839 protein-coding genes, 12 tRNA genes, 3 other RNA genes, 6 pseudogenes, 2 riboswitches and 1 other annotated feature (1 of these 863 running past the window's edge) are annotated in these 922,746 nt (G+C 39.8%); of the genes and pseudogenes, 478 read left to right on the forward strand and 382 right to left on the reverse strand.

The genetic code is table 11. The annotated features are described in order from the left end of the window. Positions 1 to 1,353: the 3' portion of an ankyrin repeat domain-containing protein gene (locus tag AC3Z9T_RS00655; RefSeq protein WP_490124304.1), read on the forward strand. 102 nt of this gene lie to the left of the window's left edge; only the last 1,353 of its 1,455 coding nucleotides appear in the window; its start codon lies off the left edge, out of view; it ends in the stop codon at positions 1,351 to 1,353. A gap of 26 nt (positions 1,354 to 1,379) precedes the next feature. Here AC3Z9T_RS00655 and srmB read toward each other — a convergent pair whose 3' ends face one another. The 4 genes from srmB to AC3Z9T_RS00675 all read right to left on the reverse strand — a co-directional run bounded on the left by srmB (position 1,380) and on the right by AC3Z9T_RS00675 (position 5,888). Next, positions 1,380 to 2,720 carry an ATP-dependent RNA helicase SrmB gene (gene srmB / locus AC3Z9T_RS00660; RefSeq protein WP_490124305.1) on the reverse strand — a complete coding sequence of 447 codons (1,341 nt, stop codon included), beginning with the start codon at positions 2,718 to 2,720 and terminating at the stop codon, positions 1,380 to 1,382. A gap of 169 nt (positions 2,721 to 2,889) precedes the next feature. After that, on the reverse strand, positions 2,890 to 4,101 hold the full coding sequence (gene gltS, locus AC3Z9T_RS00665; RefSeq protein ID WP_490124306.1) for a sodium/glutamate symporter: 1,212 nt from the start codon (positions 4,099 to 4,101) through the stop codon (positions 2,890 to 2,892). 135 nt (positions 4,102 to 4,236) lie between these two features. Then, positions 4,237 to 5,154 carry a formimidoylglutamase gene (hutG, locus tag AC3Z9T_RS00670; RefSeq protein WP_490124307.1) on the reverse strand — a complete coding sequence of 306 codons (918 nt, stop codon included), beginning with the start codon at positions 5,152 to 5,154 and terminating at the stop codon, positions 4,237 to 4,239. A gap of 2 nt (positions 5,155 to 5,156) precedes the next feature. Then, on the reverse strand, positions 5,157 to 5,888 hold the full coding sequence (locus AC3Z9T_RS00675) for an IclR family transcriptional regulator (protein WP_490124308.1): 732 nt from the start codon (positions 5,886 to 5,888) through the stop codon (positions 5,157 to 5,159). 155 nt (positions 5,889 to 6,043) lie between these two features. On the opposite strand from AC3Z9T_RS00675, the gene trmN reads away from it, so the two are divergent. Then, complete coding sequence (trmN, locus tag AC3Z9T_RS00680; protein ID WP_490124309.1) at positions 6,044 to 6,781, forward strand: tRNA(1)(Val) (adenine(37)-N(6))-methyltransferase TrmN; 738 nt, start codon at positions 6,044 to 6,046, stop codon at positions 6,779 to 6,781. A gap of 101 nt (positions 6,782 to 6,882) precedes the next feature. On the opposite strand, the gene nadB is transcribed toward trmN, so the two are convergent. Continuing rightward, positions 6,883 to 8,484 (reverse strand): L-aspartate oxidase, encoded by a 1,602-nt coding sequence (gene nadB, locus AC3Z9T_RS00685; RefSeq protein ID WP_490124310.1) that lies wholly within the window; start codon positions 8,482 to 8,484, stop codon positions 6,883 to 6,885. Between the two features lie 484 nt (positions 8,485 to 8,968). On the opposite strand from nadB, the gene rpoE reads away from it, so the two are divergent. The 11 genes from rpoE (at position 8,969) to acpS (ending at position 18,858) form a co-directional block, all read left to right on the forward strand. Then, complete coding sequence (gene rpoE, locus AC3Z9T_RS00690) at positions 8,969 to 9,547, forward strand: RNA polymerase sigma factor RpoE (RefSeq protein ID WP_490124311.1); 579 nt, start codon at positions 8,969 to 8,971, stop codon at positions 9,545 to 9,547. 105 nt (positions 9,548 to 9,652) lie between these two features. Beyond that, on the forward strand, positions 9,653 to 10,276 hold the full coding sequence (gene rseA, locus AC3Z9T_RS00695; protein WP_490124312.1) for an anti-sigma-E factor RseA: 624 nt from the start codon (positions 9,653 to 9,655) through the stop codon (positions 10,274 to 10,276). Further along, positions 10,276 to 11,220 carry a sigma-E factor regulatory protein RseB gene (rseB, locus tag AC3Z9T_RS00700; RefSeq protein WP_490124313.1) on the forward strand — a complete coding sequence of 315 codons (945 nt, stop codon included), beginning with the start codon at positions 10,276 to 10,278 and terminating at the stop codon, positions 11,218 to 11,220. Before rseA ends, rseB begins: the two co-directional genes overlap by 1 nt. Positions 11,221 to 11,229: 9 nt before the next feature. After that, positions 11,230 to 11,694: a SoxR-reducing system protein RseC gene (gene rseC, locus AC3Z9T_RS00705; protein WP_490125116.1), complete on the forward strand. Its 465-nt coding sequence runs from the start codon at positions 11,230 to 11,232 to the stop codon at positions 11,692 to 11,694. Positions 11,695 to 12,033: 339 nt separating this feature from the next. Continuing rightward, positions 12,034 to 13,830, forward strand: coding sequence for a translation elongation factor 4 (gene lepA / locus AC3Z9T_RS00710; RefSeq protein ID WP_490125117.1), 1,797 nt, complete (start codon positions 12,034 to 12,036; stop codon positions 13,828 to 13,830). A gap of 17 nt (positions 13,831 to 13,847) precedes the next feature. Then, positions 13,848 to 14,819 carry a signal peptidase I gene (gene lepB / locus AC3Z9T_RS00715; protein WP_490124314.1) on the forward strand — a complete coding sequence of 324 codons (972 nt, stop codon included), beginning with the start codon at positions 13,848 to 13,850 and terminating at the stop codon, positions 14,817 to 14,819. 376 nt (positions 14,820 to 15,195) lie between these two features. Further along, positions 15,196 to 15,876 carry a ribonuclease III gene (gene rnc, locus AC3Z9T_RS00720; RefSeq protein WP_490124315.1) on the forward strand — a complete coding sequence of 227 codons (681 nt, stop codon included), beginning with the start codon at positions 15,196 to 15,198 and terminating at the stop codon, positions 15,874 to 15,876. Continuing rightward, positions 15,873 to 16,781, forward strand: coding sequence for a GTPase Era (era, locus tag AC3Z9T_RS00725; protein ID WP_070930037.1), 909 nt, complete (start codon positions 15,873 to 15,875; stop codon positions 16,779 to 16,781). Before rnc ends, era begins: the two co-directional genes overlap by 4 nt. Before the next feature lie 12 nt (positions 16,782 to 16,793). Then, positions 16,794 to 17,522, forward strand: a complete 729-nt coding sequence (gene recO, locus AC3Z9T_RS00730) for a DNA repair protein RecO (protein ID WP_490124316.1) — start codon at positions 16,794 to 16,796, stop codon at positions 17,520 to 17,522. Between the two features lie 221 nt (positions 17,523 to 17,743). Next, positions 17,744 to 18,475, forward strand: coding sequence for a pyridoxine 5'-phosphate synthase (gene pdxJ, locus AC3Z9T_RS00735; protein WP_490124317.1), 732 nt, complete (start codon positions 17,744 to 17,746; stop codon positions 18,473 to 18,475). Then, on the forward strand, positions 18,475 to 18,858 hold the full coding sequence (acpS, locus tag AC3Z9T_RS00740) for a holo-ACP synthase (RefSeq protein WP_490124318.1): 384 nt from the start codon (positions 18,475 to 18,477) through the stop codon (positions 18,856 to 18,858). The genes pdxJ and acpS overlap by 1 nt, the downstream gene beginning before the upstream one ends. Positions 18,859 to 19,281: 423 nt before the next feature. Here the strand turns inward: acpS and AC3Z9T_RS00745 are convergent, their stop codons facing one another. Continuing rightward, on the reverse strand, positions 19,282 to 19,542 hold the full coding sequence (locus AC3Z9T_RS00745) for a YfhL family 4Fe-4S dicluster ferredoxin (protein WP_070930041.1): 261 nt from the start codon (positions 19,540 to 19,542) through the stop codon (positions 19,282 to 19,284). A gap of 374 nt (positions 19,543 to 19,916) precedes the next feature. Next, a complete protein-coding gene (locus tag AC3Z9T_RS00750; protein WP_490124319.1) occupies positions 19,917 to 20,384 on the reverse strand; it encodes an XRE family transcriptional regulator in 468 nt (155 codons plus the stop codon). 197 nt (positions 20,385 to 20,581) lie between these two features. Between AC3Z9T_RS00750 and leuE (AC3Z9T_RS00755) the strand changes: the two genes are divergently transcribed. Both leuE (AC3Z9T_RS00755) and tadA read left to right on the forward strand, forming a co-directional pair. Continuing rightward, positions 20,582 to 21,229 carry a leucine efflux protein LeuE gene (gene leuE / locus AC3Z9T_RS00755; protein ID WP_490124320.1) on the forward strand — a complete coding sequence of 216 codons (648 nt, stop codon included), beginning with the start codon at positions 20,582 to 20,584 and terminating at the stop codon, positions 21,227 to 21,229. A gap of 292 nt (positions 21,230 to 21,521) precedes the next feature. Then, positions 21,522 to 22,031, forward strand: a complete 510-nt coding sequence (gene tadA, locus AC3Z9T_RS00760; RefSeq protein ID WP_490124321.1) for a tRNA adenosine(34) deaminase TadA — start codon at positions 21,522 to 21,524, stop codon at positions 22,029 to 22,031. Between the two features lie 5 nt (positions 22,032 to 22,036). Here tadA and mltF read toward each other — a convergent pair whose 3' ends face one another. Beyond that, positions 22,037 to 23,725, reverse strand: a complete 1,689-nt coding sequence (gene mltF, locus AC3Z9T_RS00765) for a membrane-bound lytic murein transglycosylase MltF (protein WP_490124322.1) — start codon at positions 23,723 to 23,725, stop codon at positions 22,037 to 22,039. A 373-nt stretch (positions 23,726 to 24,098) separates the two neighbouring features. On the opposite strand from mltF, the gene purL reads away from it, so the two are divergent. The 3 genes from purL to AC3Z9T_RS00780 all read left to right on the forward strand — a co-directional run bounded on the left by purL (position 24,099) and on the right by AC3Z9T_RS00780 (position 31,440). Beyond that, entirely contained in the window at positions 24,099 to 27,986 is a 3,888-nt protein-coding gene (gene purL, locus AC3Z9T_RS00770; protein ID WP_490125118.1) for a phosphoribosylformylglycinamidine synthase, read from the forward strand. 280 nt (positions 27,987 to 28,266) lie between these two features. Beyond that, positions 28,267 to 30,333 carry a TonB-dependent siderophore receptor gene (locus AC3Z9T_RS00775; protein WP_490125119.1) on the forward strand — a complete coding sequence of 689 codons (2,067 nt, stop codon included), beginning with the start codon at positions 28,267 to 28,269 and terminating at the stop codon, positions 30,331 to 30,333. A gap of 9 nt (positions 30,334 to 30,342) precedes the next feature. After that, positions 30,343 to 31,440, forward strand: coding sequence for an ABC transporter substrate-binding protein (locus AC3Z9T_RS00780; RefSeq protein WP_490124323.1), 1,098 nt, complete (start codon positions 30,343 to 30,345; stop codon positions 31,438 to 31,440). 34 nt (positions 31,441 to 31,474) lie between these two features. On the opposite strand, the gene fbpC is transcribed toward AC3Z9T_RS00780, so the two are convergent. The 7 genes from fbpC to AC3Z9T_RS00815 all read right to left on the reverse strand — a co-directional run bounded on the left by fbpC (position 31,475) and on the right by AC3Z9T_RS00815 (position 40,459). Beyond that, a complete protein-coding gene (fbpC, locus tag AC3Z9T_RS00785) occupies positions 31,475 to 32,515 on the reverse strand; it encodes a ferric ABC transporter ATP-binding protein (RefSeq protein WP_490124324.1) in 1,041 nt (346 codons plus the stop codon). A 16-nt stretch (positions 32,516 to 32,531) separates the two neighbouring features. Beyond that, positions 32,532 to 34,610, reverse strand: a complete 2,079-nt coding sequence (locus AC3Z9T_RS00790; protein ID WP_490124325.1) for an ABC transporter permease — start codon at positions 34,608 to 34,610, stop codon at positions 32,532 to 32,534. 77 nt (positions 34,611 to 34,687) lie between these two features. Next, positions 34,688 to 35,719, reverse strand: coding sequence for an ABC transporter substrate-binding protein (locus tag AC3Z9T_RS00795; RefSeq protein ID WP_490124326.1), 1,032 nt, complete (start codon positions 35,717 to 35,719; stop codon positions 34,688 to 34,690). A gap of 15 nt (positions 35,720 to 35,734) precedes the next feature. Further along, entirely contained in the window at positions 35,735 to 37,093 is a 1,359-nt protein-coding gene (gene uhpC / locus AC3Z9T_RS00800; protein WP_490124327.1) for an MFS transporter family glucose-6-phosphate receptor UhpC, read from the reverse strand. A 71-nt stretch (positions 37,094 to 37,164) separates the two neighbouring features. Then, entirely contained in the window at positions 37,165 to 38,691 is a 1,527-nt protein-coding gene (locus AC3Z9T_RS00805; protein ID WP_490124328.1) for an MASE1 domain-containing sensor histidine kinase, read from the reverse strand. A gap of 6 nt (positions 38,692 to 38,697) precedes the next feature. Beyond that, positions 38,698 to 39,324, reverse strand: a complete 627-nt coding sequence (locus tag AC3Z9T_RS00810; protein ID WP_490124329.1) for a response regulator — start codon at positions 39,322 to 39,324, stop codon at positions 38,698 to 38,700. Between the two features lie 1,006 nt (positions 39,325 to 40,330). Then, complete coding sequence (locus tag AC3Z9T_RS00815; RefSeq protein ID WP_490124330.1) at positions 40,331 to 40,459, reverse strand: hypothetical protein; 129 nt, start codon at positions 40,457 to 40,459, stop codon at positions 40,331 to 40,333. A 24-nt stretch (positions 40,460 to 40,483) separates the two neighbouring features. Here AC3Z9T_RS00815 and AC3Z9T_RS00820 point away from each other — a divergent pair, with 24 nt between their 5' ends. From AC3Z9T_RS00820 to glnB, 5 genes are read left to right on the forward strand one after another with little or no spacing between them, the layout of a single operon-like run. Further along, on the forward strand, positions 40,484 to 41,923 hold the full coding sequence (locus AC3Z9T_RS00820) for a sensor histidine kinase (protein WP_490124331.1): 1,440 nt from the start codon (positions 40,484 to 40,486) through the stop codon (positions 41,921 to 41,923). Positions 41,924 to 41,925: 2 nt separating this feature from the next. Further along, complete coding sequence (gene qseG / locus AC3Z9T_RS00825; protein ID WP_490124332.1) at positions 41,926 to 42,768, forward strand: two-component system QseEF-associated lipoprotein QseG; 843 nt, start codon at positions 41,926 to 41,928, stop codon at positions 42,766 to 42,768. Further along, a complete protein-coding gene (gene glrR / locus AC3Z9T_RS00830) occupies positions 42,765 to 44,105 on the forward strand; it encodes a two-component system response regulator GlrR (RefSeq protein WP_490124333.1) in 1,341 nt (446 codons plus the stop codon). Before qseG ends, glrR begins: the two co-directional genes overlap by 4 nt. 44 nt (positions 44,106 to 44,149) lie before the next feature. Next, the gene (locus AC3Z9T_RS00835; RefSeq protein ID WP_490124334.1) at positions 44,150 to 45,772 is read left to right on the forward strand and encodes an NAD+ synthase; all 1,623 of its coding nucleotides are present in this window, start codon (positions 44,150 to 44,152) and stop codon (positions 45,770 to 45,772) included. 12 nt (positions 45,773 to 45,784) lie between these two features. Then, entirely contained in the window at positions 45,785 to 46,123 is a 339-nt protein-coding gene (gene glnB, locus AC3Z9T_RS00840; RefSeq protein WP_004921424.1) for a nitrogen regulatory protein P-II, read from the forward strand. 279 nt (positions 46,124 to 46,402) lie between these two features. Here glnB and hmpA read toward each other — a convergent pair whose 3' ends face one another. Continuing rightward, positions 46,403 to 47,602, reverse strand: coding sequence for an NO-inducible flavohemoprotein (gene hmpA / locus AC3Z9T_RS00845; RefSeq protein ID WP_490124335.1), 1,200 nt, complete (start codon positions 47,600 to 47,602; stop codon positions 46,403 to 46,405). Positions 47,603 to 47,954: 352 nt separating this feature from the next. Here hmpA and glyA point away from each other — a divergent pair, with 352 nt between their 5' ends. Together glyA and AC3Z9T_RS00855 are read left to right on the forward strand one after the other, a co-directional pair. Further along, a complete protein-coding gene (glyA, locus tag AC3Z9T_RS00850) occupies positions 47,955 to 49,208 on the forward strand; it encodes a serine hydroxymethyltransferase (protein ID WP_490124336.1) in 1,254 nt (417 codons plus the stop codon). Between the two features lie 75 nt (positions 49,209 to 49,283). Continuing rightward, positions 49,284 to 50,432: a 3-phenylpropionate MFS transporter gene (locus AC3Z9T_RS00855; protein ID WP_490125120.1), complete on the forward strand. Its 1,149-nt coding sequence runs from the start codon at positions 49,284 to 49,286 to the stop codon at positions 50,430 to 50,432. 86 nt (positions 50,433 to 50,518) lie between these two features. Here the strand turns inward: AC3Z9T_RS00855 and AC3Z9T_RS00860 are convergent, their stop codons facing one another. The 4 genes from AC3Z9T_RS00860 to aptA all read right to left on the reverse strand — a co-directional run bounded on the left by AC3Z9T_RS00860 (position 50,519) and on the right by aptA (position 55,969). After that, positions 50,519 to 51,631 (reverse strand): DmpA family aminopeptidase, encoded by a 1,113-nt coding sequence (locus AC3Z9T_RS00860; RefSeq protein WP_490124337.1) that lies wholly within the window; start codon positions 51,629 to 51,631, stop codon positions 50,519 to 50,521. Between the two features lie 2 nt (positions 51,632 to 51,633). Then, complete coding sequence (locus AC3Z9T_RS00865; RefSeq protein WP_490124338.1) at positions 51,634 to 53,007, reverse strand: APC family permease; 1,374 nt, start codon at positions 53,005 to 53,007, stop codon at positions 51,634 to 51,636. Between the two features lie 118 nt (positions 53,008 to 53,125). Beyond that, complete coding sequence (locus AC3Z9T_RS00870) at positions 53,126 to 54,625, reverse strand: CoA-acylating methylmalonate-semialdehyde dehydrogenase (RefSeq protein ID WP_490124339.1); 1,500 nt, start codon at positions 54,623 to 54,625, stop codon at positions 53,126 to 53,128. 12 nt (positions 54,626 to 54,637) lie between these two features. Then, on the reverse strand, positions 54,638 to 55,969 hold the full coding sequence (gene aptA, locus AC3Z9T_RS00875; protein ID WP_490124340.1) for an omega-aminotransferase AptA: 1,332 nt from the start codon (positions 55,967 to 55,969) through the stop codon (positions 54,638 to 54,640). A 100-nt stretch (positions 55,970 to 56,069) separates the two neighbouring features. Here aptA and AC3Z9T_RS00880 point away from each other — a divergent pair, with 100 nt between their 5' ends. Then, positions 56,070 to 56,969, forward strand: coding sequence for a LysR family transcriptional regulator (locus AC3Z9T_RS00880; RefSeq protein WP_490124341.1), 900 nt, complete (start codon positions 56,070 to 56,072; stop codon positions 56,967 to 56,969). Between the two features lie 10 nt (positions 56,970 to 56,979). Here the strand turns inward: AC3Z9T_RS00880 and AC3Z9T_RS00885 are convergent, their stop codons facing one another. The 6 genes from AC3Z9T_RS00885 to suhB form a co-directional block, all read right to left on the reverse strand. Then, a complete protein-coding gene (locus tag AC3Z9T_RS00885) occupies positions 56,980 to 57,696 on the reverse strand; it encodes a fimbrial biogenesis chaperone (protein ID WP_490124342.1) in 717 nt (238 codons plus the stop codon). Between the two features lie 14 nt (positions 57,697 to 57,710). Next, positions 57,711 to 58,793: a fimbrial protein gene (locus AC3Z9T_RS00890; protein WP_490124343.1), complete on the reverse strand. Its 1,083-nt coding sequence runs from the start codon at positions 58,791 to 58,793 to the stop codon at positions 57,711 to 57,713. Between the two features lie 8 nt (positions 58,794 to 58,801). Then, on the reverse strand, positions 58,802 to 61,321 hold the full coding sequence (locus AC3Z9T_RS00895) for a fimbria/pilus outer membrane usher protein (RefSeq protein ID WP_490124344.1): 2,520 nt from the start codon (positions 61,319 to 61,321) through the stop codon (positions 58,802 to 58,804). Between the two features lie 15 nt (positions 61,322 to 61,336). Then, entirely contained in the window at positions 61,337 to 62,029 is a 693-nt protein-coding gene (locus AC3Z9T_RS00900; RefSeq protein WP_490124345.1) for a fimbrial biogenesis chaperone, read from the reverse strand. A gap of 212 nt (positions 62,030 to 62,241) precedes the next feature. Beyond that, positions 62,242 to 62,838 (reverse strand): fimbrial protein, encoded by a 597-nt coding sequence (locus AC3Z9T_RS00905; RefSeq protein ID WP_490124346.1) that lies wholly within the window; start codon positions 62,836 to 62,838, stop codon positions 62,242 to 62,244. 593 nt (positions 62,839 to 63,431) lie between these two features. Continuing rightward, positions 63,432 to 64,235, reverse strand: coding sequence for an inositol-1-monophosphatase (suhB, locus tag AC3Z9T_RS00910; protein ID WP_490124347.1), 804 nt, complete (start codon positions 64,233 to 64,235; stop codon positions 63,432 to 63,434). A 125-nt stretch (positions 64,236 to 64,360) separates the two neighbouring features. Between suhB and trmJ the strand changes: the two genes are divergently transcribed. The 23 genes from trmJ (at position 64,361) to rluF (ending at position 92,904) form a co-directional block, all read left to right on the forward strand. After that, positions 64,361 to 65,092 carry a tRNA (cytosine(32)/uridine(32)-2'-O)-methyltransferase TrmJ gene (trmJ, locus tag AC3Z9T_RS00915; protein ID WP_490124348.1) on the forward strand — a complete coding sequence of 244 codons (732 nt, stop codon included), beginning with the start codon at positions 64,361 to 64,363 and terminating at the stop codon, positions 65,090 to 65,092. A 117-nt stretch (positions 65,093 to 65,209) separates the two neighbouring features. Next, positions 65,210 to 65,707, forward strand: a complete 498-nt coding sequence (iscR, locus tag AC3Z9T_RS00920) for a Fe-S cluster assembly transcriptional regulator IscR (RefSeq protein ID WP_070930052.1) — start codon at positions 65,210 to 65,212, stop codon at positions 65,705 to 65,707. A gap of 106 nt (positions 65,708 to 65,813) precedes the next feature. Next, positions 65,814 to 67,028, forward strand: a complete 1,215-nt coding sequence (locus tag AC3Z9T_RS00925; RefSeq protein ID WP_490124349.1) for an IscS subfamily cysteine desulfurase — start codon at positions 65,814 to 65,816, stop codon at positions 67,026 to 67,028. Between the two features lie 24 nt (positions 67,029 to 67,052). Then, positions 67,053 to 67,439 (forward strand): Fe-S cluster assembly scaffold IscU, encoded by a 387-nt coding sequence (gene iscU / locus AC3Z9T_RS00930; protein WP_070930054.1) that lies wholly within the window; start codon positions 67,053 to 67,055, stop codon positions 67,437 to 67,439. Between the two features lie 272 nt (positions 67,440 to 67,711). Continuing rightward, positions 67,712 to 68,035 (forward strand): iron-sulfur cluster assembly protein IscA, encoded by a 324-nt coding sequence (gene iscA / locus AC3Z9T_RS00935; RefSeq protein WP_490124350.1) that lies wholly within the window; start codon positions 67,712 to 67,714, stop codon positions 68,033 to 68,035. A gap of 270 nt (positions 68,036 to 68,305) precedes the next feature. Further along, positions 68,306 to 68,827: a co-chaperone HscB gene (hscB, locus tag AC3Z9T_RS00940; protein WP_490124351.1), complete on the forward strand. Its 522-nt coding sequence runs from the start codon at positions 68,306 to 68,308 to the stop codon at positions 68,825 to 68,827. A gap of 11 nt (positions 68,828 to 68,838) precedes the next feature. Next, a complete protein-coding gene (gene hscA, locus AC3Z9T_RS00945; RefSeq protein ID WP_490124352.1) occupies positions 68,839 to 70,689 on the forward strand; it encodes a Fe-S protein assembly chaperone HscA in 1,851 nt (616 codons plus the stop codon). Between the two features lie 2 nt (positions 70,690 to 70,691). Further along, positions 70,692 to 71,027, forward strand: a complete 336-nt coding sequence (fdx, locus tag AC3Z9T_RS00950) for an ISC system 2Fe-2S type ferredoxin (protein WP_490124353.1) — start codon at positions 70,692 to 70,694, stop codon at positions 71,025 to 71,027. 20 nt (positions 71,028 to 71,047) lie between these two features. Next, positions 71,048 to 71,248: a Fe-S cluster assembly protein IscX gene (gene iscX, locus AC3Z9T_RS00955; RefSeq protein WP_490124354.1), complete on the forward strand. Its 201-nt coding sequence runs from the start codon at positions 71,048 to 71,050 to the stop codon at positions 71,246 to 71,248. A 158-nt stretch (positions 71,249 to 71,406) separates the two neighbouring features. Further along, positions 71,407 to 72,702 carry an aminopeptidase PepB gene (pepB, locus tag AC3Z9T_RS00960; protein WP_490124355.1) on the forward strand — a complete coding sequence of 432 codons (1,296 nt, stop codon included), beginning with the start codon at positions 71,407 to 71,409 and terminating at the stop codon, positions 72,700 to 72,702. A 101-nt stretch (positions 72,703 to 72,803) separates the two neighbouring features. Next, positions 72,804 to 73,262: an enhanced serine sensitivity protein SseB C-terminal domain-containing protein gene (locus AC3Z9T_RS00965; RefSeq protein ID WP_490124356.1), complete on the forward strand. Its 459-nt coding sequence runs from the start codon at positions 72,804 to 72,806 to the stop codon at positions 73,260 to 73,262. A 328-nt stretch (positions 73,263 to 73,590) separates the two neighbouring features. After that, positions 73,591 to 74,559, forward strand: a complete 969-nt coding sequence (locus AC3Z9T_RS00970) for an Rpn family recombination-promoting nuclease/putative transposase (protein WP_490124357.1) — start codon at positions 73,591 to 73,593, stop codon at positions 74,557 to 74,559. Between the two features lie 390 nt (positions 74,560 to 74,949). After that, complete coding sequence (locus AC3Z9T_RS00975; RefSeq protein ID WP_490124358.1) at positions 74,950 to 79,998, forward strand: alpha-2-macroglobulin family protein; 5,049 nt, start codon at positions 74,950 to 74,952, stop codon at positions 79,996 to 79,998. A 60-nt stretch (positions 79,999 to 80,058) separates the two neighbouring features. Then, positions 80,059 to 82,380, forward strand: a complete 2,322-nt coding sequence (gene pbpC / locus AC3Z9T_RS00980) for a peptidoglycan glycosyltransferase PbpC (protein WP_490124359.1) — start codon at positions 80,059 to 80,061, stop codon at positions 82,378 to 82,380. Positions 82,381 to 82,627: 247 nt separating this feature from the next. Then, entirely contained in the window at positions 82,628 to 83,053 is a 426-nt protein-coding gene (gene ndk / locus AC3Z9T_RS00985; protein WP_070930065.1) for a nucleoside-diphosphate kinase, read from the forward strand. A gap of 151 nt (positions 83,054 to 83,204) precedes the next feature. Continuing rightward, positions 83,205 to 84,386: a dual-specificity RNA methyltransferase RlmN gene (gene rlmN / locus AC3Z9T_RS00990; protein ID WP_070930066.1), complete on the forward strand. Its 1,182-nt coding sequence runs from the start codon at positions 83,205 to 83,207 to the stop codon at positions 84,384 to 84,386. Positions 84,387 to 84,721: 335 nt separating this feature from the next. After that, entirely contained in the window at positions 84,722 to 85,672 is a 951-nt protein-coding gene (gene rodZ / locus AC3Z9T_RS00995) for a cytoskeleton protein RodZ (RefSeq protein ID WP_490124360.1), read from the forward strand. Positions 85,673 to 85,837: 165 nt separating this feature from the next. Beyond that, complete coding sequence (gene ispG, locus AC3Z9T_RS01000; protein ID WP_490124361.1) at positions 85,838 to 86,959, forward strand: flavodoxin-dependent (E)-4-hydroxy-3-methylbut-2-enyl-diphosphate synthase; 1,122 nt, start codon at positions 85,838 to 85,840, stop codon at positions 86,957 to 86,959. A 213-nt stretch (positions 86,960 to 87,172) separates the two neighbouring features. Next, a complete protein-coding gene (gene hisS / locus AC3Z9T_RS01005; protein WP_490124362.1) occupies positions 87,173 to 88,465 on the forward strand; it encodes a histidine--tRNA ligase in 1,293 nt (430 codons plus the stop codon). A 10-nt stretch (positions 88,466 to 88,475) separates the two neighbouring features. After that, positions 88,476 to 89,096, forward strand: coding sequence for a YfgM family protein (locus AC3Z9T_RS01010; protein WP_490124363.1), 621 nt, complete (start codon positions 88,476 to 88,478; stop codon positions 89,094 to 89,096). Between the two features lie 33 nt (positions 89,097 to 89,129). Then, positions 89,130 to 90,302: an outer membrane protein assembly factor BamB gene (gene bamB / locus AC3Z9T_RS01015; RefSeq protein WP_490124364.1), complete on the forward strand. Its 1,173-nt coding sequence runs from the start codon at positions 89,130 to 89,132 to the stop codon at positions 90,300 to 90,302. A gap of 137 nt (positions 90,303 to 90,439) precedes the next feature. Further along, positions 90,440 to 91,912: a ribosome biogenesis GTPase Der gene (gene der, locus AC3Z9T_RS01020; protein ID WP_490124365.1), complete on the forward strand. Its 1,473-nt coding sequence runs from the start codon at positions 90,440 to 90,442 to the stop codon at positions 91,910 to 91,912. 116 nt (positions 91,913 to 92,028) lie between these two features. Next, positions 92,029 to 92,904: a 23S rRNA pseudouridine(2604) synthase RluF gene (gene rluF / locus AC3Z9T_RS01025; RefSeq protein WP_490124366.1), complete on the forward strand. Its 876-nt coding sequence runs from the start codon at positions 92,029 to 92,031 to the stop codon at positions 92,902 to 92,904. Positions 92,905 to 92,983: 79 nt separating this feature from the next. On the opposite strand, the gene AC3Z9T_RS01030 is transcribed toward rluF, so the two are convergent. Next, on the reverse strand, positions 92,984 to 94,144 hold the full coding sequence (locus AC3Z9T_RS01030) for a M4 family metallopeptidase (RefSeq protein ID WP_490124367.1): 1,161 nt from the start codon (positions 94,142 to 94,144) through the stop codon (positions 92,984 to 92,986). Positions 94,145 to 94,296: 152 nt separating this feature from the next. After that, positions 94,297 to 95,217 carry an oxygen-dependent coproporphyrinogen oxidase gene (hemF, locus tag AC3Z9T_RS01035; RefSeq protein WP_490124368.1) on the reverse strand — a complete coding sequence of 307 codons (921 nt, stop codon included), beginning with the start codon at positions 95,215 to 95,217 and terminating at the stop codon, positions 94,297 to 94,299. Positions 95,218 to 95,353: 136 nt separating this feature from the next. Here hemF and AC3Z9T_RS01040 point away from each other — a divergent pair, with 136 nt between their 5' ends. The 8 genes from AC3Z9T_RS01040 (at position 95,354) to cysM (ending at position 102,667) form a co-directional block, all read left to right on the forward strand. Beyond that, a complete protein-coding gene (locus tag AC3Z9T_RS01040) occupies positions 95,354 to 95,785 on the forward strand; it encodes a GNAT family acetyltransferase (RefSeq protein WP_490124369.1) in 432 nt (143 codons plus the stop codon). 70 nt (positions 95,786 to 95,855) lie between these two features. Next, positions 95,856 to 96,452: an RpoE-regulated lipoprotein gene (locus AC3Z9T_RS01045; RefSeq protein WP_490124370.1), complete on the forward strand. Its 597-nt coding sequence runs from the start codon at positions 95,856 to 95,858 to the stop codon at positions 96,450 to 96,452. A gap of 168 nt (positions 96,453 to 96,620) precedes the next feature. Further along, on the forward strand, positions 96,621 to 97,517 hold the full coding sequence (locus AC3Z9T_RS01050) for a Dyp-type peroxidase (protein WP_490124371.1): 897 nt from the start codon (positions 96,621 to 96,623) through the stop codon (positions 97,515 to 97,517). Between the two features lie 255 nt (positions 97,518 to 97,772). Next, positions 97,773 to 98,795, forward strand: coding sequence for a sulfate ABC transporter substrate-binding protein (locus AC3Z9T_RS01055; protein WP_490124372.1), 1,023 nt, complete (start codon positions 97,773 to 97,775; stop codon positions 98,793 to 98,795). Further along, positions 98,795 to 99,625: a sulfate/thiosulfate ABC transporter permease CysT gene (gene cysT / locus AC3Z9T_RS01060; RefSeq protein ID WP_490124373.1), complete on the forward strand. Its 831-nt coding sequence runs from the start codon at positions 98,795 to 98,797 to the stop codon at positions 99,623 to 99,625. Before AC3Z9T_RS01055 ends, cysT begins: the two co-directional genes overlap by 1 nt. A 17-nt stretch (positions 99,626 to 99,642) precedes the next feature. Continuing rightward, complete coding sequence (gene cysW, locus AC3Z9T_RS01065) at positions 99,643 to 100,485, forward strand: sulfate/thiosulfate ABC transporter permease CysW (protein ID WP_490125121.1); 843 nt, start codon at positions 99,643 to 99,645, stop codon at positions 100,483 to 100,485. Positions 100,486 to 100,487: 2 nt separating this feature from the next. Then, a complete protein-coding gene (cysA, locus tag AC3Z9T_RS01070; RefSeq protein WP_490124374.1) occupies positions 100,488 to 101,576 on the forward strand; it encodes a sulfate/thiosulfate ABC transporter ATP-binding protein CysA in 1,089 nt (362 codons plus the stop codon). 206 nt (positions 101,577 to 101,782) lie between these two features. Continuing rightward, the gene (gene cysM, locus AC3Z9T_RS01075; protein ID WP_490124375.1) at positions 101,783 to 102,667 is read left to right on the forward strand and encodes a cysteine synthase CysM; all 885 of its coding nucleotides are present in this window, start codon (positions 101,783 to 101,785) and stop codon (positions 102,665 to 102,667) included. A 74-nt stretch (positions 102,668 to 102,741) separates the two neighbouring features. Here the strand turns inward: cysM and crr are convergent, their stop codons facing one another. From crr to cysZ, 5 genes are all read right to left on the reverse strand, one after another. Further along, entirely contained in the window at positions 102,742 to 103,251 is a 510-nt protein-coding gene (gene crr / locus AC3Z9T_RS01080; RefSeq protein ID WP_490124376.1) for a PTS glucose transporter subunit IIA, read from the reverse strand. A 62-nt stretch (positions 103,252 to 103,313) separates the two neighbouring features. After that, positions 103,314 to 105,041 carry a phosphoenolpyruvate-protein phosphotransferase PtsI gene (ptsI, locus tag AC3Z9T_RS01085; protein ID WP_490124377.1) on the reverse strand — a complete coding sequence of 576 codons (1,728 nt, stop codon included), beginning with the start codon at positions 105,039 to 105,041 and terminating at the stop codon, positions 103,314 to 103,316. A 133-nt stretch (positions 105,042 to 105,174) separates the two neighbouring features. Then, the gene (gene ptsH / locus AC3Z9T_RS01090; protein ID WP_008910625.1) at positions 105,175 to 105,432 is read right to left on the reverse strand and encodes a phosphocarrier protein Hpr; all 258 of its coding nucleotides are present in this window, start codon (positions 105,430 to 105,432) and stop codon (positions 105,175 to 105,177) included. Between the two features lie 555 nt (positions 105,433 to 105,987). Further along, positions 105,988 to 106,941, reverse strand: a complete 954-nt coding sequence (gene cysK / locus AC3Z9T_RS01095; RefSeq protein WP_490124378.1) for a cysteine synthase A — start codon at positions 106,939 to 106,941, stop codon at positions 105,988 to 105,990. Positions 106,942 to 107,181: 240 nt separating this feature from the next. After that, positions 107,182 to 107,946, reverse strand: a complete 765-nt coding sequence (gene cysZ, locus AC3Z9T_RS01100) for a sulfate transporter CysZ (RefSeq protein WP_490124379.1) — start codon at positions 107,944 to 107,946, stop codon at positions 107,182 to 107,184. Positions 107,947 to 108,296: 350 nt separating this feature from the next. Here cysZ and zipA point away from each other — a divergent pair, with 350 nt between their 5' ends. The 4 genes from zipA to AC3Z9T_RS01120 all read left to right on the forward strand — a co-directional run bounded on the left by zipA (position 108,297) and on the right by AC3Z9T_RS01120 (position 113,062). Further along, positions 108,297 to 109,289, forward strand: a complete 993-nt coding sequence (zipA, locus tag AC3Z9T_RS01105) for a cell division protein ZipA (RefSeq protein ID WP_490125122.1) — start codon at positions 108,297 to 108,299, stop codon at positions 109,287 to 109,289. A 57-nt stretch (positions 109,290 to 109,346) separates the two neighbouring features. Beyond that, positions 109,347 to 111,362 (forward strand): NAD-dependent DNA ligase LigA, encoded by a 2,016-nt coding sequence (ligA, locus tag AC3Z9T_RS01110; protein ID WP_490124380.1) that lies wholly within the window; start codon positions 109,347 to 109,349, stop codon positions 111,360 to 111,362. Between the two features lie 233 nt (positions 111,363 to 111,595). Next, positions 111,596 to 112,780 carry a NupC/NupG family nucleoside CNT transporter gene (locus AC3Z9T_RS01115; protein WP_490124381.1) on the forward strand — a complete coding sequence of 395 codons (1,185 nt, stop codon included), beginning with the start codon at positions 111,596 to 111,598 and terminating at the stop codon, positions 112,778 to 112,780. Between the two features lie 66 nt (positions 112,781 to 112,846). Further along, positions 112,847 to 113,062, forward strand: coding sequence for a DUF3820 family protein (locus tag AC3Z9T_RS01120; RefSeq protein ID WP_490124382.1), 216 nt, complete (start codon positions 112,847 to 112,849; stop codon positions 113,060 to 113,062). Between the two features lie 25 nt (positions 113,063 to 113,087). Here the strand turns inward: AC3Z9T_RS01120 and AC3Z9T_RS01125 are convergent. The 3 genes from AC3Z9T_RS01125 to gltX form a co-directional block, all read right to left on the reverse strand. Next, positions 113,088 to 113,163, reverse strand: a tRNA-Ala gene (locus AC3Z9T_RS01125). A 41-nt stretch (positions 113,164 to 113,204) separates the two neighbouring features. Further along, positions 113,205 to 113,280 (reverse strand) — tRNA-Ala (locus tag AC3Z9T_RS01130). A gap of 178 nt (positions 113,281 to 113,458) precedes the next feature. Further along, positions 113,459 to 114,880 carry a glutamate--tRNA ligase gene (gltX, locus tag AC3Z9T_RS01135; RefSeq protein WP_490124383.1) on the reverse strand — a complete coding sequence of 474 codons (1,422 nt, stop codon included), beginning with the start codon at positions 114,878 to 114,880 and terminating at the stop codon, positions 113,459 to 113,461. Positions 114,881 to 115,355: 475 nt separating this feature from the next. Here gltX and AC3Z9T_RS01140 point away from each other — a divergent pair. The 9 genes from AC3Z9T_RS01140 (at position 115,356) to AC3Z9T_RS01180 (ending at position 118,596) form a co-directional block, all read left to right on the forward strand. Then, positions 115,356 to 115,431, forward strand: a tRNA-Val gene (locus AC3Z9T_RS01140). Positions 115,432 to 115,458: 27 nt separating this feature from the next. Then, positions 115,459 to 115,534 (forward strand) — tRNA-Val (locus AC3Z9T_RS01145). 35 nt (positions 115,535 to 115,569) lie between these two features. Further along, a tRNA-Val gene (locus AC3Z9T_RS01150) sits at positions 115,570 to 115,645 on the forward strand. Positions 115,646 to 115,696: 51 nt separating this feature from the next. Next, positions 115,697 to 115,772, forward strand: a tRNA-Lys gene (locus tag AC3Z9T_RS01155). A 30-nt stretch (positions 115,773 to 115,802) separates the two neighbouring features. After that, positions 115,803 to 115,878, forward strand: a tRNA-Lys gene (locus AC3Z9T_RS01160). A 45-nt stretch (positions 115,879 to 115,923) separates the two neighbouring features. After that, a non-coding RNA gene (locus AC3Z9T_RS01165) (RtT sRNA) lies at positions 115,924 to 116,051 on the forward strand. Between the two features lie 45 nt (positions 116,052 to 116,096). After that, positions 116,097 to 116,224: non-coding RNA, RtT sRNA (locus tag AC3Z9T_RS01170), on the forward strand. 45 nt (positions 116,225 to 116,269) lie between these two features. Next, a non-coding RNA gene (locus AC3Z9T_RS01175) (RtT sRNA) lies at positions 116,270 to 116,397 on the forward strand. A 1,905-nt stretch (positions 116,398 to 118,302) separates the two neighbouring features. After that, positions 118,303 to 118,596, forward strand: coding sequence for a helix-turn-helix domain-containing protein (locus tag AC3Z9T_RS01180; protein ID WP_490124384.1), 294 nt, complete (start codon positions 118,303 to 118,305; stop codon positions 118,594 to 118,596). Between the two features lie 550 nt (positions 118,597 to 119,146). On the opposite strand, the gene AC3Z9T_RS01185 is transcribed toward AC3Z9T_RS01180, so the two are convergent. From AC3Z9T_RS01185 to AC3Z9T_RS01205, 5 genes are all read right to left on the reverse strand, one after another. Further along, positions 119,147 to 120,874 (reverse strand): potassium/proton antiporter, encoded by a 1,728-nt coding sequence (locus AC3Z9T_RS01185; RefSeq protein ID WP_490124385.1) that lies wholly within the window; start codon positions 120,872 to 120,874, stop codon positions 119,147 to 119,149. A gap of 451 nt (positions 120,875 to 121,325) precedes the next feature. Then, positions 121,326 to 121,994 carry a methionine ABC transporter permease gene (locus AC3Z9T_RS01190; RefSeq protein WP_490124386.1) on the reverse strand — a complete coding sequence of 223 codons (669 nt, stop codon included), beginning with the start codon at positions 121,992 to 121,994 and terminating at the stop codon, positions 121,326 to 121,328. After that, complete coding sequence (locus tag AC3Z9T_RS01195; protein WP_490124387.1) at positions 121,991 to 123,004, reverse strand: methionine ABC transporter ATP-binding protein; 1,014 nt, start codon at positions 123,002 to 123,004, stop codon at positions 121,991 to 121,993. Before AC3Z9T_RS01195 ends, AC3Z9T_RS01190 begins: the two co-directional genes overlap by 4 nt. Before the next feature lie 2 nt (positions 123,005 to 123,006). Next, the gene (locus AC3Z9T_RS01200) at positions 123,007 to 124,464 is read right to left on the reverse strand and encodes an NAD(P)-binding domain-containing protein (protein WP_490124388.1); all 1,458 of its coding nucleotides are present in this window, start codon (positions 124,462 to 124,464) and stop codon (positions 123,007 to 123,009) included. 4 nt (positions 124,465 to 124,468) lie between these two features. After that, complete coding sequence (locus AC3Z9T_RS01205) at positions 124,469 to 125,593, reverse strand: CMD domain-containing protein (RefSeq protein ID WP_490124389.1); 1,125 nt, start codon at positions 125,591 to 125,593, stop codon at positions 124,469 to 124,471. A gap of 215 nt (positions 125,594 to 125,808) precedes the next feature. Between AC3Z9T_RS01205 and AC3Z9T_RS01210 the strand changes: the two genes are divergently transcribed. The 5 genes from AC3Z9T_RS01210 (at position 125,809) to AC3Z9T_RS01230 (ending at position 130,813) form a co-directional block, all read left to right on the forward strand. Next, positions 125,809 to 126,642, forward strand: a complete 834-nt coding sequence (locus tag AC3Z9T_RS01210; protein ID WP_490124390.1) for a MetQ/NlpA family ABC transporter substrate-binding protein — start codon at positions 125,809 to 125,811, stop codon at positions 126,640 to 126,642. Positions 126,643 to 126,983: 341 nt separating this feature from the next. Next, positions 126,984 to 127,721, forward strand: a complete 738-nt coding sequence (locus AC3Z9T_RS01215; RefSeq protein WP_490124391.1) for a cyclase family protein — start codon at positions 126,984 to 126,986, stop codon at positions 127,719 to 127,721. 197 nt (positions 127,722 to 127,918) lie between these two features. After that, on the forward strand, positions 127,919 to 128,698 hold the full coding sequence (locus AC3Z9T_RS01220) for an SDR family NAD(P)-dependent oxidoreductase (protein ID WP_490124392.1): 780 nt from the start codon (positions 127,919 to 127,921) through the stop codon (positions 128,696 to 128,698). A 9-nt stretch (positions 128,699 to 128,707) separates the two neighbouring features. Then, complete coding sequence (locus AC3Z9T_RS01225; protein WP_490124393.1) at positions 128,708 to 129,499, forward strand: MoaF C-terminal domain-containing protein; 792 nt, start codon at positions 128,708 to 128,710, stop codon at positions 129,497 to 129,499. Between the two features lie 540 nt (positions 129,500 to 130,039). Continuing rightward, positions 130,040 to 130,813: a hypothetical protein gene (locus AC3Z9T_RS01230; protein WP_490124394.1), complete on the forward strand. Its 774-nt coding sequence runs from the start codon at positions 130,040 to 130,042 to the stop codon at positions 130,811 to 130,813. Positions 130,814 to 130,917: 104 nt separating this feature from the next. On the opposite strand, the gene AC3Z9T_RS01235 is transcribed toward AC3Z9T_RS01230, so the two are convergent. The 6 genes from AC3Z9T_RS01235 to AC3Z9T_RS01260 all read right to left on the reverse strand — a co-directional run bounded on the left by AC3Z9T_RS01235 (position 130,918) and on the right by AC3Z9T_RS01260 (position 139,228). Then, complete coding sequence (locus tag AC3Z9T_RS01235; RefSeq protein ID WP_490124395.1) at positions 130,918 to 132,231, reverse strand: NAD(P)/FAD-dependent oxidoreductase; 1,314 nt, start codon at positions 132,229 to 132,231, stop codon at positions 130,918 to 130,920. Between the two features lie 169 nt (positions 132,232 to 132,400). Further along, the gene (locus tag AC3Z9T_RS01240) at positions 132,401 to 133,354 is read right to left on the reverse strand and encodes a fimbrial protein (protein WP_490124396.1); all 954 of its coding nucleotides are present in this window, start codon (positions 133,352 to 133,354) and stop codon (positions 132,401 to 132,403) included. A gap of 21 nt (positions 133,355 to 133,375) precedes the next feature. Continuing rightward, positions 133,376 to 134,101 (reverse strand): fimbria/pilus periplasmic chaperone, encoded by a 726-nt coding sequence (locus AC3Z9T_RS01245; RefSeq protein ID WP_490124397.1) that lies wholly within the window; start codon positions 134,099 to 134,101, stop codon positions 133,376 to 133,378. 19 nt (positions 134,102 to 134,120) lie between these two features. Next, positions 134,121 to 136,598, reverse strand: a complete 2,478-nt coding sequence (locus tag AC3Z9T_RS01250; protein ID WP_490124398.1) for a fimbria/pilus outer membrane usher protein — start codon at positions 136,596 to 136,598, stop codon at positions 134,121 to 134,123. 150 nt (positions 136,599 to 136,748) lie between these two features. Next, a complete protein-coding gene (locus tag AC3Z9T_RS01255; RefSeq protein ID WP_490124399.1) occupies positions 136,749 to 137,282 on the reverse strand; it encodes a fimbrial protein in 534 nt (177 codons plus the stop codon). Positions 137,283 to 137,785: 503 nt separating this feature from the next. Beyond that, a complete protein-coding gene (locus AC3Z9T_RS01260) occupies positions 137,786 to 139,228 on the reverse strand; it encodes a PTS transporter subunit EIIC (RefSeq protein ID WP_490124400.1) in 1,443 nt (480 codons plus the stop codon). A 256-nt stretch (positions 139,229 to 139,484) separates the two neighbouring features. On the opposite strand from AC3Z9T_RS01260, the gene AC3Z9T_RS01265 reads away from it, so the two are divergent. Next, positions 139,485 to 140,684, forward strand: coding sequence for an enolase C-terminal domain-like protein (locus AC3Z9T_RS01265; RefSeq protein WP_490124401.1), 1,200 nt, complete (start codon positions 139,485 to 139,487; stop codon positions 140,682 to 140,684). A gap of 20 nt (positions 140,685 to 140,704) precedes the next feature. On the opposite strand, the gene AC3Z9T_RS01270 is transcribed toward AC3Z9T_RS01265, so the two are convergent. Then, a complete protein-coding gene (locus tag AC3Z9T_RS01270) occupies positions 140,705 to 141,418 on the reverse strand; it encodes a GntR family transcriptional regulator (RefSeq protein WP_490124402.1) in 714 nt (237 codons plus the stop codon). A 204-nt stretch (positions 141,419 to 141,622) separates the two neighbouring features. Between AC3Z9T_RS01270 and AC3Z9T_RS01275 the strand changes: the two genes are divergently transcribed. The 5 genes and pseudogenes from AC3Z9T_RS01275 (at position 141,623) to glgC (ending at position 147,734) form a co-directional block, all read left to right on the forward strand. Next, a complete protein-coding gene (locus AC3Z9T_RS01275) occupies positions 141,623 to 143,284 on the forward strand; it encodes an alpha-glucosidase (RefSeq protein ID WP_490124403.1) in 1,662 nt (553 codons plus the stop codon). 627 nt (positions 143,285 to 143,911) lie between these two features. Then, positions 143,912 to 144,157 (forward strand): annotated as a pseudogene (locus tag AC3Z9T_RS01280) (1,4-alpha-glucan branching enzyme); the annotation flags it as partial. A 6-nt stretch (positions 144,158 to 144,163) separates the two neighbouring features. Beyond that, entirely contained in the window at positions 144,164 to 144,403 is a 240-nt protein-coding gene (locus AC3Z9T_RS01285) for an alpha amylase C-terminal domain-containing protein (RefSeq protein ID WP_490125123.1), read from the forward strand. Beyond that, positions 144,390 to 146,420, forward strand: a complete 2,031-nt coding sequence (glgX, locus tag AC3Z9T_RS01290) for a glycogen debranching protein GlgX (protein WP_490124404.1) — start codon at positions 144,390 to 144,392, stop codon at positions 146,418 to 146,420. The genes AC3Z9T_RS01285 and glgX overlap by 14 nt, the downstream gene beginning before the upstream one ends. 9 nt (positions 146,421 to 146,429) lie before the next feature. Beyond that, positions 146,430 to 147,734, forward strand: a complete 1,305-nt coding sequence (gene glgC / locus AC3Z9T_RS01295) for a glucose-1-phosphate adenylyltransferase (RefSeq protein WP_490124405.1) — start codon at positions 146,430 to 146,432, stop codon at positions 147,732 to 147,734. 426 nt (positions 147,735 to 148,160) lie between these two features. On the opposite strand, the gene AC3Z9T_RS01300 is transcribed toward glgC, so the two are convergent. After that, positions 148,161 to 148,763 (reverse strand): lytic polysaccharide monooxygenase, encoded by a 603-nt coding sequence (locus AC3Z9T_RS01300; RefSeq protein WP_490124406.1) that lies wholly within the window; start codon positions 148,761 to 148,763, stop codon positions 148,161 to 148,163. Between the two features lie 231 nt (positions 148,764 to 148,994). Next, positions 148,995 to 149,069: transfer RNA gene (locus AC3Z9T_RS01305), tRNA-Arg, on the reverse strand. A 363-nt stretch (positions 149,070 to 149,432) separates the two neighbouring features. Between AC3Z9T_RS01305 and mlaA the strand changes: the two genes are divergently transcribed. After that, positions 149,433 to 150,185, forward strand: a complete 753-nt coding sequence (gene mlaA / locus AC3Z9T_RS01310) for a phospholipid-binding lipoprotein MlaA (RefSeq protein WP_490124407.1) — start codon at positions 149,433 to 149,435, stop codon at positions 150,183 to 150,185. Between the two features lie 707 nt (positions 150,186 to 150,892). Here the strand turns inward: mlaA and fadL are convergent. Further along, positions 150,893 to 152,215 (reverse strand): long-chain fatty acid transporter FadL, encoded by a 1,323-nt coding sequence (gene fadL / locus AC3Z9T_RS01315; RefSeq protein WP_490124408.1) that lies wholly within the window; start codon positions 152,213 to 152,215, stop codon positions 150,893 to 150,895. A gap of 352 nt (positions 152,216 to 152,567) precedes the next feature. Between fadL and AC3Z9T_RS01320 the strand changes: the two genes are divergently transcribed. From AC3Z9T_RS01320 to sixA, 4 genes are all read left to right on the forward strand, one after another. Then, the gene (locus AC3Z9T_RS01320; RefSeq protein ID WP_490124409.1) at positions 152,568 to 152,864 is read left to right on the forward strand and encodes a YfcZ/YiiS family protein; all 297 of its coding nucleotides are present in this window, start codon (positions 152,568 to 152,570) and stop codon (positions 152,862 to 152,864) included. Positions 152,865 to 153,212: 348 nt separating this feature from the next. Next, complete coding sequence (gene fadI, locus AC3Z9T_RS01325; RefSeq protein ID WP_490124410.1) at positions 153,213 to 154,532, forward strand: acetyl-CoA C-acyltransferase FadI; 1,320 nt, start codon at positions 153,213 to 153,215, stop codon at positions 154,530 to 154,532. Beyond that, positions 154,532 to 156,712: a fatty acid oxidation complex subunit alpha FadJ gene (gene fadJ / locus AC3Z9T_RS01330; protein WP_490124411.1), complete on the forward strand. Its 2,181-nt coding sequence runs from the start codon at positions 154,532 to 154,534 to the stop codon at positions 156,710 to 156,712. The genes fadI and fadJ overlap by 1 nt, the downstream gene beginning before the upstream one ends. Before the next feature lie 788 nt (positions 156,713 to 157,500). Then, positions 157,501 to 157,986: a phosphohistidine phosphatase SixA gene (sixA, locus tag AC3Z9T_RS01335; RefSeq protein WP_490124412.1), complete on the forward strand. Its 486-nt coding sequence runs from the start codon at positions 157,501 to 157,503 to the stop codon at positions 157,984 to 157,986. A gap of 106 nt (positions 157,987 to 158,092) precedes the next feature. On the opposite strand, the gene smrB is transcribed toward sixA, so the two are convergent. Next, positions 158,093 to 158,635: an endonuclease SmrB gene (gene smrB / locus AC3Z9T_RS01340; RefSeq protein ID WP_490124413.1), complete on the reverse strand. Its 543-nt coding sequence runs from the start codon at positions 158,633 to 158,635 to the stop codon at positions 158,093 to 158,095. Positions 158,636 to 158,969: 334 nt separating this feature from the next. On the opposite strand from smrB, the gene hutI reads away from it, so the two are divergent. From hutI to AC3Z9T_RS01485, 29 genes are all read left to right on the forward strand, one after another. After that, complete coding sequence (gene hutI / locus AC3Z9T_RS01345) at positions 158,970 to 160,208, forward strand: imidazolonepropionase (protein ID WP_490124414.1); 1,239 nt, start codon at positions 158,970 to 158,972, stop codon at positions 160,206 to 160,208. 225 nt (positions 160,209 to 160,433) lie between these two features. Then, positions 160,434 to 161,177 (forward strand): histidine utilization transcriptional repressor HutC, encoded by a 744-nt coding sequence (gene hutC / locus AC3Z9T_RS01350; RefSeq protein ID WP_490124415.1) that lies wholly within the window; start codon positions 160,434 to 160,436, stop codon positions 161,175 to 161,177. Positions 161,178 to 161,544: 367 nt separating this feature from the next. Next, the gene (gene hutU / locus AC3Z9T_RS01355) at positions 161,545 to 163,230 is read left to right on the forward strand and encodes a urocanate hydratase (RefSeq protein ID WP_490124416.1); all 1,686 of its coding nucleotides are present in this window, start codon (positions 161,545 to 161,547) and stop codon (positions 163,228 to 163,230) included. A 12-nt stretch (positions 163,231 to 163,242) separates the two neighbouring features. Next, positions 163,243 to 164,775, forward strand: coding sequence for a histidine ammonia-lyase (gene hutH, locus AC3Z9T_RS01360; protein ID WP_490124417.1), 1,533 nt, complete (start codon positions 163,243 to 163,245; stop codon positions 164,773 to 164,775). Between the two features lie 96 nt (positions 164,776 to 164,871). Then, entirely contained in the window at positions 164,872 to 166,269 is a 1,398-nt protein-coding gene (locus AC3Z9T_RS01365; RefSeq protein ID WP_490124418.1) for an amino acid permease, read from the forward strand. Positions 166,270 to 166,441: 172 nt separating this feature from the next. After that, positions 166,442 to 167,374 (forward strand): 50S ribosomal protein L3 N(5)-glutamine methyltransferase, encoded by a 933-nt coding sequence (prmB, locus tag AC3Z9T_RS01370; protein WP_490124419.1) that lies wholly within the window; start codon positions 166,442 to 166,444, stop codon positions 167,372 to 167,374. Positions 167,375 to 167,444: 70 nt separating this feature from the next. Then, positions 167,445 to 168,533 (forward strand): chorismate synthase, encoded by a 1,089-nt coding sequence (gene aroC / locus AC3Z9T_RS01375; RefSeq protein ID WP_490124420.1) that lies wholly within the window; start codon positions 167,445 to 167,447, stop codon positions 168,531 to 168,533. Between the two features lie 152 nt (positions 168,534 to 168,685). Continuing rightward, positions 168,686 to 169,489 (forward strand): TSUP family transporter, encoded by an 804-nt coding sequence (locus AC3Z9T_RS01380; protein WP_490124421.1) that lies wholly within the window; start codon positions 168,686 to 168,688, stop codon positions 169,487 to 169,489. A 15-nt stretch (positions 169,490 to 169,504) separates the two neighbouring features. Further along, positions 169,505 to 170,053, forward strand: a complete 549-nt coding sequence (locus tag AC3Z9T_RS01385) for an elongation factor P hydroxylase (RefSeq protein ID WP_490124422.1) — start codon at positions 169,505 to 169,507, stop codon at positions 170,051 to 170,053. 29 nt (positions 170,054 to 170,082) lie between these two features. Next, positions 170,083 to 170,355 carry a YfcL family protein gene (locus AC3Z9T_RS01390; RefSeq protein WP_490124423.1) on the forward strand — a complete coding sequence of 91 codons (273 nt, stop codon included), beginning with the start codon at positions 170,083 to 170,085 and terminating at the stop codon, positions 170,353 to 170,355. 215 nt (positions 170,356 to 170,570) lie between these two features. Continuing rightward, on the forward strand, positions 170,571 to 171,092 hold the full coding sequence (locus AC3Z9T_RS01395) for a GNAT family N-acetyltransferase (RefSeq protein ID WP_490124424.1): 522 nt from the start codon (positions 170,571 to 170,573) through the stop codon (positions 171,090 to 171,092). A gap of 976 nt (positions 171,093 to 172,068) precedes the next feature. Beyond that, positions 172,069 to 173,313 carry an ammonium transporter gene (locus AC3Z9T_RS01400; protein WP_490124425.1) on the forward strand — a complete coding sequence of 415 codons (1,245 nt, stop codon included), beginning with the start codon at positions 172,069 to 172,071 and terminating at the stop codon, positions 173,311 to 173,313. A 104-nt stretch (positions 173,314 to 173,417) separates the two neighbouring features. Beyond that, on the forward strand, positions 173,418 to 175,007 hold the full coding sequence (locus AC3Z9T_RS01405; protein ID WP_490124426.1) for an ABC transporter substrate-binding protein: 1,590 nt from the start codon (positions 173,418 to 173,420) through the stop codon (positions 175,005 to 175,007). Next, on the forward strand, positions 175,007 to 175,975 hold the full coding sequence (locus AC3Z9T_RS01410) for an ABC transporter permease (RefSeq protein ID WP_490124427.1): 969 nt from the start codon (positions 175,007 to 175,009) through the stop codon (positions 175,973 to 175,975). The genes AC3Z9T_RS01405 and AC3Z9T_RS01410 overlap by 1 nt, the downstream gene beginning before the upstream one ends. Further along, positions 175,972 to 176,778, forward strand: coding sequence for an ABC transporter permease (locus AC3Z9T_RS01415; RefSeq protein ID WP_490124428.1), 807 nt, complete (start codon positions 175,972 to 175,974; stop codon positions 176,776 to 176,778). Before AC3Z9T_RS01410 ends, AC3Z9T_RS01415 begins: the two co-directional genes overlap by 4 nt. Beyond that, positions 176,778 to 177,557, forward strand: a complete 780-nt coding sequence (locus AC3Z9T_RS01420) for an ATP-binding cassette domain-containing protein (protein WP_490124429.1) — start codon at positions 176,778 to 176,780, stop codon at positions 177,555 to 177,557. Before AC3Z9T_RS01415 ends, AC3Z9T_RS01420 begins: the two co-directional genes overlap by 1 nt. A gap of 250 nt (positions 177,558 to 177,807) precedes the next feature. Continuing rightward, positions 177,808 to 178,110, forward strand: a complete 303-nt coding sequence (locus tag AC3Z9T_RS01425) for an urease subunit gamma (protein WP_490124430.1) — start codon at positions 177,808 to 177,810, stop codon at positions 178,108 to 178,110. Positions 178,111 to 178,127: 17 nt separating this feature from the next. After that, positions 178,128 to 178,553, forward strand: a complete 426-nt coding sequence (locus tag AC3Z9T_RS01430; RefSeq protein ID WP_490124431.1) for an urease subunit beta — start codon at positions 178,128 to 178,130, stop codon at positions 178,551 to 178,553. Positions 178,554 to 178,614: 61 nt separating this feature from the next. Continuing rightward, positions 178,615 to 180,333, forward strand: coding sequence for an urease subunit alpha (locus AC3Z9T_RS01435; RefSeq protein ID WP_490124432.1), 1,719 nt, complete (start codon positions 178,615 to 178,617; stop codon positions 180,331 to 180,333). 80 nt (positions 180,334 to 180,413) lie between these two features. Then, a complete protein-coding gene (locus AC3Z9T_RS01440; protein ID WP_490124433.1) occupies positions 180,414 to 181,100 on the forward strand; it encodes an urease accessory protein UreE in 687 nt (228 codons plus the stop codon). 26 nt (positions 181,101 to 181,126) lie between these two features. After that, a complete protein-coding gene (locus AC3Z9T_RS01445) occupies positions 181,127 to 181,813 on the forward strand; it encodes an urease accessory protein UreF (RefSeq protein ID WP_490124434.1) in 687 nt (228 codons plus the stop codon). A 29-nt stretch (positions 181,814 to 181,842) separates the two neighbouring features. Further along, positions 181,843 to 182,475: an urease accessory protein UreG gene (gene ureG, locus AC3Z9T_RS01450; protein WP_053110480.1), complete on the forward strand. Its 633-nt coding sequence runs from the start codon at positions 181,843 to 181,845 to the stop codon at positions 182,473 to 182,475. A gap of 2 nt (positions 182,476 to 182,477) precedes the next feature. After that, positions 182,478 to 183,443 carry an urease accessory protein UreD gene (locus AC3Z9T_RS01455; RefSeq protein WP_490124435.1) on the forward strand — a complete coding sequence of 322 codons (966 nt, stop codon included), beginning with the start codon at positions 182,478 to 182,480 and terminating at the stop codon, positions 183,441 to 183,443. A gap of 110 nt (positions 183,444 to 183,553) precedes the next feature. Continuing rightward, entirely contained in the window at positions 183,554 to 184,546 is a 993-nt protein-coding gene (gene yut, locus AC3Z9T_RS01460; protein ID WP_490124436.1) for an urea transporter, read from the forward strand. 31 nt (positions 184,547 to 184,577) lie between these two features. Continuing rightward, complete coding sequence (locus tag AC3Z9T_RS01465) at positions 184,578 to 185,753, forward strand: ion channel (protein ID WP_490124437.1); 1,176 nt, start codon at positions 184,578 to 184,580, stop codon at positions 185,751 to 185,753. A gap of 101 nt (positions 185,754 to 185,854) precedes the next feature. Beyond that, positions 185,855 to 187,090, forward strand: a complete 1,236-nt coding sequence (locus AC3Z9T_RS01470; protein WP_490124438.1) for an ArsB/NhaD family transporter — start codon at positions 185,855 to 185,857, stop codon at positions 187,088 to 187,090. Between the two features lie 31 nt (positions 187,091 to 187,121). Next, the gene (locus tag AC3Z9T_RS01475; protein ID WP_490124439.1) at positions 187,122 to 187,718 is read left to right on the forward strand and encodes an ATP-binding cassette domain-containing protein; all 597 of its coding nucleotides are present in this window, start codon (positions 187,122 to 187,124) and stop codon (positions 187,716 to 187,718) included. Positions 187,719 to 187,752: 34 nt separating this feature from the next. Next, on the forward strand, positions 187,753 to 188,133 hold the full coding sequence (gene crcB / locus AC3Z9T_RS01480) for a fluoride efflux transporter CrcB (protein WP_490124440.1): 381 nt from the start codon (positions 187,753 to 187,755) through the stop codon (positions 188,131 to 188,133). Positions 188,134 to 188,144: 11 nt separating this feature from the next. Continuing rightward, complete coding sequence (locus tag AC3Z9T_RS01485) at positions 188,145 to 188,543, forward strand: CrcB family protein (protein ID WP_490124441.1); 399 nt, start codon at positions 188,145 to 188,147, stop codon at positions 188,541 to 188,543. A 314-nt stretch (positions 188,544 to 188,857) separates the two neighbouring features. Here AC3Z9T_RS01485 and mnmC read toward each other — a convergent pair whose 3' ends face one another. Then, complete coding sequence (mnmC, locus tag AC3Z9T_RS01490; protein WP_490124442.1) at positions 188,858 to 190,906, reverse strand: bifunctional tRNA (5-methylaminomethyl-2-thiouridine)(34)-methyltransferase MnmC2/FAD-dependent 5-carboxymethylaminomethyl-2-thiouridine(34) oxidoreductase MnmC1; 2,049 nt, start codon at positions 190,904 to 190,906, stop codon at positions 188,858 to 188,860. A gap of 205 nt (positions 190,907 to 191,111) precedes the next feature. Between mnmC and fabB the strand changes: the two genes are divergently transcribed. Then, positions 191,112 to 192,326: a beta-ketoacyl-ACP synthase I gene (gene fabB, locus AC3Z9T_RS01495; RefSeq protein WP_490124443.1), complete on the forward strand. Its 1,215-nt coding sequence runs from the start codon at positions 191,112 to 191,114 to the stop codon at positions 192,324 to 192,326. A 67-nt stretch (positions 192,327 to 192,393) separates the two neighbouring features. Here the strand turns inward: fabB and AC3Z9T_RS01500 are convergent, their stop codons facing one another. The 4 genes from AC3Z9T_RS01500 to AC3Z9T_RS01515 form a co-directional block, all read right to left on the reverse strand. Then, entirely contained in the window at positions 192,394 to 192,885 is a 492-nt protein-coding gene (locus AC3Z9T_RS01500; RefSeq protein ID WP_490124444.1) for a hypothetical protein, read from the reverse strand. 164 nt (positions 192,886 to 193,049) lie between these two features. Further along, complete coding sequence (locus tag AC3Z9T_RS01505) at positions 193,050 to 194,564, reverse strand: tripartite tricarboxylate transporter permease (protein WP_490124445.1); 1,515 nt, start codon at positions 194,562 to 194,564, stop codon at positions 193,050 to 193,052. 10 nt (positions 194,565 to 194,574) lie between these two features. Continuing rightward, positions 194,575 to 195,006 carry a tripartite tricarboxylate transporter TctB family protein gene (locus tag AC3Z9T_RS01510; RefSeq protein WP_490125124.1) on the reverse strand — a complete coding sequence of 144 codons (432 nt, stop codon included), beginning with the start codon at positions 195,004 to 195,006 and terminating at the stop codon, positions 194,575 to 194,577. A 12-nt stretch (positions 195,007 to 195,018) separates the two neighbouring features. Continuing rightward, positions 195,019 to 195,993, reverse strand: a complete 975-nt coding sequence (locus tag AC3Z9T_RS01515; RefSeq protein WP_490124446.1) for a Bug family tripartite tricarboxylate transporter substrate binding protein — start codon at positions 195,991 to 195,993, stop codon at positions 195,019 to 195,021. Positions 195,994 to 196,278: 285 nt separating this feature from the next. Here AC3Z9T_RS01515 and tctD point away from each other — a divergent pair, with 285 nt between their 5' ends. The 5 genes and pseudogenes from tctD (at position 196,279) to AC3Z9T_RS01540 (ending at position 200,507) form a co-directional block, all read left to right on the forward strand. Continuing rightward, positions 196,279 to 196,947, forward strand: a complete 669-nt coding sequence (gene tctD / locus AC3Z9T_RS01520) for a transcriptional regulator TctD (protein ID WP_490124447.1) — start codon at positions 196,279 to 196,281, stop codon at positions 196,945 to 196,947. Further along, positions 196,944 to 198,362: a sensor histidine kinase gene (locus AC3Z9T_RS01525; RefSeq protein WP_490124448.1), complete on the forward strand. Its 1,419-nt coding sequence runs from the start codon at positions 196,944 to 196,946 to the stop codon at positions 198,360 to 198,362. The genes tctD and AC3Z9T_RS01525 overlap by 4 nt, the downstream gene beginning before the upstream one ends. Before the next feature lie 415 nt (positions 198,363 to 198,777). Beyond that, positions 198,778 to 198,937: pseudogene (locus AC3Z9T_RS01530) on the forward strand (RNA-guided endonuclease TnpB family protein); the annotation flags it as partial. A gap of 621 nt (positions 198,938 to 199,558) precedes the next feature. Then, positions 199,559 to 199,765, forward strand: a complete 207-nt coding sequence (locus AC3Z9T_RS01535) for a hypothetical protein (RefSeq protein WP_490124449.1) — start codon at positions 199,559 to 199,561, stop codon at positions 199,763 to 199,765. Positions 199,766 to 200,024: 259 nt separating this feature from the next. Next, positions 200,025 to 200,507, forward strand: coding sequence for a glutathione peroxidase (locus AC3Z9T_RS01540; protein WP_490124450.1), 483 nt, complete (start codon positions 200,025 to 200,027; stop codon positions 200,505 to 200,507). Positions 200,508 to 200,604: 97 nt separating this feature from the next. On the opposite strand, the gene AC3Z9T_RS01545 is transcribed toward AC3Z9T_RS01540, so the two are convergent. Both AC3Z9T_RS01545 and AC3Z9T_RS01550 read right to left on the reverse strand, forming a co-directional pair. After that, positions 200,605 to 203,937 carry an SEL1-like repeat protein gene (locus AC3Z9T_RS01545; protein ID WP_490124451.1) on the reverse strand — a complete coding sequence of 1,111 codons (3,333 nt, stop codon included), beginning with the start codon at positions 203,935 to 203,937 and terminating at the stop codon, positions 200,605 to 200,607. 196 nt (positions 203,938 to 204,133) lie between these two features. After that, entirely contained in the window at positions 204,134 to 205,069 is a 936-nt protein-coding gene (locus AC3Z9T_RS01550; RefSeq protein ID WP_490124452.1) for a DMT family transporter, read from the reverse strand. 98 nt (positions 205,070 to 205,167) lie between these two features. Here AC3Z9T_RS01550 and AC3Z9T_RS01555 point away from each other — a divergent pair, with 98 nt between their 5' ends. The 11 genes from AC3Z9T_RS01555 (at position 205,168) to AC3Z9T_RS01605 (ending at position 216,151) form a co-directional block, all read left to right on the forward strand. Continuing rightward, positions 205,168 to 205,983, forward strand: a complete 816-nt coding sequence (locus AC3Z9T_RS01555) for an AraC family transcriptional regulator (protein ID WP_490124453.1) — start codon at positions 205,168 to 205,170, stop codon at positions 205,981 to 205,983. Between the two features lie 209 nt (positions 205,984 to 206,192). Continuing rightward, on the forward strand, positions 206,193 to 207,323 hold the full coding sequence (pdxB, locus tag AC3Z9T_RS01560; RefSeq protein ID WP_490124454.1) for a 4-phosphoerythronate dehydrogenase PdxB: 1,131 nt from the start codon (positions 206,193 to 206,195) through the stop codon (positions 207,321 to 207,323). A gap of 102 nt (positions 207,324 to 207,425) precedes the next feature. Further along, positions 207,426 to 208,436, forward strand: coding sequence for an aspartate-semialdehyde dehydrogenase (locus AC3Z9T_RS01565; protein WP_490124455.1), 1,011 nt, complete (start codon positions 207,426 to 207,428; stop codon positions 208,434 to 208,436). After that, a complete protein-coding gene (truA, locus tag AC3Z9T_RS01570; protein WP_490124456.1) occupies positions 208,436 to 209,251 on the forward strand; it encodes a tRNA pseudouridine(38-40) synthase TruA in 816 nt (271 codons plus the stop codon). The genes AC3Z9T_RS01565 and truA overlap by 1 nt, the downstream gene beginning before the upstream one ends. A gap of 51 nt (positions 209,252 to 209,302) precedes the next feature. Beyond that, a complete protein-coding gene (locus AC3Z9T_RS01575; protein ID WP_490124457.1) occupies positions 209,303 to 209,989 on the forward strand; it encodes a DedA family protein in 687 nt (228 codons plus the stop codon). 142 nt (positions 209,990 to 210,131) lie between these two features. After that, positions 210,132 to 211,112, forward strand: a complete 981-nt coding sequence (gene accD / locus AC3Z9T_RS01580; protein WP_490124458.1) for an acetyl-CoA carboxylase, carboxyltransferase subunit beta — start codon at positions 210,132 to 210,134, stop codon at positions 211,110 to 211,112. Then, the gene (gene folC / locus AC3Z9T_RS01585) at positions 211,105 to 212,394 is read left to right on the forward strand and encodes a bifunctional tetrahydrofolate synthase/dihydrofolate synthase (RefSeq protein WP_490125125.1); all 1,290 of its coding nucleotides are present in this window, start codon (positions 211,105 to 211,107) and stop codon (positions 212,392 to 212,394) included. Before accD ends, folC begins: the two co-directional genes overlap by 8 nt. A 5-nt stretch (positions 212,395 to 212,399) precedes the next feature. After that, complete coding sequence (gene dedD, locus AC3Z9T_RS01590) at positions 212,400 to 213,068, forward strand: cell division protein DedD (protein WP_490124459.1); 669 nt, start codon at positions 212,400 to 212,402, stop codon at positions 213,066 to 213,068. Positions 213,069 to 213,247: 179 nt separating this feature from the next. Further along, positions 213,248 to 213,751 (forward strand): colicin V production protein, encoded by a 504-nt coding sequence (gene cvpA, locus AC3Z9T_RS01595; RefSeq protein WP_490124460.1) that lies wholly within the window; start codon positions 213,248 to 213,250, stop codon positions 213,749 to 213,751. A 14-nt stretch (positions 213,752 to 213,765) separates the two neighbouring features. Further along, complete coding sequence (gene purF, locus AC3Z9T_RS01600; protein WP_490124461.1) at positions 213,766 to 215,283, forward strand: amidophosphoribosyltransferase; 1,518 nt, start codon at positions 213,766 to 213,768, stop codon at positions 215,281 to 215,283. 295 nt (positions 215,284 to 215,578) lie between these two features. Next, positions 215,579 to 216,151, forward strand: a complete 573-nt coding sequence (locus tag AC3Z9T_RS01605; RefSeq protein ID WP_490124462.1) for a UbiX family flavin prenyltransferase — start codon at positions 215,579 to 215,581, stop codon at positions 216,149 to 216,151. A gap of 38 nt (positions 216,152 to 216,189) precedes the next feature. Here AC3Z9T_RS01605 and AC3Z9T_RS01610 read toward each other — a convergent pair whose 3' ends face one another. Both AC3Z9T_RS01610 and AC3Z9T_RS01615 read right to left on the reverse strand, forming a co-directional pair. Next, positions 216,190 to 217,566, reverse strand: coding sequence for a hypothetical protein (locus AC3Z9T_RS01610; RefSeq protein ID WP_490124463.1), 1,377 nt, complete (start codon positions 217,564 to 217,566; stop codon positions 216,190 to 216,192). A gap of 632 nt (positions 217,567 to 218,198) precedes the next feature. Beyond that, on the reverse strand, positions 218,199 to 219,101 hold the full coding sequence (locus AC3Z9T_RS01615; RefSeq protein ID WP_490124464.1) for a TIGR01777 family oxidoreductase: 903 nt from the start codon (positions 219,099 to 219,101) through the stop codon (positions 218,199 to 218,201). A 341-nt stretch (positions 219,102 to 219,442) separates the two neighbouring features. Between AC3Z9T_RS01615 and yfcD the strand changes: the two genes are divergently transcribed. The 6 genes from yfcD (at position 219,443) to AC3Z9T_RS01645 (ending at position 225,910) form a co-directional block, all read left to right on the forward strand. Next, complete coding sequence (yfcD, locus tag AC3Z9T_RS01620; RefSeq protein WP_490124465.1) at positions 219,443 to 219,985, forward strand: NUDIX hydrolase YfcD; 543 nt, start codon at positions 219,443 to 219,445, stop codon at positions 219,983 to 219,985. 236 nt (positions 219,986 to 220,221) lie between these two features. Continuing rightward, positions 220,222 to 221,457: a M24 family metallopeptidase gene (locus AC3Z9T_RS01625; protein WP_490124466.1), complete on the forward strand. Its 1,236-nt coding sequence runs from the start codon at positions 220,222 to 220,224 to the stop codon at positions 221,455 to 221,457. Between the two features lie 18 nt (positions 221,458 to 221,475). Beyond that, on the forward strand, positions 221,476 to 221,673 hold the full coding sequence (locus AC3Z9T_RS01630; RefSeq protein ID WP_490124467.1) for a DUF3311 domain-containing protein: 198 nt from the start codon (positions 221,476 to 221,478) through the stop codon (positions 221,671 to 221,673). After that, positions 221,670 to 223,118, forward strand: coding sequence for a sodium:solute symporter family protein (locus AC3Z9T_RS01635; RefSeq protein ID WP_490124468.1), 1,449 nt, complete (start codon positions 221,670 to 221,672; stop codon positions 223,116 to 223,118). Before AC3Z9T_RS01630 ends, AC3Z9T_RS01635 begins: the two co-directional genes overlap by 4 nt. A 526-nt stretch (positions 223,119 to 223,644) precedes the next feature. Next, positions 223,645 to 225,003: an MFS transporter gene (locus tag AC3Z9T_RS01640; protein ID WP_490124469.1), complete on the forward strand. Its 1,359-nt coding sequence runs from the start codon at positions 223,645 to 223,647 to the stop codon at positions 225,001 to 225,003. Between the two features lie 64 nt (positions 225,004 to 225,067). Then, on the forward strand, positions 225,068 to 225,910 hold the full coding sequence (locus tag AC3Z9T_RS01645) for a phosphatidylinositol-specific phospholipase C domain-containing protein (protein ID WP_490124470.1): 843 nt from the start codon (positions 225,068 to 225,070) through the stop codon (positions 225,908 to 225,910). A gap of 64 nt (positions 225,911 to 225,974) precedes the next feature. On the opposite strand, the gene pta is transcribed toward AC3Z9T_RS01645, so the two are convergent. Then, complete coding sequence (gene pta, locus AC3Z9T_RS01650; protein WP_490125126.1) at positions 225,975 to 228,104, reverse strand: phosphate acetyltransferase; 2,130 nt, start codon at positions 228,102 to 228,104, stop codon at positions 225,975 to 225,977. 75 nt (positions 228,105 to 228,179) lie between these two features. Continuing rightward, complete coding sequence (gene ackA / locus AC3Z9T_RS01655) at positions 228,180 to 229,382, reverse strand: acetate kinase (RefSeq protein WP_490124471.1); 1,203 nt, start codon at positions 229,380 to 229,382, stop codon at positions 228,180 to 228,182. A 725-nt stretch (positions 229,383 to 230,107) separates the two neighbouring features. Between ackA and yfbV the strand changes: the two genes are divergently transcribed. The 6 genes from yfbV (at position 230,108) to AC3Z9T_RS01685 (ending at position 235,226) form a co-directional block, all read left to right on the forward strand. Next, positions 230,108 to 230,563, forward strand: coding sequence for a terminus macrodomain insulation protein YfbV (gene yfbV / locus AC3Z9T_RS01660; RefSeq protein WP_490124472.1), 456 nt, complete (start codon positions 230,108 to 230,110; stop codon positions 230,561 to 230,563). A 127-nt stretch (positions 230,564 to 230,690) separates the two neighbouring features. Beyond that, a complete protein-coding gene (locus tag AC3Z9T_RS01665) occupies positions 230,691 to 231,185 on the forward strand; it encodes a YfbU family protein (RefSeq protein WP_490125127.1) in 495 nt (164 codons plus the stop codon). A gap of 21 nt (positions 231,186 to 231,206) precedes the next feature. Continuing rightward, a complete protein-coding gene (locus tag AC3Z9T_RS01670) occupies positions 231,207 to 231,881 on the forward strand; it encodes a sugar phosphatase (protein WP_490124473.1) in 675 nt (224 codons plus the stop codon). Positions 231,882 to 231,967: 86 nt separating this feature from the next. Next, positions 231,968 to 233,797: an SLC13 family permease gene (locus tag AC3Z9T_RS01675; RefSeq protein WP_490124474.1), complete on the forward strand. Its 1,830-nt coding sequence runs from the start codon at positions 231,968 to 231,970 to the stop codon at positions 233,795 to 233,797. Between the two features lie 167 nt (positions 233,798 to 233,964). After that, positions 233,965 to 234,270, forward strand: coding sequence for a hypothetical protein (locus tag AC3Z9T_RS01680; RefSeq protein ID WP_490124475.1), 306 nt, complete (start codon positions 233,965 to 233,967; stop codon positions 234,268 to 234,270). Positions 234,271 to 234,806: 536 nt separating this feature from the next. Continuing rightward, positions 234,807 to 235,226 carry a hypothetical protein gene (locus AC3Z9T_RS01685; protein WP_490124476.1) on the forward strand — a complete coding sequence of 140 codons (420 nt, stop codon included), beginning with the start codon at positions 234,807 to 234,809 and terminating at the stop codon, positions 235,224 to 235,226. 285 nt (positions 235,227 to 235,511) lie between these two features. Here AC3Z9T_RS01685 and yfbR read toward each other — a convergent pair whose 3' ends face one another. After that, positions 235,512 to 236,093, reverse strand: coding sequence for a 5'-deoxynucleotidase (gene yfbR, locus AC3Z9T_RS01690; RefSeq protein ID WP_490124477.1), 582 nt, complete (start codon positions 236,091 to 236,093; stop codon positions 235,512 to 235,514). Between the two features lie 463 nt (positions 236,094 to 236,556). Here yfbR and AC3Z9T_RS01695 point away from each other — a divergent pair, with 463 nt between their 5' ends. From AC3Z9T_RS01695 to AC3Z9T_RS01705, 3 genes are all read left to right on the forward strand, one after another. After that, positions 236,557 to 236,973, forward strand: a complete 417-nt coding sequence (locus tag AC3Z9T_RS01695; protein WP_490124478.1) for a hypothetical protein — start codon at positions 236,557 to 236,559, stop codon at positions 236,971 to 236,973. A 106-nt stretch (positions 236,974 to 237,079) separates the two neighbouring features. Then, positions 237,080 to 237,448, forward strand: a complete 369-nt coding sequence (locus tag AC3Z9T_RS01700; protein WP_490124479.1) for a hypothetical protein — start codon at positions 237,080 to 237,082, stop codon at positions 237,446 to 237,448. A 126-nt stretch (positions 237,449 to 237,574) separates the two neighbouring features. Continuing rightward, positions 237,575 to 237,949: a hypothetical protein gene (locus tag AC3Z9T_RS01705; RefSeq protein ID WP_490124480.1), complete on the forward strand. Its 375-nt coding sequence runs from the start codon at positions 237,575 to 237,577 to the stop codon at positions 237,947 to 237,949. Between the two features lie 436 nt (positions 237,950 to 238,385). Here the strand turns inward: AC3Z9T_RS01705 and AC3Z9T_RS01710 are convergent, their stop codons facing one another. Then, positions 238,386 to 239,600 carry a pyridoxal phosphate-dependent aminotransferase gene (locus tag AC3Z9T_RS01710; protein ID WP_490124481.1) on the reverse strand — a complete coding sequence of 405 codons (1,215 nt, stop codon included), beginning with the start codon at positions 239,598 to 239,600 and terminating at the stop codon, positions 238,386 to 238,388. Positions 239,601 to 240,498: 898 nt separating this feature from the next. Here AC3Z9T_RS01710 and AC3Z9T_RS01715 point away from each other — a divergent pair. From AC3Z9T_RS01715 to nuoN, 14 genes are all read left to right on the forward strand, one after another. Then, positions 240,499 to 241,428, forward strand: a complete 930-nt coding sequence (locus AC3Z9T_RS01715) for a LysR family transcriptional regulator (RefSeq protein ID WP_490125128.1) — start codon at positions 240,499 to 240,501, stop codon at positions 241,426 to 241,428. A 721-nt stretch (positions 241,429 to 242,149) separates the two neighbouring features. After that, on the forward strand, positions 242,150 to 242,593 hold the full coding sequence (locus AC3Z9T_RS01720; RefSeq protein ID WP_070929231.1) for an NADH-quinone oxidoreductase subunit A: 444 nt from the start codon (positions 242,150 to 242,152) through the stop codon (positions 242,591 to 242,593). Positions 242,594 to 242,611: 18 nt separating this feature from the next. Beyond that, positions 242,612 to 243,286 carry a NuoB/complex I 20 kDa subunit family protein gene (locus AC3Z9T_RS01725; protein WP_004921127.1) on the forward strand — a complete coding sequence of 225 codons (675 nt, stop codon included), beginning with the start codon at positions 242,612 to 242,614 and terminating at the stop codon, positions 243,284 to 243,286. Between the two features lie 73 nt (positions 243,287 to 243,359). Further along, complete coding sequence (gene nuoC / locus AC3Z9T_RS01730) at positions 243,360 to 245,159, forward strand: NADH-quinone oxidoreductase subunit C/D (RefSeq protein WP_490124482.1); 1,800 nt, start codon at positions 243,360 to 243,362, stop codon at positions 245,157 to 245,159. A gap of 2 nt (positions 245,160 to 245,161) precedes the next feature. Beyond that, positions 245,162 to 245,701 (forward strand): NADH-quinone oxidoreductase subunit NuoE, encoded by a 540-nt coding sequence (gene nuoE / locus AC3Z9T_RS01735; protein WP_490124483.1) that lies wholly within the window; start codon positions 245,162 to 245,164, stop codon positions 245,699 to 245,701. Then, the gene (gene nuoF / locus AC3Z9T_RS01740) at positions 245,698 to 247,056 is read left to right on the forward strand and encodes an NADH-quinone oxidoreductase subunit NuoF (protein WP_490124484.1); all 1,359 of its coding nucleotides are present in this window, start codon (positions 245,698 to 245,700) and stop codon (positions 247,054 to 247,056) included. The genes nuoE and nuoF overlap by 4 nt, the downstream gene beginning before the upstream one ends. Positions 247,057 to 247,155: 99 nt before the next feature. After that, the gene (gene nuoG, locus AC3Z9T_RS01745) at positions 247,156 to 249,879 is read left to right on the forward strand and encodes an NADH-quinone oxidoreductase subunit NuoG (protein ID WP_490124485.1); all 2,724 of its coding nucleotides are present in this window, start codon (positions 247,156 to 247,158) and stop codon (positions 249,877 to 249,879) included. Next, positions 249,879 to 250,856 carry an NADH-quinone oxidoreductase subunit NuoH gene (gene nuoH / locus AC3Z9T_RS01750; protein ID WP_070929235.1) on the forward strand — a complete coding sequence of 326 codons (978 nt, stop codon included), beginning with the start codon at positions 249,879 to 249,881 and terminating at the stop codon, positions 250,854 to 250,856. Before nuoG ends, nuoH begins: the two co-directional genes overlap by 1 nt. A 14-nt stretch (positions 250,857 to 250,870) precedes the next feature. Continuing rightward, positions 250,871 to 251,413 (forward strand): NADH-quinone oxidoreductase subunit NuoI, encoded by a 543-nt coding sequence (gene nuoI, locus AC3Z9T_RS01755; RefSeq protein ID WP_070929236.1) that lies wholly within the window; start codon positions 250,871 to 250,873, stop codon positions 251,411 to 251,413. A 12-nt stretch (positions 251,414 to 251,425) separates the two neighbouring features. Then, complete coding sequence (gene nuoJ, locus AC3Z9T_RS01760; RefSeq protein ID WP_490124486.1) at positions 251,426 to 251,971, forward strand: NADH-quinone oxidoreductase subunit J; 546 nt, start codon at positions 251,426 to 251,428, stop codon at positions 251,969 to 251,971. Continuing rightward, positions 251,971 to 252,273, forward strand: a complete 303-nt coding sequence (nuoK, locus tag AC3Z9T_RS01765) for an NADH-quinone oxidoreductase subunit NuoK (RefSeq protein ID WP_004921109.1) — start codon at positions 251,971 to 251,973, stop codon at positions 252,271 to 252,273. Before nuoJ ends, nuoK begins: the two co-directional genes overlap by 1 nt. After that, a complete protein-coding gene (nuoL, locus tag AC3Z9T_RS01770) occupies positions 252,270 to 254,126 on the forward strand; it encodes an NADH-quinone oxidoreductase subunit L (protein ID WP_490124487.1) in 1,857 nt (618 codons plus the stop codon). Before nuoK ends, nuoL begins: the two co-directional genes overlap by 4 nt. 19 nt (positions 254,127 to 254,145) lie before the next feature. Continuing rightward, positions 254,146 to 255,666: an NADH-quinone oxidoreductase subunit M gene (gene nuoM / locus AC3Z9T_RS01775; protein WP_490124488.1), complete on the forward strand. Its 1,521-nt coding sequence runs from the start codon at positions 254,146 to 254,148 to the stop codon at positions 255,664 to 255,666. A 6-nt stretch (positions 255,667 to 255,672) separates the two neighbouring features. Further along, positions 255,673 to 257,136: an NADH-quinone oxidoreductase subunit NuoN gene (gene nuoN, locus AC3Z9T_RS01780; RefSeq protein WP_490124489.1), complete on the forward strand. Its 1,464-nt coding sequence runs from the start codon at positions 255,673 to 255,675 to the stop codon at positions 257,134 to 257,136. 55 nt (positions 257,137 to 257,191) lie between these two features. On the opposite strand, the gene AC3Z9T_RS01785 is transcribed toward nuoN, so the two are convergent. After that, positions 257,192 to 258,199, reverse strand: a complete 1,008-nt coding sequence (locus AC3Z9T_RS01785) for an alpha-xenorhabdolysin family binary toxin subunit B (RefSeq protein ID WP_490124490.1) — start codon at positions 258,197 to 258,199, stop codon at positions 257,192 to 257,194. Positions 258,200 to 258,212: 13 nt separating this feature from the next. Beyond that, entirely contained in the window at positions 258,213 to 259,415 is a 1,203-nt protein-coding gene (locus tag AC3Z9T_RS01790; RefSeq protein WP_490124491.1) for an alpha-xenorhabdolysin family binary toxin subunit A, read from the reverse strand. 962 nt (positions 259,416 to 260,377) lie between these two features. Between AC3Z9T_RS01790 and AC3Z9T_RS01795 the strand changes: the two genes are divergently transcribed. The 6 genes from AC3Z9T_RS01795 to menE all read left to right on the forward strand — a co-directional run bounded on the left by AC3Z9T_RS01795 (position 260,378) and on the right by menE (position 267,527). Further along, a complete protein-coding gene (locus AC3Z9T_RS01795) occupies positions 260,378 to 261,697 on the forward strand; it encodes an isochorismate synthase (protein ID WP_490124492.1) in 1,320 nt (439 codons plus the stop codon). Positions 261,698 to 261,830: 133 nt separating this feature from the next. Next, a complete protein-coding gene (menD, locus tag AC3Z9T_RS01800; protein ID WP_490124493.1) occupies positions 261,831 to 263,504 on the forward strand; it encodes a 2-succinyl-5-enolpyruvyl-6-hydroxy-3-cyclohexene-1-carboxylic-acid synthase in 1,674 nt (557 codons plus the stop codon). After that, a complete protein-coding gene (gene menH, locus AC3Z9T_RS01805; RefSeq protein WP_490124494.1) occupies positions 263,504 to 264,268 on the forward strand; it encodes a 2-succinyl-6-hydroxy-2,4-cyclohexadiene-1-carboxylate synthase in 765 nt (254 codons plus the stop codon). The genes menD and menH overlap by 1 nt, the downstream gene beginning before the upstream one ends. Positions 264,269 to 264,280: 12 nt before the next feature. Continuing rightward, positions 264,281 to 265,138, forward strand: coding sequence for a 1,4-dihydroxy-2-naphthoyl-CoA synthase (menB, locus tag AC3Z9T_RS01810; protein WP_490124495.1), 858 nt, complete (start codon positions 264,281 to 264,283; stop codon positions 265,136 to 265,138). After that, positions 265,138 to 266,109, forward strand: coding sequence for an o-succinylbenzoate synthase (menC, locus tag AC3Z9T_RS01815; RefSeq protein WP_490124496.1), 972 nt, complete (start codon positions 265,138 to 265,140; stop codon positions 266,107 to 266,109). The genes menB and menC overlap by 1 nt, the downstream gene beginning before the upstream one ends. Next, complete coding sequence (gene menE / locus AC3Z9T_RS01820) at positions 266,097 to 267,527, forward strand: o-succinylbenzoate--CoA ligase (protein ID WP_490124497.1); 1,431 nt, start codon at positions 266,097 to 266,099, stop codon at positions 267,525 to 267,527. Before menC ends, menE begins: the two co-directional genes overlap by 13 nt. A gap of 26 nt (positions 267,528 to 267,553) precedes the next feature. Here the strand turns inward: menE and AC3Z9T_RS01825 are convergent, their stop codons facing one another. Then, positions 267,554 to 268,993, reverse strand: coding sequence for a catalase (locus AC3Z9T_RS01825; protein ID WP_490124498.1), 1,440 nt, complete (start codon positions 268,991 to 268,993; stop codon positions 267,554 to 267,556). 324 nt (positions 268,994 to 269,317) lie between these two features. On the opposite strand from AC3Z9T_RS01825, the gene AC3Z9T_RS01830 reads away from it, so the two are divergent. Next, positions 269,318 to 269,866, forward strand: a complete 549-nt coding sequence (locus tag AC3Z9T_RS01830) for a YfaZ family outer membrane protein (protein ID WP_490124499.1) — start codon at positions 269,318 to 269,320, stop codon at positions 269,864 to 269,866. A gap of 71 nt (positions 269,867 to 269,937) precedes the next feature. On the opposite strand, the gene tyrP (AC3Z9T_RS01835) is transcribed toward AC3Z9T_RS01830, so the two are convergent. Continuing rightward, the gene (tyrP, locus tag AC3Z9T_RS01835; RefSeq protein ID WP_490124500.1) at positions 269,938 to 271,098 is read right to left on the reverse strand and encodes a tyrosine transporter TyrP; all 1,161 of its coding nucleotides are present in this window, start codon (positions 271,096 to 271,098) and stop codon (positions 269,938 to 269,940) included. A gap of 486 nt (positions 271,099 to 271,584) precedes the next feature. Between tyrP (AC3Z9T_RS01835) and AC3Z9T_RS01840 the strand changes: the two genes are divergently transcribed. After that, the gene (locus tag AC3Z9T_RS01840; protein ID WP_490124501.1) at positions 271,585 to 272,925 is read left to right on the forward strand and encodes an anaerobic C4-dicarboxylate transporter; all 1,341 of its coding nucleotides are present in this window, start codon (positions 271,585 to 271,587) and stop codon (positions 272,923 to 272,925) included. A 53-nt stretch (positions 272,926 to 272,978) separates the two neighbouring features. On the opposite strand, the gene yfaE is transcribed toward AC3Z9T_RS01840, so the two are convergent. From yfaE to ubiG, 4 genes are all read right to left on the reverse strand, one after another. Beyond that, positions 272,979 to 273,245, reverse strand: a complete 267-nt coding sequence (gene yfaE / locus AC3Z9T_RS01845) for a class I ribonucleotide reductase maintenance protein YfaE (RefSeq protein WP_490124502.1) — start codon at positions 273,243 to 273,245, stop codon at positions 272,979 to 272,981. A gap of 2 nt (positions 273,246 to 273,247) precedes the next feature. Continuing rightward, on the reverse strand, positions 273,248 to 274,384 hold the full coding sequence (gene nrdB, locus AC3Z9T_RS01850; RefSeq protein WP_490124503.1) for a class Ia ribonucleoside-diphosphate reductase subunit beta: 1,137 nt from the start codon (positions 274,382 to 274,384) through the stop codon (positions 273,248 to 273,250). 11 nt (positions 274,385 to 274,395) lie between these two features. Next, positions 274,396 to 276,687 carry a class 1a ribonucleoside-diphosphate reductase subunit alpha gene (gene nrdA, locus AC3Z9T_RS01855; protein WP_490124504.1) on the reverse strand — a complete coding sequence of 764 codons (2,292 nt, stop codon included), beginning with the start codon at positions 276,685 to 276,687 and terminating at the stop codon, positions 274,396 to 274,398. A gap of 342 nt (positions 276,688 to 277,029) precedes the next feature. Beyond that, positions 277,030 to 277,752, reverse strand: coding sequence for a bifunctional 2-polyprenyl-6-hydroxyphenol methylase/3-demethylubiquinol 3-O-methyltransferase UbiG (gene ubiG / locus AC3Z9T_RS01860; protein ID WP_490124505.1), 723 nt, complete (start codon positions 277,750 to 277,752; stop codon positions 277,030 to 277,032). 342 nt (positions 277,753 to 278,094) lie between these two features. Between ubiG and gyrA the strand changes: the two genes are divergently transcribed. Together gyrA and rcsC are read left to right on the forward strand one after the other, a co-directional pair. Continuing rightward, a complete protein-coding gene (gyrA, locus tag AC3Z9T_RS01865) occupies positions 278,095 to 280,698 on the forward strand; it encodes a DNA topoisomerase (ATP-hydrolyzing) subunit A (protein WP_490124506.1) in 2,604 nt (867 codons plus the stop codon). Positions 280,699 to 280,848: 150 nt separating this feature from the next. Beyond that, the gene (gene rcsC / locus AC3Z9T_RS01870; protein WP_490124507.1) at positions 280,849 to 283,683 is read left to right on the forward strand and encodes a two-component system sensor histidine kinase RcsC; all 2,835 of its coding nucleotides are present in this window, start codon (positions 280,849 to 280,851) and stop codon (positions 283,681 to 283,683) included. A gap of 71 nt (positions 283,684 to 283,754) precedes the next feature. Here the strand turns inward: rcsC and rcsB are convergent, their stop codons facing one another. Both rcsB and rcsD read right to left on the reverse strand, forming a co-directional pair. Continuing rightward, positions 283,755 to 284,405 carry a response regulator transcription factor RcsB gene (gene rcsB, locus AC3Z9T_RS01875; protein WP_070929256.1) on the reverse strand — a complete coding sequence of 217 codons (651 nt, stop codon included), beginning with the start codon at positions 284,403 to 284,405 and terminating at the stop codon, positions 283,755 to 283,757. A gap of 1 nt (position 284,406) precedes the next feature. Next, positions 284,407 to 287,118 carry a phosphotransferase RcsD gene (gene rcsD / locus AC3Z9T_RS01880; RefSeq protein WP_490124508.1) on the reverse strand — a complete coding sequence of 904 codons (2,712 nt, stop codon included), beginning with the start codon at positions 287,116 to 287,118 and terminating at the stop codon, positions 284,407 to 284,409. Between the two features lie 215 nt (positions 287,119 to 287,333). Between rcsD and AC3Z9T_RS01885 the strand changes: the two genes are divergently transcribed. From AC3Z9T_RS01885 to AC3Z9T_RS01905, 5 genes are all read left to right on the forward strand, one after another. Beyond that, positions 287,334 to 287,421: transfer RNA gene (locus AC3Z9T_RS01885), tRNA-Ser, on the forward strand. Positions 287,422 to 287,426: 5 nt separating this feature from the next. Next, positions 287,427 to 287,502 (forward strand) — tRNA-Thr (locus AC3Z9T_RS01890). Positions 287,503 to 287,779: 277 nt separating this feature from the next. Beyond that, a complete protein-coding gene (locus AC3Z9T_RS01895; RefSeq protein WP_490124509.1) occupies positions 287,780 to 288,070 on the forward strand; it encodes a putative quinol monooxygenase in 291 nt (96 codons plus the stop codon). Between the two features lie 121 nt (positions 288,071 to 288,191). Further along, positions 288,192 to 288,677, forward strand: coding sequence for a GyrI-like domain-containing protein (locus AC3Z9T_RS01900; RefSeq protein WP_490124510.1), 486 nt, complete (start codon positions 288,192 to 288,194; stop codon positions 288,675 to 288,677). A gap of 64 nt (positions 288,678 to 288,741) precedes the next feature. After that, positions 288,742 to 288,957 (forward strand): YccJ family protein, encoded by a 216-nt coding sequence (locus tag AC3Z9T_RS01905; RefSeq protein WP_490124511.1) that lies wholly within the window; start codon positions 288,742 to 288,744, stop codon positions 288,955 to 288,957. A 43-nt stretch (positions 288,958 to 289,000) separates the two neighbouring features. Here the strand turns inward: AC3Z9T_RS01905 and AC3Z9T_RS01910 are convergent, their stop codons facing one another. The 4 genes from AC3Z9T_RS01910 to AC3Z9T_RS01925 form a co-directional block, all read right to left on the reverse strand. Further along, positions 289,001 to 289,582, reverse strand: coding sequence for a cytochrome b/b6 domain-containing protein (locus tag AC3Z9T_RS01910; protein ID WP_490124512.1), 582 nt, complete (start codon positions 289,580 to 289,582; stop codon positions 289,001 to 289,003). A 198-nt stretch (positions 289,583 to 289,780) separates the two neighbouring features. Next, positions 289,781 to 290,020, reverse strand: a complete 240-nt coding sequence (locus AC3Z9T_RS01915; RefSeq protein WP_490124513.1) for an ANR family transcriptional regulator — start codon at positions 290,018 to 290,020, stop codon at positions 289,781 to 289,783. A 38-nt stretch (positions 290,021 to 290,058) separates the two neighbouring features. Next, complete coding sequence (locus AC3Z9T_RS01920; protein WP_490124514.1) at positions 290,059 to 290,736, reverse strand: hypothetical protein; 678 nt, start codon at positions 290,734 to 290,736, stop codon at positions 290,059 to 290,061. A gap of 192 nt (positions 290,737 to 290,928) precedes the next feature. Beyond that, positions 290,929 to 291,552: a LexA family protein gene (locus AC3Z9T_RS01925; RefSeq protein WP_490124515.1), complete on the reverse strand. Its 624-nt coding sequence runs from the start codon at positions 291,550 to 291,552 to the stop codon at positions 290,929 to 290,931. A gap of 185 nt (positions 291,553 to 291,737) precedes the next feature. Here AC3Z9T_RS01925 and AC3Z9T_RS01930 point away from each other — a divergent pair, with 185 nt between their 5' ends. The 23 genes from AC3Z9T_RS01930 to AC3Z9T_RS02040 all read left to right on the forward strand — a co-directional run bounded on the left by AC3Z9T_RS01930 (position 291,738) and on the right by AC3Z9T_RS02040 (position 306,389). After that, positions 291,738 to 292,172 carry an antiterminator Q family protein gene (locus tag AC3Z9T_RS01930; RefSeq protein ID WP_490124516.1) on the forward strand — a complete coding sequence of 145 codons (435 nt, stop codon included), beginning with the start codon at positions 291,738 to 291,740 and terminating at the stop codon, positions 292,170 to 292,172. Between the two features lie 529 nt (positions 292,173 to 292,701). Further along, a complete protein-coding gene (locus AC3Z9T_RS01935; protein WP_490124517.1) occupies positions 292,702 to 293,043 on the forward strand; it encodes a phage holin family protein in 342 nt (113 codons plus the stop codon). A 2-nt stretch (positions 293,044 to 293,045) separates the two neighbouring features. Then, a complete protein-coding gene (locus tag AC3Z9T_RS01940; protein WP_490124518.1) occupies positions 293,046 to 293,438 on the forward strand; it encodes a M15 family metallopeptidase in 393 nt (130 codons plus the stop codon). 5 nt (positions 293,439 to 293,443) lie between these two features. Then, positions 293,444 to 293,797: a hypothetical protein gene (locus tag AC3Z9T_RS01945; protein ID WP_490125149.1), complete on the forward strand. Its 354-nt coding sequence runs from the start codon at positions 293,444 to 293,446 to the stop codon at positions 293,795 to 293,797. Beyond that, positions 293,730 to 293,981, forward strand: coding sequence for an Rz1-like lysis system protein LysC (gene lysC, locus AC3Z9T_RS01950; RefSeq protein WP_490124519.1), 252 nt, complete (start codon positions 293,730 to 293,732; stop codon positions 293,979 to 293,981). Before AC3Z9T_RS01945 ends, lysC begins: the two co-directional genes overlap by 68 nt. An 88-nt stretch (positions 293,982 to 294,069) precedes the next feature. After that, positions 294,070 to 294,570 carry a phage neck terminator protein gene (locus tag AC3Z9T_RS01955; protein WP_490124520.1) on the forward strand — a complete coding sequence of 167 codons (501 nt, stop codon included), beginning with the start codon at positions 294,070 to 294,072 and terminating at the stop codon, positions 294,568 to 294,570. Continuing rightward, complete coding sequence (locus AC3Z9T_RS01960; protein ID WP_490124521.1) at positions 294,567 to 296,078, forward strand: DUF3383 domain-containing protein; 1,512 nt, start codon at positions 294,567 to 294,569, stop codon at positions 296,076 to 296,078. Before AC3Z9T_RS01955 ends, AC3Z9T_RS01960 begins: the two co-directional genes overlap by 4 nt. 9 nt (positions 296,079 to 296,087) lie before the next feature. Then, positions 296,088 to 296,522 (forward strand): tail tube family protein, encoded by a 435-nt coding sequence (locus AC3Z9T_RS01965; protein ID WP_490124522.1) that lies wholly within the window; start codon positions 296,088 to 296,090, stop codon positions 296,520 to 296,522. Continuing rightward, the gene (locus AC3Z9T_RS01970; RefSeq protein ID WP_490124523.1) at positions 296,522 to 296,914 is read left to right on the forward strand and encodes a putative phage tail assembly chaperone; all 393 of its coding nucleotides are present in this window, start codon (positions 296,522 to 296,524) and stop codon (positions 296,912 to 296,914) included. The genes AC3Z9T_RS01965 and AC3Z9T_RS01970 overlap by 1 nt, the downstream gene beginning before the upstream one ends. 20 nt (positions 296,915 to 296,934) lie before the next feature. Then, complete coding sequence (locus AC3Z9T_RS01975) at positions 296,935 to 297,096, forward strand: hypothetical protein (protein WP_490124524.1); 162 nt, start codon at positions 296,935 to 296,937, stop codon at positions 297,094 to 297,096. After that, a complete protein-coding gene (locus AC3Z9T_RS01980) occupies positions 297,059 to 298,840 on the forward strand; it encodes a phage tail family protein (protein ID WP_490124525.1) in 1,782 nt (593 codons plus the stop codon). The genes AC3Z9T_RS01975 and AC3Z9T_RS01980 overlap by 38 nt, the downstream gene beginning before the upstream one ends. A 59-nt stretch (positions 298,841 to 298,899) precedes the next feature. Next, positions 298,900 to 299,640, forward strand: coding sequence for a phage baseplate protein (locus tag AC3Z9T_RS01985; protein WP_490124526.1), 741 nt, complete (start codon positions 298,900 to 298,902; stop codon positions 299,638 to 299,640). Next, positions 299,637 to 299,975: a phage baseplate plug family protein gene (locus AC3Z9T_RS01990; protein WP_490124527.1), complete on the forward strand. Its 339-nt coding sequence runs from the start codon at positions 299,637 to 299,639 to the stop codon at positions 299,973 to 299,975. Before AC3Z9T_RS01985 ends, AC3Z9T_RS01990 begins: the two co-directional genes overlap by 4 nt. Continuing rightward, entirely contained in the window at positions 299,950 to 300,774 is an 825-nt protein-coding gene (locus tag AC3Z9T_RS01995; RefSeq protein WP_490124528.1) for a phage protein, read from the forward strand. Before AC3Z9T_RS01990 ends, AC3Z9T_RS01995 begins: the two co-directional genes overlap by 26 nt. Further along, positions 300,771 to 301,427 (forward strand): Gp138 family membrane-puncturing spike protein, encoded by a 657-nt coding sequence (locus AC3Z9T_RS02000; RefSeq protein WP_490124529.1) that lies wholly within the window; start codon positions 300,771 to 300,773, stop codon positions 301,425 to 301,427. Before AC3Z9T_RS01995 ends, AC3Z9T_RS02000 begins: the two co-directional genes overlap by 4 nt. Beyond that, positions 301,427 to 301,789: a contractile injection system sheath initiator gene (locus AC3Z9T_RS02005; protein ID WP_490124530.1), complete on the forward strand. Its 363-nt coding sequence runs from the start codon at positions 301,427 to 301,429 to the stop codon at positions 301,787 to 301,789. The genes AC3Z9T_RS02000 and AC3Z9T_RS02005 overlap by 1 nt, the downstream gene beginning before the upstream one ends. Then, positions 301,773 to 302,897: a baseplate J/gp47 family protein gene (locus tag AC3Z9T_RS02010; RefSeq protein WP_490124531.1), complete on the forward strand. Its 1,125-nt coding sequence runs from the start codon at positions 301,773 to 301,775 to the stop codon at positions 302,895 to 302,897. The genes AC3Z9T_RS02005 and AC3Z9T_RS02010 overlap by 17 nt, the downstream gene beginning before the upstream one ends. Continuing rightward, the gene (locus AC3Z9T_RS02015; protein WP_490124532.1) at positions 302,890 to 303,546 is read left to right on the forward strand and encodes a DUF2612 domain-containing protein; all 657 of its coding nucleotides are present in this window, start codon (positions 302,890 to 302,892) and stop codon (positions 303,544 to 303,546) included. The genes AC3Z9T_RS02010 and AC3Z9T_RS02015 overlap by 8 nt, the downstream gene beginning before the upstream one ends. Further along, positions 303,533 to 304,360: a hypothetical protein gene (locus tag AC3Z9T_RS02020; RefSeq protein ID WP_490124533.1), complete on the forward strand. Its 828-nt coding sequence runs from the start codon at positions 303,533 to 303,535 to the stop codon at positions 304,358 to 304,360. Before AC3Z9T_RS02015 ends, AC3Z9T_RS02020 begins: the two co-directional genes overlap by 14 nt. 11 nt (positions 304,361 to 304,371) lie before the next feature. Next, on the forward strand, positions 304,372 to 304,770 hold the full coding sequence (locus tag AC3Z9T_RS02025; RefSeq protein WP_490124534.1) for a hypothetical protein: 399 nt from the start codon (positions 304,372 to 304,374) through the stop codon (positions 304,768 to 304,770). A 9-nt stretch (positions 304,771 to 304,779) separates the two neighbouring features. Further along, positions 304,780 to 305,283 (forward strand): hypothetical protein, encoded by a 504-nt coding sequence (locus AC3Z9T_RS02030; protein WP_490124535.1) that lies wholly within the window; start codon positions 304,780 to 304,782, stop codon positions 305,281 to 305,283. Then, on the forward strand, positions 305,280 to 305,843 hold the full coding sequence (locus AC3Z9T_RS02035) for a hypothetical protein (protein ID WP_490124536.1): 564 nt from the start codon (positions 305,280 to 305,282) through the stop codon (positions 305,841 to 305,843). The genes AC3Z9T_RS02030 and AC3Z9T_RS02035 overlap by 4 nt, the downstream gene beginning before the upstream one ends. 15 nt (positions 305,844 to 305,858) lie before the next feature. Further along, positions 305,859 to 306,389 carry a tail fiber assembly protein gene (locus tag AC3Z9T_RS02040; protein ID WP_490124537.1) on the forward strand — a complete coding sequence of 177 codons (531 nt, stop codon included), beginning with the start codon at positions 305,859 to 305,861 and terminating at the stop codon, positions 306,387 to 306,389. A gap of 116 nt (positions 306,390 to 306,505) precedes the next feature. Here AC3Z9T_RS02040 and AC3Z9T_RS02045 read toward each other — a convergent pair whose 3' ends face one another. Then, positions 306,506 to 307,492 carry a glycosyltransferase family 2 protein gene (locus AC3Z9T_RS02045; protein ID WP_490124538.1) on the reverse strand — a complete coding sequence of 329 codons (987 nt, stop codon included), beginning with the start codon at positions 307,490 to 307,492 and terminating at the stop codon, positions 306,506 to 306,508. 320 nt (positions 307,493 to 307,812) lie between these two features. On the opposite strand from AC3Z9T_RS02045, the gene catA reads away from it, so the two are divergent. Beyond that, positions 307,813 to 308,454: a type A chloramphenicol O-acetyltransferase gene (gene catA / locus AC3Z9T_RS02050; protein WP_490124539.1), complete on the forward strand. Its 642-nt coding sequence runs from the start codon at positions 307,813 to 307,815 to the stop codon at positions 308,452 to 308,454. 84 nt (positions 308,455 to 308,538) lie between these two features. On the opposite strand, the gene AC3Z9T_RS02055 is transcribed toward catA, so the two are convergent. The 3 genes from AC3Z9T_RS02055 to AC3Z9T_RS02065 all read right to left on the reverse strand — a co-directional run bounded on the left by AC3Z9T_RS02055 (position 308,539) and on the right by AC3Z9T_RS02065 (position 312,379). Next, the gene (locus AC3Z9T_RS02055) at positions 308,539 to 309,492 is read right to left on the reverse strand and encodes a glycoside hydrolase family 6 protein (RefSeq protein ID WP_490124540.1); all 954 of its coding nucleotides are present in this window, start codon (positions 309,490 to 309,492) and stop codon (positions 308,539 to 308,541) included. Positions 309,493 to 309,926: 434 nt separating this feature from the next. Next, positions 309,927 to 311,234 carry a glutamate/aspartate:proton symporter GltP gene (gene gltP, locus AC3Z9T_RS02060; RefSeq protein WP_490124541.1) on the reverse strand — a complete coding sequence of 436 codons (1,308 nt, stop codon included), beginning with the start codon at positions 311,232 to 311,234 and terminating at the stop codon, positions 309,927 to 309,929. 482 nt (positions 311,235 to 311,716) lie between these two features. Then, entirely contained in the window at positions 311,717 to 312,379 is a 663-nt protein-coding gene (locus AC3Z9T_RS02065; protein WP_490124542.1) for a GntR family transcriptional regulator, read from the reverse strand. Positions 312,380 to 312,904: 525 nt separating this feature from the next. Here AC3Z9T_RS02065 and AC3Z9T_RS02070 point away from each other — a divergent pair. Genes AC3Z9T_RS02070 through AC3Z9T_RS02090 form a run of 5 tightly spaced genes read left to right on the forward strand, consistent with a single transcriptional unit; the run spans position 312,905 to position 319,075 of the window. Next, entirely contained in the window at positions 312,905 to 314,143 is a 1,239-nt protein-coding gene (locus AC3Z9T_RS02070) for an NRAMP family divalent metal transporter (protein ID WP_490124543.1), read from the forward strand. Between the two features lie 15 nt (positions 314,144 to 314,158). Further along, positions 314,159 to 314,932, forward strand: a complete 774-nt coding sequence (locus AC3Z9T_RS02075; protein ID WP_490124544.1) for a LamB/YcsF family protein — start codon at positions 314,159 to 314,161, stop codon at positions 314,930 to 314,932. Continuing rightward, a complete protein-coding gene (locus tag AC3Z9T_RS02080) occupies positions 314,929 to 315,735 on the forward strand; it encodes a putative hydro-lyase (protein WP_490124545.1) in 807 nt (268 codons plus the stop codon). The genes AC3Z9T_RS02075 and AC3Z9T_RS02080 overlap by 4 nt, the downstream gene beginning before the upstream one ends. Positions 315,736 to 315,744: 9 nt before the next feature. Continuing rightward, positions 315,745 to 317,352, forward strand: a complete 1,608-nt coding sequence (locus AC3Z9T_RS02085; protein WP_490124546.1) for a 5-oxoprolinase subunit B/C family protein — start codon at positions 315,745 to 315,747, stop codon at positions 317,350 to 317,352. Then, positions 317,333 to 319,075 (forward strand): acetyl/propionyl/methylcrotonyl-CoA carboxylase subunit alpha, encoded by a 1,743-nt coding sequence (locus AC3Z9T_RS02090; RefSeq protein WP_490124547.1) that lies wholly within the window; start codon positions 317,333 to 317,335, stop codon positions 319,073 to 319,075. The genes AC3Z9T_RS02085 and AC3Z9T_RS02090 overlap by 20 nt, the downstream gene beginning before the upstream one ends. A gap of 22 nt (positions 319,076 to 319,097) precedes the next feature. Here the strand turns inward: AC3Z9T_RS02090 and AC3Z9T_RS02095 are convergent, their stop codons facing one another. Next, a complete protein-coding gene (locus tag AC3Z9T_RS02095) occupies positions 319,098 to 319,367 on the reverse strand; it encodes a hypothetical protein (RefSeq protein WP_490124548.1) in 270 nt (89 codons plus the stop codon). Positions 319,368 to 319,852: 485 nt separating this feature from the next. Here AC3Z9T_RS02095 and AC3Z9T_RS02100 point away from each other — a divergent pair, with 485 nt between their 5' ends. After that, positions 319,853 to 320,395, forward strand: a complete 543-nt coding sequence (locus AC3Z9T_RS02100) for a DUF924 family protein (protein WP_490124549.1) — start codon at positions 319,853 to 319,855, stop codon at positions 320,393 to 320,395. 73 nt (positions 320,396 to 320,468) lie between these two features. On the opposite strand, the gene AC3Z9T_RS02105 is transcribed toward AC3Z9T_RS02100, so the two are convergent. The 4 genes and pseudogenes from AC3Z9T_RS02105 to AC3Z9T_RS02120 form a co-directional block, all read right to left on the reverse strand. Continuing rightward, positions 320,469 to 321,245: a dimethyl sulfoxide reductase anchor subunit family protein gene (locus tag AC3Z9T_RS02105; protein ID WP_490124550.1), complete on the reverse strand. Its 777-nt coding sequence runs from the start codon at positions 321,243 to 321,245 to the stop codon at positions 320,469 to 320,471. A gap of 1 nt (position 321,246) precedes the next feature. Beyond that, complete coding sequence (locus AC3Z9T_RS02110; RefSeq protein ID WP_008910766.1) at positions 321,247 to 321,864, reverse strand: DMSO/selenate family reductase complex B subunit; 618 nt, start codon at positions 321,862 to 321,864, stop codon at positions 321,247 to 321,249. A gap of 11 nt (positions 321,865 to 321,875) precedes the next feature. After that, positions 321,876 to 324,297: pseudogene (locus tag AC3Z9T_RS02115) on the reverse strand (DMSO/selenate family reductase complex A subunit). Positions 324,298 to 324,593: 296 nt separating this feature from the next. After that, a complete protein-coding gene (locus AC3Z9T_RS02120) occupies positions 324,594 to 325,859 on the reverse strand; it encodes a mechanosensitive ion channel family protein (RefSeq protein ID WP_490124551.1) in 1,266 nt (421 codons plus the stop codon). A 432-nt stretch (positions 325,860 to 326,291) separates the two neighbouring features. Between AC3Z9T_RS02120 and AC3Z9T_RS02125 the strand changes: the two genes are divergently transcribed. Then, on the forward strand, positions 326,292 to 326,807 hold the full coding sequence (locus AC3Z9T_RS02125; RefSeq protein WP_490124552.1) for an anti-virulence regulator CigR family protein: 516 nt from the start codon (positions 326,292 to 326,294) through the stop codon (positions 326,805 to 326,807). Between the two features lie 348 nt (positions 326,808 to 327,155). Here AC3Z9T_RS02125 and AC3Z9T_RS02130 read toward each other — a convergent pair whose 3' ends face one another. The 4 genes from AC3Z9T_RS02130 to AC3Z9T_RS02145 all read right to left on the reverse strand — a co-directional run bounded on the left by AC3Z9T_RS02130 (position 327,156) and on the right by AC3Z9T_RS02145 (position 330,762). After that, positions 327,156 to 327,728 (reverse strand): DUF308 domain-containing protein, encoded by a 573-nt coding sequence (locus AC3Z9T_RS02130; protein ID WP_490124553.1) that lies wholly within the window; start codon positions 327,726 to 327,728, stop codon positions 327,156 to 327,158. Between the two features lie 335 nt (positions 327,729 to 328,063). After that, entirely contained in the window at positions 328,064 to 328,645 is a 582-nt protein-coding gene (locus AC3Z9T_RS02135; protein ID WP_490124554.1) for a cysteine hydrolase family protein, read from the reverse strand. 88 nt (positions 328,646 to 328,733) lie between these two features. Next, positions 328,734 to 330,095, reverse strand: coding sequence for an ATP-binding protein (locus AC3Z9T_RS02140; RefSeq protein ID WP_490124555.1), 1,362 nt, complete (start codon positions 330,093 to 330,095; stop codon positions 328,734 to 328,736). Continuing rightward, the gene (locus AC3Z9T_RS02145; protein ID WP_490124556.1) at positions 330,085 to 330,762 is read right to left on the reverse strand and encodes a response regulator; all 678 of its coding nucleotides are present in this window, start codon (positions 330,760 to 330,762) and stop codon (positions 330,085 to 330,087) included. The genes AC3Z9T_RS02140 and AC3Z9T_RS02145 overlap by 11 nt, the downstream gene beginning before the upstream one ends. A gap of 179 nt (positions 330,763 to 330,941) precedes the next feature. Here AC3Z9T_RS02145 and AC3Z9T_RS02150 point away from each other — a divergent pair, with 179 nt between their 5' ends. After that, positions 330,942 to 331,184 (forward strand): hypothetical protein, encoded by a 243-nt coding sequence (locus AC3Z9T_RS02150; protein WP_490124557.1) that lies wholly within the window; start codon positions 330,942 to 330,944, stop codon positions 331,182 to 331,184. Between the two features lie 22 nt (positions 331,185 to 331,206). After that, a complete protein-coding gene (locus AC3Z9T_RS02155) occupies positions 331,207 to 332,007 on the forward strand; it encodes a MipA/OmpV family protein (protein ID WP_490124558.1) in 801 nt (266 codons plus the stop codon). Between the two features lie 221 nt (positions 332,008 to 332,228). Here AC3Z9T_RS02155 and AC3Z9T_RS02160 read toward each other — a convergent pair whose 3' ends face one another. Continuing rightward, positions 332,229 to 332,489: a DinI-like family protein gene (locus AC3Z9T_RS02160; protein ID WP_490124559.1), complete on the reverse strand. Its 261-nt coding sequence runs from the start codon at positions 332,487 to 332,489 to the stop codon at positions 332,229 to 332,231. Between the two features lie 261 nt (positions 332,490 to 332,750). On the opposite strand from AC3Z9T_RS02160, the gene AC3Z9T_RS02165 reads away from it, so the two are divergent. Next, positions 332,751 to 333,284, forward strand: a complete 534-nt coding sequence (locus AC3Z9T_RS02165) for a GNAT family N-acetyltransferase (RefSeq protein WP_490124560.1) — start codon at positions 332,751 to 332,753, stop codon at positions 333,282 to 333,284. Positions 333,285 to 333,309: 25 nt separating this feature from the next. Here the strand turns inward: AC3Z9T_RS02165 and AC3Z9T_RS02170 are convergent, their stop codons facing one another. The 3 genes from AC3Z9T_RS02170 to AC3Z9T_RS02180 form a co-directional block, all read right to left on the reverse strand. After that, the gene (locus AC3Z9T_RS02170) at positions 333,310 to 333,729 is read right to left on the reverse strand and encodes a GNAT family N-acetyltransferase (RefSeq protein WP_490124561.1); all 420 of its coding nucleotides are present in this window, start codon (positions 333,727 to 333,729) and stop codon (positions 333,310 to 333,312) included. 302 nt (positions 333,730 to 334,031) lie between these two features. Beyond that, on the reverse strand, positions 334,032 to 334,580 hold the full coding sequence (locus tag AC3Z9T_RS02175) for a DedA family protein (RefSeq protein ID WP_490124562.1): 549 nt from the start codon (positions 334,578 to 334,580) through the stop codon (positions 334,032 to 334,034). A 15-nt stretch (positions 334,581 to 334,595) separates the two neighbouring features. Further along, positions 334,596 to 335,273, reverse strand: coding sequence for a DUF1345 domain-containing protein (locus AC3Z9T_RS02180; RefSeq protein ID WP_490124563.1), 678 nt, complete (start codon positions 335,271 to 335,273; stop codon positions 334,596 to 334,598). 279 nt (positions 335,274 to 335,552) lie between these two features. Here AC3Z9T_RS02180 and AC3Z9T_RS02185 point away from each other — a divergent pair, with 279 nt between their 5' ends. After that, positions 335,553 to 335,972 (forward strand): hypothetical protein, encoded by a 420-nt coding sequence (locus AC3Z9T_RS02185; protein ID WP_490124564.1) that lies wholly within the window; start codon positions 335,553 to 335,555, stop codon positions 335,970 to 335,972. A 14-nt stretch (positions 335,973 to 335,986) separates the two neighbouring features. Here the strand turns inward: AC3Z9T_RS02185 and AC3Z9T_RS02190 are convergent. Further along, positions 335,987 to 336,151, reverse strand: a pseudogene (locus tag AC3Z9T_RS02190) (HigA family addiction module antitoxin); the annotation flags it as partial. A gap of 61 nt (positions 336,152 to 336,212) precedes the next feature. Here AC3Z9T_RS02190 and AC3Z9T_RS02195 point away from each other — a divergent pair. Continuing rightward, positions 336,213 to 336,341, forward strand: coding sequence for a hypothetical protein (locus tag AC3Z9T_RS02195; RefSeq protein ID WP_490124565.1), 129 nt, complete (start codon positions 336,213 to 336,215; stop codon positions 336,339 to 336,341). 78 nt (positions 336,342 to 336,419) lie between these two features. Here the strand turns inward: AC3Z9T_RS02195 and AC3Z9T_RS02200 are convergent. The 3 genes from AC3Z9T_RS02200 to AC3Z9T_RS02210 form a co-directional block, all read right to left on the reverse strand. Beyond that, positions 336,420 to 336,496, reverse strand: a tRNA-Pro gene (locus tag AC3Z9T_RS02200). Positions 336,497 to 336,569: 73 nt separating this feature from the next. After that, entirely contained in the window at positions 336,570 to 338,288 is a 1,719-nt protein-coding gene (gene yejM, locus AC3Z9T_RS02205) for an LPS biosynthesis-modulating metalloenzyme YejM (RefSeq protein ID WP_490124566.1), read from the reverse strand. A 21-nt stretch (positions 338,289 to 338,309) separates the two neighbouring features. Then, positions 338,310 to 338,537: a YejL family protein gene (locus AC3Z9T_RS02210; RefSeq protein WP_070927927.1), complete on the reverse strand. Its 228-nt coding sequence runs from the start codon at positions 338,535 to 338,537 to the stop codon at positions 338,310 to 338,312. A gap of 368 nt (positions 338,538 to 338,905) precedes the next feature. Between AC3Z9T_RS02210 and yejK the strand changes: the two genes are divergently transcribed. Next, the gene (gene yejK, locus AC3Z9T_RS02215) at positions 338,906 to 339,904 is read left to right on the forward strand and encodes a nucleoid-associated protein YejK (RefSeq protein ID WP_490124567.1); all 999 of its coding nucleotides are present in this window, start codon (positions 338,906 to 338,908) and stop codon (positions 339,902 to 339,904) included. Positions 339,905 to 339,991: 87 nt separating this feature from the next. Here yejK and rplY read toward each other — a convergent pair whose 3' ends face one another. From rplY to radD, 3 genes and pseudogenes are all read right to left on the reverse strand, one after another. After that, positions 339,992 to 340,273 (reverse strand): 50S ribosomal protein L25, encoded by a 282-nt coding sequence (rplY, locus tag AC3Z9T_RS02220; RefSeq protein WP_070927890.1) that lies wholly within the window; start codon positions 340,271 to 340,273, stop codon positions 339,992 to 339,994. Positions 340,274 to 340,473: 200 nt separating this feature from the next. Continuing rightward, positions 340,474 to 340,545: pseudogene (locus tag AC3Z9T_RS02225) on the reverse strand (RNA-guided endonuclease InsQ/TnpB family protein); the annotation flags it as partial. A gap of 228 nt (positions 340,546 to 340,773) precedes the next feature. Next, positions 340,774 to 342,534, reverse strand: a complete 1,761-nt coding sequence (gene radD / locus AC3Z9T_RS02230) for a DNA repair helicase RadD (protein ID WP_490124568.1) — start codon at positions 342,532 to 342,534, stop codon at positions 340,774 to 340,776. 225 nt (positions 342,535 to 342,759) lie between these two features. On the opposite strand from radD, the gene rsuA reads away from it, so the two are divergent. The 3 genes from rsuA to AC3Z9T_RS02245 all read left to right on the forward strand — a co-directional run bounded on the left by rsuA (position 342,760) and on the right by AC3Z9T_RS02245 (position 345,835). Next, complete coding sequence (gene rsuA, locus AC3Z9T_RS02235; protein ID WP_490124569.1) at positions 342,760 to 343,464, forward strand: 16S rRNA pseudouridine(516) synthase RsuA; 705 nt, start codon at positions 342,760 to 342,762, stop codon at positions 343,462 to 343,464. Between the two features lie 182 nt (positions 343,465 to 343,646). Continuing rightward, positions 343,647 to 344,834: a Bcr/CflA family multidrug efflux MFS transporter gene (locus tag AC3Z9T_RS02240; RefSeq protein ID WP_490124570.1), complete on the forward strand. Its 1,188-nt coding sequence runs from the start codon at positions 343,647 to 343,649 to the stop codon at positions 344,832 to 344,834. 659 nt (positions 344,835 to 345,493) lie between these two features. Then, positions 345,494 to 345,835: a YejG family protein gene (locus AC3Z9T_RS02245; protein ID WP_490124571.1), complete on the forward strand. Its 342-nt coding sequence runs from the start codon at positions 345,494 to 345,496 to the stop codon at positions 345,833 to 345,835. Between the two features lie 87 nt (positions 345,836 to 345,922). Here the strand turns inward: AC3Z9T_RS02245 and mepS are convergent, their stop codons facing one another. Then, a complete protein-coding gene (mepS, locus tag AC3Z9T_RS02250; RefSeq protein WP_490124572.1) occupies positions 345,923 to 346,504 on the reverse strand; it encodes a bifunctional murein DD-endopeptidase/murein LD-carboxypeptidase in 582 nt (193 codons plus the stop codon). Between the two features lie 580 nt (positions 346,505 to 347,084). Further along, on the reverse strand, positions 347,085 to 347,705 hold the full coding sequence (locus tag AC3Z9T_RS02255) for a YrbL family protein (protein WP_490124573.1): 621 nt from the start codon (positions 347,703 to 347,705) through the stop codon (positions 347,085 to 347,087). A gap of 323 nt (positions 347,706 to 348,028) precedes the next feature. Between AC3Z9T_RS02255 and AC3Z9T_RS02260 the strand changes: the two genes are divergently transcribed. Next, positions 348,029 to 348,373, forward strand: a complete 345-nt coding sequence (locus tag AC3Z9T_RS02260) for a hypothetical protein (RefSeq protein ID WP_490124574.1) — start codon at positions 348,029 to 348,031, stop codon at positions 348,371 to 348,373. 87 nt (positions 348,374 to 348,460) lie between these two features. On the opposite strand, the gene yeiP is transcribed toward AC3Z9T_RS02260, so the two are convergent. The 3 genes from yeiP to AC3Z9T_RS02275 form a co-directional block, all read right to left on the reverse strand. Beyond that, positions 348,461 to 349,033, reverse strand: coding sequence for an elongation factor P-like protein YeiP (yeiP, locus tag AC3Z9T_RS02265; RefSeq protein ID WP_070927903.1), 573 nt, complete (start codon positions 349,031 to 349,033; stop codon positions 348,461 to 348,463). A gap of 248 nt (positions 349,034 to 349,281) precedes the next feature. Further along, on the reverse strand, positions 349,282 to 350,526 hold the full coding sequence (gene mtr, locus AC3Z9T_RS02270) for a tryptophan permease (protein WP_490124575.1): 1,245 nt from the start codon (positions 350,524 to 350,526) through the stop codon (positions 349,282 to 349,284). Positions 350,527 to 350,691: 165 nt separating this feature from the next. After that, positions 350,692 to 351,129: a nucleotide triphosphate diphosphatase NUDT15 gene (locus tag AC3Z9T_RS02275; protein ID WP_490124576.1), complete on the reverse strand. Its 438-nt coding sequence runs from the start codon at positions 351,127 to 351,129 to the stop codon at positions 350,692 to 350,694. Between the two features lie 207 nt (positions 351,130 to 351,336). On the opposite strand from AC3Z9T_RS02275, the gene fruK reads away from it, so the two are divergent. Further along, a complete protein-coding gene (fruK, locus tag AC3Z9T_RS02280) occupies positions 351,337 to 352,272 on the forward strand; it encodes a 1-phosphofructokinase (RefSeq protein ID WP_490124577.1) in 936 nt (311 codons plus the stop codon). Between the two features lie 39 nt (positions 352,273 to 352,311). Here the strand turns inward: fruK and nfo are convergent, their stop codons facing one another. Both nfo and AC3Z9T_RS02290 read right to left on the reverse strand, forming a co-directional pair. Further along, complete coding sequence (gene nfo, locus AC3Z9T_RS02285; RefSeq protein ID WP_490124578.1) at positions 352,312 to 353,154, reverse strand: deoxyribonuclease IV; 843 nt, start codon at positions 353,152 to 353,154, stop codon at positions 352,312 to 352,314. 105 nt (positions 353,155 to 353,259) lie between these two features. After that, complete coding sequence (locus AC3Z9T_RS02290) at positions 353,260 to 354,339, reverse strand: YeiH family protein (protein ID WP_490124579.1); 1,080 nt, start codon at positions 354,337 to 354,339, stop codon at positions 353,260 to 353,262. Positions 354,340 to 354,565: 226 nt separating this feature from the next. On the opposite strand from AC3Z9T_RS02290, the gene yieE reads away from it, so the two are divergent. Beyond that, a complete protein-coding gene (yieE, locus tag AC3Z9T_RS02295; RefSeq protein ID WP_490124580.1) occupies positions 354,566 to 355,429 on the forward strand; it encodes a DNA-binding transcriptional regulator YeiE in 864 nt (287 codons plus the stop codon). Positions 355,430 to 355,578: 149 nt separating this feature from the next. Beyond that, positions 355,579 to 357,069 carry an amino acid permease gene (locus tag AC3Z9T_RS02300; RefSeq protein WP_490124581.1) on the forward strand — a complete coding sequence of 497 codons (1,491 nt, stop codon included), beginning with the start codon at positions 355,579 to 355,581 and terminating at the stop codon, positions 357,067 to 357,069. 63 nt (positions 357,070 to 357,132) lie between these two features. Here the strand turns inward: AC3Z9T_RS02300 and AC3Z9T_RS02305 are convergent, their stop codons facing one another. From AC3Z9T_RS02305 to AC3Z9T_RS02325, 5 genes are all read right to left on the reverse strand, one after another. After that, entirely contained in the window at positions 357,133 to 357,558 is a 426-nt protein-coding gene (locus tag AC3Z9T_RS02305) for a hypothetical protein (RefSeq protein ID WP_490124582.1), read from the reverse strand. After that, a complete protein-coding gene (locus AC3Z9T_RS02310; protein WP_490124583.1) occupies positions 357,555 to 358,097 on the reverse strand; it encodes a LemA family protein in 543 nt (180 codons plus the stop codon). The genes AC3Z9T_RS02305 and AC3Z9T_RS02310 overlap by 4 nt, the downstream gene beginning before the upstream one ends. Position 358,098: 1 nt before the next feature. Further along, entirely contained in the window at positions 358,099 to 359,142 is a 1,044-nt protein-coding gene (locus tag AC3Z9T_RS02315) for a hypothetical protein (RefSeq protein ID WP_490124584.1), read from the reverse strand. Between the two features lie 21 nt (positions 359,143 to 359,163). Next, the gene (locus AC3Z9T_RS02320) at positions 359,164 to 359,724 is read right to left on the reverse strand and encodes a LemA family protein (protein ID WP_490124585.1); all 561 of its coding nucleotides are present in this window, start codon (positions 359,722 to 359,724) and stop codon (positions 359,164 to 359,166) included. Positions 359,725 to 359,824: 100 nt separating this feature from the next. Continuing rightward, positions 359,825 to 360,805 (reverse strand): LacI family DNA-binding transcriptional regulator, encoded by a 981-nt coding sequence (locus AC3Z9T_RS02325; protein WP_490124586.1) that lies wholly within the window; start codon positions 360,803 to 360,805, stop codon positions 359,825 to 359,827. A 290-nt stretch (positions 360,806 to 361,095) separates the two neighbouring features. On the opposite strand from AC3Z9T_RS02325, the gene AC3Z9T_RS02330 reads away from it, so the two are divergent. The 13 genes from AC3Z9T_RS02330 to dld all read left to right on the forward strand — a co-directional run bounded on the left by AC3Z9T_RS02330 (position 361,096) and on the right by dld (position 376,058). After that, a complete protein-coding gene (locus tag AC3Z9T_RS02330; RefSeq protein ID WP_490124587.1) occupies positions 361,096 to 362,013 on the forward strand; it encodes a GNAT family N-acetyltransferase in 918 nt (305 codons plus the stop codon). 109 nt (positions 362,014 to 362,122) lie between these two features. Continuing rightward, the gene (locus tag AC3Z9T_RS02335; protein WP_490124588.1) at positions 362,123 to 363,373 is read left to right on the forward strand and encodes an MFS transporter; all 1,251 of its coding nucleotides are present in this window, start codon (positions 362,123 to 362,125) and stop codon (positions 363,371 to 363,373) included. Between the two features lies 1 nt (position 363,374). Beyond that, positions 363,375 to 364,451 (forward strand): Gfo/Idh/MocA family protein, encoded by a 1,077-nt coding sequence (locus tag AC3Z9T_RS02340; RefSeq protein ID WP_490124589.1) that lies wholly within the window; start codon positions 363,375 to 363,377, stop codon positions 364,449 to 364,451. Then, entirely contained in the window at positions 364,448 to 365,515 is a 1,068-nt protein-coding gene (locus tag AC3Z9T_RS02345; protein WP_490124590.1) for a sugar phosphate isomerase/epimerase family protein, read from the forward strand. The genes AC3Z9T_RS02340 and AC3Z9T_RS02345 overlap by 4 nt, the downstream gene beginning before the upstream one ends. Beyond that, positions 365,512 to 366,651 (forward strand): Gfo/Idh/MocA family protein, encoded by a 1,140-nt coding sequence (locus tag AC3Z9T_RS02350; RefSeq protein ID WP_490124591.1) that lies wholly within the window; start codon positions 365,512 to 365,514, stop codon positions 366,649 to 366,651. Before AC3Z9T_RS02345 ends, AC3Z9T_RS02350 begins: the two co-directional genes overlap by 4 nt. 210 nt (positions 366,652 to 366,861) lie before the next feature. Then, complete coding sequence (locus tag AC3Z9T_RS02355; RefSeq protein WP_490124592.1) at positions 366,862 to 367,980, forward strand: ABC transporter substrate-binding protein; 1,119 nt, start codon at positions 366,862 to 366,864, stop codon at positions 367,978 to 367,980. A gap of 21 nt (positions 367,981 to 368,001) precedes the next feature. After that, positions 368,002 to 369,096 carry a FecCD family ABC transporter permease gene (locus AC3Z9T_RS02360; RefSeq protein ID WP_490124593.1) on the forward strand — a complete coding sequence of 365 codons (1,095 nt, stop codon included), beginning with the start codon at positions 368,002 to 368,004 and terminating at the stop codon, positions 369,094 to 369,096. Then, entirely contained in the window at positions 369,093 to 369,884 is a 792-nt protein-coding gene (locus AC3Z9T_RS02365) for an ABC transporter ATP-binding protein (protein ID WP_490124594.1), read from the forward strand. Before AC3Z9T_RS02360 ends, AC3Z9T_RS02365 begins: the two co-directional genes overlap by 4 nt. 242 nt (positions 369,885 to 370,126) lie before the next feature. Then, the gene (locus AC3Z9T_RS02370) at positions 370,127 to 372,106 is read left to right on the forward strand and encodes a ligand-gated channel protein (protein ID WP_490124595.1); all 1,980 of its coding nucleotides are present in this window, start codon (positions 370,127 to 370,129) and stop codon (positions 372,104 to 372,106) included. 90 nt (positions 372,107 to 372,196) lie between these two features. Continuing rightward, positions 372,197 to 372,460 carry a hypothetical protein gene (locus AC3Z9T_RS02375; protein ID WP_490124596.1) on the forward strand — a complete coding sequence of 88 codons (264 nt, stop codon included), beginning with the start codon at positions 372,197 to 372,199 and terminating at the stop codon, positions 372,458 to 372,460. Positions 372,461 to 372,531: 71 nt separating this feature from the next. Continuing rightward, on the forward strand, positions 372,532 to 372,747 hold the full coding sequence (locus tag AC3Z9T_RS02380) for a hypothetical protein (protein ID WP_490124597.1): 216 nt from the start codon (positions 372,532 to 372,534) through the stop codon (positions 372,745 to 372,747). Further along, on the forward strand, positions 372,737 to 374,119 hold the full coding sequence (locus AC3Z9T_RS02385; protein ID WP_490124598.1) for an APC family permease: 1,383 nt from the start codon (positions 372,737 to 372,739) through the stop codon (positions 374,117 to 374,119). The genes AC3Z9T_RS02380 and AC3Z9T_RS02385 overlap by 11 nt, the downstream gene beginning before the upstream one ends. Before the next feature lie 205 nt (positions 374,120 to 374,324). Continuing rightward, positions 374,325 to 376,058 carry a D-lactate dehydrogenase gene (gene dld / locus AC3Z9T_RS02390; RefSeq protein ID WP_490124599.1) on the forward strand — a complete coding sequence of 578 codons (1,734 nt, stop codon included), beginning with the start codon at positions 374,325 to 374,327 and terminating at the stop codon, positions 376,056 to 376,058. A 40-nt stretch (positions 376,059 to 376,098) separates the two neighbouring features. Here the strand turns inward: dld and sbcB are convergent, their stop codons facing one another. Then, positions 376,099 to 377,526, reverse strand: coding sequence for an exodeoxyribonuclease I (gene sbcB / locus AC3Z9T_RS02395; protein WP_490124600.1), 1,428 nt, complete (start codon positions 377,524 to 377,526; stop codon positions 376,099 to 376,101). Positions 377,527 to 378,021: 495 nt separating this feature from the next. On the opposite strand from sbcB, the gene AC3Z9T_RS02400 reads away from it, so the two are divergent. The 3 genes from AC3Z9T_RS02400 to tmaR all read left to right on the forward strand — a co-directional run bounded on the left by AC3Z9T_RS02400 (position 378,022) and on the right by tmaR (position 380,253). Continuing rightward, entirely contained in the window at positions 378,022 to 378,219 is a 198-nt protein-coding gene (locus AC3Z9T_RS02400; protein WP_490124601.1) for a hypothetical protein, read from the forward strand. A 272-nt stretch (positions 378,220 to 378,491) separates the two neighbouring features. Beyond that, on the forward strand, positions 378,492 to 379,751 hold the full coding sequence (locus AC3Z9T_RS02405; protein WP_490124602.1) for an MFS transporter: 1,260 nt from the start codon (positions 378,492 to 378,494) through the stop codon (positions 379,749 to 379,751). 169 nt (positions 379,752 to 379,920) lie between these two features. Continuing rightward, entirely contained in the window at positions 379,921 to 380,253 is a 333-nt protein-coding gene (gene tmaR, locus AC3Z9T_RS02410; RefSeq protein ID WP_070927160.1) for a PTS system regulator TmaR, read from the forward strand. Between the two features lie 143 nt (positions 380,254 to 380,396). On the opposite strand, the gene AC3Z9T_RS02415 is transcribed toward tmaR, so the two are convergent. Next, the gene (locus tag AC3Z9T_RS02415) at positions 380,397 to 381,026 is read right to left on the reverse strand and encodes an NAD(P)H-binding protein (RefSeq protein ID WP_490124603.1); all 630 of its coding nucleotides are present in this window, start codon (positions 381,024 to 381,026) and stop codon (positions 380,397 to 380,399) included. A gap of 564 nt (positions 381,027 to 381,590) precedes the next feature. After that, positions 381,591 to 384,839, reverse strand: coding sequence for a ribonuclease E (rne, locus tag AC3Z9T_RS02420; RefSeq protein WP_490124604.1), 3,249 nt, complete (start codon positions 384,837 to 384,839; stop codon positions 381,591 to 381,593). A gap of 544 nt (positions 384,840 to 385,383) precedes the next feature. Here rne and rluC point away from each other — a divergent pair. After that, complete coding sequence (rluC, locus tag AC3Z9T_RS02425) at positions 385,384 to 386,343, forward strand: 23S rRNA pseudouridine(955/2504/2580) synthase RluC (RefSeq protein WP_490124605.1); 960 nt, start codon at positions 385,384 to 385,386, stop codon at positions 386,341 to 386,343. Positions 386,344 to 386,393: 50 nt separating this feature from the next. Here the strand turns inward: rluC and AC3Z9T_RS02430 are convergent, their stop codons facing one another. After that, on the reverse strand, positions 386,394 to 386,978 hold the full coding sequence (locus AC3Z9T_RS02430; RefSeq protein WP_490124606.1) for a Maf family protein: 585 nt from the start codon (positions 386,976 to 386,978) through the stop codon (positions 386,394 to 386,396). A gap of 143 nt (positions 386,979 to 387,121) precedes the next feature. On the opposite strand from AC3Z9T_RS02430, the gene yceD reads away from it, so the two are divergent. The 20 genes from yceD (at position 387,122) to umoD (ending at position 403,911) form a co-directional block, all read left to right on the forward strand. Continuing rightward, positions 387,122 to 387,646, forward strand: coding sequence for a 23S rRNA accumulation protein YceD (gene yceD, locus AC3Z9T_RS02435; RefSeq protein WP_490124607.1), 525 nt, complete (start codon positions 387,122 to 387,124; stop codon positions 387,644 to 387,646). Between the two features lie 12 nt (positions 387,647 to 387,658). Next, complete coding sequence (gene rpmF / locus AC3Z9T_RS02440) at positions 387,659 to 387,829, forward strand: 50S ribosomal protein L32 (protein WP_004253223.1); 171 nt, start codon at positions 387,659 to 387,661, stop codon at positions 387,827 to 387,829. A 20-nt stretch (positions 387,830 to 387,849) separates the two neighbouring features. Continuing rightward, entirely contained in the window at positions 387,850 to 388,890 is a 1,041-nt protein-coding gene (gene plsX / locus AC3Z9T_RS02445) for a phosphate acyltransferase PlsX (RefSeq protein ID WP_490124608.1), read from the forward strand. A gap of 3 nt (positions 388,891 to 388,893) precedes the next feature. Next, entirely contained in the window at positions 388,894 to 389,844 is a 951-nt protein-coding gene (locus AC3Z9T_RS02450) for a beta-ketoacyl-ACP synthase III (RefSeq protein WP_490124609.1), read from the forward strand. Positions 389,845 to 389,862: 18 nt separating this feature from the next. After that, entirely contained in the window at positions 389,863 to 390,795 is a 933-nt protein-coding gene (gene fabD, locus AC3Z9T_RS02455; protein ID WP_490124610.1) for an ACP S-malonyltransferase, read from the forward strand. A gap of 7 nt (positions 390,796 to 390,802) precedes the next feature. Next, a complete protein-coding gene (gene fabG / locus AC3Z9T_RS02460) occupies positions 390,803 to 391,537 on the forward strand; it encodes a 3-oxoacyl-ACP reductase FabG (RefSeq protein ID WP_490124611.1) in 735 nt (244 codons plus the stop codon). A 155-nt stretch (positions 391,538 to 391,692) separates the two neighbouring features. Then, positions 391,693 to 391,929 (forward strand): acyl carrier protein, encoded by a 237-nt coding sequence (acpP, locus tag AC3Z9T_RS02465; protein WP_008910816.1) that lies wholly within the window; start codon positions 391,693 to 391,695, stop codon positions 391,927 to 391,929. A 78-nt stretch (positions 391,930 to 392,007) separates the two neighbouring features. Further along, positions 392,008 to 393,252 (forward strand): beta-ketoacyl-ACP synthase II, encoded by a 1,245-nt coding sequence (gene fabF, locus AC3Z9T_RS02470; protein WP_490124612.1) that lies wholly within the window; start codon positions 392,008 to 392,010, stop codon positions 393,250 to 393,252. Between the two features lie 234 nt (positions 393,253 to 393,486). Continuing rightward, the gene (gene pabC, locus AC3Z9T_RS02475; protein ID WP_490124613.1) at positions 393,487 to 394,317 is read left to right on the forward strand and encodes an aminodeoxychorismate lyase; all 831 of its coding nucleotides are present in this window, start codon (positions 393,487 to 393,489) and stop codon (positions 394,315 to 394,317) included. Between the two features lie 18 nt (positions 394,318 to 394,335). Further along, positions 394,336 to 395,364, forward strand: a complete 1,029-nt coding sequence (gene mltG / locus AC3Z9T_RS02480; protein ID WP_490124614.1) for an endolytic transglycosylase MltG — start codon at positions 394,336 to 394,338, stop codon at positions 395,362 to 395,364. A 1-nt stretch (position 395,365) separates the two neighbouring features. Continuing rightward, entirely contained in the window at positions 395,366 to 395,992 is a 627-nt protein-coding gene (gene tmk / locus AC3Z9T_RS02485; protein ID WP_490124615.1) for a dTMP kinase, read from the forward strand. A gap of 9 nt (positions 395,993 to 396,001) precedes the next feature. Then, entirely contained in the window at positions 396,002 to 396,994 is a 993-nt protein-coding gene (gene holB / locus AC3Z9T_RS02490) for a DNA polymerase III subunit delta' (RefSeq protein ID WP_490124616.1), read from the forward strand. 11 nt (positions 396,995 to 397,005) lie between these two features. Next, the gene (locus AC3Z9T_RS02495; RefSeq protein WP_490124617.1) at positions 397,006 to 397,797 is read left to right on the forward strand and encodes a metal-dependent hydrolase; all 792 of its coding nucleotides are present in this window, start codon (positions 397,006 to 397,008) and stop codon (positions 397,795 to 397,797) included. A 28-nt stretch (positions 397,798 to 397,825) separates the two neighbouring features. Continuing rightward, entirely contained in the window at positions 397,826 to 398,176 is a 351-nt protein-coding gene (hinT, locus tag AC3Z9T_RS02500; protein WP_490124618.1) for a purine nucleoside phosphoramidase, read from the forward strand. A gap of 10 nt (positions 398,177 to 398,186) precedes the next feature. Then, positions 398,187 to 398,603 carry a YcfL family putative periplasmic lipoprotein gene (locus AC3Z9T_RS02505; protein ID WP_490124619.1) on the forward strand — a complete coding sequence of 139 codons (417 nt, stop codon included), beginning with the start codon at positions 398,187 to 398,189 and terminating at the stop codon, positions 398,601 to 398,603. Continuing rightward, positions 398,603 to 399,184, forward strand: coding sequence for a penicillin-binding protein activator LpoB (lpoB, locus tag AC3Z9T_RS02510; RefSeq protein WP_490124620.1), 582 nt, complete (start codon positions 398,603 to 398,605; stop codon positions 399,182 to 399,184). Before AC3Z9T_RS02505 ends, lpoB begins: the two co-directional genes overlap by 1 nt. Next, on the forward strand, positions 399,177 to 400,046 hold the full coding sequence (locus tag AC3Z9T_RS02515) for a phosphotransferase (protein WP_490124621.1): 870 nt from the start codon (positions 399,177 to 399,179) through the stop codon (positions 400,044 to 400,046). The genes lpoB and AC3Z9T_RS02515 overlap by 8 nt, the downstream gene beginning before the upstream one ends. Before the next feature lie 55 nt (positions 400,047 to 400,101). Then, entirely contained in the window at positions 400,102 to 401,121 is a 1,020-nt protein-coding gene (gene nagZ / locus AC3Z9T_RS02520; RefSeq protein WP_490124622.1) for a beta-N-acetylhexosaminidase, read from the forward strand. Between the two features lie 428 nt (positions 401,122 to 401,549). Then, the gene (locus tag AC3Z9T_RS02525; protein ID WP_490124623.1) at positions 401,550 to 402,854 is read left to right on the forward strand and encodes an NAD(P)/FAD-dependent oxidoreductase; all 1,305 of its coding nucleotides are present in this window, start codon (positions 401,550 to 401,552) and stop codon (positions 402,852 to 402,854) included. A 454-nt stretch (positions 402,855 to 403,308) separates the two neighbouring features. Then, entirely contained in the window at positions 403,309 to 403,911 is a 603-nt protein-coding gene (umoD, locus tag AC3Z9T_RS02530) for a UmoD family flagellar biogenesis regulator (protein ID WP_369513874.1), read from the forward strand. An 82-nt stretch (positions 403,912 to 403,993) separates the two neighbouring features. Here umoD and mfd read toward each other — a convergent pair whose 3' ends face one another. Then, positions 403,994 to 407,431, reverse strand: a complete 3,438-nt coding sequence (mfd, locus tag AC3Z9T_RS02535; protein WP_490124624.1) for a transcription-repair coupling factor — start codon at positions 407,429 to 407,431, stop codon at positions 403,994 to 403,996. 194 nt (positions 407,432 to 407,625) lie between these two features. On the opposite strand from mfd, the gene lolC reads away from it, so the two are divergent. The 3 genes from lolC to lolE are packed head-to-tail and all read left to right on the forward strand — an operon-like array spanning position 407,626 to position 410,769. Beyond that, positions 407,626 to 408,828 (forward strand): lipoprotein-releasing ABC transporter permease subunit LolC, encoded by a 1,203-nt coding sequence (gene lolC, locus AC3Z9T_RS02540; protein WP_490124625.1) that lies wholly within the window; start codon positions 407,626 to 407,628, stop codon positions 408,826 to 408,828. Next, positions 408,821 to 409,522 (forward strand): lipoprotein-releasing ABC transporter ATP-binding protein LolD, encoded by a 702-nt coding sequence (lolD, locus tag AC3Z9T_RS02545; RefSeq protein WP_490124626.1) that lies wholly within the window; start codon positions 408,821 to 408,823, stop codon positions 409,520 to 409,522. The genes lolC and lolD overlap by 8 nt, the downstream gene beginning before the upstream one ends. Beyond that, positions 409,522 to 410,769, forward strand: coding sequence for a lipoprotein-releasing ABC transporter permease subunit LolE (lolE, locus tag AC3Z9T_RS02550; protein ID WP_490124627.1), 1,248 nt, complete (start codon positions 409,522 to 409,524; stop codon positions 410,767 to 410,769). Before lolD ends, lolE begins: the two co-directional genes overlap by 1 nt. 41 nt (positions 410,770 to 410,810) lie before the next feature. Here lolE and AC3Z9T_RS02555 read toward each other — a convergent pair whose 3' ends face one another. Both AC3Z9T_RS02555 and AC3Z9T_RS02560 read right to left on the reverse strand, forming a co-directional pair. After that, positions 410,811 to 411,365: a class IV adenylate cyclase gene (locus AC3Z9T_RS02555; RefSeq protein ID WP_490124628.1), complete on the reverse strand. Its 555-nt coding sequence runs from the start codon at positions 411,363 to 411,365 to the stop codon at positions 410,811 to 410,813. 120 nt (positions 411,366 to 411,485) lie between these two features. Continuing rightward, positions 411,486 to 411,983 (reverse strand): TIGR00645 family protein, encoded by a 498-nt coding sequence (locus tag AC3Z9T_RS02560; RefSeq protein ID WP_490124629.1) that lies wholly within the window; start codon positions 411,981 to 411,983, stop codon positions 411,486 to 411,488. Positions 411,984 to 412,228: 245 nt separating this feature from the next. Between AC3Z9T_RS02560 and cobB the strand changes: the two genes are divergently transcribed. Then, complete coding sequence (cobB, locus tag AC3Z9T_RS02565) at positions 412,229 to 413,062, forward strand: Sir2 family NAD+-dependent deacetylase (protein WP_490125129.1); 834 nt, start codon at positions 412,229 to 412,231, stop codon at positions 413,060 to 413,062. 116 nt (positions 413,063 to 413,178) lie between these two features. On the opposite strand, the gene AC3Z9T_RS02570 is transcribed toward cobB, so the two are convergent. Continuing rightward, a complete protein-coding gene (locus AC3Z9T_RS02570; protein WP_490124630.1) occupies positions 413,179 to 413,889 on the reverse strand; it encodes an SDR family NAD(P)-dependent oxidoreductase in 711 nt (236 codons plus the stop codon). A gap of 504 nt (positions 413,890 to 414,393) precedes the next feature. On the opposite strand from AC3Z9T_RS02570, the gene ssuE reads away from it, so the two are divergent. The 6 genes from ssuE to pepT all read left to right on the forward strand — a co-directional run bounded on the left by ssuE (position 414,394) and on the right by pepT (position 420,154). Then, entirely contained in the window at positions 414,394 to 414,990 is a 597-nt protein-coding gene (gene ssuE, locus AC3Z9T_RS02575) for an NADPH-dependent FMN reductase (RefSeq protein WP_490124631.1), read from the forward strand. A 2-nt stretch (positions 414,991 to 414,992) separates the two neighbouring features. After that, positions 414,993 to 415,772: an aliphatic sulfonate ABC transporter permease SsuC gene (gene ssuC, locus AC3Z9T_RS02580; protein ID WP_490124632.1), complete on the forward strand. Its 780-nt coding sequence runs from the start codon at positions 414,993 to 414,995 to the stop codon at positions 415,770 to 415,772. Further along, positions 415,769 to 416,524 (forward strand): ATP-binding cassette domain-containing protein, encoded by a 756-nt coding sequence (locus tag AC3Z9T_RS02585; protein WP_490124633.1) that lies wholly within the window; start codon positions 415,769 to 415,771, stop codon positions 416,522 to 416,524. The genes ssuC and AC3Z9T_RS02585 overlap by 4 nt, the downstream gene beginning before the upstream one ends. A gap of 34 nt (positions 416,525 to 416,558) precedes the next feature. Then, complete coding sequence (ssuD, locus tag AC3Z9T_RS02590; protein ID WP_490124634.1) at positions 416,559 to 417,725, forward strand: FMNH2-dependent alkanesulfonate monooxygenase; 1,167 nt, start codon at positions 416,559 to 416,561, stop codon at positions 417,723 to 417,725. Between the two features lie 38 nt (positions 417,726 to 417,763). After that, the gene (locus AC3Z9T_RS02595; RefSeq protein WP_490124635.1) at positions 417,764 to 418,702 is read left to right on the forward strand and encodes a sulfonate ABC transporter substrate-binding protein; all 939 of its coding nucleotides are present in this window, start codon (positions 417,764 to 417,766) and stop codon (positions 418,700 to 418,702) included. Positions 418,703 to 418,921: 219 nt separating this feature from the next. Next, positions 418,922 to 420,154 carry a peptidase T gene (gene pepT, locus AC3Z9T_RS02600; RefSeq protein WP_490124636.1) on the forward strand — a complete coding sequence of 411 codons (1,233 nt, stop codon included), beginning with the start codon at positions 418,922 to 418,924 and terminating at the stop codon, positions 420,152 to 420,154. Positions 420,155 to 420,256: 102 nt separating this feature from the next. Here pepT and AC3Z9T_RS02605 read toward each other — a convergent pair whose 3' ends face one another. From AC3Z9T_RS02605 to rluE, 8 genes are all read right to left on the reverse strand, one after another. Beyond that, entirely contained in the window at positions 420,257 to 421,381 is a 1,125-nt protein-coding gene (locus AC3Z9T_RS02605) for a ribosomal protein uL16 3-hydroxylase (protein ID WP_490124637.1), read from the reverse strand. A gap of 226 nt (positions 421,382 to 421,607) precedes the next feature. After that, positions 421,608 to 423,065 carry a two-component system sensor histidine kinase PhoQ gene (phoQ, locus tag AC3Z9T_RS02610; RefSeq protein WP_490124638.1) on the reverse strand — a complete coding sequence of 486 codons (1,458 nt, stop codon included), beginning with the start codon at positions 423,063 to 423,065 and terminating at the stop codon, positions 421,608 to 421,610. A gap of 2 nt (positions 423,066 to 423,067) precedes the next feature. Continuing rightward, positions 423,068 to 423,742, reverse strand: coding sequence for a two-component system response regulator PhoP (phoP, locus tag AC3Z9T_RS02615; protein WP_490124639.1), 675 nt, complete (start codon positions 423,740 to 423,742; stop codon positions 423,068 to 423,070). A 715-nt stretch (positions 423,743 to 424,457) separates the two neighbouring features. Then, complete coding sequence (gene purB, locus AC3Z9T_RS02620; protein ID WP_490124640.1) at positions 424,458 to 425,828, reverse strand: adenylosuccinate lyase; 1,371 nt, start codon at positions 425,826 to 425,828, stop codon at positions 424,458 to 424,460. Positions 425,829 to 425,846: 18 nt separating this feature from the next. Further along, positions 425,847 to 426,479, reverse strand: a complete 633-nt coding sequence (gene hflD / locus AC3Z9T_RS02625) for a high frequency lysogenization protein HflD (protein ID WP_490124641.1) — start codon at positions 426,477 to 426,479, stop codon at positions 425,847 to 425,849. A gap of 2 nt (positions 426,480 to 426,481) precedes the next feature. Next, on the reverse strand, positions 426,482 to 427,585 hold the full coding sequence (gene mnmA / locus AC3Z9T_RS02630; protein WP_490124642.1) for a tRNA 2-thiouridine(34) synthase MnmA: 1,104 nt from the start codon (positions 427,583 to 427,585) through the stop codon (positions 426,482 to 426,484). A gap of 161 nt (positions 427,586 to 427,746) precedes the next feature. Continuing rightward, positions 427,747 to 428,196: an NUDIX domain-containing protein gene (locus AC3Z9T_RS02635; RefSeq protein ID WP_490124643.1), complete on the reverse strand. Its 450-nt coding sequence runs from the start codon at positions 428,194 to 428,196 to the stop codon at positions 427,747 to 427,749. After that, entirely contained in the window at positions 428,189 to 428,860 is a 672-nt protein-coding gene (gene rluE, locus AC3Z9T_RS02640) for a 23S rRNA pseudouridine(2457) synthase RluE (protein ID WP_490124644.1), read from the reverse strand. The genes AC3Z9T_RS02635 and rluE overlap by 8 nt, the downstream gene beginning before the upstream one ends. Before the next feature lie 625 nt (positions 428,861 to 429,485). Between rluE and icd the strand changes: the two genes are divergently transcribed. Beyond that, complete coding sequence (gene icd / locus AC3Z9T_RS02645; RefSeq protein ID WP_490124645.1) at positions 429,486 to 430,739, forward strand: NADP-dependent isocitrate dehydrogenase; 1,254 nt, start codon at positions 429,486 to 429,488, stop codon at positions 430,737 to 430,739. 123 nt (positions 430,740 to 430,862) lie between these two features. On the opposite strand, the pseudogene AC3Z9T_RS02650 reads toward icd, so the two are convergent. Continuing rightward, positions 430,863 to 431,849, reverse strand: a pseudogene (locus AC3Z9T_RS02650) (chitinase); the annotation flags it as partial. A 523-nt stretch (positions 431,850 to 432,372) separates the two neighbouring features. Next, positions 432,373 to 433,185: a hypothetical protein gene (locus AC3Z9T_RS02655; RefSeq protein ID WP_490124646.1), complete on the reverse strand. Its 813-nt coding sequence runs from the start codon at positions 433,183 to 433,185 to the stop codon at positions 432,373 to 432,375. A gap of 579 nt (positions 433,186 to 433,764) precedes the next feature. Between AC3Z9T_RS02655 and AC3Z9T_RS02660 the strand changes: the two genes are divergently transcribed. Continuing rightward, positions 433,765 to 434,205 (forward strand): OsmC family protein, encoded by a 441-nt coding sequence (locus tag AC3Z9T_RS02660; protein WP_490124647.1) that lies wholly within the window; start codon positions 433,765 to 433,767, stop codon positions 434,203 to 434,205. 187 nt (positions 434,206 to 434,392) lie between these two features. Here the strand turns inward: AC3Z9T_RS02660 and AC3Z9T_RS02665 are convergent, their stop codons facing one another. Next, positions 434,393 to 434,893: a DUF4334 domain-containing protein gene (locus AC3Z9T_RS02665; protein ID WP_490124648.1), complete on the reverse strand. Its 501-nt coding sequence runs from the start codon at positions 434,891 to 434,893 to the stop codon at positions 434,393 to 434,395. A 615-nt stretch (positions 434,894 to 435,508) separates the two neighbouring features. Here AC3Z9T_RS02665 and AC3Z9T_RS02670 point away from each other — a divergent pair. Then, positions 435,509 to 436,408 carry a hypothetical protein gene (locus AC3Z9T_RS02670; protein WP_490124649.1) on the forward strand — a complete coding sequence of 300 codons (900 nt, stop codon included), beginning with the start codon at positions 435,509 to 435,511 and terminating at the stop codon, positions 436,406 to 436,408. Positions 436,409 to 436,460: 52 nt separating this feature from the next. Here the strand turns inward: AC3Z9T_RS02670 and AC3Z9T_RS02675 are convergent, their stop codons facing one another. Beyond that, a complete protein-coding gene (locus AC3Z9T_RS02675) occupies positions 436,461 to 437,303 on the reverse strand; it encodes an MBL fold metallo-hydrolase (protein ID WP_490124650.1) in 843 nt (280 codons plus the stop codon). A 149-nt stretch (positions 437,304 to 437,452) separates the two neighbouring features. Continuing rightward, entirely contained in the window at positions 437,453 to 439,060 is a 1,608-nt protein-coding gene (locus tag AC3Z9T_RS02680; protein WP_490124651.1) for a methyl-accepting chemotaxis protein, read from the reverse strand. A gap of 369 nt (positions 439,061 to 439,429) precedes the next feature. Between AC3Z9T_RS02680 and AC3Z9T_RS02685 the strand changes: the two genes are divergently transcribed. Both AC3Z9T_RS02685 and AC3Z9T_RS02690 read left to right on the forward strand, forming a co-directional pair. After that, positions 439,430 to 439,768, forward strand: coding sequence for a GlpM family protein (locus AC3Z9T_RS02685; protein ID WP_490124652.1), 339 nt, complete (start codon positions 439,430 to 439,432; stop codon positions 439,766 to 439,768). A gap of 125 nt (positions 439,769 to 439,893) precedes the next feature. Beyond that, on the forward strand, positions 439,894 to 440,310 hold the full coding sequence (locus AC3Z9T_RS02690; protein ID WP_490124653.1) for a hypothetical protein: 417 nt from the start codon (positions 439,894 to 439,896) through the stop codon (positions 440,308 to 440,310). Positions 440,311 to 440,357: 47 nt separating this feature from the next. Here the strand turns inward: AC3Z9T_RS02690 and AC3Z9T_RS02695 are convergent, their stop codons facing one another. Continuing rightward, the gene (locus AC3Z9T_RS02695) at positions 440,358 to 441,140 is read right to left on the reverse strand and encodes a class I SAM-dependent methyltransferase (RefSeq protein ID WP_490124654.1); all 783 of its coding nucleotides are present in this window, start codon (positions 441,138 to 441,140) and stop codon (positions 440,358 to 440,360) included. Positions 441,141 to 441,238: 98 nt separating this feature from the next. Next, positions 441,239 to 441,727, reverse strand: a complete 489-nt coding sequence (locus AC3Z9T_RS02700; protein ID WP_490124655.1) for an N-acetyltransferase — start codon at positions 441,725 to 441,727, stop codon at positions 441,239 to 441,241. 160 nt (positions 441,728 to 441,887) lie between these two features. Between AC3Z9T_RS02700 and AC3Z9T_RS02705 the strand changes: the two genes are divergently transcribed. Both AC3Z9T_RS02705 and AC3Z9T_RS02710 read left to right on the forward strand, forming a co-directional pair. Next, positions 441,888 to 442,232, forward strand: a complete 345-nt coding sequence (locus AC3Z9T_RS02705) for a DMT family protein (RefSeq protein ID WP_490124656.1) — start codon at positions 441,888 to 441,890, stop codon at positions 442,230 to 442,232. A gap of 119 nt (positions 442,233 to 442,351) precedes the next feature. After that, positions 442,352 to 443,077 (forward strand): GNAT family N-acetyltransferase, encoded by a 726-nt coding sequence (locus tag AC3Z9T_RS02710; protein ID WP_490124657.1) that lies wholly within the window; start codon positions 442,352 to 442,354, stop codon positions 443,075 to 443,077. A gap of 52 nt (positions 443,078 to 443,129) precedes the next feature. On the opposite strand, the gene AC3Z9T_RS02715 is transcribed toward AC3Z9T_RS02710, so the two are convergent. After that, complete coding sequence (locus tag AC3Z9T_RS02715; RefSeq protein WP_490124658.1) at positions 443,130 to 444,281, reverse strand: pyridoxal phosphate-dependent aminotransferase; 1,152 nt, start codon at positions 444,279 to 444,281, stop codon at positions 443,130 to 443,132. Positions 444,282 to 444,546: 265 nt separating this feature from the next. Between AC3Z9T_RS02715 and AC3Z9T_RS02720 the strand changes: the two genes are divergently transcribed. Next, entirely contained in the window at positions 444,547 to 445,050 is a 504-nt protein-coding gene (locus tag AC3Z9T_RS02720) for a DUF1543 domain-containing protein (protein WP_490124659.1), read from the forward strand. Positions 445,051 to 445,101: 51 nt separating this feature from the next. On the opposite strand, the gene AC3Z9T_RS02725 is transcribed toward AC3Z9T_RS02720, so the two are convergent. After that, positions 445,102 to 445,464 carry a hypothetical protein gene (locus tag AC3Z9T_RS02725; RefSeq protein ID WP_490124660.1) on the reverse strand — a complete coding sequence of 121 codons (363 nt, stop codon included), beginning with the start codon at positions 445,462 to 445,464 and terminating at the stop codon, positions 445,102 to 445,104. Positions 445,465 to 445,879: 415 nt separating this feature from the next. On the opposite strand from AC3Z9T_RS02725, the gene AC3Z9T_RS02730 reads away from it, so the two are divergent. Further along, positions 445,880 to 446,260 (forward strand): hypothetical protein, encoded by a 381-nt coding sequence (locus tag AC3Z9T_RS02730; protein ID WP_490124661.1) that lies wholly within the window; start codon positions 445,880 to 445,882, stop codon positions 446,258 to 446,260. A gap of 50 nt (positions 446,261 to 446,310) precedes the next feature. Here the strand turns inward: AC3Z9T_RS02730 and AC3Z9T_RS02735 are convergent, their stop codons facing one another. Further along, positions 446,311 to 446,832 carry a hypothetical protein gene (locus AC3Z9T_RS02735; RefSeq protein WP_490124662.1) on the reverse strand — a complete coding sequence of 174 codons (522 nt, stop codon included), beginning with the start codon at positions 446,830 to 446,832 and terminating at the stop codon, positions 446,311 to 446,313. Between the two features lie 259 nt (positions 446,833 to 447,091). Then, a complete protein-coding gene (locus AC3Z9T_RS02740; protein WP_490124663.1) occupies positions 447,092 to 447,328 on the reverse strand; it encodes a penicillin-binding protein in 237 nt (78 codons plus the stop codon). Positions 447,329 to 447,982: 654 nt separating this feature from the next. On the opposite strand from AC3Z9T_RS02740, the gene AC3Z9T_RS02745 reads away from it, so the two are divergent. After that, positions 447,983 to 449,449: an alanine/glycine:cation symporter family protein gene (locus AC3Z9T_RS02745; RefSeq protein WP_490124664.1), complete on the forward strand. Its 1,467-nt coding sequence runs from the start codon at positions 447,983 to 447,985 to the stop codon at positions 449,447 to 449,449. Positions 449,450 to 449,634: 185 nt separating this feature from the next. Beyond that, a complete protein-coding gene (yddG, locus tag AC3Z9T_RS02750) occupies positions 449,635 to 450,549 on the forward strand; it encodes an aromatic amino acid DMT transporter YddG (protein ID WP_490124665.1) in 915 nt (304 codons plus the stop codon). Between the two features lie 6 nt (positions 450,550 to 450,555). Here yddG and brnQ read toward each other — a convergent pair whose 3' ends face one another. From brnQ to AC3Z9T_RS02765, 3 genes are all read right to left on the reverse strand, one after another. Then, positions 450,556 to 451,875 carry a branched-chain amino acid transport system II carrier protein gene (gene brnQ / locus AC3Z9T_RS02755; RefSeq protein ID WP_490124666.1) on the reverse strand — a complete coding sequence of 440 codons (1,320 nt, stop codon included), beginning with the start codon at positions 451,873 to 451,875 and terminating at the stop codon, positions 450,556 to 450,558. 213 nt (positions 451,876 to 452,088) lie between these two features. Beyond that, a complete protein-coding gene (gene yidA, locus AC3Z9T_RS02760; RefSeq protein ID WP_490124667.1) occupies positions 452,089 to 452,904 on the reverse strand; it encodes a sugar-phosphatase in 816 nt (271 codons plus the stop codon). Positions 452,905 to 453,002: 98 nt separating this feature from the next. Further along, a complete protein-coding gene (locus AC3Z9T_RS02765; protein ID WP_490124668.1) occupies positions 453,003 to 453,386 on the reverse strand; it encodes a helix-turn-helix domain-containing protein in 384 nt (127 codons plus the stop codon). Positions 453,387 to 453,972: 586 nt separating this feature from the next. On the opposite strand from AC3Z9T_RS02765, the gene mgrB reads away from it, so the two are divergent. Beyond that, the gene (gene mgrB, locus AC3Z9T_RS02770; protein ID WP_490125130.1) at positions 453,973 to 454,104 is read left to right on the forward strand and encodes a PhoP/PhoQ regulatory lipoprotein MgrB; all 132 of its coding nucleotides are present in this window, start codon (positions 453,973 to 453,975) and stop codon (positions 454,102 to 454,104) included. Between the two features lie 196 nt (positions 454,105 to 454,300). Further along, on the forward strand, positions 454,301 to 455,683 hold the full coding sequence (locus AC3Z9T_RS02775) for an amino acid permease (protein ID WP_490124669.1): 1,383 nt from the start codon (positions 454,301 to 454,303) through the stop codon (positions 455,681 to 455,683). A gap of 162 nt (positions 455,684 to 455,845) precedes the next feature. Here AC3Z9T_RS02775 and pagP read toward each other — a convergent pair whose 3' ends face one another. Next, positions 455,846 to 456,421, reverse strand: coding sequence for a lipid IV(A) palmitoyltransferase PagP (gene pagP, locus AC3Z9T_RS02780; protein ID WP_490124670.1), 576 nt, complete (start codon positions 456,419 to 456,421; stop codon positions 455,846 to 455,848). A 428-nt stretch (positions 456,422 to 456,849) separates the two neighbouring features. After that, positions 456,850 to 456,940, forward strand: a riboswitch (TPP riboswitch). A 53-nt stretch (positions 456,941 to 456,993) separates the two neighbouring features. Here pagP and thiD point away from each other — a divergent pair. Continuing rightward, a complete protein-coding gene (gene thiD, locus AC3Z9T_RS02785) occupies positions 456,994 to 457,791 on the forward strand; it encodes a bifunctional hydroxymethylpyrimidine kinase/phosphomethylpyrimidine kinase (RefSeq protein WP_490124671.1) in 798 nt (265 codons plus the stop codon). A 44-nt stretch (positions 457,792 to 457,835) separates the two neighbouring features. Here the strand turns inward: thiD and fbaB are convergent, their stop codons facing one another. The 15 genes from fbaB to AC3Z9T_RS02860 all read right to left on the reverse strand — a co-directional run bounded on the left by fbaB (position 457,836) and on the right by AC3Z9T_RS02860 (position 481,585). Next, entirely contained in the window at positions 457,836 to 458,885 is a 1,050-nt protein-coding gene (gene fbaB, locus AC3Z9T_RS02790) for a class I fructose-bisphosphate aldolase (RefSeq protein WP_490124672.1), read from the reverse strand. A gap of 46 nt (positions 458,886 to 458,931) precedes the next feature. Next, positions 458,932 to 459,837 (reverse strand): lipid kinase YegS, encoded by a 906-nt coding sequence (gene yegS / locus AC3Z9T_RS02795; RefSeq protein ID WP_490124673.1) that lies wholly within the window; start codon positions 459,835 to 459,837, stop codon positions 458,932 to 458,934. A gap of 415 nt (positions 459,838 to 460,252) precedes the next feature. Continuing rightward, positions 460,253 to 461,632, reverse strand: coding sequence for a prephenate-dependent tRNA uridine(34) hydroxylase TrhP (gene trhP, locus AC3Z9T_RS02800; RefSeq protein WP_490124674.1), 1,380 nt, complete (start codon positions 461,630 to 461,632; stop codon positions 460,253 to 460,255). Between the two features lie 282 nt (positions 461,633 to 461,914). Beyond that, positions 461,915 to 462,610: an envelope stress response regulator BaeR gene (gene baeR, locus AC3Z9T_RS02805; RefSeq protein ID WP_490124675.1), complete on the reverse strand. Its 696-nt coding sequence runs from the start codon at positions 462,608 to 462,610 to the stop codon at positions 461,915 to 461,917. Beyond that, positions 462,607 to 464,001: an envelope stress sensor histidine kinase BaeS gene (gene baeS, locus AC3Z9T_RS02810; RefSeq protein ID WP_490125131.1), complete on the reverse strand. Its 1,395-nt coding sequence runs from the start codon at positions 463,999 to 464,001 to the stop codon at positions 462,607 to 462,609. The genes baeR and baeS overlap by 4 nt, the downstream gene beginning before the upstream one ends. Positions 464,002 to 464,004: 3 nt before the next feature. Further along, complete coding sequence (mdtC, locus tag AC3Z9T_RS02815; protein WP_490124676.1) at positions 464,005 to 467,091, reverse strand: multidrug efflux RND transporter permease subunit MdtC; 3,087 nt, start codon at positions 467,089 to 467,091, stop codon at positions 464,005 to 464,007. Then, positions 467,091 to 470,213, reverse strand: coding sequence for an MdtB/MuxB family multidrug efflux RND transporter permease subunit (locus AC3Z9T_RS02820; protein ID WP_490124677.1), 3,123 nt, complete (start codon positions 470,211 to 470,213; stop codon positions 467,091 to 467,093). The genes mdtC and AC3Z9T_RS02820 overlap by 1 nt, the downstream gene beginning before the upstream one ends. Then, positions 470,213 to 471,424, reverse strand: a complete 1,212-nt coding sequence (locus AC3Z9T_RS02825) for an MdtA/MuxA family multidrug efflux RND transporter periplasmic adaptor subunit (protein ID WP_490124678.1) — start codon at positions 471,422 to 471,424, stop codon at positions 470,213 to 470,215. The genes AC3Z9T_RS02820 and AC3Z9T_RS02825 overlap by 1 nt, the downstream gene beginning before the upstream one ends. 278 nt (positions 471,425 to 471,702) lie before the next feature. Continuing rightward, entirely contained in the window at positions 471,703 to 473,058 is a 1,356-nt protein-coding gene (locus AC3Z9T_RS02830) for an MFS transporter (protein ID WP_490124679.1), read from the reverse strand. A gap of 732 nt (positions 473,059 to 473,790) precedes the next feature. Next, the gene (gene mgtE / locus AC3Z9T_RS02835; RefSeq protein WP_490124680.1) at positions 473,791 to 475,251 is read right to left on the reverse strand and encodes a magnesium transporter; all 1,461 of its coding nucleotides are present in this window, start codon (positions 475,249 to 475,251) and stop codon (positions 473,791 to 473,793) included. Positions 475,252 to 475,416: 165 nt separating this feature from the next. Beyond that, a complete protein-coding gene (ppx, locus tag AC3Z9T_RS02840) occupies positions 475,417 to 476,946 on the reverse strand; it encodes an exopolyphosphatase (RefSeq protein ID WP_490124681.1) in 1,530 nt (509 codons plus the stop codon). 3 nt (positions 476,947 to 476,949) lie between these two features. Then, complete coding sequence (ppk1, locus tag AC3Z9T_RS02845; protein WP_490124682.1) at positions 476,950 to 479,019, reverse strand: polyphosphate kinase 1; 2,070 nt, start codon at positions 479,017 to 479,019, stop codon at positions 476,950 to 476,952. A 53-nt stretch (positions 479,020 to 479,072) separates the two neighbouring features. Further along, entirely contained in the window at positions 479,073 to 479,660 is a 588-nt protein-coding gene (gene speG / locus AC3Z9T_RS02850) for a spermidine N1-acetyltransferase (protein WP_490124683.1), read from the reverse strand. 476 nt (positions 479,661 to 480,136) lie between these two features. Then, entirely contained in the window at positions 480,137 to 481,174 is a 1,038-nt protein-coding gene (locus AC3Z9T_RS02855) for a glycoside hydrolase family 18 protein (RefSeq protein ID WP_490124684.1), read from the reverse strand. A 234-nt stretch (positions 481,175 to 481,408) separates the two neighbouring features. Beyond that, entirely contained in the window at positions 481,409 to 481,585 is a 177-nt protein-coding gene (locus AC3Z9T_RS02860; protein WP_490124685.1) for a hypothetical protein, read from the reverse strand. A 310-nt stretch (positions 481,586 to 481,895) separates the two neighbouring features. On the opposite strand from AC3Z9T_RS02860, the gene AC3Z9T_RS02865 reads away from it, so the two are divergent. After that, positions 481,896 to 485,660 (forward strand): YobI family P-loop NTPase, encoded by a 3,765-nt coding sequence (locus AC3Z9T_RS02865; RefSeq protein ID WP_490124686.1) that lies wholly within the window; start codon positions 481,896 to 481,898, stop codon positions 485,658 to 485,660. A 224-nt stretch (positions 485,661 to 485,884) separates the two neighbouring features. On the opposite strand, the gene purN is transcribed toward AC3Z9T_RS02865, so the two are convergent. Beyond that, positions 485,885 to 486,520 (reverse strand): phosphoribosylglycinamide formyltransferase, encoded by a 636-nt coding sequence (gene purN, locus AC3Z9T_RS02870; RefSeq protein ID WP_490124687.1) that lies wholly within the window; start codon positions 486,518 to 486,520, stop codon positions 485,885 to 485,887. Then, on the reverse strand, positions 486,520 to 487,560 hold the full coding sequence (gene purM / locus AC3Z9T_RS02875) for a phosphoribosylformylglycinamidine cyclo-ligase (protein WP_490124688.1): 1,041 nt from the start codon (positions 487,558 to 487,560) through the stop codon (positions 486,520 to 486,522). The genes purN and purM overlap by 1 nt, the downstream gene beginning before the upstream one ends. A 233-nt stretch (positions 487,561 to 487,793) precedes the next feature. On the opposite strand from purM, the gene upp reads away from it, so the two are divergent. The 3 genes from upp to hda all read left to right on the forward strand — a co-directional run bounded on the left by upp (position 487,794) and on the right by hda (position 490,609). Further along, complete coding sequence (gene upp / locus AC3Z9T_RS02880) at positions 487,794 to 488,420, forward strand: uracil phosphoribosyltransferase (protein ID WP_490124689.1); 627 nt, start codon at positions 487,794 to 487,796, stop codon at positions 488,418 to 488,420. Positions 488,421 to 488,486: 66 nt separating this feature from the next. Beyond that, positions 488,487 to 489,782, forward strand: coding sequence for a uracil permease (gene uraA / locus AC3Z9T_RS02885; RefSeq protein ID WP_490124690.1), 1,296 nt, complete (start codon positions 488,487 to 488,489; stop codon positions 489,780 to 489,782). 119 nt (positions 489,783 to 489,901) lie between these two features. Continuing rightward, complete coding sequence (hda, locus tag AC3Z9T_RS02890; protein WP_490124691.1) at positions 489,902 to 490,609, forward strand: DnaA inactivator Hda; 708 nt, start codon at positions 489,902 to 489,904, stop codon at positions 490,607 to 490,609. 88 nt (positions 490,610 to 490,697) lie between these two features. On the opposite strand, the gene arsC is transcribed toward hda, so the two are convergent. Both arsC and bepA read right to left on the reverse strand, forming a co-directional pair. Beyond that, positions 490,698 to 491,054, reverse strand: coding sequence for an arsenate reductase (glutaredoxin) (gene arsC / locus AC3Z9T_RS02895; protein WP_490124692.1), 357 nt, complete (start codon positions 491,052 to 491,054; stop codon positions 490,698 to 490,700). Between the two features lie 12 nt (positions 491,055 to 491,066). Continuing rightward, positions 491,067 to 492,530 carry a beta-barrel assembly-enhancing protease gene (gene bepA, locus AC3Z9T_RS02900; RefSeq protein ID WP_490124693.1) on the reverse strand — a complete coding sequence of 488 codons (1,464 nt, stop codon included), beginning with the start codon at positions 492,528 to 492,530 and terminating at the stop codon, positions 491,067 to 491,069. Positions 492,531 to 492,808: 278 nt separating this feature from the next. Between bepA and AC3Z9T_RS02905 the strand changes: the two genes are divergently transcribed. Next, entirely contained in the window at positions 492,809 to 493,882 is a 1,074-nt protein-coding gene (locus AC3Z9T_RS02905) for an AI-2E family transporter (RefSeq protein ID WP_490124694.1), read from the forward strand. A gap of 85 nt (positions 493,883 to 493,967) precedes the next feature. Here AC3Z9T_RS02905 and bcp read toward each other — a convergent pair whose 3' ends face one another. Both bcp and AC3Z9T_RS02915 read right to left on the reverse strand, forming a co-directional pair. Beyond that, complete coding sequence (bcp, locus tag AC3Z9T_RS02910) at positions 493,968 to 494,438, reverse strand: thioredoxin-dependent thiol peroxidase (protein ID WP_490124695.1); 471 nt, start codon at positions 494,436 to 494,438, stop codon at positions 493,968 to 493,970. Positions 494,439 to 494,452: 14 nt separating this feature from the next. After that, the gene (locus tag AC3Z9T_RS02915) at positions 494,453 to 495,010 is read right to left on the reverse strand and encodes a glycine cleavage system transcriptional repressor (RefSeq protein ID WP_490124696.1); all 558 of its coding nucleotides are present in this window, start codon (positions 495,008 to 495,010) and stop codon (positions 494,453 to 494,455) included. 273 nt (positions 495,011 to 495,283) lie between these two features. On the opposite strand from AC3Z9T_RS02915, the gene dapA reads away from it, so the two are divergent. The 3 genes from dapA (at position 495,284) to purC (ending at position 498,307) form a co-directional block, all read left to right on the forward strand. Then, positions 495,284 to 496,192 carry a 4-hydroxy-tetrahydrodipicolinate synthase gene (dapA, locus tag AC3Z9T_RS02920; RefSeq protein ID WP_490124697.1) on the forward strand — a complete coding sequence of 303 codons (909 nt, stop codon included), beginning with the start codon at positions 495,284 to 495,286 and terminating at the stop codon, positions 496,190 to 496,192. 16 nt (positions 496,193 to 496,208) lie between these two features. Continuing rightward, complete coding sequence (bamC, locus tag AC3Z9T_RS02925) at positions 496,209 to 497,258, forward strand: outer membrane protein assembly factor BamC (RefSeq protein WP_490124698.1); 1,050 nt, start codon at positions 496,209 to 496,211, stop codon at positions 497,256 to 497,258. A gap of 335 nt (positions 497,259 to 497,593) precedes the next feature. Further along, on the forward strand, positions 497,594 to 498,307 hold the full coding sequence (gene purC, locus AC3Z9T_RS02930) for a phosphoribosylaminoimidazolesuccinocarboxamide synthase (protein ID WP_490124699.1): 714 nt from the start codon (positions 497,594 to 497,596) through the stop codon (positions 498,305 to 498,307). Positions 498,308 to 498,358: 51 nt separating this feature from the next. Here purC and AC3Z9T_RS02935 read toward each other — a convergent pair whose 3' ends face one another. Continuing rightward, positions 498,359 to 498,742, reverse strand: a complete 384-nt coding sequence (locus AC3Z9T_RS02935; protein ID WP_490124700.1) for a hypothetical protein — start codon at positions 498,740 to 498,742, stop codon at positions 498,359 to 498,361. Between the two features lie 113 nt (positions 498,743 to 498,855). Next, a complete protein-coding gene (locus tag AC3Z9T_RS02940) occupies positions 498,856 to 499,494 on the reverse strand; it encodes an epoxyqueuosine reductase QueH (protein WP_490124701.1) in 639 nt (212 codons plus the stop codon). Positions 499,495 to 500,145: 651 nt separating this feature from the next. Between AC3Z9T_RS02940 and ypfJ the strand changes: the two genes are divergently transcribed. The 3 genes from ypfJ to AC3Z9T_RS02955 all read left to right on the forward strand — a co-directional run bounded on the left by ypfJ (position 500,146) and on the right by AC3Z9T_RS02955 (position 503,692). Next, the gene (ypfJ, locus tag AC3Z9T_RS02945; RefSeq protein WP_490124702.1) at positions 500,146 to 501,036 is read left to right on the forward strand and encodes a KPN_02809 family neutral zinc metallopeptidase; all 891 of its coding nucleotides are present in this window, start codon (positions 500,146 to 500,148) and stop codon (positions 501,034 to 501,036) included. A 183-nt stretch (positions 501,037 to 501,219) separates the two neighbouring features. Next, the gene (locus AC3Z9T_RS02950) at positions 501,220 to 501,672 is read left to right on the forward strand and encodes a DUF441 domain-containing protein (protein ID WP_490124703.1); all 453 of its coding nucleotides are present in this window, start codon (positions 501,220 to 501,222) and stop codon (positions 501,670 to 501,672) included. Between the two features lie 7 nt (positions 501,673 to 501,679). Next, positions 501,680 to 503,692, forward strand: coding sequence for a tRNA(Met) cytidine acetyltransferase TmcA (locus AC3Z9T_RS02955; RefSeq protein ID WP_490124704.1), 2,013 nt, complete (start codon positions 501,680 to 501,682; stop codon positions 503,690 to 503,692). Here the strand turns inward: AC3Z9T_RS02955 and AC3Z9T_RS02960 are convergent. Further along, the gene (locus AC3Z9T_RS02960) at positions 503,673 to 503,864 is read right to left on the reverse strand and encodes a YpfN family protein (RefSeq protein WP_490124705.1); all 192 of its coding nucleotides are present in this window, start codon (positions 503,862 to 503,864) and stop codon (positions 503,673 to 503,675) included. The genes AC3Z9T_RS02955 and AC3Z9T_RS02960 overlap by 20 nt on opposite strands. A 174-nt stretch (positions 503,865 to 504,038) precedes the next feature. Here AC3Z9T_RS02960 and AC3Z9T_RS02965 point away from each other — a divergent pair, with 174 nt between their 5' ends. Further along, positions 504,039 to 504,410 (forward strand): DUF454 family protein, encoded by a 372-nt coding sequence (locus tag AC3Z9T_RS02965; RefSeq protein ID WP_490125132.1) that lies wholly within the window; start codon positions 504,039 to 504,041, stop codon positions 504,408 to 504,410. A gap of 31 nt (positions 504,411 to 504,441) precedes the next feature. Here the strand turns inward: AC3Z9T_RS02965 and AC3Z9T_RS02970 are convergent, their stop codons facing one another. The 4 genes from AC3Z9T_RS02970 to AC3Z9T_RS02985 all read right to left on the reverse strand — a co-directional run bounded on the left by AC3Z9T_RS02970 (position 504,442) and on the right by AC3Z9T_RS02985 (position 507,545). Continuing rightward, complete coding sequence (locus AC3Z9T_RS02970) at positions 504,442 to 505,110, reverse strand: M15 family metallopeptidase (protein WP_490124706.1); 669 nt, start codon at positions 505,108 to 505,110, stop codon at positions 504,442 to 504,444. Beyond that, a complete protein-coding gene (dapE, locus tag AC3Z9T_RS02975; protein WP_490124707.1) occupies positions 505,107 to 506,237 on the reverse strand; it encodes a succinyl-diaminopimelate desuccinylase in 1,131 nt (376 codons plus the stop codon). Before dapE ends, AC3Z9T_RS02970 begins: the two co-directional genes overlap by 4 nt. A gap of 14 nt (positions 506,238 to 506,251) precedes the next feature. After that, complete coding sequence (locus AC3Z9T_RS02980) at positions 506,252 to 506,623, reverse strand: ArsC family reductase (RefSeq protein ID WP_490124708.1); 372 nt, start codon at positions 506,621 to 506,623, stop codon at positions 506,252 to 506,254. Positions 506,624 to 506,924: 301 nt separating this feature from the next. Beyond that, the gene (locus AC3Z9T_RS02985; RefSeq protein ID WP_490124709.1) at positions 506,925 to 507,545 is read right to left on the reverse strand and encodes a LuxR C-terminal-related transcriptional regulator; all 621 of its coding nucleotides are present in this window, start codon (positions 507,543 to 507,545) and stop codon (positions 506,925 to 506,927) included. 498 nt (positions 507,546 to 508,043) lie between these two features. Here AC3Z9T_RS02985 and maeB point away from each other — a divergent pair, with 498 nt between their 5' ends. The 5 genes from maeB to AC3Z9T_RS03010 all read left to right on the forward strand — a co-directional run bounded on the left by maeB (position 508,044) and on the right by AC3Z9T_RS03010 (position 516,813). Further along, a complete protein-coding gene (gene maeB / locus AC3Z9T_RS02990) occupies positions 508,044 to 510,323 on the forward strand; it encodes an NADP-dependent oxaloacetate-decarboxylating malate dehydrogenase (protein ID WP_490125133.1) in 2,280 nt (759 codons plus the stop codon). Positions 510,324 to 510,437: 114 nt separating this feature from the next. Beyond that, positions 510,438 to 511,325 (forward strand): ChaN family lipoprotein, encoded by an 888-nt coding sequence (locus AC3Z9T_RS02995; RefSeq protein ID WP_490124710.1) that lies wholly within the window; start codon positions 510,438 to 510,440, stop codon positions 511,323 to 511,325. A 110-nt stretch (positions 511,326 to 511,435) separates the two neighbouring features. Beyond that, complete coding sequence (locus tag AC3Z9T_RS03000; protein WP_490124711.1) at positions 511,436 to 512,233, forward strand: energy transducer TonB; 798 nt, start codon at positions 511,436 to 511,438, stop codon at positions 512,231 to 512,233. Positions 512,234 to 512,252: 19 nt separating this feature from the next. Beyond that, positions 512,253 to 514,415, forward strand: a complete 2,163-nt coding sequence (locus AC3Z9T_RS03005) for a S9 family peptidase (protein ID WP_490124712.1) — start codon at positions 512,253 to 512,255, stop codon at positions 514,413 to 514,415. A gap of 139 nt (positions 514,416 to 514,554) precedes the next feature. Beyond that, complete coding sequence (locus AC3Z9T_RS03010; protein WP_490124713.1) at positions 514,555 to 516,813, forward strand: TonB-dependent receptor domain-containing protein; 2,259 nt, start codon at positions 514,555 to 514,557, stop codon at positions 516,811 to 516,813. A gap of 42 nt (positions 516,814 to 516,855) precedes the next feature. On the opposite strand, the gene xseA is transcribed toward AC3Z9T_RS03010, so the two are convergent. Then, positions 516,856 to 518,247 (reverse strand): exodeoxyribonuclease VII large subunit, encoded by a 1,392-nt coding sequence (xseA, locus tag AC3Z9T_RS03015; RefSeq protein ID WP_490124714.1) that lies wholly within the window; start codon positions 518,245 to 518,247, stop codon positions 516,856 to 516,858. A 171-nt stretch (positions 518,248 to 518,418) separates the two neighbouring features. Here xseA and guaB point away from each other — a divergent pair, with 171 nt between their 5' ends. From guaB to AC3Z9T_RS03030, 3 genes are all read left to right on the forward strand, one after another. Next, positions 518,419 to 519,885, forward strand: a complete 1,467-nt coding sequence (guaB, locus tag AC3Z9T_RS03020; RefSeq protein WP_490124715.1) for an IMP dehydrogenase — start codon at positions 518,419 to 518,421, stop codon at positions 519,883 to 519,885. Positions 519,886 to 519,971: 86 nt separating this feature from the next. Further along, positions 519,972 to 521,549, forward strand: coding sequence for a glutamine-hydrolyzing GMP synthase (guaA, locus tag AC3Z9T_RS03025; RefSeq protein WP_490124716.1), 1,578 nt, complete (start codon positions 519,972 to 519,974; stop codon positions 521,547 to 521,549). Between the two features lie 218 nt (positions 521,550 to 521,767). After that, positions 521,768 to 522,973 carry a tyrosine-type recombinase/integrase gene (locus tag AC3Z9T_RS03030; RefSeq protein ID WP_490124717.1) on the forward strand — a complete coding sequence of 402 codons (1,206 nt, stop codon included), beginning with the start codon at positions 521,768 to 521,770 and terminating at the stop codon, positions 522,971 to 522,973. A 5-nt stretch (positions 522,974 to 522,978) separates the two neighbouring features. Here AC3Z9T_RS03030 and AC3Z9T_RS03035 read toward each other — a convergent pair whose 3' ends face one another. The 14 genes from AC3Z9T_RS03035 to AC3Z9T_RS03100 form a co-directional block, all read right to left on the reverse strand. After that, positions 522,979 to 523,164, reverse strand: a complete 186-nt coding sequence (locus tag AC3Z9T_RS03035; protein ID WP_490124718.1) for a hypothetical protein — start codon at positions 523,162 to 523,164, stop codon at positions 522,979 to 522,981. Next, on the reverse strand, positions 523,157 to 523,810 hold the full coding sequence (locus AC3Z9T_RS03040) for an MT-A70 family methyltransferase (protein WP_490124719.1): 654 nt from the start codon (positions 523,808 to 523,810) through the stop codon (positions 523,157 to 523,159). The genes AC3Z9T_RS03035 and AC3Z9T_RS03040 overlap by 8 nt, the downstream gene beginning before the upstream one ends. A 15-nt stretch (positions 523,811 to 523,825) precedes the next feature. Then, positions 523,826 to 524,110 (reverse strand): hypothetical protein, encoded by a 285-nt coding sequence (locus AC3Z9T_RS03045; RefSeq protein ID WP_490124720.1) that lies wholly within the window; start codon positions 524,108 to 524,110, stop codon positions 523,826 to 523,828. 64 nt (positions 524,111 to 524,174) lie between these two features. Next, on the reverse strand, positions 524,175 to 524,579 hold the full coding sequence (locus AC3Z9T_RS03050) for a hypothetical protein (protein WP_490124721.1): 405 nt from the start codon (positions 524,577 to 524,579) through the stop codon (positions 524,175 to 524,177). Continuing rightward, positions 524,576 to 524,815 (reverse strand): hypothetical protein, encoded by a 240-nt coding sequence (locus AC3Z9T_RS03055; protein ID WP_490124722.1) that lies wholly within the window; start codon positions 524,813 to 524,815, stop codon positions 524,576 to 524,578. The genes AC3Z9T_RS03050 and AC3Z9T_RS03055 overlap by 4 nt, the downstream gene beginning before the upstream one ends. 157 nt (positions 524,816 to 524,972) lie before the next feature. Then, positions 524,973 to 525,326 (reverse strand): phiTE_015 family protein, encoded by a 354-nt coding sequence (locus AC3Z9T_RS03060; RefSeq protein ID WP_490124723.1) that lies wholly within the window; start codon positions 525,324 to 525,326, stop codon positions 524,973 to 524,975. Beyond that, complete coding sequence (locus AC3Z9T_RS03065; protein WP_490124724.1) at positions 525,326 to 525,859, reverse strand: phiTE_072 family protein; 534 nt, start codon at positions 525,857 to 525,859, stop codon at positions 525,326 to 525,328. Before AC3Z9T_RS03065 ends, AC3Z9T_RS03060 begins: the two co-directional genes overlap by 1 nt. Before the next feature lie 35 nt (positions 525,860 to 525,894). Beyond that, positions 525,895 to 526,233, reverse strand: a complete 339-nt coding sequence (locus tag AC3Z9T_RS03070) for a hypothetical protein (protein ID WP_490124725.1) — start codon at positions 526,231 to 526,233, stop codon at positions 525,895 to 525,897. Positions 526,234 to 526,273: 40 nt separating this feature from the next. Continuing rightward, positions 526,274 to 526,612, reverse strand: coding sequence for a hypothetical protein (locus AC3Z9T_RS03075; RefSeq protein ID WP_490124726.1), 339 nt, complete (start codon positions 526,610 to 526,612; stop codon positions 526,274 to 526,276). 52 nt (positions 526,613 to 526,664) lie between these two features. Continuing rightward, positions 526,665 to 526,949 carry a hypothetical protein gene (locus tag AC3Z9T_RS03080; RefSeq protein ID WP_490124727.1) on the reverse strand — a complete coding sequence of 95 codons (285 nt, stop codon included), beginning with the start codon at positions 526,947 to 526,949 and terminating at the stop codon, positions 526,665 to 526,667. 39 nt (positions 526,950 to 526,988) lie between these two features. After that, positions 526,989 to 528,044, reverse strand: a complete 1,056-nt coding sequence (locus tag AC3Z9T_RS03085) for a RecT family recombinase (protein WP_490124728.1) — start codon at positions 528,042 to 528,044, stop codon at positions 526,989 to 526,991. A gap of 55 nt (positions 528,045 to 528,099) precedes the next feature. Next, complete coding sequence (locus AC3Z9T_RS03090) at positions 528,100 to 529,671, reverse strand: PD-(D/E)XK nuclease-like domain-containing protein (RefSeq protein ID WP_490124729.1); 1,572 nt, start codon at positions 529,669 to 529,671, stop codon at positions 528,100 to 528,102. Then, entirely contained in the window at positions 529,664 to 529,909 is a 246-nt protein-coding gene (locus AC3Z9T_RS03095; protein ID WP_490124730.1) for a hypothetical protein, read from the reverse strand. Before AC3Z9T_RS03095 ends, AC3Z9T_RS03090 begins: the two co-directional genes overlap by 8 nt. Before the next feature lie 227 nt (positions 529,910 to 530,136). Next, positions 530,137 to 530,730, reverse strand: a complete 594-nt coding sequence (locus AC3Z9T_RS03100) for a helix-turn-helix domain-containing protein (protein ID WP_490124731.1) — start codon at positions 530,728 to 530,730, stop codon at positions 530,137 to 530,139. A 124-nt stretch (positions 530,731 to 530,854) separates the two neighbouring features. Between AC3Z9T_RS03100 and AC3Z9T_RS03105 the strand changes: the two genes are divergently transcribed. From AC3Z9T_RS03105 to AC3Z9T_RS03240, 28 genes are all read left to right on the forward strand, one after another. Further along, positions 530,855 to 531,076 (forward strand): hypothetical protein, encoded by a 222-nt coding sequence (locus AC3Z9T_RS03105; RefSeq protein ID WP_490124732.1) that lies wholly within the window; start codon positions 530,855 to 530,857, stop codon positions 531,074 to 531,076. A 123-nt stretch (positions 531,077 to 531,199) separates the two neighbouring features. After that, on the forward strand, positions 531,200 to 531,403 hold the full coding sequence (locus AC3Z9T_RS03110) for a hypothetical protein (RefSeq protein WP_490124733.1): 204 nt from the start codon (positions 531,200 to 531,202) through the stop codon (positions 531,401 to 531,403). 45 nt (positions 531,404 to 531,448) lie between these two features. Further along, complete coding sequence (locus tag AC3Z9T_RS03115; protein WP_490125134.1) at positions 531,449 to 532,378, forward strand: DnaT-like ssDNA-binding domain-containing protein; 930 nt, start codon at positions 531,449 to 531,451, stop codon at positions 532,376 to 532,378. Continuing rightward, on the forward strand, positions 532,347 to 532,820 hold the full coding sequence (locus tag AC3Z9T_RS03120; protein WP_490124734.1) for a replication protein P: 474 nt from the start codon (positions 532,347 to 532,349) through the stop codon (positions 532,818 to 532,820). Before AC3Z9T_RS03115 ends, AC3Z9T_RS03120 begins: the two co-directional genes overlap by 32 nt. Positions 532,821 to 533,042: 222 nt before the next feature. After that, positions 533,043 to 533,474 (forward strand): hypothetical protein, encoded by a 432-nt coding sequence (locus AC3Z9T_RS03125; RefSeq protein ID WP_490124735.1) that lies wholly within the window; start codon positions 533,043 to 533,045, stop codon positions 533,472 to 533,474. Continuing rightward, the gene (locus AC3Z9T_RS03130; RefSeq protein ID WP_490124736.1) at positions 533,471 to 533,833 is read left to right on the forward strand and encodes a RusA family crossover junction endodeoxyribonuclease; all 363 of its coding nucleotides are present in this window, start codon (positions 533,471 to 533,473) and stop codon (positions 533,831 to 533,833) included. The genes AC3Z9T_RS03125 and AC3Z9T_RS03130 overlap by 4 nt, the downstream gene beginning before the upstream one ends. An 80-nt stretch (positions 533,834 to 533,913) precedes the next feature. Beyond that, positions 533,914 to 534,321, forward strand: coding sequence for a DUF7446 family protein (locus AC3Z9T_RS03135; RefSeq protein WP_490124737.1), 408 nt, complete (start codon positions 533,914 to 533,916; stop codon positions 534,319 to 534,321). 4 nt (positions 534,322 to 534,325) lie between these two features. Further along, complete coding sequence (locus AC3Z9T_RS03140) at positions 534,326 to 534,616, forward strand: hypothetical protein (RefSeq protein ID WP_490124738.1); 291 nt, start codon at positions 534,326 to 534,328, stop codon at positions 534,614 to 534,616. A 2-nt stretch (positions 534,617 to 534,618) separates the two neighbouring features. Continuing rightward, on the forward strand, positions 534,619 to 534,927 hold the full coding sequence (locus AC3Z9T_RS03145) for a hypothetical protein (protein WP_490124739.1): 309 nt from the start codon (positions 534,619 to 534,621) through the stop codon (positions 534,925 to 534,927). A gap of 276 nt (positions 534,928 to 535,203) precedes the next feature. Then, entirely contained in the window at positions 535,204 to 535,545 is a 342-nt protein-coding gene (locus AC3Z9T_RS03150) for a hypothetical protein (RefSeq protein ID WP_490124740.1), read from the forward strand. A 28-nt stretch (positions 535,546 to 535,573) separates the two neighbouring features. After that, positions 535,574 to 536,416 carry a hypothetical protein gene (locus AC3Z9T_RS03155; RefSeq protein ID WP_490124741.1) on the forward strand — a complete coding sequence of 281 codons (843 nt, stop codon included), beginning with the start codon at positions 535,574 to 535,576 and terminating at the stop codon, positions 536,414 to 536,416. Between the two features lie 43 nt (positions 536,417 to 536,459). Continuing rightward, positions 536,460 to 537,035: a terminase small subunit gene (locus AC3Z9T_RS03160; RefSeq protein ID WP_490124742.1), complete on the forward strand. Its 576-nt coding sequence runs from the start codon at positions 536,460 to 536,462 to the stop codon at positions 537,033 to 537,035. Next, complete coding sequence (locus AC3Z9T_RS03165) at positions 537,032 to 538,516, forward strand: terminase (protein WP_490124743.1); 1,485 nt, start codon at positions 537,032 to 537,034, stop codon at positions 538,514 to 538,516. Before AC3Z9T_RS03160 ends, AC3Z9T_RS03165 begins: the two co-directional genes overlap by 4 nt. A gap of 185 nt (positions 538,517 to 538,701) precedes the next feature. Beyond that, positions 538,702 to 538,917 carry a hypothetical protein gene (locus tag AC3Z9T_RS03170; RefSeq protein WP_490124744.1) on the forward strand — a complete coding sequence of 72 codons (216 nt, stop codon included), beginning with the start codon at positions 538,702 to 538,704 and terminating at the stop codon, positions 538,915 to 538,917. Between the two features lie 28 nt (positions 538,918 to 538,945). Beyond that, positions 538,946 to 540,598 (forward strand): portal protein, encoded by a 1,653-nt coding sequence (locus AC3Z9T_RS03175; RefSeq protein WP_490124745.1) that lies wholly within the window; start codon positions 538,946 to 538,948, stop codon positions 540,596 to 540,598. Continuing rightward, positions 540,595 to 540,918, forward strand: a complete 324-nt coding sequence (locus tag AC3Z9T_RS03180) for a Bbp19 family protein (protein ID WP_490124746.1) — start codon at positions 540,595 to 540,597, stop codon at positions 540,916 to 540,918. Before AC3Z9T_RS03175 ends, AC3Z9T_RS03180 begins: the two co-directional genes overlap by 4 nt. Then, positions 540,915 to 541,583 carry a peptidase gene (locus tag AC3Z9T_RS03185; protein ID WP_490124747.1) on the forward strand — a complete coding sequence of 223 codons (669 nt, stop codon included), beginning with the start codon at positions 540,915 to 540,917 and terminating at the stop codon, positions 541,581 to 541,583. Before AC3Z9T_RS03180 ends, AC3Z9T_RS03185 begins: the two co-directional genes overlap by 4 nt. A gap of 17 nt (positions 541,584 to 541,600) precedes the next feature. Beyond that, positions 541,601 to 542,596, forward strand: a complete 996-nt coding sequence (locus tag AC3Z9T_RS03190; RefSeq protein WP_490124748.1) for a major capsid protein — start codon at positions 541,601 to 541,603, stop codon at positions 542,594 to 542,596. A 58-nt stretch (positions 542,597 to 542,654) separates the two neighbouring features. Further along, positions 542,655 to 543,086: a Bbp16 family capsid cement protein gene (locus AC3Z9T_RS03195; RefSeq protein WP_490124749.1), complete on the forward strand. Its 432-nt coding sequence runs from the start codon at positions 542,655 to 542,657 to the stop codon at positions 543,084 to 543,086. Positions 543,087 to 543,094: 8 nt separating this feature from the next. Continuing rightward, positions 543,095 to 543,433 carry a hypothetical protein gene (locus AC3Z9T_RS03200; RefSeq protein WP_490124750.1) on the forward strand — a complete coding sequence of 113 codons (339 nt, stop codon included), beginning with the start codon at positions 543,095 to 543,097 and terminating at the stop codon, positions 543,431 to 543,433. A gap of 50 nt (positions 543,434 to 543,483) precedes the next feature. Continuing rightward, positions 543,484 to 543,795, forward strand: coding sequence for a capsid staple protein (gene gp10 / locus AC3Z9T_RS03205; protein ID WP_490124751.1), 312 nt, complete (start codon positions 543,484 to 543,486; stop codon positions 543,793 to 543,795). Beyond that, the gene (locus AC3Z9T_RS03210; RefSeq protein ID WP_490124752.1) at positions 543,795 to 544,400 is read left to right on the forward strand and encodes a phage connector family protein; all 606 of its coding nucleotides are present in this window, start codon (positions 543,795 to 543,797) and stop codon (positions 544,398 to 544,400) included. Before gp10 ends, AC3Z9T_RS03210 begins: the two co-directional genes overlap by 1 nt. Next, positions 544,400 to 546,856: a phage tail protein gene (locus AC3Z9T_RS03215; protein ID WP_490124753.1), complete on the forward strand. Its 2,457-nt coding sequence runs from the start codon at positions 544,400 to 544,402 to the stop codon at positions 546,854 to 546,856. Before AC3Z9T_RS03210 ends, AC3Z9T_RS03215 begins: the two co-directional genes overlap by 1 nt. Continuing rightward, positions 546,840 to 547,331, forward strand: a complete 492-nt coding sequence (locus tag AC3Z9T_RS03220; RefSeq protein ID WP_490124754.1) for a hypothetical protein — start codon at positions 546,840 to 546,842, stop codon at positions 547,329 to 547,331. Before AC3Z9T_RS03215 ends, AC3Z9T_RS03220 begins: the two co-directional genes overlap by 17 nt. Further along, entirely contained in the window at positions 547,331 to 547,906 is a 576-nt protein-coding gene (locus AC3Z9T_RS03225) for a hypothetical protein (protein WP_490124755.1), read from the forward strand. The genes AC3Z9T_RS03220 and AC3Z9T_RS03225 overlap by 1 nt, the downstream gene beginning before the upstream one ends. A 10-nt stretch (positions 547,907 to 547,916) precedes the next feature. Next, positions 547,917 to 550,652: a hypothetical protein gene (locus AC3Z9T_RS03230; protein ID WP_490124756.1), complete on the forward strand. Its 2,736-nt coding sequence runs from the start codon at positions 547,917 to 547,919 to the stop codon at positions 550,650 to 550,652. A gap of 2 nt (positions 550,653 to 550,654) precedes the next feature. Beyond that, a complete protein-coding gene (locus AC3Z9T_RS03235; protein ID WP_490124757.1) occupies positions 550,655 to 554,023 on the forward strand; it encodes a hypothetical protein in 3,369 nt (1,122 codons plus the stop codon). A gap of 6 nt (positions 554,024 to 554,029) precedes the next feature. After that, positions 554,030 to 554,713, forward strand: a complete 684-nt coding sequence (locus tag AC3Z9T_RS03240) for a hypothetical protein (protein WP_490124758.1) — start codon at positions 554,030 to 554,032, stop codon at positions 554,711 to 554,713. A gap of 47 nt (positions 554,714 to 554,760) precedes the next feature. Here the strand turns inward: AC3Z9T_RS03240 and AC3Z9T_RS03245 are convergent, their stop codons facing one another. Beyond that, positions 554,761 to 555,012, reverse strand: a complete 252-nt coding sequence (locus AC3Z9T_RS03245) for a hypothetical protein (protein WP_490124759.1) — start codon at positions 555,010 to 555,012, stop codon at positions 554,761 to 554,763. Positions 555,013 to 555,160: 148 nt separating this feature from the next. On the opposite strand from AC3Z9T_RS03245, the gene AC3Z9T_RS03250 reads away from it, so the two are divergent. The 6 genes from AC3Z9T_RS03250 to AC3Z9T_RS03275 all read left to right on the forward strand — a co-directional run bounded on the left by AC3Z9T_RS03250 (position 555,161) and on the right by AC3Z9T_RS03275 (position 559,754). Further along, positions 555,161 to 557,638 (forward strand): hypothetical protein, encoded by a 2,478-nt coding sequence (locus AC3Z9T_RS03250; protein ID WP_490124760.1) that lies wholly within the window; start codon positions 555,161 to 555,163, stop codon positions 557,636 to 557,638. Between the two features lie 161 nt (positions 557,639 to 557,799). Beyond that, positions 557,800 to 558,180 carry a putative holin gene (locus AC3Z9T_RS03255; protein WP_490124761.1) on the forward strand — a complete coding sequence of 127 codons (381 nt, stop codon included), beginning with the start codon at positions 557,800 to 557,802 and terminating at the stop codon, positions 558,178 to 558,180. Next, the gene (locus tag AC3Z9T_RS03260; RefSeq protein ID WP_490124762.1) at positions 558,167 to 558,439 is read left to right on the forward strand and encodes a phage holin family protein; all 273 of its coding nucleotides are present in this window, start codon (positions 558,167 to 558,169) and stop codon (positions 558,437 to 558,439) included. Before AC3Z9T_RS03255 ends, AC3Z9T_RS03260 begins: the two co-directional genes overlap by 14 nt. A gap of 10 nt (positions 558,440 to 558,449) precedes the next feature. Next, on the forward strand, positions 558,450 to 558,923 hold the full coding sequence (locus AC3Z9T_RS03265) for a structural protein (protein WP_490124763.1): 474 nt from the start codon (positions 558,450 to 558,452) through the stop codon (positions 558,921 to 558,923). An 8-nt stretch (positions 558,924 to 558,931) separates the two neighbouring features. Beyond that, entirely contained in the window at positions 558,932 to 559,426 is a 495-nt protein-coding gene (locus AC3Z9T_RS03270; RefSeq protein ID WP_490124764.1) for a hypothetical protein, read from the forward strand. Between the two features lie 202 nt (positions 559,427 to 559,628). Further along, the gene (locus tag AC3Z9T_RS03275; protein WP_490124765.1) at positions 559,629 to 559,754 is read left to right on the forward strand and encodes a hypothetical protein; all 126 of its coding nucleotides are present in this window, start codon (positions 559,629 to 559,631) and stop codon (positions 559,752 to 559,754) included. Between the two features lie 22 nt (positions 559,755 to 559,776). Here AC3Z9T_RS03275 and AC3Z9T_RS03280 read toward each other — a convergent pair whose 3' ends face one another. Both AC3Z9T_RS03280 and AC3Z9T_RS03285 read right to left on the reverse strand, forming a co-directional pair. Continuing rightward, entirely contained in the window at positions 559,777 to 561,093 is a 1,317-nt protein-coding gene (locus tag AC3Z9T_RS03280) for a type II toxin-antitoxin system HipA family toxin (protein ID WP_490124766.1), read from the reverse strand. Further along, positions 561,087 to 561,413: a helix-turn-helix transcriptional regulator gene (locus tag AC3Z9T_RS03285; protein WP_490124767.1), complete on the reverse strand. Its 327-nt coding sequence runs from the start codon at positions 561,411 to 561,413 to the stop codon at positions 561,087 to 561,089. Before AC3Z9T_RS03285 ends, AC3Z9T_RS03280 begins: the two co-directional genes overlap by 7 nt. Before the next feature lie 285 nt (positions 561,414 to 561,698). Between AC3Z9T_RS03285 and AC3Z9T_RS03290 the strand changes: the two genes are divergently transcribed. Beyond that, positions 561,699 to 562,436, forward strand: a complete 738-nt coding sequence (locus tag AC3Z9T_RS03290; protein ID WP_490124768.1) for a phosphatase — start codon at positions 561,699 to 561,701, stop codon at positions 562,434 to 562,436. Between the two features lie 179 nt (positions 562,437 to 562,615). Here the strand turns inward: AC3Z9T_RS03290 and AC3Z9T_RS03295 are convergent, their stop codons facing one another. After that, complete coding sequence (locus tag AC3Z9T_RS03295) at positions 562,616 to 563,086, reverse strand: GNAT family N-acetyltransferase (RefSeq protein ID WP_490124769.1); 471 nt, start codon at positions 563,084 to 563,086, stop codon at positions 562,616 to 562,618. 151 nt (positions 563,087 to 563,237) lie between these two features. After that, positions 563,238 to 563,708, reverse strand: a complete 471-nt coding sequence (locus tag AC3Z9T_RS03300) for a GNAT family N-acetyltransferase (protein WP_490124770.1) — start codon at positions 563,706 to 563,708, stop codon at positions 563,238 to 563,240. A gap of 227 nt (positions 563,709 to 563,935) precedes the next feature. On the opposite strand from AC3Z9T_RS03300, the gene AC3Z9T_RS03305 reads away from it, so the two are divergent. Then, positions 563,936 to 565,258, forward strand: coding sequence for a serine hydrolase domain-containing protein (locus tag AC3Z9T_RS03305; protein ID WP_490124771.1), 1,323 nt, complete (start codon positions 563,936 to 563,938; stop codon positions 565,256 to 565,258). Positions 565,259 to 565,474: 216 nt separating this feature from the next. Here the strand turns inward: AC3Z9T_RS03305 and AC3Z9T_RS03310 are convergent, their stop codons facing one another. Next, the gene (locus AC3Z9T_RS03310) at positions 565,475 to 565,861 is read right to left on the reverse strand and encodes a hypothetical protein (protein ID WP_490124772.1); all 387 of its coding nucleotides are present in this window, start codon (positions 565,859 to 565,861) and stop codon (positions 565,475 to 565,477) included. A gap of 271 nt (positions 565,862 to 566,132) precedes the next feature. On the opposite strand from AC3Z9T_RS03310, the gene AC3Z9T_RS03315 reads away from it, so the two are divergent. Both AC3Z9T_RS03315 and rlmA read left to right on the forward strand, forming a co-directional pair. After that, positions 566,133 to 566,330 (forward strand): hypothetical protein, encoded by a 198-nt coding sequence (locus AC3Z9T_RS03315; protein ID WP_490124773.1) that lies wholly within the window; start codon positions 566,133 to 566,135, stop codon positions 566,328 to 566,330. A 111-nt stretch (positions 566,331 to 566,441) separates the two neighbouring features. Continuing rightward, entirely contained in the window at positions 566,442 to 567,263 is an 822-nt protein-coding gene (gene rlmA / locus AC3Z9T_RS03320) for a 23S rRNA (guanine(745)-N(1))-methyltransferase (protein ID WP_490124774.1), read from the forward strand. 47 nt (positions 567,264 to 567,310) lie between these two features. Here rlmA and mntP read toward each other — a convergent pair whose 3' ends face one another. The 8 genes from mntP to pabB all read right to left on the reverse strand — a co-directional run bounded on the left by mntP (position 567,311) and on the right by pabB (position 575,671). Next, a complete protein-coding gene (mntP, locus tag AC3Z9T_RS03325; RefSeq protein WP_490124775.1) occupies positions 567,311 to 567,895 on the reverse strand; it encodes a manganese efflux pump MntP in 585 nt (194 codons plus the stop codon). Positions 567,896 to 567,901: 6 nt separating this feature from the next. Further along, a riboswitch (yybP-ykoY riboswitch) is annotated at positions 567,902 to 568,080 on the reverse strand. A gap of 151 nt (positions 568,081 to 568,231) precedes the next feature. Beyond that, positions 568,232 to 568,690, reverse strand: a complete 459-nt coding sequence (locus AC3Z9T_RS03330; protein ID WP_490124776.1) for a DUF986 family protein — start codon at positions 568,688 to 568,690, stop codon at positions 568,232 to 568,234. Between the two features lie 91 nt (positions 568,691 to 568,781). Then, positions 568,782 to 569,633: a PTS mannose transporter subunit IID gene (locus tag AC3Z9T_RS03335; RefSeq protein ID WP_490124777.1), complete on the reverse strand. Its 852-nt coding sequence runs from the start codon at positions 569,631 to 569,633 to the stop codon at positions 568,782 to 568,784. A gap of 12 nt (positions 569,634 to 569,645) precedes the next feature. Then, entirely contained in the window at positions 569,646 to 570,449 is an 804-nt protein-coding gene (locus tag AC3Z9T_RS03340) for a PTS mannose/fructose/sorbose transporter subunit IIC (RefSeq protein ID WP_490124778.1), read from the reverse strand. 87 nt (positions 570,450 to 570,536) lie between these two features. Further along, the gene (gene manX / locus AC3Z9T_RS03345; protein ID WP_490124779.1) at positions 570,537 to 571,508 is read right to left on the reverse strand and encodes a PTS mannose transporter subunit IIAB; all 972 of its coding nucleotides are present in this window, start codon (positions 571,506 to 571,508) and stop codon (positions 570,537 to 570,539) included. Between the two features lie 705 nt (positions 571,509 to 572,213). Beyond that, on the reverse strand, positions 572,214 to 573,578 hold the full coding sequence (locus tag AC3Z9T_RS03350; RefSeq protein ID WP_490124780.1) for an L-serine ammonia-lyase: 1,365 nt from the start codon (positions 573,576 to 573,578) through the stop codon (positions 572,214 to 572,216). A gap of 172 nt (positions 573,579 to 573,750) precedes the next feature. Beyond that, the gene (locus AC3Z9T_RS03355; protein ID WP_490124781.1) at positions 573,751 to 574,311 is read right to left on the reverse strand and encodes a CoA pyrophosphatase; all 561 of its coding nucleotides are present in this window, start codon (positions 574,309 to 574,311) and stop codon (positions 573,751 to 573,753) included. Beyond that, positions 574,304 to 575,671, reverse strand: coding sequence for an aminodeoxychorismate synthase component 1 (gene pabB / locus AC3Z9T_RS03360; protein WP_490124782.1), 1,368 nt, complete (start codon positions 575,669 to 575,671; stop codon positions 574,304 to 574,306). The genes AC3Z9T_RS03355 and pabB overlap by 8 nt, the downstream gene beginning before the upstream one ends. Before the next feature lie 124 nt (positions 575,672 to 575,795). On the opposite strand from pabB, the gene AC3Z9T_RS03365 reads away from it, so the two are divergent. Then, positions 575,796 to 575,978, forward strand: a complete 183-nt coding sequence (locus AC3Z9T_RS03365; RefSeq protein ID WP_070928266.1) for a YoaH family protein — start codon at positions 575,796 to 575,798, stop codon at positions 575,976 to 575,978. Between the two features lie 181 nt (positions 575,979 to 576,159). Continuing rightward, positions 576,160 to 576,525, forward strand: a complete 366-nt coding sequence (gene yebF / locus AC3Z9T_RS03370; RefSeq protein WP_490124783.1) for a protein YebF — start codon at positions 576,160 to 576,162, stop codon at positions 576,523 to 576,525. A 51-nt stretch (positions 576,526 to 576,576) separates the two neighbouring features. Here yebF and AC3Z9T_RS03375 read toward each other — a convergent pair whose 3' ends face one another. Then, the gene (locus tag AC3Z9T_RS03375) at positions 576,577 to 576,807 is read right to left on the reverse strand and encodes a DNA polymerase III subunit theta (RefSeq protein WP_490124784.1); all 231 of its coding nucleotides are present in this window, start codon (positions 576,805 to 576,807) and stop codon (positions 576,577 to 576,579) included. A gap of 345 nt (positions 576,808 to 577,152) precedes the next feature. On the opposite strand from AC3Z9T_RS03375, the gene ftnA reads away from it, so the two are divergent. From ftnA to AC3Z9T_RS03395, 4 genes are all read left to right on the forward strand, one after another. Then, positions 577,153 to 577,656 carry a non-heme ferritin gene (gene ftnA / locus AC3Z9T_RS03380; RefSeq protein ID WP_490124785.1) on the forward strand — a complete coding sequence of 168 codons (504 nt, stop codon included), beginning with the start codon at positions 577,153 to 577,155 and terminating at the stop codon, positions 577,654 to 577,656. 188 nt (positions 577,657 to 577,844) lie between these two features. After that, entirely contained in the window at positions 577,845 to 578,231 is a 387-nt protein-coding gene (gene copC, locus AC3Z9T_RS03385) for a copper homeostasis periplasmic binding protein CopC (RefSeq protein ID WP_490124786.1), read from the forward strand. A gap of 2 nt (positions 578,232 to 578,233) precedes the next feature. Beyond that, the gene (gene copD / locus AC3Z9T_RS03390; RefSeq protein ID WP_490124787.1) at positions 578,234 to 579,130 is read left to right on the forward strand and encodes a copper homeostasis membrane protein CopD; all 897 of its coding nucleotides are present in this window, start codon (positions 578,234 to 578,236) and stop codon (positions 579,128 to 579,130) included. Between the two features lie 22 nt (positions 579,131 to 579,152). After that, positions 579,153 to 579,500 (forward strand): DUF2511 domain-containing protein, encoded by a 348-nt coding sequence (locus AC3Z9T_RS03395; protein ID WP_490124788.1) that lies wholly within the window; start codon positions 579,153 to 579,155, stop codon positions 579,498 to 579,500. A 372-nt stretch (positions 579,501 to 579,872) separates the two neighbouring features. Here AC3Z9T_RS03395 and AC3Z9T_RS03400 read toward each other — a convergent pair whose 3' ends face one another. From AC3Z9T_RS03400 to yebS, 3 genes are all read right to left on the reverse strand, one after another. Further along, positions 579,873 to 580,106 carry a DUF1480 family protein gene (locus tag AC3Z9T_RS03400; protein WP_490124789.1) on the reverse strand — a complete coding sequence of 78 codons (234 nt, stop codon included), beginning with the start codon at positions 580,104 to 580,106 and terminating at the stop codon, positions 579,873 to 579,875. Positions 580,107 to 580,252: 146 nt separating this feature from the next. Further along, a complete protein-coding gene (locus AC3Z9T_RS03405) occupies positions 580,253 to 582,592 on the reverse strand; it encodes a PqiB family protein (protein WP_490124790.1) in 2,340 nt (779 codons plus the stop codon). After that, positions 582,567 to 583,793, reverse strand: coding sequence for a membrane integrity lipid transport subunit YebS (gene yebS, locus AC3Z9T_RS03410; protein ID WP_490124791.1), 1,227 nt, complete (start codon positions 583,791 to 583,793; stop codon positions 582,567 to 582,569). The genes AC3Z9T_RS03405 and yebS overlap by 26 nt, the downstream gene beginning before the upstream one ends. Positions 583,794 to 583,928: 135 nt before the next feature. On the opposite strand from yebS, the gene AC3Z9T_RS03415 reads away from it, so the two are divergent. The 5 genes from AC3Z9T_RS03415 (at position 583,929) to AC3Z9T_RS03435 (ending at position 588,785) form a co-directional block, all read left to right on the forward strand. Further along, a complete protein-coding gene (locus AC3Z9T_RS03415; RefSeq protein ID WP_490124792.1) occupies positions 583,929 to 584,411 on the forward strand; it encodes a GAF domain-containing protein in 483 nt (160 codons plus the stop codon). Positions 584,412 to 584,522: 111 nt separating this feature from the next. Further along, positions 584,523 to 585,215, forward strand: a complete 693-nt coding sequence (proQ, locus tag AC3Z9T_RS03420; protein ID WP_490124793.1) for an RNA chaperone ProQ — start codon at positions 584,523 to 584,525, stop codon at positions 585,213 to 585,215. 19 nt (positions 585,216 to 585,234) lie between these two features. Continuing rightward, a complete protein-coding gene (gene prc, locus AC3Z9T_RS03425; RefSeq protein WP_490124794.1) occupies positions 585,235 to 587,277 on the forward strand; it encodes a carboxy terminal-processing peptidase in 2,043 nt (680 codons plus the stop codon). A 176-nt stretch (positions 587,278 to 587,453) separates the two neighbouring features. After that, complete coding sequence (htpX, locus tag AC3Z9T_RS03430; protein ID WP_490124795.1) at positions 587,454 to 588,335, forward strand: protease HtpX; 882 nt, start codon at positions 587,454 to 587,456, stop codon at positions 588,333 to 588,335. Between the two features lie 171 nt (positions 588,336 to 588,506). Next, positions 588,507 to 588,785 (forward strand): hypothetical protein, encoded by a 279-nt coding sequence (locus AC3Z9T_RS03435; protein ID WP_490124796.1) that lies wholly within the window; start codon positions 588,507 to 588,509, stop codon positions 588,783 to 588,785. A 176-nt stretch (positions 588,786 to 588,961) separates the two neighbouring features. Here the strand turns inward: AC3Z9T_RS03435 and AC3Z9T_RS03440 are convergent, their stop codons facing one another. Next, positions 588,962 to 589,183, reverse strand: a complete 222-nt coding sequence (locus AC3Z9T_RS03440) for a DUF2594 family protein (protein WP_490124797.1) — start codon at positions 589,181 to 589,183, stop codon at positions 588,962 to 588,964. 116 nt (positions 589,184 to 589,299) lie between these two features. On the opposite strand from AC3Z9T_RS03440, the gene AC3Z9T_RS03445 reads away from it, so the two are divergent. The 4 genes from AC3Z9T_RS03445 to AC3Z9T_RS03460 all read left to right on the forward strand — a co-directional run bounded on the left by AC3Z9T_RS03445 (position 589,300) and on the right by AC3Z9T_RS03460 (position 592,363). Further along, positions 589,300 to 590,157: an NAD(P)H-hydrate dehydratase gene (locus AC3Z9T_RS03445; RefSeq protein ID WP_490124798.1), complete on the forward strand. Its 858-nt coding sequence runs from the start codon at positions 589,300 to 589,302 to the stop codon at positions 590,155 to 590,157. 190 nt (positions 590,158 to 590,347) lie between these two features. Beyond that, a complete protein-coding gene (locus AC3Z9T_RS03450) occupies positions 590,348 to 591,550 on the forward strand; it encodes a sugar transporter (protein ID WP_490124799.1) in 1,203 nt (400 codons plus the stop codon). A 138-nt stretch (positions 591,551 to 591,688) separates the two neighbouring features. Continuing rightward, on the forward strand, positions 591,689 to 592,021 hold the full coding sequence (locus AC3Z9T_RS03455) for a DMT family transporter (RefSeq protein WP_490124800.1): 333 nt from the start codon (positions 591,689 to 591,691) through the stop codon (positions 592,019 to 592,021). Between the two features lie 36 nt (positions 592,022 to 592,057). Then, on the forward strand, positions 592,058 to 592,363 hold the full coding sequence (locus tag AC3Z9T_RS03460; protein ID WP_490124801.1) for a DUF333 domain-containing protein: 306 nt from the start codon (positions 592,058 to 592,060) through the stop codon (positions 592,361 to 592,363). A 229-nt stretch (positions 592,364 to 592,592) separates the two neighbouring features. Here the strand turns inward: AC3Z9T_RS03460 and dsbB are convergent, their stop codons facing one another. Both dsbB and nhaB read right to left on the reverse strand, forming a co-directional pair. Then, complete coding sequence (gene dsbB, locus AC3Z9T_RS03465; protein WP_490124802.1) at positions 592,593 to 593,114, reverse strand: disulfide bond formation protein DsbB; 522 nt, start codon at positions 593,112 to 593,114, stop codon at positions 592,593 to 592,595. A 184-nt stretch (positions 593,115 to 593,298) separates the two neighbouring features. Then, on the reverse strand, positions 593,299 to 594,846 hold the full coding sequence (gene nhaB, locus AC3Z9T_RS03470) for a sodium/proton antiporter NhaB (protein ID WP_490124803.1): 1,548 nt from the start codon (positions 594,844 to 594,846) through the stop codon (positions 593,299 to 593,301). Positions 594,847 to 595,068: 222 nt separating this feature from the next. On the opposite strand from nhaB, the gene fadR reads away from it, so the two are divergent. Next, positions 595,069 to 595,785: a fatty acid metabolism transcriptional regulator FadR gene (gene fadR / locus AC3Z9T_RS03475; protein WP_490124804.1), complete on the forward strand. Its 717-nt coding sequence runs from the start codon at positions 595,069 to 595,071 to the stop codon at positions 595,783 to 595,785. A gap of 93 nt (positions 595,786 to 595,878) precedes the next feature. Here fadR and AC3Z9T_RS03480 read toward each other — a convergent pair whose 3' ends face one another. Beyond that, positions 595,879 to 596,229, reverse strand: a complete 351-nt coding sequence (locus AC3Z9T_RS03480) for a hypothetical protein (RefSeq protein WP_490124805.1) — start codon at positions 596,227 to 596,229, stop codon at positions 595,879 to 595,881. Positions 596,230 to 596,674: 445 nt separating this feature from the next. Between AC3Z9T_RS03480 and AC3Z9T_RS03485 the strand changes: the two genes are divergently transcribed. The 3 genes from AC3Z9T_RS03485 (at position 596,675) to AC3Z9T_RS03495 (ending at position 599,982) form a co-directional block, all read left to right on the forward strand. After that, on the forward strand, positions 596,675 to 597,976 hold the full coding sequence (locus tag AC3Z9T_RS03485) for a D-amino acid dehydrogenase (RefSeq protein WP_490124806.1): 1,302 nt from the start codon (positions 596,675 to 596,677) through the stop codon (positions 597,974 to 597,976). A gap of 45 nt (positions 597,977 to 598,021) precedes the next feature. Further along, complete coding sequence (gene alr / locus AC3Z9T_RS03490) at positions 598,022 to 599,092, forward strand: alanine racemase (RefSeq protein WP_490124807.1); 1,071 nt, start codon at positions 598,022 to 598,024, stop codon at positions 599,090 to 599,092. A 137-nt stretch (positions 599,093 to 599,229) separates the two neighbouring features. Then, positions 599,230 to 599,982, forward strand: a complete 753-nt coding sequence (locus AC3Z9T_RS03495; RefSeq protein ID WP_490124808.1) for a MipA/OmpV family protein — start codon at positions 599,230 to 599,232, stop codon at positions 599,980 to 599,982. 70 nt (positions 599,983 to 600,052) lie between these two features. Here AC3Z9T_RS03495 and AC3Z9T_RS03500 read toward each other — a convergent pair whose 3' ends face one another. Next, the gene (locus AC3Z9T_RS03500; RefSeq protein WP_490124809.1) at positions 600,053 to 600,934 is read right to left on the reverse strand and encodes a D-hexose-6-phosphate mutarotase; all 882 of its coding nucleotides are present in this window, start codon (positions 600,932 to 600,934) and stop codon (positions 600,053 to 600,055) included. A gap of 162 nt (positions 600,935 to 601,096) precedes the next feature. Then, on the reverse strand, positions 601,097 to 602,092 hold the full coding sequence (gapA, locus tag AC3Z9T_RS03505) for a glyceraldehyde-3-phosphate dehydrogenase (protein ID WP_070928208.1): 996 nt from the start codon (positions 602,090 to 602,092) through the stop codon (positions 601,097 to 601,099). A gap of 353 nt (positions 602,093 to 602,445) precedes the next feature. Between gapA and msrB the strand changes: the two genes are divergently transcribed. The 8 genes from msrB to AC3Z9T_RS03545 all read left to right on the forward strand — a co-directional run bounded on the left by msrB (position 602,446) and on the right by AC3Z9T_RS03545 (position 607,606). Then, positions 602,446 to 602,859: a peptide-methionine (R)-S-oxide reductase MsrB gene (gene msrB / locus AC3Z9T_RS03510; protein WP_490124810.1), complete on the forward strand. Its 414-nt coding sequence runs from the start codon at positions 602,446 to 602,448 to the stop codon at positions 602,857 to 602,859. A gap of 95 nt (positions 602,860 to 602,954) precedes the next feature. Continuing rightward, positions 602,955 to 603,257 carry a YeaC family protein gene (locus AC3Z9T_RS03515; RefSeq protein ID WP_490124811.1) on the forward strand — a complete coding sequence of 101 codons (303 nt, stop codon included), beginning with the start codon at positions 602,955 to 602,957 and terminating at the stop codon, positions 603,255 to 603,257. A 190-nt stretch (positions 603,258 to 603,447) separates the two neighbouring features. Beyond that, a complete protein-coding gene (locus AC3Z9T_RS03520) occupies positions 603,448 to 603,693 on the forward strand; it encodes an HNH endonuclease signature motif containing protein (protein ID WP_490124812.1) in 246 nt (81 codons plus the stop codon). Between the two features lies 1 nt (position 603,694). After that, positions 603,695 to 603,955: a bacteriocin immunity protein gene (locus AC3Z9T_RS03525; RefSeq protein ID WP_490124813.1), complete on the forward strand. Its 261-nt coding sequence runs from the start codon at positions 603,695 to 603,697 to the stop codon at positions 603,953 to 603,955. 105 nt (positions 603,956 to 604,060) lie between these two features. Continuing rightward, complete coding sequence (locus AC3Z9T_RS03530) at positions 604,061 to 604,738, forward strand: response regulator transcription factor (protein ID WP_490124814.1); 678 nt, start codon at positions 604,061 to 604,063, stop codon at positions 604,736 to 604,738. 1 nt (position 604,739) lies between these two features. Further along, positions 604,740 to 606,044: an ATP-binding protein gene (locus tag AC3Z9T_RS03535; protein WP_490124815.1), complete on the forward strand. Its 1,305-nt coding sequence runs from the start codon at positions 604,740 to 604,742 to the stop codon at positions 606,042 to 606,044. Positions 606,045 to 606,157: 113 nt separating this feature from the next. Further along, on the forward strand, positions 606,158 to 606,682 hold the full coding sequence (locus AC3Z9T_RS03540) for a PepSY domain-containing protein (RefSeq protein WP_490124816.1): 525 nt from the start codon (positions 606,158 to 606,160) through the stop codon (positions 606,680 to 606,682). 138 nt (positions 606,683 to 606,820) lie between these two features. Next, positions 606,821 to 607,606, forward strand: a complete 786-nt coding sequence (locus AC3Z9T_RS03545) for a COG4705 family protein (RefSeq protein WP_490124817.1) — start codon at positions 606,821 to 606,823, stop codon at positions 607,604 to 607,606. 203 nt (positions 607,607 to 607,809) lie between these two features. Here the strand turns inward: AC3Z9T_RS03545 and AC3Z9T_RS03550 are convergent, their stop codons facing one another. The 4 genes from AC3Z9T_RS03550 to sppA form a co-directional block, all read right to left on the reverse strand. Next, on the reverse strand, positions 607,810 to 611,493 hold the full coding sequence (locus AC3Z9T_RS03550) for a DUF262 domain-containing protein (RefSeq protein WP_490124818.1): 3,684 nt from the start codon (positions 611,491 to 611,493) through the stop codon (positions 607,810 to 607,812). A gap of 484 nt (positions 611,494 to 611,977) precedes the next feature. Further along, positions 611,978 to 612,634, reverse strand: a complete 657-nt coding sequence (pncA, locus tag AC3Z9T_RS03555) for a bifunctional nicotinamidase/pyrazinamidase (RefSeq protein ID WP_490124819.1) — start codon at positions 612,632 to 612,634, stop codon at positions 611,978 to 611,980. Beyond that, on the reverse strand, positions 612,621 to 613,640 hold the full coding sequence (gene ansA, locus AC3Z9T_RS03560) for an asparaginase (RefSeq protein WP_490124820.1): 1,020 nt from the start codon (positions 613,638 to 613,640) through the stop codon (positions 612,621 to 612,623). Before ansA ends, pncA begins: the two co-directional genes overlap by 14 nt. A 140-nt stretch (positions 613,641 to 613,780) precedes the next feature. After that, positions 613,781 to 615,640: a signal peptide peptidase SppA gene (gene sppA / locus AC3Z9T_RS03565; protein ID WP_490124821.1), complete on the reverse strand. Its 1,860-nt coding sequence runs from the start codon at positions 615,638 to 615,640 to the stop codon at positions 613,781 to 613,783. 309 nt (positions 615,641 to 615,949) lie between these two features. Here sppA and AC3Z9T_RS03570 point away from each other — a divergent pair, with 309 nt between their 5' ends. The 3 genes from AC3Z9T_RS03570 to AC3Z9T_RS03580 are packed head-to-tail and all read left to right on the forward strand — an operon-like array spanning position 615,950 to position 619,490. Continuing rightward, positions 615,950 to 616,501 carry an NAD(P)H nitroreductase gene (locus tag AC3Z9T_RS03570; RefSeq protein WP_490124822.1) on the forward strand — a complete coding sequence of 184 codons (552 nt, stop codon included), beginning with the start codon at positions 615,950 to 615,952 and terminating at the stop codon, positions 616,499 to 616,501. Positions 616,502 to 616,514: 13 nt separating this feature from the next. After that, positions 616,515 to 617,555 carry a selenide, water dikinase SelD gene (selD, locus tag AC3Z9T_RS03575; protein WP_490124823.1) on the forward strand — a complete coding sequence of 347 codons (1,041 nt, stop codon included), beginning with the start codon at positions 616,515 to 616,517 and terminating at the stop codon, positions 617,553 to 617,555. A 3-nt stretch (positions 617,556 to 617,558) separates the two neighbouring features. Further along, complete coding sequence (locus AC3Z9T_RS03580; protein WP_490124824.1) at positions 617,559 to 619,490, forward strand: DNA topoisomerase III; 1,932 nt, start codon at positions 617,559 to 617,561, stop codon at positions 619,488 to 619,490. 62 nt (positions 619,491 to 619,552) lie between these two features. Here AC3Z9T_RS03580 and xthA read toward each other — a convergent pair whose 3' ends face one another. Beyond that, positions 619,553 to 620,368 (reverse strand): exodeoxyribonuclease III, encoded by an 816-nt coding sequence (gene xthA, locus AC3Z9T_RS03585; RefSeq protein WP_490124825.1) that lies wholly within the window; start codon positions 620,366 to 620,368, stop codon positions 619,553 to 619,555. A 456-nt stretch (positions 620,369 to 620,824) separates the two neighbouring features. On the opposite strand from xthA, the gene AC3Z9T_RS03590 reads away from it, so the two are divergent. Beyond that, complete coding sequence (locus AC3Z9T_RS03590) at positions 620,825 to 621,700, forward strand: LysR family transcriptional regulator (RefSeq protein WP_490125135.1); 876 nt, start codon at positions 620,825 to 620,827, stop codon at positions 621,698 to 621,700. Between the two features lies 1 nt (position 621,701). On the opposite strand, the gene AC3Z9T_RS03595 is transcribed toward AC3Z9T_RS03590, so the two are convergent. The 3 genes from AC3Z9T_RS03595 to AC3Z9T_RS03605 all read right to left on the reverse strand — a co-directional run bounded on the left by AC3Z9T_RS03595 (position 621,702) and on the right by AC3Z9T_RS03605 (position 623,475). Further along, positions 621,702 to 621,786 (reverse strand) — tRNA-Tyr (locus AC3Z9T_RS03595). 137 nt (positions 621,787 to 621,923) lie between these two features. Then, the gene (purU, locus tag AC3Z9T_RS03600) at positions 621,924 to 622,772 is read right to left on the reverse strand and encodes a formyltetrahydrofolate deformylase (protein WP_490124826.1); all 849 of its coding nucleotides are present in this window, start codon (positions 622,770 to 622,772) and stop codon (positions 621,924 to 621,926) included. Positions 622,773 to 622,995: 223 nt separating this feature from the next. Continuing rightward, entirely contained in the window at positions 622,996 to 623,475 is a 480-nt protein-coding gene (locus AC3Z9T_RS03605; protein WP_490124827.1) for a YchJ family protein, read from the reverse strand. Between the two features lie 127 nt (positions 623,476 to 623,602). Between AC3Z9T_RS03605 and rssB the strand changes: the two genes are divergently transcribed. Together rssB and galU are read left to right on the forward strand one after the other, a co-directional pair. Then, on the forward strand, positions 623,603 to 624,613 hold the full coding sequence (rssB, locus tag AC3Z9T_RS03610; protein ID WP_490124828.1) for a two-component system response regulator RssB: 1,011 nt from the start codon (positions 623,603 to 623,605) through the stop codon (positions 624,611 to 624,613). Positions 624,614 to 624,784: 171 nt separating this feature from the next. Further along, on the forward strand, positions 624,785 to 625,714 hold the full coding sequence (galU, locus tag AC3Z9T_RS03615) for a UTP--glucose-1-phosphate uridylyltransferase GalU (protein ID WP_490124829.1): 930 nt from the start codon (positions 624,785 to 624,787) through the stop codon (positions 625,712 to 625,714). 429 nt (positions 625,715 to 626,143) lie between these two features. On the opposite strand, the gene hns is transcribed toward galU, so the two are convergent. Beyond that, positions 626,144 to 626,554, reverse strand: a complete 411-nt coding sequence (gene hns / locus AC3Z9T_RS03620; protein ID WP_490124830.1) for a histone-like nucleoid-structuring protein H-NS — start codon at positions 626,552 to 626,554, stop codon at positions 626,144 to 626,146. A 551-nt stretch (positions 626,555 to 627,105) separates the two neighbouring features. On the opposite strand from hns, the gene AC3Z9T_RS03625 reads away from it, so the two are divergent. After that, a complete protein-coding gene (locus AC3Z9T_RS03625) occupies positions 627,106 to 627,735 on the forward strand; it encodes a thymidine kinase (protein ID WP_490124831.1) in 630 nt (209 codons plus the stop codon). 121 nt (positions 627,736 to 627,856) lie between these two features. Here AC3Z9T_RS03625 and adhE read toward each other — a convergent pair whose 3' ends face one another. Continuing rightward, complete coding sequence (gene adhE / locus AC3Z9T_RS03630; protein ID WP_490124832.1) at positions 627,857 to 630,517, reverse strand: bifunctional acetaldehyde-CoA/alcohol dehydrogenase; 2,661 nt, start codon at positions 630,515 to 630,517, stop codon at positions 627,857 to 627,859. A 619-nt stretch (positions 630,518 to 631,136) separates the two neighbouring features. Between adhE and AC3Z9T_RS03635 the strand changes: the two genes are divergently transcribed. The 7 genes from AC3Z9T_RS03635 to oppF all read left to right on the forward strand — a co-directional run bounded on the left by AC3Z9T_RS03635 (position 631,137) and on the right by oppF (position 639,685). Next, positions 631,137 to 631,781 (forward strand): YchE family NAAT transporter, encoded by a 645-nt coding sequence (locus AC3Z9T_RS03635; RefSeq protein WP_490124833.1) that lies wholly within the window; start codon positions 631,137 to 631,139, stop codon positions 631,779 to 631,781. A gap of 686 nt (positions 631,782 to 632,467) precedes the next feature. Then, on the forward strand, positions 632,468 to 634,027 hold the full coding sequence (locus AC3Z9T_RS03640; protein WP_490125136.1) for an ABC transporter substrate-binding protein: 1,560 nt from the start codon (positions 632,468 to 632,470) through the stop codon (positions 634,025 to 634,027). A 95-nt stretch (positions 634,028 to 634,122) separates the two neighbouring features. After that, a complete protein-coding gene (gene oppA, locus AC3Z9T_RS03645; RefSeq protein WP_490124834.1) occupies positions 634,123 to 635,763 on the forward strand; it encodes an oligopeptide ABC transporter substrate-binding protein OppA in 1,641 nt (546 codons plus the stop codon). 78 nt (positions 635,764 to 635,841) lie between these two features. Further along, positions 635,842 to 636,762 (forward strand): oligopeptide ABC transporter permease OppB, encoded by a 921-nt coding sequence (gene oppB, locus AC3Z9T_RS03650; protein WP_490124835.1) that lies wholly within the window; start codon positions 635,842 to 635,844, stop codon positions 636,760 to 636,762. Between the two features lie 15 nt (positions 636,763 to 636,777). After that, positions 636,778 to 637,686 (forward strand): oligopeptide ABC transporter permease OppC, encoded by a 909-nt coding sequence (gene oppC, locus AC3Z9T_RS03655; protein WP_490124836.1) that lies wholly within the window; start codon positions 636,778 to 636,780, stop codon positions 637,684 to 637,686. An 11-nt stretch (positions 637,687 to 637,697) separates the two neighbouring features. Then, positions 637,698 to 638,687: an ABC transporter ATP-binding protein gene (locus tag AC3Z9T_RS03660; protein WP_490124837.1), complete on the forward strand. Its 990-nt coding sequence runs from the start codon at positions 637,698 to 637,700 to the stop codon at positions 638,685 to 638,687. After that, the gene (oppF, locus tag AC3Z9T_RS03665) at positions 638,684 to 639,685 is read left to right on the forward strand and encodes a murein tripeptide/oligopeptide ABC transporter ATP binding protein OppF (RefSeq protein ID WP_490124838.1); all 1,002 of its coding nucleotides are present in this window, start codon (positions 638,684 to 638,686) and stop codon (positions 639,683 to 639,685) included. The genes AC3Z9T_RS03660 and oppF overlap by 4 nt, the downstream gene beginning before the upstream one ends. An 80-nt stretch (positions 639,686 to 639,765) precedes the next feature. On the opposite strand, the gene AC3Z9T_RS03670 is transcribed toward oppF, so the two are convergent. Next, entirely contained in the window at positions 639,766 to 640,098 is a 333-nt protein-coding gene (locus AC3Z9T_RS03670; RefSeq protein ID WP_490124839.1) for an HI1450 family dsDNA-mimic protein, read from the reverse strand. Positions 640,099 to 640,119: 21 nt separating this feature from the next. Next, positions 640,120 to 641,580 (reverse strand): cardiolipin synthase, encoded by a 1,461-nt coding sequence (gene cls, locus AC3Z9T_RS03675; RefSeq protein WP_490124840.1) that lies wholly within the window; start codon positions 641,578 to 641,580, stop codon positions 640,120 to 640,122. A gap of 309 nt (positions 641,581 to 641,889) precedes the next feature. Between cls and AC3Z9T_RS03680 the strand changes: the two genes are divergently transcribed. Together AC3Z9T_RS03680 and AC3Z9T_RS03685 are read left to right on the forward strand one after the other, a co-directional pair. Further along, the gene (locus AC3Z9T_RS03680) at positions 641,890 to 642,072 is read left to right on the forward strand and encodes a YciY family protein (RefSeq protein ID WP_490124841.1); all 183 of its coding nucleotides are present in this window, start codon (positions 641,890 to 641,892) and stop codon (positions 642,070 to 642,072) included. Positions 642,073 to 642,192: 120 nt separating this feature from the next. Further along, a complete protein-coding gene (locus AC3Z9T_RS03685) occupies positions 642,193 to 642,924 on the forward strand; it encodes a TonB family protein (RefSeq protein WP_490124842.1) in 732 nt (243 codons plus the stop codon). 72 nt (positions 642,925 to 642,996) lie between these two features. Here AC3Z9T_RS03685 and yciA read toward each other — a convergent pair whose 3' ends face one another. Further along, complete coding sequence (gene yciA, locus AC3Z9T_RS03690) at positions 642,997 to 643,413, reverse strand: acyl-CoA thioester hydrolase YciA (RefSeq protein ID WP_490124843.1); 417 nt, start codon at positions 643,411 to 643,413, stop codon at positions 642,997 to 642,999. A gap of 278 nt (positions 643,414 to 643,691) precedes the next feature. On the opposite strand from yciA, the gene AC3Z9T_RS03695 reads away from it, so the two are divergent. Beyond that, positions 643,692 to 643,886 (forward strand): YqaE/Pmp3 family membrane protein, encoded by a 195-nt coding sequence (locus AC3Z9T_RS03695; protein ID WP_490124844.1) that lies wholly within the window; start codon positions 643,692 to 643,694, stop codon positions 643,884 to 643,886. A 59-nt stretch (positions 643,887 to 643,945) separates the two neighbouring features. On the opposite strand, the gene AC3Z9T_RS03700 is transcribed toward AC3Z9T_RS03695, so the two are convergent. Continuing rightward, positions 643,946 to 644,503: a septation protein A gene (locus AC3Z9T_RS03700; protein WP_490124845.1), complete on the reverse strand. Its 558-nt coding sequence runs from the start codon at positions 644,501 to 644,503 to the stop codon at positions 643,946 to 643,948. 227 nt (positions 644,504 to 644,730) lie between these two features. Here AC3Z9T_RS03700 and AC3Z9T_RS03705 point away from each other — a divergent pair, with 227 nt between their 5' ends. After that, positions 644,731 to 646,485, forward strand: a complete 1,755-nt coding sequence (locus tag AC3Z9T_RS03705; RefSeq protein WP_490124846.1) for a SulP family inorganic anion transporter — start codon at positions 644,731 to 644,733, stop codon at positions 646,483 to 646,485. Positions 646,486 to 646,541: 56 nt separating this feature from the next. On the opposite strand, the gene AC3Z9T_RS03710 is transcribed toward AC3Z9T_RS03705, so the two are convergent. Next, the gene (locus AC3Z9T_RS03710; protein ID WP_490124847.1) at positions 646,542 to 647,294 is read right to left on the reverse strand and encodes a YciC family protein; all 753 of its coding nucleotides are present in this window, start codon (positions 647,292 to 647,294) and stop codon (positions 646,542 to 646,544) included. 411 nt (positions 647,295 to 647,705) lie between these two features. Between AC3Z9T_RS03710 and ompW the strand changes: the two genes are divergently transcribed. Continuing rightward, the gene (gene ompW, locus AC3Z9T_RS03715; protein WP_490124848.1) at positions 647,706 to 648,344 is read left to right on the forward strand and encodes an outer membrane protein OmpW; all 639 of its coding nucleotides are present in this window, start codon (positions 647,706 to 647,708) and stop codon (positions 648,342 to 648,344) included. Between the two features lie 279 nt (positions 648,345 to 648,623). On the opposite strand, the gene AC3Z9T_RS03720 is transcribed toward ompW, so the two are convergent. The 7 genes from AC3Z9T_RS03720 to AC3Z9T_RS03750 form a co-directional block, all read right to left on the reverse strand. Then, the gene (locus AC3Z9T_RS03720) at positions 648,624 to 648,938 is read right to left on the reverse strand and encodes a BON domain-containing protein (RefSeq protein WP_490124849.1); all 315 of its coding nucleotides are present in this window, start codon (positions 648,936 to 648,938) and stop codon (positions 648,624 to 648,626) included. Positions 648,939 to 649,177: 239 nt separating this feature from the next. Then, complete coding sequence (gene trpA / locus AC3Z9T_RS03725) at positions 649,178 to 649,984, reverse strand: tryptophan synthase subunit alpha (RefSeq protein ID WP_490124850.1); 807 nt, start codon at positions 649,982 to 649,984, stop codon at positions 649,178 to 649,180. Further along, positions 649,984 to 651,174: a tryptophan synthase subunit beta gene (trpB, locus tag AC3Z9T_RS03730; RefSeq protein WP_490124851.1), complete on the reverse strand. Its 1,191-nt coding sequence runs from the start codon at positions 651,172 to 651,174 to the stop codon at positions 649,984 to 649,986. Before trpB ends, trpA begins: the two co-directional genes overlap by 1 nt. 65 nt (positions 651,175 to 651,239) lie before the next feature. Next, on the reverse strand, positions 651,240 to 652,598 hold the full coding sequence (gene trpCF, locus AC3Z9T_RS03735) for a bifunctional indole-3-glycerol-phosphate synthase TrpC/phosphoribosylanthranilate isomerase TrpF (protein ID WP_490124852.1): 1,359 nt from the start codon (positions 652,596 to 652,598) through the stop codon (positions 651,240 to 651,242). A 1-nt stretch (position 652,599) separates the two neighbouring features. Continuing rightward, positions 652,600 to 653,601 (reverse strand): anthranilate phosphoribosyltransferase, encoded by a 1,002-nt coding sequence (gene trpD / locus AC3Z9T_RS03740; RefSeq protein WP_490124853.1) that lies wholly within the window; start codon positions 653,599 to 653,601, stop codon positions 652,600 to 652,602. Between the two features lie 21 nt (positions 653,602 to 653,622). After that, complete coding sequence (locus AC3Z9T_RS03745) at positions 653,623 to 654,231, reverse strand: glutamine amidotransferase-related protein (RefSeq protein WP_490124854.1); 609 nt, start codon at positions 654,229 to 654,231, stop codon at positions 653,623 to 653,625. Then, a complete protein-coding gene (locus AC3Z9T_RS03750) occupies positions 654,231 to 655,805 on the reverse strand; it encodes an anthranilate synthase component 1 (protein ID WP_490124855.1) in 1,575 nt (524 codons plus the stop codon). The genes AC3Z9T_RS03745 and AC3Z9T_RS03750 overlap by 1 nt, the downstream gene beginning before the upstream one ends. A gap of 27 nt (positions 655,806 to 655,832) precedes the next feature. Continuing rightward, positions 655,833 to 655,933 (reverse strand) — a sequence feature (Trp leader region). Between the two features lie 167 nt (positions 655,934 to 656,100). Here AC3Z9T_RS03750 and rnm point away from each other — a divergent pair. From rnm to AC3Z9T_RS03770, 4 genes are all read left to right on the forward strand, one after another. After that, positions 656,101 to 656,973, forward strand: a complete 873-nt coding sequence (rnm, locus tag AC3Z9T_RS03755; protein ID WP_490124856.1) for an RNase RNM — start codon at positions 656,101 to 656,103, stop codon at positions 656,971 to 656,973. Positions 656,974 to 657,252: 279 nt separating this feature from the next. After that, on the forward strand, positions 657,253 to 657,873 hold the full coding sequence (locus AC3Z9T_RS03760) for an L-threonylcarbamoyladenylate synthase (RefSeq protein ID WP_490124857.1): 621 nt from the start codon (positions 657,253 to 657,255) through the stop codon (positions 657,871 to 657,873). Positions 657,874 to 658,010: 137 nt separating this feature from the next. After that, positions 658,011 to 658,928: a 23S rRNA pseudouridine(2605) synthase RluB gene (gene rluB / locus AC3Z9T_RS03765; RefSeq protein ID WP_490124858.1), complete on the forward strand. Its 918-nt coding sequence runs from the start codon at positions 658,011 to 658,013 to the stop codon at positions 658,926 to 658,928. Between the two features lie 165 nt (positions 658,929 to 659,093). Next, a complete protein-coding gene (locus AC3Z9T_RS03770) occupies positions 659,094 to 660,002 on the forward strand; it encodes a hypothetical protein (protein ID WP_490124859.1) in 909 nt (302 codons plus the stop codon). A gap of 35 nt (positions 660,003 to 660,037) precedes the next feature. Here AC3Z9T_RS03770 and cobO read toward each other — a convergent pair whose 3' ends face one another. Both cobO and AC3Z9T_RS03780 read right to left on the reverse strand, forming a co-directional pair. Continuing rightward, positions 660,038 to 660,628: a cob(I)yrinic acid a,c-diamide adenosyltransferase gene (gene cobO / locus AC3Z9T_RS03775; RefSeq protein WP_490124860.1), complete on the reverse strand. Its 591-nt coding sequence runs from the start codon at positions 660,626 to 660,628 to the stop codon at positions 660,038 to 660,040. Positions 660,629 to 660,632: 4 nt separating this feature from the next. Further along, positions 660,633 to 661,397: a YciK family oxidoreductase gene (locus AC3Z9T_RS03780; protein WP_490124861.1), complete on the reverse strand. Its 765-nt coding sequence runs from the start codon at positions 661,395 to 661,397 to the stop codon at positions 660,633 to 660,635. Positions 661,398 to 661,577: 180 nt separating this feature from the next. On the opposite strand from AC3Z9T_RS03780, the gene sohB reads away from it, so the two are divergent. Further along, the gene (gene sohB, locus AC3Z9T_RS03785) at positions 661,578 to 662,624 is read left to right on the forward strand and encodes a protease SohB (RefSeq protein ID WP_490124862.1); all 1,047 of its coding nucleotides are present in this window, start codon (positions 661,578 to 661,580) and stop codon (positions 662,622 to 662,624) included. A 91-nt stretch (positions 662,625 to 662,715) separates the two neighbouring features. Here the strand turns inward: sohB and AC3Z9T_RS03790 are convergent, their stop codons facing one another. After that, entirely contained in the window at positions 662,716 to 662,964 is a 249-nt protein-coding gene (locus AC3Z9T_RS03790; protein WP_490124863.1) for a DUF2498 family protein, read from the reverse strand. A gap of 290 nt (positions 662,965 to 663,254) precedes the next feature. Here AC3Z9T_RS03790 and topA point away from each other — a divergent pair, with 290 nt between their 5' ends. Then, on the forward strand, positions 663,255 to 665,849 hold the full coding sequence (gene topA / locus AC3Z9T_RS03795; RefSeq protein WP_490124864.1) for a type I DNA topoisomerase: 2,595 nt from the start codon (positions 663,255 to 663,257) through the stop codon (positions 665,847 to 665,849). A gap of 257 nt (positions 665,850 to 666,106) precedes the next feature. After that, the gene (gene sodC / locus AC3Z9T_RS03800; RefSeq protein WP_490124865.1) at positions 666,107 to 666,631 is read left to right on the forward strand and encodes a superoxide dismutase [Cu-Zn] SodC; all 525 of its coding nucleotides are present in this window, start codon (positions 666,107 to 666,109) and stop codon (positions 666,629 to 666,631) included. 179 nt (positions 666,632 to 666,810) lie between these two features. Here sodC and AC3Z9T_RS03805 read toward each other — a convergent pair whose 3' ends face one another. Then, positions 666,811 to 668,844, reverse strand: a complete 2,034-nt coding sequence (locus tag AC3Z9T_RS03805) for a M13 family metallopeptidase (RefSeq protein WP_490124866.1) — start codon at positions 668,842 to 668,844, stop codon at positions 666,811 to 666,813. A gap of 284 nt (positions 668,845 to 669,128) precedes the next feature. Here AC3Z9T_RS03805 and cysB point away from each other — a divergent pair, with 284 nt between their 5' ends. From cysB to AC3Z9T_RS03820, 3 genes are all read left to right on the forward strand, one after another. Further along, the gene (cysB, locus tag AC3Z9T_RS03810; protein ID WP_490124867.1) at positions 669,129 to 670,103 is read left to right on the forward strand and encodes an HTH-type transcriptional regulator CysB; all 975 of its coding nucleotides are present in this window, start codon (positions 669,129 to 669,131) and stop codon (positions 670,101 to 670,103) included. 242 nt (positions 670,104 to 670,345) lie between these two features. Then, positions 670,346 to 673,018, forward strand: a complete 2,673-nt coding sequence (acnA, locus tag AC3Z9T_RS03815; protein WP_490124868.1) for an aconitate hydratase AcnA — start codon at positions 670,346 to 670,348, stop codon at positions 673,016 to 673,018. A 340-nt stretch (positions 673,019 to 673,358) separates the two neighbouring features. Next, complete coding sequence (locus tag AC3Z9T_RS03820) at positions 673,359 to 673,814, forward strand: hypothetical protein (RefSeq protein ID WP_490124869.1); 456 nt, start codon at positions 673,359 to 673,361, stop codon at positions 673,812 to 673,814. Positions 673,815 to 673,876: 62 nt separating this feature from the next. On the opposite strand, the gene hemB is transcribed toward AC3Z9T_RS03820, so the two are convergent. After that, positions 673,877 to 674,863 (reverse strand): porphobilinogen synthase, encoded by a 987-nt coding sequence (gene hemB, locus AC3Z9T_RS03825; protein ID WP_490124870.1) that lies wholly within the window; start codon positions 674,861 to 674,863, stop codon positions 673,877 to 673,879. A gap of 167 nt (positions 674,864 to 675,030) precedes the next feature. Further along, entirely contained in the window at positions 675,031 to 675,627 is a 597-nt protein-coding gene (gene ribA / locus AC3Z9T_RS03830) for a GTP cyclohydrolase II (RefSeq protein WP_490125137.1), read from the reverse strand. Between the two features lie 212 nt (positions 675,628 to 675,839). Here ribA and pgpB point away from each other — a divergent pair, with 212 nt between their 5' ends. The 5 genes from pgpB to yciH all read left to right on the forward strand — a co-directional run bounded on the left by pgpB (position 675,840) and on the right by yciH (position 679,283). Then, a complete protein-coding gene (pgpB, locus tag AC3Z9T_RS03835) occupies positions 675,840 to 676,562 on the forward strand; it encodes a phosphatidylglycerophosphatase B (protein ID WP_490124871.1) in 723 nt (240 codons plus the stop codon). A gap of 125 nt (positions 676,563 to 676,687) precedes the next feature. Beyond that, on the forward strand, positions 676,688 to 677,005 hold the full coding sequence (locus AC3Z9T_RS03840; RefSeq protein ID WP_490124872.1) for a LapA family protein: 318 nt from the start codon (positions 676,688 to 676,690) through the stop codon (positions 677,003 to 677,005). 6 nt (positions 677,006 to 677,011) lie between these two features. Continuing rightward, on the forward strand, positions 677,012 to 678,181 hold the full coding sequence (gene lapB, locus AC3Z9T_RS03845; protein ID WP_490124873.1) for a lipopolysaccharide assembly protein LapB: 1,170 nt from the start codon (positions 677,012 to 677,014) through the stop codon (positions 678,179 to 678,181). A gap of 42 nt (positions 678,182 to 678,223) precedes the next feature. Then, positions 678,224 to 678,964 carry an orotidine-5'-phosphate decarboxylase gene (pyrF, locus tag AC3Z9T_RS03850; protein WP_490124874.1) on the forward strand — a complete coding sequence of 247 codons (741 nt, stop codon included), beginning with the start codon at positions 678,224 to 678,226 and terminating at the stop codon, positions 678,962 to 678,964. Next, positions 678,957 to 679,283 carry a stress response translation initiation inhibitor YciH gene (gene yciH, locus AC3Z9T_RS03855; protein ID WP_490124875.1) on the forward strand — a complete coding sequence of 109 codons (327 nt, stop codon included), beginning with the start codon at positions 678,957 to 678,959 and terminating at the stop codon, positions 679,281 to 679,283. The genes pyrF and yciH overlap by 8 nt, the downstream gene beginning before the upstream one ends. Before the next feature lie 110 nt (positions 679,284 to 679,393). Here the strand turns inward: yciH and osmB are convergent, their stop codons facing one another. From osmB to AC3Z9T_RS03905, 10 genes are all read right to left on the reverse strand, one after another. Continuing rightward, positions 679,394 to 679,612 carry an osmotically-inducible lipoprotein OsmB gene (gene osmB, locus AC3Z9T_RS03860; protein WP_490124876.1) on the reverse strand — a complete coding sequence of 73 codons (219 nt, stop codon included), beginning with the start codon at positions 679,610 to 679,612 and terminating at the stop codon, positions 679,394 to 679,396. A 194-nt stretch (positions 679,613 to 679,806) separates the two neighbouring features. Next, positions 679,807 to 681,750: an exoribonuclease II gene (locus tag AC3Z9T_RS03865; protein WP_490124877.1), complete on the reverse strand. Its 1,944-nt coding sequence runs from the start codon at positions 681,748 to 681,750 to the stop codon at positions 679,807 to 679,809. A 109-nt stretch (positions 681,751 to 681,859) separates the two neighbouring features. Then, positions 681,860 to 682,501: an endonuclease III gene (gene nth / locus AC3Z9T_RS03870; RefSeq protein WP_490124878.1), complete on the reverse strand. Its 642-nt coding sequence runs from the start codon at positions 682,499 to 682,501 to the stop codon at positions 681,860 to 681,862. A gap of 14 nt (positions 682,502 to 682,515) precedes the next feature. Then, on the reverse strand, positions 682,516 to 683,232 hold the full coding sequence (locus tag AC3Z9T_RS03875) for an electron transport complex subunit E (protein WP_490124879.1): 717 nt from the start codon (positions 683,230 to 683,232) through the stop codon (positions 682,516 to 682,518). A 2-nt stretch (positions 683,233 to 683,234) separates the two neighbouring features. Then, complete coding sequence (gene rsxG, locus AC3Z9T_RS03880) at positions 683,235 to 683,861, reverse strand: electron transport complex subunit RsxG (protein ID WP_490124880.1); 627 nt, start codon at positions 683,859 to 683,861, stop codon at positions 683,235 to 683,237. Positions 683,862 to 683,870: 9 nt separating this feature from the next. After that, positions 683,871 to 684,956, reverse strand: coding sequence for an electron transport complex subunit RsxD (gene rsxD, locus AC3Z9T_RS03885; protein ID WP_490124881.1), 1,086 nt, complete (start codon positions 684,954 to 684,956; stop codon positions 683,871 to 683,873). A gap of 13 nt (positions 684,957 to 684,969) precedes the next feature. After that, positions 684,970 to 687,483, reverse strand: a complete 2,514-nt coding sequence (gene rsxC / locus AC3Z9T_RS03890) for an electron transport complex subunit RsxC (protein ID WP_490124882.1) — start codon at positions 687,481 to 687,483, stop codon at positions 684,970 to 684,972. Beyond that, positions 687,476 to 688,081, reverse strand: a complete 606-nt coding sequence (gene rsxB, locus AC3Z9T_RS03895) for an electron transport complex subunit RsxB (protein WP_490124883.1) — start codon at positions 688,079 to 688,081, stop codon at positions 687,476 to 687,478. The genes rsxC and rsxB overlap by 8 nt, the downstream gene beginning before the upstream one ends. Then, positions 688,081 to 688,662 (reverse strand): electron transport complex subunit RsxA, encoded by a 582-nt coding sequence (gene rsxA / locus AC3Z9T_RS03900; RefSeq protein WP_070928081.1) that lies wholly within the window; start codon positions 688,660 to 688,662, stop codon positions 688,081 to 688,083. The genes rsxB and rsxA overlap by 1 nt, the downstream gene beginning before the upstream one ends. An 88-nt stretch (positions 688,663 to 688,750) precedes the next feature. Further along, positions 688,751 to 689,191, reverse strand: coding sequence for a DUF2569 domain-containing protein (locus AC3Z9T_RS03905; RefSeq protein WP_490124884.1), 441 nt, complete (start codon positions 689,189 to 689,191; stop codon positions 688,751 to 688,753). A gap of 112 nt (positions 689,192 to 689,303) precedes the next feature. Between AC3Z9T_RS03905 and AC3Z9T_RS03910 the strand changes: the two genes are divergently transcribed. Both AC3Z9T_RS03910 and AC3Z9T_RS03915 read left to right on the forward strand, forming a co-directional pair. Further along, complete coding sequence (locus AC3Z9T_RS03910; protein ID WP_490124885.1) at positions 689,304 to 690,347, forward strand: oxidoreductase; 1,044 nt, start codon at positions 689,304 to 689,306, stop codon at positions 690,345 to 690,347. A gap of 47 nt (positions 690,348 to 690,394) precedes the next feature. Further along, complete coding sequence (locus AC3Z9T_RS03915; RefSeq protein WP_490124886.1) at positions 690,395 to 691,369, forward strand: bile acid:sodium symporter family protein; 975 nt, start codon at positions 690,395 to 690,397, stop codon at positions 691,367 to 691,369. Positions 691,370 to 691,522: 153 nt separating this feature from the next. Here AC3Z9T_RS03915 and add read toward each other — a convergent pair whose 3' ends face one another. From add to manA, 3 genes are all read right to left on the reverse strand, one after another. Next, positions 691,523 to 692,524 (reverse strand): adenosine deaminase, encoded by a 1,002-nt coding sequence (gene add / locus AC3Z9T_RS03920; RefSeq protein ID WP_490124887.1) that lies wholly within the window; start codon positions 692,522 to 692,524, stop codon positions 691,523 to 691,525. 106 nt (positions 692,525 to 692,630) lie between these two features. Continuing rightward, on the reverse strand, positions 692,631 to 694,280 hold the full coding sequence (locus AC3Z9T_RS03925) for a YdgA family protein (protein ID WP_490124888.1): 1,650 nt from the start codon (positions 694,278 to 694,280) through the stop codon (positions 692,631 to 692,633). Between the two features lie 110 nt (positions 694,281 to 694,390). Next, positions 694,391 to 695,569, reverse strand: a complete 1,179-nt coding sequence (gene manA / locus AC3Z9T_RS03930; RefSeq protein ID WP_490124889.1) for a mannose-6-phosphate isomerase — start codon at positions 695,567 to 695,569, stop codon at positions 694,391 to 694,393. Between the two features lie 179 nt (positions 695,570 to 695,748). On the opposite strand from manA, the gene fumC reads away from it, so the two are divergent. Further along, positions 695,749 to 697,146, forward strand: a complete 1,398-nt coding sequence (fumC, locus tag AC3Z9T_RS03935) for a class II fumarate hydratase (protein ID WP_490124890.1) — start codon at positions 695,749 to 695,751, stop codon at positions 697,144 to 697,146. A gap of 328 nt (positions 697,147 to 697,474) precedes the next feature. On the opposite strand, the gene tus is transcribed toward fumC, so the two are convergent. From tus to AC3Z9T_RS03950, 3 genes are all read right to left on the reverse strand, one after another. Continuing rightward, positions 697,475 to 698,395: a DNA replication terminus site-binding protein gene (tus, locus tag AC3Z9T_RS03940; RefSeq protein ID WP_490124891.1), complete on the reverse strand. Its 921-nt coding sequence runs from the start codon at positions 698,393 to 698,395 to the stop codon at positions 697,475 to 697,477. A 123-nt stretch (positions 698,396 to 698,518) separates the two neighbouring features. Further along, a complete protein-coding gene (locus AC3Z9T_RS03945) occupies positions 698,519 to 699,082 on the reverse strand; it encodes a lytic polysaccharide monooxygenase (protein ID WP_490124892.1) in 564 nt (187 codons plus the stop codon). A 114-nt stretch (positions 699,083 to 699,196) separates the two neighbouring features. Beyond that, on the reverse strand, positions 699,197 to 700,450 hold the full coding sequence (locus tag AC3Z9T_RS03950) for an MFS transporter (protein ID WP_490124893.1): 1,254 nt from the start codon (positions 700,448 to 700,450) through the stop codon (positions 699,197 to 699,199). 114 nt (positions 700,451 to 700,564) lie between these two features. Here AC3Z9T_RS03950 and AC3Z9T_RS03955 point away from each other — a divergent pair, with 114 nt between their 5' ends. The 3 genes from AC3Z9T_RS03955 to bioD all read left to right on the forward strand — a co-directional run bounded on the left by AC3Z9T_RS03955 (position 700,565) and on the right by bioD (position 703,625). Continuing rightward, a complete protein-coding gene (locus tag AC3Z9T_RS03955) occupies positions 700,565 to 701,467 on the forward strand; it encodes a LysR family transcriptional regulator (RefSeq protein ID WP_490124894.1) in 903 nt (300 codons plus the stop codon). A 132-nt stretch (positions 701,468 to 701,599) separates the two neighbouring features. After that, positions 701,600 to 702,808: an ROK family protein gene (locus tag AC3Z9T_RS03960; protein ID WP_490124895.1), complete on the forward strand. Its 1,209-nt coding sequence runs from the start codon at positions 701,600 to 701,602 to the stop codon at positions 702,806 to 702,808. A 142-nt stretch (positions 702,809 to 702,950) separates the two neighbouring features. Further along, positions 702,951 to 703,625: a dethiobiotin synthase gene (gene bioD, locus AC3Z9T_RS03965; RefSeq protein WP_490124896.1), complete on the forward strand. Its 675-nt coding sequence runs from the start codon at positions 702,951 to 702,953 to the stop codon at positions 703,623 to 703,625. A 49-nt stretch (positions 703,626 to 703,674) separates the two neighbouring features. Here bioD and AC3Z9T_RS03970 read toward each other — a convergent pair whose 3' ends face one another. The 4 genes from AC3Z9T_RS03970 to AC3Z9T_RS03985 all read right to left on the reverse strand — a co-directional run bounded on the left by AC3Z9T_RS03970 (position 703,675) and on the right by AC3Z9T_RS03985 (position 706,820). Continuing rightward, the gene (locus AC3Z9T_RS03970) at positions 703,675 to 703,908 is read right to left on the reverse strand and encodes a DUF1161 domain-containing protein (protein ID WP_490124897.1); all 234 of its coding nucleotides are present in this window, start codon (positions 703,906 to 703,908) and stop codon (positions 703,675 to 703,677) included. Positions 703,909 to 703,933: 25 nt separating this feature from the next. Continuing rightward, positions 703,934 to 704,293 (reverse strand): DUF1283 family protein, encoded by a 360-nt coding sequence (locus AC3Z9T_RS03975; RefSeq protein WP_490124898.1) that lies wholly within the window; start codon positions 704,291 to 704,293, stop codon positions 703,934 to 703,936. A gap of 78 nt (positions 704,294 to 704,371) precedes the next feature. Then, positions 704,372 to 705,121 (reverse strand): bifunctional NADP-dependent 3-hydroxy acid dehydrogenase/3-hydroxypropionate dehydrogenase YdfG, encoded by a 750-nt coding sequence (ydfG, locus tag AC3Z9T_RS03980; protein ID WP_490125138.1) that lies wholly within the window; start codon positions 705,119 to 705,121, stop codon positions 704,372 to 704,374. A 76-nt stretch (positions 705,122 to 705,197) separates the two neighbouring features. Next, positions 705,198 to 706,820, reverse strand: a complete 1,623-nt coding sequence (locus AC3Z9T_RS03985) for a mucoidy inhibitor MuiA family protein (protein WP_490124899.1) — start codon at positions 706,818 to 706,820, stop codon at positions 705,198 to 705,200. Between the two features lie 167 nt (positions 706,821 to 706,987). On the opposite strand from AC3Z9T_RS03985, the gene AC3Z9T_RS03990 reads away from it, so the two are divergent. Both AC3Z9T_RS03990 and AC3Z9T_RS03995 read left to right on the forward strand, forming a co-directional pair. Then, positions 706,988 to 707,455 carry a GNAT family N-acetyltransferase gene (locus tag AC3Z9T_RS03990; RefSeq protein WP_490124900.1) on the forward strand — a complete coding sequence of 156 codons (468 nt, stop codon included), beginning with the start codon at positions 706,988 to 706,990 and terminating at the stop codon, positions 707,453 to 707,455. A 405-nt stretch (positions 707,456 to 707,860) separates the two neighbouring features. Continuing rightward, on the forward strand, positions 707,861 to 708,139 hold the full coding sequence (locus AC3Z9T_RS03995; RefSeq protein ID WP_490124901.1) for a VF530 family protein: 279 nt from the start codon (positions 707,861 to 707,863) through the stop codon (positions 708,137 to 708,139). 171 nt (positions 708,140 to 708,310) lie between these two features. Here AC3Z9T_RS03995 and AC3Z9T_RS04000 read toward each other — a convergent pair whose 3' ends face one another. Then, positions 708,311 to 708,934, reverse strand: coding sequence for a TetR/AcrR family transcriptional regulator (locus AC3Z9T_RS04000; protein ID WP_490124902.1), 624 nt, complete (start codon positions 708,932 to 708,934; stop codon positions 708,311 to 708,313). A 165-nt stretch (positions 708,935 to 709,099) separates the two neighbouring features. Here AC3Z9T_RS04000 and AC3Z9T_RS04005 point away from each other — a divergent pair, with 165 nt between their 5' ends. Then, complete coding sequence (locus AC3Z9T_RS04005; RefSeq protein ID WP_490124903.1) at positions 709,100 to 710,302, forward strand: MFS transporter; 1,203 nt, start codon at positions 709,100 to 709,102, stop codon at positions 710,300 to 710,302. Between the two features lie 280 nt (positions 710,303 to 710,582). Here AC3Z9T_RS04005 and AC3Z9T_RS04010 read toward each other — a convergent pair whose 3' ends face one another. After that, entirely contained in the window at positions 710,583 to 711,680 is a 1,098-nt protein-coding gene (locus AC3Z9T_RS04010; RefSeq protein ID WP_490124904.1) for an alkene reductase, read from the reverse strand. A gap of 52 nt (positions 711,681 to 711,732) precedes the next feature. After that, a complete protein-coding gene (locus tag AC3Z9T_RS04015; protein WP_490124905.1) occupies positions 711,733 to 712,335 on the reverse strand; it encodes a TetR/AcrR family transcriptional regulator in 603 nt (200 codons plus the stop codon). A 307-nt stretch (positions 712,336 to 712,642) separates the two neighbouring features. Here AC3Z9T_RS04015 and AC3Z9T_RS04020 point away from each other — a divergent pair, with 307 nt between their 5' ends. From AC3Z9T_RS04020 to AC3Z9T_RS04030, 3 genes are all read left to right on the forward strand, one after another. Beyond that, positions 712,643 to 712,783: a hypothetical protein gene (locus AC3Z9T_RS04020; protein ID WP_490124906.1), complete on the forward strand. Its 141-nt coding sequence runs from the start codon at positions 712,643 to 712,645 to the stop codon at positions 712,781 to 712,783. A gap of 58 nt (positions 712,784 to 712,841) precedes the next feature. Beyond that, positions 712,842 to 713,930, forward strand: a complete 1,089-nt coding sequence (mnmH, locus tag AC3Z9T_RS04025) for a tRNA 2-selenouridine(34) synthase MnmH (protein ID WP_490124907.1) — start codon at positions 712,842 to 712,844, stop codon at positions 713,928 to 713,930. A 215-nt stretch (positions 713,931 to 714,145) separates the two neighbouring features. After that, positions 714,146 to 714,469 carry a thioredoxin family protein gene (locus tag AC3Z9T_RS04030; protein ID WP_490124908.1) on the forward strand — a complete coding sequence of 108 codons (324 nt, stop codon included), beginning with the start codon at positions 714,146 to 714,148 and terminating at the stop codon, positions 714,467 to 714,469. A 268-nt stretch (positions 714,470 to 714,737) separates the two neighbouring features. On the opposite strand, the gene AC3Z9T_RS04035 is transcribed toward AC3Z9T_RS04030, so the two are convergent. The 4 genes from AC3Z9T_RS04035 to AC3Z9T_RS04050 all read right to left on the reverse strand — a co-directional run bounded on the left by AC3Z9T_RS04035 (position 714,738) and on the right by AC3Z9T_RS04050 (position 717,826). Then, complete coding sequence (locus tag AC3Z9T_RS04035; protein WP_490124909.1) at positions 714,738 to 715,001, reverse strand: YjbD family protein; 264 nt, start codon at positions 714,999 to 715,001, stop codon at positions 714,738 to 714,740. A gap of 150 nt (positions 715,002 to 715,151) precedes the next feature. Further along, a complete protein-coding gene (locus tag AC3Z9T_RS04040; protein ID WP_490124910.1) occupies positions 715,152 to 716,552 on the reverse strand; it encodes an amidohydrolase in 1,401 nt (466 codons plus the stop codon). A 74-nt stretch (positions 716,553 to 716,626) separates the two neighbouring features. Next, a complete protein-coding gene (locus tag AC3Z9T_RS04045) occupies positions 716,627 to 717,046 on the reverse strand; it encodes a hypothetical protein (RefSeq protein WP_490124911.1) in 420 nt (139 codons plus the stop codon). A 135-nt stretch (positions 717,047 to 717,181) separates the two neighbouring features. Then, positions 717,182 to 717,826: a LysE family transporter gene (locus AC3Z9T_RS04050; protein ID WP_490124912.1), complete on the reverse strand. Its 645-nt coding sequence runs from the start codon at positions 717,824 to 717,826 to the stop codon at positions 717,182 to 717,184. 197 nt (positions 717,827 to 718,023) lie between these two features. Between AC3Z9T_RS04050 and AC3Z9T_RS04055 the strand changes: the two genes are divergently transcribed. Beyond that, complete coding sequence (locus AC3Z9T_RS04055) at positions 718,024 to 719,115, forward strand: efflux RND transporter periplasmic adaptor subunit (protein ID WP_490124913.1); 1,092 nt, start codon at positions 718,024 to 718,026, stop codon at positions 719,113 to 719,115. Further along, the gene (locus tag AC3Z9T_RS04060) at positions 719,112 to 722,198 is read left to right on the forward strand and encodes an efflux RND transporter permease subunit (protein WP_490124914.1); all 3,087 of its coding nucleotides are present in this window, start codon (positions 719,112 to 719,114) and stop codon (positions 722,196 to 722,198) included. The genes AC3Z9T_RS04055 and AC3Z9T_RS04060 overlap by 4 nt, the downstream gene beginning before the upstream one ends. Positions 722,199 to 722,251: 53 nt before the next feature. Here the strand turns inward: AC3Z9T_RS04060 and AC3Z9T_RS04065 are convergent, their stop codons facing one another. Genes AC3Z9T_RS04065 through AC3Z9T_RS04080 form a run of 4 tightly spaced genes read right to left on the reverse strand, consistent with a single transcriptional unit; the run spans position 722,252 to position 732,328 of the window. Continuing rightward, positions 722,252 to 723,610 (reverse strand): hypothetical protein, encoded by a 1,359-nt coding sequence (locus tag AC3Z9T_RS04065; protein ID WP_490124915.1) that lies wholly within the window; start codon positions 723,608 to 723,610, stop codon positions 722,252 to 722,254. A gap of 7 nt (positions 723,611 to 723,617) precedes the next feature. After that, entirely contained in the window at positions 723,618 to 729,839 is a 6,222-nt protein-coding gene (locus tag AC3Z9T_RS04070) for an AAA domain-containing protein (RefSeq protein WP_490124916.1), read from the reverse strand. Positions 729,840 to 729,856: 17 nt separating this feature from the next. Next, the gene (locus AC3Z9T_RS04075; protein ID WP_490124917.1) at positions 729,857 to 730,489 is read right to left on the reverse strand and encodes a 4Fe-4S single cluster domain-containing protein; all 633 of its coding nucleotides are present in this window, start codon (positions 730,487 to 730,489) and stop codon (positions 729,857 to 729,859) included. Beyond that, the gene (locus AC3Z9T_RS04080; protein ID WP_490124918.1) at positions 730,490 to 732,328 is read right to left on the reverse strand and encodes an AAA family ATPase; all 1,839 of its coding nucleotides are present in this window, start codon (positions 732,326 to 732,328) and stop codon (positions 730,490 to 730,492) included. Between the two features lie 769 nt (positions 732,329 to 733,097). On the opposite strand from AC3Z9T_RS04080, the gene AC3Z9T_RS04085 reads away from it, so the two are divergent. The 4 genes from AC3Z9T_RS04085 to AC3Z9T_RS04100 all read left to right on the forward strand — a co-directional run bounded on the left by AC3Z9T_RS04085 (position 733,098) and on the right by AC3Z9T_RS04100 (position 736,696). Continuing rightward, the gene (locus tag AC3Z9T_RS04085; RefSeq protein WP_490124919.1) at positions 733,098 to 734,213 is read left to right on the forward strand and encodes a M20 family metallopeptidase; all 1,116 of its coding nucleotides are present in this window, start codon (positions 733,098 to 733,100) and stop codon (positions 734,211 to 734,213) included. A gap of 85 nt (positions 734,214 to 734,298) precedes the next feature. After that, the gene (locus AC3Z9T_RS04090; protein WP_490124920.1) at positions 734,299 to 735,597 is read left to right on the forward strand and encodes an MFS transporter; all 1,299 of its coding nucleotides are present in this window, start codon (positions 734,299 to 734,301) and stop codon (positions 735,595 to 735,597) included. Positions 735,598 to 735,850: 253 nt separating this feature from the next. Then, complete coding sequence (locus tag AC3Z9T_RS04095; protein WP_490124921.1) at positions 735,851 to 736,093, forward strand: hypothetical protein; 243 nt, start codon at positions 735,851 to 735,853, stop codon at positions 736,091 to 736,093. A gap of 39 nt (positions 736,094 to 736,132) precedes the next feature. Continuing rightward, positions 736,133 to 736,696, forward strand: a complete 564-nt coding sequence (locus AC3Z9T_RS04100) for a class I SAM-dependent methyltransferase (RefSeq protein WP_490124922.1) — start codon at positions 736,133 to 736,135, stop codon at positions 736,694 to 736,696. Positions 736,697 to 736,761: 65 nt separating this feature from the next. Here AC3Z9T_RS04100 and AC3Z9T_RS04105 read toward each other — a convergent pair whose 3' ends face one another. The 6 genes from AC3Z9T_RS04105 to urtA form a co-directional block, all read right to left on the reverse strand. Continuing rightward, entirely contained in the window at positions 736,762 to 737,226 is a 465-nt protein-coding gene (locus AC3Z9T_RS04105; protein ID WP_490124923.1) for a YaiI/YqxD family protein, read from the reverse strand. 133 nt (positions 737,227 to 737,359) lie between these two features. Then, a complete protein-coding gene (gene urtE, locus AC3Z9T_RS04110; RefSeq protein ID WP_490124924.1) occupies positions 737,360 to 738,058 on the reverse strand; it encodes an urea ABC transporter ATP-binding subunit UrtE in 699 nt (232 codons plus the stop codon). Between the two features lies 1 nt (position 738,059). After that, on the reverse strand, positions 738,060 to 738,851 hold the full coding sequence (gene urtD / locus AC3Z9T_RS04115) for an urea ABC transporter ATP-binding protein UrtD (RefSeq protein WP_490124925.1): 792 nt from the start codon (positions 738,849 to 738,851) through the stop codon (positions 738,060 to 738,062). Further along, positions 738,844 to 739,920 (reverse strand): urea ABC transporter permease subunit UrtC, encoded by a 1,077-nt coding sequence (gene urtC / locus AC3Z9T_RS04120; RefSeq protein ID WP_490124926.1) that lies wholly within the window; start codon positions 739,918 to 739,920, stop codon positions 738,844 to 738,846. Before urtC ends, urtD begins: the two co-directional genes overlap by 8 nt. Continuing rightward, positions 739,920 to 741,494 (reverse strand): urea ABC transporter permease subunit UrtB, encoded by a 1,575-nt coding sequence (urtB, locus tag AC3Z9T_RS04125; protein ID WP_490124927.1) that lies wholly within the window; start codon positions 741,492 to 741,494, stop codon positions 739,920 to 739,922. Before urtB ends, urtC begins: the two co-directional genes overlap by 1 nt. Before the next feature lie 62 nt (positions 741,495 to 741,556). Next, on the reverse strand, positions 741,557 to 742,828 hold the full coding sequence (gene urtA / locus AC3Z9T_RS04130; RefSeq protein ID WP_490124928.1) for an urea ABC transporter substrate-binding protein: 1,272 nt from the start codon (positions 742,826 to 742,828) through the stop codon (positions 741,557 to 741,559). A 706-nt stretch (positions 742,829 to 743,534) separates the two neighbouring features. Here urtA and AC3Z9T_RS04135 point away from each other — a divergent pair. Further along, entirely contained in the window at positions 743,535 to 743,759 is a 225-nt protein-coding gene (locus AC3Z9T_RS04135; RefSeq protein ID WP_490125139.1) for a hypothetical protein, read from the forward strand. 27 nt (positions 743,760 to 743,786) lie between these two features. Here the strand turns inward: AC3Z9T_RS04135 and AC3Z9T_RS04140 are convergent, their stop codons facing one another. Together AC3Z9T_RS04140 and alkB are read right to left on the reverse strand one after the other, a co-directional pair. Then, positions 743,787 to 744,812, reverse strand: coding sequence for a threonine aldolase family protein (locus AC3Z9T_RS04140; RefSeq protein WP_490124929.1), 1,026 nt, complete (start codon positions 744,810 to 744,812; stop codon positions 743,787 to 743,789). A gap of 126 nt (positions 744,813 to 744,938) precedes the next feature. Further along, positions 744,939 to 745,571: a DNA oxidative demethylase AlkB gene (alkB, locus tag AC3Z9T_RS04145; RefSeq protein ID WP_490124930.1), complete on the reverse strand. Its 633-nt coding sequence runs from the start codon at positions 745,569 to 745,571 to the stop codon at positions 744,939 to 744,941. Positions 745,572 to 745,820: 249 nt separating this feature from the next. On the opposite strand from alkB, the gene AC3Z9T_RS04150 reads away from it, so the two are divergent. Further along, positions 745,821 to 748,010, forward strand: a complete 2,190-nt coding sequence (locus tag AC3Z9T_RS04150) for a glycoside hydrolase (RefSeq protein ID WP_490124931.1) — start codon at positions 745,821 to 745,823, stop codon at positions 748,008 to 748,010. A 65-nt stretch (positions 748,011 to 748,075) separates the two neighbouring features. Here AC3Z9T_RS04150 and AC3Z9T_RS04155 read toward each other — a convergent pair whose 3' ends face one another. Continuing rightward, entirely contained in the window at positions 748,076 to 748,954 is an 879-nt protein-coding gene (locus AC3Z9T_RS04155; protein ID WP_490124932.1) for an EamA family transporter, read from the reverse strand. 84 nt (positions 748,955 to 749,038) lie between these two features. On the opposite strand from AC3Z9T_RS04155, the gene AC3Z9T_RS04160 reads away from it, so the two are divergent. Continuing rightward, complete coding sequence (locus AC3Z9T_RS04160) at positions 749,039 to 749,536, forward strand: MarR family winged helix-turn-helix transcriptional regulator (RefSeq protein WP_490124933.1); 498 nt, start codon at positions 749,039 to 749,041, stop codon at positions 749,534 to 749,536. Between the two features lie 60 nt (positions 749,537 to 749,596). Here the strand turns inward: AC3Z9T_RS04160 and AC3Z9T_RS04165 are convergent, their stop codons facing one another. The 5 genes from AC3Z9T_RS04165 to AC3Z9T_RS04185 are packed head-to-tail and all read right to left on the reverse strand — an operon-like array spanning position 749,597 to position 760,247. Then, the gene (locus tag AC3Z9T_RS04165; protein ID WP_490124934.1) at positions 749,597 to 751,633 is read right to left on the reverse strand and encodes an SWIM zinc finger family protein; all 2,037 of its coding nucleotides are present in this window, start codon (positions 751,631 to 751,633) and stop codon (positions 749,597 to 749,599) included. Continuing rightward, positions 751,630 to 752,799: a VWA domain-containing protein gene (locus AC3Z9T_RS04170; protein ID WP_490124935.1), complete on the reverse strand. Its 1,170-nt coding sequence runs from the start codon at positions 752,797 to 752,799 to the stop codon at positions 751,630 to 751,632. Before AC3Z9T_RS04170 ends, AC3Z9T_RS04165 begins: the two co-directional genes overlap by 4 nt. After that, positions 752,792 to 755,347, reverse strand: coding sequence for a DUF5682 family protein (locus AC3Z9T_RS04175; protein WP_490124936.1), 2,556 nt, complete (start codon positions 755,345 to 755,347; stop codon positions 752,792 to 752,794). The genes AC3Z9T_RS04170 and AC3Z9T_RS04175 overlap by 8 nt, the downstream gene beginning before the upstream one ends. Before the next feature lie 26 nt (positions 755,348 to 755,373). After that, the gene (locus tag AC3Z9T_RS04180) at positions 755,374 to 756,483 is read right to left on the reverse strand and encodes an ATP-binding protein (protein ID WP_490124937.1); all 1,110 of its coding nucleotides are present in this window, start codon (positions 756,481 to 756,483) and stop codon (positions 755,374 to 755,376) included. A gap of 23 nt (positions 756,484 to 756,506) precedes the next feature. Continuing rightward, positions 756,507 to 760,247 carry a DUF4132 domain-containing protein gene (locus tag AC3Z9T_RS04185; protein WP_490124938.1) on the reverse strand — a complete coding sequence of 1,247 codons (3,741 nt, stop codon included), beginning with the start codon at positions 760,245 to 760,247 and terminating at the stop codon, positions 756,507 to 756,509. A 391-nt stretch (positions 760,248 to 760,638) separates the two neighbouring features. Here AC3Z9T_RS04185 and AC3Z9T_RS04190 point away from each other — a divergent pair, with 391 nt between their 5' ends. The 3 genes from AC3Z9T_RS04190 to AC3Z9T_RS04200 all read left to right on the forward strand — a co-directional run bounded on the left by AC3Z9T_RS04190 (position 760,639) and on the right by AC3Z9T_RS04200 (position 762,731). Next, the gene (locus AC3Z9T_RS04190; RefSeq protein WP_490124939.1) at positions 760,639 to 761,022 is read left to right on the forward strand and encodes a RidA family protein; all 384 of its coding nucleotides are present in this window, start codon (positions 760,639 to 760,641) and stop codon (positions 761,020 to 761,022) included. A gap of 29 nt (positions 761,023 to 761,051) precedes the next feature. After that, positions 761,052 to 762,020, forward strand: a complete 969-nt coding sequence (locus AC3Z9T_RS04195; RefSeq protein ID WP_490124940.1) for a threo-3-hydroxy-L-aspartate ammonia-lyase — start codon at positions 761,052 to 761,054, stop codon at positions 762,018 to 762,020. Positions 762,021 to 762,107: 87 nt separating this feature from the next. After that, positions 762,108 to 762,731 (forward strand): helix-turn-helix transcriptional regulator, encoded by a 624-nt coding sequence (locus AC3Z9T_RS04200; RefSeq protein ID WP_490124941.1) that lies wholly within the window; start codon positions 762,108 to 762,110, stop codon positions 762,729 to 762,731. 6 nt (positions 762,732 to 762,737) lie between these two features. Here AC3Z9T_RS04200 and AC3Z9T_RS04205 read toward each other — a convergent pair whose 3' ends face one another. Then, on the reverse strand, positions 762,738 to 763,670 hold the full coding sequence (locus tag AC3Z9T_RS04205) for a LysR family transcriptional regulator (RefSeq protein ID WP_490124942.1): 933 nt from the start codon (positions 763,668 to 763,670) through the stop codon (positions 762,738 to 762,740). Between the two features lie 93 nt (positions 763,671 to 763,763). On the opposite strand from AC3Z9T_RS04205, the gene AC3Z9T_RS04210 reads away from it, so the two are divergent. Both AC3Z9T_RS04210 and AC3Z9T_RS04215 read left to right on the forward strand, forming a co-directional pair. Continuing rightward, positions 763,764 to 764,924 carry an MFS transporter gene (locus tag AC3Z9T_RS04210; protein WP_490124943.1) on the forward strand — a complete coding sequence of 387 codons (1,161 nt, stop codon included), beginning with the start codon at positions 763,764 to 763,766 and terminating at the stop codon, positions 764,922 to 764,924. 95 nt (positions 764,925 to 765,019) lie between these two features. After that, the gene (locus AC3Z9T_RS04215; protein ID WP_490124944.1) at positions 765,020 to 765,913 is read left to right on the forward strand and encodes an alpha/beta fold hydrolase; all 894 of its coding nucleotides are present in this window, start codon (positions 765,020 to 765,022) and stop codon (positions 765,911 to 765,913) included. Positions 765,914 to 766,174: 261 nt separating this feature from the next. Here AC3Z9T_RS04215 and AC3Z9T_RS04220 read toward each other — a convergent pair whose 3' ends face one another. The 3 genes from AC3Z9T_RS04220 to AC3Z9T_RS04230 form a co-directional block, all read right to left on the reverse strand. Then, a complete protein-coding gene (locus AC3Z9T_RS04220) occupies positions 766,175 to 768,301 on the reverse strand; it encodes a UvrD-helicase domain-containing protein (RefSeq protein WP_490124945.1) in 2,127 nt (708 codons plus the stop codon). After that, on the reverse strand, positions 768,286 to 770,313 hold the full coding sequence (locus AC3Z9T_RS04225; protein ID WP_490124946.1) for an ATP-dependent nuclease: 2,028 nt from the start codon (positions 770,311 to 770,313) through the stop codon (positions 768,286 to 768,288). The genes AC3Z9T_RS04220 and AC3Z9T_RS04225 overlap by 16 nt, the downstream gene beginning before the upstream one ends. A 433-nt stretch (positions 770,314 to 770,746) precedes the next feature. Then, entirely contained in the window at positions 770,747 to 771,631 is an 885-nt protein-coding gene (locus tag AC3Z9T_RS04230; RefSeq protein ID WP_490124947.1) for a 4Fe-4S binding protein, read from the reverse strand. 486 nt (positions 771,632 to 772,117) lie between these two features. Between AC3Z9T_RS04230 and AC3Z9T_RS04235 the strand changes: the two genes are divergently transcribed. From AC3Z9T_RS04235 to ydeE, 3 genes are all read left to right on the forward strand, one after another. Beyond that, positions 772,118 to 773,275: an iron-containing alcohol dehydrogenase gene (locus AC3Z9T_RS04235; RefSeq protein WP_490124948.1), complete on the forward strand. Its 1,158-nt coding sequence runs from the start codon at positions 772,118 to 772,120 to the stop codon at positions 773,273 to 773,275. Between the two features lie 48 nt (positions 773,276 to 773,323). After that, entirely contained in the window at positions 773,324 to 774,163 is an 840-nt protein-coding gene (yghU, locus tag AC3Z9T_RS04240) for a glutathione-dependent disulfide-bond oxidoreductase (RefSeq protein WP_490124949.1), read from the forward strand. Positions 774,164 to 774,613: 450 nt separating this feature from the next. Then, positions 774,614 to 775,804 (forward strand): efflux MFS transporter YdeE, encoded by a 1,191-nt coding sequence (ydeE, locus tag AC3Z9T_RS04245; RefSeq protein ID WP_490124950.1) that lies wholly within the window; start codon positions 774,614 to 774,616, stop codon positions 775,802 to 775,804. Between the two features lie 19 nt (positions 775,805 to 775,823). Here ydeE and AC3Z9T_RS04250 read toward each other — a convergent pair whose 3' ends face one another. After that, entirely contained in the window at positions 775,824 to 776,981 is a 1,158-nt protein-coding gene (locus AC3Z9T_RS04250; RefSeq protein WP_490124951.1) for an MFS transporter, read from the reverse strand. Between the two features lie 243 nt (positions 776,982 to 777,224). Further along, positions 777,225 to 778,631 carry an aminotransferase-like domain-containing protein gene (locus AC3Z9T_RS04255; RefSeq protein ID WP_490124952.1) on the reverse strand — a complete coding sequence of 469 codons (1,407 nt, stop codon included), beginning with the start codon at positions 778,629 to 778,631 and terminating at the stop codon, positions 777,225 to 777,227. A gap of 150 nt (positions 778,632 to 778,781) precedes the next feature. On the opposite strand from AC3Z9T_RS04255, the gene AC3Z9T_RS04260 reads away from it, so the two are divergent. Beyond that, positions 778,782 to 778,943, forward strand: a complete 162-nt coding sequence (locus AC3Z9T_RS04260; RefSeq protein ID WP_490124953.1) for a hypothetical protein — start codon at positions 778,782 to 778,784, stop codon at positions 778,941 to 778,943. 223 nt (positions 778,944 to 779,166) lie between these two features. Here AC3Z9T_RS04260 and AC3Z9T_RS04265 read toward each other — a convergent pair whose 3' ends face one another. After that, a complete protein-coding gene (locus AC3Z9T_RS04265; RefSeq protein WP_490124954.1) occupies positions 779,167 to 779,925 on the reverse strand; it encodes a DJ-1/PfpI family protein in 759 nt (252 codons plus the stop codon). A gap of 94 nt (positions 779,926 to 780,019) precedes the next feature. On the opposite strand from AC3Z9T_RS04265, the gene AC3Z9T_RS04270 reads away from it, so the two are divergent. Next, positions 780,020 to 780,634, forward strand: coding sequence for a TetR/AcrR family transcriptional regulator (locus tag AC3Z9T_RS04270; RefSeq protein WP_490124955.1), 615 nt, complete (start codon positions 780,020 to 780,022; stop codon positions 780,632 to 780,634). Here AC3Z9T_RS04270 and AC3Z9T_RS04275 read toward each other — a convergent pair. From AC3Z9T_RS04275 to AC3Z9T_RS04300, 6 genes are all read right to left on the reverse strand, one after another. Next, positions 780,623 to 781,276, reverse strand: a complete 654-nt coding sequence (locus AC3Z9T_RS04275) for a Crp/Fnr family transcriptional regulator (protein ID WP_490124956.1) — start codon at positions 781,274 to 781,276, stop codon at positions 780,623 to 780,625. The genes AC3Z9T_RS04270 and AC3Z9T_RS04275 overlap by 12 nt on opposite strands. A gap of 18 nt (positions 781,277 to 781,294) precedes the next feature. Then, positions 781,295 to 782,563 (reverse strand): NupC/NupG family nucleoside CNT transporter, encoded by a 1,269-nt coding sequence (locus AC3Z9T_RS04280; RefSeq protein ID WP_490124957.1) that lies wholly within the window; start codon positions 782,561 to 782,563, stop codon positions 781,295 to 781,297. Between the two features lie 19 nt (positions 782,564 to 782,582). Beyond that, a complete protein-coding gene (locus AC3Z9T_RS04285) occupies positions 782,583 to 783,833 on the reverse strand; it encodes an adenosylhomocysteinase (RefSeq protein WP_490124958.1) in 1,251 nt (416 codons plus the stop codon). A 133-nt stretch (positions 783,834 to 783,966) separates the two neighbouring features. Beyond that, positions 783,967 to 785,046, reverse strand: a complete 1,080-nt coding sequence (gene ada / locus AC3Z9T_RS04290) for a bifunctional DNA-binding transcriptional regulator/O6-methylguanine-DNA methyltransferase Ada (RefSeq protein ID WP_490124959.1) — start codon at positions 785,044 to 785,046, stop codon at positions 783,967 to 783,969. 93 nt (positions 785,047 to 785,139) lie between these two features. Continuing rightward, on the reverse strand, positions 785,140 to 786,357 hold the full coding sequence (locus AC3Z9T_RS04295; RefSeq protein WP_490124960.1) for an MFS transporter: 1,218 nt from the start codon (positions 786,355 to 786,357) through the stop codon (positions 785,140 to 785,142). Positions 786,358 to 786,436: 79 nt separating this feature from the next. Further along, on the reverse strand, positions 786,437 to 787,621 hold the full coding sequence (locus AC3Z9T_RS04300) for an MFS transporter (RefSeq protein ID WP_490124961.1): 1,185 nt from the start codon (positions 787,619 to 787,621) through the stop codon (positions 786,437 to 786,439). Between the two features lie 173 nt (positions 787,622 to 787,794). Between AC3Z9T_RS04300 and AC3Z9T_RS04305 the strand changes: the two genes are divergently transcribed. After that, positions 787,795 to 788,694 (forward strand): LysR substrate-binding domain-containing protein, encoded by a 900-nt coding sequence (locus tag AC3Z9T_RS04305; RefSeq protein ID WP_490124962.1) that lies wholly within the window; start codon positions 787,795 to 787,797, stop codon positions 788,692 to 788,694. Positions 788,695 to 788,701: 7 nt separating this feature from the next. On the opposite strand, the gene AC3Z9T_RS04310 is transcribed toward AC3Z9T_RS04305, so the two are convergent. Then, on the reverse strand, positions 788,702 to 789,544 hold the full coding sequence (locus tag AC3Z9T_RS04310; RefSeq protein ID WP_490124963.1) for a helix-turn-helix domain-containing protein: 843 nt from the start codon (positions 789,542 to 789,544) through the stop codon (positions 788,702 to 788,704). A gap of 130 nt (positions 789,545 to 789,674) precedes the next feature. Between AC3Z9T_RS04310 and AC3Z9T_RS04315 the strand changes: the two genes are divergently transcribed. The 3 genes from AC3Z9T_RS04315 to AC3Z9T_RS04325 all read left to right on the forward strand — a co-directional run bounded on the left by AC3Z9T_RS04315 (position 789,675) and on the right by AC3Z9T_RS04325 (position 792,851). Continuing rightward, complete coding sequence (locus tag AC3Z9T_RS04315; RefSeq protein WP_490124964.1) at positions 789,675 to 790,217, forward strand: GNAT family N-acetyltransferase; 543 nt, start codon at positions 789,675 to 789,677, stop codon at positions 790,215 to 790,217. Between the two features lie 198 nt (positions 790,218 to 790,415). Further along, the gene (locus AC3Z9T_RS04320; RefSeq protein ID WP_490124965.1) at positions 790,416 to 791,843 is read left to right on the forward strand and encodes a Na+/H+ antiporter NhaC family protein; all 1,428 of its coding nucleotides are present in this window, start codon (positions 790,416 to 790,418) and stop codon (positions 791,841 to 791,843) included. An 18-nt stretch (positions 791,844 to 791,861) separates the two neighbouring features. Further along, entirely contained in the window at positions 791,862 to 792,851 is a 990-nt protein-coding gene (locus AC3Z9T_RS04325; protein ID WP_490124966.1) for a D-cysteine desulfhydrase family protein, read from the forward strand. A 65-nt stretch (positions 792,852 to 792,916) separates the two neighbouring features. On the opposite strand, the gene AC3Z9T_RS04330 is transcribed toward AC3Z9T_RS04325, so the two are convergent. The 10 genes from AC3Z9T_RS04330 to AC3Z9T_RS04375 all read right to left on the reverse strand — a co-directional run bounded on the left by AC3Z9T_RS04330 (position 792,917) and on the right by AC3Z9T_RS04375 (position 801,075). Further along, entirely contained in the window at positions 792,917 to 793,921 is a 1,005-nt protein-coding gene (locus AC3Z9T_RS04330) for an MrpH family fimbial adhesin (protein WP_490124967.1), read from the reverse strand. Positions 793,922 to 793,975: 54 nt separating this feature from the next. Further along, positions 793,976 to 794,521: a fimbrial protein gene (locus AC3Z9T_RS04335; RefSeq protein ID WP_490124968.1), complete on the reverse strand. Its 546-nt coding sequence runs from the start codon at positions 794,519 to 794,521 to the stop codon at positions 793,976 to 793,978. A 9-nt stretch (positions 794,522 to 794,530) separates the two neighbouring features. Then, positions 794,531 to 795,043 (reverse strand): fimbrial protein, encoded by a 513-nt coding sequence (locus AC3Z9T_RS04340; RefSeq protein WP_490124969.1) that lies wholly within the window; start codon positions 795,041 to 795,043, stop codon positions 794,531 to 794,533. Then, positions 795,043 to 795,534 (reverse strand): fimbrial protein, encoded by a 492-nt coding sequence (locus AC3Z9T_RS04345; RefSeq protein ID WP_490124970.1) that lies wholly within the window; start codon positions 795,532 to 795,534, stop codon positions 795,043 to 795,045. The genes AC3Z9T_RS04340 and AC3Z9T_RS04345 overlap by 1 nt, the downstream gene beginning before the upstream one ends. Positions 795,535 to 795,545: 11 nt before the next feature. Continuing rightward, a complete protein-coding gene (locus AC3Z9T_RS04350) occupies positions 795,546 to 796,157 on the reverse strand; it encodes a fimbrial protein (RefSeq protein ID WP_490124971.1) in 612 nt (203 codons plus the stop codon). Between the two features lie 32 nt (positions 796,158 to 796,189). Further along, a complete protein-coding gene (locus AC3Z9T_RS04355; RefSeq protein WP_490124972.1) occupies positions 796,190 to 796,939 on the reverse strand; it encodes a fimbria/pilus periplasmic chaperone in 750 nt (249 codons plus the stop codon). A 41-nt stretch (positions 796,940 to 796,980) separates the two neighbouring features. Continuing rightward, positions 796,981 to 799,485 (reverse strand): outer membrane usher protein, encoded by a 2,505-nt coding sequence (locus tag AC3Z9T_RS04360; protein WP_490124973.1) that lies wholly within the window; start codon positions 799,483 to 799,485, stop codon positions 796,981 to 796,983. A 37-nt stretch (positions 799,486 to 799,522) separates the two neighbouring features. Next, positions 799,523 to 800,053, reverse strand: a complete 531-nt coding sequence (locus AC3Z9T_RS04365; protein WP_490124974.1) for a fimbrial protein — start codon at positions 800,051 to 800,053, stop codon at positions 799,523 to 799,525. Between the two features lie 35 nt (positions 800,054 to 800,088). Then, positions 800,089 to 800,604, reverse strand: a complete 516-nt coding sequence (locus AC3Z9T_RS04370; protein ID WP_490124975.1) for a fimbrial protein — start codon at positions 800,602 to 800,604, stop codon at positions 800,089 to 800,091. Positions 800,605 to 800,748: 144 nt separating this feature from the next. Further along, on the reverse strand, positions 800,749 to 801,075 hold the full coding sequence (locus AC3Z9T_RS04375; RefSeq protein WP_490124976.1) for a helix-turn-helix domain-containing protein: 327 nt from the start codon (positions 801,073 to 801,075) through the stop codon (positions 800,749 to 800,751). Between the two features lie 514 nt (positions 801,076 to 801,589). Between AC3Z9T_RS04375 and AC3Z9T_RS04380 the strand changes: the two genes are divergently transcribed. Both AC3Z9T_RS04380 and AC3Z9T_RS04385 read left to right on the forward strand, forming a co-directional pair. After that, positions 801,590 to 802,027 carry a GNAT family N-acetyltransferase gene (locus tag AC3Z9T_RS04380; protein ID WP_490124977.1) on the forward strand — a complete coding sequence of 146 codons (438 nt, stop codon included), beginning with the start codon at positions 801,590 to 801,592 and terminating at the stop codon, positions 802,025 to 802,027. 24 nt (positions 802,028 to 802,051) lie between these two features. Beyond that, positions 802,052 to 802,564 (forward strand): GNAT family N-acetyltransferase, encoded by a 513-nt coding sequence (locus tag AC3Z9T_RS04385; protein ID WP_490124978.1) that lies wholly within the window; start codon positions 802,052 to 802,054, stop codon positions 802,562 to 802,564. A gap of 53 nt (positions 802,565 to 802,617) precedes the next feature. On the opposite strand, the gene AC3Z9T_RS04390 is transcribed toward AC3Z9T_RS04385, so the two are convergent. Beyond that, positions 802,618 to 803,544 (reverse strand): DMT family transporter, encoded by a 927-nt coding sequence (locus AC3Z9T_RS04390; protein ID WP_490124979.1) that lies wholly within the window; start codon positions 803,542 to 803,544, stop codon positions 802,618 to 802,620. Positions 803,545 to 803,649: 105 nt separating this feature from the next. Here AC3Z9T_RS04390 and AC3Z9T_RS04395 point away from each other — a divergent pair, with 105 nt between their 5' ends. After that, positions 803,650 to 804,519 (forward strand): LysR family transcriptional regulator, encoded by an 870-nt coding sequence (locus AC3Z9T_RS04395; protein ID WP_490124980.1) that lies wholly within the window; start codon positions 803,650 to 803,652, stop codon positions 804,517 to 804,519. Here AC3Z9T_RS04395 and yqfB read toward each other — a convergent pair. The 4 genes from yqfB to frmR form a co-directional block, all read right to left on the reverse strand. Beyond that, positions 804,511 to 804,840 carry a N(4)-acetylcytidine aminohydrolase gene (gene yqfB / locus AC3Z9T_RS04400; RefSeq protein ID WP_490124981.1) on the reverse strand — a complete coding sequence of 110 codons (330 nt, stop codon included), beginning with the start codon at positions 804,838 to 804,840 and terminating at the stop codon, positions 804,511 to 804,513. The two genes, AC3Z9T_RS04395 and yqfB, sit on opposite strands and share 9 nt — an antisense overlap. A 15-nt stretch (positions 804,841 to 804,855) precedes the next feature. Beyond that, positions 804,856 to 805,686 (reverse strand): S-formylglutathione hydrolase, encoded by an 831-nt coding sequence (fghA, locus tag AC3Z9T_RS04405; protein WP_490124982.1) that lies wholly within the window; start codon positions 805,684 to 805,686, stop codon positions 804,856 to 804,858. 221 nt (positions 805,687 to 805,907) lie between these two features. Further along, positions 805,908 to 807,020, reverse strand: coding sequence for an S-(hydroxymethyl)glutathione dehydrogenase/class III alcohol dehydrogenase (locus AC3Z9T_RS04410; RefSeq protein ID WP_490124983.1), 1,113 nt, complete (start codon positions 807,018 to 807,020; stop codon positions 805,908 to 805,910). A gap of 18 nt (positions 807,021 to 807,038) precedes the next feature. Beyond that, complete coding sequence (frmR, locus tag AC3Z9T_RS04415) at positions 807,039 to 807,311, reverse strand: formaldehyde-responsive transcriptional repressor FrmR (protein ID WP_490124984.1); 273 nt, start codon at positions 807,309 to 807,311, stop codon at positions 807,039 to 807,041. A gap of 167 nt (positions 807,312 to 807,478) precedes the next feature. On the opposite strand from frmR, the gene AC3Z9T_RS04420 reads away from it, so the two are divergent. Then, the gene (locus AC3Z9T_RS04420) at positions 807,479 to 808,258 is read left to right on the forward strand and encodes a GNAT family N-acetyltransferase (RefSeq protein ID WP_490124985.1); all 780 of its coding nucleotides are present in this window, start codon (positions 807,479 to 807,481) and stop codon (positions 808,256 to 808,258) included. Here the strand turns inward: AC3Z9T_RS04420 and AC3Z9T_RS04425 are convergent. From AC3Z9T_RS04425 to AC3Z9T_RS04435, 3 genes are read right to left on the reverse strand one after another with little or no spacing between them, the layout of a single operon-like run. Continuing rightward, positions 808,245 to 808,850, reverse strand: coding sequence for a LysE family translocator (locus tag AC3Z9T_RS04425; protein WP_490124986.1), 606 nt, complete (start codon positions 808,848 to 808,850; stop codon positions 808,245 to 808,247). The two genes, AC3Z9T_RS04420 and AC3Z9T_RS04425, sit on opposite strands and share 14 nt — an antisense overlap. Positions 808,851 to 808,893: 43 nt before the next feature. Then, entirely contained in the window at positions 808,894 to 809,208 is a 315-nt protein-coding gene (locus AC3Z9T_RS04430; protein ID WP_490124987.1) for a dihydrofolate reductase family protein, read from the reverse strand. A 41-nt stretch (positions 809,209 to 809,249) separates the two neighbouring features. Next, complete coding sequence (locus AC3Z9T_RS04435) at positions 809,250 to 809,501, reverse strand: dihydrofolate reductase family protein (protein WP_490124988.1); 252 nt, start codon at positions 809,499 to 809,501, stop codon at positions 809,250 to 809,252. Positions 809,502 to 809,668: 167 nt separating this feature from the next. On the opposite strand from AC3Z9T_RS04435, the gene AC3Z9T_RS04440 reads away from it, so the two are divergent. Further along, positions 809,669 to 810,907: a DUF1835 domain-containing protein gene (locus tag AC3Z9T_RS04440; RefSeq protein ID WP_490124989.1), complete on the forward strand. Its 1,239-nt coding sequence runs from the start codon at positions 809,669 to 809,671 to the stop codon at positions 810,905 to 810,907. Positions 810,908 to 810,952: 45 nt separating this feature from the next. On the opposite strand, the gene AC3Z9T_RS04445 is transcribed toward AC3Z9T_RS04440, so the two are convergent. Beyond that, positions 810,953 to 811,876, reverse strand: a complete 924-nt coding sequence (locus tag AC3Z9T_RS04445) for an alpha/beta hydrolase family protein (RefSeq protein ID WP_490124990.1) — start codon at positions 811,874 to 811,876, stop codon at positions 810,953 to 810,955. 390 nt (positions 811,877 to 812,266) lie between these two features. Continuing rightward, positions 812,267 to 813,037 carry a DeoR/GlpR family DNA-binding transcription regulator gene (locus AC3Z9T_RS04450; RefSeq protein WP_490124991.1) on the reverse strand — a complete coding sequence of 257 codons (771 nt, stop codon included), beginning with the start codon at positions 813,035 to 813,037 and terminating at the stop codon, positions 812,267 to 812,269. 92 nt (positions 813,038 to 813,129) lie between these two features. Here AC3Z9T_RS04450 and AC3Z9T_RS04455 point away from each other — a divergent pair, with 92 nt between their 5' ends. From AC3Z9T_RS04455 to AC3Z9T_RS04480, 6 genes are all read left to right on the forward strand, one after another. Further along, complete coding sequence (locus AC3Z9T_RS04455) at positions 813,130 to 813,927, forward strand: inositol monophosphatase family protein (protein WP_490124992.1); 798 nt, start codon at positions 813,130 to 813,132, stop codon at positions 813,925 to 813,927. A gap of 125 nt (positions 813,928 to 814,052) precedes the next feature. Beyond that, a complete protein-coding gene (locus tag AC3Z9T_RS04460; protein WP_490125140.1) occupies positions 814,053 to 815,216 on the forward strand; it encodes an MFS transporter in 1,164 nt (387 codons plus the stop codon). A gap of 175 nt (positions 815,217 to 815,391) precedes the next feature. Then, complete coding sequence (locus AC3Z9T_RS04465; RefSeq protein WP_490124993.1) at positions 815,392 to 815,763, forward strand: hypothetical protein; 372 nt, start codon at positions 815,392 to 815,394, stop codon at positions 815,761 to 815,763. Between the two features lie 306 nt (positions 815,764 to 816,069). Then, complete coding sequence (locus AC3Z9T_RS04470; protein WP_490124994.1) at positions 816,070 to 817,170, forward strand: NAD(P)/FAD-dependent oxidoreductase; 1,101 nt, start codon at positions 816,070 to 816,072, stop codon at positions 817,168 to 817,170. A 3-nt stretch (positions 817,171 to 817,173) separates the two neighbouring features. Further along, entirely contained in the window at positions 817,174 to 817,947 is a 774-nt protein-coding gene (locus tag AC3Z9T_RS04475; protein WP_490124995.1) for a GNAT family N-acetyltransferase, read from the forward strand. Positions 817,948 to 818,044: 97 nt separating this feature from the next. Continuing rightward, complete coding sequence (locus tag AC3Z9T_RS04480) at positions 818,045 to 819,106, forward strand: alpha/beta hydrolase family protein (RefSeq protein ID WP_490124996.1); 1,062 nt, start codon at positions 818,045 to 818,047, stop codon at positions 819,104 to 819,106. Positions 819,107 to 819,151: 45 nt separating this feature from the next. Here AC3Z9T_RS04480 and ddlA read toward each other — a convergent pair whose 3' ends face one another. After that, on the reverse strand, positions 819,152 to 820,252 hold the full coding sequence (ddlA, locus tag AC3Z9T_RS04485) for a D-alanine--D-alanine ligase (RefSeq protein ID WP_490124997.1): 1,101 nt from the start codon (positions 820,250 to 820,252) through the stop codon (positions 819,152 to 819,154). Between the two features lie 139 nt (positions 820,253 to 820,391). Then, positions 820,392 to 821,273, reverse strand: a complete 882-nt coding sequence (locus AC3Z9T_RS04490; RefSeq protein ID WP_490124998.1) for a LysR substrate-binding domain-containing protein — start codon at positions 821,271 to 821,273, stop codon at positions 820,392 to 820,394. A gap of 140 nt (positions 821,274 to 821,413) precedes the next feature. Here AC3Z9T_RS04490 and AC3Z9T_RS04495 point away from each other — a divergent pair, with 140 nt between their 5' ends. Further along, on the forward strand, positions 821,414 to 822,028 hold the full coding sequence (locus tag AC3Z9T_RS04495; protein ID WP_490124999.1) for a LysE family translocator: 615 nt from the start codon (positions 821,414 to 821,416) through the stop codon (positions 822,026 to 822,028). A gap of 2 nt (positions 822,029 to 822,030) precedes the next feature. Here the strand turns inward: AC3Z9T_RS04495 and AC3Z9T_RS04500 are convergent, their stop codons facing one another. The 3 genes from AC3Z9T_RS04500 to AC3Z9T_RS04510 all read right to left on the reverse strand — a co-directional run bounded on the left by AC3Z9T_RS04500 (position 822,031) and on the right by AC3Z9T_RS04510 (position 824,303). After that, positions 822,031 to 822,498, reverse strand: coding sequence for an NUDIX hydrolase (locus tag AC3Z9T_RS04500; RefSeq protein ID WP_490125000.1), 468 nt, complete (start codon positions 822,496 to 822,498; stop codon positions 822,031 to 822,033). 7 nt (positions 822,499 to 822,505) lie between these two features. Further along, complete coding sequence (locus tag AC3Z9T_RS04505; RefSeq protein ID WP_490125001.1) at positions 822,506 to 822,895, reverse strand: cytidine deaminase family protein; 390 nt, start codon at positions 822,893 to 822,895, stop codon at positions 822,506 to 822,508. A 70-nt stretch (positions 822,896 to 822,965) separates the two neighbouring features. Further along, positions 822,966 to 824,303, reverse strand: a complete 1,338-nt coding sequence (locus AC3Z9T_RS04510) for an aminotransferase-like domain-containing protein (protein ID WP_490125002.1) — start codon at positions 824,301 to 824,303, stop codon at positions 822,966 to 822,968. A gap of 100 nt (positions 824,304 to 824,403) precedes the next feature. Here AC3Z9T_RS04510 and AC3Z9T_RS04515 point away from each other — a divergent pair, with 100 nt between their 5' ends. From AC3Z9T_RS04515 to AC3Z9T_RS04525, 3 genes are all read left to right on the forward strand, one after another. Continuing rightward, positions 824,404 to 825,276 carry a DMT family transporter gene (locus AC3Z9T_RS04515; RefSeq protein ID WP_490125003.1) on the forward strand — a complete coding sequence of 291 codons (873 nt, stop codon included), beginning with the start codon at positions 824,404 to 824,406 and terminating at the stop codon, positions 825,274 to 825,276. Positions 825,277 to 825,409: 133 nt separating this feature from the next. Further along, positions 825,410 to 826,039, forward strand: coding sequence for a GrpB family protein (locus AC3Z9T_RS04520; RefSeq protein WP_490125004.1), 630 nt, complete (start codon positions 825,410 to 825,412; stop codon positions 826,037 to 826,039). A gap of 7 nt (positions 826,040 to 826,046) precedes the next feature. Continuing rightward, positions 826,047 to 826,505: a GNAT family N-acetyltransferase gene (locus tag AC3Z9T_RS04525; RefSeq protein ID WP_490125005.1), complete on the forward strand. Its 459-nt coding sequence runs from the start codon at positions 826,047 to 826,049 to the stop codon at positions 826,503 to 826,505. Between the two features lie 58 nt (positions 826,506 to 826,563). Here the strand turns inward: AC3Z9T_RS04525 and leuE (AC3Z9T_RS04530) are convergent, their stop codons facing one another. Next, positions 826,564 to 827,205 (reverse strand): leucine efflux protein LeuE, encoded by a 642-nt coding sequence (gene leuE / locus AC3Z9T_RS04530; RefSeq protein ID WP_490125006.1) that lies wholly within the window; start codon positions 827,203 to 827,205, stop codon positions 826,564 to 826,566. Positions 827,206 to 827,591: 386 nt separating this feature from the next. Here leuE (AC3Z9T_RS04530) and AC3Z9T_RS04535 point away from each other — a divergent pair, with 386 nt between their 5' ends. From AC3Z9T_RS04535 to AC3Z9T_RS04550, 4 genes are all read left to right on the forward strand, one after another. Next, positions 827,592 to 828,413, forward strand: a complete 822-nt coding sequence (locus AC3Z9T_RS04535; RefSeq protein ID WP_490125007.1) for an AraC family ligand binding domain-containing protein — start codon at positions 827,592 to 827,594, stop codon at positions 828,411 to 828,413. Between the two features lie 174 nt (positions 828,414 to 828,587). After that, positions 828,588 to 829,289 carry an AzlC family ABC transporter permease gene (locus AC3Z9T_RS04540; protein ID WP_490125008.1) on the forward strand — a complete coding sequence of 234 codons (702 nt, stop codon included), beginning with the start codon at positions 828,588 to 828,590 and terminating at the stop codon, positions 829,287 to 829,289. Further along, positions 829,286 to 829,600 carry an AzlD domain-containing protein gene (locus tag AC3Z9T_RS04545; RefSeq protein WP_490125009.1) on the forward strand — a complete coding sequence of 105 codons (315 nt, stop codon included), beginning with the start codon at positions 829,286 to 829,288 and terminating at the stop codon, positions 829,598 to 829,600. The genes AC3Z9T_RS04540 and AC3Z9T_RS04545 overlap by 4 nt, the downstream gene beginning before the upstream one ends. A gap of 266 nt (positions 829,601 to 829,866) precedes the next feature. After that, positions 829,867 to 830,337, forward strand: coding sequence for a YehS family protein (locus AC3Z9T_RS04550; protein WP_490125141.1), 471 nt, complete (start codon positions 829,867 to 829,869; stop codon positions 830,335 to 830,337). A 14-nt stretch (positions 830,338 to 830,351) separates the two neighbouring features. Here the strand turns inward: AC3Z9T_RS04550 and AC3Z9T_RS04555 are convergent, their stop codons facing one another. The 7 genes from AC3Z9T_RS04555 to AC3Z9T_RS04585 form a co-directional block, all read right to left on the reverse strand. Beyond that, entirely contained in the window at positions 830,352 to 831,242 is an 891-nt protein-coding gene (locus tag AC3Z9T_RS04555) for a LysR family transcriptional regulator (RefSeq protein ID WP_490125010.1), read from the reverse strand. Between the two features lie 11 nt (positions 831,243 to 831,253). Then, the gene (locus AC3Z9T_RS04560) at positions 831,254 to 831,952 is read right to left on the reverse strand and encodes a phosphohydrolase (protein WP_490125011.1); all 699 of its coding nucleotides are present in this window, start codon (positions 831,950 to 831,952) and stop codon (positions 831,254 to 831,256) included. 74 nt (positions 831,953 to 832,026) lie between these two features. After that, positions 832,027 to 832,986 (reverse strand): acetyl-CoA carboxylase carboxyl transferase subunit alpha, encoded by a 960-nt coding sequence (gene accA / locus AC3Z9T_RS04565; protein WP_490125012.1) that lies wholly within the window; start codon positions 832,984 to 832,986, stop codon positions 832,027 to 832,029. A 106-nt stretch (positions 832,987 to 833,092) separates the two neighbouring features. Next, positions 833,093 to 833,509, reverse strand: coding sequence for a helix-turn-helix domain-containing protein (locus AC3Z9T_RS04570; protein ID WP_490125013.1), 417 nt, complete (start codon positions 833,507 to 833,509; stop codon positions 833,093 to 833,095). Between the two features lie 25 nt (positions 833,510 to 833,534). Beyond that, positions 833,535 to 834,071, reverse strand: coding sequence for a GNAT family N-acetyltransferase (locus AC3Z9T_RS04575; protein WP_490125014.1), 537 nt, complete (start codon positions 834,069 to 834,071; stop codon positions 833,535 to 833,537). 12 nt (positions 834,072 to 834,083) lie between these two features. Then, positions 834,084 to 835,550: an AMP nucleosidase gene (locus tag AC3Z9T_RS04580; RefSeq protein WP_490125015.1), complete on the reverse strand. Its 1,467-nt coding sequence runs from the start codon at positions 835,548 to 835,550 to the stop codon at positions 834,084 to 834,086. Positions 835,551 to 836,095: 545 nt separating this feature from the next. Further along, positions 836,096 to 837,004 carry an AEC family transporter gene (locus tag AC3Z9T_RS04585; RefSeq protein ID WP_490125016.1) on the reverse strand — a complete coding sequence of 303 codons (909 nt, stop codon included), beginning with the start codon at positions 837,002 to 837,004 and terminating at the stop codon, positions 836,096 to 836,098. A 177-nt stretch (positions 837,005 to 837,181) separates the two neighbouring features. Here AC3Z9T_RS04585 and ybiA point away from each other — a divergent pair, with 177 nt between their 5' ends. Further along, positions 837,182 to 837,721 carry a riboflavin biosynthesis intermediates N-glycosidase gene (ybiA, locus tag AC3Z9T_RS04590; RefSeq protein ID WP_490125017.1) on the forward strand — a complete coding sequence of 180 codons (540 nt, stop codon included), beginning with the start codon at positions 837,182 to 837,184 and terminating at the stop codon, positions 837,719 to 837,721. Between the two features lie 273 nt (positions 837,722 to 837,994). On the opposite strand, the gene AC3Z9T_RS04595 is transcribed toward ybiA, so the two are convergent. The 3 genes from AC3Z9T_RS04595 to AC3Z9T_RS04605 form a co-directional block, all read right to left on the reverse strand. Continuing rightward, complete coding sequence (locus AC3Z9T_RS04595; protein WP_490125018.1) at positions 837,995 to 838,561, reverse strand: DNA-binding protein; 567 nt, start codon at positions 838,559 to 838,561, stop codon at positions 837,995 to 837,997. A 60-nt stretch (positions 838,562 to 838,621) separates the two neighbouring features. After that, entirely contained in the window at positions 838,622 to 838,846 is a 225-nt protein-coding gene (locus tag AC3Z9T_RS04600; RefSeq protein WP_490125019.1) for a hypothetical protein, read from the reverse strand. A gap of 312 nt (positions 838,847 to 839,158) precedes the next feature. After that, positions 839,159 to 839,617, reverse strand: coding sequence for a GNAT family N-acetyltransferase (locus tag AC3Z9T_RS04605; protein WP_490125020.1), 459 nt, complete (start codon positions 839,615 to 839,617; stop codon positions 839,159 to 839,161). Between the two features lie 106 nt (positions 839,618 to 839,723). Between AC3Z9T_RS04605 and pdxR the strand changes: the two genes are divergently transcribed. Next, positions 839,724 to 841,217 carry a MocR-like pyridoxine biosynthesis transcription factor PdxR gene (gene pdxR, locus AC3Z9T_RS04610; RefSeq protein WP_490125021.1) on the forward strand — a complete coding sequence of 498 codons (1,494 nt, stop codon included), beginning with the start codon at positions 839,724 to 839,726 and terminating at the stop codon, positions 841,215 to 841,217. Between the two features lie 125 nt (positions 841,218 to 841,342). Continuing rightward, positions 841,343 to 841,924 (forward strand): YebB family permuted papain-like enzyme, encoded by a 582-nt coding sequence (locus tag AC3Z9T_RS04615; RefSeq protein ID WP_490125022.1) that lies wholly within the window; start codon positions 841,343 to 841,345, stop codon positions 841,922 to 841,924. 153 nt (positions 841,925 to 842,077) lie between these two features. Here the strand turns inward: AC3Z9T_RS04615 and ahpF are convergent, their stop codons facing one another. The 6 genes from ahpF to AC3Z9T_RS04645 all read right to left on the reverse strand — a co-directional run bounded on the left by ahpF (position 842,078) and on the right by AC3Z9T_RS04645 (position 850,471). Beyond that, positions 842,078 to 843,652, reverse strand: a complete 1,575-nt coding sequence (gene ahpF / locus AC3Z9T_RS04620) for an alkyl hydroperoxide reductase subunit F (protein ID WP_490125023.1) — start codon at positions 843,650 to 843,652, stop codon at positions 842,078 to 842,080. Between the two features lie 255 nt (positions 843,653 to 843,907). Next, positions 843,908 to 844,471: an alkyl hydroperoxide reductase subunit C gene (ahpC, locus tag AC3Z9T_RS04625; protein WP_490125024.1), complete on the reverse strand. Its 564-nt coding sequence runs from the start codon at positions 844,469 to 844,471 to the stop codon at positions 843,908 to 843,910. A gap of 182 nt (positions 844,472 to 844,653) precedes the next feature. Then, positions 844,654 to 845,778, reverse strand: a complete 1,125-nt coding sequence (locus AC3Z9T_RS04630) for an ABC transporter permease (RefSeq protein ID WP_490125142.1) — start codon at positions 845,776 to 845,778, stop codon at positions 844,654 to 844,656. Positions 845,779 to 845,784: 6 nt separating this feature from the next. Next, the gene (gene rbbA / locus AC3Z9T_RS04635) at positions 845,785 to 848,541 is read right to left on the reverse strand and encodes a ribosome-associated ATPase/putative transporter RbbA (RefSeq protein ID WP_490125025.1); all 2,757 of its coding nucleotides are present in this window, start codon (positions 848,539 to 848,541) and stop codon (positions 845,785 to 845,787) included. Continuing rightward, complete coding sequence (locus AC3Z9T_RS04640; protein ID WP_490125026.1) at positions 848,538 to 849,608, reverse strand: HlyD family secretion protein; 1,071 nt, start codon at positions 849,606 to 849,608, stop codon at positions 848,538 to 848,540. The genes rbbA and AC3Z9T_RS04640 overlap by 4 nt, the downstream gene beginning before the upstream one ends. Positions 849,609 to 849,994: 386 nt before the next feature. After that, positions 849,995 to 850,471, reverse strand: a complete 477-nt coding sequence (locus AC3Z9T_RS04645; protein WP_490125027.1) for a GNAT family N-acetyltransferase — start codon at positions 850,469 to 850,471, stop codon at positions 849,995 to 849,997. A 393-nt stretch (positions 850,472 to 850,864) separates the two neighbouring features. Here AC3Z9T_RS04645 and AC3Z9T_RS04650 point away from each other — a divergent pair, with 393 nt between their 5' ends. After that, on the forward strand, positions 850,865 to 852,601 hold the full coding sequence (locus AC3Z9T_RS04650) for an ABC-F family ATP-binding cassette domain-containing protein (RefSeq protein WP_490125028.1): 1,737 nt from the start codon (positions 850,865 to 850,867) through the stop codon (positions 852,599 to 852,601). Positions 852,602 to 852,707: 106 nt separating this feature from the next. Here the strand turns inward: AC3Z9T_RS04650 and AC3Z9T_RS04655 are convergent, their stop codons facing one another. The 4 genes from AC3Z9T_RS04655 to AC3Z9T_RS04670 form a co-directional block, all read right to left on the reverse strand. Further along, a complete protein-coding gene (locus tag AC3Z9T_RS04655) occupies positions 852,708 to 853,160 on the reverse strand; it encodes a NanQ anomerase/TabA/YiaL family protein (protein ID WP_490125029.1) in 453 nt (150 codons plus the stop codon). A 138-nt stretch (positions 853,161 to 853,298) separates the two neighbouring features. After that, complete coding sequence (locus tag AC3Z9T_RS04660; RefSeq protein ID WP_490125030.1) at positions 853,299 to 853,943, reverse strand: bifunctional 4-hydroxy-2-oxoglutarate aldolase/2-dehydro-3-deoxy-phosphogluconate aldolase; 645 nt, start codon at positions 853,941 to 853,943, stop codon at positions 853,299 to 853,301. 45 nt (positions 853,944 to 853,988) lie between these two features. Then, complete coding sequence (locus tag AC3Z9T_RS04665; protein WP_490125031.1) at positions 853,989 to 855,308, reverse strand: MFS transporter; 1,320 nt, start codon at positions 855,306 to 855,308, stop codon at positions 853,989 to 853,991. A gap of 40 nt (positions 855,309 to 855,348) precedes the next feature. Continuing rightward, complete coding sequence (locus AC3Z9T_RS04670; protein WP_490125032.1) at positions 855,349 to 856,341, reverse strand: 2-dehydro-3-deoxygalactonokinase; 993 nt, start codon at positions 856,339 to 856,341, stop codon at positions 855,349 to 855,351. Between the two features lie 310 nt (positions 856,342 to 856,651). On the opposite strand from AC3Z9T_RS04670, the gene AC3Z9T_RS04675 reads away from it, so the two are divergent. Further along, a complete protein-coding gene (locus tag AC3Z9T_RS04675; protein ID WP_490125033.1) occupies positions 856,652 to 857,449 on the forward strand; it encodes an IclR family transcriptional regulator in 798 nt (265 codons plus the stop codon). A gap of 361 nt (positions 857,450 to 857,810) precedes the next feature. Here AC3Z9T_RS04675 and AC3Z9T_RS04680 read toward each other — a convergent pair whose 3' ends face one another. From AC3Z9T_RS04680 to AC3Z9T_RS04700, 5 genes are all read right to left on the reverse strand, one after another. Further along, on the reverse strand, positions 857,811 to 858,017 hold the full coding sequence (locus AC3Z9T_RS04680) for a DEAD/DEAH box helicase (protein WP_490125034.1): 207 nt from the start codon (positions 858,015 to 858,017) through the stop codon (positions 857,811 to 857,813). Next, complete coding sequence (locus AC3Z9T_RS04685; RefSeq protein ID WP_490125035.1) at positions 858,010 to 858,561, reverse strand: PadR family transcriptional regulator; 552 nt, start codon at positions 858,559 to 858,561, stop codon at positions 858,010 to 858,012. Before AC3Z9T_RS04685 ends, AC3Z9T_RS04680 begins: the two co-directional genes overlap by 8 nt. 379 nt (positions 858,562 to 858,940) lie before the next feature. Continuing rightward, positions 858,941 to 860,089: a tyrosine transporter TyrP gene (tyrP, locus tag AC3Z9T_RS04690; protein WP_490125143.1), complete on the reverse strand. Its 1,149-nt coding sequence runs from the start codon at positions 860,087 to 860,089 to the stop codon at positions 858,941 to 858,943. A gap of 83 nt (positions 860,090 to 860,172) precedes the next feature. Then, positions 860,173 to 862,113, reverse strand: coding sequence for a pyridoxal phosphate-dependent decarboxylase family protein (locus AC3Z9T_RS04695; protein WP_490125036.1), 1,941 nt, complete (start codon positions 862,111 to 862,113; stop codon positions 860,173 to 860,175). Positions 862,114 to 862,509: 396 nt separating this feature from the next. Next, entirely contained in the window at positions 862,510 to 863,520 is a 1,011-nt protein-coding gene (locus AC3Z9T_RS04700) for an NAD(P)H-quinone oxidoreductase (protein WP_490125037.1), read from the reverse strand. 341 nt (positions 863,521 to 863,861) lie between these two features. On the opposite strand from AC3Z9T_RS04700, the gene fnr reads away from it, so the two are divergent. Together fnr and uspE are read left to right on the forward strand one after the other, a co-directional pair. Then, positions 863,862 to 864,620 (forward strand): fumarate/nitrate reduction transcriptional regulator Fnr, encoded by a 759-nt coding sequence (fnr, locus tag AC3Z9T_RS04705; protein WP_070928604.1) that lies wholly within the window; start codon positions 863,862 to 863,864, stop codon positions 864,618 to 864,620. Positions 864,621 to 864,752: 132 nt separating this feature from the next. Next, positions 864,753 to 865,694: a universal stress protein UspE gene (uspE, locus tag AC3Z9T_RS04710; protein ID WP_490125038.1), complete on the forward strand. Its 942-nt coding sequence runs from the start codon at positions 864,753 to 864,755 to the stop codon at positions 865,692 to 865,694. Positions 865,695 to 865,757: 63 nt separating this feature from the next. Here the strand turns inward: uspE and pntB are convergent, their stop codons facing one another. After that, the gene (gene pntB / locus AC3Z9T_RS04715; RefSeq protein WP_490125144.1) at positions 865,758 to 867,146 is read right to left on the reverse strand and encodes a Re/Si-specific NAD(P)(+) transhydrogenase subunit beta; all 1,389 of its coding nucleotides are present in this window, start codon (positions 867,144 to 867,146) and stop codon (positions 865,758 to 865,760) included. A gap of 13 nt (positions 867,147 to 867,159) precedes the next feature. Continuing rightward, entirely contained in the window at positions 867,160 to 868,692 is a 1,533-nt protein-coding gene (gene pntA, locus AC3Z9T_RS04720) for a Re/Si-specific NAD(P)(+) transhydrogenase subunit alpha (RefSeq protein WP_490125039.1), read from the reverse strand. 382 nt (positions 868,693 to 869,074) lie between these two features. On the opposite strand from pntA, the gene ydgH reads away from it, so the two are divergent. From ydgH to AC3Z9T_RS04750, 6 genes are all read left to right on the forward strand, one after another. Continuing rightward, a complete protein-coding gene (ydgH, locus tag AC3Z9T_RS04725) occupies positions 869,075 to 870,025 on the forward strand; it encodes a DUF1471 family protein YdgH (protein ID WP_490125040.1) in 951 nt (316 codons plus the stop codon). A 329-nt stretch (positions 870,026 to 870,354) separates the two neighbouring features. After that, the gene (locus AC3Z9T_RS04730) at positions 870,355 to 871,695 is read left to right on the forward strand and encodes a basic amino acid/polyamine antiporter (RefSeq protein ID WP_490125145.1); all 1,341 of its coding nucleotides are present in this window, start codon (positions 870,355 to 870,357) and stop codon (positions 871,693 to 871,695) included. Positions 871,696 to 872,288: 593 nt separating this feature from the next. Then, positions 872,289 to 872,816: a fimbrial protein gene (locus AC3Z9T_RS04735; protein ID WP_490125041.1), complete on the forward strand. Its 528-nt coding sequence runs from the start codon at positions 872,289 to 872,291 to the stop codon at positions 872,814 to 872,816. Between the two features lie 41 nt (positions 872,817 to 872,857). After that, complete coding sequence (locus tag AC3Z9T_RS04740; RefSeq protein WP_490125042.1) at positions 872,858 to 873,529, forward strand: fimbrial biogenesis chaperone; 672 nt, start codon at positions 872,858 to 872,860, stop codon at positions 873,527 to 873,529. After that, a complete protein-coding gene (locus AC3Z9T_RS04745) occupies positions 873,522 to 875,990 on the forward strand; it encodes a fimbria/pilus outer membrane usher protein (protein WP_490125043.1) in 2,469 nt (822 codons plus the stop codon). The genes AC3Z9T_RS04740 and AC3Z9T_RS04745 overlap by 8 nt, the downstream gene beginning before the upstream one ends. Then, positions 875,987 to 876,955, forward strand: coding sequence for a fimbrial protein (locus tag AC3Z9T_RS04750; protein WP_490125044.1), 969 nt, complete (start codon positions 875,987 to 875,989; stop codon positions 876,953 to 876,955). The genes AC3Z9T_RS04745 and AC3Z9T_RS04750 overlap by 4 nt, the downstream gene beginning before the upstream one ends. An 80-nt stretch (positions 876,956 to 877,035) precedes the next feature. Here AC3Z9T_RS04750 and hrpA read toward each other — a convergent pair whose 3' ends face one another. From hrpA to AC3Z9T_RS04770, 4 genes are all read right to left on the reverse strand, one after another. After that, complete coding sequence (gene hrpA, locus AC3Z9T_RS04755; RefSeq protein ID WP_490125045.1) at positions 877,036 to 880,935, reverse strand: ATP-dependent RNA helicase HrpA; 3,900 nt, start codon at positions 880,933 to 880,935, stop codon at positions 877,036 to 877,038. Positions 880,936 to 881,046: 111 nt separating this feature from the next. Continuing rightward, positions 881,047 to 881,373 carry a YdbL family probable chaperone protein gene (locus tag AC3Z9T_RS04760; protein ID WP_490125046.1) on the reverse strand — a complete coding sequence of 109 codons (327 nt, stop codon included), beginning with the start codon at positions 881,371 to 881,373 and terminating at the stop codon, positions 881,047 to 881,049. Next, the gene (locus tag AC3Z9T_RS04765; protein WP_490125146.1) at positions 881,370 to 881,543 is read right to left on the reverse strand and encodes a YnbE family lipoprotein; all 174 of its coding nucleotides are present in this window, start codon (positions 881,541 to 881,543) and stop codon (positions 881,370 to 881,372) included. The genes AC3Z9T_RS04760 and AC3Z9T_RS04765 overlap by 4 nt, the downstream gene beginning before the upstream one ends. Before the next feature lie 49 nt (positions 881,544 to 881,592). Then, positions 881,593 to 884,181: a YdbH family protein gene (locus AC3Z9T_RS04770; RefSeq protein ID WP_490125047.1), complete on the reverse strand. Its 2,589-nt coding sequence runs from the start codon at positions 884,179 to 884,181 to the stop codon at positions 881,593 to 881,595. A 213-nt stretch (positions 884,182 to 884,394) separates the two neighbouring features. On the opposite strand from AC3Z9T_RS04770, the gene AC3Z9T_RS04775 reads away from it, so the two are divergent. Together AC3Z9T_RS04775 and AC3Z9T_RS04780 are read left to right on the forward strand one after the other, a co-directional pair. Then, the gene (locus tag AC3Z9T_RS04775; RefSeq protein ID WP_490125048.1) at positions 884,395 to 885,393 is read left to right on the forward strand and encodes a 2-hydroxyacid dehydrogenase; all 999 of its coding nucleotides are present in this window, start codon (positions 884,395 to 884,397) and stop codon (positions 885,391 to 885,393) included. A 15-nt stretch (positions 885,394 to 885,408) separates the two neighbouring features. Further along, positions 885,409 to 885,846 (forward strand): META domain-containing protein, encoded by a 438-nt coding sequence (locus tag AC3Z9T_RS04780; protein WP_490125049.1) that lies wholly within the window; start codon positions 885,409 to 885,411, stop codon positions 885,844 to 885,846. Between the two features lie 76 nt (positions 885,847 to 885,922). Here AC3Z9T_RS04780 and grxB read toward each other — a convergent pair whose 3' ends face one another. Further along, positions 885,923 to 886,561 carry a glutaredoxin 2 gene (gene grxB / locus AC3Z9T_RS04785; protein ID WP_490125050.1) on the reverse strand — a complete coding sequence of 213 codons (639 nt, stop codon included), beginning with the start codon at positions 886,559 to 886,561 and terminating at the stop codon, positions 885,923 to 885,925. Between the two features lie 1,144 nt (positions 886,562 to 887,705). Between grxB and AC3Z9T_RS04790 the strand changes: the two genes are divergently transcribed. Next, on the forward strand, positions 887,706 to 888,020 hold the full coding sequence (locus tag AC3Z9T_RS04790) for a helix-turn-helix domain-containing protein (protein ID WP_490125051.1): 315 nt from the start codon (positions 887,706 to 887,708) through the stop codon (positions 888,018 to 888,020). Between the two features lie 179 nt (positions 888,021 to 888,199). On the opposite strand, the gene AC3Z9T_RS04795 is transcribed toward AC3Z9T_RS04790, so the two are convergent. The 6 genes from AC3Z9T_RS04795 to AC3Z9T_RS04820 form a co-directional block, all read right to left on the reverse strand. Further along, complete coding sequence (locus AC3Z9T_RS04795) at positions 888,200 to 888,817, reverse strand: fimbrial protein (protein WP_490125052.1); 618 nt, start codon at positions 888,815 to 888,817, stop codon at positions 888,200 to 888,202. 12 nt (positions 888,818 to 888,829) lie between these two features. Further along, positions 888,830 to 889,840 (reverse strand): fimbrial protein, encoded by a 1,011-nt coding sequence (locus AC3Z9T_RS04800; protein ID WP_490125053.1) that lies wholly within the window; start codon positions 889,838 to 889,840, stop codon positions 888,830 to 888,832. Further along, complete coding sequence (locus tag AC3Z9T_RS04805) at positions 889,831 to 892,317, reverse strand: fimbria/pilus outer membrane usher protein (RefSeq protein WP_490125054.1); 2,487 nt, start codon at positions 892,315 to 892,317, stop codon at positions 889,831 to 889,833. The genes AC3Z9T_RS04800 and AC3Z9T_RS04805 overlap by 10 nt, the downstream gene beginning before the upstream one ends. A gap of 9 nt (positions 892,318 to 892,326) precedes the next feature. Further along, entirely contained in the window at positions 892,327 to 893,028 is a 702-nt protein-coding gene (locus tag AC3Z9T_RS04810) for a fimbrial biogenesis chaperone (protein ID WP_490125055.1), read from the reverse strand. Between the two features lie 71 nt (positions 893,029 to 893,099). Next, complete coding sequence (locus AC3Z9T_RS04815; protein WP_490125056.1) at positions 893,100 to 893,699, reverse strand: fimbrial protein; 600 nt, start codon at positions 893,697 to 893,699, stop codon at positions 893,100 to 893,102. A 1,578-nt stretch (positions 893,700 to 895,277) separates the two neighbouring features. After that, complete coding sequence (locus AC3Z9T_RS04820; RefSeq protein ID WP_490125057.1) at positions 895,278 to 895,436, reverse strand: MbeCy; 159 nt, start codon at positions 895,434 to 895,436, stop codon at positions 895,278 to 895,280. Between the two features lie 287 nt (positions 895,437 to 895,723). Here AC3Z9T_RS04820 and AC3Z9T_RS04825 point away from each other — a divergent pair, with 287 nt between their 5' ends. Then, positions 895,724 to 896,689 (forward strand): FUSC family protein, encoded by a 966-nt coding sequence (locus AC3Z9T_RS04825; RefSeq protein WP_490125058.1) that lies wholly within the window; start codon positions 895,724 to 895,726, stop codon positions 896,687 to 896,689. Between the two features lie 167 nt (positions 896,690 to 896,856). On the opposite strand, the gene AC3Z9T_RS04830 is transcribed toward AC3Z9T_RS04825, so the two are convergent. The 7 genes from AC3Z9T_RS04830 to AC3Z9T_RS04860 form a co-directional block, all read right to left on the reverse strand. Next, a complete protein-coding gene (locus tag AC3Z9T_RS04830; protein WP_490125059.1) occupies positions 896,857 to 897,849 on the reverse strand; it encodes an FUSC family protein in 993 nt (330 codons plus the stop codon). Between the two features lie 250 nt (positions 897,850 to 898,099). Then, positions 898,100 to 898,687 (reverse strand): hypothetical protein, encoded by a 588-nt coding sequence (locus AC3Z9T_RS04835; RefSeq protein WP_490125060.1) that lies wholly within the window; start codon positions 898,685 to 898,687, stop codon positions 898,100 to 898,102. Positions 898,688 to 898,828: 141 nt separating this feature from the next. Further along, positions 898,829 to 899,224 (reverse strand): hypothetical protein, encoded by a 396-nt coding sequence (locus tag AC3Z9T_RS04840; protein ID WP_490125061.1) that lies wholly within the window; start codon positions 899,222 to 899,224, stop codon positions 898,829 to 898,831. 251 nt (positions 899,225 to 899,475) lie between these two features. Continuing rightward, positions 899,476 to 899,919, reverse strand: a complete 444-nt coding sequence (gene ycgN / locus AC3Z9T_RS04845) for a cysteine cluster protein YcgN (protein ID WP_490125062.1) — start codon at positions 899,917 to 899,919, stop codon at positions 899,476 to 899,478. A gap of 20 nt (positions 899,920 to 899,939) precedes the next feature. After that, on the reverse strand, positions 899,940 to 900,596 hold the full coding sequence (locus tag AC3Z9T_RS04850) for a fumarylacetoacetate hydrolase family protein (protein ID WP_490125063.1): 657 nt from the start codon (positions 900,594 to 900,596) through the stop codon (positions 899,940 to 899,942). Positions 900,597 to 900,616: 20 nt separating this feature from the next. Next, positions 900,617 to 901,705: a lytic murein transglycosylase gene (locus AC3Z9T_RS04855; protein WP_490125064.1), complete on the reverse strand. Its 1,089-nt coding sequence runs from the start codon at positions 901,703 to 901,705 to the stop codon at positions 900,617 to 900,619. 46 nt (positions 901,706 to 901,751) lie between these two features. After that, positions 901,752 to 902,024 (reverse strand): YcgL domain-containing protein, encoded by a 273-nt coding sequence (locus AC3Z9T_RS04860; RefSeq protein ID WP_490125147.1) that lies wholly within the window; start codon positions 902,022 to 902,024, stop codon positions 901,752 to 901,754. Positions 902,025 to 902,153: 129 nt separating this feature from the next. Here AC3Z9T_RS04860 and minC point away from each other — a divergent pair, with 129 nt between their 5' ends. Genes minC through minE form a run of 3 tightly spaced genes read left to right on the forward strand, consistent with a single transcriptional unit; the run spans position 902,154 to position 903,994 of the window. After that, positions 902,154 to 902,873 carry a septum site-determining protein MinC gene (minC, locus tag AC3Z9T_RS04865; protein ID WP_490125065.1) on the forward strand — a complete coding sequence of 240 codons (720 nt, stop codon included), beginning with the start codon at positions 902,154 to 902,156 and terminating at the stop codon, positions 902,871 to 902,873. A 23-nt stretch (positions 902,874 to 902,896) separates the two neighbouring features. Next, positions 902,897 to 903,712 (forward strand): septum site-determining protein MinD, encoded by an 816-nt coding sequence (minD, locus tag AC3Z9T_RS04870; protein ID WP_490125066.1) that lies wholly within the window; start codon positions 902,897 to 902,899, stop codon positions 903,710 to 903,712. Positions 903,713 to 903,715: 3 nt separating this feature from the next. Further along, a complete protein-coding gene (minE, locus tag AC3Z9T_RS04875; RefSeq protein WP_490125067.1) occupies positions 903,716 to 903,994 on the forward strand; it encodes a cell division topological specificity factor MinE in 279 nt (92 codons plus the stop codon). A gap of 246 nt (positions 903,995 to 904,240) precedes the next feature. On the opposite strand, the gene AC3Z9T_RS04880 is transcribed toward minE, so the two are convergent. The 6 genes from AC3Z9T_RS04880 to yoaA all read right to left on the reverse strand — a co-directional run bounded on the left by AC3Z9T_RS04880 (position 904,241) and on the right by yoaA (position 911,902). Next, positions 904,241 to 904,717: a hypothetical protein gene (locus tag AC3Z9T_RS04880; protein WP_490125068.1), complete on the reverse strand. Its 477-nt coding sequence runs from the start codon at positions 904,715 to 904,717 to the stop codon at positions 904,241 to 904,243. A 151-nt stretch (positions 904,718 to 904,868) separates the two neighbouring features. Beyond that, entirely contained in the window at positions 904,869 to 905,993 is a 1,125-nt protein-coding gene (gene rnd, locus AC3Z9T_RS04885) for a ribonuclease D (RefSeq protein WP_490125069.1), read from the reverse strand. Between the two features lie 90 nt (positions 905,994 to 906,083). Beyond that, positions 906,084 to 907,772 carry a long-chain-fatty-acid--CoA ligase FadD gene (gene fadD, locus AC3Z9T_RS04890; protein ID WP_490125070.1) on the reverse strand — a complete coding sequence of 563 codons (1,689 nt, stop codon included), beginning with the start codon at positions 907,770 to 907,772 and terminating at the stop codon, positions 906,084 to 906,086. 401 nt (positions 907,773 to 908,173) lie between these two features. Beyond that, positions 908,174 to 908,779: a Slp family lipoprotein gene (locus AC3Z9T_RS04895; protein WP_490125071.1), complete on the reverse strand. Its 606-nt coding sequence runs from the start codon at positions 908,777 to 908,779 to the stop codon at positions 908,174 to 908,176. 378 nt (positions 908,780 to 909,157) lie between these two features. Next, a complete protein-coding gene (gene tsaB / locus AC3Z9T_RS04900; RefSeq protein WP_490125072.1) occupies positions 909,158 to 909,853 on the reverse strand; it encodes a tRNA (adenosine(37)-N6)-threonylcarbamoyltransferase complex dimerization subunit type 1 TsaB in 696 nt (231 codons plus the stop codon). A gap of 123 nt (positions 909,854 to 909,976) precedes the next feature. Beyond that, positions 909,977 to 911,902 (reverse strand): DNA repair helicase YoaA, encoded by a 1,926-nt coding sequence (gene yoaA / locus AC3Z9T_RS04905; protein WP_490125073.1) that lies wholly within the window; start codon positions 911,900 to 911,902, stop codon positions 909,977 to 909,979. Between the two features lie 150 nt (positions 911,903 to 912,052). Here yoaA and AC3Z9T_RS04910 point away from each other — a divergent pair, with 150 nt between their 5' ends. Next, positions 912,053 to 912,400, forward strand: coding sequence for a RidA family protein (locus tag AC3Z9T_RS04910; protein WP_490125074.1), 348 nt, complete (start codon positions 912,053 to 912,055; stop codon positions 912,398 to 912,400). A 49-nt stretch (positions 912,401 to 912,449) separates the two neighbouring features. Here AC3Z9T_RS04910 and mdtI read toward each other — a convergent pair whose 3' ends face one another. Both mdtI and mdtJ read right to left on the reverse strand, forming a co-directional pair. Then, positions 912,450 to 912,782, reverse strand: a complete 333-nt coding sequence (gene mdtI / locus AC3Z9T_RS04915) for a multidrug/spermidine efflux SMR transporter subunit MdtI (protein ID WP_490125075.1) — start codon at positions 912,780 to 912,782, stop codon at positions 912,450 to 912,452. Between the two features lie 2 nt (positions 912,783 to 912,784). Next, positions 912,785 to 913,213, reverse strand: a complete 429-nt coding sequence (mdtJ, locus tag AC3Z9T_RS04920) for a multidrug/spermidine efflux SMR transporter subunit MdtJ (protein ID WP_490125076.1) — start codon at positions 913,211 to 913,213, stop codon at positions 912,785 to 912,787. Positions 913,214 to 913,848: 635 nt separating this feature from the next. Between mdtJ and pdxK the strand changes: the two genes are divergently transcribed. Then, positions 913,849 to 914,697 (forward strand): pyridoxine/pyridoxal/pyridoxamine kinase, encoded by an 849-nt coding sequence (gene pdxK / locus AC3Z9T_RS04925; RefSeq protein WP_490125077.1) that lies wholly within the window; start codon positions 913,849 to 913,851, stop codon positions 914,695 to 914,697. A 108-nt stretch (positions 914,698 to 914,805) separates the two neighbouring features. Here the strand turns inward: pdxK and zwf are convergent, their stop codons facing one another. Further along, positions 914,806 to 916,281 (reverse strand): glucose-6-phosphate dehydrogenase, encoded by a 1,476-nt coding sequence (gene zwf, locus AC3Z9T_RS04930; protein WP_490125078.1) that lies wholly within the window; start codon positions 916,279 to 916,281, stop codon positions 914,806 to 914,808. A gap of 404 nt (positions 916,282 to 916,685) precedes the next feature. Here zwf and AC3Z9T_RS04935 point away from each other — a divergent pair, with 404 nt between their 5' ends. Next, the gene (locus AC3Z9T_RS04935; protein WP_490125079.1) at positions 916,686 to 917,531 is read left to right on the forward strand and encodes a MurR/RpiR family transcriptional regulator; all 846 of its coding nucleotides are present in this window, start codon (positions 916,686 to 916,688) and stop codon (positions 917,529 to 917,531) included. Positions 917,532 to 917,780: 249 nt separating this feature from the next. After that, complete coding sequence (gene pyk / locus AC3Z9T_RS04940) at positions 917,781 to 919,223, forward strand: pyruvate kinase (RefSeq protein WP_490125080.1); 1,443 nt, start codon at positions 917,781 to 917,783, stop codon at positions 919,221 to 919,223. A gap of 46 nt (positions 919,224 to 919,269) precedes the next feature. On the opposite strand, the gene AC3Z9T_RS04945 is transcribed toward pyk, so the two are convergent. Both AC3Z9T_RS04945 and AC3Z9T_RS04950 read right to left on the reverse strand, forming a co-directional pair. Beyond that, entirely contained in the window at positions 919,270 to 921,366 is a 2,097-nt protein-coding gene (locus AC3Z9T_RS04945; RefSeq protein WP_490125081.1) for a peptidase domain-containing ABC transporter, read from the reverse strand. After that, positions 921,356 to 922,636: an HlyD family secretion protein gene (locus AC3Z9T_RS04950; protein ID WP_490125082.1), complete on the reverse strand. Its 1,281-nt coding sequence runs from the start codon at positions 922,634 to 922,636 to the stop codon at positions 921,356 to 921,358. Before AC3Z9T_RS04950 ends, AC3Z9T_RS04945 begins: the two co-directional genes overlap by 11 nt. Positions 922,637 to 922,746 lie beyond the last annotated feature (110 nt).

Genomic DNA, 922,746 nt, shown 5'->3' on the forward strand with positions numbered 1-922,746 from the left:
TTATGTTCCAAAGCGGCTAAATGGTCAGATAATTTATCGGCTGAGCAGTTTCTTAGTCGACAGTCTCAATCTAATGATTATCTTATTGGATTAATTGCATATGGAGTTTATTTCAAAGATTGGGAAAATATGTATGGCGTTGAACGACTTAGTCATATGCAATTACAAGAAATTGGTATTAATTCAAGCTTACTACGTGATGCATCAACAGGATTTGAAGCCAATATTTGTCGTTACAATGGCTTATATATTATTTGTTTTGCTGGCTCAGATGAATTAGTCGATTTTTATGCAGACATTCGACAAGGCCTTGGTTATTTTGAGCCTCAATACTTTCAAGCTGTAAACTTAACCAACATTCTACATAAAGTATCTAAGGGAAATATGATTTGTGTCGGCCATTCTTTAGGGGGCGGGCTGGCAACATTTGCTGCTCTTGCAAGTAATACGCCTTGTATTGCGTTTAGTTCGGCGGGGGTTGCAAGAAATACGATCCAACAAATTGGTATGGATTATGAGAGTGCAAAGCAAAGAGCAAATGAGGGTCTCGTTCGTTTCTATGTTGTTCAATATGATTGGCTGGATTTACTACAATCGTTAAAACCATTTCCTCCTGCATTAGGTAGTAAGATCATATTAGATTATTACGAAGATGGAAAAACATGGCGTGACTGGTTACCGCACCGATTACTGACTAGAAATTTTATTGCTCACAGTATGCCTAAAATCCTTAAAATGATGTGTCATTTTGCACCTTGGTCAAGTGATCGTAGAATCTTTAATGATGATATAGAGGTGCAGCTAGAACAGTTTAGCTATGGATTATCATTCTTTCATAATGACCAGACTGATTGTTGGCAAAGATGTTGTGAAAACAGTATTAAACAGGGGAATATTGCTAAGTTTAAGCACTTGATCTCAGCCGGTAATAAACCTGCCCATCTCGATAAGTTGGTTGGATACTCAGTCAGGTCGACAGATCCTGAATTTATGAAAACTCTTTTTGCTTCTTCTTATGCAAGTGAAATCAAAAAAACACATTTAGGGCATGAGCGAACTTTTTTACACCTTGCTGCGCAGTCAGGGCGTTTAGAGCAAACTAAGATTTTATTGGTTGATGGATGTGAAATTAATGCGATAGATAGTACTGGTAATACACCGCTCCATAATGCATTAGGAAGTTATGCACTCTTAGTCGCTGAATTTTTGCTCGCTCATGGTGCTGATTGGCGAATTAAAAATCATCAAGGTTATGATTGCCGCGATGTACTAGAAAACCATATGATTAATGTGGAAAATTTATCTTCGCAAGGAAAACTATTGCGTGAAAAATTGAAAATAATGATGCAATAAAAAACGGGCAGGGCCCGTTTTTAAAGTTACTCTGTTTTATCAGTCGTTGGTGTAGTTGAAGTGGTAGCGGGTTTACGGCGTTTACCGATGTTCTTTTTGTCACGAAGACGAACTTTAGCTTTCTTTTTAGATTCTTCTTCTTTTTTCTTTTCTTTACGTTTTGCTAGCACTTTCTTAGATGGTTTTGGTTTATTCATCATAGCTTCTGAAGGTGCTTTAGTGGTCGGGCGTAAAGAATCTACAACACGCATTTTAATTGGATCTTCAATATAACGAGTGATTTTACCAAACAAAGGATAGTCATGCGCTTCAATTAGCGAGATTGCGGTTCCTTTTTTACCTGCACGACCTGTACGACCAATACGGTGTATATAAACATCAGCAGTGCGAGGCATATCAAAGTTAAATACATGGCTGACATCGTCGATATCTAAACCACGGGAAGCGACATCGGTCGCAACTAATACTTTAACTTGACCGCTAACAAGGCGGCGTACCGCTTCATTGCGTTTTGCCTGAACCATTTCACCTTCAAGGTAGCAAGGTTCAATACCTGCATCGCGTAACCATTGAACCACTTCACGAATTCGCTCGCGTTTGCGCACAAAAACAATCGACTTAGTGACATCATCTTGTTTTATGAGATGGCATAACAAAGCTGTTTTATGTTCCAGTGTATCTGCACGATAGTAAAATTGTTGTATTTTTTTGCGTTCTCGACGAGAGGACTCGGCGTCAATTTCAATAGGATCTTCTAATAAGCGCTCAGAGAAGTCACGAATAGCTTCCCCTTCAAGGGTTGCTGAAAATAACATGGTTTGTTTGCGCCAACGTGTTTCACCTGCAATGGTTTCAATATCATTGGCAAACCCCATATCCAGCATACGGTCCGCTTCATCAAGGATCAAAATTTCTACTGCACGACAGTCAAAATTTTCTTCTTTAATATATTGCAGTAAGCGGCCTGTTGTAGCCACTACAATGTCTTGGTTTTCGCTGAACACTTCAGCATGGTTCATATACGCGACACCGCCAGTAATAGTAGCGATATCAAGGTGATTATGAGCACATAATTCTTTTGCTTGATCTGCAACCTGCATTGCTAGTTCGCGGGTTGGTGTTAAAACAAGTACTCGAGGTGGACCTGATTTTTTTCTTGGAAAATCGAGTAAATGTTGGATAGCTGGCAGTAAGAACGCGGCAGTTTTACCGGTGCCAGTGGGAGCTGAACCTAAAACGTCACGACCATCCATTGCAGCAGGAATGGCAGCGGCCTGAATTGCAGTAGGGCGTTCATAGCCTTTATCTGCCAGCGCGTTAATCAGGCTTTCATCTAGTTCAAGTTCAGAAAATGTGGTTGCAGTCATGATATACCTCTATTTGGGGCGCTGATTATAAACAGGTTAGCCAAATTGTTCATCTGAAAATATACATCTTTTGATAAAGTGTACCTGTTTTTGCGTGCAGCGGGCAGTAATATTGCCAGAAAGCGTGCTTTTCCGAGGTATGAGGTGAAAAGCACGCAATCAAAAGAAATTAACTTAGGATATTAATTAACCATGTATGGTAAGGAATGCCGACTAAGTCAATCAGTACTGCACCACTTAGTGGAACAATCATGAATGCTTTCATGGAAACTTGTTTATAGCGTTCACAAACTGAAGACATATTAGCCATTGCGTTTGGTGTTGCACCTAACCCATGCCCCATTAAACCGGAACACATAACGGCCGCGTCATAATTTTTACCCAGTAGTCTAAAGATGACGAAGATCACTAGCAAAATAAGCACTACAACTTGGGCGAACAGGATAATAAATAGCGGTAAAGCGACTTCTTTTAGCTCCCAAATTTTTAGCGACATCATTGCCATGGTTAAAAAGAGCCCTAAAGAAACCTCAGAAATTAAATCGACAGATTTTTGGTTAATTTTAAATAAATGAACGTGATCGTTGATATTACGAATAACAATGGCAATGATCATCGCACCCACATAGCTTGGTAATGAAAAGCCAGTGGCTTTGGTGAATTGAGCGGAAGCGAACTGGCCGATAACCATTATCCCTAGCACCAATGCAAGCATTTTTAAAAATGCATGCGCGTCGATCGACTCTATTTTGCTGGTAATAGTTTCAGTGACTTTCGGGCTTTTAATTGTTTCATCAGCTTCAATTGTGACTTTATGTTTTTTAATTAAGTACGAAGCAATTGGGCCACCTAACAAGCTACCTGTAATTAAACCAAAGGTCGCAGCTGCGATAGCCGCTACTGTTGCTGATTGTACTCCAAGTCCTTCTGCCATTTGGCCAAATGCAGCTGCACCACCATGACCACCAGTTAGTGATACCCCTCCAGCCATAACACCAATGACAGGGTTAATCCCCAATAAATGTGCTAAACCAGCACCGAAAGTATCTTGGAATAAAACGGTAAACCAACAGATAAATAGGTAGATAAATAATAATCGGCCACCGCTTCTTAAAATGCGGAAGCTGCCATCAATACCAATAGTGGTAAAAAAGGCGACCATTAGAAAAGTTTGTAGACTGGTGTCAAAATGAATTTCGGCTAAATTAAAGGATTTTAAGCCCCAAATAATTAAGCTAACAAGAAAACCACCAATAACGGGGGATGGAATACAAAAGCGTTGCAACCATTCAATACGTTTTTTTAGGTGGATCCCCATAAGAAGGCAAAGAACAGTGAGTAAGAGTGTCGATAAGGTGTCTAATTGTAATGTAAAGTTCATATAGTTTCCCTGTAGACACCGTTATTTTGCCAGTATTTTCCTTAAACTCTGTTGTTATGGTTTCATTTAAGGAAAATGTCGAAAACATTACTGCAAATTTACGGTGTGTTTATCAGTCGCATTGTTGTGTGTTTATTAAAATAAGAATTGGTAAATCAAATAAGCTGCTAATTTTGAAGTATGATTATCAATATCAAATTCTGGGTTACATTCAGCGATATCAAAGACGGCAATTTTTTTACTAGCCTTAATCACTGCAAATAGTTCATCAAACGTTTCGGTATTAATCCCTTTTGCTGCTGGGGCACTGACACCCGGTGCAATTGACGCAGAAAAAACATCTAAATCGACGGTGATATAAAGATAATCGACTTGATCAATAAATTGCTCAACTTGTTTAATGGCTTTCGGTAATTGGCTTTGAGATAGTTCTTTATCACGAATATAGTGGCAACCAAGTTTATCCGCAGTATCAAATAGCACTTTAGTATTACCATGATCTGCAATTCCCAAACATAGGTAATTAAATGGGCGGTTATGTTGCTCACATAATTTTGCTGATTGTAAAAATGGTGTTCCCGATGTGGCCTCAGTTGCCGTTCTTAGATCAAAGTGAGCATCAAAATTAATGATACCAATGGTTTTAGTGGGTTCAGTTTGGGCAATAAAATCAAATAACCCTTGGAAACTCGCAAAGGCGACTTCATGGCCACCACCTAAAACGATAGGGGTTTGCTTTGATGATAAGATAGTGATTAGTTCATTTGAAAGTTGACGTTGTGCTGTTTCGAGATCGCCATCATCACAACGGACAGTGCCTGCATCACGGATCGCCAAAGGTTGGTGTAATGGAAGCCCTGCCAATTGTTGACGGATAGCATCAGGGCCTGCTTTAGCTCCTAGCCGTCCTTTATTACGCTTAACCCCTTCATCAGAGGCAAAACCAATTAAAGCAAATTGCGCAGGGGTGTTTTTATTCATGACTTGATGGAATCGTAAGTGTTCTTCTGTATCGCCATCAGTACGGCCTTGCCAAATAAAATGTGCTGCCATAATTACTCCAAATTAATCAGTTTGGTTATATTGAGCGCTGCTTTGCAGGTCTCGGTAATAAACTCATCAATTCGATGAGTAGAGCGAAATTCAGGCGCCATGACAGAAACCACGGCAATGACATCGTTACCTTTAAAAATGGGAGCAGAAACGCCTAATACGCCTTCATCAATTTCACCACAAGAGATGCCATAGCCTTGTTGGCGAATTTGCATCAAGGCTTGCTTTAATTGCGTTATACTTTCAGTTGATTGTAATTGTTCACCATGAGTTTCAAAAACCAGTGATTGATAATCGACATTGCGAAAAGCCAATAGCGTTTTAGCACTGGCGCCTTTGATCAGTGTGTTGCCACGACCAATAACAAAGGAACAACGTAGCGCTTGTGAGCTTTCAATCATGTCAACACAGATGGTTTCACACAGGTTTGATGTAATGATAGCGACCGTTTCTTGTGTTTTTTTACTCAGCGACTGCAATTCAATCTTGGATGAATTCATCAGTAAGCTATGGTGATAGTATTTTTCTTGTGTTTTGATACTCTGCGCACCAACGGTGTAAGTGCCATATTGTTTAGCATAAGTGATAAATTCCCAATTTATGAGAATTGCTAGCAAACGATAAACAGTAGAAATAGGAATATTTAATGCACTCGAAATCATTTGTGGAGTGAGGGGAACCGCACTGGCAGTGATATAGGATAAAATATTCAATGTTCTGTTAATACTGTTCATGGTATCCCCTTTTTTTTGAACTTAGCAGTAAAAATTTTCAGTCTCAAATAATATTCTCATAATGTGAGAATTATTTTGTAGGAAAAATGTGATATTTTCATTTTTAAATTGTCACATAATGAAATTTTGAATGATTAATATATGGGTTAGAGTGGTTGAGTAACGTGAAAAAAAATTATCGCAAAGGCGGTTTTACCTTTAAGCAATTCTTTGTTGGACATGACCGTTGTGCAATGAAAGTGGGAACTGATGGTGTATTGCTTGGGGCGTGGGCGCCTGTTCAACACACTGAGAGAGCATTAGATATTGGTTGTGGTAGTGGGCTAATTGCTTTGATGTTGGCTCAACGAAACTCTCAGTTATTGATTGATGCGGTTGAATTAGATAATGCAGCGGCAGAGCAAGCTCAGGAAAACTTTATAGAATCACCATGGGCTGAGCGATTACAAGTTTTCGCACAAGACATTATTGAGTTTAGCGCGAACAACCAGCAACAATATGATCTTATTGTCAGCAATCCCCCTTATTTTGAGCCATCGGTATCTTGTAGTACAGAGCAACGGGATCAGGCCCGTTATACAGCGACACTCACTCATGAAACACTACTTGATTGTGCTAAGCAATGTTTAACACCTGATGGGCTATTGTGCTTAGTTTTACCTTATGAGGTGGGTGAAAAAGTTGAAATGATGGCAAGTAAAGAAGGGTGGTTTACGGCATATCGTATTAATATTCAAGATAAATCAACAACGGTATTTCACCGTATGTTATTAGGGTTGAAATTGACTGCTGTAGAGCCGCAAGTATCAATATTGGTACTAAAAGAGGCGAATAATCAGGTTTATACTGAGGATTTTCAGCAATTGATCCGTGAATTTTATTTGAAATATTAGAGCTTGTTTATCTTTGAAGGTGAATTTTTATTCGAATTAAAGACATTTTAGGCAAGGCAAGAGCCTCTTCTAATAGCCAACCGTAGTTGGCTATCCTTTGATCAAGGTTTGAGAATAGTTGGACCTGAGTGTTCAAGTAATTCAGGGTAGTCTAAGGTGTAGTGTAACCCCCGGCTCTCTTTACGTTCTAGAGCACAGCGAACCATCAGTTCTGCGACTTGAACTAGGTTTCTTAATTCAAGTAAATTATTTGAAATCCGGAAATTGGCATAGTATTCATGAATTTCTTGCTGCAACACATGGATGCGTCGTAAGGCTCTTTCTAGGCGTTTAGTTGTTCGTACAATTCCCATGTAATCCCACATAAATAAGCGCAGTTCATGCCAGTTATGTTGAATGACGACTTGTTCATCGGAATTATGAACAAGGCTATCATCCCATTCAGGTAAGGTCTCAATATCAGCAATTTGCGAGATAATTGTTTTGATATGTTCTGATGCTGACCAGCCATAAACAAGGCATTCGAGTAATGAATTGGAAGCCATGCGGTTTGCACCATGTAAACCGGTATAGCTGACTTCTCCAATTGCATAAAGGTTATCAATGTCTGTCATGCCATTTTGATCAACTTGAACTCCACCACAGGTATAGTGAGCGGCTGGGACGATAGGTATCGGTTCTTTAGTGAGATCTAACCCTAGCGTCATCAGTTTTTCATAAATAGTTGGGAAATGGTTTTGAATAAAATCGGCAGGTTTGTGGCTAATATCCAAATACATGCAATCTGCGCCTAAGCGCTTCATTTCATGGTCTATTGCTCTGGCAACAATATCACGTGGGGCGAGCTCACCGCGTGGATCATAATCAGGCATGAAACGACTGCCATCAGGGCGTTTTAGATAGGCTCCCTCGCCACGTAGCGCTTCTGTCAGTAAAAAATTACGTGCCTGTGGGTGGAATAGACATGTTGGATGAAATTGGTTGAATTCAAGGTTAGCTACGCTACAACCGATGCGCCATGCCATTGCGATCCCATCACCAGAGGAAATATCTGGGTTAGTGGTATATTGATAAACTTTTGCGGCACCACCAGTAGCCAAAACGACGATCTTGGCGCGGATCGTTTCGACTTGCTCTTTTTGTCGATTCCAGACATAGGCTCCCACGATGCGATTATTGCCAGATAAGCCCATTTTATCTGAGCGAATCAGATCGACGGCGTTATAACGTTCTTTTACATGAATATTAGGGTGAGAAAAGGCAAGGTTAACCAGTGTTGTTTCAACTTCTTTGCCTGTCGCATCTGCGTGATGAAGGATTCGGCGATGGCTATGCCCACCTTCACGGGTTAGGTGATATTGTGTTTCCCCTGTGTCAGTGACTTCTGTATCAAAGAGTACGCCCTGATCAATCAGCCATTGCACACATGCTTTTGCATTGGATGCAATAAATTCAACAGATTGCTTTTCACAAATACCTGCTCCTGCAATCAACGTGTCTTCGACGTGGGATTCAACGCTGTCCGTATCGTCGAAAACAGCAGCAATTCCGCCTTGTGCGTAGTATGATGCCCCTTCATTTAGCTTACTTTTACTAAGAATAGTCACTTGATGAAACGGTGCGAGCCGTAATGCAGCAGAAAGCCCTGCAACACCGCTACCAATAATAAGAATATCAGTGTAATGCTGTGTGGAGTTTTTCATAAGTGGTTGTATGCTGTGTAGTATTAATTGGAGGTTTCATGTTAGCCTATCGCACTGATCAATGCTATTTGTGAAAGCGTCTTTAACGTTACTGGATTATCTTTTATGTCAGTCAGGTTTGAATTTGGCGTTTCTACTCGTCATACTTCAAGTTGCAGCGTTGTTGACTACGTTTACTCGCGCCAGTCACATAGTCTTCTATGCTCCTAGCGACTCGTTCACTTGCCGCCTAGCTGCACCTCGAATTATTTTGAGTATATATTGATTAAGCGGTATGCTACCTAAATGGTTTTAAAGTGATTTTCTGCGGATCGTGAGGATCCTTTATTAGTGAGAAGCGTTTTTTATTGTAAGTTTTTTACTATTTTTATGCATTAAATTGAACTTCATCTATTTTTACTACTCAAAGTTATGCTTGCTTTAGGAAGGGAGTGATGATCAATTTAACAAATTTACAGCCTGAGTTCGGGAGATTTTCCCAGGAATGAGCGAGCAACTGACAGACCAGATGTTGGTCGAAAAAGTCCAAAAGGGCGATCAAAAAGCTTTCAACTTGCTGGTGATTAAATATCAGCACAAAGTTGCAAGTTTGGTTTCCCGTTACGTACCTCAAGCTGATGTGCCTGATGTTGCTCAGGAATCTTTCATCAAAGCTTATCGTGCGATTGGGTCGTTTCGCGGTGATAGTGCATTTTATACTTGGCTGTATCGTATAGCAGTCAATACAGCTAAAAATTATTTAGTTGCTCAAGATCGTCGCCCTCCCGCGTCAGATCTGGAAGCTAGCGATGCAGAAAACTTCGAAACTGCCAGTGCATTAAAAGAAATTTCGAACCCAGAGAACTTAATGTTGTCTGAAGAACTGAAAAGGGTAGTTTTTCGAACTATAGAGTCATTACCTGAAGATTTAAGAATGGCAATAACACTCAGGGAGCTCGATGGTTTAAGTTATGAAGAGATCGCCGAAATTATGGATTGCCCAGTAGGCACCGTACGTTCGCGGATCTTTAGAGCTCGAGAAGCTATCGATAATAAAGTACAGCCACTGATCCAGCAGCATTAAGAGTTATTTGTGTGATTGATTTTTAAGCACAGAATGTAGCGCAGATAGAACAGGATCAGGGCATTAAACTGTAATTGTGATGCAATTAACTGAAGGTATTCGGGCATGCAAAGAGAGAAACTTTCCGCAATGATGGATGGCGAAGTTCTTGATATAGAGCTAGTAAACGCCATTACATGTGATTCAACGTTACAAAAACGTTGGGAGAGCTATCATCTTATTCGTGATACTCTGCGTAATGATACCCCTGACGTCATGAATTTTGACATAGCAGGTAAAGTTGCCGCAGCATTAGAGAATGAAGTTGTGCGTATTAATCCTCAGGTAGTTATAGAGTCACAACCTGAGCCAACAACATGGAGCGGAATGCCTTTCTGGCAAAAAGTGCGTCCTTGGGCGAGCCAAATTACACAAATTGGTGTTGCGGCTTGTGTATCGCTTGCGGTAATTGTTGGGGTACAACAGTACAATCAAAGCAATTCAGTTGATTCTGCGATTGATGAGCCTGTATTTAATACCATCCCAGCCGGTGCTGGTGCACCTGTTAGTTTAAACTTCTCTGATGGCCAACTATTTGGTAATGAGCAACAAATGCAACAAGTTGAACAGCAAAATCAACGTGTTAATGCAATGCTTCAGCAGTATGAAATCGAAAGGCGTTCAATGCTGAATCAACAATATCATGAAAGCGATAAGGCTGTAGTACCTGCAGGAGTTAAACTGCAATAATGAATAAGTGGTTATCCGTCATCTGCCTGACGGGCAGCCTGATTATCTATAATCAAGCTTCGGCATCTCAACAGGATGCCGAGGTTCTCTTCAAAGAGATGGGAAGCGCTGCCCAAAATCTTTCCTACGAAATGTCGTTCATGTCTTTTAGCCCTAGAAGCATTATTCCAGTACGTTACCGTCATGGGATCATTAATAATGTTCCCGTATCTCAGATGATACAAATGGATTCGTCTCGACGTGAGATTGTGCAAAAAGGGCAGCAAATCAGTTACTTTGAGCCGGGCTTTGATGCATTTAGCTTAAATGGTAATCATATTGTTGATAACTTGCCATCAGTGCTGTTTGCTGACTATGAGAAAATCAAGCCTTATTATAATTTCATCGATGCAGGAAGAACCCATATCGGTGATAGGCCTTCGTTAGTGATCCGAATTATTTCTAAAGATAATTCACGTTTTAATTATGTCTTACTAGTTGATGAAGAAACTAAATTACCATTACGGGTTGATCTGCTAGACAATAACAGCCAAACCATAGAGCAGTTTCGAGTGATATCGACAGTTTTAGACAGTAAAACTGTTAATGATTCATTAGTGAATTTAAGTAAGATTAACTTGCCGCCACTGTTAGTTTCTCCGCAAAATAATAGCCCATCATTTAAATGGCGAGTTGGCTTTTTGCCGCCAGGCTTTGAAGAGGTTTCACGCTCAGAACGTAAGCTTGCTGAGAATGATGAAGTTGAAAGCGCATTATTTAGTGATGGATTATTCACATTCTCAGTTAATATCACTAAGGCCGAGCAGGGGTTACCGTTAGAACAACCGATCCAAAATGGCCGTCGCACTATTTATACAATGACTCAGAAACAAAATGTGATTACCATAATAGGTGAATTGCCATTAGCTACGGCACAGCAAGTTGCTGCAAGCATTCGTTTCTAGGAGTAAATGATGATAAAAGAGTGGGCAACAGTTATTCGTTGGCATCAAGGAAGAGCGCTATTGCGTTATGGGGCTTCTTCAGGGTGTGGTAGCTGTAGTGCTCGAGGGGCTTGTGGTTCTTATGCGTTAAGTAAAATTGGGCCAAATACTGAGCACCAATTAGAGGTAGAAATTGAACAACCTTTAGTTGTTGGCCAGAAGGTTGAAGTCGGTATCCCTGAAGGTAGTTTACTACGATCTGCCATGTTGGTGTATCTCACACCGCTTATTGGTCTATTTTTAGTCGCTTTATCAGTGCAACTTGCTGGTTTTGAACAGGTGTGGGTTGCTGTATCTGGTATTGCTGGTGGTTTTTTAGGCTTCTTTTTAGCTCGTAAAATCGCATCTTATTGGCGTGATGAGTCAGCATTTCAGCCAGTCATCTTACAAATAGGGCTTCCTCCAGGGGAGCTTTCTGTTCAAGTTGATTGCTAATAAACGCCGCCTGTGATGACAGGCGGTTTTGTTTTATAACCTAGTCATTCATTCGCAAGTTCAAGACTTAACTTGAATAATAGTGAGTCATCGTTACCACTGATTAATATAAAATCAATTTATTAGTCTGCTTTTTTTATTGTAAAAATAAGCGGCAAAGGTCAACAGTCCTTAAGTAGTTTACAGTTGTTTTACATTGAACCTTTGTGTTAGAGGGAGCTTCTATGTAAAATGCTGCTAATTAGCAATCTTGTGATAATCATAGCATTTTAGTTCTGCGGCAAGTATTTAGGCAGGGCTGATTTTGTAGGCAATTTAAAAGAAGATATTACCTTGAAAATCAACAATATAAGAAACTTTTCTATCATTGCTCACATCGACCATGGTAAATCAACACTGTCTGATCGCATTATTCAGATCTGTGGTGGTTTAACGGATAGGGAAATGGCAGCTCAGGTTCTCGACTCTATGGATTTAGAGCGTGAGCGTGGGATTACAATCAAAGCACAAAGCGTAACGTTAGATTATAAGGCCTCTGATGGTGAGACCTATCAATTAAACTTTATTGATACCCCTGGTCACGTTGACTTCTCTTATGAGGTTTCTCGCTCATTAGCGGCATGTGAAGGTGCTTTACTGGTTGTTGATGCAGGGCAAGGTGTGGAAGCTCAGACACTTGCAAACTGCTATACTGCGATTGAAATGGATCTTGAAGTTGTTCCAGTTCTAAACAAAATTGACTTACCAGCGGCTGATCCTGAGCGTGTTGCTGAAGAAATTGAAGATATTGTGGGTATTGATGCTCACGATGCAGTGCGTTGTTCTGCAAAAACCGGTATTGGTGTACAAGATGTTATCGAACGTTTAGTACAAACTATCCCAGCACCAAAAGGTGATATTGATGCACCATTACAAGCACTCATTATTGACTCATGGTTTGATAATTATTTGGGCGTTGTCTCTTTGATCCGTATTAAAAACGGTACATTACGCAAAGGTGATAAAGTTAAAGTAATGAGTACTGGGCAGGTTTATAACGCTGACCGCCTTGGTATTTTTACACCTAAACAAGTTGATCGTGATTCATTAAGCTGTGGTGAAGTGGGCTGGTTAGTCTGTGCAATTAAAGACATCACTGGCGCACCTGTTGGTGATACCTTAACAGGTGCTCGTAATCCTGCTGATAAAGCGCTCCCTGGATTTAAAAAGGTTAAGCCGCAAGTTTATGCAGGCTTATTCCCTGTAAGCTCTGATGATTATGAAGCCTTCCGTGATGCGTTAGGTAAATTGAGCCTTAATGACGCTTCATTATTTTATGAGCCAGAGACATCCACTGCGCTTGGGTTCGGTTTCCGTTGTGGCTTCCTTGGTTTACTTCATATGGAGATTATCCAAGAACGTTTAGAACGTGAATATGATTTAGATCTGATTACGACGGCGCCAACGGTAGTTTATGAAGTTGAACAAACCAATGGTGATGTAGTTTATGTTGATAGCCCTGCTAAATTACCACCTCTAAATAATATTGAAGAGCTGCGGGAGCCAATTGCTGAGTGTCATATGTTGATGCCTAAAGAGTATCTGGGCAACGTAATTACACTTTGTATTGAAAAACGCGGCGTTCAGACGAATATGGTCTATCATGGTAATCAGGTCTCATTAACTTATGATATCCCAATGTCTGAAGTTGTATTGGATTTCTTTGACCGCTTGAAATCCACATCACGTGGTTATGCATCATTGGATTATGCGTTTAAACGCTTCCAAGCATCAGACATGGTACGTGTTGATGTGATGATTAACGGCGAACGTGTTGATGCATTAGCACTGATCACCCATCGTGCTAATTCTCAGTATCGCGGTCGTGAGTTGGTTGAAAAAATGAAAGAGTTGATCCCGCGACAGCAGTTTGATATTGCGATCCAAGCGGCGATTGGCAACCATATTATTGCTCGTTCTACAGTTAAGCAGTTACGTAAAAACGTACTTGCTAAGTGTTATGGCGGTGACGTTAGCCGTAAGAAAAAACTGTTACAGAAGCAAAAGGACGGCAAGAAACGCATGAAACAAGTCGGTAACGTTGAGTTACCTCAAGAAGCGTTTTTAGCTATTTTGCATGTTGGTAAAGACAACTAATATTACAAGGAGTCTCAATGGCTAACACCTTTGCCCTGATCCTAACATTAGCCACCTTGGTTACTGGGATTATCTGGTGCTTAGATCGCTTTAAATTTTCGCCTGCGCGAAAGAAAAAGCTGAAACAGATACAGGAAGCGAGCCAAGGCTCATTGACCCAAGACGAAATGGAAAAAGTAGTGCGTCGTCCATCATGGGTTGAAACAGGATCATCTATCTTTCCTGTTTTAGCCATTGTTTTGGTGGTGCGTTCATTTATTTATGAGCCATTTCAAATCCCATCAGGTTCCATGATGCCAACATTATTAGTTGGGGATTTTATGTTGGTTGAGAAGTTTGCGTACGGTTTGAAAGACCCAATCACACAAACGACTCTGATTAAAACGGGTAAACCATCGCGTGGGGATATTGCAGTCTTTAAATATCCTAAAGATCCAAGTGTTGATTTTGTAAAACGTGTGATTGGCTTACCAGGTGATAAAATCGTCTATAACCCTGATGCGAAAGAACTGACTATTTACCCAAATTGTGCAGATAACAATTGTACTCAACAATTACCAATCACTTATGGTCCTTTGGCACCAAGTGAATGGACCATGTTCTTTAATGTGGATTCTGTTGTTGAAAGCCAAAAAGGTAATTATCAAGTTCCTGTCGATCAGCCTGTTCCAAGTAATGCATTACGCCAATATCAAAGATCTGAGAAGTTAGATACAGTTGAACATCAAATTTTGATTATCCGCCAAGCGATTACGGAATCACGTTATGTTCAACCTAATATGCCTTCGAATGAATGGATAGTGCCTGAAAAGCATTATTTCATGATGGGTGATAATAGGGACAATAGTTCTGATAGCCGTATGTGGGGCTTTGTTCCTGAAGAAAACCTTGTTGGTCGAGCAGTGTTTATCTGGCTAAGCTTAGATAAACAAGAGAATGAATGGCCGACAGGTATTCGCTTCAGCCGCATTGGGCCAATCGGGTCATAACTTGAAGTATGGCGGGTATACTCTAAATAATTCGAGGTGCAGTTAGGCGACAAGTGAATAAGTCGCTAGGAGCATAGAAAACTATGTGACTGGCGCGAGTGAACGACGTCAACAATGCTGCAACTTGAAGTATGACGAGTTAGATATGGGTTTTGTTAGCAAAACCCATATAAACCGAAGCATTATTATTTTTCTCAGTGTACAATATAATTTAATTAAACATTTATTGGCTTCTTAATTAATTCCTATCATTTTATTAAGTGTTTACCATTAAAAAAGTGGGTAAGACGTTAGAAGTCAGTGCAAACGCAACAGTTTTGTTTTTTACAGGTCTGTTGCGTGTGCTTTTTGTCAATCAGAGAAATGGCTAGGCGTGATGAACCCCTCTTTACTTGAGCAATTACAACGAAAACTTGGTTATAAATTTAATCAACATGACCTTTTAATTCAGGCGCTCACGCACCGTAGTGCGAGCAGTAAGCATAATGAACGTTTAGAATTCCTTGGCGATTCTATTTTAAGTTTTGTGATAGCAAATGATTTATATCATCGATTCCCTAAAGTGGATGAGGGTGATATGAGCCGAATGAGAGCAACGCTAGTACGTGGCAATACGCTAGCAGAAATTGCTCGTGAATTTGAACTGGGCGAGTGTTTACGCTTAGGGCCAGGTGAGTTAAAAAGTGGCGGTTTTCGCCGTGAATCAATACTAGCGGATACAGTGGAAGCACTGATCGGTGGTATTTTTCTCGATAGTGATATACAAACCATCGAAAGAATTATTTTGGATTGGTATCAAACTAGGCTGAATGAAATTAGCCCGGGTGACAAACAAAAAGACCCGAAAACGAGATTACAAGAATATCTGCAAGGGCGTCATTTACCATTACCTAATTATATTGTGGTACAAGTAAAAGGCGAGGCTCATGATCAGGAGTTTACTATCCACTGCCAAGTTAGTGGTATTGAGCAGCCAATTAATGGCATTGGCTCAAGCCGCCGTAAAGCTGAGCAAGCCGCTGCAGAACAAGCATTGAAAATTTTGGAGATTGAATGAGTGAAAAACATCCCCACTGTGGCTTTGTTGCCATTGTTGGGCGACCAAATGTGGGCAAGTCAACGCTGTTAAACCAGCTGCTAGGGCAAAAAGTTTCGATTACATCGAGAAAGCCTCAGACAACCCGCCACCGTATTATGGGGATCCATACTGAAGATGAATATCAAATCATCTATGTGGATACTCCAGGTTTGCATATTGAAGAAAAACGGGCAATCAACCGTTTGATGAACCGAGCTGCATCCAGTTCTATTGGTGATGTGGAGTTGGTTATTTTTGTTGTTGAAGGCACGAATTGGACCGATGATGATGAAATGGTTCTCAATAAACTGAAAAGCCTTCGTTGCCCAGTAATATTGGCCATCAATAAAATTGATAATGTAACGGATAAAACGGTTCTGTTACCTCATATTGGTTTTGTTAGTCAAAAAATGAATTTCCTTGATGTGGTGCCGATTAGTGCTGAAAAAGGTAAAGGTGTTGATACCATTGCTAAGATTGTAAAACAGCATATCCCTGAAGCTGACCATCACTTCCCAGAAGATTACATCACTGACCGCTCACAGCGTTTCATGGCATCTGAAATCATTCGTGAAAAACTGATGCGTTTCTTAGGCGATGAGCTCCCTTATTCTGTAACGGTTGAAATTGAACAATTTAAAGTGATGGAAAAGGGTGGTTTCCACATTAATGGCCTGATTTTAGTTGAGCGTGAAGGCCAAAAGAAAATGGTGATTGGGAACAAAGGTAGCAAATTGAAAACTATTGGTACTGAAGCACGTATTGATATGGAAAGACTATTTGATACCAAAGTGCACCTTGAACTTTGGGTTAAAGTAAAAGCCGGCTGGGCTGATGACGAACGTGCATTACGCAGCTTAGGCTATGTTGATGACCTAAAATAATAGGTAAATACCGTGAGTGGTTGGCAACGTGCGTTTGTACTCCATTCTAGGCCTTTTAGTGAAACCAGTTTATTAATTGATTTTTTCACTGAAGGCGAAGGCAAGATCCGTTTACTGGCAAAAGGTGCTCGTCGCAACCGCTCACCACTTAGGGGTTGCCTACAACCCTTTACTCCTTTGCTGATCCGTTGGGGCGGCAAAGGAGAAATCAGAACGCTGATCAATGCGGATCCTATTTCATTATCACTCCCTTTAAGCGGCACTGTGCTCTATAGTGGTCTATACCTCAATGAGTTAGTAACGCGTGTTATTGAGTTTGGTACTCCTTATTCAGCATTATTTTTTGATTACCTTTCATGCATACAGTTGCTCGCAGCGAGTGAGCGAACCCCTGAATCTGCGTTACGGCAGTTTGAATTAGCACTTTTATCCTACCTTGGCTATGGGGTTGACTTCCTACACTGTGCCGGAAGTGGCGACCCTGTTTCTGACACCATGACTTATCGTTATCGCGAAGAAAAAGGATTTATCGGTAGCCTTGTAATTGATCAACTTAGCTTTACTGGCAAACAACTTAAAGCATTGGCCGCTAGAGAATTCCCTGATAGTGACACTCTTAAAGCCGCAAAGCGATTTACCCGTATGGCATTAAAGCCTTACTTAGGTGGAAAGCCACTAAAAAGCCGCGAGCTCTTTAGGCAATTTGTGATACCAGCCACTCCTAATGCGATCAAATCATAAGTTTAGTCTGACTTCGGCCATCATCTATTTCTAGTTATGTTTTGTCATTCATTTATATTTTTCGAGCTGTTTCCCAAAATCTAATACATTTGCTGAAATATGAAGCGAAGTTTGGAGAGGTGCTCGAATGAAGTAGAGATTTATTCCCACACATAGTTAAATTGCAGTAGGATAGTGGCATTGAGGTGTACTTGACTGTATTAATTATTGGGGAGTGAAAAATGGCTGAGCTTTTGTTAGGTGTGAATATCGATCATATTGCAACAGTGAGAAATGCACGGGGTACTCAATATCCGGATCCTGTCCAAGCAGCATTTGTTGCAGAGCAAGCTGGGGCTGATGGTATTACTGTGCATTTGCGTGAAGATCGCCGTCATATCACCGATAGAGATGTAGAGCTGTTAAAAGAAACTATTCAAACACGCATGAACCTAGAAATGGCAGTAACTGATGAAATGGTAGATATTGCATGCCGCGTTAAGCCTGCCTTTTGCTGCTTAGTACCAGAGAAACGAGAAGAGGTGACCACTGAAGGTGGTTTGGATGTAGCAGGGCAGTTTGATAAAGTATCAAAAGCAGTTAAACGTCTTACAGAAGCAGGCATTCAAGTTTCACTATTTATTGATGCAGACCATACTCAGATTGATGCTGCACAGGCATCTGGCGCACCATTTATTGAAATTCATACAGGTGCTTATGCAGACGCGAAAACTGAACTGGAGCAAGAAGTGGAGTTCCGGCGTATTCGCGATGGTGTTGCTTATGCAGCGGGTAAAGGTCTGAAAGTGAATGCAGGGCATGGCTTGACCTACCATAATGTTCAGCGTATTGCATTACTGCCTGAAATCTATGAACTTAATATTGGTCATGCAATTATTGGTCGTGCATTGTTTAGTGGCTTAGCGGATGCTGTGTCAGATATGAAAAAATTATTAAGAGAAGCTCGTTACTAATGGCTATTGTTGGCCTTGGAACAGATATTGTTGAAATTGCTCGAATTGAAGCAGTAATAGAGCGCTCTGGTGATAATTTAGCTAAGCGTATATTAACTGAAAATGAATTTAAGCAGTTTCAACAACAATCTCAGTCAGCTCGTTTTTTGGCTAAACGGTTTGCGGTTAAAGAGGCGGCAGCTAAAGCGTTAGGGACTGGTATTCGCAATGGTTTGGCATTTAATCAGTTTGAAGTGACCAATGACCCACTAGGCAAGCCATTACTAACGCTAACGGGTGAAGCCGAGAAGCTAGCGGACCGAATGGGGGTTACACATTTTCATGTCTCAATAACTGATGAGCGGCATTATGCTGCAGCAACAGTGATTATTGAAAGTATATAGAGTGACTGCTCTTCGCCGTAAACGGCGAAGCTTCTCACTTCTCAGGCCGCTACCGTCTGTACTACGGGTTTACGGCGGATTTAGCTAACTTTATGGGTTTAACAAAGAGTGTCGCAACCTAAACTATGGCAACTATACTCAAAATAATTCGAGGTGCAGTTAGGCGACAAGCGAATGAGTCGCTGGGAGCCCATATAAGTAGGTGACTAGTGCGAATGAGCGTAGTCAACAACACTGCAACTTGAAGTATAACGAGTATATACGCAGTTGAATTGTTGGTAGATGAGGTTTAGCTATCAACAATTAAGCTGCGGTAATAAAATTAGGGGATGATTTTATAAGGCAGAAAAACACAGTGACTGAGAACAGTGCGATTGTTGAGTGAATACCAGTCATCAGTATCTGTGAGTTTGTAATTTTTTATCAAATTTTATCGGCATGGTGGATCATCACGAACTTATCCCACAGTTGTTCTTGACTTTCAATATGAGCAGGGTCGGTGATAATAGTGTTAGTGATTGGGCAAACGGATTGGCAGGTTGGTTTATCGTAATGACCAACACACTCGGTACAAAGGTTTGTATCGATCTCGTAGATTTCATCGCCCATGTAGATTGCATCATTTGGGCATTCAGGTTCGCACATATCGCAATTGATACATTTTTTGGTGATTAGTAGTGCCATGTTAGCTGGATAAATCTGTTGACTGTGATACAAATGAAGCGACTATTATACACTCAAATCAAAAAATTAAATAGTAATTTGAAAAGAAATAGTATAGTTATATTACACTTATCACTTTACTATCATACACTCGATAACTACCGCCTTCACCGACACTTATAAAATAGCCTTCTCCTTTAATAGCAAAGAGCTCTGTAGCTGAAAAGGATTTATTCAAAAATACCATTTTTTAGATAAATTAATTCTATGTTAGTTTAAATTCTCCATGCTTTAATTTTACTCGACTAAATATTCAAATGTTATTTGAATATATTAAAAATAAGATAGCCTAATTAATCTGTTGATTTTGGCTATCTTATTTTTCACACTAGGTTTTATTTAATATCAGTAAAGACTACTCGGCTAATTTCCCAGCCTTTCGTTTTTTCGTTTTGATAGTAGTAATATATAGTACCATTAATCGCATAATACAATGCCGTCCTAGCTGCTGAATTTGGATTAGATATGGTCAATTCATAAAGCTGCTCAAGATTACCAGTATCTAGTACTCTAAAAAACTGGATCGATTTATCTACTAAATTAAAACCAAAAATATATTGTTTAGCTGTTACTACATCTATCATTGTCTGGAGGTTACTAAGGTAAGCTGAGAATTTTCCTTTAATAACAGAAGTTGCTCCTTCAATAGAACCTTTATCATTCATGTTATAAATATAATAAGCGAAGTCTTGATTTGTATGTCCTAGGAAATATGTTTTTTTAGTCGATGTTGTATAAACAACATTAGAAGGATAGAACTGATCGAAAATACCATCTACAAATATATTTTGTGAAAATCCCATTGTGATTCCTTAATTTTCAATTTAATGAAGTAATGTTTAAGCGCATTCATATTATTAAATTAAAAATCATTTGAAAATAATGTTTGTTATTAGTCTATTTCATATATATAAATAATTAAAAAATAATGAAACAATTTAATATTCACATTGCTAGAATATTATGTTAATAATAAACAAAAAACTATAGGGTCATTATCATGTTTGAAAGTTTTGGTGTGTTAAACTTCTGGACCTATTTAGCAGGTCTAGTTTTAATTATCATTGTGCCAGGCCCAAATTCCTTATATGTATTAAAATCAAGTACTTCATATGGAACTCGAGCTGGCTATCGGGCTGCACTGGGGGTTTTTACTGGTGATGCAGCGTTGATTTTTCTTTCATTCATTGGTGTTGCATCAGTGATTAAAGCATCACCTACGCTGTTTATGATTGTACGTTATTTAGGCGCGGCCTATCTACTCTATTTAGGCTGTAAGATCCTTTATGCAACCTTTTGGCAGAAAAAAGTAGCTAAAGCTGATGATGAGCCAGTTATTGTTAAATCTGAAAAAATTTTCACACGTGCTTTGATTTTGAGCTTAACTAATCCGAAAGCGATTTTATTTTATATCTCATTTTTTATTCAGTTCATTGATTTTAGCTATAGTCATGCTTGGGTGCCATATTTAGTGCTAGCATCAATTCTGGAACTTGTTAGTTTTATGTACCTCAGTTTACTTATCTTTAGTGGTTATTTAATCGCTCGTTTTTTACGTGAAAAACAAGTGTTAGCTAAATTAGGTAATTGTACGGTTGGAACTTTCTTTATGGGATTTGCAGCGAAACTGGCTATCTTTAGTAATTAAAGTATATACTCTAAATAATTCGAGGTGCAGTTAGGCGACAAGTGAATGAGTCGCTGGGAGCCTACATAAGTAGGTGACTAGTGCGAGTGAGCGTAGTCAACAACGCTGCAACTTGAAGTATGACGAGTATACAACTAGTACTGCTCATCGCATCATATCATCGGTTAAGTTGTTACCATTTTGATTGTTTTGGTGGCAACTTAAGTCAATTTTCCATCTGTTATCATCGATACATTATTCAACTCCAATTATTTTCAGTATAATTTATTAAAAATACTGTTAAGAGGTTAGTGTGACGCAATTAGACGTTGATGAATATTGGATGAAGCGTGCTTTGGAATTAGCTAAAAATGCTCAAGATGCAGGTGAGATCCCTGTAGGCGCTTTGCTTGTTAAAGATAACCAACTAATTGCGTCAGGTTGGAATTGTTCCATTGAAAATCATGATCCAACGGCTCATGCAGAAATAATGGTACTAAAACAAGGGGGGCAGGCGCTCAGTAATTATCGACTATTAGATACAACTCTCTATGTTACTTTAGAACCCTGTATAATGTGTGCAGGCGCAATGATCCATAGTCGTATAGGTCGTTTAGTTTACGGCGCGAAAGATTTTAAAACTGGCGCATGTGGTTCGTTTATTAATATTATGGAACGACCTGGTTTAAATCATTATGTTGATGTGACAGGTGGAGTGTTAGAAGAAAACTGTTCCTTAATGCTTAGCGCTTTTTTTAAAATGAGAAGGGCACAGAAAAAAGCGCTAAAACGTTCGCTGAATCAAAGCAATGAACATAATTAAATAAATCATTGGCTATGGTATTGATTAACTGACTCGCTCTCTTTTTTTATATCGTTATCAGGGTTGACGGAAAGAAAATATTGCCCCAAAGATAGCTTATCGCTAGGAGGAGAAATTGGTGGCAATTTGTACTGAGGCTGAGTGGATTCAACGTATTTTAGGCTAATTTTTTCCTGTGCGTTCCCTTGAGTGACCTCTGTTATTTTAGGAGCCGTCTTAAGTTCTTCTTCACTCTTTGCTGGCAAATCTTCTTGGCTTGGTGTTACGAGTGGTGGAAATAAAATCAATGATTTTTCCGCGATAGCTAATGATCGTTGTTTTTTATCTTGATTTTGTAAATAACCAACTAAACTTTGATGGTAACGGCGGATGTTTTCTACATAACGATAGGCTTCATGGCCTCTAGCATAGCCATAATTCAACTGTGAATAATATTTTTTCTGTGTGAGTAACGGTAGCCTCGATTTTACATCTAGCCAGCGATCAGGATCACCACCTTGCATTTCAGTCAGCTTTCTAACATCTTGCATATGACCATAGCCCATATTATAGGCAGATAAAGCAAACCAAATCCTATCATCATCAGCAATAGAGACGGGTAGCCGTTGCATTAAGTATTCAAGGTAAGCTGCGCCCCCTTTAATACTTTCCTCTGCATCGAGGCGATCTGAGATACCCATGGTTTCAGCCGTTGGTTTGGTAAGCATCATTAGCCCACGAACACCCGTTGGTGAAGTTGCAAGGGGATCCCAATGTGACTCTTGCCATGCAACAGCAGCTAACAACTTCCAATCAACAGCACTTGCATATTTTTCAAACAGGGGCTGGTAGTTAGGTAGCTTATTATTGATTGCATTGATAAATGAAATAGTATCGAAATAATCGAACGCTCCAACATGGCTGAAAAATTTTTCATCCAGTCTCGCTAATAGATCAACTTCATTACTGGTATTGAAAAAGTCCAATAATGCTGCATTGAGGCTGTCATCATTCAGTCTTTTCATATACCAAGTGACGGCATGATCATCCACTAAATCAAATCCCACCGCAATTTCGGGGTGTATACGCTGTTGTAAAGCCACAGATATAGAGTCTTCCAGTGTGTAATCAATCAAGCCTTCAGCTACCATTTCTAATAACTGGTTAGTTGTGAAATCGGTCGTTTCTTCCCATATTAGATTTGGGTATGTTTCTTTTAATGACTTTAATGTGCTGGCATGAGCCGAGCCTGCCATAACAACGAATTTACCCTTGATATCATTAAAACTTTTAGGTCGAGTTGAGCCTTTTCGATAAACCAATTGCTGCGTGACATTGAGGTAACTCGGGCCTGTTTTCATTTTTTGTAGCCGTTCTTTATTATAAAGCAGCCCTGCAACACCGATGTCAGCTTGTTCATTTTCAAGGTCGCTAAAAATAAGTTCAACCGTCGGTCTCATGGTGATAACCAACTTGACTCCAAGGTAATCAGCAAAACTCTGTGCAAGTTCATAATCAAAGCCATGTAGATTAGCGTCATCATCAAGATAAATGAGGGGGGAGCTGATTGCACTCACCCGCAACTCACCTCGAGAGATGATTTGATTAAGTTGATTGTTTGGCGTACTTGGCCAGCGAATACTAAGCCCAATAATAAGCACAGCAAGCAATGCCACAATCACAATGATTAAATAGTTGACCTTGATGTTATTCAAAAATGTATCTCATATGTAAACCCTTGTACCGCATATTATTGTTCTTACTTAATCAATGCAGCTGTTATCCGGATCATATCACGAGGGCGGTATTCGGTATTTTTATTTCCGCCTGTAGTTCGGAAAATCATGGGTGTTGTAATAGTAAAATTATTATAAGTAATGGTTATATTCCCAGTATTTGGACATTTTGCTCAACAATTATGATCTGTGCAACCAATATCGTGTTATTTCACTCCTAATAATATTTAACAGTTTGCTTTATTTTTAGTCACGCAAACGGTTTCGTATTGATGCACATTGCTCTATAATGTGCTCCGGTTCCCCTGCTTTTATGATCAGGGCTGGCGTTTAAATGAGAGAAATTAAGACTATGGAAATTTTGCGTGGTTCACCTGCTCTATCAGCATTTCGTATTACTCGCCTTTTGGCGCTGTTCGCTGAAAAACAGCTTCCTGTTATGGATATCTATGCTGAATATATGCACTTCGCTGAATTGTCAGCGCCTCTAAGTGATAGCGAGCAAGGCAAACTGCGTAGTTTGCTAAAGTATGGTCCTTCTCTCACAGAGCATGAGCCTTTTGGCAAATTAATTTTAGTCACTCCACGACCAGGCACCATTTCTCCTTGGTCATCTAAAGCGACAGATATTGCCCACAACTGTGGTTTATCACAAGTTGAACGCATTGAACGTGGTATTGCCTATTATGTGCAGGCGGAAGGGTTATCGCAGCAACAGTGGTTTGAAGTTGCGGGATTACTACATGATCGTATGATGGAAAGCATCTTCAGTGAGTTTGAGCAAGCTCAAGCGCTTTTTGCTCATCATCAACCTACACCAATGAAAGTGGTGGATATCATTACTAATGGTCGCTCAGCACTTGAAAAAGCGAACCTAGAAATGGGCTTAGCCCTCGCTGACGATGAAATCGATTATTTACTCGCCGCCTTTAATCAGCTAAAACGCAATCCAACAGATGTTGAATTGTATATGTTTGCACAAGCAAACTCAGAGCATTGTCGCCATAAAATCTTTAATGCAGATTGGATTATTGATGGTGAAGAGCAGCCTAAATCGCTGTTTAAAATGATTAAAAATACCTTTGAAACAACACCTGATTACGTATTGTCGGCTTATAAAGACAACGCCGCAGTCATGGAAGGTTCTTCTGTAGGACGTTTCTTCCCTGAACCAGATGGTCGCACGTATCGCTATCATCAAGAAGACGCACATATTTTGATGAAGGTAGAAACGCACAACCACCCAACGGCAATTTCACCTTGGCCGGGTGCCGCAACTGGCTCTGGTGGTGAAATTCGTGATGAAGGCGCAACAGGCCGTGGCGCAAAACCGAAAGCTGGCTTAGTGGGTTTCTCTGTTTCTAACTTACGGATCCCTGGCTTTGAGCAGCCTTGGGAAGAGGACTTTGGTAAGCCTGAACGTATTGTGACCGCACTCGATATTATGTTAGAAGGCCCATTAGGTGGTGCGGCGTTTAATAATGAATTCGGCCGTCCTGCACTTTTAGGTTACTTCCGTACATATGAAGAAAAAGTGAATAGCCATAATGGCGAAGAGCTACGCGGTTACCATAAACCAATCATGCTAGCGGGAGGGATCGGTAATATTCGTGCTGATCACGTTCAAAAAGGCGAAATCCCTGTTGGGGCAAAACTGATCGTTCTTGGCGGCCCATCAATGAATATTGGTTTGGGCGGAGGCGCTGCCTCATCAATGGCATCAGGCCAATCAGATGCCGATTTAGATTTTGCTTCAGTACAGCGTGATAACCCTGAAATGGAACGCCGTTGCCAAGAGGTGATCGATAATTGTTGGCAGCTCGGTGATGATAATCCAATTTTGTTTATTCATGATGTTGGTGCAGGCGGTTTATCGAATGCCATGCCTGAATTAGTGAGTGATGGCGGTCGTGGCGGTTGTTTTGAGCTACGTAAAATTTTAAATGATGAGCCGGGTATGAGCCCACTCGAAGTGTGGTGTAATGAATCACAAGAGCGTTATGTATTAGCGGTTGCTCCTGAGCAAATGACGCTTTTCACTGCCATCTGTGAGCGTGAACGCGCACCTTTTGCAGTTATTGGTGAAGCAACTGAGCAACGTGAACTGGTATTGAAAGATACGCATTTCAATAATCAGCCTATCGATATGCCACTTGATGTGTTATTAGGTAAAACACCAAAAATGTTGCGTGATGTTAGCACGTTGAAAGCTCAGCCAGATGCGCTAGATAGAACATCGATCGATTTAAATGAAGCAGTAAAACGTGTGTTGCATCTTCCTGCTGTTGCTGAAAAGACATTCTTGATCACCATTGGTGACCGTACAGTAACAGGTATGGTTGCTCGTGACCAAATGGTTGGTCCATGGCAGATCCCTGTTGCTAACTGTGCCGTGACTACTGCCAGCCTTGATAGCTATTATGGCGAAGCAATGTCAATTGGTGAAAGAACACCTGTTGCATTGTTGGATTTTGCCGCCTCTGCACGCATGGCGGTGGGCGAAGCGTTGACCAATATTGCTTGTGCTTATGTGCAAGATCTTAAGCGAGTAAAATTGTCTGCAAACTGGATGTCTGCTGCGGGTCACCCAGGGGAAGATGCAGGCCTTTATCAAGCGGTTAAAGCAGTAGGTGAAGAGCTATGCCCTGCGCTTGGTTTGACTATCCCTGTCGGTAAAGATTCGATGTCAATGAAAACACGCTGGCAAGAAAATGGCGAAGAGCGTGAAATGACATCACCACTATCATTGGTAATCAGTGCCTTTGGTCGTGTTGAAGACGTACGTTTGACCGTGACACCTGAATTAAAAACCGGTATTGATTCTGCTTTAATGTTAGTTGACTTAGGGCAAGGTCATAATGCGTTGGGTGGCTCAGCATTGGCACAGGTGTATCGCCAATTAGGCAATAAAGCACCTGATGTCCGTGATCCTCAGTTGTTGTCTGGTTTTTTTACTGTAATCCAAAACTTACTGTCAGAACAAAAATTGTTAGCCTACCACGACCGTTCTGATGGTGGTTTGTTTGTGACATTGGCAGAAATGGCATTTGCTGGTCATTGTGGCATCAATGTCGATATTAGCGAATTTGATGAAGATATTTTAGCCGCTTTGTTCAATGAGGAACTCGGTGCTGTTATTCAAATTAAACAGCAAGATAGACAATACGTCGAAGCATGTTTTGCTGATGTAGGGCTTGCTGAGTGTGTGCATTATTTAGGAACTGCGACACAAGACGATGCAGTGGTGATTAATAGTCGTGACACTGTTGTTTATCGTGAATCACGTAGTACATTGCGCCAGTGGTGGGCAGAGACAACATGGCAAATGCAGCGCTTACGTGATAATGAAGTGTGCGCTGATGAAGAGCATAATGCTAAGTTGGACACCCAAGATCCAGGTCTAAATACTAAGTTAACTTTTGATATTGCTGATGATATTGCAGCTCCTTATATTTCGTCAGGTGCACGCCCTAAAGTGGCAGTACTACGTGAGCAGGGTGTGAACTCGCATGTCGAAATGGCTGCTGCATTTGACAGAGCAGGTTTTGATGCCGTCGATGTGCATATGAGTGATTTGTTGTCAGGAAATCTGTCATTAGCGGGCTTCCAAACATTAGTAGCGTGTGGTGGTTTCTCTTACGGTGACGTATTAGGTGCTGGTGAAGGCTGGGCTAAATCAATTCTGTTTAATTCACGTGTTCGTGATGAATTTGCTGCTTTCTTTGCGCGTCAAGATACACTATCGCTTGGTGTCTGTAATGGCTGTCAGATGATGTCGAACTTATATGAATTGATCCCTGGCGCAGATTTATGGCCTCGATTTGTTCGTAACCGTTCTGAGCGTTTTGAGGCTCGTTTTAGCTTAGTTGAAGTCGCGAAAAGCCCATCATTATTATTACAAGATATGGCAGGTTCACGTATGCCAATTGCAGTTTCGCATGGTGAGGGTTTAGTTGAAGCACGTAACCCAGCTCACATTCAGCAATTGGAAAATAGTTCGCTGGTGGCACTGCGTTTTGTGGATAACTATGGGCAGGTGACTGAACAATATCCAGCTAACCCGAATGGTTCTGTGAAGGGTATTACGTCTGTGACTTCAACCGATGGCCGAGCAACGATTATGATGCCGCACCCTGAACGCGTCTTCCGCACAGTGAGTAATTCATGGCATCCAGAAAATTGGGGTGAAGATAGCCCTTGGATGCGTATTTTCCGCAATGCACGTAAACAATTAGGCTAAATAAGCTAGTTTAGTTTAAGTTGTTAAAAAGGCTGCAGCGCAGTGCGTTGCAGCCTTTTTTATCTGTAATAAATGGTGTCAGTTTACCAGCCTTATCTCTTATCACTCATTTTATTTGTTTTTACCTCATCAAGTTATTGCGCATAGTAATTATTATCAATATCATTTCTATCTTCTTTTTTGGTTATACTTTTTTTGATAAGAGAGTTACATCGTGGGATCAGTCATTGTTTCTTCGGCGAAACGACGTTTTTCGTGGGTTTATTGCTCTGTTTTTGTCATGTTATTTCCTGCTAGCGCTGCTTTGGCTACTCAATCATCAACTAATAACTCAAGCAATGATGTGCTGGTTGTCACTGCTGCACCAGATGAAAGTTATAGCGGTGATAATGTTTATTCAACCTTGAAAACACTGACTTCGCGCAATGAAACGCCACAGTCTATTAGTATTGTGACGCCACAGGTGATCAATGATTACAGTGTGTCCAAGGTTGATGATGCGGTTAAATTTGTTAGTGGGGTAACACAAGGAAATACCTTGGGCGGTATTGAAGATGGTTTTGTTAAGCGTGGTTTTGGCTCGAATTCAGACGGTTCTATTTTTATTGATGGAGTGCGTAGTAACCAAGGCCTAGCAATGGATGCCACGGTGGGGCGAGTTGATGTACTCAAAGGTTCTTCATCATTGCTTTATGGCATTCTCAACCCTGGCGGCATTATCAATTTAGTGACTAAAAAGCCTGAGTATCAATGGCAAGGACGCATCAGCGGGCGAACCAATAGCCATGGCGGCGGTACGGGAAGTGTCGATTTGACAGGTCCTTTGGGCAACGGGTTTGCTTTTCGTTTGATTGCAGAACGGCAACATGAAGATTATTGGCGTAACTTCGGTGAAAATGAACATACATTAGTTGCACCTTCGATTAGTTGGTTAGGTGATTCGTCTTCATTTAATTTTTCGTATACAGAGTATAAATTTGATGTGCCTTATGACCGCGGTACAGCTTTTGTCGACGGTAAGCCCATTAGTATTCCTTACAATGTCAGGATCGATGATGAAGCGAACCATGCATGGGGTAAAAATAAACGTCTCAATGCAGAATATCGCTATGAATTTGATGAAACATGGGAAACTGGTTTTAAGTATGCATGGTTCCAGCGTCGTTATGACAGTAACGAAGTACGCGCTACTAAAATTGATGTCGATACTGGCGTTGTGACTCGTCGAGCCGATGCTAACCGTGGTTTTAACCATCAAACAACGTATTTATCATGGGATGTTCGTGGCACACCCGAAATTTTAGGTATGCAACATGACGTGACTTTTGGCGCTGATTACGAGAAGGCTCAAACATATAAAGCCTATTCTTATCGCGGTAAGGTCAGTAAGACATTCAATATGTACCATCCTGTTTATGGCGAAGAACCAATTGTGAGTGATGCAACGGTAGATGATAAAAAAAGCAACTTACGTTCTACCGTATATAGCCGCTCAATCTATGCTAAAGACAGTATTCATTTGAGTAACCAATGGATTGTGGTATTAGGCGGGCGTTATCAAGGCTACACTCAGAATGCCAGTAGCGGCTGGATAAAGAAACAAACGGACCTGCATGATCGTGGTAATCAATTTATTCCACAGGCAGGTTTGGTGTATAAGGTGTTGCCTGATTTGGCGTTATATGGCAGCTATAGTGAGTCTTTCACACCATCGACACAGGTAGATGATGATGGAAACGTCGCTTCGACTGAAAAAGGCAAAACATATGAGATCGGCGCTAAATGGCAAACAACACCAACAGTATTAACAACATTAGCCTTGTATCGTATTGATGAAAAAGATATGTCTATTTTTATGAATGGACTTAACCGTAATATTCCAAAAGCACGTTCTGAAGGCATTGAGCTGGAAATCAATGGTGAAATTGCGACGGATTGGCAGGTGATCGCCAATTACAGTTTTAACAACACTCAAATCAAACAAGATAATTTGAAACCTGAAAACGTGGGTAATCATCTGGTCAATGCTCCTCGCAATATGGGAAGTTTATATTTAACTCATAAATTAACTCTTTCTGATGTGCCGGGCTCTGTACGTGTTGGCGGTGGTGGGCGCTATGTTGGTAAACGTGCGGGTGATCCTGAAAATAGTTTCTTCATGCCGGCATATACCGTTACCGATGCATTTGTCGCGTGGGATCACCAAATTGGTGGGCATAAAACACAGTTAAAGTTGAATGTGAATAATGTTTTAAACAAAGAATATTATGCTTCTAGTGCTGGTAATCTACGCGTTATCGCTGGGGAACCGCGTACAGTGTATGTAAATGCTTCTATCGATTTCTAAGGTGAAAAAATGAAACGATATTTGCTATGGTGTCTATTAATATGCTTACCAATGTTTTGTTCGGCGAAAATAGTGACAGATAGCTTAGGCAGAGAGGTCGTGATACCTGATGATCCACAACGCATTGTGTTAGGTGAAAGCAGGATGCTTTATACACTTGCATTGATTGAAAGTGGTGATCCTGCTGCGAGGGTCGTTGGCTGGCCCGCTGATTTAAAACGGCTCGACCCCCAAACATGGCAAAAATATACGGCAGCTTTCCCTGCAATGACCAATATTGCGATTGTTGGGAACGACAATTTTTCGCAGATGAGTAGCGAAAAAATTATCGCATTGCAGCCTGATTTATTGATCATGCCTGTATATGCTAAAACGCAACCCGATGAGCAGGTGTTCATTCAGCAAGTTGAAGCTGCGGAGATCCCAATTATCTATCTTGATTTTCGCGTTGACCAACTCAACAACACCGTGCCTTCACTACAGGTGTTAGGTGAAGTACTCAATCAGCAGAAAAAAACAGCAGACTTTATTCAGTTTTACCAACAACATATGGCAGTGATCCGTGAAAGGCTTGCACAGGCTAAACCAGTTAGGCCAAAAGTAATGTTACAGCTTCACCTTGGTAAAAAATCGGAGTGTTGCACGACAGTAGCGAGAGGTAATTTAGCCGATTTAATTGCATTTGCTGGTGGTCATAATATTGCTGTTGGTAAGTTTAATGGTGTTTTTGGCCGGTTAAGCCAAGAGCAAGTGCTGACAGAAAACCCAGATTATTATTTGGTAACAGGAAGTGGGGGGCTAGATAGTACTTCTCAGTTGCAGCTTGGGCCGTTAGTTGATCACGACACCGCGAGAGTTAGCTTACAACATCAGTTGCAAAGTGATGCCATCATGGCAACGTTACCGGCAGTGCAGCAGGGTAACGTCGGCGCATTATGGCATCATGTTTATATGAGCCCTTGGCATCTGTTGGCGGTTGAATTTTTTGCAAAACAGTTTCACCCACAATTATTTGAGGACGTTGATCCACAAAAGACCTTAAATGAAATGAATCAACGTTTTTTAGTTGTGCCAGAGCAGGGAACATATTGGTTGTTTGCTCATTAACTCAGTTTTACCCCGTTTTCACGGGGTAAAATCTTTACTCAAGAATAAACATACCGTAAGGATGGATTTGCAGATAGAGGCTTTCCCCTATTGTGGGTTGTAGCTGTGTTGCATTGATTTGTAATAACATTGATTGGCCATGCCAATCCACTGTCACCTCATATTGAGGCCCCATATAAGCGACATGTGAAATGGTGCAGCGCTGGCTCTCTTCGCCTTGAGAACTTAAGGTAATGGCTTCAGGTCTGACGCCAACAGTGACCTCTGTTTTATCGGTTGTTAGCTGAGCAGGGCGTGGCAAATGATAGTTAAATATATTCACGCTATCACTGGTAAGCGTTGCAGGGAAAATATTGGCATCCCCCATAAAGCTGGCCATAAACTTAGAAGCAGGCTGGCGGTAAAGATCTTGTGGTGAACCAAGTTGCATAATTTTACCTTTGTTCATCACTAGGACCATATCAGAAACGGCAAAGGCTTCACTTTGATCATGGGTGACATAGAGTGAGGTAATATTAAACTGTTGTTGTAACTCACGAATTTTTTCGCGCATGCTGCGACGTAAATTGGCATCCAAGTTACTTAGCGGCTCATCGAATAGCAGCACTTTGGGTTTTAAGATCAGCGCACGAGCGAGGGCAACGCGTTGTTGCTGCCCGCCTGAAATCTGATCAACAAAACGATCAGCAAACCCAGCTAAATCAACCAACTCTAAAGCTTCTTCTACGCGTTGTTTAATTTCAGATTTAGGTAAACCAAGCATCTTCAAACCATAACCGACGTTGTCCCCTAATGACATATGAGGGAATAGGGCGTAGGACTGAAATACCATACAAATATCACGCTGTTGGATAGAGCGATCAGTGACATCTTCACCGTCTATGAACATTCGGCCTTCAGTGGGTTTTTCAAGGCCAGCGACTAAGCGAAGGACAGTGGTCTTACCGCAACCGGATGGACCTAATAAAGTCACCATGCTGCCTTGTGGGATAGATAGACTTAAATCATCGATGACCGTATTGGTACCAAAGCGTTTAGTCACATTTTTAAGTTCAACAAAATTTTGTTGGGTCATGTTAGTTACTCCATGATTACTGTGCATTTTTGGCTTTGGAACGTGAAACACGGGCTTCGCCAATCAAATAGTCAAATAGGAAAATAATGGCGAGCATCACCACAATCAGGATCGAGCCATAAGCAATAGCGACACCGTATTCACCATCTTCAACACGGTTTAAGATGTAAGCGGTTGCGACACGAGTCTCTGGTGTGACCAAGAACACAATGGCACTAACAGTGGTTATCGCACGCACAAAGCTATATATCAGGGCAGAGAGGATCGCAGGGCGTAGCAGGGGTAATAAAATATGGAAAATGGTTCGCATTGATCCTGCTCGTAAGCTAAGCGATGCCTCATCAAGGGATTTATCAATTTGTCCTAAACCCGCAATACCGGCACGGATCCCCACAGGAACGTTACGCATGGTCATCGAGATGATCACAATTGCTGCAGTACCTGTTAAATAGAAAGGGGAATCATTGAAAGCTAAAATATAAGAAACACCAGCTACGGTTCCCGGTACGGCAAAGCACAGCATCGTAGTGAATTCGATAGTCTTTTTACCGCGAAATTCTTGGCGAACCACAATATAGGCAATCAATAGCCCTAAGACAGCAGTGATTGGCGCGGCGATACCTGCATACAATAGGGTATCTAGCAATGATGGCCATGCACCATCACTCATTCCTTGGCCGAATAATTTGATAAAGTTATCGAAGGTGAGGGTGTAATCAACGCCCCAGTTAACGGTGAAGCTGCCATAGAAAATACTACCGTATAGTAGAACGTTAAAAGCAACCCAAATCGCCAAAAAAGTAGTTACTATGGTGACTAATGAAGTCGGAAGTGGTTGAACATCGCCACGATAGGATTTACCTGATACGGTGACATAAGAGCGTTTACCAATCCACATGTATTGCACGCAGAAAACAAGCAGTGAGAATACTAGCAATGAAGCGCCTAAGGTACTTGCCGCTTGGTAGTCGAGCTGTGAACCAGTGATGTAGAAATAAATTTGCGTCGCTAAGACGTCAAAATTACCACCTAATACTAATGGGTTACTGAAATCGGCGAGTGACTGAACAATGACAATTAAAAATGCGTTTGCCAAAGCGGGTTTCAGTAGTGGCATAAACACATTGAAGAACGTTTGGTAACGATTGGCTCGCAGTGTATAAGAGGCTTCTTCAAGTGATGGGTGGATCGTTTTGATTGCGCCATCTAAAATCATAAATGACATTGGGGTAAAAGCGAGAACTTGCGCCAACCAAATACCCGTAAAGCCATAAAGCCAGTTAGTATTTTCTAGCCCCATATAGGTGGCTAAAAATTCAGTAATATAGCCTGAGCGACCCATCATCAGTGTGACACCAAGCCCAACCACAAAAGGTGGCGTGACTATTGGTAAAATAGAAAACACACGTCCAATGATAGCGGAACGTTTGGCGATCCTTGACGTGTAAATAGCCAGAATCAAACCAAAGAAAGTACAACCTGCACCTACCGCCAGCGATAGGAAAACAGAGTTAATGATCACTTGTACAATGTGCGATTGGGTTAATATCGCTACAAATGCGAATGGCGCAAAGTCACCATTATTATCCGTAAACATAGGGATAAAAATCGCCACGCTTGGGAAGACGATAAATAAAGCGATAACCGCGACAACGGTGATGAGTGAGCCAATAACAAATTGATCTCCCCCCAGCCATTCTAATCGTGTTAAGGCGAGTGTCATGATCATGCCTAATGAGATAAATAGCACGATAGATGAATAGCCTAAGCCTTTGCCTTCGAAAATAGCAGAAACGACCACTGCGATAGTGGTAATAGCAGCAATGGAGATATCAAAATAGTGGCGTGCTTTATGGTAACGATCAGCGGCCTGCATAGGGCGAATCAATAGGATAGAAGGCAATAAATACCACAGCCAACTGATGTTCACGCTGCTCCAACCATAAGCCGCCAGTATTTCATCTTGCGTTGAGTCGAACACACCATAATCTAAGCTCCACGATGGCAGTAATGCAAATCCCAGCCATGCCAGTAGTAGCCAAAAGAAAATGGTGTCTCTTCCCTGTTTTTTAGACAAAGTAAGGGTGTGAGACATAAATCCCCCGAATGTTGACATCGTTATTATTGTTTTGTAGAAATGGGAGCACCGCTATTGATGCCCCCACCAAGTGATTACTTACTCATTTTGACTTCAGTAACCCATTTGTTGATTAGGTTCTTACGGACGTCAGCATCGCCGTATTTATCCATATCGTAGTTGATCAGGTTTAGATCATTCAGTTTTAATGAAATAGGGGAAGACTCAGCGGTTGTGTTGGTTAAGATTTGATAAGACTTACCTTCTTTCCAGCTGAGCTCTTGGGCTTCTTTTGACAATACAAAATCAACGAACAGTTTTGCGTTATCAAGGTTACGCGCATTTTTCAAAATACTGATACCACCAATCTCATAACCAGTACCTTCGCAAGGTGCGATAAGTTCAAGTGGTGCACCATTTTCAACTTCTAAGGAATAGTCATGTAAGAAGCCAATGCCGATAGCGGATTCACCACGCGCAGCGTTACGCGCTGGTGCAATACCTGATTTAGTATATTGAGAGATATTGCCATTCAATTTTTTCAGATAGTCAAAGGCTTGGTCGGTTCCCCACAATTGGTCGAATGTGGCGAGTGCGGTGTAAGCAGTACCTGAGCTTTGTGGATCCGCGATTTGGATTTCGCCTTTGTATTCAGGTTTGGTGAGATCTTTCCAGCAAGTTGGAATTGGTAGACCTTTTTCTTTTAAGCGATCTTTATTCACGCCAAACCCTAAAATACCGATATAAACCGCAGAGGAGTAGTTACCTTTACGTTTCGCTGGATCTTGGAATTGAGGCATGATTTGTTCTAAGTTAGGTGATTTGTAGGGTTGTAATAAATCCATTTCACCTGCTTGTGAATGTGGATCTAATGTACCACCATACCAGACATCGGCTTGTGGGTTGCGTTTTTCAGCTTCAATTTTTGCCAATGTGCTGCCTGAACCATTGCGAATAAATGTGGTTTTTACATCATATTTTTTGGCAAAAGCTTGGGTTTCAGTTTCACACATGGCGTTGGTGGCGCTGCAATAAACAACTAATCGGCCTGCTGCTGAAGTGGTTGTTGAAATCGCCGCTAAAGATAAGCCGGCAGCAATAAGGGTAGTAAGGGTTTTCAGTTTCATTTTCAGTCCTTTTTATCAGGTTTTATCATCGGATAGTGAAACAGTACCGGCCAAATGCTCACGTTTACTGACATTAGCAATCAAAAGTGGCATTAGCAGTAATCCCATCAGCGCCGCAGCACTGGCAAGTAAGGCAAACATACCTGACCAACCATAATGTGCTATGACCTGAGAGAGAGGCCATCCGGCAATTGCCGCCCCTAAATAAGCGTATAAGCCGAGATAGCCAGTTACCGTTCCAGCTGCATTTTTATGACAATATTCTGTTGCAGCTAGACCGATTAACATTTGTGGCCCAAAGACAAAGAAGCCAATACTAAAAAAACAAGCAGCCAGTAAGGCATAGTGATGAATGGGTGTTAGCCACAATGCACTCACTGAAATCGCCAGCCCCAATGAAAAGAGCAAAATCATCGGCGCGCGCTGCCCACGAAATAACAAATCAGAACCCCAACCTGAGCAAACCGCTCCAAGCAGACCACCCAATTCAAATAGCGATAATGTGGCATTGGCGCTGAGTAAATTAACGCCATGGGTTTCTGATAACCAAAGATTTCCCCAATCGTTTATTGCAATACGTATTAAATAAACAAGAATGTAAGAAAATCCGAGCAACCAAATCATTCTGTTAAATAATATTGTTTCTTTTAATATGGTTAGCATTGGTTGCGGAGGCGAGAGTCTTTCTTGCCTCAGCTCTAAAACATCATGTCGCCATTGCCCGACTGTGGGTAAGCCACTTTGCTGTGGTGTCCCTTTGAGTTGATTACACAGCCATAGGCCAATCACAACACCAATAATACCGGGGACAATTAATGCCATTTGCCAGCTATAACGGGTTGCTAACCAAGCCGTTAACAAGGGCAGTGACATGCCTCCTAAGTTGATGGAGATATTCCATAGTCCCCACCAAAAGCCTCTTTCATTGCGTGAATACCAATGAGTCAAAATGCGTGCACAAGGTGGCCATCCCCAACCTTGAAAGAAACCATTTAATGTCCAAACAATAAGTAGTGCAGGAAAAGAGAGACAATAGGCAAATAAGACATTGAGTAGGCCTGTCATTACTAAGCCAATACCCATAAACCAACGATAGCCTGTGACATCATGAAAAATACCAGAGATAAACTTTGATATTCCATAGGTTAAATAGAAGGCAGTCGCAATCCAGCCGATATCACTTTTGTCTAAAAATAACTCCACCTGCATAACGGGCATCACAAAATTAAAGCTTTTTCTGGTGAGATAAAAAGCGGCATAGCCAACAATCATTGATAGCATTAACTTACGTCGCCAAAAGCGATAGGTGCTATCTAAAGTACGCGTGCTTTTGCCAATCATATCGATGTCTCCCGTTCGGCAAAATGTAATCAAATTTTTAACAAAAAGGATGAGATAAGGTATTAGAGGGCTAGGAATAAGTCTTAGTTTTGGCTTATTTACTCTCAAAGTGTGGGCAGGTTAACAATAATTTGTGTTCCGTTTTGAGTGGTTAGCGTCCAATCTCCTCCTAAAGCGCTGACTCGTTCCTCGACGCCACGCAGTCCAAGCCCACTAGTTCGTTGGCTAAAAGGGACGCCGACACCGTTATCATTGACGCGGAGTTGGATTGTCTCCTGCTTTTGTTCTAGAGAGATACAGATATGTGTGGCTCGTGCATGTTTACTAATATTATTTAATAACTCTTGAACCAAACGATAAAGTGTAAAAAGTACGGTATCGTTTTCAGGTGTTTCAGTGAGCTTATAGTGGAACTCACATTGAATCCCACTCTGTGCAAAGGCAAACTCATCAATAAGATGGCTTAATGCTTTTTCTAATGACATTTCATTAAGTACAGGAGGACGCAGTTGACGCAATAGCTGCCGTGTTGATTGATGAATTTGTTGTGCTAGCTGGTTAATTTGCCCAGCGGCTTGATGACTGAGAGGATCAAACGCGGTCTTTTTAACGAGCATCGATTGAATCTGAATAGCGGTAATATTTTGACCAATTTCATCATGAAGCTCACGAGCAATTGCTTTTTTCACGTCCTCTTCGGTGTGAACCAATTGGCGCATTAATTCTCTTCTGGCTTTGAGCTCTTGCTCCAAGCGTTGCCGATAACGTTGTAGATTACGTGCAAGTTGTTGTTGTCGGCTGATAGCGATCCCTAAGCCAATTCCAATCAGTGCTTGAGAGCTTAGAAACATTTCAAGTTCTTGCAAGTCAGCGAAAGCGCCATGAAATTGGCGGGCAAAGGTAATAATGAGACTACCTAATAATGCGGATAGCACACCACCTTGCCAACCATAGCGATAAGCCATAAATACATTGGGTATAAATACCAATAAAACAATTAGTTGTTCGATTTCGGGGGTAAAAAAAACTTGTGCACTAAGGCCAACTAAACAAAATAAGAACGCCCAAATCAATAAAGAGGTTCTGAGTTGTTTGTCAGGTGTGCCGTAGTCGAGCAACATTTGGTAATGCTGTTCATGCAAGTATTCATAAATAAGATAGATAAATGGTGTTAATAATATTCCGCCAGTAAAGGTGGTTAGAAACAGTTGGCTCGCTGAAAAGGACGGAAGCCAACTAAAAACGATCACATGCAGTAAACTGTTGGCTGCGACCCCTGCAAGTAATAATAACAATCGTTGCCAGTAAAGCGTGTATCGCCACCAAATGCCTTGGATCACATAGGCAACTGCCAAGCTCAATAAAGGTGAAAGTAACAGGAGTGGTTGCGATAATAGTTGCTCTTGAGCCAACCAAATATTAAGAGTTAATTCACTAACCAGTAGTGTTGGCCAATAGCGCCGCCATAGTATGATCATTAAGGCTAGACGTAGCCCTTGAGGTAACAAAAGAGTGGCCTGGAAACCATTTTGACTGAGATAAAATCCAATAATCCATAAACCAATCCAAATTAATGAATAAGTAAAAAATAGAAAGATGGATTGTAAGAGAAGGCGGACTCCTTTGCTCATCGGTTATCACCTTGAGATCAGGTTATGTTCTAAAGCATAGTGAACAAGGTCGATAGTGTTTTCACATTGTAGCTTTCCAAGAATATTGGCACGGTGAACATGAACGGTTTTATGGCTTAGGTTTAATTGATCAGCAATCACCTTTACACTTAGGCCAGCCACCAATAAATCAAATATTTCTTTTTCTCTTGGTGTGAGTTCAGCTAAGGCGCGACGCTGTTGCGGTGCTTGGCGTAACACACGCATCGCATCTGAGCACAAGTAACAACCACCATTATGGACAGAGCGAACTGCTTGGACAAGCTCTTCTGGGCCACATCGCTTGGTCAGATAAGCACTGGCTCCTGCATCTAGTGCGCTTTGGACAAAGGCAGGGGTATCATAAATACTGAGTATAATGGTACGAAAATCAGGTTTTTTTTGACGTAAACGAGTAAGAAGTTGCAAACCATTTTCATCAGGCATGGAAATATCCATAATAGCAACATCAATATCAAGGCTAATTAAATTAGACCAAGCTTCTTGAGCATTGGCATATTGACCAATAACGCAAATGTCAGGCTCAAGAGCGAGTAGCTGTGCAAAACCAGAACGCACCACAATGTGGTCGTCAATAAGGGCAATCTTTATCATTTTTATAGCTATCAATATATGAAGTAACTTTTAATGCTTATATCAACACAGGATGAGATAAGCTAGTGTTATGCATTAAATGTTCAATCTGTATCAAATTTAAGATAGCTATTATGTTATTAATAATTTAAGCAGGTACGACCTCAATGACATATATACTGTGCGCTTTCCATGTGATGTAAATCAGCCGTGTTTTTTTGTTCCATAGCTAACCTCTTTTTAATCATAATTTAAATTACTCATTAATGGATCTTGTAAGTATGGATTAAATTTAAGGTAATTAATTACTTGTATTAATTAAGGCTTTGTTTCAGCGTGACTGAGTGATGTCTCATTAAATGTTAACTTTTACTAATTTGTTCTAGGGTTTTTTGAGATAAGTAAGCTAAAAAAACAGTACTGCTATTCTCTTTGTATAAAATTAACGACAAACACCTTGTTAGGGTGTCTCCAATAGGTGACATTTAATCAATTGAAAAATATAGTAAAAATAAATAGGGTGGAGAGGTGTCTTTAAATAGCGACAAATTTACTATGAGGAAAGAATAGAAAAGATCACAGATGGAATCTTTCTCGAAGGGTAAATAAATAAACCGTTAAATAACAATGAATTAAAAAATAAATTGAAAAGTTGGCACGATGTATGCATAATAATATTCAGTTGCTCATTCAACATTATTATGTCGGTCCACAATTAGGTGGGAACATACCACATAAAGCAAGAATGATGCCAAAGTAAGGTGCCTACCGTCCAACAGCACAGATATTCGTCTTCGGGCCTTATCAAACACAGGGCGACACGTGGAGTGAGGCACCACCTATATGACTATAGATAAATAGCCATATAATGATGTATCAATATCATCGCTGGCGGAATAAAGTTGAATACTTTATTCCGCCTTCCTATTTTTACGCCTTTCTATTTCTCTGATTATCTTTATCCTTTTTAGCAAGTTGGCATGTGGCTTGCTGTAACTCATTGATCTTCATTTTCCCAATACACTTTTCATACTTCAATCGATAGCGCTTTGCGATGAAGTATGGTGACGACACGAGAGTCTGAATTATTCAAACGTACAGCGAAGAAATAACCGTTGTAATCGTGCTCACGTAATACGTTGAGTTCTGCTACCATGGAATAATGTTTAACAGGTGTGAGATGAATGCATTGAGTAAATGGCGCCTTTTTCCGCGCTCCTTGCGCCAATTAGTTGTGATGGCATTTTGGTTAGTGCTATTACCACTGTTGGTTCTGGCCTATCAGGCTTATCAAAGTTTGGAGCAATTGAGCAACCAAGCAGCTCAAATCAACAAAACAACACTTTTAGATACTCGGCGTAGCGAGGCGATGGGCGGTCTGGCTTTGGAAATGGAAAGAAGCTATCGTCAATATTGTGTTTTAAAAGATGAGTCATTGCATACGCTTTACTTAAAGCAATTTTCTGATTACCAGCAAATGTTTGAACGGCAAAAAACCATTTTGCCAAAAGAGACGGATTCATCTGCACTTGCCAAGGCACTTGATGGCCTAAAAACAGTAAGCTGTGATAATAATGAGTTGCCAAAAGAGGTTACTAGTGCATTTAGCCAATTTTCAGAGCAAAATAATTTATTGATCCAAGAAACACGTAACGTGATTTTTAGTCGAGGTGATCAGTTACAAAAAGCGATTGCCAATAAAGGGCAGCTGTTTGGTTGGCAGAGCTTAATTCTGTTTTTGTTAAGCGTATTATTAGTCGCGTTATTTACGCGTATGATCATTGGCCCTGTAAAGGGTATTGAGCGCATGATTAACCGCTTAGGGACTGGCAGGACACTTGCTAGCAACTTAGAGCGTTTCAAAGGGCCTCGTGAATTGCGATCTCTTGCTCAACGTATTATTTGGTTGAGTGAGAGGTTGGCTTGGCTTGAATCTCAACGCCATGAGTTTTTACGTCATATCTCCCATGAATTAAAAACACCATTAGCAAGTATGCGTGAAGGGACTGAATTGCTAGCTGATGAAGTCGCAGGTCCATTGACTGAATCACAAAAAGAAGTGGTTGAAATTCTCGATCACAGCAGTAAGCATCTTCAGCAACTTATTGAACAACTTCTCGATTATAATCGTAAATTAGCTGATAGCCCGCCAGAAGCACAGCATGTTGATTTACAAAAACTGATTGAAGATATTGTGTTGGCTCACAATCTTCCCGCAAGAGCGAAGAATATTCAAACAGATATTCGTTTACGTATTGACCATTGTCTTGCAGAACCCACACTTCTTGGGCGGGTTATTGATAATATCTACTCCAATGCGGTGCACTATGGCAGTGAATCAGGTAATATTTGGATCACAAGTCGTAGAATAGATAATAAGCTTGTTATTGAAGTTGCGAATACAGGCACGCCGATCCCTGAATCAGAACAAAGCATGATATTTGAACCTTTTTATCAAGGTTCATTGGTGAGAAAGGGCGCTGTAAAAGGCAGCGGGCTAGGGCTGAGTATTGCACAAGATTGTATTAAGCAAATGGGTGGGGAGCTTTCACTCGTTTCCAGTAAATTAGCAGATGTCTGCTTTAGAATTGAACTGCCTTTAACTGCAGAGAATGAATAATAATGGCAAATTGGTCTACAGAGGCTTTGCTTACATCTTGTTTAGCGATGCGAGCAAAGCAATATATAGGATTAACTAGAAGAACCACGGCATTAATCCGAAATCATAAAACGGTGCATATTGGTACATTATTGTTGTCTCTTATTTTAACGGGATGTGCGGCGAAAAGTGGCCAATCGCCCTTAGAAACACTTGCGCAGGTCGTGGTACCTGAAGTGAAAGTGACAGATTATCGTTACACTTCTTGTGATGGTATTTGGGATAATAATCAACCCAGTGCGCGTGAAAATGCGTTGTTTTGGCTGCGTATGATGGATTGCGCTGATCGCCTTGATCCTGCTATAGCGCGCAAGGATGCGGCACAAATGCCTGTAGATAATTGGTCGCAAGCTTTCCAGCAAAGTATTTTAATGGGGGCTTCAGAGCCTACGATTGTTGAACGTCGAAAAATGGTTGATAGCATGAATACTTTCAGCCTTAATTTTCCAACTTCAATTCGCCCATTGCTACAGCTATGGCGTGAGCAGCAAGTTCAGATTATCAACCTTGCAGAAGCAAACTCGCGTTTTAAACGATTACAGCAAGATACTGACAATAAACTTGATCGCATGAAAGAAGAAAATGCCAAGTTGGTTTTTGAGTTAAACACCACATCGCGTAAATTGGAAAACCTGACAGATATAGAAAGGCAGCTATCCTCTCGTAAGCAAAGCAGCAATGAAACTGAGAAAGAAGTTGAAGCTGTAGAAAAAGCTCAAGAAAAAGAAGCCCCTAAAGATGAAAAGCCAGTAGCTGAAAGTCGTGAGCCATCAACAAATAATCAAACGGAGGGTGAGCGTCAATGACTGGCCGTAAATCAGCAAACCTATTATTGGTGGATGATGATCCGAGTTTGTTAAAACTGCTTGGCATGCGTTTAAGCAGTGAAGGTTTTAAAGTGACAACGGCTGAAAGTGGCCCTGCAGCTTTAAAAATACTGCAAAAAGAAAAAATTGATTTGGTTATTAGCGATCTCAGAATGGATGAAATGGACGGCATGGCGCTGTTCGATGAAGTTCAGAAACAGCATCCTAATCTGCCTGTAATTATTTTAACTGCCCATGGTTCGATCCCTGATGCTGTCGCTGCAACTCAGCGGGGGGTATTCAGCTTCTTAACCAAACCTGTTGATAAAGATGCATTGTATAAAGCGATTGATGAAGCGCTAGCACTCTCTTCCACGCCCATTAGTGATGAAGAGTGGAGCGAAGGCATAGTGACACGCAGCCCATTAATGATCCGGTTGCTAGAACAGGCACACATGGTAGCACAGTCAGATGTTAGCGTACTGATTAATGGGCAAAGTGGTACGGGTAAAGAGGTATTAGCACAAGCGATCCATAAAGCCAGCCCTCGAGCCCGTAAGCCTTTCATTGCTATCAACTGTGGTGCATTACCTGAGCAATTATTAGAATCGGAATTATTTGGTCATGCGAAAGGCGCATTTACCGGAGCAGTAAGTAGCCGGGAAGGTTTATTCTTTGCGGCGAATGGTGGCACGCTATTTCTCGATGAGATCGGTGATATGCCAATGCCTCTACAGGTAAAACTATTGCGTGTGCTGCAAGAGCGTAAAGTTAGGCCGCTGGGAAGTAACCGTGACCTCGACATTGATGTGCGCATTATTTCCGCCACGCATCGTAATTTACCAAAGGCGATGGAAAAAAATGAATTCCGTGAAGATCTCTACTATCGGCTCAATGTCGTCAATCTACGTATTCCAGCATTGAATGAAAGGGCTGAAGATATTCCTATTTTAGCTAACCATTTATTGCGTGAGTCGGCAACAAGGCATAAACCATTTGTACGCAGCTTTTCTACGGAAGCAATGAAGTGCCTTATGTCAGCAAGTTGGCCGGGTAACGTACGTCAATTGGTTAACGTGATTGAGCAATGTGTTGCATTGACAACCACGCCAGTGATCAGTGAAACCCTAGTTAGCCAAGCTTTGCAGGGTGAAAATACAGCATTGCCAACATTTGTTGAAGCACGTAATCAGTTTGAACTCAATTATCTACGAAAGCTGTTGCAAATGACCAAAGGTAATGTAACGCAAGCTGCGCGTATGGCAGGGCGAAACCGAACTGAATTTTATAAATTATTGGCTCGCCACGATTTAGAAGCGAATGATTTTAAAGAATAATTAAACAAAGTATCAATACACCTGCTCGGGAGAAGAAAGACCTTATGAGCCGTAAGCTTAATATTTCACTAGCTCAATTAAATTGGTTAGTTGGTGATATTGAAGGCAACTGCGATCGTATGTTGCAAGTTGTTGAACAACAAAAAAATATTGCGGACATCGTGATGTTCTCAGAGCTATCACTAACAGGGTATCCGCCAGAGGATTTATTGTTTCGCCCTGATTTGACTCAGCGTTGTTTAGTGCAATTAGAACGCTTACAAAAGGCAAGTAGTGAAACAGCCATTGTTGTTGGTCACCCATGGTCTGAAGGTGGCAACATGTACAATGCGTTGTCTTTTTTCTACCAAGGTGAATTATTAACACGTTATTTTAAACAAGAACTGCCAAATTACGGTGTTTTTGATGAGTTACGTTACTTTAGTGCAGGCAACACAACCTGTGTTGTTGATTTTAAAGGTTATCGTCTAGGTTTGTTAATTTGTGAAGATATCTGGTTTGACACGCCTGTTGATGCCGTTAAACAGGCTGGTGCTGAAATTTTATTGACCATCAATGCTTCACCATATGATCGCAATAAAGAACATATCCGTAGTGATTTGCTGGTAGCACATTGCCGGCGCACACAGCTGCCAATTATCTATTTGAACCAAGTGGGTGGGCAGGACGAATTGATTTTTGATGGGGGTTCTAAAGTATTATCCAGTGATGGTGAAATCACTCATCAGTTATTCGATTTCAATGAACAAGTGGTTAATTGCCAGTTCAATGATTTAGTGATTGTGCCAATGGATAACCCTGCACCAGTACTGGCGCCAGTTGCACAGGTTTATCAAGGTTTAGTGATGGCAACTCGTGACTATATCAATAAAAATGGTTTTAATGGTGCGATATTAGGTTTATCAGGTGGAATCGATTCTGGTTTGACTGTTGCGATTGCTGTTGATGCTATAGGCAAAGAACGCGTTCAAGCGGTTATGATGCCATTCCGCTATACCGCAGAAATGAGTATTCATGATGCCAAAGAGCAGGCCGAACTGCTAGGCGTTGAGTTTGATATTGTTTCTATTGAACCGATGTTTGATGCATTTATGGCGCAACTGCAACCGATGTTTGCAGGCACACAAGTCGATACCACCGAAGAGAATTTACAGGCACGTTGCCGTGCTGTTATTCTAATGGCGATGTCAAATAAACGCCGCCGTTTAGTGTTAACCACCAGTAATAAAAGTGAATCAGCTGTTGGTTATTCCACTTTATACGGTGATATGGCGGGCGGGTTTGATGTGTTAAAAGATGTGCCAAAAACGTTGGTGTTTGAATTAGCTAAATATCGTAATACGATATCGCCAGCGATCCCTCAGCGAGTGATTGATAGGCCGCCTTCAGCTGAGTTGGCTCCAGGGCAGCTCGATCAAGATAGCTTACCGCCTTACGATATTTTGGACGCATTGTTAGAAGCTTATGTAGAAAAAGATTACTCAGTTGCTCAACTGATTGAACAAGGCTTCGATGAAGCAACCGTTCATCGGGTTGTGCGTCTTGTCGATATTAACGAATATAAACGCCGTCAAGCACCAGTTGGACCACGTATTACGGTGCGTAATTTCGGAAAAGATCGTCGTTATCCGATCACGTCGGGTTTTGGCCGTAAAAACTGGTCATAGCAGGAATTATTTATGAAAAAAATTGATGCAATTATCAAGCCATTCAAACTTGATGACGTTCGTGAAGCGCTAGCAGAAGTGGGTATTACTGGTATGACCGTGACTGAGGTGAAAGGCTTTGGTCGCCAAAAAGGCCATACAGAGCTGTATCGTGGTGCAGAATACATGGTCGACTTCCTGCCAAAAGTAAAAATTGAAATTGTTGTCCCCGATGATATCGTTGAAAGCTGCGTTGAAACTATTATGCAAACGGCGCAAACAGGCAAAATCGGCGATGGTAAGATCTTTGTGTATGATGTTGCCCGTGTGATCAGGATTAGGACAGGTGAGCAGGACGAAGAAGCCATCTGATCCTCGTCATAATTCGCACTACAGCGTTGTTGGCTACGTTCACTCGCCCTAGTCACATACTTATGTATGCTCCTAGGGTCTCTTTCACTTGCCGCCTAGCTGTAGCACGAATTATTTAGAGGATCCCCCCTCGTCGAATTTCGTGCTGAATGTTAGCTAATTCTTTGTTTAAACAAGCTATTTTCTATTTCTTATAGGGAGAAAGCGGTAATGGTGTAAACACAGGAATGGGATTAAAATAGTGTTTATTATGCGAAACCATTACCGCAAATTTGCCGATTAATTTAATGGCAGAACTTTATGAGGGCCAAAGCACTCATAATGAATGTTATCTGCTGAAACTCCCATCTCAATCAATTGCTTGCCAATATATTGCATAAAACCAACGGGCCCGCAGAAATAAAATTGCATATTTGGGGCTGTTAACCATTCTTTTACTGGTGACAAATCCATTAACCCACTGAACTGATAGTCAAAGCCTTGTTTGTCTTCAGGGCGGGGCTGATTGAACCATACCGCAGATTGGCTATTTTGATGGTGAGATAAATGTTTATTTACTTCATGATGGAACGCATGTACTGCACCATTTTCTGCTGCATGTAGCCAATTAATTTGTGCATCATGACCTTCTTGAGTTAATTGGTTAAGCATGCTTAACATTGGTGTTAAACCAACACCTGCAGAAATCAGCGTGACTGGTGTTTGATTGTCGACATCAATGAAAAAATCACCACAAGGTGGTGCCAATTGCACTATGTCGCCTTCATTGAGCTCACGGTGAATATAGCTAGAGACTGCGCCATCTTGTTCGCGTTTAACTGCGATACGATAGCTGTGACCATTCGGGGCGGTAGTGAGTGAGTATTGACGAATCTCTTGGTTAGCTAAGCTGTCATCATTGATGTAAATCGTAATGTATTGACCCGGACGATAATCTGCAACAGGTTGCCCATCAACAGGAACAAACTCGAAACTGGTGATCACATCACTTTGTGCTTGCTTAGAGGCAATGCGGAATTCACGCAGACCTTCCCACCCGCCTTTTTTATCGGCATTTTGGCGATAAATATCCGCTTCTCGGTTAATAAAAATATCCGCTAAAACGCCATAAGCTTTACCCCAAGCATCCAAGACTTCTTGACCAGGACTTAATAGCTCATCAATAGCTGCCAGTAAGTTTTCACCGACGATAGGATAATGTTCAGGTTTAATATTTAAACTTGCATGCTTTTGAGCAATTTTTTCAACTGCTGAAATTAAAGCTTCAGGGGTCTCAATATAGGTTGCGTAAGCACAAACCGCATTAAACAACGCTTCACGCTGTGATCCATTGTTTTGATGTGTCATGTTAAAAATATCTTTGAGTTCTGGATGCTGCTTAAACATTCTGTCATAGAAATGTGCAGTCAATTTAGGACCTGTTGCAGCAATGGCAGGGATAGTTGATTTAACAATAGCGATAGTTTGTTGGTCTAGCATGGCAGACTCCCTTGAAAATTATTCACTAGCAGATGAAATTTATAACATATATTTTAAATGCAACTTATAACTTTTAACTCACAATGTAAATAGCCTTATGAAAAAAAAGGTCTGAAAATAGAGTGTTCATGAGTATGAAGTCACAAAAGTAGCGTTTAATATCTTAACAATGTGAATATGACTGATTTTATTTTGCTGCAACTTACACTGATTTAGCATCAATAAAATATATGCAAACGTTTGCGTATATTTTTTGTTTAGGGCTATCACCTCGAACAAAAAGAGTTTACACTGTGTGTCATTGCATTAGTTTTGTTACCAACTTATTGAATAGCTGAGGCAGGAGAAGCGAATGTTAAAGCGTGAAATGAATATTGCAGATTATGATCCACAACTGTGGGAAGCAATGGAGCAGGAAGTTGTACGTCAAGAAGAACATATTGAATTAATAGCTTCAGAAAACTACACCAGCCCACGGGTGATGCAAGCTCAGGGATCTCAGCTAACAAATAAATATGCAGAAGGTTATCCGGGGAAACGTTATTACGGCGGCTGTGAATATGTTGATGTTGTTGAGCAATTAGCGATTGACCGTGCAAAAGAACTATTCGGTGCTGACTATGCTAACGTACAGCCGCATTCAGGCTCACAAGCTAATGCTGCTGTTTACATGGCATTACTGCAACCAGGTGATACCGTTTTAGGGATGAACCTTGCTCATGGTGGTCACTTAACTCACGGCTCACCAGTTAACTTCTCTGGTAAACTGTATAACATCGTGCCTTACGGTATTGATGAAAGCGGCAAAATCGACTACGACGATATCAAAGAACAAGCTTTAAAACACAAGCCTAAAATGATTATCGGCGGCTTCTCTGCTTATTCAGGTGTGGTTGATTGGGCTAAAATGCGTGAAATCGCAGATAGCATAAATGCTTACTTGTTCGTTGATATGGCACACGTTGCAGGTTTGATCGCAGCAGGTGTTTATCCAAACCCAGTTCCACATGCACATATCGTTACCACCACCACGCATAAAACACTAGCAGGTCCTCGTGGTGGTTTGATCCTTGCAAAAGGTGGCGATGAAGAGCTGTATAAAAAGCTGAACTCAGCGGTATTCCCAGGTTCTCAAGGTGGTCCGTTAATGCATGTTATTGCAGGTAAGGCGGTTGCACTGAAAGAAGCGATGGAGCCTGAATTTAAGGTTTATCAACAGCAAGTTGCTAAAAATGCGAAAGCGATGGTAGAAATTTTCCAACAACGCGGCTATAAAGTGGTGTCTGGTGGTACAGAGAATCACTTATTCTTAGTTGATTTAGTTGATAAAGATATCACAGGTAAAGATGCAGATGCTGCGTTAGGCCGTGCTAATATCACTGTGAACAAAAATAGCGTTCCTAACGATCCTAAGAGCCCATTTGTGACCTCTGGTATCCGTGTTGGTACACCTGCAATCACGCGTCGTGGCTTCACTGAAGCAGATGCACGTGAATTAGCTGGCTGGATGTGTGATGTGTTAGATAACCTTAATGATGAAGCGACCATTGAGCGTATCAAACAAAAAGTATTGAACATCTGCGCTAAGTACCCAGTTTACGCATAATTTAATTTAGAATTAAATATGTTTCAAAACCCGCTTCCAGAGCGGGTTTTTTGCATTGAAAAACAAGGAGGAATGATGGTAGTTCCATCAACGCGTTGGCTTGCAATTGACTATTTTACCTACTTTTTTGCCTACAGTATTTTCTTGCCGTTTTGGTCAATTTGGCTACAAGGGGAAGGCATTGACGCTGAAATGATTGGCTTACTGTTAGGGATTGGGCTTGCTGCGCGTTTTCTTGGTTCAATGTTTATCACACCAATGGTCAAAGATCCCTCTAAGCTAATTACTGCGCTGCGAATACTGGCTGCACTTTCTCTGTTATTTGCTGTTGGTTTTGCTTTTGGATCTCACTGGGCATGGTTATTCTTTGTTATGATCGGGTTTAATTTGTTTTTTTCACCGATGGTTCCTCTTGGCGATTCATTGGCTGGGACGTGGCAAAAACAATTTCCATTTGATTATGGCAAGATCCGCGTCTGGGGCTCAATAGCATTTATTATTGGTTCTTCATTGATGGGGTATTTCGCAAGTGTTTTTGGCCATCAATCGATCATGGTCGCATTAATTATTAGTTGCTTAGCACTATTATTAGGCGCAATGCTCAAACCAATGGTTATGCCTGCTGGGGCACCTAAAATTACAGGTGAATCAAAAGTCACCATCAAACAACTTATTGCAGATAAAAACGTCATCAGATTTTTAGTGTGTGTCAGCTTATTGCAAGGCGCACACGCGGCGTACTATGGGTTTGCTTCACTGTTTTGGAAAGAAGCGGGTTATTCAGACTCAGTAATTGGGAATTTATGGTCACTTGGCGTTGTCGCTGAAGTGATCGTCTTTATGTTAAGTAATAAATTATTCCGCCGCTGGAGTGCTCGTAATTTACTATTGCTCTCTGCGGTGTGTGGCATTATTCGTTGGAGTTTAATGGGGGCTTTTACTTCATTACCAGTATTGATTATTGTACAGATATTACACAGCGGAACGTTTACGGTTTGTCACCTTGCTGCGATGCGTTTTATCAGCTCACGTAAAGAAAATGAAATTATTCCATTGCAAGGTGTTTATTCAGCATTAGCGATGGGCGGCGGTTTGGCGATAATGACCATTGTGGTGGGGGCAGTTTATGAACGCGTACCTGATCAACATGGTGTGGTATTTTATTTAATGGCATTGTTGGCAATTCCTGCGCTGTTTATACGACCAAAAATAGCCGCGCAATAATTAGCCATTATCTGCATTATGATTATCTGCATACTTATAATGCAGATAATCATATATTTCAAATTGCATAAGGAACTTGTAGGTTATTATCCTCTCCATCCGCAGGCATTAAGTGCGCTAAGTAAGTTGTCATTATCGAGCCCTTGAGCAACGTGACCATTTCCTGATACTGTTTCCGCTGCAATTAATGCATTAATAATTGATTCTTCAACAGCTTCCGCCGCCGCTGCAAACAACGCTGAGATATGATCATCATTAACCATATTAACGGGAACAGTAAAATCACCTTGTCGTGAATAATCAGCAGCGGGTAAATTATTATTACCTGTTGAAAAGGCGAGAAAAATATCACCACTAGAGTTTTCCGTTCCACCACCGGTTCTGGCAATACCAATACTGGCTCTCTGTGCTAACCGAGTACATTGATGAGGTAATAAAGGTGCATTGGTGGCGATCACCACTACAATCGAGCCCATTCCAGAACTGTGAGCTAATTGTGGTTTAAATGGAGAGGGTAGGTGTGCTAGATGCCTACCGACAGGGTAACCACCGATGAGCAAGTTTTCTCGTTGCCCGTGGTTAGCTTGTACGATGGCTCCTACTGTCCATCCACCTTCTTTTGCCTCCAATTGACGCGATGCAGTGCCAATTCCACCTTTAAATTCGTGACAAATCATGCCACTTCCACCGCCAATGGCCCCTTCTTCAGGTTGACCTGAATGGGCATTCTGCTGTGCTTCGAGCACATGCTCCGCTTTTACATGGAAGCCGTTGATATCGTTTAGCAGCCCATCGAATGTTTCCATGACGACAGGCATGCTCCAATACAATGTATCATCTTCACTAGCTAGAGCGGCACGTTCACTAATGATAAGTGTATCGCGAACGATACCAACACTATGTGTATTGGTAAAAGCAATCGGACTCGTGAGCAGACCCGATTCACGGATCCATTCTAGGCCTGTTGCATCACCGTTGCCGTTAAGAACATGAACACCAGCAAAGCACGGTGATTGACGAGCCAAGCCACTTCTTGGCTCAATCACGGTGACGCCTGTATTGACATTTTTACCTGTTGATGTGCTAGTACGAATAGTTGAATGGCCCACACGAATACCTTCAATATCGGTGATTGCATTGAGTTTCCCCGGTGTTTTTTTTCCAATAATAATTCCTAAGTCACGCGATCGTAATTTCATTATTATTCTCCTTCAGTCGGTCGTATGGCTGTATTAACTACTTTTTTTCGGTGTTTAAGATTGAGTAAAAGACCTACCACAATAATTGCAGCGATAATAATAAAATCAGTAATTTTACTGCTGGTAGCAATTGACCAAAGCACATAGAGACAAGCGGCTAAGGTAATGATGGAAGGTATCGGCCATAATGGCATTTTATAAGGATGATAAATATCTCTATTACGGCTGAATAGCGTCGCTATTGCCATGATTATGTAAATAAATAATAACAATATAACAGTAAAGGAAGTCAGTTCTGCAAGGTTGGAGCAAAAAGCGAGTAGTGCTGATGGGACACAGAAAATAATAGTGGCAACCCAAGGTGTACCAAAACGTTTATGGATTTTGATCAGGTTACTATTCAATGAGGCAAACCAGAAGTTATCGCGTCCACTTGAAAATATCATTCTGCTGAATTGAACAACTATCGCAATAATAGCATTGAATACGGATAAATAAATCGCGGCACAAACCACTTTGGCTAATGTCGGCCCTCCTAGTTGAGTAATAATATAACCAACAGGATCCGCCTGTTTGGACATTTCTGCAAGTGAAGGGGCACCAATAATCAATGCTGCAAGTGGTACAATTTCAACCACTACTACAATTAATAGTGTCAATAAGATAGCAATGGCCATCGGTTTACCTTGTTCTTGCATGTCTTCAGCCATGTAAACCGCAGCACCATAACCATTATAGGAAAATAATGCTGTTCCAACCATAGCAACAATTAGCCCAAGGCTAACAGGCTCTAATGTGCCTGCCTCGTTATATACAGTTGGTGAAGTGAATACTTCAACGGATTGATGTGGATTACTGAATCCAAGGTATGCAATAAAGACAAGTATGGCTATTTCTAAAAATAAAAATACACCTGTGACTAATGCATTGGTTTTAATATTCAGTATAGCCAGAGCACCGCCAACCAATACGGTCCACATACCCGCCGTTGAACTGCTAAATTGTGTGCCAAGTGCGGTATTGAGATAAGGTATTGCACCACTGGCTAAGATAGCAGGTATAAACAGGGCACAAGCTAAAATAAACAAATAGGTTTGTAGGCCATATAAAGTGCCAAATAGTCGTTTAATGATGCTGTATTCACCGCCTGCGCTGGGGTGAGCTGCCCCCAATTCGGCATAGCAGAGTGCAATGTTGGCGGCAATAAATGCCGCAATCAGAAATGAAATGAAGGAACCTCCACCTGCACTAGCAATGGCGAGTGGAGCAATCACAAAAATTGAACTCGCTGGCGTAACACCTGATGCGGTGATCATAACCACATCAAAGATGCTGAGTTTTCTTTCTTTTTTTGTTGAGGCATTTTTTGTTTTCATTGTAAAACCCTCTCATTAAATACTTGGAGAAAGAGTGACAACAACTCGTCCATTGCCTTACGAATGTCACGAAATAGTTGGAGCTTGATAGTTTGTAATAATGTTAAGTAATGATGTGCTATGAGTGTCCACTTAAGAATGCAAATTGAGAGGCTTCAGAAGCTGAACGCTTCGGCCAACGTTGAGTTATGGTTTTGCGGCGAGTGTAAAAACGTACGCCATCGGGGCCGTAAGCATGCAGATCACCAAATAATGAACGTTTCCAACCACCAAAACTATGAAATGCAACGGGAACAGGAAGGGGGATGTTGATCCCGACCATGCCGACTTCGATTTCATCCATAAATAGGTGAGCGGCTTCACCATCACGAGTAAATAGACAAGTACCATTGCCATATTCGTGTTTATTGATCAGGGTAATCGCTTGTTCAAGACTTTCTACACGGACAATACATAGTACAGGGCCAAAGATCTCTTCTTGATAAATTCGCATCTGTGGTGTGACATAATCGAATAAGCAGCCACCAAGAAAAAAACCATCGGGATTATTTTCTGAAGCGAAATTGCGACCATCAACTAATAATTGCGCGCCACTATTAACGCCATCATCAATATAGCGTGTTACTTTATTGAAATGAGCTTGGCTAATGAGTGGGCCCATATCAAAGCCAAATTCGGTTCCTGCACCAATTTTAAGTGACTGTACATTAGGGATCAGTTTTTGAACGAGAGCGTTGGCTATTTTATCGCCAATGCAAACGACCACAGAAATAGCCATACAGCGTTCGCCACATGAACCATAAGCCGCGCCCATTAAAGCGTTGACTGCATTATCTAAATCAGCATCAGGCATTAAAACAGCATGGTTTTTGGCTCCACCAAGCGCTTGTACTCGCTTGCCTTGTTGAGTTCCTTGTTGATAAATATATTCAGCAACCGGTGTCGAACCCACAAAACTGATAGCACTAATGTCAGGATGATGAATCAAGGCATCGACGGTTTCTTTATCACCATTCACTACATTAAACACACCAGGTGGTAAGCCTGCTTGTTGTAATAAATGAGCGATAAATAAGGTGGAACTTGGCACCTTCTCTGAAGGCTTAAGCACAAAGGTATTGCCGCAAACAATCGCAAGTGGGTACATCCATAATGGCACCATTGCTGGAAAATTAAATGGAGTGATACCTGCAACAATACCAACAGGATGGAATGTGCTCCATGAGTCAATATCGGTACCTACATTACGACTAAATTCGCCTTTTAATAGTTCAGGCGCGGCGATAGCATACTCAATATTTTCAACCCCGCGCTTTAACTCGCCAGCGGCATCTTCACGTGTTTTCCCATGTTCTTCACTGATTAAAGTGACAATTTGTTGTTCATGATCTTCTATAAGTTGTTTAAATCGGTAGAAAATACGTGCGCGATTGATTGGAGTGGTCGCCTTCCAATGGGGAAGAGCCTCTTTAGCGGCTTGTACCGCATAATCGACTGTTGCTTGGCTAGCGACTTCCATCTGACGGATCACATCTCCAGTTGATGGGTTTTCAATATCAATATGACGATCATTATTTGTAAATGATTGACCATTAATTAATTGGGTTATTATTGTCATAATTGGTAAGCCCTAATTTAAATGTTGTAAAGTATTACCCACTGCATCGAACAAGCGATCAATATCCGCTTCTTGGCTATTAAACATTGGGCCAAATTGCAATGTGTCACCACTAAAGCGAACATAAAAACCCGCTTTCCAAAGAGCTAATCCAGCCTTAAAGGGACGAATGGTCGGATCACCATTTCTAGGCGCAAGTTGGATTGCACCAACCAAACCACAATTACGTATATCAACAACGTGTGAGCAACCTTTCAATGCATGCAGTTTTTGTTCGAAAAAAGGAGCAAGTTGTGCTGAACGTTCAATTAAATTTTCATTTTCAATTAGTTGCAATGTCGCTAAAGCAGCAGCACAAGCGACAGGGTGAGCTGAGTAGGTATAGCCATGAGGAAGTTCAACCGCATGCTCAGGTATATCTTGTGACATGAACGTGTTGTAGATTTCATCGGATGCGACAATGCCGCCAAGCGGAATAGCGCCATTGGTAATTTGTTTCGCAAAATTAAGGATATCTGGAGTGACACCAAAGAATTCAGCTCCGCTCCATGTACCCATCCGACCAAACCCTGTAATCACCTCATCGAAGATCAATAATATGTTGTACTGATCGCAAATTTCACGTAGGCGTTGCAAATAACCTAGAGGTGGAACAATTGCGCCTGCTGATCCTGATAGTGGTTCGACAATGACCGCAGCAATATTGGATGCATCATGGAGTTCGATTAGTTTTAGCATCTCATTAGCTAAAGCTATTCCACCTTCCTCCGCCATACCTTTTGTAAAGGGGATGTGAGGCTGTAAGGTATGGGGGAGGTGGTCAACATCCATGAATGAACCATAGAGCTTACGATTACCTCCTATACCACCTAGGCTAGTCCCTGCAATATTGACACCATGGTAGCCTCTTGCTCGACCAATAAGTTTAGTTTTTGACGACAGTCCTTTTATTCGCCAATAAGCACGAGCAATTTTGACTGCGGTATCTGTTGATTCCGAGCCTGAGCCGGTAAAAAACACATGATTAAGTGGCGTAGGCAATAATTGGGTGATTTTTTCAGCTAATTGAAATGATAAGCGGTGAGCAAATTGGAACCCAGGGGAGTAATCAAGAGTTCCTAGCTGTTGCGTAACAGCTTGTTGTATTTCAGCTCGAGTATGTCCAGCACCACAAGTCCATAAGCCAGATAGGCTGTCATAGATTTGACGTCCTTGTTCATCGGTTAGCCAGCTGTCTTTCGCCGATGTAATGATACGAGGGTCACGATGAAAGTATCGATTTGAGCTAAAGGGCATCCAATGTGAAGCATAATTTAACGGTGCATGCACGGTATTATCTGACATAAGCTGTCCTCCTTTTATGAATATTAAATAGTTTGCAATAGTGTATGTATAATGTTAAATAAAAATTAACAAATGTTTACTTGAGGGTTTTGTAAAGTAAATGAAACAAAAATCATTAGGACAAATTGCTGATTTTGACTTGAAATTATTAAGGATCTTTAAAACGGTTGCTGAGTCTGGCAGTTTTTCAGCAGCGGAAAGTTTGTTAGGCATATCCAGTTCCGCTATTAGTCTTTCGATGAGTGATTTAGAAAAACGATTAGGTATGAGGCTGTGCCAGAGAGGAAGATCCGGTTTTTCTCTCACTGATGAAGGTCGTGAAATTTTACAAATGAGTGAAACGATGCTGGCTTCTATAGAAAATTTTCGCCTACAAGTTAATCAAATGCATAAGCAATTACGAGGTGAATTTAATATAGGCATCATTAACAATTTAGTCACTCAACCTCAGATGCGATTGACCAATGCATTAGAAAAAATACGCGTCAAGGAGCCGAATATTCGTATTAACCTGAGCATGAGTACCGCTTCTGATATTGAAAGAGGGCTAATGGATGGGCGACTGCATGTGGGGGCATTACCTTACAATAGTCAAATCTCAGGTTTACATTACACTTCACTCTATGATGAAACGTCCTACCTTTATTGTAGCAACAAGCACCCACTATTTTCGGTAGTCGATCCGTTGGATGGCAACGAATTAACCCAGTTAGAAGCAGTGGTTCCAACATGTAGAATGACGGGAGAAATGGTTGCGATACATCAGCAGCTCAATTGTGTTGCCACAGCATCTGATCGAGAAGGAATTGCATTTTTGATCCTGACAGGGCGTTTAGTTGGTTTTTTACCTGATCACTATGCTGCAAGCTGGGTCGATAATGGCATAATGAGAGCGATATCGCCTGAACGATTTGTTGTGAAAAGAACAATTGCGATGGTGACACGCAAAGGTCAACATCCAAATGGCATAGTTGATTATTTTATCAAAGCATTGTCATGATAATTTGTCTCTAACCACCAACCGTGGTTTGATAGCTTTCATGGCTACCAGTATCACTAATATAAACGGCAAGGATCTTCTTATTAATTAGCGGGCTACCTTGGTAGGTAACCTGTTGATGAGAGAAAGGCGCTACCAAAATATTTTCTATTAATGGTTTCTCTGTTTCGTGTGTCATATAAAGCCCCGATAATGTTAAAAAATAAGGCGTTGGATTATTAATAGCTAACTGTTGGCCTGATTGGGTAAATTTAACGCTATCAGGCGCTTGTTCTCTTTTAGTGCTCAATCCTTGCGGTCGGTAGAAGAGTTTAATGCGAGTTTGTAAAGCGAACTGTAAAAAATTAGCATTTGAGGTTTTCTGTGGTTTCGGTGCGATATCTCGTACATTTAAATAAAAGATCGACTCTCGATCAGAGGGAAGCGTATTACCAATAAATTGAATTTTTAATTGCGTGCCTTCATTTGCATCAATTTTAGTCATCGGGGGGCTAACAATAAAGGGGGCATTGGTTGTTTCAGGCGTAGAATTGATATCTCCTTCATCGACCCAACTTTGTACTAATGAAGATTGTTCACTGTGATTGACAGCCTGAATCAATACATGTTTTTTATTGCTCGGGTACACGATACGAGTGCCTTGAAGCACAATACTGGCATGAGTTATCCAACTAGTTACCAGTAGCGATAATCCCAAAAACAGATACAGGTGAATGATAGTCCGCATGGTTAATTTATCCTTTAATTATAAGCAAATACAAGAGTGGCATTACTTGTCATCGGCCCTTTGGTTATATTGTTGGGATCATATGGATAATAATAAGCTCCCATATTAATTGAGAATGAAGGCGATAAAGCACTGCCTTTAGTAACACTAAAAATATTGGTAGCGTTATTTTGTGCACTGACACTATTAGAAAAAATAATGGGGGAGCTCGTAGTACTTGCGTTTACTAGACGAAACCCAACGCCTGTTGCGCCTTGTGTCGCTGTATTTGTGAGAACAGTATTGTCAGTTGCCAATAAATTACTACTGGCTAAAAACATTGAAATATCACGAGAGGCACTAGTACCTCCAGCAAGATCACTACAAGTGAAATTCAGTGTAAATGGCGTGTAGCCTGCGAGACTGTTCGCTTTGACATCATTAACACTGATAAGCGGCAGTGGTACGGTTAGCCCTTGATTTGAAAAATTACAGGTTGTTGTTACAGGGTTATAAGTTAACTGCATCGGTTGATAAAACATGTCTTCGGCATGGGTTGGCCATTGCAAGGTGATTAAAAATGTTACTAAATCAGATATCAGGCGCAGTAACCAATTAACAAGGCCTAATGACGTCACGTCAGTTGCCATCATCACAGGGCTGATTAACACAGTACTCCCTGCAACTACTTTATAATTGGAAGCCGGCGGACTACTCAGTAATTTAAATTGAATGGTAAAATTAGTATCAAGAGTCGACGCGGCATAGTCTCCGGGTTGGATATTGGTAACGCTTTGTTGACCTATGCTGTTAACTGAAATGGAAACCACTTGTTTTCCACCATTAAACCCAATAGCGATGGTGGATTGGCGAAATGGGCTATCAATACCAACGTTATTTTGTTGAAGAAGGCCTGGAGCTGAACAATGGTATTGCCCTGGAAATGCTGTTCTAGTTGGTTTATTGACTGTTGTTGAGGTGCTACTGAGATCTAATGATAAATCAAAATTGAGTGCAGGCGCGTCTTTGTTCCCTGAGTTATTACAACTGGCCGATACATAATGGCTAGTGAGTAGTAGGGTGGATGAAAGGAGTGCCAATAGAGACTTTTTCATCATAGCTTCCTTTATTGACAAAAATTATGGTTTTTATCCAGCGTTACTATTGGGTTATCAATAACGCATTCTTTTTTATCTTGCATATTGAGTTTAACGATCAGCGATGAAGGCAGCGTTTCATTCCTAATGTACAAAATGCCTGATTGGCCGACATTACCAAGATCATGGCCTTGGCGATCGGTAACCTCAGTGCCGAAGGGGAGGCTTTTACCATCGGCAAGAGAGGCTCTTAAAATAAAGGTTTGGCGAGGATCTGTTTCGAGGTTGATAACATTCACAGATCCTTGATAAGGCGTCACATGGCCCATATTGCCGACAATATCAGCGCCGGAGCTTTGATCTGTTTCTGATAAGGTATAAGTATTCATCCTATACGGCACTGTATTGGTTAACAGCACAATCCCTTGCTGGTTAGTTAAGGATGTCTGATTACCATTCACCATCATGTTATCTGCATTAGGCGCATCAATAATGGTATAGGTTTGTCCCATATCACCTGATAGAGCGACATGATAAGGAACCGCGACGACACTACCTCTGGCACCAACACCACCTTGGCGATAATTGTTGGCTTCACTGTAAGAGGCTGAAAGTGTGCTATAAGGATGTTTATAGCCAATATTTGCACTGGCTAAATTATTTCCACCTGATTGGTTAGAACCACTCAAGGTATAATTGACCTGACTTTCTTTACCTGTGACACCACTCATGCTGACAGTGGTTTGTTGATAATGGGAGTCAGCAAAGTAGCTTGATAAACTGATGTTGCTTGGCTTATCAAAAATAGACATCGGCACGCTGACATTTAAGTAATAACGCGTTTCTTCTTTGTTTTCATAGTTACGAATACGTGAAACTGAAATATTGTATGCAATATCTTGATAGTTATTGGCATAACCAACTTGATACTCTTTACTGGTGCTGTCAGTATTCCAATAATTACGATGCGTTGCAGAAGCAAAAACGGAGCCGTAATTGGCACCTAATTGCTGATTAAGATTCACCGTAAAGGTATTTTTGGCTCTAAAACCACGTAAGGCATCAAAGGTAATTAAAGACAGATCTGAAGTGCCATTATTGTTATTACTATTTTGGGCATCATCCAGATTTTTTCGATATTCATCCCAAGCACGGTAGTTATCTTGTGCATAAATAGAATCAATAAAACTGTAATAACCTTTGGTTGAATAACGATAGGTTGCGAAAGTTAAATTGGTTGATGTTGCAGTCACAAACTTACTGTAGGTTAAACGATAGCTTTGACCACTTTGATTACCTGAATCGAGATCGGTTTCTGCATGTGAAACATCGGCAGAGAGTGCACCAAAGCTGAAATTCCATCCACTGCCTACAACGGCCGAACGATATTTGTTGCTGAAAAGCGCTCCTGCATACAGCGTCACTAGATTATTCAAACCATAATGGATTTCACTCTGTGCAAATTTAGGTTGAAAGTGTGTATTATTGATTTTAGCTTGGCCTGCTAGAGCACTATAAGTCAAAACACCTTCTTTAAGCATTTCTGGCACAGAAGAGTAAGGCACACTAAACGACTCTTTTCGTCCGTCCGCTTCTTGGATAACCACCAATAGATCACCGCTACCAGCACTTGGCTGAATATCTTTAAACAGAAACTCTCCAGGGGGAACATTTTCTTGGTAAACCAAATTGCCATTTTGATAAACACTGACTAGCGCATTAGTTTGAGCAATTCCTCGGATAATGGGCACAAAATTTTGACTTGAATCAGGCAACATATTCATTTCAGTTGCCAAGGAAATACCACGAAAACGGATACTATTAAATAAACCGGCAGGGCTATAAAAATCACCAACGGTCATGCCTGATTTTATACTACTGAGTGGACGATAAGCATAACGAGTATTGTTTTTCCAGCCTTGTTGACCATGTGAATAGTAGCTATAGCTCGACTCATCACGAAATTGCCAAGCACCTAAGTTAATACCTGAATTTAATGTGGCAAAGAAATTCTCATTGTTTCGCTTAGCGTCTTTTTTTTCTTTATAAGTATAGTAGTTGGCATTATAGGCTAAGATGATTGCCGGTAAGCCGTGTTGCCAGAACTCAGGGTCAACATAACCGATAGCGGATTGCTGTATGGCGACTTGTGGCACTGCAATATTTAACCTTAATTGATTAAGGTCGAATTTAGCATGTAGGCCATCAACCAGCGTATTGATGGGAACCCATGTGTCTTGTTTGCTTTGTTCTAGTATCGTTGGTGATAAATTTAACCCTAATTTATTAATATCTTTGCTATTCAGATCAATTTTTTCACCATCATGGGTGATATCAATGATAAATTGTCCACGCCAAGTATTGTTAACATAGATGTCAGCAAGCTGCTTTCCATCAGGAATAGTATCTTTATGGTTTAATCGTGAAATATCTCCTAATGCAGATTGGCCAATCAATAGCGACATATCGAAGTCATCCGCTAGTGAATATTTGGTATAGTTATGCAGCCCAATTAATATAAATATATAAAGACAATGTTGTGTTTTCACGATGGTTTCTTCTTATTAAAGTTTTACATGTTCTGATTTATAAGCACCATAGTCGTCAACATATTTAATTACCAAGTTATGGCTAGTTAATCCCCCTTTTAATGGCAGTTCTTTGGAAGATAAAGGCGGGATCATATCAGCTGCAATTAATGATTTATTTAAATTATCTTCAGATGATATTGAGGCAATAGTAAAATGATAAGGTGAGTTATTTTTTACTAATATATGGTTATTGTTTAATTGGAAAATTATTTCTTTATATGCCTCATCTGCTGCAACAGTTAATCCTTTAGGGCGATAAAAAACTTTAATTCTTGAACGTGTTGCGAGTTGGATATAGTTTTTCCCTTTTGCATAATCAGGGGTTTTTGGAATATCTAATACATTAAGGTAGAAAACGCTCTCAATGTTATCAGGCAGTTTTTGTTCTAGCTTTTTCAGCTTTAATTGCTGCCCTTGATTTCCTTCTATTCTAACTACGGGGGGGGATAGATAAAAATTTGAATCACTGCTTTCTGGTGTAGAATCAAGATTACCGTTATCCACCCATGCCTGAACTAAAGCTGCACTATTACCTTCATTAGTTAATTGAATAGGGATACTATCCATCCCTTCAAGATATATAAAACGCGTACCATTGATAATAACATTAGCGAATGTATCTAATGAGAATAATAGGCAAGTTAAAAATAGTAATTGTTTTTTCATAAATGATTATCCATAGAAAACCAGACTCCTAAAGAGGCTGGTTAGACCGCAGACAAACGTATTTTGTTTGTCTGCGGTCGTTAAGGTTTTTGAAATAAACGAGGAAAATCAATTTATTGATTTTCGGTTGATAACACGGAGCGGGAAAAACCACGCTTTTATCCCGCTTCGTCAACAACCTCACCAGACCCTAATGAGTCTGGTTTTTAGTGTTATAGATAAGCTACAGTATAGATAACGTTAGAGTGTACGGCACCAGTAGTAGCTGTAGTTGCATTTGTTTTGTAATAACTGACTACGAATGAGTATGATGACCCCCCAGCTGTTGAAACAGCTGAGCTAGCGAGACCAGTATCAATGCCTGTTGGGCTATTTAATGTAAGTGCTACGGTTGGGCTAGTTGGAGTCGATATACTGAAACCAACGTTTCTAGCAACAGCAGGGTTTGTCTCATCAACAGTATCATTGACTAAGTAGAGGCCACTGGATGAAATGCTAGATGAACCAAAGAAATGAAGTTTTAAATTACCCGGAGAGGTTGCGGTTGTTGTACAGTTAGATAATGTTAGCGTAACTGTTTTTTGGTTTTTTGCAATAACGGTATTTGCTGTTGTACCTGCATCTGTAATGCTAATTGGATCGAGTAAAATAGTCATATCTGCACTATTTCCGCCATTAATAGTACATGTTGTATCACTAATAGCTCCTGTAATATTAATTTGACCACCAGATACAAGTGCTGCCGATAATGCAGAGCCAGACATCATAGATACAGATAATAAAGATAGCGGAAGTATGTATTTAAACATAGCTAACTCCATAAAGATTATATACTCGTCATACTTCAAGTTGCAGCGTTGTTGACTACACTCACTCGCACTAGTCACCTAGCTGCACCTCGAATTATTTAGAATATAGATTAGAATACGAAATAAAAATCTATTTCTGTTGTTTTTAATTTCAGCTGAAATAGGAAAGACTTCAGCTTATTTGAGCGTAGATATGTTTAATATTTATTTCAACTCACTATGAGAGTTTTTTTTGGTTTTGCCATTTATTAATTTTATTCAATAAGGTTAAGGTGAACTGTGTATTAATTAATGGTGTTATTATTTATTTTTGAACATTAATTGGGTTTGTTGAATTAAATAATTTATTAATAACATGGTCTTTAAAAAGCCAATTTATTCAACTAGTTTTGCATGGAAGTTAATTCTGGTGATATGTCAATTTTTTATTAAAAAACTTTTATTAAGAGAATGAGATGCCAATCTAATAAGAAAAACAAATTTTGATTATCTTTATTTGATTGGTTGAGTAAGGGAGAGAATCGATTTTTTTAGCAAGCATTTAAATAAAAAAAGACGCTGGATTATTTCCAACGTCTTAATAAGATGTGTTACTAGCGCTTTAATGCTTCAGATAATTCTTCACGCATCACAGACAGGATGTCTTTAACAATACGTGGGCTACCTGCAACAATATTGCCTGAAGCGAGGTAGTTATGGTTGCCAACAAAATCGGTCATAATACCGCCAGCCTCACGCATGATCAGCTCACCACCTAAGAAATCCCATGGTTTTAAACCGATTTCATAGTAAGCATCAACGCGACCCGCTGCAACATAACATAAATCCAGAGCAGCAGAACCTGTGCGACGGAAATCCGCACAACTTTCAAACATTTTGCTCATGATATTCATGAAGACGACAGAATGTTGTTTTTGTTTGAATGGGAAACCTGTTGCGACAATTGCACCATCCAGTTCGCGAGCGTCAGCACCACGTAAACGATAACCATTTAATTGTGAACCTTGACCACGAACTGCACTAAATAATTCGTTACGCATTGGATCGTAAACGACAGCAACTTCTGTGCGGCCTTTAATACGGACAGCGATAGAGACAGCAAAGTGAGGGAGACGTTTTGTGAAGTTGGTAGTGCCATCCAGTGGATCGATTACCCATTGAATCTCATCTTCTTTACCTAATAATTCACCACTTTCTTCTGTAATGATAGTGTGGTCTGGGTAAGACTTACGGATGACTTCGATAATCAAATGCTCTGATTCACGGTCAACGTTAGTCACAAAGTCGTTAGTGCCTTTTTGAGTGATTTGAACATTATCAGGCGTTTCATAGCTTTTAGCTATATGATTACCGGCCTTACGTGCAGCACGTATGGCGATGTTAAGCATCGGATGCATGGGCTTTTTCCACTGGAATGTTAAAGAACGAAAAACTTTGAGTGGGCGGATTATATAGATGTTCATCACAATAAGCAATTTTGTGTTAGACTCTTGCGATTATTTTTTATCAAAACGACTAAATCATGTTAGATAACATTCGTATTATTCTTGTAGAGACCTCACACACTGGGAATATGGGCTCTACTGCCCGCGCCATGAAAACCATGGGGCTATCCAATCTTTATTTGGTAAAACCACAAGTTCAACCTGATTCACATTCGATTGCACTTTCTGCAGGAGCCAGTGATGTGATCGGTAATGCTACCATTGTTGAAACACTTGATGAGGCATTAGAAGGTTGTAAGTTGGTGATCGGTACAAGTGCTCGTTCACGTACACTGTCTTGGCCAATGGTTGCACCGCGTGAGTGTGGTGAAAAGTCTGTCGCTCAAGCAAAAACAGCACCGGTTGCGATTATTTTTGGTCGTGAAAGAATAGGGCTAACCAACGAAGAATTGCAAAAGTGCCAGTATCATTTATATATCCCAACCAATCCTGAATATGGTTCGCTCAATTTAGCGATGGCCGTGCAACTGGTTAGCTATGAAATTCGTATGGCGTACCTCGCTATGGATGAAAAAAATACGATTCACACACAAGAGGATGAGGTAGAATACCCGCCGTCAGAAGATGTTGAACGTTTCTATGTGCATCTTGAAAGTGTTTTGAATGAATCAGGCTTTATCCGTAAGGCCCATCCAGGCATGATTATGAACAAGTTGAGGCGTTTATTTACACGTGCTCATATTGAAACTCAAGAGCTACATATACTACGTGGCATTTTGACTTCGATGGAAAAATGGGCAAAAAAATGAGTGGTATACTCTAAATAATTCCGTGGATAATACTTGAGTATTTTAGTCAGGTAAATAGTTGACTAAATTAGTCAGGAATGTCACAATTGGGCTATATTTTACCACGGAGTATATGTTATGAGACTCACTTCCAAAGGGCGTTATGCAGTAACCGCGATGCTAGATGTCGCGTTACACTCTCAGTCAGGTCCAGTACCTCTAGCTGATATTTCTGAGCGTCAGGGAATTTCCCTCTCTTATCTTGAGCAACTTTTTTCGCGTTTACGTAAAAACGATCTCGTTGCGAGTGTTCGCGGTCCAGGTGGTGGTTACCTGTTAGGTCGTGATGCTGACCAGATCTTCGTTGCTCAAGTGATTGCTGCGGTTGATGAATCGGTTGACGCAACACGTTGTCAGGGCAATAAAGAAGGTTGCCAAAATGGCGATCGTTGCCTAACACATGCTTTATGGCGTGACTTAAGTGACAGGATCACCAGTTTCCTAAGTAGTATCAGCCTTGATGAGTTGGTTAAAAATCAGGAAGTCATGGACGTTGCGGATAGGCAAGATAACGAAAAACGTCGAGCAACACTAGGTGGCTTGTCACCTGAAACCATTATCAATGTTCGTGCTTAATATAAAATAATTCAATAAATTGCAGTTGATGCAGTAGGCAGTCGAATGAAAGCCACATGTGTCATTGGAAAATGAAGACAATTTTGTCTTTTGGAGTAAGTGAGCAATGAAATTACCGATTTACCTTGATTATTCAGCAACTACACCGGTTGATCCCCGTGTTGCTGAAAAAATGATGCAATGTCTAACTATGGACGGCAATTTTGGTAACCCCGCTTCGCGTTCCCACCGTTTTGGTTGGCAAGCAGAAGAGGCCGTTGATATTGCACGTAATCAAATCGCTGAACTAGTCAACGCAGATCCACGTGAAATAGTATTTACTTCAGGTGCTACTGAATCAGACAACTTAGCGATTAAAGGCGCAGCAAACTTCTATCAGAAGAAGGGTAAGCATGTTGTCACTTGTAAAACTGAACATAAAGCAGTTTTAGATACTTGTCGCCAACTAGAACGCGAAGGTTTTGAGGTAACTTACCTCTCTCCACAGCGTAATGGTTTGATCGATTTGAAAGAGCTCGAAGCAGCTTTGCGTGATGACACTATCCTTGTTTCTATCATGCATGTGAATAATGAAATCGGTGTGGTACAAGATATTGCGGCTATTGGTGAAATGTGTCGTAGTCGCAACATCATTTTCCATGTTGATGCCACTCAAAGTGTTGGTAAATTGCCTATCGATTTATCTGCTCTGAAAGTCGACTTGATGTCATTCTCCGCCCACAAATTGTATGGTCCTATGGGGATTGGTGCGTTATATGTGCGCCGTAAACCTCGTATCCGTATTGAAGCACAGCAACATGGTGGCGGTCATGAGCGCGGTATGCGTTCAGGTACATTACCAGTACACCAAATCGTTGGTATGGGCGAAGCTTATCGTATTGCTAAAGAAGAAATGACTGATGAGTCTGCGCGTTTGCGTAAGCTACGTCTGCGTCTTTGGAATGGTATTAAAGATATCGAAGAAGTCTACCTCAATGGTGACTTAGAAAATGGTGCACCACACATTCTGAATGTCAGCTTCAACTATGTTGAAGGTGAATCATTAATGATGTCTCTTAAAGATTTGGCTGTATCATCAGGGTCAGCATGTACTTCTGCGAGCCTTGAACCTTCTTACGTTCTGCGTGCTTTAGGAATGAATGATGAGCTAGCACACAGCTCAATTCGTTTCTCTTTTGGTCGCTTTACAACTGAAGAAGAAATTGACTATGCAATCAAACAGATTCATGGCGCAATTGGCCACTTACGTGAACTGTCTCCATTGTGGGAAATGTTCAAAGACGGCGTAGATCTTAACAGCATTGAATGGTCTCACCATTAATCAGACAGTTTCAGGAGCTTAAAAATGGCATATAGCGAAAAAGTCATCGATCATTATGAAAATCCACGTAATGTGGGTTCATTTGATAACAATGATCCAAGTGTTGGTAGCGGCATGGTTGGTGCGCCAGCGTGCGGTGATGTAATGAAATTACAAATTAAAGTCAGTGATGAAGGCATCATTGAAGATGCTCGCTTCAAAACTTACGGCTGCGGTTCTGCAATTGCATCAAGTTCACTTGTCACTGAGTGGATGAAAGGCAAGAGCCTAGATGAAGCCGAATCGATTAAAAATACGGCTATCGCAGAAGAGCTAGAGCTGCCGCCTGTGAAAATTCACTGCTCAATTCTTGCTGAAGACGCAATTAAAGCTGCCATTGCGGATTATAAAAGCAAACGCCAAGGCAAATAAAGCTTTATACTCTAAACAATTCGAGGTGCAGCTAGGCAACAAGCGAATGAGTCGCTGGGAGCCTACACAAGTAGGTGATTAGTGCAAATGAGCGTAGTCAACAACACTGTAACTTGAAGGATGACGAGTATAACACCGGCGGCTAGCTGTATCAGGTTCATAAAGAAAACCTGTGCGGCTATATTATAGGTCGGTATAATAATAGTATTTTAGGGCGGATGCTAAAAGTAAACATAGTATCTGCCTTGTTTGTTTCTATAGTGAGGTTTGCAATGTCTATTTCTCTTACAGAAAGTGCTGCGCAACGTATTCAAGCTTTCCTAACTAGCCGCGGTAAGGGCGAAGGTTTACGCCTTGGTGTCAGAACCTCAGGTTGTTCAGGTATGGCTTATATCCTTGAATTTGCAGATATTATCAATGAAGAAGACACTGTTTTTGAAGACAAAGGTGTTAAAGTCATTATTGATGGTAAAAGCATAGTCTATTTAGATGGTACTGAACTGGATTTTGTCAAAGAAGGTTTGAACGAAGGCTTTAAATTTAATAACCCTAATGTCAGCAGTGAGTGCGGTTGTGGGGAAAGCTTTCACGTATAATACTTTCTATATACTCTGAATTATACTCTAAATAATTCAAGGTGCAGTTAGGCGACAAGTGAATGAGTCGCTAGGAGCATAGATAACTATGTGACTAGTGCGAGTGAGCGCAGTCAACAACACTGCAATTTGAAGTATGACGAGTATATTTATAGCATGACGAGTATAGACAATATTTTTGACCAATGCACTTATTGTGATTGTGACATGTCACGGCAAATCGTTTTCATAGATCTGCATTGGTATTTCAGTTCGAGAAACTAAATACTTATGGATTATTTTACTCTTTTTGGGTTCACTCCCAACTATACGATAGATAATGAGCAACTCGTTCAACGTTTTCAATCGTTACAGCGTCAATATCATCCAGACCGCTATGCAATCTGTTCTGAACAGGAAAAAATGCAAGCACTCCAACAAGCTGCAACGATCAACGCAGCTTATCAAGCTCTTCGCCATCCATTGAAGCGTGCAGAATACATGCTGTTATTGCAAGGCATCGATATTAATAACGAACAACATACGATGCACGACACTGCCTTTTTAATGGAGCAACTTGAACTACGTGAAGAGCTGGATAATATCGAAAATGATAGTCATGCTGCAGATTTAATTGTGAGTTTTATAAAAAACGTTAAGCAAATGCAAATAGCACGCTTGGCTCTGATGGTGACACAACTCGATCGAGAGCAATGGGAGCAGGCAGCGGATACAGTACGTAAACTACGTTTTCTTGACCGATTACAGCAGCAAGCTGAGCAGCTCGAAGAGCGCTTACTGGACGATTTTTAAGAGAAATAATTATGGCTTTACTTCAAATCAGTGAACCCGGTATGACTGCCGCACCGCACCAACGTAAGCTTGCTGCTGGGATAGATTTAGGTACTACTCACTCTTTAATTGCAACTGTACGTAGCGGTGAAGCCGCGGTATTACCCGATCATGAGGGCCGCTATTTATTGCCATCAGTTGTCAATTATCAAGCTGACAACAAACAAGTGGGTTGGGAAGCCAAACAACTTGCGGAGCTTGACCCTGTTAACACGATTATTTCAGTGAAAAGAATGATGGGGCGTTCATTAACAGATATTCAAAAACGCTACCCTGATTTACCTTATCACCTTACTGCCAGTGAAAATGGCTTACCATTTATTCAAACGGCCTCAGGGCAAGTTGACCCGATCCAAGTTTCTTCAGATATATTAAAAACGCTTGCTGAGCGTGCTGAAGAAACATTGGGTGGTGAAATGGATGGCGTGGTGATCACTGTTCCTGCGTATTTTGATGATGCACAACGTCAAGGCACTAAAGATGCGGCACGTTTGGCTGGGTTGCATGTATTACGTCTACTCAATGAGCCCACTGCGGCTGCTATTGCTTACGGTCTTGACTCTGGGCAAGAAGGAGTGATTGCTGTTTATGACCTTGGCGGCGGCACCTTTGATGTGTCTATTTTACGTTTAAGTCGTGGCGTATTTGAAGTGCTTGCAACGGGGGGTGATACTGCATTAGGTGGTGATGATTTTGACCAAGTATTGGCAGAGTGGATTGCTGAGCAAGCGGGCATTATCAGCCAAGGCGATCATCGTTTAAATCGTCAATTACTCAATGCAGCAACTGAAACGAAAATCGCACTCAGCGACACAGATAGTGTACAAATATCATTGCCACAATGGCAGGGTGAAATTCACCGCGAACAGTTTGAACAACTGATTCAAAACCATGTGAAACGTACACTAATGGCATGTCGACGTGCACTGAAAGATGCTCAAGTCGAAGCTGAAGATGTGCTCAATGTTGTGATGGTTGGTGGTTCGACTCGTGTCCCATTAGTTAGAAATAAAGTCGGTGAGTTTTTTGGAAAATCGCCATTAACTTCGATAGATCCTGATAAAGTTGTGGCAATTGGCGCTGCAATTCAGGCTGATATTTTAGTGGGTAATAAACCAGATAGTGACATGTTGCTACTTGATGTCATCCCACTTTCTTTGGGTCTTGAAACGATGGGGGGGTTAGTGGAAAAAGTGATCCCACGCAATACCACTATCCCTGTTGCTAGAGCGCAAGAATTCACTACGTTTAAAGATGGCCAGACAGCGATGACTGTGCATGTGGTACAAGGTGAACGCGAAATGGTTTCTGATTGTCGTTCTCTAGCACGCTTTGCGCTGCGTGATATTCCTGCAATGCCTGCTGGTGGTGCACATATACGCGTTACCTTTCAAGTGGATGCAGATGGACTACTGAGTGTGAGTGCAATGGAGAAATCGACAGGTGTCGCAGCTTCAATTCAGGTGAAACCTTCATATGGGTTAACTGACACTGAAATCTCAAACATGATTAAAGATTCGATGTCTAATGCTCAAGATGATTTCAACGCTCGTCGCTTAGCAGAACAAAAGGTTGAAGCTGCTAGAGTGCTTGAAAGTTTGACCAGCGCATTAGAGCAAGATGCACATTTATTGGCTCCAGAAGAAGAGTCAGCGATTGATAATGCAGTCAATGCATTAATTGAAGCGGTAGAAGGCACAGACCCTACCACTATTGAAAATGCCATTAAACAACTGGATAAGCAAACACAGGAGTTTGCAGCTCGCCGAATGAATACTTCTATTCGCCAAGCGCTGTCAGGCCATTCTGTGGATGAGATATAATTATGCCTAAAATAGTTTTTTTACCTCATACTGAGTTATGTCCTGAAGGTGCAGTTGTTGATGCACAAGACGGTGAGTCAATTTTAGATGCTGCGTTACGCATTGGTATTGAACTTGAACATGCATGTGAAAAATCATGTGCATGCACGACTTGTCACTGTATTGTTCGTGAAGGGTTTGACTCACTGGAAGAAAGCAGTGAATTAGAGGATGATATGTTGGATAAAGCTTGGGGGCTAGAACCAGAAAGCCGCTTGAGCTGCCAAGCGAGGGTCTCTGACGAAGATTTAGTGGTTGAAATTCCTAAATATACAATCAACCATGCTCGTGAGCATTAAATTAACGCGGAGAACTTAATATGAGTCTAAAATGGTCGAATAGTCGGGAAATCGGCGAAGCACTGTATGATGCCTACCCTGATTTGGATCCCAAAACAGTTCGCTTCACAGACATGCATCAATGGATATGCGATTTAGAAGATTTCGATGATGATCCGCAAAAATCGAATGAAAAGATCTTAGAAGCCATCTTGTTAGTTTGGCTAGATGAATTTGAATAACGATTCAGTTAAGTGAGTAAACCGGACTTTTAGTCCGGTTTTTCCATTTAATCAGCACTATATTGATATCTGTTTGACCGCTAATCGGTTAAGTTACTCATATCGACGGGTAAGCATTGATAACATTACCCGCAATAATAGCTAAAGTGAGAGAAACGATGACAAAACAAATTATGCCAGTAATGATTTCATCTGAAGCAGCTGCACCTTGTTGGGGTGAGGGCGCTTTAATCAGTTCTGGCGATAAAGGGATCACTATCCACTTAAAACATCCGGGTAAATTATGTGCAGTGCAAAGTGCTGGGCGTAAATTAGATAGCCAAGGTATTCGTAATGTATCCCTAACTGGTGAAGGTTGGGATTTGGAAAAAAGTTGGGCATTTTGGCAAGGTTTTCGTGCACCAAAAGGCGCGAGAACGATTGAATGGCCAGTACTGGCCGAAGCTGAACGTACAGAATTAGAAAACCGTATTCGCACTATTGATTGGGTTCGCGATGTGATCAATGCGCCAGCTGAAGAACTGGGACCTGAGCAGCTAGCACAACGTGCAATTGATTTGTTATGCCATGTAGGTGCAGAAAATATTAGCTATCGCATCGTAAAAGGTGATGATTTAGTTGAACAAGGTTATGCGGGGATCCACACAGTTGGTCGTGGTTCAAACCGTTCACCTGCGTTATTGGCATTAGATTACAACCCAACAGGTAATGCGAATGCACCGGTTTTTGCTTGTCTTGTAGGTAAAGGTATTACTTTCGATTCAGGGGGATATAGCATCAAGCCATCTTCCTCAATGAATTCCATGAAAGCAGATATGGGCGGAGCGGCTACATTAGTAGGCTCATTGGCATTAGCAATTAAACGAGGTTTGAAAAAACGCGTTAAACTGTTCCTTTGTTTAGCTGACAATATGGTGAGCAGTAATGCCTTTAAATTAGGTGACATTATCCGCTACCGTAATGGTAAATCTGTTGAAGTGATGAATACTGATGCAGAAGGGCGCCTAGTACTTGCTGATGGTTTAATTGATGCTTGCAAAGAAAAGCCATCATTAATTATTGATGCAGCCACATTAACCGGCGCTGCTAAAACAGCCGTAGGTAATGATTACCACTCAGTTCTTAGCTTTGACGATAAGTTTGTTGCTGAATTAATGGATTCTTCAGAATCAGAACATGAACTCTTTTGGCGCTTACCATTAGCGGAATTCCATCGTCAACAATTGCCATCAGGTTTTGCTGATTTGAATAACATTGCTGCACCATCTCATACCGCAGGTGCGAGCACTGCGGCAGCATTTTTGTCTCACTTTGTTGAAAACTATCGCCAAAATTGGATCCATATCGACTGTTCAGCAACTTACCGTAAGTCACCAGTGAGCCTATGGGCAGAAGGCGCTACAGGGATCGGTGTGAGAACAATAGCTAACTTATTAGTCAAAAAAGCAGGCTAAGCAGTATTAAAATCAATAAACAGGCACGAAGAGGGCGACTTTTCGTGCCTGTTTTTTTATTATAACGGTAATCATTTTTATATTTTCTATAAGGCATTAATATGTCGCAGCAACCTGAAAATAATCATTCATCAAACGCAGACAATGACGTCGAGTTTACTGAATTAACCATTCCACAAGGCGCATCATTGAAACTAAGTGTACTTGAAAGTGAACCCGTAGCATTAACTGAAGCGCTAATAGAGTGTTTTAAACAACATAAAGTCGTACGTCGTGCTTTTATTGTTTCTGCTCAAGAGGAAAACAATGATAGCGGCGAAGCAATTTTAATGGTGGCGTTAGAATTTGTGCCAGGAACTGAAAATATTGATGAAATTATTCATCAAGCGGGCACATTAGCATGTGATTATCTCGAAGATAATGAATCTATTGATTTCTGTTTAGTTAACGAAGCAGAAAAAGGCATTAGCCACTTTATCACTGAGCATATTGAACCTTTCTATCAGCGTAAACTAGGTAGCTGGTTACGCGATACCATTCCAGTTAAAAACACCAAGTAAATATAATGATGGGTTCGGTTAGAACCCATTATCCCACCATCAGTTGTGATCCTCGACAAACGCCAAATTTAATTTTTCGGAGAAACTTTAGTGCTGAGTTAATCGGGCAACTAATGATCCTTTTATGCCCCTAATGATACGCTTTTCGCGCAGTCATAAGCAGTAGGGTTTGTCGTTTATATCTATGAAAAATAGCGCTAGCAATGAATATTGCTGTATTACGAGATTAGCAGTCATTTGAAACACGATTTCCCTTCTAAAGTGAAAACCTAAAAGCAACCACAAACGATGCTAGTTGTTTATTGGTTGGCTCAGATAAGGCTCAGTAATGAAGAAGGCACATAAACATTCAGTTCACGATGCAGCATTTAAAAGTTTTATGTCTCAAGTTGAGAATGCTAAAGATTTTTTCCACTTTCATTTACCAGAACATATTAGTGCGTTATGTGATTTTAACACGCTGACACTGACTAACTCCTCCTTTGTGGATAAACAGCTACGTTCACGGTTATCTGATGTGTTGTATTCGGTGCAAACCACAGAAGGCGAAGGGTATATTTACTTGCTTGTCGAACATCAATCAACTCCAGATAGGCTGATGGCGTGGCGATTAATGCATTATGCTTTTTTGGCAATGAATCAACACTTGCAGCAAGGGCATAAAGATTTACCGCTAGTTGTTCCTATTTTGTTCTACCATGGTGATACCTCTCCTTATCCCTATTCGCAACTATGGACAGACTGTTTCCCATTAGCGAGTATCGCAAATCAGTTATATACAGGCTGTTTTCCTTTGGTTGATGTAACGGTGGTGGATGATAATGATTTTATCAATTTTCGTAAGGTTGCGATTATGGAATTGGTGATGAAGCATAAACATTTGCGAGATCGAGATAAAGGTAAGCACGTAATCTCTTTGATAGCCCAAGTGGTTAATCGCGACTATAATACTGATAGTGATGTCATCACTATTCTCAATTATCTGTTCGCTACGGTTGATGCACCGAATGTTGAGGAAGTGGTTCAACAGTTATGTAATCAAATTGAAAAATATCAAGAGGTTATTATGAGTATCGCACAGCGCTTGCAAGACAAAGGCATAAAAGCAGGTTGGGAAAAGGGTCATCAACAAGGTTTAGAAGAGGGCCTAGAAAAGGGCATTGAAAAAGGGATTGAAAAGGGCAAACATGAAGCGAATCTAGCTACTGCGAAAGCCCTTTTAAAAAATGGTGTTAGCCTTGAATTAATCATAGATAGTACAGGATTAAGCCGAGAAGACCTCATATCTCTACAGTAAATTGAACGGTTATGCTTTGTTGCTATAGCAAAGAAAGAGTAGGTGTATAGGTTGTTTGTTTAACAAAGCATAACTTAAATAAATATCCAGTTTTACTTGTTTTAGGTAATCATCACCCACTACAGACCTAATTATTTTAAGTGTAATGGAAATAATTAATAATCCATTTAATTTAAGTAAGTATAATAACTAATTACACATAATATTGAGCCATTTTTCCGTTTTGTCTTATAGGTGTTCATCTCCCTCTCTGTTAAATTATACAACCGATTGATACAAATTATTTCAGTCTTCGCCTATTTTTATTATCAGGTCAAAATTTTTGTTGCTTTCAATATATTGATTGGAAGTAAAACTCAATAAATTTAACTATAAAAGGAAGAGTCGGTCATGAATCAACATTTTAGTTGGGCTTCATTGGCGGGTCTAAAAACAAAAAAACGTTATATTGCAGCGGCTCTCGCATCTGTCATTGCATTAACGGGTTGTGATAATACAGACGATACAAGCAAAAAAGAAACCAATGTCGCGACTGAAAAAAAATCAGCGACAGAGAATCAAACTAAAACCGCCCCCCTAGCGGCAGAAAACAAAACTGCGCCGAAACTCTCAAAAGAAGAGATGATCAAACGCTACGCAGGTAAAGATGTGACAATCCTCGATGCATCTGAGCTGCAATTAGACGGCGCAAGCGCAATGGTTGTAACCTTCTCTGTACCTCTGGAACCGAACCAAGACTTTGGACAGTTCTTGAACCTAGTTGATGTAAAAACAGGAAAACTTGATGGTGCATGGGAACTTTCTGATAACCAAATGGAATTACGTTTCCGTCATCTACCTCCATCTAGAGAACTAAATCTGACCGTTAACTCGGGGATTAAAGCCGTTAATGAGCGCACAATTACGGCGCCATTTGAGAAAAAAATACAAACAGCACAAATTATTCCAACTGTTGGTTTTGCTAGCAAAGGTTCTTTATTACCAAGTAAAGTCGCTCAAGGTCTACCTGTTATGGCGCTTAATGTTGATAAAGTTGATGTTAACTTTTTCCGAATTGATGAAGAGCAACTCCCACAATTTTTAGCTATGTGGCAATATCGTAGTAACTATGAATATTGGTATTCAGAAGAGTTTCTCGATAAGGTCAAATTGGCATATACAGGCCGTTTTGATCTGAATCCAGAAAAAAATACTCGCCAGAACATTTTATTGCCATTAAAAGATATCAAAGAACTGCAACAAGATGGCGTCTATTTAGCGATCATGCAAAAGGCGGGTAGCTATAGTTATCAATTCCCTGCCACCGTATTTACACTCAGTGATATTGGTGTATCACTGCATAGCTATCAAGATCAAGTTGATGTATTTACACAATCTTTAGCGAAAGGCTCCGCATTAAAAGGAGTTGAATTACGCATACTGGATGAAAAAGGCCAGTTAGTGAATAAAGCAACGACGGATGGTGATGGTCATGCCAAATTAGATAAATTGGCTGGAGGGAAACTACTTCTAGCGACCCTGGATGGTCAAACAAGCATGATTGACCTCACTCAGCCAGCGCTTGATTTGTCTGAGTTTGATATTTCAGGCCCTGTTGGTTATGCGAAACAGTTTTTTGTATTTGGCCCACGAGACTTGTATCGTCCGGGTGAACTATTGCTGGTTAATGGCTTATTGCGTGATGGTGATGGGAACCCAATTAAAGCGCAGCCAGTGAAAGTGGATGTATTAAAAACAGATGGTCAAGTGGTTAGAAGCTTTGTTTGGCAGCCTGAGAAAGACCAAAATGGCCTTTATCAATATCAGTATGAGATCCCAAAATCAGCGGAAACAGGTGGTTGGTCATTGCGTTTTGATTTAGGCGATGGTTCACCACTGCGTTATTACAAGTTTAATGTTGAAGATTTCATGCCAGAGCGTATGGCATTAGATATTACGGCGCAAGACAAACCTATCTTAAATAATCAACCCGTTGAATTCGATATTCAAGGGCGCTATTTGTATGGTGCGCCAGCCGCAGGTAATGAACTGCAAGGACAAATATTGATCCGTCCTGATCGTGAAGCAGTGGCTAAATTACCAGGCTTTGAGTTTGGTTTCGAAAGTGAGGAAGGATTGCAACGCAAGTTAGATGAATTCGATCTCACCTTGAATGATAGCGGGGAAACCGTGATTGCGGTTCCACAAAGCAATTGGGAATCACTTGGTTCACCAATTAAGGTTATTGCTCAAGCAAGTTTATTGGAAGCGGGTGGGCGACCTGTTACACGCCGTGCTGAGCAATCTGTGTGGCCTGCAAATACCTTAGTCGGCATTCGCCCTCTGTTCAATAAAAAAGAAATTTATGACTATCGCACTGACCGCTATACCAAGCGCTATAACGTTGATGAAAACTCTCTTGCAGAGTTTGAATTAGTTCTTGCTGATGCAGCTGGAAATAAATTAGCGGCTGAAAATTTAACTACTCGCCTTATCTATGAGCGTCGCGATTATTTTTGGAGCTGGTCTGAAAGTGGTGGCTGGACATCAAATTACGATCAAAAAGATTTGGTGATGGCAAATGAAAATATCAAGATTGAAAAAGAGGGTACTGCAAAAGTATCGTTCCCTGTTGATTGGGGTTCTTTCCGTCTTGAAGTCGTCAATGAAGACAATAAATTAGTCAGTAGCCTACAGTTTTGGGCAGGGTACTCATGGCAAGATAATGCGGGCGGCAATGGTGCAGTACGTCCTGATCAGGTCAAACTTAGCTTAAATAAACCTGCTTATTTACCGGGTGAAAAAGCGAAAGTTCGTATTGAATCGCCTAAAGCAGGTAAAGGCTATGTGTTACTTGAGTCAAGCAGTGGTCCACTGTGGTGGCAAGAAATTGATGTACCTGAAAAAGGTATGGAAGTTGAAGTTCCCGTAAACAAAGAATGGGCACGTCATGATCTCTATATCACGGCGGTAGTTGTGCGCCCTGGTGATGATTCAAAAGAAGCGACAGTTAAACGTGCAATTGGGGTGTTGCATTTACCATTGGCAGATGAAAACCGTAAAATTGGTTTAGCATTGACGGCACCTACTAAGATGCGACCAAATCAAGATCTCACCGTAAAAGTGAAAGCAACGGCACAGGATGGTAAGCCACTTCCTGAACAAGTGAATGTCCTCTTGTCAGCAGTTGACACGGGTGTGCTGAATATTACTGATTTTAAAACACCTGACCCGTATGACGCCTTCTTTGGACGGAAACGTTATAGCGTCGACCAATATGATGTCTATGGCCATTTGATTGAAGGACAAGGTAAATTAGCCAGCCTACGTTTTGGTGGTGATAGTGAAGATGCCGCGCTAGAACGTGGTGGTCTGAAACCATTAACTGAAGTTCAAATCATTGCTGAGCAAGCAAAACCCGTCACGTTAGATAAAAACGGTGAAGGTGAAATCACATTAGCAATTCCTGATTTTAATGGCGAATTACGTGTGATGGCGCAAGCATGGAATGAAAAAGAATTTGGGCATGCAGATAGTAAAGTCGTGGTTGCTGCACCATTAGTGACACAAATGTCTATGCCACGCTTTATGGCTGGTGGTGATAAGTCATACTTTGCTTTAGATTTAACCAATACCACGGATAATACGCAAAATGTCACAGTGTCCTTTAAAGCATCAGGTATGGTGAAATTAGAGGGCCCAGCATCAAAAGAGCTGTCATTAGTTAAAGGTAAACGTACTACTATTACCTTGCCTGTCCGTGCGGATTATGGTTATGGTGAAGGTGATGTTTCAATGACAATCAATGGTATTAATTTACCGGGTGAATCATTGAAAGAATATAGCAATAGCTGGAAAGTGGGTGTTCGCCCAGCACAACCTGCAGAAACGATTTCTTATGCGATAGCTGTAGAACCAGGTGAGCAGTGGACATTACCACTGGATGATTTACGTGGCTTATCAGCGGACACATTAGAAGGGCAGGTTCTGTTAACTAGCCGTCCTCCATTACAAATTGCGCGTTATATTCGTGAGTTATTTGCTTATCCATATGGCTGCCTTGAGCAAACCATTAGCGGGTTATACCCATCATTGTATTCTTCTCAAGCAGAGCTTTCGAAACTGGGTGTGAAGTCACAGACTGATGATGATCGTCGTAAGGCTATCGAAGTGGGTATCCCACACTTATTAAGTATGCAACGTGCGGATGGTGGATTCTCATTATGGGATCGTAATGGTAATGAGGAGTATTGGTTAACGGCTTATGCTGCCGATTTCCTAAATCGCGCTAACCAACGTGGCTATTCAGTACCTCAAGAAGCTATCACTAGCGCAAACAGCCGGTTACTAAGCTATTTGCAAGATGGTAATCAAATCAATTACCCATACACTGATAATCCATCAGCAGCACGCTTTGCAGCTCAATCCTACGCTGGTTTAGTGTTAGCAACCCAACAAAAAGCACCTTTAGGTGCATTACGTCAACTGTACTCAAGAGCCAATGAAGCCAATAGTGGCCTATCGTTAGTTCAACTGGGTGTTGCGTTGAATTTGATGGGAGATAAAACACGCGGCGATAGCGCGATTGTTGATGGTTTGAAAAAACAACGTGCTCGTTACAGCTATGATGGTGATTATGGCTCAATCGTTCGTGATGATGCACTGATCATCGCATTGTTGAATGAACATCAATTGATGCCGAAATCACGTGACCAAAAACTGCAAACGTTGTCAAATAACCTAGTATCACAGCAATACTTCTCAACTCAAGAAAGTAACGCGTTGTACTTAGCGGGGCGTTATTATGTCAATGATACAGAGTCACCATGGAAAGCAGTGATTAACGGTCAACAACCACCTATGTCATCAGACAAACCAGTCAATGAATTCTTAACCAAAGAGCAATTGCAAACGGGTTATAGTATTGAAAATACGGGTACCAACACATTGTATAGTCGCTTAAATGTTGTGGGTTATCCGATGTATACACCACGTCCAAGCTCTAATGTGTTGAATGTGAAACGTACCTATTTGGATTTACAAGGTAAGCCAATTTCACTTGATCGTCTAAGAACAGGTGAAATGGTGGTAGTGAAATTAGAAGTGAATGCTACACAAAGAGTACCTGATGCATTAGTGGTTGATTTATTGCCTGCTGGTTTGGAATTAGAAAACCAAAATCTTGCTAATAGTAGTGCTAATCTCAGTGAAACAGCACCGAACTTACAAGAAGTGATCGATGATATGCAGCAATCACAAATCAGTCATATGGAATACCGTGATGACCGTTTCGTTGCCGCTGTTGAAGTTCAGCAATATAAACCGACCACGTTGGTGTATTTAGCGCGTGCAGTGACGCCGGGTGTATACAGTGTTCCTGTACCACAAGTGGAATCAATGTATGTTCCGGAATGGCGCGCTGTTGGCAATGCTAACGGTCAATTAGAAATCGTTCGTTAATCTTAATAAAGCCCTTATACTACTTGATATAAGGGCTATTTCCTTGCGGTACATCCATCTATGAAAAAAGGGTTACGACGCACTGGGCTGACTTTGCTCTGCTTGGTGATTTTTTTACCTCTCTTGTTTGTATTGGCTGATAAAATATGGCCATTACCCATCAAACAAATTGAGATGGCGCGTACAGTAGTTGCCGCAGATGGCACACCGCTTTGGCGTTTTGCTGATAAAGAAGGAATATGGCGTTATCCTGTCAAATTGGATGAGGTCTCACCTGAGTTTATTGAAGCACTTCTTACTTATGAAGATCGCCATTTTTATAGCCATCCGGGGGTTAACCCTTTCTCATTACTTAGAGCATTATGGCAGGATATCAGCTCTGGGCGTATTGTTTCGGGTGGTAGTACCATTTCTATGCAAGTTGCGCGTCTGGTTGATCCTCATGATAGAACCGTAAGCGGTAAACTAAAACAACTATGGCGAACAGCTCAACTTGAATATCATTATTCAAAAGATGAGATATTGGAAATGTATCTCAATCGTGCTCCGTACGGTGGAACGATTGAAGGGATCGGTGCAGCAAGTTGGGTATATTTGAATAAATCCCCCGATAAATTAACGTCCGGAGAGGCTGCATTGTTTGCAGTGTTGCCACAAGCGCCAAGCCGCTTAAGGCCAGATCGTTATCCATTAAGGGCTCAAGCTGCCCGTAACAAAGTGCTTGATCGACTGGCTGAATACCAAGTTTGGTCATCAGAGAAAATTGCTGATATTAAGCAAGAACAAATTTGGCTTGCACCGCGTAAAAGTCCAAATTCAGCCCCATTATTGGCTAGACGCGTGGTCAAAGATGTGCAAGACCCAATTATTGAAACAACAATTGATGCAGGATTGCAGCGCCAATTAGAAGACATGGCAATGAATTGGAAAAACCAATTGCCGAAGCAAACTTCGCTGGGGCTGCTGGTGGTTGATCATACAGATATGAGTGTAAAAGCTTATATTGGCTCTATTGATTTTCAAGATAATAACCGTTTTGGTCATGTTGATATGATCACAGCGTGGCGCTCACCAGGCTCTACGCTAAAACCGTTTTTATATGCATTGGCAATGGATGATGGTTTGATCCATGCCGAGTCATTGCTACAAGATGTTCCCCGACGCTTTGATGATTATCGACCGGGTAATTTTGATAGTGGATTTAATGGCCCTGTAAGTGTTAGTGATGCATTAGTACGTTCATTGAATTTACCTGTTGTTCAGGTTCTTGATGTCTATGGTAGCAAACGTTTTACTGCTAAATTACGGAATGTAGGAACTGAATTGCGCTTTCCATTAGCGAGTGAGCCTAACTTATCTCTGATTTTAGGTGGAACAGCGGCACGTATGGATGATCTTGTTTCGGCTTATAGTGGCTTTGCTCGTCAAGGTAACGTAGCACCTTTACGTTATCGACCAACAGACGTCTTACGTGATCGTCAATTAATGTCACCGGGTGCGGCTTGGATCATTCGTCGTATTATGGGAGGGGAGGCGCGCCCTGTTCCTGATAGTAGTTTAACCGCTCAAGTGAACTTAGCGTGGAAAACAGGAACGAGCTATGGTTACCGTGATGCATGGGCAATTGGTATAAATCCGCGTTATACGATAGGGGTTTGGGTAGGAAGGCCCGATGGTACACCTGTAGCCGGTCAATATGGTTATGCAACCGCGATCCCAATTATGAACCAGGTAAATAATCTATTGTTGGCCCGTTTGTATCAATCACATTTATCGATGCCCAAAGATCCTCGACCTGCAAGCGTCAGTCAAGCCGTGATCTGCTGGCCAAGTGGTACGGCATTACCAAAAGAGGATAGTAATTGCCGGCAACGTCGCTTGAGCTGGATTTTAGATAATACCATCCCACCAACGTTAATGGCGAAAGATCAAGAATCTTTACTAGGTTTGAGGCAAAAGGTTTGGATTAACAGCCAAGGCTTACAAGTTGCCTCCGATTGCCCAAATGCAACCGAAAAAGAGATCTATTTGTGGCCGATAACCTTAGAATCATGGTTGCCCTTAAGTGAAAAACGGGTTAACCGTTTACCAAAAGCTGATCCTCAATGTCCTCCGTTGCGAGCAGAAATGCCACCCCTATTGATATCAGGCGTTCGTAGCGGAGAAGTGCTACAGCGGTTACCGGGGAAGAGTAGTTTGGATCTGCGTTTAGTTTCTCAAGGTGGGCAAGGTCGCCAATGGTGGTTTTTAAACGGCGAACAAGTGCAAGAAACCAATCATAATGGCACTATTTTGCTAACGTTGGATAAATCAGGAAGCTATCAAATATCAGTTTTAGATTTGGGTGGGCAGGTAACGTCGGTGGATTTTAAAGTGAAGTAGCGCATTAAAAGTGTGACTTAGCCAAAAAAATAGTGTTTTTTGCTATAAAAAGTTTAACAAAATGTTGATGTGACTGTAGGAAATTGTAACCGTAGCCCCTATAATCAACGCCTTATTTTCTGTTGCTGGTCAGCAGAAGAGGCACACAATAAAAAACGACAACTGATATCTACTTTTCATTTTAATTGACTTGAAGAAGAGTTGAGAATTCAGGGTAAAAGTCACGGTATCGCTAAAGAGGTTATTTATGACGGTTCAACGTACATTTTCTATTATCAAGCCAAACGCAGTGAAGAAAAACGCGATTGGTGCAATTTATCACCGTTTTGAAAGCGCAGGTTTTTCAATCGTTGCCGCCAAAATGCTGCATTTGACTCGTGAGCAAGCAGAAGGTTTTTATGCAGAGCACAAAGGCCGTCCTTTCTTTGAAGGTCTGGTTGAATTTATGACTTCTGGCCCAATCATGCTGCAAGTTCTTGAAGGTGAAAACGCTGTTCAACGTCACCGTGACCTAATGGGTGCAACTAACCCAGATAACGCGTTAGCAGGTACACTGCGTGCTGACTATGCAGATAGCTTCACTGAAAATGCGGTTCACGGCTCAGATTCTATCGAATCAGCAAACCGCGAAATTGCGTATTTCTTCGCAGAAGATGAAATTTGCCCTCGCTAAGTGATAAACTGGTGTAATGCATTAGCATTATTCTTATAAAGTTTGTACAATGCGTCGCCCTGTTAATATAATTGTTAACAGGGCGATTTTATTATTAACGTTGTGCTACTCAATAGCACTCGCCGAAAGTGTAACAACGAGGCAACTCAAAATGTCCGATATGACTACTAGTGCACAATGTGCAACTTCCTCTGCTATTTCTGTCACACCAGAAACTAACTCACAAAAAATCAACCTGCTGGATTTAAATCGCAAGCAGATGCGTGAATTCTTTGCGCAAATGGGTGAAAAACCATTCCGTGCTGACCAAGTAATGAAATGGATTTATCACTACTGTTATGACGATTTTGATCAAATGACAGATATCAATAAAGTTCTTAGAGCGAAACTAAAGGAAGTCGCTGAAATCCGTGCACCGGAAGTTGCCGAAGAGCAGCGCTCTGCGGATGGAACGATTAAATGGGCGATCACTGTGGGTGATCAACAGGTTGAAACGGTTTATATCCCTGAAGATGACCGTGCAACTTTATGCGTATCCTCACAAGTGGGCTGTGCACTTGAATGTAAATTCTGTTCAACGGCACAACAAGGTTTCAACCGTAACTTACGCGTTTCAGAAATTATTGGGCAAGTTTGGCGTGCCGCAAAAATTATTGGTTCGTTAAAATCCAGTGGTCGCCGCCCGATCACCAATGTGGTGATGATGGGAATGGGTGAGCCGTTATTAAATCTCAACAATGTTGTGCCAGCAATGGAAATCATGATGGATGATTTCGGTTTTGGCTTATCTAAACGCCGTGTCACCTTATCAACGTCTGGTGTTGTACCTGCTTTAGACAAATTGGGCGATATGATTGATGTGGCTTTAGCTATTTCATTGCACGCGCCAACAGATGATGTGCGTGATGATATTGTCCCGATTAATAAAAAATACAATATTGAAACCTTTTTGAGCAGTGTTAGACGCTACCTTGCTAAATCAAATGCCAATGGTGGTCGGGTCACGGTGGAATATGTGATGCTTGATCATATTAATGACAGTACTGAGCAAGCTCACCAGTTAGCTGAATGTTTAAAAGATACCCCAAGTAAAATTAACTTGATCCCTTGGAACCCGTTCCCTGGGGCACCTTATGGTCGTAGCTCAAATAGTCGTATCGACCGTTTTTCTAAGGTTCTAATGGAATATGGCTTTACTACGATAGTGCGTAAAACTCGTGGTGATGATATTGATGCAGCCTGTGGTCAATTAGCAGGTGAAGTGATTGACAGAACAAAACGAACATTGAAAAAACGTATGGCTGGGGAACCTATCAAGGTTAAAGCAGTCTGATGTTAATATACTCGTCATACTTCAAGTTGCAGGGCTTTTTATTGAGGCATAAGTGACTACGCTACGCTCGCCGAATCACAGAGTTTATCTATGCTCATCGGCTATCTTCGCTTGTCACCTACCTGCATCTCGAATTATTTAGAGTATAGATGGGGTCTAAACATTTGGCCTGGTTATCATTTAGGTCATTTTATGGATAGGCAAAATGCCCCTCATCACCTACAATGTTTTGTAGGTGATGATATTAATTTAATTGTCACATTAGGATTATCACGAGTAAAGCTTAGGAAAAATAGCTTTATATTTCATTCACTCGGAAACAGTGTTGCCAGCAAATGACTATCGATAACAATACCGAACAAACCCCAATCACTGTAGGAAAACTATTATCTCAGGCTCGTGAGCGAATGGGACTCACGCAAGAGGCAGTTGCGGAGCGCCTTTGTCTTAAGGTAAGTACGGTAAGAGAAATCGATGAAGATATAAAGCCAGCTGGTGTTGAACCGACGTTTTTACGTGGCTATATGCGCCTTTACGCACGCATGGTGAATGTGACTGAAAGTGAATTAAATGCGTTATTAAAAACTGATGAACCGATTGCAGTATCAACCGTTTCATCAATGCAAAGTTATTCTTTAGGCAAGAAGCGCAAAAAACGCGAAGGCTGGCTAATGAAAGTGACTTGGCTAATTGTGATTGTTTTGATCGCAATGGTCGGTGTGTGGTGGTGGCAAGACCATCAAGCACAGAAAAGTGAATTAACCACGATGGCAAATCAAAATGATTTGATCCTCTCTCAGCAAAATAGCACCGAAAACCCAATTGAATTGCCGAGTGATGTTTCTGATAACTCTGCGGCAGTGAATGCACCATTGACTGCTGAAAGCACGCCAATTGATTTAGCACCGACTCAACCTATTGATAGTCAAACCACTGAGCCGCAACCCGTTAGAACTGTACCGTTGCCAAATACACCAAATACAACGGTCGCTATTGACCGCACGCAAACCAACGAAGAGCCTGAAGTTGTACCTGCAGTTCAAGATGCGTTAGTGATGAATTTTAAAGGGCCTTGCTGGCTCGAAGTCCGTGATGCCAATAATAAAATTTTGTTTAGTGGCACAAAGAACAACGGCGATAAATTAGATTTACAGGGCACACCTCCTTACCGGTTAAATATTGGTGCACCTGCAAATGTTGATGCACAGTTCAATGGTAATGCGGTTGATCTAAGCCGTTTTATTAAAGCAAACCGCCCAGCTAAGTTAAAAGTCCCTGAAGCGTAATTTCAGGGCATATGGCTAAGAATTGAAAAGACGTAAACTGTATCCTAAAACATTAAATGTGATAGTTTGCAGTTTACGTTTTTGTGTATAGTGATTATTGAAGCAATGATTATTACTACACAACAGTGTTTAAGAGCACACGGAAGTCCGGAGAGTTAAATTAAAATGCATAATGAATCACCGATCAAAAGACGTAAATCCACCCGAATTTATGTAGGTAACGTACCTATTGGCGATGGCGCACCTATTGCCGTTCAGTCTATGACCAATACCCGCACAACGGATGTTGATGCAACGGTACGTCAAATACAGTCATTAGAGCGTGTAGGCGTTGACATCGTACGTGTTTCTGTTCCGACGATGGATGCTGCTGAGGCGTTTAAACTGATTAAACAACGTGTTGATGTGCCTTTGGTTGCCGATATCCACTTTGATTATCGTATCGCGTTAAAAGTGGCAGAGTATGGTGTTGATTGTCTACGTATCAATCCAGGTAATATTGGTAGCGAAGAGCGTATTCGCCAAGTTGTTGACTGTGCCCGCCACTATAATATTCCTATCCGTATTGGTGTTAATGGTGGTTCTCTTGAAAAAGATATTCAAGAAAAATATGGTGAGCCAACTCCTGAAGCACTTGTTGAATCGGCAATGCGCCATGTTGATATTTTAGATAGATTGAACTTTGATCAATTTAAGATCAGTGTTAAAGCATCGGATGTTTTCCTTGCGGTAGGTTCTTACCGTTTACTCGCTAAGAAAATTGACCAACCATTGCACCTTGGGATCACTGAGGCTGGCGGCGCACGCTCTGGCTCAGTAAAATCAGCGATTGGATTGGGTATGCTGTTATCTGAAGGGATTGGGGATACCTTGCGTATTTCACTGGCCGCTGATCCGGTTGAAGAAGTTAAAGTTGGCTTTGATATTCTTAAATCGCTGCGTATTCGTTCTCGTGGCATTAACTTTATCGCTTGTCCAACTTGTTCACGTCAAGAATTTGATGTTATCGGGACTGTGAATGCGTTAGAGCAGCGCTTAGAAGATATTATTACCCCAATGGATGTTTCAATCATCGGTTGTGTGGTAAATGGTCCCGGTGAGGCAGAAGTATCGACCCTTGGTGTTGCTGGTGCTAAAACGAAAAGTGGTTTCTATGAAGATGGTATTCGTCAGAAAGAGCGCTTTGATAATAACAATATTATCGATCAGCTTGAGGCGAAAATTCGTGCAAAAGCAGCAATGCTGGATGAAAGTAATCGCATAGAGATAAACCAAATAGAAAAATAGTTGTCCAATAACTGGCTCTTTGCGAGCCAGTTATTGTTTTTATCTCTATTAAGCGTATCAAATCAGCACATTGTAGAGTAAAAATTAACGCTATCTATCGCAAAAGCACAGATAATTCCCGATTGAGCAGGAATATTGTAGTTTGTCGATTGAACCCAATGACCTTTCGCTTTTATAATCGAGTTTATTCGATTCTGAAAATAGAGACATAACGTGGCAAAAAATATCCAGGCCGTTCGTGGCATGAATGATTACCTGCCGGCAGACACTCGAGTCTGGCAGAAAATTGAAGCAGTACTTAAAAATATTTTACAAGGTTACAGCTTTAGTGAAATTCGTACCCCGATTGTAGAGCATACCCCGCTATTTAGCAGGGCAATTGGCGAAGTGACTGATGTGGTTGAAAAAGAGATGTATACCTTTATCGATCGCCAAGAAAGCGATAAAGAACAAATCAGCCTTACTTTGCGCCCTGAAAATACTGCCGGTTGTGTCCGCGCAGGCATAGAGCATGGTTTGCTGTACAATCAGGAACAGCGTTTATGGTATCTTGGGCCAATGTTCCGTCATGAGCGCCCACAGAAAGGCCGTTATCGGCAGTTTCATCAGCTGGGTGCAGAAGTGTTTGGTCTAGCAGGTCCTGATATTGATGCTGAAATGATTATGATGACGGCTCGTTGGTGGCGTGCACTAGGTATCAGTGAACATGTTACCTTAGAGTTGAATTCGATTGGTTCTTTAGACGCGCGCGCGCGTTACCGCGAAGCATTAGTTGCTTTCCTTGAGCAACATAAAGAAAAACTCGATGAAGACTGCAAACGCCGTATGTACACTAATCCAATGCGTGTACTGGATTCGAAAAATAAAGATGTTCAAACATTACTTAATGATGCACCTGAGCTGTTTGAATATTTAGATGATGAATCTCGTGAGCACTTTGATGGCTTGTGCAAATTATTGGATGCCGCAGGTATTCAATATCGTGTCAACCAACGTTTAGTACGTGGTCTTGATTATTACAATCGTACCGTGTTTGAGTGGGTGACAACCGCATTAGGTTCACAAGGTACAGTATGTGCTGGCGGCCGTTATGATGGCTTGGTTGAACAATTAGGTGGTCGTGCAACGCCAGCAGTCGGTTTTGCAATGGGTATGGAACGAATGGTTTTGTTGGTCAAAGACCTCAATCCAAGTTTCACTGCTGATGAGTCCGTGACTGATGTGTATTTGGCTTCATTCGGTGAAAATAGTCAAAAAGCGGCGCTATTATTAGCAGAGCAAGTGCGTGATGCACTGCCTACATTACGAGTAATGACTAATCATGGCGGTGGTAATTTTAAGAAACAATTAGCGCGTGCGGATAAACAAGGTGCAAAAATTGCTTTGATTTTAGGCGATGATGAAATCTTAAATAGCCAAGTTGGCGTTAAAGATCTACGCACAGGTGAGCAAGAAACGGTTTCACAGCAGCATTTAGCCCAGCGTTTAGCTGAACTGTTAGGTTAAGGAGAGACAAGTGGAAGTCTATACAAACGAAAATGATCAAGTTGATGCGATTAAACGCTTTTTTGCTAACAATGGTGTTGCGTTAGTGGTTGGGCTTGTTTTAGGTGTAGGGGCTGTTTTCGGATGGAACTATTGGCAGTCTCATAAGACTAATGTGCTGCAAGAAAGTGCTCAGAAATTTGAAAGTGTCAGCACTCAGTTGCATTCAGGTTCAGCTCAAGGTATTGAAGCTGCACAAAAATTCGCAGCGGAAACCAATGATGTTTACAGTGCGATGATCGGTTTAGAACTTGCTCAGGTGGCAGTTGATAAAGGCGACTTGGCAATGGCTGAAAAGTCATTAGCAGGTGCTTTAGATAAAGCCAAAACTGAAGATATGGCGGATTTAATTAATCTGCGTTTAGCAAGAGTACAGCTTGCTCTCGGTAATGCAGATGCAGCATTAGCGTCAATTGGGAATATCAAAGCGAAATCATGGCAGGCAGCTGCACAAGATGTTCGTGGGGATGCATTACTTCAAAAAGGTGATATTGCAGGCGCTAAAGCTGCATATACACAAGGGCTGGATAGTGAAGGCTCACAGACCCTTAAAGGTCTTCTTACCCTTAAACTGAATAACGTGTCTAATTAATTCATAACATAACGTAGAAAGGAAACGATTAACATGCAGTTGCGGAAAACACTTTTGATTGGCCTAGTCGCTTCAGCTTTACTTGCCGGTTGTTCCAGCGAAACTGATTCTATCGTTATGGCACCACTCCCACAGGTTGAAAATCAATTCACGCCAACTATTGTTTGGGATAAATCAGTCGGTAATGGTGTTGAACAGTTTTACTCTGATTTATCACCAGTTTGGGATGGTAGTTCGATTTATGCAGCGGATCGCAAAGGGCTAGTGAAAGCATTTGAGCTTGATAGCGGTAAAGAAATTTGGTCTGTTGATCTTTCTAAGCGCACAGGTTTTCTTTCTGCCAACTTATCTGCACTGTTATCAGGTGGGTTAACAGTTTCAGGTGATCATATTTATATCGGCACTGAACGTGGAACCGTGATCGCCCTAAACAAAGAAGATGGTTCAGTTGCGTGGGATGTCGAAGTTGCAGGTGAAGCGCTTTCTCGCCCAGTAGCCAGTAACGGCTTTGTGATTGTTCATACCAGCAATGGGATGTTACAAGCGCTTGACGAAAACAACGGCGAAATTAAATGGACAGTGAATATGGATACGCCATCATTGTCCTTACGTGGTGAATCAGCGCCAAGTGTGGCATACGGTGCCGCGATTGTTGGTGGTGATAATGGCCGCGTAAGTGCTGTATTACTGTCACAAGGTCAATTGATTTGGCAACAACGTATTTCTCAAGTGACGAGTTCTACTGAAATTGGTCGTTTGGATGACGTTGATATGACGCCAGTTATTGATGATGGTATGATCTATGCTATCGCTTATAACGGAACGTTAGCGGCGCTGGATATGCGTTCAGGCCAAATCAAATGGAAACGCGATCTTGGTTCTGTAAACAATATGGTGTTGTCTGGCGAAAACCTCTACCTAGTCGATCAAAATGATCGTGTGCTATCGGTGCGTAAGAGCGATGGCGTAACATTATGGACGCAAGAAGGGTTACTAAACCGTAATCTGAGCGCGCCAGAAATGTACAATGGCTATATTGTGGTTGGTGACAAAGAAGGTTATCTACACTGGTTAGATATGAGCACAGGTGGTTTTGTGGCACAAAATAAACTCAATAGCTCAGGTATCCATAGCCGTCCAGTGGTAGCCAGCGACAAGTTGATGGTTCAGGCAAGAAATGGCACAGTTTATCTGTTGACGCGTTAATTTTCTGACAAGTCACCAATTTCTCTATAAAATTAACGGTTCCTGATGTAGGAACCGTTTCGTTTTTTGTTTTTTGTGTTTATTTTAGTTGCAACACAAAATTCTTTTAGTTAATTAAAGTAGTGAGGCATCAAATAATGATACCCGTCGTAGCGCTGGTTGGGCGTCCAAACGTAGGAAAATCCACGTTATTTAACCGATTAACCCGTACCCGTGATGCACTGGTAGCGGATTTTCCCGGTCTGACTCGTGATCGTAAATATGGTCGTGCTGAAGTTGAAGGGCATGAATTTATCATTATCGACACCGGTGGTATCGATGGCACTGAAGAAGGTGTCGAGACCCATATGGCTGCTCAATCATTGCAAGCGATTGAAGAAGCCGATGTTGTCCTATTTATGGTCGATGCACGAGCAGGGCTAATGCCTGCGGACGAAGGGATCGCTAAGCACTTACGTAGCCGTAAGAAAAAAACCTATTTAGTTGCCAATAAAACGGACGGTATCGATGCTGATACTGCAATTGGTGATTTTTACTCTTTAGGTTTAGGTGAAATCCACTCTATTGCTGCATCTCATGGTCGTGGTGTAACCCAGTTAATTGAAAAATCACTGAAGCCTTTTATCGAAATCGAAGAAGAAGTTGAGCTGACCGAAGAAGAAGAAAATGCAGCATACTGGGCAGCTCAAGAAGAAAATGCAGAATTCGAGGACGAAGAAGACGATTTTGATCCAACTGGATTGCCAATCAAATTGGCGATTGTCGGTCGTCCAAATGTTGGTAAATCAACACTCACAAACCGTATTCTTGGTGAAGATCGCGTTGTCGTATTTGATATGCCCGGCACAACACGTGATAGCATCTATATCCCGATGGAGCGTGATGAACGTGAGTATATTCTGATTGATACGGCGGGGGTACGTAAACGTGGCAAAGTTACTGAAACCGTCGAAAAATTCTCAGTAATTAAAACATTACAAGCTATCGAAGATGCAAACGTTGTATTGCTAGTCATCGACGCACGTGAAGGGATCTCAGACCAAGACCTATCACTCTTAGGTTTTATTTTGAACGCAGGGCGTTCTTTAGTCATCGCTGTTAATAAATGGGATGGCATGAAACCTGAAGATCGCGACCATGTAAAAGACATGCTCGAATTGCGTCTTGGTTTTGTGGACTTTGCGCGTATCCACTTTATTTCTGCATTACATGGCAGTGGTGTTGGTAACCTATTTGAATCTGTTCAAGAGGCTTATGAGTCAGCAACCCGACGTGTGGGGACGGCTCTACTAACACGTATCATGAAAATGGCGGAAGATGAGCACCAGCCACCATTGATCCGTGGTCGCCGTGTTAAAATGAAATATGCACATGCAGGTGGCCATAATCCACCGATTGTTGTGATCCACGGTAACCAAGTTTCTGATTTGCCGGATAGTTACAAACGTTATCTGATGAACTATTTCCGCCGTTCATTGCAGGTAATGGGAACACCAATCCGCATTCAATTTAAAGAGGGTGAAAACCCTTATGCAAATAAAAAGAATCAGTTAACGGCAACACAGCTACGTAAACGTAAGCGTTTAATGCAGCATTTGAAGAAACGTTAATTATATGAAGTCACAGAGAATGTGAGCTTCACAAAAGCCGTAATGGTATGCACTGTTACGGCTTTCTAATATTGGGAGAAAAGCGCTCCCTGCGATGCAGATTACAGAGGGTAACCATGCAAACTCAATCTTCTACACGTCTTAACAAGTACATTAGTGAAAGTGGTATTTGCTCAAGGCGTGATGCAGATCGCTACATTGAACAAGGCAATGTTTTTATTAATGGCAAACGTGCTGCTATTGGTGACCAAGTTTTTAGTGGTGATATTGTTAAAGTCAATGGGCAACTTATTGAGCCAAGGAATGAAGAGGATTTAGTGCTAATTGCACTGAATAAGCCAGTCGGTATTGTCAGTACCACTGAAAGCGGCGAAAAAGATAATATTGTTGATTATGTTAACCACAGTAAGCGTGTCTTCCCAATTGGTCGTTTAGATAAAGACTCACAAGGTTTGATTTTTTTGACAAATCATGGGGACTTGGTTAATAAAATCTTGCGTGCCGGTAATGAACACGAAAAAGAGTATTTGGTTACTGTAAATAAACCGATTACCGATGAGTTTGTTCGTGGTATGGGAGCTGGGGTACCAATCTTAGGTACGATGACCAAAAAATGCAAAGTGAAAAAGGAAGCTCCATTTGTATTTCGTATCACTTTAGTTCAAGGGCTAAATCGTCAAATTCGTCGTATGTGTGAGCATTTTGGCTTTGAAGTCACTAAATTAGAGCGCGTTAGAATTATGAATGTGGGTCTTTCGGGGATCCCATTAGGTGAATGGCGTGATTTAACAGATGATGAATTAATTAAGCTGTTTGAAATGATTGAGAAATCAGAGTCAGATGCTAAGCCAAAGAAACCTACAAAAGCTAAAACCCCCGCGAGTGGAAAAGGAAATAGTAAACCAAACGCAGGAAATAAACCAAAAGCAACTGCGGATACTGCATCCCGTAAGCGTTTTACGCAACCGGGCCGTAAAAAGAAAAAACGCTAATGCTATAAAATGTCAGCCGTATCCTATACTTATGGCTGACAAGTTTTGCCATTACTGGCAGACTACTTTATCGAAATGACTACACAAACAGACCAACACCTTCCCAGCTCTTACGGGTAGCATCAGCAACACTATAATCAAACTCTTGAGTCGCTGTGTTAATAGTTGCTTTTGCGAATTCCTTAAACGTCGTTTTTGAGTGTAGTGTTGTATCATACATAGTTTTAATCCAAACTTTTCCTGCTACCTCCCATGAGTAACCACCAAGCGCAGTGGCTAACAAGTAGAAGGCTTTATTCGGGATCCCTGAATTGATATGTACGCCGCCATTGTCTTGAAGCATAGATAGGTGCATATAGTCCTTCATATGGCCCACTTGCATATCTTTCATGTTTCTCTGACCAGGAACAGGAATATTATATGCCGTACCAGGTGCTTTCATCGAACGCAATGCAGGCGCATTAGCTCTATCAAGGAATAAGTTTTCTCCTAACAGCCAATTGGATTCATCTGCTCGTTCGTTAGCGGCATATTGTTTCACCATCATACCAATTACGTCAGCAACAGACTCATTGAGTGCACCTGATTGGAACCAATAATCAAAATCGGTAGTGAAAGTGACAAATGCATGGCTAAGTTCGTGACCAATAATATCGATATCATTATAGAAAGCTCTCGTATATAGCCTGTCGCCATCACCAAAGAAAATGGCTTGCGAATTCCAAAATGCATTCGGATAGTCTTTACCATAGTGGATCACGGCATTGATTTGGGAATCACAGCCAAATAATTTATCAATACCCAATTTTTCTTTGTAAAAAGAGCGTACTTTACCAACAGATTCATAGACAATACGCGCAGCATTTGAAGGTGCAACAATATCGCCTTCTTTCATGATGATTTGATAATCTTCGTGCGGCATATGGAGAACATTTGGATTCGGGATCTTGTCATCTAATGAAAGATCAGAACGTGAGCAAATAGGTAAATCAGAATGTGCATGACCAGGAAATTCATCGTTTTGTTCTGCATCTCTGATAATACGCTCATAATTGTTTCCCGGACGTGCAGAATTAATAAAAAGCGTTTTTAACAGTTCTTTATCTTCTATGCTGTACGCTTTACTCATTAATTCATTCGCATGAAGTAATGCAGACTTCATATTTGATGATGGTGATCCTTGATACATTTGATCAACAAGATAAGGGGGAAGGTAAGAACGCCCAAGGATATGACTCATAGATAGACTCCATTTTGTTTGTGAGAATGGAATCATAGGCGACAAAGTTGATTATGTAACTAGTTGATAGTTAATCATGTTTATTAAAATTTGCTAATTTTTATCACAAAAGCCGCCAAGTGTTTTGGCGACGTAAATGATGGTAATCACCGTTATTCTTTAGCTAGCCAATCTTTTTTAGTGACTAAGAAATCACGATATAATTTTGCTTCGGGGCTATTGGGCTCTGGGTGATAATCATATTCCCAGCGCACTAGCGGTGGCATCGACATTAAAATGGATTCAGTGCGCCCGCCACTTTGTAAACCAAATAGCGTTCCTCTATCCCAAACTAAGTTAAATTCGACATAGCGACCACGTCGATACAGTTGAAATTGACGCTCTTTATCTCCCCAAATATGTTGACGGCGCTTTTCGACAATAGGAACGTAGGCATCTAAGAAGCCATTTCCAACTGCTTGGGTAAATGCAAAGCAGGTCTCGAAATCGGGTTTATTTAGGTCATCATAAAACAAACCGCCGACACCTCTTGGTTCGTTGCGATGTTTTAAATAGAAATATTCATCGCACCAATTTTTATAGGTTTGATAGGTATCAGTGCCAAAGGGAGTGCAGAGGTCATGAGCAACTTGGTGCCAATGAATGACGTCCTCTTCAAAGCCGTAATAGGGGGTTAAATCGAATCCACCACCAAACCACCAAACAGGATCATGGCCTTCTTTCTCTGCAATAAAAAAGCGCACGTTGGCATGGGTTGTTGGGATGTAAGGGTTGAGAGGGTGGATCACTAATGATACCCCCATCGCTTGGTAGCTACGACCCGCTAGCTCTGGACGATGTGCGGTGGCTGAAGCAGGCATTTGGCTGCCTTGAATATAGGAAAAGTTAACGCCAGCTTGTTCAAAAATAGCGCCTTGCGTTAATACACGGCTGCGGCCACCACCTCCTTCAGCTCTTTCCCATGTTTGTTCTAGGAAGGTTTCCTTACCATCCAGTTCAGTTATTTTTTGGCAAATCGTATCTTGTAGTTCGCGTAAAAAAGCTTTCACGCGAAAAATATCAGGGTAATTCATTGTTTTCCAATCGAACAGTTGGCAGAAAAAAGTGGGTAAAGTATACCTTTTTGAATTAAAAAAGGCATATTGAATATTGATTGTGCGCCAAAAGCAGTGATAATGACAGAAAGCTCAGTTAAAACGGGTCATTAATATGGAAATACGTATCTTCCGCCAAAGTGATTTTGAGGAGGTCATCGCATTGTGGGAACGCTGTGATTTAAATGAGTTTGGGGGTGATCCTGAACTTGATATTGAACGCAAATTACAATGTGGGGCTGATTTATTTCTTGTTGCTGAAGTCACTGGAGAGGTTGTCGGTACCGTGATGGGAGGCTATGACGGCATTAGAGGCTCAGCTTATTATCTGGCTGTTCACCCTGAATACCGCGGGCGGGGCATTGCAAATGCTTTGGTTAGCCGTTTAGAAAAGAAATTACGTGCTAGAGGCTGTGGCAGAATTGAATTACTGGTTAATGAAGAGTCAGACGCTGCCATTTGCATGTTTGAAAAAATGCTTTACGAAGAAGAGCAGCCAGCACGTCTTATTTATGCGAAAACACTAGCGAATGATTTAGATTTTTAGCGTTGGCTGGAATGTTTTTAAAAATAGGTTGTCACAGTAAGCATCAAGTAAACCATTAATAGAGGATGTTATGCCTAAAAGTGCAATTGTGAAGGTTTCTCAGATAACAGCATTGACTAGCATATTGCTATTGTCTGGTTGCGCAGGCTCAGGAGGGTTCTGGTCTTCACTTTCACCGATGAACTGGTTCAGTAGCCCAATAACGGCTAAAGCTGCGGGGGTCGGTGGGATAACTGGTTTTACACCGATGCAAGCAGATATTATTAAAGAGCGTTTGGATAATCGTTATACCATTCGTAGTGGTATGCAAACCGAACAAGGTGAAATTGTGACGGTTTTCCAAGGTATTGATGATGAGACGGTTAAAGTTGAGGTGATCGGTCCTGAAAAAGGACACGTTTCTCGCGTTATTATTAATGATCCTAAAATTGTGACTGAATGGGGAACGAAAATTGGTTCGCAATTTAGTGATATTTATGAAAAAGCATTTGGCGCTTGTAAAATGGCTGAGCCAATTAATGACCAGCCAACAGTTGAATGCGTTGCTCCAGAAACGTCACATATTTTCTATAGCTTTAATGGTAAATGGCAAGGACCTGAAGGTTTAATGCCACCAGATGATGAGTTAAAAAGCTGGACGGTATCGCAAATTACTTGGAAAAAATAATCTGAATTTCATTCAATGCATGCTTTGTTGATCAGATAAAGCATGCCATTCCCTTTGTTGGCGCAATGTTCGATTTAATCAAACCAATCCCATCTATTTCTTACCTGCTGGCAATTATTTGCGTTAAAATAAATGGGGATCACTTACATATAACAAGAGGTTGATTAAATGTCTCACTCTCAGAGCGGTATTCTGAAAGATCATAGCCGTTTCGGCATTTTCATTGAAGCAATGGTGCAAGGATCTTTGGATGATATTAAATTAGGCTGTCAGCGCTTTGTTGATTCACTGACTCAATTACAAGAACAGTATCCAGCCGATCGTTTGGGTGCTGTTGTTGCATTTGGTTCAGATATTTGGAAACAACTTTCATCCCCTGAAAGTGCACCTGAATTGAAGCCATTTCGCCAATTAGGCAGAGGTTTAGCGCCTGCAACTCAACGTGACCTATTTATACATATTCAATCTCAACGCCATGATATTAATTTCTCGCTAGCGCAAGCTGCTTTGAAAGCATTCGGTTCTGCCATAAAAGTTGAAGAAGAAACGCATGGTTTCCGTTGGGTGGAAGAGCGTGATTTGAGTGGTTTTATCGATGGTAGTGAAAATCCACAAGGTGAAGAGATTGCGGAAGTTGCCCTGATTGCGGATGGTGTTGATATAGGGGGTAGCTATATTCTTGTTCAGCGTTATGAGCACAGTTTGAAAAAGTGGGATCGCTTCTCTGAGCATGAACAAGAAAAAATGATTGGCCGTACTAAAAAAGACAGCGTAGAGCTTGATGAAAGTGTGCGTAATGTGACGTCCCATGTATCACGTGTTGTGGTTGAAGAAGATGGCGAAGAACTGTCTATTATGCGTCATAGCTTACCTTATGGCACTGCCAGTGGTAAGCATGGTTTGTTCTTTGTTGCTTATTGCGCCCGCCTACATAATATCGAACAACAGCTATTAAGTATGTTTGGCGAGAAAGATGGCAAATATGATGACCTGTTACGTATGACAAAAGCAGTATCAGGTAGCTACTATTTTGCTCCATCTATTGATAAGTTACTCTCACTATAAGTAAAAATGATTGTCGCAAGGAAGCGGCAACTACCGTTTTGACTCCATTCTTTTTGTTCTCATTCAACGTTTTCATGAACACCTCTCATATGGCTAACTGATTGATGATAAATGCCATTTTGTTGCTTATTGCCATAATGTATGGATTATATCAATTTGATATATTAAAAAGCGATTGATAACTACACAGTTATAACTAAAGCAGATAAAGTAACTTCAATGGCATGGTTTAGGTTTAGTATAAGTAGGTGTCTAATGAAGAAAGCTTTCTTAAAGAAAACAGCCTTAGCAGGATTTGCAACAATTTCACTGATGGGAAGTGCACCATTAGTCGCTGCCGAATTACTCAATAGCTCCTATGATATTGCACGCGAATTATTCGTTGCTTTAAATCCTGAGTTTGAAAAACAGTGGAATGAGTTACACCCCAATGACAAGGTGACAATTAAGCAGTCACATGCAGGCTCATCCAAACAAGCTCTAGCTATTTTACAGGGACTAAAAGCCGATGTGGTGACCTATAACCAAGTCACCGATGTACAGATTTTGCATGATAAAGGCAATTTGATCCCTGAAAATTGGCAAGCTCGTTTACCCAATAATAGCTCACCTTATTATTCCACTATGGCGTTTTTAGTGCGTAAAGATAACCCAAAAGGTATCAAAACATGGGATGACTTAGCGCGCACCGATGTTAAATTGATATTTCCTAATCCGAAAACATCGGGTAATGGCCGCTATACCTATTTAGCTGCATGGGGAGCATTTGCACAAGAAAACAAAGGCGACGAACAGAAAACGCGTGAGCAAATGAAGCAGTTTTTGAAAAATGTCGAAGTATTTGATACTGGAGGCCGCGGTGCAACCACCTCGTTTATTGAACGTGGTCTTGGTGATGTGTTGATAAGCTTTGAATCAGAAGTCAATAACATTCGTCAACAATACGGCGAATCAGACTATGAAGTTATCGTTCCACCAGTGGATATTTTAGCTGAATTTCCAGTAACGTGGGTTGATAAAAATGTACAGAAAAACGGTACTGAAGATTTAGCTAAAGCGTATCTGTATTACTTATACAGTCCAAAAGCCCAAGAGATTATTACTAGTTTTAATTATCGAGTTAACGATAAAGACGTGATGGCTGCGAATAAAGATAAATTCCCTGAAACGCGTTTATTTACGGTGGAGTCACAATTTAAGAGTTGGCCAGCGGTGATGGAAACTCATTTTGCAACTAACGGTGAGTTTGACAAATTGATGGCAGAAGGGCGCCGTTAATGCGTAATTCAGGGAAACGTTTCTTGCCCGGATTCGGCCTCACATTAGGTAGCAGTTTGTTCTATACCTGTTTGATCTTACTGTTGCCACTGAGTGCCTTAGTGATCCAATTGTCAGAAATGACATGGCAGCAATATTGGGCAGTGATCAGCTACCCGCAAGTGGTGGCTGCTTATAAAGTGACTTTGTTGGCTGCGTTAGTGGCAAGTTTGTTTAATGCTGTTTTTGGTATGTTGTTGGCATGGATCTTGACTCGTTATCGCTTTCCAGGGCGGACTTTCTTGGATGGCCTTGTTGACTTACCTTTTGCATTACCGACAGCCGTGGCTGGTTTAACATTAGCAACGCTGTTTGCGACGTCCGGTTGGTATGGGCAATATTTACACCAATTTGATATTAAAGTGGTGAATACTTGGCTAGGTATTGCAGTCGCAATGGCATTTACCAGTATCCCATTTGTGGTAAGAACGGTTCAACCCGTTTTGGAAGAGCTTGGCCCCGAATATGAAGAAGCGGCACAAACGCTAGGAGCGAGTCGTTGGCAAACATTTCGCAAAGTGGTGTTACCTGAGGTTTCGCCTGCACTATTAGCAGGAACTGTTCTCTCTTTTACCCGTAGCTTGGGCGAATTTGGTGCCATTATTTTTATTGCGGGCAATATTGCTTGGCAAACAGAAGTTGTTTCATTGATGATTTTTAGTCAGTTACAACAGTTTGATTATCCAGCAGCGAGCGCAATTGCATCGGTGATTTTAGCTGCATCATTACTGTTGTTATTTAGCGTTAATATCGTACAAAGCCGCTTTGGCAAGCGATTGGGGGGGAAATAGTGGCTCAAGTTACACCAATGACAGCAACTTCGCGCCAACCCATTAATTGGGCTAAGTGGTTCTTGATAGCAGTTGGCATATTATTTTCGGTCATACTGCTGGTGGTTCCTATTCTTTGGATCTTTATGACTGCATTTTCGAAAGGGGTCGATGCAGTTTTACTCAACTTAAATGATTCAGATATGTTGCATGCAATTGGTTTAACAGTACTGATTGCGCTGATAACAGTTCCAGTTAACTTAATTTTTGGCACCATGCTTGCGTGGCTGGTAACCCGCTTTCAGTTTCCGGGAAGACAGCTATTACTGACATTAGTTGATATTCCTTTTGCAGTGTCGCCTGTAGTTGCTGGCCTGTTGTATCTACTGTTTTACGGTTCTAACAGCTGGTTTGGCGGTTGGCTTGAGGGCTATGACATTCAATTGATGTTTTCATGGCCAGGCATGGCATTAGTCACCATTTTTGTGACTTGCCCGTTTGTGGTTAGAGAGTTGGTTCCACTGATGCTAAGCCAAGGTAGTCAAGAGGATGAAGCAGCAGTGCTACTTGGTGCATCCGGTTGGAAAATGTTTTGGCGGGTGACATTACCGAATATTCGCTGGGCCCTGTTATATGGTGTTGTCCTAACCAATGCAAGGGCAATTGGTGAGTTTGGTGCAGTTTCTGTGGTCTCAGGTGCAATCCGGGGTGAAACCTATACGCTACCATTACAGGTTGAATTATTGCATCAAGACTATAACACCGTAGGCGCATTTACCGCCGCGGCGATCCTTGCTGTGATGGCAATTATCACTTTGATTATCAAAAGTGCGTTGCAATGGCATTTGAGCCGGCAGCAAACCGAATCAGGAGTTCATTAACAATGAGTATTCAAATCGAAAAAATCGGCAAATTATTTGCTAAGACGCAAGTGCTGAAAGATATCTCATTAGATATTGCTTCCGGAGAAATGGTTGCGCTACTTGGCCCATCGGGTTCAGGTAAAACAACACTATTGAGAATTATTGCAGGTTTAGAGCAACACAGCTATGGCAGTTTACGTTTTCATGGTCAAGATGTGAGCCGAATTCATGCTAAAGATCGCCATGTTGGGTTTGTGTTTCAGCACTATGCACTGTTTCGTCATATGACGGTATTTGACAATGTCGCGTTTGGTTTAACAGTAATGCCTAGAAAGCAACGTCCATCTTCACAAGCTATTCAGCAAAAAGTGATGCAATTATTGGAGATGGTACAGTTAGCTCATCTTGCGACACGTTATCCCTCGCAGTTATCTGGTGGGCAAAAACAGCGAGTCGCTTTAGCGAGAGCGCTTGCGGTAGAGCCGCAGATTTTATTACTTGATGAACCTTTTGGTGCTTTAGATGCGCAGGTACGTATTGAACTGCGCCGTTGGTTACGCCAATTGCATGATGAATTAAAATTCACTAGTGTATTTGTAACTCATGACCAAGAAGAAGCGATGGAAGTGGCTGATAGAATTGTGGTAATGAGTCAAGGTCACGTTGAGCAAGTTGGAACGCCAGATGAAATTTGGCAGCACCCTGAAACGCGTTTTGTATTAGAGTTTATGGGGGAGGTGAATCAACTCCACGGCTATATTAAAGGCTCTCAGCTACAGATTGATGGTTATGATTTTCCATTGCATCACACCAGTGCTCATCAAGGTGAAGTCGATGTTTTCTTACGTCCTTGGGATATCAGCTTAGTTAAAGAAGCTGATGAACAGCACCGTTTGCCAATAAGAGTGATTGAATCAGGTCCTAGAGGGCATTTCTGGCAGTTGACTGTCCAGCCAATTGGTTGGGGAAATGAACCTTTATCTGTAGTTTGGCAATCATCTCACTCAATCCCTGCGCGTGGCGAACAATATTTTATGGGTAGCCATCAAGCAAAAATCTACCAAGGTGAAAATGAACTGTTTTTCCCCCAGTTAGCTCAAAGCGCTTAATATCCAATCAATTAAAATTGCGCCAATAGAACTCTTTTTATTGGTGCAATCCTCGTTTATTATCTAATTTAGTTGTAAGTCCAATCGATTTTATTAATTATTGATATATAAGTGAATTTTTTTCATGCAAACTATTTGCTCATAATAGGATATCATTTATAACCATCAGAAAGAGCATTAGAGATAAATGAAATAAGGAATCGATAGTGGCAACTCTGGAACAATTTATTGGCAACACGCCTTTAGTTAAACTTCAGCGCTTAGCTGATGGCATAGATGCTGAAATTTGGGTGAAATTAGAAGGTAATAACCCCGCAGGTTCGGTGAAAGATCGCGCTGCGTTTTCAATGATCACCGAAGCAGAAAAGCGTGGCGAAATAAAAATCGGTGATACCTTGATAGAGGCAACAAGTGGTAATACTGGTATTGCACTTGCCATGATAGCTGCTGTGAAAGGTTATAAACTCAAATTATTGATGCCTGAGAACATGAGTAAAGAGCGCCAAGCATCAATGAGGGCTTATGGTGCTGAATTAATTTTAGTCAGTACTACGGTTGGAATGGAAGGTGCTCGTGATTTAGCACAAGAAATGGAGGCTCGTGGGGAAGGGAAGGTGCTTGATCAATTTAATAACCCTGATAACCCACTCGCTCACTTTAATACGACAGGCCCAGAAATTTGGCAACAAACTCAAGGGCGGATTACACACTTTGTTTCAAGTATGGGTACAACAGGCACTATCACAGGTGTGAGCCGTTATTTAAAATCCCAGTTGCAAGATGTGCAAATTGTTGGCTTACAGCCCGCGGAAAAAAGCCAAATACCCGGTATTCGCCGCTGGTCGCCAGGGTATCTTCCGGGGATTTTTGATCAAAACTTAGTTGATAACGTATTAGACATCAATCAGCAAGAGGCAGAAGACACCATGAGAGCACTTGCAAAGCAAGAAGGTATCTTTTGTGGGGTTAGCTCTGGTGGAGCGGTAGCAGGGGCACTGAAAGTGGCTAAAGCCAATCCTAACGCAGTGATTGTGGCGATTATTTGTGACAGAGGCGATCGTTATCTTTCAACGGGTGTATTTGATCAATAACGCCATATCATAAAAAAACCATCAGTAGCGTAGGCTATCTGATGGTTTTATTCTATCGCCATAAGGCGATGACATTATTTCTTAACGCGCATGATAACCGTTTCACCAACAGTTACGGTACCACTCAGCTTAGTCAGTTCTTTAATTTCATCCATGTTAGAAATAACTACAGGGGTGAGAACTGATTTTGCTTTTTCTTCCAGTAATGCGAGATCAAACTCGATAACTAAATCGCCTTTTTTGACAGTTTGGCCTTCTTCAGCAATACGCTTAAAGCCTTCGCCTTTTAGCTCAACAGTATCAATACCGAAGTGAACAAATAGCTCAATGCCATCATCGGATTCAATGGAAAACGCATGATTGGTTTCAAAAATCTTACCAATAGTCCCATCTACAGGAGCGACAATTTTGTTACCCGCAGGTTTGATAGCAATACCATCACCAACAATTTTCTCAGCGAAAACAACGTCGGGAACGTCTTCAATATTGACGATTTCACCTGATAAAGGTGCGATAATTTCAATACTGCCACTGCTATTTTTATCATCCGAAACCAGTGATTTCAGTTTGTCAAACAGACCCATGGATCTTCTCCTAATCGTTTATATGGGACCGAAACTAATGTGCTGTTTCTATTGTGCTGCCCCTAGCATAACGTTTTTTCTTGGATAAAGGTATCGACAAGTTTCATTAATTCATCAGCGGTAGGTTGAGCAAGTGCTTGTTCAGCTAGCGCTTTAGTATCAGCAAAGTTTGCATTACGAATTAATTTTTTAATACGAGGAATTGATATTGCACTCATACTAAACTCATCTAATCCCATGCCAAGCAACAATAAGGTTGCACGTTCGTCACCTGCTAACTCGCCACACATTCCTGTCCATTTACCTTCTGCATGTGATGCATCAATCACCTGTTTAATCAGATTTAAAACTGCAGGTGACATCGGATTGTAGAGGTGAGAAATCAGCTCATTACCACGGTCAACAGCTAGAGTATATTGAGTGAGATCGTTCGTCCCAATACTGAAAAAGTCAACTTCTTTCGCTAAATGATGAGCAATAACTGCGGCAGCTGGTGTTTCCACCATGACACCAACCTCAATTGATTCATCAAAGGCTTTGCCTTCTTCACGTAATTGACCTTTTAGCATCTCAAGTTCTGCTTTTAGTTCACGGACTTCCTCAACGGAAATAATCATCGGGAACATAATACGCAGTTTACCAAAACTTGAGGCTCTTAAAATAGCTCTTAACTGAGAATGTAGAATTTCTTTGCGATCAAGGCAAATACGAATTGCACGCCAACCTAAGAATGGGTTTTCTTCTTTAGGTAAATTCATGTATGGCAGGTCTTTATCACCACCAATATCCATGGTACGTACAATCACCGCTTGGCTGCCCATAGCTTCAGCAACGGCTTTATATGCTTGGAATTGTTCTTCTTCCGTTGGCAGAGAATCTCTGTCCATAAATAGGAATTCGGTACGATATAAACCAACACCTTCAGCACCATTACGCTCTGCGCCTGCGACATCGCGTACAGTCCCGATGTTTGCACACACTTCGACCTGATGACCATCAAGAGTGATTGCTGGCAAATCTTTTAGCTTAGCCAGTTCATTTTTTTCTTGCTGGTATTCTTCATTGAATGTTTTCAGCTTATCAATTTCTTGATCTGATGGATTCAAATAAATGTGGTTGTTTACGCCATCGAGAATGATGTAGTCGCCATTTTTAATTTTAGTCGTTGCATCTGAAGTACCGACAATCGCAGGTAGCTCAAGTGAACGTGCCATGATTGAAGTATGTGAAGTACGGCCACCTAAATCGGTGATAAAGCCAAGTACTTTATCAAGGTTAAGTTGTGCGGTCTCAGAAGGGGTTAAGTCTGCGGCGACGAGGATCACTTCTTTATCGATAGCGCTGAGATCAACAATTGGCATACCCATAATGTTTTTTAACAGGCGCTTACCAATATCTCGTACGTCAGCTGCACGCTCTTTCAAGTATTCATCATCAAGAGCTTCAAGGGCTTGCGCCTGATCTTCGATGACGGAATAGACTGCAGCGTCAGCAGTTTTTTTGTCGCCTTTAATCAAGGTAACAATTTCTTGCTCAAGCTCTTCATCTTCCAACAGCATAATATGGCCTTCAAAGATCTCAGCTTTTTCCGCACCAAGATTTTTTTCGGCTTTTTCTTTGATGAGGCTGAGTTGTTCGGCTGATTTGTTGCGTCCATCAATGAAGCGTTGGATCTCGGTTTCTATCTGGTTGTCAGCAATTTTTTTAGTGCTAACAACGATAGGGTCTTCTTTGAGGAGTAAAGCCTGACCAAAAGCAAAACCTGGGGATACTAAAATTCCTGAAATCATATTATTACCTTACTACTGCGGGTCGGTGTTCTGATGTTGAAGAGATTACAGTAAGTCTAAACTGATATCCCTGAATAAAAGTATTCAGGGATAGAAAATTAACTCGGTAACACTGGTTCTCTTGCGAGCAAGATTACTCCAGTTCACCCATCAGTTTAACTAAATGTTCTACTGCTTGTTTTTCGTCTTCGCCTTCGGCTGAAATGGTCACAACAGTACCTTGAGTTAAACCCAGAGTTTGTAGCTTGAATAGGCTTTTTGCGCTCGCTGATTTGCCACCTGAAATCAAAGTGATATCAGAAGTGAATGCTTTGGCTTCTTTCACAAATTGAGCTGCTGGGCGGGTATGTAAGCCGTTTGGTGCTGTAATAGTGACTTCTTGCTGGAACATATTATTTCCTCAATAACTTTAGTTTTTTATAAGTGTAGTTGATTTAACTTAGGTTTGTATACTCTTCATATTTCAAGCTATAGCGTTGATGACTACGCTCACTTCATTCACTTGTCGCCTAGCGCTATCTTGAATTATTTAGAATATACACTCTCTCACCATACTACAGTTTAAAGCTGTATTTTGCATGACAGAGTGTGCCTAGTTAGATTATTCACTGTTAAAAAGGTTTCGACTCTGTCGAATATCAATCCTTTTTCAGTTTATACTCCTTATACTTCAAGTTGCAGCGCTTTTCGTTAAGGTATAAGTGACTACGCTCACTTGTCGCCTAGCTGCACCTCGAATTATTTAGAGTACATAGCCTAAATAATACCAGTTTGATGATCAAATTTTTTGACTTAAATTGGATTAATTTCGCGGCTCAAAATAATTACTATGTTTAATACTAAACCCTCGATTAGAAATCATCTCAATCCGTGCTAAAGTTTGATCCATACCACAAAAAAAGCACCCATAAGGTGCTTTTTTAACGAATAGTTAACGCTTTTAAAATTAATCTGCTGCAAGATCGGCGAACAATACAGTTGAAAGATAGCGTTCACCCGAGGAGGGTAGAATAACCACGATGTTTTTATTTTTGAACTCAGGCTCTGCTGCCAACTTAACCGCAGCAGCAATCGCAGCACCTGAAGAGATCCCCGCAAGAATACCTTCATTCTCCATTAACGCGCGAGCCGTTTTGATGGCTTCGTCATCAGTGATTTTAAATACTCTATCAATGAGTGAAACATCTAAGTTGCCAGGAATAAAACCAGCACCGATGCCTTGAATTTTATGAGGGCCAGGCTTCACTTCTTCACCCGCTAAAGTTTGGCTGATTACTGGTGATGTTTCCGGTTCAACTGCAACGATAGTGACATCTTTGCCTTTAGTATTCTTTAAATAACGACCAATCCCTGTGATGGTTCCACCTGTCCCAACACCGGCAATAACCACATCGACTTGACCATCAGTATCTTCCCAGATTTCAGGTCCTGTGGTTTTTTCGTGGATTTCAGGGTTTGCAGGGTTATTAAACTGTTGCAGTAGAATATATTTGTTTGGATCACTGTTGACGATTTCTTCTGCTTTTTCGATAGCGCCTTTCATACCTTTAGCGCCCTCGGTTAAAACGAGGTTGGCCCCAAGTGCTTTTAGGAGCTTACGACGTTCAACACTCATGGTTTCAGGCATTGTTAAGGTTAATTTGTAACCTCTTGCTGCGGCAACATATGCTAATGCAATCCCTGTATTACCACTGGTTGGCTCGACGAGTTCTTTCTCTTTGGTTAGAATTCCTTTTTTCTCAGCATCCCAAATCATATTCGCACCAATACGGCATTTAACGCTAAAACTTGGATTGCGCGATTCAACCTTCGCTAAAATATTGCCGTTTCCGAAATGTTTTAAACGTACTAATGGGGTATGACCAATGGTTAGCGAATTATCATCATAAATTTTACTCATGGGATATCCTTATAATAGTCAGTTAGAGCTGAGAGTCGGATGTAAGGTTGAGTTCAACATACTCGAATGTCCCCTTATTGCAAATATGAATTACCTATATACTTATATCATTAAGTTATTTTGCAGGGGGGGATTCTAATAAAAGGTTATGACAAAAAACGCCAATCTGGCAAGGAACTGTAGGGACCCAATGAGTAAAAACGCGAGCTATTTATCAATAACGTCGCGTTTTTAGAAAGATTAGTAACGTGCGTAGCGAGCGCGGTAGCGGTCAACCCACATTAACGTTGCGCCACATACAGCGACGGGCATGATCAGCAAGTTAAGGATTGGGATCATCATCAATATGCTAACTGCACCGCCAAATTGAATATTATTCATACGGTCTTTTGATAACGCTTGCTTCATTTCGCTAAAGCCAACTCGGTGGTTATCAAACGGGTAGTCACAGTATTGAATTGACATCATCCATGCGCCGAATAAGAACCATAGGATTGGGGCTACGGTTTGCCCTATACCTGGAATAAAAAATAAAATAAGCAAACCAATCGCGCGAGGTAGGTAGTAGCCAATTCTCACAAATTCACGCTTAATCATTCGTGGAACATCTTTAGCAACATCAATAATACCCCCATCAGGAGCAGGGATACCCGTTAGTTCAGATTCCAGCTTTTCAGATAGCCAACCATTGAATGGCGCTGCAATAATATTAGCAACAGTGCTAAAAAAATAAGTAAATACGAGCAAAATTGATATAACTGCAACTGGCCAAATGAGATAGTCAAGCCATTGTAGCCAGCTTGGAATGTAGCTCATGACTTGAGTGATCCAGCCACCTAGCTTGCTATATAGCCACCAAAATGCGCCACCGAGTAAAATAATGTTGGCTAAAAGCGGCAGAATGACAAAACGTTTAATACCTGGGCGCGTGACTAAGCGCCATCCTTGTGCGAAGTAGTAAAAGCCAGAATGGCTTTTTTGTTGCGGATCTGTCGATTGGATCATACTTCTTGTTCTCTCCTTTACGGTTGACCATGTATCATATAGGTAGGATTTTAGGCTGGCTAGTCAGTATTTGCTTAAAAAAACAGCAAACGAAAGCAGAATTGTCTCTTTCTTATAAGAAAATCGTTCAGAGGGTTGCACTTAGCACGTTTGCCAAATAATCTTAAGATATATCCGTCATATTTTAAGTTGCGATTGTGTTGACGGTGCTCTGTTGTATGAATGCCTTAAAATTATATAATAGATTGGCTTTAAGGTAGGATTTACAGCTTGTTAGCTTGCAGCTTAAATTATTTTGGCTTAGTTTTTGCCGTGGTGGCATTATCATTCAACAACTAGAGATAGCAGCGATGCAGGATTTGCGTCTGATATTAGTGGTCGTAGGTGCGATAGCCATAGTTGCGCTGTTACTGCATGGTCTATGGACCAGCCGTAAAGAGCGCTCAAAGTTATTCCGTGATCGTCCCGTAAAACGCCGAAAACATGACAGTCAGGATAAGTCATCAGATTATGATGATGATTCTGCATTATTCAACGAAACTGAAGCGCAAGAGCAACCAGTCTCTCAGCCTATGGTTTCTGAACCTGTGCGTCAGGTAAAAGAAGAACGTCGTGTCGAACCTGATTTGCCACCCATTTCACCTTCTATTCACGATACCGAGCCTGTATTAAACATGACGCCTACGCGTTCAGAGCCTATTGTATCTGATGCTGATACACAGGTTGATATTGTGAACGAACAACCTGTTGTGAAAGCTGAGCCTTCGCAACTAACTGCTGCTGTGCGTGCATCTCATACGCCAGAGCAACCTGAATTTGATTTCGACATTAATGACGGTAAAGAGGAGCTGCAGCCGATACATCATGAACAGGAACAGGCGCACACTGAGAAGAAAATTGAACAACCGCAAAATCAATCTCCAGCGAACAACAAGGAGACGGTTCTGGTTCTTCATGTAGCTGCTCATCAAGGCCAAGTTTTACAAGGTGAAGTGCTGTTACAAAGTATTCTACAAGCAGGGTTCCAATTCGGTGAAATGCGTATTTTCCATCGCCATGTGCATCCATCGGGAACTGGGCCTGTGCTATTTAGCCTTGCAAATATGGTTAAACCGGGTTCGTTTGATCCTGAGACTATGTCTGAGTTTACAACACCGGGTGTCTCCATGTTTATGATGGTGCCATCTTATGGTGATGCAAGCCAAAACTTCAAATTGATGCTACAGGCAGCACAACGCATTGCTTCCGATGCGGGTGGTGTTGTCCTTGATGATGAGCGTAAGATGCTAACACCTCAAAAAATAGAGGTGTATCATGCGCGGATCCGCAATACGTTGAATTAATTATCAGAACGACTTGAACCCCCTTGATTGGGGGTTTTTTATATTTATGGGTGAAACATGACCACAAAACAACATCTCGATGCGCTCAAACAGCAATTACGTTATCACGAGTATCAATATCATGTATTAGATGCACCTGAAATTCCAGATGCTGAATATGACAAGCTAATGCAAGAACTAAAAGCCATTGAAGCAGAGCATCCTGAGTGGATCACCAGTGATTCGCCTACACAGCGTGTTGGTGCGGCACCACTTGCGGCCTTCGATACTGTTCGCCATGAAATACCGATGTTATCTCTTGATAACGTGTTTGATGAAGAGAGTTATCTTGCATTTGATAAACGTGTTAGAGATAGACTGAAAGATCAGCAAGAGCAAACTTTTTGTTGTGAGTTAAAGCTTGATGGTTTAGCTGTGAGCTTACTATATGAAAATGGTGAGCTAGTACAAGCAGCCACACGAGGTGATGGTACTGTTGGTGAAAATATTACCTCAAACGTTCGAACCATTCGTGCTATTCCGTTACGTTTAACGGGTGACAATATTCCTGCTCGCGTTGAAATTCGTGGTGAAGTCTTTATGCCACAAAAAGGTTTTGAGGCACTGAATGAAGAAGCGCGCCGTACTGGCGGCAAAGTGTTTGCTAATCCTCGTAATGCAGCAGCCGGTTCATTACGTCAGCTTGATCCCCGTATCACAGCTAAAAGACCACTCACTTTTTATTGTTATGGCGTAGGTTTAGTAGAAGGTGAAACATTACCCGACACGCATTATGAACGTTTGATGCAATTTAAAGCGTGGGGCTTACCTGTCAGTGATTATGTTCAACTGAGAACTGGGCACCAAGCGGTATTAGATTTTTATCATGAAATAGAAAAAGTTCGTCCATCACTTGGTTTTGATATTGATGGCGTGGTTATCAAAATTAACTCGATCGCCACCCAAGAAGAGCTGGGCTTTGTTTCTCGAGCCCCCCGCTGGGCAACGGCATTTAAATTTCCCGCACAAGAACAAATTACCTTATTAAAAGACGTTGAATTTCAAGTGGGGCGTACAGGTGCGATTACACCAGTGGCACGCTTAGAGCCTGTTCAAGTGGCTGGGGTGATAGTCAGTAATGCGACACTACATAATGCCGATGAAATTGAGCGTCTAGGTGTACATATTGGCGATACGGTGGTAATCCGCCGTGCTGGTGATGTAATTCCACAAATCGTTAGCGTTGTGGAATCGGAGCGACCTGCCGATAGCCGCGAAATTGTCTTTCCAAGCCATTGCCCAGTTTGTGGCTCAGATATTGAGCGCGTAGAAGGTGAAGCGGTTGCACGCTGTACCGGTGGTTTGATTTGTGGTGCACAGCGTAAAGAAGCGCTAAAACATTTTGTTTCACGTCGTGCAATGGATGTCGATGGGATGGGTGACAAAATCATCGACCAATTAGTTGAAAAAGAGTATGTGAAAACACCTGCTGATCTATACCAATTGAGTGCAGGTATTCTTACTGGGCTTGATAGAATGGGGCCTAAGTCAGCACAGAACTTAGTTGATGCTTTAGATAAATCGAAAGCAACTACGTTAGCACGTTTTATTTATGCATTAGGTATTCGTGAGGTTGGGGAAGCAACAGCAGCAAACCTTGCATCGCATTATGGTACGCTTGAAGCTGTGATGGCAGCAGATGAAGAGTCACTTAAAACAGTACAAGATATTGGTCATGTTGTTGCAAAGCATGTAGTTAATTTCTTTCGTGAAGAACATAACCAAGCTGTGATCCAAGACTTATTAAACAAAGCTAATATTCATTGGCCACAAGCAGTTGCTGTAGATGTCAGTAGTATTAATAGTCCATTCACAGGAAAAACAGTGGTATTAACAGGCTCGATGAGCCGATTAACCCGTGATGAAGCGAAAGATAAACTGGTTGCCTTAGGTGCTAAAGTGGCGGGTAGTGTTTCGAAAAAAACCGATTTAGTGATTGCTGGTGAGGCGGCAGGATCTAAACTGGCTAAAGCAAATGAGTTAGGTATTCAAGTCATTGATGAAGATGAGCTTATTCGTTTGCTAGGTTCTTGATCTTCTACTATAGTTTTTGGGTGTCATCATCTGGGGTACGGGGTGATGACATGACCTATATCAATCTAATGGTTAAGAGTTAGTGTTTCCTCTTAAAGTGTGATCGGCATTAGCTTTCTGCAAAATACAATGATTCCATTTTCATACTAATGTGATGCTTGTCGCATTTAAATGTCGCCTATTACATAGAATATACACATAAACCGCTTTGTTTAAATTTGTTGGAGTCGCATATGACCTCGATCCTGCATTTTGTTCTATCTCTTGTTGTAATTGGCGCTCTTGCGATATTGGCAAGTAGTAACCGTAAAGCAATCCGATTACGTTATGTTGTACAGTTGTTGGTTATTCAAGTTGCGTTAGCTTATTTCTTCTTGCATTCAGATGTGGGTTCTTCATTTGTATTGGGTGTTGCAGGTGTATTTGAACATTTGTTGGGATATGCAGCTGAAGGGACTAAATTTATCTTCGGTGGCATGATTGAAGGGCATTTAGCGTTCTTCTTCTTACAAGTTCTGTGCCCAATCATCTTTATTTCAGCCTTGATTGGTATTTTACAGCATATCAAGGTATTACCTATTGTTATCCGTGTTATCGGTACTGTGCTTTCTAAAGTGAATGGTATGGGTAAACTGGAGTCATTTAACGCGGTCAGTTCATTGTTACTTGGGCAATCTGAAAACTTTATCGCCTATAAAGACCAATTAGGCAGAATGTCTGAACGTAGAATGTACACCATGGCAGCTACTGCAATGTCGACAGTGTCAATGTCAATTGTTGGTGCCTATATGACTATGTTAGAACCTCGCTATGTTGTTGCAGCATTGGTACTTAACATGTTTGGTACTTTCGTGGTGCTTTCATTGATCAATCCGTACCCGCCAGAAGCTGAAGAAGAGTTGCAAATGAGCAACATTCACGAAGGCCAAAGTTTCTTTGAAATGTTGGGTGAATATATTCTTGCAGGTTTTAAAGTCGCGATTATTGTTTCCGCTATGTTGATCGGTTTCATTGCATTGATTGCCATGGTTAACGGCATCTGTATGGCGATTTTTGATATCAAGTTCCAAACAATGTTGGGCTATGTATTCTATCCATTTGCGTGGATATTAGGCATTCCTGCTGATGAAGCGCTGCAAGTAGGTGGTATCATGGCAGTGAAAATGGTGACGAATGAATTCGTTGCTATGGGTGACTTACAAGCCGCCGCAGCAGCACTTTCACCTCGCTCAGTGGGTATTCTGTCAGTATTCTTAGTTTCTTTCGCTAACTTCTCATCAATTGGTATTGTAGCAGGGGCAATCAAAGGTTTGAATGAGAAACAAGGTAATACCGTTGCTCGCTTTGGTTTGAAACTTCTGTTTGGTTCAACATTAGTTAGCTTCTTATCCGCAGCAGTGGTTGGACTGATTTTATAACGGCAGTAAAAGTGTTAAAATGGTTAACGGCATTCATTATGAATGCCGTTTTTGCTTGGAGAGAAAATGGAAAAACAAGATCTTATCGATATGGCAAATACACAAATGCCATTTGGGAAATACAAAGGTCGAGCCCTGATCGATCTCCCTGAAGAGTACTTGTTATGGTTTTACAAAAAAGGCGAGTTTCCTCAAGGTAGACTTGGTCTGCTAATGGAAATGGCATTAGGACTTAAAATAGAAGGATTGGATAGCCTTGTGAAACCGTTAAAACGTTCTTAATGTAGTGAGATCGAAAGGAAAGATTTGGTGGAGCTAAGCGGGATCGAACCGCTGACCTCTTGCATGCCATGCAAGCGCTCTCCCAGCTGAGCTATAGCCCCAATAGATTTGATTTTGAATAAACACCTAACAGGGAATTAGGTGGTGGAGCTAAGCGGGATCGAACCGCTGACCTCTTGCATGCCATGCAAGCGCTCTCCCAGCTGAGCTATAGCCCCAACAAAATCTATGGACGGAGGGCATGATATTCAAGCAATGTCAGGGTGTCAATCAAATAATGTGGTTTTGAGTTTAACTGCTGAATTATAGAGCATTTAAGCGATAAATCAGTGAAATGGGTAGTATGATGAGGGGCTCCCTATGCTGTTGCACATAGCATAGGGAGAAAATAAATAATTATTGAGCAGATGCTTCGCGCTCAGCGATAAAGGCAAGTGCTTTATCAATACGGGCAACAGAACGTGCTTGACCAATAGCATGGACAGTCACATCTAAAGCAGGGGATTGGCCCGCGCCAGTTACTGCTACACGCAGTGGCATACCGACTTTACCCATACCAACTTCAAGTTCAGTTGCAGTTTGTTCGATGGCTTGGTGTACATTTTCAGCCGTCCAATCAGTAATTGCGGCTAATTTTTGCTTCACTGTTTCTAATGGCTGACGAGCAACAGGGCGCAAATGTTTTTTCGCTGCATCTGCATCAAATTCATTAAAGTCTTGATAGAAATAATGGCAAGACTCGGCGATTTCTTTTAATGTTTTGCAGCGCTCGCCTAACAATTTAACTAATTCAGCTAATTGCGGGCCATTTTGTGTATCAATATTTTGTTGCTCAATATGCCATGCGAGATGAACGGCAACTTCTTCCGCTGGCAAGTGGTTAATATAATGATGATTTAACCAAAGCAATTTATCAGTATTGAATGCACTTGCAGATTTGCTGATTGCATCCAGACTAAAGTAGTTGATCATTTCTTCACGGGTAAAAATTTCCTGATCACCATGTGACCAACCTAAACGTACTAAATAATTAAGTAGCGCTTCAGGTAAGTAACCTTCATCACGGTATTGCATCACACTAACAGCGCCATGGCGTTTAGACAGTTTTTTACCATCATCACCTAAGATCATCGAAACGTGCGCATATTCAGGTACAGGTGCACCTAGTGCTTTTAGAATATTGATCTGGCGTGGCGTGTTATTGATATGATCTTCACCACGGATCACATGAGTGATTTCCATGTCCCAGTCATCAATTACCACACAGAAGTTATAAGTCGGTGAGCCATCAGTACGACGAATGATAAGGTCATCAAGTTCTTGGTTGCTAAATTCGATAGGACCGCGAATGTTATCATCAAAGATGACAGAGCCTTCTTGTGGGTTACGAAAACGAACGACATGCGGTTCATCTGGAGTGTGATTATGTGCATGGTCACGGCAGCAACCATCGTAGCGAGGCTTTTCACCAGAGGCCATTTGCTGGTCACGCAATGCCTCTAAACGCTCTTTTGAGCAATAGCAGCGGTATGCCGTACCAGCATCAAGCATTTGGTCAATGACATCGTTATAACGGTCAAAACGCTTAGTTTGATAATAAGGGCCTTCATCCCAATTCAAGTTTAACCAGTTCATACCATCCATAATGGCATCAATAGCTTCCTGAGTTGAGCGTTCTAAGTCGGTATCTTCGATACGTAGAACAAATTCGCCTTGGCTATGGCGGCTGAATAACCAGGAATAAAGCGCGGTACGCGCTCCACCAACATGTAAATAACCAGTTGGACTAGGTGCAAAACGGGTTTTAATTTTACTCATCGAGATTGCCTTAATTACGATACGGGGTTTCTAACGTGCTTATACTCGTCATGCTTCAAGTTGCAGCGCCTTTCGTTAAGGTATGGTGACTATACTCACTGGCGCCAGTCACATACTTTTGTATGCTCCTAATGACGTGCTCTCTTGTCGCCTAGCTGAACTTCGAATTATTTAGAGTAGATAATGTGCACTCATTCTATCACTCTACAGTGATACCTCAATAAAGTTATCCATAGTTAGACAAATTAAATCCATCAAAAGGAGAAAATAATCATCCTGTTACAAGCACAAAAATAATTCTCAACTAATATTGTCTTTGTTAGGTGGTATAAATTAACCTGTTTTTGGTTAAATAAGATTCTTTTCTGATGAATATTGGTACATCTTGCTTATTTTTACAACGAACAGAAAAAATCTATTCAAAAACCGTTGACTCAGAACGAGGGATCCCTATAATGCACCTCCATCGACGACAGGGCGATTAGCTCAGTTGGTAGAGCATCTCCCTTACAAGGAGGAGGTCACTGGTTCGAACCCGGTATCGCCCACCACTGTCGACGATGAAGAAGTAAATAAATGGGCGATTAGCTCAGTTGGTAGAGCATCTCCCTTACAAGGAGGAGGTCACTGGTTCGAGCCCGGTATCGCCCACCATTTATTTACGAAGTATGTGAAACTTGTCATGAAGTGGGCGATTAGCTCAGTTGGTAGAGCATCTCCCTTACAAGGAGGAGGTCACTGGTTCGAACCCGGTATCGCCCACCACTTCATTAGTTAGTCGCATTATCTTCAATTTAGCTTTAAAGATTTACAGATGGGTCGTTAGCTCAGTCGGTAGAGCAGTTGACTTTTAATCAATTGGTCGCAGGTTCGAATCCTGCACGACCCACCATCTTAAAGTTAAAAACCAGCCATATCAGATGGGTCGTTAGCTCAGTTGGTAGAGCAGTTGACTTTTAATCAATTGGTCGCAGGTTCGAATCCTGCACGACCCACCATCTAAGTAAGCACACCGAAACTTAGCCATCGGACTTCAATATTACATTTAGCACGTAGAGTGCGGGTGAGAAGCTGCGTTCAGGTTTGAGCCGAGCGAAGCGAGACAGCGTTGCGCCTGCGCAACGACCCGAAGGGCGAGGCCGTAGGCCGAGTAATCCTGCACGACCCACCATCTAAGTAAGCACACCGAAACTTAGCTATCGGACTTCAATATTACATTTAGCACGTAGAGTGCGGGTGAGAAGCTGCGTTCAGGTTTGAGCCGAGCGAAGCGAGACAGCGTTGTGCCTGCGCAATGACCCGAAGGGCGAGGCCGTAGGCCGAGTAATCCTGCACGACCCACCATCTAAGTAAACACCCCGTAACTTAACCATCGAATTCCAATTTTGCATCTAGCACGTAGAGTGCGGGTGAGAAGCTGCGCTCAGGTTCGAGCCGAGCGAAGCGAGACAGCGTTGCGCTTGCGCAACGACCCGAAGGGTAAGGCCGAAGACCGAGTAATGCTGCACGACCCGCCATCTAGGTAAGTGTTCTGAAATCTAACCACATAAGCGTTAAAAGAGCATCCATATAACATCTAGTGAAGGCATATGGCTCTTTGATTGTTTCATGGTGTCTATAACTATTTCAGTAGTTATACTCGCCATGCTTCAAGTTGCAGTGCTTTTCGTTGAGGTAAATGCGACTACGTTTACTCGCATCAGTCACATACTTATGTATGCTCCTAGCGACTTTCTCACTTGTCGTCTAGCCGCACCTCGAATTATTTAGAGTATATATTCACTTGCTCTCACGCCTCAAATTAACACGCCATTTTCAATATATAAGTATTAACCACCATACCCTTTAATATTGCTCTGCTTGCATAAGATATAAGTAAATATAGCATCTGAGATGCATAAAGTTTTGAGGATTGTTATATAAATAGAAATATAGCGTTCTCAATCGATGTTTATGAAGCTTTAAAGGTTAATTAGTACCTGAAGGTGGTAGGGGGGTGATAAGGCGTTCAGAATGCATTACAGGTCGTTTAATTTAAGGCTGTGGTTTATAAATCACTGGACTAAACATAAATCAAATGCGAAAACTTTTATTAATATGACAATAAGGAATGTAAACAAACTGTTCATGGGTATATATTGATTATTCTTTTATTGTAACGTGACGTTATTTCTTTTTACAATTTAACTGAAGTAGTTTAAGGATAGGAAATGGCATATTCATTAATATGCTATTAATTGGCGATAGAGTAATAAGTAAACCCTAACATAATCAGAATACTCGGTAATATGTTTAAGAAGGGAGTGTGTGATATGTGAAAGTACGTATATCAATAAAAGATCGTCAAGCAAAGCTTTTTAACTTGTTGTTACTCTAATATGGAGTGTTTGAACGCTTAATTGGTGTATTGTTGACGTGCTATTTAAGGCTATTAGTCAAGTAGGGTTATTTACTACTGTGTTAAAGGAATTGTTGAATTAAGCACGAATAGCTTATTTCTTAAGAGGTTTAGTTGTAAATAGTTAGCTTTTTGGGCTAGTCCAGTAAAAATGATATTGGTTATCACTCAGTAATTAACTATTCATGACGTGATAAAAAACTGCATAGGTAAATTTTATGGAGATAAATTCTTACTGTTTAGTTTATGGTATAAATACGCAGTTAGTTTATCATTTTATGAGCTGTTATTTGATATAAAAAACTATGTATTTGAAAGAATTTAAATTTTTATTTTTTGTGATATGCTTCATGTATAGCAAACCAAAAAGATACTTAACGTTAATGTTTTGTTATGTTTAGCGTGTTAGCTATGATTTTTCTTATGCTACTTTAAAAATTCAGTATTTTTTGCCGATTGTAACAAAAAGACTATTGGTATAAGTTATTGATATTTAAGATATCAAAATGATAATATGGGAAAAATTTCTGTTTTTTACTTTGCTTTACAGTATTTGTGTGTTTATCGTATTACGCGTATTCATTTTATGAATATCGGTTTGAAAAATCATTAATACTGTTACAGTATTAAATTATTCTGTTTATTTCTGTTATTTTTAGATTATTTATCGGATAATCAAGGTTAATTTGGATTTAAATTCTGAGGTTACCTGCTAGACTATGTTTACCTAGAACAACAACTATTAATTGTTAAATGACTTAATTTGTTGAAAATAAAGGGGAAACTTAATTTTTTGAGCTTCTTGTGATTATGATAATATTTAGTTACATAGTTGCAATGTCATTTTTGGATTAGTTGAAACTAATTATATTGCTAGTATATCATCCCTCTCAAGATATAGGCTGAATCGTCGTTAATACATCTAAATGGCTATATCATAAATAAAGATAACAATAGAAAAACACAGAGAATCACCTGCTGATTTTTTATTTCATTAATAATATAAGTTGAAGCGAGAATGTTTATGAATACAAAATATCCTGTCGCTTGTGCAGTTGGACAAAAAATTAAATCGTTAAGAAAATCCCAAGGCTATACTGTTTTTCAGTTAGCTAAAGAGATTGATATCAGCGAGCAACAGCTATTCCGTTATGAACGTGGGGTAAATCGTATAGATATTGACTGCCTAGTAAGAGTACTAAAAGTATTAGATGTAAATATGGGGGAATTCTTTAGTGAAGTTCTTCAAGATGATCCTCATGGAAGCGAGGATAAAGAATCTAAAGGGTTTGACGACTCTATTTATTCACTCATCTAACTATTGATTATATATGTTTCAAATTGGAACTTAATTAAGCAATCTAAAACTTAATTGTTTCAATTAAGAACATGCTATAAATAGTCATTGAGAACTTTCTCTATTGTACTATCGATAAATACTGTACTTGTCATTATTTATATACTATGAAATAAAAGCCCTCTGATGGGCTTTTATTTTTTTATGGTTAGAAATACCGAAGATGATATGAGTGAGAATAAAAAAATGTCTAGCATGCCAGAGATAATAAAATCGCAAACGATGACTTTAAGTAAATGCATGGATATGGAAGATGTAAACGCCAGTTAATTTATACTCGTTAGCCTTCAAGTTGCAGTACCTTTCGTTTTCGTTAAAGTATGGGCTAACACCAGCCACATCGTTTTTATACTGCTAGCATTTTTGAGTTGTTGCCTCGCCGCCTCAGCCCATGGAGGTCAGCGTAAACCCGTGGTACAGACGGTAGCAGCCTGAGAAGTGGGAAGCTTCGCCGTTTACGGCGAAGAGCAGTCACCGCCTATAATCAAAAAACTGACGTTTAGGTTTTTTATCAGCTATCTTCTCGTGGTATTGGTTCTAATACTACCGTGACAACCCGTGAACCAATCATTTCACTGATCCTCATTTGTAAGGACGTTAGGCTGATAACCATATCTTGTGTTGGTTCCCCAGTTGAGAGGCTATAAATAAACTGATCTAATGTTTGTGTATTCTCATTATCAATTTGAATACCGTAAGATTCATAGATTTCATCAAGCCGTGTTGTTCCTTTTAAACTCAGTCCTGAAGAGGGAAGTTCTATAGCGCTTAGCTCAGTAGAAACTTGTTCAGAGAAGAGGCGTTCAAGAAAAAGGCGATTCTCAGGCTTTAAGACGACAAATAAATGGTCATTGGCGAGCAACTTGGTTGAACCTCTAGGTGGAAGAACACTTTTACCACGAGTGATCATTGCAATAACTGTTTGGTCTGGTAAGGCTAATTGCGATAAACGACGGTCAACTGCAGAACAATCTTCACCTAAAGTATATTCAACAAGGTCTGCATCGATTTGATCTACTGCGGTGATATCGAGTGTTGCAGCAGGGATCAGTGGAGGAGGTTGCATCAAATTCAATCTGCGTGCGACATAAGGCAGCGTTGAGCCTTGCAATGTGGCTGAAATTAATACCACAAAGAATACAACATCAAAAATGAGATTTGCACCTGGTAAGCCATAAATAAAAGGAAATATTGCTAAGATAATGGGTACCGAGCCTCGTAAACCAACCCAAGAGACTAAAGTTATCTCTTCACGAGTGAACCCAAATAGCTTCAATACGGGGACAACGGCGATTGGGCGAGCAATGAAAGTTAATACTAGTGCAATGATTAGTCCTTCAAACCAAACATCAAGCAGAGAGCTTGGGTTAACTAATAGGCCTAACATAACAAACATAATGATTTGGCTTAACCAAGCCAACCCATCATGAAATAAGAAAGTATTACGTTGGAAAACAAAGCGTGCATTGCCGATCACGACACCAGTGACAAAAATGGATAGAAAACCACTCCCTTGTAAATTACTGGCGATACCAAACGATAATAACCCGCAAGCGGCGACCAATACAGGGTAGAGCCCTGTAGCGAGTAGTTTTATCTTATTGATAATTTTGATAGATAGCCAGCCTACACCTAAGCCAACTAATGTTCCAATACCCATTTGGCTGACAAATAACAGTAGCAATTCGCTACCTGAAGCTTGCTGATTCATGAGTAGCTGTAACAGACCGACAGTTAAAAAAATTGCCATCGGGTCGTTAGTGGCACTTTCGATCTCTAAAGTTGACTGCAACCGTTCATTAAGGTAAATCCCTGCATTGCGTAATAACGAAAAGACAGCAGCTGCATCCGTTGAGCCCACTATTGCACCAAGTAATAGACCTTCAAGTAACGGTATTCCTAAAATATACGCGGCAGCTAACCCTGTAATTCCAGCTGTTATTAATACACCAAATGTTGCAAGGGTGAATGCGGGTTTCCAAACAAGACGGATAGACTTAACTGAAGTCTGTAACCCCCCATCAAATAAGATGATTGCTAAGGCCAAAGAACCAACAGCATAAGAGACATTTACATTATTAAAAGAGATTTGTCCGATGCCATCTTCCCCTGCTAGCATGCCGATAAACAGGAACATAACTAGCATGGGTAAACCTAATCGAGCAGAAAGTTTACTGGAAAAAATGCCCAGCAAAATTAGGATAGAAGAGAGTAATATTAACTGTTCAATTGTTAGCATAATCAGACTTAAGTTAGAGGTGAGTAACATGCTGATAATGCATCATTGTTGTGCGTAAGATCATCAGCAATGAAAATAAAATAACCAAGATTTTACTATAGCTTGAAACGTTATAATTTTAGTTTAAACGTTATATCACTATGATTATACAACAGATAAAAAGAAATAAATTGATATATAATTGTATTTTAAAATCAGGTGTTGCATTGATATGACAATTTTGTTGGATATTAATAAAGTTTATTGCTCAAAGTATTTTACTTTTAATGGGGCGAATAAATTTTGAGTTTTACTTTGCAATGGCTAGCTAACTGATTTCTAATCAACTAGTTACATTAGACTGATGCTTTCAATGATAGGGGAAAAAGGGGATCTACAAGTTAAAACAAGTTAAATTTGTTACCAAAAGGAAACATGGCCGACAGAATATCATCATATCGGCCTTGTATGATTAATGATATCTGGCTCTTTTAGCGAGGTAATCACCAATCATTTGCATTCCTTGTACAATAATCACTAATGTCACTACAGTAATTGCCATCGCAACATTGTCAAATCGTTGATAGCCATAATTCAGTGCGAGATCACCAACACCACCACCACCGACAGCTCCCGCCATAGCCGTTGCGCCAACTAGGGTGATACTGGCAGCAGTTAAACTCAAGATCAAAGATGACTTGGCTTCAGGTAAAATAAAGTGCCAAACAATCTGCCAATTGGTTGCTCCCATAGAATCTGCAGCTTCGATGATCCCTGAATGCACATTGAGTAAAGAGTTTTCAATCAAACGTGAAGTATAAGGGGCAATATAGATCACTAAAGGCACGATCGCTGCAGTTGTACCGATTGAAGTACCAACCATAAGTCGAGTGAGTGGGATCATTGCGACTAATAGAATAATAAAAGGTAATGAACGGATGGTATTAATGATTGGATTGATAATACGGTATATCCATTTATTTTCCCATATTCCGTCAGGTCGGGTGACCACCAAAACAATACCTAACAAAATACCGAGCAATGAACCTATCACCAGTGCAATAGAAACCATGGTAAAGGTTTCGGACATCGCGAGGAAAAACTGTTTACTGGTTAATGCAGTATCAAACCATTGTGTCATAGAGCCCCCTTACTGACTGCGACGCCACGTTGGCGTAAAAATTCAATTCCTTCGCGAATGTTGTTTTCTTCGCCAACGATTTGTACAAACATACTGCCTAAAACTACGCCGCTGATTTCTTTCATGTTGGCAAATAAAATATTAAGTTTAATCTTGTCTTGTAATATCAATTCATTGACGACGGGCTGTTGTGCTGAAGCACCTAAAAATTCTAAGCGATAAACATTGCTCTGATGTGTTAAATTATCCAATACTCGTTTAGGTATTTCTTCATTTAGAACAGTACGTACAAATTTTTGAGTTGTTGGTTGCTGAGGGTTCGCAAATATGTCTAAGACGGAACCTTCTTCAACGACACAGCCATTTTCCATCACTGCGACGCGATGACAGATTTGTTCAATTACCTCCATTTCATGAGTCACTAATAAAATGGTGATTTTTTGTTCACGATTGATTTTTTTGAGTAACGATAAAATTGACAGCGTAGTTTGTGGGTCTAACGCTGATGTTGCTTCATCGCATAATAAAATTTTGGGGTTGTTAATTAATGCACGAGCAATACCAACGCGTTGTTTTTGCCCGCCAGAAAGTTGGCCTGGATATTGATGTTTTTTATCGCTCAGCTCTACATAGGCTAAAATGTCATCAATACGGCGATCGATTTCTTGCTTGCTCACACCAGATAACAGCAATGGCATGGCGATATTTTGGGCAACAGTCTTGGTTTCGAGTAAATTAAAATGTTGGAAAATCATCCCAATACTTTTTTTATGTGCTCGAATTTCAGCGGCACTATGATGTGCAATATTTTGCCCATTAATGATGACTTCACCTGAAGAAGGTTTTTCTAACTGATTAACTAAACGGATCAATGTACTTTTGCCTGCGCCGCTATAACCAATAAAACCAAAAATATCGCCTTCATTAATATGCAAATTAACATTTTGCAGTGCAGTCAGTGCTTGACCTTCTTTTTTATATATTTTTTCGATGTTTTTAAATGTAATCATAGTTACTCCACGCTATCTGCTTGGGTGACACGCAAGCGATAAGGCAGTGCAGGTTGCCACTCATCTCCTAGTAGCTCAGCTTCGGTACTGTTTTTTACTTGTAATAAGTGCTGTTCATGATGGGCAAGGTAAAGTTTTGCAGCAATATGCTCTGCTAGTTTTAAGGCACCAGTATTAGTATTAGGGATCAGACCAATCAAAGGCCCCATGCTGAGTGATGCTGCTAAATTAAAGCAATACAGATGACTTAATTGAGGTTGATTGCAATTTTCTTTTGGCAAAAATTCAAAATGAGATCCTAAATAAGGATATGAGGCAAACTCACTGTTTTCTTCATCAATTGATGGAACGTAAACATCCTCCCATGTGCGAATAAAAGGGGTGATTTTGCTAAATGCTGTGTGTTTGTGCCAATTTAAACGGTAGCCAGTGGCTAATATCAGATAATCAGCAATGTAATCGCCCGTTGTTGTATCGATATGCAGCTTGTGATCTTTCACTTTGATCTGTTTGACTTGGGTATCGAAATTAAAATAAGCATTATTATGGCGAGAGACTCTCAGCGTGCTGCCATGCGGTGCAGGTGTTTTTGCTTTGATGACATAATTACTGTAATGCCATTTTTGGGCATCAGTGAGTTTACTATAAGCTTGGGTGAAGCCCGGGTTGCCTGCAACTTTACCTCGATTAACTCTTGGCATGTCTTTCGCTCGGATTAGTAATTCAACGGAGCGAGCGCCATGCTCTAATGCAGTGGCTGAACTATCCATGGCACCGGCACTATAGCCGATAACGGCAATATCTAACCCATTGAAACGGCTATAATCACTCCCTGCATAGGAATGCTCCCAGTAATGATCGGGGATAGTATCCATAAATGAAGGAATATTGGGTTCACTGAATGACTCCATGCCTGTGGCTAGGATCACGTGTTGCGCTTGATATTGTTGTTCACCTTTTGGCGTACTAAAAGTGAGCGCGTAGCCTTGTGAATTCAATTCAATATCAATTAATTGGTATTGATTCAGCACATCAGGTGAGGTCATTTTTTTGAACCATTGTAGATATTCACTCCATTGCAAACGTGGAATTTTATCTAGCAAGTCCCATGTATCATTACCAAACTGAGCTTTAAACCATGCTTGAAATGTTAATGAAGGTGACGCGAGAGCGGGGCCCACAACATGTTTTGGTGAACGCAATGTTTCCATTAATGCAGGGGTCTGCCATGGGCCTTCTTTTCCGGCTACGGCTTGGTCAAATACAACAGCTTCAATTCCTTGCAATTTAAGGGCGAAAGCGGCAGTCACACCCGACATTCCAGCACCAATGATTGCGACATCCAATTGGTGGTGTGAATGGTTTTGCGATAAAGACCAATGTGTTAGTGGTAAATTAAGGTATTGCAAATCACGATGAACTTGCTCTTCCAGAGCTTTTAAACCAGTAGGTGATGTCATTGGTTTACTCCTTGTATTCTTCAATTTGAAATGGTTCACCGAGAGAAAGCATTAACCGGTTTGCCCAAGAGAAAAAAGCCGTGGACTGAATGAGATCGAGTAACTCGAGTTCAGATAGCCCCAATTTTCTTAATAAAATAATTTGTTGATGGTTAGCTTGTATAGGTGTGGCCGAAAGTGAAGCTGCCAAATCTGTGATTGCGGTCAGACGCTCATCGAAGCCTTCAGCAAGTACTGACCCTACGGGAGTTGCCAGCAATTTTTCAACATCAGAACGGCGTTCTTTGGCATATTGACTGGCTTTACGTGCATGAACTGAAGCACAATAAATGCACCCATTGACTTTACTTACTACGGCAGCGGCAAATTCACGCTCCCAGCGAGGTAAGCCACCGGTCGTGTAAAAAACACCGCGATCAATTAAGGTTCGTATTTCTAGAATTTTACTTTGATGAGCTAGCAGTAAGAAATATTCAGAATTGAGTTGCCCAAATTTTTTCATGACTTGCGTTTCATCAGCATTGAGGGTTTGTGGATCACGTGCGCTTAGCCATGCTTCCCAACCAAGTGGATCTTGAGTAAAGACAGTGGGGGATGCTCTACCTTGATGAGTTTGCGAGTGAGTGTTCCATTGTCCCGCGGTAATTGATGTACTATCGATATTTGCTGGTTCACGCTGTTGTAGTAATTTCAATCCTTCGATCAGGCGAGCTTGGTAAGTGACAAAGGTAATTAATTGGGCAAGTAAAATAATGTCATTTTCAAGCCAACCAAGTTTAATCAGAGAATGAATAAGTTGATAATCCGCTTGTTTTGGACTGTTAACCAGTACTTGCAAATAATTCTCGGCAGCTTTAAGAGCGGGTTCAGTTAAATCAGAGGAGTGCGCACTTAAACGCTGTTGATAAAAGAGGGCTAGAGCAGGGCTACCTGTTTGCTTAGCCACATTACGAGCGAGTTGATATTTAATTTCTGGCGTTAAACGGGTAGAGTTGACTGCAAAAATAGCGTTAAAGGCTGCTTGAGTATTTTCGGTTGCAGCGGATCGTTCATGTCTGGCATCGGCTAAATCTGATTCTGGTGTTAGTTCAGTTAGTAGGTTAACTAAATCATTATTTGAAATAGACATCTTATAACTCTCTTCATATATATTTTTATCTTATTTATTCATTACATAACAAGAAGCTAATTATTCGAACGAACAAATCGCTATATTCATATAGCTAAATATTATTAAAATTGAGTTATATATTCTTTTGGTGATAAGTTATAACGAGATGTTATAAATAAGATGAAATAATTATGATTATACTGACCACATTATTTACACAGGGTCGTAACATCATGTTGAAACAAAAAATAAAATATTTAACTTTAATCGCCACTGCAGTAATTGCATTAGCAGCATGTAATGATAATAACGAAAAAAATAATCCAAATAAGAAGGAAATCACTATCGGTTTTGGTGTTGGTAATTATATTGACCAAGTTGACAAAGGAATTGTGCCGATTTTGGAAAAGAAAGGCTATAAGGTGACTTTGCGTCAGTTTTCGCAGAATAGACAAATTAACCCTGCATTTGAAGAAGGGTCAATTGATGCTTCAGTAAACCAAAGTCGTGCCTATATGGAGGCATATAATAAGAAAAATAATATCAATATGGTTGCTTTAACTGATTCCCCCAGTGCACCGCAAAGCTTACGTTCAAACAAACATAAATCATTGGATGAAGTGAAGGATGGCATGATCGTTGCGTTATCCAACGATCCGGTAAATGCAGAACGTGGCGCCCGAATATTAGAGCAATTAGGTTGGATCAAAATTAAGCCGAATACTAATACTCTTACTTTCAGTGTTAATGATATAGAACCTGCTAAATACAATTTAGATATTCGCGAAACTGATGCTGCACAAGGATTACGATTATTAGATGATGTTGATTTTGTTGTAGTAAATGGCAATTATGTTGCTAGCGCAGGTCAGCGTATTGCTGATGGATTAGTTGTTGAAAACTCACCTTTAGAACACCGTGTTATTGTGACGGTAATGCAAGATAATGTGAACTCTCAATGGGCAAAAGATTTAAAAGAGGCTTTTGAGTCAAAAGAATATGCAGATTATATTCGCTCACAACGTATATATGATGGTTTTATTGAACCAGAAAATTGGAGTAAATAGTCACAAATCCTAGTCTACTTTTTTATTGTTATTTATGACCACCTAATAGGTTATTAGGTGGTTTTTTCATTATTTTGATACTGATGCTAATTACTGCGGTTTAATATGAAAAATCTTCGTCATCGATGAGTGGACAAAGTGCTTATTTTTGGTTAATTAGTAAATATACTTTTCATACTTCAAGTTGCAGTGTTGTTGAAATGCGTTTACTCGCGCCAGTCACAGTGTTATCTATGCAGCTAGGCGACTAGCTCATTTGTCGCCTAGCTGCACCTCGAATTATTTAGAGTATAAACAAGTAAAAATAATAACTGAATAACAACATCACAAAAGGGAAAACTATGGCTAATGAATTATTGAATGCTCTCAATTTATTAAAGTCAAAAACGTGGATAGATTTAACACACAGCTTTGATAAAGACTCACCGCATTTTTTTATGTTTGAAGCAGCAAATTTTCAGACATTATTTGACTATCAAGATGGTTTTTTTGCACAGCAATTTACCTTTCCGGGTCAATATGGCACTCACATTGATGCCCCATGCCATTTTGTGCAAGGAAAGCGTTATCTGCATGAGTTAGAGCTCAAAGAGTTAGTTTTGCCTTTGATTGTCATTGATCAGTCTCTGCGTGCTAAACAAGATCCCAACTTTGCTTTTTCACGGGAAGATGTACTCGATTTTGAACAGCAGCATGGGCTGATTGAAGCTGGAACTTTTATTGCGCTGAGAACGGATTGGAGCCATCGCTGGCCATCGCAGCAAGCGATGGATAATAAAGATGCCGAAGGTAATAATCAAATTCCTGGTTGGGGAATTGATGCTCTGAGGTTTTTATTTGAAGAGCGGGGTGTCAAAGCCATTGGTCATGAAACTTTTGATACCGATTCAGCGCAAGATTTTCGGCGTAATAACGCGTTACAAGGTGAGTATTACGTACTGGAACAAGATACTTATCAAGTTGAGCTAATGACTAACCTTGATAAATTACCAACGCGAGGTGCTGTAATTTTTAATGTCGTTGCCAAACCCAACAATGCAAGTGGTTTCCCTGTTCGTTCTTTTGCCATCCTACCTTAAATTAATTTCCTCAATTTATCGGCGGGCCAGATGGCAAACGGCTGGCTGATAAATTTATTTTTATCTCTAAATTCATCCATTTCTATCGCATTTTTATGAATATCGTTCCTTAGGGCGATGGTCAGGTTTGGCAGTTTGTTTCTATATTAACAAATAAATTAACTTTGTCTTAACAATTGGTCGCGATAGGAGATGGCATGAAAGCAAGAACCGTTGTCATTACAGGTGGTGGTACTGGGATTGGTGAAGCTTGTGCCCAGTTATTCACACTTCAAGGCGACAAAGTTTTTATTATTGGGCGTCGTGCAGAACCGCTGAAAAAAGTGGCCCAAGAAACAGGAGCAACTGCCATCATTGCGGATGTATCTACTGAAACTTCATGGAATGAGGTTATCTTGCCACAGATAAAACAGTATACAGATACGATTGATGTTTTAGTCTGTAATGCAGGAGGAATGGGACTAGGGAAGGTTGAGGATATGAATGACCAGCAATGGCATCAAGCCATATCGGCTAATTTGGATAGCGCGTTTGCGAGTGTTCGTGGCTGTTTGCCTTTTTTAATTAACAGCCGAGGCAACGTGCTTTTTATTGGTTCACTAGCGTCTTTAGCCGCTGGTCCTGAAGCCTGTGGCTATGTGACAGCAAAACATGCATTAATTGGGCTAATGCGTTCCGTTGCCCGTGATTATGGGCGACAAGGTGTTAGAGCAAATGCGATTTGTCCTGGATGGGTAAGAACACCTATGGCGGATGAAGAGATGCAACCATTGATGGAGCAGCACCAATTTTCATTGGATGAGGCATATCAATATGTGTGCCGTGATGTGCCATTACAGCGTCCAGCAAGCGCTAGAGAAATCGCCTTAGCATGTAAATTTTTATGTTCAACAGATGCTTCCATTATTACTGGTGCGGCACTGGTTATTGATGGTGGTGCAACAGTGGTTGATTTACCTACTCTCGCCTTTACCTAAGGAGCGATTATGATTGAAGAAGCAGCCTTTATCCAAGTGGGCGCATTATCAGATGGTTTTGCACCTAATAGCTATATTTTAGAGACCAGTAATAAACTAACAGGTAAAACATTACAATTAAAATTTGTAGATACAACGCAACAAATGGCAATTTCTTTTCCTGCTGATCAGCAAATAAAATGGAATAATGCTATTGTTAGTTGCCGTATTACTTCTATCCGCTCAGGGATTTATTTTGTTAACTTTATTTCTCCGGAGGACTGGCGTGTTGGGGTTACCATTATTATTAATGAACAGGATAATAACTGCATATTGCTTCAAGGTACTTTACCTGCAGAATCGGATATTCGCATCTCAGCATTTAGTAAGGTTGAACAAAATCTACCACTCACTGATGTTAAAATAGATATTCAATTTGGAACGCTGGGTGATGAGCAAGGCAAACCCCCTTCTTATACCTCTGAGCTGATAGGTATGCGTAATATGTATACTTATAATCCTAAAGAACGTTATGAGCATGTTTATTTAAATGAGCAATTCTATGCGTGGCATTGTTTGGATGGTGTTGAAAAAGGTTTAGCTGATGTTGATCGCTGCCATTATATAAAAGTATCAAATAATCTGTATTTATTTATTTGGCGTGAAAAAATTATCCCGACACTCGGTATCATCTTGATTGATCTTAATGAAATGAGAACGGATGGCGGAATTATGGGCTATCAAGATCAAGCATTCAGTTCAATTAGCTTATTCCCTGTCGGTGCACATGCTACAGTTTTAAATAAAACGGATTATCCTTAAGACTAATAGATTGCCACTCGTTATCAACGACGAGTGGCATTGCTTAATTAAAGTTCCAATATGATCCGTGTAGTCGCTTACTTAACCACGATAATGCCAGCAAGATTAATAAATACAAATAGATCCCTTGAGAGGCCTGAATCAGATACGAAAGAAACAACTAACGAGTTGACATTATTAACTGAAAGTAAATAATAATAAGCAACATCGCTGTTGGATTATTACCGATAATGATATTTAATACATTTCCCACTAAAAATGAAATATTAGGACTATTTAATTTAACGTTATGACTACGTAAGTCACTTAACCTTTGTTAAGACAAAACTGTTGAGTTAAATAAGGTATTAACAATAAACAACTCCATGGTTAATAGTAACCAATTGTCATCATTGTGTTGTTTTAATGCAATATAATAGAGTCTATCCTTTAATAAAAATTAGGCTGTTAATTTTTTATGTTATGGTTTAAATGTGTTTTTAAAATAATAATCATACACTCATGTATTTTTATATTTTAACCTAAAAAGGTATGAGTATTATGTTGATCTTAAATAAAACAACAATGTCGGATATTAGTCTTCACTTAAAAGAAATAAAAAACAGTTATTCGTACAATGATATTGAGCTGCTTGGTTTTGATTTTAATAAGAAATTGGATTTATTGAAGGATACTGTTAATTCTGTTTATGATTTGATAAATGCAAGTTTTTATGAGTATGATAATGGATTATCAAGGCTTGATTTGAACTATATTATTTGCGAGGCAAGTAAAGAGGTTGTAAATAATGAGGTCGAATCACCATGTGTATTAGAAAATAGAAATCGTATAAGGGTTATTCTTAGAATAATATATTCTAATATTAGTAATAAAACGTTGTGTTTATATGACGGTTATGATAAATCTAATTTTAAAGAGCTTAACAATGATGTTGAATTGTGTATTGAACAGTATGAAAAAGCGATTAAAGAAGTATTACATAAGATAAAACACATTCAAGAAGGAGAACCCTGTCATCTGCCATCGTTGAAAGTTGACTCTTCGGTGTTGTGTCAAAAAGATCCGCTAGTTGAAATAGAAAATCTTAAAATGCTTATGGTAGTTTACCGAGAAAAAATCATTTCATTGAATGAATTGACAGTTATGTTATGTAAAATAGAACAATTTATGTTGAAGATACTTGACGTTTTAAGTTCATGGCTAATTTCTGTTCGTGACTATGAGACATATTTAAAAGAAGGTTCTCTATGGCATGGGTTAGATAAAATCATTATAGAGCAAAAGAAATACTTGGTAGAATTTAATGCTTGCTAGTATCAATTAATTAATTGGTTTCGTTAAAATAGATTAACAGCTTAGCAATGATATTCATTATTTTTTACTTATCGCTTAGCTGTGTTTTATTTTAATGTAAAAAATTAATACTCATTTCTCCCTATATACCTTTCTTTAAACAGTGATGTATGGATGGCGATATCTAATATCGGAGACGGTGGTAGATAGTTTGCTTTACCAAGTTGTTGCATCGCTCCTATCAAAGGGTTGTTAATTCCCAGCGCATAATCAGCAAGTAATAAACCAGCCACTGTTTGTTTTGAAATACCAGCACCATTACAACCTCCAGATGAATAGATATTATTGGCTAATTTCCCCCATACAGGTGCGCCATTTCTGGTTACGCTTATCGTACCTGACCATGTATTAGTTAAAGCTACATCAGATAATTGTGGGTAAATTTTATTAAATAGCTGCTTGTGCTGCCGATTAACTTGATAAGTTTGTGCAGCGGTAATATTACCCTTTAGCGCTGGAGCAACGTGTTGTCGGATGAGTAAGCGATGATCTTGAGTATAGCGTAATGTAGCACCTGCAATAGCATTAACAGGAGTGAGACCCCAACTACTCATTTTAGGTAACCTTTGTTGTTGTTCATCAGTCAGTGGTGCAGTGATACTGGCAAAAGTTGCCATTGCTGCTTGATAATTTGCAACAGGGGTGAGTTCCCTAGACAATGCATTTGTAGCTAACATAATATTTGCTGTACGAATACTGCCATACATAGTTTGTATCTCGTGTATTTTCCCAGTTTGTATTTTCATTACCGGTGTATAGTTATATACAGTGATATTTTCTGGCAAACTATTTGCTAAACCAACAACCAAACTTGCTGGGTTGACTAAAATTGAATTAGGTGTGTAGATCCCTCGATGATAAAAATGGGTACCTAATTTTTGATAAAGTATGTCTTTATCCAACAATTGGTAAGGCTCATTCATTGTACTGAGATTATCGATATACTCTTTTAATACTCGCTCATTTTTTTGATCGACTTGGCAGTGATATTTTCCAACATTTTCCCATTCACAGGCGATGTCATGCTGAGTGATTAGCTGGGTTAGCTGATTAATACCTTCTTCTAATAAAGAACGATAAAGCTGGGCTTTTTTTAATTCAGCGGTTGAGCTGCCTATATTATGAGGAAGCCCTATGATAAATCCTGAATTTCTAGCAGAAGAGCTTTCGGCAGCAGTTGCAGAATCAAGAAGGATAATTTTTAGATTTGGCGCATTATTAGCGAGTCTTCTAGCAAAAGAGAGTCCTGCGTAGCCAGAGCCTATAATAACCCAATCAGCATCAATATTTTTGTTTAGAGTGGAGTGTGGTTTGATGATTAAATCATCGTTTAGCCAGCCATTCCTATTTTGGTTAAAAGGGATTGATGCATATTTCATATTTTGTTGCCTAGTACGCTGAATTTTATCTAACACATGGTACTTATTTTCAAAGAGAAGAGTAACCCTTTGAATGAGATTGAGAAGAAAAATCTATTTAAGATTGAGACTGTAGATGATACGAGGGATTTATCGTTATTTTAGCCCTATAAATATATAGGGCTCACTGTTATTGATAGGTAAACAAGACATTCACTGTTTTACTGAATTCCCCAGCCTTTAATGACTGACTGTTGTCTCTTGAAAGCTCAACGTTGTAATTATAATTTCCAGGTTTTTGCGTAGTGATATTCCCTTTTTTATAGGGAACGCCAAAATGTATTTCTTGTTTTAAGTCATTATCGGTGATTACAGCCTGTAATCCGTTATCCAAGAGTAAATATTTTTGGTTAACTACAGTTCCATTGTTACTGTTAAAAGTGACGCTAATGTTTAATCCTGTTTGGCAGGTGGGGGCAACATTAACACGTAAGTTAAAGCTGTCTTTAACGGTGCTTCCACCAATAAAATCTTTGGCATCCAGTGCATTAAAATCAACAGTTTTATTATCCATACTCACTGAAGGATCAGGACATAAATTAATCTTTTCACCTTTTATTTTTATCTGTAAAAATGGTGACATTAAAACATTATTTGTACCACCAACATGAAATCCTGAGGTAAACTCCCCGGTATCAAAAGATTGTAAAGGTTTGCTGCCTTTTCTCAGCGTGTACACGTAGTTTTGTATAATTGGTGTGTTATTTCCCGCAGGCCAAGAACCGACATGTACTTCTGTACCGATAGGCACTGAAGTTAAATTTATCGTATTTGTCTGAATTGTTGATCCTTTCATATAGAGTTCGACACCTGCATTGAGTAGGGTATTTTTTACCTGATCGGGCATTAATGTTATTAATCGTATACTTCTATCTGCCACTGTTGCGCCTGAAAAATTACAGCTCCAATAACCATAATCAGATGTCACGCTGGCTAAAATATTATTCGCTGAATCTAGCGGAACATCAATTAATGTCATCGCTGGAGCTTTAATGGTGGAGCATGACACTGCTGCAAATACTTTCGGTATGAAAATGAATAATAAACAGCTTGCAAGACAACCTTTTGCTAATAAATGTTTCACTGTAGTCGTCCTATCAAACGGTTAATGAGTATTTTTCGTTAATTGACATGCTTGTGATGATTGACAACTATATTGGCTGAATTTTAGTGAACCATAATCATCAATATAGCCAAGCATCACATTATTTTTTACTGATGAATTGACATTAACAGTGCTTCTACCCTGTGGTGGTACGACAGTTTCATTAAAATTGTTATCTTTTTCAATACTATTATTGATATTAACAACAATGATATTGTATGGCGTTGGGTTTACTAAGGTTATTTGCTGACCTGTTTTTTCGACAACTAAATCTTGTTGAAAATCCTTGCCCATTTTTGGGGTGTAAGAAAGCCCTTTCGGACGATAAAAAAGTTTAAGTTTAGATTGAATAGTAAACTGCACAACATTCTTTTCTTTACTTTGTGGTGGAATACCTAATAGATTAAAATAAAGTAAGGTTTCTTTATCATTGGGCAACATATTCTGACCCTCAAGGTGAGATATTTTAATTTGCTTTTTCTGCCCCGGATTTACCTTTTGTAGAAAAGGCAAAGCAACCAATGAATGCTCTAATTTCTTGCCATCTGGTGTTTCTATCCATGTCTGGGCTAGAAATGCTGATGCATCATCTTTATTAACGATAGTGACACTGGTACCGTTATTTTCACCATGATAAATAATACGTGTTCTATCAATATTCAATGCAGCATATGATGATGCAGATATTGATAATAACATGAAGAAAGTGATTAATATTTTATTCATTATGTTCTCCAAAAATAAATTATTGGCAGATTGCTGTGTGATTTTGTTTTTCATTTAATAAGGCATTAGCTGGGAACATACAGCTTTGCTGTCCCCAGTTAACACTAAGTTCATCATCATGGTTTAATCCTACAAGATAAACGATGCCAGTTTCGGCAATGATCCCAGCAGGTTTTTTTCTGGTTATATTATATACCGATGCACCAAATGGCGGGTATTGTCCATCTTGTAATTTAATACGACTAATCAGTGATTGGCCTATATCAGCATCAAGTGCTATATAGCCAATAGAACCATCAGTTAATGTTGTTTCAATGATATTGTCTTCAATATTGACATGCTTTGGCAATGCATTGATATCAACAGCATATTCTATACGGTAATAGCTTGGTACATTATTCAACGTCGCAATACCATAACGGTTAGTCACTGCATTGCCATTATCAATAGAGACGCCTTTTACACTAGGAATATCCACTAATAAGCGTGATTGATCGCGATATACTTGCGGGTGCATTGATAATCCATGTGATGTTAACGTCATTGAACCATTAATGAGTGCACTCCCCGAAGTAATATCATTGCCTACTGTACCACTGACTTGCACTTGTCCAACTTCACTATCATGAGACAGATAAGCATTGACGCTTGTATCAGTTAAGCCATCTTTTGCTGATGTACCAATATTGTAATGAGTTTTGCTGTTAAATTTATTACTATAGCTTAGGTTGTTCGCCAATTTCTTATTTTGGCTACTATGCGAACCAAAATAAGAAACCATAGCATTATTGTTATCAGAAAAACGTTTATTAAAAGCAAGATAAACTTGGTTATCTGTTTTACCGTGGTTAGATTTTGATTGATTTAAAGACAGCGACATTGAGCTTCCTTTAAGCCATCCCTCAGTAAAATACTTATTTAATGCTATACTGACATAATTATTGTGTCCACCATTCCAATATGTACGCTGTGAACCAGTGATACTCACGCTTGCATCGATTGAAGGTAATTGCTGGCTATAAGATAATGAGACAACATGTTTATCTTTGAAATTATCTACCATATTGTCTCTAGACTCTTTCTGCGTAATAAAGTTGGATAATGAGTTAAAATGACGATCAGCAAAACGATAGCCAGTTAAAGTGATTTGACCATTGATAGATGGCACATCTTTTGCGTAATTAATTCGATAACTTTTACCTTTTTGTGATTGTGTATCTGTTAAATTGAGCTGCGATTGGGTGATATCAAATGAAAGCGCACCAAATTGAATTAAATTTTGTCCAATACCAATATTAATCGCCTGATAATCACGACCTTGCGTGCTAAATACACCACCAAATAAAGAAGTATTATTTAGGATGCCAACAGAGCCCTCAAGAGAAATAAATTTATCAGTGACATTACTGCCTTTGTTTGGGGCGAGCTGGCCTGAATTCAATTTATAACGAAACTCGCCTTTACGGGTTAAAAAGGGAATACTAGTTGTTGTCACTTGAAACGTTGTTTCATTACCATTATCTTCAGTAACAGTTACATCAATGGTTCCATTAACTGATTGGTTTAGATCTTTAATCACAAAAGGGCCTGCTGGCACTTTTAATTGCTGCAAAATACGGCCGTTTTGGGATAAAGTGACTGTTGCATTACTGGTTGCTACCCCAGTAATTTGTGGGGCATAGCCTCGTAGATTAGGTGGCATCATACTCTCATCAGTAAAGATGCTAATTCCTTTGAAACGAACAGAGTCAAATAAATCTGTTTTCAGCATGACTTCGCCGAGAAATAGTTTTGCAGAGATTTCTGCAAGATCTCGAAATGCATACACTTGTTCCCACTCAAAGCGTCCATCGTTGCCTGTGGTCGTGTTATTTGCTAGATCTTTTCTATATTGGTAGTTTGCTCGAAATCGCCATGCGGATATATTCGCACCAACATTACCGTAAAGGCTGAGGTTATTTTTACTGTTTTGGTTTTTAGCACGGTAATGGCTGTTCATCACATTGTAATCTAAAATTAGACCGGCAATCCCATTGTTACGCAGTGTTGGTGAAACCCAATTGGTTGGGGTAGATTCTAGGTATTTTTGTGGTATTGAAATTGCTAGTACTTGCTCATCGTCATGAAACTCAATTGTAATGTTAGGATCTAAGTTTGTTAATAATGCACACTCAGAGTCTTCAAATAATAAAATACTATTTAAAGCTTCTTCTGTTAGCAATAAACTATCAATTATGCTAGATGTGATGCACGGTACAACTAAATCATCACGACTAACGAAAGTGATTTTATTTCCACGAATTATTTTCTTGCCATTTAATTCAATGTCTGCAATGTATAGGCCTTCAGTGAGATCATTATTTTCAAAATGACTTAAATCAATATTATCATGCCCTGATAAATTCAGTGCATTTATATTAAAAGTATCTGCGTGAGTATATTGGCTAAAAATTAAAAGAGGAATAATATAGCTCAATATTTTTTTGTTTATTAACATGTTGCTATAAACCTCAAAATAAGGCCTGCCTAAATTAGGCAGACCAAAGGCGTAGAAAAGCGATACTCGTTATATTTTAAGTTGCAGTAATTTGCGTGAAGATATGCAGCCTAGCTGCACTTCGAATTATTTAGAGTATATTACTATTTTTTATTGGTAGCTTAATACATAGTTAGCTACAGCATTGATATCCCCTGGTGTTGCTGTGCCAGTTGCTTGCGCTTTTGCTGACAGTTGAACCGTGGTATCTGGTGATTTTAAAGATTGCTCTAATTTTGCACCTGGCTTAATTTCTTTACCTTCACCATCAAAGAATGCAACAGCAACATTTTGTGCAGAACCACTGTTTGCCCACAGTGTTGCATTAGTCGCATCGGCTTTACCTGAGAAGGTAATTTCTACTTTAGAATACTTATTATCAGGTTCGCCTGTATCTAATTTACAATCATTTAGTTTTAGTTCGAAGTTATTTTGTGGCCCAGTGTTACCAGTCGTTTTTAAATTACTTACGTTGATATCACCTAAAGAAACTTCTTTGTTTAAATCCATTGGTGCAATTGTACAAGCTCCTGAGTTTACAGAACCTTTAAATGTAATGGTTCCTGAGCCTGCATTATTAGCCATAGCAGTTAATGATGTTGTAGAAATAGCAGCAAAGCAAATCGCTAATAAAGAATTTTTCATGTTGTCTCACCTATATAATAATTCATTTGTTTGTTATTAAAATGTACTAGATAAATAAAGTAAAATTTATCAACGAGAGTCAATGTACAACATATGGGCGTAAACAGATAATCAGAATTTGTTTTTTTCATGCGGGAATTGTAACTAATTATTGAATGTAAGTTATATTGGTTACAATTTTTGCGTGTTTAATGGTGATTGAATTCTGTTTTTTTTGAATTGTTAGTGGTTTATGCTGTGCTTGTGTGTTTTTAATGGTTGGGTTGAGTTAAAAACTAAGTATTTATCATAACGTGAGTATAAATTCTTTTTCTGTTTTTTTATTGTATTTATTAACAAAGTAAATGATAACTACTGTTTATTATTCTTGTGGGCGATAAAAAAGTGAGATTTGTGAAATTTATTGATTTCCAGCCGCTAATAAGAACTAAATTGATACCTGAAAATCATTCCTATTAAGGCTGGATTTAAATATTTAACGAATTAATTAAATAAATTTAACATTACCTGTTTTCTATACGAACAAACAATAGAGTCATAACAAAAGCAGTTATAAATACCCCACATATTCCAAACACTGCCTGGAAAAAATTCTGTGTACCGCCAGCTAAATAAGCTGGTAGGCTAAATATTGATGAAAGAATATAACTTGTTAAGTGCGTATCAATTGTCACAGAAATAGCACCAAAAATACCAGTTGCTAAACTTGCTGCAAATAAAGCTTTTGTATATTTAGTCAAAACACCAAAAAGAGCGGGTTCTGTAATGCCGAGAATAGCAGTAATACCTGAACCTAGTGTAAGAGATGACTGCTCTTTTGCGGTTATTTTACGTTGTTTATACCATATCGCCATGGTAGAACCTGCAATTGCCATATTACCTAAACACATAATTGGCATTAGCAAATCTTTTCCATATAAAGCAAAGTTGTTCAGACTAATCGGTGTCATACTGTGGTGAATACCAAAGACAATGGTGATTGGCCGCGTTAGGCCAAAGACAAAACCAGTTAGAGTAGGTGATATTTCTAATAATGAACTAACGACCCAACCCGCACCATTACTTAGCCACATGCCCACGGGGGCAACGAAAGAAAGTACTAATGTGGATGTTACTGCAAATGCCAGCAGCGGGGTGAATACAGGTTTAGCTGAATAGGGAACAAGTTTATCAACCAACGGGGTAATTTTCGATAGCACCCAAATAGCTAAGATTGCAGGAACAATAGCACCGCCATAATTAAGTAATTCGATAGGCACAATACCAAATACCGACAGTTCAGCAGTATGTCCTGTAGCAGTGAGCTGTTGTGCTTTCTCAATCAGTTTTGGTGCCATCATTGCGGCGGCAACGGCTAAAGCAATATATTCATTAACCTTAAATACCTTCGCTGCAGAAAATGAAACTAACATAGGCAGAAAGAAAAATACGCCAACAGAAATTGATCTAAAGAAAAATACTGTATCTGATGTTTCAGAAATAATATTTGTTGCAATAAGTCCTGAAAGCAGGCCCATTAACATACCTGCTCCTGCAATTGCGGGTACGACTGGACCAAAAATTCCAGCGACTATCCGCATTGCTCCTTGGAACAATTGGCTCTTTTTTTCTGTATGGGGTGGTTTTAATGTATCACTTGGTTGAGAATAACGATTAGAAATCGCGTTAAACCATTTTTCAACATCAGTACCAATGACAATCTGTGTTTGCCCCTGAGCAATGACGATACCTTTTACACCTTGAATTTTTTCGATACTTTTTCGATTAATTAGCGATTCATCCATTAATTTGAATCGCAGTCGAGTCATGCAATGAGTAATATTTTCAATGTTTTTACTCCCGCCTAATGCAGTAATAAGTATTTGTAATTTCGCACTAAAGTCATCGGATTGTTTTGATTGAATCTGTGCAACAACAGATTTATTGGTTTCTGGTAATGGCATCATTGTCGCCTTATTTAATTCTTAAATATTGGTTCATATTAGCCATTCACCATAATTATCCAATTGAGATAACTGTGATTGCAATCACATTAGATCGACGAAAATAAAAAAAATACACTAATTTTATAAATTGGTACGTTTTTGGTGTTTAATCTTAAACAGGATCGAACCAGTTAATTTTTAACCAAATTTAGCTCTTGAAATTGATGATTATTCACTGTTACATAAATATATTCAGTGAGTCATAGGTGATTAAAACGTGAAACCAAATCTAATTTCAGATGTTGAATGCATTATTGCCAAACCAGATAGACATAATCTTATCACTGTGGTGATGGAAACTACTTCAGGGGTAACAGGGTTTGGTTGTGCCACTTTTCAACAAAGGCCATTAGCTGTAAAAACTATGGTTGACGAGTATTTGAAACCTTTATTGATCGGTAAAGATGCTAATAATATTGAAGACCTTTGGCATATGATGACAGTAAATGCTTATTGGCGTAATGGTCCAGTTATTAATAATGCAATTTCTGGTATTGATATGGCTTTATGGGATATCAAAGCCAAACTAGCTAATATGCCTTTGTATCAACTGTGGGGAGGGAAATCGAGAGATGCTATACCCGCTTATACTCACGCCTCTAGTGATACGATAGATGGTCTCTATGGGCAAATTGACCACTATTTATCACAAGGTTATAAACATATTCGTTGTCAGCTTGGTTTTTATGGGGGAGCACTTAGTGAAATACATGAGACTAAGCATCCAACAGCGGGTTCATATTATGATCAAGACCAATACATGGATAATACGCTTGAAATGTTTAGGTTATTACGTGAAAAATATGGAAAGTCATTTCATATTCTTCATGATGTGCATGAGCGACTATTTCCAAACCAAGCTGTTCAGTTTGCAAAACGAGTAGAACAATATAGCCCCTATTTTATTGAAGATATTTTACCTCCGAACCAAACAGAATGGTTAGATAATATTCGTAGTCAGTCCAGTGTTTCTTTAGCTCTCGGTGAATTATTTAATAATCCAGAAGAGTGGAAAGAGCTGATTCTGAAACGTAGAGTGGATTTTATCCGTTGCCATGTTTCTCAAATTGGCGGGATCACCCCTGCATTGAAATTAGGACATTTATGCGCAACTTTTGGTATTCGTCTTGCGTGGCATTGCCCTCCTGATATGACCCCTATAGGTAGTGCTGTCAATATTCATCTTAATGTGCACTTACATAATGCTGCTATCCAAGAACATGTAAGCTACCAACCAAATACTTTGCAGGTATTCCCTAACGCAATAGAACCTAATAATGGCTATCTATATGCGCCAGAAATCAGAGGAATTGGTGTTGAAATAAATAAAGATGCGGCAAAGAATTTTCCAGTTGAATATCGGCCTCATGAATGGACGCAAAGTCGGTTGCCAGATGGAACGATCCATACACCTTAGTGGATAACTATGGCCGCAAACTAGTGGCCAGTACCATCTCTATAATGCAAACTTTCGGAGTTGAATGGTGTGTGATAAGTACATTGGTAGTTAATATCAATAATCTCACTTACCACAAATACTTTGCCCGTTTTCAAAAAGCCCCGATTAGTGATATTCATGGCAGCATGAGAGCGTTTGCAATCAAGTAATTGAGCATTCTCTTTAGATAAACTTATTGCCCGATAGGTTGTTAAATAGCTATCGATTTCTAACCCTAAAGAGAGCGCATGTTTTTGTAGTGAGCTTTCAATAATTTCATTTGAAATATGGGGAAATAAACTGACTAGCAGCTTGGTTTCTTCTATCTGTGTTACTTTTCCTTGAATTAATCTTAAGCGCCTTATGTGCCAAAGATACTCATCATTATTAATTGAGAAAATTTGCATTTCTTGTGTTGTTGGTAGCCGCTTATGTAGTTTGATTTTTTTATAGGAAATCTCCCCAAATTTATTTTCTGTGATTGAATTGTAGATTAGTGGATTACCCATTAACGTGGTGTTGACAAAATAGCCAGAGCTCGCTTTTGATTGGATCACACCGATGGCTTTTAATTTAGAGAGCGCTTTTCTGACCGAAAATCGTGAAATATTATACTTTTCAGCTAATTCTCTCTCAGGTAAAAGCTTTTCGGTGATCATTCCTTGGCAAATTTTGCTAATGATATCGAGAGCAAGCTCTTCATATTTTTTCATGAGAAATCACCTGTATATACTTTGAGAGCAGTTTACTTTCAATCTTACGTTATCAAAAGCGATAACGTATATTTGTTTCCAGTCAAAGCTTTTGTAACGGTTTTATGCTTTCAATGTATAAAGGGAGTAAAGAAAATGAGGAAAAGGCAAAGTTACATGCCATATTTAATATAACTCTATGATTAACATAATGATGAGGTAAATATGACAGATGCATGGTGGAAAGAAGCGGTTGTTTATCAAATCTATCCGAAAAGCTTTTATGACCACAATGGTGACGGAGTTGGTGATCTCGCAGGGGTCATCGAAAAATTAGATTATATACAGTTACTGGGTGTTAATGTTATTTGGTTATGCCCTATATTCAAATCGCCAATGAAAGATAATGGCTATGATATCGCTGATTATTCAACAGTTGATCCTATTTTTGGTGATAATGAGACTCTCGATAAACTTATTGCAGAAGCAGCAAAGCGCGGTATTAAAATACTCCTCGACTTAGTGCTTAATCATTCATCAGATGAGCATCCATGGTTTCAAGCCGCGCTTGCTGATCCGAATAGCCCATATGCTAATTACTATACATTTATGGAGTGGGAAAAATCGACTCCGCCTAACAATTTAAGAACCTATTTTGATTGTCCTGTATGGACGAATGTTCCAAATACTCACCGTTGGTATTTTAATTCTTTTGGACCAGAGCAACCGGATCTTAATTGGGAAAACCCACAGTTGCGCCAAGAAATAATTGACATGATAAATGTGTGGATAAAAAAAGGCGTTGCAGGTTTTCGTATTGACGCTATAGGTAATTTAAAAAAATCCCCAGAGGCGCTTTCAGTGCATTATTTTGAACCTGATCGTGAAGATGGTACAGCTTCATTGATCCCTTGGGTCGTCAATCAACCTGGAATTGATAAGTTTCTTAACCAGCTAGCTGATAACACTTTTCGTCCCGCCAATTGTATGACCGTTGCTGAGATTGACGTTCCTGAAAAAGATCTCCATGACTATATCGGGGAAGATGGATATTTTTCGATGGTATTTGATTTCAGTATCGCGAATCTTGATATTGACGAGCAACCACCTTTTACATTAAAGCCAATTACGAGTAAATGGTTAAAGCCTGTGTTTATCAAAAATCAGCTTGAGACACAAAAAGTAGGGTGGGGAGCTCCTTATCTCGAAAATCATGATCAACCACGTTCATTGAATAAATTTCTGCCAAAAGGTGCGAAGTCATCTTTAGTGGCAGCAAAAATGTTAGCGACTTTTTTATTGATGCAGCGTGGCACTCCATTTATTTATCAAGGGCAAGAAATAGGTATGACTAACTGCCCAATGCTAATCGAGGAACATGATGATTTACATGTTTTTAAATTATATGAATGGGGGCTACAAAACAATTACAGTCAGCAAAAAATGATGCGTTACTTTGCTGCTCGTAGTCGAGATAACGCAAGGACGCCTTTTCAGTGGAATACAACGTCACAAGCAGGTTTCACTGCTGCAAAACCGTGGTTAAAAATCAATCCAAATTATGTCACTATCAATGCTCAACAACAGCTGCAACAGGCTGATTCACTTTTCTCATTCTATCAGCAGTTAATTTCTTTACGATTACACTCTGAAATTAGAGATATTCTTATTGATGGCACTTTTATTGCCCTCGATTCTTCCAGAAATGTTATTGCTTACCGTAGAGCATTAAAAGATAAATGGGTTGATATTTATTGTAACTTCGGCAGTGAAAAGGAAAAAATTAATAGTAAAGTTAATAAATTATATTTAAATAATATTAATAAACTAAATATTGAAAGTGAACATATCGTGCTAGAACCTTATCAAGCGATAGTTTTTAAATGATGCTCTTTTTGAGAAAAATAAAGGTGCAACCTAAAATATGAGTTATTGGGAAATTAAAACCTATAAAGATGATTATGGTTTATTTATTCTTTTTTTATTTTAAGGTGAAGCTCATCTATGTTATTTATTAATGAAAAAATAAACTATAATATTATATATAAAGTAACTTGAATTGATGGTTTAATATTTATATTGTATAAGTAATTGATATTAATGATTGAATTTTAAGTTTCGCCTAGATGGGTGTCAAGTGTGATAATAACGCTGTGTGATTAACTAGTAAAAAATATTAACAATTTATAGGTTGCTCTCGTTATGTCGAACTGTGAACATCATCAATTACAAAATTAATGCATGGGGTAATATCAAATAAATCGAGGGGTCCTTGAGGTTATTAAGTTGCCGAAAATTAAAAAAGAATTGATTGAGAGAATAACTTCAGGGTATTTCGATGCTCCTTTTTCTATATTAGGAACTCATGAAGTTGACAATAAATTTTCTATTCATGCATTTTATCCATATGCGTTTAAAAACAGTTTGTTTCCTCATGTGGTGTCTTTAAAGGTATATTTTCCATCAATTAAAGGTTCATTAGGCAAGCGTTTGTCTGCAGATAATACGAGATTGCCAGTGTCAATTTATAAAGTGCACCTTGGTTCATGGAGCAGACATGCCGATAGTCATAGCTGGTTGAACTACCGTGAATTAGCAGAACAACTTATTCCTTATGTTAAGGATATGGGCTTTACTCATATCGAATTACTTCCAATCAGTAAATCCCCTTTTGATGGCTCATGGGGTTGCCAACCGATAGGTTTATATTCACCAACTTCGCGTTTTGGAAGTATAGATGATTTTATCTATTCTATTGATATTGTTATTGTAAACCTTATACCTGCTATTCGTGAAAACTATCGTACTGGTATTCAGTATAGAGGGGAGTATTCGGAAATTATCAATATTGATTCTCAATATTATCGTGGTAGCAATGTAGGTAATATGGCCAATATCCATACAGAACTTGTTGCTTGCCACAATAAGTCGCATTCAATTAGTGTTGTTATTCCTCCTCTAGCAACGTTGTTCTTAAAAAAGAAGGTGAATAATGCCAAATATTAACTTTAAATTAACCGCAGGGGATCCGGCTCCGTTAGGTTGTAAAGCTGATGATAATGGTGTTAATTTTGCGCTTTATAGCGAGCAAGCCGAAAGAGTAGAGCTATGCATATTTAGCCAACAGGGTGAAGAAAGCCGCTATGAATTAACGTGCGATAATAATCATATTTGGCATGGTTATCTATTAGGCGCTACTACGGGTATTCATTATGGTTACCGAGTGTATGGCCCTTGGCAGCCAGAGCAAGGCTTACGTTTTAATCCAAATAAGCTGTTGATTGATCCCTATAGCCGTGCCCTGAGTCGTAAAGTTGAAGATATTCATTTATTTATCGATGGGCTAGACAGCCGAGATATGATGGATAATGGGGTGGTTGCACCTAAATCTATTGTTACGCAAGACGATTATGATTGGGGTCATGATGCCCTACCTAATACACCATGGGCAAAGACAATCATTTATGAAGCCCATGTCCGTGGCTTAACTCAGCTACACCCTGATATTCCGCAAAAGCTCCGCGGCAGTTATGCGGCTATTGCTCATCCAATAATGATCAGCTACCTAAAACAACTAGGTATTACTGCCCTTGAATTATTACCTATTCAGTTTCATCTCGATGAGCCTAGGCTACAAAAACTTAACTTAACCAATTATTGGGGCTATAACACGTTAGCACCATTTGCGATTGAGCCAACGTATTGGTCAGGTCGCGTAGATACCTCACCGCTAAATGAGTTTCGAGACATGGTAAAAGCCTTACATGATGCAGGCATCGAAATTATCTTAGATATTGTCTTTAACCATACTGCCGAATTAGATCTTTTAGGCCCAACCTTATCATTTAGGGGGATTGATAACAGTACTTATTATTGGTTACAAGATAATGGTGATTACCATAATTGGACTGGATGTGGAAATACCTTGCGCTTATCCCATCCTACGGTGAAACAATGGGTAATGGATTGCTTGCATTTCTGGGCGAACGAGTGCCATGTTGATGGTTTTCGTTTTGATCTGGCGACAGTACTTGGTAGAACACCTGATTTTACCTCCAATTCACCGTTATTAACGGCAATTGCCGAAGATCCTATTTTATCCAAATTAAAACTAATTGCTGAACCTTGGGATATTGGGGTTGGTGGCTATCAATTAGGTAATTTTCCTGCACCATTTGCCGAGTGGAATGATCGTTTTCGTGATGACATTCGCCAATTTACATTGAATACAGGCATTTCTTTAGGAACATTTGCGAGCCGTTTCGCCGGATCGAGTGATATTTACCTGCAGGGTCAACGTTTGCCTTATGCTTCCATCAATAAAATTACCTCCCATGATGGTTTTACCCTCCAAGACGTGGTGAGTTTTAATCGCAAACATAATCAAGCCAATGGTGAGAACAATGCTGATGGTAGTAATAATAACCACAGCAATAACCACGGTTTCGAAGGAATGACGGATGATCCTCATATCTTACAGAGTAGGGCGCAAAGTTGCCGTCATTTATTGACCTTTTTAATGTTATCACTAGGGACTCCTATGTTGCTGGCTGGTGATGAGCAAGGAAATAGTCAGCAAGGAAATAATAATGCCTACTGCCAAGATTCACCTGTGAGTTGGATAAATTGGCAAACAAAAGATGAAGAGTTAATTCAATTCACAAAGCAACTAATTGCCTTAAGACAAAAAATAGTCGCTTTAACTGAAGGGGAATGGTGGACAGGGGAAATCTCCATTAAAAATAACGCCGCTGATGTAGTTTGGCTTAATCAACATGGAAGGTCATTAACGCCTGAACAATGGCAACGGCATGAAACATTACCTTTACAAATATTATTATCTGGTCAATGGCTGATAATGATTAATTTAACAGAGCAGGTTCAGCATATAACACTACCAGCCGGTCATTGGGTAAACATCGAGTCTTTTCTGTGTTCTAGTGAAATTATTGAAAAACACCAAAGCAATCCAAGAAGTATCAATGTGTTAACTAACAAAAATTTTACTAATTACGTTTTTTGAGGAGGTTATATGCCTGAGGAATTATTATCTTGCTCACATCCAAACGCTGCGCAACGCTCAATGCTAGCAACACAATTACCGAACAAAACGGTGGCGTTGATCCTTGCAGGGGGACGAGGAACACGCTTAAAGGCTCTGACTAATAAACAACCTAAGCCATCGCTCTTTTTTGGTGGAAAATTTAGAATTATTGATTTCACGTTATCAAACTGTGTAAATTCAGGTATTTATCGAGTTGGTGTATTAACGCAGTACTACTCGCATTCCTTGATCCAACATATACAGCGTAGTTGGTCATTTTTGAATAATAAAGCAAATGAATTTATTGATATTTTGCCAGCAGAACAAAAACAAGGTAATGATGGTTGGTATCAAGGCACTGCTGACGCTATTTTTCAAAACTTAGATGTCATTAGGCATTATCAGGCGAAGTATATTTTGATTCTAGCGGGGGATCATATCTATAAGATGGATTACTCACAGATGCTGCTCGATCACGTTGAAAAAGGCAGTAAATGTACTGTGGCTTGTATTGAAGTACCGCAAAATGAAGCCTCCGGATTTGGCATAATGGATATAGATGAAAACGAACGTATTATTCAATTTATTGAAAAACCGGTTAATCCACCGTCAATGCCTGGAAAATCAGATACTTCGCTCGCCAGTATGGGGATTTATGTTTTTGATGCATCGTATTTATATCAATTGCTGAAAGAAGAAAATATTGTCATCGAAACTCATCACGATTTTGGCAAAGATTTAATACCAAAGGTCGTTAAACAAGGCGCTGCATGGGCACATCCATTTAGCCGCTCATGTGTTACTTCTAATTTTAATGAAAATACTCGACCATACTGGCGGGATGTAGGCACAATCGATTCTTATTGGAATGCCAATATTGATTTAGTTTCTGCTGTGCCAGAACTAGATATGTATGATCATAATTGGTCAATTCGTACGGCGATGTATCCGCTGCCTCCTGCGAAATTTATTCAAGGTAGCTCAGGTTCGCAAGGCATGGTTATCAATTCACTCATTAACTCTGGTTGTATCATTTCAGATTCAATGATTGTTAATTCAGTTATTTTCCAAGAAGTTCATATTGGTGCTTTTTGCCAAATCAATTCTTCAGTGTTACTCCCTGAGGTGCATGTAGGTCATACCTGCTGTTTAAAACGTTGCATTATTGATAAAGGTTGCCATGTGCCAAATGGATTAGTTGTAGGTGAAAATAAAGAAGAGGATAAACGGCGTTTTTATCGTTCTGAGGGCGGAGTGGTACTAATTACGCAGGAAATGTTGGATCAGCTTTAGTCATATAGAAGAATAAAATGGATAGGGAAAAAATGGAAATACGCATCTAACGGTTTGACTGATTACCTGATTGATATGCCTTATCTCTATCAAAGAGAAGGCTGCCCGTATCATGATGCCTATTAGCAAGATCCCGCCGTAAGCTATCGCACAATGCGGGCGGAGAGCAGTCACTATGAACATGCAGATAATTATAAACGTTTTACGCTAGTTGGATGGACAGTGTGTGAAATTGCGTGTGGTCTTGATAGTTTTTGGCACCTCGAAATTGTCTACGCTGTGTTTACTGTGCAGTGAAAGCTTGGCAGACAAATCAGCAACGGGGTTAGTATTATTTAGTATAATAACCGCACCATATGATTTATGGTGCGGTTAAATATTCCCTACTGAAATATCAAGTCATCGATTTGTTTATTAAGCGCTTCTTTAGTTAGTCAGATTAACATCAATAACCTGATAGAACGCGTTATCTGTATCATATACATCCCATGTTGCGTAGATAACATGATAACCAGTGCGATCTGTTGGTATGGTACATTGGAAATTAATTGGAGTCTCGTTTGGCGGTTTTGCCCCATTATCATCACGTTGGCAGAATGGTGTTAAGTCAAAGGCTGCACGAGATAAAGGAGCTGATTGATCCCAGCCTGTTTTAGTAATAAAGAACCGCCAATTAGTTGTGCGATGTGCAGCAGTTAAATACCAAGTAAATGTGGCTGCTCCTGTTTTTAAATTTGTTTTACTCCAGCGTGTTGGTGTTTGCTCATCTAGTGTTTTATAGAGTCCATTACCGCCACTAGCAAGGCTGCCATCAGCTGGTCCTGTACCTGGAAAACTTTTTGGCCCTTCAACACCTTGAGGGGTATATTGAGCATCATCCCCGCAGTTTTTGTTAGTTTCTAGTTTACATAAATAAGTTCGACTAGGAGGGCTAGTAAGATAACCATGGGCACTTGCTTGGAATGACAGCAAACTAAGTAATGGGCTTAGTAAACTAAGCAGGGCTAATGATAGCGTTAATTTTTTCATAATGACCTCGAATAAAAAATCATAAAATGTATTTATCTGAAATAGACGAGTACCGTTAATGAAGAGTATTCAGCCGTTTCAGTAATAAAGTTTTATCATTCGAGCAGAAGTCACTAATTGAAATCTTTGGTACCCATTATTAGATTTATTTTATTATCACTTGAGCAATGAGGTTGAGTTAAGTGAGTGTTTTCTAATTAAGTAGGAAGAGGTTGGTTTAGTCGTCGGTAATGGCGTCCCCTGCAGGAATCGAACCTACAACTAGCCCTTAGGAGGGGCTCGTTATATCCATTTAACTAAGGGGACTTAGATACTGATGTGACAGCGATTGGCATTCTACTTCTGACTCCCTATTGAATCAAGTTGTTACGTTGAATTTCTTTTATCAAAGGCCGCTAAAAGCGCTATCAGGTGCTTTTTTGTCCAACTACGATGGATTTCTTGTATTTTCGTATTGCTCACCCGATAAAAAGCGATTCTTATTTATTTAATCACATTTCTTATAATAATAGACGCTATAAATAAGGTATAGTTAACATTATGGTTGCTTAGTTATGCTTAGCACTCAAATTGATTAACAATTATATCTGTTTGGTTTTAATATAACGCGTATAACTTATAATTCGTAAAAAAGTGCCATGGCTGGTGGCGCAGGGGATGGAGAGTATTATGAAGTTTCGCATGAGTGGCGTTCTTCTTGCGGGAGTTTTGCTTGTTGGATGTTCTAGTTCAATAAACCCTGAAACTCAGGAACGTTCAGATCCGCTTGAAGGTTTTAACCGAGCGATGTTCAATTTTAACTACAATGTGTTAGATCCGTATGTCCTGAGGCCTGTCGCGGTGGCTTGGCGTGATTATGTACCGATGCCTGCACGTAATGGTTTAACCAACTTTTTTGTTAACCTTGAAGAGCCAGCCAGTATGCTGAACAGCTTCCTGCGAGGCGAAGTCAGCCAAGGTTTTAAACATTTTAACCGTTTCTTCCTCAATACAGTTTTTGGTATGGGAGGCTTGATCGACGTTGCCTCAATGGCAAACCCTCAGTTAGCAAAGGAAGAGCCTAAACGTTTTGGTAATACTCTAGGTTACTACGATGTTGGTTATGGCCCATATGTTGTGTTACCGGGCTACGGTAGTTTCACCGTACGTGAGCAAGGCGGAGACTTAGTCGATGATTTATATCCGATGCTAAGTTATTTGACGTTCTGGATGTCGGCGGGTAAATGGGCACTTGAGGGTATTGAAACCCGTTCACAGTTACTTGATTCAGATGGCTTGCTGAAGAACTCTTCAGATCCGTATTTGTTAATGAGAGAAGCTTACTTCCAACGTAATGATTTCTTATCAAGTGGAGGGGAGTTGAAAGCGACGGTGAATCCGAACGCATCAGCAATTGAAGGTGATTTAGATTCTATCGACTAGTTTAATCAACTTAAGTTATCACTCTCTTTTGCCATCGGACATTAGAGAGTGATAAAAATGTTATTCATTGCCTCGGTTTCCTCGAGAAGTTATTGCATCTATTAGTGCAATGACACCTAATACACCAATAAAACCAACGGTAAATAAAGTTCCCATAATCTTTCTCCTATGTGCTCATATCGGCCTCTTCATGGTTAACGATTAGCGTGTTAAGAGCCGCTCAACGTTAATTTGTTTTGCCCATACAGTCTGGTGCCATACTGAGCTAAACAATAAACTTATTGTACTTAGCGTTATGACAAGAACATGCAGGGTGTTGTGATGTTATGAAAAAGAATTGCAAAACTATTTACAACGAAATGGATGTTCAAAAACAAATTGAAATAGTTTTACAGTGGCAGGCATGGTGTAGTGACTGTTAACCGTTAATTTACAAACCAGCCATAATTTAATTTATAGATTTATCTAGGTAAATGTCAAGTGTAACTCAGGCGCGTACAGCGTTTTGAGCGTTTTTTTCTTCGTGGTAAGTAGCGGATTTTACTATTTTGATAATAACGGCGTGTTTTCAATGCAGAAAATGATGTTAATACCAGTTATTTATCACTAGAAAAGGGAATTTTACAGATAGAAAACGGTTTGTTGGCTTTTGGATAAAATAATAACAGGGGATAATTCCCCTGTTATTTATATATGGGATGTATCAATTAAAATGTATAGTTGAAGTTCACGCCATACAACCAAGCAGAACCTTCAGATTTAAACTCATAAGCTGGCAGTGGTATGCTAGCGTTCTCGCTGAGTTTTTCAGAGATATTGACTTTTTTACCATACATATAAGAGATGCCAAGGTCAACGGAGGCATTTTCATTAAATGCATAGGTTGTACCTGCACTTAACCAGTAGCGATCTTGGTCAGGAATAGAAATTGAACGGTATTTAGCTGGTACAGGGCTTTCATCGTAAGCAATACCCGTGCGGAATGTCCAGTTATCGTCATAGAAATAGGTTGTACCTAAAGCAAATCGCCACGCGTCTTTAAAGTTTTCTGCTTTATGGAATAGCTCTTTATTATCACTACTACGGTACGCTGTTAGATCTTTAAATTCACTCCAACCTGTATAGGCAACACTATAGTGTAATGCCCATTTTGGCGCGACTTTATGGTAACCAGAAAACTCCCAGATATCTGGTAAGTTAAGATCGAGTTTACCCTTGATTTTTTCACCGCCAGTACCTACTAAGCCCCCAGGTAGTGGCATATTTGGTAAATCGTTTGAATATTTACCATCTTCAAATTTAACTTTAACTTTTGAACGGTAAGTCAAACTAAAACGGTTGTCAGGGTTTAATTCATAAAGGATCCCTGCGTTCCAACCGTAACCCCAATCATCACCTGTTAGTTTTGCCATTGTGGTACTTGCAGGTAATGCAGGTAAGCCAAGACGGGGTGTCAATTGTCCAAGATCCCCTGCATGACGGGTAATTTCTGCATCTGCATAAACGGCATCAACACCTAAGCCAAAACTAAAGTTATCATTTAAACGGTAAGCACCACTTAGGTTTAAATTCACTGTTTTGAGGTCAGTTTTACCGCCGATTGGACCTGCCGCATAGCTTTTATTGAAATCAGTGGCGAGACCAAAGTTGGTGGTCATTGAAGTACCCACAGCCCATTTGTCATTAATTGGGAAAATAAAGTGGGCATTTGGTACTACGGCGCTTGGCGCGATATCATTCGCATTTAAGTTACTACCGAGTGGAGAAGCTCCACGGCCTTTAATATCAACACTAGGATCAATATAAACGGCACCGACCGAGAGAGCAGGACGATCAAATAGCATCATCGCTGCTGGGTTACGACTACCTTCACTTGCGTTATCGCCGATTGCGCCGGCCCCAGAAAATGCACGTCCTAGCGCAGAAGTGGAATATTCATTAAGCAAAAAACCAGCGGCTCCAGCGTTAGATGAAATCATTGCCACTGCTATTGCCAAAGCTGATCGAGTAAATAGGTTTTTCTGGCTCATGACCAAAACCCTCTTGTTTATTATTTATATTAGGCGACTTCTATCGCAAGAAGCGCAGAATTGTAGGGTCGCTTGCCTCTATGACAAATCAGACCAGTTACTAGAGTATAGGTCTGACCACCTCATATGTTGCAAGTCTGTTTTACAATTATCTCGCACTTGTTTTCAAAATTGCGATGTGTTTAACAAAATCGCAACATTGCACTAGTTGGATTTTGCTTATGGTTGTTATTTATGGGGTTAGATCAAACTTATAGCAGATAGTCAGTGATCGCTTTTGATATACACTGGTTTTTCGCTGTTTTTAGGCGTTATGATAGCGACTTAACAGTTTGTTGATTTGGAGAATAAAATGACTGATGCGATTAAGCGCTGTAGCGCAGAAGAAACGGCGGCCTGCTGCTGTGTGGATGTAGGGACAATTTTAGATAACAAAGATTGCACCGCATCGTATCAGCATGTTTTCGCAAGCCAAACCGAGGCGGAAGCGATGTTGAAGCAGCTAACAGACAAAGCAAAATCAGTTGAGTCTGATCCTTGTATCATCAATCATTCAATTAAGAATGTTGAGGGGGGCATTGAACTCTCAGCAGATTTTACATTTAGCTGTGAAGCAGAAAGTCTGATTTTTCAATTGGGCTTACGTTAATCAATCAAATGATTGACTATTTACAGCCTCCGCTGCTGTTTTATGACTCAACAGTGGAGGTTTCTTTATTTTCTTGTAACATCTATTTCCTGCCTTAATTGTTCCAATCTTTCATTGATGTTCATTAAGTTGTGTGCAAGCTCGCATTTTCTCAATGTCTCTGTTTTCTGAATGTAACCTTTATGTTAACAATAATAAACAGGTCGGACCTCTTTAAGTCTAAACGTTGTAATAGCGCCTCTTATTGATTCGGTTCTGAGAGACTAGTTTCTCTAATTGAGCCTAAATACAGACAACGAAGACTTCAACAAGGGGTCTATAAGCTAGAAAATTTTAGCAGGAGCTACCATGAATCAAATTTCCCATCATGGCGAAAGTACTTATACAGCAAAAGAAAGGATCGCTATCGTTAGCGGTCTACGCTTACCTTTTGCTAAGCAAGCAACAGCATACCAAGGGGTTGCCGCAGTTGATCTGGGAAAAGCGGTGGTTGCTGAATTGCTCAATCGTAGTGGTATTGATAAAGAATTGATTGAACAGTTGGTATTTGGGCAGGTCGTGCAAATGCCTTCTGCTCCGAATATTGCAAGGGAGATTGTACTTGGCACAGGTATGAGTGTTTCAACGGATGCTTATAGCGTTTCACGTGCATGTGCAACCAGCTTCCAAGCAATGGCGAATGTTGCTGAGAGTATGATGGCTGGACATATCTCAGTGGGCATTGCTGGTGGTGCTGATTCTTCTTCAGTTTTACCTATTGGTGTATCAAAAAAATTAGCGGCAACATTGCTCTCTTTGAGTAAAGCAAAATCGTTAGGGCAAAAGTTATCATTGATAACGAAATTACGCTTAAAAGATTTGTTACCTGTTGCACCAGCAGTTGCAGAGTACTCGACAGGGCTACGTATGGGCGATACTGCTGAGCAAATGGCGAAAAGTTATCACATTAGTCGTGAGCAACAGGATGAGCTGGCTCATCGTTCACACATATTGGCAGCGAAGGCATGGGAGAGTGGGGTGTTAGAGCAAGAGGTGATGACTGCTTATATGCCACCGTTCAAACAAGCGTTTTCTCAAGATAATAATATTCGTACCAATTCCGTTCTATCGTCTTATGCGAAATTAAAACCTGCGTTTGATCGCAAACATGGTTCTGTTACCGCAGCAAATAGTACGCCATTAACTGATGGTGCGGCTGCTGTTTTAATGATGACAGAATCGCGTGCCAAAGCATTAGGCTATACACCATTAGGTTATATTCGTAGCTTTGCTTTTTCTGCAATTGATGTTTGGCAAGATATGCTGTTAGGGCCATCGTATGCAACGCCTATCGCCTTGAAGCGAGCAGGGTTAACATTGCAAGATCTCACATTAATCGATATGCATGAAGCGTTTGCTGCTCAAACGCTGGCAAACCTTAAACTATTTTCAAGCCGCCAGTTTGCGCAAGAAAAATTAGGGCTAGCAAAAGAAATTGGTGAAGTGGATATGGATAAATTTAATGTGTTAGGTGGTTCGATTGCTTATGGGCATCCATTTGCTGCAACAGGTGCACGTATGGTAACACAAACCCTTCACGAGCTACGTCGGCGTGGTGGAGGGTTTGGTCTAACAACAGCATGTGCTGCTGGTGGTTTAGGTACAGCAATGATTCTGGAGGTGGAGTAATGGCTGACTATTCTGCGATAGAAACACAAGGCAAAATCGTTAAAGATGCATTTCGTTTTGAAGTTCATTCACAAACGGTAGGTGTCATTTATGTCGATGTTCCCGATGAAAAGGTGAATACATTAAAAGCTGAATTTGCTCAGCAATTCCTCGCCATATTGCAGCAGGCACAATCAACTTCAGGCTTGAAAGGATTGGTGATCACATCAGGGAAGAGAGACAGTTTTATTGCTGGTGCTGATATTAGCATGATTGCTAATTGTACAAGTAAAGAGGAAGCCAGTGAACTATCGAAAGAAGGGCAGGTTTTATTTGATAAGCTAGAAAACTATCCATTACCTATTATTGCTGCTATCCATGGAGCCTGTTTAGGCGGAGGCTTAGAACTGGCATTGGCTTGTCATGCGCGGGTTTGTTCTAGTGATGACAAAACGCGGCTGGGCCTACCTGAAGTGCAGCTTGGCTTGCTACCTGGATCGGGTGGAACACAGCGCTTACCTAAGTTAGTGGGTATCCCTAGCGCATTAGACATGATGCTGACAGGTAAACAACTACGCGCTAAACAAGCACAGAAAATGGGGCTAGTAGATGATGTTGTGCCTGAAACTATTTTACTGGATGTCGCCGTTCAAATGGCAAAAAAAGGTAAAATTCAGCGTGCACCTATCCATTGGCAGCAACGGTTATTAAGTAGCAGGTTATTGCGTAATAAAGTTTTTTCAACCGCTAAACAGACGGTGATGCGTAAAACCAAAGGGCATTATCCAGCACCTGAGAAGATCATTCAAGTCGTGCGAATTGGGGTCGAAAAAGGCATTAAAGCAGGGTATGAGGCAGAAGCAAAAGCCTTTGGTGAGTTAGTGATGACACCGCAGTCGGCTGCACTACGTAGCCTCTTTTTTGCAACAACCTCGTTAAAAAATGAAACGGGTTCAACGGCAGCCCCTACTAAGTTTAAACAAATAGGGGTGCTGGGTGGCGGTTTAATGGGGGGAGGGATCGCTTATGTTACTGCAATGCGTGGTCATTTAGCCGTTCGCATCAAAGATATTAACGCGAAAGGGGTGACACAAGCGTTGCGTTATAGCTGGGATCTTATGACGGAGCGAGTGAATAAAAGGCGAATGCCTGCTCGTGAGCGTGATGCCGTGATGGCAAAAATATCTGGTACTCTCGATTATCAAGGGTTTGAGCATACAGATATTGTTGTAGAGGCGGTATTTGAAGATCTTGCATTAAAGCAAAAAATGGTTGCTGAAATTCAAGATGTGACTAAAGGGCAGGCTATTTTTGCTTCAAATACATCATCACTACCTATTAACCAGATTGCTGAAAACGCACAATATCCTGGAAAAGTCATTGGTTTACACTATTTTAGTCCAGTAGATAAAATGCCACTAGTTGAGGTGATCCCTCATCATCAGACGGATGCACAAACTATTGCAACAGCCGTCGCTTTCGCTAAACGGCAAGGTAAGACAGCTATTGTGGTTGGTGATGACGCTGGTTTCTATGTTAACCGTATTTTAGCACCTTATTTATGTGAGGCTGCTGAATGCTTAATGGGTGGCGAGTCAATTGAACATATTGATAGCGCTTTAGTCGATTTTGGTTTCCCTGTTGGGCCATTTAACCTGCTAGATGAGGTTGGTATCGATGTTGGCACAAAAATTTTGCCTATCTTAGTGAACCGTTTTGGGAATAGATTTATGGCGCCTGAGCTTTTAGATAAGGTGAATAAAGATGGTCGTAAAGGTAAGAAAAACGGTAAAGGCTTCTATCTTTATGGGCATCAATCATCATCTAAACTGCTATTTTGGAAAAAAACCAATAAACGCCAAGTTGATAAGAGCCTCTATGAGCTGGTTGGTATTCATCCGCAAAATCATTTAAGCAAAATTGATATTGCAGAACGTTGTGTGATGCTAATGCTGAATGAAGCGACCAGATGCTTGGATGAAAAAATTATTCAAAATGCGCGTGATGGTGATATCGGGGCTGTATTTGGGATCGGTTTCCCGCCATTTTTTGGTGGTCCTTTCCGCTATATGGATAGCTTAGGTATTCAAAAAACAGTCGATACGATGAATAAATTAGCTGAGAAATATGGTGAAAAATTCCTTCCATGTGAACGATTATGTCACATGGCTCAAAACAATGAGCAATTCTTTCCTGCTTAGCAAAATCCGCCGTAAACCTTCGCCCTATGCGGGCGGAGAGATAAGGCGAAAAGCCATAAGGGCTTTTAAGAGCAATCGTGAAAACACTTTCTGCGGGACTTTGTTGCACAATGAAATAGAGGATCCGCGGACGGATACGGTGTCTTTTTCGGATAAACTCCTTCAGGGACCCTGCAATGCGCTCAATTCATCATGATAATATACGGATACAGGCATGACAGACGGCGGGACTCGTCGTCTCTGTCCATGGAGGCCTGCGTAAATCCGTGATACAAACGGTAGCGGCCTGAGAAGTGGGAAGCTTCGTCGTTTACGGCGAGGAGCAGTCACTTGGGGAAGTGTGCAGATATTGAGGGGTTGGCGAGTCGCTCGGAAGATCACATAAATAGTACGCTAAACTAACGATAAAGCCTGATGTATTTGTTTTTTATAGAAAATATCAGGTTTTTTTTATTGTTAGTTGCTGGTGAAAGGGTTATTGGCATGCAGAGTAGGATAAGCATCAACGCTAGTGATAATTATCACTACTCAGATACATTTTCGGACAAATTAAAAGCAAAAAAACTACTTAAGTCATTTTATTTTTGGATGGTTTGATGCAGAATCACACACTCGTTGTAGTTAATGATGATTTTTGCAACAATTATGCTTTCAATAATTTGAAACCTAGTTAGGGCGTTTAGCGTGAATTAACACGGCGTCAATTTAATATTATCATTTGATATATAAAGATATTTTAACAAAAAAAGTCAGCCAGTTTTGCGATTAGGTGACTCAAATGGTGGATTATGCAAGTTTATATTATGCGTCATGGTGACGCTGCATTACAGGCTGCAAGCGATGCAGCGAGAGCGTTAACGCAAAAGGGGAAAGATGACTCAGCATTGATGGCTCAATGGTTGAATAAACGTAACCCAGAAATTGATAGTGTACTTGTTAGCCCTTATTTACGTGCGGAGCAAACGCTGCAAGTGATCCGCGAAAGCTTAAGCCTTCCGATACAAGTTGAAGTGATGGATATGTTGACACCTGCTGGGAATGCCGCATTTGTTGCTGACCATATTCGTGATTTAGCGTTAATGGGAACAAATGCAGTATTAGTGGTTTCTCATTTGCCACTGGTCGGTTATTTAGTTTCTGAGTTGTGTCCACATGAGGCTCCACCAATGTTTATTACTTCTTCAATTGCCTGTATTGAAATTGATGTAGTACATCATAAAGCCCATCTAGATTGGATGCTCAGCCCATCACAACTGTTTTCTATGAATCAGTAGGTCGCTTATTAGCCCCTAGGGGCTATTAGAGTCATTATGTGTAGCATTCAATATGCTAGCTGAGTTTATTTATTACCTAACTGCACTTTGCATGATTGGGAGTGATCTAACGCCTAATACTCTCTTGGGTTTCAATCAGTAACAGAATTGAGGCATTGCCTCCCCATTCTTTAGGGGCTTGGTGGAAGGCAATAATATCTGGGTGTTGAGCTAACCAGAGTGGTGTTTGTTGTTTTAGAATGTGTTTGCCATGTCCATGCATGATGCAAGCACAAAATACATTTTCACGTTTACATGCCGCAATTAATGCACCAATTTCTTGTTTGGCTTCCATTTGAGTTAAGCCGTGTAAATCAAGAAACAGTTCAGGAACATAATCCCCACGACGTAATTTTTTTAATTCATAAGGACTTTCTCCCGGTTTTAGATAGCGGGTTGGGCCCTCATCTTCTAATTGAGGCTGAAACTCATCAGAAAAATAAAACGATGCATCGATTTGTTCTTGCTGAACTTTTTTGCTCGATGGCTGAGTTACTTTAGCTCGAATGGGCGCATGCAATACCTGATCCTGTTTTATTTTCTTGGCGCCACGGATCGCTTCTTTAAATAGATGAATATCATCATTATGTAACCCAAATTTATTTTTCATTCTATTAACTGTCTTTTTAGATAATTTTATTTCTTTAAGTTTACCCTATTTTTGGTAATTATTGTTATAGACTCTTGATACTTCAAGTTGCAGTGCCTTGCGTTTTCGGTATGGTGACTGTACTCACTCGCTACTCATCACTGATCGGTGTATGTCTCTAACGTTCTGTTTACTTATTGCCTAGCTGTAACTTATAAGATTTAGCTAACAAATTTTTAACCAAACTGTCGAGTTTACATTGACAAAACACACTGTTTTGTCTAATTGTATATACATATATATACCTGTTGTTTTGTTGCAACACCCAATGCATTTTTAAACCATAGGATTTGTTATGTCATTTAAAACCCTTGTACACGATGTTATCTGGCGAAATGGCCGTATTGCTACCATGGATCAGCAGTCCGATGTTGCTTATGGCTTATTAGAAAATGTTGATATGGTAACGCGTGATAATCTGATTGTTGCGATTGTCCCTGCGGGTTTGCTTGATGTTACAAGTTGTCGGGTCGTGGATTTAGCAGGGCGTTTAGTGACACCAGGCTTGATTGATTGTCATACACATTTAGTGTTTGGGGGTAATCGTGCGGGGGAATGGGAACAACGGATGAATGGGGTTTCTTATGAAACGATCAGTCAGCAAGGTGGTGGTATTAATTCAACTGTACGTGCGACCCGTTCATTAGATGAGGAACAACTTTATCAAGTTTCTCAGCCACGTTTAGAAGCCTTGATCCGTGAAGGTGTTACGACGATTGAGATGAAATCAGGTTATGGTTTGGATTTTGCTAGCGAACAAAAACAACTGCTGGTGGCTAAAAAGCTCGCTGATTCTTATCCTGTTACAGTAAGCTCTACATTGTTATCAGCCCATACTGTTCCCTCTGAATATAAAGACAAAGCTGATGAATATATTGATCTTATTTGTACAGAAATTATGCCAACCTTGTGGCAGCAAGGCTTATTTGAAGCGGTTGATGTCTTTTGTGAAAGTGTCGGTTTTTCTCTGGAACAAAGTCATAAATTGTTTGCAGCAGCACAAAAGCTGGGGATCCCAGTCAAGGGGCATGTGGAACAACTCTCTAACCTTGGTGGCAGTGAACTAGTGGCAAGTTTTAAGGGGTTATCGGTTGATCATATTGAATACCTTGATCTCAAAGGTATCCGTGCATTAAAAGAAAGTGGAACAGTTGCAGTTCTTTTACCCGGTGCATTTTACTTTTTACGTGAAACAAAATTACCACCGATTGATTTACTACGAGAACACCAAGTGCCTATGGCGGTCTCAACCGATTTCAACCCAGGAACCAGTCCTTTTGCATCATTGCGTATGGTCATGAATATGGCTGCGGTATTATTTAGGTTAACGCCTGAGGAAATTTGGGCCGGTGTGACATGTCACGCTGCGAAAGCTTTAGGCCGTGAGGCTACTCATGGGCAGCTAAAAGTAGGGTATCAGGCTGACTTTGTGGTATGGAATGCTACTGACCCAGTTGAGATGATTTATGAGCAAGGTAGTCAGCCTTTATATATGCGAGTTTATCAAGGTGCTATTAGCCATCAAAATAGGTAAAAGGTGTTTGTTGATTATTAACTCATAAAATTCTTATGTAATGGTATAAAACTGATAATATAATTTTTGAGATTGTTTTCTTCCCCCGCTAGGTTACTGCGGGGAATTGCGTTTTATTTGCGACAGTCAAAATATTGGCAACTTGAAGTATGACGAGTGGATAGCTCGATAGCATCAAGGCAATCCTTGCTGATTTTGTTAAGGGTTTAATATATTACTTTTTAAATGGAAGATATTGTGACGGCAGATAAAAAAGGTTATAGAGACACTCCAATTCCACTTTACTTACAAGTAAAACAGTTGATTACAGAGAAGATCCATAATGGAGAATGGCAATCAAATGACCGTGTTCCTTCTGAGTCTGAACTGGTAAAACAGTTTGAATGTAGTCGTATGACGGCTAATCGTGCATTAAGAGAACTTACTGCTGAAGGGCTATTGGTTCGCGTGCAAGGTGTTGGCACATTTGTGGCTGAGCCAAAAGGCCAATCCGCTTTATTTGAAATTCACAGTATTGAGGCGGAGATTTTAGCGCGAGGTCATCATTATGGTTGTAAAATCATTAAATTAGAGAAGGTTCCTGCATCAATTGCTTTAGCAGCAGAGTTGAATATTGCTGCGGATGCAGTCGTATTTCATTCCATTATTGTTCACTACGAAAATGAGATAGCTGTACAGATAGAAGACCGCTATGTTAATGCATTAGCGGCTCCTGATTATTTAAAACAGAACTTCTCGACAGTTACCCCACATGATTACCTGTCAATGGTTGCGCCTTTGACAGAAGGAGAACATATTGTTGAAGCGATAGAGGCTGATGAACGAGCTGCTAAATTGCTAAACATTGCTGTTGGTTCTTCTTGTTTATTAATATCACGGCGCACGTGGTCACAATCCTTTGTGGTGACGAGCACGAAATTATTATTTCCTGGAAATCGCTATAAATTAAAAGGGCATTTTACGTCTTAAGAACAAGAAGCAATACCAGACACTTGGATTGCTTTTTGATTATCTACTTGAAAAATAAAATGATTAAATCCTCGGTCATCTAGACTCATTGCTTTTCATGTGCCTAAAATTCTTGAGTAGAATATTTAGCCTCTCAATGTGAATTAATTGTAAATATAATGTGATCTCACTGGCAGATTTAGAAGAATTATTCCCCATCAACTCTGAGTGAAATATCTGTAATCTATTAATAAATAATAGATTATACAAAACACCCTCTGTTCCTATCCTAAATTTAATGTTAAATGAGGTATTGATTGTACATGTATATACAACTATACCTATAGCAAGACATTATCAGTACAGACTGAATCTATCGAAAGAGGGTATGAATGTGACAACGATAAATAATAAATACAGAAACGGTGATATCAGAGCACCAAGAGGCAACACTCTCAACGCAAAAAGTTGGCTAACCGAAGCCCCTTTACGCATGCTTATGAATAACTTAGACCCTGATGTTGCAGAAAACCCACATGAGCTAGTTGTTTATGGCGGTATTGGCCGCGCTGCTCGTAACTGGCAGTGTTACGACAAAATTGTCGAAACTCTCAAAGAATTAGAAAGTGATGAAACCTTGCTTGTCCAATCAGGTAAACCGGTTGGTGTTTTTAAAACTCATGAAAATGCCCCTCGTGTATTAATTGCTAACTCAAACCTTGTGCCTCACTGGGCTAACTGGGAACACTTTAATGAGTTGGATGCTAAAGGTTTGGCGATGTATGGTCAAATGACCGCAGGAAGTTGGATTTATATTGGTAGCCAAGGAATTGTACAAGGAACCTATGAAACATTTGTTGAGGCAGGACGCCAACATTTTAATGGTGACCTGACTGGCCGTTGGGTATTGACCGCGGGGTTAGGCGGTATGGGCGGAGCTCAGCCATTAGCGGCAACACTGGCAGGCGCATGTTCATTGAATATTGAATGCCAACAGAGCCGTATCGACTTTCGCCTGCGCACGCGCTACGTCGATGAGCAAGCGACTGATTTGGATGATGCATTAGCGCGTATTAAAAAGTACACCTCAGAAGGAAAAGCGGTATCAATCGCTTTATGTGCTAACGCGGCTGAAGTACTTCCTGAATTAGTAAAACGTGGTGTTCGTCCCGACATGGTTACAGACCAAACCAGCGCCCATGACCCCCTCAATGGCTACTTACCGATTGGTATGAGCTGGGAAGAGTATCGCGAGCGCAGTGCGAAAGATCCTGAAGGCATTACAAAAGCAGCTAAAGCCTCAATGGCTGAGCATGTAAAAGCCATGTTAGCGTTTCAAAAGCAAGGCATTCCAACATTTGATTATGGTAATAATATTCGCCAGATGGCACTGGAAATGGGCGTTGAAAATGCGTTTGATTTCCCTGGATTTGTACCTGCTTATATTCGTCCGTTATTCTGCCGTGGTATAGGCCCGTTCCGTTGGGTCGCTTTATCGGGTGATCCTGAAGATATCTATAAAACGGATGCTAAGGTCAAAGAGCTATTACCTGATGATAAACATCTTCATCGTTGGTTAGATATGGCTCGTGAGCGCATTAGCTTCCAAGGTTTACCTGCGCGTATTTGCTGGGTTGGTTTAGGTGATAGAGCAAAACTCGGCTTGGCATTTAATGAAATGGTGCGTAGTGGTGAGGTATCAGCCCCTATCGTTATTGGCCGTGACCACCTTGATTCAGGTTCAGTCGCAAGTCCAAACCGTGAAACTGAAGCTATGAAAGATGGTTCAGACGCCGTATCAGATTGGCCACTGCTCAATGCGCTATTGAATACAGCCGGCGGTGCAACATGGGTTTCGTTACATCACGGTGGTGGTGTGGGAATGGGCTTCTCACAACATTCAGGCGTTGTCATTGTTTGTGATGGCACTGATGAAGCGGCTCAACGTATTGCGAGGGTTCTGCATAACGACCCAGCCACAGGTGTCATGCGTCATGCAGATGCGGGCTATGATATTGCGATTAAATGCGCGCAAGAAAAAAATCTTAATTTACCCATGATCAAAACACGCTAAGAGGTGCAATGAATGACTAAGTTAACTATCCATCCAGGAAAAATGACACTCGATGACTTGCGCCTTGTTCTTTCACAGCCAGTGACGGTCACATTAGATAAGCGCTCACATTCAGCGATTGAAAAGAGTGTTGCTACCGTTAATAAAATTATTGCGGAAGATAAAACAGCATATGGTATTAACACGGGGTTTGGCTTACTAGCCAACACTCGTATCGCAACCAAAGACCTGCAATCATTGCAACGTTCCATTGTCATGTCGCATGCTGCTGGGGTGGGTGATCCACTAGATGATGAGTTAGTTCGCCTGATTATGGTGTTAAAGATTAACAGTCTTGCTCGTGGCTTCTCAGGTATTCGCTTGGAAGTGATCGAAGCATTAGTTGCATTGGTGAATCATCAAGTCTATCCATTGATCCCTGCTAAAGGCTCAGTAGGTGCGTCAGGTGACTTAGCACCACTCGCTCATATGAGTTTAACTCTGCTGGGTGAAGGTAAAGCACGTTATCAAGGTAAATGGATCAGTGCGAAATCCGCACTCGAAAAAGCAGGGCTGAAACCTTTAAAATTAGAAGCAAAGGAAGGTTTAGCACTGTTAAACGGAACTCAAGTATCGACGGCCTTTGCTTTAAAAGGCCTGTTTGAAGCCGAAAACCTGCTGCTTAGCGGTATTGTTTGTGGCTCATTGAGCGTTGAAGCAACACTTGGCTCACGTAAACCGTTCGACGCTCGAGTTCATGAAGTTCGCGGGCAGAAGGGGCAAATCGATGTTGCGGGTCTATTCCGTGAGATCTTAACACCAACGAGTGAACTGTCTCAGTCACATGCCAATTGTGTCAAAGTGCAAGACCCGTATTCATTACGCTGCCAGCCACAAGTGATGGGGGCTTGTTTAACACAAATTCGCCAAGCTGCTGAAGTTATTTTAATTGAATCAAATGCAGTTTCTGATAACCCACTGGTATTTTCTGATAATGGCGACATTATTTCAGGCGGTAATTTCCACGCAGAGCCTGTGGCGATGGCGTCAGATAATATCGCGTTGGCATTAGCTGAAATAGGGGCACTGTCAGAACGACGCATTGCATTATTAATGGATACTCATATGTCCCAGTTGCCACCGTTCCTTGTTAATAACGGTGGTGTTAACTCAGGTTTTATGATTGCGCAAGTCACTGCTGCTGCATTGGCGAGCGAGAACAAAGCATTGGCACATCCGTCGAGTGTGGATAGCTTACCAACATCAGCTAACCAAGAAGACCATGTGTCGATGGCACCAGCGGCAGGCCGCCGTTTATGGGAAATGGCCAAAAACGTGACAGGTATTTTAGCAATTGAATGGCTGTCAGCATGTCAGGGGATGGATTTCCGCGAGGGCTTAAAATCAAGTGAAATATTAGAAAAAGCACGTAAAACGTTGCGTGATAAAGTAGCGTACTATGATAAAGATCGTTACTTTGCACCCGATATTGAAGCAGCAATCACCCTGATTGCTGAACATAAATTATCAACTCTGTTCTCTGAGGGAGCAGTCTTCTCTAAATAATACATCACGCAAATAATAAGCGGTCGGCAATGTATCGACCGCTTGTGGTATTTATCTGCACTAACGTAATTAAAACTATAATACGAAGGATAAATCATGCAAAGCACAACAAAACTTACGCGTGGACTTTCTGCGCGTCACATCCGGTTTATGGCCCTCGGGGCAGCGATTGGTACAGGTCTGTTTTACGGCTCTGCCAAGGCAATTGAAACCGCAGGTCCTGCGGTATTGATTGCCTATATTATTGGTGGTGCTGCGGTTTTTATGGTAATGCGAGCATTGGGGGAAATGGCCGTTCATAACCCGATTGCCGGTTCTTTTTCACAATATGCGAGCCATTATTTAGGGCCACGTGCCGGTTTTTTTGCAGGTTGGACTTATGTTTTTGAAATGCTGATTGTTTGCCTAGCTGACGTGACGGCATTTGGTTTTTATATGAAGCTTTGGTTCCCAGAAGTCGCACAATGGATCTGGGTACTGGGTATTATCTGTTTTATTGGTGCCATTAACTTGTGTCATGTAAAAGTCTTTGGCGAAATGGAATTTTGGCTCTCTATCATCAAAATTGTTGCGATTGTGGCAATGATTGTGGGTGGGGCTGCGATTATGATGTTTGGTTTCGGTCAAGCTTCTGATCATGCTGTTGGGATTTCAAACCTATTTGAGCATGGTGGCTTCATGCCAAATGGTATCGGAGGGGTCATTGCATCCTTTGCTGTGGTGATGTTTGCCTTCGGTGGAATTGAAGTTATTGGGATCACCGCGAGTGAGGCTAAAGACCCTGATGTGACAATTCCTCGTGCTATCAATGCGGTGCCTATTCGTATCCTGTTATTTTATGTTCTGACACTGTTTGTTTTAATGTGTATCTACCCATGGAATCAAATTGGCTCACAGGGTAGCCCATTTGTCCAAATATTTGATAGTTTAGGAATTTCTTCAGCAGCTAATATTTTAAACGTCGTGGTTATTACAGCAGCAATATCAGCGATTAATAGTGATATCTTTGGTGCAGGTCGTATGATGTTTGGTATGGCACACGAAGGACAAGCACCTAAAGCATTTACTAAGTTAACTAAAAATGGCGTGCCATGGATGACGGTATTGGTGATGTCTCTTGTATTGTTAGTTGGTGTGGTACTTAACTATTTGATCCCAGAAAAAGTGTTCTTAGTGATTGCTTCGATTGCTACTTTCGCGACGATTTGGGTGTGGCTAATGATATTGGTATCGCAAGTTGCGATGCGTAAAAAAATGACGCCAGAACAAGTGGCTGCACTAAAATTCCCTGTACCGCTCTGGCCTGTCGGCCCAGCACTGGCCATTATCTTTATGTTGTTTATATTTGGCGTGCTTGGTTATTTCGAAGATACCCGCATCGCCTTATATGTTGGTATTGCTTGGCTAGTTATTTTAACAGGTGCTTATGCGTTATGGGTGAAAAAGCCAGAAACGGTGGTTCAGTCAAACTATAAAGCTGAACCAGTCGAATAATTAGTATCTTTATATAACATTATGCACGCGCTCTTCTTTTATGAGAGCGTGTGCTTTTTTAATATCTTTCTTGATCAAATCTTTCGCCATTTAATTATATTAATCTGCTGATTTGTGTCTCACTTCGTGGCAAACTTGAAGACTTTCGATATACAGTCAGGAGAAACACTTCTTGGAAAAGATCTTCGTTGATGAAGCTGTTGCTGAGCTTCATACCATTCAGGATATTTTGCGTTGGACAATGAGCCGCTTTAATGCAGCCAATGTTTATTATGGTCACGGTACTGATAATGCATGGGATGAGGCGTTACAATTAGTATTGCCAACGCTTTATTTACCGCTTGATATACCGGATGAACTACTCACATCGCGCCTGACACCAACGGAGCGTCATCGTATTATTGAACGTGTATTACGTCGTATTAATGAGCGGATCCCAGTTGCTTACCTGACTAATCGTTCATGGTTTTGTGGACACGAATTCTATGTTGATGAAAGAGTGTTAATTCCCCGTTCACCGATTGGCGAACTGATTAATAACCATTTTGTTGGTTTGGTTGCTGATGAGCCACAAACTATCCTTGATATGTGCACGGGGAGTGGCTGCATTGCTATTGCATGTGCTTATGAGTTCCCTGAAGCCGAAGTGGATGCTGTCGATATTTCAACGGATGTACTGGCTGTGACAGAACAAAATATCGCTAATCATGGCCTAGAACATCGCGTAATCCCTATACGTTCTGATTTATTTAGGGATATGCCAGATGTTAAATATGATTTGATTGTCACTAACCCACCTTATGTTGATGCAGAAGATATGGATGACTTGCCGGAAGAGTTCCGTGTCGAGCCTGAATTAGCATTAGCAGCAGGTAGTGATGGGCTGAAACTTGCTCGCCGTATTTTAGCGAATGCCCCACGTTTTCTGACTGAGGAAGGTGTGTTGGTTTGCGAAGTGGGTAATAGCATGGTACATCTTATCGAGCAATATCCAGACGTTCCGTTTATTTGGTTAGAGTTTGAATATGGTGGTGATGGTGTGTTTATGTTAACGCGCGACCAGCTAGTAGAGCATCATGCCCAATTCCAACTTTATATTGATTAGGTGGATATTGCGCGGCATTCTAATCACAACATCACAATAACAATCACTTAATAAGAACTAGGAATTTGGCATGGCTGGAAATTCAATTGGGCAACTGTTTCGTGTTACCACATTTGGTGAATCTCACGGTTTGGCCTTGGGTTGTATTATTGATGGCGTACCGCCAGGGTTAGCACTGACAGAAGCTGATTTACAAGGGGATTTGGATCGCCGTCGTCCCGGAACCTCACGCTATACCACGGCTCGCCGTGAACCCGATCAGGTGAAAATTTTATCGGGTGTCTTTAATGGCATAACAACAGGTACCAGCATTGGTCTTCTCATTGAAAATACAGATCAGCGCTCACAAGACTACGGTGCGATCAAAGATGTATTTAGACCCGGCCATGCAGACTATACCTACGAACAAAAATATGGTCAGCGCGACTATCGTGGTGGTGGCCGTTCTTCTGCTCGTGAAACTGCAATGCGTGTTGCAGCGGGAGCCATTGCCAAAAAATATCTACATGAAAAATTTGGGATTGTCATTCGTGGCTGCCTAACTCAAATGGGATCGGTAGAGTGTGAAATCAAAGATTGGTCTATCGTTGAGGAAAACCCTTTCTTTTGTCCAGATCCAAGTAAGCTTGATGCATTAGATGAATTATTGCGTGGCCTAAAGAAAGAAGGTGACTCTATTGGTGCGAAGGTAACCGTGATTGCTGAAAATGTACCAGCTGGGTTAGGTGAACCTGTATTTGACCGTTTAGATGCCGACATTGCCCATGCATTGATGAGTATCAATGCGGTGAAAGGGGTCGAAATTGGCGATGGTTTTGGCGTTATCGGTCTGAAGGGCAGTGAAAACCGCGATGAAATTACACGTGAAGGTTTTAGCTCAAACCATGCAGGTGGCATTCTTGGTGGGATCAGTAGCAGCCAGCCAATAATTGCACATATTGCAATGAAACCTACATCAAGTATTACAGTGGCAGGTAAAACCTTAAACCGTGATGGTGAAGAAGTTGAAATGATCACCAAAGGTCGTCATGACCCATGTGTTGGGATCCGCGCAGTGCCGATTGCTGAAGCGATGATGGCGATTGTGTTAATGGATCACTATTTACGCCATCGTGGGCAGTGTGCTGATGTAGTGCCTGCAATGAAGCCTTTTGCTTAATTATCATTATACTCGTCATACTTCAAGTTACAGCGTTGTTGACCGCCTAACTGCACCTCGAATTATTTAGAGTATATACTCTGACAATTCAAGGTGCTGTAACTTGAGGATATATATTACATTTTGTTAGCAATATTGTGACTGGATAAGAAATGGATTGGTTGACCGCTGTTGCACCTGAAGTCTATTTGCTGTTGTTCTGTGTTGCGTTGTTTGCGGGGTTTATTGATTCTATTGCAGGCGGGGGCGGTTTATTAACCATTCCTGCGTTGTTATCTGTGGGGATCACACCAGTTGAAGTGCTAGCAACCAACAAACTCCAAGCGTTAGGCGGCTCTTTTTCTTCGACATTGTATTTTGTCAGGCGTAGAGCCATCAATTTGCGTGAGCAGATATTTCCTTTCATTATGACGATTATCGGTGCCATGGCGGGTGCGATTGTCATTCAAATGATTAATACAGATTTTCTGAAACAACTGTTGCCTATCATGGTGATTTGCGTGGGGTTATACTTCTTATTAACACCGTCGCTTGGTGCTCAAGATCGCCAGCAGCGTATTAGCATTCCTATTTTTGGTGTAGCAATTGGGATGACTATCGGCTTCTATGATGGTGCTTTTGGGCCGGGAACAGGCTCATTTTTAGCATTAGGTTATGTTTTATTATTGGGCTATAACCTTGCAAAAGCGACAGCTCATGCAAAATTACTGAATTTTGCGTCGAATTCTGGATCTTTGATATTTTTTATTATCGGAGGTCATGTTTTATGGACACTAGGCTTTGTTATGCTTATTGGCCAAATGGTTGGTGCGAGGTTGGGTGCTCGCTTAGTGTTAACTAAAGGACAAAAACTGATCCGACCGATGATTGTGATTATTTCTTTGCTAATGAGTATTAAATTGCTCCATGATAGCCACGGTGATGCAATCAAGGCTTGGGTTATATCGTTATTTTAAAATGATTCGAATTTCATGACTAAACATCATTATCAGCAGTTGATCGATATTTTTGAAGAATGCTTTGGGGAAACGTACAACACTAAATTGGTGAAAGGTGATGACGAACCCGTTTATTTACCTGCGGATGATAAAACGCCCTATCATCAAGTGGTCTTTGCTCACGGTTTTTTTACCAGTGCTTTGCATGAAATCTCTCACTGGTGTATTGCAGGGGAGGCTCGTCGCCAACAAGTTGATTATGGGTATTGGTATTGCCCTGACGGCCGCGACGAAAAAACACAATGTGAGTTTGAAGTCGTTGAAATTAAACCACAGTCATTCGATTGGCTATTTTGCGTTGCAGCAGGGATCCCTTTTAATGTCAGCTGTGACAATCTAGAAGGGGATTTCGAGCCTGACCGGATTGCATTTCAACGTAAAGTTCATCGCCAAGTGATGGAATATTTAGCAAATGGCATTCCTGAAAGACCATTACGCTTTGTTAAGGCGCTACAAACGTTTTACAATACACCACCACTTTGCGCAGAAGATTTTCCTTATCCGGAAGATATCTTCGCTTAATGACATACTAATGACAGTAAGGATAAAAAATGCTTGCGGATTTTGAAACACGCATACTGACAAAAATTGATGATATGGTCGAACACGCAAGTGACGATGAATTATTTGCTGGCGGCTATTTGCGTGGGCATTTAACCCTTGCTGTAGCAGAACTTGAAGAAGAACAAGAAACTAGTGCTGATGCACTTTACCAGCGTGTTGAAGAAAGTATTCAGCAAGCGATTAAAGGCGGTGAGTTAACACCACCAGACCAAATTTTAGTGCTGGGTATGTGGAAATCTTTATTAGATGAAGTGCGTTAAGCTCAGTTAATTATTATAAATAAGAGGGGGAAACCCTCTTGAGGTTGTTGACGGAGCGGGATAAAAACGTGGTTTTTCCCGCTCTGTGTTATCAGCCGAAAATCAATAAATTGATTTTCCTCGTTTATTTCAAAAACCTTAATGACCGCGGACAAACAAAATGCGTTTGTCTACAGTCAGAAGAGAGTTAAAACCTCGTTTTTATAGAGTAAAAAATGTTTTCAATTCGTAAAGCAATTCCTTCTGATGCAAAAGCATTACCTGCAATTGAACATTCAGCAGCACAAACCTTCAGAGACCATCCTCAATTCGGTTGGATTGCTGATGATGAGGTACAGTCAGAACAAGATCACCTCAATTATATTTTTCAAGAAATGGAATGGGTTGCTGTTGATAGCGCTGATCAGCCAATTGCTTTTATTAATGTAGAACGGTTGCAAGAAAGTATCCATATCTGTGAAGTTTCTGTTTGTCAGCCTTGGCAAGGAAAGAGAGTGGGGCGCCAATTGCTCCAGCAAGTATTGGAATTTGCATTGCAGCAAGGAGTTGGTGCTGTGACGTTAACCACTTTTCGCGATGTTGCTTGGAATGCACCTTATTATCAGCGATTAGGTTTTTCAGTGATACAAGAGAGTGAGTTAACCGCTGAGTTAGTGGAAATATTACAGCAAGAAGTTGATGCAGGGTTTAAATCTGAACATCGTTGCGCGATGCGCCTTATTACCAGTGGTAAATAGCGACAACAATCTTAATAGTAGGTTTATAATCTAAATAATTCGAGTTGAAGGTAGGCGACAAACGACGATAGGTGGGGAGCATAGATAAGACCTGTGATTCGGCTAGCTGTGTGTAATCGCTTATATCTCAACGAAAGCCCTGCAATTTGAAGTATGACGAGTATATATTGAAGATATATAACTCAACATAGTCTTATATTGATTGTTAAAAACAAGATAATAAGCTATTAGTCGTTTTTATAGGGATATTAATAATGTTATTTTCAATGTTAAATTCACTGTTATCAGTGTGGTGATGATTATTAAATATTTCTTCTATAAAAATAACTAAACAATATTTTTAATGTCTCTATTTTTTATGTCGACAACATAAGCTAAATAAAAAAATAATAATAAATTCATTAATTATACTTATTTTTGATATATATCAAGTTTTTTCTTTTGTATTAAATCAATTGAGTGATTTGTTTAAATCATACGCATATTTGTTGTCAGCTGATGCATATTAAAGTCTTCTATTAGAGTGAATATAAAATAATATAAATATCACTGTTAAGCTTTAAACCAAATAAAGACAAAAAATTGTTTTTGAACTTTGATAATGAATAAATTTCATTCATTTTTTATTTTAAAATTCATTTGGTTATTTTTAAACAAAGGATTCCGTCCACTTTTGATTGTCAAATTAAGATTATCTTAATTTGATTCGTCATGCATTTTATAGCCACTAGATGCATTAATTTAATTAATATAATTTATTATTAACATAATGTGAGTATTATAATGATGATCATTTTATTTTGTGGTGATTGTTGCATTTAGATGATCACTTATGTTGTATTTCTAATGATTTAAATAATATTGTTGATAATCGTTGTGCTTATTCTATTATATAGGTAAGTTAATATTGCAAATGAGCTTATTATAAATAATAAGCTCACTGGTTTATATATGACTATCTGGTGTGAGAAAGTTTATGGAAAATATATTGTCGGTTTTGGATGTTCCAAATACGGCCTTTATGCTGCTGTGTACAAGTTTAGTTATGTTAATGACACCAGGACTGGCTTTTTTCTATGGCGGCCTAGTCTCTCGTAAAAGTGTTATTACCATAATGTCCCAAAGTTTCTTCTCTATGGGGTGGGTGGCTATTATTTGGTTTGTTGTTGGTTATTCATTATCTTTTGGCCCATCGATTAATGGGATAATTGGTGATCCGTTTTATTATGCATTCTTAAATAACATTGGTCCTCAAACCATGTATACAGGGAATGATGGTGGATTACCAATATTGGTGCACTTCGGTTATCAGATGATGTTCGCCATTATTACACCTGCTTTAATTACAGGTGCTTTTGCGAATAGAGTTAACTTCCCTGCTTACCTGATCTTTTTGACCCTATGGACGTTATTCGTTTATTGCCCATTTGTTCATATGGTATGGAGCCCTGATGGTATTTTCGCTAAGTGGGGGGTTGTTGACTTTGCTGGTGGTATTGTCGTCCATGCAACAGCCGGTTTTGCTGCGATAGCATCGGCTCTGTATGTTGGCAAACGTATGGTGCCATCTGATGGAACACATAATATCCCTTATATTGCGTTAGGTGCTGCTTTACTGTGGTTCGGTTGGTACGGCTTTAACGCAGGCTCTGAATTGCAAGTGAATACAGTCACCGTTTCTGCATTTTTGACTACGGACATTGCAGCGGCTTTTGCAGCAATCACTTGGTTTATCATTGAACGTTTACATACCGGTAAGCCAAAACTGGTTGGTTTCTTAACCGGTGCTGTGGCAGGGTTAGCAACGATCACACCTGCTTCTGGCTATGTGTCAATCGGCTCTGCGGCTATTATCGGTATTATTGCTAGCCTTGTGTGTTATTTCTTTGTTTTCTTAGTCAGACGTCATTTAGATGATGCGCTTGATGTTTTCGGTGTGCATGGTGTCGGTGGGATCACGGGTTCTATATTAGTTGGGGTATTTGCTTCAACGGTTTGGAACCCTAAAGGGCCTGCTGGTTTGCTTGAAGGTAACGGTATGCAAATCGTTAAGCAGCTCGTTGCTGTTGTCTTTACCAGTGTATGGTCGTTTGTATTCACATTGTTGATTCTATGGATCATCAATAAATTTACCCCAGTCAAAGTTAATCAACAGACTGTAGGTGATGACCTAGATATCACTGAATTTGATGAAGATGCATATCGAGAAAAAGCAAATTAATATTTAGTCACTAAGCCACTAAGGTGGCTTAGTTCTCGAATTAAACCTGCTATGTGATAACAATATTATAAAAAACAAATTAAATGTGAAGAGGATAGGATGATATGAAAAAGAAATTAGCAATGGCGATCCAAGCCGCATGTTTGATGGGGCTGTCTATGGGCGCTCTAGCCGATTCGACCCCACAAGATCAACATACCTTGCGTCTGGCTATTGGTTCTGAGCCAACAGAGGGATTTGACCCAATGTTAGGGTGGAGCCATGGCAGCTATATGCTTCTTCATAGCCCGCTCCTAAAGCAGAATGCAGATTTGTCATGGCATAGCTATATGCTTGAGAAATATGACCATTCTGATGATGGTAAAACGTGGACGCTAAAATTAAAGAAAGATTTAAAATTTTCTGATGGTTCGCCATTAACGGCAAAAGATGTGGTTTTCACCTATAATAATGCTGCCGCAAGTGGTGGTAAGGTGGATATGGGGAACTTTGCTAATGCGGAAGCGATTGACCCGTTAACGGTTAAAATCACTTTATCATCGCCTCAAAGTACCTTTATTAACGTATTAGGTTCATTAGGTATTGTTTCTGCTGATAAGTATGACGCTAAAAAATATGCACACAATCCGATTGGTGCAGGCCCATATCGTTTAGTGGAGTTCCAACCAGGACAACAATTGATCGTTGAACAAAACCCATACTATGTAGGTCCAAAAAACGATTTTAATAAGATGGTCTTTGTGTTCCTTGATGAGGATTCAGCCTTTGCCGCAGCACAAAGCCGTCAACTTGATGTTGTTCGCATCCCTGCGGCTATCGCAGCCAATGCTAAAGATGTTAAAGACATGAAATTGGTTGAACGTCATAGCGTAGAGAATAGAGGTATCTCTTTCCCAATTCCTCCAGCGGGTGAAAAAGATGCACAGGGCAACCCAATCGGTAACGATATCACTTCTGATGTGGCTGTACGTAAAGCGATTAACTATGTGATCGACCGTAAGTTGCTGGCTGAATCAGTACTCGAAGGATTTGCGATCCCTGCTTATACAGGGGTTGAAGGACTACCTTGGAATAACCCTAAATCATCGTTTAAAGATGGTGATGTAGAAAAAGCGAAAGCGATCTTAGAGCAAGCGGGTTGGAAACTGAATAAAGATGGTTTAAGAGAAAAAGACGGTAAAGTTGCCAAACTGACTCTATGGTATGCAAGTGGTGATACCACTCGCCGTGATTTAGCTCAAGCGGTAAGGGCAAGTTTGAAGCCTATTGGTATTGAGATGGATCTAAAGTCGGGAAGTTGGGAAACCGTCGAGCGCTATATGCATGCTAACCCAACATTGTTTGGTTGGGGTAGTCTTGACCCAATGGAACTGGTTCACAACTATAGCAGCAAGGCTGCAGGTGTTGGCTTCTATAACCCAGGCTATTATAAAAACCCAGCTATTGATGAAATCATCGAAGAGGCGTTACGCCAGCCTGATCAAACCGCGGCGATCCCTTTATGGCAGCAAGTGGATTGGAATGGCCAAACAGGTACAGGTATTCAAGGTGACGCGGCTTGGGCATGGTTGATGAATATCCAACATATCTACTTATTAGATAACTGTGTTGAATTAGGTAAAGGTGCACCTGAAATTCATGGTTCTTGGTCTGTACTGAATAACGTTGATGATTGGGCTTGGACCTGTAAATAATGCGCACAACAATAGGGCTTTTACTGCGATTTATTTGTTTGCTGTTGGTGACCGCAATAGGGGTTTTCATCCTATTAAGCTACTCACCGATTGATCCGATAAAAGCTTATATTGGTAATGATTTAATGCATGTTCCCCCTGAGCAGTATCCCTTAATTGCTGCTCGTTGGGGGCTTGACCAACCATTATGGATACAGTTTTGGCGTTGGTTTTCGCAGCTATTACAAGGTGATATGGGGTACTCAATGCTTTATAACACCCCTGTATCCCAGGTCATAGCTGATAGATTGGCACCCTCATTAGCATTATTGATATCAGCGTGGTTATTTTCAGGGATTATTGGTTTTATTTTAGGATTGGTGGCAGGGCGTTACCTTAATCGTTGGCCAGATAGGGTGATTTCAACCTTATCCTACTTATTGGCCTCGATCCCTGTGTTTTGGATAGGGTTACTATTACTGTCGTTGTTTGCTGTCTCATTACATTGGGCTCCGATTTGTTGTGCATGGCCAATTGGTTTAGATGAACAGACAGCCACATGGACACAAAAAATTCATCATCTAGTGTTACCGGTGATCGCGCTTGGACTTCTAGGTGTTGGAAATATTGCCTTGCACACTCGCTCAAAAGTGGCAGAAGTGATGAATAGTGAGTTTATTCACTATGCAAAAGCGCAGGGTGATAAAGGGTGGCCAATGATGAGTTTTCACATTTTAAAGCATGCGATTACGCCAGCGATGTGTTTACAGTTTGCTTCGGTGGGTGAATTACTCAGTGGCGCATTATTAGCAGAAAAAGTATTTGCCTACCCTGGTTTAGGGCAAGCAACTATTGATGCAGGACTGCGAGGGGATATTCCATTGCTCATGGGGATTGTTATGTTGTGTGCGGTGGTGATCTTTTTTAGCAATAGCCTTTCAGATTTGTTACTGAAAAAGATTAATCAGGGAGTGATTAGAGAGTCATGACCTATAACCCAAACAGAGCCTTATTGAAGTTAATTATTTCTTTAGTTTGTTTATGTGTGTTAGCGGCCTATGCCTTATGGCTTTCACAAACAGATATCGAAGTAAACTTGTTAGACCGCCGTCAAGCGCCCTCACTAGTTCATTTATTCGGTACTGATAGTTTAGGGCGTGATTTATGGGACCGTGTATTTCAAGGTTTAGCAACCAGTTTACAGATTGGGACAACGGCGGCGGTATCGAGTGGTTTAATCGCAATCGTTATGGCGGGTTTGTCGTCATTTAGTAAAACCATGGATTATGTTGTACGCGGCATCATTGATTCGTTGTTGGCATTGCCACACTTGCTTCTGCTGATCTTAATCTGTTTTACGCTAGGCGGTGGAAAAGCAGGGGTCATTTGGGCGGTTGCATTAACTCACTGGCCAAAACTAACGTTAATTTTACGGTCAGAGTTACTAAGAGTACAGCAAGCAGATTACATCATGTTATCGCGCCGCATTGGTAATAGTGCGTTATACCGCTGTCGATATGATTATTTGCCGATGATTTTACCGCAGTGGATGGTAGGAACCTTATTAATGTTCCCTCATGCTATTTTACATAGTGCGGCATTGAGCTTTCTTGGCTTTGGTTTGTCACCACATGAGCCATCGCTAGGAATATTATTATCTGATGCGTTACGTTATTTAAGTACCGGTGCTTGGTGGTTGGCAACGTTTCCGGGGCTTGCATTGGTAGGGCTGGTACTGTTGTTTGACCAGTTTGCCAAGTCTGCCCAAAAATTATGGTTAAGGGGTGCATAATGCTAAGTTTTGATCGTTTAACCGTAGATGTTGCACAGTTTCGTTGGCTAGGAAAGAAGCGTTGGCACCCATTGCTGAATGATATTTCATTGGATATCCGTCCCGGCGAGATGGTTGCGCTAGTGGGCGGCAGTGGTGAAGGCAAAAGCCTGTTATTACAAAGCGGCTTAGGGCTATTACCTGAAAATATGCGCTGTCACGGTAGTATTGTTTTAAATGGTAATAAGCTAACTGAAAAAAACAAGCAGCAGTATCGCGGTAACTCTTTATGCTATATACCGCAAGGGGTGAGTGCTTTAAATCCTTTGATTCGGATCGGCCCTCAATTAGAAAGGGCGGCAGTGCTAAGCGGTCAGCATATTAAAATGCACGATGTGGCTCAGCATTTGCAGCAATATAATTTGCAATCAAGTGTGGTGAACAATTATCCAAGCCAATTATCGGGCGGAATGGCGAAGCGTGTTTTGGCCTGTAGTGCCACATTATCACGTGCTGAATATATTTTAGCCGATGAAATTTCTTCTTGGCTGGATGATGAGCATGCTATTCAATTATTGGAACATATCAAATCATTGTGTCGAGATGGCAAAGGTATTTTGTGGGTAACGCATGACCTTGCGATGGCAGTACGTTTCGCTGATCGCATTGCGCTTTTACGCAATGGATCGCTTGAAGAAGTATTAAGTAGTGAGAAATTACAAAATGGCGGAGGGGGTAAATGGTTTCAATCACTATGGAACTCTTTACCTGAGCATCAATTTATGAATTTTAAGCAATAACTATTTTGCTCTTAAACAGAATGCCAAATTTTTTAATTGAGGATCATTAATAATATTAACAGTCTTATTTTGACTGGTTGTTTGAAAAAATAAGGTGTTTTTAATATGAGTGATTATTTTTAAATACAGCGAACTTGTTATTTGGTTGTACATGGATTTATATCGCTATGGATTGCCTAGCTATTTAACGCGTTTAATGAATATTTATCTGTATTGATAAATAGAAACTTTTATCAATCGAGGAGGCGTTATGCAATTAACCCCAAGGGAAATTGAAAAATTGATGGTTTATACACTCGCAGACGTTGCACAAAGACGTCGTGATCGTGGAGTTAAATTAAACTATCCAGAGGCAGTAGCTATTATTACTGTGACTGCTTTAGAAGGTGCTCGTGATGGTAAAACTGTTGAGGATGTGATGAAAGAAGCCGCAGCTGTTTTAACTAAAAAAGATGTTATGGACGGTGTTGGTGATTTGATCCCAAACGTACAGGTCGAAGCGATTTTCACCGATGGTACACGTTTGGTTACTGTTCATAATCCGATTAAATAAGCTGATGAGGTGAGCATATGAGCAACGCGAAAACAGATAATAAAGCACCGACACCTTTAGGCGGTGTTATTTTAGCGGATACCCCAATTGAGTTTAACGTTGGCAAGCCTGAAACTAAAATTAAAGTTCGAAACACAGGTGATCGTCCGGTACAAATAGGCTCTCACTTTCATTTTTTTGAAGTTAACCATGCATTAGAATTCGATCGTGCTGCAGCTTATGGTAAGCGTTTAAATATCGCATCTACTACTGCAATACGTTTTGAGCCAGGCGATGAAATTGAAGTATCACTTATCCCTTACGGTGGAAAACAAACTGTTTATGGATTTAATAACCTCGTTGATGGCTGGGCGGGTAATAACGTCGCAACAACAGAGCGCCCAGCAAAAGCAATTGCATTAAACGAAGCAATTGCTCGCGGTTTTAAACATAAAGAACAGTAATTGTGTTGTTTATCGCAGTGATAAACAACTATGTACCTTATTAACTTTAAAGGTAAATAAAATGCCACAAATTTCTAGACAAGAATATAGCGGTCTATTCGGCCCAACAGTCGGTGATAAAATTCGTTTAGGTGATACTAATCTGTTTATTGAAATCGAGAAAGACTTACGCGGTTATGGCGAAGAGTCGGTCTACGGTGGCGGTAAATCTTTACGTGATGGTATGGGGGCAAATAACACCTTTACCAGCGATAACGGTGTTCTTGATTTAGTGATCACTAACGTCACTATCGTTGATGCTCGTTTAGGCGTGATCAAAGCTGACGTGGGTATTAAAGACGGTAAAATTGTTGGGGTTGGTAAAAGTGGCAACCCAAACATTCAAGATAATATCACTCCAGGTATGGTGGTAGGTGTTGCAACTGATGCTATTTCAGGTGAACACTTAATACTGACTGCTGCGGGTATCGATACTCATATTCATTTAATTTCTCCTCAGCAGGCTTATGCAGCGTTATCAAACGGTGTAACCACCTTCTTTGGTGGTGGTATTGGGCCAACAGACGGTACTAATGGTACGACAGTTACCGCAGGTCCATGGAACATGCGTGCCATGTTACGTGCGATTGAAGGCCTGCCAATTAACGTTGGTATTTTAGGTAAAGGTAACTCATATACCCGAGAACCACTGATCGAGCAGTTGGTTGCTGGTGCCGCAGGCTTAAAAGTACACGAAGACTGGGGCGCAACAGGTAACGCAATTCGTCACGCACTGCGTATTGCTGATGAATTTGATGTGCAAATCTCTGTGCATACCGACAGTTTGAACGAAGGCGGTTATGTCGAAGACACTATCGAAGCTTTCGAAGGTCGTACTATCCATACTTACCACACTGAGGGTGCTGGTGGTGGTCACGCACCAGATATCATTAAAGTGGTTAGTCAGCCAAACGTATTACCAAGTTCAACAAACCCGACACTTCCATTTGGTATTAATAGCCAATCAGAACTGTTCGATATGATCATGGTTTGTCATAACTTAAACCCAAATATTCCATCTGACGTTTCATTTGCTGAAAGCCGTGTTCGTCCAGAAACCATCGCAGCAGAGAACGTGTTGCATGACATGGGGGCTATTTCTATGTTCTCAAGTGACTCACAAGCGATGGGTCGTGTTGGTGAGAACTGGTTACGGATCGTTCAAACAGCGAATGCAATGAAGGCTTCTCGTGGCAAACTGCCAGAAGATGCTCCGGGCAATGATAACTTCCGTGTTTTACGTTACGTTGCAAAAATCACCATCAACCCAGCGATTGCACAAGGTGTGAGTCACATCTTAGGCTCAATTGAAGTTGGGAAAATGGCTGACTTGGTGCTGTGGGATCCAAAAATGTTTGGTGCTAAGCCAAAACTGGTTATTAAAGGTGGCTTGATTAACTGGGCAGCGATGGGTGATCCAAATGCGTCACTACCAACACCTCAGCCAGTGTTCTATCGTCCAATGTTTGGTGCTATGGGTAAAACAGTCAATGACACTTGTGTCACATTTGTTTCTCAAGCGGCATTAGATGATGGTATTAAAGAAAAAGCAGGTTTAGATCGCCAAGTTGTCGCTGTGAATAACTGCCGTGCGATTGGTAAGCGTGATTTAGTTCGTAATGGTGAAACTCCGAATATCGAAGTTGATCCTGAAACCTTTGCGGTAAAAGTGAATGGCGAACATGCGACTTGTCAACCAATCACTGAAGCAGCGATGAACCAACGTTATTTCTTTGGTTAATACTGCGACACAATAGGTAATTTGATTGTTTAATATTCTGCCTGCTTTAAGCAGGCAGAATTAACATAATAGGTAATGCGATGATCATCATTGAACAAATTCTTGGAAACGTGAAAAAAGATCCAGTTTGGCAAGAAAAAAGTCAAAAAGCGCAACTGGATATTTTGATCCTTGACCAACGTGAAGCACAAAAAAGCCGTTGTCGTAAACACACAGAAAATGGTCAAGATCTCGGTATTGCATTAGATCGTAATGTTCTACTTTCCGATGGCGATGTCATTTTATTTGATGAAGCCGCCAATACGATGGTTATTGTGCAAATTTCTTTGCGTGACGTGATGATGGTTAATTTACAACGTCTGCAAACGCTTAGCGCCGAGGAACAAATTCGTGTCAGTTTTGAACTGGGGCATGCGTTAGGAAATCAGCACTGGAAAGCAGTTCTAAAGGATAACCAAGTTTATGTACCATTAACTGTGAGTGAAAAAGTCATGGAATCAGTGATGCGTACACATGGTTTTTCCCAAGATACATTTGCCTTTGTAAAAGGTGAATCTATTTTACCAAAACTGACTCATTCAGAAGCGCGTTTATTATTTGGTGGTGCAGAAGATACTGATACACATGTTCATGTTGAAATTGGTCAGATCCATCAACATGCACATAGTCACTCGCACGACCATAGCCACGACCATCATCATGATCATGGCCACGATCATGACCATGATCACGACCACCATGGGCATAGCCATCCACATAAGCATTAATGGCCATTGTAGGTAAGGATTGTGGTATGAAGGCATCTGATTTAATTAGAATTATGCAGTTTGGCGATTCAGCACTACCTATAGGAGCATTCACTTTCTCTAATGGGGTTGAATCGGCAATACAAAAGGGCGTTGTGCACGATAAAGAAACGCTAAAGTCATTTGTCCGTACATCACTCAATGTGGCGGCGAACTCTGACGGCATTGCCGTGGTTGCTGCCCATAGAGCTGTTATTGCACAAGATAATGATGCATTAATTAATATCGATTGGGCGGTGCACAATCGTAAATTAAATGAAGAAGCGAGGGTAATGACTACCCGTATGGGGAAAAAACTCGCGGAAATTTCAGTGCATATTTTTGATAACCAGCAGGTTGCTTGGTGGCTCGAACAAATAAAAAAGGGTACAGCTGCGGGCACTCAGCCAGTGACTCAAGCTATCGTAATGGCTGTTCAAGGGATCACTGAAAGAGATGTGGTGGTTATGCACCAATATGGTATTGCCATGACCATTTTGAGTGCGGCAATGCGCTTGATGCGTATTACGCATTATGAAACGCAACATATCCTGTTTGAACTGAATGAAGATATCGATATCTTCTGTGACATTGCGGCATGTGGTGATATTCAACAGATGGCCTCGTATGTGCCAGTGATTGATGTACTGGCTGCGGTACATACAAAATCGTTTGTTCGTTTGTTTATGAACTGATGATTATTTAAAAATTTTGAGGAACAATGATGAAAAAAATGACTCGGATTGGTATCGGTGGACCAGTAGGTTCTGGAAAAACAGCAATTATTGAAGTAATTACCCCGATCCTCATCGAACGTGGTGTGAAGCCATTAATTATCACTAATGATATCGTGACGACTGAAGATGCGAAACAAGTTAAGCGCACTTTAAAAGGGATATTAGACGAAGAGAAAATTTTAGGTGTTGAGACCGGCGCATGCCCACACACCGCTGTTCGCGAAGATCCAAGTATGAACATTGCTGCTGTAGAAGACATGGAAGAGCGTTTCCCTGATAGCGATGTGATCATGATTGAAAGTGGTGGTGACAACCTAACATTGACCTTTAGCCCTGCATTGGCTGACTTTTATATTTATGTTATCGATGTGGCTGAAGGTGAAAAAATTCCACGGAAAAATGGTCCTGGTTTAGTACAGGCAGATATTTTAGTGATTAACAAAATTGACTTAGCACCATACGTTGGGGCGAGCCTTGAAGTGATGGAGCACGATACCAAAGTGGTACGTGGTAATCGCCCATATGTAATGACTAACTGTAAAACTGGCGAAGGCGTTGTTGAACTGGTTGATATGATTATGGATAAGTTTTTGTTTACCCATCAATCATCAAGGGGCTAAGTATGACTCAATTCAGGGCAGATATCGCAAATACACCATCACGTGTGCAAGCTCACACAATCGGTAGCAATGCACCTGAACTTGCGCCCTATCAAGATGAACCTAAACAGATGCAAAGCGGTGCGGTAGGGAAAAGTGGTTATCTAAAGTTAAGGTTTGCACAGGGTGAATACCGCAGTGAGCTAGTTGAGATGGAACGCCGTGTTCCATCTTTAGTGCAAAAAGCACTCTATTGGGATGAAATGATGCCACAGCTGCCTTGTGTCACTATGATTTCTACTTCTGGGTGCTTATTACAAGGTGACCGCCAAGCGCTGGATATTATCGTTGAAAAGGGGGCATGTGCTCATGTAACTACACAATCGGCAACGAAAGTGCATATGATGGAAGCGAATTATGCTACACAATTCCAGAATATTGTCGTTGAGGAAGGTGGTTATTTAGAGTACTTACCTGACCCTATTATCCCGCATCGTAATTCGCGTTTTATCACTGACACTCGGATTAACATTCATCCGAGTGCAACCATGATATATTCTGAAATTTTGATGTCAGGGCGTAAGTATCATCATCAAGAAGAACAATTTGGTTTTGATATTTTTTCTTCGCATATCAGAGCAGAGTCTTCATCAAATAAAGAGTTATTTGTTGAAAAATATATTTTAGAGCCTAAAAAAGAACAATTAATGACGACTGCGGTTATGGATCAGTTTGATACGTTCGGTAATGTTATTTTGCTCACGCCAAAAGAACATCACAGTCGTATTTTAGAGCGTCTAGAAGCTATTTATGATACAGAAAACAAAATTGCATTTGGGGCAACTCAATTACCAAATGGTTGTGGCTTAATTTTTAAAGCATTGGGTGTTGATAGTCCAAAAGTGAAAGAGGCTGTGAGATATTTTTGGCAAATAGCCCGTGAAGAAATACTAGGAATAACATTACAGAAGCCTTTTTTATGGCGTTAATAATATAGCTCTACAGGTTTTTAAGTCACTAAGATAATTCGTCAAATAGATAGGATCGTTGATTAACGATCCTATCTATACCTATGGCAAGGAACACAAGGGGTACTACGATGAGCAGCTCAACAATAAATAAGAATGCTTGGGATCAGCTTGCTGATAAAAATATAACAGTACAGTTTATTGATGTCACACTTCGTGGCTGCGCTCAAGTGATGTTTCAAAATAACGCATTAACTGGGCTTTTGTTTTTTATTGCAATTTTTATCGGTGCATTTTTAGAAAGTATGCCTGCCGTGGCTTTTGGTTGTTTACTTGGTACGGTGGTATCAACGCTAACGGCTTATATTAGCAAACTGGATACAGCTTCATTGCGTTCAGGCTTATATGGTTATAACGGTTGTTTAGTGGGAGTGGCTTTACCTACCTTTTTAGAAAATACTCCTTTTGTTTGGTTATCGATTATTTTAGGTAGTATTGTTTCGGTGATCGCCACCATATCATTAATGGATTTCTTGAAAAACTGGAAGGTAGCTGCATTAACTGCGCCTTTTGTTCTGGTTTCATGGACTATTTTATTAGCAAGTTACAGCTTTTTAGGTATTAAAGGCGTTGCTTTACCTGCACCAGCACTACCACAACAATTTATTGAGCCGATTGGTAGTATCCCACATAGCGACATTGTTGCTGATATCTTTCGTGGTGTTTCTGAAGTCTTTCTACTCAGTAGTGTTATTGTTGGCATTATTTTTGTTATTGGGCTTGCGGTAAGCTCAATATGGGCAGCCGTGTTTGCTATTGTCGGATCATGTTTAGCGTTTATTGTTGCAACTTTATTGAAAGGCGACTTTGTTAGTATCCATACTGGGTTGTATTCATTTAGTGCCGTTTTAACGGCGATTGCTTTAGGTTCAACATTTAATAAGCCAAGCTATCGAGTATTAGTGTATGCCATTGTTGGTGTTATCTTTACCGTTTTTGTTCAAGGCGCATTAGATATTATTCTTGAGCCGTTTGGTATACCGACATTAACAATGCCATTTGTTTTAGCTTCATGGCTATTCTTAGTACCGAACCAAGATATTATGCCAGAGCATAGACAGTGATAACTAGAATATAAATTTAGGTCATACCAATATGAAAAAGAATGCGATTTATAAATACATTCAAAATATGACGATGATAAGGACAACCTTAGCGTTGTTGATCTTGCTTGATGGGCTGTTAATAATAATGCCCATATTATCGTCATATAACATTAATTTGTCGCCGGAACATCATAATTTTGTCGACTGGTTGCAATCATTGGGTTTCATTAAATTACTGGATATTCCTCGGTTTGCTATTGGGGTAGTGCTGATTATTTTGGCATTACCCGTTTATTTAGGCATCAGAATAGGATGGGTATTCAGCTGTTTTATGCTATTTGTGCTGGTTCTCATTAATTTGTTGTTGGCAAGAGAGAATGTATTAACAGGCACCTTTTCACTGTTAATATTGATTGCAGCGATTGCCAATTGGAAAATATTTCATCGCCATAGTTTATCAGGAGCTGGCTTTGTTGCTTTTGTCAGCTTGATAGCCTTACTAGGTTACTCTGTGTTTGGGTCATTATATCTTGGTGACCAATTCCAACCTCACATAACCGATATCTCTTCTGCATTTTATTTTGCATTGGTTTGTATGACAACGGTAGGGTTTGGGGATATTGTTCCTATTAGTGTAGAAGCAAGATTATTTACCATTTCTATCGTGATATTAGGTATTACCATTTTTACCACTTCTATTGTTTATTTTTTAGGGGTGTTTGCGAAAAGCACACAAGAAATTGTCAAAAAGAGATTATTCCGTATGAAAGATCATTATGTTATTGTCGGTGCTAGCCCTTTAGCATTAAACACTTATCATGGTTTAAGAAAACGTGACTTAGATGTCATGGTTTTATGTAAAGAAGAACACAAAAATAATTATCCAGATAATGCTCCAGTGATCACCACATCACAAATCAATAAGAAAAGCTTAAACCAAGTAAATTTAGCAGATGCTAAAGCATTGTTTGTGCTTGGTGATTCAGATGCTGAAAACACTATTGCGATGCTGGCATCAAAAGAGATCGTCGGTGCAAATATCAAAAGTGTTATGGTGGTCAATGATGATAACAACTACGAAAACTTGAAGTTACTGCACGCAGATTTATTAATCTCCCTGTCTTCATTAGGCAGTGAAGTATTAATTAAAATGATTTTTGGTGAGAGTATTAACAGCCAAATAATTGAAAACATTATTTTCTCGAATAATATTTTAGATTCTTAGGATCAGAGAAATGAGTGACGATGGGTTGTGGGTGACCACGGCTCATCGTTTTATTTTGGTTCAGGTGAAATAATACAAAAATAAAAATTGGTGAGCTAAATATGGATTCAATTATTATTATTTTCGTGCTTGTCTACATCGCAATGGCGTTTGGCACATTTCCAGGTATAAAAATTGACCGTACAGGTGCGGCTGTTGCTGGTGCGCTGGCAATGATTGGTTTTGGTTTTATTACGCCGCGAGCGTCTTGGGATGCCATTGATTATCAAGCAGTTGGGTTGCTGTTTGGGTTAATGGTGGTATCTGCTTCATTTACCGTTTCTGGCTTCTATCATAAAGTCGCCAATGAAATGGCTATTCTGAAAATTAGCCCGCCAAAATTGTTGATGGTATTTATCATTGTTGGGGCCGTGCTCGCTTCTGTTCTAACCAATGATGTGGTGGTCGTGGCTATGACACCATTGTTAATCTCCATCACCCTCGCTAGAGGGTTGAATCCTATCCCATTTTTATTGGGTTTTTGTTTTGCGGCGAATAACGGGGCGGCTGGTTCATTGATTGGTAGCCCTAAAAATATGATAGTAGCGCAAAGTTTAGATCTCTCATTTATGGGCGTTTTACATATCACTGCTATTCCTGTCTTACTTTCTTTGCCTGTTGTTTGGTGTGCAATTAGCTTACTTTATCGCAAAAACTGGTATTTACCTGAAAGCCAAAAAGCATTGTTAACGCCCAAAACGCATACAGTGATCCCATTTAATCAATGGGAAACGGGGAAAGCCGGCATCGTTATCGCGATTGTTATTGTTGCGTTTTTGTTTACCGATTTGCCTCGAGAGCTGGTTGCACTCTCTGCGGCATGTTTTTTATTGTTAAATAGAAAAATAGCCTCTAGTGACATGTTAAAGCATGTTAATGGTGATTTGTTATTGCTAATTATGGGGCTATTCATTATTAATGCCGCATTTGCTAAGACCGGTGTTCCGCAGGAAGTTTTGCACTATTTACTAAATAAAGGCATTGACCTGAGCAGCCCGATTACGCTGTTTTTAGTTTCAAGTATTATGAGTATCTTTATTGGTACAACACCGACCGTGATGTTATTAATTCAATTTGTTTCGCCGCATGGTAATGCTGACCCATTAGGTGCCGCATTAATTTTTGGTGCTTGTTTTTCAAGTAACATTTTCGTTTTTGGTAGCCTTGCTGGCATTATTGCTGTCGACCAATCAGCTCAACATGGTATTAAAATTTCATTTTTAGAGTTTACTAAGTCGGGCGGCATTATTGCACTAGTCTGTATGTCGATTGCAGCTGGTTGGATCCTATACAGCTAATCATGATTATTTCTGAATGCAAGGAGGGAGTATGTTGGAAGTAAAAAATATATGTATTACCCAAGGGGGTAATACATTATGGAATGACCTTTCTTTTTGCTTAAACAATAATGAGCGGTTAGGACTTTCTGCACCAAGTGGTTTTGGCAAAACCACATTAGGGAGAGTTTTAGCACAATGGCAAGCGCCCTCTAAAGGGTGCATATTATTTGAAGGCAAGACGTTGTCAGAAACGGGATATTGCCCGATACAATTAGTACCTCAGCATCCAGAGAAAAGTTTTAACCCATATCGAACAGTCGGTTCAAGTGTCAATGATGCATGGGAGCCAAGTACTGATTATCTTGAAAGATTGTCAATTAAGCCTGAGTGGTTAGAGAGACGTCCGAGTGAACTTTCTGGAGGAGAACTGGCACGTATTGCTTTATTAAGAGCGCTAGATCCTCGTACTAGAGTATTAATCGCCGATGAAATCACCGCGCAGCTCGATGCGCATTTGCAAAAAGATATTTGGCAATTTCTGATTGAACTATCACAACAGCGGCCATTGGCGATGATTATTTTTAGTCATAATAAGATGTTATTAGAAAAGGTATGTACATCAGTATGGAAAATGTCTCTATCTTAAATGTTTACACTCCAAATAAGTTGAGGTACTCAATATGATAGCTTTTGATATTGTGTTAGTGGGAGCTGGCGGCGGGATTGGTTCGTTATTACGATGGTGGATTGGGCGCTTAGTCGGCGAAAAATATCACGGTAAGTTTCCGTTATCGACCTTTATTATTAATGTGTCAGGTGCATTTGTTATTGGTTTTTTAAGTAGTTATTTTCTGCTTGATTGGCATGATCGTTATGGCTCGTTTTTACAATCGGCGATATTAACCGGTTTATTAGGGGGATATACGACGTTTAGTAGTATGCAACTTGACGCGTTAAAACTGACGCAAACAAAACAAAAAATGTTAGCGCTGTTTTATTTATTACTATCTGTTATTGCGGGTCTGATAGCTGCATTTGTTGGCGCATGGTTAGCGAGCTAAAAGGTGAAAATATGAATATTGCAATTTTAGTTTTTATCGGCGGTGCTATTGGTGCAATCTTTCGAGAACTATTAATGATTTCTGTACCAAAAATGGCAGATCAGTTCCCTCTTGATATCTTTGTTGCCAATATAAGTGCTTCATTTTTATTAGGTATTGTCGCAGGGCTATTAACCAGCAAACGTATTGGTCAATCAATGAATGCTTTTTTTGCAACAGGTGTGATGGGGGGGCTATCAACCTTCTCTAGTTTTGTATACGGTGCGGTAGAAATAATGAAGCATCCACAATACTTGTGGACGGCTATTTCCTATTTAGTATTGAGTGTAGTGATCGGTTTTGTTGTTATTTATTTCGGTTATATTTTAGGCAGCAAACAATGCAGAAATAACCCTAAACATAGCGTTTGATTTCAGTATAAGAGGTTACTTTAATGAGTGTTCATAAAAAAATTTGGAATATCATCTCAGCTAAGCCTTATCGGCTGCAGCTTTTTTTTGATGTATTGCTATTAATTTTATCGCCAACCCTGTTTATTAGTATTATTGGCTTTGACACCAATACACTGAATATGGATATTTTGATCATCACGTTAGTGATATTTTGCTATATCTATATCACCAATTGGTTTAGCAGATGGTATTGTAAACGTAGAAAAAACATTTAAATTTTACAATACACAATGAATAGCCTCTATGTCGCAAGAGGCTTTTTGAATGTTCATTTATTGACTAACTGGAGGTTTGATTTTTACCTCACGGCCTTTTAATAATTTTCTGACCCAAAATCGATTAGGGTGCAATGCCGCTAATGTTTCATCATCTAATGGTAGCGGCTCATTAAAGATTTGGGCTGCAAGTAACTCACCGCATAAAGGTGCGGTAGAAAGCCCCCGTGAGCCAAGCGCACCCAATATAAATAAATTAGGATGAACAGGTGCTGGCTGAATATCCGTTGGTTGGCCTAATTGTTCAGATAAATTTTCATACACAGTCATTAGCTGAGTAAAGTCGGGGACATTACCGACCAGTGGCATATGGTCACGGATCACACAACGAATACCTTGGCGTGCTTGCTTCCCTGAAACATCAACGTTTTCAGTCCATGCTACATCAGGCAAACTATCCAGTAATTTTTGGCGATTTTCTTGTTGCTCGGTTTCACTATAATCAAAATCAAGCTGATTGCGCTGATAGCTGGCGCCAATACAGTGTTGTTGGTTCGCTGGGTTTACGGGGGTCAAATAGCCTTCATAACAGAGTACATTATTTAATTGCCCTAATATTGGTGTTGTAGGAATATGGCTGACTTGCCCTCTAACTGGGGTAACTGGTAGTTTTTCGGTTTGGGTAAATTGGTTCAGAAGATGGCCATTCGCAATCACGACAGTTTGATGTACAACGGATTGCTGCTGTCCTTGAACTTCTGCATGTAATTGCCAACCTTCTGCACTGTGTTGCAGCTTTTTAATATCGTGCTCAAAATAAAATATCACACCTTTTTCGCAGAGATGATGCATCAAGCTTTCACAAAGCTGCGCAGGGCACAACCAACCGCCATTAGCATAATGAATACCTGAGTGATTAACATCTAAACCCGCTAATTGGGTCAGTTGTTCACGGCTTTTTTCTGCGGCAAATTGCTCTGGCCACTGAGTTTGTAGCATTGAGTCAATTTTACGACGACTTCTTTCATGGTAGGCTAATTCAGAAACGCCACACCATTGCCCATCAAATTGGATCCCTTGACGACTGAGATGATGATAAAAGCGATGTGCATAAGGAAATGCGCTGACAAAAAATTGTTCTAATGCATTTGCTTTGCCGTTAAGCAATGGGTAAACCGCTCCTTGTCGATTACCTGACGCATTCTGTGCGACGTGCGTATCTTTACAATAAACAGTCACACGAGCGCCCCGCTGGGCCAGCGAATAGGCACTCGTTAAACTGGCGAGCCCACCACCAATGATTGCAACGTCATCGGCTGTTGACGCGGCTTGCCGAGCAAACCAAGGTGTCATCATTTCGTCATTTTTATCAGCTAAGTTACCCGTAAGCATTTCACGTTTACGGCCAAAACCTTTAATTTTTTTGATAGTAAAACCTGCTTGCTGCAAACCTCGTTTAACAAAACCCGCGGAGGTGAAGGTGGCAAAAGTTCCTCCCGCGCGAGCAAATTTAGCCATTGCAGCGAACAGTTGTTCGCTCCACATTTGAGGATTCTTTGAAGGTGCAAATCCATCTAAAAACCAAGCATCTATCTTATTGTTTAAATTGTTATTAAGTTGTAGTAATTGTTCATTTACATCACCAAACCATAAATCAAGAGTGATTAGCCCATTTTTTAATATAATACGATGGTTGCCAGGAAGTGGTTGAGGCCATTGTTCACAGAGCATCGCTGAGAGCTCAGCTAGCTCAGGCCAACGGCTATGCGCCGCTTTAAGGTCATCTTGACTGAGTGGATACTTTTCAAAACTAATAAAATGTAAGCGTTGCAAGGTAGCGTGCGGGTGATTATGGCTAAACTCTTCAAAACATTGGCATAAAGTGAGAAAGTTTAAGCCAGTCCCAAAGCCTGTTTCCGCAATAACACAGGTTTCGAACGGGTGGTTATCAAAGCGCGCTGGAAATTGATTTCCCTGTAAAAAAACATAACGGGTTTCCTCTAAACCATCTTGATTAGAGAAGTAGACGTCATCAAATTGTTCTGAGATTGGAGTGCCTTCGTCGTTCCAGCTAAGGCGGGCTGTTTGAACTGCTGACTTTTTCACACTTATGCCTAATAATATTAAAATAATAGTTGAATTTTAGCGCTGAACAGCCACCAAGGCTACCTTTGAACAAAAATGTTGTTATCGCAGATAAGAAAAAAATACAAATATTTACCCTGATCGGACTTGTTCAGCTTACAAGTGTAAGCTAAAGTGACACCCTATAAATCCCGTACTCACATTATTAAAAGACATGAGGTAATGAATGAAGCGTGCAGTCATCACTGGCCTGGGTATTGTTTCCAGTATTGGTAATAACCAGGAAGAAGTACTGGCTTCTCTGAAGGAAGGTCGTTCCGGGATCACTTTCTCAGAAGAATTCAAAGAGGCGGGGCTGCGTAGCCACGTCTGGGGTAATGTAAAAATGGATACTGACGGTTTAATTGACCGCAAGATCCGCCGTTTCATGAGCGACTGCTCTGTTTACGCTTACCTGTCTATGGAGCAGGCAATTAGTGATTCGGGTTTAACTGACGAACAAGTTTCTAATTTACGTACTGGCTTAGTTGTCGGTTCTGGTGGTGGTTCTCCTCGCAACCAAGTTGCGGGTTCTGATGGCATGCGTGCAAAAGGTCTACGTGGTGTTGGTCCTTATATGGTCACTCGTGCAATGGCATCCGGTATTTCTGCTTGTTTAGCAACGCCATTTAAAATTAAAGGTGTTAACTACTCAATCAGCTCTGCATGTTCAACATCAGCACACTGTATTGGCCACGCCGTTGAATTGATCCAATTAGGTAAGCAAGATGTGGTCTTTGCTGGTGGTGGTGAAGAGCTGAGCTGGGAAATGACCTGTGAATTTGACGCTATGGGTGCATTGTCGACTAAATATAATGAGACGCCAAGCCAAGCATCAAGAACTTATGATGTTGACCGTGACGGTTTCGTTATTGCTGGCGGCGGCGGTATCGTGGTTGTTGAAGAACTGGAACACGCGCTAGCGCGTGGTGCACACATTTATGCAGAAATCGTCGGTTACGGCGCAACTTCTGATGGTGCAGATATGGTTGCTCCTTCAGGTGAAGGTGCAGTACGTTGTATGCAAATGGCGATGCATGGTCTTGATAGCAAAATTGACTACATCAATACTCACGGTACTTCAACACCTGTTGGTGATACTAAAGAGCTTGAAGCTATCCAAGAAGTTTTTGGTAACGACTCACCAGCTATTTCTGCAACCAAAGCAATGAGTGGTCACTCATTGGGCGCAGCGGGTGTACATGAAGCGATTTATAGTCTTCTCATGTTAGAGCATGGTTTTATTGCACCAAGTATTAACGTAGAGACTTTAGATCCTAAAGCGGAAGGCTTGAATATTGTCACTAAACCAACGGAACAAGCGCTAGAGACTGTGATGTCAAATAGCTTTGGTTTCGGTGGTACTAATGCAACGTTAGTGATGAGCAAGTATAAAAGTTAATCGATATTTGTGGTGACTCTTAGGGAGAGCGGGGGCGTTAAGCTTCCCGCTCTTTTTTATCCTTAAATTAATCGCAACTACCACCGCCTGAGTCTCCTCCTGAGTCACAGCTACCTGAGTCACTGCTAGATGTGTGACTACTATAATTGTCATGATGACTGGCAGAACGATGCCCACTACCCGAAGAGCTACTTGATGAACTGCTTTCAGTATAGCTAGTGATTGTGGTGGTTGAATGGGTATTGCTATTTGAGGATGTATAACTGTGTGACGAAGTGGTGAAGTTGTGTTTGATATCGAGGATCTGGGTTTTATTACCAATCCAACCAATGGTAATGAGACTGGTGTTATGTTTTAAACGTAAAACTAATACACCATTGCAAAAGATGTACACTTTACCAACGGTTTTAACCAATAAATAGCCACTTTCTTTATAAGTTAGTGTCGTCGGGTGTTCGCTACTGATTTGATAGTTATCATTTAAAACATTGGCATATTGATTGTGAGTAAGTGGTTTGGGACGCCATTTAAACAGACGCGTGAATATTTGAATAAACATATTATGGCTATTCCAAGTTGATGAATAACATCACTGTAAAGTTTGAATTGTATTTTTAACATAGAGATTGTCTGATTTTTAATGGAATCAATGAGATGATTAAATAAAAAATGCCCCAAATATAGATTGGGGCAAAATGTTACAGGGAGTTGTTGCGAGTAACGTTATTCAGTGATGTGAGACGGCTGTTGGCGCTTTTTGCGAATTAATTTAATAACTGGCGGTAATACTAGTACTAATACCGCCATTGCCAGTAAACATTGTGAGATGGTGCTGCTCCATAAAATATTGAATTCACCATTACTGATTGATAAAGAGCGGCGTAGATTTTGTTCCAGCATTTCACCAAGAACAAAACCTAAGATCAGCGGTGAGAGTGGGAAATTCATTTTCCGTAATATATAGCCAAACACGCCAAGGCCCATCATCAGTAATAAGTCAAAAGTGGTACTGTGAACCGCATATACTCCAACAGCAGAGACGGTAGCGATTGCGGGTACTAAAAACCACAGTGGTACGGTAAGCATGCGGGTGAATAGGCCAATCAATGGAATATTCATAACCAATAAAACCACGTTTGCGATCAGCAATGCTGCAATTAGCCCCCACACAATATCAGGCTGCTCCGTAAACATACCTGGGCCGGGTGTAATGTTATATAAGGTCAATGCCCCCATCATTACTGCAGTGGTTCCTGAGCCAGGCACACCGAGTGTTAACATTGGGATAAAGGAGCCACAGGCAGAAGCGTTATTTGCCGCTTCAGGGGCTGCAACACCGCGGACATCACCATTACCAAATTGACTATTTGCACCACTGATTTTTTTCTCCGTCATATAGGTAATAGCACTGGCAATCGTCGCGCCTGCGCCGGGTAGTACACCGACAAAAAAACCAATAAATGAGGAGCGCAGTGTTGGCCCTGCGCATTCTTTAGCTTCTTTGCGGTTAAATAGCATACGACCAGTTTTGCGGATCAGGCCTTGCCCTGTGGCGGTGCCTTCTAGCATCAATAAAATTTCGCTGACAGAGAATAAGCCAATAACAATAACGATAAATTGGATCCCATCAGATAAATGTACGCTATCAAAAGTAAAGCGGTATTCACCTGAGTTTGCATCAACGCCCACGGTAGCAAAAGATAAGCCAATTAATGCTGCTAGCAATGACTTAATTGGATTTTGGCTCATCATGCTGCCAAGGCAGGCGATAGCAAATACCATAAGGGCGAAATATTCAGCGGGACCGAATGCCAAAGCCCATTGAGCTAACAGTGGTGCAAATAAAATGATGCCACCAATAGCAATACTTGAACCGATAAATGAGCTTACTGCTGAGATAGATAATGCCACTCCACCTTTGCCCTGTTTTGCCATCGGGTAACCATCTAAAGTGGTCATAATGGCTGCGGCATCACCGGGAACATTGAGCAAAATAGAGGAAATACGGCCGCCATATTCACAGCCTAAATAGACGGTGGCTAATAATATTAACGCTGACTCCGCAGGTAGTTTTAATGCGAAGGCTAAAGGAAGCAGTATCGCGACACCATTGATTGGCCCTAAACCGGGTAGCATGCCAACCACGGTCCCAATAAAACAACCGATAAGGGCGATCAGCAAGTTTTGAGGTACTAATGCGACTTCAAATCCTTGCGAAAGATACATCCAAGTTTCCATGGCTATCTCCTCAAGTAAACAGATTGCCAATAGGCAGGGTGACATCAAGTAGTTTATCGAAGGCATAAAACAGTACGACACCCAGTATTGGACCTGAAATGATTGCGGCAATCGGTGTTGCGCCAAACAATAGTGCAATACTGATGGTCAATAGGCTGGTGGATAGCGGGAAGCCTAACCATTCAAATACCCATGCGTAGATCACTAATGATAAGATCAGCAGTGCTAAGCGACGTAAAACATAAGGCTTAGGCCATTCAATGGCTTCTTGCTTGCCCACAAGTAGCATGAATGCACACAACGCCATCAATGAAAGTATGGCTATCGGGAAAGGCCGAGGCCCCAGTGGTTCGTATGAGAACTCACTTTGGATGCCCCAGCCGATATATAGACCGATCCCACACAATATCAGCCAAACTATGGCAAATATGCGCTGGCTCATCATCAGCCTCCGTTACTTAACTAAACCAAATGAGCGAGCTTGCTCACGATATTGCTCGATTTCTTTTTTAACGTAACTGTCTAGTTCTTGTCCGGTTAAGTTATATTCAAATAACCCACGCAGTTCGCGTTGTTTTTTGAATTCATCGGTTTGCTGGAGTTTTTGGAAGGCTTCAACCCATTGGTTATAATCTTCATCGGAGACTTTAGGTCCCATATAGAAACCACGAATGATTGGCCACTCAATGTCATAACCTTGTTCTTTTGCAGTTGGGATATTTTCAAGTCCATCGCTGAGGCGTTTATCTGAATAAACCGCCAATACACGTACTTTGCCATCGTTAAGGTAAGGTGCCATTTCACTCATGTCACCAGACATGACTTGAATATGGTTCCCCAGTAAAGCTGTTAATGTTTCACCGCCGCCTTCAAATGCGACGTAACGCATTTTGCGTGGATCAACATCAATTTGTTTAGCCAGCAAGGCCGTTTTCATCCAATCTTGGCTGCCAATTGAGCCACCTGCTCCGAAGACGATACTGTTAGGGTCTTTTTTGAACGTTTCCATTAAGTCTTTCAGGTTTTTATAGGGGGAATCTTCTCGAACGGCAATCATGCCATAATCACTGCCAACACTGGCTAACCAGCGCACATCGTTTTCGTTATAACGTCCAAATTTCCCTTGTGCGAGGTTGAGTAAAGAGCCTCCAGAGAATGCGACTATCGTGCCCGGTTCTGCTGGACGCTGCGCCACGATAGCATTGTAGGCAACGGCACCAATACCACCAGGCATATAGGTGACTCGCATTGGCTTTTCTATTTCTTTGGTTTCAAGCATCGAAACTTGAACTAATTTACAGGTTAAATCGAAGCCGCCTCCTGGTTTGGCTGGAGCAATACATTCAGTACGATCGGGTAGGGCACTGGCTTGTTGTAAGCTAGCGAAAAAAAGGGCTGTGGCAACGGCGGTTAATGATATTTTTTTCATTTTTTTCCTCACGAAATCAAATAAAGAGATGTCATTGTTGTTTTTCTCGCCAACATCATGGGCTCACTAAGCTTTCATTTACCTTTCATTAACAAGTAAAGTTGTTTTTTTGTGATGAATATCAGATTGTTTATTATTAATTGTTTTTAATTGTTAATTTAATGTTAATTTGTTTGCGTGAGGTATAGTTGTGAGCTGGCCTGAAAATATTGTGTTTAAGTCTTTCATTACGTAGAAGTTAGTGCGAACGTATACGCAAAATTCGATTAAATGAGTATATAAATAATGAGAATTTTGTTAGTGGAAGACCATGACGAGTTGTCAATGTGGTTACAAAAAGCCCTTAGCTCGACAGGCTTTGCCGTTGATATTGCCAGTGATGGCGCCATAGCCGATCAGTTATTACAAACAGAAAGTTATTCACTGGTGGTATTGGATGTTTCTTTGCCAAGGCTGAGCGGCTTCGAGGTTCTGGCGCAGATGCGTAAACGTGGTCAAGAGCTACCCGTTTTGCTACTAACGGCTAATTCAGATGTTGCAGATAGAGTAAAAGGTCTGAATGCAGGTGCCGATGATTATTTGACTAAGCCGTTTGATTTAGCTGAGCTTGAGGCTCGTATTAGAGCTTTACTACGTCGTAGTCAGGGGCAAGTTAATGAGCAGCAACGTTTTGGTTCACTTTGCTATCATGAAGAAGGCTACTTTTTGTTGAACCAAGAGCCACTTGCATTAACACCAAGGGAGTTTGCTGTACTTAATACCTTATTCAATCGTCGTGGGCGTCCTGTATCAAAAACACAATTATTTGAGCAGGTTTTTTCCCTCTCCGATGAAGCCAATTTACAGAGTATTGAATTATATGTGCATCGAGTCAGAAAAAAACTTTCGGGAACAGATGTTAACATCAATACTCTTCGCGGATTAGGATACCGACTAGAGCAGTGTAGTGTATGAAATTAGTCTCTCATCCACACTCTCTCTTTCATCAGTTGCTGCTCTTTTTCGGTATCCCCCTTATTGTTTTGGGTGCTTTTACAGTTTATACCCATTATTACAGTGCCAAAAATGCTGCAGACCAAGCTTATGATCGCACCTTGCTTTCATCGGCAAGAACGGTGGCTGAACGTTTACAGGTACAAGATGGGAACCTAATTGTTGATGTGCCTTATGTTGTGTTAGACAGTTTTGAGCGCAACATTAATGACCGCTTGTTTTATCAAGTTATTTCGCCGAGTGGTGAAACCATCTCAGGTTATGATGACTTACCGGAGATCCCCCCACATTGGATGCGTTCGCAGTTATACACCGCACTGGTCTATTTCTACGATGCTGAATATAAAGGCTTACCGATCCGTGTCGCTTCATTCTATCAACCCGTGAATGAAGGCGGTATGATGGGTATGGTTGAAATCCGTGTGGCAGAAACGGTTGCCTCGCGGCATGAATTTGCTCGCCAATTATTGATTTCATCATTAATGAGCCAAGGCACAGTCGTTTTTCTGACACTGGTGTTAGCTTATTTGCTATTGAGTAAATTATTAACACCACTCAAAAAATTGTCTTATCTAATGATGGGGCGCTCTGCAAACGATCTCACACCAATACCTGATGTATTACCGTGGTCAGAACTATCACCGCTGGTGGATGCATTGAATCGTTATATAGAAAGATTAAAGAGAATGGTGAAACGCCAAGAACGCTTTAGTGCTGATGCCTCCCATCAATTAAAAACACCATTAACCGTGCTGAAAACGCAAGTTTCTGTGGCGTTAAACAGCGATGACGAACAGCAACGTCAGCAAAGTTTACATGCCATTAATAACACCTTGGATAGCACTATCGCATTAACTGACCGGTTGTTGCAGTTAGCACGTTTAAAAGCTCATGAGAAAGAAGCGATTCGCCAATACCGTGCGATTAATTTAGTGGAATTGGTACAGCAAGCTTGTTTTACCCGATTGGGGCAAGCTGAAAGTAAGGGGATCGATTTAGGTTATGAAGGTGAGGAACAGTCCTGGATCAAAGGCGAGCCGATTTTACTTTCTGAAATGTGTGCGAATTTAATTGATAATGCGATTAAATATACGCCTGCTAATGGCATTGTGACGGTACGTATACAACTCAGTGAGGACAAACAGCATACTATTTTGGAAGTGGAGGATTCAGGCCCCGGCATCCCAAATAAAAAAGTGAATCGTTCAATGGAAGCATTTACGCGTTTAAATAACGCATTAGCGATGGAAGGATCAGGTCTTGGCCTTGCACTGGTAAAAGATATCGCGATTTATCATGGTACCGAATTGCAATTATTAAAAGGCGATGAGTTGGGCGGTTTGTTGGCTAGAGTGGTGTTTCAAACTAGTCAGTGATGAGAAAAGTATAGAGCGTTAATAGAGTAAAATTGGCGGTATTAGCTCAGGCGATGATGAAAAATCCAATCAAATCTGGCAGTTTTTTTGTGCTAGAAACGGAAGTTGATGCTGTACGCGACTTCAAAAGGTGAACAGTAAAAATTGAATGGTAAGTTATTCGGTTCTTACTGTTAAAATGAACCTTAGCAAAATCCGCCGTAAACCTTCGCCCTATGCGGGCGGAGAGATAAGGCGAAAAGCCTTGAGGGCTTTTAAGAGCAATCGTCAAAGCATTTCCTGCGGGACTTTGTTGCAAAATCAAATATATCATCCACAGACTGACAGGGTGTCTTTTTCGGATAAACTCCTTCAGGAACCCTGCAATGCGCTCAATTCATCATGATAATATACGGACACCCTATCGATGAGCAGTCTCTGGCAATGTAGAGAATACCGAGTTGAACATGCTCGTAATATCAATGCGGCTCTCAACATCCGGCAGAAGGGGGAAACAGGCATTACAGGCGGCGGGACTCGTCGTCTCTGCCCATGGAGGCCAGCGTAAATCCGTGATACAAACGGTAGCGGCCTGAGAAGTGGGAAGCTTCGTCGTTTACGGCGAGGAGCAGCCACACTGAATGAACATGGATGTACTGAAATGAATAAAATTAAGATATATATTCCTCGCAATATTAGGGCTAATGATCCTAGAATTACTAAAGCCATTAATGATATTAATAATGCAACGTCATCTGAATAGATATTAATCTATTTTAGCCATAATAGTGGTGGGGCAATTCAGGATGCTATTGCTCTTATCGATGCCATTGAAAACAGTAACCCGGCCGTAAAGATTATTCTTATATTTCAGACGTATGCGGTAAGTGCGGCAGCATTTATCATGTGTTATTTTGCGTTCTATAATGTGGTTACTACTAACGTGACAGTACAGCTTGATGGCCCTGTCTGTGTGGTTTTTCATAAACCGCGAGTCGTTATCCAGAATTTCACGTACTTCGCATCAGGATTGTTTCATGATCGTACATACTCTGCTCCTATTGAGTTAGTTAAATTAACAACACCTTCTTTCGATGAAGTTTTCGAGAGTATGTATTATGCCTGTTACCGTAAGGAGATTCGAATTGCCCCGCACATGAAATCTGTCTATAGTATGAACGGTGATGTTTGTGTTACTTTCTCGGGAGGATCATTAAGTGCCAACTAACAAAAATGATTCCGACTGGAAACGGATAAACCAGTTCCGTCGGGAGCAGAAAAACCGCATCGTTGCTCAGGAAGTATCAGCACCTTCCCTGATCTCAGCCAATACTGAGATTCTATCGCTTGCTCGGGATCTTCGTAAAAAGAATGAAGAGACCAGATATTCAATCAATGACAGCGAAGAATACAGCATTTACTAAATATTTAACTAAAAGGAGCCAGAGGCTCCTTTATGCTAAAATACACGTAGAGCTAACATCGTAATATATCAATCAATGAGAGGCCGCTTAAAGCTTGTCTGCTTGTTGTTTTTTTCTTTCGAATTTGCAAAGATAATCTGCACACGATTTCAGTTCTGCCATGTCATCAGGAACTCGATTAGTTTTCCATCCCCCTGACCTGATAGCAATGTATTATGGCAATATCAATATCGATTGGCTCTGCTTTGAGGATCCTACTATGACCACCTTTTATCAATTGACAGCGACAAGTCTTGGCGGTCAGCTTGTCTCTATGGCGGACTACACAGGTAAAGTAGTGCTAGTCGTTAATACAGCCAGTCATTGTGGCTTTACGCCACAATACGAGGGCCTTGAAGCACTTTACAAGAAATACGCAGCTCAAGGTTTGGTAGTGCTTGGCTTTCCTTGCAATCAGTTTGGCAAACAGGAACCCGGCGGTGCTGAGGAAATCACTCAGACTTGCTACATTAAATACGGTGTGAGCTTTCCAATGTTCGAAAAAGTTGATGTTAATGGCAGCGCCGCACATCCGGTGTTTCGTTATCTGAAAGGCGAACTGCCTGGCTTGATGGGAAGACGGATCAAGTGGAACTTCACTAAGTTCCTGATCGGTCGTGACGGTAAACCGCTCAAGCGCTTTGCACCAATCATGACCCCAGAAAAAATGGAACCTGCAATCCTTGCCGCACTTGAAATTTAATTGTAGAGCGCTTTTGCAAAACTGATTGTCTGTGAAAGGATAATGTCAGCCCCTCACTCAGACCTATCTGTCAGATTTAGCGCTCTATTGCCGCGATTTACTTCTTAGTATTTTGACTATCGATATAATTTTGTGCGCGTATCTTGATAGCTTCACGTTGTGCATCGGTTAGCGTATTAAACATTGTCACATTATCGGTATCTAGATTGAGAATTAATGCATAGTAATAAGCCTCAATGGCATTGCCATTGAGAATATGTGCCTGATACAGTCTCTCTAATGCAACTTCAGGTTGATACCTTAGTAAGTATTCATACATTTCAATCGCTTTGTCGAGATTTTGCTCTATATTGTAAAAACCTTCGAAATAAATATTGGCAATATACCTTATTTTTTCAGTCGTAACGGGAAGCTTTTTGGCGATCTCTTTATCAGCGACTTCTCTCATATCGAGAAATTCTTTTAGGTATTTAGCTGCTTGCTCGAAATTATCATCACCACTATAAAGGTGATCATAATAAAAGCTATGTAGGTAGTTGACTGCCTTAATATCACCTCTTTCATAAGCCTCTAGAGCGTATTTTAGCGCCTTTTTAGGTTCGCTGTCGGTATAATTTTCAGCCAATAATATGAGAGCATCATTACGTGTTTTAGACTGTGACTCCAATAGCTCGATATACGCTTTTTCATTTATGGGATTAAGGAATTTGTAACTATATCGTTCGCCACCATCTCGATACACTGTCAGTAAAGAGTTAAATGCAAGATCTGAAAGGATAGCATCGTTTGAGTTTAATCCTTCATACAGAAATTGAATCAGTGATTGGTAGAGTTCAGGGTTTGTAGCAACCTTGCTATTATTTACAGCTAAAGATGCAAAGTGCACTTTAGAATATAAGTCATTTCTCAAGGTTCCTGCTGAGTACAATTCACGCTTTTTGTCGGTATCAGTAATGATTTTATCAAGGGCAGGGATAATGAGATTTAAATCTTTTCTATCAAGTATTCTATTGTACCAATAGGCGGCAGCAGTGTGTTGTTGTTGCTCAATATACCAATGGGAAAGTTTTAGTGTCGCATTAATATCATTATTTAACGCGGGTAATACTAATGTATCATAGCGAAAAAGTTCATCTTCCTGACAACATGCGAGAGGGTGTTTTTTTAACCATGCAATGGCTTCATCCCAATTAGGCTCTACTATCCAGCGATTTTTTTTATAATCATAAATGCCATTTTGTAATGATCTAACATAGGCATAAGCGGATCCTTGATCCCCTTGTTCCCCTGCGGCTTTAAAATATTGTCGAGCTTTTAAATAATCTATGCTGGCTCCTCGGCCATATGTATGGGCAATACCTAGCTTAAGATTAGTGTCTGCATCTTTATCTTTTAAATTATATTTCGCATCAAAATTATCCATCTCAGTGAGATAGCGCTCGCCATCTTTACCTGATTTCTTTAATAACTCACGAGCCTTCGTTCGATCTGCATTAACAAGGTGTAATCCATATAAATAATTTAAGCCTAAATCGAGAGCCGCAGATTGATTACCTGAGGCGATTTGCTTGTTGTAATAACTCATGATTTTAGTTCTGTATTTTTCGAGCTGGCCTTCATTTTCATAATAGGACCATAATTCATATAAGGCTTTAGCACTGCCTAAGTTTGCCGCTTGATCTAGAAATCTTAGCCAATTAACGTTGTCTTTTTTTTGCCCATATTTACCGAGTCGATAGATATCTGCTAGTTTGCGGGTGGCTTCAGCATCATTATTGTTGTATTGAATGAGTAGTTTATTGAATTCTTGTTGCTCTTTTTCAATAAGCTTCATATCTGATTCATAATTTAGAAATTCATAGTTATCAGGTGTCACATGAATACGCTTATAATATGCAAGTGCTTTCGAATAGTCTTTTTCGACGCCAGATTGCCCATATTGGTAAAGCTTACCAAGTTCGGCTAAACAGCGGTTACTTCCTTGATCCGCGCATTTATTACGCCACATCAAGCGAGTACTTTGTGTTGTACCTGTGAGTTGGTCAAATCTCTTATTATAAAGAGCTCCCAATAGGCGGTTATTATCAAATTCACCATGAATAATAAACAGCATGGCATCAATGGAGCCCAATTCTGCGGCTGTAATTATGTTTTGATAATGTAGTGCTAATTCCTTTTCATCAATTTTATTCTGGTCATTCATATGTCCAATATTTGTTATGGCATATTTAAACCTTACATTAGGATCCTGATTTAATAATGGTAGAATGACTGATTTTACTTGCTCATTATTGAATGACTGGTTAATAAGAAATTGGATTGCACTAGGATGTTTAAGAGCATATTTAAATAGCAGGTCATAAGCATTTTGGCGTTCTTCATTGGTGAGGTAATGATATTTTTGATCTGTTTCTAAGGTTAATAAAATAAGTAAGATAGCTTTGTTTTTTTCGTTTTTTTTATACTTTATTAGCGCTAATGCATGATGTATTGGCGCATCAGTAAAATAGTTGTCTGCTTTCTTGTATAATGAAAAAGCATATTCTCTATTATTAATCGGATCTTGTTCTAAAAGATAGTCCGCATAGTAATGTGTTAAGCTATAATCTGGAGCTAAGGCATTTTCATTTCTTTCAACACTTTCTTTGACTATATTCATAGCGAAGTCTTTTTCAATTTCATCGGATATATCAAATTGAAAATAGAGTCGTGCTAATGCATATTGACTATCTTGTACTAATTGATTGTTAGCAATGTTTGCTTGCAGAAGGCTGATCGCTTTTTTTAAATTTTGCTCTGTGCCTAGCGCTAGAGCGTATTTTTTGGCTAATTCATAGTTGATATCTGCTGATGGTGATATTTCACTAGCTTTTTGAATGAATTCAAATGATTTTTCAGGATCATAAAAATGTATTGTATAGTCAGTATAGAGATTTCCTAGCGTGATAAGTGTTTTTGGCGAATTAGGATATTTTTCTAGCAGCGTATTGATATATTTTTGGGCTTGGCCATTAAGATACTCGCCTGGTGAATTTAAAATGTTAGTTGACTGTTTAATCATTATAATTAAAGCATCTTGATGCCCAAGCTCAGCAGCTAGCTGAAGGTATTTTTGAGCTTGTATCCAATCGGGGTTTAAAACCTTTCCATGTGTATCACCACTATAGATTTGATACAGAAAATAAGCTTTTTTTGCATATTCATCGTCAACAATCGTTGAAAAAATAGCAGGAAGGCTCACTATTGCTGATAAGTCATTATTGGTATTTTCGGGAAGTGCCATTAAATCCTTTTGGGTATCACTTGGCAGAGAAGATGCATAACTGGATGCTAATGGTGATAGTTGACTTGTTGATGAAATAAAACATAGGCCCATCAATGTAGTTAAAAGTATAATCGGCATTATTAGAAGCTTGATATTAGGGAGCATGGCTATCCTTTTACACATTCATCATAATATTAGTGAATTAATCCATTATGTAACATTTAACTTGTTGGTATTTTATTAAATAAATCAAATTAAGATTATTTATTTAATAATTAATGGGTATATGTTTTAAATAAAAACATAGCCCCACATAAGTGGGGCATATGGATTACGACATTGCATTGCTTGAAAACTAATTTTACTGACAGTTATCGTTTACGCAATCTTTTTTCTGTTCAATGTGTTTTTTGCTCTTGAAAAGATGAGTCAGTGGTGTACGTAATTGTTGCGCTAACATCACGCCTAATAATACCACGCCACCTCCGAGTAAATGATAGCTCTTCAGTTCCTCACCGAGAGCGAAAACGGCGATAATAGCGGTAAATACTGGCGCTAAGTTCATAAAGATAGACGTCGTATTGGCGCCTAAACGCATCACACCTTGGATCCACATGGCTGGTGCGATAATTGATGCGGCGATCCCTGCAAAGGCAACTAGGCCAATATTATGGCTATTAAGTGAAACATCATCAGCCAATAAAAAGTTAGGTATTAACAGGATCACACCAAAGAAAATTTGCACATAGAGTGAATCCCAACTGGATAGTTGAATTGACCAACGCTTAGTCAGGACGCCGTACAGTGCATAAGCAGCAGAGGCAATTAGCATTAATAATTCACCCGTACCGAGCCCTTGAGAAAATAGGGTCGCAGGGTTGCCTTGACTCACCAACCAAACCAGACCAACCAATGACAGTAATGTACCGATAAAAATACCCACAGTTGGAATGACGCGTAGTACAAATATGCTGATCACAACGGTTAGCAGTGGGATCAATGAGTTCATGATCCCCATAAAGGTTGCACTGACTGAATGGGCTGCATAATATGCAAGGCTTTGATAAAGCATCATACCCAGCGCCCCTAAAATGGCTAATTGCCACCAATGTTTTTTCACAATCGACCAATGTCTGAGTACCGAACGCAACACAAATGGTGTCATGACTAGTAGCGCTAACGCCCAACGATAAAAAGATATAGCGGCAGGATCGATGGCAGTGGCAGCTGCTTTATTGACAATCGCATTGATTGACCACAGTAAAACCGCTATTAACGGAAAGATTAAATTTTTCATGAAACGCTTCTCCCTAATGATGGCTTTAGTATAGCCTTGTCAGATTTTTTATATATACTGATAATCAGACATTCGATAACGGTTTTCAGACAACATTCATGAAACAAATTAAAAACACATCAAAACGGCAAATCAATGAATGCAATATTATTGAACCAGCATTTATTGCCTTACGTCATGAACAAATTGATACACAGACTGAGTATAAATCTCACTCACATTCATTTGGGCAATTATTGTATGTGGTGTGTGGGATCATGGAAATGGAAGTTGGTGGTAAGCACTACCTAGCGCCGCCTGAATTTTGTATTTGGATACCTGCTGATGTTCAGCATGCCAGTTTTAATAAACAAAGTGTTAAATTTCGTATCATCGATTTTGCACAAAACCTTAGCGGCAAGTTAGCTTCTCGCGCTTGTGTGGTTCGGCTAAGCCCTATTTTTCAGACTATCATGTCCGATTTGTATCAGCGGGGGGTTGTCGAGCCTCAAACTGACGAAGACAAGCGTTTAGCCAGTGTATTAGTCGATCAGTTTGCACTGTCACCTTGTCAAGATACCTATCTGCCGATGACGAAAGATAAATTTTTAGCGCCAATTTTAGACGCTCTACAAAGAGATCCTACAGATAATTCGACTCTATCGGAGTGGGCTAAGCGCAGCTATACCTCTGAGCGAACCTTATCACGTCGTTGTCAGCAAGAACTTGGCATGTCATTTAGTGAATGGCGGCAGCGTTTGCGTTATTTACATGCCGTAGCAGGCTTAGAACGTGGAAAAAGTGTTCATGAAGTGGCTCTGGATGTCGGCTATAGCTCGGCATCAGCTTTTATCGCTATGTTCCAGCAAATATCAGGGGTTACCCCCGATCGTTTTCGCACTAAAGAATCGTTAAGCGAATTAAATCGTACATAGGAAATGGTGCTAGAACGTGGCAAAATACTTGTCATACTTCAAGTCGCAGCGATTTTCGTTGAGGTATGGTGACTACACTCACTCACGCCACAGTGTTTTCTATGCTCCTAGCGACTCGTTTGCTTGTCGCCTAGCTGCGCCATGAATTATTTAGAGTATAATTTGTATTTTTTATTTAAAAGACGCGTAATGATATTGGGGCGAACTCAGTGAAAATTTTAGTCGATGAAAACATGCCATATGCTCAGCAATTATTTAGCAAACTAGGTAAAGTAACCGCTGTTCCGGGGCGTCCGGTGCCTGAAGGTGAGTTGCTTGATGCCGATGCATTCATGGTACGTTCAATTACCAAGGTGAATAGTGCATTACTTAGTAATACGCCAGTTAAGTTTGTAGGCACTGCAACAGCGGGTTTTGATCATGTTGATACTGCATGGCTCAATCAAGCCAATATTGCATTTTCTTCAGCGCCAGGCTGCAATGCCATTGCGGTGGTTGAGTATGTATTTTCTGCGTTATTGATGTTAGCGGAACGTGATAATTTCGATTTACGTGATAAAACTGTCGGGATTGTCGGTGTTGGCAATGTTGGTGGCCGTTTAGCTAACCGCTTGACCGCTTGGGGAGTAAAAACATTATTATGTGATCCTCCTCGCGCGCAAGCAGAAGGCCAAGGTGACTTTTTACCTTTAGAAACTGTTTTGTCTGAAGCGGATGTGCTGACTTTCCATACGCCACTGAATATGGATGGGGCTGATAAAACCTATCATTTAATGGATGCTCAACGTTTAGCTACTTTACGTGATGGTACGATCCTGATTAATGCGAGTCGTGGCGAAGTAGTGGATAATCAAGCCTTATTATCACTTTTAAAACAAGGTAAGTACCTTTCCGTTATTTTGGATGTCTGGGAGCCTGAGCCTGATTTAGATCTTGAATTACTTCAATGGGTCGACATCGGCACACCACATATTGCAGGTTATACCCTTGAAGGTAAAGCGCGCGGTACAACCCAAGTCTATGAGGCATATTGCCAATTTTTGGGTAAACCAGATAGCATTGCGTTGTCGTCTTTATTACCTACACCTGAAATTAGCGCACTAACATTTCAGGGTAAATTAACGCAAAGTCAGCTCAAAAGACTGGTTCATCTCGTGTATGATGTGCGTCGCGACGACGCTGCATTGCGTGAAGTCGCCGCAGTACCCGGTGAATTCGACAAATTACGCAAACACTATCAAGAGCGCCGTGAGTGGTCGTCTCTCAACATCAGTTGCGACGATACTCAGGTTGCATCACAATTATCTGCACTGGGCTTTAATGCATATTTAATGAAGTGATCATGGTAAACCATTATAAATAGGTTGATGAGTGGATCATCAACCTAATCTTATGGCTCGATTATCATTTCATTTAATCGTTATTTTTTTGGAGAAACAGTAATGACTGAAGGTTGGAATATTGCGTTATTGGGCGCAACCGGCGCTGTCGGTGAAGCCATTTTAGCATTATTACAAGAACGCGAATTTCCGGTTGGCGAATTGTATTTGTTAGCCAGTGAGCGAACCGCAGGGGAGAGCGTTCGTTTTAATGGGAAGAGCTATCAAGTTCAAGATGTGACTGATTTTGACTGGTCTCAAGCACAAATGGCTTTCTTTGTAGCAAATGAAGACGTCAGCGTGCAATATGCGGAGCAAGCAGCACAAGAAGGCTGTATTGTGATTGATAGCAGTGGCGTTTTTGCTCTCGACCCAGATGTTCCTTTAGTCGTACCTAGTGTTAACCCACATGTATTGGCCGATTATCGTAATCGCAATATTATTGCCGTTGCAGATAGTTATGTAAGCCAATTACTGAGTGCGACCAAACCATTAGTTGATGCGGCAGGTGTCGGACGTATCACACTGACAAATATGTTATCTGTTTCCGCTTATGGCAAGGCAGCTGTGGATGAGCTTGCAGGGCAAAGTGCGCGTTTGTTAAATGGCATTCCAGCCGAAGAAGGCCGTTTTACCAAACAATTAGCCTTTAATATGTTGCCAATGTTAGCCGACAGCGAAGGTAGTGTTCAGCAGGAACGTCGTCTGGTGGAGCAAGTACGTAAAGTATTACAGGATGATGGATTACCGGTTGCCGTAAGCTTTATTCAATCCCCAGTATTTTATGGTAATGCTCAAGTCGTTTACCTTGAAACCTTGCGCCCAGTCGGTGCGGAAGAAGCGCGTGATGAACTTGAACGTTTTGACGATATTCAGGTCTCAGAAGAGGGCGACTATCCAACTCAAGTGACTGATGCCTCTGGCAACGATTATTTGAGTATCGGTTGTATTCGTAATGATTACGGCATTCCTGAAATCTTACAGTTTTGGTCAGTTGCCGATAACGTGCGTTTTGGCGGTGCCTTGATGGCAGTTGAAACGGCAGAAAAACTGGCGCAGGAGCTATCTTACTGATGTCCGAGCCAACAAAGTTGTCTCGCATTGCGTTAGGCATTGAATACAACGGTAGTCGTTATTATGGCTGGCAACGCCAACAAGAAGTAAAAAGTGTCCAAGGTTGCCTTGAAGAAGCGCTATCAAAAGTGGCTAATCAGCCGATTAGTGTTTTTTGTGCAGGTCGCACCGATGCAGGCGTGCATGCAACGGGGCAAGTGGTGCATTTTGATTCCCCAGTGATCCGCAAAGAAGCGGCGTGGACAATGGGGGTTAATACCCATTTACCCGATGATATAGCGGTGCGTTGGTGTCAAGGCGTTGATGATGAGTTTCATGCACGGTTTAGTGCAACGGCACGTCGTTATCGTTATGTGATTTTTAATCATCGCTATCGCCCAGCGATTTTATCGAGTGGAGTAACGCATTTTCACTACCCACTGGATGAAAAAAGAATGCATCAGGCCGCTCAAGCATTGTTGGGGGAAAATGATTTTACCTCATTCAGAGCAGTCCAGTGTCAGTCAAGAACGCCTTGGCGTAATGTAATGCATATACAAGTTAGCCGTCATGGTAACTATGTGGTGGTTGACATCAAAGCCAACGCATTTGTTCATCATATGGTCAGAAATATTGTAGGAAGTTTGCTAGAAATTGGTTGTGGTAATCAAGATATTCATTGGATGGCAGAATTGCTCGAACTTAAGGACAGAACAAAGGCCGCAGCAACCGCTAAAGCTGAAGGTTTGTACTTAGTTGCCGTTGATTATCCTGAAAAATTTTCTCTACCATCCAATGTGATGGGGCCACTTTTTTTAGCAGATGAGCTGATGTAAATCTAATTTTAGATATAGCATGGACGCTATTCATAAATCACGAGGACATTTATGGAGTTTATCAGTTTTATTGTCGATTTTATTTTGCATATCGATGTGCATCTAGCGGAGCTAGTTGCTGAATATGGTACTTGGGTGTACGGTATTTTATTTCTGATCTTATTTTGTGAAACTGGGCTAGTAGTGACGCCATTCTTACCCGGCGATTCATTATTATTCGTTGCCGGTGCGATTTCTGCATTAGAGAGTAATGATTTGAATGTGCACTTAATGGTTGCATTGATGATCATTGCGGCTATTTTAGGTGATGCAGTCAACTATACAATCGGTCGTATATTTGGCGAAAAATTATTTAAAAATCCTGATTCAAAAATTTTCCGTCGTATTTATTTAGATAAAACCCATGCGTTTTATGAAAAACACGGTGGTAAAGCGATTATATTGGCGCGTTTCGTGCCGATTGTCAGAACCTTTGCGCCATTTGTTGCAGGGATGGGCAAAATGTCTTATCGTCATTTTGCCTTTTATAATGTGACAGGTGCGTTATTATGGGTATTATCATTCACTTATGCAGGTTACCTGTTTGGTGATTTGCCGTTCGTACAGCAGAATTTGAAATTATTGATAGTTGCCATTATCTTTATTTCTATTCTTCCGGGGGTGATTGAAGTAATCCGTCATCGCCGCGCCGCTGCGAAAGAAAAGCGTGTCGCTACGCAAAAAAGTGATAATCCATAACGGATTTAAAAGTTTTTATCCACAGTGGAGTACCATTGTGGTTTAATGGCACAAAATTACATACTGGTGTTTTACCTGAGAGGCCATGTATTGGGTTTCTCAAAGGAATAGCCAGAGACCAATCAGATAAAAAGGTCCATTAATGAGCTGGATTGAAAAAATTTTAAAGAAAGGTAACTTGACCCAATCAACTAAAGTCAACATCCCTGAAGGGGTTTGGACTAAATGTGATAGCTGCGGGCAAGTACTGTATGGAGCTGAATTAGAGCGTAATTTACAAGTATGCCCTAAATGTGATCACCATATGCGCATTCATGCACGCCAGCGCCTTGAAACTTTTCTTGATGAAGACTCTACGACGGAATTAGGTAGTGAGCTTGAGCCTAAAGATATACTCAAGTTCCGTGATTCAAAAAAATATAAAGATAGAATTTCTGCTGCTCAAAAAGAGACCGGAGAAAAAGATGCTATCGTGGTAATGAAAGGAACATTAAAAGAAATGCCAATCGTTGCTGCGGCATTTGAGTTCTCTTTCATGGGTGGTTCAATGGCATCGGTAGTGGGGGCTCGCTTTGTTCGTGCGGTTGAACAAGCACTCGAAGATAACTGCCCATTGGTCTGCTTTTCTTCAAGTGGTGGGGCGCGTATGCAAGAAGCGTTGTTATCACTGATGCAAATGGCAAAAACCAGTGCAGCGCTAGCAAAAATGCAAGAGCGTGGCCTGCCTTACATCTCTGTATTAACCGACCCAACCATGGGTGGGGTGTCTGCAAGTTTGGCCATGTTGGGTGATATCAACGTAGCGGAACCAAAGGCACTAATCGGTTTTGCGGGTCCTCGCGTTATCGAACAAACTGTGCGTGAAAAATTGCCTCAGGGCTTCCAACGCAGTGAGTTTTTGTTAGAAAAAGGCGCTATCGATATGATCGTTCGCCGTACTGACATGCGTGATACGCTAGCGGATGTGCTGGCAATGTTAACCAATAAACCAAGCTTCAATACAGGGGAATTTGCGCCTGTGATTGAAGACGAAGTGAAAATCGATATCGTCAATGACGATGTTGTCATCGATGCTCATGAGCAAGTAAAGGACTCTGCTAAGCATAAAAAAGATGATGAATAATCAATCTATCATTCCAAATTCCGAGTCTCCATTGGAGGCTTGGCTTTCTTATCTTACAGACTTGCATAGCCAAAATATTGATATGGGGCTAGAGCGAGTCGGACAAGTTGCTCGCAAAATGGGCTTAACTCAACCTGCACCTCGGGTGATCACAGTCACTGGGACTAACGGCAAAGGGACGACTTGCCATACCCTTGAATCCATTTTGATGGCTGCTGGCTTGAAAGTCGGCGTTTATAGCTCTCCACACCTTGTTCGTTATACCGAGCGTGTACGTATTCAAGGCCAAGAGCCGGCTGAGTCCAATTTTTGCCATGTATTTGCTGATATCGAAGCTGAACGTGGTGATATCTCATTAACCTACTTTGAGTACGGCACATTGGCCGCGCTGAAGTTGTTTAAACAAGCAGCGTTAGATGTGGTGATCCTTGAAGTTGGCTTAGGTGGGCGTTTAGATGCTACCAATGTTGTCGATGCAGATGTCACTGCGATCACCAGTATTGCGATAGATCATACTGATTGGTTAGGTTCAGATAGAGAGCATATTGGTTTCGAGAAAGCCGGTATTTTCCGTGGTGGTCGTTATGGTGTGGTCGGTGAACCTGACATGCCTGAATCTATTGGTCAGTATGCCGATAAAATTGGCACGATGCTGTTTCGCCGCGATAAAGATTGGTCTTTTGAGCAGCAAGAAAATGGCTGGTCATGGCGAAGTGATAAATACCAATGGGCGGATTTACCGTTACCTAATGTGCCGTTAGCGAATGCTGCGACTGCTTTAGGGGTCATTTACTGCCTTAAAGAGATTGACCTCCAATTAGCCAATAAAATTACCGATCAAGCAGTGAAAGACGGTTTGAAGTCAGCTCAGTTGCCGGGGCGTTTTCAAATTATTGGTGAAAAGCCATTGATGATACTGGATGTGGCTCATAACCCACATGCAGCGGGTTATTTAGTCACTCGCTTAGCGCAGCTACCTTCAGTTGAAGGGCGTCGTACTCGTGCAGTGGTGGGTATGTTAGGTGATAAAGATATTCAAGGCACGTTGACTTGTCTAGCAGAGCAAGTCACTGATTGGTATGTGGCACCATTAACTGAGTTTCGTGGTGCGCCTGCGTCACAATTGAGCCAATATCTGGATTCACCAAAAGTATTTGGGTCAGTTGATGAGGCATGGCAGCAAGCTTGTCTTGATGCAACAGAAAAAGATATCGTGATTGTTTGCGGTTCTTTCCATACTGTTGCTCATGTAATGATGTTGTTAGATCAAACAAAAGGATAGAGTCGGTGGCAAGTAAATTTCAGAATCGTCTTGTCGGGGCCATTGTTTTAGTGGCTGCGGGGATCATTGTGTTACCCGCACTACTTGATGGTGATAAGAAATACAATGAAAATGAATTTGCGGCCATACCTATTATTCCAAAGCCGGGTGACGAGCAAGATATCGAGGCGATTGCCCCTCTGACTCAGTCTTCAACGTCAGGTGCAGCATCAGAAGCCATGTTATCTGAAGCGATTTCTGAGCAAAAACAGGATCAGCAGCAGCGCGAACAGCAAACTGCACCTACATCGCCAGAAAAAGTGGTTACCCCAATTGAACAACCTAAAAAGCCAGAGCCAAAACCAGAACCTAAACCTACGCCAAAACCTGAAGTGAAGCCAGAGCCGAAGCCAGAACCAAAACCTGAGCCGAAACCTGAAGTTCAAGCTCCACAGGGGAAAGCGTTTGTGGTGCAGCTTGGTGCATTGAAGAATTCAGTGAAGGTTGAGGAAATTGTCGCGAAATTACGGTTATCTGGATATCAGGTGTATACCGTTCCATCACGACCAGTGAATGGGCAACTAACACGAATTTTTGTTGGACCAGAAGCTTCACGGCAGCGGTTAGAAAGTGCTCTGCCTGAACTGCGTTCGATAACGGGGTTACAGGGTGAAATCAGGGCTTTTAAACCATGATATTAAATTAGGAATATCATAAAAGGGTCGAGTTTTTAACCAATTGCAGCGGCGAATATGAATTTTTCTTTTCGCCGTTGGTTTTTTTAAATTGTATGTAAATTGGTTACGCAAACGTTTTCGTTTTCTGTTAGAATGCACTCCAGCCACTGCCGTGGGTGCGAATTTTGGAATGAGATATGGTCTGGATAGATTACGCAATTATTGCCATCATTGGCTTCTCGGCACTGGTAAGCCTGATCCGTGGGTTTGTTCGCGAGGCTTTATCACTGATAACATGGGGCTGTGCATTTTTTGTTGCAAGTACATTTTATCCTTATTTAGCAGAGTATTTTACGCGCTTTGAGGACGTACTAGTAAGAAATGGCATCGCTATTGCTGCATTATTTATTGCGACATTAATTGTTGGTGCAGTAGTTAACTATGTGATTAGCTCTTTAGTTCAAAAAACTGGCTTATCGGGTACAGATCGTGTTCTGGGGATCTGCTTCGGTGCGTTGCGTGGTGTGTTAATAGTATCAGCGTTATTGTTTTTCCTTGATACGTTTACACCACTTCCTCAAAGTGAGGACTGGCAACGTTCGGAACTTATTCCGCAGTTCAGTCATATAATCAGGTGGTTCTTTGACTACCTGCAAAATGCGTCAAGTTTCCTACCGGAGAACATCTCTCCGTCTGGCTGATGAGGAAAGACTAAATGTGCGGTATTGTCGGTATCGCCGGTGTATCACCGGTCAACCAATCGATTTATGATGCCTTAACGGTGCTTCAGCATCGTGGGCAAGATGCAGCAGGGATTGCTACCATTGATGGCAAAAATAATATTCGTTTACGTAAAGCGAATGGCCTCGTCAAAGATGTCTTTGAAACGCGGCATATGCTTAGACTGCAAGGTTGCATGGGGATTGGCCATGTACGTTATCCAACAGCGGGTAGTTCAAGCGCATCAGAAGCACAGCCCTTCTATGTGAACTCGCCTTTTGGTATTACCCTTGCTCACAATGGTAATCTGACAAATGCGCATGAACTTACGCGCCGTTTATTTGAAACCGCTCGTCGCCATGTTAATACCACCTCAGACTCTGAGATCTTATTAAATATATTGGCGTATGAATTAGACCGTTTTGACCATTTCCCACTTGAACCCGATAATGTGTTTACTGCGGTTGCTGCCATGCATAAAAGATTGCGTGGGGCATATGCATGTGTGGCATTGATTATCGGTCATGGCATGTTAGCGTTTCGCGATCCTCACGGTATCCGTCCATTAGTATTAGGGCGTCGTGTACTGGAAAATGGCGCAGAAGAGTATATGGTTGCTTCAGAAAGCGTTGCATTGGACACACTAGGCTTTGAGTTCTTACGTGATGTTGCACCCGGTGAAGCGGTATATGTGACTGAAAAAGGTCAACTATACACTCGCCAGTGTGCAGAGAACCCGCAATTAACGCCATGCTTATTTGAATATGTTTATTTTGCTCGCCCAGACTCTTTTATCGATAAAATATCGGTGTATAACGCAAGGTTGCGTATGGGGCAGAAATTAGGCGCAAAAATTGCCCGTGAGTGGGAAGATTTGCATATCGATGTGGTGATCCCAATTCCTGAAACATCCTGTGATATCGCCTTAGAAATTGCTCACATCTTAGATAAACCGTATCGCCAAGGTTTTGTGAAAAATCGCTATGTTGGCCGGACATTTATCATGCCGGGGCAGCAGGAGCGCCGTAAATCAGTACGTCGTAAGCTGAATGCTAACCGCGCTGAGTTCCGTGATAAAAACGTACTATTAATTGATGATTCAATTGTACGTGGTACAACTTCAGAGCAGATCGTTGAATTGGCACGTGAAGCGGGAGCAAAGAATGTTTACTTTGCTTCTGCGGCACCAGAGGTTCGCTTCCCGAATGTGTATGGTATTGATATGCCAAACGCTAATGAGTTAATTGCTCACGGTCGTGAAGTCGATGAAATCCGTAAACTGATTGGTGCTGATGGTTTGATTTTCCAAGATCTCAGTGATTTGGTGGATGCTGTTCGCGAAGAAAATCCTGAAATCAGTGAATTTGAATGTTCAGTGTTTGATGGTATTTATGTGACGAAAGACATCGATCAAGCTTACTTAGATTACCTAGAAGATTTACGTAAAGACGATGAATTAAAAATTAAAGATCACAATGAAATTGAGAACCTAGAGATTTATAACGAAGGTTAATTATTTTTGATTTCAAGATAAAAACCAGCCTGTGGATTTAGATTATCCATTTTAGGCTGGTTTTTTATATCAGATAGATAATCTGTTTTATATTAAATAATAATCATTAAAATAAATTAAAAGTTTTTCCTAAAAATAAGATTATGTTTATTATTCATTTTATACCGTTAGAAATTACGATATGCTAATCAGTTAACATCATTAGCATTGGCGATCTAATTGATAGATTTGACGGTTTTTAACGATAAAAACTGTTATGATTAGCTCTGCATACTATCGTTTTAAAGAGGGCGGCATGAAAAAGCTAATCATTGGTTTAACTGGTGCGAGTGGTGCCATTTATGGCATTAGGCTGTTAGAGGTTTTAAAACCAGTTAATAATGTGGAAACGCATCTCGTGATGAGTGCTGCTGCTCGCCAAACATTAGCGTTAGAAACTAGTTATAGCGTAAAAGATGTCCAACAGTTGGCTGATCATAATTATGATAGCCGTGATATCGCTGCTGCAATTTCATCGGGCTCATTTCGCACGGCGGGTATGGTGATTATGCCATGCACGATGAAAACACTTTCAGGTATTGTACACAGTTATACTGATACGTTAGTCACCCGTGCAGCTGATGTGGTATTAAAAGAAGGTAAAAAATTAGTCTTGGGTGTACGTGAAACACCATTGCATCTCGGCCATTTGCGTTTGTTAGTGCAAGCAGCAGAAATGGGTGCTGTGATTATGCCCCCCATGCCTGCTTTTTATCACCAGCCTCAAATAATTCAAGATATTGTTGACCAAACGGTAAATCGTGTTTTAGACCAATTTGATATTCAATTGGAGCAAGATTTATTTAACCGTTGGCAAGGTGGTAAGTAGTATAGTAAGAACATTTTATCCAACGATAAACAAAGAAATTAATGAGCTATTTTTATTGACCTAATCCTACTACCAAACATTGATTTTATCTTAGGATCGATGGTGAAGTTATCCATTACTTTGTCTATATGATTGCTCTGTGATTTATCAGTCTTTGTATCAAAATGACCACTTTCTGTAGGTTCTGTTAGGGGTTTTTGTTTTGTTAATATTTTATTTTCAGTAGATATTCTGTTGGGGAATATTGGCTTATATTTTTCATCATTTGTTATATCTTTTACTGTGATTGGTTGTGTATTTTCAAATTTAATAAATTGAATTGAGTAATCAGAGCTGTCATTATTTTTTGAGAAATCATATGAGCTTTCATACTTCTTAACAAATTCCTCTAAAAAGTTAGCAAAATTAGAAAATTGTGTGAATTTAATAATTTCAGTATTTGGATTGAAGAAAGCATAGTTTTTATTTCCTTGGCTATCTTCTCTGACACCAATTGCACATGCATGATTATTGCTACAAAAAATATAATTTTGCTGATGTTCTTTACTATTTTTAAGTTTCAGTATGAAATCTTTAAGATCTATCTTTTCTCTATTCCTTATACTACTAAAAACATTATTACCAGCATTTAAATTAAAAGCTTTATTCATTTCTTTATAATCATTAGCTAAATGACTCAAGTTATGGTCAGATATGATTTTAACGAGATTATAGATATCTGTTTTTGAGAGTTTTTCTTTTTTAAAATCTATATTATTTTTCAATTCATTAATGCATGATGTCGGTAAAGTGGCGGCATTTAATGATGTATTATTGGTTTCTAAACAAGAGATAAAACTATCAATATCCAGTTTTATTTTCTTTATGTGATCTTCACATTCTTTAAAGTAATAATGAGTTCCCTTGGATTTTAAGTTTAGTGTTAATATTTTATCTAGCAGAATATAAGTTTCTTTTTTGATGTTATTTTTATCAATTGTATTCTTCAAGCTATTTTTTGTATTGATCAAGTGGTTGAAGTAATTGGAAATATCTAATTTGTTTGTTTTGATGTGTTGGTCTTGTATCGTCATGACTTCTTTTATTAGTTGTTGAGAATGAATGTCTTGTAGCTGAGTTTTTTCTCCTTTTTTCGCTGTGTAAATTTTACTAGGATCGAAACCTTTTGATGAATCAGATAAACTTTCATTTATTTTGTTAATGAAAGCTTGGTAATTATTAATGAATTTCTGTTCACTATTATTATTGTAGTGATGTAAAAATTTAGTAGAAAAACCAACGCAGAAACCGGGGAATTTTTTATTGGTGCTGGATGCTCCTAATAGCTTTTCTTTAAATGAATTATGTTCAGCCATTAGGGTCAAATATGTTTGCTTAAATGGAACTTTATTTGAACTTGTTAAGTTGATAGTCATTTTTATTCTCTAAGATTGATTTTTTTAATTATAATTAATCTTGTGACAATGAATTTTAAATATTGGCCTAGAAAATTTATAAATTAGACGTGTTTATCTAGTATGTGTTTTTAGTATAAATACAATCTTGCAATATATTTTCTGGGGTTATTGGTGTGGGATTTTTTATCTGACATTTCATGGAATATCAAAAAATATATTCAGCCTTAAATAAGACTGAATAGAATAATCTATTATTGATAAGCCAAGGTTTAATACCGGATGCGCTATTATTATTTTGCATATTATGAATACCAATATTCATGAGCAGTAAAAATAAAAAACAAAAACCAATCAGAAAGGAAATATAACTGCAGGATCCATAAGCTAATATAAATAATCTTTTCATATTAATTATCACCCATTGCAATTAGTTAATAATTTAATGTTCAGATTATATATGGCTCAATATTTAAAAAATTAAATCTCAATATTCGATAATCACTGTGATTAATTAACTGCATGACTTTTTATCTGCAATTATGTTTATACTCTATATAATTCGAGATACAGTCAGTATACTTTAACAAAAAGCATTACGGTTTGAAGTATGGCGAGTGAATAGCCATACCTATTGGCATGGCTATTTATTGTTATTGGTTTTTAAACAAGTCTTCTAAGGCAATTCTCAATTCAATAAATTCAAATTGAAAACCCGCTTCTTCTAAACGTTTTGGGATGGCCTGTTGGCCACCAAGCACTAATGCGGCAGCTTCGCCTAATATAGCTTTGATCGCAAAGGCAGGGGTACGAATAAATGCAGGTCGGCTAATAACTTCGCCTAAAATAGCTGAAAATTGGTCATTATGAACAGGGTAAGGGGCAGTCATATTAAATGGACCTGATAATGCGTTATTATCAAGTAAAAAACAGATGGCATTTACCATATCATTGATATGGATCCATGGCATAAACTGTTTACCATGTCCTATAGGGCCACCAGCACCCATTTTAAAGATAGGCAGTACTTTTGCGAGAGCACCACCATTCAACGACATAACGACGCCTGTGCGTAATATGCATACCCGTGTTGTTGCTGATTGGGCATTTTGTGCAAGTGCTTCCCAATGCTGACATAAGTAATGGGTAAACTCATCGTGGGGTTGTTCAAATTCATCAACAACGGCTTGCCCTTGATCCCCATAATAACCAACCGCAGAGCCAGATAAAAAAGTATGCGGTGGAGTATCACTTGCCGCAATTAATTCAGTTAAGCGTTGAGTTATTACCCAGCGGCTTTCACATAATATTTTTTTCTGCTCATCAGTCCAACGCTTTTCAGCGATAGGCTCGCCTGCAAGGTTAATCACTGCATCAAAGTCATTAAGATTTTGTTTATCATGCAGTGAAGTCCAACACTCAACCGCTTTACAGAAATGGCTGTAAACTTTTTGTGGAGAGCGGCTTAATACAGTTACCTTATCCGAACGCGCCACAAGTCGCTGAACGAGAGGAGTACCAATCAATCCTGTACCGCCAGTAATAAGTATCCGCATAATCGCCTCCTGTGAAAAATGGGACTAATATTGAGCCTATTTGTGCTAACTATAGCAGTTGCGAAATAAATTTGTTGGCGTTGTTAACAATTTTGTGAAAATGATTTCATAACGATATGATAAGTGAAAGGTAATTCACCATTACTGCGAAATGAACACTCAAATTTATTGCTGTTTACTTGCAAGGGGGCAATGAAAAGCATACCTTGTTATGTGCTCGTCATGTCTCATCGTTGAATGTTGAATTATGTCGGGTATATAGACTATTTGCTTGGCCGTTTTCGGTAAAATTCTATGGCATAACAACTGTACTTAACAGGCTGATAAAAAAGGTTTTAAGGATGGAAGAACAAACCGAGGTGGTTGAATGGGTCGATATTGTTGATGACAACAATGAAGTAATCGCTCAAGCGACTCGTAGGCAGATGCGTGCTGAAAACTTACGCCATCGTGCAACTTATATTGTTGTCCATGATGGCATGGGCAAAATTTTGGTGCAAAGACGAACTGACATCAAAGATTTCTATCCAGGCTATTTGGATGCAACAGCTGGCGGGGTGGTCACCCAAGGGGAGAATATTCTTGATTCCGCAAAACGCGAAGCACAAGAGGAACTTGGCGTTTCTGGAGTGCCATTTGCGGAGCACGGCTTATTTTATTATGAAGGTGACAATTGCCGTATTTGGGGGGGCTTATTTAGCTGTGTTAGCCATGGCCCATTTGCCTTGCAAGAATCAGAGGTTGTTGAAGTCAGTTGGTTAACACCTGATGAAATTAGTGCCCGCTGTGATGAATTTACCCCTGACTCGTTGAAAGCACTCTCTTTATGGCTAACACGTAATAATCAATTCGATAAAGCCATTTCCTGCGCTGATAATTTATAGAGGCACGAATAAATCTCCTATAAAAAGGGCTAAATATCGAAGTAATTTCAAAATGTTAATGCTTCATGTTAGTCCTTTTAACTCTAACTCTTCTTATTACTTATATAGTGTTATCTAGAATAAATTATAACTATTGGTTATAAATAGTAGAAAGATTAATTGCTATATTCATTCCGCAGAAAGCTTGCTTGATGGGCGCGGTATTGATATTCAGACATCACCTGAGAAATTAAATAATGACAACATATAAAGATATATCTTTCTTGAAACAACAACACCTTGAGAATGTCACAAATAAAGCACGTCAAATCATGGAGCGAGATGGTATCGAAGCACTGGTGGCAACGGTTGGTGATAACTTTTATCATCTAACTGGGTTTGCGAGCTTCTTTATGTATACCTTTAGGCAAACGGGCACGGCTATTGCCGTCATTTTTCGTGATCCGGCAGTAAAATCTCTGGTTATCATGAATGAATTTGAAGCAGCAAATTTGCAATTAGAGATGCCTAACGCACATATTGTGACGTTTCCTATCTGGGTTGATGTCGATGATCCATACAACCCTGAAAATGGTAAAGTGATAAAACCAAGACCTATTAATAGCCCAATTGAAACTATTTTTAGCTTATTAAAGGATGCTTTAACAGAGGCTGGTGTGCATGGCAAACCCGTCGCTATTGAATTAAACCAAATTAGCCATATCGGCAAAGTGTGGTTAGATAAAGTGATCCCCGAGCTCAATTTAGTGGATTCCGCACCATTATTTAATGAACTGCGAATGATTAAAAGTGAGTGGGAAATTATTCAATTACGAAAAAGTGCAGAAATTACTGAGGCAGGTATTCAAGCGGCTAGTGAGTTAATCAAAGTGGGTTGTACTTCCGCAGAATTAACGGCGGCGTTTAAAGCGAAGGTAATGCAATATCCTGAAACTAACTATAGTCGTTTTAATTTGATTTCTGTGGGCAGTGATTTTTCACCTAAAATGCTTCCTGATAATGTGCCAGCCAAAGAAGGTGATTTAATTAAGTTTGATTGTGGTGTCGATGTGGCAGGCTATGGTGCAGATATCGCAAGAACGTTTGTGGTGGGTGCAGCAAATGACAAAGTGGTATCACTTTATCAAACGATCCAGAAAGGTCATGAATATATGTTGAGCCGTGTTGCACCGGGGGTGCAATTAAGTGATGTATTTAATGACACCATGGCATTAATTCGTTGTTCTGGTCTGCCTTACTATAACCGTGGTCATTTAGGCCATGGAGACGGTGTATTTGTTGGGTTGGAAGAAGCGCCGTTTGTGAGTGCGGCAACAACTGAAGTATTCAAAGCAGGTATGGTGATGAGCCTTGAAACGCCATATTACGGCATTGGAGTAGGAAGTATTATGATCGAAGATATGTTGTTGATCACCGAGGACGGGGTAGAAATGCTGAGCCACTTACCGCGAAGTTTGGTTTCTCGTGGTTAATCATCAAGGAGCTTATCAATGAAATGGTATCATTTTTTGATCGTCTTTCCTTTGCTGGCGCTAACGGTAGGTGTTTATTATGCCAACCGTGTGGAGCCATTTGTCATGGGTTTGCCGTTTTTAATGTTTTGGATTGTTGCTTGGGTGGTGATTAGCGCATTGATTATGTTGCTAATTAACGTATTAGATTCTAAACATAGTAAGGAAGAACAATGAGCTCAGCACTGGTTGTGATTACGCTGTTTTTCCTCTTTAGTATTTATCTTGCACTTCGTGCCAAAAAAGGCAAAACCATGGATCACGAAGGGTGGTCGGTTGGTGGTCGCAGTTATGGCGCATTATTAGTCTTTTTACTCAGTGCAGGTGAGATCTATACTACTTTCACCTTTTTAGGGGGAAGTGGTTGGGCGTATGGAAAAGGACCCGCAATTCTTTATACCTTAGCCGTCAACGCATTTATGGGGATCTTTTTATATTGGGTACACCCACGAGTTTGGCGATTTGCTAAAGAAAATGACATCAGAACTATTTCTGATTTTTTTGGTGCGAAATATCAGAGTCAAGGCTTAGCACTGCTCGTGAGCTTAATTTCTATTGCGGCGATGGTGCCTTTATTTGTATTACAACTTAAAGGATTGGGAATTATTGTTTCTCAAGCTTCTTATGGTGCGATCCCTGCGGATATGGCAATTTGGATAGGGATCATTGCTGTTACGCTGTTTGTGATGATTTCAGGTATACATGGCTCTGCGTGGACTTCCGCTTTAAAAGATTTGATGATCTTACTGGTGGTGCTATTTATCGGTATTTATATTCCATTACACTATTATGGTAGCTTTGGTGATATGTTCCGTGCGATCGATACGGCGAGTCCTGGGTTTTTAACTTTTTCAGATAAAGGGCTGAACATTCCTTGGTATATTTCCACCATTTTCTTATCGGTAGTTGCCTATTTTTGCTGGCCACATTATATGGCAGCAGTATTTACAGCAAAAAATGAGAAATCATTGAAACGAAATAGTATTTTAATTCCTGCTTATAGCTTGATTATGCTATTTGCATTCTTTGTTGGTTACGCCGCAATATTGCAAATTCCTCATCTTGATGGTTCGCAAGTCGACATATCGTTATTTGAAATATCTAAGGCGACTTTTTCACCTGTGATTGTGGGGTTAATTGGTGCAGCAGGGATGTTAACCGCTTTAGTGCCGGGGTCGATGTTGTTATTAACAACATCGAATATGTTAGCGGGTGTGGTACAAAAAACGCTCAATGTCAGTGAGGAAAAGCGTCAATCAGGTATTTATGCACGCTTTATGGTACCGTTGGTGGCTTTGGTTAGTTTGTATTTTATTTTTCACAGTAACGATACCTTGGTGGCAATAATGTTACTCGGCGTGAATATTGTTGCACAGTTTTTCCCAGCGTTATTGATGAGTTTTAGAAAACATAATCCAATGTCTGCGGCTGGAGCGATTACGGGTATTATTGCTGGCGTTGTTTTCCTTGCCGTTACTTATATTGAACACATCTCATTATCACAACTTTTTCCTTGGTTAAGCGAAGGGCTTGAGTTTATGAATATTGGTATCGCAGCATTTGTATTAAATATACTTGTTGCTACGGTTGTCTCTTTATTCACAGGTAAAAGTAATAAATAAAATATTGGTTAAATACAAAAGCTAGGGGATGTTTCTTCTAGCTTTTTTTATAAATATAATTTCCCCGCCAACGTAAATAATCATAAATTGATGCCCCCACTGCCCGATATAGGTGTAAATACCTATTAATACGGATTACTATCTAACTTAAGTCGAATATTTTAACTCATTGAAATATATTAATTTAAAAATAATATACTTGATTGGTATGTTATTTGCGTAGCAAATTTTTCATGAAGAAAAATGAAGGTTAATGATATGTGAAAACGATCACGGAATATATTTTTTATAAATACTAATTTTGAAATGCATGATTCACTTGGTGTGGGTCTAAATTTCAACATGACAGGGCTAGTTATTTGTACTTAATTATCCATTGATCTGGTGAGTTATTGAATTTTATCTACAACACCGTGATAGCAGCGTATTACACAACATCATTAGATAGATAAAAACAAATTTTAAACTATCTAAGTGCGACTACTTATGAAACGTATTATTCATATAATTATAATGGATACAAAAAATGACTAATTTAATGCGTAAATTTGGGTTCTCATCCCATACGGTTGTTCAATTGCTCTTTATCACTGCAAATGCCCAATTACTTTATGCTTTTTGGGATCTGCGTAATTCTCTACCGCTAGGGTTTCCTGTTGCAATGGGTATTTCAGATGCGCAAGCAGGGCAGCTATATTCAATGCAAGGCTTGGTTATTTTACTCGGTACGATAGGGCTAGGTTGGATAGGTGATCGCTTTAAAGTCCGTAATATTATGTTTCTTACTACACTCGGGGTTGGCTGTATTTCGTTATTCATTGCATTAAACTCACCGGGTTTAAGCATGCCAACATTGTTGCTGTGTTTTTTCTTTATGCTGTTACTGAGTGAGGTTTTGTTTAAACCTGCTAACTTTAAAGCGGTTAGTTTGTCGACGACCAAAGAACATCAAGGTGTTGCATTTGGTATGTTTGAATTTGGGCGTGGTTTATTGGCATTTTTACTCAGTTTAGTTTGGGCAGCGATGGTTTATTTTGAAGCCTCTAGCCGTATTATGATGATAACGGCATCGGTGATTGTATTAGCTACCGCTATTTTTATTTTTCTTGCCGTTTCTAAAGATGCACGGGTTGGTGATGATACTGAGAGTGCGAGCTCTGTTAAAGAGGCAGTTTCAGGGGTTTTCAAAGTGATTAAATTGCCAATTGTGTGGATCACTGGGTTAAACGTATTTTGTATTTATGGAACGTTTGTAGCGGCAGGCACCTATTTTGCTCGTTTCTTACAGGCTGGTTATGGAACATCCGCGACAGTTGCAGCAATATTTGCTTCTGTTGTTATTGCGCTACGGATGTTGCCATTACTTTCAACGTTATTAGTCACCTTAGCATTTAAATCAACCGCGCACTTTATGCGTTTTATGTCATTTTTATTAGCGATTTTACTCGCGACGATCAGTGTACTTTTCTATATGAATCCAGCCGCTGTGGCTGATTTTTTACCGGGACAGGCACCAGAAGATATCGTGACGCCAGTTATACGCAATAGCATCATGATACTTATGCTGTGTGCTTCTGCATGCTGTTTTATGATCCGTGGTGTTTATTATGCACCGATTGGTGAATCTAACATTGACAAGAAAAATGCTTCAGCGGCAATGTCACTGGCGATCACCATTGGCTATCTTCCTGCTTTGTTAGCGCCTTTAGTGCTAGGTAAAATCATTTTTAGTCCACAATTAGATGAACATGGAAAAATCATTCGTGAAGTGCTCACACCAACAACGATTATCAGTCATGTATTTGTTGGTTTATCAATCTTAACCTTAATCGCGGCGCTACTATCTTGGAAATTAATTAAGATGAAAAAAGCGGCGGCACAATAATAGTGATTATCCGGAGGGAAACCTTCGGATAATTTATTGATAATCAGCAGCAGAGTCATGCTCTATGATAAATAACAAACTACCTTGTTGGCTAAAATATATTAGTGATAACCGGTCAATTACTGAGTTGAGCATACCGGGCACTCATGATGCCATGACAGCTCTATGTGACAGTGACTATTATAAAACTCAACATCTATCATTAGTTGAACAACTGAATATTGGTGTGCGCTTTTTTGATTTAAGGATCACTAGAGACTTGGTCGCAGCACATCGTGAGTGGATCAGCGATATCTCTGCACAAGCTATTTTCGAACAGTTACAGCAATTTTTAGCTCAAAATCCATCAGAGTTTGTGCTGGTTCGTATTCAAAATGCCAATGAAAAGAAAGATGATTTCGAACAGTATAAATCAGCGATCCAAACCTTTATTGCTGACTACCTTGATCATCTCTATCTACCAAAATTCAATGATGATGGGGAGCACTATATTTGGCCAACATTAGGTGAGGTAAGAGGCAAAATTATTGCGATTGAATGTGCAGCACCGACATGGCAAGTATCTTCATTAGATGAGCTCACATGGGCCTATAATTGGCATGAAAATGATAACATAGTATTGCAGGATAATTGGAATGGGCCAGATGTTGAAGAGAAAATAAAAGACATTAAAGCCTTGTTATTACCAATACAGCATTACGACCATAAATTAATCCTTAATCATATCAGTGCAACCAATGGCAAATTAGAAAATCCAGTGGGTTATGCTAATATTATTAATCCAATTATTGCTAATAAATTGACGGTGTTGGAAAAAAATAGTGGAAAAGGTGTACTTATCTACGATTTTATTGATGATGATTTAGCCATCAAAACTATCCAAACCAATGAATTTGATTATTGTTAATTGATATATAAAAAAGCCAACTGTTACAGTTGGCTTTTTGCTAATAAATACTTAATTGTAGTAATTAAGCATTTTCATTCTGTGCTGCTTGAATTGCTGTCAAAGCAACGGTGTAAACAATATCATCAACCAACGCACCGCGAGACAGGTCGTTTACAGGTTTACGCATACCTTGCAGCATAGGACCGATAGAAACCAAGTCCGCTGAACGTTGAACCGCTTTATAAGTGGTGTTACCTGTATTTAGGTCAGGGAAGATGAATACTGTTGCTTTACCTGCTACTGGTGAGTTTGGTGCTTTTGATTTAGCAACGTCAGCCATTACTGCAGCATCATACTGAAGTGGGCCGTCAATCATCAGGTCAGGGCGTTTTTCTTGTGCCAGACGTGTTGCTTCACGTACCTTCTCAACATCACTACCTGCGCCTGAATTACCTGTAGAGTAAGAGATCATCGCAACGCGTGGATCAATACCAAAGGCTTTGGCTGAATCGGCAGATTGGATAGCGATTTCAGACAGTTGTTCTGCTGTTGGATCTGGGTTGATTGCACAGTCACCGTAAACAAAGACTTGTTCAGGCAATAGCATAAAGAACACAGAAGAAACCAGTGAGCTACCCGGTGCAGTTTTGATTAACTGTAACGGTGGGCGAATGGTGTTTGCAGTGGTGTGTACTGCGCCAGAAACTAGGCCATCAACTTCGCCTTTTTCTAACATCAATGTACCAAGAACCACGTTATCTTCAAGCTGTTCACGTGCGACAACTTCAGTCATACCCTTGCTTTTACGTAATTCAACAAGGCGAGCAACATACTCTTCACGTACTTTCAGTGGGTCGACAATTTCAATACCTGCACCCAACTCGATACCTTGAGCTGATGCGACACGGCGAATGTCTTCTGGGTTACCCAGTAGAACACATGTTGCGATACCACGCTCAGCACAGATAGACGCTGCTTTAACAGTACGTGGTTCATCGCCTTCAGGCAGAACAATACGTTTGCCCGCTTTACGTGCTAATTCAGTCAATTGATAACGGAACGCAGGAGGAGACAGGCGGTTTGGACGCTCTGAGTCAGCAACTAAAGACTCAATCCATGAACTGCTGATATGACGTGCAACGTAGTTTTGAATTTTTTCAATACGTTCATGGTCATCTGCTGGAACTTCTAAGCTAAAGCTTTGCAGGTTCAAAGAAGTCTGCCATGTATTGCTTTTCACCATGAAGACTGGCAAACCTGTTTCAAAGGCTTGTTCGCATAATTGACGAATTGGTGCGTCAATATGGTAGCCACCCGTTAACAACACGGCGCCAATTTCAACGCCATTCATGGCTGCTAAAGAAGCTGAAACCAATACGTCAGGGCGATCTGCGGAGGTCACCAGCAGTGAGCCCGGACGGAAGTGTTCTAACATGTGAGGAATACTACGAGCACAGAAAGTGACTGATTTAACACGGCGAGTTTTGATTTCACCTTCGTTAACCACTTCTGCATTCAAGTGTTTTGCCATATCGATGGCACGAGTTGCAATCAGGTCAAAGTTCCAAGGAATCGATGCCAGCACTGGTAGGCTCAGGCACTCTAATTCTTTTGGCGTGATATTGGCGATGGTTGCTTTTGTTGAGTCATCAAAAATTTCAGACAGGTCAGGGCGTGTACGGCCTTGCTCATCAACGGGTGCGTTAACTTTATTAACGATCACACCAATGATGTTTTTATTGCGTGGGCCACCAAACTCGTTACGCACTAATTCTAAACGCTCTTTCATTTGCGTGATAGTGCTGTTACCTGGAGCCGTAACGAAAACAATTTCAGCGCCTAATGTTTTAGCGATGTCATAGTTCAGTGATTGGGCAAAAGAATGCTTACGTGTTGGCACTAAACCTTCGATCAGAACCACTTCAGCATTTTTTGTTTGCTCATGGTAACGAGCAACAATTTCTTCCATCAATACGTCTTTTTTTGAAGAGGTCAGTAATGACTCAACATATTCCATTTCTAATGGTTCGACGATAGAGGTGATGCTTGAATGAGAACGTAAAACTTCAGTTGTTTGGTCTTTATGACCTGAAATACGTGGCTGAGCGATAGGCTTAAACACACTCAATTGAACACCTTTTTGTTCCATTGAGCGAACGACACCTAAACTGACGCTGGTTAAACCAACGCTAGTGCCGGTAGGAATTAACATAATTGTACGAGACACGGGAACCTCTCTCTAATTATAAAACAGTACCGCCAGCGTTGAGCTGGCGGTATCGAAACCTTAAGCGGTTAAGCGAGCAGAGTCTTGGGCAATCACTAACTCTTCGTTAGTTGGGATAACTAGCGCTGGACGGCTGCTATCGGTAGTGATTAGACCTTCTTTACCAAAACGTGCCGCTAAATTGCGTTCGTGATCGTATTCAAAGCCTAATAGAGCCAGTTTTTTCAGTGTCAGTTCACGTACGTGAGCTGAATTTTCACCAATACCACCAGTGAAGATCACTGCGTCAAGACGACCTTCCATCAGTGCGCTGTATGCACCAACGTATTTCGCTAAACGGTGGCAGAAGACGTCCATTGCACGTTTTGCATCTGCTTTAGTATCGTAGTTATCTTCAACATAGCGGCAATCACTGGTCACGCCAGTTAAGCCAAGTAGACCTGACTCTTTAGTCAGCATCTTATTGATTTGATCTACGCTCATACCTAGAGAGTCATGCAGATGGAAAATAATCGCCGGATCGATATCGCCACTACGAGTACCCATCACCAGACCTTCTAGTGGAGTCAGACCCATAGAAGTATCAACACATTGACCATTAACAATCGCAGTCACTGAGCCACCGTTGCCAAGATGGCAAGTGATGACATTTAACTCTTCAACAGGTTTGTTTAATTTTTTCGCTGCTTCACGTGATACATAGAAGTGGCTAGTTCCATGAGCGCCGTAACGACGAATGCTATGCTCTTCATATAATTCATATGGCAGCGCGTATAGATAAGCTTCTTCAGGCATAGTTTGGTGGAATGCGGTATCGAATACGGCAACATTTTTACCAACTAAATGAGGGAATGCTTTTCTTGCTTCCTCGATACCAATCAAGTGAGCTGGGTTATGCAGCGGTGCAAATGGGATGGCTGCTTTGATACCTTCAACCACGTCATCATTAATCAATACAGATGAAGTGAATTTCTCACCACCGTGAACAATACGATGACCGATAGAAGTGATTTGTGCAGACAACTCAGGTTTTGCTGCTAAGATCGTGTTAACAATGAAATTCAGCGCTTCACTGTGTGCAGCACCTGCGCCTAATTCAGCTTCATGCTTAGCGCCATCCATTTTCCACTTAATACGGGCTTCCGGCAGATTAAAGCACTCAGCTAAACCAGATAAATATTCATCGCCATTAGATGGATCGATGATGGCGAATTTCAGTGAGGAGCTACCGCAGTTTAGAACCAGTACCAGCTTACTTGACATGGAAATACCTATTGTTAATTGTTGTTGTGAAGCCTTTAAGATGCAAAGTTGCCTAAAAAGACTTTGTAAAAATTTAGTGAGCTAGAGCCTAGCGCATTTAGTGCCCGAATTTCATGATTGAGGTCATTTATTCATCATACTTCAAACCATTTAAAACTTATCGGGCGTATAACAAGAGGCCGTAATACGTGTTTATCTTATTGACTAAGCACATTAGTTAATGCATTCAGCCACCGGTGTTGAAATAACACGCACGAACCCCAATATAACTGTTGAGCTATTGATAACCTAAAATAGGTTAGCAAAATTCGACCGCAATACTAAATGCGGCTAATTCTACTAAAAATATTTTATATTTTGTATGTTTTTTTTATAAATAGAGGCTTTGATTGATTGAAATCATAAGCGCCCTATAAAATACGCATTTTATGCAAAATTACCTATCCATCAGAATAGCTGATTTCGACAAAAATGAGCATTTTTGTGGCAAAAATAATTTAAGATTATCTATCGGTACAAGCAATAGTCATTACTGATATACTCGTTGTACTTCAAGTTGCAGGGCTTTCGTTTAAGTATAAGTGACTACACTACGCTAACCGAGTCACAGTGTTTATCTATGTTCCTCGACTCTCTTCGCTTGTCATCTGCCTGCACCTCGAATTATTTAGAGTATAAAATGGTGTATGATAGCAATGAAGCACAGATTTAATAGGAAGGTATCCATGAGTACATTACAAAACTCACCGCCAGGTTTTTTCAAACGATTTAGGCTGGGGAACCTGTACCTAAAAACATTTCCCATGGAGAAAAAACTGTCTCCAATATTCCCCGAATTACGCATGATCAAAGCCACGCGCTTTGGTATCCGCTTTATGCCACCTATCGCTATTTTTACATTGGCTTGGCAAATTGCTCTTGGTGGTCAACTAGGCCCCGCGGTTGCAACGGCTCTGTTTGCCTGTAGTTTACCAATGCAAGGGCTATGGTGGCTAGGTAAACGAGCAGCAACGCCATTGCCAGCCAGTTTGCTCAGTTGGTTTTATGAAATACGCGACAAATTTACCCAAGCAGGTATTGCAATGGCACCTGTTGAACATCAACCTGACTACTTAGCTTTAGCACAGTTGTTGCAACGTGCATTTAAGCAACTAGACAAGTCTTTTATTGAAGATATCTGAATTAAAAGTTCGATTTAACAACAAGTAACGCAAAAAGGTTGTTTAGATCAATAAAAGTGATGTTTTCACTGTCCATCATGAATGTTGAGTGCGAAGATGAGCTATAAATTTTCCGAGGAGAACCATGATGGAAATGACCAATGCACAACGCCTGATTTTATCCAATCAATACAAAATGATGACGATGCTAGATCCTGAAAACTCAGATCGCTATCGTCGTTTGCAAACCATTATTGAGCGTGGTTTTGGCTTACAAATGCGTGAGCTTGATAGAGACTTTGGCGAATTAAGCGAAAGCACTTGCCGCACCGTGATTGATATCATGGAGATGTATCATGCACTGCAAGTGTCTTATAGCAATATGAGTGATCCACAAGGTATTGATGGACGCCGTGTACAGTTCCTTGGTTTTGATGCAGCAACAGAGGCTCGTTACTTGAGTTATGTGCGTTTTATGGTCAATACCGAAGGGCGTTATACGCACTTTGATAGCGGCACTCATGGTTTTAATTCTCAAACACCGATGTGGGACAAATATGTCCGGATGCTTGGTATTTGGCGTGCTTGCCCTCGTCAATACCATTTATCTGCGGTAGAAATTAATCAGGTTATTAATGCATAAATGCGTTTCTAAGGGGTAAATGTGGAGTTAAAAGCAAAAGGTTTTCTGTTTGATCTCGATGGTACGTTAGCCGATTCATTAGCCGTAGTAGAACGTTGCTGGTGTTTATTTGGTGAGGAAATAGGGGTTTCTCCTGAAGAAATCATTAGTTATATCCATGGAAAACCTGCGCTGACTAGTTTGCGCCACTTTATGCCTGAAGCCAGCGAAGACGAAATAATGTCTCGTTTTCGCTGGTTAGAAAAGATGGAAGCTTCCGATATGGAAGGTGTGGTTGCGTTACCCGGAGCAGTGGCTTTATTAACACGTTTAGATGAGCTTGGCGTGCCTTGGGCGATTGTTACGTCAGGGACAGTACCTATCGCTCATGGGCGGCAAAAAGCCTCGGGCTTACCTGAACCAAAACACTGGGTCACTTTTGAAAAGGTCTCAAAAGGTAAGCCTGATCCAGAACCTTTCTTATTAGGGGCGAAATCCCTCGATTTAGATCCAAAAGACTGTATTGCCTTCGAAGATGCTCAAGCAGGCATTTATTCAGCGCTTGATGCGGGCTGTCAAGTTGTTGCGGTACATGCACCAGAGAGTATGCCAAGAAGACAACAAATTGATGCAATTATCAGCTCATTAACGCAAATTACGGTTACGGGACCAGACAAAAATGGTGTTTTTACACTCCATGTATCAAAAAATGTCTAACAGCGATTAAATCAAAGTAATCCTCCGTAAAACATGGTTAACTAAAGGAATTGCTAACACTGTTTTTTTCGTCGAAAGGGGAAATTTTGAACGGAGAATTGCTGTGGGTGTTAACCCTCTTATTGATCGCGATAGTGTTGTTCACCACAAACAAAATCCGGATGGATGTGGTGGCATTATTAGTGATTGTCGCGTTTGTGCTAAGCGATACACTCTCTTTAGAGCAAGCAACGGCGGGTTTTGCTGATCCCAACGTATTGTTGATCGCCGCCTTGTTTGTGATTGGTGATGGTTTAGTGCGAACGGGTATTGCCTATCAGATGGGTGACTGGCTGGTTCGTGTAGCGGGTAGTAGTGAAAGCAAAATGTTAGTGTTTTTAATGCTAACAGTTGCTGGGCTAGGTGCTTTTATGAGCTCCACTGGCGTGGTCGCTATCTTTATCCCAGTTGTACTTAGTGTTGCTGGGCGTATGAAAATCTCCCCGAGTCGTTTAATGATGCCATTAGGGTTTGCTGGCCTGATCAGTGGCATGATGACATTAGTAGCAACACCACCCAACATGGTGGTAAACAGTGAGTTAGTACGAGAAGGCATCAAAGGTTTCCAATTCTTTTCAATTACCCCAATTGGTATTGTGATCTTATTAGCGGGCATTGCTTATATGTGGGTTGCCCGCCATTGGTTAGGCAGTAGCGAGCCTGATAAATTACCTGAGCGCTATCAGCGAACTTTCCGTGATTTAATTCGTGATTATAAATTAGCGGGTAGGGCGCGTCGTTTAGCTATTCGTAAAGGCTCACCACTAATTGGTCATTCCCTCGATGAGTTACATTTGCGTTCACGCTATGAAGCTAACGTGGTTGGTATCGAACGTTGGCGTAAGTTTCGACGTGTGATGGTGAGTGCAACAGGCGGAACTGAATTAAGAGAACAAGATGTTTTGCTGGTGGATATTGCCGTAAGTGATGATGAGTTACGCCAGTTTTGTTTTGAACAAAAACTTGAGCCGATGATCTTACGAGGCGATTATTTTTCTGATCAGTCACGTGATGTAGGAATGGCTGAAGTTTCAATGAACCCTGACTCAGAGCTATTGGGGAAAAGTCTCCGTGATATTAAGTTCCGTACCCGTTATGGTTTAAACGTGGTGGGTATTCGCCGTGATGGCAAAGCAATCAGTGGTAAGCTAGTCGATGAACCACTGCGCCTTGGCGATATTTTGTTAGTCATTGGTGACTGGAAACTCATTCGTATTCTTTCAACCAAACCACGTAATTTTATTGTATTAAATCTCGCAGCAGAAGTTGAAGCAGTCGCGCCAGCATCATCTCAAGCTCCACATGCATTATTTTGTTTAGCGTTAATGGTAGCCATGATGGTAACCAATGAAATTCCCAATTTTATTGCAGCTCTGATTGCCTGCTTATTAATGGGGAAATTTCGTTGTATAGATATGGAGAGCGCCTATAAGTCAATTCACTGGCCAAGTATTATTTTGATTGTTGGGATGATGCCATTTGCGATTGCTTTGCAAGAAACGGGTGGTATTGCACTGGCGGTTGATGCGCTAATGAAAATTGCGGGTGGGTTAGGACCACATGTTATGTTGTTGTGCTTATTTATACTTTGTGCATCAATTGGATTATTTATTTCTAATACGGCAACGGCTGTTTTAATGGCCCCGATTGCAATTGCTGCAGCTCGTCAAATGGAAGTTTCACCATTACCTTTTGCGATGATTGTCGGTATTGCAGCATCAGCAGCTTTTATGACACCGGTTTCTTCCCCGGTCAATACATTAGTGCTTGGCCCAGGTGGATATAAATTTGGTGATTTTGTGAAAATTGGTGTGCCTTTTACAATAGTTGTTATGATTATCAGTATATTAATTGTTCCTATTTTATTTCCTTTCTAAATTGTTTTTATAAAAAATGACTGGTTAATTTATTTAGCCAGTCATGATAATTTTATTTTTATCATTCTATGATGTTAATTATGATATCAAATCTGAAGTTATCCGCTATTGTTTATACTTCATAGGTAATGAAATTCTTTTAGAATATATTTTTTAGTGAGGAAAAAATGGAAAATAATCAAGGTGTTCATGGATATAAATATCTAACAGGTTATTGTGATTTCGAAAACTATTGGGGAGAGAAATTAGTTACTGTTGAATTTACTCATTTTGTATCTGGGCTTATTGATAAATATGAAAAGTATGGAACATATAAGACTATTCACAATGTGCCGGATAAAGCAAAATTGGAGGGTATATTTCCATTTAGATATAGCGTAGGTGCTTGGGATAGCTATGATCATTGGATCATCAAAATAATTACAGAAAGTATAAAATATACCAAAGTAAAAGACGATTTTATTGTTCATTAGATGAGGAAGATAATGGTAAGGTAATATTAGGTGTCAATGGTGATGCTGAAACATTTTATGTTGCATTTCCTGTATCATCAGGATGTAACACTAAATTGAATGAACTAGATTAGTTTAGCGAAAAAAATAAAAAGTTTTATTCCCTTTTATTGATTAGTTAATAATTTAGTTAGGGGAAATTTAAATACTGGAAAATTTATTTTATAAAATAGCCCATTTAAGGGCTTTTTCTTCAGCCGTAATTTTTCTAACCAATTCTTTATGAATTAAAATTCGCTACGTGCCATTTCAAATATTGCAAATAATCATATAGAGAATTTTATTTTTGAGTTTTTGATTGTTCTTACCCTGAAATCATCTCCGGTTTATTCAAAAAGTATATATAACATATGCCTATTTTATTCCCTTGTAAAAAAGTTATTTTTAATATATATAAATATAAGGTTATTTTTATTAGTTAAACTTATTAATTGTGATTTATTTTTATCTGCATAAAGTTAAACTTATTCTTCCTATAGAAAATGTGAAGGTGATTTATGAGTAATATAGAAAAAATGGGTGTAACTATACAAGGTGGAATTCTTGATTTCGAAAATTATTGGGGCGAGAAATTAGCTAGTGTAACAATTACTCATTATGTTAATGACATTCTAAATATATCTGGACAAGAAAAACACACCTCAATAAATCATATTGTAAATATCTATGATAAGGCAACGGTTTCCAATGCTCTGAGATTTAATTACGCACTAGGCAATGCATTTCTTCTTGATTTTTGGGAGGTTAGAATTGAAACGGAAAGTAATGAAGTTTATTCGACTGAGATAGGGCTGCGTTGTTCGATAAAAGATAAAGATAACGGAAAAGTTATTTTAGGTGTCAATGGTGAATCTAAAAAAATGTATGTTTCTATGGCGTCAGGTAATTGCTCTGCATATTTATTAAGAGAAAGTTAATTGTTTTTTCTTTTATATATTGATTAATATTATTAATGGAGAGTCTAAGGGGAAATTAACTCTCTATATTCGCTACACTTCAAACTATCACACTTTGTGCTAAGGCATTACGATTGTTATTGAGTGTTAATGAAAATAGTTAGTAGATTTTGCTACATATTATGCTGCTGTATTGATTTATACTTTGTGCATCAATTGGGTTATTGATTTATCTTAAAGAAAGAATTTAATTAGATTTATATTTAATCAGCTAAGAGGGTAGAATTGGTAATCCTACCCAATTAATTAATGACTTATCTCATCTAACGAAAGTTTAAACCCTGGAACAAATACTTCGATAAAATAATCCATTTCAGGGCTTTTTCTTTCAGCTAGAATTTTCTCTAAACGTTTTTTGGCTAATTTAAATTCACTATTTCCTGCTGATAACTCTTCTAAGCATTTTAAATAAGCGCATAATGAATCTGCTTGCTTAACGATAAAATGCTCTTCTTCTGTTTGCAAATCCTCAATAATAAGCTCTCTGAAGTCATCCTGTAACTCCTCAGGTAGCATATCGAGTAGCTTTTGTTGGGCAAATTTCTCTATTTTTTTATATTCATGGGCAATTTGCTGGTTATGATATTTAATCGGCGTTGGTAGATCACCGGTAATCACTTCGCTTGCATCATGATACATTGCGAGTAATGCAATATGCTTTGCATCAACATTACCCCCAAACTTGCGATTTTTAATAACGGCTAACACATGGGCAACCATGGCAACTTGTAAGCTATGCTCCGAAACGTTTTCAGTACGTACATTACGCATTAGTGGCCAGCGATGGATAAGTTTCATTCTAGCAAGATGGGCAAAAAAGTAGCTCATAGGACCCTCACAAATCTGTAAAAGCTTTATTTTAATTGAATTAATAAGAAATAGATATGAGATTATTTCTTAGTGATTCATATCATGTGAATATATATGATTTTAATAAAAAATTGTTTTTATAGATAACTGATGCTGAAAATTTAATTTGAAAGGCTCTTAAATGAAATATGGGATAATGGTTTTTGAATGGACTGTTTTTCTATTATATTGATGCTATAGGAGTATTGGAATGGCGTAAACTATAGAATGATAGCTTGATTAATTTGATTAGTGTATTGAAGCTTCATAAATCATTATTTTTTTATTTTAATACGAATTTTAATTTTCAATTTTCTAGTTATCATTGTCATTGGAGCAATTATATTATGTCATTTATTTCAAATGGTGCATGATGCTCTTTATTAATGTTTTCTAAGATTATTGATATGTTTGTTAAATATGAAATTTAAAGGAATATAAAATGGAACTGAGTGAAAATATTGGAGGTGGTAATTATGAGGTTGGAACTTGTCATTTTGAAAATTATTGGGGTGAAATGCTAGTACGGGTTGAAATCACCCATTTTATCTCTGGGGTGGTATTTACATCAGAACGTAAAGCTGTTTCAAAAATACTTTATAATATTCAGGATAAAACAAAAGTAAGTAACATATTTACCTTTCTGCATACTAATGGTGATGCAGAGAATTATGATTATTGGAGAATAAAAATCACTACTAATAGTGGTAAGGTTTACAAAAGTAAAAGCCGGTTTTATTGCTCCCTTTCGAGTAGTGATGAAAATAATGTGATATTAGGTGTCAATGGTGATGCAGAAAGCTTATATGTTGCATTTCCATCATCATCAGGCTGTAGTACAGATTTGAAATTAATTTAATTGATGTATGGTTTTTAAAACCCTCTATACAGACTATCAAGAAAATATTTATTTAAATTGATGGTATGAATATATATTTTTAATTATAAAATACAAAGGAAGACTCGTGCCTGACTATAATTCAATTATTATTACACTCGAAAATTACTGGGGTGAAAAATTAAAACGTATTCTTCTCATACATACTGGATTTGATACAACATCAAGAGAGTTTTTTGATGTTGAAAATGCAACAGTAATCCCTAATGCAATGTATGGTAAATATAAATTAGGATATGGCTCGCCAAAAGATTATTGGTTTATGGTGATAGAAACATTAAATGGAAGCATTTATAGAACAAGAGATGATTTCTATTGCTCAGTAAGAAGTGAAGATAAAGGACGGGTGACCGTTGGTATTAATGGTGATGCTAAAACAATGTATGTACATTTCCCCGCATCTGGGGACTGTAGCACAAGTTTAAAGTTGATTTAAAATTAAAACTAATATCGTTAAATTAACTCATAATAAATTATCAATTCTAAATGAATGTACTAGATAAGTCACTTCAGTGGTCTTTATATGTAAGTTGATTTTTTATTAAATTTAAAAGGGATGATTATGATAATTAAAAATGGTCATGCAACTATAGAAAACTATTGGGGAGAGAAATTAAAATATATTACGGTGTTTCATAGTTTTAAAGGATTAAAAGATACGACTGCTACATTCTTTAATCCTGGACATGGAGAGTCTGAGAAAGATTCATTGACATTTTATTATTATACAGGCGTTTTTTCACCGCAAAATTATTGGGGTATAAGGATAAGAACAATGGATGACCATATGTATTCACTTATGGATACATTTTACTGCTCTATAACAGAATCAGATCATGGAAAAGCAATAATAGGTGTTAATGGTGTAAGTCAAACAGTATACATCAATTTTCCTTCCTCTAGTGGCTGCTCTAAAAAGCTGATAAGAATAGAGTAGTTTTATTATTAAGTGCTTTATCAGTAATGGAATGGATTGATTGTATTATAATGAGCATCAAATAAGGAATGTGTAAAATAATAACAGTATATTTCCGGATTATTGTTTGATCTGATGTAATAAAAATCTATAATGAGTAGGTCCGTGTTGACCGAAATTAATAAGGGATATCATGAAATACTTTCCAATTATTTTATTACTATTTTTCTTGGCGGCAGTTTATTTTATTTCTATTCTTTAATAATTGCCTGAAGTCATCATTTATAGACGGTTAGTAAAGGTGACTTTTAAGTTTTTATTATAGTATTTAATAAATGTTTCCCTATTTCGTTCATATCTATGAAATGGGGATTTTGTACTATTATACATCATAACATGACGTGAATGTGGAGGAAAAAACGCCCTCGATCAGGTAAAGAGAGCGTTATATAGTGAGTTACTGACGATAATTTTCGATAAAGCGGCCAAATTTATTAATCGCCATTTCAAGATCATCTGCATATGGCAGAGTAACAATACGGAAATGATCGGGTTCTGGCCAGTTAAATGCTGTTCCTTGCACTAAAAGTACTTTTTCTTGTAGTAGCAGATCAAGGATCATTTTTTGGTCGTCATGGATGTTAAAGCGCTTAATATCAATTTTAGGGAACATATAAAGTGCACCTTGTGGTTTAACGCAAGATACACCGGGTATTTGATTAATTAATTGCCATGTGCGTTCACGTTGTTCATATAACCGGCCACCCGGTTGAATAAACTCACTGATGCTCTGATAACCACCTAAAGCTGTTTGGATAGCGTGCTGCATTGGTACGTTGGCACATAAGCGCATCGACGCTAGCATTTCTAAACCTTCAATATAGCCTTTAGCTTGCTGTTTCGGACCATTCAATACCATCCAGCCTTGACGAAAACCGGCTACACGGTATGTTTTAGATAAACCATTAAAGGTTACCGTTAACAAATCAGGTGCAAGGGCAGCGATAGAATGGTGGACGGCATCGTCATAAAGGATCTTATCGTAAATTTCATCAGCAAAGATGATTAAGCTGTGTTGGCGAGCAATCTCGACAATCTCTAATAGCAGTTCTTTGCTATAGACAGCTCCAGTTGGATTATTTGGATTGATGATCACAATACCGCGGGTGCGAGGGCTAATTTTTTTGCGGATATCTTCAATATCAGGCATCCAACCCTGTTGTTCATCACACATGTAGTGAACTGCACTACCACCAGACAAAGAAACTGCCGCCGTCCATAGTGGATAGTCAGGCGCAGGAACTAGCATTTCATCACCATTATTGAGTAGCGCTTGCATTGCCTGCACAATCAATTCAGAAACACCATTGCCAATATAAACGTCTTCAACTGTCATTTCGCGAACATCGCGTGCTTGGTAATGTTGTACGATTGCCTTACGTGCTGAATACAAACCTTTTGAATCACTGTACCCTTGTGAATTAGGTAAGTTACGCAGTACATCAACCAATATTTCATCTGGGGCTTCAAAGCCAAACGGTGCCGGATTACCGATATTGAGCTTGAGGACTTTATTACCTTCTTCTTCTAAGCGCTTTGCTTCTTTCAATACAGGCCCGCGAATGTCATAACAGACATTATCAAGCTTGTTAGATTTCTTTATTGTATTCATTATTTCTCTCATTACCCTATTTGGGATGACTTAAGTAGGGGGATTCCGGCTAACAGCTCTACTGTACTCCTACCTCGGAAGCTTTTGAAGATAGGAGATAATTTTTGGTGTAAAAGGTTGGTTTATACCGTAATGCGATAGTTGATCACTTAATATATTTCTTATGTTGAATTTAATTATCGATTGTATCGCTTAATTTGAATTTAAATATCGTCAAATATCTCAGTTTTGGAGGAAAAAATAAAAATTATCCACATAGTTAAATAAGAAATAAAAAATTTGTATCAAATTGTAAGATTGATGACGAAATTAGATGCTTAGAAATAAATTTCGGTGAAATTTTAGTAAAAATCAGCTCTTTTTGTTAGTAATATTGATTGTTCTAGTGAGAAAATATATAAGATATTTAAACTAAATATCATTAATTCATTGAATTACAACAATAATATTGCTGTTTTGAGTATGTGTTTAAAGGCATTTACATTAAAATAATTGCAATTACATTAAATATGTTACTATTTGAAGAGCGACAAAATAAGAAGGTTGTATTTGGGATTTATATTAAATCGCTCCTTTAGCAAACTTTTTTTGTCGTGGGTTGGTGCTTTCGTTTTACGATTGATCAACTCAGATAAAGTGTAATCAATGCGATCTAAGGATTAGAAAAGCATCAAGCAAATTATACTCATTTATTTTAAGATGCGGCGCTTTGCGTTGAGGTAAGGTAACTAGGTTTATTCACGTTAGTTACTGTGTTTTCTAGACACCTAGCGATTCGCTCGCTTGTTACATAACCGCACTTCGCATTACCTAGAGTATATTATGCTATTAAATAAGCTGATCTCAAGGAGGAGAACAGGAACACCAGGTATCATAAAATTATATAAGAGAATTAATGATGATAAATTCCAATCGTCCAATAATGAACCTTGATCTGGATTTACTGCGCACATTCGTCGCAGTGGCCGATCTCAATACATTTGCTGCGGCTGCTGCTGCAGTATGTCGTACACAGTCTGCTGTTAGTCAGCAAATGCAGCGCCTAGAACAACTCGTTGGCCGTGAATTATTCGCTCGTCATGGGAGAAATAAATTACTCACCGCTCATGGTTTACAATTACTTGGCTACGCAAGACAAATCTTACGTGCTAACGATGATGCTACTGCATCGTTAACTTATAATGATGCAGAAGGTGAACTACGTATTGGCGCATCGGATGATACTGTCGATATTTTATTGCCATTCTTATTAAACCGTATAGCTTCTGTTTTTCCTCGTCTTGCAGTTGAGGTGAGAATCAAACGTGCACACTTTATTGAATCAATGTTAGATAATCATGAAATTGATTTAGCCTTGACCACGGCACGTATTAGCCATCATCCTAAAACGGCATTGAGAACTGTTCCTGTATTATGGCACAGTGCACCTGATTTCCAATTACGTGCTAATGAGCCTATTCCATTAGTGGTAATGGATGAATCAAACCCATTCCGTAAAATGAGTACTGATGCATTAGATGATGCAGGACTATCTTGGCATGTTGCTTATGAAGCGGCTTCTTTGCCAGCCGTTAGAGCAGCTGTAAATGCTGAGGTTGGTGTCACTGCACGGCCAATGGAAATGCAAAATGCAGATTTGCGTATTTTAAATGAAGCGGATGGCTTGCCTCGTTTACCTGATATTCAGTACTGGTTATACAAAAATGCGGATGAGCAAAAGGATTTTGTGCTAACGGTATTTAGTGCCATAGAGAATAAAAAGATCCCTTACGCAGTTGCACCAGCAACGGATGAGGCAACTGTTAGTGAAAGCGAAGGATTATATTAATTAATATTTATCCAGTGAATATGCCGCGATTGTTTCGCGGCTTTTTTTTGAGCAAACTGAAGGTAAAAAAAGCTAATTAACCACTTAATAAGTATGGTTAAAATAATTATAACGTGAAATAATTGTGATGTGGATGGCAGAACAGAAATTTCATTTTTTAGTTAAGAAATTGTTATGTTGTTAACAATCATATTTTGCTGAATTGATAAAATTGAGCTGGCTAGTCAGGCAGTTACTTGATTTAGTGAATAAAAAATCGTTAATACGACTTAGACTAAATTTGAATGTTCTGTAAACAATCTGAGCATATTTTCAATAAAATTGTGCGCCAGATCAAATAAAAAGAGCAAGTTTTCATCTGGTAAGACAGGTTTTTCCTGAGATAATAGTGTAGTAAAAGCGAATAATCAGTTAAACTAGTCATTGTGTTTACTAGGTGTATTATCACACTGACACGTTTTAGCTGCTTTTGAGTGTTTTTTGTTTCAGCCTTGTTTTTAAAATGTCAAGGACTTGTAACAAATACGGGTTATTTTGCTTAAGTTAAGCAAAATAAATAGTCAGAGAGAGGACAAACCAAACGCAGTCTTCAGGCTGATTTTTATGTTTGGTGATGATTTTTGGTCTTTCTTCTCAGTTAACTGGGCAATTATGGTGCAATACTGCCGTGATGTTAAAAAGAGCAGATTCACGCGCCATATGTAATGAGTAAGCAACGAGTATGTCTGAATCTATCCTAGCGTTAGCCCACAACTGGGCGTTTGCGATATTCTTTGTCGGCGCCATCGCCCTTTGTTCGTTTATGTTGGTCGCTGGTCATTTCCTTGGCAGTCGCGCCAAAGCCAGAACAAAACACGTACCTTATGAGTCCGGTATCGATTCGGTAGGCAGTGCCCGTCTTCGTATGTCAGCCAAATTCTATTTGGTTGCCATGTTTTTCGTTGTTTTCGATGTTGAAGCCATGTTCCTGTTTGCATGGGCCGTTGCCGTCCGTGAAGTCGGTTGGTTAGGCTTTATCGAAGCAGCAATCTTCATTCTGGTATTGTTGGCGGGGCTTTTTTACCTGATCCGCGTCGGTGCATTGGATTGGACTCCTGTCCGTTCACGTCGCGCAGTTAAAGGTCCTAGTGAAGTTATTAAAATCAGCAATCGTCATCCGCAGTAAAAAGCGAGGCATTATACAATGGATTATACGCTCACCCGCATAGATCCGAACGGTGAGAACGACCGTTACCCTCTGCAAACTCAAGAGATCGTTACTGATCCACTTGAGCAGCAAGTCAAAAACAGCGTGTATATGGGAAAACTTTCTCATGCATTACATGATGTGGTTAACTGGGGTCGCAAAAATTCTCTTTGGCCATATAACTTTGGTCTCTCATGTTGCTATGTAGAAATGGTAACGTCGTTCACAGCAGTTCATGACGTAGCCCGCTTCGGGGCAGAAGTACTTCGTGCTTCACCTCGTCAAGCCGACTTTATGGTCGTGGCAGGAACCTGCTTTACTAAAATGGCACCTGTTATTCAGCGTCTTTATGATCAGATGCTAGAACCAAAATGGGTCATCTCAATGGGCTCATGTGCCAACTCTGGCGGTATGTACGATATTTATTCTGTCGTTCAAGGCGTTGATAAATTTATCCCTGTGGATGTGTATATCCCAGGTTGCCCACCGCGCCCTGAAGCTTATATGCAAGCACTACTTCTGTTACAAGAATCCATCGGTAAGGAGCGCCGTCCTCTTTCGTGGGTTGTTGGTGATCAGGGGGTTTACCGTGCCAATATGCAGTCAGAAAGAGAAAGAAAGCACGGTGAACGTATCGCAGTGACTAACCTGCGTACCCCAGACGAAATTTAAGGCTTAAAGCCATACAGCGTAACAGAGCAATGTGTTGCGAAATAATAAACCTGATCAAGCGTTATGGTGAAGAATGATGACAGATCAGATAGCGCAAGAGAGTACCCAGCCAGGATGGCAGACACAAGATCACTTAAGTGACCCTGTGCTTCTGGAGTTGCGCAACCAATTTGGGCCGGATGCCTTTTCTGTTCAAGCAACCCGTACTGGCATGCCAGTAATTTGGGTAAGACGTGAACAGCTACTCCAAGTTGTAGACTTTTTGAAAAAATTGCCAAAACCGTATGTGATGTTATTTGACTTGCATGGGGTTGATGAGCGCCAAAGAATACACCGACAAGGTTTGCCAGAGGCAGACTTTAGTGTTTTCTATCACCTCATTTCGATTGACCGCAACCGTGACATTATGTTGAAGGTGGCATTGAGTGAAAAAGACCTCAATGTGCCTTCTGTCGTTTCACTGTTCCCAAATGCTAACTGGTATGAACGCGAAGTATGGGACATGTTTGGTATTACCTTCCAAGGTCATCCAAACTTACGTCGCTTACTGATGTCGCCAAGTTGGGAAGGTCACCCATTACGCAAAGACTACCCTGCACGTGCGACGGAATTTGACCCGTTTGAGCTAACTAAGCAAAAACAAGATCTGGAAATGGAAGCATTGACTTTCAAACCAGAAGAGTGGGGCATGTCACGTGGTAATGAAAACGAAGACTTCATGTTCCTAAACTTAGGACCTAACCATCCATCATCACATGGTGCTTTCCGTATTGTGTTGCAACTTGATGGCGAAGAAATCGTTAACTGCGTACCTGATATCGGTTACCACCATCGTGGTGCTGAGAAAATGGGTGAGCGTCAGTCATGGCATAGTTATATTCCTTATACCGACCGTATTGAATACCTCGGCGGTTGTGTCAATGAGATGCCATACGTATTGGCTGTTGAAAAACTAGCAGGTATTGAAGTCCCTGATCGTGTGAAAACGATCCGTGTGATGTTATCAGAACTGTTCCGCATCAACAGCCACTTGTTGTATATCAGTACTTATATTCAAGATACTGGTGCGATGACACCTGTATTCTTTGCATTTACTGACCGCCAGAAAGTGTATAACGTCGTCGAAGCGATTACGGGTTTCCGTATGCACCCTGCATGGTTCCGTATCGGTGGTGTGGCACATGACTTACCACGCGGTTGGGACAAATTGTTGCGTGAATTATTAGATTGGCTACCAAAACGCCTCGAATCCTACGTAACGACCGCACTGAAAAACTCCATTCTGAAAGGCCGTTCTATTGGTGTTGCTTCTTATACCAAAGAAGAAGCATTGGCATGGGGTGTGACAGGTGCAGGTCTGCGTGCCACAGGCGTTGATTTTGACGTACGTAAATGGCGTCCATATTCAGGCTATGAAAACTTTGAGTTCGACATTCCAATCGCTCACAACGGTGACTGTTATGACCGCGTGATGATTAAAGTGGAAGAGATGCGTCAAAGTATTCGCATTCTTGAGCAATGCTTGAAGCACATGCCTGAAGGACCTTTCAAAGCCGATCACCCATTGACAACGCCGCCACCAAAAGAGCGGACGTTACAGCACATTGAAACTCTGATTAACCACTTCTTGCAAGTGTCTTGGGGTCCAGTGATGCCTGCTAATGAATCATTCCAGATGGTTGAAGCAACTAAAGGGATCAACAGTTATTACCTGACGAGTGATGGTAGCACTATGAGCTATCGTACTCGTATCCGTACACCGAGCTATGCGCACTTGCAGCAAATTCCAGCGGTGATCAGCGGAAGTCTGGTGTCTGACTTGATTGTCTATCTGGGTAGTATCGATTTTGTAATGTCGGATGTGGATCGCTAACCATGCATAATGAACATAATAAGCAGACTGGTCTTGATGGCGTAAATGTCTTTGAACCTCAACCGCAGCACGGCTTTGTACTAACCGAAGCAGAGCGTACTGAAATTGAGGGTGAAAAACATCACTATGAAGATGCGCGTGCTGCCTCAATTGAAGCACTGAAAATTGTGCAAAAAAATCGTGGATGGGTTGAAGATGGTGCCATTCACGCTATTGCTGAAGTACTGGGCATCCCTGCAAGTGACGTTGAAGGTGTGGCGACATTCTATAGTCAAATCTTCCGTCAGCCTGTTGGTCGCCACATTATTCGCTATTGCGACAGTGTGGTTTGCCATATCACAGGCTATCAGGGATTAGAAGCTGAGATCATTAATCAGCTCAATATTCGCCCAGGCCAAACAACGCAAGATGGCCGTTTTACATTACTGCCAACCTGTTGTTTGGGTAACTGTGATAAGGGTCCCACCATGATGATTGATGAGGACACACACAGCTACGTACAGCCTGAAGATATTAAAAAGTTACTGGAGCAGTATCCATGACAAACTCCTTTCAACCTGTGATCCGTACTGCCGAGACACATCCGTTGACATGGCGCTTGCGCGATGACAATCAGCCTGTTTGGTTGGATGAGTACCGCAGTAAAAACGGATATAAAGGTGTAGAACGTGCACTGAAAGGCATGGCCCCTGATGAAGTGGTTAACCTAGTCAAAGACGCTGGCTTAAAAGGTCGCGGCGGTGCAGGTTTCTCCACTGGTCTGAAATGGAGCCTGATGCCAAAAGACGAAAACATGAAACTACGTTACTTTTTATGTAACGCAGATGAAATGGAACCGGGTACCTATAAAGACCGTCTTTTGATGGAACAACTGCCACACTTATTAGTTGAAGGCATGATCATCGGCGCATTTGCACTTAAAGCTTACCGTGGTTATATCTTCCTACGTGGTGAATATGTTGAGGCTGCAAAACATTTGCGCCATGCCATCGAAGAAGCAAAAGCTGCAGGTCTGCTCGGCAAAAACATTTTGGGTTCAGGCTTTGATTTCGAACTGTTTGTGCATACGGGGGCAGGTCGTTATATTTGTGGTGAAGAAACCGCATTGATTAACTCCCTCGAAGGTCGTCGCGCTAACCCACGTTCCAAACCACCATTCCCTGCTACATCAGGTGCATGGGGCAAGCCAACTTGCGTTAATAACGTTGAAACTATCTGTAATGTGCCAGCAATTTTAGAGCACGGTGACCAGTGGTATATCAACCTCAGCGCAGGTAAGAGCAAAGATGCCGGCACTAAACTGATGGGCTTCTCAGGTCGTGTTAAAAACCCTGGTTTGTGGGAGCTGCCATTTGGTACCACAGCACGTGAAGTGTTGGAAGATTATGCAGGTGGGATGCGTGATGGGTTAACCCTCAAAGCATGGCAACCGGGCGGCGCAGGTACTGACTTCTTGACTAACGATCATCTTGATTTGCCAATGGATTTCGAGTCTATCGGTAAAGCAGGAAGCCGTTTAGGGACTGCGTTAGCCATGGCCGTTGATAATGAAATCAACATGGTTTCTCTGGTTCGCAACCTTGAAACTTTCTTCGCTCGTGAGTCATGTGGCTGGTGTACACCTTGCCGTGATGGCTTGCCATGGAGCGTGAAAATTTTACAAGCGTTGGAAAAAGGAGAAGGGCAGCCGGGTGATATTGAAACGCTTGAGCAGTTATGCCGTTTCTTAGGTCCGGGTAAAACCTTCTGTGCTCACGCACCGGGTGCGGTTGAGCCTTTACAGAGCGCCATCAAATATTTCCGTGAAGAATTTGAAGCGGGTATCTCGCAAAAAGATCTGCGCAATATTGTCCAGATAGCGGGTATTCAACCCAACTTGTTGAAACAACGTTGGTAACACTTTTGCGAATGAGCAACCGCAAAAGTTATTTTTCACGAAGAACGTATTTTTGATTAACGCCTGCTCTTGAGCGGGCCTTTGGGAAGCATGCTGACTATGGCTACAATATATGTAGACGGCAAAGAATATGACGTAAACGGGTCTGAAAACCTGTTACAAGCCTGCCTTTCTCTGGGGCTAGATATTCCTTATTTTTGCTGGCATCCGGCGCTGGGAAGCGTTGGCGCTTGCCGCCAGTGTGCGGTTAAGCAGTATCAAAACGCGGATGACACCCGCGGTCGTCTCGTTATGTCCTGTATGACACCCGCAACGGAAGGGACTTACATCTCTATTGATGATGAAGAAGCCAAACAATTCCGTGAAAGTGTCGTTGAATGGTTAATGACTAACCACCCACACGACTGCCCAGTCTGTGAGGAAGGTGGTAATTGCCATCTGCAAGATATGACGGTGATGACCGGTCATAATATGCGTAAATATCGTTTCACGAAACGTACTCACATTAATCAGGACTTAGGGCCTTTCATCAGTCATGAGATGAACCGCTGTATCGCCTGTTACCGTTGTGTACGTTACTATAAAGACTACGCGGATGGCACAGATTTAGGTGTTTATGGCGCACATAACTATGTTTACTTCGGACGTACAGAAGATGGTACGTTAGAGAGTGAGTTCTCAGGTAACCTCGTTGAAGTCTGCCCTACAGGCGTGTTTACCGATAAAACACACTCAGAACGCTATAACCGTAAATGGGATATGCAGTTTGCACCGGGTATCTGCCAACAGTGCAGTATCGGTTGTAACACCAGCCCAGGTGAGCGCTATGGTGAACTTCGCCGTATTGAAAACCGCTATAACGGTTCAGTAAACCACTATTTCTTATGCGACCGCGGTCGTTTTGGTTACGGCTACGTTAACCGTAAAGACAGACCACGTCAGCCGCTCTTAAATAGAGATGGTGTTAAACAAGCTGTTTCTGCAATTGAAGCAATGCAAAGTGGCGCGCAAATTATCAATCAAGCGAAAAAAGTGATTGGTATTGGTTCTCCGCGTGCGAGCATCGAAAGCAACTATGCACTGCGTGCACTGGTTGGCGCAGAAAACTTCTACTCTGGCGTTTCGGCAGATGAACAACGTCGCCTTGAGTTGATGCAAAACATTCTGCAAAACGGTGGTATCTATACGCCAAGCCTGCGTGAAGTTGAAGGTTATGATGCGGTTCTGGTACTGGGTGAAGATTTAACCCAGACTGGCGCACGTATGGCACTTTCTGTTCGCCAAGCAGTAAAAGGCAAAGCTCGCGAAATGGCCGCAGCTCAGAAAGTGGCTGACTGGCAAATCGCTGCGATCATGAATATCGGCCAACATGCTAAGTATCCACTGTTTATCACTAACGTTGATGATACTCGTTTAGATGATATTGCCGCGTTTAACTATCGCGCACCAGTGGCTGATCAAGCACGCTTTGGTTTTGCTATTGCTAATATGATCAACGGTGATGCTCCAGCAGTTGCTGACTTACCAGCCGATTTAAAAGCAAAAGTAGAAACTATTGCACAAGCGTTGGCAGGTGCTAAAAAACCATTGATTATCAGTGGTAGTCACTCTGCAAGTGATGCAATGATCCAAGCCGCTGCAAACGTTGCCTTTGCTCTGAAAGCAAAAGGTGCACAAGTTGGTTTATCTTACCTTGCATCACATGCAAATAGCTTCGGCTTGGCAATGATGAAAGCACAATCATTAGACAGCGCTTTTGCTCGCATTAATGCGAATGAAGCAGACGTTGCTATCGTGATGGAGAATGATCTTTACCGTCATAGCAGTGTCAATGTGGTTGATAGTGCTCTAGCTAAATTGAAGCACCTGATTGTGGCCGACCATCAACACACCGAGATCATGGACAAAGCGTCATTGATCCTGCCAGCGGCAAGCTTTGCGGAAGCAGATGGAACTTTGATTAACCAAGAAGGCCGCGCACAACGTTTCTTCCAAGTTTTCGATCCATCTTTCTACGACAAAGCAATTGTGATGAACGAAAGCTGGCGTTGGTTGCACTCTCTGCAAACCGAAGCACAAGAACGTGATGCAGATTGGTCTCAACTGGACCATGTGATTGCAGACTGTGTTGCAGCACTGCCACAGTTCGCAGGCATTGTTGATGCAGCACCGAAAGCTTCTTTCCGTATTCGTGGTCAGAAGCTAGCGCGTGAACCGCATCGTTACAGTGGTCGTACTGCAATGTTGGCAGATAAGTCAGTACACGAACAACGCCAGCCGCAAGATAAAGACACTGCGTTTGCCTTCTCAATGGAAGGTAATAACAGCCCAACCGCACCACGTCAGCAAATTCCATTTGCATGGGCGCCGGGTTGGAACTCACCACAAGCTTGGAACAAATTCCAAAGTGAAGTGGGTGGGCATCTGCGCTTTGGCGATCCGGGCGTGCGTCTATTCAACTCAACAGAAGCGAAATTGGCTTATTTCACTGACATCCCAGCGGCTTATCATGCAGCTGAAGCACAGTGGGTAGTTGCGCCTTATTATCACCTGTTCGGTAGTGATGAAATGTCACAACGTTCAGAGGTGATCCAAGAGCGTATGCCTGAGCCTTATGTGATGTTGAATGCACAAGATGCAGCAGCTCTCGGTTTGAGTGCTGGGGCTAAAGCGGAATTCAGTCATCAAGGCCAAGCCTTTAATTTGACTGTTCGCCTCAGCCAAAACCTGTCTTGTGGTCAAATCGGTCTGCCTTTGGGAATGCCAGGTATTGCACCAGCAATGGCGGGTGTGTCAGTCAATAATCTGCGGAGGGGTGCATGATGGATTGGATATCCCCAGAAGTGATGGAAGTCTTAATTTCCATCCTTAAGTCGATTGTCATCCTACTGGTTGTCGTGACCTGTGGTGCGTACATGAGTTTGGGTGAACGTCGTATTCTCGGCTTATTCCAAAACCGTTACGGTCCTAACCGTGTTGGACCATTTGGCATGGGGCAATTAATTGCCGACATGTTCAAAATGTTGTTCAAAGAAGACTGGATCCCACAGTTTGCGGACAAAAAAATCTTTACCTTAGCGCCAGTGATTGCGTTTTGTTCACTGTTCCTTGCATTTGCTATTGTTCCTGTGAGTCCGACATGGCACGTTGCAGACCTGAACATTGGGATTTTATTCTTCCTGATGATGGCGGGTCTGGCGGTTTATGCGGTGCTATTCGCAGGTTGGTCAAGTAACAACAAATACTCACTACTTGGTGCGATGCGTGCATCCGCACAGACAGTGAGCTACGAGGTGTTCTTAGGTCTATCACTGATGGGGGTTGTTGCTCAAGCAGGTTCATTCAACCTGATTGATATCGTCAACTCACAAGAAGGTATGTGGAACGTTATTCCACAATTCTTCGGTTTTGTGACCTTTGCGATAGCGGGTGTGGCTGTATGTCACCGTCACCCATTTGACCAACCAGAAGCAGAGCAAGAGATCGCCGATGGTTACCACGTAGAATATTCGGGTATGAAATTCGGCCTGTTCTTCGTTGGTGAGTATATCGGTATTGTGACCGTTTCTGCGCTGATCGTGACACTGTTCTTCGGTGGCTGGCATGGTCCATTCTTACCGTCGTTCCTGTGGTTTGCCATTAAGACTGCCTTCTTCATGATGATGTTTATCTTGATCCGTGCATCTTTACCGCGTCCACGTTATGACCAAGTGATGTCCTTTGGCTGGAAAATCTGTCTGCCACTGACGCTGCTTAACCTGTTGGGTACAGCAGCAGTCATTTTATACAATGCTCAGTAAGGGGTGATTGAACCATGACATTGAAAGATTTATTGGTCGGTTTCGGCACTCAAGTACGCAGTATTTGGTTAGTTGGGTTACATGCGTTCCAAAAACGTGAAACGCAAATGTACCCTGAAGAGCCTGTGTACCTGCCACCCCGTTACCGTGGCCGGATTGTGCTAACTCGTGATCCGGATGGCGAAGAGCGTTGCGTTGCCTGTAACTTGTGTGCTGTTGCTTGCCCAGTGGGTTGTATCTCACTGCAAAAAGCAGAGCATGAAGATGGGCGTTGGTATCCTGAATTTTTCCGCGTTAACTTCTCGCGCTGCATTTTCTGCGGTCTGTGTGAAGAGGCTTGCCCGACAACGGCTATCCAATTAACGCCTGACTTTGAAATGGGTGAATGGCGTCGTCAGGATCTTGTTTACGAGAAAGATGACTTATTAATTTCAGGTCCGGGTAAATATCCTGATTATAACTTTTACCGTAAATCGGGTATGGCGATTGCAGGTAAAGACAAAGGTGAAGCGGATAACGAAGCGAAACCAATTAACGTCAAAGACCTGTTGCCATAAGGAGCGATATTCATGGAATTTACATTTTATATCGCCGGTCTGGTTGCTGTATTAGCAACTTTGAGGGTGATAACCAATACTAACCCAGTACATGCGTTGTTGTATCTGGTTGTTTCTCTGCTGGCACTGTCCATGGTGTTCTTTTCACTCGGCGCGTATTTTGCGGGTGCATTAGAAATCATTGTGTACGCAGGTGCCATCATGGTGTTGTTTGTTTTCGTCGTGATGATGCTCAACCTCGGGCGCTCAGTACAAGAGCAAGAGCGCGAGTGGCTAGCGCCAAAAAACTGGATCGGGCCAGCAATTTTGTCTCTGGTTCTGTTAGCGCTACTGGTTTATGGCATCATGAGCTTGTCATACCAAGAGGGTATTGCTGGCACAGTGATCAGTGCGAAAGAAGTGGCTATCAGCCTGTTTGGACCTTATGTCCTTGCCGTTGAATTAGCATCACTGCTGCTGCTTGCTGGTCTGGTGGTTGCCTTCCACGTCGGTCGTGACCGCCACGAAAACGGTGCTGACATTGTTAGCAACGCCAACGCAAATGCGGAGGAACAATAATGATACCTCTTCAACATGGTCTGATTTTAGCGGCGATCTTGTTTGTAATGGGACTGAGTTGTCTTGTTATTCGTCGTAACTTGCTGTTCATGCTGATCGGACTGGAAATCATGATTAACTCAACTGCGTTAGCATTTGTTGTCGCAGGGAGTTTCTGGGGGCAACCAGACGGCCAAATTATGTACATTTTGGCCATTGCGCTGGCTGCAGCGGAGGCGAGTATTGGATTGGCGTTGTTACTACAACTCCATCGTCATCGTCAGAACCTGAATATTGATAAAGTCAGTGAGATGCGCGGATGAACTTACTCTATTTAACAATTCTGCTTCCACTACTGGGGTCTGTGCTACTCGCATTTTCCCGCGGTCGCTGGTCAGAAAATGTTTCAGCTATTATCGGTGCTGGGGTAGTCGGCCTTGCAGCGGTGGTTGCACTGTATGCAGGTATTGAGTTTTTAGATCAACCTGTACTTGCAAATGGTGCGTATCCTCCGTATACCGATCTGCTTTGGACTTGGATGTCAGTGGGTGATTTCAATATCCCATTTAGTATTCGCCTTGATGGCCTCTCACTGACAATGTTAGGTGTTGTGACTGGGGTTGGCTTCCTGATCCACGTTTATGCGTCTTGGTATATGCGTGGCGAAGAAGGCTATTCACGTTTCTTTACCTACACTAACCTGTTTATCGCGAGCATGGTGGTTTTAGTCCTTGCTGATAACATGATGCTGATGTATCTAGGTTGGGAAGGGGTAGGGCTGTGCAGTTACCTGTTGATTGGTTTCTACTACACTAATCCAGATAACGGCAAAGCGGCGATGAAAGCCTTCTTTGTAACCCGTATTGGTGATGTCTTCTTAGCTATCGGCATGTTTATTCTGTGGAATGAACTGGGTACATTGAATTTCAGCGAAATGGCTGTTCTGGCACCACAAAAAATGGCAGAAGGCGGCACAGCAATCACATGGGCAACCTTAATGATCTTAGGTGGTGCAGTCGGTAAATCTGCACAGTTACCACTACAGACATGGTTGGCAGATGCGATGGCGGGCCCAACACCAGTTTCTGCATTGATCCACGCAGCAACCATGGTTACCGCAGGTGTTTACCTTGTTGCACGTACTCATGCGTTGTTCTTGATGGCACCTGAAATTCTCCATCTGGTGGGTATCGTCGGTGGTGTGACTCTGTTATTTGCGGGTTGTGCTGCACTGGTACAAACTGATATCAAACGTGTACTTGCTTACTCAACTATGAGCCAAATTGGTTATATGTTCTTGGCTCTCGGTGTGCAAGCGTGGGATGCGGCAATTTTCCACCTGATGACACACGCCTTCTTTAAAGCGTTGTTGTTCCTGTCAGCAGGTTCAGTGATCATTGCATGCCACCACGAACAAAATATTTTCAAAATGGGTGGGTTGCGTAAGCAAATCCCTTACGTCTACGCTGTGATGTTGATCGGCGGAAGCGCATTGGCTGCATTGCCTCTGTTCACCGCAGGTTTCTACAGTAAAGATGCGATTTTATGGGGTGCAGAAGTTGATGGGCAAACCGTCCTGTTATGGGCTGGTCTCATCGGTGCACTGCTGACCGCAATGTATACCTTCCGTATGATTTTCATCGCATTCCACGGCGAAGCGAAAATCAAAGCGCACAAGGTCAAAGGTTTTACTCACTCCGTACCACTGGGCATTTTAGCTATTTTAGCAACATTTATTGGTGCACAAATCCACCAGCCGTTAGAAGGTGTTTTCCCTGTTAATTCGCTAGAGCATGAAGCTGGCAAGTTACAGTTGGAAATTCTTTCAGGTAGCCTTGCGGTTATCGGACTGTTGATTGTGGCATTCATTTATCTGTTCAGACGTTCTATCGCGACAGGCATCGCCAAAAGCGCACCGGGCCGTTTCTTCTCTACGTGGTGGTATCACGCGTGGGGCTTCGATTGGCTGTATGATGTTGTCTTTGTGAAACCGTTCAAAGGTGTAGCGTGGCTGCTGGAAAGCGATCCTATTAACTCTCTGATGAATTTACCTGCTTGTTTGTCTCGTTGGGCAAACAAAGGGTTAGCAGTGAGTGAGAACGGTCAAGTCCGTTGGTATGTTGCCTCATTGGGGCTGGGTGCAGTGCTGATTCTTGCTCTGCTGCTTTTGGTTTAATTAAGGGACACATTGCGCCATGCTATTACCTTGGCTAATACTCATTCCCTTCATCGGTGGCCTGCTAAGCTGGCAGGCTGACCGGTTCAGCCATCGCGCACCACGTTGGGTTGCGCTGGCTTCAATGGGAATAACATTAATATTATCAATCCAGCTGTGGTTGCAGGGGGATTACTCTCTGGCAAATCCACAGGGTATTCCACAATGGCAAGCAGTATTCTTTATGCCGTGGATCCCATCGCTGGGTATTAATTTCCATCTTGCTATTGATGGTTTATCGCTACTGATGGTGGTATTGACCGCGATTATGGGAGCTTTCTCAGTTCTCAGTTCATGGAGCGAAAACCAAGCTAACCAAGGTGCCTATCACTTTAACCTGTTGTGGATTATTGCAGGTGTGATGGGGATCTTTACGGCAGTTGACCTGTTTTTATTCTTTTTCTTCTGGGAAATGATGCTGATCCCAATGTACTTCCTGATTGCTAACTGGGGGCACAAAGGGGCAGAGAACAGACAACACATTAATGCGGCAACTAAGTTCTTTATCTACACACAAGCTAGTGGCTTGATTATGTTAGTCTCGATTGTGGGATTAGCGTTAGTCCACTTCGGCGAAACTAGCGTGTGGACATTTAACTACAATGAGTTGCTTGGCACTCAGATGTCTAGCACTGTTGGCTTTATGCTAATGTTAGGCTTCTTTATTGCCTTTGCAGTAAAAATGCCGTTAGTTCCGTTCCATGGTTGGATGGCTGATACTCAAGAGCAATCACCGACGGCAGGTTCTGTTGATATTTCAGGTATTATGTTGAAAACAGCTGCCTATGGTTTGCTGCGTTTCACTTTGCCTCTGTTCCCCGAAGCGTCTATCCAGTTCACACCAATTGCGATGACACTTGGTGTGATCAGTATCTTCTACGGTGCATGGTTAGCATTCAAACAAACCGATATCAAACGTTTAGCAGCCTACAGCAGCTTGTCGCACATGGGTTTTGTGACCGTCGCTATCTATGCAAGTTCAGTGCTTGCGTACCAAGGTGCAGTGATCCAAATGATCACTAACGGCCTGTCCGGTGCGGCCTTGATTATTATCAGTGGTCAGCTATATGAACGTACCCAAACTCGTGATATGCGTATGATGGGTGGTTTGTGGAAACGGATTAAATGGTTACCGGGTCTGTCACTGTTCTTCGCAGCAGCAACATTAGGTATGCCAGGAACAGGTAACTTTATCGGTGAATTCATGATCCTGTTTGGAACATTCAGCCAGTTCACCTTAGTGACTTGCATTATGGTCTTTGGTGTCGTGTTTGCGTCAGTCTATTCATTGTGGATGATGCAACAGACTTACTATGGTACACCAAAGTCCGACAGCGAAATGAAAGGGTTAACTGCACGCGAGTTTGGTGTGCTGCTGGCTCTGGCTGTATTACTGGTTATCATCGGTTTCTTCCCGCAACCACTGTTGGATACTTCAGCGGGTGCAATGGAAACATTACATAACCTGTACACTGCTTCACTTACAACATTAAGGCCGTAATTCGCCATGACAATAACACCTCAACAATTGATCGCAATACTCCCGCTGTTGATCGTCGGATTGACCGCGGTGGTTGTGATGCTGTCCATTGCGTGGCGACGCGATCATCTAACAAGTGCCACATTGACAGTATTTGGCTTCGCAGTTGCGCTGCTATCACTGTTCTTTATTGCTGATAGTTTGCCAATGGAAGTCACTCAGCTTATTCGTGTTGATGGCTATGCAATGTTCTACACTGCATTAGTCTTAATTGCGGGTATGGCAACGAGCATCTTCGCCTTCCATTGGTTGGAAGGCTTCAACGACAACAGAGACGAATTTCATTTGCTGCTGACAATTGCTGTAGCAGGTGGGGTTTTACTTTCAATGTCTAACCACATGGCATCAATGTTCATTGGTATCGAATTGATTTCGTTACCATTGTTCGGCTTAGTGGCTTACACATTTGAGCGTAAACGTTCACTGGAAGCAGGTATCAAGTACATGGTACTGTCTGCCGCTGCTTCATCTTTCTTGTTGTTTGGTATTGCTTTACTGTATGCAGAATCAGGTAGCCTGAGCTTCTCTGCGGTGGGTCAGAGCCTCACTGATAGCCAAATCCATGCTCCACTCGTATTAGTGGGTCTGGGTATGCTGATCGTCGGGTTTGGTTTCAAGCTGTCTCTGTTCCCATTCCAATTATGGACACCAGACGTTTACCAAGGCGCACCAGCTCCTGTCGCTGCATTCTTAGCAACAGGTAGTAAGATTGGTATCTTTGCTGTATTGATGCGTATCTTTATGGAAGCGCCAGCGGCACAAAGCAATACCTTAGCCATTGTGGTGAGTGTGATTGCGATTGCTTCGATTCTGTTTGGTAACCTGTTGGCTATCACCCAGAAAAGTGCAAAACGTCTGCTGGGTTACTCATCCATTTCGCATATGGGATACTTGCTTGTCGCATTAGTTGCATTACGTGTAGATCCAATTGCATCACAAGTTACAGTAGCTATTTACTTAGCGGGTTACTTATTTGCAAGTTTAGGTGCATTTGGTGTGATTAGTATCGTGTCTAGCCCATACCGCGGTGATGACCAAGACGATTTGAGTGCATTCCGCGGCCTGTTCTGGCACAAACCTGTGTTGGCAACTGTGCTAACAGTAATGATGCTTTCTTTAGCGGGGGTACCGATTACATTAGGATTTATTGGTAAATTCTATGTGATCATCTCTGCGGTGAATGCGGAATTGTGGTGGTTAACAGGTGCTGTGGTTGTGGGTAGTGCGATTGGTCTGTTCTACTACCTACGCTTTATGGCGAGCTTGTATAGCCGTGATGCAGAACATGCTGATCGCTATACTGGCCCTGCGAAAGCCACTTTTGGTACCGTTGTTGCAGTGATTTGCGCTATCGTGGTTATCCTGATGGGGGTATGGCCACAACCGCTGATCAATATCGCTTCAAGTGCACTGGCAGTAATTAGTCTTTAATTAGTACAGTTAATTATCGATAAAACGAGCGGCTACTTTTGGTAGCCGCTTTTTTTTAATCGGCGAGTTGGCGTTGATACTGATATTCTGTCTCAAGGATAAAATCCATAAAGGTATTGCATGATTTTATCATACTATGAATATCCATTGTTTCTTCGTTTAAACAATGACTTATATAGTCAATCCATTGCTGTAAATAGTCTTGGAGTTGTTGGAAATCTTTAGTGATACTGTTTTTGTTTTTTTCTATTTTGGTGACTTCACTGGCTAATGTAAGTAAATAATCTAATTTATTATTACGTTCGTTATATTCTCTCGCTTGTTCCCTTAAAATAAATAGCTGGTCAGTCAAATATAACCGAACATCAACTAGCTTCATAAAATCTAGACCATTATCAATGATCACTAAAAGACGCTTAGCACAATCGATCGCAGCTTTGATCAGGTCTTTCTTTGAAGGAGGGATATCCATAGATTCAATTAAAGAAATTTCAGGGAAAAATTTATCAAACAGATCGGACAGTCGATAGTTTAATATGACTTCTTCAGCTTTTATAATAATATTCACATCACGATTAAATTCTTCTATTTTTTTGTTATTACTATCAATGGATATTAAAAGGCGTGCTTTTTTCTGAGTGTAATAATTATATTTTATTTGGTTTATTTCATCGATTTCCAATACAGATAGGAAATCAATTGTTGTACGAAGAGGTGTTTTTAGCTTAATGATTTCACCTTTAAGGTCAACAAGGTCATCAATAAACTCTGTTTTTTCAAGTTCATTGAGGTTTTTTTGATATTGGCTTGCTTCATTGTATGCAAAGTTATCATACATGGTACTGTTAATGATGTAGCGTGTTTTTAATTTCATAATGGGTAGTGAGTTTCTCACTAATTCATTTAGGTGGCTAGATTGATTGGATATTTTTTTTATTTGATTAAAAATAATAGGGTCATAGTTAATAATGTTTTGATTATAGTTTTTAATTTTATTAGTCAACATTCTAACTTGATAAATTTCAATTCTAGGTAATGCTGGAGTCGTTGCAATAGTATACATATTATTACCTTCATTAAACTTGAGAAAATTTGGTGGATTGGACATCAAATAATTCAACTAATTGTTCTGCATATATTTGAACTGATGCCCATGCAGTGATGATTTTTTTAAAGCGAGCAATAAATTTGAGAAGGTTCTCAGCATTATTAATGCGAGCAAATGTCTCCATCGATTGTTTAATCTCTGTTAATATCACCAGCCACATGTAATCTAAATGGTCGATAGCTAAGCGAGCATCTTTGAAATGGCTTTCAATAGTTTGTAGATTGATTTGAATATCGAGGATAATTTTTTTCATAAATCGATCACGATTGATTTGTTCATTCAATTCACTTATTTGATTTATTAACCCATTTTTTCTATGGCGGATTTTTTCTGCCTGGCTACCGAATATCCCTCCAGTGATGATCAAACCTATGACACCACCAGCAAGTCCTGTAAAACTTAATTTGACAAAATGTTTGTATTCCTTTTCGAGGAGCATCACTTCCTGTTTTAGTGCTGCGATTTTTTCGAGTAGATGGGACTCTGTATGAGTATCATCCGTTGAATCTAATTGCATATAAATTGATTTAACTTTAAATAGTAAAGATTCTACTTCTTTATTATTCGTTAAATTTCCACCAATAATATTTACTCGGAAATCAGAGATGATGTTTTTTATTTGTGATGTTTTATCAGCCTGAACTTTAATATCATCTTTTATAAAACCTAAAATGCTGAGTAACTCAGTGGCGATTTGCTGATCATCATTTTGATATTTAATATTACTGAGTTCGTCTGCCGAGAGTTCATCCAAACTACTTGCTATTTGTTGAACAATAGGCATGTGATTAATATAGTCTATTATTTGATTACCCGTTTGAACAATATTTCGACTGGTTAATGTTAAGTTAACTGACTGTTGCTTGACTTGCTGTTCAACATTATCCCAAGTTTTTGCATGACTATTAATTAATTGAATGGTCTTCGTGAGACTGGTGATTTCAAACGGTAAATTTACTGAATCACTAATTTTAAACCATGACAGTATATCAGCAGAAGAAATGGGTAATGTCAGTGCGAAATTGATATATTTGTGAATATTAATAAGGTCAGACTGAGTAAAAATACCTGGTGCACGTGCAGAAAGTGGATCTTGGTTAGTTAATAGTGCAAGAGTTACATTTCCTATATTTTCTTTTTCAATTATTTTATCATAGCTTGTATCAATCATAATGATTCATTTCCAATTTATTATTAGGTTAATATAATAGATGCAGGTGGACTAATTAATTTCTGTTATATTGGAATGTGCTAGTGCAATTGTTTGAAAAAGATAGTTTTAAATTAAAGTGCACAAGACACGACTGCCCATGATATACGAATTAATATGCTAGTTTAAGTTTTCTGACACCCAGTGAGTAGTGACTAAGCTACTTCAATCATCATAGAACAACAGATACCAAAATATGAGAATATATATTAGAAATTAACGTATTAATTTATTCATTATTGGTTTTAGTTCCAATCAATCAATAGAGTATTGTCAATTTTATAATGTAGTCAGTGATATTTTTAATTCTAAATAAAAATGAGCAGGCTACATTGGTTCATGTATTCATAGGATATATACTCGTCATACTTCAAGTTGCAGCACTTTTTGTTGAGGTATAAGTGACTACTCTACGCTCACTGAGTCACAGTGTTTATCTATGCTCTCTGCCTACCTTCACTTGCCGCCTAGCTGCACTTCGAATTATTTAGAGTATATTGACATAAAATAATTAAAAAGATTGCAGTGATTTGTTTGTATTGAAATTAATCATTAATTAGAAATTTATATAGTGAGTGAGGCGATTGATAGAGCTTAATTCATTTGATTTAAGGTCAGTAATGCATGTTCACATTATGATGTGAGCATTATGGATCATTAATATTTTGATATTTCTTTCTGTACATAACGGCTAGTTAGCTTTGTAATTTGATATAAATCAAATAGATATTAAATTTAAAATTTAACCATAAGATACAAGTAGATACATTGCATGTTGTTGATAAAATGGAGAGCAATTGTTAAAGCGAGTTTGATTTTTTTATCAGTAACACCTATTGTCAGGAATAATCAATGTGTTAATAAATTATATTGCACTATATAATTACCTACAGTCTTTGTGGGTGTGGCAGTAGGGATCTAAAGTGGCATATAAAAAAATAGATAATTTAATAACTGGAATTCTTCAACGGTTGTCTACATTAGTATTGAACGATCAAGGATTGACTCGTTTGCATTGGCAACTCGAAGGGCAATTTACCTTCCCAGGACTTGGATGGCTATCTGAACAACCATGCTACCCACAATTTTATTGGTACCAACGCACTGGTACTGAGGAATGCAGTGCAATTGGTACAGTATGTGAATTTAGTGATATAGATGAAGCTGAAGATTTTTTGTCTGAGAATTCTAACTACCCTGATATGCGTTTATGGGGGTTAAATGGTTGGAATGCTTTTGGTGATGGTATCCCGCAGGCTGATAAACAAAATGCAGCTTATTATTTTTTACCTCGCTTAGAAATTTTTCGTCAACGTTCATCAGTGGTTATCTACATTAATATTTTAGGGGAGCATGATCGTTTAACGGCGATAGAATTTTTAAAGCAGCTGCAACCCGTTACATCACCATCTGTTCCATTAGATGTACATATTATTCACCATGAACATTCACCAGAAAAAAACCAATGGTGTGAATTATTGACTGATGCAATTGCCCGAATGAAGTCTGGCGCGATGGAAAAAGTAGTGATGGCGAGAGAGACTAAACTCACGTTGTCAAAACCCATATCTGTCGCTGAGTTTTTATTGGCTAGTCAGCAAGTCAATCACCAATGCTATCACTTTATGATGGCTTTTGATAAACAATCAGGTTTTTTATCATCGACACCTGAGCGCCTGTATTTGCGCCAAGGAACTCAATTAAATTCTGAAGCGTTAGCCGGCACTGTCGCCAATGATATTGATGACAATATAGCTGCACAAAATGCAAAATGGTTGATGGAAGATAGCAAAAATCAGCATGAGAACTTAGTTGTGGTTGATGATATTTGCCAACAATTGCAAGGGATTGTGACAGGAATCGATGTTTCTCCAGCGAAAATCATTCGCTTACGTAAAATCCAACATCTATACCGTTCTATTGCGGCAACACTGGTCTCATCATCAGATAGTGAATGTCTCCAACGATTACAGCCTACAGCGGCCGTTTGTGGCTTACCTCGAGCAATTGCGCGCCAGTTTTTAACTGAACATGAGCCTTTCTCTAGACATTGGTATGCAGGTACTGGTGGTTTCGTGAGCCTAAATAAAAGTGAATTTGCGGTTTCACTACGTTGCGCTCAGATTGAAAATCAGAAGTTATCGCTATTTTCTGGTGCAGGTATTGTCAGTGACTCCGATCCCGAACAAGAGTGGATTGAAATTGAAAATAAGGCCGCTGGTTTGAAATCACTGCTTGAATAGGCGTAATGCCCTTACTCAAAGAGTGGTTATTTTCTTTTAGTTTCAATTAGTTCACCAAAAATTGTTCTAAGATCAAGAAATTTTTGTTAAGCGCATTACACTTACTGATAATAAATAACTTATTGAGCTCATTATGTCGAATTCTGTTTTTAATATGCGTTGGGCTGAGATTATTATCGAAGCGCTTACCCGCCATGGCATGAAACATATTTGTATTGCACCAGGTTCGCGTTCGACTCCTTTGACTCTAGCGGCTGCAAATAATAGCAAATTACATTGTCACACTCACTTCGATGAGAGAGGGCTAGGGCACCTTGCATTAGGTTTGGCGAAAGCGAGTTTAGCACCGGTTGGGGTGATCGTAACGTCTGGCACCGCGGTAGCTAACTTATACCCATCATTGATAGAAGCCGGTTTAACTGGCGAAAAGGTGGTTTTTCTAACTGCTGATAGACCGCCTGAGTTAATTGATTGTGGCGCAAATCAAGCTATTCGCCAGACTAATATCTTCGCCTCACATCCTACGCAAAGTTTGATGTTACCAAGACCTACAGCAGACATTTCTGCTAAATGGTTAGTCAGTGCTATTGATAATGGTATGAATCAGTTACATCAAGGCGCTTTTCATATTAATTGCCCATTTGCAGAGCCACTCTATGGTGCAACTGACGGTGCCTATGAGTGGCAACAACAGCTAGGTGATTGGTGGTATTCAAATTTACCTTGGCTAAGTGAGCCATTAACCAATACGGTTGCTCATATTTCTGATTGGTACTTTTGGCGTCAAAAAAAGGGCGTTGTACTGGCAGGTAGAATGAATGAGCAGGACGGCCAACGCGTTGCTGAATGGGCTAACATGCTAGGCTGGCCATTAATTGGTGATGTTCTTTCGCAAACAGGGCAACCATATGCATGCGCTGATCTCTGGTTGGCTCATCCTCAAGCTCAAGAGTGGTTGAAGCAAGCGGAACTGGTGGTACAATTTGGTTCAAGTCTTACGGGTAAGCGATTGCTTCAATGGCAGGCTCAATGCCATCCACAAGAATATTGGATCATTGACACAATCCAAGGGCGACTTGACCCAGCAAATCATTATGGGCGTAAATTAACATGTTCTATTAAAGGTTGGCTCGAAGAACATCCTGCACAACCAAGAGGTACTTGGTGTGAAGATTTATTAGCTCTGAGCGCACGAGTTCAACAGCATGTAGTCGCACAGTTACATAATCAATTTTCTGAAGCTGCTATTGCTCATCAATTACCACAATTGTTGTCACCAAAAGGGCAGCTATTTGTTGGTAATAGCCTTATTGTTAGACTGATTGATGCATTAGCTCAACTGCCTGCCGGATACCCTGTTTTTAGTAATCGAGGCGCGAGTGGTATCGATGGGCTGATTTCAACAATGGCTGGTGTGCAACGGGCAACCGCAAAACCGACATTGGGTATTGTTGGTGATCTTTCTGCACTTTATGACCTCAATAGTTTAGCTCTACTGAGAGAGCCTTCCGCACCGACAATATTGATAGTCGTGAATAATAATGGCGGTCAGATTTTTTCTATGTTGCCTACACCTGAAAAAGCACGACAAGATTATTATTGCATGCCGCAAAACGTTAGTTTTCAGCATGCTGCATTGATGTTCGGCTTACAATATGCAGCGCCTAAAGATTGGCTATCATTACAAGGTCTTATTGAGCAGTTCTGGCATAACCAACAAGGCACTTTAATGATTGAATTAGTTGTCGATAGCGATGAAGGAGCACGTACACTCAAGCAGTTACTTGATGAGGTAGGCAACCTTTGATGTTAACGGCCTATCGTGATAACCAACAATTGTCTGGGCCATGGCTAATATGGCTACATGGGCTATTAGGTAGTGCCGATGAATGGCTGCCTATCGTTGAGTTGTGCCCAAATTACCCATCCCTACGTGTAGACCTACCTGGGCACGGAGCATCTCAATCTATAGATTGTCACGGTTTTACTGATTTTGATCAGCAGTTAACTCAATTGATAGAACATCATGGTATTTCGCAATACTACCTCATCGGTTATTCATTGGGCGCACGTTTGGCGATGCATTATGCGTGCTACCAACAGCCCAATGGGCTATGTGGTTTGATTGTTGAGGGCGGTAATGTCGGGCTAAATGATCCGACTCAGCGAACGCTCAGAGAGCAGAACGATTATCAATGGGCACAACGTTTTCGTTTTGAACCCATTGAAACCGTATTAAATGATTGGTATCAACAAGCCGTTTTCGCCCATTTAACAGCTGATGAACGCCAACAATTAATATCGCTACGGCGGCAAAACAATCCCCAAACGGTCGCGAATATTTTAGAAAATACCTCGTTAGCGAAACAACCTTTTTTGGTTGATAAACTTTCTCAGCTAACGATGCCATTTCGCTATTTTTGTGGCGAACGAGATCAAAAATTTCGAAGCGTTTCGCAACAATATTCTTTGCCGATTACGCTAATTAACAATGCAGGGCATAATGCTCATCGTGAAAATCCGCATGACTATGCAGCTGCGCTTCACCATTTTTTATCACTTTGTGGTTAAAGGAACTTGATAATGATTTATCCTAGCGAAGAAAAACTCTATGCTCCGATTGAATGGCAAGATTGCTCCGAAGGGTTTGATGATATTCTGTATCATAAATCACCTGAAGGGATAGCAAAAATTACCATTAACCGTCCACAGGTACGTAATGCATTCCGTCCACAAACAGTGAAAGAGATGATCCAAGCGTTGTCTGATGCTCGTTATGATGACACTGTTGGTACCATTATTTTAACGGGGGCAGGTGAAAAAGCTTTCTGTGCGGGTGGTGACCAAAAAATCCGTGGCGATTACGGCGGCTACCGTGATGAAAGTGGTACACATCACCTTAATGTATTGGATTTTCAACGCCAAATTCGTACTTGTCCAAAACCAGTGGTTGCGATGGTCGCAGGTTTTGCCATCGGTGGTGGTCATGTATTACATATGATGTGTGACTTAACGATTGCCGCAGAAAATGCCATGTTTGGTCAAACAGGGCCAAAAGTAGGCTCTTTTGATGGTGGCTGGGGCGCTTCTTATATGGCTCGTATCGTTGGTCAGAAAAAAGCACGTGAAATTTGGTTCTTATGCCGTCAATACAATGCGCAAGAAGCATTGGATATGGGGCTAGTGAATACCGTTGTTCCTTATGCAGATTTGGAAAAAGAAACGGTGCGTTGGTGTCGTGAAATGTTAGAAAACAGCCCAATGGCATTACGTTGTTTGAAAGCCGCTCTCAATGCAGATTGTGATGGACAAGCAGGTTTGCAAGAGCTAGCGGGTAATGCAACCATGCTGTTCTACATGACCGAAGAAGGTCAAGAAGGTCGTAATGCGTTTAATGAAAAACGTGCGCCTGACTTCTCTAAATATAAGCGTAATCCATAATGCGTAAGGCAACACTTTACGCGTTTAGCCTGCCGATGGAGGCAGGCGTTATCCTGCGTTACCAACGCCTAAAAACTCGTGATGGGTTGCTGGTTCGCTTACAGGATGGGGAAAGAGTGGGTTGGGGGGAAATATCTCCTCTTCCTGAGTTTAGTCAAGAAACATTGGCAGAAGCCACTGACGAAGCGAAACAGCAGTTGATTGGGTGGGTAAACGGGCAACCTTTGACCGATAGTGCTTTGCCATCGGTCGCTTTTGGTTGCAGCTGTGCACTAGCTGAACTGTTAGGGGAATTACCTGAGCAAGCAGACTACCGTAAAGCACCATTATGTAGCGGTGACCCTGACGATCTTATTTTACGCCTTGATGCAATGGAAGGTGAGAAAATTGCTAAGGTCAAAGTTGGATTGTATGAGGCTGTACGTGATGGCATGGTCACTAATTTATTATTGGAAGCGGTGCCTGACTTGAAATTACGTCTTGATGCAAATCGCAGCTGGACCCGTGCCAAAGCTGACGGTTTTGCAAAATACGTGAACCCTGAATATCGCAACCGCATCGACTTTCTTGAAGAGCCTTGCAAAACGCGAGAGGAATCACTGCAATATGCTGCAGATACCGGTATTGCGATTGCGTGGGATGAAAGCGTTCGGGAGCCTGAGTTCAAAGTCGAGCCGCAGGCTGGGGTAGCGGCGATAGTGATCAAACCAACGCTCACGGGTAGTTTGGCTTATTGTCGCCAATTGGTGAGTGAAGCACATCAGCATGGTTTGCAGGCGGTGATCAGCTCGTCGATAGAAACCAGTTTTGGGTTAACCCAATTAGCTCGCATTGCACATCAGTTAACACCGCATACGATCCCTGGGCTAGATACGCTTGATTTAATTCAGTCTCAATTAATTAGGACTTGGCCAAATAGCACACTTCCTGTAATGCAACTTGATGAATTAACTATCGAATGGCAGAGTTAACACCTTTTACTGACTGGCCTTGGCAACACTGGGCCAGTCAGCAACCTAACGCTAGTGCATTGCTAACAGATGAAGGTTCGCTGACTTGGTTGCAGTTATCTGAAGAGGTAACTAGGCTAGCAGGCTGTTTTTACCAGCAGGGGGTAAGAGGTAATCAAACGGTTATCTTACGTGGAAAAAATAATCCACAACTTCTATTAAGCCAATTAGCGGTACTGCGTTGTGGCGCAAAGGTATTGCCTCTTAACCCTCGACTACCTGAATTATTGCTGAAAGATTTACTACCGCACCTCAATATTGATTTTGTTATCGATTTTGATGATGGATTACTTAATTCATCGCCATATTTCGAATTAAACTCTATTGAGATTGATGATGCTCATCATGATCATATACATCATCTGCCGTGTTTTGATGATGTCATAACGCAACCTGCAACATTAATTTTAACATCAGGTTCGACAGGGTTACCAAAAGCTGCATTACATAGCATGCATGCTCATTTTGATAGTGCCAACGGTGTGTTGCAGGCGATGGATTATCAATCATATGACTGTTGGTTATTATCTTTACCGCTATTTCATGTTTCTGGGCAAGGTATTCTATGGCGCTGGTTACTGCGTGGTGGCAAATTAGCAATTAAATCAGCCCCTTTAATTGATGCATTACGAGGCGTTACTCATGCTTCTTTGGTGCCAACACAATTATGGCGGTTGCTCAAACAAACAGAAAGCGCTTCATTAACCTTGAGGCAAGTTTTGCTTGGCGGTGCAACAATACCCACCTCATTAACTGATTTAGCCGCAAATCAAGGTATTGATTGTTGGAGTGGTTACGGCATGACAGAGATGGCTTCTACTGTATGTGCTAAACGTGCCAATGGTAAAAAAGGAGTCGGTCTACCTCTTAGAGGCAAGCAAATCAGGTTAGTTGATGATGAAATTCAAATTAGGTCACATAGCCAAGCTCTGGGTTATTGGTTTGATGGAGAAATAAAACCACTAAATACCTTCAATGGTTGGTTCAAAACCCATGATAAAGGTGCTTATATTGATGGTGAATATCACGTTCTTGGGCGATTAGATAATTTATTTATCAGTGGTGGAGAATGTGTCCAACCAGAAGATATAGAAGCAGTTATTAATAGTCATCCAGCTGTCAGTCAAAGCTTTATTATACCGATTGATGATAAAGAATTTGGGCAACGTGGGGTGGCGGTGATAGATATCATTGATGAGCAAACATTGAGTGAGATTGCGGATTGGCTAAAAGACAAACTAGCGCCATATCAATTTCCAGCATATTTTTATCAACTTGAAAGTCATTTAAAAAGTAGTGGTATCAAAGTTTCTCGCAAGCAAGTCAAAGATTGGGTGTTGCGGCAAAATGTATCAGGGAGCGTATCAGGCACCATTTAGGTGCCTGATATAAAACATATTTAATGTTATTTCAGTGCGTTGAGGGCTTTTTCTACGCCTGCTCCATACTCAGGATGAACCTTTTTAAATAAATCAATTTGACGCTTTTGTGTTTCTTCAGACGCTTCAATCAATTCACCAGCAAGGCGTTTAAACATACGTTGATGCTCTGCATCATCCAGTAGTTCATACAAGGCACGTGGTTGGCTGAAATAATCTTCATCTTCACGATGGTTCCAGTGGTCAGCAGCACCTTCAATGGTTAATGGTGGCTCACTAAAATTAGGCTGCTCTTGGAACAAGCCAGCGCTATTTGGTTCATAAGTCACACCATTACCACTATTGCCATCGACTCGCATAGCACCATCTCGATGATAATTATGGAACGGGCAGCGTGGAGTGTTAACAGGGATCTGATGGTGGTTAACACCTAAACGATAGCGATGTGCATCACCATATGAGAACAGGCGGCCTTGTAGCATTTTATCAGGTGAGAAACCAATACCTGGAACCACATTGGCAGGGCTAAATGCAGCTTGTTCAACATCTGAGAAGTAGTTTGCAGGGTTGCGATTTAATTCAAAGTAGCCCACATCAATCAATGGATAATCTTTATGTGGCCAAACTTTAGTTAGGTCGAATGGGTTATAAGGAACGGTTGAAGCTTCTTTTTCAGGCATAATTTGAATTTGCAAATTCCAGCGAGGGTAGTCGCCTTTATTAATTGCATCAAATAGATCACGTTGTGAGCTTTCACGATCTTTACCGATAATAGCTTCGGCTTCTTCATCCATTAGGTTAGCAATACCTTGTTGGCAACGGAAATGGAATTTAACCCAAAAACGTTCATTGTCACTATTGATAAAGCTATAGGTGTGGCTACCAAAACCATGCATATTACGATAGCTACGCGGTAATCCACGGTCACTGACATCAATGGTCAGCTGGTGGAGGGATTCAGGCAAATGAGAGAAGAAATCCCATTTATAAGCCATTGAACGCATATTGCTATAAGGGCAGCGTTTAACAACGTGGTTTAAGTCTGGAAATTTCAGAGGGTCACGCAAATAGAAAACAGGGGTATTATTACCTACTAGATCCCAGTTACCTTCTTCTGTATAGAATTTCAGTGCGAAACCGCGGATATCGCGCTCGGCGTCAGCAGCGCCTCGTTCACCAGCAACCGTTGAAAAACGTGCAAACATATCGGTTTTTTGGCCGACCGAAGAAAATATTTTGGCACGAGTGTAGCGTGTAATGTCATGAGTTACGGTGAAAGTACCAAATGCGCCGGAACCTTTAGCATGCATACGGCGCTCAGGGATCACTTCTCGGTCAAAGTGGGCCAGTTTTTCTAAAAACCAAACATCTTGCAACAACATTGGGCCACGTGGGCCAGCGGTCATCACGTTATTATTATCGACAACAGGTGCGCCAGACGCAGTCGTGAGGCCTTTCTTTTTCATCACAATACTCCAGTAAGTTATAGACAATAAAACCAAAAAATCCGTTTTAATGCAGTTTATATCATACAAACTGATAAGTTATGCATTATTATCATTCAATTATAGTTGATTGGTTGAAGTATAACTAATTAGTCATACCGATTACTGTGATAACTAATTAAAAATGATTATAAATTTAAGATTGGGTTGAGTTAATTAATACTCATTATGGTTGTTGTTGGTTGTTTTTTAGTAACAGCAAAGTAAAAAACAGTAATAACTGCTGAGAATAGTGATTATATATTGTAATATTACTAATATGACATCTATTTATGGGGCAATCATATGCGTAAAGGATTATTTCTCGCCGCAGCAGCGGCATCATCGTTGATGTTTGTTGGAACAGCACAGGCAATCTCTGTGAATGCAAGTGCAGGTGAACATTATACTGAATTAAATGCAGGTATTGGTACAAAAGGTGCTGGACTGGCATTTGATGGTTCGTGGGCGCGCAGTGACCACAACGGTCAAATGGGCAGCTTAGGTGCCACTTTTGGTTTACCGCTGGGCCCATTCTCTGCCTATGTTGGTGGTAAAGCGTTGTATTTATCTCCTGAAGATAATAAAAATGGCATGGCGCTAGCCGCTGGTGCTGGTTTAGGTTGGCAAGTGATGCCTTCATTAAATATTTATGGCGAAGCTTATGGTGCACCAGCTTCATTAACTTCAGGCAGTGATGCATACACAGAAGCAAAAGTGGGCGCTCGCTACACTGTATTCAAACCGTTATCTGTTGATGCAGGTTACCGTATCATCGATATTAAAGGCAGCCACAATAATCCAAACAACAAAATTGCGGATGGTTGGTATGTGGGTGCAGGTTTAAGCTTCTAAACGTTTCTTGCAAACTAAAAGCCCTGTGCTGTGTTATCCACGGTACAGGGCTTTTTTATGCGGTGAAATATCTAACCTACATTAGGTAAAAAACCAGCTACGATAGCGAATTGGATCGCAATTACGGCGATACCACAAAGCAATACAATAGCTAACACAGCCGATCCACCTTTGACTTGATAGTGGGTCTGTTTCTCTGTTGGTTTTTCAGTTGCTCTCACTCGCATGGTCAATAATGCAGGGATGATCAACGCTAATACGGATAGCGCCACGGCTGCATAAGTCAATGCTTGTACAAAACTACTGAAGAATAGCGCTGCAAGTAATGGGGGTAAAAAGGTTAACAATGCTGTTTGAACTCGCCCAAAGAAATGGTTGCTGCGTTTAAATAAGTCAGCTAAATAATCAAACAGGCCAAGTGCTACCCCTAAGAATGAAGTTGCTAATGCAAGATCCATAAACAGACTGACTGCAATATTAACACGTGGTGTTGCGACGACATCGCGGATCGCAGTCAATAGGCCGTTAAGTCCTGCTTCTTGAGCTAATATACCCAAAAATGTGCTAGATGGAATTGAACCTAATGTCGCGATTTGCCACAAGATATAGGCAACTAGAGGGATTGCGCTTCCTGTAATAAAAATGATACGTAATTTACGCACATCGCCATTCATATAATTGACGAGGCTAGGGACACTACCGTGAAAGCCAAAAGAGGTAAAAATCACCGGTACAGCAGCTAAAATCATGCCTTTTTCAACAGGCATTGCTGCTAAATTAACTGACTCAACATGTGGCATCATTACTGCCAGCATGATCACTAAAAAAATTGTTTTAGCGGTGAAGAGTAAGCGATTAATAAAGTCGACTGAGTGAGTGCCGATACAAACTACTGCACCACCAATTAGTGTAAACAGAATAATGGCGCTATTGGTTGAAATTTGAACATTCCACCAAGAAGATAGGCTGTCAGAGATCAATACGCCAGCACCACCGATATAGGCGGTGGTAAGTGCATACATCAAAAGCAGCATGCTAAGGCCAGTTACGATTTGGCCTATTGGGCCTAAGTATTTTTTAGCAACCGAGCCGAGGCCCATATTAGGAGGATTGTGTTGATAAACTTCAACCAACAGCAATGAGGTATAACTCATTAACATCCATAAGCCGACAAGTAAACAAACGATACCTGTGAAACCGACACCCGCAGCGGCAAGTGGCATTGCCAACATCCCTGCACCTATTGTTGTTCCTGCAACGATTAAAACGCTACCTAGCGTGCGATTTTTCACAAATTCCTCTGATTAAAAGTCATAGATTAATAAGCTGTGCAGATTATGCGATCTACTTTTTTCTGTCAAATCTAAATTACAATCAGTGTAAATATAAATTTACACCTAGGTTTTTTATTGAGCAATACAGATGAAAATAACAGCAAATAGTTTTTGGTAGCTAATCAATTGCAGTTATGAAATAAGATCACGAAAGGTGAATGTATATCACTTATAATGTTAATATTTATGTGGTAATCGGCTGATTTATATGGAAATCGATACTTAACAGAATAGTATGTCAGCAACTTAAGATAAATTTTGTGATGCAATACCAAAATCGCATTGAAAAATAAGATTAAATTCTTTCACCAATTAATATAAATCAACAATCTGTCAATCTTTCATCCCGATAATGTAGGCAAACATTAATCAAAGGATGAACTTATGGACTTTCTGATACAACTTGCCATTATTCTTGTCTGCTTGTTCTACGGAGCAAGAAAAGGGGGAATGGCATTAGGGCTGTTAGGTGGGGTGGGGTTAGTCATATTGGTGTTTGGCTTTGGCTTGCCTCCAGGGAAACCGCCTGTCGATGTCATGCTTGTTATCATCGCTGTTGTTGCCGCATCAGCAACGTTGCAAGCATCAGGCGGTTTGGATGTCATGCTGCAAATTGCAGAACGACTATTACGTAAAAACCCGAAATACATTTCCATTGTTGCACCTTTTGTAACCTGTATCTTAACCATTTTGTGTGGTACAGGGCACGTGGTGTATACCATTCTGCCAATTATCTATGATGCAGCGATCAAAAATAATATTCGCCCTGAAAGGCCCATGGCGGCAAGTAGTATTGGTGCGCAAATGGGGATCATTGCCAGCCCTGTTTCTGTTGCGGTGGTTTCGTTGGTAGCGATGCTTAATGGCGTCACTATTAATGGCAAATCACTCGAATTCTTAGATTTATTGGCAATTACTATTCCATCTACACTGATTGGGATACTGGCTATTGGTATTTTTAGCTGGTTCAGAGGTAAAGATTTAGATAAAGACCCAGAATTTCAAAAATTTATTTCAGTGCCAGAAAACTATGAATATGTTTATGGTGACAGTGCTACCTTGTTGGATAAGAAATTACCCAAAATTAATTGGGTAGCAATGTGGATTTTCTTAGCATCGATAGCTGTTGTGGCAATTTTAGGTGCGGTTTCTGAACTGAGACCTTTGGTCAATGGTAAACCGCTATCTATGGTGCTCGTGATCCAAATGTTTATGCTATTAGCTGGTGCACTCATTATTATCATTTGTAAAACTAACCCAAGTCAAATATCTAAAAACGAAGTGTTTCGCTCTGGGATGATCGCGATTGTGGCGGTATATGGTATTGCATGGATGGCAGAAACTATGTTCGGCGCTCATATGGATGAAATAAAAGGAACACTTGGCGCATTAGTGAAGGATTTCCCATGGGCCTATGCGGTTATTCTTTTATTAGTTTCTAAATTTGTTAACTCTCAAGCTGCTGCATTAGCTGCGGTGGTGCCGATTGCACTAGGTATTGGTGTTGACCCTGCTTATATTATTGCTTCAGCACCTGCTTGTTATGGTTATTATATTTTACCAACCTATCCAAGCGACCTTGCTGCAATTCAGTTTGACCGCTCAGGAACAACTCGTATCGGTAAATTTGTGATTAACCATAGTTTCATTTTGCCGGGTTTAATTGGTGTTGGTGTTTCCTGTGTATTTGGCTGGGTATTTGCGGGTTTATACGGCTATCTATAATACAACTGAATGATTAAAAAGCGATTACATCGATAGTGGTGTAATCGCTTTTGCTATTGGCTAATTTCAATATCAGAAAGAGGGTGGCAGCAACAAGGCAAGATCTCGCCCTCTTGAACAAAGGCTAATGGCTTTTGTTTGTAACCCACTTTCCCTTTTAACAACATGACTTTGCATGAACCACAGTAACCTTCTCGGCATTGATACTCGACGGAGACACGGCTGTCTTCAAGAGCATCAAGCAAGCTAGTATGGAGCTCGGTATGGTAGGGGATTTGCACACCCTGCGTAAGCCGCAGGGTGACTTTATGGCTAGCCATAATTAGAGTTCAAAATCACTCAGGTCATCAGTATTGACTTCAGAGTCAATCTGACCAACCAGATAGGAGCTGACTTCAACTTCCTGCGGCGCAACTTGAACGTTATCAGAAACTAACCATGCGTTGATCCAAGGAATTGGATTCGAACGTGCTTCAAAAGGTAGTTTTAAACCAACCGCTTGCATACGAATATTGGTGATATATTCAACATATTGGCACAGAATGTCTTTGTTGAGTCCAATCATTGAGCCTTCACTGAATAAGTATTCAGCCCACTCTTTTTCTTGCTCGGCGGCATCAACAAACAGTTTATAGCATTCGTCTTCACATTCTGCGGCAATTTCTGCCATTTCAGGATCATCTTGACCTGAACGCAGCAAATTGAGCATGTGTTGCGTGCCTGTTAAATGTAATGCTTCATCGCGGGCAATCAATTTGATGATTTTAGCATTGCCTTCCATCAGCTCACGCTCTGCGAAAGCAAATGAACAAGCAAAACTGACATAAAAACGAATGGCCTCAAGCGCGTTAACACTCATCAAGCACAGGTACAGTTGTTTTTTCAGCGCACGCAATGACACAGTAATTTGTTTACCGTTGCAGGTGTGAGTACCTTCACCAAACATATGATAATAATTGGTCATTTCAATAAGCGTGTCGTAGTACGCTGAAATATCACGAGCACGTTTCAGAATTTCTTCATTTTCAACGATATCATCGAAAATCAGTGCCGGATCATTCACAATATTACGAATAATATGTGTATAAGAGCGTGAATGAATGGTTTCTGAGAACGCCCACGTTTCAACCCAAGTTTCTAATTCAGGAATTGAAATTAGCGGCAATAATGCCACGTTAGGGCTGCGGCCCTGAATAGAGTCAAGCAGCGTTTGGTATTTCAAATTACTGATGAAAATGTGTTTTTCATGATCAGGCAATGCATTGTAATCGATGCGATCACGTGAAACATCCACTTCTTCTGGACGCCAGAAAAACGAAAGCTGCTTTTCGATTAACTTTTCGAAAATCGGATACTTTTGTTGATCAAAGCGAGCAACGTTAACAGGCTGGCCGAAAAACATCGGCTCCAGCAATTGGTCGTTTCTCTTTTGAGAGAAGATTGTGTAAGTATGTGACATGACAATTCCTATTAAATTTTACACGCGCCGCCTTCACAATCTGAATCAGCTGACTCAACAACTTCCTCCAGATCACCTTGAACATCTTCCGCACCATCACGAGTGTTATGGTAGTAAAGTGTTTTCACACCAAACTTATAGGCGAGCAATAAATCTTTTAGCAATTGATTCATTGGTACTTTGCCAGTGGTAAAACGAGTTGGGTCATAGTTAGTATTGGCAGAGATCGATTGATCAATAAACTTCTGCATAATACCTACTAACTGCAAATAGCCGCTATTTGAAGGCATTTGCCATAACAACTCATAAGCGCCTTTCAGATTCTCATAATCAGGAACCACTTGGCGTAAAATACCATCTTTCGATGCTTTAATACTGATATAACCACGAGGAGGCTCGATACCATTGGTTGCGTTAGAAATCTGTGATGACGTTTCGGACGGCATCAAGGCAGACAGTGTTGAGTTACGCAGACCATACTGTTGAATATCTTTACGCAATGTTTCCCAATCAAAATGCAGGGGCTCATTGGTCAGCTTATCCAACTCTTTCTTATAAGTATCGATTGGCAAAATACCTTGTGAATAAGTGGTTTCATTGAACCAAGGGCATGCACCTTGTTCTTTTGCCAGCTCGTTAGAGGCTTTCAATAGGTAATATTGGATGGCCTCAAATGTTTTATGTGTCAAATTGTTGGCGCTGCCATCAGAGTAGCGTACACCATGTTTAGCTAAATAATAAGCATAGTTAATCACGCCAATACCTAGAGTACGGCGACCCATTGCTCCTTTCTTCGCGGCAATGATCGGGTAGTCTTGGTAATCCAATAGTGCATCCAGAGCACGTACAGCCAGTACTGCGAGTTCTTCTAACTCTTCAAGGCTGTCAATTGCGCCTAAGTTAAAAGCTGACAATGTACACAGTGCGATTTCACCTTCTTCATCATTGATGTTATTCAATGGTTTCGTTGGTAGTGCAATCTCTAAACAAAGGTTAGATTGACGTACTGGCGCCACTTGAGGATCGAATGGGCTATGGGTGTTGCAATGATCCACGTTTTGGATATAGATACGACCCGTTGAAGCACGTTCTTGCATCATCAATGAAAACAGCTCAACCGCTTTGACACTGGTTTTACGAATTGTTTCATCTTGCTCATACGTTACATATAAACGCTCAAATTCATTTTGATCGGCAAAGAACGCCTCATATAGGCCCGGTACATCTGATGGGCTAAATAATGTAATGTCTTGGTTCTTGATCAAACGCTCATACATCAGCTTGTTGATTTGGACACCGTAGTCCATATGACGTACACGGTTACCTTCAACACCACGGTTGTTTTTCAATACTAATAAGCTTTCAACTTCCAGATGCCATAGTGGGTAGAACAGTGTTGCTGCACCACCACGAACACCACCTTGCGAGCAAGATTTGACCGCTGTTTGGAAATGCTTATAAAAAGGAATACAACCGGTGTGGAATGCTTCACCACCACGGATTGGGCTACCTAATGCACGGATACGACCTGCGTTAATACCTATCCCAGCACGCTGAGAAACATACTTAACGATCGCACTGGAGGTTGCGTTAATCGAGTCTAAGCTGTCGCCACACTCAATCAACACACATGAGCTGAATTGACGCGTAGGGGTACGTACACCGGCCATAATTGGCGTTGGTAATGAAATTTTAAATGTTGATGCCGCATCATAGAAACGACGAATATAGTCAAGGCGCGTGTCTTTCGGATAATGTGAAAATAGGCATGCCGCAACTAAAATATACAGGAATTGCGCGCTTTCATAAATTTCACCCGTAACTCGGTTTTGAACCAAGTACTTACCTTCAAGCTGTTTGACGGCAGCATAGGAGAAATTCATATCACGCCAATGGTCAATAAAACCATCCATTTGCTCGAACTCTGCTTGTGAGTAGTCTTCCAGCAAATGCTTATCATATTTGCCCATTTCAACTAGGCGTTTGACGTGTTTATACAGCGTTGGTGGCTCAAATTGGCCATACGCTTTTTTGCGTAAGTTGAAGATAGCAAGACGCGCTGCAAGGTACTGATAGTCAGGAGTATCACCGGTAATCAGGTCTGCTGCTGCTTTGATCATGGTTTCATGAATATCAGATGTTCTGATCCCATCATAAAACTGAATCTGTGAACGTAACTCCACCTGTGAAACAGATACGTTACTTAGGCCCTCTGCGGCCCAGGTTATTACCTTGTGGATTTTATCGAGATCAATGCGTTCTTTATGTCCATCACGTTTTGTGACTAACAGACTCTGGTTCATGAGCAAGTACACCTTGGTTGGCCTACAAAATAGCAATAGCGCACCCCTAACAATAAAAAAACCCATAGAGTAACTCTATGAGGCTTGTAGTGTTAGAACTGAATTACATACTATATGTAGTGGTTTGTTGATTTTACAATAACAAGATAATGTTAATACGCATTTTTAGCAAGTGCACAAATCTGAGTCTTCTGTGGATAACTTTTGGGATAAAAAAAATCACCATGTCGGTAAGCTGCACTATAAAAGGAATTCTATTAATCGAAGCTTGATACATGGTGATAAAAATAAATTTTGTAAATGGAGTTCGTTTGCTGGTTTCTTAAACGCAACGCTTGCTATTTATTCGCTGAATGTATGCAGCATATAATTGACGTCTACGTTTGGTCCCAAATAGAATTTGTCCTTCAATGGATTGTAATGTAACCCAATGATATGTTTGTCTTTTAATTGAGTTCCATCGACCCAGCTAATCAGCTCAGAAGGGCGGATGAATTTCTTCGCATCATGAGTTCCTTTTGGCACCATTTTCATTACATATTCAGCACCGATAACCGCCATTAACCATGCTTTTTTGTTACGGTTAATCGTGGAAAAAATGACGTGTCCACCAGGCTTCACTAATTTAGCACAAGCACGAACGACGGATTCAGGATCAGGCACATGCTCAAGCATTTCCATACAGGTGACAACGTCATAGGTTTGTGGATATTTATCGGCATGCTGTTCAACGGTTTCTTGAACGTACTCAACAGGGATCCCGGACTCTAATGAATGTAAGCGAGCAACCATTAAGGGCTCGGCTCCCATATCAAGGCCAGTGACATTCGCGCCTTCACGGGCCATGCTTTCTGATAAAATTCCACCACCACAGCCGACATCCAACACTTTTTTATCAAATAAACCATCGACACGTTGCATAATATAGCCAAGGCGCAGTGGATTGATTCGATGAAGCGGGGCAAATTCACCTTCTAAATCCCACCAACGAGAGGCAATGGCCTCAAATTTTTCAATTTCCTGTTGGTCGACGTTTTGATACGTTGGGGTTGATGACTCATTCATGAGTGGAGCTCCTGTTTCTAGATAGCTGTCCGAGCATTATATTCGTGATACTTCAAGCTGCAGCGTTTTTCGTTAAGATATGGTGACTTTGTTTATTCTGACTCGTCACCTAGCGCACCGTGAATGATTTAGAATATAAAATCGACGTTTACTGGTAGTATAAACGGTTTTTTTGTTGCTCTTACGCAATAAACTCAAAGCTTACGGACACATAAAGATATTTTTCGGCTATTATACATAGCTTGAAAGACAAATACTCACTTCTCATTTTTTTTATTAAATTGGCGAATTGTGGTATAGTTCTAAACCTTTGAATCCGAAGTTATGAGGGACAGTGGTTCCATGAGCGACATTGCCAGAGAAATCACACCGGTCAATATCGAAGAAGAGCTGAAAAGTTCGTATTTGGATTATGCGATGTCCGTTATTGTCGGTCGCGCACTTCCAGATGTTCGAGATGGGCTGAAGCCAGTACACCGCAGAGTACTATTTGCGATGAATGTATTGGGAAATGATTGGAATAAACCCTATAAAAAATCTGCCCGTATAGTCGGGGACGTTATCGGTAAATACCATCCACATGGTGATAGCGCTGTTTATGAGACGATTGTTCGTCTTGCACAGCCTTTCTCTATGCGTTATATGTTGGTAGATGGTCAGGGGAACTTTGGTTCAGTTGATGGGGACTCCGCAGCTGCGATGCGTTATACGGAAATCCGTATGGCGAAGATTGCCCATGAAATGTTGGCGGATCTTGAAAAAGAAACCGTTGATTTCGTCCCAAACTATGATGGTACAGAGCAAATCCCAGAAGTCATGCCGACTAAAATCCCTAACCTTTTGGTGAATGGGTCGTCAGGTATTGCTGTGGGTATGGCAACCAATATTCCTCCACACAACTTAGGGGAAGTTATTAGCGGTTGTCTTGCTTATATTGAAGATGAAAATATCAGCATTGAAGGTTTAATGGAACATATTCCAGGACCTGATTTCCCAACTGCTGCTATTATTAATGGCCGTCGTGGTATTATCGATGCTTATCGAACTGGTCGCGGTAAAGTTTATATTCGTGCTCGTGCCGAAGTGGAAGTTGACGAAAAAAATGGTCGTGAAACCATTATCGTTAATGAAATCCCTTATCAGGTGAACAAAGCACGTTTAATCGAGAAAATCGCTGAGTTAGTTAAAGATAAACGTGTCGAAGGCATTAGTGCATTGCGTGATGAGTCTGATAAAGACGGCATGCGCATTGTGATTGAGGTCAAACGTGATGCAGTGGGTGAAGTTGTACTTAACAACCTATATTCATTAACTCAATTACAAGTGTCTTTTGGTATCAACATGGTTGCTCTGCATCAAGGTCAACCTAAGATCCTAAATTTAAAAGACATCATTGCTGCTTTTGTTCGCCACCGCCGCGAAGTAGTGACTCGTCGTACCATTTTCGAATTACGCAAAGCGCGTGAGCGTGCTCATATCCTCGAAGCATTAGCTGTTGCATTGGCAAACATCGACCCAATCATTGAATTGATCCGTCATGCACCTACACCAGCAGAAGCAAAAGCTGGCTTAGTGGCACGTCCTTGGGATCTAGGTAATGTTGCTGCGATGCTTGAACGTGCGGGTGATGATGCAGCTCGTCCTGAATGGCTTGAAGAGCAGTTTGGTGTTCATGATGGTAAATATTATCTGACAGAACAACAAGCTCAGGCAATTTTGGATTTACGTTTGCAAAAACTGACTGGGCTTGAGCATGAAAAACTGCTGGAAGAGTATCGTGAACTTCTGAAACAAATAGAAGAGTTGCTGTTTATTCTACGTAGCCCAGAACGCCTGATGGAAGTGATCCGCGAAGAGTTAGAAACCATTCGTGAGATGTATAATGACGCTCGCCGCACTGAAATCACCGAGAACACGGCTGATATCAATATTGAAGATTTGATTAGCCAAGAAGATGTTGTTGTGACGTTGTCTCACCAAGGCTATGTGAAATATCAGCCATTGTCCGATTACGAAGCGCAGCGTCGTGGTGGTAAAGGCAAATCAGCAGCACGTATTAAAGAAGAAGACTTTATTGAACGCCTATTGGTTGCGAACACACATGATACTATATTGTGTTTCTCAAGCCGTGGACGCCTCTATTGGATGAAGGTTTATCAATTACCTGAAGCCAGCCGTGGCGCACGTGGCCGGCCAATTGTTAACTTGCTGCCTCTTGAACAAGATGAACGTATTACGGCTATCTTACCAGTGCGTGAATATGAAGAGGGTTATTATGTCTTTATGGCAACCGCAAGCGGTACTGTGAAGAAAACACCTCTACAAGACTTTAGTCGCCCAAGAAGCGCGGGTATTATTGCCGTAAATCTTAATGAAGGCGATGAACTAATTGGTGTTGATTTAACCAACGGTTCAAACGAAGTTATGCTGTTCTCAGCCCAAGGTAAGGTTGTTCGTTTTGCTGAAGATGCGGTTCGCCCTATGGGTCGTACTGCAACAGGTGTGCGTGGTATTCGTTTAGTGGATGAAGACAAAGTCGTTTCACTGATCATTCCACGGGGCGAAGGCCATATTCTGACGGTAACGGAAAATGGTTATGGTAAACGTACGGCAGAGCAAGAATACCCAACAAAATCACGTGCAACTCAAGGTGTTATCTCAATTAAGGTGAGTGAGCGTAATGGTAATGTGGTTGGTGCTATCCAAGTTGATGAAACCGATCAAATTATGATGATCACTGATGCGGGTACGCTCGTTCGTACTCGTGTATCTGAGGTAAGTGTTGTTGGTCGTAATACTCAAGGGGTTACCTTGATTAGAACGGCTGAAGATGAAAAGGTCGTTGGTTTGCAACGTGTAGCAGAAACAGAGGATGATGAAACCTCTGATGAAGAAGGGGCTGATAATGCCTCTAGCAGCGATGCAGATGCTAACACACCTGAGTAAAGTGCGCATGTTATTAGCGTGAACAAAACGGGCGGTGTACTTTACCGCCCGTTTTGCTATCTACGGTCAGTCATTCTAACAGTTATCGCTTTTTGTAAGTTGTATCAGGTATACTCAATAACAGTATATAGCCCCTATTTAGGATAAAGATTGAGATATTTACCATCATTTAGGACGTCATTAAGGTTATCCCGTGATTTATTCCGTATCCTAGGCTTAATGCTATGGGGAATGGGTGTTTTTATTACATTATTCTTTCTTTATACCCAATTTAATGAAAGCAAGTCTGATATACGCCAACAGTTCTATTCAGGCTTTGAAAACATGCAGGGGTTTATTTTACAAACTGGAACAACATTGCGTTCGATTCAGTTTATGACCGAACAGCATGAAGAGAAACTAGAAACTCAGCCTGATTTCGTTAGATTGCCTGCAACAGGTGCTTATTCATTATATCCACTATCCTCTGAAGCAGATTGTGAATATTTTAAGCAACAAACTAATGCTTATTTGACTGCATTTGAGCAACTGATCTATTTTTGGAAAGATAGTATTGCTGCCCCTCAAGGGCTAAATCATATCTATGTAATAGGTTCAAAAAGCTACTGTATGATGGATTATCCTATCCGTACAACGGTATCGGATATTGAAGTGCTCAAAAAAATTGGTTATGAAAATGTCCGTTCTTATCAAAGTTTAAGATTGCAAGGGCAAGAGCGTAGTCTATATACCATTGTGCATGGTGCTCAAACGGATACTGGGCAACTTTATCTTATTCAGCCTATCTACTCAGAAGGTAAGCTTTTAGGCTTTATTGGTTTAGAGAGAACAATAAATTTAAATCAATTTAATCAGCGCTATAACAAATCAATTGAAGCTGTAGTGGTAAACTCTTATAACCAACCTGTTTTATATTACCCTATAGATTCAAACCCGAAAAATTCAAGCTTACTTTCTATCACAGAACCAAGTTTTTTTGGTTTTAACTCTGATTACTCAAAGCTGATATTCAAAAAGCGTTTAACACCATCATTGATGACGGTTATTTATGCTGTGCCAACCATTGAGATATTGGCTGAGCTTAAAGCGACTATTTTTTATAGTATTATCATCAACATTTTCACTGGCTGTTTAATCTTTTTCCTAATTTGGTTATTAGAAAAGAAAATGTTAGTTCCAGCTGCGAATACGGCTATTCGACTTGAAGAACATGAACAGTTTAACCATAAAATTGTCGCTTCTGCCCCTGTAGGTATCATTATCTTACGCTTGAGCGATGGCGGAAATATTTTAAGTAATGAATTAGCCCATGATTATTTTCGTTTATTAAGTGAAGATGATAAACAGCGAATATTAACTATCATTCGCCAAAAATCGAGTAACTATATTGATGTTGTGACAAGTAGCCGCACTCATTTACAAATTAGCTTTGTAAACTCACGTTATCAAAATGAAGATGTGGCAATTTGTGTTCTGATTGATATTAGTATACGCGTGCAGATGGAAAAATCACTGCAAGATGTTGCTGATGCAGCGGAGCAAGCCAACCATGCTAAATCAATGTTCTTAGCAACCGTTAGCCATGAGTTACGCACGCCACTGTATGGAATTATTGGTAATATTGAGTTATTACAAAGAACTGAACTATCTGATAAAGCTCATCGCCTCGTCACGACAATGGATAATTCATCATCACTGCTATTACAGATTATCAGCGACATATTAGATTTTTCAAAAATAGAGTCTAAGCAGCTCAAGATTGAGAATAAGTTATTCAACTGTCGTGATGTATTTGCTTTTGTTTTAGCGAATTATCTACCACTAATTGCTAAGAAACGTATTGCCTTGTATTCCTATATTGAGCCAGATGTACCTGATTTATTGTTTAATGATGCAGTACGCCTACAGCAGGTGATCTCAAACATCATTAATAATAGTATTAAATTCACCGATTCAGGGTTTGTTGTCTTTTATGTATGGCGTGATCAGAACTATTTAAAAATCGAGATAAAAGACTCAGGGATAGGCATGTCTCATGCAGTTGTCCTGCAATTATTTGATCCGTTTTTCCAAGTTTATGATCAAAATAATGTAGGGCATAAAGGAACAGGTTTAGGATTAGCAATTTGTGAGAAATTGATTAACTTAATGGACGGAGACATAGAAGTTAATTCACAAACAGGCTTAGGAAGCTCATTTATTGTCCGAATTCCACTTTATGGGCAAAAGTATGTTGAGCACAGTATCCCTGAATATCGTTTGAATTATCGTGTTGCTATTGTTTGCCAAAATAGCTTCCTAGCTAGTTTTTTAGCTAGGCTACTTAAACATTGTCATTTCATGGTATTTATCGGCGATGAAATTGATAAAACAGCAAACTATGATTTAGTGATCACTGATAATCAAGAGCTACATGGGTTAAATAGCAAAAATGAAATTCAGCTATGTAACTTATATGTCGGTGATTTACGTGAAGTTTCACTAAATAGGTGGCTATACAATACTTATCAGAATGAAAAATTACCTTTTGTTATTGATAAAATTATTTCAAAAACGACATTAGGAAACACACAGAAAGAAGAGAGCAGTAAAGCTAGCTCACATGAAATCGATGTATCACTGTGCTCTTATCAGGTACTGATAGTAGATGATCATCCAATTAATCGAATTTTATTGAGTGATCAAATATCGAATATTGGTTTCAATACCTGTACTGCAGTTGATGGTCTTGATGCACTAAAATACGTAGAAAGCCATTCTATTGATATTATTTTAACCGACGTTAATATGCCAAATATGGATGGTTACGAGTTGGCTAAAGCATTAAGAAAAGCCGGTTATACAATACCAATTATTGCTTTGACCGCAAATGCGATGGCGGAAGAGAAACAACGATGTATTGATGCAGGCATGGATGATTGCTTATCTAAACCAACAAAATTTACACTATTAAAAGAGACTTTACTGAGGTGCGTCTCAAGCTAGTGCTGAGCTTAGAAAGAAAAAAACCCGAGTTACCGGGTTTTTCTTCAATATACGCTATATGTTTCAATCGATTAATCAGAAGATGAATTATCGATGCTGACAGAAGACAGGTAGTTAAGCAACGCAATATCATTATCGACACCGAGTTTCAACATTGCTGATTTCTTTTGACTACTAATTGTTTTGATGCTGCGATTTAACTTTTTAGCGATTTCAGTCACTAAGAAGCCTTCCGCAAACAAGCGTAATACTTCACTTTCTTTAGGTGATAAACGTTTGTCGCCATAGCCACTTGCATTTACTTTTTCTAGCAGTTTGCTTACGCTCTCTGGGGTAAATTTTTTACCTTTTTGTAATGCCGCTAATGCTTTAGGTAAATCAGCAGGTGCGCCTTGCTTCAGTACGATCCCTTCAATATCCAGCTCGAGAATAGCACTTAAAATCGCAGGGTTATTGTTCATGGTCAGAACAATAACAGAAAGATCAGGGTAGTGACGTTTGATATATTTAATTAACGTAATACCATCACCGTATTTATCGCCTGGCATTGATAAATCAGTGACTAAAACATCGGCGTTTAAACGTGCCAAGTTATTAATTAAAGACGTCGAATCTTCAAATTCACCAACGATATTGACCCATTCAATCTGTTCGAGTGACTTTCGGATACCGAAAAGAACAATAGGATGATCATCGGCAACAATGACATTTAGGTTATTCATATTATTGGTTACCTTCTGGCATTAGTCTTCTTACTGAAAGATCCAGTTCTCTAATGCACTTACTTATTTTCAAGCTGTTTTCTTCTGCTATGTATAGTTCCAAATCTTCACAAAGCTTATGAAGGAACCTAAAATCTAGCATAGCAAAAACTCCTTTTAAACGATGTGCTGTGTTTTTCAATTCGGTTAAATCCTCAACACTTTCGCTATTATACAGTTTATTAATATCTATCGGTACTGTTGTGATGAACAAATCCTTATAGTCGCTATTTGATAAAGCATTTTGATAAGTGTGCAGTATGTTTTCTATTGAGTTATCAGCTGCTGGGGCGTTGTCGTAGTCGGAGAATGAAATGCCACCAGTATGATCTAAACTATCGCTTCCAGATTCTGAGTATTCAATTAGCAAAGATATAGCATCAATCAGTTCATCTGCAAAGTTATAGTTTACTTCAAGTTCGTGTGATGTGACTGAGTTGACACCTGAAGCGGTTCCTGAAATTTTTATAATGTCTTTAAACGTATTATCATCATTATCTGTTATCAATAAATCCCAATCAGCATGAGGTGAACTTTCATGCAACTCTAAAAATACAGCACCATAATTAGTTAAGGTGTTTCTGACAATACGTGATGCATCAAGATTGTGTATAGCTAGGCGTATATGGATGTCTTCAAGTAAGGTTGGATAGTTTTTCTCTATCAATGCTGTTTTTATGGGTAAACTGATTTTGTAATGGGAACCAATAGCAGAGCTACTATTGATTGTAAAGCTTCCACCCATTTTCTTACTGATTGCTCTACACAGGTAAAAAGTAACACCTGAGCGTGCAAATTGAGATGAGTTAGGCACTTGACCAGAGAATGGGTGTTGAAAGTTACTCAGCTCTTGGTTAGTTAAACCATTACCGCTATCTTTGATATCGATTACAATACTATCTATATCGTCCTGATAATTAAGAGTGACAGAGATTTTACCAAATGCTGTCGTATCAATTGAGTAATCCAAGACTAGCTGTAATAGATGCTCAAAACAATTGATATCTAAACTGAATAATGAATCAGGATTGATATTATTATAAAAATAAAGTGCTAACCCTTTATTTTTCAACTTCAAAATATTTTGTCTTAAAAATTGGCTAACCAGCAAAGTTGCAGAAACTTTATCTAATCGTAATTTACCTGTTGAAGATTCCATTGAATTTAATAGATTAATATTATTAAACCAGCGGTTCACATAATCAGTTTGCAATAAAATTGCCTCAATAAACGCTTGTTCTTGCACGTCAGAGGAGTGACGTAGACCTTCAACCGCTTTATTTAATTCGTCCAATGATGGTTGAATTTCAGCCTGCATATTTTCAAAAACAACTTTTCTTAACTGAATATTTTTTTTATATTCACGGTTCGCAAGCTCTTGACGTCGCTGGGTTAATGCTTCCTTATCTTTATCAACAATGATGAAGAGATAGGTATCTTCAAGCATAGTGATGTGCACCAAAGCGATTTCATAAATATTATTTTCAATCGAAACTTGGATTACATCATGATTATTTATCGCTAATTCCTTAATATGGCTGAGATCCATCGAAGGAAGTAGGGGATTGGCAACGCTATTGCTCAGTAGCTTTTTATTGCTAGAAAAATCATAAACCAAAATGCCATAACTAATATTGTTAATGATATCGTGATTAATATTATCTTTGAGATTTAGTTCATGTAACATCGCCGAATTGGGGGAAATGATACGTTTACGGATAAAAATACTGGTAGAAAGAACTAATAATATAATCACTAGCATGCAGGCTAATAGCCAGAGATTATAACCAATAACGCCAACAACCACGTCTTTTAGAGGAACTTTGTAGTAAACTTGATAATTACTACCTTCGATTTGATGTGCAAATAAGAGGCTTGTTCCTCGTGTTTCAACATTTGCCCCCTTGCTGGTATCACTATTGCGTGGGGATATGGATAAATAATCACCTTTTAGATTTAAAGGTAAAATTGAATTTATTGAGATATCGAAAGAAATCACACTAGTCAGTTGACCGGGAGAGTTGAACATCAAACGGTAAGTATAATAATAAATATTGTCTGGTGTTAATTTTTGCAGATTAGAAACAATTTCTCTTCTATCTAATAAGGTTGATTGCGTTAACATATCCGTGCGTTTTTCTTCTGCAGTTAACGTCAAGTAGCTTTCTTTATAACGTAATTCAGGTTTTAAAATGGAATGTGTGGTGACTAAAACTAATGTGTTATCTGAGCCATTGAGGTAGTACATAGAATTATATTCATTACGAGCGCCCCACACGATTTCCATATAATCAGCTAGTTTGCTAGCAAGTTGAGTATTCCGTGGTTTATCGCTACCAAATAAAATAGCATCAATAGTTTGATTTGCGCTACTTAGCCAAAAAACATCATGGCGGATCTTGGTGAGATGTGATGGCAGGTTTTCAGCGTAGGCGGACGTTACTTCGCTCTGTTTCTCATTAACTAACTTATAAATCAGATTTGCTTGATAACGATAATCTTCTAATTGATAAGCTAATTGTTTTGCCATGGTGTTTAAGGCGGCTTGGCGGCTAAGTAGCCATGAATTATAGGAGTTAAATAGCGATAATGAGAGCATCACCACCAGCAAGAGGATAAAGAGGTAAAATAGACGTGTAAGCCGTGTCGTTTTTATTAATGATTGTCTGTACATATTTGGGTGGACGGTCCTGTCGGCAAAAAGATATTAATTGATTAAAAATCATACGCCTATAAAGGTTTGATACACCTATTCTGCACAGATATTAACACTTTTGCTATGTAATAGAGAACAATTGAATGAAGATTAGCCAAACGAAACAAAAAAATCAATTTTTTTACTTTCAGGGGTAGACAAGGGGACGTGATTCCTCCATAATCGCGCCCCATGGAGAGATGGCCGAGCGGTCGAAGGCAGCGGTCTTGAAAACCGCCGATGGGTAACCATCCTAGAGTTCGAATCTCTATCTCTCCGCCAAATTAGCCGGCTTAGCTCAGTTGGTAGAGCAACTGACTTGTAATCAGTAGGTCACCAGTTCGACTCCGGTAGCCGGCACCAAATAAGAACCCGTTATCTCGTAAGAGATAACGGGTTTTTTCTTGTTGGTAACTCATGTCATTTAACCACTCCCTAGTATCTGATGAGACATACTTGTGTCTCATATCATAAAGCTGCGCATTTGTTGCTTCTCGCCATTTAAACATAATGTGAAATAATAGCGTAGGTATACAGCTTTCAAGTTGCCCAACAAGCCGCAGTAGGAAATGTCACTCAAACGGTATCTGAATTAACGTATAGTCAATGAATAGCAATATATCTTCATTAAGGAGTTAGTATGTTAAAAGTGATCGCTGAAGATTTTATCAAGACAGAAGCAATTGATACGGTATTACCTCTGTATAAGGAACTGGTCGCTTCCACCAAAAATGAGCCATTATGTATCTCATATGATTTGTATATTGATGAAAAGGATCCTGGGCATTTTATCTTTATTGAAGAGTGGCCAAATCGGGAAGCGTTAGATATACATTGTGCCTCAGAGCATTTTCAGCGACTTGTTCCGATGATCAATAAATATCAAAAAGCAGAGCCGAAGTTCATACTGATGAATACTATTGTTAGGTAAGATAGTTACTAAATCATCAACACTACGGAATTTTATCACGAGTTAAACACGGCTATTTCATTAGACTATCAACTGTATACTGGTAGTTTTCTCTTTATTATCAGCAAGAAAGGGTAATCATATGGCTTTTAATCACTCAATTGTTACTTTACCGAAAGTCACCATCGCAGGTATTCATGTTAGTACTGATATTACAAATGCTTCTAAAGAATGCCCTGCTTTATGGTTAAATTTTGGCGAGCACGTTGTTGGCAAACTGATTGGCAGTCCAATACTTGATAGCAATTATAATGACAATGTTTATGGTGCTTCTATTGCATTGAGTGAGAGTCGTTTTGAGTATTGGGCTGGCTGTGCCATTACATCGACAGATGGTTTACCTACAGAATTGGATTATCTGATATTAGAGGCTGGCGATTATGTTACTTGTACTGTTGAGCAGATAGAACAGATAGTGCCAGCGTATGACAGCATATACAAAAAATGGTCAGCTGAGACAACAAAGTATGAGCTGGATCTACAATTTCCATGTTTTGAGCAATATGTAAAAGATTGGTCACCAGGTATGCCGTTTAACATTTATGTCAAAATTAAAGCTAAATTATAGTAATGATTGATTATTTGAATGACTCCATCTATGTTGAAGTTAAAACTAAACTAAGGAGCTAAGAATGAAAGATTCTCATAATATTGCGGAGTGGGCGAAAGTTAGAGAAACGTCAATTGAAATTGCTCAGGCTATCTTTGAACTAGCAAATAATGACGAAGTGCTGGCGGAACAGATTTGGGAAGAAGGTTCTGATGAGGTTTTACCTCTAGCCTTTTCAAAAACAAAGGCTGACAGGTTGTTTTGGGGTGAAGAAACGATCGAACGAAGAAATGTTTAAATAACATTATTGCCCTACATAAAGGTATGTAGGGCACTTTAATTTACTGATTGGTTGTTTTTGAGCTTCTATACCATAAGAAAAAATGCAGTAATCCCATTGCTCCATGACCAATAATATAAGCTTCGATAAGCCCTGTTAGCGTCTTGTGGATATTTTTAGCTTCGTTAGCGAATGATGAATCTTGTAGCCATAAAATAAACCAAGTGATACCAGATAAAATAACTATCGCTAATGCACCTAAGCCGAGTCCTTGAACGGAAGTAGCCAGTCCTTTAGGTGAGCTTTCTGGTAACTTAAATTTGATAAGCATTTTAATGTCGGCACTTATCTGGGCAAAATCTCCCCATAAGTACGGATAAAAATAACGTAAGCCACGATTAGAGAAACAGACAGTAATTAAAAAAGCCGTGAAAAATAGTAAACTAATTCCCACGATAATATGCAGCCAAGTAAAATAAAACATGTAGCCATTTACTGGGATGTAACCTGTATTTGAGACGTCCATCCAATTACTGATAATTATTTGCATTATCACTAATAATAGGATAACTATATGTAGTATTCGGACTGTATTTGTTTGATACAAGCCAAAAAACTTCCAAATTGATTTTAACGGACACATAGTTACCCTCGATTCATGTAAAATTTGTATCTTTGTAGTCTTTTTAATACAAACAATCAATGAATTTATTTTGATGATAAAAATAAGAGTTAATAAATCAATTGAGAATAAGAGTGATAATCATTTCAAGTTGGCCTTATTCGCTCGCTATTGTTTATAATAGCGAGTTTAATAATATATCCATATTTAGAGAAACAATCATATAAAATGAGTTTGAATACATTCATCTTCCATTAATTTGTATTTTTCACGTTGAATTTGCATATAACAAAAATCAGCGCGGCGTTCACACCATATTTGATTACGGTAAATTCGAGAGAGTCTATTTGCCTGCGACCATGCTTTAGAAGCTTCGAAATATTTTCCCGAACGCTCTAAGCGGATAGCATCTCGAGCAGCACGATAGTAGAGTGGGCCATCATTGTTTTGAATTAACATAAAAATCTCCAATATATAGGATGGGTTTCATAGAGTAATTATTGTTTGTCTAATATTTTTTTCGCCATAGAGATAACTTCAGGTAAGTTTTCGGTAGAAACCTGACCTAGTTTTTTAGCATTAAATCGATTTAAAATTATAACGGCTTCATTGCGGTAGCCATTCTTAGCAAGTTGTAGTATTAACTGTTCTGCTTGTGAAAATAATACTTTGGGATCTGTTTTTTTAGGTTGATTTGCGGTGATCACTTTTGATTCTATCAATGAGAGAGCGTATTCACAGCGTTCGGCAATTCCATGTAATTCTTCCCAATTTGCGAGTATTTCAATGCATAAATTATGTATTGCCATATTCGGTAATATAGTGACAGGTTCTAAATTAGCTAATGTCATATATAGGGCATTTATTTGATTTAGCTGATCGAGGTTATTTCCTTCATAAGCCATTGCTATTTTCTCTATATGCAGTTGGCTAAGTTGCTCAAAATTACCTTTAAATAATACTGCGAGCGCTACAACTTGTTTAAGATCTAATGTCTCAATACTAATCGCCACTGAAGGATGAGGCTGGTTTTCGGTGAAATATTGTTTTTCTTGTGCATTAAAATCAACAGTTGATTGTTGTTCACTTGTTGGCAAAGAGTGCTGTGATTGTAAAAGCATGATCAGCTGATGCAATGCAAGCGTGTTTTCTTTGATTGCGTGTTCGAGTTCCATGATAAGTCCTCATTACTATATAAGTTGTACTAATAGAGATGATATTACTATAAAAATAGTAAATGTAAACTATAAATATAGTAATTGTATTATTTTATACTTATCTAATTATTTTTTGAGAGAGAAATAGAGAGGGACTAAAATGTTTCCTTGCCTATCTTTAGCAAGGAAACAAGAAGTAAGTAGAAAGGACTATCTTTTACGACGATAAATTCGATGTTCAACCATAACGCCAATTAGCGAAATTTGATAATCATGGCTATTAAGTGTTGGATAGTCAGGATTTAATGGAACTAATTCAAATTCGCCTGTGCCAATGCCTGTTGGGCGATATTTTTTAAATGTGCCTTGGTTACCACCGTTTTTAGCAAAAACAAATTCGCCTGGATTAGGCCAAATTTCAGTATCAATGACCACAATATCGCCTTCTTTAAACTCAGGTGTCATGCTGTCACCTTCAACTCTTAACGCAAATGCATTTGCGCTAATATCATCATCGACTAATATGTATTCAAAGTTTCCCTCATAGTCAGTGATTGGATTGGCATCTTTAAATAACCCTGCTTGCACATAGCTAAGAAGCGGAACTCGTCGCGTATTGACTTCAGACATTGGCATGATGTTTTTACCATTTAGTAGCCATTCAGGGTGCGATTGAAGTGCTTTTGCTATTTCTATGATATTTCTAGGTTTTTTAGTGCGACCATTTTCAATTGATTCCACTGACTGTTGGCTAATACCCGCCCGTTCCGCGAGTTCAGTTTGTGTCAAATTTAATTCCTGCCGGCGTTGCCGGATCCTACTTGCCAAAGACATGGGTAACTCCCGTAACATAATGAAAGTCTTATTACTGCTCATAATACAATTTTTATTGTATTTGACAAACAAATATCATGGTAGTTAAATACAATCAATATTGTTAAGACTAATTGTTCGAAAAATGACCTTGATTGGTGGGTGGTAAGGTTGTTATCAGTGAGTGATGCAGAGGGAGGCTCAAAATGATGCACAGAAATATACAGCAGATTTTGTCTTATTGGGGGGGATGGTCATATGGGGAGCACTATGGTTCGATCGGTTGGTCATCAGTTGCTGCGGGGTTTCGTGATCTCGTATCATATACAAAAAGTAACCGACCAATGTGTAGCGATGAAGATGGCTTAGTTATTGACTTATGTGTTGCTAAATTAGGCTTGGTTGGGATGGAACGAGAACGCAGCTATATCGAAGATTTTTATATTAAAGGCCATTCAAAGCGAGCGATTGGGCGTAAATATAAAATTCGTGAAGGTGAGATCCGAGAAAGGCTCCAAATTGCAGAAAGTTTTATTTTAGGCTGTTTAGAGACATTGAATATTCAATTAGATATAGATATTATCTGTGAACAACGACTATTAAAATCAGATAAGTTAGTGCGCGCGCAAAACATTTGTTAATCTGATAAAGCTGAAATTTATTAATAAAACTGTGGCCCCTTAGATAGGGGCTTTTTAATGTATTGAAAATAAAGTTGAGGTAATAATAAGTGAATGTATGCACTGGGTTCATTTTTTATTGTCGGAAAAAGAAGTTGGTGCGCGCGCAAAAATGTGGTTAATCTGATAAAACTGAAATTTATTAATAAAACTGTAGCCCCTTCGATAGGGGCTTTTTATGTATTGAAAAAAGTTGGGATAATAATAAGTGAATGTGTTTACTGAGTTCATTTTTTATTATCGGAAAAAGAAGTTGGTGCGCGCGCAAAAATGTGGTTAATCTGATAAAACTGAAATTTATTAATGATGTTGTTAAAGGTATTTAAATTCATTTTATATATTTCATTTTTCTAATAAAAATTTTCCATAAAAATGAATTTTGTCTGAGATTATTGCGTTATTAATAGTAACTCTGGATTTGAATGTTTTTTATCAAAGAGTTAGGCGTTAAAACCTATTTATAAAATAATATTTTAAAGTGAATGTATGTATGCCTGATAAATATGAATGGTGGGAATCTGTTTTTCGGTGGCTACAATCCTATTTACCTTTTATTGGTGGTTTTACCTTTGCTGCGATAGTGGCTTATATCCGTGAGCGTCAACAAGGTATGTTATGGAAGCGGTCTTTAGGTGAGGCACTTATGTGTGGCTTACTCAGTGTTGGTACTATTCGCTTCCTTGAATGGTGGCTAGCGCAGAGCGGCAATACAGGATCTTGGGATTTGTTAGCTGAATTTTGTGGGGTTGTAGTCGGCTTTTTGGGTACAAAGAAACTCTATGGCCTTATTGAACTGGTTATAAATTTTATTAGAAAACGATTTGGAGTTTAATCATGAGTAAATTTTTATTGAGTCGACGTAGTGAAGAAAATTTACGCAGTGTACACCCTGATTTAGTTAAAGTTGTACGCCGTGCTTTAGAACTGACTAATGTTGATTTTATGGTTATTGAAGGTAAGCGCAATGAGGCTCGCCAACGACAGCTATTTGCCAGCGGGAAAAGTAAGACAATGAATAGCCGTCATTTAACGGGGCATGCTATTGATTGTGCTCCCATTGTTAATCGTGAAATACCGTGGAATGATTGGTCTAAGTTTAAACAAGTCGCTATTGCTATGAAAAAAGCTGCTGAAGAGTTAAATGTAGATATAGAATGGGGCGGAGACTGGGTGGATTTTAAAGATGGCCCACACTTTCAATTATCGCGTCACTTTTATCCTGCATAAAGCTTATGAGTAAACTATTTATTGCAAGTAGTTTTATATTAAGCTTTTGGTTGTGGTGGGTAATCAATGATTATGAAAAATTAAGGCAACAACATATCTTATTGAACAATCAGTTATTAGCTCAGCAAATTATATTTAATGCTAATTTAAAACTTTCGGCACAGATAAATGATATTACAAAAAATAATCTTTCACAAAAAGAGGTGGCACTTATTTATTCTGAAAAGAACAAGCAGGTTATTAAAAAATCGTTTATCCATCATGAGTGTGCTAATCAATTTGTGCCTAGTGATGCTGCTAAGCAGTTGCACCAACATTCAGAAAGAATATATTCAAGCTCCTCAAGTCAGCATCCCTGACTATTTACTTAAAAACTGTTTACCCCCCGTTATCCCTGGTGAATTAACGTGGGGTGAATCATTAGTACTTAATGAGATATTATTAACTATTACTGAATTATGTAATTTAGATAAAAAAACAATTAGATTAATTGAACAGCAGCGGCATGCATTGATTAATACCCCGTTTCCAAACCAAAAATAAATCAATTTATCATTTAACAGATTTCCTATTCAGCTAATGATCTGGGCGATCTCGCACGTCTGTTACTTGGTAATTATTGGAATACATTATGACAACAAATACACTTTCACGGCTTGATATGAGCAAGGTGCGGCAAGTGATTGCGATGTTAACGCAAATTCCCGAAAAGCAAGTTATTGATGGTAGCACTTATACAGATACATCAGTGTGGGCTCAATTTATTACTGTCACTCCGCTGACATCCGAGTCTATTGGAGTAGAGGCTAAGTTTGATGCGGAAAATAACCGCGAAATAATAACTTCAACACGTGAAACCATGATTGCAATTAAAGCTTATGGAGAAGTTTGTTATTTGCTCATCGAAGATTTATCGACGCAATTACAAACCTATATTGCTCAACAACTATTTAAGGTTATGGGGGGCGGTTTCGTATGTGGATCAGAAATTAAACATTATCCAGAAGATCCAATAGAAGGAAAACCACAAGCAACACAACTTAATTTAACACTTTCACATATTCATCGTATCGAATCATCACTCACTCATGGTGAATCGGTAATTATTTCTACTCTAAAGGAATCAATATGAGTTTATCAATTAAAGAGATCATTAATGCACAAATTCTGCCACAGGCGGCAGCGGTACAACGTCGTGATCTGAGCATGGTCGCTATTTTTACTTCTGAAGTAGGTGAGGCATTTACTGATATCACATCACGCTATCTATTTGTTTCTAATGAGCAAGATGTAGCTAATTTATTCGGTTCTAATTCATCGACGTACAAGGCGGCACAAGCGCTGTTTTCTGCTCGTCCAAAATTAAAGCGTGCGATGATTGCGCGTTTCGCCAAAGAAAAACAAGAAATTGCAGCAACAGCAAATGCACTCAAAGGTTCTACGCTGTCTATTGGTATTAATACGCTAAAGTCGATAACTGATGGAGCCATGACATTGAATGTTGCGGGTAAAGAGGAAGTGCTTGCGTCACTTGATTTTAGTAAAGCGGTCGATTTTAGTGATATTGCACAAGTGATTGATACTCAATTGCCAGATGGTAGCAATCTACAAGTACAATGGGATGATATAGGTAATCGTTTGATTATTCAGGCGAAAACTGCGGGTTCTGATAGCAAAACGCGTTTAGGGTATGTGACTCCCGTCGAGAACGGAAGCTACATCGGTCATTTACTGAAATTAGAAGAAGGTCAAGCCACCTTGAGTATTGGTGCTGCGGCACAGGTAATTAATGCGGAGCAACCTTCTGAAGCATTGCATCAATTACAAAATAGTTATCAAAATTGGTATGGCGTTTACTTTGCAGATCAACTTACAGATGAGCAAATTGAAGATGCGCATGCTTGGGTTACAGCCGCTGATTTAAAAGTCATGGCTTATACCGCCACTCGTGATGAACACATTGAGTGGCAAAACAGCAATATATTTAAAAAACTGTATGACAAAAACAGTGGTCGTTTGATGGTGCAATTTAACAAAACTGGCGACGATCATGCCGCAGCAGAGCTACTTGCCATTGCAGTTTCAACCACTTGGCAGGGGCAGAATACCGCGAAAACAGTCAAATTTAAGCAGCAAACTTCAGTACGTTCAGATGATCGTGTCACGCAAGATGAAGCACAAAAATGTCGTCGTTTAGGCATTAATTTTTATACGGACTATGACGGTATCAATATGTTAGCTGAGGGAACCATGCTCGGTGGCACATTCATTGATGAAGTGATGGGGCTAGATGCTTTTATTGATGCATGCCAAAAACAAGCTTTTACAACTTTGCAGGCAAGTCCGACTAAAATCGCGCAAACCGATAAGGGGCAAGCGATGTTAATTGGCTCATTAACTGTTATTGGCAATGAATTCAATCGCAATGGTTTCTTAGCGGGTGGAATTTGGCGGGGCAACGATATTGGTGAAATTACCTTTGGTGATCGTTTAGACGAGGGATTCTATTTTTACTCGGACAGCTTTGATGTTCAGTCACAAGCCGACCGCGAAGCGCGCAAAATGATGCCAATTATGTGTGCTATTAAATTGGCTGGTGCAGGCCATTCAGCAGATTTACTCATTCAATTCAATCGTTAAGAGGTCACTATGTCTATATACAATCACAAAAGTTTGATGGTTAGCATTAATGGTTATGAATTTACTGCGTTTGATGAATCGGCTGATGCCTTATCTATCGCTCCAGTAGGTGATGATGGCACATGGACATTCGGTGCGAATGGCCGAGGTGTTTATGTGTTTAGTGGCAATCAGTCAGGTACATTGACGATGAAATTATTACAACATTCTGCGGATAACCACTTTTTATCTAATTTACGTAACCAAATGCTAAGCAGCCAATCTGCACCTGCACCATTGGAACTGTATATTAAAGATACTTGGAATGGTGATGAAATTGTTGGTCATGTTGGCTTTTTCACGACACCACCGACTCAGTCTCGTGGCTCTGCGCATAACGCTCAATCGTGGGTGATCCAATTTGAACGTGTGATCACTAAACTAGGAAAAGGAGCGTTTAATTGATGGAAAAAGATAACATCACTTATGAGCACCGTCATAGTAATTTTGTCGAAGCCAAGACCCATGCGATGAAATTATTGGGCATGCTAAAAGGCTGTATCGCGATGAATGGTGAGCAAGTCGATATTGATGTAGGCGGCGTATTAGCCAATATTGGCTCTCCTGATATGCAGGGAGTGGAAAAATTCATTTTAAAATGGGTAGTTGCAAAAGATACGGATAATAATGTTATTCAATTAGATAAAGTGGATGTGTTTAATACACATTTTAATACTTACCGTTCGCATTATTATCCATTAATTGTGGATGGCTTGATTTTTCACTTTTCTGATTTTTTGCCCGATGGAGTCGCATCCAAAGTAAATATGCCCAGCTTGGTCAATCTGACGGCATAACGGACGTTGACTGGTTGAAAATGCTGCCAATTATGGAAGGTATTTATACCGGTCACGACCTTAGAACGACGACAACGCTCGGCGATGTGCTTGATTTTCATGAAGCTTATGTCGAGCGTTTATTGTCACAGCAGAGGGCAGAAGATGGAAATCGAAAAGCTTCTCACCACACTCGGCTTTGAGAGCGAGCAGGTGGTGAAATTAAAAGGTGTCGTCACTGCCCTCGGCACGGCGGCGGCTTCAATAGCGGAAACCATTGGCAATGTAAAAAGAAACCTTAGCGGTTTTGGACTAACAATTAATAACTTCAAAGCGGTACTTTCAGCACTGGCTACGGCAGTTGATGTTGTGGCGAACCGCTTTATGGGGTTTATTGATAGCACGGTGAAGGGGGCCAAAAGTCTCGCACAAGAAAAGGGCTTATTATTTGCCATTTCAGAAAAAGAATTACAACAAGCAGATGAGTACCAAGCGGTAACACAGAAAACAGCATTATCAATTGACTCGATAAAAACCAAAATTGCGTTGGGATTATTGCCAAATCTAACCGCCGTAATTAACGATTTTAACATTTGGTTGAATGCTAATAAAGCATTAATCGCGGAAGGGCTAACTCAAGTTATAAAGTGGGGCTCGAAAGCAATATTGATGGTTGGTAATACTGTGAGAGCAATTAGCCAATTGATTGAAAATACGATTGGTTGGAAAGCGGCTCTTTTAGGTGTTGTGGCTATTTTAGCGGTATTTAAGAAATCAATGTTGATGGCTTTTGTCGCAAACCCAGTGATGTGGGTCGTGGCAGCGGTTGTAGGGCTAATGGTATTGATTGGCGATCTTATGGCCTATCTTGATGGCGGTGATTCATTGTTTGCCAGTTTTTGGGCACCCGCTGTCGAATGGATTAAATCGGTACTGGCTTGGTGGAATGCGTTTTATACAGAAAATAAAGCCTTATTAGATGGCATTGCTGATGCTTGGTCGCACATGATTGATGGTGTGCTAATGATTTTTGGCGGTTTTTTTAAATATATCGGCAATGTTTTGAAATTGATTGCGGGTTTATTTAGCGGCAATACCACTATGATGTCAGAAGCATGGAAAGGGATGACTGAAGGTTTAATGCAAATATGGGAGGGGCTGAAGCAATACTTTATTGGATTTGTCGCGTCATTTGGTGTGATGTGGAATATGATGCTCCAAGTCATCAGTAATGTTTGGAATAACATTAAAACCGCTGCACTTATGGTTTTTGATTGGTTAGCTGAAGCAGCAAAAGCTATTGTTGATAATCTATCGAAAATTTTCTTGGCGATCACTCATTACATACTTGCACCTTTTGAAAATGCACTTTCTTTAATTAAGGCGTTATTTGCTATTTTTAGCGATGACACAACCTCATGGACTGAAAAACTCAGTTTAATATTTACCGCTATTACTGGTTATCTTATTAAGCCCTTTGAAGCAGGATGGCAATTTATTAAAGATATTTTCAATATTAGTGATACTGATATTGGCAAATTTATTGATGATATTGCGAATACGTTTAAAGGTGTTACCGAGTTAATTAAGAAGCCATTTGATATCGCCTTTAAATGGGTGAGTGAAAAGTTTGATTGGATTATTTCAGGGATCACTTCGGGGCTACAAAAGATAGGAATAATCAGTGATGATAATCAAGGTGAAAAGAGTTTATTGAACGTTTCAAACCTAACGGGGGAACTCGTTGCTCAAAACTTAAATCCTAATTTATCCAATGTTTCCTCAACTAACAATAAGAGCGTAATTGTCAATCAAGGTAGCGTTAATGTTGAACAGCATGTTGTGACATCAGATCCTTATCAAGCCGCAGCGCTAGCAGTTAATGGGATCAATGATAACCTCAATCAGGTTTTATACCGTTCATTGCAGAGTGCTCATAGCAACTGATGAAATGTTTTAATCATACTGAGGCCACATTATTGTGGCTTTTTTCTTGGGTGCAAATTATGGACATTACAAGTGGAATATTTACGGGGAGAGCCTCCGTGATCACGCGAAGCATTGGTCAATTTGAGCTCGATTGCACTATTCGAGAATCTCATACATCGTCATTGAGAATAACGAAAAACCCTGTTGAATCGGGGGCTGATATTGCCGATCACGCAGTGCTTGAACCAAAGTCACTGACGATCACGGGTAAGGTGGTGGGTTATGAGCCGGCTAATTACTTTAAGCAACTTATTGGGTTTGATACTGACGCCATGGAGGAGTATCCACTGCCATTGGAAATCTCCTCATCGGTGCGGCAAACTGAGGCTATGTTGGCTCAATATATGACGGTAGGTCGTGTTTTAGCGAACAAAGCACAAAAGGTGATCGCACCTTGGTATCCGGATGCATTGAAACCGTTTGCTGATAGTTCGCAAACGTTAGATCGGGCAGGGCGCGCTTATGAGTCTTTGTTGGCGATACAACGGATGGGGCAACCCATTGATGTACAGACGGGGATCCGACTGTACAAAAATATGATGCTAACTAGTATTAGCACGACGCAAGATACCCCAGCTGCTGCCGACTTTGTTTTAAATTTGGAAGAGATATTTATTGTTGAAAGTCAAGTTGTGACAGGTTTACATCCTGATTTAAAGCAGCAGCCTCAAAAAAGTAATATGGGTAGAACGCAGCCTGAAGCAAAGGCGGTTAATTCCTCTCATGATGCACAGAGTATGTTAGGAATAACGTCATGATATATAAAATACCTGTATCAAATGAGCCAATCCAAGAGCAATTATTTACTGTGTTTGGCATGGATCTACGATTAACACTGTATTACAACAAGCTCTCCAAAGGGTGGCTGTTTGATTTATTTGATGCAAATAGCAATCGGGTTATCACGCAAATGCAAGGACTAGCGGTAAATGCGCCTTCCTTAATCGAAAAAAACTTACCTTTTATTTTGATGCTCAGTGATAAATCTCGCTTTGGTATTAATGGGATAGCACAGAGTGAATTAGGCGAGCGATTATTGCTGTACATTGTTGATAAAGGAGTCTGGCATGAGACAATTTGGCAGACAGCTTAAATTAGTGATTGGCAATCAAGATGAGTCATTTGAAGTGACTAATTTACGAGTGACTTTTGATATCAAAAAAACATTATCTTCTGAGCCTAATCCAGCAATTATTCGTATTTATAATCTCAGTACATCACATCGTAATTTACTAACCAGTAAAGTATTTAATCGAGCCGCTCTTTCTCTCGGTTATGACGAACTACGTTTAATTTATGCAGGCGATATAATTGAGGCAAAAATTAGCGAGAGCGCAGAGGATTTAATTTGTGAATTAGCCTGCGGTGACGGGTTTACGGCTTATACCTCATCGTTGGTTAATAAAACGCTAGCAGCAGGTAATAGTGATGCTGATATTTTAAAAGAAAACGCTCAAGCGATGAATATTGATATTGGTATTACTGAATTACCGAATGATAGACAGCTGCCGCGCGGTAAAGTGATGTTTGCTGATGCGAGGGAAATACTGCATAAAATAGCCAAAAATAATCAGGCAGATTGGTCAGTGCAAGATGGTCAGTTAACCTTATTACCAAAAAATAAAGTATTTACTGACAATGAAGGCTTTATTTTATCTCAAGAAACTGGATTGATTGGTAAACCTGAAAAAAGTGAAGAGGGGTTAGTGATTACCTGTTTGTGCAACCCTGCATTGAAAATCGGTGCATTGGTACGGCTTAATTCGATAACTTCTGAACTGAATGGCGATTATAAGATCATTGAACTTAGCCATATGGGCGATTTTATAGAAAAAGATTGGTACAGCAAACTGGTTTGTATCAGCGGTGAGTTTAATAAGGTTAAGTCATGAAACAACCTACTTTTCTTGATGTTATTAATCAATGTGCACAAAACCAACGCTATGAAATCCATACAGCACTACCCGGTAAAGTCATTCAATCCAATGGGCACAGCGCGACAGTCGAATTAATGATCAGCCATGTCAATAAAGAGGGGCAGGTTATCGCGTTGCCGCCGTTGGTAGATGTGCCTATTGGTTTTTATCGTGGCGGTGGCTTTTGTGTGACGGTGCCGTTGGCGGTCGGCGATGAAGGACTTGTGATCTTCGCAGAGCGCTGCATTGATGGATGGTATGTTTCGGGTCAGCAATCACAGCCTCTTGACCAACGCTTTCATGACCTGTCTGACGCCTTTTTTTTGCCTCAGGCAAGTAGTTTACCGAACCGGATCCCTGATTATTCAAATGATGCGCTGTCATTACAAACCGATGATGGCTCAACATTTATTCGCATACAACCAGGAAAAATCATCATTCAAGGTGATATCGAGCACCAAGGTAACTATCAATTGTCGGGTAATGCTTTAATTAAAGGTAATCACTCAGTTCAGGGGAATAGTGAGTCATCGGGTGGCACACTTAAACATAATGGCAAAAACATTGGCGATACTCATACGCATGGTGGTGTGCAGACCGGCGGAGGAAATACTGGAGGACCTAATTAATGAAGGTACGACGACTTGATAATAATCATGATTGGTGTTTTGGTCGAGGACGAACGGACTATTGTGGTCAATCCACTGCTATCTCGCAATCGGTGCTGACGAGACTGCTGTCATTAAATAGGGATTGGTTTCTCAATCGTGGCCATGGCATCAAATGGTTTGATTATTTACGTAAAAATCCGAACTTAGCGGCGATGGAATCTGAAATAAAAAACAGTGTATTAAATACGCAAGGCGTAGAGCAGATCACTGAGTTTGATATTCAACTTAATCCAGATACACGGTTAATCACGATCACTGTCACCTATATGGATATTTACGGTAACAAAAATGAGGTAACGACAGATGCTCCAAATAACTGAAACAGGCATTGTGATAGATAGGCTAACCCATGTTCATCAGCGACTAAGTGCAGGGTTTAAACAGATTTATGGTGATGATATCAATCTCGATGTAGACAGCCCCGATGGTCAGATGATTGGGTTATTTTCTCAGGAAATAGATAACATTAATCAAGCTATTGCGATGATAGTGCAGATGTTAGATCCCTATAAAGCGATCGGCTCATGGTTGGAGCAGCGAGCAATGTATGCAGGCATTGTGCGTCGAGGCGCTGATTATAGCTATCTTGATGATGTTGTCATTACAGGCAGGCAGGGCACGGTTGTCACACAAGGCAATACGTTTACGGATGACAACCGTGCTCGGTGGGTCACGACCAATGATGTGACATTAGGCCCAACAGGATCGGCTAGGGTGAATATGCGCAGCAGTGAGTTGGGTGCTTTTTCACTTGCGGCAGACAAAGTATTAACCATGGATACGGTCACTGTGGGGATCGACAAAGTGATTACCACCAAAGCGGCAAAAGAAGGCATTTTTGCAGAAACGGATGGTAATTTATTGTTGCGATTTATGCGTTCGCACTCAATCAATAATCATGATGATTATAAAGGGTTAGAAGGTGCCTTACTGGATCTGCCTGATGTTAAACAGGCGCGGGTTTATGAAAACTTTACCCATCTTACTGATGAAAAAGGTATTCCACCACATTCATTAAATGCAGTTGTGATTGGTGGAAGTGATGATGCCATTGGTTTGACTATCTTGAAAAAGAAAATTGGCGGTTGTGGGGTGTTTGGTAGTATTACCAATACCCAAAACTATGCGGGAGGAATGCGCACAGTCAAATTTGATCGCGCAGAACAAGTCAATATTAAAGTGAAGTTGTTAATTGAACGTGTGGGAGGCTTCCATGATATTGATATCGATAGTATTAAATCACGATTAGCGGCGACAGAATTCGCCATCGGTGAAGCTGTATATGCGACTCGTTTAATTTGTCAGGTCAATCACGTTGAAGGTTTTTATATCAAAAGCATCACTGTGAATGGTCAAGATACAGTGTCAGTAAACCTTCGTCAGTGTGCCGTGATCCGCCCTGAAGATGTGGAGGTGCTGATTGAGTAAACAAGGTGAAGATTTTCTGATTTGGCAATATCGCCACAAGCGGAAGGCCCGACAAACTGTCGGGCTTTTGCTTTCTGAGACACGAGCTGCATTTGAATCAGTGATCCAATTAGCCGAGGTGCTGGATGTTAATAAAGCGTCTGGTTATGGACTTGATTTAATTGGCAAGCACGTTGGTATTAGCCGGATCATGAAATCATTAGTCCCAAAAGATTACTTTGGCTTTTTGGGCGTTGAAGGGGCACTGCCTTTTGATGTGGGAGTGCTATATCGCTACGGTGATTCATTAAATGGTTCATCCGTGTTGGATGATGAAGACTACCGTTTTTTTATCAAAGCCAAAATTATTAAGAATTTTCAGCGGCCTGATATTGCCAATATTAGCTACTCGATTCGTCATTTATTTAGTGAGCAATCCTTTGTTATTGATAATGATGATATGACGATGAATGTAGTAATTGCTGCTAATTATTTAACACCATTTCGACTTTATGCAATTAAAAATCTCGACATCTTATCTAGACCGATAGGTGTTAGTTATAAATATCTCGTTATTACCGATGCACGCCCATTTGGTTGGTCAAGTGATATGCATGCCTTTGGTTTTAACGATGGAAAATTCACGAGGTTAATGAATGTCAGTCATTAAAAAGCCAGACTTAAAAATTTTCGCGCAAGAGGCGAAAACAGGGGAGATTGAAACATTTCCAGACGTATTGCGTGGCTGGGGGATCACGCTGGAGAGAACCGCAGGCAAGCCACCTCTTGAGTGGTTTAATGCGATAGGTAAACGTGTCGATGAGTGGTTGATGTACCTGACGCAGCGCGGCGTTGCAGAGTGGGACACCTCGCTATCGTACCCGAAAATGGCGATAGTCCAGTTTAATAATCAGTTTTATGTGGCAATTAAAGAAACCAAGGCAGAGCAGCCAGATAGATCACAAACCGCATGGTCTACGCTGGGGGTGTTTTTGGGGTTGGATAAATTACAACCAAAAGGTGATTACCCAACTAAGGCTGAAATGAACGCTGCCTTAGCGAGTAAACAAAATAACTCGACTTTGATTTCATGGCGCTATTTAGCCAAAGGCGGTGAGGAAACAATTAAGCCCCCTTATGACTTTACCCATTGTCTAACCTTTCTCAATGGTTTGGAACAATATGTTGATTACGCATTCGCTATTGATAAAAGCACACTTTATTTTGCTGAGCCACTTAAAAAAGATGACTTCGTTGAAGTGCTGATTAATGTGCCATTAACTTCCAGCACAAGAGCGATTAATGGCGATGTTCAACAGCAGTTGGAGGCGCTAGAACTGAAAGTGAATAGCCTATCGGGAAAGGATTTTATCAGTGCGGATATCAAGAATATTGTTAAATCAGGATCTGATGATGGCATCTATCTATCAGAAAACGAAATCCAAAAAATTGAATCCATTGATGTAGAAACTAAAGATAACTAAAGAGAGCAACTATGCCAAAACAACAAACCGTCACACTTAATTTTAAAACCAGCGATGGCAAAGTTCTACCTGCATCATTTGTCATTACTGATGGTGCATCGACATTTGAATTGTGGAAAAAGCAACCGGGCAATGAAACCAAAACAGAACAACAATTTATTGCCGAGCAGAAGGGCGCACAAGGGCTAAAGGGTGATGCAGGTGCCAAAGGTGAAACTGGCGCTCAGGGGCTAAAGGGCGATGCAGGAGCCAAAGGTGAAACGGGAGCTCAGGGACTAAAGGGCGATGCAGGTGCTAAAGGGGAAACTGGAGCTCAAGGGCTAAAGGGCGATACGGGTGCCAAAGGTGAAGCAGGCGCACAAGGTGCAAGCATTGTGAGCGTTGAGGTTCAAGTCAAAGAAAATCCGTGAGGTTAAAAAATGGTAAAAAGTCGCACGGTATCATTAGTTTTTAAAAATAGTGCGGGACAAGCGTTGGCGCCCGTGTCGTTTATCGTCAATGACGGTGAGCAAGGCGCTAAAGGTGCAACAGGCGAACGTGGCCTGCAAGGTGTTCAGGGTGAAAAAGGGGCTACGGGTGCTCAAGGGTTACAAGGGATTAAAGGAGACACAGGAGCAGCTGGTGCTGTAGGTGCAGCAGGGCCAAAAGGAGATGCAGGAACAGCTGGCGCACAAGGTGCAAAGGGCGACACTGGTGCTCAAGGCCCTAAAGGGGATAATGCAAGCTTATATATTGAAGCGATAATACCCGCTGTAAAAGGCGGTGAAACCTCCTTCCCTATCGGTGCCGCTAAAGTCATTGTGGTGCAAATTAATGGACTCATTCAGCCTCAAGGTTACGCCTATACGGTTGAAGGTACCAATGTATTACTTGCCGAAGCACTTAAAAACACAGATTTTATTTCGATTGAGGTAACAAAATGAGTAAACCAACTGGAAAATTAATTCGAGTGACACCTGAAGGGATAGGGGCGGTTTCTACTGGGCGAAAAGTCAATAATAAGCCTTTAACCACAGATATTGCTTTAAATGCAACAGATGTTGGCGCTTATACAAAAGCAGAATCAGATACAAAAATAGCGGATGCTAAAAAAGCAGGTACTGACGCGCAAACTACAGCGAATGCAGCCAATACAAATGCAACTAATGCCAACAATAATGCTAATGGGCGGGTGCCTAATACACGTAAAGTTAATAATAAGCCGCTGAGTGCTGATATTACTTTAACAGCAGGGGATGTGGGGGCTTATACAAAAGTGGAGGTTGATACTAAATTAAAAGCGGTTGGTATATCCTCTGTTAGGTTAGGCTCTGAAGTCAGTTTAGGTAAGGTTGGTGCCTTTAGCTTAGGTAATGGTGAAGTTGTTACGGGGTTGACTTTCTGGGAAACGGGTAGTAACTCATCGGTTAACTTTGGTGGTTATAGGAAACGCGCTATTCAATATAACTTAAATGGAATTTGGGTTAATGCTGCTAGTATTTAATTGAGGATATAAAACATGTTGAATTATAGAAATTTTACTATTAGTAAAAAACAAAGTATTTTAAAAAAATATCCTGATTTTGTTTTAGTGCTTGAAGATGATATGGGTAATGATTGGTATGAATTACAAAAAAACTTTGAAGATGATACGTTAAAAATTCTTTTTGATGAGGATAATCGAATCGTCTCATATAGCTTTGATGTTAGCACATTAACGCCGACTAACTTATCGATTGCTGAGGTATCACACCAAAATTTACCGAGTGATTTTTTTTCTAATATAACTAACTATTTATTCATAAATGAAAAAATTGAACCTATAATGCTAAAATATGAAGAAAAATGTATGGCAACAGAATCTAAAAAACAAGTATTACTATCTGAAGCTACCAATATGATAGCACCGTTGCAAGATGCTGTTGAACTAGAGATTGCTACAGATGAAGAAATTTCATTATTGAAACAATGGAAGAAATATCGGGTTTTTTTGAATCGTATCAATACTTCATCAGAATTAGATAATGATTGGCCACATAAGCCTGAATAATAAAAGGTTTATGTTGCGATATATTATAATTTGAATAGTTTTGAAGAGGATAATATTTCTTTATAAATCAGAGAAAAATTTATCTGAATTAACAGTGTTTAATTTTATAGATTGACTTAATTATCTCTTGATACTTTTCTAGTGCTGACCGTACCCAAAAAACAATATACACCAAGAAACTTTGCCTTCAGCTTAAAACTAAACTTAAATTCATTTTGGAATGGTTTAAGTATTTTTTTTAAGTTGTGTTGTTGGTCTTTGGAAAAATAGCAATAACCGTGAACCTTTCTGCTGATACTTCTGAGTAAGCTATATTCATGTTGCATGGTTGGGGCTAGTGTTTGTCTAAGATCATTATGTTGATCTGAATTTAAATAGGCATCATATAGGCAGTTCATCGCATATATGATGTCATCAATATGTTTTTCTTTGGGTTTACTGGTAATGCTGTTTTCTCTAATTCGATAAAAAACCAAGGGAGATTGAATAACAAATAATTTTTTTACCTTAGTCGTCATTGTTGGAATTATCGCTAAATCTTCATACTCTCTATTTCTAGGAAATGAAATATTATCTAGTAACTCTTTTTTATACACTCGACACCAAGCAAACCATTTGTTTTCGATGAACAGATCAGATAAATCTCTGATATTGTTTATCGTATATAACCCATCTGCTAATTTAGTTATATTTAACTGAGAATTATTGTTTAAATCATTATTATAAAATTTCAACACATTATATATGATCATATCAGGCGATTTATCGCGGAGTATGGGAAGGATCATCTCCCATAAAGACGGTGCCCATAAATCATCACCATCTAAGAAGGCAATATATTTTCCATTTGAATGCTTTACACCTTCATTTCTCGCGACAGACAAACCTTGATTAGCCTGATTAACGATATGAATATTAACCTTGCTATGTTCAGAAATATAGCGATTAATTTCAGTTAAGGTTTGGTCAGTGGAGCCATCATTGACAATAATCACTTCAAGTAATTCATGTTGTACTATAGGTAAAGAGTTTAGGCATTGATAAACATACTCTGCGATATTGAAGCAAGGAATAATCACTGAGAGTAATATATTGTTTTTCATTAAATATTCCTTTGAACAACGTTGAAATGAAAACTAAGTCGCTGCTTCAATTTTGCATCTTTAACATAAAACCGTTACTTATTTTATTCATTTGAAGCGTCAGAAGTATCGGATGATATCAAACCATTCAGGTAGGGGAAAGTACCTATTGATGAAGTTTAAATCTGAAACGGCACTTAAACCTTCAATAATTTAAGTTAGATTTGTTATCATTGTTTTTAATTGAAAACATAAGGACATAACCTATGTTGTTATCCAAATCAGAGAGAATTGCCCTTCTTCGTTAAAAATTTTTATTAATCAACGAGAAGGGCAACTAAGTGAACTATATAAAAATCAATATCGAACAGTGGAATAGAAAACAACATTTCTCATTTTACCGTCAAACCTTACCTTGCGGTTTTAGCTTAACGACTCAGTTAGATATTACTGGCTTACGGGCTGAGCTGCGCAATACAGGATATAAACTCTATCCTGTGATGATTTATCTTATTTCTCAGGTGGTCAATCAATATCCTGAATCGAGAATGGCGATAAAAGAGGGTGAGTTGGTACTGTGGGATCAGGTAAATCCTGCTTATACCGTTTTCCACCCTGAGACAGAGACCTTTTCCCAATTATGGACTGAGTATGATAGCGATTGGTCAGCTTTTTTTGCTAACTATCAGCACGACCAGCTATTATACAAAGACAATATTGATTTTATGGCTAAACCAGACTTCCCTGAAAATCATTTCTGTATTTCAATGATCCCATGGGTGAGTTTTGATGGTTTTAATTTAAATGTAGCAAATTTTACTGACTACTTTCCGCCTATTTTTACCATGGGAAAATATCATCAGTTAGCTGAGAAAACCTTATTGCCACTTTCAGTACAAGTTCATCATGCAACGATTGATGGATTTCACATGGCAAGAATGGTTAATCAATTACAAATACTTTGCGACAAGTTTCAAGGCTAGTATTATTTAATTTTAAACAATGCCGATATCTTATCGGCATTTTTATTTTTCCGTATCCATTTTACTCTTCTCTTTCCTTGCTATTTACTTCCCTTCAATTAATTTCATTGCTAAATCTGGGCTAAATATACCAGCTTTAGGGCCGTCATGGCAGTTTGCTGACGGTGAAAAATCACCATCTGACTCCCCAGGCGGCTTGATCCATGCTGTGTTAACCGTTGCTGATATATCCTTTGGTTTATCACCAATTTTTCGCCCTGCTGAATTACACCAATCATTAGGTAACCCTGAAGAACCATTACCATTGCGTGATGTATCAATTATCATATTTGACTGTATATTTGCTTGCTCAGTTAAATATTGATTAATGTCATTACCATATTTTATGGTTGGATCGGTAGCATGGTAATTAGAGACATTTAAAGAAAAACCATAGGCATCTTTAATACCTGCTGATACCAGCTGTTGTGCCATGTCTTTTGCTGCCACCCACTGCATATTTCCAGCATCTATATAGACATGTGTATTTGGTGATTGTGCTTTAAAATGTGAGACAGCATAATTAATTAAATTAACTCTTTCGTCACGTTGTGGTTGAGTTAAACAACTCATATCGGCAAGCGCATCTGGCTCTAAAATAATAGTTACTTTAGTTGTCGCAATGCTATTTGCTAACATATCAATCCATGTTTGATATTTTTGCTTATTAGTACTGTTATCCGCAGAGGCTTGCCCTGAGCAATCACGATTGGGCAAACCATATAACACAAACATCAACTCTGTTTTTTGATCATTAGCTTGTGAGATGTAATTAGTGATCTGCTGAGTTAATTCAATTTCATTTTCTTGAATTGACGATAGCCAAATAGCAGTAGGTACGGCAGCGATATTTCTATTAATGGGTTCGGCGCGTGGGTCACTTTTATTTTTTTCGACCCATAATGCTGCGGAAGATTGAGGATCAACAAAATAATCTGTTGCCATTACATCCCCCATATAACAAGATGAAATTAACAATAAAAGAATTTTTTTATTCATTATATCCACTCCTTTTGGAAAACTATTGTCAGGTTTTTATTTAATTATTAATAAATAAAACAAATTAATATTGTATAATTTAAATGCGCCAACCCAAGTAATAGATAGAAGTTATATATCATTATTATAATAATTAGTTTGCTAATAAATTGTTATATAGTCTGTTTAACTGATTTAGAAGATTTTTAACACGGAAGGGGTGTGAAGTAAATATACTTACTTGCTTGTGTCGATAATTGTGTTGAGGGTCACAATTTTGTTTTAATTAAAGATTAAATAATCTTTTTCTTATATGCAAAATGATTAAATAGGGGCGGGAAATTACACATATATGCAATATTATCTATATATATAATGAAATATCAACTTATTTAAATTGTAAATCAAAAAGGCCGAGATAAATCTCGACCTTTTTATTGGGAAGCTTTTAATGATTAAAATGTTTTCTCATATTCACGCGCTTTTTCTTCATCGTAGTTATGTTCCCATTTAGCGATAATGAGCGCTGCAAGGGCGTTACCTACTACGTTTAGTGCCGTACGCGCCATATCAAGGATACGGTCAACACCAGCAATAAATGCCAAGCCTTCTAGTGGGATACCAACACTACCTAAGGTTGCCAGCAGTACCACAAATGAGACACCTGGCACACCGGCAATACCTTTAGATGTGATCATTAAGGTGAATACTAAAATCAATTCTTGGCCGATGGAGAGTTCAATACCATAGAGCTGAGCAATAAAGATAGCGGCAATACTTTGATAAAGAGTTGAGCCATCAAGGTTGAATGAATAACCGATTGGAATAACAAAACTGGTTACTGACTTTGGCGCGCCGTATTTCTCCATTTTATCCATGATACGCGGTAACACTGTTTCTGAGCTGGCGGTTGAGTAAGCCAACAGCAATTCATCCTTTAAGATGCGCATCAAGGTGAAAATGTTAATTTTGCAATAACGTGCAACTAATCCTAATACAACAATTGCAAAGAAGAGGATGGCACAGTGTACCAGTACCACAAGTTTCAATAGAGGGATTAGTGATGTAAAACCAAAGTTAGCGACAGTAACGGAGATCAACGCAAACACACCGATAGGGGCATACAGCATGATCATGTTAGTCACACGGAACATGGTTTCAGAGAAAGTTTGCAATACATCCAATAATGGTTGTTTTTTCTCTTTTGGCAATGAGGATAGCCCTAAACCAAATAATACGGCAAAGAAGATCACAGGTAACATTTCACCGCTGGCCATAGAAGCAAAAATATTGCTTGGTACCATGGTGAGGATGGTATTAATAATGCCTGAGGGGTGGCTTTCGACTTCTTGAGTGGTTTTTTCGTATTGGGAGATATCGACCTGTGTCAGCTGTGACATATCAATGCCAACACCCGGTTGGAAAATATTGGCAAAACTTATCCCAACAATGATTGCAATGGTGGTAATCACTTCAAAATAAAGAATGGTTTTAAAGCCTAAAGAGCCAAGCTGTTTTGTGTTACCAACGCCTGCAATACCGACTATCAAGGTAGAAATAACAATTGGAACGACGATCATTTTAATTAATTGAATAAATATTTTACCCGCAGGTGATAACACATTCACAATTAACCAATCTTTATACTCTACGCTTTCATGTAGAAAAGCGCCTAAAACAACCCCTAAAATTAGCGCGATTAAAATTTGCCATCCTAGGCCAAATTTAAACGGTTTCTTCGTCGAAATGTGGTTTGAAGTCATAATGGAATCTCTAATATATTAATATTTTTTATGTTTGTAATTTTTCTTTCGCAAATTTTATAGCTAATATTCGTTAAAACTACAACTGTTAGATCGTAAATATTGAATCATTTAGTAGGGAAATTGACATTGGCAACAGTTTTTTATCATTGATATGTATTAAATTGTAACAATTTAATACTATTATGTGCTATTTGTTGCATGAGGAATTATTTTCAGAGGGGTAGGATTAAATGTTAATATTAATTAATTGTTTTCTTTATGTTACCTTTTCGTTAATTTTCGTTTAATAAATGAGCATTTAAGTAAAAAGGGATTAGGGCAGAATACGGTGAATAAAAAACCAATAAACATGATAGAAGTGATAAATTTTTAGGGGGTAAGTTTGAATAGTAAGAATTAGCGGAATACTTTATTAAATAATATTTAATGCCAAGAAGGTTAAATCACCATTTGTTAAATATAAAGAACAGGGCGGTTACTTAATAACCAGATTGGCTGCGTTTATAGGCAGCAAGTAATGTTCGCTCGGAGAGATCTAAATATTGGCTGAGAGTTTCAGCCGCTTCATGGTTTTTGCCTGCATCCAGTAATTCTAAAATAAACTGGTTTTTATCAATATAAGGGGCATAAAGAATTTTAGGATCGTTCAAGTGGCCGAATGCTAATCTCAATTCAGCTGCGACATTACGATATAGCTTAATTAGCCTTTCACTATCAGATAATTCAACAATAGCGGTATGAAACTTCATATTGGCGGTACCCACACCAATCCAATTTTCTATTTTCTCTTGTTCACGTGCTTCGCTGACAGCTTGTTTCATTTTTTGTACTGAGGGGTGCATCGCATAAGCGTGTTTTAATGCATCACATTCAACTAAACGGCGAACTTGATAGATATCGATGATTGAAGCCATATCAGGGACAGAAACGAATACGCCCTTATTTGGTGCATAAGTGAGCAACCCTTCTTGTGTTAAAACCCGAAACACTTCGCGTAATGTATTACGTGAAATATCCAGTTCATCACTTAATGACGCTTCAGATAGACGTTGGCCCGGTGTGAGAGCGCCAATGGTAATTTTATGGCGGATAGTTTCTGCAATAGTAACGGCTAATGTTTGTGTTACAGGTTGTTTAGTCATAGAAGCTTCGTGCAATTAGAAAGTCAATAAGGCCACAGTCAATAGATTATCTTCACATATAACCTTAAAGGCATCAAGGCTCGTTTTGGTGCATTGTTAAGGTGATTTTATAGTTTTTGCACTTATTTGGTGCGCCATGGCTGCCAGTCATATTCAATTAATGTTAATAATTTACATGTTTTGTTAAAAAAGTGATCAGTCCTTGATTTTTAAACGACAGAAAACGATTTTTGTTGCTTGTTAATTCGCCATTCCTTATTAATTGTTCAACAATATTGCAATGATAAATTAACAATAGATATTGTTGGTAGAACAATGGCACGATAATTGCCTTTTACTCGTCATACTTCAAGTTGCAGCGCGTTGTGTTGAGGTATGGTGACTACGCTTACTCGCGCCAGTCACATAGTTTTCTATGCTCCTAGCGGCTTATTCACTTGTCGCCTAGCTGCACCTCGAATTATTTAGAGTATATGGGCATCACAACATCAATAATGACAAAAACAATCCGAAAGGAGTATGCATATGGCAGCTCAAGAAAGCACAAACACAGCAGAATTTGTTAAAAGCAGACGAACTTCATTAATTGGCGCTATTTTTTTAATGGCTACATCGGCAATTGGTCCTGGTTTTATTACTCAAACAGCAACCTTTACCGTGACATTAGGTGCAGCATTCGCTTTTGGGATCCTCGCATCGATCATCATTGATTTTGTCGTACAGCAAAATATTTGGCGTGTGGTGACATTAACCAAAATGCATTCATCAGAGATTGCCAATGCGACCATTCCAGGAAGTGGTTATTTGCTAGCGGTGTTAGTTATTTTTGGTGGATTGATTTTTAATATTGGTAATATTGCCGGTGCGGGTTTGGGGTTAAATGCATTGGTTGGCTTAGATCCCAAATGGGGCGGGTTAATTAGTGCATTATTAGCTATCTATATTTTCTCTTCCCGCAAAGCGAGTACCTTTATTGATCGGATTATTATTGTGTTAGGTCTGGTAATGATCGGTTTAACCTTGTTTGTTGCTTTTGCATCAAATCCACCGGTTGGTGAAGCACTACGCCAAAGCGTACTTCCTGATACCGTTGATTTTGCGATGATCACGACGATTGTTGGCGGAACTGTCGGCGGTTATATCTGTTATGCAGGCGCCCATCGTTTACTCGATAAAGGCGCGGTTGGCGTTGAAAACATTAAAGTAGTTTCTAGTGCGGCGACCAAAGGGATCTTAGTTGTTGGATTAATGCGTTATATTTTGTTTTTAGCCATTTTAGGTGTGGTTGCAAGTGGTGTAACGATTGATATTTCAGGCAAAGCAGCCAACCCCGCCTCTCAGGCTTTCCAAGCTGCCGCAGGTAATTTTGGATTACGTATCTTTGGCTTGATTTTATGGGCTGCGGCGCTGACGAGTGTGATCGGTGCGGCTTATACTTCAATGAGTTTTATCACTGCATTTAAAAAATCTATCACAGAAAGACAGCGTAATATTGCGACTATCCTCTTTATCGCCATTTCATTAGCCGTTTACTTAATGATGGGAACTGCGCCAGCCGCCTTACTCGTGTTTGCGGGTGGATTTAATGGATTGATCTTACCGATTGGCTTAACCATTTTTGTGTATATCGGTTGGAAGCGTGCAGATTTGATGTCTGGGTATCACTATCCACGTTGGTTACTATGGTCCGGTGTCATCATTTGCGCATTGACATGGTACATGGGTGCAATGTCGGTAGAAGCTATCTTTAACTACTTAAAATAGAGGTCAATAAAACGAATGCAAAAAATTATCGATTTAAATAGTGACCTTGGAGAAAGCTTTGGCCAATGGCAGATGGGCAACGATGATGCGATGCTGAAAATTGTCAGTAGTGCAAATATTGCTTGTGGTTTTCATGCGGGATCACCTGAAGGAATTTTAAAAACATTAAGGGCAGCAAAGCAAAACGATGTTGTTGTGGGAGCTCATGTTGGTTACCCCGATCTCGTGGGCTTTGGGAGACGCAATATGGATATTGCTGCAAATGAATTAATTGCGGATGTTATTTATCAAATTGGTGCACTGAAAGGATTAGCGGTGGCGGCAGGGTGTGAAGTGCAATATGTAAAACCCCACGGTGCACTTTATAACACCATTGCGCATGATAAACGCCAAGCGATGGCGGTGATTGAGGCAATCAATGCGATCGATGCAAAATTGGTGCTGGTTGCTTTAGCGGGCTCACCGTTGATTGGATGGGCAAAAGAGAGTGGTTTGGCGGTTGTAGCAGAAGCTTTCGCCGATAGAGCTTACCACGCTGATGGCACATTAGTTTCACGCAAAGAAGCAGGTTCTGTCTTGCATGATCCCGTGCAAGTTGCACAACGCATGTTACAGCTGGTGAATGAAGGTGGTGTGAACTCGATTGAAGGGCAATTCACCCCAATAGATGCTGGGTCAATTTGTGTTCACGGTGATAGCCCCGGTGCGCTAGCGATGGCTCAGCAAGTGCGTGAGTTATTGCAACAAAATGGGGTAAGCATCACGGCTTTCGCTGGAGGGAAACAATGACAACACTGTTTAAAGCCTCAGAAAAAGCGATTGCAGCGGCAAGAGCAGCACGAGAAGCCATTCGTCAAGGCTTTGATAAGCCAACGGCAGGCCTTGTAGCAGGTATGACACAAGCAAACATGATTGCATTACCGCGTGATTGGGCATTTGACTTTCTATTATATGCACAAAGAAACCCAAAAAGTTGCCCTGTATTAGATGTTTGTGAATCAGGTAGTTGGCAAACAATTTTAGCCGAGGGGGCTGATTTACGGACAGATATTCCACGCTATCGTGTTTGGCGTAATGGAAGATTAGAGGCTGAAATTACTGATGCGACAGATGTTTATCGTGATCACCCTGATTTAGTCACCTTTTTAATTGGTTGCAGCTTCACATTTGAAACATCAATGATGGAAGCAGGTATTGATGTGCGCCATATCAGCGACAATACCAATGTTCCTATGTATAAGACCAATCGTTTATGTCGCCCAGCAGGCCGTTTACAAGGAGAGTTGGTTGTTTCAATGCGCCCAATTCCTGCTGATCGAGTTGCGGATGCAGTCAGTATTACAGGGCGTTTTCCTTCCGTTCATGGTGCGCCAGTACATATTGGTGCGCCTGAAGCATTAGGTATTATGGATATCATGACGCCTGATTTTGGTGATCCTGTACGTATTCAACAGGGAGAGATCCCTGTGTTTTGGGCTTGCGGTGTGACGCCACAAGCAGCAGTGATGAAATCGGGCGTACCATTTGCGCTTAGCCATGCACCGGGTCATATGTTTATCACTGATGTACCTGATGCTGCTTATCACGTCTAGGAGGGACTAATGCGATTTTTACCTGTCAATTTAAGTACTTTCATGATTGAGCTACAAAGTCTTGAAGAGACAATGGCTTTGACTGATTTACTGCGTGACATGTCACAACAGCTGGCAATCGAAGAAATGACTCCAGCTGCACGCACCGTTTTGGTTCGTTTCAACCCATTGGTAACGGATGTAAATTCATTAATTGGCAAAATATCACTATTAGATATATCCGCAACCGACCTCAAGTTAGGTCAATTGGTGACGATCCCTGTTCATTACAATGGTGAAGACTTAGCTGATGTTGCACAACATCTCGGCACTTCTATTGAGGAAGTGATCAAAAGACATACCGAGAATGAATATCAAGTGGCTTTTTGTGGTTTTGCGCCCGGTTTTGCTTATATGGTGTCGAAACATGCACAGCTAAACGTACCGCGTCGTCCATCACCACGCATTCGTATTCCTGCTGGTTCGGTGGCTTTGGCGGGGGAATTTAGCAGTGTTTACCCACAAGCAAGTCCAGGTGGATGGCAGTTGATTGGTGTCACGGAAACGGCAGTGTGGGATTTGCAACGTGATGAGCCTGCGTTATTCAAACCAGGCTATCGCGTTAATTATATTGATGCAGCTAAAACGAGAGTGACACATAGCTTGCCATGCAGAGCGATGCCAAAAGAAAACAGATTAGTAAAAGATCTCACCATTATTACTACTGGCTTACAAACTTTACTGCAAGATTTTGGCCGTAAAGGGCAATCTGCGCTGGGCATTTCAGAGTCGGGTGCGATGGATAAAAGCGCGTTACGCAGTGCCAATCGCATTGTGGGTAATGCGATTGATGAAGCCGCATTAGAAATAACACAAGGTGGTTTTAAGGCTCAAATTAATAAATCGTTGCTGGTGGCCGTGACGGGGGCGAATTGTGAAGTGGAAATTACTACCGCTGATAATATTAAGTATTTGGCGCCACAGTATCAGCCCATCCACTTAGCTCTAGGGGATACGATCCGCCTCGGTAAAGCAACCGCTGGTGTGCGTAGTTATTTAGCGATACGTGGTGGTATTGATGTTACTCCTATATTAGGTAGCTGTTCGTTTGACACATTAGCTCAAGTTGGCCCAGCGCCACTGATTAATGGGCAAACGTTAGCGGTGAAATCATTACAACAACAAACGGCACTTTCGCTGAGTGAATCGCCAAGTTTAGCCTATCCAGTTGCAGGTGATGTGGTGGTTTTGGACATTGTGTTAGGACCACGTACAGATTGGTTTACCACACAAGCTATTCAAGTATTAACGTCGCAATTATGGCAAGTTACCGCGGCATCTAACCGTATCGGGTTAAGACTGCTGGGTGGTACAGCGATTGAACGGGAAAAACATCAAGAATTGCCAAGTGAAGGAACCTGTGTTGGTGCTATTCAGATCCCTGCTAATGGTCAGCCAGTATTGTTTTTAAATGATCACCCTTTAACCGGTGGCTATCCTGTTATTGGTGCGGTGTGTGAATACCATTTGGATTTAGCAGGGCAGATCCCCGTTAACGCTAAAATACAATTTAATCCGATTAGGGGTTTTAAAGAGAGTGAAGGGAGCCGTGACGTTTATGTCGACAATAAAGAATAATATCCAACATAAAGTGTTGATCGCAAACCGCGGCGAAATCGCGGTACGTATCATTCGTGCTTGCCGTGATATTGGCTTCAGTTCTGTTGCGGTGTATGCAGATACTGATATGAGTGCATTACATGTACAAATGGCTGATGAGGCTTATGGGTTATCAGGCAACACACCGACAGATAGCTATTTGGATATGCAAAAACTGATTGCTATCGCTAAAAAATCAGGTGCAACTATGGTTCACCCAGGCTATGGATTTTTGTCTGAGCGAGCTGAATTCGCCCGAGCAGTGAAAGAGGCAGGGCTAATTTGGATAGGACCAAATCCAGAAACAATTGAAGTGTTAGGTGATAAAGTCAAAGCACGTCAACTCGCAATGCGGGTTGGAGCACCATTGGTTTCGGGAACGAAAGAACCCGTTAGAAATGCGCAAGAAGTGGTCGAATTTGCCCAAGCAAATGGTCTGCCTATTGCAATCAAAGCCGCATTTGGTGGTGGTGGGCGTGGCTTAAAAGTGGCATGGCAAATGGAAGAGGTTGAAGAACTATACCATTCTGCGGTGCGTGAAGCTACGGCAGCATTTGGTCGTGGCGAATGCTTCCTTGAGCAGTTTTTGCATAATCCTCGCCATATTGAGGCGCAAGTTATTGCCGATCAACATGGTCATGTGGTGGTCGTCGGTACGCGTGATTGTTCATTGCAGCGTCGTAATCAGAAGTTGGTTGAAGAATCGCCAGCACCTTTTTTATCGGAGCAACTAGAACAGCAAATTATCAAAGCATCTGTGGATATTTGTGCTAAAGCTAATTATATCGGGGCAGGTACGGTAGAGTTTTTGTTGAGCCAAGATGGTAAATTATCGTTTCTTGAGGTTAATACGCGTTTACAAGTGGAGCACCCCGTCACAGAGGAAACCGCAGGTATTGATTTAGTGATTGAGCAACTGCGTATTGCGCAAGGGCTGCCATTAAGTATCACTGAAACACCAACACCGAGAGGGCATGCATTTGAGTTTCGTATCAATGCGGAAGACGCAGGAAATGGTTTCTTGCCAACACCGGGAACTATTTTATGTTTTGCACCCCCATCGGGACCTGGAGTTCGCTTAGACAGTGGCGTTGTTTCAGGTTCAGTCATACCGGGTACATTTGATTCACTGATGGCAAAATTGATTGTCGTAGGCAATACTCGCGAGCAGGCCATTCAACGTGCCCGTCGAGCGTTGGCTGAATTTGCGATTGAAGGTGTTGCTTCAGTATTACCATTCCATCGTGCTGTTATGCAACAAGCTGACTTCTGTGAACAATTTAAGGTGCACACTCGTTGGATTGAAACCGAATTTAAGGCTGAGATCATGCCTGCCAAACGCCAATTACCACAAAATAACAGTACTCTTACGCGTACTTATATTGAAATTGATGGTAAACGTTGTGAGTTAGGGTTACCAATGCAGTTGCTAGCAGGGTTATCGCTATCATCAACTGAGCAAGAGACTGTTGTGCCAACCAATGAACATCATGAGCAGGTAGTTAACGCACCAATCTCAGGGGTATTGTTTAATTGGCTGGTGGAAGAAGGTAATCAGGTATCACAGGGTGAAGTCATTGGAGTGATGGAAGCGATGAAAATGGAAGTGCAAGTTGTGGCACATCGAACAGGAAAGCTTAAATATATCGCAGGTAAAGGCGATTATATTGATGCAGAGAACAAAATTGCTGAAATCTATTAACTGATGTAAATAGCAGATTGATTTAACGTGAATTACGCTCAGGGAGTGAGCGTAATGGCGGATTAGGTGCAGGTACGCTGTGTTTTTCTTCTTTTTTTATCTCTTCGCTATCACGATAGACTTCACCACACATAAAAAAAAGATTTGGCCTTTTGGATTCTAGGTAGGATTTACGAGTTTGACATTGTTGTTCCGTAAAAATGGTCTCAGTGACAGGAAGTGCATCACAGGCATCTGTGCCACAAGGGCTAACCCACAATGCCCATCCAATGAGTACCATATGTCCTGCCATTCGAACTGCTCCTTCAACACATATAAAGTCAAATATTAGGTCAAACACTGAGCCGTAATCGGCCAAATTGACAGTTGATGTATAAAATTATCTGATGAAGCCAAACCAGTCTTATTAAGATGGGTGAAAACGCGCCCTCGCTAATTTCAAAATAAATATTATCATTGGATTCATCAAATGTATGTAATGGCGTGAAAATTCATTATAAATTGGCATTAAATACCAAATCAACGTGTAGAGATGAACTGACCCATTAAATATAGTTATTCGGTTTATAATTAATGATATGAGTATCTAAGTAGTAAATCATCGTTGTTTGATTAATTAACGTTCATTATCACTCGAGTATTTTGGAAGTAGTTCGCAAAAATACAAAATATTTATCTAATTATTGTTGTTTTAAGAGATAGCTCATGACAATGATTAGGGGTTTTATTTACGATGAAAAATAACTTATCACTAACAAACTTAGGTATCTAACAATAATGAATACCATGGAAAACGTTTTGACATTTTGGTTTGAGGAGTCAACACCAAAACAATGGTTTGAAAAAAGCACAAAATTTGATGCAGTGATTACACAGCGTTTCGCTGGGGTCATGGAACGTGCAGCAAAAGGGGAGCTGGCTTATTGGCGAATTTCGATTCGAGGCCGGTTGGCAGAAATTATTGTGCTCGATCAGTTTTCACGCAATATCTGGCGCGATACGCCGAAAGCTTTTGCCCAAGACCAAATGGCGCTAGTACTTGCTCAAGAAGCTATCAAACAGCCTGACTATAATTTATTATCACTATCTCAACGTAAATTTGTTTTGATGCCATTTATGCATTCAGAATCAAGCTTTATCCATCAGCAAGCGGTGGAGTTATTTCGCGGTCTAGGAGATGACGGTACCTTGAATTATGAAATGCAGCACAAGGCAATTATTGATCGTTTTGGTCGTTATCCACACCGTAATGAAATAATCGGGCGTTTATCAACCAAAGAGGAAATCGCATTTTTACAGCAGCCTAATTCGTCTTTTTAATCGGAACAGGTGAATCAATGGGGTATCTACAGTAAAGAGCCTGCAATTGCAGGCTCTTTGGGACAACTGGGTATTACATAGTGATTTGCCACAAGTTATAGAAGGCAATACGACCAGCGAGCTCAGCCAGCAGCACTGCAGCGGCACAGGTCGCTAATGTTGCTTTTGGCGCACGCTGTTTTAATGCCATACCGACAAAACCTGCTAGTGCAATGACTAGCACAACGACTTGAAATCCCCAAAAACCAGTTTGCTCTGCACTTAAGGTTGGGCCACTTTCTGAGAGAAATGCTTGATAACCTGCGCGGCTAGCAAAAATAACCACAGCACCAATCAAGAAAGAAGCGATCCCTAAACCACGGGCACCAATCGCTATTGCTAAAGCACCACCACCAACTAACATGGTCATCCACATTTGTAGTGTCGTGTAACCCGTGTTCCAGTTGGCAATTGAAGCAATATTATAAACTTGTGGAATTGACCAAACAAATGCTACACCAGTCACCACGGTTGCAATGTTTGCAAGCTCGCGCAGTAGTGGTTTTTTATAAAATAGTGTGAAGAATAGGGTTGCAGCTGCACAACCAACAAACACACCGCTCAAAAACGCTTCATTACTCATCGGCGAGCGACCAACACCGAGTAACATATTGAAGAAACGCAATGGTTGCCCAACATGTAGACCACCAATACCTAAACCAATCACTACCACAATAAACGCAAGGATATTGGCATTCTTCAATTGTTTTTCATCAATGGAACCCATTTTTTTGCTTAAATAAGCTAGCAAAAATAAACCCGCAGCGGACTGACCCAGTACGGTGAAAAAAACGAGTGGTAATTCATGCATTTTACACCTCCGCAGGGTTTTTTAGTTCGCCACTTTTATCGCCTGATGGCTTAGCATCTTTATGTGGCTTGATGACAATATTAGGATTAGTGATGCTTGGGTCTGGCATAGGCGCAATACCACACTCTGTGCCGTGTAATTCACGCAGCACATTAATATCATCAAAATCTAATGCACGCTGTGGGCATGATTCAACACAAACCGGTTTCATGCCTTTGGCGACACGTTCGTAGCAGCCATCGCATTTGCTCATTAATTTTTTCTTTTCATCGTACTGTGGTGCACCATATGGGCAACGTAGTTCACAGTAACGACAACCGACACACACGGATTGGTCAACCACCACAAGACCATCTTCTGCACGTTTGTGCATGGCACCTGTCGGGCAACCTTCAACGCAGGTTGGGTTAGAACAGTGGTTACAAGAGATAGATAAGTAGTAGCTATAGACATTTTGCTGCCAAATACCGTCTTGTTTTTGCCAACTACCGCCGCCAAACTCATATACACGGCGGAATTTAGGGCCTAAATCGAGATCTTTTTCGTCCTTACAACTGACCTGACATGTTTTACAGCCAGTACATTTTGTGGAGTCAAAATAAAAGCCATACTGTTTCATAAATTAACTCCTTAAACGCGTTTCACTTCAACAAGGTTAGTATGTTGTGGTGTTCCTTTTGCCAATGGAGAAGGAACTTGTGAGGTGAGGGTGTTGATACAGCCACCTGTATCTAAACCTGCTGTATCTAATGTACGCCATGCGCCTTGCGGTACAGCGATCACACCCGGTAACACGCGCTCAGTGACTTTGACTCGTATCTGAATACGACCACGGTCATTAAAGATTTCGGCAATATCACCGTTATTTAAACCACGTTCTTGAGCATCGACTGGATTGAGCCAGAACTGATGCGGAATAGCTTCACGTAGCATCTCAACGTTGAAATAACTTGAGTGAACGTGGCCTTTATCGTGGAAACCGGTCATTAACAGAGGAAGTTTCTGTTGATTACGTTGCTGTTCAACGCCTTCTTTGTTGGCACAGTACTCAGGGATGGCTGGAATGCGCTGTCCTTCTGGTAATTCCCAGTTTTTAACACGTTCAGCTAATTGTTCTGAGTAGATTTCGATTTTACCTGACGGTGTTTTGAGTGGGTTTGCCACTGGATTATCACGAAAATCTTTCAGTGCAATATATTTGGAGGTGTCTGCAAATTGACGGTCAATAATGCCGCCACCATCGGTTTCGCTGAACTCTGGTAAATGAGGCATTTTTTCACGAGTTTTGTTGTAGCAAAACTCAATCCACTCTTCATAGCTACGGCCTTCAGTGAATTGATCTTTTACACCCATTTTTTCAGCAATTTCCGCCAGTACGTCATAGTTCGGGCGGTTTTCCCACAACGGCTCTATTGCGTTTTGTAGACGCACAAGATAATGATAAGCGCCGCTTGCATAAGAGTTATTGATAAGGTCATTGGTTTCGACCGGTGTTACATCTGGCAATAATAAGTCAGCATATTGTGCAGAAGGTGTATTATGATTATCCCAAACTAAGATAAATTCACATTTTGACTCATCAGATAGAATTTCATGGGTTTTATTCAAATCTGCGTGCTGGTTGCCAATTACGTTACTTGAGTAGCACCACATAAACTTAATATCGTTATTGAGTTTATCTGCACCTTTAATACCACCGTTTTCAGCCGTCAGCTCTTTACCGCGAACAATCGCTTCAGTCCACATAAACGACGGTAATGTTGCTTTGACTGGATTTGGCAAACCGAATCCTGCGACTGGATAAGCAACACTGTTGCCCCAAAGACCAGTGTTGGTTCCTGGACGGCCAATATTACCTGACATGATTGGTAGCATCATAATAGAACGGCAAGCCTGCTCACCATTTTCGGTACGCTGCAAACCCCAACCTTGCGAGATCCACGCATGATTTGAATTACCAATTTCGCGAGCGAGTTGAATAATGCGAGAAACTGAAATGCCAGTAAGCTGACTTGCCCACTCAGGGGTTTTGGCGATGCCATCTGGGCCATTGCCTAAAATATAATCTTTATATGAAGCATTGCGTGGTGCAGAAGCAGGTAAGGTGCTTTCATCCCAACCAACGCAGTAATCTTTCAAGAATGCTTCATCAGTTAAGCCTTCTTGGATCATCACATAACCTAAAGCCGCGACTAATGCAGCATCGGTGCCTGGATAGATAGGGATCCATTCAGCACCCAGTGTGGTGACACTGTCTGTTCGGCGAGGGTCAATAATGATAACTTTTGCTTTGCTTTTTTCGAGGGCATTTAAAGTTTCATAGAACTGTCCACCACCAGACATACGGGTTTCTGCAAGGTTGTGACCAAACATAACGACTAAATCAGAGCTCAGATAGCAGTGATTCTTCAACGCTGCCATAAACGTAAGGGGTGATTTCCATCAATTGGGCATAGGAGTAGGTACCGTAGTCACCCAAAAAACCACCGGTTAAGCTAAGCAGGCGCTTACACGCTGCACGACCGTGTAGGTTGGCACCTGTCGATCCGGTACCATACTGATAGTAAATCGCATCGCTGCCGTATTTATCTATTGTATATTTGAGTTTCTCAGCAATGATAGTTGTGGCTTCATCCCAACTGATCTTTTTGAATTTGCCTTCTCCACGTTTACCCACACGAACCATCGGATATTTTAATCTATCAGGGTTGTATGTTTTCCAACGTACTGAACGACCACGCAAACATGGGCGAATTTGATGTTCACCTAATGTTGAGTCGTCATACATGGTTTCATTGGAGATGCGGCTGATGACGCCATCTTTAACGTGAACTTTCAGTGGACAGCGGCTACCACAGTTAACTAAGCAAGCGCTGTAACTGATTTTTTCACTGATTTCATCAGGCATGATTTCTGGTGTTTTTGCTTGAGCAGCAAAAGGGAGTGTGATTGAGCCTGCGACCGCGGCTGCGGTTGCAACTGTCGCAGAGGCTTGAATAAATTCGCGCCTGCTCAACTCTCCTAAATGAGTATTTTTAATTGTTTTATGCATGGACATTGCCTATATGTAAAGATCGATATCACTTTCTTACTTTTCATGTTAAAAAAAGTAGCTAGTCAGCAACATGACCTACATCAACAATATCCCTGATAAATTAAAGTCTATTACTTATTATCGCATTAATTTATAAAGAGTTTTTTTACTCATTAGACTGGATAGTCGCATTTAAATTATCTATCGTTATATTGATTATTATATAATGAGGGGAGCCAAAGCTAGGAAAAGAGGGGTTTCCCCCTCTGTTAAGATACTACTAAAGTTGTAACTCTATAAGCTAAACTAATTAATTACTGGTGGGTATCGGTTAGTAAAACGTTTTGGCCGATAGCGCGCATATCAGTACCTGTTGGCGATTGGTGAACGCGTAAATCAAACTGTGGCAATATTGAAAAGATATGGTCAAAAATATCGGATTGGATCCGCTCGTACTCTACCCATGCCGTTGTATTAGTGAAAGCATAAATTTCAATCGGTAAGCCATTAGAGTCTGATTCAAGCTGCCTAACCATAATCGTCATTCCTTTATGGATATTCGGATGCGATTTCATATAGGCTTCAACGTAAGCACGGAATGTTCCAATATTCGTTAATCGACGTTGGTTCAGTGGAGTGGCCTTATCTTCAGGAATTGCTGAATTAAATACCTTAATTTCAGATATTTTATTATCCATATAAGGTTCAAGTAAATTTGCTTTTTCTAAAGACGCTATCTCTTCTTGACCAAGGAAATGGATGCTGGTGGTATCTAAACGAATACTTCGTTTAATACGGCGACCACCTGACTCAGTCATTCCTTTCCAGTTTTTAAATGAGTCCGAAATGAGTGCATAAGTCGGGATGGTAGTCACTGTGTTATCCCAATTACGCACTTTAACGGTGGTTAAACCAATATCAACCACTGCACCGTCTGCACCATATTTCGGCATTTCCAGCCAATCACCAATATTGACCATATTGTTGGCTGAAAGTTGGATCCCTGCAACTAGCCCCATGATAGGGTCTTTAAACACCAACATCATGACAGCAGTCATTGCACCTAAACCACTGAGTAAAATCAGGGGGGATTTACCAATCAGTAATGCAATGATCATAATTGCAACCAATACTGTTGCAATCAGTTTTACACTTTGAAAAATACCACGCAATGGTAAATGTGCAGTTTTTGCTGCGCGTTGCAAGACGCTATGCAATATATCGAGCACAGAATAAAACGTGAGTAATCCGAAAAGCATACACCAAGCTTGCGAAGCAACGGTTAAGATTTGTTGGGCCGTAGAGCCTGTGTGCAGCCACAATATCGCTTGAATATTAACGACTACACCTTGGATCACAAATGCGATTCGGTTAAATAAGCTGAATTGAGTTAATTGGCGCTGCCAGCCTTGACCTTTCTTTTGGCCTTGCTTTTCTACACGGGGCAAAATGATTTTATGTAAGATGAAATGCAAGATCAGTGCAACGACAATGATCAGACCTAGCACCATGAGAAGTGAAGCAATGTCGGCATAATCTTGATTGAACTGGCGTACCCAGTCTAGCAGTTGCTGCTGCATGTTTTCTCCTTCTAATTGACATTAAATAGACTCGTCATTGTTTACGCCGGAGCAGTAAACAAATGTATTAGCCACTGAGTTTCTATTGCTTCTAGCGACCATCACTCAGTGTTTAGTCGCACCTCGAATTATTGAGAGTAAATGTATTCAGTGTTTAATTCGATAAGCTACTGAGAAATAATAACATAAATTTAACCTTGCTTCATTGGTTATAGTGAAAGAAACTGAAATAGTCAAAAATATAAGTTTAAAATATACCTATTACATAAATTATAGTTATAAATAAATTGATAGGCGATCAGGCAGAATATTATAAATAGTCAGATTTTATCAAGACTAAATTTACTTATAATTACTTATTATGAGACAAATTCCGATTGTTGAAAGTTGCTCGCCCGACTAATTTAATCGAAATTATTTGCGGGAGATGCAATGATGAGAAAAACAATAATTGGTAAATACCTGCTTTCGGCTCTATTGATGATGACTAGTGGACTCGTACCTTATACTGCGCAAGCAGATCGTGGAGGGCATCATGGGGAAGGTAAAGGTCGCCAACAATATTATTATGAAGATTCACATAAACATAAACACCATGAACGCGGTAGGAAGCATTCTGAAAGACGTTACTATCCTGATGAAGTGGTCATTGTTCAGCAACCCGTTTCACCAGGACTAAATATCAATTTGAATTTTGGTTCAGTAAGACCAATGGCGATTGATTATGGTGTGACAGGTTATTCACGTTTACCACCGGGTATTGCAAAGCAGGTCATTGTGGGGAGACCTTTGCCTCCAGGTATTGCTAAACGGCGTTTACCAAGGCATTTTGAGTCACGTTTACCCGTTTATGATGGCTACGAATGGCGTATGAGTGGTCGTGATTTAGTTTTGATGGCGATCAGTACAGCGGTGGTTGTTAAGGTGATTGAAGATGTTTTTGAATAAAAAAACGGCCTTAAAGTGATCTAAGGCCGTGTTGCAAAATTATGCAGATACCCATCATAACTTAAGTCATTTTGAGTAAAAAACGCTAAAGATGAGGTAATAGGAAAGCGGTGTCTTACATAAAACGTTTAGCTAGTAATTCAATGACTTCTTGAACGTTACTAATAAATTCTTTGATGGTATTCATGGAAGCTCCAAATGTTAGAGTGTGATCTAGATCACTTGAGAGCATTCTAACTTTTAGATGCATAAAGTCAAGTATGGAACTAAATAATTTTTAATATTTAAAAAATATTTGATGGCAAGCGTTAGAGCAAAAAACACGACTTGCCATCAAAATTATGATCTTTATGAACGATTTTTTAATGCACCCGCTAGCAAGAACAGGTTAAAGGAGCTAAACAGCAACTCGATACCAATAAACAGTGTTAATAGAGTAATTGACGTTTGAGCATTGCCACTGAGCAGCATGTAGGCAATGATAAAGTCCAAGATACCGATCAAGATGTTCATCATACCTGCTGCGGAGCTAAATAATCTAGCACCAACAAAAATCCTAATTACCCCACCGATAATAAATAACACGGCTACAAATACGGCAAGGAACAGCAAGCTTTGTAGTGGGTCAGTAATAAACGCATAACCTAAAATAAGATAGGCAATACCCGCAATTAGGCTGAAAAATACCGAGACATTGGCGTATAGTCGATTGAAAAAAATGTTTAAAATAACCGCAACACCACTGATTAATAACATGACGCCAATTAACGAGCTAAAAGCGATGCCCGACACGATTGGGTTAGTGATACACACAATTCCGCCGATCAACAATAACAAGGCAACTAAATAAATAATGGTCCTATGTCCTTTTAATTGTGAATCGGCAAGGTTTTTGAGTTGGTTCTGATTCAGATTGAGCATAATGAATTCTCCCTTATATCAAATAAAAAGTGATTGAATGGGTTGATTTGAATTAATGTTAAAAATATAGACCATTACTATGTAATTCAATAACTATTTCACAAAATAGATAAAATACTTACCGTTAATACTAGATGCTAGGTTTAAAAATGACGAGTTCATAATTGAAAATTACGCATTACTGGTGTTTTTAATCTAATAATGAGTGTTGCAAAATGCCACAAATAATTTATTCGATAATAGAATGGGGTTTGTTTAAAAATAGATAACTTAGTTATGAAAAGCCAGAAAGTTTAACTCACTGGCTTTGAAAAAGGAGGAGATAAAATGGAGTATTATTTGATTTTTCCTTGCACAAAATCTGACAGTGAAGATATCGTTGCCATACCTTGTAGTGCTTGCATACTTTGCTGATGTAAATCAAGAGTTGCTGCGGCGCAAAGTTCATCAATAACCGTCACTTTATAACCAAGATCATGAGCTTGACGAGCACTACTTTGGATTGCCATCAGTGAACTTACACCACCCAATAGGATGTGGCTAATATTATGCTCTTTTAACCAATGATCTAATGTATTACCTGTAAAGGCGCTAACCCCTTTTTTTATCATTATGATATCGCGAAGTTGGATATCTAACTCATTAATCCACTGGCAACCTGTCCCACTCAGTTTTAATGCTCCCGCTGTTTTTGCACGATGGAACATTGGGGAACCGGCGGGTATATCATGATAATCATCAGCGAAGCCAACTTTGACCCAAATAATGGGAATATCGTTCTCACGAGCAAAAGCCGCTGCTCGATTTGATTTTTCAATCACATTACGTTCTTGTGTTTGTTGATAGCTGGTATTTGATAAACCATTTTTGCCAACTATTTCTTCAATCAAGTCAATAATAATCAGAGCTTGTGACATGGGTTTTCCTTCAGTGAATACTTATTATTTAAATTTTCATGATCCAATAAATAGGTATATCAACGTAGCGATATAAAGTATATCAACATTAGGGTAAATCAATAATAAAACCAACGCCTTTTTGCTCTAAGCCATCGGTGACGCGGATCACTGCATTAATTTTAGTTGCTAAATTTTGTACGATTGAAAGCCCAAGTCCACTGCCGATTTCAGTTGTTCCAGGTACTCGATAGAAACGAGAAAATATAAATTGGCGACTTTCATCGGGTATCCCTCGCCCATTATCCTGTACAGAGATAGTCGCGCCGAAAGGTGTTAAATCTTTAATTGTTATTTTGATTTTACCTTTTTTGTAACTGTACTTAACCGCATTTTCTAGCAAATTAGTAAAGATAGTGGTTAAGGCTAATTTATCGGTGGTAATTAAAACACTGTTAGGGCTTTGTAATTCAATATCAATGTGTTGGCTAATTGCATGCGGCACATGCAATGAAGTGATATGAGAAATTAGTACAGGTAAGTCGATAACCTCTTTATTGAGTGGGAAATCTTCTGACTCTAAACGAGCTAAATCAATAAGCTGGTGGGATAATGATGCAGCTCGATTCAATGTTGCTTGCATATCTTTGATGATTTCTTCTTTTTCTTTAACATTTTGAATTTGCATTAGCAAATGGAGCTGCGCAATGACCGCCGCAATTGGTGTTCTTAATTCATGGGCTGCATCAGCCATAAAACGTTTTTCACGTTGATTGGCGGAATCAACACGAGACATCAAATTGTTAATCGCGATAATAATAGGGCGGATCTCTTTGTATTGTTCTTTTACCTTTATTGGCGTTAGGTTGCCGGGCTGACGACTTGAAATAATGGTTGCAGCTTGTCTTAATGGTCGCAAACTAAAATAGGCGGTTACAATGATCGCAATTAGCATCAGACCCAATATGAATAACAAGGGAATTGCGGTTCCTTCTGCAGGACTGCCAATCATAGATTTACGATCAAAATAGGATTCGCCTAAGATCACTTGAATCGTTTGTGTGTTATTCCATCCAACAGTGAGATGCCATTCGGGGTATTGTTTTGCTAAATGTTCGAATGTGGTTTCAGTTGAGATATCAATTTTATCACTATTACGATAAAGGACATTGCCTTGGTTATTACGTATGACAACAAAAGGTTTATAAGAAACGTCTAAACCATTTTCCATTGCATCGGTATACATCTTCTGCAATGAAGTAGCAATTTGTTCAAAGTATTCAGGGTTATTAGAAACCGCGCCTAAAGTATCCGCAAACCCTTGGGTGACAATTTGTTGCTGGCGATTAAAGTCATTATCAATATCTGGGAGATAGGAAAATTGTAGCCAGCCTACAAACAGAACCCATAAAAAAATCACAGAGCTTATCTGCAAGAAAAAAGTATAGATAAAAAAGGATTTAACTTTCAATTGGTTGCGCTTCTTTTTTGAGTAAATAACCAATGCCGCGAATAGTGATAATGCGGTCTTTACCTATTTTACGGCGTAAGTTGTGAATATGAACTTCAAGAGAGTTACTTTCAACTTTATCATCCAGCCCAAATAAACGTTGCTCTAGATCAGCTTTGCGTACCACATTATCAGCATTTTTCACTAGCTCATATAATAATTGATATTCTTTGCCTGAAAGTAACAGCAGCTGATCATTGAGTGAAACTTGGTGATTTAGTGGATTTAATTGCAAATTATCTAATTGCCAAATTTCAGATGAAAATCCTGCCTTACGGCGACTGACGGCTTTGACGCGAGAAATTAATTCAGGCATAGCAAATGGTTTGGTTAAAAAATCATCAGCACCGGAGTCTAAACTGGCGACTAAATTATCCATTTGATTACGAGCGGTTAGAATAATAATTGGAATTGATTGCCCTGAGCGTCGCCATGCGATTAATTCTTCGTTGCCATCACCATCAGGCAAGCCTAAGTCTAGCAACATTAAATCAAAATTACGTGCATTTAATTGATGCTTTGCATCTGCTAGTAATCGAACCCAAAGTGGATTAAAACCAGCTAACTCTAGGCCGCGGCATAACGCTTTACCCAGCTGAAGATCATCTTCAACTAATAGAATATTCATTTATCACCTCTCTAGATCCTAGGAAGTAGTATATGTAGGCAGTAATTTTTCGACAATGAACTTAAGCAAACTTAACGAGAGATTTAATAAACCCTTAAGGTTGGTTTAACCAATTTTTAAGGTAAGAAATATGCATAAGATTACTATTTTAGCATCTCCTCAGTTATTGGAATAACGAAATGAAGCTAAAACTAATTGAGCTCCCTATTTTTGTAATGACTATTTTCATTGCTTTGGTTTTAGTTGGTAAAAATGTTGACCACACATCGAGGACATCATTATCAATGCTTTCATTGAAAGAACTTTCTACATGCAAAAGTAATAAGAGTTGCATAGTCACTGAAGGAATTGCTAACGAAATAAAAAGTAACCTTAACCCATTAAAAGAAATTAAAACTTTTATTCGCAAAAAAATGTATTAATAAAATAATATAGGATTTTTTAATGAAACGATTGAAAACAGTAACAATCGCTGTTGTAGGTCTATTGCCATTTGGCAGCGCGATGGCAGGAGAAAGTGTTGTCGTATTAGGCGGGGGAGCCTCTTTGATGCCCGCTTATGAAGGGTCGAACAAATATTTATTTTCACCATTGATTGATCTGAACTACGGTTATATTTCTGATGATTATGGTGTGTTCAGCTTAGGTCTAGAAGGCGCTGAATGGGCAATAGGAATAACAGAGAATCTGACTTTTTCTAGCAGTGTTGGTTATGACGCAGGGCGAGATGAAAAAATTGGCATTTTAGGTAGTAAAAATGACGATCTCAAAGGTATGGGTGACCTTGATGGTTCAATAGTCGTCGGTGCAGAAATTAATTACACTATAAATGACTATCAATTATATGCTTCCATTGATATGGCAACCAAAGATCGTCACTATGGTGGTCGTCATATTGGTAGAACGGTAGATGTGGAACTCGGTGGAATAGGTTACTACCAAATAAATAATAAATGGGATGTAGAGTACACGTTAGCCACGGTCTGGGGAAATAAAGCCTATAATCAAGCTTATTTTGGTATCTCCAAGCAACAAGCGAGTCGTTCACGCTTTAATGAATATGATGCGGGCAGTGGATTCAAGGATATTCATGGCGGGGCGATTTTAAATTATAACGTTAATGAAAATATCATTCTTTATACAGGTATTGGTGCTTATTATTTAGTTGGTGATGCGGCAAAAAGTTCACTTACTGAACAACGTTTAGCATGGGTGGGCTTAGGAGGTGTCAGATATACTTTTTAGGTGGCCATGAGAATCAAGTGTATAGTCGTTTTGCTTCAAATTGCAGGGGCTTTCGTTGAGGTATAGGTAACTGCCTTCAGCTAGTTTAGTCACATAGTTTGTCTATGCTCAACACCTATTTTCACTGTCGCCTACCTGCACCTCGAATTATTTAGAGTATATATGTTGATGAGTAAAGGAATGCTGAGTTTATTAGCAGGCATTCCTTTTATTGATATTGGTTATTCTTCTGGGTTTTGTTCAGGGATCCAACCATCATCCATCCAAATTTCTTCTAATATTTCTTCAATACGAACCTTATCTTGAGCCAATTTAGTCCCCGAGATATTAATGCGTTGGCCTGAACTAAAAGCAACGCGAGTAACCATATCAGGATATTGTGGACTAAGTTTACGGGCAACTTCAGCTTCTAGCGCTTGCAGCATCACATCACTTGGTTTTTGTGGTGCATTTTTATCAAATAAAATTTCAATGCGTAACATATTAACCTCAACCTAAAGATACTGTATTCATATACAGTATCTTTAGATTGCGAGAAGGATAATGTCAATATCTGGATGATAATATTTTTTATAATTTACAAGATAAATAAAGGACAAAAAACAAACTGAAAATTACTTAATGAAAAACAGTCAGTTAAGAAACTAATTTATGTGTATAAATAAAAAATAAGTTGCTAGGCTGTTGGGTTTAGGTATGCTAATTATGATTATTTAACTCGATAAGAATGGATTTAAGGTGCAATGCTGACAGTAAAAAGACTCACTGATGAAGACTCACTGGAAATAGAAAATATCAATCACCTCTATGATTCAGCATTTCCAGCCCATGAAAAAAGAAGTTACGAAGGGCGACAATTGATCCTTAATCAACAAGATTACTATTTATACTATTTTACTGATGAGGGTGTATTTATTGGTTTTGTGGGTTGCTGGAAAATTAATACATTTTACTATGTTGAGCACCTAGCGATATCACCTAATTTACGTGGGCGTGGGTATGGGCAGAAGGTTTTACAGCTCTTTAGTGAGCAAGTGAACAATATTATTTTAGAAATTGACCCCGTAATAGATGAGATAAGCCAAAAAAGGCTACGTTTTTATCAGCACTGTGGCTTTAAGCAAAATGAATATCAGCATGTTCATCCGAGTTACCATATACAATTTACACCACATCAATTAGAGATATTGAGCTTTCCAACTGCCATTGATCAGCAAGTTTATCAGCAGTTTAATGAAAAACTTATCAATGTGGTAATGGCTCCTGCTGTGTTATAACAATAGTAATGCGTATGTCTGTAGATTAACGGGATAATTTGCAGACATAAACCAATTCAGGGTCATTATCGTCAAGGTTTTCTATCATACCACTGGCTAAAAACTGTGCGTGAATTAATAAGTTTTGCATAGCAGCATTAGATTGATTGGTTGAAGCAAACAACTTGCTAGTTGTACAAGTTAATTTAAATTGATTAATCAATGCTAGCCCTAAACCAAGGCGCCTAAACTGTTTGTCCACCATTAGCATTTCAATAAAACCAAAATTAAAAAAGTGGTAATGTAAAACACCATAGGCGCAGATTTGCGTTTTTCGTTCAATTAAAAAACAGTTTTTATCAGTTACCCACTTGGCAATTTGTAAAGCGCGTTCTTGGGTTTTTACACTATCAATTTTAATTAGAGTATCAATATCTTGTAGAGTAGCAAGGCGAAAATAGTTCAAAAATAGCTCCTTATTGAATCATAACTAGGTCAGCATAATAATGCCTGAAGAATGAGTGTAAATATCATTAAATAATCTATTTAGGTAGGGTTAATGATGCTAACTTAGATCAGTCACAAAAAGTTTAATTATTTGGAGCTACCATGAACATAATCAAACGGGTTCTTAATAGTAAAAAAGTAGGTTGGTTGGTCACAATTATCGGGATGTGTTTTACTGGTTTTCCGCCTGAAGATGAAAGCCTACGGGATAGCATAAAATAATTTCTATCTGATAAATATTTTAACATGCAGCTTTGGCTTCTATTTTTTCCAGTTGCGTCGTAAAAAAATGAAGATAATGACGGCAATGATTGCCAGTAAAATCCATGTTAAATAAGAGTGGATAGGTAAGGCAAGTATGGCTGAGCTAATAAAATATCCGCAGGACACAATGATAATTCCCCATAGCGCCCCACCAAAAATATTTAGTATGAAAAACTTTAATGGGTTAACTTTACTGGCGCCGATGATAATTGGCCCAACCGTTCTTAAGCCATAGGCAAAACGGATAGCAATAATAATGAAGTTTTCGTGTTGGCGGATCAGCTGCTGGACTCGGGCAATTTTTTTCTTATGGCGATGAAATTTAGGTAAAATTCGAGCACCAGCAAAGTAGCCAACGTAAAATAATACATTGTCACTCACTATCCCACCTAAGGCTGCAAATAGCATGACCCAAGGGTAATAAAGTAATTGGTTATGCGCTGCAACACCTGATAGGAAGGCGGCAGTTTCACCTTCTATCATTGCACCAAAAAAGGTCGCCCAATAACCGTATTCAGTAATCCAAAGTGTGAGTTCTGCTGCCATTTTTACCTAATTATCTTAAAAGAAACTGGCTGAAATATTGATGCACAAACCTAATATTGCCATATTAAACACAAATGAAATCACCGACTGAAGCAGTACAGCTCGACGCATGGGGTTTGAAGCAATTTCCACATCAGCAGTTTGAGAGGCTACTGCAATAGTAAAGGAAAAATACATAAAATCCGAATAATTTGGGTCAAGTATTTTGTCAGGGAAACGCAGCCATGGTTGTTGTTGAACCTCATTACTATAATACAAATGCGCATAATGCATGGTAAAGCCTGCAGGCAGTAATAGCCATGATGAAATTAGTGTAGAAGCGGTGAGTGCGTAGGGAATAAACTTATCACTTTTGGAAAAATCACCGTGCCCACCCAATGCAAAAAATAGCACCAGCAAGCTGACACAACAGCCCGCAACGAGGAAAAAGATAACCATACGAGCGCTTTCATCTTCAATTTTAGTGATTTTACGAATATCTTTCGTTTTGCGATTAATGATCCGCCCAAAAAGAAGCAATAAATAAATCCAAGCAAATGCGTTCCAACTTAGAATTAGGCACATCATCGTATTTTGGTAGGGGAATAACGCAAAAAAAGTCGCAACTGCAACAAACAAAGAAATAACAAAGCGCGGACGTGAATGAAATACATGACGGAAAAAATGAGTAACACGAGAGGCATAACGTAACATGATCCATTCCTTAAAATCAGTAAAATAATTTTTATTATATCAAATGCTTGATGTAAGGTGATAGATACTTTGTAGGTAGTCTTATTGAGATAATGTTTTGGCTTAAGCCACACTACGACTATATATAAAGTTTTATTGGTCAATAAAAGAGGAGTAATACAAGAGATTATATTGCTAAAAATTGAGGTAGTTTTCAAATAAATTGATATACTAGCGAAATTATCTATAGCCTCGTATTGCGAGGTTTTTTTATTGACTCGTTATTTAAATCATCTTTTTATGAATAAAATATTCTATGTCATTATTGCTTTATTCCTTCTTGGCTCAGCCTTTTTATTTGGTATGACATTAAATTATAAAGATGATACCAATATGATTGAACGAGTTGAGCGCACAGTATTAGGCTATTTAGAAAACCCTAAATTAGAAACATTTAAAGATGTGAATTATCATTTTAATAAAGTCTCACATAATGGTGGAGAAGTTGGCTACGTCTGCGGTTTTGTTTCAAGACATTATGATTTTTCAAGGAAAACGGAAGATAAGCGTTTCATCGTTAAAACGTATACTCGCCCTGATGGTGCCATCAATATCTCAATACCTGTTATTGATGGCATTGATGAAATGTTAACTGAAACGCAAGTAAATGGTTTATGGGTAAAATATTGTGAGGCACCAACGTCAAAGGTGCTTCAGTGAGAAAATAGCTTTTGCTAAACATGGGCTAATATTCGTTTTATTTCTGGGCGTTCTGTTTGTGACGCGACCCACAAATCATACTGAGCTTGCATGCTGGTCCACATTTCAGCGCTAGTACCTAATACGGCTTCTAAGCGAAGTGCCATATCAGCAGAAATACCACTATTACCATTAAAAAGCTAAGCTTAGATATTAATTTATTGTATTAAGCAAAAAGGAATGTATGGGTAATAGTTATGTTTGACTTTCTACAATTTTAAGCAAGCAGAAGCAGAGCGATTAGCAAAAGAAGCAGCAGAGAAGGAAGCTGAAGAAGATGCTAAGAATGCGGAGATTGAAGCGGCTGAGCATGAACAAAACGGCAAGTAACTAAGTCGGACTTTTACCCACCTCAAATTTCAGATACAAAAAAACCAACCCTAACTAGTTGGTTTCTCTATAAAAAGTTGGTCGGCATGATAGGATTTGAACCTACGACCCCCGACACCCCATGACGGTGCGCTACCAAGCTGCGCTACATGCCGAACTCCAGTTAATACTACTCATTTTGCCCATGAAAGCAAGGTTTCGCTTGCACGACTGATTGATTTTTAAGCGTTAATTTTCATTAAACCGCTTAAGCTCAGTGAAAATTTTCAGTAACTGAGCAAGATCAGGTTTTTGGTCTTTAACTTCATTACCTTGTAAATCATAAATGCTAAATTGACCATTTTTGTCCATATACAGCGTTGCATCATTGGTGGTGATCACCACATCATTGTTACTACCTGTAATTACCCATGGATATTTACGATCAGGGCTGAACAAATCTTCCCCTTGACTATAGTCATCAGGTGAATTGGACACATGCAGTAAACGCTGCATGATGGTTGTTAATATATCTTGATGGCTAGTGAGTTTATCAATCTGTTGACTAGGGGTATTTGGCCAGTAGATAAATAAAGGAACTTGCATCTTTTCTCGATCAAACTGCTTGCCGCTAAACCAATCATCTGCTTCAGATTGAGGAGTACCGTTATAGTTTGCAGTGATAACGACAATGGTATTTTTCAAACGCCCATCGCGGATCAAGGTTTCAACTATTTGATTGATTTGATCGTTGGTTTGTTTGCTACCTGGCTGACCTTTGATATTTAAGAAGGAGAACCAAGGAGAGCCATTTTTCAAACTGCTTAACCATGCATTCCATTGTGTGATAGTTTGTGCATCACTATCGGCGGCTTTGGTTGGTAATGAGTAATCCGCTAAAATCGCTTGCCGGAACAATGGTGAATTAAATCCATCAGTTGAGAATAGACCGAATTGATACCCTTGATGTTGTAGCGCTTGAATAAGTACTGAGGCATGGCGCTCATTAAGGATATTATCAAAGTAGCTGGCAGAAATACCATAAAATAGGCCAAAGAGGGCACTATCGTTACGTAAACCGGTTGTGTAGTGGTTAGTAAAATCAGTGCTCATCTCTTTAAACGATTTTAGCGATGACATGTCACTCTGTTGGGCTTTATCTCCCAAGTTATCAACCACTACCAATAATAAATTATAACCCATGCCCTGATCATAATAGCTCAGAGGTTTCAATGGATACTGGAGTTTTAAAGCCGTCGGACTACCTTGTTGGAAGACACGATTTTGATGCTCAGATAAATCGAGTAAGCCATACCTATCAAGCAGTTTTCTTGCTGTCATTGGCTGTGATAACGGGTAGTTATAACGTTGCATAGTAATAGGGCGATAGAAATTGGCATCAGACCATGCATACATAAGGTGTGACATAACAAAGGTCGCAATAAATAACCCAGCTAATGGTTTACCAAAGGTCTGCCTATTCAAGCTACGTAGTTTTTGCCAACTCCATGTTGCAAAAAGCATTTGAACAAGAAAAATGATTGGAATGGTGATAAACATCAGTTGCCATTCGCGAGCCATTTCTCCTTTTTCTGGGTTGATCACTAGATCCCATACTTGCGGGGTCAAATGCAGGCCAAACTGGCTAAATACTCGAATATCAAAGATTAACAGGGTTGTGCCCGCGGTTGCGAGCGCAACGCAAATTAGCCTCAGTAGGCGCTGAGACATAACAATAAAGGTCAGTGGAAAAACAATCAGTAAGTAGCAGGCAAAAACCACAAAACTAAAATGGCCAATCCAACTGACGAAGGCAAAAATGCGTCCAGCTAATGTGTCGGGCCAATCAAAAATAAACAGATAACTACTACTTAGCCCTAGGCTCAGCAGTATATTAAAAAGTGCAAACCAGTGCCCCCAACTTATCATCTGGGAGACTTTGTCACGGTAGCGCTGATGGGTGACCATACTGTTTATTTCGTTAATCGATTAGTGAGACTGATCTTCTTTAACAGAAGACAGTAACGCGTTGGCAAAAGAGTCGGCAATCATTTTACGTTGTGCTGGTGCAACAGATGTATTAAGTAGATTGGTGACCATATTACCTAACACCATTAGTGAAAGATCCACTGGAGTATGGTTTTTTTCTAACACGCTGACAAGTTCAGCGAGCAAAGTTTCAACTTTTTCATCACTATAGCGAGATGACTGTGGCATAAATTCTGACATCCTAAATTAATAAAAGCTCACCTATGATAGCGTATAGCGGGATCTTTTTCTTCATTCTTCGCAAGAAATTTAAATTTAAGTGAGAATGATACGCCAAATAATTCAAGATGCAGTTAGGCGACAAGTGAGCGAGTCGCTAGGAGCATACAAAAGTATGTGACTGGTGCAAGCAGGTGTAGTCACAACACTGCAGTTTGAAGTATGACGAGTACAATGATTATTAAGATTATTTGAGTGCGTAATAGTTCATCATCAGTGTGTAAAAATGTGCAGATAATGACAGTATAGGTTGCAGATAAATAGTATCAGTGTTTGAATACGCGCGATAATATTTCTGCTTGAACAAGGAGCCTACAATGAGTCTGGAAATTTCCCAGATAGCTTTACATCAGTTGATTAAACGCGATGAACAGACGCTTGAAGTGATGCTGCGCGACTCTTTATTGTCAACCGATAACGTTGTACAAGACATGATGGCAGAATTACACCGTGTATACAGTGCTAAAAGTAAAGCTTTTGGTGAATTCAACGAAGAAAGCGAATTAGCAGATGCGCTGAAATTATTACGCAAGGGCGACGAAGAGTTTCTTGGTTTTAGCCGGGCGATGACTGTACGTTTAAAAGATGAACTTGCCAAATATCCCTTTGCAGAAGGGGGCATTGTTCTATTTTGCCAATATCGCTATCTTGCTGTTGAGTACTTACTGATTGCGGTCTTAAGTAGTTGTGACAGCATGTTTGTTACTGATAGTCTTGATCTATCAACAACTCATTACCTTGATATCCCTCATGCAGACATTGTGGCGCGTATCGATCTGACTGAGTGGGAAACTAACCCTGAATCTTCTCGCTATCTAACCTTTTTAAAAGGGCGAGTAGGGCGTAAAGTTTCTGATTTCTTCATGGATTTTCTTGCTGCATCCGAAGGGTTAAACGCTAAAGTTCAAAATAAAGGTTTAGTGCAGGCGTTGGATGACTTTTGTGATAATGCGCAAATGGATAAAAATACTCGCCAAGCCTATCGCCAACAAGTGCATAATTATTGCACAGAGCAATTACAATCAGGTGAAGAGATTGAATTGCAAGAGCTATCTAAAGAGTTGCCGATGGTTGAAGAACAGTCTTTTGGTGACTTTGCGCGTCAGAATGATTATCAACTTGAAGAAAGTTTTCCGGCAGATAGAGGAACACTAAAGCAATTGACTAAGTTTTCGGGGAGTGGTGGCGGGATCACTATTAGTTTTGATGCGATGTTGATGGGAGAGCGCATTTTTTGGGATCCAGTTACGGACACTTTGACGATCCGTGGTACTCCACCTAACTTACGTGACCAGCTGCAACGCCGTAGTAAGTAATTATTCTTTAGAAATAAATAACGCCGCAATTGCGGCGTTATTTACTCGGCGTCCCGAAAATTTCTAAAGCTCGGCTTGTGGCTTTAATTAAACGCGCAGGAAGTCAATATGCGTCACTTTTGGTTTGAACGGGTGACGTTGAACTGCCTGAACTTTGACTTTAGTTTCTTTACCATCGATAACCAGGTTCAGAACTTCGTAAAATTCTGCTTTACCTTCTTGGTTAATGACTTCATCGTGGTTCAGAGTTACAGAGATAGGCTCTTGGTTGCCACCGTAAACGATAGCTGGGAACTGGTTAGCTCTGCGCAGGCGGCGGCTCGCACCCTTACCCTGCTCTGTACGTGCAATTGCATTGATAGTTAACATTACTATTTCTCTATACAAGAAAAAATAAAATCCTGCTACAGGCGACCCAGCAGCAGGTTCGATATTTGGCTCCGTGACTGAAATCGCTAATGCGAAAACACGGAAGCGGGCAGCATTTTAACGAAAAACAGCTGATACAGCAATCATAATCTAACCAATAGTGACTGCTCTTCGCCGTAAACGACGAAGCTTCCCACTTCTCAGGCCGCTACCGTCTGTACAACGGGTTTACGCTGGCCTCCATGGGCAGAGACGACGAGTCCCGCTGCCTGTCATTCCTGTACCCGTATATTATCATAATGAAAGGCTATTTCATTAAGCCCAATACATGGATCTTTAGTGGAGTTTATCTGAAAAGACACCGTGTCAGCCAGTGGGTTGTCTATTTCATTGTGCAACAAAGTCCCGCAGAAGCGCTTTGACGATGCTTCTTTAAAGCCCTCTGGGCTTTTTGCTTTATATCTCCGCCCGCATTGGGCGAAGGTTTACGGCAGATTTTGCTAAGAATAGAGTTGGTCGGCAATGCGAAAACGCCCTTGATAATCGAATATTTTTTGACGAATTTCCCAATAACTCTCTTTCTTTCGCGCCACTATAAATTGTGGATAACGTAATAAAATTTGTTGCGTAATGATGTCATTAGCTGTTGACCATTTAAACGGTACGCCAGGGGCACGTAGATGCTCACGTAAAAAATGGTGTTCAAAAGCGCGCCGCTGAGCTGGGGTATGCAAACGGAAACGCTCAGAAACTGAAGTACCATCCTCATCATAGTAGCTAATTTTTAACCACTCGCCTTTATTATCAGCCCCAGCTGTGAATGCCATTCCCCCACAGCGTATAATCAATGCATCTTTTAGTTTCAATGCAGCTTTCAACATATCATCAGGATCAGATAACACTTCATCACATTTTTGGCAGCGGCGTGCAGCAATATCATTTTCTGCACCGCAATGTGGACACTGTTTAAAACGAAAACGAAATTCACACTGTTGTTTTTCGCCGCGATCGTTTTCTTCCCAGCCTTGGCATCTGCGCCCATAATGTTCAATGATTTGACCATCCTCTGTGCACTTACCCCAAAAAGTGTTGGCAAATTGGCAGAGAGGGCAAAAAACCTGAACAGGCACACTGCTTGAATTCGGCTTGCTGGAGCCGACTTCTGGACGAAATAAATCATGTGGATTACCTGCGTAATCTAAAATTAAGCACTCCGTTTTATTGGCAGAGAGTCGTAATCCGCGGCCAACAATTTGTTGGTACAAACTGACTGACTCCGTAGGGCGTAAAATGGCAATAACATCGACATGAGGTGCATCAAAACCAGTGGTGAGTACTGAAACGTTAACTAAAAAATGTAACTGTTTGTTTTTAAACTGCTTAATAATAGCTTCACGTTCAGCAGCAGGGGTATCTGCTGTGACTAATGCGGCGCTTTCCTGGGGCAAATAGCCTAGAATTTCTTTTGCGTGTTCAACTGTTGCAGCGAAAATCATGCAGCCTTGCCGTGGTAAGGCATATTCAACAATTTGCGCGACTATTTTAGGGGTAATGCGTTTTTGTTTTTTAATCGAAAGATTTAATTCATGTTCATTAAAGATACCCGCTGAACTAAGTGATACTTGGCTAAAATCATACTGTAATACAGGCATATCAAGGCGTTCAGGAGGTACTAAAAAATGGTTTTTAATCATGTAATGTAATGGTAATTCATAGATACATTCACGAAAGAAGCAACTATCATCGCCTTTGACCATTCCATGATAATGATATTGGTAGATCCAACCTGAGCCAAGTCGGTAAGGGGTAGCAGTGAGCCCAAGGATTTTTAAATTTGAATTGTATTGATTTAATCGATTGATGACCTGTTGATATTGGCTTTTCTCATTCAAACTAATACGATGGCATTCATCGATGATGATCAGTGAAAAATTATCATTAAAACTATCAAGGTTACGAGCGACAGACTGCACACTGCCAAACACGACTTTGTTGTGTGACTCTTTGCGATTGAGTCCAGCCGCAAAAATATCTGCTTCAAGGCCATAGGCCAGATATTTAGCATGGTTTTGCTCTACAAGTTCTTTGACGTGAGCTAAAACTAGCACACGACCTCGCGCTAGCCGTGCAAGTTCTGCAATGACTAAACTTTTACCCGCCCCAGTTGGGAGCACAATAACGGCGGGGTCACGATGCTGACGAAAGTAGCGTATTGTGGAATCGACGGCTTCTTGTTGGTATGGACGAAGTACAAACGGCATATTATTTAGTCTTAATTAAAAATAGTCATTGGCTAAATATAAAATTTAAGTTAGCACAAGGAGTTGAGCTAAAAACATAACTTAATTGTGTGACGCTATCACTTGTAGTTAGTTATTGATATAATAAAAGATGTGAGCATAATCACAATAACCTTTCAATTTTATTTCCAACAGCTTGGATGACATGTGCACCAAGTTGCTATTCCATCAAGTTTAAGAGAATTTATGCGACTGGATAAGTTTTTGTCCCAGCAATTAGGGATCAGCCGGAGTCTAGTGGCGCGAGAGCTACGCGCAGGAAAAGTCACCATTGACGACGAAATCGTGAAATCAGGATCATTACAGGTGAGTGCTGAGCAATCAGTGGCTTATGATGGTTCAGTATTAACGCATGTCACAGGTCCGCGTTATTTTATGTTGCATAAGCCGCAGGGCTATATTTGTTCAACAGATGACCCGACGCACCCAACTATCCTCTATTTTATTGATGAGCCATTAGCAGATAAATTACATTCGGCAGGGCGGCTTGATATTGATACAACTGGATTGGTTTTACTCACCGATGATGGGCAATGGTCACATCGTATTACTTCACCTAAACACCATTGTGAAAAAACATATCGTGTTGAATTAGAAAATGATATTGCCGATGATGTTGCAAAACGATTCGAAGCTGGCGTGATGCTAAATGGGGAAAAATACCCAACAAAGCCCGCTCAATTAGAAATCATTACACCTAAAGAGGTGTTGCTGACCATCAGTGAAGGCCGATATCACCAAGTGAAACGCATGTTTGCGGCAGTTGGCAACCATGTATGTGGTCTTCATCGTGAGCGGATAGGGGAGATTGAGTTAGATCCACAACTCTCTCCAGGTGAATATCGTGAATTGACTGTTGAAGAAATTAACAGTGTTACTGTACCACGCTAAAAATAATTCCTGATTTATTAAATTGGTACTCTAAATAATTCAAAATGCAGTTGGTCGACAAATGAATGCGTCACTGGAAGCCTACCCAAAGTTGCTAGGTGAGTGAACGCAATCAACGACACTGTAGCTTGAAGTATGGCGGGTATAAGTGTCGTATGTAGTAAGGTATAGGAGTTCAACGAGTGCAACAACAAAAATCATCCTACTTAGGGTTGATATTAATACTTGGCTTATTATCAATGCTGATGCCATTAGCCATTGATATGTATCTGCCAAGTTTCCTTGCTATGGGTGAGTACTTCGGCGTTGGCGAAGGTCGCATCCAGATGACGCTTAATAGCTATATTTTTGGCTTCGCTATAGGACAATTATTTTATGGCCCAATGGCTGATAGCATTGGTCGTAAACCTGTCATCTTAGGCGGAGTGGTTGTATTTGCTATTGCTTCAGCGGCTTGTGCGTTATCAGAGTCGATAGATTCTTTGATCTGGTTTCGTTTCTTACATGGTTTTGCCGCTGCGGCAGCAAGTGTGGTGATCAATGCGTTAATGAGAGATATGTTCACACGCGATGAGTTTTCACGCAGCATGTCTTTTGTGGTATTGGTCATGACTATCGCACCTTTATTAGCGCCTATTTTAGGCGGTGAAATGATGCGTTGGTTTTCATGGCATGCAATCTTCTGGAGTATTAGCATTGCGGCTGTGATTGCCGTTGTCTTGGTTAGCTTTTTTATACGAGAGACTTTGCCGGTTGAAAAACGCCAACCTTTCCACTTAGGGACGACGTTAAGGCAATTCGCTACCTTGTTTCGCGCTAAGCAAGTTTTATTTTATATTTTAGCAAGCTCGTTTTCATTTGCGGGGATGTTTTCATTTCTAAACGCTGGCCCATTTGTTTATATCGACCTTAATGGTGTTTCGCCTCAGGATTTCGGCTACTTTTTTGGTATTAATATTATCTTCTTATTTATCATGACCACATTTAATGGTCGTTATGTGAGACGGTTTGGTGCTGAGCGTATGCTTTATTTAGGGATTATTGTCCAATTCACTATGGGGATTTGGCTATTGGTGACGACAGCACTAGACGTTGGTTTTTGGGCATTAGTCTTGGGCGTGGCGATTTATGTTAGTGGGATTGCGATGATCACATCAAATGCAATGGCAGTGATTTTGGATAATTATCCACATATAGCAGGTACTGTATCATCTTTGGCGGGAACGATTCGTTTCTCAATTGGTGCACTTATTGGCACATTATTATCCTTGATCCCAGCTAAGTCGGCGTGGCCGATGGTGGGCTCTATGGTGGCTTGTGTTGCATTCTCAATGCTATTTGTCGTTCTAGCTAAGCGAATTAAAAAATAGAATGACCTTAATGTTTCAAGGATGAAACGACTCCTTCCTGTTTTCATTTCAGTCAGTGATCATATTTATTCCAATAGTGTTAAGTAAAAATTAACTACTCGATAAAAGCGAATTATCACTCAGTAAAAATAGAATTTTCGTGTAAAAATGATCTAAATCAATTCTCAATTGATGAATATTTGTTAAATTTCTGTGTTGAGCTAAGCTAGTTAGTATCCAGTCATTAAATGAAGGTTTTGGTGAATATTATTCAAAATTACTCAGTTTATTATTGAACATTGTTTAATAATGTAAAAAAAATGACTAATTATTAATGTCGTTGTTGAGTTTTAAGATCAAAAAAAATTTAAAATTTAACACTTGAAGTGAAAAAATATGCATGCAATGATTTGCGTCACAAAAATTTAACGACACGAATAATATTTAATGTTATATTTAGGTATGGTTTTTTAACAATCGCGTTACTTTTTGTGGTTGTAGCGAATTCGGTTTGAACGAAGTTTTATAGTGCTTATCATGCTCTATGTTGAAAGTAGAGGTGGGAGAATAAAAAAGTGCAAAGTCGCCTGTTAGTAGCAGATGTCACTATTGCAGTTTCATTTGGTAAGTAACTTAGTTCAACGAATAATATAATGGTTAGGTAGCAATAGGAAATTGTTGTGGAAAAATCAGGTCTTTCGGTAGTGCACAGGCTACCGCAAAGTTATCGCTGGTTATCAGGAAAGATAGGAACTCATGTTGAGGTGGTGCCTACTAATGATTTCGCTAGCGATAAACTTGTGGGGCTGAAATTACTCAGTCATGACTGTGCAACAGATTGCATTGCAATGAAGCAATTGTCAGAATCGTTATCTGATTTGCAGATTGAAAGTGCAATTTTAGAATGGCAGAAGGAAATTTGCCTCTTTATTCATGCCAGTGATGAGCTTGCTGCTATGTGCCGCTTAAAAGCATCGGGTGTTGCTATTGCTGAGCTAGAATCAGGTTTTTATTCATCTTAATAATTTAGATGAATATAATAAAAAAGCTTCCAGTTTATTCAACTTGGAAGCTTTTTTATTGGCAAGGAATTTAGTTGTTTTTAACGATTAAGAACCATTGATAATGCGGCGGCCTGCATAATACCTTTTGTTCCAGTAATCGTTAGTCATTTCTGAAACAATAACACCACTGCTGGTGGATGCATGGACAAATTTATTGTCACCGATATAGATACCAACGTGTTTCATACGACGACCTGTTTTAAATAACACCAGATCACCGGCTTTTAAACTATTACGGTTAACGCTTTTACCTGAGGACTCTTGTTCAGATGTCGTACGTGGTAAAGCTACACCAAATTGCTCAATGAAAGTGCGTTGCACGAAGCTTGAACAATCAATACCACTTTTAGTTGTTCCACCTAAACGGTAACTCACGCCTTTCCAGTTTGCATATTGGTTCATGATTTTAGATTTGGTATCAACGCTTTGAACTAATTGCTCAAATTCGTCTTGTGAGGCCATTGCTAAAGAATCAGAAGAACCGTTTAACATGCGAGATTCAGAGTGGGTAGTACGTTGAGCATTCTTTGAAGAATTAGGGGTAGTACAAGCTGAAAGTGTCGCGGCAATCGCTATTGCTGGTATGATGCGCAAAATTTTGCGCTTAAAGTTTTCAGATGTTGCCATTATTCTTAATATCCCTTGCCTTTTTTATACTGTGTTTTGTCCACACAATAAACGTAAACTTATCCCTGTGAAAAACGCATTTTCTGAAATGCTACTGTGGTTTTTCACAGAAAGTGTTTAATACAGAACAACTAAATTTTGTATATGAGTAAAACCAGATAGTGAGTTGCACTAGACGCAAATCAGTTATGTAAACATAACAACAACCTGTTAGAGACCCATCGTTAGAGTTTGGTAGTTGCATACTTATTTCACCAAACATAAAGAGCATACATAAACAGAACTGAAATGGCGAGTTAATCAGGCAATAATTTACAAAACATTATATTAAATACTGATGATAACCTCTGTTTGAGTGTTTTTTGTTAAAAATATAGAGGTTTGATTGTTGTGTTTACAAATAACACAGTAAAAATAACGATCTAGATCACGCTTTAACTGTATGCAGTTTGTCTTGATTTTGTCATATTTACATTTAGGCACTCTGATTGTAAAGAAGTTTAAATTTTTATAAAAACTAACCGTAATAATAGCGATTGTAAGCAGAATTTTATGTTGTAGTGGCAAGCGCATCCTCATTTTACTCAATAGACTGCATTGTTGAAAGTTTGACGTGATATTCTCGCATCATGCGCCGTTCAAAATCAGCAAATCGACGGGTGAGGGTCGTTCTCGCGAGTGTTGAGGAGAAGTAATCTATAGGGATTAAATTAGCACAACCTAAATTATCAATGATAAAGAATTGACCATGAGGTTTATAACCGAGCTGATAGACAATGTTATAAGGTTTTAATGTCATAGTGACAATTGCCTCTTTATAAACTGCCTTTTTAAAAACATCGTAGGCGATCCACATATTTTTTTGATGTTTTAAAAAAGAATGTTTATTTTTTAAATAATAATCGAGTGTATTTGAAGCATTACCTGTTTTATCTTTGATTAACTGAAAGACATATCCAATACCCAAATTGGTTTCTTGTGTACCATAATAATGAGCTATGGCATTTATTGATGATGTATTTCGGTAAATCTTTTTATAATACTTTATTTCGCGAATCGTTTCTCGATCATCCCTGCCTGGATGATGTACCTTTATACATAAGCCGTCATGTTCTGGGTGCTGATAGCATGCGCGATGGCGTCCATTGGCTATCAATAGTGAGGGTGAGAGAACAATGTGTTTTGCAAGTAAGTTTTTCATATTGGTGAATATTAGAACTATAAGTTAGGTATATGTGAGCAGTGAATTAATTTTCAATTATAAAAAATACAGACCAATTCTAATAGATAATGAAAAATTAGAGTTGCAAAATGTGTGGTTACTATTTTTTTGTGAGTTATCTCACTAAATTAACGCCAGACTTTAGACTTAGTAAAAAATAAAAAACTACGACCATCAGTTAAATATCATTCTATTCGTTCGAATTAAGATCTCGTCATCAGGTAATAGATAACAAAAAACTATCACCGATATAAATAAATTGCGCCAAATGACGATAACCTAATTTTAAGCGGATACTTTTCATGAAACTTACAGCAAATAAACTTTTTTTAGCGATTTTATTATCTATCATCACATTGAGTTATTTCCTCTCTTATGCAGCAAATGCCCAAGAGCGAAATATTATTGGTAGTGGCACCATTACCTTTGTTGGCGCAATCGTGGCACCGCCATGTCAGATTGGTTCTATTGAAGATAAAATCGAAACAACTTGCTGGAGTGATAAAGGCAAAATGGAAACGGTGAGAACCTCATTCAAAAAATTGAAAACAGGAACCCATGTGTTACCAAACAATAAAGGTACACAAAGTTTTAAATGGATAGATCAAGATAAAAAGTTAGGTATGTATACATTGACTTATAACTAAGCAGAAATAAAAGGATGTTAATTTAACTGTGCGAGTGTCAAGAAAAGCCCTATGGGCAAGTGCCCATAGGTGATTGTAAAGCTTGCGTTATTCGCAGCGACCCATAAAACGACGTTCAGGGATATGAATACGAATTTTTTCACCGCTAGTCAGGTATTCAGGAACTTGAACTGTTAGACCTGTTGCCATCGTTGCCGGTTTGGTTCGTGCACTCGCTGAAGCGCCTTTGATCGCAGGGGTTGTTTCCACAATAACCATATCAACAGTTTGTGGCAATTCGAGAGCCAATACTTGCCCATCCATTGTCAGAACTTGCATTCCAGGTAATCCTTCCTCTGGAATGAACAGTAATTCCTCTTCAATATCAGCATGTTTAAATAGATATGGTGTGTAGTCTTCGTTATCCATAAACACGTATTCATCACCATCGATGTAAGAGAAGCTAACACCGCGGCGAGTTAAAGAGATGGTTTCTAAAATATCATCGCCTTTAAAGCGCTCTTCAACTTTTTGGCCTGTTTTTATATCAGTAAAACGCATTTTGTATAAAGTGCTAGCACCACGTGCACTTGGCGACTGAATATCAATATCTTTCACCAGCAGCAGTTTGCCATTGTAATTGACTGCAAATCCGCGTTTGATTTCGTTGGCCTTTGCCATAAATAACCTTCTTTAGGATTGTCAAAAAAGAGTGCGACAAAATTACTCGCAGATAGGCGATTAGGCAAGATACTAACGCTATTTTTCAGTAAAAAAATCAAGACTACCGATAAACGTAACATGTCTTGCGGTAGTGATAATATAAATGACATAAGCAAGAAAAAGTCGTTTATTGATTTATTGAAAAGAACACACAGTGAAAATGATGAAATACCCTCTCCTCAGTTTGTTGGGAGAGGGTATAGTGATTAATAAATTGGTAATAGGCCTAGCAAAGAAAGAATGTGGGCTGCGGCATTAATAACACCGAATAGGATCACAAACCAAATCACACCAATACCACCGGGTGCTTTATAACTGTTTTTAGGGAAGCGTTTACGGCTTGCTTTAGCCATAAGCGCTGGAATAATCACCGCCCAAACGGTTGCTGCCAGCCCTGCAAAGCCAATTGCATAGATAAAGCCATTTGGGAAAACAAGTGCGCACACTGTTGGTGGTAAAAAAGTAATTAAGGCAGATTTTAAACGGCCTTGCTGGTTATCGTTAAACTTAAAAAAGTCAGCAATAAAATCAAATAAGCCCAGTGATACCCCTAAAAAAGAGCTTGCCAGTGCCATATAGGAGAACAGAGTTAAAAATTGTGAAATAAAGCTGCTGTTGGTGGATAAGTTCATCTGATTGAGCAGAGCACCAATATTGTTGCCTTCTTCGCGAATTTGGACGAATGCAGAGCGAGGGATATTTCCTTGGATTGCATACTGCCACAAAATGTAGATAGCAACGGTAATAACTGCACCATAAACCAAACTCAAAACGACGGAACGGCTATTTTTATTGTAGTACTTCACGAGACCCGGAACATTACCGTGATAGCCAAATGAGGTTAGTAGGTATGGTAGAGCAGCAAGCGCATAAGGCAAATAGTGAGTGTCACCGTGTTCTACTTGGTTAAATAGGATTGATGGTGATGCGGTTGTGACCATACCACCAATCGACATCACAAAAGTGATTACCATACCGCCAATCAAAATTGTGCTTAATCGGTCAACAGCACGTGTTGATAACCAAACAAAGAAAGCCACTAATAACGCGAAAACGAGCCCAGAAATAGCTTGTGGTACTTCAAAATAGCTGGACAAATTATTAGAAATAATTGAGCTGCCTGCGGAGATATAAGCATAGGTTAAAATATACAGCACAAAAGTAATGGATAAGCCGTTTATGGAATTCCAAACTGGGCCTAGTAAATCTTTAACCATAGTATGAAAACTCGCCCCTGCAGGGTAGTTCATGTTGGCTTCTAAAATCATTAACCCAGAAAGTAGCATGCAAGCAAAAGTGTAGATTAGCAGGACAACTGAGCCGACAAACCAAACGCCAGAGGTAACCATGGGTATTGAAAACATACCAGCACCGACAGCTGTGCCAGCGATAATCATTGCACCCCCTAAAACGGAAGGTTGTTTAAGTGTTTTTGCTGCATCAACAGACATGGAAACTCCCAATTAATGTTTCTTTGTACTAGCTTGATGATACAGCTGGCGGATATTGATGTAAACAATAAATAATGCATAAATCAGTAAAATTAAGAGTAAATATAATGGTTTGTCTGTTTATTGTACAAATGCTCATTTGGCATTTGTACAATAGTTTAGGAATTAATCAGGGTGGTGATAGAATTGGTGGTTTAGCCAGAGATCAATGGCATTACGGCTGGCTTCAAAGTGCGGTTCAGGTAATTCATCAGGCGAAACCCACATTAAGCCCTCACATTTATCCGGCTCCATGATCTGAGGTTGTTGAACACCACAGTATTCAATGTGCATACAAACAGAAACAGTGTGTTTGCCTTCTTGGTGATAAGTATTGACATTATTGCTAATGCCAAAAACGGCAGGGTGAGAGATATCAATACCTATTTCTTCTTTTATTTCGCGGATTGCACAAGCCTCAAATGACTCACCTGCATCGACATGGCCACCAAAGATTGACCAATAGGGCGCGTGTTTGCTGCTGCGTTTTCCCACTAAAATTTGCCCTTGTTGGTTAGTGATAATCACACCGACGCCAACAACCACATTGTCAACATTACACATTGGTTTTTTCTTCTTTCTGTTTTTTCAATAGTGTTATTTTGCCAACTCACAGTGAAAAAACAATCAGGAAAAACAACAAATATAGCTGAAGCCATTGTGTTTTAATGGTATAAGTAGGGCAAATTATCTTGCTATATTCTTGATACTTCAAATGGCTACGCACTATGTGATGTAGAGTATATATGACTATAAGGGAGATCCGAGGCTATGACTCGCCGAGTTGCTACCATTACATTAAATCCTGCTTATGATCTTGTTGGGCTATGTCCATCAATCGAAGTCGGTGAAGTCAACTTAGTGAAGACGGCTAGCCTCAATGCAGGAGGCAAAGGTGTTAACGTTGCAAAAGTCTTACGTGATTTGGGTATTGATATCACTGTTAGCGGCTTCATGGGAAAAGATAACCAAGAAGAGTTCCAACACTTTTTTAGTGATAATGGTATGGCAAACCGTTTTTGTATGGTGCCGGGGCGTACAAGGATCAACGTTAAACTGACTGAAAATAATGGTGAGTCAACAGATTTCAACTTTTCAGGTTTTGATGTCAGTAAAGAAGATTGGAATCGCTTTTCAACAGAATCGCTGAATTGGTTAGGCCACTTTGATATGGTGGTTGTTAGTGGTAGTTTACCAAATGGCATCGATCCTGAAGAATTTACTCGCTGGATGAGCCGACTACGTCAATTATGTCCATGTATCATTTTTGATAGCAGCCGTGAAGCGCTTAAAGCAGGACTAAAAGCCTCTCCTTGGCTGGTGAAACCTAACCGCCATGAATTGGAGATGTGGGTAGGGCGCAAGTTGCCGGAACTAAAAGATGTGATTGAGGCAGCGCATGAGCTACGTGATAAAGGTATTTCTCATGTGGTGATATCTCTTGGTGAAGAGGGAGCGCTTTGGGTGAATGCGTCAGGCTCTTGGTTAGCTAAACCACCTCACTGTGAAGTGATTAGTACGGTTGGGGCTGGGGATTCTATGGTTGCAGGGCTCGCTTATGGCTTGTTAAATGGTGAATCAAGTGCGCATACTTTACGTATGGCGACGGCGATCTCTGCGCTATCAGTTTCTCAACCTGACGTTGGGTTAAAAAACCGTAACAAATTGGCTGACATGATGGCTAAAATTGAGATGGAGTCGTTGTAAAATTGGTAAAGGCGGTCAAGGCCGCCTTCGATTAATCATTTAATTCTGTTGTGATTTTAACCACGCAATTTCTTGTGGCCAAATATCTGGATTGATGGTTTCTAATATTAATGGGATACCATCAAAGCGCGGATCCTTCATAATATAGCTAAAAGGCGTATAACCAATATTGCCTTCACCAAGGCTATGATGGCGGTCAACTCGGCTAGCAAACTCACTTTTTGCATCATTTAAATGCATGCCTTTAAGGTATTCAAAGCCAACTATGTCAGAAAATTGTTTAAACGTTTCTTTGCAAGTCTCTTCTGTACGCAAATCATAGCCTGCGGCAAATGCGTGACAAGTATCAATACACACACCAACACGACTCTTATCGTCAACATTTTCGATAATCCTTGCTAAGTGCTCGAAACGGTAACCTAAATTAGAGCCTTGACCTGCAGTATTCTCAATCACTGCTATCACGTCTTGGGTTTCACTTAAGGCGATATTGATAGATTCAGCAATGCGTAATAAACAGTCATCAACATCGATTTGTTTTAGATGGCTACCGGGGTGAAAATTGAGTAAATCAATGCCTAGTTGTTCACAACGTTGCATTTCATCGATAAAAGCGACTCGTGATTTTTCGAGGGCTTCCATCTCCGGATGACCTAAATTAATTAAATAGCTGTCGTGAGGTAAAATTTGATGTTTACCATAGCCATATTTGGCACAGTTCGCTTTAAACTTTGTGATCATTTCCTCACTCAGTGGTGCGGCTTTCCACTGGCGCTGATTTTTGGTGAATAACGCAAATGCCGTGGCATTAATTTCATGGGCGCGAATGACGGCCTGATCAACGCCACCAGAGGCGCTAACGTGTGCTCCAACATATTTCATTATTGACTCCTTTTTTGTGAAGTATGCCATTAATAAGCCAATAAATGAAATCCACAAAAAAGGCCGCTTTGTCGGCGGCCAATCATAAATTAAATCGGGAAGTTACTATAAGAAGGTCTGAATAAGTGCGTTAATTGCAAAGCCACCAATGATTAACCATGCAAACAAAATCAGCGCCATTAATATCGGTTTAATACCGGCTTGGCGGATAGCACTGGCATGGGTAGTAAGACCTAATGCGACCATTGCCATCGCCAATAAAATCGTATCCAGTGTAATAATATGTTGCACTAAAACGGTTGGCAGCAAATTAAAGGAGTTAAATGCAGCCACTAAGATGAAAATCACGGCAAACCAAGGAATAGTGATTTTGCTTTTTTCTGCATTTGTACCTTTAATTGCAGCGCTACGACGGCTTAAATAAGCCGACAAGATGATCAGAAACGGTGCTAACATCATAACGCGCAGCATTTTAGCGATCACTGAGGCATTTTCCGCTTCAGGGCCAATGGTGTGGCCGATAGCAACGACTTGTGCAACTTCATGTACTGTTGAGCCAACATAGATGCCGAAAGTATCTTGTGTCTGTGTGAACCAGCCAAAATGGGCATTCAACTGATATAGCCATGGATAAACAAAAATGGCGATAGTACCAAAGATAACGACTGTTGAAACTGCAACGGCGACTTTACTTGCAGAAGCTTTGACAACAGGCTCTGTCGCCATGACTGCCGCTGCACCACAAATACTACTACCTGCACCGATTAAAAAGGTGGTTTCATCATCTAAACCAAATACTTTTTTCCCTAACCAAAAAGCCAGTAGAAAAGTTGAAGCCAATGTTAATGCATCAATCAACAGCCCTGTTGCACCAACATCTGTAATCTGTTGAAACGTGAGCCGAAAACCGTAAAGAATGATCCCTGCACGTAAAAAATAGTGTTTTGCAAATTTGATCCCATCATCACAGCGGCTGCTGATGACGGGATAAACAGTATTACCGACAATAATCCCCAATAGGATAGCAAGGGTTAATGCGCCCAATCCTACATCGATAAACCATTGTTGTTCCCCTAAATACATCGAAATTGCCGTTAATATACCGGCTAAAATAACACCAGGAATAAGTTTCAACGCAGGATGACTGGTGCTTTGAACGAGCGTCTTAGTATTGCTTTTATCCATAATCGTACCTTTATTTACCTCTGATCTGACTTTAAATACAGATCACATTGGGTATAGATAATTTTGGAATAAGCATATAACAAAATGAGTAATAATTTAAATTGATTGTTTTTATATAATCAACCATAAATAGTGGTTAAAAGTTTCTTCTGGTAACTTGGTAATAAATCATTAATATTAACAATATTATTACAAACACAAGTGAACAATGTTTGGAGCTACCGGTATGCGAATAACACTTAGGCAACTTGAGGTCTTTACGGAAGTACTTAAAAGTGGCTCCACAACTCAAGCCTCACAATTGCTTGCATTGTCGCAATCAGCGGTGAGTGCTTCGTTGACTGATCTGGAAGGGCAACTTGGTGTGCAGTTGTTTGATCGTGTAGGTAAACGGCTGGTTACAAATGAGCATGGTCGGCTGTTGTATCCAAAGGCGCTTGCTTTGTTGGAGCAGGCTCTTGAAGTGGAGCAATTATTTAAAAAAGAGATGGGAGCAGTACGATTAGCGGCGAGTACAACGATTGGCAATTATATGTTACCGCAATTATTAGCCGAGTATCGCCATGATCACCCAACCATTCCTTTAGAATTAACTATTAGTAATACTGAAGAAGTGATTAAAGCAGTTATGGAATTCCGAGCCGATGTAGGTTTAATTGAAGGTGTCTGTCATAGCCCTGAATTAATCACTGAGCCATGGCTAAAAGATGAATTGGTGATATTTGCTGCGCCAGATAATCCATTAGCGGGGCGAGCCCTGACATTGAAAGAATTAAGGGATGCGCCATGGGTATTACGTGAAAGAGGCTCAGGGACACGTGATGTGCTTGACCAACTGTTATTTGCGCATCTGCCTGGTTTCCATATTTTTATGGAGCTCGGTAATTCAGAAGCGATTAAACATGCGGTACGTTTCGGTATGGGGATTAGCTGTTTGTCTCGCAGGGTGATTGATGAGCAGTTAGCAAATGGTTCGTTAGTCGAGTTAAAAGTAGAAGACTTGCAACTACAACGAACGCTGTATTTGATTTATCACCGTCAAAAACACTTGTCTAATGCGATAAAAAATTTATTGGATTATTGCAAATAGTTAAGCTCACCATAGTTGTCAAATATTTTACTAATAATTTTATCTGAATTATGAAGGTATCTTATAACAGCCAAGAGTTGCTTAGTTCTGACAGAATGTTTTGCTAGAATTCATTTAATATTGGTTAAATAAAGAAATACAGGGAACAGATGTCAGAACAACATACCACTACGGTACAAAGCGGTGGCCCACGCAGATTGCGTCGTGAGCTGAAAGCTCGCCATCTTGCGATGATCGCTATTGGCGGATCAATTGGTACTGGTCTTTTTGTCGCATCAGGTGCGACAGTTGCTCAAGCAGGCCCCGGTGGGGCACTTTTATCTTACGCTATCATTGGCTTAATGGTTTATTTCTTAATGACCAGCTTAGGGGAGCTTGCGGCTTATATGCCAGTATCGGGCTCTTTTGCTACCTATGGTGCTAAGTATGTTGATGAAGGCTTTGGCTTCGCTTTAGGTTGGAATTACTGGTATAACTGGGCGGTGACCATTGCTGTTGACTTAGTTGCTGCGCAATTGGTGATGACTTATTGGTTCCCAGATACACCGGGCTGGATTTGGAGCGCGATATTTTTAGCGATTATTTTCTTGCTCAATTTCATTTCAGTTAAAGGGTTTGGTGAAGCCGAATATTGGTTCTCTTTAATCAAAGTTACGACAGTGATTATTTTTATCGTTGTCGGTGTTTTAATGATTTTTGGTATCATGAATGGTGCTGAAAATGCAGGATGGCATAACTGGACTATTGGTGATGCGCCATTTGCGGGTGGCTTCTCAGCAATGATTGGTGTTGCAATGATCGTCGGTTTCTCATTCCAAGGTACTGAGTTGATTGGTATTGCGGCTGGGGAATCACAAGATCCGGCTAAAAATATTCCTAAAGCGGTACGTAAGGTGTTTTGGCGTATCCTACTATTTTATATCTTTGCTATCTTAATTATCAGCCTGATCATTCCTTACACTGATCCAAGCTTGCTGCGTAATGATGTTAAAGATATTAGCGTCAGTCCATTCACATTAGTATTTGAAAATGCGGGTTTACTCTCTGCGGCGGCAGTGATGAATGCAGTTATTTTGACGGCGGTCTTATCAGCGGGTAACTCAGGGATGTATGCCTCAACGCGTATGTTATACACCTTGGCGCGTGAAGGTAAGGCACCTCGTATTTTTGCTCGTCTTTCTAAAGGTGGCGTGCCGCGTTATGCATTATTGGCAACAACCGTTATTGCTGCGCTGTGCTTTTTAAGTTCAATGTTTGGTAACCAAACTGTTTATTTATGGTTATTGAATACATCGGGTATGACAGGCTTTATTGCTTGGTTAGGGATTGCGATTAGCCACTATCGCTTCCGTAAAGGCTATATTGCACAAGGTAAAGATTTAAACGATTTGCCTTACCGTTCAGGTTTCTTCCCAATTGGACCTATTTTTGCCTTTGTACTGTGTTTGGTGATCACGTTAGGGCAAAACTATCAGGCATTTTTAGAAGATAAAATTGATTGGGTAGGCGTAACAGCAACTTATATTGGTATCCCATTATTCTTAGCGATTTGGTTTGGCTATAAAATTGCGAAGAAAACATCGATTGTTCGTTATAAAGAAATGGACTTTCCAAGCTATCGTGAAAACCTAAATAAATAATGTTTAGTTAGGTTTTTCAGTGAATAGAGCCAGACGAGTAATCGGCTGGCTTTTTCATTTTAGCTATTTTTTGTTTTTACGCTTATTTTTCTTATTGGATTGAGACTTATTTGATGGTTGCTGATTTTTTTTATTGGCGTTATCAGATGCATCTTCAGCAAACATATCGATATAACCTTGATTGGTAAGTGTAAAAGTGAGACAACTGCCGACAATCACGATCCATACTAATATAAATTTTACCGTATGTTCAACTCTAAAGATAAGCAGCATTGGCACCATAATGACTAAACTAATAAATACCGAACAGAGCAAAGCTATGGTGATATAGCCTGAATAGCGTTTTAAACCTAGGCTATTGAGTAATATCATTAAGACAATTAGCCCAAATAACATACCAAAGGTCGCAAACATAATCACAAAACCAGGTTCATTTTTTGAAATTATCCAATCAGTAAAGCCAAATAAAGAAAAGGGAATAGTGATCATAATTTAGGCTCCTGTTGAGCATAGAGCAAAGGCAGCGTTTTGAATCCAAACAAAAAGGCAAAAATAATATTTGGGAAAAGCTGAATTCCCGTATTGTATAAAGTTACTGTTTGATTAAAAAACTCGCGCCTATCAGCAATTTGGTCTTCAATCAGCTTTGCTTGGCTTTGTAATTCTAGTAACACATTTTTGCTGATCAAATGAGGATATTTTTCAGCAATGATCAGTACTTTTTGAAAATAAGTCACACTTTGATTTACCGTATTGATTTTAATATCAATATCTGAAGTAGAGAGATAGGTTTCTCGACTCTTTACTAGCAGATTAAGTAAAAGTTTTTCATGTGACATCGCTTGCTCGGCTATTTGAGTCATTGCAGGTAGTAAATCAAAGCGTTTTTTCAACAGCACATCAATATTTGCGAATGCCTTGTGGCAATTATTTTTTAAGAAGACGAGATTGTTATAGATACCGACTAGGTAGCGTACGAGTATATAACCGCAAAGAAGAATGATGATCCAGAAAACTACGAGCCCCATGTTAATTGCCACCTAAAAATGAGATTTGGTTAAAATGCAGCGTGAGCAAGCCATTATGGTACTCGAGTGGGGTAATGAAAATAAATGCAATTAATACCAAGGCAACTAAAGTGGTAATGACCAAGTTTCTGCGAAATGGTCCTGTTTTATTCCAACGTACCACATACTCAGAGGGCGATATCCCTAGTAAGTGATGCGGTGGTTTACGAGTAATGATGGGAGTGCCATTATCAGAATCGGCAGTGCCAATCAGTAAATAACTCTTATTTCCTTCAATAATATATTCTTTATAGCGAGTACTACCACTTTCAAAGTCACTATGTGGTTGTATCCCTGTATGAATAAAAAATTCGGGGTCACAAACAACTTTAATCGACCCTGTATCATCAGTTAGGGTGAAATTATGTATAACATTTTTACTGTTGATCAACCGATAGCTTTTTTTGCCGTCTTTATCTTTTGAAATAGCGTACTCAGCGTAAAATGAACCATAACAATTTTTGCCACCTAGCTGGCTTCTCATTTGCGTGCCAGCAGTGATCCTGCCTTCAACCTCGACTAACCCCATGGCGATTGAGCGAATTTTTGAGGTCGCGAGACTTTTTTGGTACTTCAGAAAACGTTTTTTGGGGGTGTTTTGGAGCAACTGAAAGACAAAAGTCAATACAAAGGCAAGTAAGAAAATACGAATATCAATAAAAAAGCCTAACACTAAGCAGCTGGCAAGCAAAAACATGTAGATAGACTTAATTAACGCACTAAATTTATTGTCGCCTTCGTTCTGCAATTGTTGATAATTTTCATACGCACTATGACCTAATGGCCGAATAAATTTAATCACCATAAATGTGACAATTAAACTCACGATATAGTAAATAATGTCGAGATAATTCCCTTGTAGGGGAGAAAGGTAAACCCAAGCACCAAAAGTGACAGAGGCAAATGGGATGATCCCCCAGTTAGTTTTTCTCTTTTGGGAAAATCTGCTATCTAAATAAAAAATAAGGGCACCTAAAATAGCACCTAAAAAATAGTATATGTTCATTTATAACCTATCATGCACGGATTATTTAAACTGGATACCGTGATATTTTTTTTCATCGTCTGAGATATCTAATAATGGTAATAATTTAAAACTAAAGAAACCCGCAATGATGTTATTTGGGAACATTTGGATAGCCGTATTATATTCGGTTGTTGCATCATTAAACCCTTCACGACGCTGAGCCAGCTTATCTTCAACCTCACTCAGTGCGGTTTGCAGTTGTGTAAATTGTTCACCTGAAATTAAGGTGGGATAATTTTCAGCAACAGCCACAATACGCTGCATCGCACGACTCATTTCGTTTGATGCTGAAATTTTATCATCAACCTGTGCAGCATTAACATAGCGTTGGCGAGCATCGCTTAACGATGTAAATAAGCTTTTTTCATGCTCCATCGCTTTTTCAGTAACCGTCACTAATTGAGGGATTTGATCTGCTCTTTGTTTTAAAATAACATCAATATTCGCAAATTGATTATCAACTTGATTTCGAGTATTAATTAAACTGTTATAAATAGAAATAGCCCAGCCAACAATAAATAAGAGTAAAACAATAAAAATAATAGTGAAAATTAGGGTCATGTTGATGCCTTTTAATAAAAATTATCATTATATTGATAAAATATAAAAGTAGTATATTTTCTGCAATCAGAAAAAGTTGGAAGATGGATTAAAAATTAAATTAAGCAGATCCGCGTTCCAATAATTTCCACTCAAGGGTTTCATGGCAATCAGTTAATTGTGGATCCTTGATTTTACGTAGTAATAACTGAACACTGCGGACACCAAACTGATGCATTGGCTGAATAATTGTGGTTAATGGCGGGACAGTCACATCACCAAATGGCACACCATCGAATCCCATTACTGCAATATCATCAGGAATACGTAGGCCTTGCTGGTGGAGTACGCTCATTGCACCTCCAGCTATCACATCAGAAATAGCAAATATCGCATCAGGTTGTTGGGCGTCTTGTAATAGTTTCTGCATCGCTGTTGCTCCAGCGGTATAATCCAACCCTTCAATATATTCTACTCGGCAATAATCGAGCCCGAGTTCTGTTAGTGCTTTTCGATAGCCTTGTTCACGCTGTTGTGAATAGAGATAACGCATATCACTGTTGATTAAGGCTATGCGTTTACGACCTTTTGCGGCGAGATGGTAAACCCCTGCGACAGCAGCTTGCGCATTATCGATAGTCACTGAAGACGCACGGTATTGGGTATCACCTTCACCACATTGCACCCATGGAAAGTCACCGATCATGTCGGTTAGGCCAGGTAGACAACTTATCGCATCCATGGTGATCACCCCATCAACAACTTTGCCGCTGAGTAGACTTAAATAGGCTGATTCACGAGTAGGATTGGATTCTGAATTACATAATAAAATATGATAACCGTGACGTTCAGCTTCTTCTTCAATGCCTCGAACAACCAGAGAACAAAAGGGGTTAGTAATATTCGATACGAGAACTAATAACATACGGCTGCGCGATGTGCGTAGTTGGCGAGCGAGTAAGTTAGGTTGGTAGTTACACTGCTGAATGGCGGCTAAAACTTTTTCTCGTGTTGCAGGTTTGACAATGTGTTGATTATTTAATACGCGTGAGACGGTCGCCTTCGATACCCCTGCGAATTTTGCCACTTTATCTATCGACATAGCTTGCTTTTCCTTTTGTCCATCGTCACGCGCTACGCACAGTATGCAACATCGTGATAAAAAGTACGATAGTTACGCTTAACTTGTGACGTAGATTACAAATTAATCTTTTTGCTGACTTTATAAGCACTCAGCTAGTTGCTGAAAAAAACAATTTGATTATATTTTAAAAATGAAATCGATTTCAATTTCAATGTAATCGATTTCATTTAAGAATATTTAGCATAAGTGAATATCGCCATTTAGTAATAGCCTCATTTTGAAAACTAAAAAAGTGTGAGAGGTGATGGATGGACTTGCAATTACAGATAGCACAACGCGTTGATCGTAAATCGGTAGCAGCGTTAATTCATGATTCAACTAACCAATGGTATCAGCAACATGGGTTAGGGAAGATATTTCCCGCGGGTCCGCAAAGCTGTGAGTTGTTTGTTGATGTCTATGACAAGCTAGATGATGGCTATCACTGGATTGCTCGTGATGAACAAGGCTTGATCCGCGGTTCTTGTTTTTTTCACCCAAGAGAAACGCATTTAGGTCTAGGGATCATGAATGTGCACCCTGATTGCTTTGGTCAAGGTATTGCCAGTCGATTGTTATCAAAAGCAGACGAATTGGCAGGGGATTTACCGATCCGTTTGTTGTCGAGTGCACTCAATTTAGATTCATACTCACTCTATCGACGCGCAGGTTTTACACCTTATGCAGTGTATCAAGATATGGCGATCAGCATTCCTATTGAAGGAACCGCGTTTCCTCGGCTGACCAAAGGCCATATGCGCGATGCTCGAATGGAAGATTTAGCGGCCATTATGCAGCTTGAATCTGAATTATTGGGGATCGCGCGCAAACGTGATATTGAATATTTTCTGCACAACATCAGTGGAGTATGGCGCATCGCAGTTTGGGAATTGAATGGACGCATCGAAGGGTATCTCGCATCAGTAGCACATCCAGCATCTCGTATGTTAGGGCCTGGATGTAGCTATCGTCATGAAGTTGCTCTCGATTTACTTAATTGGATGCTCAATCATCATCATCGCGGTACAACTGCCGTTGTATTAGTACCCGTTGAAAATTTAGCGCTATCTCAAACTTTAATTAAATGGGGAGCTAAAATCTGCGAATTACATCTTGCTCAAGTCAAAGGCTATGCACAGCAACCTAGCGGCGTGATTATGCCGTCTTTTTTACCTGAAAGTGGTTAATAACAATAATATACACACTCTATACACATTCTTTGCACACTCTAAATGATCCGCAATGCGGCTAGATGATAGCGACATTGCGAGTAGAAAAATTATAGTCGGGGGTCTTATGGGTATTAACAGCATTGCTCAAGAGGGCAAACATACCGCTCATACATGGGTAGTACCACGGTTAGCATTAATGATGTTTCTGCAATTCTTTGTTTGGGGCGCATGGTATGTGACGCTCGGTGTCGTCATGGGCAAATATGGTTTGTCCGCTATCATTGGTGATGCTTATTCTACAGGACCAATCGCCTCTATTTTATCGCCATTTGTCCTTGGAATGGTGGTTGACCGCTTTTTTGCCTCACAAAAAGTACTCGGGGTATTACATCTCATTGGTGCGATATTGTTGTGGATCATCCCTAACTTCTTCACCGCGGACCATAGCTGGTTATTGTGGCTGATTTTTGGCTATATGTTGTGCTATATGCCAACAATTGCTTTAAGTAATAATGTTGCATTTTATAGTTTAACTAACAGTGAAAAAGCCTTCCCTGTAGTGCGTGCATTTGGCACATTTGGTTGGATCGTTGCAGGACTGATTGTGGGAGGAACAGGTCTGTCAGACAGTATCGAAATTTTCACATTAGCAGCGGTTGCTTCATTAGTATTGGCTATTTATAGCTTTACCCTGCCACATACCCCTGCGCCTGAACGTGGCAAACCAGTGGCGATGCGTGACTTGTTATGCGCTGATGCCTTTGCCATGTTGAAACAACGCCACTTCTTAGTGTTTATTATTTGTGCAATGTTAATTTCTATTCCTCTCGCTGCTTATTATGCCTACGCCGCGCCGTTCGTTGCTGCAACCGGTTTTACTAACGTCGGTGGCGTAATGTCGATTGGACAAATGTCAGAGCTATTCTTTATGTTGCTCATCCCGTTTTTCTTTGCTCGCCTAGGAATTAAGGTGATGCTATTGATTGGGATGCTGTCGTGGTTCTTACGTTATGTGATGTTTGCATTAGGCATTACCGAAGAACTGCGTTGGATGATCTACATTGGCATTTTCTTACATGGTATGTGTTATGACTTCTTCTTTGTTATTGGTTTCATTTATACCGACAAAGTCGCAGGCGAAAAAGTGAAAGGGCAAGCACAAAGTTTATTGGTACTGTTTACCTACGGCGTAGGGATGCTAATTGGTTCTCAAGTGAGCGGATTGTTATTCAATAATATGGTGACTGCACAAGGTGATGCCGCACTGCCTCAATGGCAACATTTCTGGTGGTATCCAGCGATTGGTGCTTTAGTGATTGCGGCACTGTTCTTCTTCGCATTCAACTATAAAGATAAACCTGCGGAGGAAAAATAAGATGGCTAACTTACGTGTTTTAGTGGTGGGTTGCGGCAATATGGGCGCATCGCATGCAGAGGCTTACCATGTGATGGAGGAGGTCGAGATTTGTGGATTAGTCGCACGCGGTGACTCACGTGAGGTGCTTAATCAGCAATTAGGCGGCGGTTATCTTACATTCAGTGATTATGAGCAAGCTTTACAACAAACTAAACCGGATGCTGTTTGCCTAACAACTTATCCAGACACGCATGAAGCCTATGCATTGATAGCTTTAGCTGCGGGTTGTCATGTCTTTATAGAAAAGCCGCTTTCAACCACAGTGGAGGGGGCGAAAAGGGTGATCGCAGCCGCCAAGCAAGCTAACCGCCAAGTGGTGGTTGGCTATATTTTACGTCACCATCCTTCATGGCAACAGTTCATTCATTTAGCTCGTGAATTGGGTAAGCCATTAGTGATGCGTATGAACTTAAATCAACAAAGTCATGGACAGATGTGGAATGTACATCGCAATTTGATGCAATCATTATCACCGATAGTCGATTGTGGGGTGCATTATCTCGATGTAATGTGCCAAATGACCCAAGCGGAGCCGATTAGTGTCAGTGCGATTGGGGCTAGGCTAACCGATGATTTACCTGAACATATGTATAACTATGGTCAATTACAAGTACGCTTTGTCGATGGTTCTGTGGGATGGTATGAGGCGGGCTGGGGACCAATGATCAGCGAAACGGCTTATTTTGTAAAAGATGTGATTGGCCCTCGTGGCGCAGTTTCGATCATGGCTCGTCATAATGAAGGACATTCCGATAATGTCGGCGGTCATACACGCACTGAATCATTACGGTTACATCATGCAGAACTCGATGAAGAAAATAACTTTAAGCAGCCTGATAGTTGGATTGACTGTCAAGATGAGCCTGATCATTTGGCTCTGTGTTTAAGTGAGCAGCGCTATTTTGTGCAGGCAATCACACAGCAATTAGATCTTAAACAGCATTTGCAGGATGCATTAAACAGCTTACGTATCGTCCTTGCGGCCGATGAAGCGGTACGTAGTCAAGGTACCGTAGTACTTGGGAGTGCATTATGAAAAGGATACAAGGACCTGGGCTCTTTCTAGCGCAATTTATTGGCGAAAACGCCCCGTTTAATTCATTGGATGGTCTGGCTAAATGGGCTGCGGAACTTGGATTCACCCGTATTCAAATTCCAACCATGGATCCACGAATTTTTGATCTTGACTTGGCGGCAACCAGCCAAAGCTATTGTGATGACGTTATTGCACGGCTTCAGCAATACGGCATTCGTATTAGTGAATTATCAACTCATATTCAGGGGCAGCTGATTGCGGTACATCCTGCTTACGATACGGTGTTTGATGGTTTTGCACCCGAATCGGTGAGAGGGGACCCTGAACGGCGGCAAATGTGGGCGACTGAACAGCTGATGAAAGCGGCTCAGGCGTCACAACGATTAGGGTTAACAACACATGTGACCTTTTCAGGTGCTCTCGCATGGCCTTATTTTTACCCTTGGCCGCCACACAATGCATTATTGTTTGAAGAAGCGTTTGCACAACTTGCACAGCGCTGGTTGCCTATCCTTAATCGATTCGATGAATGTGGTATTGATGTATGTTATGAGTTGCATCCGGGAGAAGATTTGCATGATGGTGTGACTTTTGAACGTTTTCTTCAATTAGTTGGCAATCACCCGCGTTGCCATATTTTATATGATCCTAGCCATTTACATCTACAGCAAATGGATTATCTCGGTTTTATAGATTGTTATCACCAACGTATCCGAGCTTTTCATGTCAAAGATGCGGAATATACACCCAATGCAAAAAGCGGTGTGTATGGCGGTTATCAGCCATGGTTAGAACGGGCAGGGCGTTTTCGTTCACTAGGCGATGGCCAAATTGACTTTAAATCTATTTTCAGCAAGTTAACTCAGTATGATTTTTCAGGTGTTGCCACTTTAGAATGGGAGTGCTGCATAAAATCGCCTGAAGCGGGAGCGCGTGAAGGGGCTGAATTCATTCAACGTCATATTATTCCAATCACAGAGCATGCTTTTGATGATTTTGCTGCCGTTGGAGCCGATCGCCAGCAAGTCAGGACGCTTTTAGGTATAAAGGGCGCTGATATATGAGACTAAAATTAGGCATGGTGGGTGGTGGTGAAGGGGCATTTATCGGTGCGGTTCATCGATTGGCTGCACGCATGGATGATGAGTATGAGTTGGTCGCAGGTGCATTTTCTTCTGATGCCCAAAATTGTCTGCGTACTGGGCAATGGCTGCATATATCGCCTGACCGCTGTTATGCTGATTATCAACAAATGGCGCTAGCAGAGTCAGTGAGAGCCGATGGTATTGATGTTGTTGCGATCGTGACACCGAACTACTTACATGCGACTGTTGCAACTGCGTTTCTCAATGTAGGTATCGATGTGATTTGTGATAAACCGTTATGTACTTCTTATACAGAAGGGCTAGAGCTCGCTCAAACGGTTCGAGATAGTGGTCGACAACTGTTTTTAACTCACAATTATAGTGCTTATCCATTAGTACGCGAGGCACGCAGCCGAATATTAGCGGGTGAATTAGGCGAAATTCGCTATATCGAAGTGGAATATTTACAGCAATGGTTAGCGACGGATCTAGAAGTAACGGGGAACAAGCAAGCGAGCTGGCGAGCCGATCCACAAAAAGCAGGCGCGGGTTGTATTGGTGATATTGGTACTCATGCATGGCAATTGGCGCTATTTGTGACTGATATGGTACCTTCAGCGATCAGCGCTGAGTTATCTTCTTTAGTTGCAGGGCGTCAGTTAGATGATGATGTCCGTGTGCAAATGCGTTATCACAATGGCGCAAAAGGCCGTTTGTGGGCGAGCCAAGTTGCTTGTGGCGAAGAGAACGGGCTGCGTTTACGAATATATGGAACGGAAGGCAGTTTAGAATTTTCGCAAGAAAATCCCAACCAATTATGGATAAAACCTTTCGATAAAGCGGCGTATTGCATTACTCGAGCCTCGTTAGCTCAATACAAAGAAAACCGTGATTTAGCGCGTGTGCCAGCAGGTCATCCTGAAGGCTACTTAGAAGGATTTGCGCAAATTTATCGTGAAGTGGCTCAATGCTTGCGTGAAGGATCACAAGCAGCGCCATTACTACCAAAAATCGATACAGGTTTACAAGGTATGGCATTTATCGATGCGGCGCAACGTAGTAACAATAATAATGGTGAGTGGATAGATTTAAGCGAGTATCAAATATATAGATAATAATCGCTTCTCTATAAAAAACCTAAATGGGCCAGCTGTCTGGCCTATTTTTTTGTCATAACTGAATAAGTTTTAGGCTATCAATTACCGAGTATGATCACAATTTAGTTAACACCTTTAATTAAATTGGCAATCGTATTGATAAGTATTCTTATTTGCTTTATTGTTATGGCACTAAAAAATGGGGTGAAGGGGTACGAAGTGAATTGCATGGCGAAATCGTTAGCAAAGGGGATAAGTTTAACACTATTAGTCGGTTCAGTGTTTAGCGCTAATGTATTGGCGGCAACGGTGACCGATATAGCTGGGCGCACGGTTGAAGTGCCTGATAATGTTAACCGTATCTTACTTGGCGAAGGCCGTTTATTTAGTGCGATTGCCTTACTTGAAGGCGATAAACCACTGGATAGAATTGTTGGTTGGCAAGGCGATTTACGTAAACTAGACCCACAAACTTACGCTGTATATAAAGATAAATTTCCGCAAATCGATAACATCCCTCTTATTGGTAACACCAGTGCTGATAGTGTCAGTGCGGAAAAAGTGTTAACACTTAACCCAGATATCGCTATTTTCGGTTTGTCTGGTCACGGACCAGGAAAAAATAGTGAGTTAGTGAATCAACTCGAAAAAGCGGGTGTACCAGTAGTTTTTGTTGATTTTAGGGATAATCCTCTGCAAAACACGTTGCCTAGCATGCGTATGTTAGGCAAAGCACTAAATCGCGAACAAGTTGCTGAGAAATACGCTGACTTCTACGAGAAAAATCAAAAATTGGTTACGGATATCACCAGCAAAATAGCTGAAGACAAAAAACCAAGTGTATTTATCGATTTACGTGCGGGTGCATTTGAAGATTGTTGCGGTACAGCAGGTGACGGCAACATGGGCAATTTTATTGACCTTGCTGGCGGTAAAAATATTGCCAAAGGGGTATTGCCGGGCGCATTAGGTACCATGAATTTAGAAAAAATCATTGCTGCGGATCCGCAAATTTATATCGCAACGGGTGCCAAAGCGCCAAAGAGTAAAGATGTCGGTGTGCAACTCGGTGCACAAAGCACCGTTGAAGATGCAAAAGCGAGTCTGAAAACCATTACTGAGCGCAAAGGTATTAGTTCTTTGTCAGCTGTGAAAGATGGTAAAGACTATGCGATTTGGCATAACTACTACAACTCACCTTATAACGTATTAGCAACGCAAGTATTTGCTAAATGGTTCTATCCAGAGCAATTCGCTGATCTTGATCCGCAAAAAACCTTAAATGAATTGCATAGCCAGTTTTTGGCGGTAGAGCCAACTGGTGTGTATTGGGTGAGTGAAAAGTAAATTTAGTAGGTAATTATCATCATGAGTCTTACTAGCGAGCCAATGTCAGTTATCGAACAGCCAGCTAAAGAGCAGGATAATGGTGTGAAACATCATTATCAACAAATGTTACGTCGTCGTGTGGCGTGGATTGCTGTGATCATCACTGCGATCTTATTATCACTGGTGATAGATTTTACCCTAGGGCCATCAGGGTTATCGTTAGAAAAACTGTGGCAGACGCTAGTTTCTCCTGATTCTGTTGAAGCGGGAACTCGAGTGATTGTTTGGGACATTCGCCTACCGTATGCACTGATGGCGGTGGTGATTGGGATGTCACTTGGTCTTGCAGGGGCGGAGATGCAAACCATCTTAAACAACCCGCTAGCCAGTCCGTTTACTTTGGGGGTATCCAATGCGGCGGCATTTGGTGCTGCATTAGCTATTGTTTCAGGTATTGCTATCCCTGGTGTTCCCGACCAATGGGTAATTTCGGCCAATGCGTTTATTTTTGCTTTACTGGCTGCCTTGATGTTAGATGCCGTGACGCGTTGGACTCGTGTGGCAACCTCAGGTGTTGTGCTATTTGGTATTGCATTGGTGTTCACCTTTAATGCATTAGTGTCAATGATGCAGTTCATTGCGACAGAAGATACGCTACAAGGTTTGGTCTTTTGGACCATGGGGAGTTTATCTAAAGCGACTTGGATGAAACTCGGCGTGATGGCATTAGTATTTGCACTGGTTTTCCCAATTGCCATGATGAGTTCATGGAAATTGACTGCATTAAGGCTTGGTGAAGATCGTGCAATTAGTTTTGGGATAGATGTGCGTCGTTTACGTTTAACTACGTTATTGCGTATCAGTATTTTGTCTGCATTAGCGGTTGCCTTTGTTGGTCCTATTGCTTTTATTGGTTTGGTTGCACCACATATTGCCCGTTTAATGTTTGGTGAAGATCACCGCTTTTATCTTCCGGCAAGTGCTTTGATTGGTGCGTTGGTGTTATCGATGGCATCGATAGCGTCGAAAAATATTATCCCAGGTGTAATTATTCCTGTTGGTATTGTGACCTCATTAGTCGGCGTGCCGTTCTTCTTAAGTATTATTTTGCGTCACAGAGGAAATGTATCATGACCGATGGCCTGATTATTAATCGCTTTAATGCAGGTTATCCAAAACACCCTGTGATTGAAGATTTAACCACCCAGTCTTTACCGAGAGGTAAAATTACTGTTTTGTTAGGGCCAAATGGCAGTGGGAAATCAACTTTGTTGCGTTCTTTGGCTGGGCTCAATAAAGCAACGGGGCAACTATTGTTGGATGGCATCGATTTAACTTGCCAAAATTTTGCTCAGCGTGCACAAAATGTGGTGTATTTACCACAAAGCTTACCGGCTGGTGTTCATTTGTATGTATTAGAATCTGTGATTGTTGCCCAAAGAGCTTCCGGCGGATTGAGTAATGAAAATAGTAAAGATGAAGTGATGCATCTATTACGTCAATTGGGCATTGAACATTTAGCATTAAGCTATTTGGACCAATTATCAGGTGGTCAAAAACAATTAGTCGGTCTGGCTCAATCATTAATACGCCAACCTAATTTATTATTATTAGATGAGCCATTGAGCGCGCTCGATCTTAATTACCAATATCATGTTATGGATTTGGTAGCGAAAGAAACGAAGCGTCGCAACATAATCACCGTTGTGGTGGTTCACGATATTAATATCGCGTTAAAACATGCAGAGCATGTATTAATGCTTAAGAAGGGTAAATTAGTTGCGCAAGGTGAACCAGAAGAGGTCATTACACCGGACAGCCTAGCAGAGGTATATGGTGTCAGAGGGCGTATAGAGCGCTGTTCGCAAGGTGTGCCGCAGGTGCTGATTGATGGTTTAGTCCATACCAAATTGGCGAGTTAGTGATGAAGTGTGTCTATTCAATTTAAATAGGCACACTGAATTAAGAAATAACATTATATTTCTTGCCAGTAATTAATTATAGAAAATTAATGCTATATAACTTTTTGGCATTAATTCTCTATAGATAATTAATTTTATCTAACAATAAAAAATAATAACAGTACGATTGAGGATATATCCCTCATATTGAGCTTTGTCACATCAAAAAAATTAAATCTAATTTATCTCTCGGAGAGTTGGGAATGGTTGTTTTTAATAAAAGAAAAATTGCGATCAGCATTATTGCGGCTATTGCATCTGCACCTGCATTTGCTGATGACAGTAAAGACGTGATTATGGTTACCACAGCATCTGGTTTCCAGCAGAAAATAGAAGATGCACCTGCTTCTATTTCTGTGATCAGCCGTCAGCAATTAGAAGATAAAGCATACCGTGATGTGACGGATGCCTTAAAAGATGTACCGGGTGTTTTAGTCACCGGTGGGGGAAGTAGTACCGATATTAGCATTCGTGGTATGGATGCCAAATATACGATGATCCTAATTGATGGTAAACGTGTTGATACCCGTAGTACACGTCCAAATAGTGACGGCTCAGGTATTGAACAAGGTTGGTTGCCACCATTACCTGCGATTGAGCGTATCGAAGTTGTTCGCGGACCTATGTCTTCTTTGTATGGTTCAGATGCTATGGGCGGCGTTATCAATATTATTACTCGTAAAGTAGGCAAAGAATGGCATGGTAGCTTACGTGCTGACACTACGATCAATTCGCATAGAGATTCAGGCAACCAAGGACAAGGTAGCTTCTATACGTCAGGTCCATTAATTGATGGCTTACTGGGGATGAAATTGAATGGTGTTTATTCACATCGTGGTGAGGATAAGTTTGTTGGCGGTTTTAACAAACAAAAAATTGGTTCTATTGGAACTACTTTAACTTTCACACCTGATGAGCAGAATGCGTTTGATTTTGATTTCAAACATGATGAGCAAGAACGCGACTCAACAATTGGTAAGTCTAGGGCTTGTACGAAACGTTCATGTGAAGATAACAATACCAAGTATCGTCATAATAATTATGCGTTAACACATAATGGTGCTTATGAATGGGGTTCTATTGAAACGTTTGTCCAACGTGATGAAACGAAGAACCCGAGTCGTGAAATGGAATACAACGACACGTTAGCTAAAAACCAAACTGTATTTAACCTTGGTGACCATATTGTCAGTGTGGGTGGGCAATATCGTTATGAGGATCTGAAAGATAAGGGTAATCAGTTCCCTGAAAGTGCAGGTAAGATAGCGAATAGCTTAAACCGTTATAGCTGGGCGCTGTTTGCTGAAGATGAATGGATGATGACGAATGATTTCTCTTTAACCGGAGGCATTCGTATGGATAAAGATGAAAACTTTGGTTCTCATTGGACGCCGCGTTTATATGGTGTATGGCATGTGTCTGACGAGTGGATCGTGAAAGGTGGGGTATCTACAGGCTACCGTTCTCCTGACTTACGTCAAGTGGCACCTAACTGGGGGCAAGTGACGGGTGGTCAAACGAGCAATGGGATGATTTTAGGTAATAAAGATCTGAAACCAGAGAAAAGTGTTACTGAAGAAATCACTTTCATGTGGAATAACCAAGACAACATGAATGCAGGTATTACTTTCTTCAATACTGATTTTAAAGATAAGATCATGGAGTACAATATTTGTGATAAGGCTAGACCTTGTACGAATGCTGACTTCGCTAATGGTGCAAGTTATGACTTTATCAGTACACGAGATAACGTAGATAAAGCGTACCTGCGCGGAATTGAAGTTAACTTTAATTGGGATATTGTAGAAGATCTCTCTTTAGCGACTAACTATACATACTCAGATTCAGAGCAAAGAAGTGGTACATTTAAAGGTAAAGCTTTGAGTAAAACACCAAAGCATATGGCGAACGCAACGTTGACGTGGAAAACAACTGAAGACTTAGAAAGTTGGACTCGAGTTAACTACCGTGGTAGAACCAATCAATATCTATCTCGCTCTTCTATGAGCGGTTCTATGCCTTCATATGCATTCTTTGATGCAGGTTTAAGCTATAACTTGACGAAAGAAGTTGATTTGGTTGCTGGTGTTTATAACATTTTAGATAAGCGCTTAGACTCAGATATCAATGATGGTGTGAGCGATGGTCGCCGTTATAACTTTGGTATCAACTATAATTTCTAATTAATACTCGTCATCCTGCAACTCGAATTATTTAGAGTATAGTATAGGCGGATATTGCAAAGCCTTCTTTATTTGATAAGAAGGCTTTTTTTGTTTGTTCGTGCTAAAAAGCCTAAAAAAATACATTTAATGGCGAAAAATTATGGAATAAAACAAGTTATTAGCTGTTACTGCGAAAATAGCAAACCTATCAAAAATTCTCATCAAATATTGGCCACTTTTTTGACGATAACTATTGCTATTTCACTACTTGAAGTGCAAAATGCGCGGACTAAAAAAATGACTGATACCTCAATTTCCGGTATCGGTTTTTTTTTGCTTTTTAAGTTCGTTCATTTTCGCGGGGCCGGATAATAGGCCGGATAGATAAATTATATTTTTACGTGTAGCTAACATTTAATGCTACCGATTTGAGGAATGCTTGCATGGCTTACTTTTTCGCATTCGCAGCAGGGCCTGGTGGCCGCGGCTGCCGCATCGATGACTACGGGGCAACTACTTGCTTCGCTAACTCACCATTTAACCTTTCTTCTTTTTTTTCTGCCTATAGGCAGATGCAAAGTCTTCCCAGTAACTGTCGATTAAGTAGGTTCAGTAATACTCAATCGAAAGTTATGGGAGGGCTTTATCATGCCAAATAATTCAATACCACTATCAATCGGTAACAACCAAACTGGTGCAAATAACCGTGTACAACTTGCAAAAACGCTGACGCTAATGCAAGTGGTGATGATTGGTCTGGCCTATATTCAGCCAATGACCATCTTCGATACATTTGGAATGGTATCCGATAAGACCGGCGGACACGTCCCGACTTCTTATATTATTGCGCTTGCCGCGATACTATTTACAGCTCTGAGCTACGGCAAATTGGTGAAACGTTTCCCATCAGCCGGCTCAGCGTATACCTATGCTCAAAAATCAATGAGCCCGCACATTGGCTTCTTAGTAGGATGGACATCATTGCTCTCCTACATCTTTATGCCAATGATCAACATCTTGTTGGCGAAGATCTACTTACAAGACATCTTCCCGACTGTTGAACCGTGGATATTTGTGGTTGGCCTAGTGATTTTAATGACTGCGGCTAACTTACGCGGTATTAACGTTATTGCTAACCTCAGTACCGTTATTGCCATTATCCAAATTGGGGTCATGGCTGTCTTTACCTTCCTCGTTATTCATGGTGTATCGAATGGTGAAGGAACCGGTGAAATATGGACATTTAACCCATTTGCCAATGAAAAAACAGAATTAATCCCATTGATTGCAGGGGCAACTATTCTCTGTTTCTCATTCTTAGGCTTTGATGGTTTAAGCTCATTGTCAGAAGAAACACCAAATGCAGGAAAAGTGATCCCTCGCGCGATTTTCTTAACCGCATTGATTGGTGGGATCATCTTTATTACGGTTTCATTCTTCTTACAGCAGTATTTCCCTGATGTTTCTCGCTTTAAAAACATCAACGAAACGCAACCTGATATTATGCGTTTTGTGGCTGGGGCATTCTTCCAATCTATTATTTTGGTGTTTTCATGCGTCACAGTATTGGCATCAGGCATGGCTGCACACGCAGGTAGTGCACGCTTGATGTATGTCATGGGTCGTGATGGGGTATTCCCAGAAAAAGTTTTTGGTTATGTTAGCCCGAAATGGCGCACGCCAGCCTATAACGTATTAATGGTAGGTGTGTTGGCCCTTGGCGCTATCTGGTTTGAGATGGATTTTGCAACCGCACTGATCAACTTTGGTGCATTGATTGCCTTCACCTTCGTGAATATCTCTGTTATCAGCCAGTTTTTTATTCGTGAACGTCGCATTCATGGGTTCAAAAACATTCTTAATTACTTGATTTTACCTGTGATTGGCACATTAACGGTATGTGTATTGTGGTTAAACATTGAAGAGGATTCAATGGTATATGGTCTGATCTGGACTGCTGTTGGTCTGGTTTATATGGCTGTTTTAACCCGTATGTTCCGCCGTCCAATGCCTCAAATGAGTGATAATTAATTCAGTTGAGCCGATCAAGTTTTAACCATGTAAACAGCGCCTTCGAGCGCTGTTTTTTTTTGGGTAAAAGCCAGTTTTTCTATAAATCACCTAACCAAATTATACAAATAATTAATTGTTAAATTGCATAAATATCTAAATCAAAAATTATTTATAATGTGATATGGTTGAACGATTGCAATCATCCTGACAGGAAGGCTTAGAAATGAAAGCGGTAAACAGCCCTGAAAATCAACGCTTATTACTTACACTCAGCAATATTGTAGGCAAAAAAAATCTTCTAACTGAACCTCATAAAACTGAGCGTTATCGTAAAGGCTTTCGTTCAGGAATGGGGGATGCAATTGCGGTTGTGTTCCCAACAACGTTATTAGAGCAATGGTATGTGTTTAAAGCCTGCGTAGAAGCAGACAAAATCGTTATTATGCAAGCGGCGAATACAGGGTTGACTGAAGGCTCTACGCCAAGTGGTTATGATTATGACCGTGATATCGTGATCATCAGTACACTACGGTTAAATCAAATTCAAGTGCTACCTGAGTTTAATCAAGTCGTTGCTATGCCGGGTAGTACGCTGTATGACTTAGAGAAGATATTAAAGCCACTCGGTCGTGAACCTCATTCATTAATCGGGTCATCATGTATTGGTGCTTCAGTGGTCGGTGGGATCTGTAACAGTTCAGGTGGCTCTCTAGTGCGCCGTGGTCCAGCTTATACTGAGTTAGCCTTATACGGCCGTGTTAATGAGGACGGTAAGGTTGAATTGGTCAATCATCTAGGTATTGATTTAGGTGAAACGCCGGAAGAGATATTAACTAATCTACAAAACCGTGGTTACCGTACTGAAGATATTGAGAAAAGCGAAAAACTTGCCTCCGATCATGATTATGCTCAGCGGGTGCGTGATGTTGATGCAGATACACCGTCACGTTTTAACGCTGATGAACGCCGTTTATTTGAAGCTTCAGGCTGTGCAGGAAAATTGGCTGTGTTTGCTGTGCGTCTTGATACATTTCCTGCTGATACATCAACTAAAGTGTTCTATATTGGCTCGAATAACCCAGATGTCCTTGAAGATATCCGTCGTCATATTTTAAGTGAGTTCAAAAACTTACCCGTTGCGGGTGAATATATGCACCGTGGCTGTTTTGATATAGCTGAAATCTATGGCAAAGATACCTTTTTAATGATTGATAAGTTTGGTACGGACAAAATGCCACTCTTTTTCACCATAAAAGGTCGTATTGATGCAGTATTGAATAAAGTGCCTTTACTGCCATCAAACCTTGTTGACCGCACAATGCAATTACTCAGTAAGTTATGGCCATCTCATTTACCGCCTCGTATGAAGCAGTTTCGTGATAAGTATGAACATCACCTGATGCTAAAAATGGCGGGGGAAGGCATTGAAGAAGCTCAAGTGTGGCTAAAATCATTTTTTGCCACAGCAGATGGTGGTTACTTTGAATGTACCCCTGAAGAAGGGGCTAAAGCTTTCTTACATCGTTTTGCAGCAGCAGGTTCAGCAGTGCGCTATCATGCTGTTCACAATAAAGATGTTGAAGATGTTTTGCCTTTGGACATTGCATTGCGTCGTAATGACCGCGATTGGTTTGAAAAATTACCACCTGAAATTGAGAAATTATTAGTCCACAAATTGTATTGCGGGCACTTTATGTGCCATGTGATGCATCAAGACTATGTATTGAAAAAAGGCGTTGACCCAAAAGAATTGAAAGAAAAAATGTTAGCATTGTTAGATGAGCGCGGGGCGCAGTATCCAGCAGAGCATAATGTGGGGCATCTGTATAAAGCCCAGCCGCAGCTAAAATCTTTCTATAAGCAAGCTGACCCAACCAATACCATGAACCCTGGTTTAGGTAAGACAACTAAACAGAAAAATTGGGAAGGGGATTGTGGGTGTAATCACGACCATTAATGATTTATAGGGCAGGGTTTCCTGCCCTCATCTATTATATTCAGCTAGTGAGTTCTCTTGCGTAATAAGCCAACGCTTTTAATTGCTTACAGCGTTCTGCATCATTTTGATGCTCGATCATGAGTGACTCAATAGTTTGCATATAATCGGTTAAACGACTTTCAGTAAAGTAATCTCTACGATGTTGCAACCAACGCTGCTGTTCATCATAAGAGAGAATAGTTGGGTAGTTACGTGCCTTGTAACGGAAAAACAGCTCTTTCATTCGCGGATCTTCAAACGTTAGATCGAGGGCAGGTAAATTCTGTGGTAACGTTTCTCTGATGATATCCATGGTTGAGCGATCAGAGTTGCTAAAGAAACCACTATAGATTTTTGCATCCACATCATCAGGTTCATCAAAAGGTTGTGCTTGTGCAAAAATTTCAATCACTTTGTTACGAACATCGGGGTTTTTACGCAAAATTTCTAAATTCCGCAGACAAAGATCACGATCAACACCTGTGCGCTGCGCATCTTCTGTTCTTAACGTTTTTTCAGGTGCTAAAATTGGACACTTATTAATATGTACCAATTTAATTGGAACAGGTAAAACATCACCTAACTCAGCTTTAGGTGTGTATAAACGTTCACGGAGTACTTCAACGGGTAAATCAATTAATGGCGAAATATCGGCGGAAAGGTCGCACATGATCACAGCATTACGGTTATCTGGATGCCAAGCCAATGGGGCGACAAGGCTAATATAAGAACGTAGAGCGCCGAACATCCCTGAAACATGTACCAAAGGGGGCATATCGACAATATCAATCAGCTGGCTAACTTTGTTTTTATTACGCAATTGATAAAAGTAATCAAACATTTTTGGCTGCGCAGACTTTAAGAGCTTTGCCATATTGATGGTAGCAAGTACATCAGACATCGCATCATGAGCATTTTCGTGGGCAACGCCATTGGCTTTGGTGAGATGTTCAAGGCGCATGCTAGGCAGGCCGTCGTCATTTTCAGGCCACTGGATCCCTTCAGGGCGCAATGCAAAACAGGCTCGTAATGCATCTAATAAGTCCCAACGTGAATTACCTTGCTGCCAACTATAGGCGTACGGATCATAAAAGTTACGATAAAAAATATTACGAGTAACCTCATCATCGAAACGAATATTGTTATAGCCCATGATGCAAGTATTGGGGTGAGAGAAGGCTCGATGAATTCGCTTGGCAAACTCAGCCTCATGGACCCCTTGAGCTAAAGCAAGTTGTGGGGTGATCCCTGTGATCATCACCGCTTCAGGTTGCGGAAGATAATCATCGGTAGGTAAACAATAAAAAACCTCAGGTTCTTCAATGATATTAAAATCTAAATCAGTGCGAACACCTGCGAATTGTGCAGGACGATCTAGCGCAGGGTGTTTACCAAAGGTTTCATAGTCATGAATAAAAAATGAGGGCTGTTTTTTAGTCTCTTGCAACGTGCTTCTCCATTTGGCTTGAGCGGTGTTTCCGTGATGAGGTTTTTTGTGGTGAGCCTTCGATAACGGTAAATCATAGTGAGCCACAAGCCTTATATGCTAATTTGAAAGTATGTTGCTATTACGCGTTTGTGTGTTTGCGTTATAGTGCAAAGTTGTCACTTTTTAACTCGTTTGTTAGCTAACTCTATAGCGAATTCTATAGCGAATATATTCATTACAACACAAAATACCGATCCTCTATTATATCAGAAGTAGCCAAAAATCTGAACTAATGGCGTTTAAAACCAGGTTGTTTTCTAATTAAATTTATTCCTAATATATATTCTTATTTTTTAGTTGTGTGCATAATTAATATTATATTTATCAATTGATTAATGGATTTCTTTTAAGTCGTTCTGGTCACAAAACCACGTAAAACAGCGTAAAAATAAACGTAAAAGCCGCATTTTTGATCTACTATTTTAAGTGCCACTAACAAAAAAGGATGCGCTTATGAATACCTATGATGAAAGAACTCGTTTGATTTTGTCTGAAATTGGTAGAGTGACAATAGGGTTGCTTGCCGGTAGTGAAGTGAATAAACAAAAAATAGCCAGTAAATTGCAAGCGGAAGCTAAAGGGGAATCTAATCCTGCACGAAAAAGTATTTTAGATGACGCCGTTACCTTTCTTAATACTAAAATTCAATAGCTTAGTATCGATATCACGAGCCCTCTTTTGAGGGCTAGAGTCGTATCTCGTCCAATCTCCTCGCCAACTGAGTTGTTAACTCACGATAATTTGGAATATCATTGAATGGTTCACTTTTTAACGCTATTAACTTAAGTGATATCGCTCACAAAATACATTTGTTAACGTTAACATTCGTGCGTAACATCACAATATCAAGGTGATTTACTAGTTAATTACCAATGTTAACCTTAACATTTTTGTCAGTCAGGGAAATGAATGGGCAAATGATAATGAATAGCGAATCGAGAAAATACTACGCCTCACTGAGTGCATTGTTGTTTTTTTTCTTTTTTACATGGTCATCAACGTTTTCAGTGGTGGCGATTTGGCTTAGAAAATATGTTGGCTTAGAGGGCGCAGATACAGGGGTTATTTTTTCTTGTATTTCCATCGTTGCGCTATGTGCACAACCACTATATGGTTTTTTGCAAGATAAATTAGGATTACGCAAAAATTTACTGTTATTTATTGCGATCTTATTAATATCATCAGGTCCATTCTTTATGTTGTTTGGGCCATTATTGCAATGGAATGTGGTGATTGGTAGTTTGGTTGGTGGGTTATTTATTGGTATGACTTTTCATGCAGGGATAGGTGTTCTGGAATCTTATACTGAACGAGTGAGCCGCCTGCGTGATTTTGAGTATGGTAAAGCAAGAATGTGGGGGTCTTTAGGTTGGGCGGTCGCCACTTTCTTTGCTGGACGTAACATCAATGTTGACCCTAATTATAATTTTATTATGGCAACCATTTCTGGTGTTATCTTTTTAGTGATTTTATTACGGTTAAAAACGGCTAAAACCAATGCATTTAACAGCCTTGAACATGGTAAGCCTTCAGGGATCACTATTAATGATGCATTACAATTATTTGTCCTACCACGTTTTTGGGCATTGATCTTGTTTGTGCTAGGTACTTGCATTTATAGTGTGTATGACCAACAGTTCATGGTCTATTTTTCTCATCAATTTCAAGATGAAAAAATGGGGAATGAAATGTACGGCTATCTGAATTCATTGCAGGTATTCCTAGAGGCTGGTGGGATGTTCTTGGCTCCTTATATTGTAAATCGTATAGGTGCTAAAAACGGCTTGTTATTTGCTAGCAGTGTGATGGCATTACGGATCATTGGTTCTGGTTTAGTTGAAGGACCCATTATGATTTCTGCGATGAAATTATTACATGCGGTGGAATTGCCTATACTGTTAATTGCTATTTTTAAATATAACAGCCGCCATTTTGATAAACGACTATCGTCGACACTGTATTTAGTCGGATTTAGCTGTATTACGTCGATTGTGGCAAGTATTTTGTCGCCATTGGCGGGGTGGGGTTATGATAAAATTGGTTTCGCAGAGACTTATTTGATTATGGGATGTTTTGTCGTGGTTACCACTATTTTATCGGTCTTTTGTTTACGAAGCGATAAAATGGAGCCTGTAGAGCAAGATGTCAGCTTACCTGAAATTAATGGAAAAACGATGGCTTAAAAGTGTTAACTGAAACAGTTCAGCTTATACTGTATGTATATTAAGCAAAAGCACTATTTTACTGTTTTTAAATCAATGAATAGGTGAAATAGAGCTGTAACACTCTACTAATAAAAGGTATTGTGTAGGTAGAGATACGTTTTGTTTTTCTAATAGAGGGTTTTTAAACATGGACAACGCTAATAAGCAATCTTTCCAAAATGTCCTGGAATTTGTGCGTATGTATCGTCGTAAAAATAAAATTCGCCGTGAAATTACCGATAACGAAAAGAAAATTCGTGATAACCAAAAACGTGTTTTACTGCTTGATAACCTGAGTGATTATATCAAGCCGGGAATGACTATCGAAGAAATTCAAGCGATTATTGCCAATATGCGCAGTGATTATGATGATCGTGTTGATGATTACATCATTAAAAATGCAGAGCTATCGAAAGAGCGTCGCGAAATCTCAAATAAATTAAAAGAGATGGGTGATTTAAGTAAGAAAGACGTTAAGTAAATCACGCTGAGCCGAGTTAAACTCGGCTCAGACTGCTGACAAACAGAATATGTTTGTCAGCAGTCGTTTAACACGGGATGGAAAAAACACGTTTTATCCCACTTCGTCAACAACCTCTGCCCGAGTTAAACCCAGCTCTCACATTAGGCTCCCCAACCTGGTTTTAAATCAGGGTCAATAACGGCAAATATTTGTCGGTAACTACTTTTATCATCAACCAGTTTAGCGAGAACGAGCGCTACATCTTCCCTGCTGATCACGCCGTGTGCTTCATTCGACAGTAATTGTGCATTATGTGTTGCTGGTACACTCATCAAACCGCCGGGCCTAATAATGGTGTAATTTATCTCACTGCTCTGTAGATAGCTCTCAGCCATCGATTTTTGTCGTACGGATGGACCGAATAGTGATTTAGCTCTAGCTGATAATGTTGACCAGCTATCACCACAACCGATTGATGTAACAAATAATAAACGTGCTATATTATACTGCTCTGCTTTACGGATAATGTTATAGTTGCCATAAAAATCAGCTTGAGCACCACCAATTGTAGTAAATAGCACGGTTTCTGGGGTGGTTTGAGTGAAAATACTGTCTAAAGAATTAAGATCAGTTGCATCACCAAGGGTAGTTTGAATACCTAGAGCGGCTAATCGCTCAGCATCTTCTACTCGACGAACTAAAGCGGAGACTTGATGCCCTTGCTTAACACCCATTTTTGCTAAAATATGACCAATTCCTTTGGTCGCTCCGAAAATCACCCAATGAGCCATTTTTTGTTCCTTTTAGTTTAGTCATTAAAGAGGGCAGTTTAATGGGAAACAAAGATTAAACTGCGCCTTTTGAGCTACATTGTAGCGTGACTGCTCTTCGCCGTAAATGGCGAAGCCTCCCACTTCTCAGGCCTCTATCGTCTGTACCACGGGTTTACGCTGGCTTTCATGGGCAGAGACGACGAATCCGTCGCCTGTAATGCCTGTATCCGTATATTATCATGATGAAAGGCCATTTCATTGAGCCTACTGCATAGCTCTTTGGTGGAGCTTATCCGGAAAAGATACCGTATCAGTCAGCGAAGCGTCTATTTCATTGTGCAATAAAGTCTCTCAGAAATGCTTTAACGATGGTTCTTTAAAGCCCTAGGCTTTTCGCCTTATCTCTACGCCCGCATTGAGCGAAGGTTTACGGCGGGATTTTGCTAACATTCTATTTGTTAATGCCTTAATTGGATTTTTCCCCTAGCAATTTATATTGTTATTGCCATGTTTAAAATAAAAATCCCTCGAGTTTATCGAGGGATTTTTGGGGAAAAACAGATTTAGTTGACGAGTAATCGATTATTCGTCGTTAGCCGGTTTTGCCATTTCTGCTGTAGCACGACTGGTTGCAACATGGCCACCGGCGCCTTTGCTAACAAAGTTTGAAGCTTCGCGTTGGTAAACTTTTACTTCAAACGCAGATGCAACGACTTCTGGTGCAGGTGCTTTGGTCATTGGTGAGTAAGCATGACGCACGGCTTTACTGGCAACGATGACCGCAGATTTTGTCACACTAGCTGTTACTGTTTGGACAGCAGGCTCTTCGATGATGTTTGCTGGAAGTTGCTCAACTGGAGTTTCTTCAACTTGAACGACTTCAACAGGCACTTGTTCAACTAGCTGCTCTGCTTTTGGTTGTTCAACCTCAGTGTTTTCAACGACTTTCTCTATTGCTACAGGCAATACTTCAACCTCAGATTGTGGTTGTGACTCTTCTGGCGTTTCTTGCGCTGGTTGTTCCACATGTACCGCAACAACAGGTTCTGCTTGCGGAGCAAATGCAGGCTCTAAATTAACAGATTGTTCGTCCGTCTCTTCAGTAACGATATCAATTGCAGCTTCTTTTGGCTCAACAGAGGCCGCTTCGTGCACTGCTACAACCGGTTGAATCGCCATGTCGATTGTTTCAACAGATTCCGTATTGAACGCGCCTTGTTGCTCAAGCATCTCTTCATTAGTGATAATTGCGACCGCATCTTGTTGTGTTTGAACAATTGGGTAGCTAATACACACTTTACCTGATGCAAGTTCAGGAGAAGCAACGGCAGCAAACAGTGGCATTGGTGATTTAGTTAAGTGACGCTCATCACGATAACGACGACGGCGTTGACCACTGACACGTAAGTGACGAGGTGAGCGGCGTGAACGACGCGGAATGATGGTATCTTGCTTATCTTCATCATCTGATTGAGTTTCTGGTAACTCATCATTATTGCTTAGCTCAACAACATGTCTAGCTTGCGTTTCAACAGGCGCTGGTAATGCAGCCAGTGGCTTAACATTATTTTCAGCGGCAACTTCTGTTGTTACTGCGATTTCGCTTGGTGCAACCACTTCAACATTATCAGTAATACGAACTTTTTGTGTTAACTGACGACGTTGGCGACGTGGTGTTACTGGACGTGGCTGAGTATCTTCTTTCTCTACAGTTGTTGCATCAACTTCTTGAGTGGCATCTTGTTGAGTTTTAGCGACTTGTTGTTGACGTTTGTCATCTTGACGGCGGCGACGTTCAGCACGTTGATCACGGCGTTGTTGCTGCTGTGCATCGCGATTATTACCATCAGTTGCCTGATCGTCTTGCTGATTAGCATTCTTATTGTTGCGGCCCTTACGATTGTTATTATCGTCAGTTTGCGCATTACGATTAGAACGATTATCGCGGTTATCACGATTTTCATTGTTGTCATCGCGATCACGACGATTGTTGCGGCGGTTATTGTTATTACGACGATCGTTATTACGACGTCTATCGTTGTTCTGACGATTCTTCTCAACAGGTTTTTCAACAACTTTTTCTTCTTCGCCAAACAGTTTTTTGAAGAATGCAGCAATTTTACTGAATAAACCGACCTCTGCATCTGCTTTCGCAGCTGGTTTTGGTGTTTGAGGGCGTGGTTTATTTTCTTTTTGTTTGCTTGCAACAGGCTGCTCTACTGGCTCCTGTAAAGCAAACGCAGAAATTGCAGGTTGCTCAGGTGCTTTACGTTCAGCGGTTGTCTCATCGGTATTATTTAGCGTCTCAGTTTCATGATACTGTGCTAAGTTGTAGCTCAGTGTATTAACTTCTTCGCCTTTACGAATGCGGATCACGTGGAAATGTGGTGTTTGCATCTGATCGTTAGGTACGATAACGACACGTACATTACGTTGACGCGTTTCAATTTCACTGACCGCTTTGCGTTTTTCGTTCAGCAAGTAAGACGCAATCTGTACAGGGACAATCGCATGCACTTCATGTGTGTTTTCTTTAAGTGCTTCTTCTTCGATCAAACGCAGGACAGAAAGAGACAGTGACTCATTGTCACGGATGGTGCCAGTGCCTGAACAACGTGGGCAAACATGGTGGCTAGATTCACCTAAAGATGGGCTCAAACGCTGACGAGACATTTCGAGCAAGCCAAAGCGAGAGATGCGTGCAATTTGGATGCGCGCTCTGTCTTGGCGAACAGCTTCACGTAAGCGGTTTTCAACTTCACGTTGATGCCTTACTGGCGTCATATCAATAAAGTCAATAACGATTAAGCCACCGAGGTCACGTAAACGTAATTGGCGAGCAATTTCGTCGGCAGCCTCTAAGTTAGTATTGAACGCAGTTTCTTCGATATCGCCACCGCGGGTTGAACGTGAGGAGTTGATATCGATAGCTGTCAATGCTTCAGTGGTATCAATAACTAATGCACCACCTGATGGAAGACGAACTTCACGTTGAAACGCAGACTCAATCTGTGATTCGATTTGGTAATGGCTAAATAATGGAACATCGCCACTATAATGTTTGATCTTACTAGCAAAGTCACCGCGGCCAATTGCTTCAATATGGTTACGTGCCATTTCGACCACTTTAGGATTATCGATAAGAATTTCACCGATATCAGGGCGTAAATAGTCACGGAACGCACGAACAATAACGTTACTTTCTTGATGTATTAAGAACGGCGCAGGGCGGTTTTCTGCAGCTTTTTTGATAGCTTCCCAATGACGTAAGCGATAGAGCAAATCTTGCTGTAAAGACTCTGCTGATTTACCTACACCTGCGGTACGTACGATAAGACCCATACCATCAGGAATTTCTAGAGAAGACAGCGCTTCTTTTAGCTCAGTGCGATCTTCACCTTCAATGCGACGTGAAATGCCGCCTGCACGAGGGTTATTTGGCATTAATACCAAATAGCTACCTGCTAGGCTGATGAAGGTGGTTAATGCGGCACCTTTATTACCACGTTCTTCTTTATCAACTTGAACGATAACTTCTTGGCCTTCTTTCAAAACATCTTTGATGTTTGGACGACCCTGAGAGTGATAGTTGCTTGGGAAGTATTCGCGAGCGATTTCTTTGATAGGAAGGAAACCATGCCTTTCAGCACCGTAATCAACAAAAGCGGCTTCAAGACTAGGTTCAATACGAGTGATTTTACCTTTGTAAATATTCGCCTTTTTTTGCTCATGACCAGGGCTTTCGATATCCAGATCATAGAGGCGTTGCCCATCAACAAGGGCAACACGCAACTCTTCCTGTTGAGTTGCGTTTATTAGCATTCTTTTCATATTGTTACTTACTCATTATTTTTACTTTCAATAAAGAGCAGCGAAAAAGGGAGCTATTGTAAACCGATGGCCTCGTGATTTTTACAAAACCGCCTGCCTCACGGCAGTCGTTCGTATAGAGACGCGCAGTATTCGGTGAACCTGATTTTTAGATTAAAAATTCAGCGTTCTTAATCAGGAAGCCGTCATAATTTAAATTAACGGAAGTTCCCAACCCAATAAGCTAATATTCGTTGCTCGCTAAATATTTGATTTTGTTAGACGTCTTACGCCATTGCAGCGTCTTTACTCAATCAAATAGTAAACTAGTATCTCATGCCAATTATCGTTTTATCAAACATGATGGCAATTGTGTATTATTCCACTGCCGATGACATTATAGCAAGTCGATAGATCAGTTATATGAAAATTTTATTTAGAAATATGACCAACAAGCTATTCTTTGACCAAATAAAAAAAAATGATAAAAAAATTTTCGGAGTCGGTATGATATATTCTGCAAATGAGGTCGTAATTTAATCAATTAGAGTTAACACATTTTTGAATGAATACACAAAATCAAGTTCAGTTTATTGATATTAGCGATGATGAAGCCGGACAACGCATCGATAATTTCTTGCTCGCAAAATTAAAAGGTGTGCCTAAAAGCATGATTTACCGCATTATCCGGAAAGGGGAAGTGAGGGTAAACAAAGGGCGTATCAAACCTGAATACAAACTTGCCGAAGGCGATCAAGTCAGAGTACCTCCAGTTAGAGTGGCTGAGCGTGAAGACGCGCCCGTTTCCGCAAAACTGGATAAAGTCGCGGCATTAGCCAATTGCATTCTATATGAAGATGACTCGATCCTCGTGATTAATAAGCCTTCAGGTACGGCTGTGCACGGTGGTAGCGGCCTAAGTTTTGGGGTTATTGAAGGGCTACGTGCGTTACGGCCTGAAGCACGTTTCTTAGAATTGGTGCACCGTCTTGACCGTGACACATCAGGTATTTTGCTGGTGGCTAAAAAGCGTTCTGCATTACGCGCACTGCACGAACAATTGCGCCTAAAACAAATGCAAAAAGATTACTTGGCGCTTGTACGTGGCAATTGGCAATCGCACACTAAAGTCGTTCAAGCACCATTACTCAAAAATATTTTGCAAAGTGGTGAGCGTGTAGTTCGCGTTAGTCCAGAGGGTAAACCATCAGAAACGCGTTTTAAGGTGGAAGAACGTTTTGAGAACGCCACGTTAGTGAAAGCAAGTCCAGTGACAGGGCGTACCCATCAAATTCGCGTTCATACTTTACATGCGGGGCACCCAATTGCTTTTGATAATCGTTATGGTGATAAGCAATTTGACAGCCAATTGGCAGGAACTGGTTTAAAAAGATTATTTTTACACGCAAGTTCATTAAAATTTACCCATCCGAAGAGTGGGGAAGAGATGCGTATACAAGCGCCGCTTGATAATGAATTAAACCAATGTTTAAAAGTACTGCGTTCACGCAAAAGCCATCAGTGAAAATGTAGCCGGCAGATAGAAAGATAATCTACCGGCTATCTACTTAATACTTAATCATTTAATGGGCTATAGCCATGATGGCGCAACATCTCAAGCAGTAAAATCAATGGTAGACCAATCAGGGTATTTGGATCGCGTCCTTCCAGCCTATCGAATAAGGCAATACCTAACCCTTCAGATTTAAAACTTCCCGCACATTGATACGGCTCTTCTTTGCGTAAGTAAACATCGATTTCTTTATCGCTGAGTGAACGAAAATAAACATTAAATAATTCGCACTGTATTTGATAACTACTTGTACTTGAATCAAGTAAACATAGTCCCGTATAAAAAGTGACCTTGTGTCCTGACGCTTTTTTCAGTTGGTTAAACGCGTTGTCATAATTAAGTGGCTTACCCATGATCTCCCCATCAATTACACAGACCTGATCAGAGCCAATAATTAAGTGTTGTTGATATTGCCCACTGATGGCATGCGCTTTCGCATATGCTAAACGCATGACTAAAGCTTCTGCGGATTCATTGAGAACAGTGCTTTCGTCGACATTAGGTGCAACCGCTAAAAATGGTAACCCAAGCTTTTTCAACAACTGTTGTCGGTAAGGTGAGGTTGATGCCAAAATAATCGATTTCATAATTTTTCTCGAAACTCATAGCCAAAAGGGTTAACTCATTTTAAACTATCTGGCGCTTAACAGGCGATTTTTTGGTGAAAAGGCGAGTTTTGCCCGCCTTTTTCTTTGACTATAGTTCATTACAAAGTTAATATGCGCGCCTTATGCAAAAGGTAAAATTACCCCTGACTATCGATGCGCAGCGTGCAGCTCAGAAAAACCTCGACTATGTCGGGAGTTATAAACCTGAGCAAGTTACACGTATTGCTGAATCAGTAGTCAGTGTAGACAGTGATGTTGAGAGCGAATTATCATTTAAAATTGATAATCAGCGTCTGACGGTCATAGAGGGGCACTCTGATGTGGATGTCACCCTACAATGCCAGCGTTGCAGAAAAGATTTCAAACATCATGTTTACGTATCGTATTGTTTTAGTCCTGTCGTCAATGACGAAAAGGCCGAAGCATTACCGGAAGGCTATGAACCAATTCAAATTGATGAATTCGGTGAAATAGATTTGCTGGGAATGATAGAAGATGAAATAATTCTATCCTTACCAGTGGTTCCGGTTCATGATTCTGAACACTGTGAAGTGTCCGAAGCGGACATGGTTTTTGGCGAACTACCTCCTGAGGCAGAAAAACCAAATCCATTTGCCGTATTAGCCAGTTTAAAGAAAAGTACTTAAGGAGTAAGGTCAATGGCCGTACAACAGAATAAACCAACTCGTTCAAAACGCGGTATGCGTCGTTCACATGACGCACTGACTGCTACCCTAGTTTCTGTAGACAAAACTTCAGGTGAAACCCACCTGCGTCACCATGTGACTGCAGACGGTTACTACCGTGGCCGTAAGGTTATCAACAAGTAATTCATTTACAAGTTGAGACTTTGGCTAATCTAACCATTGCGTTAGATGCTATGGGCGGGGATGTTGGTCCCCGCGTCACAGTGCCTGCTGCATTGCAGGCTCTGGCATCTAATCCAGCACTCAAATTATTGCTAGTCGGTCAAACTGACGCCATTCAACCTCTGCTTGCACAACAAAGTGCGGAGCTGACTTCGCGTATCGAAATTATTCCAGCACAAAGCGTGATAGCTAACGATGCCAAGCCATCAGCTGCTATACGCCAAAGCAAAGGAACCTCGATGCGAACGGCGCTAGAATTGGTCAAGACGGGGCAGGCACAGGCGTGCGTAAGTGCCGGCAATACTGGTGCATTGATGGGTTTAGCTAAGTTAATGTTAAAATCCATTGAAGGTATTGAACGACCTGCGCTGATGACGATTTTGCCAAATCAGCAAAAAGGCCAAACGGTTGTGCTAGATTTAGGTGCGAACGTTATTTGTAGCAGTGAGATGTTAGTGCAATTTGCTGTGATGGGCTCAGTGGTTGCTGAGGAAGTCGCAAAAATTGTTTCACCGAAAGTGGCGTTGCTCAACATTGGTGAAGAAGAAAGTAAAGGTTTGGATAATATCCGCGAAGCCGCCGCAATCCTCAAAGAAACTGCGGCAATAAATTATATCGGTTATGTCGAAGGTAATGAATTACTGACGGGCAAAACAGATGTGTTTGTGTGTGACGGCTTCTCAGGTAATGTCACGCTAAAAACAATGGAAGGGGTGATACGAGTTATTCTTTCCTTGTTAAAATCATCAGAAGAAGCACAGAAAAAGCCTAGCTGGTTAATGAAACTGGCTAAAAAATGGCTTAAAAAACGCCTAATGAAGCGTTTTGGGGAGCTGAACCCCGACCAGTATAATGGTGCAACTCTGTTAGGATTAAAAGGTATTGTCATTAAAAGTCATGGTGCTGCAAATGAAGGCGCATTTAAAGCTGCCATCGAACGCGCAGTACAAGCCGTTGATAGACAAGTTCCTGACAGAATAGCGGCTCGGTTGAATATCGTATTACCCAGGAGTGATCAATAACCTATGTATAGCAAAATATTAGGCACAGGCAGCTATTTACCAACACAAATTAGAACTAACGCTGATCTGGAAAAAATGGTTGATACTTCTGATGAGTGGATTGTAACTCGCACAGGTATTCATGAAAGACGCATTGCCGGTGAAGATGAAAGTGTTGCAACAATGGGGTTCCATGCAGCGCAACAAGCGCTAGAAATGGCTCAAGTGGATAGCAGCGAAATCGGTTTAATCGTCGTTGCAACAACCTCATCAACACATGCATTTCCAAGTGCTGCATGTCAAATCCAACAAATGTTGGGGATCAATGACTGTGCTGCTTTTGATATTGCCGCAGCATGTGCAGGTTTTACTTATGCGATCAGCATCGTTGATCAGTTCGTTAAAACAGGCATGACGAAAAAAGCATTAGTAATTGGTGCAGATGCACTGTCTAAAACATTAGATCCAACTGACCGTGGCACGATTATACTATTTGGTGATGCTGCGGGCGCGATGGTGATCGGTGCTTCTGAAGAACCAGGTATTTTATCAACTCATTTGCATGCTGATGGTCGCTATGGTGAGTTGTTAGCGCTGCCAAATCGTGAGCGAGGCTCCGATGAGCAAGCGTACTTAACCATGACTGGTAATGAAGTATTTAAAGTTGCTGTGCGTGAATTGGCACATATTGTCGATGAAACTTTAGCTGAAAGCGGTATTGCGAAAGAAGATCTTGATTGGTTAGTACCTCATCAAGCAAATTTAAGAATTATCTCTGCAACCGCGAAAAAGCTTGATATGACCATGGAAAAAGTGGTTGTAACGCTAGATAGACACGGTAACACGTCAGCGGCTTCTGTGCCGACCGCATTTGATGAAGCGGTGCGTGATGGGCGTATCCAACGTGGCCAATTAGTGCTTCTTGAAGCATTCGGTGGTGGCTTTACGTGGGGCTCTGCACTCGTTCGTTTTTAATTTACTGAGAAAAAAGACATGACACAATTTGCTATGGTTTTTCCCGGTCAAGGGTCTCAGTCTCTCGGTATGTTGTCTGCGTTAGCGGCTGAAAATGCGCTCGTGGAACAAACATTCGCTGAGGCATCTGAAGCGTTAGGTTACGATCTCTGGGCATTAGTGCAAAACGGGCCAGAAGAAGAATTAAATAAGACATGGCAAACTCAGCCTGCATTGTTAGCTGCCTCTGTGGCTATTTTTCGTGTTTGGAAAGCGAAGAATGGCCCAATGCCAGCCATGATGGCAGGACATAGCCTTGGTGAGTATTCTGCATTAGTTTGTGCTGGCGTGATGGATTTTAAAGACGCAATTAAATTAGTTGAGTTGCGCGGTAAGTTGATGCAAGAAGCTGTTCCAGAAGGCACTGGTGCCATGTATGCGATTATCGGTTTAGATAATGAATCGATCGAAAAGGCATGTCAGGACGCAGCGCAAGGGCAGGTTGTCTCACCGGTTAACTTTAACTCACCAGGCCAAGTCGTTATTGCTGGTGAAAAAGCGGCGGTTGAGCGTGCCGGAGCAGCGTGTAAAGAAGCAGGTGCGAAGCGTGCACTGCCATTATCAGTGAGTGTACCTTCACATTGTGCATTAATGAAGCCTGCCGCTGAAAAATTAGCCATTGCATTACAAGACATTAGATTTAATACGCCGGTTTTCCCTGTTATTAACAATGTAGATGTAAAAATTGAGCAATCAGCTGAAAATATTCGTGATGCTTTGGTTCGTCAATTGTATAATCCAGTTCGTTGGACTGAAACGGTAGAATTGATGGCAGATCAAGGCATTGAACATCTTGTTGAAGTAGGGCCTGGAAAAGTACTTACTGGTCTTACCAAGCGTATTGTCTCTAATTTAACTGCCGTTGCAGCCAATGATCCTGTATCATTAGCGACTGCGTTAGAAAACCTCTGAGGACGATATGAGCTTTGAAGGAAAAATTGCACTTGTAACAGGTGCTAGCCGTGGTATCGGTAAAGCGATTGCTTTAACACTTGCTGCGCGTGGTGCTACCGTTATCGGTACTGCAACGAGCGAAAGTGGTGCAGAAGCGATTTCTGCTTACTTAGATGGAAAAGGCAAAGGTTTTGCTCTGAATGTGACAGACCCTGCATCAATTGATGAAACCTTGAATAATATTCGTCAACAGTTTGGCGAAATTGATATACTGGTAAACAATGCAGGTATCACTCGTGATAACCTTTTGATGCGCATGAAAGAAGATGAGTGGCAAGATATTATTGACACCAACCTTTCATCCGTTTACCGTTTATCTAAATCCGTATTACGCGCCATGATGAAAAAACGTTGTGGACGTATTATTTCTATCGCATCTGTTGTCGGTGTGATGGGAAATGCGGGGCAAGCGAATTATGCAGCAGCAAAAGCTGGGCTGATTGGTTTTAGTAAATCATTAGCTCGCGAAGTCGCTTCCCGTGGTATCACCGTCAATGTCGTTGCGCCTGGTTTTATTGAAACTGATATGACCAAAGCATTGACAGATGAACAGCGTGCAGGCATTTTATCTCAAGTTCCTGCTGATAGACTGGGTGATGCGCAAGAAATTGCCAGTGCTGTAGCATTCTTGGCTTCTAATGAAGCTGGTTACATCACAGGTGAAACATTACATGTCAATGGCGGCATGTACATGATCTAAAGAAATGATGGAACCATTTGCATTATTAGTGTTAATTAGCGCAAAATAATGCAAAATTTAGGTTTCAACAGCCGGGATTGGGTTGTATCTTTTCCTGTATTTTATAAACTACGAAAACCATCGCGAAAGCGAGTTTTGATAGGAATTTTAATAGTATGAGCACTATCGAAGAACGCGTTAAGAAAATCATCGTTGAGCAACTGGGTGTTAAAGAGGAAGAAGTTGTAACAGCAGCTTCATTTGTTGATGACTTGGGCGCTGATTCTCTTGACACAGTTGAGCTGGTTATGGCTCTGGAAGAAGAGTTCGATATCGAAATCCCTGACGAAGAAGCTGAAAAGATCACTACAGTGCAGGCTGCGATTGACTACGTCGAGAACGCATCAAAGTAATAGCTTTAAAACTTATCTAGGCGGTCACTCGACCGCCTATGTTTCTTTTGTAACTTTTTCCCTCCTTGGAGGATTTACGTGTCTAAGCGTCGTGTAGTCGTAACCGGACTGGGCATGTTATCTCCTGTCGGCAACACAGTTGAATCATCATGGAAAGCTGTTTGTGACGGACAGAGTGGTATCAGCCTCATCGAACATTTTGATACTACCAACCACGCAACTAAATTTGCTGGCGTAGTCAAAGATTTCAACTACGAAGATTATGGGATCTCCCGCAAAGAAGCGCGGAAGATGGATCCATTCATCCAGTATGGTATTGCTGCTGGCTCTCAAGCCATCAAAGATTCTGGATTGGAAGTAACAGAAGCCAATGCTACTCGTATAGGTTTAGCGATTGGTTCTGGTATTGGTGGTCTAGGCTTGATCCAAGAGAACTGTGAAGCAATGCTAGCTGGCGGTCCTCGTAAAGTGAGTCCATTCTTCGTACCTTCAACTATCATTAATATGGTCGCAGGTCATTTGAGCATCATGTACGGCCTTCGTGGGCCAAGCATTTCTATTGCTACTGCTTGTACTTCAGGTGTACATAATATTGGTCATGCAGCGCGTATGATCGCTTATGGTGACGCTGATGTCATGTTAGCGGGCGGCGCCGAAAAAGCAACAACCCCACTTGGTGTTGCCGGTTTTGGTGCTGCGCGTGCGCTGTCAACGCGTAATGATGACCCTCAAGCGGCTAGCCGCCCATGGGATAAAGACCGTGATGGTTTTGTTCTCGGTGATGGTGCGGGTATTATTGTTCTTGAAGAATATGAACATGCGAAAGCGCGCGGCGCAAAAATTTACGCTGAAATTGCTGGCTTTGGTATGAGCAGTGATGCTTACCATATGACATCACCACCTGAAAATGGTGAGGGTGCTGCAATGGCAATGGTCAATGCGTTGAATGATGCAGGTATTGATGCAACGGCAGTGGGTTATATTAACGCACATGGTACATCAACCCCAGCAGGCGATCTCGCTGAAGCACAAGCCGTGATTTCAGTATTTGGTGAAGACACCGATGTGTTAGTTAGCTCGACTAAATCAATGACCGGTCACCTCTTAGGTGCTGCGGGTGCAATCGAGTCTATCTTTACGATTTTATCGCTGACAGAGCAAATTGTTCCACCAACGATTAACCTTGATAACCCAGATGAAGCTTGCAAGCTGGATTTTGTACCTGGCGAAGCACGTAAAGTGGATAACATGGAGTACGCTCTGTGTAACTCATTTGGTTTTGGTGGTACAAACGGTTCATTGATTTTCCGTCGCTATCAGTAGACTTAATCGACACTAATATTATTGCGTTAAATTATATTTGTATCAAGCAAGGCACCTTTTTTAGGTGCCTTTTGCTTTTCATGCAACTTAACCCCATTAATACCTTTAAAACAATGCTAGTCGTTTTAAACTTGCTTTATATTTGATTGATTTTGCAGTCATCTTCACTTTAGTTTATGATAATCAGCATTCTATTACTGACTGATTTATCAGCTATTATTGTAAGAGTTATCAATGTCATACTGGGTTAATGGGGTTGCATGTCGTCAAATTGATGCCTCTGATCGCGCGGTGCAATTTGGCGATGGTTGTTTTACGACTATTCACGTGTTTAATCATCAACCAAAGAATATTGACAATCATATTGCACGCCTTGTGCAGGACAGCGCTCGCCTACAATTGCCTCAGCCGGATTGGCCACAATTAAAGCAGCATATTCAACAAATTTGTCAGCAGCAGGCGAATGATGAATTTGTGATGAAGGTAATTATTAGTCGTGGTATTGGAGGTAGGGGGTATAGCTCTTTGGGCTTTGAACAACCAACGGTTATTGTCTCTGTTTCAGCATTTCCTCAACATTATCAGGCGATACAGCAAACTGGCGCTAATTTAATACTCAGCAAAGTGCCAATCAGTAAAAATCCATATCTAGCGGGTATCAAGCATCTCAATCGTTTGGAACAAGTTCTGATACGTCAAGAAATCGATGCGGCGCATGTAGACGAAGCATTAGTTGTCGATACGGATGGTGTTTTAATTGAGTGCTGTAGCGCCAATATTTTTTGGCGCAAAGGTGAGGCTGTATTTACGCCAAGTCTGGCTGCCTCTGGGGTGAATGGATTAATGAGACAAAAGATTATAGCGCTGCTCTCAACAAGCCAGTACCATCTTCAGGAAGTCGAGCGCTTTCCTGATGTTTTGGGGTGTTGTGAAGAGGTTTTGCTCTGTAATACGTTAATGCCGATTTTACCTGTGGCTACCATCAATTTAGGTAAAAATAAGGCTCAATGGCAATACTCATCAAGGGAATTGTTTGAATATCTTTTTTTACGTTGCCAAATTTAGTGATTAAGTGGTTGATGAATGAAACTAGCTAAGAAAATTTCGATTGCAGTGGTGGTGGTTATCTTGATCATTGGTGCTGCGGCTTACTATATGTATCAGCAGGTTTTGAATTATGCGAAAGCACCGCTCAATTTGACACAAGAAAAAATCTTTACCGTTCCTGCGGGAACGGGACGCGTGGCATTTGAAACCTTATTAGTGGATGAAAAGGTGATCAATCCAAGTTATCAGTTTCAGTGGTTACTGAAATTACGTCCTGAGCTTGCCAAAATGAAAGCAGGAACTTATCGTCTACAGCCCAATATGGATGTAGAACAGATGTTGGCGTTGATCTCTAGCGGCAAAGAGGCGCAATTTTCTATACGTTTTGTTGAAGGGAATCGCTTATCTGATTGGACAAATATTTTACGCGATGCCCCTTATTTAAAGCATGAAACAGACGATAAAACGCAAACCGAGTTATATACTTTTATTGGCTTTGAAGGTGATGGTGCGCTGGAAGGGTGGCTATATCCAGATACCTATTTGTATACCGCCGGCACACGAGATCTTGATATCTTAAAACGTGCTCATCAGCAAATGAAAAAGAGTGTTGATGAGATATGGCAAGGGCGCGATAAAGAATTGCCATATAAAAATGCCTATGAAATGTTAATCATGGCATCGATTATTGAAAAAGAAACTGGAGTAGATAGCGAACGCAATCAAGTCGCTTCTGTTTTTGTGAATCGTTTGAAGAAAAACATGCGCTTACAAACTGACCCAACAGTGATTTATGGTTTAGGTGATAAGTATCGCGGCAAAATTTATCGTAGTGATTTAGATAACTATACACCATACAATACTTATCGAATTGATGGTTTACCACCAACACCGATTGCGATGCCAAGCCTTGCCTCTATCAAAGCCGCCGCGCATCCAGCCAAAACGGATTATTTATACTTTGTCGCTAATGGGACTGGAGGTCATACCTTCAGTAATAGTCTGAATGACCATAATCGTGCGGTCAAAGTCTATCGACAAATTGAAAAGCAGAATGATAAGTAACATGAAAAACGCCTATATTGTTATTGAAGGATTAGAAGGTGCAGGGAAAACCACGGCCATTAACACTGTTGTGGAAACCTTAAACCAAGCGGGTATTCAAAATATTGCTTTTACACGTGAACCGGGAGGTACCCCTTTAGCCGAAAAACTGCGTGAGTTAATTAAGCAAGGCATTTCAGGGGAAAAAGTAACCGATAAGGCAGAAGTCTTGATGCTATATGCTGCACGTGTTCAACTGGTCGAAAATGTGATCAAACCTGCATTAGCTGGAGGTCAATGGGTAGTTGGTGATAGACATGATTTGTCTTCTCAAGCCTACCAAGGTGGTGGGCGAGGTATTGATCGTCAATTGATGCAATCACTACGTGATTTGGTGCTTGGTGATTTTAAACCAGCGTTGACTTTATATTTAGATTTGCCTCCTGAACTCGGTTTACAGCGAGCTCGTGCTCGAGGTGAGTTAGATAGAATAGAAAAAGAATCATTAGCATTTTTTGAACGCACCCGCGAACGCTACCTTGAGCTGGTGGCGGCGGATGACACGATCTTAACGATTGATGCAAGCCAAAATATTGAACAAGTTCAGCAAGATATTCGCCAAACATTGCAAAAATGGTTGGCTAGGTAAGGTGAAGGTATGAATTGGTACCCTTGGTTGAATGAAACGTATCGTCAATTGGTGACGTCCTATCAACAAGGCCGTGGGCACCATGCATTGTTGTTACACTCACTTCCGGGCAATGGTGCAGAAGCTCTATGTTATGGTATTAGCCGCTGGCTAATTTGCCAAAATACGGATGGTTTAAAAAGTTGTGGTGAGTGTCACAGTTGCCAATTGATGTTAGCAGGAACTCACCCTGATTATCACGTTTTAGAGCCTGAAAAAGGCAAAAATACGATTAGCGTGGAGTCAGTTAGAAAATTAACTGACACCTTGAGTAACCACGCACAACAAGGCGGTGCTAAGGTAGCTTATATACCACGTACTGAAGCATTAACCGATGCAGCGGCAAATGCGTTGTTGAAAACACTCGAAGAGCCAACTGTACAGACTTACTTTTTGTTAGGGTGTGAAAAGCGCGAGAGTTTATTGGCGACATTGCGTAGCCGTTGTTTAAGCACGTTTCTGTCTCCTCCAGAGTTACAAACGGCGTGGTATTGGTTACAAAAACAGATTGCTGGTGTTAACTATAATGACGCGCTAACCGCATTAAAATTATGCCAAGGAGCGCCAATTGCTGCGATGTCATTGCTACAACCTGAGCATTGGCAACAGCGTACAACATTGTGTCACACTTTAGCGCACGCCTTGCAGCAGGGTGACATGTTGCCATTGTTGCCAGTGATGAATAATGACAATGCGATCGAACAGATTGGCTGGGTGTTAGGGTTGTTGAGTGATAGCATGAAACTACAACAACAGGCGACTCAGTTCTGTTTAAATCAAGATCAGCTACCTCTTGCGAGTATTTTGGCATCCCGTATGTCAAAAGCGCAGTTGTTTGATGTCTATGAAGCTTGGCAAAATTGTCGCCATCAATTGTTAACGGTACCCGCACTTAATCAAGAGCTACTTTTAACTAATCAGTTATTACAATGGGAAGCACTGGTTGCTCTCCCTACAGCATAAAAGAGTAAAATATGTTTGTTGTTGATTCACACTGCCATCTCGATTGCCTCGATTATGAAAAATTACATACTGGCGTTGATGATGTTATCGCAAAAGCATCGCAACGCGATGTTGGTTTTATGTTAGCGGTCGCCACGACATTACACGGTTTTGATAGTATGAAAACCTTGATTGGTGAGCGCCCGAATGTGGCATTTTCTTGTGGTATTCATCCGTTAAATCTGGATGAAGGCTATGACTTTGACCGTTTGGCACAACTGGCTGCGGGTAACGAAGTGGTTGCATTGGGGGAAACGGGTCTAGATTATTATTATCAAAAAGAAAACGCTGCTCTTCAGCAAGAGTCGTTTCGCCAACATATTCGTATTGGTCGCCAAGTTAATAAACCTGTTATTGTGCACACACGTGATGCACGAGAAGATACATTAACTATTTTGCGCGAAGAGAAAGTGGCTGAATGTGGTGGAGTGCTACATTGTTTCACTGAAGATAAAGAGACGGCCATTGAATTACTCGATTTAGGTATGTATATCTCTTTTTCTGGCATTGTCACCTTCCGTAATGCAGAGCAAATTCGTGAAGCAGCAAGGATTGTGCCATTGGATCGAATTTTAGTTGAAACAGATTCACCTTACTTGGCGCCTGTTCCTCACCGTGGAAAAGAAAATCAGCCTGCCTATGTGCGAGATGTCGCTGAGTATATGGCGGTATTAAAAGGTGTGAGCACTAATGAAATGGCTCGCATCACCACTGAAAACTTTAATCGTTTATTCCATATGAATGTTGGTGCGATTAAAGCGTAATTGTTTGTCACTATTAAAGGAATTTGCAATGGCAGAAGAAACTATTTTCAGTAAAATTATTCGACGTGAAATCCCCGCTGATATCGTTTATCAAGATGAACTGGTGACAGCGTTTCGTGATATATCACCACAAGCACCTTCACATATTCTCATTATTCCAAACAAATTAATTCCAACTGTGAATGATGTAACTGTGGATGATGAACTGGCTCTTGGGCGTTTATTTACGGTTGCTGCAAAAATTGCTCAGCAAGAAGGTATCGCAGAAAGCGGCTATCGTTTGATTATGAACTGTAATGAACACTCAGGGCAGGAAGTTTTCCATATCCATATGCATCTTGTTGGTGGGCGTCCACTGGGTCCATTACTGGCGAAGTAAAGGTTAAACGATGAAAAAACCATGGGCTATTGTGACCCGTTGTTTAGTACTCGGTTCAGTGCTCCTCTCCTTGAGTGGTTGTATTTGGGGAAAAAGAGATGGCTTGGTGTTCAATGAGCAACAAAGTGTCATTATGGAGCCTTCTGTGCTGGCCCATGGGGTTATTGTTGAACAACCTGTCGTGAGTGTTGATAACTACGCAACGGTTGCTACAATCAATATGAGCAACAGCCAACCAAAGGCAGTAACGGTCATGTATCGGCTCTATTGGTATGATGATAAAGGGTTAAAAATTGCCACTTCACATGATTTGCTGCAATCAATACCCGCCAATTCGTCGGTAAGCGTGAGTGCACAAAGTACATCACCACTCGCGCGCAATGTGCGCATCTATGTATTTTTACCGCAAGTGCTTGGAGAAAAATAATGAAACGGATCTTACTGGTTGCCGCTGCAGCCATGATATTGGCGGGGTGTCCTTCTTTTCACCCTGAAGGGCCGCAAACGCCGCCGCCAGTCGTACCAATAGAGCCAACTGAGCCAGCTGAACCTGTTACGCCACCGCCTTCAGATAAGGTGCCGACACCACCGAAACAAAAAACTACGGACTGGTCTTCAGCGGTTTCACCATTGATAAATCAAATGGTCGGCACAAGTGGTATTGAAAGTGGCAAAGTGTTATTAGTTGATTCAGTCAAAAATAATACGACGGGATCGTTTTCGGTACAAAATGCCACTACAGCCATCGTAAAAGCGGTTGATAATAGCAACCGTTTTAAAGTTGTTCCGCAAGATGTTGCGAATGCAGCACGTAAAACATTAGGGTTATCTCAAGAAGATAGCTTAGTGACACGCAGTAAAGCGATCGGTTTAGGCCGTTATGTGCAAGCAGATTATGTGTTGTACAGTGTTGTTTCTGGCTCAAGTAAACAACGTGATATTGAAATGCAGTTAATGGCAGTACAAAGTGGTGAAATCCTTTGGTCAGGAAAAAACGATATTGAGTAATCATCACTCTTTATTAGCCCTATTAGCAGGTTATTTCCCAGAAATAAACAGTAAAAACTGGGAAATAACGCCACTAGCAGGGCTATCAGGAGGCAGTTACCACCTACGAGCCGTGACCGGAATGCAAAACATTGATGTGATTGCGCGTGCTCAAGGTAAAACACAATCTGCATTGATGGTCAATCGGCGCAAAGAAGCGCGTATCTTGCATCAATTACAGGGGTTTGCTCAAGCGCCAAGGCAATTAGCTAGAAATCGTGACTGGTTGCTGTTGTCATGGTGTGCAGGGCAACATCCGAGCACTGAACAGTTTTTCACTTCTCAATTCCAATCGGCTTTGGCCGCAACTATCGCTAAATTACATACTCAACCGTTGCTGAGTTACCGTTTACAGCTGAGGCAAGAAATTGCACATTATGGGTGTTTGGTCGATTGCAAAAGGCAGCAACCCCGTTGGCAGCGATTGCATCGTTATTTCCTTTCGTCACCTATGCCAAAAACGTTAAAGCTAGCACCTGCGCACATGGATATTCATCGTGGTAATATTTTGTATGTGAATAATAATATCATGTTGTTAGATTGGGAGTATGCGGCAAATGCCGATATCGGACTGTCTTTAGAAACCTATTTTCAAGCTAATCAACTTGATATAGAGCAGCGTCAATTCTTTTTGCATCAGTATGGTGAGTATTGTGGTGCTTATACCGATGTGCTAGGTCTAGCTCGCCATTGTGCGCGCTGGGAGCCTTGGGTGAAATATATGATGTTGATGTGGTATGAAGTGCAATGGAATCAAAGCCAAAATCCTAATTTTTTGTTAGGATCACGACCATTAAGGCAGTATTTCCATTTAACCAATTAATGTAAATTTGTAGTTGTTAGTAATAATAGCAAATAGTTTAAACAGTGAGGCATGTATGGGTCCGATAATGCTAGATGTTCAGGGTTATGAACTGGACAATGAAGAGCGTGAAATATTGGCACATCCGTTAGTTGGCGGGGTGATTTTATTTACTCGTAACTTTCATGATGCAGCACAATTAAGGGAATTAGTTCGCCAAATTCGTGATGCGTCACGCCATCGTTTGTTGATTGCGGTTGACCAAGAAGGTGGGCGCGTTCAGCGTTTTCGTGATGGATTTACCGCATTACCCTCAGCCCAAGCATTTGCGGCTTTGAATAGCCAATCAGAAGGTGCCCAGCTCGCTGAAGAGGCGGGTTGGTTGATGGCATCTGAAATGATTGCGATGGATATCGATATCAGCTTCGCTCCAGTGCTTGATTTAGGCCATCAAAGCATTGCGATTGGGGAGCGTTCTTTCCATGAGGATCCTGAAATTGCGATGGTCATGGCAGAACGTTTCATTAAAGGAATGCGTAGTGCAGGTATGAAAACGACGGGGAAACATTTCCCAGGTCATGGTGCAGTTAAAGCCGATTCGCATAAAGAAACGCCTCGCGATGACCGTGCGTTAGAAATTATCCGTAAAAAAGATATGTCAATTTTCAGGGATTTTATTCAGCGTGATTTGCTTGATGCGGTGATGCCTGCGCATGTGATATACACACAAGCCGATGACCGTCCTGCGAGTGGTTCACCTTTCTGGTTAAAATCAATCTTACGTGAACAGCTTGGCTTTAATGGGGTCATCTTTTCTGATGATCTGTCAATGGAAGGTGCTGCGATCATGGGCAGTTATCCTGAACGTGCCGCAGCATCGTTATCGGCGGGCTGTGACATGATATTGGTGTGTAATAATCGTACTGGCGCGGTCAATGTTTTAGATAACCTACCAAAACAAGCGGCTAGTATAGCTTCATCACTATTCCATAGCGGTCGTCAATACAGCTTGAAAGAGCTGCAAGCGGCACAGCGCTGGCAAGAAAGCCATAATAAATTAGTGGACTTGCATCGTAAGTGGCAAGAACAGCGCTAATCAGCGACTAACAGCAGTTTATTTTAAAGTTAAACACCTGATGGTAATGCTATTAGGTGTTTTTTTATATCTATTTATATTCAATAAATTACATATCACATCATTCATTACGGTAGCTAAAGCAAACCCTTCAGAATAGAATAAGTAATTCTCATTATCAAATAGGTTGGTAATTATTTCTAATATTGATTAATATCAATCTATTGATAGCTGACTCGTTTCGTAATGGCTTTGATATGAACCAAACATGTGAACGCTGTCATATTAATCAGTTAATTTGATATACATCAATATTTGGTATGACCAAATAACCAAGCGTGGTATTCTGACGTGTCAACAAGGGTTTATCCGTGCTTATTAGTGTTATTTAAGTTTTTTATTTCCGAAAAAGCTTAAATAACATTAATTTATTTTGTAACGAGGAATACATGACCTTATCTCAACCTAAGATTGTTATTGTGGGTGGTGGTGCAGGTGGCTTAGAGCTAGCAACACGGCTTGGTCGTAAATTAGGGCGTAAAAAACGCGCTGAAATTACCTTGGTAGATCGCAATCCTAGCCACCTATGGAAACCATTGCTACATGAAGTTGCTACAGGTTCATTAGACGATGGTGTTGATGCATTAAGCTATCTTGCACATGCACGCCACAATGCATTCAATTTTCAGTTGGGTTCGTTGACGCAAATTGATCGTGATAATAAGAAAATCATACTTGGTGAATTACGCGATAAAAATGCAGAGTTACTAGTACCTGAGCGTGAAATTGATTATGACATTTTAGTCATGGCATTAGGCAGTACTTCAAATGACTTTGGAACCGCTGGGGTCAAAGAACACTGTATTTTCCTAGACAATCCTCAACAAGCGCATCGTTTCCATGATGAGATGCTCAATTTGTTCTTGCGTTATTCTGTGCGTGATAATGCAGAAGAAAAAGTGAATATTGCGATTGTGGGTGCCGGTGCGACAGGGGTGGAGCTATCTGCTGAGTTGTACAATGCTGTCGAGCAGTTAACTAGCTATGGTTTTAAAGGATTAGACACAGATGCATTGAACGTCACGTTGGTTGAAGCAGGGGAACGTATTTTACCTGCATTGCCGCCGCGTATTTCGAGTGCCGCTCACCAAGAGCTCAACAAATTAGGTGTTAAAGTACTGACAAAAACGATGGTCACCAGCGCTGATGATCAAGGATTAAACACCAAAGACGGTGAAAAAATTCATGCTGACCTGATGGTATGGGCGGCAGGTATCAAAGCACCTGATTTCATGAAAGATATTGCTGGGCTAGAAACCAATCGTATTAACCAACTTGTGGTTAAACCAACGCTGCAAACTACGTTAGATAACACTATTTTTGCCATTGGTGATTGTGCTTCCTGTGCTAAACCTGAAGGGGGTTTTGTACCACCACGTGCACAATCTGCACACCAAATGGCCAGCCGCTGTTATGACAATATTTTAGCTATGATGAAAGATAAACCGCTGAAAGATTATGTTTATAAAGATCATGGTTCGTTAGTTTCTCTATCTCGTTTTAGTACAGTTGGTAGCTTAATGGGGAACTTAATGCGTGGCGATATGATGGTTGAAGGACGTATTGCGCGTTTTGTCTATATTTCACTGTATCGAATGCATCAAATAGCACTTCATGGCTATGTTAAAACCGGTTTAATGATGTTAGTAGGAAGCATTAACCGTATTATTCGTCCGAAACTAAAGCTGCATTAGTTATTCATTGTGCATATTTAATTGTTCAGTCCTCGCTTATAGCGGGGGCTTTTGCATTGAAAATACAATAAATGATACCGAAATAATATGCTGATAATCATTATTTTGAGGAATAATAATTGATACCATATTCTAAAAATAATGAAAATAACCTGTTAATTGAAATAAAATATCAGCTTTAGTTTATTTCTTGATTTTTAATAATGTGGAAAAACAAATAGTATTTCAATCATCTATTCGGTTAGGAAAGTTTGATTAAAATCAATCTGTAAAGAAGAATTTAATTGTGGGTTATTGATTTAGCAGCAACTATGATTAAGTTAAATTTATACTAACTTGCTCTAGGTTAAGAAAAATCTAAAACTTGCATTTATATTGACGCTAGTTATCGAATTTTTAAAATGAGCAGATACAATAAGTCTATTCTCGAATGCTGTTTTAATAAGGGCAAGCTATGAAGCTAAAATATAAATTGCTATTAGCCGCTGTGGTTATTTGCCTCATTATTATTACAGCTATTTTCATGTTATCGTCATCACAGAAGAATAATAGATTAGCCACTGTGCTTTCAACTGAGCCAATTAAATCGCACCGTTTAATCGAATATGAAAACTGCTCAGTTATCGGTGTGTTAGATGGTTTTAGTCAAGAATACTTATCACGTTACCATCCTGCACAGAGTGAATGTAAAATGGTTTTTCTGATCGAAGCACTACAAACGAATGGTTTTCCACCACCCGTTGAAAAGAAATACCGTAACTGTGTCATTACACAAAAAATTGAGCAAATAGTCGTGGGTTATGATGTGGTCTATCGTATTGGTAATACGTTAGGTAAGGTGCAAACGACCTACGATCCCGGTTTGTTTATTCCTCTCGATAGCTTAGGTCGTTTAAACTTATCTGCATCAAGTAACCAAATGTGCGAAGCCGCTCGCAAGAATGTCGATGCGCTAGTCCCTTTTTATTGCGTCAAATTAGATGAGCCTAATGGTAATTCACTGAATAATGCGGTGGATATCTACCCGGGTAAATATACTTATGCTTATTTTGAATAATTTATAGTAAATAAATCAAGAAATGGCCCCCAATCGTTGGATAATCAATTATAGGGGGCTTTTTTATTATCTAATGAGCAGATTAATCAAGTAAGTTGTCAGCAAAATCACCTAGCAGTTGCTTAATAAAGTCAATGCGCGTGACCCTGTCACTTAAATCGATCACAAACTTTAATTTTACTGGGCCATCAAGGCGGAAGGTTTTAGGTTGATTTTGTAATAAGCTAATCAAGAAAATCGGTGAAACTTTGTTCTTCTCACCAAACTCGATAAACCCGCCTTGTTCATGCGCTTCGATACGTTTAATACCTAATTTTTCAGCCTCTAAACGGATAGCTGCACTGGCAAGTAAAAACTTCCCGGCATCAGGTAACATGCCGAAGCGATCGATTAATTCGATACGCAGCTCATTCAATTCACCTTCATCATGAGCACTAGCAATTCGTTTATAGAATGATAGGCGGATATTGACATCATGAATGTAATCATCAGGCAGTAAAACTGGCATGCGCAGCTCAACCTCGGTTTGCTGATTAATTAAATCCTCTAATGAAGGCTCTCGCCCGTCTTTGAGCGCATCTACGGCACTTTCAAGTAACTCCATATACAAGGTGAAACCAATAGTCGTCATTTGCCCACTTTGATCTTCACCAAGTAGTTCACCTGCTCCACGGATTTCAAGGTCATGTGTGGCAAGGGCAAAGCCAGCACCGAGATCTTCTAATGATGAAATTGCTTCCAAACGCTTATGAGCGTCAGTGGTCATCGCTTTCGGGTGTGGCGTGAGTAAGTAAGCGTAGGCTTGATGGTGCGAACGACCAACGCGACCACGTAATTGATGTAATTGAGCTAAACCAAAGTGGTCTGCACGTTCAATAATGATGGTATTAGCCGTTGGAATATCAATACCTGTTTCAATAATAGTGGTACAAATCAAAACATTGAAGCGCTGGTGATGAAAATCACTCATCACACGTTCAAGTTCGCGCTCACGCATTTGCCCATGCCCAACCACAAAACGTGCCTCAGGCACGAGTTCTTCAAGACGCTTTTTGGCTTTTTCAATATTTTCAACATCATTGTAGAGATAATAAACTTGCCCACCGCGAAGTGTTTCACGCAGGATAGCTTCTCTAACGACCAGATCATCATATTGACGAACAAAGGTTTTCACGGCTAAACGGCGAGCCGGTGGCGTAGCGATAATCGATAGGTCACGCATACCGCTCATTGCCATATTTAAAGTGCGTGGAATAGGAGTGGCCGTTAGGGTCAGAATATCAACATCAGCACGCATTGCTTTAATACGTTCTTTATGACGGACGCCAAAACGATGTTCTTCATCGACCACCAATAAACCTAGATCACGCCACACTAAATCACTTTGCAGTAATTTATGAGTACCAATCAATATATCGACTTTGCCTTCCGCGGCTTCTTCAATAATTTGTTGCTGCTCTTTTGCGGTTTTAAAGCGTGACAGCATTTCAATTTTGACTGGCCAATTAGCAAAGCGATCGCGGAAATTATCATAATGCTGTTGAGCCAGTAGGGTGGTCGGCACTAATACTGCAACTTGCTTATTATTATTGATGGCTAAAAAGGCCGCCCGCATTGCGACTTCTGTTTTACCAAAACCAACATCACCACACACTAAGCGATCCATTGCTATTGGTTGGCACATGTCACTGAGCACTGCGTTAATGGCCTGCTCTTGGTCAGGTGTCGTTTCAAAGGGAAAGCCTTGGCAGAACTCTTGATATTGCTCTTTATCATGTTTAAAGGCAAAACCGGGTTTTGCTGCACGTTGTGCGTAGATATCAAGTAACTCAGCAGCGACGTCACGCACTTTTTCAGCGGCTTTTTGGCGTGCTTTCCCCCAACTATCACTCCCTAAGCGATGAAGTGGCGCATTTTCATCAGCACCGCCTGAATAGCGGCTAATTAAATGCAATGATGATACAGGGACATACAGTTTGTCGTTGCCTGCGTAAGTCAGTATTAAGTATTCGGCTTTGATGCCACCTGCTTCAAGGGTGGTTAGACCTTGATAACGCCCCACACCATGTTCGATATGCACGACAGGCTGACCGGGACGCAGTTCAGCAAGGTTGCGGATCAGTGTATCGGTATTGATAGTACGACGATTATCGCTGCGACGGCGAACAACACGTTCACCTAATAAATCGCTTTCGCAAATTAATGCTTTATGCGGCTGAATAAAACCATGTTCAGCGGCACCGACCATAATGGCGAAACGATTATCTGTAGTATTAAAATAATCATTAATAATATCAGGACGAATTTTTAGGCGACCCAATAATTCGGTTACTGTTTCACGACGCCCCTCGCTTTCCACTGAAAAAACAACTGTGCCATCGAAATGCTCAACAAATTGCCGCAATTTTTCAAGCGGTTGCTTACTTTGCCCTTGAGTACCGATATCAGGCAATGGCTGATAGTCTAAATTGGTATTGGCAGCTTTATCCGACAGTTTTTCAACCGATAATTGTACGCGAGGCCATTTTTTGAGTGCTTGATTCAGTTGCTCAACGGTGAGCCATAACTCAGCAGGGGGTAATAATGGCCGCATTGGATCGACACCACGGTTTTCGAAGCGTTGTTGGGTATCGATTTGAAAGCGTTCTGCCGCTTCTTGGTAATGTTGCGAGATAAATAAGGTGTTTTCTGGCAAATATTCGAACAATGAAGGCAACGACTGACTAAAGAATAACGGTTGCCAATATTCGATCCCTGTTGGTAAGGTTTTTTTACTGACTTGCTGGTAGATGTGTTCAGGATCACGTCTGACTTCAAAACGTTCGCGCCATTGGCTGCGGAAACGTTCAATAGCATCTTTGTCAGTTGGGAACTCGTGAGCAGGGAGCAAGTTAATGCTCGCCACTTCTTCAAGAGTTCTTTGGCTATCGACATCGAAGGTGCGCAAGCTGTCAATTTCATCATCAAAGAAGTCAATACGGTAAGGTAATGAACTGCCCATTGGGAACAAGTCTAATAACGCGCCTCGGGTAGCATATTCACCGTGCTCTAAGACTTGTTCGACATGACGATAACCTGCTTTATCGAGTTCATCACGTAAATTATCACGAGAAAGTTTATCGCCTTTTGCCATGACCAATGCATGACCAGTGAGAAACTCTACTGGGCAAACTTTTTGCATTAAGGTGTTGACCGGTAAGATCAGAACGCCTTTTTGCATGCTCGGTAAACGGTATAAGGTCGATAAGCGCTGTGAGATGATTTCTTGGTGAGGGGAAAAATTGTCGTAAGGCAAGGTTTCCCAGTCAGAAAGCGTTTCGATGGGAAGCTTAGTAAATTGTTGGATTTCATCGCGTAGTCGTAAGGTATTTTGCATATCCCTTGTGACAAGCACTACAGGGCCTTGATGACGTTCAATCATCTGTGCACATTCAAGTGCACCCGCAGCCCCAATTAAGCATCCTAAATGGCGGATATCACCACCGCGTGTAGGGAGTTCGTAACGAAATTTTGAAGACATAAAAATATTCGGTTTCTCAATGCATCATGGTTAAACGGCCAGTTTTACCCCGTGAATTGTCTGAAAGTAAGACAAACAGGCCGTGCCAATAAGAAAAAAAACCACAAAACCGGGGCCGGGTGGTTCCATTCATCATTCGTACCCTTTATTATCCCTGAACACTTCGCTTTGGCAACAGGGGCGTTACAGTTTTCATGTCTCAATCTGTCTCATTATTTATAGGTCTACGTTATATGCGTGGACGGGCAGCCGATAAATTCGGCCGTTTTGTATCCAGCTTATCAGCGATTGGCATCACGTTAGGGGTCGCAGCGTTGATCACCGTAACCTCTGTCATGAATGGGTTCGAACGTTCGCTACAAGATAGCATACTTGCTTATATGCCGCAGGCGGTTTTAACGTCCGCGTCAGGGCATATCGATCCCCAAAAATACCCAATCACTGATCTGCAACATCTTCAAGGGGTAAACCATATCGCACCTATTGTGCAATCGGACGTTGTACTGCAAAGTCGTTCGAATGTCGGGGTAGGCATGATGGTAGGTATCACTTCAGATGAGCGATCACCACTTTTGGATAATTTGGTTAACGGGCAGCGCTCAGATTTGGTTGCAGGTGAATACCACGTTTTCTTAGGCCAGAAATTAGCTGAAAATTTAGGGCTGAAACGTGGTGACGAAGTACGGTTAATCATACCCGGTGTCAGCCAATTAACCCCAATGGGGCGCATTCCAAGTCAACGCTTATTTACTGTTGCAGGCGTGTTCCAAACCAATGGTGAAGCGGACTCAAGTGAGCTTATTGTCGCACAAGACGATGCTGCAAGAATGATGCGCTATCCGCAAGGGGATATTACAGGGTGGCGGTTATTTTTAGACCAACCTTTGAAAGTCGATGTCCTGAGCAAGCAAAAATTACCTGATGGTTTGGTATGGACTGATTGGCGAGAACGCAAAGGCGAGTTTTTCCAAGCAGTTAAGATGGAAAAAAATATGATGGGGCTGTTATTAAGCCTAATTATTGCTGTCGCTGCGTTTAATATCATCACTTCGCTATCACTATTGGTAATGGAGAAACAAGCTGAGGTCGCCATTTTAAAGACATTAGGTCTTAAACGAGGGCGTATTTTAGCTATCTTTATGATCCAAGGTGCGGGGGCTGGGGTTATTGGTGCGCTTATTGGCGCGTTACTCGGTACTTTGCTATCCAGTCAATTGAACTTCTTAATGCCTTTATTCGGTTTGTTACCAAAAGGCGTTCAATTGCCGATCCAACTCGATTTTTCAGGCATTTTGATTATTGCGGTATCCGCAATGCTAATTTCGCTGCTGGCAACGCTATATCCTTCTTGGCGTGCTGCGGCTGTGCAACCTGCTGAGGCGTTACGTTATGAATAAACAACCACTTCTTGTCTGTGAACATTTGAGTAAGGTCTATCAAGAAGGGGCTTTATCGACGCAAGTGTTAAAGGATGTTTGTTTCTCTATTAATGAAGGTGAAATGATGGCAATTGTCGGTAGCTCAGGCTCTGGCAAAAGTACCTTATTGCACCTACTTGGGGGGCTTGATACGCCATCGCAAGGTGATGTTATCTTTCGTGGTCAACATATTAACCGTTTGTCATCTGATCAGCGTGCTGCTATTCGTAATAAAGATCTTGGTTTTATTTATCAATTTCACCATTTATTGCCTGATTTTACTGCGTTGGAAAATGTGGCAATGCCATTACTGATTGGTGGTGTCAATAAATCGGATGCTTTTAGTCGTGCGACGAAAATGTTGGATGCAGTTGGTTTAGCGCATCGTTCAGGACATCGTCCATCTGAGCTCTCCGGAGGAGAACGTCAGCGCGTGGCGATTGCACGTGCTTTGGTTAATGAACCTGCATTAGTCATGGCTGATGAGCCAACGGGTAATCTTGATTTACGTAACGCAGATGCCATTTTTGAGTTACTTGGTGAGTTAAATAAAACTCAAGGTACGGCATTTCTTGTGGTAACTCATGACATGAAATTAGCGCACCGGTTGTCTCGTCAACTGGAAATGCGAGATGGTCATTTACAACAAGATATCACACTGGGGGCAGTGTAATGTCTGGATTGCCTTTAACTTTACTGACTGCGTTACGCTTTAGCCGAGGACGCCGTCGTACAGGCATGGTTTCACTGGTTTCTATCGTATCGACATTGGGGATTGTACTGGGTGTTGCGGTATTAATTATCGGCCTAAGTGCGATGAATGGTTTTGAACGTGAGCTTGAAAGCCGTGTGTTATCGGTTGTTCCTCATGGGCAAATTTATGCAGTAAAAGCGCCTTATCAAGACTGGGCATACTCAGAGAAGGTGATCCGCGATACCCCAGGAGTAAAAGCGGTGAGTCCTTATGTCGGGTTTACTGGGTTGCTGGAGCGAGGCGCGAACCTTAAAGCGATCCAAGTGATGGGGGTGTCTCCTGAAACCGAATCGGATGTCAGTGCGCTGCCTAAATTTGTGCTTGATGACGCATGGAAGGATTTTAAAGCAGGCAAGCAGTCGATTATTTTAGGTCAAGGTGTTGCAAACTCGCTAAATGTGAAAGTGGGTGATTGGGTCACTATCATGATCCCAAACACCGACCCAAGTATGAAAATACAGCAACCGAAACGGATCCGCGTTCAAGTTACGGGTATTTTTCGTTTAAGTGGTTTGTTAGATCACCAATTAGCCTTGATCCCGATTGCCGATGCACAACAGTATTTAGATTATGGCGATGGTATCACTGGGTTTGAAGTCAAAGCTGATAATCCATTTGAGGCAGATAAAGTCGTTTATGATGCAGGTCTGAAAACCATGCACTATGTGATTGTAAAAAGCTGGATTGGTGATTACGGTTACATGTACAGCGATATTCAAATGGTTCGCAGTATCATGTATCTCGCCATGATCCTTGTGATTGGTGTGGCTTGCTTTAATATTGTTTCGACCTTAGTGATGGCGGTAAAAGATAAGAGCAGCGATATTGCCGTGTTACGTACTTTGGGTGCGAAAGACCGACAAATTCGCGCAATTTTCTTATGGTATGGTCTATTGAGTGGCTTGGTTGGTTCATTAATTGGTGCACTACTCGGTGTGGTGGTTTCGCTAAATTTAACCACCATAATCAAAGGGCTGGAATATGTAATTGGTCATCCTATTTTATCGGGTGATGTTTATTTTATTGATTTCCTGCCATCACAATTGCATCTATTAGATGTGGTTTATGTGTTGCTCACTACGGTCATCTTGAGCCTCATTGCTAGCTGGTATCCTGCACGCCGTGCAAGTAAGTTAGATCCAGCACGTATCTTAAGCGGTCAATAATCTATCATGGCTGAGTGGTAATGCTGCTCAGCCACTCTTCCTTACTGCGAATTGTGATGCGCAAGATGGATTTGCTTATAGCTGCGCGTTTCAATCAAGCTTTCATTAAAACCATATTGCTCAGCAAGGGACATCATTTGCTGGGTTAATTCAGGTAATTGTGATTGCTCATCGGTCATAATGGCAAATTCAGCAAACCAGCCAATATCAGCTAAGTGGTCGATAGTGATGTGAGCTTCACCTAGAAAGTAAATGCTGCGTGTTTTGGTAGTGGTCAAATGACACTGATAACCTAACGTGGTCAGCATGCTTTTTACATGGTGGCAGTCTTCAATATCAATCGCTTTGCATTCAGATGCGGCAGGCCCTTTTACTATCCATAATTTGATCCCAGAAGGTGACATTTCACGAACAGACATACTGATGCCTTGTTGAGCTAATTGAGTGTCACAACTATCAAAGAAGTCATCAGTTTCCGTATTGTTTTCAGTAAAAATTTCAGCACCATCAGCCATAATTCGTTGTAAAAATTGCTGGTGGTTTAATAATTTGAATTTGATTTCAGCTTCATATTTGCCAATGAAATGATTGCTCACAGGCCATCCTAGTGGTGAATGAATTTGGGGGTTATTTTCGCTTAAATGAGGGGACACGGTTGGTATTTAAATGCTTTAACGTCGCTTGGGTGCGTTAGTATTGCTCCCAAGCGAATGTCGTTATTTACTTTTCTTCATAATCGATTGGTCTAAATAACCCATTACAAATGCCGAAAGAACAAAGGTTAAGTGAATAATCACATACCACATGAGTTTATTGTCAGGGACATTTTGTGAGTTCATGAAAATTTTCAACAGATGGATCGACGAGATAGCAACAATAGAGGCCGCAACTTTATTTTTTAGCGATGTTGCGTCCATTTTACCTAGCCAGCCTAGTTTTTCACTGCTATCAGGAATATTCAGTTGAGAAACAAAGTTTTCATAGCCTGAAAACATCACCATGACCAATAATCCACCCACCAACGCCATATCAATCAATGACAATAATATCAGTATCAAATCTGCTTCAGGAATTGAAAAAATATTCGGGATCACATGCCACAGTTCTTGAAAGAACTTAATTGACAACGCAAGTAACGTTAGGGAAAGGCCAAAGTAGATTGGAGCAAGCAACCAACGTGACGCATACATGACCCTTTCAAAGAATTTTTCCATATAAACCTTTTTATGATGAGTTAAGCAAACTGTGTGAGTGATTGCCATTTTAGCCTGTCTTTATTCGAACTTCGATAATTAAGAATGAGTTTTTGTCAGGGCAGTGTGAAATATTTGTTAAGTCAACCTCCTCACAAATTTTAATGTTATTGGTTGTGTTATAGTGGCAACCACACTAATTTAATGTACAAATGCTTTTCACGGCTGTAGGCATAAAAGTAGAGAACAAAGGAAGTATATCAATGTTGCGATTTCGTCACAGATTAAAGAAATTTAAAAAAATTAAAACAGTACGTCGTCAAAGATTTCGCAACCGTTCTTTTTACAGTGAGAATAGAATGTTCAATATGAAAAATGTGAAGATAGTTGTATTGACTGGAGCAGGAATTTCCGCGGAGTCGGGGATCAAAACATTTCGTTCTACTGATGGTTTATGGGAAGAGCACCGTGTTGAGGATGTGGCAACACCTGAAGGGTTTGCTCGTGACCCACAATTAGTGCAGCGCTTTTACAATGAACGCCGCCATCAGTTGCAGCAAGACAGTATTAAACCTAACTCTGCACATTATGCCTTAGCTCAATTAGAAGATTTGCTAGGCGATAACTTCTTACTGGTTACGCAAAATATTGATAATTTGCATGAACGTGCAGGTAGCAAACGTATTGTTCATATGCATGGTGAGTTGTTAAAAGTGCGCTGTAGTTGGTCTAATCAGGTATTAGAGTGGAAAGGCGATTTATCAACGGATGATCGCTGCCATTGTTGTCAATTTCCACAGCCATTAAGGCCACATATTGTTTGGTTTGGTGAAATGCCAATTGGTATGGATCAAATTTATCAAGCCATAGAAGGTGCCACGATTTTTATTGCGATTGGGACTTCTGGGCATGTTTATCCGGCAGCTGGTTTTGTACATGAGGCAAAACTGAATGGTGCTCATACGGTTGAATTAAACCTAGAACCTAGCCAAGTGGAAAGTGAATTTGATGAAAAACATTATGGGCTTGCGAGTAAAGTGGTCGTGGATTACGTCAATCACTTGATTACGGAATTGAGGGTTACTAGCAATAGCCATTAAATAGTTCGAGGTGCGGCCAGCCGATAAGTGAACGTAGCTATTTTACTTTCACAAAACGTATTACCGCTTGAGGTATAATGCATCATAGCCATTAAACTAGGGGAAGCCCCTAGTTATCAGACATTTTCATCCAACATCGCTGGCATGGTGATTTCTTTTACGCAGCTTGCATGGCTAGTACTTAAAATAAATTTCACTGCATTTAATACATCTTGCAAAGGGATCAACGTTCCTTCTGTTTGTGAAATAACTTCATCAACAGGAACCGATAATGGGTACTCGGTTGCCAAATAACCTAAGTTGAGTACCGAAATGCCGATTTGATCCTTGCGCAAGGTCTCTCTTAGTGATTGCGCAATACCGCGTAAGGCATATTTGGATGCAGAAAACGCAACCTCATGGCCGTTATGGTTGTCTAATCCCCATGTAGAGCCAATTAAAATAATTTTGCTATTGGTTCCTAAACGTAGATTTGGCAACATTGCCTTAAGATGTAATATACAAGCACTGATATTGGTTTGGATCATCGTCAATATTTCAGTATCTGTTGTCGTTTCAAATTGATATTCATCAGTAAATGCATATTTTTCCCAGATACCGACGTTATAGATCAAACAGTCAATAGGCGTGTTTTGTAAGCTATTTTTGACCGTCTCCGCCGAGCTCGCTTCGGACAAATCAGTTTGGATCCAGTGGAAATTATCACTAACAAATGCAGGAAGAGAACGTGATACGCCATATATGGTATCTTGTTTGCTCGGGATGCCTTCAATCAAAGCCTTACCAAGCCCTTTACTTACACCATAAACTAAAAAGTTTTTTGTCATTATTTTTCTCTATTATTTTAATGATGATAATAGCATGTGGAATGCTTCATAAGTATAGCTGAGTGCTTTATATAACCCATTGATTTTTAGTGCCATACTCGTCATGCTTCACGTTGCAGGGGTGTTGATTACGCTCATTCGCACTAGTCACCTACTTATGTAGGCTCCCAGCGACTCATTCACTTGTCGCCTACCTGCAATTTGAATTATTTAGAGTATATATGTTTAAGAGGGATCATTAACAACGAATTAAACAGATGACTAATAAAATAGGCAACACGAACATTAACGTAAATTCAAAGGTTGTTAATTAAATACTTAGGCTTTCTTTAAGGACAATTTAATATTAATCGCTTTGGTTTTAAAGGATTTATATTTTGTTCTATTATATAGGTAAATGTTCTTATACTAATTAGTGTATTGTTAAGAACAAATAATTATTTCTTTCTAATATGTGAACTCGATAAATATTAATGATGACTGGTTGTTAATAGCGAGATTGATATGAATATTCTGATTATTTCAGGTAGCCCAACGTTGAAATCACGTTCATCTGCTTTGCTTGATTACGCTCAGCAATGGTTAAGTGAATATGATTTGGTTTCTCATAGAGTAAGTGTGAACGAGTTTGATGCAAATGTCTTATTGAAAGCAGAGTTTCAACATTTTCAAGTGCAAGATTTTATTGATAAAGTTAAGAAGGCTGATGGCATTGTTATTGCGTCCCCCGTTTATCAATCATCTTATAGTGGTGTATTAAAATCAGTGATTGATTTATTACCGCAAGGCGCATTTGCGAATAAAACAGTATTGCCAATTATGTCTGGTGGCAGTGAATGCCATCAATTAGCATTAGACTATGCATTTAAACCTTTATTAGCAACACTAAAAGCAGAAGAAATCATGAGTGGTATTTATATTAGTGATAAACAATCACAATATTCAGAACGCACTCATCAATATATTTTCTCTGATGAGATTATCGAGAGAATAAATAATAATTTACAAGTTTTTTATCAGTCACTAAATAAAAATAGAGTTAAAGTTGAAAGTTTTATATTACAAGATAAATCACACTCGGTTATTGGATTGAGAGGATAAATATGAGCTATCAACGCAATATGATTATGAGTTGGCTAGTGCCATTAGGTTTACTGGTGATTTGGCAGTTTTCTGTGAGTACAGGTTGGTTATCAAATCGTATATTACCAGAGCCATTGCAGGTCATGAATGCAGGGTGGGGACTCATAAAAAGTGGTGAGTTATGGACGAATATGGCAGTTAGTACATTACGCGCCTCGATAGGTTTTATTATTGGCGGAACGATAGGGCTGGTTTTAGGGCTGATCACAGGGTTATCTCGATTAGGTGAGACCTTGCTAGATAGCTCAATACAGATGATCCGCAATATTCCACATTTGGCGCTTATTCCTTTAGTCATTTTATGGTTTGGTATTGATGAACGAGCCAAAATATTTCTTGTTGCACTGGGCACTTTTTTTCCTATTTATCTCAACACATTGCACGGCATTAAACACCTTGATCGTGGCTTGATTGAAATGGCGAAAAGTTATGGATTAAGTGGATATCAATTATTCCATCACGTTATTTTTCCTGGCGCATTGCCGTCAATATTAGTGGGTATCCGTTTTTCTCTTGGGTTGATGTGGCTGACATTAATTGTTGCTGAAACTATTTCTGCAAACGCGGGGATCGGCTATTTAGCCATGAATGCACGTGAATTTCTCAGAACCGATATTGTGGTATTTACCATCATTGTTTATGCCTTACTGGGTAAAACAGCAGATTGGCTAACTTATTTATTAGAGGTTGTTCTACTGCGTTGGCACCCCGCTTGGCAGAAAAAAGGGGGCAAAGCATGATAACCATTCAACCACCTAAAAATGCAGGGATCACCGTCAATATCAATAATATTACTCAGCGATTTGGGGCAAATGAGGTACTCAAATCACTTAATATTATGATCCCAGCAGGACAATTTGTCACCATTGTCGGGCACAGTGGCTGTGGCAAAAGTTCCTTATTACGCCTAATTGCTAATTTAGATTTGCCGACGTCGGGGGAAATTACGGCTGAAACGCTATCACTACCCCATTTCTACAGTAACACACGCATGATGTTTCAAGAGCCGCGGTTGTTGCCATGGAAAAAAGTCATTGAAAATGTTGGGTTGGGATTAAAAGGAAAATGGCGCAGAGAGGCACTTGAAGCATTGGATGCGGTCGGGTTAGTTGATAAAGCAAATCAATGGCCAGCAACCTTATCAGGCGGGCAAAAACAGCGAGTTGCATTAGCAAGAGCACTGATTCATCGCCCACGCTTACTATTACTCGATGAACCTTTGGGTGCACTTGATGCATTGACACGAATCGAAATGCAGCAGCTGATCATCAAGCTGTGGCAAGAGTACCAATTTACTGTTGTGTTGGTGACACACGATGTACATGAGGCGGTGTTTACCTCTGAACGCGTATTAATGCTAAAGGATGGAGGGTTGTATTTCGATTTGCTAGTTAATGAAGACTACCCCAGAGCATTGACGAACCCTCGATTAATTGAGCTCGAAGCGAAAGTATTAAATGCGCTGACAGAATTGGAGAGGCATTACGGCTAATTTTTGATTATCACTCGGCAAATAGGAATTAACTATGACAGTACAGCAAGATCTACAGCTATTTTGGTTTTTACCAACGCATGGAGAAGGGCGTTATTTAGGGACGCAAAAAGGTGGGCGCTCAGTGACCTTACCTTATTTACAACAGATTGCTATCGCTGCGGACAGTTTAGGTTTCCATGGTGTTTTGATCCCAACAGGAAAAAGTTGTGAAGACTCATGGTTAATTGCCGCAGCATTGGTTTCAGTGACTAAACAATTACGTTTTTTAGTGGCGGTCAGGCCGGGTCTTCAGCCTCCTTCACTTGCTGCTCGTATGTCCTCTACCTTGGATCGGTTATCTGATGGACGGCTTTTGGTGAATGTAGTCACTGGTGGTGATCCGACAGAAAATAAAGGCGATGGAATTTTTTTAGATCATGCAGAACGATATAAGGTAACTGACGAATTCCTTGATGTCTATAAACGACTGCTCCGTGGAGAGCAGCAAGTGAATTATCAAGGAGAATACATTCATGTTGAAAATGCAGGATTGTTATTTCCACCAGTACAACCATCAGGGCCACCATTGTATTTTGGCGGTTCATCACCTGCCGCATTAACAGTTGCAGCTGAACATATTGATACTTATTTGACATGGGGAGAGCCCGTCACTGATGTGGCTGAAAAGATCGCCGCTGTGCGACAACTTGCAGATGAAAAAGGTAATCAATTGGCGTTCGGTATTCGTTTACATGTGATTGTGCGTGAAACAGAGCAAGAGGCCATTGATGCAGCAAATAAGCTGATTTCACACCTTGATGATGAAACTATTGCTCAGGCCCAATCGATTTTTGCGCGTATGGACTCAACAGGGCAGGCTCGCATGCAAGCACTGCATAATGGTTCTAGAGATAATTTATTTATCGCACCTAATTTGTGGACAGGTATTGGTTTAGTTAGGGGCGGTGCCGGAACGGCTTTAGTCGGTTCTCCTGAACAAGTTGCAGAGAGGATCAGAGAATATCAGGCTGTGGGTATTAGTAAGTTTATTTTTTCAGGTTATCCACATTTAGAGGAGGCGCATCGATTTGCTGAGTTAGTGATGCCTTTGCTGGGAGAGCAAAAAGGGTTTTCGTTACCAAGGTCAGGTTTTAATACAGGGCCATTTGGTGAAACGATCGCCAGTGATTTAAGGCCAAAACAAGTGAGTGCAAGCTAGAGCTTTTTGAGATACCTAACCCTATTTGGAACCTTATTATGAAAAAATTAATGTTACTTGTTTCGCTATTGGTGGTTTCTATCTATTCCAGTTTTTCTTTTGCGGAAGCAAAAACGATTAACATTGGCTATCAAAAAGCCAATATTTTTGCACTATTAAAATATCGAGGTACATTAGAAAACGAATTTAAAAAACAGGACGTCAATATTCGTTGGATTGAATTTCCTGCGGGACCACAAATGTTGGAAGGGCTCAATGTAGGAAGTATTGATTTAGCGGCAACAGGGGATGCGCCACCAATATTTGCTCAAGCCGCACAGGCTGATTTTGTTTATCTTGGTCATTCGCCTGCGAACCCAAAATCAGAGGCAATTGTTGTTCCTGAAAACTCATCCATTAAGTCAGTCAGTGATTTAAAAGGTAAACGTGTTGCGTTAAATAAAGGTTCTGATGTGAATTATTTGCTGGTGGCTGCATTACAGCATGCTGGCCTTAACTATAGTGATATCACTCCTGTCTACTTACCGCCATCAGATGCACGAGCCGCTTTTGAAAAAGGCGTTGTTGATGCATGGGCGATTTGGGATCCTTTTTTAGCTGAAGTTGAAACCAATTTACCTGTACGTCAAATTGTTAACGGTGAAAATTTAGTACCTCATTATACCTTCTTCCTTGCTAGTCGTAATTTTGCTGAAAAAAGTCCTAAACATGCCGACGTTATTATTGAGCAGTTAGTACAACAGAGTGAATGGGCGAATGCGCATCCACAAGAGACCGCCGATATCTTATCGGCATCGACCGGCCTAGACAAAGCAATATGGCTAAAAGCATTACAACGTGGAGAATATGGATTTACTCGTATGAGTGATGAAGCATTTGCGGGACAACAGAAGGTTGCTGATATTTTTGCGAAAATACGCCTAATCCCTGAATCTGTTGATGTAAAGAAAGCACGATGGGTGGTTAAGGTAAATTAACCTTTTTTAATAAAGAATATTCAATCTTAATAATTGCTAGAGTCTTATTTATTAATGATTAACATAATGATAAGGCTTAGTTAACTAGTTATTTAATTCAATATTCTATTATCTTTTTTAACTAAAATACGCAGTCATTAGCCTTAAAGCTGATTTGAAACAACAATTGTTCGTACATTCTTTCTCATAATAGAGTCATTAATATTAAGGGGATGATGTATGAACAAACTCTTAGAGCGGTTCTTTGATTATACTACTTTTGATACACAATCAAAATTAAACGCAAAAACGATACCTAGTAGTACAGGGCAGTTGAAGTTTGCTCGGGCACTGGTGAAGGAATTGAAGGAATTAGGTTTCGATGATGTGGAGCTTTCTGAGCAGGGTTGTGTCACCGCATGCATACCCGCTAACGTTGATTGGGAAGTACCAACAATAGGGTTTATTTCCCATCTTGATACTTCACCCGATTTTTCAGGTAAAAATGTTGCTCCACAAATCTTAGAAAACTACCGCGGTGGTGATATTGCACTAGGTATTGGTGATGAAGTGCTATCGCCAGTTATGTTTCCTATACTGCATGAAATGATTGGTAAAACACTGATCATGACAGATGGTAAAACACTACTTGGTGCGGATGATAAGGCAGGTATTGCAGAGATTATTACCGCGTTTGTGCGCCTAAAAGCACAAAAAATTCCGCATGGTAAGCTTTGTCTTGCCTTTACCCCTGACGAAGAGATCGGTCGTGGCGCACGCTATGTCGATTTGAGGGTCTTTGATGCACGCTGGGCGTATACCGTGGATGGTGGAGGTGTTGGAGAATTAGAGTATGAAAACTTCAATGCAGCCAATGTAGCAATAAAAATTGTAGGTAATAATGTACACCCAGGTACGGCTAAAGGTGTGATGGTGAATGCATTAACCCTAGCTAATCGTATTCATGCTGAATTACCTAAAGATGAAACACCGGAGCATACCGACGGGTACGCAGGTTTTTATCACCTTAACTCAATGAAAGGCTCTGTTGAAAAAGCCGAAATGAATTACATCATTCGTGATTTCGATAGCCATGGGTTTGAGGCTCGTAAAAAAAATATCATTCGTATTGCAGAAAAGGTAGGACAAGGTTTACATCCAAGTTGTTATATCGAACTGACGATCGATGACAGCTATTACAATATGCATAAAGAGGTGATGAAACACCCACATGTGGTTGAAATTGCGCATCAGGCAATGAAAGATTGTGGTATTGAACCGATCGTAAAGCCGATCCGTGGTGGCACTGATGGTGCTCAACTGTCTTATCGTGGGTTACCGTGCCCGAATATTTTCACAGGCGGTTATAACTTTCATAGTAAACATGAGTTTATAACGCAAGAGGGGATGGAGCAGGCGGTTAGTGTGATCATGCGTATTGCTGAATTAACTGCTGAGCGGGTAAAGAAATAATGAATAAACTGCACCTTAAAACTCGTCATACTTCATGTAACTCGAATTATTTAGAGTGTAGAAGAAAAAACGATAAGGTGCAGTTTACTTTAACGTTATTGATTAATCGTCAAAATACCAATAGCCGCTATTAATCAAGGCCGTAACTAAAGCGATAAAATTGACATCATCAATGGCATCGCCTAAACGATTAGCATCTACTGAATCATAACGACACAGGCTGTCGGCGGCTTCATAACAGGTTGTTTCTAAACATTCACCATTGATAAAGAATTGGTCGCCAACTCGAAGTGCCCTTAACCCATTGAGTTTATATAGCGTTTCTTGCTGCTCTTTAAGTAAGTTATAAACTTCATCTTGCTCATAAGGTGGTTCAGGTGGCGCTAAATCCAATTCATGGCGTGATTGTGATATAAACTCTCCGAGCCATTTACGGAATAATTCAGGATCACCGATCAGTGATTCCATCATTTCACGTAGCTTTATCTGTTCGCCTTGTAATATTTCTGCGGGGTTATCTCTGAATGATAAATCAGGATCACTATAGCGATAGCTACCCAGATCATTTGAGATCAGATGATCAGCAAAGCTACTCATTAGCTCACGAGTATTAGGTGCACGAAAGCCAACGGAATAGTTTAGCGATGGCTCAATAGCATAACCTTCGTGTGGAAACCCAGGTGGAATATAGAGAATATCACCGGGCTCCATTTCTTCATCAATAATGGCATCAAAAGGTTGAACTTGTAGTAAGTCAGGGTGCGGGCAGTGTTGTTTCATAGGAACTTTTTCACCCACTCGCCAACGGCGACGACCTTCACCTTGAATAATAAATACATCGTATTGGTCTAAATGCGGGCCTACACCACCACCAGGTACTGAATAGGAGATCATTAAATCATCCATTCGCCAGTCAGACAGTACTCTAAAAGGTTTCATTAATGCAGCGCTTGGGTGATGCCAATGGTCAACCGCTTGTACTAGTACTGACCAATTTTCTTCGCCAAGGTGGTCGTAGCTTTCAAACGGACCATGAGCCACTTGCCATAACCCTTCTTTATGGCTGACTAGGCGGCTATCTACTTCATCTTCCATTGCCAGTCCCGCGAGTTCATCAGGCGAGATGGGATCAATAAAACGTGTAAAACCATTTTTGATGAGTAAAGGGCGTTTCTGCCAATGACTATCGAGAAAACTCTGCCAGTCAAGATTCAGTTTATAGTCCATCTTATTGTCCTGAGTTGCTATGTTATTGGCTTAGTATACCTGAATTTCATACTATACTCGTCATCCTTCAAGTTGCAGGACTTTTTGTTGAGACATAAGTGACTACGCTACGCTCACCGAGCCACTGTCTTTACTATGATCCCCGGCCATCTTCGCTTATCGCCAACCTGCACCTCGAATTATTTAGAGTATCGAATAGGCGCTAAACCCAACTTATGATCATAGATTAGCTGTCTTGGTTAATGCCTTGCCTACGAAAAATGACCTCGACTTGAGCGCCGCCTAGAGGGCTGTCACTGATTTTGATCTCACCATCATATTGGTCAATAATTTCAACTGCGATCGACAAGCCTAGACCTTGTCCTGGCCTTAATGTATCAACACGTTGTCCTCGGACAAAGATTAGATTACGTTTACTTTCAGGAACCCCAGGACCATCATCATTCACTGTGATAGTTAAGCTATCAGTGCCTACCATGGCTTTGACTTCAACAAACTCAAGGCAATATTTACAGGCATTTTCCATTACATTGCCCATTACCTCCATAAAATCATTGGGCTGACCTAGCCATGTGATTTCAGGAGAAATATCCACAGTAATAGAAACACCTTTGTTCTGATAAACTTTATGTAGCGCACTAGCTAAGCTATCTAATAAAGAGGGAACAGATGAAATTTCACGTAGCATCAGATTTTTATCGCCCTGTGCGGAGGCACGATGCAAATAGTAGCCAACTTGCTGAGAAATACGGCCTATTTGCTCAAGCATGATAGGTTCGGCTTGCTCAATGGTCATCTGTTTGCCCGTGCGCAAAGAGCGTAGTGTAGACTGCAAGACAGCAAGTGGCGTTTTTAAACTGTGTGTTAAGTCAGAAAGGGTGGTGCGATACTTGCTATGGCGTTTACGCTCATTAGTGAGCAAGTTATTTAAATTGCGAACCAGCCCTCGCAATTCAGAAGGCGGATTCTCATCCATCATTTCTCGTTCACCTTTTTCAAGGCTACTAATTTGTGAAACTAATGATTTAATTGGTCTCAAACTCCAATAGGCGGCGAGCCAGAGCAAGGGGATCACTAATATTAGGTTGGCAAGTAACACATAACCAAACCACTCCCAAACTAACCCCGTTTTTTGTAGATCTTGAGGTAATGTATCAACTACGACGATTGTTAGAGGAGGAAGGTTTTCTGAGCGCCCATATTGGTTGACCGATACCGAGTGAGTTAATGGCTCATCATTACGACTCATATTATCTAATTTGCTATTGAACTCAGGATTATTTTGCAATAACTGGCGTGTTTCACCAATATCAGTATCGATTTCGTATAACCCTTCTTTTTTTAACCAATCGCGATGGATCAAATTTTCAACGGTTGGTACTTCTCGCTGCCGCCAGAGGACTTGACCATTTTCATTATAAATGATGATCAACGAAGGGTTATTGAGGGTGAAATTAGGGGGAACACGAATCGCAATTTTATCATTTTGCCATTGAGCTAGGCTATAGATAAGGTTGCTTTGGCTACGCAGCAGTGTATAGGTTGTTTTATCGAAACTAATCAAATAGCCTAATATTGCCACGATGCCGTAAGAGAGTGTTAATGCGAGGATCACCGCTGAGGTGGCACATAAGAAACGTGCCCTCAGTGATAATGGTTTAAACTTAAATTTTTTTAGCCGCATAATTAGCCATTCACATCAAAACGATAACCCTGTCCACGCACTGTGACTATGACATCTTTAGCATGAAACTGCTGTATTTTTTTACGTAAACGCCCCATTAAAACATCAATGGTATGGCTTTCGCGTAACTCAGCGTCAGGATATAACTGGCGCATTAATGAGTCTTTACTCACGACTTTACTATTATTACGCAACAAAGTTTCCACGATGGTATATTCAAAGGCTGTAAGCTTAACTGGCTCACCATTAACGGTAAATTCTTTTCTGGATAGATCAATGACAAAGCCATCAAGCTCTAATACTTGAGAAGCTAGCCCACTATTTCTACGCATCAAAGCTTGCATACGCGCGACTAATTCTTCAAGGTGGAAAGGTTTTGTCACATAATCATCAGCACCACTATTGAGTGCTTGTACTTTTTCTTGCCAACTTTCACGTGCAGTCAAAACTAAAATAGGGATATTTACTTGAGCACTGCGCCAGCGTTTGATCATCGATAAACCATCTTCATCAGGCAAACCAAGATCAACCATTGCAATATCAGGACAGCTTTCACGCAAAAAATAATCAGCTTCTTTTGCATCTTCAGCTGAATCCACTTGATGGCCTAACTCTTTCAGTTGAACCGTTAAGTGATGACGCAGCAAAGCATTGTCCTCGACGATAAGAATACGCATCTAAAACCTCACATTAAAAAGAAGGGATTACCCTATATATTGTAGAGCAGTCGCATTAGGATCACTATGGTAAAAAGATAAGCGTTTTACAACAAGTGATTAAGTAAACCTAGGGCAAACAAAAAGAAAAAATGTTGCAATAAATAACGAAGAGAGCAATAAGTGGTCGATGGCTTAAGCCAATGTTATGTTAGAGTATATTGATGCTGATATGTACTCCTCATACTTCAAGTTGCAGTGCTTTTCGTTGAGGTAAAAGTGACTACGCTCACTTGCACCTAGAATTATTTAGAGTATATGAAAAGCTAGCTAGTTTGTTTGATATTAAATTGTATTTTATGTGGTTAATAGCAAATTAATTAAAAGACGAGTGAAATTAATTAGGAATATTTTTACACATATATTGTGTAATGTTGTTTTTTTAAAACCAAATTAAATAATATTAAAAGTAGATCCCAAAAAAGTTATTTTGTAACTTATTGAAAGTAATTTCGATTGATTTTATACCCGTCATACTTCAAGTTGCGGCGCTTTCCGTTGAGGTAAATGTGATTACGTTAACTCGCACTAGTCACACGCTAATGTATGCTCCTAACGACTCGCTCACTTGTCGCTTAGCTGCACCTCGAATTATTTAAAGTATGTATTGTTCTGATAGAACGTATCCAACTACCCAAGTCATATTGATGACTTAGGTAGCTGATTTATTTTATGGTTATTTTAGCTCATCAATAAAAGTGACTGCATAACCAATGTAATTTGCTGGTGTCATCGCTTTCAAACGTGTTTTTTCTTCTTCAGGCAGCTCAAGCCCATCGATAAATTGTTTCATTCCTTCTGCTGTGACACGTTTGCCTCGAGTTAACTCTTTCAGTTTTTCATAAGGTTTTTCAATACCATAACGACGCATTACGGTTTGAATAGGCTCTGCAAGAACTTCCCAGTTTTGGTTTAGCTCATCCAGTAAATGTTGTTCATTGACCTCTAATTTATTCAAACCTTTTAGGGTAGATTGATAAGCGATCAATGAATAGCCAAGACCGACGCCAAGGTTACGTAGTACTGTTGAGTCAGTCAGGTCACGTTGCCAGCGAGAGACAGGTAGCTTACTTGCTAAATGTGCAAGCACTGCATTGGCAAGCCCTAAGTTGCCTTCTGAGTTTTCAAAATCAATTGGGTTAACTTTATGCGGCATAGTTGAAGAGCCAATTTCACCCGCAATAGTTTTTTGTTTGAAGTGATTGAGAGCAACGTACCCCCAAATATCACGGTCAAAATCTAATAAAATGGTATTGAAACGTGCAATACAGTCAAACAGCTCGGCAATATAGTCATGCGGTTCGATTTGTGTTGTGAACGGGTTCCAAGTGATACCCAGTGAAGTCACGAATGTTTCACTGAATTCGTGCCAGTTAACCTCTGGGTAAGCTGCAATATGTGCGTTGTAGTTGCCAACAGCACCGTTGATTTTACCTAAAATCTCAACTTGCTCTAATTGACGATATTGACGCTCCATACGGTAAGCCACGTTGGCAAACTCTTTGCCAATCGTTGATGGTGTAGCAGGTTGACCGTGGGTACGTGAAAGCAGAGGTAGTAAGCGGTACTCTTGAGCCATTGTTTTCACTTTATCAATCATTTGGCGCCATTGTGGTAATAACACCTCTTTCCTTGCGGTTTGTAACATCAGTGCATGGGAAAGGTTATTGATATCTTCGGAAGTACAGGCGAAATGGATAAACTCAGAAACAGCATGTAAGGTAGGAACTTGGGCAACTTTTTCTTTTAAGAAATATTCAACAGCTTTAACATCATGGTTAGTGGTGCGCTCAATTTCTTTAATACGCATCGCATCTTTTTCACAGAAGTTTGCTACAATTTCATCAAGGTAAGCGTTTGCGTCGGCATCAAATGATGGAACTTCTTTGATTTGAGCGGTTGCAGCCAGTTTTTGTAGCCAGCGAACTTCAACCTGTACGCGAAATTTCAGCAAGCCAAACTCACTAAAAATAGTGCGTAGTGCGCTGACTTTATCACCGTAACGGCCGTCAATCGGGGATACAGCGGTCAGTGAGGATAATTCCATTGGTAGCAACTCCAAATTTTAAAGGTGAGACAGAATTTCTTTCGCCTGATTACTCAGACGGCTTCGAGAAAACATTAATTGTAAACGGCTTCCACCCACTTGCTGCCACAGCACTGCACTGCGAATGCCTGATAGCAAGAGGGTTCTAACTTTTGCTTGAACAAGCGAGTTCTTTAAAATATCAGGAGAACCCGTTACTTGAATACGTGGGCCGAGTGGGCTAACAACATCAACATAAATACCGGCTAGCGCGTTAAACACCCCATCAGACATGGGCTCAAAATAACTTGCTTGGCGTTCGAATTGATCAATACGTTGTCCTAGTTGATCCAATGCCTGTTGATCTTTATTCAATCGACGCTCTAACACCATAATACTGAGCATATACCGAGTCATTTCAGCAGATAAACCACCGCCGTTATTACCACCGGATAGCATGCCTAAAAGAGCGCCAAGTCCTGTTTTTAGGTTAGCAGGGTTATTGCCATACACATCGAGAGTCGATGAGGGATTCATATTTGTTAAACTGTTGACCATGACTTCAGCGTCATGGTCATTGCAAATACCTTCTTGGGCAAGTTGCTGTACCATGTAACTTGCTTGGCAGATGCCTGCGAGCGCAAGAGTGATATCGCGATAGTTTTTAGCCACAATTACTCCTGAATACGAGATTCAATGATACCGCCGCCAAGGCAAACTTCATCAAGGTAAAATACCGCGGATTGCCCAGGGGTAACTGCGGCAACGGGATAATCAAAAACGACTTCAATTTTACCATCATCAAGTGGCGTGACAGTACATGGAATGTCAGCTTGGCGATAACGTGTTTTTACTGCGCAACGTAGAGGCTGCGTCAGAGGTTGTCTATCAACCCAATCTAATTGCTGAGCAATTAAACCTGTCGACATTAGGCGTGGGTGTTCGTGCCCCTGTGCAACAATCAGTTGATTTTTTTCGACAACTTTATCAACTACATACCAAGGATCGTCTGAGCCTTCTTTAGTGCCGCCAATGCCAAGGCCTTTACGTTGACCTAAAGTGTGATACATCAAGCCTTCATGTTGCCCAATGGTTTCACCATCAACAGTAACGATTGGGCCTGGTTGGGCTGGTAAATAACGACCAAGGAAATCTCGGAATTTGCGTTCACCAATAAAACAGATACCTGTTGAATCTTTTTTCTTGGCAGTGACTAAGCCAATTTCTTCAGCAATTCGTCGAACTTCTGGTTTTTCTAATTCACCAACAGGAAATAAGCTTTTAGCAATCTGCTCATAGCTGAGAGTATAAAGGAAGTAGCTTTGATCTTTATTACCATCTAATCCACGAAGTAATTGGCTTTTACCGCCTACATCACGACGGCGTACGTAGTGGCCTGTTGCGATGTAATCAGCACCGAGATCTTCAGCCGCAAACTCAAGAAATGCTTTAAACTTAATTTCTTTGTTACAAAGGATATCAGGGTTTGGAGTACGACCCGCCTTATACTCAGATAAAAAGTGTTCAAACACATTATCCCAATACTCGGCAGCAAAGTTGATGGTATGAAGCTCAATACCTAATTTATCGCAAACTGCTTGCGCATCTGCTAAATCTGTTGCTGCGGAACAATACTCTTCATCGTCATCTTCTTCCCAGTTTTTCATGAACAGACCAACAACCTGGTACCCTTGCTGCTGAAGCAAATAAGCTGAAACGGATGAGTCAACACCACCGGACATACCGACGATGACTTTTTTTTGGCTGTTATCTGACATGGAATACTCTCACTGCGGAAAAATTAAGCCCCATACTTTACCATGTTGTGTCCTTGTTATGCCAGCACTAGCGGGCGAATATTATGGGCTTGTGGTTAAATCATACTGTTACATGATGAGAACCATATGTTGCCTTGCTTCACTTATTGTGCAGGTTTAGGTTACTGATAGTGATCACCAAAGGCATTAAGTATCTCTAATGGGTATGTCACTCCTTCAAGAAAAGTGAGAATGCTCTGTGCCACTAGAGGAGAACGTAAACAATTACTGTTTAATATTTCTTGGGCTGTGACCCAGTGGCAGCAAGTAATGTCACTATCTTGTGGTTGAGTTTCATAAAGTTCCGGAAGCTCTAAAGAGAAAAGAAAACGAATGAAAGGCGTTTTATCGGGCGCAATCCATTGGTGTATTTTAATCAGTTTTTGAGGCTTGCCTTTGATCCCTGTTTCTTCGAGTAACTCGCGTTCAGCTGCGGCAAGCAGACTTTCATCAGCTTCTAGGTGCCCCGCAGGTTGGTTCCATGTTGGTTTACCATTGACCCACTCCTCAACGACCAAAAATTTATCTTTCGCGTGTACAATAGTTGCAACAGTCACATGAGGTTTAAACAAGTGTGATCTCCTTCCATTTTCCGGGAGCCAAATCATTGAGTGTATACTCACCAATCTGATAACGGATCAATCTCAATGTGGGAAACCCAATGTTAGCGGTCATGCGTCTAACTTGGCGGTTTCTGCCTTCATTTAAAGTGATTTTTAGCCAACAGGTTGGAATATTTTTTCGTTCACGTATTGGTGGGGTTCTTAGCCATAACCAGCTCGGTTCTTCAACCAATTCGATACTGGCAGGGCGAGTAGGACCGTCGTTGAGGAGCAGACCTCGACGAAATTTGGCCAGATCGGCCTCATCGGGAATACCTTCAACTTGAGCATAATAGACTTTATCGGTATTTTTTTGCGGTTGGGTCAAGCGTGCTTGTAACTTGCCATCATTGGTTAAGATGAGTAATCCTTCGCTATCGCGATCTAACCTACCTGCAGCATAAACATCAGCAATTGGAATGTATTTCTTCAATGTATCTCGGCCTTGCTCATCGGTAAACTGAGGTAAAACGTCAAATGGTTTGTTAAATAAGATCACTTTACGTACCACAGCAGGCTTGCATTTTAATGGCGATGAAGATGGGCGTGCATGTCTTGAAGCCAATTTAGAACCGAACTTTGAGGACGTTTTTTTGTTAGCTGGTGGCTTGCTTTTACGATTCACTATCGACATGGTTACTCATTTTAGACAATAAAATTGTATTTATTAAACGATGAATTTCAGTGTAGTTGATTTTCACCTAAATTGACATAAAGGCGACCTTAGAGGAGGAATATATTTAATCAATAACGACTTTATAATGATACTTAGCATGACCGATTTAGTTATTTATTGCCTTTTTATTAATATTAATATATCCATTATTGCAGGTTACTTTTAGACTTAACAACATAAAAACCATTAAGCATTTTAATATTAAATAAGTGATTTAAAATTAACCAAATAGACAATTTAAACGACTTATTTATGTGAGCGATACTCCTTTTTTAGTATGGCCTTTCAGATAAACTACAAATAGTTTCTTTTTTCAACAACGACTAATTTAGTCGCCTAATCAATGAAATTTCGGGTGTGCAGTAATTTTATATATCCAATGAAATGGATTCGTTTTAATTTATTGATACTAAAGAAATTATTTTTTTTGATAAGCAAAAAATGATGGTTAGTAAGTACGTTTAATGCGATCGATATAAAAGCTTAAGCGACTAACCATTGGCGTTAGAGAAAGATTGAAGTAGTATTGACAGGTCTCTTACAAAAAATTAACAAGCAAATGCGCAAGTGAAAGGAGAGGTTAATGGAAAGCAAAGTAGTAGTTCCGGCAGAAGGCGCTAAGATTACCATTGATGCCAAAGGCAAACTGAATGTTCCGAACAACCCTGTTATTCCTTATATCGAAGGTGATGGGATTGGTGTTGACGTAACTCCAGCAATGCTGAAAGTGGTTGATGCGGCAGTTCAAAAAGCCTACCACGGCGAGCGTAAAATTTCCTGGATGGAAATCTATACCGGCGAAAAATCTACTCAAATTTATGGTAAAGATGTTTGGTTACCGCAAGAAACTCTCGATTTAATCCGCGATTACCGTGTTTCAATTAAAGGTCCTCTGACAACTCCAGTTGGCGGTGGTATTCGTTCATTGAACGTCGCTCTACGTCAACAACTTGATCTATACATCTGTCTACGTCCAGTTCGTTACTACAAAGGTACACCAAGTCCAGTTAAACAACCTGAGCTGACTGATATGGTGATTTTCCGTGAAAACTCTGAAGATATCTATGCAGGTATTGAGTGGAAAGCGGGTAGTGCAGAAGCGGACAAAGTCATCAACTTCTTAAAAAATGAAATGGGTGTGACTAAAATCCGTTTCCCAGAAAACTGCGGCATTGGCATTAAGCCTTGCTCAGAAGAAGGTACCAAACGCTTAGTCCGTGCAGCCATTGAGTACGCTATCGATAATGGTCGTGATTCAGTAACACTAGTTCATAAAGGCAACATTATGAAGTTTACTGAAGGTGCCTTTAAAGATTGGGGCTACCAACTGGCTCAAGAAGAGTTTGGCGGCGAACTGATAGATGGCGGCCCATGGGTTAAGATTAAGAATCCTAAAACAGGCAAAGACATTATCATTAAAGATGTTATTGCAGACGCATTCTTACAACAAATTCTACTGCGTCCAGCGGAATATGATGTTATCGCATGTATGAACCTAAATGGTGACTATATTTCTGACGCACTAGCAGCACAGGTTGGTGGTATTGGTATTGCTCCAGGTGCTAATATTGGTTCAGAGTGTGCACTATTCGAAGCAACTCACGGTACTGCGCCAAAATATGCAGGGCAAGATAAAGTGAATCCAGGTTCAATTATTCTTTCTGCTGAGATGATGTTACGTCATATGGGTTGGGTTGAAGCAGCTGACCTAATCGTTAAAGGTATGGAAGGCGCAATCGCGGCTAAGACTGTAACTTACGATTTCGAACGTCAATTAGAAGGCGCTAAATTACTGAAATGTAGCGAATTCGGCGACGCAATCATTAAACACATGTAATTTATTACGTAGTGTGATTAATAACGGGAACTTAATAGTTCCCGTTTTTTTATTATGAATTTTGAATAATGAAACTAAAAATGTATTTTGGCTTCATATAAATAGTGGATATATCCCACTTTAGAGTAAGTCTGAGTAACGATTTTTAAATTCCCAATTATAAGCTACACCGCCTTTACTTGTACCATTATCCCAATTTACTGACCAAGTCATTAGACCTTTAATCGATAAGTTTTTAGCATTAAGGCGCGTAAAAGCGTTATAAACAGCTTGTTTATCGATCACATAACCACTACCTGCAGCATCAATGTTGGCAGGTAAACCAATAACGAATTTAGATGGTGGAATTTTTATAAAATTACGGGTACCTGTAACTAGACTTTCAGTTAAAAAATAGAGAAAATTTTCTTTCATTGAATCATTATTTTGAGAGATCCAAGCCCCACTTCCACTTCCAGTATTATCAACCCATAAGCCATCACCACCTTGGTTATAATACTGCGGCGCAATAAAATCATAATAGCCTTCAAGTGCAGTGATATAAGGGGAATAAACACCATTGACGGTTAAATGAGGGAATTCGGGTGCCATACTGATAATAAAATTTTTACCTTGGGTAGCATAATGTGTTTTCACTATTTTCAATGCGGCTGGTAAGACGGTTTTATTATTCGCGGCAAGAATGGCTGCTTGTTCTAAATCGATATCTAAGCCATCGAAACCGTAAGCCTCGACTAAACGGATAATTTCATTGGCCAGATTGTTTTCGTCACCCGTTTTTAACTCGATGTGTGCGTCGGCACCGCCCAAAGAAATTAATACAGCACGGCCTTGGCTATTTAATACACCGACCTGACGTTTAAATTCAGTATCAGATAGCGCGTAAGGTTTGAAGGTCGGGATACCGGCACCTTTCATAAAGGCGACAACTATCACGTTATATTCTATAGGGATATCGGTTAGATTCATTGCGGCAGAATTACCTTGTTGATAGCCATCATTCTTTCCTGCGGCCCAGTTATGCCAATAGCCTACTAAAATTTTTTTATTGGATATATCTGGCATGATGGATGCAGTATCCGTGACTTGTGTAGCATTATCTGAGCTCATAATAACCTCGCTATATCAGGGGGATTCGTTGAATATTCCGCCAAGAACAGTGCTTAGCGGGACACAAATATATAATGCGGATTTTTAGCGAGAGTGGTGTGAAACCTTTTATTGTTAATCGTAAATTAAATTCATGTTAATTATTACATACTGTGATTAAAAATAGGAAGCTAACAGTTCCTATTGTGGGTTATGAAAAATTTTAATAGAGTTAAAAACCTATTTTTACTTGATATAAGCGATTAAAATATTTTACTTTAGAGTCAGCCTGAGTAACCGTTTTTAAGTTCACAATTATAAGCTACACCACTTTTAATTGTGGCATTATCCTAATTTATAGGTTAAGTCATTAGACATTTAATCGATAAAATTTTAGTATCAAGGTGAGCAACAGTGTTATAAATGGCTTTTTTGATAATATAATAACTACCTTAAAGACCTTAGCTCCATTGCAAAAATAGATTGGTTTCGAAATGGACTTGAAATAATTTTGGATATTAACGGATGGTAAATTATTCCAGTACTAATTTATGTCTAATTCTAGTTCTGTATTGACTCGTTTACTCATAAAACTATATCCATTAGAGGATAAATGACTATTTATTCTTTTCTCGAAGTGAACAGAAGCAGTGTTTGGTATTAAAATATTCGTGATTATTTTATTTAGCGGTGCTTTCATTATGAAACCTTTGTCGTCGACATCAATGAATAAATTCTCGTCAGAGATGCCATTGTTAGTAAGGTTTTCGCCTATATTAATAGGGCCAGAGTATTGAGTGCCATTATAAGTATTTTTAAGTATATTACCATTGTATAATGTTAGCATTCTAAGATTGATTAATATTCTTATTTCTTTTTCATGTTTAAATGAAACATGTTTTATAAAATCAGTGTTCGTTTCTTTATACTTATCTTCAACATACTTGATTTTTCTAAAATCAAAACCAATAGGAATGGTAGAGGATAAATAGCTTGCTAAATGAAATCGATTAGCAATAAATACAGCACAGTCTTGATTGCCGGAAGTAAAGTTCCGCCACATTAATGGCGATGTTTTATTACTTGAATGCCAACACTGAATGAATTTATTTTTTTTCTCATATTCCATTAGTTGCAGAGAGGCTTCAGCAACATCATCTTCTGTTATTTCTTGAGCTGCAATATCTTTGTTAAAATGCAGTACATCACAGATTTTTTTCTCAATAGAACCGTAAATTTTTCTATCTCCTTCAGTAGGATCAGCAGATAAGCTATCTAACCTTCTAAAGTATAATCCATTGTCATTCAAAACCTTTAGTGCGATTTCTCCTGGCATATATCTTTGTATGATGGGCATAGAAGGAACCTCCAATTTAACAACAAATAAACTAAGTGTTATTGCTGGACTACTCTGATGCAATAGTTAACATAAGGTAACGCTATCCATTATTATGTTCACTAACTTCGTAAAAATGACTGAATGGGCATGTTTTATGTTTATATGTTAAGGGCTTTGTTTTTGGTATGCTATTCATCTAATTTTACCTAATAGCTCTATTTTTTCATTAACAAATAATGATATTCAAAGTAACTATTTGATATAAAGTTAATTGTTAATTCTTAGTAACGCATTATTATATAATAGCGACATCAATAAAATATTAGTTATGACAAGTTATTATGTTAATTAGTAATAAGTATCGTGAGGTTTAACTGAAGATGTTTAATATAACTAAAAATAATCATATACTCGTTGTTATAATAAAAATAAAAGATGACAATTATTATCCCATGCAATAGACTAATGGTTAATTAGTTTTAAGTCAAATATTGAAAATATAGCATTGATTCTCCTTGAGCGTCACATTAGTATTATAAAGTTATATTTTCAGCATTGATTCTTCATGAAAATATAATTAACGTACAAGGTAATAATATGGCTAAAAAGTATTTTAATGTAAACGTTGACTCGACAGATAATTTGAGAATGATATGCACAGCTCGCGATTTTTCTTATTGCATAGATGAGCCTCAAGTTCTAGGTGGAACTGATTTAGGAATGACGCCCGTGGAAGCATTATTGGCGGCCATAGGAGCATGCCAATGCATTGTCGCTAAATTTTTTTCTGCACAGAAAGGAATTGATTTAAAAGACATAAAAATCAATATGGTCGGTGAGCTTGATGCGGATAGATTCTTAGGGGAAAATGACAAAGCAGAGCTTGGCTTTTCAACGATAGTTTCAAAGTTTCACATTAAAGCAAATAATAGTGAGAGTGAGATAAGAGAGTTTATTGATTTCGTGGTAAATAATTCTCCTGTTAATGATTCTATAAAACCATCCATTAAAACATTAACTGAAATTTATTTTTTATAAAAACCATTTTTAATAAAGTTATTTTTAAATATCACCATCATAATGGGCATGAATAGCCCATTATTTCACATGCCATAAATACAGTGTAACTTTTATCTTGCTGTATTCTAATGACATAAAGTGTCTTTTGTATTTCATCCTAGGGTGTTGGCATTATTTATACAAGGTACTCATTAATTATAATGGGCTATTCTATAAACTCTACAGGGAATTCAGCTATTCTTTTAAGATAAAAGAAGTAATCCCCCCCATTTTTTATAATTTCAGGAGAGTCATCAGTGATTTCTCCACACATTACTCCCATAAGTGTATTTTCATCGACTTTTCTGAAATGGTCAAAAATTGGAGCATCATCATAGAGCATGGCTGCAGATAGCTTTTCTCTAAAGACGACATCCCATAAAGATGCATGACCTAACCTCATTATATTACTGGAATAAAGTTTACCTGTAGAGTCATAACAAATAAGTGGAATGGCATCCAGCTTATTACGATACCATTTACCAAACCATTTTATTTCTTTTAATATTTTATTTCCTGGATGTTGGGTAGCAAAATAACCACCTTTCCATTTCCCTAAAATGTCACTCTCAGAAATAGTAGGTAAATTATCAAATAAAAAATATAGGTCATTATTATTAATAGCTGGCGAGTTTTTGATTTTTTGAAATGCCTGATTGTTTCCCATGTTCCCACTCCGTTATCAAGATTTAAACTATTGTACAATATATCGATTAGGAAAAATGGCTAATATTTGTCAGGATAATATTGAAAAAGTAAAGGTAACTATTTCTCAGCGCCACTTAATAGCATTAATTTTATTTATTAAGCTGAATGAAAGTAAGTTTTATATTTACGGTCATATCATGTGTCATTTTACATAGTCATTGCGAAAACCAAATTATTATCTTATCGATTCACCTTCGCGTATTAATGCGATTTGCAGGTAGGTGACTGGCTGAAATCAGTCACCATGCTTTAACGAATGAACTATGACGAGTGTTTTTATCTCTGATAATGGTTAAGATTATGTACTTATAGTTTTCTATTTTATTTGGTCTACATGCACTGATAATTTTAAAAGTATACATGTTCAGCAAAAAAAAATATTGTTCGTGTTCAATGTGAATACAAAAATATGACGCTGTTCATGTATGGGAGATTTATGTTATCTAAAAAAATAATTGTTTTTATTTTATTGTGTTGGAGTTGTTTTTCATTTTCAAGTAACAGTTCATTTAACCATGTTAATATGTATACTTCAAACTATACCAGTGATGTTAGTATTTACTCTAATGGGTTTATGCAAGCAAAATTAATTATTGAATATGAATTAAATGAAGGATATTTGCTTCAGGATATAAAATTATTAAGATATGAAGGTGATGAGTTAAGTGATTTTCAAGTACGCAGTTATGAAAATAGCTACCCGCATGAAATTGAAAACTCGAAAAACTTGAAAAAAACAATATCGAAAGACTTCAGTAGTCAATTTGAAAACTTTTATTTGACTACGAGAAAAAGAGGCGTGACGAGAATTTGTGCACAGCTTAATGTAATTAATAAATTAACCAATGAAAAAGAGAGTTATTCAACTTGTAATAGGTCAAATAATGATAATTACATTACCATTCATGCATTAGAACCTAAACGATATACGATTAATGATTTTACTATCCTTTCTGAAGAAATTGATTGGTACGATGGTGTAATGGAATTTAAAAAATATGAACTTATACCGAAAGGATGGTTGTTAAGCCAAGTTATATCTAATGGCTCATCTGTTGAAGTATTTAATTCATTACAGGTTGCTTCTCATAAGTTAAGTTACTTTACTCAAGATATTGAGGTGGATTCATCATTAACACTTTATCATGATATAAATAAAAATCAGAAAGAGATGTATATACCTGCATGGGCATTAGTACCCAATAAAGATGTAGAAAAACTATCTGATAAATATAAATTTCAAATAAATACAAATAATAAAATTAATTTAATTCGGAGTTATGGGTTTAAGGTTAACGATAGAAATGGAGATTATGGTATTTTAGCTAAGAACCCAAAATATGAACAAGGTATTAGAAATATTATTTTTTATGATTATTATGGTAATGAGGGTATCATTTATGTAAAAAGGGTTGATGGCATAGATAAAATTCATGGGGGTAATTTAGAGGATATGGATTATGCTTTTTATTGATTTAATTTAACTTTTAGAGTGATGAGTAGAAATTCTCATCACTCTTTAATCGTTATGCAGGATAATTTAATACTAAGCCAACACCCACTTCTTTAATGGGAGCAAACTTAGATAAATGAATTTTGGCGGCTAAATCAGTACAGTGGCATGGGTGAATATGATCTACATTGAGTTGATTAAAATACTCACCTGTCTGGTTGAGAACTTCATCAGGCGCATTTTGTAAATGAAATCCACCTATAACAGTAACAACTTTTTCAGTATTGGTGACATACTTTGCGTACTCAACGATATTGCAAATGCCTGCATGCGAACAGCCGGTCACAACGATAACGCCTTCTGAAGTTTTAATTGCGAGAGCGCTATCATCCCACACATAATCATCTATTGGCTGATTGTTTGCATCGACTGTTGATCCGATAGGCTCTTTGCCTTCAAAACTATTATTTCGTGGGATCTGGCCTAAAAAGACGATGTTCTTTGTTAAATAATAGGGAGCAACAGTTCGACAGCTATCAAAGTAGGCATCTAATACATCTTTAGGAATATTTGCACCAATAACCTTTGAACCAAAACGTTTTGGTGATAGTGCTTCAGGGTGATAAACCAAGCGAATTTTCTGCTGGAAGTGACAATTTCGTCTATCGTAATGTTGTACGAGATGATTTAGCCCCCAGGTATGATCATTATGACCGTGAGACAAAGCCAAATCTGTGATTTGAGATAAATCGATATTCAGTGTATGTGCATTATCGATAAAGATATTGGAATACCCTGTATCAAAAAGAATTTTACGACCATCGGCTTCAATGTAGTAACAAACGCCTGGTTCACCGCAAAAGTAGCTATCGATAAGCGTGTTATTATCAACAAGGACGGCTATTTTTATTGTCATCTTTACTTATAGTATTTATGGGTAGGTATGGTTGTTATATCAGATTTACTTCAATCAATATGCAATAAAAATGCTTTATTGAAATACTAGGTAGCTAGCGAGTAGCCACCTAGATAGATAACACTATGACGATGAAATATTTTGTTCTGTTATTGGGATTCTAACGGCTCAATATGAAATATATCGATAATTTTCTCCAATAAGTCAGACTGTGCTTTCAAAGACTGTAGAGAGCTTTGTAATTCTCTTGTCATAGTTGCATTAGCTTGTGTTGTGTTATCTAGCTCATTAATTGCTAGATGTATTTGGCCAACGCCATGAGTTTGTTCATGAGAAGCGAGAGAAATATTTTGTATTTTTTCGTTGATATTAGATGTGCTCTTGGCAATTGATACAATATTGTCATTGGCATCCGCTGCAAGTTGAAAACAATGATGTATTTTTTCATTAGAATTATCAATTAGTGATTTAATCTCTTTAGATGCTTGATTACAACTCATAGAAAGTTCACGAACTTCATTAGCAACTACAGCAAATCCTTTACCATGCTCACCTACACGAGCAGCTTCTACCGCTGCATTCAAAGCTAGTAAATTTGTTTGGAAGGCAATATTGTCAATTGTTGAGGTGATCTTACTAATTTCTTTAGAGAAATCGACGATATCATCCATATTCTCGACGACATCTGAGATGAGCTCATTACTTTTATCAATCGTAATGCCAGTTTCAGCCATTAATTGGCAAGATTCATGAGTATGGGCACTATTAAGTTTGAAAGAGGAATCTAACTCTTCGACACTGGCTGCTGTTTCTACAATAGCAGCAGCTTGCTGATCAGCTCGAATTGACAGATCTTGATTCATTTGAGTGATGTCATTCAATTCATTTTTGATGTTATGTGTATTGGCGTATATATTTTTAACTATTTCTATTAATTTGTTTTGCATGTTAGAAACATGTTGTTTAAGTGATTTTATCTCTGTTAGACCTTTATTATCAAAATGATGATAGAGGATACCTTGGCTCACTTTTTCAATACCATCAATGACTTGATTCAAAGGTCGAATAAATAGATATTGTAAAATAAATCGAATTAGTAGAGTCACTAGAGTTAGAGCAATAATAACGATGATAATGCCAATAATACTTTGCCTGTATAGCTGTTCACTGGCAACAGCAATTTGATGATAGCTTTGGTTTAATTGTTGGTGATAGTAATTGAGGTTTTGTTCGAAAGTATCTTGAAACTTTTGTGTCGGTTGATTCAGAAAATCATAGGTTTTGCCTTGTACTAAAAAACTGGACAGTTCCATTAATGCCGTCCGTAATGCGGTGTAACTTTGTTCTAACTCACTAAATAATAATTCATTTTTGTTTTGTGATAATTGAGTGAAATTTTGCCATTGTACATCTGACTTATCAATTTTTTCGTGAAATTGTTTAATCAAGCTATCAATATCAGTATTCGCGGTTTGCATTTTGTTAATGACAAGCAAATGCCGTGAACTTGCTCGATTCAAGGTATTACGAGCCTGTAGTAGTGATTGCCATGTTTCGTTTAAGGCAGATTGTTCTTGGTAAATCGCATCCAGTTTATCAAGGGTTGTTTGATAGTTTTTTAAATAACTAAAAAATAACCAGCATGAAGAGAGCAATAATACAATCAATAACCCGGATAAAAGCCAAACTAAAGTTGTTGTTTTAAGACCCGAAAACTGGAAAAGTGATAATTTAGATTTTTGTGATATGTCAGACATTATTGATTATTTCCTTTCATACTGTCGGTAACATGTTTCTAACATGTACAAGTAAGTTACTTATTAGATATAAGGTGATCACTAGCTGAATTAGATAGTTGAACTTGTACCTTATAGCTGTTGTACAGAAGTCAGGCGTAGGGACTCATCAATGATATCGGCTGCGAAGACGTATACTTTATGTTCAAATTGGCATTAATCTAAATGCACTTTAATCATCCATTCGTCAAATCAATGATAATTACTTGTTTTACAGGATATTAATCGATTTAAAGCAGAGGTTATTGTGGTAAGAACAACATGCTGATAACCTGAGAACTTTTAGGGGTAATGACATAAATTAATTCTATTGAAAAACTTGAGATAACTATGATTTCCCTTTTTTTAAAGTGTTTACTAGGCGCTGTTGCCGTTCTAGTTATTGCCTTATTATCCAAAAGTAAGCTTTTTTATATCGCGGGTCTAATACCGTTATTTCCAACATTTGCGCTTATTGCACATGTGATAGTGATTCAAGAACAGGGAGCTTTGGCGTTACGTAAAACAGCGTTATTTGGTATGTGGTCATTGCTCCCTTACCTGTTGTATTTACTTACTGTTTATTTGTTGGCAATGAAAGTTTCACCTTGGTTGTGCTTAAGTATAGCGACTGTAAATTGGGTTTTAGCAGCAGTAATACTGATCTATTTTTGGCAGTTATATCACTAGGCTTAGTTCTTCACAATTTTGTGACTAATATTCAAAATTTAATCAATTTTTGCGTAGCACTTCATTAAATGACTATTTTTATCGCATTTTGTTACAATTTAATTATAATAAAATAGTTTACATTTATGAAAGTCACCGTGGGAAATATGCTATTAAGAAGCCTAGTGCTATTACTTATTGTTGGTGGTGCCTATATTGCTGGCATTTTGACAAATATAGCCCAAGTATCAGAGATGGATACTAAGAAGAAAATTGAAAACTCAGTTGAGGATTTTCTTGCTTATCCAACAGCAGCAGAATATCGAAATGTTAATTATCATGTATTAAGTCAGTCGGATAATGGCGAAGAAACGGGCTATTATTGTGGGGAAGTTTATGGCTTTAAAAATGAATTACCTTATGGCTTTAAGCGTTTTATTGTGAGATATCATAAAAATTCAGTTGGTAAAACGATGGTGTCAATTCCATTTGTCGAAGAAGTTGATGATATTATTCCAATAGAGCAATTTGGAGTAGTTTGGTCTCGATATTGCCAAGAGTGAAGTAAGCGAAACTAAGGTTGGTATTAAACCCGCCTTAGTTTTGATTCTTAAAAGACTTTCATGGCTAATGTTGCTAAAAAAGTCGGTAAGTAGTTATCGATAACAAAACGTGGGTTTGGCTGCCAGTCTTCAAGAAAACCTGCAATATTAAATCCCACATCTATTTGTCCACTAATTAAATCTGTTAGTGAGTGACCGAAAACAAACGCTTCTTGATTTTGATGCTTCAGTTTGATTTGTTGTTCATTTAAATTCTCTAATTCAGAAAAAGGCATTTTATAGGCTGGTTTTATTAAGCCTTGCTCACTTAATTTAGGGTCTCGATCCCCAACGAAAACAATAGGGTTGAAGAAACTCGATAGCAGCCTGCCATCCTTTTTTAATACTCGGTAGCATTCACGCCATACTGGCGTGACATCAGGAATATAAAGATTTGAGATTGGATGAAAAACTAAATCAAAGCTACCATCTGCAAACATATGTAAGTCACGCATGTCACCTTGTATAGTCTCTAGTTGTAGGTGATCACGAATAGCAACTTGCTTATCTTGTGCTAATTGTTGTTCTGAAAGGTCAAATACAGTGACATCTGCGCCTACCGCAGCCAATATAGGTGCTTGCTGCCCGCCTGCTGAAGCAAGACATAGGATCTTTTTCCCTTTAACATCACCTAACCATTGTTTATTTAATGGCGAAGGGGTGAGGTGAATTTGCCATTCACCTTGCTTTGCTTTTGTAATGGTCTCTGCATCGACAGGTACAGACCAAGGTTGCTGCTGTTGGGCTTGTTTATCCCATGCTTTTTGATTCGCGACTAAGAAATCCGTCATAAATTAGTACTCCTTAATACATTATTTATTTAATGTAACTCATCAGGAGGTGAAAATAAATAAATTGTACTCAATAGTACACTTGGTAATTTGAAATTTTATCCTTTTACTAAGTAATAATCGATTTCATCGAAGCTAAACTCAGCTATTTTTTGCAGACCTAATTTTTGATGTGCTTTTAGAGAGCGGATATTATCCACGTTAATAAAAGCTACGGGGCTACCAGTTTGCTGAGCGCAAATAGCATCATACAACGATTTAAGAATATTTTTTCCACGGTAGCTGACATCGATACACACTGGTCCATAAAACCAGCTATTATTCATTTCTTTTTTAAATTGCTGAGCAATATACTGAACTAGTGGGGGAAGGGTAGGACTTTGTGAGTCAAAGCTAAAAACAACGCCAATTATACGGTCTTCTTCATGTGCAATGATTACATGTTGTGAACTTGCAAACATGCTTTCAACTTTTCTTAAAGGGTACTCACCTAATAACCCACCACCTTGTGATTGCGCATTACGCTGCAGCAGATGCGTGACTTTTTCACAGTCAGTCATTTTCATTAAACGATATTGAATAGTCATAGGGTCTCCTTAGCGATAACAATACTACCTCAAGCTCGACAAGCCTAAAATAGATAAAAATTAAAGCGCAATTTTCGTGGGAGAGAGACGATAATTTGTAGTGAATTTTATTTTTTTTGCCGCCATAATAGCGAGATGATTAGCCACTCTGTCTACTAAAATGCTTGCTAAATCTTATCCTATTTTGCTGTTAGTAATTTCTAATGTTTTTATGATGTTTGCGTGGTACGGACATTTAAAATTTACGGATAAACCGTTATACAGCGTTATTTTCTTTAGTTGGCTAATTGCTTTTGTCGAATACTGTTTTGCTGTTCCTGCAAATCGGCTTGGTCATCAGTATTATAGTGCTGCAGAACTTAAAACGATGCAAGAGGTTATCACTCTGTGCGTATTTGTCGTATTTTCTGTGCTCTATTTAGGTGAAAGCATCACCATTAATCATATTATTGGCTTTATTTTGATTTTCACGGGTGCATTTTTTATTTTTAAAGGTCCTTTTTAATTTTTTCCTATGCGTGGTTTGAGGTGCTCTTTATTTGATAAGAGCATATAAGCCAATAGAGGATCCTCTTTGTTCGGGTACAATTTTCATTAATGTTTTATTAAAAATATGAGGGTTGTATGTCTGATTTTTCTACTATAGTGACAGAACATTGGCTCAAAGAAATGTCAGGTGATACACAACATTTTGATAGTGAGTCATTTTCATTAACAGTTAATCCGTTATTGGATGAGTCAAGCCGTATTACAGTGTTAGAAGTGACGAGTGATAAAACATGGGTGACTCTCTCTCCTGAGATTGCTGAAACATTGATGCTAAATAAGACTAAAATTACCAGCCTTGAGCAATTGAAAGTGTACTTAACTAAAAATAATCTTAGATTACATGGCGCTGATTATCTTTATTATTTTCCTTATCAAGAACAACTCAATATAGTGCATGAAACTGATAAGCATTATATACGCCAGTTAACTCCTGATGATAAGAATGTATTTAGTCAATTCGAAAAGCAATCGTCAGAAAATGATTTGGATAATGCATATGTCGAGTTAGATCATTGGCTAGTGTATGGCGTGTTTGAAGGGGAAAAACTGGTTTGTGTTGCGAGTATGTACGTTTGGGATGGTACTCAATTGGCTGATATTGGTGTATTAACCCTTGATAGGTTTCGAGGTAAAGGTTATGCCAAGAAAGTAGTCTATGCGATCAGTAAAAGAGCGATTCAATTAGGTTATGAGCCTCAATATCGTAGCCAAATGGATAATCATGCTTCGATAGCACTTGCAAACTCGTTAGGTTTAAGTTTGTTTGCTAAATGGGATGTGATATCACCTGACTGTACGTGACCATTCCTTAATTCCCCCTCTTATGGTTTGCACAAGGGGGGAATGACCATATTTAAATCCAATCTTTTTCTCGAAACTGTTTTAATACCATAACAAATTGTTCCATCTCTTCAGGTGTTCCTAATGTTAGGCGGCTCCAACCAAAAGCTGGGGGAAATTCTCTTCCAACCATAACATGTGCTTCAGCCATTCTTTTTTGATATGTTTTAACGTCACCTTTCACTTTATGAAATATAAAATTCGCTTGTGATGGAGCATAAGTAATACCTAAATCATTGAGTGCCGATTCCACAATCTTTCTTGATAGGTTGTTTGATTTCAGACTATATGCAATAAACGGTTTATCTTGTAACGAGGCTAAAGCGGCGACCGCTCCGGCAGTATTGGTGTTATCTAAAGGAAGAAATTCATCAACTGCTGCAACCACTGTAGGTACTCCAATACCATAGCCAACACGTAAGCCTGCTAACGCAAAAATTTTTGAGAAGGTACGCGTGACGAGAAGATTTGTTTGCCCTTGTTTGACTCTTTCTATTGCACTGGTGAATTTAGGATCTTCGACAAATTCTGCATAAGCCTCATCAACGATAAAAAATTGTTTGTCAGATGCTTTTGTCATCCACTGATTGAGTTCACTCGCAGGGGTGATCATCGCAGTTGGGTTATTGGGGTTACAAATATAGATAATGGATAGCCCATCAAACTGATTAGCTAGTTGCTCCATTTTTTGAAGATCGAATGAAAGATCTTCTTTTAAAGGAACTTTGTTTATCTTGATATTTAGGGGAATAGAGTAGAGTTCCGCATAATTAAAGGTTGGATCTGGAGTAACTAATTGAATGTTTTGATTTTGCTTGCGAGCGTTAGCGGCCAACATAGCAACAGTGGCTTGAATCGTTTCTGAAGAGCCATTACCAAGAGTCACATTTTGTTCTGTTAAGTTATATTGGCTACCTATATGTTTGATTAACTCAGCGCGTGCATCATCTGGGTAGCGGAATGAACTCGGCAATGCAGCAATTACGGCTTGTTGTGCTTTGGGAGACATACCTAATGAATTTTCATTAAAATTTAGCAGCAGTGGGTGATTTTTATCAAAAGTAATCACCGGTTTTGTCTCTGCAACAGCTTGATTAAGTAAATTGGTTGCTGCTAGGCCACTTATGATGATTGAACTTGTTTTTATAAATGCACGACGATCCATGGTTTTTCCCTAAGAAAATGTAGAGTATTAAAAATGATAATAGTGCAAATATTTATTTATTAAAAGTGAATTTTTATTCATTTTCTTAAGTGTTGTTTTTTCCTGTTTAATGTTACAAAGTTAAATTATTATTTATTTCATTGATATCCATAAAGAAAATGACAATAACAGATTATCCTAAAAGAGTTGTTGGATTGTACTTTGAATCCTTATCGTTATGTAATAAATTATATATTGAAGTCAAATAATATACTGGAAAGGTAAAATGAAGTTATATATGTTTTATGTGGGCGGTAACGCAGGTAAATCCAATATTGAAGTACATGATGTCCAATTTGTTGTGGCACAGCAGCCAACAGATGCATGGCCAGCTTTACGAGAGGCTTGGTTTGGTGATAAAGACAAGATCCATGTTGATGGCTATGCAATTATCAATTGGGTTGATGGCTACCGAGTTGAGCTGAGAAGAGAGCCAGCAATGCATCAGCAAAGATTGTATTTTGTTAATGTTGGGGGATATAAACCTTTAACACTAGCTGAATTACATGAATTTGATTTATTTGTCGCCTCTACGGCAACTGTTGCAAAACAAAAAGCGATCAATACATTATTAGTTGATAGCCAGCAGCAACATAAAGATAATTTAAAAGATGTTGATGATTGTGTGTTATTAAATCAAGTTGGCGATTATTATATTCACTTAATTGAACAGCCTGATGGTGAGCACTTTAAGCCTGAATGGCAAGGTTACCAGCCGATAGGAATTTAATTCATAGAAAAGAGTAGAAGAAATTAGGGCAGGCAGGCTGCCCTGAATAATTTATTGATTTTGTGGTAGTGAATTATTACCCGTAATTTCAACTACAGAGACATGGACAACATATTGCTTACCATTTTCTGCTTTTGGTGCATCAGCCGCAATTTTTTTCAGAGCTTCGTCTGGTTGCGCTGTTTGCAATGACGTTGAATATACCATCGCGCCATTATGCATGCCATAATGGCGGCCTGCGGCATTGTAATGACGGCTGTCATTACAAGGTCGATTATCATTATATTGGGCGTTATTTTGGTAACCTCCTCGATGCCAAGTACCATCACAATAGCTGTTACCATGATATGCGAAAGAAGAAAAACTCACAGCGAATACACTGGCCGCAATTAATAGAGGCTTTAGATAATTCATAATGATTCTCCTATTAACTATCCGTTACTTATTATTGTGGCCTTTTTATTTATTATTTCAAATGTATTTACTCAAATAAATGAATAAATCATGATCTGGCCATGATTTATTCAATATTCCATCACAATGAAAAATATTTGTTTCAAAATTTAACACGAAGTGAGTTTTTTATTATTATTTCACATTGATGTAATGTCTTGTTAATTAATTTTTTTGTTTTTTTTTATTCAGTAAATATAATTCTATTTATTTATCATATATAAATAAATAATACCTTAACTGTATTGAGAGAAAACCTAACTATCACTACTGTAGAGTTGACATGAGAGGAATTTGGCTCATTTTGTTCACTTAAATATGCAAAATGCCGTTATAATTACACCCAGTGGCTAAACGCACAGATAAGGACTATGAGTTGAAACGTGTAAAAACTAAGCTATTGGTTATTTTATTGATTATTGCAGCAGGCTTTGCATATCAATATACAATTACAATAAATGACGCTGACATTCAAAAAATGGCTCAGCAGCTTGTTGAGCAAAAGTTGTCATCGTCATCACAACAAAAAGTGTTTTTCAATGATGTCGCAGTTGTTAAACGTAATCAATACAAAGACGGTGAAGGGGTTCGTGTGTGTGGCACATATCAAGTAGGGGAAGCAGGTATCCCCTTACCATTTGTTGCCAGTGTTGATGTGCGTGATGGTAAGTTTTCAGGCCATAACCAGTTATTATTGAGTGATACTCCAGAAATACAGGCCTCAATCACTAAGATATGCCAAGAAGAAAAATTATAATGAATACGCAGCCCAGTCGTTAGCCTGGGCTTCGTATGACGATAACTGTGCTATTTTGCTTTATTCAATAGCAGCTCAGTTTGTATCTTACAGGCTGAGATTGAATCATTTAGCGATTTAGTAAACTCATCGTGGTTTTTAAATTTGCTTTTGCTATCGCGGACAGCTTTGATAGCAACATCTAAATTCTTTTGCAAATCAGATTCATTTATCTCTAATTTAGTGAGATCAACTTGTTTACTTCTGAGTTGATTCAGCGCACTTGATGTTAATTCATTGCTGCTTTTTTCTGAACTATACGCATCATTCAGTGCTTGACCTGTGATATCACAATAATCAATAGCAGTTTGACTAAGATTTAATGGCTCATTAGCCCCTATTGCGATAACAGGTGCAAAGCATACAGCAAGTAAAAGACGTTTCATGGCAGTACCTCTAGTTTTCACTAAATGAGTATTAACTTTATCGTGTGTTGAAGTGAGACTATAGCAGAATAGCCTTAAAAGATGAGGGTTTAAGCCATATTTCGCATTTTGAAACAAAAAAGAGCCAGTAAAAATACTGGCTGCCATAATTAGCAAAGCAATGTAAATGAAAATTACGTTATATAATTTATCATATAACGGTGGGAAGGAAAGCTTTTTTATCAGTAATAATGCTCATTATTTATGGTAAATATGATCTTGATCAGAAATAAAAGAAGGGAAATGTGGCCCGTCATTGAGGGATAAAAACGGGTCACATATTATGCAATTTTGTTATTTTTCAACCAGCATTGAATCGAAAAATAATTTTTTACTGATTGCTACAATCGTGGGTCGATACAGCCAGTTATTTTGACCAGTGACCATGTTTAAGCACATCTTCTACTAGTTCATGTAACACGATATGAGCTTCTTTATCGTCATGAAATCCGCTAGTTTCAAATGTGGTGGCACCTGAGTCATGAATAATATATAAATCGCTACCTGGGTATACCTCTAACACTCTCGATCTTAGCTCTGAAGTGAAAGCGTCATAGGATTTTTGGGATACAGTATCATCAGAGATTTTAATGGTGATTTTCATTTTTTAACCTTCAGTAGGGTCACAAATTAGCTGTAAAGTTTATTGTGATGTATAAATAGAAGCAATGCTTATTTTACAACTGTCGTTTTGTGATGAGTTGAAAAAATAATCAATTAGTATGTTTAAAAAACAATAGCCAAAATTATGGCTAATCAGATAGTGTTCAGTTTACACATTATTTATTTAAAATAAGGTGTAAACGAATTCATTAGTCTTATTGGGAAAAAGATTAAATCTTATCTAGAAAGTAAAGTATATTAACTATTAGTAGTATTTACATACTGAATTAGTATGCAAGAAAAATAAAATTTATTCACGTTATTTAAAATCAATCAAATGATTGACAATTTTGTTTGTTATGTAATTAAGTATATAACAAATTGATAATTTTGACTATTTTTTGTTCTGCATAGAACGATATATTAGTTGTTTGAATAATAAAAGGCAATGTTAATTATCTTGAATTGAAAAAGTGTTTTACATGAAAGATAAAAAAATATAGTTTTAGGTTTCTTTGTTTTGTATTTAATTACACTTCCTATAAAAGATGAGTTTCTATAATCATTTCTGTGTTTTTTCAGACGAAACATTGTGAAAATTATCATTGGTGAAACAATGATCTTTATTTGTATATTATAAAATAAGGGGAACAGTTTGGTCGAAATTATCAACTATCTAAACAATATTGTCTGGGGTTCACTTCTCATCTACTTATTACTCGGTGCAGGCATCTATTTTACTTTTCGTACAGGTTTTATTCAAATTCGTCACTTTAGCCATATGTTTGGCGTTTTAAAAAACAGTAACCAAACAAACAAAGCTGGCATTTCTTCTTTTCAAGCACTATGCACTAGCTTAGCGGCAAGAGTGGGAACGGGAAATTTAACTGGTGTTGCGATCGCGATTACTGCTGGTGGGCCCGGCGCCATTTTCTGGATGTGGGTCGTTGCATTACTTGGCATGGCTACTTCATTTATTGAATCAACATTAGCGCAGCTTTATAAAACCAAAGATGACCAAGGTAATTATCGTGGTGGGCCCGCTTATTATATGCAAAAAGGGCTAAATATGCGTTGGATGGGAATACTGTTCTCGATATTCCTAATCATTGCATTTGGCTTAGTCTTCAATGCTGTTCAAGCAAACTCTATTGCACAGGCAGCGGCTGTCGCATTTGATTTTAACCCTCTCTATGTTGGCATTGCCCTTGTGGTAATGAGCGGCATTGTTATTTTCGGCGGATTAAAATCAATTGCAAAGGTTGCTGAATTAGTTGTGCCAGTTATGGCATTAGCTTATTTAATGTTGGCATTTTGGGTTGTAGGGCATCATGTTGATCGTTTACCTGAAATTTTTACACTGATTATTCGTAATGCATTTGGGTTGCAAGAGGCGGCTGGCGGTGCGATAGGCTATGGTATCGGGCAAGCGATGACACAAGGGATCCAACGGGGCTTATTTTCAAATGAAGCTGGCATGGGTTCAGCACCTAATGCAGCCGCTTCAGCTGCACCTTATCCGCCACATCCGGCATCACAAGGCTATGTACAAATGCTTGGCGTTTTTATGGACACTATCGTCATTTGCAGTGCTACCGCGATCATCATTCTTTCTTCAGGCGTACTCGATAACCCAACAGAGAAAATCAGTGGTATTGAATTAACTCAGCTTGCTTTGTCATCAGTTGTTGGTGGGTGGGGAGCGACATTTGTTGCTGTTGCGATATTCTTTTTTGCGTTTACTTCTATCATTGCCAATTATGCTTATGCAGAAAGCAATATGATTTTTTTAGAAAATAATCATACTACAGGTTTATTTCTTTTGCGCTTAGCTGCATTGGGAATGGTGATGTTTGGTACATTAGCTGAAATGCCACTGATCTGGAAAATGGCTGATTTATCGATGGGGTTAATGGCAATTACTAATCTTATTGCGATCCTCTTGCTATCGAGTATTGCCTTTAAATTGGCAAAAGATTATAACCTACAACGTAAAGCAGGTAAGGTTCCAACTTTTGATATTGAGCAGCATCCTGAATTGAAAATGCAAGTAGAAGAAGGCATTTGGGAAAAAGAACAAGTCAAACAATGGGTATCTAAAAAAGCGATTCAAAATTCATAAATACGGATTAAATATAATTTGTTTGCTAGTTAGTATAGGTCACCGATACGGTGGCCTTTTTACTGAGTTATTTCCTCAATGAGGTTGTAATTTAATAAACCTTATTAATAATACTTGCTTTCTAATAACTTGAGCTTTAAGGTTTTTCTTAGCAATTACCGGATAACTTTCAAACTGAGCAAAAAATGAAATTAGGTCAGCATGCAGCAACATTTTATGGCGTGATCTCAATATTGTTGTGGAGCACGATTGTCGGTTTAGTTCGCAGTGCTAGTGAAAGCTTTGGTGCTGTTGGTGGTGCAGCACTTATTTATAGTTTTGGTACGGTTATCCTAACTCTATTTATGGGATTGCCTAAAATCCATATCTACCCTAGACGTTACCTTTTTTGGGGAACGCTATTATTTGTCAGTTATGAAATCTGTTTTGTATTAGCGCTAGGGCTAGCGGATGATCGTCAACAAGCGATTGAATTGGGCATGGTGAATTATTTATGGCCAAGTTTCACTATTGCATTAGCTGTATTTTTTAATCGCCAAAAATTTACATGGCTGCTCGGTGCTGGCTTAGCTTTAGCCTTCATAGGTTTGATTTGGGTGATTTCAGGTGATAAACCGATTTCGGTGGACGCGATTTTAACAAATATAAAAAGTAACCCATTTAGCTATTTATTAGCTTTTGCAGGCGCAATTTTTTGGGCATTTTATAGTAATGTGACTAAACGTATCTCTGGTGGCCATAATGGCATGGTGCTATTTTTTCTCATTACATCGATAGGGTTATGGTTATTGTTTGCTTTTCAACCGACTAAACCTTTTGAGGTTTCACCCTCGAGTGTCAGTTTATTATTAATTGCTGCTTTGGCAACCGGTGGAGCAAATGCTTTATGGACACTGGCTGTCATTAGGGGCAATGTGGCATTTCTAGGGACATTGTCCTATTTTACACCTGTCATTTCGACTGCATTTTCTTCAATGTTATTAAGTACCGCACTAACGCTTGGTTTTTGGCAAGGTGTTTTGATGGTCACATTAGGGTCGATTATTTGCTTTTTGGCGACTAGGCGTGTGGCGCTCAATACCAGTAAAGAGCGCCATTGAACTTATTTATGCTAACTGCACAGCTTTAACGGTACATATCTTTCCGATTAAAAGCGAGATAGCAAAAGCAATAATACCCGGTATCAACCAGCCCATGCCTTGTTCAAATAGGGGTAAATGGGTAAGAAGGAAATCCTTCATACTATCGCTGAGTAATTTCAAGTAATTTAATGTATCTAACAAGCTCATAAAAACAATTATAGCGATTGTGATACCGTAAGAAATACGCGGAGCGACCATATAACGGCGAGCAAATTGTAGGAATACAATGGTAACCGATGATGGATATATCATTAGTAGAGCAGGAATGGTAACTCGTAATAGGGTATCTAAGCCAAAAGTAGAAACAAGTGTGGTTAACAATGTGAAAAATATGACCCAAAAGCGATAGCCTAAGCGATGGTGGAATGTTGCAAAGTAATCAGCACAAGCGCTGGTGACACCAACTAAGGTTGTCATACTGGCTAAAAGAACGATACCACACATAATCCAAGTGCCCACAGAACCAAATAACACATCAACATAACGTGAAAATATTTGTCCGCCATTAGTGGCTGTGCTTGCGACTAGTTCGCTAGTCGCACCAAGGTAAAATAAACAAATATAGAGAGCGGCTAATAAACTAACTGAAATTAATCCTGCTTTTATGGTGATAAACGCAACGGTACGAGGCTGGGTAATATTTTTAGAGGCTAAAGCTCTAGCTACAATACCGCCAAATGCCATCGCTGATAAAACATCCATAGTTTGATAGCCATCAATCACACCGCTAAAGAAAGCATAATCTGCATATTGTTTTACGGGTTCATTAATGGGTGATAACGGTTCAACCACAACGGCGACGCCAACGGCAACTAATAGTATTAGCAGTGCAGGCGTCATGAATTTGCCAATAGCACTGATCATTGTGCCTTGTTTAAGCATGAAGAATAGGGAGCAAATATTAAAGAGTAATGCAAAGATTAAATGAGAGGTCGTATCTTTCTCCACAAAACCTAAAGGAATGAACCCCATTTCAAATGCGGTATTGGTGACTCTAGGCATCGCAAATGTTGAGCCAACAATTAAATACAGGGCTACCCAAAAAATAACAGCAACCCATTTAGGTAAATCAACTGAAAGCTTTTCTCCTCGGCCTTTTACTGCAACAGTCACTAGTGTAATAAAAGGAAGAATAACGCCTGTGATAATGAAACCAAGTGATGTATTAAACCAATCTACCCCTGATTGGTAGCCTGCCATAGGAGGGAAAATAATATTGCCTGCACCGAGAAAGAGGGCAAAGACCATCATCCCAAGAATTATCATATCTTTAGTTGAAAACATGTTACTACCTGTTTGTAATGTTTGTTTTGTAATGAATATTTTTGTATTACAGTGTTTTTAAAGGCGTAGATAGTATCAAATTTCGATGGTAGCGTCAGACGCTAAAAGGTTATTTGACTTTAGCTAGTAGTGAAGCGATGGCATTATGGGGGATGGGTTGACTTTATATATTGCAGTTGGTTTGATTGGCAGTGAATAACACTGCCTATGGATTTATTGTTGGTTTATAAATTTATTTAGTGCGACAGCGACGCCATCTTCATTGTTAGTTGCAGTGATAAACTTGGCAATATTGCGAATATTATCGATCGCATTACCCATTGCTACAGGGATCTTGGCATATTGAAGCATTTGTAAGTCGTTATTTTGATCGCCAATACTCATCACTTTGTCTGGTGTAATAGCTAATTTTTCGCAAATCAGTTGTAAAGCAGCACCTTTACTCGCTGTTTTACTGGAGATCTCTAAAAAATAAGGGCTGGTTTTCATCAGCGAATAACTTTCAAAGGTATCTTCAGGAATATAACTAATACCAACACTGAGTTTTTCTGGTTGGTCAATCATCATAAACTTGGTGAATTTTAGGCTAGGATCCATTTCACTTGCAGGGCAATACACAAGAGGTGTATTGGTGAGGTAAGCATCATGAACGGTATAGTGGCTGATATGGCGGTTTGCCGTAAACATGGTGTTTTGTGCCAGCACATGCATATGCACGCCAACTTCATTAGCTAAAGATTCGAAGTATTGGTAGTCAGCAAAATCCAGCAGGTTTTCAATTAAATGCGTTCCATCATTGGCTTGATGGATAACACTGCCGTTATTGCTGATGCAATAGTCCGAAGCGTTGTCTAGGCCTAGCTGTTGAAGGTAAGGGAAGATCCCTGAAAATGGCCTCCCTGAGGCAAGAACTACATGGATACCGTTATGCTTTGCCTGTAAGACCGCATCTTTGACTGCTGGGGTGATTTGGTGCTGAGAGTTGAGTAGAGTACCATCTAAATCAATTGCTACCAGTTTGATAGACATCAACGCCTCCGTTTAATGATGTTTTTACTGAAGTACCTTACTCTATTTACACAAAATGTAAATTAGCCAAACATGAAAAGTATCACTTAGTGAAATACTTAATCATGGGTATGGCTTAAATGTAGTGGTTCTTTAACGTCTAGATCAATATCACTATTTTGCCTGAAATCAAACGGGGTTATCCCATATTCTTTTCGGAACATATAAGTGAAATGTGATTGCGAGCCAAACCCAAAATCTAGCGCGATGTCAAAAATAGATTGCTCGCTGTTTCTTAGTAGGTTCACTGCGCCTGCAAGACGGCGCTGGCGGATGTATTTACCTAATGAAATTCCAGTCACTTCTTTAAAGATCTTTTGCATATGCCATAGCGAATAGCCTGAATAGGCAGCAAGTTCTTCTAAATGGATAACTCGACCTAAGTGTTCTTCGATCCATTTACTTAAAGCATAGACGAGGGCTAAATGATTATCTTGTGGCATCTCAATTAATTACTGAAGTTGTTGACCTGTGCATGTGAAATTTTGTTCAAAACAGAAATATTTTAGTTAACTAGATGAGTTAAAGCACTATTCCTCAATTTTACGACTAAGAACAGTAGTAAAACATCTGCTGTCCGAACCCAAAACATGAGCACGCTACAAAAGGTAGGAAAATCCACTGTGTACCTGTAGTCACTCAGACCCCGAACAGATAAACATAGTTTTAGTATGCTGAAAAAATAAGCATTAATAACTCATGCATCAAATGGAGTAGCTGAAGTATACACAACTTCGTTTGAACATGACAAAGGCTGGTTGTGCGGTATTGACAGTAAATAGATGAAAAAAAAGCCAGTTAAGCCATTTTTATACTCATTAGCTGGAAAATTGAGCATAAATACGAAAATTGACATGAATTACGCATTTTCCTCAAATTTTGAAATAGCCATTGAAGTAAGCTTGAGGAGTTAGAAATTGCCCCCCATAGATTGGATGACACTTTGAGTTTTTAGAATTGACATAAATGACTGAAAACCAATAGCTAAATAATGTTTATGCTGAAGGAGATGTTGGGTTGAAATACAAATTGCTCATCGCTATTTTTGCCGTTTTCGGCTGTATTTTTTTATATCTGCTAGCGATGGATAGATTGTGTGATCAAGGTGGTGAAAACTTTATATTTGGAATATGTCAAATAACTGACTTATTACCGTTTTGAATTTGCCCTTTAATACGCCATACTGTGCTGCCTCTGTTTTTGTCACAACCTATCAATTTTTAATGAGATAGTGATCGCTGATCCAACAGAGAGCATCTTTAAGTAGTGTTGTTAATAACAAAATTCAAATAAACTTGTATGCTTAGCTCAATAATAGAGATAACAAGCAAGTAAATAGGATGATAAGGGTAAAGTTATGGCGCAAGAGCAGCAGACGCTAAAGCGTGGATTAAAGAATAGGCATATCCAGTTGATTGCTTTGGGGGGGGCGGTTGGTACAGGGCTGTTTCTCGGTATAGCAACAACCATTAAGATGGCAGGCCCTTCGGTATTGTTAGGGTATGCATTATGTGGGTTCATTGCCTTTCTGATCATGCGTCAGCTGGGTGAAATGATTGTTCAAGAACCTGTTGCAGGTTCATTTAGTCACTTTGCATTTAAGTATTGGGGTGGCTTTGCTGGCTTTCTATCGGGTTGGAATTACTGGTTTATGTTCATCCTTGTTGGGATGACAGAGCTTACCGCTGCTGGTGAATATATGCGCCGTTGGTGGCCTGACCTGCCGATTTGGGTTTCTGCTGCCGTATTCTTTATTGCAGTTAACGCGGTGAATTTAGTCAATGTTCGCTCTTATGGCGAAACAGAATTTTGGTTTGCGCTCATCAAAGTGATTGCAGTTATCGCCATGATTATTTTTGGTTGTTACTTGCTATTTAGTGGTAAAGGTGGCCCACAGGCCAGTATTACCAATTTATGGGAGCATGGCGGTTTCTTTGCTAATGACTTTATTGGGTTACTGATGGCATTAGCCATTATTATGTTCTCTTTCGGTGGGTTGGAATTAGTGGGGATCACCGCAGCTGAAGCGGAAGAGCCTGAAAAAAGTATTCCAAAAGCAATCAATCAAGTTGTTTATCGTATCCTTATTTTCTATATCGGTTCTTTGACTGTACTGTTAGCGCTTTACCCATGGGTTAACTTAGATGGTAAAACTAGTCCATTCGTTTTGATATTCCATGAATTGGGTGACATGTTAGTAGCTAACGCATTGAATGTGATTATTTTGATTGCGGCACTTTCTGTTTATAACAGTGCTGCATACTGTACTAGCCGTATGCTGTTTGGTTTGGCTCAACAACAAAATGCCCCAAAATTCCTTTCAAAAATTAACAAAGGTGGCGTACCTGTTATGGCACTGATTGTGTCTGGGATCGCAACATCGGGCGGTATTTTGATTAATTTTATCATGGAAGGTAAAGCATTCGAGCTACTAATGACACTGGTTGTAACAACACTAGTACTGAATTGGATTATGATTTGTGTCTCTAACCTAAAATTTAGAGCTGAAATGAACAGGCAAGGGATTGAAACTAAATTTAAAAGTATTTGGTATCCGTTCGGCAACTATTTGTGTTTAGCATTTTTAGCGTTGATATTAGTTATCATTTTAATGATGGATGGTTTAAGAATATCGGTTCTAATTATGCCAGTATGGATTGCAGTTCTATGGGTTGGTTACCAATTCTCAGGCGCTAAAAAACAAGAAAATGCTGACAAGAAAGCGCAAGTAACACATTAGGATCCTCTAAATAATTCGAGATGCAGCTAGGCAACAAGTGAACGTGGTCACTTATGCATTAACGAAAGGTGCCGCGACTTGTAGTATGAAGAGTATAGTGAATAAAATGGCCGGTGACATAATGCACACCGGCCATTTTTGATTTGTGAATATGCTAATTCATTACCATTGCCAACGTAACCATGCAAATAGCACATTACCGTTGTTATAAGTTCCTGGTATATAAGTCGCTTGTAATGATAGCTTGTCATATTCAACAGAAACCAGCGGAAGTGGTACTGGGATTGGAATATAATAGTAATCATCCCTTGCAGTCACACTTAATGTGAAACCTGCCCCCATTCTAAAGCCATCCAAATCACCTGGCACCCACATTTTTTGGAAACCATAGCCTACAATTGGCTCTACTTTATTATGTGAATCCATAAATGCCATGGCGTATAACGAATGCCAATCATTATCTTCATCGTAGCGATACTTACCTAGTCCAAAACCCCATGGGTTTTCATTATAGCTATCTGTTTTTTCTTTATCGTAAGTAAAGCGGTTATGCCATGTTAATACCGGAAGATATACTTCATATTGATCTGAATCCCACGTGGTACTGACATTTCGGGTAAATTTATCCCATAACCCCTCAGATGGCTGATCTGTTGAGGTCGATGAAGCTGTGCAGATAGAGGATGCCATCAAAAAGGTGGTTCCTACAGCTAGCTGCAATTTTTTGTTAACTCTCATTGTAAATCCGACTCAGGTTAATGCACGTTTTATGTTATAGGTTTAAATATTAATTGTGAGAATGAATATTATTTCTCACGAAACGCTATGCTTACTAATTATTTTAGATTACCTAGAAGTGATATAACAGCACTAATTTAGTTTATCTAATAGTGGAGTTTATCTGAATTGTGTGGGATTTGGGTTTGAAGAATTTCATTCTCTCGTATGATTTGCTTTAAGCAAACAAGAAATTCTATGGTGTAAAGATTTTCAGCAGCTGGTTGACAATTATTCCTACTTACAAAGTGGATATCAGCCTTTTACTTTGTTCGATGAAGTTGTTGGGAAGGAATAAATCCCGCTTAGATCTTCCACAGAATTTTTTGACTATTACACAGTGATTTTGTAGGGGTTTTTTGTGAAAAAAAGTGCGATACTAATCAAGTAGTTTTGGCTCGGGGCGTCGATGAAGACTGAGAAGCACCCGTATCACCTGATCTGGATAATGCCAGCGTAGGGAAGTCGGAAGCGTCAGTGATAACCCTTCCTATATGACCGCTCCTTACCCTGTGCTTGAGGAGTGACATTTCATGAGAATCAATGCGTTAACTATTGCTGGGACCGATCCATCGGGCGGTGCAGGGGTCCAAGCTGATTTGAAAACATTTTCAGCGCTCGGCGCTTATGGCACTAGTGTGATGACAGCATTGGTTGCACAAAACACTCACGGTGTACAATTAGTACATGAACTACCTGATAGTTTTGTGGCTGCGCAACTTGAATCCGTCCTTAGCGATGTGCGTATTGATAGCGCTAAAATAGGCATGTTATTTAATCAAAAAGTGATTGAAGTCGTCGCTCAAGCGCTAAAGCAATATCCTATTCCATATGTGGTTTTAGATACGGTAATGGTTGCGAAAAGTGGTGATCCATTGCTACTTCCTGATGCAGTTGATGCGATGAGGAGTGAACTGCTACCACTAGTTTCATTGATAACGCCTAATTTACCTGAAGCAGCAGCATTGCTTGATGAGCCTGTGGCTCATACAGAAAGCCAAATGTTAGACCAAGGCCATCGGTTACTTAAAATGGGTTGTAAGGCGGTGTTAATGAAAGGAGGGCATTTAAGCGACAACGAAAGCCCTGATTGGTTAATTACTCTTGAAGGTGAATGGCGTTTTACCTCACCGAGAGTCAATACACGCCATACGCATGGAACAGGCTGTACATTATCAGCAGCATTGGCTGCCTTGAGGCCACGTTTTGTTGATTGGCAAACGACAGTTTCTGAAGCAAAAGCTTACTTACAGGCAGCATTAGAACAAGCAGATAGTTTAGAAGTCGGCTCAGGTATTGGGCCTGTACACCATTTTCATGCATGGTGGTAAGAAAGCAAAAAGCCCTCAAATATTGAGGGCTAATTAAAGAAGGTTTAAGCAATAGTGACTTCTTTACTGAGGTAAACATCTTGTACGGCATTAATCAGTGCTACGCCTTCTTGCATTGATTTTTTGAAGGCTTTACGGCCTAAGATCAGCCCCATTCCACCTGCACGCTTATTGATAACAGCAGTGCGTACTGATTCACTTAAGTCATTCTGCCCAGCGGCGCCGCCTGAGTTAATCAATCCGGCACGTCCCATATAGCAATTAGCTAATTGATAACGAACCAGATCAATCGGGTTATCTGTTGTCAGCTTTGTGTAGACGCGTTCATCAGTATGACCAAATCCAACGGCTTTATAGCCACCGTTATTTTCAGCCATTTTTTGCTTCACAATATCAGCGCCAATAGTTGCTGCAATATGATTAGCTTGTCCGGTTAAGTCCGCACTAGAATGGTAATCAACACCATCCTTTTTAAATGCGGGGTTACGTAAATAGGCCCACAATACAGTGACCATACCTAGTTCATGTGCACGTTCAAATGCGGCAGAGATTTCTTCAATTTGACGACGTGATTCAATTGAGCCGAAATAGATGGTAGCTCCTACAGCAACAGCACCCATTTCAAAAGCTTGCTCGACGCTCGCGTATAATGTTTGATCGTATTGAGCTGGGTAACTGAGTGTTTCGTTATGATTTAGTTTCACTAAAAATGGAATTTTATGTGCATAACGGCGTGAAACGGAAGCCAGTACACCATAAGTGGAAGCAACACAATTACAGCCAGCCTCAATTGCGAGTTCAACAATGTTTTTAGGATCGAAATAGAGTGGGTTTGCCGCAAATGAAGCTGCTGCAGAGTGCTCAACACCTTGGTCGACAGGAAGGATAGAAAGATAGCCTGTACCCGCTAAGCGGCCATGATTAAACAAGGTTTGCATTGAGCGAAGAACACTATTGGGGCGATTATTGTCGATCATGACACGGTCAACAAAGTCAGAGCCCGGTAAGTAAATATTTTCACGAGGAATGGTTTGGCAACGATGGTCTAAAAGAGTGGATGCTTCGGAACCTAACAGCTTGGCAATATCAGTCATGACTTCCTCCATTTAACAAAAGTCTAGGGGATGTTAATCATTAAATTTAAGATAACAAGCCACATTGAGGTGGTAACCGGCAGTGGATCGCTTCAGGTAGTAATTCGAAGGTGAATGTTTCACCCGAAAGGGGTTCTCCGTCTAAATTAAACACCATTTTATGCGGCGAAGAAATTTTTACCCAACAAGTTGTTTTTTCAATTAAATGCTGATTTTTCTCACTAGAGAATAAATTGCTCAGTAAAGCAGGGATCACATCACGAGCGGGAACAACCAGTAAATTTAATTGACCGTCGTTGATTAAGGCATCAGGAGTCAGCAATTGTCCACCTCCGGCTTGCCTACCATTACCGACAGCAACGACTAACGTTTCGCCTTCCCAACTAAAATGTTCAGTTTCAATTTTGCAGGTATCGGTTTTGAGTGTATCAGGGCGCAGCAATCCATTAATCACATAGGCTGCACCGCCGAGGGCAGATTTTAATGCCTCGGGGGTTTCTGTCGTGATACGCGTTCCAAAACCACCTGTCGCCATATTCATAAAAAATGACTTATGATTGACTCTAGCAATATCTATCGCAAATGATTTGCCTTTTACTGCTAATGATAAGGCTGCATGAATATCCATTGGAATATTGGCACTGGTTGCAAAATCATTGGCGGTTCCTAATGGGAGGATACCGATAGCAGGGCGCAGTGCTTCAGGTTGCTGCATTAATGCACTTGCAACAGCGTTTATTGTGCCATCACCACCGCCAGCAATGATAGTTTCTATACCTTGATTGGATGCTTCAGTAAGATAAATAGGTAACTCACTGGTTTCCCAAGGGATCCTCACCAAAATATTGTGGCCTTCTTCGCGTAGTTGGTAAACGGCTTTTCTGAATTCAGGGTTGGCTGATTGTTTACCGTTAAGAATAATAAGAGCGCTATGTTGTTTATAAGTAGGCATGATATTCCTTCAATGAGACAATACTGTTTATAGTATAGCCATAATCGGAATAAATAATCACATTGAGCGATTATGCTGTTGGAATATTTTGTAGGGGTATAAAAAAGAAATGGCTAGCTCAAGGGAGATTGAGCCAGCCAAGGAGGTGGTTCCTAGTCTTACTTTATGACTTTCTAGTTCTTCATTTTCGAAAGTGACTATACGACATTGAATAGCTAATTGTTGTGATCTATTGCATAAAAATGGATATTAAATGCATTTTAACGGCTAGGCATTATTTTTGAGAATTATTATCAATTCTTGATAAGGTTTACGTTGCGGATAATTCAGATGAGAAGAAATAAAAAATGCTAGAAATTCAATTGAATAAATTGATAATTTCTAGCATTAAAAATGACTGATTGATAGTCGCTAATTAAGCGTTAGTTATCGCTTCTGATTGGTGGGGAGAGCGAGTTGTTGTGCCCGCTAAATTACGGATCAACAATCCAAAATTCACATCTATATCATCAGGTACAGGTAAATAAACCACATGGCCATTACCTGGCGCAACGTCAATAGCTTCACCTTTACGGTTTTGCAATGCGTCAAGTGTAAAGACAATGTTGCCTGCAGGGGTCATCAATTCTAAGCTATCGCCTAGGCTAAATTTGTTTTTAACATCAACTTCTGCAAGCCCATTAATGCGTTTACCCGTAAATTCACCTACAAATTGCTGTGTTTCAGAGACGGAGTAACCATACTCATAGGTTTGATATGCATCGTGAGTATGGCGACGTAAAAAGCCTTCGGTGTAACCGCGATGAGCTAAACCTTCTAAGGTTGAAAGTAATGTTGGATCAAACGGTTTACCTGCGACGGCATCATCAATTGCACGACGGTAAACTTGTGCAGTACGCGCGCAGTAATAGAATGATTTAGTACGACCTTCAATTTTTAATGAGTGCACACCCATCTGAGTCAGATTTTCAACGTGTTCAATGGCACGTAAATCTTTGGAGTTCATGATATAAGTGCCATGTTCGTCTTCAAAGGCGGTCATATATTCGCCCGGACGTTTAGCTTCTTCAATCATAAATACTTTATCAGTTGGTTCGCCTTCACCTAATGTTGGAGCAACATTTTTGACAGGGATCGGCTCATGGACATGGACGATATTGCCTACATCATCTTCTTTACCTTCTTCGACTTTGTATTCCCAACGGCAAGCATTGGTACATGTGCCTTGGTTCGGATCACGCTTATTAATATAACCAGATAATAAGCAACGCCCTGAATAAGCCATACAAAGAGCGCCATGTACAAACACTTCGAGCTCGATGTCAGGAACTTGTTTGCGGATTTCGGCGATTTCTTCGAGAGAAAGCTCACGAGATAAAATCACGCGAGTGAGCCCCATTTGTTTCCAGAATTTTACCGACGCCCAGTTCACTGCGTTTGCTTGTACCGATAAATGAATATCCATTTCAGGAAATGCTTCACGTACCATCATGATCAATCCCGGATCGGACATAATCAGTGCATCAGGGCCCATTTCAATGACAGGTGTCAAATCACGAATAAAAGTTTTTAACTTTGCATTGTGAGGTGCGATATTCACCACAACATAGAATTTTTTGCCGAGGTCATGTGCTTCTTGGATCCCTTTGGCAAGGTTTTCATGATTGAACTCGTTATTACGTACGCGAAGACTATAACGTGGCTGGCCTGCGTAAACGGCATCTGCGCCATACGCGAAAGCATAACGCATGTTCTTTAAAGAACCTGCTGGTGATAATAATTCTGGAGTAAACATGTTTGTTCTCAGTCTGATGTCAAGTCAGTACTTCCTGCATAATGAGGAAGTGAGGTTGTTGACGAAGCGGGATAAAAGCGAGGTTTTTCCTGCTCCGTGTTATCAGCCGAAAATCAATAAATTGATTTTCAAAACCCTAACGACTGCTGTCAAACAGAATACGTTTGTGAGCAGCCTGACTTCCTCTTGAGGAGGAAGACTTTTTAAGGGGGCTGATTTTAGCGCCGTTTGCGAAAAAATTAAAGTATTCCCTACAAATTGTACTGATATAGAACCTGCAAATTACACCTCATCCCATCGATAACCTAAACCATAAATAGAACGAATAAAGGTTTTTTCATTATCAAGTGATTCGAGTTTACGGCGCAGGTTTTTGACGTGGCTATCAATCGTTCTATCTGTGACAATACGGTGGTCGTCATACAAAATATCGAGCAGTTGATCGCGTGAAAATACAGTTCCTGAATTATCCGACAAAAACTTTACTAACCGGAATTCTGCTGGGGTTAGCTCAAGCTGTTGTTCACCATAGCGTACTTGAAATGCGCTTTCATCAATAACTAACTGAGTTTTATTTTTATTTGGTGTCACGATGCGTTGGCAGCGACGTAAAATAGTTCTTACTCGTGCAACGACTTCGCGAGGACTAAAAGGTTTACAAATATAATCATCAGCGCCAATCTCTAAACCAAGTAAGCGATCTATTTCTTCAGTCTTAGCGGTGACCATAATAATGGGGATTTCACAAAACTTGCGTAATTCACGGCAGATGGTTAATCCATCCATGCCAGGTAGCATAAGATCGAGTAGGATGATGTCTGGTTGGTGTTGTTTGACATAACCAATCACCTCATCGCCTCGTTGTAATAGTGAAGGTTGGTATCCTGCAGCTTGAAGGTAATCATAAAGTAGTTGACCGAGTTTCGGTTCGTCTTCAACAACGAGTACATTCGCACTTGAAGGCTCTGACACTGTCACTGTTCATTTTCCTTTTGATTAATCGGTAAATGGATAGCAATGCATACGCCCCCTAGTGGGGAAGGCGTTGCTTGCATGCTACCTTGATGTGCTTCAATAATATTATAGCAAATCGCTAAGCCTAGGCCAGATCCGCCACTGGCTCGATTTCGCGACTCCTCGGCACGATAAAATCGCTCAAAAAGATGGCTACATTGTTCGCTGGTTAGGCCGGGAGCACTGTCTTCCCAATACAAAGAAAACTGATTGTGTTCAATAGTTGTTCGGATGACAATTTTTCCGTTTGCATCAGTATAACGTAGGCTATTTTCCATTAAGTTATAAAGCAATTGCAGGATGCGATCTGGGTCTATATTAATAATTTGCTGATTTGGGAAGTTTTTTTCAACAATAATTTGCTTTTCTTCTAAACGCCAACGTGCTTGGCCAACCGTCATGTCAATCAAAGGAATAATATCAGCAGATTGAATACGATAGACTAACGACCCTCTATCAGACAGAGACAGCTGGTGTAGGTCGTTAACTAGCTTAATTAATGTTTGCGTTTCAGCGAGTAAAGAATTGATGGTTTCAGGTGTTGCTTGGCGAACACCATCTTGTACAGCTTCAAGCTCACCTTGTAATACAGAGAGTGGAGTGCGTAATTCATGTGAAATATCAGCCATATAGTCACGACGCATATGTTCATTTTTTTCGAGTGTCGATGCAAGGTGGTTAAAATCTTTAGCGAGTTGGCCTAGCTCATCGCGACCGGTTTCGGAGACACGAGTAGTGAAATCACCATTAGCAAGTTGGTTAGTACCATCTAATAAGCGCTTGATTGGTTTTAAAAAACCACGGGCTAACAAAATCGTGGCGATCAACGCGACAATCAATGATAAACCTGCAATCAGCCAGCTAGTCATCATCTGCTGTTCTTCAAAACGACGATCTATTTCACTGCTGATACCATCACCGTAGCTGGCGATCACCCATCCGACCGTTTTACCATCGGTTGTGATAACTGCTTGACGAAGTACGTCGTCAGGCAATGGCACATCACGACCTAAGATCAAGCGATTTTCGTCGTCATAGACCCAAAAGTAGGAGCGCCAACCTTTAGGTTTGGAGGGAGGGAGTGAACGCTGGTGGTGCTCAATACTGCGTAAGATATTAAAAAATGCACGCTCATTGCGGATTAAAAAACGCCAGCTACCAGTTTCATCATATTGTTCAGCAAGGGCGTCAGCGATCAGTTCAGCTCGTTGTTGGTCATTTTCTTTAATATAATCAATAAACCCATGCTGAAAGCTCATGCGAACACCTTGGTGCATGATCACCACTAATAGCAAGCAAGTGGCAAAGATAGCCAAAAATAATCGAGTACTGACGCTGCTGAATCTAAATTTCATCATTTACGCCTTTGCGTGTTTAGGGTCACTCTGTTTTTTCGAAAAACGCTGTCTGAGTTGGTCAAAACATAAATAAACCACAGGTGTAGTAAATAACGTTAATAATTGACTCATCACCAAACCGCCAACAATTGTGATACCAAGTGGTTGACGTAATTCAGCACCATCGCCACTACCTAAAGCGAGTGGTAATGCTCCAAAAATAGCGGCTAATGTGGTCATCAAAATTGGCCTAAAACGTAACATACTGGCACGGAATATCGCTTCTCTTGCAGTTAAACCTTCGTTGCGTTGTGCATGAATAGCGAAATCGACCATGATTATGGCATTTTTCTTAACTATACCAATTAATAGCATAATCCCGATTAGAGCGATCAAGCTGAAAGGAGTATTGAATAGCTCTAAGGCGAGTAATGCACCGACGCCAGCGGAAGGCAAAGTGGATAAAATGGTAAGAGGGTGAATATAGCTTTCATAGAGGATCCCCAATACCAAATATACTGTAATGATAGCGGCAAAGATTAGGAATAACTGTGATTTTAGTGTGTCTTGAAACACTTGCGCTGTACCAGCGAAAGTACCTCGTACGGTTGCTGGTACACCAAGTGCAGTCATGGTTTTTTCGATAGCAGACATTGCTTGATCAAGGGTGTAGCCTTCCGCTAAGTTGAAAGAAATGGTTGATGCTGCTGATAAACCTTGATGATTAACGCTTAATGGTGCATTAGCTGGCTGCCAACGAGCAAAGTAAGATAGCGGGATGGCCTCACCCGTATTATTGATAACAAACATTTTATCTAATGCGCTGACATCTTGCGTATATTCAGGAGCAACTTCCATTACGACTTTATATTGGTTCATTGCTTCATAGATAGTTGAAACTTGGCGTTGCCCAAACGCATTATTAAGCAAGTCATTGGCTTCACGTACATCGATGCCCAATTGCGCCATTAAATCTCTATCATAGGTGATCGCCATCTCAGCGCCTTTATCTTCTTTATCTGAGTTCACATCAGTGACTTGAGGAAGATCGGCAATGGCTTTACGGATAGCGGGTTCCCATTCACGTAGCACATTTAACTCGTCAGCAAGTAGAGAAAATTGGTAGCTGGCATTGGATTGACGCCCCCCCACACGAATATCTTGCACTGGCATCATAAACAAGTTTGCGCCTGGTTCTTTGGCGAGTTTGATTCGCAGTCGGTTGATGATTGAGTTTGCACTTTCCTTGCGTTCGTCCAATGGTTTTAACGAAATAAACATTGAACCACTGTTAACGCGGCTACCGCCTGTAAAACCGGTCACGTTATCGACCGCAGGATCCGCATTCACTTCTTGCATGAAACGGGTCATTTTCTCCTTCATTGCTTGAAATGAAATACTTTGGTCTGCACGAACAAAGCCAAGTAAACGGCCGGTATCCTGCTCAGGGAAAAAGGTTTTAGGGATCGCGATATACAGATAGATATTTAAACCAATCGTGGTGAAGAGTATCGCTAACACGCTACGTTTATGGGATAGCACCCAATTTAACGTGACGCCGTAACTTTGTTGTACACGTAATAAACAGCGGGCTGTGAATCCCTGTTTATCGGACTTCTTGACTATCTGTTTTTTTAATAAATGCGCGCACATCATTGGGGTGAGCGTTAATGAAATAATTAATGAGATACCAATTGCCGTCGCGAGGGTAATGGCAAATTCGCGGAACAATCGGCCAACTAACCCCTCCATTAATAATAGAGGGATGAATACCGCGACTAAGGAAATACTCATTGAGACGACGGTAAAGCCAACTTCACTAACCCCTCTAACAGCTGCAATAAATGGTCGGCTGCCATTTTCGATATGCCGTGAGATATTTTCCAGTACCACAATTGCGTCGTCGACCACAAAGCCAGTGGCTACGGTCAACGCCATTAGCGATAAGTTATTAAGACTGAAACCACACAGGTACATTGCTGTGAAAGTACCAATCAGTGATACAGGAACTGCAATGGCAGGGATCAGGGTAGCTCGACCTGAACGTAAAAACAGCAATACAACTAAGATCACCAATGCGATAGCAATCATCAATGCACGTTCAACTTCCACTAACGAGGCACGAATGGTTGGGGTTCTATCTTGAGCGACCTTCAAATCAATCGCTGCGGGGATCATGTCTTGAAATTCAGGTAATTCAGCGCGAATGCGATTAACGGTTTCAATGATATTTGCTCCCGCCTCGCGGCGGATCACAATCAAAATGGCCGGTTCGCCGCCAGACATACCTGCGGTGCGGACATCTTGCACTGAGTCTTTGACATTGGCGACATCACTCAGTTTAACGGCATTACCATTTTGATAATGAACAATTATAGGACGATAATCTACGGCTTTTTTCAGCTCATCATTGGTCTGTACCTGCCAGCGTTTATCATCATCATTAATGTAGCCTTGCGGTTGGCGTACGTTGGCGCTATTGATGGCTGAACGGACTTTATCAAGAGAAACACCTTGATTAAACAGCGCAGTTGGATTGAGTTCCACACGAACCGCTGGCAATGAGCCTCCACCAACAGAAACTTCACTGACACCTTCAATCTGTGCGATGCGTTGAGATAAACGAGTTGATGCAATGTCATAAATTTCGCCTGTACTCATGGTTTTTGAGGTTAAAGTCAAAATCATGATCGGGGCATCAGATGGATTCGATTTGTAATAGCGCGGCTTACTTTGCATACCACTGGGTAACAAACTTTGAGCGGCATTAATAGCGGCCTGTACTTCACGAGCTGCATTATTAATATCTTTATCAAGATTGAACTCAAGGGTGATAGTGGTACGCCCAAGTGAACTACTGGAGGTCATCTCACTGATCCCCGCGATACTACCTAGTGAACGTTCAAGAGGTGTCGCAATCGAAGAGGCCATTGTTTCCGGTGAAGCACCGGAAAGTGACGCTGTCACGTTTATTACAGGGTAATCAACTTGTGGTAATGGAGCCACAGGTAAGAACATAAAACTGAGTGCGCCGCATAGCGAGATAGCAACGCTAATCAGTGTTGTTGCAACAGGACGGCTGATAAATAAGGCGAAGAAGCGCTTCATTATGACACCTGTTGCTTACGGTTTTGGCGACGAGCCTTGATATTGTTGGCTAAGCTATCAAATAGTAGATAAATCACTGGTGTAGTAAATAAAGTGAGTATCTGGCTCATGATCAAACCACCAACCATACAAATCCCTAATGGCTGGCGCAGCTCCGCACCGACACCAGTACTTAACATTAAAGGTAATGCACCCAGTAATGCCGCCATTGTGGTCATTAGGATAGGGCGAAAACGCAGCAAACAAGCTTGATAAATCGCTTCCTGCGGTGACATGCCTTGCTCTCGTTCGGCGGCTAAAGCAAAGTCAATCATCATGATAGCGTTCTTTTTCACTATCCCTATCAGCAAAATAATACCAATGACGGCAATTACATCCAATTCACTGCCAGCCATCATCAAGGCCAATAATGCGCCAACACCTGCGGTAGGTAAGGTGGATAGGATGGTGATTGGGTGAATGAAGCTTTCATACAAAATACCTAGCACAATATACATTGCAACAATAGCTGCTGCGATCAGCCAAACCGTGCTGCTTAATGCAGCCTCAAACGCTAAGGTTGCGCCTTGGAATTGCGTGGTAATGGATTTCGGCATTTCGATTTGCGTTTCCGCATTTTTTACTGCATTAACCGCAGATTCGAGGGATGCACCATCAGCGAGGTTAAAAGAGAAGGTTGCTGCAGGGAATTGATCGAGATGATTTATCGCTAGCGGTCCATAACCTTCTTGGATATTCACTAAAGTACTTAAAGGTACAATGGCTCCATCAGTACCTTTGAGGCGAACATCATTTAACGCATCCATACCATCACGAGTTTGTGTATTGTGCTCAATAATGACGCGATATTGGTTCGATTGGGTGTAAATGGTGGAAATCATACGCTGACCAAACGCATTATATAAAGCATTATCAATGGCTGACATAGTGATGCCAAAGCGACTTGCGGTATCCCTATCTACATTGACATAAGCAACTAAGCCTTTGTCTTGCCAATCACTACTGACATCAACTAACTCAGGTTGTTTATTCAATTCAGTTATTAGTTTTGGTACCCATTGGCTCAGTTCTTCTAGAGAACCTGCTTGTAGCGTAAATTGGTACTGAGTTCGTGCTAATTGGGTATCAATAGTCAAATCTTGCATGGGTTGTAGATACAGTGTGACACCTGATACGCCATCAGCTATTTTTTGTAGGCGTGGGATAATGGTGCTAACACGATCAGGACGTTCATCCAGCGGTTTTAAAGTAATTTGAATGCGCCCATTGTTAAGGGTTGCATTGGTACCATCAATACCCACGTAGGTGGTAATATTATCAACCGCAGGATCTGCCAGTAATTTCTCAGCGACTTCTTGCTGCTTTTGTGACATTGCAGAGAAAGAAATGGATTGGCGGCTTTCAATCGTACCTTGAATAATGCCATTGTCTTGTAATGGGAAGAAGCCTTTTGGGATCCACAGATACAACAGTACAGTTAAGACAAGTGTACCAAGGGCAACTGAAAGGGTTAACCAACGATGATTGAGAACACGTTTTAACCAAATAGCATACCAAGCGATCATGCCTTCAAAGAAACGTTCACAGGCAAGCTCAAAGCTATTATGTTTATGCTCTGATTCAGGTTTCAGCAAACGTGCGCACATCATGGGGGTGAGTGTTAATGAAACGACAGCTGAAATCAGGATGGCAACGGCAAGAGTGATCGCAAATTCCCTGAATAATCGTCCAACAATATCGCCCATAAATAATAATGGGATCAACACAGCAACCAATGAGAAAGTTAGTGAGATAATGGTAAAGCCAATTTCCCCTGCGCCCTTTAACGCGGCAACAACTGGTTTATCACCTTGTTCAAGGTAACGAGAGATATTTTCAATGACGACGATTGCATCATCAACCACAAAGCCAGTGGCGATAGTGAGTGCCATTAAAGTTAAGTTATTGACAGAAAAACCACAAAAATACATTACAGCAAAGGTACCAACGAGGGAGAGCGGTACGGCAATTCCTGGGATCAGCGTTGCTATGCCATTACGTAGGAATAGATAAATAACCATTACAACTAATGCGATAGCAAGCATTAGTTCAAATTGAACATCGTTGACAGAAGCTCGAATGGTGCTGGTTCTATCGGTTAAAATCTTCACATCAACCGATTTCGGCAATGTATCAATCAATTCAGGCAGCAGATTGCGAATAGTATCGGTTGTTTCGATAACGTTAGCGCCCGGTTGGCGCTGAACATTAATCACAATTGCTTTTTGTGTGTTTGCCCATGCTCCTAAATAGGCATTTTCAGCAGCTTGTTGGATGGTGGCAATATCACCGAGTCGTACTGGTGCACCATTTTGATAGGCAACAATTAAATGACGGTAATCATCCAAAGACTTCATCTGGTCATTAGCAGAGAGTGTTACGGCTCGTGTTGGGCCATCAAAGCTACCCTTGGCGGAATTGACGTTCGCGTTATTAATTGCCGTTCGAATAGTATCGCTATCCAATCCTTTTGCTGCCATGGCTTGAGGGTTTAAACTCACTCGCACAGCAGGGCGTTGGCCGCCTGCAAGGGTAACTAGGCCAACACCATTAACTTGCGATATTTTTTGAGCAATTCGATTCTCAATCATATCTTGAACTTGCGTTAGTGGCATGGCATCTGAGGTGACAGCAAGGGTCAAAACAGGGGGATCGGCTGGATTGACCTTATTATAAATTGGTGGATATGGTAAATCAGAAGGTAATAAACTAGAGGCTGAGTTAATAGCGGCTTGTACCTCTTGTTCTGCAACCTCTAAAGGCAGTGTCAGCTGAAACATCAAGGTGATCACTGAAGCGCCACCAGAGCTTTGTGATGACATTTGTTTTAATCCAGACATTTGCCCAAATTGTGTTTCGAGCGGTGCCGTGACTGCTGATGTCATTACTTCTGGGCTGGCACCCGGATATAACGTCACAACTTGAATGGTTGGATAATCGACTTCAGGTAATGCTGATACAGGTAGGAAACGATAGCCAATGATCCCCGCCAATAGGATCGCCACCATAAATAAAGTTGTCGCAACAGGGCGTAATATAAATAAGCGAGAAGGGCCGCCACCTTTTTGGATCCCCGGTTGCATTAGGCTTTCTCCGCGCTATTTTTGCTGGATTTAGCGATATTATTACTATTAACGACTTCAACACTTGTGCCATCAGTTAAACGGTCGACACCATCAGTGATCACTTTTGTATGTGCAGCGAGGCCGCTTTCAATGACAACTTGTTGGCTATCTTGCATACCAACAGTGACCGATTGTTTGCTAACACGGTTATCGTTACTCAGTACCCAAACATAGTGCCCTTCGTTACCCATTTGCAGCGCTGCTGTTGGGATAACAACTGCATTTTGCAGGGTTTCTACCTGCATTTTAATATTGACAAATTGGTTAGGAAACAGGCTCTGTGCTTCATTAGTGAAGCGAGCTTTCATTTTTAATGTACCTGTTGCCGCATCGATTTGGTTATCGGTACTTAACAGATAACCTTCACTAATCATTGCAATATTATTTCTATCCCACGCTTCGACTATTACAGGTTGTCCAGAGGCTTGTGCTTTTTGTACCGCTGGAATATCGCCCTCAGGAAGCGCAAATAACACATCAGCAGGCTGAGTTTGAGTGATCACCACGATTGGTGTGGTGGTGCCCGCTGAAATAAAGTTACCTACATCAACTTGTTTTAAACCGATACGGCCTGAAATAGGGGCAGTAATTTTACTGTAGGTAAGTTGTAATTTAGCACTGTCTACCGCAGCTTGGTCTGCTTTAATGCTCCCCTCAGACTGCAGAACCAATGACCGTTGATTATCAAGTTCTTGTTGTGAAATGACTTTTGTACCCGCTAATTTTTGGTAGCGATTTAAATCCAAGCGTGCATTTGCCAAAGTCGCTTTATCTTTTGCCAGTTGGCCTTCCGCTTGGGCCAACTGTACTTCAAAAGGACGAGGGTCGATTTCAGCCAGTAAATCGCCAGCGTTAACCTGCTGACCTTCGACAAAATGCAAAGACATTAACTGGCCCTCCACACGGCTAGTGACTGTAACCATATTGGCGGCTTGTACAGTCCCTAAACCTGATAAGTAGCGAGGAACGATTTTTTCTTGTGCATCGGCGAATTGCACTGGTGCAAGAACACGGTTTGAGCGGGTTTGTGGCTTGTTACTGGCATTATTTTGAGTGGTAGTAGTTTGATTATGCTGAGAATAAAAATACCACCCAGCACCAGCAGCGATAATAATGGCAACGAAAATGGCAGAACGGGTTAGTGTGGTATGGCGTTTTTGTTTATTCATTTAAATTTTCGCTTAGCTCAACGTCGAGTAAAAAAAAAGCATCATATTTTGATGGCTATATAGAGGCATAGAACATCCTCTATATAGTTAAAAATTAGTCAGTTGCGGTATGTTAATAGTTTAGCGTGGGGGTTACACGTAAAAATGAAGGAAATATGAAAAAAACGTCAACTAGTGTGCAGAAAAGGCAGAATATTAAGGAAAAACTGTATAACAAAACCCGTAGCGATTAATTGCTACGGGTTTATACATATTGATGCTAAAGAAATTATATTAAATTAACGTATTGCGCTGGTGTTTAAGTTACCAACAGTTGCATTATCTGGAATCGAATTTGCTGTCCAGCCTTTCCATGCTAATGGAATAAAGGCAACAGCAACTGCCAATAAAGAAACACCAGCGACATAATACGCAGGTGCCATATGTGATTGTTGTAACCATGCACCCGTTAAGATTGGTGTTAAACCGCCAAAGATCGCGTAAGCCACATTATAAGCGAATGATAAACCTGAATAACGGATCTCGGGTGGAAATGTGCGAGTACTGATAATCGGTGTTGTAGCAATGGCACCAACGAAAAAGCCCATTAAGCCATAATTAAAGGTCAATGTAGCAGCTGCGATATCCGTTGATAATGACGAATAAAAATACAAGGCTGTTACGGCTAACCCGCCCCAGGACAATGTCATCGAAACGCGAGTACCCATTTTATCGCCTAACCAACCCCAAAAGATACAGCCTAACGTTAGTGTCAATGTTGCGGCACAGTTTGCTTGCAAGGCAACGTTACGATCAATGTTATAGATCCCTTTTAGAACAACATCAGGCGTCATCAAGATAGTGACAACAATTGCCGTTGAAAGAGACCAAGTCAATGCTGCAGTGATCATACAAGCTTGCTTATGTGACTTAATGACAGTTTTAACGGGTAACTCTTGAGCTAATGCTTTTTTAGCGGCAAGTTCTTTAAAGATCGGTGTTTCTTCTAAGAAACGACGTAAGTAAACAGAAATAAATCCGAAAATACCACCAAGAATGAATGGAATACGCCACGCAAAATCATGAACTTCAGCTGTGGTGTAATTACGTTCAATAATAATGGCGACGATAGAACCTAATAAAATACCACCGGTAATACCGGAGGTCAGCGTACCTACACCGAGGCCATAGCGCTGTTTAGGTGTATGTTCAGCAATAAATACCCAAGCACCCGGCATTTCACCACCGATAGCAGCGCCTTGCATGATCCTCATTAACAACAGCAGCAATGGTGCCGCTGCACCAATAGTGGCGTAAGTAGGTAAAAAACCGATTACAAAAGTCGGGAAAGCCATTAAGAAAATACTAAGGGTGAACATTTTCTTACGGCCAATTTTATCGCCAAAGTGCGCCATAATAATACCGCCAAGAGGGCGAGCGAGGTAACCTGCTGCAAACAATCCCAGTGTTGCCATTAGTGCTAAAAATTCATTGTCACCGGGGAAAAATAGCTGAGAAATAATTTTTGCATAAAACACAAAAATGACGAAATCATAGAATTCAAGGGTTCCACCTAAAGATGACAACCCTAATGTTTTATAATCTTCTTTCCTCAATGGCCTTGCCGAGGGCTGGCTGGTTGTTTGCGATGTCATAATATGATCCTTTTTAAATACCGAACATATTTTTTATTTTTCATTCGGAATTACAGCTAAATTCACTGTTTAACGACAGTAAATAATATTAGGCGTGTGCAGATAAGTGGTATAAAACGTTGGATGGATGAACCTAGTTAATACGCTGTATCTTAATGCATGCTCTAATTTATAGCAGAAAATTCCATATTTTGTAAACTGCAACTCTTAAAACAAGACGAATATTCTATCTGTATTGCTTTGTTTGATTATATCATCCATGAGCTAAAGCAATAACATTATATGATGTTAATAAATGATTTTTTGTAGAAGATCATATATTTTTATTTGAAAAATTAGAGGGAAATATATTTTATTAATTATTTTTTGGCGGTTAATGCATCGATAAAGTAACAAAATATTAATTTGGATATTTTTAATTAATATATTTACTTATATACTCGTCATACTTCAAGTTGCAGGGCTTTTCGTTGAGGTATAAGTGACTACGCTCAGCTAGCCGAGTCACATAGTTTATCTATGCTCCCCATCTATCTTCACTTGTCGCCTACCTGCACCTCGAATTATTTAGAGTATAAAGGTAAGAATTAAAAATAGAATAATATTGAAATTACCCGTGTTTATGCTTTATTTTAAATCAAGGACAGTTAGATTATGTTGAATACAAAGGATATTGCGGAACATCCTAGAAGGCATACCCAACAAACTGCTGATGAGTATGCCAAATAGCAATTAAACTAAGAATAGGGTGGCAAGGCCTAAGAAGATAAAAAAACCGCCAGTATCAGTAATTGCAGTGATCATAACGCTGGACCCAATCGCAGGGTCTTTACCACATTTAAGCATGATAAGTGGGATCAGAACGCCCATAATAGCTGCCATTAGTAAGTTTAAGATCATGGCTAATGTCATTACGGCACCCATGGCAATATCGCCATAGAGGAAGTAGGTGACAACCCCCATGATACCTCCCCAAACGACCCCGTTGATAAAGGCGACCCCAAGCTCCCTTAACATAAGGAAAGAGAAGCTTCCTGTTTGGATTTGGTGCAGTGCAATTGCACGAACAATCATGGTGATGGTTTGGTTCCCTGTGTTACCACCAATACCTGCAACGATAGGCATCAGTGTTGCCAAAGCAACCAATTGTGAAATGGTATCTTCAAATACCCCGATCACCCGTGATGCGACGAAAGCTGTACATAAGTTGATAGCGAGCCAAGTCCAACGTGTTTTGACCGCTTGCCCAACAGGGGCAAACACATCCTCTTCAGGGCTCAAACCCCCCATTCGACGGATGCTGTTATCATTTTCTTCGTTTAAGTTATCAACGATATCTTCAACAGTTAGACGACCCATAAGTAAGCCGCTGTTATCTACGACCGCTGCTGAAATTAAGTCATAACGTTCGAAGGCACTTGCTGCATCTTCTCCTTTTTCATCAGGTAGGAAGGTGACCGTGTCTGTTTTCATAACATCAGCAACGATGCGCTCAGGGGATTGGGTCAAAATTGTGGTAAGGGGTAATTCACCTTGCAGAAAATTTTTGTTATCAACAACGAAAATTTTATCAGTTGCTTCAGGAATTTTACCGCGCTGGCGCAAGTAACGTTGAACCGTTTTCAGCGTGACATTTGGGCGGACAGTAACGAATTCAAAATCCATCATCTGACCAACACTGTCTTTTGCATATTGCAGAACTTCACGAATACGGCTGCGTAAACTAGGATCTAAATAGGTCAGTAACCTACGCATGGTATCTTGGGGTAAATGCTCTGCAATATACGCTTGTTCATCGACATGCAAATTAGCAACAGCGCGCAATAATTCGCGGTCAGACATATCCTTAATTAGGCTATCCCAGACGGCGACCGAAGCTTCAACCAGTACTTCACCACGTTCACTATTATCGACTAAACGCCATAGAGCAAGACGTTCATCATATGGCAGCATTTCCAATATGTCTGCTATATCAGCGGCGTGTAAATCAACCAGTAATTCTTTGACTGTATTGATTTTTTCACTAAGTGCTTTATCACTCAAACTAACGTGTTGGTCGTGTTCAATAAGGGTTTGGACGAACTCTTCGTCATCCATAAATAGCGTCAGGATCTGCTGGCGAATATACGCCAGTTTTTGAGAATGCGGATTCACTATTGGTGCCGCATCATTTGAGAAAGCCGTTTGTGACATTTTAATCCTTAAAGCAATGACGGGTACGGTGAGTACCATTTGCGAAGAAACCACACTATTTTGCCATTGATTGGTGATTAACCCAAACAAATATCAATAATCAAGACAAAGTATTATGAAACCGATAAATTGCATACATTAACCACCAAATCATGAGTAACCTAGCTAGTTAGGCTCTTCGCGAATATCTAATTTCCAACCTGGAACATCTTCCCAGTATGCACTCTCTTTTTCGAGATCGAGTTGCATCAATGAATTCTGAGATAAATATTGTGTTGGGAGGTATAACGTCCAGTGACCATCATCGGTTTCCAAGCGTAGAGTGGCAGGAATGGTGGTTGATTGCCGCTGATTATTTAATAAAATAGATAGCCGTAAAATTTGTATTAGCGGCATAAACTGTTTTCTTTTATATAAATTAAACTTAGGGATATCGTCGAATTTGATCACTCGACGATGGTTGCGGACTAAAGTAGCAAGCAACAACTGCTGTTCCTGATTAAAACCGGGTAAGTTAGTATTTTGTAGGATATAAGCAGAATGGCGGTGTAAACCGCTTTGATTAATGTGCAAACCGACTTCATGCAACATCACCGCCCAAATCAAAATAGATTCAAGCTGTGGATTAACCAACTTAGGATTTTGCTGCCCCCACTGGTGGTAGAGCTCTTCCATGGTTTTCAGAACACGTTTTGCTTGTTCTCTATCTATATTATAGTGCTCTGCGAGGCTCAGTGCTGTCCGCTGGCGGATATCTTGATGACGGAAACGACCTTCCATTTCATATAAAACACCTTCACGCAGTGCGCCATCAGAAAGACGTAATTCTTTGATATCAAGTGAATCGAAAACAGCACATAAAATGGCTAATCCGGGCACGAAAACGTGTTTACGTTCCGTTGATAGGCCAGGGATATCAACGGCGGAAAAGGTTTTATATTTCAGCGCAATCTGCTTAATTTTTTCGAGTCGTTCACGGGTAATGATGCCATCGCGTTCACCCATTTCGACAATCACGGCATGGGCTGCTTTGATAGTACCGGATGCACCCATTGCTACATCCCATTGCAGATGTTTAAACTTTGTCGCAGTTTGTTCCAGCTTTAAGCAAGCAGTGAGGTAAGCTCGATTAAAGTTTTCTGCATTAATCGTTTCATTAGGAAAATAGTTACGGGCAAAGCTAACACAACCCATACGGCGGCTATCGATTAGTAATGGCTCAAATTTTTCGCCTATCACCAACTCAGTAGAGCCTCCGCCAATATCGATAACCAGTTTACGGCCTTTTTCTGGTTGGGTATGTTCTACTCCCATAAAAATCAGGCGCGCTTCTTCTTGGCCTGAAATGATTTCTATTGGGTAGGGGATGATTTTTTTTGCGCGTTTTAAAAATTCTTCAACATTCGTTGCAACTCGTAATGAGTGGGTACCAACAATACAGACGTTTTCTTCGGTAAACCCTTGCAGGCGTTCTGCGAATAGCGCAAGGCAGGCTAAACCACGTTCCATCGCTTCTTCGCTTAATTCGTTGCTATCACTTAAACCATCGGCGAGGTGAACGCGTTGCTTTAAGCGAGTGAGAACTTGTAACGCACCATTGACGATACGGGCAATAACCATATGAAAGCTGTTTGAACCAAGGTCAATGGCCGCAATTTCTTGTGGCCGAGGCGTTGATGTATGAGTTAATGGCATAAATTAAGACCTTGTCTCAGGCATTTCCAGTGATTTTAAATAGTCATAAACAGCGAGCTGTGCCCGAATTTTGCGTTTATTGCCGCGGGGAACATAATGATTGCTGAGATCTTTGTCAACATACCGCGCTTTTACCGTATCGTTAAATTGTAGTTCTAGGATGTCTAAAACCAGCTGTTTTAGGCGACTATCAACTAAGCGCACGGCGACCTCAATTCGATAGTCAATATTACGGGTCATCCAATCCGCAGAGGAAATAAAAACTTTGTCGTCACCTGCGTTAGCAAACACATAAACACGGTCGTGCTCTAAAAAGCGGTCGACGATACTGGTGACTTGAATGTTTTCGCTATAGCCTGGCTGACCTGCAACCAGTGAACACATCCCTCGGATCAGTAAGCGAATTTTCACCCCTGCGTTGGATGCATCATATAATTTATCAGTGAGCTCTTTATCGACAAGATTATTAATTTTTAATGTAATACCGCTTGGTAAGCCTGCTTGTGCATTGGCAATTTCTTGGTCAATTAACTCATTGAGTCTTAGACGGGTGTTTTGCGGTGACACCATCAGGTTTTCAAAGGTAACAGGGCGATAGGGATTTTCAATAAAGCTGAATACACGGCGTACTTCATTCGTGATTTGCTCATTAGCCGTCAGTAATGAGTAATCGGTGTATAAGCGTGCCGTTTTTTCGTTAAAGTTACCTGTACCGATATGTGCGTAACGGACTATTTGGCCTTCTTCCATACGTGAAATAATAAAGAGCTTTGCATGGATTTTCAGACCGGGCGCAGAGAAAATGACATGCACGCCAGCCTCTGTAAGGCGCTTGGCCCAATGAATATTGGCTTCTTCATCAAAACGCGCTTGTAGCTCAACCACTACTGTGACTTTTTTACCGTTATGGGCGGCATGGATCACTGAATCAATAATACGTGAATCTTTAGCTACACGGTAAATATTGATCTTGATGGATAAAACATTTGGGTCAAAAGATGCCTGTCTTAGCAATTCTAAGGTGTGTTCAAAGGTGTAATAAGGGTAATATAGCAAGACATCACGTTCACGGATCGCATCAAAACCATTACGGAAATTATCAAACCAACGATGACGTAAGCGAGGTAATGGCTTATTTAATAGATTTTTATTTCCTTCATTAGGGAAATTAATAAAATCTTTAAAGTTATGGTAGCGACCACCGGCGATCACTGAGTCATCATTGGATAAACCCAATTTTTCACGTAGTACTGCAACCATTTCATCAGGCATGTCACGCTGATAGACAAAGCGAACAGGCTCAGCGGTTAAACGCTGTTTTAAGGTTGATGACATGATTTCAAGTAAACTGGATTCCATTTCTGTCGCGATATCGTATTCCGCATCGCGAGTCATTTTCATGGAATAAGCGTTGAGTTCATCGTAATCAAAGAAGCCTTTGAAGATTTCATCAAGGGTATAACGCAAAATATTATCGATAAGTACCATTGATTTACGGCGTTTTGGCATTTCAGGTGGCAAGTTAACAAAACGCGGCACTTTATCTGAAGGAATTTCTAATAACGCATATTGCACATTACCACTATTGATTATTTCAACGGCCAGATAGGTGTAGTCATCTTTTAAGAACTCAACCAAATTGGTATCTGGGTTGATTAATATAGGTGTAATGTGTTGACGCAAATGTTGGCGAAAATATTGGCGTAACCAAATTTGTTGGCGCGGCGATATTTGACGCTCATTAATTAAGAATATTTGGTTACGTGCCATTTCAAGTAGCAAGTCGTTATACAGAATGTCGAACTCTTGCTCTTGTTTAGCGACTTTGTTTTGAATACGTTTTAGTAGGTGGCGAGACCCGCTTGCCGAACCGCGTTCTTCATTGATTAAAATACGCCGTTTTACATCGGCGAAACGCACTTTATAGAATTCATCTAAGTTATTGGAGTAGATGCCCAAAAAACGCATACGCTCAATAAGAGGATTTCGCTTATCCGCTGCTTCTTGTAGAACACGTTCGTTAAAAGCCAGCCAGCTTAACTCTTTTTCGTGGTATAGACGTTCTTGGGACATCGTTACTCCATTGTGTGCAGATAGATCAAAAGTATAAATACTCTACCTTAATACTAAACTTGTTGCTTAATCGTAGCATGTGGGCTGACAACACTCTCTGGGTTTTCTGCTAGCGCTTTGCTGGCAAAATATTGGTGTTGGAAGACACACATACGGATTGCAGTATGGTAGCGGCCATTGACGAAAAATTCGTCGATAAGTTCGCCTTCCGTGTGGAATCCTAGTTTATTATAAATATGGATCGCTTTGATATTTTCTTTATCTACGATTAGGTAAAGTTTATATAAGTTAAGCACGGAGAACGCGTAATCCATGGCTAACTTAGCGGCACGAGTCGCATAGCCATGGCCTTGATGGCGGGGTGCAATGATAATTTGGAATTCAGAACGACGGTGGACATAATCAATTTCAACCAATTCCACTAACCCGACTTTTTCGCTATCGTTTTCGACAATAAATCGCCGTTCAGATTGGTCATGAATATGTTTATCGTAAAGATCACTCAACTCAACGAAGGCTTCATAAGGCTCTTCAAACCAGTAGCGCATCACGCTGGCATTATTATCAAGTTGGTGGATAAATGCTAAATCTTCACGTTCAAGTGGGCGCAACCTAAACGGATGAACTTGCCCGGTCGTCATAAAACACCTCAATGTTAGTGATATACACGTTTATTATGGCAGAGCCAAAAGAGAAATAAACGTAGTCAATTTAATTTCCTATCTTTATAGGCGATATAAGGATACCACTTATTTGCGATAAAATAATGACACAACGCAGAGAGTTACACTAAGTGGTGAAGATTAATACACTTTGTGGATGGTTAGGGGAAAAAGGGGGGCTAAAAATGCGTTGATATATTGATTAAGAGGTAAATTGAATCAGTAAAAAAATGGGCGGCAAATACAGAATATCAATATTATCGCTGTCATACCTGATGTTAAAGTCTTAAATTGACTGAGCGGTAAATGTCGTACTTGCCAACCCGATGATTAATAATAAAATTATTGGTTCGACTATGAACAATACATGATACTGCCAGAATCTCCCATACTGCAATTAAATGTCATTGTTAAAATTAGAAAAGGTACTTTAAATAATAGTTGGTTTAATGAACTCATTTAGTGGCGGTTATCATCGCATTAATATAATCAACTTGAGCAGCAAACGTCATGCTTTGGTTATTTGATCCTAAAGCCCAAACGAAGAATCCACCGTAATTATTGTTAGCTTGCCATTTAGCGCGCGCTATATTGTTTGCTTGAGTTTCAACAAAACTGCCTGATGGGCCCCATTGGCTATTTATTGTCGTTCCAAGAATGATTTTTGATGGATCTCCGACAGCTTGTGCATAATTATTCATAGCAACATCGTATTTAAAATTCTGACCTGCGTCGTAAGCCATAACGTTAAAAAAGTTAAAAGTGCTTTTTCCGCCGTTAAGAATTGATAATACTTCACCGTGATGGCTTGAACGTGCAGTTTCTACATAAGAGCAACCTTGTGTGACTGTTGAGTCTGCACATGTAACAGGATCTGCGCCAACATGATAGGTGGTTAAACTTAATAATTTAGTACTAGATGCTCCGCCTATTTTTTGACGTACTAGTTTAGCCAAATCCAATAGGTTTGAGTTTTCTTCTTCTGTTAAACGTGCTGCTTTTTCAAAATCAAAATCGATTCCATCGAGTTGAACAGTACCGACTTGTTGATATAGCCCGTTAACTTTTTTATATACGGGGAACGTTTGATTTAATAAATTAGCTAAACTAGTGGCTATAAGTTCACGGCTTTCAGCTGTTTTGAGATGCCCCCAAATAGCCTCATAGGTTTGGCCACCAAAAGCGACCATCACTTTTTTAGTTGGGTTATCGTATTTGAACTGTGTCCAAGTTAAATAGTTTGATGGGAGCCAATAAGGGTCAAAATTTACACTAGTCATACTGTCTGATATCTGAATATTTCCTTGCGCATCCCATTGCCCAAAAGATAACAGTAGGGTATCAACATTTGAACGTGCTATCTCTACTTCCGCCAGAGATGGGATCCCCCAAGACGTTAGGTAGCTAATGGCTTTTTGAGCGGCGGTAGCACTAAAAACAGGTTGCATTAATGTTGAACAGCTTATAATAAGAGCAATCGTTAATTTTTTCATGGCGTCACCTTTCGTTTAATATTCAAACAAGAGTTTGATGCTAATTTTGTTAGCTTCCATAAAGCACTTGATATCAAGTATTCAATGTGGCATCAGCAGCATCATTGTGATGATAAGCAATCTAATCTAGATGATTACTTAATTTTTTCATCGCAACCTCATATTAAATTTAATATGCAACTGATAGTGGGATAACTGAAGATAATGAGGCGAAATAAATTGAATGGTGACTATTTATTTATTGCTATTTACTATTTTCTCAGGAAGAAAATACAAAAACCAAATCAGCCAACCTAAGGAGAGGGCTTCAATCCAAGAGGTGGAGCCACTAAAAGCAGCGATAGCATTATTGAATTTATAAATGCCAATTAATCCTAAAAAGCCCAGATACCATCTTTTTTGTAATCTCATTTTTTTATCTCATCGTGTTTGATTCAATTATTGTGAGATAGAAAAAACATAGAAACCTTAATGGTTGATTAAAAGTAATTCATTTTAGGTTGAATGTTTTGCCAATAAAACTCATCAACTATTGAATAGAGTAAATACTAGTTTTGGCTAAATTCTACGGGTTACACTTAATCTTTTTTGGATTAAACCGATGAAATTATTGACAATGTAATAAATATTTAGACTGTAGTTGAGTTAGGAGTAGTGCTACTATGTCATAGATAAGTTTGGGTTAGTTATTGTATATAGGCGACAGTTTTAGAGGGATGGTATGGCTGAAGGTTCTAAGTGCAGTAGAAGAGTGAAACATTTTGGATTTGTATTAAAAGCAACTTGGAAATTTTTCCGTAGAAAAATAAAAGTAAAGAAAAAAAATAACTATGTTAATACTTACAAGTTTCAAACGTTAACTCCTGCATCTGATGTAGATTTAGGGATTTATAAAGATGCATTAAACTACGCTTTTAGTGAATCTAAAATTCGCAATATTGCAGTTTCTGGCCCCTATAGTGCAGGTAAAAGTAGTGTAATAGAAACCTATAAGATTAAATATCCGGAAAGAAAATTTATTCATTTATCATTGGCAACTTTTGATAGTACGGATGATAAAGAAAAAAATACATCAAATTTAGTACTAGAAGGTAAGATTATTAACCAGTTGATCCATCAAATTTCAGCTGATGATATTCCTAAGACTTTATTTAAAGTAAAAAAAGATATTTCCAAGTGTTCAGTTATTAGATGGGCTATTGGTTGTTCTTTGGGTTTTGTTTTACTTTTACAACTATTTTTTTCATTAGAATGGAAATATTTTGTTCTTGGTCTTAATGATTCATGGTATAAAGTTATTCTCGAATTGTTTACAGGGAGTGGCTGGTATCTTATTAGCGGCTTCATGCTACTTGTTGCTGCATCATATTCTTTATATAGATTAATTAAAGCGCAAAAAACTCAGAATATAATAAAAAAGATAAACCTTCAAGGTAGTGAGATTGAAATCTTCGATGATTCATCTGATTCTTATTTTGATCGCTATTTAAATGAAGTTATTTATCTATTTAAAAAATCAAAGGCAGATGCTGTTGTTTTTGAGGATATTGATAGATTTGATAAGATATCCATCTTTGAAAGATTAAAAGAAATAAATACATTATTAAATAATCATTTGGGAGTGATAAATAAAAAACCAATTAGATTCTTTTATTTATTAAGAGATGATCTTTTTACATCCAAAGATAGAACTAAGTTTTTTGATTATATTGTACCCATTATTCCTATAGTTGATGGAAGTAACTCATATGAATTATTGGATAAATTATTTGATAAAAATATTGAAGACAGAGCTTTTTTACGTGGAATCTCATTATATATAGATGATTATCGGGTTCTTAAAAATATCTACAATGAGTATATGGTATATTTTGAGAAATTGAAAATAATAGGTTTAAATGCTAATAAAATGTTGGCTATAGTAACTTATAAAAATATATTTCCTCATGATTTCTCTCAGTTACAATTAGGGCGGGGATATGTTTTTAATATATTAGGTTACAAAAATGAAATTATTAATAATGATAGAGCTACAATTAAAACAAAAATAGATGAGTTATCAAAAAGAATAAATGATGTTGATTACGAATATTTAAATTCTTCTCTAGAACTAGAAATGTTAAGGGAGTATTTTCCTTTGAAGAGAAGAACTAAATCGCAGTATGAATCTGGGTATTACGATCTGCAAAGTGAAATAGATAAAAAAGAAAAATATTTTTCAGATAATTATAAAAAAAGAGCTTTAATTTTAAAAGATAAAGATGATTTAAAATCATTAAATAAAGGATTAAACAGAATGGAATTTGATTTATTGAGTCTTGAAAATAAAAAAATAAGTGATTTAATTACAAATGAAAATTTTGAATTGGTATTTAAACAAAATTCATTCTTTAAAGATTTTAAAGATATCTTGAATAATGATTATTTCTCTCTATTGGTATATTTGATTAGAAATGGATATATTGATGAATCTTATAAAGACTATATGGCTATTGTGCATGAAAATAGCTTATCAAGAAAAGATAGGATATTTATTCATAGTGTAATGGATAGAAAAGGCGAAGATAACGATTTAGAGTTAGATAACCCTAATAATATATTGGGGTTATTAACAGAGGATATGTTCTATCAAGAAGAAATATTGAATTTTACTCTGATAAAATATATGATGAAAAATCGTAATAAAAATGAAAGAATGTTGTCTGCATTAGTTCTTCAATTAAAAGAAAATAACAAAGTTAAATTTGTTTTTGATTTTTGGTTTGCAAATGGAAAGAGTGATAATGTAAATGTTGTTTTTTCTAGATTATTATCAAAGTATTGGCCATCTATTTTAATTGAGTTAATTAATAATAGAACTTTTGAGTCCAATATAAATGACTATTATGATTTGACTAAAATATTTTTAGATGGATGCCATATCGATAATTTATCTATAGCTAATGAAGATAATAAATTATCAATTTTCATATCCAAATGTCCTGATTATCTAAGGGAAAGTAGCTATAAAACAAATGGACTAGTAGATAAGTTAGAACTGATTAATGTTAAATTTATTTCTATAGATAGTGACGTGTCAGATTTTGATTTGCTAGAGAAAGTTTATAATAATTCAATGTATGAAATAAATCTAGATAATTTATATCAAATGGTGGGTTTATTCTATTATAGTGAAATGAAAATAATTTCTTATGATAAATTCATAAAGAATAGTTACTCAGTAATTAAAGGGGTAAGTGCCTCTCCAGTGTATAACTATATTTTTAATAACATTGAAGAGTACTTAAAAATTATCATTAATTCTGATATTAAAGAAATATTTGATGATGAAAAAGATGTGGTTGAAATAGCGAATTTCGATATGGATATTGAAGTGAAAAAGAAATATCTAAGCATGATAAAAAATAGAATAAAAAATATATTGTCTATTGAAGATGTGGAGCTATGGAGTGATCTTTTTACAGATTTAGTCGTGGGGTGTAATTTGCATAACTTAGTTGAATATCACTCAAAAATCCTCAAGGAAGGTAAACTCGATGATACTTTAATTTATTATATTAATAAAACCCCACTAGATGATTTTGATATAAATAAAAATTATAAAAGTGATTATGTTAGAAAGTTCTTAAATAAATTTATTGAAAGTGACAACATCGATAATGAGCCATATAGAAAAGTTCTTTCTGAAACAGGTTGGCACTATAAAAAAGGTTTTAACAAAAAGGGATTATCTATAGATAAGATGAAAATTCTTATTGATACAAACTGTATTAGGATGAACTTAGAAAACTTAAATTTCCTTAGAAGTGATGAGCACTATAAAAATAGTGTGATTAATGATTTTATCATTCATAACATTGAAGAATATATCGAACTTTTTGATGACAGTTCTTCTTTCCGAAATGAATTAGCTGAACTTCTTAAAGGTGAAGAAATCGGTGAAGCCAAAATCAAACTACTAGAAAAATCAAAAGGCACTTATTCAATAGCAGGTAACTACTTAACTAATACAGAAAAACAATACATACTAGAAAATAATTTTGATATCAATGATATAGAATATATGGTCAGTCATTATGATGACCTTGCTGAAATAAAAGATGGTATTCTTAGTATTCTTGTAAATAATGAAAATGAATTACAAAAATACATTGATTCTACTAATTATAACTTAATGAAAGATATTGCTGAGGATAATTTTTCTGTTCAAACTAAAGCCTTTGCATTTAGTAAGACTGCTAATAAATTAAACAAAAATGAACTTAAAAACGTATTAGCGGTACTGTCTCCAATCATTAATGAGGCGCTTAGCCAAAAAGACGCTGATATCGTGATAGAAGATAATCAACTAACAGAAGCCATTCTCAATTATTTGGTTGACCAAGGCACTATTGAAAACTATATATCTGTTGAGGGCCATTTAAAAATGCAATTTAAGCAACCTGAATCTAAACGTTCAGAAGCCCCAGACAATAAAACCCCATAATTATAATACCAGCAAAAAAGGGCAGAGATTATCTGCCCTTAACATACTGCATACTTCAAGTTACTGTGCTTTGCGTTAAGGTATAGTGGCTACGTTCATTCGCACTAGTCACATAGTTTTCTATGCTCCTAGCAACTCATTCATTTGTCATCTAGCTGCGAGATGAATTATTTAGAGTATTTAGAGTATAAAGCTACATCTAAACAATTTGCTGGTGGTTATTGTTATTCATTAGCATAACCTTGCGCAGGCAAACGTTTACCATCTAAATAAGCATGGTTAGCAGCCATGGCTAAGCGGTTATCAACAAACCATTGCACCACCAGCGGATAGATATTGTGTTCCTGCGCTTTAACACGCTCAACCACATTCTCTTCCGTATCGTCAGCAAAAATAGGCACTTTAGCTTGTAAAATAACTGGCCCGCCATCCAGCTCTTCGGTGACAAAATGCACAGAAGTACCATGCTCACTATCACCGTTTTCCATTGCTTTACGGTGTGTATGCAACCCCGGATATTTAGGTAATAGAGAAGGGTGGATATTAAGCATTTTGCCTGAGTAGTGTTTGACCAGATCGGCAGTTAAAATACGCATAAACCCAGCGAGTACCACTAAATCAGGGTGGTAGTTATCGATCATTGCCATGAGAGCAGCATCATATTGTTCGCGACTAGCAAACTCTTTTGCACTTAATGATAAGGCAGGGATCCCTGCCTGTTGTGCACGCACCAACCCGTATGCATCGGGTTGGTTGCTGATTACGGCAACAATTTGTGCTTGAAGGCCATTAGCTGTTGCATCAATCAGTGACTGTAAATTACTACCACTGCCTGATATAAGGACAACAATTTTCTTCATTAGCGGATAACAACCTGCTCTTCACCATTAGGTTGTGTTGCAATAGCACCGATTTGCCATGCTTTTTCACCTAATCCGTTCAGTAAAGTTAATGCAGCTTCAACCTCGCTTTGTGGAAGGGCGATGATAATACCAACACCACAGTTAAAGGTACGGTACATTTCATGACGGCTGACACTGCCTGCCGTTTGCAGCCAATCAAATACTGCCGGCCATTGCCAGCTGTTTTCATCAATTTGTGCTTGGGTGTTTTCAGGAAGTACGCGAGGGATATTTTCCCAGAAGCCGCCTCCAGTAATATGGGCGATTGCATGAATATCACATTTTTCAATCAGTTCTAGCACGTTTTTAACATAAATACGTGTTGGTGCTAATAGGTGGTCAGCTAATGATTTTCCTTCAAGCTGAGTTGCCTCTGGGTTGGTTTTGCTGACTTCAAGGATTTTACGTACCAATGAGTAGCCATTTGAATGAGGGCCGCTTGAGGCTAACGCGATCAGCGCATCGCCAGCACTGACTTTGCTGCCATCAATGATTTCTGAGCGTTCAACGACACCAACGCAGAAACCAGCAACATCATAGTCTTCACCATGATACATACCTGGCATCTCAGCCGTTTCACCGCCAACCAGTGCACAACCTGATTGTTTACAACCTTCTGCGATACCCGTGATCACACTGGCAGCGGTATCAACATCCAATTTACCTGTTGCGTAATAATCTAAGAAAAACAGTGGCTCAGCACCTTGTACAATTAGGTCATTGACGCACATAGCAACTAAGTCAATACCGATAGAGTCGTGACGTTTTAAATCCATTGCAAGGCGTAGTTTGGTACCCACACCGTCTGTCCCTGAAACTAAAACAGGTTCACGGTATTTTTGTGGTAGGGAACATAATGCACCAAACCCCCCCAGTCCTCCCATAACTTCTGGTCGGCGAGTCTCTTTGACCACACCTTTAATACGTTCAACCAATGCGTTACCTGCATCAATGTCAACACCGGCATCTTTATAGCTGAGAGAGGTTTTATCAGTCACTACGGCCCCCAAGGCAATTGTGTTTTAGAAAAATAAACTTCAATAGAGAATATTCTAACAGGCTAAGCAAACGTTTGCGATAGCTTTATTCAGGAATTAGGTCTAACATAAAAAAGCGCTATTTCTGATTGTTTTGACATCAATCAAACCGAACCTAGTGGCATCTCGGGTAAAAAGAGGTATAATCCCGCGATTTTTTTGTGCGCTGGCGTCTAAAATAGTAGGAGAATCCCATGAAGATCGTTGAGGTAAAACACCCTCTCGTTAAACATAAACTCGGCCTGATGCGAGATCATGATATAAGCACTAAGCGCTTTCGTGAACTGGCCTCAGAGGTTGGTAGCCTACTGACTTATGAAGCAACTGCTGACCTAGAAACTGAGAAAGTGACTATAGAAGGTTGGTGTGGTCCTGTAGAAATAGAGCAAATTAAAGGGAAAAAAATCACCGTCGTTCCTATTCTACGCGCAGGTATTGGCATGATGAATGGTGTTCTGGAAAGCATTCCAAGTGCGCGTATTAGCGTGGTGGGTGTTTACCGTGATGAAGAGACCTTTAAACCTGTTTCTTACTTCCAAAAATTAGTTTCAAACATTGATGAACGTATGGCACTTGTGGTTGACCCAATGTTGGCAACTGGTGGCTCGATGATTGCAACTATTGATCTGTTGAAAAACGCAGGTTGTAAATCTATTAAAGTATTAGTGTTGGTTGCAGCGCCTGAAGGTATTGCTGCGCTAGAAGCTGCTCACCCAGATGTTGAATTGTATACCGCGTCTATTGATAATCATTTAAATGAAAATGGGTATATTGTTCCTGGGCTAGGTGATGCTGGCGATAAGATATTTGGTACTAAATAAATAATTAGCCGACTTTAGAAGTCGGCTTTTTTTTAATAAAAAAAACACTAAAGGGGATGAAAAGAAATGACACGCCGCGCGATCAGCGTTGAGGAAAGACCACCGCTGCTACAAACTATACCGCTCAGCTTTCAACATTTATTTGCCATGTTTGGCGCGACAGTTATTGTACCCATTTTGTTTGGCGTGAACCCTGCCACTATTTTACTGTTTAACGGTATTGGTACGTTACTTTATCTATTTATCTGTAAAGGCAAAATACCTGCTTATTTAGGCTCAAGTTTTGCTTTTATTTCACCAGTGATGATATTACTGCCACTCGGTTATGAATTGGCACTTGGTGGTTTTATTATTTGCGGGGTGTTATTTTGTTTGGTGGCCTTGATTGTTAAAGTCGCAGGAAGAGGGTGGATCAATGTAATGTTTCCTCCAGCCGCGATGGGGGCGATCGTCGCTGTAATTGGTCTCGAGTTGGCTCAGACAGCAGCAGGAATGGCCGGGTTGTTACCAAAAGAAGGCGTGCCAGTTGATCCAAATACCTTAATTATTTCGATCACTACACTTTCAGTCACTATTTTATGTGCGGTCGTGTTTCGTGGCTTTTTATCGATTATCCCTATTTTGATTGGTTTTTTAGCGGGCTACGCGTTGTCATATTTTATGGGGATTGTTGATTTCACGCCAGTTATTGAAGCACCGTGGTTTGCCGTTCCAACTTTTTATACGCCACGTTTTGAATGGTTTGCTATTTTAACTATTTTGCCTGCGGCATTAGTGGTGATTGCAGAGCACGTTGGTCACTTAGTTGTAACCGCAAATATTGTTGAACGTGACTTAATGAAAAACCCAGGTCTGCATCGCTCAATGTTCGCGAATGGCTTCTCTACAGTGATTTCAGGTTTCTTTGGTTCGACACCAAATACCACTTATGGTGAAAATATCGGGGTAATGGCGATCACTAAAGTGTACAGTACTTGGGTGATCGGTGGTGCAGCTATCATTGCTATCTTATTATCTTGTGTCGGTAAATTAGCCGCTGCTATCCAGCTAGTCCCAACACCTGTCATGGGCGGTGTATCACTGTTACTTTATGGGGTAATCGGTGCATCAGGTATTCGCGTGTTGATTGACTCTAAGGTTGATTATAATAAACCACAGAACTTGATTTTAACTTCAGTGATTCTGATCATTGGTGTGAGTGGGGCAGTGATTAGTATTGGCCAAGCAGAACTAAAAGGTATGGCACTAGCAACGATTGTTGGTATTGCGATGGCATTATTATTCCGTTTTATTACCTTTGTTCGTCCTGAAAAACAGTTTGTGACTTCTGAGCTAGAAGAAGTCGATACACACTCTAAATAATAAAAGCGTTAAACAATTGCCGATGTGGCGAAAGCATCGGCAATCAGATGTCTTGATGTTCATCTATCTTTGAAATTTATGGTAAACTTATCAGTGTTAATTGTTTTGCACAGCCAGAGGTGCTTCTGAACACACCATCGCAGCTTTCACTACCACTGTATCTACCTGATGACGAAACGTTCGCCAGCTTCTATGCAGGGGAAAACGAAGCGTTACTTTCTGCAATGAAACTGGCTATCAATCAGCCACACGGTAGCTATATTTATTATTGGTCTCGTGAGGGAGGGGGTAAAAGCCATCTATTGCATGCGGCTTGTGCTGAGCTATCTGAACAGGATATGGCGGTTGGTTATGTACCACTCGATAAGCGTGCTTATTTTGTGCCAGAAGTTCTTGATGGCATGGAACATCTGTCATTAGTGTGTATTGATAATATTCAGTGTATTGCTGGTGATCCTGAATGGGAAATGGCGATTTTTAATCTATACAATCGCATTTTGGAAATTGGCAGAACTTGTCTATTGATCACGGGTGATCGGCCTCCAAGACAAATTGACCTCTCATTACCTGACCTTGCTTCTCGACTCGATTGGGGGCAAATTTATAAATTACACCCATTGAGTGATGAGGATAAAATTTGTGCGCTGCAACTACGAGCTAGAATGCGTGGTTTTGAATTACCTGAAGACGTTTGCCGCTTTGTTTTAAAACGTTTAGACAGAAAAATGGGCACGTTGTTTGATATTTTGAATAAACTTGACCATGCGTCAATTGTTGCTCAACGTAAACTGACTATTCCCTTCGTAAAAGATATTCTACAGTTATAAATTAAGTGACTGTTATTCGCCATAAACGGCGAATAAACATCAATAAGCAGTCCACCTTGCCAAATATTAGCGCAAGGTGGGGAATGTATTATAAAATATCTAAGACTTGCTCTGGTGGACGACCTAGTTTCGCTTTTTTACCTTTTACTACGATCGGCCGTTCAATCAATTTAGGGTTTTCATGCATCGCAGCCAGCAATTGCTCTTGTGATAAAGACGGATCATTAAGGTTGAGTTCTTTATACAGATCTTCTTTTGTCCGCATCAATTGGCGTGCATCAGTGAAACCTAATGATTTTAACAGCTGTTTCAATTCAGCCACACTTGGTGGGGTTTTTAAGTATTCAAAAATCGTAGGTGTTATCCCTTTAGATTCTAATAGCGCGAGGGTTTCACGGCTTTTAGAACAACGCGGGTTATGATAAATTTTAATTGTATCCGTCATGGTCATTATTCCTTATGGTTTTGCTTTGCTATCTCTTAACTGTAATTTTCTTAATTCATCAATACGTGCATCATAGCGTTGCTGTTCATAGCTACCTAAGCGGCTTTTTCTGCTCGCTTCGGTGAGATAATTAACGGCATTATCATAGTTACCCCGTAACGCCATACCTTCTGCATAAGCGGCCAGCTCTTCGGTTCGTTTACCCTGTTTAGCGGATGCTTCAGCTAATAAATCCCACCCGTTCGGGTCGTCAGGGTAGTTGAAAGTATATTTATTCAGCAATGAAGTGGCTTCAGTGAGCTGTTTATTGTTGATTAATGCATTCGCTAAGTTGATCTGTAGTACTGGATTATTTGGTGATTTTTTCAATGCATTTTGCAGACGTGTAACAGCTTGGCCTGCTCGGCGCTGTTCAATATCTAAATCTGTCATGCTATCAATAAACCACGGGTTATCAGGTTGTTTTTCTAATAAACCGCTGACGATTTTAGTCGCTTCAGCATACTTTTTATCTTGAGACAGTTTTAGTGCACGACCATATTCTGCCGCCATACGTTCTTGAGCGGTACCTTTACTGTAATTTTCAAGGATCTGATCTAAAGCATACTGTTGACCAGAAGTGTACATAGATAAAATGCGTACACGAGCTAACATAAAATCTTCAGAAGAGGGAACGGTTAATTTAGGATACTGGTTAGAACGGTTGCGTGCATCGGCTAAACGGCTGTCAGGTAATGGGTGAGTCAGTAAAATCTCTGGGGGTTTTGACATATAACGAGTCTGATCTGACATAACCTGCATAAAGTCAGCCATTGCGTGAGGGTCAAAACCAGAACGTCTGAGCGTCTGTAAGCCGATTCTATCGGCCTCTTGCTCATTAGCTTGTGTAAAACTGATCATACCTTGTTGCATACCCGCAAAAGTACCCGTTAACGCGGCAAATCCTGCTTGTGGATTTGCCATCACTAATAATAAGGAACCGATAGTGCCTGCAATCGCTAATGGTGTGGTACTTTTTTGGTCTTCCATCATACGTGCAAGGTGGCGTTGGGTAACGTGGGAGATTTCATGCGCCATGACCGATGCTAGTTGACTTTCATTTTGGCTATAACGGAACAGTGCCGAGTGCAGCACTACGTTACCGCCAAAGTAGGCATAGGCGTTAATATTGGGGTTATTCACCAGATAGAAGGTGAAAGGTGTTTTAACCGAATCTGCATTCTTCACCAACCGCATACCCAGTTTATTAATGTACTGGTTGAGCAAAGGATCATAAATCAATGGTGTACTGGCACGGATTTGCCGAGTGATAGCATCACCCATGATAATTTCTTGATTGATACTAAGTGTACCGCCAGCGGTTGTGCCGATGTCGGGGAGAGTATCTTCAACTGCACTATAAGCAGGCAATACAGCGCCGTTGACGCACGCAGCGATCAGTAAAACCAGAAGTGGATTTTTCAGTTTTTTATTCATGAAACAATTGCATCCCGTACAACGATTAATTTTGAGGTCAATCTCTATACTTTAAATAATTCGAGGTGCAGCTAGGCGACTAGCGAACGAATCGCTAGAAGCATAAAAGCGATGTGACTGGCGTGAGTGAACATAGTCACTATCCTTCACAAAAAACGCTGCAACTCGAAGTATGACGAATATATGATAGCAAATGCTACCGTAATGTCTGTTAATTGGTATAATTTTCGCTAATTTAGGAACTGTCTTTAATGCACCAATTTCCAAGGAGCTAACTAATGCTGGAAATGTTATTACAATGGTATCGACGTCGTTTTGCTGACCCACAAGCTGTTGCACTGTTTACGCTGCTGATTGTCGGCTTTGCGATCCTATTTTTCTTCAGCAATATTTTAGCTCCTTTATTAGTGGCATTGGCACTTGCCTATATACTTGAATGGCCGACACATTTTCTTGAGCGCCTAGGTTGCTCGCGTGTTGTGGCTGTTAGTATTATTTTGACCCTGTTTGCTGGAATTAGTGCCATGGTTATTTTAATTATTGCACCAACAGCATGGCAACAAGGGATCAATCTTGTTGGTGATTTACCTAATATGGTCAATCGCTTTAACGAGTTTGCTCAAACGTTACCAGAGCGTTATCCCGCATTAGTTGACGCCGGTATTATTGATATGATGGCTGATAACCTACGCAGTCGTTTATCAGGAATGGCTGAATCGGTAGTTAAAATGTCAGTCGCCTCTCTGATTGGGGTCTTTACCTTGGCAATCTATGTGGTGTTAGTACCACTGATGATGTTCTTCTTAATGAAAGACAAACAAAAAATTATTAATAGTGTCCAAAAAGTGCTGCCTAGAAACCGTTTGTTAGTGGGTAAAGTTTGGATTGAAATGAACCAACAAATCACTAACTACTTACGTGGTAAAGCGACTGAAATGGTGATTGTTGGTGTCTGTACCTATGCAGGCTTTGCCTATTTTGATTTGCGTTACTCGGTCTTACTATCTGTGTTGGTGGGGGTATCGGTACTGATCCCCTATATCGGTGCTGTGGCGGTGACTATCCCTGTTGTACTGGTTGCTTTATTTCAATGGGGAATAGGGAGCGATTTTTGGTCTCTGATTGTTGTTTATCTTATTATTCAAGGCTTGGATAGTAACTTAATTGTACCATTATTGTTTTCTGAAGCAGTGAATCTGCATCCATTAGTGATTATTTTATCAGTAGTGATTTTTGGTGGATTATGGGGTTTTTGGGGCGTGTTTTTTGCCATTCCGTTGGCGACGCTTATCAAAGCTGTGATTAATGCATGGCCAGAAGAAACACCTGATAGCCAAGTCAAGCAACAATGATAACTAAAGGATAATACAAAGCGGGAAAACTAATTTCCCGCTTTGTGAGTAACTTTAGATGAGGAAAGCCCTCATTAGTGGTTTGTTAAGCGTTTTTGTTTAAGTATTCGAGAACAATTTCATGGTGGTTGCTGGTTTTAAAATTATCGAAAACATGTTCGATAGTTCCATTTGCATCCACAAGAAAACTAATGCGGTGGATACCGTCATACGTTTTGCCCATGAATTGTTTTTCACCCCAAACACCAAACTGCTCACAAACTTGATGATCTTCATCTGATAATAATGTGAAGTTCAGCATTTCTTTTTCAGCGAAACGAGACAATTTTTCGGGTTTATCGGTGCTAATGCCTAAAACTTCAACACCTTTTTGTTTAAGTGTATCCATTTCATCACGCAGGCCACATGCCTGAACAGTACATCCAGGGGTCATAGCTTTAGGGTAGAAGTAAACTAATACGCGTTGACCCTGATAATCTGAAAGATTGATGATTTCACCATCTTGGTCAGGAAGGCTAAATTGAGGCGCCTTATCACCGGCTTTCAATGGGTTCATTACATATATCTCCGTTAACTCTGCATTTTTGGATTATTAACAATGCTTATGTTGCCTTTAGCACTTAGCATTGTACATAGTTGTTGAAATTTATTTTTTATAATTATGCCATTATCATCTAATGGATGATGTGCTGTAATTTGAATTTCAAGTTGAGCCGGCGCATTAAGATTCGCAGGCTGTGTTTTTGATACCAGTTCCGCAATATTACATTGTTGAGTGGTAAACAAATTTGTAAATTGCTCGACGATGCGAGGTGCATCATCCACCACGACATTTACCGTTACGGTTGATGGATAATAGGTTGTTTGTACACTTTGTGTCCGCTTCATCACAATCAGCAACTCTAATTCAGCGCCTTTCAATGGCAGAGTAGCCTCGATCTGTGCGATGGCATTCCAGCTACCCGAAAGCATCATAATAAAGGTAAATTCTTTGCCAAACATCGCTAAGCGGCTATCTTCGATATTGCAATCACATTCGCTCACTAGGCGTGTGATGGTATTCACAATGCCCGGACGATCGGTTCCCAGCGCGGTAATGACAAGAAATTGCTGTTCGGTCTTAGGCAAAGTTGCTTCCTTATATTCTTAATTTGTAGATCACTTTTTACTCAATAATTTTAAAAGCAAAATCTACAGGTTGATAATGGTAAGGAAACCACAAAAATAACAATCTGCCAAGAGGGCATATTCACTCTTGCGAGGAATGATCGAGAATTATTACTTCTGTTTAAGTTATTCAGAGCGGTATTAACAAAATTCATTAAAAACCTGCGTTTGGGTGGTTTTCTTCTTTGAAATGAAAAAGTACCATGTAGTCTAAACTATTTAGGGGGTATAGCTATGTCTCATTCAAACACAAACTATAAAGAATTTTTAACTGGCAGTATTGTTGCAGTCATTACACCAATGGATTCAAAAGGGCGTTTGGATAAACAAAGCTTGAAAAAATTGGTGGATTACCATGTTGAAAGTGGGACTTCTGCTATTGTGTCTGTTGGGACGACGGGCGAATCAGCAACATTGACACATAAAGAACACGTAGATGTGGTCAATGCTACATTAGAACTGGCTGATGGACGCATTCCAATCATTGCAGGTGCAGGAGCGAATGCAACTGCAGAAGCTATCTCTCTGACCGAAGAGTTTGAAAATTCAGGCGTTGTTGCTTGCCTGACCGTCACTCCATATTATAATAAGCCTTCACAAGAAGGGTTGTATCAGCACTTTAAAGCGATTTCAGAGAACACGAGCTTGCCTCAAATCCTCTATAATGTACCATCACGTACAGGGTGTGATTTGTTACCTGAAACGGTAGGGCGCTTAGCAAAATTGGCGAATATTGTCTCAATCAAAGAGGCAACAGGGAACTTAGCAAGGGTTCACCAAATCAAAGAACTGGTTGATGACAATTTTGTTCTGCTCACAGGTGATGATGCAACCGCACTGGACTTCATGCAATTGGGTGGTCAGGGCGTTATTTCTGTTACTGCTAACGTTGCTGCTGCACAAATGGTAAAAATGTGTGACTTAGCGCTTGCGGGCAAATATACTGAGGCTCGTGAATTAAACAAAATTCTGATGGGTTTGCATCATCAGTTATTTGTTGAGCCTAATCCAATTCCAGCGAAATGGGGCTGCCACCGCCTTGGTTTGATTGCTGACGATACGTTACGGTTACCAATGACACCGTTAACCGCGTCAGGCCAACAGAAAGTGGAAGCGGCACTGAAACTCGCTGGGTTACTGTAAAATTTAGGGAATTTTAATGGCAACATTATTGCAAAAATCGAAGGTTATGAAGGTTGCTGGCCTGTCACTTGTTGTGTTACTGGCAGCCTGCTCCAGCGATCAGCGCTATAAACGTCAGGTCAGCGGTAACGAGGAATACCTCGATGCCGCGCCATTGAAAGTGTTAAATGTACCACAGGGAATGACGTTACCATTGCAAAATGGCGAATATGAAATTCCTCAAACAACCTCAACAGGTCCTGTGGGTAAAGCACTTGATATTCGTCCTCCAGTACTGTCTATTTCGCAGTTAGCAGGCTCACGTACTGAAGATAGTGCTGAAGCAAGTCGTTTGTTGCTTGATAATACACCTGAAAATAGTGCGTTATGGTCACAAGTCACGTTGATTTTAGAACAACGTGGTATTCCAGTAGCGTCGAAAGATGATGGTTCACGTTCTATTGAAACTGATTGGGTTAAATGGGAGCGTGCCGATGAAGATGTCCCATTAGAAAGCCGTCACAAAGTGACTGTTCAACCGCAAGGTGGGCAAATTGCCTTAACAGTAACTAATTTAGGCTTGCGTCAAGGAACTGAAACTATCACTGATCAAGCTGAAATTCAGCGCTACAATAAATTATTGCTGAATGAATTGACTGATAACCTCTATGCGCTGCGTGATACGTCGAACAAAAACAGTATTCAAAGTGCTTATGGCATCATCGATGTACAGTCAGGTAGTGATGCTACCGGTTTACCTGTTATTATCGTCCGGGCACCATTTGATGCTGTTTGGGAGCGCCTGCCACATACACTGGAAAGTGTGGGTATGAAGGTTGGTGATCGCAGCCGTTCAACAGGCTCTGTGATGGTAACGTATAAAGGTTTAAGCAGTTCTGAGTGGCAAAACCTAGGTGTTGATGATCCTTCTGTACCAGAAGATGACTATAAAGTTCAAGTCGGTGACTTAAATAACCGCAGTAGCTTGCAGTTTATCAATACGAAAGGTGTACCATTAACTCAGAAACAAAACGATGAAATGGTTGCTGCACTAAAAGCCGCTTTCAGTAAAGTCGGTAATAAGTAATTTATCTTTTAGGCCGTAACTCATTTATTGGGTTACGGCTTTTCTATTGGGATTATTATCCCTGCACCCTTGTTATTTCCCAATTTTAACTTCACGCTAAATGGACAAAAAACCAGTGTTTAAGCCTAAGTAATCGTTTGCGTCTATGGGTGAATTTTATTATCATAATTAGGTGGGCTAGATAGATCATGATGAAGTTCTAATGGATTGTAGACTCAAATAGAGCAGATAAGTAACAATGATACACAACCCTCTACTGTTACTTATCTGGATCTGCGTGGGCTATTTGCAGGTTGATACCCTAATTGAATAATCACATCTCTGGAGTGTGTAAGATGCAAAAGAAAGCTGAGTTGTATCGTGGTAAGGCGAAAACGGTCTATACCACAGAGGATCCTGACCGTTTGATTCTGGAATTCCGTAATGATACATCAGCACTCGATGGGGAGCGCATCGAGCAGTTTGACCGTAAAGGGATGGTAAACAATAAGTTTAATCATTTTATTATGAGTAAACTGGAACAAGCAGGCATTCCAACTCAAATGGAAGCTTTGCTGTCAGATACTGAAGCGTTAGTCAAAAAATTGGATATGGTGCCTGTAGAATGCGTTATACGTAATCGTGCGGCAGGTTCTTTGGTTAAGCGTCTTGGTGTTGAAGAAGGCATGGTATTAAACCCACCATTATTTGATTTGTTCTTAAAAGATGATGCTAAACATGATCCAATGGTCAATGAATCTTACTGTGAAACCTTTGGTTGGGTTAATCAAGAAAATTTGGCGGAAATGAAACGCTTAAGCTACAAAGCCAATGAAGTGTTATCGAAGATTTTTGCTGATGCAGGGCTAATTTTAGTCGATTTCAAACTGGAGTTCGGCTTATTTAACGGAAAAGTGGTATTAGGTGATGAATTCTCTCCAGATGGTAGTCGCCTGTGGGATAAAGAAACATTGAATAAAATGGATAAAGACCGTTTCCGTCAAAGTCTTGGTGGTTTAATTGAAGCTTATGAAGAAGTTGCTCGCCGTATTGGTGTAAAACTGGATTAATTCTATTTCATTGGCCGATCAACAGCCCTCATCAGGGCTGTTTTTTTGTGGTTAAATTCCACAATCTACTCGTTGCTCTAACATCTTACAGCCTGCAATTGCGGATGGATTAACGATTTTACCTTGCTCAGCTAACCAAGCATCTAACTGCGCCGAAGCTGATACGACTGCATGATCGGATTTGTGGTTTTCCTGTCCATACTCAACTAATTGATTATTTAAAAATACCAAATGTAGCGGGGCTTGAGAATTTTTACCATACACCAGCAAAGTAGCCGCTTGTTTGGCTGCTGAGTCAGTAGGAACTCCCATTTTCTCAATAACTTGCTTTTGGTCCATACCTGCTGATATAGCATTGAGATCGTATTTTGTTGTGCAGCCAATCATAAAAAATAATGCAGTCATCATAATGCAAGTTTGATAATTAATACGCATATTAAGTGGCTTAGTAATTAATTTGGAATGGGTGATAGCAACGTAAATGTGTTTAAGAAATAAAGCTATCAGAAAATAGATAGCTTTATAGAGATAATAAGTTATGGCTGTAGTTATGGAATATAATATTGAACACCAATTTTAATCAGATCACGGCCTTGAGATTTGCGGTGTTTGTTGGTATCTCTCAGTGAATAGATGCAACCACAATATTCTTGCTGGTAAAATCGTTCGCGTTTGCTGATTTCAATCATACGCGCAGAGCCGCCTTTTTTGCGCCAATTATAGTCCCAATACACGATACCTGGGTATGGCGCCGCAGCTCTAGCACCACAATCATTAATCTGTTGCATATTTTTCCAGCGCGAAATTCCCAGTGAGCTAGAAATAACCGAAAAGCCATTTTCAGCGGCATAAAGTGCAGTGCGTTCAAAACGCATATCAAAACACATGGTACAACGAATACCGCGTTCTGGCTCTTGCTCCATGCCTTTGGCGCGCTCAAACCAATTATCGGTATCATAATCGGCATCGACAAAAGGGATATTGTGTTTCTTGGCAAAGCGAATGTTTTCTTCTTTGCGGATCAAATATTCCCTTTTGGGATGAATATTTGGGTTGTAAAAGAAAATGGTGTAATTAATGCCAGATGCTTGTAATGCTTCCATCACTTCACCGGAGCAGGGAGCGCAGCAGGAATGCAGTAATAATTTATCTGCATTACCAGGTAGTGTGAGTTGTTCTCTTAGCATGGATAATAATACTCATTATTAATTATGACATTAAGTATAAGGGGTATTACATAAAAAGATAGTCCAGTTTATCTATGGAGGGCCTTTCGCCTTATCACTTCGCCCGCATTGGACGAAGGTTTACAGCGGATTTGCTAAAATCGTGCAAGTTGTCTCTTTTTGTGCGGCTAGCCAAGATTTAAAACGAGTTAACCGGTAGGCATCAATGAAACTATTTCATATTTGCTAATCAATTGTTTTGTTTTTTCTCACTCGGCAAAGGGTAAACTAACTTTAGTTAAACTTCTCACGCATTTGGCAATAAAAGTTACCTTTAAATTATTTAAACAATGAATTGATGTAGCGCAGGTATGACATTTTCTTCGGGATGTAGGCGCGGAGATAAATAACAAGCATTGGAGGAGCCAGAAAATTGGTGTGCATTCATGTGGATAACCCTAAAATATATATGATATGAATATGGTACAGCTTGCTTTTGTTGGGTGGTAAATCATTAGCCACAAAATAGTTAGTTTTGTTATGGCATGGAAGAAAATGTGGGGTCATCATTAAAGGCTATCATGTATACAAATAAAAATAATTAAATTCAGAATGCAGGTTTTGGGTTTAAACTGCGATTTAACTGTATATCTATTTATAAGAGAGGTGACTATGCGCTGGCAAAACCGTCGTCGAAGCGACAACATTGAAGATAGAAGATCCCAAAGTTCATCAACAGGTTTTGGAGGAAATGGCAGTAGGATGCGTATTCCTTTGCGTGGGAAAAGTGGCATAGTTATCTTAATTGTTATTATGGTGGCTGGCTATTATGGTGTAGACCTCACAGGTTTACTGACTGGAGAACCAATAGGGAATACCTCTTCGCAGCAAACTCAGCAAAAGGCTGTTAGTACGCAAGAAGCGCAGTTGGCTGATTTTACTTCAGTGATGCTTGCTTCAACAGAAGACGTGTGGCAATCAGAATTTAAACAACTCGGTAAACAGTACCAACAACCTAAATTGGTTATTTATCGCAACGGCACATCAACAGCTTGCGGTCAAGGTCAAGCCTTTATGGGACCGTTTTATTGCCCTGCAGATAGCAAAGTCTATATTGATCTTTCATTTTATAACGATATGAAAACGAAGCTCGGTGCTGGAGGTGAGTTTGCTCAAGGTTATGTTGTTGCGCATGAAATTGGACATCATGTCCAACACTTATTAGGTATAGAGCAGCAAGTGAGAAAATTACAGCAGGGTATGAGTGAAAAAGAAGCAAATAAATTGTCAGTGAAATTAGAACTTCAAGCCGACTGTTTTGCTGGGGTTTGGGGTCATAATATGAATAAAGAAGGTATTTTGGATGATGGTGATCTGCAATCTGCTCTTAATGCAGCGCAAGCCATTGGTGACGATAGGTTGCAGCAACAAAGCCAAGGCCGCGTGATCCCTGATAGCTTTACTCATGGTACTTCGCAACAACGCTATCATTGGTTTAAAACAGGTTTTGATACTGGCGACATGAATAGTTGCAATACATTTTCCGCTCAAAATCAATTTTAAAGGCGATCGCTTGATTATTTTTGGTGACAACGTCACGTTGTGTCATGTATTGAGTTAAAAATATTACTGTTGGAACATAATGAATTATTTAATAAAAGCGTTATTAATTTGCTTCTTGTAATGTGAGTGAATAACATTAATCGTCTTTTTATTAATTGTAGTTTGTATTACAGGAAACGTTGTATGAGTCAAGTTGACCCAACTTTGATTATTTTATTGGTTTTGGCTGGCCTTGGGATCATCAGTCATAACATGACGGTAACATTAGCTATGTTATTTCTGCTGGTCGTACGTATCACTCCACTGAATAACTTTTTTCCTTGGGTTGAGAAATACGGGCTGACAATAGGGATTTTAATACTGACAATCGGCGTTATGGCACCGATCGCCAGTGGTAAAATCTCAGCACAAGATGTATTAGGGTCATTCTTAAATTGGAAATCGATTCTTGCTATCGTGATCGGTGTATTAGTTTCTTGGCTAGGGAGCCGGGGCGTGGCGTTAATGTCACATCAGCCTTCGACAGTTGCTGGCTTATTGGTTGGCACGGTCATCGGTGTAGCTCTGTTTCGTGGAGTGCCGGTGGGGCCATTGATTGCCGCAGGGATCTTATCATTATTAATTGGTAAATCTTAACGTTTGTATGGTTTATTCACTTCCTGAAATTTGTGCGCAGCTGAGGGCTATTGGATACCGACGTTTATTAGTCTTATCTGGGGAAGCCCAGTGGATTGAAAGTAAACTAAATGATATTCGGTCATCGATATCAGGTGATTGGTTGACAATTTCGCCCTCCATCGCTCAAGCACTCACTGCGAACCAAGCGCATACCTTGTTGGGTAGAGAATTCTTGCATGCTATTTTCGATGCAAGAGAAGGAATGCATTGTGAAGCGCTAGCAATATTAACAGGAACGTTAAAAGCAGGAAGTTTATTGGTCCTTTGTACCCCAGAGCAAAATCGATGGGCAGATACAGCAGATAACGATAGTTTACGTTGGAATGAGCAAGACGGTATTATCGCAACACCCAATTTTGTGCATCACTTACAGCGAACAATTGATTTACAGGAAAATGTTTTAATTTGGCAACAAAATGATCAACCCTGTTTTGATTTATTGGAAGAGCGTTTGCCTTGGCAACCACCATCAGGTCAAGCGACACCTGCACAACAACAGGCACTAGAACAATTGCTATCTGCAACTTCAGGTGTTTGGGGGGCTATCGCATCACGTGGGCGAGGAAAATCAGCCCTTGCGGGTATGTTGATCCACCGTTGGCAAGGGGAGTGTTGGTGCTGTGCACCTTCAAGAGCGGCAACACAGACACTCGAACAGTATGCAGAACACTCCTTGCTGTTTTGGTCCCCCGATGAGTTATTACGTTATTGTAATAGCGGTGGTGGGATAAGTGCAGATTGGTTAGTTATTGATGAGGCAGCTGCAATACCTAGTTATATTTTGCGCCAGTTGGTTGAGTATTTTCCGCGCGTTTTGCTTACCACAACAGTTGATGGTTATGAAGGAACTGGGCGGGGCTTTATCAATAAATTCTGTGTGCAATTGAATAAATTTGCGGTACTTGAATTAGACGAGCCTATTCGCTGGGCGATGAATGATCCACTTGAATCATGGATAAATCAAGCTCTATTGCTTGAAGAGCCTAAAAGGCTTGAACATCATCATAGGCAATGGCAAATTGAATCTGTGACTCAACAACAACTTATTAGCCAACCCGTGCAATTACAGCACTTTTATGGGTTATTGACCAGTGCACATTATCGAACGTCGCCTCTTGATTTACGTCGCTTACTCGATGCAAGTCGCCAGCAATTTAAAGTTGCTAGGGCTGATACAGATCTCATCGGTGCTCTGTGGATGGTTGAAGAAGGTGGTCTAGACAGTGAGCTGAGTTGGCAAATATGGGCCGGTGTTCGTCGTCCAAGAGGCAATTTAGTCGTACAGTCACTTGCTGCTCATAGTTATTTTCCGCAAGCGGCAGAAATGCATTCACAACGAGTTATGCGGATTGCTGTTGAAGCCAGTTATCGCCGACAAAAAGTGGGTCTAGAATTACTTGAGCAACAAAAATTAACTGCTATAAATCAAGGCGTCGATTTTTTATCAGTGAGTTTTGGGCTCACTCCTGAACTCCTGTGTTTTTGGCAGCGAGCAGGTTATCAATTAGTTCGTATTGGCAGCCATTTAGAAGCGAGTAGCGGTTGTTACACTGCGATGGCTATTTTGCCAGTCTCTTCATCTGCCAAAGAGTTATGTAATAAGGCAACAAATTATTTATCCAGAGATATTTTTTGGCGTAATGAACTTGATGTTTTTAATTTAACAATCAGTCAGCAGCAACATTTAATGGAAGCAGATTGGCTTGAATTAGTCGGTTTTGCTTACTATCACCGATCGTTAGCGGCAAGCAGTGCAGCGATACAACGTTTACTGATTGACCATAAAACACAGTTAAAGTTGCTATCGCTTTATTTCCATGAAAATTTTTCTGTGGATGAAATTTGTAGACAATGTGATTTTACGGGGCAAAAAGCATGGCTAAAGCAAGCGAGGGCCGAAGTGAGAGATGTGATCCAACATCAACGCCCTGAGCTTGCTATGACAGTCGCTAAGATGGTTATTTCTTCTGGTTGTTAGGCCAATCGTCGTCTTCATCCCAAAGGTGGTTATTGTCTTTATGTGGAGGGATTTCAGGTTTATTATCAAGAAACTTTTTATGATCAACCTTCATCATGTCTTTGATCGAGTTCCAGATGATACCGATTAAAATCAGTATGATCACCCACCAGTAGTCTGCTAACCATTGCATATGTTATTTTCCATGGGTATTAATGTAAAGTGGCTGAATGGTGATTAAAAAGTTACAATTTTCAGACACAATTGATATCAACTTATGATTTAAATATAGAGTATAGACTTATTGCCAATCGAATATTCCATAATTTAAACATATTTTAAAGCGAGAGGGAGAGCCATTTTGAATATAAAAAAAGGATTTTTAATTCTAATGGGGTGGCTTGCTGTAATATTAGCCTTTTTGGGGGTGATATTGCCTGTATTACCAACAACGCCATTTTTATTGTTAGCAGCTTGGTGCTTTTCTCGTTCATCTCCACGCTTTCATCATTGGTTATTGTATCGTTCATGGTTCGGTAGTTATATCCGCCATTGGCAAACCTACAAAGGCTTACCTAAAGGTGCGAAGCCTAAAGCGATGATTGTCATATTGGTGACATTCACTATTTCGATTTGGGTCGTGGGCTTTTGGTGGTTGAAATTAGGGTTATTCATTTTATTGTGCTGGTTATTGGTTTTTATGTATCGTCTGCCAGTGGTCGACAAGCCAACCATGTAAAGTGAAAGCGCCGTGACTGGCGCTTTGCATGTTACTCAGGGACCTTAATATAACGGTTAAAAACATAGTCTAAATTAGCTAATAACCATGTTTTACCTAAGATCTCTTCTTGTTGTAGAACAGACCTGACAACATCAGGGGTCAGTAGTTGCTCTGCTTCATGGGATAATGGCCAATAACTGATATGCCATGGTTCATAAGCAACCCCCGCATCTTTAGTAGTAAAAGGGCGATAAAAATCATAAGTTGCCATATTATCGGTTAACCACTGATTTAACTCAGCAAAATAACCACCTTCCTCGTATTCCCAAGGCTCTAATTGCAATGACTGATCGGCTGGAAGGCGCAATGGGTCATAAACATCGATCTCAGTTCCCCAATGATGGCGGCTGGCTCCGGGTAGCGCAGACCAATGCAGGATCGCTTCGCACAGTTCACCTTCGGTTAATAACGAGATGTCTAGAGGCTGACTGTGTTTATCAAGCACGAGGCGATTACCAGCAAATTTTTCATTCCAGATGAGCTGCTGCCGTGAAAAATCACGAAAAGCGCTGGCGGATTGTAGCTTGAAACCCGCTCTATTGGCTGAGTGCTGCATCGCTAAGAAAGCTTTTGTCGCATTAAATTGTAGCCGATGATTGCCACCTAGAGTAACAAGATGATCGGTTGAGCGGCCTGTCAACATCTCAATTGAAATCATGGTAAAAGCAGCTCCATAATTCGTTCATAAATTAGTGCCAATTGTTGTAAATCGTCGACGCTAACACATTCGTTGACTTTATGAATAGTGGCATTGAGTGGGCCTAGTTCAATAACTTGAGCGCCCATTTGTGCAATGAAACGGCCATCAGAGGTTCCACCGCTGGTGGAGAGCTCAGTATTACGGCCTGTTAGCTCATTAATTGCTTGAACAGTAGCATCAACCAGTTTTCCTGCACTAGTTAAAAAAGGTTGCCCTGAAAGTGACCACTCGAGCTCATATTTTAACTGATGGCGCGCTAACATGTTTTCAACTTGCTCACGGATCAGGGTATCAGTGAGTTGTGTGCTGAAGCGAAAGTTAAACTGAATAAAAAATTCACCGGGTATCACATTATTAGCGCCGGTTCCTGCTTGGACATTCGCAATTTGCATACTGGTGGCAGGAAAGAATTGATTGCCTTGATCCCATTGCGTTGAAACTAGCTCTTGAAGAAATGCGGTAGCACGATGTACTGGGTTGTCTGCAAGTTGAGGGTAGGCAACATGCCCTTGGGTGCCTAAAATAGTTAAATTAGCCGTAATCGAACCACGACGACCATTTTTAACTATATCGCCTAGTTGAGATTGACTGGATGGCTCGCCGACCAAGCAATAATCCAATCGTTCATTACGTTGCATAAGAGCGTTAACCACTTTAACGGTACCATTGGTTGCTTTTGCTTCTTCATCAGATGTGATTAAAAAAGCGAGGCGACCACTGTGGTTAGGGTGTTTAGCAACAAAGCGTTCAGCGGCAACCACCATTGCAGCGATAGAGCCTTTCATATCTGCGGCGCCACGGCCGTATAAATGCTGATCAATTATTGTTGGTGTGAAAGGTGGTGTTTTCCATTTAGCAGGATCACCCGCAGGAACGACATCAGTATGACCAGCAAATGCTAACGTTTCTCCTGAGTTACCGCGATGAGCCCAGAAATTGAGTGTGTCGTCATAAGGCATTTCTTCAACGGTAAAGCCAATTTTCTTTAGGCGTTCAATGAGCAGTGCCTGACAACCTTGGTCATCTGGACTAATTGAAGGGCGAGAAATCAGGTCTTGGGCGAGTTGTATAACAGGGCAATCCATTATCAGGCTCCGACTTATTGAGTAAATTGTTGATATTCATCAGCGGAAAAACCGATAAGATAGCGTTTATCAGCAGAAACAAGAACAGGGCGCTTGATCATTGCGGGCTCAGCAAGTAATACTTTTTTGGCGCTAGCATCATCAATGACCGATTTTTTTTGTTCATCGCTCAGCTTACGCCATGTGGTTCCTCTTTTATTTACGAGGGATTCCCAACCAAGGTGTGCCATAAACGTTGATAATAAAGCATCATCTATACCATCTACACGATAGTCATGAAACTGATAACTAATGTTATTGTCTTCCAAGTAGCGACGTGCCTTTTTAATGGTGTCACAATTTTTAATGCCATACATAATGTAAGGTGTAGAAGTGGTGTTTGACATGAAATTTTCCTTTGCTGACTAACGGTTAGTCATACATAATGCGTGAAAACTCAATCATGATCTACCCTTTCTATCCATTGACTAATTATTTATTGACTAAATTAATCTAATGATTAAATTCAGTTAATTTAAGGCATAATGCTATTACAAAGTAGTTTTGTTTACGATATTCGCTTTGTTAAGAGGATGAATATGTTTTTATTGGTAATTTAACTTATAGCTGAATATGAATAAAACATAATCATTAACTCACTATGATGGTTAATTTGTTAGCTTGCTTATTTTTATTTTATAAATAGTATTATTTGGAACGCATATAAATTAAACTCGCTTCTAGTCGTGAGCGTACATTTAATTTTTTTAACATGTTACGAATATGAACTTTGACGGTTTCTTCTGAAATAAAGAGTAATTTAGATATTTCTTTATTTTTTAAGCCTGTCGCCATTTCATGCAATATTTCACACTCACGCCTTGTGAGAGAAGATAATGGGTCATGAGTTTGATGGCGATTGATTAAGCACTGATAGACCTTTTCGCTAAATACGTGATGCCCCTCAGCAGCCTTACGCATGCTGTTCATTAGCATGTCAATCTCACTATTTTTAAGTAAATACCCTTGTGCACCTGCATCAATGGAATTATAGATATCTGTTTTTGTTGATGAAAATGTTAATACAAGTAAATAAGACTTAATACATCGTTTGCGTAGCAATCTAATGGTCTCAAAGGTTTTTGTACCATAAAGACAGGTATCAATAAGGATCATATCAGGCTGTAACTTATCAGCGATATTAAGTGCATCAGATGTATTACAGCTTTCAGCTGCGATCACAAAATGCTCATCTGAACCCATAAGATGCCGTAATCCATAGCGAAAAATAGGGTGTTCATCAATGATCATGACTGTTTTAGGGGACATAATGGCTTTTCCTTTATATTTGTCATACTTTAAGTTGCAGCACTTGTTGTTAATATAAGGCGATTACACTCACTTGTTACTCACCACAGTATAATTTATGCAGCTAGAGATTTTTACGGAATACCTAGCTGCACTCCAAATTACTTAGAGTATGTAAATAGGTAAATTATTTTTCTTTTATATTTTATTAATAACTGTTTCGGTATTAATAACTAGCATTAAAATAAAAGTAATAGATAACAGAATAGCGTTAGATCTTGAAAATAATAACTTGCTTTGAATTAAATTAAAATTGTCAAAAGTAATTATATCTATATTTATAATTATAAATTTCACTCATCAGAGTTGTTTGCATTTGCTCGTTTATGCCAAATTGTATCCCTTGATGATGTAACTTAAAGAATTTTCTGGAAATTGTCGGCAAGATCATGATTTGCTTGCCTGATATGTTTATACTGTTATTGCTTACACCCTACCTAATTTTGAAAGGACTTGATGATGGATGATAAATTAAAACAAAGTGCTCTTGATTTTCATGAGTTTCCTCATCCAGGAAAAATAACTGTAACACCAACAAAACCACTAACCACTCAACGCGATTTGGCGCTTGCATACTCACCAGGGGTAGCTGTGCCATGTTTAGAAATTGCATCTGAGCCATTAAAAGCTTATCGCTATACAGCAAAAGGGAATCTTGTTGGTGTGATCTCAAACGGGACTGCTGTTTTGGGGTTAGGTAATATTGGGGCCTTGGCGGGTAAACCCGTCATGGAAGGAAAAGGGGTACTGTTTAAGAAGTTTTCTGGCGTTGATGTGTTTGACATCGAAGTCGATGAAACTGACCCAGATAAACTTGTTGATATCATCGCTTCTTTAGAGCCAACTTTTGGTGGTATTAACTTAGAAGATATCAAAGCGCCTGAGTGTTTCTATATTGAGCAAAAACTGCGCGAGAGAATGAACATACCTGTATTCCATGACGATCAGCATGGAACGGCAATTATTTGTACGGCAGCGGTAATTAACGGTTTACGTATTGTTAAAAAAGATATTGGGCATGTTCGCCTAGTGGTTTCTGGCGCAGGTGCTGCGTCTATTGCCTGTATGAACTTACTCGTGGCATTAGGCTTGAAGCATGAAAACATTACGGTATGTGACTCTAAAGGGGTCATCTATAAAGGCCGTGATGACAAAATGGATGCAACTAAAGCGGCATATGCGATTGAAGATAATGGTGCGAGAACATTAGGTGATGCGATCCCAAATGCGGATATTTTCCTCGGCTGTTCAGGCCCTGGTGTACTAACGCAAGACATGGTTAAAACGATGGCAAAAGATCCATTGATCTTGGCTCTCGCTAACCCTGAACCTGAAATTTTACCGCCATTGGCGAAAGAAGTTCGTCCAGATGCGATCATCTGTACTGGGCGTTCTGACTATCCAAACCAAGTCAACAACGTGCTATGTTTCCCATTCATCTTCCGTGGTGCATTGGATGTGGGTGCCACTACCATTAACGAAGAGATGAAATTAGCGTGTGTTTACGCGATTGCTGATTTGGCTCTGGCAGAACAAAGCGAAGAAGTTGCTTCTGCTTATGGCAACCAAGATCTGTTCTTTGGCCCTGAATATATCATTCCTAAGCCATTTGACCCTCGTTTGATCGTAAAAATTGCCCCTGCAGTTGCGAAAGCTGCGATGGACTCTGGCGTTGCTACGCGCCCAATCAAAGATTTTGATGCTTATATTGAAAAACTAAACCAGTTTGTTTACAAAACAAACTTGTTTATGAAACCTATTTTCTCTCAAGCCAAAACACAGAAAAAACGTATTGTATTGGCTGAAGGTGAAGAAGAGCGCGTATTACATGCAACTCAAGAATTGGTTTCATTAGGGCTCGCATTCCCAATTTTAGTGGGACGCCCAAGCGTTATTGAAATGCGTATTCAAAAACTTGGTTTACATATTGAGCTAGGTAAAGACTTCGAAGTGGTCAACAATGAAAATGACCCGCGTTTCAAAGAATATTGGCAAGAATACTATCAAATCATGAAGCGTCGTGGTGTTTCGCAAGAAATGGCACGTCGCGCAGTTATCGGCAATCCAACGCTGATTGGTGGTATCATGGTATTGCGTGGTGAGGCCGATGGTATGATTTGCGGTACTATTGGTAGCTACAGTGAACATTATGATGTGGTTAAAAATCTGTTTGGTTTCCGTGAAGGGGTAAATACCGCCGGTGCCATGAATGCGTTGTTATTGCCTACAGGGAATACCTTCGTAGCAGATACCTATGTTAATGAGGATCCAACTCCAGAAGAGCTAGCTGATATTACTTTAATGGCTGCTGATACAGTACGCCGCTTTGGTATTGAGCCTAAAGTGGCCTTATTGTCTCGTTCAAGCTTTGGTTCGTCAGATTGCGCTTCAGCACAAAAAATGCGTGATGCATTAGCACTTATCAAAGAGCGAGCTCCACATCTTGAAATTGATGGTGAAATGCATGCTGACGCAGCGTTAGTTGAATCAATTCGTAAAGATGTGATGCCAGATAGCCCATTGAAAGGGGCTGCGAACCTACTGATTATGCCAAACATGGAAGCAGCGCGTATTAGCTATAACTTGCTGCGCGTCACCAGCTCTGATGGTGTGACTGTAGGGCCTGTGTTGATGGGCGTTGCAAAACCAGTGCATATTTTGACAGCGATTGCGTCAGTTCGTCGTATTGTTAACATGGTAGCGTTAGCGGTAGTTGAAGCTCAAACTCATCCACTGTAATTTTATTTAATCATCTGTAGCCTCAGAAATTTACTTTTTCTGGGGCTTTTTTAATTGAAAATAATTCTCATTATCTGTATTTTGGATCACCTTGAACCAACATTGGAAATGATAATGATATCAGTCACCTTGAGGCTAAAATCCTCACTTTTCGCAGGGGCTTTGTTGCTTATTGCCGGTTGCGCACAGCAGGTCGAACAAAAACCGTTAGTACTTGATAATCAACTAACAGGACAAGGGCAAATTGTTGATTTACAGTCAGGACAGTCCATCACTCCTGAACAGCTTATTGAGCATTTATCACAGTCACCGCGGGTGATTGTGGGTGAAAAGCACGATAATCTCTATCATCATCAAATTGAGCAATGGCTCGCACAAGAAATGCCTAAAACGCGCCCGCAAGGCTCTATTCTACTTGAAATGATTAAACCCGATCAGCAAGCGAGCGTTAATGAAGTCAAAGTACAAATGCAAGGTAACCCTTACATTCGTGATGAAAAATTGCAATCAGCATTGAAATGGCAAAAAGGTTGGCCGTGGGCGCAGTACGGGGAACTCACCAAGTTTTTGCTGAAAGCGCCTTATCCATTACTTTCTGCGAATTTAAATACCGAAGAAATCAATCAAGCGTATGAAAACCCACCAGTATTGAATGGTGTTTACTCAACTCAGCCTGTCGTGCAAGAGTTGATCAGTAAAACGATTGAAATATCTCATGATGGAAAGTTAACACCTGAGCAAGTTGCAAAAATGACCGTGATCCAGCAACTGCGTGACCGCCGGATGGCAAAATCATTGTTACAAGCACCAACGCCAGCGATGCTATTTTCTGGAGGGTATCACGCAACACGTGCTATCGGTGTGCCTTTACATATTCAAGATCTTGCGCCAGAGGCTGAATTTAAAGTGCTAATCATTTCTGAAAAGGGAAATGAGATCGATAACCTTCACGCAGATTACGTTTGGTATACGCCAAGTGCTGCTAATGTGAGTAATAATTAATTATTAGTAATGCAATTGTGATAACTAAACCAATTTTGAGTAAAATAGTTTTCATTTATAAGTGTAATTGATTATCATTTGTATTTTGGCACAGCAAAAATAAGATAAAAATGAGTACAATGACACTTGGGTACTACCAAAGCACAAAAATGGGTGGTGCCGTTATTATCGCAATTGCATTACATCTTGTAGTTGTTTGGCTGTTTTTACGCAGCGATACACAACAACAATGGGATGATTTTACTCCACCGCCATCTGTCGTGATGGAACTTTCGATGGAGTCAGAGGCTAAACAAGTCACAGAAGTGAATATTGGGCAAATCCAAGAAGTTTCTGTTGCAAGTAAAGCACAGCAAGCCACACCTGAAGAATCGGAACTTCCTCCCATTCCTATTAATGAGCAAGCTGAATTACTGGTTACTAAAACAGAAAAGAAAAAAGCCCAACCCGTTCCTAAAAAAGAGAAAAGGGAACAGCCTAAGAAACCGGTTGAAGTTGTTGAAAGTGATAATTCACGTTCAAGTGCCGCCCCTGCAACTAGTGATGCCGCCGCACTGAAAATGACAGATCGAGTTGCAGCAGACTTTAACAGTGATTCACAAGCAATCCTCGATGCAGAAAAACAATGGCAGGCGATGGTACTTGGGAAGCTCAACAAATTTAAACGTTACCCTGATGATGCGCGCCGACGCAATCGTACTGGTATTCCTGTCATTATGTTTGATGTAGATGCTCAGGGATATGTCATCAAAAGTTCACTTGTCAAAGAGTCAGGAACTCGCTCTCTTGATAGGGAGGCAGAAAAGGTGCTTTCAAGAGCACAGCCTTTGCCTATACCACCCGCACAAATGATAAGGAATGGCAAAGTCACGGTACGCATGCCAATTGATTTTACACTTGAAAACTAATGCTAATCAGGGTAACAGAATGATTTTTCGATTAAACTTATTGCCAGCGACCTCGCAGATCGCTAAATTTTGTCTGATAACATTTATTGGACTACATGCAGGTAGCAGCCTTGCGGAGGAACAGATGTCAGCACCAAAGGCCAAAAAACAACCCTATACAATGACAACACATGGGGACACCCGCGTTGATAACTATTATTGGTTAAGAGATGACCAAAGAAAATCGCCAGAAATTATTGATTATCTTGAAAAAGAAAATGCATATAGCAAACAGCAATTATCATTGGGTGAGTCATTAAAAAAGCAGATTTATGATGAATTGCTGTCACGAATGAAACAAGACGATGAATCTGTACCTTATAACTATAATGGTTACACCTATCGTAGTCGTTTTGAAGCAGGCAAAAATTATCCTATTTATGAGCGCCGACCTGTAAATAGCGAAGGTGAGTGGCAATTGCTGGTGGATGGTAATCAACGTTCTGAAGGTGTGGAGTACTATCGTTTAGGTGCATTGACCGTTTCACCCGATAATAAAGTAGTTGCGATTGCAGAAGATAAAGAAGGCCGTAATAACTATGGCGTTTCTTTCCGTTCATTAGATAATCAAGAATGGAAAAATAATGAGTTAACCAATACATCCGGTAATATTGTTTGGGCAAATGATAGTAATACATTGTTTTATGTGAATAAGGATCTACAAACACTATTGCCATACCAAGTCTTCAGTCATCAAGTTGGTACTCAGCAGCCACAAGATATCAAAATGTATGAAGAAAACGATGATACCTATTATGTGAGTATTTCAAAATCAACGTCAAAAGATTACATTCTGATTGGTATTACAAGCACTGAAACCTCAGAGTATCGCCTGCTTGATGCAAATAAGCCGAATGAAGCAGCTAAAGTGTTTCAAGCACGTAAAACTGGTGTGGAATATTATCCAGATCATTTTCGCGGGCAATTTTACGTACGTTCAAATCATCAAAACCCATTGTTTGGGCTGTATGTCAGTAATGGCATCGGCGACAAATGGGAAACGTTAATTGCTCCACGTGATGAGGTTGATTTAGAAGGTTTCGAGTTATTCAATCAATGGTTGGTACTCGAAGAGCGACAAAATGGTTTGGTGAATATCCGTCAAATTAACTGGGAAAACAAAGCAGAAAACTATGTGAGCTTTGATGACCCGGCTTATATGGCATGGGTCGATAATAACCCTGATCCTGACACCAATAAGTTACGCTATGGTTATTCATCCATGACAACACCGTCTTCTGTGTATGAAATCGATATGCAGACGCAAGAAAAACAGTTATTGAAACAGCAAGAAGTCAAAAATTTTGATAAGGCACAATATCAAAGCGAACGTTTGTGGGTTGCCGCTCAAGATGGAACTAAAGTGCCTGTTTCTTTGGTTTATCGTAAAGATCTCTTTAAGCAAGGCAAAAATCCATTGTTAGTTTATGGGTATGGCGCTTATGGGTACAGTATTGATCCATCATTTAGTTCTTCACGTTTATCACTGTTGGACCGAGGCTTTGTTTATGCGATTGCACATATTCGTGGTGGTGGTGAATTAGGCAAGAAATGGTATTTACAGGGCAAAACCGTCAATAAAATGAATTCATTTACTGATTTTGTTGATGTGACGAAGGCTTTAATTAATCAAGGCTACGGTCAATCAGGACATGTCTATGCCATGGGGGGGAGTGCTGGTGGTCTGTTAATGGGAACGGTGGTCAACATTGCACCTGAATTATATGAAGGTGTTGTTGCATCAGTACCCTTTGTTGACGTTGTGACAACGATGCTTGATCCATCAATACCACTCACAACGGGTGAATATGATGAATGGGGTAATCCTGAAAATTCAGAGGATTATTGGCGTATTAAGGCCTATAGCCCTTATGACAATATTAAAAATCAGCAGTATCCACATATGTTAGTTACGACAGGTTTACATGATTCTCAAGTGCAGTATTGGGAGCCGGCTAAATGGGTCGCAAAATTGCGTGATAATAAACAAGGCAATTCATTATTGTTGTTAGAAACAAATATGAACGCAGGCCATGGGGGTAAATCTGGTCGTTATAACGCATTGGATGATATCGCTCTTGATTATAGTTTTATTTTAATGTTGGAAGATAAAAAACAGTATTTCCCACAATTAAACAATTAAAATAATAATAAATGCAGAAACGTTGGGTCATGGTTTATTGACTATGACCCAATCATCATGCATGCACTTATAATAATTAGATTCTATTTTGAAGCATGTGAATGCATATTTTTATTGTTGCGTTTACAGGAATAGTTAGATGGATCACACATTAAAATTATTAGGAGCCAGTCTTTTAATGACAGGGCTTCATGGTATTGCTTTGGCTGAAACTTCACAGCAAAAAAATAATGATGACAACACAGTACAGTTTAGCAAATTAAAGGTCTCTGGCGCGCAGAAGCAAACACCGTTGGTGAAGGCATTAGAAAAACCCGGTGCGTTTAGTGCCGTGGGAACAGAAAATAAGCTTCAAGGCTTGGATAAAATTATTCGAACCATGCCAGGAACTTATACCCAAATGGATGCCAGCCAAGGCACCGTAAATGTTAATATTCGCGGTTTAAGTGGATTTGGTCGCGTTAACATGATGGTGGATGGCATTACGCAAACTTACTATGGCATATCTCCAAGTAATTATACTCACGGCCAGCAACCTAATAATGATTTTGGCGCATTAATTGACCCTAACTTTATTGTTGAAGTCGAAGTTGAAAAAGGGCAATTAAACGGGGGAAATAGTGTTAACGCCCTTGCAGGGAGTGCTAATTTTCGAACGATTGGTATTGAAGATGTTATTTTTGAAGGTAACTCATATGGTTTAAGAAGTAAGGCTCGCTGGGGGGATAATGGACTTGGTTATAATGGTATGGTGGCTGTTGCGGGCAAAACATTAATCAATGAAGATAAAGGCTATTTCGGTGGTTTAATTGCGGTGAGTGGACATAACATTCCAGCAAATTATAAAAATGGCGCTGGCTATGATAGCGATGACTTTGCGACTGATAATACATTTAAACAAAAACCACAGTCACAGCTGACTAAATTAAAATATAAGCCTAATGACAGCCATGAATTAGAATTTAGTGGCCGTTTTTATCAAAACAAATTAACTCGCCGTAAGATAGACAGCGAAGATTATTATATTAAATATAAATACACACCATTAAATGAACTTATTGATACAGAATTGATTGTTAATCATGGAAAGAGTAATCAAAAATTTGAAGGTGACTCATTGGGTTGGGCATTACGGCAGGGTGAATCTAAAAATATTTCTGATGGCATTAACCTAAGTAATACCAGCCGTTTTTCATATGGTGAAATGGATTACGAGTGGAAAGTTGGTTCCAAGTTAATGAAAAATAAATATCAACGAGAGGTTTCCAGCGCTGTTGATGTCGATACGCTAATCTATAATCCCTTTTCTCCAAGTGGAACATTAGACTTGGCCAGTATGTATACGCAGTTTAATGCGAAATATGATATTTATACGGCTACTTTTGATTTGAACTATACACACTATCAACTGAAAGGTTTTAAACCTGCTTGCGATTATGATGTGAAGTGTTTCCCTCAAGGTGAGGCATCGATCAATTTACGTGAAGGTGGTTTTAACCCAGGCATTTTGCTGTCTGCTGAAATTATTCCTGAATTTCAACCCTTTGTTAGCTATGCTCATTCTATGCGCGCCCCGAATTCACAGGAAGTGTTTTACTCGCAAAATGGCGGTAATTCAATGAATCCATTTTTAAAGGGCGAAAAAGCGCAGACATGGCAAATAGGCTTTAACAGTGTTAAACCTGACCTTATCGTTGAAGGCGATCAATTTAATCTGAAAGCACTTTGGTTCCACACCAAAGTAAAAGATTATATTACTAGCAAGCCTTATTTGTTGTGCCGCCCGAGAACTGAAGCTGAGTTTGAATGGTGCTTAATGAATGATGATGTTTGGGATAAGGAATTTCCAGACTTTATGCAGAAAAGCTATATCTACATGAACGACCCAAGAGATGTGAATTTACGCGGTTATGAACTCCAAGCAAATTATGATGCAGGTGTGTTTTATTCAACATTGTCTTATACCAAAGAAACGGGGGATCAGCCTAATTCAATAGCCAGTGTCGCTGATTTTAGTGCGGGTGATTTTAGTGAACTGCCTGATTATTACTTGACATTAGACAGTGGAGTTCGGTTATTAGATGAAAAGCTGAAATTAGGCACAATGATTACAGTAACGGGGCCAGCAAAGCGTATTGGGGTTGAATCATTGGTTGATAATAATGGTGATGCATTGAAGGATAAATATGAAAAACAACCGACAATTATCGATCTATATGCTGATTATGAAATTAATAAAAATGTGACTTTGATGTTCAATGTTAATAATTTGACCAATAAAGTGTACTCTGATGCGTTAAATCGCTCCAATTCAACGGCAGTTATGGAAGAGCGCGGTAAAAATAATGCCACCGCTAGAGGCCGCTCTTACATGTTGGGTGGGGTAGTCCGTTTCTAAAAATAGAAAAGAGGATATCGATTTTATTCGATATCCTCAGTCTTAAGATTTGTTGGCAGATCGAGGAGCGCGTTTGGCTTTCAATTTAGTTACTTCAGTCACTTCACTTTCAACCCAACCATCATTGAGACGGGTTTTCAGCTTTTGCCCTAATTTAATTTGTGAGGTTTTTTTCAGTACCGTGCCATCAGTAGTTTCACTGATACTAAACCCTCGCGCTAAAGTGGCTAGTGGGCTAACCGCTTCCATTTTTGAACAGGCTACAGCAAAACGTTGTTTATAACCATTGAGTAGCTCAGAAGCCATATTTTGCAAATGATACTGTGTTTGCTGTAATGCACGTTGTTGTTTTTGCAGCTGCGGACGTAAATCCTGCTGTGATAAGCGGCGTTGTAGTTGTTCATGGCGCATTTGGACATTTTGTATGCGCCTAGTGATTGCTTGATTAAGTTTTTGGCTCAGAAGACTGAGTTGATGCTGCTGCCTTGCTAAACGTAATTGAGGGTGCTGCTGTTGTAAACGATGTTGCAAACGACTAAAGCGTTGTTGTTGACCTGCAAGATAGTAATCCATCGCCATCTCAAGGTGTTGCTGCGATGATTGTAGTTGGCGGATCAATTCAAGTTGATTTCGACTGACTAATTCTGCGGCGGCTGAAGGGGTTGGTGCACGCACATCAGCAACAAAATCAGCAATAGTAACATCAGTTTCATGACCAACTGCACTTACAATAGGTATTCGACTAGCAAAGATAGCTCTCGCAACGATTTCCTCATTGAATGCCCACAAATCCTCTAATGAGCCTCCACCGCGGCCAACAATCAGCACATCACATTCATCACATTCATCACGTAAATTTGCTAATGCAATGGCTCTAGCAATTTGAGCAGGCGCTTGATCCCCTTGTACTGCAGTAGGATAAATAACCACCGGTAGTGAGGGGTCTCGACGGCGTAGAATGTGTAGAATATCATGTAATGCCGCACCAGTAGCTGAAGTGATTACCCCGATACGTTTCGCTGGTGAAGGTAACGGTTGTTTATGCATCGCATCAAATAAACCTTCCGCACTGAGAACTTGTTTCAACAATTCAAAACGTTGCTGTAATAGCCCTTCGCCAGCAGGTTGCATACTTTCAATGATGATTTGATAGTCACCACGTGGTTCATACAGGGTGACGGTTGCACGAACTAATACTTGTTGACCATTTTGTGGGCGAAAGGTAACACGGGTGTTTTGCCCGCGAAACATAGCTGCACGAACCTGAGCTTTATCATCTTTTAAGGTGAGATACCAATGACCAGAGCTAGGTTGTGAAAAGTTTGAGATTTCGGCTGTTAACCAAACCCGACCCATTTGGCGATCTAGAAGTTCACGAACCGCTTGATTGAGTTTGCTGACAGAATAAATTCCACTATTTTCTTGTGTTGACATGTGAGCTAGATCAAATTCTAAAACAATGACTTAATTGACTGATACTAACCTAGTCAGAGCAGTTAGCAAGTTTTTTTTCAAAAAAAGGCTGGAGGCAATCGGTTTCGGTGTGTATAATGCCGCGGCAATATTTTATACCTTTCCATAACGCTGCCTGGTGAGATATTGCCTATGTTACGCATTAAAAAAGAAGCACTAACTTTCGACGACGTATTGCTCGTTCCTGCACACTCAACCGTATTACCAAACACGGCCGATCTGTCTACCCAACTGACCGCAACTATCCGCCTGAACATTCCTATGCTCTCTGCTGCGATGGACACTGTGACCGAATCTGATCTTGCTATCGCACTAGCTCAAGAGGGTGGTCTTGGTTTTATTCACAAAAACATGTCTATTGAGCGCCAAGCTGAAGAAGTTCGCCGTGTGAAGAAACACGAAAGTGGTGTTGTTGCTGATCCTGTGACAGTAACGCCAGACACTACTATTCGTGAAGTTCAAGAAATGTCAGAACGTAACGGTTTTGCTGGTTACCCAGTGGTTGCTGCTGATAACTCTTTAGTGGGTATTATTACTGGCCGTGACGTTCGCTTTGTTACCGATTTAGATCAACCGGTTACTGCAGTCATGACGCCTAAAGAACGCTTAGTGACGGTGAAAGAAGGCGAAGCACGTGAAGTCGTTCTGCAAAAAATGCATGAAAAACGTGTTGAAAAGGCATTAGTTATTGATGATAACTTCCACCTTTTAGGCATGATCACCGTTAAAGATTTCCAAAAAGCAGAGCGTAAACCTAACGCATGTAAAGACGAGCAAGGCCGTCTGCGTGTAGGTGCTGCTGTTGGTGCGGGTGCAGGTAACGAAGAGCGTGTTGATGCACTTGTTGCCGCAGGCGTTGACGTTTTGTTGATTGACTCATCACACGGCCATTCAGAAGGTGTGTTACAACGCATTCGTGAGACACGCAAAAAATATCCTGACTTACAAATTATTGGTGGTAACGTTGCAACTGCTGAAGGTGCTAAAGCACTGGCAGATGCTGGGGTTAGCGCTGTTAAAGTGGGTATCGGACCTGGTTCTATTTGTACAACGCGTATCGTAACCGGTGTAGGTGTGCCACAAATTACGGCTATTGCTGACGCTGTTGAAGCCTTAGAAGGCACTGGCATCCCTGTTATCGCCGATGGCGGTATCCGTTTCTCTGGTGATATTTCGAAAGCTATCGCTGCGGGTGCGGCATGTGTCATGGTCGGTTCGATGTTTGCAGGTACTGAAGAGTCTCCGGGCGAAACCATCCTGTTCCAAGGCCGTACTTACAAAGCATACCGTGGTATGGGTTCATTAGGTGCAATGTCTAAAGGCTCCTCTGATCGTTACTTCCAAACAGATAATGCTGCAGATAAACTCGTTCCTGAAGGAATCGAAGGCCGTGTAGCTTATAAAGGCCGCCTAAAAGATATTATTCACCAACAAATGGGTGGCCTACGCTCCTGTATGGGCCTGACCGGTTGTGCTACTATTGATGCTTTGCGTACTAAAGCTGAATTTGTTCGCATCAGTGGTGCGGGTATCCAAGAAAGCCACGTACATGACGTAACCATTACTAAAGAGTCCCCGAACTACCGTCTGGGGCAATAACAGCACCTATTTCAGGGTGGCTCTGTATTTAATTGCAGAGCTACTGATTTTCTATTTTTGACTTGAATTTTTGGAATTCTCCTCAAATGACAACAAATATCCATAAACATCGCATTCTTATTCTTGATTTTGGCTCACAGTACTCACAGCTCATTGCGCGCCGCATCCGTGAAATTGGCGTTTATTGTGAACTCTGGGCGTGGGACGTCTCAGAAGAGCAAATTCGTGAATTCAATCCAAACGGCATTATTCTTTCAGGTGGACCAGAAAGTACCACTGAAAATAATAGTCCACGTGCACCTGAATATGTATTCAATGCAGGCGTACCTGTTTTAGGCATTTGTTACGGCATGCAAACCATGTCTATGCAACTCGGCGGTGCGGTTGAAGTTTCTGGCGAGCGCGAGTTTGGTTATGCAAAAGTTGAAGTTACTGAGCCGTGTGATCTGTTCCGAGATATCCAAGACTCTCTAAGTGAAAATGGTACACCAGTACTCGATGTTTGGATGAGCCATGGTGATAAAGTGACTGCAATCCCAGCGGACTTTAAAACGATTGCAAGCACGCCAAGCTGCCCGTTTGCTATCATGGCAAACGAAGAGAAAAAATTCTATGGTGTACAATTCCATCCAGAAGTGACTCATACCTATCAAGGTTTGAATATTTTAAAACGCTTTGTACAAGAAATCTGCCATTGTGATGCACTGTGGACACCAGCTGCGATTATCGAAGACACCGTCGCACGTTTGAAAGAGCAAATTGGTGATGATCACGTATTACTGGCACTGTCTGGTGGTGTCGATTCATCCGTTACAGCGCTATTATTAAACCGTGCGATTGGTAAGCGTTTAACCTGCGTATTCGTTGATAACGGTTTATTACGTTTAAATGAAGCAGACCAAGTGATGGAAATGTTTAAAGGTAAGTTTGACTTGAACATTATCCATGCTAAAGCTGAAGATCGTTTCTTAAATGCATTAGCAGGGATCAGCGATCCAGAAGCTAAGCGTAAAAAAATTGGCCATGTATTTATCGAAGTGTTTGATGAAGAGTCATCTAAACTCCCTAATATTAAATGGTTAGCACAAGGGACCATCTACCCAGACGTTATTGAATCAGCTGCCTCTGCAACAGGTAAAGCACACGTTATCAAATCTCACCATAACGTAGGCGGTTTACCAGACGACATGAAACTGGGTCTTGTTGAACCATTGAAAGAGCTGTTCAAAGACGAAGTACGTAAAATTGGTCTTGAACTTGGCCTGCCATACGACATGTTGTATCGCCACCCATTCCCAGGCCCAGGTCTTGGTGTTCGTGTACTGGGTGAAGTGAAGAAAGAATACTGTGATCTGCTACGTCGTGCTGATGCAATTTTCATTGAAGAACTGCATAAAGCCGATCTTTACCATAAAGTTAGCCAAGCATTTACGGTATTCCTACCTGTTCGTTCAGTTGGTGTGATGGGTGATGGCCGTAAATATGATTGGGTTGTTTCCCTGCGTGCAGTAGAAACTATCGACTTTATGACCGCTCATTGGGCACACTTACCGTATGACTTCCTTGGACGTGTTTCAAACCGCATTATCAATGAGGTTAATGGCATTTCGAGGGTGGTGTATGATATCAGCGGCAAGCCACCAGCAACAATTGAGTGGGAATAATATAGCTATCATCGATAGCGATTATTAGAAATCATTAATACTAAAAGCATCAGTAACTTACTGGTGCTTTTTTGTTTTTAACGATAGATAACGATTGACAACAGCAGGTAATTTTGACGGTATATATGACGGTACTAAGAATAAAAATGACTGAAGTGGCCACATAATACCGTCGCCAAAATTATAAAATTGACGGTATCACGCAAAGGAAAAATGACATGCTAACCGATAAAAAATTAAAGAGCTTAAAGCCAGAAGATAAGCTATATAAGGTGGCCGATCGTGATGGTTTATATGTTGCTGTCACAAAAACTGGTGCCATATCATTTAGATATGATTATCGCTTTAACGGACGTAGAGAAACTATAACTTTTGGACGTTACAGCGATGACGGTATCACACTTGCTGAAGCAAGAGAAATGCTAATCGATGCTAAAAAGACGCTAAACGCAGGTATATCACCGGCTTCACAGAAGCGTGACGGTATTAGTAAGAGAAGGCAAGGAACGGTATTGAAAGATTATACCGTTAAGTACTTAGAAGAAACGCGTTTCGCTAATACAACAAGGGCAATGAAAGAGGCGATAGCAAGAAACGAAATCTATCCAACGTTAGGTAAATTACAGCTAGAAGAAATAACAACACAAAAAGTTAGAGCGCTGTGTGAAAAGATTAAAGATCGTGGCGCAAGGGCAACAGCTTTACAGGTACGTGAAATTATCGGCTCTGTGTTCAGCTATGTTATTGATCGCGGTTATGAGATAACAAATCCTGTCGATAGTATTAAAGCATCATCAATAGCAACATTCGAAGCTCGTGAGCGTGCAATGTCTCCAAAAGAGATAGGTATATTCTTTAACGAACTAGAAAATTATAGCTGTTACCCAACGTTAAAACTTGCTGTGATGTTTGTGTTACTAACAATGGTCAGGAAGAGTGAATTCACAAACGCGACTTGGGATGAAATTGATTTTGAAGAGCGCCAGTGGGTGATCCCTAAAGAGCGAATGAAGCGGCGTAGGTCACATGTTATTTATCTTTCTGATCAGGCTATGGATATCGTTACAGGCTTTAAAGTTTGCGCAATGGGAAGTGATTATATTATACCGGGTAGATACGATATAAAAAAACCGCTTTCAAATGCAGCATTGAACAATGTTATAGATGGAACAATAAAACGTATTAACAAGAAAGGTATTGAGTTTGAGCCTGTCACGGTACATGACCTAAGAAGAACAGCCAGTACGCTATTGCACGAGGCTGGTTTCAATTCTGACTGGATAGAGAAGAGTTTAGCCCACGAACAAGGCGGTGTTCGTGCTGTATATAACAAAGCTGAATATGCAGAACAACGCCGCGATATGCTACAGCAGTGGGCTAATATGGTGGATGGTTGGATAGAGAAAGAGAAGGGTAGAATTTAAGAGGTTTATTTTTCTGAGCCTAAAACTTTTGCGGCCAGTAATGTCGAAAGCATGGAAGCGCCAACAACTAGCCAAAATACGGAATAAAAAAGCCGCTCTATAATTACAGGGCGGCTATCATTTTCAGTACCGATTGCAGAGAAAATATATCCTGCAACCCATGCATACGCTATCAAAATTAATTCAATCAATGAACTCCTCCTTGGTTATAAATTGTGGTCCGGTAAGTTCAATACTGTTGTTAGGGCATTCATTGCCCCAAGCATCCCAACCCTGTGACATGTCACGCGCAAATAACTCTATGCGTTTTACATCGCCGTATAGTTGTTCAAGCCTATTTTTAACCTCCCAAGGCTTTTGACTGTGCTCACCTAAGCAACTAAACACAACCTGTTTAACGCTTGCGCTCATGCGCTCTAAGCCGTTGCCGCGAGTCGCTATTAATACATCCTCGCTATTGGCTCTGCTATAGTTACCACCGTTCATTTTTGTTTCAGCATTGAGCAGATCCAGCATGTCATGAAAATCAAACAGGGTGCTATTCTGTAGGGCTTTATCAAAACGTTCATGAGCCAGTGAGTTGAATTTAACCCACGTAAACGCCTTGAATGTACGTACCGTAAACCCCCACACCTTGGCTAGCTCAAATGCTTCTTGCACAAAATTTCCTGTGTACCACATGCACAGTACGGAGTTTTCAGAAGCTATGGTTTCTACTGGTAGTCTAGAGAGGGAATATAAATCTGTGGTGTTGTAATGATTGGTTGCTGCGCCATTTGATGCTTTATTGTTATATTGCCAAGGTGGATCGGCTAAAATTAGGTTATATTTTTTCATTCTTTGTGTCCTTCATCAAAATGCAACCATCCAAGTAACGTGGCTATAGTTTGCTAGCTTACAATCAATTCCGATTGCAAAAATAAAATAATCACGACTGTTGTTTAATTCATCATCATCAAAATAAAACTCAGACTTATCAACAATTGCTAGATTCTCTCCATCAAGCTCACATTCAACTTCAAGCGGGAATTCGATATCCTTTAATTCGCTATAGCCCCCATCATTTAACAACACTAATTTACGATAAGCTCCATATTCTGACATTGCTTCATCTTCTTCAAAAGATATACCATGCATTAATTAATCTCCTCGCCCTTCATTAACAAAAATAAAATCATTGCTGCGCGATAGTTCAGTGTATTTATTCATTATCAACCTCAACATATTTAATAACCCTGTAGTTTAATATTGTTCCTTCATCACAATATTGTACTGATGATTGACTACCTAAATAAGCATCAAGAATATAACCATCTTCTTGTTTGTTGTTGATTAACCAATCTCTTAGCACGCTCTTTTCATATGATTTAATAGGGCAAATAACGCCTCTCTGTTCTGTTATTCTTTTCTTACCTACATTATCAAGCCCGCTAACTTCCAATTCACAATCGACTTCAGAAAGTCCAGTTATACATTTAGCAAAATCAGCATAGTCAATTTCAAGACTTAAAAATCTTAATTTAGACATATCACATTTAACGACAATATTTATCTTCTCTCTATCATCGCCATAACTAGGTCTTGATATTGTTAGCTTACCCTTCATTTATACAACCCCGTTTCTTTTGCCGCTGACTCAACATCATTATGAAATACAGTTAATCTGTTAATTAAATCATCAGTCGCTTCATCAGAATTAATTACCTCTTGCCACAGTGCTGTACATCTTATTTGAAGCTTTGCTCCTATTTCAGCATTACGCAATCTAATCATTCCAGTATCTTGCGCATCCCAATTCAAGCGCGTGAATAATGAATTAAGCATCTTTCTTTTATCTTCCACGAATCACCTCACCACAAATTATTTCAACATCCCGCACCTGCATTATCTGCATAGCACGGCTCTCGCACTCTTGCTGTGTGTATATTTGCTCAGATACAGGCACAGCAGAACCCTGTATTAGCATGAGTAATACATATCCGATTATTTGTATGGTTGTTTACTTTTGAATTAAATCAGCACGAATATATAACGTGTCAGTTGGGAATTCTCTGTCAGCGCTCCAAGTTACATCACCGCTATATAAATTAACTGGATATACAGGTTTGTTTTCCTCCTCTGGTTCAGGGTCAACCTGTAGCCATATTAATTCTGGCGCAGTAGGGCAATTAATACTTTCTGGTAAGTTATTAATTAAACTCTCGCGTGATGCCTGCCAGCTAATCCACATTAAATCAACGTCACGGTCAGCGTAATTTAATCCGTTATTTGCGCGTTTAAGTTTTGATTCAAATTCTGACGGGTCGCTAAGTTTCTTTATTGTATCTTCAAATTGCTGCCTTGATTTATCCATCACTCCACCTTTGATTGTTTAAGCGCTTCACGAATTACATTAAGCCGCGATTCCATTCTACAATAGTCCGGATTTTCTTGTTTAGGCCAATTAGCTGAATATGGGTCTCTATCAAATAGTTTCTTATAGTCATCACCTAGCCTTGGATAAAGAATGTCGTGCATTATATCTTCGCTATATTCGACATCATCAAACATGCTACGCGCATCGAATTCATCTATAATTCCTTTTCTTCTGCACCGCATTATTTCTTTTTTAACAAACGCGATATTTTCTTCATTATCGGCATCAATCTCACTTTCTAAACGAGAGTCTAAATAACCAATCCAATACTGGTTTGTTATCCACAATAGAAACTCAGCAAGTGACATACCCATGCCGCCCCAGTAACATGACCATGATTTACCATATTCACTAATAGTCACACGACCTCTACGGTTATCACCATAATCTTCTAAATAAACATGAATAGGGTCATGATTCTGAACCTCTGAAATAACTAGTTTAGTAACTTGTGACTGCTCAACTTTCATATTCATTCCTCTTCATTGCATCCCTGCGAGTTAAATTAAGCTGTCCGTAGCTTTTCGAGTTCGGGGTAATGCTTGCGGATTAATTCAATTGCTTCTGCAAAGCTAATTTCGCCTTCCATCTGCTTATCGAACCAAGTTTGAATATCTTCTGAATTACCGTCGCTATCTTTCAAGTCGCTAAAAATATCAACCTCAGAATCCCATTCCAGAGCACCATACAGCCAGTCGGTAGCTTCTTTTACTTTTCCCTTGCTAATTAAAAAAGAAGCCACCTGAACAGTGCTGGCGAAGCGATTTAATATACAGACGGTCGCATTACCCATCGCTGCTCTATCCATAATGCTGCTTATTTCTTTTTTGAGTTTATCTGTCATATCTATCTCCTGTTTGCATCCTTGCAAATATATCCTTGAATTAATTCCAGTTTGAAATCTCTTCTTCGATTAAATCGTTTATTTCGTTGTTGGTAGCTTCTTCATTGAGAAATAAGCGAGCTTCGGTCATATATTTTTCTCGGTTCTCATCAAAGAACTTTGAAAATTCAGGCGACCATCCATGGTGTTTACCATCAAAATCAACGTGAGCATTTCCCTCTGCCATGTTTAAAATCATCATATCGGCAGTAATGACGCCAGATTCACGACAAAATCCTTTTAAGTCGCGCTTTCTGAAATGAGGCGAAACTTTTGAATCGCAAACATCTTTAAATCGTAGTTTCCAGCGACGAATACAGCGTCCATGTAGAGTTTTCATGGTTATATCCTTTGGTTAAATCACATAGGGAAGGGTTAGTAATTCAGCTTATTTACCTAGTAGTATTGCTATTTACTTTCGCATGCTTGGGGTTGTTTTTATTAACATGAGCCATATCAATTTCTTCTTTTGCTGCATCCGGATTATTCCAACAGCTGGTGATATAGTCGTTAACTTCATTGCGGCGATAAACAAATGCACGCTCAGATAAATAGACTTTTACTAATATTTTGCTTTTGTGAAGCTTTTCTAAAATAGAATTACCGACGCCTGTTTTTTGCTTCACTTCCTCAGGCGTGCAAATATCATCCAGTGTTTTTAATTCATTTAGGTTCATAGAAACTCCAATGGCGGGATAAACCCGCCGTCAGTAATATTATTGATATTCGTCTTTCATATCGTTTAGCGTGATGCTGAATGCTTCGAACAATTCATCGCCAAGCTTGCGTTTATTGGCGTTAAGGAATTGAACAACTTTATCGAAAGCTTCTTTAGCTTCTGTTGAGCCACCAGCTGGCAGACTGTTGATTTGAGCTTCAATGTTGTTGTTAGCATCGATTTTGTGATATGCCTGCACTGCTTTATTTTTTAACTCAGTGAAAAGAGTAGTTCCGAGCGATGATTTAAGTTCATCAATTTGTATGCGAACCTCTTTTACTTCATCTAGCGTCGATGCTTCAGTAATAGCTTGTCGAAGTAGGTCGGGATCAAAATTATCATCAACAATTTCACCAGTAATTACATTGCTTTCGCTGCTGGTGGATTCTTGATGCTGATCAGTGTCTTGTTGCGTTATTTCGCTGATAGAAACGCGCTCTTTTTTTGGCGTAACATCTTTGATAGTGCGCTCTTCTAACTCATCTGGTGTATAAACACCCATGATCACTTCAGGGCAATACAAACGAGACCAATACTTGACAGCTAAGTAAGCAATTTGTTGCTTTGGCATGGTTTTCCAAAGTGGTGAGTTCCTAACTTGTACATCTGCTAAATAAACGGGCTCACCATAGGTTATTTCAGTTTCACCGCGAAGCACTGCACCAACACGAATATATAAACCTGATTCGTCACGTTGGTCTTTTTTGCCTACAATTTTTTTCCAGTCACCGCCGTACTCATAATGAAAGCGGCCTACAACGACGTTGGAACTAGTGATCACTGCGTTAACTAACTGGGCCTCATAGCCAAGAGTTCCACCGACTAAGTGTGTTTTTTGCCCGACAACAAAAGGATCCATTCCCCAGCGAGACGCCTGCATTGTGATAGCTAAGCAATCTGATGGTTTTCCTTGTAAATGTTTTGGTACTGTTGCAACACCTGAGGCCATTATTTCTGCAAAGCGAACAATGCGATCCATCAACTCAGGATTAAATAAGAGTGAGCTGTTAGTCACAGCTGTTTGCGGCTGGTTGCTTAAAGCGACTTCTGACATGATGATTACCTCTAAATTGATAAGCGCCACGCAGTAAGCAGGGCGCTAGAATTGATTAAGCTTCTTCTAATTGAAGTTCTTCTAACTTGCGTGTTTCAAAGTCAGTAAGATTAATAGTGAGAGTTTCTGTGACAGGGGCAGGCCATACGCCTGTATTCATTGCGTTATTAATATCACGTAGCGTTTTCTTATACTCTAAACGACCAAACTCTAATAACTCTGTTGAGGCTTCGACGATGGCAACCCAGTGATAGTTTTCGTCTTTGTTAACGAATATCCAGAAGAACTGGTCTAGCATGGCGATATCGCAGTACATGGCAGCGCTGACATGATAATCACGGTTTATTATTTCACGGCGTATCATTGCTTCTATAGCTTCTTGTTTAAAGCGACCCAATGAAACAGACTTAAGATCAAAGCCTAGTCTTATGTCTTCGCTGTGCTGGATCTCCAAGTCAGGCCTTACGCGAACTTCTAAGCCAGTGTCATCATCAATGCCGTAATAACTGACCTCAACTGAACGACTGTGGTGATTGATAAACTTTCCTGCTTCTGGGTGATCAAAAACAGCTTGCTGCATAGCTTTTCCAATTCTGTATTGGTCGTCAGTTATTTTTATTTTCGATTCATCAGAAAGCCACTCATTGATTAAATCGTCTTCAAATACAGCATCAGGTTTAACTTCTTTTATTGATGCTGCGATATCTTCTTTTTTTCCTGATTTTTTCAATGGCTGCGGCAATGTTGCGTTAAATTCTTTAATGCATGCTTTCATTGCTGTAGCAGTGTGCTTGTCTGATTCAGGTATTTTCTTAAACTCTTCTGGCAAGTCTGCATATATGCCGCCTATTTCTTCCACAGATCCTGATAATGGCAATGGTTGCGGCAATGTTGCGTTAAATTCTTCAATCCACTTAGTCATTGATTCAGTGTTAGTAAACGCGCCAGCTGGGATTACAGGTGCTAAGCTAAACTCATCTTCAACCTTTTCAGGCTCTAAAACTAAAGTGTGAAATAAGCTACCGAAGTCTAAGGCCTCAGAGCGTTCACGCTGAATAACTTTACTGATGTGTCGGCGCTCGTAGTACATCAAGCTTATGCGAGCATCTTTAAGCATTGTGCTGCTAATGCCATTTGATGAGTGATAAGCCTCATTTGAAATGTCTGGGTAACGACCAGGCTCAAAGTATTCATTCTCTTTTATGTTACTTTCGATAACATCAGGAGTTCCTTGATAAACAATTTGTTTATCTTTATTGTCATGATCAGCTTCTTCAGCCTTTTCCTCTACAGCTACATCAGACTCAGTTGCTGTTAAAGATAAGAAATATTTTTTCCTGTCTCTATTAGAGCGAAACTTATCTTCATTTTTAATGACATGTACATATGCATTGATAATGTCGTTGTCATGAAGGTAGGAAAAGCTCGGTGTTGCTGTTGTTGTTAGTGCTAACTCAAATGCGATTTGATCAAACTTCTGCATCTCTTCGCTAATTGATGTTTTGTTAAGGTGATCTGTTAAAAGTTGAATATTGTCAGCGGTATTAATGTTATTAGCGATTAAAATAGCACTAACAATATTGCTTAGTTTACGTTTTTCAAATTGTTCTTGTTCTTGCTCACTCATTAGAAAATTCCTTGTCGGTTTGAATTGCTACCCATGTGGTAAAAGCCCAATCAATGCCTTCTTTAAAGCTAGTAAATTCTTTTTTCTTTCCACGTACGATAAATACGTGAAAACCATTTTCGATATAAAATCTCATTTCTTTCACCATAAGATAAACAAATTGTTTATGTTTATATGCATGAAAAAACCTAGCTATAACAGCTAGATTGCTAAATATTTTCACTGTCCAATCTTGCATTCCGGTTCTAACGGGTTAGCTAAGACATTATGCGGCTTACATAATTTAGGGTTGTGACAGCCGGTCATATTGTTAAAGAGCGTTAACCTTGTTGGTTAATCTGAGTTAAACTATAAACCATAAATGATGGCTGTCAATCGCTAAATTAGAAAAAGATAAACAAATTGTTTATGTTTTTGGCGATAAAAAAGCCAGCATATTGCTGGCTAATGTGGTAACAATTTGTTTTATCGTTCGTTTTTATTGATTATAAACTCGATAAAGTCTTGTATTTTTTCTTTCTCAGTCCACGGTAGCTCTGAGTATCTTTTGTGATCATAGTGCAGCAGGTCATCATATTCTTTCGACATGAGAAGCTCGTATGGCTTCCTGTTCAGTGCTTTTGCGATTGCAGCAACACTATCAACTGTAGCGCTTGTTTCGTTCTTAATGATGCGATTAACCGTTGCTTGGCTGAGCCCTGACTTAACGGCGAGCTGTGCTTGTGATTGAACATCTTCAATCATCATTAGTGTTGTTATGTTATCGCTTAACGCTTTTCCAACATCTGTTTGAATAGGGTCATCAACAACAGCTTCGCTAGGCGGGTTTAAGTGATCCTTATCCATGTAATATTTCGGAAGTCTAGTTAAATACTCAATTTTTCTCGCCATAGGATCGCTAATAGTGCGATGACTCTTCAAGTCAGATGACGATAAATAACGTGAAATTAAGTTTGGTGCACAGTTGAGCGCGTTAGCAATGTTCTTCTGTCTTCCGTCGTAATACTTTTCAAGAACAAAGATAAGATTATCTCTTCTGATATCACTAATATTTTTCACGATGAGTCCTTTTTTTGAGCAATATTGTTTATTCTGTTTATCTATTTAATATCGAATTAACCCTTTCGGTAAATGCAATAATTGTTTATCATTTTTGAATTGTTTATCTTTTTTGGGGTTAAATATGGCTTTTTTTGACTTTAAAGTGTTCTGGAATGCTTTATCGACACAAGAGCGCAGAAGCTTTGCTGATAAAGCAAACTTAACAGAACGATATATTTCAATACACTTACGCTACTGTAGTAGAAGTGTTTCATTTCAGACTGCACGCAGGTTACAGGTTGCTTTTAAAGAATTCGGTAAAGAGTTTACGTTAGAGCAAATAGCTGACTGTTTTAAAAAATAGTTTCCCAAAGGCCGCGAAAGCGGTCTTTTTTTGTGCGAGATAAATAATAATGCATTTATGGTTTGATTTATTTTTTATTGGAGAGTAATCTTACTGCATACACGACTGTAATAGAGGTTTTCAATGAAAGTTATTAGTAGAAAAGAAGCAGCAGCTAACGGGCTATCTCGCTTTTATACAGGTAAAGCCTGTGTACATGGACATGTTGCAGAACGCTTTGTAAGTAATGGCGTCTGCGTTGAGTGTGCTGCTAAGCACGCGGCAAATTACCGTGAAAGTGTTAATAGCATTCTCAAGCAGGCAAGAGAAATGGGAGTTCAAGCATGATGACCGCATGGAGCCTTATTTATGAAAATAGTTCAGGGGGTTGATATGGCTCGCATAAGAACCATTAAGCCGACTTTTTGGACTGATGAGGACATGGCTGACATTTCAGAGGCGGCATGTTTACTGGCGATTGGTTTATTAAATTATGCAGATGATGAGGGATATTTCAATGCCAATCCAAAGCTCATTAAAGCCGCTGTTTTTCCTATACGTGAGACCTCCGGTAGTATTCCGGTACTACTACAGGAGCTTTCCAACTGTGGTTATATTAGCTTATTTTCTGCTCAAGATGGCAAGCGTTATGGGCTAATAAATAATTTCACAAAACATCAGGTCGTTAATAAGAAAACACCAAGTAAAATCAAAGAGCTAAACCTACTACCGGAAAACTACGGTAGTAATACAGGAGGACTACCTTTAGGAAAGGAAGGGAAAGGAAATATAAAACCTCTCTCTAATACGCGCGAAGATAATTTTCAATCTGATCTGAATGCCAATAATTCTATCTTGAACGGTCGTGTTCCAGCTGGTGGTTTTGGTGTGAATGATAAATTTGTGATGTATCAGGGCTGGGAACCTGATCAGGACTTTACGCAAAAGGCCGCGTACTGGGGAACGATACTCAAAGAGCCGCTGCAGCCTCATGAGTTAGCTGAGTTTATAACCTACTGGGGGGCAGAAGGAAAAGCCAAAACGCACGAGCAATGGGAATTAGCCCTTGCTAAAGGTTTGAAACATAGTCGATTGAAAAATAAAAAGGTGGTTGGAAATGGCACAAGTGAATTCAAATTTGATCCAGCTGCAGGAAAATCGAGAGCGGTTCAGCGGGTCGAGCATGCAATCAGGGCAAGGCACGGACAAGAATATCTCGACTCTTTGGATCAAACTGACGGAGCTGTATGGGGACAAATGGACCAACAAGAACGGGGCGGAACCGTCATTGATGTGGAAACAAGCGTTAAGCGCATTGAGTGAACAGCAACTGGGCGGGCTATTTAAATTCTGTATTGATCGCTGCATGAGCGGTAATCCATGGCCTCCGGAGCTATCAGATGTGATTGTAGCGTTATCTGGTGAAGCTGCTAAACAAAACCCTTTTGGGCTTGATCCTGACGAGCAGCTTAGAGACTTTCTAGTCTACTGTGCTAAGCGCAATAACTACCATAGCGCTGAAATGTACCCATTCAAACACCCTGTTCAGTACTGGATGTTTACAGACCTCAGGGCGAAAATGATTGACCTAAGGCTAACTGAGATCGAATGTGAGAAGCGACTAGACAAAATGTTATCACAATGGACTGAGCGAGTTAGAAAGGGTGAAAAAGTGCCAGAGCCAACACTAACACTTACCGACAAATCAAAACCTCGACCTGCTTGGATGGATTTAGTTGAAAAACGTAAACATCAAATGAAATAACATTCAATGTTTATGAAATTCGTTAGCAGGATAAACGTTGTTGGGTTTTTGGTGTGCAGGATGATAAATCACATACATTGAGCATTAAAATTGAATGTAGAGCGCTACAGAGCGTTTTAGAGGGTGGTAAGAAAATCAATTCTTACTGATTTTTTATGGTTGAAAAGATAAACAAATTGTTTATATTAACCATGTCGGTTAATCAAAAATGGGATAATGTTTATGTTATTTCAGGATCATGTCGTTGAAGTGCTTAAAAACGGTCAGAGCATGACTGTAAAAGATTTGATGCTAGCCATTGAGAGCAAAGGCATTAAAGCGCGATACAACACTGTGTATTTCGCTCTGACGCAATTAGAGCGATTTAGTGTTGTTTCAAAAATAAAATCAGGCGATGGAGCGACTTGCGGTGCGGAGTACAAGTTAAAACATAACTATGAAATAGGGCTTGAAGAACAGATTGACTCAAGACGTCGCCAAGTTACCCAGCTAAGCAGACTTGATTTCAATGGTGATAAAAACACACGCAGAAAGGCTCGCATAGCACATCAGGGCTTTAAGCAAGTTGGTGAGTGCGCAAGGCAGCAACTGTGGCTTAATCGCATCTTATCTGGTGTTCGTGAGCGCTTACGCAAAGAGGGTGTGATTGTATGAAAACCCTTGTATATCCAATTGTGCCAGTACCTAAGCCACGTATGACACAGCGTGACAAATGGCAGAGGAGACCAGCCGTAATGCGCTATAGGGCGTTCTGCGACGAGGTGAGAGCAAGGGGTATTAACCTGCCTGAAAGCGATTACCACGTGATTTTTGTTATGCCTATGCCGAAGTCATGGAGCAAGAAAAAACAGGCTGAAATGAATGGTCAGCCACACCAGCAAAAGCCAGACAAGGACAACTTAGAGAAAGCCTTGCTAGACGCCATCTTTGACGATGATTCGCGTATATGGGATGGGCGAGTTTCTAAGGTTTGGGGAACCACTGGAATGATAACGGTAAGGTTACCAGAATAATCGACAAATCATGAACTTGTTACCAATGGGTAAATAAGTGATTGAAATTACTAAATTAGAGATGAGTGAGGTAATTAATTATGAGTAACAGAACAGCAACTAGAAGAGTGTGGTGTGCACCAATCACTAACAAGATTTTTTACGGAAGTATCTGTAATGAAACTGGCAAGGTAGTAGGCGTTAAGAAAGACATTACAGGTGATGCGCTGCGAGCTGTTGCGGAACATTTATTTAATCAATCACGCGTGATCACGTTTGTTTTAAATAGCGGTCAGATCTTGTCTGTTAAGTCGTGCGTTACTGATAGCGAAGCGCCTGATAATTCAGTAGAGAATGCGGCTCATGACTTACTTTATGCGATGCAGCGTATGGTGAATCAATTCTATGCGGCTGGTATTGAGTCAAAAGAAGAGTCGTTAAACCCTATGGAAGAGGCACTGTATCAGGCTGAGCAGGCAATCGCTAAAGCAACAGGAGAAAAGGAATAAGGCCATGAGTGATAAACAATTAAGTAGTGAGGAGTCTATCTTGAATGATATCAATAAGCTTGAATTACTAAAAAAAGATATTAAGAAACAAAAATATGGGCTTGTTGGTGGCATCATTACCATGCCGCCGGAAAATGAAGCTCTAACACTGCGTGACCAGTTCGCTATGTTTGCTATGCAGGGAATTTTATCCAATGAAGCCATGATTACTAACGTAATTGAAGAGTCAGCAGCGTGGGTATCGCGTGAGGCTTACATAATGGCAGATGCAATGTTGGCAGCTAGGGATAAATAACAATGGCAACTATCTCAGTAAAGCACCCCAAAATTGATGATTTCCATAATGGCACTAAGCCAATGCCTAAACTGTTCCGTGTGGTAAGCGTAGAGCTTGATGTTTTGCGTATCGGCTTTGGCAGTGACTATGGCGTCATATTTGATTGTGATACCACCGTAGTTAGATTGGTAAGGCGAGTTAAACACCGTGACGGCTGGTGTTGGCAACTGGTTAGAGAGCATAAAGACCAAGAGGAATGGGATTATTGCTTTGAGCCTGACCGTGAGTGTTTGAACAACCTGAATTGGGAATTAGGGCTGTTTTACTAAACAAACAATCGTGACATGTCACGCGAGGTAAATATGAAGATTGGCGATAAAGTTAAAATTAAACGTTTAAATTCAAGCAATGGAATATCTAAGTTTAGTGTCGGCGATGTGCTGACTGTGGATATTATCAACGAAGAACCATACAAATATTTCTGTATTGATAATAGCGATTATGGTGAATGGTTCAGCGAATCGGAGATAGAGCCATGTTAAAAGCTTACTTAATATTCGTCGTGCTCTGGTGTGTTGTTGTAACTGTAATCGGGATGGCATTCAATGGCTAAATCACCAGCAGAGCGCAAAGCAGCGCAACGTAAACGCCAGCGGGATGCTGGCTTGGTTACTCCGCAGTGGCAGGTTGAAGCCGAAGAACACGAAATGATTAAGCGTAATTGTGCATTGCGTAGACCTGGGCGCGAACCGTACGACGAATCGGAATACATTCAAATGCTCATTCGTAACGATGATGCGCGGCTTAAGCGAGAGATTGCTGAGCTATCAATGCGGTGCTGTGGTAGGTGTGGCGAGCAGTTACCAGTGGCTAATTGCTGCCTATCTGGTGCCGCTGAGTGCTGGAATACTAAAGGGTGGCATGAGATCAAATTGGAGGTAGAATAAGTAAAATTTAATTTAAGGATAAAATAGAATGAAAAATAATAGTAAGTCAGCTTTCACCTTATATAAGAGAATGCATGAATCTGGTGAGTTTTCTAGTTTGTACACTTATATTCACTCACTAATGACAGGGGTTAGCGTTGCATTTTTTATAGGATTATTTAGTGCGGGTCCGATAGCAATATCTTGTTCAATTTCTTTACTGATATCGACAATTTTGTTTTCTGTAGCTATAGCATTGAACACTGTTTTTTCTACTTATTTTTTATTTTTTAGGAATGATAGGCGTATAACTTTTGAGTTGTTTGCATATAGTAAATGGATAAATTACTTATCAAATGTATCTGTGTCACTACCGTTCATTGCATTTTCTTTTTTATTTTTTTATTTTTCAAATGTTGTTGGTTCAATATTTGTGTTTTCGCTAGTTATCATTGTTGTTTTAGCTTTTTGTATTTTTAAGGAGATGGAAAAAAATATAGATAAGGCATTTAAAGCCAAATTAGAAATTGAGGATATATCTGAATTAGAAGAGTTTAAGAAAATACACGAATTACCGGTGTTTAGTAACTCTGAACTAAGAGAGATGTCTTTAGAGTTTGGTTTGTTATCATTACTCAAGATCAGGCTTGTTGACTTTCTAGATAAAAACAACTTTGATAAAGAGAGCGTTGATCTGCTTAGACTAGAATTAATAAACGCATTAATTAACATTTGCAAAACAAAAGCGGGTGATTCTGGCCTTAATCTTTTAATGAAGAAGGCAATTGCTTATTTCGGCGAGAGTGATTTAAGTGAAAACAAGGTGAAGGAACATATCAATGAAATCATTTTTAAAATAGACTACACAGGAAGCTATAAATTCCTTATTTGATTTGATGTTTACCTTTCTTGTGGTCATAATAAACGAAGAGGTGATGATTATGACCGCAAAGAAACCACGTAAGCCACCAGCCAGAAAACCTACGCCACTTAATGCTCAAATGGAGCGCTTCTGTCAGGAATATATCAAAGCCCCTGATAATCAAACAAATGCAGCGCTAGCGGCAGGCTATGCCGAAGTTAGCGCCTGTAAGCGAGCATCCCAACTAATGAAAGACCAGCGTATCATTGACCGCATTGCTCAGCTTATGCAGCAGCGTAACAAGCGCAAGAAGCTAGACGCTGACAGCGTGTTAGAGAGATTGGTTAATATGCTTGATGCTGATATTGCGGACATTCTCACTAATACTGGTGATATCAAGCCAATTAAAGATTGGCCTGCAGTATGGCGTAAAAGCATTTCTGCATTTGAAATAGCCGTCATTGATGAGAGGGTTACCGTCAAGAAAGTGAAGCTGTTAGATAAACTTCGCGTACTTGAAATGGTCGGTAAGCACGTAGACGTTAACGCATTCCGTGAGCGCTTCCAAGTTGATATAAACATATCTCTTGCTGATAAAATGGCAGCAGCCCGTAAGCGTGCCGAGCGTGCCGCTGGTGGTGAGCAATGATTGATACTATGTCGCCAGAAGAACAGCTGATTAACGATATCGGCATGTTTACGCATGACCCGTTAAGCTATGCGCTATATGCTTTTCCTTGGGGCGAAGCTGGCACCGAACTTGAAAATGCCAATGGTCCTCGTCAGTGGCAAGCGGAAGCGCTGAACGAAATAGGTGAACACCTACGCAACCATGAGACACGCCACCAGCCGCTACAGCTTGCTAGGGCATCAGGCCACGGTATTGGTAAATCTGCATTCATATCGATGATCATCAAGTGGGGTATGGATACTTGCGACGATTGCAAAGTAGTTGTCACTGCCAACACAGAAAACCAGCTACGCACTAAAACATGGCCTGAAATTGCGAAGTGGCAGCGCCTATCTATCACCAAAGACTGGTTCACATGTACAAAAACCGCTATCTATTCAAATGACCCTAATCACGCTAATGCATGGCGTGCTGATGCTGTACCGTGGTCAGAGAACAATACAGAGGCATTCGCGGGCCTGCATAATCAGGGGAAGCGCATCATTCTTATTTTCGATGAAGCTTCCAATATTGCTGATCTGGTGTGGGAAGTAGCTGAGGGTGCATTGACGGATGAAAATACAGAAATCATTTGGATAGCATTTGGTAACCCGACACGTAATACAGGGCGTTTCCGCGAGTGTTTCCGTAAGTTTAAGCACCGTTGGAAAACTAAACAGATTGATAGCCGTACGGTTGAAGGCACCAACAAAGAACAGATTGATAAATGGATTGAGGATAGGGGCGAGGATAGCGACTTTGTTAAGGTTCGTGTGCGCGGGATCTTCCCGTCAACATCTGAAACCCAATTTATACCTACTGGCTTAACTGATGCAGCAATGAAGCGCACAGTAACACAGGCCGAAGTATCACATGCACCGATTATCATAGGCGTTGACCCTGCATACTCTGGCGATGATGATGCGGTTATTTATATGCGCCAAGGGTTACACAGTAAATGCCTGTGGACGGGTAACAAAACTACTGATGATATGGTTATGGCTAAGCGCATTGCTGACTTTGAGGATCAGTTGGGTGCGGATGCTGTTCATATTGACTATGGCTACGGTACAGGGATTTATTCTATCGGCACGGGATGGGGGCGTGATTGGCAGCTTGTGCAATTCGGTAGCGCGTCCACAGACCCACAAATGCTAAATAAGCGTGGTGAGATGTATAGCAGCGCTAAAACATGGTTAAAAATAGGCGGTGCGCTTGATGACCAAGAAACAGCTGATGATTTATCCGTGGCTGAATATAAGGTTAGAGTTGATGGTAAAATTGTATTAGAACCAAAAGAAGATATTAAAAAGCGTATTGGACGCTCACCGGGTAAAGGTGATGCGTTTGTCTTAACATTTGCTTACCCAGTCACCAAAAAAGAACGCCACAACATATCAACATCTAGTCATCATGGCAGTCACGTTGTTAGTGATGCTGATTACGATCCGTATGCCTAACTAACAGGCAAAAAAGCCCTCATACCGAGGGCAAAAATATAAGCAAAGGTCTCTGAAGTATCGCTGGAGAGTGGAACATCTGACAACTACCGATAAACAAAATGTACATCTATGTATTTTATTTGTCAAATAAGATGTATTATATTTCTTAATTGAGTTTATTGTTTATCTTATCGAGGTGTTATATGTGCGGAAATATTCTAGGCGGTACACCTAAAATTAAAACCCCTCCACCAGTTCAAGCAGCACCACAAGAACAGGATGAAGCGGTAGTGGGTATTCGCGATGAAGAGCTACGTCGCCGCCGTGCTGCTGCTGGTCGTAAGTCAACATTGCTAACAGGTGCGCAGGGCGCAACAGGATCAGCGTCCACAAGTGGTAAAACGCTGCTAGGTCAGTAACGCTATATTACTAAACAATGGGGGCGATATGAGTTTAAAGCAGGATTTATTAAAACAACTCTCACAGCTTAAGAATGAGCGCCAATCATTTGAGCCGCACTGGAAAGAGCTTGCAGAGTATACGCGCCCTCGTAGTACTCGTTTTAACACATCAGAAGTTAACCGCGGTGATAGACGTAATACGAAAATCATTGACCAAGAAGCAGCTAAATCAGAGCGTACGCTTTCAAGTGGCATGATGTCGGGAATAACTAGCCCAGCCCGTAAATGGTTCCGTTTAGCGACACCAGACCCTGACATGATGAACTATAGCCCTGTAAAAATGTGGCTTGAAGTCGTTGAACAGCGCATGAACGAGGTGTTCAACCGTTCAAATATCTATCAGTCACTACCGCAAACCTATTCTGATATCGGCACCTTTGCAACCAGCGCGCTAGCTGTACTTGAAGATAACGAGCGGGTCATTCGTACTGTTCCGTTTCCAGTTGGTAGCTATTACATTGCGAATGGTCCCGACCTAACAGTTGATACCTGTTTTCGTGAATTCAGTATGACAGTGCGTCAACTGGTTATGGAGTTCGGGCTAGACAATGTGAGTGAGCAGGTTAAAAGCATGTGGGACTCTGGAAACTATAGCCAGTGGATCAGTGTTATTCATTCAGTCTACCCAAATTTAAACCGCATCAGCGGCAAGCTGGACGCTAAGAACAAGTTGTTTAAATCCGTTTACTTTGAAATGGGTGGCGATAGCGATCGTGTTCTACGTGAATCGGGCTTTGATGAATTCCCCATCATGGCTCCACGCTGGGAAGTTAACGGCGAGGATGTATATGGCTCATCGTGCCCAGGTATGATTGCATTAGGTAGCGTTAAAGCATTGCAGTTATTGCAGCGCCGTAAAGCACAGCAGATTGATAAAGTGACCAACCCACCTATGCAAGCGCCTGCATCCATTAAAAATCAACGTATTTCACTGGTACCGGGTGGAATAACTTATCTACCAATGGCTGGTGCTGATCAAATGATCAAACCGATATTCCAAGTGCAAGCCGACATTAACGGCTTAATTGCTGATATTGGTGATACACGTAATCAAATCAAAGAGGCCTATTTCTCTGACCTTTTCATGATGATGGCTAATGTTAATACGCGCTCAATGCCAGTTGAGGCGGTAATTGAAATGCGTGAAGAAAAGCTACTCATGTTAGGGCCTGTATTGCAGCGTTTAGATTCTGAACTACTTGACAAGTTAATTAATCGTACGTTCGCAATCATGGTGCGTAAAAACCTGTTACCCGTACCTCCGGATGAAATGCAGGGTATGCAACTTAAAGTTGAATACATCTCTGTGATGGCACAGGCGCAGAAATCAGTTGGTGTTAGCAGTATTGAGCGTTTTGTTGGCTTTGTTGGTGGTCTGGCAAATATGAAACCAGAAGCACTCGACAAGCTGAATACTGACGAAATGATTGATAACTACGCTGAATCAATCGGTGTTTCCCCGACTATCGTTTCATCCAATGACCAAGTAGCCGCTATTCGCCAGCAGCGTGCAGAGCAACAGCAGCAGATGCAACAAATGCAAATGGCACAAGAGGCAGTGGCTGGTGCTCAGGCTCTTGGTAATACACCAATGGACGACAACAGCGCCTTAGCTGCGCTTGCTGGTGGTGGTCAATGACACGGTTTGATGATTACTCGGAAGAGGAAAAAGCAGAGATTCAGGCTGACTTAGAGCTTAAAGACAAGCTTAGAAAAGAACGCGAAGACGATGATTTAAAACAAGTTATGAGTACTGAATGTGGTCGTCGTTTTATCTGGAAAACACTATCTGCCAGTGGTGTTTTTGAAGTTTCATTTACGTCTGATCCCTATATCACTTCATTCAATGAAGGTAGACGCAACAAGGGGTTAGAGCTGTTTAACGATGTAATGAGTGTTTGCCCTGATCTCTATTTGGTCATGGCAGAAGAAGCCAAAGAACAGGAGAGCAATCAATGAATTTATTTCAACGCTTGGTGTTTCGTCGCCTTTGTAATGAGGTTTCAGTTGATGGTGGCGAGGGTGCAGCTGCGACAACCACAGAAACTACAGCGGTTAAAACTGAAACATCAACAACAGGTGATCAGACTACGACTACTGGTACAGAAACTGATAAGGCTAATGATACGTCCAGTGCTAAGCAGGAAGGTGCTGACAAGAAGCCTGTAAGCGCTGCGCCTGAAAAGTATGAGTTTACTGCTGGCGAAGGTCAGGAGCTGGATAAAGAAGCGGTAGCAGCGTTTGAGCCTATTGCACGTGAACTAGGTTTAAGCAACGAACAGGCGCAAAAAATTGTTGATGTATACGGCTCTACGATCATGCCGCAAATCATGAAGCAACAAAATGAAGCGTGGCAGCAACAAACAATTGAATGGGCTGAAACAATCAAGGCTGATAAAGAGCTTGGTTCTGTTGAGTCAATCGGTAACGCACAAAAAGCTATGGATCAGTTCGGTACGCCGGAGCTTAAGCAATATTTAAATGATTCAGGGCTAGGTAATCATCCTGAGTTATTCCGTATTTTTTCAAGAATTGGCAAGGCCATGTCTGAGGACGGTTTTGTTGGTGGCAGCAGTGAAAACGCTCGCAGCACTGCAGATATTCTTTTTGGTGAAAGTAAATAGGGTATAGGGGATAAATTATGTCTAAAGCGCTAACTTTAACTGATTGGGCTAAGCGTCAAGACCCAAACAGTAAACAGGCGAAGATTGTTGAGCTGCTCAATCAGTCTAACGAAATTCTTGATGATATGGTGTTTTCAGAAGGTAACTTACCTACAGGCCACCGTACAACTGTCCGCACAGGTTTACCAGAGGCCACATGGCGTATGTTGAACTACGGCGTGCCGCCAAGTAAATCAACTACCGCACAAGTTACAGACTCTATAGGTATGCTGGAAACTTACTCAGAAGTTGATAAAGAGCTTGCTGATATGAACGGTAATACAGGTGAGTTTTTATTATCAGAAGCACAAGCGTTTATTGAGTCAATGAATCAGCAAATGGCTGAAACATTGTTTTATGGTGATACTACTGTGCACCCTCAGCGCTTCACAGGACTAGCTGCACGCTTCAATGATTTAGGCGCTAAGAATGGCGTAAATATCATTGATGCTGGTGGCACGGGTAGCAACTTAACCTCTATCTGGTTGGTGGTGTGGGGGCAAAATACAGTTCATGGTATTTATCCTAAAGGTTCTAAGGCTGGTCTTGAGCAGCAGCACTTAGGGGAAGTAACACTAGATGACGCTGATGGTGGTAAATACCAAGGTTACCGTACTCATTTCAAATGGAAAAATGGCTTAACTATGCGCGATTGGCGTTATGTGGTTCGTATCGCTAACGTTGACCTATCCAAGTTAACCAAAGATCCAGAGGCAACAGGTGCTATCGACTTGCCTGATTTACTGATTCAGGCTATTGAGAAAATCCCTAACCTGTCTATGGGTAAACCTGTTTTCTATTGCAATCAGCAGGTTCGTAGCTGGATGCGCCGCCAGATTAAAAACTCAAAGAACGTCAATATTTCTATGCAAGAAGTTGCAGGGAAGAAGGTTGTTTCTTTTGATGAAATCCCCGTGCGCCGCACTGATGCAATTCTTACAACTGAGGATCAGGTGGTCCGTAAGCAAGGCTAACCTATTGCGCGGTGCTTGAGTTGGCACCGCTAACTTAATTTTGTTGGGAGTTCGCAACATGATTTTAGATAAAGAAAACCTATTTTCTATCGATCAAGCAGTAACAGCGTCAGCGACTGCGACCAGTATCATAGACCTAACACCAGTTAAGGGTGATTTCCGTGATATTGGTATCGGTGAACCGTTACAACTGTTTGCACAGGTTACTGAGCAGGCCACAGCAGCAGGCGCAGCAAAGGTACAAATCATTCTGGAAACATCAGCAGATAAAGCGTTTACAACGCCTGTTGCTATCTTCCAGTCATTTGCTATGCCAATTGCAGATTTAAATGCAGGTAAGCGCATTATCGGTACAGTTCCGCATGGTGTTATTAAGTATCTGCGCCTTCGTTACGTTGTCACGGATGGCCCATTAACTGCAGGTAAGTTTACAGCGGGTATCGTACTTAATACTGATGCTCATCCTATCTACAACGCCGTAACTAATTAAGGTGTGACATGTCACGATATAAAGTTTTGAAAAAATCATTTATCGCTGGTCGTCTACTTGAAGTTGGTGAAGAGGTTGAATACAGCGGTGTTGCTGGCAGCAACTTAAAGTTGATTGGTGATGATGCTAAATCTGATATTAGCACTGTGGCTGATGGGGCTAATAGTGATACTAGTGAGGTTGTAATCAATGCTGCTATTAGTGGATCAGGCGATACGGTTGAATCCAGCCTTGAATATTTGCGTGAGCAGTACACGCAATTATTTGGTAAGGCACCTCACCACAACATGGGCGCAGATAAAATGCGCACTGCGATAGATGAAAGACGTAAAGAATTAGCGATTTAACTTTCGCACAAAAGGGGCGGAAGCCCCTTTTTCTTTTGGAGATACAGACAATGAAAATGGTTAACTTAAAAATTAGCACTGAAACTTTTGAGAATGCTAAGGGTGAAAGTGAAACCCGCGATGAATACCCATATGGGCTAACGCTTTATCTTGATAATGAGACATTGGAAAAGCTAGGTGTGAGTATTCCTGATGTCGGTGAGTCTATTGAGTTGTCTGGTATCGCCAAAGTCAAATCTAAACGTACTGATGAACGAGAAGGTAAAAAAACAACATCGGTTGATTTGCAGATAACAGATCTTGCCTTGGGTTCAGGTGACACCAAATCAGCGGCAGATGTTTTATTCGATGGAGGTGAGTAATGGCCTCAGAAATCGAAATCTGCAACATGGCATTAAGCCGCATAGGTAACAGCCGGTTTATAAATAGCATGACTGAAGCTAGCAAAGAAGCGGCTCAGTGCAGCCTTCACTTTAATCATTGTCGTGACGCTGTGCTATCTGATTTTCCGTGGAACTTTGCAAGCAAGCGCGTTGCATTAGGTGATACAAACAACCCGCCACCAGACTGGAAGTTTGCCTATAGCTACCCGACTGACTGTTTAAAAGCAATTGCCATTGTCCAATCTGGCCAGAAATACCCTCAACCACATAATGCAATCAATTTTTTAGTGGGCTCTGATGAAAACGGGACTGGGAAACTTATTTACTGTGATCAACCGCAAGCATGGCTTCACTATGTTGCAGCAATCACTGATGTAAATATGTTCGACTCGCTATTCATTGATGCGCTCGCGTGGCGTTTAGCTGGTGAACTAGCTCGCCCATTAGCTTCTAATGCTGGCATTGGCAATGAAGCGTTCCAAATGTACACAATAGCAATTGCTAACGCTGGTGCGCATTCTCTTGATGAGTCGGCAGAGCCTAACGACTACATGGATCCATTCACAGAAGCGAGGTTATCGTAATGGCCTATAGCATTATTCAACCGAGTTTCAGCGGCGGTGAAATAGCCCCTAGCTTGTATGGTCGCATCGACTTGGCTAAGTACTCAACAGCCTTACGTAAAAGTAAAAACTTTATCGTTAGGCAGTACGGCGGCATTGAAAATAGACCAGGCACTAAGTTTATTGCAGCGGCAAAATACCCTAACAAGAAATGCCGCCTGATCCCCTTCCAGTTCAGCACAGTACAAACTTACGCCATTGAAATGGGGGATAAGTACATGCGCGTAATCAAAGATGGTGGGCAAGTGCTTTATGCCGATGGTGATCATAAAGGCGAGGTATTCGAACTAGCAACACCATACAAAGAATCCGACTTGTTTAATTTGAAGTTCACGCAATCAGCAGACGTAATGACCATCGTTCACACTGATTATCCACCTATGGAGCTACAGCGTTATGATCATGACGATTGGCGATTGGTTCCTGTTGAAACTCGCAATGGTCCATTTGAAGATATTAACACTGACAAAGAGCGAAAAGTTTACGTAAGCGCAAGCACTGGCGATGTAACGTTAACAGCAACTCATAATATTTTTGGTTCAGAGTTTGTAGGTAAGCAAATCTATATTGAGCAGCAAGCAGTTGATGCGGTTCCGGTGTGGGAAACAGAGAAAACAACTAACGTTAATGATCAGCGTCGTGCTGGCGCAAATTACTATCGCGCAAATAGTGCAGGTAAAAGCGGAACGTTGAGGCCATCACATACAGAGGGAATGAGCTGGGATGGTTGGGGCGGTGATGCGGGTATTCAGTGGGAGTATCTTCATAGTGGTTTCGGTATTGTAAGAATCGATTCTGTTAGTTCTGATGGCTTAGCTGCAACAGGAAAAGTTATTTCTTACATACCATCCAACGCCGTTGGTGCGGAAAACGCTACGTACAAATGGGGGCGCTCTGCTTGGAACGATGCTGACGGCTACCCTAGCACCGTTATGTATTATCAGCAGCGTTTATTCTTTGCTGGCTCTCGTGCTTATCCTCAAACGATTTGGGCTAGTCGTAGTGGGGACTATAAAGACTTTGGTAAAAATAACCCGATTCAAGATGATGATCGCATTGTTTACACCTATGCAGGCAGACAAGTTAATGAAATTCGTCACTTGATTGATGTGGGCTCACTGGTGGCCTTAACGTCTGGCGGTGAGTATCAAATCACAGGGGATCAGAACAAAGTATTAACGCCTAGCAGCTTCTCTTTTTCTTCACAGGGTGCCAATGGCTGTAGCGATGTTCCACCTATTGCCGTTGCTAATATTGCTTTGTACATTCAAGAAAAAGGTAGCGCAGTGCGTGATCTGGCCTATTCATTCGATGTTGATGGGTACCAAGGCACTGACTTAACAATAATGGCTAATCACTTATTCCAGCGCCACCAGCTAATTGACTGGGCGTTTAGTATTGTTCCTTACTCAATAGCTTGGTGTATTCGTGATGATGGTAAGTTACTGACTCTGACTTATTTAAGAGAGCAGCAAGTGTTTGCGTGGTCGCCACAGGAAACAGATGGTCAGTTTGAATCAACCTGCAGCATCAGTGAAGGCAATGAAGATGCGGTTTATTTTATTGTATGCCGTAAAGTTGGCGGTGGCACTGTGCGTTATATAGAGCGATTAAGTAGCCGTTTGTTTACCAGAACAGAGGACGCTTTCTTTGTTGATTCAGGCCTCAGTTATGACGGCAGAAATAGTGATGCAAACAGTACTGTTCGCTTAACAACAACTGATAACTGGACGTATGAAGGCGATATAACACTCACTTCAACTGATGCGTTATTTAAAAGCACAGATATCAACAATGCTATACACATTCCTTATTTTGAAGATAACGAACACAAAACATTGCGTTGCAATATTGAAAGCGTGATCAACGCTAACAAAGTTATCGTAATGCCTAATCGTGATGTTCCTGAATTGCTACAGGATAAGCCATTAAGCGAGTGGGGCTTTGCGCGATTCAGGTTTGAAGGCTTAGGCCATATCGAAGGAAAAACAGTTAGCATTCTTGCAGATGCTAACGTTGCACCACAAGGTATTGTTAGTGATGGAGCTATCATACTTGATGATCCTAGTGTGGTTGTGCACGTTGGGATCCCGTACGTTAGTGAAATGGAAACGCTTGATATACATGTCAATGGACAAGAAACGCTACTCGACAAAAAGAAACTGATTAAGGTAGCAAGCCTCATCGTTAATTCAAGCCGCGGTATATGGGCTGGTACTGAAAAAGAGCATTTGTACGAATATCCACAGCGTGAATTTGAGTTCTATGATAACCCTGTCGATGACGCTACTGGCATCGTTGAAGTTAACTTAGACTCTCAGTGGAGTAAAAACGGGCGCGTATATGTCAGACAGTCTGATCCGTTACCTCTATCTATCTTAGCGGTTATACCGCGCTTAGATGTTGGAGGTTTCTAATATGGCAAAAAGCATTGTTCAAATCGTACCTGCAACATTAGAGCACGCACAGGCATTGTTACCACATGTTAGGCAAGCCGATATTGATGAATTCTATGCATTGGACCTATCAACACCTGAGGAGGTTTTAGCCTCAGGCATTAACCTATCTACAAAATCATGGGCGGCTATTTTCAATGGTGAGGTAGCGGCTATTTTTGGTGTTTCGCCTGCGTCCATTATTGGCGGCATTGGTATTCCATGGTTAGTTGGCTCAGATATTTTAGAGAAGCACCAGAAGGCATTTCTACGCCGTTGTAGGCCATTTGTTGGGCTAATGCTACATATCTATCCAGAGCTGATTAATTACGTTGATGAGCGTAACCACATTGCTAAAGCATGGCTACATTGGTTAGGGTTCACATTAGAAGACGCACAACCTATTGGTGCGCTTAACTATCCATTCCATAAGTTTACGATGATGAGGGCTAAATAATGTGTGGACCCGCAATTTTAGCAACAGGAATTTTGGCATCAGCAGGTATGCAAGCATATAGCCAATATCAATCAGGTAAGTTTAATGCTGACGTAGCCAATCAAAACGCACGTCAGAATGAGCAGGCGGCGAATGATTCAATCAATCGTGGTAATGCAGAAGCAGAGAAACAGCGTTCACGCACACGGCAACTAGCAGGATCACAAGCGGCGGCAATGTCTGCGAGTGGCCTTGACTTAAGTTCAGCGGGTGCCATTGATATGTTCGGCGATACCGCGGCAATGGGTGAGCTAGACGCTTTAACACTGGTTAATAACGCACAGCGCGAAGCTTACGGGCTACGCATGCAGGCAGCAAATGATAGGCTGCAAGCTAAAATGTCACGCCGTGAAGGTAATTTCGGCGCAGCAACAACGCTATTAACGGCACCGATTAAAGCGTACGGCGCATATCAATTGGCTGGTGGTACATGGGATCCGTTCTCTGGTGCTTCTAAAGCGGCGAGCGGTGGCGGTTCTAGTAACAACCTATTCGATATTGCAAAGAAAAGCGGCACCAACCGTTTTGTATTCTAAGGGGGGATATATGCCAACAGTACCAACTTACAAAGAACAACAGGTTAGTTCATCACCTCTACCCAACAATGGCTTTAGCGTTCAATCTAGCCCTGAGCATTTCGGCGCTGGTTTTGGTCAGGTTGCGGAGAAATACACTGGCGTTTTCGCAGAAGCTAAGCAGAGAGCCAATGTAGCCATGGCACAAGATGCATCACTGCAACTTAGACAAAAAGCAAATGAATTGATGAACAATCCGCGCAATGGACTACTGGCTATGCAAGGGCGTAATGCGATAGGGAAAGGCGCAGAGTTTGAGCAAGCTTTTGATCAGTCGGCTGGTGAAATTGCTAGCGGTTTACAGGACGATGCAATAAAAAGCATGTTCGTACAGCAAGCTCAAGAAATGCGTTTACAGTTTAGCTCTCAGGCAAACAGACATGAAATGGGGCAAATAAAAGCTTACGAGCAAGACCAATTTCAAGCAACGCTATCTGTAAATGCGGAATCAGCAGCTTCGTTGTATGGTGATAATGGTGCTTATGTATCTGCAAATAAACAAGTGTTTCAACAAATAGAAGAGTTTGGGTATTCACACGGTTGGAGCGATGAACAAATACTTGCTAAGAAACAGGAGTTTAAAACGGCTACGGCTAAGAGAGCCATTGAGAATCAAATAGGCTCTGACTATATGTCATTTATGCAGCAGAATGGCGAGCCTTCAGATAATGGAAGTGTATATCGCAACACTGAAGGATCTGTTAATGCTGGCGGCTCTCGTGGTATTCGAAACAATAATCCCGGCAACATTAGAAAATCGAAAGATGTATGGGTAGGACAAACGGGTAATGATGGTTCTTTTGTTACGTTCGCCACACCTGCTCACGGAGTTAGGGCAACAGGTAAAAACTTATTGTCATATGCACGACAAGGCTATGTTACGCCTGAGCAGATCATTACACGCTGGGCACCACCTGAAGATAATAACGATACTGGTGAGTATGTTAAATTCGTATCTAACTACTTAGGCGTTAGTAGTGATACCTCTCTTGACTTGACTGATTTAAATACATTAACACGCTTAACAATGGCAATAATGATCAAAGAGAATGGAAAGGCTGAAGCAAGTAAAATATCAAACGATGATGTTACTAGCGGGATTCAGGCTGCACTCGGATTAGTTAACCTGCCTAATTCACCTCAATCACCAAAGCGTTTGACTGGATCAGCAGCTTTCGATGCACTAGATGAATCAGACCAAGCAAAGTATTTAAAGCAAGCTGAGCAAATGGACAAGCAGCGCCAGCAGCAATTACAAACAGAACTTGGTACCACCATCTCTGATTCTTATGCTGCATGGGAAAACGGACTTGATGCACCTAATGCACCATCTGAAAAAACAATTATTTCTGCTTTTGGTTATGACAAAGGTATAGCAATGATAGCTGATATGCGAGAGGCGAAACGCTACGCTGGTTTAATATCAGCGGCTAAAGATATGACTCCGCAAGCCCAGCGATCATTGTTAAATGATATCATGCCTGATCCTTCAGAAAGTAATTACGCAAGTAAAATGCAGCGCTGGGAGAAGTTCGGTAAGTTTGTTGATAATAACATTAAGGCACAAGACAAAGTGTTCTCCGCTAATCGCCTGCAGCTGTCTATTCAAAACAACTTTCCGCTAGACCCTAATGACAAAAGCAATCAGGATGCAGCAGACAACTATTTTGAAAATAATATTGAACCATCATTCAACATACGCGATGAAAGCAGCTTAAATGCTGTTGCAGAGGTTTCTAGTCGCACGGGTATCATCCCTTCTCAAGTCAAATCGAAACTGGTTACTGGTTCTACATCTAAAAACCCTGAATTAGTCATTCCAATGGCTAAAATGTATGGGCAGATATTTGATAATAATCCGTCAGCAATTAACGGTATTTCCACTGATGCTATGGCTTACTATGGGAAAATATATGATTTAACGCGATCAGGTATGGATAGTGAGAAAGCTATTGATATTGCATACAACCTAACATATGAGCAGAACGATAGAACCAAAGCGATTATTGCTGAACAGATGCGCGATAAGAAATACAGCAAAGAAAGAGAGAAAGCCGCACAAGGCAATATCAATGGTTTCTTTGCCTTTGGAGGATTCTCATCACCAAACATCACCAAACCAAGCGTTAGCAATCGTGAATATATGCGAGATTACCAAACGCTTTATGATGCAAACTTTGCCAGTACTGGTGGGGATCCTGATTTAGCTAAAAAAATGACGGATGTACAGGTAAAGAAAACATGGGGTATTACGTCAATCAATGGTAAAGATGAAGTTATGCGTTATGCACCTGAGGCAGTTTTCGGCACAAATGAAAGCGGGTCCGGTAACTGGATAATAGGCCAATGGCGAGAAGAGCAAAAGCAACTTAAATCTAAAGTGTTCGGCGGCATGCCTGATGATGCTGAATTTGTGCTAGTACCTGATGCAATAACTTCTAGGGACTACAGTTACGCCATCATGCTAAAGCAAACCGGTAGCGATAAGATCCCAGTCTTTACACCATTCCTTGGTGATAACGGAATGCCTTCACGCTTCAAACCTGATCAAGCATCTTCACCGATGTATCGTGAAGTTATGGATAAGCGGCAAAAAACATACCAAGAAGCAAAAAAAGAGCGTGAGATATTAGAAGGTAGCGCCAAGCCTGAAGCGATTGATTATGGTTTCAGCAATACACTTAACACCATGTTAGGGAGGGAATAGCCATGCCTATTTATGAAATGAACCCTAATGATGTTATGGGTGCTGAAGTAGGAACAATTAAACAGCCAGATCCACAGTATGGCGGATCAAATGAAGTTGGTATGCTTGATGCTATAAATCCATTCAGTGATAAGGCAGGCGTTAAAAACTTACGTGATGCAGCGTTTCGTATAGACAACTCAGTTGGTAGCTTGATTGCTACTATGCCTTTTAATCAGTTTGAAGATCAGGAAGATTACAACCCATTTGATGATGAGCGTACTTTATTCGGTTATGAAGACTATGCCGACTCATTTATTCACTCAAAGTCACCTGAAGAAACTTCTGCGATAAAACAACGCATTAATCAGCAAATTCAAGATAAACAGTTACTATCTGAATCAGGTGGTGCTGGCCTTATATCTAGTATAGCGATGGGCGTCATTGACCCGATTAATGTTGCAGCAATGATGATCCCTGCTGGCACTATTGCCAGAGGTGGAAGCCTACTTGAAGCCTCTGCTAAATTTGCGCTGTCTAATGCCGCGGGTGGTGTTATCTCAGAACTAGCCTTATCAGCAACACAAGAAACAAGAACGCTAGAAGAAAGCGCGTTAAACGTAACGTTTGATGCCATGTTAGGCGGTTTACTTGGTTCAGCAGCTCAGTTAGTAAAAAACAGAGGCCAGATAGTAGGTAAGCTAAAAAATGATGTGCTTGGAGAACAACAAGTTGTACAACAAAATGCTCCTGAAAATACTAGCGTTGGGGCAATGGAAGTGCCTGATACAACGTTAGAGCAGGAAACATTGAAGGGCCCATCATTTATTAATAGAACAATGAATGTTAGTCCAGTTGGACGCGTGGCTCAGTCACCATCAAAAACAGCGCGCCAAATCAATCAGCAGCTCGCAGAGAACAATTTTACCTTTGCAAAAAATGAAGAGGGCATTGCCTCATTTACTGCGGTAGAAACTAAAGTGAGAGGCTATGAAACGCTTGTTTATAAACAAGTTGAATCAACCAAAGACTTTTATAAAACCTATCGTAAAAATGCTAAGGAGCGTGACGGCAGCAGATTAGGCTTATACGAATTTAGTGAACAAGTGGGTGATGCCATGCGTAATGGCGATCGCCATACAATACCCGAAGTCGCAGAAGCAGCAAGAGCCATTAGACCTATTGTTGAGAAAACTAAGGATCGCATGGTTGAACTTGGTATCTTGCGTGATGGTGTAACTGTATCAACGGCAGAGAGTTATTTTCCTCGCATTTATAAGTTCGACAAAATACTTAATGACCGCAATGAATTTAAAACAATCATTGCTGACTGGTTGCAGGAAATGAACCAGAGAACAGTGTATAAAGCTGAATCTAGTCTAGCTAAAGCAGACGCCGGAATAGAACAGGCCAGAGCATCCGCGCCACAAGCAGAAAAGTTGAACGCTGAAATAAAAGAGGCTGAACGTTGGTCTGGTAAAAAACAACTTTTAATGGATGAAATTGAAAAGAGTAGAAAATTAATTGCAGAAAAAGAAACGGTTTCAGCAGAAATTGAAAAGCGCAAAGCAAAAAAACCGACGAAGAAGCTTGAACAATTAGAACGTAAACTCATACGTATTGAAGAGGCTGAAAATAAGCTGGCCTCTTATCAACGATCATTAGACATATTGGATAAGCCACGCCAGTTTAGAAATGAGCATAGGCAACTTACACGTAAAGCTAATTCACTAACTCGTTATGACAATCGCCGCCATGCAGCATTGCGTAGAATGGAACCCTTAGCGCGTGAAGAGGTTGAGGCAGCAGCAGATGATATCATCAATAAGATCATTGGTGCACCTTCAGGCATTGTACCAAGTGAGCTGATCCCTGACGGTTTAACTAAGCGTGCAGGTTTCACCAAATCACGTACGTTAAATATTCCAGATGAACGTATTAAAGACTTTTTAGAGTCAGATGTTAATTACGTAATGGAAAACTATATTCGCCAAGTTGCACCAGAGATAGAGCTTACAGCCCAGTTTGGTCGTGTTGACATGGATGGTCCTATTAAAGCAATTACTGAAGACTACAGTAAATTAATTGCTGATGCTAAAACCGCGAAAGAACGTAGTAAATTAGAAGCTAGAAGGGATGCAGACTTACGCGATATTCGCGCTATGCGTGATAGGTTACTAGGTACCTATGGCGCACCTAAAGATCCTTCTAGCTTCTTTGTTAGAGCCGGTCGCATAGCACGTCATGTAAATTTTTTACGCTTACTTGGTGGAATGGCAATCTCTTCATTGCCAGATATGGCTAGACCTATTATGCAACATGGACTACGTAGCGCATTAAAGCCGCTAGGTAAGATGATGACTGATATTAGTGCCATGAAAATTGCCAAGGCTGATTTGCGCGAGATGGGCATTGGCCTTGAGTATGCATTATCTAGCCGATCAAAAGTCATTTCCGACCTTAATGATCCATACAGCCGCCGCACGTTTATCGAACGTGGTTTAGAATGGTCTTCACAGAAGTTTGGTAATTTTACGTTAATGAACCAATATACAGACACAATGAAAATGTGGACTGGCGTTGTAACACAATCGAAGATACTCAGAGCCGCTCAAGATGTTGCTGCTGGAAATGCATTAAGTAGTAAAGAGATTAAAAAGCTGGCGCACATTGGTATTGATAAAAATATGTTAGAGCGTGTTGCTCAACAATATGCGAAGCATGGTGAAGACCTAGACGGTATGTTAACAGGGCATAGCCACTTATGGGATGATCGTGTAGTTCGTGAAACCTTCCAAGCAGCGGTATTGAAAGATGTGAGAACTACAGTTATCACACCAGGCATTGGCGATACCCCATTAATGATGAGTAGCGAACTAGGAAAGATTGTGATGCAGTTTAAAACTTTCTTCTTTGGTACTCATAATCGTGCGCTAGTGTCTGGCATCCAATCAGGTGATGCTTCATTCTACTACGGTGCATTATTACAAATATCATTGGGCTCATTGGTCTATGTATTAAAATCAATGATGTCAGGGCGTGAAATTAACGCTGAACCTGCTAACCTTGTTAAAGAAGGTTTAGACTGGTCAGGCATGATGGGATGGCTAGGTGAGCCTAATAATCTATTAGAAAACCTAAGCGGCGGGTCATATGGGATGAGTGCTATGTTTGGTGGCCCACCAGCATCGCGCTACCAAAGTCGTAACGGTATAGGCGCTTTATTAGGACCAACGTTTGATCTCGGTGGTGACATTCAAAATATTACTGCAGGTGTTATGAATGGTGAGTTTGATGATAGAGAGGTTAGATCGGTAAGGAAACTATTGCCGTTCCAGAACCTTTTCTATTTATCACCGTTGCTTAATCAAGTAGAAGAACAGTTGAAGTAGGGTTATATGAAATTAATAAAGGTTGTGTCTTTGGTTTCATGTCTGTTTGTGGCTAGCTCGGTTTTTGCTTCTAGTTGCTCAATTTCAGACAAAAAAGGTTTTCATGTCAGCGGCGCTAATTTATGTTTAGATAACATAAATTACCCTGAAGTCATGGCAGCTAAAAGTAGGTTGGATATTAGCAGCTTTAGTATTGTTAATGAAAAAATGGTTTTATTCACTTCAAAATCATTAACAGGTACATCATTGATATTGGGCACTCCTGATGGAGTCATAAAAATAGTTGGTGAAATGCCTAATAAAGATTTAGAAAAAAACATTGATAACATCAGAAATGTTTCTACTTTTAATGGTGATGATACTATTTATTTTATGACAAGTGCTTGGGCAACATCTAACGCTATTCATAAGGTGAGCTGGGAGCAAGTTATAAATGTATTAAAAAACATACCGGTCACTATTGATGACATTGTATTTGTAACTAGCGGAAACTCTCTTTATGTTATTCAAAACGGGAAATATGCTGGATTCATTGTTGTGAATCAGCATAAATACAAAAATGGTGGTGGGTCATATGATACGTATGTATTAGTGTCTCCTGATGGAAAGGCAATAAAAGAAATAGGAGAATACAAGGAGATAGTAAACGATTTTCTTTATTCATCAGGAACCATGGAAACACTAAGATAAAAACAAAAAAGCACCTCCGCATAGGTGCTTTAATTATTCTTATATGGTTATTTTTTTAACTCTTCGACTATAAATTCAATGTGGGTTTTAATGTTTTCTTTAACCTTCAAATTTAGATTTATGTAGTTCATTATTGCTGTTAATTCAATCAATGCGGCGCTCACATCATAACCTTCATCGTCTAGCTTTCTTAGTAATTCTTCTATGTTTGACTTACTCATTAACTCCTTGATTCCTGCTTCTGTATTTACTTTTTCCGCGTAGTTTTCTGGTGCTGAGAAATTAATTACATCTTTCATATTAAATACCTATGAGATTAAAGGAGTTTATACAGTAACCGGAAAGCTATCTTCATTGTTTATCTCTCATGATTTAAAAGTAAACAATATTCCGTAAATGGATTTTAATCGCTATCATACACCAAAGTCGACAAGGTGGAGAATAGCCATGACTGTTTCAACAGAAATCAGCAGTAACGAATATACAGGAAACGGTGTAACAACCGATTTTGATTATAAATTTAGGGTGTTTGATGCAGCGCACTTAAGCGTTATTACATCTGATGCGGAAGGGGATAACGTTGTATCGTTGCGTTTAAATACTGATTACAGGGTGACGGGTGTAAAAAAATCGGCTGGTGGAAAGGTAATTTTAAATACTCCATTAGCCAACGGCAACAAAATTAGTATCGCCCGCAGCATGCCAACAACGCAGGAAACCTCATTTAAAAATCAAGGTAGCTTCTTTGCTGAATCGCATGAAGATGCATTTGATAAATTGACTATGTTGCTACAGCGCATATGGGGAAGCCTCGGAACACTGTATTTAAGGCGACCAAATATATTAGCTAACTGGTTCGATGCTAAAGGCTATCGTATTGCTAACCTTGGCAAGCCGAAGAGCGATAGTGATGCGGTTGATTTAGGTACGTTGAAAGATGAAATTGAAGGCGTTAACGGCACGATACTGAAACGTGAAAAGCGCTTATTGCGTGTTGATGATATGGATATTGCGGCATTACCAAAAGCGAGTGATCGCGCTGGTAATGTGCTTACGTTTGATAAAGATGGTAAGCCCATTGTTGTTGCGCCTGCCAGTGGTAGTGCAGTTGATGTGTTAAATCAATTGGAAAAAGGTGATGGCTCATTAGTTGGTATTGGCAACAATCAAACACTAAAAGATAGATTATCCGAGTATTTAACTACATCTAGCTTTAATATAAAAGGTGGGGCTGGCACTGGGTGTGTAGATGCTTTGATTGATGCTATTGAAAAATTAAAGGCAGCGAAGCAACCCTTGAGGTTTGTAAACGGGGAATATTATATTGAGAAAAACATCACTATAGACATTCCGGTGGAAGTTCCATTTGGTGCAGTCATCAAAGTAGATAAAAATGCAACTCTGAAGCTTAACAGTGAATTTAACGCTGGGCTATATCACGTATTTGAAACAGAAGATGATTTTTATGCCGATCCAAAGGCGAAAACGTCCGTTAAATTTACTAATCACGAAGTAAAACCCGAGTGGTTTGGCGCGAAAACAACTGAAAATATACTTGATATTCTAACAGTTCAGGATAGCTCTCATGCAATATTAAAATCATTTAGAGCAGCGATTGGTGACTTTGTTAATCCTAACGGCAATGACCTCTGGTCAGAGTTTCCGTACTCCAATGTTGTGCTAGCTAATGGGTGTTATCGATGTGACAGACCTATTCAGTTTGGCTATCAAGAACGGATAGACGGGACTATGGTTCGTTATAAAACCAATGGAAGCGGCATGCAGGGAAAAGGCAGCGGTTTATCATTACTGGTGTTTACTGACAGTGAATACAAAGGGAATGCACATTTTATAGCATCGTATATGTCCGGAGAAATGCATAAATACAATGGCTTCAAAGTTGCTTTTTGTAACCCTAACTTATCAGGTTCGGATAGATTTTATAGTTATGCTGGCGCAATGATGTTGTTTACATCGATTGACTCTATTGAAACATCTGATTTGTGGGCGTCTGGTAGTTATTACTCGTATGTTAATAGTGATAACGTCGTGACGGGCGGTGTTGGTATTCAGTTTGAGTCTCTTACAGATCACAGATACAGAGATATACTTACAGAGCATAATGTACACGGGGTTGCGTTTAGCTCATGCCTAAGTAACGGCTCTAACATCAAAGGGTTCTTCAATAAACACTCTGATATTTCATTTGGTAACTTCATCCCCGCGTGGGGCGCTCAGTCAGGCCAGTTAACAACAAACACAGTGTCGCTTGCTGGCTTTAAGAGTAAAGCATGTTATGCATTCCCTATCTATTTTGGAACAAAAGAAAACTATGTAAATATTGATGGCGTGACAATTAATGGTCTAGGTGAGTCGTCAACAATAAGAACGACAGTAAGAGCTATAGGATTTAATCCTAAAGGAGGCGGCGCTTATGGCGAGATCTCAGGAAAAGTTATTAGTGTCAATTATGGATTACTCACAGACAACGGCACATCTTTTGCTGGAAAATTAGGCGCTAAATTAACATTGAACTTTGTAGTAAAAGACGCAACAGCAGCATCTTCTAGCGAAACGGCAGTTGTTAATATACAAAACACAGAATCAAATATTGATCTGACAATGTCATTAGACGGTACGAGCCGCTTGCCAGCAGTGAGAAATTTCTCTTTATATACATCCGTTTCATTATCCTTACGCAATGTTAAAAATGCAACTGGTGCGATAGGCTTCATTAATCACGAAAATGGGCAATTAAATATCCGAGAAATAACAGAATCTGGCGGTGATGGAGTTTGGCTTGGGTATGTGAGCGGAGGTAGAGTCCTTCTGCCAGTAATATACAGCATCAGTAACAGCAAGATTAGAAATGCAGGTGGGGTTGTAATAAGGTCGACTGCTGATAATTACCCTGATGTAGTATAGCACGTAGGCAGCATCACTGTGACGAGCTGTGCCGAAATTGTGACAAAAAATGAGATGATCTGGGAATACAATTGGGTGTAGTGATTTGAAATAATATATGGTTTTTTGTTTATCTTTTTATGCTGTAGTATCATTGTCATTTCTCAACCATGGTGCTACACATGAATGAAAATGCAGCAGCAGTAACTACTTTAAGCTTTGCATCATTCGCGAGCTACTTTTCTGGATTGCCCCCTGAGGTTGTCATGGGGGCTATTCTAGGCGCTATTTACTTCACTACAGCAGCAACAGAATTTCCTTTCGCAATTCGCTTCCTGTTTGCAATGCTCAGCTTCGCGGCTGGGCTTTTATTTTTTAGTCCATTCGCAACTATCTTTGTTTCAATGACAAGTCTTGTCGGTGTTAGAGCCGATGCTTATAACATCGATAGCCTTGATTCTATGGGCGCATTTGTTGCTTCACTTCTCTCTGTAAAACTCAGTATTAAGCTCTACAAGAAAGCTGATATTCCGAAAGGAGGTAACAGCCATGACATACGATAAAGCAGTGTTAATAGTTAATGCGATTGTTTGCTTTGTCATGTTCCTTCGAGTGATTCTTTTTGAAAGAAAAGACAAACATTACAGCAGGTTCGGTAGCTGGATTGCATGGCTATTTCTTGGTTACACAATCTCAATTCCTGTCTATGCCTACTTAGATCCTAAGTATCAATCAAGCACTCAGCTACTAATAGCGAACATATTTCTTTGTATATCGATGCTTTATAAGCGCGGTAATGTTATGTGGTTTTTTAAAAAGTGAGGTGATTTCAATGTCTATGTCAGATAAACAAAATATCTTTAAAGCTGATATTGTTTCAGGCGCGAGAGGGATACGCAATAATAATCCGGGCAATATTCGCCACGGAGCATCTAAATGGCAGGGGCTAGCATCAGAGCAAAAAGACGATAAGTTTTGTACATTCATTAATGTGTATTACGGAGTAAGAGCGCTGATGAAGCTATTACAAACATACGGCAAACAGAAAGGAAAACCCAATATTGGCTGTGACAAGATTGATACAATTGAGGAAATCATAGAGCGCTGGGCGCCGTCATCAGATAATAATCACACAGAAAATTACATCAATCGGGTATGCAAAGATACAGGCTTTGATCGTCATGAGTGCTTAAATCTTCATGATAAAGCGACATCAATTAAAATGGCTAAAGCTATTGTTCATGTTGAAAATGGTCAGCAGCCGTACGTTGATGATGTATTTGAACGCGCATTTGCACTGATCTAGGTGATGCCATGAATAAAGTGATTACAGCTTTAATCGCTTTGGCTGTCTCATTTGCCGCTGGTTTTATGACTAGCGGCATTTTTTCTGATAACCAGCAAATGACAAAACAAATTGCTGGTCAGCAGGAAGATGAGAAAGACCTAGCGTTTAACATAGACCAGCGCAATCAGGCAGACGAAGAACAACAAAATAGGGTGGTGATATACAATGAACAGAAAGAACGTGCTACGATGCGTACAGACGCTCTGCTTGAGCGTGTTCTTAATCACTTTGACAGCGTGCAGTACGAAGCCAATGCCACGGAAACAAAAACTGATGGTACCATTAACGCCAATACCTGCCGAACTGAGAGAGCAAAGATCAGTGAACTTTCTCGACAACTACGAAGCACACTTGAAGTCTATGGGCGTGAGTCTAAACGCGCCGATGAAAACACAAGCTCCCTTAATTTATGTATTACAGAGTTAGCAGCAAAAGAAAAATTACTCGAATCGTACCGATAGATTATTGTACAAATATTGTTCACTTTTCATTATGACGGTATTGGTGACGGTATCATAACCCACTAGGTTAATTCCGTTTTATATAAATCAATAAGTTGCGCTCGGTGTAAACAATTGAGTGGGAATAATCCCCCAATAAGAATTAGCTGACACTGGCTAGCAAAATAACTATCTAAGCCCATGTAAAAATGGGCTTTTTTTTATGGCTGAAATCATTAGTGGTAGATGGCGTTCTCTTGCTTCTGAGCTAGGAATGACTGCAAAAGATATCAAAGCGCTTGAGCCAGCCTTTGAAAATACTCAGGTGAAGGATGCATTAAATCTTTGATTATTAATCAAGGTTTAATAAGTTATATATGTAACCTCAAATTCCCATTTATCTCTTCAATTAATGCCTTAGGCACTTCCCATTCCTTGGCCAGTGCTGGCCATTTTGAAACGTTTTCTATTGTTTCATCAATGACTTGATTAATTTTCTTTTTAGTAAACAGCGGACTGAGTTTTTCTAGGCTATAAAAATCATCTCGAGAGAAATTGTCTCGTTTGCCATTTAGGCTCATCCAATGGCTATTTACCCATTTACTCCCCGGTTTATAGCTATAGGCAAGATCGTAAGCAGGGGCTAAAACCCATTTATTACCTTGAAGCATAAACGCAAAATTCTTTGAGTGGTCATCGTGATTTCGCGCGATAATATTGAATGCCATCCGCCGTAAAATTTGTAACGCATCTTGTGCAGATAATTTTAATTGGCGAGCGATACCAAACAGCTCTGCATAAGAAAATGAACCTGGCTTTTTATAATCTACGTGTGCCAATCCATTGAGTGTTTGAATATGAATTTTTTTATTGCCAATGCGGTCAAAGCGTTGGGTAATAAAATGGCGTCTTGGGCCTTCATGTAATAACTGGCAAGGCATCATATCAATATCACAACTCACCGCCATTAAATGGTAGACAAATTCCATGGCACCATAGCCCATTGGATCACCAAAGGTTTCTTGGCTTTTGTTGTGTTCACTGACACCATCAAATTTCATTAAATAATGTGTAAAACCATCAGGAACGGCTGCTTGCCCCGATCTCACTTGAGTCAAATCTTTATTAAATGCTAAGACGGCTTTGGGGCGAGCACCACCGGCGCTCATACCGACGGAAAGTAGTGATAGCATCGCTTCGCGTGTCCCTTGACCATCATGCTCAAGCTCGACAGAAAAATGCTCTCGTGAGTCCAGTATCTCTTGGGCAATCGCAACTAAAGATTGGATTTCTACTTGTTGCGATGCATTGAGATGACGCATTTTAGTTGCGGGAGAATATTCTAGGGCTCCCATACCGCGTTTACCTGTATATTGTAGCCTTTGGAGTGGAGTGATATCTTGCGGTGATAACCCTCTATTTGCGACCCATGCATTCAATACTGCATTACCGAAATCATCAGGAAGTGAATCAGCAATGAGACCAGAAAGTCCTTTAAAAGTGTTATATTCTAATTCAGGAAAACGAAATATTTGGTTAGATAAAGGCATTTTTAGTGGCGAGAGCTCAATACCTTGTTTAACAAAGTTCGGTTCGTATTCAAAGGCACCAAACCCTTTATCTGAATCAAAGCTTACTGCGCCGATCATTTGATCTTGATAATTAACGTTAATGACTTCCATTACCATTCAATTGTCTCCTCTTCATTTTCTCTATGTTGCTTTGATGCGCGCTGGCGCTTTTTTCCTTGTAGTTTTGCCAGTTGTATAGGAGATATGGTTTGTTTAGGGAGAAACAAATCTAATTGCTCGGTGAGATTTAACGCTTGCATGATGGCTATAAAAATATCGAGTTGTGCTTTACCTTTTTCAGCATTGATGACTGTTTTTCGAGCAACTCCAGCAAACTCAGCAATTTCTGACTGAGTTAGATTTTGGTTTAATCTCGCTTGTTTTAAGCGTTCACCGAGCTCTTCTGCAATCGCGCTTGCGCTGAATTTGGTGTTCATGTAATGCTCCCAAATGGTAACTTTAAAATGAATAATACCATCTAATGGTACCATTATGGAACTTTACCTGTGTTACGTCAAACTATTGCTTTGAATGTTACTAAAAAGGAACTTTGTGAGCCAAAAAGTACTTTAGTGTAATTATTTTGGAACATTAATTATATAGTTAAGTAAAAGAGTAAGCACAGATAACCATCGAATCACTATAGTTATTGTGTTAATTTGAACAATCACATTATGTTTTTATAGTAGTATGGTTTTCGCTATAATTATAAGGGTTATTCTATGTATTTAGTTGATTTGCATGCACATACTATTGCCAGCACTCATGCTTACAGTACCTTTAGTGACTATTTTTTAGAAGCGGCAAATAAAGGAATGAAGCTGTTTGCGATTACTGATCATGGCCCTGATATGGAAGATGCTCCTCATCAGTGGCATTTTGCCAATATGCCAATCTTACCGCGTATTGTTAATGGTGTGGGCTTGTTGTATGGAATCGAAGCAAATATTAAAAACCAACAGGGCGAAATTGATTGTAATGATAAAATGGATCGTCAGTTAGACATTATTTTAGCTGGGTTTCATGAGCCTGTATTAGCACCCCAAAGTTTAGCCGATAATACTGAAGCGATGATTGCGACTATCCGTAGTGGTAAAGTGCAAATTATTACTCATCCAGGTAATCCTAAATATCCAATTGATATTACGGCGGTTGCTCAAGCGGCAAAAGAAAATAATGTCGCACTAGAAATGAATAATTCATCATTTTTACATTCTAGAGTTGGTAGTGAGTCGAATTGTTTAGCCATTGCTAAGGCAGTTAAAAAAGCAGGAGGCTGGGTCTCACTGGGTTCTGATTCTCATTATGCAGGTTATTTAGGGAATTTTGATAAAGTCGTTGAAATGTTAAAGTCGATCGCTTTCCCTCAAGAACAAATTTTAAATGTTTCACCTCGCCGAGTATTGGACTTTTTAGAATCGCATGGACGTAAGCCAATACCTGAATTTGATCATTTTTAATTAAATATTGTCGTTCAGTGTACGAGAGACTGAACGGCTTATACTCTAAATATTTCGAGTTGCAGATAGGCGACAAGTGAATGAGTCGCTAAAGGTATGTGACTGGCGCGAGTGAGTGTCGTCCTATACCTCAACGTAAAGCGCTGCAACTCGAAGTATGACGATTGTATATGCTCAAGTTATAATGATAACACCATACCCATACAAGGGATATCTTTACCAACAAGCACTGAATAATGGTTAACATGGCCTATCGAGACGAAACCATGTCGATGATAAAATGTTTCAGCATTCAACAGTGCTTTTATCATTATCTGTTCAACATTACGTCTTTTAGCTTCTTGCTTTAGCGTGTTTATGATCAGGCTACTAGCACCAGTTTTAAAATATTCAGGTAAAGTGAAAATAATATCAAACATACTTTTTTTGACATTGAATAAGCCTGTAGCAATTGGTTCATCATTATCATTTACCGCAACAAATGAAGGGTTTTCAACTATATTTTCACGATAAAAATCCGGCATTATATCGGGTGTCCATGCTTTAATAATGTCTTTACCATAACTTTCTTGGCAACCAACTCGAATTGCTTGATTTCTTATAAACCAAAGTCTTTCTGCTTCTGATATTACAGCAAGCCTTACTTTCATTATTTTAACTCTTTTTTATTGAGGGTGATTATTATCAAATCAGAAAGGAAACTAACATGCAATTCAAAATGATAGATATATTTTATAACTAAATAATAAATATTGACGCATTAATTTAAAGTTTAAAAATGTAAAGTTTAATTAATTTTAGCTAGAGGGATATGGTCATCTTAATAGAAGGTAAATAAGCACCTGCTAATGCTGAATAGTAGTTGCCTTGACCTTGTGATATAAAGCCATGCTTCTGATAAAAAACCTCTGCATTAGGCGTAGACTCTAACGTTAATTGTTTAATATTACGGTGTAGCGCTTCTTTCTTAATTGCTTCCATAATTAAACCCGCAGCACCATAACCCATATATTCAGGTAAAGTAAAAATAGCATCGACACTATTTTCTTTTAGGTTTAAGAAACCTGTAGCGATAGCTTCATTGTGCTCATTTACAGCAACAAAGAATGGATTGTCTCTGACCATCAAACGATAGTTTTCAGGCATGTGATCTGGAGTCCATGCAGCGATCACCTTTGCATCAAAGCTTTGTTGGCAGCCTACGCGAATGGCTTGATTACGAATAAACCAAAGATATTCAGCTTCCGCCTCAGTGGCTAATCTAATTCTCATTCAATACCCTCAATAATGATGAATTTATTGAATTATCAAACCAAATTATTAGGTTAAAAACAATTTATATTCTACGAATAGGCAATAAAACTAATTTCTTAGTGATAGAAATATTGGATTGAAGAAATACCTCATCTTTTTGGTCGATAGCGCTATTAAAAACTAACGTTAATATAGTTTTGACAATAAAAAAATAGCAGGTTGTTATCATCATAAAAGGTCAATCCATGAAAAAATATAGAACAAGTTTATGTTTGCTTTCGGCTTTAGTTTTTACATCAATAACAAGTTATGCAAATCAAGTTAGCAATGAATGTAATGTACCTGCACTGGCTAAGTGTCCTCAGCCTATAGATAGCTCATATCCCAATGTCAAAGATATGTTGACTTGGGATCAGCAAGAGCGCCTATTGGGTTTTCGCAATGATTATCGCTCTTACCCAGGTGATGTATTTCATGCTACTAGTCCGAAATCATTGGTTAGAGAAATTCAAAACTTAGAGAATGTAACTTATCAAATAAAAGGTATGACTTACAAATTAGACGACTATATTAAGCGTAATGATGTTGTTGCCTTAATGGTAATTAAAAAAGGAAAGATAGTATTTGAGTACTACGGTAAAGGGAATACGGCAGAAACATTATGGACCTCGCGCTCTGTGGGTAAATCGGTTGTTTCTACACTGGTTGGAATTGCATTACAAGAAGGTAAAATTACTTCGTTAGACGATGCTATTGTCAAATATAATCCAAGTGTCAAAGGAACAGCATGGGAAAATGTGACCATAAAACAATTATTGCAGCATACATCGGGCGTGGAATGGGGGGAGGATTATGAAAATCTTAACTCTGATTTTGCTAAGATGACTGAATGCGAAGCTAACCCGCAGATATATTCCTGTGTGCAAAAATTGGTTGTTGATCCAATACGTCAATCTTATGCAAAACCGGGAGAAGTATGGCGATATAATTCAGGTGGAGCATGGTTGCTAGGGGATACTCTAGAAAAAGCGACAGGAACTTCTCTGGCTAAATATTTGGAAACTAAAATTTGGCAGCCATATGGCATGACAAGTGATGGTGTATGGCAAAGCTATGAGCTGGGTAAGCATAACACTGGCGCGCATGGTTTTAATGCAACCCTTGAGGATTGGGGGAAGTTTGGGTTATTTTTTGCAGAAAATGGTGTGTTAGCGGACGGTAAACAAACGCTACCGTCTAACTGGCTTAGTGAGTCAAAAAATTGGGTACAGGCAAAAAATTCAGTCAACCCAAGCTATCCTGAAGGAATATATGGCTTTGAATGGTGGAATAATAGTGTTCCACAAAAAATGCATAATATAGAGCCTAAACAAGGCTTAGATAGTCACAATACATTATGGGCATTGGGGATCTTTGGACAAATCATCGTTGTAAACCCAAAGGAACAATTAGTGATTGTCCAATGGTCCACATGGCCTGTTGCTCATCCAGCAGAAGATGGCCAGCCACTTGAAGCATCTTTAATGTTTAATGCAATTAACAATCAATTAAATAAAACAACTCATTAATTTGTATACTCTAAATAATTCGAGGTGCAGCTAGGCGACAAGCGAATGAGTCACTATGAGCCTACATAAGTAGGTGACTGGTGCGAGTGAGCGTAGTCACATCTACCTCAACAAAAAGCGCTGCAACTTGAAGTATGACGAGTATAGTGGTTATTTTTATAGAACCTGCCAATTAAAGTGTCATTAATGGCAGGTTTTTTATTTTAATCATACCCGTTAATAAAAGCAGCAGGGCAGATCACTGTTTAATCTAAATTTTAGCTCTTTATCTTTATGCTCACTATTGTTCCATTTGTTACTTTTTTCTGCTTCTGCATTAAATACTGTGATAGCTGTTAATGTTTGTAAAAATTCACCAGCATTAAATGTTTTGGTCGGTTTTATACCGAACAAAAATGTATTTTTGAATTTATTTTGACTGTCAATGAATTCTGCTTCAAATCTGGTTTTATTATATGGAATTACAGGTGAATAGGCCGAATATTGCATCTTGTTTAGAAATGTGTCTAAGCCTTCTTTTTGTTCAAGGTTTTGATTTTCAATGTTAAAATTAGAAAATCCTAACAGCGGGATAATGATAAAGATTAAAAATAAACGTTTCATTGTTTTCTCTCCATGAAAATTAAAATAATGTCATAAATAAGTCACCCATAGAAGGTGAAAAGTGAGAGAAGAGTGCTTCATTTAATATTTATTAATGTTGTATGTTAAAAAAGTAAATGAACCATCAACAAAGTGAATAAATACTTATCCATAAATAACCTATAAAAAATTTATAAAACTTTAAATTTGTCCTATTGTGAAGTATTCATTAAATATGATTTATTAGTGTTGCAAGAACATCCTTGCTTAAATAAATCTGAAGGTACTTAGAATGAAAAAGTTTTTAGCAATCGCAACTGTATTGTCATTAGCTATTTCTGGTTCGGCATTAGCAGCAAGCACAGTAAAAAGTGAGCAAGCGGCTCCAACTGTGAAAACACAAAAAAGTAGTAAAGTACATTCAGCAGGTAAAACGAAAGCGCATACTACGCTCGAAAAGAAAACATCAGCCGAGTCCTCTAAAGCATAACGCTTAGCTGCGTTAGAGCTTGTCACACGTATCAGTGCCATGGGAAATATATTGCCCGTGGCGCTGCATCTCTATGGTATACTCAATATTATTTATAACGATATATCATTTATGAACTACCAATGCCCTCTATGTTTTCATCCCTTAATACAACACAACCAGAGTTTGAAATGCACAAATAATCATCAGTTTGATTGTGCAAAAGAAGGTTATGTTAACTTATTGCCTGTTCAACACAAACGTTCTAAAGATCCGGGTGATAGCGCTGAAATGATGCAATCGCGTCGGCAATTTTTAAATGCGGGTCATTATGACCAAATGCGTCAATTAGTTGCAGATAGGCTGAGCCAATATTTTCCTGAGCAGAACGGCTCATTGTTAGATATAGGCTGCGGCGAAGGTTACTACACTGATTACTTTATGCGGCAGCTTGCAAAACCGAATTTTTTACCCATTGTTTATGGATTAGATGTTTCAAAAGCAGCTATTCGTTATGCCGCAAAGCGCTATCCATCCGTTAACTTTTGTGTGGCTTCAAGTCATCGATTGCCTTTTTCTGAGCGTAGCATTAGTGCGATTGTGCGTATTTATGCCCCATGTAAGGCAGAAGAGTTGGCTAGAGTGTTGCAAAATAGCGGGATTTTAGTGACGGTGACTCCTGCACCTAAACATCTACAAGAACTAAAACAACTTATCTATAGTGAAGTCAAATTACATCCTCTAAAAGAAGAGCTATTACCTCAATTTAAATTGTTAGATGAACTTAATTTAAATTATGTAATGTCATTAACAGGTCAAGAAGCATTTGAATTATTACAAATGACGCCTTTTGCTTGGCGAGCGAGTGAAGAAGTTAAACAGGCATTAAAACAATCAGAGGTTCAAGATTATACTGCTGACTTTATGATCCGCGTATATGAATTAATTGAATAATAATAAATAGGCTCCTGCAATAAATACAGGAGCCGACAATCTATTCATTATGCGCTATACATAAACAGTTCGAGATGTTCAAATAAAATATTAAAACCAATACCAATCAGTACAGCACCACCAACAATTTCTGCTTTTTTGCCAAGTAGGGGGCCAACATAACGGCCAATCATCATACCGATAGTTGCCATAATCATTGTCATTAAACCTATGGTCATAGCGGTATGCACGATATCAACTTGTAAAAAAGCTAAACCAAGGCCAATAGCCATTGCATCAAGGCTAGTGGCGATAGCTGAAAGCACTAAGCTCATAGAACTATTACGGGATGCAGGAGCGCAGCATTCATCTTCTTTTTTTGCTTTGATACCTTGCCAAATCATGCGAGAGCCTAAAACAAACAGTAAGGCGAAAGCGATCCAGTGATCCCAACGAATAACATATTGGCTTGCTAAAATGCCAATTGCCCAACCAATAATCGGTGTTATTGCTTCGATAAAACCAAAGATAAAACCAGTGCGGAGGATCTCTTTAAAGCGGGGTTTGTGCAGTACTGCACCTTTGCAGATAGCGACAGCAAATGCATCCATAGAAAGAGCAAGTGCTAAAATTAGAGTGGCGTAAAAACTCATAACATAAACCTCGGTTGGGTGCATCCATATACACATGAATTACCCCCAACCAAAAGGCTTATTCATGTGTCTATGGTCTTGCCAACCAAGATGGCGTCCGTACCACGTTTAAAATGCAAACGAGTATGTTGACACGGACATTCTGGATATACTTCCAGAACAGGCTACTCCCCAATGACGTGGTTCGAAAGATATCACAATTTATTTTAAAGACAACACTTAATTTAATGTGGCTATTAATTTTTGTTGATAATAATTGTCATTTTCAATAATTTAAAAATTGAGGTTAATTTAAACGTCAATTAACCTCAATATTAATGTGAATATATTTAACAATTATTTATGATTGATAAAAAATTCGTATATTCTTTGCAAATCATCAAGTTGAGAAACTTGAATGTGGATTTTTTTATGCTCTAAACCAACGATTAAAATACCATCTTCAGATAAATTCATTGTTTTAATTCTGTCGAATAATATAAATGTATTGGCGAAATAAAATCCTTTTTGTTTAAAAAATAATTTTGGTGTGCGAATAAAAGCTAAATATACTGACATCAAAATAGTAACCATCAATAAATAAGTGGTTAACATACTGCCATGTCGAGAAATGTTGGTGTAAATGACAATACAGATTAACACAATAAAAATAATAGCATCGGCACGGTGTTTACGCTTGAGATTAACTTTTAAAAGTGTTTTTCCTTTGAGCAGGTTCTGGATAAATTCATCATAAATTGCATACAGCAGCATCAATAAAATAATAATGGCCAGTATGGAATCATTTAAGGTCATTTTGAGTGCCCTTGGCTAAGTAAACAATGCTAGAGAGCTTAAAAGTAAAAATGGGAGGCTGCAACCTCCCATTTCAATTAATTACAATTCATTACGGCGCTAAGAACTTCAACCAAGCACCAAGGATACCAAGGCCAAAGAAGCCAATAATGATCCACAGTGGGTTAACTTTACGGCGAAGCAGCCACATACATGCAAAGGTCAGCAATAAAGGCACCAAACCAGGCATCAAGTCATTTAAAATATCTTGAACCGTTTTGATTTCCATCACTTTTGTGGCTGGATTCTCGATACTCGAAACGATGACAGGAATATCAACGTGGGTCCATTTATTCACCAAGGCCCCCATAACAAATAAACCGAGTATTGATGCACCTTCAGTTAATTTTTGCAGGAAGCCACCGCCGATATCTTGAACAATATCGACACCTTTTTTATAACCGTAAGAAACGCCATAATAGAGCGTTAATAAGCGAACAAGGTTAAACAGTACAAAGAACAGGATAGGGCCCAGCAGGCTACCTGTCATTGCAATACCTGCGCCGAGAGCAGCAAACACGGGACGCACAGTACCCCAGAAAATAGGATCACCAACACCCGCTAATGGTCCCATTAGACCGACTTTGATACCGTTAATTGCACCATCGTCGATGTCGGCACCGTTTGCACGTTGTTCTTCCATCGCCATTGTTACGCCTAATACAGGAGCTGCGACGTAGGGATGGGTGTTGAAGAATTCGAGGTGACGCTTAATCGCTTGTTTACGGTCGTCATTATTTTCTGGATAAAGGCGACGGATCACCGGTACCATCGAATAACAGAAACCGAGAGCTTGCATACGTTCGAAGTTCCAAGAACCTTGCAACAGGTTAGAACGTAAGAAGACAGCGCGGACATCACTTTGAGTTAGCTTTTTCGCTGTTGGGTTTGTTGTATCTACCATTGTGCGATCCTCCTAGTCTAATTCATTATCAAGGTTGTTGTTACTGCCATTACCCTGAGTGACAACCACTTGGGACTTGTTATATTTCGGACTAAGTTGGATATACAGGATAGCCATAACTGCACCGATAACACCCAGAGCAACAAGGTTGAAGTTGGTAAATGCCGCAGTAACAAAACCTAAGTAGAAGAATGGCATCAGGTAGCCAGCACGCATCATATTGATGACCATTGCATAACCCACAACAACAATCATACCACCGGCAATATTCAGACCATCAGTCACCACCGGTGGGATAGCGTCTAACATTTGTTTGACTTCTGAAGTACCGACAGATAGAGCAACGATCAGAGCAGGAATGGCGATACGCATTGCTTGTAGAATTAATGCAGAAACGTGGATCCAGCTAATTGCTGCAAGGTTACCATTGACCGCGGCTCGGTCTGCTGCGTGTTGGAACGCAACTGTGACAGTACGTACGATAATGGTCAACACTTGGCCAGCTGCTGCTAGTGGGATCGCAATGGCAATACCTGCACCAATGCTTTGACCCCCAGCAATAACCAGGATGGTTGAAATAATTGAGGCGAGGGCGGCATCTGGAGCAACCGCAGCACCGATATTCATCCAACCTAATGCGATCATTTCAAGTGTACCACCAATGATGATACCGGTTTTCATGTCTCCCAAAACGATACCGATAAGCGTACAGGCAACGAGCGGGCGATGGAACTGGAATTCATCGAGGATAGAACCCATACCTGCGATACAGGCAACGATGAAAACCAGTACTATTTGAACAACGGTAAGTTCCATTGTTTAATCTCCTGTAACCAAACGAGTTTGGTAAATCTGTTTTCGAGTAATGGTTAAAATTCAATAAAATTAACGACCTAACTAAAACTAATTTTTTAATTTTTTAATCAAATCCATCATCTGAACTTTACTGTCAGAGGAGACCTTACGGACTTCCAACTCAATATTTTTACTGTTCAGATAATTAAAAGCATCAATATCTTTTTGATTAATTGATACTGCATTGGTTACTTGAGTTTTGCCTTCATGGAATGCCATACCACCAATATTAACAGAGGTGATATCTACCCCTGCTTCAACAAGGCGCTCTACGTCAGTTGGGTTAGTAAACAACAGCATTACGCGCTCACCCGCATATTTAGGGTTGTTATAAACACGAATACATTTAGCAACATCAACAACGTGAGCTGTGACTCCCGGAGGCGCAACCTGTTTAAGTAGTGTAGAACGAACTTCGTCTTTAGCCACTTCATCGCTAACAACAATGATACGTTTTACACGGGTTTCTTTTGTCCAACGAGTCGCAACTTGGCCATGGATCAAACGGTCATCAATACGAGCAAGGGCGATCACCATATGCTCACCTGGGCCTGCAGTGACTGTTTGTACAGTTGCAGGTTGTTGAACCGGCGCTGGTGCAGCAACTGGAGTTGTTTCAGGCTCTTTCAGTTTTAATGCACGAATACCCCCACGGCCAGTTTCGAGGGCAACAGAAACTAACTCTTCCATTGAAGGATTGTCATCACGGCACATAAATGTTTCGACTAGCATCGGCACATTAACGCCAGTGACTATTTCATATTTGTCTTGATCATTGACAATACGGCTGGCGGCATTAAATGGACTGCCTCCCCAAGTATCGACCAAAAATAGGACACCTTCGGTGGTATTTAAACCAGCAAGCTTGGCGGTATATTTATCAAACAGGGTGTCAGCATTTTCCCCTGGTACAAAGTCGATAAACGAGACATTTTCCTGCTCGCCAATCAACATTTCGGTCGTGCGCAGAAGTTGCTCTGCTGCCACACCGTGAGTCCCAATCATAATAGCTATACTCACTTGAATTCCCTCTTTATAGATCGAACGGAATGACACATTAGATCAAAATCGAATCAGCTTAATTAACCCTCCTAAATAGAAAACTATATTGATAATTTTAGCTGAATAAATTCACTCTATTTATTTCAGTTAGCAAACTGTTAATTTACTAACTAATAGAGTCAGTGTAGGTAGCATAACATTTTGCATTAACGTAAAAACTTGTTTTGCGTCAGAAAATTAAAAACATACATGTTATTTCAAATAATATGCACATATTTATTGAGTATATTGATTATGTGAATATTATGCATCGATTAATAAGTTTTTGTTGGTGGAAAGTTCTGTTATCGGTAACAAATAAAGAACAATTAATTTAACATTAGAAGAAAAAAGGCGAAAAATTAAGCAAAATATGACACGTTTCAGCAGTAGGAAGTTCTAAAAAAAGATTATTTTATCATCGAGTCATTTTAGTAACGATTTAATTAAGTTTTCGTTAAAAAAATAAAAAATGAATAAAGTAGAATAAAAAACAAACAATAGTTATTTTTTAATTGATAACAATGATGAAATTGTTATCAAAATAAAACGCCGTGGAACCCGTTATTATGATGGGATTCACGGCGTTGAATGACTATACTCGTCATACATCAAAGTGCAGGGTTGTCGAGCCGCCTACCTGCATCTCGAATTATTTAGAGTGTAAATTATGCGATTGGCATATTAATCGCATTGAACTTTAATCGCTAAACCACCACGAGATGTTTCACGATACTTTGCGTTCATGTCTTTACCTGTTTCATACATAGTTTCAATAACTTTATCAAGAGAAACGCGAGGCTCACTGGTACGGCGTAGTGCCATACGGGTCGCATTAACCGCTTTAACTGATGCGATTGCGTTACGCTCAATACAAGGTACTTGAACTTGCCCTGCAACAGGGTCACAGGTTAGACCTAGGTTGTGTTCCATTCCAATTTCAGCGGCAATACACACTTGCTCAGGGCTAGCACCAAACAGTTCAGCAAGACCTGCTGCTGCCATTGAACAAGCAACACCAACTTCACCTTGGCAACCAACTTCTGCACCTGAAATTGACGCATTCATCTTATAAAGAATGCCAATAGCACCCGATGCGAGGAAGTAGCGTGTATACAGTTCAGGTGTAACAGGCTCAATACAATGGTTGTAGTATGCAAGTACCGCAGGAACAATACCACAAGCACCATTGGTTGGTGCCGTCACAACACGACCACCTGCCGCATTTTCTTCATTTACAGCTAATGCGAACATGTTGATAAGGTCAACAACGTTCATTGGGTCATTAGACAGCTTACTTGATGAGGTGACAAGGCGATTAAGTGCTGGTGCACGACGTGGTACACGCAGAGGTCCAGGTAAAACACCTTCGGTGTTTAATCCTCGCTCAATACAAGCCAGCATTGTTTTCCAAACGTCAGCAAAGTAGGCATCAATCTCTTCTTTAGTATGAAGATCAAGTTCATTCTTCATCATTAAGCTTGAAATAGATAGACCTGATTTTTTGCAGTTGAGTAACAATTCTTCAGCTGATTTGTACGGGTAAGATACTGGTTTACTGTCTAGAGCTGACTGGCCGAAATGCTCTTCATCAACAATAAAACCACCACCGATAGAGTAGTAAGTTTTCGTATAAATTTCATCGTTACCTGCAAACGCATGAATGGTCATACCATTTTCATGCAGTGGGAGGTTGTCGTGACGAAAATTCATGCCACCTTCGCGTGGGAAGTCCACGGTATGGGTGCCATTGGCAAGCAGCAATTTTTCTGTTTTCTCAACATTGGCGATAAAAGCAGGGATCGATTCAATATCGACGGTTGCAGGTAAATTGCCAGCTAGGCCCATAATGATAGCAATATCAGTATGGTGACCTTTTCCAGTGAGTGAAAGAGAGCCATAAACGTCAACGGCAATACGTGTGACGCTTGGTAATAATTGTTTGTTTACCAAATCATCGACAAATTCTTTTCCCGCCTTCATCGGGCCGACGGTATGAGAGCTTGAAGGACCTATGCCCACTTTAAACATGTCGAAAACGCTTATCACGCAGGACTCCTTAAAAAAGTAGATATTTAGTGATTTATTTTAAAGGGCGCTACTTTACTGTGATTTAGTAGTGTTAACCAGTAAGTTTAAATTATTTTTTAAAATAAGGTAGCAACAAAAGGCCTACTGATTAAAAATAGCACAAAATGCATTCGGTCACGTCATGAAATGATTATTTAAGTTGGAGGGCTAACTGATGAATAATGGCAGCGGTCAGTCCCCAAACGAGGTGGCCTTGATACCAATAGAAGAAAATACGGTTCGAACTGCCTGAACGTTTGACATCAATAAACTTATGTTGCTTGAGTGATAAAGCATCAAATAAGGGAACTTCAAACACACTAGCCACTTCGCTCGGGTTTGGACGGTAGTCGATCCCCGAGGGCAGTAACCCAACAATAGGCGTGACTTCGTAACCTCCAAGACTTAGCTGAGGTGTTAATTGCCCTAATATTTGTACTTTTTCTGGCGGAATAGCCACTTCTTCATAGGCTTCACGTAGCGCTGTTGTGACGAGAGAGCCATCTTCAGGATCACTCGCACCACCGGGAAAAGCAATTTGTCCCGCATGAGAACGTAAAAAAGGCGAACGCTGCGTTAGTAATAATGTGGGTGTTGATTTATTAATAATAGGAAGCAGAACTGCAGCCGATTTACTCGCCACCCGTTGTGATTGGCGAGTAATAGGGAGTGTAAACTGAAAGCGATTAATAAACTCACTCAGTTCAGTCATTCTGTTGCAGCTCTCCTAACACAGGTAGAATAAGACTAAGTTTATCAAAAGTTTCTTGATATTCTTTATCTGCTTGGCTATCCGCTACAATACCACCGCCCGCCCAGCAAAAAATCTGCTTTTTATCGGTGAGTAAAGTACGAATTGTTATATTGGTATCCATTTTACCACAAAAACTAATATAACCTATTGCACCACAATATCCATGACGGCGGTGAGATTCTAACTCCTCAATAATTTGCATAGCACGGATTTTAGGTGCGCCAGTAATCGAGCCGCCAGGGAAGCTGGCTCTTAATAGATCTGTTGCAGTATAGGGTGTGGCCAGTGTAGCAGTGATGGTACTGACTAAATGATGTACCGCAGGGAAGGCTTCAACTGCAAATAATTCAGGAACTTTGACTGTCCCTGGCACAGCAACACGCCCGATATCGTTGCGTAGCAAGTCCACAATCATTAAGTTTTCAGCACGATCTTTTGGCGAGCTAGCTAATTTTTCTGCTTGTTCTGCATCGGCTAGAGGATCCCCTAAACGAGGTAATGTGCCCTTTATTGGGCGCGTTTGGATTTGGCCATCTTGCAGCAGAATAAAACGCTCAGGTGAGATGCTGATCACTGTGTTTTCAGGGAGCTGAATAAATGAGGAAAACGGTGCGCGATTTGCTTGATTGAGTAACATAAAGGCATCCCATTCATTGCCTTTATATTTCGCTTGAAAACGCTGTGCTAAGTTGATTTGGTAACAATCACCACTGCGCAAATAGTCATGTATTTGTCCTATCTTTTGCTGATATTGCTCTTGAGACATATTGGCATGCCAAGAACTAGTTAGCATGAATTTTGCTTTTCGTGATGTTTTTTGAGCTTTAAGCCAATTTAATCGTTCATTGACATCATCATAGCTAAATAGAGTCACTTGTTGTTCTAAATGATCAACAACTAATGCCCAGAGGTAAATACCAACTGCCATATCTGGAAACTGTAAATCGGTTTTAGCTATCTGTGGTAGTTTTTCAATACGACGGCCTAAATCATAACTCCAAATACCTAAAGCACCACCAGTAAAGGGTAGAGAACTATCACTACAGTGATCAGGTGTGAAGCGCTCAATAGACTCTTGCAGCAAGGTGAAGGGATCGGCGTCAGAAACATTGACTATTTGTTGATGAGTAACGGTGGTTTTATCACCAACTGTCATCAGAGTCGCGATAGGATCAGCAACAATAATGTCATATCGGTTGTGCGAATGCTCTGCGTTACCTGAATGAAGTAACATAGCCCATGGCTGATGAGCTAATGGCGTAAAGTAATCAGTTGCTGCGTGAATATGATAAGGAAGTTGTATTTTATTGATAATCATTTGGATAAGCTAAACTAAAAATTGATAAAAAAGGCTGTGACTCAGATTAGCATATATTCTTATCTTAAGAAGCCAAGAGCTGTTAAAATTGAGCTAAATTTTATTTTATTGAAAGGGTTTGACTATGTTTTCAGGTATGCCAGCACTTAATCATCAAGAGCAACAGGAAGCGGTAGAGCGCATCCATCAACTTATTGCGGATGGTATGAGTAGCGGGGAAGCTATAGCCCTTGTTGCTCAAGAAATTCGTGAAAAGCATAAAGACAAAGAGCAAATCCATGCACGTTTTGAGGAAGATGACGATTAGTATAGTTAAAACAACCTATTAACATTTTCGCTAAAATCTGATACATATTAGTTAAGTCAAATCATTTTGGCAGTTTATAAGTATTCGTCTATTTTAGATAGTGTAGATAAATAATATATAAAACTCACAATGGTAGTTATTCTAATTTGCCACCTAGTATTTGATAGGGATCGGAGGAAGCATGAAAGCAGGAAAAAAAATAGGTTTTGCTTTAGGTAGCTGTGTTCTGTTATTCAGTTCTGTTGCATTCAGCGCGAATCAAGAAGAAGGCAAAGCAGCACCTTTTGTTAGTTGTGATAAGTTATCTGAGCCACAAATAGCTGCACAAGTTAAAAATGATTTTATGCATAATCGTTTACCACGTTGGGCTGATGAAAAAGCACTGGTTGGTAAAAAAGCAGTGGCGTGGGTGAATAATCAAGATGTTACTAAGACCGCAACAGGTTATGAAGTGCCATTAACGGTTAGGGGGGCAAAAAAGGATCTCCAGTATAATGTGGTGGTTGATTGTGAAAAGTCGACGATTACATATAATTCGTTGAAATAATTACCATGTATTAGATTATAGGGGAGGCTTGCTTCCCCTATAATAGATTAATCAGCGATTCCTTGGTTCATAAGGAAGCCGCGCAAAATTTTGAGAGAGCTGGCGGTAATACATAAGTCGTTCTCTGAAATATTCTCTAAGACTTTCAGGTTGTTCTCTCTCAACTGCTTCTGCAATAACCGCAATATTATAGCGTTCTTTAAAGGCTACGCCTGAAGCTTGCAAGTCTACGTTGACTTTATCCATTTGGTCTTTTGGTAACAGCGCAAGGTTATAATTCATCTTGTCTCTCAAATGCTTTACAGATATCTCAATATAGTAGCATATCAGTAGGTATGAGCGATAATCTATGGCCTAAATTTAGTTTTGAATATGATGCAATAAATGAAAAATAAATTACTCTAATGACAACATGGAATGTTTATATTTGACGTGAAATTAGTATTTGTCGATGTGGATAATGAATTAATTGCAAGTAAAGATAATGAGATTGATTATTATTAATTTTACTAAAAGTTATTAATTATCAGTAAATTGGATTTTTTTGTTTTATTATTGTTTTAGGGTTTTAATTATTTTTCTAATATGCATAATAATGGTATTACTCTTAATGACTAAGGAAAGAATATGTTAGCAGCTGACATGATCAATAAATTAAATGAGCAGTTAAACCTTGAGTTTTATTCTGCGAATTTATATTTACAGATGAGTGCTTGGTGTAGTGATAAAGGCTACGAAGGGGCTGCGGCCTTTTTAAAAGCTCATTCACAAGAAGAGATGGAGCATATGCAACGTCTGTTTGGTTACCTTAGTGATACTGGTGCATTGCCAATACTTGGGCAAATTGCAGCACCGCCCGTTGCATTTAATTCAATTGCTGAAGTCTTCGCTTTAACTTATAAGCACGAGCAGCAAATCACTTCGGAAATTAATAAATTAGCGCATTTAGCAATGACAACGCAGGATTATTCAACTTTTAACTTCTTACAGTGGTATGTTGCTGAGCAGCACGAAGAAGAGAAATTGTTCAAATCTATCCTAGATAAATTGGATATGGTGGGTGAGAGTGGTAAAGCACTATTCCTATTGGATAAAGATCTAAAAAGTATGTCAGCAGCTGCTCACGTTTAATATAAAATATTAATAAACCCATAAATTGCAGAGGTTAATCTCAAGGTTTATGGGTTTTTTTCTTTGCGTTTTGTGTTGTTAATCACACCTTCAGTCGCTAAATCGATTTTTTGTAGCAGATATATGAAATTTATTTCGTATAATGGTTGGCATTAAATCTAAATTCACCTGCAAATTAAGGGGTTACTATGCCAATCCACCAAATCAAATCATCTTGGCGCAAGCTCAGTGCTGTGGCTGTTCTATTTTTAGGCATGTCATTTCAACAAGCATTTGCTCATGCACATCTAAAAGATCAACTTCCCGCTGAAGGTGCTGCAGTTGAGCAAACTCCAGAGTCAATTACGCTAAACTTTTCTGAAGGTATTGAAGTCAATTTTGCCAAAGTCAAAGTGATTGGGCCAAACGATGTGCTAGTTAAAACGGGCAAACCTGCGTTAGACCCAAACAATGACACAAAGGTTATTGTTCCAATTGAAACTAAATTAGCTGCGGGTAAATATGATGTGAATTGGAGTGTTGTTTCTGTAGATGGTCACAAAACTAAGGGCGAATACAGCTTTACTGTGAAATAATTATGTCTTTAGAGGCATTTTACATCGTTATACGTTTTTCCCATTTTATTGCCGCGATGTTGATGTGTGGTATGTCAATATTCGCGGTGATTTTGAGTTCTGGCGCATTTAGTCAAGTGCTTCGGCGAATTTTAAATCGTGGCATTGTGTTTAGTGCGGTAGTGACTGCGGTGACTGCATTTTGCTGGATGTCAGCACAAGCAGGGTTGATGGGGGACGGCTGGCAAGATGCATTAGATCTTGAGACTTGGCTCAACGTATTACAGACTTCTTTTGGCCAAATTTGGCGTTGGGAATTGATTTTTTCTATTGTCACACTTGGGGTGATTTTCGTCTCTCGCCAAGAAATTAAACTCTATTCGTTGTTAATACTTTCTATTATTCTACTAGGTCTACACGCTTTTGTCGGTCATGCTGCTATGTATGATGGGCTAGTAGGTAACCTACATCGCTTGAATCAATTTATTCATCTCATTAGTTCTGCCTACTGGTTTGGTGGGTTATGGCCTTTCTTGATCTGTATTCAATTCTTACGGGATAAAAAAGAATTAGCGGCAGGTTTAGATAAACAAATTTTTGCCAGTTTAATACGTTTTTCCCGTTTAGGGCATGCTGCGGTGGCGATGGTTTTAATTACAGGGGTGATTAGCGCGATGACATTGCTACCTGATTGGCCATTTGCCTATAATAACTCTGAATACCAATCATGGTTGTGGCTAAAAATTGTTTTAGTTGTTGGTATGGTGATATTGGCATTGGTCAATCGCTATGTGTTAGTGCCTAAGATCCAACAAAAAGGGCGGCTACAATATTTAATTATTAATAGTTGGATTGAGTTATTGTTAGGTAGCATAGCGATACTTGCTGTCGCTGTTTTTGCAACCTACCAACCCATTTAAGATTTTGAACAAGGTAATAAGGATGAAACTCAAATTAACATTGTGTTCTATGTTGTTGGCAAGTTCAGTTTTTAGTGCTGTGGCTGCTCCTTTAGAAACTGTAAGTAAAAAACAGTTCGGCACTGATTGGCCATTTACTCGTGAAGAAGTAATGTTAGAGTGCCGCAACAATGGTGCTTTGGTTGTGATAAATCCTGCGACTTTGATGCAGTATCCGCTTAACCAAGTAGCACAAGAGCAAATGGAAAGAAAAGAGATCAAAGCACAACCAATCGATGTTTTACTTGCTCCAATAGAAACGCCAAAAACTGTTGAGCAGCGAGTATTGCCACTTAAATTAGCCGCTGAGAAGCTTTGTCATAAAGCGTAGTCACATAGATATAGATTAAATGCCATAGGTTATAGTTGAGAAAGAGCTATAACCTATGGCATTTTCTATTTTAATAGCGATTAAATTTGAAAGGTTATGCTTATTGTTGAAATAGAATTTAACTATCAATCAAATAGCTCGATATTCAGAAATTAAGAAATAAATTGTGTTAATAATATGTAAAAAATTTGATAATTAGTATGGTAAGAGTGCGTTTAGCAAGCTAGTATTAAATTGTACTTTGTTACGTCTCAATGGCAATTTTTAGCGCACGGCTCTGCCAGAGCCATTTCCCAAGGCCCGGTAATCGGAATCTACCAGGCCTCTTTTTTTTCCTGTTATTTGCTGTTTGCAACCTAGCGACTTCATCAATTAAGCCACTCTCATTACCCAGTGGTGATTGTCTTTATCATAACGCTGACGATATAACAAAACAGGCTTCTCATTAATTAATGCTGGAATACTGGTATGTTCATCCCAACCGTCCAATTGCATGCAAAACTCGGTATCAGAATCGCAAGGGATGCTGACAAGATCGCTTTTATGATCTGCCATTATGGCATCATTAATTTCATAGGAAGATATTTTCAAATTAACTATGCTCATGGTGTTACCTCTCAGTTAGTATTGGAGTAGGTGATGCCGACTCAACAAAACTAAGCATAGTATAAATGGAATTCATTTCCAAAATATTTTTTATAAGAAAAAAGATGAAAGGTGCAATATTGTTTAAATATGCACCTTTTCAGTGATTATTGTTTAGGGATAGATGTACCCCAGTCTAACCAATCTTTTGGTGGCTCTATTTTTAGAATGAAATGCTGATCTGGTTTGGCTTTTGCCGCAAGAGGTACGCTTGGCGGGGTTGCAAGTGAGATGCCACCACGGACAAATTGTTTAAATGTACCGCTTTTGATCATGCCGCCAGTAAGGCCAAACGATAAATTATAGCCAGACGATAACCAAAATTGGGTATTATCTCGAATGAGGTACTGATACTCTTTGCCAATTCGAGTCGCAACATATACACGATCGGAAAGCTCTCCCAAATACAAGCCTGTCACTGTACCAATTTCCATGCCTCTAAATAACAATGGTGTACCAACTTGGATAGAACCCACTTCACTGGCATCTAGGATGATAGTCAAACCATCTAAATAGCGTGAATCAGTGATGTTCGCTGTTTGTAATTCAAACTGGTAACGGTTTTTATTTCCTCGTCCTGGCTCCGCATTAATGTAAGGTTGAATCAAAGAGTCCAAATTATTAAAGCCTGCAGGCGATAGTTCAGGTGTGACAACAGCGAAACGACTACCACTTTTGGTAAAGGCTTGAACATATTCAGGGTAGAGAATGGCACGAGCGTTGACTTCCCGGTTATTTGGCGACAATTTCAGTGAATCAATTTGCCCAATATCAATACCCAAATAACGAATAGGCATACCCTCTGAGAGCTTAGATGCATCATATGTGGTTAACGTCACAACGCTGCCAATGGCTTTTGCCGCAGTTTCATTGGGATAGAGAGTGTGTTGCCTAGCACTATCTGAGCTAGAGGTTTGGATATTATCAAAACTGATTGCACCTCTAATCGCTCGAGTGAGCGGTGCGGCTTGAACAGTCAAACCATTACCATTTAGCTGTACTTTGGCACCGCCTTCGGCCCAGAACACACTTTGTTCAGTCAACAAATGACGGTATTGGCTTGAAATATGAATATTAACAGCGAAGCCTTCTTTGGTTGGCTTTATGGATACAATTTCACCAACGGTAAACTGACGATAAAGCACGACAGATCCAGTCTGTATGTCAGGTAATGTATTGGTATTTAGTGTAATAGTTGTTGTTGGTGATGAGCCGGTGACACCTGCTTTAGCATTGTCATCACTGCGATATAATGGAAAATTTTCAGGCAATGCTTCTTTGCCTTTACCGGCTAATAAATGGATCCCGCCATCTAACCATTCTTGTGGTGTTGCTCCTTGGAATTGAATACCCGTTAGCCCAAGTTGTACATCCACTCGGCTATTAGCAACAAATTTGCTGTCTTCACGGATCAAATGGCGATACTCATCCAAAATCGCCACATCAAAAGTGACTTTATCATCTAATAGGTGACGTTGTAACACCTCTCCGATCTTGATACCTCGATACATCACGGGTTGACCGACATTAACGCCATAGGTCTCTGGCGACCATAATGAAACTTTTAAGTTTTCTTTGTTTTGCTGTTCGTAGTTTTCAACATCATGCTTATTGGCTTTTAAATCAAACTGTTGACCATCTTGGGCTGGAGGACTATTTGGTGGAGAATCAAATGCGACTGCACCATTGATAACAGCAGAAAGGCTTTCCATTTTAACGTTGACACCTGAGTTGAGGTCAAAGCCACCTTGAAAACCGGATACGTTCCAGAATTGGCTATTTTCACGAACTAAATTGGCATAGCGCTTCTCAATGACAGCAGCGATAGAGACGCCGTTATCACTAGGTAAAATTGAGTAGTCAGAAATATAACCGACGGGTACTTTTCGATAATAAATCGGAGAGTTTTCGTGTAATGAACCAAGGTCTTTAGCATTAAGATAAACTAACAATTGCCCAGCCTCGGTTTGTAATTGAGGAGGCGAGTCCTGAGCAATAAAACTGTGTTGTTCATCCCCTTTATTGGGTTGCATACCAATATAGTTACCACCGACTAAAGCATCAAGGCCTGAAACACCTGCAAGCGATGCTTTAGGTGTGACAAGCCAAAACTTTGTTCCTGTAGTGAGTGCTGGCTGCATGTCTTTATTAATACTTGCTTTTACAATGATTTTTTTCATGTCTTGGCTAATCGTCACTGATTGAACTAAGCCAACTTCAACCCCTTGATAGCGTATAGGTGTTCTTCCCGCAACAACACCTGGAGCGGAAGAGAACTCAATAGTGACTTCAGTGCCTTGTTCTAGCCAGTGTTGGAATAGTAACCAACCGGCAATAAACACTGCAACAAGCGGTAACAGCCAAAAAGGGGAAATACGTGCTCGTTTACGTAATATCGCCTCTTGTTCCTGTTCAGCAGGTTCATTTTGTTGATTGTGATTTTCCATAAGAATCCCAAATTAAACGGCTATCAAGCCACTCGACAGCGAGTATGGTTAAAATAACAGCGACACCGAAAAATAGTGCAGCAGGGCCCATCGTAAATGACATCAGTTGATCGCGATTGATAAGCGTCATCATTAAGGCAATGACAAAGAGATCCAGCATTGACCACCGGCCTATCCAAGTAACAAATTTTAGTAATTTCATTCTTAAAACAGGGTCAGTTTTGCTCTGGCGTTGAATAGAAAATAGTAGCAAGATCATGATAATGATTTTAATAAATGGCACTAAGATACTGGCAATAAAAACGATAGCAGCAATTGGCCAATTACCTGAATCAATCAATGATACCACGCCTGAATAAATGGTATCTTCCATGCGTTGACCATTAAGGTAGACCACTGAAATCGGCATTAAATTAGCAGGGAAAAGTAAAATCATCGCGGCAATAAGAGCTGCCCATGTTTTCTGTAAGCTATAAGGCTCTCGATAATGCAATGGGCGATGGCAGCGTCGACATACACCCCGCGAATTTGCTGTTCCTGTGTAATGACAAGCTTGGCAAGTGAGTGTATTCATATCATTAGATTGCGATTGTTCTGGATAAAAAAATTGCCAAAGTTGTTCAACATTAAGATGGATGAGTATGAGTAAACTAATAAATGTCATTGTAATAAATGCAATGAATCCATGACCTAAGAAAACACTGGCATAGTCTTGCATTTTAATCGCAGCAATACCAAGGCCAATGAGATAAACATCTAACATTACCCACTCTTTTAAACGACTGAGTACTAATAAAATAGGCCGCAAATTTAATCGAAGACGTTTACCTAAATACAAGTAGATAATAAAAATAGGTAAAAATAGTGGGGCGACAACCGCACAAAAAGCGACAATACTTGCAGTGAGTGGATCGCCTTGTTGATTGATTAATCGTATACCTTCAATGACGTTCGCATTGATTTGTGTACCAAGTAAGTGAATGGAAATGAGTGGCTGCCAAAATGCAATTGGTGCCAACATGAGTAAAGTGATTGATAGAATAAATAAACGGTTTAGTGACCATGAGCGCCCATCATCAAGTTGACTAGTGCAGCGTGGGCAGATGACCACCTGTTGAGCATCGTGAGGTGGGATAGATAATTTAAGATTGCAATGGCAACAGTGTTGCGAAATTATCTCACTATGATTAATGTGGTTCATTATATGCTCATTGATTTGTTAGCCATGCTTGTAATCTAGTGTAAAAAAATTTACGGCTTAGTGACAACTTGCTAACCTAGATATTGCACGAAATGTTTAATTTATTGCGTTATTTGATTATTACAAGAAAATTTTATGGATAAAAACAAGTATTACCACGAACTTTCAGATAGTTTATCTGCACTTCTTGCGGGTGAGTATGATTTAATCGCAAGTTTGGCAAATGCGAGTGCATTGTTGTATGAGCATTTAGCGGGTGTTAATTGGGTTGGTTTTTACCTGAAAAATGGGCAAGAGTTAGTTCTTGGTCCTTTTCAAGGAAAGATAGCTTGTGTCAGAATACCTTTTGGCAAAGGTGTTTGCGGTACAGCATATAGCCAAAATAAAATACAGCGTGTTGATGATGTGCATGCTTTCCCAGGTCATATCGCTTGTGATACGGCAAGTAACGCTGAAATTGTGCTTCCTTTGGAAGTAAATGGTCAGGTTTTAGGCGTACTGGATATCGATAGCCCAAACTTCAATCAATTCGACCAAAATGATGAAAATGGGTTAAAACACCTTGTAAGCCAGTTGTGTCAACATTTGGCAATGTGTTCGATGCCAAATTATCACTAAATATTGGTATGTTAACTTAATAGGAACGTGGCAATTGTCTGCAACGCTATTATAATGTCGGCTTGTTCATGCCCGTGCTGGTTGGCAAAATCGTTGTTATCAGGAAATTTCATGGAAAATCAACCTAAGTTGAATAGTAGTAAAGAAGTTATCGCATTTTTAGCAGAGCGTTTTCCACGCTGTTTTATTGCTGAAGGCGAAGCACGTCCGTTAAAAGTCGGAATTTTTCAAGATATCGTAGGGCGCTTAACAGAAGAGGATGGTATCAGCAAAACGCAATTGCGTTCTGCATTACGTATGTATACCTCTAGCTGGCGTTATCTCTACGGTGTTAAAGAAGGCGCAAAACGCGTTGACTTAGATGGTAATGATTGTGGTGAATTAGAGGCGGAGCATATCACGCATGCACGTCAACAATTGACTGAGGCAAAAGCTCGGGTTCAAGCGCAACGTGCAGAGCAAAAAGCGCAAAAACGCCCAGTGGCCAAGAAAGCAGGTGATAAGCCCGCTCGCAATCCGGCAGCAGTTAAAGAAAATGCGCCACGCCATCGCCAGTCAGAAAATAAAGAACGCCCACAGAGCTCCTCGACTAAGCCTCAGCGCCGTAACGGTGCAGCTGCTCCAGAACAAAAACTGAAATCAGTCACTGATATTAACGCACTTCAAGTCGGCCAGATGTTGAAAGTGAAAGTTGGTACTAGCCTGATGGACGCGTCTGTGCTGGAAATAGCGAAAGATGGTGTCAGGGTTCAATTGCCAACAGGAATGGCAATGATTGTGCGCGCGGAACATTTAAAGTTCTGATACGGAGGTCAATCAGGGCATGAACAAACTTTTAAAAATTGCATTCGTTGTTAGTGTTACCACTTTTGGTAGTGCAATTGCGGATCCTCAAGCAGTGGCCCCGGCCACTGTTGCTCAGTTGCCTGTAATCAAACAGGATACTCAGCATGGAACGGTCAGTGAAAGGGTAACTTCAAGGTTCACCCGTTCTCACTATCGCCAGTTTGATTTGGATAAAGATTTTTCGGGTAAAATTTTTGACCGTTATCTAAATATGTTGGATTACGGCCACAATGTTTTACTTCAATCTGACGTCGATGCATATGCGAAAGATAAAGCGAATGCAGGAGAATGGTTAGAGGAAGGAAAGCTCGATAAGTTCTATGACCTGTACAACCTTTCGCAAAAAAGACGTTTTGAACGTTTTGAATATGCGTTAGCTCGTTTAGATCAGCCAATGAATTTTGATACTACTGACTCAATCGAAGTCGATCGTAGTAAAATGCCTTGGCCGAAAGATAAACAAGAACTAGATAGGCTTTGGGATCAAAAAGTTAGATACGATTGGTTGAACTTAAAGCTATCGGGTAAAGATGACAAAGAAATCAAGGAAAAATTGACGAAGCGTTATAACTTCGCGTTGAGACGTCTAACACAAGGGCAAAGTGAAGACGTATTCCAATTGATCATGAATTCGTTTGCTCGCGAAATTGACCCTCATACTAGCTACCTTTCTCCCCGTAATACCGAGCAATTTAACTCTGAAATGAGTTTATCATTAGAGGGGATTGGGGCTGTTTTGCAGCAGGATGATGAAAACACTGTTATTAATTCATTAGTTGCTGGTGGTCCCGCGGCAAAGAGTAAAGAATTAAAAGTGGGTGATAAAATCATTGGGGTTGGCCAAACTGGTAAACCGATGGTGGATGTTGTTGGTTGGCGCTTAGATGATGTGGTTGCACTGATCAAAGGGCCAAAAGGCAGTAAAGTTCGCTTAGAGGTCTTGTCAGATACTAAAGGAGCTAAACCACATATTGTCACTATAGTTCGTGAACAGATTCGTTTAGAAGATAGGGCGGTTAAGTTAACGATCAAAAATATTGGCAAAGAGAAAGTTGCGGTATTAGATATCCCCGGCTTCTATGTGGGTTTAACCAATGATGTCAAAACTCAATTGCAAAAAATGGCAAAAGATAATGTTTCCGCATTGATCATTGATCTTCGTGGTAATGGCGGTGGAGCACTAACTGAAGCTGTATCATTGTCAGGATTATTTATTCCTAAAGGGCCAATTGTTCAAGTTCGTGATAATAATGGTCAGGTGCGTCAAGATGCTGATGATGATGATGTCGTTTACTATAAAGGGCCATTAGTTGTCCTTGTTGACCGCTTTAGCGCATCTGCATCTGAAATTTTTGCAGCCGCAATGCAGGATTATGGTCGTGCACTGATTGTTGGTGAGCCTACTTTCGGTAAAGGAACAGTTCAGCAACACAGAAGCTTAAGCCGTGTTTATGATCAGATGTTGAAGCCTGATTGGCCAGCACTTGGCTCTGTTCAATATACGATCCAGAAATTCTATCGTGTTGATGGCGGTAGCACACAGCGTAAAGGTGTTACGCCTGATATCGTCATGCCAACAGGGCAAGATCCTGCTGAAACAGGGGAAAGCTTTGAAGATAATGCATTACCATGGGATAGCATCCCTCCTGCAAATTATACTAAAGATGGTGATGTAACGGCAGATTTGTCTGATTTGAAAACCAAGCACTTAGCGCGTATTAGTCAAGATACTGAGTTTAAGTATATTGATGAGGACATCGCTCGTTATAAAGCGAATAAAGCCAGTAAAAACCTTATCTCGCTAAATTATGCGCAGCGCTTGAAAGAAGACAATGAGCTTGAAGCAACTAAATTGAAACGTATCAATGAGCGTAATGCAAAAGAAGGTAAGCCATTATTGAAATCTATCGATGATTTACCTAAAGATTATGAAGGGCCAGACCCATATTTAGACGAAACAGTTAAAATTGCAATTGATCTTGCTCACCCTGAAACAAATTTATTGTCTAATAAAAAATAATTTGGTTAAACAATAGATTAATATAAAGGCCAGCAAAGCTGGCCTTTTTTATAGCATATGTAAAGTTATGTTAATTTTTGGTTTTTTCGTGTTAAGACACTTGAAAAAATACGAAAAAACCTTATTTATACAGTAAATTCTTCGTGATAATTATTTTTACCTAGGGAACAAAAAATATGATGCGAATAGCCTTATTCTTACTCACAAACTTGGCGGTTATGTTTGTGTTTGGGATAATTTTAAGCTTAACAGGCATTAGAGGGAGTAGTGTCCAGGGTCTAATGATCATGGCTGGCCTGTTTGGTTTTGGTGGTGCATTCATTTCATTGTTAATGTCTAAATGGATGGCACTGAAGTCAGTGGGCGGGGAAGTGATTGAAACTCCACGTAATCAAGCAGAGCAATGGCTGGTAGACACGGTAAGTCGCCAAGCGCAGCAAGTGGGCATCCAAATGCCACAAGTTGCTATATACCATGCACCTGACATTAATGCGTTTGCAACGGGTGCTCGTCGTGATGCTTCATTAGTGGCTGTGAGTACTGGTTTACTTGAAAACATGAGCCGTGATGAGGCTGAAGCGGTTATCGCGCATGAGATTAGCCATATTGCGAATGGTGATATGGTGACTATGACGCTATTACAGGGTATTGTTAATACATTCGTTATTTTTATTTCACGTATCATTGCACAACTCGTGTCAGGCTTTATGTCTAACAACAATGATGAAAGTGAAAGTAGTAATGGCAACCCAATGGTTTACTTTGCCGTTTCAATGGTGCTAGAAATCGTCTTTGGTATTTTAGCGAGTATTATTACTATGTGGTTCTCACGTTATCGTGAATTCCATGCAGATGCAGGATCAGCAAAACTGGTTGGTAAAGAAAAAATGATTGCTGCTCTACAACGTTTGAAGACTAGCTATGAACCACAAGAAGAAGGCCGTTTAATGGCATTTTGTATTAATGGGCGTGGTAAAGCATTTAATGAGTTATTTCTGTCTCACCCTCCGTTAGATAAGCGTATTGAAGCGCTACGTTCAGGTGAGTATTTAAAATAGTTCGACTAAACACTTTAAAACAGACCCATGGTGATTTGATTCTCATCATGGGTTTTTTTATTTGTATTGAAAATTAATAGCTAAGATTAATTTAATACAAATCGAAATAGTGTATTCTCTAAGTGAAATGTCGTAACGAATGTAGACCTTTATAAATATTAAGGATTTAAAATGGATATACTTGTAAAAACTTTGGTTTTTGGCAACGAATTTGCGACTGTCGAGAACCCAGCACGCTTAGTGCCATTTAAATTTGAAATTTACCAGTCTCCGAAGGGGCTCTACCATCGTATGTATAAAGAAGTAGGGATGTCAGGCGCGAATTTAGGTCAGAACTTTAAAGTCTGGGCTTTTGAAGAACAAAGAATGCAAAATAAGCAGTCAGGTGAGACATTAGAAAGCTATATTCAGCATTGCCAAGATATTTATGATGGCAAAGTGAAAGCCTAATTTAGGAAAAAAAAGCCCCCTTCATAGAAATCTGAAGGGGGAGCTAAATGAATAAAGAATGGTTTAATTCGAGAACAAAGATAGATTATTTCAAAACATGATATTTAGTTATTTGTGCAGTTTTAAGTATGACTGGGTAACCAAGCCTCTTAAATAGCATTTATCGTTAAAATAATCTATTGACGGTAGCCGGCTTTGATCTGCTCAAGCGTATTACGATAGGTTTCTGCTTGTTTTTCATCTTCCATCGATGCAATTTCACGCTCCATTTTAATGATAATTTTACCTGCATCTGCTTGGCCGATAGCTTTAAGCATATGAGCCAGTAAATTTTTTATACAAGTAATCTCAGCGGCAAGTTCATTAACATCTGGCTGGGTAGGAAAATGTGTTTTCATTAAATATATCCTTTAATAATTCATAGATTTGTTAGAATTATAGCATAGAAAAATTATTGAATGCCGCATAACTTCGCTCTTAAAAGATAACAAAAGATTTTTAGAAGGAGTCGATAATGTTAACTTCACAAGAAAAACAATGGATAGCCCAGCAATTCCCATCATTAGTACAACCTAGACCTGAGCAAAGTCATAAAGGAACTTTTGGCACGTTAAATATTATTGGCAGTAGTGCCGGAATGACAGGTGCTTGTGTACTTGCAGGGATGGCTGCATTAAAAAGTGGTTGTGGTAAAGTGATTGTTGGTTTTAATCAACAGCCTCTAGCTCTAAGTTTGATAGAAAATGCTCCCGAATTAATGCTAAGAGAGGCAACTTCCTTAATTAATGATAGTTTTGCTACAGCATGGGTCATTGGTTGTGGATTAGGCGTTTCAGAAGATGCGCAATCATTAATGAATAAAATGTTATTCGTGATCAAGCAGAATAAACCCGTGTTAATTGATGCTGATGGTTTAAATATTCTGTCTCAATGGCCGCAAGTTGTAAAACTTACCTCACAAACTGTTTTAACGCCACACCCTAAAGAGGCATCAAAATTATTACAAACAACAGTAGAAGAAATTCAAACCGATCGTTGTGCTTCAGCGCAAAAATTGAGTCAGCGCTATGGTTGTTGGGTTGTATTAAAAGGGCACAATACGGTGATCTCTAGCCCTGAACAACAAACATGGTGTAATCAGACAGGTAATAGTGGTTTGGCGACAGCGGGGAGTGGTGATGTTTTATCTGGCATTATTGGTAGCTTACTAGCACAAGGAATACCGATTGAAGAAGCTACTCGTAGTGGGGTTTGGATACATGGTAAAGCAGCCGATGGGTTAGTTAAACAAGGTATTGGGCCTATTGGTTTAACAGCTCATGAGATTATAGATGAGGTTAGATTGATTAGAAACGCAATAGTAGTTTACTGAGCCTCTTATGAGGAATGGCTTTAAAAGAGTGAAAAAAATGTGATATTATTCACATAAATTCATTGCTTCATTTTCTTACGGTGAAGTGATGTCCAATTCAGTTCAAATTCAATATTTATTTTTTCGCGCTAATCATTCACTGAGAAGCGGTAATTTGTTGCTAACACAAATAAAGGCTTAAGTAAAAACAATGACACAGGTTTCTAGAAAAACAGCTTGGATCCGAGTTGTGGCACTAGCAGTCGCCGCATTTGTTTTCAATACAACGGAATTTGTACCTGTCGCATTACTCAGTGATATCGCGGCCAGTTTTGATATAACAGTGGCTCACACAGGGTTAATGATCACCATCTACGCTTGGGTTGTTGCTATTATGTCGCTTCCACTAATGCTTTTAACGGGCAAAATTGAGCGCCGTAAATTATTAACATTATTATTTGTTGTCTTTGTACTTAGCCACATTCTTTCAGGTTTTGCTTGGAGTTTTGATGTATTAATTGTTGCAAGGATTGGAATTGCACTTTCTCATGCCGTTTTTTGGTCGATAACTGCATCACTGGCTATCCGTGTCGCACCTGCCGGTAAGAAGGCTCAAGCGCTTGGTTTATTGGCAACAGGAACTGCTCTGGCAACAGTTTTAGGTTTACCTATTGGTCGCGTTATTGGCCAATTCCTCGGTTGGCGAGTCACTTTTTTATGTATTGGGGCTATTGCCCTGTTTACAATGATTGCATTGATCCGCTTTTTGCCAAAATTGCCAAGTGAGCATTCAGGATCTTTAAAAAGTTTGCCAGTTATTTTTAAACGACCAGCCTTGGTGGGGTTATTCGTTTTGACTGTGATTGTTGTGACTGCGCATTTCGCTGCATACAGTTATATTGAACCGTTTGTTCGTGAAGTTGCGTTGCAAAGCCAAAATTTTGCCACTTTATTATTACTTATTTTTGGTGCTGCAGGTATTGTTGGAAGCGTAATATTTAGCCGTTACAGTGGCAAATATGCATTATCATTTTTACCAATGGCAATAGCGATTTTGACAATTTGTTTGTTGTTGCTGATGCCAATTAGCAGCCATGTAGGCCCATTAATTATTTTAAGTATTTTTTGGGGAATGGCGATTATGTGCGTTGGTTTAGGCATGCAGGTAAAAGTAATTGATTTAGCGCCTGATGCAACAGACTTAGCTATGGCAATTTATTCAGGGATCTTTAATATTGGTATTGGTGGGGGAGCTTTACTGGGTAACCAAGTTATTGTTCATATGGGCATGACCAATATTGGCTATGTTGGTGCTGTATTTGGAGTCATTTCGTTAATATGGTGTGCCTTTATTTTTAGACGCTATAGCGTCTCATTTAGCGATAAGCTACAAACCTCATCTGTTACTCATTAGTATTAATGCATTCGATTTGATAACCCTGTGATAGAAACTATTTTATCGCAGGGTTTTTTATTGTGAATGCGTTACAGTCAACAATAACTGTGCTAAATTTCGTGATATTTTAATTATTTCAAATAGTAAGGATAGGCAATGAAAGGACTAGGTTTTTTATTGATGTCAATTATTGCAGAAGTTATTGCGACAACAACATTAAAGGCATCTGATGGTTTTAGTCGCTTTTGGCCATCCTTAATTGTCATTATTGGTTATGGTGTTTCTTTTTGGGGATTGTCGCAAGTAGTTAAAGTTATGCCATTAGGCATTGCCTATGCGATTTGGTCTGGATTAGGTATTGTGTTGGTTTCAGTGGCTGCGATATATATTTATCAACAGAAGCTCGATTTACCTGCAATTATTGGTATGCTATTAATTATAGTTGGTGTTTTAGTCATCAATCTGTTTTCGAAAAGCAGTGCTCACTGATTCAGGGAACAGAAGCCAATATGAGTGGAGATTAGGATGAATCAAAAAATCAGTAGTCTGCTTAAGTCTACATTAGTCAGCGGTCTGATTAGTAGCGCAGTACTTATTTTAGCTGGTTGTGGAAGTTCTGAATCACTGAGAATGGTGCAGGTTGATCACTCAGCTTCTGAATATGCTCAACAAGTGGTTAACTTAGGGCCTGGAGTGCAAGAAGCTTGTGTTTCTGCTGGTGGGCTTCCTGCACTAAATTTAGAATTAAATGGTGGAAAAACGGCGGTTTGTCAGTTTGCAAACGGTAAACGTTGTGCTGCTGATGTGATCCTCAATGGTGCCTGTATTTAATTCATCAAATTGAATCGAATAATAAAGCCCATCAATGATGGGCTTTAGGTTGTTGACGAAGCGGGATAAAAGCGTGGTTTTTCCCACTTCGTGCAATGAGCCGAAAATCAATAAATTGATTTTCCTCGTTTATTTCAAAAACCTTAACGACTGCAGACAAACAAAATACGTTTGTCTGCAGTCTGAAGCCCATCAATGATGGGCTTTGTTTTATATCACTATATGAAACTTATATTTTTTGACGTGATGGGAAGAATTGGCTTATTGCGACAATGATAGCCACTAAGAGATAAACACCGTAAACACCAATCAGCCATTGTGGCATATCAAGCCCTAAGAAATCCCACTGCCTAACTGCGCAGTCACCCGTTGCTTCAAATACTGCTGGTGCCCACTCATTTAATGGTAGCCAATCAGGGAAATTCACAAAGAAGTCACAGGATGCAAAAGGCGATGGGTAGAGTTGCAACATTGTATGCTCCCAAGCAAGCTCTAAGCCACGCCATGCAGCGTAAATCCAAATTATGATAGCAACCCAACGTAACATAATATTTCGTGGTGCAATTGCACCAACTAGGCCGGCAATCATAATACCAAACAATGCAACGCGCTCATAAATGCACATGACACAAGGTTGCAGTTTCATAATGTGCTGAAAATAGAGAGCTGCACATTCGAGCATAAAGGCAATAAAGGCCATTAACAGCCATGCGCCTCGTCCTTGTGAGCAGTAGTTAAAGAATCTGAACATACTTTACTTCCCTAAATTAATGGTGCGCACATTTTGCCCTCATCTGTCACACAAAAAAAGGTGTGAGTGGATAATTATGCGATTTTAGATAAGGCTTTACGTAACATTACAAATTCGACTAATGATTTGAAAATAAAAGAGCCATTTAAATGAATTATTAAATGGCTCTGCAGAAAGGAACTTATTAAGGTAAGCTGATCCAGCCTACGCTTTCAAACCAGTGGGTAGCAGGAACTAACCAAAATTCAACACCGAGTAGCCCTACAATCGTCATAACAACAGTATAAGGTAATGCCATCCAAACCATACGTCCATAAGAGAGGCGTATAAGTGGTGATAGAGCAGAAGTGAGTAAGAATAGGAAGGCTGCTTGCCCATTTGGTGTAGCAACAGAAGGAAGATTAGTTCCTGTGTTTATTGCTACAGCTAATAATTCATATTGATTATGGGAGATCAAACCTTCGTTAGCGGCGTTCATGGCTTCTGTAATATAAACAGTGCCCACGAAAACATTATCTGAGACGGCAGAAAGCAAGCCGTTAAATAAATAGAAAAGCGATAGCTGTGAAGATTCTGAAGACTGTAAAACAAATTGAATAAACGGTGTAAATAACTGCTGATCAATAATGACTGCAACCACAGAGAAAAATACCGTGAGTAGAGCGGTGAAAGGTAGTGCCTCTTCAAATGCTTTACCTAGAGCATGTTCTTCTGTAATACCGCAAAAAGCGGTCGCTAATATAATCACAGATAAACCGATAATACCGACTTCAGCGAGATGGAAAGCCAGAGCTACCACTAGCCAAACACCGATTAGGCCCTGAATAATAAGTTGAGCTTTTTCTTTTTGTGTCCTTTTGGCGCCATTTTTTCTGTCATGCTCAGTAAGTACTTGTCGCACAGTGGGGGGTAACTCAGTCCCGTAACCAAAAAGCTTAAATTTCTCAACGGTAAAACAGACTAGTAAGCCACAGATAAGCACAGGTAATGTGACAGGAGCCATACGAATAAAAAAGGTCACAAAATCCCAATCAACGTGTTTGGCTATAATCAGGTTTTGTGGTTCACCGACCATTGTCATAACACCGCCTAAAGCAGTACCAACCCCAGCATGCATCATTAAACTACGTAAGAAACCACGAAACTGTTCTAAGGTTTGTTTTTTCTCAGTCGTATCGATAAAGCTGTCATTTAATAAATCAGTATTGCTGTGTTGGCTGGAGGCATACTGATGATAAATAGAATAGAAACCTATTGAGACACTGATAACAACGGCAATAACGGTCAGTGCGTCTAAAAATGCGGATAGAAATGCGCTTGCCAGACAAAAGGCTAATGATAAAGTGCGTTTTGAGCGGATATTCAGTAACAGTTTGGTGAAGGCAAACAGCAAGAGCTGCTTCATAAAATAGATACCAGCTACCATAAATATCAGTAGTAGTATGACCTCCAAATTGTTACTGATCTCATGAGAGATTTGTTTTGGGGTTGTCATGCCAATGATGACAGCTTCAATTGCTAATAACCCGCCGGGTTGTAGTGGATAACATTTGAGAGCCATGGCAAGTGTAAAGATAAATTCTACAACCAGTAACCACCCTGCGATAAAGGGACTAACAAAATAAAATATTAGTGGGTTAATGATTAAAAACGCGATTATTGCAAGCTTATACCAATCGGGTGAGTTTCCTAAAAAATTCTTCAAGAAAGCTCTTTTTAAACTAAAATCCATTATGGGTTGTTTTCCTCTTATTGGATGTATTGTACAGTAAATTCACATACTACTCTTATCTTGCGCATAAATTAAGTCTCATCACTAATAGATAATATGTTAATTATGTGAGGGTTTTATGATTCAATTCACTGTTTATGCACTGCCAAACTATCTCAATTTACGACAATCTGGTATGATCTCTACAATAATCCGTCTGAAAATGTTTGGAATAATAAAAATATGGTTATAAAAGCTCAAAGTCCTGCAGGTTTTGCGGAAGAGTATATTATTGAAAGTATCTGGAACAATCGCTTTCCACCGGGGTCGATTTTACCTGCTGAACGGGAACTTTCAGAGCTCATTGGTGTGACTCGTACGACGTTACGTGAAGTTTTACAACGTTTAGCGCGTGACGGGTGGCTAACTATCCAGCATGGTAAGCCTACTAAGGTTAACAACTATTGGGAAACATCAGGTCTGAATATTTTAGAAACCTTAGCAAGGTTAGACCATGATCGCGTACCACAATTAATCGATAATCTACTCGCTGTACGTACTAATATTGCTGCGATTTTTATCCGTACAGCATTTCGCCAAAACCCAGAAAAATCTTTAGAAGTGTTGGCTGAGCGTGAAAAAGTGGATGATAACGCCGATGCATTTAGCGCCTTAGATTATAACATTTTTAGGGGGCTAGCTTTTGCTTCAGGTAACCCAATTTATGGATTGATTATTAATGGCCTTAAGGGGCTCTACACAAGGGTAGGCCGTTATTACTTCTCTAACCCAGATGCGAGGCGTTTAGCGCTGAATTTTTATCAGCAACTGGCTAATTTGTGTCGTGAACAAGCCTATGACCGTATTATGGAATGTGTCAGAAATTATGGTAAGGAAAGTGGCACCATTTGGCATAGTATGCAAAGTAATATGCCTAACGACTTGGCACACGTTCGCTAAACTCGAATCACTCTATCACCAATTAAACCAGCTGATAATTTTTACGGCTGGTTTTTTGTTTTTTAAGCGTTAAAAAGGGTTAGCGGCTCGTCGTTAATTATTGGGACACGTGCAAGAATCAGCAGCAACCATAGTATCTGAATAATCTACTCTCTTATTTGATAGTTCCAAATCAACTCTATCAGTCCAATCATGGCCATCGGGAAGCGGATGCTCGGCTTTAAGCAAACAATGGTAATCAACATTTACTAGATGGCTGTCTACGACGATGGCAGGGCTGAGGCATACAGGAATAGGGCGAGTGCTGAAACAGATAGTATCTCCTTTATCATTAGCTTGTGTTTTGAGGGCGGGGAGTGAACTACAAAGTTCATCGGCAAGACACATCCCTGTAGATAAAAATAAAATGATAGATACTGTAAATAATTTTTTGTTTTTAATCATGGCTATACCTTCAGTTTTAATTAACGAATAAGATGATTTTGTTATTTTATTTCATTATGAAGATGACTAAGTCGATGAAATAGTCAAAAAATCTATGCCATCATAATTTAAAGAGATAAAAAAATAGTATTTTTAATTCTGTTAAATATGGTTAAAAATAATTAGCGATATAATATTTCTAGTTTAAAGTATAAAATGCTGAATTTTTTGTTATTAAAAATAATTCAAAAGTTATTTTCTATCTTATTATAATGAAAAATAAGAAATTTAAATATTTGGCTAAAAAAGCCTCTTTAGAGTATTTGTCTGCAATGTAAATAAAATGTGAAGATAAATGGATTTATTATCTGTATTGTTAAAAGTGTTAATTAACCATATTGGAAAATAAATTCTAGAATATTATTCTAATTGAAAATATTTGAGCAAAGGCGCAGCAGGGGGGAGCATGAAAGTTTTAATATTAGGTGCAGGCGTTATTGGTGTCACCACAGCTTGGTATTTGGCTCAGGAAGGACATGAAGTTATTGTCTTAGAGCGGCAGATGGATGTGGCTGAAGAAACCAGTGCTGGTAATGCAGGGCAAATATCCCCTGGTTATGCAACACCGTGGGGAGCGCCGGGCATTCCCCTTAAAGCGGTTAAATGGATGTTCGAAAAGCACGCCCCATTAGCGATTAGGCCGGATGGCACTTTGTTCCAATTGCGTTGGATGTGGCAAATGCTCAAAAACTGCGATATTCAGCATTATGCGATGAATAAGAGCCGTATGGTGCGCATCGCTGAGTATAGCCGTGACTGTATTCGGCAACTTCGAACAGATACAGGTATTTGTTATGAAGGTCGTCAAGGTGGCACCTTACAACTGTTTAGAACGGAAAAACAGTTTGAAAGTGCCGCCAATGATATTGCTGTTTTAAAACAAGAAGGTGTCCCATACGAGTTGTTAACGGCTAATGAATTATCAAAGGCTGAGCCAGCACTTGAGTATGTAAAGCATAAGTTAACCGGCGGGTTGCGTTTACCTAATGATGAAACTGGGGATTGCCAACAATTCACTAAAAAACTTGCGAAATTGGCCCAAGAGGCTGGCGTTAAATTCCAATTTGGTTGCCACATTGAACAAATTTTAACTGATGGTAACAAAGTCAGTGGTGTTCGTTGTGATGGTAGCATTATGCAAGCTGACCGCTATGTGGTTGCGATGGGGTCATATTCGACAGAATTATTACATAATTTAGTTAAGATCCCAGTTTATCCTCTGAAAGGCTACTCGTTAACCATGCCGATTATTGATGTTCAAAGAGCGCCAATCTCAACGATATTAGATGAAACCTACAAAATCGCAGTGACTCGATTTGACGATCGTATTCGAGTTGGTGGAATGGCTGAAGTGGTTGGTTTTAATCTAGATATACTGAAAAAACGTTGTGAAACGCTTAAAATGGTGGTGCAAGATCTTTATCAGGGCGGCGGCGATATCGCTCAGGCCACATTTTGGACGGGGCTACGCCCTATGACCCCGGATGGAACACCGATTGTTGGGCCTACCGAATATACAAATTTATATTTGAATACAGGGCATGGCACGTTAGGTTGGACGATGGCATGCGGATCTGGCAAATTATTGGCTGATCTTATCTCTGGCAATAAACCAGACATCGCTTCTGATGATCTTTCTGTGCATAGATATATTGATGGTTTTAATACAAAATTAACACCACGCGGTCATTTATCGCCTGCGCGCTGAGCTATGGGCTAAAGCGATTAAAATAATTAAAAATAAGGAATAAATATGCCACGCCCAATTAGTGCGGTGATCCATCTGCGAAATTTTACGCATAATTTATCTATTACCCGAGAACATGCGGGGGCCTCTAAAATATGGTCAGTGATGAAGGCCGATGCTTATGGGCACAGCATTAAATATGTATGGAAAGCGTTGTCATCAACAGATGGGTTTGCCATTCTTGATTTACATGAAGCCATATTATTACGTGAAGAAGGATGGACAGGCCCTATTCTATTGTTAGAAGGTTTTTTTCAGCCCGATGATCTCAAGGTTATTGATCAATACCAGTTAACCACATCCGTTCATAGTGAGTGGCAATTGGATGCGATAGAAAATACGCTCTTCACAGCACCTATTTCAGTGTACGTTAAACTAAATAGTGGAATGAATCGTTTAGGTTTTGAGCCCGATGAGTACGCAGAGGTGGTGAAACGGCTATCGTTAATGCCTAATGTAGGTAATATCACGTTAATGACGCATTTTGCAAATTCAGATCTGGCGACGGGTACAGAACTACCGCATCAGAGATTCAAACCGTTTATTGATCACAATTATTCTGTTTGTATTGCTAATTCAGGGGCAACATTATGGCATCCTGAAACACACTATGATTGGGTCCGTTCAGGGGTAATATTGTATGGGGCATCACCGAGTGGTAAATGGCAGGATATTGCTGATAAAGACTTACGGGCAACCATGACTCTTAGATCACAAATTATAGGCATACATCATATTGAGGCTGGTGAATCGATTGGTTATGGCAGTAAATTTACTGCATCTCAGCCGATGAAAATTGCAACTGTGGCTTGTGGTTATGCAGATGGATACCCTCGTCATGCACCAACGGGAACCCCTGTTTGGTTGAATGGCAAACGTTGTGCATTATTGGGTGCGGTTTCAATGGATATGTTAACTATTGATGTGAGTGAGTGTATTGATGTAAATATTGGCGATGACGTTGAACTGTGGGGACAAAACCTGCCCATTGATGATGTTGCCCAAGCAGCAGGAACAATTGGATATGAATTGATGTGTGCTTTAGCGAAAAGAGTGCCTGTTTTATATGAGATGTGAATAATTCTAAAAACAATTATTAGACACGGCTATAAATTTAGCTAAAAATGTGATCGGCTGTGCTAGTATTTTGGCTAAGGTCCGCATCAATGTATGATGCACTTTATTGATCAATCTCTTAATATTTCAGGTTTTATATGTCTAAGACAATTAAATTAACATCACTTGCTGTTGCTCTAGGTTTAATATCTTCCGTTGCGGTTGCAGGCACATGGTCAGTTGGTGGTTCTGTTTTGGCACAGTCAACGCCATATAAAGGTATTAAATCGAAAGATTATGTCACCCCTGTACCTATTGTTAGTTATGACAGTGAAAACTTCTACTTCCACACGTTAGCGGCAGGTTATTACCTATGGAATGATCAAGCCGATCAACTGTCAATTGATGCTTATTATTATCCACAATTTTTTAAACCTAAAGACAATGACGATCATGACATGCGCCAATTAAATCGCCGTCGTGATACTGTCATGGGTGGTTTTACTTATAAACATAAAGCGGATTGGGGTACTATCAGAACAGTTGCTTCTGGTGATATCTTAGGTATCAGTAATGGTTTACGTGCTGAAGTTGCATATCTGTATGGTTTTCATGGCGACAAATGGTCATTAGTACCAGGCGTGGGTATCAAATGGGATAGTGAAAACCAAAATCGCTATGAGTATGGTGTTTCTTCAAAAGAATCGCGTAATAGTGGTTTAGCACGCTATCGCCCTGGTGATAGTTGGAGTCCATATTTAGAGTTGTCAGGTAATTATAAGTTTACTGATAATTGGAGCGCATTTGCTATGGGCCGAGTTGACCGTTTACCAAGTGAAGTTAAAGATAGCCCAATGGTTAACAAATCAGTATCTGCGATAGTTTGGAGTGGTGTGACATACACCTTCTAATTGCTAAATAGCAATGCATAAATAAGCCCCAAAAGTGGTATGTGCTTTTGGGGTTTTTTATTTGTATTAACTACTCTTGTGGTTTATTGTCTCGTGACATCATCACAAGTGAGAGGCGAGCAGGGCTTTGATTTTCGCTCTTCATGGGTTTATTTATGCGAGCTGTTTCAACGCACACCATCTGCTTATAACCATTATTTGGCATATCTTGCATACTGCATGACAATTCTGCCCACGGATTCCAGCATACGACATCTGAATTATGATAGTGGTGGATTTCAATAGTTCGTGACCAGCTATCATCACGGATCAGGCTATACTCTTCAGGCTCTGAATAGATTCGGTCAGTCTGAGTATTAATTTTTAGTGGTTTGTCCTCATAAACTTCACGATCAGCAACCTTATCGAAGTAGTGCCCGCCTAAGCCATAGACCGTGGTTTTCTGTATGTCACCAATATTAAGATAAGTGTGCATTGCTGCGGTTGTTTCAAAATCACCATAGCTTTCTAATTCAATTTCACAAGTTTCGCCAAGCTTCATGCGTAATATCAGTGTAAATTCATGCGGCCAAAGTTTGCGCGTATATTCGGTATCAGTGAGGGTGAAAGTAAGGATCACGCCATCTTCATGTTCATTATGCGCTGTGAATTGCCATGGCAAAATACGCGCAAAACCATGACTAGGGCTAGCTACAGGACCAAACCAAGGCCAACAAATTGGAATGCCGCCACGAATTGCTGTACCTGTTTTAAAGGCGCTTTCACTGCTAAGCCAAAGGCAAGGTTTTTGCCCATGAGGCTGCCAATCAATCAACTGTGCTCCTTGAATGCTAACAGCACCACGTACTTTAGGGTGAGAAACAATGATTAGTGGGAGTTCATCTAGCTGGCGTTGACTGATGTAGGCTGAAAGTTGCTTAATAACCGGTAGAGCAAAGAGTTTATCATGCATAATTATTGGCCTGTAATAATAGAACAGTGGATACAAGTAGGTTAGCAGAAGTTGTAGGGACAGTCATGATGCATAACTGCATAATGATAATTTTTAAGAGAAAAATAAACAAAAGAGCCGCCAAATTGGCGGCTCTAACTTACCTAAATACGTTAACAGCTCTTATTTAGAGATGTGAGCGATCAGGTCAAGAACTTTGTTTGAATAACCTGTTTCGTTGTCATACCAAGAAACCAGTTTTACAAAGTTGTCGTTCAGTGCGATACCTGCTTTAGCATCAAATACTGAAGTCAGTTTTTCGCCGTTGAAATCAGTTGATACAACGTCATCTTCAGTGTAGCCCAGAACACCTTTCAACTCGCCTGCAGCAGCTTCTTTGATAGCGTCACAGATTTGAGCGTAAGTTGCTGGTTTTTCCATACGAACAGTTAAGTCAACAACTGAAACGTTTGGAGTAGGAACACGGAAAGACATACCAGTCAGTTTGCCATTCAGCTCAGGAATAACTTTACCTACAGCTTTAGCAGCACCAGTTGAAGATGGGATGATGTTTTGAGCAGCACCACGACCACCACGCCAGTCTTTGTGAGAAGGACCATCAACGGTTTTTTGAGTTGCGGTTGTCGCGTGAACGGTTGTCATCAGACCTTCAACGATACCGAATTTGTCATTGATAACTTTAGCCAGAGGTGCCAGGCAGTTAGTTGTACAAGAAGCGTTTGAAACGATTTCTTGACCTGCATAGCTCTTATGGTTAACACCCATAACGAACATTGGCGTGTCGTCTTTAGAAGGACCAGTCAGAACAACTTTTTTCGCGCCTGCTTGGATGTGTTTACGTGCAGTCTCATCAGTTAAGAAGATACCCGTTGCTTCAGCAACAACGTCAACACCAACTTCGTTCCACTTCAGGTTTGCAGGATCTTTCTCTGCAGTAACGCGAATTTTTTTGCCATTTACAACTAGGTGACCATCTTTAACTTCAACAGTACCGTTGAAACGACCGTGAGTAGAGTCATATTTCAGCATGTAAGCCATATAGTCTGCATCGAGTAGATCGTTGATCGCAACGATTTCAATATCAGAACGCTCTTGTGCAGCACGGAAAACGATACGGCCAATACGACCAAAACCATTAATACCTACTTTGATAGTCATAGTATTTCCACCAGCTATTTATTCGTGAATTAAGTTGTAGTTAAAGTTACCAAAACCTTGCCAGCCGTCAAGCGGAATCGTGTCAATTATTGAAAAAAATCAAAACTAGTCGCACTAATTGCTTACTTGTCAGCCACTTTAGAGGCAAATACATCCGCACGTATTATCGGGATTGTGCGGCATAATGAAACCTGCCATCAGTGATATATGTGAAATCGGTCACAAATCAAAATACAAAGCACCATGTTAATTAGTTTAGAATAGATTTACTGATTTCGTTGTTAATTTTTTGTTGCGTTAAATTGGTGTATTATTAGCTTAGTACCTTCAATCTTTCAGTATTTGGATTTTCTATGACAGATAAAGACAAGCAACCGATTGATCTATCGGAGCTAAATGATATTCAGCAATATGTCACTCAACAAGCTGGCACTGAACGGCCTTTTACGGGAACTTTATTGCATAACCGTAAAGATGGTGTATATGAATGCTTATGTTGTGGTGCACCCTTATTTCAGTCAGAAACAAAATTTGATGCAGGATGTGGCTGGCCTAGCTTTTATCAACCTGTTAGTGAAGATGCCATTAAATATATCGAAGACTTTTCTCATGGTATGCATCGAATAGAAGTACGTTGCCAAAATTGTAATGCTCATTTAGGACATGTTTTTCCAGATGGTCCGCAGCCGACAGGACAGCGTTACTGCATTAATTCAGCATCATTAAGCTTTATCGATGAGCAAACTGGCGAAAAGACCCGCGGATAGGGTGCTGAAGTTAGCTGACATTTTAAAATAATAAGAGCAATATCGATTCAGCTTGGCCAGTTTTTGCTAGCTGCATCAATTGAAGGAGTAACAACGTGAGCGTTGAGTTAGAACCTGAGCAATTAGAACAATTGCTCTCTGTGATGACCCCCGAAATTTATCAGCGTTTGGTTACCGCTGTGGAACTCGGCAAGTGGCCTGATGGCGTAGCATTATCACCTGAGCAAAAAGAGCACAGCCTCCAAATGGTGATGTTATGGCAATCGAGAAATAACCATTCACCAGAACATATGACAATTGGTACGGATGGGCAAATCACCATGAAAAGTAAGCAGGAGCTCAAGTCTATGTTTCAAGGTGAGATGTTGGCAACATTGAAACCGCAAAATCAAGATTAATTCCAATAACTTGCCTCTTTCTCTCGATAAGAGGTAAGTTATACTGATTACTCGCGATGCCTCTTTTTTCCTATAATACAAAAGCTTAAATGACAAGATTTTGGGCTTTTTTCTGTTTCATTCTATTTCCAAATAATCTCTTTCAGTGATTTTCTATGCCAGAAGGCGTAAAAATCATTTTTGCCGCCTAATGATCAACTCTAATTTATTTCTTTTATTACCTCTAAAGCTAAAAAAACAGTTTAATAATAGAAATAAAAGAAATATAAACCGAGGAAAAGCGCCTGGAACTCCTGAAAGTGGACATTCAGGAAAGAGAGTTAAGTATGAAATTCATCATGAGACTCCTATTAGTGAAGGCGGTGGAGTTTACGATATTGACAATATGAGAATAGTAACACCGAAACGGCATATTAATATCCATAAAGGTAAGTAGAATGAACGAGAAAAATAATATTTCTGATTATACTGAGGCTGAATTTCTTATCTTTGTTAAGAAGCTATTTAATGTGGAAAACACAACAGAAGAGGAAAATGTTGAAAATATTTTTGAGTTTGAAAGACTTAGTGAACATCCATCTGGTTCGGACTTAATTTATTACCCAAATAAAAACAGACCGGATACCCCTGAAGGGATTGTTCAAGAGGTGAAAGAATGGATAGCGCAGCAAGGGAAACCGGGTTTTAAAGTCGGCTAATTCCTGAATACACTCTTCCTTAAATGAAATAGCTACGCTCTTTGCTGATTATTGATTACTCTATGTGCTATTCGGTCTATTTTGATGTAGTGTCATGGAGTGATTATGCGAATTTTATTGGTGGAAGATGACCGCATGATTGCGGCAGCCATTGAGGGTTATTTAAAGGATGCCTGCTATGCCGTTGATTGGGTTGATAGTGGTGCTACAGTTGAAGCTGCGCTGAGTGGGCAACCTTATGATGTCGTATTACTTGATTTAGGTTTACCTAAGCAAGATGGGCTGTCGATATTAAAACGGCTACGCGAACAGCATAACAATACGCCAGTGATTATTATCACGGCGAGAGATGACTTACAGAGCCGTTTATCAGGTCTCGATGGTGGGGCGGACGACTATATGGTCAAGCCATTTGATATGTCTGAGTTGCTAGCAAGGGTCAGAGCTGTTTTAAGACGTCACCATGCACAGGCAAGCTTGAAACCTAGTAATGGTGTTCTCACGTTAGATCCTGAAACCTATCAGGTTGAGGTTATTGGGAAAGCTGAGCCAATTGTGTTAAGCCAACGTGAGTTTGCAGTATTACAAGCGTTGATAACGAGACCGGGTATTATTCATTCACGCAGTGATCTGGAAGATAAAATCTATGCTTGGGGAGAAGAGGTAGAAAGTAATGCGATAGATTTTCTCATCCATGGATTGCGCAAAAAAGTCGGTAAAGAACATATCAAAAATGTGCGTGGAGTAGGCTGGCTGATCCCCAACAAACAGGGCGATAATTAAAATGCGTATTCCTTTTCAAAACTCAATTCAGGGCAAGTTAATATTTTCATTTGCTATCATGTCGGTGCTTATTACCGTGATTGCCGCATTTTTAGCTTTTCGCTACACCTATAAAGAAACCGAAAAACTACAAGATGACTTGTTACAGCAGATAGCTGCTTATCAATCGCCGGTTACTGTACCTCATAATTTACCTGATAGTGATAATGAAGCGCGTATTTTTGTACAAAACTCTAATTACCCTGATGTGATTGATTTACCGCTTACTAATAACTTACCTAGTGGTCTATCAACGATTGAATACAATGGTGATAGCTATCGGGTATTTATCAAAAACATGCCACAAGGGCGAATCATTGTTAGCCAGGAAAATGAATATCGAGATCTAATGGCGAAGCATTCAGCATGGGATAGCGCGATGCCATTATTAATTTTAATACCACTGACTGCAATTTTGATGTTTTTGTTAATCCAAAGTGCATTGCGACCGATAAAGTTGTTATCAGGCCAAGTTGAAATACGTCAAGCCCAAGATTTAACACCACTTGCTACGAATGATGTTCCTCTGGAGTTTAAAGGCTTTTTAGTTGAAATAAATCGTTTATTGAGCCGTATTGAAACCATGGTGCAGCAACAAAAACGATTCATTGCGGATGCGGCTCACGAATTGCGTAGCCCAATGACCGCATTGTCAATTCAAGCAGAACGTTTGGGGCAACAATTAGGTAGTGATAAAGGATTACCTCAGTTTATTGAGCTAAGAGAAGGTATACAGCGGAATCGTAATTTACTTGATCAGTTATTATCATTAGCGCGTATTCAAAATCGTGATAAAACGCTGACATTGCAACCTGTGGCTATTAGCCGGATCTTTTCGCAGGTGATCACTGATTTGTGGCCACTTGCTGAAAGTAAAGAGCAAGATCTAGGGGCTACTTCAATAGAGGAAGTCACCATGGTGGCAAGTGAATTTGAAATATACACACTTATTAAAACACTGACGGATAATGCGATCCGTTATACACCTACAGGTGGGCAAATTGACTTGTCAGCTTCTCAGTGTGATGGGCAGATAATAATTATTATTGAAGACAATGGTATCGGTATATCTGATGAACAAAAAGAACGTGTTTTCGATCCTTTTTATCGAGTCAATCAACATAGTTCACTCGGCTCAGGATTAGGGATGTCAATCGCTAATACTATTGCTGAATACTATGATGGAAAAATTACCTTATCAGACAGTGTTCATTTCAATTCAGGGTTGCTGGTAACGATAGTTTTGAGCCAGAAAAATAGTATTTAAAAAATTCTTTTACGCTAATTCTGCGCTAATAATTGCACTATAAGATGTCAGTCATCGGGGGGAAACTGAACGCAGTTGCTCCCCACCTACGATGAACAATGAGGAATGACATCATGACTATGCTCAAAAAAACAGTAATTGGTTTATTAACTGCTTCTATCATGACTGCAAGTTTAGGAGCATATGCAAGTAATCACCAAGCTACGGAAATGACAGCTTTTCAGCAAAGTAGTGTAACAGCAACCGATGCAATTAAAACGGCTACGGCAAAATTCGCTAATAGCTATGCGAGTGAAATCGATTTTAAAGATAAAAATGGTCAGCTTTACTATTCTGTAGAGGTTATCGCTGATAACCAAAAAAACAAAGTGAACGTCGACGCTAAGACGGGACAAATTTTGACTAGCAAAGTTGAAAAAGAGAGTGACAAAGAGAAAAAAGACGAAGTAAAACCGAAAACAGCAATCACATTAGAGCAGGCTATTGCAACTGTAGAAATACAGTCTAAAGGTAAAGTGAAAGAAGCGGATTTGAAAACCAAAAATGGCCAAAGTTACTATAAAGTAGAAACATTGGTTGGTTCGAAATTAGAAACAACTAAGGTTGATGCGACTAGCGGTAAAATTATCACTGAATAACAGATAATTTGAATCTTATACCCAATAATCCATATCAGAAGCAGGCCATAATTGACCTGCTTCAATCAAATTGAATTCAACAATACTCCTAATTTAATCATATTAGCCGCCTAATAATCGGTGGATAAGGAGACCGTCATGGGGAATTTATTGCATTCTAACGAGGTAAAATGGCTAAATAAAGTGCCAGAAGTCACGTTAGTTTTCTGGCTGGTAAAAATGATGTCTACCACTGTCGGAGAAACCGCAGCAGACTATCTGAATGTAAATTTAAATCTAGGTTTAACAGGTACTTCGATTATTACTGGGTTATTGTTGGCGTGTGTCTTGTTTTTTCAAATGACCCAAAAAAGCTATAAGCCACTGTGGTATTGGTTGACTGTTTTGTTGGTGAGTGTGTTTGGTACTTTAATTACTGATAATCTGACCGATCACTTTAATGTTTCATTAGCCTTATCAACCAGCATTTTTACTGTGGCGTTAGTGTGTGTCTTTGCATGGTGGTATTCACAAGAGAAAACACTTTCAATTGATCAAATAGATACACCGAAAAGAGAAGCATTTTATTGGCTGGCAATTTTAACCACATTTGCTCTTGGTACTGCGGCAGGTGATTGGTTCTCTGAAGGTTTACAGCTAGGGTATGGACTTTCTGCTGTGGTATTTGGGGCAATCATTGCGGTTGTGGCACTGATGCATTATGGATTTAAAGTAAATGCAGTTCTGTGCTTTTGGTTAGCTTATATTTTGACCCGTCCTCTAGGGGCTTCATTGGGGGATTTACTTTCTCAATCACCAAGCAATGGAGGTATTGGACTCGGAGTAACGGATACCAGTATTCTATTTTTAGCCTGCATCAGTGTGTTTGTTGGTTTTATGATGTTTAAAGCGAAAGATCGTTCACGGATCACTCATCAGGTATAAAACTTATTTCAAGGGCCACCCACGTTGTTGCGTTATGAAGTGGGTGGTTTTTATGTTTATTGGGGAGCCGTGGTAGCTACTTATTCGAGACTGTAATTTAAATTGTGCATTAGCAACAATAAATTCTCCTCAATTTTTAAACATACTATTACGATTTATTGATTTGATGGTCGCTTAAGCGACCACCTGTATTTAAATAAAGCTTAGCTGATATTATTTATAATGGAATTATTTCTTATATTATTTATAGCGTTACGAACCTCAGTTTTACCTACTACAATATGCTTACTAATATGCGAATAAATTTTGTCAAACTGATTGAGCTCTATATCTAAACTACGGATTAATTTATGAACAGATAGCTCATCTATGTCATGCAAAGATATTAAATTATGATATGTATAGATATTAAACCCCATTAATGTAGACTGATTTTTTATAAGATGTAGATACCAAACTTTAGGATAGGATAGGTGATATCTAAGATTTATTTTTTCTGCCAGAATACCTACTTCAACGGGTTTATTATAATGCTGTAAGATATTCACGATATCTGAGAGTACATTTTTAACATCGATGTCTTTAAATGCATTATCTGCCAGAGCATAGTCATGAGCTGAAATGCGAACAACTTTACCTATTTCCATTAATTCATTTAGATATAATGATGCATGATTTTCTGAACCACTTCTAATTTGTTTCGCTAGTGAGCTTCGTGTTACGGGTTTACCTGAGCTCTGCATTAAATTTAGAATAGTTTGTAGCTGTCCTTGGGGCTCTACACCTTCTTGTAAGCTAATTGTATCTGCACCTGATTTACCATTAAAATAAATTCCATAATCTACCCCAAAATTACGAATGAGATGACGAATGGTGAAATATTCATAGCTTTGTAGTAAAGGACTTACTTGATAGATTTCCATACGTAGGTTTGCAGTATTATTTTTTCTTTCTAATATATTTTTAACTTCGGTTAAAATATCAGAATAAGAAGCTTCTGGAATTGGGAAGTAATTAATATGTGTGTAGGAACCACGATCACTTTGAAATAAAAGATTATTTTCTACAGCCTCATTAATTGCATGGTCTTGTCTTTCATTAGGAAAGATACTAGAACAAATTCTTAATTCATTAGCTTTTAAGTGAATTTCTCTGAAATTTTGGCTGTCATTAAAATGTAAGGCTGCTTGTACGACTGCAGGCATTTTAGGCAGGAGATTAGGGATAATACATTCCTCACCATTGTCAGTAATTATCCTGAGAATACCTTCATTTACATTATGAAGAATTGCATTATGAGCAACTTGTGAGGTGCATCCAATATTATCTTGAATTAAAGCAATAGCTTCACTTTTTGGTATTGGCAATTTATTCCATAATGACCACTCCTCAATGAAATCTTTTATATTTATTTCAGGGAAGATGATCTTTGATAAGTCATTTTTCTGAAAATCACATAAAAGATCTAAAAATGCTAAGAAATTTTTTATATCTAAAAATTTGCTAGCTAATAAAGGATAAAGCATTTCCATCTCATTTGTGGCATTTTGGTTTAGATTTTCCCAAATGGTTGAAATTGAAACTCGCATACTTTTACGTAAATTAACTAATGCTTTCTTTTCCACTTGACGCACTCTTTCACGAGTTACATTGATAATTTCACCTATTTCTTCGAGAGTCATGGGTTTCGTTTTTTCTAAACCAAAACGTTTTTTTAATATATCTGTTTCTCTAAGATCACCATATTGAATAAAACTTTCTAAGTCTTCAGATATGTAGCGATCTAAATCGAAAGTTGATAAAGAGTCTTGCTCATCTACTTTGAAATATCCACTTTCATATGACTGTTGCTTCATATCTTTAGTTTTATCAAAAGTTTCAAGAAGTTGATATAAGTTTATAATGATACCGTTTTTAACGGTATTTGCAGGTTCTCTATCAACTTTAGTTGTAAAATTGAGGTTAGGTAATTCATTTAAAATAAAATTTAAATTTATATTTCTTTCATCGATATTAAGCCAAACACCTATTTTCTCCATAAATTTTATTTGTGTTGGGCTTAATTTTGCTTGATTGAGTTTTAATCTGCCTAAAATAGGGTCATTTTTATAAGATGTATTTAGTTCTTTAACATTAAGAATTTTTCTTAATTTGCTCTCGATTTTCTCTTTTCTATTTAAACAAAAAGCTTCAAACTGATTAAGATCAGTAGATAGGCTGTCAATTAATTGGCTCGCCATATACATTTCTTTTGAACTTTCACTCTCGAAATAATTATCTAGCCATGCAGCTGGTTGTGTGGCTTTTTTATCTATATTTACGGAACCAGGTATTAATTGCAAGTTTGCAATAGTATTAGATAGTACTTGAAGTTTGTTAGTACCATCGTTAGCTATTTGTAGTTTTTTCATTTTTGCTGGTGTAAATATACTCTTTGGATAAATGTGGTCTATATGAGTTTCCAATAGCCTGGAGTCAGGGAAAACTAAAAGTAATAATGATTTAATTTCATTATCTTTACCATATCGCAAATTGCATAAATTTCTAATATCATCTTCATTGAATAATAATGACTTCTCCTTTTCTGACATCGCTTTCATTATATCGTCAATAGGGAATTCTAATAAATTTTCACTGATGGTTTTTCGAATATGAACAAGTAAACTTTCTAAATTACTAGTCCATACTCCTCTCTTAAGAAAACTCATGAGGATCCAGTTTTTTATTTTTATTTTTTCATTAGATGGTATTTTATATTTCACATTATCAGGGTTTTTTAAAATATTGATAAAGACATAATAGACAATAGGTAAAATAGCGACATCATGAATTAAGGTTTGGTTATCTATTCCAAATTCCTTTAACATTTGGGTTGTGATATGGAAAGATTCTTTTACATCTTCCCAATGCTCCTCCATAAATACAATGTTTTCTTTACTGAAGTTAGATAATTTAAAACTTAAATTGCCGACTTCTCCAAGCATAAGGCCTGCGCGTAAAATTAAATCCTTTTCAAATTTAAAACCAGAATCTTCTTTAATTCCTTCTAGTAGCTCATTGATTTCTTCGCGAGCATTTAGTTTAGTCCATTGGGTGACAGTGAAAGATAACAGCAAGTCAGAATATGATAGTGCTGTACCGCCACTATTCATACGAATAAAAATACTCAGAACTTTTTCAATATCTTGTTCCTGCTCTGTATAAGCAGATAATGAATTTTCGTTATTTATATGTACATTTAGATCACTTAATAAGGATTCCGCTTCTCCTAAGATAGTATCTTGTTCCTCCTTAGAATATTGCGGGAAATTACGCTCTAAAAAAATAGCAAGTTCACGGCTTACTAGCATTAAATACCGAGTTGATTTATTTTTTGATACTCCATTTAGCATCTCAGATACTTTTACCCAATAGTTGTTTGCATCTTTTTTTTGAGCATCCTCTGTGCTTAAAAATTTAAAATCATACGTTGTATTATTATCAGGATCAGGTTGGCCAAATACATTAATATAAAGGTGTGTTTTTTTACCATATTTATTTGTATAGGAGCCTCTTAACCCGACATTTAATGATGTGATTCGTTGCTGCCCATCTAATACAGCAATATGATTTTCATTTGGAATATTATGATAAAGCTCGCAATATTGATTGTTTTTCTCATCATAGTCCAACATGAATTTATAAAATTTATATTGGTTTACGTTCTGTTTTTCGATACTCCAAAATAGAAATGTTCCAAAAGGATATCCCTGCATGATAGAGTCAAACAATTGGCAAATTTGCTCTGGTTTCCAAACAAATTCACGTTGAATTGCAGGTAAGATATATTTATCTTCCTCTACTTTTAGTAATAGTTCATTAATACTACCAATCTGTTGATACATCATTGATTCCTATTTTATCTAAATTACCGCTCATATTATGATTGATAAATTCAATATATCATTTATTAAATTTGATTACTCAATGAAACTATACTTGTTTTTATTATCTATCAAGTAGAGTTTCCTTTAAGGGAATAGCATTTATGAATTGAATTAGCTTGATATAATTATCTATCTATTTTTAGATTGAGTATAGAACATTAGAAATGTATTGTGATGTAATTGGCATTGATATGATAGCCTGTTAATATTGCTTGCTAATGGATAGTCACTGTTATCATATATTAGGTGCAAATGGGAAGTTTAAATTTAATAACTATAGGAAATTATTAGCTAAGTATTGTTTTTATTTGTACTCAAAAATAATTCAAGTTGGAATTGAGCGTAGCCACTATACTTTAACGGAAAACCCTGCAACTTAAAGTATGATGAGTATAGATAAAATAAAACGTCCTCCTCATCTTGGTATTGAAGAGGACTGTATGATTTATTGTAAGGAATCAGTCGTCAGCAAAGTGGCACCTTTTTGCGACATTTCAGCTAAGGCAAGTTCACTGTCCATAGCAGATAAATTTACACCACGGCAACCATCGATCAGTACATCGACGTTGTAGCCTAATTTTAAGGCATCCAGTACGGTAAATTTGACGCAATAATCTGTGGCGATCCCCATAATAAATAACTGGGTGATCTGATGCTGTTGCAACCAAGCATGTAACCGAGTTTGGCTAATTTTATCATTATCAAAAAAAGCGCTATAGCTATCCACTTGAGGGTTCTCACCTTTGGTAAATACCTCAATAATCGCTTCTCGATTCAATTCAGGGTGAAATTCGGCGCCGTGTTCTCCTTGAACACAGTGATCTGGCCACCAAACTTGTGCAATGCCATTTAATTTACCAATGTCACCCACTTGAGTGCCTGAGTTGCTGGCAAAGCTGAGGTGATTAGCCGGGTGCCAGTCTTGGCTAGCAATAATTGGGATATTCTGTTGTTGGCAAAGCGCTATGGCTTTATTTGCTGTTTGTATCACAATGTCACTGTCTGCAACGGCAAGAGCACCATTAGTACAAAAATCATTTTGTAGGTCTACTAAAAGTAAAGCGGATTTAACTAAATCCTCACTTTGCTTATTCATCGGCATAGCTGAGTTCGCCTCTTAGATTATTTTGCATTAATTCCCGAACATGTGCCGGTGTATAATTTTGGCTAAGTAAATAATGTAACTTGCTCAGTGCTGCTTCAAATGTCATATCGAACCCACTAATGACACCCGCTTCAGCAAGCGCATGACCTGTTGCATAACCTTCCATATTCACGCGACCTGAGATGCACTGAGTCAGGTTTACCACAATAATACCTCGGTTTGTAGCATCATGGAGGATTTTCAGTAATTCAGGTTGCTGAGGAGCATTTCCGACACCATATGAGCGTAAAATTAGTGCTTTAACAGGCTGCTGAAGGATATTACGTACAATCTCTATAGATAACCCTGGATAAAGCATTACGACACCTATAGGTTGTGGAGTGATGCGATGGGTGATCAAAGAACCAATGCCAATAGGGGCTGGGCATGTATTAAAAGTACGGATATGAATGCCTGCTTCCATTAAAGGGGGGCAGTTAGGTGAAGTGAATGCATCAAAGCCATCGGCGTGGGCTTTGATGGTACGGTTGCCACGGTACAATTTATTGTTAAAAAACAAGCCAACTTCGTTAATTGGATAATTGGCGGCTAAATATAATGCATTCAATAAGTTAGTTTGCCCATCAGAACGTAACGCCTCTAAAGGGATTTGTGACCCTGTCACAATGACTGGTTTACGTAAATTCTCTAACATAAAGGATAATGCAGATGCCGTATAAGCCATGGTGTCTGTGCCATGTAAGATCACAAAACCATCATAATTATGATAATTAACACTGATGTCATCAGCGATATTTTGCCAATCCTCAGGAGTAATATCAGAAGAGTCGATTAAAGGTTGATGTTCTTTAATCGTAAACTCAGGCATTTCTGGTCGGTGGAACTCAGGCATTTTAGCTAACTGCGCTTGCAGGTGCCCTGATACAGGAATGTAACCTTGCGGGGAGTGGCGCATACCGATTGTTCCCCCAGTATACACAACGTAAATCGATTTCTTCTGCATTTAATTACCTAGCTTAATGCTGACTTTATTTGATGTTATAACAATTCTGAACCATTTAATTACGCTTATCTACTGTTTAAATGGCATTGGTTGATGATAATACGTTTCCCCCTTTAGCATACTAAAGGGGGGCTGAAAGATTAGTTAATTTCAGCGCAGTTTAGACAAAATGCATAACGATTTTGTGGATCATTCATTTTTAAGAAAAACTGAGCTTGCTGGCGGATATCGGTTGCAACTGAAGGGGGGAGAAAGACTTGCAACACATCAGGCATGATAGCTTGAGTATTATTGCTAATCTCTAAAATAAGTTGATCCATAAAGGACAACTCAGGTTGCATCCAATCTAGCTCAACGGAATCGAGGTTAGCTAATTCAGCTGCTTTATTAACCGCATCATCAAAGTCACCAAGTTGATCGACTAAACCAATTTTTTTCGCATCACTACCGATCCAAACACGACCTTGAGCGATTTTATCGATCTCTTCGGGGGTTTTATGTCGTGATTGAGCGACTAATCCGATAAAGTTTTTGTAACCATTCTCAATGGTCACTTGCATCATATCGGAAAACTCAGGACTAATCCCTTTAGTCACAGAAATATCAGCAAGAGAAGTGGTGGAAACACCATCAGTGTAAACACCGATAGAGTCCAAGGCATTTTCAAATGTGTTGATAACACCAAAAATACCAATTGAACCGGTTATTGTGCTTGGGCTGGCAATAATATAGTTAGCTGGGGTTGAAACCCAATAACCGCCAGATGCTGCCATGCCACCCATAGAAACAACAATAGGTTTACCAGCTGCTTTAGCTGATGCCAGTTCACTGCGAATTAATTCGGAGGCAGTTACGCTACCACCTGGGCTATTGACACGTAAAATAATGGCTTTGATATTTTGATCAAGGCGAGCTTCACGAATTTGAGCACTGATAAGGTCACCGCTTGCGATACCAGGGGCTTGAGGACCGTCCATGATAGCACCTTGAACCACGATAACAGCAATATTACCGGCTGGTGTTTCTGTGCCTATATCTGTTAGCTTATCTGAATAATCATAAATACTGATATAGTTGAAATGTTTCTCATCTTTATTCCAGCCAAATTGCTTTTTCAGTACATTTTCAGATTGTTCACGCGTATAGATTTTATCAACCAACTTTTGGTTTAAGGCGTATTGAGCGCTATCTCCATTTGCTGCGCGAAGTTTATTGACTAAAATATCAGAGCCAGGAAAAACCCCTTGAACATTAGTTTTACGGTTTTGCGCAAGTGTGCTCAGGTAATTATCCCATAGGGCGCCCAACCATTGTTTGGTTGCTTCACGAGCCTCAGGGGACATATTGTCACGCATCAATGGCTCTACCGCTGATTTGTATGTACCAACACGGAAAATATGGCTACTGACTTTCAGTTTTTCTAACAGTGATTTGTAATAAAGCGTATTAGTAGAAAAACCTTGGATACCGACCACGCCTTGTGGTGCCATAAAAATATGGTCAGCATAGCTTGCTAAGTAGTATTGAGCTTGGGTATAGCTATCGCCAACGGCATAAATAGGTTTGCCTGAATTCTTAAAGTCAGCAATCGCCTTACCGATAAAATTAAGAGATGGCTGATCTGCACCCACAAGGTTATCTAAGCGAAGTACCATACCTGTGATGCGATCATCTGTCGCTGCGTTACGAATGGTATCCACAATATCAAACAATGAATTTTCTTGCATACGACTGTTTGGCGTGCCTAAGAGTTCTCGGCTCATACGACCAAAAGGATCTGGCGTTGAAACTTGATCAACGACGATACCTTGTAAATCAACATAAAGTGCACCAAAGTAATTTGGGTCTGGCTTGGATTCGGATTGATATAATGCTATCGAACCAATGACTAAAAAGCACAGGACTAAGAAAATGGCATTGAATACCAGTTCCCGAATAAAATTTAGTATTCGCCAGCTAAATTTAAAAACAGTGGCGATGATCTCCCATATTTGACGCATATTCTCTCCAACACACAAATTTGCACTAATATCTTAATGAAATAAAAACAGTTGTCTGCAATTGAATGATATTTTTATACATAACAAAGCGACTTAGAGCGTTGTACAATGTCGTAATGATATTTTTCAAAACATGTAGATGATATAATTCAATTAATTAATCAAGTAAAACCTATGTCGTCACAGATAGCTAAATGACAACGCGGGTTCTGTAGCAAGCTTTATTAGCACACGAACGTTAAATTAGCGTGATTATGATTGCTTGTTTGAATGACTATTATATCAGTTTACTCTGAATCGGAGATGAATATGGATGCTTTAACCCTTTTATTGAACCGCCGTTCAGCTTCACGGCTAACAACCCCTGCGCCACAGGGTGATGAATTGCAGAATATTTTAGCTGCGGGTATGCGTGCACCTGATCACGGTGCATTACGTCCATGGCATTTTGTTGTTATGCAAGGTGAAGGGTTAAATCGCTTTAGTCAATTACTTGAAAAAGCCGCTAAAGAAGGTAATTTGGGGGCTGAAGTGGAAGAAAAAGCACGTAATGCCCCTTTTAGAGCACCTCTCATTATTACGGTTATTGCAAAAACGCAAAACCACCCTAAAGTTCCTGAATGGGAGCAAATTGTTGCGGCAGGCTGCACGGTACAAGCAATGCAAATGGCAGCAGTTGCACAAGGATTTGGTGGCATTTGGCGTTCAGGTTCATGGACAGAAGATGCGATTGTTCGTGATGGTTTAGGATGTGAACCTACCGATCATATTGTGGGTTTTCTTTATTTAGGTACTCCAGAACTAAAAGCACCAACGAAAGTGCAAATTCCTGACATGCAAAATTTTGTTTCTCACTTTTAAAAGGCCGATTGTCATGGAAAAAATTAGATTAACACAATACAGCCATGGTGCTGGGTGTGGCTGCAAAATTGCGCCGAAAGTGCTGGAGCAAATTCTGCATTCAGAACAAGCGAAATTTCATGATCCTCACTTGTTAGTTGGTAATGAAACGAAAGATGATGCTGCTGTTTATGATTTGGGTAATGGCATTGGCATTATAAGTACGACGGATTTCTTTATGCCAATCGTTGATTCACCATATGAATTTGGTCGTATTGCTGCGACTAATGCGATCAGTGATATTTTTGCGATGGGTGGCAAACCGATTATGGCCATTGCTATTTTAGGTTGGCCAATTGCCAAATTACCCCCTGAAGTGGCTAGAGAAGTGATTGAGGGTGGTCGTGCTGCTTGTGCTGATGCAGGAATTTCATTGGCTGGAGGGCACTCCATTGATGCACCTGAACCTATTTTTGGTTTAGCCGTGACGGGGGTCGTTAATACTGAATATGTTAAGAAAAACAGTGCGGCGACCGCAGGTTGTGAACTGTTTTTAACTAAACCTTTGGGGATTGGTGTGCTCACTACGGCAGAGAAAAAGGGGGTATTGGCGAACGAGCATCAAAACTTAGCCACTGAAACCATGTGCCAGCTAAATAAATTAGGTGCGGTAATTGCACCATTAACGGGTGTGACAGCAATGACCGATGTCACAGGTTTTGGTTTGCTTGGTCATTTGAGTGAAATTTGTGAAGGTTCTCAAGTACGAGCCGAAATTTATTTTAATCAAGTTCCTAAACTAGCGAATGTCGAACATTATATCGAAGCGGGTTGTGTTCCTGGAGGAACTCAGCGCAATTTTGACAGCTATGGGCATCTGATTGGGCCAATGAGCGATGCTCAGCGTAATCTATTATGCGACCCACAGACATCGGGTGGACTATTAATTGCCGTAGAACCTACTGAAGTTGCTAAAATTAAAGACATTGCACACCAGCAAGGTGTTTTGCTACAGTCTATCGGAAAATTATTACCCCATCGGGACAATGTACCTTTAATTGAAGTGATAGATTAAGTCATGCGTTTGTTTATTGCGGAAAAGCCTAGCCTTGCGCGGGCAATTGCGGATGTACTGCCTAAGCCTCATAAGAGGGGGGATGGTTTTATCCAATGTGGTGATGACCAAATGGTCACATGGTGTATTGGTCACTTGCTAGAGCAAGCGGAGCCCGATGCTTATGAACCTCGATATGCGCGCTGGAATTTGCAGGATCTCCCTATTATTCCTGAAAAATGGCAGCTAAAGCCGCGTTCCGCAGTAACTAAACAGCTTAAAACAATTGATACTCTTCTTAAGAATGCGACGGAGGTTGTGCACGCTGGAGACCCTGATAGAGAAGGGCAATTGCTTGTTGATGAGGTTTTAGACTTTTTAAACCTTGAAGGTGAAAAGAGAAAACAAGTTAAGCGTTGCTTAATTAATGATCTTAACCCTCAGGCTGTTGAAAGAGCGATTGAACGGCTACGTGAAAACCGTGAATTTATCCCATTATGTGTTTCAGCATTAGCGCGAGCGAGAGCTGATTGGTTATACGGCATTAACATGACGCGTGCTTATACCTTGTTAGGGCAACGGGGTGGTTACCAAGGCGTTCTTTCTGTCGGGCGAGTGCAAACACCAGTATTGGGTTTGGTAGTTCGTCGTGATGAAGATATTGAAAACTTTATCCCAAAAGATTATTTCGAGGTGCGTGCCCATATCATTACCCCACAAGATGAACGTTTTGTGGCGATTTGGCAGCCAAGTGATTCTTGTATTGATTACCAAGATGAAGAAGGCCGATTGTTTCATCGTCCTCTTGCTGAGCATGTGGTATCGCGTATTACAGGTAAACCTGCGTTTGTTACTCAATATCAAGACAAACGCGAATCTGAAATTGCCCCTTTACCGTTTTCCCTCTCAGCTTTACAGATCGAAGCCGCTAAAAAATATGGTTTAAGTGCGCAAGAAGTATTAGATATTTGTCAGCGCTTATATGAAACCCATAAACTGATCACTTATCCACGTTCAGATAGTCGTTATTTACCTGATGAGCACTTTGCTGGGCGCCATTCTGTTTTGAACGCAATTTCTGTTCATCAGCCTGATTTAACTCAATTTGATTTACCTGAACTGGATAAGAAAAACCGTTGTTGGGATGATAAAAAGGTGGATGCGCACCATGCGATTATTCCTACTGCGAAAACGGCATCAGTTAAGCTTACAGAGAATGAAACCAATATTTATCAGTTGGTTGCACGTCAATATATTATTCAATTTATGGCTGACGCCGTTTATCGTAAATGTACCATTGAACTTGAAATTGAGAAGGGCAAATTTATTGCCAAAGCGCGTTTTTTAGCTGAAGCAGGTTGGAGAGTAGTGCTAGGCAGTAAAGAACGAGATGCAGAAAATGATGGAACTCCGTTGCCTGTTGTTGAAAAAGGTGATGAATTGCTTTGTGAAAAAGGTGAGGTGATTGAAAAGCAAACTCAGCCTCCAAGGCCTTTTACAGACGCTACGTTGTTATCAGCAATGACCGGTATTGCTCGATTTGTGCAAGATAAAGCCTTAAAAAAAGTACTTCGTGAAACCGATGGATTAGGCACTGAAGCGACAAGAGCAGGTATTATTGATTTGTTATTCAAGCGACAGTTTCTATTTAAAAAAGGGCGTTATATTCATTCATCACCAGCTGGTAGAGCGCTGATCCATGTGTTACCAGATATGGCAACCTTGCCGGATATGACTGCACATTGGGAATCTATTTTGACGCAAATCAGCGAAAAACAAACGCGTTATGATGATTTTATGAACCCTTTAAGTGCGACATTAACTCAGTTGATCCATCAAGCACGCCAGTTTACTAATCTGCGAGCTTTTCGAGAACTACCGCCAGTGATTAAAAGTAAAAACGGGAAAAAGCCAGCTAAATCGAAGAAAAAAAAACAAACGAGTAATGATGAATAGCGACAAACAAGCTTTCTCATAGTGATAGGAGGCTATGTCCTCCTATCATGTTTCTACTTAAGTTATGCTTTCGTTAAATTAAATTCTGCCCATACAGGAGCGTGATCCGAAGGCTTTTCCATTCCGCGGATTTCATAATCGATTCCTGTCCCAACGCAATGCTGTGATAGCGCTGTTGATGCTAACAGCAAATCTATACGTAGGCCACGGTTATCATCAAACCCTTTAGAACGATAATCAAACCATGAATAGCAATCCTCAACAGCAGGATTCATGGTGCGGTAGGTATCCACTAACCCCCAATTGAGTAGTCTATCCATCCACTCACGCTCTTCAGGTAAAAATGAACATTTACCCGTTTTTAGCCAACGTTTACGATTAACATCACCAATACCGATATCGAGATCAGTTGGACTAATGTTCATATCACCCATGACCAAGAGTTGTGACTCAGGTGTTTGGGTTGAGGTAATGTAGTTTTGTAGGTCTTGATAAAATTTTTGTTTGGCTGGAAATTTTATAGGGTGGTCACGGCTTTCACCTTGAGGGAAGTAGCCATTAACCACAGTTAATAAACCATTACTGGTTTCGATATCAGCCATAATAATTCGACGCTGGGCATCCTCATCATCAGTAGGAAAGCCTTTACGAACGGCAACAGGTTCATTCTTAGTTAATAACGCAACCCCATAGTGCGCTTTTTGACCGTGATAAAAGACATGATAGCCAAGTTTGCTAACCTCATCGTAAGGAAACATATCATCATGGACCTTGGTTTCTTGAAGGCCAATGACTTCTGGCTGATGTTTATCAATGATAGCAGCCAACTGGTGTGGGCGAGCTCGTAGGCCATTAATATTGAACGAGATAAATTTCATGGTTTTTATCACCTATTAGATTTTTTCTGAGCTCAATGATTCTAGCAGATGATAGCTAAACTGTAACTATTTAATAACTATTTAACCAGCGATTGAATTATCATAACTGAATATTTACACCTCTAATTATAATATTAATGCTTTACTTTGGAATTTAAATAAGATTATTAGTTATACAATTAATGAAAAATATGTTCATCGATTTCCAATTGGTGATTTATATTTAATGTGATTTAATAGTCGAGCCATAAAAAATAATGAAATGAAACAGTATAATATATTGCTTTGCTATGTTGGAAAATATAAAAATACTTTTATGAAATATTGTTACTCATTCAATGAAAAATTAAATTAAATTTTCATTGATATGTCAATGATGGGCTATTCAACGTATTGTTTTTAATGGTTAATAATGTTGAATTCTGCATGTTTAATAAACAGAATGGGGTCATAGATATGTTCTTTTCAAGAAAATTAGAGGCATTTATGGCAGTTGTTGAAAATGGCTCATTAAGTAAGGCTGCTCGGGTGATGAACCGCACTACACCACCCATTGCCAAGTCGATTAAAGACTTTGAAACAAGCCTAGGTAAGCGGTTATTTAAAAGAGAAAAATTTGGCATGACTTTAACTAAAGATGGCCAAGAGTTATATAATGACTTGCGTGATCTTTACTTACAGGAGAAGGAAATAACTAAAAAACATTTCACAGGATATATCGTCAATGAGGCTAATATTTATTATGACTGGGGTAAGGAAAATCTTTTGGTTAATCTTTATCAGGCAGCTAATAAAAATAATGTTCAAATTAATATATTGAGATTTAATTATGAGGAAGTTGATGAAATAGTCGACTATGATGGTAATACGGTAATATTGAGTTCTCAGCCTGTTATTAGTGAAAGGTTTTCCTTGCAAAGAAAAATAGAGAATTCTCCTTTAGGAATTTATTGTCGCGGTGATTTATATGATAAGTACCAGAATAATATTATGGAATTATTAAGGCATTGCACATGGTTATGTGACCCTGCATTTTATAAGAGTAGCTTAATGAGTGAATTGCTTGCTAAAACGGAGTTGGAAGGCAATAAAGCAAGTATAAGGCAAATGGATAATATTGGTAGTTGTCAAAATTTCCTACAACTTGGTGATTTTATTGGAATAATTGACTATTATCCAGAAAACGATATCAATGACAAGTCGCTTAATTATATCCCATTGAATTCAATCATTGATGACAGTTGTTGTTTTGTGTATAAGTCGAAATCACACTCAAGTGTATTGAATCGCTTTACAGATATTATTGACACATTAGGGGGAGATAAGTCTTGAATGGTGGTGGGAGAAGGATTCGAACCTTCGAAGTCTGTGACGGCAGATTTACAGTCTGCTCCCTTTGGCCGCTTGGGTATCCCACCAGATTTTGATTGCTGTGTTCGTTGACAGCGGGCGGCATCATATCAAATGACGCGCCCCTGTAAAGCATTAATTTTTAAAATTTGTTCGAATGCTGTTTTTTTGCGCTCAATGCATACTTAAACAGCAACTATTTGTATTACAGGATAATGGTACGGTTCCCGTAAACAAAAACTCGTTGAGCTAATACCCAATAAAGCGCATGGCTGAGTACATTTTTTTCTACGTCTCGGCCTGCTCGCATCATGTCATCAGCAGTAAAGGTATGGTCAACATTAATAACGTTTTGCGTAATAATTGGGCCTTCATCAAGGTTGTCATTAACAAAGTGAGCTGTTGCGCCAATAATTTTAACGCCCCGTTCATATGCTTGGTGATATGGACGGGCACCAATGAATGCAGGTAAAAATGAGTGATGAATATTAATAATTTGGTTTGGATAATGCTGTACAAACGCAGGCGTTAGCACACGCATGTATTTAGCAAGAACGACATAATCAGGTTGGTACTGGTCGATCTGTGCTGTCATTTTTTCATCATGTTGTTCTCGTGTAAGTCCTTCATGGCTAATATGATGAAAAGGAATTCCAAATTGTTCGACTAAATGTTTGAGTGTGTCATGGTTACCGATGACGGCTGCAATTTCTACATCTAGACCATCGTAGGTGCTTTTCATCAGAAGGTCACCTAAACAGTGAGCTTCTTTGGTTACCATGATCACTATACGGCGACGGCCTGATGAATTTAATTCACGTTTAGAGCCTACTGGTAAAGCATCATCAAGGTCTGCAAGTAGCGTTTCATCGTTAAATATCCCTTCAAGCTCGGTTCTCATAAAGAAACGACCTGTACGATGATCAACAAATTCATTATTTTGAACGATATTTAGTTGGTGCTTGTAACAAATATTGGTGATTTTTGCGATAAGTCCTTTCGCATCAGGGCAAATAGTGCGAAGAATTTTTTTTTGTACATTTTTTTGTTGCATGGGGTTGTCTAATCCTTAACTGACAATGTCTATACATATTGATCATACTTCAAGTCGCACTAGTCACGTACTGGTGTTTGTTCCTAGCACCTCACTGTTTTGTCAACTAGCTGCACCTATCATTATTTAAAGTGCAGTGTGCTTCAAAGAGTGATTTGAATGATACCAATGTATAGGTAAGCGATATATTGTGCATTTCCGTTACCACAGGTAAACATAACCACTAATTATTGTTACAGCATTTTTTAAATTTATTGCCGGAACCACATGGACATAGATCATTACGGCTTGTTTTAGGCGTAATGCCATCTATGTAATACCAACGTTTTTCTATGCGAAGAAAACGGGAACGTTCATGGATAAGCCGTTTATGATCGACTTTTTCATCAATAAAGCAAGCCGAAAATTGCACATAGCCCTCATCGGGATTTTTAGCATAAGAAGAACTAATAACACGTAGTGGTAACCATTTTGTTTGAGCGAAGCTTTGCTCGATATCATTTCGCCATTCGTTTGCGTGACAGTCGGGGTGCCATGTTGCAATTAGATAGTCTGCATTATGTGTCACATAAGCAGTATAACGGGAACGCATTAATTGCTCAGGCGTGTCTGGGATAGCCTGATTTTCAAGATATGGTTGACAGCATTGGCTAAAAGGTACCTGATTACCACAAAAGCAGTGGCCATTTTGGAAGTGATCCATTTTTTTCTCTATAAAAATAAATATAAGGTATAAAAATAACTATACTTTAAGAATGAAAGTACAATGATTTTGTCATATGAATAATAGTATTGGTAGCAAATAACCGATTACAGCAAGTAGGTTACTTATGAAAAATAAAAAGATACTCATAGTTGAAGATGAAAAAATTTTTCGCTCAATGTTAGAAGGGTACTTACAGGCACAGGGAATGCAGGTTTTTGTCGCAGATAATGGTGAAAATGCGTTGGATCGGCTAACAGCAGAGCATTTAACACCGGATGTGATTTTGTGTGATCTTAATATGCCAGTCATGAATGGTGAAACCTTTATGGCTGAATTAGTTGCAAGAAACTTTGACATTCCAGTCATTGTTATTTCTGCAACAACGGATTTCACACAGTTAGATCGTATGTTGAGGTTAGGAGCTAAAGATGCCTTGCTGAAACCGATCAAAAATTTAGAGGAATTAAAAGCGACTATCTACGCTAATATTTACCCAGAACAGCATAATGTTAATATTGTTAATCATATCCAAAACAAAAATATCTCATCATTGGTTGGTGATGCAGAACAGGATATCGCTCCAGTATTGAAACAGTTGCAACCTCCTGTTAATCAGATTGTCAATGGTTATCGAATTAACTACCGTCAACTGAATGAGATTAATCGATTCGGTTTACTTCTTGATTTAGCCCCTATATCAGAGACGCAGATTGGTTTTTATTGTCTTGATATAGAGCGCTCGCCCAAAGAAGGGATCATGGCTGCTTTTTTGATCCGTGTTGTGTTTAATGACTTATTAAAAAATGCAGTTAATTTTCCAGACAAAAAACTACCTAATATTGATAAAATTATTAATCAGATAAATTATTTATTAGAAGATTCTGGTTTTAGTGGCCAATTTCCCATTTTACTGGGTTACTTTAATACACGTAATAAGGCAATTATTCTAGCGAGCGCCGGCTTGGAAGCTGAGGTTTCAACTGAAAATGCACAATATAGCTTATCTCGCAGTGTGCCTCTTGGGACGTTGAAACATCAACCATCAAACCATCTGGATGTTCGGGGAGCTTTTTGGCAATGTCGTATTTGGAATGGGCACCAAAACATTAAGTTAATGTTTAATCCTGAAACTTAATTTTTGTTTAAATTTACCCCATTAAATTACATTTAAGCCTTAATTAAGGCGTTGTACTATTTATCGATAAACTATTCCTGCTATACTTCCCCGCACTAAAAACGCACCTTGATTAATGTTTACTCTATATATGGATTAGGTGCCTAGGAGAATTCTGGAGTTATGACTAAAATGGCAAATAGAAAGGTACGCAAGGCAGTTATTCCTGTCGCAGGTTTAGGAACGCGTATGCTTCCTGCAACTAAAGCAATTCCGAAAGAAATGCTACCGCTAGTAGATAAACCATTAATTCAGTATGTGGTCAATGAGTGTATTGCAGCGGGTATCAATGAAATTGTTTTAGTGACGCATTCATCAAAAAATTCAATTGAAAACCACTTTGATACCAGTTTTGAGCTAGAAGCAATTTTAGAGGCTCGTGTTAAACGTCAATTATTGGATGAGGTGCAATCTATTTGCCCAAATCATGTCACTATCATGCAAACGCGCCAAGGGATTGCTAAAGGGTTAGGGCATGCTATTTTGTGTGCAAAGCCTCTTGTTGGTAATGAGCCATTTGCAGTCATTTTACCTGACGTTATTTTAGATCGTTATAGTACCGATTTAACAAAATTTAATTTGAGTGAAATGCTTGATCATTTTGAAGAGACTGGGGCGAGTCAAATACTTGTTGAACCAGTTCCAGAAGATGATGTTTCAAATTATGGTATTGTGGATTGTAATGGTGCAACGTTATTACCTGGTGAGAGTAAAACAATCTTACGTATGGTTGAGAAACCAAAGAAAGAAGAGGCACCTTCAAATCTTTCTATAGTTGGCCGTTATGTATTATCTGAAAAAATTTGGGATACATTAGCAAAAACAGCTCCAGGTGCTGGAGATGAAATTCAATTAACAGATGCTATTGCTATTATGATGGAAAATAATGAGCCGGTAGAAGCCTATCACTTACGTGGAAAAAGCCATGACTGTGGTAATAAATTAGGCTATATGAAAGCATTTGTTGAATATGGTTTACAGCACGATACATTAGGGAAAGATTTTTCTGAATGGATCTCTAGTTTATCGACTGAACTAAGTCAATCTACAGTTTCAAAGTAAAACAATCTCTTCTTATGATGGCTAATAAAAGCTAACTCTCAGAGTTAGCTTTTTTGTTTTCTTAGCGTTTAAGTACTTTTAAATGCTGTTAGGTGATTAATGTAAATTATAGTTTGATCTTATTTACATATTTGCCTATGAAATGGGTTGTTTTTCTATGCTTAAATCATGGATTGATTATTCAATCAGATAGTTGAAATCCAAGTGAGAAATTACATAACTTTACTTTTTTAATAGAATTAAAACAAATTATGATAGGCAAATCGGTACTTAAAGTAATATTTATGTAGAGAGAAGAGTATGAAATGTTTGGTCATCAACCTCTTTAATGAGTGAAATATTAATTATTCAAAGAGTAATAACTGCTCTCAAATAGTGGATAAAAAAAAGCACCCTATATAGGGTGCCTTTTGAATAAAAATAAGGTTCTTAGATTAAGAAATCGTCTAAAGATTTACCTTGTTCTTCAATGGCAACTTTGATAACTGCAGGGGTACGACCCTGACCAGTCCAAGTTTTAGTTTCGCCATTTTCATCAACATATTTATATTTAGCAGGACGTGCAGCACGTTTAGCACGAGTGCCAGTACCTTTACCTGAATCCATCGTTTGCAGAAGTTCGTTTAGATCAACGCCTTGTTCCAGAATCATTTCACGAACTTTTTCCAGTTTACGGGTACGTTCTTCTTGTTCTGCACGAACTTGGCTTTCTTCTTCACGACGTTCATCAACAACGACAGTTAATTTTTCCAGCATTTCTTCTAGTGATTCTAAAGCAATTTCTCTTGCTTGAGCACGAAGAGTACGGATGTTATTTAATGCTTTTAAAGATTCGCTCATTTTCCTGGTCTCAAATTTAATTGTTGGCCTGTGTACACTAATAATAGAATGCTATTTTATTTTCTGCAATAGCTAATTTACACTATTAGTTTAAAAGTTATCTTTACCAAAAGCAATTTTTTTACAAAAGAAATATTAACTTTTAACTGATATATATATACCAGTATTATCAATATCCAAACTAATGAAAAAAACAGATTCAATTAGCAGCAATTTTTCTGGTTTTAATTCGGTATGTTGAGCGCTAAACAGCGATGAGTTATTAGCAGAAGCGTATCAAATAAGGGGCTCTAAACGTAAATTTTCTTTTTTTGATACAGTTAATTAGCTATATGTTTGAAGTAATAAGACTATATTTTGTAAAAGATAATTGCTTATTTTACCTGTTATGGAAGCAAAAACAGTGAGGTTATCAGTATAAATTCTTATTGGTGAGTAGGGTAAAGTGTATTGAATCCGTCATTTTAAGTGTCAACCGATGATGATTGTTAATCTAATGACATGTTTTATGGTAAAATTATTTCGTTTATTAATTTAGAGGAACTAGGCTGATGGCTCAGCTATATTTTTACTATTCAGCAATGAATGCAGGTAAATCGACGTCTTTGCTACAATCTTCTTATAACTATAATGAACGTGGTATGAGTACGTTGATTTTTACGGCAGAAATCGATAATCGCTTTGCGAAAGGTAAGGTGTCATCGCGAATTGGTCTATCTGCGGAAGCTCTTTTATTTTCGCCTACAACAAATATGGCAGAGATCATTAAAAGTGAGATTTGTACACAAAAAGTGCACTGTGTTTTAATTGATGAGTGTCAATTTTTAACGAAACAGCAGGTTGAGCAACTCTGTGATATTGTCGATAACTTCGATATACCCGTTTTATGTTATGGACTAAGAACTGACTTTTTAGGTGAGTTGTTTGTTGGTAGCCAATATTTATTAGCTTGGGCTGATAAATTAGTTGAATTAAAAACGGTGTGTTATTGCGGTCGTAAGGCAAATAAAGTGTTAAGGGTAGGAAGTGATGGTATCCCGATGTATGAAGGCGCACAAGTTGATATAGGCGGTAATGAAAAGTATATTTCAGTTTGTCGTAAACATCATGCTGAGGCAATAGAACAAGCGAAACTAATGAATCAAGGTGTGATACCTAAAACGCCAATCCACTTTAACTAATTGAGTTAAATGATTAATGTTAAATTATTTAAGCATTATTAATATGTGATTAATAAAATTTTTTACCAAAAACAAAAAGGCACTGAGCTAATCAGTGCCTTTTATATTATTTATTACTTAATTATTTTTTTGCGCTTTTCTTTTCGGTTTTTGGCGCAATAGGGGCTGCAGTTTGCTCGCTAAACTCGCGACCATAATAAGAATCTAACAACAGTTGTTTGAGTTCTGAAATTAATGGGTAACGTGGGTTAGCACCAGTACACTGGTCATCAAATGCATCCTCAGATAGCTTATCTACATGAGCCAAGAAATCAGCTTCGGGTACACCCGCTTCACGTATTGATTTAGGAATACCTAAGTCGGCTTTGATCTCTTCAAGCCATGCTAATAATTTTTCAATTTTAGCATCCGTGCGATCTCCTGCTTTAGTTAAACCTAAATGGTCGGCAACTTCAGCGTAGCGACGACGCGCTTGTGGGCGGTCATATTGACTAAAGGCAGTTTGCTTAGTTGGGTTATCGTTAGCGTTATAACGAATAACGTTACTAATTAATAGGGCGTTTGCTAAACCATGTGGAATATGGAACTCAGAGCCGAGTTTATGTGCCATTGAGTGACATACACCTAGGAATGCGTTAGCAAATGCAATACCTGCGATGGTGGCCGCATTATGGACACGTTCTCTTGCAACTGGGTTTGTCGCACCTTCATGATAGCTTGCAGGTAAATACTCTTTAAGTAAATTCAGAGCTTGTAATGCTTGGCCATCAGAGTATTCGTTAGCAAGAACAGAAACGTACGCTTCTAAGGCATGGGTGACCGCATCTAAACCACCAAAAGCAGTTAATGATTTAGGCATGTTCATCACTAAGTTAGCGTCAACAATCGCCATATTAGGCGTTAACGCATAATCAGCTAATGGATATTTTTGGCCTGTTTTATCGTCTGTCACAACTGCAAATGGAGTGACTTCAGAACCTGTACCCGATGTTGTGGTGATAGCGACTAACTTAGCCTTCACACCCATTTTAGGGAAACGATGGATACGTTTACGAATATCCATAAAACGCAGCGCAAGTTCTTCAAAATGCGTTTCAGGATGCTCATACATCACCCACATAATTTTAGCCGCATCCATCGGTGAACCGCCCCCTAAGGCGATAATCACATCAGGTTTGAAGGCATTCATTTGAGCCGCACCTTTGCGAACGACGGTAAGTGTTGGATCTGCTTCAACCTCAAAAAACACATCAGTTTCGATATGGTGTTGTTTTAGAACGTTGATCACTTCTTCAACATAGCCGTTATTGAATAAATAACCATCAGTGACAATAAATGCGCGTTTTGCACCGTCAGTGGCAATTTCTTCAAGAGCAATTGGAAGGCAACCACGGCGGAAATAGATTGAGTTAGGAAGTTTATGCCATAACATATTTTCAGCTCTTTTCGCCACAGTCTTAGTATTAATTAAGTGTTTTGGTCCAACGTTTTCGGAGATAGAGTTACCCCCCCAAGAACCACAACCCAATGTGAGAGAAGGCGCTAATTTAAAGTTATATAAGTCACCAATACCACCTTGTGAGGCAGGGGTATTAATTAAAATACGCGCTGTTTTCATTTTCACGCCAAAGTAGTTAATGCGGGTAGCTTGGTTATCTTGATCGGTATATAAGCACGAGGTATGGCCGATACCACCCATTTCAACTAATAATTCTGCTTTTTCTACAGCATCTTCAAAATTCTTAGCACGGTACATAGCAAGCAACGGTGACAGTTTTTCATGAGCAAATGGCTCTGAGTCATCAATGACTTTGACTTCACCGATCAGGATCTTAGTGGTTTCAGGTACAGAAATACCTGCCATTTCAGCAATTTTATGTGCCGGTTGACCAACAATAGCGGCATTAAGATTACCATTTTTCAAAATAACGTCTTGAACTGCTTTTAACTCTTTACCTTGTAGAATATAACCACCATGGCTAGAAAAACGTTCGCGAACTTGATTATAAATTTCATCTACAACAACGACTGATTGCTCTGAAGCACAGATTACGCCGTTATCGAATGTTTTTGACATTAAAATAGAAGCAACTGCGCGTTTAATGTCTGCTGTTTCATCAATGACAACAGGGGTGTTACCAGCACCAACACCAATAGCAGGTTTACCTGAACTGTAGGCTGCTTTTACCATGCCTGGGCCACCAGTTGCTAAAATTAAGTTAATATCATCGTGGTGCATAAGTGCATTTGATAATTCAACTGAAGGTGCATCAATCCAACCAATAATGTCTTTTGGCGCACCCGCTTCAATCGCAGCTTTTAGGACAATTTCAGCGGCTTTGTTGGTGGCATTTTTAGCACGAGGGTGCGGAGAAAAAATAATTGCATTACGCGTTTTTAGACTAATTAGTGATTTAAAAATAGCGGTTGAAGTTGGGTTAGTTGTTGGAACAATACCGCAGATAATACCAATAGGCTCTGCGATAGTAATTGTGCCAAATGTTGGGTCTTCAGAAAGCACACCGCAGGTTTTTTCATCTTTATAGGCGTTGTAGATATATTCTGAAGCAAAGTGGTTTTTAATCACTTTATCTTCCACAATACCCATGCCAGATTCTTCAACAGCAAGCTTGGCTAGGGGGATACGAGCATCTGCTGCGGCAAGTGCGGCTGCGCGGAAAATACGGTCCACTTGCTCCTGTGAGAAGTTAGCGAATTCACGCTGAGCTTTTTTGACACGAGCAACGAGGTCATTGAGTTCGGTAACATTAGTTACTGACATAGAATTACTCCTGATAAATGTTAAACTTTTTAAGCCAATGAGCAGTGCTTCCAAAACAACATGACAAAATTTAGTAAATAATTATAGGTCAAATTTATTACTTTATTCTGTTTATCCGCTAATTGGCTTAAAAAGCTTTTAAATCAATGTGAAAAGCTTACTTTCCTTAAATCAACTACCTCTATCAGTTAAGAATAGATTAACATTATTTGGGTATATTGATGTGATCTAAATCACAAAATATCAAAGCTGACTCCTTTCAGCAGTCTGTTTTCGCGATAGCCTCTGTTTTCATAGAGTCGGTGTAGAACTGAATTATTTTACTCATCGTTTAGATAAAAATATTTTTGCGTAATGTTTAGACAAACGAGGAGATTTAATGGGTAAAATAGGGTCTAGTGCAATGTATTTCCTTTATTTAATGATAAACTCTAACGTTCATGCCCTACATAATTTAAGGCACAGCTAAGCAATTAGTATATGAATGCTAGAAACATGAAAATATGGTGGTTAATGTGAGTGGGGATCGTTGTCATTCATCTATGCTAAGTTGTGATTTGAAGGATGGAGAGTATGCATTTTCTTTCCCTGGTGAGATTTTTGATTAAGGTGTGAATGTGTGGGCTCAGGATTATTGGATTTATCAGGCTATATAAAGTTTTTTATTGGTTTATTTGCGCTAGTCAACCCAGTCGGGATCCTGCCTGTGTTTATCAGCATGACTAATTATCAAAGTAGTGCAGGGCGTAATAAAACAAATACAATAGCAAATACTTCAGTCGCTATCATTTTATGTACATCATTGTTGATAGGTGACTCAATTCTCCAATTATTTGGGATTTCCATAGATTCTTTCCGTATTGCAGGTGGAATACTGATTGTGACGATTGCAATGTCCATGATCAGCGGAAAAATCGGTGAAGATAAACAAAATAAACAAGAAAAAACAGAGACGGCGGTGCGTGATAGTATCGGTGTTGTACCATTGGCATTGCCGTTGATGGCAGGCCCTGGGGCTATCAGTTCTTGTATTGTGTGGTCATCACGTTGGAATGGTTGGCAAAATTTCATCGGTCTAGCGTTAACCAGTATTGTGTTTGCATTTTGCTGTTGGTTATTGTTCCGTTCGGCATCTTTACTTGTTCGCTACTTAGGGCAAACAGGAATTAACGTCGTTACACGTATAATGGGGTTGCTTTTAATGTCCTTGGGAATTGAGTTTATTGTCACAGGGGTTAAAGCGATATTTCCTGGCCTGTTATAACTTTTCACATCATATTAAGATTGAATTTATCTAATTAATCATCATTTAGGTGATGATTAATTAGATTTACCTCGCATTAGTATTAATATCTTGATTAAAACCTCTCCATTTAAAAAATATCAGTCTATTTCTTTTCTTGTAAGATAAATCAATAAACTAGCAATATAGTTTTATTCGATGATAGTCACGAATAAAATACATGCAGCATATTAATATGCTGTTATTTTGTACTGCTAATGATCGAGGATAGTTATAATAATATGTCGCATTTTTTGTCAAAGAAGGCATAAAAAGTAAGGAAATGTGAGCTGAGTAAATTTTTACGCTATTTAATTTACCCAATGTTAATGATATGTTTAAACAAGCACTAGGTAATCTAACTGGCTAATAACAGACAAATCGACTACTTGATAGGTCATGAGCCTTTGCTAGTGGGGCTAGCGATGAATTTAAAGTTTAAAGCCTGTATGCGATGTTAATAGGTTGTAACATGTTGTTAGCCCTGATTTTGAATTATCAAAACTAATCTTAAAAGAGGAAGGTAGGGTTCTAAATTAGGTACCTACCGCAATGTAAAATAATAAGTCGGATGTTGGATCTTGTTGTAACAACGCCAATAAATGTCGAGGGTGATAATGAATTTTTTTAAAAAGAGTTTGTGTTCACTGCCTATTTTTTTTATTGCAATGCAGGCTTACACCGCACCAGTTTCATCGGGAGCCAAGCAGGTTATTACAATTAATAATGGCTCAGAGGTCGCTTCATTGGATCCTCACAAAGTAGAAGGATCTCCTGAATCGAGCATTATTATGAATTTGCTTGAAGGGCTGGTCTATACGGACGCTGATGGGAAAGTGACTCCGGCGGTCGCTGAAAGTTGGTCAAATGACAACTATACGACATGGGTATTCACGCTCCGTAATGATGCAAAATGGAGTGATGGAACCCCTGTTACAGCTCAAGATTTTGTGTACAGTTGGCAACGTTTAGCGGACCCCAAAACAGGCTCGCCTTATACCAGCTACTTACAAAGCGCTTATATTGAAAACGCATCAGAAATTTTAAAGGGTGAAAAACCAATTGAAACACTTGGTGTAAAAGCTCTTGATGATCAGCATCTACAGGTCACGTTGAGCCATCCAGTTCCTTATTTTATTGACATGCTCAGTCATACACCAATGAAACCTGTCAATAAAAAAGTGATTGAGAAGTATGGTGATAAGTGGACTCAACCTGGTCATTTTATTGGTAACGGTGCGTATTTATTAGATAAATGGGTTGTTAATGAGCGAATTGTTTTAAAGCGTAATTCTCAGTATTGGAATAATCAAAATACTAAAATTGATGAAGCGACGTTTTTGGCTATTTCATCCGAAGTCAGTGATGTTAATCGCTATCGTAGCGGTGAAATTAATATTAGTAACTCTGCTATCCCGCCTATTATTTATAAAAAAATGCAAACTGAGCGGCCTAATGAATTATATGTTCGCCCTTATTTATGCACTTTTTATTATGAAATTAATAACAGTAGGCCACCGTTTACGGATCCAAGGGTACGTGAAGCGGTTAAACTTGGGTTAGATAGAAAAACCATCGCAGATAAAATCATGGGACAAGGGCAAATTGTTGCTTATGGCTTTACACCAACGTTTATCAATAATGGGGATTTTTCACCACCTGAGTGGGCAGAATGGAGCGATGAAAAACGCTACCAACGCGCTAAAGAACTTCTCGCTGAAGCAGGATATAACAAATCCAATCCTCTTAAATTTTCATTGTTATACAACACATCTGATCAGAACAAACAGCAAGCCATTGTCGCTGCTTCAATGTGGAAGAAAAACATTGGCGCAGAGGTAGAATTGCAGAATCAAGAATGGAAAACATCGTTACAGAGCCGTCATAATGGGAATTATGATGTCGCACGTGCAACGTGGTGTGCTGATTACAATGAACCTTCCGCATTTTTAAATATGATGCTCTCAGATAGCAGTAATAACACCACATTCTATAAAAGCTCTCAGTTTGATTCTCTACTTGAAAAAGCGCTAGTGGCACCGAACGATGATGCACGCAAACAGATTTATCAGCAAGCGGAAGCGCTACTTGATCACGATTCTGCGATGATCCCTGTTTATTATCGGGTCAGTGTTCGCCTAGTTAACCCATCAGTAGGGGGATTTAAAGGTAAAGACCCTCTTGATTATATGGATGTTAAACGGTTATATATGAATGAAGCTAATTAATGGCTATTAAATAATTACAAAAACAGTTTACCACGTTGGTAAATATCACAATCAACAACATAACTATGAAGTATGGTATGGGAGTGACGGATAAGATGAGTAAACATATTCATAAAACCATGATCGCATTAGGTGTTGCTACTGGCTTAATGGCAACAGGTGTTACCAGTAGCTTTGCAGCAACAGTTCCCGCAGGTGTCGAGCTCGCAGAAAAACAGGTTATGGTGCGTAATAATGGCTCAGAGCCACAATCCCTTGACCCACATAAAATTGAAGGGGTTCCTGAATCTGCACTAGCACGTGATCTTTTTGAAGGGTTAACGATTGTTGGGCCAAACGGTGAGATTTTACCAGGCTCAGCGGTGAGTTGGGATAATAAAGATTTCAAAGAGTGGACGTTTAAAATTCGTGAAGATGCTAAGTGGTCAAATGGTGACCCTGTCACTGCTCATGACTTTGTTTATAGTTTCCAACGTATTGTTGATCCAGATACAGCTTCTCCATATGCAAGTTATCTCCAATATGCACATATCAATAATGTTGATGACATTATTGCGGGCAAGAAAAAACCTTCTGAGTTGGGCGTTAAAGCGTTAGATGACCATACTCTTGTGCTTGAACTCAGTGAAGCGGTTCCTTACATTCCAAAATTGTTGATCCACTCCTCGATGTCACCAGTGAATAAAAAAGTGATTGAAAAATATGGTGCGAAGTGGACTCAGCCACAAAACTTTGTTGGTAATGGCGCTTATAAGTTAAAAGATTGGACAGTTAACGAACGTATTGTGTTGGAACGCAGCCCAACTTATTGGGATAATAAGAATACTGTTATCGATCAGGTGACGTTCTTACCTATTTCCTCTGAAGTTACCGATGTTAACCGCTATCGTAGCGGTGAAATCGATATGACTTATAGTAATTTACCGATTGAACAATTTAAAACCTTGCAGCAAACCATGCCAAATGAGCTGCGAGTTAACCCATACTTATGTATTTATTACTATGAAATCAATAACGAAAAACCACCATTTAATGATCCGCGAGTCAGGGAAGCGTTAAAATTATCAATGGATAGGGATGTGATCACCTATAAGGTTAAAGCACAAGGTGACATTCCTGCTTACGGCTTTACTCCACCATTTACCAGCGGTATGAAAACTGAAAAACCGGACTGGTATGCCAACATGACACAGGAGCAACGCAACGAAAAAGCGAAACAGTTGCTTGAAGAGGCTGGCTATAATAAATCGAACCCATTGAAGTTTAATTTGTTATATAACACATCTGATCTGCATAAACGTATTGCGATTGCTGCATCATCGATGTGGAAGAAAAACATTGGTGCAGAAGTTAAATTAGAAAACCAAGAGTGGAAAACCTTCTTAGATAGTCGTCATCAAGGCAACTATGATGTTGCTCGTGCAGGTTGGTGTGCTGATTATAACGAACCTTCTTCTTTCCTCAATATGTTACTTTCTAACAGCAGTAACAACACTGTTCACTATAAAAACAAAGATTTTGATGCTGCAATGAAGCAAACGCTAAAAGTGAAAACAGACGAAGAGCGTGCTGATTTGTATGGTCAAGCGGAGAAAATCCTTGATAAGGACTCAGCCGTTGTACCGCTTTACTACTATGTGAATACGCGTTTAGTTAAACCGTATGTAGGCGGTTATACAGGAAAAGACCCACTCGATAACCTACACACTAAAGACCTTTATATTATTAAGCACTAATAACAACAGTCCGGCTTTACGGAGCCGGATACTAATATGATTATTGGTCCGACTAAGCAACAAAAGTAGGAAAGGGCAATGTTAAAATTTATTTTACGTCGTTTACTCGAAGCGATCCCGACGCTTTTTATTCTTATTACCATTTCATTTTTCATGATGCGGTTAGCACCAGGTAGTCCATTTACTGGGGAGCGTAAATTACCACCTGAGGTGCTGGCGAATATTGAAGCCAAATATCACTTAAATGATCCAATGTATAAACAATATTTTAGTTACCTAGTGCAATTATCAAAAGGTGACTTTGGCCCCTCATTTAAATACAAAGACTACAGCGTTAACGATCTTGTCGCGAAAGCATTCCCAGTTTCTGCAAAACTCGGCGCAACGGCATTTATTGTTGCGGTGTTTTTTGGTGTGTCAGCTGGGGTAATTGCTGCACTTAATCAAAATAGTAAATGGGATTTTACAGTCATGGGGTTTGCCATGACGGGGGTTGTCATCCCAAGCTTTGTTGTAGCACCGTTATTGGTGCTGATTTTTGCCATTCATTTGAAATGGCTCCCAGGCGGTGGCTGGGATGGTGGAAACATCAAACATATGATTTTACCGATGGTCGCACTATCGCTGGCTTATATTGCGAGTATCTCACGTATCACTCGTGGTTCGATGATTGAAATCATGCACTCAAATTTTATTCGAACAGCTCGAGCTAAAGGGTTACCACTAAGAACTATCATTTTACGTCATGCGTTAAAACCCGCGTTGCTCCCTGTGCTTTCCTATATGGGGCCCGCTTTTGTTGGGATCATTACAGGATCGATGGTGATTGAAACAATTTTTGGTTTGCCAGGAATAGGCCAACTCTTTGTTAATGGAGCACTTAATCGTGATTATTCATTAGTATTGAGCCTGACTATTTTAGTGGGGGTATTAACCATCGCCTTTAATGCGATTGTGGATGTGTTGTATGCCGTTATTGACCCTAAAATTCGCTATTAATCTGGAGAAGACACTATGTTATTGAACCAAAAGAATAGTGAAGCTCTGGAAAAACTTTCTGAGCAATTAGATATTGAAGGGCGCAGTTTATGGCAAGATGCACGTCGCCGTTTTATGCATAACCGAGCAGCAATTTTTAGCTTATGTATTCTATTTTTAATCACATTATTCGTGATTTTTGCACCAATGCTATCACCATTTCTGTATGACGATACGGATTGGGAAATGATGTCAATGCCACCTGATATGGTGAGTGGTCACTATTTCGGAACAGATGCATCGGGGCGTGATTTACTTGTTAGAGTTGCAATTGGTGGGCGGATCTCCTTAATGGTCGGTGTTGCTGCGGCATTAGTTGCTGTCATTGTAGGGACACTGTATGGCTCGCTTGCTGGCTATGTTGGTGGAAAAGTCGACTCGATCATGATGCGCTTATTGGAAATTTTAAACTCATTTCCATTTATGTTTTTCGTTATTTTACTCGTCACCCTTTTTGGCACGAATATTTTACTGATCTTTGTTGCGATTGGGATGGTGTCTTGGCTAGATATGGCGCGTATTGTACGCGGTCAAACCCTAGGCTTAAAACGTAAAGAGTTTATTGAAGCTGCGTTGGTGTGTGGGGTGAGCACTCGTCATATCATTTTACGCCATATTGTGCCAAACGTATTAGGGGTGGTTGTGGTGTATGCATCGTTATTAGTACCAAGTATGATCCTATTTGAATCATTTTTAAGTTTCTTAGGATTAGGTACGCAGGAACCTTTGAGTAGTTGGGGGGCTTTATTAAGCGATGGCGCAAATTCTATGGAAGTGACTCCATGGTTATTGTTGATCCCAGCGGGCTTTCTGGTTGTAACATTGTTTTGTTTTAACTTTATCGGCGATGGCTTGCGTGATGCCCTCGATCCGAAAGACCGCTAGAGGGAATTATTATGTCAGAAATTAAATTAGCAAACCCTCTATTGAGCGTAAAAGATTTAGATGTCACCTTTTCCACCCCTGATGGAAATGTAACGGCAGTCAATAAGTTGAACTTTGAATTACGAGCAGGTGAAACACTCGGTATTGTAGGTGAATCAGGCTCTGGTAAGTCACAAACTGCTTTCGCATTAATGGGGCTTTTGGCTCGTAACGGTAAAATCGGAGGCTCTGCCATCTTTAATGGCCGTGAGATTTTAAACTTAAAAGAGAAAGCACTAAACAAGATGCGAGCGGAAGAGATCTCAATTATCTTTCAAGACCCAATGACTTCACTCAATCCTTACTTAAAAATTGGAACTCAATTATCTGAAGTTTTAATGCTTCACAAAGGAATGGGGAAGCAAGAGGCATATGAAGAGTCTGTTCGGATGCTTGATGCGGTTAAAATGCCCGAGTCGCGTAAACGGATGAATATGTATCCTCATGAATTTTCGGGAGGAATGCGCCAACGAGTCATGATTGCAATGGCTCTTTTATGTCAACCTAAACTGTTGATTGCTGATGAGCCAACGACAGCTCTGGATGTAACGGTTCAAGCGCAAATCATGACATTGTTGAATGAACTCAAGCAAGAATTCAATACTGCAATTATTTTGATCACTCATGACCTCGGAGTTGTCGCTGGGGTCTGTGATAAAGTATTAGTAATGTATGCAGGCCGTACTATGGAATATGGCACAGCACGTGATATTTTTTATCAGCCATCACATCCATATTCATTAGGTTTACTCGCAGCTGTACCGCGTTTGGATGGTGATGATGAAAGCCTTGCAACAATCCCTGGAAACCCTCCAAATTTATTACGTTTACCAAAAGGTTGTCCATTTTCACCGCGTTGCCAATATGCAAACGCACAATGTGTCGAACAAGAACCTGCACTGAGTGCGTTCTCAGCAAATCGTTTAAGAGCTTGCTTTAAGCCAGTGGAGGAGTTGGTATGACGCAACATGAAAATCGTCCCGTTTTGCTGGAAGTTAACGAGCTAAAAGTGCATTTTTCGATCCGCGATAAAAATCAATGGTTCTGGCAACCGGATAAAAGCTTAAAAGCAGTCGATGGGGTAACTCTGCGCCTTTATGAAGGTGAAACGTTAGGTGTTGTTGGTGAGTCTGGTTGCGGTAAATCAACATTTGCACGTGCAATTATTGGATTAGTGAAATCAACCGATGGTACAGTCAGCTGGCTGGGGCGTGATTTACTAGGACAAACTGAAAAACAATGGCGAGACGTTCGCAGCGACATTCAAATGATATTCCAAGATCCGTTGGCCTCATTGAACCCGCGAATGACTATCGGTGATATTATCGCAGAGCCATTGAAAACTTATCACCCTAAAATGTCCAATTCAGAAGTAACTGATAAAGTTAAAAAAATGATGATGCGAGTTGGGCTATTGCCTAACTTGATTAACCGCTATCCTCATGAGTTTTCAGGAGGACAATGTCAGCGAATTGGTATTGCAAGAGCCTTGATACTTGAACCTAAATTGGTGATATGTGATGAGCCCGTCTCCGCATTGGATGTATCAATCCAAGCGCAGGTGGTTAACTTGTTGCAAGAATTGCAAAGAGAAATGGGGCTATCACTGATCTTTATTGCTCATGATTTAGCGGTAGTAAAACATATTTCTGATCGTGTATTAGTGATGTATTTAGGAAATGCTGTTGAATTAGGTACTTATGATGAAGTGTATAATAATCCGCTACATCCGTATACTAAAGCATTAATGTCAGCAGTACCTGTTCCTGATCCGGATAAAGAAAAGAACAAGGTTATTGAATTATTAGAAGGGGAATTACCATCGCCGATTAATCCACCATCAGGTTGCGTGTTTAGAACGCGTTGCCCACTGGCTGATGATGGATGCGCTAAAACCAAGCCGTTGCTCGAAGGTAGTTTTAAACATGCAGTGTCCTGTTTAAAAGTTGATCCACTTTAAGTGATTATGCAATACGAGCTCACCTGTATGTTTTGCATGAGTGAGTAGGGATATTGGGGTGATGATCACCCCAATATAGCCTAACGCTTCCATAAAATATGATTAAATGGGTGGATAGGATCTCGGCTGATTAAAACACGAGCAAAGATATCGTTAATATCATCTTCATCCGATTTTGCTAAGCCAATAACCACTTCGCTAAAATTATCTAAATTAAATTCAGGCTGAATAATGCCTTGCCAATGTTGACTCAGTGGTATAATTTCAGCTGCGCCACATTCTTCAAATTGCAGTGCAAAAATCACCTGATCAGCGGGTTCTAAATTTTCCATCGCGCCTTCTAGGAACAAGTCATAGGCTATTTCAATGATTTCATCTTCATCGATAAGTTTAAGTGTTTGTGGTTGAGTCATGACTGTTCCTAAAATTTACAATTACAATAATGGGCTGAAGAAATAGCATAAGCGTTCAACCACTCGATTCCAAAATGGGCGTTGTTCCCATTCTTCAATTTCAAGACGTGTTGAACGTGCGATATAATCATACTGCACAAGTGTTAAGTCACTACCAAAATTTTTATCATCAATGACAACAGTTATTTCAAAGTTCAGCCATAAACTACGCATATCTAAGTTTACTGAGCCAACTAAGCTTAATTCACCATCGACAAGAACACTCTTGGTGTGCAATAAACCATCTTCGAATTGATAAATTTTAACGCCAGCTTCGAGCAGTTCAGTATAAAATGAACGGCTTGCCCAACGAACGAGGAAAGAGTCATTTTGTCTTGGCATGACAATACTGACATCAACACCACGCATTGCCGCGGTACAGATAGCATGTAACAAATCATCACTCGGTACAAAGTAAGGCGTGGTCATTATCAATTGTTTACGAGCAGAAAAAATCGCAGTCATTAATGACTGCTGGATCAACTCATCAGGGAAACCAGGACCTGAGGCGATCATTTGTGTTGTATGGCCGTTTGCTTGCTCAAAGGGCATTATATTCGTGTCAGGTGGTGGCGGCAAAATACGCTGGCCCGTTTCCATTTCCCAATCGAATGCGTACACAATACCTAATGTAGTGCTCACAGGGCCTTCCATGCGCACAAGGATATCAACCCATTCACCAACACCAGAATCTTGCTTAAAGTAGCGGGGGTCAACCATGTTCATACTGCCGGTATAGGAAATATAGTTATCAATAACAATAATTTTACGGTGTTGGCGTAGATCCATACGGCGTAAGAAAAAACGCATTAAATTAACTTTTAGGGATTCGACAAATTCAATACCTGCTGCACGCATTTTATCTGGATAGTCACTGCGGAAAAAATGCCAGCTACCCGCAGAATCGACCATGATCCGACATTTCACGCCACGTTTCGCGGCATTGAGTAAAGCTTCTGTCACACCATCGACTAAGCCACCTGGTTGCCAAATATAAAACACCATCTCAATGGAGTGTTGGGCATTATTAATGTCATTGACGATGGACTTTAGTGATTCTTCACAAGTGGTCATTAATTGGATGCGATTGCCTTTTACACCTGCAATGCCTTGGCGTTTTTCACATAATTGGAACAGTGGTTCGGCAACAGGGCTATTTTCTGAAGCAAAAATATGTTTAGAGTGGCGTAAGTTTTCTAGCCAAGTGGCAACAGAAGGCCACATCTGTTGCGCTTTATCGACTCGACGTTTACCTAGATGCAGTTCACCGAAGGCAACATAGGCGATAATACCTACTAATGGCAGGATATAAATGATCAATAACCATGTCATTGCTGATGTTACTGGTCGACGTTTAACTAAAATACGAACAGTAATTGCAGCAATAATTAACCAATAGAAGAAAAATAATAACCAGCTCAAGAGCGTATACACTGTTGCCATAATCGATTACATGCCTCACAAATAGGAGAGTGTAAAATCAGTCAAAAAAAGAAATAGACCAGATCAAATAAAAATTGGTACTAAACTTTATAGAATTTAGCAAAATTTCATCTTAAAAGCTTCGTTAAATCATATAGATTAATGACGAAAAAACAATTACTTCTACTGATAGTTTTATTTGGTCACTATTGAGGGTGCTTCGAAATTTTTGTATGAATTAACCATAGTACTTGGCTCTGCCTAGCAAAGGTCTATAATATTTTGCCAAATTTGATAGGTGGTTAAAAATTGCTAAAGAAGGATTAAAAAATGAAACGCAGTAGGCATGAAGTGGGACGCTGGCGGATGTTAAGGCAGTCATTGCGTCGCCGTCGTCGCTGGTTGGAAGGGCATTCGAGACGTAATATGCATATCTACTCATTGAGAAAATTTGATATCTATAAAAGGCGTCGCTCACTGCTGTTTACACAGTGGAGTGAGTGGGGGAACTGAGGTTATATTTCACAATTTTCACTTTGAGTGACAAACCTTATTGAATATGATTGCTATTTGCATTTAAACTATCATCCATATTCTTTAGGTTTGTTTACTGTCTTAGGGTAGAAAATTCTTATGCGTTGGATCCGTTGGCCTCTTATCATCATCATTTCATTGGCTATTCATGCAGGGTTGGCTATGGCATGGATTTTTAATCAGCCCAAAATGACACCAGTTGTCGAACCTATGACTGTCGCAATGGTCGCCTTTGAGACAGATGAGCCTGCCGTTGAGCCTGTTGCCGCGAAACCTGAACCCGTTGTTGAGCCTGAACCTGAGCCAGAGCCTGAGCCTATTGTTGAACCTGAGCCTGTAGTAAAACCGGCTATCGTGCTGGAGAAAAAGCCAGAAGTTAAGAAAAAGCCAAAACCTAAGAAAGAAGAAAAGCGTGAAATTAAGCACGATCCTAAACCTGTCGATAAGCAACTTGCGAAAAGTGATTTAAAACCATTATCCGATCTTAATACCGCCGCGCCGAAATCAACGGCAAATGTGACGGCGAAAAATACTGGCGCAACTAGTAATCAGTCAACAAGCCAGAGAGGGCCAAAAGCGCTTCGTAAGCAAGCTCCACCGTATCCTGAACGTGCTCGCCGTTTGGGGAAAGATGGTTATGTTAAGGTACGTTATGATATCGATGAAGATGGGCGTGTAACGAATATTGAGTTTGTTGAAGCTTCACCTAAAGGTTTATTTGAACGTGATGTGAAACGTGCAATGAACCGTTGGGCATTTGAAAAATTACCAGCTAAAGGTTATATCACTGAAATTTATTTCAAAATTGATGGGACAGTCAGCCAAGTTTAATTTATTCAATTTAACAAATAAAAACGCCCTCAAACATAGTTGTGAGGGCGTTTTTATATTAAGCTAAAAAAATCATTCAGTGCTTTCTAGTTGAAAGTGTTGTTTATCTTTTGGTAATTCACGAGCTGTGTTGTCATCGTTTACAGCAACATAGGTAAATACGGCATCAGTTGCGCGATAGCGTTGCCCAACCGGCTCTGTAGCCACTTTTTTGACCCACACTTCTATATTGATAGTGATGGAGCTTTTCCCTGTTTTTAAGCAGCGTGCATAGCAGCAAACGACGTCACCAACTGCAACGGGTTTTTGAAATTTAATCCCATTTACCGCAACCGTTACAACACGGCCAAGGGCAATTTCTTTTGCTAATATTGCACCGCCAATATCCATTTGAGACATTAACCAGCCGCCAAAGATATCACCATTTGCATTGGTGTCAGCTGGCATGGCTAAAGTCCGTAAAACTAATTCCCCGTTAGGTAATTGCATAACAAGCTCTTTTATATAGTCATGATCAAATTCGAGCTAATCATAAACTAGAACTACGCTAGCAGTCACGATGAATCATTATTGGTTAATTCTATTGCTGCGAAATGCATCAATTTACATTGATAATGTTTAATGAATTGAAGTATTGAAGAGTAAAGTATTGGTAAATAGACTAAAGATATTCAAAGATGGTGTCAAAAGTGTTTTTTGCGTTATATATTGCAGATTAGCTACCTATAACATTGTTAGGTATCCTACCACTAGCGTTGGGAGATAAAATGAGATTAATACTTGCTATATTATTACCTTGGTTGCAATTTTTTACCATCGGTCGCCCATTCGCAGGCATTATTTGTCTCGTTCTACAGTTTACTTTGATTGGCTGGCTTCCTGCTGCAATTTGGTCGGTGTACGCATTGTCACAGTACAATACAGATAGAAAAATTGAACAAGCACTAGGACGAGAGCGCTAATGTGCGCATAAAAAAACCTGCGACAGCAGGTTTTTTTATGGTATGTGATAACAGAATGATTATTTATTTTCTTCAGGGTGGTGTTCTTTAGCCATGTTTTTATAGATATACACCACACTTAAAACGGTAAAAATCAACGTACCTGCAGTTAAGCCAAACACTTTAAAGTTCATCCAAGTATCAAGGGATAACCAAAAAGCGATGTAAACATTAAGTGCAGCACAGATAATAAAGAAAATAGCCCATGCACTATTCAATTTAGCCCAATGACTATCAGGCAGTTTGATTTCTTGATTGCTGCCAAGCATTCTTTGGATCAGCGGTTTCTTGGTAAACCACTGGCTAATGAGTAATGCTAAAGCAAATAAAGCATAAATAATAGTCACTTTCCATTTGATAAAGGCATCACTGTGGAAAATGAGGGTTAAAGAGGCAAAAACCATCACAATCAGGCAAGTGATTTTAGCGACTTTTTCAACCTTTTTATAGATAAGGTAAGTTGCGAGCAAAGCAAGTGGTGTTGTGACGAGTAAAGCACCACTGGCATAGAAAATGTCATAAGTTTTATAGACAATGAAAAAAATGACCAGAGGGATAAAATCAATAAGTTGTTTCATAACAGTGGATACCACAGCCTCACATAAAGATAATAGGGTAGTTTAACCGATTTTCGCGCTAATTGTTAAAAGTTTGCTTCTTTTTACCAATAAACACGGCTTGTTACCAATCATATTTGCACTATTTTACTTTTATTTGAGTTAAGAGATAGATAATCTTTGATACTTCAGATATATATAATGTCTGAAGTAATTTAACATATTAATTTCTAGAGAATTTTCTAACAATGATAAAGGCAAGACTGTTTGTCTGGATGCCCGGTTTAGCGACACTATTTAACTATCGTATCGCAGACTTTGGCCCTGATGTTAAAGCGGGTTTATCTGTTGCAGCGGTTGCATTGCCTGTAGCTATTGCTTACGCCGAATTAATGGGAATTAATGCGATTATAGGTTTATACGCTTGTATTTTTCCAATGATCATTTATGCATTATTCGGTACATCAAGACAATTGATTATTGGCCCTGATGCTGCAACCTGTGCCGTTATTGCAGCTGCAGTTAGCCCATTGGCAATGGGAGATGATTCGATTCGTTGGCAATTGATCATCGTAATGAGTTTTATGACTGGTCTGTGGTGTTTAATCGCGGCGAGATTTAGGCTTGGAACTTTTGCTGATTTTCTGTCCCGGCCGATCCTACAAGGTCTTTTAAATGGGGTAGCGTTAACCATTATTTTAGGCCAATTAGGTAAAATATTTGGTATTACGACATTACCGAGTGGTTTTATTGAACTGTTGATTGCGTTTCCTAGCTCATTATTAAGTACCCATATCCCTACCTTGTTAATGTCACTTGGCACGTTAGCCATCATTATTGTGATTAAACGAGTGAGAAATATGTGGCCATCGTTATTAATAGCGATGCTTTTTGCGACGTTAGTTAGTTACGTTTTTGATGTGGAAAAATATGGTATTAGCATTGTGGGTGACTTAGGTGGTGGTCTTCCTTTTATTCCTATGCCACAGTTTAACCCTGCATTAATGCGTGACTTGATCACGCCTTCGCTAAACTTAGCTGTCATTAGTTTTGTAAGTTTTATGATGACGGCACGTAGTTTCGCGAGCAAAAACGGTTATACCGTCGATGCAGATCAAGAATTGCGTGCATTAGGTATGGCAAATATTGCATCTGCGTTTTCGCAAGGGTTTGCTGTGAGTGCGGCGAGCAGTCGTACCGCTGTGAATGACATGATGGGCGGTAAAACACAATTAGTATCAATCGTTGCCGCTTTGGCTATTTTAGCCGTTCTCCTATTTTCAGTTGATTTACTTGGTTATATCCCAATGCCTGCATTAGGTATGGTGTTGATTGTATCGACATGGTCGTTACTCAGTGTCCGCAGTATTTTTTCAATGCGTAAACGTAATAAAGAAGCGTTTACGCTGTGTATTTTTACACTTGGTGCAGTACTTATTTCTGGTTTGATAAATGGGGTTGGCTTAGCTGTTTTGTTAGGTTTACTGCAATTTATCCGAGTTATTTTTCGCCCAACCGATCAGTTGTTAGGTGTTGATGAACAAGGCATGTTGCATTCAATGTCAAAAGATAATGATATCCAGCCTGTTGAAGGGGTGCTTATTTATCGATTTAATTCACCGTTGACTTATTTTAATGTGAATTACTTTAAAGAGAGGCTGAATAAACATATCGATAATCAACCTAAAAGGCCTGCGTGGGTGATTGTTGATGCAGCCGTTAGTTTTACCCACAATGATGTCAGCGTATTCTCTGCATTGAATGATATTGTCACAGCATTAAAAGCCAAGGGTGTGACGTTAGTATTGGCAGGGCGAAGAACATCAATAAATCGCTGGCTAGAAAAAAATAAAATTAACCGTTCAGATGATGATTTGCTGGTAGTTCCCGATATTTATTTTGCGATCCGTTTGATTCAAAGTAAGCAGCAAATTCAGCAAAAAGAAATTGAAGAGACAGAAGAGCAAGCCGCTATCACTCAAGTCGAGCCTGATGAATCTTAAATCGCTGAAACAAAAACTGCACCCAACGGTGCAGTTTTTTATGGCCTATATAAAGGTTACTTTTGGGTAATCAACATATAAAGACGATAGAAATAAATTAGAGCAAATGCCGCAATAATATTATTTATCAGGAATGAAACACCGTTGGCGACGATGTGATTCATCTGAATACTGCTGACCAGTAAGCTGACTAGCATTTGTGAAGCCATCCAAATTAATACCATTGGTAATGCTAAACGCCAATTTGCGTAGGCCATTTTCCAGCTTTTGCCCATCGCGTTGAATGGGTTAACATTTTCATTGATTAAGATAGCAGGCGCTAAAGAAAAGCCTATCGCCAATACAATTCCAGGAAACACCATGATAGTGATGCCTAATTGAACCAGCAGAGAGCACACAACTAACAGCAAAAACATCGAAGGTGCTTTAGGGAGAGAAGCTAATAGGGCCTGAGCGCCTGTCATTTCTTCCCCTCGAGATAACCCTGAAATGTAAGCTAAAACACCACAAATCAATATCAAACTACCGAAGGTAACAGAAAGGATTAGTCCAAAAGAAACGCGTAAGATACTACTTTTTTCTTCTTCAGATAGCCCTTGAACCCAATGTTGTAGCCCTGAATTTCCTGCATCAATAAATTGAGACTGTGCATCGACTAAGACTGAAATCATTTGAGCGTTTGGGATCATCATCGAATAGATGATGACACTGACGACCGTTGCTAACAATACAATTGTGGATAGGCCACCCAACTGATTCTTAAAAAAGTTAACACTATCACTAATAAGTGAGTTGGCCGAAATGGACATGAAACTGCTCCTATCTACAAAGGGTAAAATTTTTAGCTGATTGTAACTGAGTATCTACCTTATAGGTAGAGAAAGTTCAGAAAAGACGTGGTGTTAGTCGCAAAGAGTAAGTAGGAATACAAATTTTGTACAAATGATAATTAAGGAATAATACCTAATTACTTATAAGGTGTATTTTAAATATAATTTATTGGTTGAGTAATATTAAAATATTGGAACTATTTTTTATTTTTATACGTATCTAATAAAAATTGATTTAAATCAAAAATAAAAAAATCACAAATGAAATAATAAATTAACTCTAGTCAGATTACGCCTTTTTTATTAAAAGATGTGATCTTGATTTGAACATTAAATAAAATTAAAGGGTATATTTCACCCAAATAAAAAAACATAGGAATGGGATTGATAATGAAAAAACTCACTGCGCTTGTCTTAGCTGCTGCAACATTGGCTCCAGTTGCTTCAATTGCTCACCAAGAAGGCGATTTTATTTTCCGTGCAGGCACTGCAACGGTTCGTCCAAATGCAGGTTCTGATCAAGTATTAGGTGGCCTAGGTCACTTTAATGCCAATAATAATACTCAATTAGGTCTGACATTCAGCTATATGGTTACCGATAATATCGGTGTGGAATTATTAGCTGCAACTCCATTTGAGCATAAAGTTAGTTTAGGCGAATTAGGCAATATTGCGACAGTTCATCATTTACCACCAACGTTGATGGCGCAATATTATTTTGGTAGCAAAGAAGATAAATTACGTCCTTATTTAGGTGCTGGTATTAACTATACATTCTTCTTTGATGAGAAATTCAACTCAGGTGCAAAACAACTCGGTTTGAGCGACCTTGACTTGTCTAGTTCTTGGGGCTTCGCAGCACAAGCAGGTATGGATTACATGCTGACTGAAAACTGGATGTTAAACGCCTCTCTGTGGTGGATGGATATTGATACGGACGTTAAATTTAAATTTAATGGCGAGCAGCAAAAAGTTGATACTCGTCTTGACCCATTCGTATTTATGTTTGGCGTAGGTTACCGTTTCTAATTGAATTTAGCAGGATGCAGTCTGATATTAAATGGATGTAAATGTCGTAGAAGATCCGAGAATATTATTCTCGGATTTTTTTATTATTAAACCAGTAAATACTCGGTTATTAAATAATTTAATTTCTGAATTACATTGGTTTCTAATATGAATAAAACTTATTCTTAACGGCGATAAAACATATTGGTAACAATTTTTATAAATTAAAGAGTGCTGAAATGGTTACAATAAAAATATCAGCCCAATTAGGGCTGATATTTTTAGCTTGAAATGAAAATGTTAACGTATTTTCATAGAGTCAATAACAGATTGGACGCCTTTTACATTACGAGTTGTTTCAATCGCTTTATTCGCACTAGCTCTAGAATCAACAAAACCACTTAATTGCACTCGACCTTTAAATGTTTCAACACTAATTTGTGTCGATTTTAAATCTTTCTCAGCAAGCAGGGCTGATTTAACCTTAGTTGTAATTACTGTATCATCAATATAACCGCCAGTGCCTTCTGTTTTAGCAGTAGGTGCACAAGCAGCGAGTGTGAATGCCATAAAAGTGGCAACAAGTAATGTTCCAACAGATTTTAACAATTTCATCCTTTCTCTCCTAACGTGTCAAACTGCAAATTTATTGATTGTTAAGTTATCCAGCAAGAGTTGCTATTCATCCTTCAGGTCGTAATCATCACAAAGCAAATGATTATCACTGATAACTTTAGTATCAGTAGAAATAGAAAAAAATTCAACTTAAAGAAATAAGTAAAGTGGTCTAACTAAGATAAAAATAAGATGATCCGCCATACAAAGTATGGCGAATAATAATGAGATATGTGAAATTACTTTAAGGTAGCAGCCTTCATGTTAGTCACAAACTGGGTTAACTCAGCAAGCATAGTATCAGGGCGCTGTAAGTGATTTTCGATGATTTTGACTACCGCTGAGCCTGAGATTGCACCAGCTGCACCATTGGCAATGGCTTCGGTAACTTGAGCTGGCTCTGAGATACCAAAACCTTGCAGTGCTGGAGCAGCATGGTATTGTTTCAGTTTATTGATGAGGTTAGTCAGCGGCATTTGAGCTCGTTGTTCTGTGCCTGTCACACCCGCACGCGATAATAAATAGGTGTAGCCTTGACTATATTCACCGATTTCTTTGAGTAGTTGATCATCACCATTTGGTGGGCAAATAAAGATTGGCGCAATGCCATGAGCTAAAGCAGACTCACGAAATGGCCTTGATTCACGCATTGGAACGTCTGCAACGAGTACTGAATCAATGCCAGCTTGTTGGCAGCGTGCATAAAAATTATCAATACCATTACTAAAAACAAGATTTGCGTAAACGAGTAACCCAATTGGCATATCAGGGTGTTTTTGACGCACTCGTGCTAATAATTCAAAACAGAGTGTTGGCGTGATATCACTCTTAAATGCTCTTAGATTAGCATTTTGAATCGTTGGACCATCGGCAAGAGGATCAGAGAATGGAATACCAATCTCTAAGGCATCGGCACCACCTGCAATTAATGCATCAATAATTTTCAGGGAAAGTTCTGCATCAGGATCACCTAATGTGACGAATGGAACGAAAGCACCTTGATTAATACGGTTTAAACGTTCAAAAAGTTGAGTATAGCGTTCCATTAGATCTCTCCCTTACTTTTCAAAATATCATGCACAGTAAAAATATCTTTATCACCACGACCTGACAGGTTAACAATCAGCAATTGTTCCTTATTTGGCTCTTGCTCAGCCATTTTGAGTGCATAGGCGAGGGCATGTGAAGATTCAAGAGCAGGAATAATTCCTTCTTTACGTGACAATAGTTTGAATGCAGTTAATGCTTCATCATCAGTAATTGAAACATAGTCAGCACGACCAATACTATTCAAATGAGCATGTTGTGGCCCAACAGATGGAAAATCGAGACCTGCAGAGATCGAATAAGACTCTTCAATTTGTCCCTCATCGGTTTGCATCATCGGCGATTTCATACCGAAATAGATGCCAACGCGGCCATGTTTCAGAGGTGCTCCATGCTGCCCTGTTTCAATTCCTAATCCTGCAGGCTCAACACCAATCAGACGCACATCCTCTTCAGGGATAAAAGATGCAAACAGACCAATGGCATTAGAGCCACCACCGATACAAGCGATTACAGCATCAGGTAAACGACCTTCTTTTTCTAAAATTTGCTGTTTTGCTTCGTCACCAATCATGCGTTGGAAATCACGTACAATTGTTGGATACGGGTGAGGACCCGCAGCTGTTCCTAGTAAATAGTGGGCTTTTTCATAGCTACCAGACCAGTCTCTAAGTGCCTCATTGCAGGCATCTTTTAGCGTTGCTGAGCCGCTGTGCACGGGGATCACTTCAGCGCCCATGAGCTTCATACGAAAAACGTTAGGCGATTGGCGCTCAACATCTTTCGCACCCATATAGATACGGCATTTCATATTTAGCAGTGCGCATGCTAAAGCCGTTGCAACACCGTGTTGTCCAGCGCCTGTTTCAGCGATGATTTCATTTTTACCCATACGTTTTGCTAATAAGGCTTGGCCTAATACTTGGTTAGTTTTATGAGCGCCACCGTGTAGCAGATCTTCACGTTTTAAATACAGCTTAGTTTTCGTCCCTTCTGTGAGGTTACGACATAAGGTTAACGCAGTAGGACGACCTGCATAATTTTTTAGTAAATCATGAAATTCAGCTAAAAACGCGGGATCATTTTGAGCATCAATAAAAGCATCTTCCAGTTGGTTAAGCGCTGGAATTAAAATTTCTGGGACATATTGCCCACCAAATTCACCAAAGTAGGGGTCTAGTTTGCTCATTTTATTTATCTCTTAATTTCTATTCTGTGATGCGTATTTTGTTCAGTTTCTAATATGCTTGTTGATTAAGCGAGTGAACTGAATACCTGATTAATCTTTTGTTCGCTTTTAATGCCTGGCTCGATTTCAACACCCGAATTAAAATCTAACCCATCGCACAGTAGTTGGGCCGCTTGGCGACAATTTTCGGCATTTAGCCCACCAGCCACCATGACACGAAACTTACTGTCTGTTGGGATCATCTGCCAATCGAAAGTTTGACCGCTGCCACCACGACCATTATCAAGTAACAGAAGGTCAATAGGTTGCTCATCGAACTGACTAAAGTCAGGTTGCGACATATTAACGGCTTTCCAAATTTCGCAGTGTGCAGGTAAAGTTACACGTAGTGTTTGTACATAATCGGCATCTTCATCACCATGCAGTTGTACCGCTGATAATGCAAGCTGTTCGACTATATGGGTAACAAAGTCAGCAGACTGATCACGAAATACGCCAACATATTTCAGTGGAACGGCGTGGACAATTTGTTTAGCCTGTGACAGTGTCACTTTTCTAGGCGAGTTTTCTGCAAAAATGAGTCCGCCATAAGTTGCTCCTGCCATAAGTGCTGCCTTGGCATCTTGTCCACGGGTTAAACCACATACTTTATGTTCACCCGTCAACAGGTTACGCAAGGCTTTACCAATATCCGCTTGTTCCATTAATGCACTACCAATCAGAAAGCCATTAGCAAATTCACTCAACGATTGAATATGTTGATGGCGGTGAATACCTGATTCGCTAATGACGATAGTCCCTTCTGGCAGTTGTGGTGCGAGCTGACGAGTGCGATTTAAATCGATAGAAAGATCGCGTAAATCACGGTTGTTTATGCCTACCACTCGTGCTTTAAGTTTAATTGCTCGTTCAAGTTCTTCTTCGTTACTGACTTCTGTCAGTACACCCATATTTAATTGATGGGCAACTTTGGCAAGGGCAACATATGCTTCATCGTTAAGTACTGATAGCATTAATAAAATTGCATCAGCCTGATAGTGCCTTGCAAGATAGATTTGGTAGGCATCAACAATAAAGTCTTTGCATAATACGGGCTGCTTAACGGTATTACTGACAATCGTCAGATATTCCATATTGCCTTGGAAATATTTTTCATCAGTCAACACTGAGATAGCAGATGCATAAGGTGCATAAATATTTGCAATCACAGCGGGATCAAAATCAGCTCTAATTAATCCTTTTGAAGGCGATGCTTTTTTACATTCCAGTATAAAAACAGGGCGTTTAGCTGACAGTGCTTCATAAAAACTGCGGCTTGATGGTGTTATTGTGTCAATAAAGCTCTCTAATGGTTGTTTAGCTTTGCGCTCAACAAGGTAAGCTAGTTTATCATCAACAATTTTTTGTAATACAGTCGCTTTCATTTTATTGGTTCCTTGAAGCTAGTGCGGTGACTCGGTCAAACGCGCTACCACTACGAATAATATTCAGGGCGTGTTCGCTATTTTGTTTTAAATCTTCATGGCCATTAATACGCATTAGCATGGCAACATTTGCGGCAACCGCAGCTTCATGCGCTGGTTTTCCGTGACCCTGTAACAGATTGGTAAGTAAAATACGGTTTTCATCAGGCGTACCACCTTCTAAGTCAGACAATTGATAAGGCTGTAAACCAAAATCAGTCGCATTCAGTTGATAGAAGGAAAGAGTACCTTGATTTAACTCGGCAACCTGCGTTGTTGCATGAAGAGAAACTTCATCCATACCTCCACTGTGTACCACAGCAGCGCGAGTAAAACCAAGCATTTGTAATGTTTTTGCTACAGGTTCTACTAATGACTCTTGATACACGCCGATCAAGGCAATTGGTGGGCGAGCTGGATTGATCAATGGACCTAACACATTGAATAGTGTTCGAGTTTTTAATTGAGTGCGTACTGGTGCTGCATGACGGAAGCCGCTGTGATATTGTGGCGCAAATAAGAAACAAACGCCTAACTCATCAAGAGCATCGCGAGCACTTTGTGCGCTTAAATCAAGTGATATGCCAAAAGAGGCTAACAAATCGGAGGAGCCTGAACGGCTCGAAACACTACGATTACCATGTTTAGCAACTTTGATCCCTGCTTGCGCAGCAACAAAGGCACTGGCTGTTGAAATATTGATGCTGTTTGCACCATCACCACCAGTACCCACAATATCACTGAATTGATAATCAGGGCGTGGGAATGGTTGGGCATTTTCAAGACAAGCTAATGCCGCACCGGCGATTTCTTCTGGCTGCTCACCACGCATTTTCATGCTGACTAACACGCCAGCTAATTGGGCTTCAGTTAATTCACCACGAATAATGGCATTAAACAGTTGTTGGCTTTCTTGTTGTGTTAATGTTTGAGCGCGAAATAATTTATCGAATATAGTTTGCATAATTAGGTTCTCTTTTCCCTGTTAAAGCGATGGTGTTGTCGTGCAAATTGGGCTCGAAAGCGCCCATTTCACCGTTTTTTCGAGTAAAATCGCTCCTTGAGTTGTTAAGATAGACTCAGGGTGGAATTGAAAACCGCAAATGCGATCTTGATCACTACGCACTGCCATTACCATGCCATTTGATTGCGCACAAATAGTGAGTTGTTCAGGAACTTGGCTACCGACTAAAGAGTGATAACGTGCTACTGGTATTGGATTATCTAAACCACTAAACATTGCTTGTTGGTCATGGGTCGCCATGGATGATTTACCATGAAGGATTTCCCCTGCCGCAGATACATGTCCACCATAAGCCTCAATAATGGCTTGATGACCTAAACAAATGCCTATCACAGGGATTTTGCCGATGACTTTCTGTAAAACTTCAGGCATACAGCCTGCATCACTTGGTTTGCCTGGCCCCGGTGACAACACTAGTAGAGGCGATTCCATTTGGTTCAAAACAAATAAAATATGCTCTGTGCTGACGGTATTACGATAAATTACTACTTGGTGACCACCTGAACGTAATTGATCCACAAGGTTGTAAGTAAAGGAGTCAACGTTATCGAGTAATAAGATGTTCGCCATTAGAATAACTCCTCTGCTTGGTGGGCTTGGGCGATTGCGCGGATCACAGCGCGAGCTTTGTTTCGTGTTTCATCGGCTTCTCCTTGTGGAGATGAATCAAGTACGACCCCTCCGCCTGCTTGAACGGTTGCCATTCCGTTTTCAACATAGGCGGAACGGATCACGATGCAAGTATCAAAGTCACCTTTGCCTGTGAAATAACCGACTGCACCACCATAGGAGCCACGGCGCTCTTGTTCATATTCAGCTATCAATTGCATTGCACGTACTTTTGGTGCGCCTGTAAGCGTTCCCATATTCATACATGCCTGATAAGCATGAAAAATATCTAAGTCAGCGCGTAACGTACCAACAACATGCGAAACCAAATGCATGACAAATGAATAGCGATCAACTTTGGTTAAGTTTGCAACGTAACGGCTACCGGCCTCACAAATACGAGCTAAGTCATTACGAGCTAAATCAACTAACATAAAATGTTCAGCTAGCTCTTTGTGGTCAGTACGCATTGACAGTTCTATGCGGCTATCAAGATCTAAATCAATAGCACCTGAAGCATCACGACCACGAGGGCGTGTACCCGCGATTGGGTAGATTTCAACCTTACGGTTGCTTGAACTGTATTTCAGGGCACTTTCTGGTGATGCACCAAATAGTGAGAAATCGCTATCTTGCATGAAAAACATATAAGGACTTGGGTTTTGTGCCTTGAGTTTTTGATAAGCAATTAATGGATAAGGGCAAGGCATCGAAAATTTACGCGAAGGAACTACTTGGAAAATATCACCACGATATATAGCTTCTTTCATGGAATTAACTACAGCGCCATATTGCTCATCACTTTTATTGGTGTGAACGGTAAACGCATCAGCTGTGCCTAATGCAAGCGGTGACAAAAATGGGCGGCAGGCTGAAATAATTTCATCATGACGTTGCTTAACGGTTTGCTGTTGTTCAGCATCATCAGTAAAGAAACAGCTTTTCAAACGAGCAGCTTGGTTTTGATGGTCGATCACTAAATAGTGTTCAGCCACAAAAAAACAGTAGTCAGGGCAATTATTGATCGTTTTTGTTGTGGGTAATGATTCAAAACTGGCAATTAAATCATATGCAAATAGTCCCCCAACAAACAAGTTTTCAGGCTGTTGTGTACTTGCTTGTGCTAGTGCCGGTAATAACCTTAGAACATCTAAACAAGACGAACTTTTTAAGCGACTGTCTTCATCTAGTTCATTGCTTGGTTGGTTGAAGCTGATGGTTAAATGTTGCGCCGATAATTCACATTGTTGTGCTTTATCTGCTAATTGCTTTGCCATGATAGGGAGCAGGTTCTCACCATTTGGGGTTAGTGCTTCGATTTCAACGCGTTGACCAAATGCGCGAATGCGTAGGGCGCTTTCTACGATCAATAGACTTTGTAAATTGGCTTTGCTATTGATTTCTGCGGACTCTAATAGCATGGTCGCAGGAACATCCTGACAGAGATGGTTAAACAGCAAGGTTGGATCTTGCTGATAGTTAATTGGGCTATCCAGAAAACTAAAATGTGCTAATGTTGTGTTTTGGTTATTCATTTTGTTGCCTTTTAACGATTTTTAGACATAAAAAAACCCGCAGACTAGGGCGGGTTTAGCACTGAGGCATATCAAATCTATGCGTGTGCGTCTTCCGCCCAATTTGGGAAGTTACGCCACCAACGATTTGATAAATTGATAACTGCCATACAGTGCCTCTCTGGATAATCAAATTAATGTCGGCATCATTGCCGTCTTGTGTACTAGTAAACTGGATCGCATTAGTTGTGTCAAGTAGTTTATTATTTATATTCAGGAAAAGTATCCCATAATTGGAAAAGGAGATAGTTACCTTATGTCACAATTTTCGAGCTCATTGATGACACGATATGATTTGCACTGCCATACCACCGCCTCAGATGGTGAACTTGCACCTGCAGATGTGATCGAAAGGGCAATCGAAATGGGAGTGAATGTTCTTGCTATCACCGATCATGATACTTGTGAAGGGGTTATCAGCGCTCGTGAATATCTTTTGCAAACTCAGCGACCATTAGCATTGATTAATGGTGTTGAGATTTCCACAATGTGGGAAAATATGGAAATTCATATTGTTGGGTTAAATTTCTCAACAACAGCACCTGCAATGGTGCAGTTATTAGATAAACAATCGGCATTACGTTTAGAGCGCGGCATTGAAATGGGGCGCCGATTAGAAAAGGTTGGTATTCCTGATGCATGGGAGAATGCATCAAAAATTTCGGCTGGTGGGCAAGTGACCCGCGCTCACTTTGCTCAGTATTTAGTAAAGATTGGCAAAGAAAAAAATATCAATAATGTTTTCAAACGTTATTTATCTAAAGGCAAAATGGGCTATGTTCCTGCAAAATGGTGCACCATTGAAGAGGCCGTCGATGCCATTCATCGCTCAGGGGGAATTGCTGTTCTGGCACACCCTTCTAAGTATCAATTATCCAATAAATGGCTTAAACGTTTGGTGACTTATTTTAAAGATTGTCAAGGTGATGCGATGGAAGTTTCCCATTGCCAACAAGCACCGAATGAAAAGCAATATCTTGCTGAACTAGCACGATTGAACGATTTGAAAACCTCCGTTGGATCTGATTTTCACCGACCATGCTCTTGGATTGAATTAGGGCGTAATTTATGGCTTCCCGACGATGAACAGGCTGTTTGGACGTTGTGGAGTGAGACAAAAATGATATAGCACATTGTTATACTCGTCATATTTCAAGTTGCAGTAGAGGTATAAGTGATGTTGTTCACTGACGCCAGTCACAGTATTTCTATATGCCTAGGGACTCGTTCGCTTGTCGCCTCTAACTGCCCTGAATTATTTAGAGTATATATTGCCAATGCGGTGTAGAATACCCTCAATGAAAGAGGCTGCGTCAGTTTTATTGATGCATTGTCATTTGCGAGTAGATAGTGCCATTTTCAGGTTTTTACCGGATGATGCTGTCAATAATAAAGATCCGAGGTCTGTATGAGTCAGTTTTTTTATATCCATCCGGATAACCCACAACCGCGTTTAATTAGTCAAAGTGTTGAAATTTTAAATCAAGGTGGCGTGATTGTTTATCCAACCGATTCTGGGTATGCGATTGGTTGTCGACTAGAAGATAAAGATGCGTTACAACGTATTTGCCGTATTCGTAAACTGGATGCGAACCACAATTTTACCTTGATGTGCCGTGATCTGTCTGAACTCTCAAATTACGCACATGTTGATAATAGTGCCTTTCGTTTAATCAAAAATAATACACCGGGTAATTACACCTTTATCCTTCAGGCGACCAAAGAAGTACCACGCCGTTTAATGAATGAAAAACGTAAAACGATTGGTTTAAGAGTTCCAGCAAATCCCATTGCTCGTGATTTATTGGAAGCAGTGGGTGAACCTCTGATGTCAACCAGTCTCATTATGCCTGGAGATGATTTCACTCAGTCTGATCCTGAAGAAATCCGAGACTTACTTGGTAAGCAGGTCGATTTGGTTATTCACGGTGGTTATATTGGTCAAAAGCCAACCACAGTGATTGATCTGACCGATGATTCGCCAGTTGTTGTACGCGTTGGTACAGGCGACCCATCACCGTTTGAATAAGCCTTGTTAACGAAAGGATTATTAATAGGGGATCCTTGTAAACCTGTGTATAATGCGCAGGTTTTCTAATTCATTATTTTTTGTGGCATGTCACAAAAAATTATTTGACGCCTGTGAAGGCGACATTTGAGGGTTATATGAGCGCTAAACCGCAAAAAACTGAGAAATTACAAAAAATTCTTGCCCGCTCTGGGCATGGCTCCCGTCGCGAAATCGAAGCCTTTTTGAAAGAAGGGCGCATCAGTGTTGATGGCAAAATGGCTACACTGGGTGATCGCATTGAGGTTAAGCCTGCGACTAAAATTCGTATGGATGGCCGTATTCTGACAATTAAAGAGCCAGAAAAAGAGATTTGCCGTGTTATGGCATATTACAAGCCTGAAGGAGAATTATGTACTCGTCATGATCCCGAAGGTCGCCCAACCGTATTTACTCGCTTACCTAAATTAGTTGGTGCCCGTTGGATTGCAGTAGGCCGCTTAGATGTGAATACTAGTGGGTTGTTATTATTTACCACCGATGGTGAATTAGCCAACCGTTTAATGCACCCTAGCCGTGAAGTTGAACGTGAATATGCGGTACGTGTATTTGGTGAAATCACTGATGCAAAAATTCGTCAGTTAACCCAAGGTGTACAATTGGAAGATGGCCCTGCTGCATTCAAAACGGTTTCATACCGTGGCGGTGAGGGAATGAACCAATGGTATAACGTCACCTTAACGGAAGGCCGTAATCGTGAAGTTCGTCGCTTATGGGAAGCTGTAGGTGTACAAGTGAGTCGTTTGATCCGTGTTAGGTACGGTGATATTGACTTACCAAAAGGTTTACCTCGAGGTGGTTGGACGGAATTAGGGCTCGAACAAACCAACTACTTAAGAGAATTGGTTGAGCTTGAAGTCGAAACAGAATCTAAAGTTGCGGTTGAACGTGACCAACGACGTATTAAAGCGAATCAGATCCGTCGGGCGGTTAAACGTCATTCACAAGTGGCTGCAAGACCTGCGTCAAAACGCCAGTCATCACGACCAACGGCTAAACGTCGCACTCGTATCTAAAATAATTTTATTATTATCTTATTTTTAAAGGTTATGAAGTGATTCATAACCTTTTTTATTAATTTTAGTAATGTTTTTGTCACAAAAACATGAAAACATAATTGAGAATATTCTGTATTTGCGATACTTTATTTATTGGTAGTAGTAAAACAGGTTTCATTGGATATGAGTGGGTTTCGATTAATACAGGCTATTGTAGCGTTTAGCTTAGGATTCGGTTTAAGTGGTTGCGAAGGTAATCAAACAATAGCACCTGAAAGCGGGCGTTTTTATTTTACTAATGATTCCTCTGATAGTTTCATATTTCTAATCGATTATCAGCCTGTTGTGATCCCTCAAAAGAGCACTGGGAGCATTTTTCTTAACCCAGGTTTTCATACCATGACAACTGAAACGGGGAAAATGGTCCAGTTTATTGTTTACCCGGGCAATAAAGGCGGAATTCTTAATCCTGCCCAACAATTCTATTATGCTTATGACTTTATTTATGGGACTGAAGGGATCCCTGCTGTTTACCATTTAAATAAACAGTCCTTAGTTATTGATGGCTATGAATTGAGAGGGCGAATTAATAGTAGCAATGATTATATTATTGATAATAATGTGTTTAATTGCGATGTAGCTGTAGGTGAATCAGTCCCTGAGGCATTCGTCAGTTCGACTGCGGTAAGCCAAGTCAAAACCAAATGCTTAACTCACAAAGAATTAGTGGATTTGATTAGTCGCGAAGATGTTTTGCTTTCGCAGCTAAGAATTAAAAAATTAATTAATGATGAGATGCAATCTGCCACTATGCACTTCAATTATCCGCTTTCTCAACCTAATTTTTCAGATGAGATATTGCAAATGTATGCCCTTGATATTGTGTGCCTAATTGATAACTTTCGCCACTCTTTAGACCCTCAGAGAAAGTCGTTTTACTACAACCAATATCACGATAAGATCTCTAATATGGCGGTGATTTATAGTCGTATGGGAAGTGATAAGCGTTCACAGCTTGAAAAGCGTAAATATGCGAAGTTTATGCAACAGACCCAAGCCATTTTTGGCGCAGGTACGCTGATGTATAATTAATGTCGCTGATGCACCTTGTGCACCAGCAAGTAAACTCACCAATCAATGCCTTTTTGCGCTTTAATTCCTGCATCAAAAGCATGTTTCACTGGTCGCATTTCTGTTACGGTATCCGCTAAACTGAGCAAATCACGATGACATCCACGGCCCGTAATAATCACTGATTGGTTTTCAGGGCGATTCTCCAAGGCATCAATTACTTCGGCTAGTGGTAGATAGTTATAGCTAACCATATAAGTCATTTCATCTAGTACCACTAAATCTATCGATGGATCAGATAATAATTGGCGTGCATGTTGCCAGGTTTCAAGGCAGGCGAAAGTGTCAGCTTCCTTGTCTTGGGTTTCCCATGTAAAACCTGTTGCCATCACGTAAAAAGGCACCCCATGTGGCTCAAGTAATTCACGTTCACCATTATCCCAACTGCCTTTAATAAATTGTACCACCGCCGCTTTTTTCCCATGACCGACCGCTCGGCAAACTGTACCGAAAGCTGCTGTTGTCTTACCTTTACCATTTCCAGTAAAAACCAGCAAAATACCACGTTCTATTTGAGCGGATTCAATGCGAGCATCAACTTTTTCTTTCAGGCGCTGTTGGCGTTGTTCATGTCGGCTTTGAGACATAGGATTACTCCGTTATATTGATATTGCGGGCAGGTTGAGCATCAAAACTGATCCCTGTTTTGCGCAGGCTATCATCACTCATGACATATAAATAGATTGGCATAATGTCGGCAGGTGTTTTGATAGTCATTGGATCTTCATTTGGTGCTGCACTAGCGCGCATGTTAGTTCGTGTTCGTCCTGGATTGATACAGTTAACACGCAAACTGCTGTTTTTATACTCTTCAGATAAAATTTGCATTAAGCCTTCAGTGGCGAATTTTGAGACTGAGTAGGCTCCCCATTCTGCACGACCTTTTTTACCTACACTTGAACTGGTAAATACTAAAGAAGCATTCGGTGCTTTAAGTAATAAAGGAAGTAAAACTTGAGTGAGCATAAAGGCACCGTTGACGTTGACTTGCATAACATCATGCCACTCACCAACAGGTTGTTCTATAATAGGACTCACGGCACCTAATAGGCCTGCACTGTGTAAAACGCCATCAAGGTAAGCATGCTTTTGGGCGATACTTTGAGCAAGGTCAGTGTAGTCTTGATGGGAGGCAGTTAACAAATCTAATACATGAATATCGGCAATTTTACCTGTCAGCTTTTCAATTTCTTGCTGGACAGCTTCAAGTTTATGTAAGGTTCTGCCAATGAGGATCAAAGATGCGCCGAATCGGGCATAGGTTAATGCAGCTTCACGGCCAATGCCATCACCGGCTCCTGTCACTAAAAGGGTTTTGCCACTTAAGAGGTCCTGTTTGGGTTGATAGTGGAGCATGGTAATTTTCCTATCTTTTTTGTTAACATGGTGAGATATCATCGCATCGATTACGGTGATTAGCCAATTTGATGTCAAAATTTAAGTAACATTACGATAAAAGCAGCGTTATTTTACTGGTTGTTTCACTGCAATCATGAGACTATTTTTTATCAAGATTAATATCAGAAGGATGATTTTGTGGAGTATTTTTCTCTGTATGGACTATTTCTAGCCAAAGTCGTCACAATCGTGGTGGCGATTGTTGTGCTTGCCGTTTTTGTATTTGGTGTTGGAATGCGTCGCCAAGGTGGCCGAGGTGAACTTAAAATCACCGATTTAGGTGAAAATTACCGTGAACGTCAACGTCAAATGCAGCAAGTTAAAATGAACGATGCTGAGCATAAAGCTTGGTTAAAAGCGTTTAAAAAGCAGCAAAAAACAAAAGAAAAAAATGAAAAAGCAGGGGCTAAAACAGGTCAAACGGCGGTTAAAAAGCCCTGTTTATATGTCTTAGACTTTAAAGGCAGTATGGATGCGCGTGAAGTTAGCGCTTTAAGAGAAGAAATCAGCGCGGTACTTGCGGTTGCTGATCAACACGATGAAGTATTACTGCGTCTGGAAAGCCCTGGTGGTGTGGTGCATGGTTATGGCTTAGCAGCATCTCAGCTTTCCCGTTTGAAAGAGAAAAATATTCCGTTAACAGTGGCTGTTGATAAAGTGGCTGCAAGTGGTGGATATATGATGGCATGTATTGCAACAAAAATTGTTGCTGCTCCATTTGCTATCTTGGGTTCAATTGGTGTGGTAGCACAAGTTCCAAATATTTACCGTTTACTCAAAAAACATGATGTTGATGTTGAGCTGCATACAGCGGGTGAATATAAGAGAACGTTAACCATGTTAGGTGAAAACACTGAGCAAGGCCGCAAAAAATTTGTTGAAAACCTCAATGAAACGCATGAGCTATTTAAGCAATTTGTCCATCAAAACCGACCTTCGCTAGATATTGATTCTGTTGCAACAGGCGAGTATTGGTATGGCACTCAGGCGCTTGATAAAGGTTTGATTGATGAGCTTGGTGTGAGTGATGATATTATTATCGCTTCAATTGATACTAAGGAAATTGTAGGCATTCGCTATACGCAAAGTAAGAAAATGCTAGAGCGTTTTACGAGTAGTGTGTCTGAAAATGTAGATAAATTGTTATTGCGCTGGTGGCAGCGTGGTCAAAAACCTTTTATGTAAATAAATTGAGACTTGGTTTCTCGCAAATTATCTATTTCATATCTATTATTAATTACCGGCTGATAGCCGGTAATTTTTTAGCTAGGTGTTGTTACTTAAGGTGATATTGTTCTGACAATAGATGTGATAAATGTTTGTACATATTGAAAGCAGCGGTGCTTTTTGCAGTTGGAATACCATTATCATCTAAAAAGAATTCACCTTTAAACACTAAAGTGCCGCGATGTTGTTCCACCGTGTCAACAAACATACCATGAATGTAGTCTTCATGTTTCCTTATGATCTCATTAGCTTTTTCAAGAAGTTCGTTTTGTGTTATAGATTGGATATCATCGTGCATAAGTTAGCTCCCTTAAGAAAATAATTGGTTGCGTCTCGCATTTTATCAGGTAGAGTGTGTGCTTTTCGTTGGCAATAATTAGTTATTATACGGCTAAAATCAGTCAGCTAGAACACTTTGTGTTCTTTTTAGCATAGCGTGATTAGCTTTGTAGTTTTTGCTTAAACGCAAACAATTTAAAGAAATTATATTGATATATTGCAATTGTGCCGCAATATAAAAAAGAGATTTTCATTTTGTGCATTTTAATGTAGAAATGCGCCATTGTAGAAATTTAGGTAAAGGTAAATATGGGTAAAGCTCTTGTTATCGTGGAGTCCCCGGCAAAAGCCAAAACGATCAATAAGTATCTTGGCAGTGGCTACGTTGTAAAAAGCAGCGTCGGCCACATTCGTGATCTGCCGAAAAGCGGGTCCGGCTCACAAAAGAGTACAGGCTCATCTACCGACAAAACTAAAAAGGTTAAAAAAGACCCACAAACTGCGTTAGTGAAGCGTATGGGGGTTGATCCTTACCATGGTTGGAAAGCGAACTATCAAATTTTGCCCGGTAAGGAAAAAGTCGTTTCTGAATTACAAGCTTTGGCGGCAGATGCAGACCATGTCTATCTTGCGACGGATCTTGACCGTGAAGGGGAAGCCATTGCGTGGCATTTACGCGAAGTGATTGGAGGGGATGATTCCCGTTTCAGTCGTGTCGTGTTTAACGAAATTACTAAAAATGCGATCAAACAAGCGTTTGAAAGCCCAGGTGAACTGAATATTGACCGGGTCAATGCGCAGCAAGCACGCCGTTTTATGGATCGCGTGGTTGGTTACATGGTATCGCCTTTATTATGGAAAAAAGTGGCTCGTGGTTTATCTGCGGGGCGCGTACAGTCAGTTGCAGTGCGCTTGATAGTTGAGCGTGAACGTGAAATTAAAGCGTTTGTGCCTGAAGAATACTGGGAGCTTCATGCCGATCTCTCTGATAAAGATATCACTGCATTGCGTATGGAAGTTACCCATCGACTCGGTAAGCCTTTCAAACCCGTGACCAAAGCTGAAACGGAAGCTGCGGTGGGTTTGTTAGAAAAAGCACGTTATCAAGTTGTCGATCGTGAAGACCGACCAACGTCAAGCAAACCAAGTGCACCTTTTATCACATCAACATTGCAACAAGCGGCAAGTACCCGTCTTGGCTTCGGTGTGAAAAAAACGATGATGATGGCTCAGCGTCTTTATGAAGCAGGTTACATTACTTATATGCGTACTGACTCAACCAATTTGAGCCAAGATGCATTGAATATGGTTCGTGGTTATATTAGTGACAATTTTGGTGAAAAATATCTACCAAAAGACGTCATTGTGTACAGTAGTAAAGATAATTCACAAGAAGCGCATGAAGCGATCCGTCCTTCCAGTGTTGATGTATTAACTGACTCACTGAAAGATATGGAAGCAGATGCTAAGAAACTGTATCAATTGATTTGGAATCAATTTGTAGCCTGTCAGATGACACCTGCAAAATATGATTCAACCACACTGACAGTGAAAGCGGGTGATTTTGAGCTTAAAGCAAAAGGTCGAACTCTGCGCTTTGATGGTTGGACACGAGTCATGCCTGCATTGCGTAAAAATGATGAAGACAAAACATTACCACCAATCCAAGTGGGTTCTGAGTTGTCGTTAGTTGAACTGCTGCCAAGCCAACACTTCACTAAACCACCTGCGCGTTTCAGTGAGGCATCATTGGTTAAAGAGTTAGAAAAGCGGGGGATCGGTCGTCCATCAACCTATGCAGCTATTATTTCAACGATCCAAGATCGTGGCTATGTTAAAGTTGAAAACCGCCGTTTCTATGCTGAAAAAATGGGTGAAATCGTTACTGATAGGTTAGAAGAAAACTTCAATGACCTCATGAACTACGATTTTACCGCCCGTATGGAAAACCAGCTCGACCATGTTGCTAATCATGAAGCAGAATGGAAAGCAGTATTGGATGAGTTCTTCTCCGATTTTAGTAAGCAACTCGATGTTGCTGAAAAAGAACCTGAAGAAGGCGGTATGCGTACTAACCCAATGGTGATCACGTCAATTACTTGTCCTGATTGCGAACGCCATATGGGGATCCGTACCGCGTCAACGGGTGTCTTCCTTGGTTGTGAAGGTTATGCGCTACCACCGAAAGAGCGTTGTAAAAAAACCATCAACCTTATTCCAGAGCATGAGGTTCTGAATATTCTTGAAGGGGATGATGCGGAAACCAACGCGTTACGCGCGAAGCGTCGTTGTCCTAAGTGCGGAACTGCAATGGATAGCTACGTTGTCGATAACCAACGTAAATTGCATGTATGTGGTAACAACCCAGCTTGTGAAGGTTATGAAATCGAAGAAGGTGAGTTCCGCATTAAAGGTTACGATGGTCCAGTGGTTGAGTGTGATAAATGTGGTTCTGAAATGCACCTAAAAACAGGTCGTTTTGGTCCTTATATGGGTTGCACCAACGAAGAGTGTAAAAACACTCGCAAGATCTTAAAAAGTGGTGAAGTTGCACCGCCAAAAGAAGATCCAGTACCACTACCTGAATTGCCATGTGAAAAATCAGATGCTTATTTCGTTTTACGTGATGGTGCTGCTGGGGTCTTCCTTGCTGCCAACACGTTCCCGAAATCACGCGAAACACGTGCGCCATTGGTTGAAGAATTACAGCGTTTCAGAGAAAGATTGCCAGAGAAATTAGCGTACTTAGCTGATGCACCAGCAAAAGATCCTGAAGGTAACCCAACTGTGGTTCGCTTTAGCCGTAAGACGAAACAGCAATATGTTTCCTCAGAAAAAAATGGCAAAGCAACCGGATGGAGTGCGTTTTACGTTGATGGTAAGTGGGAAGTCAAAGACAAGTAATTGTTATTACTCTCACTGAAACTATAAAGGCGATAGGAGACTATCGCCTTTTGTATTTCTACCTTGTTTACAATCTAGAGATCTATCACCACATTATTTTGCTTATACCTCTTGATGAGGAACTGTCTTAAAAACCTACCTATTTATGTTAATGCTCTATTTATGCTGTTAACTGCAAAACAATTCAGTGTGTGTTTGCTATTCTGTATATAGCTATTATTTATAAGCGACATGACACGGCCACAACTGGAGGTTGAATGAAATTCAAAATATGTTTATTAGCAGGTTTGCTCACGGCATTCGCAGCCAATGCAGCTGAAAAAACGGTAGAATTGAAAGAAGCAACAGCACAAGGTGAAGGAAAACCAATTGGTGAGGTTGTGATCTCTGAAACCGATTATGGGTTAGTATTTACACCAAAACTAACGGGGTTAGCGCCTGGTGTACATGGGTTCCATATCCATGAAAATCCTAGCTGCAATGCAGGTGAAAAAGACGGCAAAATGGTTCCTGCATTAAAGGCAGGTGGACATTTAGATCCTGAAAAAACAGGGGTGCATAAAGGCCCTTATGATAAAACAGGGCATTTAGGTGATTTACCGGGGCTAGTTGTTGATGCTAAAGGTAATGCAGATTATGCAGTGTTAGCGCCACGCTTAAAGGACCTTAAAGCGGTAGAGGGTCATGCCATTATGGTACACGTAGGGGGCGATAATTATTCTGATCATCCTGAAGCATTAGGCGGTGGTGGTGCTCGTATGGCCTGTGGGGTTATTAAATAAAAATACTGTATATAAAAACAGTTTTATTTGAAATCGGCTAATACGTTAACTTTATTAAAAAGGCGCTGAATAACTCAGCGCCTTTAATTTATTGAAAATAAAATGTTATTTATTTTTATCAACAAGTAGGTATCGATTTACCTAATAACTGTATAAATATACAGTTATGGCTGTTTTCGTTACCAAATACGAATACGTTGCTCCGGTTCTAGGTACAATTTATTGTTTTTATCAACGCCAAAGGTTTGATACCACTCATCCATATTGCGTACAACACCATTTGCACGGAATTGGTTTGGACTATGTGGGTCAGTGAGGATTTTGTTACGTTCAGATTCTTTGTTCGACAATTCTTGCCATGTTCTTGCCCAAGAGATAAAGAAGCGTTGTAGCCCAGTTGTTCCATCAATAATTGGTGCTTCGCCATTAGGATAGTTTTCTTTCACAAATTGCTTATAAGCACTTAGGGCGATATTAAGTCCACCTAAGTCACCAATATTTTCACCTAACGTTAATTGACCATTCACTTTTTGGTCATCAACAGTGAAACCATCATATTGTGCGACTAATTTGTCAGTTTTCTGTTTAAAATGTTCTTTAGCGGTGTCACTCCACCAATTACGTAGTTGGCCTGTACCATCGTAAAGGCTGCCTTGGTCATCGAACCCATGACCCATTTCATGGCCGATAACCGCTCCGATAGCACCATAGTTGTAGGCTGGGTCAACATTAGGATCAAAGAATGGTGCCTGTAATATTGCAGCAGGGAAGACAATTTCATTTTGTACAGGGTTGAAGTAAGCATTGATGGTTTGAGGCGTCATTCCCCATTCCCATTGACGTACTGGCTGACCAATTTTGCCCATATCATCGTTATAAGACCAACTAAGCATTTGCTTATAGTTATTAATCAAATTATCAGGCTTTAAATTAATATCACTAAAATCATGCCATTTATCAGGGTAGCCAACCTTAACGGTAAATTGATCGAGTTTTTTGAGTGCTTCTTGGCGAGTTGGCTCATCCATCCAATCATTTTTTGCTAATCGCGTCTTAAATGTGCCCCTTACATAGCTGACTAAATCAGTAATTTTTGCTTTGGATTCAGGATTAAAGTACTTCTCAACATAGATTTGCCCCATAGGTTCGCCTTGTAAGCGATTAACGGTTTCAAGGGCACGTTCTTTACGAGTTCTTTGTTTCTCAACACCATTTAATTTACGTGAATAAAAGTCAAAACGAGCGTCAGAATAGTCGCGATTTAAATAAGGAGCTTGGTCACTTAAATAATGGAAACGTAAATAGTCTTGTAGTGTTGATACTGGGGTATTAGCGTAAATTTTAGCGAGTTGTTCAACAGCACTATCACTTTCAACAATAATTTTATTCAACTGTTTGTTTGAAAGCTGCCACTGATTAATAAAACTATTCCATTCGAACCCTTTAGTGAATTTTTTCATTTCATCTAACGTCATAGGATGGTAATTCTTAATAGTGTCACGACGTGCTTCAGGGCTCCAATGGACTTCAGCCATTGATTTTTCTAGGTCAAAAATTTGTTGTGCTTTTTTTTCTACATCTTTTTCACCGGAGAGTTTTAAGATCGTTGCTATATAGGCAATATAGTTTTTGCGGATCTCTTCCATTTGCGGTGTTTTGTCTAGGTAATAATTGCGATTTGGTAAACCTAAACCACCTTGACCAAGATATAAAACATAGGTATCAGGTTGTTTAGCATCAAGATCAACCCAATAAGAAATAAATGGGGTATAAGCAGGTTGAGCCATTAACTTATTTATATCATTGTGATTTTTTGCACTGCTGATGGCATCAAGATCGCCTTTGAGTGGTGCGATGCCTATTTTTTCAATTGCATCTTCATTTAAGTAACTTTTATAGAGATTACGAATATTACGTTGATTATGATTGAGAGCGCTTTCAGGTGTATTTTGTAATTCATCAATAATCGTTTGTAGCTGTTTTTCTGTATTTAGGTACAGTTCAACAAATGAGTTGATCCTTGGCATACCGGTTGGAATTTTGGCTTTACTGATCCAATCCTGATTCACATAACGATAAAAATCATCCCCTGAAACGATATTATCAGATAATACAATCTTTTGATTTCCATAGGAAACTTCTTTCGCATGGAGGGAAGGTGCCATAGCAATCGTTGACATACCAATTAACAGCGCCAATATTTTTTTCTGCATGTAATATCCTCTCTTCTTAATTTCCATTTTTGCCAAACCTTTAAGTACTTATTCAATCATAGATCGTGAAACGTGGGTTGTATCTTTTCATTTTCTTACTAATTTCATATATGAATCATTTCAGCATAAATTAACTTAGGTGAAATTTTATCATCCAGCTATTCACACGGTGCGGAATGATGATATATTGGTTATATTAAATTAGTTATATATAGTTTTTAATTATAAGTAATAATTTTTAGCTATAGCAAATTCTTTGCCGCTCTATAGAGGTGGATCTCAATATGAAATTACAGCAATTACGTTATATTGTTGAAGTGGTTAATCATGACTTGAATGTCTCTTCAACCGCTGAAGGGTTATTTACCTCGCAGCCTGGTATCAGTAAACAAGTGAGAATGCTTGAAGATGAGTTAGGTATTCAAATTTTTGCCCGTAGTGGCAAACACCTAACACATGTCACACCTGCGGGTGAAGAAGTGATCCGTATTTCTCGTGAGGTTCTCTCTAAAATTGAAGCCATCCGTTCTGTAGCAGGGGAACACACTTACCCTGACAAAGGCACATTACATATTGCGACGACACACACCCAAGCACGCTATGCGTTACCTCCAGTGATCAAAGGTTTTATTGAACGCTACCCACATGTTTCACTACATATGCAGCAAGGGTCACCAACCCAAATAGCAGAAGAGGTTTGCAAGGGAAATAGTGATTTTGCTATAGCCACTGAAGCACTACATCTGTACAGCGATTTGATCATGCTACCTTGCTACCATTGGAACCGTTGCGTGGTTGTGCAAAAAGGGCATCCACTAGCAGAAAAGAAAAATGTGACTATTGAAGATGTCGCTCAATATCAAATCGTAACATATACCCATGGTTTTACGGGGCGTTCTGAGTTAGATGTCGCGTTCCAAAAAGCAGGTCTTGAACCTAAAATTATTTTTACGGCAACAGATGCTGATGTGATTAAAACTTATGTCAGACTTGGGCTCGGTATTGGTATTATTGCCAGTATGGCAGTTAACCCTGAACTGGATAGCGATCTCGTGGTGATTGATATGCGCGATAAGTTTAGTTACAGCACCACGAAAATTGGTTTTAAACGAACCAGTTTCTTGCGGAGTTATATGTATGATTTTATTTGGCGTTTTGCACCTCATTTAACCCGTGATGTTGTCGATAAAGCGATTGCCCTGCGTAATAATGAAGATATTGAAGAGATGTTTAAGGACATCAAATTACCAATCGTATAGCCGACTGCTTTTTTCCACGATGGGTCCACGTTTGGATCCATCAAAACTCGCCTTTATTTCTTACATCTCCCCCTCATAATTATTCTTTTTTGGATAGTAAGTACAATAAATTTGTGGATTTGACACAAAATCCATAAAGTAAATAATTATTGCAACTATAATTACAAGTACTTAACAAATCTTTTGTCATTTGCTAGGTATATAAGATGACCGATAATCATCATAAAAACCAAGGAGGAGTTATGTCGTTGAGTCTAAAAACGCAGAGTGCAGCAACACTCAGTGTCGGAAGCAAGCTCTATAATTACTTCAGTTTACCGATTGCGACTAAGCAACTCGGTGATGCCTCAAAATTACCCAAATCCCTTAAAGTGCTACTCGAAAATTTATTGCGAAATATTGATGGCAAGTCGGTGGTTGAAGCTGATCTGCAAGCGATTATTGATTGGCAAAAAACGGGGCACGCCAACCGAGAAATTGCTTATCGGCCTGCTCGTGTATTGATGCAGGATTTTACCGGTGTACCGGCTGTGGTTGACCTTGCTGCAATGCGAGAAGCGGTTAAATCGTTAGGAGGGAATGTCGAACAGGTCAACCCTTTATCACCAGTTGATTTGGTTATTGACCACTCTGTGATGGTAGACGAGTTCGCAACAAATAATGCCTTCGATGATAACGTTGAAATTGAAATGAAGCGTAACCATGAACGTTACTTGTTTCTACGTTGGGGGCAAAAAGCATTCAATCGTTTTCGGGTTGTGCCACCGGGAACCGGTATTTGTCATCAGGTCAACTTAGAATACCTTGGTAAGGCGGTGTGGTACGAGGAAATTGATGGCAAACTGTTTGCTTACCCAGACACCTTAGTGGGTACGGACTCCCATACCACCATGATAAATGGTCTTGGTGTATTAGGTTGGGGAGTCGGAGGGATTGAGGCGGAAGCTGCTATGCTAGGTCAGCCTGTCTCTATGTTGATCCCTGATGTAGTTGGCTTTAAATTAACCGGAAAATTAGCCGAAGGCATTACGGCAACAGATTTAGTTTTAACTGTAACTCAAATGTTACGTAAACATGGTGTTGTCGGTAAGTTTGTTGAGTTCTATGGTGATGGTCTGGCTGACTTACCGTTGGCCGATAGAGCAACTATCGCCAATATGTCTCCTGAATATGGGGCAACTTGTGGTTTCTTCCCTGTTGATGAAGTGACACTGGGTTATATGAAATTAACAGGGCGTAGTGAGCAAGAAATAGCGCTGGTTGAAGCTTATAGTAAAGAGCAGGGGCTATGGCGTCATCAAGGTGATGAGCCTATTTTTACCAGCACACTAGCGTTGGATATGTCGACGGTTGAATCCAGTTTGGCAGGGCCAAAACGCCCACAAGATCGTGTTGAACTGAGCCAAGTACCGAAAGCATTTCAAGCGGCAATTGAATTAGAACTTAATAAGAAAGATAAAGCTGCACATCCAGCTGTTGAGTATCAAGGGCAACATTTTGAAATGAAAGATGGGGCCGTTGTGATCGCTGCCATTACCTCTTGTACCAATACGTCTAACCCAAGTGTTTTAATGGCGGCAGGTCTATTAGCGAAGAAAGCTGTGGAAAAGGGCTTAGCTCGTCAGCCATGGGTAAAATCATCATTAGCGCCGGGATCAAAAGTTGTGACTGATTACTTGGCACTAGCAGGACTCACACCATACTTAGACCAATTAGGATTTAATCTAGTGGGCTATGGTTGTACAACTTGTATTGGTAACTCAGGTCCTTTACCTGAACCAATTGAGCATGCCATCAAACAAGCTGATTTAACGGTTGGTGCTGTTTTATCAGGTAACCGTAACTTTGAAGGCCGTATTCACCCGTTAGTAAAAACCAATTGGTTAGCGTCACCACCGCTGGTGGTTGCTTATGCATTAGCGGGTAATATGAATATCAATGTCAAAACAGATCCTTTAGGTAAGGATACACAAGGTCATGATGTTTATTTGAAAGATATTTGGCCATCAAGTGCTGAAATTGCCCAAGCAGTTGAAAAAGTTAAAACAGATATGTTCCGTAAAGAATACAGTGCAGTTTTCGATGGTGATGAAGCATGGCAGGCTTTAGACGTTGAAAGCTCTGCAACCTATCATTGGCAGGAAGATTCAACTTATATTCGCCATCCACCGTTCTTTGAAGGTATGAAGGTTACCCCAGAAATAGTAAAAGATATTCATGGCGCAAATATACTGGCTATTTTAGGCGACTCAGTGACTACTGACCATATCTCTCCAGCAGGTAATATCAAAGCTGACAGCCCTGCTGGACGTTATTTACAAGAGCATGGTGTTGCAGCGGCTGACTTTAACTCATATGGCTCCCGCCGTGGTAACCATGAGGTTATGATGCGTGGAACATTCGCGAATATTCGTATTCGCAATGAAATGGTGCCTGGAGTTGAAGGGGGTTATACAAAACATATTCCAAGTGGTAAACAAATGGCGATTTATGATGCAGCGATGTTGTATCAAGAAGAAAATCGCCCGTTAGCCATTATCGCAGGTAAGGAGTATGGTTCAGGTTCAAGTCGTGACTGGGCAGCTAAAGGAACTAACTTATTAGGTGTTCGGGTAGTCATTGCCGAGTCCTATGAACGTATTCATCGCTCAAACTTAATCGGTATGGGGGTAATACCGTTGGAGTTTCCTCAGGGAACAACGCGTAAGACACTAAACCTAAAAGGTGATGAGCGTATAGATGTTGAATATCTACAATCGATTGAACCAGGCCAACATATCGTGGTGAAAATCACTTATGGTGATGGTCATGTACAAGAAATTGCGACTCGTTGCCGTATTGATACCGCAACGGAAATGGAATATTACCGCCATGGTGGGATCTTGCATTATGTGATCCGCCAAATGTTGCATTAATTTTCAGCAATTAAACGAAAACGCCCATATGTGTTTGCCCTGTGGGCGTTTTTTATTGTTATTTCGCAATATTAGGCCATTTAATTCAGGTTATGATTGTTATACAGGAAAAGATTTTTAAGCCAAATTAGTAACGCGTCATAAAAATGAAAATATTTTGGCTTTTTTATGAAAAATTTAGCTTAAAAATTTCGTTACCGGAAAGAGATGTGTTTAACTTTTTTATAGCAGTAAAGAATAGTACTTCGAATTGTTTTAAATTAGCTGAATGAATGCCGGGTTGCTAATTGCCATTTTGTGATAGCAACCAATGAAATTATGCAACGTAAAGGAAGAATACATGGCAGATATTAACGCAACTGATTTTTACAAAGGTGCACTATGGGCAGCGGATATTCTAGTGAGCACCTCTTCAAGTCATCGCTATAAAGAGGAAATCAGAGATATCCTTGAGCATATTCCTAACTTGTACTCCATTGTGATGCAAACGCCAGAAACTGAGGTATTTGACCTACGTTTATTCGTTGATAAAGAATTCCCATTAGGGCGCAATGCAGACTATGTTTCGTTTGAAATTGTTGCGCTAGATAAAAGTGACTCTATTGTCCCATTACCTGAAAAATCGACTGATCCGGTAGAAATGTATCAAACACGGGATGATATTAGTTCTTGGGGGGTGGTTGCCAACACAACGACTGACAAACAGCTTTTGATGATCACTGGCGTGCATGAGCCACGTATTGCTGCAAACTATGTCGAACGTTTGACCGAGCAACTAGCTGCTCAAAAAGCGTAAATATTAAAGGTTAAAAAGGCCCGCCAATAAACTATCTTGCGGGCCAATAAACTAGGTTGACATTATTTTAATGATAATATTTTATCTTCAGCGAGTTGTAACGCGAAATAGGTGAAGATCAAATCTGCACCCGCACGTTTAATTGAACCCAACGTTTCCAAGGTGACACGGGTCTCATCAATAGCGCCAGCCATCGCAGCAAATTTAATTTGTGCATATTCACCACTGACTTGGTAGGCCCCGATAGGGAGCTCTGTGCACTCACGTAGGTCACGAATGATATCCAAATAGGCACCTGCAGGTTTAACCATCAACGCATCTGCACCTTCTTGCACGTCAATCAATGACTCATGAAGCGCTTCACGGCGATTCATTGGATTCATTTGATATGTTTTACGATCACCTTTTAAGCAAGAACCTGCTGCATCTCTAAATGGACCATAGAGGGCAGATGCAAACTTGGTTGAGTAAGACATAATTGCGGTATCTGTAAAACCAGCGGCATCAAGAGCATGACGAATAGCGGCGACTTGGCCATCCATCGCAGCCGACGGCGCAATAAAGTCCGCGCCAGCACGAGCAGCAGCAACTGCTTGCAAACCTAAATTATGAATAGTGGTATCATTATCAACAACATCACCGTGCATTACGCCACAATGTCCATGCGAAGTGTATTCGCAAAAACAAGTATCTGACATCACAATCATTTCAGGTACGGTGTCTTTACAGATGCGAGACATGCGGGCGACAAGACCATTTTCTTGCCATGAATCACTACCGGTTTCATCGAGATGGTGGGAAACACCAAATGTCATCACTGATTTTATACCCGCTTTAGCAATACGTTCGATTTCATAAGCTAAACGTTTTTCAGGAATACGCACAACACCAGGCATGCTTGCTATTTGCTTATAATCATCCAAACCTTCTTCAACAAAGATCGGCAGACATAAATCATTAATAGAGAGGTGTGTTTCTTGAAATAAATCACGCATTTTTTCGGATTTACGTAATCTTCTCATGCGTTGGATAGAATGCAGGTTGTTCACCGTAGCTCCTTGTTATCAGAAAACAAACTTAACTTGAAGTCTGATGAGTATAAACCTTATAAATTGAAAGTGAATACATCAATCGATTAAACAAATACAACAGTGGGTTATTTGCTTAATATCAGAAAAGGAAGAGCACTGTTATTGGCTCTTCCATTTGAGAAGGGTTATTGGTGTTTGAAGAGCATATGGCCCATTTTTTCCGCTTTCACGTCTAAATAGTGAGCATTACTTGGATTGCGTCCAACAATTAATGGAACTCGCTCAACCACATTGATACCCGCTTCACGCATAATATCAATTTTTTTAGGATTATTGGTTAATAAACGAACCTCATTAATCCCCAGTAGCTTATACATGTCAGAACAAAGTGTAAAATCGCGCTCATCAGCTTTGAAACCGAGTTTTAAATTAGCTTCAACTGTATCTAAACCCTGATCTTGTAATGCATATGCACGGATCTTATTGAGTAAGCCAATATTACGGCCTTCTTGGCGATGATAGAGCAGCACACCTCGGCCTTCTTTACTAATTTGCGAAAGCGCTGCTTCTAATTGGAAACCACAATCACAGCGTAAACTGAATAATGCATCTCCGGTTAAGCATTCTGAATGGATGCGACTGAGGACTGGCTCAGGGCCTGAAATATCACCAAAAATTAAGGCGACATGGTCACGACCAGTTGCAATCTCTTCAAACCCTACCATTAAAAACTCGCCGAAAGGCGTCGGTAATTTGGCTTCTGCAATACGTTTTAGCTGCATATTTTCATTCATTAGTTGGGGTAACTCTTACATAATTAATAACGTTAACCGATAAGAAAATCATTTATCGATGCTATATAACGTTTAGCACTCGTATATAGAGCGTTGACATTTATTTGCACACTGCCAACGATATATTACTATAGCAGAGTTAATTAGTTGTGAATCTAATTTTATTAATATGCATAACCTATCGTTCGGAATAGCATTAAATGAATAAAACTGTTTACTCGATATCTGCATTTTCAATTTTATTGATCCTTCCGCCTGCAATGATGTCACTGATAGGTTGGCAGTGGCATCCATCAGAAAGTACAGAGTCACTTAAGTGGCTATATTGGCTCACTGAAACCGCAGGGTTACCCTATAGCTTGATAACGTCAGTTGTCTTATTAGTTCTGGCGCTCGCTATCTGTCGGCCGATGAAGACAAATATGATTAAGTGGGCAATAGTGATGATCTGCTGCATATTAGTAGGTCAAGGTATAAAAGGGGTCGTTAAAAATACGTTTCAAGAGCCACGGCCTTATGTTGTTTGGTTAGAGAAAACTTATGATGTTTCTAGTTCGGATTTTTATGAGTTAAAAAGAAAACAGCGTGTTGATGTTATAAAAGAACTCGTTAAGTCAAATGAGCAAGTTCCTTCATGGCAACGCAAACATTGGCAAGTTGAAACCGGGTATTCTTTTCCATCAGGACATGTCTTATTTGCAGCAGGCTGGGCCTTGTTGTTGATTGGTCTTTTTTGGCAGCGTCGTCAATTCGCGCTAGCTATCATCGTTGCTATTTGGGCTGAAGGGATTGTGTTTAGTCGTTTGCTATTGGGAATGCATTGGCCTTCAGATGTGATAGTTTCTATTATAATAAGTGCAATTCTTGCTATGGCTGCATGTGGCATATTGCAAGAGCAAATTCGTATTAGGCGTAAGTGGTAAAAACATGATCTCTCTTATCGGCTAAATGGGGGTATAAGATAAATTACTTTGTCTGAATGCCCTATAAATGCTACCTTATCAGGTAGATATTTTGTTTTTTATAAGAACTGATAACGGGAAAAAATGTGAAATATTTTCTGATTTTATTACTAGCTGTTGTCATTTTTATCATTTCAATAACGCTAGGCTCAAGCAATAATCAGGTTATTACATTTAACTACCTGATTGCACAGGGAGATTTCTCCGTATCTTCACTTTTAGCCTCTTTGTTTGGTGTAGGGTTTGTGCTTGGTTGGTTAGTGGCTGGCCTGTTTTATTTACGCGCTGTCGTTAGTTTGAAAAATGCGCGTCGTAAAATTAAACGTCTTGAGTCTCAATTAAGTACAGGCGATAAAACACTCTCTGAGTCAACAGAGATTGTTGCACAGAAAAGCAAGGAATAACCTTATATGTTTGAGTTGCTGTTTCTGTTATTACCAATCGCTGCTGCATATGGTTGGTATATGGGGCGCCGAAGCGCTCAACAAGACAAGCAGCAACATGCTAACCGCCTGTCGCGTGACTATGTAACAGGCGTCAACTTTCTTTTGTCAAATCAACAGGATAAAGCTGTCGATTTATTCCTTGATATGTTAAAGGAAGACAGCTCTGCCTTTGAGGCACATCTGACATTAGGAAATTTGTTCCGTTCTAGAGGTGAAGTAGAACGTGCTATCCGTATTCACCAATCTCTAGTTGAAAGTGCTGCTTTATCATTTGAGCAGCGGCTTTTAGCCACTCAACAGCTTGGTCGTGATTATATGGCTGCGGGAGTTTATGATCGCGCTGAAAATATGTTCCAACAGCTGACGGATGAAGTTGATTTCAAACAAAGTGCATTGCAGTCGTTACTTTCAATTTTTCAATTGACCAGTGAATGGACCAAGGCTATCGATACCGCAACCAAATTGGTTAAGTTGGGCAATGAAGAATTGCGAGAAAATATTGCCCATTTTTATTGTGAGCTAGCCATTCAACATCTCGGTAGTGATGATCTTGATGGTGCTTTGAGCCTACTGAATAAAGCTGAGCAAGCTGATAAAACCTGTGCCCGTGTATCAATTATGAAAGGGCGTATTTTTATTGAACAATCTCATTATGAGAAAGCGATTGCTGTCCTTAAACAGGTTTATGAACAGGATAGGGAACTCGTTGCTGAAACTTTGCCTTTATTGCATGATTGCTATCATAAAGTCGCTGATATTGATGCATGGGAAGAGTACCTCCGTCAATGCGTCGCAGGCAATACAGGGGCAATTGCTGAACTCTATTTAGCGGATATTATTGTTGCTAAGCAGAGCCATGAGGCTGCCGCAAGTTATATTAATGATCAAATTCAACGTCATCCCACAATGCGGTTATTTTACCGTTTGATGGATTATCATCTACAAGAGGCAGAGGAAGGCCGCGCAAAAGAAAGCTTAATTTTATTGCGTAAAATGGTAGGTGAACAAATAAGAACTAAACCTGATTACCGTTGCCACAAATGTGGTTTTACTTCGCATTCGCTATATTGGCACTGTCCATCCTGCCGTTCATGGGACACAATCAAACCGATTAGAGGGTTGGATGGTCAGTGACAGCGTCACTTCTTACCAAACACGATTAAAGGCTATAACGAAATGATTTCTTCATCTGAGAACCACGCTCGCGCATCAACCCATTCACCTGTTATTGTTGCGCTTGATTATGAGGATGCAAATGCAGCATTAGCATTTGTTGATTTGATTGATCCGCGTGAATGTCGTTTGAAAGTAGGCAAAGAAATGTTCACTTTCAATGGCCCTCAATTTGTTAGATCACTACATCAACGTGGTTTTGATGTTTTTCTTGATTTAAAATTTCATGACATTCCAAATACGGTTGCTCGTGCGGTAGCTGCTGCTGCTGAAATGGGCGTTTGGATGGTTAACGTCCACGCTGGTGGCGGTAGTCGTATGATGGAAGCGGCACGTCAGGCTCTTGAACCTTTTGGCAACGAAGCGCCATTATTAACTGCGGTCACTGTCTTGACCAGTATGGATCAGGCTGACCTAGTTGGTGTTGGTATCAATGCAACCCCTGCGGAGCATGCAGAACGCTTAGCGTTACTGACAAAAGATTGTGGCTTAGATGGCGTTGTGTGTTCAGCACATGAAGCGACAAGGCTAAAATCATTGTGTGGCGTTGACTTTAAACTCGTTACGCCGGGTATTCGGCCGATTGGTAGTGAGGTAGGTGATCAGCGTCGTATTATGACACCGCAAGATGCATTGAAAGCAGGGGTTGATTATATGGTGATTGGCCGCCCAATTACCCGTAGTGAAAATCCTGCGTTGACCTTACAACAAATTAATCAGTCTATAAAGGGTTGCCATGAGTGATTCAAACAGCCGCCTAGTCTATAGCACTGATATTGGGCGTATCGAAGAAGAAAAAGCTAAAACTCAACGCCCGAAAGGCGATGGTATCGTTAGGATCCGCCGTGAAACGGCTGGTCGTAAAGGTAAGGGCGTTTGTGTCGTTACCGGTCTAGATCTTGATGATGATGGCTTAGCTAAGTTAGCCGCAGAACTTAAGAAAAAATGTGGTTGCGGTGGTGCGGTGAAAGACGGTGATATTGAGATTCAAGGCGATAAGCGAGATGTGATTAAGCAACTCCTTGAAGCTAAGGGCTATCATGTTAAATTAGCTGGAGGTTGATTTATATAGCCTTTTTAAGCTCTTATTATAGAAAATAGTCAGTGCCTAAGTTTTGATATGATCCAACACAAGCTGGATAAGGGGAACAACCCCCTTATCCATTGATTAACTTATTTTCCGACTTGATGTCCTATTATTCCACCAACTGCGGCGCCACCCACCGTACCAAGTGTGCTACCACCTGTTAGGATCGCTCCGCCAACAGCACCAACACCCGCGCCAACAGCAGTATTCTTATCTCGTTTTGACATGTTTGAGCAAGCGCTTAAACTCACTGCAAGTACAGCTGCAAGGGCAAATGTCATAACGCGTTTACTTGTCGTGTTCATTTTAGTGACTCCTAGTTTCAAGGTTGTAACCAAATTATCACAATCAGTAATTATACGAATCAGAATTATCGGGAATTAATTTATATAGAAAAGGGCAATATATCTGAGTGAAACACGGTAAATGCGAAAGAATGCAAATAATGTGCTACTGAAAAGTGTTCAGTAGCACATGAAAATTATAGCATTAAAATGGGTTATGCAACGGGACGGGCAACAATATTACGCGTTTCCATGCGCACTTCAGCGATATTGACATTAATAATATCGTTGAGTTGATAAGCTGGTTCACCCTTGATTAATACGCTACCGGTTTCTTGGCTACATTGAATTTCATCGCGAACAGCATGTAAGAATGGGGCGGGTATAAATGCGACAGCTCCGTTATCAGTTAACCTAACACGAACACCACCGCGAGTAATATCAATGATTTCAGCTGGGAATGCTTTATCTGTACCTTCAAATGGTTTCAAGAAACGCGCATACAACCAATCACCAACATCGCGTTCTGCCATACGGTTTGCTCGACGGCGCTCAGCTAATTTTAGGGAGAGCTCTTCAGTCGGCTTATCCGTAGAAGGTTTACCTGCAATAACTGACTTCAGAAGGCGATGATTAACAATATCCGTATATTTACGGATTGGTGAGGTCCATGTGGCATAGGCATCAAAGCCTAGTCCAAAGTGTGGGCCTGGCTCACCTTTTACTTCTGCGAAAGTTTGAAAACGACGAATACGGCTATCAAGGAACTGTGTTGGCTGAGCATCCAATTGACGGCGAAGTTGGCGGAACCCTTCAAGCGTTAGTAAAGATTCAGCTGTCGTTTCAATGCCATGATCTTTTAGTGTTTGCACAACTTGCTCAATTTGCAAAGGCTCAAAGCCCATATGAACGTTAAACACACCAAAGCCTAAGCTATTTTTAAGTTGTATAGCTGCGCATAAGTTAGCGGTGATCATTGCTTCTTCAACGATACGATTGGCGGCTCGACGGCTTTCAACAATAATATCAATAACGTTGCCTTTATCATCTAACAGGAAGCGATAGTCTGGGCGATCTTTAAACACTAGTGCATTTTGTTGACGCCATTGATGACGCTTATCAGCCATTTCTTTTAGCAGCTCAATTTGTTGCTTATCTGTGCTGTTAGTCGGCTGCCAACTGCCTGATTTTTCAATCCAATCAGACACCTCATCGTAAACTAACTTCGATTTAGACTCGACCCATGCACTGAAAAATTGAATGTCATCAGCGATACGACCATCTTCTAAAATAGTTGTACAACAAACCAGTGCAGGGCGACGCTCATTTGGGCGCAGAGAACAGAGGTTATCTGATAGCTCTCGAGGCAACATTGGGATGTTAAAGCCAGGTAGATAGTTAGTATAAGAACGTGCTAAAGCCAGTTTATCTAACTTGCTGTCTTTTTTGATGTAACTTGTTGGATCAGCAATAGCGATATACAGTTTTACATCACCGCTTTCTGTTCTTTCGACATACAGCGCATCGTCCATATCTTCCGTGCTTGCGCTATCGATAGTGACAAAATGCAAATCTGTTAGGTCAACACGCTCAATTCCTTCATCATCACACTCACTGTCAACCATTTGTGGTTCTGCACGGTCGAGTTGATGGCGGCGTAATGTTACCCACCAAGGTGCAAAATGATCTTCACCATCAGTAATAAATTCAGTGATGTCTGCGTAAAAACCCTTATCGCCTTTTAAAGGGTGGCGGCGCATCTGCGCAACAACCCAATCGCCTTGAACAAAGTCATGGGTGACTTCTTTTATAGGACGGCAAGAGATAGCATCTTTCAGAAGTGGGTGATCAGGGATAACGAATAAGCGGTTATCATTATCTTTTTTTTGAATTCTTCCTACAAAACGGCTGAGAAAAGGTTCAACCAGCTCTTCAGGTTCAGCGAATTCGCGATCTTTATCTGTGTGAACGGCGGCGATGATGCGATCACCATGCATCACTTTTTTCATCTGAGGCGGTGGGATAAAGTAGCTTTTCTGACCATCTACCTCAAGGAAACCGAAGCCTTTATCGGTGCTTTTAACTAAGCCCTCAACGCGAGGCGTTTGAGAGTGTAGTTGCTGTTTAAGTTGTGCGAGCAATGGGTTGTCTTGAAACATACTTACCGTTTTTATGGAGGTTGAGTTTGGCTCCCATTGTTACGTAAGACAAAGTCTTAGGGCAAGAAAAAATTTGCACAGGTAACAAATAACTGGGAGCAGTGTTAAGTTAATTTTCTGGGTAGACCTTATCTTTAAATTCACATAAGTCTTCGATAATACACGAACCACAACGTGGTTTACGGGCAATACAAGTATAGCGACCATGTAATATCAGCCAATGATGGCAATCAACTTTAAATTCTGCTGGAACGACTTTTAAAAGTTTTTCTTCAACTTCGACGACATTTTTACCAGGAGCAAAATTAGTTCGATTACTAACGCGGAAAATATGGGTATCCACTGCAATGGTCGGCCAGCCAAAAGCGGTGTTGAGGACAACATTGGCCGTTTTACGCCCAACACCAGGGAGCGCTTCTAGTGCTTCACGATCTTCGGGAACTTGGCTGTTATGCTTTTCGATGAGTATTTTGCATGTTTTGATGACACTTTCGGCTTTAGTATTAAATAAGCCAATAGTTTTGATGTACTCTTTTAGACCATCAACACCTAGCGCTAACATGGCTTCGGGTGTGTTAGCAACAGGATATAATTTAGCAGTTGCTTTATTGACGCTGACATCAGTTGCTTGGGCTGATAGCAACACCGCTATCAGCAATTCAAAAGGGGAGCTAAATTGTAACTCTGTAGTCGGATTTGGATTGTTATCGCGCAGGCGAGTTAAAATTTCAATACGTTTCGATTTATTCATACTCACATTCAATTTTATCTAGAAATATGGCTACCGCACCCTTGTTCTTTTTGGTATTCACGTTCAGGTTGTTCACCTGATTTAAGTACGGCACGTTTTTTCATTTTTTCATCAATCAAATATTTGCCCGCAAGCATCAGAGCTAGACCGATAAAAGCACCCGGTGGCAGCATAGCGAGTAAAAAGGGCGAGTCAAGGTGTAACACTTCAATTCGTAGTGATTTAGCCCATGACCCCAATAATAAATCAGCGCCATCAAATAAAGTCCCATTACCGAGTATTTCGCGCATAGCCCCAAGCACAAATAGTGCAGCAGTAGCACCTAACCCCATCGCAAGACCATCAATGGCAGAAAGTGATACAGGATTTCGTGAAGCGTACGCTTCGGCACGACCAATGACAATACAATTAGTAACTATAAGAGGGATAAAGATCCCCAGAGATTCATATAAACCAAAGGCATATGCGTTGATCAACATTTGTACGGCACTAACTACTGAAGCAATGATCATAACATAAATAGGAATACGAATTTCAGCTGGCACCCAACGACGAAATGCCGAGACAGCGACGTTAGTACAAACTAATACTAAGGTTGTTGCAAGACCCAGGCCAAGAGCATTAGTGGCGGTTGATGAAACCGCTAGTAGCGGACACAAACCTAAAAGTTGGACAAGAGCCGAATTGTTTTTCCATAAGCCTTGTGCGAAAAGTTCTTTAGATTCACTCATGTTTATTCAGCTCCACAAATAGGATAGTTTGATAGATTTTGTGGTATTTTTTGCATAAATGTGGCCGTACGTTTGGTGGCATTAACCACCGCTCTAGGGGTAATAGTTGCGCCAGTAAATTGATCAAAATCACCGCCATCTTTTTTGACTGCCCATTTAGGATCATGTTCTGACTCAACTTTACCTGTAAGCAAGGTGATCCAGTTTGAAATTCGTGTTTCTATTTTATCGCCAAGCCCTGGTGTTTCATGGTGTTCCGTTACTCTAACACCTAACACGTTCCCATTGAAATCAGTCCCAACCAATAAGTGTATCGCGCCTGAATAGCCATCAGGTGCTGTTGATTCAAGGGCTGCTGCAATAGGTTCACCATTTTTACGTGCAATGTAGAGTCGATGAGGTTGTTTACTGCCGAGTTCGGCTTCTGCACCCACAAGATAACACTCTTGGCCAAAATCATTATCATATAAGCTGGTTGGTACGACTTGGTCAAGCAACTGTTTCTGTACAATAGCTGCTTGCTGGGCAATGGTATCTTTAGTCAGCGTATAAACTGCGGCACTCAACGCTGTTGTACCGGCAGCAAAGATAGCCAATATAGTTCCATGACGACGCATTGTGTTTAGCATAAAGACTCCTTACTTATGTCCATGTCCGTATGCGCGAGGCTGCGTATAATGGTCAATGAGAGGGACGGCAATATTGGTCAATAATACAGCAAAAGCGATTGCGTCGGGGTAACCGCCATAAACACGAATTAACCAAACTAATAAACCAATCATCACTCCATAAATAAGACGACCTTTAGGCGTTGTGGATGCCGTAACTGGGTCGGTGGCAATAAAAAATGCGCCTAACATGGTTGCACCAGATAATAATTGCAACACAGGTGATGAATAACGACTATCATCTAATAACCAACTGACAGTCGCACAAAAGGCTAATGTTACAAGGAATGAAACAGGTATTTGCCAATTGATAATGCGGCGGTTCAGCATAATCAAGCCACCGACTAAATAGCCAATATTCACCCATTGCCAACCAATGCCTGCTAATGATCCTTGCAAAATAGGCTGTTGTAGGACATCAGAAATTGAGTGAGTTAGCAGGCCGGTTTTAAAGCTGTCTAATGGTGTTGCTTGGCTCATACCATCAACCCCCATACGTAGTGCATCGAGGGTAACACCTGTTGGAGTGTGGCCAGTAAAGATAATTGCTAAACTTTCTAAGGGATTGACGCTAAGAGATTGCAATTCATGAGGTGGTAGCCAACTAGTCATTTGTACTGGAAATGAGATCAATAATACGACATATCCAACCATTGCTGGGTTAAATGGGTTTTGGCCTAGCCCACCGTAGCATTGCTTGGCAATAATAATGGCAAAAGCGGTTCCTAAAACAATCATCCACCATGGTGCCAATGGCGGTAAACTTACGCCTAGGAGTAAGGCTGTAACAATCGCTGAGTTATCTTTCAATATGTTAATAACAGGTTGTTTGCGTAGACGTATAGAAATGCCTTCTGCAATTAATGCAGTGAGCATAGCTAAAATGATTTGATAGAGAGTTCCAATACCAAAAAAATAGAGTTGTGCTGCAATGCCAGGTATCGCAGCCAGTAATACCCAAAACATTACTGAACTGGTGCTTTGTTTATCGTGGGTAAACGGCGCGCTAGCGATTTTTAATCGACGATTATTTGGGTCAATAGGCCTAAATTTCATGGTATTTAATCACTTACTCTGTCGTTGTTTGTTCATTTTGCTTTTGAGCTTGTTTAGCTTTTACTCGAGCTATGGCTGCTGCAACTGCAATTTTTCGTGGATCCGTTTCTTCTTCGATAGGGAGATCGGCTGCGGGGGATAGCAACTCTTCTTCTCTAACTTGAGCAACAGCTTGTGCTTTTTCTTGTGCTAATTTTTTTGCCTTAGCACGGGCAATAGCCGCAGCCACAGCCGCTTTGCGAGGATCGACTTCTACAGCGTCTATTGATGCTTCAGGCTCCGCAGCCACGGGGACTGTTTCAGATTGCTGGGCGGCTTTCTTCGCTTTAGCACGGGCAATAGCCGCAGCCACAGCCGCTTTGCGAGGATCGATTTCTACAGCGTCTATTGATACTTCAGGTTCCGCAGCCACGGGTACTGTTTCAGGTTGCTGGGCGGCTTTCTTCGCTTTAGCACGGGCAATAGCCGCAGCCACAGCTGCTTTGCGAGGATCGACTTCTACAGCGTCTATTGATGCTTCAGGTTCCGCAGCCACGGGTACTGTTTCAGGTTGCTGGGCGGCTTTCTTCGCTTTAGCACGAGCAATCGCAGCAGCAACGGCAGCTTTACGCGGGTCAATGTCGCCATCTTCAACAGGTGTTTCAGACTCCGTAGTCACTGGCACAGTTTCAGCTTGTTGTGCGGCTTTCTTCGCTTTAGCGCGAGCTATTGCAGCAGCAACGGCGGCTTTGCGTGGATCATCAGTCTCATTTGATGTGGCTAACTCAACTGCCTTAGTGACAGTGTCACCTTTTGCCGCTTGTTCAGCTTTTTTAGCTTTAGCTCGAGCCAGTGCCGCAGCAACGGCAGCTTTACGTGGATCATCCGCTACATCGCTAGCTGTAGTCGCAACCGCTTGTTTTTCAGCCTGTTTAGCACGAGCAAGTTCTTTACGCGCCGCTCTAGCTGCAATAACAGCGCTATTATCAGGTTCGGCTCCTGTGATGACATTAATGTCTGTTGTTGCAGTAGACTGTTTAGCTTTAACTCGAGCAAGTGCAGCAGCGACAGCATCCTTATCTGATGCCTCGACCTGTACAGCCGCTTTTTTATGGCGTTCTTCACGAGCGAGTTTTTCACGCTCCATGCGCTGTTGTTTGGCTTCAAAGCGTAATTTAGCTTCAGCAGCACGCCGCTCTTCTTGATTAATCTCGCGTATTTCAGCTTTTTCTTGTCGGTAATATTGTACTAACGGAATATTACTTGGGCATACATAAGCACAGGCGCCACATTCAATACAATCAAACAGATTATGCTTTTCAGCTTTTTCGTGTTCTTTGCCTTTACTAAACCAATATAACTGTTGAGGTAACAAGGCGGCAGGGCAAGCCTCAACACATAAACCACAACGAATACAAGCTTCTTCGAGAGGTTTTTGTCCCACTTCTTCAATACTTGGTACTAATAAACAGTTACAAATTTTCACCACGGGGACGTTAAGATCAGGCAAAGTAAAGCCCATTAGTGGTCCACCCATGATCACCATTTGTTCTGTTGCAGGAGTAAAACCTGTTTGTTTTAGTAGGTGATATACAGGCGTTCCTAAACGTACCCAAAAGTTACCCGGTGATGTAATAGATTCACCGGTAACAGTTACAACACGCTCAATTAAAGGTTGCCCATTAATAACAGCTCGTTTAATGGCAACGACGGTTCCCACATTTTGCATCAATACGCCGATTTGTGACGAGCGCGCACCAGATGGCACTTCTTTACCAGTTAATATTTTAGTTAACTGTTTTGCGCCACCAGAAGGGTATTTGGTTGGTATGACTCGAACAATAATTTGTCGATCGTGTACAGTAATAGCATGGTTTAAGGCGGCAATGGCTTCTGGTTTGTTGTCTTCAATACCGATTAGCACTTGATCTGGGTTTAACAAATGCTGCAATACACGGCAACCTTCAATCACTTCTTCTGCATGTTCCTGCATTAAGCGGTCATCTGCCGTGATATAAGGCTCACATTCCGCCGCATTAATAATTAAGGTTTTAATAGCATCTTTACCACCGGCAAGTTTTGATGCCGTAGGGAACCCAGCACCGCCTAAACCAGCAATACCGGCTTGTTCGATTTTTTGCAGTAATTGTTGAGGCGTTAAACGTAAATAATCCACCTCAGGATGTAGTTCACACCATGTGTCATGGCCATCAGATTTGAGACAAACTGAAAGTTCTTTTAAACCTGAAGGATGTGCTGTAACCATCGGTTTGATGGCAGTAATGGTACCTGACGTAGATGCGTGTACTGGAACGGTACGACCAACTCCTCGAGTCAATGGCTGGCCTTTTAAAACGTGGTCGCCAACATTTACAATTAGTTCACCTTCGGGGCCTAAATGTTGCTGTAGTGGGATGACCAATTCATCAGGTACAGCGGCGACACGCATTGGTGCTTGGCTCGATTGTAACTTCATTTCAGGTGGATGTATACCACCTGAAAAGTCCCAAATATTGTCTTTTTTCAACCAGTTGAATAGATTAAACATGTGCATCACCTCGAACAGTTGTTTGATTAGGTGATACAGGGATATTTTTAACTGGGATGCTGTTTAAATCCCATTTCCAATTTGCAGTAGTCGTTTTCACGGGGACGAGTTCAATACAATCTGTTGGACAAGGAGCAACACATAAATCACACCCAGTACATAAATCTTCAATAACGGTATGCATCGCACGAGTTGCACCAACAATGGCATCTACAGGGCAAGCTTGGATGCATTTAGTACAACCAATACAATTGTCTTCATCAATAATGGCGACTTTACGTACAGGATTTTGTGCGCTTTCATCACCATCGATAGGTTGAGGATCCACATTAAGAAGTTCTGCTAATTTCAGCATCACTTGTTCGCCACCAGGAGCACATTTGTTGATCATTTCACCATTGTTGGCAACAGCTTCCGCATACGGACGACAACCAGGGTAGCTACATTGGCCACATTGGCTCTGTGGCAAAATAGCATCAATTTTTTCTACGATAGGATCCTCTTCAACCTTAAAACGTAAAGAGGCATAACCAAGGATCAGGCCAAAAATCAGCCCGAATACAGCTAAAATAGCAATAGCAATCCATAACGACATCATTAGAATTTCACCAAACCACTAAAGCCCATAAACGCTAAAGACATCAGCCCAGCAGTAATCAAGCCAATCGATGAGCCACGAAAAGGTGCAGGCACATCAGCAACTGCAAGGCGTTCACGAATAGCAGCAAATAGCACCATAACTAATGAAAAGCCAACAGCGGCGCCGAAACCATAGACAGCGGACTGTAAGAAGCCATGTGATTGGTTAATATTAAGTAGTGCGACACCAAGCACAGCACAGTTAGTGGTGATCAGTGGTAGAAAAATCCCCAGTAGGCGATATAGGGTTGGGCTGGTTTTTCTAACAACCATTTCGGTGAATTGCACAACAACGGCAATGACTAAAATAAAGCTTAAAGTGCGTAAGTAAAGGAGATCAAGGGGTACCAATATTAAGGTATCCATTAACCAAGAAGAGATTGCCGCGAGCGTCATCACGAAAGTCGTAGCAAACCCCATTCCAATGGCCGTTTCGAGTTTTTTTGATACGCCCATAAAAGGGCATAGACCAAGGAATTTCACCAGTACAAAGTTATTAACCAGTACGGTTCCAATAAATAGCAGTAGATAATCAGTCATTTCAGAGCCTGAAAACAAAATTAAAAATACAAAAACCGACGGATGTCAGTTAAACAGGCTGTATCATAACAAGCTATTTTTGTGATGCTTATCGATCTTGTGTGAAAGTCATTTTCACACGCGCAGAATTCTTGATATAGGGAACAAAGAAACCTGCGCCTATAAGAGGCCAAGCTAGTGCTTTAAGGGCGGTAGCATCATCAACAGCTGCAAAGGCAAAGGTTTTTAGTCCTAGTAGCAACAAAACAAGCAGCCAAATAATAAAGCGACGAGGGAAATGGCGAGAGCGATTAAACATTAATTTGATGATATGAGCAGTAAATATCGCCATCACGACAGTGATTAAAAAAGATAAGCACCAATCAAGTGGAATATAGCTCACCCAGTTATCGATTGTTGTGATTATTTGATACAGCTTAATGGAATACATAACAATCATCGCACAAACGGCAAAAAAGGTGAGCAAAATAAAAGCAGCAGGGGCAAGAAGCCAACCAGTGATACGGTGATGGTCATAAACAGGCGTCATATCAATCTATTCCATAAAATCAATTAATAGGTATCCTACCATAGTTTAATTTGCTAATTAATTGGTTATGGTGATACTTTTTACGGATGAAAAATAATTAATGAGGTTACTTATGTCTGCACCGATTAAAGTAGGTATTGTAGGTTATGGTTATGCCAGTAAAACATTTCATGCACCTTTTATCGCCACTTTACCTGGATATGAATTGACGGCTATCTCCAGTAGCGATCCGAATAAAGTCACCGCAGATTGGCCAAATGTTGCCGTTACCTCTTCCCCTGAAAAATTGTTTGCCAATCCAGAGATCGAATTGGTGATAATTCCAACACCAAATGACACTCATTATTCATTGGCGAGCCAAGCCTTGGCGGCAGGGAAACATGTGGTGGTTGATAAGCCATTCACGGTCACGGTAGAAGAAGCAGAAAAGCTACAACAACAAGCGCTTAAAGAAGGTAAATTGCTTTCTATTTATCACAATCGCCGTTGGGATGCTGGTTTTTTAACCCTTAAAAAGCTGTTTGCTGATGGTTGTTTGGGTGATATCAAATATTATGAATCGCATTTTGATCGCTATCGACCAGAGACTCGCCAAAGATGGCGTGAATCAGCCGTTGCAGGCGGCGGTATTTGGTATGATCTAGGCCCTCATTTATTAGATCAAGCTCTTCAATTCTTTGGTAAACCGCTTGGTATTACGGCTGATTTAGGCATTATTCGACCTAATGCAGAAGCGACTGATTACTTTCATGTTTTGTTAAACTATCCAGATAAAAAAGTGGTGTTACATGCGACGACAGTCGCAGCGGCAGAATCACCACTGTATGTTATTCATGGTATGAAAGGTAGCTATGTTAAATATGGGCTTGATTCGCAAGAGGATGAGTTGAAAAAAGGGTGTTTACCAACCAGCGATGGTTGGGGGATTGATAAACGCAATGGTCATGTGACGTTGTCACAAGGTGATGAGCTAGTTACTCAAGAATGGACTAATGAGAAGGGTAATTATGGCGGGTATTACCTTGCGATTTATGACGCAATACGCAATGGTGCGGCAACGCCAGTTCTTCCTCAAGAAGCTATCAATATTATGAAACTGATTGAAGCAGGTATCCGTTCTGATCGGGAAAAACGGACTATTAATATTGATTTCTAGCATTAACTAATGAACCGGCACTGGCTGGTTCTTTATTGGGTAATATAATGAATTTGTTAGCTAAACTGAAAATTGATCCTTTTTTATTAATCATGATTTGTGTTGTCGTGATTGCTAGCTTGTTCCCTTGTGAGGGGGAAATTAAGGTAGCTTTCCAATATTTAACGACTGCTGCAATCGCACTGCTCTTTTTTATGCACGGTGCAAAACTCTCTAGGGAGTCGATTGTTGCTGGGATAGGGCATTGGCGGCTACACTTGATGGTGTTTTCTAGCACATTCATTTTATTTCCAATTATTGGGCTAGGCCTGCATTTTATGGTGCCATCATGGATGTCACCGACTGTTTATATGGGCTTTCTTTACTTGTGTGCATTACCTGCAACAGTACAGTCAGCGATTGCATTTACTTCTGTTGCCGGAGGCAATGTTGCTGCCGCAATTTGTAGTGCATCAGCCTCAAGCATACTTGGCGTGTTTTTATCTCCGATACTTGTTGGGTTATTAATGGATGAAGACGGTAGCCAAGCTATGGATACACTCAATGCGATAGGCGCGATTCTATTGCAATTGATGTTACCATTTGTAGTGGGGCACTTATCTCGACCGCTGTTAGCTAATTGGATGAGCAGAAATCGTAAGTTAATTAATATTACAGATCGGTCATCGATACTGCTGGTTGTTTATGTGGCATTTAGTGAAGCGGTTGTAGAGGGTATTTGGCAAAGGATTGATGCGTTTTCGTTATTTATGATAGCGGTAGTAAGTTGTATTATCTTACTAATTGTTATGATGTTAAATACTATTGCCGCTCGGTTGTTTAAATTTAGCAAAGAAGATGAAATTACTATTGTCTTCTGTGGTTCGAAAAAAAGCCTTGCCAACGGAGTGCCAATGGCGAATGTGCTTTTTCCATCCTCGGTGGTTGGCGTGATCCTATTACCACTAATGATATTCCATCAAATTCAGTTAATGGTTAGTGCTGTTCTGGCACAGCGTTATGCCAAACGTCTAAATAAATAAATTATTTATCAACCGAACAATTTAAGCTTGTTCGGTTACATGCCTTATTAGTTACAACATACTTATGTTTGACCAATAAAATAAACATAAACAACTGAGTTTTTTAACCGTAAAACAGGGCAGAAAGGGAGCTTCCGCCCAATAAATAAAGGGCTAGCGTAAGGCCGCTTTGTGCCTTAATTGCTGCTTTTCGCTGTCACTAAGAAACGACATAGCTAAACCATTGATTTGAGCCTGCTCGATTTCAGCTTGAGTCAGCCCTGCTTGAGGCGCTGCAACTTCATATTCATAGGCTAATTCAATGCCTTCAACGGCAGGATCATCCGTATTGATTGATGCAATGACACCATGCCGTAAAAACATTTTAAGTGGGTGTTCAGCCAATGAGGGAACTGTACTAGTTTGAATATTAGAGGTTAAGCAGCTTTCGATGCCTATCTTATGTGTTGCTAAATACTCAATAAGTTTTGGATCTTCACTAGCTTTCACTCCATGACCAATTCGTTGTGCTCCAAGTTCTTTGATTGCATGCCAAATACTTTCAGCACCAGCGGCTTCACCTGCGTGTACAGTGATTTGTAAACCAGCATCACGTGCCTGCGTAAAATGGCTATGGAATAGCGCGCCAGGAAAACCAAGTTCATCACCGGCAAGATCGAGCGCACATAGTTTGTTTCGATGGGCTAATAAGCCAGCTAATTCTTTAGAACAAGCATCTTGGCCAAAGGTACGGCTCAAAATACCAATTAGATTTACTTTTATATCATATTGCTGGCAGCCAGCGGCAATACCATCAATGACGGCTTCAACAACACCTTCAACTGGAAGTTGATGTTTCATCGCCATATAGTAAGGAGAGAAGCGAAGTTCAGCATAATCAATACCTGCATTATAAGCATCTTCAACATTTTCTTGAGCGACGCGTTTGCAAGCATCTAAGTCAGCTAAAACGGCAACGCCCCAATCTAATTTTTGTAAAAAACCAACTAAATCAGCTTCTTGAGTGATAACTTGCACATGAGGGCGCAGGCTTTCAATTTCATTAGCTGGCAAAATAATATTGTGCTGTTGTGCGAGAGAAAGAATTGTTTCAGGGCGGATATTACCATCGAGATGACGATGAATGTCTGTGAGTGGGAGTTGTTTGTTGATCACTGAATATCGTTCCTATGTTTTATAGTGGTGTTCTAGTATAAATGCAAAAACGCCAGCTTAAAAATAAAGCTGGCGTTTGTTCAGTATTTTAACTAATTAATATTAATTAGTTAGCAGACGGTGCTGCTGGTGCTGCAACCTCAGCACCTTCTGCTGGCGCTTCTTCAGTGCCCATTTCAGGTTCTGCTAAGTCTTCTTCATAGCCCATATTGTCTTCTGGGTTAGACATAACTTTCATCTTAGTTAAGAAATCAGCAAGTGTGTACTTATCAGCGTTGAAGGTGATATCGTTGCCTGCAAACTTGATAGTCATTGTCAGGTCGTTACCATTTTCAACCATCCAAGGTGATTTCTTCTGTTTTGCTTTTTCAGCACGTTGTTCATCAGTCATGAACATTTCTTCAAATGGAGAAGAGAACATGTCTGAAGTCAGCATAACTTGTGCTTGTTCAAATTCAGCAGTTGCTTGCTCTACATATTGTTTCTTAGTTGCAGCATCTACTGGTTTACCTTGATCTAAAATAGCTGCTTGAGCCATTAACTCAATTGCCATTGGTTTGTTCAGGGTAAAGTTAAAGTCGAAAGAGGTTAGTAGGCTCTTAACAGCTTCATCAACTTTATTCGCCATTGCTAATGAAGTTAGCTCGTCTTGATCCCATTTGTTGAAGGTCATGCTTAAATCTACTGAGCTTTGACCTGCATCGTTTTTCCAGTAAGCCGGGCTGATAGAGAAAGTTGGTTTGCTTTGCAGTAACTCAGGCAATGTTTTGGTCATCATATCCATTGCAACTTGTTCAGCTGCCGCAGATGGGTCTCCTGTTGCCAGACCTTCAGCTAATGCTTTGTTATACTGTTCAACAAATTTACCCAGTGCTTTTGCATCGAGTTTATCGATTGAAAGAGCGACTTTACCTGAACCTAAGTTTTGCTCTAAGGCTTTCAGTTCATCAATGCTATAGGAAATGCTACCTTTAACATTTTCTTTTTCAAGGACAGTATCAGAAGCGACAACCAAGTTTTTGAAGGAGAACTTAGTTTCTGGAATATTGACATCAGTGTCAGCAATAACTAACTCTTGCTTACCGGTATAGAAACCGTATTGAGATTTCGTTACGTTAGTGGTTAATTTTAACCCTTTTAACGCCATACCTTCAGTTTTATCTGCTTTTTGAACCACTAGGTTATCAGTGATAATTGATGCATCTACATCAGCAAAATCAGAAGAGGTATTAAACGCCAGTTTAGAACCGCTGAAAGAGATACTTGCATCTTCTTTAGAGTATTCGATTGGTAGCAGGTCTAAATTAGAGTCGATACTTTTGCTATAACCAACAACAGCAGTACCTGAAATGAAAGGCTTGCCTTTAGTGACATCAAATAGCTCTTTAGTGAATGCGTTATTCGCTAGTTCAACATGAGCAGCACCCAGTTTTGGAACTAAATTAAATTTAGCAACTTGTGACAGTGGGAACGGCCCATGCTCAATGTTGGTGTTGAACACCACAGTCTCATCAGCACCATTAGATTCTGCTGCTGAAATAACGATGTTTGCTTGTGAAGAGAACACACCACGTTTAAAGTTTTCTACTTTAAACACAATACCCGCTTCTGGGGCATTTGCAGCAAAGAACTCGTTAGTGTTGCTGATGATTTTATTCAGTTCATTTTCAACTTTAGAGCCTGTATACCACGATGCACCGCTCCAAGCCGCACCAACAGCAACAATCACACCAACTGCAACTAATGACTTTTTCATTATAAACATCCATCCTTTCAGCACGTTTTACTAACGTACTATAAAAATTTACAAGTTTCATCCAACCGTCTATTGCGTGCAATCAAGACGAATAAAACACAAAAAATACATTAAAGGTTATACACGCGAGCGAGTTTACCCACACCTGTGACATAAACTTCTTTTTCAAAGGCAGAAAGAAAAATAGATTCTCCTGAACAGATCTTTAATTCATCATCGCCTGATTTCAAAACTAACTCGCCATCTATGCAGAATAGGATAGAAGCGGTTTCATTAGTTATGTTTATCTCCGTGTCGTTAATAGAATATATACTAAATGCAAAATCTTCTACTGGTATATGATATTTACAGATATTTCCTGATTTTTCTGGTTCACTAAGTAAACTTTCTTGGGTTTTAGAGATAAAATCGACATTAGCAATCAATTCAGGAACATCGATATGCTTATTTGTTAAACCAGCACGCAACACGTTATCGGAATTAGCCATGATTTCCAAACCAACGCCTTCAATATACGCATGAGGGGTTCTTGCATATAAGAACATAGCTTCGCCTGGTTGTAATTCAATGATATTTAGCAACAGAGGTACAAACAATCCGGTATCTTCGGGATACAGGCTAACCATTTGTTTTATGGTATTCCACGGTTCACCTTGACGACTATTTAATGCAGCTTTTAATACCCCTAAGGCGAGTTCCTTTTGTTCTCCCGTCAAACTGAGAATTTGTGCAAATAATTTAGCCAGTTTATCTTCACTTGGTGATTGAACAAAAAACTGAATTTCTGGGTGAGCAGCGGAAACAAAATCAAGGAGCTCAGCAATTTCGTCTAATGGGCGAAAGGCATTCATGGCCTTAAACGGAGTGAGTGCATAAATTAATTCAGGTTTATGATTATCATCTTTATAGTTGCGAACTGACGAATCTAACGGAATTCCTGCCGCATTTTCTTTTGCAAAGCCAACTTCTGCGTAAACTTTATTAGGGTGAACCTGAACAGATAGGGGTTGAGCGGCACAAAGCACTTTGAATAAGAATGGTAAACGAGACTTAAAGGTCTCTGCAATTTTTTCACCTAAAACTTGGGATGGATTTTGGGCGATGTAATCGATTAATGAGAGTTTCTGCCCTGTTTTTTCGTCAATAACGTAAGAACTCGCTTTTGGATGAGCCCCCATCCATAATTCAGCCATTGGCAAATGTTCTGGGTTAGGGATGGAGTACAATTGGGTCAGCGCCGTTTTACTTCCCCAGTCATAATTTTGAACTTTATTAATCATTTTTAGCATGGACAAACTCTCTTTTTCTAAAAATCAACTTATTTCCTTTTGACTACAATACAATAAACACGGTTAAGTCGCATTATTGAAATTAAATATGTGGCATTATAGGTTCGTTGTCATTGGCTTACCTGCAAGCTAATGATTCTAAAACCGATTATTCTGTGTATGTACTTAAGGAGATAGTAATGGCAGCCACTCGCATTGAAAAAGACTCAATGGGACCAATCGAAGTACCTGCTGACCAGTTGTGGGGCGCGCAAACTCAGCGTTCTTTAGAACATTTCCGTATATCTGTAGAAAAGATGCCTGTTGCATTGATCCATGCATTAGCAGTCACGAAAAAAGCGGCGGCGAGTGTGAACATGGATTTAGGATTACTCCCTAAAGATCGCGGCGATGCAATAATTGCAGCTGCCGACGAAGTTTTAGCGGGTAAACATCCTACTGAATTCCCTCTTGCTATCTGGCAAACAGGTTCTGGTACGCAAAGCAACATGAACATGAACGAAGTGCTAGCGAACCGTGGTAGCGAGATTTTAGGTGGACAAAGAGGAAATGATCGCCTTATTCACCCTAATGATGATGTTAACAAAAGCCAAAGCTCAAATGATGTGTTTCCAACAGCCATGCATGTTGCGGCCGTTGTTGCTATTCGCGAGCACTTATTACCTGAACTGAAAGCCTTGCATAAAGTATTAGATGCGAAAGCAAAAGAGTTCAAAGACATCGTAAAAATTGGTCGTACCCACCTGCAAGATGCAACTCCACTGACTTTAGGCCAAGAAATTTCTGGCTGGGCAGCGATGCTAGCTCACAGTGAAAAACACATCGAAAACTCAGTACCACATGTTTGTGAATTAGCGCTAGGTGGTACAGCGGTTGGCACAGGTTTAAATACACATCCTGAATATGCGGTGCGTGTTGCGAAAAAAATTGCTGAACTGACAGGGCAACCATTCGTGACTTCACCTAATAAATTTGAAGCACTAGCGACTTGTGATGCATTAGTTCACTCCCATGGTGCACTGAAAGGCTTGGCGGCTTCATTAATGAAGATTGCTAATGACGTTCGTTGGTTAGCGTCAGGCCCACGTTGTGGTATTGGTGAAATTTCAATCCCTGAAAATGAACCTGGTAGCTCAATCATGCCAGGCAAAGTTAACCCAACTCAATGTGAAGCACTGACTATGCTATGCGCGCAAGTAATGGGTAATGATGTTGCTGTTAACATTGGTGGTGCTTCTGGTAACTTTGAATTGAACGTTTTCCGTCCAATGCTAATTGATAACTTCCTGCAATCTATCCGTCTATTGGCTGATGGTATGCGTAGTTTCAATGAGCACTGTGCAATTGGTATTGAGCCAAACCGTGAACGTATTGAAAAATTACTGCACGAATCGCTGATGTTAGTTACTGCGCTTAATACGCATATTGGTTATGACAAAGCGGCTGAAATTGCTAAGAAAGCACATAAAGAAGGACTAACACTGAAACAAGCAGCATTGAAACTTAATTATCTGACTGCTGAACAGTTTGATGAGTGGGTTCGTCCAGAAGATATGGTTGGTAGCATGAAAAGTTAATTAGCAAATTTGCTAGTTAGCCGTAAAAAAGCACTTGTTTAGCAATAAGCAGGTGCTTTTTATATTAGTATCAATAGCTTTAATAATTAATCAACGTTATTAAATCATGGCGAATATTTTTTGTAATATTAATGTGATATCTTTTTTTTCAACTGTTAGTAGAGCAAATTGTGTTTATTTCATATTTCACAATGAAGAAATTTTAGCAAAGAATATAAACTACCCATTTGCCAATATAAAATTTAAACCTAGCGAGAAACCTTAAAATATCTGTCTAGTTTTGATGTATCCACCGAGTGATAAAGTAGATAAAAAAATGCTTCTTGAACTATATTTCCAAATATAAGTTAATCCGAGGGATTATTAGCTCGACTGGTTTTGAACGAGGACGATTACGCAAGGTAATATTGTCAGCGTGATAATCGGGTAGAACTCCTAATACTATCTCTTCATAAGATTTATCTACTGCAAATATAATTAAAGGGTTAGCGCAAGCTAATTGAGTTTGTTTTTGTTGAACGCTATCCCAAACACGGGCAATAGGTTGAACCTTTACAGGGCGCTGTGTTTTTAATACGACATCGTCATTTAATTTACTGATCAACAATATTTCTTGTTCAATTTGACTTTGCCAATGTTCTCGAGACATTCCTAATGGTGAGCGATTACTCTCTAGTGAGTCTTGTAACTTATTTAAAACTTGTTCTTTGGTGACTTTATTTATAACCTTTTTATTTGCCCACCCAAACCTTACTGTGTCCACATCTACTAAATAAGTTAATGAACGATAAGTATTGAGAGTCAGTAAACCATGTAAGCTATCATGAACAAATTCAAAACGCTGTGACTCATCAATGCCTGATTTTTGAGTGACGATTTGTTTGATTTGTTTTTTTAATTGATTAATTTCATCTAATTGCGATTGAAGCTTTCGATAAACGGGATAGGGGGTACTGACACATACAGCGCCAGGTAAACGAATAGCCGATTTGTTACTGGTTGATTCTGATTTATCTTGAATGAATAACAGATTATAATGATCTGTTATTAGTTTCATAGCCGATAAACCCGTTATTTTTTCAACCTGAATTTGATTAATTTCTTTGTTTTCATCGCCTTTTAAGATGTCCGGCAAACGAAACACAACTGCTGTGAAGTCGGTTATCTGAGATAGTTGTAAACTAAATTCGGCAATTTGATTCTCTAATTGTTTGAAACTATCTAGAAGGTCATATTTGGCTTTATTCATTTATAGCTATCCATTTAGTTACAACATGCATTAGTTATTAAAAACAGAATACCAAACATTCAACATTGTGCAAAATAAAAATTTAACCAGCAATAAAGGGGAGCTATTTTCCCCTTAAGTGACCTATTTAATATCAACATCGATAACTTGGTAAAATGCATTGGAGGTATCTGTAATACTCCAAATTGCTAGTATAACCTGATAGCCTTTGTTTTCTGCTGGTAATTTACAATTATGGACTACATCTGTCTGTGGATTACTCGGCTCTTTGTATTGACAAAAAGGGGTTAAAACAAGCTGCTTACGAGTCAACGGCTGATCAGCGTTCCAGCCAGGTTTAGTAATAAAATATTCCCATTTTGCTGTAGCATGACGCCTAGTTAAATGCCATTTAAACGTTAATTGAGGGTTAGTAATCTCGTTTTTTAACCATCGTGATGATGTTTGTGCATTCAATGCACCAAATCTATCAAGCCCAGCACTGGCAATTTTACCATCTTTAGGTCCATTTTGTGGAAAACCTTTTAGACCCTCAAGGGATTGAGGTTCATATTGTACAAAGCCACACCCTGTATTTTGTTGTAGTTTACATAAATAGGCACGGCTCATCGGTCCCTCAACGTACCCATGAGCAAATACAGCGGTAGAAAAGCAAAGTAAAAATGAGAGTAAAAATAAGTTTTTCATATGTTGTCCTCATTAAGATTGAAGACAACATCTTCTCTTAATCAAACGCTCTAAATAAATTCCATCGTTTGATAGGTATTAATAAATGAAATACATTAAGAATTAATGATTTGCTTAACAACTAACTTTTAATTTATAGCCAATCAACATGCCGATGACCAACAATACAGCAATAAACAAGGCAACACCTGACCATCCAAATTTTAACCAAAACACCCCCCCGACAGTACCTGCGATACTAGAGCCTGCGTAATAGCTAAATAGATAAAGAGATGATGCTTGGCCTCTTGCACGTTTAGCTCTATGACCAACCCAGCTACTGGCAACTGAATGTGCAGCAAAGAATCCTGTCGTTAATACGGTCATACCTAGTAAAATAACCCAAAAATTTGAAAATAAGGTTAATAAAATACCGATAAGCATAAGTGTCAATGCGGCAAGAAGGACTTTGGCTAAGCCGAATTTGCGGGTTAGACTCCCTGATTTAGATGCACTGTATGTGCCTGTTAAATAAATAATAGACAGCATACCAACCGTGGCTTGGCTAAAATGATAAGGAGCTTCTAATAAACGATAACCAATATAGTTATACATTGTGACAAAACCACCCATCAATACAAAGCCTTCAATAAACAGCCATGGCAAACCTTTATCCCTGAAATGAAGACGTAAGTTTACCCATAGGCTTTTAGGCTTTAATGAACTAGCGCGAAAATGCTGTGAAGGTGGTAATAAGCGCCAAAAGCCTATTGCAGCAACTAACGCTAAGCTACCTAATAAAATAACCGCAACTCGCCAAGAGTAGAAATCTGCGATCACACCAGTTACAAGACGGCCGCTCATACCACCAATTGAATTACCACTAATGTACAACCCCATCGATAATGCGACATAGCTAGGGTGAATCTCTTCACTTAAATAAGTCATTGCAACAGCAGCAACACCACTTAATGACAGGCCAACCAGCGCTCTCGCTATTAATATTCCTTGCCAGCTTTGCATGAAGGCACTTAATAAAGTAAACAATGCGGCACTGGTTAATGCGACGACCATTACATTTTTACGGCCAATCGCATCCGATATAGGTCCAGTGATCAGCAATCCTAATGCCATGAGCCCCGTACTTAATGATAAAGCAAGACTGGCTGTTGCCGGTGATACGTTAAAATCTTCTGATAACATTGGTAAAATTGGTTGCACAAAATAGAGCAGAGCAAATGTTGCTAATCCAACAGTGAAAAAGGATAGTGTTACTCTCAAGTACAGTGAATCATCACGTTGGATATAGTGTTTTTTCGGAGTAGGGTTATTTTGCTTTCCGTTAGCTGTGTTTTCAGTGGTAAGACGATTTGTTGGTGTATGTTCCATAAATGTTCCTTGTCATAACAACCCAATTGATTTCGATCAAAGATAGAAACTTCCGAGTTTTTTGTCTAATATATTAATAATTCCAAATAATACTTTTAAAATATCAAAATAAAAATGGCTATTGAATTAAGACACTTACGATATTTCATTGCTGTTGCAGAAGAACTTCATTTTGGGCGAGCAGCTGAACGATTGCATATTTCTCAACCACCGTTGAGTCAGCAAATTCAAATACTTGAAGAACAAATTCATGCGAAACTATTAGAGCGCAATAATAGAAACGTTTCGTTGACACCGGCAGGTAACATGTTTCTTAAAGAAGCCTATCAAATTTTGTCACAAGTCGATGCTGCTGCAACTAAGGCAGCGAGAATGGAAAAAGGTGAGTTAGGGGAGTTATCAATAGGTTTTACCTCGACGACGCCTTTCATGAATAAGGTCACAACAAGTTTACGCCAATATCGTGAATCATTCCCTGAAGTGGCTATTCACATGCATCAGATGAACACTAAACAACAACTAGCGCCATTACTAACTGGTCGGATTGATATTGGGATCATGCGAAACACGGCATTACCCGAACATTTAGATTACCAATTACTCTTTAAAGAGCCTTTTATGGTCGCCGTTTATGAAGGTCATCCATTATTAAAGTATGAAAAGACGGGGATCGATATTCACTTATTAGCGGATTACCCTCTCGTATTTTTCGAAAGAGAAGTGGGCACTGCTTTGTATGATGAAATCCATAATTTGTTAACCTCCGCCGGTATTACACCAACAATATCGCAAGAGGCAGGGGAAGCGATGACAATTTTGGGATTAATTTCAGCAGGAATGGGGATCTCTATTATCACAGAATCTTTCACACGTATGAAAATAGATGGTGTCAGATATATCAAGTTTTCTAACATTGAAGCAGCATCAGAAGTATGGTTAGTCTACAATACTCGTAGAGCATTGCCCGCAGCGGCTAAAAAATTGACCGATTTGCTCATTAAAAATATTGTTGGCTGAACGAGCGCAAATGAAGGTAGCCATTATCACCCTAACTTGATGTATAATGAACATTCGTTGAGGTATAAGTGATTACGCCTAGCTGCATCTCGAATTATTTTGAGTATATACAATGGGATTTAACAGTTTATTATGGAAAACCAAACGGGGCATATTGATCAGATTAAGCAATTAAATACTGGTATTGTTTACCGAGTCATTGATCAATATGGGCCAATTTCCCGAATTGCATTATCAAAGCAGTCGCAACTGGCACCAGCAAGTATTACTAAAATTACCCGTGAATTGATTGATGCGCACTTGGTTAAAGAAATTGAGTTCCCTGTACTAGGTTTACGTGGGCGTCCTGCAATTGGCTTAGTGATAGAAAGCGAAGGATGGCAATTTTTATCAATTCGTCTTGATAATAAATCGATTAGTCTTTCACTTAAAGAGATCAATACACAGACTATCATTGAGCAAGATTATCCTTTTAATGTAAAAGGTAATGACGAATTTTCAAACACGATTGCAGCATTAATTAGTGATTTTTTTTCAACCTATGCACATCAATTAGAACGAGTGACTGCAATTAGTATTCTGCTCGATGGCTTAATTGAACCGTTCTCTGGGTTCATTTATAAGTTAGCGAACCATGATATTAATAATTTATCACTTGGGGATTTTTTGACTGAGCAAACAGGGTTGCCAACCTATATACAACCGTATGTTAATGCATTAGCGTTAACCGATTATTTTTCTTTGCATACCAAAAGAATAGCAAAAAATATCATTTACTTACAAATTGATGATGTTGTCAACGCCGCTATTATCAATAATGGGATTGCATTAGACAGTAATACTCGGCGTGCAATACATTTTGGTCATGTAAAAATTGAGGATGGTAATGAAAGTTGTTATTGTGGCAGAACAGGGTGCCTAGAAAGCGTCATTTCGATCCCTGCAATTTTGACTAAACTGGTTAAATTGAAAGATAGCTATCCGTCATCTAGCCTAACTAATGGCCATATTACATTTGAAAGCTTCTGTAGCGGTGTTGAAAACCTAGATCCTCTTTGCTTATTTGTATTGGAATATGTTGCTCAAACACTTGCTAAACAACTTTCTCAATTAATAAACATCTTCGGCACAGAATTAATTCTAATTAATTCTCCTTTGAATAATATTTCAACTCAGTTCAATTTTCTTTTACACCAATATTGTACTTATCAATCAATTCCTCTGTATTGTGATAAATTACATATGGAAAGTTCTATAATCACCAAGAAAGACAGTGAAACTGCATTAATTTTGCAAGCACTTTATGACGGTTCGTTATTGCTTCAGTTACTACAAGGTTAATGGCTGTTAATAAAATTATTGTTATTAACTAGAAAATTGAGCTAACGCAAACTTAAGAGTTCCCCATTCCCATAAACTGGTCCCATATCATTTTTCACTGCGAATTATGCAGTCGTCTGTCACTTCAGGATAGAAAATAACCATGATGAATCTATTTGTTACCGGGACAGATACAGATGTCGGGAAGACAGTATCCACATTAGCGATATTGCAGGCACTTAATAGTCAAGGAATTAAAGCCGTAGGCTATAAGCCTATTGCAGATAAATGTATTGATACCCCAGAAGGAATGAGAAACAAAGATGCATTGCTCATACATGGCGCATCGCAACAACTTGTTTCATATGATGATGTAAATCCTATTAAAATCAAAGACAACTATAATCATGAAAATCGTATTGACTTCAATACGATAAAACAAGGCTTAGAAAATCTAAATAGCCAGTGTGATACAGTTGTCATTGAAGGAAATGGGGGTTGGCGTTATTTATTAGATGACAATACATTTTATACCGATTGGTTAAAAGACCAAAAAGTAGGTGTAGTACTGGTTGTGGGTATTCAACATGGCTGTGTTAACCATACTTTATTAACGGCTGATGCAATACGCGCCGATGGTTTGCCACTTGTTGGTTGGATTGCTAACCGGATCAACCCTGGTTTAGGCCACTATGCACAAATTATTAACCGGCTACAGCAACACTTAAAAGCGCCATTACTCGGAGAGATCCCTTATTTATTAAGGCCGGAAGAAAAAGAACTCTGCCAATATCTGGATAAAGATAGATTGAAAGAGTTTATGTGTGAGTACGCTTAGCAAAAATGAGTAAATTTAAATGGGCACTTAAATAAGTGCCCATTTACTATTAATGACGCGTATAAAGAATTTTATAGGTCTCATTTTGACAGTGACCAACGACTTGGCCCTGAGTTTGATCTGCTTCATCATTTGAAACTGCAACTAAACTAAAATTATCAGCAGGTACACCATTATTAATAATTTTTTGTTTAATCTCTTCAATCACACTTTCACATGAAGCTTGAGCGAGTACAGGCGCAAGCAGAACAACTAGTGCAGGTAATATAAATCTCATTTTCATAATAACTCCTTAATTGACTAATGAGTTATGGGCGAACAATAGGGCGTCCGGTATTAACATCAAGGCAGCGTTGAGTACTTGGCTCCCAATAAGCATTCAAATTAAGGCTTTTTTCACATGCATCTTTAGCATCGAATGCAGCATCAATTTTGTCGAACTCTTTTTCAGTACGAGAGTTAACTTTGGTACGCAGTTTACGCGTTTGATCCCATTGTTCCTTTTCTTGACGGGCTTGTTCCTTTGTCAAAGTACTATCAACGTTACCAGAAGTAACACAAGTGCTTCCAGCAGTACAGTTGACACTAGCTGCTTGTGCTCCCACCAATGGAAGACACAGAAGTAATGCAGCTAAACCATGTTTAATAAACTTTGATGATGAGTTCATTTTAATTCCTTACTTTAGTTCCATTCTTACCATGTAACCATAAAAATTGACTTAAGTCCTTTAGAAAAGTACGAAAGATCACGCTTCTTTATGAATAGTCAAACCAGCAAAAGTCTGACAAACAGGCATCAATTCCAAAGTATTAACGTTCATACGAGCAGGCAAACTAGCGACCCAGTATACAGTTTCAGCGATATCATTAGGTGTTAATGCATCTGCGCCTTTATATATATTTGCGGCTTTGTCGTCATCACCTTTAAGACGAACATTTGAAAATTCAGTTCCACCGACTAAGCCAGGTTCAATATCTGTAACACGTATTTTTTTACCTTGAAGATCAGCTCGCAATCCTAAAGAGAATTGTCTAACAAATGCTTTTGTTGCGCCATAAACATTTCCACCTTTGTATGGCCAATTGGCTGCTGTTGAACCAATATTGATAATATGTCCATGATTGTTAGCCACCATTGTTTGCAGAACTTCATATGTCATATTGACTAAACCTTTAGTATTGGTATCAATCATTGTTGCCCAATCATCTGGATTAGCATTGAATGCTGGCTCTACACCTAGAGCTAATCCTGCATTATTAACAAGGACATCAATATTTTTCAATGAAGCAGGTAGCTCGGCGATCGCGGTTTGTATTGCTTGTCTATCTCTTACATCGAGAGTCAAAGGATAAAAACTATTACCTAATTCTTTTTGTAATGCAGCTAAGCGTTCAGAGCGACGGCCAGTACCAATGACAGTCGCACCATGTTGTATAAAACGACGAGCAATTGCTTCACCAAAACCTGATGTTGCACCTGTAACTAAAATAATCATCATTACCCCTGTCAAATTGTTATCGATTAGTATTACATCATTCTAGCGCTAGCGGCATCGTTCTACAAATTACCGATCATAACCCGATGATATGTTTCTCTTTTGGATATTTAAGGATGTAATTAAGCGGAATTTCAGTTTGTTGATTGGGTTTCAGTATCAAGTCCCACTCAATTTCACCATTTGTTTTATCTAATTGACCGTTTCCATATTCGATATCCGTAATTTTAATCTCGCTATCTTGGCTAACAGGTAACTGATCATAAACTACAAGGTTTATATCATTATTACGGTTGTTTTTAACTTTAATAATATAGCTTTCTTTTTGCTCAATCGTTGAACCAATAAAAGTTGGTTTTTTGCGTAATATCTCGTTATTTACACGGCTTATTTGGATATTTTTGTCTGCACCAAAAGGTACATCTAGTGTTTTTGTCAGCTGATCGGTCGTCAATTGATAACTACCCACAAAATTATTCATCAAATAGATATTTGCTGGGCCATTGAGCAAATTAAGGCTTTCCCAATTATCAATTTCAGCTTGTAGATAAACCTCTTCAGCCAATTTTGGTGCTGCAGTATAACGATATTTAGCATCAACATCTTGTTGCTTAATCGTAATTGATTTGGATTGAGGTGCACTCGTTAAACTATAAGGTAATTCGATATTGTAGCTAAGGTTTACACCATTGGTGTCGGTTACCACATAATCAGCGATACCTGAATTAACTTTCTTAGCACTCATTCTAGCAATTGGAGCAGGGGCTGATGGCGCCATTTCCATCATCATTTTGCCTCCGGCCATATCTGCCATTTGCTCATTATAAACAGATAAATACCAAGGCGATAAAGTAGGGGGAATAATATTACGTGTAGGGTTAGTTGATGAAAGGGATAATTTAACCTGATCCCAGTTAATACCCGTATTTTGAATAATGTCTGCTTTATAAGTTAACAGTAATGGTTTATCAATCTCTTTTGCTCTTATATCATAAGAGGGTGACCAGCCTGCATCAGGGGTCATATAAGAAACTAACATACCTGTAGTCATGTTTTTAGGTGCATCGACAGTAAGCACAATTTCTGTTTGAGAATTCGTATTAGCTGGCATTTTATTTTCTAATTGCGCCTGTAATAGCTCAGCTTGCTCGGTTAGCTTTTTTATTTCTTGTTCATGTACGCGCTGTTCGCTGAGAATTGATGCCATTTGTTTACGAATAAAATCGAGTTTTAATGAAGATTGCTCTAAAGATAATGAATTAGATTCACCAAAAAATCGCTGATCTTTAAGCAATGCAAGTTGTTCATCATTAACTTTTACGTTGATATTGACATTTGCAATCTGGCTTTCTATATCATTTATTTGATTTATCAATGCTGTGATATCAGCAGAATACGATGGATTTACAGGTACTTGCTGTAAGTTAACTGAACGAATGAGGACATCATCGCTTGCAAAATTAATCGATAAACTTTGCTTATCTATATTTTGAGCCACATTCGTTAGAATTATTTGACTTTGACCAGCAGGAAGTTCCAATTCAGCACTATTGTTAAGCTCTGCACCACGCAAAAATATAGTGGCTTGATTCAGTTTTAACGCTTTATTTATTGGATGCATTTCATTAGCGAAGGCTTGTAACGAAAAAAATGCTGAGAATAATATGAACCCTTTAGTCAATCTTAATGCAATAGGCATGTTTAGCTCCAGAAATGCGTAAAAAGTCACTGATTACAGGCATCATATTTCATCTAGCAATATCTAGATAACAGAATAAGCCTAAATATAGTGCTTATCTGGTATGCAATTAACTACTTATAAAATATCATGATCATATTCTGCAAAAGTTCATAATAAGGAAGAACATGCAACTAGAATTTAAAAAACTGACTGAAATAGAACCGAGTAAGTTCGTCGAATTAAACAACCATCCTGAAGTTCTCCGACATATGCCACTAGGCAGCCCTGATTTTAATATTGAAAAAAGCCTCGCTTGGGCTAAAGAAAAAGATTCACAATGGGATATTCATGGTTACGGCCCTTGGGCCTTTGTTGTTGATGGAGAATTTGTAGGTTGGGGAGGGTTACAAAAAGAAGATGACGATGCAGATCTCGCATTGGTGCTTCATCCTAAATATTGGGGAATAGGAAAAATGATTTATAAAGAAATCATTCGCCGAGCATTTGATGAAATGAACCTTGAGAGTGTAACCATTTTACTACCATTATCCAGAGCAGCTAAAGCAGTATCCCGTTATGGTTTCCAGTCTGATGGCACCAGTATGTGTGATGGTATTTGTTTTCAGAGATTTAGATTGTTTGCAGGATGTTGACAACTATTAGACGCTTCAGCATCTAACATTTTAGCGAATGTGGCGATATCAATATTTGATTCAATTAAGGTTTCATTAATGAGTTCGCCGACGTGTGGCGGGTTATGCATTTTCATTTGAACTTACCATGAAGATCTAAGATTGAGCTAATGATAACAGATGATGGAAAAAACATCGATTTAGAGCCTAAACAAGCCAACATGATTAACCAGCCAGAACGCTGGATTTCTTCATTTCATGCTTAGGTTCGCATAATGCATATTATGTTAAATAAGATATTGCATCAAGAATCGTTCTTGATCGTTCAATCATTGTTAACACCCTATTGACTTAAATTCATGTTCAGCTTATTTATATGCGCTTAATAATAACCTAGCCTATAGCCTATGCTTCGGATATGCCGCAATGAAAGAATATAAATCGAAAGACCCTTTACATGGAGTTACACTAGAAATGCAAGTTAATGCATTGGTTGATAGATACGGTTGGAGCCAACTTGGGCGAATTATAAAAATAAACTGCTTTAACAAAGATCCGAGTGTTAAATCGAGCTTAAAGTTTCTTCGTCGAACGCCATGGGCAAGAGCTGAAGTTGAATTACTCTATCTGGATATGATAGAAAATAATTCGATTGATAATACTGAATCATATTCTAATGATCCTTGGTGTAACTCACGGCGTTAAAAGTAAACAATAATATTAACGTTTACTAATAAGTATCTTGACGCACAAACGTCAACCTTCTCCATCAGATAGCCCCCCAATATCACCTTTAAATTTAGCAGTCTTACTGGTTAATATATTGATTTAATTTAAAAAATAACGAGCATTATCGGTTGAATACTCGTTATTAACTTAAGATTGGTTAACATCAACATTAAATATTGACCATGCTTTGATTGCATTTAGGATAACCTGATTAAGTTTATCAATATTAGCGCCATCACAGGCTTGTATTGTTAAACCATTAATGACTGTAATATAAAAATCAGCGATTGCATGAATCGGTGCATCTGGGGCAATATCACCTTCTTCAATGCCCTGCTCTAATCTCTTTAGTAAAATCTCTTGGTAGTTTTGTCGCTTTTCATGCACATTTTGTGATACTTCTTCGATTTGTTTTGTCCCATTCATTGTAGCCGTAATTAGCATGCAGCCTGCAGGTTTATCAGGTTGCGCCAATCGTTTCGCAGTATCATACATTAGTAATTCAATTGCGACCTTAGCCGTCTTTGCTTGCTTCATAATAGCAAGAATAGGACAAGCCTCATGAGTTAAATAATAATCAATGCATTGATTAAACAAGGCTGCTTTATCACCAAAAGCGCAGTATAAACTAGGTGCAGTGATCCCTAGTGCTCTAGTTAAATCACTAATAGATGTGGCAACATAACCATTTTCCCAAAACAGTAACATCGCTTTAGCTAAAGCATCTTGCTGATCAAAGCCTTTTGGCCGCCCGCGTTTTGTTTGAGTCATATACTTGTTTTCCAACAGTTAATTTATCACTTCTCATTTATTTTATAGTGATCGCTACAAAATAAATTGACAGCCATCATGTTTCCATCAAAAATAGCCTAATTCTATAGTGACCGCTATAGAATTATATATCAACTAACAACAATAACCTAATAAGGTGAACATATGGCTATACCTAACCTTTCTACACACAATGGTAACTGGCTTTCGTTAATTTCTGCAACTTTTGCTTGCTTTATTATTGTTACTGGTGAATTTTTGGCCATAAGTGTCATCAATAATATCGCGCATGACTTTCAAATTTCTGTAGGTACAGCAGGCTTAACCGTTACTGTGACATCTATTGCAGGTATGGCGTCTGCGTTATTAGTCCCTATTTATGCCAAAACACTAGATAGGCGGCAAGTACTACTATTTTTAGTTGTTTTAATGATGATTGCTAATGGAATTACTGCACTAGCAACTAACTTTTATCTTGTTTTACTAGGCCGATTTATCCTAGGCATTGCTCTGGGCGGGTTTTGGGGAGTCGCTGCTGGCTTAGTGTTACGCATCGCACCAAAAAATATGCCTGTTACGACTTCTGTTACGATTTTTTTCTCTGCGGTTACATTAGTCACTATATTCGGCGTGCCACTAGGTTCTTGGCTAGGTAACCTATATGGTTGGAGAGTCCCCTACTTTATTTTAGTGTTCCTTGGCGCTGTAGCTTTTGCTATGCAATATCTATCTTTACCGCCCTTAAAACCGTCATCGACAATGCAATGGAAAGAGCTATTATTACTGCCTTCTCATCCTATTGCTCGCAAAGGTTTGATCATATTTTCATTAATATTTTTAGCCCACTTTGCCGCATATAACTATTTTACGGTCTTCTTTAAAGAGACTATAAGCTTTTTAGATGAACAAATATCTGCATTATTATTAGTTTTTGGTATTGCCAGTTTTGTCGGTAATGTATTAGCAGGCTATGTTGGTAAGTTCAATGTTCGCTATAACTTTGTAATTAGTGCATTTTTGCTTTCCATTACATTTCTTGCATTCTCTATTTGGCATTTTAACTGGTTTAGTAGTGCTATGATTGTCTTTTTATGGGGGATTGCAGCAGGAATGATACCAGCAACCATTAATATGTGGATGCATGTTCATGTCCCTGAATTAGTTGAAAAAGGTTCCGCACTAATTACCTTTATGTTTTTAATTCTAATTACTATTGGTAGTTTAGTGGGGGGCTATATCATGGATAATTTCAATGGTTATATACTGATGGCAAGTATGTTGCTCATAGCGTCATTAGCTTTTGTCTTAATATTCACATTGACTCACCGCCTAAAAAATACGCAAAGGCAGATTGTTCAATGTCCATAAATATAATTTTTTCGGTGTTTTAAATATTTAGTATGCCAATTAATTATTGATTGGCATACTATTTATCTAGGTATAGAAAATATATATTTTATAATAAGAACCGAGAGAAAAAATGAAAACCTCCATTAAAAACATCAACAATAAATTTATTTTTAAAGAAAAAAATAAAAATAATTACCCAGTATTTAATAAATCATACCGGTATTTTTTCTTATGATGTAAATACAACAAAGATTCCATTTGAAAGATAGCGGCATTACGCCGCTATTTGCTTTAAATATTAAAGAAATGGATAATCTGTATAGCCTTCAGCACCACCGCCGTAGAAACTTTCAGGACGTTGTGGATTAAGTTCAGCTTTTAATTGAAGTCGAGCCACTAAATCTGGATTGGCAATAAAATCACGACCGAACGCAACTGCATCAATTAATCCTTTATCAACCAATGATGCTGCTTTTTCCATAGTGTAAGCGCCAGCACCAATGATCACACCACTGAAGCGTTCACGAACTTTCTGACGGAACTCGTCTGTATAGGGTTGACCACCCGCCCAATCAGGTTCAGACATATGGATATAAGCAATCTTACGTTTTTCAAGCTCTTCAATTAAGTACAAAGCATCTTCTACTTCATTTGGGCCATTATCCGTATTTTGGAATGATCCAATTGGTGAAATACGAATTCCAATACGCTCTGAACCCAATTCATCACTAACTGCATCAACAACCTCTAAAAGGAAACGAGCACGATTTTCTCTACTTCCACCATACTGATCTGTTCGATGGTTAGCAGACGGCGATAAAAATTGGTGTAATAAATATCCATGTGCTGAATGCAGCTCAATCATGTCGAAACCCGCTTCGCGCGCATTAGCAACAGCCTGACGAAAATCATTAACAATAATTGGTATTTCAGCAGTCTCTAAAGCACGAGGGGTCGATGTATCAACTCGAATAGCGTGACCATTTTCATCACGCAGTGATGTTCGAGTTCCTGCATTAATAGCTGATGGTGCTACAGGGGCTTGCTGATTTGGCTGCACACTAGTATGTGAAATGCGTCCGGTATGCCATAGCTGCACAGCAATATGTCCTCCTGCTTTATGTACTCCAGACGTAATTTTTTGCCACGCCGCAATTTGCTCTACACTATGAAGTCCTGGAGCTCCTGCATAACCTTTAGCTTGGGCCGAAATTTGAGTGGCTTCAGCGATAATCAAACCTGCCGTTGCTCTTTGCTGATAATATTCGGCCATCAATGGAGTTGGAACATCACCTGGTTCTATACTGCGCAATCGAGTTAATGGCGCCATGAATATGCGATTTGGTGCAGTAAATGCACCTACTTTAATCGGTGTAAATAGTTTTTCTTGTGACATGTAACCTCCAAAAATTAGACCGGTCGACTAGTAACTTGGCAAATAAAAACGCCTATTCACTTTCAGGCGCTGTAATTAATTTTTCAACATATAAAAGTGCACTTTTTATAGGCTCATCACTACGTAAAATTTTAGCCTGTAAATTTGCACCGAGCCATAAAGAATAAAATACTTGTGCGGTTGAATATGGATCTCCATGAAAAAAAAGTGACTTCTCTTCACGACCATTCTCTAAGACTTGTGCTAATAAAGCGATGACTTGGCTAACGCCTGAGTTCATTGCGGCATTCATGTCTTCAGATAGATCACAGACTTCGGCTGACAATTTAACCGTTAGACAGCTATTAACATGGTTAAATAAACAAGTATTATTTAAAATATTTCCATAATAACTCAGAAAGCGATCTCGATAGTTCCCTTCCCCATGCTCAAAATGCGCTAACAAATTTTGCAAATAGCCGGCATAGTAGCGTTCCAACATAGCAACACCAAACGCCTCTTTTGAGCGAAAGTAATGGTAGAATGACCCTTTAGGCACTTCAGCGGTTTTTAACAGTTCACTTAGCCCCATTCCAGTAAAGCCAAGGTGAAGGCAGAGCTGTTCGCCGGTGATTAAAAGGTGTTCACGAGTATCGTGTTCAGTTTTTCTGTTCATGGAGGCACTATAGTAGACCGCTCGGTCTAATGCAAGTGCATTCTATAGAAAGATTGGTAATAAGTTACACAAAACAAAAAATTAAAATAAAAACAAAAAGATAGGGAAAGTATGAATTTTGGACTTATTGATAAAACGATTCGAGAGCAAGTGAGATCGGCTCGTGACATTATCCAGAAGAATATCGGAAAACAGCTTATCAGTATTCATCTATATGGGTCTACATACTGGCGAAATTGAATCCAAATCAGTAGCTGCGGATTGGTTATTCGAAAGGATTTCAGAGCCTTCACATCAGTAATTAATTATGGCTGCGAAACAAACATATTTAACCGGTGATACATTTGATGCGTCAGATAAACAATCAATTGAAAGTTGCATATTAACTCTCAAAGCACAATATCATCGTTTAATTGAAGTGCAAAATGCGGATCACTACGTGCCATAATCGCAGTACAAGAGTATAGTGACCACTTGTTTAGCTAGGATTAACTACAGTTGTTATTATGGAATTAACGCGCTCACAACAAAATATCCGACAGATATTAGCCACCGATACTCCGTTAATTGATGTTCGTGCACCTATTGAATTCACTCAAGGTTCAATGCCTGCTGCTTATAATTTACCATTAATGAATGATGAGGAGCGTTCTGCGGTGGGGACATGCTATAAACAGCAAGGCTCTCAAAAGGCAGTTGAGCTTGGTCACCAATTAGTCAGCGGTGAAATTCGTGAAATGCGAATGGCCGCTTGGCAGAATGCCTGTATTCAATACCCTCACGGTTATATTTGCTGTGCTCGTGGCGGGATGCGTTCACATATTGTTCAGCAATGGCTTCGTGATGTTGGAATCGACTATCCACTCGTGAGTGGTGGCTATAAAGCAATGCGACAAACAGTTATTGAGTCGACCCAAGAACTACTGCAACGCCCAACTATTTTAATTGGTGGATGTACAGGTAATGGTAAAACAACCCTAGTACGTGAGTTAGCTGATGGTATCGACCTTGAAGGTTTAGCCCACCATAGAGGTTCATCGTTTGGTCGAACTTTACAGCCTCAATTTTCACAAGCAACATTTGAGAATCATCTAGCCGTTCAATTATTAAAGAAATCTTCGCAGACTTTGCGTTGGCTATTTGAAGATGAAAGTAAAGCGATCGGTGCAAATAGCTTACCTGAACCATTACGTCATAAAATGGGAACATCCTCATTGGTTGTTGTTGATGACCCCTTCGAAAAGCGTTTACAGCGATTACAACATGAGTATTTTGATAACATGACTCATGATTTTCTGAGCACTTATGGTGAAGAGCAAGGCTGGTTAGCCTATAGTGAATATTTACATCATGGTTTATCTGCCATTCGTCGTCGTTTAGGCTCACAACGTACCTTAGAACTAACTGGGTTATTAGATATTGCATTAGTTGAGCAGAAAAAAACAGGATCAACAGAAGCCCACTTTACTTGGCTATGCCCTTTGCTTAACGAATATTATGACCCTATGTATAATTATCAGTTGAGCAAGAAACAAGAGCGGATCATTTTCCAAGGTAATTATTCGGAAGTGCTAGCTTGGTTAATAGCACATTGATTTTAAAATTCTCTAAAGATGATTTTATATTGAAATAATAAATCACCTTTAGAGATAAAATTTCATAGAAATATATATTATCAAGTCTATTTAATAGACAAAGTGTTATGATTTATAACAATGAAGAAAATAACAATACTATTGAGTGCTGATTATAAAAGGCCTAGGATGAATTTACTTATAAATCCTGAGCAAAACTAAAAATAGAGGCATATATGAGTACAATAGTTATATTAGATGATAATAATTTCGATAATACAATCAAGAGCCATGATATTTGTGTCGTTCAGTTTTATGCTCAATGGTGTTCACCATGCATGTCTATTGCTCCGTTATTCAATAAAATAGCTGATGAAATGAAAAACAAATACTTCTTCGCAAAAGTAGATGTTGACAGTTCTGACTATATTGTTAGTAAGTATAATATTTCAAACGTTCCAATCACCCTTTTATTTCAAAGTGGTATTCTATTGGACCGGTTATTAGGTGCTTACTCATACACTCAGTTCGTCACATTTTTAAATAAAAATCTAAAATAAGCGCTTTTTAGTCTATTGAGTTTAACGCTCACAAAAAATCACATACCTCACTAATAAGTGGGATATGTGATATAAAATTATTTTACAGCTGTTGGGTCAATCTTTTCTGCATGAATGCCATACAATTGAATCACTCGCTGAATTTCTGTTCTTAAAATAATATTATCATTCGCTAACAATTATAGTCACTACAGTATGATAATCACCATAAACCAGTTGATCCGCTTCAGCCATTTTTTCGAATAAACAATGTTAATCAAATTATAATTTAGCGCAAACCTCGGCGATGATTATTTGATGACCAACTGAACGTTTCATCACTTGAGACTAACTTATCTTTTTTCTTTTGTGCCCTGACTTTTTTGGCTGCTAGCTCTACTTCTTTGGATATTTCAGTGACTATTTCCGTTTTTACCCTACTGTGTTCCGCATTGGTTAACTCACGCCCCAACTTTTTTCTTTCCTGACCCAGCCGTGTTTTTACTCTAAACAGCTGTGCTTCGGTCATTTCTTGCAGCGTTAACATCTTCATTTTATCACCTCGGTCATCGCGTAGGAGATTATAATATAACATTGAACACCCCCTACTGACTATGAAGAATATCAATAGTTAACCTACATTTTGGTAGAGCTTTATATGATGCCATGATTATTTATCATGGCATCATATGTGTTGCTTAGCTTATTTTACCACTTCTCCGCTTGCAACTACCGTTTTACGCACTTGCTGTGCAAACTCTTGAGCTTCCTTAATAATGGCTTTTTCATCAACCGTTAATAACTGACGGTCTTTCATCAACACTTTTCCATCGACAATGGTATGACGGACATCACCACCATTTGCGCCATAAACCAGTGCAGCATATGGACTATACATTGGCACCATATTTGGTGCTTTAGTATCAACAACAATAATGTCAGCTAATTTACCAACTTCTAAAGAGCCTATTCTGTCTTCCATATGCAATGCTTTAGCTGAACCCATTGTCGCCATTTCAACGACCGTCAATGGCGGCATTGCTGCACGGTCTTTATTCTCTAGTTTATGGATTTTTCCAACTAGCCCTAATTCGTTCATTGTGGTTAACGTATTACTTGACATCGGACCATCAGTACCTAGGCCAACACGAACGCCCTTTTCTAGCATTTTAGTGACAGGCGCAACACCTTTCGCAGATTTAGTATTTGCACTGATATTATGGGCGACACCAACATCATATTGTTTTAATAAATCAATATCTTTGTCATCCACCATAATGGCATGAGCCGCGATGACTTTATTATTTAGTGCACCGATATCAGCCATGTATTGAACAGGACTTTTTCCGCCCGTACGTTTAGCTATTTCCTCTTTTTCACGATCAGTTTCAGCTAAATGGATTGTAACAGGGACATCAAGTTGTTGTGAAAGCTTGGCTATTTGCTGTAAATGTTCAGTTGTATTGGTATAGGGGGCATGAGGAGCGAATGCAGGTGTAATACGTGGGTGATCTTTATATTGGTTAATAAATTTCATCGCATAAGCGATACCTTCATCGGCATTTTTGGCATCTGCAACAGGAAATTGGATGACTGATTCACCAAGAACAGCTCTGTTCCCCATCTTATCGACAGATTTAGCGACTTCGTCTTCAAAATAATACATATCAACATAAGTAGTAACGCCACCTTTAACCATTTCTACGTTACCGAGGTTCGCTCCCACTCGAACCATATCACGTGAAACCAATTTATTCTCAAGAGGGAAAATATATCGATGGAGGCGATCAGGTACATCATCAGCTAATGAACGAAACACGGTCATCGAGGCATGCGTATGGGTATTGATTAAGCCTGGCATAACAATATCACCATCAACATTCAACACTTCTGTCGCTTGATACTCTTTTGCGAGCTCAGCATCACCGACTGCAATAATTTTGTTATCTTTTATCACGATGGTACCATTTTCAATCACCTTATTTTGCGGATCCATCGTGAGAACAGTTCCATCGACAATCATTAATGAGGCATCTTTGAGAGCATAGCTGGAAAAAGAGGCAGCAATGATGGTTAATGCAAGCACTGATTTAGAAAAAGACATAATGACCCCATAAGAAATAAGATATTTAAATATGATACCCTTATGGATAATAGAGATAAACATGCATATGACAGTTAAAGTCCTATAATACCTATAGCTAGTAATAGTCCAAAAATTAAACATATTCCTGAGCTGGTATACCAAAACAAATCACTGTTACCTTTAAAGCGTGATTTCAAGATCGGAAAAGCCATTGATCGTAGTAAAAATACAGCAGTGACCAAGGAAAGAATCAATTTAGTAAAAGGTAACAAATTTCCTTGCGCGGCAAAAAAAGCATAAGCTGCGATGACGGTTAAAACAGTGCCTACCACAATAGCGGTAAAGTGTGGATACCAGTGCCCCTTTTTCGCCATCTCAACAATAGCGTCTCCTGCCCCTAAGAAACGGTAACTTGCAGCGCCTAAAAATAAACAAGCAAAATGAAGTAATGCAGCACAGAAAATCACACCTGCGGCACAATATAAGGCAAAAATCGAATATAACGGTATCATAAAGTAACCAATTTAAGATTGAGGTGAAACTGTTATTCTAATGCATTGTTGCCTGTCACGTGAGAACAGTCCTCATTTTAAATATCGCTAACTGTACTAGAGTCTTACTCAACGTAACAATCAATATACTAATCACTATTTACGGTAAATCAGCTCTCCCACTCCTTGGATTATCAATCTTGAAGCTAGCCCTCCCAGTATCAAACCCACTATTTTCCCAACAACTTTATGGATCCGTGAATAAGTTCGTCTCACAGATGACAACGAAAAGGTTTGGCATAAGATAATACGCCAAATTAGTGACGCTGTAACAATACCTAGCCAGATCACTATTTTTGTCCACAAAGGCGTATCTGCATTTAGCGTTGTTGAAAAAATACTGATAAAAAACAGAATGGTTTGTGGATTCGATAAATCAGAAATCAACCCTCGTCGAAAATAAACAATAGAATGTAAATTTTCGGTTTCGCTATCCGTATTTAAATTTAGCTGTGTTTTATTACGAAAAGTAGAAATAGCATAATAAAGTAAATAGGACCCACCTATGATTTTAATTATGGAAAAGAACTCACCAAATTGCGTCATTAAGGCCACTAAGCCAAATAATCCCAATCCAGAATAAATAGCATTACCTAACACAACACCATAACCACAAGTCAAACCTGCTTGCTTACCTGAACTCAGCGTCGTTTGTACAACCACAAATAAATTTGCCCCTGGGTTAAGAAATGTCAATATAAACAAGAACAACGTGACAATAATGCTATGTAGAGGATCCATACGTTAGCCACCTATTAGTAAATTATCTTACACCTGAAACTTATCATAATTTTTATCACTATAGCTCAATCATAATTTACTTTTCTTTTCTGACCTCACAAGCTTAACGAAAAATTAAGGTTTAACTTTGGTTTATGGTAATCAATAGCGCCATTTATTATGTTACCTGCAATGCCACTCAGGGAACATTTGCATTTATGAGACGTTTTTTTGTTACTTCACCATTACTATTTCTTTTAATTATTACATCAATAACTCATGCAGAAAATATGCATTTAAGTGTCACTCAACCAAAAAAAATTCAATATATAGACACACTTTCTTTACCCGGTAAGTTTGTTGCAAAAAATGAAATAGCCATTGGTTCACCATTACAACAGCAGATGGTTATTGATGTATTTGTTGAAGAAGGCGCATGGGTTGAAAAAGGCCAATTGCTTGCGGCATTAGAATCTCCCATTCAAAGTGCTGCGGTTAAACAATTACAAGCAGAGACCGAAAAAGCCAGTGCCTATATAAAACAACAAAAAGCATTATCCGAGCAGTCACAAAAAGAGCTTGCTCGCTTAAAACCATTAGCGCGTTCGGGTGTTATTTCAGCTAATGATTTTGAAAAAACCAAATCAGAAGCACTAGCCCAAGCCGCCATGCTTGAAGCCAGCAAAGCAGAATTACGCCAATTACAGGCTCAGCTTATGAAAGAACAAAGCCAGCAAGATAAATCGCAAATTATTGCGCCAGTCGCTGGTGTGGTCAGCGAACGTCATGCCATACGCGGCATGCTATCTGATAATCAGCTGCTATTTAAAATCATTGAAAATGGCCACATAGAATTTGAAGCATTGGCTCACGCCTCAGAATTAAAGCGCTTATCGTCGGTTGAGACAATTTTATTAACCAACTCAGATAAACAGCAATTTTCAGGGAAAATACGCTATATCACACCTAAATTAGACGATATAACACAACTAGGAAAAGTTCGCATTTCATTAGAGTCAGATAAATCAAAAATTCAAATTGGTGAGTCTGGGGTAATGACTGCCAGTAATACAGCAAAAGCGCAAACGACTTTGCCCTATAGTGCAATTAGAACGCTCGATAATGGCGAACGGATTATTTTTACTGTCAATAACAATATCGTGAAACAACAGAAAGTCACTGTTGGTAAAATACAGGCTGCCCGTATTGAAATCATTTCTCCGTTACCAACAGATCTTGATGTCGTGACCAATGCACAAGCGTTTTTGACAGAGAATGATACGGTTACACCAGTAAGGGCTAACAAATGAAATTACAGTTATCCTCTTGGGCGATCACTCGCCCTATCCCGACTGTTGTCATTTTTCTAGCACTAACTATCGCAGGTATTTTTTCATTTATAAATTTGCCTGTCACAGCAAACCCTGTTATCAATTTCCCTATTGTAACGGTAACAATTACTCAAGATGGCTCATCGCCAACAGAACTTGAAAATGCAGTGACTAAGCAAGTCGAACGTGCCGTTTCAGGCATCCCTGGCATCCGCCATATTTCATCCACCATTACTGAGGGCATTTCAACCACTACCGTTGAATTTGATTTAAATATTGATGCTTATATTGCTACTAACGATATTCGTGAACAGATTTCGCAAATTAGAAGTGATTTACCACAAACTATCGATGAGCCTTTAATTAATCGCATCGATGTTGAAGGTGGTGCAATTTTACGTTATGCCATTGCATCAGATAGCCAATCTATTGCGGATCTATCTTGGTTTGTCGATGACACCATTAGCAAACAATTGATTATGATACCCGGTGTACAAAAAGTTAGCCGTTTAGGTGGCGCTGACAGTGTAATACGCGTTGAACCTGATGCAAATAAACTCGCTGCATTGCAGCTTTCAATTGTTGGAATTAATGAATTACTGCGTAACGTACATCAAAATTCAGCGGGTGGATCATCAAAATATAATTCGCTACAGCATACTATTCGTGTGCTTGGTGAAAAGAATAATGTCGATGAGATCAAAGATATTCAACTGCCTGTTGGTGAAAAACGATGGATTAAACTTGATGAGATTGCGACCATTTATCATGGGCAAAAAACATCAAAAACTATTTCACAATTAAATGGTGCGGATGTTGTTGGTTTTGCAGTTTTTCGCGCTAAAGGTTCAAGTGATACTGTGGTCGCTGAAGGTGTCGATAAAGCAATTACTGAACTGAAGCAAAAACACCCAGACATCAATATTCAACTGGTTTCTTCGACCGTAAAATATACTGAGTCCAGTTATCATTTAACCATTCAAACGCTATTAGAAGGTGCATTCTTAACTATTATCATCGTTTTTTTCTTTTTAAAGAGCTGGCGTGCCACTTTAGTCGCCGCCGTTGCACTTCCTTTATCAATTTTACCCACATTTTTTATATTGGCTATTTTTGGTTATACCTTAAACAGTATTACCTTATTAGCCTTAACGTTGGTGATTGGTATTTTAGTTGATGATGCTATTGTTGAAATTGAAAATATCCAAAAATATATTGAGCGTGGAGAACGTCCGTATTTAGCGGCATTAAAGGCATCAGATGCCATTGGTTTTGCGATTGTTGCGATAACACTGACTATTGTTGCCGTGTTTTTACCTGTGAGTTTTATTGGTGGTTTTGTCGGTAAGTACTTCGTTCCTTTTGGGATCACTGTTTCTGCGGCCGTATTATCCTCTTTATTAGTCGCTCGCTTGGTTACACCATTAATGGCTGCATATGTATTATTACCCACTAAAAAAACTGCGGCTGAACATACTACGCCGCCATGGATTATCAGATACACAAAGTTGTTATTAACCACCTTAAAACACCGTAAATTAGCGCTTTCATTAGCTGTTATTTTCTTAGTGAGCTCTGTTTCAACAATTGCTTATTTGCCTGTTGGTTTTATGCCTGAAGGCGATATTAGCGTCAGCCAAATTGAGGTCGAATTACCACCAGGTACACCTGTTGAAGAAACACAGCAAGCGATTAAGAATATGGCCTCTTTATTAAGTGATCGGAAAGAAATTAAGTCTATCTATACCATTGCGGGGATCAGCGATGATGCCGATGGTATCGCTCAGCACAAAGGACAATTGATTTTAACGTTAACGGATCCAAATGAACGGGAAATGTCGCAAAAACAATTTGAAAATTCTATTGCACATTTACTACAACAGAACCCTGATGCGCGCTATACCTTCAGTAATAGTGATGGCAATAAAGAGTTTTCACTCACTTTTACGGGCACCGATCCGCAAGAGTTAGCAAAAGCCATGCATAAATTGCGTGACGGTATTGCTAATGTAAAAGGCATCAATAATGTTCGCGTGGTTAAGCCATTATTACGCAAGGAGCTGGTCGTTAAACCAACAACGACTGATCTCGGTCGTACCGCCGTTAATGTTGATGAAATCGCAAATACTCTGCGTGTTGCCACAATGGGTGAAGCCAATTCACGTAGTGCAAAGTTTAATTTACCGGAACGTCAGTTAACACTGCAAGTTATATTACCCGACCATCAGAAGGACGATGTAAATATTTTAAATAACCTTTATGTTCGCAGTAACCAACAACAAAACATTCCCATTAAATCGATAGCAAATATCGATTTTAGTGACGGTCCTTCACAAATTGATCGCATTAATCGTTCCAGAAAAATGTCTATTGAAGGTAATTTAGAAGGGCTGACACTGGGTGAAGCGTTAGAGAGCGTGATGTTATTACCTGAATATAATCAACTACCTACTAGCATTACACAATTAGAGTATGGCGATATAGAATATATGAATGATATGTTCAATCGCTTTAGTACCACTATGCTGTTCAGCGTATTGTTGGTTTTTGCTATCTTAATTATCCTATTTAAGGATTTCATGCAGCCGATAACTATTTTAGCGGCATTACCCTTTTCAATTGGTGGTGCAATTATTGCGTTGGTGTTATATGGTGCGATGATTGATCTCCCAGTTATTATTGGCATCTTAATGTTGATGGGGATTGTAACTAAAAACTCAATTTTATTAGTCGAGTTTATCTTAGAAAAAGAGCGTTCAGGGTTAAGTCGTGAAGCAGCTATTGTTGAGGCGGGTCAAGAACGAATTCGCCCTATTATCATGACAACATTTGCGATGGTCGCTGGGATGATCCCGTTAGTGTTAACTACCGGTGCAGATGCAGGCTTTCGAGCCCCTATGGCGGTTGCGGTGATTGGTGGTTTATTAAGCTCTACTGTACTGAGTTTATTATTTGTTCCTGTTATTTACAGTTTTATGGATGACCTAAAAAAGAAAATACTGCCGTTATTAGCGAAGTTTACATCCGTAACAAAAGCGGATCGCAATGTGATACATTGGTGATTTCTGAAAAGGGCTCAAGTGCCCTTTTCATTTATAAAATACCGTATCTGACGTTATTTTTTTAGCGTCCTGTATTGCATTTGCTCTGTCCTATAAACCTGTTCATGTTCTTCATTTGCCGTTTCAATCACTTTCATTGCGCCGCTTCCCGCGGGTAATGCTTTATCCAGTATCAATTCAGCATCAGATTCGGTAAGGATATCCTGCAATTGCTGGTGCTGGTTACACCAAATCGCATCAACATCATGATCACGTTGGGTATCACGTTGTGAAGAGAATGCGACCGTACGTGCTTGAAAGCGTGCTTGTTTGCCACCCAACTCTAAGCCATAGCCTGGCGTTGCAGGATGAGTAACAACCACTTGGCCATTTGCCAGCCATGATGCAACGGAACTGTCTCGCACTTCATAGCCTAACTTACTGAGTCCTTCGAGCACGATAGTACGTTGAGCCTGAGTGACAATTTGTTGGTCAGCTTGTTCGATAGCATTTTCTATTTGCTTAATTAATTGCTCAATTTGCTGAATAGAAGCACTTGATGAAAGATGGCTGATTTGCTGACCTAATGATGTCAATTCTATGAGGTTAAAGCTATTGAGCTCATCATTAACTTGCTCTAATCGTTCCAACAGCTCAATGCGTTTTTGGCTATCACGCAACTGTGCAGAGATTATCATGATCAACGAATCCGCCCGCACGTGGCGCTGTGTGCCCTCAGACATTAGCTCAATTTCAGCTAATGCCGCTGCATAATCTATAGCTTGCTGATCCCCACCTAAAATTTTCACTTTTTCAATCATTAGCGCAATTTGTTCACACTGCATGGTAAAAGGTGTTTGCGGCATTCCACTTTGCCAAAACGTTTTGCTGCCATCAGAGTGTACTTTTAATTGTTTAAGTAATTCGCTTTGGTCTGTTGAGGGTATCTGAGCGATATTCTCAATCATCGAAATAGCACGAAACGTAAGATTAGCTAACTGTTGCTGATCTAATGAATTTGCATGTTGCAAGCTTGTGATGAGTTCGATTTCATCAGGTGTTTGCTGTTGCAGTAACTTGATTAACCCAGCTAGGTTACGCTGTTGATGAAATTGGCTACGTGCTTGCGCTGCTTGTTCTTCGATCACTCGCTCACGCATTTGGCTCATTTCATTGTTCACTGTAACAATGAAATCCCCCATGTCACGGTTTAATGCTGTCAGCTCTTTCGACCTGAGCTGCTGTAATTGCTGGCTATTCTCGACTAATTGTCGATGCGCCGCAAAGAATTGCTCTGTTCTTGCATCTTTGCTGCGTTGCTGTTCATTCAACCTTCGCCATTGCTTAAACAGTCGATTCATCACCGCAAGTTGGCGTCGACAAAGGATTTCATTCTTTTCTCGTACTGAAATTTGATAAACTGCGGAGCTCATAATTAGCCTATTTAATCATTAATGACGCTTGATGAATGGCATCAAGTAATTGTTGTTGTGCCCTTTCTCGCTCGTAGTACCATTCTCGCAAAGAAATACGATGACGATTCGGCACAATGCGTTTTAATACTCCTTCACGCCAAAGTTCGCGGGAGCGTGCACGCTGCAATAAGGTATGGTGTGGCATATCACACTCGACCCCTAACAAAAATTGCCCTGTGGCTTCATTTTCAATTAAACAATCAAAATAGAATACCCCTACCTGCTCTGAAAGGGCAATTTTCCAACCTTGTGAGCAAATAAATTGTATGACTGATTCAACAAATGCATCAGCTTCTACTTCAGATTGGGTTTGAGCCGCCTGTGTGTAACACAGGCGATTGAGTAACTTACTATTTTCTGCCTGCATTGATGGGGCACTCAGATTTTTAGCGTAGGCTAAATAGCCTTGCAGATAATCACGTGGGATGTCAGGTTTTCGATATGTCGTCAGCAAATCTGAAATCTCATCAATTGGCATGGAGGACATGATCACCACTTGTTGACGTGCTCGTGTGATCGCAACATTTAAACGCCGTTCGCCGCCAGTTTGCCCTAACACACCAAAGTTACGCCTAAATGTTCCTTGTTGATTTCGTCCAAATGTGGTGGAGAACAAAATGACATCACGCTCATCACCCTGAACGTTTTCAACATTTTTGACGAAGAATGACATGTCTTCATCATTGGTTTGGCGCTGATTTTCTTCGCTGTATGCCTGATGAAATTGTTCATCCACCAGCGCTTTGGCTCGAATATGTTGATTAATCAGCTGAGCCTGTTTTTGGTTAAAGGTGACTACGCCAATCGAAGGCCTTTCATTAAATGGACGCAACCAAATCTGTGATAGATGTTCCACAACCGCTTTTGCTTCGTCTTCATTGCTTTGATTAACATATGTACCATCAACCGTGACCAGCCGTAATGGTTTAACATCATTAACAATTTTAGCTGAGTGTTGAGCTGGGATATTCAACCGATTTTCATAAAAAGCATAGTTAGAAAAGTTGATCAGTTCACGATAAACCGATCGATAATGAATATCGAGCGAATAAACAGGCAATACGGTGCGCGCTAAATGTAACAAATCAGGACAATCACTAATTTGACGGTAGTTCCATTGTTCATTGGCTTGCTCTTGCTGTTCTTCGTCTTCATCATTGTCATCATCATCAGTTAATTTTCCGCTGAAGAATTTGGATGGTGGCATTTGTTTCTCATCGCCACTGACAATCGCCTGCTTACCTCTAAATAAAGTTGGCAATGCATACTCAATAGGCATTTGAGAAGCTTCATCATAAATGACACTATCAAACATACCTGCGTTAAGGGGTAAAATTTGACTTGCGACATCAGGTGTCATCAACCAAATTGGCCGTAGTTGCATTAATCCAAGCTCACATCCTTCACTAATAAATTCACGTAAACGTCTTGCCCTTGGTCCTGTTAGCCGTGTAATCGCTTCCCACTCACGACGGCTAGCTAACATTAATGTATCAATATTGAGTGTTAAGGCTTGCTTATTATGTCGCTGTAATTGATTTTGCAATTCAGACAGTTGGGAAATATGTTGTGTAACCTGAGTATTATCTAATGACAGTATAGGTGATCGGGTTTCAATTCTGTTTTTAGCCAATAACAAAAAGGCATGTTTAATGGTATTACCTAATTGGCCTATCCAATCTGTCGAGTGGTTGGCATCAATCAACGGCCGTAACAAAGCCAGTATTTGCCAATCTGCTGATGAAAAATGGGCTGTTTCTGCTCTAAAATTTTGAAATTGACTCAATTCAGGCAATGCATTTTTCAGCTGTTCAATAGGAATTGCTAATGAGTTACCTGAAACAATAACATCTTTAAATTGTTGCCAATAAGCCACGGACAACACAGGTTTTAGCTCATTCAAAATACCTAAGCTGTTCTGCCTTGCTTCCGCTTTGTCAATTGCCGCTTCTATTTCACGACATTGCCGCATAAAACCGAGTTGCTGTTGTTGAATAATGGCTGATAAGAAATGCTCTGGCTGTGGATAATTTGCCAAAATGGTCGCATTCTCTTCAACTTTCTGAAGTTGTTCAATTAAAGTGCTAAGAGTTTGTTGCCACTGTTGTGGCTCAATATGTAACTGATGATAGAGAGGTTGTAGTTCTTGATACAGTATGCGCCATTGCTGTTCGGTATTAATCGTTTTTAATAGGCGCTCAAACTTGATGGTTCCAATTTCTATTCCACTGGAAGCAATAAATTGAGTTAGCAGGCTCTTACGACTGTAATAAAAAGGGTTTAAAAAACGTAAAAACGAACCGTGTAATTTCTCTGAAACAGCTCGTGATAGTTGAGTTAAATGCACATTATCCAACGAGGCCAATAACGGAAAGTAATGAACATCTGTTTCAGTTGTATCAATAGCTATTAAACGATTATTAAGTTGAATTAATTGTTGTACCAACTTAGAACCTGCTGTTTGTTTACCCTGCTCAGTTAAAAACAGTGCGAGCCATTGCGAAAAATCGCGCCATTGTTCTTGGGTTAGCAACATAAATTGTTTTTGGCACTGCTGATAGGCTGTTCTATGATGTGCCAGTATTTTTATATCTATTTGATTTTCATCTACATTCTCAACATTTAACCGCAGGTTTTCTGCCGCAATAAATAGGGGGAAAGCCTGCTCAAGTAAAGCGTACTGAGGGTCATCAGCGCTAAATTGAGCTAATCCATTTAATGGATTATGTTCATAATTTAATGTAAGCCAGCGAGGTGCATGGATTTTAAGATCATTGATAAATTGCGCGATGCTGTTTTTATTTTGTGATACTAAATAAGGTTGTATTTTTTCAATATCAAGCAAATAACGTTCGGTTTGCTCAATGGCCAACAGCCCTGATAATACATCTTTATAGGATAGTTTTAACTGTTCATCAGCCGTATACATTGCCTGATAGTATTCATCCAATATACTTTCGCATTTTTCGAGTGTTTGGCTGGCTTGCTGGCGTTGATTACGCCAATCATCATCATGCAGCTCAGTCGCCAATCTAACCCACAATTGTTCAAGTTGCTCTCTAACCGCTTGAATAACCTCTCGAGGCTTCTGATTTTGATTAATCATTAGCACGCGGTCGGTTAATCCATTAGCAATTAAGCGTTTATAAACGACTTCAAGTGCTGCTGGTTTTTGGCAAATCACTAACGCTGTTTTCTTCTGGCCGATCGCATCAGCAATCAAATTAACAATAGTTTGGCTTTTGCCTGTGCCTGGAGGCCCCTCAATTAGCAACCCTGAACCTAGGCGAGCTGCTTGTACCACTGCCTCTTGTGAAGGGTCAGGCAATGATAAAAAGTAATGATCGTCAGTTTGTAATTGTGATCTTTCCATGCCTTGCCGATCATCAAGATTAAGCATGGTGGCTAATGCTGTTTGATTGATGTGTTGCGACGTAATTAATTGCAAATCACTACTGATGGCTTGACCAATAAATGAAGTATGAAATAGTACAGCCGAACAAACGATTTGCGCACTATTTTCAGGAACCTCTTCGCTAATAGAGGGTAATGGCGATAAATTAGTCTCTCTCACAGACAAAAGTTCACCCAGTATTGCCATGGTTTCTTCAACATTTAGCGCTGCTTGCGAAAGAATATTATCGAGTACTTTTTGCCATTCACTCATAGCAGGAATGCCAACAAAATTAGCCAACGCAGGGTTGATACGAACAGCGGCCCTATCATTGTCAAAAGCTAATTGAATAGGCCCACGTTGTAGCTCAGAAGATAAAATAGAAACAGGCCATAAAAATAACGGCGCAATACGTGGTTTGATCTTATTTGGCTGGGTATTCAGCAGTAAAAATGGAAACCCTAAATACATACCATTGATACCTGTATCTCTTTGATACAGCTGAGTATCTGATTGCAGCGCCCACAGACGTGCATTAACCCCTTTTCTTTGCAACAGCAAATCACTATCAATTGTAATTGAACGACTTTTCCGATTAATTAAATGTTCTAATAATTTATCGGCATTTTGGCGTGAATCTGTACATTCAATGAGATCGACACGACCCGCCGTAGCCGTTAGGCGCATACGTACAAGGTTGCCACGCTGGGTAACTGAGATGAGTTTTTGTGCGAAGAAGCTTAAAACTTCAAGAACGTATTTCTGCGACTCTGGGACTTGCCATTGCTCTATGGGGATCGCTAACATCACCAAAACTTGTGGCAATGGCAAACGGCGAGTCAATAAAAAAGTATCCGCCCACTGGTCAATATCAACAGAACCGGCTCGTTTAAAACCATCTAAGCGTTCGGCTAATAACTGAAATAATGTATTACGCGGCAAGAGTAGCTGTTGTTTGGCTAGATCATCATCAAAATTGAGAATATCATACTGTTTCGCGAGTGCCTCAGCATCATTGATAATGGTATCGACTGAAATAAACTGACCAATATCTGCACTGAGCAATAAAATATAATCATCTTCTTGCGGTTTTTGTTTACCAATTATCACCCTCAAACTGTCATTGTGAGTGTCAGGGAACTGTTGATGAAAAATATCCCAACGTGCAGCTAATTGGCTAGTAGAAGTAATCAATAAATAGAGTTTTAAGCTTTCTTGATTGAGTGGGATTTGCTGTTGTTCTGCGCGCTGGCGGATCCGGCATTGGCGATGAAACAATTGAACTAGCCAATGTTGCTCATCTATCGCTTGAAGTTGGCTCGCTAATGGTTCACTAATTAATTGATAACCCAATGTTGGGTGATCTAATAACCAAGCTGGGGTGATAATTTCACCTTGAAAAACAAACGGGATATTCGGATTTAGTATCCGTAAAGCTAAGGTCAATTTGAGATCGGGGGCAATTTCTGCATTATCAACCAAACGCTGTAACTGCCCTAACACGTTCCCCATTTGGTCAAATTTAGCTAACCATGACGTGATCTCACCACGAATTAATAACTCAATAGCATCGTGCCAATGAGCTTGTTCCGCAGCGACCATCGCCATTTCTTCAGGGTTATTAAATTGGTAGCCTGCAAACGATAAGCTATGAGTTTGCTGTTGTATGTGGCTGTTAATTGATTCAATAGCTTGAACAGGACGACCTTGTAACCATGCTGAAACTTGAGGCCATTGCCAACGTAAAAAGCGATCTCTACTTAATAAACCACGTAATAATAATTGTGTATGGCTATCGAGTTCACTTGGTAACTCAATGCCATTAGTCATCACGTGAATAAGAAATGCATTATCATGAATATGTTCAAAACATTTTCCTTGAGTCAGTTGCTCAAGCAAAATAACCCCTAAACTCCACCAGTCTGATGCTGCACAGACTCCACCGGCTAACGTTTCAGGAGCGGTGTAACGAGAAATATCTAATGGCGAAACAATATCAAGGTCAAATTCAGACAAACTTGCTGAACCATATTCAATAATAACAATATCAAGCGGATCACGGCTGCGGATTAATAGATTAGCAGGTCGTAGTGCTCGATGACGTAGCCCGTGCTCAGCAAATGTTGCTAACGCAGTACCCAGCTCTTCAACCAATTTGGGAATTTCTTCTGGTCGCCAAAAGTCGCCCTGTTGGATAAATTGGCTAAGTGAACCGCCAGTTAATTTTTCTGTTACGTGCCACGCTCTATTTTCCCATCTTCCCGTTTCATAAAACTGTGGTATATGTTCAGTAGGAATGAGTTTAAGCACTTGGTAAATCGCAGGATCGGGTTCTTCTCCCTTTTGGTAGAGCGTTAAAACCCCAACTTGCCCTGTCTGCCTATTAGTGACAGCGTAACGTTCACGTGCGCTATCTATCTCATTAATGCGTTGCTCTAAGCACCATTCATCAATATATCGATGAGAGGAGATCTCTTGTTGCTGTGCGTTATTGTCATTGGGTAATGCCACATCTGCCCCGCACTGAAGGCAAATGAGATCATCTGCATCCATAGGATGACCATTGGTACAAACAAGAGCGCTGGTTGTTGTTATATCAACAACATTATCGCCAACGGCTATTTCATTATCGGTAGCTGTGATTTGTTGTAACGGCGGTTGCCAATCGTCATCATGAATGTCTTCAAGAGTGAGATCCCAACCGCAAGGTTGATGATTAATTTGCCCCGCACAAAAGATCTCCGTTAATGGGCGCTTTGTGTGGCAATGAGGGCAAAAACGTATCATGGTCATCCGCTATTCCGATTCAATTATTTTTTAAGTTGTTTTAAAGGTTGTTCTTGTTGTTCAAGCCATGATTGCAAATGTGACAGGTCATGACGCTGGGGGATACCCAGTAAAAAAATACGTCCCGTTTCATCAACAGCAAGATCAAGGACTTTATTATCGCCCGTTAGAGGGGTTTCATATTGAGAAAATCGTTGCTTTCCCAGAGGGGTAAGACAATGTAATTGTTGATTATCACTCCCTCTTAATGCCAAAGTTTGTGGCTCATTTTCTTGGTATGGCCCAGTGATCAATGCATCAAGCAAGCCTTTCATATTTAAAACTTGTTGATGAATATCAGCCCATTCATAGCCGCTATAAACTAAAATGTCACCCTGAAAATAATGCCTTAGTTCTGTTAATAAGCACTGCAACGCTTCTAGTTGTTCAAACGGCTCACCACCTGAAATGGTGATCCCATCCGCTTCTTGTAGCCATGGTTTTAACTGCTGCATCAAAATGGTAATTTCAATACCATTTTCTCGCCGATGCCACGTATCAGGTGACATACACCCTTTACAATGCAATGAGCACCCTTGAACCCATAAACCAATGCGTTGCCCCGGCCCCAATGTGGTAACAGGAAAGTGTATCCGCGAAAGGCTAATTTCCGTCATTTATTGTGCCTGTGGTTGCAATGTAATACGCGTTGATTCACCAATCTCGATATCCGTTATTTGATAAGCTGCATCCGCAACTAATTCACTGTCAAAAATAGCACGGGATAATGGGTTAATTAAGTAAGCTTCTAATTGGTTGCGTATACCACGCCCACCATTAGACAAATCCGCTAAGCAACGTGTTTTTAATATCTCTTTCGCTTGTAAGGAAATTGACATTTTTAATGACTGTTTTTCCAGTCCTAACAAAATGTTATCAACCATTTGCTCAAAGATTTGTTCGGCTACATCTGGGCGAATAAAATCAAAAACAATAATGTTTTCACCGATACGGTTGAGTAATTCAGGCCGATTAAGCACGAATTTAAAGTGCCGTTCAATTTCATTTTTTACATTGCGTGTTACGGTTTCAAATGGCTCATGAGGCTGTACATTAGCCACTCGCTCTCCATTCGTATCTAAACGATAAATGCCAAGGTTGGAAGTAAATATGATCAGTGATTCAGAGAAATAAACGCGATCGCCTCGTCCAGACGTTAGCACGCCATCATCAATAATTTGCAAAAACTTATCCATTAAATGAGGGTGTGCTTTTTCGATTTCATCAAATAACACTACACTAAAGGGTTTTTCTCGGATGGCATTGGTGAGTTCACCACCTGAGTCATAACCAACATAGCCCGGAGGTGCACCAATCAAACGTTGATCGGCATGTTCAGCACTAAATTCTGACATATCAAAGCGGATATACGCACTTTCATCGCCAAACAGCAGCTGGGTGACTGTTTTCGCTAATTCAGTTTTACCCACACCCGTTGGCCCTGCCAGAAACACCACACCACGAGGTCGACCACCTTTATGGCCCCCAACCCCTGTCATGGCTCGTTTGATAATGTCTAATAAATGCGTCACCGCATGTTGTTGCCCTTTGACTCGGCGTTGGATCACTTGCGGTGCATTATGAATTTTTTGTTTGTCGATTTTTTTCCAGGGATCTTCAGTAATACCCACTTTATAACGGCGTACAGCATCGCTAATACGAGCAACATCAACTTGTTCAATACGAGCAAGCTGTATGATCGCTGTCATATCGAGTAGCAGTAACCCTTCTGTTTCATCAATAAAATCATTCAGCAGACGTTGTTTTTCTATGTCTTCAATGTCACTAAAGTTTGTCAGTGAAGACAATAGGCTTGGTGCGAGCTGTCGACGAACTTGACTATCAGGCTTAGCCACTGAAATCGCACGAATGCGTGGATTGTTAACCAAGAACCAATCAGGTAAATCAGTTTCTTTTTCAACAATCCAAAACAAGCTATTAAAGAAAGGCTGATTGCGCTCTCCCGCAGGCCGCGCTTTCGCTTGATGTGAAGCCACCAATGCGCGGGTAAACAAACTGTGTTCCGCTGGTGTCAAATTGGCACGATGGGAAATTAAGCAGGAGGCAAAATCAATGCAAAGTGCAATAGGCTGCCCTGTATAATTTACCCATTTATCTAACACCTGATTGAGGAGGTCGATCCCGCCTGCCGAGTGCCCTTCCGTTGGCGTTAATCCCAATTGTTGCATCAACGCCATGCCTTCTTGAGCCTGTCGTGATGGATTAGTAATCCATTGGAATCCTAATAGTGGCGTATAGGTGATGACATGTGCATACCCCGCCTCAAATAGGCTGTTAAATAAGGATTGATTAAACGGCAACGGCGTCACCACATTAGATGCTATTTCACTGGCCTGAAGATCACGTACATTGCCAAATAATACAAACTGGCTTTTTAATGGTATAAATCGCAGCAAATCGCGTAACCAACGTGGTTTTTGAAAAGCAATTTCCATGACATCCCTTATCTCGCATAAGCATTTTGTTCAAGTTTACCGTAAATATTTGCCAAATAGCGCAATTATCTATAACAGCCACCAAGAATCTGAACATTCTCATATATACCAACTAATTCAGCGGCCTTTTGGCCTGATGAGAACATGACGGATAAAGAGTATCTGGTGCAAGCAAATAGATAAGAAATAAATACATGTAATTGCCCGAATAAGAAAAAGTAATGTGAGATCATACTTAATAATGTGATTAAGTTTATTTTTTTAATTTCGCATCTAAAAATAACCTACATTGTATGCTGATAATTTATAGAAAATTAGCACATTAGATTAATCATATTATCATTACTCCATTTAAGATAATCTATAAAAGTTAGATATCATGGCGTCTGCAGTTATTTCTGCCATCAAAAAACAAAAATACAATAGTCCAATAAATTTATTTATATCGAATCAATATCATTAAAAATACTAAGTAATTGCAATTTCAATAATATATATCTTATAGTGTTATCAGGTTGTTAAGCGACCATATCCATAAGTATTATCGATAGTTATGCCATTTTTTATCAGAAAATAAATTGATAGAAACTATTTCTCCTTACACCGTATGGATATTTAAACGCGCCCCTATTTTATTGTTTGATAGTTACACTCTAAATAATTCGAGGTGCAGCTAGGCGACAAGTGAACGCAGTTCAACAACGCTGCAACTTGAAGTATGACGAGTATAGACGCGTTTATTAATAACTAAATTAAATAAGGGATCTCTATGAACTCAACAGTCTCTTTGACACAAAAATTACTCAGCTTTAATACGATTAACCCACCCGGCAATGAAGCCGAATGTATGAAGTTTCTTGCAGATTATTTGAAACATAAAGGCTTCGAAACGAAACTTCATTCATTTGGCGAACAACGTATGAATCTACTGGCGTGGATCCCCGGCACCAAAGCAGGAAAGCCGCTTGGTTTTACTGGCCATATCGATACGGTTCCATTAGGGAAAACCCCTTGGAAGTTTGACCCATTTGGTCATGATATTCACGGTGATAAGCTCTATGGACGTGGTGTCAGTGATATGAAGTCTTCTATCGCCGCGTTTATTGTCGCCTGTATAAAGCAGCAAACCGCTTTACGTGATAGCACAGGAGTGGTGCTTTACTTAACCGGAGGCGAAGAAACAGGATGTGATGGTGCAAGAGCTCTGTTAGCTGAGGAGCAAGTTCCTGAACCAGGAGCCTTGATTGTTGGCGAACCAACCAATAATTACCCAATCATCGGCCATAAAGGAGCTTTATGGTTACGTTGTGCTTTGAAAGGTAAAACATCCCATGGTTCGATGCCTTCTTTAGGTATCAATGCGATTTATTTAGCTGTTGATGCATTAGGCAAAATAAAAGATCACCAACTTGGCGCTCCTCATCCCTTAATGCGTTCACCCACCATGAATGTCAGCCGTATTCAAGGCGGTGAGAACATTAACTCAGTTCCTGATTATGTTCATTTTGATATGGATATTCGCAGTGTTCCCAATTTGCCACATGAACAAATATCGCAACAGCTAGCTGCCCTATTAGGAGAAAATGCAACACTCACCACGTTAGTTGATTTACCCGCTGTCTTAACCGATGAAAAGCACACTTGGGTTCGTCAAGTTTATCAGCATTGCCAAGCCTTGCATAAACAGCCATTAGAGGCAAAAACAATGCCTTATTTTACGGATGCTTCTTTGTTGGTCCCTGCATTAGGAAATCCACCTTGTATTGTGTTAGGCCCAGGTGAGCCTGAACAAGCACATCAAACGGATGAATATTGCTCTATCACAAAAATGGAGGCCGCTAATACACTGTATAACAAAATTATTTCTGATTGGGTTTCAGCTTGAAGAATGGGTAAATAGCAATCATCAATGCGCAGTACGTACTCCAATTCTTTAGTTAACATAAATGAGATAAACGAGGAGTCGTTACATGTACCAAAATACAGTAGAAGTCGAAACTATTACCAGTCAGGGCTCAATTTCTGACAAAACGTATAAAAAATTATATTGGCGTTTACTCCCTTTTTTAGCGCTGTGCTATATGTTCGCTTATATTGACCGCATTAATATGGGCTTCGCTAAGTTACAAATGCAGGATGCCATCAGCCTCAGCGATGCAGCATATGGTTTAGGTGCAGGGATTTTCTTTCTTGGCTATGTGCTGTTTGAAATACCCAGTAACTTATATTTGACTAAAATCGGCGCAAGAAAAACATTCGTCCGAATTATGATTTTGTGGGGATTAACATCAACCTGCATGATGTTTGTAACCTCTACAACCATGTTTTATATATTACGTTTCTTGCTAGGTGTCTTTGAAGCAGGCTTCTTTCCTGGCGTGATCTTCTATTTGACACTATGGTTCCCTGTACAACGCATGGCTTCTGCAATGGCACTGCTGATGTTAGCGGCACCAATCGGTAGTATTATTTGCGGCCCTCTATCAACATGGTTGATGACTCACTTCCATGGTGTTAATGGATTGCAAGGTTGGCAATGGATGTTTATGTTAGAGGGCTTACCTTGTGTTCTGTTGGGTATTTGGGCTTGGTTTTATATTATTGATAGACCAGAGCAAGCTAGTTGGTTAACTAAAGAAGAAAAACAGGAGCTTGCGACCTCAATTACCCAAAAACAGCAAAGTGTCATCAACCATGAATCGTTTTTAACCGCCATTAAAACGCCGCTTACTTATGCACTAGCGATCCTCTACTTTTGTATTATGTGTGGTATTTATGCGATCAGTTTCTGGTTACCCACTATTTTGCAATCACATGGCATTACCGACCTTATTGAGATTGGTTTATATTCAGCACTTCCTTATGTTGCAGCATTATTCAGCATGGTACTGTTATCTAAATCATCAGATATATGCCAAGAACGTCGTTTACACGTTGCCATATCTGCATTAGTGGCCGGTCTCGCTTTATTTGCCTCTAACTATATGAGTCACTTTTTTCTGGCCATGTTATTGTTAGTTATCGCGACAGCATTGGTTTGGACAGCTTACACCATCTTTTGGTCTATCCCGTCGAAATATATGCAAGGAACGGCTGCCGCTGGTGGGATCGCCATGATCAACACCATTGGGTTATTTGGTGGTTTTTTAAGCCCTTATGTTTTAGGTTGGATCAAACAAACTACAGGTTCACTCACTTATGGTTTAATCTTAATGACGATACTGCTGTTAATTGCTTCCGTGATTATGTTTAGCCAACGCAAAGTTTAATTGTCATGATTATTCAAATAGGTGTTGAGGAATATAGAATTACAACATCTATTTAGAATACTCACTCCAACTGTCATTAAATTCCAGCTTATTTTTATATTTAATTAATATTATAGATTTAAATATTATCGTCAAATTTTGTTATTAAAAAAACATCAATGTAATTAATTGTAATTACCGCATGTATCTATTGAGTTTAGTGTTATATCCAAGGTTTATACTGTCATTAAATCAAACACTGGAGGACTCAATCATGTCATTTCTCAGTTGGTTATTTGGCTTCAATAGAAAATCACGTTACTCGGATTATAACCGCTACTCTAAGCATGGTGGTTATTCTAAACACGGTAATCGTCATGGGCAACATGAATATCAAAACCGTGATATCTATGCTGATGTTAACAGGCAATATCAAACCATAATGCAATGCAAGCAGTGCCAGTCTACTTTAAATAAAGGAGCTAAGTTTTGTAGTGAATGCGGTCTAGCGGTATAAATAAGAGAATATAAAACAATCCTGATTAAGGTACACAAAATGAAAACATCTTTTTTTTACCAATTTAATCACTACCCGTTGTATATGAAGAACTTTATTGTATCGCCAACAAAAATGGGAACCTTATTACCTTCTTCACCTTGGCTGTGCAGTAGTATTCTCAATAATATAGATTGGAATAATAGCTATAAAATAGCTGAAATTGGTGCAGGTAATGGCGTAATTAGCCAATATACTTTGCAACGAATGTCTTCGTTAGCCAATTTAGATCTCTATGAAATTAATAACGATTTTATCAAAATTCTTAATCGAATCGATGATCATCGCATAACTGTTCACCATCGCTCAGCTGAATATCTATTTGGCGACTATGATATCGTGATTTCAGGAATACCTTTTCGTTCATTGAGCAAGAAAATGGGAATGAAGATCCTGAAAAATGCAAGAGATCGGTTACTGAAAAATAATGGCAGTCTGATCTTGTTTCAATACACTAGAAGCTGTGAATCGATGTTTTCACGTTACTTTCATTTTACCAAAGAAAGAGTTTATCTAAACGTTCCACCTGCTTGGGTTTATACCTGTAAGCCCAAATTAAATTGAAGAATTGAGTAATGAATAAATACATAATGTCACCTTAAAATCCACCTTAAGGTGACATCAGTAAATTACTGGGTAGATAACGTCTTTTTACGCTGCAATAACCACTTATCTAACTCATTCGCAAATTGCTGACGATCACGCTGGTTTAAACTTGCAGGTCCACCGGTTTGAACACCACTCGCCCTCATTGTATCCATAAAATCTCTCATGGTTAGACGTTCTCGGATAGTTGCTTCGCTATAACGTTCACCTCGAGGGTTTAAGGCAATCGCCCCTTTTTCCATGACTTCAGCCGCTAAAGGAATATCTGCAGTCACCACCAAGTCACCCGATTGTGCACGACGTACAATTTCATTATCAGCAACATCAAAACCTGCCGGTACTTGCAATATACGTAGAAAAGCAGATGGCGGTACACTTAAACGTTGGTTAGCAACAAATGTTATCTGAACTTTTTCACGGTCAGCCGCCCGATACAAAACTTCTTTTATCACCTTTGGACAAGCATCCGCATCAACCCAAATAAACATCACGTTACCCCATAACGATTTAAACAGTGGTTTCCCACTGAATTATAACAAATTGATTGGTCTAGATTTTAAACTATTTTTTCAATCTCTAAAATGAAAACTGATTGAATAGAATGATCCAGTTACCAAAACATCAAATCGACACTAAATTTTTGACACCATGACTTTCCATTTCAATACCTAAACCCCGTTGAATGATAGTACCTCGAGACATAACTAAGTATTGATCTGCTAATTCAGCGGCAAAATCATAGAATTGCTCAACCAGTAATATTGCAATATCGCCTCGTTCAGCTAATTGCTTAATAACATGACCAATTTGTTTTATCACTGAAGGCTGAATACCCTCTGTCGGTTCATCTAAAATCAGCAATTTAGGTTGACATGCCAATGCTCTGCCAATAGCTAGCTGCTGCTGTTGCCCTCCGGATAAGTTGGCGCCTTTACGTTGCCTCATCTCATACAGCACAGGAAATAGTTGATAGATTTCATCAGGGACAACTTTTGCTTGGGCATAATGAAATCGCGATAGTCCAAGCAATAAATTTTCTTCAACCGTTAAACGAGGAAAAATTTCTCTACCTTGAGGGACATAAGCAATACCTTGTTGTACCCGTTGATAAGGTTTCATATAGCTGATCTCTTTTCCTTGCCAGTAAATATTTCCTGATTTGATGGGTAGCAAACCCATTAAACATTTCAATAGCGTCGTTTTACCTACACCATTTCGTCCTAATAAACAGGTAACTTGGCCTTGTATCAGTTCAAATGATAATCCACGTAAAATATGACTTCCGCCGTAATATTGATTTAACTCGCTTATCTGTAACATCTTATCGCCCCAAATAAACATCTATTACCTGCTCATTAGCTTGAACTTCTCGCAATGACCCCTCAGCCAATACTTGCCCTTGATGCAACACAGTGACATGGTCAGCAATTGTTTCGATAAACCCCATATCATGTTCAACTACCATCAACGAGTGTTTACCCGCAAGAGTACAAAATACCTCCGCAATATATTCAGTTTCACTATCTGTTAGCCCTGCCGCAGGCTCATCTAGCAACAATAAATGGGGTTTTTGAACCAATAACATGCCGATTTCTAAAAACTGCTTTTGCCCATGAGATAGCCGACCAGCCTGCCAGCAAGCATATTCACACATTTTTAATAGCTCCAGCACTTCATTGATACTATCGCGTTGTTCTGCCGATAATTTAGCGCGTAAACAGCGCCACACTGTTTTACTTGCTTTCAGCGCAATTTCAAGATTTTCAAAGACGGTAAGCGCCTCAAATACAGTAGGTTTTTGAAACTTACGCCCTATTCCTGCTTGAGCAATTTCAACGGATGATAATTCGGTCAACGATATAGTTTGATCATAAAGTATAGATCCGCTATTAGGTTTAGTTTTACCAGTAATAACATCCATTAACGTCGTTTTACCTGCTCCATTTGGTCCAATAATGCAACGAAGCTCACCCACACCTATAGAAAGTGATAAATCCGTTAATGCCTTAAAAGCCCCAAAACTAACGCTAATGTCTATAAGTTGCAAAACGGGATCTGTTTGCTGGCGAAATCTATCTTGCGGATGTACGTGAGTAAACAATTGATCAGTCATGTTTCCTCCTTTTTAGCAGCCCATATACCCCTTTAGGCAAAAATAGTGTGACCAATATAAATATCAGCCCTAAGAAAAATAACCAATATTCAGGGAATGCCACCGTAAACCAACTTTTAGAACCATTAACAATACTAGCGCCTAATAACGGGCCAACCAGTGAACCGCGCCCACCTAATGCGACCCAAATAGCAGCTTCAATAGAATTAGTGGGTGACATTTCACTTGGATTAATAATACCAACTTGTGGTACGTATAGTGCACCTGCTAAACCACAAAGCACGGCAGAAAGTGTCCACACGAAAAGTTTGAAACCAGTAGGATCATAACCACAAAAACGCAAACGGTTTTCAGCATCACGCACAGCGGTTAATACTCGCCCAAATTTACTGCGGATCAGTAATAGACAAACGGCGAATGTACTTACGAGCAAAATAACGGTAGCGATGAATAAACCAATGCGCGTACTGGTCGCTGATACAGAAAAACCTAATATCGTAGTGAAACCAGTGAAACCACTATTACCACCGAATCCAGTTTCATTACGGAAAAAAAACAACATCCCCGCAAAAGTTAATGCTTGTGTCATGATCGAAAAATAAACATCTTTGATCCGTGAACGGAAAGCAAAATAACCAAATATCAATGCCAGCAAACCTGGAACTAAGATAATTAAACAAAGTGCCCAAATAAAATATTGCGTTCCCATCCAAAACCAAGGCAATTCATTCCACGATAGCAATGACATGAATTCAGGTAATTTATCTCCTGATGTTTGCCTGATTAAATACATGCCCATTGCATAGCCACCAAGTGCAAAAAATAAGCCATGGCCGAGTGATAACAACCCTGCATACCCCCAAACAAGGTCAAGTGAGATCGCAACAATTGTATAACAGAGTATTTTACCTATTAACGTAAGCATATAGATAGAAAGTGATAGTGGATGACCTTCGGGTAATAGTGCAAAGAAAGGCAATGTTAATAGCCCTATCGTTGCGATTATGCCAAATATGATGGAACATCGTGGTATTTTACGTGTCATTAAGATCGTTATAGGTTGTCTCATCAGTCGATCACTCGCTCTTTGGATGCAAATAACCCTTGCGGCCGTTTTTGAATAAACAGCACGATCAAGACCAAAATCATAATTTTTCCCAGTACCGCACCAATTTGAGGTTCTAATAGTTTATTTAGGATCCCTAAGCCTAATGCGGAAAACACTGTCCCAGCCAATTGCCCCACACCACCAAGCACAACAACCAGAAATGAATCAATAATGTAGGTTTGCCCGAGTTCCGGACCGACATTACCGAGTTGTGATAGCGCAACACCGCCTAAGCCTGCTATGCCTGAACCAAAACCAAAAGCGACCATATCAACTTTCCCTGTTGGTACGCCACAACAATCAGCCATATTGCGATTTTGAGTCACCGCTCGAATATTCATCCCCAAACGAGTCCTATTCAGTAGTACCCATGTCAGTACTAATACACACACCGCAAAACCAATCACAGCAATACGGTTATAAGGCAAAGTGAGATTAGGAAGTACTGTCCAGCCACCGGATAGCCAAACAGGATTAGCAACATCAACATTTTGAGCACCAAAAACGACTCGAACTAGCTGGATCAATATTAAACTAATCCCCCATGTGGCTAATAACGTTTCAAGTGGGCGTCCGTATAGATGACGGATCACCGTACGTTCAAGGAACATGCCTATTAACGCTGTAATGAAAAACGCGATTGGGATTGCAATAATGGGATAGATTTCAATCCATTCAGGCGCAATATTTTGCATCACATCTTGCACCATCCACGTTGAATAAGCGCCAATCATTAACATTTCACCATGAGCCATGTTAATCACGCCTAGAAGCCCATAAGTGATCGCAAGCCCTAACGCTGCAAGTAATAAAATTGACCCTAAAGACAACCCTGAAAATGCCTGTCCTAACCATTCTCCCCACTGTAAACGCTGTTGGATCTGCTCAAGACTTTCTTTGGCGGCTAACCGTACGGATCCATCAGGCTCATTTTGCTCTAAGGTCAGTTTGCTTAAACTATCCTGTACTTGAGGAGAACTTGAATTTGCTAACAGCTTGATGGCTTGCCGCCGTGTTGCGACATTTGGATCCGTTAATTGCAAATTCGCAGCTGCAATACTCAGTGCCTCTTTCACTTGTTCATCACTTTCCTCATCAATAAATTGAATTAATAACGGTAACTGCTCAGCGTTTGCAATAGTTTGCATTGCGATAGCACCTTGTAAACGCACTTTAGATTGGGGGCTTAATAGTTGATGGGTGGCAAATGTATTGGCGATAGCAGTACGTATTCGATTATTGGTAAACACTCTTTTTGTATTACCTTCAGGAACAGAGTGGCCTTCTATAGCAACTAATTTACCATTTTGTGAAATAAACAAATTGCCTTTCGAATCGACCTCTACTCGATTATTTTTCAAAGCCTGTAATAGTGGCAATCGCTGAAAATTAGGTTCAATAGACCATCGTTGTAATAACTGTAATTGCTGGTCTCGATTTGCTTGACCGTACCTATTTGCACTCTCTGCATAACTTATGCTAGACATGAATAGGACGCCTAAAATCATAATGATCAGACTCAATAGTTTTTTCATGATGTAGCTTCTTTTTCAGTTAGCTAATATGAGAGGCAATAGCTGCCTCTCGAGGCGAATGGCTATTGTGTTCCTGCTTTGACAGGATAATTAGGTTTGTTTTGATTATTGGGGATCAGAGGGTTCCATGGCTGCGCCGCAACGATATCATCCGTCTGCCAAACAATGTTGTATTGGCCATTTTCTTCGATTTCACCAATCATGACAGGTTTACGTAGGTGATGATTCACGGGATCCATTTCCAATGTAAATCCACTTGGTGCAGCGAATGTTTGCCCAGCCATAGCTTCGCGTACTTTATCAACATCAGTTGTTCCCGCTTTTTCAACCGCTTGAGCCCACATATGGATCCCTACGTAAGTCGCTTCCATTGGGTCATTGGTGACAACGGTATTTGCATTTGGTAATTTCTTAGCTTTTGCGTAAGCACGGTAATCTGCAACGAACTTTTCATTAATTGGGTTATCAACGGATTGAAAATAGTTCCATGCTGATAAATGCCCCACAAGCGGTTTTGTATCAATACCTCTTAGCTCTTCTTCACCAACAGAAAATGCCAGAACAGGTACATCTGTTGCTTTGATACCTTGATTAGCCAACTCTTTATAAAAAGGAACGTTAGAATCACCATTGACTGTCGATACCACCACTGTTTTACCTCCAGCAGAGAATTTTTTAATATCGGCAATAATGGTTTGATAGTCGCTGTAGCTGAAAGGTGTATAAACTTCAGCAATATCTTTATCTTTAACCCCTTTGCTATGTAAATAAGCACGTAAGATCTTATTGGTTGTTCGTGGATAAATATAATCTGTACCTAGTAAGAAAAAGCGTTTAGCGCTACCACCTTCTTCGCTCATCATATATTCAAGTGCAGGGAGCGCTTGCTGATTCGGTGCTGCCCCCGTATAAAAAACATTTGGCGATATTTCTTCACCTTCATATTCAACTGGGTAGAACAATAAACCATTCAACTCTTCAAAGACAGGCAACACTGATTTACGTGAAACTGATGTCCAACAACCAAATACGACAGCCACTTTGTCTTGAGAGAGTAACTGGCGAGACTTTTCAGCAAATACAGGCCAGTTTGATGCAGGGTCGACAACAATAGGTTCAAGTTTTTTACCGAGCACTCCGCCTTTGGTATTAATTTCATCAATAGCCATTAATGCAACCTCTTTTAATGGCGTTTCAGATATTGCCATCGTGCCAGAGAGTGAGTGCAATATTCCAACCTTGATAGTTTCTTCTGCACTTGCTTGCGTTGAAAAACCGATGCTTGAAAATATTACTGTTAAGCCCAATACTTTCAACAGAAAACGTCTTTTCATTACCAAACCCTCGAATAGATTAATGTTAATTACTTATTCACTAGACATATCACTCTTCAGGTTGCAGCATTATTGACGGTTTAGGTCCACCAAATCACATTATTTATTCAGGTTCCCTGACCGCCTATTGCTGCTCGAACCAAATCGAAATAGCAATAGACATGCCAAGATTGTAATCAATTGAATTAAAACAAATTAAATTATTTAATATGTGTAAAATAAAATCATCTGCACTATTTAGAAACAAATATTTAAATTTATGGTGCAACGCAAAATAAAACTACAGCTAATGTTATTGTTTTTTTCTTGAACGAAAAATAGAGAAAATTATCCTAGTAATAGAATTTATTATTGCCAATTAAAATTTAATCAGTGAATTTACCTTGCTATTTGATAATCTAAAAACGATTTGTTAATTTTCTTTTTACATGATCATCATCTATAACAAATTTATTAATAATTATTTGTAAAAACTGATTGTTAGTTATTAAACAAAAAGATTAGGGGGGCACCTATTCACTGATGCACTATTATTGATCATCAATGTTTCGAGCCACTATTGAAGCCGCTGTCACACAATTGGCTCAGACATGGTTCAGCGTTTACACTCGATAAGTGAGCAAACAAAAGCCCCTTGAAGTAGCTTTTGTAAACCGTGCTTCGCTCCTGAATATCAGCGTATTGTATTACGTGATACCTCGACAATATCTCTCGTAATACTCAACAACATTGCATAGTTTCTATGGCTGCATTGTTAACCAAACTGATTAAACAAAACGTAGCTACACCAAGCTCCCCAAAGGTGCTAGCGACATTCATTAATAGTGAATTGGCAAAGGCTGCTTGTTGGATAACACAACAGGATAGCCAGCAACGGCTTCAACAAAGCATCGAAGCCATTAACCTATTGTTAAAAGGATTAATAAAATAGCACAGCAATATGCCGTGCTATTATTAGTTATAACAGTTGGTTAAATGTGGCTATAAACTTGTCGACATCTTGCTGAGTAGTCGACCATGAAGTACATAGGCGCAAACAGCTTAACCCTACTGCTGGCTCACTAATTTTGCGTAGTACATAATGTTCAACCAATTTTTTAGCCAACTCATTAGGGAGGATCACAAAAATTTGATTTGATTCGGGAGGTGCAAGGAAAGCAAATCCTTGTTGTTCAAATAAATTCACCAGCTGCTGTGCCTTATCGTTAATATACTCCCCCAATTGGAAAAATAGATCATCGGTAAACAGCGCATCAAACTGTGCAGCTAACAACCAACCTTTGGCCTGTAACGCCCCTTTTTGCTTGATAGAAAAACGAAAGTCTGATTTTAATGCAGGATGTAAAATAACCAGAGCTTCTGCGGCAAATGCGCCAATTTTAGTGCCACCAATGTAAAACATATCTGTCAGCTGAGCGATATCTTCGATCGTCAAATCACTTTCTTTCGACATTAGCCCTGATGCTAATCGTGCACCATCCATAAACAGTAATAATCCATGTTTATCGCACTCTGCTCTCAACGCTTGCAACTCTTGTTTACGGTAAACCGTACCAATTTCCGTTGAATTACTGATATAAACCATTTTGGGTTGCACGGCATGTTCATCAGTATGCTCTGATAAAACTACTTGGATATGTTTCGCTTCTAACTTTCCCGATTCAGAGCTCATCGTGATCACTTTATGACCTGTTGCTTCAATTGCACCCGTTTCATGGGTTGCGATATGGCCAGAGTCAACGGCAATAATTGCTTGATGTGGACGAAGTACATGAGAAATTGCCGTTAAGTTAGTAATAGTTCCACCATTAAAAAAATGGAGGTCAGCATCGTTCCTACCGATCCTGTGCTTTATTTTATCGGCGATTTGTTGTGTGTACTTATCCGTGCTATATCCGTCGAAACGCTTCCCTGCTAAATTGTTCAATACTTGCATGACTGCTGGATGTGCTATTTCGTTATAATCATTTTGAAAGCTATACATTATTATTCCCAGTAATTGCTATGACTTATCATTTATATTCTGATATTCATCAATCTTCAATCAATTGAATGATACTATTGATTTTAAATTTACTCAGGCCGTTTTAAAACAATTATATGGTCGTGGTCACTGACAACGTCGGAAAGTCAAGTTAATACGGCATTCCCCCAGTACAGGATGGCTACCGGTTTTAATGCTTCGAACGCCATGATAGTTTAAGCGTGACTTTCCACCCCAAACAACGACATCCCCATGCTCTAATAAAAATGATTTTTTTGGGGCTTCTCTGGTCAAACCACCGAACTCAAACATTGCAGGTAAACCCAAAGAGAATGACACGATTGGCTGTGAAAAGTCGACTTCATCCTTATCTTGATGTAAGGACAGTTTTGCACCAACACTATAGCGATTAACTAAACAAGCATCAGGAGAAAAATGCAAAAAGCCAACACTATCAGCTGCTTTTTGCGCAAGTTCAACGAAAATAACAGGCATTTTCGGCCAAGATAGATTAGTGACAGGGTCACGCATTTGGTAACGATACCCTTTGGGATCACTAACCCACCCCCAATGCCCACAATTAGTCATTGCTACAGACATTGAATGACCACTGGGTGTTAACATATGGCGAAATGGAGACTGTTGTATGACCTGCTTTAATGCAGCCAACAATGCTTGTCCATCTCCTAATAAAAATCCTTTCAATAACCAAGCATCTTCAGCTATTGATAAGGTATTTTCTTCATCTGAAAACAGCATACAGACTCCAATAATTGAAACTCACACAATAGTGTTAAACATTATGGCGTTTTTGAACAGATAGCACAGACAACTAATGTAAAAATCATTATTTTCTAATGTGATTATATAAAAATAAATAATATTGAATTTCAATCGATTAATTCGATTTTTATCCATAGATAAATCTGTTTTTGATTAAATTACACCCATGTTAGAATATTGTTAGTTACAACGCGATATTTTATAAATACAGGATCTCACCTTAAAATGACAAAATATCCTTACAAATTAACTCTCGCCCTGCTCTTGTTCAGCTCATTCACACATGCACTAACACTTCAAAATAATGGTTTTTCGCTAGATATTGAGCCTGATACGTTAAAAATAACTCATGAAAATGAGCTCATTAACCGTGGTATCTCACAAACTCTGGTAGACAAACTCACCACTAGCACGGGTACAGCTCAGTGGGATTGGCCTGACAAACAAATGCAGGTCACTGCTCATCTCGAGAATCAACAACTACGATTGCGTTTTCAAACCTCAAAAGAGCAAAAGTTAGATTGGTATCAACTACCTGAATCCGTTTCCGCGTTGTATTTACCTATTGGGGAAGGTAGTCATGTCCCTACCAATAATCCAATTTGGCGGCAATACTTGATTAATGAACAAAACGATATTGATACCAATTATGACCTTAAATTGCCACTTTGGAGCCAACAGCAACATCATGTCTATAGCTGGCTGCTTGTCACGCCATTTAGCAATAAAATTTTGTTTTCTGAGCAGTCTAATCAATTGCAAATGTCATCGAGTCACTTGTTTGACCAATTTAATCTTAATCAACCCTTTGAGGTTATCCTCTCTATTGGTGAAACACCAATAGATGGTGCATTGGCTTATCGGCAATATTTAGAATCAATTGGTGAAATTAAAACGTTACAGGAAAAATTTCTTAATATCCCAGATGGCAATAAGCTGATTGGTGCGACCCATGTTTATATCTGGGGGAAAGGGTTATTAGATCAACAAGACATTAAAAATTGGCTAGGCCTTAATCAGTATTTACAATCACCTAAAGGGAAACTCATATGGGATGCTCTCGATAAAGACGCCCAACGTACATTCAAAAAAATCAAGCAATCTCCCCCAGAAAAGTGGCAACAACCTTATTTAGTTGGCGCTCTCAATGAAGCATTCAAAATTGTCGAACCTAATCCAAAAACACCGGAAGACAGTGATTTCTTACGCTATCAACAAATTCAAGCGCAAAAAATAGAGCACATGGTGCTAAAACAACTTGGACCATGGTTAACAGGCAATGAGAACTGGGGGCAAGGTTTATCCATTCCACTTATCAATCAACTGAATCTTCATGGATTACCTAAATTATGGTTAGGTGTTGATAATTGGTCAGTGACCTTTTACCAACCCGAAGCCGTTGAACAGGCCGTAAAATTGGGTTACTTGATTGGTAGTTATGATTCATATGATACCGCAATCCCTGCAGGGGTAAATGAGGAATGGTTGACCGCTCAAATCCCGACTGAACTGAGGCAAAAATGTGCCATCGTGCAAAAAAATGGTCAGAAAAGCCCCGGTTTTGGCGGAAAAGGCTATTACCTTAATCCAGGCTGCATGCAAGACTATTCACAAATGCGTATCAAAGAGTTACTTGAGCTTTCACACACCAATAGCCTATTTATTGATGTTGATGGCACAGGCATGGTAGTCAATGACTATAGTGCGATTAACCATACCAGCGCTGAGCAAATGACCGCTGCACGTAACGCACGGCTCCGTTGGATTGAAAAAAATCTTCGCATCCCATTAGGTTCAGAAGATGGCAATGCAGTGACCGCTAAATATCTTATGTTTGCCCACGGCATGGAAACATGGGGTTTTGGTTGGGGTGATAAAAGTATTCATAAAGACAAAAACTCACCTTATTATTTTGGGGCTTGGTGGCCAGAAAGTGAGCCAGCAACTTTCTTTAGTAAAGCTAAATTAAAACAGCCATATTTGACCGTTGAATTTGATCCTCGCTGGCGGCTTCCGCTCTACCAAACGGTATTTCACGATGCAATTATTAGCACACATCACTGGACATTTGATAATCTCAAATTTCCTGAAGTTCAAACGACCAGAGAGTTACTGAGCCAATTGTATAATACCGCGCCTTTGTATAATTTAAGTCGTGGCACTATTAATCAGCGACTCCCCGCCATGCTTAAATCGGATAGCATTTTTCGCCCGTTACACAACGTATTGTGGGATAAAAAATTAGTCGGGTTTACATGGCTTGATCAAGATGGCTGGGTACAACAAACCACATTTAGCGATGGCTCAATCATCATGGTTAATTTTGCAGATAAACCCTTTGATGACCTTCCCCCTCGTTCATTAAAAGCCATTTTATCTAACGGAAAAGTGATTAAGCAAAACTACCCTAAATAAGCTTGAATAAACAACAGAGCAAATAGTGCTATCCTTATTTGCTCTGTATTTCATTTCGTATTTCATCAACACATTTGCTGTAGCCTACGTTGTGCTAAGCGTTTTTCTGACTGCTGACTCGTCCACACACTTACCAATATCACTATCATTCCACAAAATTGTAGTAGACTTAGGCTCTGATCGAGCCATATCCATCCAAGGATCACTGCACTAACTGGACTCAGAAAACCTAATGAAGCCACAGAGCTAGGTCCAAGCAAAGCAAGACCTCTGAACCACAACGCATAAGTCAACGCTCCACCAATCAATGTTAAATAGCTAATACCAATGATATTAATCATGGTCAGTGCAGGGAGTGACGGTTCTAGCCAAAGCGCAAATGGCAATAAGACAACCCCTCCGGCCGTTAATTGCCAAGCAGTAAAAGTGAGTGGAGATACAGGTGGTTGCCAACGCCGACTCAATACCGTTCCTGCCGCCATCGAAAGTGCGCCCGCTAAACCAGCTATAATACCTGTTGCATCTAACGCCGCATTTGGTGTCAGCAATAATATTGCAACCCCGACAATCCCTGCAAATGAAGCCATAATAGATAATGCTGCAAGTTGGCTTTTTAACAACCAATAGCTAAGAAATAATACGATTAATGGTTGAACTGCGCCAACTGTTGCTGCGACACCGCCCGGTAAACGATAGGCAGCGATAAACAATAACCACCAAAACAGCGAAAAATTCAGCACTCCCAAAATAGTAACGCGTAACCACCATATCCCTTTAGGCAGCTTACGTAACCAAATCAATAATAATAAACCAGCAGGTAAAGCCCTTAACGCCGCTAAAGTTAAAGGGAAACCTGCGGGCAACATTTCTGTGGTAATTAAATAAGTGCTCCCCCAAACAATCGGAGCCAATGCAGTTAACAATAAAATTGCATAACGGTTCATAGCTAAGCCTTGATAATTTATCTTGATATCAAGATAAATTTAATTTACCTTGACGTCAAGGTAAACTATTGTCATTATTTCGCCATGGATCGCATTGATAAAATTACTCAGCAATGGGCTCGTGAACGTCCTGACCTAGATATCAGCCCTATGGGGTTAATTGGCCGTTTAGGAAATATTGTTGCTCATCTCACTCGTGAGATGGAGAAGGTATTTGCGCAATTTGGGCTTAATCGCTCAAGTTTTGACGTGCTAGCAACTTTACGCCGTGCAGGAAGCCCATATACGTTGTCACCCGGTGATATGTTAGCAACCTTGATGGTTACATCTGGAACAATGACAAACCGAATCGATCAACTTGAAAAAGCAGGTTTAGTCGCACGCCACCCAAATCCTGACGATGGCCGCGGTTTTCTTGTCTCGCTGACAGATAAAGGTTTAATCGTGATTAATCAAGCCATTGAGGCTCATGTTGCTAACCAAGCACGGTTAGTCACCTGTTTAACTACAGAAGAGCAAGCTGCTCTCGACCACATATTGCGCTCTTTTTTGTCTTCGTTGGAGCCACAAAAAGACGATTAAAATTAGCAAAATCCGCCCCAAACCTTCGCCGTAAACGGCGAAGAGCTGTCACTCTGAATTTTATTGACTAAATTCAAGAGGCAGTAATAATTGAGAGCGCTCTAATTGCTCACACAAATAAATTAAACGTAATAACACATTAATATTTTGTGGATTTTCAATATAGTATTCAATTTGTTTAGCTACCCAATGCATGCCTAAATCTTGAACAGTACGTTTTGCTAACATTAGCTCATCAATTTGATGCTTTGATAGCCCACTGCGCCCAGTACATGCCTGAGTTTCCAACACAGAAAAAATAGGTCTAGTTAATTGTTCCATCAAAGAAGGATGTGGTGCAAAAGTAGTGTGACGTCGATACTTTTTATCCATATATTCCTGAATGTTGCTCACAAAACCCGAATTCTGCTTTTTCCGTGGTGTTGAATCAAAATCAAGGTAAAACAGTTGGATGCCGTGCTCTTTTTCTAGCCAAATCGCGGAGGGAACAAATATAACACCATGCTGTTGGTGTCTCACTTGCACTGTCACGGCCCTAATCGGCAAATTACGTTTAGTGATAAAACGCAGCTCTTCAATTTTGCCATTATTATTACCCTGCCAATTTAAACGTAAATAAGCGGTGTTATCGGTTTCGTCATTAACAGCCCAGCTCACACATTGCTCTATTTCATTCCAATCTAATTGTTGATAATGATGAATATGCAAAACTTGTGGCTCATAGATAGCATCGTTAGGTAACGCATCAAAATATTCAGTGAGCTGTGACCAATTAGTAAAACCACACTCAGATCTTAACTGTGTATATTCATCCATAGAAACTAAGTTAGTTGTACTGATAGCATAACTATCACCCGATGCCGCCAATTTGCCAGTATCGGATAATCGAGGTAAGTGCAATGTAAATGGGCGAGCCATTAAATTACTTGCTGATTGTTTCCAAAGTGCCAGTGTTCTCCAAACGGCAGCTTTATTAAACATCTGATCTAGCTGATTAGCCCTAGCTTGAGTACACTGAATTACTCTCTTTTCATCACTATCCCAAAAGCTGAATGTAGCCCCCACTGCACCACTTTCTGCTTGCCACCACTGCGCATCGAGAGGAAATAACGATAATACGTTATCTTTATCATCATATTGGCGTCTAGGTTGCCCTCTTAGTACACTTAATTGCCCAATATCGCATGTGCTTAATTGATACAAATAAGCGGAAATTTGCGCAATAAAACGTAAAACCTGCGCTTCATCCATAGTGAAATGTTTGTCGGCAAGCTTCTGTATTTGTTTACTTAAATGCCGTAAATATGCGGCTAAACGCGGTAAGCCTTCAGCTCGTGCAGACATGTTCAACAAATGCAACTGTTTGGCACTACTACGGCTAATATGTGATAAGCCTTGTCGTAACAGATCGGCAATCAGTCGCGAAATCATTTCAATAACATTAATTTCATCACTACTTAAAGGCCGCTCCCCTTCAGGTATCGTAATGAATTCTTCAGGCCAAGGCCAAGTTAATTGATGTTGGTTAAATAATTTAACGATCACCGCTAAATGACAAGCCTGTTTTAGCTTTTCAGGCAGCGATGACAGCATCCCTTGAAAGCCATTATTTTTTAAATAGATAACAGGATCATCATATTCGGGTAGCACAATTTTAATTTGTGAATGGAGATCTTCAAATATCAATACATCCCATTGCTGCACCATACGCCAAGCAAGTCGGCAATCTGCTTTTGCAACCTGTTTCATGGTTAATGCGGGATCTAGCGCTAATAATTCAGCCAGTAATGGTTCCGTTTCATCAACTTGAACTTCGCCTAATGCTATTGGTTGCTGGTTATTGGCTTGTAACCACAGTACTGCCGCTAAAATATGTTTACAGCAGCCTGTCGCCGTACAATCACATTGTGCTTTTTGGATCCCTTGTTGGTTGAGTGTGACCTGTTGCCCATCACTATTAAAAACCCCTACTGCTTCATCAAGCAATGTGACTTTATCATTATCGACATCTTTGCGCGCTCGTCGTAGCAGACCGACATTAGCAAATACAGCAAGCGCATCGTCATCATAATGCAAATAAGTGTCACGCCAATTCATTGCATTACCTCCGCCAGCCACAGAGCAAAGTGTTCAGGTGTCAATGCAGCAACATGCATGCCTCTATCAGCCAATTTTTGAGCAATTTCAAGATCGTAAATGGGCTCTGCTTGGTCATCCAGTGCAGCTAAACCTAATAACTTCACCTGTTGACTATTGAGTCGTTGGATGCAATCCAATAAATGGCTGAGCGCACCGCCTTCTTCAAAATCGCTGATCAGGGAAATAATGGTTCTCTTTGGATTGCGGATCAGGCTTTCACAGTATTTCATCGCTTGAGCAATATTTGTGCCACCGCCTAATTGAACGGTCATCAATACCTCAACAGGATCATCAGCCAGATGGCTTAAATCGACCACTTGGGTATCGAATACCACTAGAGAGACTTTTACGGTCGGTAATGCAGCCAAAATACTGGCACAAACAGCGGCATACATGATCGAACTCGCCATTGAGCCACTTTGGTCAACACATAAGATGACATCCCACGGTAAGTGTTGTTGTTGACGTGAATTAAAGTACGGTGTTTTAATGACTAAACGCTGATTGGCACTATCATAGTTTTTTAAATTAGCAGCAATGGTTGCCCGCCAATCAAAATTACGACTATTTGGGATCAGCGAGCGGCGAAAACGATTCTTTCGCCCTGTGATTGCTTGGCGAAATTGATGGCGCATTTCACGCAAAATTTCATCCACGACTTTACGAATAATATTTTTAACTGCATCACGCGTCTCTTCACTCATTTTACCACGCAAACTGAGCAACGTTTTTGCAAGTGCTTTCGTCGGTTCCATCGCGTTCAGCGTTTGTGGATCCTTTAAAAAACTACTGATTTCATAGCGCTCTAACGCTTGAGACTGCATACGCTCAAAAGTACTGCTAGGGAACAACTTGCGTGCTTGATTAAGCCAATTGACGGCGGTGAGTTGTGATGCATCAAGCGAACCATGACGCCCTCGTTCTTGGCGCAATCCACGGCGTTGGTATTCACGGCGATACAGGAAATCTAATGAGCGCTCAATTTTAAGTTCACTTGCGTTAAATGTCGCTTGTCCAAGAGCATCATCGGCATATTGCCCTAAAATTAACCGCCAACGTTTTGCTAATTGCAATTGTTCATCAGTTAATGGTTCATTTTGTGGTTTTGAGCTATCGTTACTCATGTTCAGGTAGATCCTTTTGTCCATCAAACCAACATTGCAACCCTTGTTCAGTTAACTTAGCTTGTAATTTTTGTTCGATTTTTAGTGCATCTAACAATTGTTTTTCGCTAAATGTTGTTTGGTGTAATGTAAGCTCTTGAGCTGTGATAGCGAGCTCTTGCGCAACATAATTGGCCATTTGTGCATTTTGTTTTGGCGTCAATTGGCTAAAGGCAAAACGTAAGTCAGGGAGTACTTGAATAAATCGTTGTTCATCCCATTGGGCTAATAATTGATTTAATGAATCGACTAGTAACGGCATTCTGATCACTAATTCAGGAGCCGCTCTCATCAAACCGATAAAATAACCAATGGCAATTTCTGGATCACTGCCTGCACTAAAACTGCATTTAACCTTTTGGGTTAACAAGGTCTCATCCAACCTTCCTCCGAGATAACGTAACGCGTCCACCGCACCTTTTAACAGTGGCGTTTGTTCAAGCATTCCTTCTAAGCGATTTAATTGCTGGTAAAATTCCCCACCATAATCACTGCTTGTATTAATTTCAGGCATAAACATCATCAGTTCTCTGCATGACATCAGAACATCAAATGATTGCTCTTGCTGTTGCTCATCACCGTGAGTCAGCTGATCTAAACAATAGAATGCTTGCTGGATCACACGATGTAATCGCTCATCGATGGAAAACCCGTCTTGTATATCAAACAGTTGCCTACCTCGCCATAAATGAATCAATTTATGGCCACAGGCAACTAAAGAACCCAATTGGTTATCTTGTTGAATGTAGCGATCAAGTAGTGCAAACAATGCGGGCAATTGCTTACCCAATCCAATGGTTGCCGCCTGAATTAATAAAGTCACTGCATTTTGGCTAGAACGGTTTAACCCATCTTGCTCAAGCTGCTTTTCCATTTTCAGCAGTTTATTCAACGCTATCGCTTGTAAACGAGTCCCTTGCTCTGATAAAGCAATTAGCTCACCTTCAACATTGGGTGTCCATGCATATCGCCATTCCTCAAACAGTAAATCCATTTGCGAACCGGTTAAAAAATCAGGTCCATTAAGACGGTTAGCAAAATGAATATCTAAAAATGCTAATAAATGCAGAAAACGACTGCGTAAACGATGCTGAGGGTTGCGATAAACATCCAGTCGACTGGTTTTGGCGAGGGTATCGTCTAATTTGAAGCGATATGCTTTTGCTGTTTCATAGGTTTCAGCAACCAATGGTGGCGTGATCGTACCTTTAGGGATCTGCCCCAATCTATAACCCGAAAAACAGGTTTTAATTTCTTGCCATAGTTCTTCTTGGCTTTCATCCAAACTACCTTTAATAAAGGCACTTTGTAATCCGTCCAAAAGATCATAGCGACTTGGCCCTAAATGCCCTCGAAATACAGCCAGTCGCTGGCTTTGCTCTGCTGCTAACTTAACCGACAAATAGCCAGGTGCAGGGTCAAATTGCTTTTCACGTAGCACATGTGCAACTTCAGATAAAAATTTCACCCCGAGTTGATGACGGTAATGTTGAGTTGGCTTGAAGGGTAGATTTTCTTGTTGCTGTTCCAACAAACTACGCCAGACTTGCTGATAAAAAGCAGGTGAAGGCATACCTGATGCATAACCATTGAGTGCATCTAACCGATCATAACTATAACGGATCAGCCATGCGTTATCTTGTTGTTGAAACTGTTGTTTTTGTTTAAACAACTTCTGCTGTGTTGGTGATAGCGTAAAGCCGTGACCTTGCACCGTAGCCAGCCCTTCAATCAGGGCTAAAGTATGAAATCCCCCCGTGACAACAACGATTTTTGCGTTAGGTTCTCGTTGCTTTATCATTTGAATATGTGCCTGCATATGCGCTTCACGTGCTAGAGAGCCTTCGGCTTCAAGCACTTGTGGCTCATAGTCCAAACGAGCTAATGCACACCAAATAAATGTATCCTGAAATAGTGATTGCCAATCAGATAATGCTTCAAGCGCTCGTAATTCAAATAAATGTTCCCATAATTCGTCATGATCACGGCAACCACATTTTTTAGCCAATTGAGAAATAAACAGACTATGAGCAAGATAACGTTCTTTTTGTAGGCTTTGGTTTTGTTCTTCAGCATTGCTATCAATATCTACCTGAGCAGCCCACGGCAGATCAATAAAATGCAATTTAGCTTGTTTTTTATGACCAACCTGTAGTGCTTGCCATTCAGGCGAATACTCACAAAAAGGAAAATAAGCCGAATACGTGACAGCGTCACTACTCTCACTTTCATTCCGCAACAATGGTTTGCGTTGGGTCTGCCCCATAATAGCAACTGGGGGCAACGTTTCTGGATCAAGCAAACCTGTTATCAATGGATCAAAGCTATCAGGTCCTTCAATTAAAACATAATCAGGTGAAACAGTTTCAATTAGCGTTAAAACACCATAAGCACATGCAGGGCTATGATGGCGCACTGGAGCAAAGTAGAGTTGATTGTCTTGCAACAACGCCAGTGTTTTTAATGCAACTGACAGCCTTTCAGGCAAAGCTATTGATGGCAAACTCACCGTTTATTTCCCTAATCAAATTGAAGTTATCGCCAAAATTCCCTTGATGCTTCAAAGAAGGCTTTCCATTCAGGGCTGGCTTTCGCTCGTTCTCTTGCCACATTGTCGATGTAATAACGCATCCGTTTAATATCATCAACGTTATCTTTGAGTACCACACCAATTAATTGCCGAGCGACAGCGCCCGCACTGAGTATACCGTCCCCTAAATAGTGAGCTTCCAGCGCACATGCATAGGCAATATTGACTGCTTCGGCCGTTGACATCACGGCATCAGGCGTTTTGATATTGCCACCTTCTTTGGTGCTACCTGAACGTAGCTCTTGAAAAGTTGTCACCAACAGTTCGATCACGTTGATAGGAATGTTGACCTGTTGATTAAGTTCACCTAATTCAGCTATTAATTGTTTATTAATTAATTCAATTTCAAATTGTGCATCTTGAATAGGCCGCACCGTTTCAAAGTTAAAACGGCGCTTTAATGCCGAAGACATCTCATGTACGCCGCGGTCACGTAAGTTAGCGGTGCCAATTAAGTTAAAGCCTGATTTTGCGCTGATGCGTGCATTATCTTTCATTTCAGGGATCATCATCTGCTTTTCAGACATGAGAGAAACCAGCACATCCTGTATTTCAGGAGGACAACGAGTGATCTCTTCAAAACGGACAATTTTGCCTTCTAGCATGCCTTGATAAAGTGGCGAGCTAACCAGTGCTTTTTCTGTTGGGCCTTCGGCCAGCAAGAGCGCATAGTTCCACGAATATTTGATATGATCTTCCGTTGTACCTGCAGTTCCTTGGATAGTTAGCCCTGAATCGCCACTAATTGCAGCTGCTAATAATTCAGATAGCATAGACTTTGCTGTACCCGGTTCGCCCACTAGCATCAGGCCCTGCTTACCTAACAAGGTTACGATAGCGCGATCAACCAGCGCATCATCCCCAAAGAATTTTGGGCTAATGTTCAGTTCTTCATCACCTAATATAAATCGTCTAACCGCTCTTGGTGAACGAAGCCAGCCTTGTGGCTTCGGGTTATCACTATCAGCTTGTGTTAGGCGTTCGAGTTCATCAGCAAAACGAATTTCTGCACTTTCACGGATTGCAGAAGGCTCTGATGCTTTTTTCTTAGCCATTCTCTATTTCCTATTAATCGCAATTACCAAGGTGTTTTGCTTTCCCACTCAGGATCAAAACCTGAACAGGCATCGGCAACTTTTAAATAATCCGCATAACTTTCAGCCAATAAAATCGGTGGCACATTTTTTAGTTCTATATAACTACGCTCCCAAGAGCTCTTTTGGCTGTTCTCAAAGCTGAGCGAGAACAAAACTGCTGGGATATTTTCTTCTGGCACATAACTACCACTGAATTCAATGTAGACATACAGATTCATACTAGAAAAATGTTTGTAATAATGACTAAAGCTGCCCCCATCTTCCGCTTGACCACGCTGATAGCCCAGTTTGGTTAATACTCCTCGTAAGGTGAAGGTGTCTGTGATCCAACCTTTTTTATCTTCAACTTCAGTTACCGTGAGCGCTAAATCAGGAATTTTGTGCTCCATTTGCGAAAATAAAAACTTCACTTTGTAGTCTTTAAAGTGGGCTAACCAACCTTTACGGTCGTCTTCGCTGAGCAGTGCTGCATGGGCTAATTGGATCAGTGATCCATCCGTTAAACTGATTTCATCATCTTCAAGATTGAGCAAGCTACCATCATCAGATGGCCTAAACATATTGATAACCTTGTCATCGTTGACTTCCATCCATACAAGGCGCTCAATTAAGCCACGCATGATGGGGTGAGCTTGAATATACTCTTGCCAATCTGCGGTACTCCATTGGCGCTGCGCGCACATCGCTTCATACAGACGCACTGATTGCAGATCAATGACTTGTTTTAGTTCTTTTTTACTTGAAGTAAATAACTTTTTAGATTCTTTAATCAGTTCTTCATTATCGGTTTTACGTGCAGCTGGTAATGCTTTGATCTCTTTACCTTCAGGGTTAAACAACACCAATTTTTGTTGTGCATCTAAACGCGCTGTAAATTGACGTTCTCCATACTCCAACACCAGCGTTCCTGTTTCATCTAAACCTGCGGTTGGAATAGTACGATCAGCCAATTCATCAGCACTCCAACCATTACGTTGTGCAATCTCAGTCACCAGCCCACGTGCTTTTTCCTGTACAGAGGAGGTTCGATAACGACGAGACAGTGAAAGTAGTAACTGAATAATCAGAGGGTCATTACTTACCGCAATGGCATCAATCATGGCTTCGATTTGTGCACGGCGTTGATAATGGTCACGCATATAATTGCGCAACATAGCCACAGCAATGTGCCCTTCAATACCACAAACTAATGCCAACATGCCTTTATCACTGATAGCAGAGCCTAAATAACGACGTAGAACTTCATTTTTAATGTCGTTAATCGCTTGCTCAAGTGTATAGTTTTCATATTGTGAATAGTATTCAGGGTAGCTTTTTGCATAACCTAAATAACTTTTCTGGCGCTGTGGCGCATGATGTTCGGCTTCTTTCATCGCTTCTTCAAGTGATGGCCCACGAACATCTTGGCTAATAAAACTGTTAAGTACAAAGCTGGCTAATTTTTGCTGGCTATCTTGACTGAGTAAACTGATATAACGTTGTAGTAACCCGTTACCCGCAGGCATTTTTAATTTAATCGCTAAAATGATCCACCAGCGGATAATATCACTATCAACGGCTTTTTTATTTTGCCATGTTAATGAAGGAATACTGTCTAAATCAAACCACGCCATACTCGCAGGTGCTTTGGCTTTTAGCCCTTTCTGAGCTTCATCTAATAGCACTTTCGGCGATAGGTAACCTGAAATATCTTCATTAAATTGTTCGAGAGCAGTTAACAATGCCGCACGAACCACCTCTCGTTTTTCTTTTTTCAACAACGCATATAATTGAGGTAATGAATCAGGGTGCTGTAAGCGTGCTAACCATTCAATTGCCGTAACGCGGATCTCTTGTTTCCCTGAATCTAAACCTTCTGCTGCGTTTAAATGAATATTCGGTAATGTTTCGAGCAGTTCTTGCGCATTTCGGCGATGAGTTTTATTTTCACCCAACGCAAGTTCCATAATACGTGGAATAAAACGCCCCGGTAAAACCGGCAACTTCGCCATAACGTCAATTGCATTTGTCGCATCATATTCATCATATGAGCGTTGTTTTTGTGGACGCGGGATCAGCCCCAATGCCTCGGCAAGGAAGTCTGGATACTGAACAAAAAACGGCCAAACTTGCTCATTATTTGGAAAATAGTCTAATCCTCTGGCATAGCTTCCTAAGCAAAAGTCAGCCACAAGACGGTTTGCATCCGCATAATGACAATTCGCAAGTACTTGCGCTAATTGGCGTAGTTCCAATGAAGCTAACAAGCGAGCCGGTATTTGTGATCTAAATTGATAATGCGAAAAATGGCTCTCTTTGGTTCTGTTATTGCTTAATAACCGTAAACCATGGAATAAGGTGAATTCAGGCAAATTAAGGATCTTTTCTTTATGACGGATCACAGCCTCTTCATGTGCGGAGATTATCCCTTCACCACTATTTAATTTATCTAATATCCCGCGACATTGTTCTTCCGTCAGTTTACTAAACTCTTTGTAATGCCGTTGCGCCCAGTTGTAGGGGTGTTTTTCTGTTTTATTGGCTTCAATTTCACGTTCAGCGGACTCTTGTGCTTTAATTAGCATCTCATTGAAGTTATTCGCTAATATATCACGTACACTTTCAGGAAGCGGGGTATCGTCTATTTCAACTAATGGCGGTAACACCGTTTCTGCAATTTCATTCGCTGTATCCATCACGTCAAAACGCGAAATAGCACTTTCGATCCCTTTAAGCACGGTTTTATTTTTTTCTGTTTGCAAGGCGCTTTCAAGTACGTCGCGACCTTCGCCAATCCGAGCGAATAAATCAGCAGCTTGAGTTCTTTGTTTCGGCGTGCCTTCTAATAAGATCTGCGTAAGATAAGTGTTAACTGACTCTACTGGCAAAATGGCCATGACCGGCTCTGCAGCAGTACGCACTGTTTTCAGTGTGCTAGTTGCGTAACTGACGATAACATCAGCAAAGGTTGCACAAAGCTCAGCTTCTTTCTTCAAGCAGTCAATAAATTGAATTTGCCCTGCGGCGGATAAGTTCTTAGCTAGCGATCCGCGAACAAAATCTTGTTGTTCAATAAGATACTCTGTCAATCTCGGAATGCTAAATACGCGCAGTAAGTTGGTATAGTGGTAGTCTGAAAGCTGTTGGCGATCGAAAATAGCATACAAAATTGTATTTGCGGGTTTATCTGTTTCTTGTTCAACCATCTCAGCTAATAAATTTAAGCTCCAATGATCGCGATGTTCATAATTACTGTTACGACCGCCTCGAGAGCCAAAAGTGGTATAGAAGGCATCACCTAATAAGTACAGCACCCAGCTTGGAAGCTCTTGAGTCATTATTTTAATGTTGATGTCCTGACAAGCCGCCGCTATCACTTTGGCAAACCTTGCCGTTTGTTGTGCAGATAATGAATCACCCACTTTGGCATACAACTTATGACGTGCATTCAAACCTTGACGTATTATTTTAGTGAATTGGCCTGAATCTGCATTATTTGCTGGCCACCACCAATCAATGGTACCTGGTTTGTCTAATAAAACGGCAGCTTTATCGGCGGTTAATTGAGCTAATTGAACTAATATATTTGGCTCGCTGCCATCAAGTACATATTCAATTATTTGCTTAGGGAGTTGTTGATCAAATGCGGCGAAAGGCAATAGTGCTTCTTGTAAATATTTTTCTGTTGCACTGACATCTTTTTTTCCATAAATCGGTAGTATATCAAACTGAACTTTAGCCATTACGAACCCCTAAAATATATTTATATAACATATTGTTACCATGAAACAACCCTTCCGACAATTTGATTATTCCTATTCGATTTTGGCCTTGTTCAGATTATTTTATGTGTAAGTTTTTCCTGCTAAAAATTTTGTTATTTATCGTCAAATTGACTTATTTATTTATTTTTCGACTCTATTTAAATTTATTTTCTTCACTATGCCTTTATTGATAGAAAAAGATTACATAACAATTTTATGTTTAAAAAATAAGAATTGTGATAACCAATAAATAATTAACACATAATCAGTGTGTTATTAATTAAGAACTCAAAAGGTAAAAAATACCATTGACTAAACATAAAGTCTAATATTAGACTTTATGTACATTTAAGATAATGTGAGTTTACTTATGGTAATTCAATTTAAAAACAGTGAAACACTGAGCGCACCCGCTGGGCACTACTCTCACTACACTGTAGCTGGTGGGTTTGTGTTTATTTCAGGGCAACTTCCTTCTGACAAAGATGGCATCCTACAAACAGCAAGGTCTTTTGCAGAGCAAACCGCGTTAGTATTCAACAAAATCGATGCTTGCTTAGACAGTGCCGGTGTGTCTAAACAGCAGTTAGTTCAGGTGCGAGTTTATGTCACCGACATGGCTAATTGGCCTGAGTTTAACCAACTCTACGCAAAATGGATGGGCGATAGTCGCCCCGCTCGCGCTGTCGCCGGGGTCGCTCAGTTACATCACGATGCAGCCCTAGAAATCGAAGCGATTGCATATAATAATTAATTTCAATCAAACAACTTAGTGGTGATGAAATGACAAATCTTTTACTTCCTACTTATCAAGATGTTGAGTTAGCTTCACAAAGGATCGCAGACTACGCTAATAAAACCCCAGTTATGACATCGCGCACAGCCAATGAGCAATTAGGGGCTGAGTTATTTTTTAAATGTGAAAACTATCAACGCATGGGGGCCTTTAAGTTCCGCGGGGCGATGAATGCGTTATCACAATTTACCCCAGAGCAAAAAGCCGCAGGTGTAATTACCTTCTCATCGGGGAACCATGCTCAAGGTATCGCTTTAGCAGCTAAGTTGTTAAATATCCCAGCTACCATTGCAATGCCACTTGATGCTCCGGCAGTAAAAGTCGCAGCAACCAAAGGTTACGGTGCAAATGTGGTTTATTTTGACCGTTATAAAGATGATCGGGAACAGTTTTGCCAAGATTTAGTGGATAAGCATGGTTATGCATTGATACCGCCCTATGACCACCCTCATGTCATCGCGGGTCAAGGCACTGCCGCAAAAGAGCTATTTGAAGAGGTAGGTGAATTAGATGCACTATTTGTTTGCTTAGGCGGCGGTGGACTCCTTTCAGGAAGCGCCCTTGCGGCACAAGCGCTATCACCTAACTGCCAAATCTATGGTGTCGAACCTGAAGCAGGTAATGACGGGCAGCAATCATTCCGTACTGGCAAAATTGTCCATATCGATACCCCAAAAACCATTGCCGACGGCGCACAAACATCACATTTAGGCCACTATACTTTTGAAATTATTCGTCAAAATGTTGATGACATTATGACGGTCAGTGATGACGAATTAATTGACTGTATGAAGTTTTATGCAGAACGCATGAAAATGGTAGTTGAACCAACGGGCTGTTTATCGTTTGCTGCCGCCAAAAAAATGAAAGAACAATTAAAAGGCAAACGTGTTGGAATTATTGTCAGTGGTGGTAACGTGGATATTTTACGTTTCGCCGAATATCTTTCCAAATAATTAATGCCCCCTTAACTATTAGCCACGATAAGAATAGTATAAAATTAGATAAAACAAGCAATATATCACAAGGTTAAGGGGAGCTTGATGAGCGTTTTAAAGGAAAATTCATTACTGGCACAAATAGAAGCTATCGCCGAAGGGCTAAGTGAAACTTTTGCCCCTTTTTGTGAAGTGGTTGTCCATGATTTAAAACACCCTACCAACTCCATTCTTTCCATTCATAATAACCTGTCTGGGCGTCGTGTTGGCGAACCAACCACTGAGTTAGGTTTAGCGCGTATTGAATCAGATGATTTTCCGCACATTATTGCTAATTATGCCAATCAGTTTGCTGATGGGCGCCCAGCTAAAAGCACATCGATTGGTATAAAAGATGAAAACGGTCATTATGTGGCGGCACTTTGCTTAAATGTTGACATGACCTTATTTAGAAGTATGCAAAGTGTCCTCAACCAATTTACCCAAGTCGGGACTGGCCCAGTGAAAGAGCATCTTGAGCCTAATGGTAGTGAAGCTATTCGCCAGCGCATCGACCAATACGCTGCCGCCCTATCTGCTAGTCCTCGTACCTTGAAAGCCGATGAGCGCAAAGCGTTGATTGAGGTATTGAGAAATGAAGGATTACTTGATGTGAAAAAGTCGATGGAAACTGTTGCACATCATTTGGGTGTTTCACGTGCCTCGGTTTACCTCTACGCCAAAAAATAGCCAATATTAGCAGTTTTGCTCCCAAACAGCTTTCCCCTGCCACTGCTCATCAAAAAGCTGTAAAAACAAGCGTACTCTAGGGGGTAAATAACGTTTTGTTGGATAGAGTGCACATACAGGGGGTTCTGGCTGGGAGTATCGCGTCAGCACGGGCTGAAGTTGACCATTTTGAATTGACTCACTCACCAAAAAGGCACCAAGCTGGCAGATCCCTTGACCTTGTATGGCCGCATCAAGGATCGCCTCTGTATCATTGAGTAATAAGCGCCCATTAACAGGGTAACTGGTTTTCCCTTGTTCAGTTTTGAAGTGCCAAGGGACATTATTTCCTCTATGTCGAAACCCCAACAACTGATGTTGAGATAAATCAGTGAGCAGCTGAGGCGCCCCATGCTGCTGTAAATACGCTTGAGAAGCACAAGTGATATAACGATGTGGCGCTAGCACTTTACGTACTAATCGATTGTCATCATTGCCGCCGATCCTGATTGCCACATCAAATCCATCGCGGATCATATCGCAATAATCATCTGAAAAATCGACATCAACCTCAACGTCAGGCCAGCGCGATAGATAACACTGCACAATTGGCATCACAAAACGTCGCCCAAATACCACGGGAACAGTCACTCTTAATAACCCTCGGGGTTGCTGCTGCCCTTGACTGAGCGTATTTTCGACTTGTTCAATTTCAGACAAAATACGTAATGCAGATCCATATACAGTTTGTCCTTCATCACTCAGTCGAATACTTCGAGTCGTACGATGTAACAACCGAACCTGCAAGCGCGCCTCTAGGCGAGCAACACATTTACCTACTGCGGATCGAGACAACTGTAAACGTTGAGCCGACAGAGTAAAACTGCCCGTTTCAACCACATCCACAAATACATTTAAGTCAGTCAGATTATCAATCAATAACATCGTTTTATTCGACACTATTTGTCCCCAATGAAGTGACGATAATGATATTTATCTATCATACCTTCCCTTATATGCTTTGCGTACTTTTTAATAGCATGTTGATAAATAATGATGATAGAAACTTCCACAAAAAAAACTTCATGGTGGGCCGTGATTGCTGCTTCGTTTGCCACCTTTGCGGTTGTTACCACAGAAATGTTACCCATTGGCTTGTTAAACCCGATTGTTGAACAGTTCTCTGTTTCGCTTTCTAGCGTCAGTTTGCTGATGACAATACCCGCCATCGTTGCCGCTATCAGTTCACCTTTAGTCGTACTTTTTACTGGTCATTTTGACCGCAAAACACTTCTATTATTTGGTGTGATGCTGCTGATCGTTTGTAACCTAATATCAGCAATAACTCCCTACTTTTGGATATTACTGCTCAGTCGATTTTTTGTGGGTATCTGTATTGGCATCATCTGGGCAAATGCAGGTGGGCTCGCTCCGCGTTTAGTTGCAGCAAAACAGATTGGTTTTGCGACATCCTTGATTTTTGGTGGTGTCGCTGCAGCTTCTGTTATTGGTATTCCTTTAGGTGTGCTTATTGGTGAATGGTTAGGTTGGCGTGGTGTATTTGCGGTAATGAGCGGTTTTTCCTGTTTATTATTCATATTAATGGCTTATAGCTTGCCAAACTTGCCCAGCTTACAGGTTCCAACCGTTAGTTTATTTATTCAACAAGCTAAGCGACCTGTTATTGCCATTGGTTTAAACATCACTTTACTGGTCGTTGCTGCTCACTTTATGGCTTTTACTTATATTCGCCCATTACTCACCGCTGAAGGTGAAATTAATGGGCAACAGCTGAGCGGTATACTGCTGATCTATGGTTTGGCGGGTATAGCAGGTAATTTTATCTTAGGTCTTTGCGCCAGCAAACGGCTGAATCCAACGATAATCACAGTGGTGTTTGGGATCAGTGCATCTCTGGCGATATTCCTACTACTACCGATAAATATCATGACTGGCAGCGCAAACCTGTTGTTGTGGGGCTTCATGTATGGTGGGGTTTCAGTGGTGCTGATGACATGGATGATTATTCACAGTAACAAGTATATTGAGATCACCAGCTCCCTTTATATCGCTTTTTTCAACTTAGGGATCGCAGCAGGCTCTGCTCTAGGTGGACTCACCGTGGCATTGAGCGATTTTCATACTAATCTATTGATTGCTTTACTTTTGCTACTTATTACATTAATTATTCTATTAAGCTACCGCGAAGGTTAAAGTACTTTCAGATGACTTTTAAGTTTTTTTGTTGTTACGTTGAGCCCGTTTCTGTTCGATAAATAACAGCTTAATTCACCAGATTTGGATAAAAAATGACTACAGATGCTCCAATTACACTTTATTATGATTCATTTGGCGATCGCGATAACCCCTCTGTTGTACTGATACCTGGCTTAGGCGGCCATAACATCAGTTGGTCAGAAGACTTCTGCCAACGATTGGTAAATGCAGGTTATTATGTCATTCGTATTGATAACCGCGACAGTGGTTTGTCACCCCACTTTGCTCATTTCCCTGCAATCAATATCCCTGAACTGATTGAGAAATTACAACGTGGCGAACACGTAGATATTCCTTATACCTTATTTGATATGGCAGAGGATGTTCTAAGGCTACTAAACCAACTTTCCATTGAAAAAGCTCATATTATTGGTCGCTCAATGGGCGGTATGATCGCACAATTAGTCGCAGCATTAGCACCTGAAACAGTATTGAGTTTATGCCCTATTATGTCGAGCACAGGCAACCCAGCGTTACCACAGCCAGAACCTGACGTGATGCAAATGTTGATGAGTTCAGGTGCTAACCCGAAAGATGATCTTGAAGGCTATCTAAAGGGGCAATTAGCGTTTTATCGACGGATCAGCTCGACAATTTGCCCATTCGATGAAACGTATTATCGTGATTATATTTTGCAGGCCTTAGCACGCAATTATTCACCTGAAGGTACCAAGCGTCAGTTAGTTGCTGTCGCCATCACCGGTGATATGCGCCCTCATTTAACCGCAATTATTGCACCAACTCTAGTGATCCACGGTTCAGTTGACCCATTATTCCCTCCAGCAGCAGGGAAAGATATTGCCGACAATATTGCCAATACAACGTTTGATTTAATTTCAGGCATGGGACATGAAACACCACCGCAACTGATCCCGATGATAGCAGATAAAATCATTGCTCATTTAAATTCGGTTCGCGCTAAATAGCTTTAACAAGGTCTTTTTTTAATGTATAGCGTACGTAATATGTTCATTCGTGTGTGAATACGCAATAACTATTTACGATGTTCTCTTCTAGTAGCACTTAAAAATGTACACGCTATATACAACGGCATGTACATTTTTCATATTTGAAGCCATTATTTTAACCAAAGGCTCTACAGGCTTACACCCACTATACTTATCTTTATATATCAATGGATAAAGCCTGAAAATTACTACTATACAAAGGGATCAGTATAGTGGCTCTCACAAATCAACATGTACAATATTATCGAAGTAATTCTCTATATTTGCTAAATCATCATCACTATCAAGAAGCATTACACAGCGTAAGTTTTTCTTTGCTCTGGAGCATGCCACATATAGTAGTTTTCTTGTGAGGGCTTGCCTAGCGGGATTACTTGTTTCCGACCTAAAGCAGCTTGCAAAATCATACTTAAGCCAATTGAATTCATCTAAAACCACAACAACATTTTCAATTCCAGTTCCTTTAGTTTTATGCATTGTCATAAAATTACTATCATCACTTTCATATTTATAAAATGCCAAAACTTCGCTAAAGCTCAGAGCATCACCAAACAATCCAGAATAGAACCTCTCGATTTTAATATCTTTACTCAACTGCTCGTAGTACTCTTCAATCATTTCACTAGTCAAATCAGTGTTATTATTTTGTTTAACATAATCACACATCTGATTTATTGAATTACATCCAGATTGTTGTAATCTTTTAAAAACAGCAATCTTTCTATCCTTATTAATCCTTTCCAGCTCACTCTCTTTGCGTTTAAGGTAAAACTTATGGCTTTCAGATAACGAAATTAGCCCAGCCTCAATAGCTCGACTCATAACAGTATCAGCAGACTCATTAGACGTAGACAGCTCCTGTAGTATATGATGCAAGTCTCTTTTGTCCTGCTTGGTTTTAATAAGGAATCCTTGTTTTTTCAACAGCACTATTAACTTGTTGTATGAGCGTTTATCATCCTTTGAACTATTAAAAAGCTGTAATAATTTAGTAAGCTGATCAAATTGAAGCCTATCAAGGGCTTTTTTAATTCTGTCTCGTGCATCAGGAAACCTATCATCAAACAGCTCATACAAATTCCCAAAACCAGCATCACGCGCAACCGATTTATTGGGCAGTTTCAATAACACATGTTCTCCAATATCAACTTTCGCACAAGCAACTAACTCTTCCAGACGCCTCAAAATATCCTGCTTATATTCCTCCGATTGCTGATCATACTTATCTTTCGCAATTAAGTAATGATTTTTAGTTTCATCAGAATCGCCTTTTTTAGGTAAGGCAAGTTTTTCAGGTTTTGGAGGCTTTATTGAGTAGTAAAAAACAGCAGAACCCTCCCGTTCTTCAACCGTTTCAATGATCCCATCAATTTCCTTCAGCGCAACTTTTTGAATCAGATTATCAGAGCGAAATTTATTCGCTACATCGATTACTTGAGGTGAACAACGAAAATTATCTTCTTTCTCAATTAATATTAATTTTCCATCATCAATAAATCTCTTTGCCGAGCCTATCCCTCCTTCATAAATTGCCTGTTCACTATCACCAAACAAACCTATAATTAACCCTGTTCCAGGGGTAGAATAAACCAACGATTGAATGATGTTTTCGTCAGTATCTTGGTATTCGTCGATAAATATACAGTCATATTTATCACGAACTATTTTCCCTAAATTTGGATATTGAGAAAATAGCAGCGAAGCTATTTTAATAAGGCCGTCATGACCAAAGGTGGCACTTTCAAAGTCGTCAAACGGCGAATCATTATATCTAACATCATTGAAATGATGCTGTTTGATAGCTTCTCGTATTGCTTTATTTAGCTGTTCAATATCATTATTCAATAATGCATTGTATGAACTAGGATCTTTGTCGTATTCGCGTTTTCCAGTAACTTGCCCTGTATCTTGTTGTAATATGCGAGAACGTTTTTTAGCTAAGGATCCATGCTGTGCTTTAAATCTCTTATGTTCTTCAGTATTTCTTATTTTATCATCACCATTGTAATGCTCTATACTCAATTCCTCGAATAGAGGAAGACAGAATAACTCTGGTAGTAATTTTAGAAGATTACGTTTATATGGTTTTATAAGTCTGCTAATAAACGAATGAATTGTGGATACTTCAACTTCTGCCCCCACACGTCCAACTATTTCATCAGCAGCTTTATTAGTATGGGTGATACAAATAATTTTCTTGTCAGGGTAATTTTCAAGATAAAACTTGACTGTTTTTTTTAATGTATCTGTCTTACCACTTCCTGCTCCACCTTGTAAAACAAAAGATTGCCCAAGAGCTATACATTCTTGTATTTTTTCTAAAGGTATTATTACTGGCTTATCCATTTTAATCCCTCATTAATATACTCTGGTGTTTTCCAATCAGCCTCTCCTGTGAGACATAAATAAAGTAATGATGCTGCAAAATCAGATTTTTTATCAATCACTTTATCTGTCAATTCATAGATGTCTGCCATCTCTATTTCTGCAATCCTACCCTTATTTTTGAGACCTAGAACTTCATGCTCAGCACAAACCGTTTTTAATTCAACTTTATTAGCATTGAAAAATGCATCCTCAAAAGATCTGGCTTGATAACCATTTTCCTTCGTTTGATAAACAACTTTTACACAACTAGCAGTTTCAGGTAATTCCCCTCGCTTTAGTTTATTAAACCATTCAGAAAATTCAGCAGCTTTAAGGTCGGGGGCAGAAAAAAAATGCTTCAGCGTTTCATTACTGGTATGTGAAGACTCTGAAACTGGACATGCAACATATGAAGTTTTATCTTTATCATTTTTATCTAATTTTACTTCTGGTTTCGTTGAATCTAGATCTGTCACGATTAGTGACTTTATACCAATAAATTCTAGAAATGGTGCAAAAGCTTTAGCGTTTGCACCGGCCTCTATTATTGAAATATTTTGCGAAGATATTGGTTGGCTTTCTTTATCACATTTTTCATCATACTTTTTAATAAACCAAGGTAGTAAAATTCTTTCAGTTGTTCCTTCAATAAAAATTGCCTTGTCAGCAAAAAATAGCTCTGCATTTTGAATCTTAAGGTACTGTTCTAAGAATTGATATAATTTTGCACCATCCTCATGACCTTGTTCTTTTTTATATTTTTTAGCAAGTTCAGTATGAAAATTTTTAAATTCGACATTTGAATTTTCATCCTTCAAGAGGTATCGGATATTATCAAAGTCAGAATTAGCAACTATATAGGATGAATGGGTAGTAATAATAGCCTGTAGTCCTTTTATTTCGTTTACCACCTCTCGAATCTTTTTTGAGAAAATTGATTGCATTTGAGGATGCGTATGTGCCTCTGGTTCCTCTATAAATAACAAATTAATGTCTGATGAAGACTCCTTGAATTCCTTTCTCATCATCTCAATCTGAAGCAAGAGATACAAAATATTTAAATAACCAAGGCCATTAAGATTTTCGGGCAGATGTTCTTCTGTTGTCCCATAGATGACCTTAGAAGAAGAGCCAATTAGAGAACTTGCTTCAATGTTTGAAACTACTTTCAAACTATTCAAATTGAGAAAGTTTGCCGCACTTGATAAAAAACCACTAAAGACATTCGAATACTGCGTTTCTAAACCATTATCTATATCAATTAATGCCGCCCTAACTTGTTCAAGTCGTTCATCATTCGAGTCGTTTAATTTCTTAAAAAACTGAGTTGTTACCGCAGACAACGGGCTCTTACCTGTTTCATCTGAACTGGCGACATTTCTTCTGGCATGTATTACTTGAAAATTGATGAGATTAGAAACATCCTTAAACTCTTTTTCTTCTAATTCCTCTCGGTTGTGAAGATAATAAGGCTCATTTCCTTCGTATCCCGAATCATCATAGGCATATATTGATGTTTTTATGAATTTACTGAAATTTCTCTCTATAAAATTTCTTTTTTCAGTAATATATTTAGCATCATCTATACCTTCTTTTTTGATTGGTATCCGATGAAGCAAAACATCTCGCTCTAGACGTGCTTCAAACATAATGTTGATAATTGATTTATCTGGATCTAAATCTAACATAAAGTTGGAAATATGCTTTAGATCATCTTCATCCGTATACTCTACAGATATACATAGCCTTATGCTCAGTTCATCTATATTTGTTTCCTCAGATATTTCGTAGAGCTTATTTCTTACAGAAACAGGCAAGTCACTGAAGTTAAATGAAGGATTTGGCTTCGATAGAAATTTTTCGAGTAAAACTACAAAAGATGTTTTACCTGTGTTATTTTTTCCTACTATCAAGGTTAGGCCATCTGTCATATCTAATGAGCTATTTTTAAGTAGCCTAAAGTTTTCAACTTTTATACTTTTTATTTTCATAATTATTCAACTCTAAATGCTATTGTCTCAGACTGTGATTATGAATTAATTACATAAAGTAATTATTTCGTCAATCACTGATTATATTATTAACGTATAACGACTATTCAATAAAGTATATTTTTCTTTACTGATAGATATTAGCAGAACACTGAGAGTTTTTCTGTTAGTGATGTCATATTTAAAATAGCAATTTGAATTAAGTTTATTTTTATTATAAGTAGAATTTAATCTTATACATTACCAATGAAAACTTAGCTATTTCTTACGGTTTATACAGTGTAATTTAATCACTACCGATATGGAATAATGTCGATAAAACACCTTATCTAGACACCAGACAAGTGGCGAAAAAAATATACTTATTCACGCTACAGGCTGAGTGAGTGCTAAATAGCTTTAACAAGGTCGCTTCAAAACGCGGCCTTGTTAATTACAACCAACCTTGTTTTTTATGTTGTGTGCAAATTGGGCACAAGCGCTGATTTTGTTGCCAAGCGGAGAAAGGTAATCGGCATCTCTCACAATGTGCATCGTAATATTGAAAGGTGACAGGTTCACTGTCTTTTGCCACATGCTGTGTGACATGAATAGATTTAGGGAAACACACCACCTGGCAACTCATACAGCCTGTACAGCGCTTCTCATCAAAATTGAATTGGTGATCACCAAAGGTAATCGCTTGTTCATCACAAACCTTAGCGCAAGCACCGCAAAGAATGCAGCTTTCAGAATCGAGCTCAATATGAAACCAACTATCTTGCGGGTAAAATTGTTTACGTGCATTTAAACCTGTACGTACTTGCCCTTTATTTAACGGCACTTGGTCGAGTTTTTGACGGAAAAACATCAAACGGCGGCCACTATCCACCTCTGGCGGTTGTGTCATTATCAGTTGCCAAATAGGCTCTTGCAGTGCTTTCAGTTTTAAATTTAAGGCTGCTAATACAGGCAACCATTTATCCACTAATGGTTCCGCAATTTCTATCCCATTGATTTGATATTGTTTATGCCAAACCAGTAACTCTTCAACACTCGCTAGAGGCTCATCATGGCTGATCACTAAATGGTTGTTTTGATAAGTGCGTTCATGTGGAGTGATATTATCAATCGCATCGACGGGGCAAGAAAATAAACAGTTGCCGCATTGATAACAAAGCTGATTATCGATAACTGCATTCATGGTACCAAATGAAATAGCGCCGACGGGGCAAACTTGTGAACAGCTATCACAAACGCTATTTTTGAGACGTTTTCTCACACATTTATCATTGATAACGGGTTCCGGTGGGAGCTCCACCTTAATAAAACGCCTCATACAACTCAACTCCATGACTTAACATAAAAATAAACTGAATAATACTTTAACACAGCGGTATTTTAACATGCTTCTGCATGGCTAATCCGTTGTCAAATCAAAACATCAGTAAATTTCATTTAGCTTGTTCGAAACTGGGGCGTCTTACCTGTGGCATCTCCTTTCCCATAATGAAATACCAATAATACAATTTTGTGCTTATACGACAAATTGCAACGGCGCCAAATGTCCACTCACTAGGCCAGTTACTTTACTGACCTGTATTTCTTTAACAAAACACCTTACCTGAAAAAAATAACAATAAATTACAATGAATTACAAAGAATCGCATATTGCGATAATACAAATTTTCATAATGTTTGTATAATATAGTCATATTAGTTACTTTATTAATGCATTCAATTACCCCATCATCATTTCCTTCTTAGTCAGTCATGTATTGTCAAGAGGGATCCTGCTCTTTCAATTCTGAAATAAGGTCTGTACATGAACAATTTCGAATTTTATAACCCAACCCGTATTGTATTTGGTGAAGGAAAAATCGTTGAGTTGAACAGATTGATCCCTAAAGAAGCTAAGGTGTTGATTCTTTTTGGTGGTGAAAGTGCCCGTAAAACCGGCACATTAGATGAAGTAGAAAAAGCACTGGGTAACCGCGAAGTTGGCTTATTTGGTGGAATTGAAGCCAATCCACGTTATGAAACGTTAATCAAAGCTGTCGATAGAATTAAGCAAGAAGGCTATGACTACCTATTAGCCGTTGGCGGTGGTTCAGTGATTGATGGTACTAAGTTTGTTGCCGCAGCAGTCAATTTTGAAGGGGATAGCTGGGAAATTTTAACCAGTGGTGGTGCAAAGGTCACATCAGCCCTGCCTTTTGGTACCGTTTTAACCTTACCTGCGACAGGTTCTGAGATGAATAAAGGTTCTGTGATCACGCGTGAAGCAACACAGTCCAAGCGTGCATTTATGCATGACAGTGTTTACCCTCAATTTTCCATTTTAGATCCAGTCAAAACCTTTACATTGCCACCGCGTCAAATCAGTAATGGTGTTGTAGATGCCTTTGTTCATGTCATGGAGCAGTATTTAACCTATCCTGCTAATGCGCCGGTACAAGATGTGTTTGCCGAGGGGCTATTAAAAACGTTGATTGATATTGGCCCTAAAGCCTTAGCGACTCCACATGATTATGATGTCAGAGCAAGTTTAATGTGGACCGCTACCTTAGCATTAAATGGCTTAATTGGTGTTGGTGTTCCTCAAGACTGGTCCACGCATATGTTAGGCCATGAATTAACGGCATTATATGGCTTAGATCATGCGCAGACACTGGCTATTATTTTACCTTCGATGTTGATTGAAAAATTACCACAAAAACAAGCTAAACTAGCTCAGTATGCCGAACAAGTTTGGGGCATTCATGATGGCTCAGACAAACAGAAAGCATTACGTGCTATTGAGCTAACGCGTGACTTTTTTGAACGTATGCAAGTTAAAACACGTTTGAGTGACTATAGCCTCGGTCAAGATGTTATTGAACCATTGATAGAGAGTTTGACCAAGAATGGTATGACGGCACTGGGTGAGCATCATGACATTACACCTGAGATCAGTCGCCGTGTTTATGTCGCATCCTTATAATTCATGCTATCCCACCTCATTGAGTGGGATACCTAATTAGGAGATAAAATGAGCAATTCGACCTATACTCCACCTAAAGTTTGGCATTGGGAAGCTGGCAATGGCGGTAAATTTGCCAATATCAACCGCCCTACCTCTGGTGCTACTCATGAAAAAGAACTACCTATTGGTAAGCATCCATTGCAGCTTTATTCATTGGGAACACCCAACGGCCAAAAAGTCACCATCATGTTAGAAGAGTTGCTTGAGCTAGGAATTAAAGAAGCTGAATATGATGCATGGCTAATTAATATTGGCGATGGTGACCAATTTGGTTCAGGATTCGTAGAAATTAATCCTAATTCCAAGATCCCTGCGCTTGTTGATAGAAGCGGTTCGCAGCCCATTCGTGTTTTTGAATCAGGTTCGATTCTGACCTATTTAGCCGAAAAGTTTTCTGTATTTTTACCAACTACCCAGCCTGAACGTGCCGAAACTTTGTCTTGGCTGTTTTGGCAAATGGGTTCAGCACCTTTCGTGGGCGGTGGTTTTGGGCACTTCTTTGCTTACGCACCAGAAAAATTCGAGTACCCAATTAACCGATTTGCCATGGAAACTAAACGCCAACTCGACGTATTAGATAAGCGTTTAGCTGAAAACCAGTTTGTCGCAGGTGAACATTATTCTATTGCTGATATCGCTATTTGGCCTTGGTATGGTGCTTTAGTCAAAGGTTGGCAATATGATGCAGGTGAGTTCTTAAGCGTACATGAATACAAACATCTGATCCGTTGGGCTGATGAAGTTTATGCACGACCAGCAGTACAACGTGGTCGCCGAGTGAATCGCTTACAAGGCGATCCTGCTCAGCAAATTCGTGAACGTCATGATGCAAGTGATTTGTTATAGCGTGACCTTGCCGTAAAAACATGAAGCCTTACATCATATGTTGTAAGGCTGAGGTTGTTGACGAAGCAGGATAAAAGCGTGGTTTTTCCCGCTCCGTGTTATCAGCCGAAAATCAATAAATTGATTTTCCTCGTTTATTTCAAAAACCTTAACGACCGCAGACAAACAAAATACGTTTGTCTGCGGTCTGAGCCTTACATCGCATGATGTAAGGCTTTTTTATTTATCAATTTGTGTACAAAAAAACCACAGTGCAATAATCTAGAAAAATAATAACTTACATGCTATTTCCTATCTTTAATGCCTTAATCCCAGCTAGGGATGATGTAATATTTTGTTTTGCTGTTTTTTGTTTTTCATAGCACATAAGCCATTTCCAGTTACCACAAAATTCAGTAATTTATATCTATTATCACAACACCATAACAATAAAATCCGGATCGTGGGCTCATGTTGTCAAAATCGAATATTTCAAATAGTGCCTTACTCTGTTCGTCACTGCTGTTAACCATTGGGCGTGGTGCAACATTGCCCTTTATGGCCATTTATCTAACTCGACAATATCAAATGGCGATTGATATTGTCGGATTTGCGATGTCACTAGCCTTAACCGTTGGCGTACTGTTTAGCATTGTCTTTGGTATTTTGGCTGATCGTGTCGATAAAAAACGTTGCATGTTGCTTGCCATCATCGCATTTATTTGTGGTTTTATTGCCATTCCACTCACCAATCATGCTGCATTAGTGGTGGTATTTTTTTCGCTGATTAACTGCTCATACTCGGTATTCTCTACTGTACTCAAAGGCTACTTTTCAGACACGCTGCCAATTAATATTAAAGCCAAAGTATTTTCGCTTAACTATACCTTCCTCAATATTGGTTGGACGGTTGGCCCTCCGTTAGGCACTTGGTTGTTGATGTATAGCATTAATTTGCCTTTCTGGCTGGCGGCAGCCTCTGCCGCATTGCCCATTTTCTTTGTGCAGCGTTTTGTACAAAGTGTACAGCCACAAACTAACGTGGAAGGTAAGCCTGTAGTTTGGAACCCGATGGCAATGTTCCATGATCGCGCATTGGCTTGGTTTATCTTATCAACGTTTCTTGGTTCATTAGTTTTTGGTTCATTTATGACTTGGATATCGCAATATGTGATAACCGTAGTGAACAGTGATTTTGCTCAATCGGTAATTGGTGTCATTCTTCCAGTCAATGCCATTGTCGTAGTAACCTTGCAATATGTTGTCGGTAAACGCCTACATCGCGATAATTTGAAGCGTTATATGACTATTGGAACAGTATTTTTTGTGGCTGGCTTAGCCACATTTATGCAGGCTGGCGAAAACCTCTATCTATGGGCGTTCGCGTCGTTTGTGTTCACTTTAGGTGAAATTATTTATGCGCCGGGTGAATATATGCTAATTGATAATATTGCACCTGATGGCATGAAATCGAGCTATTTTTCGGCTCAAACACTTGGTTTATTAGGCGGTGCCTTTAACCCTATGCTGACGGGGATCGTACTCACTGAATTCCCACCTAAAACTATTTTTATCATTTTAATGGGTGTCACCGTTTTAGCATGGATGAGCATGCTAAAAGGGATGAATGTAAAACCTAGAAACGCGATACAAGTTGAATAATGAATATCAAAGGTGAAAACTAGATTGTTTTCACCTTTGATATAGAACATAAGTTAATTATCAATGCACTAACCAATACTACAGCAGCAATAATGCCAACGCCCCATAAGCCAAACTGAATCAAAAGCCATGATAGAACCGGTAGCATTATAAATAACACAATGTTATTCATACTTTCTGATACCGCTAACACTTGCCCTTTATTTTCATCGCTTTCTGTCGCGATAATGCTTGCACTCAATGGCGCCGCCATTCCCAAAAAACATCCCCAAATAAATAGCATCAGCATATCTATCAATAAGCAATAATGGGTAGTGACGAAGGCAATAATCATGATGGACATCAGAGTGGTTACCGCTAATAGCCGTTGAAAATCATTAGATAAAATACAATTAAGCCGCCCAACTTGCCAATTTCCTATCAATAATCCTATACCAAATGTACTAATCACCATGCCGATCATTGCACTATCAACCTTATATTTATAGCGCAACACCTCTCCTGCCAATAAAAACACACTGACAGCGGTGCCATTCCAAAGCGCCTTTGCTCTCACAAAGCGCATCAATTTGAAATCATTTAGCCAGCGAAAGTTCGCTGGCTTTTGCAGGGGATGGTAAGGTTGATCCTTTGGTAAGATACGATATGCACACAGCCAAACGATAAAGCTACCTATCGCAGTAATGATAAATGGCATATACCACGCGATATACTCGGTCAAGACCCCTGCAAACACAGGTCCTAATACAATACCGAGTGTCATACCCAACATCACACTCCCCATTGCAGTGGGTTGTTGTGACGATGGCACGATATCGGCAATTAACGCAAACGCAGTAGGCACAATAATGGCTGATGCAAGGCCGCCACAAATACGAAAAATCAACACAATATTAAAATTAGGGGACACAATAATTGCCAAACTGTCTACTGCAAATAAAAACATTGCCGCTAATAGTAGTTTTCGGCGATCAACACGATCTGAAAAGTAACCTAAGACTGGTGCTGCAAGGGCATAAGTCAGTGCATAGGCAGAAATTAACCATGACGCCTGAATAGGATCAACCCAAAAGACTTCAGCAAGCGGTGTTAATGTCGCTGAGAGCATAAATTCCGTAGTACCGACTAAGTAAACCGCGGCAGCCAATACCAGTAACAAAATGCGTTGAGAAGACATAATTCTCCTTGTAATTAAATATAAAAAGCAATAGCGAACCCGCCGTTTGCTAAAAAGCCACAGCAAAGAAAAGAGGAAGATTTTTGAAATAGAAAATTTAAATCAGAGGCAACACAAACGAAAAGGAACAACTTAAAAAGAAAGGTTCGTTACGAAATAGACAGCAGATCTATTACTGTATAAAAACGTATTATCAGTGTCAAGAAAACTAGGCTGCACGATAAGCGATGCAGCCAGTGAAAGCTATAAACTTGCCAAGCGCAGTGTTTCACCTAGAATTTTTATGCCATTACGGCGCCTAGGAATTAGCGGCAATGCATAATTAATTCTTAAATGATTAGCAAAACACCCACCTGTTGAAAAGTGATCGCCTGTTAGAGCAATCACTTTATTACGCTGTAGTACATCTAGTAGTTTTCGATTATCAACGGGAGGATGCTCCACCCACAATGAAAAACCGCCTTGTGGCCTTGAAATGCGTGTCATTGGCGGAAAATGGCTTTCAACCAACTCACGATATTGGCACTGTAATTCACTATAATGTTGGCGCATATAACGTAAATGTGGGAAATAATGACCTTCACGTAAAAAATTTGACATGACTTGCTGCATAAAAATTTCACCTGAACAATGTGATAAATATTTTAAATGCATCACTTTTTCTTTGTATTTGCCGGGTATCACCCAACCCGTCCTTGTTCCCGGTGCGATCGTTTTAGAAAATGAACTACATAAAATCACCCTACCTTCACTATCTAAAGATTGGATCGTTGAAGGGCGTGGATAATCGTAAGCAAGGCCAGCTAAAATATCATTTTCAATGATGGTCGTACCATATTGATTCGCTAATTCAAGTAAGCGCATCTTATGACTATCAGGCATTGAACAGCCCATAGGGTTATTGCAGGTTGGTGTTACCACAATGGCTTTAACTGACCAACGTTGAAAGGCTTCCTGAACACGCTCAAGGTTAATACCTGTCTGCGGGTCGGTTGGGATCTCAATAATTTTCCGCCCTAGTCCATACAAAGTCTGCAACAAACCAGGAAATGTCGGCGATTCAACAGCGATCACATCCTCTCCTTGCGAGCAAGCTTGGATAGCAAGAGATAACGACTGATGTCCGCTGGTTGTCGTCACAATATCATCGGGGGTAAATAAATGCTTATGATCAGAGATACTGTGCAGCTGTTCACGCAATGCCAACAGCCCTTGTAAACTGTCATATTCCAACATTGCGCTATTTTTTCTGCGACTGAGCATATTCATTTCTTGCCATAATGGCTCTAATGTTTTGCTCTCAATATTGGGCACCGCACATGACAATGACGTCACGCCATCACGTTCTTCTACTCGCAAAAAATCAATTGTTGGATTCCATTTTTCAATATGAACGGGTTTTTGAATGTAATTAACCGCTTTTGGTAATGGCGCTCCTGTTTTATCAGGGATCACAAAGTACCCTGATTTAGGAACAGCATAAATTAATTGCAATTTTTCCAACTCGCGATAAGCAAGCTGAGCCGTGGTTAAGCTCACTTCATGTTCACGACCAATCTCTCTGACTGAAGGTAATTTTTCACCGCTGAGGAAATCCCCTCGATGAATTTTATCTTGCAATGATTGTGCGATCTGCTTGTACAGTAACATTTTTCTGCCCCAACAATTTCCCCGTAACCATAATGTAATACAAAACCATCCTTTTTTGATCTGTATTATGCAAAAAAATGTATCTGTCACTTTTTTATCGTAAATGCGTATGTAAATCTAAATATAAATAAGTCAAACGAGGAAACTTATATGGAATATGAACATAATAAGAGCGGTAAACATTATTCTAAATTTATTTTAGTTCAACCGTTTGTTTGGCTGGTGAAAGTAATATTTAGATTAACAAGGAATTTATATTACTCATTTAAAAATAGAGGTAAATATGAAAAATACAAAAATCAAAAAATATAAAAACATTAAAAATCAATTATATAAATTAAGTTCATGGTTATTCAATAAAGGATACGCACTCGGATCAGCACACTATAATAAATAGTGACTAACGATATACCCTAAATTATCTTGCTTTAATTTATTCAATTTAACTCTATGCTAAATATTTATTTTTAATAAATGGACATTAGCAGCGCTGAGTTATATTATTACATAATAGCGCTGCAATATTTTTATTTTTTTACTTAGTTAAATTAAATCCCTTAATTGCTGCTTGGTGAAATTGCTGATTAATCGATGCCGTCAGCGATTGCGAAATTGCCGTCATTTCAGACCCTGCTAACTGTGGTGATCCCGTTTTAAACGGTGGTCTCGGGTCATATTCAATCGCTAATTCAACCAATTGTGCCAGTTTTGTTCCTCTTAATTGCTCTAGCACCAGCAAGGAAGCGTCGAATGACCCCGTAGCGGGGCCTGACGTATAGATATTGCCATCAATCACCACCTCACTGCCTGTAACAGGAAATGCACCAACATCCTTTAACATCGGTACGACATTAGAATTGCTGGTGGCGCGACGATTAACCAGCAAACCTGCTGCGCCTAAGACTAATGTTCCATAACAGGTGGCTATCACAAATTTAGTTTTTGGCGCGATACGAGCAAAGAAATTAAGAATCTCTTGGTCTTCAACCATTTCAGGAGGAACCATACCAACGATTAATACATCCAAATCTTCAGGGCATTCATCAAAAGTCATGGTTGGCATCGTTGGCCAACCGATATATCCCTCAACCAACTCTCTATGCTTCCAAATAAAATAGATATCGGCTCCAGCGATGGTAAATACCGATTGTGCACCGTTAATATCCATTGGCATAAAACCTGGGCAAACAAATATGCCAACTTTAAGCAAACGGTCTTGCTGAGCGCGCCCTTGCTCCACGAGAGAAACAATCGACTGCGTGGTTTTGCCGTAAATACTATCAATAATTGTCATGAAAGATTTCCTACTATTTATTTTCATACCGATTGGTAAAATAATGGCATCTATTTTATAATCAGTAAATGATTTTTTACTAAATGGTACAAAAATGAAAAGAAAGGGTCGCCCTCGTAATTATGACAGTACATCTGCCATCAATAACATTACCGAGCTATTTTGGAAAAAAGGTTACACCTCAACATCAATGGATGACTTGGTTAATAGCACACAAATGAATAAACCCAGCCTTTATGCGGCATTTGGCAATAAATTTGCCATGTATGAAAAGGCAATTGAGCATTTTAATGGTATTGCAGGGAAGCGTTATCAAGACGCTCTAACATACCAAGGAGGGGGGGACACCATAAAGCAATGTCTTCAACGCTACTATGCGGTTGGTATTGATATGTATCTTGGAGCGGATGGCCATATTGGCTGTATGGTGCTTTCTACTGCGGCTGCTGAAGTAGATATTCCTGAAATACAACAACATTTGATGAGTGTGATTAACGCGCAAACGGAGCAAGTCACCGAGGCGTTAGAACAAGCAGTGAACCGTGGGGAACTCATGTCACAAGTGAATACACATATAACCGCTCAATTATTGACCGCCATATTACACTCTATTTCACTCAGAGCACGTGCCGGCGAGTCACGAGAAGAACTAACCGCCATCGTTGAAGCATCAATTGATTCATTTTTACAGCCGTTATTAGTTGCTTAACAGTATGATCTGACCTTCTTGTCGGATCATTCCTTGCTCTTTTAATTTAAACAACACTTTATCCAAATGGCGACGTGATGTGCCTAAAATGGCCGCTAGCGTTTCTCGCGGTAGGCGAATTTGGTGACTTGAAATCTGCGTTAATATATATAACAGATTTTTTTCTATCGAATCGACCGCCGTCATTAAACGTTGTTCGCCATTGATTAGCGAGCGTTTTGCTAGTTGACGATTTAATAAAATTGATAAGCGGTGATCTTGAGATAACCAAACCAAAAAGCTATCGGTTGGAATACGGATCACCCTTGCATCTGTTAAGGCAATCACATCATAGCAGTACTGTTTTTGTTGACACAGTGCTTCCATCTCCCCTAAAAACTCGCCCTTATAGCAAAAGGTCAATGCCAATTCTTTACCATTGTCGGCGAGTTTGTTTACCACAAACTCACCTTCAATAATAATGTAGGTATATTGGTTCTCAGTGCCTTGATGGATTAATTTATAGCCTTCTTGTAAATGAATAGTACAAAAAGTGTTTTTAACTGAAGATGGCGCATGACGAAATAGCCAATCAACATCGGGCAATAGCTCTTGTTCACTAAACTTCAGCCATAACTCACGAAAAGGCGTTTCATCCATCATACTGCCACCATTTAATCGTTAACCTAAAATTAATCCAGCCACTGCACCATTCATTAAGTTGGCTAAAATCGCTGCCCCAAATGCTTTAAATGCGATGCTAGTTAGCTCACCTCTGCGCTCAGGGCACATTGCACCAATTCCACCTATTGCAATACCGATAGTGCCAATATTGGTGAAGCCACACAGTGCAAAAGACATGATCACTTGTGTTTTCACACTAAGCGCTTCCCCTGTCGCAGGCAGGATTGTGCCATCCAAATAAGGCTGTAGATTAGCATAAGCAATAAATTCATTGAATAATACTTTTTGCCCTAATAATTGCCCTGCAAATTGTGCTTCGTGCCAATCAACGCCTAGCAACCATGCTACAGGTGAAAACAACCAACCAATCAACTGGGTGAGTGAAACCTCATAGCCAATGAAACTCGTTGCCCACATCATGATGCCATCAAACATTGCAATGATTGCCAATAATGCCAACAACATACCTGCAATGTTTAGTGCCATACTGACACCTATGCTAGCACCTTGAGTAACTGCATCGATACTATTGCGATACTCTGATTTTTCCCCTTTCATGGATGTTGCTGTGGTGTGCTTATCACTATTTTCTTTGGTTTCAGGGAAAAATATTTTTGCAAATAACAGCCCTGCTGGCGCAGACATAAACGATGCTGCAAGCAAATATTCTATTTTAACGCCATATTGTGCATAACCCAGTAATACCGTGCCCGCTATCGACGCTATTCCCCCCACTAAAATGGTGAAAAATTCCGATGATGACAAATATTTTAAATAAGGACGAATAACCAGCGGAGCCTCTGTCACCCCCAGAAAAATATTCGCAGCAGATGACATTGACTCGGCACGTGAAGTTCCCAATAAGCGGTGTAATGCACCACCAATCAAAATGATTAGCTTTTGCATAATGCCAATATGGAATAACAAGGCCGATAGTGCTGATAAAAACACCAACACAGGTAATACTTTGAAAACGAAAATAAACCCATCTGCGCCTAGCAGGTCAAACATTTTATCTGTCGCTAGTCCACCGAGTAAAAATTGGGTTCCTGTCTGGGTATAGTCTAATAATGCAGTGACCTTATCAGCCATCCACATCATAACCTGCTTACCGGCAGGGAGGTAAAGCATGCAAAATGCAAAGGAAAATTGCATTAGCAGTGCGATGGAAACAAGCCGCAGACTGATCCTGCGGCGGTTGTTCGAGCACAGGTAGGCAACCAATAAGATGACTGCAATACCCAAAAGGCTATTCAGTATCGACATTCACGTCCTCCGCCTATTTTTACTTCAGCTCAAACGCATTTAAATACTGATATTGCTTGTCACTGAGCTTATCGAAAGCAACCCCCATATCTTGCAATTTCAAACGAGCGACTTCGCTGTCGATTTCATCAGAAACCGCATAGACTCTGTTTTCGAGCTCATGTTTTAACAAGTACTCTGCGCCAAGTGCTTGCAAAGCAAAGCTCATATCCATGATTTCGGCAGGATGGCCATCAGCACAGGCAATATTCACCAGTGCACCACGGCCCAGTAAATAAACAGTACGACCATTTTGTAGATGATAAGCTTCTATATTTTCACGTGCTTCAAAGGTAGAAACACTGATACTTTGCAATGCTTTAAGATTGATTTCATCTTCAAAGTGCCCAGTGTTACTGATCAACGCCCCTTCTTTCATTAAATTGAAATGCTCATCCGTTAATACATCGCAGCAGCCTGTTGCAGTCACAAAAATATCACCGAGAGGCGCCGCAGCTTCCATCGTCATGACCTCGAAACCATCCATTTTTGCTTCCAAAGCTTTAATCGGATCGATTTCTGTAATGATGACTTCGGCACCGAGCCCTTTAGCACGCATTGCACAGCCTTTGCCACACCAGCCATAACCAGCAACAACGACTTTTTTACCCGCAATCACGAGATTGGTGGTACGCATAATGCCGTCAAACGTTGATTGCCCAGTACCATAACGGTTATCAAACAAGTGTTTTGATTGTGCTCCGTTGATTGAAATAACAGGGAAATTCAACTCAGCACCTTTTTCGCGAGCCATCGCTCGTAACACACCCGTTGTTGTTTCTTCACAAGCACCAATTACATGACTTGCATACTCAGGGTAAACACTGTGCAGTTCATGCACCAAATCACCGCCATCATCAATAACGATATGGGGTTCACAAGCTAAGGTTTGTTTGACAAACTGCTGGTACTCTTGAGCGCTGGCAGCATGAATAGCAAATGTATTAATGCCATTTTTGACCAGTGCTGCCACAATATCGTCTTTAGTGGACATCGGATTACTGCCAGTAACAGAAACTTTTGCCCCACCCGCCGCAAATACTTGGGCTAGATAAGCGGTCTTGGCTTCCAAGTGAATAGATAAGGCAATACGTTTGCCTGCGAAAGGTTTTTCTTGTGTGAAACGTGTTTCAAGAGCACGTAACAGTGGCATATGGGCGCGCACCCAAGCAATTTTTTGCTCGCCTGCTGGCGCTAATGACAAATCTTTGTAGATACTTGTGACCATCATCTATTCCTTTTGGTGTTGCTTTAGTTGCAGCAAAACATACAAAAGGCTGGATGGTCACAACAGGTCATTTGCCCATATTAAGTTGGAAAAGTGTTAACGAGATATAATAATTGCAAACAATAGTTATTCACGGTTATTTTTCAAACGGATTACTGACTAGCGATTCCTTATCTAATAGGCTACGTTTACGTTCGATCCCCCAGCGATAACCTGATAATGCGCCATCATTGCGAACTACGCGGTGACAGGGTATCGCCACCGCCAACATATTGGCGGCACAAGCCCCCGCCACCGCCCTGACCGCTTTGGGGTTACCAATTTGTTTAGCGATATCACTGTAACTCACGGTTGTTCCCACTGGAATTGTGCGTAACGCCTGCCAAACTCGTTGTTGAAAAGCCGTTCCTCGAATATCTAGGGGTAAATTTAGGCCAATTTCAGGGGCTTCGATAAAACCAATAACGTGTGCAACTAATTGTTCAAATTGATTATCACCACCAATCAACTCTGCTTGAGGAAATTTATCTTGTAGATCCTGTAATAGACGTTCCGGATCATCGCCTAATAAAATGGCACACACCCCCACCTCACTCTGTGCGACTAAAACGTCCCCCAATGAGCAAGCTGCCAGTGCAAAGTAAATTTTGGAACCATCTCCACCGGCTTTCCATGCAGTTGGTGTCATGCCAAGGCGTTCAGTTGAAGTTTCATAAAAACGGCTGTTTGAACTAAAACCCACATCATAAATTGCATCAGTAATACGTGGCTGCTGTTGCAGTTGTTGCTGTAATTTTTCATGGCGATATGCATCTGCATACGCTTTAGGTGTCAGCCCAGTTTGAATTTTAAATAAGCGATGAAAATGATAACGGCTGATCCCCACAAAAGCGGCAATCTCATCTAATCTGACGCTACCATTGCTCCGCTCAATATATCGACAAGCCTGAGCGATTTTTTCTTGGTAAAAATGTTCCAGCTGTGAAGCTTGTTTATTACTACGTTTTCCTGAGCGATAGCCCTTTTCTATGGCTTGCTGCTCATTATCAAAAAATTCAATATTGTCACGGTTTGGTAAACGCCCCGCCGCAGATGGATGGCAATAGATTAAAGAACTGCGAACACCATATACAAAATAGCCATCAGCAGATTTGTCACGCTCAACAACTGCTTGCCAACGTGCTTCATCATTTAACCATTTATTTGTTGTTGCCATGATAATCTACTCCGTCCTGTCTATGTTGACGCTATTATTGATAACTGCGCACAACAACGAACTCCATCTTTTGCTTTTTAATTCGCAAATCATTTATTCTCCAACTAATTGCGTTGGTAATACTTTTAGTGACGGTATTTTTGAGGTTAATAAAACCACCAGCTGTAATATAAAACCGAATAAAGCCAGCCATAAACAATATTCTACACCAAATCGCAGTGCAACGATGGCCGCGACGGCAGAACCGATCGGCCTAGCGCCAAAGGATGTTGTCAGCAGTAATGCGGACACTCGCCCCATTAAGTGACTTGGCGTGACCGATTGGCGTAATGACACGGTAGATACCGTCCAAATTGTCGGCCCTGCGCCAAATAAAAAATAGCCTAACCAAACCCAAACAATTGATGGAGACCAAACAGTCAGTAAAAAAGCAATCGCTCCCAGTAAACCACTGCAAGGACCAAGCAAAACTAAAACACCATAAGGTAAATGTGATAAATAACGCAAACTGATAGCACCAATGATCATGCCACCGCCATATACGGCTATCGCAAAACCAATTTGTGATGGTTCTAAGCCAATATGCGTCGTTGCATAAGCCACAAATATCCCTTGAATGATAAACCATGACGTATTGAAAAATAATGCAGTGAATAATACGGGCCGTAACAATGAATGCTTAATAATAAACTGAGCCCCTTCATACAGATCTTTAAATATTGAGCGAGATGGCGGTTTGATTTTATTTTCTTTTGGTAAGCACAACAGCAAGCTAAAAGCCACAATAGACAGCATGATGGCACTAATATAAGCGGAAGGTGCGCCAACATAGCCAACAAGTATCCCGCCCAGTGCGGGCCCTGCGGTATAAGATAAACTACGAGCCAGTTCAATCCATCGATTTGCTGAAAGCAGCTCTGTCTTTGAGATCACCGCAGGCACATAGGTTGGCGTTGCTACGTTATACATCACCGTACCAACGGCCCCCATAAAACCTAACAAGGTTAATAATGGCAATGTCAATTGTTGTGAGAACAACAAGACAAAAATCAAACTCAGCACAAAGGCTCGCGTGATCTCAGCACCAATCATTAAATTACGCGCACTATAACGGTCGGCGAGTATGCCTATAAATGGAGAGATCAATAGAAATGGCAGCGTTTGCATCATTTGCAGCCATGCTGTATCACTTGCCGTTGCTTGTAATAAGAGGACGGCAACCAAAGGTGCCGTCGCAAGAGCCACTTGTTCTGACATTTGTGCAAACAAATTAGACCAAGCTATTTTTCCAAACAGTTTTTCATCTGACATATAAAGACCTTAATACTCTGTTTAATCATGCCTTAACATAATTAAAGGTCTTCATCTGCAACATTCCGTTAATTGCTTTTTAATCCGAAAGACACGCGACCTGTTGAGGTGCTGTTTGTTTGGCATGCTGGCGAGCTTTTATCCACAGAACCAATATTCCCAATAGGGCGACCACTGTTCCCATATAGCTAACCATTGAGTAACTGAAACCATTAGAAAGGACACTTGCTCCAATCATAGCGCCGATCGCATTACCTAAATTAAACGCGCCAATATTCACAGAAGAAGCTAGAGCTTGCGCACCTGTTGCCGCTTTCATGACCAATATTTGCAACGGCGGCACAATGCTGAAACTGAAAATACTCCAAAATGCGAGCCCAATACCTGCACCAATCGGGGTCGTGCCAATGGTTGGGAAAATAGCCATACTCAGCGCTAACATGGAAAAGAAAACAAATAATGAGCCATACAATGATTTATCAGCAAACAAACCACCAATATAGTTACCAACCGTTAAACCAATACCAATAATCATCAACATCAATGTTACCATTTGGTCTGATGCATTAATGAATACCATCAACATAGGTGTCACGTAGGTATATAAAGTAAACATGGCACTAGCACCAAGTACTGTGCTCAACATCCCTAACATCACTTGTAGTTTGCGTAAAATACGCAGCTCCTCACGCACATTTACGCTTTGCCCCGTTAAATGTTTAGGCAACGCCAAAACAAGACTGATAATGGTGATGAGTCCCAATACGGAAATCAGATAAAACGCTTGTCGCCAACCGATCACTTGAGTCAGTTTTGTAATCAAAGGAACCCCACCAATACTGGCGATAGTCAGTCCCATAAACATGGCGGCAATCGCACTCGCTTGCTTGCCTGGTGGAACAACACTTGCCGCAACAATAGCGCCGAGGCCAAAAAATGCGCCATGATTTAGACTGGTCACAAAGCGAGAAAGTGACAGTGTCACTAAGTCAGGCGACATTGCCGATAATAAATTACCCACTGCAAATATTGACATTAAAAAGATCAAAGCATACTTAGGACGATGTCTAACTAAAATTAATGTCATGATGGGTGCCCCTATCATGACACCTAGCGCATAAATAATAACAATCGCACCAACAGAAGGAATAGAAGCATTCAAATTATCAGCGATATAAGGCAGCATCCCCATTGGGGAAAATTCTGTCACGCCAATGGCAAAAGCACCGATGGATAATGCGAGTAGTGCTGTATTGATTTTCATAATTAACCTTATTGCTCACAATAATTCGAACTACATACTTACTCGGTGGCATTTCGAATCATTGAACAGAAAAATATTTACTTGCGAACTATCTAATGTGGCGCAATTTTTCCATATTGATCGACAATGAAAAAGCCGTTAAGGTGAGAAAAACTTTTGCGGATATTGCAAAGATGAAGATCACATTTGAAGAGTTACAAGTATTTATTAGTGTCATTGATTGTGGTTCGATAACCGCGGCCGCAGAACAGCTCAACATGACGATCTCGACGGTAAGTCGAGCATTACTAAGGCTCGAACAAAAAACACAGACCACTCTGGTTTATCGAACAACCCGTAAAATTAAACTCAGTGATGAAGGCGCCGCATTTTTGCAAAAATCGCGAGAGATAGTTCAATTGGCTCAAGAAGCTGAAGAAATGTTGTCAACTCGCCAGGTCATCCCTTCCGGTAAATTACGCATCGATGCATCTACCCCATTTTTAACCCGTATCATCGCCCCGCTGATCCCCTTGTTTAGTGAACAGTATCCGCAAATTGAATTAGAAATCACCAACTTTGAAGGTTTCACCAACCTATTGGAGAAAAAAACCGATGTTGCCTTTCGTATTGGCGAATTGAAAGACTCATCACTGAATGCAACATTGATTGGTTACAGCCAACGACGCTTACTCGCTAGCCCCTCTTACCTTAAAAAATACGGCGTCCCTACTAGTATTGAAGATTTATCCAATCATCGTTTGTTAGGTTTCACCACACCTGAATCATTAAACATATGGCCATTGAGTATGGCTGATGGGACTCCGTTGAAAATTACACCGGATATTTCAGCTTCGAGTGGTGAGGTTTTGATCCATTTAGCGCTCCATGGCAGCGGGATATTACTCTCTTCTGATTTTGTCAGTTATGAGGAACTTGCTAATGGTAAGTTGGTGCAAATATTGACCGCTCAAACCAATAAGCTCAGACAACCCATTCATGCAGTTTATTATCGTAATCAAGCGATTTCGCCACGATTACGCTGTTTTATTGATTTTGTTAAAAAACACAGTACCCAAATTGAAACTCATTGAAATCTATTTAAATTTGTGCCACCTGTTTTTTAAAATCAGATAAGGTTAGTCCCGTATGTCGCTTAAAATAACGACATAGATAAGAAGTGTCATCAAAGTTTAAGGTAGCCGCAATCTCTTTAATTGACAGTTTACCAGTACCTAGTAACGCCTTTATTTCCAACACAACTTGTCGGTCTATCAAGGCCTTTGGTGCATCATTAAAAAAATCGCGGGTGATTTGTGATAAATAAAACGGCGTAATCGATAACTTTTGTGCATAAAACTGGACATCACGTTGTTCCCGACAATGTTCCGTGATCATATTCCAAAAACGCCAACAACGTTGCTCTTTACGACTACGTTGCGTTTTTTGTTGTAACGGCGTTGCAGGGATCTTTTCAGCAACCAGCAGAAAAAAATTTTGCATATGATGACATAACATTAACTCAGTAAATTCACCTTCTTGTTGGATCATGTAGGTCAATAGCGCCTGCCATTGCTGCAACGCGACTTGTTCCGACGAAGCGACTTGCAGCACAGGGGATTGATTAAAGAAGGCAAACAGTGAATTTGGTAATTTAAATGCCACATCAGACGCAAATGATTTTTCTAATAAAATAAGGTCAAATTGTGCTAAACGCGATCGCTTTTGCAGCATCACGTAAGTATCATCATACAACACAATAATGTCGTTTTTCTTAACAACATGAATCGTGAAATTGATATTAAAAACCGCACATCCACGCTTACAAATCAGCACCGAAACATAGCTTGGCATTAAAGGTAATAACACCATATTGTCGAGTGTTGATATCCCTACACTGATCTTATTAGCAATGCTGTATTGATGACTTAATAAGTTAAGCATGCTGCCATCACCCTATTGATAATTCACTATAGTTGCCAAAAGTACCTAAAATGACGAGGTTTTGCGCTTATATATATCACAAAAATACCTAAAATACCTTTCATCAATTTATCAATAAAGAGATGAACAAATGACACTTTATACCGAAAGACTGATTTTACGACCTTGGCAGCTCAGTGATGCTGAAGATCTTTATCGCTATGCAAAAGATGAACGTATTGGGCCCATTGCCGGTTGGCCGCCACATCAAAGCGTTGAAGAAAGCGAAACTATTATCAAACAAATATTTATGCGTGATGAAATATACGCCGTTGCATTAAAAGAGAATAATCAGGCAATTGGATTGATCGGTTTATCTCTTAGTGCAGATAGCAATTTCCCAATCGGTGAAAACGATGCTGAAGTGAGTTATTGGATAGGCGTACCATTTTGGGGTAAGGGCTTAATACCAGAAGCTGTACGAGAAATTATGCGCCATGCCTTTAATGATTTAAAACTGGATAATCTCTGGTGTGGCTATTTTCAAGGTAACGAGCAATCCAAAATTGCTCAAGAAAAGTGTGGCTTTACCCATTATGCGACATTGGCTCCTCAATATATTGAGTTAATTGGCGACACTAAAGTAGAAGAGACAAGCCGGATCACTTATCAAGAATGGTTAAATTCACAATAATTTTATAACTATTTTTATTTGAGCTACCCTAGGTAGCTCTTTTTTTAATCTTTTTTTGTCACAATGAATACGAATGTGACTATTTATGCAGGTTTTTTGTTACAAGACACTGCAAGTTTGCATATATATGTTCATTTATCCTATCTATTAGTGCTATGATTTTTCGACAATTATAATTTTAAAGTAATAGGTAAACACATGCAGGACTATGGCATCTGGACAATCATCACACCCATTGTCACTATTCTTTTGGCAATCCTCACTCGGCAAGTGATGCTTTCACTTATGTTAGGGATTTTGGTTGGCTTTACGGTTATTCATGATCACAATATTTTACTGGGTGTTAAAGGCACCGTTGATGGCATTATTGATACCTTTGCCTCCCCCGGTAATACCCGCACCATCGTTTTTATGGTAATGATTGGCGGTATCATGCGTTTAGTCGTCGTGACAGGCGGTGTGCGAGCACTCGTTCAGCTACTGTCTAATCGCACTAAACTGGTAAAAAACCGTGTAACAACCCAACTATTAGCCATTGTTATCACATCACTGATCTTTATCGAAAGCTCTATTAACCAGTTAGTGGCCGGCGCATCAACCAAGAATTTAGCCCGCAAGTATGCTGTCGCTCCCGAAAAAATGTCCTATATCATCCAAACGGCTTGCGTGTCTGTGTGCTCTTCCGCAGTGATTAATGGCTGGGGTGCGGTCATTATGGGGTTGATTGGTGTACAAATTTCACAAGGACTGATTAGTGGTGAACCCTTTGATATTCTAATTAAATCTCTTGGCTACAATTTGATGGCATGGCTCTCTTTAGCCACTATCCTATTCTATGTGTTTAGCAATATCTCTTGGGGGCCGATGAAAAAAGCAGAAACGCAATATCAAGCTAACCATTCTGCGGGGGCGGTATCTCAACACAGCCAAACCGACGATGAAGCTGAAATCATTGACCATCCAAATGCGCACTCCGTTTTAAACTTTTTTATCCCTATTCTATCTACCGTCTTGATGGTGCCTGTTGCACTGTACATTACCGGTGATGGCGATTTCAGCAAAGGTAGTGGTTCCACATCCGTTTATTGGGGTGTCATGTTTGGTACTGTGGTTTCTTTTTGCTGGTTTATTGGTCGTCGCTTATTAAATATCGACAGTTTCTTTAAAGAGCTGTTTATTGGTTATGCCAATATGTTGAAAATCAGCTCAATCATGATCCTCGCTTTCTTAATGGGCAATGTTTCAGCTGAACTTAACACAGGAGCCTATATTGCTGAAGTCACGCAAGGTGTAATGGCGCCAGGCTTTTCAATTGGCTTTATTTTCATCATCAGTGCCATTATGTCATTAGCAACAGGCACTTCATGGGGCACCTTTGCTATTATGATCCCAATCGGTGTTCAGCTCGGTATCTCTGTTGACATGCCAGTTGAATATATGATTGGTGCCGCCATCTCAGGCTCAATATTTGGTGATATGACCTCTCCTATCTCAGCGGATGCAATTGTCGCCTCAATGGCAACAGATTGTGATCATATTGAACATATTCGTACACAAATGCCTTATGCATTAGTCACTGCCAGCATGGTTCTTGCTATTTATTTGTACTTAGGTTTTTCACATTAATTTTCGAGGGAGTCCACAATGTCACTGCAACAAAAATTAGCACATTTCGCCAAGGTGAGTTTAAATAAAGTCTCGACTCCACTTGAACGACTTGAAAATCTATCTCGTGTTTATGGACGCGAGATATATATCAAACGAGATGATATTTCATCGCTTGCAATGGGAGGCAATAAGTTACGTAAATTAGAGTTTCTGATTGCTGATGCGTTAGAAAAGAGAGCCAAAGTTATTGTAACTGCGGGTGCCATCCAATCTAACCATGTTCGCCAGACTGCGGCGATCGCGGCAATGTACGGTTTAAGATGCATTGCCTTGCTTGAAAACCCCATTCAAAGCGATGAGCCTAATTTCCTCCATAATGGTAATAAATTACTCACTGATTTATTTGGTACAGAATCGGTGATGTGTGATGCATTGACCGATCCACAGGCACAAATGGAACAGCTGATTGAATCTTTAGATTTAGAAGATGCTTATATTGTACCTGTTGGTGGATCGAATGCACTTGGGGCATTGGGTTATGTGCAATGCGCCATCGAAATCGCCCAACAAAAACCACTACAAGTTGAATTTGATAAAGTCGTTGTGGCTTCTGGCAGTGCAGGAACTCATGCAGGCCTCGCGATTGGCTTACAAGAGCTTCTCCCGCGCTCACAAGTTGTTGGCGTTACCGTGTCACGTTTCAAGCAAGATCAAGCGCCAAAAGTTGAGAAAATTCAGCGTGAATTGGCTGAATTACTGGCGATTGTAAAAACCCCAGAAGTCCATTTGTGGGACAGCTTCTTTGAGCCAGCCTATGGTATGCCAAATCGCGCTGGTTTAAATGCAATCACTTTACTGGCTCGTAGTGAAGGTATTTTGTTAGATCCTGTTTACACAGGGAAAGCCATGGCAGGCTTAATTGGCTATTTAGAAAATTCTAATGAAAAAACACCGGTGCTTTTTGTTCACACCGGTGGTTCACCTGCACTGTTTGCCTACCCTGAAGTCAGTAAATCGATTAGCTAATTAAATAAAATAGCAAAACGGCTCACAATCATTAAAGTGAGCCGTTTTCCATCTAAAAATACGCTTTAAAACATGCTGGTTATTAATACAACAGTTCCCTCATACGCCCCAGCAGCAATGTTCCCTGAACTATGTAAGATCGATTCCACATTAAAAGGGGTTTTTACATTCATCGCAGTATTAATGGTGTATCTTTCACTGCCTGAAGAACAAGTGTTATCTGCACAGACTTTTGCTTCTGAATACAGACCTGGAGCAAGATCGGTATGGCTAGTCGTGCCGTTGCCCAATAATTGGGTCGTCACCTTGGTATCACCAGTACAGGTCACATAACCCGTTGCGCTGGCTTTATGTCCATTAAGTTGGCTAGATGCTACCGTTCCGTGATCTAATAAGGTTGATACCTCAAATGTACATGCGATCGGTATTTCGGGTGTTGGGCGCGTGCAATCACCTAATCCATTATTAGCAACCAGAGGTGACGATGTATTGTTTGCACCGAAAACCCTTACCTGCCAACATATTCGGCTAAAATCACTGGCACTTTGTGGCCGTGAACTATCTGGCGGCGCAACTTGGCCTTTTCCTGTCGTACCCGACATTTGAAATAATGACAAATCATTTAAAACACTCTCACAATTACGATTAGCTGTATACCGATAAAAGGAATGATTAAGCGCCCCAGACGAATTAATGTACTGTGTTCCTGATGGTGGTGGTGTCAGGATCAACGCACCGTATCTATCATAGACAGGGCTTTTTAGTAACACAGATATTTCAAGTTCTACAGTACATTGATTGACCGTCTTCATCCATGGAAACTCATCCACTGGCGCATAAATGAATAATCGATATGAGGAAATATTGGTATTGTAGCAAGTTCCTGTCGTTAGATTTTGAGGGTTATAGCAACGCCCTGAGTTCCAAGGGATCCTTACCTCATAACTGTTGAGACTGATCCACTGCGTATTTACCCAAGGAACTGACGCGAAACTTTTAGTGCATAATATTAACAACACACTCAATAACAGCATGTTTTTAAACAAACAGTGACCCCATATGTGTTTCATATGATCCTCGATTTAAACTGAATGATTGGCCCGTTGCAGCGATATTTCAGCCACTTATTGGTAACTTAGGGTATATGTCATGGTGGCAAAAAAATTACCGGGGGTGATGCTGTTATTAGCAACCGCCGAGGCTTTTCCTTGAAGATAGGCACGTAAACGGATCGTCATCGCGCCGTTCTTTATTGGCTGTGATGGGTAAGATGAACCACTAGTTGGATTCAACGGGAGTTTTACACCACTTAAGGTTTCAATGCCAATTGCAGCTCCAGATGCTTCACTATGAGCATCAAACTCTAACAGCCCATCCGACGTGGCGTTGCCACTAAAGAGAGCCGTGACCGAATTTGCAATTGAGGCGTCACAATCCTTCAATTGAAATTCAAACTCCTTACTTAAAATCCGGCTATTGGAATACAATTCTTTGGTTGAGATGCTATTAAATTCGACAGAAAAATTCTCAAATTCTGGCACAATTTCACAAGGCTCTGCGATTAATGTACCACCATAGGTCACTTGGCTGGTATTGGCTGCTGCCCATACATTGGCAGAAAAAAGCCCTATCAATAAACTTACCCCTAAAAAAATATAAACCTGTTTCATTGTTCCTCCTTAGGGGTATTGCAACGCGATAGTCGCAATGGCTTCAAAAGGACCTTCTTGTAAATTCACACGTGGATCCTTAACAGGTACCGCATAAAAACTCAGTGTTGTATAACCATTGCTCGGTAAATTAAAATTAAAATGGCTATTTGGTGCGACAACGCTGCCATTAGTATTGCGATATAAACGAACTGCGAGACCGGTTACATCAGCTTGTAATGCGTTGTTATCAAAGCTATTGGCGGTATCACCACTATAAGCCAATACTAAAGATGTCGGTCGTGATGCATAACTGCGGCAATCAATATTCAAGGTAAAAGGCCGTTGATGATCGATACCATTAATTTTATTAACACCAATATCTTCAAAATCGACCTGAATTGACTGATTAATCCCTTTGTCGCCATAGACATCACAAGGAGGGCTCTCAAGTAATGTTCCTTTAAACTTCACATCTACCGTATTGCCTAGCACAGGCAACATATAGGCCCCTATCACAAAGGCCAGCAGTTGTTTGCTCATTATAAATACTCCACACTCAATGTGCCCGATGCATTGAACACCCCGGCATTCACAGAACCACCTGTTTTTAATACCGGTACTGCGGTTAATTTGGGCAATGCGTTGAAGTGAAAATCCACCCAACGCTCTGGCGCGGTTGCAGCGCCATTAATACGGATCTCAAGTCCTAAATCATTCTCTGAAGTTTCAAGATACTGAGCGTTAAAAACCGCAGGAGTCCCACCAAATTTAATTTTCAATGCAGGGTTATTAGCTGAGCCGTCACAAGCCAATATATAGGGGATCGACGTTTCATAGCGTTGCCCATCAATGTTTTTAATCACCATGTCAGGAAAATCAACGGTAATCGTTTGATTTTGATTCACCGTGCAGGTTTGCTGTAAAACGTTGACCTTAATCGTTAATGTATAAGTTTCTGCATTCGTATTGGCACTCATTAACAAAATGCTACAAAGCAAACAGCTAATCTTATAAATAACCGTTTTTTTCATTATCAAGGCTCCTATTCATAGAGCATCTGAAATGAGATCACGGCATGGTATGCGCCTGCCATCAATGGTGACCCCGTTCTGACGGGTGAAACATAGTAGGTCAGCTGGCTTTGACCCGATGGTAATAACACAGGGTTACTACTTTCCCCTAAAGACAGCGCAGCACCCGATGCATTACTGAGCTGCAATGCAAATCCTTCAGTACCTTCAACTAAAGCTAGATTAGGCATTTCCTCAGCTGCTGGCGCAACAAAGCGAATTTTTACCGCTGGCTGAGAGCTACTCCATGCCGTTTGCCCAGTTCTTTCATTAAGCAGTGTAGTTGGGTGAGATATACAATCTAATAACTCTATTTGAAAAGGCACTGCTCGCCCTTTTGCACCAATATATTTAAGTTGGCTAGTTTCAAAATTACCCATATTGATAGCTTGGTATTCAGATGTCATTGCTAAACGGCATGGGCTTTCCGATAAAGAACCACTGACATACAACACCCCATATTGACCATCGACGTTCCAATTATCCGTTGGGTTATACAATTGCGTATTTTCATCAGCAGCCCATACCAATGGAGCCCCAGCAAATAACAACCAATAGGCTGCTAATCGTTTTTGTAAAGTCATTGAGTTACCCTCTTTCATAAACACCAATCGCCCTATTTTTCTGTTGCTTTTGGATCAACATGGCAGGTGCTTCCTTGACAATTGAACATAAGATTGGGGCGACCACCATAATCATTGACATACGTGAGCACGGGAGTATTACCCAGTTGGTTAGCAGTAACGCTAAGAACTTGCTCACTAAAAGGCGCTAACATAATCGGTTTAAAATCTTTAATTGGCGTAGACTTATTACTTTCACCTGCTTCAATAACCGTGACATAGTAAGGTGTTGGATTGTTTACTGTTACGCTATTACCCTGTTTGAGTAAGGTGAGTTTCTCTTGCCAAGGTGCAGTATTTGGCCTAGAAATAATGGCTTTAGGTCTATAAAAAAGTTTGACGCGTGTTTGTAGAGCAATTTGTAATGTATTGGGCTTATCACTTTTAGGTGGAACTTCCCGTAGATTAAAGTAAAACAATGACTCTCTATCTTTCGGTAATGAGCCAATTGCAGGTAATGCCTCAATTTTGACTTGGCTTGATTTCGCCGGCTCAATGCGCTGGATCGGTGGTAACACAATGAGTGGAGATGTTATTTTTTCGCCTTTTTCATTTTCAATCCAGCCTTGTGCCAAATAAGGAAGTTGCTTGTTATTATTCGAAATATTTAATGATACTGATTTCTGTGTGCCATCAAAAATGACGCGTGTTCGATCCATCGAAATCGCAGCAAAAACAGGCGTGCTTGATAACACACAGCTGGTTAGCCCAACCCATGCAATAAATTTGGAATTTAGTTTCATTTGATCGTTACCTTTCTATATATAAATGATTATTATGGGCATTACGGTTGCTCACGACACTGCAATAACAAAGCGTGTTCACTGTTCTGGAGCTGCGCAGGGAAAGCCATTTGGCATTGCACATCCTCTCCCCAGCGCACACTCATCACTTCACCTGCATTAATCCCACTCACGTAAGCGCTGCCTGAATCACCGACGATGCCGACTTCTTGCCCTTTTTGGTTAAAGACTTGTGCGCCAAATGGTGGATAAGAATGATTATCCAAGCGGATCACCATCATTCTCTTTTGCCCTGAAATGACAGAGAATTTTCGGTAACCGACGGCGCCTTCGGTTAAAGTGGCTTGAACGACAGATTGCTGAGCGTCAACATCATCTGGTAAGGCATTAAGGTCGATACTGGCTTTATTGCGATAGTAGCTGCTAAGATCAGTCACCACCGCCTTACCAAACCTGTTTGATGTTATTGGGCTGTTGTAACCTTTGATTGGAACATCAGAAATGCCATCGGTATCGACTAATAAACGGGTTCCTCCCATTGCATTCATACGATGAAGTGCACCACCATTCGGTGTTAGCGTTAAACCACCATTAAAGGAAGCACCAACAGCACTATATTGGCCATTCATATAACTGGCATTACCAGTAATACGAGCGAGATCGCCTTGATGAGTGACAAATGCGCTACTCGTCAATCCTTTGCGGCTGCTTCCTACACTCAGCTGATAGCTATTACGTTCATCAGTACTGTTGTAGTACGTCACGCGGTTGGTTGTATCATGGCGATTGGTATCAAGTGAGTAACCGATTTGTACACCACTACCCCATGGAATATTGATTGACAAATAACCACTATCATCATGACGTTCTTGATAAATACTACGATTTGCCGAGATTGTTAGGCTGACATTTTTCACCATTCCAATATCAAAATATTTGGATGCCATAACACTGTAATAATCATTATCAGGGCGATCCCAGAAAGTTTGATGGCTGTAATTAAGGTAAACCGATGCACCAACATCACTAAAGTTCTTACTCATGGATACGGTATATTGTTCTTTGCTACTACCGTAACGTTCGCCATATTGTTTAGCGCTGAGATAATCAGACATCGTCATGTAGTTACGATCAGAAAAGCGGTAACCTGCAAACTGAATTTGGCTATCGATGGCTTCAAAACGTTTTGAATAATTCACTCGATAAGAGCCACCATGTATACGCTCTTCACCGGGTAGCTTAGTGATAGCGTGCGTGATATCCCCTGAAATCGCTCCCCAACTGAGTAAGTCACGTCCAACACCTAGCGAAAGCGCATTATAGTCTTGGCTATTCAGCGTTCCACTAAATAAAGACCAACCATTAGCAACCCCCCAAGAGAACTCCCCAGTTGCAAAACTGTCACCTTGGCTATGTCGATCGATATCTGTTGGTTGCCCTAGCGCTAACTTATACTGCACTTGTCCAGGTCGAGTTAAAAAGGGTAAATTTGCTGTATCCACTTGAAATTGCTGAGTAGAACCATCTTGTTCTTTTACAGTGACATCAAGCTTGCCTGAAACAGCATCACTCAAGTCTTGAATACGAAATGGACCCGGTGCGACCTGTGTTTCGTAAATAGTTCGTCCTTGCTGACTGATTATTATTGTCGCATTAGTTTGTGCGATCCCAGTCACCTCTGGTGCATAGCCACGCAAAGTCGGCGGCATCATATTGATGTCCGAACGCAAGCTACCGCCAATAAAACGGAAGCTGTCAAAAATATTAGATTGTAGGTAATCTTCACCCAATGTGAGTTTTGACTGTAATGATGGAATGGCGCGATAGGTATAAAAACGGTTCCAACGAAAATCTTTATTGGTTTTGTCATGTGACTGGGTGCTATGGTTTAAACGGCTTTGCCACTCTGCGCGCCAACGCCATGCACCTGTATTTGCACCAACAAGCCCATTACCATTTAATGAATAAACATCGTTCCCATTGTTATAGGAATGATTCGCTGTCGCATTTAAATTGTAATCTAGCAAGATTGCAGGAACACCGTCATCCCAACGAGAAGGCGGATCCCAGTTAGGTGCGGTATATTCTAAATAAGCTTGTGGAACACTCACATTTAAAGATGATGTCGATAAATCCCCTGTAATTGACATGCCAGATAAACTATTAGGATCGACACATTGGTTATCATTCCACCATGTCAGAGTATTAAAAGCTTCTTCAGTTAATCCTATCTTTTGCGTTTCTTCTGGCGAAAGGCATGGCTCACTTCCTTCAGGATCATGTAAAGGCACAATAAATTTAACAGGAATTTCTGATAACTCATCACCATTAATTTTTAATGTCAACGAATAACTACCCGGTATAATAAAATTAGCACGAGAGAAATGATTTAAATTAATATTCTTTTTATCTTCAACATCTAATACATCAGTGTTAAATTCAATATTATTACTAGCAGTCACATTTATAGCGTAAATATTCAAAGCAAATGCAATAGACAAATAAATAATATTTGGCCGATAGAAAACCAATCTATATGAAGACATATAAGCATCCCTAATTAAATAGTTTCATCAATGATTTTTAATAATATTCAAGCTTGAATCGAATGGCTGATTGATAAAACCCTGAGTGTAATGGCTTTGCATTCGAAACTAATCTCACTTGGTAATCCAATCTCATTGATGGTGGGATAATATCTATTTTCGATACTGGCCTACCGGGAACAATATTAATATCATTTGGATTACTTAGCGATAGCCCCACTCCTCTAGCATCACCATTAATTGAAAAAATATTATTTTCAGATGGGCCATCAAAAGTGAATTCAATTGCATTCCATAATTGGTTTTCACTGTTATATCTTATTAGATTGCAATTAATCAGATGAATCGAAAAACTTTTCACTGGGCCCTTGCCATCTTGTTTAATTAAATTTATGGGAACTGTTCCTAAATCAATAGATTGTTCTTGCGAGCCGGTTGCAATTGCACATGCTGCATCGGTGATCTCTCCTTGCATAGTTAATAGTCCCGTTCCTTCATCAGCATATGCAAATGAAAGGACTCCAGAAATCAAGAAGGCCATGGTGGTAAAATACATATTTTCTTTCATGCTGAAGTCCTGTTCTCAAAATTAAATATTAAGTCTTATTTGTACTCTAATAAGAAATTAGATACGGCTGTAAAATCACCTGGAACAATATCTTCACCACTTAGCCCCTGCAAATACGCAGAGAAATTCAGTGTATTACGACCTGCTTGCAGATTTTGGCTGGTTACCGCAGAGCCATCAAATTTAACTTTTTCACCATTCATGCCTTTCACTACAATACCTGCGCCTGATGCTGAGCCTTGAAGTGCCAGCATGTCACTATCAGTACCAATTGCACCACCAGTAAAAGAAACATCTACCGTTTTCAATGTGCTGACATCACAATCAACTAATTGAATATCAAAGTTTTGAGCTGTAGATTTACCACCGTCCGCTAACGTAGCATTCGCGATTTTCCCCATAGGTACAATTTGATTTACAGTATCAGCACTAATGCCGCATGGCGCATCAATAATTTCACCTTGGAAAGTTACAGTACCACTTCCTGCTGCTAAAACAGATGAACTCATTACACCAGAAATTAATGCTGCTAAAATAATTTTTTTATTCATAACTGCCTCTATAAAAATAAGATAATAGACACCCATTACAATAATGGATATTGTTTCGTTTTATTTTCCAGTGAGAAAATAAACATAACATCCAATGTGAATATTATGTTTATTCTTACATGTGGGCTAAATAACAACGAAGAATTAGATAATTAAAAAATTACCCTGACTAGCATTGTTAATATCTAAGACATACATATCACTTGATTTCATTTCTTCCAAAACATATTGCAGTATAATTTCATAGCTAATATCTAATGCAAGCATGAAATTAAATAACATATCAACACTGATATGATTAATCCCTCTTTCATATCTAGAGATTTGTTGCTGTGATATATTTAATCTGACTGCTATTTCATATCCAGACAATCCTTTTTCCCTTCTCGCTCTTTTCATGGATGCACCAACTATCTTTGTGATGGACTTACCATTATTGGCGATAGAATAATTCAATTTTTCTATATGCATATAGTGTCTCCATCTCTGACATTTAATACTGATGCTTATGGCTTCCTTTTGATGCGATAATTATACAAAGTTAATTTATTATTTAAATACCCGTAAAAATTGTAATCAAAGTGAAAATTAAATACCTCAGAGATATAAAAAATAATCATATTAATAACAATGAGTTATATATATCTCATTATGACTGTTTGAGTTAGAAGGTAATAAAAGTTGTAAATACTCGTAATAAGTGATTTTAAGGTACTATATTTCACCTAAAATGACATGCCTTTTGTTATTTAAATCTATAACTACAATATTCAACATTCCATTTTAGAGTGGAATTCAGTTTGAGATTATCATATGAAACTGACATTAATTTTTTGATATATCAATATTAGAATAGGTAAGAAAAAGTAATAAATTATTTATTACTTTTTCTTTTCGCATTCGCGTCAAAAATGCTTTATATATCACTCGTCATAGGCAGCTTATGCTGAATTGTATATACTCGTCATACTTCAAGGGGGAGGCTATGAGCATTCATCTGTGTGAAATTACAAAAGATAATTATGAGGCTGTTTCTTTATTAGATGTTTTTGATGATCAGGAGGACTTTGTTGCATCGAATACTTGGTCAATGCTTGAAGCTGCCTATAATCCCGAATATACAGCTAGGGCTATTTATTTAAAGGATCTCCCTGTCGGTTTCTTTATGTGGGTACCTGTATCAAGCCAAAAAATCGCTATTTGGCGTTTTATGGTGGATAAAAATCATCAACACAAAGGTATTGGCCGACAAGCAATGTACCTCGCTTTAGCAGAAATTAAGCAAGATAAACAATTAAAAGAAATTGAAATTTGTTACGACCCCAATAACCATATTGCTAAATCGTTCTATTCATCATTTGGTTTCATAGAAACAGGCTTAGATGAAGATGGTGAAGAAATGTTAGCCATCATTAATTTATAACAACACACTACAAGGCTGCTCTTTATGAATGTATCCCTTATAAAAGCAACGGAACGAGATCTTCAACTACTCCGCAATATAGGAGTAGAAAGCTATCGTCATCATTTTGCTAAACTGTGGCTGGATGCTGAAGAATTGGCCAATTATCTTGATGAAGAATACTCTCCTCAACGGATCAGTGCAGATATACAAAAATCCAATGTAGAATGGTTTGTGATTAACAACCCTCAACCTATTGGTTTAGTAAAACTCACTTACCATGCGCAGATCCCTGATGAGTCTATCTACGGCACACAATTGAATAAAATCTATTTTTTACCCGATGCAAAAGGTAAAGGGATGGGTAAAACAGTATTTGGTCAGATAGAAGCCTTAGCAAAACAACACAATGACTCGCTTTTATGGCTAGATGTCTTAGCCCAAAATACTGCTGCTCTTGGCTTCTATCAAGCTAATGGCATGCAAAAAGTCAAAGAAGTGATGTTTACCAGTAAGACCCAACAAACTCTTGAGTTTATTATGAGTAAGACGCTGTAATAAATGATTAAGTGAATAAACCCTATCCTGCCCGTAAGGTTTATTCGCTGTCATTAACTAAGTGTCTTAATGCGTTTATTCGCAATCAAGATCCCAACAATAATTAAACCTCCACCAAACAACACCATGGCACTGATTTTTTCATCCAATAATAAGCTCCCTGCAATCACTGCGGTTAATGGATTTAACGCAATAAATGCCCCCGCATTAGCAGCACCAATTTTATCAACGCCTTGATAGTACCAAACGTATGCTACCGCAGATCCTAATATTCCTAAATAACTTAAACTCACAAGATCGGCCATATTAAGTTTTGAGATATTGACTCGGGTTAATCCATCAGAGAATACCATGCAAATTATCAACAATAGCGTTCCAAAAAGGATGGCATAAGTGACCGTATGCAATGCACCAATTTGCCGAATCACATGTTTACCTGCAACAGTATAGATCCCCCAGCTAATCACACAGCCTAAAATAGCCATATCACCTTTATTAGTCATAAAACCTTCTATGCTAGATGTTTTATCTGATAACAAAATAAACGCACCCAATACGCATAAAATAATGCCAATACTTTTGCTGATAGAAATTTTTTCACGCCAAATTAAAAATGATATCAATGCAATCATGGCAGGGTTAATCGCTACCAACAGAGCAGCCCGTGAGGCTGGAATGATTTGTAATCCATAAAAAAATAATAATTGATAAACAAAAACTCCTGATAAACCTAAAATAGCAATCTGCATAAATTGTTTGAAAGACACCCTTTTCCAACCTATTTTGCTACAGCTTAAAACAAAAACTAACGCAGCGGACGCTAAAATAAAACGAATAGTCGCTGAAAGTAATGGGGGGATTTCAGATTGAATATATCGCCCAGCAATAAAGGTCCCACCCCATAATACTGATACTAATGTTAATTGAATAAAAGTGTAATTCACTGACAGCGTTGAGCGCATGACACGACTATTGGCCATAAAATTCCTTATTGAACAGTTCTGTTAAAAACTAACAACGACTAGACAGATAACAATAGATAAGTTATTACTTATTCATCTTCATAGACAAATGAGTCAATACTCATGACCCTCACCCAACTTGAAATCTTCACCCTAGTCGCAGAATTAAAAAGCTTCACCCTTGCAGCAATGCAATTGAATATCTCTCAATCTGCAGTTTCTCACGCGATAAAAGCACTTGAGAACGACCTAAATGTGTCTTTATTTACGCGGGAGCAAAACCAAATCACAGTGACAGAAATTGGTGAGATATTATTGGCCAAGGCTCAACACATGTTGAATATTCATGAATCGATGAAACAGGAAGCGCAAGCCGCAAATGGGCTAAAAAAAGGCGTTTTACGTATTGGTTCATTTGGCCCAGGGTCGTCTTCAGGTATTTTACCGCCATTACTGAAAAAATTTCGTCAGCAATGCCCTTTGATTAATATCATCGTAGATGAAGGGGATGATGAAAGTGTTACGCGTTGGCTATTAGAAAAGCGAGTTGATGTTGGATTTGTGATCTTACCTGACGAACGGTTTGAGACCTTTAAAGCAATAGAAGATCAAATGGTGGCAATACTCCCTCTGGGGCACCCTTTAGCAGAAAAAGATTCAATTAACCTCAAAGAATTATGTCAATATCCTTTTAACCTCACAGAAGCTGGATCGGGTAAAACAGTTATGGATCTTTTTCATGCACAAAAACTCATGCCTAAAGTTCAATTTCGAACTCGACAATTGCTCAGTACTTTTGCATTAGTCAGTCGGGGAGATGCTGTATCCATTGTCGCTCAGTTGGCCATCCCCCCTAACTCAAATAATATTGTGATAAAACCACTTAGTCCTAAAGTCACTCGTACGGTTGCCTTTGCTGTCATCAATGAAAGTGACATCTCACCAGCAACCAAAGCGTTTATAAAACTGGCTAAATCCGTTTATTTAGGTTAAGTCTTTGAGTAAGCGATAATGGATCACAAATAAAGATTGTTCAGTCGGATAGATTTCACGGATCAGTGTTTTTAATGTATCAAGCGTCATTGCTTCTTGCTCCGCATGGTAATCCGAAATGTCATCATAACAAATAGCTTCAACAGAAAGGATTTCAATATTGGTATAGAACTTCCCTGTTTCTAGAGCAAAAACTTTCACAACCGTACCCGGTACATAATAGCTTTCACTTTTATCGCGAATTGTGATCACTTTTTCGCCAGAAGTGACCAGTGGCAGCAAGCGCTCAAAAAAGGTAATCGTATCGGGTACGTTGTTCATAATAAATCCTGTCATTCAACTTTTCAGATATTGTGCATGAAATGCAATATGTTCACCAATAAAACTGGCAATGAAATAATAGCTGTGATCGTAACCATCACGTAAGTTTAAGGTGTGATCATGACGTTTTCGTTGGCACACTTCAGCAAATAATTCAGGTTTTAACTGATCTTTATAAAAGGGATCACTGGTACCTATGTCAACTAACATAGGTTGCGTCACTTGTATTTCATTTAATAAACTAACAGTATCATAACGAGACCAAAGTGACTTATCTTCCCCTAAATACGCAGCAAATGCCTTTTGCCCCCAAGGAACCTGTGTTGGTGCCACGATAGGCGCAAACGCAGAGATACTGCTATAACGCTCTGGATTACGCAACCCGATCATCAATGCACCATGTCCCCCCATTGAATGACCACAAATTGCTCTCTTATCATTTGCAGGTAAATGGGCCTCAACCAATGCAGGTAATTCATCAACAATATAGTCATACATATTGTAATGGCCTTGCCAAGGTGTCATTAACGCATTGAGATAAAAACCGGCACCTTGACCAAGATCATACGCATCGTCATCAGCGACTTGCTCCCCTCGAGGGCTGGTATCAGGCGCAATAATAATAACGCCATGTTCAGACGCAAATTGCTGAGCACCTGCTTTAGTAATAAAATTTTGCTCGTTACAAGTTAACCCTGAAAGCCAATAAATAACCGGATATTGTTTATCTGTTACATCAGAAGGTAAATAAGCGGCAAACTTCATTGTACAATTTAAAACCGCTGAGTGATGTTGATAAATATCTTGCCAACCGCCGAAACAAGCATGGCGTTCAATTCTTTCCATGTATGCAGACTCCAAATAGAAATTTAAATCATGAAAACCCAATAATTTGGACTTTCAGACTGCTGACAAACGTATTTTGTTTGTCTGCGATCGTTAAGGTTTTTGAAATAAACGAGGAAAATCAATTTATTGATTTTCAGCTGATAACACGAAGCGGGGAAAACCACGCTTTTATCCCGCTTCGTCAACACCTAAAAGCCCAATAATTTGGGCTTTTAAAATTAATCGTAATGGATAACTGTACGGATTGATTTGCCTTCATGCATTAAATCAAAAGCCTCATTAATGCTATCTAAAGGTAACGTGTGCGTAACAAAAGGTTTAAGTTCGATATCACCTTTCATGGCATCTTCAACCATACTAGGAAGCTGACTACGACCTTTCACACCACCAAAAGCAGTACCTCGCCATGAGCGCCCTGTGACTAACTGGAATGGCCGAGTCGATATTTCTTGCCCTGCTCCCGCCACACCAATGATGATTGATTGACCCCAACCACGATGCGCACTTTCTAATGCGGCTCTCATTACGTTCACATTACCAATACACTCAAAGGTATGGTCAACCCCCCATTCAGTCATTTCAATGATCACTTGCTGAATAGGCTTATCAAAATCGTTAGGGTTTAAACAATCCGTAGCTCCAAATTGACGAGCTAATTCAAATTTTGTTGGGTTAGTATCGATAGCAAAAATACGCCCTGCTTTAGCTTGCCTTGCACCTTGAATGACCGCTAAACCAATGCCACCAAGTCCAAAGACCGCCACTGAATCGCCTTCCTGTACTTTAGCAGTATTATGAACGGCACCAATACCTGTAGTCACACCACAACCTAATAGGCATACCTCTTGGTGATTAGCATCTGGATTAATTTTTGCTAATGAAACTTCAGCGACAACCGTATATTCGCTAAACGTTGAACATCCCATATAGTGATATAGCGGCTGGCCATTATAAGAAAAACGTGTTGTGCCATCAGGCATCACACCTTTCCCTTGCGTTGCACGCACTGAAACACATAGATTAGTTTTGCCTGATTTACAGAACAAGCACTCACCACATTCAGCAGTATATAGAGGAATAACATGATCGCCAGGTTTCACGCTAGTTACCCCTTCGCCAACTTCGACCACAACACCCGCACCTTCATGGCCTAAAACAACGGGAAATAACCCTTCAGGATCTTCCCCTGATAATGTAAAAGCGTCAGTATGGCAAACCCCTGTGTGGCTGATCTTGACAAGTACCTCACCCGCTTGAGGTGGCATCACATCAATTTCAACAATTTTCAGTGGTTCTCCGGGGCCAAATGCCACCGCTGCACGTGATTTCATAATTAACCCTTTTTATTATTAACGCAGGTATGTGCGAATAAGTGAAATAGCATCATCAACAGATTCTTTCTGGACTTGTGTTGTTGCAGACTCTTGCAACCCTTCGCGTAAATGGCTTTCTAGCACCCCAGCCATTAAGCCATTCACTGCACCTCGAATAGCAGCAATTTGTTGCAAGACAGCGCCACATTCCACTTCATCCTCTAATGCGGTTTCCAGAGCCTGTAACTGACCTTTTAGTTTTCTGACTCGAGTCAAAACAGCTTTTTTTTCTTTAGGAGAATGAGGCATGATAGTTAGCACCGATAATATACATAGGGGGAGTATAGTATTAATAAGATAATCTGTACAGAATTAGCACCATAATGGTTCGAAAATGCTCTCTATTTAAGTAACACTATTAACAATAGTCGGTTTTTTATACACTAGCGCCATATTGATTTTTTAGAGTAAATACAATGAATAACAACGAAATAAACTTCTATCAGCAGGAACAACATTTTTGGTCGGCTATCTGCCAAGAGACTATGCAATTTGGTAAGGCAACAACCGCTTATTTTTCTGAGTTACCAATCCCTGCTTTTAGTTTTATTTATTTGCATGCAGACACTGAAATTGCTGATTTTACGGCAGCCAATCATCAGTTTGCGATAAGGAACAAACCTTATGTACTGGTGGTTCATGAAAATATTTTACCACACGTCATGCCCTTCATTATTGAGCGTCAATACCCAAGTGATGGAGAAACGACAGCGATGATGTTAACTAAAGCAGAACTTACAAAAAGTGCGGATAGTACCCTCCCCGAAGGATACACAATCGTAAAATGTAGTCAGCGTTTAACGGATTGGGCACAGCCCTTGAACAGTGCTTTTGGCGTACCAAGTGATGATACAGAAGAAGATTTAACCGTGATTAATGAATATATTCGCTATCACCAAAGAGCATTGGATCGAAATGTTCAGCTACAACATTATGTATTATTAAAGGACGTTCAGCCTGTCTGCTCACTAACACTGACTTTAAATGACAAAATGGCACGTTTGGATGATATCGGTACAGACACCCAATACCAACGGAAAGGATTGGCAACGCATCTGATAAAATATGCGTTAAAAGAATGTCAGCAGAAAGGTGTTGAATCTTGCTTTTTAGAAGCATCGAGTGATGGACTATCTATTTATAAAAAATTAGGCTTTACCCCATTGTTTCAATATCATTGCTTTATTGTAGAATAAATAAGTGAGGGGCTATTGTCATAATTAACAGCGATATTCCACCACCAATATTAATGAATTTTTTTAGTTTCACGATATCGACTTTTGTTGATGTCAATATTAATAGACAGCATGACAATACCAGCCAAAGTGCCATCATGATAATATGAAGGATTGATAGGAATAGAAAATCAAATAGCGTTGGGTTAGTACCGGCAAAATTAGTGACAACAACTAGATAAAGGATAATCGCTTTTAGGTTAAGTAGGTTTGCCAAATAAGCATCTTTTATAGTGACAGTTTTCACCTGTTTACCAAAAGATTGCTTAGATGCTTTCATTCCTGAATAAATTAGCATCACAGACAGATAAACTAAGTAAATTGTTCCTAAAATACCAATCAATTTAAATAGCCAAGGGGAAGAAACAATGACTTTTGTCACCCCTAGCCCAACTAATAAGCCATGAGTTAAGATCCCCAATCCTGTACCTACAATAGGCACAATAAGACCACGAAACCCGCTATTCAAGGTGCTATTAAGGGCGATCGCAAAACTTGCCCCTGGAGAGATAACGATAGGTAATAACGTTAAAATAAATCCAAATATATCCACTGTGTTAGCTTCTTTACTTCGTGATCTAGTGATATTGAGATTGTTAGTCAGCCTTTATATAATGCGATTTCACCAGTGTATCGAGATAAATAGTGGTTTTAACATGACGGTAATTACACTTAATGCCATTTTGGTTAAATAACGGCACACCATCACCTAATAAGACGGGCACTCGAGTCAAGATAAGTTCATCAACTTTATTCGCGGCTAAAAAGGCCTGTATTGTTTTGCCACCATCAATATAAACCCTTTGAAAGTTATAAGCTTTAAGCGCAATTTCAATTTGCTGAGGCGTTCCCTGTAATAATCTTACCGATTCAGGGAGTGAGCCTGGTAACTGTGATAATGATTGACTCAATACAAATACAGGTTTATCAAACGGCCAATCACCACCAAACCCTAAAACCGTTTCAAAGGTATTTTTCCCATGATAACAGCATCAATATTAGCCATAAATTCAGCGTAACCAAAATCAGAACCATCAGGGTTATCAATATTGGTTAACCAGTCAATATTGCCATTTTTATCAGCAATATAACCATCAAGGCTAGTTGCAATATAAACGATAAATTTCATCTTTCTCCCTAATAAATCACGATAATAACAAATAAAAACTGATAATAAAGGGATCGCTAATTTTAAGTTATCCATGCGTGCTATAACCAGTACTTGTTGATTGTTAATCCGCTTTTATTTATATTGTCCGCGTGCATACCCATGCCTCCATCCGCGGAAAGAGCACGGCTCAGGGAAACAACTCATTCTTATTTAAAATACGACCCCACCTGAAAGCGGATTAAGGTAAATAAGGAGTTCGTATGTCTCAATCCCCGATGGGTAATGGTCTCATTAACCTTGCTTTTTTTCGTAAGCAAGCCAAAAGGCTTCTGCAACAAATGAAGTCAGGGCTCGCTCCAGAAAAGGTTGAAAAATTAAAACAACTCAACCCAAGTGCTGCTATTAATCTAGCATCAGCTCAATGGTTAATTGCTGTCGATTTAGGATTTACGAATTGGCCTAAATTAAAATCTCATGTCGATACACTCACATTTTCCGCACAAAATCCGAGTTTCATCGCAGACCATGAACATTTAACTATACATTGGCGCTGTGGACATGATATTGAACATAATTTACGTATTGCAGGCTTCTCAGGGCAATTTATCGCATTTACCGACCCGTTTTGCATGGGGCCCGTTCCTGATATTGTTTTTAATGAATATAAGTCGTTACGTACTCAGTATCTCAGTGAAACCTTTAACTTGCCGTTAACCTCTGTCGTACAACAATTCGATCAAGAATACCAAGCCTTAAAGACATTATCTGACCAACAACGTATCGTTATTTGGTGTGAGGCAGATCCCTATGATCAATTGTTTCTAGTTCGATTTCTTTCCAGTTTGGACAAATTACCAAAAAAATTGGAGCTGATTGACGTTGCCAGTATTCCTGGTGTTGAACGATTTGTTGGTTTAGGGCAGCTCTCACCCGATGTTTTAGCGTGGCTCTGGTCTCAACGACGCCCCATTATGTCCTCAGAAATCGCTATAGCAAAACAGGTTTGGCAGGCATTTACGCAACAAACACCGCATCAGTTGGTACAAATGGCCCAACAATGCTTTACTGGCTTACCTCATTTAGGTGCTGCATTGAAACGAATGTTGCTGGAATATCCTAATAGTTCCACAGGGCTTTCACTTACAGAGAAACTGACCTTAACTTATATTCAAGAAAAACAAAGTGCGAGCCTCGAACAAATATTCAAAGCACTGACACATGAGAGAGAACCATTGCCATTTTTAGGCGATTTAATGTTCTATCAGCTAATGCGTCCATTAATCACTTCATCCACCCCCTTGTTAATAGAAACACAACCTCAATTACCCTTGGTAGAGCGGCCATTAAGACTCAGTCCGATAGGTGAAAAAATATTGAATGGGGATGTTTATGCACGAGATTATATTAAAGAAACTCGTTGGATAGGCGGTGTTAGTTTTAAACCTAAACAGGCTCATTGGAGTATAAGCAAACGCTTTGAGCTGATCGCTCACAATTAATCTTAAACCTCCATCAATAATCACTTTGATGGAGGCTTAACTCAACTATTTATTACCCACCATTTGATACCAAATTTGAATATCTTTAACGATTAATTCAGTTTGCCCCTGACCTTTTTTATCAATAAAGAAGTGGTCTAAGCCTTCATAAGTCTTAAAATAAACCTGCTGATTATTCATTTTTCGCATCATACTGACTACGCTGTGAGGATCAACATTCGTATCATCCATGGTTTGGATCACTAAATGTGGTGTTTTCACTGAACGGAGTAGGTTTTGATTATTGATGGTTAGCATTTCTCGCCACCATTTACCGCCATGCTCACTGGGGAATTGGCCTTCATCAAGTTTATTTTGCACAACTTCTTTGGCGAACTGTTTAAAACCTTCAATATATTGAGGCACTTCTGCTGCGGGGGTTCTTTTTTCAATACTGTATATCACATCATTGATGAAAAACTGCCCCCCCATATTCAATGAAATAGAGGCTTGTATTTGCTCCGTTTTAGATATGATTAAATTCGTCACCACAGCCCCTTCACTGCCTCCAATAATTACAATATTCTGATAATTATTTTTAAGGTATTCGATCAAGGTTAAATAATTTTCAGCTCGTTCAAGCGGAGAATCATTTTTCATATAAGCAATAGGACAATCTTCAGCAGAAACTTCTTTACCATCCTTACCAATTTGGCTATTAAGACCTGTTTTTTCTACTAATAAAATATCATTTTCGGGAAATGCAGCTCCAAAATTTTTTATCATACTATCGTTGTTGACGACACTTTGACAATCAGAACCTTGAATTAGTACTAATAAATTATTGGATGACTGTATATTTTTCTTAATGATGTAATAATGAATTTCTTTTCCTGATTTACTATAAAAACTTTGCAATTCAAGCGCATTGCCTGCAAACACAGACAAAGAAAATGTCATTAAAATTAAAGCAATAGAGAATATTTTCATCTTTTTAACCATTAATTATTGTTATTTTCCTACAATAACATTGTATCGAAAAAACATTATTTCTATATACGCCAAAAATGCTTTTACTCCATATAAGTGATACTACGTTAAAATAAAACAGAACTGTAAGTAAATTTAAGATTTAACTAGTTTTAAAATCATATACTCTAAATACGTGTGCTGAATTTTGCATACTCGTTACCACATATTATTATTTTATTGTTCAATTTCTGTTGTCAGCACTTGGGACTTTTAAAAATATATATCTTAAGTATTTAGACTGTCGTTAAGCCAAAACACGGCTATTTGAAGTATCACAAGTCAATTGTCCTATTATAAAAGCAACATCTCCGGCACAGCAAACCATCGCCGTGCCGTTTTTTAGTGCTATTACGCAAACAAAATCTGTATGTCCATCTGTACTAACAACTGATGTAAATCAATTGATATTTTCTTGTTCATCACCAAAGTCGATATTTGTTGACAGCTAGCAACGACATACCTTGCAGCACCCGGTAATTTGTCTGCAGTAACCCCCATAATAATGTGATTACTTTGCTCAATAAGTGCTTTTTTAAATTCAGCTTCTTCATAATCAAAAATGGTTACCCCTATTTGTGGATCTAGAGCGCAACCACCTATAAAACACTGGTCAAAATATATCTGTCGTACTTGATGTGTTGAACTATTACCAACACTCGCACCAATTTGTGTATTCACCTTACCACCAATAATAATCACCTCACAAAGTGGTTTTTTCATCAATTCAACTGCAATTGAGGGTGAATTTGTAACCGCTGTGATCTTCAGCTCTTCTGAAATGCAGCGTGCAATCTCAAGGTTAGTAGAGCCTGAATCAAGAAAAATACATGTACTACTTTTGATCAAACTTGCACATTTATGCGCGATTTTGATTTTTTCCGCTTGATTTTGCCCGATTCTTTGCTCGAATGTTCCTGATGCCTCAAGCACGCTAACAGCTCCACCATGTACTCGCTTACAAACCCCCTCTTCCGCTAATTCATTTAAATCACGGCGAATTGTGTGCTCTGAAACATCCATTTCTCGGGCAAGAACAGTGCAAATCACCCGTCCATCATCTTTTAGGAGCTGACGTATTTTTTTTTGTCTTTGATCTGGAAAAGCGGCATAATCGAGCATAAAATCATCCTATAGCTAAACTAAAAACATCATAGTCGAGCAAGAAAAGATGTCAAATTAATTGGTACCCTACATTCAATAAGGATCTTCCTATGTCACGACAATCACTGGTAGATAGCTTTTTTCTGCATGAGCTCGCTAATATTGCAGGTAAAGCATCACTAGAACACTACCGAACTCATGAACTGACCGTTTTAGAAAACAAACCTAAAGCAGATTATCAATTTGATCCTGTAACACAAGCGGATAAATTGGCTGAAAAATTAATGCGTGAACACATCACAAAAATGTATCCAGAACATTCTATTATGGGTGAAGAATATGGCATAACCGGTGATAGTCCTATTCAATGGGTATTAGATCCTATTGATGGTACTCGCCCTTTTTTATGTGGATTACCGCTTTGGGCAAATCTAATTGGGTTAACTGTTGATGGTAAAGCAACAATGGGTATGATGAGTCAGCCTTATATTGGCGAACGTTTTTGGGCTGATGATTCAGGAAGTTGGACAAGTAGCCATCATGGCCATTTTCAATTGCAAACTCGTAAAAACGTCACTCTTGAGCAAGCCATTTTGCATACTAACTCCCCCGAACCTATCGACAGTCACAAAAATATTCACTTTACTGCACTCACAAAAAGAGTGTTAATGACACGTTATGGTGGTGAATGCTACGCCATGGCGATGCTGGCGGCAGGACGAATTGATATCTGTTTCGATTTCGCACTAGAACCCTATGATATCGTTCCTTTAATCCCTATTATTGAACAAGCGGGGGGCTGCGTCACAACACTTGATGGCAATCGAGCTGAAAAAGGTGGCGCTATACTAGCCACTGGATGCCCTATTTTGCATGGACACGTTTTAGATATCCTTAATCATGGATAATTTAATCACTCTACTCTATTTATTTCAAGGTGCGGTAGTGAGTTACTAACCTGTGTATCCACTATGTCTTAACTAAAGGCACTATAACTTGAAGTATGACGAGTATTACAAAATATATTGATAAAATGACTCTATCTTCTGAACTATTAGCAACATCACCAGCAATGCCACCCGCTAAAAAAGAGCAAGTGGCAACGCGAATAATTTTCTTCATTGCTGGTTTCGCAACAGCTTCATGGGCAGCATTGGTTCCTTTTGTGAAAACCAATACTGGTGCAAATGACGCTATGCTTGGTCTATTACTATTGTGCTTTGGTGTTGGCGCGTTAATCGCGATGCCTTTAACTGGAGCACTTGCCGCTAAGTTCGGTTGCCGCCGATTGATGGTTGCATCGACTATTGGTTTCTGTCTTATCTTGCCACTTTTACCCGCTATTTCACATGTCAGTATGCTCATAGCAGGTTTATTGCTCTTTGGTATCGGCATTGGGCTGACTGACTGTGCCATGAATATACAAGCTGTTATTGTCGATAAAGCCTCAGATAAACCGATCATGTCTGGCTTTCATGGGTTCTATAGTGTCGGAGGCATTGCTGGTGCGGGTGCTATGAGCGCAATATTACTCATTGGTATCCCCCCTATTGCTGCCGCAACGATCATTTCATTGATCTCCCTCTTTCTACTCTTAATTAGTTTTAAAGGTTTTTTAAAATACGCTCATGCACCAACAGGCCCTCTACTTGCTCTTCCAAAAGGTATCGTTTTAATTATCGGTATTATTTGTTTTGCAGTTTTTCTTGCCGAAGGAACTGTTCTTGATTGGAGCGCGGTCTTTTTAATTGAACACCACGGCTTAAAAGAATCACTTGGAGGTTTGGGATTTGCTGCCTTCGCCACGACAATGACCATTGGCCGCCTAACTGGCGATAAAATTGTGATGCGTGTTGGTTCTGCTCGAGTGGTCTTTTTGGGGGGGTTATTAGCCTGCGTTGGTTTTATTATTGCTGTATTATCACCTTATTTAACGATTGCGATCTTAGGCTATGCATTGGTTGGTGCAGGTTGTTCAAACATTGTTCCTGTGATGTTTTCAGCAATAGGTAAACAAAATACCATGCCAGAAGCGTTAGCTGTACCTGCCGTTTCTACATTGGGTTACCTTGGGATCCTCGCGGGTCCAGCGGCGATTGGCTTTGTTGCTTTTCAATTCACGTTAGCCACTGCTTTACTAATGATAGCAGGATTACTAGTTGTCATTGCTTTTGTGACTAAATTAGTCAGAGTTTGACACGCCGCCTAAAAACCATCGGTTTAATAACAGATGGTTTTTAGGTTTAAATTGCACAAATTAATATATTTTAAGTTAACTGTTAACCACATTAATTACTATTTAATAACGTTGTTTACTCTCTTCAAATAAATTAACTTTCCTATTGCTTAAAACTAAATGAGGGAGTCATATTATGAATTACCTACCGTTAGGTATTATAACAATAGAGAATTTTTGGAATGAAGATTTAAAATTATTTAGGCTAATACGTAGTTCTGACGATATAGGAGTGCCTTCAACAAAAGAATTTTATAACCTTAAAGTTAGACAAGTATTACCTAATGTAGAACATTTTGTGTTCATGACACACGACCAATTTCAGTGGGGAGTCAGAATTATCACTGCTAATGATGAAATCTGGTACAGCAACGGGCTTTTTCATTGCCAAATTAGTCAAAGAGACAATTGGCAAGTGACGATAGGTGTCAATGGAGACTCCAAAACAATGTATGTTGCTCCAAAATCTTCAGGTTCATGCTCTCGACAGCTGATTCGGATACAGTAAGTTCTAATAATATCAGCTAGGTCATCTACCAAATGAGCATCAATGATTGCTATTTACTAATGCCATTAATATTACTTTAGTATGCTCATATTGAGTATTTTCGGTAGTCCCCTAAAATACAAATAGCCCATCAAAAACGATAGACTACCTATTTTCATACACCAATGCTGATACATATGAATCATTAGAATACTTATATTCATTTTGAGTATAATATTGTATATATAACAACAAACTGACTATTCTATTTATTTTGCTTCCAATAATCTTATCTCAACCATTATATTCAACAACCTTTGGTACACAATGACTCAACACAAAAACAAGAACATCATCATTATAGGCGCAGGAATTGTTGGAACCACTCTTGCTTGGTACTTATCCCGTAGCTATACCGGAAAAATTACACTCATCGATAAATCGGATGCGGCACTGGGTGTGACTCAACATGCATTTGCTTGGCTCAATGTTTCCTATGGTCGCCCTAATGGCTACAGCCAATTCAGAAAGCAAGCACTGAGTGAATGGCGTTCTCTCGATAAATTAACCCAAGGTGAGCTCAAGGTGAATTGGTGTGGTGCGATTAGTTGGCAAACTAGCACTGATGCAACACGTCAATTTATAGAATCTCACAATGAAACAGGTTTTAATATTGAAGCTCTCACCCAAACACAATTACAGGCTATTGAACCTAACTTACGAGTTTTGCCTGAACTTGCTGCTTTTAGTGTGGACGAAGGTTGTGTTGACCCTGTTTACGTCACAAATACATTGCTTGATCTCGCTATTCGTCAAGGTGTTAATTATTTACCAAACACTCATGTACAGCAATTATTGCATGAAGATAATAAGATTGTTGGTGTCACAACGTCATCGGGTAATTTATATGCAGATCAAACCATCGTGACAGCAGGTGTTGGTGCTATTGAACTGTTCATCGCCCTACAGATGAACCTTCCTATCTCACCATCACCGTCAATTATTGTCCATTTCCATGACAGTGCAGCAACGCCAGCTATGAAGCACATTATTTCTACACCCGAAATGGAAGTTAGGCCAACATTGGATGGAAATACGCTATGTGCGGAAGATTATATTGATGAACAACCTGAGCACAGCGCAATAAATATCGCACAAAATGCCCTATCTGTGATCCAAAATTCATTTATAGCTACCAGTACACTAAGTCTAGAAAACGCTTACATTGGAATGCGACCTATGCCACAAGATGAGATGCCAATTGTTGGTAAAGTTGCTGATTTTAGTGGTTTATATATTATAAGTATGCACGCAGCTATCACCCTTGCACCATTGATCTGTCATTTGGCGCAAGAGGAAATAATACATGGTACGGAACAGGCGGCACTTCGCCCATATCGATTAACTCGCTTTGCGTCAGGTAACTGAGACATGAATATACCGCTCTACTATTTAAGGCATTATCAGTCCATCGAAAAAACATTTTGGACATCGATTTGTGAACACAGCATCCAGATCGAACAACATACAATTTGTTACCTTACACCATTAAATTCGCCCGTATTTAACTTTATCTACCTCCAGCCTGAGTCATCAATTCAGGCATTTAAACAAGCGCATAGCCTATTTGTTGCACAAAAGAAAAACCATACATTAGTTATACCTGAAGAAATGCTACCCGAGGTCGTTACGGAAGCACTTTCTTTAGGATATAAACGTGACAGCGTAACAACTGCCATGGCTTTATCACTCGATAAACAACGTCCAGTTAAGCTCCCTGAGAATCAGGTTGATATTGTATTTGCTAATCATGACCTTTCGTTATGGGCTAAACCACTCGTTTCTGCCTTTTATCTCTCTGAAGAGCATGATCAAGTCATTAACGAGTATGTTCGTTATCATGAAGATGCATTGCTACAAGGCGCACCACAGTTCCATTTAGTGCTACTGGTTAACGGCTCCCCAGCGACTTCAATGACAGTAACTATTGAAGGAACATTGGCTCGTTTCGACGATATCGGCACTGCACCTTCTCATCAAGGTAATGGCTATGCTTCCCAGCTCATTGCATATGCATTGGCATTCTGTCGCCAACAAGGTGTTGAGCATTGTTTCTTGGATGCATCTGAAGCAGGTTTTGATCTGTACAAGAAATTCGGTTTCGAACCCATGTTCCGCTATATCAATTATGTCTGGTGCAAATAGGCCTAGGTAACCTATATAAAAAATATCAAGTAAGCTGATTGCAATCATTCCAAACAATAATTAGACTATTTAGTCTAATTATTTGAGTGGTTTTTGTATGAAATATAAACGTAAGCTATTGTATATACTATTGCCTCTTTTCATCATCATTGCAGCTGTTGTCTTTACTGGACGATTCGATGATTTTGATTTAGATAAAAACCAAGTAACTGACATTAGTTTTAAAGCAGACGGTAATTTATTATCTGGCACACTTGTACTACCAAGCTCAGGCCAACCGACTGCAATCGCGATATTTGTTCATGGTGATGGTTCACAAGACCGCTTTTCAAATTCAGGTTATTTGCCGTTAATTAATACGTTCGCTGATAACGGTATTGCCGTGTTCAGTTGGGATAAAGCGGGTATTGGTGAGAGTCAAGGTAATTGGCTCGATCAAACAATGGCTGGTCGTGCTGATGAAGCAAAAACGGCTTTAACGCTGTTACGTGAAAAATACCCATCGCCTTCAATTTCTATTGGCTATTTTGGCTTTTCTCAGGCCGGATGGGTGATCCCCATTGCTGCGTCACAAAGCTCACCTGATTTTTCAGTGATTGTTGGCGGAGCCGTCAACTGGCGCGATCAAGGTGCCTTTTATCACCGCATTCGACTCGCTCAAGAAGGCATAGAAAAATCTAAAATTGACCGACAAGTCACAAAACAGCTGCAATCTTATGATGCTATTTTTGGTGTCAATGGTAGCCACGACCCAAAAACTAGTCCTGATATGTCCCTTGAGCGCTTCAAATTTGTTGATCGAAGCTTTTTAAGCGATGCATCACAAGATATTCCTAAAATGAATGGTCGTATGCTTGCCATATGGGGAAAAGATGATCTCAATGTTAATGCACAAGCCGATGCATGTCGCTATGAAAAACTATTGGCAGATAAGCCTAATAGTACCGTTGTGGTAGTGAAAAATAGCACTCACGGGCTGCTTAACGCATCGCTTTTTAATTACCAACTCGATAGCCAATGGCCATGGTGGAAAAAAGCCTATTTTCTCTATTCAGGTCGTGAAGGTTATACCCCATATGCACTGCCATTCATTATTGATTGGCTGAAACAGCAACCCATCACCTTACCTAAAGACTGGCAACCGACTTGTGCTGATTAACCAATTTGGCTGAGCAAAGTCTGTCTCAGCCAAATCAATCTTTAATTAAGCATCGCAAGCGGTTTTTAGGGCAGCACTTTGTTGATATTTTTCAATACCAAGTTCGATTAATCGACTGATCAGCTCTTGATAAGTCATCCCGCCTTGCTGCCACAATTTTGGGTACATACTAATATTGGTAAAACCAGGCAATGTATTAATTTCATTAATAACAATTTGGTTATCTTCTGTCAAAAACACATCTACTCGAGACATACCACAGCAATTTAAGGCGCGATAAGCCTGTAGTGCAATTTCCCTTATTTTATGACTTACATCTACCGTTAAATCGGCTGGTGCGACGACAGAAGCGCCGTTCTCATCGATGTATTTTGTATGATATGCATAGAAACTGTCATGCAGGACTATTTCACCACAAGGGCTAGCCAACGGCTGCTCATTGCCCAATACTGCACATTCTATTTCGCGCCCTTTCACCGCACTTTCAATAAGCACTTTCACATCAAATAAGAATGCAAAATCAAGAGCTGCTTTAAATTCTGACTCATTAGTGACTTTACTGATACCGACAGAAGAGCCTTGATTCGCTGGTTTAATAAATAAAGGTAGCCCTAATTGTTTAACTGTTTCATCATAGGTAACAGTTTCACGATCGGCAGTCAGTAAAGTTATAAAGGGTGCAATCTGCAAACCTGCATCACGTAACAAACGCTTAGTGACATCTTTATCCATACAGGCTGATGAGCCTAAAACGCCAGGGCCAACAAAAGGCAAATTAGCCATACGTAATAGCCCTTGTAACGAGCCATCTTCACCTAAATTGCCATGAACGATAGGGAAAATAACATCGATTTGCGGAAGTGGCTGAGCATCTTCGAGTGAAATAAATTGCTGTGTCGTTTTACCTGGGATGATAGCTATACTGCGTTTAGGTGTATTCAATGCAATTTTAGAAGGATCGTTCGCATGAACTAAAAAATTCGCTTCATCATATTCATGCCAATGCCCTTGTTTATTAATCCCAATAAGGCATACATCAAACTTATTGCGGTCGAGACCATTGATAATGTTTTTCGCTGATTGCAATGAAACTTCGTGCTCCGTTGACTTACCGCCAAAAATAACACCAACCCGTAATTTACTCATCACTCACTCCACCTTAAGAAACCGACAAAACCCAGTCGGAAAATATAACACGTCAAGAAATGGTTATGGGACAAAATCTTTATTTTTCACATAGATTCGCCGAAAGAATAAACAATTAATCGCAAAAGTAAAATGACCGTTACTCTTTTTGCGTTAATATCTCACTTTGTTGTAAACACTGTTTTAGCCAACCTATAAAAAAAGCCAACGCACTACCATGAATCGGTGCTTTTGGTGCTAATAGATAATAAGCAGATCCATCTTCAATAAATCCCTGCGGAGCGACTAATTGCCCCGATTGCAATTCATCCTCAACCATCAAAAATGAGGCAACGGTAACCCCTTGTCCTGAAATAGCTGCCTGAATACATAAATAGAAATGTTCATAAGAAACTTGTCGAGTGACTTGATGAAAACGCCCCATTTGTTGTTGCCACTGAGACCAAACTGATGGGCGAGAAGCAGGATACAATAATGCGATATCATAGGTTTGATTTTGCCAGTCTACGTCCGGTCGCTGTACCACCCCCATTTTTTCACGACAAATCTCTTCGGCATAAACATCATTATTCCATTTGAAATCATTACGCCGTAAGGCTAAATCAACCCCTGTTTTAGCGAAATCAATAGCACCACCCGCAGCAACTAAGTGCACAGTAATATGCGGAAACAGTTGATAAAACTGAGTTAGCCGTGGAATTAACCATTTCATCGCAATGGTTGGCTCACATGAAATACTCACCACATTACGATCGTCAACATTCTGTAATTCACCGAGTGTTTTTTCTAACTGTGAAAACATTTCACGGGTGGTTTGGTAAAGCGTTTTACCGGCTGACGTTAAAAAAACGGCACGATTGCGCCGTTCAAACAACTCAACGCCAATATGTTCCTCAAGCAAACGTATTTGCCGGCTGATAGCACTGTGAGTGACATGTAATTCTTGAGCGGCCTTCACAAAACTGCCACTACGAGCGGCAATATCAAAAAAACGTAATGAAGATAATGGAGGTAGTTTCATTATAGGTTACAAAAACTGACAGATTTGCGTCAGCATAAATCGCTTTTTAACTAAATACAATCTATTGATAATAGGCTTAATCAAAAAGATAAAGGAAAAATATTTATGTCAGTTTTTATTGCCTATCAGAGGAATATAAAATGAATGAACTGATTGCAGTGGCAACTATTACTATTTTAGCTGTTATAAGCCCGGGCCCTGATTTTGCTATGGTCACACGCAACAGCTATGCCTATGGTACAAAAATAGGCTTACTCGCTGCATTAGGTATTGCTATTGGCGTACAAGTTCATGTGCTTTATACCATATTTGGTGTGACATTGATTATTATGGGATCCCCCGTGCTCTTCAGCATTGTGAAGCTATTCGGCGTTGGCTACTTGATCTATATTGGTTTTAAATCATTCACCAATAAACAAAAAATTAGCACCGAAAGTGGCGATTTTATTAAACCTTCACCACTAGCTGCGTTTAGAATGGGTTTTTTAACCAATGCCTTAAACCCAAAAACCATGTTGTTTGTTGTATCTGTGTACACCCAAGTTATCCAAAACAACAATTCACAGTGGCTTAATTTCAGCTATGGGTTGTTTATTTCGTTTACCCATTGGCTATGGTTCAGTTTGATTGCCTTATTTTTTGCCGCACCAACCATACGTAGCCGTATACTTAACTATCAATTAGTTATGGATAAAGTGATTGGCACATTATTGATGATGCTTGGTATTTCACTACTTTTTTTTAATATAAAGTAACTTTATTTCAGTAAATTCGACTCATTAATCATGCTTGCCAGCTGTAATAAATCACTCGGAATATTGAGTCTGGCAAGTTCCTCAAACGATATCCATTTAAACTGCTCAGTAGGTTTCTTTTCCGGTGTGATTAACTCACACAAATACACCATATCAATATGCCAGTGATTACCCCGCTTATTATCTATAATAAACTCTTTCAAAATAGCGAAAGGAATGGGTAAAGCACATACATGCTCAGTCAATTGTATTTTGGTTTTTGTCGGATACGCGCAATCAATCACTCGGCACATTAAGCCTGTTTCTTCGAGTACTTCACGGATCACTGCATCTTGAGGCTCTTCATTTTCTTCAATATGTCCTCCCGGTGGCAACCAGAAGCCTAATTTAGGGTGTTCATGTAATAAAAATTCCCCCTTATAATTACGGATCATCGCTGTCGCTGTAAAATGTTTACATTGTTGTTCCATTGCCTCATCACTCCTTATTTAGCGTTGCTTTCCAATCATATGGCATTAACTGCGCCAAAGTCATTTCAGTATCATTAGCAACCGCAACTCGCGTTTGCTTATTTTTACTCGATAACTGACTGACCAATTCACGACAGCGGCCACAAGGAGGTACAACGTTTCCTGTTGAATCGACAGCGACCATCGCTTTAACCACTGATTTACCTGCTTTAAGCAATTCTGCAACTGCACCGTGTTCTGCACAAAATCCTAAAGAACATGACGTATCGATACTGATCCCTGTATAAACCTCACCATCTTCTGTTTCTAATGCAGCAGCAACATAACCACATTCAATATAACGACTAACCACAATGGGTTTGGCATATCTTTTAGCTATTTCCACTAGATGTTTCATAGAGCCCTCTTTACCTATAAGCTCAGTCTATTGCAAAATGCTAAACAAGTTAAAAGCCTATCGTGCGCTCTCACAAATCGATTAAATACAACACTGAGGATTGAATTTGCACTAATGCAGCTCTTAGCTGCTCATGTGAAATTGAGCTGATAGCTACCCTAATAGCTTGCGGATATGTTTGTCCCCCTGCATAGGACTCCGCTGTGCTAACCGCAATATTGACCTGTTTTAATCGACTCACTAAAGCTTCAGCACGAACGCCCTCAGGCAAAGGGATCCAAACAAAATAACTATATTCATGGGCGATATAATCTATTTTATTCAAAACCTGTTTCACTATTTTTTGTCGAGCCTTGGTATCTCGCCGCTTTTTACGTTCTAATTTTTCTACTTCACCATTTTCTATCCAATAGCAAACAATCGCGGTGGTAATTGCAGGTGTATTCCACGTTGTGATGCGAATTACTCGTTCGATTTCTGAGATCTGTTGTTTAGGCGCAACCACCATACCCACTCGTAATCCTGTTGCAATATTTTTTGAAAACCCAGTAACATAAAAGGTTATTTCCGGTGCAAGCTGAGCAAACGTAGGTGGAGCCGGATGCTGTAGATAAGCGTAAGAGCCATCTTCAATTAACCAAAAATGATGCTGCTTAGCTAGTTGGATAATGGCATTCCGTGTTGGCAAATCGAGTACCCATCCTAGCGGATTATGAAGTGTAGGCATTGCATAATAACCACGAATATTTCTTTGTTTACACAATTTCGCAAATGCAACCAAGTCTGGCCCTGTTGCTGTGGCTGGTACGACAACAAGATCAATATGATAAATCTTTGCTAATGCTTTAAACCCCGGATAAGTTAACGTATCAACAGCAATCACATCACCAGGGCTAAAAATACCTAACACAATCGTCGCAAGACCATGCTGTGCACCACCGACAATCGCAATTTGGTCAGGATCTATCTGTTTTATCCCTCTTTGAGCAAGATAGTTCGCAAAAATAGCTCTTTCATGGCGACGGCCCACATGGGGTAAATAATGAAGAAAACTTTCTAAATCTCCGCCTGAAGAGAAGTGACGTAGTGCCTCTCTTAACCTTTGTGTTTGCTCACTTTCTACTGGGTAAATGTAATTAAGATCTAACATTGTTGGCACGATATCATGCTCAATACTTGATGTCGGTAATAAACTAATATCCCGAACAAATGTGCCTCTTCCGGTTTCACCGCTCACTAGCCCTTGTTCAATCAGCTCACGATATACACGTGACGCTGTCACTAATGAAATACCATTCTGCTTGGCAAAAGCACGATGTGTTGGCAGCCTTGTACCAGGTGCTAATTCACCACTGTGGATCCTACTCGCTAAATCATCTACATAACTTTTATATCGAGACTGTGCCATTTAATTGTACCTATGACAATTTTTTGATTGTCATAATTATCTCGATTAGTTTAGGTGAACTCAAGCCAAAACATAGCTATAGATCAAGTAGGTAATCAATATGACATCACATTCTCACATTACACGCGGTTGGATAAACGGCTTTATTGGCGTTGCTATTTTTAGTGGTTCACTCCCTGCAACGAAAGCAGCTTTAACAGGATTTGCTCCTGATTTTTTAACCGCTAGCCGAGCCGCTATCGCCGGATTACTCTCTGTGTTGATCTTAATGCTATTTCGTCAAAAATTACCACACAAACAATACATTATTGGATTAACTGTTGTTGCATTCGGCGTCGTCATTGGCTTTCCATTTTTAACCGCCCTCGCCTTAAAACATGTGACTTCTGCACATTCTATGGTCTTTTTGGGGTTGCTGCCTTTATCTACAGCTATTTTTGGTGTTCTACGCGGTGGCGAGCGGCCTCGTAAAGCATTTTGGTTTTTTTCGGTACTTGGCAGTGTTTTTGTGATGGGATTTGCCTATTTCCAAGGAGGAAGCAGTACATTAATAGGAGACCTATATATGATTGCCTCTGTATTATTGTGTGGCCTCGGTTATGCGGAAGGCGCAAAACTGTCAAAACATTTAGGTAGTTGGCAGGTCATCTGTTGGGCGCTCGTTATATCATTACCGATTATGCTAATTCTTTGTCTATTACTTTGGCCAGCTGGTTTGAATTCTGTTCCTACTTTTGCATGGGGAGGACTCGGATATGTTGCACTATTTAGTATGTTAATTGGTTTTTTCTTTTGGTACAGCGGATTAGCCGAAGGTGGTATTACTGGTGTCAGCCAACTACAGTTATTACAGCCTTTTATGGGGCTCATGATTTCTGCATGGCTACTTAATGAATCGGTTAACACCTTGATGATTATTTCAACATTGGGTGTGATCATTTGTGTTGCGGGTTCAAAACATTTTAGCCGTTAAAAAATACAAAAACTGTGTGAATTAATAGCTACATCGCACAGTTTTCCATCAAATTAATGCACTTAAAGCGCGATCATTTAACTATTGTTTGGATATGATTGAATGATTATGGCCAATCGTAGTGGAATTATGTATGACAATATCCATCGAGCAGTATAAGCAGCAGATAATGACATTTTTAGACGGTGATCCGAATGAAAACCCTTGGGTAAACGGTAAGCCTCAACCAGAACAAATTGATGTTGTAGAATATAATGATGAATGGCCACTAATTTTTGCTCAGCAAAAACAAACAATTAGTGATGTACTTGCGAATCAATTTATTAGTATCGAGCATGTTGGCTCAACCGCAGTACCAACCCTAGCAGCAAAACCTGTTATTGATATTGACCTGATTGTTCAATCACCTAATGATGAAGAAAGTTATCTCGCGGCCTTAGAGAGCTTAGGTTATCAACTGACAGTAAGAGAACCATCGTGGTATCAGCATCGAATGCTACGCTTAGCAGAACCACGAGTAAATCTGCATGTGTTCCCACAAAATAGCCCTGAGCATTTACGCCACCTGTTGTTTCGTCATTGGTTAATCACACATCCAAAAGATTTAGCTTTATATGCAGAAACTAAACTTTCAGCTAAGGTGGGAGTCAACGATGTTGCGGCATATAACCTGAATAAAAACGAGATAGTCAAACAAATCTATCAACGCATATTTGCTGAATTAGACACCACTTTACCTGAATTACTCAGTATTAATTATTAGGTTATCTATGCATTTTGTTATTTTAAATGAAAGCCATGTTCAACTTATCGAGCAGATCGTGAATACTCTGCACGCTGAATGGCATGAGCTTGCTTCATGGAATGATATGTCTAATATCCGTCAACGCTTAATTGCACGTATCACGGCCCCTATCCCGCAAAGCGTTGCTTGCTTTGTCGATGATAATGGGCAATTACTGACTACAGCAAGTATCATATTGAATGAACTCACTAATATTCCAAATGCCACATGGTGGATGGGTGAAATCATCACGGTGCCATCTGTACGTGGTAAAGGCATTGGACGCCAACTCATTGAGCAGCTTTATGACAAATTCAAACAGTGCTCTGATGAATCTTTATATTTGTACACGCCAGATATGCAGGCACTTTATCGTCGAATGGGATGGATTGATGTACAACAAACTATAGCTAATGATGAGCAGGTCACGGTAATGAAACGCTGATTGAATAAAAAAACCGGCCATAAAAATGGCCGGCATAAATAAAATTAATTATCAGTATTTAAGCTGCTAATGCGAGTTTAGCACCAAACATTAAGAACACCGCACCAATGCAACTATTAGATAGCTTAGAGAGTTTTTGGTTATGTTTAACCATATTCGTCACAGCAACTGCACCAAAGATCAGCAATGACAAGTAAATCATGCTGCAGGTTTCCAAGATACTACCCAAAATAAAAAATGGGATACCTGCATTTGGGTAAACTGGGTCAATAAATTGTATAAAAAACGACACATAAAAAATGATCATTTTAGGATTGAGTAGGCTTAAAAATACCGCTTTTTGATATGTCCCTTTGGTCGCCAAAACAATAGCATCAACATCAGTGACCTGCTCTTTTTTATGAAAAACACTGTAAAGCGTTTTTACACCTAAATAAAATAAGTAAGTCGCCCCCACATACTTAATCACGCTAAAAAAGATAGGCGATGTTTTTACTAATGAGGCTACCCCTAAAAATGATAAAAAAATCAGTATCGCATCACCCGTAAATACGCCTAATGCTGCTTTGTAGCCATTTTTTATGCCATACTTTGCACTACTAGTTAACACAAATAAAGAATTAGGGCCTGGAACAAGTGTAATAAAAATCACACCAATTAAATAAGTCCATAAATTTGTGATACCGAAATTTTCAAGCATAGAGAACCCGCTAACTTAATAAAAGTTATAACAAAAAAGAAACATATCTACTTGATAGTGACTATGATACACGGGTTTATTGAACTGTAAAAGATAACACCAGATGCAAATAAAAATATGGGCATATAACCCACACTCACACCACAACGCCACTTATAAACACTAAAAATATACATTAATATAGATTTATATTTCAATTAAATCATAGCAATTAGAACCCTGTTGTTTCTAGCATGAAAACAGTTTTTTATTCCATTTTTATAATTTATTTTGAATTTATACACTGAAACATGATAGTTAAAAGTGATAGTGAAACTCATCACGATTAACGGTATAACTATTATTGATTTAATTGCTTTTATTTTTGAATTCTGCAGGGACTTAAATTGGACAGTGCCAACTATTTTCATATACAAGAGCTACAAGGATTAGAAATGATCCAAGCTCAATACCATCACCAAAAATTTTCACGACATAGCCATGAAGGTTTTTGTATTGGTGTGATTGAGGAAGGCGCACAACAATTTTTTCGTACTGGCGAAAATCACTATGCGCCGAAAGGCGATATTATTATCGTCAATGCAGATGAAATCCATACAGGCTCTTCTGCCGTTACCAGTGGTTGGGCCTATAAAGCCATTTACCCAACACCAGAAATGTTTGAGCGTTTAACATTAGATCTAAATATGGAAAACTATGGTGTTACGCCTTGGTTCCCAAACGCAGTTATTCATGATGTCGGCTTAGCAACTCAACTCAGCTTACTATTTGATTTACTGTTACAACCAAACAACACCTTATTTAAAGAGACCTTATTATTTTCTTCAATGAGTTGGTTAATTTTAAAATACAATAAAAGTCGATTACAGATTCAAGACATTAGCCCTGCCAAACAAAATATGCAAAATATTTGCGACTTGATGATGAGTACCGCCGAACAAGAACATTCATTAGCTGAATTAGCAACGATAGCAGGTTTTAGTCAGTGGCATTTTCTAAGACAATTTAAATTGCATACAGGTACCACACCACATGCATTTTTAATTCAAGCAAGATTATACAAAGCAAAAAAATTACTCCTTCAGGGGTTAAAACCAGCGGATGTCTCAAGCCAATGCGGTTTTTCTGATCAAAGCCACTTCACCCGCCATTTTAAGCAAGCTATTGGTGTTACACCTAGTCAATATATTCAACATCAAATCAATTAAATAACTATAAGCTAGACGAGTTATTAGAAGCATACATAAGTATGTGGCTAGCGCGAGAGAGTGTAGTCAACGAAGCTACAACTTGAAGTATGACAAGAAAAGAGCAATTTTATTCTATATCCTGCATAACAACACCTGTAAGATAAAAAAAACATCAAAAAAGGTATTAAATCAATGCAGTTACAACAGCGTCGCCATTGGCAACGTGCTTTTATTGATGGGTCAATGCATATGACGCCATTAAATTTAGCCGTCATTCCGTGGGGGATTTTAGCGGGTTCAATGGCGGTAGAGGCAGGGCTTTCGTTCTGGCAAAGCATTTCCATGTCAATGATGATCTTTGCGGGGGCGGCTCAACTCGTCACGTTAGGTTTATTAAATTCAGGTGCTGGCTATCTTACAATTATCATCTCTGTGTTTTTCATTACATCACAACATTTGCTGTATGGCCTCACTATGCGACCCCATGTAAAAAACTTTACGACGACAGAGCGCCTAAGTATTGGCTTTTTATTAACCGATGAATTATTCGCCATCAGCGCTGCCAAGAGACAACCTTTAAGTTTCCCTTACTTATTTGGTGCAGGTTTTAGTTTTTATATTGTGTGGCTGATCACTAGCCTATGTGGCATCGTCATGGCTAATTTCATTACTGATCTTAACCGATTGCATTTGGATTTTTCTGTTGTCGCGACACTATTAGCCATCGTTGTACCACTGACCAAAAAAATGAGTACCATTTGTGGTGTACTCTTTTCACTGGTTGTTGCGGTAATCCTTTCACTTTATTCAATTAGCAGTGCTATTGTGATTGCTGGCGTTGGTGGGATGTGTGTCTCTGTTTTGGTCTCTCGTTTACTTAAGGAAGAAAAATGATTTGGGTATTAATTATTTCACTCACCATCATCGTTTTCTCTCTGCGTTATATTTTTCTGATCCCGCAGTTACCTGTTAGGTTACCTCTATTTATCAGACAGGCGCTAAGTTACTCCGCCCCTTGCCTTTTAACTGCCATCTGCGCACCCGTAATCCTTTTAGAAAACCATCAACTGCGCGATTTTCCTGATAACCCATATCTATGGGGAGCTCTGTTCTGTGTTGTCGCTGCATCACTCATCCGCAATATGTTAGTGACCGTTGGGCTAACATTAGTCTTTTTCTATTGTTTGATTTACTTTATTGGCTGATTTTATGGGGTATATATTCTAAATAATTCGATTTGCAGGTAGGCGACAGGTGAAGATAGGTGGGGAGCATAGATAAACACTGTGACTCGATGAGCCTAGCGTAGTCATAATACCTTAATGAAAAACCTGCAACTTGAAATATGACCAGTAAAAATAGCTAGCTTTACATACCCCCATATTCCTTCTAATATCCTCACCTCAAAATTACACTATTTTTAAATTTCAGCCTTGGTGGTTGATTTGAAATACAGATGAGATCATTAAATATGCTGAATAATTATGTTTTACGTAGTGTCCGTTACATGCTCGATCTAAGCGATAATCAGATGGTTGAAATTATTAAACTTGCCGATTTAACCGTGACCAAAGCAGACATGGTCAGTTGGTTAAAAAAAGATGATGATCCTAACTATGTGGAATGTAATGACAAAGTATTAGGCCATTTCTTGAACGGCTTAATTTATTTCCGCCGTGGTAAAGATGATAATAATCCAATGCCTGAAGTCGAAACTCGCATTACTAATAATATTATCTTAAAAAAACTACGTGTTGCTTTTGCATTAAAAGATACTGATATGATTGAAATATATCAAAAAGTTGATTTTCGCGTTTCAAAGCCTGAACTGAATGCTATATTCCGTAAACCCGATCATAAAAATTACCGTGATTGCGGCGACCAACTATTACGCTATTTCTTAAAAGGGATGACCATGCAATTGCGCAGTTCATCCAAATAATGTAGTTATATTAACTATGTGAGTCGTTGTAACAAATATTGCAAAAATGCATCTATCTTCGGTGATAATGAACGACGGCTCGCATAGATAGCGCGTAATTCAATCGGAGCGGGCTGCTCATCAAACTCAATCACTTCCAGTCGACCCAGTGCAATGTCCTGTTCACAAGGCTCTTTGGCTAAAATAGCGTACCCCACACCTTTAAGGGCTGCAACATTGGCTAAAATACCGCTATTAACGCGATATTGGCTATTAACATTCACTTTTTGCTGACATTTTTGCTGATCAATAAATATCCACGGCTGGCCTGATAAAGCACTGAGACTCGAAATACACGGCATATTGGTAAGTTCTGAAATTGTTTTAGGCCGCCCTGTTCTCTCAATAAGTGAGGGAGATGCAACCACGACACTTTGCCACGTTTTAATAACTCGAGAATGATAACTGCTATTTTCAAGCTCACCGCGATGAAAGGTAAAAAGTAAATCAATATCATTGTTAATCACATCCAAAGGCATGAGCTGCGTATCACAGTAAATCGCTAACTGTGGGTGCTGTAACGCAAATTCAGCAATAACTTCAGCTAATAATAGGCTGCCTGCTTCACTTGGAATGGTCATACGTAAAGTACCCGATAATACTTCACGATGACTAATTTGACTGAGCGTTTCATCAAGCTCTTTATACAGTTTTTGACTCTGCTTTAATAAAATATCACCTTGTTCGGTTAAGCGCATATTGCGCGTTGTTCGTTCAATTAAGCGACAATTAAGCTGTTGTTCAAGCTGTTTTATACTACGGCTAACATTCGATGTCGGCATTGATAATTGCTGTGCGGCTTGCGCAAAACTCCCTTGAGAGGCAACCGCAATAAAGATTTTTAATAAATTTAGATCAACTGACATTAACTTCCCTTCTAAACATCGAGTATAAATCTATCAATAATATGTTGGTCAAATTGCAATGGATCACCATTTAATTCAGCACTTAATTTTGCCATAAATTGTACAAGGTAATTTGCGTTATGTGTAGCCAGTGATTTACCTACCTCAGTTTGCATAGTATCAGGCAATTTAAGCAATTTTTCCTGAAAATGATCAAGCGCCCATGCTTTATCATTTAAGGATCTATTTTCAGCAAAAGGGTCATTGGCATCAAAAAGTGCTCGATTTAATTGACCACTCACCGCAAACACTCGCGCTAAACCTATCGCCCCTAATGCTTCTAATCTATCAGCATCTTGTACAATTTTCGCTTCAATTGTGATGGGTTCAACATTAGCACTAAAGCTATGAGCAATAATACAATGTGAAACTGAAGCATAATAATATTTCGGGAAGCTTGGAAAGTGTTCTCGTAACACATTGAGAGTTTTATCTGCACTCAGAGATGATGTTTGGTTTCTTTGCGGATGATTTTTGGGCAATGTGACAAAATCATGAAAGTAACAGGCAGTGAGTACGATTAAGCGATTAACACTATTGTCATTTTTCATCAAACGTTGCGCAGTTCTCCAAACCCGACGCACATGGAAAATATCGTGAGCGTTATCATTTATCGCCCAGTTTTTCTGCAAGTAATTATCAAATAAAACTGCCCATTGATGAATATCCATTCAAATCTCACCTCTGATCCTGCTGGATAACCAATATAACATGAGCAACCTTTAAAACATTAAAACAATGACTATCAGCAATAACCAAAAGCCATGATTTTTTGATAACGCTCCGCCAGTAATATTTCCATATCCAATTTTTTTAATATTGCTAAATCAGTAAGTAATTGCTGCTTTAAATTTTTACTGGCTTGTACATAATCACGATGTGCTCCCCCCAGCGGTTCAGGGATCACCGTATCAATAATCTTTAATTCCTTGAGACGATTAGCAGTCATACCCATTGTTTCTGCCGCAATTTGTGCCTTCTGAGCATCCTTCCACAGAATTGATGCACAACCTTCCGGTGAAATTGCAGCATACGTACTGTATTCCAACATATTAATACGATCACCCACGCCGATACCTAATGCTCCACCAGAACAACCTTCGCCAGTGATCACACAAATAATAGGTGTTTTTAAGCGCGACATTTCCATAATATTACGCGCAATGGCTTCTGCTTGCCCTCGTTCTTCAGCACCGATCCCAGGGTATGCCCCCGCAGAATCAATGAACACCACTACTGGCAAATGGAAACGTTCGGCCATTTTCATTAAGCGTAACGCTTTGCGATACCCTTCAGGGGAAGGCATGCCAAAATTGCGTAACACCTTCTCTTTGGTTGTACGTCCTTTTTGCTGCCCAATCACCATAACAGGCTGACCATCAAGTCGTGCTAATCCACCAACCAACGCTTTATCATCTGCAAATGCTCTATCACCTGCAAGCTCTTGAAAATCTGTAAAAATCAAAGAAATATAATCCAATGTATACGGTCGCATTGGATGTCTCGCTAATTGAACAATCTCCCATGCACCCAGTTGAGAAAAAATCTTTTTAGTGAGCGCAAGACTTTTCTTTTCTAACAATTTAATTTCTTCATCAAACTCAATAGCGGACTGCTGGCCACTTTGTTTAAAAGCAGCTAAGGCGTCGATTTTTTCATTCAATTCGACTATCGGTTTTTCAAATGCTAAAAAGTGAGTAGACATAAGACCCTTTGAATTTATGAGGCAATGATCTTAAGTGTAGTTAAGATTTTTAGGGCTTTCTATGTAGAAAAATGGGATAGATTATTATCAAAAATAGGATAATACATTATTTATTCAGCTTTCGATTACTTCGGAGACCTATAGACATGATTTTCTGAAACTTAGGGCAAAGTAGATGGTTTTCTTCTGGGCAATTAGCAATATGCAAGATACCATTTTTCAATGCCATTAAATTATCAATGGTGTTTTGTATCTCCTCTGCTTTTGTTTGCAAGTGGCTGCGGTCTATGCTCGGCCCCTTTTCTTGATTCAACATAACTTTAATTTCATCAAGCGAAAACTGCGCCTCACGCCCCAAAGAAATGAGCGATAAGCGAGTCATAACATCTTTTGCATGATAAACACGTTTTAAACCTTTACGGCCAATAGGTTTAATCAACCCTTTCTCCTCATAATAACGAAGAGTGGATGCAGGTAAACCCGATAATTCACTCACTTCTGAAATATCTAATTCATTTACCATTGTGTTAATGACTCGCTAATTTAATTTATAGTTTTTTCTCAAGCAACACTGAACTTGCACCATTCATCACGACATCTTTTTGCACAATATAGCCCAATTTCTGAGCCACTCGCAGAGACACCATATTATCAGGAGCAATAAAGCAAATTGAACGCTCAAACTTGTTCAAATTACTTAACCAATTTAATGCAGCCTGCATCGCTTCGGTTGCATATCCTTTACCTTGGAACTCAGGTGCAATAACCCAACCCGCTTCAGGAATCCCTTTTACAGGTGGCTGGATAATACGATGAAAATCGGCAAAACCAAGATCACCAATATACCGTCCAGTTAGCTTTTCTCTTACTGCCCAATAACCAAAACCAAGCACAGGCCATAAGCCACCATATGCTAACATTCTCATCCATGATTCACGTTCAGTTGATGGTGTACCACCAATATGCTGAACCATAGATTCAGTGGCCCACAATTGAGTCAACGCAGCAAAGTCACTTTGCTGGTGCCCAGATAAAATTAGCCTTTCGGTTTCAAGTTGAGGAATTGCACCGCTGAAACTTGTCATTATTGTTCCTTACTACCTAAAAGGAGGTTCATCGAAGGTTCTTAATTTCCTTGAGTGCAATTTATCGCCCTCTTGTCGTAAAAGATCGATAGCACGGATCCCTATCTGCAAATGCTCAGAAATAGCCCCTTCATAAAAACTGTTGGCTTGACCTGGTAATTTTATTTCGCCGTGTAATGGTTTATCTGAAACACATAAAAGGGTTCCATAGGGCACTCTAAAACGATAACCTTGGGCCGCAATAGTAGCACTTTCCATATCAACGGCCACCGCTCGACTTAAGCTAAAGCGACGTGCAGTTGCAAAAAAACGTAGCTCCCAATTGCGGTCATCGGTTGTCACAACAGTACCCGTACGCAAGCGCTGTTTTACTAATTCACCTGGCATATTACTAACTTGCTTCGTCGCATCGTATAATGCCCTCTGCACTTCAGCGATACTTGGAATTGGAATGTCTGGCGGCAACACATCATCTAAAATATGGTCATCACGTAAATAAGCATGAGCTAACACATAATCACCAATTTTTTGGCTTTCACGCAGGCCACCACAATGGCCGATCATTAACCATGCATGTGGGCGTAAAACAGCTAAATGATCACAGACATTTTTTGCGTTAGATGGCCCAACACCAATATTCACTAATGTTATTCCTACACCATCTTTTGCTAATAGATGATAAGCCGGCATTTGGAATTTTTTCCAAGTTAAATCAGATGTGGCAATTTGTGGATCTGCATTTTCAGCTGTTAAATAAGTATGCCCGACGCAGGATAACGCAATATATCGACTCTCTGGATCCTTAATTTGCTCACACGCCCAGCTGACAAACTCATCAACATAACGGTTATAATTAGTGAACAAAATATAAGGTTGCACATGCTCTGGTGGTGTACCTGTGTAATGCTTTAGCCGCGCTAAAGAGAAATCAACACGTAACGCATCAAAATGGGAAAGTGGCATTTCACCTTTAGATTGAATTAAACCATCCGTAATATCATCACTGATATCTGCCAAATCAGTAATAGGAAAATGGGCAGCTAAACTGCTACTCATGCTACGATCTAAAACAAGATCAGAACCGTCGATAACAAAAGGATATGGTATTTCCGTATTGGATGGGCGAACTGCAAAAGTAACATCATAGTCTTGCTGTAATATTGTTAATTGCTCAGTAAGATATTGGCGAAACAAGTCTGGTTGGGTAATAGTAATACAGTAAGACCCCGGCTTGACAAACCGTGCATATGCCCTTGTTTTTTCGCAGTGATCAACTCGCCCACTCCATTCGACACACAGTTCGGGGTAAGCAAACAAACCTTTTTCACGTGCATCTGCTTCAGGGAGCTGCCCATCATGAATATAAGCAGCAATAGCATTTCTTAGTGACTCAATGGCATTGGCGTACAATAAAGAAAGTTTGTCTAAAACGTCATCAATAGATAAATTTTCATAGCTGTGGCATTTTTCTAAAGACACACATTACCCCTTATCAGATGGCATAGTTACTCTGAAGAGCAGTGTATGTCTTTAACCTACAGTAAACAAGATACGATATGTATGATCTTACGATAAAAATCAAACTGCTATATTAGTATTTATACAAATAGATTACATAAAATCATGACGCTAATGGATTATTTCTATGCTGCTCTTGAATTGTTCTCATTTCCATACTTACTATCTTAGCAACCCACTGAGCTTCATGTAATGATAAATTTAAGATGCCCTGAGCACAGGTACTTACACGTATTGTATTATTGACTTTTTGTACTTTATCAGCGACTGAAGTATTTGTCGTTGAGACTGATACTCGTTTATTCACATTTAATTTTAGTGAGTCTATTTTAGACATTAGTTGTATTTTTGATAGCATAATTAAAACTCCATGTATAATAGATATGCATTATTTGTTAGTTAATTTCGTTAAAAACCATAAAACATAACCTAATTCTCACATCAGAGCCTAACTAATATCTTCAATAAAACGATTATTAGCTAAATATTAACTGGCATATTAAAAATTAATATAGAATTACAGAAAGTACCAGAGGTAACGTTATGACTGCCAAAACCGTCTGTAACGTAATGATCCCCGCCATCAATTGACTATCTCCGTTTAACTGCCGAGTTAAAATATAAGCAGTAGGAGCCGTTGGTATAGCAAAAAAAATGACTATTAATATCGTTTCAAGCTCAGGTAATGAAAACAACTTTGCAGTAAAAATAGCCAATGCTGGCATCACTAATAACCGAATTAGGCTTGATACCATTAATGGCTTAAACTCTATCCGTAGTGTGCTCGTTTGCAGTGCACCACCAATACATATTAGCCCTAACGGTAAACTCGCTGCAGCAAGTAATTTGAGTAATTGGTCAGATCCAAAAGGTAACCCGATTGGTAATAAGTTAAGCAACACCCCTATTACGCACGAGATGATTAATGGATTTTTAATAATAGGGAGGATCAGTTGTTTAACTGAAATTTTAGTGCCTGCAGTTAAAGATAATACTGCTATCACATTACAGCTAGGTACTAATATCGCCATAAGAACCGCAGCAATAGCAATCCCTTCTGTACCAAATAAATCCGCAACAATCGCTAGCCCTAAGTATGTATTAAACCGTGTAATGCCTTGTATGTGAGCACCAAAACGAGGTACTGACATTTTAAAAAATATTTTACAGCCTAGCACTAGTACACTACTTATTCCTAAAATAAAGAAGATTGCCACTGCAAGATACGGTAATTTAGGATTATCAAGTGGCGCACTAGCTAAACTATTAATTAACAGCGCTGGAAATAAGATAAAGTAATTTAGTTTTTCAGCACTAGGCCAAAAATCAGCAGCAAATAATGATGTGCGGCGTAAAATAAAACCGATCGCTATCAATGCAAACAATGGCCATAAGACTAATAATACTTGTTCCATATTTTTATACTTTTATCTTTCATTAACGATACTTATCCACTGTAGTGGTTAATGAAGTGTAATAGTTAGGTAAAAAAGGCTTTACTACTCAATCTTTCGATTAAGGGAATTTCTGATAGCATCGTAATTATTTTTTCTGTAACCTCATGATAAATATTACTATGAATAAAATTTATTATGGATATCAAAACACTCTGTAAACAATATCGTACTGGTAAAAAATTTAAATACCTCTTTTTTTGGGGGCATCAATCCAAATCCAATACCATCACTAAAAGTTGCTTTAGCCAGTGGTATCCAGCGCCTTTTCTTGTTGATGGCAACCGTTTTGCTAGCGCTGAACATTTTATGATGGCGGAAAAAGCCCGATTATTTAATGATCAAGAAACACTGGCTAAAATTATTAATGCACCAAATCCAGGGGCGGCAAAAGCATTTGGTAGAGAAGTTCGTGGTTTCAAACAACAAGATTGGGATATACACAGATTTGATATTGTTGTTAATGCTAACCTTGCAAAATTTTCTCAAAATGAAGCGTTACGACAATTTTTACTCAATACCAATGAAAGAGTGCTTGTTGAAGCTAGCCCTGTCGATAGAATTTGGGGAATTGGTCTTGCTGAAGATACCGAAAATATCGAAAATCCACTGACATGGAAAGGCTTAAACCTACTCGGCTTTGCCTTAATGGAAGTGCGCAATCGCTTAAAAACATAGAATAACGAATTTCATCATAATTAGCTAAACCCTATGGGGAAACGATATACCTAACCATTTAATTTATTAGCAATCACGTTTCCTCATATACTCGTCATACTTCAAGTTGCAGAGCTTTTCGTTAAGGTATAGTGACTACACTACGCTCGCCGAGTTACATAATTTATCTATGCTCCCCGACTAGCCTACCTGCAACTCGAATTATTTAGAGTATAGATATTTTCGATATATAATTGACAAGAAAAACGATTAAATTTTATTCAGTTGTACTTGCTATATTTGAGATATCGCCCTTTTCTTACGATTTTCTATAATTTTTTGAGTAATAGATTCAACTTGCTGTAATTCGGAACAAGCACTTGCTCGCAACGCTAAATTCCATTTACTCAATACTCGGGCATTGTTCACGAGCTCAGTATCATTATTTAGCCGGCCGCTTCTTAGAAGCCAATTTGAGACTTCCGCCCAATCCCATAATGGAGACTGACCTTTAACACGTTGAATTGGACTAGGAAAATCACCAGAGCCACGCGTACCATCTTTTAACATTGCAATAGCTTGTCGCGATAAATGAGTAAGCTCAGCAATATCACTTAAGCCAACGAGCGCTGAATCAACAGCATCAACTGTTGCGCCAATCCCAGCGATTTCAATATTATTAATTGCAGATTCAATCGCCCAATCCAATGATTCGGCTTCCCTATCGAATTCCAAATAAACTGATTTGCCATAAAAACAAACTAGTGCATCACTGCAACCACTCTCATATAGGGCATCTTCAAGTTTAGGTGTATCAGCATTTACACCAGAAAGTATTAATGTGAAATTATATAAAGCCATTGTGCCCCCATTCTACGTTAATAAAGTAGGCGGCTTCAGCCGCCTTAGGCCAACCAATGATCAAATACAACTTTTAACCTTCCGTTTGATCTGTTTAGCATGGTTCTCAGGACTACTTGGGGTAGACCAAACACTCATTTGATGGTTTCGATGTTCATTTTTCGGATCACCACAACGTAAACGACAAAATGCATGTGAGCTCTGGCCTGCTTCTATTAAGACCCAACCTTTTGAGACAGCATATTCTATAGCCGCTTGAATATGTTTATTAGGGTGTCTCTTCATCCTCCTCCTGTATTCATATTTTAGCCACATTGTTGACATTGGTCAACAATGATAAACATTGACCATGACTTAATGCTTAACTGTTATTTTTCAATAACAGCCAAACATAACTTAACAAAAAGCCGCTTTGAACTTTGTCTTAAATGAATCAAAAAGATAACTTACACGCAAACAAAAACCCCATCGTTACATAACGATGGGGCAGTAGGATTTCACGAATAGACTGTCAAAAGGATAGAAATTTCCGGTATATATATGATAATTTTATTCACAAATTTTATATTACCCCAGAATTGGATAAAAATATAAGTCTTACAGTGGCATTCTGTATTCAATCACACCGGGTTTTTCAGCTACCCAATCGTATAGGCGCTGACCACGTAAATTCGTTTCTTGTGTATGCCAATATAAACGACCACAAGCCCGTTTTTGAGCCTGATCTTGTACAAATTTAATCAGATGTTTTCCAACTTGGCGTCCTCTAACATCTGGGGAGACAAAAAGATCTTCTAAATAGCAAAAATCATTTTTTGCCCATGTTGAACGATGATAAAGATAATTAACAAAACCCAATACCTTATCTCCTTCTAGAGCAACAGCACAGTACATAGGCTCATTGTTATCAAAGAAACGCTCCCACGTTTTTAAAGTAATATCTTCACTTAAATCAACTTGATAAAACTCTTGATATTGTAACCAATATACCAACCATTGTGCATAATGATCAGGTGATACAAACTGAACAGTAACAGGTAACACATTGTTATTCATAATATATCCTTGATAAATAAGACAGGTAATCTAATAAGGCTATATTACATACCAATCTGGTACTGAATAAGATACACTTTTGATATTTATTTAGGATCCACTTTTAATGAAGCGTAAACCTCAAGCTCAATTCCCTAATTTGCTGTTAGAAGCGGGTTACATTAAAGACAGCGTTTACCACACGATCCGTAATGCCATCCTTGATGGGCGACTCACCGCAGGTATAAAATTGCCATCAAGCAGAGCTTTTGCTGAAATGATGTCTATTTCACGCAACTCAGTGATCGCAGGCTTTGACCGGCTCACTGATGAAGGTTATTTGGTGACTAAGCAAGGCTCAGGAACTTACGTTTCAGCGACTATTCCTGACGAATTAATTCGCTTCACAACAAGCACCAAAAACCATAATCAATCTCAATATTCTGTATTGAAACTTAGCCCTGCACTTAGTCATTTAGCGCCATTATGGGGAAAATCTCGGCCTAATACCAATAAACGGCAATTATTCAATATTGGCATTGGTTGTGTTGATCAATTTCCTCATGATTTATGGGGTAGGCTTTTAGGCCGTGTTTGGCGAAAATCTAAACGTGAGATTACGCATTATAATCATCCAGATGGTTATCTCCCGCTTAGAAAAATCTTAGCTAACTACGTCCGTTCTACCCGTGGAGTTAACTGCCATGAAGAGCAAATTATTATTGTCAATGGCACTCAACAAGCCATTAATTTAGCGGCTAAAGTATTGCTACAGGGAGGTGATTCCGTCTGGTTGGATGATCCCGGTTATGACAGTGCTCGGGCAATCCTAACAGCATCAGAAATAGCAATATCGCCAATTCCCTCCGACGACGATGGAATGAATATTGATTATGCAGCTGAACGCTATCCGGATGCTAAACTGATTTATACTACGCCATCACATCAGTTCCCACTTGGAACCACACTAAGCTTGGCAAGGCGGTTAGCGATGCTAGAGTGGGCACATCAAAACAATGCATGGATATTCGAAGACGATTACAACAGTGAATTTCGTTACCTTTCGAAACCGATACAAGCACTTCAAGGGCTAGATACTCACCAACGCGTCATCTATGCAGGCACATTTTCTAAAATGATGTATCCAGGCTTCCGTCTTGGTTTTTTAATTGTGCCCGAAACTCTGATTGAACCATTTACAATGATGAAATATTACAGTGATAGCCATTCCGGATATTTAGAGCAAGCTGCGCTAGCGCAGTTTATTCAAGAAGGTCATTATGCACGGCATGTACGTAAAATTCGTAAGGTATGTTATTCACGTCAGCGTGCACTCATCGACGCAATAAACCAGTATTTATCCAATATATTTGAAGTAATGCTAACTGACTCAGGGATCCACGCCGTTTGCTGGTTAAGATCAGGTATAGATTTACAATCTGTTTTATCTGCCTGCCGTCAATTAGAGTTTGGTGTACAACCTTTAGCTCGTTATTGCATAGATAACCAAAACAATAATGCTATTTTATTTGGTTATGCCGCGCACACTGAAACTGAAATCACTAATAATATCATTGCATTAAGTCAATTATTGCAACGGAATAATGAAATACAACTATGAGTTGCAAGTCAACAACGTCTTAATGAAAGCAAAATACACACGAAATTCATCCAATCTCTGATTGTGAGCTCAGCGAGGTACGCACTAATATCAATTAAATCAATAAAAATTTGAGAGGTGTACTGATGACAAACAATGTGGAGCTGGGCAAACTCGAAATCGGCGATATTGTCTTTACTAGTATTGGAACTACTTTGTTTCGCCAAATTGCCTCAGCGTCCTTATGTTGGAGTAATCATGTTGGGTTAATTATTGGCCATGATGGGGAAGATTATTTAGTTGCTGAGAGCAGAGTCCCCTTATCAACTACCACCACCTTAACTCGTTTTATCCAACGTTCAGCAGATCAACGTTGTGGTGTTCGCCGATTATCAACACACCTTACCGATGAGCAAAAGGCGGCTTTAATTGCACAAGTTCCTGCACGATTAAATAAATTTTACCATACAGGGTTTGACTATCATTCATCTCGGCAGTTTTGCTCAAAGTTTGTATTTGATATTTATCAATCTGCCCTTTCAATTGAAATTGGTGAGATCGAAACTTTCGGGGAATTATTAAGTAAAAATCCAAGTGCCAAACTTAATTTTTGGAAATTATGGTTTATCGGCCATATTCCATGGGAACGAGCAACTGTCACACCTGCGAGTTTGTGGAGTCATCCTCAATTAGAGTTAATCTATCGCAGTCATGAGGATATTCATTAATTACGGCATTAATTTAGATCGTCCACAAGTTGTCCACACTTGAACACTTTTAGGCACTTTTGAGCCTTTTTTGTACAGATAACGTACAAAAAAAAGGCACTCGCCCCCGAGTGCCTTTTGACTACAACTCACTGAATATAAAGTAAATTACACCTATTCAGCGGTTCTGGTACTTGTGCGGATGAGGTAATCAAAGGCGCTAAGTGCCGCTTTCGCCCCTTCACCTGCTGAGATAATAATTTGTTTATATGGAACCGTAGTACAGTCACCTGCCGCAAAAACACCTTTCACACTGGTTTCTCCGCGAGCGTCAACTTCAATTTCGCCCATACGGTTGCGTACAACGGTATCACCTAACCAATTGGTGTTTGGCAGTAAGCCAATTTGAACAAATGCGCCTGCAACCTCTAACGAATGAACGCTCTCATCTGTGCGATCTTTGTACTCAAGACTCGTCATTTTGCTACCATCGCCCTTCACTTCTAATGTTTGAGCATTAACGATGATATCAACATTTTTCAAGCTACGTGCTTTGTCTTGTAATACGGAATCCGCTTTTAATTCAGGTGCAAATTCAAGAACCGTCACGTGCTCAACAATACCCGCTAAGTCAATTGCAGCTTCGATCCCTGAGTTACCACCACCAATCACTGCAACGCGTTTACCTTTAAATAATGGGCCATCACAGTGTGGACAGAATGTCACACCTTTAGTGCGATACTCTTGCTCCCCCGGTACTCCCATATTACGCCAACGAGCACCTGTTGCGATGATGATACTACGTGATTTCATCACGCCACCTGATGCTGTTTCAATTTGATGTAACCCGCCAACGTCTTCAGCTGGGATCAGTTTAGTCACTGATTGACCATCAATAACATCAACACTATAGTCATCGACGTGATTTTTTAATGCGCCTGCAAATATTGCCCCTTCAGTTTTAATCACTGAAATATAGTTTTCAATATCAACAGTATCCATAACTTGGCCACCAAAGCGCTCACCAATTACGCCTGTGCGAATGCCTTTACGTGCAGTATAAATAGCCGCCGATGCTCCCGCGGGACCACTACCAATGATTAATACTTCAAATGGTTCGCGTTCGGTTAAAGCTTTTGCAGCGCGTGCATCAGCATTGCTATCTACTTTGTTGACGATCTCACTTAACGTCATTCGACCTTGACCAAACTCTTTTCCATTAAGGAAAACTGCAGGAACCCCCATAACATTACGTTCATCGATTTCCTTTTGGAATAATGCGCCGTCAATTGCCGAATGTGTAACATTTGGGTTTAACACTGCCATTAAATTTAGTGCCTGAACAACGTCAGGGCAGTTATGGCAAGAAAGTGAATAATACGTCTCAAAGTGGAACTCTCCTTCAAGCGCTTTCACTTGATCTAACAGTTCTTGAGCTTCTTTCGATGGATGACCACCAATTTGCAGTAATGCGAGCACAAGCGAAGTAAATTCATGACCCAACGGTGAACCAGCGAAACGTAGCCCACTATCAACACCTGGGTTAGTAATTAAAAATGACGGTATTCTTTCATTACTGTCATGTGTTTCACGAACAGTGATTTTGTCTGACAAAGTAGCGATTTGATTTAGCAGTTGTTTGATTTCAATTGATTTTTCACTGCTATCTAAATTCGCCACTAATTCAACTGGCTTAGTTAATCTTTCTAAATACGCTTTTAATTGCGCTTGCATATTGTTATCGAGCATATGATCCCCTTGGTCATAAAATCGGGTGCATAGCACCCGAGAAGTTGTAAACAAAGAGGGAGAAAAGCGTGGTTTTTCCCTCTTTGTATTATTTTTAAGGTTGAAATCAATAAATTGATTTCCCTTATTTATTTTCACAACCCCTTACAACTGCCGCCAAACATAATATGTTTGTCATCAGTGTGAATCGGGTGCATAGCACCCGATAACATAAATATTTTCGAATATCGTTCTATTTTCGAAATCTATTTTAAATTAAATCTTACCGACTAAATCTAAAGATGGAGACAATGTTGCTTCACCTTCTTTCCATTTAGCTGGGCAAACTTCACCTGGGTGGCTAGCAACATATTGTGCCGCTTTCACTTTACGTAACAGATCAGTTGCATCACGGCCAATACCTTCAGCGGTGATTTCAATTGCTTGAATAATCCCTTGTGGGTCAACAACGAAAGTACCACGATCAGCCAAACCTTCTGCTTCACGCATGTTTTCGAAGTTACGAGTCAAAGCACCAGTTGGGTCGCCGATCATGGTGTATTTAATTTTACCAATGGTTTCTGAGCTCTCGTGCCATGCTTTATGGGTAAAGTGGGTGTCAGTTGATACAGAATAAATTTCAACACCCATTTTTTGGAATTCTGCATAATGGTCTGCTACATCACCAAGTTCTGTTGGGCAAACAAAAGTAAAGTCAGCTGGATAGAAGAAAAATACACTCCATTTTCCTGCAACGTCTTTTTCAGTTACTTCGATGAATTTGCCGTCTTTAAACGCTTGGTTTTTAAATGGTTTGATTTGAGTATTAATTAAAGACATTTTACGTTCTCCTGTTTGGTTGCTTATTAAGTTACTGGTTTACAGACCTTTTATCCAATCAGTTGCCACTATCAATTTGATAGGCAATACCTAATGATCATTCATTTATTGATAGGAATGACATTAAAACGCCTGCCATAAATTTCAGCAAGCGTTTTTAATGACTTTATTACGTTGAGGTGTTATGCCATGGTGGCAATTGTTTTACGGAAGCGCATTAATGCAAATGAAAAGAACACCATACCGATGATAAATAAGATAATAAATTGTGGCCATACAATTTGGAAGCCAGCCCCACGGTACAAAATAGCTTGTGCAATACTAACGAAGTGAGTGGTTGGCATGGTTAACATGATGTCTTGAACCAATTGAGGCATACTCTCCCTCGCAGTCATCCCTCCCGATAACATATTTAATGGCAGTAAAACTAAAATCATCAATAAACCAAATTGTGGCATTGAGCGCGCGATCGTACCCATAAAGATACCAATCGACGTTGTTGCAAATAAACTTAAAGCCACACCACACATAAATAGCAGGATTGAACCTTCAATGGGAACCTGTAGTAATGTCTTTACCACTAGCAGCAATGAAACCGCAGAAGCAATCAAGACCACCAGCCCCATAGACCAAATTTTAGAAAGCATGATTTCAAAAGGTGTCAATGGCATCACCATCAAGTGTTCGACTGTACCATGTTCACGCTCCCTGATCAGTGCAGCACCTGTTAATACAATCGATAACATTGTGATGTTATTAATGATAGCCATCACTGAACCAAACCATGATTGTGTCAAATTTGGGTTAAAACGCATACGCACTTCAAGATCTACCGGCAAACTTGCATTGCTACGATACTTAGCGAGAAACTCATTTACTTCACCAAGAGTAATATTTTGAATGTAACTATTACCTAAGAAAGCTTGGCTCATGCGTGTTGCATCAATATTGACTTGAATTTCAGGATGACGTCCAGCAAGCACATCCTTTTGAAAATTAGGCGGAATATCTAATGCAAAGGTGTAGGTTCCTCGGTCAAGCATGCCATCAATTTGCTCAGGAATGATGTCAGCAGGCTCCTTAAAATAAGGGGCATAGAAGCTATTGATAATACGATTAGATAACTGTGATTTATCCTGATCTGCAACAGCAATCGGCGCATTATGCAATGAGCCCGGAGTCACCGTTGCAGATGAATAGATTGATACAGTAAAAGCGAATACGATTAATGCCATCATCGCTTTATCACGCCCCAAACTGCGTAGCTCTTTAACCCCCAAATGAAATATGTTTTGTAACTTACGCATCATCAGTTAGGACTCCTGTTTTTTCAGGAAAATAACACTGAGCCCAATCACAATTGGGATAGTTATCAATAAAGGAATAAAAGAGGCTTGTAAATCAAACAAATTCAATCCCTTAGAAAAAGTTCCTCGTGTTATCGTCAGAAAATGTGATGTTGGATAAATCATACCAACCCAACGACCAATACCTTCCAATGATGACACTGGGTCAATCATTCCTGAAAATTGAGTGGCAGGGATCAGTGTGATAATTGCAGTACCGAAAATCGCTGCAATTTGGCTTTTCATAAAGCATGAAATCAGCAATCCCATCCCTGTAGCGATAGTGATATACAAAAAAGCAGCTAGCGTTAGAGTTAAAAAGCTCCCTTTAAAACTTACACCAAATACAAACACACTGAGCGCGCACAACATCACAAAGTTAAACATCCCTAACAAAATATAAGGAAGCTGTTTACCCAATAAAAACTCCAATTTGGTGATCGGGGTTACATAAAGGTTAATCATCGAACCGAGTTCTTTTTCGCGCACCACACTAAGAGCACTTAACATTGCAGGGATCATCATCAACAATAATGGAATTACGGCAGGAACGATTGCTGGTAAACTCTTCACGTCAGGGTTATAGCGATAGCGGGTTTGAATATCAATCACAGGCATGCCTGCAACCCCTACAGGTTGTTTTGCCGCCATCGTACTTAACCACGCTAAATGCATCGCTTGTACATAACCACGCACAGTCTCAGCTCTATTGGGCATTGCACCGTCAACCCAAACACCAATTTTAACAGAATGTCCTTTAGCCACATCGCGAGCAAAATTAGGAGGAATTTCAATTGCAACGGTGACCTTACCACTGCGTAACGCAGTTTCTAACTCGTCATAATCTTTCAACGGAGGTTGTTCAATAAAATAACGTGAACCCGCAAGATTCAGTGTATAGCCTTGGCTCAGCCCTGTTTGGTCACGATCCAGTACTGAGAAACGTAAATTTTCTACGTCCATACTGATCCCATATCCCATAATAAACATCAAAATAACCGTGCCAAGTAGTGCTAACGTTGAGCGTACAGGGTCACGACGCAGCTCCATACCTTCTCGAATGCTATAACTAAACAAACGGCGTAGGCTGAAACGACTTTTCAGTGCTTCATCAGTTTGTTTTTTTAGTTCGGGATCAACATGGAATTCAGGAACAGTGTCTTTTGCTGATCCATCCTCTCCAACTGCATCTTGCAAATAAGCAATAAACGTTTCCTCAAGCGTATCAAGTCCCCGTTTTTTAGTCAGATTATCCGGTGTATCGCAATCAAGTACTTTACCTGCATGCATCAATGAAATACGGTCGCAGCGCTCAGCTTCATTCATAAAGTGAGTGGAAATAAAAATAGTGACACCATCACGTCTGGAGAGATCAACCATCAAGTTCCAAAACATATCCCTTGCCACTGGGTCAACACCAGACGTTGGTTCATCTAGAATGAGCATTTCGGGTCTATGGATCACAGCAACTGCCAACGATAACCGTTGGCGAATACCTAAAGGCAAGTCATCCGGCATCGTGTCACGTACATCTTCCAATTCGAAACGCTGACACATTTCATCAACACGTTGCTTAATTTGATCTTCAGGAATATGAAATAATTTGGCGTGCAATACTAAGTTTTGCTCCACGCTCAATTCACTGTATAGCGAGAACGCTTGCGACATATAGCCAACTCGTTTACGCGTTTCGATATCTTTTGGATCGATTTCTTGCCCAAACAACCAAGCTTGCCCTTCACTAGCCTGTAATAAACCTGTCAGCATTTTCATGGTAGTGGATTTACCACAACCGTTAGAGCCTAAAAAACCAAAGATTTCCCCTTTAGGGATCTTAAAATTAACATGGTCAACAGCAACGAACTGCCCAAAACGCATAGTCAAATCTTGTGCTTCAATAGCAATCACGTCATCAGCAGAGGTATCACGCGGTGGAATAACCACCTTTTTATGGCCACTGCGTTTTTCTTCTGGCAGTAATGCAATAAACGCAGCTTCTAAATCATCACATTCAGTTTGAGCTTTGAGTTCTGATGCATGGCCTGTTGCCATTACTTTGCCATCATCCATCGCCACTAGCCAATCGAAGCGTTCCGCTTCCTCCATATACGCAGTCGCGACCAATACACTCATATTGGTTTGTCGCTCACGAATACGCTCAATCAAATCCCAGAACTGAGCGCGTGATAAAGGGTCAACACCTGTGGTGGGCTCATCAAGGATCAGTAAGTCTGGATCATGAATTAATGCGCAACATAAACCCAGCTTTTGCTTCATCCCACCAGAAAGTTTCCCTGCTGGGCGATCTTTAAATGGCGCTAATCCAGTACTTTCCAGTAAGTCGTTGATACGATATTGACGTTCTTCTTTTGATTGACCAAACAGGCGACCAAAGAAATCAACGTTTTCATAGACTGAAAGTGTGTGATAGAGGTTTTTTCCTAGCCCTTGAGGCATATAGGCAATTTTCGGGCAGACGGCACGGCGGTGCTCTTTGTCAGCCATATCACCGCCTAATACGATAACAGTTCCCTGTTGAATTTCTCTTGCCCCTGCAATCAAAGAAATCAAACTGGATTTACCTACCCCATCAGGACCAATTAAGCCAACCATTTTCCTTGCAGGTATTGATAAAGTAATGTCATCCAACGCACAATTATCACCATAATGTTGGCTGACATGGCTTAAATCTACGATCACATCATCCATCAAATTATAGGTCATTGCGGTAATCTCACCTCAAGATCTGTTGGCCATTGAGCATCTGGATCTAAACGAACATAGGCTTTACCCGGCAAGCCTGTTTTAACATATTCAAGGTGCTGCTCTAGCAGTTCAGGTGAAATACGAGCACGAACACGGAACATCAGTTTCAAACGTTCATTTTGGGTTTCCACTGTTTTAGGTGTGAATTGTGCAACACTCGCCACAAACGTTGTTTTTGCAGGGATCACAATGTTTGGCGCAGCATCTAACACAATATGTACTTCACTACCCAGTGCCACTTTCCCTGCATCTTCGGTTGGTAAAAAGAAGGTCATATAAACATCACTGAGGTCTACCATATTTAACACACGGCCACCAGCGCCTAACACTTCCCCAGGCTCTGCAACGCGATACTGAATACGCCCATTACGAGGAGCTTTAAGTACGCTATCATCTAAATCCGCAGTAATACGTCTTTCTGTCGCAGTAGCAGCATCAACACGTGTTTTTGCTTGCACAACGCCAGCTTTCGCAGATTCAATCGCTGCATGTGAAGCTGCTACTTGCGCTTTTGCTGCCTCTAATGCGGCTCTTGCCCCTTGCACTTGAGCAGTATCATCATCGACTTGTTGTTGTGAAACGGCTTTGGTTCTCACTAACGCACGAGAACGATTTAAGCGCTTTTGAGCAGCATCAAGTTCAGCTTCACGCTGCTGAACGACGGCTTGTGCCGCTAATTTTTCACTTTGACGCTGAACCAGGCCTGATTCAGCGGTTGATACGTTGCTAATCGCTTGACGTAATTGGGCTTGAACTTCATGAAGTTGTTCTTGTAATGCTCGAGTATCCATTTTCGCAAGAACTTGTCCTTCCTTAACAAAATCTCCTTCCCTTACTGTAATGGAGTCAATTCGACCCGCCATTTTGGTTGCAATATCAATTTCGGTGGCTTCTATACGGCCATTACTTTGAGCAAAACCGGCTGGTAAATTGCTGGAATTCACGCTCCAATAATAATATCCACCCGCGGCAATAATCAAAATAATGACGACATAAAAAATGATCTTCTGTTTATTTACTTTCATACCATCCCTTCTCTTTTCTTTATGTGAAAGAAAATAGCTAATTTTTAATTTAATATTTCAGTATTACCGAACTAATTTAGTTACATTTAAAAATAATAAAACAAAGAAAATAAAAAATTACTGGAAGATATTATTATTTTAAAATCTTGTTACGGCACTCCACTTTGGATTATCAAAATAAACTAATTTCTATCTATTTAATTTAACAGCATTTTACCTTAGACCTCCTTAAGTAAAATAGCACATATATCACAAAATACCATATTCGAAATTTTAAATTACTAGCTCGGCACTTATTGCCTAAAAAATAGATTAAATACAAAAAAATAATGCTAACGAACTTTTTTGTTAGCATTATTTTGTTATAAAATTAACTTTAAATGAGTTTAATTTACGAATTTAGCGATAGACTGCTCATCCATACGATAACGGATCCATTCAGCTTGTGGTTCAGCACCAATGCTATTATAAAAATCAATTGCTGGTTGGTTCCAATCTAATACGCTCCACTCTAAGCGTTGACATTTTCTTTCACTGGCAATTTCAGCAATATGTTTCAACAATTTTTTACCTGCACCAGCTCCACGGTATGTCGGAGAAACATATAAATCCTCCAAATAAATGCCATTGTTCCCCAACCATGTGGAATAACTGGAGAAAAATACAGCATAACCTGCAGGTTTACCATCTACATAACAAATCAATGCTTCAGTGTTTGAATTGTCACCAAAAAGTGAGTTTTCGATATCTGTCACTGAAGCTTTGACTTCATGACGTGCCTTTTCATATTCAGCGAGTTCAATGATCATATCGAGGATCAAAGAGGCATCTTTTAACGTAGCAGGTTTGATTTCAACGTTCATTTTTTGTTCCCTTAGTGTGTCTGCATTGATTTTACTTCATTAATTCCATTTTCTATAACGACTAGTAGTTTTATTCATGGAACCATTCAGCCTATTAGAATCATTTACAACAGCAATTAAACACGGCAGCACAATATCATTGATAATAACTTAATGGGTTTGTTATCATGCCAGCATTGTTCAACACAGGAAAAAACAAGGAGGCTTATTATGATGTTGTGTGATCTTTTTGACTACTCACACTTCTTTGGTAATCGCCAGAGCTCAGGCTTTCACAGTGATACACTGCGATAACCCTGCCTGAGCGAAGCTACTCAAGGAAACCTTCCTCAGCTTACTGGGTTGTCGTTCTGACTATACCCTGGCATTGTTATGCCTAAAAATGAGTAAGCTATGAGCACATTATTATCTGTAAAATCATTAAACTATGACACTTCCACGTCACCATTACTAAGCAATATTGATTTCACCTTACAGACAGGCGATCGTATTGGCTTAATTGGACATAATGGTAGCGGTAAAAGTACATTATTAAAGCTATTAACAGGCCAACTGTCTCCTAACAGCGGTAGCATTGTCTATTCAAATCAATGTGTCACTGCCTATATTGAGCAGCATTTGCCTGATGACGTCGCTAGTCTGTCACTCATTGATGCCATCATGCATCAATTACCAACCCATGAACGCCAAGCAGAACGCTGGCGGGCAGAGATTTTATTGACCGATTTAGGCTTTAGTGAGGATCAATGGGAACAAAAAGCCAATCAAATTAGTGGTGGTCAACATACTCGTTTGTTGTTAGGCCGTGCATTAATTCAGCAACCTGACTTAATGTTACTGGATGAACCAAGCAACCACTTAGATCTACCGACATTGATTTGGTTAGGTAACTTTTTGCATAATTGGAAAGGTAGTTTTGTTTTAGTGTCACATGACCAAGAACTCCTTGATAAAGTGACTAATAGCACCTGGATCCTGCGAGATAAAACATTACATTTTTTCCGACTTGCTTGTACCGCTGCGCGTCGAGCACTGAGTCAAAAAGACGTCAGCGATGAACAACGCCATCAAGCAGAGCAAAAAGAAATCGATCGCATTGCTTCGAGTGCTAAACGTTTAGCGATATGGGGGCATGTTTATGACAATGAAGGCCTTTCCCGTAAAGCTAAGCAGATGGAAAAACACATTGATAAACTGAAAGATGCACAAACAGAGCTAACCGACGGTTATCAATGGAAATTGGCATTAAACGGTAAGTCGATCCCTGCTGACAGAGTGTTAGAACTCGATAAAACTTGCGTTGAAACACCTGATGGCAGAGCCCTTTTCACTACAGGTTTTCATCAAGTAAAAAGTGGTGATCGCATTGCTATTATTGGTGCTAACGGCTGTGGCAAATCGACATTGTTACGTTTGCTATGGCAGCGTTTTCAAAATGACATGCGGTATGATTCACAACTGAAGTTTCATCCGGCAATCAGTACTGGCTATTATGACCAACAATTACATCAATTGAATGATAATGATAGTTTATCGGATGCACTGAGGCCGTTTGCCGCTTTAGTTGATGAACAGCGTAAAATGGCGCTTATTGGCGCCGGTTTTGCTTACAATCGTCATCAGCAGAAAGTCGCGACATTAAGTGGTGGAGAACGAGCAAGGTTGCTATTTATCGGTCTAAGCCTTGCCCAATATGAGTTGATTTTACTGGATGAACCGACCAACCATCTAGATTTAGAAGGAAAAGAAGCTTTAAGCGAACAGATTTCACAATTCGAAGGTGCTTTGCTCGTTGTTAGCCATGATAAATGGCTAATCGAAAATAGCTGCCAACGTTTTTGGTATATCAATGATAATCGGTTAGAAGAGTATCTTGATGTTAATGAAATCTATCAGCAGATAGAAATGCAGTCTCAGTTAAATATAACCACTGAAGTCAGCACTCTTTCTCAAGCTAAACGGCCAACAGTAAAAACTATTTCTCATGAAGATGAATTGTTAGAAGCGCTATTTAAACTGGAAGAGAAATTACAGGCCGACAGGCAGCGTAAATCATCTCACCAAAAGCCTCAGCTTCAGCAACAATGGATTGATGAAATAGAAAAAATACAGGCACAGTTAGATCTCTAAATTGAGCTGATAAAACGAAGCCCTCTGATAGAATTCTTATCAGAGGGCCTAAATATGAATTCTGGTGTTAGCACAGTAAAATTGAAATATAGGGCTTTCCACTATTTTATAATGGTATTTTTACAACAATTTTTTTTATCTCTCCGGATGTTTTTTCACCTATACACATTGGTTTATGCACCTCTCTTGGGAAAAAAATAGCAAAATCGCCCTCACATAAAGTGACTTTTTGATTACTCTCATGATTAGGTAAGAAAAAAAGATCTGTGCCTTTTTCAACAATATCATCTTTATCGATATTATTAAGGCTATAGTAAATATCTTCACAACCACTAATTACCATTTGGATATCAATGTACTTATTATGAAATTCTGCAATTCGTTTCTCTAGTTTCTCAGGTTTATCCGCTGTTATCATATAAAACCAACTTTTATCATTAGGTCGATAGATCCCTGTCTGAGCTGACTTTAATAAACTCATTGATAACATCGGTTCGTTTAAAATTTCAACGAATATTTTATCTAAATTTTCAATTTTATCGATATTTCCAATAATCATAACAACCTCTGAAATTAAGAATGAGCAATTAACTTTAATTAGTGCTGAATTTGAAAAAATAAAACCGAAAAATAATTAAAAATTATTTTTAAATTAATTCAGCACTAAATTTATAAGTTAACTTTTTACTATCGGAGTTTATTTTTTTCCTTGCTTAAAGGTTTCCATAAAATAAGCAGTATGTTCGCTTAATTTATCCCATTGCCCAGAGGATATTAAATCTTTCCTCACTAAATCACTACCTACCCCAACAGCAAATGCCCCAGCAGAAGCAAATTCTGCGACATTTTGTAATGAAATTCCACCAACAGGTATTATTGCCAACTCATTAAGTGGTCCCATAATTTCTTTTAGATAATTTACACCCAGTCCATTTGCAGGAAATAATTTTAATAAATCAATTCCCATACGATACGCTTGTAGCATTTCCGATGGAGTGACTACCGCAGGGATCATCAGACGCTGCTTTTCATGCACTATCTTGACAACTTCAGGATTAAAATCAGGTGCCAAAACAAAGGTTGCTCCTGCATCAATAACTAATTGTGCCATCATGGGGTTAATTACCGTTCCTGCGCCAATCCACATTTTATTGCCAAGCTCTTTACTTAATCGAGAAATGCTTTCTAGGTAATTATGGCTATTACAGGTAACTTCAATAACACGTATCCCACCTTCATATAAAGCGTGCGCTATTGGTAAAATCTCATCAGATGTATAGCCTCTAATAATTGCAATCATCCCTGTTTCATCGATAGCTTGAATAACGCGCTGCTTAATCATTTTTAACCTCTTTTGTTATAAAGATACTCTATAAAATAATGCGTATTACGATATTTCTGATGCATTTTTTGCAGGCTTGATGGGTTCTTTAACAATAAACCAATAACAAAGTGCGGCACAGCCTGCGATGATTCCACCACTTACAAAAGCTAACGTATAAGAACCGGTAGCGTCGGCTATCAGCCCGGTTACGAGTGGTGATAAGGAACCTGCAAAATACCCTCCAAAATTTTGAATGCTCCCAACAGAACCAACCATTGATGTTGGTGCAACATCACCTGGCAAAGCCCATCCCGTTGCAGAGACCGCCGATAACAATGCCATTGCAACAACTAATAGCACCATCGTTGACATCAAACTCGTTGCAAATGGAACCGCCACAACCGTTGCTCCTGCTAATAAAGCTGCAATACTGATCGTTGCCCTTTTGGCGATTAATGAGTCTTTAAATATTTCCCGGTCAATTAACCATTTAGAAATATATCCACCAGCAATTGCACCAATAATTCCGCCAAAATAAGGAACACTAGCCAAAATACCTAGTGACTTTAATTCGACATTTTGAGTTTTCATTAGATACAGTGGTAAAAATGTGGTGAATATATTCATCATCCACACATAACAAAACCAGCCTAAAATCATTCCCCAAATACAACGGAATTTAAATAATGATCCCCATTTTATTTTAGTTTCAGCTTCACTTGTTTGATCTTCAGTTCCACCGCCACCTTCTTTTATATAATCCAATTCTTCTTTGCTAATCCTTGGATGTTTTTCAGGTTGACGATACAAGTAGATAAACAACAACATAAAAACTAAACCAATTGCCCCTGCAATATAAAACAAGCCACGCCAGCCAAAAGGAACAATAATGGCAACTAAAATAGGTGGAGCAATAGCGGGCCCCCACTTAGACGCTGCATCCCAAAAACCAGTTGCCAAAGCTCTTTCTTTTTTTGGAAACCATGTTGCCGTTATTTTTGCAGCCGCAGGCCAACAAGGTGCTTCCGTGACACCTAAAATCCCCCTAGCGAATAACAAGGTAACTAAGCTACTACATGCTCCTGTCAACATTGTCGCCCCGCTCCATAACCCAATAGCCCAACTGTATATTTTCTTAGGTCCAAAGCGATCCACTAACCAACCCGATGGTAATTGGCACATGGCATAAATTAAAGCAAACACTGACCCCATTAACCCAATATCAGTATTGGTGAGATTAAGTTCCTTCATCATATCTGGTGCGGCAATTGATAAACTAGCACGATCTATATAATTAATGATCCCGCCAATCAATAATAGAAAAACAACAAACCATCTTTTATTGCTTTTCTTTTTGATTACTGTGTTTTTATTATTCATCATTCAATACCTGCAATTATTATTTTTTGTAGGATATAAATATCTAAATGATATTTTTATATTTAGCGATAGCTAATGCTCCCTGTAGGGAAAGTGGTTTTTCAGTACTCTCAATAGTAATAATCTCTCCTGAAAAATAAGGATCGTGTTTAATGAGCTCAACAAACCCATCTCTTAATATTGCTTTTCCACAAACAACTATTTTGGTATTTTCTGTTAAGTTAAGTGCTTTACTGTTTTTTATAGCTTGAATATCTTCTTGTAAAACAGCACCAAGCAAGACATTTGCTTTTTGGTTGATACTTAAATCACCAAACATATCGAGAACTCGAATTGAAAAACAGCTACGAGCAAGCCCAACTTGCATGCTACTTTTCGCTCCAAGTAACAGCGCATTTTGGTCAATTTCATCAGCAAACTGATCATGCAATGAACTGGCTAAAATAGTATGTTTAGTGATGATATCCAGTAATTCCCCTGCAATCGTCGTGATACAACCTTCAATACGATTGAGTTGATCAATTTTGACAAACTTAGAATGCGAACCGGGTAAAACAATAAGAGCCGGCCCCTGTAATTCATTGGATTTTAAAACACCTATAGCCTCTGTTTCTTCACCTCGCATCATGTCCATTGCTTCATAATTGTCTGAAGTTACTAACTGAACATTATTTTTAACACCAGGAATAAACCAAATAGGTTCATCGCTTATTTCTGGTATTACTTTTTGCTCCATTCCTTTAGATAATTCATTAAGTCCTACTGGCGCGATCAAATGAGGAATTTCGTGTAAACCGACATTAGATGTGATCATACCTGATGCCAAATAAGTAATCTGATCCTTTGGCGTAATTTCTATTTGTGAAAATGCTTCATCAATAGCTTCTTTTATCGCCACAATCAAATCTTGAGTACTACCTGAGATTGCTGTATTTCTCACGCCAACAGAGCGCGAAGACTTTGCAACTATCTCATTATTTTGCCAAATGCAAATACGCGTATTTGTCGTACCTGTATCAATCGTAACTACATACATAATGACCTCTTCATATCACTTTAGTTCGTATATACGGACACTGTTCGTATATGTGATCTATACTATTCCATATACTATGTTTATCTATACTTTTTTTATTATAATATGGTCACCATCACACTTTTGACGATGGTGAATTATGTAATCATTTGATTCTTAGGCTTATTGTTTTTTATTAAACTGAAGTAGTTTATTGGTGAATGAGAGCATACTTTTAAAAGTAAAAGTGTGGACTAACTTACGGTTCAATTGTTAATTATCAATATCTTGTATAAGATAACAACTTATTAGAATGAAAGAGCGGGCTATCGTGGAAAAAAAAATTAATCGTTCTGTTGCGCGGGCGCTAGATATGCTTGAATTGGTGGCAAAAAGCCCAGATGAATTAACTATTTCAGAAATTAGTCGACAGCTAGCTATCCCCAAAAGCACCGCTTTCGATATTATTACGACGCTCTTAGATAAAGGTTATCTAGATCTCGCCAATGATCGGCTCAAGTCGCTTAAGTTGGGAGTAAAACTATTCCAAACGGGGGCAGTCTATTTGGATCAAACACCTTTACATAAAGCTGCTCGCCCTATTTTGGAAGATTTATCTGCTGAAGCCAAAGAAACTTCATTTTTAGCCATCGAAAATGATGGATTACTCGTTTACTTAGATAAAGTAGAAAGCCCTGAATCAGTTCGTACCTCAGCAGGTATCGGCTCTAATAATCCAATGTATTGCACCGGTTTAGGAAAAGCATTATTAGCCACAATGCCTGATGAAACAATAAAAACAACGATTACTCGCATGGGAGGGCTAAAGCCAGTAACACCCTATACTATCACTAGCGAGGAACAATTTTTTAATATTATCGCCGAATCGCGTCAACGTGGTTATGTTATTGACGACCGTGAACACAATATGGATGTATTTTGTGTTGCAGCACCAATCTATAATGCTTATGGTAAAGCTCAAGCCGCTATTAGCATCGCGAGTCTATTTACCAAAATAAAAAACAATCCAGAACGTATAGCGATTTTAGGGAAATTGATTTCTGAGGCCGCCCTTAATTTATCCCACAATATAGGGTTTCGTGGGAACAAGCTTTATAGAGAGTTTTAAGATCACGAAAAATTAAGCGTTGATCGTCTTTAACTCGAAGCCTCTATCTCACATCGTTTAATCTCAAATCAACTTAATATTGGGTGTGCAATCACTCAATATCAAAATTAATTTTGATGCGAGTTATTTAGGTTTGACAGCTCAACACAAAAATTAAGAGTTACCCGCTTTGATATGGACGCCGAGTTCTTACACAAAACAAAAGGCAACTCTCATCTGCATCTGCGCTCACATTTTTATTTTCATGACTTCTTAATAAGATTACAGCCGACATAACAAAATAACGATAACGTATCAAAATAACGATAACGTATTTTGCTATGCACAAAACCCAGCCATGAATAATAAATTTATTGGCGAGCTATTTGCCACTGCGCTGACGCTTTGCTCTCTTAAAGTAAGAGGTCGGAACTTTAGGACAGACAACTTCTTTAAAAGTCGCTTTTTTGCTCGAGAGAGCTTCTGCATTTTCTTCTACGACTTCTTTATGCTCTTCCGAGTTTTTTTTCACGGCATCTTTCATATAAGAAGGCCCTTTAGCTTGAATAATTTCATTGGTTTTAGCCATGTTCATTTCCTTCACTTGTCAACACGGAGTTAACCTGTTCTATACGCTCTACTGCGCGATTAATAATTTCAACAACTTGCTTTGATTGATCTAAACTGAGTTGTTGTAAGACAATTCTATGTCTTAGCAGCGACTTAAACCTCTCAACGGCAATCTCAATTTCTTTAGCATGCTGATTGCCTGCTTTTAGCTCTTGCGCATAATTCAGCTTATATTTTACTTGCTCTAAAATATCAGCCTTCAGTAACAAAAAACATTTGCCTTCTGGGGTCAGTGAAAAACACTTTCGCCCTTTCCCTTGTTCTTTCTGAGCTACGATAAAACCAAGCTCTTCTAACAATGTTAAGGTTGGATAAATTACCCCAGGGCTTGGACAATAGAACCCTGCGGTTTCTGTCCCTATTTTTTTGATTAACTCATAACCGTAATTCGAGCCATCCGCGAGTAAATGCAGAATATAGATACGCAGCTGTTTTGGGTTAAACATTCTGCTTAAACTTTTACCATCGCAAATACACTGCTCTGGTTGTTGTTCATCTGTCATTCGTATTCTCAGTTATCCATACAATTTTAAAACCGATATATCGATATCATAGTCTAATTTGCAAAAAATACCAGTTTAGATATATCTGTTTTTTGGCATAAAATGCTAATGAGAATTATTATTATGTAGATTAATGGATAATGCCATGAAGAGAGTGAAAACCTAAGTCGATAACGCCTTTTATCTACCTGTGCACTTTATCAAAACATGCCCTTTCCCAATAGCTATCATTTCAATAGCTCAGATTGATAGCTTAAAATTACCTCAATGTGTTCAATGTCAATAATCAAGTCTAGACTACAACGGCTAAAAACTAGAAATAAAAAAAACCAGCCGACAAATTACGGCTGGTTATGTAATTTAATACCCTATTTTACTGCTAGCCAATATTAGGTAATAAGTTAAATGCAATACCAAATTGGATACCAATAACTATGATCCCACAGATAAATACAACCAATAACGCAGGCGCACCACCTTTAACTTGGTATTTTTTACCATTAGCTAGCCGTGATTTAAATGCCATCGCACTTGGTAGCAATAACGCGAGGATCGATAAAGCGATAGCTGCGAAACCTAATGCCATCACAAACCCTCTCGGATAAAACAGAGCAAAAACTAACGGTGGTAGAAAAGTCAGCAAACCAGTCTGGATACGCCCTGACATGTTGTCTTGACGCTTAAACAAGTCGGCTAAAAAGTCAAATAGACCTAATGCCACGCCTAAAAATGAAGTTGCTAAAGCTAAACTCATAAACATCTGAGCGATAAACTCAGTTCGACCTGACATAACCACATTGCGGATCGCATCAAGTAAGCCATTTAGACCTGAATTCTCTGCCAATATACCCACAAAAGTGGTTGTGTTTATGCTACCTAATGTCGCGATTTGCCACAAAATATAAGCAATCAACGGGATCGCACTACCGATAATAAAAATTACCCGTAATTTTTTCACGTTTCCGCCCATATATTTAACGATACTTGGCACACTACCATGGAAGCCAAATGAGGTAAAAAACACAGGAATTGCAGACAGGATAAGAACTTTTTCTGTTGGTGCTGATAATAAATTTTGTTGCTCAACATGTGGCATCATTAGCGCTAAAATAATTATCAGAAAAACGATTTTTGCAGCAAACAGTATACGGTTGATAAAATCGACAGAAGAGGTACCAAAGCAGACCACCCCTCCACCGATAACGGTGAAAATGACGATCCCCATCCAATCAGCCATTTCAATTGCAAAACTGCTTTTTAAATTTGATGTGATAATTTCCCCTGCACCACTGACGTAAGCCGCAGTGAGTGCGTACATCAGAAACATCATGCTAAAGCCCGTAATAAATTTACCACCTGAACCTAAATAACGCTGCGCAACACTACCAATACCTGTTTCATAAGATTCATGTTGATACACTTCAACTAATAACAATGCGGTATAACACATCAGTGCCCATAGTGCGAATAACATCACTAAGCTAACTAATGAACCATTACCTGCTGCGGCGATAGGCATAGCAAGCATACCCGCACCAATTGTCGTTCCTGCAACAATAAAAACACTACCAAGTGTACGATTCTTCATTTTGAGATCCTAAGCCAAAAAGTTTATATAACTATTTTTTGTTTTGAATGACTGACCTTATTTTCTTCATCGATTAGTTGCTGCAATTTACTTTCAAAAATGCTTTTTAGCTCCAACCAAAAATCGTTAAAATGCTGCTTGTCTCGTAAACAATGAGTCATAATTGCGGCACGCAACACATATAAAGAATGTGTTTTTTCCCATTCTTTATCGCTGAACCCCATAAATCGGCAAAAATTTTGAGGATTATCGCCGTACTCCTCAGCCGTTAATGACGTCGAGGAAGTCAAAAAATCATTGGTATAAGAGCGTCCAGCAGCATAAGAACATAATTCATAGAGGCGTTTGTTTAGCTGATTTTGTTTTTCTAATGAATAATTACCGACTTCCTGAAACATAAAGTTGACCATATGGAAATCAGGGGCTGGCATTGCGACGATTTGAAATTTACGCCCATCGATTTCAAATGACTCGCTGGCATTCATGCTTTCAATCATCCAGTTTGCCGTCGTCAACCCTGCCGCGATCACCTTGCCATAACCAAGAATATTTAAAGGCACTAAACGATGCGCTGCCCACACCGCCGCCGCTGTTGCACCGGCTTTTGAACCTTCCATAATTGAAGATCCTAATAAAACATTTTGTGGCTTTTCTGCTTTTCGCCCTTTTTCTGCAACTTCTTCAAACACATAAGCGGCATGATAAGAGATAAGATCGACAATGCGTCTATCTTTCATACAAATAGCGCCAGCTGCATAAGGGATAAAACCGACTTTATGAGGATCAACTGTGATGGAGTCAGTCTCTTGCAATGCTCTAAAGCTTTGGTAGACATCAGGCTTCGGCCAAATAACATCTGAAGGGAAAATACCTTCATTATGATAACGCTCGATCAAAGCATCATATTCAATGAATTGATTATTTTCGTCTCGGAACATGGCACATGCATAACCTGCATAGGCAGCATCAATATGGATATAAAAAGAGATACCAAAACGGGATTCGCATTCTTTGCGTAACGCAATCAGCTCAGCCACATTATCAATTGCCCCCGTTTCAGTTGTTCCCACCACAGCGACAACAGCTAAAATAGGCTCGCCTTGTTCAATTAATGAAAATACGATTTGCTTCATTTGTTCAGTATTAGTGCGATAGCGGGCATCAACAGGTAATTGGACAATATTTTGTTGGCCTAAACCTAAAATATCCATCGCCTTCATCCATGAATAATGCTTCGACTGTGGAACGAGCAGCTTACCTAATTTCCCCTGTTCAACGCCCTCACCTCGACACGTCATGTCTCTAACTTGTTCAAAAATGCCTTTTTTCTTTAATTCATCAATCAAGTCTAAAACGGCATCCGTTGGCATGTTTAATAATGCCTTTTCCGTCTTGTCTTTTAACAAATGCTGTGCTTGAGGATGCTTAGCCATGGCTAGTGGCAATGTTTTAAGATTGCGAGCAACCCATAATCCTTCGTAGTTAGCAACAGTGCCGCCTGATGTTATATGCCCCCAAGAACGATTTACGTCATAACCAAACATAGCGCACAGATCTAAACCCGCTTCTAACTCTAACACTGTTGTTGTCGGAGAGGACTCTTGAGCGCAATTATTTGGGTTATACATCATCGCCATGACATAGGCTAGATTGGAAATCATCAAAGTATCCGCATTCATGTGCCCCATGTAACGCGGTGAAAACCAAGGAATTGATGTTGTTTTTAACTTTGAGGAAAGTTGATTTAGAATGCCTTCAGTGCGATACAACGTATCTCGATATTCAGGGGCATAACGATCAACAGTGGTAACATACTCAGGATCTTCAGGGTGGTAGCCAGAACGCCAATGCATATGTTCAGTGACTGCATATTCCATCATTTCTCTGAAAAATACCGCATTTTCAGATTTAGGCCCAAGGAATAAAGCATCTACATTCATTTTTGAATTATTAAAATTTGTCATTATCACTACACCTTTAAATCATAACCCGTGATGAAGAGTCATATTTAATTTAGGTAACTACTATCATTGGAAAGTGATATAACGGAATGCATGTCTTTAAAAGACAGCAATATATTAATAATATTGCTGCCAGCTAAGAGTTTTTTTGATAGACAAGCCGTTAAAGAGCCAACTTAGATATAGATATAATGCATATTCATTAAAATATTAATAAACGGCTCTTTATTTAAATCGGATTTGTGCGCAAGAACAAAATTTAGAAAAATTGTCTGCTGTAAAGAGATATTTACGCCAAAATAGCTTGAAAATGTAAAGAGTTTGTTATAGATGGCATTTATAAACTTACCATGATAACACAAGTTTATCATGGTTATTCAAATGTCCGACAAACTACAATCAATTATTAATTAAGACTATTTTTCCATACAAATCGCCTGACTCCATATGTAGATGTGCATCAGACACAGCACTCAGCGGGTAGGTTTTGTTAATAAAAGGTTTTAATTCACCTTTTTGTAACATGCCCCATACCTGATCTTTTAGCTCTTGAGCTATACTCGCTTTTTCTGCAATTGTACGAGAACGCATCGTTGATCCTGTATGAACTAAACGCTTTAACATTAAGGGCATTAGGTTAAGATTTTTGGGATTTCCCTGCATCATACCAATTTGTATGATCCGCCCAAACTTGGCTGCAACCTGATAATTTTTAGCCACATACTCACCACCCACAATGTCAACAACCATATCAACGCCTCTAGAATGCGTATATTCGAGAGTTTTTTGGACAAAATCATCATTTCTATAATTAATAATACAATCAGCACCTAATGATTTAGCCACTTCAGCTTTTTCTGCGGAGCCTACCGTTGTGACTACCGTAGCACCAAACGCTTTTGCCAACATGATAGCGACAGAACCTATTCCTGATGTTCCGCCATGGATCAAAACGCTTTCGCCTTTAGATAATTTACCGATCTGGAAAACATTCGCCCAAACAGTAAAGAAGTTTTCAGGTACTGCCGCGCCTTCAACGAAGGATAAATTGCCTAGGGGTAATGCAATATCTTTATGCACTAAGCAATATTCTGCATAACCACCGCCTGCGACCAATGCGCACACCCGCTCACCAACCTGCCATTTATCTACATCATTTGCCTTTGCAACAATAGTTCCAGCAATTTCCAAACCCAAAATTGGCGATGCATCAGGTGGCGGTGGATAAGCGCCCATTCGTTGTAACACATCAGGTCGATTAACCCCTGCTGCTTCAACTTTAACCAATAAGTACCCTTCAGTGATAGTTGGTAGGGGTTGTTCTATAATTTGCAGTTTGTCTGCACCTCCAGGCGTAATAACATTAACGACTTTCATTGTAGTGGGAATATTTAATTGGTTATTTTCCATTTATAACTCCTAGAAAATTTCAATTTGAATCGAATATTACATGTTTGTTTAAATATTAGGGGTAATGTTAATTTTTTAAGACTATCGAAATATAACTTTTAGATAGATATGAATTAGATCACCCCTTTTACCTATTAGAATTTTTTTTGTTTTTTTCGCTCTTAAGTTAAATCAATAATATCATAAAGTTATATCTATTTGTGCGTAGTAAGCCAACCCTATTGTTTTTATGAGATTTTCTTTTCTAGATAATTCTGTTTTATCTTTCTACTTACCAGTCGCTTTATCTTATGTTAAAATTGACTCATATCAATAATTTTAACTTGTATTGAGCATGTAATATGATCCCAGAAAAAAGAGTTGTTCGTCGCATCCAGTCTGGTGGTTGTGCTATTCATTGCCAGGATTGCAGTATTAGCCAACTGTGTATTCCTTTTACATTGAATGAACACGAACTGGATCAACTTGATAATATTATCGAACGTAAAAAACCAATTCAAAAAGGCCAAGCATTATTTAAGGCTGGTGATGAATTACGTTCTTTGTATGCTATCCGCTCAGGAACAATCAAAAGCTACACCATTACAGAAGAAGGTGATGAGCAAATTACTGGCTTCCATTTAGCTGGTGACTTGGTTGGTTTTGACGCAATTATCCATACACAGCACCCAAGCTTTGCACAAGCACTTGAAACATCAATGGTTTGTGAAATCCCATTTGAAACACTCGATGATTTGTCTGGTAAGATGCCAAATCTACGCCAACAAATTATGCGTTTGATGAGCGGAGAGATAAAAGGTGATCAAGAAATGATCCTTTTATTATCCAAGAAAAATGCCGAAGAACGTTTAGCTGCATTTATTCTTAATTTATCTCATCGTTTTGCAGAGCGTGGTTTCTCACCAAGAGAGTTCCGCTTAACCATGACACGCGGTGATATCGGTAACTATTTAGGTCTGACCGTTGAAACCATTAGCCGTCTTTTAGGACGTTTCCAAAAAAGCGGCATGCTGAGTGTTAAAGGTAAATACATTACGATCGAAGATATGGAAAAACTGACTGATATCGCTGGTAAAGTTTCCACTGTCTCCTGCCCATAGTGTTATCTCGCGGGTCACAAATGTCAATTTGTGACCCTTTCACGATTATTTTTTCTCAAATCTTGCCTATTATTCCTCAATACCTTAGTTTATCTTTGTTAAGGAATGTCCAGCCGTTATGAGGATTTTAATATGGCAAACTATAGAAATCTCCTAGTTGCAATTGACCCAAATCAGGATGATCAACCTGCATTACGACGTGCTGTCTATATAGTGCAACGTAATGGTGGACGGATTAAAGCATTCTTACCTATCTACGATCTTTCCTATGATATGACTACCTTATTGTCTCCTGAAGAACGAGATGCAATGCGTAAAGGGGTCATTAACCAAAAAGCTGCGTGGATCAAGCAGCAAGCTCATTTTTACCTAGAGGCAGGTATTGAGGTAGAAATTAAAGTCATTTGGCATAATAAGCCTTATGAAGCCATCATTCAGGAAGTCATCAGTGGTGAACATGACTTATTACTGAAAATGGCTCATCAAACTGACAACTTTGAATCCATTATTTTTACACCTCTAGACTGGCATTTGCTAAGGAAATGTCCTTGCCCAGTATGGATGGTTAAAGATAAGGTCTGGCCAGATCATGGTTCTGTAGTTGTTGCGGTCAACTTGTCAAATGAAGAGTCTTATCATGATAATCTCAATATCAAATTAGTTGAGAAAACCAAAGACTTGGCAACACGGATCGTTAAAGAGCAAGAAATCCATTTAGTCAGTGCTTACCCAGTTGCACCGATGAACATTGCTATCGAATTACCTGACTTTGACCCAAGTCTCTATAACAATGCGTTACGCGGCCAGCATCTCATCGCAATGAAAGAGTTACGCCAAAAATTTTCAATTGATGAAAAATATACCCATGTTCGTGAAGGATTACCTGAAAAAATTATTCCTGAAATGTGCGAAGAGTTACATGCAGGGGTTGTAGTACTTGGGATCTTAGGTCGGACAGGAATTTCTGCGGCTTTTTTAGGCAATACAGCCGAGCATGTTATCGATAAATTGAAATGTGATTTATTGGCAATCAAACCTGATGGCTTTGTGTGCCCTATTACTGTTGATGATTAGTCCAACATAACTTTCAGTAAATTAAAAAGCTCTGTAGCGATTCGGCTACAGAGCTTTTATTATTTATAGTGCTTTCAAAATAGCATCAACACTGGCTTTCGCATCGCCAAACAACATCTGTGTATTTTCTTTAAAGAACAATGGATTCTGTACGCCTGCATACCCAGTATTCATTGATCGCTTAAATACAATCACGTTATTTGCTTTCCAAACTTCCAATACAGGCATACCTGCAATTGGGCTGTTTGGATCTTCTTGTGCCGCAGGGTTAACTGTATCGTTCGCCCCAATCACCAATACGGTATCTGTCTCAGAGAAATCATCATTGATTTCATCCATTTCTAATACAATATCGTAAGGTACTTTTGCTTCGGCCAATAACACGTTCATATGGCCCGGTAAACGCCCTGCAACCGGATGAATACCAAAACGAACATTGATACCACGTTCACGTAATTTTGCGGTGATGTCATGCACTGGGTATTGTGCTTGAGCAACTGCCAATCCATAGCCTGGGGTGATAATGACAGATGTTGAGTTTTTCAACAGTTCAGCCACCTCCTCTGCAGTTGTTTCACGATACTCACCCATTTCTTCTTCGCTACCAGTTGATGAACCGTCTGTACCAAACCCACCAGCGATAACACTGAAGAACGAGCGGTTCATTGCCTTACACATAATATAAGACAGGATTGCCCCTGATGACCCCACTAAGGCACCCGTAACAATCAGCAGGTCATTACTTAACATAAACCCAGCGGCTGCGGCTGCCCAACCTGAATATGAGTTCAACATAGAAACAACAACTGGCATGTCCGCGCCACCAATTGATGCAACTAAGTGCCAACCAAACGCTAATGCAATCACTGTCATGATCAGCATAGTAAACACTTGCAGACCGACACTGCTTGTCTTAACAAAGATCAGCAATAGGACAAATGAAACAACTAATGCTGCTAGGTTCAACTTATGGCGATTTGGTAGCATCATTGGTTTGGATGAAAGCTTACCTGATAGTTTCCCATAAGCCACAATCGAACCAGTAAAGGTCACTGCACCGATGAAAATACCAAGGAAAACCTCTGTTAGATGGATATTTTCCATCACAGCATCCAAATGTCCTTCACTCGCAATAAAGCTATTGAACCCAACAAGTACTGCCGCTAAACCAACGAAGCTATGTAAAATAGCAACCAGTTCAGGCATTTCTGTCATTTCAACTTTTTTGGCTAAGCGGATACCGATTACGGCACCAATCACCATTGCAACAATCATCCAACCAATATTGGCACTATCTGGCCCAAGGATCGTTGCCAGTAAAGCAATCGCCATCCCTGCAATACCATAACTGTTCCCTCTTTGGGAACTTTCATGGCGTGATAACCCTGCAAGACTAAAAATAAATAGGATAGCAGCAACAATGTAAGCTGCTGTCACAATTCCACTTGACAACATAAGTTACCCCTTATCCTTTACGAAACATTTTTAACATACGCTGGGTAACAGTGAACCCACCGAATATATTGATACTGGCGATCAATATAGCGATAAAGGATAAGAAACCAACCCATCCCCCTGAACCTATCTGCAACACGGCTCCGACAACAATAATACCAGAAATCGCATTTGTTACAGACATTAACGGCGTATGTAGTGCATGTGTTACGTTCCAAACAACGTAGTAACCCACCACGCAAGCAAGTGCAAATACCGTGAAGTGTGATAAAAACTCTTTCGGTGCAGAATTTGCGAACCAGCCAAATAGAATAATTGCCAATGCCATCAAGCTGTATTTTACAGCAGGCGACATTTTCTTCTTCTCAGGTGCTTTCGCTTTTTCTGCCGCTTGAGGCTTCGCCTGCGGCTGAGCAGATACTTGAATGGGTGGTGCTGGCCAAGTGATTTCACCTTGCTTAACAACGGTGACCCCACGAATGACTAAATCATCAAAATCAATGTTGATCTCACCATCCTTCTCTTTGCATAACAACTTCATTAAGTTAACGAGGTTTGTACCATACAATTGAGAAGATTGAGTTGGTAAACGGCTAGGCAAATCAGTATAACCAATGATTTTGACACCATTATCGGTAATAACTAACTTATCTGCCTGAGTCAGTTCACAGTTACCGCCCGTTTGCGCAGCCAAATCGACGATAACACTACCGGGTTTCATTGATGCAACCATTTCTTTAGTGATCAATTTAGGCGCTGGACGACCTGGGATCAGTGCTGTAGTAACAATAATATCAACTTCTTCAGCTTGAGCTGCAAATAATGCCATTTCTGCCTTTATAAAAGCTTCTGACATCACTTTTGCATAACCGTCGCCACTACCCGCATCTTCTTTGAAATCTAATTCAAGAAACTCAGCGCCCATACTTTGTACTTGCTCTTTCACTTCAGGGCGAGTATCAAATGCACGAACAATAGCACCCAAACTACCTGCGGCACCAATTGCAGCCAAACCAGCGACACCGGCACCGATAATCATTACTTTTGCTGGCGGCACTTTACCCGCAGCAGTGATTTGACCGGTGAAAAAACGGCCAAACTCATGAGCTGCTTCCACAATGGCTCGATAACCTGCAATATTTGCCATTGAGCTCAGTGCATCAAGCGCTTGAGCACGAGAAATTCGTGGTACAGCATCCATTGCCATGACATTGATATTTTTTGCTTTTAATGCATCCAATAATTCAGGATTTTGCGCTGGCCAAATAAAACTAACTAAGGTCGCGCCTTCTTTGAATAATGGAATTTCATCTTCCAGTGGTGCATTAACTTTAAAAACGATATCTGCCGAAAATGCTGTGTCACGATCAACAATTTCAGCCCCTGCCTGTTCATATGCTACGTCATCAAAGCTTGCTAAATGCCCCGCATCCTTCTCTACACAAACGCTGAAACCGAGTTTAAGTAACTGAGTCACAGTCGATGGTGTAGCAGCAACACGAGCTTCATTGGCAAGTCGTTCTCTTGGTATACCAATACGCATAATGTTCCCTTTTCAAAGCTAAAGTAATTTTGTCTTTATTCAGTTTACTAAAAATTGACCATTTTAGATGGAAAAGTCTTATTTTTAGTCAAAACACTCCTATCATGTTCTAATAACCTACTGAAAATAAGCTTCTTGATCCATAATTGATCTCGTTTCTTAGACAGTAAATGGAAATCACAGTGAAAATCTTAGTTTTAGGTCAATAAAACACTGGATAGCTTAAAAAAACTGGTAATAATGACTAGTCAATGATTATTTATTTCTTATAAAAAGAAAATGATGAGACAACTTGGCAAGTTACGTGTAATAATCACAAGCATGTGGTACAACTAAGATTCAGCACTTTTAAAATAAATTGCGCAAGTCGGAAGGATTTTGTATGAAGCTGAAAACTACGGCCATCGCAGCCGCGGTGTTATCATTAACCAGTATTACTGCTACACAGGCAGCTGTTGAACTGACGCCAAAACAGGCTGAAGAGTTAAAACCTTATGAGCGCATAACAGTAACTGGGCGCTTTAATGCTATTTATGAAGCATCCGATGCCGTCTCACGTCGAGCTGACAAAGTAGGCGCTTATGCCTTCTACATCCAAAGCTTAGATGATGTGGGTGATAGCGGTAATATGCGAGTTGTCGCAGATCTTTATCAAAAAGACGCTAAACCTGTAGAAGAAAACAAACGCCGCGTATTTGGTGGTGTTGAGGAAATGACAAAAGATGATGCTGCACAGTATGAACCGTTTGATGCGGTAACTGTAAGTGGATTTTACCCTTCTCAACCCGACTTGTACGAAGCCATTGCTAAAAAAGCCAAAGAGAAAGATGCAGCTTCATTCTATGTGGTACGTAACATTGCAGTAAACGATGGTGGTAATACCCTCGCAACAGCTTATGTTTACAAAAAAGATGCACCAAAACGCCAAGTTCAACTTGAAGAAGCTGTGGTTCCTGCCGATTCAGAAGCAGGAAGAGCGTTACTTGCTGAAGGTGGCGAAGCTGCTAAAAAAGTTCGCATTCCAGGTGTTGCTTCATCTGAGGAACCAACTGTTGCTGTTGGCCGTTTCTTCGAAACCTCAAGCAGTGCACCGGGTAAAACCAGTGTCACATTGCCAAATGGTTATGTGATTGAAGAAGTTAATAAAATGGCCGCTGCACAAATGGTTCCATTTGATTCAATCACTTTCTCTGGCTATTACACTAATACACCAGAAGTCCGTTACCAGATCGCTAAGCGTGCTGAAGCAAAAGGTGCTAAATACTTCCATATCACTCGTGAATGGCAATCTAACGGTGGTAGTGTGACTATCAGCGCTGATTTATTCAAATAAATCACACTAAACTTTAAAAAAGTCAGTTTCAAAAGAACTGGCTTTTTTGTTTTCTAACTTAGCCACTCCATATTTCTAAGCATCCTATCTGAATAAAAATCTTCTAGAAGTGCATATTTTTCCATTGCATAACTGCCATTTCATTGTAGAATCCCTGCACTTTATCGCACTAACAGATGAACCATCTATAATTTAAAATTGTTTTAGTTTAAATGCGTACTAGAATTATAGATTTAACGTTATTTTAACTTTTGATTGTAGAATAACCAGGACATACATTGAAACATACACTCAGTCTCACTGCTCTCACCGCTCTCGTACTTAGTTCAATGGTGGGTGCCGGTGTATTTAGCTTGCCACAGAATATGGCTGAAGTTGCTAGCCCACTGGCGTTGATTATTGGATGGTCAATCACGGGTATTGGTATCTTATTTCTCGCTTTCTCCCTGCTACTTCTTTCACGTATACGCCCTGATCTTGATGGTGGAATTTTTACCTATGCAAAAGAAGGTTTTGGTGAGCTAGTCGGTTTCTGCTCTGCTTGGGGGTATTGGCTATGTGCTGTTGTTGCCAATGTATCCTATTTAGTGATTGTCTTTGCCGCGATCAGTTTTTTTACTGACACACCTGAACGCGTCATTTTTGGCGATGGTAATACTTGGCAGGCATTGATTGGCGAATCTATTTTATTGTGGTTTGTGCATTACCTTGTTTTACGAGGCGTACAAACCGCAGCAGGTATTAATAAGCTCGCAACCATGGCAAAGTTAATCCCATTAGGTCTATTTATTGTTCTGGCATTTATTGCCTTTAAACTCGATATTTTCGATGCGGATTTTAGTGGTATTAACCTTGAAGTTCCTGTGTGGCAACAAGTCAAAGACACCATGTTAATTACTCTATGGGTGTTTATTGGTATCGAAGGCGCCGTTGTTGTTTCTGCTCGCGCTAAAAATCGCCGTGACGTTGGCTTAGCAACTATTTTTGCCGTTAGCTCGGCATTAATCATCTATATATTAGTGACATTGCTATCACTAGGGGTTATGCCTAGAGCTGAGCTTGCTGATATCAAAAATCCATCAATGGCTGGTTTGATGGTAAACCTGATTGGTTCTAGTGGCGAAATTATTATTGCTGCTGGCTTAATTATTTCAGTGTGTGGTGCTTACCTTAGCTGGACTATTATGGCTGCAGAAGTGCCATACATCGCAGCACAGCACCAGTCGTTCCCTAAAATCTTTAACAAATTGAATGCTAATGATGCACCTTCATCTTCTTTGTGGTTAACAAATGGTGCGGTACAGCTTTCTTTAGTTCTTATTTGGTTAAGTGGTAGCAATTACAACACATTACTAACTATTGCTTCAGAAATGATTTTAGTCCCCTACTTTTTAGTGGGTGCTTTTTTGATGAAAGTTGCTTTTAAGCGCCATAACAAACCATTGCTGATAGTCGGTTTTGTCGCCAGTATTTATGGCCTTTGGTTGTTATACGCATCGGGTCTCATCAATCTGATGTTATCTGTTGTACTGTATGCACCAGGGATACTGGTTTTCTGGTATGCACGTTCACAACAATCTCAACAGAAGCCACTGAATGGCGTTGAAAGAATCACAGCGCTTGCCATCATTGCAGCTGCAGTCCCTGCCACTTACTATCTTTTTGTATAACCCTTCATTCAGTCACTACATTGAATATTCAATGTAGTGATTTTTTTATCCAAGATATTCACCTTTTACTCCCTTGTAGCGGTTTTTTAAAACATTTATTTCCCACTAATGTACTATGCAATCATTAAACCAAGGAGATAATATGATTTATAAAGTTTATGCTTCGCCTAGAACTGATTTTAAAATACCAAAAAATGAATTTTGCGGTCTAGGCCTATTTAGCTCTTTGAGAACGGTTTTAACCTATTTTAATTTATTCACAATTGTATCATTAGGTTACACAACCTTAAAGCATGTTGTAACTAAAATGTACGTATTTAGATGAAATGATAATGGTTGGATGGTTTAGTATTAATACCCTTTACTTATATATTTAAACCCAACCGTCAGGATATTACTCTGTAAATGAGTCTTGTTATTAATTAAGATAATAGAAAATAGTTACTACTAATAAAAAAATGTGATCAAATTTTTTGCTTTAGTGCTACTAAAAATACCTCTTTTTCGCTCAAAAAATCTCCTTATCATATTGCGCTCAATTAGCCAATTTTTTTAGATAAATACACACAGTACATCATTCACAAGGTCATACAATGAAAAGCATATTAAAATACATATTAATCATTCTATCTTTTAGTCATTCTTTATCTTTCGCTGTTGATGGGGAAATAAAGTTTGTCGGTAGCATAATACCAACCGCTTGCGCTGTTGATACCAATTCAGTTCATAAAGTTGTTAATATGGGAAAAGTTTCCGCATCTTCTTTCACAAATAAGAATAGTGTTGCAGCAGCAACGCCTTTTAGGATCACACTATCTAATTGTCCTACTGATTATAAAAAGATTCAGTTTAAATTTGATGGGCGAACTGATCAAACTAATCCAAGCTTGCTAAGCCTTTCTCCTAATTCAACTTCAACGCCAGCAACCGGTGTTGCTGTTGCTCTTTATGAAGAAAATAGTATTCGCCGCATTCCTTTAAATGGCGGTACACAATTTAAAGAAATTTCACCGAGTAAAACAATTGAAATGAATTTTGTCGCCAAATATATTGCAACTAGCGACCAAGTGACGCCAGGTTCCGCAGATGCGCTAACACATTTTAGCATTATTTACCAATAGTATGGAGAGCAAGGAGAGAATATATTCTCTCCTTATTTATTATGAAAAAGATACTATTAATTTTATTATTTATCACTTTCAGTAGCTATAGTGGTGTCATAATTAATGGAACTCGCTTTATTTATCCACAAAATGAGCGAGAAATTGGGTTGTCGATAGAAAACCCTGAAGAAAAAACAACCTACTTGATTCAATCATGGATTGAAAAAGAAAATCGAAAAACACATGACTTTATCATCACTCCCCCGCTATTCAAGCTCAATCCTGAAGCAATAAACAAGTTAAGAATAATGAAAGCGAAACCATCACATCAGAATAATAAAGAAACCTTATATTGGCTCCATATCAAATCATTACCCTCTCTTAGTGAAAGTGTCGAAAACAGCCTCCATATTGTTGTAAAGTCAAGCTTTAAGCTCTTTTATCGTCCTGAATCATTAAATAAAACGGCTGAGTTTGCCTTTAAAAACCTACAGTTTAGTTATCAAAACCAATCCTTATCTGTTAAAAATCCAACAGGACATTATATTACGTTGCGAGAATTACGAATTGATAGTATCGATATTCCTGAACCAGGGATGATTGCGCCATTTAGTAGACTATCATGGAATGTTCCCATATCTAATCCTAACACTGTATATTGGAATGCGTTAAATGATTATGGTGGAAAAACCCAATTAACCTCTCAAAAACTATTATTAAATAATGAATAAAAATAAAATTTCAATATTGCTATTATTAGCAAGCTCTTTTTCTTCTCAAGCAGAGCATTTCAATTTAGAAGCACTAGATAATATTGACAACATTAATGAAATCGAAAATATATTATTGCATTTAGATAACCAACCTGAAGGTATTTACTCTGTTGATATCATTATTAATAACACAAAATCATTCACTGACAATATTAAATTCAAACTTATCAAAAATAAATTATCACCCGTATTTACTAAGGAACATATTCTACGCATAGGCTTAGCAGACCATATTATTAAAAAACTATTTACTGTTGAAAATAATGTCATTAATAGCAGATTGGAAACCGTTATTGATGGATATTCTTATTATTTCGACTTTAATCACTTAGTACTAAATATCAACATCCCTCAATTATACCTTAAACAATTTTCTCATGAGCAAGAAAACCCAGAGTATTGGGATAATGGCATAACATCAGTGTTTGTTGAATATGATATATCGGGCAGTAACAGCACCAATAATAAAGTAGAGAAAAATAATAATTTTAATCTATCATTACAAAATGGTATTAATTATCTTGGCTGGCGATTACGGAGCAGCCTTACCTACTCTCAAGAGCAACAATGGCAAAGCTATAATACAACATTATCATATCCACTTGCCTTATTAAAAAGCCAACTAGTTTTAGGTGAATATTATCTTTCCTCATTATTTTTTATGCCATTCACTTTCAAAGGAATATCGCTGTCAAACGATGAGCTAATGTACCCCGATTATGACGCTTACTTTTCACCCATTTTACAAGGGGTTAATTACAATCCCTCTCAAGTCACTGTAACACAAAATAATATCATTATTTATAATGAATACTTACCAGCCGGCCCTTTTACATTAAATAGATTAAAGCCACTTAGTCATAAAGGGATTTTTGAAATGACAATCACTGAAACCAATGGAACTGTACGTAAATATATTTATCCATATTCTTCCGCTCCATTAATGGTAAAGCAAGGTCAATTTCGCTACGCTTTAAATAGTGGAGTAATTTCAGATAAGCAAAGAATATTGAACCCATATTTTATCCACAGCGAAATAAAATATGGGTTCAATAATAATATAACCGCCTTTACAGGCGCCATTCTATCTTCCCCATTTAAAGCTTTTACGATCGGTAGCTCATTTTCTAATAGTATCGGAGATTTTACTGTTGACTGGAACCATGCATACAGTAGCAATAATCACTCAAATACCTATCAACTGGAATATTCAAGAAATTTTGCAGCAACGGGTACAGATGTTTCACTCAATACACAATGGATAGATAACCCAAAGCTGCGTCAACTATCTGATATTCTAAACAAAACACAATCCTATTCTACATTTTACCCACGGCAAACCTTTAAATTACATGCTTCGCAATCCATTGGGCATTATGGCAATTTATCATTGTCTACCTCTCAACAAAAATTTACCAATAACGATAATTATCAATGGCTGTATAGCCTTAGCTATTCAGGAAGTTTCTACGAGTACCACTTTAGTTTCAATTATCAATCAAATTATTCATTCATTGAACAAAAACGTGAACATTCTCTTTCTGCTGCGCTCATTATTCCCATTAGTGCTTGGTTACCTAATACGCATTTTAGCTACCAAACTCAATATATTCAAAACAGTTATCATAACCACCAAGCCACTCTAACAGGCACAGCTGAAGGCGATCATTTCATTGCCTACACCTTACAGCATAATTACCGTAATCATCTATGTTGTTCAGCCTCAAGCTCAGACTCAGAAACCCGAATTTACACTCAATATCAACATCACCAATTTTCGTTAAATGCAGGTTATGGCTATAACCAAGATCATCAAGTCCATTATGGTTTACACAGCGCCATTGTCGCCCACCCTTATGGCATTACATTTACACCTAGTCGTGGTGATACCGCAGCTCTTATTATTGTTCCTGAAACTGAGAATGTTCATTTAGATAACCATACCAACAATATTACTGACAGTACGGGGCATACTATTGTCAATTACCTTCAGCCATACCGAAAAAATAGCTTTGCAATTGATACACTGACTTTACCTTTAGAGGCTGAAATTGATAGCAGCATTCAGTCTATTTTACCCACAAAAGGCGCTCTAGTTGCCGTTCATTTTCCAGTAAAACGAGGCAAACGAGCATTCTTTACCATCCAATTTAATGATGGTTCACTCGCACCATTTGGCGCGATCGCAAGTTTAAATACCAAAAATGTTATTCATACAGAGACAGATATTAATGTCGGCATTATTAATGATATGGGGCAAGTTTATTTAAGTGGGCTTGAACCTTCTGGTGCCATCAAATTGAAATGGGGGGCACAACAATCGCAGCAATGTGAGTTTGAATATCAACTATTAGAGTCACACTTTGATCAGGGGTTTTATCATCTACACGCCATATGTCAACGTAAGGAAGCTTTATGACAATATTAACTTCTCGTTTATGGATTGGTTGTATTTTCATCTCTAAAAGCGTTTATGCATCACAATGCCAATATGAGCCGACCTTTACTCCACACCACACCTCATTATCCATTGGCACTATCATGGTTCCTCATCGACTTCCTGTAGGCTCAGTGATCCAAGAAATCACCCTTAATGAAATTGACCAATATCCAGTCATGGTAAGTTGCCAAACCCCTACTAGAGCTCAATGGGGTAATAGCTTATTTCCATTACTGTCAGAGCAATATCACGCAATGCATCAAACCAATGTTGAGGGAATTGGTATCCGTTTTATTCCACAAGAACAATCCTTTAGCCGTGATAGACTTCCTCTAGTCAATCATTCCCCCTACAATTGCTATAATACCTCGTACCAGTATAGTTACTGTGGAAATGCATTTAGGGGGATCCGCGTACAACTAATTAAAACAAAGGCATCAACAGGCTCTGGTGTGCTAGCATCTCACCAATTAATTGAAGCTTCGATAGGCAATTTGATCGTTCAAAGCTATCGTTTTCTCAACACTCAAATCATCACGCCAAGTTGTGAGTTACAAGAAAAGCATAAACGTGTAAAAATGAATAAGGTCAAACAAAGCCAATTTCGAGGTGTCGGTAGCCACTCAACACCGATCCCGTTTTATCTCACTTTAAACTGTAGTGGTGAAACTGCTGTTGGTATTATTTTTAGTGGACGGTCAGCAGGTTATTTCGATGACTCAGTGATAGCGCTAGATAAAAGGCCAGATAGTGCCGAAGGAATTGGTCTGCAAATTCTTTTTCAAGGTGACGCGATCTCCCTCAACAAACCATTCCATTTAGGGACAAGCTTTGATAGAAGCCCTTATGCCGTCTATTTTTCCGCGCAATATATACAAACTCAGTCGTACATCAGTGCTGGCAAGGCCAATGCGACTGCAACATTACAAGTGGTTTATCCATAAATACCAAGCCCCCGCAATGATGAACAGTCTAACTTTATGGGTCAGTTCATAACAGCGAGGGCTTTAATGTTTATGATTGATTAAAGTGATTGTGCCAAACTTTCCATTGCCTGAATAATTCGTTTATCCGAGATCGGATATGGTGTTCCTAACTGCTGAGCAAACAGGCTGATCCTTAATTCTTCGATCATCCAACGAATTTCTTGTACTTCAGGTAATTTCAGTTGTACTGGTGTCAGTTTAGCTTTCCATTGCTGCCACATATTGGTCACGTGCTCCACTTTACTGAGTTGAGCACGATCCCTATTTGGATCAATCGCTAATTTTTCTAGCCTGCGTTCAATGCCATTTAAGTATCGTAATACGTCAGCTAAACGTTTCCAGCCATGTTCAGTCACAAAGCCTTTAAAAACTAAACCTGACATTTGTGCTTTGATATCAGAAAGTGCCATCGCCATTGAAAAATCAACACGGCCTTTCAAACGCTTATTGATAGCAAATACTGAGGTAAGAATTTGTTCAACCTGCTTAGCAATATGCACAACTGCATCATTCAGCTCTGCACGTACAAAATCTTGCAACTGACTAAAACCTTCTTCAGACCAAACTGGCCCGCCATAGCTGGCAATAAGTTGATCAACACCACAAGCGATGCAATCATCAATGAGTTCTAATACCTTACCATAAGGGTTAAAGTACAAACCAAGTTTAGATTTATTTGGCAACTTTTCATGTAAGTATTTAATTGGCGATGGAATATTTAGCAATAGTAACCGCCGAACACCTGCCCACATCGCTTGCTGTTGCTCAAACTCCGTTTCGAATACCTTGATCCCAACACTATTTTTTTCATCAACTAATGCAGGATAAGCTTTGACTGAATACCCACCCCGTTTTTGTTCATAACGTTGCGGTAATTCACCAAAACTCCAAATATGCAAACCGCTTTGTTCTATACCATCATCAACCACTTCTGAAAGCGTTTCTTGTACTTTCTCTTTCAAACTATTTTTTAATGCATCAAGATCTTGGCCTTCAGCGATTGTTTTATTCTTTTCGCCGACAACTCGGAAAGTCATCTTTAAGTGAACAGGCAATTGTTCTAACTGCCAAGCCTCACGATCAACCGTGACACCCGTCATTTTACGCAATTCACGCTCTAACTTATCCAAGATGCTACCATCAGGTACAGGAACCCGTTCAAGAAATGCATCTGCATAGTTTGGTGCAGGCACAAAGTTACGACGAATGGGTTTCGGTAACGATTTGATCAGTGCGATAACTAGCTCTTGTCGCAAACCAGGCACTTGCCAATCAAAACCTACATTTTGAACCTGATTCAAAATTGCTAAAGGAATATGAACTGTTACACCATCTGCATCAGTACCCGGTTCGAATTGATAACTTAAGCGGAATTTCAATTCACCTTGATGCCAATAGTTAGGGTAATCCAGTGCGGAAACATTAGCAGCATCTTCTTTAATCAGCATGTTTTTTTCAAAACTAAGCAAATCAGGCTGCTGTTTAGATGCTGATTTCCACCAGCTATCAAAGTGCCGAGCTGAAATCACATCATTTGGAATACGTTGATCATAAAATATAAATAACGTTTCATCATCGACTAAAATGTCTCGACGACGCGATTTGTGTTCTAGGTCTTCAACTTCAGCGAGTAACTTATGGTTTTCCCTAAAAAAGGCATGACGGGTAACCCAATCACCTTCAACTAAAGCATGACGAATAAATAATTCACGGCATAATAATGGATCTATCGTGCCATAGTTAACTTGTCGAGCAGCAACAATCGCCAGTCCATATAAAGTCACTTTTTCTGATGCCATAACGGCACCTTGTGACTTAGACCAGTGAGGTTCGCTATAATGATGCTTCACTAAATGTTCTGCTAACGGTTCAATCCATTCAGGTTCGATTGATGCCGCCACTCTTCCCCATAGTTTAGTCGTTTCCACAAGCTCAGCAACCATCGCCCATTTAGGTGGCTTCTTGAACAAACCAGAGCCTGGGAAGATGGTGAATCGAGCATTCCTAGCACCAGTAAACTCCGGTTTTTCAACATCTTTTTGGCCTATATGCGATAGTAGCCCCGCCAACAAAGAAGTATGGATCCCACGAAAATCGGCTTCAGTACTATTAATAGGAAAGCCCTGCTCTTTAACCACTTGGCGAAGCTGGGTATAGAGATCTTGCCATTCACGAATTCGCAAATAGTTCAGGAAGTCTTGGCGGCACATTTTCCGAAATTGAGCATTAGATAAAACATCTTGCTGTTCTTTTAGATAATCCCATAGATTGAGGAACGCCAAAAAGTCAGACTGTTTATCATGAAAACGTCGATGTTTTTCATCCGATATCTGTTGTTTGTCCAATGGACGCTCGCGCGGATCTTGGATCGACAACGCAGATACAATCACCATTGTTTCACGTACTGCACCCTGTTTTCTTGCTTCGATCACCATGCGAGCCAAACGGGGGTCGACGGGCAATTGGGCTAATTGGCGACCAATGTCTGTTAATATATAGCCACGTTCTGTTTGTTTATGTGGTTTGATGCCACCCAACTCTTCCAGTAACTTTACTCCATCCTGAATATTACGTTTGTCAGGCGCTTCAACAAATGGAAAAGCTGCAATATCCCCTAAACCAATTGAAGTCATCTGTAAAATAACTGATGCCAAATTAGTTCTTAAAATTTCAGGATCAGTGAATTCTGGGCGGCTGAGGAAATCCTCCTCAGAGTATAATCGGATACAAATACCATCTGATACACGACCACAACGGCCTTTACGTTGATTCGCCGAAGCTTGAGAAATGGCTTCGACAGGCAAACGTTGAACTTTAGTTCTAAAGCTATAACGGCTGATCCGAGCATAACCCGTATCAATAACATATTTAATACCAGGAACAGTCAATGAAGTTTCTGCAACATTAGTCGCCAAAATGATACGTCGGCCACCATGAGGCTGAAATATACGGTTTTGCTCACTGTTAGATAGTCGAGCAAAAAGAGGTAAAATCTCAGTGTGGCGTAATTGTAATTTAGTTAATGCATCAGCGGTATCGCGGATCTCACGTTCACCACTCATGAAAATAAGAATGTCCCCTGCGCTTTCCTGCCCAAGCTCATTGACCGCATCAACAATGCCGTCTATTTGATCCCGCTCACTGTCATTATCATCCCCCATAATTGGGCGATAACGTACCTCAACAGGGTAAGTGCGACCGGATACCTCAACGATTGGCGCTTGATTAAAGTGACGTGAAAACCGTTCTGGATCGATGGTCGCAGAAGTAATAATAACTTTTAAATCAGGACGTTTTGGCAATAGCTGACGAAGGTAACCTAAAATAAAATCAATATTTAAACTACGTTCATGCGCCTCATCAATAATAATCGTATCGTATTGCAACAGCAGCTTATCGTTTTGTAATTCTGCCAGCAAAATACCATCAGTCATTAATTTGACTTGGGTATTATCACCAACTTGATCACTAAAACGAACTTTATAACCTACAATCGAACCTATTTCGCTTTCAAGTTCCTGCGCCAAACGCGTAGCTACGGCTCGTGCAGCCAAACGCCTTGGCTGAGTATGACCAATAAACCCTTTAATACCTCGCCCTAGCTCTAAACAAATTTTAGGTATCTGAGTGGTTTTTCCTGAGCCTGTTTCACCGGCAATAATCACGACTTGATGCTGTTTTATCGCATCATAAATAACTTGTTTCTTTTGACTTACCGGTAAGTTTTCCGGATAGATAATTTTTGCTGGGTTAAGCAGTTTGTTGGTTATTTTTTGTTTCGCTGCTTCAATATCTGTTTTGATCGCATTCAATACTGCTGTACGTGATTTTTCATCAGCAATTTTAGCCATCCCATGGAGACGCTTTTTTAGTAACCATTGATCACGCAATGAAGTTTGTCCAATATCAGCCTCTAAAGCTGTCAGTATGGATTTCACTTGTTAAATCCTTATTATTTATATTATTTCTATTATTGAGTGAGATGGACATATCTATTTATAGTAAAATGCATCAATGGCGTATTAATAAACCAGCTTTTTCAACATTGACTATTTTTTCTTCAACCATTGTCCATTAATGCCACGAACATATTCGCCACTGCCTGCTCGCTCAACTAACTTTTGGCCTGCAATTCTACCAACATCTTTGGTTTGCAGGTTATTTTTTGCTGCTATTTCGCTATATTTGATCTCTCGCTCACGATTGATGTCATTGACCAGTTGATTAACAGCCGTATTACTAGCATTGACTACTGCTAAGTAACCAGACAACGTTTCACCAACCAAACCTTGGTTTTTTGCTTCATCAATTGTTAGCGCATGAGCGGAAAAAACAAATAAGCTGGATAAAATCAGTGCTCGGAAAAAGTATTTCATTGCGCATTCACCTTACCAAATAGATCACTGTTTTCTTTAAGCAGATCTTCAACCTGCCTATCCGCTTTGATTTGTATCTCATGTTCAATCTTAACATTCATATTGATATTGATAGGTTTGTCAGGCGTTGCTACTTCTACCCTTAAACATCCCGTTAGCATCATACTCATCAATACAAATACACATAGACTTAATATTTTCACTCTTAATCCTTTTTCTTTAGAGATTCTTTTCTAACCATTCTTCCAGGTTGCTACCAAAACGTAAGCTACGCCACAGCTGAAAGATATTTTCTTCATGTGTATAGTTTAGGTGCACTTCACGCTTTTTAGACTCTTGTGAATTAAAACCTTGAATAATTGTTTTCATCGTTAATAAGCCTAAATTAGTAATATTCACATCAGTGCGGCTGCGAGAAATCTCTAAGTATTGTAACCAGCCCATTGCAGAACCCGCAGAAATATTATCTTGTTTGATAGACTCAACAAATTGAGTATCAAGGCGTAAAGCCAACGGACCACTATTTTCTAGCCAACCATTACGCACAATCCATTCAGGGTTATTAAGATAAAAAGGTAATTCACCATCAACTTTACCAGAGGCGGCAAACTGAGTGACTTTCAATATGGTAAATAGCCGGCTCAATTCAATTTGATGCAACTTAATTGTGGCGGGTTGCTTTTGTGGCCAACGTAATAAATCAAGGCTAACTTCACCGCCAAGCATACTAAATCCTACATTGCTAAGCGTTAATGGTTTCATCTCAGTCGGTGGGTAATTTCCTGATAAATCAGCACGAATATCCGTTAATTCAAATAAGTTCGTTAGCTGTTTTATGCGTAATTTTACGGGTGATTTTTCACCTAACGTCCAAATACTATCTTGCAATTTCCATGGTAATACAAAATTTAGACCACTGATTTCACCATCTTTCAGCCATAGCCCTGTATTTTCAACTCGCCAGTGACCTCCCGCAATAAACCCTGTTTCTGGATCAATGGAAAATGCAGCTTGCGAAAACAATTTACCTTCCCGCAAGGTAATACCAAGATCAGTTGGGATCAAGGTTTGGAATGCACTGACTGATTGTTCGGGCCAACGCGCTTGCCCCCTAAAACGTTCACCATCCCAGCGGCTAAAGATCACTATCGGGCCAACTTCTTTGGTACTTAAATCCGCTTTCAACTGGAAATCAGCCGGCGATTTCCCATCCAAAGTGGCATTAGTCGTAATTTTAGGTAGATAACTCGCCGTACCAAATTGCATACGATCACTCGTCAGCTGTAATTCACCTTGAAAATGCGTATTCGTTGGGTCACGCTGCCATAATAAAGGCTTAGTCAAAATTAGGCGCGTTGCTTTCATCGAAAGCAATCCATATTTGATCTGATCAAAGCCTGTGTTTAAGGTATTCAAAGTAATTAAGGTATCTTGCCAGCTACCTTGGCCTTTAATATCCCAGTGTGCTGACAGTGAGGGTAAATGCGCATTTCCCCAATAGTTCCAAAACCACTTACCTTGATCAGGGGTAAATTTATTCGCTTGCCCATCTAAATGAATGGCAAAATTTCCCCAATACTGCTCTTTTATTTTTAAAATCGCTTGTAAGCGTCCAGAAATTCCCTCTGCGCTTAGTGATGTTCCCGCTAACGGTAATCGAGCTTCTTGTAAAAATAAGGTTGGCGATACCCGACCATAAGCTCTTAAAAGAGATCCTGAACGAAATGAAATAGCCGGTACAACAATTGGCCCAGTGATTTGTGCGGGCAGATTAATGTCTAAGATCATATCATCATATTTCAATTGCCCATTGAGCCCAAATGTAATAGCAGTATCGAGTAAATTAATTTTATTTTCAGGGAGAGTCAGAACAATATTAGCTTTGCCTTTTTTTCCCTCAGTCACCATATTTGTACGGCCGCTAATAACCATATCAGCAAGCTCTGCCTGCCAATTTTCGACTTGAAATGCAAGACCACCATGTAAAGGAATGCCACTTTCTTCCCACCGCCAGCGCCCATCGACAACACGAAAAATAGTTGAATCAAATTGCCAAGGCAAATTCGCAATTTCATCTCCAGTGCCTTTATCATAAAGAGATACCACTCCCTGCTTGTCTCGCCAATGCATTTTGACTTGTAACAATTTTGCTGGCTGGGATAGCACAAATTCTGCCTTTAATACACCAGTGGAAGGAAGTTCAGCGGTGGTTAATGGTAAGCTCAATTCGCCATTGAGATAGAGGCGTTGCTCTTGCTCTGGTAATTGCACTGAAAAACGTTCAATAACTAACTGATTGGTCGGTGTTATATGAGCTGATAAATCAACATTTTCCCCATTATACTCTAGCGCCAATGGCACACCTTTACGACTGTGCAGCCAAAGGCTACCTTGATATTGTCCCCAAGGAGAAACTTGCACGTTCTCAATGACAACGGAAAATGCGGGAAGTCCATCAATAATATCTATAATTGAAATGGGAGGATCATCATTTTGCTCATTTGTCGACAACTGACTAAGGCATTGGTTGTCTTCAGATAAGGTATTCACTAACAAATGCATAGGAAAAAGTGAAAAACGGCTATCTTTAGCATCAAACCACAAGCAATTAGCCACTTTCAGTTGTATGTTAGCGATCAGTAACTGCTGATTGTTCAAAACAGGTTGGCTCAACGAAAGTGTGACATTCTCAGGCAAGTAAACTTTAGCCACTACAGGAAGCCAACGGGTTACCGTCACCCATAAAACTGATAAGAGCACTAAGCACCCAATTACGCTTAACAATAAATATTTCAGTGCCCTTCTCATTAAACTGCTTCCTTGTCTTAGTGCTGATTAATATTGTTTATCGCTAAACAACTATAATTAAGAATTAAAGGTCATTAACGTGTTATTTTCAGTATTTTTTTGGTGATTTACAGTAATAATTATCTTATTCTGATTTAAGTTTTGGTAGTGACTAACTTTGTACTACCTCATTACTTTACTTTTGGTTCCTAAATAGTACACGGAGTTCCTTAGATGAAAATCGTTTCTTATAGTACTAAGCAGTATGATCGCAAACATATGGATCAAGTCAATCAAGGATCCGCTTTTGATTTTAATATCGAATACTTTGATTTTCCATTAACGGTACAAACAGCAAAAAATGCTGTTGGTGCAGATGCAGTATGTATTTTTGTTAATGATGATGCTAGCCGTGATGTTTTAGAAGAACTTGCTGCTCTAAATATTCATATTTTAGCCTTACGCTGCGCGGGATTTAACAATGTCGATTTGGCCGCAGCGGAAGAACTCGGCATTCAAGTCGTTCGTGTACCTGCCTATTCACCTGAAGCCGTCGCAGAACATGCTGTTGGTATGATGTTATGCCTTAACCGCCGTATCCACCGAGCTTACCAACGAACCCGTGACGCGAACTTTTCTTTAGAAGGCCTAACCGGTTTTAACATGCATAACCGTACGGCAGGTATCATTGGTACGGGTAAAATTGGTCAAGCAACACTGCGTATACTAAAAGGGTTTGGTATGCGTTTGCTTGCTCATGATCCTTATCCAAACCAAGCTGTTCTCGATTTAGGTGTAGAATACGTTGATTTAGATACATTATATAAGAACTCCGAAGTTATTTCACTACACTGTCCCTTAACACCTGAAAACCATCATTTATTGGATGAACAAGCCTTTAATAAGATGAAAGATGGCGTCATGATCATCAATACTAGCCGAGGTGCTCTCGTTGATTCCGTCGCAGCGATCAATGCTCTAAAAGCACAAAAGATAGGCTCTCTCGGTATGGATGTTTATGAAAATGAACGTGAATTATTCTTTGAAGATAAATCAAACGATGTTATCCAAGATGATATCTTCCGCCGTCTTTCATCATGTCACAACGTGCTGTTCACTGGCCACCAAGCTTTTTTGACCGACGAGGCATTAACAAGTATTAGTGAAACAACTTTAGAGAATATCCGCCAATTAGCCCATGGTGAAGCTTGTCCTAATATTGTAAAAGCCTAGTAGGGGCAAGAAATAATGAAGCGGATTATCCCTTTAACACTACTGGGGTTTTTATTGGCGGCATGCCAAACACAAAATGTAAGTGCTGATAATAGTGACGATGTAACTGAGCAACAATTAATACATCATAGTTTTGTGCTAACTGAAATAAACGGCAATACAATTACAGGCAAAGTGGGCATGCCAACGATCTCTTTTGGTGAGAAAATGTTTGTTTCTGCAACAATGTGCAATGATTTTTATGGAATCGGCCGCATTAACAGTTCTGTACTGATGGTTAAATATTTATCTAAAACAGAACTAGAATGTGTTGATGAGGATTTATCAACGTGGGATAAGCTAATCAAACGTATACTAACTGATGGTACCGTTGTTTCTTATCATGATAAAAAACTGATCTTAACCCAAGGCAGAAATAAACTCGTTTATACATTGCGCGATTACATTAATTAGCCTGAGAATATTTAATTAATCCCATTATTAATAAAAAATAGTAATGGGATTTTCACCATCAAAATAATAAAGCTAATCACCGTGCTTGATCAAATAATAAACTCACTCCTGTTATTTTTGCGACATCTTTCATGTAACTTAATATGACTGTACTAAATGGAATGTCATTAACAATAGATAAGCTACGCAATAACGGGAAAATGATAATATCGTCAATATTATAGTGACTTTTACGCTTTTCTAGCCATACGTCGAGAGCATCCATATGCGGCTCTAATTCAACAATCAACGTACGTGTTTCCTTTAGCAGAATATTAAGGTCGCCAAACGCTTTTTCTTCTCGACTAACATAAGCTGCTCGCGCGTCTTCAGTACTTAATTCAGGAAACTCTGCCTGTGTAAAGCGAGGCACAACCAGCTTATAGACCGTTTCAGACACAGCCTGATACCACTTATCAATTTCAGGTGAAACCGTTGATTGAATGATCTTAGGTTCTGCTAACTGATCAACATAATGAACAATATCTAAGCTTTCAGGTAAGTAACTGCCATCGTCTTTTTGTAAAATGGGAAGCATCTTGCGGCCAATCATTTTCGTTGGGGTTGCTTTATCATCTTCCATCAAAAAAATCTGCTCGACATCTATTTTTTTTAGTCCAAAAATCATTCTTGCTCTAACACAAAATGGGCAATGTTCATAAAGATAGAGTTTCATTATGGGAGCCTCTTTAGTTGAATAATTATAACTGTACATTCCGTTACTCTAACTATAGCCTACTATGTGAAATTTTTGTAAATTTTATTGTTTGCTTCGCGATTAATAACCTTTATTTGACCAACTTCTTAAAACTCTTTAATTTAGTCGAGCATTATCCTTAGTCATTTAATTCAGTTAAATTAAAGTAAATTGTATTTTTGTTACAATTTGAAGTAATCCTACTCAACTTATACGTTATTAGACTCTATAACATCAAAAAACACGGAATATACAACCAAAAATACACAAAAAAGCAATCATTTAAGCCAATATAATTATCAAAAATAGATATTATTTCCGATGTAATCTCTAGAAATGTCTATTTACATAATTGCTAATTTTTCATGATTCAGTTCAGTTATACTTAAATCTATAAATTCATCACATCAACAAAGCATACATAAACTAGCTATGACAAACTTGTTTTCTTTTAGCACATTTACATTAATGTTTATCCTGTTACTTGTTATAGGAATATATGATGAATTACTCTATATATTACATTTTTTCATTGTAAAGATGTAATAACATAACGTATTTACATTTAATCAAAGTACACCAACCTAGCACAACATTTAATTAACCTTGATATCAATTTATTGAACTATAACTAAACACCTCTTTCTCATGCTGAGATAAATTTTAAAGCCTATATTTTTCCTTTCACAACTCTTTATAAGACAATCAATATAGCACCATCCAAAAACAACATTAATACTACTCATTTATTACTAATAATATCACGCCTGCTTGATCACAAAACAACTATCGTAAAAAGTCAACGCTTTATTACTTTAAACTCAATATATATTCACATTAAAAATAACTGAATTATCACCCTCTATTTTATATAGACATTTAAATTATAAAAAAGCATCTTAATTGAAATTTCATACTAAATATTGCACCATATCACTATTACACTTGTAACTATTTTTCCATAAAGTTTTTGACTAAAAAATATCTATTCATCCCTGTTAGGTACACATAAATTAAATATCGGTCATATTGAAATTAATTGTTTTTTTAATATTTCATATATTGTATAATTTTATTATGCATTAGCATTCACTATAATCCCTTTATCAATCGAGGGTGTCATATGGACATTCATTATTTTATTGGAATTAAGATAAAAACAAGGCGAAAAGAATTAGGACTGTCAGGTGCTAATTTAGCCCAGAAATTAAGTATTAGCCAACAGCAAATATCACGCTATGAGAACGGAATCAATAAAATACCTTTAAATCATTTAGTTAGTATAGCGATCGCGTTGAAATGCCCTATAGATTGGTTCTTTCAAGGCTGCATTACTGATGAGGATTTCTCAATCCAAGATGATAATATCAGCATCAAAAATCAAGAGTTGAAATACACAGCTGAAAGCGTTATTGTTCATAATAAAAATGTAATCTAATACTCTATTATTTTTTATTACTCCTCTTAGATTATACAATCGCACCAACATAATTTTCTTTCAAATAAAAAATAACATAGCACTTTAATCGCCATGTTATTTTTTATTGTTTAATTTTATTTAAAATAGCATTAAGCACCCAAGATTAAATATTAAGGGTGCTTGTTTTATATTAGTATTTAATTATACTGTATTTCATAAGTGGCATAACTTGCCATTAAACCTGTCGTTACCTCTTTGGGTGATTCAGCAGTATACCCTATATAATATTGAAAAATAGCATCCTTATTATCGGAGATTTTAGGGGCTACTTTAAGCTGTGCAGGATCCGCAGGAACAATCTTATTGTCTGCATCCAATGTTGTATTATTATTAATCGATAGTGCAAAATTAATATTTTGTGCCCCATCAGCTAACATATTTCTTAACAGTCCTGACGTTTCAAAATTAGTTTTAGGAACTAAGTAGCCATTTGACCATGCCACACTGATTTTATTTAGATCCGCATCGACCATTTCACCATTGTGACTCACCGATTGGCACTGTGATAGTTTAATGGTAAACATTTTAGACTTCATATATGCGCCACCTTCACTATTATGAATTTCAAATAATGAGATAGGTGCAAGATAGATATTGGCATCACTACCTTGGTCATTGACAGATATTTCACAAGATATATCAACTACTTTACCTAAAAAGTCGATCTTACCTTCATCATAATTAGCTTCCAGTGCTGCGGAGATATTTGTATAGCTCAACATGGACAGGAACGTTATGAGTAACCAATGTTTCATAGATAACCCTTGTTAGTCATAAGTAATATTGAACAACATTTTAGCTTCAACTTCGCCAGCTGAAATTTTTTGGTTAAATTGATAATAGCGAGCAATGTAATTCATACGAATTTCCTTATCTTGCGCACTAGTTAACTCGCCAACCTTATAAATTTTTCCCCACTCTAACTCTTTATTCTTATCCGTTAATACTTGAACACCAATACCTTGAGCCATAGAATTTTTTGCCATATTGTCTAATACGCCTTTATTTATTGGCGTATTAGGTGCTTTGGTCCCACCAAAGGTCATGTTGACGGCAACAGAATCAGGGGAAATACTAATCCCACCATTACAAAGTAAATTTATCGGGAATTGTTTTTCACCTGCCGTTGAGCCTACACCTCTAAACTCTGTACGGTTCACTGGCGGTAAAATCACATCTTGATTTTTACCTGTAGTAATTTTGCAAGATGGTGACACGATGGTAATTGCGTCAGCAGATAAATAAGTAATAATTGCAGGCTCGATCGTTTTAGGGTTATACCCATAGCGGGTATATTCCCCTTGAGTAATACGCCCTGAGCCAGTATTTTCCGCTGTTTTGATAATTTCTAAGCTAAAAGTAGAACCCGCCAAATACACATTTATTTGGTCTCTAGCATTCCCTTTAACTGCAAATTTATCAGGATAGGTCATCGATACTGCTCCCATCCGCTTAAAGCGTAGCCCAATCCCCGGAACGTTGGTGCTATAAATTTTATTGGCGCCTTCCGTCACTCCTGATGCTGTCACCACTGCATCAAGGAGAGTTCCGCCATAACATTTAGCCCAATATTTACCCGTTTCTTTCATTGGCCAAGTCTTTGACTGGATCACGCTGCCAACAGGCAAGTCAGGAGAAACGACCACTCGACCAAACTGCATATCGATACGCTCTGCTGCAACATCATAGTTTCGAGTACAAGTTGCATATGCAGAGATACTTGATAACACCGCTGCCAGCGCTATCCCATTACGTAAAATTACATCATTTATCGACATACACTATCCTTACTGGTTCCGGCTTCCAGAGAAAATATACACTGACCGTTATCCCATTTCACATAAGCGTCTTTTGCTTCTTCATTACTAATAAACACTGTTCCGCCTTGCCCAACAACACCAATAGATTCACCTTGTGCGTTAGTGACTTCTGCGCCAAATGGCATTGGTTTTTTATCAAGGCGTACAACATTAAAGGTACGATTACGCTCAACTTTTGTGCCAAATTTAACTTTAACAATACTGCCTTCATAAGGAACAACTTGATCGGAGGTATTGTCAAAAACGATATCTTCAGGGCTACCTTTTGGATCAATTTCAATATTATTAATACGATAAGGTCTAACGTACGGTGCTAAAGCATAGCCACTCTTATTGACACGCACACCAGGTGCACTGGTAATTGATGCACCTTCCGCACCTTCCGCTTCAATTAATGCCATTGTGGTTGAGGTGTTGGGTGTAAAGACCACTCCACCTGAGTGCATAACGACAGAACCATTAGCACCTAAGCCATATTGACGATAGCCTTGACCTTGGCTGTAGTTAGCATTGGTATTAACATACGGCGAACGATAGCCTGTATTCATTGCTACGCTATACTCTCCACCTCGTGCAGCAGCAGTGTTAAGTCCGTAAGTCCAGTTATTTTCATCATCAAATGCACCATTAACCCCAAGCTGGGTTGAACCAAATTTTTCATTATTAAAGGTGGTATTTGATGTTAATGTCGTACTTCTGCTATCACCATAATAAAGTGGGATATTTAGATTTAAACTAATACGGTCATCTTTCTTTCCATTATTATTATTGTCGGAATAAACACGCATAAAGTTAATGGAATACGAAACACGTTGAAATTGATTGTTATAGCTAAATTGATACTGTTTTTCGGTTCCTGAGCGTTCCCAATAGCTAGAAATGCGACCAGTAAAATACAATCCACCGAACCCTTCTGGTAGATTTTGATTTACCGTATAGCTAAAGCCATTCTTTTCACGCCACCGACTATTTGCTACATCACGTTTATCATAGTCAATGGCATATAATGCATCGTTTACGTTGAAATAATCTTTTGTTGAATAACGATATGCCGCTAATGAAATATTAGTGTCTGTTTCAGTAATTAAACGGTTAAACGTCACTCGGTAACTTTGGCCATTATCTGTACGATGTTTCAGTGATGTTCGTGATTGCGTAACGTCAACTGCAACAGCACCAATCCCCGTATTCACACCAGTACCAATTAAATAGGCTTGATAGTCATCAAATGCTGTCACGCCACCATAAAGTGAGAATGTGTTATTTAAACCATGCTGAATAGTACCCTGCATAATATAAGGGCGATTATGTAAGCCATCAGTATCGGCTTTACCAGCAGCAACTTGATAACGAGTAAAACCAGGGCGTAATAACTGTGCTAACGATGAATAAGGCACACTAAAACTACTTTCGCTACCATCAGCTTCTTTCACCGTAACATTTAAATCATTACCATAACCTGATGGGTAAACATCATTTAATATAAATGGCCCCGGAGGAACAGAGGTTTGATAAATAATTGAGCCATTTTGGCTAACGGTAACTAATGCGTTACTTTGTGCAACACCGCGAATTTCAGGGGCATATGATGTCATTCCATCAGGATACATACTGTCATCAGTTGCTATTTTTGCACCGCGTAATCCAATACTGTCAAAAAGATCACCATCAGTATAAAACTGACCTGCCGTCACTTTTGATTTCATATCAGCAATAGGTTTTTGCAAATACGTTTGGTTACTGTTCCAACTAGTACTTCCTGAACGCTGCCAGCTTAAATTACCAATATGCTTTAATAACCAGCCATCAACAGATAAACCCGCATTAAGTCCTAAGTAGGCACTAGCATCGTTTTGCCCTTGAGAGCCATTAGTATGGCTATCATAATAGTTGGCCATATAGGCCAAATTTAACGCAGGAATGCCTTTCTCCCAAAATTGAGGAGCAACATATCCACGCGATAAACGTTGTTCGTAAATTTGTGGAACTGAAATATCTAAACGTAGGTTTGAGGAACTGAATGTATCATTCACGTCCTTCATCGTATTCCACTCATTCAACGGAGAACAAGTAGATTCTTGCGCATTCAATTGCGGATTTAATTTTTCTGAATCAACACCAAAATTATTCAACATAGCTGGCGTATAACAAACACCTAATTTGCCATCTTTTTGTTGGATAATATTTAAATCATAGCGACCTTTCCAGTTACCGTTAGTATACACATCAACAGAATACTTACCTTCACTGATTGCAGTGGTGTTGAAGCGTTCTAAATCAACATTATCTTTACTGCCTACTATGAACCCACTATTAAATTCATAGGTCGTGCCTTCAGCACTCCATGCATAAAATGTTGGCATCATACATACAGTGACGAAGCAGGTCACAGAGAGTGTATTGCTATATTTATTTATTAACTCTCGCTGTTTCATTTTTCTATCCTATTTAGCAGTGGTTTTTACTGCTATATCCGCACCGTAATCATTAATATTGTTCAAAACAACACTTTCACCTGCTCTAATTGCTTTTTTCAATACCACTGAAGTTTGACTTTTGGGTGCTAACATTACCGCCTTATCCGCTAATCCATTTTTGCCATCAGTGGAAATTTTTGTAATGGTAATAAAAAATGGCGTAGGATTATTAATAGTCAAATTATTGCCATTAGCATTTACAACTAATTGTTCAGGAGCTAATTCACGGCTACCTAATCCAACTGGGCGATAGATAAATTTAAATCGAGAACGAATTGCTAGCTGTAAGAAGTTCTGATCTTCCTTCCCTGCTGTTTTTACCGTTGGTGGAATATCCAAAATATTCAACCACCACAAACTTTCCTTATCTTGTGGTATTCCATTCTTATCCATTAATTTAATGCGTAGTGTTTGGCCACCTTTTGCATCAAGACGAGATATTGGAGGCGTAATTTGAAATGGTGTTTTTATTGTATCTGGTGTTTCTGATGCATCACCGGTATCTAACCATGCTTGCGCGACCGCAGGTCTCTCTGCTGTATTATTTAATTGCACGGTAATTTCTTTTTCATTTCCAGGATAAATAAATCGCGTGCCGTTAACAATAATATTATTCGCTAATGAAGATGCACTGAAAACGAAGCAGAAGAATAAAACAATTGCTTTCATTTGAACCTCTAAATAAAAGCGGCAGTAATGACTACCGCTTAGATAATTATTACCTTAGAAATAATAAAGAATTATTCGTAAGTAATTTCGTAAGTTGCGTAGCTTTCTACAACACCGCTTGTTGCTTGATCAGGAGTTGAAGTTGCATAACCTACAAAATAAGTGAAACGCTTACCATCTTGAATAGCGGTGGTGTCTGCTTTAGGCTGAGTACCGCTATTTGGGTTAATTTTATTTGCTAAGTTAGAGTCTGCATTTGTTGCTAATACTAATTGAACTTTTTTAGCACCTGTTGAATCAGTGTTTGCTAAATAACCTTCGTTATTAGTATCAGCATCAGCGCCAGTTAATACGTTACCACCAGTCCAAGTTACTTTAAATGCATCTTTATCTTTACCCGCATCAGCACCTTGACAATTTGTTACGTCAATAACAAATGGTTTTGGTTTCAAATAAGTATTTGCACCTGCATCTTTAACTTCTTTTACTGAAACTGGAGCCAAATAAACTTTAGCATCGCTACCTTGACCATCAACAGAAATAGTACAAGAAACGTCTGTTACTTTACCATAAAAATTAACTTGACCACCGCCTGCATTGTCAGTTGCAGCGAAAGCAGATGATGAACCAATAATTGCAGTCACAACTGCAGTCAGTAATACTTTTTTCATTGTCATTTCCTAATGTGAGGGTTTTATTATTACATTATTACATTTAAAAGAACTTATTAAGCATCAGACTGTTATTTAATAAATAATTGCCGCAGGTTTCCGACCATATATTTAATATGGTTACACATGACTTATGGGTGTAATTCTATCGCCCGGTAATAACTTAATTAATAATATCGTTCTATCTCAATGAGTCCGTTTTTAATTAATAATCATAATGTGGTCTATATGATTTCGAACAAAGAATACATAAAAACTTAAATTACATTAAATCGTTTTTACTATCAGATAAGAAGATTTTTGATAGGTGTAATCTATCAAAAAAGATGATTTATACGAAATTACTGATTGATTAAATTCACTGAATTACACGTATTACGTCAATTTATTAAATTAATAAATCAACATTTATGTTAATGTAATAGTTAATATCAAAAAACTGACTTAAATTATTAGATCATAAAAATCAAAATCACCACAAACAATCCAAATAAGACCATCTTTATTGTACATTCCTATGTTAAATTTATATATTCGTAATGCATACCAGTCTAATTTGTATAGATAAACATCAAATAACATAAATTAATTTTATGTTTCTATTAATTTGAGATTAGTTAGGGATCATTTGCTAGTTTATTATATAACGGAGATTCATCATATTTTGATTTTTTACACAAAAAACGAGTGAATTTATATTTTAATGCAGAAAAAGTGATATTTACAGAGGAAAAGACAGTTTAAATACGATAATTAGAAATTAGCATTGATTATTTTGAAGTAGACAGCAGAAGTAATGAGATCAAAAATGAGTAATTTTAAAAATTCTCTTTATTCCGCCATTTTATCTCTTGCCAAGTGTCAAAGGTGCTTTATTTGAAAAACTATTTTTTACTCATTTTGTTAGTAAATGTTATCAATTAATTTGACTAACGCATCGCTTTTCTTCATGAAATTTTATTTATTCAAATTAATTTAAAAATGTAACCATATGATAACTAATATTAAAAAATAATTCACTTCGTGACCATTACAGCCTAACTAAGAAGCTCAAATCAGCCTTAAGAATACTCTTAAAACTCATCATATGAGTACAGACCGCTTTTTATTCCACCAAATGGAACAAAAATGACCATCAAAAAAAGTCACAACAATACAACCGGATCATAATCTATCTAAAAATGTAGTCGTTAATTGCTCGAATAGCCAAGTAAAATGTAATTTATTCAGGCGATAACATAAAACACACGTCATATCTTGAATATCAGTAATAGCCAAAAATGAGAGTTAGATCTCTTTCAGTGTTATATGTTGTTTAGCGTTTAACCAAAATTGTAATAAATTGGAGTTAAGTCTGATAATTCAATAAGTTTGTTGATTGTAAACCAACCAGCCAATGGTTAATGAAATACTCACTACTATCGCAATTAGTCAAATGACAGCCATGATGACTGTCAGTACGACTGGTTTACTACAATAAAAGCTTTATGCCATTAACCTTACCAATATTTAGGTTAATGACATAAAATGATACCGCTCATCATCTATCGTGTTTGCTGTGAATGCCTAATCTATGCATTACGATGATTTACTATTTATGTTCTGATTATCTGGAGCTGAAAATGCCAGTTCCTTCATCCACTCTGAGAGAATTGGTTTTGTTTTCTTTGCATCAAGTTCAGCTCTTTCTTTCTTCGTCAGTCTAATTACAACAACCTCTGTTTTCATTTGGTGCATTATTATTTCTCCCCTCTATAAAAGAGCTAACCATGCCATAGCCGAGTCAAGGACGGGTCTTAATTACTTAATATTACAAAAATAGAACATAGCAATACAAAGCACCAACAATGTATACATAAATGATTAAAGAAAGAGATTTTATCATTAGCCTATTTTACGACTTAAAAAGATAACAAGATAATTCTGGAATGTTCTCGAATATTCATGATAAATTCATTAAATGTCAGTATGTTACTGTTTGAAGCGTACTCCTTAGATTGACGCTCTCAATAGGGAATACTTCAATGTCAATATCAAAAATCCGCAGATCTTTTATCTTATCTCTATGGGTCATAACACCATGGCTAATTGGGATCATCTACCAACAAGCTATGTTTGGGCTTTTAATGTCTTTCGGTGGCTACCTATTAGTGGTTTCATTTCCTAAACTACCTCAGAAAAAATCACTGTTTGCTTTACTTCAAGGTGCTTGCATTATTTCAGCCCTTGCGAGTATCGGTGTCAATATTCCACTTGGTAGCCTGCTATTTTTCCTATGTTCTGCCATCGGAGCCTACCTTCAAGGTTATTCAGAAATACGAGCGACCTATCTACGATTGCCAATTGCATTAGGTGTATTAGCCTATTTTCTTTCTATTGGGCAAATACCGACTCAAGGCGCTTCATTTTACGCTAGCGCATTCAGCGCTGGTACTTTTTGGGGGGTTATCATCGCCTATATCATGTTACCGCATGATACGAATGCCGCTGTAACGGTAAAAAGGGAAATGAAATCTCCTACTGTACAACGCTTTTCTATCGCAATCGTACTTGTTGCACTGATTGGCAGTGCCATCGCAACAGTAATACCGAGTTTGCACCCTTGTTGGCTACCCGCGGCGGGACTAAGAGTTATGAAGGCTGAACGAATGGCAACATGGGTACGATTGAAACAACGTGGTGCTGGCACACTACTTGGTGCTATTGTCGGTGGGCTAATACTTGGGTTGTATCACAATCCATGGTGGCATATTTCGTTAGTAGGACTACTATTATTTGCCATGTTAATGATCGGCGCAAAACGCTATGGTTATTGGACTTTTTGTTTAACCGCCATTGCCCTTACCTTCAATCTGGCACCTAATGCGGGACCTATAGCATTAGCAATAGATAGGTCAATGCTAACTGTTTTGGCATTAGTTATCGCCATAACCATGCTATTGCTACTTCCAAAAGCAGAAAATAATCTGCCTAACAAAAACCCGCACTAAGCGGGTAATTAAGTTCTAACTGAGTAAACAGAAAGGGAGCCGCCTCCTTGGCTGATACAATATTAGTTGCGTTCGCCACTATCCAATCTAGTAGTATCACACTTTGTCCTGTCAGGACTGTATCCCTGCCATCTCGTCACCTGATAATTTCAATACTATATAACTCGTTAGCCTGTAACCTTTCTATTTTTGATAATTCTAAAAATATTCAAGGCCAAACTTGCTAATATTGCAACAGCTCCTCCAATGAAGGTCTCATACACTCTAGATATTGGTAATAAGTAAGTTGGGTCATGTAAATATTCAGTTTCTTCCATAAGTAGCAGTACAAATATAGTGATAGAGAAAGTCTTGAGCGTATAATTCAAATGGAAAAATGTAGGTATAAAAAATATCACCAAAGCTAACATGATTAAATAAACGTCAATATCCTGTGATTTTGTTATGCTAAACATAAAGACAATAAAAATCGCTGCCAGTAAGCTCCCTAGAAACCGTAAACAAGTCACTTTGATTATATTCAGTTCTTTTGGATGAAGCAGCATAACAAATGTTAAGGGGGCCCAGTAAGGCTTATACAAATTGAGATAATCAGGAATAGATAGACTTAAAAACAAAAAAATACTAAAAAAAAATGCCCTGATATAAATATGCTCATTACTGTGAAACATTTCTTTAGAAAATAAGCCACTTCTAAAAGCATGATTTTTATAATGTTTTCTTTTCAACACAGTTAAAACAATTAAACTAACAATCACTCCTGTCCCATAAGCCATTGGTATTTCTGCGCTGACAGAACCGAGTGTTGTTCCCATACAAGAAAAAATAATAATAAATGGAAAAACGCGATCTAAATAGTCATCTTTTTTATAAAAAAGATAATAGCAATATGATATAAGAAACAAATAAATATAAAAATAAATGGTTAGTTTCAGTAGAAAACCAATCGCCCCACCTACCATTACCAATAATAATAAGAAGGCCATATAAAAAATATTACTACTATCATTTTTCGCGTCATAAACAATACTCGAAAACAGTGTTGTTAAAACACCAAACATACAACCAACAATACCAAACAAAGAAAAACATACTGCTGAATTAATTATTACAGCAATAAGAAAAGTGCCATTATTACGAAAACTGACATATTTCGACATCCTACAAATACCTCGCACATAAGCCCTGTTTAATTAAGTTTATTGGGGGCACTATGTTTTAACATATTCATCAATAGAGGTACACTCACCATCCTTCAATTTGCAGGGATTTTCGTTAAGGTGTGCTAACGACGCTCCACAAACCAAGTCATAGAACTAACCTATGCTCCCCGTCTGTCTTCTTTTGACGCCTACCTGTATCTCGAATAGAAAATCACGATATTAACCAGTTGTATGCCTAGTTGAAATATTAATGTTTACTTCTTTGTTTTTTGCATTCTTCCACGGCAGTAGCAAAGCCCTCTTCTGTATCTCCATTGTTTCGGTTTCCAGTATAGGCATATTCTAGATCAATATAAAAATGATCTTTAGATTGTTCTGCTGTGAGATTGATTGTCAAATCTTGATCTTCAAAAAAATAATAACGCTCCGTTCTATCTATACTTCGAGCCTGCTGTAATACACCATAATCTCTTTTTAAATTTTTAATAATTTTACTGATAAGGGGATAATAATCCTTCATATTGTCTGGCTGACTTTTATAGCTTATCGCTATTAGCCCGCCAAAAGAAATACCATCATATTTTGACATAATGAGTAATTCATATTCCCCGATGTCTTCTATTCTGTTATCTAAGTTCTTGGTTTTTACGATTACGAATGGGCATCTTTCTTGGTCATCAATTATTTCATATTGGCCCGTTAGCTTACTTTTGACCACGTCTAAATCATCACCCCACCGAAATCCAAATGGAGCACTATTGCTGTCTGCACTCGCTTTAGCTACAATATTGAAACATGCAAACATAATCAGGCCAACCATAAGAATTTTATTCATTTCGCTATACCGTTAATTAGCTTCTTTGCCCTTTATTTATTATACAACTTTGTGGTGTTAAATCACTTAAACTAATTTATTCCTAATTACTGATTATAAAAAATGATACAAAAATTAACAGCCCTTGGTTAAAATTAATCTCTAATAATCATCAAGATATTCGATACATGACACAACTTGTTTTGCAGCCTCTTCCATTTCTTTATATGGAAGGCTAAATGACATATTACGAGTGATCCTAGGGTCTATATATATTTTAGGAAATTTATAATTCAGAAGATACAAATATGATGCCTTTCCATTGTTTTGCTTTATAAAATTAGATATATTGTGATTATTATTAAAGCCAACATCTAATCTGTTATCTTTCCCAGTATTTTTTATTATTTCTGCATACTCTATATCCTTACAAGGAATAGAGTAATAACTACTATCTGACTCAAGCGTAATGCATATATCATCCCTATAGCATTGGCTATATGCAGCACTAGATACAAAGAGAAAAGCAGTAAGTATAAAAGTATTATATTTAATCATCAGAAAATCCATTTTATTAATTAGCCGGTAATTATAAACACCTTAACTGAAATATCAATATTGGCAATCCTACCTCTTAAGCATTCATATCGCTATTAATAATGAGGAATACGTACATAAAGAATTCATGTTAATTCAGTGAATTAAATACTGATAAAATCTAAAATATAAGGTGATTATCTGGCATTTGTGAACGTTAGCCCACTAATGCCAGCCGGAAAAGGAATTCTTAATAGTTGGTAACCAAATGATTAACCTCTGCCTACAGGTCTATTCAAGATATGATCTTCCCATTCCACCACATCTTTTTCTCTCACCGCAATATGGCGAACGGAGATCCGTTCACCATGCATTGCTGCCTTAGAACCTGTTATCAACGGGTGCCAAGCTGGTAATGTTTTACCTTCAAGTAATAATCGATAAGCGCAAGTATGTGGCAGCCACTCAAACGTTTCTAAATTATAACGGTTGAGTTTGATACAATCTGCCTCATAACTGAAGCGATCTTCATAATGCTTACACTGGCAAGTCTTGATATTTAACTGATTACAAGCCACGTTAGTAAAATAAATTTCATCTGTGTCTTCATCCATGAGTTTATGCAAGCAACATTGGCCGCAACCATCACATAGAGATTCCCATTCTTCGTCAGTCATTTCATCTAACGTTTTTACCTGCCAGAAAGGCTGAGACATAATACTTATCAATCCTATACTTAAATCACTCGCGTGGTTAACGAGTGGTCATTAATCGAAAGCTTTAGCATATCACCAGAAATTAAAGGCCCAACACCTTCTGGTGTTCCCGTTAAAATAATATCTCCTGGACGCAAGGTGAAAAAACGGGACATATAGCTAATCAAAGGCAATATAGGTGTGATCATATCACGAGTCGAGCCTGACTGGCGAATTTCACCATTGATCTCCAAAGATAACTGTGCACTTTGTGGGTTGCCAAAACTATTTACTGGGATAAAACCTGATATAGGACATGATCCATCAAATGCTTTGCTCTTTTCCCATGGCTGCCCGGCTTTCTTAAATTTAGCCTGTAAGTCTCTTAATGTCAGATCCAGTGCAACCGCAAAACCCGCGATTGAACGTGATACTCGATCTTCATCAGCATTTTTTAATGGCATACCAATCAAAACAGCTAATTCAATTTCATGATGCACTGAGCCAAGATCTTTTGGTATCACAATTGGCTGATTAGCGTCACACAATGCCGTTTCCGGTTTAATAAAGATAACCGGTTCTTCAGGGTGTGCGGAGCCCATTTCTTTAATATGCTTAGCATAATTGCTACCGACACAGACAACTTTGTTTGCAGGGAAATCAAGTAAGGCACCTTGCCAGTCACGATGTTGGTACATAGTTGTAACTCCTATTATCGTTATTGTATTTTTTGAGCAACGCCATCAGCCATGAGGCAAACGCTCAAAGCGAAGTAATATGAGCGGTTCCAATGCATGATAGTACGAAAGTTTTCAGTTACCAAGTAAGTACGCCCTTGAGGATCATCAGGGATTACCAACCATGCTTTATCCCCTGGAGCTAGCAGTGCAAATGCAGGAAGTTTTATGCCCAATTTCTCCCACTGAGCAACCGTTTTAGCTTGTTCCGCCTTAACGCCTTCTAACTGCTTATCAAAATTATCAGGTAAACTGACCTGATAACCCCATGGCAGCGCAGACTGCCAACCTTCAGTTGACAGATAATTGGCTATCGAGGCAAAAACATCGGCTTTGTTGTTCCAAATATCCATTTTACCATCGCCATCACCATCTGCGGCATACGATAAATAAGACGTTGGCATAAACTGGCTTTGCCCCATAGCCCCTGCCCAAGATCCCTTTAATTGCTGGTCTTCAGGAATATAACCTTTATCCATTATTTCTAAAGCGGCAAGTAATTGCTTGCTAAATAACGCTTCTCTACGACCTTCAAATGACAAAGTTGCCAGTGCAGAAATGACATCTTCTTTACCTTGAGAACGTCCGAAGCCACTTTCGAGCCCCCATAGAGAAACGATATATTGAGGTGGAACCCCATAACGTTTACTTATTGCCTTTAAGATAGCTTCATTTTCCCTATATTTTTCTGCTCCAGCATTAATCCGTGAAGCAGGTAATACATTTTTTAAATAGCTATCCAGCGTTACCGTTGCTCTTTTTTCAGGTTGACCTTTATCTGCTTTAACAACACGCTCAATAAAATGGATGTTAGCAAAACCACGTTCAATGGTTGCTGGTTTTATTCCTTGTGCTAATGCATGTTGTTTTAATAATTCAACATAAGCTGGAAATTGTGATGATTCACGGCTTTCAATTGGGAATGCTTTATCTAACGCAGCAACTTCTTTTTCAATTGCCGCATCTTGTTGTGCAGTTAATACTTCTGGAGCAGCTGAAACAGGTGGTTTTGCTGAACAGCTCACTAAAAATAGACCGCCAATTAAAGTAAATAATAACGTTGGTTTCATTTAATCACTCCCACCGGTGAAAAATTATCTAAGGATTGTCCTAATTTTATTTACTCGACGCATCACGGTATTCTGCGAGTAGATTTTCAACAGGCGGTGGAAATTGAAGGTAATATCCAACTTCAATTAAATCTGCCTTTACCTTTTCAATATCTGCATTTGCCAGCTTGTCGCGGTTGGTTAGGGATAAAGACATTGCGAACTGCGGAGCACCAAATTGCTTCATCAATTCTTCGGGGACTCGCGAAAAATCATCTTTCTTCTCAATATAAAGATATGTTTGATCACGGTTCTGACTACGATATATTGCACAAATCATTATATTTAACTCTTTTTCTTTGTTCATTGGCTTGCTTGAATAATACAGTAACTATAACATGCTATTGTTTTACAGAATATCGTCACCCGAAGTTTGTTTCGGATATTTTAATTTGCTGAGCCCGGATAGATGTCACAGTCGCCAATAGAACTCAAAGGCAGTAGCTTTACACTTTCAGTTCTTCACTTACACAGTGAAGAACCTAAACTCATCAAAAAAGCGCTACAAGATAAGGTAAGCCAAGCACCTGACTTCCTTAAAAATGCGCCTGTCGTCATTAATATTGCTAATCTTACAGCCAACGCTGATCTATATAGTATCCACAAAACAGTTGTCTCTGTTGGTTTAAGAGTTGTTGGCATTAGTGGATGCAGTGACCCATTGCTACGTAAACAGGTGAGTGATGCTGGCTTACCCGTGCTTAATGAAGGCAAAAGCCAAAAAGCCATTGAAATTCAACCTGAGCCAGTTAGAGAAGTTATCGAAGCGGTAGCCGCCTCAGATCCTGAATTTAGTTATCGAAAAACGCGGATTATCAATACCCCCGTTCGTTCTGGGCAACGAATTTATGCGCCAAATAGTGATCTTATCGTCACAAGTAATGTGAGTGCAGGTGCAGAATTACTTGCAGATGGTAATATTCATATATACGGCATGATGAGAGGCCGAGCGCTCGCAGGTGCTTCCGGCGATACCGAAAGCCAAATATTTTGTATTCACTTGCAGGCAGAACTAGTCTCTATCGCAGGTGAGTATTGGCTGAGTGATCAGATCCCATCTGAATTTCTCGGCAAAGCAGCGAAACTCCGTCTCGTTGATAACAGATTAAATATTGAACAATTAATTTAGACCTTATTTACAAGGAATTATTCATGGCACGCATAATTGTTGTTACATCTGGTAAAGGTGGTGTCGGTAAAACCACGTCAAGCGCGGCCATTGCTACAGGCCTAGCGCAAAGAGGGAAAAAAACGGTCGTGATCGATTTTGATATCGGTCTGCGTAACCTCGACCTGATCATGGGATGTGAACGCCGAGTAGTGTATGACTTCGTTAACGTCATTCAAGGCGATGCTTCGCTTAATCAGGCATTAATCAAGGATAAACGGACAGAGAACCTTTATATCCTTCCTGCGTCACAAACACGTGATAAAGATGCCCTGACTCGCGAAGGCGTTGAGAAAATACTCGACGAATTAAGCAACGATCTAGAATTTGATTTTGTGGTATGCGATTCCCCTGCGGGTATCGAAAGTGGCGCGCTGATGGCACTGTATTTTGCTGATGAAGCGATTATCACCACTAACCCTGAAGTTTCTTCAGTTCGTGACTCAGACCGCATTTTAGGTATTCTTGCGTCAAAATCACGTCGTGCAGAAAAAGGCCAAGATCCCATTAAAGAACACTTACTATTAACGCGTTATAACCCTGGTCGTGTGACCCGTGGTGATATGCTAAGTATGGAAGACGTTCTGGAGATACTGTGCATTCCACTCATTGGTGTGATCCCTGAAGACCAGTCTGTACTGCGTTCATCAAACCAAGGTGAACCAGTTATTTTAGATGCTGAATCTGATGCAGGTCAGGCATACAGTGACTGTGTTGACCGTATTTTAGGTGAAGAACGCCCTATCCGATTCATTGAAGAAGAGAAAAAAGGTTTCTTGAAACGCCTATTTGGGGGGTAAATAATGGCTTTATTGGATTTCTTTCTGTCGAGAAAAAAACCGACAGCAAATATCGCAAAAGAGCGATTACAGATCATCGTTGCGGAACGCCGCCGCGGTGATAGCGAACCTCCTTATCTTGCAGACATGAAAAGAGATATCTTACAAGTTATCTGCAAATATGTTCAGGTTGATCCTGAGATGCTTTCTGTGCAATTTGAACAAAAAGGCGATGATATCTCAGTACTCGAACTGAACGTAACATTACCTGAAGGTGATGAAGTCAAGGTTCCAGAGAAGTAATACTTGCAAAGTAGCCGCTGTTTTAGCTGACAAATAGCGGCTCGCTTTAATGCCCTGCATTATAAGTGTGTAAAGGCACTAACCCCAGCTTTTCTGCATTTTATACACTAGCTAGTTCAAGATGCAGATACTGGCACGTAAAAATAGCCAATGAACATAGATAAACACTGTGATTCGGGCAGTGAGCAGAACATCATCACCCTACCTTAACAAAAAGCTCTGTGACTTGAAGTATGTATTTTAGATTCAATTACCTATGCTATAAAACTCTATTGCATGCATTTGATTATCCATCCTAAAATTAACTGCTCCAAATAATTTATCAATATAAGTAATAAAAGATCTGGCATTTATGATATTATTCACAACAGCTGTTCCACTATATTCAACACCATTTATAATACAACCTTCTAATTTTATCTCTGCGATATCACTTTTTAGAAAACCAGTATAATAATATTTATCAAAGTTTAACTTAACATCTCCAGCAAGTGGGTAATTAATAATACCAACATTATGTTTTCCTACTACATGTAAATCAACTACCCCATAATATTTATTTCTGAAATCGCTGTTCTTGTTTGATGAGCATTTTTCTTCTAGTATTTCATCATGTTGAGATATCAGAGCTGTATTTGTTAGTGGGCTTTGTATTTGTGCATAAGAATACGAAAAGCTCCCTAAGCAAGTAAAAACCAAGTAAGTGAGTAGCCTTGTTTTCATTATTATCCCCTTAAAAATGATTATTAATAACATTGCAATCATCAAAGAGTAACAATAAAAAAAATAACATATTGCTAATTTTAATAAATTAATTCTAATTCATAAACATTAATGGCCTCTCAAAAAATATTTCAGAGGCTAATGAATAAAATTAATGAGATTGGGATAATAATTTAGTAATGGGCTCCGCGAGCAATCGACCTCGCCAGCCATCAAGAAGTTCAGGTTGCTGAGCTATTGATTTAATTCCCCAATGCACAGAAAGCAATTGGTTTATCTGGCGTCTTGAAGCCAGTAACTCGGCATTGAATTTTTCATGCTCTGCAATTTCTTTTACGACTGTTTTGATTTCTTTAAATAGGCTTTTATATTGTGATTGCTCGTTCAGATTTGCCACAACTTGCGGATATTCCTTTTCATCCATTTGTTGAGCTTTTTCAACAATACTCAGCAAACGCCGCCCATGACAACGGATCTCTTGTCCAGTTAACCCTAATGCATCCAGTTCACCCAATGAGCTAGGTAAATAGCGGGCAACTTTCCATAAATGTTCTTCTTTAACAACAAAGTTGATCGCCATATCGCGCGCTTTCGCTTGATTTAAACGCCACTCAGCTAACATTTGTAAACAGGCCAATTGTTCACCTCTTAGCTGACACACATTAGTGATGTTCTTGTATGCCAACGCTGGCTCGATAGTCTGCTGCCTTCTAGTAACGGTTCTTTGGCACTCTTCCATCGCATCAGCCAGGTAACCAGCCTCTTCTACTTTTTGCATCAATATGTTAGCGAGTGGCAATAAATAAAGCACATCTGCCGCCGCATAGAGGCATTGTTTTTCACTTAGTGGACGAGCTAACCAATCCGTTCGAGATTCACTTTTATCAAGTTCAACACCTAAATGCTCGGCCACTAATGAGGCAAAACCACAAGAAATTGGATAACCCAAAAAAGCAGCAACAACTTGTGTATCCACCATGGGCTCAGGTACACAGCCAAAATCATGTAAAAAAACTTCAAGATCTTCACTGCCTGCATGTAAAAATTTAATCAGATTTTTATTAGTTAATAATGCTTTAAAAGGTGAAAAGTCATTAATAGATAAAGGGTCGATCAGGGAAACTTGTTTTCCATCATAAAGTTGTAGCAAACCTAATTGAGGATAATAAGTTCGAGTACGGACAAATTCCGTATCCAGTGCCAGCCAATCGGCTTCACTCGCCTGTTGGCACACTTGTGCAAGTTCACTATCAGTAGTAACTAAACGGTAATTCAAAACAAATTTCTCTTTTTTATAGTCTTATCACAGTAACGCCGGTAAAAAACCGGCGTTACTCATTTTTGGATGCAAGCTAATCAGTCGTTATTAGGCTGTTGATTCATCCATTCGCTTTCTTTCTTCATCACGTAGTTCTCTACGCAATATCTTACCGACGTTAGACTTAGGTAACTCGGTACGGAATTCAAACAATTTTGGTACTTTATACGCCGTTAATGAACGACGACAGAAGGTTTTTAATTCGTCTATTGTTAGGTTAGGATTGCCACTAACAACAAATACCTTAACCGCTTCCCCTGTGCTTTCACTTGGAACACCCACCGCTGCACATTCAACCACATCAGGGTGAGATGAAATAACATCTTCAACCTCATTTGGATAAACATTAAAGCCAGAGACGATAATCATGTCCTTTTTGCGATCGACGATACGTATATAGCCTTCGCTATCTATTTCTGCGATATCACCTGTGGCTAACCAGCCATCACGTAAAATTTCCGCAGTTGAATCAGGACGGTTCCAATAACCTTTCATGACTTGAGGGCCTTTCACCCACAGTTCACCGGGTTCACCAAATGCCACTTCGTGACCATCATCATCAACTAATTTCACATCTGTTGATGGAACAGGTAACCCGATACTACCACTATAAGCAGTCAGATTATACGGATTTCCAGTAACAAGTGGCGAACATTCTGTCAAACCATAACCTTCTAACAAATGCTTACCGGTTAGTTTTTGCCATTTTTCAGCAACCGCTTTTTGTACTGGCATACCGCCGCCAACCGTTAACCTTAATTTAGAAAAATCTAACTTTTGAAATTCTGCATTATGTAGCCATGCATTAAACAAGGTATTGACCCCTGTGATTGATGTCACTGGGTATTTTACCAGCTCTTTAATCGTGCCCGGAACATCACGTGGGTTAGTAATCAACAAGTTAACCCCACCGACATTAATAAATAGTAAACAATTAACCATCAGTGCAAAAACGTGATACAGCGGTAGTGCTGTCACGACAAATTCCGCGCCAAATTTTAAAACAGGCCCATAAGCTGCTCGAGCTTGCTCAAGGTTAGCTAACATATTGCGGTGGGTTAACATGGCTCCTTTAGCAACCCCTGTCGTTCCGCCTGTATATTGAAGAAATGCAAGATCATCACCAGAAATATTTGGTTTGATATACTGCATCCGATACCCATAATGCATCGCCCGACGAAATGAAATTGCATCAGGCAAATTGTATTTTGGCACCAAACGTTTGACATACTTGACGACGAAATCAACCAATGTCGCTTTAGGACGTGAAAGCTGATCGCCCATACGCGTCAAAATAACGTGTTTAACTTTGGTATTAAAAACAATTTTTTCAAGGGTGTGTGCAAAATTAGATACGATAACAATGGCAGTCGCACCACTATCGTTTAACTGATGTTCCAGCTCCCTTGGAGTGTAAAGAGGGTTAACGTTGACGACAACCATACCCGCCCGCAAAATGCCGAACAACGCTATCGGATATTGCAATAGATTCGGCATCATCAGTGCAACGCGATCGCCTTTTTTTAGCCCTAACCCGTTTTGTAAATAGGCAGCAAAGGCTCGGCTTCTTTCCTCTAATTTGCGATATGTCATGACTGCGCCCATGTTAATGAACGCAGGTTGATCTGCATATTGTGATACCGAGTTTTCCAGTAATTCAGCCAATGAAGCAAAGCGATCAGGATCGATTTCTGCCGGCACATCGCTTGGGTAATTTTTTAGCCAGATTTTTTCCAAAGTATGACTCCTGAATTTTAGTATAGTAATATTGCCCGCACATTCTTTTAACAAATTATTAACTCAGCGTACCAGTTTGAAAAATACCCTGTGCTAAGGTTGAGAGCTCTATCACTAAATAAATTTCATTCCTTCGAAATAAAAATAGGCGGACAATCCGCCTATTCTCACTTAAGTTTATTTTCACAGAACGATACTTGCTACATTTAGCATTACAACAGTATCCATAACTCATCTATTTGAGCAGTACTCTGCCGTAACCTATTTAAAGCATCTATCTAATAATGATGACGCGATGATACACTTTTCTGAAACATTTTTGGAGAAATTAACGCATTATCTATCGATATGCGTTAAATGAAATAGAGGAACAGCAATAGCCGTTCCTCTTAACCGAAGATTTACTCAGTGAGGTAAGTTTGAACTGGAGCCACGCCACCTGGGTAGCCATAGTAGCCATACCCATAACCCCAAGGATGATCATGGTAATAAGGATTGCCATAATAGCCATAACCCCATGGCCCTACCGGTGGTAATACAACACTTTGTGCTAGGTTCCAACGCTGATAGCCAGTAACATTCAAAGTGACATATTTATAAGGGATATCACCGATTTTACCTGCTTGTTCCCCTGCAATTTTACCTACAACAGTGATATAACGGCCGTTGTAATCGGCAGGATCAAGGAAACCATTCACAAAAGCATAAATACGACCAACGGATGCTGTGTTTAACTCAGGCGATGCATCGTACTTATTCAATGGAATAACGGCAATCTCAAGGCGTGTTTTATTTGGTTGGTTGAAAACTGAAATTACCTTCCCGCCAAAACGCCCTTCTTGCCCAATATACATTTCAGGTGCATTTTGTACTGATGATAAGTTAACCGCAGGATCAGGTGACGACCCTTGAATTGATGCAGGGATCGAAACACAACCTGTTAATGCTAATACGCCGACAAATAAAGCTGCTTTAAGAGTAGTGCGGCAGTTAATTTTAATTCCCATATACCACCTCCGTTTTTAGCTTTAAGTATAAATTCAGATAGCATAGATTAACATCAATATTACCTAACATAACACGATATGTTCAGTATACTTGCCATCATGCAAATTGCAGCGCCTTTCGTTAAGGCATTGTGGTGACGATCACTCGCTACTGATATATGCTCCTAGCATCTCATTCGCTTGCCGCCTAGCTGCACTTCGAATTATTTAAAGTATAACGTCTATATTTATTATAGATAAATAAGGCAACCATTGATGTGAATTTTAATCATTCATTTAATAACAATTCTATTTATGATTGATTAAATTCAGTGTTTGAAAAAACAAAAGCTGGCTAAACAGTTTGAGCTATTTTTAGCCAGTCTTAAAATAATACTATTAACGACCCGGTAGTTTTTTCCAAGTCACTTCATTACGCAAGTAGGTTGGTTCAACATTTTCCACTGCTTGAACATTCCCCGCAAGCCATAAACGCTCAGCGATAGGCAACATGTCTTGTGCTGCTGGCAGTTCAACCTCACTATTAACTAGTGCAATACCACTTTCGTGTAACTGAGGATAGGCCTGCCAGCCAGTTCCTGCATAGCCCCATTGGCCCGTCAGTTGACTGATTGCATCCTTAAATAGGTCAGGGTTCATCACCGCTTCAGTTTGTTCACCAAGCCACTCGCCACCAGCACCGCGTTGATACTGAGCACAATAAACTTCGGTCATACGTGCATCAATGGCAGCCAATACCTGAGTGTGCCCAGAGATTCGATAAGCCCCTTCTGCTAACGTCATGAGAGATGAAACACCAATCATGGGTAAATCAGCTCCTAATGCTAAACCTTGAGCAATACCAACACCAATACGCACCCCAGTAAAACTACCTGGGCCACGGCCAAAAGCTAGTGCATCTAATTGATTTAATGCGATCCCCGCTTGCGACAAAACCTCTTCAACCATGGGCAACACTTTCTGTGTGTGCTCACGCGGTGAAATTGCAAAACGAGAAATAATTTCTCCATCGCATAACAATGCGACTGAACATGCTTCTGTTGCTGTATCAACAGCAAGAATACGGCTCGACATGCCATAACCTCGGCAAATGGATTAGGTTCGATGCCATGGCGATATCGCCATGCCCTGAAAGTGATTGTTATATTAGCATAAACTCAGGAAGAGGTAGCAGAAAAATACTCATATCGCTTTGGTTTAATTACTATTATTAATTTCAGTTCTTTTTTTCTCAAGAAACTCAATCGCTTTAGTTAAACTACGAGTCCTTGGTGAAGGCGGTAGACTGTTTAAAAAAACAGCGCCATATGGACGAGTTACTAAACGATTATCACAAATCACAATTACCCCATAATCACGCGTATCGCGGATCAATCGCCCAACCCCTTGCTTTAATGTGATAACCGCATCGGGGATCTGTACATCGGCAAAGGGATCGCCACCACGTAATTGACAATCTTCGATACGTGCACGCAATAGAGGGTCATCTGGCGCTGTAAACGGTAATTTATCAATAATGACGCAAGTTAGCTCATCCCCTCTAACATCAACGCCTTCCCAAAAGCTACTCGTTGCTACCAATACGGCATTTCCCGCAGCAATAAACTGAGAAAGTAGCTTGTTTTTGCTACTTTCACCTTGCATCAGAACTGGCAGTGTTAATGTTGTTTTAAACTCTTCCGCCAGCTCACGCATCATCGAGTGTGAGGTACATAAGAAAAAGCAGCGCCCTTGGTTTTTGATAATCAGTGGTCTTAGCATTGCAGCCAATTTTTGTGCAATGCCTTTTTGATTGGTTTCAGGAAGAAAACGCGGCACACAGAGTAATGTTTGGCTTTGATAATCAAATGGGCTAGCGAGTAATAACGTTTCCGCAGAAACTAAACCAAGCCGATCAGTAAAATAATTCAGTTGCTCATTAACCGATAGTGTAGCGGAGGTAAATACCCAACTGGCAGGAGTACTGGCAATCATCTCACTGAATTTTTCAGCGACGGTTAGCGGTGTTAAAGCTAATAAAAAATGCCGACCATAGCTTTCAAACCAATAACTATAACCGGGGAGCGTCACATCTTTTAACCGATTTAATCGGTTGCGGTATAACGTGACACGTTCAAACACCGAATCCAAGGTTTGTGAGCGGCCTAATGAACTTTTAACGACCTCATAGCAAAGTTCAAGTGAGTCATCTAATAGTATCAGCGCACGCTGTACTACTGGCATTTTTAACAAATCACGTAAGTTACCACGAAAACTGTTTTCCCCAAGGTTCAAACGGAAATCCAACGTACTTTGAGTCAGCCTATCTGCACTTTTTTGTAATTGAGCCTGATCTTTGAGCTCGGTTCGATAAGCCATCACCATGTCACGGGCCAAATCCAGCAGTTGACGACTACTCAACTGTTGGCCGAAGTATTGGCTGGCAATATCAGGGATTTGATGTGCTTCATCAAAAATCATGACATCAGCTTGCGGCATCAGCTCACCAAAACCGGTGTCTTTAACCACACGGTCTGCCATAAAAAGATGATGGTTAACCACAATAATATCGGCATCTAACGCTTTACGACGCGCTTTTAATACGAAGCACTCTTGATAGCGAGGGCAATCGCTGCCCAAACAGTTATCATTAGTACTGGTGACCAGTGGCCAAACAACATGATCTTCGGCAATATCATGGCAGGTACTGACATCACCTGACTCTGATTCAATCGACCAACTACGCAGTCGCACTACCGCAGAGAGTATTTCAGGCTCAAGGCTACCACCACCAAGCGATTGCTGATCTAAACGCTCTAAACAAAGGTAATTAGAACGCCCTTTCAGTAGCGCGGTTCGCCCACGATATTGCATCGCATCAATGATAGTCGGTAAGTCACGGTGATACAGTTGATCCTGCAATGCTTTCGAACCCGTCGAAACAATCACTTTTTTACCGGAGCGTAACGCTGGGACTAAATAGGCGTACGTTTTACCCGTTCCTGTTCCTGCTTCCGCCACCAGCACATGCTGCTTTTGAATCGCATCAGTGACAGCATTCGACATAGTGACCTGTGCTGCCCGTGGCTGAAATCCTGGAATTGTTCTCGCTAGAAAGCCATCTGAAGAAAAATCGTCGTGCACCGCAAACCTATATAGTATTCAACTTAGAAGTCTCGATTTTAACATGTATTATGATCTGCCGCTGTGTTAAATAAAGTCATCACATCAGAAAGGATTTTCATCAGTCAATCTAACTGTTATCCTTAAAAAAACATGAAATAAGGAACTCAGATGACCATTGAAAGAATTGATCCAGATAAACGTTGGTCCGAAGCAGTGATCCATAATAACGTTGTCTATTATACCAGTGTCCCTGAAAATTTAGATGCGGATATTATTGCACAAACAGCAAACACCCTTTCTGCCATTGATATTCTGTTACAACGAGTGGGTTCAGATAAAAGCAAGATTTTAGATGCAACCATATTTTTGGCTGATAAAGCCGATTTTGCGGGTATGAATCAGGCATGGGATGCTTGGGTTGTCGCGGGTAGTGCTCCAGTTCGTTGTACTGTGCAAGCCGCACTGATGAAACCTGAATATAAAGTAGAAATTAAAATCGTCGCGGCAATTGATTAATTTGTTAACCATGAAAAAGCGCCAATGTGATATTGGCGCTTTTTTTGGTTTATGACATTTTGATGAGAACCATACCTAATAAAAGTAGGACAATGCCTCCCCATCCTTTGTAGTTAAGTCGCTGGTTGAATAATATCCACCCTGCCGCCACTGTGGCAATAATACCAAATGCTCCCCACAGCGCATAAGCGATTGACAGTTCAATTCCTTTAACCGCTTGAGCAAGTGAACTAAATGCACCTAATACTGCGATCAAAGAGAGGATACCTAGCCAATAACGTTTAAAACCGTTCGACATTTTTAATAAAATATTCGCCAAGATCTCAAGTATCACGGCTAATACTAAAAATGCCCCATGCCACCATTCAAATTGAACGTCCATGATCAGGCCTCCGTTTTAGCGTTATTATGCGCCAAACTTCCTGATTTCACTGCGGATACTGCACGATCTGCTGCTTGTTTTACTTTTTGTGCCGATTTGCTGACTGTTGCCTTTTTGGTTCCTGATTTAATCAAACCAATACCTGCTATTAATAGAACCAATCCGCCAATTTTCATTGGTGATAATGACTCGCCAAACCACAACACACTGAAAGTAGTAATGAATAGAATACCTATACCTTCCCATAATGCGTAAGCAACGCCTAAGGCAACTTTTTTTACCGCAATTGCTAATAAGATATAAGATGATGCAATCATAACGTACATCACAGCCATACCCGTAAAATCACCACTCACACTGGCATGTTTCATTGATAAGGTACCGATCACTTCGGTAACGATAGCTAATGCTAAAAATATCCAATATATCATTATAATGTCTCTCTATGGATAATTGCATTATAGCTTGTTTTTTGTACAATCAAAACAAACTTTTAGGCTAAAAAATTTTTAATGCAATTATAAAAAATTAATAAATAACAAAACGATACTGATTTTATTCAGTCGAATGAATATTAGAGAAAGACGCTATAATGCACCGCACCAGTGGTGTTCACTGGAAAGGATAGCTGAAAGGAAAAGCCGGTGAGTTGATCTTCTTTGGGACTTGCTGATTTTAATGCTATTCACGCTAAGCATGATATCTCATTCATTTCATCAGATGGACATCCATCTAAGTTACTCCGAACCCTCATATAAAGTTATTTTCAAGTTATTTTTATCACGGCAAAAACATTAAGTCAATGAATGCAAACAGCTTTTTAAAATGAATATTTATTGCATAATTATGCATTTAATTATAAGTGAACCATGATGTATCCTAAAAATAAGCGCATAATCAATCGCAAAACCGCTACTAATTAACCATACTTTTTATTGAAAAAAATAAATTTTTCATTGTTTTATTTTATTACAGACTGACTTGTGTGGTTTATGATTGACTTCAAACTCGAACAAGCATCTTATAGAGAGTAGACAGATACTTAAGCAATCCCTAAGAGAGAGCAATGGACACCTTTAACCTCACCTCAAATAGTTTTCAAAATGATACTAATGCAACTCCACTTCCCTACGATGTGATATCGATACAATCACAAGTAATCTACGGCAGCGTAGGTAATAGCATTGCTGTTCCTGCGTTAATGAAACAAGGTTTACGCGTTGCCGCTGTTCCAACCGTAATTTTAAGCAATACCCCTCATTACGCGACGTGCCATGGTGGTGAGTTACCTTCCGAGTGGTTTCGTGGTTACTTGAGTGGCTTGGTGGAGCGTGGCTGTATGGATAACGTGCGTACAATTTTAACTGGCTACTTGGGCTCTAAAAATAAAGCTCATGATCTTGCACAATGGCTCTCCGCTATACGGAAAACTCACCCATCGCTCCCCGTGATCGTCGATCCTGTAATGGGAGATGAAGATAGCGGATTCTATATCCCGCCTGAAATTGCTGAAGTATATCGAGATGAAGTCATTCCACTTGCAACGGGGATCATACCCAATAAATTTGAGTTATCAACGCTCAGCGGTCAAGAAATACAGACTTTAGATGATGCGGCTAAAGCAGCACGCTGTTTATTAAAAGGTCATACTCAGTGGGTAATCATCACCAGCGCATTTCAGGCTGATGAAGACAGTATTGACGTGGTTTGCGTTACTAAACATGACGTTGCCGTTATTCGCCATAAACGTTATCCTGTCACTCCAAAAGGCACTGGTGATTTATTTGGTGCTGAATTAACAGCACAACTGCTTGCAGGGTTATCTGTACCTGATGCCGCTAAAATGGCTTGCTTACGCATTGAACAAGGGATCATCCATATGGCTGCAACAGGCCGCAGTGAACTGGTGCTGTAATACTGTTATCACAATCATTATCTATGATAACAATATTCAGTCAATCCATTGATTTTGCAATAAAAAACCAGCTCGACGGCTGGTTTTTTACATTATATACTGGTAGGTTTATTCAAACTCATTCCACGAACGACCATCACGGGTGATCATCGCAACGGAAGCAATCGGGCCCCAAGTACCTGCTTGATAAGGCTTAGGTGCTTCATTATCCATTGCCCATGCATCCATAATAGAATCAACAAACTTCCAAGCCTCTTCAACCTCATCACGACGTACAAACAGTGCTTGAATACCACGCATTGCTTCAAGCAATAGGCGCTCGTAAGCATCTGCTAAGTGAGTTTGATTAAACGTTTCAGAGAAACTTAAATCCAGTTTTGTGGTTTGCAAACGGTGTTTATGATCGAGACCCGGTGCTTTATTCATGATCTCGATATCAATCCCTTCATCCGGTTGTAAACGGATAGTTAGCTTGTTCTGCGGTAGCTCTTGGTAACTTTCAGAGAAAATATTCAGTGCAGGTTTTTTGAAATAAACCACCACTTCTGAACATTTTGCAGGTAAGCGTTTGCCAGTGCGTAAGTAGAACGGCACCCCAGCCCAACGCCAATCGTCGATATCAACGCGCAGAGCAACAAAGGTTTCAGTCATACTTTTCTTATTGGCACCTTCTTCTTCTAGGTAACCAGGCACTTTATTACCTTGTACAAAGCCCGCAGTGTACTGGCCACGCACCGCTTTTTCTCTGACATTAGTATGATCAATACGGCGCAGTGAACGTAAAACTTTGACTTTTTCATCACGAATGCGGTCAGTGGTTAAATCTGCCGGTGGTGACATTGCAATCATGGTTAAAATTTGCAATAGGTGGTTTTGCACCATATCGCGCATTTGACCCGCCTGATCAAAATAGCCCCAACGCCCTTCAATACCCACTTCCTCGGCAACTGTAATTTGGACATGGTCGATGGTCCGATTATCCCAGTTGTTGATAAACAGTGAGTTAGCAAAACGCAGTGCTAATAGGTTCAGAACTGTTTCTTTACCAAGGTAATGGTCGATACGGTAGACTTGGCTTTCATCAAAATATTTAGCCACTTCATTGTTAATTTCTTGCGAGGAGGCTAAATCCGTACCCAATGGTTTTTCCATGACCACACGGTTAGGTTGCTTATTCAACCCTGCATGACCAAGGCCATGACATACAGCACCAAAGGTACTTGGTGGCATAGCGAAATAGTGGATTGCTGGATGACGGTCTTGCTTCAGCATTTGCGCTAAGCTGTCAAAATTTTCAGTTTGGTTGACATCAAGATTGCAAAAATCTAAACGTGAACTCAGTTTCGCCCAAAGCTCTGGGTCGAGATCTTCTTTCAAAAATTCGTTGAATGCTTTCTCAACAAAATCAACATAATCGCTCTGGCTCCACTGCGCACGTCCCACCCCAATGATGCGTGTTTCTGGATGGATATAGCCTGCTTTCTCTAATTGATACAGAGACGGAAGCAATTTACGACGAGCAAGATCCCCTTTGGTGCCAAAAATAATCAAATCACAGGCTTGAGCAGCGTTATGTACCGCCATATTGGTTCTCCTCAATTTGCGGAATTTATTGTAATTTTGTTACAAAATTAGCCAGATGTTCCGCTAATGTACCCTTTTGAAGGTATTCAGTAAATATTGATGATACTGATCACAGTTTTTATGGTGAAAAAAGCACCAAAGGTCAATAACCTTATCATAACTGAATGGTGACAGCACTTGTAACAAAATGACAAAACAGCAAATGAAATTACGGATATGAAAATTAGATACAGCTCATAGTTTCGCAAAAAACTGCATCACAAACACCTATCATTCAGATAGGTTAGCCATAACTCATAGTATATTTCCTTTTTTACAACAGCTGTAAAAACGCTATTAATAAATACACAGTAGCTTTATGGCGGAAAAATTTCTCCTTTTGATGAAATAGGCGCTTTCGTGACATGAATATTTTAGAACAAATGAAAAACAGCCTCGATTTTTTGAGCAAATCCGAAAAGAAAGTTGCCGAAGTGATCCTTGGAATGCCACAACAATCCATCCATCTCAGCATAGCAACCCTAGCTCAACTCGCTAATGTCAGTGAGCCTACGGTAAACCGCTTTTGTCGTAAAATGGATACCAAAGGGTTCCCCGATTTCAAATTACGTTTAGCGCAAAACCTAGCCAACGGCACACCTTATGTAAATCGCAATGTAGAAGAAAGCGATACTGTTAATACTTATACCCACAAAATTTTCGAATCCGCTATGGCTGGGCTAGATAATGTTAAGCACAGTTTAGACATTACGGCGATCAACCGTGCGGTCGATTTACTCACACAAGCACGAAAAATTAGTTTTTTTGGTTTTGGAGCCTCAGCAGCCGTTGCTCATGATGCAATGAATAAATTTTTCCGTTTTAATATTCCTGTCATTTACTTTGATGATATTGTTATGCAACGCATGAGCTGCATTAATAGCAGTGAAGGGGATGTGATTGTGTTGATCTCACATACAGGAAGAACTAAAGCATTAGTTGAAATGGCTCGCCTAGCCCGTGATAACGATGCTACCGTTATTGCAATTACCTCCGAAAATTCCCCATTATCTCAAGAAGCCACCCTTTCAATCATAATTGATGTTCCTGAAGATACCGATATGTATATGCCAATGGTATCGAGGTTAGCTCAATTAACTGTTATTGATGTACTGACAACCGGTTTTACATTGAGAAGAGGTGAAAAATTTAGAGATAACTTGAAACGGGTCAAAGAAGCATTACGTGATTCGCGGTTTGATAGTGTGTAGCAAAAAGAGCCTCTTTTATAATAGTTTTGCAGACCCGATAGCATTAACTAATTAGCAGTATATAATAGCTGTGCTCGTGTCAGCAGCGTAACTTATTGTGGAAAAGTCGCGAAATTACGCTAAATGTACTCGTTATACTTCAAGTTGCATGATGGCAATCCCTTCATTCATATTTGATGGCATGCCACTTGAAGTATGAAAAGATTTCAATCAATAAAACAACACCATTATAGGTCAACGGAGTAATACATGACTAGACGGCTTAGAAGAACTAAAATTGTTACTACCCTAGGTCCAGCTACCGATCGTGATAATAATCTTGAAAAGATTATTAACGCCGGCGCCAACGTTGTACGCCTTAATTTCTCTCACGGAACTCCAGAAGACCATATTCTCCGCGCGAATAAAGTGCGTGAAATTTCCGCTCGTTTGGGTCGCCATGTAGCTATCCTCGGTGATTTGCAAGGCCCTAAAATTCGTGTTTCTACATTTAAAGATGGTAAAGTATTCCTTAATGTGGGTGATAAATTCACATTAGACGCCGCGTTAGGTAAAGGTGAAGGCGACCAGCAAAAAGTCGGTATCGACTACAAAGGTCTCCCTGCTGATGTCGTACCTGGCGATATCCTGCTACTTGATGACGGTCGCGTACAGCTCAAAGTTCGTGAAGTCCAAGGTTTACAAGTGTTTACTGAAGTCACTGTCGGTGGCCAACTATCGAATAATAAAGGTATTAATAAACTCGGTGGTGGCTTATCCGCTGAGGCATTAACCGACAAAGACAAAGCCGATATTATTACTGCTGCAAAAATTGGCGTTGATTACCTTGCAGTCTCCTTCCCACGTTCAGGTGAAGACTTAAATTATGCACGTCGTTTAGCACGTGATGCAGGTTGTGAATGCCAAATCGTTGCGAAAGTTGAACGAGCTGAAGCCGTAGCGAATGATGAAGTTATGGATGAAGTGATCCTAGCTTCTGATGTCGTGATGGTTGCACGTGGTGATTTAGGGGTTGAAATTGGTGATCCCGAATTGGTCGCTGTACAGAAAAAACTGATCCGTCGCTCTCGCCAACTTAACCGTGTAGTGATCACTGCGACACAAATGATGGAATCCATGATCACTAACCCAATGCCAACACGTGCAGAGGTTATGGACGTGGCTAACGCCGTACTTGATGGTACCGACGCAGTGATGTTGTCAGCTGAAACCGCTGCAGGTCAGTATCCAGCCGAAACCGTGGCAGCCATGGCTCAAGTATGCCTTGGCGCAGAAAAAATGCCTGGTTTAAACGTTTCTAAACACCGTTTAGATGCTGAGTTTGATACCCCTGAAGAAGCTATCGCCATGTCAACCATGTATGCGGCTAACCACCTTAAAGGGGTAAAAGCGATTATCGCCATGACCGAATCTGGCCGTACCGCACGTATGATGTCACGCATTAGCTCTGGTTTACCTATTTTCGCGATGTCTCGCCACGAAAAAACCCTGAATCAATCTTCACTGTATCGAGGTGTTACCCCCGTATTTTGTAGCACACATACCGATGGCATTGCAGCAGCGAACGAAGCGGTAACTCGCCTACGTGATAACGGTTACTTAATGACCGGAGATCTGGTTCTAGTGACCCAAGGCGATTTGATGGGAACTATCGGCAGCACCAACACCTGCCGTATTTTAGAAGTTGAATAAAGTATAAGTAACCAGAGGAGGATTATTCCTCCTCTTTAATTAATCTTTATAAATGAATGACCCTATCAGCGGAGAGAATTGTCGATTCGCGATGTGCAACAATAATACGGGTAATTGATAACTTCTTTATTGCTAGGTTAATCTTCTCTTCACTTTGGCTATCTAAATGGCTTGTAGCTTCATCCATAAATAAAATTGATGGTTTTCGATACAATGCTCTAGCAATAAAAAGCCTCTGTTTTTGGCCTCCCGATAGCCCCTCTCCCAATTCCCCAATTAACGTTTCATACTGCATTGGCATTGCCATGATAATATGATGAATATCAGCATTATTAGCGCACTCTATCATCCAATTTCTATCAATGTTATCAGAAAAACCACAGATATTTTCCTCTAAAGAGCCAGAGAATAATTTATCCTCTTGCATCACACATGAAATTATTTTTTGGTAGTTATTTAAACCTAACTGTTTGATATTGATATTATCGATTAAGATCTCCCCTGAATCTTGCTTAATAAGGCCACTCAATATCTTTAGTAGCGTTGTTTTCCCTACACCAGAAGAACCAACAATAGCAACACTTTCACCTGACCGAATGTTGATATCTAAACCATCAAATATTGGTCTTGATTGTCCATCATAACTATATATTAGTTTCTTCACCTCCAGAGAAACTGATTGTTTATTTTCATATCTAAAGCTATCTGTTTCGTCATGATATACCTCGTTTAGTGCGATATCAGATACTCGCTCAGAATGAATACTTAACATTCTTAACTCTAATATATAATCAGTTAATGATGTCACTCTATTTGATAGTTGAGTTCTGAGCAACCCAAAAGCAAAAAACATTCCCATAGTGATTTTACTATCAATAATAAAAATAACACCTAACCATAAAAAAAACACTTGTTCGAGTGAGATAATTAATGTGTTTACACTATCAAAAAAGATATTCATTTTTTTCAATTTAATACTGGAATTAACTTTATCAATAACTAGATTTAACCAATAATTTTCCCTTTTCACTCTAATACCTTGCATTTTTATCGTGACTATACCATATAAGCTTTCCATAAAATGTGAATTGACCCTAGCATCTCTAAGTATTTCATCTTCAGATAATCGTTTGTAATATTGATATGTGAATAATCTAACTGATACATAAACTAATAAAAATGCCACTACGAACAAAGTCAGTTTGACATTATAAATGGTCATTACAGTTAAAATACCTAGCGTAATAATACTATCAATAATAATTCCTACTATATTAGTCGTAAATATATTACGCAGAGTATCTACAGATAAAAATCTAGATTGGATATCACCTAGTTTTCGTCGCTCAAAATAGTCTAAAGATAGTTGCATTAGATGACTAAAAAGACTTATTTTCCATTGTATTTCGATTAATGTATTCAATACCAATAATGCCCACGAACGAAGAATAGCAACAAAAGTACGGAATAAAATGAAAAATATAATCCCGATACAAATTAACATTAAAAGTTGTTTATCATTTATAGGGATCACATGGTCGATAACTAATTGAGACCCTATAGGAATTAGTATACCAATTAACTCAATAATAAAAGAGAATAAAAAAACATTTAATAATACCTTTTTTATCCCATGCACACTATTGATTAGCATTCGTAAACCAAGTTTCTTCTGTATAGTTTCCTCTTTAAACTCACTACTAGGCCAAGTTTCAAGTACTACACCAGTGAAATGTTGCGATAATTCCGATATATTCATTTTCCTGGGGCCTGATGCAGGATCATAAATTACAACTTTAGTTGATGTAACTTTCACTAACACCACGAAATGATTAAAATCCCAGTGAATTATGACAGGAAGCCTCAGGCTTTTAATAGATTGCAAATCTACAGATAAAGCTCGACTTGTTAACCCTAACCGTTTGGCAATAATAGTTATATCTTTTAAATTTACGCCTCGAGAAGATATTTTATATTTTTGCCTTAGTGTCATCATATCAATGTTCTTACCATAGAAACCACAAATCATCGATAAGCATGCCAGTCCACACTCTGACGACTCGGCTTGATGGATAAAAGGAACCTTATTATTAAAACTGAGATCTAATTTTTGAAAAACTTGTTTAATTTTTTCAATTTTCATCTGATGGTCCTTTTATGCTACTTTCTAGATTACGTATAGGCGTAATAATCCATTGATATATTTTTCTTTTCTCTAAAAAGAAAAATATATTTGCCTTCATTCCATTTTCAATACTAAATCGTTTTTTATTGTAGTAAAAATATTTTTTTTCTGGTTTAATGACGACTTTGTAGTATGGAGACTGATTATTCTTTGCAATATTATCTCCTATTGAGTAATTAGATATTTCTCTAATTGATGCTGGGGTTTTTGAGATTGTTATTATCTCCCCTGAAAAAGTACCAAACTTATCCGCAGGGAAAGCATCATAACGAATATTAACCGAATCACCCACTTTAATGTAGGGAATAGTACTGTTAGTAACCCAGCTAACTAGATAATAATTTTTTATTTTACTCGGTGATATTTGTAATAAACTATCACCAATATTTATCATTTGGCCTTCACTAACGCTAAGTGAATCTATTCTTCCATCTGAAGAAGCCCGAATAGCAATTGAATCATTAGACATTATTGTTGATAATTCTTTTTTTAGTTCTGTTTGTTGTAACTTTGTTTGATAAACCTGGTTATCAAACTCAGAGCTTTTTAATTTAGACTCATTGTCAATTTCATTAATATCGAATGTGATTTGCTTGCTTTTTCCCTCTAAATTCACTAGTTCATTTTGTAATTGATAATATAATGTTCTTTGATTAACTAATTGGTCCTTTGTAATCAAACCTTTCTTTTGATATTTTGAGTAGTCATCCTTATTTTTTTTATAGAATTCCAATTCTTTTTTTGTTTCTTTAATCCTCTCCTCTATTAAAAATAATGTATCTTGATACTGTATTTTCTGTTTTTTTAAGTTTTCAATTGACATCCTTTTACTTAAATTTATTTCATTAATAATATCATCTGTATTTGATATTTGCTTTCTAATATTTTCAATTTGAGAATCACTTACATTGCCTTCAGTTGTTGATTTACTGATATCAATTAAGTAAATAATTTGATTTTTTTCCACATACTGACCTTCCACAAAAAAACTTTTTTTCACAAAACCTTGTACTGGTGAAAATATACTTATCGCCTTAGGAATTGTTGATATTTCTCCCAAGTAATTGACACTTTGATAGTACGAGCAAAAAAACAAAAAGTACATTATAAAGGCTGTAAATATCGAGAAAAATAAAAGTATATATTTAACAGGAAAGCTTTTTATTAAAATAGCTTTACCATGCCATTTCTTAGTATTATGGTTTACTGCTTCTTTTCGATAAAACACAATATTATCCTCTAAAAACTTATATAAAGTTTAAGCTAATAGACTAGATATGAGTTATGTTTATAGCATGAGTGAAGAATAAAAAGCCATTGAATAAAGACTTTTTATTC

Source organism: Providencia sp. 6390 (assembly GCF_058148425.1).

What these genes read in the sequence shown, in the direction of transcription:
- srmB (WP_490124305.1), bottom strand. Translation starts at nt 2,720, where the DNA reads ATGACTGCAACCACATTTTCTGAACTTGAACTAGATGAAAGCCTGATT.
- gltS (WP_490124306.1), bottom strand. Translation starts at nt 4,101, where the DNA reads ATGAACTTTACATTACAATTAGACACCTTATCGACACTCTTACTCACT.
- hutG (WP_490124307.1), bottom strand. Translation starts at nt 5,154, where the DNA reads ATGGCAGCACATTTTATTTGGCAAGGCCGTACTGATGGCGATACAGAA.
- AC3Z9T_RS00675 (WP_490124308.1), bottom strand. Translation starts at nt 5,888, where the DNA reads ATGAACAGTATTAACAGAACATTGAATATTTTATCCTATATCACTGCC.
- nadB (WP_490124310.1), bottom strand. Translation starts at nt 8,484, where the DNA reads ATGAAAAACTCCACACAGCATTACACTGATATTCTTATTATTGGTAGC.
- rpoE (WP_490124311.1), top strand. Translation starts at nt 8,969, where the DNA reads ATGAGCGAGCAACTGACAGACCAGATGTTGGTCGAAAAAGTCCAAAAG.
- rseA (WP_490124312.1), top strand. Translation starts at nt 9,653, where the DNA reads ATGCAAAGAGAGAAACTTTCCGCAATGATGGATGGCGAAGTTCTTGAT.
- rseB (WP_490124313.1), top strand. Translation starts at nt 10,276, where the DNA reads ATGAATAAGTGGTTATCCGTCATCTGCCTGACGGGCAGCCTGATTATC.
- rseC (WP_490125116.1), top strand. Translation starts at nt 11,230, where the DNA reads ATGATAAAAGAGTGGGCAACAGTTATTCGTTGGCATCAAGGAAGAGCG.
- lepB (WP_490124314.1), top strand. Translation starts at nt 13,848, where the DNA reads ATGGCTAACACCTTTGCCCTGATCCTAACATTAGCCACCTTGGTTACT.
- rnc (WP_490124315.1), top strand. Translation starts at nt 15,196, where the DNA reads ATGAACCCCTCTTTACTTGAGCAATTACAACGAAAACTTGGTTATAAA.
- era (WP_070930037.1), top strand. Translation starts at nt 15,873, where the DNA reads ATGAGTGAAAAACATCCCCACTGTGGCTTTGTTGCCATTGTTGGGCGA.
- pdxJ (WP_490124317.1), top strand. Translation starts at nt 17,744, where the DNA reads ATGGCTGAGCTTTTGTTAGGTGTGAATATCGATCATATTGCAACAGTG.
- acpS (WP_490124318.1), top strand. Translation starts at nt 18,475, where the DNA reads ATGGCTATTGTTGGCCTTGGAACAGATATTGTTGAAATTGCTCGAATT.
- AC3Z9T_RS00745 (WP_070930041.1), bottom strand. Translation starts at nt 19,542, where the DNA reads ATGGCACTACTAATCACCAAAAAATGTATCAATTGCGATATGTGCGAA.
- AC3Z9T_RS00750 (WP_490124319.1), bottom strand. Translation starts at nt 20,384, where the DNA reads ATGGGATTTTCACAAAATATATTTGTAGATGGTATTTTCGATCAGTTC.
- leuE (WP_490124320.1), top strand. Translation starts at nt 20,582, where the DNA reads ATGTTTGAAAGTTTTGGTGTGTTAAACTTCTGGACCTATTTAGCAGGT.
- purL (WP_490125118.1), top strand. Translation starts at nt 24,099, where the DNA reads ATGGAAATTTTGCGTGGTTCACCTGCTCTATCAGCATTTCGTATTACT.
- AC3Z9T_RS00775 (WP_490125119.1), top strand. Translation starts at nt 28,267, where the DNA reads ATGTTATTTCCTGCTAGCGCTGCTTTGGCTACTCAATCATCAACTAAT.
- AC3Z9T_RS00780 (WP_490124323.1), top strand. Translation starts at nt 30,343, where the DNA reads ATGAAACGATATTTGCTATGGTGTCTATTAATATGCTTACCAATGTTT.
- fbpC (WP_490124324.1), bottom strand. Translation starts at nt 32,515, where the DNA reads ATGACCCAACAAAATTTTGTTGAACTTAAAAATGTGACTAAACGCTTT.
- AC3Z9T_RS00790 (WP_490124325.1), bottom strand. Translation starts at nt 34,610, where the DNA reads ATGTCTCACACCCTTACTTTGTCTAAAAAACAGGGAAGAGACACCATT.
- AC3Z9T_RS00795 (WP_490124326.1), bottom strand. Translation starts at nt 35,719, where the DNA reads ATGAAACTGAAAACCCTTACTACCCTTATTGCTGCCGGCTTATCTTTA.
- AC3Z9T_RS00805 (WP_490124328.1), bottom strand. Translation starts at nt 38,691, where the DNA reads ATGAGCAAAGGAGTCCGCCTTCTCTTACAATCCATCTTTCTATTTTTT.
- AC3Z9T_RS00810 (WP_490124329.1), bottom strand. Translation starts at nt 39,324, where the DNA reads ATGATAAAGATTGCCCTTATTGACGACCACATTGTGGTGCGTTCTGGT.
- AC3Z9T_RS00815 (WP_490124330.1), bottom strand. Translation starts at nt 40,459, where the DNA reads ATGGTAGCAGAACTCAACGTATTACGTGAGCACGATTACAACGGTTAT.
- AC3Z9T_RS00820 (WP_490124331.1), top strand. Translation starts at nt 40,484, where the DNA reads ATGAATGCATTGAGTAAATGGCGCCTTTTTCCGCGCTCCTTGCGCCAA.
- qseG (WP_490124332.1), top strand. Translation starts at nt 41,926, where the DNA reads ATGGCAAATTGGTCTACAGAGGCTTTGCTTACATCTTGTTTAGCGATG.
- glrR (WP_490124333.1), top strand. Translation starts at nt 42,765, where the DNA reads ATGACTGGCCGTAAATCAGCAAACCTATTATTGGTGGATGATGATCCG.
- AC3Z9T_RS00835 (WP_490124334.1), top strand. Translation starts at nt 44,150, where the DNA reads ATGAGCCGTAAGCTTAATATTTCACTAGCTCAATTAAATTGGTTAGTT.
- glnB (WP_004921424.1), top strand. Translation starts at nt 45,785, where the DNA reads ATGAAAAAAATTGATGCAATTATCAAGCCATTCAAACTTGATGACGTT.
- hmpA (WP_490124335.1), bottom strand. Translation starts at nt 47,602, where the DNA reads ATGCTAGACCAACAAACTATCGCTATTGTTAAATCAACTATCCCTGCC.
- glyA (WP_490124336.1), top strand. Translation starts at nt 47,955, where the DNA reads ATGTTAAAGCGTGAAATGAATATTGCAGATTATGATCCACAACTGTGG.
- AC3Z9T_RS00855 (WP_490125120.1), top strand. Translation starts at nt 49,284, where the DNA reads ATGGTAGTTCCATCAACGCGTTGGCTTGCAATTGACTATTTTACCTAC.
- AC3Z9T_RS00860 (WP_490124337.1), bottom strand. Translation starts at nt 51,631, where the DNA reads ATGAAATTACGATCGCGTGACTTAGGAATTATTATTGGAAAAAAAACA.
- AC3Z9T_RS00865 (WP_490124338.1), bottom strand. Translation starts at nt 53,007, where the DNA reads ATGAAAACAAAAAATGCCTCAACAAAAAAAGAAAGAAAACTCAGCATC.
- AC3Z9T_RS00870 (WP_490124339.1), bottom strand. Translation starts at nt 54,625, where the DNA reads ATGACAATAATAACCCAATTAATTAATGGTCAATCATTTACAAATAAT.
- aptA (WP_490124340.1), bottom strand. Translation starts at nt 55,969, where the DNA reads ATGTCAGATAATACCGTGCATGCACCGTTAAATTATGCTTCACATTGG.
- AC3Z9T_RS00880 (WP_490124341.1), top strand. Translation starts at nt 56,070, where the DNA reads ATGAAACAAAAATCATTAGGACAAATTGCTGATTTTGACTTGAAATTA.
- AC3Z9T_RS00885 (WP_490124342.1), bottom strand. Translation starts at nt 57,696, where the DNA reads ATGCGGACTATCATTCACCTGTATCTGTTTTTGGGATTATCGCTACTG.
- AC3Z9T_RS00890 (WP_490124343.1), bottom strand. Translation starts at nt 58,793, where the DNA reads ATGATGAAAAAGTCTCTATTGGCACTCCTTTCATCCACCCTACTACTC.
- AC3Z9T_RS00900 (WP_490124345.1), bottom strand. Translation starts at nt 62,029, where the DNA reads ATGAAAAAACAATTACTATTTTTAACTTGCCTATTATTCTCATTAGAT.
- AC3Z9T_RS00905 (WP_490124346.1), bottom strand. Translation starts at nt 62,838, where the DNA reads ATGTTTAAATACATACTTCCGCTATCTTTATTATCTGTATCTATGATG.
- suhB (WP_490124347.1), bottom strand. Translation starts at nt 64,235, where the DNA reads ATGCATCCGATGCTTAACATCGCCATACGTGCTGCACGTAAGGCCGGT.
- trmJ (WP_490124348.1), top strand. Translation starts at nt 64,361, where the DNA reads ATGTTAGATAACATTCGTATTATTCTTGTAGAGACCTCACACACTGGG.
- iscR (WP_070930052.1), top strand. Translation starts at nt 65,210, where the DNA reads ATGAGACTCACTTCCAAAGGGCGTTATGCAGTAACCGCGATGCTAGAT.
- AC3Z9T_RS00925 (WP_490124349.1), top strand. Translation starts at nt 65,814, where the DNA reads ATGAAATTACCGATTTACCTTGATTATTCAGCAACTACACCGGTTGAT.
- iscU (WP_070930054.1), top strand. Translation starts at nt 67,053, where the DNA reads ATGGCATATAGCGAAAAAGTCATCGATCATTATGAAAATCCACGTAAT.
- iscA (WP_490124350.1), top strand. Translation starts at nt 67,712, where the DNA reads ATGTCTATTTCTCTTACAGAAAGTGCTGCGCAACGTATTCAAGCTTTC.
- hscB (WP_490124351.1), top strand. Translation starts at nt 68,306, where the DNA reads ATGGATTATTTTACTCTTTTTGGGTTCACTCCCAACTATACGATAGAT.
- hscA (WP_490124352.1), top strand. Translation starts at nt 68,839, where the DNA reads ATGGCTTTACTTCAAATCAGTGAACCCGGTATGACTGCCGCACCGCAC.
- fdx (WP_490124353.1), top strand. Translation starts at nt 70,692, where the DNA reads ATGCCTAAAATAGTTTTTTTACCTCATACTGAGTTATGTCCTGAAGGT.
- iscX (WP_490124354.1), top strand. Translation starts at nt 71,048, where the DNA reads ATGAGTCTAAAATGGTCGAATAGTCGGGAAATCGGCGAAGCACTGTAT.
- pepB (WP_490124355.1), top strand. Translation starts at nt 71,407, where the DNA reads ATGACAAAACAAATTATGCCAGTAATGATTTCATCTGAAGCAGCTGCA.
- AC3Z9T_RS00965 (WP_490124356.1), top strand. Translation starts at nt 72,804, where the DNA reads ATGTCGCAGCAACCTGAAAATAATCATTCATCAAACGCAGACAATGAC.
- AC3Z9T_RS00970 (WP_490124357.1), top strand. Translation starts at nt 73,591, where the DNA reads ATGAAGAAGGCACATAAACATTCAGTTCACGATGCAGCATTTAAAAGT.
- AC3Z9T_RS00975 (WP_490124358.1), top strand. Translation starts at nt 74,950, where the DNA reads ATGAATCAACATTTTAGTTGGGCTTCATTGGCGGGTCTAAAAACAAAA.
- pbpC (WP_490124359.1), top strand. Translation starts at nt 80,059, where the DNA reads ATGAAAAAAGGGTTACGACGCACTGGGCTGACTTTGCTCTGCTTGGTG.
- ndk (WP_070930065.1), top strand. Translation starts at nt 82,628, where the DNA reads ATGACGGTTCAACGTACATTTTCTATTATCAAGCCAAACGCAGTGAAG.
- rlmN (WP_070930066.1), top strand. Translation starts at nt 83,205, where the DNA reads ATGTCCGATATGACTACTAGTGCACAATGTGCAACTTCCTCTGCTATT.
- rodZ (WP_490124360.1), top strand. Translation starts at nt 84,722, where the DNA reads ATGACTATCGATAACAATACCGAACAAACCCCAATCACTGTAGGAAAA.
- ispG (WP_490124361.1), top strand. Translation starts at nt 85,838, where the DNA reads ATGCATAATGAATCACCGATCAAAAGACGTAAATCCACCCGAATTTAT.
- bamB (WP_490124364.1), top strand. Translation starts at nt 89,130, where the DNA reads ATGCAGTTGCGGAAAACACTTTTGATTGGCCTAGTCGCTTCAGCTTTA.
- der (WP_490124365.1), top strand. Translation starts at nt 90,440, where the DNA reads ATGATACCCGTCGTAGCGCTGGTTGGGCGTCCAAACGTAGGAAAATCC.
- rluF (WP_490124366.1), top strand. Translation starts at nt 92,029, where the DNA reads ATGCAAACTCAATCTTCTACACGTCTTAACAAGTACATTAGTGAAAGT.
- AC3Z9T_RS01030 (WP_490124367.1), bottom strand. Translation starts at nt 94,144, where the DNA reads ATGAGTCATATCCTTGGGCGTTCTTACCTTCCCCCTTATCTTGTTGAT.
- hemF (WP_490124368.1), bottom strand. Translation starts at nt 95,217, where the DNA reads ATGAATTACCCTGATATTTTTCGCGTGAAAGCTTTTTTACGCGAACTA.
- AC3Z9T_RS01040 (WP_490124369.1), top strand. Translation starts at nt 95,354, where the DNA reads ATGGAAATACGTATCTTCCGCCAAAGTGATTTTGAGGAGGTCATCGCA.
- AC3Z9T_RS01045 (WP_490124370.1), top strand. Translation starts at nt 95,856, where the DNA reads ATGCCTAAAAGTGCAATTGTGAAGGTTTCTCAGATAACAGCATTGACT.
- AC3Z9T_RS01050 (WP_490124371.1), top strand. Translation starts at nt 96,621, where the DNA reads ATGTCTCACTCTCAGAGCGGTATTCTGAAAGATCATAGCCGTTTCGGC.
- AC3Z9T_RS01055 (WP_490124372.1), top strand. Translation starts at nt 97,773, where the DNA reads ATGAAGAAAGCTTTCTTAAAGAAAACAGCCTTAGCAGGATTTGCAACA.
- cysT (WP_490124373.1), top strand. Translation starts at nt 98,795, where the DNA reads ATGCGTAATTCAGGGAAACGTTTCTTGCCCGGATTCGGCCTCACATTA.
- cysW (WP_490125121.1), top strand. Translation starts at nt 99,643, where the DNA reads ATGACAGCAACTTCGCGCCAACCCATTAATTGGGCTAAGTGGTTCTTG.
- cysA (WP_490124374.1), top strand. Translation starts at nt 100,488, where the DNA reads ATGAGTATTCAAATCGAAAAAATCGGCAAATTATTTGCTAAGACGCAA.
- crr (WP_490124376.1), bottom strand. Translation starts at nt 103,251, where the DNA reads ATGGGTCTGTTTGACAAACTGAAATCACTGGTTTCGGATGATAAAAAT.
- ptsI (WP_490124377.1), bottom strand. Translation starts at nt 105,041, where the DNA reads ATGATTTCAGGAATTTTAGTATCCCCAGGTTTTGCTTTTGGTCAGGCT.
- ptsH (WP_008910625.1), bottom strand. Translation starts at nt 105,432, where the DNA reads ATGTTCCAGCAAGAAGTCACTATTACAGCACCAAACGGCTTACATACC.
- cysK (WP_490124378.1), bottom strand. Translation starts at nt 106,941, where the DNA reads ATGAGTAAAATTTATGATGATAATTCGCTAACCATTGGTCATACCCCA.
- cysZ (WP_490124379.1), bottom strand. Translation starts at nt 107,946, where the DNA reads ATGATCCAATCGACAGATCCGCAACAAAAAAGCCATTCTGGCTTTTAC.
- zipA (WP_490125122.1), top strand. Translation starts at nt 108,297, where the DNA reads ATGCAGGATTTGCGTCTGATATTAGTGGTCGTAGGTGCGATAGCCATA.
- ligA (WP_490124380.1), top strand. Translation starts at nt 109,347, where the DNA reads ATGACCACAAAACAACATCTCGATGCGCTCAAACAGCAATTACGTTAT.
- AC3Z9T_RS01115 (WP_490124381.1), top strand. Translation starts at nt 111,596, where the DNA reads ATGACCTCGATCCTGCATTTTGTTCTATCTCTTGTTGTAATTGGCGCT.
- AC3Z9T_RS01120 (WP_490124382.1), top strand. Translation starts at nt 112,847, where the DNA reads ATGGAAAAACAAGATCTTATCGATATGGCAAATACACAAATGCCATTT.
- gltX (WP_490124383.1), bottom strand. Translation starts at nt 114,880, where the DNA reads ATGAGTAAAATTAAAACCCGTTTTGCACCTAGTCCAACTGGTTATTTA.
- AC3Z9T_RS01180 (WP_490124384.1), top strand. Translation starts at nt 118,303, where the DNA reads ATGAATACAAAATATCCTGTCGCTTGTGCAGTTGGACAAAAAATTAAA.
- AC3Z9T_RS01185 (WP_490124385.1), bottom strand. Translation starts at nt 120,874, where the DNA reads ATGCTAACAATTGAACAGTTAATATTACTCTCTTCTATCCTAATTTTG.
- AC3Z9T_RS01190 (WP_490124386.1), bottom strand. Translation starts at nt 121,994, where the DNA reads ATGACACAATGGTTTGATACTGCATTAACCAGTAAACAGTTTTTCCTC.
- AC3Z9T_RS01195 (WP_490124387.1), bottom strand. Translation starts at nt 123,004, where the DNA reads ATGATTACATTTAAAAACATCGAAAAAATATATAAAAAAGAAGGTCAA.
- AC3Z9T_RS01200 (WP_490124388.1), bottom strand. Translation starts at nt 124,464, where the DNA reads ATGACATCACCTACTGGTTTAAAAGCTCTGGAAGAGCAAGTTCATCGT.
- AC3Z9T_RS01205 (WP_490124389.1), bottom strand. Translation starts at nt 125,593, where the DNA reads ATGTCTATTTCAAATAATGATTTAGTTAACCTACTAACTGAACTAACA.
- AC3Z9T_RS01210 (WP_490124390.1), top strand. Translation starts at nt 125,809, where the DNA reads ATGTTGAAACAAAAAATAAAATATTTAACTTTAATCGCCACTGCAGTA.
- AC3Z9T_RS01215 (WP_490124391.1), top strand. Translation starts at nt 126,984, where the DNA reads ATGGCTAATGAATTATTGAATGCTCTCAATTTATTAAAGTCAAAAACG.
- AC3Z9T_RS01220 (WP_490124392.1), top strand. Translation starts at nt 127,919, where the DNA reads ATGAAAGCAAGAACCGTTGTCATTACAGGTGGTGGTACTGGGATTGGT.
- AC3Z9T_RS01225 (WP_490124393.1), top strand. Translation starts at nt 128,708, where the DNA reads ATGATTGAAGAAGCAGCCTTTATCCAAGTGGGCGCATTATCAGATGGT.
- AC3Z9T_RS01230 (WP_490124394.1), top strand. Translation starts at nt 130,040, where the DNA reads ATGTTGATCTTAAATAAAACAACAATGTCGGATATTAGTCTTCACTTA.
- AC3Z9T_RS01235 (WP_490124395.1), bottom strand. Translation starts at nt 132,231, where the DNA reads ATGAAATATGCATCAATCCCTTTTAACCAAAATAGGAATGGCTGGCTA.
- AC3Z9T_RS01245 (WP_490124397.1), bottom strand. Translation starts at nt 134,101, where the DNA reads ATGAATAAAATATTAATCACTTTCTTCATGTTATTATCAATATCTGCA.
- AC3Z9T_RS01250 (WP_490124398.1), bottom strand. Translation starts at nt 136,598, where the DNA reads ATGTTAATAAACAAAAAAATATTGAGCTATATTATTCCTCTTTTAATT.
- AC3Z9T_RS01255 (WP_490124399.1), bottom strand. Translation starts at nt 137,282, where the DNA reads ATGAAAAATTCTTTATTAGCGATTTGCTTTGCTGCTATTTCTACAACA.
- AC3Z9T_RS01260 (WP_490124400.1), bottom strand. Translation starts at nt 139,228, where the DNA reads ATGATGCCATTACCAGAAACCAATAAATCTGTTGTTGCACAGATTCAA.
- AC3Z9T_RS01270 (WP_490124402.1), bottom strand. Translation starts at nt 141,418, where the DNA reads ATGAAAAAATATGAAGAGCTTGCTCTCGATATCATTAGCAAAATTTGC.
- AC3Z9T_RS01275 (WP_490124403.1), top strand. Translation starts at nt 141,623, where the DNA reads ATGACAGATGCATGGTGGAAAGAAGCGGTTGTTTATCAAATCTATCCG.
- glgX (WP_490124404.1), top strand. Translation starts at nt 144,390, where the DNA reads ATGCCAAATATTAACTTTAAATTAACCGCAGGGGATCCGGCTCCGTTA.
- glgC (WP_490124405.1), top strand. Translation starts at nt 146,430, where the DNA reads ATGCCTGAGGAATTATTATCTTGCTCACATCCAAACGCTGCGCAACGC.
- AC3Z9T_RS01300 (WP_490124406.1), bottom strand. Translation starts at nt 148,763, where the DNA reads ATGAAAAAATTAACGCTATCATTAGCCCTGCTTAGTTTACTAAGCCCA.
- mlaA (WP_490124407.1), top strand. Translation starts at nt 149,433, where the DNA reads ATGAAGTTTCGCATGAGTGGCGTTCTTCTTGCGGGAGTTTTGCTTGTT.
- fadL (WP_490124408.1), bottom strand. Translation starts at nt 152,215, where the DNA reads ATGAGCCAGAAAAACCTATTTACTCGATCAGCTTTGGCAATAGCAGTG.
- AC3Z9T_RS01320 (WP_490124409.1), top strand. Translation starts at nt 152,568, where the DNA reads ATGACTGATGCGATTAAGCGCTGTAGCGCAGAAGAAACGGCGGCCTGC.
- fadI (WP_490124410.1), top strand. Translation starts at nt 153,213, where the DNA reads ATGAATCAAATTTCCCATCATGGCGAAAGTACTTATACAGCAAAAGAA.
- fadJ (WP_490124411.1), top strand. Translation starts at nt 154,532, where the DNA reads ATGGCTGACTATTCTGCGATAGAAACACAAGGCAAAATCGTTAAAGAT.
- sixA (WP_490124412.1), top strand. Translation starts at nt 157,501, where the DNA reads ATGCAAGTTTATATTATGCGTCATGGTGACGCTGCATTACAGGCTGCA.
- smrB (WP_490124413.1), bottom strand. Translation starts at nt 158,635, where the DNA reads ATGAAAAATAAATTTGGGTTACATAATGATGATATTCATCTATTTAAA.
- hutI (WP_490124414.1), top strand. Translation starts at nt 158,970, where the DNA reads ATGTCATTTAAAACCCTTGTACACGATGTTATCTGGCGAAATGGCCGT.
- hutC (WP_490124415.1), top strand. Translation starts at nt 160,434, where the DNA reads ATGGAAGATATTGTGACGGCAGATAAAAAAGGTTATAGAGACACTCCA.
- hutU (WP_490124416.1), top strand. Translation starts at nt 161,545, where the DNA reads ATGAATGTGACAACGATAAATAATAAATACAGAAACGGTGATATCAGA.
- hutH (WP_490124417.1), top strand. Translation starts at nt 163,243, where the DNA reads ATGACTAAGTTAACTATCCATCCAGGAAAAATGACACTCGATGACTTG.
- AC3Z9T_RS01365 (WP_490124418.1), top strand. Translation starts at nt 164,872, where the DNA reads ATGCAAAGCACAACAAAACTTACGCGTGGACTTTCTGCGCGTCACATC.
- aroC (WP_490124420.1), top strand. Translation starts at nt 167,445, where the DNA reads ATGGCTGGAAATTCAATTGGGCAACTGTTTCGTGTTACCACATTTGGT.
- AC3Z9T_RS01380 (WP_490124421.1), top strand. Translation starts at nt 168,686, where the DNA reads ATGGATTGGTTGACCGCTGTTGCACCTGAAGTCTATTTGCTGTTGTTC.
- AC3Z9T_RS01385 (WP_490124422.1), top strand. Translation starts at nt 169,505, where the DNA reads ATGACTAAACATCATTATCAGCAGTTGATCGATATTTTTGAAGAATGC.
- AC3Z9T_RS01390 (WP_490124423.1), top strand. Translation starts at nt 170,083, where the DNA reads ATGCTTGCGGATTTTGAAACACGCATACTGACAAAAATTGATGATATG.
- AC3Z9T_RS01395 (WP_490124424.1), top strand. Translation starts at nt 170,571, where the DNA reads ATGTTTTCAATTCGTAAAGCAATTCCTTCTGATGCAAAAGCATTACCT.
- AC3Z9T_RS01400 (WP_490124425.1), top strand. Translation starts at nt 172,069, where the DNA reads ATGGAAAATATATTGTCGGTTTTGGATGTTCCAAATACGGCCTTTATG.
- AC3Z9T_RS01405 (WP_490124426.1), top strand. Translation starts at nt 173,418, where the DNA reads ATGAAAAAGAAATTAGCAATGGCGATCCAAGCCGCATGTTTGATGGGG.
- AC3Z9T_RS01410 (WP_490124427.1), top strand. Translation starts at nt 175,007, where the DNA reads ATGCGCACAACAATAGGGCTTTTACTGCGATTTATTTGTTTGCTGTTG.
- AC3Z9T_RS01415 (WP_490124428.1), top strand. Translation starts at nt 175,972, where the DNA reads ATGACCTATAACCCAAACAGAGCCTTATTGAAGTTAATTATTTCTTTA.
- AC3Z9T_RS01420 (WP_490124429.1), top strand. Translation starts at nt 176,778, where the DNA reads ATGCTAAGTTTTGATCGTTTAACCGTAGATGTTGCACAGTTTCGTTGG.
- AC3Z9T_RS01425 (WP_490124430.1), top strand. Translation starts at nt 177,808, where the DNA reads ATGCAATTAACCCCAAGGGAAATTGAAAAATTGATGGTTTATACACTC.
- AC3Z9T_RS01430 (WP_490124431.1), top strand. Translation starts at nt 178,128, where the DNA reads ATGAGCAACGCGAAAACAGATAATAAAGCACCGACACCTTTAGGCGGT.
- AC3Z9T_RS01435 (WP_490124432.1), top strand. Translation starts at nt 178,615, where the DNA reads ATGCCACAAATTTCTAGACAAGAATATAGCGGTCTATTCGGCCCAACA.
- AC3Z9T_RS01440 (WP_490124433.1), top strand. Translation starts at nt 180,414, where the DNA reads ATGATCATCATTGAACAAATTCTTGGAAACGTGAAAAAAGATCCAGTT.
- AC3Z9T_RS01445 (WP_490124434.1), top strand. Translation starts at nt 181,127, where the DNA reads ATGAAGGCATCTGATTTAATTAGAATTATGCAGTTTGGCGATTCAGCA.
- ureG (WP_053110480.1), top strand. Translation starts at nt 181,843, where the DNA reads ATGAAAAAAATGACTCGGATTGGTATCGGTGGACCAGTAGGTTCTGGA.
- AC3Z9T_RS01455 (WP_490124435.1), top strand. Translation starts at nt 182,478, where the DNA reads ATGACTCAATTCAGGGCAGATATCGCAAATACACCATCACGTGTGCAA.
- yut (WP_490124436.1), top strand. Translation starts at nt 183,554, where the DNA reads ATGAGCAGCTCAACAATAAATAAGAATGCTTGGGATCAGCTTGCTGAT.
- AC3Z9T_RS01465 (WP_490124437.1), top strand. Translation starts at nt 184,578, where the DNA reads ATGAAAAAGAATGCGATTTATAAATACATTCAAAATATGACGATGATA.
- AC3Z9T_RS01470 (WP_490124438.1), top strand. Translation starts at nt 185,855, where the DNA reads ATGGATTCAATTATTATTATTTTCGTGCTTGTCTACATCGCAATGGCG.
- AC3Z9T_RS01475 (WP_490124439.1), top strand. Translation starts at nt 187,122, where the DNA reads ATGTTGGAAGTAAAAAATATATGTATTACCCAAGGGGGTAATACATTA.
- crcB (WP_490124440.1), top strand. Translation starts at nt 187,753, where the DNA reads ATGATAGCTTTTGATATTGTGTTAGTGGGAGCTGGCGGCGGGATTGGT.
- AC3Z9T_RS01485 (WP_490124441.1), top strand. Translation starts at nt 188,145, where the DNA reads ATGAATATTGCAATTTTAGTTTTTATCGGCGGTGCTATTGGTGCAATC.
- fabB (WP_490124443.1), top strand. Translation starts at nt 191,112, where the DNA reads ATGAAGCGTGCAGTCATCACTGGCCTGGGTATTGTTTCCAGTATTGGT.
- AC3Z9T_RS01500 (WP_490124444.1), bottom strand. Translation starts at nt 192,885, where the DNA reads ATGTTTATTCAAATATTCACGCGTCTGTTTAAATGGCGTCCCAAACCA.
- AC3Z9T_RS01505 (WP_490124445.1), bottom strand. Translation starts at nt 194,564, where the DNA reads ATGGAAACTTGGATGTATCTTTCGCAAGGATTTGAAGTCGCATTAGTA.
- AC3Z9T_RS01510 (WP_490125124.1), bottom strand. Translation starts at nt 195,006, where the DNA reads ATGAGCCAGCGCATATTTGCCATAGTTTGGCTGATATTGTGTGGGATC.
- AC3Z9T_RS01515 (WP_490124446.1), bottom strand. Translation starts at nt 195,993, where the DNA reads ATGAAAAAAATATCATTAACCGCCGTTGCCACAGCCCTTTTTTTCGCT.
- tctD (WP_490124447.1), top strand. Translation starts at nt 196,279, where the DNA reads ATGAGAATTTTGTTAGTGGAAGACCATGACGAGTTGTCAATGTGGTTA.
- AC3Z9T_RS01525 (WP_490124448.1), top strand. Translation starts at nt 196,944, where the DNA reads ATGAAATTAGTCTCTCATCCACACTCTCTCTTTCATCAGTTGCTGCTC.
- AC3Z9T_RS01540 (WP_490124450.1), top strand. Translation starts at nt 200,025, where the DNA reads ATGACCACCTTTTATCAATTGACAGCGACAAGTCTTGGCGGTCAGCTT.
- AC3Z9T_RS01545 (WP_490124451.1), bottom strand. Translation starts at nt 203,937, where the DNA reads ATGCTCCCTAATATCAAGCTTCTAATAATGCCGATTATACTTTTAACT.
- AC3Z9T_RS01550 (WP_490124452.1), bottom strand. Translation starts at nt 205,069, where the DNA reads ATGAAAAATTTAATCTTTCCGTTAATAGCGGTTTTACTGTGGTCAATC.
- AC3Z9T_RS01555 (WP_490124453.1), top strand. Translation starts at nt 205,168, where the DNA reads ATGAAACAAATTAAAAACACATCAAAACGGCAAATCAATGAATGCAAT.
- AC3Z9T_RS01565 (WP_490124455.1), top strand. Translation starts at nt 207,426, where the DNA reads ATGACTGAAGGTTGGAATATTGCGTTATTGGGCGCAACCGGCGCTGTC.
- truA (WP_490124456.1), top strand. Translation starts at nt 208,436, where the DNA reads ATGTCCGAGCCAACAAAGTTGTCTCGCATTGCGTTAGGCATTGAATAC.
- AC3Z9T_RS01575 (WP_490124457.1), top strand. Translation starts at nt 209,303, where the DNA reads ATGGAGTTTATCAGTTTTATTGTCGATTTTATTTTGCATATCGATGTG.
- accD (WP_490124458.1), top strand. Translation starts at nt 210,132, where the DNA reads ATGAGCTGGATTGAAAAAATTTTAAAGAAAGGTAACTTGACCCAATCA.
- folC (WP_490125125.1), top strand. Translation starts at nt 211,105, where the DNA reads ATGAATAATCAATCTATCATTCCAAATTCCGAGTCTCCATTGGAGGCT.
- cvpA (WP_490124460.1), top strand. Translation starts at nt 213,248, where the DNA reads ATGGTCTGGATAGATTACGCAATTATTGCCATCATTGGCTTCTCGGCA.
- purF (WP_490124461.1), top strand. Translation starts at nt 213,766, where the DNA reads ATGTGCGGTATTGTCGGTATCGCCGGTGTATCACCGGTCAACCAATCG.
- AC3Z9T_RS01605 (WP_490124462.1), top strand. Translation starts at nt 215,579, where the DNA reads ATGAAAAAGCTAATCATTGGTTTAACTGGTGCGAGTGGTGCCATTTAT.
- AC3Z9T_RS01610 (WP_490124463.1), bottom strand. Translation starts at nt 217,566, where the DNA reads ATGACTATCAACTTAACAAGTTCAAATAAAGTTCCATTTAAGCAAACA.
- AC3Z9T_RS01615 (WP_490124464.1), bottom strand. Translation starts at nt 219,101, where the DNA reads ATGCGGATACTTATTACTGGCGGTACAGGATTGATTGGTACTCCTCTC.
- yfcD (WP_490124465.1), top strand. Translation starts at nt 219,443, where the DNA reads ATGGAAGAACAAACCGAGGTGGTTGAATGGGTCGATATTGTTGATGAC.
- AC3Z9T_RS01625 (WP_490124466.1), top strand. Translation starts at nt 220,222, where the DNA reads ATGACAACATATAAAGATATATCTTTCTTGAAACAACAACACCTTGAG.
- AC3Z9T_RS01630 (WP_490124467.1), top strand. Translation starts at nt 221,476, where the DNA reads ATGAAATGGTATCATTTTTTGATCGTCTTTCCTTTGCTGGCGCTAACG.
- AC3Z9T_RS01635 (WP_490124468.1), top strand. Translation starts at nt 221,670, where the DNA reads ATGAGCTCAGCACTGGTTGTGATTACGCTGTTTTTCCTCTTTAGTATT.
- AC3Z9T_RS01640 (WP_490124469.1), top strand. Translation starts at nt 223,645, where the DNA reads ATGACTAATTTAATGCGTAAATTTGGGTTCTCATCCCATACGGTTGTT.
- AC3Z9T_RS01645 (WP_490124470.1), top strand. Translation starts at nt 225,068, where the DNA reads ATGATAAATAACAAACTACCTTGTTGGCTAAAATATATTAGTGATAAC.
- pta (WP_490125126.1), bottom strand. Translation starts at nt 228,104, where the DNA reads ATGTTAATTCCTACCGGCACTAGCGTTGGTTTAACCAGCGTCAGTTTA.
- ackA (WP_490124471.1), bottom strand. Translation starts at nt 229,382, where the DNA reads ATGTCAAGTAAGCTGGTACTGGTTCTAAACTGCGGTAGCTCCTCACTG.
- yfbV (WP_490124472.1), top strand. Translation starts at nt 230,108, where the DNA reads ATGAGTACATTACAAAACTCACCGCCAGGTTTTTTCAAACGATTTAGG.
- AC3Z9T_RS01665 (WP_490125127.1), top strand. Translation starts at nt 230,691, where the DNA reads ATGGAAATGACCAATGCACAACGCCTGATTTTATCCAATCAATACAAA.
- AC3Z9T_RS01680 (WP_490124475.1), top strand. Translation starts at nt 233,965, where the DNA reads ATGGAAAATAATCAAGGTGTTCATGGATATAAATATCTAACAGGTTAT.
- AC3Z9T_RS01685 (WP_490124476.1), top strand. Translation starts at nt 234,807, where the DNA reads ATGAGTAATATAGAAAAAATGGGTGTAACTATACAAGGTGGAATTCTT.
- yfbR (WP_490124477.1), bottom strand. Translation starts at nt 236,093, where the DNA reads ATGAGCTACTTTTTTGCCCATCTTGCTAGAATGAAACTTATCCATCGC.
- AC3Z9T_RS01695 (WP_490124478.1), top strand. Translation starts at nt 236,557, where the DNA reads ATGGAACTGAGTGAAAATATTGGAGGTGGTAATTATGAGGTTGGAACT.
- AC3Z9T_RS01705 (WP_490124480.1), top strand. Translation starts at nt 237,575, where the DNA reads ATGATAATTAAAAATGGTCATGCAACTATAGAAAACTATTGGGGAGAG.
- AC3Z9T_RS01710 (WP_490124481.1), bottom strand. Translation starts at nt 239,600, where the DNA reads ATGAATACAATAAAGAAATCTAACAAGCTTGATAATGTCTGTTATGAC.
- AC3Z9T_RS01715 (WP_490125128.1), top strand. Translation starts at nt 240,499, where the DNA reads ATGATAAATTCCAATCGTCCAATAATGAACCTTGATCTGGATTTACTG.
- AC3Z9T_RS01720 (WP_070929231.1), top strand. Translation starts at nt 242,150, where the DNA reads ATGTCTGAATCTATCCTAGCGTTAGCCCACAACTGGGCGTTTGCGATA.
- AC3Z9T_RS01725 (WP_004921127.1), top strand. Translation starts at nt 242,612, where the DNA reads ATGGATTATACGCTCACCCGCATAGATCCGAACGGTGAGAACGACCGT.
- nuoC (WP_490124482.1), top strand. Translation starts at nt 243,360, where the DNA reads ATGATGACAGATCAGATAGCGCAAGAGAGTACCCAGCCAGGATGGCAG.
- nuoE (WP_490124483.1), top strand. Translation starts at nt 245,162, where the DNA reads ATGCATAATGAACATAATAAGCAGACTGGTCTTGATGGCGTAAATGTC.
- nuoF (WP_490124484.1), top strand. Translation starts at nt 245,698, where the DNA reads ATGACAAACTCCTTTCAACCTGTGATCCGTACTGCCGAGACACATCCG.
- nuoG (WP_490124485.1), top strand. Translation starts at nt 247,156, where the DNA reads ATGGCTACAATATATGTAGACGGCAAAGAATATGACGTAAACGGGTCT.
- nuoH (WP_070929235.1), top strand. Translation starts at nt 249,879, where the DNA reads ATGGATTGGATATCCCCAGAAGTGATGGAAGTCTTAATTTCCATCCTT.
- nuoI (WP_070929236.1), top strand. Translation starts at nt 250,871, where the DNA reads ATGACATTGAAAGATTTATTGGTCGGTTTCGGCACTCAAGTACGCAGT.
- nuoJ (WP_490124486.1), top strand. Translation starts at nt 251,426, where the DNA reads ATGGAATTTACATTTTATATCGCCGGTCTGGTTGCTGTATTAGCAACT.
- nuoK (WP_004921109.1), top strand. Translation starts at nt 251,971, where the DNA reads ATGATACCTCTTCAACATGGTCTGATTTTAGCGGCGATCTTGTTTGTA.
- nuoL (WP_490124487.1), top strand. Translation starts at nt 252,270, where the DNA reads ATGAACTTACTCTATTTAACAATTCTGCTTCCACTACTGGGGTCTGTG.
- nuoM (WP_490124488.1), top strand. Translation starts at nt 254,146, where the DNA reads ATGCTATTACCTTGGCTAATACTCATTCCCTTCATCGGTGGCCTGCTA.
- nuoN (WP_490124489.1), top strand. Translation starts at nt 255,673, where the DNA reads ATGACAATAACACCTCAACAATTGATCGCAATACTCCCGCTGTTGATC.
- AC3Z9T_RS01785 (WP_490124490.1), bottom strand. Translation starts at nt 258,199, where the DNA reads ATGTATACTATTGCAACGACTCCAGCATTACCTAGAATTGAAATTTAT.
- AC3Z9T_RS01790 (WP_490124491.1), bottom strand. Translation starts at nt 259,415, where the DNA reads ATGATTGATACAAGCTATGATAAAATAATTGAAAAAGAAAATATAGGA.
- menD (WP_490124493.1), top strand. Translation starts at nt 261,831, where the DNA reads ATGTCGAATTCTGTTTTTAATATGCGTTGGGCTGAGATTATTATCGAA.
- menH (WP_490124494.1), top strand. Translation starts at nt 263,504, where the DNA reads ATGTTAACGGCCTATCGTGATAACCAACAATTGTCTGGGCCATGGCTA.
- menB (WP_490124495.1), top strand. Translation starts at nt 264,281, where the DNA reads ATGATTTATCCTAGCGAAGAAAAACTCTATGCTCCGATTGAATGGCAA.
- menC (WP_490124496.1), top strand. Translation starts at nt 265,138, where the DNA reads ATGCGTAAGGCAACACTTTACGCGTTTAGCCTGCCGATGGAGGCAGGC.
- menE (WP_490124497.1), top strand. Translation starts at nt 266,097, where the DNA reads ATGGCAGAGTTAACACCTTTTACTGACTGGCCTTGGCAACACTGGGCC.
- AC3Z9T_RS01825 (WP_490124498.1), bottom strand. Translation starts at nt 268,993, where the DNA reads ATGAAAAAGAAAGGCCTCACGACTGCGTCTGGCGCACCTGTTGTCGAT.
- AC3Z9T_RS01830 (WP_490124499.1), top strand. Translation starts at nt 269,318, where the DNA reads ATGCGTAAAGGATTATTTCTCGCCGCAGCAGCGGCATCATCGTTGATG.
- tyrP (WP_490124500.1), bottom strand. Translation starts at nt 271,098, where the DNA reads ATGTTGGCAATGCCACTTGCCGCTGCGGGTGTCGGTTTCACAGGTATC.
- AC3Z9T_RS01840 (WP_490124501.1), top strand. Translation starts at nt 271,585, where the DNA reads ATGGACTTTCTGATACAACTTGCCATTATTCTTGTCTGCTTGTTCTAC.
- yfaE (WP_490124502.1), bottom strand. Translation starts at nt 273,245, where the DNA reads ATGGCTAGCCATAAAGTCACCCTGCGGCTTACGCAGGGTGTGCAAATC.
- nrdB (WP_490124503.1), bottom strand. Translation starts at nt 274,384, where the DNA reads ATGTCACATACTTACACAATCTTCTCTCAAAAGAGAAACGACCAATTG.
- nrdA (WP_490124504.1), bottom strand. Translation starts at nt 276,687, where the DNA reads ATGAACCAGAGTCTGTTAGTCACAAAACGTGATGGACATAAAGAACGC.
- ubiG (WP_490124505.1), bottom strand. Translation starts at nt 277,752, where the DNA reads ATGAATGAGTCATCAACCCCAACGTATCAAAACGTCGACCAACAGGAA.
- gyrA (WP_490124506.1), top strand. Translation starts at nt 278,095, where the DNA reads ATGAGCGACATTGCCAGAGAAATCACACCGGTCAATATCGAAGAAGAG.
- rcsB (WP_070929256.1), bottom strand. Translation starts at nt 284,405, where the DNA reads ATGAATAACCTAAATGTCATTGTTGCCGATGATCATCCTATTGTTCTT.
- rcsD (WP_490124508.1), bottom strand. Translation starts at nt 287,118, where the DNA reads ATGTACAGACAATCATTAATAAAAACGACACGGCTTACACGTCTATTT.
- AC3Z9T_RS01895 (WP_490124509.1), top strand. Translation starts at nt 287,780, where the DNA reads ATGTTAAAAGTGATCGCTGAAGATTTTATCAAGACAGAAGCAATTGAT.
- AC3Z9T_RS01900 (WP_490124510.1), top strand. Translation starts at nt 288,192, where the DNA reads ATGGCTTTTAATCACTCAATTGTTACTTTACCGAAAGTCACCATCGCA.
- AC3Z9T_RS01905 (WP_490124511.1), top strand. Translation starts at nt 288,742, where the DNA reads ATGAAAGATTCTCATAATATTGCGGAGTGGGCGAAAGTTAGAGAAACG.
- AC3Z9T_RS01910 (WP_490124512.1), bottom strand. Translation starts at nt 289,582, where the DNA reads ATGTGTCCGTTAAAATCAATTTGGAAGTTTTTTGGCTTGTATCAAACA.
- AC3Z9T_RS01915 (WP_490124513.1), bottom strand. Translation starts at nt 290,020, where the DNA reads ATGTTAATTCAAAACAATGATGGCCCACTCTACTATCGTGCTGCTCGA.
- AC3Z9T_RS01920 (WP_490124514.1), bottom strand. Translation starts at nt 290,736, where the DNA reads ATGGAACTCGAACACGCAATCAAAGAAAACACGCTTGCATTGCATCAG.
- AC3Z9T_RS01925 (WP_490124515.1), bottom strand. Translation starts at nt 291,552, where the DNA reads ATGTCTTTGGCAAGTAGGATCCGGCAACGCCGGCAGGAATTAAATTTG.
- AC3Z9T_RS01930 (WP_490124516.1), top strand. Translation starts at nt 291,738, where the DNA reads ATGATGCACAGAAATATACAGCAGATTTTGTCTTATTGGGGGGGATGG.
- AC3Z9T_RS01935 (WP_490124517.1), top strand. Translation starts at nt 292,702, where the DNA reads ATGCCTGATAAATATGAATGGTGGGAATCTGTTTTTCGGTGGCTACAA.
- AC3Z9T_RS01940 (WP_490124518.1), top strand. Translation starts at nt 293,046, where the DNA reads ATGAGTAAATTTTTATTGAGTCGACGTAGTGAAGAAAATTTACGCAGT.
- AC3Z9T_RS01945 (WP_490125149.1), top strand. Translation starts at nt 293,444, where the DNA reads ATGAGTAAACTATTTATTGCAAGTAGTTTTATATTAAGCTTTTGGTTG.
- lysC (WP_490124519.1), top strand. Translation starts at nt 293,730, where the DNA reads ATGCTGCTAAGCAGTTGCACCAACATTCAGAAAGAATATATTCAAGCT.
- AC3Z9T_RS01955 (WP_490124520.1), top strand. Translation starts at nt 294,070, where the DNA reads ATGACAACAAATACACTTTCACGGCTTGATATGAGCAAGGTGCGGCAA.
- AC3Z9T_RS01960 (WP_490124521.1), top strand. Translation starts at nt 294,567, where the DNA reads ATGAGTTTATCAATTAAAGAGATCATTAATGCACAAATTCTGCCACAG.
- AC3Z9T_RS01965 (WP_490124522.1), top strand. Translation starts at nt 296,088, where the DNA reads ATGTCTATATACAATCACAAAAGTTTGATGGTTAGCATTAATGGTTAT.
- AC3Z9T_RS01970 (WP_490124523.1), top strand. Translation starts at nt 296,522, where the DNA reads ATGGAAAAAGATAACATCACTTATGAGCACCGTCATAGTAATTTTGTC.
- AC3Z9T_RS01975 (WP_490124524.1), top strand. Translation starts at nt 296,935, where the DNA reads ATGCTGCCAATTATGGAAGGTATTTATACCGGTCACGACCTTAGAACG.
- AC3Z9T_RS01980 (WP_490124525.1), top strand. Translation starts at nt 297,059, where the DNA reads ATGGAAATCGAAAAGCTTCTCACCACACTCGGCTTTGAGAGCGAGCAG.
- AC3Z9T_RS01985 (WP_490124526.1), top strand. Translation starts at nt 298,900, where the DNA reads ATGGACATTACAAGTGGAATATTTACGGGGAGAGCCTCCGTGATCACG.
- AC3Z9T_RS01990 (WP_490124527.1), top strand. Translation starts at nt 299,637, where the DNA reads ATGATATATAAAATACCTGTATCAAATGAGCCAATCCAAGAGCAATTA.
- AC3Z9T_RS01995 (WP_490124528.1), top strand. Translation starts at nt 299,950, where the DNA reads ATGAGACAATTTGGCAGACAGCTTAAATTAGTGATTGGCAATCAAGAT.
- AC3Z9T_RS02000 (WP_490124529.1), top strand. Translation starts at nt 300,771, where the DNA reads ATGAAACAACCTACTTTTCTTGATGTTATTAATCAATGTGCACAAAAC.
- AC3Z9T_RS02005 (WP_490124530.1), top strand. Translation starts at nt 301,427, where the DNA reads ATGAAGGTACGACGACTTGATAATAATCATGATTGGTGTTTTGGTCGA.
- AC3Z9T_RS02010 (WP_490124531.1), top strand. Translation starts at nt 301,773, where the DNA reads ATGCTCCAAATAACTGAAACAGGCATTGTGATAGATAGGCTAACCCAT.
- AC3Z9T_RS02020 (WP_490124533.1), top strand. Translation starts at nt 303,533, where the DNA reads ATGTCAGTCATTAAAAAGCCAGACTTAAAAATTTTCGCGCAAGAGGCG.
- AC3Z9T_RS02025 (WP_490124534.1), top strand. Translation starts at nt 304,372, where the DNA reads ATGCCAAAACAACAAACCGTCACACTTAATTTTAAAACCAGCGATGGC.
- AC3Z9T_RS02030 (WP_490124535.1), top strand. Translation starts at nt 304,780, where the DNA reads ATGGTAAAAAGTCGCACGGTATCATTAGTTTTTAAAAATAGTGCGGGA.
- AC3Z9T_RS02035 (WP_490124536.1), top strand. Translation starts at nt 305,280, where the DNA reads ATGAGTAAACCAACTGGAAAATTAATTCGAGTGACACCTGAAGGGATA.
- AC3Z9T_RS02040 (WP_490124537.1), top strand. Translation starts at nt 305,859, where the DNA reads ATGTTGAATTATAGAAATTTTACTATTAGTAAAAAACAAAGTATTTTA.
- AC3Z9T_RS02045 (WP_490124538.1), bottom strand. Translation starts at nt 307,492, where the DNA reads ATGAAAAACAATATATTACTCTCAGTGATTATTCCTTGCTTCAATATC.
- AC3Z9T_RS02055 (WP_490124540.1), bottom strand. Translation starts at nt 309,492, where the DNA reads ATGAATAAAAAAATTCTTTTATTGTTAATTTCATCTTGTTATATGGGG.
- gltP (WP_490124541.1), bottom strand. Translation starts at nt 311,234, where the DNA reads ATGACTTCAAACCACATTTCGACGAAGAAACCGTTTAAATTTGGCCTA.
- AC3Z9T_RS02065 (WP_490124542.1), bottom strand. Translation starts at nt 312,379, where the DNA reads ATGACTAAACAACCTGTAACACAAACATTAGCCGTTACTATTGCAGAA.
- AC3Z9T_RS02070 (WP_490124543.1), top strand. Translation starts at nt 312,905, where the DNA reads ATGGCAGCTCAAGAAAGCACAAACACAGCAGAATTTGTTAAAAGCAGA.
- AC3Z9T_RS02075 (WP_490124544.1), top strand. Translation starts at nt 314,159, where the DNA reads ATGCAAAAAATTATCGATTTAAATAGTGACCTTGGAGAAAGCTTTGGC.
- AC3Z9T_RS02080 (WP_490124545.1), top strand. Translation starts at nt 314,929, where the DNA reads ATGACAACACTGTTTAAAGCCTCAGAAAAAGCGATTGCAGCGGCAAGA.
- AC3Z9T_RS02085 (WP_490124546.1), top strand. Translation starts at nt 315,745, where the DNA reads ATGCGATTTTTACCTGTCAATTTAAGTACTTTCATGATTGAGCTACAA.
- AC3Z9T_RS02090 (WP_490124547.1), top strand. Translation starts at nt 317,333, where the DNA reads ATGTCGACAATAAAGAATAATATCCAACATAAAGTGTTGATCGCAAAC.
- AC3Z9T_RS02095 (WP_490124548.1), bottom strand. Translation starts at nt 319,367, where the DNA reads ATGGCAGGACATATGGTACTCATTGGATGGGCATTGTGGGTTAGCCCT.
- AC3Z9T_RS02100 (WP_490124549.1), top strand. Translation starts at nt 319,853, where the DNA reads ATGAATACCATGGAAAACGTTTTGACATTTTGGTTTGAGGAGTCAACA.
- AC3Z9T_RS02105 (WP_490124550.1), bottom strand. Translation starts at nt 321,245, where the DNA reads ATGCATGAATTACCACTCGTTTTTTTCACCGTACTGGGTCAGTCCGCT.
- AC3Z9T_RS02110 (WP_008910766.1), bottom strand. Translation starts at nt 321,864, where the DNA reads ATGAAACAGTATGGCTTTTATTTTGACTCCACAAAATGTACTGGCTGT.
- AC3Z9T_RS02120 (WP_490124551.1), bottom strand. Translation starts at nt 325,859, where the DNA reads ATGCAGCAGCAACTGCTAGACTGGGTACGCCAGTTCAATCAAGATTAT.
- AC3Z9T_RS02125 (WP_490124552.1), top strand. Translation starts at nt 326,292, where the DNA reads ATGATGAGAAAAACAATAATTGGTAAATACCTGCTTTCGGCTCTATTG.
- AC3Z9T_RS02130 (WP_490124553.1), bottom strand. Translation starts at nt 327,728, where the DNA reads ATGCTCAATCTGAATCAGAACCAACTCAAAAACCTTGCCGATTCACAA.
- AC3Z9T_RS02135 (WP_490124554.1), bottom strand. Translation starts at nt 328,645, where the DNA reads ATGTCACAAGCTCTGATTATTATTGACTTGATTGAAGAAATAGTTGGC.
- AC3Z9T_RS02145 (WP_490124556.1), bottom strand. Translation starts at nt 330,762, where the DNA reads ATGAATATTCTATTAGTTGAAGATGATCTTCAGCTGGGTAAAGCGTTA.
- AC3Z9T_RS02150 (WP_490124557.1), top strand. Translation starts at nt 330,942, where the DNA reads ATGAAGCTAAAACTAATTGAGCTCCCTATTTTTGTAATGACTATTTTC.
- AC3Z9T_RS02155 (WP_490124558.1), top strand. Translation starts at nt 331,207, where the DNA reads ATGAAACGATTGAAAACAGTAACAATCGCTGTTGTAGGTCTATTGCCA.
- AC3Z9T_RS02160 (WP_490124559.1), bottom strand. Translation starts at nt 332,489, where the DNA reads ATGTTACGCATTGAAATTTTATTTGATAAAAATGCACCACAAAAACCA.
- AC3Z9T_RS02165 (WP_490124560.1), top strand. Translation starts at nt 332,751, where the DNA reads ATGCTGACAGTAAAAAGACTCACTGATGAAGACTCACTGGAAATAGAA.
- AC3Z9T_RS02175 (WP_490124562.1), bottom strand. Translation starts at nt 334,580, where the DNA reads ATGGCAGCAGAACTCACACTTTGGATTACTGAATACGGTTATTGGGCG.
- AC3Z9T_RS02180 (WP_490124563.1), bottom strand. Translation starts at nt 335,273, where the DNA reads ATGTTACGTTATGCCTCTCGTGTTACTCATTTTTTCCGTCATGTATTT.
- AC3Z9T_RS02185 (WP_490124564.1), top strand. Translation starts at nt 335,553, where the DNA reads ATGAATAAAATATTCTATGTCATTATTGCTTTATTCCTTCTTGGCTCA.
- yejM (WP_490124566.1), bottom strand. Translation starts at nt 338,288, where the DNA reads ATGGTCACCCATCAGCGCTACCGTGACAAAGTCTCCCAGATGATAAGT.
- AC3Z9T_RS02210 (WP_070927927.1), bottom strand. Translation starts at nt 338,537, where the DNA reads ATGCCACAGTCATCTCGCTATAGTGATGAAAAAGTTGAAACTTTGCTC.
- yejK (WP_490124567.1), top strand. Translation starts at nt 338,906, where the DNA reads ATGAGTCTGGAAATTTCCCAGATAGCTTTACATCAGTTGATTAAACGC.
- rplY (WP_070927890.1), bottom strand. Translation starts at nt 340,273, where the DNA reads ATGTTAACTATCAATGCAATTGCACGTACAGAGCAGGGTAAGGGTGCG.
- radD (WP_490124568.1), bottom strand. Translation starts at nt 342,534, where the DNA reads ATGCCGTTTGTACTTCGTCCATACCAACAAGAAGCCGTCGATTCCACA.
- rsuA (WP_490124569.1), top strand. Translation starts at nt 342,760, where the DNA reads ATGCGACTGGATAAGTTTTTGTCCCAGCAATTAGGGATCAGCCGGAGT.
- mepS (WP_490124572.1), bottom strand. Translation starts at nt 346,504, where the DNA reads ATGGCAACATCTGAAAACTTTAAGCGCAAAATTTTGCGCATCATACCA.
- AC3Z9T_RS02255 (WP_490124573.1), bottom strand. Translation starts at nt 347,705, where the DNA reads ATGAAAAACTTACTTGCAAAACACATTGTTCTCTCACCCTCACTATTG.
- AC3Z9T_RS02260 (WP_490124574.1), top strand. Translation starts at nt 348,029, where the DNA reads ATGAAACTTACAGCAAATAAACTTTTTTTAGCGATTTTATTATCTATC.
- yeiP (WP_070927903.1), bottom strand. Translation starts at nt 349,033, where the DNA reads ATGGCAAAGGCCAACGAAATCAAACGCGGATTTGCAGTCAATTACAAT.
- mtr (WP_490124575.1), bottom strand. Translation starts at nt 350,526, where the DNA reads ATGTCTGTTGATGCAGCAAAAACACTTAAACAACCTTCCGTTTTAGGG.
- AC3Z9T_RS02275 (WP_490124576.1), bottom strand. Translation starts at nt 351,129, where the DNA reads ATGTGTAATGTTGACAATGTGGTTGTTGGCGTCGGTGTGATTATCACT.
- fruK (WP_490124577.1), top strand. Translation starts at nt 351,337, where the DNA reads ATGACTCGCCGAGTTGCTACCATTACATTAAATCCTGCTTATGATCTT.
- nfo (WP_490124578.1), bottom strand. Translation starts at nt 353,154, where the DNA reads ATGAAATATGTTGGAGCACACGTTAGCGCCTCTGGTGGCGTTGATCAG.
- AC3Z9T_RS02290 (WP_490124579.1), bottom strand. Translation starts at nt 354,339, where the DNA reads ATGGATAAAAGCAATACTAAGACGCTCGTTCAAAGCACCAGTCATCCT.
- yieE (WP_490124580.1), top strand. Translation starts at nt 354,566, where the DNA reads ATGCGAATAACACTTAGGCAACTTGAGGTCTTTACGGAAGTACTTAAA.
- AC3Z9T_RS02300 (WP_490124581.1), top strand. Translation starts at nt 355,579, where the DNA reads ATGTCAGAACAACATACCACTACGGTACAAAGCGGTGGCCCACGCAGA.
- AC3Z9T_RS02305 (WP_490124582.1), bottom strand. Translation starts at nt 357,558, where the DNA reads ATGATCACTATTCCCTTTTCTTTATTTGGCTTTACTGATTGGATAATT.
- AC3Z9T_RS02310 (WP_490124583.1), bottom strand. Translation starts at nt 358,097, where the DNA reads ATGGGGCTCGTAGTTTTCTGGATCATCATTCTTCTTTGCGGTTATATA.
- AC3Z9T_RS02315 (WP_490124584.1), bottom strand. Translation starts at nt 359,142, where the DNA reads ATGAACATATACTATTTTTTAGGTGCTATTTTAGGTGCCCTTATTTTT.
- AC3Z9T_RS02320 (WP_490124585.1), bottom strand. Translation starts at nt 359,724, where the DNA reads ATGACCCTAATTTTCACTATTATTTTTATTGTTTTACTCTTATTTATT.
- AC3Z9T_RS02325 (WP_490124586.1), bottom strand. Translation starts at nt 360,805, where the DNA reads ATGTCGATAGATAAAGTGGCAAAATTCGCAGGGGTATCGAAGGCGACC.
- AC3Z9T_RS02330 (WP_490124587.1), top strand. Translation starts at nt 361,096, where the DNA reads ATGGACTTGCAATTACAGATAGCACAACGCGTTGATCGTAAATCGGTA.
- AC3Z9T_RS02335 (WP_490124588.1), top strand. Translation starts at nt 362,123, where the DNA reads ATGGGTATTAACAGCATTGCTCAAGAGGGCAAACATACCGCTCATACA.
- AC3Z9T_RS02340 (WP_490124589.1), top strand. Translation starts at nt 363,375, where the DNA reads ATGGCTAACTTACGTGTTTTAGTGGTGGGTTGCGGCAATATGGGCGCA.
- AC3Z9T_RS02345 (WP_490124590.1), top strand. Translation starts at nt 364,448, where the DNA reads ATGAAAAGGATACAAGGACCTGGGCTCTTTCTAGCGCAATTTATTGGC.
- AC3Z9T_RS02350 (WP_490124591.1), top strand. Translation starts at nt 365,512, where the DNA reads ATGAGACTAAAATTAGGCATGGTGGGTGGTGGTGAAGGGGCATTTATC.
- AC3Z9T_RS02355 (WP_490124592.1), top strand. Translation starts at nt 366,862, where the DNA reads ATGGCGAAATCGTTAGCAAAGGGGATAAGTTTAACACTATTAGTCGGT.
- AC3Z9T_RS02360 (WP_490124593.1), top strand. Translation starts at nt 368,002, where the DNA reads ATGAGTCTTACTAGCGAGCCAATGTCAGTTATCGAACAGCCAGCTAAA.
- AC3Z9T_RS02365 (WP_490124594.1), top strand. Translation starts at nt 369,093, where the DNA reads ATGACCGATGGCCTGATTATTAATCGCTTTAATGCAGGTTATCCAAAA.
- AC3Z9T_RS02370 (WP_490124595.1), top strand. Translation starts at nt 370,127, where the DNA reads ATGGTTGTTTTTAATAAAAGAAAAATTGCGATCAGCATTATTGCGGCT.
- AC3Z9T_RS02380 (WP_490124597.1), top strand. Translation starts at nt 372,532, where the DNA reads ATGGCTTACTTTTTCGCATTCGCAGCAGGGCCTGGTGGCCGCGGCTGC.
- AC3Z9T_RS02385 (WP_490124598.1), top strand. Translation starts at nt 372,737, where the DNA reads ATGCCAAATAATTCAATACCACTATCAATCGGTAACAACCAAACTGGT.
- dld (WP_490124599.1), top strand. Translation starts at nt 374,325, where the DNA reads ATGAAAGCGGTAAACAGCCCTGAAAATCAACGCTTATTACTTACACTC.
- AC3Z9T_RS02400 (WP_490124601.1), top strand. Translation starts at nt 378,022, where the DNA reads ATGAATACCTATGATGAAAGAACTCGTTTGATTTTGTCTGAAATTGGT.
- AC3Z9T_RS02405 (WP_490124602.1), top strand. Translation starts at nt 378,492, where the DNA reads ATGAATAGCGAATCGAGAAAATACTACGCCTCACTGAGTGCATTGTTG.
- tmaR (WP_070927160.1), top strand. Translation starts at nt 379,921, where the DNA reads ATGGACAACGCTAATAAGCAATCTTTCCAAAATGTCCTGGAATTTGTG.
- AC3Z9T_RS02415 (WP_490124603.1), bottom strand. Translation starts at nt 381,026, where the DNA reads ATGGCTCATTGGGTGATTTTCGGAGCGACCAAAGGAATTGGTCATATT.
- rne (WP_490124604.1), bottom strand. Translation starts at nt 384,839, where the DNA reads ATGAAAAGAATGCTAATAAACGCAACTCAACAGGAAGAGTTGCGTGTT.
- rluC (WP_490124605.1), top strand. Translation starts at nt 385,384, where the DNA reads ATGAATACACAAAATCAAGTTCAGTTTATTGATATTAGCGATGATGAA.
- AC3Z9T_RS02430 (WP_490124606.1), bottom strand. Translation starts at nt 386,978, where the DNA reads ATGAAATCGATTATTTTGGCATCAACCTCACCTTACCGACAACAGTTG.
- yceD (WP_490124607.1), top strand. Translation starts at nt 387,122, where the DNA reads ATGCAAAAGGTAAAATTACCCCTGACTATCGATGCGCAGCGTGCAGCT.
- rpmF (WP_004253223.1), top strand. Translation starts at nt 387,659, where the DNA reads ATGGCCGTACAACAGAATAAACCAACTCGTTCAAAACGCGGTATGCGT.
- AC3Z9T_RS02450 (WP_490124609.1), top strand. Translation starts at nt 388,894, where the DNA reads ATGTATAGCAAAATATTAGGCACAGGCAGCTATTTACCAACACAAATT.
- fabD (WP_490124610.1), top strand. Translation starts at nt 389,863, where the DNA reads ATGACACAATTTGCTATGGTTTTTCCCGGTCAAGGGTCTCAGTCTCTC.
- fabG (WP_490124611.1), top strand. Translation starts at nt 390,803, where the DNA reads ATGAGCTTTGAAGGAAAAATTGCACTTGTAACAGGTGCTAGCCGTGGT.
- acpP (WP_008910816.1), top strand. Translation starts at nt 391,693, where the DNA reads ATGAGCACTATCGAAGAACGCGTTAAGAAAATCATCGTTGAGCAACTG.
- pabC (WP_490124613.1), top strand. Translation starts at nt 393,487, where the DNA reads ATGTCATACTGGGTTAATGGGGTTGCATGTCGTCAAATTGATGCCTCT.
- mltG (WP_490124614.1), top strand. Translation starts at nt 394,336, where the DNA reads ATGAAACTAGCTAAGAAAATTTCGATTGCAGTGGTGGTGGTTATCTTG.
- tmk (WP_490124615.1), top strand. Translation starts at nt 395,366, where the DNA reads ATGAAAAACGCCTATATTGTTATTGAAGGATTAGAAGGTGCAGGGAAA.
- holB (WP_490124616.1), top strand. Translation starts at nt 396,002, where the DNA reads ATGAATTGGTACCCTTGGTTGAATGAAACGTATCGTCAATTGGTGACG.
- AC3Z9T_RS02495 (WP_490124617.1), top strand. Translation starts at nt 397,006, where the DNA reads ATGTTTGTTGTTGATTCACACTGCCATCTCGATTGCCTCGATTATGAA.
- hinT (WP_490124618.1), top strand. Translation starts at nt 397,826, where the DNA reads ATGGCAGAAGAAACTATTTTCAGTAAAATTATTCGACGTGAAATCCCC.
- AC3Z9T_RS02505 (WP_490124619.1), top strand. Translation starts at nt 398,187, where the DNA reads ATGAAAAAACCATGGGCTATTGTGACCCGTTGTTTAGTACTCGGTTCA.
- lpoB (WP_490124620.1), top strand. Translation starts at nt 398,603, where the DNA reads ATGAAACGGATCTTACTGGTTGCCGCTGCAGCCATGATATTGGCGGGG.
- nagZ (WP_490124622.1), top strand. Translation starts at nt 400,102, where the DNA reads ATGGGTCCGATAATGCTAGATGTTCAGGGTTATGAACTGGACAATGAA.
- AC3Z9T_RS02525 (WP_490124623.1), top strand. Translation starts at nt 401,550, where the DNA reads ATGACCTTATCTCAACCTAAGATTGTTATTGTGGGTGGTGGTGCAGGT.
- umoD (WP_369513874.1), top strand. Translation starts at nt 403,309, where the DNA reads ATGAAGCTAAAATATAAATTGCTATTAGCCGCTGTGGTTATTTGCCTC.
- mfd (WP_490124624.1), bottom strand. Translation starts at nt 407,431, where the DNA reads ATGTCTTCAAAATTTCGTTACGAACTCCCTACACGCGGTGGTGATATC.
- lolC (WP_490124625.1), top strand. Translation starts at nt 407,626, where the DNA reads ATGTCTCAATCTGTCTCATTATTTATAGGTCTACGTTATATGCGTGGA.
- lolD (WP_490124626.1), top strand. Translation starts at nt 408,821, where the DNA reads ATGAATAAACAACCACTTCTTGTCTGTGAACATTTGAGTAAGGTCTAT.
- lolE (WP_490124627.1), top strand. Translation starts at nt 409,522, where the DNA reads ATGTCTGGATTGCCTTTAACTTTACTGACTGCGTTACGCTTTAGCCGA.
- AC3Z9T_RS02560 (WP_490124629.1), bottom strand. Translation starts at nt 411,983, where the DNA reads ATGGAAAAATTCTTTGAAAGGGTCATGTATGCGTCACGTTGGTTGCTT.
- AC3Z9T_RS02570 (WP_490124630.1), bottom strand. Translation starts at nt 413,889, where the DNA reads ATGACAAAAAACTTTTTAGTTTATGGTGTAAGTAAAGGGCTTGGTAAG.
- ssuE (WP_490124631.1), top strand. Translation starts at nt 414,394, where the DNA reads ATGAATATTCTGATTATTTCAGGTAGCCCAACGTTGAAATCACGTTCA.
- ssuC (WP_490124632.1), top strand. Translation starts at nt 414,993, where the DNA reads ATGAGCTATCAACGCAATATGATTATGAGTTGGCTAGTGCCATTAGGT.
- AC3Z9T_RS02585 (WP_490124633.1), top strand. Translation starts at nt 415,769, where the DNA reads ATGATAACCATTCAACCACCTAAAAATGCAGGGATCACCGTCAATATC.
- ssuD (WP_490124634.1), top strand. Translation starts at nt 416,559, where the DNA reads ATGACAGTACAGCAAGATCTACAGCTATTTTGGTTTTTACCAACGCAT.
- AC3Z9T_RS02595 (WP_490124635.1), top strand. Translation starts at nt 417,764, where the DNA reads ATGAAAAAATTAATGTTACTTGTTTCGCTATTGGTGGTTTCTATCTAT.
- pepT (WP_490124636.1), top strand. Translation starts at nt 418,922, where the DNA reads ATGAACAAACTCTTAGAGCGGTTCTTTGATTATACTACTTTTGATACA.
- AC3Z9T_RS02605 (WP_490124637.1), bottom strand. Translation starts at nt 421,381, where the DNA reads ATGGACTATAAACTGAATCTTGACTGGCAGAGTTTTCTCGATAGTCAT.
- phoQ (WP_490124638.1), bottom strand. Translation starts at nt 423,065, where the DNA reads ATGCGGCTAAAAAAATTTAAGTTTAAACCATTATCACTGAGGGCACGT.
- phoP (WP_490124639.1), bottom strand. Translation starts at nt 423,742, where the DNA reads ATGCGTATTCTTATCGTCGAGGACAATGCTTTGCTGCGTCATCACTTA.
- purB (WP_490124640.1), bottom strand. Translation starts at nt 425,828, where the DNA reads ATGGAATTATCCTCACTGACCGCTGTATCCCCGATTGACGGCCGTTAC.
- mnmA (WP_490124642.1), bottom strand. Translation starts at nt 427,585, where the DNA reads ATGTCAGATAACAGCCAAAAAAAAGTCATCGTCGGTATGTCCGGTGGT.
- rluE (WP_490124644.1), bottom strand. Translation starts at nt 428,860, where the DNA reads ATGTCGATAGTGAATCGTAAAAGCAAGCCACCAGCTAACAAAAAAACG.
- icd (WP_490124645.1), top strand. Translation starts at nt 429,486, where the DNA reads ATGGAAAGCAAAGTAGTAGTTCCGGCAGAAGGCGCTAAGATTACCATT.
- AC3Z9T_RS02655 (WP_490124646.1), bottom strand. Translation starts at nt 433,185, where the DNA reads ATGCCCATCATACAAAGATATATGCCAGGAGAAATCGCACTAAAGGTT.
- AC3Z9T_RS02660 (WP_490124647.1), top strand. Translation starts at nt 433,765, where the DNA reads ATGGCTAAAAAGTATTTTAATGTAAACGTTGACTCGACAGATAATTTG.
- AC3Z9T_RS02665 (WP_490124648.1), bottom strand. Translation starts at nt 434,893, where the DNA reads ATGGGAAACAATCAGGCATTTCAAAAAATCAAAAACTCGCCAGCTATT.
- AC3Z9T_RS02670 (WP_490124649.1), top strand. Translation starts at nt 435,509, where the DNA reads ATGCAAGCAAAATTAATTATTGAATATGAATTAAATGAAGGATATTTG.
- AC3Z9T_RS02675 (WP_490124650.1), bottom strand. Translation starts at nt 437,303, where the DNA reads ATGACAATAAAAATAGCCGTCCTTGTTGATAATAACACGCTTATCGAT.
- AC3Z9T_RS02680 (WP_490124651.1), bottom strand. Translation starts at nt 439,060, where the DNA reads ATGTCTGACATATCACAAAAATCTAAATTATCACTTTTCCAGTTTTCG.
- AC3Z9T_RS02685 (WP_490124652.1), top strand. Translation starts at nt 439,430, where the DNA reads ATGATTTCCCTTTTTTTAAAGTGTTTACTAGGCGCTGTTGCCGTTCTA.
- AC3Z9T_RS02690 (WP_490124653.1), top strand. Translation starts at nt 439,894, where the DNA reads ATGAAAGTCACCGTGGGAAATATGCTATTAAGAAGCCTAGTGCTATTA.
- AC3Z9T_RS02695 (WP_490124654.1), bottom strand. Translation starts at nt 441,140, where the DNA reads ATGACGGATTTCTTAGTCGCGAATCAAAAAGCATGGGATAAACAAGCC.
- AC3Z9T_RS02700 (WP_490124655.1), bottom strand. Translation starts at nt 441,727, where the DNA reads ATGACTATTCAATATCGTTTAATGAAAATGACTGACTGTGAAAAAGTC.
- AC3Z9T_RS02705 (WP_490124656.1), top strand. Translation starts at nt 441,888, where the DNA reads ATGCTTGCTAAATCTTATCCTATTTTGCTGTTAGTAATTTCTAATGTT.
- AC3Z9T_RS02710 (WP_490124657.1), top strand. Translation starts at nt 442,352, where the DNA reads ATGTCTGATTTTTCTACTATAGTGACAGAACATTGGCTCAAAGAAATG.
- AC3Z9T_RS02715 (WP_490124658.1), bottom strand. Translation starts at nt 444,281, where the DNA reads ATGGATCGTCGTGCATTTATAAAAACAAGTTCAATCATCATAAGTGGC.
- AC3Z9T_RS02720 (WP_490124659.1), top strand. Translation starts at nt 444,547, where the DNA reads ATGAAGTTATATATGTTTTATGTGGGCGGTAACGCAGGTAAATCCAAT.
- AC3Z9T_RS02725 (WP_490124660.1), bottom strand. Translation starts at nt 445,464, where the DNA reads ATGAATTATCTAAAGCCTCTATTAATTGCGGCCAGTGTATTCGCTGTG.
- AC3Z9T_RS02735 (WP_490124662.1), bottom strand. Translation starts at nt 446,832, where the DNA reads ATGGCAGCCAGTATTTTTACTGGCTCTTTTTTGTTTCAAAATGCGAAA.
- AC3Z9T_RS02740 (WP_490124663.1), bottom strand. Translation starts at nt 447,328, where the DNA reads ATGAAAATCACCATTAAAATCTCTGATGATACTGTATCCCAAAAATCC.
- yddG (WP_490124665.1), top strand. Translation starts at nt 449,635, where the DNA reads ATGAAATTAGGTCAGCATGCAGCAACATTTTATGGCGTGATCTCAATA.
- brnQ (WP_490124666.1), bottom strand. Translation starts at nt 451,875, where the DNA reads ATGTTTTCAACTAAAGATATGATAATTCTTGGGATGATGGTCTTTGCC.
- yidA (WP_490124667.1), bottom strand. Translation starts at nt 452,904, where the DNA reads ATGTCTATCAAACTGGTAGCAATTGATTTAGATGGTACTCTACTCAAC.
- AC3Z9T_RS02765 (WP_490124668.1), bottom strand. Translation starts at nt 453,386, where the DNA reads ATGCCACAAGATAATCATTTAGCCCTCGTCTATGCTTTAAGTAAATGG.
- AC3Z9T_RS02775 (WP_490124669.1), top strand. Translation starts at nt 454,301, where the DNA reads ATGGCGCAAGAGCAGCAGACGCTAAAGCGTGGATTAAAGAATAGGCAT.
- pagP (WP_490124670.1), bottom strand. Translation starts at nt 456,421, where the DNA reads ATGAGAGTTAACAAAAAATTGCAGCTAGCTGTAGGAACCACCTTTTTG.
- thiD (WP_490124671.1), top strand. Translation starts at nt 456,994, where the DNA reads ATGAGAATCAATGCGTTAACTATTGCTGGGACCGATCCATCGGGCGGT.
- fbaB (WP_490124672.1), bottom strand. Translation starts at nt 458,885, where the DNA reads ATGACTGATATTGCCAAGCTGTTAGGTTCCGAAGCATCCACTCTTTTA.
- yegS (WP_490124673.1), bottom strand. Translation starts at nt 459,837, where the DNA reads ATGCCTACTTATAAACAACATAGCGCTCTTATTATTCTTAACGGTAAA.
- trhP (WP_490124674.1), bottom strand. Translation starts at nt 461,632, where the DNA reads ATGTTTACTCCAGAATTATTATCACCAGCAGGTTCTTTAAAGAACATG.
- baeS (WP_490125131.1), bottom strand. Translation starts at nt 464,001, where the DNA reads ATGAAATTTAGATTCAGCAGCGTCAGTACTCGATTATTTTTGGCTATC.
- mdtC (WP_490124676.1), bottom strand. Translation starts at nt 467,091, where the DNA reads ATGAAGCGCTTCTTCGCCTTATTTATCAGCCGTCCTGTTGCAACAACA.
- AC3Z9T_RS02820 (WP_490124677.1), bottom strand. Translation starts at nt 470,213, where the DNA reads ATGCAACCGGGGATCCAAAAAGGTGGCGGCCCTTCTCGCTTATTTATA.
- AC3Z9T_RS02825 (WP_490124678.1), bottom strand. Translation starts at nt 471,424, where the DNA reads ATGAATAAACAAAAACGCCATACCACACTAACCCGTTCTGCCATTTTC.
- AC3Z9T_RS02830 (WP_490124679.1), bottom strand. Translation starts at nt 473,058, where the DNA reads ATGACATCGCAAACAACCAGCCAGCCCTCGGCAAGGCCATTGAGGAAA.
- mgtE (WP_490124680.1), bottom strand. Translation starts at nt 475,251, where the DNA reads ATGTCACAAACGGCTTTCTCAAATGATGCGGCACCAATAGTGAATCCG.
- ppx (WP_490124681.1), bottom strand. Translation starts at nt 476,946, where the DNA reads ATGCCATTAACTCATACATCAACGCCTCGGCCACAAGAAATTGCGGCC.
- ppk1 (WP_490124682.1), bottom strand. Translation starts at nt 479,019, where the DNA reads ATGTCCCAAGAACGTCTATACCACGAAAAAGAGTTAAGCTGGCTGGCT.
- speG (WP_490124683.1), bottom strand. Translation starts at nt 479,660, where the DNA reads ATGACGACCGGGCAAGTTCATCCGTTTAGGTTGCGCCCACTTGAACGT.
- AC3Z9T_RS02855 (WP_490124684.1), bottom strand. Translation starts at nt 481,174, where the DNA reads ATGAAAAAATTAACGATTGCTCTTATTATAAGCTGTTCAACATTAATG.
- AC3Z9T_RS02860 (WP_490124685.1), bottom strand. Translation starts at nt 481,585, where the DNA reads ATGAGATTACAAAAAAGATGGTATCTGGGCTTTTTAGGATTAATTGGC.
- AC3Z9T_RS02865 (WP_490124686.1), top strand. Translation starts at nt 481,896, where the DNA reads ATGGCTGAAGGTTCTAAGTGCAGTAGAAGAGTGAAACATTTTGGATTT.
- purN (WP_490124687.1), bottom strand. Translation starts at nt 486,520, where the DNA reads ATGAAGAAAATTGTTGTCCTTATATCAGGCAGTGGTAGTAATTTACAG.
- upp (WP_490124689.1), top strand. Translation starts at nt 487,794, where the DNA reads ATGAAGATCGTTGAGGTAAAACACCCTCTCGTTAAACATAAACTCGGC.
- uraA (WP_490124690.1), top strand. Translation starts at nt 488,487, where the DNA reads ATGACACGCCGCGCGATCAGCGTTGAGGAAAGACCACCGCTGCTACAA.
- arsC (WP_490124692.1), bottom strand. Translation starts at nt 491,054, where the DNA reads ATGACGGATACAATTAAAATTTATCATAACCCGCGTTGTTCTAAAAGC.
- bepA (WP_490124693.1), bottom strand. Translation starts at nt 492,530, where the DNA reads ATGAATAAAAAACTGAAAAATCCACTTCTGGTTTTACTGATCGCTGCG.
- AC3Z9T_RS02905 (WP_490124694.1), top strand. Translation starts at nt 492,809, where the DNA reads ATGCTGGAAATGTTATTACAATGGTATCGACGTCGTTTTGCTGACCCA.
- bcp (WP_490124695.1), bottom strand. Translation starts at nt 494,438, where the DNA reads ATGAACCCATTGAAAGCCGGTGATAAGGCGCCTCAATTTAGCCTTCCT.
- dapA (WP_490124697.1), top strand. Translation starts at nt 495,284, where the DNA reads ATGTCTCATTCAAACACAAACTATAAAGAATTTTTAACTGGCAGTATT.
- bamC (WP_490124698.1), top strand. Translation starts at nt 496,209, where the DNA reads ATGGCAACATTATTGCAAAAATCGAAGGTTATGAAGGTTGCTGGCCTG.
- purC (WP_490124699.1), top strand. Translation starts at nt 497,594, where the DNA reads ATGCAAAAGAAAGCTGAGTTGTATCGTGGTAAGGCGAAAACGGTCTAT.
- AC3Z9T_RS02935 (WP_490124700.1), bottom strand. Translation starts at nt 498,742, where the DNA reads ATGCGTATTAATTATCAAACTTGCATTATGATGACTGCATTATTTTTT.
- AC3Z9T_RS02940 (WP_490124701.1), bottom strand. Translation starts at nt 499,494, where the DNA reads ATGCTAAGAGAACAACTCACACTACCTGGTAATGCAGATAAATTATTA.
- ypfJ (WP_490124702.1), top strand. Translation starts at nt 500,146, where the DNA reads ATGCGCTGGCAAAACCGTCGTCGAAGCGACAACATTGAAGATAGAAGA.
- AC3Z9T_RS02950 (WP_490124703.1), top strand. Translation starts at nt 501,220, where the DNA reads ATGAGTCAAGTTGACCCAACTTTGATTATTTTATTGGTTTTGGCTGGC.
- AC3Z9T_RS02955 (WP_490124704.1), top strand. Translation starts at nt 501,680, where the DNA reads ATGGTTTATTCACTTCCTGAAATTTGTGCGCAGCTGAGGGCTATTGGA.
- AC3Z9T_RS02960 (WP_490124705.1), bottom strand. Translation starts at nt 503,864, where the DNA reads ATGCAATGGTTAGCAGACTACTGGTGGGTGATCATACTGATTTTAATC.
- AC3Z9T_RS02970 (WP_490124706.1), bottom strand. Translation starts at nt 505,110, where the DNA reads ATGATTTCAATTGAGATGTTGACAGGCCGCTCAACCGATCATCTTGTT.
- dapE (WP_490124707.1), bottom strand. Translation starts at nt 506,237, where the DNA reads ATGGATTGCCCTGTTATACAACTCGCCCAAGACCTGATTTCTCGCCCT.
- AC3Z9T_RS02980 (WP_490124708.1), bottom strand. Translation starts at nt 506,623, where the DNA reads ATGTCAAACACCACTTCTACACCTTACATTATGTATGGCATTAAAAAT.
- AC3Z9T_RS02985 (WP_490124709.1), bottom strand. Translation starts at nt 507,545, where the DNA reads ATGTCCCCTAAAACAGTCATGATCATTGATGAACACCCTATTTTTCGC.
- maeB (WP_490125133.1), top strand. Translation starts at nt 508,044, where the DNA reads ATGGATGATAAATTAAAACAAAGTGCTCTTGATTTTCATGAGTTTCCT.
- AC3Z9T_RS02995 (WP_490124710.1), top strand. Translation starts at nt 510,438, where the DNA reads ATGATATCAGTCACCTTGAGGCTAAAATCCTCACTTTTCGCAGGGGCT.
- AC3Z9T_RS03000 (WP_490124711.1), top strand. Translation starts at nt 511,436, where the DNA reads ATGAGTACAATGACACTTGGGTACTACCAAAGCACAAAAATGGGTGGT.
- AC3Z9T_RS03005 (WP_490124712.1), top strand. Translation starts at nt 512,253, where the DNA reads ATGATTTTTCGATTAAACTTATTGCCAGCGACCTCGCAGATCGCTAAA.
- AC3Z9T_RS03010 (WP_490124713.1), top strand. Translation starts at nt 514,555, where the DNA reads ATGGATCACACATTAAAATTATTAGGAGCCAGTCTTTTAATGACAGGG.
- xseA (WP_490124714.1), bottom strand. Translation starts at nt 518,247, where the DNA reads ATGTCAACACAAGAAAATAGTGGAATTTATTCTGTCAGCAAACTCAAT.
- guaB (WP_490124715.1), top strand. Translation starts at nt 518,419, where the DNA reads ATGTTACGCATTAAAAAAGAAGCACTAACTTTCGACGACGTATTGCTC.
- guaA (WP_490124716.1), top strand. Translation starts at nt 519,972, where the DNA reads ATGACAACAAATATCCATAAACATCGCATTCTTATTCTTGATTTTGGC.
- AC3Z9T_RS03030 (WP_490124717.1), top strand. Translation starts at nt 521,768, where the DNA reads ATGCTAACCGATAAAAAATTAAAGAGCTTAAAGCCAGAAGATAAGCTA.
- AC3Z9T_RS03040 (WP_490124719.1), bottom strand. Translation starts at nt 523,810, where the DNA reads ATGAAAAAATATAACCTAATTTTAGCCGATCCACCTTGGCAATATAAC.
- AC3Z9T_RS03045 (WP_490124720.1), bottom strand. Translation starts at nt 524,110, where the DNA reads ATGCATGGTATATCTTTTGAAGAAGATGAAGCAATGTCAGAATATGGA.
- AC3Z9T_RS03050 (WP_490124721.1), bottom strand. Translation starts at nt 524,579, where the DNA reads ATGAAGGGTAAGCTAACAATATCAAGACCTAGTTATGGCGATGATAGA.
- AC3Z9T_RS03060 (WP_490124723.1), bottom strand. Translation starts at nt 525,326, where the DNA reads ATGGATAAATCAAGGCAGCAATTTGAAGATACAATAAAGAAACTTAGC.
- AC3Z9T_RS03065 (WP_490124724.1), bottom strand. Translation starts at nt 525,859, where the DNA reads ATGAAAGTTGAGCAGTCACAAGTTACTAAACTAGTTATTTCAGAGGTT.
- AC3Z9T_RS03070 (WP_490124725.1), bottom strand. Translation starts at nt 526,233, where the DNA reads ATGACAGATAAACTCAAAAAAGAAATAAGCAGCATTATGGATAGAGCA.
- AC3Z9T_RS03075 (WP_490124726.1), bottom strand. Translation starts at nt 526,612, where the DNA reads ATGAAAACTCTACATGGACGCTGTATTCGTCGCTGGAAACTACGATTT.
- AC3Z9T_RS03080 (WP_490124727.1), bottom strand. Translation starts at nt 526,949, where the DNA reads ATGAACCTAAATGAATTAAAAACACTGGATGATATTTGCACGCCTGAG.
- AC3Z9T_RS03085 (WP_490124728.1), bottom strand. Translation starts at nt 528,044, where the DNA reads ATGTCAGAAGTCGCTTTAAGCAACCAGCCGCAAACAGCTGTGACTAAC.
- AC3Z9T_RS03090 (WP_490124729.1), bottom strand. Translation starts at nt 529,671, where the DNA reads ATGAGTGAGCAAGAACAAGAACAATTTGAAAAACGTAAACTAAGCAAT.
- AC3Z9T_RS03095 (WP_490124730.1), bottom strand. Translation starts at nt 529,909, where the DNA reads ATGCAAGATTGGACAGTGAAAATATTTAGCAATCTAGCTGTTATAGCT.
- AC3Z9T_RS03105 (WP_490124732.1), top strand. Translation starts at nt 530,855, where the DNA reads ATGGCTTTTTTTGACTTTAAAGTGTTCTGGAATGCTTTATCGACACAA.
- AC3Z9T_RS03110 (WP_490124733.1), top strand. Translation starts at nt 531,200, where the DNA reads ATGAAAGTTATTAGTAGAAAAGAAGCAGCAGCTAACGGGCTATCTCGC.
- AC3Z9T_RS03115 (WP_490125134.1), top strand. Translation starts at nt 531,449, where the DNA reads ATGGCTCGCATAAGAACCATTAAGCCGACTTTTTGGACTGATGAGGAC.
- AC3Z9T_RS03120 (WP_490124734.1), top strand. Translation starts at nt 532,347, where the DNA reads ATGTGGAAACAAGCGTTAAGCGCATTGAGTGAACAGCAACTGGGCGGG.
- AC3Z9T_RS03125 (WP_490124735.1), top strand. Translation starts at nt 533,043, where the DNA reads ATGTTATTTCAGGATCATGTCGTTGAAGTGCTTAAAAACGGTCAGAGC.
- AC3Z9T_RS03130 (WP_490124736.1), top strand. Translation starts at nt 533,471, where the DNA reads ATGAAAACCCTTGTATATCCAATTGTGCCAGTACCTAAGCCACGTATG.
- AC3Z9T_RS03135 (WP_490124737.1), top strand. Translation starts at nt 533,914, where the DNA reads ATGAGTAACAGAACAGCAACTAGAAGAGTGTGGTGTGCACCAATCACT.
- AC3Z9T_RS03140 (WP_490124738.1), top strand. Translation starts at nt 534,326, where the DNA reads ATGAGTGATAAACAATTAAGTAGTGAGGAGTCTATCTTGAATGATATC.
- AC3Z9T_RS03145 (WP_490124739.1), top strand. Translation starts at nt 534,619, where the DNA reads ATGGCAACTATCTCAGTAAAGCACCCCAAAATTGATGATTTCCATAAT.
- AC3Z9T_RS03150 (WP_490124740.1), top strand. Translation starts at nt 535,204, where the DNA reads ATGGCTAAATCACCAGCAGAGCGCAAAGCAGCGCAACGTAAACGCCAG.
- AC3Z9T_RS03155 (WP_490124741.1), top strand. Translation starts at nt 535,574, where the DNA reads ATGAAAAATAATAGTAAGTCAGCTTTCACCTTATATAAGAGAATGCAT.
- AC3Z9T_RS03160 (WP_490124742.1), top strand. Translation starts at nt 536,460, where the DNA reads ATGATTATGACCGCAAAGAAACCACGTAAGCCACCAGCCAGAAAACCT.
- AC3Z9T_RS03165 (WP_490124743.1), top strand. Translation starts at nt 537,032, where the DNA reads ATGATTGATACTATGTCGCCAGAAGAACAGCTGATTAACGATATCGGC.
- AC3Z9T_RS03170 (WP_490124744.1), top strand. Translation starts at nt 538,702, where the DNA reads ATGTGCGGAAATATTCTAGGCGGTACACCTAAAATTAAAACCCCTCCA.
- AC3Z9T_RS03175 (WP_490124745.1), top strand. Translation starts at nt 538,946, where the DNA reads ATGAGTTTAAAGCAGGATTTATTAAAACAACTCTCACAGCTTAAGAAT.
- AC3Z9T_RS03180 (WP_490124746.1), top strand. Translation starts at nt 540,595, where the DNA reads ATGACACGGTTTGATGATTACTCGGAAGAGGAAAAAGCAGAGATTCAG.
- AC3Z9T_RS03185 (WP_490124747.1), top strand. Translation starts at nt 540,915, where the DNA reads ATGAATTTATTTCAACGCTTGGTGTTTCGTCGCCTTTGTAATGAGGTT.
- AC3Z9T_RS03190 (WP_490124748.1), top strand. Translation starts at nt 541,601, where the DNA reads ATGTCTAAAGCGCTAACTTTAACTGATTGGGCTAAGCGTCAAGACCCA.
- AC3Z9T_RS03195 (WP_490124749.1), top strand. Translation starts at nt 542,655, where the DNA reads ATGATTTTAGATAAAGAAAACCTATTTTCTATCGATCAAGCAGTAACA.
- AC3Z9T_RS03200 (WP_490124750.1), top strand. Translation starts at nt 543,095, where the DNA reads ATGTCACGATATAAAGTTTTGAAAAAATCATTTATCGCTGGTCGTCTA.
- gp10 (WP_490124751.1), top strand. Translation starts at nt 543,484, where the DNA reads ATGAAAATGGTTAACTTAAAAATTAGCACTGAAACTTTTGAGAATGCT.
- AC3Z9T_RS03210 (WP_490124752.1), top strand. Translation starts at nt 543,795, where the DNA reads ATGGCCTCAGAAATCGAAATCTGCAACATGGCATTAAGCCGCATAGGT.
- AC3Z9T_RS03215 (WP_490124753.1), top strand. Translation starts at nt 544,400, where the DNA reads ATGGCCTATAGCATTATTCAACCGAGTTTCAGCGGCGGTGAAATAGCC.
- AC3Z9T_RS03220 (WP_490124754.1), top strand. Translation starts at nt 546,840, where the DNA reads ATGTTGGAGGTTTCTAATATGGCAAAAAGCATTGTTCAAATCGTACCT.
- AC3Z9T_RS03225 (WP_490124755.1), top strand. Translation starts at nt 547,331, where the DNA reads ATGTGTGGACCCGCAATTTTAGCAACAGGAATTTTGGCATCAGCAGGT.
- AC3Z9T_RS03230 (WP_490124756.1), top strand. Translation starts at nt 547,917, where the DNA reads ATGCCAACAGTACCAACTTACAAAGAACAACAGGTTAGTTCATCACCT.
- AC3Z9T_RS03235 (WP_490124757.1), top strand. Translation starts at nt 550,655, where the DNA reads ATGCCTATTTATGAAATGAACCCTAATGATGTTATGGGTGCTGAAGTA.
- AC3Z9T_RS03240 (WP_490124758.1), top strand. Translation starts at nt 554,030, where the DNA reads ATGAAATTAATAAAGGTTGTGTCTTTGGTTTCATGTCTGTTTGTGGCT.
- AC3Z9T_RS03245 (WP_490124759.1), bottom strand. Translation starts at nt 555,012, where the DNA reads ATGAAAGATGTAATTAATTTCTCAGCACCAGAAAACTACGCGGAAAAA.
- AC3Z9T_RS03250 (WP_490124760.1), top strand. Translation starts at nt 555,161, where the DNA reads ATGACTGTTTCAACAGAAATCAGCAGTAACGAATATACAGGAAACGGT.
- AC3Z9T_RS03255 (WP_490124761.1), top strand. Translation starts at nt 557,800, where the DNA reads ATGAATGAAAATGCAGCAGCAGTAACTACTTTAAGCTTTGCATCATTC.
- AC3Z9T_RS03260 (WP_490124762.1), top strand. Translation starts at nt 558,167, where the DNA reads ATGACATACGATAAAGCAGTGTTAATAGTTAATGCGATTGTTTGCTTT.
- AC3Z9T_RS03265 (WP_490124763.1), top strand. Translation starts at nt 558,450, where the DNA reads ATGTCTATGTCAGATAAACAAAATATCTTTAAAGCTGATATTGTTTCA.
- AC3Z9T_RS03270 (WP_490124764.1), top strand. Translation starts at nt 558,932, where the DNA reads ATGAATAAAGTGATTACAGCTTTAATCGCTTTGGCTGTCTCATTTGCC.
- AC3Z9T_RS03275 (WP_490124765.1), top strand. Translation starts at nt 559,629, where the DNA reads ATGGCTGAAATCATTAGTGGTAGATGGCGTTCTCTTGCTTCTGAGCTA.
- AC3Z9T_RS03280 (WP_490124766.1), bottom strand. Translation starts at nt 561,093, where the DNA reads ATGGTAATGGAAGTCATTAACGTTAATTATCAAGATCAAATGATCGGC.
- AC3Z9T_RS03285 (WP_490124767.1), bottom strand. Translation starts at nt 561,413, where the DNA reads ATGAACACCAAATTCAGCGCAAGCGCGATTGCAGAAGAGCTCGGTGAA.
- AC3Z9T_RS03290 (WP_490124768.1), top strand. Translation starts at nt 561,699, where the DNA reads ATGTATTTAGTTGATTTGCATGCACATACTATTGCCAGCACTCATGCT.
- AC3Z9T_RS03295 (WP_490124769.1), bottom strand. Translation starts at nt 563,086, where the DNA reads ATGAAAGTAAGGCTTGCTGTAATATCAGAAGCAGAAAGACTTTGGTTT.
- AC3Z9T_RS03300 (WP_490124770.1), bottom strand. Translation starts at nt 563,708, where the DNA reads ATGAGAATTAGATTAGCCACTGAGGCGGAAGCTGAATATCTTTGGTTT.
- AC3Z9T_RS03305 (WP_490124771.1), top strand. Translation starts at nt 563,936, where the DNA reads ATGAAAAAATATAGAACAAGTTTATGTTTGCTTTCGGCTTTAGTTTTT.
- AC3Z9T_RS03310 (WP_490124772.1), bottom strand. Translation starts at nt 565,861, where the DNA reads ATGAAACGTTTATTTTTAATCTTTATCATTATCCCGCTGTTAGGATTT.
- AC3Z9T_RS03315 (WP_490124773.1), top strand. Translation starts at nt 566,133, where the DNA reads ATGAAAAAGTTTTTAGCAATCGCAACTGTATTGTCATTAGCTATTTCT.
- rlmA (WP_490124774.1), top strand. Translation starts at nt 566,442, where the DNA reads ATGAACTACCAATGCCCTCTATGTTTTCATCCCTTAATACAACACAAC.
- mntP (WP_490124775.1), bottom strand. Translation starts at nt 567,895, where the DNA reads ATGAGTTTTTACGCCACTCTAATTTTAGCACTTGCTCTTTCTATGGAT.
- AC3Z9T_RS03330 (WP_490124776.1), bottom strand. Translation starts at nt 568,690, where the DNA reads ATGACCTTAAATGATTCCATACTGGCCATTATTATTTTATTGATGCTG.
- AC3Z9T_RS03335 (WP_490124777.1), bottom strand. Translation starts at nt 569,633, where the DNA reads ATGGTAGATACAACAAACCCAACAGCGAAAAAGCTAACTCAAAGTGAT.
- AC3Z9T_RS03340 (WP_490124778.1), bottom strand. Translation starts at nt 570,449, where the DNA reads ATGGAACTTACCGTTGTTCAAATAGTACTGGTTTTCATCGTTGCCTGT.
- AC3Z9T_RS03355 (WP_490124781.1), bottom strand. Translation starts at nt 574,311, where the DNA reads ATGACTGAACTGAGTGAGTTTATTAATCGCTTTCAGTTTACACTCCCT.
- pabB (WP_490124782.1), bottom strand. Translation starts at nt 575,671, where the DNA reads ATGATTATCAATAAAATACAACTTCCTTATCATATTCACGCAGCAACT.
- AC3Z9T_RS03365 (WP_070928266.1), top strand. Translation starts at nt 575,796, where the DNA reads ATGTTTTCAGGTATGCCAGCACTTAATCATCAAGAGCAACAGGAAGCG.
- yebF (WP_490124783.1), top strand. Translation starts at nt 576,160, where the DNA reads ATGAAAGCAGGAAAAAAAATAGGTTTTGCTTTAGGTAGCTGTGTTCTG.
- AC3Z9T_RS03375 (WP_490124784.1), bottom strand. Translation starts at nt 576,807, where the DNA reads ATGAATTATAACCTTGCGCTGTTACCAAAAGACCAAATGGATAAAGTC.
- ftnA (WP_490124785.1), top strand. Translation starts at nt 577,153, where the DNA reads ATGTTAGCAGCTGACATGATCAATAAATTAAATGAGCAGTTAAACCTT.
- copC (WP_490124786.1), top strand. Translation starts at nt 577,845, where the DNA reads ATGCCAATCCACCAAATCAAATCATCTTGGCGCAAGCTCAGTGCTGTG.
- copD (WP_490124787.1), top strand. Translation starts at nt 578,234, where the DNA reads ATGTCTTTAGAGGCATTTTACATCGTTATACGTTTTTCCCATTTTATT.
- AC3Z9T_RS03395 (WP_490124788.1), top strand. Translation starts at nt 579,153, where the DNA reads ATGAAACTCAAATTAACATTGTGTTCTATGTTGTTGGCAAGTTCAGTT.
- AC3Z9T_RS03400 (WP_490124789.1), bottom strand. Translation starts at nt 580,106, where the DNA reads ATGAGCATAGTTAATTTGAAAATATCTTCCTATGAAATTAATGATGCC.
- AC3Z9T_RS03405 (WP_490124790.1), bottom strand. Translation starts at nt 582,592, where the DNA reads ATGGAAAATCACAATCAACAAAATGAACCTGCTGAACAGGAACAAGAG.
- yebS (WP_490124791.1), bottom strand. Translation starts at nt 583,793, where the DNA reads ATGAACCACATTAATCATAGTGAGATAATTTCGCAACACTGTTGCCAT.
- AC3Z9T_RS03415 (WP_490124792.1), top strand. Translation starts at nt 583,929, where the DNA reads ATGGATAAAAACAAGTATTACCACGAACTTTCAGATAGTTTATCTGCA.
- proQ (WP_490124793.1), top strand. Translation starts at nt 584,523, where the DNA reads ATGGAAAATCAACCTAAGTTGAATAGTAGTAAAGAAGTTATCGCATTT.
- prc (WP_490124794.1), top strand. Translation starts at nt 585,235, where the DNA reads ATGAACAAACTTTTAAAAATTGCATTCGTTGTTAGTGTTACCACTTTT.
- htpX (WP_490124795.1), top strand. Translation starts at nt 587,454, where the DNA reads ATGATGCGAATAGCCTTATTCTTACTCACAAACTTGGCGGTTATGTTT.
- AC3Z9T_RS03435 (WP_490124796.1), top strand. Translation starts at nt 588,507, where the DNA reads ATGGATATACTTGTAAAAACTTTGGTTTTTGGCAACGAATTTGCGACT.
- AC3Z9T_RS03440 (WP_490124797.1), bottom strand. Translation starts at nt 589,183, where the DNA reads ATGAAAACACATTTTCCTACCCAGCCAGATGTTAATGAACTTGCCGCT.
- AC3Z9T_RS03445 (WP_490124798.1), top strand. Translation starts at nt 589,300, where the DNA reads ATGTTAACTTCACAAGAAAAACAATGGATAGCCCAGCAATTCCCATCA.
- AC3Z9T_RS03450 (WP_490124799.1), top strand. Translation starts at nt 590,348, where the DNA reads ATGACACAGGTTTCTAGAAAAACAGCTTGGATCCGAGTTGTGGCACTA.
- AC3Z9T_RS03455 (WP_490124800.1), top strand. Translation starts at nt 591,689, where the DNA reads ATGAAAGGACTAGGTTTTTTATTGATGTCAATTATTGCAGAAGTTATT.
- AC3Z9T_RS03460 (WP_490124801.1), top strand. Translation starts at nt 592,058, where the DNA reads ATGAATCAAAAAATCAGTAGTCTGCTTAAGTCTACATTAGTCAGCGGT.
- dsbB (WP_490124802.1), bottom strand. Translation starts at nt 593,114, where the DNA reads ATGTTCAGATTCTTTAACTACTGCTCACAAGGACGAGGCGCATGGCTG.
- nhaB (WP_490124803.1), bottom strand. Translation starts at nt 594,846, where the DNA reads ATGGATTTTAGTTTAAAAAGAGCTTTCTTGAAGAATTTTTTAGGAAAC.
- fadR (WP_490124804.1), top strand. Translation starts at nt 595,069, where the DNA reads ATGGTTATAAAAGCTCAAAGTCCTGCAGGTTTTGCGGAAGAGTATATT.
- AC3Z9T_RS03480 (WP_490124805.1), bottom strand. Translation starts at nt 596,229, where the DNA reads ATGATTAAAAACAAAAAATTATTTACAGTATCTATCATTTTATTTTTA.
- AC3Z9T_RS03485 (WP_490124806.1), top strand. Translation starts at nt 596,675, where the DNA reads ATGAAAGTTTTAATATTAGGTGCAGGCGTTATTGGTGTCACCACAGCT.
- alr (WP_490124807.1), top strand. Translation starts at nt 598,022, where the DNA reads ATGCCACGCCCAATTAGTGCGGTGATCCATCTGCGAAATTTTACGCAT.
- AC3Z9T_RS03495 (WP_490124808.1), top strand. Translation starts at nt 599,230, where the DNA reads ATGTCTAAGACAATTAAATTAACATCACTTGCTGTTGCTCTAGGTTTA.
- AC3Z9T_RS03500 (WP_490124809.1), bottom strand. Translation starts at nt 600,934, where the DNA reads ATGCATGATAAACTCTTTGCTCTACCGGTTATTAAGCAACTTTCAGCC.
- gapA (WP_070928208.1), bottom strand. Translation starts at nt 602,092, where the DNA reads ATGACTATCAAAGTAGGTATTAATGGTTTTGGTCGTATTGGCCGTATC.
- msrB (WP_490124810.1), top strand. Translation starts at nt 602,446, where the DNA reads ATGACAGATAAAGACAAGCAACCGATTGATCTATCGGAGCTAAATGAT.
- AC3Z9T_RS03520 (WP_490124812.1), top strand. Translation starts at nt 603,448, where the DNA reads ATGATCAACTCTAATTTATTTCTTTTATTACCTCTAAAGCTAAAAAAA.
- AC3Z9T_RS03525 (WP_490124813.1), top strand. Translation starts at nt 603,695, where the DNA reads ATGAACGAGAAAAATAATATTTCTGATTATACTGAGGCTGAATTTCTT.
- AC3Z9T_RS03530 (WP_490124814.1), top strand. Translation starts at nt 604,061, where the DNA reads ATGCGAATTTTATTGGTGGAAGATGACCGCATGATTGCGGCAGCCATT.
- AC3Z9T_RS03535 (WP_490124815.1), top strand. Translation starts at nt 604,740, where the DNA reads ATGCGTATTCCTTTTCAAAACTCAATTCAGGGCAAGTTAATATTTTCA.
- AC3Z9T_RS03540 (WP_490124816.1), top strand. Translation starts at nt 606,158, where the DNA reads ATGACTATGCTCAAAAAAACAGTAATTGGTTTATTAACTGCTTCTATC.
- AC3Z9T_RS03545 (WP_490124817.1), top strand. Translation starts at nt 606,821, where the DNA reads ATGGGGAATTTATTGCATTCTAACGAGGTAAAATGGCTAAATAAAGTG.
- AC3Z9T_RS03550 (WP_490124818.1), bottom strand. Translation starts at nt 611,493, where the DNA reads ATGATGTATCAACAGATTGGTAGTATTAATGAACTATTACTAAAAGTA.
- pncA (WP_490124819.1), bottom strand. Translation starts at nt 612,634, where the DNA reads ATGCCGATGAATAAGCAAAGTGAGGATTTAGTTAAATCCGCTTTACTT.
- ansA (WP_490124820.1), bottom strand. Translation starts at nt 613,640, where the DNA reads ATGCAGAAGAAATCGATTTACGTTGTGTATACTGGGGGAACAATCGGT.
- sppA (WP_490124821.1), bottom strand. Translation starts at nt 615,640, where the DNA reads ATGCGTCAAATATGGGAGATCATCGCCACTGTTTTTAAATTTAGCTGG.
- AC3Z9T_RS03570 (WP_490124822.1), top strand. Translation starts at nt 615,950, where the DNA reads ATGGATGCTTTAACCCTTTTATTGAACCGCCGTTCAGCTTCACGGCTA.
- selD (WP_490124823.1), top strand. Translation starts at nt 616,515, where the DNA reads ATGGAAAAAATTAGATTAACACAATACAGCCATGGTGCTGGGTGTGGC.
- AC3Z9T_RS03580 (WP_490124824.1), top strand. Translation starts at nt 617,559, where the DNA reads ATGCGTTTGTTTATTGCGGAAAAGCCTAGCCTTGCGCGGGCAATTGCG.
- xthA (WP_490124825.1), bottom strand. Translation starts at nt 620,368, where the DNA reads ATGAAATTTATCTCGTTCAATATTAATGGCCTACGAGCTCGCCCACAC.
- AC3Z9T_RS03590 (WP_490125135.1), top strand. Translation starts at nt 620,825, where the DNA reads ATGTTCTTTTCAAGAAAATTAGAGGCATTTATGGCAGTTGTTGAAAAT.
- purU (WP_490124826.1), bottom strand. Translation starts at nt 622,772, where the DNA reads ATGCAACAAAAAAATGTACAAAAAAAAATTCTTCGCACTATTTGCCCT.
- AC3Z9T_RS03605 (WP_490124827.1), bottom strand. Translation starts at nt 623,475, where the DNA reads ATGGATCACTTCCAAAATGGCCACTGCTTTTGTGGTAATCAGGTACCT.
- rssB (WP_490124828.1), top strand. Translation starts at nt 623,603, where the DNA reads ATGAAAAATAAAAAGATACTCATAGTTGAAGATGAAAAAATTTTTCGC.
- galU (WP_490124829.1), top strand. Translation starts at nt 624,785, where the DNA reads ATGGCAAATAGAAAGGTACGCAAGGCAGTTATTCCTGTCGCAGGTTTA.
- hns (WP_490124830.1), bottom strand. Translation starts at nt 626,554, where the DNA reads ATGAGCGAATCTTTAAAAGCATTAAATAACATCCGTACTCTTCGTGCT.
- AC3Z9T_RS03625 (WP_490124831.1), top strand. Translation starts at nt 627,106, where the DNA reads ATGGCTCAGCTATATTTTTACTATTCAGCAATGAATGCAGGTAAATCG.
- adhE (WP_490124832.1), bottom strand. Translation starts at nt 630,517, where the DNA reads ATGTCAGTAACTAATGTTACCGAACTCAATGACCTCGTTGCTCGTGTC.
- AC3Z9T_RS03640 (WP_490125136.1), top strand. Translation starts at nt 632,468, where the DNA reads ATGCAGGCTTACACCGCACCAGTTTCATCGGGAGCCAAGCAGGTTATT.
- oppA (WP_490124834.1), top strand. Translation starts at nt 634,123, where the DNA reads ATGAGTAAACATATTCATAAAACCATGATCGCATTAGGTGTTGCTACT.
- oppB (WP_490124835.1), top strand. Translation starts at nt 635,842, where the DNA reads ATGTTAAAATTTATTTTACGTCGTTTACTCGAAGCGATCCCGACGCTT.
- oppC (WP_490124836.1), top strand. Translation starts at nt 636,778, where the DNA reads ATGTTATTGAACCAAAAGAATAGTGAAGCTCTGGAAAAACTTTCTGAG.
- AC3Z9T_RS03660 (WP_490124837.1), top strand. Translation starts at nt 637,698, where the DNA reads ATGTCAGAAATTAAATTAGCAAACCCTCTATTGAGCGTAAAAGATTTA.
- oppF (WP_490124838.1), top strand. Translation starts at nt 638,684, where the DNA reads ATGACGCAACATGAAAATCGTCCCGTTTTGCTGGAAGTTAACGAGCTA.
- AC3Z9T_RS03670 (WP_490124839.1), bottom strand. Translation starts at nt 640,098, where the DNA reads ATGACTCAACCACAAACACTTAAACTTATCGATGAAGATGAAATCATT.
- cls (WP_490124840.1), bottom strand. Translation starts at nt 641,580, where the DNA reads ATGGCAACAGTGTATACGCTCTTGAGCTGGTTATTATTTTTCTTCTAT.
- AC3Z9T_RS03680 (WP_490124841.1), top strand. Translation starts at nt 641,890, where the DNA reads ATGAAACGCAGTAGGCATGAAGTGGGACGCTGGCGGATGTTAAGGCAG.
- AC3Z9T_RS03685 (WP_490124842.1), top strand. Translation starts at nt 642,193, where the DNA reads ATGCGTTGGATCCGTTGGCCTCTTATCATCATCATTTCATTGGCTATT.
- yciA (WP_490124843.1), bottom strand. Translation starts at nt 643,413, where the DNA reads ATGCAATTACCTAACGGGGAATTAGTTTTACGGACTTTAGCCATGCCA.
- AC3Z9T_RS03695 (WP_490124844.1), top strand. Translation starts at nt 643,692, where the DNA reads ATGAGATTAATACTTGCTATATTATTACCTTGGTTGCAATTTTTTACC.
- AC3Z9T_RS03700 (WP_490124845.1), bottom strand. Translation starts at nt 644,503, where the DNA reads ATGAAACAACTTATTGATTTTATCCCTCTGGTCATTTTTTTCATTGTC.
- AC3Z9T_RS03705 (WP_490124846.1), top strand. Translation starts at nt 644,731, where the DNA reads ATGATAAAGGCAAGACTGTTTGTCTGGATGCCCGGTTTAGCGACACTA.
- AC3Z9T_RS03710 (WP_490124847.1), bottom strand. Translation starts at nt 647,294, where the DNA reads ATGTCCATTTCGGCCAACTCACTTATTAGTGATAGTGTTAACTTTTTT.
- ompW (WP_490124848.1), top strand. Translation starts at nt 647,706, where the DNA reads ATGAAAAAACTCACTGCGCTTGTCTTAGCTGCTGCAACATTGGCTCCA.
- AC3Z9T_RS03720 (WP_490124849.1), bottom strand. Translation starts at nt 648,938, where the DNA reads ATGAAATTGTTAAAATCTGTTGGAACATTACTTGTTGCCACTTTTATG.
- trpA (WP_490124850.1), bottom strand. Translation starts at nt 649,984, where the DNA reads ATGGAACGCTATACTCAACTTTTTGAACGTTTAAACCGTATTAATCAA.
- trpB (WP_490124851.1), bottom strand. Translation starts at nt 651,174, where the DNA reads ATGAGCAAACTAGACCCCTACTTTGGTGAATTTGGTGGGCAATATGTC.
- trpCF (WP_490124852.1), bottom strand. Translation starts at nt 652,598, where the DNA reads ATGAAAGCGACTGTATTACAAAAAATTGTTGATGATAAACTAGCTTAC.
- trpD (WP_490124853.1), bottom strand. Translation starts at nt 653,601, where the DNA reads ATGCAAACTATATTCGATAAATTATTTCGCGCTCAAACATTAACACAA.
- AC3Z9T_RS03745 (WP_490124854.1), bottom strand. Translation starts at nt 654,231, where the DNA reads ATGGCGAACATCTTATTACTCGATAACGTTGACTCCTTTACTTACAAC.
- AC3Z9T_RS03750 (WP_490124855.1), bottom strand. Translation starts at nt 655,805, where the DNA reads ATGAATAACCAAAACACAACATTAGCACATTTTAGTTTTCTGGATAGC.
- rnm (WP_490124856.1), top strand. Translation starts at nt 656,101, where the DNA reads ATGTCACAATTTTCGAGCTCATTGATGACACGATATGATTTGCACTGC.
- AC3Z9T_RS03760 (WP_490124857.1), top strand. Translation starts at nt 657,253, where the DNA reads ATGAGTCAGTTTTTTTATATCCATCCGGATAACCCACAACCGCGTTTA.
- rluB (WP_490124858.1), top strand. Translation starts at nt 658,011, where the DNA reads ATGAGCGCTAAACCGCAAAAAACTGAGAAATTACAAAAAATTCTTGCC.
- AC3Z9T_RS03770 (WP_490124859.1), top strand. Translation starts at nt 659,094, where the DNA reads ATGAGTGGGTTTCGATTAATACAGGCTATTGTAGCGTTTAGCTTAGGA.
- cobO (WP_490124860.1), bottom strand. Translation starts at nt 660,628, where the DNA reads ATGTCTCAAAGCCGACATGAACAACGCCAACAGCGCCTGAAAGAAAAA.
- AC3Z9T_RS03780 (WP_490124861.1), bottom strand. Translation starts at nt 661,397, where the DNA reads ATGCTCCACTATCAACCCAAACAGGACCTCTTAAGTGGCAAAACCCTT.
- AC3Z9T_RS03790 (WP_490124863.1), bottom strand. Translation starts at nt 662,964, where the DNA reads ATGCACGATGATATCCAATCTATAACACAAAACGAACTTCTTGAAAAA.
- topA (WP_490124864.1), top strand. Translation starts at nt 663,255, where the DNA reads ATGGGTAAAGCTCTTGTTATCGTGGAGTCCCCGGCAAAAGCCAAAACG.
- sodC (WP_490124865.1), top strand. Translation starts at nt 666,107, where the DNA reads ATGAAATTCAAAATATGTTTATTAGCAGGTTTGCTCACGGCATTCGCA.
- AC3Z9T_RS03805 (WP_490124866.1), bottom strand. Translation starts at nt 668,844, where the DNA reads ATGCAGAAAAAAATATTGGCGCTGTTAATTGGTATGTCAACGATTGCT.
- cysB (WP_490124867.1), top strand. Translation starts at nt 669,129, where the DNA reads ATGAAATTACAGCAATTACGTTATATTGTTGAAGTGGTTAATCATGAC.
- acnA (WP_490124868.1), top strand. Translation starts at nt 670,346, where the DNA reads ATGTCGTTGAGTCTAAAAACGCAGAGTGCAGCAACACTCAGTGTCGGA.
- AC3Z9T_RS03820 (WP_490124869.1), top strand. Translation starts at nt 673,359, where the DNA reads ATGGCAGATATTAACGCAACTGATTTTTACAAAGGTGCACTATGGGCA.
- ribA (WP_490125137.1), bottom strand. Translation starts at nt 675,627, where the DNA reads ATGCAGCTAAAACGTATTGCAGAAGCCAAATTACCGACGCCTTTCGGC.
- pgpB (WP_490124871.1), top strand. Translation starts at nt 675,840, where the DNA reads ATGAATAAAACTGTTTACTCGATATCTGCATTTTCAATTTTATTGATC.
- lapB (WP_490124873.1), top strand. Translation starts at nt 677,012, where the DNA reads ATGTTTGAGTTGCTGTTTCTGTTATTACCAATCGCTGCTGCATATGGT.
- pyrF (WP_490124874.1), top strand. Translation starts at nt 678,224, where the DNA reads ATGATTTCTTCATCTGAGAACCACGCTCGCGCATCAACCCATTCACCT.
- yciH (WP_490124875.1), top strand. Translation starts at nt 678,957, where the DNA reads ATGAGTGATTCAAACAGCCGCCTAGTCTATAGCACTGATATTGGGCGT.
- osmB (WP_490124876.1), bottom strand. Translation starts at nt 679,612, where the DNA reads ATGAACACGACAAGTAAACGCGTTATGACATTTGCCCTTGCAGCTGTA.
- AC3Z9T_RS03865 (WP_490124877.1), bottom strand. Translation starts at nt 681,750, where the DNA reads ATGTTTCAAGACAACCCATTGCTCGCACAACTTAAACAGCAACTACAC.
- nth (WP_490124878.1), bottom strand. Translation starts at nt 682,501, where the DNA reads ATGAATAAATCGAAACGTATTGAAATTTTAACTCGCCTGCGCGATAAC.
- AC3Z9T_RS03875 (WP_490124879.1), bottom strand. Translation starts at nt 683,232, where the DNA reads ATGAGTGAATCTAAAGAACTTTTCGCACAAGGCTTATGGAAAAACAAT.
- rsxG (WP_490124880.1), bottom strand. Translation starts at nt 683,861, where the DNA reads ATGCTAAACACAATGCGTCGTCATGGAACTATATTGGCTATCTTTGCT.
- rsxD (WP_490124881.1), bottom strand. Translation starts at nt 684,956, where the DNA reads ATGAAATTTAGGCCTATTGACCCAAATAATCGTCGATTAAAAATCGCT.
- rsxC (WP_490124882.1), bottom strand. Translation starts at nt 687,483, where the DNA reads ATGTTTAATCTATTCAACTGGTTGAAAAAAGACAATATTTGGGACTTT.
- rsxB (WP_490124883.1), bottom strand. Translation starts at nt 688,081, where the DNA reads ATGATGTCGTTATGGATTGCTATTGCTATTTTAGCTGTATTCGGGCTG.
- rsxA (WP_070928081.1), bottom strand. Translation starts at nt 688,662, where the DNA reads ATGACTGATTATCTACTGCTATTTATTGGAACCGTACTGGTTAATAAC.
- AC3Z9T_RS03905 (WP_490124884.1), bottom strand. Translation starts at nt 689,191, where the DNA reads ATGACGCCTGTTTATGACCATCACCGTATCACTGGTTGGCTTCTTGCC.
- AC3Z9T_RS03910 (WP_490124885.1), top strand. Translation starts at nt 689,304, where the DNA reads ATGTCTGCACCGATTAAAGTAGGTATTGTAGGTTATGGTTATGCCAGT.
- AC3Z9T_RS03915 (WP_490124886.1), top strand. Translation starts at nt 690,395, where the DNA reads ATGAATTTGTTAGCTAAACTGAAAATTGATCCTTTTTTATTAATCATG.
- AC3Z9T_RS03925 (WP_490124888.1), bottom strand. Translation starts at nt 694,280, where the DNA reads ATGAAAAAGTCATTAGTTGCAGTTGGTGTGATTGTTGCTGTTGGTGCG.
- manA (WP_490124889.1), bottom strand. Translation starts at nt 695,569, where the DNA reads ATGCTAAAAATGATTAATAAAGTTCAAAATTATGACTGGGGAAGTAAA.
- fumC (WP_490124890.1), top strand. Translation starts at nt 695,749, where the DNA reads ATGGCAGCCACTCGCATTGAAAAAGACTCAATGGGACCAATCGAAGTA.
- tus (WP_490124891.1), bottom strand. Translation starts at nt 698,395, where the DNA reads ATGAATAAAGCCAAATATGACCTTCTAGATAGTTTCAAACAATTAGAG.
- AC3Z9T_RS03945 (WP_490124892.1), bottom strand. Translation starts at nt 699,082, where the DNA reads ATGAAAAACTTATTTTTACTCTCATTTTTACTTTGCTTTTCTACCGCT.
- AC3Z9T_RS03950 (WP_490124893.1), bottom strand. Translation starts at nt 700,450, where the DNA reads ATGGAACATACACCAACAAATCGTCTTACCACTGAAAACACAGCTAAC.
- AC3Z9T_RS03955 (WP_490124894.1), top strand. Translation starts at nt 700,565, where the DNA reads ATGGCTATTGAATTAAGACACTTACGATATTTCATTGCTGTTGCAGAA.
- AC3Z9T_RS03960 (WP_490124895.1), top strand. Translation starts at nt 701,600, where the DNA reads ATGGAAAACCAAACGGGGCATATTGATCAGATTAAGCAATTAAATACT.
- bioD (WP_490124896.1), top strand. Translation starts at nt 702,951, where the DNA reads ATGATGAATCTATTTGTTACCGGGACAGATACAGATGTCGGGAAGACA.
- AC3Z9T_RS03970 (WP_490124897.1), bottom strand. Translation starts at nt 703,908, where the DNA reads ATGAAAATGAGATTTATATTACCTGCACTAGTTGTTCTGCTTGCGCCT.
- AC3Z9T_RS03975 (WP_490124898.1), bottom strand. Translation starts at nt 704,293, where the DNA reads ATGAACTCATCATCAAAGTTTATTAAACATGGTTTAGCTGCATTACTT.
- ydfG (WP_490125138.1), bottom strand. Translation starts at nt 705,121, where the DNA reads ATGATTATTTTAGTTACAGGTGCAACATCAGGTTTTGGTGAAGCAATT.
- AC3Z9T_RS03985 (WP_490124899.1), bottom strand. Translation starts at nt 706,820, where the DNA reads ATGCCTATTGCATTAAGATTGACTAAAGGGTTCATATTATTCTCAGCA.
- AC3Z9T_RS03990 (WP_490124900.1), top strand. Translation starts at nt 706,988, where the DNA reads ATGCAACTAGAATTTAAAAAACTGACTGAAATAGAACCGAGTAAGTTC.
- AC3Z9T_RS03995 (WP_490124901.1), top strand. Translation starts at nt 707,861, where the DNA reads ATGAAAGAATATAAATCGAAAGACCCTTTACATGGAGTTACACTAGAA.
- AC3Z9T_RS04000 (WP_490124902.1), bottom strand. Translation starts at nt 708,934, where the DNA reads ATGACTCAAACAAAACGCGGGCGGCCAAAAGGCTTTGATCAGCAAGAT.
- AC3Z9T_RS04005 (WP_490124903.1), top strand. Translation starts at nt 709,100, where the DNA reads ATGGCTATACCTAACCTTTCTACACACAATGGTAACTGGCTTTCGTTA.
- AC3Z9T_RS04010 (WP_490124904.1), bottom strand. Translation starts at nt 711,680, where the DNA reads ATGTCACAAGAAAAACTATTTACACCGATTAAAGTAGGTGCATTTACT.
- AC3Z9T_RS04015 (WP_490124905.1), bottom strand. Translation starts at nt 712,335, where the DNA reads ATGAACAGAAAAACTGAACACGATACTCGTGAACACCTTTTAATCACC.
- AC3Z9T_RS04020 (WP_490124906.1), top strand. Translation starts at nt 712,643, where the DNA reads ATGGCTGCGAAACAAACATATTTAACCGGTGATACATTTGATGCGTCA.
- mnmH (WP_490124907.1), top strand. Translation starts at nt 712,842, where the DNA reads ATGGAATTAACGCGCTCACAACAAAATATCCGACAGATATTAGCCACC.
- AC3Z9T_RS04030 (WP_490124908.1), top strand. Translation starts at nt 714,146, where the DNA reads ATGAGTACAATAGTTATATTAGATGATAATAATTTCGATAATACAATC.
- AC3Z9T_RS04035 (WP_490124909.1), bottom strand. Translation starts at nt 715,001, where the DNA reads ATGAAGATGTTAACGCTGCAAGAAATGACCGAAGCACAGCTGTTTAGA.
- AC3Z9T_RS04040 (WP_490124910.1), bottom strand. Translation starts at nt 716,552, where the DNA reads ATGTCTTTTTCTAAATCAGTGCTTGCATTAACCATCATTGCTGCCTCT.
- AC3Z9T_RS04045 (WP_490124911.1), bottom strand. Translation starts at nt 717,046, where the DNA reads ATGATACCGTTATATTCGATTTTTGCCTTATATTGTGCCGCAGGTGTG.
- AC3Z9T_RS04050 (WP_490124912.1), bottom strand. Translation starts at nt 717,826, where the DNA reads ATGGATCCTCTACATAGCATTATTGTCACGTTGTTCTTGTTTATATTG.
- AC3Z9T_RS04055 (WP_490124913.1), top strand. Translation starts at nt 718,024, where the DNA reads ATGAGACGTTTTTTTGTTACTTCACCATTACTATTTCTTTTAATTATT.
- AC3Z9T_RS04060 (WP_490124914.1), top strand. Translation starts at nt 719,112, where the DNA reads ATGAAATTACAGTTATCCTCTTGGGCGATCACTCGCCCTATCCCGACT.
- AC3Z9T_RS04065 (WP_490124915.1), bottom strand. Translation starts at nt 723,610, where the DNA reads ATGAGCTCCGCAGTTTATCAAATTTCAGTACGAGAAAAGAATGAAATC.
- AC3Z9T_RS04070 (WP_490124916.1), bottom strand. Translation starts at nt 729,839, where the DNA reads ATGACCATGATACGTTTTTGCCCTCATTGCCACACAAAGCGCCCATTA.
- AC3Z9T_RS04075 (WP_490124917.1), bottom strand. Translation starts at nt 730,489, where the DNA reads ATGACGGAAATTAGCCTTTCGCGGATACACTTTCCTGTTACCACATTG.
- AC3Z9T_RS04080 (WP_490124918.1), bottom strand. Translation starts at nt 732,328, where the DNA reads ATGGAAATTGCTTTTCAAAAACCACGTTGGTTACGCGATTTGCTGCGA.
- AC3Z9T_RS04085 (WP_490124919.1), top strand. Translation starts at nt 733,098, where the DNA reads ATGAACTCAACAGTCTCTTTGACACAAAAATTACTCAGCTTTAATACG.
- AC3Z9T_RS04090 (WP_490124920.1), top strand. Translation starts at nt 734,299, where the DNA reads ATGTACCAAAATACAGTAGAAGTCGAAACTATTACCAGTCAGGGCTCA.
- AC3Z9T_RS04095 (WP_490124921.1), top strand. Translation starts at nt 735,851, where the DNA reads ATGTCATTTCTCAGTTGGTTATTTGGCTTCAATAGAAAATCACGTTAC.
- AC3Z9T_RS04100 (WP_490124922.1), top strand. Translation starts at nt 736,133, where the DNA reads ATGAAAACATCTTTTTTTTACCAATTTAATCACTACCCGTTGTATATG.
- AC3Z9T_RS04105 (WP_490124923.1), bottom strand. Translation starts at nt 737,226, where the DNA reads ATGTTTATTTGGGTTGATGCGGATGCTTGTCCAAAGGTGATAAAAGAA.
- urtE (WP_490124924.1), bottom strand. Translation starts at nt 738,058, where the DNA reads ATGTTACAGATAAGCGAGTTAAATCAATATTACGGCGGAAGTCATATT.
- urtD (WP_490124925.1), bottom strand. Translation starts at nt 738,851, where the DNA reads ATGACTGATCAATTGTTTACTCACGTACATCCGCAAGATAGATTTCGC.
- urtC (WP_490124926.1), bottom strand. Translation starts at nt 739,920, where the DNA reads ATGAGACAACCTATAACGATCTTAATGACACGTAAAATACCACGATGT.
- urtB (WP_490124927.1), bottom strand. Translation starts at nt 741,494, where the DNA reads ATGAAAAAACTATTGAGTCTGATCATTATGATTTTAGGCGTCCTATTC.
- urtA (WP_490124928.1), bottom strand. Translation starts at nt 742,828, where the DNA reads ATGAAAAGACGTTTTCTGTTGAAAGTATTGGGCTTAACAGTAATATTT.
- AC3Z9T_RS04140 (WP_490124929.1), bottom strand. Translation starts at nt 744,812, where the DNA reads ATGTATAGCTTTCAAAATGATTATAACGAAATAGCACATCCAGCAGTC.
- alkB (WP_490124930.1), bottom strand. Translation starts at nt 745,571, where the DNA reads ATGCTGTTTTCAGATGAAGAAAATACCTTATCAATAGCTGAAGATGCT.
- AC3Z9T_RS04150 (WP_490124931.1), top strand. Translation starts at nt 745,821, where the DNA reads ATGACAAAATATCCTTACAAATTAACTCTCGCCCTGCTCTTGTTCAGC.
- AC3Z9T_RS04155 (WP_490124932.1), bottom strand. Translation starts at nt 748,954, where the DNA reads ATGAACCGTTATGCAATTTTATTGTTAACTGCATTGGCTCCGATTGTT.
- AC3Z9T_RS04160 (WP_490124933.1), top strand. Translation starts at nt 749,039, where the DNA reads ATGGATCGCATTGATAAAATTACTCAGCAATGGGCTCGTGAACGTCCT.
- AC3Z9T_RS04165 (WP_490124934.1), bottom strand. Translation starts at nt 751,633, where the DNA reads ATGAATTGGCGTGACACTTATTTGCATTATGATGACGATGCGCTTGCT.
- AC3Z9T_RS04170 (WP_490124935.1), bottom strand. Translation starts at nt 752,799, where the DNA reads ATGAGTAACGATAGCTCAAAACCACAAAATGAACCATTAACTGATGAA.
- AC3Z9T_RS04180 (WP_490124937.1), bottom strand. Translation starts at nt 756,483, where the DNA reads ATGGCTAAGAAAAAAGCATCAGAGCCTTCTGCAATCCGTGAAAGTGCA.
- AC3Z9T_RS04185 (WP_490124938.1), bottom strand. Translation starts at nt 760,247, where the DNA reads ATGGCTAAAGTTCAGTTTGATATACTACCGATTTATGGAAAAAAAGAT.
- AC3Z9T_RS04190 (WP_490124939.1), top strand. Translation starts at nt 760,639, where the DNA reads ATGGTAATTCAATTTAAAAACAGTGAAACACTGAGCGCACCCGCTGGG.
- AC3Z9T_RS04195 (WP_490124940.1), top strand. Translation starts at nt 761,052, where the DNA reads ATGACAAATCTTTTACTTCCTACTTATCAAGATGTTGAGTTAGCTTCA.
- AC3Z9T_RS04200 (WP_490124941.1), top strand. Translation starts at nt 762,108, where the DNA reads ATGAGCGTTTTAAAGGAAAATTCATTACTGGCACAAATAGAAGCTATC.
- AC3Z9T_RS04210 (WP_490124943.1), top strand. Translation starts at nt 763,764, where the DNA reads ATGATGATAGAAACTTCCACAAAAAAAACTTCATGGTGGGCCGTGATT.
- AC3Z9T_RS04215 (WP_490124944.1), top strand. Translation starts at nt 765,020, where the DNA reads ATGACTACAGATGCTCCAATTACACTTTATTATGATTCATTTGGCGAT.
- AC3Z9T_RS04220 (WP_490124945.1), bottom strand. Translation starts at nt 768,301, where the DNA reads ATGGATAAGCCAGTAATAATACCTTTAGAAAAAATACAAGAATGTATA.
- AC3Z9T_RS04225 (WP_490124946.1), bottom strand. Translation starts at nt 770,313, where the DNA reads ATGAAAATAAAAAGTATAAAAGTTGAAAACTTTAGGCTACTTAAAAAT.
- AC3Z9T_RS04230 (WP_490124947.1), bottom strand. Translation starts at nt 771,631, where the DNA reads ATGAGGCGTTTTATTAAGGTGGAGCTCCCACCGGAACCCGTTATCAAT.
- AC3Z9T_RS04235 (WP_490124948.1), top strand. Translation starts at nt 772,118, where the DNA reads ATGAACAATTTCGAATTTTATAACCCAACCCGTATTGTATTTGGTGAA.
- yghU (WP_490124949.1), top strand. Translation starts at nt 773,324, where the DNA reads ATGAGCAATTCGACCTATACTCCACCTAAAGTTTGGCATTGGGAAGCT.
- ydeE (WP_490124950.1), top strand. Translation starts at nt 774,614, where the DNA reads ATGTTGTCAAAATCGAATATTTCAAATAGTGCCTTACTCTGTTCGTCA.
- AC3Z9T_RS04250 (WP_490124951.1), bottom strand. Translation starts at nt 776,981, where the DNA reads ATGTCTTCTCAACGCATTTTGTTACTGGTATTGGCTGCCGCGGTTTAC.
- AC3Z9T_RS04255 (WP_490124952.1), bottom strand. Translation starts at nt 778,631, where the DNA reads ATGTTACTGTACAAGCAGATCGCACAATCATTGCAAGATAAAATTCAT.
- AC3Z9T_RS04260 (WP_490124953.1), top strand. Translation starts at nt 778,782, where the DNA reads ATGGAATATGAACATAATAAGAGCGGTAAACATTATTCTAAATTTATT.
- AC3Z9T_RS04265 (WP_490124954.1), bottom strand. Translation starts at nt 779,925, where the DNA reads ATGACAATTATTGATAGTATTTACGGCAAAACCACGCAGTCGATTGTT.
- AC3Z9T_RS04270 (WP_490124955.1), top strand. Translation starts at nt 780,020, where the DNA reads ATGAAAAGAAAGGGTCGCCCTCGTAATTATGACAGTACATCTGCCATC.
- AC3Z9T_RS04275 (WP_490124956.1), bottom strand. Translation starts at nt 781,276, where the DNA reads ATGATGGATGAAACGCCTTTTCGTGAGTTATGGCTGAAGTTTAGTGAA.
- AC3Z9T_RS04280 (WP_490124957.1), bottom strand. Translation starts at nt 782,563, where the DNA reads ATGTCGATACTGAATAGCCTTTTGGGTATTGCAGTCATCTTATTGGTT.
- AC3Z9T_RS04285 (WP_490124958.1), bottom strand. Translation starts at nt 783,833, where the DNA reads ATGATGGTCACAAGTATCTACAAAGATTTGTCATTAGCGCCAGCAGGC.
- ada (WP_490124959.1), bottom strand. Translation starts at nt 785,046, where the DNA reads ATGGCAACAACAAATAAATGGTTAAATGATGAAGCACGTTGGCAAGCA.
- AC3Z9T_RS04295 (WP_490124960.1), bottom strand. Translation starts at nt 786,357, where the DNA reads ATGTCAGATGAAAAACTGTTTGGAAAAATAGCTTGGTCTAATTTGTTT.
- AC3Z9T_RS04300 (WP_490124961.1), bottom strand. Translation starts at nt 787,621, where the DNA reads ATGAAAATCAATACAGCACTACTCGCATTATCCATCGGTGCTTTTGCC.
- AC3Z9T_RS04305 (WP_490124962.1), top strand. Translation starts at nt 787,795, where the DNA reads ATGAAGATCACATTTGAAGAGTTACAAGTATTTATTAGTGTCATTGAT.
- AC3Z9T_RS04310 (WP_490124963.1), bottom strand. Translation starts at nt 789,544, where the DNA reads ATGCTTAACTTATTAAGTCATCAATACAGCATTGCTAATAAGATCAGT.
- AC3Z9T_RS04315 (WP_490124964.1), top strand. Translation starts at nt 789,675, where the DNA reads ATGACACTTTATACCGAAAGACTGATTTTACGACCTTGGCAGCTCAGT.
- AC3Z9T_RS04320 (WP_490124965.1), top strand. Translation starts at nt 790,416, where the DNA reads ATGCAGGACTATGGCATCTGGACAATCATCACACCCATTGTCACTATT.
- AC3Z9T_RS04325 (WP_490124966.1), top strand. Translation starts at nt 791,862, where the DNA reads ATGTCACTGCAACAAAAATTAGCACATTTCGCCAAGGTGAGTTTAAAT.
- AC3Z9T_RS04330 (WP_490124967.1), bottom strand. Translation starts at nt 793,921, where the DNA reads ATGAAACACATATGGGGTCACTGTTTGTTTAAAAACATGCTGTTATTG.
- AC3Z9T_RS04335 (WP_490124968.1), bottom strand. Translation starts at nt 794,521, where the DNA reads ATGAAACAGGTTTATATTTTTTTAGGGGTAAGTTTATTGATAGGGCTT.
- AC3Z9T_RS04340 (WP_490124969.1), bottom strand. Translation starts at nt 795,043, where the DNA reads ATGAGCAAACAACTGCTGGCCTTTGTGATAGGGGCCTATATGTTGCCT.
- AC3Z9T_RS04345 (WP_490124970.1), bottom strand. Translation starts at nt 795,534, where the DNA reads ATGAAAAAAACGGTTATTTATAAGATTAGCTGTTTGCTTTGTAGCATT.
- AC3Z9T_RS04350 (WP_490124971.1), bottom strand. Translation starts at nt 796,157, where the DNA reads ATGACTTTACAAAAACGATTAGCAGCCTATTGGTTGTTATTTGCTGGG.
- AC3Z9T_RS04355 (WP_490124972.1), bottom strand. Translation starts at nt 796,939, where the DNA reads ATGAAACTAAATTCCAAATTTATTGCATGGGTTGGGCTAACCAGCTGT.
- AC3Z9T_RS04360 (WP_490124973.1), bottom strand. Translation starts at nt 799,485, where the DNA reads ATGTCTTCATATAGATTGGTTTTCTATCGGCCAAATATTATTTATTTG.
- AC3Z9T_RS04365 (WP_490124974.1), bottom strand. Translation starts at nt 800,053, where the DNA reads ATGAAAGAAAATATGTATTTTACCACCATGGCCTTCTTGATTTCTGGA.
- AC3Z9T_RS04370 (WP_490124975.1), bottom strand. Translation starts at nt 800,604, where the DNA reads ATGAATAAAAAAATTATTTTAGCAGCATTAATTTCTGGTGTAATGAGT.
- AC3Z9T_RS04375 (WP_490124976.1), bottom strand. Translation starts at nt 801,075, where the DNA reads ATGCATATAGAAAAATTGAATTATTCTATCGCCAATAATGGTAAGTCC.
- AC3Z9T_RS04380 (WP_490124977.1), top strand. Translation starts at nt 801,590, where the DNA reads ATGAGCATTCATCTGTGTGAAATTACAAAAGATAATTATGAGGCTGTT.
- AC3Z9T_RS04385 (WP_490124978.1), top strand. Translation starts at nt 802,052, where the DNA reads ATGAATGTATCCCTTATAAAAGCAACGGAACGAGATCTTCAACTACTC.
- AC3Z9T_RS04390 (WP_490124979.1), bottom strand. Translation starts at nt 803,544, where the DNA reads ATGGCCAATAGTCGTGTCATGCGCTCAACGCTGTCAGTGAATTACACT.
- AC3Z9T_RS04395 (WP_490124980.1), top strand. Translation starts at nt 803,650, where the DNA reads ATGACCCTCACCCAACTTGAAATCTTCACCCTAGTCGCAGAATTAAAA.
- yqfB (WP_490124981.1), bottom strand. Translation starts at nt 804,840, where the DNA reads ATGAACAACGTACCCGATACGATTACCTTTTTTGAGCGCTTGCTGCCA.
- fghA (WP_490124982.1), bottom strand. Translation starts at nt 805,686, where the DNA reads ATGGAAAGAATTGAACGCCATGCTTGTTTCGGCGGTTGGCAAGATATT.
- AC3Z9T_RS04410 (WP_490124983.1), bottom strand. Translation starts at nt 807,020, where the DNA reads ATGAAATCACGTGCAGCGGTGGCATTTGGCCCCGGAGAACCACTGAAA.
- frmR (WP_490124984.1), bottom strand. Translation starts at nt 807,311, where the DNA reads ATGCCTCATTCTCCTAAAGAAAAAAAAGCTGTTTTGACTCGAGTCAGA.
- AC3Z9T_RS04420 (WP_490124985.1), top strand. Translation starts at nt 807,479, where the DNA reads ATGAATAACAACGAAATAAACTTCTATCAGCAGGAACAACATTTTTGG.
- AC3Z9T_RS04435 (WP_490124988.1), bottom strand. Translation starts at nt 809,501, where the DNA reads ATGGATAACTTAAAATTAGCGATCCCTTTATTATCAGTTTTTATTTGT.
- AC3Z9T_RS04440 (WP_490124989.1), top strand. Translation starts at nt 809,669, where the DNA reads ATGTCTCAATCCCCGATGGGTAATGGTCTCATTAACCTTGCTTTTTTT.
- AC3Z9T_RS04445 (WP_490124990.1), bottom strand. Translation starts at nt 811,876, where the DNA reads ATGAAAATATTCTCTATTGCTTTAATTTTAATGACATTTTCTTTGTCT.
- AC3Z9T_RS04450 (WP_490124991.1), bottom strand. Translation starts at nt 813,037, where the DNA reads ATGCTCGATTATGCCGCTTTTCCAGATCAAAGACAAAAAAAAATACGT.
- AC3Z9T_RS04455 (WP_490124992.1), top strand. Translation starts at nt 813,130, where the DNA reads ATGTCACGACAATCACTGGTAGATAGCTTTTTTCTGCATGAGCTCGCT.
- AC3Z9T_RS04460 (WP_490125140.1), top strand. Translation starts at nt 814,053, where the DNA reads ATGACTCTATCTTCTGAACTATTAGCAACATCACCAGCAATGCCACCC.
- AC3Z9T_RS04465 (WP_490124993.1), top strand. Translation starts at nt 815,392, where the DNA reads ATGAATTACCTACCGTTAGGTATTATAACAATAGAGAATTTTTGGAAT.
- AC3Z9T_RS04470 (WP_490124994.1), top strand. Translation starts at nt 816,070, where the DNA reads ATGACTCAACACAAAAACAAGAACATCATCATTATAGGCGCAGGAATT.
- AC3Z9T_RS04475 (WP_490124995.1), top strand. Translation starts at nt 817,174, where the DNA reads ATGAATATACCGCTCTACTATTTAAGGCATTATCAGTCCATCGAAAAA.
- AC3Z9T_RS04480 (WP_490124996.1), top strand. Translation starts at nt 818,045, where the DNA reads ATGAAATATAAACGTAAGCTATTGTATATACTATTGCCTCTTTTCATC.
- ddlA (WP_490124997.1), bottom strand. Translation starts at nt 820,252, where the DNA reads ATGAGTAAATTACGGGTTGGTGTTATTTTTGGCGGTAAGTCAACGGAG.
- AC3Z9T_RS04490 (WP_490124998.1), bottom strand. Translation starts at nt 821,273, where the DNA reads ATGAAACTACCTCCATTATCTTCATTACGTTTTTTTGATATTGCCGCT.
- AC3Z9T_RS04495 (WP_490124999.1), top strand. Translation starts at nt 821,414, where the DNA reads ATGAATGAACTGATTGCAGTGGCAACTATTACTATTTTAGCTGTTATA.
- AC3Z9T_RS04500 (WP_490125000.1), bottom strand. Translation starts at nt 822,498, where the DNA reads ATGGAACAACAATGTAAACATTTTACAGCGACAGCGATGATCCGTAAT.
- AC3Z9T_RS04505 (WP_490125001.1), bottom strand. Translation starts at nt 822,895, where the DNA reads ATGAAACATCTAGTGGAAATAGCTAAAAGATATGCCAAACCCATTGTG.
- AC3Z9T_RS04510 (WP_490125002.1), bottom strand. Translation starts at nt 824,303, where the DNA reads ATGGCACAGTCTCGATATAAAAGTTATGTAGATGATTTAGCGAGTAGG.
- AC3Z9T_RS04515 (WP_490125003.1), top strand. Translation starts at nt 824,404, where the DNA reads ATGACATCACATTCTCACATTACACGCGGTTGGATAAACGGCTTTATT.
- AC3Z9T_RS04520 (WP_490125004.1), top strand. Translation starts at nt 825,410, where the DNA reads ATGACAATATCCATCGAGCAGTATAAGCAGCAGATAATGACATTTTTA.
- AC3Z9T_RS04525 (WP_490125005.1), top strand. Translation starts at nt 826,047, where the DNA reads ATGCATTTTGTTATTTTAAATGAAAGCCATGTTCAACTTATCGAGCAG.
- leuE (WP_490125006.1), bottom strand. Translation starts at nt 827,205, where the DNA reads ATGCTTGAAAATTTCGGTATCACAAATTTATGGACTTATTTAATTGGT.
- AC3Z9T_RS04540 (WP_490125008.1), top strand. Translation starts at nt 828,588, where the DNA reads ATGCAGTTACAACAGCGTCGCCATTGGCAACGTGCTTTTATTGATGGG.
- AC3Z9T_RS04545 (WP_490125009.1), top strand. Translation starts at nt 829,286, where the DNA reads ATGATTTGGGTATTAATTATTTCACTCACCATCATCGTTTTCTCTCTG.
- AC3Z9T_RS04550 (WP_490125141.1), top strand. Translation starts at nt 829,867, where the DNA reads ATGCTGAATAATTATGTTTTACGTAGTGTCCGTTACATGCTCGATCTA.
- AC3Z9T_RS04555 (WP_490125010.1), bottom strand. Translation starts at nt 831,242, where the DNA reads ATGTCAGTTGATCTAAATTTATTAAAAATCTTTATTGCGGTTGCCTCT.
- AC3Z9T_RS04560 (WP_490125011.1), bottom strand. Translation starts at nt 831,952, where the DNA reads ATGGATATTCATCAATGGGCAGTTTTATTTGATAATTACTTGCAGAAA.
- accA (WP_490125012.1), bottom strand. Translation starts at nt 832,986, where the DNA reads ATGTCTACTCACTTTTTAGCATTTGAAAAACCGATAGTCGAATTGAAT.
- AC3Z9T_RS04570 (WP_490125013.1), bottom strand. Translation starts at nt 833,509, where the DNA reads ATGGTAAATGAATTAGATATTTCAGAAGTGAGTGAATTATCGGGTTTA.
- AC3Z9T_RS04575 (WP_490125014.1), bottom strand. Translation starts at nt 834,071, where the DNA reads ATGACAAGTTTCAGCGGTGCAATTCCTCAACTTGAAACCGAAAGGCTA.
- AC3Z9T_RS04585 (WP_490125016.1), bottom strand. Translation starts at nt 837,004, where the DNA reads ATGGAACAAGTATTATTAGTCTTATGGCCATTGTTTGCATTGATAGCG.
- ybiA (WP_490125017.1), top strand. Translation starts at nt 837,182, where the DNA reads ATGGATATCAAAACACTCTGTAAACAATATCGTACTGGTAAAAAATTT.
- AC3Z9T_RS04595 (WP_490125018.1), bottom strand. Translation starts at nt 838,561, where the DNA reads ATGGCTTTATATAATTTCACATTAATACTTTCTGGTGTAAATGCTGAT.
- AC3Z9T_RS04600 (WP_490125019.1), bottom strand. Translation starts at nt 838,846, where the DNA reads ATGAAGAGACACCCTAATAAACATATTCAAGCGGCTATAGAATATGCT.
- AC3Z9T_RS04605 (WP_490125020.1), bottom strand. Translation starts at nt 839,617, where the DNA reads ATGAATAACAATGTGTTACCTGTTACTGTTCAGTTTGTATCACCTGAT.
- pdxR (WP_490125021.1), top strand. Translation starts at nt 839,724, where the DNA reads ATGAAGCGTAAACCTCAAGCTCAATTCCCTAATTTGCTGTTAGAAGCG.
- AC3Z9T_RS04615 (WP_490125022.1), top strand. Translation starts at nt 841,343, where the DNA reads ATGACAAACAATGTGGAGCTGGGCAAACTCGAAATCGGCGATATTGTC.
- ahpF (WP_490125023.1), bottom strand. Translation starts at nt 843,652, where the DNA reads ATGCTCGATAACAATATGCAAGCGCAATTAAAAGCGTATTTAGAAAGA.
- ahpC (WP_490125024.1), bottom strand. Translation starts at nt 844,471, where the DNA reads ATGTCTTTAATTAATACTCAAATCAAACCATTTAAAAACCAAGCGTTT.
- AC3Z9T_RS04630 (WP_490125142.1), bottom strand. Translation starts at nt 845,778, where the DNA reads ATGCGTAAGTTACAAAACATATTTCATTTGGGGGTTAAAGAGCTACGC.
- rbbA (WP_490125025.1), bottom strand. Translation starts at nt 848,541, where the DNA reads ATGACCTATAATTTGATGGATGATGTGATCGTAGATTTAAGCCATGTC.
- AC3Z9T_RS04640 (WP_490125026.1), bottom strand. Translation starts at nt 849,608, where the DNA reads ATGAAAGTAAATAAACAGAAGATCATTTTTTATGTCGTCATTATTTTG.
- AC3Z9T_RS04645 (WP_490125027.1), bottom strand. Translation starts at nt 850,471, where the DNA reads ATGAACGTTGAAATCAAACCTGCTACGTTAAAAGATGCCTCTTTGATC.
- AC3Z9T_RS04650 (WP_490125028.1), top strand. Translation starts at nt 850,865, where the DNA reads ATGAGCACATTATTATCTGTAAAATCATTAAACTATGACACTTCCACG.
- AC3Z9T_RS04655 (WP_490125029.1), bottom strand. Translation starts at nt 853,160, where the DNA reads ATGATTATTGGAAATATCGATAAAATTGAAAATTTAGATAAAATATTC.
- AC3Z9T_RS04660 (WP_490125030.1), bottom strand. Translation starts at nt 853,943, where the DNA reads ATGATTAAGCAGCGCGTTATTCAAGCTATCGATGAAACAGGGATGATT.
- AC3Z9T_RS04665 (WP_490125031.1), bottom strand. Translation starts at nt 855,308, where the DNA reads ATGATGAATAATAAAAACACAGTAATCAAAAAGAAAAGCAATAAAAGA.
- AC3Z9T_RS04670 (WP_490125032.1), bottom strand. Translation starts at nt 856,341, where the DNA reads ATGTATGTAGTTACGATTGATACAGGTACGACAAATACGCGTATTTGC.
- AC3Z9T_RS04680 (WP_490125034.1), bottom strand. Translation starts at nt 858,017, where the DNA reads ATGGCTAAAACCAATGAAATTATTCAAGCTAAAGGGCCTTCTTATATG.
- AC3Z9T_RS04685 (WP_490125035.1), bottom strand. Translation starts at nt 858,561, where the DNA reads ATGACAGATGAACAACAACCAGAGCAGTGTATTTGCGATGGTAAAAGT.
- tyrP (WP_490125143.1), bottom strand. Translation starts at nt 860,089, where the DNA reads ATGCTTGCTATGCCTATCGCCGCAGCAGGTAATGGTTCATTAGTTAGC.
- AC3Z9T_RS04695 (WP_490125036.1), bottom strand. Translation starts at nt 862,113, where the DNA reads ATGACAAATTTTAATAATTCAAAAATGAATGTAGATGCTTTATTCCTT.
- AC3Z9T_RS04700 (WP_490125037.1), bottom strand. Translation starts at nt 863,520, where the DNA reads ATGGAAAATAACCAATTAAATATTCCCACTACAATGAAAGTCGTTAAT.
- fnr (WP_070928604.1), top strand. Translation starts at nt 863,862, where the DNA reads ATGATCCCAGAAAAAAGAGTTGTTCGTCGCATCCAGTCTGGTGGTTGT.
- uspE (WP_490125038.1), top strand. Translation starts at nt 864,753, where the DNA reads ATGGCAAACTATAGAAATCTCCTAGTTGCAATTGACCCAAATCAGGAT.
- pntA (WP_490125039.1), bottom strand. Translation starts at nt 868,692, where the DNA reads ATGCGTATTGGTATACCAAGAGAACGACTTGCCAATGAAGCTCGTGTT.
- ydgH (WP_490125040.1), top strand. Translation starts at nt 869,075, where the DNA reads ATGAAGCTGAAAACTACGGCCATCGCAGCCGCGGTGTTATCATTAACC.
- AC3Z9T_RS04730 (WP_490125145.1), top strand. Translation starts at nt 870,355, where the DNA reads ATGGTGGGTGCCGGTGTATTTAGCTTGCCACAGAATATGGCTGAAGTT.
- AC3Z9T_RS04735 (WP_490125041.1), top strand. Translation starts at nt 872,289, where the DNA reads ATGAAAAGCATATTAAAATACATATTAATCATTCTATCTTTTAGTCAT.
- AC3Z9T_RS04740 (WP_490125042.1), top strand. Translation starts at nt 872,858, where the DNA reads ATGAAAAAGATACTATTAATTTTATTATTTATCACTTTCAGTAGCTAT.
- AC3Z9T_RS04745 (WP_490125043.1), top strand. Translation starts at nt 873,522, where the DNA reads ATGAATAAAAATAAAATTTCAATATTGCTATTATTAGCAAGCTCTTTT.
- AC3Z9T_RS04750 (WP_490125044.1), top strand. Translation starts at nt 875,987, where the DNA reads ATGACAATATTAACTTCTCGTTTATGGATTGGTTGTATTTTCATCTCT.
- AC3Z9T_RS04760 (WP_490125046.1), bottom strand. Translation starts at nt 881,373, where the DNA reads ATGAAATACTTTTTCCGAGCACTGATTTTATCCAGCTTATTTGTTTTT.
- AC3Z9T_RS04765 (WP_490125146.1), bottom strand. Translation starts at nt 881,543, where the DNA reads ATGAGTATGATGCTAACGGGATGTTTAAGGGTAGAAGTAGCAACGCCT.
- AC3Z9T_RS04770 (WP_490125047.1), bottom strand. Translation starts at nt 884,181, where the DNA reads ATGAGAAGGGCACTGAAATATTTATTGTTAAGCGTAATTGGGTGCTTA.
- AC3Z9T_RS04775 (WP_490125048.1), top strand. Translation starts at nt 884,395, where the DNA reads ATGAAAATCGTTTCTTATAGTACTAAGCAGTATGATCGCAAACATATG.
- AC3Z9T_RS04780 (WP_490125049.1), top strand. Translation starts at nt 885,409, where the DNA reads ATGAAGCGGATTATCCCTTTAACACTACTGGGGTTTTTATTGGCGGCA.
- grxB (WP_490125050.1), bottom strand. Translation starts at nt 886,561, where the DNA reads ATGAAACTCTATCTTTATGAACATTGCCCATTTTGTGTTAGAGCAAGA.
- AC3Z9T_RS04790 (WP_490125051.1), top strand. Translation starts at nt 887,706, where the DNA reads ATGGACATTCATTATTTTATTGGAATTAAGATAAAAACAAGGCGAAAA.
- AC3Z9T_RS04795 (WP_490125052.1), bottom strand. Translation starts at nt 888,817, where the DNA reads ATGAAACATTGGTTACTCATAACGTTCCTGTCCATGTTGAGCTATACA.
- AC3Z9T_RS04800 (WP_490125053.1), bottom strand. Translation starts at nt 889,840, where the DNA reads ATGTCGATAAATGATGTAATTTTACGTAATGGGATAGCGCTGGCAGCG.
- AC3Z9T_RS04805 (WP_490125054.1), bottom strand. Translation starts at nt 892,317, where the DNA reads ATGAAACAGCGAGAGTTAATAAATAAATATAGCAATACACTCTCTGTG.
- AC3Z9T_RS04810 (WP_490125055.1), bottom strand. Translation starts at nt 893,028, where the DNA reads ATGAAAGCAATTGTTTTATTCTTCTGCTTCGTTTTCAGTGCATCTTCA.
- AC3Z9T_RS04815 (WP_490125056.1), bottom strand. Translation starts at nt 893,699, where the DNA reads ATGAAAAAAGTATTACTGACTGCAGTTGTGACTGCAATTATTGGTTCA.
- AC3Z9T_RS04820 (WP_490125057.1), bottom strand. Translation starts at nt 895,436, where the DNA reads ATGCACCAAATGAAAACAGAGGTTGTTGTAATTAGACTGACGAAGAAA.
- AC3Z9T_RS04825 (WP_490125058.1), top strand. Translation starts at nt 895,724, where the DNA reads ATGTCAATATCAAAAATCCGCAGATCTTTTATCTTATCTCTATGGGTC.
- AC3Z9T_RS04830 (WP_490125059.1), bottom strand. Translation starts at nt 897,849, where the DNA reads ATGTCGAAATATGTCAGTTTTCGTAATAATGGCACTTTTCTTATTGCT.
- AC3Z9T_RS04835 (WP_490125060.1), bottom strand. Translation starts at nt 898,687, where the DNA reads ATGAATAAAATTCTTATGGTTGGCCTGATTATGTTTGCATGTTTCAAT.
- AC3Z9T_RS04840 (WP_490125061.1), bottom strand. Translation starts at nt 899,224, where the DNA reads ATGATTAAATATAATACTTTTATACTTACTGCTTTTCTCTTTGTATCT.
- ycgN (WP_490125062.1), bottom strand. Translation starts at nt 899,919, where the DNA reads ATGTCTCAGCCTTTCTGGCAGGTAAAAACGTTAGATGAAATGACTGAC.
- AC3Z9T_RS04850 (WP_490125063.1), bottom strand. Translation starts at nt 900,596, where the DNA reads ATGTACCAACATCGTGACTGGCAAGGTGCCTTACTTGATTTCCCTGCA.
- AC3Z9T_RS04855 (WP_490125064.1), bottom strand. Translation starts at nt 901,705, where the DNA reads ATGAAACCAACGTTATTATTTACTTTAATTGGCGGTCTATTTTTAGTG.
- AC3Z9T_RS04860 (WP_490125147.1), bottom strand. Translation starts at nt 902,024, where the DNA reads ATGATTTGTGCAATATATCGTAGTCAGAACCGTGATCAAACATATCTT.
- minC (WP_490125065.1), top strand. Translation starts at nt 902,154, where the DNA reads ATGTCACAGTCGCCAATAGAACTCAAAGGCAGTAGCTTTACACTTTCA.
- minD (WP_490125066.1), top strand. Translation starts at nt 902,897, where the DNA reads ATGGCACGCATAATTGTTGTTACATCTGGTAAAGGTGGTGTCGGTAAA.
- minE (WP_490125067.1), top strand. Translation starts at nt 903,716, where the DNA reads ATGGCTTTATTGGATTTCTTTCTGTCGAGAAAAAAACCGACAGCAAAT.
- AC3Z9T_RS04880 (WP_490125068.1), bottom strand. Translation starts at nt 904,717, where the DNA reads ATGAAAACAAGGCTACTCACTTACTTGGTTTTTACTTGCTTAGGGAGC.
- AC3Z9T_RS04895 (WP_490125071.1), bottom strand. Translation starts at nt 908,779, where the DNA reads ATGGGAATTAAAATTAACTGCCGCACTACTCTTAAAGCAGCTTTATTT.
- tsaB (WP_490125072.1), bottom strand. Translation starts at nt 909,853, where the DNA reads ATGTCGAGCCGTATTCTTGCTGTTGATACAGCAACAGAAGCATGTTCA.
- AC3Z9T_RS04910 (WP_490125074.1), top strand. Translation starts at nt 912,053, where the DNA reads ATGACCATTGAAAGAATTGATCCAGATAAACGTTGGTCCGAAGCAGTG.
- mdtI (WP_490125075.1), bottom strand. Translation starts at nt 912,782, where the DNA reads ATGGACGTTCAATTTGAATGGTGGCATGGGGCATTTTTAGTATTAGCC.
- mdtJ (WP_490125076.1), bottom strand. Translation starts at nt 913,213, where the DNA reads ATGATATATTGGATATTTTTAGCATTAGCTATCGTTACCGAAGTGATC.
- pdxK (WP_490125077.1), top strand. Translation starts at nt 913,849, where the DNA reads ATGGACACCTTTAACCTCACCTCAAATAGTTTTCAAAATGATACTAAT.
- zwf (WP_490125078.1), bottom strand. Translation starts at nt 916,281, where the DNA reads ATGGCGGTACATAACGCTGCTCAAGCCTGTGATTTGATTATTTTTGGC.
- AC3Z9T_RS04935 (WP_490125079.1), top strand. Translation starts at nt 916,686, where the DNA reads ATGAATATTTTAGAACAAATGAAAAACAGCCTCGATTTTTTGAGCAAA.
- pyk (WP_490125080.1), top strand. Translation starts at nt 917,781, where the DNA reads ATGACTAGACGGCTTAGAAGAACTAAAATTGTTACTACCCTAGGTCCA.
- AC3Z9T_RS04945 (WP_490125081.1), bottom strand. Translation starts at nt 921,366, where the DNA reads ATGAAAATTGAAAAAATTAAACAAGTTTTTCAAAAATTAGATCTCAGT.